At 35.9% G+C, this 922746-nt stretch carries 952 protein-coding genes, 3 tRNA genes, 12 pseudogenes, 8 riboswitches and 8 other annotated features (2 of these 983 only partly in view); of the genes and pseudogenes, 212 read left to right on the forward strand and 755 right to left on the reverse strand.

Annotation, left to right across the window (positions count from 1 at the left end; all coding sequences use genetic code 11):
* The 7 genes from parC to ACX9TM_RS18145 form a co-directional block, all read right to left on the reverse strand.
* A protein-coding gene (parC, locus tag ACX9TM_RS18115) for a DNA topoisomerase IV subunit A (RefSeq protein WP_001147464.1) crosses the window boundary here: on the reverse strand, positions 1-1345 show its 5' portion. 1079 nt of this gene lie to the left of the window's left edge; only the first 1345 of its 2424 coding nucleotides appear in the window; the start codon lies at positions 1343-1345; its stop codon lies off the left edge, out of view.
* A 1-nt stretch (position 1346) separates the two neighbouring features.
* Entirely contained in the window at positions 1347-3311 is a 1965-nt protein-coding gene (parE, locus tag ACX9TM_RS18120) for a DNA topoisomerase IV subunit B (protein WP_001062202.1), read from the reverse strand.
* Positions 3312-3686: 375 nt separating this feature from the next.
* The gene (locus ACX9TM_RS18125; RefSeq protein WP_000151390.1) at positions 3687-4100 is read right to left on the reverse strand and encodes a CoA-binding protein; all 414 of its coding nucleotides are present in this window, start codon (positions 4098-4100) and stop codon (positions 3687-3689) included.
* 79 nt (positions 4101-4179) lie between these two features.
* Complete coding sequence (locus ACX9TM_RS18130; RefSeq protein ID WP_000542646.1) at positions 4180-5421, reverse strand: S1C family serine protease; 1242 nt, start codon at positions 5419-5421, stop codon at positions 4180-4182.
* A 203-nt stretch (positions 5422-5624) separates the two neighbouring features.
* Positions 5625-6302, reverse strand: coding sequence for a response regulator transcription factor (locus ACX9TM_RS18135; RefSeq protein WP_063220549.1), 678 nt, complete (start codon positions 6300-6302; stop codon positions 5625-5627).
* Positions 6303-6320: 18 nt separating this feature from the next.
* A complete protein-coding gene (gene nrdG, locus ACX9TM_RS18140) occupies positions 6321-6773 on the reverse strand; it encodes an anaerobic ribonucleoside-triphosphate reductase activating protein (protein WP_000867076.1) in 453 nt (150 codons plus the stop codon).
* Complete coding sequence (locus tag ACX9TM_RS18145) at positions 6770-8626, reverse strand: anaerobic ribonucleoside triphosphate reductase (RefSeq protein ID WP_063220550.1); 1857 nt, start codon at positions 8624-8626, stop codon at positions 6770-6772. Before ACX9TM_RS18145 ends, nrdG begins: the two co-directional genes overlap by 4 nt.
* Positions 8627-8851: 225 nt before the next feature.
* Between ACX9TM_RS18145 and plsY the strand changes: the two genes are divergently transcribed.
* On the forward strand, positions 8852-9448 hold the full coding sequence (gene plsY, locus ACX9TM_RS18150) for a glycerol-3-phosphate 1-O-acyltransferase PlsY (protein WP_000258974.1): 597 nt from the start codon (positions 8852-8854) through the stop codon (positions 9446-9448).
* A 108-nt stretch (positions 9449-9556) separates the two neighbouring features.
* On the forward strand, positions 9557-9847 hold the full coding sequence (locus tag ACX9TM_RS18155; RefSeq protein ID WP_001054453.1) for a HesB/YadR/YfhF family protein: 291 nt from the start codon (positions 9557-9559) through the stop codon (positions 9845-9847).
* A gap of 26 nt (positions 9848-9873) precedes the next feature.
* Here ACX9TM_RS18155 and ACX9TM_RS18160 read toward each other — a convergent pair whose 3' ends face one another.
* Positions 9874-10293 carry an acyl-CoA thioesterase gene (locus tag ACX9TM_RS18160; RefSeq protein WP_000495812.1) on the reverse strand — a complete coding sequence of 140 codons (420 nt, stop codon included), beginning with the start codon at positions 10291-10293 and terminating at the stop codon, positions 9874-9876.
* Between the two features lie 109 nt (positions 10294-10402).
* Between ACX9TM_RS18160 and ACX9TM_RS18165 the strand changes: the two genes are divergently transcribed.
* A complete protein-coding gene (locus ACX9TM_RS18165) occupies positions 10403-11695 on the forward strand; it encodes a glycoside hydrolase family 18 protein (RefSeq protein ID WP_000614858.1) in 1293 nt (430 codons plus the stop codon).
* Between the two features lie 86 nt (positions 11696-11781).
* Here the strand turns inward: ACX9TM_RS18165 and sspN are convergent, their stop codons facing one another.
* The 4 genes from sspN to ACX9TM_RS18185 all read right to left on the reverse strand — a co-directional run bounded on the left by sspN (position 11782) and on the right by ACX9TM_RS18185 (position 13881).
* Complete coding sequence (sspN, locus tag ACX9TM_RS18170) at positions 11782-11916, reverse strand: acid-soluble spore protein SspN (protein ID WP_000527987.1); 135 nt, start codon at positions 11914-11916, stop codon at positions 11782-11784.
* A gap of 43 nt (positions 11917-11959) precedes the next feature.
* Entirely contained in the window at positions 11960-12103 is a 144-nt protein-coding gene (locus tag ACX9TM_RS18175) for an FbpB family small basic protein (protein WP_001254699.1), read from the reverse strand.
* A 139-nt stretch (positions 12104-12242) separates the two neighbouring features.
* On the reverse strand, positions 12243-13190 hold the full coding sequence (locus ACX9TM_RS18180) for a 3'-5' exonuclease (protein WP_061457590.1): 948 nt from the start codon (positions 13188-13190) through the stop codon (positions 12243-12245).
* Between the two features lie 115 nt (positions 13191-13305).
* Positions 13306-13881 (reverse strand): redoxin domain-containing protein, encoded by a 576-nt coding sequence (locus ACX9TM_RS18185; RefSeq protein ID WP_000269082.1) that lies wholly within the window; start codon positions 13879-13881, stop codon positions 13306-13308.
* 195 nt (positions 13882-14076) lie between these two features.
* Here ACX9TM_RS18185 and ACX9TM_RS18190 point away from each other — a divergent pair, with 195 nt between their 5' ends.
* Both ACX9TM_RS18190 and ACX9TM_RS18195 read left to right on the forward strand, forming a co-directional pair.
* Positions 14077-14292, forward strand: a complete 216-nt coding sequence (locus ACX9TM_RS18190) for a hypothetical protein (protein ID WP_001047911.1) — start codon at positions 14077-14079, stop codon at positions 14290-14292.
* Positions 14293-14303: 11 nt separating this feature from the next.
* The gene (locus ACX9TM_RS18195) at positions 14304-14636 is read left to right on the forward strand and encodes a YmzC family protein (protein ID WP_072770202.1); all 333 of its coding nucleotides are present in this window, start codon (positions 14304-14306) and stop codon (positions 14634-14636) included.
* 22 nt (positions 14637-14658) lie between these two features.
* Here ACX9TM_RS18195 and ACX9TM_RS18200 read toward each other — a convergent pair whose 3' ends face one another.
* Together ACX9TM_RS18200 and acnA are read right to left on the reverse strand one after the other, a co-directional pair.
* A complete protein-coding gene (locus tag ACX9TM_RS18200) occupies positions 14659-16317 on the reverse strand; it encodes an ABC transporter ATP-binding protein (RefSeq protein WP_063220551.1) in 1659 nt (552 codons plus the stop codon).
* Positions 16318-16434: 117 nt separating this feature from the next.
* Entirely contained in the window at positions 16435-19158 is a 2724-nt protein-coding gene (gene acnA / locus ACX9TM_RS18205) for an aconitate hydratase AcnA (RefSeq protein WP_000238565.1), read from the reverse strand.
* A gap of 291 nt (positions 19159-19449) precedes the next feature.
* Here acnA and sspO point away from each other — a divergent pair, with 291 nt between their 5' ends.
* Positions 19450-19599: a small acid-soluble spore protein SspO gene (gene sspO / locus ACX9TM_RS18210; protein WP_000518051.1), complete on the forward strand. Its 150-nt coding sequence runs from the start codon at positions 19450-19452 to the stop codon at positions 19597-19599.
* A 41-nt stretch (positions 19600-19640) separates the two neighbouring features.
* Here sspO and pdaB read toward each other — a convergent pair whose 3' ends face one another.
* Positions 19641-20366 (reverse strand): polysaccharide deacetylase family sporulation protein PdaB, encoded by a 726-nt coding sequence (gene pdaB, locus ACX9TM_RS18215; protein WP_002041622.1) that lies wholly within the window; start codon positions 20364-20366, stop codon positions 19641-19643.
* A gap of 46 nt (positions 20367-20412) precedes the next feature.
* Complete coding sequence (locus tag ACX9TM_RS18220) at positions 20413-20676, reverse strand: hypothetical protein (protein WP_001146294.1); 264 nt, start codon at positions 20674-20676, stop codon at positions 20413-20415.
* 121 nt (positions 20677-20797) lie between these two features.
* Between ACX9TM_RS18220 and ACX9TM_RS18225 the strand changes: the two genes are divergently transcribed.
* A complete protein-coding gene (locus ACX9TM_RS18225) occupies positions 20798-20920 on the forward strand; it encodes a small acid-soluble spore protein P (RefSeq protein ID WP_000517649.1) in 123 nt (40 codons plus the stop codon).
* 124 nt (positions 20921-21044) lie between these two features.
* Positions 21045-21425, forward strand: a complete 381-nt coding sequence (locus ACX9TM_RS18230; RefSeq protein WP_000516747.1) for an Hsp20/alpha crystallin family protein — start codon at positions 21045-21047, stop codon at positions 21423-21425.
* 48 nt (positions 21426-21473) lie between these two features.
* Here the strand turns inward: ACX9TM_RS18230 and ACX9TM_RS18235 are convergent, their stop codons facing one another.
* On the reverse strand, positions 21474-22712 hold the full coding sequence (locus tag ACX9TM_RS18235; RefSeq protein ID WP_063220552.1) for an MDR family MFS transporter: 1239 nt from the start codon (positions 22710-22712) through the stop codon (positions 21474-21476).
* A 67-nt stretch (positions 22713-22779) separates the two neighbouring features.
* Positions 22780-23187 (reverse strand): hypothetical protein, encoded by a 408-nt coding sequence (locus ACX9TM_RS18240; protein ID WP_000965149.1) that lies wholly within the window; start codon positions 23185-23187, stop codon positions 22780-22782.
* A 137-nt stretch (positions 23188-23324) separates the two neighbouring features.
* Here ACX9TM_RS18240 and ACX9TM_RS18245 point away from each other — a divergent pair, with 137 nt between their 5' ends.
* The gene (locus tag ACX9TM_RS18245) at positions 23325-24527 is read left to right on the forward strand and encodes an alanyl-tRNA editing protein (RefSeq protein WP_148663867.1); all 1203 of its coding nucleotides are present in this window, start codon (positions 23325-23327) and stop codon (positions 24525-24527) included.
* A 43-nt stretch (positions 24528-24570) separates the two neighbouring features.
* Here the strand turns inward: ACX9TM_RS18245 and ACX9TM_RS18250 are convergent, their stop codons facing one another.
* Complete coding sequence (locus tag ACX9TM_RS18250; RefSeq protein WP_000432568.1) at positions 24571-25014, reverse strand: NUDIX hydrolase; 444 nt, start codon at positions 25012-25014, stop codon at positions 24571-24573.
* 104 nt (positions 25015-25118) lie between these two features.
* Here ACX9TM_RS18250 and ACX9TM_RS18255 point away from each other — a divergent pair, with 104 nt between their 5' ends.
* The gene (locus ACX9TM_RS18255; protein ID WP_063220554.1) at positions 25119-25700 is read left to right on the forward strand and encodes a DUF6434 domain-containing protein; all 582 of its coding nucleotides are present in this window, start codon (positions 25119-25121) and stop codon (positions 25698-25700) included.
* A gap of 8 nt (positions 25701-25708) precedes the next feature.
* Here the strand turns inward: ACX9TM_RS18255 and ACX9TM_RS18260 are convergent, their stop codons facing one another.
* The 6 genes from ACX9TM_RS18260 to ACX9TM_RS18285 form a co-directional block, all read right to left on the reverse strand.
* Positions 25709-26800 (reverse strand): acetyl-CoA C-acyltransferase, encoded by a 1092-nt coding sequence (locus tag ACX9TM_RS18260; protein ID WP_063220555.1) that lies wholly within the window; start codon positions 26798-26800, stop codon positions 25709-25711.
* Positions 26793-28256: an acyl-CoA synthetase gene (locus ACX9TM_RS18265; RefSeq protein ID WP_063220556.1), complete on the reverse strand. Its 1464-nt coding sequence runs from the start codon at positions 28254-28256 to the stop codon at positions 26793-26795. The genes ACX9TM_RS18260 and ACX9TM_RS18265 overlap by 8 nt, the downstream gene beginning before the upstream one ends.
* A 66-nt stretch (positions 28257-28322) precedes the next feature.
* On the reverse strand, positions 28323-28898 hold the full coding sequence (locus ACX9TM_RS18270) for a biotin transporter BioY (protein ID WP_001093334.1): 576 nt from the start codon (positions 28896-28898) through the stop codon (positions 28323-28325).
* A 123-nt stretch (positions 28899-29021) separates the two neighbouring features.
* The gene (locus ACX9TM_RS18275; RefSeq protein WP_048655775.1) at positions 29022-30635 is read right to left on the reverse strand and encodes a long-chain fatty acid--CoA ligase; all 1614 of its coding nucleotides are present in this window, start codon (positions 30633-30635) and stop codon (positions 29022-29024) included.
* Between the two features lie 168 nt (positions 30636-30803).
* Positions 30804-31592, reverse strand: coding sequence for a helix-turn-helix domain-containing protein (locus ACX9TM_RS18280; RefSeq protein ID WP_063220557.1), 789 nt, complete (start codon positions 31590-31592; stop codon positions 30804-30806).
* A gap of 443 nt (positions 31593-32035) precedes the next feature.
* Positions 32036-32239 (reverse strand): hypothetical protein, encoded by a 204-nt coding sequence (locus tag ACX9TM_RS18285; protein ID WP_033693195.1) that lies wholly within the window; start codon positions 32237-32239, stop codon positions 32036-32038.
* 152 nt (positions 32240-32391) lie between these two features.
* On the opposite strand from ACX9TM_RS18285, the gene ACX9TM_RS18290 reads away from it, so the two are divergent.
* Together ACX9TM_RS18290 and ACX9TM_RS18295 are read left to right on the forward strand one after the other, a co-directional pair.
* Entirely contained in the window at positions 32392-33201 is an 810-nt protein-coding gene (locus tag ACX9TM_RS18290) for a GNAT family N-acetyltransferase (RefSeq protein WP_000214341.1), read from the forward strand.
* 171 nt (positions 33202-33372) lie between these two features.
* Complete coding sequence (locus ACX9TM_RS18295; RefSeq protein ID WP_000160410.1) at positions 33373-33585, forward strand: CsbD family protein; 213 nt, start codon at positions 33373-33375, stop codon at positions 33583-33585.
* A gap of 23 nt (positions 33586-33608) precedes the next feature.
* Here ACX9TM_RS18295 and ACX9TM_RS18300 read toward each other — a convergent pair whose 3' ends face one another.
* Genes ACX9TM_RS18300 through ACX9TM_RS18310 form a run of 3 tightly spaced genes read right to left on the reverse strand, consistent with a single transcriptional unit; the run spans position 33609 to position 35166 of the window.
* Positions 33609-33857, reverse strand: a complete 249-nt coding sequence (locus ACX9TM_RS18300; RefSeq protein ID WP_000981066.1) for a DUF2164 domain-containing protein — start codon at positions 33855-33857, stop codon at positions 33609-33611.
* Positions 33858-33876: 19 nt separating this feature from the next.
* Positions 33877-34329 (reverse strand): peptidoglycan recognition protein family protein, encoded by a 453-nt coding sequence (locus ACX9TM_RS18305; protein ID WP_000404002.1) that lies wholly within the window; start codon positions 34327-34329, stop codon positions 33877-33879.
* 15 nt (positions 34330-34344) lie between these two features.
* Entirely contained in the window at positions 34345-35166 is an 822-nt protein-coding gene (locus ACX9TM_RS18310) for a protein phosphatase 2C domain-containing protein (RefSeq protein ID WP_069461620.1), read from the reverse strand.
* Positions 35167-35292: 126 nt separating this feature from the next.
* On the opposite strand from ACX9TM_RS18310, the gene ACX9TM_RS18315 reads away from it, so the two are divergent.
* Entirely contained in the window at positions 35293-36102 is an 810-nt protein-coding gene (locus ACX9TM_RS18315) for a YitT family protein (protein ID WP_000251344.1), read from the forward strand.
* Between the two features lie 19 nt (positions 36103-36121).
* Here the strand turns inward: ACX9TM_RS18315 and ACX9TM_RS18320 are convergent, their stop codons facing one another.
* Entirely contained in the window at positions 36122-36493 is a 372-nt protein-coding gene (locus ACX9TM_RS18320; RefSeq protein ID WP_000800772.1) for a VOC family protein, read from the reverse strand.
* Between the two features lie 236 nt (positions 36494-36729).
* Here ACX9TM_RS18320 and ACX9TM_RS18325 point away from each other — a divergent pair, with 236 nt between their 5' ends.
* Entirely contained in the window at positions 36730-38262 is a 1533-nt protein-coding gene (locus tag ACX9TM_RS18325) for a BA3702 family sensor histidine kinase (protein ID WP_000087662.1), read from the forward strand.
* A gap of 43 nt (positions 38263-38305) precedes the next feature.
* On the opposite strand, the gene ACX9TM_RS18330 is transcribed toward ACX9TM_RS18325, so the two are convergent.
* The 12 genes from ACX9TM_RS18330 to hutP all read right to left on the reverse strand — a co-directional run bounded on the left by ACX9TM_RS18330 (position 38306) and on the right by hutP (position 52641).
* Complete coding sequence (locus tag ACX9TM_RS18330) at positions 38306-38914, reverse strand: alpha/beta hydrolase (protein WP_000975454.1); 609 nt, start codon at positions 38912-38914, stop codon at positions 38306-38308.
* A gap of 24 nt (positions 38915-38938) precedes the next feature.
* On the reverse strand, positions 38939-39877 hold the full coding sequence (locus ACX9TM_RS18335) for a ring-cleaving dioxygenase (protein ID WP_000412739.1): 939 nt from the start codon (positions 39875-39877) through the stop codon (positions 38939-38941).
* 352 nt (positions 39878-40229) lie between these two features.
* The gene (gene putP / locus ACX9TM_RS18340) at positions 40230-41708 is read right to left on the reverse strand and encodes a sodium/proline symporter PutP (RefSeq protein WP_063220559.1); all 1479 of its coding nucleotides are present in this window, start codon (positions 41706-41708) and stop codon (positions 40230-40232) included.
* A 298-nt stretch (positions 41709-42006) separates the two neighbouring features.
* Positions 42007-42495 (reverse strand): CcdC family protein, encoded by a 489-nt coding sequence (locus ACX9TM_RS18345; protein WP_001183921.1) that lies wholly within the window; start codon positions 42493-42495, stop codon positions 42007-42009.
* Between the two features lie 111 nt (positions 42496-42606).
* Complete coding sequence (locus tag ACX9TM_RS18350; protein WP_000005167.1) at positions 42607-44181, reverse strand: FMN-binding glutamate synthase family protein; 1575 nt, start codon at positions 44179-44181, stop codon at positions 42607-42609.
* A 67-nt stretch (positions 44182-44248) separates the two neighbouring features.
* Positions 44249-45376, reverse strand: a complete 1128-nt coding sequence (locus ACX9TM_RS18355; RefSeq protein ID WP_063220560.1) for an alkene reductase — start codon at positions 45374-45376, stop codon at positions 44249-44251.
* Between the two features lie 565 nt (positions 45377-45941).
* Complete coding sequence (locus ACX9TM_RS18360; RefSeq protein WP_170317877.1) at positions 45942-46403, reverse strand: CarD family transcriptional regulator; 462 nt, start codon at positions 46401-46403, stop codon at positions 45942-45944.
* Positions 46404-46663: 260 nt separating this feature from the next.
* Complete coding sequence (hutG, locus tag ACX9TM_RS18365) at positions 46664-47635, reverse strand: formimidoylglutamase (RefSeq protein WP_000399838.1); 972 nt, start codon at positions 47633-47635, stop codon at positions 46664-46666.
* A complete protein-coding gene (hutI, locus tag ACX9TM_RS18370) occupies positions 47614-48885 on the reverse strand; it encodes an imidazolonepropionase (protein WP_000887531.1) in 1272 nt (423 codons plus the stop codon). The genes hutG and hutI overlap by 22 nt, the downstream gene beginning before the upstream one ends.
* A 12-nt stretch (positions 48886-48897) precedes the next feature.
* Positions 48898-50556, reverse strand: a complete 1659-nt coding sequence (gene hutU / locus ACX9TM_RS18375) for a urocanate hydratase (protein WP_000416944.1) — start codon at positions 50554-50556, stop codon at positions 48898-48900.
* Between the two features lie 23 nt (positions 50557-50579).
* Complete coding sequence (gene hutH, locus ACX9TM_RS18380; RefSeq protein WP_000631874.1) at positions 50580-52097, reverse strand: histidine ammonia-lyase; 1518 nt, start codon at positions 52095-52097, stop codon at positions 50580-50582.
* 103 nt (positions 52098-52200) lie between these two features.
* Entirely contained in the window at positions 52201-52641 is a 441-nt protein-coding gene (gene hutP, locus ACX9TM_RS18385; protein ID WP_000926516.1) for a histidine utilization transcription antiterminator HutP, read from the reverse strand.
* A 196-nt stretch (positions 52642-52837) separates the two neighbouring features.
* Here hutP and ACX9TM_RS18390 point away from each other — a divergent pair, with 196 nt between their 5' ends.
* The gene (locus ACX9TM_RS18390; RefSeq protein WP_065381906.1) at positions 52838-53788 is read left to right on the forward strand and encodes a class I SAM-dependent methyltransferase; all 951 of its coding nucleotides are present in this window, start codon (positions 52838-52840) and stop codon (positions 53786-53788) included.
* A gap of 3 nt (positions 53789-53791) precedes the next feature.
* Here ACX9TM_RS18390 and ACX9TM_RS18395 read toward each other — a convergent pair whose 3' ends face one another.
* Together ACX9TM_RS18395 and ACX9TM_RS18400 are read right to left on the reverse strand one after the other, a co-directional pair.
* Positions 53792-54364, reverse strand: a complete 573-nt coding sequence (locus ACX9TM_RS18395) for a DJ-1/PfpI family protein (RefSeq protein ID WP_000722200.1) — start codon at positions 54362-54364, stop codon at positions 53792-53794.
* Positions 54361-54948, reverse strand: coding sequence for an AAA family ATPase (locus ACX9TM_RS18400; protein WP_002041639.1), 588 nt, complete (start codon positions 54946-54948; stop codon positions 54361-54363). Before ACX9TM_RS18400 ends, ACX9TM_RS18395 begins: the two co-directional genes overlap by 4 nt.
* A 245-nt stretch (positions 54949-55193) precedes the next feature.
* On the opposite strand from ACX9TM_RS18400, the gene ACX9TM_RS18405 reads away from it, so the two are divergent.
* Both ACX9TM_RS18405 and ACX9TM_RS18410 read left to right on the forward strand, forming a co-directional pair.
* Positions 55194-55490 carry a hypothetical protein gene (locus ACX9TM_RS18405; protein ID WP_000262401.1) on the forward strand — a complete coding sequence of 99 codons (297 nt, stop codon included), beginning with the start codon at positions 55194-55196 and terminating at the stop codon, positions 55488-55490.
* Between the two features lie 103 nt (positions 55491-55593).
* Entirely contained in the window at positions 55594-56025 is a 432-nt protein-coding gene (locus ACX9TM_RS18410; protein ID WP_000889373.1) for a DUF2621 domain-containing protein, read from the forward strand.
* Positions 56026-56095: 70 nt separating this feature from the next.
* Here ACX9TM_RS18410 and ACX9TM_RS18415 read toward each other — a convergent pair whose 3' ends face one another.
* The 3 genes and pseudogenes from ACX9TM_RS18415 to ACX9TM_RS18425 all read right to left on the reverse strand — a co-directional run bounded on the left by ACX9TM_RS18415 (position 56096) and on the right by ACX9TM_RS18425 (position 57565).
* A complete protein-coding gene (locus tag ACX9TM_RS18415; protein ID WP_001028439.1) occupies positions 56096-56602 on the reverse strand; it encodes a CcdC family protein in 507 nt (168 codons plus the stop codon).
* Between the two features lie 90 nt (positions 56603-56692).
* On the reverse strand, positions 56693-57400 hold the full coding sequence (gene ccdA / locus ACX9TM_RS18420; RefSeq protein WP_001152676.1) for a cytochrome c-type biogenesis protein CcdA: 708 nt from the start codon (positions 57398-57400) through the stop codon (positions 56693-56695).
* Positions 57401-57416: 16 nt separating this feature from the next.
* Positions 57417-57565: pseudogene (locus ACX9TM_RS18425) on the reverse strand (peptidase T).
* 322 nt (positions 57566-57887) lie between these two features.
* On the opposite strand from ACX9TM_RS18425, the gene ACX9TM_RS18430 reads away from it, so the two are divergent.
* The gene (locus tag ACX9TM_RS18430; RefSeq protein WP_000947043.1) at positions 57888-58796 is read left to right on the forward strand and encodes an EamA family transporter; all 909 of its coding nucleotides are present in this window, start codon (positions 57888-57890) and stop codon (positions 58794-58796) included.
* Positions 58797-58935: 139 nt separating this feature from the next.
* Positions 58936-60081 carry a M20 peptidase aminoacylase family protein gene (locus ACX9TM_RS18435; protein ID WP_000253675.1) on the forward strand — a complete coding sequence of 382 codons (1146 nt, stop codon included), beginning with the start codon at positions 58936-58938 and terminating at the stop codon, positions 60079-60081.
* A 47-nt stretch (positions 60082-60128) separates the two neighbouring features.
* Here the strand turns inward: ACX9TM_RS18435 and ACX9TM_RS18440 are convergent, their stop codons facing one another.
* The 3 genes from ACX9TM_RS18440 to ACX9TM_RS18450 all read right to left on the reverse strand — a co-directional run bounded on the left by ACX9TM_RS18440 (position 60129) and on the right by ACX9TM_RS18450 (position 62643).
* A complete protein-coding gene (locus tag ACX9TM_RS18440) occupies positions 60129-61073 on the reverse strand; it encodes an ABC transporter permease (protein ID WP_000482759.1) in 945 nt (314 codons plus the stop codon).
* On the reverse strand, positions 61066-61977 hold the full coding sequence (locus ACX9TM_RS18445; protein WP_000180622.1) for an ABC transporter ATP-binding protein: 912 nt from the start codon (positions 61975-61977) through the stop codon (positions 61066-61068). Before ACX9TM_RS18445 ends, ACX9TM_RS18440 begins: the two co-directional genes overlap by 8 nt.
* 90 nt (positions 61978-62067) lie before the next feature.
* Entirely contained in the window at positions 62068-62643 is a 576-nt protein-coding gene (locus tag ACX9TM_RS18450) for an ABC transporter permease (protein WP_000050617.1), read from the reverse strand.
* 169 nt (positions 62644-62812) lie between these two features.
* On the opposite strand from ACX9TM_RS18450, the gene ACX9TM_RS18455 reads away from it, so the two are divergent.
* Positions 62813-63412, forward strand: coding sequence for a hypothetical protein (locus ACX9TM_RS18455; RefSeq protein WP_001220617.1), 600 nt, complete (start codon positions 62813-62815; stop codon positions 63410-63412).
* A gap of 93 nt (positions 63413-63505) precedes the next feature.
* Here the strand turns inward: ACX9TM_RS18455 and alsR are convergent, their stop codons facing one another.
* Entirely contained in the window at positions 63506-64405 is a 900-nt protein-coding gene (alsR, locus tag ACX9TM_RS18460; protein WP_000423234.1) for an acetoin biosynthesis transcriptional regulator AlsR, read from the reverse strand.
* A 153-nt stretch (positions 64406-64558) separates the two neighbouring features.
* Here alsR and ACX9TM_RS18465 point away from each other — a divergent pair, with 153 nt between their 5' ends.
* Together ACX9TM_RS18465 and ACX9TM_RS18470 are read left to right on the forward strand one after the other, a co-directional pair.
* Positions 64559-64924: a CidA/LrgA family holin-like protein gene (locus tag ACX9TM_RS18465; protein WP_000872365.1), complete on the forward strand. Its 366-nt coding sequence runs from the start codon at positions 64559-64561 to the stop codon at positions 64922-64924.
* Positions 64921-65598, forward strand: coding sequence for an LrgB family protein (locus tag ACX9TM_RS18470; RefSeq protein WP_016118473.1), 678 nt, complete (start codon positions 64921-64923; stop codon positions 65596-65598). Before ACX9TM_RS18465 ends, ACX9TM_RS18470 begins: the two co-directional genes overlap by 4 nt.
* Positions 65599-65610: 12 nt before the next feature.
* Here the strand turns inward: ACX9TM_RS18470 and ACX9TM_RS18475 are convergent, their stop codons facing one another.
* A complete protein-coding gene (locus ACX9TM_RS18475) occupies positions 65611-66024 on the reverse strand; it encodes an NUDIX hydrolase (protein ID WP_016125124.1) in 414 nt (137 codons plus the stop codon).
* A 142-nt stretch (positions 66025-66166) separates the two neighbouring features.
* Here ACX9TM_RS18475 and ACX9TM_RS18480 point away from each other — a divergent pair, with 142 nt between their 5' ends.
* Entirely contained in the window at positions 66167-66373 is a 207-nt protein-coding gene (locus tag ACX9TM_RS18480; protein WP_000625222.1) for a DUF3903 domain-containing protein, read from the forward strand.
* 361 nt (positions 66374-66734) lie between these two features.
* Here ACX9TM_RS18480 and ACX9TM_RS18485 read toward each other — a convergent pair whose 3' ends face one another.
* The 14 genes from ACX9TM_RS18485 to ACX9TM_RS18550 form a co-directional block, all read right to left on the reverse strand.
* Positions 66735-67490: a sulfite exporter TauE/SafE family protein gene (locus tag ACX9TM_RS18485; RefSeq protein WP_000974659.1), complete on the reverse strand. Its 756-nt coding sequence runs from the start codon at positions 67488-67490 to the stop codon at positions 66735-66737.
* A gap of 98 nt (positions 67491-67588) precedes the next feature.
* On the reverse strand, positions 67589-67735 hold the full coding sequence (locus ACX9TM_RS18490; RefSeq protein WP_000644411.1) for a BC1881 family protein: 147 nt from the start codon (positions 67733-67735) through the stop codon (positions 67589-67591).
* A 239-nt stretch (positions 67736-67974) separates the two neighbouring features.
* Positions 67975-68523, reverse strand: coding sequence for a hypothetical protein (locus ACX9TM_RS18495; RefSeq protein WP_016125125.1), 549 nt, complete (start codon positions 68521-68523; stop codon positions 67975-67977).
* A 23-nt stretch (positions 68524-68546) separates the two neighbouring features.
* Positions 68547-69566, reverse strand: coding sequence for an NERD domain-containing protein (locus tag ACX9TM_RS18500; protein ID WP_016125126.1), 1020 nt, complete (start codon positions 69564-69566; stop codon positions 68547-68549).
* A 140-nt stretch (positions 69567-69706) separates the two neighbouring features.
* On the reverse strand, positions 69707-70753 hold the full coding sequence (locus ACX9TM_RS18505) for a GH25 family lysozyme (protein WP_063220563.1): 1047 nt from the start codon (positions 70751-70753) through the stop codon (positions 69707-69709).
* Between the two features lie 130 nt (positions 70754-70883).
* Entirely contained in the window at positions 70884-72647 is a 1764-nt protein-coding gene (locus tag ACX9TM_RS18510; RefSeq protein ID WP_000229520.1) for an ABC transporter ATP-binding protein, read from the reverse strand.
* The gene (locus tag ACX9TM_RS18515; RefSeq protein ID WP_000862455.1) at positions 72647-74398 is read right to left on the reverse strand and encodes an ABC transporter ATP-binding protein; all 1752 of its coding nucleotides are present in this window, start codon (positions 74396-74398) and stop codon (positions 72647-72649) included. The genes ACX9TM_RS18510 and ACX9TM_RS18515 overlap by 1 nt, the downstream gene beginning before the upstream one ends.
* Positions 74399-74520: 122 nt before the next feature.
* On the reverse strand, positions 74521-74742 hold the full coding sequence (locus tag ACX9TM_RS18520) for a YneF family protein (RefSeq protein WP_001123317.1): 222 nt from the start codon (positions 74740-74742) through the stop codon (positions 74521-74523).
* A 78-nt stretch (positions 74743-74820) separates the two neighbouring features.
* Complete coding sequence (gene sirA, locus ACX9TM_RS18525) at positions 74821-75261, reverse strand: sporulation inhibitor of replication protein SirA (RefSeq protein ID WP_000860636.1); 441 nt, start codon at positions 75259-75261, stop codon at positions 74821-74823.
* Positions 75262-75417: 156 nt separating this feature from the next.
* On the reverse strand, positions 75418-77418 hold the full coding sequence (tkt, locus tag ACX9TM_RS18530) for a transketolase (RefSeq protein WP_000019766.1): 2001 nt from the start codon (positions 77416-77418) through the stop codon (positions 75418-75420).
* Positions 77419-77714: 296 nt separating this feature from the next.
* Positions 77715-78518 carry a phosphonate ABC transporter, permease protein PhnE gene (gene phnE / locus ACX9TM_RS18535; protein WP_000047897.1) on the reverse strand — a complete coding sequence of 268 codons (804 nt, stop codon included), beginning with the start codon at positions 78516-78518 and terminating at the stop codon, positions 77715-77717.
* Complete coding sequence (phnE, locus tag ACX9TM_RS18540; protein WP_001000763.1) at positions 78518-79312, reverse strand: phosphonate ABC transporter, permease protein PhnE; 795 nt, start codon at positions 79310-79312, stop codon at positions 78518-78520. Before phnE (ACX9TM_RS18540) ends, phnE (ACX9TM_RS18535) begins: the two co-directional genes overlap by 1 nt.
* Complete coding sequence (phnC, locus tag ACX9TM_RS18545) at positions 79309-80082, reverse strand: phosphonate ABC transporter ATP-binding protein (protein WP_000569240.1); 774 nt, start codon at positions 80080-80082, stop codon at positions 79309-79311. The genes phnE (ACX9TM_RS18540) and phnC overlap by 4 nt, the downstream gene beginning before the upstream one ends.
* Positions 80083-80165: 83 nt before the next feature.
* Positions 80166-81104, reverse strand: coding sequence for a phosphate/phosphite/phosphonate ABC transporter substrate-binding protein (locus tag ACX9TM_RS18550; protein WP_000915065.1), 939 nt, complete (start codon positions 81102-81104; stop codon positions 80166-80168).
* Between the two features lie 185 nt (positions 81105-81289).
* Here ACX9TM_RS18550 and ACX9TM_RS18555 point away from each other — a divergent pair, with 185 nt between their 5' ends.
* A complete protein-coding gene (locus tag ACX9TM_RS18555) occupies positions 81290-82873 on the forward strand; it encodes a bifunctional metallophosphatase/5'-nucleotidase (protein ID WP_063220564.1) in 1584 nt (527 codons plus the stop codon).
* Positions 82874-82912: 39 nt separating this feature from the next.
* Here the strand turns inward: ACX9TM_RS18555 and ACX9TM_RS18560 are convergent, their stop codons facing one another.
* Complete coding sequence (locus tag ACX9TM_RS18560) at positions 82913-83152, reverse strand: DUF896 domain-containing protein (RefSeq protein ID WP_000607015.1); 240 nt, start codon at positions 83150-83152, stop codon at positions 82913-82915.
* Positions 83153-83197: 45 nt separating this feature from the next.
* A complete protein-coding gene (locus ACX9TM_RS18565; RefSeq protein ID WP_000991469.1) occupies positions 83198-83854 on the reverse strand; it encodes a YneB family resolvase-like protein in 657 nt (218 codons plus the stop codon).
* A gap of 141 nt (positions 83855-83995) precedes the next feature.
* On the opposite strand from ACX9TM_RS18565, the gene lexA reads away from it, so the two are divergent.
* Positions 83996-84616, forward strand: coding sequence for a transcriptional repressor LexA (lexA, locus tag ACX9TM_RS18570; protein ID WP_000413738.1), 621 nt, complete (start codon positions 83996-83998; stop codon positions 84614-84616).
* A 90-nt stretch (positions 84617-84706) separates the two neighbouring features.
* Here lexA and ACX9TM_RS18575 read toward each other — a convergent pair whose 3' ends face one another.
* The 12 genes from ACX9TM_RS18575 to ACX9TM_RS18630 all read right to left on the reverse strand — a co-directional run bounded on the left by ACX9TM_RS18575 (position 84707) and on the right by ACX9TM_RS18630 (position 93299).
* On the reverse strand, positions 84707-85510 hold the full coding sequence (locus ACX9TM_RS18575; RefSeq protein WP_000976237.1) for a DUF4097 family beta strand repeat-containing protein: 804 nt from the start codon (positions 85508-85510) through the stop codon (positions 84707-84709).
* Positions 85511-86053: a DUF1700 domain-containing protein gene (locus ACX9TM_RS18580; protein WP_000031383.1), complete on the reverse strand. Its 543-nt coding sequence runs from the start codon at positions 86051-86053 to the stop codon at positions 85511-85513.
* Complete coding sequence (locus tag ACX9TM_RS18585) at positions 86046-86369, reverse strand: PadR family transcriptional regulator (protein ID WP_001102628.1); 324 nt, start codon at positions 86367-86369, stop codon at positions 86046-86048. Before ACX9TM_RS18585 ends, ACX9TM_RS18580 begins: the two co-directional genes overlap by 8 nt.
* Before the next feature lie 371 nt (positions 86370-86740).
* Positions 86741-86971, reverse strand: coding sequence for a BhlA/UviB family holin-like peptide (locus tag ACX9TM_RS18590; RefSeq protein WP_000392444.1), 231 nt, complete (start codon positions 86969-86971; stop codon positions 86741-86743).
* A 61-nt stretch (positions 86972-87032) separates the two neighbouring features.
* Positions 87033-87929 (reverse strand): peptidoglycan recognition protein family protein, encoded by an 897-nt coding sequence (locus ACX9TM_RS18595; RefSeq protein ID WP_000405767.1) that lies wholly within the window; start codon positions 87927-87929, stop codon positions 87033-87035.
* A 274-nt stretch (positions 87930-88203) separates the two neighbouring features.
* Complete coding sequence (locus tag ACX9TM_RS18600; RefSeq protein WP_001051368.1) at positions 88204-89046, reverse strand: M23 family metallopeptidase; 843 nt, start codon at positions 89044-89046, stop codon at positions 88204-88206.
* A gap of 118 nt (positions 89047-89164) precedes the next feature.
* Positions 89165-90151, reverse strand: coding sequence for a lysozyme family protein (locus tag ACX9TM_RS18605; RefSeq protein ID WP_033692154.1), 987 nt, complete (start codon positions 90149-90151; stop codon positions 89165-89167).
* A 238-nt stretch (positions 90152-90389) separates the two neighbouring features.
* Entirely contained in the window at positions 90390-90776 is a 387-nt protein-coding gene (locus ACX9TM_RS18610; RefSeq protein WP_000464425.1) for a DUF1492 domain-containing protein, read from the reverse strand.
* Between the two features lie 118 nt (positions 90777-90894).
* Positions 90895-91767, reverse strand: coding sequence for a DnaD domain protein (locus tag ACX9TM_RS18615; protein ID WP_000511420.1), 873 nt, complete (start codon positions 91765-91767; stop codon positions 90895-90897).
* A gap of 152 nt (positions 91768-91919) precedes the next feature.
* Complete coding sequence (locus tag ACX9TM_RS18620; protein WP_001189065.1) at positions 91920-92114, reverse strand: hypothetical protein; 195 nt, start codon at positions 92112-92114, stop codon at positions 91920-91922.
* A gap of 11 nt (positions 92115-92125) precedes the next feature.
* Complete coding sequence (locus ACX9TM_RS18625; protein ID WP_063220698.1) at positions 92126-92884, reverse strand: ORF6C domain-containing protein; 759 nt, start codon at positions 92882-92884, stop codon at positions 92126-92128.
* A gap of 202 nt (positions 92885-93086) precedes the next feature.
* On the reverse strand, positions 93087-93299 hold the full coding sequence (locus ACX9TM_RS18630; protein WP_000283431.1) for a hypothetical protein: 213 nt from the start codon (positions 93297-93299) through the stop codon (positions 93087-93089).
* Between the two features lie 203 nt (positions 93300-93502).
* Here ACX9TM_RS18630 and ACX9TM_RS18635 point away from each other — a divergent pair, with 203 nt between their 5' ends.
* Positions 93503-94162 carry a LexA family protein gene (locus tag ACX9TM_RS18635; protein WP_011110319.1) on the forward strand — a complete coding sequence of 220 codons (660 nt, stop codon included), beginning with the start codon at positions 93503-93505 and terminating at the stop codon, positions 94160-94162.
* Between the two features lie 335 nt (positions 94163-94497).
* On the opposite strand, the gene glnA is transcribed toward ACX9TM_RS18635, so the two are convergent.
* The 4 genes from glnA to hflX form a co-directional block, all read right to left on the reverse strand.
* Positions 94498-95832, reverse strand: coding sequence for a type I glutamate--ammonia ligase (gene glnA / locus ACX9TM_RS18640; protein WP_000092763.1), 1335 nt, complete (start codon positions 95830-95832; stop codon positions 94498-94500).
* Positions 95833-95880: 48 nt separating this feature from the next.
* Positions 95881-96270 (reverse strand): transcriptional repressor GlnR, encoded by a 390-nt coding sequence (gene glnR, locus ACX9TM_RS18645; protein WP_000656783.1) that lies wholly within the window; start codon positions 96268-96270, stop codon positions 95881-95883.
* A gap of 174 nt (positions 96271-96444) precedes the next feature.
* Entirely contained in the window at positions 96445-97716 is a 1272-nt protein-coding gene (locus ACX9TM_RS18650; RefSeq protein ID WP_000460302.1) for a methionine gamma-lyase family protein, read from the reverse strand.
* Positions 97709-98983, reverse strand: coding sequence for a GTPase HflX (gene hflX, locus ACX9TM_RS18655; protein ID WP_000391393.1), 1275 nt, complete (start codon positions 98981-98983; stop codon positions 97709-97711). Before hflX ends, ACX9TM_RS18650 begins: the two co-directional genes overlap by 8 nt.
* Before the next feature lie 92 nt (positions 98984-99075).
* Here hflX and ACX9TM_RS18660 point away from each other — a divergent pair, with 92 nt between their 5' ends.
* Together ACX9TM_RS18660 and ACX9TM_RS18665 are read left to right on the forward strand one after the other, a co-directional pair.
* Positions 99076-99699, forward strand: coding sequence for a trimeric intracellular cation channel family protein (locus ACX9TM_RS18660; RefSeq protein WP_000312267.1), 624 nt, complete (start codon positions 99076-99078; stop codon positions 99697-99699).
* A gap of 99 nt (positions 99700-99798) precedes the next feature.
* Complete coding sequence (locus ACX9TM_RS18665) at positions 99799-99936, forward strand: hypothetical protein (protein ID WP_000181500.1); 138 nt, start codon at positions 99799-99801, stop codon at positions 99934-99936.
* Positions 99937-99966: 30 nt separating this feature from the next.
* On the opposite strand, the gene spoVK is transcribed toward ACX9TM_RS18665, so the two are convergent.
* Complete coding sequence (gene spoVK, locus ACX9TM_RS18670; protein WP_000438178.1) at positions 99967-100923, reverse strand: stage V sporulation protein K; 957 nt, start codon at positions 100921-100923, stop codon at positions 99967-99969.
* Between the two features lie 113 nt (positions 100924-101036).
* On the opposite strand from spoVK, the gene ACX9TM_RS18675 reads away from it, so the two are divergent.
* Positions 101037-102002 carry a tyrosine-type recombinase/integrase gene (locus tag ACX9TM_RS18675; RefSeq protein ID WP_000450327.1) on the forward strand — a complete coding sequence of 322 codons (966 nt, stop codon included), beginning with the start codon at positions 101037-101039 and terminating at the stop codon, positions 102000-102002.
* 113 nt (positions 102003-102115) lie between these two features.
* Entirely contained in the window at positions 102116-105634 is a 3519-nt protein-coding gene (locus ACX9TM_RS18680) for a Gly-Xaa-Xaa repeat protein (RefSeq protein ID WP_171287432.1), read from the forward strand.
* An 81-nt stretch (positions 105635-105715) separates the two neighbouring features.
* On the opposite strand, the gene hfq is transcribed toward ACX9TM_RS18680, so the two are convergent.
* Both hfq and miaA read right to left on the reverse strand, forming a co-directional pair.
* A complete protein-coding gene (gene hfq / locus ACX9TM_RS18685; RefSeq protein ID WP_000813896.1) occupies positions 105716-105940 on the reverse strand; it encodes an RNA chaperone Hfq in 225 nt (74 codons plus the stop codon).
* A 21-nt stretch (positions 105941-105961) separates the two neighbouring features.
* The gene (gene miaA / locus ACX9TM_RS18690; protein WP_000504929.1) at positions 105962-106915 is read right to left on the reverse strand and encodes a tRNA (adenosine(37)-N6)-dimethylallyltransferase MiaA; all 954 of its coding nucleotides are present in this window, start codon (positions 106913-106915) and stop codon (positions 105962-105964) included.
* 180 nt (positions 106916-107095) lie between these two features.
* Between miaA and ACX9TM_RS18695 the strand changes: the two genes are divergently transcribed.
* On the forward strand, positions 107096-107341 hold the full coding sequence (locus ACX9TM_RS18695) for a hypothetical protein (RefSeq protein ID WP_000814429.1): 246 nt from the start codon (positions 107096-107098) through the stop codon (positions 107339-107341).
* A 62-nt stretch (positions 107342-107403) separates the two neighbouring features.
* Here the strand turns inward: ACX9TM_RS18695 and entD are convergent, their stop codons facing one another.
* The 8 genes from entD to gabP all read right to left on the reverse strand — a co-directional run bounded on the left by entD (position 107404) and on the right by gabP (position 116403).
* On the reverse strand, positions 107404-108354 hold the full coding sequence (gene entD / locus ACX9TM_RS18700; protein ID WP_000734640.1) for a cell wall-binding protein EntD: 951 nt from the start codon (positions 108352-108354) through the stop codon (positions 107404-107406).
* Between the two features lie 349 nt (positions 108355-108703).
* Positions 108704-110560: a PTS fructose transporter subunit IIABC gene (locus ACX9TM_RS18705; protein WP_000704605.1), complete on the reverse strand. Its 1857-nt coding sequence runs from the start codon at positions 110558-110560 to the stop codon at positions 108704-108706.
* A gap of 13 nt (positions 110561-110573) precedes the next feature.
* Complete coding sequence (pfkB, locus tag ACX9TM_RS18710) at positions 110574-111485, reverse strand: 1-phosphofructokinase (protein WP_000640859.1); 912 nt, start codon at positions 111483-111485, stop codon at positions 110574-110576.
* Positions 111482-112234 (reverse strand): DeoR/GlpR family DNA-binding transcription regulator, encoded by a 753-nt coding sequence (locus ACX9TM_RS18715; protein WP_000957279.1) that lies wholly within the window; start codon positions 112232-112234, stop codon positions 111482-111484. Before ACX9TM_RS18715 ends, pfkB begins: the two co-directional genes overlap by 4 nt.
* Before the next feature lie 159 nt (positions 112235-112393).
* Positions 112394-113557: an iron-containing alcohol dehydrogenase gene (locus tag ACX9TM_RS18720; protein ID WP_001179093.1), complete on the reverse strand. Its 1164-nt coding sequence runs from the start codon at positions 113555-113557 to the stop codon at positions 112394-112396.
* Positions 113558-113674: 117 nt separating this feature from the next.
* Positions 113675-114217: a DUF420 domain-containing protein gene (locus tag ACX9TM_RS18725; protein WP_000228315.1), complete on the reverse strand. Its 543-nt coding sequence runs from the start codon at positions 114215-114217 to the stop codon at positions 113675-113677.
* 318 nt (positions 114218-114535) lie between these two features.
* On the reverse strand, positions 114536-114874 hold the full coding sequence (locus ACX9TM_RS18730) for a hypothetical protein (protein WP_002041693.1): 339 nt from the start codon (positions 114872-114874) through the stop codon (positions 114536-114538).
* Between the two features lie 134 nt (positions 114875-115008).
* On the reverse strand, positions 115009-116403 hold the full coding sequence (gene gabP, locus ACX9TM_RS18735; RefSeq protein WP_000360112.1) for a GABA permease: 1395 nt from the start codon (positions 116401-116403) through the stop codon (positions 115009-115011).
* Positions 116404-116673: 270 nt separating this feature from the next.
* Between gabP and ACX9TM_RS18740 the strand changes: the two genes are divergently transcribed.
* Positions 116674-117756: a chitinase gene (locus ACX9TM_RS18740; protein ID WP_000932436.1), complete on the forward strand. Its 1083-nt coding sequence runs from the start codon at positions 116674-116676 to the stop codon at positions 117754-117756.
* A 199-nt stretch (positions 117757-117955) separates the two neighbouring features.
* On the opposite strand, the gene ACX9TM_RS18745 is transcribed toward ACX9TM_RS18740, so the two are convergent.
* Positions 117956-118849, reverse strand: coding sequence for a metallophosphoesterase (locus ACX9TM_RS18745; RefSeq protein WP_001095335.1), 894 nt, complete (start codon positions 118847-118849; stop codon positions 117956-117958).
* A 193-nt stretch (positions 118850-119042) separates the two neighbouring features.
* Between ACX9TM_RS18745 and ACX9TM_RS18750 the strand changes: the two genes are divergently transcribed.
* The gene (locus ACX9TM_RS18750; RefSeq protein ID WP_000110545.1) at positions 119043-119858 is read left to right on the forward strand and encodes a formate/nitrite transporter family protein; all 816 of its coding nucleotides are present in this window, start codon (positions 119043-119045) and stop codon (positions 119856-119858) included.
* A gap of 139 nt (positions 119859-119997) precedes the next feature.
* Positions 119998-120270 carry an HU family DNA-binding protein gene (locus ACX9TM_RS18755; RefSeq protein WP_001043904.1) on the forward strand — a complete coding sequence of 91 codons (273 nt, stop codon included), beginning with the start codon at positions 119998-120000 and terminating at the stop codon, positions 120268-120270.
* Positions 120271-120285: 15 nt separating this feature from the next.
* Here the strand turns inward: ACX9TM_RS18755 and ACX9TM_RS18760 are convergent, their stop codons facing one another.
* The 11 genes from ACX9TM_RS18760 to ACX9TM_RS18810 form a co-directional block, all read right to left on the reverse strand.
* Positions 120286-120768: a GNAT family N-acetyltransferase gene (locus ACX9TM_RS18760; RefSeq protein ID WP_000910167.1), complete on the reverse strand. Its 483-nt coding sequence runs from the start codon at positions 120766-120768 to the stop codon at positions 120286-120288.
* Between the two features lie 156 nt (positions 120769-120924).
* Complete coding sequence (locus tag ACX9TM_RS18765) at positions 120925-123345, reverse strand: heavy metal translocating P-type ATPase (RefSeq protein WP_065382298.1); 2421 nt, start codon at positions 123343-123345, stop codon at positions 120925-120927.
* A 95-nt stretch (positions 123346-123440) separates the two neighbouring features.
* Complete coding sequence (copZ, locus tag ACX9TM_RS18770) at positions 123441-123647, reverse strand: copper chaperone CopZ (protein ID WP_000436973.1); 207 nt, start codon at positions 123645-123647, stop codon at positions 123441-123443.
* A gap of 203 nt (positions 123648-123850) precedes the next feature.
* Entirely contained in the window at positions 123851-124153 is a 303-nt protein-coding gene (locus ACX9TM_RS18775; RefSeq protein WP_000349637.1) for a metal-sensing transcriptional repressor, read from the reverse strand.
* Between the two features lie 328 nt (positions 124154-124481).
* Positions 124482-124709 (reverse strand): hypothetical protein, encoded by a 228-nt coding sequence (locus tag ACX9TM_RS18780; protein ID WP_000849103.1) that lies wholly within the window; start codon positions 124707-124709, stop codon positions 124482-124484.
* A 248-nt stretch (positions 124710-124957) separates the two neighbouring features.
* Positions 124958-125776 carry an alpha/beta hydrolase gene (locus ACX9TM_RS18785; RefSeq protein WP_031312077.1) on the reverse strand — a complete coding sequence of 273 codons (819 nt, stop codon included), beginning with the start codon at positions 125774-125776 and terminating at the stop codon, positions 124958-124960.
* Positions 125777-125791: 15 nt separating this feature from the next.
* Complete coding sequence (locus tag ACX9TM_RS18790; RefSeq protein ID WP_000025766.1) at positions 125792-126613, reverse strand: ABC transporter ATP-binding protein; 822 nt, start codon at positions 126611-126613, stop codon at positions 125792-125794.
* A 14-nt stretch (positions 126614-126627) separates the two neighbouring features.
* Positions 126628-127650 carry a FecCD family ABC transporter permease gene (locus tag ACX9TM_RS18795; RefSeq protein WP_000920450.1) on the reverse strand — a complete coding sequence of 341 codons (1023 nt, stop codon included), beginning with the start codon at positions 127648-127650 and terminating at the stop codon, positions 126628-126630.
* Positions 127643-128650 (reverse strand): FecCD family ABC transporter permease, encoded by a 1008-nt coding sequence (locus ACX9TM_RS18800; RefSeq protein WP_001173042.1) that lies wholly within the window; start codon positions 128648-128650, stop codon positions 127643-127645. The genes ACX9TM_RS18795 and ACX9TM_RS18800 overlap by 8 nt, the downstream gene beginning before the upstream one ends.
* Positions 128651-128677: 27 nt before the next feature.
* Positions 128678-129643: an iron-hydroxamate ABC transporter substrate-binding protein gene (locus tag ACX9TM_RS18805; protein WP_001035506.1), complete on the reverse strand. Its 966-nt coding sequence runs from the start codon at positions 129641-129643 to the stop codon at positions 128678-128680.
* Positions 129644-129945: 302 nt separating this feature from the next.
* Complete coding sequence (locus ACX9TM_RS18810; RefSeq protein WP_000767620.1) at positions 129946-130704, reverse strand: exodeoxyribonuclease III; 759 nt, start codon at positions 130702-130704, stop codon at positions 129946-129948.
* A gap of 153 nt (positions 130705-130857) precedes the next feature.
* Between ACX9TM_RS18810 and ACX9TM_RS18815 the strand changes: the two genes are divergently transcribed.
* The 3 genes from ACX9TM_RS18815 to ACX9TM_RS18825 are packed head-to-tail and all read left to right on the forward strand — an operon-like array spanning position 130858 to position 132873.
* Entirely contained in the window at positions 130858-131454 is a 597-nt protein-coding gene (locus tag ACX9TM_RS18815; protein ID WP_000551322.1) for a bifunctional transcriptional activator/DNA repair enzyme AdaA, read from the forward strand.
* Positions 131435-131965 (forward strand): methylated-DNA--[protein]-cysteine S-methyltransferase, encoded by a 531-nt coding sequence (locus tag ACX9TM_RS18820; RefSeq protein WP_001089842.1) that lies wholly within the window; start codon positions 131435-131437, stop codon positions 131963-131965. The genes ACX9TM_RS18815 and ACX9TM_RS18820 overlap by 20 nt, the downstream gene beginning before the upstream one ends.
* Positions 131962-132873 (forward strand): DNA-3-methyladenine glycosylase 2, encoded by a 912-nt coding sequence (locus tag ACX9TM_RS18825; RefSeq protein WP_065212062.1) that lies wholly within the window; start codon positions 131962-131964, stop codon positions 132871-132873. Before ACX9TM_RS18820 ends, ACX9TM_RS18825 begins: the two co-directional genes overlap by 4 nt.
* 38 nt (positions 132874-132911) lie before the next feature.
* Here ACX9TM_RS18825 and pepT read toward each other — a convergent pair whose 3' ends face one another.
* The 4 genes from pepT to ACX9TM_RS18845 all read right to left on the reverse strand — a co-directional run bounded on the left by pepT (position 132912) and on the right by ACX9TM_RS18845 (position 136549).
* Positions 132912-134144: a peptidase T gene (gene pepT, locus ACX9TM_RS18830; protein ID WP_002164459.1), complete on the reverse strand. Its 1233-nt coding sequence runs from the start codon at positions 134142-134144 to the stop codon at positions 132912-132914.
* A 236-nt stretch (positions 134145-134380) separates the two neighbouring features.
* Positions 134381-134698, reverse strand: coding sequence for a hypothetical protein (locus ACX9TM_RS18835; RefSeq protein WP_065212063.1), 318 nt, complete (start codon positions 134696-134698; stop codon positions 134381-134383).
* 321 nt (positions 134699-135019) lie between these two features.
* A complete protein-coding gene (locus ACX9TM_RS18840) occupies positions 135020-135595 on the reverse strand; it encodes a histidine phosphatase family protein (RefSeq protein WP_065382185.1) in 576 nt (191 codons plus the stop codon).
* A gap of 138 nt (positions 135596-135733) precedes the next feature.
* On the reverse strand, positions 135734-136549 hold the full coding sequence (locus tag ACX9TM_RS18845; protein ID WP_000640334.1) for an alpha/beta fold hydrolase: 816 nt from the start codon (positions 136547-136549) through the stop codon (positions 135734-135736).
* Between the two features lie 407 nt (positions 136550-136956).
* Between ACX9TM_RS18845 and ACX9TM_RS18850 the strand changes: the two genes are divergently transcribed.
* Positions 136957-139677: a sensor domain-containing protein gene (locus tag ACX9TM_RS18850; protein ID WP_000773561.1), complete on the forward strand. Its 2721-nt coding sequence runs from the start codon at positions 136957-136959 to the stop codon at positions 139675-139677.
* Positions 139678-139756: 79 nt separating this feature from the next.
* On the opposite strand, the gene murG (ACX9TM_RS18855) is transcribed toward ACX9TM_RS18850, so the two are convergent.
* From murG (ACX9TM_RS18855) to ACX9TM_RS18870, 4 genes are read right to left on the reverse strand one after another with little or no spacing between them, the layout of a single operon-like run.
* A complete protein-coding gene (murG, locus tag ACX9TM_RS18855; protein WP_000047551.1) occupies positions 139757-140821 on the reverse strand; it encodes an undecaprenyldiphospho-muramoylpentapeptide beta-N-acetylglucosaminyltransferase in 1065 nt (354 codons plus the stop codon).
* Positions 140822-140869: 48 nt separating this feature from the next.
* The gene (locus ACX9TM_RS18860) at positions 140870-141220 is read right to left on the reverse strand and encodes a DUF6572 domain-containing protein (protein ID WP_002164458.1); all 351 of its coding nucleotides are present in this window, start codon (positions 141218-141220) and stop codon (positions 140870-140872) included.
* Positions 141217-142128, reverse strand: coding sequence for an SDR family oxidoreductase (locus ACX9TM_RS18865; protein ID WP_000739080.1), 912 nt, complete (start codon positions 142126-142128; stop codon positions 141217-141219). Before ACX9TM_RS18865 ends, ACX9TM_RS18860 begins: the two co-directional genes overlap by 4 nt.
* The gene (locus ACX9TM_RS18870; RefSeq protein WP_000932614.1) at positions 142125-143111 is read right to left on the reverse strand and encodes a UDP-N-acetylglucosamine 4,6-dehydratase family protein; all 987 of its coding nucleotides are present in this window, start codon (positions 143109-143111) and stop codon (positions 142125-142127) included. The genes ACX9TM_RS18865 and ACX9TM_RS18870 overlap by 4 nt, the downstream gene beginning before the upstream one ends.
* Positions 143112-143413: 302 nt before the next feature.
* On the opposite strand from ACX9TM_RS18870, the gene ACX9TM_RS18875 reads away from it, so the two are divergent.
* A complete protein-coding gene (locus ACX9TM_RS18875; protein WP_000376159.1) occupies positions 143414-144592 on the forward strand; it encodes a DUF2515 domain-containing protein in 1179 nt (392 codons plus the stop codon).
* Positions 144567-144968, forward strand: coding sequence for a CBO0543 family protein (locus ACX9TM_RS18880; RefSeq protein WP_139256951.1), 402 nt, complete (start codon positions 144567-144569; stop codon positions 144966-144968). Before ACX9TM_RS18875 ends, ACX9TM_RS18880 begins: the two co-directional genes overlap by 26 nt.
* A gap of 22 nt (positions 144969-144990) precedes the next feature.
* Here the strand turns inward: ACX9TM_RS18880 and ACX9TM_RS18885 are convergent, their stop codons facing one another.
* The 9 genes from ACX9TM_RS18885 to ACX9TM_RS18925 all read right to left on the reverse strand — a co-directional run bounded on the left by ACX9TM_RS18885 (position 144991) and on the right by ACX9TM_RS18925 (position 153903).
* Positions 144991-145416 (reverse strand): YfmQ family protein, encoded by a 426-nt coding sequence (locus tag ACX9TM_RS18885; protein ID WP_000214634.1) that lies wholly within the window; start codon positions 145414-145416, stop codon positions 144991-144993.
* A 20-nt stretch (positions 145417-145436) separates the two neighbouring features.
* Entirely contained in the window at positions 145437-146108 is a 672-nt protein-coding gene (locus ACX9TM_RS18890; protein WP_000242940.1) for an LrgB family protein, read from the reverse strand.
* 23 nt (positions 146109-146131) lie between these two features.
* Positions 146132-146488 (reverse strand): CidA/LrgA family holin-like protein, encoded by a 357-nt coding sequence (locus ACX9TM_RS18895; RefSeq protein ID WP_000878488.1) that lies wholly within the window; start codon positions 146486-146488, stop codon positions 146132-146134.
* A gap of 33 nt (positions 146489-146521) precedes the next feature.
* A complete protein-coding gene (gene pdxR / locus ACX9TM_RS18900) occupies positions 146522-147955 on the reverse strand; it encodes a MocR-like pyridoxine biosynthesis transcription factor PdxR (RefSeq protein WP_065382508.1) in 1434 nt (477 codons plus the stop codon).
* Between the two features lie 186 nt (positions 147956-148141).
* On the reverse strand, positions 148142-148333 hold the full coding sequence (locus ACX9TM_RS18905; protein ID WP_000006458.1) for a hypothetical protein: 192 nt from the start codon (positions 148331-148333) through the stop codon (positions 148142-148144).
* Between the two features lie 219 nt (positions 148334-148552).
* Positions 148553-149260, reverse strand: a complete 708-nt coding sequence (locus ACX9TM_RS18910) for a GntR family transcriptional regulator (RefSeq protein ID WP_001274912.1) — start codon at positions 149258-149260, stop codon at positions 148553-148555.
* Positions 149261-149290: 30 nt separating this feature from the next.
* The gene (locus ACX9TM_RS18915) at positions 149291-150700 is read right to left on the reverse strand and encodes a glycoside hydrolase family 1 protein (RefSeq protein ID WP_000671629.1); all 1410 of its coding nucleotides are present in this window, start codon (positions 150698-150700) and stop codon (positions 149291-149293) included.
* A 192-nt stretch (positions 150701-150892) separates the two neighbouring features.
* Positions 150893-151882, reverse strand: a complete 990-nt coding sequence (gene plcA / locus ACX9TM_RS18920) for a phosphatidylinositol diacylglycerol-lyase (RefSeq protein WP_000066288.1) — start codon at positions 151880-151882, stop codon at positions 150893-150895.
* A 179-nt stretch (positions 151883-152061) separates the two neighbouring features.
* A complete protein-coding gene (locus ACX9TM_RS18925) occupies positions 152062-153903 on the reverse strand; it encodes a S8 family peptidase (protein ID WP_000689195.1) in 1842 nt (613 codons plus the stop codon).
* 292 nt (positions 153904-154195) lie between these two features.
* Between ACX9TM_RS18925 and ACX9TM_RS18930 the strand changes: the two genes are divergently transcribed.
* The 3 genes from ACX9TM_RS18930 to ACX9TM_RS18940 all read left to right on the forward strand — a co-directional run bounded on the left by ACX9TM_RS18930 (position 154196) and on the right by ACX9TM_RS18940 (position 159018).
* Complete coding sequence (locus ACX9TM_RS18930; protein ID WP_000771005.1) at positions 154196-154993, forward strand: cell wall hydrolase; 798 nt, start codon at positions 154196-154198, stop codon at positions 154991-154993.
* Positions 154994-155258: 265 nt separating this feature from the next.
* Positions 155259-156596, forward strand: coding sequence for an NAD(P)/FAD-dependent oxidoreductase (locus ACX9TM_RS18935; RefSeq protein WP_000272407.1), 1338 nt, complete (start codon positions 155259-155261; stop codon positions 156594-156596).
* A gap of 502 nt (positions 156597-157098) precedes the next feature.
* On the forward strand, positions 157099-159018 hold the full coding sequence (locus ACX9TM_RS18940; protein ID WP_000791026.1) for an LTA synthase family protein: 1920 nt from the start codon (positions 157099-157101) through the stop codon (positions 159016-159018).
* A gap of 48 nt (positions 159019-159066) precedes the next feature.
* On the opposite strand, the gene ACX9TM_RS18945 is transcribed toward ACX9TM_RS18940, so the two are convergent.
* On the reverse strand, positions 159067-161850 hold the full coding sequence (locus tag ACX9TM_RS18945; protein ID WP_065382109.1) for a dynamin family protein: 2784 nt from the start codon (positions 161848-161850) through the stop codon (positions 159067-159069).
* A 505-nt stretch (positions 161851-162355) separates the two neighbouring features.
* Here ACX9TM_RS18945 and ACX9TM_RS18950 point away from each other — a divergent pair.
* Positions 162356-162541 (forward strand): hypothetical protein, encoded by a 186-nt coding sequence (locus tag ACX9TM_RS18950; RefSeq protein ID WP_000461138.1) that lies wholly within the window; start codon positions 162356-162358, stop codon positions 162539-162541.
* 263 nt (positions 162542-162804) lie between these two features.
* Here the strand turns inward: ACX9TM_RS18950 and mutL are convergent, their stop codons facing one another.
* From mutL to ACX9TM_RS19390, 88 genes are all read right to left on the reverse strand, one after another.
* Entirely contained in the window at positions 162805-164748 is a 1944-nt protein-coding gene (mutL, locus tag ACX9TM_RS18955; protein WP_000516465.1) for a DNA mismatch repair endonuclease MutL, read from the reverse strand.
* Positions 164749-164756: 8 nt separating this feature from the next.
* Positions 164757-167429: a DNA mismatch repair protein MutS gene (gene mutS / locus ACX9TM_RS18960; protein WP_000196021.1), complete on the reverse strand. Its 2673-nt coding sequence runs from the start codon at positions 167427-167429 to the stop codon at positions 164757-164759.
* 180 nt (positions 167430-167609) lie between these two features.
* Positions 167610-168152: an outer spore coat protein CotE gene (gene cotE, locus ACX9TM_RS18965; protein ID WP_001288799.1), complete on the reverse strand. Its 543-nt coding sequence runs from the start codon at positions 168150-168152 to the stop codon at positions 167610-167612.
* A 125-nt stretch (positions 168153-168277) separates the two neighbouring features.
* Positions 168278-168709, reverse strand: a complete 432-nt coding sequence (locus ACX9TM_RS18970) for a YlbF/YmcA family competence regulator (protein ID WP_000870461.1) — start codon at positions 168707-168709, stop codon at positions 168278-168280.
* 3 nt (positions 168710-168712) lie between these two features.
* Positions 168713-170242 carry a tRNA (N6-isopentenyl adenosine(37)-C2)-methylthiotransferase MiaB gene (miaB, locus tag ACX9TM_RS18975; protein ID WP_001005386.1) on the reverse strand — a complete coding sequence of 510 codons (1530 nt, stop codon included), beginning with the start codon at positions 170240-170242 and terminating at the stop codon, positions 168713-168715.
* Positions 170243-170672: 430 nt separating this feature from the next.
* Entirely contained in the window at positions 170673-171539 is an 867-nt protein-coding gene (locus tag ACX9TM_RS18980; protein ID WP_000190155.1) for a 2-oxoacid:ferredoxin oxidoreductase subunit beta, read from the reverse strand.
* Positions 171526-173283: a 2-oxoacid:acceptor oxidoreductase subunit alpha gene (locus ACX9TM_RS18985; protein ID WP_000625418.1), complete on the reverse strand. Its 1758-nt coding sequence runs from the start codon at positions 173281-173283 to the stop codon at positions 171526-171528. Before ACX9TM_RS18985 ends, ACX9TM_RS18980 begins: the two co-directional genes overlap by 14 nt.
* A gap of 224 nt (positions 173284-173507) precedes the next feature.
* A complete protein-coding gene (locus ACX9TM_RS18990) occupies positions 173508-174431 on the reverse strand; it encodes a dipeptidase (protein ID WP_000688046.1) in 924 nt (307 codons plus the stop codon).
* A gap of 59 nt (positions 174432-174490) precedes the next feature.
* Complete coding sequence (gene spoVS, locus ACX9TM_RS18995) at positions 174491-174751, reverse strand: stage V sporulation protein SpoVS (protein WP_000404341.1); 261 nt, start codon at positions 174749-174751, stop codon at positions 174491-174493.
* A 149-nt stretch (positions 174752-174900) separates the two neighbouring features.
* The gene (locus tag ACX9TM_RS19000) at positions 174901-175695 is read right to left on the reverse strand and encodes a TIGR00282 family metallophosphoesterase (RefSeq protein WP_001221095.1); all 795 of its coding nucleotides are present in this window, start codon (positions 175693-175695) and stop codon (positions 174901-174903) included.
* Between the two features lie 162 nt (positions 175696-175857).
* Complete coding sequence (gene rny / locus ACX9TM_RS19005; protein WP_000204911.1) at positions 175858-177420, reverse strand: ribonuclease Y; 1563 nt, start codon at positions 177418-177420, stop codon at positions 175858-175860.
* A 482-nt stretch (positions 177421-177902) separates the two neighbouring features.
* Positions 177903-178934, reverse strand: a complete 1032-nt coding sequence (gene recA / locus ACX9TM_RS19010) for a recombinase RecA (RefSeq protein ID WP_001283860.1) — start codon at positions 178932-178934, stop codon at positions 177903-177905.
* Between the two features lie 143 nt (positions 178935-179077).
* Positions 179078-180316: a competence/damage-inducible protein CinA gene (cinA, locus tag ACX9TM_RS19015; protein WP_000990690.1), complete on the reverse strand. Its 1239-nt coding sequence runs from the start codon at positions 180314-180316 to the stop codon at positions 179078-179080.
* A gap of 20 nt (positions 180317-180336) precedes the next feature.
* The gene (pgsA, locus tag ACX9TM_RS19020) at positions 180337-180915 is read right to left on the reverse strand and encodes a CDP-diacylglycerol--glycerol-3-phosphate 3-phosphatidyltransferase (RefSeq protein WP_001052967.1); all 579 of its coding nucleotides are present in this window, start codon (positions 180913-180915) and stop codon (positions 180337-180339) included.
* A gap of 64 nt (positions 180916-180979) precedes the next feature.
* Positions 180980-181891 carry a helix-turn-helix domain-containing protein gene (locus ACX9TM_RS19025; protein WP_000137461.1) on the reverse strand — a complete coding sequence of 304 codons (912 nt, stop codon included), beginning with the start codon at positions 181889-181891 and terminating at the stop codon, positions 180980-180982.
* Between the two features lie 21 nt (positions 181892-181912).
* Positions 181913-182698, reverse strand: coding sequence for a DUF3388 domain-containing protein (locus ACX9TM_RS19030; protein ID WP_000574107.1), 786 nt, complete (start codon positions 182696-182698; stop codon positions 181913-181915).
* Between the two features lie 138 nt (positions 182699-182836).
* On the reverse strand, positions 182837-183085 hold the full coding sequence (locus ACX9TM_RS19035; protein WP_000114450.1) for a DUF3243 domain-containing protein: 249 nt from the start codon (positions 183083-183085) through the stop codon (positions 182837-182839).
* A 75-nt stretch (positions 183086-183160) separates the two neighbouring features.
* The gene (ymfI, locus tag ACX9TM_RS19040) at positions 183161-183874 is read right to left on the reverse strand and encodes an elongation factor P 5-aminopentanone reductase (RefSeq protein ID WP_072770072.1); all 714 of its coding nucleotides are present in this window, start codon (positions 183872-183874) and stop codon (positions 183161-183163) included.
* A gap of 100 nt (positions 183875-183974) precedes the next feature.
* Entirely contained in the window at positions 183975-185261 is a 1287-nt protein-coding gene (yfmH, locus tag ACX9TM_RS19045; protein ID WP_000411976.1) for an EF-P 5-aminopentanol modification-associated protein YfmH, read from the reverse strand.
* Positions 185262-186536, reverse strand: coding sequence for an EF-P 5-aminopentanol modification-associated protein YfmF (gene yfmF / locus ACX9TM_RS19050; protein ID WP_000772418.1), 1275 nt, complete (start codon positions 186534-186536; stop codon positions 185262-185264).
* A gap of 209 nt (positions 186537-186745) precedes the next feature.
* Complete coding sequence (locus ACX9TM_RS19055) at positions 186746-187705, reverse strand: ABC transporter permease (protein ID WP_000008856.1); 960 nt, start codon at positions 187703-187705, stop codon at positions 186746-186748.
* Complete coding sequence (locus ACX9TM_RS19060; protein ID WP_001085254.1) at positions 187706-188764, reverse strand: ABC transporter permease; 1059 nt, start codon at positions 188762-188764, stop codon at positions 187706-187708. It abuts the gene before it with no gap.
* A complete protein-coding gene (locus ACX9TM_RS19065) occupies positions 188757-190289 on the reverse strand; it encodes an ABC transporter ATP-binding protein (RefSeq protein ID WP_000456914.1) in 1533 nt (510 codons plus the stop codon). The genes ACX9TM_RS19060 and ACX9TM_RS19065 overlap by 8 nt, the downstream gene beginning before the upstream one ends.
* 117 nt (positions 190290-190406) lie before the next feature.
* Positions 190407-191492, reverse strand: coding sequence for a BMP family lipoprotein (locus ACX9TM_RS19070; protein WP_000725771.1), 1086 nt, complete (start codon positions 191490-191492; stop codon positions 190407-190409).
* An 88-nt stretch (positions 191493-191580) separates the two neighbouring features.
* The gene (locus ACX9TM_RS19075; protein ID WP_000114182.1) at positions 191581-192306 is read right to left on the reverse strand and encodes a GntR family transcriptional regulator; all 726 of its coding nucleotides are present in this window, start codon (positions 192304-192306) and stop codon (positions 191581-191583) included.
* Positions 192307-192538: 232 nt separating this feature from the next.
* Positions 192539-192640: riboswitch (purine riboswitch) on the reverse strand.
* Positions 192641-192843: 203 nt separating this feature from the next.
* The gene (locus ACX9TM_RS19080) at positions 192844-195225 is read right to left on the reverse strand and encodes a DNA translocase FtsK (RefSeq protein WP_001118782.1); all 2382 of its coding nucleotides are present in this window, start codon (positions 195223-195225) and stop codon (positions 192844-192846) included.
* Positions 195226-195437: 212 nt separating this feature from the next.
* Positions 195438-195641: a YlzJ-like family protein gene (locus ACX9TM_RS19085; protein WP_000605036.1), complete on the reverse strand. Its 204-nt coding sequence runs from the start codon at positions 195639-195641 to the stop codon at positions 195438-195440.
* Positions 195638-196387 carry a translocation-enhancing protein TepA gene (gene tepA / locus ACX9TM_RS19090; RefSeq protein WP_000139806.1) on the reverse strand — a complete coding sequence of 250 codons (750 nt, stop codon included), beginning with the start codon at positions 196385-196387 and terminating at the stop codon, positions 195638-195640. The genes ACX9TM_RS19085 and tepA overlap by 4 nt, the downstream gene beginning before the upstream one ends.
* 101 nt (positions 196388-196488) lie before the next feature.
* Positions 196489-198159, reverse strand: a complete 1671-nt coding sequence (locus ACX9TM_RS19095; protein WP_000823096.1) for a ribonuclease J — start codon at positions 198157-198159, stop codon at positions 196489-196491.
* Between the two features lie 736 nt (positions 198160-198895).
* The gene (dapA, locus tag ACX9TM_RS19100) at positions 198896-199774 is read right to left on the reverse strand and encodes a 4-hydroxy-tetrahydrodipicolinate synthase (RefSeq protein ID WP_000564763.1); all 879 of its coding nucleotides are present in this window, start codon (positions 199772-199774) and stop codon (positions 198896-198898) included.
* Positions 199775-199785: 11 nt separating this feature from the next.
* Positions 199786-201018, reverse strand: a complete 1233-nt coding sequence (gene dapG / locus ACX9TM_RS19105; RefSeq protein WP_000692451.1) for an aspartate kinase — start codon at positions 201016-201018, stop codon at positions 199786-199788.
* A gap of 23 nt (positions 201019-201041) precedes the next feature.
* The gene (asd, locus tag ACX9TM_RS19110; RefSeq protein WP_000414846.1) at positions 201042-202088 is read right to left on the reverse strand and encodes an aspartate-semialdehyde dehydrogenase; all 1047 of its coding nucleotides are present in this window, start codon (positions 202086-202088) and stop codon (positions 201042-201044) included.
* Between the two features lie 150 nt (positions 202089-202238).
* A complete protein-coding gene (dpaB, locus tag ACX9TM_RS19115) occupies positions 202239-202838 on the reverse strand; it encodes a dipicolinate synthase subunit B (RefSeq protein ID WP_000053596.1) in 600 nt (199 codons plus the stop codon).
* A complete protein-coding gene (gene dpaA / locus ACX9TM_RS19120; protein ID WP_000954735.1) occupies positions 202835-203737 on the reverse strand; it encodes a dipicolinic acid synthetase subunit A in 903 nt (300 codons plus the stop codon). Before dpaA ends, dpaB begins: the two co-directional genes overlap by 4 nt.
* A gap of 170 nt (positions 203738-203907) precedes the next feature.
* Positions 203908-204159: a YlmC/YmxH family sporulation protein gene (locus ACX9TM_RS19125; RefSeq protein WP_001239759.1), complete on the reverse strand. Its 252-nt coding sequence runs from the start codon at positions 204157-204159 to the stop codon at positions 203908-203910.
* A gap of 133 nt (positions 204160-204292) precedes the next feature.
* Entirely contained in the window at positions 204293-205534 is a 1242-nt protein-coding gene (locus tag ACX9TM_RS19130; protein WP_000592996.1) for a M16 family metallopeptidase, read from the reverse strand.
* Positions 205535-205620: 86 nt separating this feature from the next.
* Positions 205621-206520 carry a polysaccharide deacetylase family protein gene (locus ACX9TM_RS19135; RefSeq protein WP_000868217.1) on the reverse strand — a complete coding sequence of 300 codons (900 nt, stop codon included), beginning with the start codon at positions 206518-206520 and terminating at the stop codon, positions 205621-205623.
* 151 nt (positions 206521-206671) lie between these two features.
* Positions 206672-208810, reverse strand: coding sequence for a polyribonucleotide nucleotidyltransferase (gene pnp, locus ACX9TM_RS19140; protein ID WP_000076737.1), 2139 nt, complete (start codon positions 208808-208810; stop codon positions 206672-206674).
* 160 nt (positions 208811-208970) lie between these two features.
* Positions 208971-209240: a 30S ribosomal protein S15 gene (gene rpsO / locus ACX9TM_RS19145; protein WP_001229392.1), complete on the reverse strand. Its 270-nt coding sequence runs from the start codon at positions 209238-209240 to the stop codon at positions 208971-208973.
* A 100-nt stretch (positions 209241-209340) separates the two neighbouring features.
* Positions 209341-210312, reverse strand: coding sequence for a bifunctional riboflavin kinase/FAD synthetase (ribF, locus tag ACX9TM_RS19150; protein WP_000766706.1), 972 nt, complete (start codon positions 210310-210312; stop codon positions 209341-209343).
* 43 nt (positions 210313-210355) lie between these two features.
* Positions 210356-211279 carry a tRNA pseudouridine(55) synthase TruB gene (gene truB / locus ACX9TM_RS19155; protein WP_000399352.1) on the reverse strand — a complete coding sequence of 308 codons (924 nt, stop codon included), beginning with the start codon at positions 211277-211279 and terminating at the stop codon, positions 210356-210358.
* Positions 211280-211365: 86 nt separating this feature from the next.
* The gene (rbfA, locus tag ACX9TM_RS19160) at positions 211366-211722 is read right to left on the reverse strand and encodes a 30S ribosome-binding factor RbfA (RefSeq protein ID WP_000776437.1); all 357 of its coding nucleotides are present in this window, start codon (positions 211720-211722) and stop codon (positions 211366-211368) included.
* Positions 211723-211737: 15 nt separating this feature from the next.
* Positions 211738-212019, reverse strand: coding sequence for a DUF503 domain-containing protein (locus ACX9TM_RS19165; RefSeq protein WP_000582363.1), 282 nt, complete (start codon positions 212017-212019; stop codon positions 211738-211740).
* Entirely contained in the window at positions 212016-214076 is a 2061-nt protein-coding gene (gene infB / locus ACX9TM_RS19170) for a translation initiation factor IF-2 (RefSeq protein ID WP_065382194.1), read from the reverse strand. Before infB ends, ACX9TM_RS19165 begins: the two co-directional genes overlap by 4 nt.
* 4 nt (positions 214077-214080) lie before the next feature.
* On the reverse strand, positions 214081-214392 hold the full coding sequence (locus ACX9TM_RS19175; protein ID WP_001286523.1) for a YlxQ family RNA-binding protein: 312 nt from the start codon (positions 214390-214392) through the stop codon (positions 214081-214083).
* Entirely contained in the window at positions 214393-214665 is a 273-nt protein-coding gene (gene rnpM, locus ACX9TM_RS19180; protein ID WP_000071127.1) for an RNase P modulator RnpM, read from the reverse strand.
* Positions 214666-214676: 11 nt separating this feature from the next.
* Positions 214677-215783: a transcription termination factor NusA gene (gene nusA, locus ACX9TM_RS19185; RefSeq protein WP_000102604.1), complete on the reverse strand. Its 1107-nt coding sequence runs from the start codon at positions 215781-215783 to the stop codon at positions 214677-214679.
* A 17-nt stretch (positions 215784-215800) separates the two neighbouring features.
* Positions 215801-216271, reverse strand: coding sequence for a ribosome maturation factor RimP (gene rimP, locus ACX9TM_RS19190; protein WP_000359096.1), 471 nt, complete (start codon positions 216269-216271; stop codon positions 215801-215803).
* Between the two features lie 336 nt (positions 216272-216607).
* A complete protein-coding gene (locus tag ACX9TM_RS19195; RefSeq protein WP_000060005.1) occupies positions 216608-220909 on the reverse strand; it encodes a PolC-type DNA polymerase III in 4302 nt (1433 codons plus the stop codon).
* Between the two features lie 124 nt (positions 220910-221033).
* Positions 221034-222734, reverse strand: coding sequence for a proline--tRNA ligase (locus tag ACX9TM_RS19200; RefSeq protein WP_000814299.1), 1701 nt, complete (start codon positions 222732-222734; stop codon positions 221034-221036).
* Between the two features lie 109 nt (positions 222735-222843).
* Positions 222844-224100: an RIP metalloprotease RseP gene (gene rseP / locus ACX9TM_RS19205; protein ID WP_001090244.1), complete on the reverse strand. Its 1257-nt coding sequence runs from the start codon at positions 224098-224100 to the stop codon at positions 222844-222846.
* A 17-nt stretch (positions 224101-224117) separates the two neighbouring features.
* Positions 224118-225260: a 1-deoxy-D-xylulose-5-phosphate reductoisomerase gene (dxr, locus tag ACX9TM_RS19210; protein ID WP_000790373.1), complete on the reverse strand. Its 1143-nt coding sequence runs from the start codon at positions 225258-225260 to the stop codon at positions 224118-224120.
* A gap of 23 nt (positions 225261-225283) precedes the next feature.
* Positions 225284-226075 (reverse strand): phosphatidate cytidylyltransferase, encoded by a 792-nt coding sequence (gene cdsA / locus ACX9TM_RS19215; RefSeq protein ID WP_000813592.1) that lies wholly within the window; start codon positions 226073-226075, stop codon positions 225284-225286.
* A gap of 17 nt (positions 226076-226092) precedes the next feature.
* Positions 226093-226869, reverse strand: coding sequence for an undecaprenyl pyrophosphate synthase (gene uppS / locus ACX9TM_RS19220; protein WP_000971296.1), 777 nt, complete (start codon positions 226867-226869; stop codon positions 226093-226095).
* An 85-nt stretch (positions 226870-226954) separates the two neighbouring features.
* Complete coding sequence (frr, locus tag ACX9TM_RS19225) at positions 226955-227512, reverse strand: ribosome recycling factor (protein WP_000531501.1); 558 nt, start codon at positions 227510-227512, stop codon at positions 226955-226957.
* A 2-nt stretch (positions 227513-227514) separates the two neighbouring features.
* Entirely contained in the window at positions 227515-228237 is a 723-nt protein-coding gene (gene pyrH, locus ACX9TM_RS19230; protein WP_000042668.1) for a UMP kinase, read from the reverse strand.
* A gap of 66 nt (positions 228238-228303) precedes the next feature.
* The gene (tsf, locus tag ACX9TM_RS19235) at positions 228304-229191 is read right to left on the reverse strand and encodes a translation elongation factor Ts (RefSeq protein WP_001018578.1); all 888 of its coding nucleotides are present in this window, start codon (positions 229189-229191) and stop codon (positions 228304-228306) included.
* A 103-nt stretch (positions 229192-229294) separates the two neighbouring features.
* Complete coding sequence (gene rpsB / locus ACX9TM_RS19240) at positions 229295-229996, reverse strand: 30S ribosomal protein S2 (protein WP_000111485.1); 702 nt, start codon at positions 229994-229996, stop codon at positions 229295-229297.
* 347 nt (positions 229997-230343) lie between these two features.
* On the reverse strand, positions 230344-231123 hold the full coding sequence (gene codY, locus ACX9TM_RS19245; RefSeq protein WP_000421290.1) for a GTP-sensing pleiotropic transcriptional regulator CodY: 780 nt from the start codon (positions 231121-231123) through the stop codon (positions 230344-230346).
* Between the two features lie 77 nt (positions 231124-231200).
* On the reverse strand, positions 231201-232592 hold the full coding sequence (gene hslU, locus ACX9TM_RS19250; protein ID WP_000550078.1) for an ATP-dependent protease ATPase subunit HslU: 1392 nt from the start codon (positions 232590-232592) through the stop codon (positions 231201-231203).
* Between the two features lie 22 nt (positions 232593-232614).
* Positions 232615-233157, reverse strand: coding sequence for an ATP-dependent protease proteolytic subunit HslV (gene hslV / locus ACX9TM_RS19255; protein WP_000526272.1), 543 nt, complete (start codon positions 233155-233157; stop codon positions 232615-232617).
* Between the two features lie 42 nt (positions 233158-233199).
* Positions 233200-234099: a tyrosine recombinase XerC gene (gene xerC, locus ACX9TM_RS19260; protein WP_001101243.1), complete on the reverse strand. Its 900-nt coding sequence runs from the start codon at positions 234097-234099 to the stop codon at positions 233200-233202.
* A gap of 65 nt (positions 234100-234164) precedes the next feature.
* Positions 234165-235469 carry an FADH(2)-oxidizing methylenetetrahydrofolate--tRNA-(uracil(54)-C(5))-methyltransferase TrmFO gene (trmFO, locus tag ACX9TM_RS19265; RefSeq protein WP_000213002.1) on the reverse strand — a complete coding sequence of 435 codons (1305 nt, stop codon included), beginning with the start codon at positions 235467-235469 and terminating at the stop codon, positions 234165-234167.
* A 48-nt stretch (positions 235470-235517) separates the two neighbouring features.
* Complete coding sequence (topA, locus tag ACX9TM_RS19270) at positions 235518-237596, reverse strand: type I DNA topoisomerase (RefSeq protein WP_001286963.1); 2079 nt, start codon at positions 237594-237596, stop codon at positions 235518-235520.
* A 144-nt stretch (positions 237597-237740) separates the two neighbouring features.
* Complete coding sequence (dprA, locus tag ACX9TM_RS19275; protein ID WP_000818059.1) at positions 237741-238610, reverse strand: DNA-processing protein DprA; 870 nt, start codon at positions 238608-238610, stop codon at positions 237741-237743.
* Between the two features lie 88 nt (positions 238611-238698).
* Complete coding sequence (sucD, locus tag ACX9TM_RS19280) at positions 238699-239601, reverse strand: succinate--CoA ligase subunit alpha (protein WP_000115178.1); 903 nt, start codon at positions 239599-239601, stop codon at positions 238699-238701.
* Between the two features lie 19 nt (positions 239602-239620).
* Positions 239621-240781 carry an ADP-forming succinate--CoA ligase subunit beta gene (gene sucC, locus ACX9TM_RS19285; RefSeq protein ID WP_001020791.1) on the reverse strand — a complete coding sequence of 387 codons (1161 nt, stop codon included), beginning with the start codon at positions 240779-240781 and terminating at the stop codon, positions 239621-239623.
* Positions 240782-240975: 194 nt separating this feature from the next.
* On the reverse strand, positions 240976-241749 hold the full coding sequence (gene rnhB / locus ACX9TM_RS19290; protein WP_001194265.1) for a ribonuclease HII: 774 nt from the start codon (positions 241747-241749) through the stop codon (positions 240976-240978).
* A 56-nt stretch (positions 241750-241805) separates the two neighbouring features.
* Positions 241806-242696, reverse strand: coding sequence for a ribosome biogenesis GTPase YlqF (gene ylqF / locus ACX9TM_RS19295; RefSeq protein ID WP_000236704.1), 891 nt, complete (start codon positions 242694-242696; stop codon positions 241806-241808).
* 20 nt (positions 242697-242716) lie between these two features.
* Positions 242717-243268, reverse strand: a complete 552-nt coding sequence (lepB, locus tag ACX9TM_RS19300; protein ID WP_000711853.1) for a signal peptidase I — start codon at positions 243266-243268, stop codon at positions 242717-242719.
* A 101-nt stretch (positions 243269-243369) separates the two neighbouring features.
* Positions 243370-243714, reverse strand: a complete 345-nt coding sequence (gene rplS, locus ACX9TM_RS19305) for a 50S ribosomal protein L19 (protein ID WP_001186516.1) — start codon at positions 243712-243714, stop codon at positions 243370-243372.
* Positions 243715-243860: 146 nt separating this feature from the next.
* The gene (gene trmD / locus ACX9TM_RS19310; protein WP_000686903.1) at positions 243861-244595 is read right to left on the reverse strand and encodes a tRNA (guanosine(37)-N1)-methyltransferase TrmD; all 735 of its coding nucleotides are present in this window, start codon (positions 244593-244595) and stop codon (positions 243861-243863) included.
* Positions 244595-245110 carry a ribosome maturation factor RimM gene (gene rimM, locus ACX9TM_RS19315; protein ID WP_000170278.1) on the reverse strand — a complete coding sequence of 172 codons (516 nt, stop codon included), beginning with the start codon at positions 245108-245110 and terminating at the stop codon, positions 244595-244597. The genes trmD and rimM overlap by 1 nt, the downstream gene beginning before the upstream one ends.
* 121 nt (positions 245111-245231) lie before the next feature.
* Positions 245232-245459: a KH domain-containing protein gene (locus ACX9TM_RS19320; RefSeq protein WP_000737401.1), complete on the reverse strand. Its 228-nt coding sequence runs from the start codon at positions 245457-245459 to the stop codon at positions 245232-245234.
* 14 nt (positions 245460-245473) lie between these two features.
* Complete coding sequence (gene rpsP, locus ACX9TM_RS19325) at positions 245474-245746, reverse strand: 30S ribosomal protein S16 (protein WP_000268750.1); 273 nt, start codon at positions 245744-245746, stop codon at positions 245474-245476.
* 101 nt (positions 245747-245847) lie between these two features.
* The gene (gene ffh, locus ACX9TM_RS19330; protein WP_000863460.1) at positions 245848-247197 is read right to left on the reverse strand and encodes a signal recognition particle protein; all 1350 of its coding nucleotides are present in this window, start codon (positions 247195-247197) and stop codon (positions 245848-245850) included.
* A 12-nt stretch (positions 247198-247209) separates the two neighbouring features.
* Positions 247210-247542: a putative DNA-binding protein gene (locus ACX9TM_RS19335; protein ID WP_000891062.1), complete on the reverse strand. Its 333-nt coding sequence runs from the start codon at positions 247540-247542 to the stop codon at positions 247210-247212.
* A gap of 133 nt (positions 247543-247675) precedes the next feature.
* Positions 247676-248665, reverse strand: a complete 990-nt coding sequence (gene ftsY / locus ACX9TM_RS19340) for a signal recognition particle-docking protein FtsY (RefSeq protein ID WP_000007655.1) — start codon at positions 248663-248665, stop codon at positions 247676-247678.
* 15 nt (positions 248666-248680) lie between these two features.
* Positions 248681-252250, reverse strand: a complete 3570-nt coding sequence (gene smc / locus ACX9TM_RS19345) for a chromosome segregation protein SMC (RefSeq protein ID WP_000478978.1) — start codon at positions 252248-252250, stop codon at positions 248681-248683.
* A 146-nt stretch (positions 252251-252396) separates the two neighbouring features.
* Entirely contained in the window at positions 252397-253134 is a 738-nt protein-coding gene (gene rncS / locus ACX9TM_RS19350; RefSeq protein ID WP_001146875.1) for a ribonuclease III, read from the reverse strand.
* A gap of 58 nt (positions 253135-253192) precedes the next feature.
* Positions 253193-253426: an acyl carrier protein gene (gene acpP, locus ACX9TM_RS19355; protein WP_000786062.1), complete on the reverse strand. Its 234-nt coding sequence runs from the start codon at positions 253424-253426 to the stop codon at positions 253193-253195.
* Positions 253427-253495: 69 nt separating this feature from the next.
* Positions 253496-254236, reverse strand: coding sequence for a 3-oxoacyl-[acyl-carrier-protein] reductase (gene fabG, locus ACX9TM_RS19360; protein WP_000911773.1), 741 nt, complete (start codon positions 254234-254236; stop codon positions 253496-253498).
* On the reverse strand, positions 254236-255180 hold the full coding sequence (fabD, locus tag ACX9TM_RS19365) for an ACP S-malonyltransferase (RefSeq protein WP_000515899.1): 945 nt from the start codon (positions 255178-255180) through the stop codon (positions 254236-254238). The genes fabG and fabD overlap by 1 nt, the downstream gene beginning before the upstream one ends.
* A gap of 14 nt (positions 255181-255194) precedes the next feature.
* Positions 255195-256187: a phosphate acyltransferase PlsX gene (plsX, locus tag ACX9TM_RS19370; protein ID WP_000684100.1), complete on the reverse strand. Its 993-nt coding sequence runs from the start codon at positions 256185-256187 to the stop codon at positions 255195-255197.
* A complete protein-coding gene (fapR, locus tag ACX9TM_RS19375; RefSeq protein ID WP_000747348.1) occupies positions 256184-256777 on the reverse strand; it encodes a transcription factor FapR in 594 nt (197 codons plus the stop codon). Before fapR ends, plsX begins: the two co-directional genes overlap by 4 nt.
* Positions 256778-256865: 88 nt before the next feature.
* Positions 256866-258914 carry an ATP-dependent DNA helicase RecG gene (gene recG, locus ACX9TM_RS19380; RefSeq protein WP_065212076.1) on the reverse strand — a complete coding sequence of 683 codons (2049 nt, stop codon included), beginning with the start codon at positions 258912-258914 and terminating at the stop codon, positions 256866-256868.
* A gap of 290 nt (positions 258915-259204) precedes the next feature.
* On the reverse strand, positions 259205-260881 hold the full coding sequence (locus ACX9TM_RS19385; RefSeq protein ID WP_000027129.1) for a DAK2 domain-containing protein: 1677 nt from the start codon (positions 260879-260881) through the stop codon (positions 259205-259207).
* A gap of 22 nt (positions 260882-260903) precedes the next feature.
* A complete protein-coding gene (locus ACX9TM_RS19390; RefSeq protein ID WP_000021109.1) occupies positions 260904-261266 on the reverse strand; it encodes an Asp23/Gls24 family envelope stress response protein in 363 nt (120 codons plus the stop codon).
* 376 nt (positions 261267-261642) lie between these two features.
* Between ACX9TM_RS19390 and rpmB the strand changes: the two genes are divergently transcribed.
* Positions 261643-261831, forward strand: coding sequence for a 50S ribosomal protein L28 (gene rpmB, locus ACX9TM_RS19395; RefSeq protein WP_000124776.1), 189 nt, complete (start codon positions 261643-261645; stop codon positions 261829-261831).
* Positions 261832-261904: 73 nt separating this feature from the next.
* On the opposite strand, the gene spoVM is transcribed toward rpmB, so the two are convergent.
* From spoVM to ACX9TM_RS19480, 17 genes are all read right to left on the reverse strand, one after another.
* The gene (gene spoVM, locus ACX9TM_RS19400; RefSeq protein ID WP_001213599.1) at positions 261905-261985 is read right to left on the reverse strand and encodes a stage V sporulation protein SpoVM; all 81 of its coding nucleotides are present in this window, start codon (positions 261983-261985) and stop codon (positions 261905-261907) included.
* A gap of 66 nt (positions 261986-262051) precedes the next feature.
* Positions 262052-262732, reverse strand: a complete 681-nt coding sequence (locus tag ACX9TM_RS19405) for a thiamine diphosphokinase (protein WP_000752665.1) — start codon at positions 262730-262732, stop codon at positions 262052-262054.
* A 69-nt stretch (positions 262733-262801) separates the two neighbouring features.
* Entirely contained in the window at positions 262802-263446 is a 645-nt protein-coding gene (rpe, locus tag ACX9TM_RS19410; protein ID WP_065212077.1) for a ribulose-phosphate 3-epimerase, read from the reverse strand.
* Positions 263447-263448: 2 nt separating this feature from the next.
* Positions 263449-264330 (reverse strand): ribosome small subunit-dependent GTPase A, encoded by an 882-nt coding sequence (gene rsgA / locus ACX9TM_RS19415; protein ID WP_065212078.1) that lies wholly within the window; start codon positions 264328-264330, stop codon positions 263449-263451.
* A 246-nt stretch (positions 264331-264576) separates the two neighbouring features.
* Complete coding sequence (gene pknB, locus ACX9TM_RS19420) at positions 264577-266550, reverse strand: Stk1 family PASTA domain-containing Ser/Thr kinase (RefSeq protein ID WP_000904747.1); 1974 nt, start codon at positions 266548-266550, stop codon at positions 264577-264579.
* A gap of 8 nt (positions 266551-266558) precedes the next feature.
* Positions 266559-267311, reverse strand: a complete 753-nt coding sequence (locus ACX9TM_RS19425) for a Stp1/IreP family PP2C-type Ser/Thr phosphatase (protein WP_000648703.1) — start codon at positions 267309-267311, stop codon at positions 266559-266561.
* Positions 267312-267315: 4 nt separating this feature from the next.
* Positions 267316-268404, reverse strand: coding sequence for a dual-specificity RNA methyltransferase RlmN (gene rlmN / locus ACX9TM_RS19430; RefSeq protein ID WP_000450540.1), 1089 nt, complete (start codon positions 268402-268404; stop codon positions 267316-267318).
* A 4-nt stretch (positions 268405-268408) separates the two neighbouring features.
* Entirely contained in the window at positions 268409-269743 is a 1335-nt protein-coding gene (rsmB, locus tag ACX9TM_RS19435; protein WP_001249666.1) for a 16S rRNA (cytosine(967)-C(5))-methyltransferase RsmB, read from the reverse strand.
* Positions 269740-270684, reverse strand: coding sequence for a methionyl-tRNA formyltransferase (gene fmt / locus ACX9TM_RS19440; protein WP_000598804.1), 945 nt, complete (start codon positions 270682-270684; stop codon positions 269740-269742). The genes rsmB and fmt overlap by 4 nt, the downstream gene beginning before the upstream one ends.
* 23 nt (positions 270685-270707) lie before the next feature.
* On the reverse strand, positions 270708-271178 hold the full coding sequence (gene def, locus ACX9TM_RS19445; RefSeq protein WP_000279455.1) for a peptide deformylase: 471 nt from the start codon (positions 271176-271178) through the stop codon (positions 270708-270710).
* A gap of 11 nt (positions 271179-271189) precedes the next feature.
* Positions 271190-273595, reverse strand: coding sequence for a primosomal protein N' (gene priA / locus ACX9TM_RS19450; RefSeq protein ID WP_000666720.1), 2406 nt, complete (start codon positions 273593-273595; stop codon positions 271190-271192).
* A complete protein-coding gene (gene coaBC, locus ACX9TM_RS19455) occupies positions 273592-274797 on the reverse strand; it encodes a bifunctional phosphopantothenoylcysteine decarboxylase/phosphopantothenate--cysteine ligase CoaBC (RefSeq protein ID WP_065382113.1) in 1206 nt (401 codons plus the stop codon). Before coaBC ends, priA begins: the two co-directional genes overlap by 4 nt.
* A gap of 172 nt (positions 274798-274969) precedes the next feature.
* The gene (gene rpoZ / locus ACX9TM_RS19460; RefSeq protein WP_000933960.1) at positions 274970-275182 is read right to left on the reverse strand and encodes a DNA-directed RNA polymerase subunit omega; all 213 of its coding nucleotides are present in this window, start codon (positions 275180-275182) and stop codon (positions 274970-274972) included.
* 2 nt (positions 275183-275184) lie between these two features.
* Entirely contained in the window at positions 275185-275802 is a 618-nt protein-coding gene (gene gmk / locus ACX9TM_RS19465) for a guanylate kinase (protein WP_001257741.1), read from the reverse strand.
* 13 nt (positions 275803-275815) lie between these two features.
* Positions 275816-276079 carry an extracellular matrix/biofilm regulator RemA gene (gene remA / locus ACX9TM_RS19470; protein WP_001251456.1) on the reverse strand — a complete coding sequence of 88 codons (264 nt, stop codon included), beginning with the start codon at positions 276077-276079 and terminating at the stop codon, positions 275816-275818.
* A 67-nt stretch (positions 276080-276146) separates the two neighbouring features.
* Entirely contained in the window at positions 276147-277022 is an 876-nt protein-coding gene (locus tag ACX9TM_RS19475; protein WP_000625869.1) for a YicC/YloC family endoribonuclease, read from the reverse strand.
* A gap of 99 nt (positions 277023-277121) precedes the next feature.
* Positions 277122-279845: a calcium-translocating P-type ATPase, SERCA-type gene (locus ACX9TM_RS19480; protein WP_001104778.1), complete on the reverse strand. Its 2724-nt coding sequence runs from the start codon at positions 279843-279845 to the stop codon at positions 277122-277124.
* Positions 279846-279950: 105 nt separating this feature from the next.
* Here ACX9TM_RS19480 and ACX9TM_RS19485 point away from each other — a divergent pair, with 105 nt between their 5' ends.
* From ACX9TM_RS19485 to ACX9TM_RS19510, 6 genes and pseudogenes are all read left to right on the forward strand, one after another.
* Complete coding sequence (locus ACX9TM_RS19485) at positions 279951-281660, forward strand: Rqc2 family fibronectin-binding protein (RefSeq protein ID WP_000863284.1); 1710 nt, start codon at positions 279951-279953, stop codon at positions 281658-281660.
* 342 nt (positions 281661-282002) lie between these two features.
* Positions 282003-283073, forward strand: coding sequence for a M24 family metallopeptidase (locus ACX9TM_RS19490; protein WP_000172817.1), 1071 nt, complete (start codon positions 282003-282005; stop codon positions 283071-283073).
* 83 nt (positions 283074-283156) lie between these two features.
* Positions 283157-283681: a DinB family protein gene (locus ACX9TM_RS19495; protein ID WP_001012048.1), complete on the forward strand. Its 525-nt coding sequence runs from the start codon at positions 283157-283159 to the stop codon at positions 283679-283681.
* A 186-nt stretch (positions 283682-283867) separates the two neighbouring features.
* Positions 283868-285253 carry a hypothetical protein gene (locus ACX9TM_RS19500; RefSeq protein ID WP_065382112.1) on the forward strand — a complete coding sequence of 462 codons (1386 nt, stop codon included), beginning with the start codon at positions 283868-283870 and terminating at the stop codon, positions 285251-285253.
* Between the two features lie 167 nt (positions 285254-285420).
* Positions 285421-285675 carry a YbeF family protein gene (locus ACX9TM_RS19505; RefSeq protein WP_016125154.1) on the forward strand — a complete coding sequence of 85 codons (255 nt, stop codon included), beginning with the start codon at positions 285421-285423 and terminating at the stop codon, positions 285673-285675.
* Between the two features lie 86 nt (positions 285676-285761).
* Positions 285762-286013, forward strand: a pseudogene (locus tag ACX9TM_RS19510) (HAD family hydrolase); the annotation flags it as partial.
* A gap of 39 nt (positions 286014-286052) precedes the next feature.
* Here the strand turns inward: ACX9TM_RS19510 and pyrE are convergent.
* The 39 genes from pyrE to panE all read right to left on the reverse strand — a co-directional run bounded on the left by pyrE (position 286053) and on the right by panE (position 329741).
* A complete protein-coding gene (gene pyrE / locus ACX9TM_RS19515) occupies positions 286053-286685 on the reverse strand; it encodes an orotate phosphoribosyltransferase (protein WP_065382111.1) in 633 nt (210 codons plus the stop codon).
* On the reverse strand, positions 286682-287398 hold the full coding sequence (gene pyrF, locus ACX9TM_RS19520; protein WP_072770070.1) for an orotidine-5'-phosphate decarboxylase: 717 nt from the start codon (positions 287396-287398) through the stop codon (positions 286682-286684). Before pyrF ends, pyrE begins: the two co-directional genes overlap by 4 nt.
* Positions 287383-288312 carry a dihydroorotate oxidase B catalytic subunit gene (gene pyrD / locus ACX9TM_RS19525; protein ID WP_001081049.1) on the reverse strand — a complete coding sequence of 310 codons (930 nt, stop codon included), beginning with the start codon at positions 288310-288312 and terminating at the stop codon, positions 287383-287385. Before pyrD ends, pyrF begins: the two co-directional genes overlap by 16 nt.
* Complete coding sequence (gene pyrK / locus ACX9TM_RS19530; protein WP_000983359.1) at positions 288309-289088, reverse strand: dihydroorotate oxidase B electron transfer subunit; 780 nt, start codon at positions 289086-289088, stop codon at positions 288309-288311. Before pyrK ends, pyrD begins: the two co-directional genes overlap by 4 nt.
* Complete coding sequence (gene carB, locus ACX9TM_RS19535; protein ID WP_001126101.1) at positions 289085-292303, reverse strand: carbamoyl-phosphate synthase large subunit; 3219 nt, start codon at positions 292301-292303, stop codon at positions 289085-289087. The genes pyrK and carB overlap by 4 nt, the downstream gene beginning before the upstream one ends.
* Positions 292288-293385, reverse strand: a complete 1098-nt coding sequence (locus ACX9TM_RS19540; RefSeq protein WP_000828680.1) for a carbamoyl phosphate synthase small subunit — start codon at positions 293383-293385, stop codon at positions 292288-292290. The genes carB and ACX9TM_RS19540 overlap by 16 nt, the downstream gene beginning before the upstream one ends.
* Positions 293382-294668: a dihydroorotase gene (gene pyrC, locus ACX9TM_RS19545; RefSeq protein WP_001108367.1), complete on the reverse strand. Its 1287-nt coding sequence runs from the start codon at positions 294666-294668 to the stop codon at positions 293382-293384. Before pyrC ends, ACX9TM_RS19540 begins: the two co-directional genes overlap by 4 nt.
* Entirely contained in the window at positions 294652-295566 is a 915-nt protein-coding gene (gene pyrB, locus ACX9TM_RS19550; protein ID WP_000018849.1) for an aspartate carbamoyltransferase, read from the reverse strand. The genes pyrC and pyrB overlap by 17 nt, the downstream gene beginning before the upstream one ends.
* 148 nt (positions 295567-295714) lie before the next feature.
* The gene (uraA, locus tag ACX9TM_RS19555; RefSeq protein ID WP_000435928.1) at positions 295715-296998 is read right to left on the reverse strand and encodes a uracil permease; all 1284 of its coding nucleotides are present in this window, start codon (positions 296996-296998) and stop codon (positions 295715-295717) included.
* A gap of 146 nt (positions 296999-297144) precedes the next feature.
* Complete coding sequence (gene pyrR / locus ACX9TM_RS19560; RefSeq protein ID WP_001156491.1) at positions 297145-297687, reverse strand: bifunctional pyrimidine operon transcriptional regulator/uracil phosphoribosyltransferase; 543 nt, start codon at positions 297685-297687, stop codon at positions 297145-297147.
* Positions 297688-297890: 203 nt separating this feature from the next.
* The gene (locus tag ACX9TM_RS19565) at positions 297891-298799 is read right to left on the reverse strand and encodes an RluA family pseudouridine synthase (RefSeq protein ID WP_000005829.1); all 909 of its coding nucleotides are present in this window, start codon (positions 298797-298799) and stop codon (positions 297891-297893) included.
* 4 nt (positions 298800-298803) lie between these two features.
* Positions 298804-299262, reverse strand: coding sequence for a lipoprotein signal peptidase LspA (lspA, locus tag ACX9TM_RS19570; protein ID WP_000642180.1), 459 nt, complete (start codon positions 299260-299262; stop codon positions 298804-298806).
* Between the two features lie 124 nt (positions 299263-299386).
* Positions 299387-299716 (reverse strand): TraR/DksA C4-type zinc finger protein, encoded by a 330-nt coding sequence (locus ACX9TM_RS19575; protein WP_001002956.1) that lies wholly within the window; start codon positions 299714-299716, stop codon positions 299387-299389.
* 157 nt (positions 299717-299873) lie between these two features.
* A complete protein-coding gene (ileS2, locus tag ACX9TM_RS19580) occupies positions 299874-302639 on the reverse strand; it encodes an isoleucine--tRNA ligase (RefSeq protein WP_000455951.1) in 2766 nt (921 codons plus the stop codon).
* A gap of 71 nt (positions 302640-302710) precedes the next feature.
* Positions 302711-302934 (reverse strand) — a binding site (T-box leader).
* A 51-nt stretch (positions 302935-302985) separates the two neighbouring features.
* Positions 302986-303492 carry a septum site-determining protein DivIVA gene (gene divIVA / locus ACX9TM_RS19585; protein WP_001131611.1) on the reverse strand — a complete coding sequence of 169 codons (507 nt, stop codon included), beginning with the start codon at positions 303490-303492 and terminating at the stop codon, positions 302986-302988.
* Positions 303493-303581: 89 nt separating this feature from the next.
* The gene (locus tag ACX9TM_RS19590) at positions 303582-304349 is read right to left on the reverse strand and encodes a YlmH family RNA-binding protein (protein WP_002164454.1); all 768 of its coding nucleotides are present in this window, start codon (positions 304347-304349) and stop codon (positions 303582-303584) included.
* 15 nt (positions 304350-304364) lie between these two features.
* On the reverse strand, positions 304365-304628 hold the full coding sequence (locus ACX9TM_RS19595; RefSeq protein ID WP_000214233.1) for a YggT family protein: 264 nt from the start codon (positions 304626-304628) through the stop codon (positions 304365-304367).
* 6 nt (positions 304629-304634) lie between these two features.
* Positions 304635-305105 (reverse strand): cell division protein SepF, encoded by a 471-nt coding sequence (locus ACX9TM_RS19600; RefSeq protein ID WP_065382281.1) that lies wholly within the window; start codon positions 305103-305105, stop codon positions 304635-304637.
* A gap of 19 nt (positions 305106-305124) precedes the next feature.
* Complete coding sequence (locus ACX9TM_RS19605; protein WP_065382280.1) at positions 305125-305799, reverse strand: YggS family pyridoxal phosphate-dependent enzyme; 675 nt, start codon at positions 305797-305799, stop codon at positions 305125-305127.
* Positions 305796-306614: a peptidoglycan editing factor PgeF gene (gene pgeF, locus ACX9TM_RS19610; RefSeq protein ID WP_017657591.1), complete on the reverse strand. Its 819-nt coding sequence runs from the start codon at positions 306612-306614 to the stop codon at positions 305796-305798. The genes ACX9TM_RS19605 and pgeF overlap by 4 nt, the downstream gene beginning before the upstream one ends.
* 120 nt (positions 306615-306734) lie before the next feature.
* Positions 306735-307016, reverse strand: a complete 282-nt coding sequence (locus ACX9TM_RS19615) for a YlmC/YmxH family sporulation protein (protein ID WP_000236745.1) — start codon at positions 307014-307016, stop codon at positions 306735-306737.
* Between the two features lie 163 nt (positions 307017-307179).
* On the reverse strand, positions 307180-307959 hold the full coding sequence (gene sigG / locus ACX9TM_RS19620) for an RNA polymerase sporulation sigma factor SigG (protein WP_000197755.1): 780 nt from the start codon (positions 307957-307959) through the stop codon (positions 307180-307182).
* Positions 307960-308116: 157 nt separating this feature from the next.
* Positions 308117-308836 (reverse strand): RNA polymerase sporulation sigma factor SigE, encoded by a 720-nt coding sequence (gene sigE, locus ACX9TM_RS19625; RefSeq protein WP_000976948.1) that lies wholly within the window; start codon positions 308834-308836, stop codon positions 308117-308119.
* A gap of 20 nt (positions 308837-308856) precedes the next feature.
* A complete protein-coding gene (gene spoIIGA, locus ACX9TM_RS19630; RefSeq protein ID WP_000261975.1) occupies positions 308857-309774 on the reverse strand; it encodes a sigma-E processing peptidase SpoIIGA in 918 nt (305 codons plus the stop codon).
* A gap of 258 nt (positions 309775-310032) precedes the next feature.
* Positions 310033-311187 (reverse strand): cell division protein FtsZ, encoded by a 1155-nt coding sequence (gene ftsZ, locus ACX9TM_RS19635; RefSeq protein ID WP_000888984.1) that lies wholly within the window; start codon positions 311185-311187, stop codon positions 310033-310035.
* 39 nt (positions 311188-311226) lie between these two features.
* The gene (gene ftsA / locus ACX9TM_RS19640; protein ID WP_001087558.1) at positions 311227-312534 is read right to left on the reverse strand and encodes a cell division protein FtsA; all 1308 of its coding nucleotides are present in this window, start codon (positions 312532-312534) and stop codon (positions 311227-311229) included.
* 399 nt (positions 312535-312933) lie between these two features.
* A complete protein-coding gene (gene divIB / locus ACX9TM_RS19645) occupies positions 312934-313704 on the reverse strand; it encodes a cell division protein DivIB (RefSeq protein ID WP_001065793.1) in 771 nt (256 codons plus the stop codon).
* 98 nt (positions 313705-313802) lie between these two features.
* Positions 313803-314708: a UDP-N-acetylmuramate dehydrogenase gene (murB, locus tag ACX9TM_RS19650; protein ID WP_065382422.1), complete on the reverse strand. Its 906-nt coding sequence runs from the start codon at positions 314706-314708 to the stop codon at positions 313803-313805.
* 212 nt (positions 314709-314920) lie between these two features.
* Positions 314921-316015: an undecaprenyldiphospho-muramoylpentapeptide beta-N-acetylglucosaminyltransferase gene (gene murG / locus ACX9TM_RS19655; protein WP_025689214.1), complete on the reverse strand. Its 1095-nt coding sequence runs from the start codon at positions 316013-316015 to the stop codon at positions 314921-314923.
* A 103-nt stretch (positions 316016-316118) separates the two neighbouring features.
* Positions 316119-317210, reverse strand: coding sequence for a stage V sporulation protein E (gene spoVE, locus ACX9TM_RS19660; RefSeq protein WP_000753520.1), 1092 nt, complete (start codon positions 317208-317210; stop codon positions 316119-316121).
* Positions 317211-317300: 90 nt separating this feature from the next.
* A complete protein-coding gene (gene murD / locus ACX9TM_RS19665; RefSeq protein WP_000860115.1) occupies positions 317301-318653 on the reverse strand; it encodes a UDP-N-acetylmuramoyl-L-alanine--D-glutamate ligase in 1353 nt (450 codons plus the stop codon).
* Positions 318654-319628, reverse strand: coding sequence for a phospho-N-acetylmuramoyl-pentapeptide-transferase (gene mraY, locus ACX9TM_RS19670; protein ID WP_000893060.1), 975 nt, complete (start codon positions 319626-319628; stop codon positions 318654-318656). It lies immediately after the preceding gene.
* Positions 319629-319650: 22 nt separating this feature from the next.
* On the reverse strand, positions 319651-321126 hold the full coding sequence (gene murE, locus ACX9TM_RS19675) for a UDP-N-acetylmuramoyl-L-alanyl-D-glutamate--2,6-diaminopimelate ligase (RefSeq protein ID WP_000766313.1): 1476 nt from the start codon (positions 321124-321126) through the stop codon (positions 319651-319653).
* A gap of 184 nt (positions 321127-321310) precedes the next feature.
* Positions 321311-323227: a stage V sporulation protein D gene (locus ACX9TM_RS19680; protein WP_001266234.1), complete on the reverse strand. Its 1917-nt coding sequence runs from the start codon at positions 323225-323227 to the stop codon at positions 321311-321313.
* An 81-nt stretch (positions 323228-323308) separates the two neighbouring features.
* Positions 323309-325459, reverse strand: coding sequence for a penicillin-binding protein (locus ACX9TM_RS19685; protein ID WP_072770069.1), 2151 nt, complete (start codon positions 325457-325459; stop codon positions 323309-323311).
* 21 nt (positions 325460-325480) lie between these two features.
* Positions 325481-325843, reverse strand: coding sequence for a cell division protein FtsL (gene ftsL / locus ACX9TM_RS19690; protein ID WP_000182804.1), 363 nt, complete (start codon positions 325841-325843; stop codon positions 325481-325483).
* 15 nt (positions 325844-325858) lie between these two features.
* Entirely contained in the window at positions 325859-326791 is a 933-nt protein-coding gene (rsmH, locus tag ACX9TM_RS19695; RefSeq protein ID WP_000472508.1) for a 16S rRNA (cytosine(1402)-N(4))-methyltransferase RsmH, read from the reverse strand.
* 369 nt (positions 326792-327160) lie between these two features.
* The gene (gene bshC, locus ACX9TM_RS19700; protein WP_059303482.1) at positions 327161-328777 is read right to left on the reverse strand and encodes a bacillithiol biosynthesis cysteine-adding enzyme BshC; all 1617 of its coding nucleotides are present in this window, start codon (positions 328775-328777) and stop codon (positions 327161-327163) included.
* Between the two features lie 79 nt (positions 328778-328856).
* Positions 328857-329741, reverse strand: a complete 885-nt coding sequence (gene panE, locus ACX9TM_RS19705; RefSeq protein ID WP_002164452.1) for a 2-dehydropantoate 2-reductase — start codon at positions 329739-329741, stop codon at positions 328857-328859.
* Between the two features lie 296 nt (positions 329742-330037).
* Here panE and ACX9TM_RS19710 point away from each other — a divergent pair, with 296 nt between their 5' ends.
* Positions 330038-330511, forward strand: a complete 474-nt coding sequence (locus ACX9TM_RS19710) for an N-acetyltransferase (RefSeq protein ID WP_000506694.1) — start codon at positions 330038-330040, stop codon at positions 330509-330511.
* Between the two features lie 33 nt (positions 330512-330544).
* On the opposite strand, the gene ACX9TM_RS19715 is transcribed toward ACX9TM_RS19710, so the two are convergent.
* The 3 genes from ACX9TM_RS19715 to ACX9TM_RS19725 form a co-directional block, all read right to left on the reverse strand.
* Positions 330545-331051, reverse strand: a complete 507-nt coding sequence (locus ACX9TM_RS19715; protein WP_000246467.1) for an RsfA family transcriptional regulator — start codon at positions 331049-331051, stop codon at positions 330545-330547.
* A 130-nt stretch (positions 331052-331181) separates the two neighbouring features.
* A complete protein-coding gene (gene rpmF, locus ACX9TM_RS19720; protein ID WP_001984764.1) occupies positions 331182-331355 on the reverse strand; it encodes a 50S ribosomal protein L32 in 174 nt (57 codons plus the stop codon).
* A gap of 61 nt (positions 331356-331416) precedes the next feature.
* Positions 331417-331917 carry a YceD family protein gene (locus ACX9TM_RS19725; protein WP_000872149.1) on the reverse strand — a complete coding sequence of 167 codons (501 nt, stop codon included), beginning with the start codon at positions 331915-331917 and terminating at the stop codon, positions 331417-331419.
* A gap of 213 nt (positions 331918-332130) precedes the next feature.
* Between ACX9TM_RS19725 and ACX9TM_RS19730 the strand changes: the two genes are divergently transcribed.
* The gene (locus tag ACX9TM_RS19730) at positions 332131-333312 is read left to right on the forward strand and encodes a nucleotidyltransferase (protein WP_065382120.1); all 1182 of its coding nucleotides are present in this window, start codon (positions 332131-332133) and stop codon (positions 333310-333312) included.
* Positions 333313-333321: 9 nt separating this feature from the next.
* On the opposite strand, the gene ACX9TM_RS19735 is transcribed toward ACX9TM_RS19730, so the two are convergent.
* The gene (locus tag ACX9TM_RS19735; protein WP_000476280.1) at positions 333322-334359 is read right to left on the reverse strand and encodes a SepM family pheromone-processing serine protease; all 1038 of its coding nucleotides are present in this window, start codon (positions 334357-334359) and stop codon (positions 333322-333324) included.
* Entirely contained in the window at positions 334352-335143 is a 792-nt protein-coding gene (locus tag ACX9TM_RS19740) for a patatin-like phospholipase family protein (protein ID WP_000662588.1), read from the reverse strand. Before ACX9TM_RS19740 ends, ACX9TM_RS19735 begins: the two co-directional genes overlap by 8 nt.
* A gap of 113 nt (positions 335144-335256) precedes the next feature.
* Between ACX9TM_RS19740 and ylbJ the strand changes: the two genes are divergently transcribed.
* A complete protein-coding gene (gene ylbJ, locus ACX9TM_RS19745; RefSeq protein ID WP_000273082.1) occupies positions 335257-336486 on the forward strand; it encodes a sporulation integral membrane protein YlbJ in 1230 nt (409 codons plus the stop codon).
* On the opposite strand, the gene coaD is transcribed toward ylbJ, so the two are convergent.
* Both coaD and rsmD read right to left on the reverse strand, forming a co-directional pair.
* Positions 336478-336969 carry a pantetheine-phosphate adenylyltransferase gene (coaD, locus tag ACX9TM_RS19750; RefSeq protein ID WP_000200601.1) on the reverse strand — a complete coding sequence of 164 codons (492 nt, stop codon included), beginning with the start codon at positions 336967-336969 and terminating at the stop codon, positions 336478-336480. The genes ylbJ and coaD overlap by 9 nt on opposite strands.
* A complete protein-coding gene (gene rsmD / locus ACX9TM_RS19755; protein WP_001266978.1) occupies positions 336966-337532 on the reverse strand; it encodes a 16S rRNA (guanine(966)-N(2))-methyltransferase RsmD in 567 nt (188 codons plus the stop codon). The genes coaD and rsmD overlap by 4 nt, the downstream gene beginning before the upstream one ends.
* 498 nt (positions 337533-338030) lie before the next feature.
* Here rsmD and ACX9TM_RS19760 point away from each other — a divergent pair, with 498 nt between their 5' ends.
* Positions 338031-338420: a DUF7147 family protein gene (locus ACX9TM_RS19760; protein ID WP_000616017.1), complete on the forward strand. Its 390-nt coding sequence runs from the start codon at positions 338031-338033 to the stop codon at positions 338418-338420.
* Between the two features lie 54 nt (positions 338421-338474).
* Here ACX9TM_RS19760 and ACX9TM_RS19765 read toward each other — a convergent pair whose 3' ends face one another.
* The 6 genes from ACX9TM_RS19765 to ACX9TM_RS19790 all read right to left on the reverse strand — a co-directional run bounded on the left by ACX9TM_RS19765 (position 338475) and on the right by ACX9TM_RS19790 (position 342000).
* A complete protein-coding gene (locus ACX9TM_RS19765) occupies positions 338475-338741 on the reverse strand; it encodes a YlbG family protein (RefSeq protein ID WP_002082261.1) in 267 nt (88 codons plus the stop codon).
* 126 nt (positions 338742-338867) lie between these two features.
* A complete protein-coding gene (locus tag ACX9TM_RS19770; RefSeq protein WP_000634366.1) occupies positions 338868-339320 on the reverse strand; it encodes a YlbF/YmcA family competence regulator in 453 nt (150 codons plus the stop codon).
* A gap of 114 nt (positions 339321-339434) precedes the next feature.
* Positions 339435-340007 (reverse strand): histidine phosphatase family protein, encoded by a 573-nt coding sequence (locus tag ACX9TM_RS19775; protein ID WP_000134946.1) that lies wholly within the window; start codon positions 340005-340007, stop codon positions 339435-339437.
* 76 nt (positions 340008-340083) lie between these two features.
* On the reverse strand, positions 340084-340329 hold the full coding sequence (locus tag ACX9TM_RS19780) for a YlbE-like family protein (RefSeq protein WP_001200990.1): 246 nt from the start codon (positions 340327-340329) through the stop codon (positions 340084-340086).
* Positions 340330-340340: 11 nt separating this feature from the next.
* Positions 340341-340778, reverse strand: a complete 438-nt coding sequence (locus ACX9TM_RS19785) for a YlbD family protein (protein ID WP_001143346.1) — start codon at positions 340776-340778, stop codon at positions 340341-340343.
* A 187-nt stretch (positions 340779-340965) separates the two neighbouring features.
* On the reverse strand, positions 340966-342000 hold the full coding sequence (locus ACX9TM_RS19790) for a CAP domain-containing protein (RefSeq protein WP_000735375.1): 1035 nt from the start codon (positions 341998-342000) through the stop codon (positions 340966-340968).
* Between the two features lie 204 nt (positions 342001-342204).
* Here ACX9TM_RS19790 and ACX9TM_RS19795 point away from each other — a divergent pair, with 204 nt between their 5' ends.
* Positions 342205-342570 carry a YugN family protein gene (locus tag ACX9TM_RS19795; protein WP_001160952.1) on the forward strand — a complete coding sequence of 122 codons (366 nt, stop codon included), beginning with the start codon at positions 342205-342207 and terminating at the stop codon, positions 342568-342570.
* Between the two features lie 46 nt (positions 342571-342616).
* Here ACX9TM_RS19795 and ACX9TM_RS19800 read toward each other — a convergent pair.
* From ACX9TM_RS19800 to ctaB, 9 genes and pseudogenes are all read right to left on the reverse strand, one after another.
* Positions 342617-343240: pseudogene (locus ACX9TM_RS19800) on the reverse strand (formamidase); the annotation flags it as partial.
* Positions 343241-343356: 116 nt separating this feature from the next.
* Complete coding sequence (ltrA, locus tag ACX9TM_RS19805; RefSeq protein WP_000914978.1) at positions 343357-345189, reverse strand: group II intron reverse transcriptase/maturase; 1833 nt, start codon at positions 345187-345189, stop codon at positions 343357-343359.
* A 733-nt stretch (positions 345190-345922) separates the two neighbouring features.
* Positions 345923-346294 (reverse strand): annotated as a pseudogene (locus tag ACX9TM_RS19810) (nitrilase-related carbon-nitrogen hydrolase); the annotation flags it as partial.
* 233 nt (positions 346295-346527) lie between these two features.
* Positions 346528-347433 carry a cytochrome c oxidase assembly factor CtaG gene (gene ctaG / locus ACX9TM_RS19815; RefSeq protein ID WP_000069023.1) on the reverse strand — a complete coding sequence of 302 codons (906 nt, stop codon included), beginning with the start codon at positions 347431-347433 and terminating at the stop codon, positions 346528-346530.
* Between the two features lie 80 nt (positions 347434-347513).
* On the reverse strand, positions 347514-347846 hold the full coding sequence (ctaF, locus tag ACX9TM_RS19820; protein ID WP_065382565.1) for a cytochrome c oxidase subunit IVB: 333 nt from the start codon (positions 347844-347846) through the stop codon (positions 347514-347516).
* A gap of 3 nt (positions 347847-347849) precedes the next feature.
* Complete coding sequence (gene ctaE, locus ACX9TM_RS19825; protein ID WP_000557861.1) at positions 347850-348473, reverse strand: cytochrome c oxidase subunit III; 624 nt, start codon at positions 348471-348473, stop codon at positions 347850-347852.
* Complete coding sequence (gene ctaD / locus ACX9TM_RS19830) at positions 348473-350308, reverse strand: cytochrome c oxidase subunit I (RefSeq protein ID WP_153579316.1); 1836 nt, start codon at positions 350306-350308, stop codon at positions 348473-348475. Before ctaD ends, ctaE begins: the two co-directional genes overlap by 1 nt.
* Positions 350309-350368: 60 nt before the next feature.
* On the reverse strand, positions 350369-351418 hold the full coding sequence (coxB, locus tag ACX9TM_RS19835) for a cytochrome c oxidase subunit II (protein ID WP_000745268.1): 1050 nt from the start codon (positions 351416-351418) through the stop codon (positions 350369-350371).
* A gap of 93 nt (positions 351419-351511) precedes the next feature.
* The gene (gene ctaB / locus ACX9TM_RS19840; RefSeq protein WP_001015058.1) at positions 351512-352435 is read right to left on the reverse strand and encodes a protoheme IX farnesyltransferase; all 924 of its coding nucleotides are present in this window, start codon (positions 352433-352435) and stop codon (positions 351512-351514) included.
* A gap of 497 nt (positions 352436-352932) precedes the next feature.
* Here ctaB and ctaA point away from each other — a divergent pair, with 497 nt between their 5' ends.
* A complete protein-coding gene (gene ctaA, locus ACX9TM_RS19845; protein ID WP_001188743.1) occupies positions 352933-353868 on the forward strand; it encodes a heme A synthase in 936 nt (311 codons plus the stop codon).
* An 85-nt stretch (positions 353869-353953) separates the two neighbouring features.
* Here ctaA and pyc read toward each other — a convergent pair whose 3' ends face one another.
* From pyc to ACX9TM_RS19860, 3 genes are all read right to left on the reverse strand, one after another.
* Complete coding sequence (gene pyc, locus ACX9TM_RS19850) at positions 353954-357400, reverse strand: pyruvate carboxylase (RefSeq protein ID WP_000164087.1); 3447 nt, start codon at positions 357398-357400, stop codon at positions 353954-353956.
* A 331-nt stretch (positions 357401-357731) separates the two neighbouring features.
* Positions 357732-358910, reverse strand: coding sequence for an FtsW/RodA/SpoVE family cell cycle protein (locus tag ACX9TM_RS19855; protein WP_000758402.1), 1179 nt, complete (start codon positions 358908-358910; stop codon positions 357732-357734).
* Between the two features lie 125 nt (positions 358911-359035).
* Entirely contained in the window at positions 359036-359323 is a 288-nt protein-coding gene (locus tag ACX9TM_RS19860) for an Fpa/YlaN family protein (protein ID WP_000135694.1), read from the reverse strand.
* A 155-nt stretch (positions 359324-359478) separates the two neighbouring features.
* Here ACX9TM_RS19860 and ACX9TM_RS19865 point away from each other — a divergent pair, with 155 nt between their 5' ends.
* Positions 359479-359976 carry a molybdopterin-binding protein gene (locus ACX9TM_RS19865; protein ID WP_001289809.1) on the forward strand — a complete coding sequence of 166 codons (498 nt, stop codon included), beginning with the start codon at positions 359479-359481 and terminating at the stop codon, positions 359974-359976.
* 31 nt (positions 359977-360007) lie between these two features.
* Here the strand turns inward: ACX9TM_RS19865 and ACX9TM_RS19870 are convergent, their stop codons facing one another.
* Positions 360008-361336 carry a PhoH family protein gene (locus ACX9TM_RS19870; protein ID WP_000358083.1) on the reverse strand — a complete coding sequence of 443 codons (1329 nt, stop codon included), beginning with the start codon at positions 361334-361336 and terminating at the stop codon, positions 360008-360010.
* 246 nt (positions 361337-361582) lie between these two features.
* Positions 361583-362038 carry a pyridoxamine 5'-phosphate oxidase family protein gene (locus ACX9TM_RS19875; protein ID WP_000024593.1) on the reverse strand — a complete coding sequence of 152 codons (456 nt, stop codon included), beginning with the start codon at positions 362036-362038 and terminating at the stop codon, positions 361583-361585.
* A gap of 145 nt (positions 362039-362183) precedes the next feature.
* Here ACX9TM_RS19875 and ACX9TM_RS19880 point away from each other — a divergent pair, with 145 nt between their 5' ends.
* Positions 362184-362384, forward strand: coding sequence for a YlaI family protein (locus ACX9TM_RS19880; RefSeq protein WP_002082250.1), 201 nt, complete (start codon positions 362184-362186; stop codon positions 362382-362384).
* A gap of 35 nt (positions 362385-362419) precedes the next feature.
* Here ACX9TM_RS19880 and ACX9TM_RS19885 read toward each other — a convergent pair whose 3' ends face one another.
* From ACX9TM_RS19885 to typA, 3 genes are all read right to left on the reverse strand, one after another.
* Entirely contained in the window at positions 362420-362695 is a 276-nt protein-coding gene (locus ACX9TM_RS19885; RefSeq protein ID WP_001258151.1) for a hypothetical protein, read from the reverse strand.
* A 15-nt stretch (positions 362696-362710) separates the two neighbouring features.
* Positions 362711-363013 (reverse strand): YlaH-like family protein, encoded by a 303-nt coding sequence (locus ACX9TM_RS19890; RefSeq protein ID WP_000893662.1) that lies wholly within the window; start codon positions 363011-363013, stop codon positions 362711-362713.
* A 158-nt stretch (positions 363014-363171) separates the two neighbouring features.
* On the reverse strand, positions 363172-365016 hold the full coding sequence (gene typA, locus ACX9TM_RS19895) for a translational GTPase TypA (protein WP_000914762.1): 1845 nt from the start codon (positions 365014-365016) through the stop codon (positions 363172-363174).
* 140 nt (positions 365017-365156) lie between these two features.
* Between typA and ACX9TM_RS19900 the strand changes: the two genes are divergently transcribed.
* Entirely contained in the window at positions 365157-365336 is a 180-nt protein-coding gene (locus ACX9TM_RS19900; protein WP_000400127.1) for a DUF5325 family protein, read from the forward strand.
* 50 nt (positions 365337-365386) lie between these two features.
* On the opposite strand, the gene ACX9TM_RS19905 is transcribed toward ACX9TM_RS19900, so the two are convergent.
* Positions 365387-366172 carry an inositol monophosphatase family protein gene (locus tag ACX9TM_RS19905; protein WP_001158701.1) on the reverse strand — a complete coding sequence of 262 codons (786 nt, stop codon included), beginning with the start codon at positions 366170-366172 and terminating at the stop codon, positions 365387-365389.
* An 88-nt stretch (positions 366173-366260) separates the two neighbouring features.
* Positions 366261-366449 carry a hypothetical protein gene (locus ACX9TM_RS19910; RefSeq protein ID WP_001250165.1) on the reverse strand — a complete coding sequence of 63 codons (189 nt, stop codon included), beginning with the start codon at positions 366447-366449 and terminating at the stop codon, positions 366261-366263.
* Positions 366450-366655: 206 nt separating this feature from the next.
* On the opposite strand from ACX9TM_RS19910, the gene ACX9TM_RS19915 reads away from it, so the two are divergent.
* Entirely contained in the window at positions 366656-367282 is a 627-nt protein-coding gene (locus tag ACX9TM_RS19915; RefSeq protein WP_000155317.1) for a YktB family protein, read from the forward strand.
* A gap of 81 nt (positions 367283-367363) precedes the next feature.
* Here ACX9TM_RS19915 and ACX9TM_RS19920 read toward each other — a convergent pair whose 3' ends face one another.
* On the reverse strand, positions 367364-367633 hold the full coding sequence (locus tag ACX9TM_RS19920; RefSeq protein ID WP_000456562.1) for a UPF0223 family protein: 270 nt from the start codon (positions 367631-367633) through the stop codon (positions 367364-367366).
* A gap of 367 nt (positions 367634-368000) precedes the next feature.
* Here ACX9TM_RS19920 and speA point away from each other — a divergent pair, with 367 nt between their 5' ends.
* Together speA and ACX9TM_RS19930 are read left to right on the forward strand one after the other, a co-directional pair.
* Positions 368001-369473, forward strand: a complete 1473-nt coding sequence (gene speA, locus ACX9TM_RS19925) for an arginine decarboxylase (protein WP_000084899.1) — start codon at positions 368001-368003, stop codon at positions 369471-369473.
* A 75-nt stretch (positions 369474-369548) separates the two neighbouring features.
* Positions 369549-370379 (forward strand): protein-glutamine gamma-glutamyltransferase, encoded by an 831-nt coding sequence (locus ACX9TM_RS19930; protein ID WP_000635337.1) that lies wholly within the window; start codon positions 369549-369551, stop codon positions 370377-370379.
* A 36-nt stretch (positions 370380-370415) separates the two neighbouring features.
* Here ACX9TM_RS19930 and ACX9TM_RS19935 read toward each other — a convergent pair whose 3' ends face one another.
* From ACX9TM_RS19935 to ACX9TM_RS19950, 4 genes are all read right to left on the reverse strand, one after another.
* Complete coding sequence (locus tag ACX9TM_RS19935) at positions 370416-370544, reverse strand: GapA-binding peptide SR1P (protein ID WP_000536796.1); 129 nt, start codon at positions 370542-370544, stop codon at positions 370416-370418.
* Positions 370545-370588: 44 nt separating this feature from the next.
* The gene (locus ACX9TM_RS19940; RefSeq protein ID WP_000536803.1) at positions 370589-370717 is read right to left on the reverse strand and encodes a GapA-binding peptide SR1P; all 129 of its coding nucleotides are present in this window, start codon (positions 370715-370717) and stop codon (positions 370589-370591) included.
* A 59-nt stretch (positions 370718-370776) separates the two neighbouring features.
* Complete coding sequence (locus ACX9TM_RS19945; protein WP_000536778.1) at positions 370777-370905, reverse strand: GapA-binding peptide SR1P; 129 nt, start codon at positions 370903-370905, stop codon at positions 370777-370779.
* Positions 370906-371100: 195 nt separating this feature from the next.
* Positions 371101-371397 carry a DUF3055 domain-containing protein gene (locus ACX9TM_RS19950; RefSeq protein ID WP_000462038.1) on the reverse strand — a complete coding sequence of 99 codons (297 nt, stop codon included), beginning with the start codon at positions 371395-371397 and terminating at the stop codon, positions 371101-371103.
* A gap of 130 nt (positions 371398-371527) precedes the next feature.
* Here ACX9TM_RS19950 and ACX9TM_RS19955 point away from each other — a divergent pair, with 130 nt between their 5' ends.
* Complete coding sequence (locus tag ACX9TM_RS19955; RefSeq protein WP_001163299.1) at positions 371528-371920, forward strand: DUF1885 family protein; 393 nt, start codon at positions 371528-371530, stop codon at positions 371918-371920.
* A gap of 1 nt (position 371921) precedes the next feature.
* Here ACX9TM_RS19955 and ACX9TM_RS19960 read toward each other — a convergent pair whose 3' ends face one another.
* The 5 genes from ACX9TM_RS19960 to pdhA form a co-directional block, all read right to left on the reverse strand.
* The gene (locus ACX9TM_RS19960) at positions 371922-372149 is read right to left on the reverse strand and encodes a hypothetical protein (RefSeq protein WP_000697469.1); all 228 of its coding nucleotides are present in this window, start codon (positions 372147-372149) and stop codon (positions 371922-371924) included.
* A gap of 232 nt (positions 372150-372381) precedes the next feature.
* Complete coding sequence (gene lpdA, locus ACX9TM_RS19965) at positions 372382-373794, reverse strand: dihydrolipoyl dehydrogenase (RefSeq protein ID WP_000260104.1); 1413 nt, start codon at positions 373792-373794, stop codon at positions 372382-372384.
* Positions 373795-373799: 5 nt separating this feature from the next.
* A complete protein-coding gene (gene pdhC, locus ACX9TM_RS19970) occupies positions 373800-375089 on the reverse strand; it encodes a pyruvate dehydrogenase complex dihydrolipoyllysine-residue acetyltransferase (protein WP_000863419.1) in 1290 nt (429 codons plus the stop codon).
* 93 nt (positions 375090-375182) lie between these two features.
* Positions 375183-376160: a pyruvate dehydrogenase complex E1 component subunit beta gene (gene pdhB / locus ACX9TM_RS19975; RefSeq protein WP_000068168.1), complete on the reverse strand. Its 978-nt coding sequence runs from the start codon at positions 376158-376160 to the stop codon at positions 375183-375185.
* Between the two features lie 3 nt (positions 376161-376163).
* On the reverse strand, positions 376164-377279 hold the full coding sequence (gene pdhA, locus ACX9TM_RS19980; RefSeq protein ID WP_000536895.1) for a pyruvate dehydrogenase E1 component subunit alpha: 1116 nt from the start codon (positions 377277-377279) through the stop codon (positions 376164-376166).
* 514 nt (positions 377280-377793) lie between these two features.
* Between pdhA and ACX9TM_RS19985 the strand changes: the two genes are divergently transcribed.
* Both ACX9TM_RS19985 and def (ACX9TM_RS19990) read left to right on the forward strand, forming a co-directional pair.
* Positions 377794-377940, forward strand: a complete 147-nt coding sequence (locus ACX9TM_RS19985) for a YjcZ family sporulation protein (protein ID WP_000274562.1) — start codon at positions 377794-377796, stop codon at positions 377938-377940.
* A gap of 169 nt (positions 377941-378109) precedes the next feature.
* Positions 378110-378664 (forward strand): peptide deformylase, encoded by a 555-nt coding sequence (gene def / locus ACX9TM_RS19990; RefSeq protein ID WP_000957048.1) that lies wholly within the window; start codon positions 378110-378112, stop codon positions 378662-378664.
* Positions 378665-378724: 60 nt separating this feature from the next.
* On the opposite strand, the gene ACX9TM_RS19995 is transcribed toward def (ACX9TM_RS19990), so the two are convergent.
* On the reverse strand, positions 378725-379498 hold the full coding sequence (locus ACX9TM_RS19995) for a Cof-type HAD-IIB family hydrolase (protein WP_000998268.1): 774 nt from the start codon (positions 379496-379498) through the stop codon (positions 378725-378727).
* Between the two features lie 547 nt (positions 379499-380045).
* On the opposite strand from ACX9TM_RS19995, the gene ACX9TM_RS20000 reads away from it, so the two are divergent.
* Complete coding sequence (locus ACX9TM_RS20000) at positions 380046-380258, forward strand: DNA-dependent RNA polymerase subunit epsilon (protein ID WP_000576435.1); 213 nt, start codon at positions 380046-380048, stop codon at positions 380256-380258.
* Positions 380259-380262: 4 nt separating this feature from the next.
* The gene (gene rnjA / locus ACX9TM_RS20005) at positions 380263-381930 is read left to right on the forward strand and encodes a ribonuclease J1 (protein ID WP_000670377.1); all 1668 of its coding nucleotides are present in this window, start codon (positions 380263-380265) and stop codon (positions 381928-381930) included.
* A 43-nt stretch (positions 381931-381973) separates the two neighbouring features.
* Here rnjA and ACX9TM_RS20010 read toward each other — a convergent pair whose 3' ends face one another.
* From ACX9TM_RS20010 to ACX9TM_RS20055, 10 genes are all read right to left on the reverse strand, one after another.
* Complete coding sequence (locus tag ACX9TM_RS20010; protein WP_000504032.1) at positions 381974-382639, reverse strand: potassium channel family protein; 666 nt, start codon at positions 382637-382639, stop codon at positions 381974-381976.
* An 82-nt stretch (positions 382640-382721) separates the two neighbouring features.
* Positions 382722-383588, reverse strand: a complete 867-nt coding sequence (locus ACX9TM_RS20015; protein ID WP_001167324.1) for a cytochrome c oxidase assembly protein — start codon at positions 383586-383588, stop codon at positions 382722-382724.
* A gap of 246 nt (positions 383589-383834) precedes the next feature.
* Positions 383835-384965 (reverse strand): N-acetyldiaminopimelate deacetylase, encoded by a 1131-nt coding sequence (locus ACX9TM_RS20020; RefSeq protein ID WP_000218672.1) that lies wholly within the window; start codon positions 384963-384965, stop codon positions 383835-383837.
* 63 nt (positions 384966-385028) lie between these two features.
* Positions 385029-385751 (reverse strand): 2,3,4,5-tetrahydropyridine-2,6-dicarboxylate N-acetyltransferase, encoded by a 723-nt coding sequence (gene dapD / locus ACX9TM_RS20025; protein WP_000783241.1) that lies wholly within the window; start codon positions 385749-385751, stop codon positions 385029-385031.
* A 71-nt stretch (positions 385752-385822) separates the two neighbouring features.
* On the reverse strand, positions 385823-386707 hold the full coding sequence (gene ccpC / locus ACX9TM_RS20030; RefSeq protein WP_002026259.1) for a transcriptional regulator CcpC: 885 nt from the start codon (positions 386705-386707) through the stop codon (positions 385823-385825).
* Positions 386708-386886: 179 nt separating this feature from the next.
* On the reverse strand, positions 386887-387330 hold the full coding sequence (cbpB, locus tag ACX9TM_RS20035; protein ID WP_000623579.1) for a cyclic-di-AMP-binding protein CbpB: 444 nt from the start codon (positions 387328-387330) through the stop codon (positions 386887-386889).
* A 168-nt stretch (positions 387331-387498) separates the two neighbouring features.
* A complete protein-coding gene (gene abbA, locus ACX9TM_RS20040; protein ID WP_001188692.1) occupies positions 387499-387690 on the reverse strand; it encodes an antirepressor AbbA in 192 nt (63 codons plus the stop codon).
* 120 nt (positions 387691-387810) lie between these two features.
* Entirely contained in the window at positions 387811-388329 is a 519-nt protein-coding gene (locus ACX9TM_RS20045) for a ribonuclease H-like YkuK family protein (protein WP_000348488.1), read from the reverse strand.
* A gap of 74 nt (positions 388330-388403) precedes the next feature.
* A complete protein-coding gene (locus ACX9TM_RS20050) occupies positions 388404-388553 on the reverse strand; it encodes a hypothetical protein (protein ID WP_000440540.1) in 150 nt (49 codons plus the stop codon).
* Positions 388554-388794: 241 nt separating this feature from the next.
* The gene (locus ACX9TM_RS20055; protein ID WP_000055151.1) at positions 388795-389031 is read right to left on the reverse strand and encodes a YkuJ family protein; all 237 of its coding nucleotides are present in this window, start codon (positions 389029-389031) and stop codon (positions 388795-388797) included.
* A 233-nt stretch (positions 389032-389264) separates the two neighbouring features.
* Here ACX9TM_RS20055 and ACX9TM_RS20060 point away from each other — a divergent pair, with 233 nt between their 5' ends.
* Positions 389265-389501 carry a glutaredoxin family protein gene (locus ACX9TM_RS20060; RefSeq protein ID WP_000717875.1) on the forward strand — a complete coding sequence of 79 codons (237 nt, stop codon included), beginning with the start codon at positions 389265-389267 and terminating at the stop codon, positions 389499-389501.
* 81 nt (positions 389502-389582) lie between these two features.
* Here the strand turns inward: ACX9TM_RS20060 and ACX9TM_RS20065 are convergent, their stop codons facing one another.
* The 3 genes from ACX9TM_RS20065 to fadH all read right to left on the reverse strand — a co-directional run bounded on the left by ACX9TM_RS20065 (position 389583) and on the right by fadH (position 392491).
* On the reverse strand, positions 389583-390071 hold the full coding sequence (locus ACX9TM_RS20065) for a DUF3993 domain-containing protein (RefSeq protein ID WP_001233804.1): 489 nt from the start codon (positions 390069-390071) through the stop codon (positions 389583-389585).
* Positions 390072-390253: 182 nt separating this feature from the next.
* Entirely contained in the window at positions 390254-391471 is a 1218-nt protein-coding gene (locus ACX9TM_RS20070; protein WP_000564306.1) for an EAL domain-containing protein, read from the reverse strand.
* A gap of 255 nt (positions 391472-391726) precedes the next feature.
* On the reverse strand, positions 391727-392491 hold the full coding sequence (fadH, locus tag ACX9TM_RS20075) for a 2,4-dienoyl-CoA reductase (RefSeq protein WP_000660913.1): 765 nt from the start codon (positions 392489-392491) through the stop codon (positions 391727-391729).
* Between the two features lie 232 nt (positions 392492-392723).
* Here fadH and ACX9TM_RS20080 point away from each other — a divergent pair, with 232 nt between their 5' ends.
* Entirely contained in the window at positions 392724-393581 is an 858-nt protein-coding gene (locus tag ACX9TM_RS20080; protein ID WP_002026257.1) for a metallophosphoesterase, read from the forward strand.
* A 97-nt stretch (positions 393582-393678) separates the two neighbouring features.
* On the forward strand, positions 393679-393915 hold the full coding sequence (locus ACX9TM_RS20085; protein ID WP_000283738.1) for a hypothetical protein: 237 nt from the start codon (positions 393679-393681) through the stop codon (positions 393913-393915).
* Between the two features lie 161 nt (positions 393916-394076).
* Here the strand turns inward: ACX9TM_RS20085 and ACX9TM_RS20090 are convergent, their stop codons facing one another.
* Positions 394077-396185: a polyphosphate kinase gene (locus ACX9TM_RS20090; RefSeq protein WP_000421678.1), complete on the reverse strand. Its 2109-nt coding sequence runs from the start codon at positions 396183-396185 to the stop codon at positions 394077-394079.
* A gap of 109 nt (positions 396186-396294) precedes the next feature.
* Positions 396295-397869 carry a Ppx/GppA family phosphatase gene (locus tag ACX9TM_RS20095; protein WP_002198132.1) on the reverse strand — a complete coding sequence of 525 codons (1575 nt, stop codon included), beginning with the start codon at positions 397867-397869 and terminating at the stop codon, positions 396295-396297.
* 141 nt (positions 397870-398010) lie between these two features.
* Between ACX9TM_RS20095 and ACX9TM_RS20100 the strand changes: the two genes are divergently transcribed.
* Complete coding sequence (locus ACX9TM_RS20100) at positions 398011-398469, forward strand: YkyB family protein (protein WP_000804864.1); 459 nt, start codon at positions 398011-398013, stop codon at positions 398467-398469.
* A gap of 31 nt (positions 398470-398500) precedes the next feature.
* On the opposite strand, the gene ACX9TM_RS20105 is transcribed toward ACX9TM_RS20100, so the two are convergent.
* Together ACX9TM_RS20105 and ACX9TM_RS20110 are read right to left on the reverse strand one after the other, a co-directional pair.
* The gene (locus tag ACX9TM_RS20105; protein ID WP_000922498.1) at positions 398501-399163 is read right to left on the reverse strand and encodes a YkyA family protein; all 663 of its coding nucleotides are present in this window, start codon (positions 399161-399163) and stop codon (positions 398501-398503) included.
* A 613-nt stretch (positions 399164-399776) separates the two neighbouring features.
* Positions 399777-400430, reverse strand: a complete 654-nt coding sequence (locus ACX9TM_RS20110; RefSeq protein ID WP_063220780.1) for a diguanylate cyclase domain-containing protein — start codon at positions 400428-400430, stop codon at positions 399777-399779.
* Between the two features lie 163 nt (positions 400431-400593).
* On the opposite strand from ACX9TM_RS20110, the gene ACX9TM_RS20115 reads away from it, so the two are divergent.
* Positions 400594-400827, forward strand: coding sequence for an SPP1 phage holin family protein (locus ACX9TM_RS20115; RefSeq protein WP_000939448.1), 234 nt, complete (start codon positions 400594-400596; stop codon positions 400825-400827).
* A gap of 31 nt (positions 400828-400858) precedes the next feature.
* On the opposite strand, the gene ACX9TM_RS20120 is transcribed toward ACX9TM_RS20115, so the two are convergent.
* Positions 400859-401359, reverse strand: coding sequence for a hypothetical protein (locus tag ACX9TM_RS20120; protein WP_000708120.1), 501 nt, complete (start codon positions 401357-401359; stop codon positions 400859-400861).
* A 411-nt stretch (positions 401360-401770) separates the two neighbouring features.
* Between ACX9TM_RS20120 and ACX9TM_RS20125 the strand changes: the two genes are divergently transcribed.
* From ACX9TM_RS20125 to metE, 3 genes are all read left to right on the forward strand, one after another.
* The gene (locus ACX9TM_RS20125) at positions 401771-403312 is read left to right on the forward strand and encodes an MDR family MFS transporter (RefSeq protein ID WP_000449912.1); all 1542 of its coding nucleotides are present in this window, start codon (positions 401771-401773) and stop codon (positions 403310-403312) included.
* 89 nt (positions 403313-403401) lie between these two features.
* Positions 403402-403959 carry a PadR family transcriptional regulator gene (locus ACX9TM_RS20130; RefSeq protein ID WP_000062067.1) on the forward strand — a complete coding sequence of 186 codons (558 nt, stop codon included), beginning with the start codon at positions 403402-403404 and terminating at the stop codon, positions 403957-403959.
* 197 nt (positions 403960-404156) lie between these two features.
* A riboswitch (cobalamin riboswitch) is annotated at positions 404157-404344 on the forward strand.
* A gap of 128 nt (positions 404345-404472) precedes the next feature.
* Complete coding sequence (gene metE / locus ACX9TM_RS20135; protein WP_001007608.1) at positions 404473-406761, forward strand: 5-methyltetrahydropteroyltriglutamate--homocysteine S-methyltransferase; 2289 nt, start codon at positions 404473-404475, stop codon at positions 406759-406761.
* A 38-nt stretch (positions 406762-406799) separates the two neighbouring features.
* On the opposite strand, the gene comJ is transcribed toward metE, so the two are convergent.
* Both comJ and nucA read right to left on the reverse strand, forming a co-directional pair.
* Positions 406800-407189 carry a competence protein ComJ gene (gene comJ, locus ACX9TM_RS20140; RefSeq protein ID WP_000424030.1) on the reverse strand — a complete coding sequence of 130 codons (390 nt, stop codon included), beginning with the start codon at positions 407187-407189 and terminating at the stop codon, positions 406800-406802.
* 36 nt (positions 407190-407225) lie between these two features.
* A complete protein-coding gene (gene nucA, locus ACX9TM_RS20145) occupies positions 407226-407660 on the reverse strand; it encodes a DNA-entry nuclease (protein WP_000811494.1) in 435 nt (144 codons plus the stop codon).
* A gap of 226 nt (positions 407661-407886) precedes the next feature.
* Between nucA and ACX9TM_RS20150 the strand changes: the two genes are divergently transcribed.
* The gene (locus tag ACX9TM_RS20150; protein WP_000388471.1) at positions 407887-408636 is read left to right on the forward strand and encodes a DUF3967 domain-containing protein; all 750 of its coding nucleotides are present in this window, start codon (positions 407887-407889) and stop codon (positions 408634-408636) included.
* A gap of 38 nt (positions 408637-408674) precedes the next feature.
* Here the strand turns inward: ACX9TM_RS20150 and kinB are convergent, their stop codons facing one another.
* Positions 408675-409949, reverse strand: coding sequence for a sporulation sensor histidine kinase KinB (gene kinB, locus ACX9TM_RS20155; RefSeq protein ID WP_000420370.1), 1275 nt, complete (start codon positions 409947-409949; stop codon positions 408675-408677).
* Between the two features lie 310 nt (positions 409950-410259).
* Here kinB and ACX9TM_RS20160 point away from each other — a divergent pair, with 310 nt between their 5' ends.
* Entirely contained in the window at positions 410260-410460 is a 201-nt protein-coding gene (locus ACX9TM_RS20160; protein WP_000929278.1) for a hypothetical protein, read from the forward strand.
* Between the two features lie 122 nt (positions 410461-410582).
* Positions 410583-411746, forward strand: a complete 1164-nt coding sequence (locus ACX9TM_RS20165; RefSeq protein ID WP_000434582.1) for an aminotransferase A — start codon at positions 410583-410585, stop codon at positions 411744-411746.
* A gap of 13 nt (positions 411747-411759) precedes the next feature.
* On the opposite strand, the gene malR is transcribed toward ACX9TM_RS20165, so the two are convergent.
* The 4 genes from malR to ACX9TM_RS20185 form a co-directional block, all read right to left on the reverse strand.
* Positions 411760-412782, reverse strand: a complete 1023-nt coding sequence (gene malR, locus ACX9TM_RS20170) for a maltose operon transcriptional repressor MalR (protein WP_000219053.1) — start codon at positions 412780-412782, stop codon at positions 411760-411762.
* 269 nt (positions 412783-413051) lie between these two features.
* Positions 413052-413894, reverse strand: a complete 843-nt coding sequence (malD, locus tag ACX9TM_RS20175; protein ID WP_001022608.1) for a maltosaccharide ABC transporter permease MalD — start codon at positions 413892-413894, stop codon at positions 413052-413054.
* Complete coding sequence (gene malC, locus ACX9TM_RS20180; protein WP_001194993.1) at positions 413895-415196, reverse strand: maltosaccharide ABC transporter permease MalC; 1302 nt, start codon at positions 415194-415196, stop codon at positions 413895-413897.
* A gap of 76 nt (positions 415197-415272) precedes the next feature.
* Positions 415273-416532: an extracellular solute-binding protein gene (locus ACX9TM_RS20185; protein ID WP_000709923.1), complete on the reverse strand. Its 1260-nt coding sequence runs from the start codon at positions 416530-416532 to the stop codon at positions 415273-415275.
* Between the two features lie 323 nt (positions 416533-416855).
* Between ACX9TM_RS20185 and ACX9TM_RS20190 the strand changes: the two genes are divergently transcribed.
* Positions 416856-418616 carry an alpha-glycosidase gene (locus tag ACX9TM_RS20190; protein WP_000471782.1) on the forward strand — a complete coding sequence of 587 codons (1761 nt, stop codon included), beginning with the start codon at positions 416856-416858 and terminating at the stop codon, positions 418614-418616.
* Between the two features lie 40 nt (positions 418617-418656).
* Here the strand turns inward: ACX9TM_RS20190 and malL are convergent, their stop codons facing one another.
* Positions 418657-420333: an oligo-1,6-glucosidase gene (gene malL / locus ACX9TM_RS20195; protein WP_000415174.1), complete on the reverse strand. Its 1677-nt coding sequence runs from the start codon at positions 420331-420333 to the stop codon at positions 418657-418659.
* Positions 420334-420595: 262 nt separating this feature from the next.
* Between malL and ACX9TM_RS20200 the strand changes: the two genes are divergently transcribed.
* The gene (locus ACX9TM_RS20200) at positions 420596-421696 is read left to right on the forward strand and encodes an ABC transporter ATP-binding protein (RefSeq protein WP_000818931.1); all 1101 of its coding nucleotides are present in this window, start codon (positions 420596-420598) and stop codon (positions 421694-421696) included.
* A 64-nt stretch (positions 421697-421760) separates the two neighbouring features.
* Here ACX9TM_RS20200 and ACX9TM_RS20205 read toward each other — a convergent pair whose 3' ends face one another.
* From ACX9TM_RS20205 to ACX9TM_RS20215, 3 genes are all read right to left on the reverse strand, one after another.
* The gene (locus ACX9TM_RS20205) at positions 421761-422270 is read right to left on the reverse strand and encodes an SDR family NAD(P)-dependent oxidoreductase (RefSeq protein WP_000218413.1); all 510 of its coding nucleotides are present in this window, start codon (positions 422268-422270) and stop codon (positions 421761-421763) included.
* A 71-nt stretch (positions 422271-422341) separates the two neighbouring features.
* Positions 422342-422431, reverse strand: coding sequence for a hypothetical protein (locus ACX9TM_RS20210; protein WP_000145638.1), 90 nt, complete (start codon positions 422429-422431; stop codon positions 422342-422344).
* A gap of 215 nt (positions 422432-422646) precedes the next feature.
* Positions 422647-423102 (reverse strand): RDD family protein, encoded by a 456-nt coding sequence (locus ACX9TM_RS20215; RefSeq protein ID WP_000769080.1) that lies wholly within the window; start codon positions 423100-423102, stop codon positions 422647-422649.
* Positions 423103-423233: 131 nt separating this feature from the next.
* On the opposite strand from ACX9TM_RS20215, the gene ACX9TM_RS20220 reads away from it, so the two are divergent.
* A complete protein-coding gene (locus tag ACX9TM_RS20220) occupies positions 423234-423665 on the forward strand; it encodes a DUF3997 domain-containing protein (RefSeq protein WP_000758789.1) in 432 nt (143 codons plus the stop codon).
* A 29-nt stretch (positions 423666-423694) separates the two neighbouring features.
* On the opposite strand, the gene ACX9TM_RS20225 is transcribed toward ACX9TM_RS20220, so the two are convergent.
* Both ACX9TM_RS20225 and ACX9TM_RS20230 read right to left on the reverse strand, forming a co-directional pair.
* Complete coding sequence (locus tag ACX9TM_RS20225; protein WP_000973899.1) at positions 423695-424456, reverse strand: hypothetical protein; 762 nt, start codon at positions 424454-424456, stop codon at positions 423695-423697.
* Between the two features lie 37 nt (positions 424457-424493).
* Positions 424494-425222 (reverse strand): DUF4184 family protein, encoded by a 729-nt coding sequence (locus ACX9TM_RS20230; RefSeq protein ID WP_001116854.1) that lies wholly within the window; start codon positions 425220-425222, stop codon positions 424494-424496.
* A 215-nt stretch (positions 425223-425437) separates the two neighbouring features.
* Between ACX9TM_RS20230 and ACX9TM_RS20235 the strand changes: the two genes are divergently transcribed.
* Positions 425438-426190 carry an AAA family ATPase gene (locus ACX9TM_RS20235; protein WP_000568006.1) on the forward strand — a complete coding sequence of 251 codons (753 nt, stop codon included), beginning with the start codon at positions 425438-425440 and terminating at the stop codon, positions 426188-426190.
* 29 nt (positions 426191-426219) lie between these two features.
* Here ACX9TM_RS20235 and ACX9TM_RS20240 read toward each other — a convergent pair whose 3' ends face one another.
* From ACX9TM_RS20240 to ACX9TM_RS20250, 3 genes are all read right to left on the reverse strand, one after another.
* Positions 426220-427395 (reverse strand): acetyl-CoA C-acetyltransferase, encoded by a 1176-nt coding sequence (locus tag ACX9TM_RS20240; protein ID WP_000552081.1) that lies wholly within the window; start codon positions 427393-427395, stop codon positions 426220-426222.
* Positions 427396-427534: 139 nt separating this feature from the next.
* A complete protein-coding gene (locus tag ACX9TM_RS20245) occupies positions 427535-427984 on the reverse strand; it encodes an NUDIX hydrolase (protein WP_000540529.1) in 450 nt (149 codons plus the stop codon).
* A gap of 107 nt (positions 427985-428091) precedes the next feature.
* Positions 428092-428385 carry a DUF3928 family protein gene (locus tag ACX9TM_RS20250; RefSeq protein ID WP_000288330.1) on the reverse strand — a complete coding sequence of 98 codons (294 nt, stop codon included), beginning with the start codon at positions 428383-428385 and terminating at the stop codon, positions 428092-428094.
* A gap of 175 nt (positions 428386-428560) precedes the next feature.
* Between ACX9TM_RS20250 and ACX9TM_RS20255 the strand changes: the two genes are divergently transcribed.
* The gene (locus ACX9TM_RS20255; RefSeq protein ID WP_000371608.1) at positions 428561-429178 is read left to right on the forward strand and encodes an ImmA/IrrE family metallo-endopeptidase; all 618 of its coding nucleotides are present in this window, start codon (positions 428561-428563) and stop codon (positions 429176-429178) included.
* Between the two features lie 15 nt (positions 429179-429193).
* Here ACX9TM_RS20255 and ACX9TM_RS20260 read toward each other — a convergent pair.
* The 4 genes and pseudogenes from ACX9TM_RS20260 to ACX9TM_RS20275 all read right to left on the reverse strand — a co-directional run.
* Positions 429194-429337: pseudogene (locus tag ACX9TM_RS20260) on the reverse strand (DNA-binding protein); the annotation flags it as partial.
* A 12-nt stretch (positions 429338-429349) separates the two neighbouring features.
* Complete coding sequence (locus tag ACX9TM_RS20265) at positions 429350-430111, reverse strand: DUF1129 domain-containing protein (RefSeq protein WP_065382276.1); 762 nt, start codon at positions 430109-430111, stop codon at positions 429350-429352.
* A gap of 16 nt (positions 430112-430127) precedes the next feature.
* The gene (locus ACX9TM_RS20270; protein WP_000952885.1) at positions 430128-430892 is read right to left on the reverse strand and encodes a DUF1129 domain-containing protein; all 765 of its coding nucleotides are present in this window, start codon (positions 430890-430892) and stop codon (positions 430128-430130) included.
* Positions 430892-431224, reverse strand: coding sequence for a PadR family transcriptional regulator (locus ACX9TM_RS20275; protein WP_000107982.1), 333 nt, complete (start codon positions 431222-431224; stop codon positions 430892-430894). Before ACX9TM_RS20275 ends, ACX9TM_RS20270 begins: the two co-directional genes overlap by 1 nt.
* Positions 431225-431420: 196 nt before the next feature.
* On the opposite strand from ACX9TM_RS20275, the gene ACX9TM_RS20280 reads away from it, so the two are divergent.
* On the forward strand, positions 431421-432197 hold the full coding sequence (locus ACX9TM_RS20280; protein WP_000258428.1) for a 3-hydroxybutyrate dehydrogenase: 777 nt from the start codon (positions 431421-431423) through the stop codon (positions 432195-432197).
* A 29-nt stretch (positions 432198-432226) separates the two neighbouring features.
* Here the strand turns inward: ACX9TM_RS20280 and ACX9TM_RS20285 are convergent, their stop codons facing one another.
* The 4 genes from ACX9TM_RS20285 to ACX9TM_RS20300 all read right to left on the reverse strand — a co-directional run bounded on the left by ACX9TM_RS20285 (position 432227) and on the right by ACX9TM_RS20300 (position 435862).
* Positions 432227-432388 (reverse strand): YvrJ family protein, encoded by a 162-nt coding sequence (locus tag ACX9TM_RS20285; protein WP_000393335.1) that lies wholly within the window; start codon positions 432386-432388, stop codon positions 432227-432229.
* A gap of 67 nt (positions 432389-432455) precedes the next feature.
* A complete protein-coding gene (gene mtnA / locus ACX9TM_RS20290; RefSeq protein ID WP_065382275.1) occupies positions 432456-433517 on the reverse strand; it encodes an S-methyl-5-thioribose-1-phosphate isomerase in 1062 nt (353 codons plus the stop codon).
* Positions 433514-434695, reverse strand: coding sequence for an S-methyl-5-thioribose kinase (mtnK, locus tag ACX9TM_RS20295; protein ID WP_000542687.1), 1182 nt, complete (start codon positions 434693-434695; stop codon positions 433514-433516). The genes mtnA and mtnK overlap by 4 nt, the downstream gene beginning before the upstream one ends.
* A 90-nt stretch (positions 434696-434785) precedes the next feature.
* Positions 434786-434927, reverse strand: a riboswitch (SAM riboswitch).
* A 71-nt stretch (positions 434928-434998) separates the two neighbouring features.
* Positions 434999-435862, reverse strand: a complete 864-nt coding sequence (locus ACX9TM_RS20300; protein WP_002204714.1) for a carbon-nitrogen family hydrolase — start codon at positions 435860-435862, stop codon at positions 434999-435001.
* 14 nt (positions 435863-435876) lie between these two features.
* Between ACX9TM_RS20300 and ACX9TM_RS20305 the strand changes: the two genes are divergently transcribed.
* From ACX9TM_RS20305 to ACX9TM_RS20330, 6 genes are all read left to right on the forward strand, one after another.
* The gene (locus ACX9TM_RS20305) at positions 435877-437055 is read left to right on the forward strand and encodes a pyridoxal phosphate-dependent aminotransferase (RefSeq protein WP_000765510.1); all 1179 of its coding nucleotides are present in this window, start codon (positions 435877-435879) and stop codon (positions 437053-437055) included.
* Positions 437056-437119: 64 nt separating this feature from the next.
* Positions 437120-437225: riboswitch (SAM riboswitch) on the forward strand.
* 64 nt (positions 437226-437289) lie between these two features.
* Complete coding sequence (mtnW, locus tag ACX9TM_RS20310; protein WP_000014181.1) at positions 437290-438534, forward strand: 2,3-diketo-5-methylthiopentyl-1-phosphate enolase; 1245 nt, start codon at positions 437290-437292, stop codon at positions 438532-438534.
* Positions 438531-439190 carry a 2-hydroxy-3-keto-5-methylthiopentenyl-1-phosphate phosphatase gene (locus tag ACX9TM_RS20315; protein ID WP_000027461.1) on the forward strand — a complete coding sequence of 220 codons (660 nt, stop codon included), beginning with the start codon at positions 438531-438533 and terminating at the stop codon, positions 439188-439190. Before mtnW ends, ACX9TM_RS20315 begins: the two co-directional genes overlap by 4 nt.
* Positions 439187-439825, forward strand: coding sequence for a methylthioribulose 1-phosphate dehydratase (locus ACX9TM_RS20320; RefSeq protein WP_000811341.1), 639 nt, complete (start codon positions 439187-439189; stop codon positions 439823-439825). Before ACX9TM_RS20315 ends, ACX9TM_RS20320 begins: the two co-directional genes overlap by 4 nt.
* Positions 439803-440315, forward strand: a complete 513-nt coding sequence (locus ACX9TM_RS20325; RefSeq protein WP_000057314.1) for a 1,2-dihydroxy-3-keto-5-methylthiopentene dioxygenase — start codon at positions 439803-439805, stop codon at positions 440313-440315. The genes ACX9TM_RS20320 and ACX9TM_RS20325 overlap by 23 nt, the downstream gene beginning before the upstream one ends.
* A 286-nt stretch (positions 440316-440601) precedes the next feature.
* Positions 440602-440877: a hypothetical protein gene (locus ACX9TM_RS20330; RefSeq protein WP_000054659.1), complete on the forward strand. Its 276-nt coding sequence runs from the start codon at positions 440602-440604 to the stop codon at positions 440875-440877.
* Between the two features lie 51 nt (positions 440878-440928).
* Here the strand turns inward: ACX9TM_RS20330 and ACX9TM_RS20335 are convergent, their stop codons facing one another.
* From ACX9TM_RS20335 to ACX9TM_RS20350, 4 genes are all read right to left on the reverse strand, one after another.
* A complete protein-coding gene (locus ACX9TM_RS20335) occupies positions 440929-441261 on the reverse strand; it encodes a DUF3909 family protein (protein ID WP_000365619.1) in 333 nt (110 codons plus the stop codon).
* A 5-nt stretch (positions 441262-441266) separates the two neighbouring features.
* Positions 441267-442145, reverse strand: a complete 879-nt coding sequence (locus tag ACX9TM_RS20340; protein WP_000400431.1) for an NAD(P)-dependent oxidoreductase — start codon at positions 442143-442145, stop codon at positions 441267-441269.
* Positions 442146-442149: 4 nt separating this feature from the next.
* Complete coding sequence (locus ACX9TM_RS20345) at positions 442150-443286, reverse strand: serine hydrolase (protein WP_000592910.1); 1137 nt, start codon at positions 443284-443286, stop codon at positions 442150-442152.
* Between the two features lie 90 nt (positions 443287-443376).
* Complete coding sequence (locus ACX9TM_RS20350) at positions 443377-444669, reverse strand: GGDEF domain-containing protein (RefSeq protein ID WP_001023185.1); 1293 nt, start codon at positions 444667-444669, stop codon at positions 443377-443379.
* A gap of 327 nt (positions 444670-444996) precedes the next feature.
* On the opposite strand from ACX9TM_RS20350, the gene ACX9TM_RS20355 reads away from it, so the two are divergent.
* The 3 genes from ACX9TM_RS20355 to ACX9TM_RS20365 all read left to right on the forward strand — a co-directional run bounded on the left by ACX9TM_RS20355 (position 444997) and on the right by ACX9TM_RS20365 (position 446625).
* A complete protein-coding gene (locus ACX9TM_RS20355; protein WP_000180387.1) occupies positions 444997-445614 on the forward strand; it encodes a nitroreductase family protein in 618 nt (205 codons plus the stop codon).
* A gap of 233 nt (positions 445615-445847) precedes the next feature.
* Positions 445848-446066 (forward strand): hypothetical protein, encoded by a 219-nt coding sequence (locus ACX9TM_RS20360; RefSeq protein ID WP_000100485.1) that lies wholly within the window; start codon positions 445848-445850, stop codon positions 446064-446066.
* Positions 446067-446262: 196 nt separating this feature from the next.
* Entirely contained in the window at positions 446263-446625 is a 363-nt protein-coding gene (locus ACX9TM_RS20365) for a DUF3915 domain-containing protein (RefSeq protein WP_000468041.1), read from the forward strand.
* A 97-nt stretch (positions 446626-446722) separates the two neighbouring features.
* On the opposite strand, the gene ptsP is transcribed toward ACX9TM_RS20365, so the two are convergent.
* The 4 genes from ptsP to glcT form a co-directional block, all read right to left on the reverse strand.
* Positions 446723-448435 carry a phosphoenolpyruvate--protein phosphotransferase gene (ptsP, locus tag ACX9TM_RS20370; RefSeq protein WP_000174207.1) on the reverse strand — a complete coding sequence of 571 codons (1713 nt, stop codon included), beginning with the start codon at positions 448433-448435 and terminating at the stop codon, positions 446723-446725.
* The gene (gene ptsH, locus ACX9TM_RS20375; protein ID WP_000411080.1) at positions 448435-448698 is read right to left on the reverse strand and encodes a phosphocarrier protein HPr; all 264 of its coding nucleotides are present in this window, start codon (positions 448696-448698) and stop codon (positions 448435-448437) included. The genes ptsP and ptsH overlap by 1 nt, the downstream gene beginning before the upstream one ends.
* 135 nt (positions 448699-448833) lie before the next feature.
* A complete protein-coding gene (gene ptsG, locus ACX9TM_RS20380; protein ID WP_000473177.1) occupies positions 448834-450897 on the reverse strand; it encodes a PTS glucose transporter subunit IIABC in 2064 nt (687 codons plus the stop codon).
* A 339-nt stretch (positions 450898-451236) separates the two neighbouring features.
* The gene (gene glcT / locus ACX9TM_RS20385) at positions 451237-452085 is read right to left on the reverse strand and encodes a glucose PTS transporter transcription antiterminator GlcT (RefSeq protein ID WP_000073860.1); all 849 of its coding nucleotides are present in this window, start codon (positions 452083-452085) and stop codon (positions 451237-451239) included.
* A gap of 165 nt (positions 452086-452250) precedes the next feature.
* On the opposite strand from glcT, the gene ACX9TM_RS20390 reads away from it, so the two are divergent.
* Entirely contained in the window at positions 452251-453057 is an 807-nt protein-coding gene (locus ACX9TM_RS20390) for a Cof-type HAD-IIB family hydrolase (RefSeq protein ID WP_000594243.1), read from the forward strand.
* Between the two features lie 73 nt (positions 453058-453130).
* Here the strand turns inward: ACX9TM_RS20390 and ACX9TM_RS20395 are convergent, their stop codons facing one another.
* The 6 genes from ACX9TM_RS20395 to ACX9TM_RS20420 form a co-directional block, all read right to left on the reverse strand.
* Entirely contained in the window at positions 453131-453862 is a 732-nt protein-coding gene (locus tag ACX9TM_RS20395; RefSeq protein ID WP_014894892.1) for a GntR family transcriptional regulator, read from the reverse strand.
* Positions 453792-454580, reverse strand: a complete 789-nt coding sequence (gene nagB / locus ACX9TM_RS20400; protein WP_001024210.1) for a glucosamine-6-phosphate deaminase — start codon at positions 454578-454580, stop codon at positions 453792-453794. Before nagB ends, ACX9TM_RS20395 begins: the two co-directional genes overlap by 71 nt.
* A gap of 4 nt (positions 454581-454584) precedes the next feature.
* Positions 454585-455727 carry an N-acetylglucosamine-6-phosphate deacetylase gene (gene nagA, locus ACX9TM_RS20405; protein ID WP_002179749.1) on the reverse strand — a complete coding sequence of 381 codons (1143 nt, stop codon included), beginning with the start codon at positions 455725-455727 and terminating at the stop codon, positions 454585-454587.
* A gap of 211 nt (positions 455728-455938) precedes the next feature.
* Positions 455939-456841, reverse strand: a complete 903-nt coding sequence (locus ACX9TM_RS20410; RefSeq protein WP_001214826.1) for a ComEC/Rec2 family competence protein — start codon at positions 456839-456841, stop codon at positions 455939-455941.
* A 78-nt stretch (positions 456842-456919) separates the two neighbouring features.
* Positions 456920-457492 (reverse strand): segregation/condensation protein ScpB, encoded by a 573-nt coding sequence (scpB, locus tag ACX9TM_RS20415; protein WP_000375168.1) that lies wholly within the window; start codon positions 457490-457492, stop codon positions 456920-456922.
* Positions 457493-457650: 158 nt separating this feature from the next.
* Entirely contained in the window at positions 457651-458394 is a 744-nt protein-coding gene (locus ACX9TM_RS20420; RefSeq protein ID WP_065381893.1) for a segregation/condensation protein A, read from the reverse strand.
* Positions 458395-458563: 169 nt separating this feature from the next.
* Here ACX9TM_RS20420 and ACX9TM_RS20425 point away from each other — a divergent pair, with 169 nt between their 5' ends.
* Together ACX9TM_RS20425 and ACX9TM_RS20430 are read left to right on the forward strand one after the other, a co-directional pair.
* Positions 458564-458659 carry a YjcZ family sporulation protein gene (locus tag ACX9TM_RS20425; protein ID WP_000510194.1) on the forward strand — a complete coding sequence of 32 codons (96 nt, stop codon included), beginning with the start codon at positions 458564-458566 and terminating at the stop codon, positions 458657-458659.
* A 99-nt stretch (positions 458660-458758) separates the two neighbouring features.
* Positions 458759-459277 carry a DUF309 domain-containing protein gene (locus ACX9TM_RS20430; RefSeq protein ID WP_000283597.1) on the forward strand — a complete coding sequence of 173 codons (519 nt, stop codon included), beginning with the start codon at positions 458759-458761 and terminating at the stop codon, positions 459275-459277.
* 20 nt (positions 459278-459297) lie between these two features.
* On the opposite strand, the gene ribT is transcribed toward ACX9TM_RS20430, so the two are convergent.
* Positions 459298-459666, reverse strand: a complete 369-nt coding sequence (gene ribT, locus ACX9TM_RS20435) for a GNAT family N-acetyltransferase RibT (RefSeq protein WP_000908401.1) — start codon at positions 459664-459666, stop codon at positions 459298-459300.
* 460 nt (positions 459667-460126) lie between these two features.
* Positions 460127-460564 carry a peptidylprolyl isomerase gene (locus tag ACX9TM_RS20440; RefSeq protein WP_000853782.1) on the reverse strand — a complete coding sequence of 146 codons (438 nt, stop codon included), beginning with the start codon at positions 460562-460564 and terminating at the stop codon, positions 460127-460129.
* 187 nt (positions 460565-460751) lie between these two features.
* Between ACX9TM_RS20440 and ACX9TM_RS20445 the strand changes: the two genes are divergently transcribed.
* The gene (locus tag ACX9TM_RS20445; protein ID WP_000850515.1) at positions 460752-461618 is read left to right on the forward strand and encodes a DUF1002 domain-containing protein; all 867 of its coding nucleotides are present in this window, start codon (positions 460752-460754) and stop codon (positions 461616-461618) included.
* Between the two features lie 31 nt (positions 461619-461649).
* On the opposite strand, the gene ACX9TM_RS20450 is transcribed toward ACX9TM_RS20445, so the two are convergent.
* From ACX9TM_RS20450 to dacF, 14 genes are all read right to left on the reverse strand, one after another.
* Positions 461650-462453, reverse strand: a complete 804-nt coding sequence (locus ACX9TM_RS20450) for a Cof-type HAD-IIB family hydrolase (protein ID WP_065381892.1) — start codon at positions 462451-462453, stop codon at positions 461650-461652.
* A 97-nt stretch (positions 462454-462550) separates the two neighbouring features.
* Positions 462551-464023, reverse strand: a complete 1473-nt coding sequence (gene spoVAF, locus ACX9TM_RS20455) for a spore germination protein SpoVAF (RefSeq protein ID WP_000165595.1) — start codon at positions 464021-464023, stop codon at positions 462551-462553.
* Positions 464010-464579, reverse strand: coding sequence for a stage V sporulation protein SpoVABEA (spoVAEA, locus tag ACX9TM_RS20460; RefSeq protein WP_001254415.1), 570 nt, complete (start codon positions 464577-464579; stop codon positions 464010-464012). Before spoVAEA ends, spoVAF begins: the two co-directional genes overlap by 14 nt.
* A 5-nt stretch (positions 464580-464584) precedes the next feature.
* Positions 464585-464935 (reverse strand): stage V sporulation protein AE, encoded by a 351-nt coding sequence (gene spoVAE / locus ACX9TM_RS20465; RefSeq protein WP_000345916.1) that lies wholly within the window; start codon positions 464933-464935, stop codon positions 464585-464587.
* 3 nt (positions 464936-464938) lie between these two features.
* Positions 464939-465955 (reverse strand): stage V sporulation protein AD, encoded by a 1017-nt coding sequence (gene spoVAD, locus ACX9TM_RS20470; protein WP_001241166.1) that lies wholly within the window; start codon positions 465953-465955, stop codon positions 464939-464941.
* 12 nt (positions 465956-465967) lie between these two features.
* A complete protein-coding gene (gene spoVAC / locus ACX9TM_RS20475) occupies positions 465968-466426 on the reverse strand; it encodes a stage V sporulation protein AC (RefSeq protein WP_000203810.1) in 459 nt (152 codons plus the stop codon).
* Positions 466427-466440: 14 nt separating this feature from the next.
* Positions 466441-466857, reverse strand: coding sequence for a stage V sporulation protein SpoVAB (spoVAB, locus tag ACX9TM_RS20480; protein WP_000572936.1), 417 nt, complete (start codon positions 466855-466857; stop codon positions 466441-466443).
* On the reverse strand, positions 466850-467470 hold the full coding sequence (locus ACX9TM_RS20485) for a stage V sporulation protein AA (RefSeq protein ID WP_000438369.1): 621 nt from the start codon (positions 467468-467470) through the stop codon (positions 466850-466852). The genes spoVAB and ACX9TM_RS20485 overlap by 8 nt, the downstream gene beginning before the upstream one ends.
* Positions 467471-467585: 115 nt before the next feature.
* The gene (locus tag ACX9TM_RS20490; protein WP_000016828.1) at positions 467586-467684 is read right to left on the reverse strand and encodes a methionine/alanine import family NSS transporter small subunit; all 99 of its coding nucleotides are present in this window, start codon (positions 467682-467684) and stop codon (positions 467586-467588) included.
* The gene (locus ACX9TM_RS20495; protein WP_065381891.1) at positions 467684-469210 is read right to left on the reverse strand and encodes a sodium-dependent transporter; all 1527 of its coding nucleotides are present in this window, start codon (positions 469208-469210) and stop codon (positions 467684-467686) included. The genes ACX9TM_RS20490 and ACX9TM_RS20495 overlap by 1 nt, the downstream gene beginning before the upstream one ends.
* Positions 469211-469345: 135 nt before the next feature.
* Positions 469346-470104 carry an RNA polymerase sporulation sigma factor SigF gene (sigF, locus tag ACX9TM_RS20500; RefSeq protein WP_000350729.1) on the reverse strand — a complete coding sequence of 253 codons (759 nt, stop codon included), beginning with the start codon at positions 470102-470104 and terminating at the stop codon, positions 469346-469348.
* 12 nt (positions 470105-470116) lie between these two features.
* Positions 470117-470557 carry an anti-sigma F factor gene (spoIIAB, locus tag ACX9TM_RS20505; RefSeq protein WP_001243398.1) on the reverse strand — a complete coding sequence of 147 codons (441 nt, stop codon included), beginning with the start codon at positions 470555-470557 and terminating at the stop codon, positions 470117-470119.
* Entirely contained in the window at positions 470558-470908 is a 351-nt protein-coding gene (gene spoIIAA, locus ACX9TM_RS20510) for an anti-sigma F factor antagonist (RefSeq protein ID WP_000059135.1), read from the reverse strand.
* 169 nt (positions 470909-471077) lie between these two features.
* Entirely contained in the window at positions 471078-472268 is a 1191-nt protein-coding gene (dacF, locus tag ACX9TM_RS20515; protein ID WP_000831998.1) for a serine-type D-Ala-D-Ala carboxypeptidase DacF, read from the reverse strand.
* 166 nt (positions 472269-472434) lie between these two features.
* Here dacF and ACX9TM_RS20520 point away from each other — a divergent pair, with 166 nt between their 5' ends.
* Genes ACX9TM_RS20520 through ACX9TM_RS20535 form a run of 4 tightly spaced genes read left to right on the forward strand, consistent with a single transcriptional unit; the run spans position 472435 to position 475856 of the window.
* Positions 472435-472854 (forward strand): GntR family transcriptional regulator, encoded by a 420-nt coding sequence (locus ACX9TM_RS20520; protein WP_000548045.1) that lies wholly within the window; start codon positions 472435-472437, stop codon positions 472852-472854.
* Positions 472820-473701 (forward strand): ABC transporter ATP-binding protein, encoded by an 882-nt coding sequence (locus tag ACX9TM_RS20525; protein ID WP_000922164.1) that lies wholly within the window; start codon positions 472820-472822, stop codon positions 473699-473701. Before ACX9TM_RS20520 ends, ACX9TM_RS20525 begins: the two co-directional genes overlap by 35 nt.
* Positions 473691-474758: an ABC transporter permease gene (locus ACX9TM_RS20530; protein WP_000468525.1), complete on the forward strand. Its 1068-nt coding sequence runs from the start codon at positions 473691-473693 to the stop codon at positions 474756-474758. The genes ACX9TM_RS20525 and ACX9TM_RS20530 overlap by 11 nt, the downstream gene beginning before the upstream one ends.
* A gap of 12 nt (positions 474759-474770) precedes the next feature.
* Complete coding sequence (locus tag ACX9TM_RS20535; RefSeq protein ID WP_000486559.1) at positions 474771-475856, forward strand: ABC-2 transporter permease; 1086 nt, start codon at positions 474771-474773, stop codon at positions 475854-475856.
* A 19-nt stretch (positions 475857-475875) separates the two neighbouring features.
* Here ACX9TM_RS20535 and ACX9TM_RS20540 read toward each other — a convergent pair whose 3' ends face one another.
* Positions 475876-476421, reverse strand: a complete 546-nt coding sequence (locus ACX9TM_RS20540) for a hypothetical protein (RefSeq protein WP_033696439.1) — start codon at positions 476419-476421, stop codon at positions 475876-475878.
* A gap of 99 nt (positions 476422-476520) precedes the next feature.
* Positions 476521-476940, reverse strand: coding sequence for a MarR family winged helix-turn-helix transcriptional regulator (locus ACX9TM_RS20545; RefSeq protein WP_001003307.1), 420 nt, complete (start codon positions 476938-476940; stop codon positions 476521-476523).
* A 159-nt stretch (positions 476941-477099) separates the two neighbouring features.
* On the opposite strand from ACX9TM_RS20545, the gene ACX9TM_RS20550 reads away from it, so the two are divergent.
* Positions 477100-477771: an SIMPL domain-containing protein gene (locus ACX9TM_RS20550; protein ID WP_001161449.1), complete on the forward strand. Its 672-nt coding sequence runs from the start codon at positions 477100-477102 to the stop codon at positions 477769-477771.
* Between the two features lie 134 nt (positions 477772-477905).
* The gene (locus tag ACX9TM_RS20555) at positions 477906-479195 is read left to right on the forward strand and encodes an NCS2 family permease (protein WP_000676247.1); all 1290 of its coding nucleotides are present in this window, start codon (positions 477906-477908) and stop codon (positions 479193-479195) included.
* Between the two features lie 32 nt (positions 479196-479227).
* Here the strand turns inward: ACX9TM_RS20555 and corA are convergent, their stop codons facing one another.
* The 9 genes from corA to spoIIM form a co-directional block, all read right to left on the reverse strand.
* Positions 479228-480190 carry a magnesium/cobalt transporter CorA gene (gene corA / locus ACX9TM_RS20560; RefSeq protein WP_002026281.1) on the reverse strand — a complete coding sequence of 321 codons (963 nt, stop codon included), beginning with the start codon at positions 480188-480190 and terminating at the stop codon, positions 479228-479230.
* 60 nt (positions 480191-480250) lie between these two features.
* Entirely contained in the window at positions 480251-481555 is a 1305-nt protein-coding gene (locus ACX9TM_RS20565) for a pyrimidine-nucleoside phosphorylase (RefSeq protein ID WP_001243069.1), read from the reverse strand.
* Positions 481556-481562: 7 nt separating this feature from the next.
* Entirely contained in the window at positions 481563-482384 is an 822-nt protein-coding gene (locus tag ACX9TM_RS20570) for a purine-nucleoside phosphorylase (protein WP_001078446.1), read from the reverse strand.
* A gap of 12 nt (positions 482385-482396) precedes the next feature.
* A complete protein-coding gene (gene deoB / locus ACX9TM_RS20575) occupies positions 482397-483581 on the reverse strand; it encodes a phosphopentomutase (protein ID WP_001046079.1) in 1185 nt (394 codons plus the stop codon).
* Positions 483582-483935: 354 nt separating this feature from the next.
* The gene (locus ACX9TM_RS20580; RefSeq protein ID WP_000733456.1) at positions 483936-484676 is read right to left on the reverse strand and encodes a FixH family protein; all 741 of its coding nucleotides are present in this window, start codon (positions 484674-484676) and stop codon (positions 483936-483938) included.
* A gap of 147 nt (positions 484677-484823) precedes the next feature.
* Complete coding sequence (gene xerD / locus ACX9TM_RS20585; protein ID WP_000390088.1) at positions 484824-485714, reverse strand: site-specific tyrosine recombinase XerD; 891 nt, start codon at positions 485712-485714, stop codon at positions 484824-484826.
* A gap of 6 nt (positions 485715-485720) precedes the next feature.
* Positions 485721-485951, reverse strand: coding sequence for a YqzK family protein (locus ACX9TM_RS20590; protein WP_001250432.1), 231 nt, complete (start codon positions 485949-485951; stop codon positions 485721-485723).
* Between the two features lie 103 nt (positions 485952-486054).
* Entirely contained in the window at positions 486055-486510 is a 456-nt protein-coding gene (fur, locus tag ACX9TM_RS20595) for a ferric iron uptake transcriptional regulator (RefSeq protein ID WP_000392657.1), read from the reverse strand.
* 107 nt (positions 486511-486617) lie between these two features.
* Positions 486618-487235 (reverse strand): stage II sporulation protein M, encoded by a 618-nt coding sequence (gene spoIIM, locus ACX9TM_RS20600; RefSeq protein WP_013142149.1) that lies wholly within the window; start codon positions 487233-487235, stop codon positions 486618-486620.
* A 155-nt stretch (positions 487236-487390) separates the two neighbouring features.
* Here spoIIM and ACX9TM_RS20605 point away from each other — a divergent pair, with 155 nt between their 5' ends.
* Positions 487391-487942 (forward strand): GNAT family N-acetyltransferase, encoded by a 552-nt coding sequence (locus ACX9TM_RS20605; RefSeq protein ID WP_000803479.1) that lies wholly within the window; start codon positions 487391-487393, stop codon positions 487940-487942.
* Between the two features lie 24 nt (positions 487943-487966).
* Here the strand turns inward: ACX9TM_RS20605 and ACX9TM_RS20610 are convergent, their stop codons facing one another.
* Entirely contained in the window at positions 487967-488506 is a 540-nt protein-coding gene (locus ACX9TM_RS20610; RefSeq protein WP_000067042.1) for an NUDIX hydrolase, read from the reverse strand.
* Positions 488507-488580: 74 nt separating this feature from the next.
* Between ACX9TM_RS20610 and mciZ the strand changes: the two genes are divergently transcribed.
* A complete protein-coding gene (mciZ, locus tag ACX9TM_RS20615; protein WP_000870302.1) occupies positions 488581-488715 on the forward strand; it encodes a Z-ring formation inhibitor MciZ in 135 nt (44 codons plus the stop codon).
* Positions 488716-488807: 92 nt separating this feature from the next.
* A complete protein-coding gene (locus ACX9TM_RS20620) occupies positions 488808-489722 on the forward strand; it encodes an aldo/keto reductase (RefSeq protein ID WP_000747215.1) in 915 nt (304 codons plus the stop codon).
* A gap of 58 nt (positions 489723-489780) precedes the next feature.
* Here ACX9TM_RS20620 and ACX9TM_RS20625 read toward each other — a convergent pair whose 3' ends face one another.
* From ACX9TM_RS20625 to ACX9TM_RS20635, 3 genes are all read right to left on the reverse strand, one after another.
* The gene (locus ACX9TM_RS20625) at positions 489781-490608 is read right to left on the reverse strand and encodes an aldo/keto reductase (protein WP_000547993.1); all 828 of its coding nucleotides are present in this window, start codon (positions 490606-490608) and stop codon (positions 489781-489783) included.
* Positions 490609-490735: 127 nt separating this feature from the next.
* Entirely contained in the window at positions 490736-491260 is a 525-nt protein-coding gene (locus ACX9TM_RS20630) for a GrpB family protein (RefSeq protein WP_001227190.1), read from the reverse strand.
* A gap of 67 nt (positions 491261-491327) precedes the next feature.
* On the reverse strand, positions 491328-491591 hold the full coding sequence (locus ACX9TM_RS20635) for a YqkE family protein (RefSeq protein ID WP_000727561.1): 264 nt from the start codon (positions 491589-491591) through the stop codon (positions 491328-491330).
* Between the two features lie 200 nt (positions 491592-491791).
* Here ACX9TM_RS20635 and ACX9TM_RS20640 point away from each other — a divergent pair, with 200 nt between their 5' ends.
* Positions 491792-493381: a bifunctional metallophosphatase/5'-nucleotidase gene (locus ACX9TM_RS20640; protein ID WP_000265551.1), complete on the forward strand. Its 1590-nt coding sequence runs from the start codon at positions 491792-491794 to the stop codon at positions 493379-493381.
* A 124-nt stretch (positions 493382-493505) separates the two neighbouring features.
* On the opposite strand, the gene ACX9TM_RS20645 is transcribed toward ACX9TM_RS20640, so the two are convergent.
* Positions 493506-493982 (reverse strand): ribbon-helix-helix domain-containing protein, encoded by a 477-nt coding sequence (locus ACX9TM_RS20645; RefSeq protein ID WP_000151931.1) that lies wholly within the window; start codon positions 493980-493982, stop codon positions 493506-493508.
* 121 nt (positions 493983-494103) lie between these two features.
* On the opposite strand from ACX9TM_RS20645, the gene ACX9TM_RS20650 reads away from it, so the two are divergent.
* Entirely contained in the window at positions 494104-495102 is a 999-nt protein-coding gene (locus tag ACX9TM_RS20650) for an alpha/beta fold hydrolase (RefSeq protein WP_000898969.1), read from the forward strand.
* A 131-nt stretch (positions 495103-495233) separates the two neighbouring features.
* Positions 495234-496553, forward strand: coding sequence for a Na+/H+ antiporter family protein (locus ACX9TM_RS20655; RefSeq protein ID WP_000994817.1), 1320 nt, complete (start codon positions 495234-495236; stop codon positions 496551-496553).
* A gap of 24 nt (positions 496554-496577) precedes the next feature.
* Here the strand turns inward: ACX9TM_RS20655 and ACX9TM_RS20660 are convergent, their stop codons facing one another.
* Positions 496578-497441, reverse strand: a complete 864-nt coding sequence (locus ACX9TM_RS20660; RefSeq protein WP_000201363.1) for a LacI family DNA-binding transcriptional regulator — start codon at positions 497439-497441, stop codon at positions 496578-496580.
* A 99-nt stretch (positions 497442-497540) separates the two neighbouring features.
* Positions 497541-498023 (reverse strand): GNAT family N-acetyltransferase, encoded by a 483-nt coding sequence (locus ACX9TM_RS20665; protein WP_000902429.1) that lies wholly within the window; start codon positions 498021-498023, stop codon positions 497541-497543.
* An 81-nt stretch (positions 498024-498104) separates the two neighbouring features.
* Here ACX9TM_RS20665 and ACX9TM_RS20670 point away from each other — a divergent pair, with 81 nt between their 5' ends.
* Positions 498105-499031, forward strand: coding sequence for an alpha/beta hydrolase (locus tag ACX9TM_RS20670; RefSeq protein WP_000819235.1), 927 nt, complete (start codon positions 498105-498107; stop codon positions 499029-499031).
* A gap of 9 nt (positions 499032-499040) precedes the next feature.
* Here the strand turns inward: ACX9TM_RS20670 and ACX9TM_RS20675 are convergent, their stop codons facing one another.
* Positions 499041-499286 (reverse strand): DUF2552 family protein, encoded by a 246-nt coding sequence (locus tag ACX9TM_RS20675; protein ID WP_000360793.1) that lies wholly within the window; start codon positions 499284-499286, stop codon positions 499041-499043.
* 139 nt (positions 499287-499425) lie between these two features.
* Here ACX9TM_RS20675 and ACX9TM_RS20680 point away from each other — a divergent pair, with 139 nt between their 5' ends.
* The 5 genes from ACX9TM_RS20680 (at position 499426) to ribH (ending at position 503696) form a co-directional block, all read left to right on the forward strand.
* Positions 499426-499632, forward strand: coding sequence for a CDGSH iron-sulfur domain-containing protein (locus ACX9TM_RS20680; RefSeq protein ID WP_001151582.1), 207 nt, complete (start codon positions 499426-499428; stop codon positions 499630-499632).
* A gap of 190 nt (positions 499633-499822) precedes the next feature.
* Positions 499823-499966: riboswitch (FMN riboswitch) on the forward strand.
* Positions 499967-500271: 305 nt separating this feature from the next.
* On the forward strand, positions 500272-501384 hold the full coding sequence (ribD, locus tag ACX9TM_RS20685; RefSeq protein ID WP_065382456.1) for a bifunctional diaminohydroxyphosphoribosylaminopyrimidine deaminase/5-amino-6-(5-phosphoribosylamino)uracil reductase RibD: 1113 nt from the start codon (positions 500272-500274) through the stop codon (positions 501382-501384).
* Entirely contained in the window at positions 501366-502010 is a 645-nt protein-coding gene (gene ribE / locus ACX9TM_RS20690) for a riboflavin synthase subunit alpha (protein WP_000493908.1), read from the forward strand. Before ribD ends, ribE begins: the two co-directional genes overlap by 19 nt.
* 12 nt (positions 502011-502022) lie before the next feature.
* Positions 502023-503216, forward strand: a complete 1194-nt coding sequence (ribBA, locus tag ACX9TM_RS20695; RefSeq protein WP_065211846.1) for a bifunctional 3,4-dihydroxy-2-butanone 4-phosphate synthase/GTP cyclohydrolase II — start codon at positions 502023-502025, stop codon at positions 503214-503216.
* Between the two features lie 18 nt (positions 503217-503234).
* On the forward strand, positions 503235-503696 hold the full coding sequence (ribH, locus tag ACX9TM_RS20700; RefSeq protein WP_000230895.1) for a 6,7-dimethyl-8-ribityllumazine synthase: 462 nt from the start codon (positions 503235-503237) through the stop codon (positions 503694-503696).
* Between the two features lie 22 nt (positions 503697-503718).
* On the opposite strand, the gene ACX9TM_RS20705 is transcribed toward ribH, so the two are convergent.
* The 8 genes from ACX9TM_RS20705 to ACX9TM_RS20740 form a co-directional block, all read right to left on the reverse strand.
* Entirely contained in the window at positions 503719-504039 is a 321-nt protein-coding gene (locus ACX9TM_RS20705) for a hypothetical protein (RefSeq protein WP_000280032.1), read from the reverse strand.
* 182 nt (positions 504040-504221) lie between these two features.
* Positions 504222-505220, reverse strand: a complete 999-nt coding sequence (gene bioB, locus ACX9TM_RS20710) for a biotin synthase (RefSeq protein ID WP_000815856.1) — start codon at positions 505218-505220, stop codon at positions 504222-504224.
* A gap of 1 nt (position 505221) precedes the next feature.
* Positions 505222-506031, reverse strand: coding sequence for a malonyl-ACP O-methyltransferase BioC (gene bioC, locus ACX9TM_RS20715; protein ID WP_000608911.1), 810 nt, complete (start codon positions 506029-506031; stop codon positions 505222-505224).
* Positions 505997-506737, reverse strand: a complete 741-nt coding sequence (locus ACX9TM_RS20720) for an alpha/beta fold hydrolase (protein ID WP_001004172.1) — start codon at positions 506735-506737, stop codon at positions 505997-505999. Before ACX9TM_RS20720 ends, bioC begins: the two co-directional genes overlap by 35 nt.
* Positions 506734-507921, reverse strand: a complete 1188-nt coding sequence (gene bioF / locus ACX9TM_RS20725) for an 8-amino-7-oxononanoate synthase (protein ID WP_001077294.1) — start codon at positions 507919-507921, stop codon at positions 506734-506736. The genes ACX9TM_RS20720 and bioF overlap by 4 nt, the downstream gene beginning before the upstream one ends.
* A complete protein-coding gene (bioD, locus tag ACX9TM_RS20730) occupies positions 507887-508615 on the reverse strand; it encodes a dethiobiotin synthase (protein WP_000012495.1) in 729 nt (242 codons plus the stop codon). Before bioD ends, bioF begins: the two co-directional genes overlap by 35 nt.
* On the reverse strand, positions 508615-510048 hold the full coding sequence (gene bioA, locus ACX9TM_RS20735; protein ID WP_002041775.1) for an adenosylmethionine--8-amino-7-oxononanoate transaminase: 1434 nt from the start codon (positions 510046-510048) through the stop codon (positions 508615-508617). Before bioA ends, bioD begins: the two co-directional genes overlap by 1 nt.
* A 77-nt stretch (positions 510049-510125) precedes the next feature.
* Positions 510126-510482 (reverse strand): hypothetical protein, encoded by a 357-nt coding sequence (locus ACX9TM_RS20740; protein WP_000726905.1) that lies wholly within the window; start codon positions 510480-510482, stop codon positions 510126-510128.
* A gap of 143 nt (positions 510483-510625) precedes the next feature.
* Positions 510626-510846, forward strand: a binding site (T-box leader).
* A 278-nt stretch (positions 510847-511124) separates the two neighbouring features.
* Here ACX9TM_RS20740 and nhaC point away from each other — a divergent pair.
* Complete coding sequence (gene nhaC / locus ACX9TM_RS20745) at positions 511125-512498, forward strand: Na+/H+ antiporter NhaC (RefSeq protein ID WP_000253736.1); 1374 nt, start codon at positions 511125-511127, stop codon at positions 512496-512498.
* 48 nt (positions 512499-512546) lie between these two features.
* Here the strand turns inward: nhaC and cpdB are convergent, their stop codons facing one another.
* Positions 512547-514880 carry a bifunctional 2',3'-cyclic-nucleotide 2'-phosphodiesterase/3'-nucleotidase gene (cpdB, locus tag ACX9TM_RS20750; RefSeq protein WP_065382204.1) on the reverse strand — a complete coding sequence of 778 codons (2334 nt, stop codon included), beginning with the start codon at positions 514878-514880 and terminating at the stop codon, positions 512547-512549.
* A 365-nt stretch (positions 514881-515245) separates the two neighbouring features.
* Between cpdB and ACX9TM_RS20755 the strand changes: the two genes are divergently transcribed.
* Entirely contained in the window at positions 515246-516025 is a 780-nt protein-coding gene (locus ACX9TM_RS20755; RefSeq protein WP_000755838.1) for a GDSL-type esterase/lipase family protein, read from the forward strand.
* 72 nt (positions 516026-516097) lie between these two features.
* Positions 516098-516544, forward strand: coding sequence for a MarR family winged helix-turn-helix transcriptional regulator (locus ACX9TM_RS20760; protein ID WP_000445819.1), 447 nt, complete (start codon positions 516098-516100; stop codon positions 516542-516544).
* Positions 516545-516568: 24 nt separating this feature from the next.
* Here the strand turns inward: ACX9TM_RS20760 and ACX9TM_RS20765 are convergent, their stop codons facing one another.
* From ACX9TM_RS20765 to argC, 7 genes are all read right to left on the reverse strand, one after another.
* Complete coding sequence (locus ACX9TM_RS20765) at positions 516569-516784, reverse strand: hypothetical protein (RefSeq protein ID WP_000291956.1); 216 nt, start codon at positions 516782-516784, stop codon at positions 516569-516571.
* Positions 516785-516841: 57 nt separating this feature from the next.
* Positions 516842-517402, reverse strand: coding sequence for a DUF2062 domain-containing protein (locus tag ACX9TM_RS20770; protein WP_002005691.1), 561 nt, complete (start codon positions 517400-517402; stop codon positions 516842-516844).
* Between the two features lie 138 nt (positions 517403-517540).
* Positions 517541-518491, reverse strand: a complete 951-nt coding sequence (gene argF / locus ACX9TM_RS20775) for an ornithine carbamoyltransferase (RefSeq protein ID WP_065382203.1) — start codon at positions 518489-518491, stop codon at positions 517541-517543.
* Positions 518492-518503: 12 nt separating this feature from the next.
* Positions 518504-519664, reverse strand: a complete 1161-nt coding sequence (argD, locus tag ACX9TM_RS20780; protein WP_063220773.1) for an acetylornithine transaminase — start codon at positions 519662-519664, stop codon at positions 518504-518506.
* On the reverse strand, positions 519661-520428 hold the full coding sequence (gene argB, locus ACX9TM_RS20785) for an acetylglutamate kinase (protein ID WP_063220772.1): 768 nt from the start codon (positions 520426-520428) through the stop codon (positions 519661-519663). The genes argD and argB overlap by 4 nt, the downstream gene beginning before the upstream one ends.
* A gap of 11 nt (positions 520429-520439) precedes the next feature.
* Complete coding sequence (argJ, locus tag ACX9TM_RS20790) at positions 520440-521663, reverse strand: bifunctional glutamate N-acetyltransferase/amino-acid acetyltransferase ArgJ (RefSeq protein WP_000598393.1); 1224 nt, start codon at positions 521661-521663, stop codon at positions 520440-520442.
* A 10-nt stretch (positions 521664-521673) separates the two neighbouring features.
* The gene (gene argC / locus ACX9TM_RS20795) at positions 521674-522711 is read right to left on the reverse strand and encodes an N-acetyl-gamma-glutamyl-phosphate reductase (RefSeq protein ID WP_063220771.1); all 1038 of its coding nucleotides are present in this window, start codon (positions 522709-522711) and stop codon (positions 521674-521676) included.
* A 224-nt stretch (positions 522712-522935) separates the two neighbouring features.
* Here argC and ACX9TM_RS20800 point away from each other — a divergent pair, with 224 nt between their 5' ends.
* The gene (locus tag ACX9TM_RS20800) at positions 522936-523124 is read left to right on the forward strand and encodes a YqzH family protein (RefSeq protein ID WP_001003222.1); all 189 of its coding nucleotides are present in this window, start codon (positions 522936-522938) and stop codon (positions 523122-523124) included.
* A 29-nt stretch (positions 523125-523153) separates the two neighbouring features.
* Here the strand turns inward: ACX9TM_RS20800 and ACX9TM_RS20805 are convergent, their stop codons facing one another.
* Positions 523154-523948, reverse strand: a complete 795-nt coding sequence (locus ACX9TM_RS20805) for an SDR family NAD(P)-dependent oxidoreductase (protein ID WP_063220770.1) — start codon at positions 523946-523948, stop codon at positions 523154-523156.
* Positions 523949-523957: 9 nt separating this feature from the next.
* Positions 523958-524911, reverse strand: coding sequence for an MBL fold metallo-hydrolase (locus ACX9TM_RS20810; RefSeq protein ID WP_063220769.1), 954 nt, complete (start codon positions 524909-524911; stop codon positions 523958-523960).
* A 165-nt stretch (positions 524912-525076) separates the two neighbouring features.
* Between ACX9TM_RS20810 and proI the strand changes: the two genes are divergently transcribed.
* The gene (proI, locus tag ACX9TM_RS20815; protein ID WP_000027249.1) at positions 525077-525916 is read left to right on the forward strand and encodes a pyrroline-5-carboxylate reductase ProI; all 840 of its coding nucleotides are present in this window, start codon (positions 525077-525079) and stop codon (positions 525914-525916) included.
* A 46-nt stretch (positions 525917-525962) separates the two neighbouring features.
* Here proI and sdaAA read toward each other — a convergent pair whose 3' ends face one another.
* The 4 genes from sdaAA to rnz form a co-directional block, all read right to left on the reverse strand.
* Complete coding sequence (gene sdaAA / locus ACX9TM_RS20820; protein ID WP_000489461.1) at positions 525963-526841, reverse strand: L-serine ammonia-lyase, iron-sulfur-dependent, subunit alpha; 879 nt, start codon at positions 526839-526841, stop codon at positions 525963-525965.
* A gap of 18 nt (positions 526842-526859) precedes the next feature.
* A complete protein-coding gene (sdaAB, locus tag ACX9TM_RS20825) occupies positions 526860-527519 on the reverse strand; it encodes an L-serine ammonia-lyase, iron-sulfur-dependent subunit beta (RefSeq protein ID WP_000877445.1) in 660 nt (219 codons plus the stop codon).
* Between the two features lie 165 nt (positions 527520-527684).
* Positions 527685-527897 carry a hypothetical protein gene (locus ACX9TM_RS20830; protein ID WP_000233385.1) on the reverse strand — a complete coding sequence of 71 codons (213 nt, stop codon included), beginning with the start codon at positions 527895-527897 and terminating at the stop codon, positions 527685-527687.
* Between the two features lie 502 nt (positions 527898-528399).
* Positions 528400-529323, reverse strand: a complete 924-nt coding sequence (gene rnz / locus ACX9TM_RS20835; RefSeq protein WP_000397455.1) for a ribonuclease Z — start codon at positions 529321-529323, stop codon at positions 528400-528402.
* 189 nt (positions 529324-529512) lie between these two features.
* Here rnz and ACX9TM_RS20840 point away from each other — a divergent pair, with 189 nt between their 5' ends.
* Positions 529513-529764 (forward strand): DUF3932 family protein, encoded by a 252-nt coding sequence (locus ACX9TM_RS20840; protein WP_000665709.1) that lies wholly within the window; start codon positions 529513-529515, stop codon positions 529762-529764.
* A gap of 34 nt (positions 529765-529798) precedes the next feature.
* Here the strand turns inward: ACX9TM_RS20840 and ACX9TM_RS20845 are convergent, their stop codons facing one another.
* On the reverse strand, positions 529799-530338 hold the full coding sequence (locus ACX9TM_RS20845; RefSeq protein WP_063220768.1) for a hypothetical protein: 540 nt from the start codon (positions 530336-530338) through the stop codon (positions 529799-529801).
* A 168-nt stretch (positions 530339-530506) separates the two neighbouring features.
* Positions 530507-530674, forward strand: a riboswitch (M-box (ykoK) riboswitch).
* 331 nt (positions 530675-531005) lie between these two features.
* Between ACX9TM_RS20845 and mgtA the strand changes: the two are divergent.
* Both mgtA and ACX9TM_RS20855 read left to right on the forward strand, forming a co-directional pair.
* A pseudogene (gene mgtA / locus ACX9TM_RS20850) lies at positions 531006-533710 on the forward strand (magnesium-translocating P-type ATPase).
* Positions 533711-533782: 72 nt separating this feature from the next.
* Positions 533783-534484: an MgtC/SapB family protein gene (locus ACX9TM_RS20855; RefSeq protein WP_065382236.1), complete on the forward strand. Its 702-nt coding sequence runs from the start codon at positions 533783-533785 to the stop codon at positions 534482-534484.
* Positions 534485-534524: 40 nt separating this feature from the next.
* Here the strand turns inward: ACX9TM_RS20855 and ACX9TM_RS20860 are convergent, their stop codons facing one another.
* From ACX9TM_RS20860 to ACX9TM_RS20870, 3 genes are all read right to left on the reverse strand, one after another.
* Positions 534525-535763, reverse strand: a complete 1239-nt coding sequence (locus ACX9TM_RS20860) for a DNA polymerase IV (RefSeq protein ID WP_001208858.1) — start codon at positions 535761-535763, stop codon at positions 534525-534527.
* Positions 535764-536210: 447 nt separating this feature from the next.
* Complete coding sequence (locus ACX9TM_RS20865; RefSeq protein ID WP_000609803.1) at positions 536211-537329, reverse strand: tripeptidase T; 1119 nt, start codon at positions 537327-537329, stop codon at positions 536211-536213.
* A gap of 127 nt (positions 537330-537456) precedes the next feature.
* On the reverse strand, positions 537457-538002 hold the full coding sequence (locus ACX9TM_RS20870; RefSeq protein WP_001987197.1) for a GNAT family N-acetyltransferase: 546 nt from the start codon (positions 538000-538002) through the stop codon (positions 537457-537459).
* 189 nt (positions 538003-538191) lie between these two features.
* Here ACX9TM_RS20870 and prli42 point away from each other — a divergent pair, with 189 nt between their 5' ends.
* Positions 538192-538284: a stressosome-associated protein Prli42 gene (gene prli42, locus ACX9TM_RS20875; RefSeq protein WP_000549040.1), complete on the forward strand. Its 93-nt coding sequence runs from the start codon at positions 538192-538194 to the stop codon at positions 538282-538284.
* Between the two features lie 72 nt (positions 538285-538356).
* On the opposite strand, the gene ACX9TM_RS20880 is transcribed toward prli42, so the two are convergent.
* The 19 genes from ACX9TM_RS20880 to ACX9TM_RS20970 all read right to left on the reverse strand — a co-directional run bounded on the left by ACX9TM_RS20880 (position 538357) and on the right by ACX9TM_RS20970 (position 556989).
* On the reverse strand, positions 538357-538596 hold the full coding sequence (locus tag ACX9TM_RS20880) for a DUF3894 domain-containing protein (protein WP_000281167.1): 240 nt from the start codon (positions 538594-538596) through the stop codon (positions 538357-538359).
* A 66-nt stretch (positions 538597-538662) separates the two neighbouring features.
* The gene (locus ACX9TM_RS20885; protein ID WP_001146566.1) at positions 538663-539223 is read right to left on the reverse strand and encodes a L,D-transpeptidase; all 561 of its coding nucleotides are present in this window, start codon (positions 539221-539223) and stop codon (positions 538663-538665) included.
* A gap of 16 nt (positions 539224-539239) precedes the next feature.
* Positions 539240-540208, reverse strand: a complete 969-nt coding sequence (locus ACX9TM_RS20890) for an aromatic acid exporter family protein (protein WP_000472671.1) — start codon at positions 540206-540208, stop codon at positions 539240-539242.
* A gap of 100 nt (positions 540209-540308) precedes the next feature.
* Positions 540309-541031, reverse strand: coding sequence for an amino acid ABC transporter ATP-binding protein (locus ACX9TM_RS20895; RefSeq protein ID WP_000590206.1), 723 nt, complete (start codon positions 541029-541031; stop codon positions 540309-540311).
* Positions 541024-541683 carry an amino acid ABC transporter permease gene (locus ACX9TM_RS20900; RefSeq protein ID WP_001046916.1) on the reverse strand — a complete coding sequence of 220 codons (660 nt, stop codon included), beginning with the start codon at positions 541681-541683 and terminating at the stop codon, positions 541024-541026. The genes ACX9TM_RS20895 and ACX9TM_RS20900 overlap by 8 nt, the downstream gene beginning before the upstream one ends.
* Before the next feature lie 36 nt (positions 541684-541719).
* Positions 541720-542499 (reverse strand): transporter substrate-binding domain-containing protein, encoded by a 780-nt coding sequence (locus tag ACX9TM_RS20905; RefSeq protein ID WP_000737675.1) that lies wholly within the window; start codon positions 542497-542499, stop codon positions 541720-541722.
* A 252-nt stretch (positions 542500-542751) separates the two neighbouring features.
* Positions 542752-543165 (reverse strand): BrxA/BrxB family bacilliredoxin, encoded by a 414-nt coding sequence (locus tag ACX9TM_RS20910; protein WP_001979317.1) that lies wholly within the window; start codon positions 543163-543165, stop codon positions 542752-542754.
* A gap of 144 nt (positions 543166-543309) precedes the next feature.
* Positions 543310-543717 (reverse strand): YjdF family protein, encoded by a 408-nt coding sequence (locus ACX9TM_RS20915; protein ID WP_000366599.1) that lies wholly within the window; start codon positions 543715-543717, stop codon positions 543310-543312.
* A gap of 121 nt (positions 543718-543838) precedes the next feature.
* Positions 543839-544303 (reverse strand): NUDIX hydrolase, encoded by a 465-nt coding sequence (locus tag ACX9TM_RS20920; RefSeq protein WP_000542536.1) that lies wholly within the window; start codon positions 544301-544303, stop codon positions 543839-543841.
* A 70-nt stretch (positions 544304-544373) separates the two neighbouring features.
* On the reverse strand, positions 544374-545078 hold the full coding sequence (locus ACX9TM_RS20925; protein ID WP_000550974.1) for a DUF421 domain-containing protein: 705 nt from the start codon (positions 545076-545078) through the stop codon (positions 544374-544376).
* 108 nt (positions 545079-545186) lie between these two features.
* Positions 545187-546365, reverse strand: coding sequence for an FtsW/RodA/SpoVE family cell cycle protein (locus ACX9TM_RS20930; protein WP_000831181.1), 1179 nt, complete (start codon positions 546363-546365; stop codon positions 545187-545189).
* Positions 546366-546707: 342 nt separating this feature from the next.
* Positions 546708-548027, reverse strand: a complete 1320-nt coding sequence (locus ACX9TM_RS20935) for a dihydrolipoamide acetyltransferase family protein (RefSeq protein ID WP_000257660.1) — start codon at positions 548025-548027, stop codon at positions 546708-546710.
* A gap of 15 nt (positions 548028-548042) precedes the next feature.
* Positions 548043-549026 carry a 3-methyl-2-oxobutanoate dehydrogenase subunit beta gene (bfmBAB, locus tag ACX9TM_RS20940; protein WP_000290071.1) on the reverse strand — a complete coding sequence of 328 codons (984 nt, stop codon included), beginning with the start codon at positions 549024-549026 and terminating at the stop codon, positions 548043-548045.
* Positions 549027-549040: 14 nt separating this feature from the next.
* Complete coding sequence (gene bfmBAA, locus ACX9TM_RS20945) at positions 549041-550042, reverse strand: 3-methyl-2-oxobutanoate dehydrogenase subunit alpha (RefSeq protein ID WP_489574223.1); 1002 nt, start codon at positions 550040-550042, stop codon at positions 549041-549043.
* Between the two features lie 27 nt (positions 550043-550069).
* On the reverse strand, positions 550070-551491 hold the full coding sequence (gene lpdA, locus ACX9TM_RS20950; protein WP_001051289.1) for a dihydrolipoyl dehydrogenase: 1422 nt from the start codon (positions 551489-551491) through the stop codon (positions 550070-550072).
* Between the two features lie 4 nt (positions 551492-551495).
* Positions 551496-552599, reverse strand: coding sequence for a butyrate kinase (gene buk, locus ACX9TM_RS20955; protein WP_000115781.1), 1104 nt, complete (start codon positions 552597-552599; stop codon positions 551496-551498).
* An 87-nt stretch (positions 552600-552686) separates the two neighbouring features.
* Entirely contained in the window at positions 552687-553787 is a 1101-nt protein-coding gene (locus ACX9TM_RS20960; RefSeq protein WP_000171355.1) for a leucine dehydrogenase, read from the reverse strand.
* A gap of 34 nt (positions 553788-553821) precedes the next feature.
* The gene (gene yqiS / locus ACX9TM_RS20965) at positions 553822-554721 is read right to left on the reverse strand and encodes a phosphate butyryltransferase (RefSeq protein WP_000764678.1); all 900 of its coding nucleotides are present in this window, start codon (positions 554719-554721) and stop codon (positions 553822-553824) included.
* Positions 554722-554916: 195 nt separating this feature from the next.
* Positions 554917-556989, reverse strand: coding sequence for a sigma-54 interaction domain-containing protein (locus ACX9TM_RS20970; protein ID WP_065382397.1), 2073 nt, complete (start codon positions 556987-556989; stop codon positions 554917-554919).
* A 137-nt stretch (positions 556990-557126) separates the two neighbouring features.
* Between ACX9TM_RS20970 and ACX9TM_RS20975 the strand changes: the two genes are divergently transcribed.
* Positions 557127-557360 (forward strand): DUF2627 domain-containing protein, encoded by a 234-nt coding sequence (locus ACX9TM_RS20975; RefSeq protein ID WP_001190211.1) that lies wholly within the window; start codon positions 557127-557129, stop codon positions 557358-557360.
* A gap of 49 nt (positions 557361-557409) precedes the next feature.
* Here the strand turns inward: ACX9TM_RS20975 and ACX9TM_RS20980 are convergent, their stop codons facing one another.
* Complete coding sequence (locus tag ACX9TM_RS20980) at positions 557410-558138, reverse strand: glycerophosphodiester phosphodiesterase (protein ID WP_000172575.1); 729 nt, start codon at positions 558136-558138, stop codon at positions 557410-557412.
* Between the two features lie 50 nt (positions 558139-558188).
* On the opposite strand from ACX9TM_RS20980, the gene ACX9TM_RS20985 reads away from it, so the two are divergent.
* Positions 558189-558335, forward strand: coding sequence for a YycC family protein (locus ACX9TM_RS20985; protein WP_001247671.1), 147 nt, complete (start codon positions 558189-558191; stop codon positions 558333-558335).
* Between the two features lie 242 nt (positions 558336-558577).
* Here ACX9TM_RS20985 and ACX9TM_RS20990 read toward each other — a convergent pair whose 3' ends face one another.
* From ACX9TM_RS20990 to accB, 15 genes are all read right to left on the reverse strand, one after another.
* Entirely contained in the window at positions 558578-559141 is a 564-nt protein-coding gene (locus ACX9TM_RS20990; RefSeq protein WP_000428229.1) for a PRK06770 family protein, read from the reverse strand.
* A gap of 252 nt (positions 559142-559393) precedes the next feature.
* Positions 559394-560188: a sporulation transcription factor Spo0A gene (spo0A, locus tag ACX9TM_RS20995; protein ID WP_011110369.1), complete on the reverse strand. Its 795-nt coding sequence runs from the start codon at positions 560186-560188 to the stop codon at positions 559394-559396.
* Positions 560189-560478: 290 nt separating this feature from the next.
* Positions 560479-561777, reverse strand: coding sequence for a SpoIVB peptidase (gene spoIVB / locus ACX9TM_RS21000; protein WP_002000940.1), 1299 nt, complete (start codon positions 561775-561777; stop codon positions 560479-560481).
* Between the two features lie 118 nt (positions 561778-561895).
* The gene (recN, locus tag ACX9TM_RS21005) at positions 561896-563635 is read right to left on the reverse strand and encodes a DNA repair protein RecN (RefSeq protein ID WP_000947768.1); all 1740 of its coding nucleotides are present in this window, start codon (positions 563633-563635) and stop codon (positions 561896-561898) included.
* 264 nt (positions 563636-563899) lie between these two features.
* Positions 563900-564349, reverse strand: a complete 450-nt coding sequence (argR, locus tag ACX9TM_RS21010; RefSeq protein WP_001032580.1) for an arginine repressor ArgR — start codon at positions 564347-564349, stop codon at positions 563900-563902.
* A 142-nt stretch (positions 564350-564491) separates the two neighbouring features.
* Positions 564492-565331, reverse strand: a complete 840-nt coding sequence (locus ACX9TM_RS21015; protein ID WP_000111875.1) for a TlyA family rRNA (cytidine-2'-O)-methyltransferase — start codon at positions 565329-565331, stop codon at positions 564492-564494.
* 3 nt (positions 565332-565334) lie between these two features.
* On the reverse strand, positions 565335-567227 hold the full coding sequence (dxs, locus tag ACX9TM_RS21020) for a 1-deoxy-D-xylulose-5-phosphate synthase (protein WP_000366452.1): 1893 nt from the start codon (positions 567225-567227) through the stop codon (positions 565335-565337).
* Between the two features lie 301 nt (positions 567228-567528).
* On the reverse strand, positions 567529-568419 hold the full coding sequence (gene ispA / locus ACX9TM_RS21025; RefSeq protein WP_065382150.1) for a (2E,6E)-farnesyl diphosphate synthase: 891 nt from the start codon (positions 568417-568419) through the stop codon (positions 567529-567531).
* The gene (gene xseB / locus ACX9TM_RS21030; RefSeq protein WP_000428423.1) at positions 568419-568649 is read right to left on the reverse strand and encodes an exodeoxyribonuclease VII small subunit; all 231 of its coding nucleotides are present in this window, start codon (positions 568647-568649) and stop codon (positions 568419-568421) included. Before xseB ends, ispA begins: the two co-directional genes overlap by 1 nt.
* Positions 568639-569997: an exodeoxyribonuclease VII large subunit gene (gene xseA / locus ACX9TM_RS21035; protein WP_000415249.1), complete on the reverse strand. Its 1359-nt coding sequence runs from the start codon at positions 569995-569997 to the stop codon at positions 568639-568641. The genes xseB and xseA overlap by 11 nt, the downstream gene beginning before the upstream one ends.
* 26 nt (positions 569998-570023) lie before the next feature.
* A complete protein-coding gene (gene folD, locus ACX9TM_RS21040) occupies positions 570024-570884 on the reverse strand; it encodes a bifunctional methylenetetrahydrofolate dehydrogenase/methenyltetrahydrofolate cyclohydrolase FolD (protein ID WP_000226732.1) in 861 nt (286 codons plus the stop codon).
* 23 nt (positions 570885-570907) lie between these two features.
* Positions 570908-571300 (reverse strand): N utilization substance protein NusB, encoded by a 393-nt coding sequence (gene nusB, locus ACX9TM_RS21045; protein ID WP_000830247.1) that lies wholly within the window; start codon positions 571298-571300, stop codon positions 570908-570910.
* Between the two features lie 346 nt (positions 571301-571646).
* Positions 571647-572039: an Asp23/Gls24 family envelope stress response protein gene (locus ACX9TM_RS21050; RefSeq protein WP_000807630.1), complete on the reverse strand. Its 393-nt coding sequence runs from the start codon at positions 572037-572039 to the stop codon at positions 571647-571649.
* Between the two features lie 22 nt (positions 572040-572061).
* A complete protein-coding gene (gene accC, locus ACX9TM_RS21055) occupies positions 572062-573414 on the reverse strand; it encodes an acetyl-CoA carboxylase biotin carboxylase subunit (RefSeq protein WP_000592871.1) in 1353 nt (450 codons plus the stop codon).
* A 16-nt stretch (positions 573415-573430) separates the two neighbouring features.
* Positions 573431-573919 carry an acetyl-CoA carboxylase biotin carboxyl carrier protein gene (gene accB / locus ACX9TM_RS21060; RefSeq protein WP_000472866.1) on the reverse strand — a complete coding sequence of 163 codons (489 nt, stop codon included), beginning with the start codon at positions 573917-573919 and terminating at the stop codon, positions 573431-573433.
* Between the two features lie 469 nt (positions 573920-574388).
* On the opposite strand from accB, the gene ACX9TM_RS21065 reads away from it, so the two are divergent.
* Positions 574389-574583, forward strand: coding sequence for a hypothetical protein (locus ACX9TM_RS21065; RefSeq protein WP_002179810.1), 195 nt, complete (start codon positions 574389-574391; stop codon positions 574581-574583).
* Positions 574584-574696: 113 nt separating this feature from the next.
* On the opposite strand, the gene ACX9TM_RS21070 is transcribed toward ACX9TM_RS21065, so the two are convergent.
* Genes ACX9TM_RS21070 through ACX9TM_RS21110 form a run of 9 tightly spaced genes read right to left on the reverse strand, consistent with a single transcriptional unit; the run spans position 574697 to position 580206 of the window.
* Positions 574697-575341 carry a SpoIIIAH-like family protein gene (locus tag ACX9TM_RS21070; RefSeq protein WP_000914710.1) on the reverse strand — a complete coding sequence of 215 codons (645 nt, stop codon included), beginning with the start codon at positions 575339-575341 and terminating at the stop codon, positions 574697-574699.
* A 15-nt stretch (positions 575342-575356) separates the two neighbouring features.
* Positions 575357-576019 carry a stage III sporulation protein AG gene (spoIIIAG, locus tag ACX9TM_RS21075; protein WP_000368880.1) on the reverse strand — a complete coding sequence of 221 codons (663 nt, stop codon included), beginning with the start codon at positions 576017-576019 and terminating at the stop codon, positions 575357-575359.
* Complete coding sequence (gene spoIIIAF / locus ACX9TM_RS21080) at positions 576009-576641, reverse strand: stage III sporulation protein AF (RefSeq protein ID WP_001161052.1); 633 nt, start codon at positions 576639-576641, stop codon at positions 576009-576011. Before spoIIIAF ends, spoIIIAG begins: the two co-directional genes overlap by 11 nt.
* 12 nt (positions 576642-576653) lie before the next feature.
* A complete protein-coding gene (gene spoIIIAE, locus ACX9TM_RS21085) occupies positions 576654-577826 on the reverse strand; it encodes a stage III sporulation protein AE (protein ID WP_000946110.1) in 1173 nt (390 codons plus the stop codon).
* A 10-nt stretch (positions 577827-577836) separates the two neighbouring features.
* Positions 577837-578220: a stage III sporulation protein AD gene (gene spoIIIAD, locus ACX9TM_RS21090; protein ID WP_077393170.1), complete on the reverse strand. Its 384-nt coding sequence runs from the start codon at positions 578218-578220 to the stop codon at positions 577837-577839.
* A gap of 23 nt (positions 578221-578243) precedes the next feature.
* Positions 578244-578447 (reverse strand): stage III sporulation protein AC, encoded by a 204-nt coding sequence (gene spoIIIAC, locus ACX9TM_RS21095; protein ID WP_000020914.1) that lies wholly within the window; start codon positions 578445-578447, stop codon positions 578244-578246.
* Between the two features lie 14 nt (positions 578448-578461).
* Complete coding sequence (gene spoIIIAB, locus ACX9TM_RS21100; RefSeq protein WP_000238702.1) at positions 578462-578977, reverse strand: stage III sporulation protein SpoIIIAB; 516 nt, start codon at positions 578975-578977, stop codon at positions 578462-578464.
* Complete coding sequence (spoIIIAA, locus tag ACX9TM_RS21105; protein ID WP_000665905.1) at positions 578971-579897, reverse strand: stage III sporulation protein AA; 927 nt, start codon at positions 579895-579897, stop codon at positions 578971-578973. The genes spoIIIAB and spoIIIAA overlap by 7 nt, the downstream gene beginning before the upstream one ends.
* A 27-nt stretch (positions 579898-579924) precedes the next feature.
* Positions 579925-580206, reverse strand: a complete 282-nt coding sequence (locus ACX9TM_RS21110; protein WP_000816050.1) for a YqhV family protein — start codon at positions 580204-580206, stop codon at positions 579925-579927.
* A 191-nt stretch (positions 580207-580397) separates the two neighbouring features.
* On the opposite strand from ACX9TM_RS21110, the gene ACX9TM_RS21115 reads away from it, so the two are divergent.
* Together ACX9TM_RS21115 and ACX9TM_RS21120 are read left to right on the forward strand one after the other, a co-directional pair.
* Positions 580398-580976, forward strand: a complete 579-nt coding sequence (locus ACX9TM_RS21115) for a GNAT family N-acetyltransferase (protein WP_065382149.1) — start codon at positions 580398-580400, stop codon at positions 580974-580976.
* Positions 580957-581277, forward strand: coding sequence for a hypothetical protein (locus ACX9TM_RS21120; RefSeq protein ID WP_000645569.1), 321 nt, complete (start codon positions 580957-580959; stop codon positions 581275-581277). Before ACX9TM_RS21115 ends, ACX9TM_RS21120 begins: the two co-directional genes overlap by 20 nt.
* 35 nt (positions 581278-581312) lie before the next feature.
* Here the strand turns inward: ACX9TM_RS21120 and efp are convergent, their stop codons facing one another.
* Genes efp through ACX9TM_RS21140 form a run of 4 tightly spaced genes read right to left on the reverse strand, consistent with a single transcriptional unit; the run spans position 581313 to position 583939 of the window.
* Positions 581313-581870: an elongation factor P gene (gene efp / locus ACX9TM_RS21125; protein ID WP_000626516.1), complete on the reverse strand. Its 558-nt coding sequence runs from the start codon at positions 581868-581870 to the stop codon at positions 581313-581315.
* Positions 581871-581891: 21 nt separating this feature from the next.
* Positions 581892-582953: a Xaa-Pro dipeptidase gene (gene pepQ / locus ACX9TM_RS21130; RefSeq protein ID WP_000411040.1), complete on the reverse strand. Its 1062-nt coding sequence runs from the start codon at positions 582951-582953 to the stop codon at positions 581892-581894.
* Positions 582954-582957: 4 nt separating this feature from the next.
* Entirely contained in the window at positions 582958-583398 is a 441-nt protein-coding gene (aroQ, locus tag ACX9TM_RS21135) for a type II 3-dehydroquinate dehydratase (RefSeq protein ID WP_000735140.1), read from the reverse strand.
* A gap of 52 nt (positions 583399-583450) precedes the next feature.
* Positions 583451-583939 carry a YqhR family membrane protein gene (locus ACX9TM_RS21140; protein ID WP_000076881.1) on the reverse strand — a complete coding sequence of 163 codons (489 nt, stop codon included), beginning with the start codon at positions 583937-583939 and terminating at the stop codon, positions 583451-583453.
* 244 nt (positions 583940-584183) lie between these two features.
* Between ACX9TM_RS21140 and ACX9TM_RS21145 the strand changes: the two genes are divergently transcribed.
* Together ACX9TM_RS21145 and ACX9TM_RS21150 are read left to right on the forward strand one after the other, a co-directional pair.
* Positions 584184-585104 (forward strand): DUF1385 domain-containing protein, encoded by a 921-nt coding sequence (locus ACX9TM_RS21145; RefSeq protein WP_000807121.1) that lies wholly within the window; start codon positions 584184-584186, stop codon positions 585102-585104.
* 79 nt (positions 585105-585183) lie between these two features.
* Positions 585184-585585, forward strand: a complete 402-nt coding sequence (locus ACX9TM_RS21150; RefSeq protein WP_001014463.1) for an SA1362 family protein — start codon at positions 585184-585186, stop codon at positions 585583-585585.
* On the opposite strand, the gene ACX9TM_RS21155 is transcribed toward ACX9TM_RS21150, so the two are convergent.
* The 3 genes from ACX9TM_RS21155 to splB all read right to left on the reverse strand — a co-directional run bounded on the left by ACX9TM_RS21155 (position 585582) and on the right by splB (position 587897).
* The gene (locus ACX9TM_RS21155; RefSeq protein ID WP_033666637.1) at positions 585582-586244 is read right to left on the reverse strand and encodes an HAD family hydrolase; all 663 of its coding nucleotides are present in this window, start codon (positions 586242-586244) and stop codon (positions 585582-585584) included. The genes ACX9TM_RS21150 and ACX9TM_RS21155 overlap by 4 nt on opposite strands.
* Before the next feature lie 54 nt (positions 586245-586298).
* On the reverse strand, positions 586299-586727 hold the full coding sequence (gene mntR, locus ACX9TM_RS21160) for a transcriptional regulator MntR (protein ID WP_001143085.1): 429 nt from the start codon (positions 586725-586727) through the stop codon (positions 586299-586301).
* Positions 586728-586871: 144 nt separating this feature from the next.
* Positions 586872-587897 carry a spore photoproduct lyase gene (gene splB, locus ACX9TM_RS21165; protein ID WP_000802107.1) on the reverse strand — a complete coding sequence of 342 codons (1026 nt, stop codon included), beginning with the start codon at positions 587895-587897 and terminating at the stop codon, positions 586872-586874.
* A 157-nt stretch (positions 587898-588054) separates the two neighbouring features.
* Here splB and ACX9TM_RS21170 point away from each other — a divergent pair, with 157 nt between their 5' ends.
* The 3 genes from ACX9TM_RS21170 to ACX9TM_RS21180 all read left to right on the forward strand — a co-directional run bounded on the left by ACX9TM_RS21170 (position 588055) and on the right by ACX9TM_RS21180 (position 590093).
* On the forward strand, positions 588055-588372 hold the full coding sequence (locus ACX9TM_RS21170; protein ID WP_000556078.1) for a PadR family transcriptional regulator: 318 nt from the start codon (positions 588055-588057) through the stop codon (positions 588370-588372).
* Between the two features lie 5 nt (positions 588373-588377).
* Positions 588378-589049 (forward strand): DUF1129 family protein, encoded by a 672-nt coding sequence (locus ACX9TM_RS21175; RefSeq protein WP_000993581.1) that lies wholly within the window; start codon positions 588378-588380, stop codon positions 589047-589049.
* Between the two features lie 201 nt (positions 589050-589250).
* Positions 589251-590093: a hypothetical protein gene (locus ACX9TM_RS21180; RefSeq protein WP_000111898.1), complete on the forward strand. Its 843-nt coding sequence runs from the start codon at positions 589251-589253 to the stop codon at positions 590091-590093.
* Between the two features lie 28 nt (positions 590094-590121).
* Here the strand turns inward: ACX9TM_RS21180 and ACX9TM_RS21185 are convergent, their stop codons facing one another.
* Positions 590122-590958 carry a lipoate--protein ligase family protein gene (locus tag ACX9TM_RS21185; RefSeq protein WP_000514081.1) on the reverse strand — a complete coding sequence of 279 codons (837 nt, stop codon included), beginning with the start codon at positions 590956-590958 and terminating at the stop codon, positions 590122-590124.
* 170 nt (positions 590959-591128) lie between these two features.
* On the opposite strand from ACX9TM_RS21185, the gene ACX9TM_RS21190 reads away from it, so the two are divergent.
* Positions 591129-591512, forward strand: coding sequence for a rhodanese-like domain-containing protein (locus tag ACX9TM_RS21190; RefSeq protein ID WP_000108653.1), 384 nt, complete (start codon positions 591129-591131; stop codon positions 591510-591512).
* Between the two features lie 40 nt (positions 591513-591552).
* On the opposite strand, the gene ACX9TM_RS21195 is transcribed toward ACX9TM_RS21190, so the two are convergent.
* On the reverse strand, positions 591553-592089 hold the full coding sequence (locus ACX9TM_RS21195; protein ID WP_063220811.1) for a hypothetical protein: 537 nt from the start codon (positions 592087-592089) through the stop codon (positions 591553-591555).
* 314 nt (positions 592090-592403) lie between these two features.
* Between ACX9TM_RS21195 and ACX9TM_RS21200 the strand changes: the two genes are divergently transcribed.
* The 5 genes from ACX9TM_RS21200 (at position 592404) to ACX9TM_RS21220 (ending at position 595052) form a co-directional block, all read left to right on the forward strand.
* A complete protein-coding gene (locus ACX9TM_RS21200) occupies positions 592404-593381 on the forward strand; it encodes a LacI family DNA-binding transcriptional regulator (protein ID WP_001273985.1) in 978 nt (325 codons plus the stop codon).
* A gap of 96 nt (positions 593382-593477) precedes the next feature.
* Complete coding sequence (locus ACX9TM_RS21205) at positions 593478-594059, forward strand: TetR/AcrR family transcriptional regulator (protein WP_002005730.1); 582 nt, start codon at positions 593478-593480, stop codon at positions 594057-594059.
* 71 nt (positions 594060-594130) lie between these two features.
* Positions 594131-594463: a DMT family transporter gene (locus ACX9TM_RS21210; RefSeq protein WP_000312339.1), complete on the forward strand. Its 333-nt coding sequence runs from the start codon at positions 594131-594133 to the stop codon at positions 594461-594463.
* A 1-nt stretch (position 594464) separates the two neighbouring features.
* Complete coding sequence (locus tag ACX9TM_RS21215; protein ID WP_000312623.1) at positions 594465-594779, forward strand: DMT family transporter; 315 nt, start codon at positions 594465-594467, stop codon at positions 594777-594779.
* Between the two features lie 15 nt (positions 594780-594794).
* Positions 594795-595052 carry a DUF3975 family protein gene (locus ACX9TM_RS21220; protein WP_000265430.1) on the forward strand — a complete coding sequence of 86 codons (258 nt, stop codon included), beginning with the start codon at positions 594795-594797 and terminating at the stop codon, positions 595050-595052.
* 16 nt (positions 595053-595068) lie between these two features.
* Here the strand turns inward: ACX9TM_RS21220 and ACX9TM_RS21225 are convergent.
* The 12 genes and pseudogenes from ACX9TM_RS21225 to gcvT all read right to left on the reverse strand — a co-directional run bounded on the left by ACX9TM_RS21225 (position 595069) and on the right by gcvT (position 604311).
* Positions 595069-595256: pseudogene (locus ACX9TM_RS21225) on the reverse strand (hypothetical protein).
* A gap of 246 nt (positions 595257-595502) precedes the next feature.
* Positions 595503-596096 carry an ABC-2 transporter permease gene (locus tag ACX9TM_RS21230; protein WP_000811452.1) on the reverse strand — a complete coding sequence of 198 codons (594 nt, stop codon included), beginning with the start codon at positions 596094-596096 and terminating at the stop codon, positions 595503-595505.
* 16 nt (positions 596097-596112) lie between these two features.
* A complete protein-coding gene (locus tag ACX9TM_RS21235) occupies positions 596113-596736 on the reverse strand; it encodes an ABC-2 transporter permease (protein ID WP_000595375.1) in 624 nt (207 codons plus the stop codon).
* A gap of 70 nt (positions 596737-596806) precedes the next feature.
* The gene (locus ACX9TM_RS21240) at positions 596807-597439 is read right to left on the reverse strand and encodes an ABC-2 transporter permease (RefSeq protein WP_001186580.1); all 633 of its coding nucleotides are present in this window, start codon (positions 597437-597439) and stop codon (positions 596807-596809) included.
* Between the two features lie 14 nt (positions 597440-597453).
* Entirely contained in the window at positions 597454-598119 is a 666-nt protein-coding gene (locus tag ACX9TM_RS21245) for an ABC-2 transporter permease (RefSeq protein ID WP_001249549.1), read from the reverse strand.
* Entirely contained in the window at positions 598100-598972 is an 873-nt protein-coding gene (locus ACX9TM_RS21250) for an ABC transporter ATP-binding protein (RefSeq protein ID WP_000891312.1), read from the reverse strand. The genes ACX9TM_RS21245 and ACX9TM_RS21250 overlap by 20 nt, the downstream gene beginning before the upstream one ends.
* Before the next feature lie 3 nt (positions 598973-598975).
* Positions 598976-599350 carry a GntR family transcriptional regulator gene (locus tag ACX9TM_RS21255; protein ID WP_001021349.1) on the reverse strand — a complete coding sequence of 125 codons (375 nt, stop codon included), beginning with the start codon at positions 599348-599350 and terminating at the stop codon, positions 598976-598978.
* Between the two features lie 118 nt (positions 599351-599468).
* Positions 599469-599660, reverse strand: coding sequence for a hypothetical protein (locus ACX9TM_RS21260; RefSeq protein ID WP_000535933.1), 192 nt, complete (start codon positions 599658-599660; stop codon positions 599469-599471).
* Positions 599661-599730: 70 nt separating this feature from the next.
* Positions 599731-599934 (reverse strand): DUF3929 family protein, encoded by a 204-nt coding sequence (locus tag ACX9TM_RS21265; RefSeq protein WP_000262496.1) that lies wholly within the window; start codon positions 599932-599934, stop codon positions 599731-599733.
* A 440-nt stretch (positions 599935-600374) separates the two neighbouring features.
* On the reverse strand, positions 600375-601850 hold the full coding sequence (gcvPB, locus tag ACX9TM_RS21270) for an aminomethyl-transferring glycine dehydrogenase subunit 2 (RefSeq protein WP_065382167.1): 1476 nt from the start codon (positions 601848-601850) through the stop codon (positions 600375-600377).
* The gene (gene gcvPA / locus ACX9TM_RS21275; RefSeq protein WP_000903228.1) at positions 601847-603190 is read right to left on the reverse strand and encodes an aminomethyl-transferring glycine dehydrogenase subunit 1; all 1344 of its coding nucleotides are present in this window, start codon (positions 603188-603190) and stop codon (positions 601847-601849) included. Before gcvPA ends, gcvPB begins: the two co-directional genes overlap by 4 nt.
* A gap of 20 nt (positions 603191-603210) precedes the next feature.
* Positions 603211-604311 (reverse strand): glycine cleavage system aminomethyltransferase GcvT, encoded by a 1101-nt coding sequence (gcvT, locus tag ACX9TM_RS21280; RefSeq protein WP_000631769.1) that lies wholly within the window; start codon positions 604309-604311, stop codon positions 603211-603213.
* A gap of 390 nt (positions 604312-604701) precedes the next feature.
* Here gcvT and ACX9TM_RS21285 point away from each other — a divergent pair, with 390 nt between their 5' ends.
* Both ACX9TM_RS21285 and ACX9TM_RS21290 read left to right on the forward strand, forming a co-directional pair.
* On the forward strand, positions 604702-606384 hold the full coding sequence (locus tag ACX9TM_RS21285) for a DEAD/DEAH box helicase (protein ID WP_001100038.1): 1683 nt from the start codon (positions 604702-604704) through the stop codon (positions 606382-606384).
* Positions 606371-607168 (forward strand): YqhG family protein, encoded by a 798-nt coding sequence (locus tag ACX9TM_RS21290; protein WP_001183964.1) that lies wholly within the window; start codon positions 606371-606373, stop codon positions 607166-607168. Before ACX9TM_RS21285 ends, ACX9TM_RS21290 begins: the two co-directional genes overlap by 14 nt.
* Before the next feature lie 35 nt (positions 607169-607203).
* Here ACX9TM_RS21290 and ACX9TM_RS21295 read toward each other — a convergent pair whose 3' ends face one another.
* Together ACX9TM_RS21295 and ACX9TM_RS21300 are read right to left on the reverse strand one after the other, a co-directional pair.
* Entirely contained in the window at positions 607204-607335 is a 132-nt protein-coding gene (locus ACX9TM_RS21295; protein ID WP_000064668.1) for a hypothetical protein, read from the reverse strand.
* Between the two features lie 97 nt (positions 607336-607432).
* Positions 607433-607660: a hypothetical protein gene (locus ACX9TM_RS21300; protein WP_000032702.1), complete on the reverse strand. Its 228-nt coding sequence runs from the start codon at positions 607658-607660 to the stop codon at positions 607433-607435.
* A 73-nt stretch (positions 607661-607733) separates the two neighbouring features.
* Here ACX9TM_RS21300 and ACX9TM_RS21305 point away from each other — a divergent pair, with 73 nt between their 5' ends.
* Complete coding sequence (locus ACX9TM_RS21305; protein WP_001987222.1) at positions 607734-607850, forward strand: hypothetical protein; 117 nt, start codon at positions 607734-607736, stop codon at positions 607848-607850.
* Between the two features lie 141 nt (positions 607851-607991).
* Positions 607992-608624, forward strand: a complete 633-nt coding sequence (locus tag ACX9TM_RS21310; protein ID WP_001073110.1) for a VC0807 family protein — start codon at positions 607992-607994, stop codon at positions 608622-608624.
* A gap of 415 nt (positions 608625-609039) precedes the next feature.
* Here the strand turns inward: ACX9TM_RS21310 and ACX9TM_RS21315 are convergent, their stop codons facing one another.
* From ACX9TM_RS21315 to ACX9TM_RS21330, 4 genes and pseudogenes are all read right to left on the reverse strand, one after another.
* Positions 609040-609633: a hypothetical protein gene (locus tag ACX9TM_RS21315; RefSeq protein WP_061654152.1), complete on the reverse strand. Its 594-nt coding sequence runs from the start codon at positions 609631-609633 to the stop codon at positions 609040-609042.
* Positions 609634-609638: 5 nt separating this feature from the next.
* Positions 609639-609911 carry an Ada metal-binding domain-containing protein gene (locus ACX9TM_RS21320; RefSeq protein WP_000335143.1) on the reverse strand — a complete coding sequence of 91 codons (273 nt, stop codon included), beginning with the start codon at positions 609909-609911 and terminating at the stop codon, positions 609639-609641.
* A 139-nt stretch (positions 609912-610050) separates the two neighbouring features.
* Positions 610051-610155 (reverse strand): MGMT family protein, encoded by a 105-nt coding sequence (locus tag ACX9TM_RS21325; RefSeq protein WP_077393201.1) that lies wholly within the window; start codon positions 610153-610155, stop codon positions 610051-610053.
* A gap of 169 nt (positions 610156-610324) precedes the next feature.
* Positions 610325-610498, reverse strand: a pseudogene (locus tag ACX9TM_RS21330) (Ada metal-binding domain-containing protein); the annotation flags it as partial.
* 148 nt (positions 610499-610646) lie between these two features.
* On the opposite strand from ACX9TM_RS21330, the gene ACX9TM_RS21335 reads away from it, so the two are divergent.
* A complete protein-coding gene (locus tag ACX9TM_RS21335) occupies positions 610647-611753 on the forward strand; it encodes a DNA glycosylase (RefSeq protein ID WP_072770028.1) in 1107 nt (368 codons plus the stop codon).
* A gap of 41 nt (positions 611754-611794) precedes the next feature.
* Complete coding sequence (locus ACX9TM_RS21340; protein ID WP_017560045.1) at positions 611795-612487, forward strand: DNA alkylation repair protein; 693 nt, start codon at positions 611795-611797, stop codon at positions 612485-612487.
* Positions 612488-612552: 65 nt separating this feature from the next.
* On the opposite strand, the gene ACX9TM_RS21345 is transcribed toward ACX9TM_RS21340, so the two are convergent.
* From ACX9TM_RS21345 to ACX9TM_RS21395, 11 genes are all read right to left on the reverse strand, one after another.
* Positions 612553-613824: an ATP-grasp domain-containing protein gene (locus tag ACX9TM_RS21345; protein ID WP_000278929.1), complete on the reverse strand. Its 1272-nt coding sequence runs from the start codon at positions 613822-613824 to the stop codon at positions 612553-612555.
* Positions 613825-613838: 14 nt separating this feature from the next.
* Positions 613839-615083, reverse strand: coding sequence for an MFS transporter (locus tag ACX9TM_RS21350; protein ID WP_000655288.1), 1245 nt, complete (start codon positions 615081-615083; stop codon positions 613839-613841).
* Positions 615084-615201: 118 nt separating this feature from the next.
* Complete coding sequence (locus tag ACX9TM_RS21355; RefSeq protein ID WP_000151596.1) at positions 615202-616020, reverse strand: SPL family radical SAM protein; 819 nt, start codon at positions 616018-616020, stop codon at positions 615202-615204.
* A 99-nt stretch (positions 616021-616119) separates the two neighbouring features.
* Complete coding sequence (locus ACX9TM_RS21360) at positions 616120-616833, reverse strand: 2OG-Fe(II) oxygenase (RefSeq protein WP_016125806.1); 714 nt, start codon at positions 616831-616833, stop codon at positions 616120-616122.
* Positions 616826-617374: a methylated-DNA--[protein]-cysteine S-methyltransferase gene (locus ACX9TM_RS21365; protein WP_000157105.1), complete on the reverse strand. Its 549-nt coding sequence runs from the start codon at positions 617372-617374 to the stop codon at positions 616826-616828. Before ACX9TM_RS21365 ends, ACX9TM_RS21360 begins: the two co-directional genes overlap by 8 nt.
* Positions 617364-618014, reverse strand: coding sequence for a bifunctional transcriptional activator/DNA repair enzyme AdaA (locus ACX9TM_RS21370; protein WP_077393172.1), 651 nt, complete (start codon positions 618012-618014; stop codon positions 617364-617366). Before ACX9TM_RS21370 ends, ACX9TM_RS21365 begins: the two co-directional genes overlap by 11 nt.
* A gap of 254 nt (positions 618015-618268) precedes the next feature.
* Entirely contained in the window at positions 618269-619516 is a 1248-nt protein-coding gene (locus tag ACX9TM_RS21375) for an ATP-grasp domain-containing protein (RefSeq protein ID WP_033693550.1), read from the reverse strand.
* Positions 619510-620445: an alpha/beta hydrolase gene (locus ACX9TM_RS21380; RefSeq protein ID WP_065382059.1), complete on the reverse strand. Its 936-nt coding sequence runs from the start codon at positions 620443-620445 to the stop codon at positions 619510-619512. The genes ACX9TM_RS21375 and ACX9TM_RS21380 overlap by 7 nt, the downstream gene beginning before the upstream one ends.
* A gap of 93 nt (positions 620446-620538) precedes the next feature.
* Complete coding sequence (locus tag ACX9TM_RS21385) at positions 620539-620868, reverse strand: Rieske 2Fe-2S domain-containing protein (protein ID WP_065382058.1); 330 nt, start codon at positions 620866-620868, stop codon at positions 620539-620541.
* Complete coding sequence (locus ACX9TM_RS21390; protein ID WP_000455863.1) at positions 620859-622289, reverse strand: iron-containing redox enzyme family protein; 1431 nt, start codon at positions 622287-622289, stop codon at positions 620859-620861. The genes ACX9TM_RS21385 and ACX9TM_RS21390 overlap by 10 nt, the downstream gene beginning before the upstream one ends.
* 10 nt (positions 622290-622299) lie before the next feature.
* Positions 622300-623175, reverse strand: coding sequence for a 50S ribosomal protein L11 methyltransferase (locus tag ACX9TM_RS21395; protein ID WP_000562119.1), 876 nt, complete (start codon positions 623173-623175; stop codon positions 622300-622302).
* A gap of 526 nt (positions 623176-623701) precedes the next feature.
* Here ACX9TM_RS21395 and ACX9TM_RS21400 point away from each other — a divergent pair.
* Entirely contained in the window at positions 623702-624571 is an 870-nt protein-coding gene (locus ACX9TM_RS21400; protein ID WP_065382057.1) for a helix-turn-helix domain-containing protein, read from the forward strand.
* Positions 624572-624818: 247 nt separating this feature from the next.
* Positions 624819-624923: pseudogene (locus tag ACX9TM_RS21405) on the forward strand (IS3 family transposase); the annotation flags it as partial.
* A 263-nt stretch (positions 624924-625186) separates the two neighbouring features.
* Here the strand turns inward: ACX9TM_RS21405 and ACX9TM_RS21410 are convergent.
* The 10 genes from ACX9TM_RS21410 to comGA form a co-directional block, all read right to left on the reverse strand.
* Positions 625187-625387: a YqzE family protein gene (locus ACX9TM_RS21410; protein ID WP_000106083.1), complete on the reverse strand. Its 201-nt coding sequence runs from the start codon at positions 625385-625387 to the stop codon at positions 625187-625189.
* Positions 625388-625425: 38 nt separating this feature from the next.
* The gene (locus ACX9TM_RS21415) at positions 625426-625923 is read right to left on the reverse strand and encodes a shikimate kinase (RefSeq protein WP_059303452.1); all 498 of its coding nucleotides are present in this window, start codon (positions 625921-625923) and stop codon (positions 625426-625428) included.
* Between the two features lie 115 nt (positions 625924-626038).
* Entirely contained in the window at positions 626039-626689 is a 651-nt protein-coding gene (locus tag ACX9TM_RS21420; RefSeq protein ID WP_065382056.1) for a 2OG-Fe(II) oxygenase, read from the reverse strand.
* 174 nt (positions 626690-626863) lie between these two features.
* Positions 626864-627235 carry a competence type IV pilus minor pilin ComGG gene (gene comGG, locus ACX9TM_RS21425; protein ID WP_001231316.1) on the reverse strand — a complete coding sequence of 124 codons (372 nt, stop codon included), beginning with the start codon at positions 627233-627235 and terminating at the stop codon, positions 626864-626866.
* A complete protein-coding gene (comGF, locus tag ACX9TM_RS21430) occupies positions 627232-627702 on the reverse strand; it encodes a competence type IV pilus minor pilin ComGF (protein ID WP_000923101.1) in 471 nt (156 codons plus the stop codon). Before comGF ends, comGG begins: the two co-directional genes overlap by 4 nt.
* Positions 627672-627974, reverse strand: coding sequence for a hypothetical protein (locus tag ACX9TM_RS21435; protein ID WP_000829469.1), 303 nt, complete (start codon positions 627972-627974; stop codon positions 627672-627674). Before ACX9TM_RS21435 ends, comGF begins: the two co-directional genes overlap by 31 nt.
* Positions 627967-628422 (reverse strand): competence type IV pilus minor pilin ComGD, encoded by a 456-nt coding sequence (comGD, locus tag ACX9TM_RS21440; RefSeq protein ID WP_000813141.1) that lies wholly within the window; start codon positions 628420-628422, stop codon positions 627967-627969. Before comGD ends, ACX9TM_RS21435 begins: the two co-directional genes overlap by 8 nt.
* Positions 628419-628718: a competence type IV pilus major pilin ComGC gene (gene comGC, locus ACX9TM_RS21445; protein WP_001178687.1), complete on the reverse strand. Its 300-nt coding sequence runs from the start codon at positions 628716-628718 to the stop codon at positions 628419-628421. Before comGC ends, comGD begins: the two co-directional genes overlap by 4 nt.
* An 11-nt stretch (positions 628719-628729) precedes the next feature.
* Positions 628730-629767 carry a competence type IV pilus assembly protein ComGB gene (comGB, locus tag ACX9TM_RS21450; RefSeq protein ID WP_065382055.1) on the reverse strand — a complete coding sequence of 346 codons (1038 nt, stop codon included), beginning with the start codon at positions 629765-629767 and terminating at the stop codon, positions 628730-628732.
* On the reverse strand, positions 629754-630797 hold the full coding sequence (comGA, locus tag ACX9TM_RS21455; RefSeq protein WP_001013170.1) for a competence type IV pilus ATPase ComGA: 1044 nt from the start codon (positions 630795-630797) through the stop codon (positions 629754-629756). Before comGA ends, comGB begins: the two co-directional genes overlap by 14 nt.
* A gap of 205 nt (positions 630798-631002) precedes the next feature.
* On the opposite strand from comGA, the gene ACX9TM_RS21460 reads away from it, so the two are divergent.
* The 3 genes from ACX9TM_RS21460 to ACX9TM_RS21470 all read left to right on the forward strand — a co-directional run bounded on the left by ACX9TM_RS21460 (position 631003) and on the right by ACX9TM_RS21470 (position 633568).
* Positions 631003-631698: a helix-turn-helix transcriptional regulator gene (locus ACX9TM_RS21460; protein WP_000434125.1), complete on the forward strand. Its 696-nt coding sequence runs from the start codon at positions 631003-631005 to the stop codon at positions 631696-631698.
* Positions 631699-631823: 125 nt separating this feature from the next.
* Entirely contained in the window at positions 631824-632066 is a 243-nt protein-coding gene (locus tag ACX9TM_RS21465) for a DUF2626 domain-containing protein (RefSeq protein ID WP_000440716.1), read from the forward strand.
* Positions 632067-632173: 107 nt separating this feature from the next.
* Entirely contained in the window at positions 632174-633568 is a 1395-nt protein-coding gene (locus ACX9TM_RS21470) for an L-cystine transporter (RefSeq protein ID WP_001094345.1), read from the forward strand.
* Positions 633569-633646: 78 nt separating this feature from the next.
* Here the strand turns inward: ACX9TM_RS21470 and ACX9TM_RS21475 are convergent, their stop codons facing one another.
* Both ACX9TM_RS21475 and ACX9TM_RS21480 read right to left on the reverse strand, forming a co-directional pair.
* Positions 633647-634039 carry a hypothetical protein gene (locus tag ACX9TM_RS21475; protein WP_065382054.1) on the reverse strand — a complete coding sequence of 131 codons (393 nt, stop codon included), beginning with the start codon at positions 634037-634039 and terminating at the stop codon, positions 633647-633649.
* An 87-nt stretch (positions 634040-634126) separates the two neighbouring features.
* Entirely contained in the window at positions 634127-634342 is a 216-nt protein-coding gene (locus ACX9TM_RS21480; RefSeq protein ID WP_001008327.1) for a DUF3912 family protein, read from the reverse strand.
* Between the two features lie 252 nt (positions 634343-634594).
* On the opposite strand from ACX9TM_RS21480, the gene ACX9TM_RS21485 reads away from it, so the two are divergent.
* Positions 634595-634906 (forward strand): hypothetical protein, encoded by a 312-nt coding sequence (locus ACX9TM_RS21485; RefSeq protein WP_001093237.1) that lies wholly within the window; start codon positions 634595-634597, stop codon positions 634904-634906.
* A 34-nt stretch (positions 634907-634940) separates the two neighbouring features.
* Here ACX9TM_RS21485 and ACX9TM_RS21490 read toward each other — a convergent pair whose 3' ends face one another.
* The 6 genes from ACX9TM_RS21490 to ACX9TM_RS21515 form a co-directional block, all read right to left on the reverse strand.
* Positions 634941-635429, reverse strand: a complete 489-nt coding sequence (locus tag ACX9TM_RS21490) for a hypothetical protein (RefSeq protein ID WP_000764267.1) — start codon at positions 635427-635429, stop codon at positions 634941-634943.
* Positions 635430-635508: 79 nt separating this feature from the next.
* Complete coding sequence (locus tag ACX9TM_RS21495; protein WP_001012342.1) at positions 635509-635883, reverse strand: nucleoside 2-deoxyribosyltransferase; 375 nt, start codon at positions 635881-635883, stop codon at positions 635509-635511.
* Positions 635884-635978: 95 nt separating this feature from the next.
* On the reverse strand, positions 635979-636239 hold the full coding sequence (locus ACX9TM_RS21500; protein ID WP_001250699.1) for a DUF3966 domain-containing protein: 261 nt from the start codon (positions 636237-636239) through the stop codon (positions 635979-635981).
* 194 nt (positions 636240-636433) lie between these two features.
* Positions 636434-637492, reverse strand: a complete 1059-nt coding sequence (gene murG / locus ACX9TM_RS21505; RefSeq protein WP_000724775.1) for an undecaprenyldiphospho-muramoylpentapeptide beta-N-acetylglucosaminyltransferase — start codon at positions 637490-637492, stop codon at positions 636434-636436.
* A gap of 18 nt (positions 637493-637510) precedes the next feature.
* Positions 637511-640909 (reverse strand): methionine synthase, encoded by a 3399-nt coding sequence (gene metH / locus ACX9TM_RS21510; RefSeq protein ID WP_000649674.1) that lies wholly within the window; start codon positions 640907-640909, stop codon positions 637511-637513.
* The gene (locus ACX9TM_RS21515) at positions 640909-642741 is read right to left on the reverse strand and encodes a bifunctional homocysteine S-methyltransferase/methylenetetrahydrofolate reductase (protein WP_072770253.1); all 1833 of its coding nucleotides are present in this window, start codon (positions 642739-642741) and stop codon (positions 640909-640911) included. The genes metH and ACX9TM_RS21515 overlap by 1 nt, the downstream gene beginning before the upstream one ends.
* Before the next feature lie 70 nt (positions 642742-642811).
* Positions 642812-642921, reverse strand: a riboswitch (SAM riboswitch).
* A 203-nt stretch (positions 642922-643124) separates the two neighbouring features.
* A riboswitch (SAM riboswitch) is annotated at positions 643125-643235 on the forward strand.
* A gap of 94 nt (positions 643236-643329) precedes the next feature.
* Here ACX9TM_RS21515 and metI point away from each other — a divergent pair.
* The 4 genes and pseudogenes from metI to ACX9TM_RS21535 all read left to right on the forward strand — a co-directional run bounded on the left by metI (position 643330) and on the right by ACX9TM_RS21535 (position 647005).
* Complete coding sequence (gene metI, locus ACX9TM_RS21520) at positions 643330-644442, forward strand: cystathionine gamma-synthase/O-acetylhomoserine thiolyase (protein ID WP_000103897.1); 1113 nt, start codon at positions 643330-643332, stop codon at positions 644440-644442.
* Entirely contained in the window at positions 644439-645602 is a 1164-nt protein-coding gene (gene metC, locus ACX9TM_RS21525) for a cystathionine beta-lyase (RefSeq protein WP_000122299.1), read from the forward strand. Before metI ends, metC begins: the two co-directional genes overlap by 4 nt.
* Positions 645603-645769: 167 nt before the next feature.
* Positions 645770-646281: pseudogene (locus ACX9TM_RS21530) on the forward strand (cysteine hydrolase family protein).
* A 433-nt stretch (positions 646282-646714) separates the two neighbouring features.
* Entirely contained in the window at positions 646715-647005 is a 291-nt protein-coding gene (locus tag ACX9TM_RS21535) for an ArsR/SmtB family transcription factor (RefSeq protein ID WP_000894377.1), read from the forward strand.
* Between the two features lie 142 nt (positions 647006-647147).
* Here ACX9TM_RS21535 and ACX9TM_RS21540 read toward each other — a convergent pair whose 3' ends face one another.
* Both ACX9TM_RS21540 and ACX9TM_RS21545 read right to left on the reverse strand, forming a co-directional pair.
* Positions 647148-648260, reverse strand: a complete 1113-nt coding sequence (locus ACX9TM_RS21540; protein WP_065382476.1) for a class I SAM-dependent methyltransferase — start codon at positions 648258-648260, stop codon at positions 647148-647150.
* 9 nt (positions 648261-648269) lie between these two features.
* Complete coding sequence (locus ACX9TM_RS21545) at positions 648270-648899, reverse strand: MBL fold metallo-hydrolase (RefSeq protein ID WP_000871224.1); 630 nt, start codon at positions 648897-648899, stop codon at positions 648270-648272.
* Between the two features lie 170 nt (positions 648900-649069).
* On the opposite strand from ACX9TM_RS21545, the gene ACX9TM_RS21550 reads away from it, so the two are divergent.
* Positions 649070-649243, forward strand: a complete 174-nt coding sequence (locus ACX9TM_RS21550) for a DUF2759 domain-containing protein (protein ID WP_000524852.1) — start codon at positions 649070-649072, stop codon at positions 649241-649243.
* An 80-nt stretch (positions 649244-649323) separates the two neighbouring features.
* Here the strand turns inward: ACX9TM_RS21550 and glcK are convergent, their stop codons facing one another.
* The 14 genes from glcK to ACX9TM_RS21620 all read right to left on the reverse strand — a co-directional run bounded on the left by glcK (position 649324) and on the right by ACX9TM_RS21620 (position 663655).
* Positions 649324-650307: a glucokinase gene (gene glcK / locus ACX9TM_RS21555; RefSeq protein ID WP_000391701.1), complete on the reverse strand. Its 984-nt coding sequence runs from the start codon at positions 650305-650307 to the stop codon at positions 649324-649326.
* Positions 650308-650326: 19 nt separating this feature from the next.
* Complete coding sequence (locus ACX9TM_RS21560; protein WP_000253699.1) at positions 650327-650527, reverse strand: YqgQ family protein; 201 nt, start codon at positions 650525-650527, stop codon at positions 650327-650329.
* Between the two features lie 103 nt (positions 650528-650630).
* Entirely contained in the window at positions 650631-651209 is a 579-nt protein-coding gene (locus tag ACX9TM_RS21565) for a 5-formyltetrahydrofolate cyclo-ligase (RefSeq protein WP_000642750.1), read from the reverse strand.
* A gap of 104 nt (positions 651210-651313) precedes the next feature.
* Positions 651314-651463, reverse strand: coding sequence for a 50S ribosomal protein L33 (gene rpmG, locus ACX9TM_RS21570; protein ID WP_001265616.1), 150 nt, complete (start codon positions 651461-651463; stop codon positions 651314-651316).
* A gap of 69 nt (positions 651464-651532) precedes the next feature.
* Entirely contained in the window at positions 651533-653887 is a 2355-nt protein-coding gene (locus ACX9TM_RS21575) for a sugar phosphate nucleotidyltransferase (RefSeq protein WP_000679337.1), read from the reverse strand.
* Between the two features lie 340 nt (positions 653888-654227).
* On the reverse strand, positions 654228-654884 hold the full coding sequence (phoU, locus tag ACX9TM_RS21580; RefSeq protein WP_000251240.1) for a phosphate signaling complex protein PhoU: 657 nt from the start codon (positions 654882-654884) through the stop codon (positions 654228-654230).
* Between the two features lie 291 nt (positions 654885-655175).
* On the reverse strand, positions 655176-655991 hold the full coding sequence (gene pstB, locus ACX9TM_RS21585) for a phosphate ABC transporter ATP-binding protein (RefSeq protein WP_000226686.1): 816 nt from the start codon (positions 655989-655991) through the stop codon (positions 655176-655178).
* A 28-nt stretch (positions 655992-656019) separates the two neighbouring features.
* Positions 656020-656886 carry a phosphate ABC transporter permease PstA gene (gene pstA / locus ACX9TM_RS21590; protein WP_065382011.1) on the reverse strand — a complete coding sequence of 289 codons (867 nt, stop codon included), beginning with the start codon at positions 656884-656886 and terminating at the stop codon, positions 656020-656022.
* Position 656887: 1 nt separating this feature from the next.
* On the reverse strand, positions 656888-657838 hold the full coding sequence (gene pstC / locus ACX9TM_RS21595; RefSeq protein WP_000940918.1) for a phosphate ABC transporter permease subunit PstC: 951 nt from the start codon (positions 657836-657838) through the stop codon (positions 656888-656890).
* A 27-nt stretch (positions 657839-657865) separates the two neighbouring features.
* On the reverse strand, positions 657866-658783 hold the full coding sequence (locus ACX9TM_RS21600; RefSeq protein ID WP_065382012.1) for a PstS family phosphate ABC transporter substrate-binding protein: 918 nt from the start codon (positions 658781-658783) through the stop codon (positions 657866-657868).
* 332 nt (positions 658784-659115) lie between these two features.
* Positions 659116-661245 (reverse strand): peptidoglycan D,D-transpeptidase FtsI family protein, encoded by a 2130-nt coding sequence (locus tag ACX9TM_RS21605; RefSeq protein ID WP_000038987.1) that lies wholly within the window; start codon positions 661243-661245, stop codon positions 659116-659118.
* A gap of 109 nt (positions 661246-661354) precedes the next feature.
* A complete protein-coding gene (locus ACX9TM_RS21610) occupies positions 661355-662632 on the reverse strand; it encodes an MFS transporter (RefSeq protein ID WP_000871384.1) in 1278 nt (425 codons plus the stop codon).
* 116 nt (positions 662633-662748) lie between these two features.
* Positions 662749-663360, reverse strand: coding sequence for a superoxide dismutase [Mn] (gene sodA / locus ACX9TM_RS21615; protein ID WP_001052031.1), 612 nt, complete (start codon positions 663358-663360; stop codon positions 662749-662751).
* 221 nt (positions 663361-663581) lie between these two features.
* Positions 663582-663655, reverse strand: a tRNA-Ile gene (locus ACX9TM_RS21620).
* Positions 663656-663896: 241 nt separating this feature from the next.
* On the opposite strand from ACX9TM_RS21620, the gene yqgB reads away from it, so the two are divergent.
* The 3 genes from yqgB (at position 663897) to ispG (ending at position 666353) form a co-directional block, all read left to right on the forward strand.
* On the forward strand, positions 663897-664655 hold the full coding sequence (yqgB, locus tag ACX9TM_RS21625; RefSeq protein WP_000021898.1) for a protein YqgB: 759 nt from the start codon (positions 663897-663899) through the stop codon (positions 664653-664655).
* Between the two features lie 64 nt (positions 664656-664719).
* Positions 664720-665085: a protein YqfZ gene (gene yqfZ / locus ACX9TM_RS21630; protein WP_000825414.1), complete on the forward strand. Its 366-nt coding sequence runs from the start codon at positions 664720-664722 to the stop codon at positions 665083-665085.
* A gap of 164 nt (positions 665086-665249) precedes the next feature.
* Positions 665250-666353 (forward strand): flavodoxin-dependent (E)-4-hydroxy-3-methylbut-2-enyl-diphosphate synthase, encoded by a 1104-nt coding sequence (gene ispG / locus ACX9TM_RS21635; RefSeq protein ID WP_153577907.1) that lies wholly within the window; start codon positions 665250-665252, stop codon positions 666351-666353.
* 79 nt (positions 666354-666432) lie between these two features.
* Here the strand turns inward: ispG and ACX9TM_RS21640 are convergent, their stop codons facing one another.
* From ACX9TM_RS21640 to ACX9TM_RS21655, 4 genes are all read right to left on the reverse strand, one after another.
* Complete coding sequence (locus ACX9TM_RS21640; RefSeq protein ID WP_001054516.1) at positions 666433-666846, reverse strand: Fur family transcriptional regulator; 414 nt, start codon at positions 666844-666846, stop codon at positions 666433-666435.
* 13 nt (positions 666847-666859) lie between these two features.
* The gene (locus ACX9TM_RS21645) at positions 666860-667693 is read right to left on the reverse strand and encodes a metal ABC transporter permease (protein ID WP_000613815.1); all 834 of its coding nucleotides are present in this window, start codon (positions 667691-667693) and stop codon (positions 666860-666862) included.
* Positions 667693-668463 carry a metal ABC transporter ATP-binding protein gene (locus tag ACX9TM_RS21650; RefSeq protein ID WP_001059662.1) on the reverse strand — a complete coding sequence of 257 codons (771 nt, stop codon included), beginning with the start codon at positions 668461-668463 and terminating at the stop codon, positions 667693-667695. Before ACX9TM_RS21650 ends, ACX9TM_RS21645 begins: the two co-directional genes overlap by 1 nt.
* 180 nt (positions 668464-668643) lie before the next feature.
* Positions 668644-669522 carry a YitT family protein gene (locus ACX9TM_RS21655; protein WP_000435963.1) on the reverse strand — a complete coding sequence of 293 codons (879 nt, stop codon included), beginning with the start codon at positions 669520-669522 and terminating at the stop codon, positions 668644-668646.
* 149 nt (positions 669523-669671) lie between these two features.
* Here ACX9TM_RS21655 and ACX9TM_RS21660 point away from each other — a divergent pair, with 149 nt between their 5' ends.
* Entirely contained in the window at positions 669672-669926 is a 255-nt protein-coding gene (locus ACX9TM_RS21660; protein WP_001048954.1) for a DUF2624 domain-containing protein, read from the forward strand.
* A gap of 18 nt (positions 669927-669944) precedes the next feature.
* Here ACX9TM_RS21660 and ACX9TM_RS21665 read toward each other — a convergent pair whose 3' ends face one another.
* Positions 669945-670841 carry a deoxyribonuclease IV gene (locus ACX9TM_RS21665; RefSeq protein WP_000912460.1) on the reverse strand — a complete coding sequence of 299 codons (897 nt, stop codon included), beginning with the start codon at positions 670839-670841 and terminating at the stop codon, positions 669945-669947.
* 168 nt (positions 670842-671009) lie between these two features.
* Entirely contained in the window at positions 671010-672320 is a 1311-nt protein-coding gene (locus tag ACX9TM_RS21670; protein ID WP_000194017.1) for a DEAD/DEAH box helicase, read from the reverse strand.
* Between the two features lie 181 nt (positions 672321-672501).
* On the opposite strand from ACX9TM_RS21670, the gene vrrA reads away from it, so the two are divergent.
* Positions 672502-673236, forward strand: a complete 735-nt coding sequence (gene vrrA, locus ACX9TM_RS21675) for a VrrA/YqfQ family protein (RefSeq protein WP_000484168.1) — start codon at positions 672502-672504, stop codon at positions 673234-673236.
* Between the two features lie 89 nt (positions 673237-673325).
* Positions 673326-674276 (forward strand): 4-hydroxy-3-methylbut-2-enyl diphosphate reductase, encoded by a 951-nt coding sequence (locus tag ACX9TM_RS21680; RefSeq protein ID WP_000706662.1) that lies wholly within the window; start codon positions 673326-673328, stop codon positions 674274-674276.
* Between the two features lie 40 nt (positions 674277-674316).
* Here the strand turns inward: ACX9TM_RS21680 and ACX9TM_RS21685 are convergent, their stop codons facing one another.
* From ACX9TM_RS21685 to gpr, 32 genes are all read right to left on the reverse strand, one after another.
* Positions 674317-675438, reverse strand: a complete 1122-nt coding sequence (locus tag ACX9TM_RS21685) for a Nif3-like dinuclear metal center hexameric protein (RefSeq protein WP_000036244.1) — start codon at positions 675436-675438, stop codon at positions 674317-674319.
* Positions 675435-676142 (reverse strand): tRNA (adenine(22)-N(1))-methyltransferase, encoded by a 708-nt coding sequence (locus tag ACX9TM_RS21690; protein WP_001006542.1) that lies wholly within the window; start codon positions 676140-676142, stop codon positions 675435-675437. The genes ACX9TM_RS21685 and ACX9TM_RS21690 overlap by 4 nt, the downstream gene beginning before the upstream one ends.
* A gap of 165 nt (positions 676143-676307) precedes the next feature.
* Positions 676308-676664 carry a cytochrome c550 gene (gene cccA / locus ACX9TM_RS21695; protein ID WP_000828141.1) on the reverse strand — a complete coding sequence of 119 codons (357 nt, stop codon included), beginning with the start codon at positions 676662-676664 and terminating at the stop codon, positions 676308-676310.
* Positions 676665-677050: 386 nt separating this feature from the next.
* Positions 677051-678178, reverse strand: coding sequence for an RNA polymerase sigma factor RpoD (rpoD, locus tag ACX9TM_RS21700; protein ID WP_000764065.1), 1128 nt, complete (start codon positions 678176-678178; stop codon positions 677051-677053).
* A gap of 59 nt (positions 678179-678237) precedes the next feature.
* On the reverse strand, positions 678238-680034 hold the full coding sequence (dnaG, locus tag ACX9TM_RS21705; RefSeq protein ID WP_000528221.1) for a DNA primase: 1797 nt from the start codon (positions 680032-680034) through the stop codon (positions 678238-678240).
* 81 nt (positions 680035-680115) lie between these two features.
* Positions 680116-680259 carry a hypothetical protein gene (locus tag ACX9TM_RS21710; RefSeq protein WP_000479733.1) on the reverse strand — a complete coding sequence of 48 codons (144 nt, stop codon included), beginning with the start codon at positions 680257-680259 and terminating at the stop codon, positions 680116-680118.
* Between the two features lie 635 nt (positions 680260-680894).
* The gene (locus tag ACX9TM_RS21715) at positions 680895-681707 is read right to left on the reverse strand and encodes a pyruvate, water dikinase regulatory protein (protein WP_000368944.1); all 813 of its coding nucleotides are present in this window, start codon (positions 681705-681707) and stop codon (positions 680895-680897) included.
* Between the two features lie 29 nt (positions 681708-681736).
* The gene (ccpN, locus tag ACX9TM_RS21720) at positions 681737-682369 is read right to left on the reverse strand and encodes a transcriptional regulator CcpN (RefSeq protein WP_000583756.1); all 633 of its coding nucleotides are present in this window, start codon (positions 682367-682369) and stop codon (positions 681737-681739) included.
* Between the two features lie 107 nt (positions 682370-682476).
* Positions 682477-683223 carry a DNA repair protein RecO gene (gene recO, locus ACX9TM_RS21725; RefSeq protein WP_000487009.1) on the reverse strand — a complete coding sequence of 249 codons (747 nt, stop codon included), beginning with the start codon at positions 683221-683223 and terminating at the stop codon, positions 682477-682479.
* Positions 683224-683256: 33 nt separating this feature from the next.
* On the reverse strand, positions 683257-683400 hold the full coding sequence (locus ACX9TM_RS21730; RefSeq protein ID WP_000883924.1) for a YqzL family protein: 144 nt from the start codon (positions 683398-683400) through the stop codon (positions 683257-683259).
* A gap of 176 nt (positions 683401-683576) precedes the next feature.
* Positions 683577-684482 (reverse strand): GTPase Era, encoded by a 906-nt coding sequence (era, locus tag ACX9TM_RS21735; protein ID WP_001080230.1) that lies wholly within the window; start codon positions 684480-684482, stop codon positions 683577-683579.
* Entirely contained in the window at positions 684475-684873 is a 399-nt protein-coding gene (locus tag ACX9TM_RS21740) for a cytidine deaminase (RefSeq protein WP_065382013.1), read from the reverse strand. Before ACX9TM_RS21740 ends, era begins: the two co-directional genes overlap by 8 nt.
* Positions 684874-684972: 99 nt before the next feature.
* Positions 684973-685326: a diacylglycerol kinase family protein gene (locus ACX9TM_RS21745; RefSeq protein ID WP_000715464.1), complete on the reverse strand. Its 354-nt coding sequence runs from the start codon at positions 685324-685326 to the stop codon at positions 684973-684975.
* On the reverse strand, positions 685323-685793 hold the full coding sequence (gene ybeY / locus ACX9TM_RS21750) for an rRNA maturation RNase YbeY (RefSeq protein ID WP_001050397.1): 471 nt from the start codon (positions 685791-685793) through the stop codon (positions 685323-685325). The genes ACX9TM_RS21745 and ybeY overlap by 4 nt, the downstream gene beginning before the upstream one ends.
* Positions 685790-687934 (reverse strand): HD family phosphohydrolase, encoded by a 2145-nt coding sequence (locus tag ACX9TM_RS21755; protein WP_000091510.1) that lies wholly within the window; start codon positions 687932-687934, stop codon positions 685790-685792. Before ACX9TM_RS21755 ends, ybeY begins: the two co-directional genes overlap by 4 nt.
* 194 nt (positions 687935-688128) lie before the next feature.
* Positions 688129-689088 carry a PhoH family protein gene (locus ACX9TM_RS21760; RefSeq protein ID WP_000840501.1) on the reverse strand — a complete coding sequence of 320 codons (960 nt, stop codon included), beginning with the start codon at positions 689086-689088 and terminating at the stop codon, positions 688129-688131.
* A 3-nt stretch (positions 689089-689091) separates the two neighbouring features.
* The gene (gene yqfD / locus ACX9TM_RS21765; protein ID WP_000792498.1) at positions 689092-690291 is read right to left on the reverse strand and encodes a sporulation protein YqfD; all 1200 of its coding nucleotides are present in this window, start codon (positions 690289-690291) and stop codon (positions 689092-689094) included.
* Between the two features lie 161 nt (positions 690292-690452).
* A complete protein-coding gene (gene yqfC, locus ACX9TM_RS21770) occupies positions 690453-690746 on the reverse strand; it encodes a sporulation protein YqfC (protein ID WP_000732269.1) in 294 nt (97 codons plus the stop codon).
* 918 nt (positions 690747-691664) lie between these two features.
* Complete coding sequence (locus ACX9TM_RS21775) at positions 691665-692108, reverse strand: GatB/YqeY domain-containing protein (protein ID WP_000054562.1); 444 nt, start codon at positions 692106-692108, stop codon at positions 691665-691667.
* A 15-nt stretch (positions 692109-692123) separates the two neighbouring features.
* Complete coding sequence (gene rpsU / locus ACX9TM_RS21780) at positions 692124-692297, reverse strand: 30S ribosomal protein S21 (protein WP_000048061.1); 174 nt, start codon at positions 692295-692297, stop codon at positions 692124-692126.
* Between the two features lie 320 nt (positions 692298-692617).
* On the reverse strand, positions 692618-693970 hold the full coding sequence (mtaB, locus tag ACX9TM_RS21785; protein WP_000108680.1) for a tRNA (N(6)-L-threonylcarbamoyladenosine(37)-C(2))-methylthiotransferase MtaB: 1353 nt from the start codon (positions 693968-693970) through the stop codon (positions 692618-692620).
* A gap of 6 nt (positions 693971-693976) precedes the next feature.
* A complete protein-coding gene (locus ACX9TM_RS21790) occupies positions 693977-694726 on the reverse strand; it encodes a 16S rRNA (uracil(1498)-N(3))-methyltransferase (protein WP_065382256.1) in 750 nt (249 codons plus the stop codon).
* Between the two features lie 144 nt (positions 694727-694870).
* On the reverse strand, positions 694871-695809 hold the full coding sequence (gene prmA / locus ACX9TM_RS21795; RefSeq protein ID WP_000872097.1) for a 50S ribosomal protein L11 methyltransferase: 939 nt from the start codon (positions 695807-695809) through the stop codon (positions 694871-694873).
* A gap of 28 nt (positions 695810-695837) precedes the next feature.
* Positions 695838-696953 (reverse strand): molecular chaperone DnaJ, encoded by a 1116-nt coding sequence (gene dnaJ, locus ACX9TM_RS21800; RefSeq protein WP_000043946.1) that lies wholly within the window; start codon positions 696951-696953, stop codon positions 695838-695840.
* A gap of 204 nt (positions 696954-697157) precedes the next feature.
* Complete coding sequence (gene dnaK / locus ACX9TM_RS21805) at positions 697158-698993, reverse strand: chaperone protein DnaK (RefSeq protein ID WP_000034704.1); 1836 nt, start codon at positions 698991-698993, stop codon at positions 697158-697160.
* Positions 698994-699019: 26 nt separating this feature from the next.
* The gene (gene grpE, locus ACX9TM_RS21810) at positions 699020-699586 is read right to left on the reverse strand and encodes a nucleotide exchange factor GrpE (protein WP_000392711.1); all 567 of its coding nucleotides are present in this window, start codon (positions 699584-699586) and stop codon (positions 699020-699022) included.
* A gap of 114 nt (positions 699587-699700) precedes the next feature.
* Positions 699701-700717, reverse strand: a complete 1017-nt coding sequence (gene hrcA / locus ACX9TM_RS21815) for a heat-inducible transcriptional repressor HrcA (RefSeq protein WP_000954941.1) — start codon at positions 700715-700717, stop codon at positions 699701-699703.
* Between the two features lie 133 nt (positions 700718-700850).
* Positions 700851-701990, reverse strand: coding sequence for a radical SAM family heme chaperone HemW (hemW, locus tag ACX9TM_RS21820; RefSeq protein ID WP_000249433.1), 1140 nt, complete (start codon positions 701988-701990; stop codon positions 700851-700853).
* Between the two features lie 51 nt (positions 701991-702041).
* On the reverse strand, positions 702042-702416 hold the full coding sequence (locus ACX9TM_RS21825; protein WP_001293539.1) for a winged helix-turn-helix transcriptional regulator: 375 nt from the start codon (positions 702414-702416) through the stop codon (positions 702042-702044).
* A 130-nt stretch (positions 702417-702546) separates the two neighbouring features.
* Complete coding sequence (gene lepA / locus ACX9TM_RS21830) at positions 702547-704370, reverse strand: elongation factor 4 (protein WP_001030951.1); 1824 nt, start codon at positions 704368-704370, stop codon at positions 702547-702549.
* A gap of 210 nt (positions 704371-704580) precedes the next feature.
* Positions 704581-704946, reverse strand: a complete 366-nt coding sequence (locus tag ACX9TM_RS21835; protein WP_063220094.1) for a YqxA family protein — start codon at positions 704944-704946, stop codon at positions 704581-704583.
* The gene (gene gpr / locus ACX9TM_RS21840) at positions 704943-706046 is read right to left on the reverse strand and encodes a GPR endopeptidase (protein WP_000662618.1); all 1104 of its coding nucleotides are present in this window, start codon (positions 706044-706046) and stop codon (positions 704943-704945) included. The genes ACX9TM_RS21835 and gpr overlap by 4 nt, the downstream gene beginning before the upstream one ends.
* Before the next feature lie 180 nt (positions 706047-706226).
* Here gpr and rpsT point away from each other — a divergent pair, with 180 nt between their 5' ends.
* A complete protein-coding gene (gene rpsT, locus ACX9TM_RS21845) occupies positions 706227-706484 on the forward strand; it encodes a 30S ribosomal protein S20 (protein WP_001274011.1) in 258 nt (85 codons plus the stop codon).
* 83 nt (positions 706485-706567) lie between these two features.
* Here the strand turns inward: rpsT and holA are convergent, their stop codons facing one another.
* A complete protein-coding gene (gene holA, locus ACX9TM_RS21850; protein ID WP_001279916.1) occupies positions 706568-707578 on the reverse strand; it encodes a DNA polymerase III subunit delta in 1011 nt (336 codons plus the stop codon).
* Between the two features lie 346 nt (positions 707579-707924).
* Here holA and ACX9TM_RS21855 point away from each other — a divergent pair, with 346 nt between their 5' ends.
* Positions 707925-708059 (forward strand): YqzM family protein, encoded by a 135-nt coding sequence (locus ACX9TM_RS21855; protein WP_000997609.1) that lies wholly within the window; start codon positions 707925-707927, stop codon positions 708057-708059.
* Positions 708060-708090: 31 nt separating this feature from the next.
* Here the strand turns inward: ACX9TM_RS21855 and ACX9TM_RS21860 are convergent, their stop codons facing one another.
* The 3 genes from ACX9TM_RS21860 to ACX9TM_RS21870 all read right to left on the reverse strand — a co-directional run bounded on the left by ACX9TM_RS21860 (position 708091) and on the right by ACX9TM_RS21870 (position 711647).
* Positions 708091-710412, reverse strand: a complete 2322-nt coding sequence (locus tag ACX9TM_RS21860; RefSeq protein ID WP_065382139.1) for a DNA internalization-related competence protein ComEC/Rec2 — start codon at positions 710410-710412, stop codon at positions 708091-708093.
* A 14-nt stretch (positions 710413-710426) separates the two neighbouring features.
* Positions 710427-710984 (reverse strand): ComE operon protein 2, encoded by a 558-nt coding sequence (locus ACX9TM_RS21865; protein ID WP_000439770.1) that lies wholly within the window; start codon positions 710982-710984, stop codon positions 710427-710429.
* A gap of 63 nt (positions 710985-711047) precedes the next feature.
* Entirely contained in the window at positions 711048-711647 is a 600-nt protein-coding gene (locus ACX9TM_RS21870) for a helix-hairpin-helix domain-containing protein (protein ID WP_000989932.1), read from the reverse strand.
* 77 nt (positions 711648-711724) lie between these two features.
* Here ACX9TM_RS21870 and comER point away from each other — a divergent pair, with 77 nt between their 5' ends.
* The gene (comER, locus tag ACX9TM_RS21875) at positions 711725-712552 is read left to right on the forward strand and encodes a late competence protein ComER (RefSeq protein ID WP_001020554.1); all 828 of its coding nucleotides are present in this window, start codon (positions 711725-711727) and stop codon (positions 712550-712552) included.
* A 171-nt stretch (positions 712553-712723) separates the two neighbouring features.
* Here the strand turns inward: comER and ACX9TM_RS21880 are convergent, their stop codons facing one another.
* The 8 genes from ACX9TM_RS21880 to ACX9TM_RS21915 all read right to left on the reverse strand — a co-directional run bounded on the left by ACX9TM_RS21880 (position 712724) and on the right by ACX9TM_RS21915 (position 717859).
* Positions 712724-713473 carry a class I SAM-dependent methyltransferase gene (locus tag ACX9TM_RS21880; RefSeq protein ID WP_000873069.1) on the reverse strand — a complete coding sequence of 250 codons (750 nt, stop codon included), beginning with the start codon at positions 713471-713473 and terminating at the stop codon, positions 712724-712726.
* The gene (gene rsfS, locus ACX9TM_RS21885; protein WP_000998173.1) at positions 713470-713826 is read right to left on the reverse strand and encodes a ribosome silencing factor; all 357 of its coding nucleotides are present in this window, start codon (positions 713824-713826) and stop codon (positions 713470-713472) included. The genes ACX9TM_RS21880 and rsfS overlap by 4 nt, the downstream gene beginning before the upstream one ends.
* Positions 713823-714392: a bis(5'-nucleosyl)-tetraphosphatase (symmetrical) YqeK gene (yqeK, locus tag ACX9TM_RS21890; protein WP_001078477.1), complete on the reverse strand. Its 570-nt coding sequence runs from the start codon at positions 714390-714392 to the stop codon at positions 713823-713825. Before yqeK ends, rsfS begins: the two co-directional genes overlap by 4 nt.
* Positions 714382-714951: a nicotinate-nucleotide adenylyltransferase gene (gene nadD / locus ACX9TM_RS21895; RefSeq protein ID WP_001226046.1), complete on the reverse strand. Its 570-nt coding sequence runs from the start codon at positions 714949-714951 to the stop codon at positions 714382-714384. Before nadD ends, yqeK begins: the two co-directional genes overlap by 11 nt.
* 137 nt (positions 714952-715088) lie before the next feature.
* Positions 715089-715382 (reverse strand): ribosome assembly RNA-binding protein YhbY, encoded by a 294-nt coding sequence (gene yhbY / locus ACX9TM_RS21900; RefSeq protein WP_000955224.1) that lies wholly within the window; start codon positions 715380-715382, stop codon positions 715089-715091.
* A gap of 5 nt (positions 715383-715387) precedes the next feature.
* Positions 715388-716221, reverse strand: a complete 834-nt coding sequence (aroE, locus tag ACX9TM_RS21905; protein ID WP_000812076.1) for a shikimate dehydrogenase — start codon at positions 716219-716221, stop codon at positions 715388-715390.
* Between the two features lie 15 nt (positions 716222-716236).
* Positions 716237-717343 (reverse strand): ribosome biogenesis GTPase YqeH, encoded by a 1107-nt coding sequence (gene yqeH, locus ACX9TM_RS21910; RefSeq protein ID WP_000140799.1) that lies wholly within the window; start codon positions 717341-717343, stop codon positions 716237-716239.
* Between the two features lie 3 nt (positions 717344-717346).
* Positions 717347-717859 (reverse strand): YqeG family HAD IIIA-type phosphatase, encoded by a 513-nt coding sequence (locus tag ACX9TM_RS21915; RefSeq protein ID WP_000765314.1) that lies wholly within the window; start codon positions 717857-717859, stop codon positions 717347-717349.
* A 246-nt stretch (positions 717860-718105) separates the two neighbouring features.
* Here ACX9TM_RS21915 and ACX9TM_RS21920 point away from each other — a divergent pair, with 246 nt between their 5' ends.
* Positions 718106-718261, forward strand: coding sequence for a sporulation histidine kinase inhibitor Sda (locus tag ACX9TM_RS21920; RefSeq protein ID WP_000850094.1), 156 nt, complete (start codon positions 718106-718108; stop codon positions 718259-718261).
* Between the two features lie 185 nt (positions 718262-718446).
* On the opposite strand, the gene ACX9TM_RS21925 is transcribed toward ACX9TM_RS21920, so the two are convergent.
* Positions 718447-719235 carry a phosphatidylserine decarboxylase gene (locus ACX9TM_RS21925; protein WP_001255003.1) on the reverse strand — a complete coding sequence of 263 codons (789 nt, stop codon included), beginning with the start codon at positions 719233-719235 and terminating at the stop codon, positions 718447-718449.
* Positions 719236-719524: 289 nt separating this feature from the next.
* Positions 719525-720238: an RNA polymerase sporulation sigma factor SigK gene (gene sigK / locus ACX9TM_RS21930; protein ID WP_000051382.1), complete on the reverse strand. Its 714-nt coding sequence runs from the start codon at positions 720236-720238 to the stop codon at positions 719525-719527.
* A 152-nt stretch (positions 720239-720390) separates the two neighbouring features.
* Here sigK and ACX9TM_RS21935 point away from each other — a divergent pair, with 152 nt between their 5' ends.
* Positions 720391-721311: a hypothetical protein gene (locus ACX9TM_RS21935; protein WP_002198192.1), complete on the forward strand. Its 921-nt coding sequence runs from the start codon at positions 720391-720393 to the stop codon at positions 721309-721311.
* Positions 721312-721354: 43 nt separating this feature from the next.
* On the opposite strand, the gene ACX9TM_RS21940 is transcribed toward ACX9TM_RS21935, so the two are convergent.
* The 3 genes from ACX9TM_RS21940 to ACX9TM_RS21950 form a co-directional block, all read right to left on the reverse strand.
* Entirely contained in the window at positions 721355-722863 is a 1509-nt protein-coding gene (locus tag ACX9TM_RS21940) for a YcdB/YcdC domain-containing protein (protein WP_139256945.1), read from the reverse strand.
* Positions 722864-722949: 86 nt separating this feature from the next.
* Positions 722950-723099, reverse strand: coding sequence for a 50S ribosomal protein L33 (gene rpmG, locus ACX9TM_RS21945; RefSeq protein WP_001265617.1), 150 nt, complete (start codon positions 723097-723099; stop codon positions 722950-722952).
* Positions 723100-723294: 195 nt separating this feature from the next.
* On the reverse strand, positions 723295-723921 hold the full coding sequence (locus ACX9TM_RS21950; RefSeq protein WP_000245983.1) for a nitroreductase family protein: 627 nt from the start codon (positions 723919-723921) through the stop codon (positions 723295-723297).
* Positions 723922-724270: 349 nt separating this feature from the next.
* Here ACX9TM_RS21950 and ACX9TM_RS21955 point away from each other — a divergent pair, with 349 nt between their 5' ends.
* Positions 724271-724921 carry a GTP pyrophosphokinase gene (locus tag ACX9TM_RS21955; RefSeq protein ID WP_000456230.1) on the forward strand — a complete coding sequence of 217 codons (651 nt, stop codon included), beginning with the start codon at positions 724271-724273 and terminating at the stop codon, positions 724919-724921.
* Between the two features lie 77 nt (positions 724922-724998).
* Here ACX9TM_RS21955 and ACX9TM_RS21960 read toward each other — a convergent pair whose 3' ends face one another.
* Together ACX9TM_RS21960 and ACX9TM_RS21965 are read right to left on the reverse strand one after the other, a co-directional pair.
* Positions 724999-725466: a hypothetical protein gene (locus ACX9TM_RS21960; protein WP_065382138.1), complete on the reverse strand. Its 468-nt coding sequence runs from the start codon at positions 725464-725466 to the stop codon at positions 724999-725001.
* 54 nt (positions 725467-725520) lie between these two features.
* The gene (locus tag ACX9TM_RS21965) at positions 725521-726906 is read right to left on the reverse strand and encodes an alkaline phosphatase (RefSeq protein WP_000714912.1); all 1386 of its coding nucleotides are present in this window, start codon (positions 726904-726906) and stop codon (positions 725521-725523) included.
* Between the two features lie 261 nt (positions 726907-727167).
* Between ACX9TM_RS21965 and ACX9TM_RS21970 the strand changes: the two genes are divergently transcribed.
* Positions 727168-728001, forward strand: a complete 834-nt coding sequence (locus ACX9TM_RS21970) for a GNAT family N-acetyltransferase (RefSeq protein ID WP_000706988.1) — start codon at positions 727168-727170, stop codon at positions 727999-728001.
* A gap of 15 nt (positions 728002-728016) precedes the next feature.
* Positions 728017-728901 carry an alpha/beta fold hydrolase gene (locus ACX9TM_RS21975; RefSeq protein ID WP_000819807.1) on the forward strand — a complete coding sequence of 295 codons (885 nt, stop codon included), beginning with the start codon at positions 728017-728019 and terminating at the stop codon, positions 728899-728901.
* 41 nt (positions 728902-728942) lie between these two features.
* Here the strand turns inward: ACX9TM_RS21975 and ACX9TM_RS21980 are convergent, their stop codons facing one another.
* From ACX9TM_RS21980 to ACX9TM_RS21990, 3 genes are all read right to left on the reverse strand, one after another.
* Complete coding sequence (locus tag ACX9TM_RS21980; RefSeq protein WP_065382137.1) at positions 728943-729443, reverse strand: DoxX family protein; 501 nt, start codon at positions 729441-729443, stop codon at positions 728943-728945.
* Between the two features lie 264 nt (positions 729444-729707).
* The gene (locus ACX9TM_RS21985) at positions 729708-730244 is read right to left on the reverse strand and encodes a delta-aminolevulinic acid dehydratase (RefSeq protein WP_065382136.1); all 537 of its coding nucleotides are present in this window, start codon (positions 730242-730244) and stop codon (positions 729708-729710) included.
* Between the two features lie 18 nt (positions 730245-730262).
* Complete coding sequence (locus ACX9TM_RS21990) at positions 730263-730865, reverse strand: histidine phosphatase family protein (protein ID WP_065382135.1); 603 nt, start codon at positions 730863-730865, stop codon at positions 730263-730265.
* Between the two features lie 168 nt (positions 730866-731033).
* Here ACX9TM_RS21990 and ACX9TM_RS21995 point away from each other — a divergent pair, with 168 nt between their 5' ends.
* Together ACX9TM_RS21995 and ACX9TM_RS22000 are read left to right on the forward strand one after the other, a co-directional pair.
* A complete protein-coding gene (locus ACX9TM_RS21995; RefSeq protein WP_000871150.1) occupies positions 731034-731372 on the forward strand; it encodes a hypothetical protein in 339 nt (112 codons plus the stop codon).
* A gap of 69 nt (positions 731373-731441) precedes the next feature.
* Complete coding sequence (locus tag ACX9TM_RS22000; protein ID WP_000071866.1) at positions 731442-731564, forward strand: DUF4023 domain-containing protein; 123 nt, start codon at positions 731442-731444, stop codon at positions 731562-731564.
* A gap of 39 nt (positions 731565-731603) precedes the next feature.
* Here ACX9TM_RS22000 and ACX9TM_RS22005 read toward each other — a convergent pair whose 3' ends face one another.
* Positions 731604-732842 carry an eIF2A-related protein gene (locus tag ACX9TM_RS22005; protein ID WP_000825713.1) on the reverse strand — a complete coding sequence of 413 codons (1239 nt, stop codon included), beginning with the start codon at positions 732840-732842 and terminating at the stop codon, positions 731604-731606.
* 209 nt (positions 732843-733051) lie between these two features.
* Between ACX9TM_RS22005 and ACX9TM_RS22010 the strand changes: the two genes are divergently transcribed.
* The 3 genes from ACX9TM_RS22010 (at position 733052) to ACX9TM_RS22020 (ending at position 738737) form a co-directional block, all read left to right on the forward strand.
* Positions 733052-735799: a S8 family peptidase gene (locus ACX9TM_RS22010; RefSeq protein ID WP_000754154.1), complete on the forward strand. Its 2748-nt coding sequence runs from the start codon at positions 733052-733054 to the stop codon at positions 735797-735799.
* Between the two features lie 220 nt (positions 735800-736019).
* Positions 736020-736248 (forward strand) — a binding site (T-box leader).
* 50 nt (positions 736249-736298) lie between these two features.
* Positions 736299-736526: a binding site (T-box leader), on the forward strand.
* 161 nt (positions 736527-736687) lie between these two features.
* On the forward strand, positions 736688-738442 hold the full coding sequence (locus ACX9TM_RS22015; RefSeq protein WP_065382306.1) for an aromatic amino acid hydroxylase: 1755 nt from the start codon (positions 736688-736690) through the stop codon (positions 738440-738442).
* Positions 738423-738737, forward strand: coding sequence for a 4a-hydroxytetrahydrobiopterin dehydratase (locus ACX9TM_RS22020; protein WP_000979538.1), 315 nt, complete (start codon positions 738423-738425; stop codon positions 738735-738737). Before ACX9TM_RS22015 ends, ACX9TM_RS22020 begins: the two co-directional genes overlap by 20 nt.
* 15 nt (positions 738738-738752) lie before the next feature.
* Here ACX9TM_RS22020 and ACX9TM_RS22025 read toward each other — a convergent pair whose 3' ends face one another.
* Positions 738753-739610, reverse strand: coding sequence for a VOC family protein (locus tag ACX9TM_RS22025; protein WP_000009840.1), 858 nt, complete (start codon positions 739608-739610; stop codon positions 738753-738755).
* Positions 739611-739630: 20 nt separating this feature from the next.
* Positions 739631-740035, reverse strand: coding sequence for a DoxX family protein (locus tag ACX9TM_RS22030; protein WP_001071553.1), 405 nt, complete (start codon positions 740033-740035; stop codon positions 739631-739633).
* 156 nt (positions 740036-740191) lie between these two features.
* On the opposite strand from ACX9TM_RS22030, the gene ACX9TM_RS22035 reads away from it, so the two are divergent.
* The gene (locus ACX9TM_RS22035; protein WP_001020693.1) at positions 740192-740737 is read left to right on the forward strand and encodes a helix-turn-helix domain-containing protein; all 546 of its coding nucleotides are present in this window, start codon (positions 740192-740194) and stop codon (positions 740735-740737) included.
* Between the two features lie 36 nt (positions 740738-740773).
* Here ACX9TM_RS22035 and ACX9TM_RS22040 read toward each other — a convergent pair whose 3' ends face one another.
* From ACX9TM_RS22040 to ACX9TM_RS22100, 13 genes are all read right to left on the reverse strand, one after another.
* The gene (locus ACX9TM_RS22040) at positions 740774-741151 is read right to left on the reverse strand and encodes a hotdog family protein (RefSeq protein ID WP_065382305.1); all 378 of its coding nucleotides are present in this window, start codon (positions 741149-741151) and stop codon (positions 740774-740776) included.
* A 121-nt stretch (positions 741152-741272) separates the two neighbouring features.
* Complete coding sequence (locus ACX9TM_RS22045) at positions 741273-741731, reverse strand: GNAT family N-acetyltransferase (protein WP_000276126.1); 459 nt, start codon at positions 741729-741731, stop codon at positions 741273-741275.
* A gap of 70 nt (positions 741732-741801) precedes the next feature.
* On the reverse strand, positions 741802-742341 hold the full coding sequence (locus ACX9TM_RS22050; RefSeq protein WP_004408018.1) for a GNAT family N-acetyltransferase: 540 nt from the start codon (positions 742339-742341) through the stop codon (positions 741802-741804).
* A 427-nt stretch (positions 742342-742768) separates the two neighbouring features.
* On the reverse strand, positions 742769-743164 hold the full coding sequence (locus ACX9TM_RS22055; RefSeq protein ID WP_065382307.1) for an ankyrin repeat domain-containing protein: 396 nt from the start codon (positions 743162-743164) through the stop codon (positions 742769-742771).
* Positions 743131-743949: an ABC transporter ATP-binding protein gene (locus tag ACX9TM_RS22060; RefSeq protein ID WP_072770291.1), complete on the reverse strand. Its 819-nt coding sequence runs from the start codon at positions 743947-743949 to the stop codon at positions 743131-743133. The genes ACX9TM_RS22055 and ACX9TM_RS22060 overlap by 34 nt, the downstream gene beginning before the upstream one ends.
* On the reverse strand, positions 743936-744964 hold the full coding sequence (locus ACX9TM_RS22065; protein WP_002026345.1) for a FecCD family ABC transporter permease: 1029 nt from the start codon (positions 744962-744964) through the stop codon (positions 743936-743938). The genes ACX9TM_RS22060 and ACX9TM_RS22065 overlap by 14 nt, the downstream gene beginning before the upstream one ends.
* 5 nt (positions 744965-744969) lie before the next feature.
* On the reverse strand, positions 744970-745917 hold the full coding sequence (locus ACX9TM_RS22070) for an ABC transporter substrate-binding protein (RefSeq protein ID WP_000748457.1): 948 nt from the start codon (positions 745915-745917) through the stop codon (positions 744970-744972).
* A gap of 157 nt (positions 745918-746074) precedes the next feature.
* Positions 746075-746302, reverse strand: a complete 228-nt coding sequence (locus tag ACX9TM_RS22075; protein WP_000661263.1) for a YrhC family protein — start codon at positions 746300-746302, stop codon at positions 746075-746077.
* A gap of 126 nt (positions 746303-746428) precedes the next feature.
* On the reverse strand, positions 746429-749032 hold the full coding sequence (gene adhE / locus ACX9TM_RS22080) for a bifunctional acetaldehyde-CoA/alcohol dehydrogenase (protein ID WP_000260510.1): 2604 nt from the start codon (positions 749030-749032) through the stop codon (positions 746429-746431).
* 264 nt (positions 749033-749296) lie between these two features.
* Entirely contained in the window at positions 749297-750430 is a 1134-nt protein-coding gene (locus ACX9TM_RS22085; RefSeq protein WP_001201908.1) for a bifunctional cystathionine gamma-lyase/homocysteine desulfhydrase, read from the reverse strand.
* A gap of 3 nt (positions 750431-750433) precedes the next feature.
* Positions 750434-751357, reverse strand: coding sequence for an O-acetylserine dependent cystathionine beta-synthase (locus tag ACX9TM_RS22090; RefSeq protein WP_061457718.1), 924 nt, complete (start codon positions 751355-751357; stop codon positions 750434-750436).
* An 82-nt stretch (positions 751358-751439) separates the two neighbouring features.
* Positions 751440-752135 (reverse strand): 5'-methylthioadenosine/S-adenosylhomocysteine nucleosidase, encoded by a 696-nt coding sequence (gene mtnN / locus ACX9TM_RS22095; protein ID WP_001217024.1) that lies wholly within the window; start codon positions 752133-752135, stop codon positions 751440-751442.
* A gap of 14 nt (positions 752136-752149) precedes the next feature.
* Complete coding sequence (locus ACX9TM_RS22100) at positions 752150-752788, reverse strand: class I SAM-dependent DNA methyltransferase (RefSeq protein WP_000536323.1); 639 nt, start codon at positions 752786-752788, stop codon at positions 752150-752152.
* Positions 752789-752924: 136 nt separating this feature from the next.
* Between ACX9TM_RS22100 and ACX9TM_RS22105 the strand changes: the two genes are divergently transcribed.
* Positions 752925-753140 carry a YrzA family protein gene (locus tag ACX9TM_RS22105; RefSeq protein ID WP_000010984.1) on the forward strand — a complete coding sequence of 72 codons (216 nt, stop codon included), beginning with the start codon at positions 752925-752927 and terminating at the stop codon, positions 753138-753140.
* A gap of 34 nt (positions 753141-753174) precedes the next feature.
* Here ACX9TM_RS22105 and ACX9TM_RS22110 read toward each other — a convergent pair whose 3' ends face one another.
* From ACX9TM_RS22110 to alaS, 13 genes are all read right to left on the reverse strand, one after another.
* Positions 753175-753837, reverse strand: coding sequence for a YrrS family protein (locus tag ACX9TM_RS22110; RefSeq protein WP_000897098.1), 663 nt, complete (start codon positions 753835-753837; stop codon positions 753175-753177).
* A gap of 116 nt (positions 753838-753953) precedes the next feature.
* Positions 753954-755708 (reverse strand): peptidoglycan D,D-transpeptidase FtsI family protein, encoded by a 1755-nt coding sequence (locus ACX9TM_RS22115; RefSeq protein ID WP_065382170.1) that lies wholly within the window; start codon positions 755706-755708, stop codon positions 753954-753956.
* Between the two features lie 87 nt (positions 755709-755795).
* Positions 755796-756476 (reverse strand): hypothetical protein, encoded by a 681-nt coding sequence (locus ACX9TM_RS22120; RefSeq protein ID WP_000680871.1) that lies wholly within the window; start codon positions 756474-756476, stop codon positions 755796-755798.
* Positions 756477-756757: 281 nt separating this feature from the next.
* Complete coding sequence (gene greA, locus ACX9TM_RS22125) at positions 756758-757234, reverse strand: transcription elongation factor GreA (protein WP_000102591.1); 477 nt, start codon at positions 757232-757234, stop codon at positions 756758-756760.
* Between the two features lie 278 nt (positions 757235-757512).
* Positions 757513-758151 (reverse strand): uridine kinase, encoded by a 639-nt coding sequence (gene udk / locus ACX9TM_RS22130; protein ID WP_065382169.1) that lies wholly within the window; start codon positions 758149-758151, stop codon positions 757513-757515.
* A gap of 17 nt (positions 758152-758168) precedes the next feature.
* Complete coding sequence (locus tag ACX9TM_RS22135; RefSeq protein WP_000217974.1) at positions 758169-759449, reverse strand: peptidase U32 family protein; 1281 nt, start codon at positions 759447-759449, stop codon at positions 758169-758171.
* 18 nt (positions 759450-759467) lie between these two features.
* Positions 759468-760397, reverse strand: coding sequence for a peptidase U32 family protein (locus ACX9TM_RS22140; RefSeq protein WP_000742801.1), 930 nt, complete (start codon positions 760395-760397; stop codon positions 759468-759470).
* A gap of 7 nt (positions 760398-760404) precedes the next feature.
* On the reverse strand, positions 760405-761046 hold the full coding sequence (locus ACX9TM_RS22145; RefSeq protein ID WP_000389102.1) for an O-methyltransferase: 642 nt from the start codon (positions 761044-761046) through the stop codon (positions 760405-760407).
* Between the two features lie 203 nt (positions 761047-761249).
* Positions 761250-762320, reverse strand: a complete 1071-nt coding sequence (gene mltG, locus ACX9TM_RS22150; protein WP_000572139.1) for an endolytic transglycosylase MltG — start codon at positions 762318-762320, stop codon at positions 761250-761252.
* Positions 762321-762544: 224 nt separating this feature from the next.
* Positions 762545-762823, reverse strand: a complete 279-nt coding sequence (locus ACX9TM_RS22155) for a DUF1292 domain-containing protein (RefSeq protein ID WP_000392730.1) — start codon at positions 762821-762823, stop codon at positions 762545-762547.
* Positions 762824-762835: 12 nt separating this feature from the next.
* Entirely contained in the window at positions 762836-763249 is a 414-nt protein-coding gene (gene ruvX, locus ACX9TM_RS22160) for a Holliday junction resolvase RuvX (protein ID WP_001221192.1), read from the reverse strand.
* A gap of 3 nt (positions 763250-763252) precedes the next feature.
* Entirely contained in the window at positions 763253-763519 is a 267-nt protein-coding gene (locus ACX9TM_RS22165) for an IreB family regulatory phosphoprotein (protein WP_000348590.1), read from the reverse strand.
* Between the two features lie 76 nt (positions 763520-763595).
* Entirely contained in the window at positions 763596-766238 is a 2643-nt protein-coding gene (alaS, locus tag ACX9TM_RS22170; RefSeq protein WP_000811825.1) for an alanine--tRNA ligase, read from the reverse strand.
* A gap of 40 nt (positions 766239-766278) precedes the next feature.
* Positions 766279-766498: a binding site (T-box leader), on the reverse strand.
* Between the two features lie 241 nt (positions 766499-766739).
* On the opposite strand from alaS, the gene ACX9TM_RS22175 reads away from it, so the two are divergent.
* Positions 766740-767084 (forward strand): PH domain-containing protein, encoded by a 345-nt coding sequence (locus tag ACX9TM_RS22175; protein ID WP_065382168.1) that lies wholly within the window; start codon positions 766740-766742, stop codon positions 767082-767084.
* A 44-nt stretch (positions 767085-767128) separates the two neighbouring features.
* Here ACX9TM_RS22175 and ACX9TM_RS22180 read toward each other — a convergent pair whose 3' ends face one another.
* On the reverse strand, positions 767129-768196 hold the full coding sequence (locus ACX9TM_RS22180) for an AI-2E family transporter (protein ID WP_000793128.1): 1068 nt from the start codon (positions 768194-768196) through the stop codon (positions 767129-767131).
* Positions 768197-768372: 176 nt separating this feature from the next.
* Between ACX9TM_RS22180 and ACX9TM_RS22185 the strand changes: the two genes are divergently transcribed.
* Positions 768373-768585, forward strand: a complete 213-nt coding sequence (locus ACX9TM_RS22185; RefSeq protein WP_000242535.1) for a hypothetical protein — start codon at positions 768373-768375, stop codon at positions 768583-768585.
* A 46-nt stretch (positions 768586-768631) separates the two neighbouring features.
* On the opposite strand, the gene ACX9TM_RS22190 is transcribed toward ACX9TM_RS22185, so the two are convergent.
* The 7 genes from ACX9TM_RS22190 to cymR form a co-directional block, all read right to left on the reverse strand.
* Positions 768632-768760, reverse strand: coding sequence for a YrzQ family protein (locus ACX9TM_RS22190; protein ID WP_001053553.1), 129 nt, complete (start codon positions 768758-768760; stop codon positions 768632-768634).
* An 18-nt stretch (positions 768761-768778) separates the two neighbouring features.
* Positions 768779-768967, reverse strand: coding sequence for a hypothetical protein (locus ACX9TM_RS22195; RefSeq protein WP_000469281.1), 189 nt, complete (start codon positions 768965-768967; stop codon positions 768779-768781).
* A 127-nt stretch (positions 768968-769094) separates the two neighbouring features.
* Positions 769095-771431, reverse strand: a complete 2337-nt coding sequence (gene recD2 / locus ACX9TM_RS22200; RefSeq protein WP_000528082.1) for an SF1B family DNA helicase RecD2 — start codon at positions 771429-771431, stop codon at positions 769095-769097.
* A gap of 95 nt (positions 771432-771526) precedes the next feature.
* Positions 771527-772186: a tetratricopeptide repeat protein gene (locus tag ACX9TM_RS22205; RefSeq protein ID WP_000066409.1), complete on the reverse strand. Its 660-nt coding sequence runs from the start codon at positions 772184-772186 to the stop codon at positions 771527-771529.
* A gap of 109 nt (positions 772187-772295) precedes the next feature.
* On the reverse strand, positions 772296-773411 hold the full coding sequence (gene mnmA, locus ACX9TM_RS22210) for a tRNA 2-thiouridine(34) synthase MnmA (protein WP_001038010.1): 1116 nt from the start codon (positions 773409-773411) through the stop codon (positions 772296-772298).
* 16 nt (positions 773412-773427) lie between these two features.
* The gene (locus tag ACX9TM_RS22215) at positions 773428-774573 is read right to left on the reverse strand and encodes a cysteine desulfurase family protein (protein WP_000439884.1); all 1146 of its coding nucleotides are present in this window, start codon (positions 774571-774573) and stop codon (positions 773428-773430) included.
* A gap of 35 nt (positions 774574-774608) precedes the next feature.
* On the reverse strand, positions 774609-775025 hold the full coding sequence (cymR, locus tag ACX9TM_RS22220; RefSeq protein WP_000704116.1) for a cysteine metabolism transcriptional regulator CymR: 417 nt from the start codon (positions 775023-775025) through the stop codon (positions 774609-774611).
* A 293-nt stretch (positions 775026-775318) separates the two neighbouring features.
* Here cymR and ACX9TM_RS22225 point away from each other — a divergent pair, with 293 nt between their 5' ends.
* Positions 775319-776605: a replication-associated recombination protein A gene (locus tag ACX9TM_RS22225; protein ID WP_000812943.1), complete on the forward strand. Its 1287-nt coding sequence runs from the start codon at positions 775319-775321 to the stop codon at positions 776603-776605.
* Between the two features lie 37 nt (positions 776606-776642).
* On the forward strand, positions 776643-777284 hold the full coding sequence (locus ACX9TM_RS22230; protein ID WP_000857709.1) for an RsfA family transcriptional regulator: 642 nt from the start codon (positions 776643-776645) through the stop codon (positions 777282-777284).
* Between the two features lie 574 nt (positions 777285-777858).
* On the opposite strand, the gene ACX9TM_RS22235 is transcribed toward ACX9TM_RS22230, so the two are convergent.
* From ACX9TM_RS22235 to ACX9TM_RS22285, 11 genes are all read right to left on the reverse strand, one after another.
* Entirely contained in the window at positions 777859-778626 is a 768-nt protein-coding gene (locus ACX9TM_RS22235) for a tRNA threonylcarbamoyladenosine dehydratase (RefSeq protein WP_000903177.1), read from the reverse strand.
* A 341-nt stretch (positions 778627-778967) separates the two neighbouring features.
* Positions 778968-780743, reverse strand: a complete 1776-nt coding sequence (aspS, locus tag ACX9TM_RS22240; RefSeq protein ID WP_000840891.1) for an aspartate--tRNA ligase — start codon at positions 780741-780743, stop codon at positions 778968-778970.
* Positions 780744-780755: 12 nt separating this feature from the next.
* Positions 780756-782027: a histidine--tRNA ligase gene (gene hisS, locus ACX9TM_RS22245; RefSeq protein WP_000027084.1), complete on the reverse strand. Its 1272-nt coding sequence runs from the start codon at positions 782025-782027 to the stop codon at positions 780756-780758.
* Positions 782028-782096: 69 nt separating this feature from the next.
* Positions 782097-782327 (reverse strand) — a binding site (T-box leader).
* A 54-nt stretch (positions 782328-782381) separates the two neighbouring features.
* Positions 782382-782558, reverse strand: coding sequence for a hypothetical protein (locus tag ACX9TM_RS22250; protein ID WP_001242605.1), 177 nt, complete (start codon positions 782556-782558; stop codon positions 782382-782384).
* Positions 782559-782723: 165 nt separating this feature from the next.
* Positions 782724-783164 carry a D-tyrosyl-tRNA(Tyr) deacylase gene (locus ACX9TM_RS22255; protein WP_001266965.1) on the reverse strand — a complete coding sequence of 147 codons (441 nt, stop codon included), beginning with the start codon at positions 783162-783164 and terminating at the stop codon, positions 782724-782726.
* Between the two features lie 16 nt (positions 783165-783180).
* Positions 783181-785364 carry a GTP diphosphokinase gene (gene relA / locus ACX9TM_RS22260; RefSeq protein WP_001262795.1) on the reverse strand — a complete coding sequence of 728 codons (2184 nt, stop codon included), beginning with the start codon at positions 785362-785364 and terminating at the stop codon, positions 783181-783183.
* Positions 785365-785574: 210 nt separating this feature from the next.
* Positions 785575-786087: an adenine phosphoribosyltransferase gene (locus ACX9TM_RS22265; protein WP_000346215.1), complete on the reverse strand. Its 513-nt coding sequence runs from the start codon at positions 786085-786087 to the stop codon at positions 785575-785577.
* 47 nt (positions 786088-786134) lie between these two features.
* Entirely contained in the window at positions 786135-788474 is a 2340-nt protein-coding gene (gene recJ / locus ACX9TM_RS22270) for a single-stranded-DNA-specific exonuclease RecJ (protein ID WP_000941229.1), read from the reverse strand.
* Between the two features lie 101 nt (positions 788475-788575).
* A complete protein-coding gene (locus ACX9TM_RS22275) occupies positions 788576-789469 on the reverse strand; it encodes a cation diffusion facilitator family transporter (RefSeq protein ID WP_000409743.1) in 894 nt (297 codons plus the stop codon).
* 156 nt (positions 789470-789625) lie between these two features.
* A complete protein-coding gene (gene secDF, locus ACX9TM_RS22280) occupies positions 789626-791890 on the reverse strand; it encodes a protein translocase subunit SecDF (protein WP_001119067.1) in 2265 nt (754 codons plus the stop codon).
* A 269-nt stretch (positions 791891-792159) separates the two neighbouring features.
* Positions 792160-792444 (reverse strand): post-transcriptional regulator, encoded by a 285-nt coding sequence (locus tag ACX9TM_RS22285; RefSeq protein ID WP_000886980.1) that lies wholly within the window; start codon positions 792442-792444, stop codon positions 792160-792162.
* A gap of 186 nt (positions 792445-792630) precedes the next feature.
* On the opposite strand from ACX9TM_RS22285, the gene spoVB reads away from it, so the two are divergent.
* Positions 792631-794190 (forward strand): stage V sporulation protein B, encoded by a 1560-nt coding sequence (gene spoVB / locus ACX9TM_RS22290; RefSeq protein ID WP_000198301.1) that lies wholly within the window; start codon positions 792631-792633, stop codon positions 794188-794190.
* Positions 794191-794270: 80 nt separating this feature from the next.
* On the opposite strand, the gene ACX9TM_RS22295 is transcribed toward spoVB, so the two are convergent.
* Positions 794271-794918, reverse strand: a complete 648-nt coding sequence (locus ACX9TM_RS22295) for a DUF421 domain-containing protein (protein ID WP_000454833.1) — start codon at positions 794916-794918, stop codon at positions 794271-794273.
* Positions 794919-795021: 103 nt separating this feature from the next.
* Here ACX9TM_RS22295 and ACX9TM_RS22300 point away from each other — a divergent pair, with 103 nt between their 5' ends.
* Positions 795022-795405, forward strand: a complete 384-nt coding sequence (locus ACX9TM_RS22300; RefSeq protein WP_000349148.1) for a TIGR04086 family membrane protein — start codon at positions 795022-795024, stop codon at positions 795403-795405.
* Positions 795406-795441: 36 nt separating this feature from the next.
* Here the strand turns inward: ACX9TM_RS22300 and yajC are convergent, their stop codons facing one another.
* From yajC to ruvA, 6 genes are read right to left on the reverse strand one after another with little or no spacing between them, the layout of a single operon-like run.
* Positions 795442-795702 carry a preprotein translocase subunit YajC gene (yajC, locus tag ACX9TM_RS22305; RefSeq protein WP_000991115.1) on the reverse strand — a complete coding sequence of 87 codons (261 nt, stop codon included), beginning with the start codon at positions 795700-795702 and terminating at the stop codon, positions 795442-795444.
* A gap of 27 nt (positions 795703-795729) precedes the next feature.
* Positions 795730-796869: a tRNA guanosine(34) transglycosylase Tgt gene (gene tgt / locus ACX9TM_RS22310; RefSeq protein ID WP_000125365.1), complete on the reverse strand. Its 1140-nt coding sequence runs from the start codon at positions 796867-796869 to the stop codon at positions 795730-795732.
* 12 nt (positions 796870-796881) lie between these two features.
* The gene (gene queA, locus ACX9TM_RS22315; RefSeq protein ID WP_065382052.1) at positions 796882-797934 is read right to left on the reverse strand and encodes a tRNA preQ1(34) S-adenosylmethionine ribosyltransferase-isomerase QueA; all 1053 of its coding nucleotides are present in this window, start codon (positions 797932-797934) and stop codon (positions 796882-796884) included.
* A 19-nt stretch (positions 797935-797953) separates the two neighbouring features.
* Positions 797954-798154, reverse strand: coding sequence for a DUF2905 domain-containing protein (locus tag ACX9TM_RS22320; RefSeq protein ID WP_000138162.1), 201 nt, complete (start codon positions 798152-798154; stop codon positions 797954-797956).
* Positions 798151-799152: a Holliday junction branch migration DNA helicase RuvB gene (ruvB, locus tag ACX9TM_RS22325; RefSeq protein WP_000344449.1), complete on the reverse strand. Its 1002-nt coding sequence runs from the start codon at positions 799150-799152 to the stop codon at positions 798151-798153. The genes ACX9TM_RS22320 and ruvB overlap by 4 nt, the downstream gene beginning before the upstream one ends.
* Positions 799153-799157: 5 nt before the next feature.
* Positions 799158-799775, reverse strand: a complete 618-nt coding sequence (ruvA, locus tag ACX9TM_RS22330; protein ID WP_065382053.1) for a Holliday junction DNA helicase RuvA — start codon at positions 799773-799775, stop codon at positions 799158-799160.
* Positions 799776-799963: 188 nt separating this feature from the next.
* Here ruvA and ACX9TM_RS22335 point away from each other — a divergent pair, with 188 nt between their 5' ends.
* Complete coding sequence (locus tag ACX9TM_RS22335; protein ID WP_000823606.1) at positions 799964-800908, forward strand: iron-hydroxamate ABC transporter substrate-binding protein; 945 nt, start codon at positions 799964-799966, stop codon at positions 800906-800908.
* Between the two features lie 14 nt (positions 800909-800922).
* Here the strand turns inward: ACX9TM_RS22335 and ACX9TM_RS22340 are convergent, their stop codons facing one another.
* Positions 800923-801453: a BofC C-terminal domain-containing protein gene (locus ACX9TM_RS22340; RefSeq protein WP_000871192.1), complete on the reverse strand. Its 531-nt coding sequence runs from the start codon at positions 801451-801453 to the stop codon at positions 800923-800925.
* Between the two features lie 429 nt (positions 801454-801882).
* Between ACX9TM_RS22340 and ACX9TM_RS22345 the strand changes: the two genes are divergently transcribed.
* Positions 801883-802317: a hypothetical protein gene (locus ACX9TM_RS22345; RefSeq protein WP_000721223.1), complete on the forward strand. Its 435-nt coding sequence runs from the start codon at positions 801883-801885 to the stop codon at positions 802315-802317.
* A 33-nt stretch (positions 802318-802350) separates the two neighbouring features.
* Here ACX9TM_RS22345 and ACX9TM_RS22350 read toward each other — a convergent pair whose 3' ends face one another.
* The 5 genes and pseudogenes from ACX9TM_RS22350 to nadB form a co-directional block, all read right to left on the reverse strand.
* Positions 802351-802995 (reverse strand): YhcN/YlaJ family sporulation lipoprotein, encoded by a 645-nt coding sequence (locus tag ACX9TM_RS22350; RefSeq protein WP_001093536.1) that lies wholly within the window; start codon positions 802993-802995, stop codon positions 802351-802353.
* A gap of 1872 nt (positions 802996-804867) precedes the next feature.
* Positions 804868-805024: pseudogene (gene safA, locus ACX9TM_RS22355) on the reverse strand (SafA/ExsA family spore coat assembly protein); the annotation flags it as partial.
* Between the two features lie 225 nt (positions 805025-805249).
* Positions 805250-806356: a quinolinate synthase NadA gene (gene nadA, locus ACX9TM_RS22360; RefSeq protein WP_000025339.1), complete on the reverse strand. Its 1107-nt coding sequence runs from the start codon at positions 806354-806356 to the stop codon at positions 805250-805252.
* Between the two features lie 29 nt (positions 806357-806385).
* Positions 806386-807219, reverse strand: coding sequence for a carboxylating nicotinate-nucleotide diphosphorylase (gene nadC, locus ACX9TM_RS22365; RefSeq protein WP_001092226.1), 834 nt, complete (start codon positions 807217-807219; stop codon positions 806386-806388).
* Positions 807220-807238: 19 nt separating this feature from the next.
* The gene (gene nadB / locus ACX9TM_RS22370; RefSeq protein ID WP_001138533.1) at positions 807239-808768 is read right to left on the reverse strand and encodes an L-aspartate oxidase; all 1530 of its coding nucleotides are present in this window, start codon (positions 808766-808768) and stop codon (positions 807239-807241) included.
* A gap of 152 nt (positions 808769-808920) precedes the next feature.
* Between nadB and ACX9TM_RS22375 the strand changes: the two genes are divergently transcribed.
* From ACX9TM_RS22375 to ACX9TM_RS22385, 3 genes are all read left to right on the forward strand, one after another.
* Positions 808921-810063, forward strand: a complete 1143-nt coding sequence (locus ACX9TM_RS22375) for an IscS subfamily cysteine desulfurase (RefSeq protein ID WP_000973778.1) — start codon at positions 808921-808923, stop codon at positions 810061-810063.
* Positions 810063-810605, forward strand: a complete 543-nt coding sequence (locus tag ACX9TM_RS22380) for a transcription repressor NadR (RefSeq protein ID WP_000812275.1) — start codon at positions 810063-810065, stop codon at positions 810603-810605. Before ACX9TM_RS22375 ends, ACX9TM_RS22380 begins: the two co-directional genes overlap by 1 nt.
* A 79-nt stretch (positions 810606-810684) precedes the next feature.
* Positions 810685-811332: an MOSC domain-containing protein gene (locus ACX9TM_RS22385; protein WP_000510677.1), complete on the forward strand. Its 648-nt coding sequence runs from the start codon at positions 810685-810687 to the stop codon at positions 811330-811332.
* A gap of 104 nt (positions 811333-811436) precedes the next feature.
* Here the strand turns inward: ACX9TM_RS22385 and pheA are convergent, their stop codons facing one another.
* The 32 genes from pheA to hemA all read right to left on the reverse strand — a co-directional run bounded on the left by pheA (position 811437) and on the right by hemA (position 844973).
* On the reverse strand, positions 811437-812288 hold the full coding sequence (gene pheA / locus ACX9TM_RS22390) for a prephenate dehydratase (protein ID WP_000621705.1): 852 nt from the start codon (positions 812286-812288) through the stop codon (positions 811437-811439).
* Between the two features lie 96 nt (positions 812289-812384).
* The gene (locus ACX9TM_RS22395) at positions 812385-814298 is read right to left on the reverse strand and encodes an ABC transporter permease (RefSeq protein WP_001028679.1); all 1914 of its coding nucleotides are present in this window, start codon (positions 814296-814298) and stop codon (positions 812385-812387) included.
* A gap of 49 nt (positions 814299-814347) precedes the next feature.
* On the reverse strand, positions 814348-816270 hold the full coding sequence (locus ACX9TM_RS22400) for an ABC transporter permease (protein WP_001011407.1): 1923 nt from the start codon (positions 816268-816270) through the stop codon (positions 814348-814350).
* Positions 816245-817021 (reverse strand): ABC transporter ATP-binding protein, encoded by a 777-nt coding sequence (locus ACX9TM_RS22405; RefSeq protein ID WP_000114529.1) that lies wholly within the window; start codon positions 817019-817021, stop codon positions 816245-816247. Before ACX9TM_RS22405 ends, ACX9TM_RS22400 begins: the two co-directional genes overlap by 26 nt.
* A gap of 93 nt (positions 817022-817114) precedes the next feature.
* Positions 817115-818197 (reverse strand): HAMP domain-containing histidine kinase, encoded by a 1083-nt coding sequence (locus ACX9TM_RS22410; RefSeq protein ID WP_000865411.1) that lies wholly within the window; start codon positions 818195-818197, stop codon positions 817115-817117.
* Positions 818187-818894 carry a response regulator transcription factor gene (locus ACX9TM_RS22415; RefSeq protein ID WP_000276723.1) on the reverse strand — a complete coding sequence of 236 codons (708 nt, stop codon included), beginning with the start codon at positions 818892-818894 and terminating at the stop codon, positions 818187-818189. The genes ACX9TM_RS22410 and ACX9TM_RS22415 overlap by 11 nt, the downstream gene beginning before the upstream one ends.
* A gap of 139 nt (positions 818895-819033) precedes the next feature.
* On the reverse strand, positions 819034-820320 hold the full coding sequence (gene obgE / locus ACX9TM_RS22420; RefSeq protein WP_000497128.1) for a GTPase ObgE: 1287 nt from the start codon (positions 820318-820320) through the stop codon (positions 819034-819036).
* Positions 820320-820868 (reverse strand): sporulation initiation phosphotransferase B, encoded by a 549-nt coding sequence (locus ACX9TM_RS22425; protein WP_001003584.1) that lies wholly within the window; start codon positions 820866-820868, stop codon positions 820320-820322. Before ACX9TM_RS22425 ends, obgE begins: the two co-directional genes overlap by 1 nt.
* Positions 820869-820931: 63 nt before the next feature.
* Positions 820932-821222, reverse strand: coding sequence for a 50S ribosomal protein L27 (gene rpmA / locus ACX9TM_RS22430; RefSeq protein ID WP_000944958.1), 291 nt, complete (start codon positions 821220-821222; stop codon positions 820932-820934).
* Positions 821223-821225: 3 nt separating this feature from the next.
* Positions 821226-821570, reverse strand: a complete 345-nt coding sequence (locus ACX9TM_RS22435) for a ribosomal-processing cysteine protease Prp (RefSeq protein WP_001973720.1) — start codon at positions 821568-821570, stop codon at positions 821226-821228.
* An 11-nt stretch (positions 821571-821581) separates the two neighbouring features.
* Positions 821582-821890 carry a 50S ribosomal protein L21 gene (gene rplU, locus ACX9TM_RS22440; protein ID WP_000270907.1) on the reverse strand — a complete coding sequence of 103 codons (309 nt, stop codon included), beginning with the start codon at positions 821888-821890 and terminating at the stop codon, positions 821582-821584.
* Positions 821891-821904: 14 nt separating this feature from the next.
* Positions 821905-821982 (reverse strand) — a sequence feature (ribosomal protein L21 leader region).
* A 77-nt stretch (positions 821983-822059) separates the two neighbouring features.
* On the reverse strand, positions 822060-823448 hold the full coding sequence (locus ACX9TM_RS22445; RefSeq protein WP_063220489.1) for an Rne/Rng family ribonuclease: 1389 nt from the start codon (positions 823446-823448) through the stop codon (positions 822060-822062).
* A 67-nt stretch (positions 823449-823515) separates the two neighbouring features.
* Positions 823516-824376 (reverse strand): stage IV sporulation intramembrane metalloprotease SpoIVFB, encoded by an 861-nt coding sequence (gene spoIVFB, locus ACX9TM_RS22450; RefSeq protein ID WP_000599059.1) that lies wholly within the window; start codon positions 824374-824376, stop codon positions 823516-823518.
* The gene (spoIVFA, locus tag ACX9TM_RS22455) at positions 824369-825115 is read right to left on the reverse strand and encodes a stage IV sporulation protein SpoIVFA (protein ID WP_000797471.1); all 747 of its coding nucleotides are present in this window, start codon (positions 825113-825115) and stop codon (positions 824369-824371) included. Before spoIVFA ends, spoIVFB begins: the two co-directional genes overlap by 8 nt.
* A 133-nt stretch (positions 825116-825248) precedes the next feature.
* On the reverse strand, positions 825249-826046 hold the full coding sequence (minD, locus tag ACX9TM_RS22460) for a septum site-determining protein MinD (protein WP_000503309.1): 798 nt from the start codon (positions 826044-826046) through the stop codon (positions 825249-825251).
* 2 nt (positions 826047-826048) lie between these two features.
* The gene (gene minC, locus ACX9TM_RS22465) at positions 826049-826735 is read right to left on the reverse strand and encodes a septum site-determining protein MinC (RefSeq protein ID WP_000391521.1); all 687 of its coding nucleotides are present in this window, start codon (positions 826733-826735) and stop codon (positions 826049-826051) included.
* A 35-nt stretch (positions 826736-826770) separates the two neighbouring features.
* Positions 826771-827316: a rod shape-determining protein MreD gene (mreD, locus tag ACX9TM_RS22470; RefSeq protein ID WP_000975766.1), complete on the reverse strand. Its 546-nt coding sequence runs from the start codon at positions 827314-827316 to the stop codon at positions 826771-826773.
* Between the two features lie 14 nt (positions 827317-827330).
* Positions 827331-828182, reverse strand: a complete 852-nt coding sequence (gene mreC / locus ACX9TM_RS22475) for a rod shape-determining protein MreC (RefSeq protein ID WP_001135488.1) — start codon at positions 828180-828182, stop codon at positions 827331-827333.
* 41 nt (positions 828183-828223) lie between these two features.
* Positions 828224-829243 (reverse strand): cell shape-determining protein MreB, encoded by a 1020-nt coding sequence (mreB, locus tag ACX9TM_RS22480; protein ID WP_000466736.1) that lies wholly within the window; start codon positions 829241-829243, stop codon positions 828224-828226.
* Between the two features lie 157 nt (positions 829244-829400).
* On the reverse strand, positions 829401-830078 hold the full coding sequence (gene radC, locus ACX9TM_RS22485) for a RadC family protein (RefSeq protein ID WP_001013390.1): 678 nt from the start codon (positions 830076-830078) through the stop codon (positions 829401-829403).
* 46 nt (positions 830079-830124) lie between these two features.
* The gene (locus ACX9TM_RS22490) at positions 830125-830700 is read right to left on the reverse strand and encodes a Maf family protein (RefSeq protein WP_001226290.1); all 576 of its coding nucleotides are present in this window, start codon (positions 830698-830700) and stop codon (positions 830125-830127) included.
* Positions 830701-830932: 232 nt separating this feature from the next.
* The gene (locus tag ACX9TM_RS22495) at positions 830933-831883 is read right to left on the reverse strand and encodes a stage II sporulation protein B (RefSeq protein WP_000361009.1); all 951 of its coding nucleotides are present in this window, start codon (positions 831881-831883) and stop codon (positions 830933-830935) included.
* A gap of 165 nt (positions 831884-832048) precedes the next feature.
* Entirely contained in the window at positions 832049-833350 is a 1302-nt protein-coding gene (locus tag ACX9TM_RS22500; protein ID WP_000582064.1) for a bifunctional folylpolyglutamate synthase/dihydrofolate synthase, read from the reverse strand.
* A gap of 93 nt (positions 833351-833443) precedes the next feature.
* Entirely contained in the window at positions 833444-836089 is a 2646-nt protein-coding gene (locus ACX9TM_RS22505; RefSeq protein ID WP_000072244.1) for a valine--tRNA ligase, read from the reverse strand.
* Between the two features lie 37 nt (positions 836090-836126).
* Positions 836127-836358: a binding site (T-box leader), on the reverse strand.
* A gap of 250 nt (positions 836359-836608) precedes the next feature.
* Positions 836609-837634, reverse strand: coding sequence for a spore coat protein YsxE (gene ysxE, locus ACX9TM_RS22510; RefSeq protein WP_000350658.1), 1026 nt, complete (start codon positions 837632-837634; stop codon positions 836609-836611).
* Between the two features lie 66 nt (positions 837635-837700).
* Entirely contained in the window at positions 837701-838711 is a 1011-nt protein-coding gene (gene spoVID, locus ACX9TM_RS22515) for a stage VI sporulation protein D (protein WP_002024850.1), read from the reverse strand.
* 80 nt (positions 838712-838791) lie between these two features.
* Positions 838792-840078: a glutamate-1-semialdehyde 2,1-aminomutase gene (hemL, locus tag ACX9TM_RS22520; protein WP_063220488.1), complete on the reverse strand. Its 1287-nt coding sequence runs from the start codon at positions 840076-840078 to the stop codon at positions 838792-838794.
* Positions 840078-841067 (reverse strand): porphobilinogen synthase, encoded by a 990-nt coding sequence (gene hemB, locus ACX9TM_RS22525; RefSeq protein ID WP_001087065.1) that lies wholly within the window; start codon positions 841065-841067, stop codon positions 840078-840080. Before hemB ends, hemL begins: the two co-directional genes overlap by 1 nt.
* A 20-nt stretch (positions 841068-841087) precedes the next feature.
* Positions 841088-841840: a uroporphyrinogen-III synthase gene (gene hemD, locus ACX9TM_RS22530; RefSeq protein ID WP_000992353.1), complete on the reverse strand. Its 753-nt coding sequence runs from the start codon at positions 841838-841840 to the stop codon at positions 841088-841090.
* 2 nt (positions 841841-841842) lie between these two features.
* Positions 841843-842772, reverse strand: a complete 930-nt coding sequence (gene hemC, locus ACX9TM_RS22535) for a hydroxymethylbilane synthase (RefSeq protein WP_065382237.1) — start codon at positions 842770-842772, stop codon at positions 841843-841845.
* 15 nt (positions 842773-842787) lie between these two features.
* Positions 842788-843621 carry a cytochrome c biogenesis protein gene (locus ACX9TM_RS22540; protein WP_000008991.1) on the reverse strand — a complete coding sequence of 278 codons (834 nt, stop codon included), beginning with the start codon at positions 843619-843621 and terminating at the stop codon, positions 842788-842790.
* 17 nt (positions 843622-843638) lie between these two features.
* On the reverse strand, positions 843639-844973 hold the full coding sequence (gene hemA / locus ACX9TM_RS22545) for a glutamyl-tRNA reductase (RefSeq protein WP_000547868.1): 1335 nt from the start codon (positions 844971-844973) through the stop codon (positions 843639-843641).
* 416 nt (positions 844974-845389) lie between these two features.
* Between hemA and ACX9TM_RS22550 the strand changes: the two genes are divergently transcribed.
* Both ACX9TM_RS22550 and ACX9TM_RS22555 read left to right on the forward strand, forming a co-directional pair.
* The gene (locus ACX9TM_RS22550; protein ID WP_065382238.1) at positions 845390-845842 is read left to right on the forward strand and encodes a MarR family winged helix-turn-helix transcriptional regulator; all 453 of its coding nucleotides are present in this window, start codon (positions 845390-845392) and stop codon (positions 845840-845842) included.
* A 2-nt stretch (positions 845843-845844) separates the two neighbouring features.
* A complete protein-coding gene (locus ACX9TM_RS22555; RefSeq protein ID WP_000359781.1) occupies positions 845845-846261 on the forward strand; it encodes an organic hydroperoxide resistance protein in 417 nt (138 codons plus the stop codon).
* Positions 846262-846294: 33 nt separating this feature from the next.
* Here the strand turns inward: ACX9TM_RS22555 and ysxC are convergent, their stop codons facing one another.
* The 7 genes from ysxC to ACX9TM_RS22590 form a co-directional block, all read right to left on the reverse strand.
* Positions 846295-846891, reverse strand: a complete 597-nt coding sequence (gene ysxC, locus ACX9TM_RS22560; RefSeq protein WP_000869116.1) for a ribosome biogenesis GTP-binding protein YsxC — start codon at positions 846889-846891, stop codon at positions 846295-846297.
* Entirely contained in the window at positions 846888-849218 is a 2331-nt protein-coding gene (gene lon, locus ACX9TM_RS22565; RefSeq protein WP_000097289.1) for an endopeptidase La, read from the reverse strand. The genes ysxC and lon overlap by 4 nt, the downstream gene beginning before the upstream one ends.
* Positions 849219-849400: 182 nt before the next feature.
* The gene (lonB, locus tag ACX9TM_RS22570) at positions 849401-851071 is read right to left on the reverse strand and encodes an ATP-dependent protease LonB (RefSeq protein ID WP_000119176.1); all 1671 of its coding nucleotides are present in this window, start codon (positions 851069-851071) and stop codon (positions 849401-849403) included.
* A gap of 106 nt (positions 851072-851177) precedes the next feature.
* Positions 851178-852437, reverse strand: coding sequence for an ATP-dependent protease ATP-binding subunit ClpX (gene clpX, locus ACX9TM_RS22575; RefSeq protein ID WP_000472289.1), 1260 nt, complete (start codon positions 852435-852437; stop codon positions 851178-851180).
* A 264-nt stretch (positions 852438-852701) separates the two neighbouring features.
* Positions 852702-853979 carry a trigger factor gene (tig, locus tag ACX9TM_RS22580; RefSeq protein WP_000105215.1) on the reverse strand — a complete coding sequence of 426 codons (1278 nt, stop codon included), beginning with the start codon at positions 853977-853979 and terminating at the stop codon, positions 852702-852704.
* Between the two features lie 309 nt (positions 853980-854288).
* Complete coding sequence (locus ACX9TM_RS22585) at positions 854289-855287, reverse strand: hypothetical protein (RefSeq protein WP_065382028.1); 999 nt, start codon at positions 855285-855287, stop codon at positions 854289-854291.
* Positions 855288-855484: 197 nt separating this feature from the next.
* A complete protein-coding gene (locus ACX9TM_RS22590; protein ID WP_001983650.1) occupies positions 855485-855733 on the reverse strand; it encodes a hypothetical protein in 249 nt (82 codons plus the stop codon).
* A 519-nt stretch (positions 855734-856252) separates the two neighbouring features.
* Between ACX9TM_RS22590 and ACX9TM_RS22595 the strand changes: the two genes are divergently transcribed.
* Positions 856253-856867, forward strand: a complete 615-nt coding sequence (locus ACX9TM_RS22595) for a PH domain-containing protein (RefSeq protein ID WP_000473863.1) — start codon at positions 856253-856255, stop codon at positions 856865-856867.
* Between the two features lie 94 nt (positions 856868-856961).
* Here the strand turns inward: ACX9TM_RS22595 and ACX9TM_RS22600 are convergent, their stop codons facing one another.
* From ACX9TM_RS22600 to ACX9TM_RS22640, 9 genes are all read right to left on the reverse strand, one after another.
* Positions 856962-857162, reverse strand: a complete 201-nt coding sequence (locus ACX9TM_RS22600; RefSeq protein ID WP_000124460.1) for a hypothetical protein — start codon at positions 857160-857162, stop codon at positions 856962-856964.
* Between the two features lie 425 nt (positions 857163-857587).
* Positions 857588-857661, reverse strand: a tRNA-Arg gene (locus ACX9TM_RS22605).
* 1 nt (position 857662) lies between these two features.
* A tRNA-Gly gene (locus ACX9TM_RS22610) sits at positions 857663-857736 on the reverse strand.
* Between the two features lie 108 nt (positions 857737-857844).
* A complete protein-coding gene (locus ACX9TM_RS22615; RefSeq protein ID WP_000645488.1) occupies positions 857845-858348 on the reverse strand; it encodes a metallophosphoesterase in 504 nt (167 codons plus the stop codon).
* Positions 858349-858361: 13 nt separating this feature from the next.
* Positions 858362-858970 carry an XTP/dITP diphosphatase gene (locus ACX9TM_RS22620; RefSeq protein ID WP_000815939.1) on the reverse strand — a complete coding sequence of 203 codons (609 nt, stop codon included), beginning with the start codon at positions 858968-858970 and terminating at the stop codon, positions 858362-858364.
* 11 nt (positions 858971-858981) lie between these two features.
* Positions 858982-859719: a ribonuclease PH gene (gene rph / locus ACX9TM_RS22625; RefSeq protein WP_001261765.1), complete on the reverse strand. Its 738-nt coding sequence runs from the start codon at positions 859717-859719 to the stop codon at positions 858982-858984.
* A 131-nt stretch (positions 859720-859850) separates the two neighbouring features.
* The gene (gerM, locus tag ACX9TM_RS22630) at positions 859851-860900 is read right to left on the reverse strand and encodes a spore germination protein GerM (RefSeq protein ID WP_001126746.1); all 1050 of its coding nucleotides are present in this window, start codon (positions 860898-860900) and stop codon (positions 859851-859853) included.
* Between the two features lie 181 nt (positions 860901-861081).
* Positions 861082-861891 (reverse strand): glutamate racemase, encoded by an 810-nt coding sequence (gene racE / locus ACX9TM_RS22635; RefSeq protein ID WP_000774005.1) that lies wholly within the window; start codon positions 861889-861891, stop codon positions 861082-861084.
* A gap of 213 nt (positions 861892-862104) precedes the next feature.
* A complete protein-coding gene (locus ACX9TM_RS22640) occupies positions 862105-863430 on the reverse strand; it encodes an MFS transporter (protein ID WP_000513857.1) in 1326 nt (441 codons plus the stop codon).
* Positions 863431-863822: 392 nt separating this feature from the next.
* On the opposite strand from ACX9TM_RS22640, the gene ACX9TM_RS22645 reads away from it, so the two are divergent.
* On the forward strand, positions 863823-864506 hold the full coding sequence (locus tag ACX9TM_RS22645) for a type 1 glutamine amidotransferase domain-containing protein (protein ID WP_000823847.1): 684 nt from the start codon (positions 863823-863825) through the stop codon (positions 864504-864506).
* 48 nt (positions 864507-864554) lie between these two features.
* Here ACX9TM_RS22645 and ACX9TM_RS22650 read toward each other — a convergent pair whose 3' ends face one another.
* From ACX9TM_RS22650 to ACX9TM_RS22685, 8 genes and pseudogenes are all read right to left on the reverse strand, one after another.
* Positions 864555-865193: a TetR/AcrR family transcriptional regulator gene (locus ACX9TM_RS22650; RefSeq protein WP_001233006.1), complete on the reverse strand. Its 639-nt coding sequence runs from the start codon at positions 865191-865193 to the stop codon at positions 864555-864557.
* Positions 865194-865513: 320 nt separating this feature from the next.
* Positions 865514-866176: a type 1 glutamine amidotransferase domain-containing protein gene (locus ACX9TM_RS22655; RefSeq protein ID WP_000919607.1), complete on the reverse strand. Its 663-nt coding sequence runs from the start codon at positions 866174-866176 to the stop codon at positions 865514-865516.
* Between the two features lie 106 nt (positions 866177-866282).
* Positions 866283-866369: pseudogene (gene gerE / locus ACX9TM_RS22660) on the reverse strand (spore germination transcription factor GerE); the annotation flags it as partial.
* Between the two features lie 67 nt (positions 866370-866436).
* Entirely contained in the window at positions 866437-868989 is a 2553-nt protein-coding gene (locus ACX9TM_RS22665; protein ID WP_089603425.1) for an ornithine cyclodeaminase, read from the reverse strand.
* A gap of 159 nt (positions 868990-869148) precedes the next feature.
* The gene (locus ACX9TM_RS22670; protein ID WP_373452616.1) at positions 869149-870615 is read right to left on the reverse strand and encodes a recombinase family protein; all 1467 of its coding nucleotides are present in this window, start codon (positions 870613-870615) and stop codon (positions 869149-869151) included.
* A 268-nt stretch (positions 870616-870883) separates the two neighbouring features.
* Positions 870884-872128 carry a hypothetical protein gene (locus tag ACX9TM_RS22675; RefSeq protein ID WP_089603427.1) on the reverse strand — a complete coding sequence of 415 codons (1245 nt, stop codon included), beginning with the start codon at positions 872126-872128 and terminating at the stop codon, positions 870884-870886.
* Positions 872104-873534, reverse strand: coding sequence for a hypothetical protein (locus ACX9TM_RS22680; RefSeq protein ID WP_089603428.1), 1431 nt, complete (start codon positions 873532-873534; stop codon positions 872104-872106). The genes ACX9TM_RS22675 and ACX9TM_RS22680 overlap by 25 nt, the downstream gene beginning before the upstream one ends.
* A 4-nt stretch (positions 873535-873538) precedes the next feature.
* Positions 873539-873922, reverse strand: coding sequence for a hypothetical protein (locus tag ACX9TM_RS22685; RefSeq protein WP_071743174.1), 384 nt, complete (start codon positions 873920-873922; stop codon positions 873539-873541).
* Between the two features lie 477 nt (positions 873923-874399).
* On the opposite strand from ACX9TM_RS22685, the gene ACX9TM_RS22690 reads away from it, so the two are divergent.
* The 6 genes from ACX9TM_RS22690 to ACX9TM_RS22715 all read left to right on the forward strand — a co-directional run bounded on the left by ACX9TM_RS22690 (position 874400) and on the right by ACX9TM_RS22715 (position 879702).
* Positions 874400-874759: an ArsR/SmtB family transcription factor gene (locus ACX9TM_RS22690; RefSeq protein ID WP_016117806.1), complete on the forward strand. Its 360-nt coding sequence runs from the start codon at positions 874400-874402 to the stop codon at positions 874757-874759.
* Entirely contained in the window at positions 874749-877307 is a 2559-nt protein-coding gene (locus ACX9TM_RS22695) for a heavy metal translocating P-type ATPase (protein WP_089603429.1), read from the forward strand. The genes ACX9TM_RS22690 and ACX9TM_RS22695 overlap by 11 nt, the downstream gene beginning before the upstream one ends.
* Positions 877308-877366: 59 nt before the next feature.
* The gene (locus ACX9TM_RS22700; RefSeq protein ID WP_089603430.1) at positions 877367-877951 is read left to right on the forward strand and encodes an SCO family protein; all 585 of its coding nucleotides are present in this window, start codon (positions 877367-877369) and stop codon (positions 877949-877951) included.
* Positions 877952-878005: 54 nt separating this feature from the next.
* The gene (locus ACX9TM_RS22705; RefSeq protein ID WP_089603431.1) at positions 878006-878686 is read left to right on the forward strand and encodes a DsbA family protein; all 681 of its coding nucleotides are present in this window, start codon (positions 878006-878008) and stop codon (positions 878684-878686) included.
* Complete coding sequence (locus ACX9TM_RS22710) at positions 878683-879120, forward strand: disulfide oxidoreductase (protein ID WP_089603432.1); 438 nt, start codon at positions 878683-878685, stop codon at positions 879118-879120. The genes ACX9TM_RS22705 and ACX9TM_RS22710 overlap by 4 nt, the downstream gene beginning before the upstream one ends.
* Positions 879121-879183: 63 nt before the next feature.
* Complete coding sequence (locus ACX9TM_RS22715; protein ID WP_089603433.1) at positions 879184-879702, forward strand: PCYCGC motif-containing (lipo)protein; 519 nt, start codon at positions 879184-879186, stop codon at positions 879700-879702.
* 649 nt (positions 879703-880351) lie between these two features.
* Here the strand turns inward: ACX9TM_RS22715 and ACX9TM_RS22720 are convergent.
* Genes ACX9TM_RS22720 through ACX9TM_RS22730 form a run of 3 tightly spaced genes read right to left on the reverse strand, consistent with a single transcriptional unit; the run spans position 880352 to position 883584 of the window.
* On the reverse strand, positions 880352-881929 hold the full coding sequence (locus ACX9TM_RS22720) for a recombinase family protein (protein WP_089603434.1): 1578 nt from the start codon (positions 881927-881929) through the stop codon (positions 880352-880354).
* On the reverse strand, positions 881913-883403 hold the full coding sequence (locus tag ACX9TM_RS22725) for a recombinase family protein (RefSeq protein ID WP_238363657.1): 1491 nt from the start codon (positions 883401-883403) through the stop codon (positions 881913-881915). The genes ACX9TM_RS22720 and ACX9TM_RS22725 overlap by 17 nt, the downstream gene beginning before the upstream one ends.
* 28 nt (positions 883404-883431) lie before the next feature.
* Positions 883432-883584 (reverse strand): hypothetical protein, encoded by a 153-nt coding sequence (locus ACX9TM_RS22730; RefSeq protein WP_000218031.1) that lies wholly within the window; start codon positions 883582-883584, stop codon positions 883432-883434.
* A gap of 45 nt (positions 883585-883629) precedes the next feature.
* On the opposite strand from ACX9TM_RS22730, the gene ACX9TM_RS22735 reads away from it, so the two are divergent.
* A complete protein-coding gene (locus ACX9TM_RS22735; RefSeq protein WP_089603436.1) occupies positions 883630-883968 on the forward strand; it encodes a helix-turn-helix domain-containing protein in 339 nt (112 codons plus the stop codon).
* A gap of 94 nt (positions 883969-884062) precedes the next feature.
* Here the strand turns inward: ACX9TM_RS22735 and ACX9TM_RS22740 are convergent, their stop codons facing one another.
* Together ACX9TM_RS22740 and ACX9TM_RS22745 are read right to left on the reverse strand one after the other, a co-directional pair.
* Positions 884063-884875 carry a MerR family transcriptional regulator gene (locus ACX9TM_RS22740; protein WP_089603437.1) on the reverse strand — a complete coding sequence of 271 codons (813 nt, stop codon included), beginning with the start codon at positions 884873-884875 and terminating at the stop codon, positions 884063-884065.
* A 136-nt stretch (positions 884876-885011) separates the two neighbouring features.
* Positions 885012-885326 (reverse strand): hypothetical protein, encoded by a 315-nt coding sequence (locus ACX9TM_RS22745; protein ID WP_224742182.1) that lies wholly within the window; start codon positions 885324-885326, stop codon positions 885012-885014.
* A 118-nt stretch (positions 885327-885444) separates the two neighbouring features.
* Between ACX9TM_RS22745 and ACX9TM_RS22750 the strand changes: the two genes are divergently transcribed.
* The 3 genes from ACX9TM_RS22750 (at position 885445) to ACX9TM_RS22760 (ending at position 886686) form a co-directional block, all read left to right on the forward strand.
* The gene (locus ACX9TM_RS22750) at positions 885445-885789 is read left to right on the forward strand and encodes a helix-turn-helix domain-containing protein (RefSeq protein ID WP_089603439.1); all 345 of its coding nucleotides are present in this window, start codon (positions 885445-885447) and stop codon (positions 885787-885789) included.
* A 143-nt stretch (positions 885790-885932) separates the two neighbouring features.
* Positions 885933-886232: a hypothetical protein gene (locus ACX9TM_RS22755; RefSeq protein WP_089603440.1), complete on the forward strand. Its 300-nt coding sequence runs from the start codon at positions 885933-885935 to the stop codon at positions 886230-886232.
* Positions 886233-886317: 85 nt separating this feature from the next.
* Complete coding sequence (locus tag ACX9TM_RS22760) at positions 886318-886686, forward strand: hypothetical protein (RefSeq protein WP_089603441.1); 369 nt, start codon at positions 886318-886320, stop codon at positions 886684-886686.
* 46 nt (positions 886687-886732) lie between these two features.
* Here ACX9TM_RS22760 and ACX9TM_RS22765 read toward each other — a convergent pair whose 3' ends face one another.
* The 11 genes from ACX9TM_RS22765 to ACX9TM_RS22815 all read right to left on the reverse strand — a co-directional run bounded on the left by ACX9TM_RS22765 (position 886733) and on the right by ACX9TM_RS22815 (position 897179).
* Entirely contained in the window at positions 886733-886861 is a 129-nt protein-coding gene (locus ACX9TM_RS22765) for a hypothetical protein (RefSeq protein ID WP_256943794.1), read from the reverse strand.
* Positions 886862-886980: 119 nt separating this feature from the next.
* Positions 886981-888411 carry a CD-NTase-associated endodeoxyribonuclease Cap4 gene (gene cap4, locus ACX9TM_RS22770; protein ID WP_089603442.1) on the reverse strand — a complete coding sequence of 477 codons (1431 nt, stop codon included), beginning with the start codon at positions 888409-888411 and terminating at the stop codon, positions 886981-886983.
* Positions 888408-888884 (reverse strand): Mov34/MPN/PAD-1 family protein, encoded by a 477-nt coding sequence (locus tag ACX9TM_RS22775; RefSeq protein ID WP_089603443.1) that lies wholly within the window; start codon positions 888882-888884, stop codon positions 888408-888410. The genes cap4 and ACX9TM_RS22775 overlap by 4 nt, the downstream gene beginning before the upstream one ends.
* Complete coding sequence (locus tag ACX9TM_RS22780; protein ID WP_089603444.1) at positions 888877-890610, reverse strand: ThiF family adenylyltransferase; 1734 nt, start codon at positions 890608-890610, stop codon at positions 888877-888879. The genes ACX9TM_RS22775 and ACX9TM_RS22780 overlap by 8 nt, the downstream gene beginning before the upstream one ends.
* Positions 890610-891605, reverse strand: coding sequence for an SMODS domain-containing nucleotidyltransferase (locus ACX9TM_RS22785; protein ID WP_089603445.1), 996 nt, complete (start codon positions 891603-891605; stop codon positions 890610-890612). The genes ACX9TM_RS22780 and ACX9TM_RS22785 overlap by 1 nt, the downstream gene beginning before the upstream one ends.
* A gap of 296 nt (positions 891606-891901) precedes the next feature.
* Entirely contained in the window at positions 891902-892750 is an 849-nt protein-coding gene (locus ACX9TM_RS22790; RefSeq protein ID WP_142294328.1) for a hypothetical protein, read from the reverse strand.
* Positions 892710-893525, reverse strand: coding sequence for an ImmA/IrrE family metallo-endopeptidase (locus ACX9TM_RS22795; RefSeq protein ID WP_089603447.1), 816 nt, complete (start codon positions 893523-893525; stop codon positions 892710-892712). Before ACX9TM_RS22795 ends, ACX9TM_RS22790 begins: the two co-directional genes overlap by 41 nt.
* A 30-nt stretch (positions 893526-893555) precedes the next feature.
* Positions 893556-893990: a helix-turn-helix domain-containing protein gene (locus ACX9TM_RS22800; RefSeq protein WP_089603448.1), complete on the reverse strand. Its 435-nt coding sequence runs from the start codon at positions 893988-893990 to the stop codon at positions 893556-893558.
* A 215-nt stretch (positions 893991-894205) separates the two neighbouring features.
* On the reverse strand, positions 894206-894379 hold the full coding sequence (locus tag ACX9TM_RS22805) for a helix-turn-helix domain-containing protein (RefSeq protein WP_089603449.1): 174 nt from the start codon (positions 894377-894379) through the stop codon (positions 894206-894208).
* Positions 894380-894544: 165 nt separating this feature from the next.
* A complete protein-coding gene (locus ACX9TM_RS22810; protein WP_072770217.1) occupies positions 894545-895840 on the reverse strand; it encodes a purine/pyrimidine permease in 1296 nt (431 codons plus the stop codon).
* A 97-nt stretch (positions 895841-895937) separates the two neighbouring features.
* Entirely contained in the window at positions 895938-897179 is a 1242-nt protein-coding gene (locus ACX9TM_RS22815; RefSeq protein WP_000219567.1) for an amidohydrolase family protein, read from the reverse strand.
* Between the two features lie 184 nt (positions 897180-897363).
* Here ACX9TM_RS22815 and ACX9TM_RS22820 point away from each other — a divergent pair, with 184 nt between their 5' ends.
* Positions 897364-897549 (forward strand): PspC domain-containing protein, encoded by a 186-nt coding sequence (locus ACX9TM_RS22820; RefSeq protein WP_000038411.1) that lies wholly within the window; start codon positions 897364-897366, stop codon positions 897547-897549.
* Between the two features lie 61 nt (positions 897550-897610).
* On the opposite strand, the gene ACX9TM_RS22825 is transcribed toward ACX9TM_RS22820, so the two are convergent.
* Positions 897611-898183 (reverse strand): helix-turn-helix domain-containing protein, encoded by a 573-nt coding sequence (locus ACX9TM_RS22825; RefSeq protein WP_000661920.1) that lies wholly within the window; start codon positions 898181-898183, stop codon positions 897611-897613.
* A gap of 100 nt (positions 898184-898283) precedes the next feature.
* On the opposite strand from ACX9TM_RS22825, the gene ACX9TM_RS22830 reads away from it, so the two are divergent.
* Together ACX9TM_RS22830 and ACX9TM_RS22835 are read left to right on the forward strand one after the other, a co-directional pair.
* Complete coding sequence (locus tag ACX9TM_RS22830) at positions 898284-899249, forward strand: DMT family transporter (protein ID WP_001201636.1); 966 nt, start codon at positions 898284-898286, stop codon at positions 899247-899249.
* Positions 899250-899392: 143 nt separating this feature from the next.
* Positions 899393-900058 carry an aquaporin gene (locus ACX9TM_RS22835; RefSeq protein WP_000913213.1) on the forward strand — a complete coding sequence of 222 codons (666 nt, stop codon included), beginning with the start codon at positions 899393-899395 and terminating at the stop codon, positions 900056-900058.
* Between the two features lie 60 nt (positions 900059-900118).
* Here ACX9TM_RS22835 and ACX9TM_RS22840 read toward each other — a convergent pair whose 3' ends face one another.
* From ACX9TM_RS22840 to ACX9TM_RS22850, 3 genes are all read right to left on the reverse strand, one after another.
* Complete coding sequence (locus ACX9TM_RS22840; protein WP_000512998.1) at positions 900119-900550, reverse strand: Rrf2 family transcriptional regulator; 432 nt, start codon at positions 900548-900550, stop codon at positions 900119-900121.
* 118 nt (positions 900551-900668) lie between these two features.
* Positions 900669-901895, reverse strand: a complete 1227-nt coding sequence (locus ACX9TM_RS22845) for an ABC transporter permease (RefSeq protein WP_065211813.1) — start codon at positions 901893-901895, stop codon at positions 900669-900671.
* Positions 901896-901897: 2 nt separating this feature from the next.
* Positions 901898-902782 (reverse strand): ABC transporter ATP-binding protein, encoded by an 885-nt coding sequence (locus ACX9TM_RS22850; protein ID WP_000058117.1) that lies wholly within the window; start codon positions 902780-902782, stop codon positions 901898-901900.
* Between the two features lie 342 nt (positions 902783-903124).
* Here ACX9TM_RS22850 and ACX9TM_RS22855 point away from each other — a divergent pair, with 342 nt between their 5' ends.
* Positions 903125-903952 (forward strand): 5'-nucleotidase, lipoprotein e(P4) family, encoded by an 828-nt coding sequence (locus ACX9TM_RS22855; RefSeq protein ID WP_000782767.1) that lies wholly within the window; start codon positions 903125-903127, stop codon positions 903950-903952.
* 26 nt (positions 903953-903978) lie between these two features.
* On the opposite strand, the gene motB is transcribed toward ACX9TM_RS22855, so the two are convergent.
* On the reverse strand, positions 903979-904767 hold the full coding sequence (gene motB, locus ACX9TM_RS22860) for a flagellar motor protein MotB (RefSeq protein ID WP_001256734.1): 789 nt from the start codon (positions 904765-904767) through the stop codon (positions 903979-903981).
* Complete coding sequence (motA, locus tag ACX9TM_RS22865) at positions 904757-905551, reverse strand: flagellar motor stator protein MotA (RefSeq protein WP_000344859.1); 795 nt, start codon at positions 905549-905551, stop codon at positions 904757-904759. Before motA ends, motB begins: the two co-directional genes overlap by 11 nt.
* Before the next feature lie 267 nt (positions 905552-905818).
* Here motA and ACX9TM_RS22870 point away from each other — a divergent pair, with 267 nt between their 5' ends.
* Positions 905819-906598 carry a M15 family metallopeptidase gene (locus ACX9TM_RS22870; protein ID WP_000720201.1) on the forward strand — a complete coding sequence of 260 codons (780 nt, stop codon included), beginning with the start codon at positions 905819-905821 and terminating at the stop codon, positions 906596-906598.
* Positions 906599-906634: 36 nt separating this feature from the next.
* Here the strand turns inward: ACX9TM_RS22870 and ACX9TM_RS22875 are convergent, their stop codons facing one another.
* From ACX9TM_RS22875 to sdhC, 4 genes are all read right to left on the reverse strand, one after another.
* Positions 906635-907081: an acyl-CoA thioesterase gene (locus ACX9TM_RS22875; protein WP_000822734.1), complete on the reverse strand. Its 447-nt coding sequence runs from the start codon at positions 907079-907081 to the stop codon at positions 906635-906637.
* A 92-nt stretch (positions 907082-907173) separates the two neighbouring features.
* Positions 907174-907935, reverse strand: a complete 762-nt coding sequence (gene sdhB / locus ACX9TM_RS22880) for a succinate dehydrogenase iron-sulfur subunit (protein WP_001291827.1) — start codon at positions 907933-907935, stop codon at positions 907174-907176.
* On the reverse strand, positions 907928-909721 hold the full coding sequence (gene sdhA / locus ACX9TM_RS22885; protein ID WP_000676750.1) for a succinate dehydrogenase flavoprotein subunit: 1794 nt from the start codon (positions 909719-909721) through the stop codon (positions 907928-907930). Before sdhA ends, sdhB begins: the two co-directional genes overlap by 8 nt.
* A 13-nt stretch (positions 909722-909734) precedes the next feature.
* Positions 909735-910361: a succinate dehydrogenase cytochrome B558 gene (gene sdhC / locus ACX9TM_RS22890; protein ID WP_000678354.1), complete on the reverse strand. Its 627-nt coding sequence runs from the start codon at positions 910359-910361 to the stop codon at positions 909735-909737.
* A gap of 300 nt (positions 910362-910661) precedes the next feature.
* On the opposite strand from sdhC, the gene ACX9TM_RS22895 reads away from it, so the two are divergent.
* A complete protein-coding gene (locus tag ACX9TM_RS22895; RefSeq protein ID WP_000042226.1) occupies positions 910662-911111 on the forward strand; it encodes a YslB family protein in 450 nt (149 codons plus the stop codon).
* 115 nt (positions 911112-911226) lie between these two features.
* On the opposite strand, the gene uvrC is transcribed toward ACX9TM_RS22895, so the two are convergent.
* From uvrC to ACX9TM_RS22935, 8 genes are all read right to left on the reverse strand, one after another.
* Positions 911227-913011, reverse strand: coding sequence for an excinuclease ABC subunit C (gene uvrC / locus ACX9TM_RS22900; RefSeq protein ID WP_000544296.1), 1785 nt, complete (start codon positions 913009-913011; stop codon positions 911227-911229).
* A gap of 149 nt (positions 913012-913160) precedes the next feature.
* Positions 913161-913475 carry a thioredoxin gene (gene trxA / locus ACX9TM_RS22905; protein ID WP_001018943.1) on the reverse strand — a complete coding sequence of 105 codons (315 nt, stop codon included), beginning with the start codon at positions 913473-913475 and terminating at the stop codon, positions 913161-913163.
* A 211-nt stretch (positions 913476-913686) separates the two neighbouring features.
* Complete coding sequence (gene etfA / locus ACX9TM_RS22910; protein WP_000101945.1) at positions 913687-914664, reverse strand: electron transfer flavoprotein subunit alpha; 978 nt, start codon at positions 914662-914664, stop codon at positions 913687-913689.
* A 36-nt stretch (positions 914665-914700) separates the two neighbouring features.
* Complete coding sequence (gene etfB, locus ACX9TM_RS22915) at positions 914701-915474, reverse strand: electron transfer flavoprotein subunit beta (protein ID WP_001029028.1); 774 nt, start codon at positions 915472-915474, stop codon at positions 914701-914703.
* Positions 915475-915552: 78 nt separating this feature from the next.
* Positions 915553-916329: an enoyl-CoA hydratase gene (locus ACX9TM_RS22920; protein ID WP_000911292.1), complete on the reverse strand. Its 777-nt coding sequence runs from the start codon at positions 916327-916329 to the stop codon at positions 915553-915555.
* Between the two features lie 11 nt (positions 916330-916340).
* A complete protein-coding gene (gene fadR / locus ACX9TM_RS22925) occupies positions 916341-916928 on the reverse strand; it encodes a fatty acid metabolism transcriptional regulator FadR (RefSeq protein WP_000742223.1) in 588 nt (195 codons plus the stop codon).
* Between the two features lie 106 nt (positions 916929-917034).
* Positions 917035-918720 (reverse strand): long-chain-fatty-acid--CoA ligase, encoded by a 1686-nt coding sequence (locus tag ACX9TM_RS22930; RefSeq protein ID WP_000414746.1) that lies wholly within the window; start codon positions 918718-918720, stop codon positions 917035-917037.
* Between the two features lie 189 nt (positions 918721-918909).
* Entirely contained in the window at positions 918910-919893 is a 984-nt protein-coding gene (locus ACX9TM_RS22935) for a BclA C-terminal domain-containing protein (RefSeq protein WP_050279540.1), read from the reverse strand.
* Between the two features lie 451 nt (positions 919894-920344).
* Here ACX9TM_RS22935 and ACX9TM_RS22940 point away from each other — a divergent pair, with 451 nt between their 5' ends.
* A complete protein-coding gene (locus tag ACX9TM_RS22940; RefSeq protein ID WP_000722821.1) occupies positions 920345-921319 on the forward strand; it encodes an ABC transporter substrate-binding protein in 975 nt (324 codons plus the stop codon).
* 7 nt (positions 921320-921326) lie between these two features.
* Positions 921327-922746, forward strand: the 5' portion of a protein-coding gene (fhuB, locus tag ACX9TM_RS22945; RefSeq protein WP_065382222.1) for a Fe(3+)-hydroxamate ABC transporter permease FhuB. Its footprint extends 617 nt past the window's final position; the window shows 1420 of its 2037 coding nt (coding positions 1-1420); the start codon lies at positions 921327-921329; its stop codon lies off the right edge, out of view.

Genomic DNA, 922746 nt, shown 5'->3' on the forward strand with positions numbered 1-922746 from the left:
TAATTTTCTTATTAAGCTCATCTGCTTCTTCTTGTAACGCCGTAATGTCTGTATTCGTTAAGCGATATAATTGCAAGGAAACAATTGCTTCTGCCTGTGCTTCTGTAAAGCCAAATTTTGCACTTAAATTATCTTTCGCGTTACGTTTATCTTTTGAAGCTCGAATTGTCTCAATTACTTGGTCTAAAATCGATAATGCTTTCTTTAAACCTTCTACAATATGTTGACGATTTTCTGCTTTTCTTAATTCATATTGCGAACGTCTCGTAATAACCTCTTTTTGATGTCCAATATAAGCATCTAAAATTTTCGGTAATGTCATAAGTGTTGGACGACGATTATTGATCGCTACCATATTAAAGTTATATGGAATTTGCAAATCTGTATTTTTATATAAATAATTTAAAATACCTTCGGCGTTTGCTTCTTTCTTTAATTCAACAACAATTCGTAAACCAGTACGATCTGTCTCATCACGCACTTCGGCAATACCATCTAACTTTTTATCTAGACGTAATTCATCCATTTTCTTTACAAGGTTTGCCTTATTCACTTCGTAAGGAATTTCAGTGATTACAATTTGTTGTTTCCCACCACGCACTGTTTCAACTTCTGCTTTTCCGCGAATAATAATTTTACCTTTACCAGTTTCATACGCCTTTTTAATACCATCAATCCCCTGAATAATACCGCCTGTTGGGAAATCTGGTCCTTTCATAACTGTTAATAAATCATCAACAGTACTATTTGGCTTATCAATACGCATCATTGTAGCATCAATAACTTCTCCAAGATGATGCGGAGGAATTTCTGTTGCATAACCAGCGGAAATCCCTGTAGATCCGTTCACTAATAAATTCGGGAACGCTGCTGGTAATACAACTGGTTCTTCACTCGTATCATCAAAGTTTGATACGAATTCTACTGTTTCTTTATCAAGATCACGTAATAACTCAGATGCAATTGGTGATAAACGAGCTTCCGTATAACGCATTGCTGCTGCTGGATCCCCGTCAACACTACCGTTATTACCATGCATTTCAACTAAAACATTACGTACTTTCCAAGTTTGGCTTAAACGTACCATCGCCTCATATACAGAGGAATCACCATGTGGATGATAATTACCAATAACGTTACCGACTGTTTTAGCTGACTTACGGAACGCTTTATCATGTACATTACCTTCTACATACATAGAATATAAAATACGTCTTTGTACTGGCTTTAAGCCGTCACGCGCATCTGGAAGTGCACGATCTTGAATAATATATTTACTATAACGTGCAAAGCGATCACCTAACACGTCTTCAAGCGGGAGGTCATGAAACTTCTCTGCTTGCATGTTATTCCACCTCCGTCTCCATAATCATTTCATTTTCTAAAATATTTCCTTCTTCTTGCATACCAAACTGTACATTACGTTCAATCCATTTACGGCGCGGTTCTACTTTATCGCCCATTAACGTTGTAACGCGGCGCTCTGCCCTAGCTGCATCATCAATTTTCACGCGAATTAATGTACGCGTTTCAGGATTCATTGTTGTTTCCCATAATTGATCCGCATTCATTTCACCAAGTCCTTTATAACGTTGTAACATATAGCCTTTTCCAACTTTTTTCGTTACACCGTCTAATTCCTCATCTGACCAAGCGTATTCAATTACCTCACTCTTACCTTTTCCTTTACTTACTTTGTATAAAGGGGGAAGTGCGATAAATACTTTACCAGCTTCGATAAGTGGCTTCATATATCTGTAGAAGAACGTTAATAACAATACTTGAATATGAGCCCCATCCGTATCGGCATCGGTCATAATTACAACTTTATCGTAGTTAATATCTTCAACATCAAATTCATTTCCTACACCGCCGCCAATCGCATAAATGATTGTATTAATCTCTTCATTCTTAAAGATATCAGCAAGCTTTGCTTTTTCTGTATTAATTACTTTACCACGTAACGGTAATACGGCCTGGAAACGTCGGTCTCGTCCTTGTTTTGCAGAACCACCGGCAGAGTCACCCTCTACTAGGTATAGTTCATTTTTTTGCGGGTTACGTGATTGTGCAGGTGTTAATTTCCCGCTTAACGTACCTTCTGATTTTTTCTTCTTCTTACCACTACGCGCTTCTTCTCTTGCTTTACGGGCTGCTTCACGGGCTTGTGCTGCTTTAATTGCTTTTCTCACAAGAAGTGTAGCTACATCAGGATTTTCTTCTAAAAAGTATGCTAAATGCTCAGATACAATGGCATCAATTGAAGAACGCGCTTCACTTGTACCTAGTTTCCCCTTCGTTTGCCCTTCAAACTGAAGCACTTCTTCTGGTACACGTACCGAAACGATAGCCGCTACACCTTCACGAATATCTGTACCTTCTAAGTTTTTATCTTTTTCTTTTAATAGTGCTACTTTACGAGCATACTCGTTAAACACACGCGTCATCGCTGTTTTAAATCCAGCTTCGTGTGTTCCACCATCTTTTGTACGTACGTTATTTACAAACGATAAAATGTTTTCTGAGTAGCCATCGTTAAATTGAAATGCTAGTTCTGCTTCAATTCCATTTTGTTCACCAGTGAAATATACAACTGGATGAATGGAATCTTTTTCTTCGTTTAAATAGGAAACGAAAGCTTCAATTCCCGTTTCATAATGAAATACATCCTCTAAATCATTTCGTTCATCTTTTATTGAGATTTTCATCCCTTTTAATAAGAATGCAGATTCACGTAATCTCTCACATAATGTTTCATAATTATAATTTGTTGTGCTGAAAATCGTTGTATCTGGTTTGAAATGCATCGTAGTACCAGACTCTTTCGTCTTCCCGATTTTCTCAAGCGTCGTTACAGGAACACCGCCATTTTCAAAGCGTTGTTCGTAAATATTTCCGTCACGCTTAATCGTTACGACTAACCATTCTGATAAGGCGTTTACAACCGATGCCCCAACACCGTGTAAACCACCACTCGTTTTGTAACCACCTTGACCAAACTTACCACCGGCATGAAGTACAGTTAAAATAACTTCAGGTGTAGGTTTCCCAAGTTTATGCATTCCCGTAGGCATTCCTCGCCCTTTATCTATAACGCTAATACTATTATCTTTATGTATTACGACTGAAATTTCGTCGCCAAATCCCGCTAACGCTTCGTCAACGGAGTTATCTACTATTTCATATACTAAATGATGCAATCCACGGCTGTCCGTGCTCCCGATATACATACCCGGGCGTTTTCGAACGGCTTCAAGTCCTTCTAACACTTGAATCGCATCTTCATTATATTGGAACTGATGCTTCGCCAAACTCCTTGCCCCTTTCCTAATCCAAAATCAGAACATATGTTTCTATTATAGAATAACGCCTCGACTATCGTTTTGGCAAGTTATCTTATCTCTTTTATATACCATTTTCAATAGAAAAATCCTTGTTTTCTCACAAGGATTCCTCTAGGCTACTATTTCAGAAAAATAATCGTTTGTCAACGAGAAATGGATATGTATTCCAAGATTACACATTCCAAACCTTTATTATGATCCAAATGATCAAGATCCAAAATGGGATTACAAGTAACAATCCCCAAAAACAGCCTTTAAAAAATCTCATGATGAACACCTCGTTCATCGGCCCTACTTATCTATAATGAGGGCTGAATCAATCTTTCTACCTTTAAATCTATACTATTTTGTCATCGCATGTTCTACTTTAATACAACGATCCATTATTACAGTATAGTCTTTTTCTTTTAAAAGTTTATATGTATCCTCATCTTGTACTCCTAATTGTGCCCAAAAAACATCTGCATCAATCTCTACAAATTCTTTTGCAACATCCATTAAAAACTCTGAGCGACGAAATACATTTACAATGTCAACGTGTTCCTTAATATCCTTTAGTGAAGAAACTGCCTTTTCTCCGAGCACCTCATCTACTGTTGGATTAACTGGAATAATGCGGTATCCAGCATCTTGCATTGCTTTTGAAACCATATACGATGTACGTTCTGGCTTATCTGATAATCCAACAACCGCAATTGTTTTGCTTTTCTTTAACACTTCACCAATTTCCGTACGAGTTGGGTTTTCAATTGTCATAATTAATCCCTCCTATTCCTTTAGTATAGCCGATAAAGAAAGTCTCTTTCAATATGAAAGAGACTTTCTTTTATTTCGATTATTGATTCTTTGTAGCTGAATTATCTGCTAAAGTAGCCGATTTCGTCATTTTTTGACCGTTACGGTAGAATGTAACTTCTACTTTCTCGCCTACTTTTTTCTTTTCATATAAATATTTACGGAATTGAAGAGCATTCTCTACTTTTTGATTATCTAATGCTACTACAATATCATATTGCTCTAAACCAGCTTTTTCAGCTGGTGATATTGGGTAAATTTTACCTAATACAACGCCGTTTGTTACTTCTTTCGGTACTTTCAATTGATTGACTGCATAAGCTTGCACATCTTCTAGTGAAACAACACCTACTCCAAGAGCTGGACGTTTTACTACTCCATCTTTTTCAAGAGATTCAATAACTGGTTTTGCGATGTTAATTGGAATAGCAAATCCAATTCCTTCAACTTCTTGTTGTGCAATTTTACTTGAATTAATCCCAATTATTTCACCATTTTGGTTAAATAATGCACCACCACTATTACCTGGATTAATCGCTGCATCCGTTTGAATAACTTGTGCTTGCCAATCTGGTCGTTTATCCCCATCAATATCAACCGGAATTTCGCGTTCTTTACTACTGATTATACCTTCCGTTACACTTCCATCAAATCCAAGTGGATTACCGATTGCAATGGCTTTTTCACCCGCACGAAGTTTACTTGAATCACCTAAAGTGGCAACTTTATTTACATTAGATCCATCAATTTCAACAACCGCTAAGTCTAACCAAGGGTCCTTACCAACTAATTTCGCATCAACTTGCTTTCCGTCGCTCAGCTTCACAGCAAGTTTATTTGCTCCATCTACTACGTGGTTGTTTGTTACAATATATGCTTTATTTCCTGCTTTTTTATAAATAACACCTGATCCTGAACCGGCTTGTTGTTCTTGACCTGTCGGTTGCATTGCAAATGGATCAACACTTTGTTGCATATTAATAACACCTACAACAACATCTTTCGCCCCTTCAATCATACCAGGTAAATCAGTTTCATTTTTCGCTTTATTTACAACAGGAACTACAGTACCTTCTACTTTTGAATCCGAACTAAATGATGATACTGGCGCTCCATTATTTTGAGCCCATGGCATATATGGTGCTGCAAAACTAATCGAAACCGCTCCGACTACAGCTCCCACTAAACCTGTGAAGAAATAGCCTTTTTTACTACCTGATTTTCTCACTTCTCTCGTTTCACTATGCTCTTCATTTAAATTTGGTCCGTCGTAATATCCCATGTTTTATTTCCCCTCTCTGGTGAATTCGTATTTTCAGTATAGTCACGTTTTGTGTCCTTCTTGTGAACTCATCGTGAAATCCAATTAAAAAAATACACTTATCTAACATTGTAGACAAAAAAAGTATTTTTTGTACATTTTACCTTCAAAAGAGAGTATAAAATTACCATTTCCCTAGGCTAAATTACACAAATCGTTCTAGATTATTCTTCAAATTTATAACCAACTCGAATAACAGTACCGATATGCTTCGCTTTATCTCCTAGCTTATTTCGAAGTTTTTTAATATGGGTATCAACCGTTCGGTCATCACCGTAATAGTCATATCCCCATAACTGGTCTAATAAATGTTGACGTGATAACACAATTCCTTTGTTCTCCATTAAATACACAAGAAGTTCAAATTCTTTATGTGTCAATATAATTTCTTCTCCATCTACTAAAACAGTTCTAGATAGACGATTCACTTCTATTCCAGCTAAAGACATAGCATTTTCTTCCGCTACTCCTACCGCACCCTCCGCACGTTTCAATAACGTCTTTGCACGAGCTACTAATACTTTCGGGCTAAATGGTTTCGTTACATACTCGTCTGCACCTAATTCGAAACCTAGCAATGTATCATCCTCATCCGAACGCGCTGTCAACATAATAATTGGTACTGCTGATTCTTTTCTAATTCTTCTACAAACAGACCATCCATCTATTTCCGGTAACATAATATCTAACATAATTAAATCAATTTCATGCTCTGCAAATAACTCTAGCGCTTTTTTTCCATCTTCTGCTTCGATTACTTCAAAGCCTTCATTACGAAAATAATCACTAACAATTTCACGTAATCTTCTTTCATCTTCAACAAGCAATACCGTTTTGTTCATATAATCTATCCCGCCTTTTTACTCTTTCAATCGAATAATACGTTGATTGGAGCTTCCGCGAAATGGAAGTGTTAAATCTTTTTCCTCAATTTCAAACCTTCCATCGACTAAAACATCCCCATAATGTAACAACTCTATCATATCATTATTTTGAGAACTCTGTATCTCTTCTAACGTATAACCTGTATACATCCATAGGTTTTTTTTCAAATCTTTCACGATTTTTGCTACCTTTTTCACTTCAGCAGCTTGAAAAAATGGATCTCCACCTGAAAATGTTACATCAGTTAATGGATTACTTGCAATCTCTTTCACAATTTCTTCTACTGTCATTTCCGTTCCGTTGCAAATATTCCACGATTTCGGATTGTGGCAACCAACGCAACGATGCGGACAGCCCGCAAAAAACACGACTGTCCGCAATCCTTCTCCATCTACTACACTATCATGAATAATATTCATCACTTTCATTTATGTTTCACCCGATCTATCTCTTCACTACGTTTCGCACTATTCCACTTTGACATATCTCCTACAAGATAGCCTGTTATACGGCGAATTCTTTCTATATTAGCCTCATCTTCATTCCCGCAACTTGGACATTCATTCCCAATAACCCCGTGATAACTACAGCACTTACAACGGTCAACAGGATGATTAATTGAACCGTATCCAACGCCATGTTCTGCCATGGCTTGTACAATTTGTTTTAATGCCTTTTTGTTATGCATTGCTGCTCCGTCTAGTTCAATATAAGTAATATGTCCCCCGTTACATAGAGCATGGAACGGACCTTCTAAACGAATTTTATTTATCGCTTGAATGTTATAATAAACTGGAATATGGAATGAATTCGTATAGTAATTATGGTTCGTTATGCCGCTAATCACGCCAAATTCTTTTCTATCTTTTTTCACAAACTTCCCTGATAATCCTTCTGCTGGAGTTGCAATTACTGAGAAATTCAGTTGATGTTCTTCTGTCGCTTTATCCATTCTATCTCTCATAAAGGAAATAATTTCATACCCAAGTTTCCATGATTCTTCATCTTCCCCATGATGCTTTCCTGTTAAAGCTACTAAACATTCCGCAAGACCGATAAAACCAATACTTAACGTCCCTTGTTTTAAAATCGAGGCTACGGAGTCTTCAGGCTGCAACGTTTCTCCACCACGCCATACACCTTGTGAATATAAAAACTGAAAATCTCTTGCTCGCTTCGTACATTGATACGCATATCTTTCTAATAGCTGCTTAATTCCTAAATCTAAATAATAGTTTAGCGCTTCAAAAAACGCTTCTTTTGAACCACTAATTAACGCTAATTTCACTAAATTAATAGACGTAAATGATAAATTCCCTCTACCAATCGCTGTTTCTTCTCCATGTATATTAGACATAACACGGGTACGACATCCCATGTAACATACTTCACTTTCTGGTCTTCCATCATAATGCACTGCATTAAACGGAGCATCTAAAAATGAAAAGTTAGGGAATAATCGCTCTGCGGTTGTCTCTAATGCTAATTCAAATAAATCGTAGTTCGGATCACTTTCTTCAAAATTCACACCTTTTTTCATCTTGAAAATTTGAATCGGAAAAATCGGTGTCTCTCCTTTACCAAGTCCAGCTTGTGTCGCTTTTAAAAGTTGTTTAATTAACATTCTTCCTTCTTTTGATGTATCTGTTCCATAATTAATAGAAATAAACGGTACTTGTCCTCCGCCCCTACTATGCATACTATTCGAATTATGAACGAAAGCCTCACACGCTTGATACGTATCATTTTCCGTTTCTTTCCATGCAAATTCTTCTATTTGTTCTTTCGTAAGCGGATATGATTGTAATCGTTTTTTATGTCTCTCAATTGTTTTTCGTACATAAGGTGCTAAATCAATATCAAAGAGTGCAAACGATTGACCACCATGCTGCATATTTTGATTCGCTTGAAAAATAATAGACGAAAGAGCCAATGCACTTTTAATGTCTTGCGGTTGTCTCATATGTCCATGTCCAGTATGAAAACCGTTAGCAAGCATTTGCGCTAACGGAATTTGTGAACAAGTCGTCGTTCCTGTTGCATAAAAATCTAAATCATGTGGATATAATATATTTTCATTTATCGCTTTTTTCACTTGATCTGACAATAAATTCTCAACAGCATAATATTTTGCACTCTCAGATGCGAACGTTCCCATTACGCCCATTGGAGAGCGGCCGTCTACATTTGCATTTTCTTGCATCAAATCTTGTTCATTGCCGTGGACTATTGTCTCAAACACTTTCATTAATTCTTCTCCACGTGTATTATTTTGTAACATTTATAACCCTCCACCAATATGTTGTTATCTTTTGATTAAAATGTTACTACATATAGTCTTACTGTTTCTGTGAGAAATGTAACATTACTGTGAAATTTTTTTCACGAAATAATGAATTTTTCATTTACAAAAAAGAAATGTGCTCTTTACAAATGTATGGTACAATATACGGGAAAAACTCTTTTTACCCTTTATCAACACATTTGAATAAAGGAGACTGAACTTATGGTTACTACATATCTTTTATTTATCGTTGCCTACTTACTTGGCTCGATTCCATTTGCACTAGTTGTTGGAAAAATCGGCTACGGAATCGATATTCGTGAGCACGGGAGCGGTAATCTAGGCGGAACAAACACATTCCGCACATTAGGGAAAAAAGCAGGTTTTACCGTTACAATTGCTGACATTTTAAAAGGGACATTAGCAACAAGTCTACCAATGATTTTCGGATTAGATATTCATCCACTATGGTTCGGGTTAGCGGCTGTTCTTGGACATGTCTATCCAATCTTCGCGAAATTCCGCGGTGGTAAAGCAGTTGCAACTTCTGCTGGGGTGCTATTATGCTATTCACCAGTTGTTTTTGCAATATTGGCTGTTGTATTTTTCACCCTTTTATTTACAACAAGATACGTATCACTTTCTTCTATGGTAACAGCAGTTGTTGCTGTTATTGCATCCATTGTTAGCGGGGATAAAATCTTCATTATTGCGATGTGTTTATTAGCAGGTATGGTTATTTATAAACACCGTGCAAATATCGGACGAATTATAAATAAAACTGAACCAAAAGCAAACTTTTCAAAAAAGCAAAAATAAGATCGTAACCCACATAACGCAAAAAGAAAACGTGAAGCATATTAATAGCGTCTTTTTGCGTTATTTTTTATACTAAAGAAAAAGCAACATAATTTGGAGGAACTATACATGAATCTTTCCGTAACAAAAGAAGCAGCACAATGGTATAAAAATGAATTAAACTTACAATCAAATGAAACACTACGCTTTTTCGTACAATACGGTGGTTGCAGTACTGTGCAAAAAGGACTTTCTTTAGGTATTCGTAAAGATGATCCTGCACATCCTGCTGTTCAAATTCAAGAAGAAGGTATTAACTTCTTTATTGAAGGCGATGATGAATGGTTCTTCGATGGACATAATTTATCTGTTACACTTAACGAAGGTGACGACTTCCCACAATTTAATTATGAAAAATAAAAAAACGTGGCTTCTGCCACGCTTTTTTATTTTTTCTTAATTTCCTCATATTTCGCATACCACTCAGGATATAACTTTTTAAATGATACAGGGCGGAACCCTTCTTTTTTCGCACAAATATTCGTTGTACTTGCAGTAATACAAAGTTCACCATCACCATTATATATTTCATATCCATATACAACGCGAAGTGGGCTCACAGTATCTACCCATGTTTTTACGATTGCTTTTTCTCCGTAACGCATCGCTTTACGGTATGAAATTTGTAAATCTAACACAGGAGAAATAATTCCTTCTTTCTCCATTTCAACATATGAAAAACCTAAATCTTGTATAAGTTTCGTGCGACCTAACTCAAGCCACACTAAGTAGTTTGAATGGTAAACAACACCCATTTGATCTGTTTCCGCATAACGGATTTCAACTTCATGTTCTGCTACAAACATATGTATTCGCCTTCTTTCACTTCTGCTACCTTGCATACATTTAATCATAATACAGTGACATCAAAAATAAAATAAAAATAGTGAATCTTTTCCCGAAAGGAGCAAGCATATGATTCAAATTGTAACGGTTCGTAGTGGTGATAGCGTATATAGCTTGGCATCAAAATATGGATCAACACCTGACGAAATAGTAAAAGACAATGGATTAAATCCAGCTGAAACGCTCGTTGTTGGTCAGGCACTTATCGTTAATACGAAAGGGAATAATTATTATGTACAGCCTGGTGACAGCCTATATCGAATCTCTCAAACATATAATGTCCCCCTCGCTAGTTTAGCTAAAGTTAATAATTTATCTTTAAAATCTATTCTCCATGTCGGACAACAATTATACGTACCAAAAGGTACAAAACGAGCTGTAGAATCCATCGCTTATTTACAGCCTTCCACTATACCGATTAAAGAGAGTTTAGTTAATGCTACACGTGCCATCAATCCATTTTTAACATACTTAGCTTATTTTAGTTTTGAGGCAAAAAGAGATGGCACATTAAAAGAACCTACTGAAACAGCTAAAATCGCTAATATTGCAACGCAGGGTAAAACAATCCCTATGCTCGTTATTACAAATATTGAAAATGGTAATTTCAGTGCCGATCTAACATCGGTTATTTTACGCGACGCAACGATTCAAAACAAATTTATTACTAACATTTTGCAAACAGCTCAAAAATATGGCATGCGAGACATTCATTTCGATTTCGAGAGTGTAGCACCTGAAGACCGCGAGGCGTATAATCGCTTTTTACGAAATGTAAAAACACGCTTACCTAGCGGGTACACATTGAGCACAACTCTCGTACCGAAAACAAGTTCAAATCAAAAGGGAAAATTTTTCGAAGCTCACGATTATAAAGCGCAAGGGCAAATTGTTGATTTCGTCGTCATTATGACATATGACTGGGGATGGCAGGGCGGGCCACCGATGGCAATTTCTCCTATCGGTCCGGTGAAAGAAGTACTTCAATATGCAAAATCTCAAATGCCTCCCCAAAAAATTATGATGGGGCAAAATTTATACGGGTTTGATTGGAAGCTTCCATTTAAACAAGGAAATCCACCCGCAAAAGCAATTAGCTCTGTCGCAGCTGTTGCACTAGCTCGTAAATATAATGTCCCTATTCGTTATGATTTCACAGCCCAAGCTCCTCATTTTAATTATTTTGATGAAAACGGCGTGCAACACGAAGTTTGGTTTGAAGATTCACGGTCTGTTCAAAGTAAATTCAATTTAATGAAAGAACAAGGTATAGGTGGTATTAGTTACTGGAAAATCGGTTTACCATTCCCACAAAATTGGCGTTTACTCGTTGAAAATTTTACGATTACGAAAAAGGGCTGACAAAAGTCAGCCCTTTTTTTCATATTACTGCTAAAAACTCATCTTTCATTTCCTCACAAAAAAGAAGAATGATAACATTCTCCTTTTTAACCGTTATCAACAATCGGTTGTTTACCTGTTTGATCTTGCATTTGCTTTCCTTTATTTCCACCAGCTTTTTTCGATTGTGTTCCAATATGATTTGGTGCAAAGTCTTTTGAATTTTTTTTCGGATTACCCATTACTATCGCCTCCTTAACACTAGTATCGTACTAGTGTTAAGAATTATTCAGCTTGCTTAAAAAGTTTCATTTCATAACGTTTTTCAATGCGCTCTTCAATGCGATCAATTGCATCACGATCGCTTAATAATTGTTGTTTATTTTCATTTACAAGTTCTTCAAACGATTTACGGCGACTTCTTCTCATGTTGTTCACCCTCTCTCCTTCGCTTTCTTATTACATAGTATGAGCAAACGAAAAACTCTTTAATCAGATTTGTAAGAAAATTTTATGTTTTAGTACTCCTAAAAAAACTCCGTGTACAATATATTGCACACGGAGTTTTTTATACCATAATATTTAAATACTCTTTCAACTTTTCATCTGCATTCATTTCATTTTCTTTATAATCATGAAGCGCCTGTAATACAAAATCATACTGCTCTAAAATATAACTTTCTAATCTCATAACATCCTCTAAGCTATTAAGCATAATTCTCGTATTACCAACTTCACTTTTTAACGCTGGTTCACATTTTAAGCTTGTACATATTTCTTTCACATCTTCTTCTAATATCTCTGTTAATACATATTTCTTTCGTCCTTTTACCTTTACTCTCATAACTGGATAAAAAGCTTTTATATCTAAATAACTTCCTACGTTCATACAACGTAGCCATTCTACATTACGTTTATTACATGCAAGTATTTCTTTCACCGCTTCATATACCGCAGTTTCATCAAGCATAACCTTATTTACTTTTCGTTTCCCTTCTTCTTCAATAGCTGCACACTTTTGATAAACAGCAGCACACGTAATGCAATCGTCAAATGCATTATGAGAGCTTAAACGAATTCCAAGCATTCGCTTTAACGTTTCAAGTTTATGATTAGGCGCATGCTTCATGTATTTCTTCGCTAAAAATACAGTATCAATTACTTTATTTTTAGGTTCAGGCAACCCAAGCATATTTACATTACTTTTCAAAAAGCGCATATCAAAAGAAGCATTATGGGCCACAATAACATTTGTATGTAAAAATGCTAAAAATAAAGGTAATACCTCTTCAATCGTCGGTGCATCTGAAACACGATAATTGGTAATACCGGTTAAACTCGTTATTCGGTCCGGAATTGGCCGCTCTGGATTCACGTATGAAACAAATTGATCTACGAGTTCATGATTACGATATTTCACCGCTGCAACTTGAATAATTTTATCATTATAAGGGTTAAATCCTGTTGTTTCAAAATCAATTACAACATAATCTAACGGTAAGGATACATTCCCCACTCCATACACTCCTTTATCTCTAAACGATTATATTTCTTACATCATATCATGAAGTTATTACTACTTGAAAAAGAAAAGGCAGAAATGGGAACTCTCCCCCTCTACCTTTTCACCATTATTTTAATTTAGCAACCCTTTTCTCCATCTCTTTTTGCGTCATCGGCCCAATAAACTTATCTTGAATGACACCTTTTGTATCTATAAAATACGAAGTTGGAATCGTAATTACTTTATACGCTGTTGTCACATCAATGTTCTTGTCCAATAAAATAGGAAAAGTAATTCCTTTTTCTTTAGCAAAATTGCTTACCTTTTCTGCCCCCCCACCTTTTTCTGAAGGCGTATAGTTGATTGCTAAAATTTCTACGTTTTCTTTATGTTCTTTATAGAAAGCCTCCATATCCGGCATTTCTTGTTGGCAAGGTCCACACCACGTTGCCCAAAAGTTTAAAATCACTTTCTTTCCTTTTAAATCTGATAGCTTTACATTCGTTCCATCTAACTTCGTTAATTCGAAGTCTGGTGCACTCTTCCCTATTTCAATACCATTCCTTGCAATAATCTCTTTCATCGCAGCTTCACTTTTTTCTTGCTTCACTTTTACCGCCTGCTCTTTATTACCAAACTGTTCATAAGCTGCATATCCCGCTAAACAAAGTAACACTACAATAATCGTAAGCTTCCGCCACATTTTATATCACCCTAACGTATTATCTTCTTTTAACACATTCATCAAAATACTATATACCTTATTTTAGCTTATACGGACAAGCTTGGAAATATTCACATTCTAAATAATCAGAATTTTTATAACCGCGATGAAATATTTACCTTTCCATCATATAATTAGAAATAAATATAATATTTTACAATGAAAGGAGCTCTCATGAATTTATTTGAAAAAATACTTCTATATATTCTTAGTTTTATATTTTCCCCAATCGGAATTATCACATGGATTATCTCACTATTTAGTAAAGACCCTGAAAAAAAACAAGTTGGACGTATTTGTCTCTATATCGCTTTAATTTCATTTATCCTGTTAGCAGGCCTCGGTGTTCTTACTTTCTTCACGACGACCACCATCACTACTACAGAATAATTATAGAAAGGATGACTGTTTTGGGAGAACATCCAATTTGCAAAGAACTTCGATATATACGAATATATTTAGTTGTTTTAGTGATTGTTCTTTTATTTTTTAACGGCAAACAAGTCGTTGAAATTTCTACAAATCACGATTCTATAGAAAATGTTTCGACCAGTAATATGACACAGGTTGCTGAAAATACATTTGCCATTCAAGAATATAATCCATCTCTAAGTAGCGAACATACGGTCAAAATTTTCAAATATAATCCAGATACAAACCAACTGACTCTAATGAAAGAGTTTAGTACTAACGATACTGAATCTTATACGTATCAACTTAATAAGAATGAATAAAGATAAGAGCATTATGTCGCTCTTATCTTTTTATTAACATCTTTTTGAAAAATGATTTATATGTTAATAACTCTCTAGGATCCCCACATTCCACAACAATTCCATTATTCATGACAACAACCCAATCCGCTATCATCGCCCTCTCGACATCATGTGTTGCCACAATTCTCGTTACATCGCTTCCTAGTTCTTCTATCATATTCCAAAAAAATTCTTGATTGTTCGGATCTAATCCCGCGGTCGGTTCATCTAAAATAATAAGATGAGGCTTTGAAACAATTGCTCGCAATAATGCAAGGCGTTTTCTTTCTCCCCCTGAAAACTCTTCACCGCTTTTATGTAGTACAGTTTGAAGACCTTCAGGTAACCCCCTAATAATCGGCGTTACATTGACAAGTTCAGCATTTTTTTCTAACTCGTTTTCTAGCCTCTCTTCCCCAAAATACATATTCTCTTTTACTGTCACCCGAAAGAAACGAGGTTCTTGCCACACTGCAGTCAATTGAGCCTCATTTCCATAATAAGTAATGCTACCGTTAGATGGTTTATACAAACCTGTCATTAATTTTAAAAGCGTCGTTTTTCCTGCACCACTTTCTCCTACAATCATAACGAGTTCACCAGGTTGAATTTGCAAATCAATATTATGAATTCTACATTTCTCTTCATTATTTTCCTGAAATGAGACATTTGTTATTATCATCCCCATCGCTCTTTCTACATTACTATCTGCCACTCTTTTATCAAAAAAGGAAAAAACTCTATTTGCCGAAGCGACTGCAACTTGTGTCATCATTAATAAATCGCCCACATAACGGACTGGGAAAAAGAGCATCTCAATTGTCGCTAACACTGCAATGAGTGAACCAACTTCTATTTCTCTCCTCATTATTTTTTGTGCACCTATAATGAGAACAAGGATATATGCTCCTGTTTCAATCACCGTTCCAACTACTCCAATACAATGTTGCATCATCGTCTTCTTTACTTCCGATTTATACGATTGTGCCGTTACTCTTTTAAATAAGCGAATTGCCCATTTTTCTTTTTGTAAACTCCGCAAATCTTGTATTCCCTTTACAAACTGTGACACCATCTCTACAACACTTGAGTGATTTTTTTGAGCAACGCTTGCGATATTTCTTACCTTTTCCCCAAACAACATCGGAACCGTTGCACTTAAAAATAAAAACGGAGTTATCCACAATATGAACTGTATATCTATATGTTGTAGTGCTATGAACGCACCTATAAATTGCGCAATGGCATGTATATATTCTATTAATATAGAGCCATATAACCTGACCCAGTTCGGAATATCAGACACGACCAAAGTTTCTAACTCTCCTTGCTTAATCTTCTCACTCTCTTCAAACGGTAATGAGAAATAGTGACGCAATAATTCTATACGTTTCGTTTGTAATATACGTTGACTGGCTTTTGAGCTTATATAATCAAATAAAAGATTGTTCGTCCACATTAAAAAGCGAATACCCGCAAACAAAGCTATATATAAATACGTACCTTTTAGCTCCCTTTGAATAAGATTGTCTACAATTAATCCCATGAAAATTGGGCGTGATAAATTTAAAATGGCAGCAATTATCCCACTACATACAGCTGCCAGTACTAATATTTTCTCTTTTCGTAACGGCAACAATATTCTTTTATATTCTTTCATGACTTTCCCTCCACTTTTCGTAGTAAAAAGAAAGGGATGAAACCAAATGGTTTCATCCCTTTCCATAAAATAAGGAAGCTAACAATTGTTAGCTTCCTTATCATTCATTTCAATTGTTTAGTTCGACACTTTTGACTCTTCAATTTTCTCACGAAGAACCATTTGCAGAATACCACCGTGACGGTAGTAATCAATTTCAACTTCACTATCGAAACGAGCTACTACTTCAAATTGTTTTTCGTTGCCATCTGCATCAGTTGCAACTACTTTTACAAGATCGCGCGGTCTAACTGTTTTGTCGATTTGAATTTCAAATGACTCGTTACCAACAAGACCTAACGTTTCAGCACTTTCGCCATCTTTAAATTGAAGTGGTAGTACACCCATTAACACTAAGTTACTGCGGTGAATACGTTCGAAGCTTTCTGCGATTACTGCTTTAATACCTAATAAGTTAGTACCTTTCGCAGCCCAGTCACGAGAACTTCCCATACCGTAATCTTTACCAGCAACAACTAGAAGACCTGTTCCATCTTCCTTATATTTCATAGCAGCATCATAGATAGATGTTACTTCACCAGTTGGCCAATATGTTGTATATCCGCCTTCTGTTCCTGGTGCGATTTGGTTTTTAATACGGATGTTCGCGAATGTACCACGCATCATAACTTCATGGTTACCACGACGAGAACCGTAAGAGTTAAAGTCAACTGGTTGTACGCCGTTTTCTAATAAGTAGCGTCCAGCTGGTGTATGCTTACCGATTGAACCTGCTGGTGAAATGTGGTCTGTCGTTACAGAGTCACCAAATTTACCAACTACGCGTAGGCCTGATAATGTTTCAACTTCACCTGGCTCTTTAGATAAACCTTCAAAGAATGGTGGGTTTTGAATATATGTTGAATCATTATCCCAAGTATATAAAGCTTCGTTTGAAGTTTGGATTTCATTCCAGCGCTCATTGCTGTTAAATACTTGTGCATATTCTTTCTTGAACAGTTCAGATGTAACAACGCTTTGAACTACATCTTCAATTTCTTTAGCTGATGGCCAAATATCGTTGAAGTAAACAGCATTGCCATTTGCATCTTTACCGATTTCATCATTTTTCAGGTCAATATCAACAGTACCTGCAAGTGCATATGCCACAACAAGTGGTGGTGATGCTAAGTAGTTTGCTTTTACAAGTGGATGAATACGACCTTCAAAGTTACGGTTACCAGATAAAACAGATGTTACTAGTAAGTCGTTTGCTGCGATTGCTTCTTCTAATTCTGGCGCTAATGGACCAGAGTTACCGATACAAGTCGTACAGCCGTAACCAACTGTTTGGAAACCTAATTGATCTAAATATGTTGTTAAACCAGACTTATCTAAGTACTCTGTAACAACTTTAGATCCTGGTGCTAATGATGTTTTTACGTACTCAGGTACTACAAGTCCTTTTTCAATTGCTTTCTTCGCAACTAGACCTGCTCCAATTAATACGTATGGGTTTGATGTATTTGTACAGCTTGTAATTGCTGCGATTGCAATTGCACCTGTTTTCATCGTTACTTCTTTATCTTCTAATGTAACCTTCACTTCTTTATCGAACTCTTGCTCATTAAATCCAAGTCCTTGTGTTCCAACTGGTGCTACAACAGCTTTGTGGAACGCATCTTTCATATCTGAAAGTGGAATTAAATCTTGTGGGCGTTTCGGTCCAGAAAGGTTAGATTCAATTGTATTTAAATCAATTTCAACAAGATCAGTGTAAATTGGATCTTTGCTGTCTGCTGTATAGAATAAGCCGTTCGCTTTACAGTATTCTTCAACAACGCGAATTTGTTCTTCATCTCTACCTGTTAAACGTAAGTATTCTAATGAAATATCATCGATTGGGAAGAATCCACAAGTTGCGCCATATTCTGGTGCCATGTTTGAAATTGTTGCACGGTCAGCTAAAGGCATGCTCTTTAGTCCATTACCGAAGAACTCAACGAATTTACCAACTACACCTTTTTGACGTAATACTTGTGTTACTTTTAATGCAACGTCAGTTGCTGTAGTACCACTTGGAAGTGTACCAGTTAATTTTACACCGATTACTTCAGGTACTGGGAAGTATGAAGGCTGTCCAAGCATTCCTGCTTCTGCTTCAATACCACCAACGCCCCAACCAAGAACGCCGATACCGTTAATCATTGTTGTATGTGAGTCTGTTCCAACTAATGAATCTGGGTATGCAACTAAGTCACCTTCAGCATTTTTCACCGCGTGAACAACTGGTGCTAAATATTCAAGGTTTACTTGGTGTACAATACCTGTAGCTGGTGGAACTGCTCGGTAGTTATCAAATGATTTTTGTGCCCAGCTTAAAAATTTATAACGTTCTTCATTACGTTTAAACTCTAAGTCCATGTTGAATGCAAGCGCGTCTGCCGTACCCGCTCTATCAACCTGTACAGAGTGATCGATTACAAGGTCTACAGTAATTTCCGGATTAATTTTATCAGGATCCCCACCCATGTCTGCCATTGCTTTACGAAGCGAAGCCAAATCAACAACAGCTGGAACACCAGTGAAATCTTGTAAAATTACACGAGATGGTTTAAATGGAACATCGATATCTTGCACATCTTTCGTTCCCCATTTCGCTAAATTTGTAACATGCTCTTCTGTGATTACACGTCCGTCTACTTGACGAAGTACTGATTCAAGTAAAACTTTCACGGAATATGGTAATTGAGATACGTTGCCAACCCCTGCGTTTTCAAGCGCTTTCAAATCATAATAATGATACGTTTTTCCATCTACTTCAAAAGTTGCGCGTGATTGAAATGGATTATGTTTGACCATTATGTTTCCCCCCTGTTAAACGTGACTAAGTTGTCTGAATATAAAATGTAGACAAACTTTTCAATACCTTACGATAATATCTTATTACAACTTTCTAAATAAGTAAATAATAAGAAACTTATAGATTATCATAAGTTTTCTTTATGTTTCTAAATTTGAATAGTGTTCATGTTCCTTATGAATACTATTACCATAAAGTAAAGTGCTCTATTAGCGCTTTCTTTACAGTTCATACATACTATGAACTGCTCATCATGCAACTTACAAAAAAAGTTATAGAGGTGAAATAAAATGGGTAAAAGAAAAGCAAATCATACTATTTCAGGAATGAATGCGGCATCTGCACAAGGACAAGGTGCTGGTTATAACGAAGAGTTTGCAAATGAAAACTTAACTGCTGCAGAACGACAAAATAATAAGAAACGCAAAAAGAACCAGTAACGAAAAATCCCAAAAGGAGCATTCACCTTTTGGGATTTTTTCTAATGTTTATAACGTAACAATTCCGAAACCGTTACAAATCGATAGCCCTGCTTTTTCAGTTCAGGTAAAATTTTTGCTAGCGCTGCTACTGTTTGACTACGATTATTTCCCCCATCATGTAACAATACAATATCACCACTTTTTGCATTTTTCACTACATGATTTACAATGGATTCAACCCCTGGATTTGCCCAATCACGTGGATCTTGATGCCACGACCATAGAACAGTTTGATAACCAGCTTCTTTCGCTGTTTTAAATACAGCATCGTTAATATATCCACCCGGTGGACGGAATAGCAAAGGTTCTTTCACCCATTTTTCGAAAAATTTCTTTCCATCTAAAATATCATTTTCTAATTTTTCATCTGATGAATTACTCGCATACAAATGATTCATCGTATGATTTCCAATTTCATGTCCCTCTTTTAACACTTGTTTCACTAAATATGGATTACGCTGAACCCGAAATCCAATCATAAAAAATGTCGCTTCTGCTTTATATTGACGTAATAAATTTAAAATTTGTGGTGTATAAGTTGGATCCGGTCCATCATCAAATGTAATAGCAATAATCTTTTCATTATTAGGTACTTCCCATGTTACATAGCCAGTTGGTTCTAGCTCTTTTCTGAGCAACATTTTCGCTTCCACTTTTTCAACTTGAAATATATGTACTGCGCATAATAAAGAAAAAACGAGTAGAAAAATTTTCTGTTTTAGCATAATATTCGTTAAAGTAATGAGGTTGTCGAATACACAACAACCTCATTTACTTTTCTAATTGATCTACATGCTGCATAATATTTTGAAGGTTATTTTCGTATTGCTCAAGTTGTGGGCGTTGTGTTTCTGAAGCTACTTCTAGTGCATTTTGAATTTGTTCATACGCTTCCTGAACCTCTTGGCGTAATTCTTTTAAATCATGACCGTAGTTTGGATCATTTTTTACAATGTTGTTAAATGCATTTTCTGCTTGTGTAACACCTTGCTGAGCTGCTTGGAACGCTTGTTGTTTATCTTTATGATATGGCATTATATAATCCCCTTTCCATAATAGTTAGTCCCATTTATCTTTACCTTTTTTTCTAAAAACATTCTCGTATAAATTTGCAAACTTCTCTCATTCTAAAGAGGAAGAGGAGGTGTCACATACAATGGGAAAAAACAATCGTGAAGCGAAAGAAAAAAAAGGACAACCTGAACCATTAAGCGGATCTCATAAAGTAAAAAACCGTAACCATTCACGCCAAAAACATCATGCGCATCATGATATGTAAAACAAAAAGTGCACACTAGCTATCTTTTCCACATACAATGTTTATATTTTTCCATTTATTCTTCACCCCTACTTCATTCATGCATAACATAGTATGAATTGAGATTTTACGGAGGGTGTCTTACATGGGCAAGAAAAAGAAGGATTGTCTTTTTCATGTTGATGGTTTCGAAGAATGGATGGATCAATTTTGTTCTGACTCTTGTAGTAACTTTAGTTTCCCAAATCAAATTCATATTGACCTTTGCGAAACGGAACAAGAATACATTTTGGAAACAGATGTACCAAATGTAACTGAACAAAATGTAGTCATTAAAAAGATGAAGACAGGCCTAACCATTTGCATACTTCATAATAATATTTCTTTACAGCGGATCATTCCTTTACCCGATAATATTATTTATAAGAAGATGCTAGCCTGCTTAGAAAATGGATATTTAGCCATTCATATTTCCAAAAATGAAGTTGCTGATAAGCATGAAAAGAAAGTTCTTTTTTTAAATTAAGAGTTAATATAATACACACTAAGCCCCAGTTGGTTACTGGGGCTTATGTTATTTCGCATGCATTTCTATATTAGAATTTCTATCATATCTTTTTTTCGATAAACCTTTTGTAACTAAAAGCACAGGAAATGCCACAGTTGAAAATATAGCTAGTGCTGAAAATATTGCAAACCCATTTTGGTACCCGTAGTAATCGAGAAGTACTCCTCCAAACCATGGACCTATTACTGCTCCAATTCCCGAGAAACCCATCGCACCGAAGTATGTTCCTTTTAGATGCGCAACAGCAATATCATCAATAAATACATCCGTCATTGAAAACATTAAGACTTCTCCAATTGTAAAAATAATTGTACAGACGGCAGCACCTAGCATAGATTCTACTACTCCAAATCCAAACAATCCTCCGCTCACAAATAAAGTTCCAACCATAATGGATGCTAATGGTGTGTATTTTTTGCACATTTGAATAACAGGGTATTGGATAATCACTACAACAATTGCATTTAAAGCGAGCATATATGAGAATAGCTTCACTCCATCCTCAAATATATGTGCATTTGCAAAATATTGAGATACTGTCGTCGTTAAATGTGAAAAACCGCAATTACTCAAAATAATACCGACTAAAGCAACTAAAAATACTATATCTTTTCGCAATATACGCATTGCATTTAACATTGTAACAGGTTTTTCTGTACTCACTTTCTTTTTTTCCATTGGATACTTCTTAAATTGGAACGCTAATATAGCTGTATATAGAATATATACCCCAGCTGCTACTAAAAAAGGAATTGTTGATTTTGCACTTCCAATCTGTAATCCAACAATTGGTCCAATAGCAACTCCAACATTTATTGCACCGTATCGTAAGTTATAGACGAGTAACCGATACTCAGGCTTTGTTAAATCTGATAATAATGCTCTTGATGTTGGCTCAAAAAACGACCTACATAATCCATTTAAAGCGTTTAATAAAAAGAAACTTAAAACATGATCCGCAAGTGAAAAACCTATAAACACAAAAATCCAAACGATCATGGACCAGAGCATAATCCTTTTCCGGCCAAATCGATCTGATAAATTCCCTCCGATAAAACTAGCAAAAACACCAACAAGTGCACTCGTTCCGATAATAGCACCAGTCATTCCAGCTGATACACCTTTAACAGTCGTTAAATAAATCGCTAAAAAAGGGATACTCATTGAAGTTGCAAACCTAGCAAACAATGTCCCTAAAATAATACTCATTCCAAGCGGATGAATATGCTGTAACTTCCCCTTCATCGTTAAACCTACTCTCTCTATTTTCACAAAAAAAAGAAAGCAAAGGATCTGCTTTCTTTTCCTTTTTCTATACTTGAGCTGTTGATACCCGAGTTGTTCTCGTTATGTCCATATCAATTCCATATGTGAACTGTAATTCTTTACACACATCTTTAATTAAGATTGCGACATTATACTTTTCATTAAATTGTAAAACTATGTTTTCTACTTCTTCATATGTATACTTATATTCCCCTGTAATGACACTTTTTAGATCAAAGCATTCGTTAATACAAAGTTGTACAAGTAGCTGGTCATATTTCTCTATTACATCTTCTTTCTTCCAAAGTAACTCTTTTACATATAACCGATCAAACTTCACACTTTCTCGATTACAATCCGTTAAAATCCGGGTCATTTCATTTAATTCTCGATATAATTCAGAAATATTTCTGCTTAAACTAAGCAGTTTATCTACGCCGTTTTCATATAACATATTCATTCCACCCCCGCATTTTCTTTTTCTTATTATAGCAAGAAAATTCTAAAAATAGTTTCTTTCTTCTGAAATATTAGGAAACTAATTTCAATTGCTTTACAATGAAACTAGTTAATGCGAGAGGAGAAAGAAAATTGGAGCACAAATTATATTACACTGACGCTTATAAGCAAGACTTTACTACTAAAATTATAAAGCAAGATTATGATAAAGACGGTAACTTATACGTTGTTTTGAATGAAACAGCATTTTATCCGACAGGTGGCGGACAACCATATGATACTGGTACATTAAATGATATCAATGTAATCAATGTAGAAGAGATAAACGGAGAAATTCGTCATTACATTGCAGAACAATTACATACAGAAGACGTAGAAGGTAAAATCAATTGGGAGCGCCGTTTTGATCATATGCAGCAACATGCGGCTCAGCACATTTTATCTGCTGCCTTTTGGGACCATTTTAACATGCCTACAATTGGATTCCATCTTGGTAAAGAAACAGTAACAATTGATTTAGAAACAGAAAATCTTCATGCAGAAACGGTTGAAAAAGCAATACAAATTGCAAACAAAATTGTTTTTCAAAACCATCCAATCCGCATCCAGTGGATGAACTTAGAAGAAGCGAAAACGTTGCCCCTTCGTAAAGAACCGACTATGACAGAAAATATACGCGTTGTTATGATCGAAAACTTTGATTATAACGGCTGTGGCGGAACACACCCGAAACGTACTGGTGAAGTAGGTCCTATTCAAGTACTAGGATGGGAACGCAATAAAGGTGGCATACGACTAACGTTTATCGCTGGCTGGCGCACACTTAAATTAATAGGGCAGCAACAACAAATTATAAAGAATGTTTCCAAACAATTAAACAGTAGCGAAACTGATATTCCAACAAAAGTGGCGCAACTGCTTACTTCTCAAAAAGAAAACGAAAAAGCAATACAAACAATGAATGAAAAATTATTATTTGCAGAGGCAAATGAACTACTTCAACACCCTACGGAAATACATGCCGGCATACTTATTTCTAAAGTATTTACAAATCGTTCTATGCAAGAAATCGCAAAGCTTTCCGCTATTATTACAGAACAACAAGAGCATGCAATTACGTATTTCGTCATCGAAAATGATGACAAACTACAATGTATTCTCGCTTGCGGAAAATCAGTATCACTCGATATGAATGCTCTTTTAAAAGACGCTCTTCCTACAATCGAAGGAAAAGGTGGCGGAAATAAGAAGAGTGCTCGCGGTGGCGGGAAAGCAATTATGAGCGGAGATGAATTTTTAAATCAGCTTGTTTCTTCTTTACAGTCAGCAGTTTAAAACATGTTATGAAGGATAGCGAACGGCTATCCTTCCCCTATATTTACAGACCTATATTTTGTTTCAAACCTTGATAACTCCCTGCATTTACAAAACCTTCACTTATAAGATTGATAAAAGTTTCCGAAAAACCATAATGACTTAAATCTTTAATCGGCACCATTTGCACATCATGAATTGGATTATGATCAAACTCGTTAGAAGGTAGCATAATTTCACCTTCAATCCTTTTAAGCAAAAACGTTATATGTAATAAAGACGGGCGAGCATCTGGTTTATCACAAACATAGAGTAGCTTCTGAATGTTAACTTCTAACCCTGTCTCTTCTCTCATTTCTCGAATCATTGCTTCCTCTAACGTTTCGCCATTCTCTGCTCTTCCTCCAGGTAAAGACCAATTTCGATTAGCCACTTTTTGCTTTACTAGCAATACCTTTTCATCTTCAATTAAAATTCCTGTAACACGAACTTGCATTACATTTTCCATATGCAATCTCCTCTTCCCATTATATTTACAAATTAACCCTTCCATAAAAAGAACATATGTTTTATAATTGAAGAAAATTATGGAAGAAAGTAGTTGTTACATTCATGCGTCCACCTTTAACAAAGTCTATATCAATTGAAGATTTCCAAAACTATTATTGGCTAAAAGCAGAACTCCAAACATTTTGTCGTGAGAATGGGTTGCCAGCTAGTGGCTCTAAGATCGAAATAACCGAGCGTATCTCACATTATTTAACTACTGGTAAAATATTAAAAAACAGCTCTGTTCAAAAGGTGAGTAAAGCTTCCCTATCCTATAAAGACCTTTCTCTTCAAACGATTATTACTAACAATCACCGCTGTAGCGAAGATGTTCGTGCTTTTTTCAAAGAAAAAATCGGAACAAACTTCAGCTTTACAGTAGCTCTTCAAAAATTTTTCAAAGAGAATGTTGGAAAAACATATGAAGACGCGATAGCTTTTTGGCATGAAGAAAACGAACGAAAAAAAGACCCTACATACAAAACAACTATCGGTGCACAATTTGAATACAATCGCTTTACTCGTGACTTTTTCGAAGATCCAAATAATAAAGGGAAAGCAAAAGCTGATGCGATTGCTGCTTGGAACGAAATGAAAGCGAAGCCTGGTAGTAATGTTTATGTTCCTCAAAAAGTAGAAAACTAGTTACCTCGCTAGTCTTCTATTTTCTCAAATAATAGCGCCATCCCTATCCCGCCTCCAATTCCTAATGTAGCAATTCCATATTTCATAGACTCTCTTTGAGCCTGATAAAACAAACGTGTTACAAGCATAGCACCAGATGCACCGTACGGATGACCGAGCGCAATTGCTCCACCATTTACATTTACTTTTTCGTACGGAATTTGTAACTCTTTTGCGCAAGCAACAACTTTTGAGGCGAATGCTTCATTTATTTCAAAATAATCGATGTCCTCTACTTTTACATTCATTTCGTTTAATAATTTGTTCACCGCAAATATCGGACCAGTCCCTGGAAGCTTGGGATCCACTCCCACTACAGCACTACGAACGAAACGAAGGACAGGTTTATAACCTAACTTTCGAGCTTGTCCCTCTTCCATTACAAGAACAGCACATGCCCCATCATTTACACCACATGAATTACCTGCCGTCACTGTTCCATTTTGTAAAAATGCGGGCTTTGTTCTTTTAATGATTCGTTCATAATTCATTTCTGGCTTTATAGATTCATCTAATAATCCATTAAAAGAAAATATTTCATCATGTATATATCCTTTTTCTAACGCTTGCAGTGTCCGCTTATAACTAAGACAAGCATACTCGTCTTGCATTTCTCTCGTTATATTATAACGCTCCGCAACATATTCAGCCGCTACTCCCATGTCAGGATCACCAATTGTTTCAGGTGAAAATCGTGCTCTTTTTTGAAAAGGTGACGTACTTGTACTCTCTACTCCCCCGGCGATATAACACTTACCTGCCCCGCCTTGAATGAGATGACACGCAGTTCGAATTGCTTCTAAACCAGCACCACATTGCCGATCAATCGTTACACCAGGAATATGATAGCCAAGTCCCGCCTCTAAAGCAGATAGTCTCGCAACATTCCCTCCTGGCCCAACAACATTACCTAATATGACATCATCTATTTCCCTCTCAATCCCTTTACTTAAAAACGTAAGAAGCGGCGTTGCTAATTGCTGAACTTCATACTCTTTTAACATCCCATTCTTCTTACCAATAGGTGTTCTTTTCGCCTCTACAATAACTGCTCTATTCATATATTTTCTCCCGGTTTTCAATCATACTTTTTGCTTCCATACGAGCGATTTTCCCACTATTTGTATAAGGTATTCCATCTACAAAATGCCATTCTTTCGGTATTTTAAAAGAGGATAATCTCTGTAAGCAAAAACTCTTTAATTGTTGTTTCGTAGCACTTCCTTTTACAATCGCGACGGGCTTTTCACCCCAGTAACTATCTTTCACACCAATTACAACTATTTCATCGACAGCTGGGTGTTCATGTAATACACTTTCTATTTCTTCTGGATAAATATTGACTCCTCCAAATAAAATCATATTCTTCTCTCTACCAACAATATATATAAAGCCTTCTTCATCTTCATAGCCTACATCTCGCACTGTCATCCAACCTTCTGCATTCAACTCCCGTGTTAAAACCCCATCTATTATGTATCCCATAAAAAACTGATCACTTTTCACATAAACAGTTCCTATTTCACCTTTTTGTACTTCTTCGCCTGCTTCATTACATATTCGAACTTGCACATTATGACAAGGTTTTCCTACTGAATTTGGCCTTCTTTCGCTTTCTGCATCGACTAGTGCTGTTACAAAACTTAACTCTGATGCACCATAAAATTCATATCTTTTCGCATAAGGAAATATATTCTTTATTTTTTCTTTCGCTTCAGCTTCCCATTTCGCTCCTGACGAAATAATTTTCACTTTATTTTCTATTACTCTATTTTCTTTATATAAAGATTCAAGCATTGTCGGAACTGTATACATAACCGATATATTTTCAGTTTCTAACTTATCTAATACTTGATTCGGAATGAACTTTCTCATAATGTGCACTGTTTGTCCTACATATAATGCACTTATTGCCCCGTATAAGAAAAGAGAATGAACGAGCGTCCCAGCTATTAAAATTGAATCCTCCCTTTTCATATGAAAGTCATGTACATTACAATCAAAACTATGAACCCACGATTGTTGTGCACGTAAAAATGCCTTTGCTGTTCCTGTTGATCCTGATGTAAATCCCATATAAAAAGGAGCATGTTGTACACTTTCTACAGTGGAATATGTAGGAAGATATTTCTCTATCATTCTTTTCCACTCATCAATTTCAATTACTCTTCCTTCTTCATCCAATAGATCATTCACCTTATATCGTTCTGTCACAATCATATCCGGATTACTAATTTCAATTCTTTCTCTGAGCTCATCTTGTTTCCACTTTATATCTAACGGAACACAAACCCACCCGGCCATAGCGGCACCAGAAAATAGTTGTAAAAACTCTATACGATTTTCTAATAGGATTGCTATCGTTTTATTCTTCGATTTTTTTTCATTTAACCAGCTTGCTACTTTACAAACTGATTCAAACCACTCTTTATATGTTAAAACTCTATCATTTTCCTTTATCGCTATTTTATTCGGTTGTACAGAGGCATGCTTTTTATATTCTTTTGTAATCCCCATATGAGACGTCCTTTCTTTACAATAATAATAAAAAGAAACACGCAATTAACGTGTTTCTTCCCTTTATCATCCCGCATTTGTATATTTTCCATTCTTTAAAGCGGGCGTAATAATATGTTTCAATGAACGATGTAATTTTGTTACGAGAACTGCCGCAATAATTGCTTTTATACAATCCCCTGGTAAAAACACAGCACTCACTTTCATTGTCTCCCATACAGAAACATCCATTAAGAACGCTTGTACAGTAATACCAAATACATAAACTACGAAAATACCACCAATTATATTAATACATAATACTTTTATAATAGAAACTTCACGTAAACGCTCAATTAAATAACCAATAACAAACGCCCCAATGATGTAACCAAGTAAATATCCTGCACTTGGTCCAACAAATACACCAAGGCCACCGCGTCCACCAGCAAGCAATGGTGCTCCAACTCCTACAATAAGTAAGAAAATAAGCTGACTTAACGCACCTAGACGTGATCCTAACAACCCACCCGCAAGCATAACACCGAGTGATTGCAATGTAATTGGAACTGGTGTAATAGAAAGAGCAATCGGAGGTATTAACCCTAACACTCCCATAATAGAACTAAATAAAGCGACAAAAACTAAGTTTTTTGTATTCATATTTGCTTCTCCTATTTGTAAACTTAAAATTTATTTTAGGTAACATATCATAAAAATTATATTATCTTTCCACTCCTCTTTTGTCAACCATTAATGTATTAGAGTTTACAAATAGAAGTTCACTTATTTCTCTCTATGCAAATGCTCCAGTTCTTTCCGAAGCGCCTGTTTTAAAAACTTCCCAACAGATGTTTTCGGTATTTCTTCCATAAAGACAATATCGTCTGGCAACCACCACTTCGCAAACTGTGGTTTTAAAAACTCATATATTTCTTCTTTTGTAACCGTACTATTTTTCTTTTGAACAACGCAGGCAATTGGTCGCTCTTGCCACTGAGGGTGAGGAACTGCAACGACAGCCGCTTCAAATATAGCATCATGTGCCATTAAAGCATTTTCAAGGTCAACTGAGGAAATCCACTCGCCTCCGCTTTTAATAACATCTTTCGTACGGTCAACAATTTTCACGCATCCTTCCTCGTCAACTGTAACAACATCTCCTGTATATAACCAACCATCACGAAAACCTTCGACAGTACGCTCATCGTTATAATAGCTTTCAGCGATCCACGGCGCTCGTAAACATAGTTCTCCCATCTCCGTACCGTCCCACTTCACTTCACCATTTGTACCGACTACTTTCATCTCTACACCAGGTACAAGATACCCTTGCTTTGATCTAATTTCTAATTGCTCTTCATACGATAATTCTGTTTCATAACTTTTTAAACGTGCAAGTGTTACGAGTGGGCTCGTTTCGGTCATACCATATGCATGGATGAACGGAACATTGTGTTTTTGTTCAAATGCTTTAATAACACTTTTCGGTGCAGCTGCACCACCGCATAGTATTCTCGTCATACTAGATAAATCGTAACTATTATTTTCTAACTCTTGTAATACACCAAGCCAAATTGTCGGCACACCGGCAGCTAACGTCACTTTTTCAGATTGGATCATTTCTAATAAAATTTTTGGCGTAAACATCGGTCCTGGAAGAACTTGTTTTGACCCAAACCAAGTAGCAGCGAAAGGAAGTCCCCAAGCGTTCACATGGAACATCGGTACAATCGCCATTGCAGCATCACTTTCCGATAAAGCAGCTGTATCCGCTAAACCGAGTGCCATGCAATGCAGTACAGTACTACGATGCGTATATACAACACCTTTTGGATTTCCTGTAGTCGCTGACGTATAACACATACCAGCAGGTGTATTTTCATCAATATCTTTTACAAATTGGAAAGTTGGATCGCCTTCTTCTAATAGCTTTTCATAATGATATACAGGCTTCAGCGTAGTATTTGGGAGTTCATCTTTATCAGTCATAATAATGTAAGCTTGTACAGTTGATAATTGTGATTGAATATTTTCAACGAGTGGTACGAGATCTTCATCAATAAGTAAAATTCGATCTTCTGCATGCTGAATAATGTATGAAATATGTTGAGGAGATAAACGAATATTAATTGTGTGTAAAACGGAAGCAATACCAGGAATAGCAAAATACGCTTCCACATGCCGATGATGGTTCCATGCTAACGTTCCTACACGTTCACCTTCTTTAATTCCAAGCTTTTTCAACGCACTGGAAAGTCTTCTCGTTCTTTCCCCTAACTGCTTATACGTTAACGTTGTAACTGTATCATGTGTCCGTGAAACAATTTCTTTCTTCGAAAACAGTTTCTCTGCTCTTTCCATCATAGAACTAATTGTTAGCGGTACATTCATCATCATATTGGTTATGTCCCCCTTTAAAACGTTTTCATTTTTCGTTTATTATAGCAGACTTCTACAAATGATTACGACATTTTTCTGTATTTTCTGAATTATTTCTTTGGAAATAATTCAGAACGATAAAAAACATGTTTTGAATACATTGATTCGAAACATGTTTTTTATTTTTTATAAACTATCTACCTTTTTCCTTACTTTCTTTTTCAGTTTAAAAATAAAACGATTACTGTATTCCTTATTTTCTACTAAAATCCGATACGTCTCTAACACTCCTAACACACGTACAAAAAGATAAACTCCGATAGCAATAAGTACAACACAGTACGGATAATACTGCACTAATTCTCCTGAAGTGATATGCTTTTCCTCAAACAAAAACGGTATTGCGCCTGCGGCAATAAAACAAAATCCAACAATCACCACTGCGGCATACTTCTTCTTAATAATCGCATATCTGTTGGTCAATTCTTTTAGAAAGTTTTGATCAAATAGTAGTTCTTCCTTTTTCAATACATTGTATCGACTCTCTTCTATCGTTACAGGTGCCATCATTGCTCCGATCCCAAGCACTGCAATGATAATGACAAGAAACGTAGACATTGTTGCATTTTCTTTAAATAATAAGTACGGTATTGTAGATAAAATAAGCAAGCTAAATCCTAATGCAATATATTTAGAAATTTTTTGTCCATACACTATATACCCTTCTGCCATTTCCTTACTTACATAATAACCATTTTCCTTTTCGTTACTTTGCTCAGCAATTTCTTTTAATAAATAGTCAAGTGATACTTCAAATACATTTCCAATCATTATTAACTTTTCAGTTTCAGGAAAACCTTGACCGTTTTCCCATTTACTAACCGCTTGCCTTGTTGTGTTTAATTTCTCGGCTAATGCTTCTTGAGAAAGACCCTTTTCTTTTCTTAATTTAAAAAGCTTCTCACCAAATCCCATATGTGTGTCCCCCTTCGTTTTCTTAACTAAATTGTATGTAAACATTGCTCTTACCTCTATCTTCCTGCGGTTGCACTTTGTCAACTTACGGTTGCGATTGTGTTATATAGTGGTTTTGTATACGATTTAGCTATTATTCTTCTATGATTATGGCGTTAATAAACCACCCTCTCCTAATAACCAATTATAACAATTAAAGGTAATTATTGTTATAAAAAATCAAAAAACTCCTTTATTCATTTAAAGGAGTTTTAAATATGAAATATTCCAAGAGGAGCTGTTTTTTCTTCCTCCTACTACCTCACAATTTCTTCTATATATTTTTATGTGTCATATAACGAACTATGTACTGTATATGTTTTCATCTCTTTATCTGAGGCATACTCATATATATGTAAAATATTACTCTTATTAACTACCCTAATAAAACCACTACTCAATAATCATAACGGCTTCTGCTTAAACTTTTCATAATGTCGTACTTTTAATGAAAGGATATTTCCGCAGTCTGTACAAATATAAGCATCCACCGGTGAAGATGTGAACATCGTTTCCTTTTTCCGTATTTGTGCATATCCGACAAACTCACCTTCTCCTATGTTTTGAGAACCACAATTAGAGCATGTCTGCACGGTTTTTTGTTTCATGAGAGCACCACCTTTAATCTGTTTCCACTCCCTTCGACAGCTCACTTCCATTTCCCTTCCAAAAAACCTCTTATTCTCTCACATTTCAACAGGAATCTCAAAACAAAAATCGTATATGTACTATGAAATATATTTATTAACGGAGGAATTTTATGACTACTGTTATGACACTCGATATAGCAACAGAAATTGAAAATGCAGAAATTGATATGCTCTCTTCTAGATTAGAGAGACTACAAACAATAAGCGGAAACCCAATGCAAGTGCAAATGAAAAAATTCGGTAGCGCCACTGCCTTTTCATCAAAAATAATTGCTGGTCCAGCTTTTAATACGGTAAAAGGTATTACAAATGCAGATGCGATTGATGCAATCATTTCTTATTATGAATCACTACAAATCCCTTGTCGTTTTGAAATTACCCCAGCACAAGGTACAACTGAATTATTTCAATACTTATCTCAAAAAGGGTTTTATCAATCTAGCTTCCATACTGCTTTGTATAGTATACCGAGAGAGGGTTCATCACTTCTTCCTTCTAATATTACAATACGAAAACTAAAAGAAAATGAGTTTGATATTTTTGCAGACATTTATGTACGTGGATTTAATATGCCATCCTTTACAAAAGATAGCGTGCGCCAAAATAATGAAATTCTTTACAATGAACCAGGGTGGCATTTTTTCATAGCTGAAGTTCAAAATATCCCTGCTGGTATTGGTGTCCTGTATATAAATAAGGGTGTCGCATCATTAGCTGCTTCTGCTACTTTGCCAGAATTTCAGCGTAAAGGCTGTCATACTGCATTAATTCAAAAACGAATTAAGAAAGCTATTGAATCCAATTGTACTTTAATAGTTGGACAAGCAAGGTTCGGTAGCGGCAGTCAAAATAACATGGAACGTGCTCACATGAAAATCGCTTATACAAAATCAATATGGACCGCAAAAGACATATTATAATTTACTTTATTTCTCCTCCCGTTACATTTTTAAACATTTTATGACAATTCCTTTTCTATCCTATTAATCATTTGAATATTCAAACTAGATTTGTTACGCTATTACTAGATACATCATTCAACTTGCAATATGAAAAGAGAATTCTAATCAAACTACAAGGAGGAGAAATGTATGACTAAACATGATCATGGTTTAAAAGAAAAAGTAGAAGGTGCCATTGATAAGGTAAAAGGTGAAGTAAAAGAAGTTGTTGGGAAAGTAACTGACAATAAGAAATTACAAGCTGAAGGAAAATGGGATAAGGTGAAAGGCACTGCTAAAGATACAGTTGGTAATGTGAAAGAAAAAGTACATGAATATAAGGAACATAAGAAAGAAAAATAAAAAAGAGCCCATCGGCTCTTTTTTTATTTCCCTTCATTTTTCTCTAACACGTATAAATCTTCTTCCATATTCGTTAATTTCTCACTTACAAGCTTTCTTGCATCTCCAATTGCTTGATTGTATGCAAATGGTCCAACTAATTTAATCATTTCTTCTATTAAACGCTCTGCTTGGAAACGCCCAATTTCATCTAGATCTTCTTCCATGAAAAATTGCTGAATTTGCGCTACAAGCTCTTCTTTTTTATCATTTGGTATTTTTATATTCATCATCGTTGTTACTCCTCTATATTTAAGATAATATCTTCCTTAACTCTACCATAGAAAAACGATTACCAGGACAGCTTTTTGTAACTCCTTCTAACTCCCTATGACCTAGTATATTTTCTTTCTTTATAGCAAATTGCTTCATAAACATTTTGCATAAAGAATATAATGCATTCACTTGCGGGGGAGTGGGATCATATTTATCGAAATTTCCCGTCATACATATTCCAATTGTATGACGGTTATGGTCTTTCGCGTGCGCTCCAATATGTAAACCTCGCCCTTCCACTACAGTTCCATCCTTTTCGATAAAATAGTTGTAACCAATTCCGCTCCACCCCCTTACAGTTTGATGAAATTCATGCGTTTTATACACGTCCCATCCATCTTCAGCTGTATGGTGAATAATCAGTTTGTTTACTTTTTCTAAAGGAACTAATTCATCTTGAAATGTTAGATTGACACGTTTAATTTCCATTTGAACTGCCTCCTCTTAAAAATCAATCATAATAATCGTTTTATCATCTGGCCTTATTCTCTTTTCCGCTTCTAGCTCTTCAATAATTGCTATATATTCGTTTATACTATTCTTTCTTATATATGCAACAGTTTGTTCTAATGACCAATCTGGGTGAAATAACCCGTCTGAACAAATAAAAATCCCACTCACTTCATCTGTATGTAATTCACCATGTTGTAAATAATGTATCGCTTCTTTCATTCCATTTGCAACTGAATAACCATTTGGCATATTTGCAAGATAACGATTGTATTTTAACTGTTCTCGAACATCTTGAAAAACATATTCTTCTGGTACAGATAACCCTTTTTTACGATCTTCTTCCCTCTTCTTTTTTGCTCTTTTACTAATTCCTTCAACTGTGTCTTTCGTTAATACTTGCATCGTTCCATTTTGAAAAGTTGCGACAATCATACAGTCCCCAAGCTGCGCATATTCAATTTTCTCACCAACTATTTGGACTGCCGCGATACATGTGCACCACAAATGCTCTTTTTTTCTCGTGTCTACTTCATATTCTAACATTTTGCTTTGCAATGCTTCATTTGCTTTGGCAACTGCAAATTGTAAACTATGATTCTCTCGTAATACAGTAAAATAACTTGCAAATAAATGCGAAGCGATGTATGCTCCATTATGTCCCTTTTCATCACGAAACGGGACAAGTGGTGTTGCACCGTCACATACACCATAAATCTTTTTTTCTTTATTACAAAAATAAGAATCCTCACATTCTTGCTTCAACGGGCTTTTCTGTTGATATGTTTTTATCTTCACAACTGTATCCCCTTTCAAATGATAAAATACTCAAATTCTTTTGATTAATCTAATTTACCTAAATAAACTGTTTTTACCCAAAACTTTCAATATCATATATAATCTTGAAATAATATGAATTTTTCAGTGAAGGACGGGAAAGAAATGGTCAGATTCCTTGGTGTTATTATCGGTTCTATTATTATTGCGGTTGCCTTTAATCTTTTCCTTATCCCCCACAAAATTTTAAGTAGTGGAATTGGCGGAATTGCTATTATTTTAGGGATTGTAACCCCTGTAAACACAGGCATTATTAACTTTGTATTAAACTTACCTATCCTTATTTTAGGGTACATAGGTCTTGGGAAAAAAGTAATTTTTAACACAGTTGTCTCTGTAGTTGTATTATCTGTTGCATTATACTACGTTCCAGTAAAAGTCGTAGCAACAGATCCATTGTTATCTTCTATCTTCGGAGGTGTAATCGCCGGAGCTGGTATTGGTCTTGTTTTTAACTGTAATGGATCCACTGGTGGATTTGATATTATCGGTATGCTTTTATCCCGCAAGCGAGACATTAAACTTGGCGGATTCCTTATTATTTTAAATGCAGTCGTTGTAATAATCGCAGGATTCTTCTTCACCTGGGATGTTGCACTTACAAGCTTACTTTCAATTTATGTAACTGGTAAAGTAATTGATGCTGTTCATACAAAACATCGTAAAGTTACACTTATGATTGTAACAAATGAAGCAGAAAAAATGAAAAAACAACTTCTTTCAACTGTTGTACGTGGAATAACGTTACTTGATGGCGAAGGTGCTTATTCAAGCGAGAAAAAGCGTGTACTTATGACCGTCGTTTCTCGTGAAGAATTAGCAAGTATGAAACTAACAATTTCTGAAATCGACCCGAATGCATTCGTTAATATTACAGAAACTGTAGAAGTGTTAGGACTTTTCAGAAGAAGTTAAAGACTAGGTGGGAATCCACCTAGTCTTTATTTTGCATAAATTCAATTCGGTTTCCAAATGGATCTGACACGTAAAATCGAATTACATCTGGCCGTGCATAATCATCAATCACTTTAACACCTTGCTCTATAAGTGTTTGCTTAAATTCATTAATTTCATTCACATAAAAAGCTGGATGAGCCTTTTTAGCTGGTGTAAAGTTCCGCTCGACACCAATATGGATTTCTTGATTTCCGCATTTAAACCAACATCCACCTCGTTTTTTCAACTCTTCTGGCTTTGGAATTTCTTCCATACCAATCGTATTCCCATAAAAATCACGCGCCTCTTCTTCACACCCTACAGGTGCAGCTACTTGCACGTGATCAATCCCTTGAATATAATTTTTCATTTTCTCTCCCCCTCCTCTACCCTAATGTTATACGGAAAACAACCGTCTGTAACTTACAAAAGGTTTATAAAACAATATAAGCTCCCCTTATTACCATCCTGCATTCACCTTGCAAAAAATAAAAAAAACAAAATTTATTCTATAACTTCCATTTTTTATAGAAATACACATTACATCTATATTATAGTTATGAATAGACAAATCTTTTTAGATGCTATTTGTACGGAGGAACTATTATGAGTCGTAAAAAATATTCACCAACTCAAAACAAACGTCATCCGAACATTTCTAGACGTTTGCGAAACCATATACAAGATCGTTCATTAACAGAAATGTACGCATCTCTGTTCGAACACAATCCTGATAGTATTATTTCATTAAATTTAGAAGGAGTTATTCTACATATAAATCCTTCTGCCGAAAGAATATTAGGTTACACTTCTTTAGAATTAGAACAGAAAAATATTACCTCTATTTTAGAAGCCCATATTTCTGAGCAAGTATTACAAAATATAAAGAATACTGAAGCGGATAATCAACAAGAGTATATCTTATCTATTTATCATAAAAATGGATTCTTATTAGATGTTGTGACAAAACTAGTTCCTATTTTTGTTCAAAATCGTCTTACTGGCGTATATGCTATTATGAAGCCGCTTGAAAAATCAGAAAGAATTGAGAATATGCTAAAAGAAAGTGAGAAGAGATTACGTACATTAGTAAACTCCATGCCTGCGTTTGTTATTTTTAAAGATCATGAAGGGCGCTGGCTTGAGGCAAATGATTACGCACTTTCTTGCTTCAATTTCCATCATGTACCTTACCACGGGAAAAAAGATAGCGAACTCATTCAATATAATGAAGCATACCGAGAAGCTTTTTTACATTGTGAAGAAATCGATGAACTAGCATGGCAACAAAGACAAATTCTTCATGGCGAGGAATTTATTATACATAGAGATGATTTCGATCTAATCTTAAGTATATCAAAAGTTCCGCTTTATCATCCTGATGGTTCTCGCAAAGGTCTTATCGTGATGGGGAGAGATGTTACTGAGCTAAAAGAAACTGAAAAGTTACTACGAAAATCAGAGAAGCTCGCAGTAGTCGGACAACTGACAGCTGGAATTGCCCATGAAATTCGAAATCCACTCACTTCTCTAAAAGGTTTTCTAACGTTGCTCCTCCCTGAAATAAGTGAGGAGCAGAAATGGTATATCGATGTTATGTTAAGTGAGATTTCACAAATGGAATCCATCACGAGTCAATTTATGGCGATGTCTAAGCCACAAGTATTATCTATCCAAACTTGTAACATACAAACTTTAATTGAAGAGGTAGTTACATTTATTTTACCGACTGCAATTATGCATAGCGTTCATATCATCATGGATCATTTTGATTACGTATATGATATTCAATGTGACGGTAACCAATTAAAACAAGTTTTTATAAACATATTAAAAAATGCGATAGAAGCAATGCCAAATGGCGGAAATATTTTCATCCAAACAAAACCATTAGAGGATAATTTCATCTTAATACGAATTATCGATGAAGGTTGCGGCATTCCTGAAGATCGTATCTCCCGTCTAGGCGAACCTTTTTATAGTTTAAAAGAAAAAGGCACAGGACTAGGATTAATGATGTGTTACAAAATAATTGAAGAACATCATGGTAGATTACACATTTCAAGCGAATTAAATAAAGGTACGATTGTTGATATTGAGCTACCACTTTCTTCATCTCATCTTGCAATCCAGTCTTAAATAAAAAAGAAGCATCTGCTAATCGTTAGCAGATGCTTCTTTTTTAAAATGCTTTGTCATACCACTCTTTTGCTTTTTCTACTTCACCCATCGTTAATTGATGCCCTCGATTTTCCCAATGCATTGTTACATTCGCATTTGCATTTTCTAATAGTACCTTCAATTCCTCTGACTCTGCTGATGAACAAATTGGGTCATTTGTCCCAGCAGCAATAAACACAGATTTCCCTGCTAAATTTGCTAATTGAATTCCTCTTCTTGGTACCATTGGGTGATGAAGCACAGCACCTTTCAATGCATTTTCGTAATGGAATAATAAGCTTGCTGCGATATTTGCCCCATTCGAATAACCGATAGCTACAATGTTATTTCTATCGAATTTATATTCTTTAGCCGCTTCATCTAAAAATTCATTTAATTCCTTCGTACGGAAAATTAAATCCTCTTCATCAAAAATGCCCTCTGCTAATCGGCGGAAGAAACGCGGCATCCCATTCTCTAACACATTTCCCCTAACGCTTAATACCGACGCTTCCGGATCAATTATTTCTGCAAGTGGTAGTAAATCTAATTCATTACCACCTGTGCCATGAAGTAATAACAACACTGGTTTTGACGTATCTTTTCCTTTTTGAAAAACATGTTTCATCATAATCCTGTTCCCCCTCCAATCACTTTAATCTAAATTTCTCACTTCAAATGGTAAAAGCGTTTGTTCAATCTGTTTTCTATGTTGTTCATATTGTTCCGGTAACTTTAATTCCTCACCCATCGTCTCTAACGATTCATCATGAGCGAAACCAGGAGGATCTGTTGCAATTTCAAATAAGATTTCACCATGTTCTCTAAAATAAATCGCGTTAAAATAATTTCGATCTTGTACAGGAGTTACGTGATATCCAAAACGCGACACATACTCTTTCCAGTCTAGCTGATCAGCATCATCACTCGCTCTCCAGGCAATATGATGAACTGTGCCAACGCCCATTTGGCCACGACCGATTGTTGATAATTTCAAATCAATAATATTTCCAATGTCAGCAGAAGAACGGAATCGAACAAATTCGCCCTCTTCTCCAATTTTTTCAAGACCCATAATATGTTCTAACAATTCAGCTGTTTTTTGAGGCTGTGCAGATAAAAGAACAGCACCTCCAAACCCTTTAATTGCTACTTCTGGTGTAACTTCTCCAAAACTCCAATTGTTTAATTCGCCTGCTTCTCTTTCAACTAATTCTATATGCAAACCATGCGGATCATCAAATTCTAAATACTGCTCTCCAAAACGAGTCATTTTTGTATACGAAACATCGAATTTTTCTAATCTATTTTCCCAAAACTCCATTGTACCTTTTGGTACAACGTAAGACGTAATTCCTACTTGACCGTCCCCAATAATACCTTGACGAGCACCTGCCCATGGGAAAAACGTAATAATTGTTCCAGGCTTTCCTCCTTCATTTCCAAAATAAAGATGGTACGTACCTGGATCATCAAAATTCACTGTTTGTTTCACTAAACGTAACCCTAATACACCAGCATAAAAGTCTACATTTTCTTGTGGATGCCCTACAATCGCTGTAATGTGATGGATTCCCATTGTTTTCTTTTCCATTTCTTCCACTCCTTTTTTATTTCATTATAAAAATTCTTTTACATTTAAATTCATTATTCATTTTGTCCATGCTACAAAGTAAAATCCGTTATAATAATTTTATCTCGAATTCGAGATATTAATTACAAAATTACACATTAGCGTCTAACTTATCGGGATTATCTCGATTTCAAGATAGTTTCCAAAAAACATTTACTCACTCTAAAATCATAATAAAACTTGATTTAGAATGTCATTTATCTCAACCTCAATACTTATTATAAGTTACTTACTTTTCCTTGTCAATAAGTTACTTATTTCATTTAAAAAGAAAAGAGAGTAAACGTTATTCACCGTCTACTCTCTTTTCAAATCATTTCGTTTCTTCTTCCAGTACTGCTTCCATCTCATTAAATTCACGATGAACTGCCTTAACGGGTTCTTTCGTTAATAAACTTACAACGATAACAGTTAATAAACTACAGAAGAATCCAGGTACCATTTCATACATAATTGCTTTTAAACTTGGAATTTGTACCCATGCTATAACAACTACTGCACCGACAATCATACCAGCAAGAACGCCCCATTTGTTCGTTCTCTTCCAATATAAACTTAATAAAATAGCGGGTCCAAATGCTGATCCAAATCCTGCCCAAGCATATCCAACAAGCGTTAAAATTGTATCACTCGGATGATACGCTAAAACAACTGCAATCATCGCTACAACTAATACTGACAGCCTACCGATAAATACAAGTTCTTTATCACTTGCATTACGACGGAAAAATGTTTTATAGAAATCTTCCGTTACTGCACTTGAAATAACAAGTAATTGTGAGGAAATACTACTCATAATCGAAGCCAAAATAGCTGATAATAAAAATCCTGTAATATACGGATGGAATAAAATATTTGAGAATGTTACAAAGACCATTTCTGGGTCTTGTAATGTCGCATTATTTTTAGCATAATAGGCGATACCAATTAGACCAGTAAGCATTGCACCTATAATTGAAATCGTCATCCAACCGATACCGATTCTACGAGAAGTTTTTAAATCTTTAATAGAGGTAATTGCCATAAAGCGGACAATAATATGTGGTTGACCAAAATATCCAAGGCCCCATGCTAAAAAGGAAATAATCCCTAATACTGTAGTCCCTTTAAACATATCCAAATGCGATGCATCGACTTGCTTAATCGTATTAAATGTTTCTGTTACACCACCGACATCCGTAAAAGCAACAATTGGCACTAATACAAGCGCAATAAACATAATACAACCTTGCACAAAGTCCGTCCAACTTACGGCTAGAAAGCCACCGAATAGTGTATACGCAACAACGACACCCACTGTTACAAATAAACCAATTTTATAATCAAGGTTAAAAGAATTTTCAAACAAACGTCCACCTGAAACTAAACCAGCCGACGCATAAAATGTGAAAAATACTAAAATGACGATAGCGGAGACAAAACGAAGTATTTTCGTACGATCTTTAAACCGATTCTCTAAAAAGTCTGGAATCGTAATTGAATCATTTGCCACTTCTGTATACGTTCGTAAACGCGGGGCAATGATTAAATAGTTTGCATACGCACCTATTAATAAACCTATCGCAATCCATACACTTGATAATCCTGTTGCATACATCGCACCAGGTAATCCCATTAGCATCCAACCACTCATGTCAGAAGCACCAGCTGATAAAGCTGTAACTGCTGGACCGAGTCCCCTCCCGCCTAACATATAATCTGATAAATCGGATGTCTTCTTATAAGACCAATATCCGATATACAACATACCTGCCATATAAATAGCAAGCGATACCATAATTTCAATCTTCACCAAATCTCTCCCTTAGTCCATAAGCCATTCAAAATTTCGAAAAATGACTTTTTCTATTTTCTTGTTTTCGCTTATGGTTCCCTACCTTAACAAACATTTTTTGTTCTTTCAAGTGAACGAGCACTTTTTATTACATGTGAAAACCTTTATAAACGCCTTTATCCCAGTGGATTACAATGATTTTTTAAGGAATTAAAGTAATAATATTCAGAAAATTAAACGGTGTTTTTTCACACCTTATTTTCATTCGTTTACCCGATAAATTTTAAAAGAAAAAAGCCATACAAATGTATGACTTTTAGCTTATTGACGTCTCAATTTTCTCTTTCTCTACATATACTTTACGAAATTTCATATAACATCCAATACGCCAAGGTACTATATAACAAACCGCAAGAGTGTAGAAAAGAATGCCGATTGACTTTGGATCTAGACCTTGTAAATGTCTTCTAAAATAAGCACGTAAAAGAACGATAACTAAAAATGTAGCAATAAAAGCGATACTTTTTTTTGCATAAATTTGACCATCTTCTCTGACTTCATACCCACTTAAAATAATAAGTGGAATTGACAATAGCAGTCCGATCCCAGCAGCTATACAAATTTGCCAACCAGCAAGTTGTATCGGTGCTGCGTATAAAGAAAAACCTGGTAATAAGAAAAATAATGGCAATAGTAGTCGTCTTCCTTTATTATTAATTGGTCGATTCATAGAGCGCATGCGTCTAAATATAACGAGCCCTATGACGAGTAAAAAAATTGTAATACTGTAAGAACCTTGTTGCAAGTGAATCTCTCCCTAAAAATAGTCATTTTTAAAAATACTTCCCTATTATACTCCTAATTTTTCCAAAAATATGATTATTCCTTAAAAAAATCTTACATATCAAATATACTTTTAGGTTTGATTTACTATAGGAAACAATTCCGAAAGAGGAACTACTCTCCCCACCTCGTCTTTAAACACAATATGCTCTCTAGTTAAATGGCGCGGGCTCTTCACTCCCGCCGCTGCCGCTAATGAAAATAAACTATATCTCATACTAATAATATAATTCATGACTCGCCACTTCTTCTCATACGGATCTAACGCTTTTTGATAATGCGGATTCGTCGTGGCTACACCAGATGGACATTGGCCAGAATTACATTGAAGGGCCATAATACAGCCGCTTGCCATCATAAATCCGCGGGCTGAACTTACAGCATCCGCCCCAATCGCTAAAGCAATCGCTACTTTATCTGGTGTGATTAATTTACCCGATGCAAATACTTTAAACTTGTTACGAACACCATAATGGTTTGCTGTATCAATAAATGTAAGTAATGCTGGAATAAGCGGCAGTCCCATACAATCTGCCATCGATTTATACGTTGCCCCTGACCCGCCTTCTGAACCGTCTATTGTAATAAAATCTGGATAAATGTTTAGTTCTTTCATTGTTTTTATTAAATCTTCCAAAGGCTTCTGCTGACCAATTACAATTTTCATTCCAACTGGTTTACCGCCGCTTTCTTGCAACTGTTGAATAAAATAAAGTGTATCCGCTGCATTCTTTAAAAATGAAAATCGATTCGGTGAATTAATCGTCTCTCCCTTTCGGACGTTGCGAACAAACGCAATTTTCTCATTTACTTTTTGCCCCTCTAAATGACCACCACGTATTTTAGCACCTTGCCCAAATTTCAATTCGAATGCTCTAATATTACTTTCTTTCACTTTCTCCATGAATTTTCCCATTGAAAAATTACCGTCTTCATCACGGTATCCAAATAACCCTGGACCAATTTGCGCAACGATATTCGCTCCTGTATGTAAATGTTCTGGAATAACGCCACCTTCACCCGTATTAATCCACGACCCGCCTGCCATTTTTGCTCCAAGACCACTCGCTAAAATATAATTTTCTCCAATCGCACCATAAGAAGTCGCAGATGCACCAAACATGCCATGTAGCTTCCACGGATATTTACGGTTCTCACCGACTATAATTGCATCATCTTCTTCGTACAGCCAAAGATTCGTTGTATCCGCTGTCAATTTTTCTCTTCTTGAAAATAACCCTTCTTTATGAATCACGTACTTTTTACCTTCTCGCTCTTGCGTGAGATTCACACTTAATTCCTCCGTTAATATCGGAAATAATGTATTAGCAATATAATATCCAGAAGCTTCAAAATCTCGTTTTGATCCAAAACCAAGTATTTCAGAGCGATATTTCGCTAAAAACATAACACTTTGAAAATCATAACGTGAGAAAGGCTTTCCATCCGTATCATGATCAAACCAATATTGTCGAAATTCAGGCCCTATCTTTTCCAGTAAGTAGCGCATTCTTCCTAAGTACGGATGTAATTTTAAAATAGAATGATGTGTTCGTTTTTTTATAAAAAATGTAATGATAAAAAAGACGATTAAAAGCAACATTAAAAATAGTAATATACTAATAATAACGAGTAGCGTTTCACTCATCCCGCTTCCCCCTATGAAATTCCATAATAAAAAGAGAACACTAGATGTGTTCTCCTTTTATCTTTATTCATACTAACGTAACAAGATGCTCTTTCGCGTCATATTCAACTAAACTTTCAGCGTGTTTAATTCGATGAACAAAGTCTGGATTAGCAATTAACGGTCTTCCGAATGCCGCTACATCAATCGTTCCTTCTTGCAACGCTTCTTCGGCCTCTTTCGGATTTAAATTACCAACCCCAACAATCGTACCATCCCAATATTTTCTTACTAGTTGATGAAAATTCTTTCCGTCAGCAATCTCTTGGGTATAATTCATCGTTGAAGGATGGATCATCGTTAATCCAACCTCTTTAAACATATTTATGAACGTTTCAATTGCAAACTCAGGGTTTTCCCACATATAAGTAGGATTATCACCTTTGAAAGCAGAGAAACGAAGAAGTGTTTTATTAGCTCCAACAGCTTCTATTACAGCTGCCGTTACTTCTTTCATAAACGTTAACCTTTGTTTTAAATCACCGCCATATTTATCTGTTCGCTTATTCGCAAACTCATACGTAAATTGATCGATTAAATATCCGTGTGCACCGTGAATTTCTACTCCATCAAATCCAGCTTCGATCGCATTTTTCGCAGCTTGTGCGTATTGATCGATCACTTCTTGTATTTCTTCTAACGTCATTGCTTCTGGCATATCAAACGGTTTACGAAAGCGTGGAACATTTCCCTCTGCAGCGATAGCCGACGGCGCTTGTGGCATTTGACCACCAATTATTTCATGATGACTCATACGCCCAACATGCCATATTTGAGCAATAATCGTCCCGCCTTCTTTATGTACTGCCTCTGTAACAGGTTTCCAAGAATCGATTTGTTCTTGTGTATAAATACCTGGTACTCCTGGGTTTCCTTTTGCTCTCGGACTAATGACAATTCCTTCTGTAATAATTAGTCCAATTCCATCCGCAGCACGTTTTCTGTAGTACTCCACTACATCCGCACCAACTACTCCAGTCTCATTATCTGCAAAGCATCTTGTCATCGGTGCCATCGCTATACGATTACGAAGAGACCAAGCTCCAACTTGAATTGGATCAAACAACTTTGTTTCTTCAACGTTTCCAAAAAATCCCCCAGCATTTACATTTGTTCCTTCATAAATACTCGCTGCTTTATTACTTGAACTTGTCATTTTTCTTCCCCCTAAAAAATCTTACTATAATCGCATCATACTTACTTTTAGATAGTAACGTCAATTTTTACGACTTTAAAATAAAAAATTCGAATATTCAAAAAAAAACAAAACGCTATAAATAATATTAAAAAGGTTTCCTTAGGAGGAAACCTTTTTTGTTGACCATATATGGCTGTCAATTCGTTTATCTCTTTAATAAAAAAGCACCTTATCAATAGAAGTGAAAATGGTTCAGTATTCTTCTAAAAATAATAACTTATATACCTAAAACAATGAAAGCCCTACCTCTCTTTCATCCTTACGGCTCCTCGTCCGTGCCAGTGTGAATCAGGATTGCAAAAATCAAGTAACTATTTTATCGAAGTATTCAATTAAACTTCGAACATTCATAAATGAAATTAAAAAATAAAAATGGATTTGATTGTAGTAATAACAATAGAGGTAATGCTCTAAAAGTGGTTTGAAAGAGTTGAATGTCTTTGAAATGATAAATTTTCTATAATTATGTTCCCAAAAAATTCAAGATCTTTTTTGGGATATAATACATTATTTGTAATGAACCTTAACAAAAGCTTTTTATCTGATTTTCTGTGATACCTTCAATTAATCCCAGTTCACTAATCAAAAATTCATATGCGTTATCTAACATCTTCTTTTCGCTTGCATTAAGTGCTTTTTCTTTCTGTATACGCATTAAATCACGCACAACTTCAGCACCTTCTTGCATTTTACCCGTCTTTATTTTATCAGTGTTCAATTTATACCTTTGTTTCCACGTAAGTAATCTATCTGATTCCCCATGTTGAAAAATATCCATTATGTGTGCTAATGCGGTTATATCCGTAACTGGACGTATATTCGAATTCAATATTCTCCCTGCTGGAATCATTAGTTCCATATTACTAGCTGACATTTTTATAACATAATACTGTTGTTTTTCTCCTGAGATTTCCTTCTCTTCTATGGCTTTAATTATACCTGCTCCCTGCATTGGATAAACAATGTTATCGCCAATTTGAAACAAATAATCCACCTCCATATATGGTAACCTTCTCAAGCTTAACATACTTTTAGTTTTTTAGCAAAATTTTTATTTTATCATAAAATTATTTTACACGTCAACACTTCAGAAGCAAGAAATTAAATTTACACAATAAACTATAAAAATCGCAATTCCATTAACGGTTCCACACACATTCATTCTCTTTTAATACAAAAACACATCACTACATTTAAGTAGTGATGTGTTTTTGTTAAGGCATAAATAAAGATCTACTTTTCCGTCTATATACTAACTTGCTTACTAACCGTTTCCCTCGCTAAAAGAAAACTCATAATCACTTGCGCTGCTACTCTACTCGTCATATCTCTGAAATCAAGAGTTGGATCAATCTCTACTATATCCATCCCTTGAACGAGCGGTTCTTTACCAAGGAATTCAATCGCATCTAGTAAAGTCGTACTATCCATTCCACCAGGCCCAATTGCTGGACAACCTGGTGCAAACGCTTGGTCTAGCACATCCATATCAAGAGAAATATAAATAGAAGTCACACCTTGATTTCTTAATAATTCAATACTTTCCGTGATAATATCTTTTATTTCTCGCTCTCGTACGTCTTTCATTGTATACACTGTTACACCATGCTCTATTGCATATTCATGGTACGCACGTGCATTAGAAAAATTACGAATTCCAATTTGAACAAGTTGTTTCCCTGTAATGACATCATTTTCTAGTAAACTACGGAATGGTGTACCATTTGACGGGCCTCCATCATCTAAATTACGTAAATCATGATGAGCATCAAATTGAATAATCCCGACCTTTCCTTTACTGTTTGCAAAGCCTGTTATACTCGGAAAACTAATCGAGTGGTCACCACCAAGAACGATTGGTATCATGTTCGGATTTACTTTCGTTACATGACCAACTGTTTTCGCAATTCGGTTATGACTTTCTTTTATATCCGTCACATGCATCGTAATATCGCCGCAATCATATAAGACACTTTCTTTCATATCGTGTTCTTCTGTAATTGCATATGTGCTGTATGCATCTAACATCGCACGAATTGTCTTTGGAGCAAAACTCGCTCCTGAATGACTAATAGATGGTTTAGAAAGGGGTGCTCCAATTAAGGCAGCACCGAATATTTCTACACCTTCCTCCCAATCTTTAATCATCTCACTCCATTTTGTCACTTCACGATCAATAAACTTTGCGTTTTTCTTTAAATAGTGGCCGTGCTCCACGATTGTTCACCTCTTGTATATGCAATATTACCATTCTTCCATACTGTATTCACATGACTTACGCCGTAATGATACGGTACGTAAGCATAATTGTAAGCATCCCATAAAACTAAATCTGCCTTACGACCAACTCTAATTTTCCCAGCTACATCACCACGGTTAATGGCATATGATGAGTTAACCGTTACGGCATTCCAAACTTCTTCTGGTGTCATTTTCAGTTTTAGCATCGCAATGCTCATAATAAGCTGAATATTTTCAGTTGGACAGCTACCTGGGTTAAAGTCTGTAGCTAACGCAACTGCAACACCTTCATCAATCATTTTACGACCACGAGCAAAGCTTTCTTTATTTAAATAGAAAGTTGTTCCTGGTAATAATGTTGCTACTGTATTCGAGTTTGCAAGCATTTCAATCCCTTTATCAGAAGCGCCAACTAGATGGTCTGCTGATGCTGCACCGATTTCTGCCGCTGCTTCCGCACCACCAAGAGGGTCGATTTCATCTGCATGAATTTTCACATCAAAGCCAAGCTCTTTCGCTTTTAATAAAAATTCTTTTGATTCTTCTACTGAGAACACACCTGTTTCACAGAAAATATCAACGAATTCCGCCAATTGTTTCTCTTTCATTTCTGGTAATAGGTCTAACATCCATTGTAAAAATTCTTTCGATCTACCTTTATATTCTTTCGGAACTGCATGAGCACCTAAAAATGTGGAAACTAAATCGATTGAATGCTCTTTTTGTAATTGTGCAGTTGCCTCTAATTGTTTCCATTCCGTCTCATCATCTAATCCGTAACCACTCTTCGCTTCTACAGTTGTAACGCCGAAAGATAGCATACGGTCTAAATGGAATTTCGCTTTTTGAACAAGTTCTTCTTTCGACGCCTGTTTCGTTGCATTTACAGTTGAAAGAATACCTCCGCCTTGTTCTAAAATTTCTAAGTACGGAACTCCTTGTAATTTTAGCGCAATTTCATTTTCACGAGATCCACCAAATACAAGATGGGTATGCGGATCAACAAGACCAGGAGAAACCATTTTCCCCCCGCAATCAATAACTTCTTTCGCTTGTAATCCTTTCGCTTCTTCCGCTGTTCCAACGAAAGTGATTACACCATTTTCAATTCCAACCGCACCGTTTTCGATAACAGGAAGCGTGTTCATCGCTTCTCGTCTTAACAAGCCATCTTCTTGATCCATTGTTAGTAATTGACCGATATTTATTAGTAAAGTGTCCAGCATGTTTTCTCCTCCTTATTTCATCATTGGAATGTTAACGCCTTTTTCTTTCGCAGTTTCCACAGCTAAGTCATATCCAGCATCCACGTGACGAACAACACCCATACCAGGGTCAGAAGTTAATACGCGCTCAATACGTTTTGCTGCTGCTTCTGTTCCATCTGCAACAATAACCATTCCAGCGTGAAGTGAATAACCCATACCAACGCCACCACCGTGGTGAACAGATACCCAGCTCGCACCGTTTACACTATTAATTAATGCATTTAAAATTGGCCAGTCAGCTACTGCATCACTACCGTCTTTCATCGCTTCTGTTTCACGGTTTGGAGATGCTACTGATCCGCAATCTAAATGGTCACGACCAATAACAATCGGTGCTGATAATTCACCATTTGCAACCATTTCATTAATGATGCGACCAAATTTCGCACGCTCACCGTAACCTAACCAACAAATACGTGATGGAAGTCCTTGGAACTCAACTTGTTGACGTGCCATACGAATCCAGTTACATAAATGTTCATTATCAGCGAACTCACGTAAAATTACTTCGTCTGTTTTATAAATATCTTCTGGATCACCAGAAAGTGCTACCCAGCGGAATGGCCCTTTTCCTTCACAGAATAATGGACGAATAAATGCTGGAACGAATCCTGGGAAATCGAAAGCATTTTTCAAACCTTCATCGAAAGCAACTTGGCGAATGTTATTTCCATAATCAAATGTAATTGCACCTTTTTCTTGCATCGCAAGCATCGCTTCCACATGTTTTGTCATACTTTCTTTTGATAATTGTACGTAACGTTCTGGATCTTTTTCACGAAGTTTCGCTGCTTCTTCTAATGTGTAACCTACTGGAATATAACCGTTTAATGGATCATGAGCAGATGTTTGATCTGTAACTAAATCTGGCGTAATATCACGCTTCACTAGTTCTGGTAAAATCTCTGCCGCATTTCCTAGCAAGCCAATTGAAATTGGTTCTTTCTTCTCTTTATACTCGTTCGCAACAGTTAATGCTTCTTCTAATGATTCTGTATACATGTCACAATATCTCTTTTCAATACGACGATCGATGCTACGCTTATCAACATCAATAGCAATGACAACACCGCCGTTCATCGTTACAGCAAGAGGTTGTGCACCACCCATACCACCTAAACCAGCAGTAAGTGTTAATGTACCTTTTAATGAACCGTCGAAATGTTGACGAGCTGCTTCACCAAATGTTTCATATGTTCCTTGTAGAATCCCTTGTGTTCCAATGTAAATCCAGCTACCAGCTGTCATTTGTCCGTACATCATAAGACCTTTTTTCTCTAGTTCTCGGAAGTGATCCCAGTTTGCCCATTTTGGTACTAAGTTTGAGTTCGCTAACAGAACGCGAGGTGCATCTTCATGTGATTTAAAAATGGCAACTGGTTTTCCTGATTGAACAAGTAACGTTTCATCGCTTTCTAACGTTTTTAATGAATCTACAATCGCCTGATAGCTTTCCCAGTTACGAGCTGCACGGCCAATTCCGCCATACACAACTAATTCTTCTGGTTTTTCAGCAACTTCCGGATCTAAATTGTTCATTAGCATACGAAGTGCAGCTTCTTGCACCCACCCTTTCGTTTGTAACTCTGTACCTCTTGGCGCGCGAATTGTTTGTTGTACTTTTTCCATTTCAATCTCTCCCTTTTCTCATTTTATAGTGCTGCGTTTACATCCAATCTTTCTTTTATCGAATAATTCGTTTTTAACCAATGTGCAATATTTTCAATATCCGTTGAGAAGATGCGATCATTTGTAATAGATGGTACTTGCTGACGCCCTTGATGGTAGAAGCTCTTCGTCACTGTACTCATGTTTTCAATTCCACGATATTCTGCCGCTTGCATCGCACAAATCATTTCAATTGAAAGAACACGTCTTACATTTTGAATAATTTGATGTGCATGACGTGAAGCGATTGTTCCCATACTTACGTGATCTTCTTGGTTAGCTGATGACGGGATTGAATCAACACTCGCTGGATGTGCTAACGTTTTATTTTCAGAAACTAGTGACGCTGCAGCATATTGCATAATCATTGCACCAGACTGAAGTCCTGGTTCTGGACTTAAAAATGGCGGTAAATCGTTTAACTGCGGATTTACTAAACGCTCAATACGACGCTCTGAAATGTTTGCAAGTTCCGCCATTCCTACTTTTAAGAAGTCCATCGCAAATGCAATCGGTTGACCATGGAAATTACCACCTGAAATTACTTTTTCCCCGCCATCAAAGATTAGCGGATTATCTGTTGCGGCATTCATTTCAATTTCTAATTTTTCTTTCACATAATTCAAAACTTGCCAAGAAGCACCGTGTACTTGCGGGATACAACGAAGTGAATAGGCATCCTGTACACGTAGTTCTCCTTGTTTTGTTGTTAACTTACTATCATGAAGAATGTCACGAATTCTGCTTGCTACATCCACTTGCTCTTTATAGCCACGTGCTTTATGAACATTTTCATCAAATGCATCAATAATGCCTTGTAACCCTTCAATTGTCATCGAAGCAATTAGTTCAGCTTGATACGCCGTTGCTTCTGCTTCTATATAAGAAAGAACTCCTTGTGCTGTCATCGCCTGCGTACCATTAATTAACGCAAGACCTTCTTTCGCTTCAAGTTCAATTGGCTCAAGCCCTTCTTCTGTAAGAGCAACCATTGCATGAACGCGTTTCCCTTTATAGAACACTTCACCTTCGCCTAATAATACGAGCGCAAGATGAGATAAAGGTGCTAAATCTCCACTTGCACCAAGTGAACCTTGTTGCGGAACGACTGGATGAATTTTACGATTTACAAACTCAAGAAGCATATTTACAACAAGCGGCCTTACGCCTGATACTCCTTTAAGCATCGTGTTCGCTCGTAAAATTAACATTCCGCGCGATACTTCTTCCGGGAATGGATCACCTATCCCACATGCATGTGACTGAATTAAATTATGTTGAAGTGCCTTTACATCATCTTTTTGGATAAGCACATCACTAAACTTTCCAAATCCAGTTGTAATACCGTAAACGACTTTTCCGTCCTCTACAATTTTCTCAACTACTTCGCGGCACTCCGCTACCTTTTGCATACTAGTTGGACAAGCTGTTACACCTTCTCCTTCCAGTAATAACCTCTTCATTTCTTCAACTGTCAATGTATGTCCTGTTAACGTAATCATCATTTTTCCTCCTTAAAAAGGCAAAAGGGGACCTTATCTTTTTAAGACAGACTTCTGTCCTAAAAAAGTAAGGCCCCCTTCTAACTAATAGACTATGGGCAAATCATATGTGATTAATTCCTAAACCAATCGCCTCATGCTCAGATCCTTTTACAGGTGCACCAATCGTTCCATATAATGCAACAGCAACCCATTCGCCTTCTTTTTTCCCGTCGTATGGTGTACCGCGCACAATCGCAAAACGAAGTCCTACTGTACGAAGAACGTCTGCTAACTGAATTTGACCTCTCGTCACTCCGTACAAAGCTTCCATAATTGCATGATAAAGTGCATGTGTTTCTCTGTAAACGTCTGTTTCAATAACTTGGTTGCTTTTAGCCGCTGTTTCCATTGCTGCGACAACCTTTTGCGAATTCATCGAACCCACTTTCCCCGTACAATACTTCCAACCTTTTGGAATGGATAATACAGGACTTTCATTCTCATCCGCAAGTGCCAACAGCATGGCCATACGACCAATTCGATGTGTTCCTTGAAGAAGCATGTGACTCTCTCATTTCTTTTGAATTATTTGAATATTACTTAATTTAAGAATATATGAAAACGGTTAAATCGTCAATAGTTTAAAATCATATTCAAACATTTTTTTCATCCCCCTAATTTTGTGTACACAAATGATTTACACAAAATTTCCAGACGTGCTATAGTCTCACTAACAGATGCAAAGGGGCGAAATTTCAGTGACAAAACGAAAAGATATTCATTTTCGAATTGAAGAGAAATTACTTGAAAGGTTTGAATCAGCACTCCATTACGAAGGTTTAAAGAAAACAGATGTATTAACACATGCAATGCAACAATTTTGCACAAAGGTGGAATGTGACAAAATGAATGATGTAAAACGACAATATAACGTTAGCAACCATTTACAAACACGCATCGACACACATACACATTACGAAGAAAAACACGTAGATTTAGATAAGATCGTCATTGAACATTTACACCTTCAAGGGGATGAAAACATATTAGAGGTTGGGTGCGCTAGTGGAAAATTCCTTTCCCTTTTACAAACAAATGGTCATAAAGGCCCATTAACCGGGTTTGATCAATCCGAAGCTATGCTTGCTGAAGCTGCTAAAATAAATTACTTAATAGAATGGAAACGAGGGGACGCTAGTAAACTTCCTTTCGAAACAAATTGTTATGACCTAATAATTGCAAGACATATGTTATACCATGTGAAAGATGTTGAAAAAACAATTCAAGGCTTTTATAAAGTCATTCGTTCTGGCGGAACACTTTTAGCTACAACAAATTCTAAAGTTTCATTACCTCGTATAGTTGAAATGTGTAACAACATGCTTGACGCATTTGATCTACCGAAAACATCACCAGCAGTCTCTCCATTTTGTTTAGAAAATGGTAAAGAGATAGTAGCATCTGCTTTTCCAACGGTTGAAGAAACAGTTATTCATAATGCGCTCGTTTTTCATCATGCTACCCCAATAGTAAACTATATTTCCAGCATGTTTCCATCGTTAAATATACCCGATAATATGTATCTTCAAGCCGAGATGAAAGAATGGCTAACAGAAGAAATCAACAAGGAATTATCGCTCCATAACGGTATATGGCGCGATCCAAAAACGTTAGTAATTTATCGGTGTAAAAAAGCTAGCATTTGCTAGCTTTTACACGTTTTCTCGTAAAAGTTTCTCCATTACTACATTGCCTTTACCACAATAAAAATCTGTATTATGTTCGTCTGCCACTCCAAAATAAGAGGCAATCGCTATTCCAAATGGTACAAATGCATGCCCTTGTGCTGTAATGATATTTGAGTGTTGCACAACTTCTTCATACACGAAATTTTCTACTGGAAAACAATCGAATTTTTGATAATCTATAGTCGCAGTATAAGAAATCCCTTTAAATAACCCTGCTTTTGCTAGCGCATACGGTCCAGCACAAATTGCCGCCACTAATTTTTCTTGTTCGTGAAATTGACGAATGACTGAAAAAAGAGATTTCGCATCTTTCAACTGTACTTCTTCTCCACCTGGAATAAGTACCCCCTCATACTCATCTACACGTACTTCACTTACTTCTATATGTGGTTGCACTTGCAAACCTGTTTCACTTATAATCAATTCTTTTGTTAAGCCCGCTGTAATGATTTCAAATTTATTTTTCAGCAACGCCGTCGCTACTGTTATTTCAAACTCCGCAAATGTTGGGTATACAAATAAAAGTATTTTTTTCATAGCCCTCTCTCCTTTAACCAGTCCATAAAATATACCTCTAAATCGTCAACTGTTAATCTATTTGTGTCCACATAAGTTACAGGAAATTGTTTATACCAGTCTTTTTCAGTTTCTGCTAATTTAAATTGCTCCTCAAATGTACTTCTGTTTCTTGTTCTATCATTATTTTTTCTATCATATACATTCTTTTTCGTAACATCTAAGTAAAAAATCACATCCGAACGGCATTCTCTTAATTTATATAATTCATCTTTCAATTCAGTTTCTATATCCCACTCTTCTCCTATAATCGTTGGATAAAAGAGTGTAAAAAACTCAATGTCTTCTGGTCCGCGATCAAAAATTACGACTGAATCTTTCACATTTTGAAACTCCTTTATTTTTGCTTCCATAAACATTTTTTGATTCATAATAAACCCTACTTTTGAATTCATATCTAAATTCAATTTTTTTCGCTTCTCTACAATTGGATATGGATTTTCATATATAACTCGAAACCCTCTCTTTTCTAACCTTTTTGCTAATGTTGTTTTTCCGCTAGCCATCGGCCCTTGCAGTGAAATTACGTATGTCACACCTCTCATTCCCTTACACTTTAGTACACCTATAATATACAGAATCTTGAAAACTCTCAACATTATATATATCATCTTGTTTCTTATTCTTATCTAACTTATAATGAAAAATAGAGATTATGACGGACGCATCAATAATGTAAGCTTGGAAATCCAAGCTTACATTATTTTTTGCTTTCCCTTTTCTAATAAAAAGAGTATACTAGATTAGAACGTATGTTCTTAATAATTACATACAGTAAGGAGATAGAACAATGGTATACGACACAAAAGCAATTTCTTGGAATGAATCTTTAAAACAACTTCAACGCCGCTATACAAACAAACAAGTTGACCGAAAAGAATTTGAGGATATTGAACTGATGGAATTCTTCCGCGATAACGACTACATTTCTTTACCTACACACATAAGCGGCCTATCAAAAACACGTTTTACTTCTTACTCTATTTTCACAACTGAAGATAAAGATCGTAAAGTTGGCACATTAATCATTGAATATGTAGAAGATGATAATAATAATTTACATGTGGAACAACTATACTTTGTTTAAATGATAACGCTTGGTCAAAATGACCAAGCGTTCTTGCTTTCTATGAATCTCACTGTATATAATATGAATAAAAGAAAACCGCTATCATTAAGGGGGGATATGCTTGCTCGAAGGATGGTTCAGTTGGTTCATTGTATTATGGACGGTTATTTTATTAGGGCTTATGTCTATCGGTGGATACTTTATGTTCAGAAAATTTTTAAAACGTTTACCAAAAGAAGACGGCATGTCCATTTTGGATTGGGAAGAACACTACATAAATAAAACGAGACATTTATGGGCTGACGAACAAAAACAATTGTTAGAAGAGCTTGTAAGTCCTGTTCCAGAACTATTTCGCGATGTTGCAAAATCAAAGATTGCTGGAAAAATCGGGGAACTTGCATTACAAGAAAATGCCTCTCAAATTACACAAGACTTAATTATTAAAGGATATATCATTGCCACACCAAAGCGTGATCATAAATTTTTAATTAAAAAACTACAAGAAAAAAAGATTGATTATTCTAACTATCGATCTTTACTCGCAAAGTAACTTCATATTATTTTCGATAAAAAAGACAGCGCCTTTGACGCTGTCTTTTTATTTGGTACATATACAGTTTTTAAGTTAGCTTCATATCTTTTTCATTATAAAAACCATCTTCTTTTTCCATTTCCTTTTGTAATTTCGTAAAGGAACGGTACATGGCAATTCTCCATGACACAATCATCGCGAACGCCAGTAAGAAGAACATGCCACTAAGTTGTCCTAAATCAAGAGATTGGCTTAAGTATGTTTTAAATACAATCCGCACGACAAGTAATCCAATTAATATAAAAACAAAGGCTTTTGAACGCTTCAAATAAATCTCTTGTCCTCTAATTTCAAATTTAGATGTTTTAATAAGAAAAATAGAGAAAAACAAACCGACGCCAATTGCTTCTAACATTTCCGCTGGAGTTAATCGAAATTCAGGAAAAACATACATCAATGCTCCCGTGCTCATAAAAAATGGCGGAAGTATAATTTTTTTCAATGTTGCAGGTTTCTTAGCTGCTTTTAAACGAATAAACATCGCACCGACAGCCATACAAACAGCAACGATACTTGATAAAAGAACTATGTTCATATTTTCTCATCCTTTTTTGTGGCTATATGCAAAATATACTTTCATTATATGCTTTTCCGTTAGTATTTCCAACATTTTCGCAGAATAATACTAAAAACCGGTAAAACCACCAAATAAACTTGAGAAATATACGATAATTTTCGTCATCCAGTTAAAGTATAGGAAGACCCCCATAACAATCATAATATATCCTCCGACTTTCATGAAGGCCATACTATTTCTTTTAATCCAAGACATTTTCGTAATAAAGAATGACAGTACGAAAAACGGGATAGCAAATCCAAGTATGTAAGCAATCATGTAAATCATTGCTGATTCTGGGTTTGTTGCTGCTAATCCAATTACCGACACTAGAATTGGTCCGGTACATGGCGTCCACCCTGCTGCAAAGGCTAATCCAATTAGTACTGATCCAAAATAGCCACTTGGACGATTTTTAAATGTAAATTTACGGTCTTGCATTAAAAATTTCGGCTTAAACACCCCGACAATAATTAAGCCGAACACGATGATAAATATACCACCTAACTGTCTGATTAAATCTTTATAGTCAGTAAAGATTCCTCCAATAAAACTTGTACCAAATCCAATTGCAATAAATATAATTGAAAATCCAAGTAAGAAAAACGCTGTATGTATCATACTTCTTTTGCGAAGCATTGCATTTTCTTCTTTCAATTCAGAAACCGACATACCTGTTATGTACGATAAAAATGCCGGATAAAGCGGTAAGCAACATGGGGAAATAAATGATAAGAACCCGGCGCCAAACGCTAAAAAAATACTAATATCTTGCATCATTCCACTCCTCTCCCTAAATATTGTAACAAAAACACATAAAAATACTATGAACAATTCGTGAAATCACTTTTACAACGTGGCAATAAGAAAAAAGTACTTCCTCACAGTTTCTAATAAAACGTTTTCATTTCCTTCTATTATATAGAAAAAACTCAAATGGATTATGAAACTCCTTTAATTGTCATTACCATAACAAAGGTAACATAGTTTCTCAAATAATTAGCACGTTACTAGTACGTCTATATACATATTGGTTTAAAAAATATTTTTTTCAAATGCTGGCTCTATACAATGCAAAGTTGATTTTATAATACTTCTACTATTAATAATTTCAAGATTATGCATAAATATCATACTTTTATTATTATTCTATAAAATGTCATACTTTTCTTTCATTTGACCCTTTATTTCTAATTTTGTATACTTCCCTCTAGTTATATATTTTCGATACGGAACAACTTCATATAGATGGGAGGAATTTTTCATGCTTCGTTATTCTCTTTTAGTTTTATTAGGAGCGTGTAGTTATGGAATTTTAGCTATTTTTGTTAAGCTTGCATATGCAGAAGGATTTTCACTTGGAGAGGTAATTGGCAGCCAATATTTGTTCGGTTGGATTATTTTGCTTGCTATTACACTTCTATTTTCTAGACATCGCGTTCCTTTAAAGCAAGCATTACTTTTATTCGTTGCAGGAACATCTGCAAGTTTTACCGGAATTTTTTATTATGCTTCATTAAAAACTGTACCAGCTTCTATTGCAATTATTCTTTTATTCCAATTTGTTTGGGTCGGAATTATCATTGAAGCAGTCGCAACAAAAACATTACCTTCAAGAGAAAAAGTTATTTCTGTTATTTTCTTACTTGTAGGGACATTTTTATCAAGTGGTTTACTTGAACAATCAGCAGGTGCTTTCGATACGACTGGGATCATTTTAGGTTTATTATCTGCTGTTACATTCGCAACATACATTTTCGTGAGCGGAAAAGTTGCTGTTGAAGTACCTTCATTACCGCGCGGTGTTCTCTTAATGACTGGTGCTTTAACTTTAGTCATGATTGTATTCCCACCAACATTTATTTTTAATGGTGCCATTTCTCAAGGTCTTTGGAAATACGGTTTAGGATTAGGAACATTTAGTATCGTAATTCCATCTATTGCCTTTACAATCGGTATTCCAAAAATCGGTTCTGGCTTAGCAACTATTCTTGGTGCAGCGGAACTACCAGTTACAACAATTATGTCCGTATTCGTTTTAAAAGAGGCTGTACTATCTTCACAATGGTTCGGTGTATCACTTATTTTAATCGGGATTGCAATCCCGCAAATTGCATACGCAATGCGTGGACGTTATCGTAAACATCATACGCATAAAAAAGTCGCAGCATAAAGCGAAACTTTAATTAGTTGAACCAATCGGACTGCCCATTAATACGGGATAAACGAGAGAGGATTTTCATTTGAGAATCCTCTCTTTTATTGTTGTATACTTATGATAAATATTTTGCTGAAGAAAGAAGGCATACTACATGGTATCTATTTCAAATCAACTAAAAGAAAAACTTATTTCCATCCGTCGACATTTACATGAGTATCCAGAACTATCATATGAAGAGTTCGAAACAACAAAAGCAATAAAAAATTGGTTAGAAGAAAAAAACATTACTATCATTGACTCCAATTTAGAAACAGGAATTATCGCTGAAGTGTCTGGTAATAAAAACGGGCCAATTGTAGCAGTTCGTGCTGATATTGATGCCCTTCCTATTCAAGAAGAAACACATTTGTCCTATGCATCTAAAGTACGAGGAAAAATGCATGCTTGTGGACACGATTTTCATACAGCTGCCATTTTAGGTACTGCTTTCTTATTAAAAGAAAGAGAATCTTCCCTAAATGGAACGGTTCGCTTCATATTCCAACCAGCTGAAGAAAGTAGTAATGGCGCTTGCAAAGTTATTGATGCTGGACATTTACGTAATGTGCAAGCGATTTTCGGCATGCATAATAAACCTGATTTACCAGTAGGTACAATTGGCATTAAAGATGGTCCACTGATGGCTGGAGTTGATCGATTTGAAATTGAAATTCACGGAGTTGGTACACACGCGGCTGTACCAGATGCTGGCGTAGATCCTATTGTCGCATCCTCTCAAATTGTGATGGCACTGCAAACAATTGTAAGCCGAAATATAAGTTCATCTCATAATGCGGTTGTTAGTGTTACAAATATTCACGCAGGAAATACGTGGAACGTAATTCCTGAAAAAGCTACGTTAGAAGGAACGATTCGCACGTTCCAAGCTGAAACACGTGAAAAGATTCCAGCACTCATGGAGCGTATTATTAAAGGTGTATCTGATGCATTAGGTGTAAAAACGAAATTCCGTTTTTATTCAGGTCCTCCTGCTGTTCACAACGATAAAGCTCTTACAGACTTATCTACTCAAGTTGCCACAAAGATGAATCTTAATATCATCTCGCCTAGTCTATCAATGGCTGGAGAAGATTTCTCATTTTACCAACAGGAAATACCAGGTTCATTCGTCTTTATGGGAACGAGCGGTACACATGAATGGCATCATCCTGCTTTTACAATTAATGAAGAGGCACTGCCTATAAGTGCAGAATACTTTGCTTTACTAGCCGAAAGAGCACTTAAACAATTCTCATAAAAAAAGCCGTTCAAAGTGCATCTCAGCACCCTGAACGGCTTTTCTTATTAAGTTAAATCACGTTTTAAAAACACAGTATATGAAATACATAAAAATACGAACAAATAAAGTAGCAACATACATGATGCAAACGGGAATGTTACTCCATCAATAAAACTTCCGTTCTTTGAAATACTATATAAATCTGTGTTTGCCGGCAATAAATATTTCGCCCAGTTATATCTAGTGGCTGCTAATAACGCAATATTGCCTGATAAAGCAAGGAATAGTGAAATACCAATTGCACCTCCACTAGATCTCGTTAACACAGAAATCATAAATGCAAACGATGCGTACACAACCGTTGGTAACCACGATAAAACATAATATTTACTTGCTTCTACAAAAATGTTTTGTTTTATTATATTTCCATCTTGGAAAATAAACTCACTCCATGCAGGCTGTTGGAATTTATAAATAACAAGTCCACATAAAGCGGAGAAGATCATATTAAATATAAATAATAAAGCTGCAAATATAACGATTGCTAAAAATTTTGCTGTTAAAATTTTAAAGCGACTCGCTGGTCGTATCGTTAAAAATTTATATGTTCCCCAGCTATATTCATTCGCAAAAATTGTACTTGCATACACGAGGATAAATGGGAGCAAAATTGGAAATACGATAAAACCTGTATCTCTCATGAAAGAAAGTGGAGAACTGCTTGCCGGTGCTGTATCCGTATCTAAATGCTTCATCTTAAGCTGGTATTCTTTTACAAGCTCATCCCCTGATTTTTCTGCTAAAATAGCTTCTTTTTTCATGCCAAGCTTTTTCTCAATTTCTACAGTTCGTTCTGTATAATCTACTTTCCATCCTTTTGTTTCCGGTTCAAAATACTTTACCGTAACCCATCCTAATCCGATTATTAATACTGCAATAACTGCAAATGGAATAATCGTTCGCTTCCGCTTAAATATTTTATACAGTTCGTTATATACTAAATTAAACAATATCTTTTCCCCCTGTTAATTCTAAAAATTGCTCTTCTAACGTTTTTCTTTCTTCATATACACGATACACTTGAATATTTTTCTCAAGCAATGTACGAATAACATTTGGGATTTCTTCATCTTTTACATTAATAAGTAATTCATTATCTTTTACTAAAACATCATGCCCTAATATTTCTGCTGCTTTATTCGCATCATCTACACGTATACGGATCGTCTCCATCTCTTCGCTTTGGCTATGCTGAATATTTTGCGTAGCCACATATTCCCCGTGCTGAATAATGATAACTCTGTCACACATTAATTCAACTTCTGAAAGTAAGTGACTTGATACAAGTACAGCTTTTCCTTGTTCATGTGCAATTTTTTTTATGTACATTCTCATTTCATGTATTCCACTAGGGTCTAATCCATTTGTCGGTTCATCTAGTATCAACACGTCTGGATCGTGAATAAGTGCCTGAGCGATTCCTAAACGTTGTCTCATGCCGAGTGAATACGCTTTTACTTTGCGATCAATTACTTGTCCCATCCCTAACAATTTCACTACTTCATCGATACGTTCTTCGGTCACATTACCATTCATTCGTCCGAAATATGTTAAATTTTCATAGCCGCTCAAAAAAGGATAAAATTCAGGTGTCTCAATTACCGCTCCAATTTTCGCAGCTGTTTTTTCGAATTGCTGTTTCACAGATTGACCATCAATCCATACTTCACCTTCTGTCATACGGATCATACCAACCATCATTCTCATTAAAGTCGTTTTTCCAGCACCGTTTGGTCCGAGTAAACCGACAACCTCGCCTTTTTTCACTTCAAAACTAATATTTTGTACAAGTGTCTTTGATCCGATTCGCTTCGTTAACCGATCGACTTTTACAATTGATTGTTCATTTGTCATTCTATACAACCTTTCCTTCCCATTCTTTGTCAGGTCCTTTCACTGTAACATGATTATTTTTATGTGTAAAATGGAAAAAGGCATGATTTCTCATGCCTTTTTCTTGAAATGCAACGAATTTTTATCTTGTAAACTTTGAACAAATCGAAAACATTGCACCATCGATAATAGAAGGATAACAATCATAATTATACTCACTACTACTATTGCATATATTGTAATCGGTGCACTATTTATCCCTTGTATTCCTGCTATTCTTATAAAGATAATCGTAAATAATTTTAAAAATAACATCCCATTAACTAATCCAAAAACAAACGCTGCTCCATAAATGAATAATTGCTCCTGACATAATAAACATAGCACTTCTTTTCTTTTTATATTTTCTGCTACATAAGATGTAAACTCCTCTCTCCTCACTAGCAAAAGGGAGTACATCATTTTATATGTAGTAAAAATACATATGAAAATTAGTACAATAAACAGTGTGTAAAAATACATTTGAAATACAAATGCATCCCCTACTTTCAAAATAGCTCCTTCATTAAATTGTAACGATATCATAAAAAACAAAATCATAATACTCATAGCAATCCACATAAATTGCTTCATCCTTTTGGTAGCAAATGTTCTAATATTTTTTCTCGCTAACCGACATAAAGACATAAAATTCTTCCCCTACCTTATTACATACGCATTCTATACTACTAGTGTATAAAAATATGACATTTTAAACATCGCACTACAATCGGAATTTCTTCTAAGTCTTTAGTCCTAGAAAACGAAATGATAAAAAATCACATTTAGAATATAATTGTAAAAAGGAGGAGATTGCATGCGTATAAAATTACTATCAATCTTGTTTTTATTATTACTCACAAGTTGTAGCCAAATAAAAAACAATGAAGTTGCCATTGTTGAGCCATACAAATTAACAAAAGAGCAAGCTTCTATTTTACAAATGACTCCTTTTCAAGAAGGAAATAGCATGTTTTATAACGTTACGCTTAAAAATGATAAAGATGAAATAAATGCTACAATTGATTATTATAACAATGGTAAAAAAACAAAAGAAATTGCTAATATAGCTACCTCACATTTTTCAAAAAAGAAAGTAAAGCTTTCTTTTTTACCACCACATTTCCAATTCGATAAAGATATACAAGAAAAAAGGCAGTGGTATATGAATATTGAAGGTGCTTCAACGCTTGTTCATGAAGAAGCACCACCAAGCGTAAATAGCTCCGCAACTACTACAATCCAATCTATAAAAAATTTAAAATACAATCAAAAAACAATTTTAGCTGCTGTAATCCAAACAAGTAAAGAAACTGTAAGCGTCCCTACAATTGACGAAGACAAAGGTATTGATCTACTCTTAAAAGAAAATGAACACGTTTATCTATTTAGTATCGAGCTAAAAAAAGAACAATAAAGCGGAAATGCAACTTAAGTTGCACTTCCGCTTTATTGTTTAACAAGGTGTACTTTTATAAATCTGAATTAACTTCATTTTCTGTTACTACTATTACTCATCTTCTACTTCTATTCTTTTCTTCTCTCTTGCAATTTTTAAAAACTCTAGCAACTCTGGATTACTATTCATTTTTTTGTAAGCCACTGACATTTCTGCCACAAAATTAGAATCATATAATTCTTTATATACAACTTCTGTTTTATATAACTTATTTGCCGATACGGGTATTACTGTAATTCCAATCCCTGCCGCTACAAGCCCCATAACTGTTTGATACTCTGTTGCTTCTTGTACAATACGTGGACTAAATCCAACTTCTCTGCAAAGAGATAAAATTGTATCATACAAAGCTGGCCATACTGGTCTCGTAATAAATACAAACGGCTCATCTCGTAAATCTTCTATATGTATTTCATCTTTCTCTGCAAGTGGATGTGCCTTTGGTAAACATAAGGTACAAGATAACCTTTGAATTGGCTCTAATTCTAATAATTGTGTTGGAATGGGTGGACGTAAAAAGCCAATATCAATACGATTATCATGAAGTGCATGAACTTGATCTGGTGTTGACAATTCATGTAATGCAACAGACACTCTCGGAAATTTCTTTCTATATTCCCTAACAATTGATGGTAAAATATCATATATCGCCGCACCTACAAAACCAATTGAAAGTGATCCTACTTCTCCCCTTTGCGCACTTTGTGCAACTTCTACTGCTTTTTCAATTTGTTCAAACGCTTTTTTTACTTCTTTTAAAAACATTTCTCCTGCTTCTGTTAGTTCAACCTTTCTTTTCGTTCTTGAAAATAATGTAACTCCCATTTCTTTTTCTAATTGCTGTATTTGTTGACTAAGTGGTGGTTGTGTCATTTGTAAACGAGCAGCTGCCCGTCCAAAGTGTAACTCTTCTGCCACAACAACAAAATATTGCAAATGCCGTAATTCCATTTTTGGACACCCTTTTCACTTTCGATTAATATGTCTAATATATTAATAACATATAATTTATATATTAGACAAATATTTTGAATGAACGTATAGTAGAAATTGTTAATTCTTTTTTACAATTTTTATGTAAAAAAAGAAAGAGGTGGTTACTGTATGAAATGGTGGAAGTTAAGCGGACAAATTTTGTTACTATTTTGTTTCGCTTGGACAGGTGAATGGATTGCAAAACAGGCACACCTCCCAGTTCCAGGAAGTATAATCGGTATTTTTTTATTATTAATTTCGTTAAAATTTAACCTAGTTAAGAAAGAATGGATACAGGACGGAGCAGATTTTTTATTAAAAGAACTTATTTTATTTTTCATCCCTTCTGCAGTCGCTGTCATACGTTACAGAGATACACTAACACAATATGGAATCGATCTCATTTTAATTATTATGATTAGCACTCTTTGCGTTACCTTAGTTACAGGACTTTTAACAGAATTGCTACTAAAGCGGAAAGGATCAACGCAATGATCGGATTTCTTTGTTTACTATTAACACTATTCACATATTGGATATCAAAAAAAATGTATCAACGTTGGAATTGGAGTCTACTTTCTCCTCTTCTCGTCTGTCCCATTATTTTAATTGCTTTATTGCTCGGATTAGATACACCTTATGAAACATATGAATCTGGTGGTCACTGGTTAACTGAATTATTAAAGCCTGCAACAGTTGCTTTTGCATGGCCAATCTATAAATATTTTGATTTATTAAAGAAACATGGAATGGCTATCTTACTTAATGTCATTGTCGGTTCGTTTTTATCAGTCATTACTTCAGCACTACTAGCAAATTATTTTCAAATTGATTCATCACTAGAACATAGTTTAGCGCCACATATCGTAACAACACCAATCGCAATGGCTATTTCAGAAATGATTGGTGGTATGTCACAATTAACTGCTGTATTTGTCGTTTTAACTGCCTTAACAGGAGCATTGCTCGGTCCTTCTCTCATACGCATTTTCCGCATTAAAACAGCAATCGCAAAAGGTATTATGTTAGGAACGAGCGCAAATGGAACCGGTACATCAAAAGCATTCGAAATCGGTCCTGTGGAAGGAACAATTGCAAGTTTATCCATGCTTTTAACAGCAGGCGCTAGTTTAGTTATCGTTCCGCTTTTCTTGTCTTGGATACATTAAAGAAGCAAGTATTTACATACTTGCTTCTTTATCTATATATTGGCACAGCAATTCATAATCCTCTGGAAAAGCTAAACACAATTGTTCAATTTCATGTATCCCTTTCCAAGCAATTTCATGTATTAACTCATCAGGATCTTGGATTTTCATATTACCGCCTATTTGTTTAACAAAATAATAATGGACATACACTGGAACACCGTATGTAATACCCTCTTTTTCATATATTTTATTTACCACTTCCACATTGTAACCTGTTTCTTCCCAAACTTCCCTGATACAACATTCTTCTATTGTCTCTCCCTTTTCAAGTCCTCCACTTGGGACAGACCATCTTTTTTCTTCTCCCTCTTTGCCCTGCAGTACCATTAAAACTTCATTTCTTTCATTTACACATACCGCTGCACTACCTATCCATCTCTCCATAAACATCCCTCCCCTACTAAAATTCGCCCTCTTTTTTATTTTCCCCTTGAAAAAAAGAGGAAAATAATAAAACAATGACGAAAAATTACATCAACTTCATAGACAATCCTTTTTTAGAAATTAAAACTGGAAGGATGAAAATATGATTTCTAATTATGTTGTGGAATGTGTCTTTTGTGAAGAAAATCGAAAGGCTCGCCAAGCTATTGTCACAGTTCCCGCGACTACTCAGCTACTAGCCATTGAAAAAGTGCGTGCGGAATGCAAACGTCGCTTCGGAAAAACTGTATTATTACAAACAGAAATTAAAGAAAAAATTGTTTTTGAACAAAAAGAAAGCCGACCATAAATTGGTCAGCTTTCTTATCCGATCATATTTTCACATGAAGATTAGGGGCATCCTCTTTAAGGATCGGGATTTTCCCATTATGTACGTTCCATAATGGTCATCGAACAATATATTTCTATGCAATTAACTATTGAATAGAATAGGGCAAAACTTGTTCGCATTTTTAGAAAAGGGATAGGGATATAATTCAAGTAGTACTTCGAATACTCGAACTTTACACTCATAATATTAAAACAAATCCTTTTATATGGGAAATATGAATTACCTACATAATTCATTCGTAAAATATATTAATAGTTTGCTATATTAATTTTATCCCGCTATTTGTAAGCAGTAACCCCCTACTTATTATAATTTCACCTTACTCCATCAATAGCATACATCCAGCTAAAACCGGTGTCATAATCATCGAAAACCTCAAAAGCATTCGCGGTGCATAATTTGTAAACTTCGCGCCAATATATGCCCCTAACATGGTCCCAATTAATACTTGCAATAACAATATATAATCTAAATATCCTTCCGAACTATATCCTAGACCGCCTCCAATTGCAATCGGTAATATAACAAGCATTGTTGTCCCTACAGATTGCTGAATCGTTAATCCCAATAGAACCATTAATCCAAGCTGAATAAACGGTGCAGAACCAATCCCAAATGAACCAGCCATCATTCCAGTAACTAATCCAAGGCATATACATTTCAACAAGTAGTTCATGGAAAACTCTTTATGCTTATATAAAGATGACTGTTCTTTGTTTTGGAACATAATTAATTTAATAAACATAAAAATTGCCGATAAAAATAACATCCCAGCTGTAAACCAATGAAGAAGATGTGCTGGTATAAGTGAACCAAATTTAGAACCAATATAAGAGCCAATTGCGCCAAATCCCCCAACAATCCCGCCTATAATAAGTGCTACATTACCTTCACGGTAATGACTGACAACACCTGATAATGTCGTAAACGCCATTGCAGTTAAAGATGTTGCAAGAGCAACATGAATAGGAATATGAAATACTAAAGTGAGTATCGCGATAATAAACCCAGCTCCTCCAGCTCCAACAAATCCTAATAAAATACCCATTACTAACATTGTTATAATAATTGCCACAGACTTTCCCTCCAGTAACACAATTATCCATCATATTTATCCTTACATACAAATAAAAAGCATCCTAGATGGATGCTTTTTATTTCAATGATATGTACTTAATCTTGATTAATCAAAATAACCGCTGGACCAGCTACTACTACTCCAGCTACTTCTATTTTTTCAAATTCCTTTACTGTAATAGATATAACTCCTTCTCTTTCCATCAATTCTTTACTCAGGACATCAGTCGGGATTGCTTTCACCGTCTTACCTCCTTTTCATTTATACAATATGATAAAGTGAAACTTTCATCAGTGGGGTTTTTGTCCGTACTTATTGATTATTAACCCTCACCAATCGGGCGAATAATCGCCCAATGCATCTATATATATGCATCACCTCCGCTTTCATTCCTTATTCCACTCAAAAACCTTCTCCCCCTTCCTTGACATATTGAAAAATAAAAAAGAAGCTATAACATATAGCTTCCCTCCACGTTTCTTTAATCTTTATGCACCGTATATTCCATGACTTTACCATCTCTATCAAATTGTAAAATAAGCTGTTCGCTATCTATTGGGATAAAGCCACGTTCAGTCCCAAGATAATACAAAGTGATAACTCCTTCTCCCCCACTTCTCGTTTCCGTTGGGGCTCCTAACAATTGTGTAATTTCTTCATTTGATTTCCCTTTTAATTTATATTTTTGTAATAGATCATCTACCATATGTACCCGCTTATCTGCATGATTTAACCATCTATTTTGATTAAACTTTGATGTATATTCATTTACACTTAGTTGTACAGTGCACACTATTAATGGTATGAGTGCTACTATTAACCCCCCCAACATTTGCTTCTTTTCTTCATTACGATTTTTAGAAACATATAAAATAGCCCTTTGAATCATGACTAATAAAACAAATGGTATGAATACTACAAAAATGCTGCTTACACTTAAGGGTATATGGACCATATCAATGACGAATATAAATACAATGTACATTACTATATATAAACAAAAAGAGACATACAAAATGCCACGTAGCATAGCGTTCAGAAAGATCTCCCCTTTTAACTCACTATATAATTCATCCGGCTAATCATTTCTTGAATCTGTTCTAATTCTTGCACTGTATATAATACTTCCCCTGCTAATATTTCATTTCTAAAGAACGTTACAATTTGCTCCCGATCTTTTAATCTAGGTGTTTCCTCACTAGAAAGGTCTACTATTTCTTTTCCATTTTTATTATAAAAATATACAACTGGTTTTACTTTTTCTTTTATACTATTAGCCTGCATTTCTTTCAAAGCACTGTATAAAATTTGAGATAGTTTCTTCGCCCTATATACTGGATTCCCTTCATTTTTCACTTGTATAGTTGACGAATCTTTACCTACTATATATTCAAATGTCTCTTCTTTTTCAACTTCTTGTTGATACTTACCCATTTCATCAATCATAAATGAATATATACCAGCATTTTCTTTCGTTAAACCATGAATTAATTTCTCTTCCCATTCTTTCGTCTCAAGTAGATAAATACCAGTTTTGCACAAGATGAGATGATGGATTCGATTATCGTTTATTTCACTATTATTTTTAATAAAAACATTCGGCATGATTTGAATTTCAGCATCTAATATGGTGCCTTGCTCTATGAATCCTCGTTTCATATAATGTAATGTTTCGTACGTATTCATTTCAGCGCCGTTTTTAGTATATTCTCGTAGATTTGCAATTAGTTTTTGAAACATATGTATTTCGTTATTATGTTTATTTTGCATTTCACTACGTTCTTTACTATGCTGCACAGCTAATTGATTTTTCATCATACGCATATTTTCAATTTCTCTATTTGCACTTACTTGTAAATCATTGTATTTTTTCTGTTCCATATTTTTTAAATTATTTTGTTGTTCTTTATGCTCTATCACCGTAGCTGCAATTTCATTTTTATACGTTTCAATCGCTTGTTTCTTTTCAAATTCTACTTGCTGACTCTCTGATTCTAACTGTTTATTTTTATAAAACAGCACAAATACTACAGCTAATAATATTAAAACCGCACCTATTAGCACATAATTCATATTTTTACCCCTTTATTTCATTTTCGATTATTTTTTATAAATATATCTATTATAGTATACTATGGTTTCGATATAGACTTTGTAAAAGTTGTATATTTTTAATAAAAGGCACCTCTGACGGGGCACCTTTTATTTTCACTCTATTGTACACCATACTGAATATAACTTGGATCATAGTATATCCATTGATTTGTCCCTAAGCAAAGCCATCCATCTTGCTTACTCCATACTCGATACGATTCACCATGATGTAACTGTCTTATAACATTTCCATTTAATGATGGAGCATCACGCAAATTTACATTATCACCAGTAATAGTTGCCACATAATGTTTATACTGAATATAACTCGGATCATTATATACCCACTGATTTGTCCCTAAACAAAGCCATCCATCTTGTTCTCCCCAAACTTCATATGTTTCGCCACGATTCAATTGGCGAATTACACTAGACTGCAAAGATGGTCCACTTCTCAAATTCACATTATCTCCATTAATTATAGCAACCCCGTACACTGGAGTTGCATTATTAGGCGGGGAAACATTACCTCCACCACTTGCTCCATTCCCTTTTAAAGCTTCTAATGAAACTGCAGCTGATACATCACAAGTTCCTACGCCTGAAATTTGTCCAGAATCTGTGTACTGCCACGCTGTCCACGTTGTCCATCCACCAGCATCAGCAGGCGGTGTACTCGAGTATTTAGCAATCCAAAGCGGTATATCACTTAATCCGCTAATTCCGAACTCATTAATATACCAAACTCCTGTATATAACATTACATCTTTTCCAGTAGCCTGTTTCACATAATTTATGAAGCTTCTTGCCCAATTCGATATAGCGTTACCAGTTAAATTACTGTTACTCGGATCTATTGGTGATTCTAAATCCAGAACTGGCATTAAGTCTGTCTGGTTATTTTGTAATATACTCACAAAATATTTTGCCTCTGAAATTGCATCATTTTGTTCTGGGCGTGCAAAATGGTATGCACCAATTAATACATTCGCATTTCGTGCTGCTTGTACATTCTTAGTAAAAGTAGGATCAATGTAGTTTACACCTTCTGTCGCTTTTGCATACGCTGCTGGAATTCCAGATGCCTTCACTGCATTCCAATCAATATTCCCTTCCCAATGAGACACATCAATAAACGTAACATTTGAACTTGATCTGTTTTGCATATAAAATCTCCTATCATTTTTTTACTTCGTATACATACAATATGTACAAGTTTCATAAGAGGACACGACATTTATGCTATAGAAACAAAGAGTAAACATATTTTGTATACAAAATAAAAAAGACCTTGTATTACAAGGCCTTTTGCAAACTCACTTTATTTTGTAGCAAATACATATTATAATACAAACCTTGCTCACTTAATAATTCTTGATGTGTCCCTCTCTCTACTATCTCTCCATCATGCATCACAAAAATTTGATCCGCATCTTGAATTGTAGATAACCTATGCGCAATGGCTATCGTCGTTCTACCTTTTCGCATTTGTTGCAACGCTGTTTGAATAGCCTCTTCTGTTTCTGTATCGATATTAGCTGTTGCTTCATCTAATACTAATACTTTCGGATTCGTTGCTATCGTTCTAGCAAAAGCAATTAATTGTCGTTGACCGCTTGAAAATGCTGCACCTCTTTCTACTACTTCTGTTTCATACTGTTTTGGTAACTTTTCAATAAACGTATTCGCTTGCACAAATCGAGCAGCTTCTTTTACTTCTTCATCCGTAATTTCTTCATTATACATACGAATATTTTGCTTTACATTTCCAGCAAATAAAAATGCATCTTGCAATACGAGTCCTATTTTCTTTCTAATTTCTCGTTCTTCAAATTTTTCTAAATCTACACCGTCTATTACAATATTTCCTGACTTAATATTATAAAATCGCATTAACAAATTCATAATCGTACTTTTTCCGCTACCAGTATGCCCAACAAAAGCAACCGTTTGCCCTTGTTTCACGTGAAATGATACATTTTTTAAAACGTCACGCTTTCCATCATATGAAAAAGTAACATTTTTAAATTCAATATCTCCATCCACGATTTGAGGATTCTCATTACCTTTTTGAACCGGTGCTAAATCTTTCTCGTCCATTAAATGAAATACACGTGATGACGAAACAAGTGCCTGTTGGAAGAAGGACAATTTCATCATCATCTCATTTACAGGTTGGAAGAAACGATGTATATAGTTAACAAAAGCATATAAAACTCCTACTTCAACAGGGCTCTTTAAAGCATCAATCCCAAATAAACCTAGTACTAACGCAATAGCTACAATATGTACTAAATCCGTAGCTGGTCGTAAAAGTAATGCGTCTAACTTCAAAGTACGTCGCCCTGCACTATAATGTTTATTATTCACTTCTTCAAACTCTTTTCTCATACGTTTTTCTTGTCTGAACACTTGAACAATATTCATTCCTTGTATGGACTCGTTCAACTTTGCATTTAACACGCTTAGTTGATTACGTACTTCTAAATAAAAAGCTGCACTTTTCCGGCGATATAATACCATAATCGCAAACATTATCGGAATTAATACGAGAGAAAATAGCGCTAATTTTACATCTAATAAAAACATCGCTACTAAAATACCTACTAAAAAGACTACATTTTTTACAAATGTTGATAATACACTGACATAAAAATCTTTAATCGCTTCCGTATCATTTGTTATACGCGATACAAGTGTACCAATCGGCGTACGATCAAAGAAACTTAATGACAGCTTTTGAACATGTTCATATACTTCAACTCGCATATCTTGAACAATCTTAAAAGCAATGTTCTGAAAGTACAATAGATTTAAATACGTAAATAGTACTTTTAATAAATGAGCAACTATGTAAATTACAAATAAAGTAACAAGCGCTGATCGTTCAAAATCCCGCGGTACTAGGTGTTCATCGAGGAATTGTTTAATTAAAAAAGGACCCATCATTTCCGTTACTGTCGCACCAACTAAAAAGATAAATGCTAAAGATAGTAACCCTTTATATGGCTTCATATAGGAAAGCAATCTACTTAAATCACTTCGCTTCTTCTCTACCATCATACGCCTCCTTTCTCGACTAAAGCTTCTAATTGCTGGCTTTCATACATTTCCTTATACCAGCCGTTTTCCTTCATTAATTCCTCATGTGTACCTCTTTGTACAATTCTACCTTCATCAACAACAAGAATAAGATTGGCATGCTGAATTGCACTTAATCGGTGTGCAGTAATAATCGTCGTTTTCCCTGCTCTCTCCCTCTTTAAGGCACTTAAAATCGTCTCTTCTGTTTTTGCATCTACCGCTGATAAACAATCATCCAAAATTAAAATTTCAGCATTTGTTAATAAAGCACGAGCAATAGAGATTCGCTGTTTTTGACCACCAGATAACGAAACACCTCTTTCCCCTACTACTGTTTCATATCCTTCTGAAAATTGGAGGATGTCATTATGAATACAAGCAATCTCTGCTGCTTGGGTAATTTCATTATATGTAGCATCCGCCTTTCCAAAGGCAATATTCTCGCCAATACTTGCTGAAAATAAAAAATGATCTTGCGGCACGTATGAAATGGCAGAACGGACACCATGAAGTGTTATATCTCGAATATCTCGCTCCCCAATTTTTAATTCACCATTAAAATGATCATACTCACGGATTAAACATTTTAATAAAGTCGTTTTCCCTGCGCCTGTACGTCCTACAACTCCTAGCGTTTCGCCCTTCTTCAAATCAAAGTGAATATCGTTTAAATGTAACAATTCATTTTTCTTATACGAAAATGAATCAACGGCAAACGAAACATTACCGCTCGCTATTGTATGTACAGCATTTTCGCTATTTACTACATCTGATTTTTGTGAAAGAATTTTTTCTACACGGTCATATGAAGCACGCCCACGCTCCATAATATTGAATAACCATCCAAACGCTAACATTGGCCAAACGAGGGTACCTAAATATGTCGTAAATGTAACGAGATCACCTACTGTTAATTCACCTCTTACAACTAATACCGATCCGTAACATACTGCGATTAAAAAAGAAAATCCAACGATAAGAGAGATTGTCGGATCAAATAACGAATCAATACGTGCAACTAACACATTTTTATGTACAACATCTTCTGATTTTCTTCGAAACGCCTGTAAATCTTCTTTCTCTTGTCCAAGCGAGCGAATCACTTTCATTCCACTCATACTCTCTTGCACTTTATCATTGATTTCCGAAAACGATTGCTGTGCTTTATGAAACCTTTTATGTAATAAAGTTCCATAATAATTTGTCGAAATAGCTACAATCGGCATTGGAATTAAACTTAATAATGTTAACTTCCAACTAATTGTAAAACCCATCGCTACGAGTACACATCCTCCGACAGCTAATGAGTCAACAAGCGTCAAAACACCTGCTCCAGCAGTTTGCTGGATCGCTTGAATATCATTGGTCGCATGTGCCATTAAATCACCTGTCCGATTTGACTGATAGAAAGATGGACTCATCTTTGTAAAATGTTCATACAAATTTTTTCGTAATTGGCGAGCTAATTTTAATGAAGACCCGAAAATCATAATACGCCATATGTAACGTAATATGTACATCGTAATACCTACAATTACTAATAGTACAACCCATTTTAGTAACTTATCGGTCGTCAATGTTCCATCATTAATTTCATCTACAACGATTCCAATTACTTTTGGTGCTACAAGTTCTAAAAGTGCAACGCCAAACAATAAAATAATTCCAGTTATGTACGCTCGTTTTTCTTGTTTAAAAAACCACGCTAAATTCATAAACACTTTCATTTTTTTCCTCCTCCCTTAAAATGAGCGATGTTTTCAGTTTACCAAAAATACAGAATTTTTAAAAGTTTTAAAAACTATAACTAACAAAAAGAAAGACACTCTTAGCGAGTGTCTTTTAGCGCTTATTTCATTTGTTGCTTGTTCATTGCGCTCATCATTTGATTGATTTTCTTTTGGGAAGGTTTTTGTCCCATTTGCATCATCATCATTTTTAACATTTGTTCGTTAATTGGTGGATTTTTTTGTAAGTAATTCATCATGTATTTGCGGGCAATGAAAAATCCTAACGCCACGCCTGCTACTAGTGCTACTACGCCCACTAGAATACCTAACCAAATTGGCATATATTTTCCTCCTTCATGTTGTCTACCTTACAGTGTACTAAAACCTTTTCAATAAGACAAGATACAATTCGACATTTTTTACACATATGTTCGTACTTGTTTTAGAGGATTCAGCCATCCGTACTTTGTATTTTCATAATCCATAGCTAAAAATGTTAATTCACACTTTCTTAACACCTCAAAGAACGTCGTTTCCATAGAGACATTTCCAGAGGTATTCATACGAATATAGTGCGGTTTCACCATTATTTCGCCGTACTCCGCTCCCGTATAAATTGTATGTGTATGATGTGTTCTATCATATTTACCAAGAACGCGCAAAGCTTGTTCTAATTTATGATGAATTTTCATTACTTGCAATGGCATCGTTATATACATCATTTGCTTATATAACACTTTTTTCTCCGAAAGGGACCCAGATTCTGAAAATCGAGCAAATAAATCAAAAAACAAATATTCACGACCAAAATAAGCTTTCGCAATATCCTCTTGAATTAAATACAATTCATACGTTTTCATTTTTCCACTCCCAATCTGGACAACCTTTTCTCTTCATTATATATAAGAAAATTTGCAATGATTGTCTGACTGCGGAGAGATAAAAAACTTTTTCTGTCGAAAAAACTCATTTACATAGAAAAACCTCTCCATGCCGGAGAGATTTTTCTGAAATCATTAAAGCATTTCTTTTACTTTACGAACAACGTTCTCTACAGTAAATCCATACTCTTCCATAATCTTCTCACCAGGAGCAGAAGCACCGAATGTATCGATACCTAACACATCTCCTTCAAGACCTACGTAACGGTGCCATCCGAATGTAGCACCCATTTCGATTGCGAAACGTTTTGTTACTGCTTTTGGTAATACAGATTCTTTGTACTCTGCAGTTTGAGCTTCGAAGCGATCCATAGATGGCATGCTGACAACAGCTGCGTCAACGCCGTCTACTGCTAATGCTTTTTGAGCTTCAACAGCTAGGCTTACTTCAGATCCAGTTGCAAGTAAGATTACGTCAGCCGTTTCTTTCTTGCTTGCAGAAACTACATATGCACCTTTTGCTACTTTTTCATACGTATCATCTTTTGCACCTTCTAATGTTGGAAGGTCTTGACGAGTTAATACTAAAGCAGTTGGTTTGTTTGTAGATTCTAAAGCTAGTCTCCAAGCTGCAACAGATTCGTTACCATCAGCAGGACGGATAACAGAAACGTTTGGCATTGCACGAAGCGCTGCTAATTGCTCGATTGGTTCATGTGTTGGACCATCTTCACCAACAGCGATACTGTCATGTGTGAATACATACGTTACTGGCAATTGCATTAATGCTGCAAGGCGAATTGCTGGACGTAAGTAATCAGAGAATACGAAGAACGTACCACCGTAAGTTTTTAAACCACCATGTAGTGCAATACCGTTCATTGCTGCACCCATTGCGAACTCACGTACACCGTACCAAATGTTTTTACCGCTGTAATCATCTCTTGTAAAGTCTTTTTCGTTATTCATGTATGTTTTGTTAGAACCAGCAAGGTCAGCAGATCCACCGAAGAATGATGGTACAGACTCTGCAATTGCATTAATTACAGCACCAGAAGAATTACGAGTTGCTGCTTTTGATCCTAATTCATAAGTTGGTAAGTTTTGCTCCCAACCTTCTGGAAGTTGACCGTTCATTGCTGCTTGGAATTCGTTTGCTAATTCTGGGTATGCTTGTGCATATTCACCTAGCATCGTGTTCCACTCAGCTTGCGCAGTTTCACCAACATCTTGTACTGTTTTACGGAAGTTGTCATATACTTCTTCTGCTACGTGGAAGTCTTGCTCAGCAGTCCAAGCATATGCTTCTTTCGTTAATTTTGTTTCTTCTACACCAAGTGGAGAACCATGTGAAGCTGATTTTCCTGATTTGTTTGGAGAACCGAAACCAATTGTCGTTCTTACTTCAATTAGCGTTGGGCGTTTTTCGTCAGCTTTCGCTTCTTCAATTGCTTTCGCGATTGCTTCAATATCGTTTCCATCCTCAACACGGATTACTTGCCATCCGTATGCTTTGTAACGATCTTCTACACTTTCAGAGAATGAACGATTTAAATCGCCATCTAATGAAATATCGTTTGAATCGTAAAGCACAACAAGACGACCTAATTGTAAATGAGCAGCTAATGAAGATGCTTCAGCAGAAACGCCCTCCATTAAATCTCCATCACCACAAATAGCGTATGTATAATGATCTACTACATTATACGCATCACGGTTATATTTAGCAGCTAAATGTCTTTCAGCCATTGCCATACCTACAGCAGTTGCAATACCTTGTCCAAGTGGACCAGTCGTTGCATCTACACCAGCTGTATGACCGTACTCAGGATGTCCTGGAGTTTTGCTTCCCCATTGACGGAAGTTCTTTAAGTCATCCATTGTTACATCATAACCAGATAGGTGAAGTAGGCTGTATAATAACATTGAACCATGACCTGCAGATAATACGAAACGATCACGGTTAAACCACGTTGGGTTATTTGGATTGTGTTTCATAAATTGAGTCCATAATGTATAAGCCATTGGTGCTGCACCCATTGGCATTCCTGGGTGACCAGAGTTTGCTTTTTCAATCGCATCGATGGATAATGTGCGAATCGTGTTGATAGAAAGTTGTTCGATTGAATGTGACATGCTATTCTTCCCTTCGCTTATATTAGTAAACGTTTTATACATTTATATGATAGCTTCCCACGCAAGATTATACAACATGTATCGACAAATATGTTGATATTTTTTTGATTTTTTATAAAAAAATCAATGTTTCCGGGAATGTATGGGCATTCAATATGACATACTTTTTCATTATTTTTATTTTAAAAAGAAAGGGAATTATCTGTATATTTATACAAATTTCTTCTATACTTACTTTTTTAAATACGTTTTTAAAAACATAAAAAAGCATCTAACTTCGATGCTTTTCAAATAAGTTAAACAATCCGTTTCCGAATCGAGCTTGAAATCAAATCAATTATAATTACCATTAAAATAATACCTAATAAAATAATACCAACACGAGACCAATTCCGTGAACTCAGCGCAAAAATTAAAGGTGTACCAATCCCTCCTGCTCCGATAACTCCTAAAATCGCAGCGGATCGTACATTAATTTCAAATCTGTATAACGTATACGATAGAAAATCTGGTAACACTTGCGGTAACACCGCATACCAAAGTATTTGAAAACGATTTGCTCCTGTTGCTAGTAACGCTTCCGTCGGTCCTTTATCTATGTTTTCAATTCCTTCTGAATATAGTTTTCCTAACATTCCAATAGAATGCAATCCTAAGGCTAATACTCCTGCAAAAGAGCCTGGACCAACAGCTTTTATAAATAAAAGAGCCATAACTAATTCAGGAAATGTACGAACAAAACTAAGTACAAATTTCCCAAATCCTGAAGTTAATTTTCCACTACTCATATTCGTTGCCGCCCAAAAAGCAAACGGAACAGATAAAAATGCAGAAATAAATGTACCTAATATCGCAATTGCCAACGTATCAATTAATCCATGTAATAAATCTTCACCATCTGGCAAAGATACATACGACCAGTCTGGAGTCAATATCCCTGTCATAATTGCTTTTGTAATTTCTCCCGCCGTTTCCTTTATTCCCTCTAGCGGTACTCCTGAAAAAGCCCATATATAAACAAATGTAAGTGCTATAAAAATAAACGAGCGATACACACTCGGTTTCTTCGGTTTTGGTACGATTATCGTCGTTTTACTCATTATAATTTCTCCCGCAACAATGTACTTACATAATCAATTACCAATACAACAACAAGAGTATAGATGATAATAGATGCAGTTTGTTGATATTGTAAAAACCCAAGTGTACGATCATAATATAGTCCAATACCACCTGCTCCTACTAAACCTAGGACAGCCGCTGCCCGTACATTCACCTCAAATGTATATAGTACATAGGAAACAAAGTGTGCTTTTACTTGTGGAATGACTCCATAAACAATCCATTGCACCTTATTAGCCCCTACAGCTGTCATCGCTTCTAGTGGGCCAGGGTCAATTGATTCAATTGATTCATACAACAATTTCGCCACGAGCCCAATTGAGAAAAAAGTAAGAGCTAAAATACCCGGAAGTGGTCCTATTCCAAAAATAGCTACGAAAATTGCCGCTAATAATAAATCTGGTATCGTTCGAATAAAATTTAAAATCAATCGAGCTGGACTGTATAAAAATGTACTAGTAAACACATTACTTGCCGCAAACAGTGCAAGTGGAATAGCTAAAATCGCTCCTAAAGTCGTCCCAATAATCGCCATACGTATTGTATCTAACATTGCTGTTGTAATAACTTGAAAATAACTCCAATCTGGCGGCACCATTTCTTTTAACAAATCCATTATATTAGGAAAACCAACTACTAGCTTTGAAAATGATGCGTCGACCTGTATACTACTTCCCCACAACAGTAAAATGAATAGAATAAACGTTAACATATGTTTTAACTTACTCGGCGGCTTCGGTATCGACTTCGAATATATCGTCACATCATTCATTTAGCTGCCACCTCTAACAATTCACTTTTCTGTGCTACGTCACCATAAATTTCAGCAAACTTTTCATCCGTTGCTGCTTCTACTAAACCATCAAAAACAATTTCGCCTGCATGTAATCCAATAATACGCGTCGCATATTGCCTAGCTAAAGCAATAGAATGTAAGTTTACAATTGTTGTAATTCCAAAATCTTCATTAATTTTCTTTAAATCATCTAATACTTGCTTTGTTGTTAGCGGATCTAACGACGCAACAGGTTCATCTGCCAATATGATTTTTGCTTCTTGCGCCAATGCTCTAGCTATCGATACACGTTGTTGTTGTCCTCCTGATAATTCATCAGCACGTGCATATGCTTTTTCTAAAATATTCACTCTTTTTAACGCTTGAAATGCGAGCTCCACATCCTCTTTCGGAAACAAACCTAACGTTGTACGCAATGTCGAATGATATCCAACACGGCCAGCTAATACATTCTTCAATACTGTTGATCGCTTTACAAGGTTAAAACTTTGAAAGATCATACCAATATCCCGGCGCATACGTCGTAAATCTTTTCCTTTTGCAGCAGTAATAGACTCACATTCAATCATGATTTCGCCTTCTGTAATCTCATGAAGACGATTTACCGATTTTAGAAGTGTAGACTTTCCAGCTCCGGACAGCCCTACCATTATAACAAACTCACCTTTTTGAATTTTCAAGTTTATATTATTCAATCCTTTTGTACCATTTGGATACACTTTGGAGACATTTCGAAATTCTATCACACATCTTACCTACCTTCTATGTATTCAAAACGGCAAACTAACTGAAAACATTCCCTTTCAGCTAGCTGCCATTTCCATATGTATTATTGCGTTTTTACTTTCTTCCCATATTCACGAACGATGTCAAATTTACTATCATCAGATTTAACATATCCTTCATGTGAATATACTTCTTTAATGATTTTGTGACCTTCCTCATTTTTTCCAATTTCAATGAAAGCATCCTGTAATTTCTTGCTCCACTCTTCATCTAAATCAGAACGTACCGAAATCGTATCGTTTGGAATTTTCTCCGTAAATTTCACTATTTTCGTTTGCTCGAATATATTCGGATAATCTTTTTTTACAATATTACGAGCATCTTGGAATACAACAGCTGCATCTACGTCACCATTTAAAAGAGCAATAAGCGACTGATCGTGACCTTTTAATGTAACAGGTTTCACATCTTTTAACGGATCAATTCCCTCTTTTAATAGAACAGCTGCAGGCCATACATACCCTGCTGATGATGTTACGTCTTGATAACCAATCTTTTTACCTTTTAAATCTTTTACACTATTTATATTAGAGTCTTTTTTAACAACAAACTCAGATTTATAATAATCTACTAAATCTTTTGTAGGAGCTCCTGTTTCATCCTCTACTCCAAAACGTTGTGCTTGTAAAATTACATTTGCAGCCTTCTTTTCATGTGCTAATACGTACGCTGTTGGCGGTAAAAATCCTACATCTACTTGTTTAGATGCCATCGCTTCTACAATTGTATTGTAGTTCGTTGAAATACTAACTTTTACTGGAATATTTAACTTATCACTTAATAGCTTCTCAAGCGGTTTTGCCTTCGCCTCTAACGTATCTGCATTTTGAGAAGGAACAAATTGAACATTTAAAGTCTTCGGTACATACCCTTTTTTCGTATCTTCATTTTTACTTGCACTTGATTCCTTCGTTCCACAGCCACTTAATAATCCCGCTGCTAGTACAACTGTTGTGCTCATTGCAAAAACTTTTTTCAACATATTAATGCCTCCATTTTTCATTGTTATAAAATAACCTTTCATAAACATGAAGAAATATATCACATATTTTTACAAATAATTGATTATTTACAGAATCTTTACACATTCTATACACTCACATTAAAATTCTCTTCACATATTTGATATGATGAATTGGAAGATAACAATAGAAAAGGTGAGTCATATTGGAACAAAATCAAACTGTAACTTTAAACATCTTATTAACAAGCGATATACATGGCACTGTTTATCCTATTCACTACCAAGATAACTCCCCAGCAGAACTTGGTTTAGCTAAAATTTCTACTCTTATAAAAAAAGAACGTTCCCAAAATACAAACGTTCTTTTAATTGATAATGGCGACTTTATTCAAGGAACACCATTTACTTATCATTATGTTACATACGAAAAAAACAAAAAAAACCCAATGTCCTTATTAGCAAATTACTTACAGTATGACGCTGCAATTATCGGCAATCATGAGTTTAATTACGGGATGGGTATATTAAATAACGCTGTGACTACTGCGAACTTCCCGTACCTATCAGCAAACATTTTAGATAAAAACATAAAGAAACCTTATTTCGGAAAACCTTATATAATCAAACAGATTGAATCCAATATAAAAATTGCTATTTTAGGGGTGACAACGCACTACATTACCAATTGGGAACAACCCCATCACATTAGAGACTTACAATTTGAAGATGCATTAGAAACAACGAAAAAGTGGGTTTCTTACATTCGCAAACATGAGAAACCAGATTTACTAGTCGTAGCGTATCACGGGGGAGTTGAACGAGATTTACAAACCGGGGTACCGACTGAAGTTTTAACAGGAGAAAACCAAGGATATGCAATGTGCCATGAAATTGACGACATAGATATTTTATTAACAGGCCACCAACACCGGGAAATTGCTCACACAATGGCTAACGGTGTAACAATTTTACAGACCGGATGTAATGGAAACTCAGTTGGAAAAGTAAAAATAACATTCGAAAAAACAAAACATAAATGGGTTAAAAAAGAGAGTTCTTCTGAATTATTATCTGTACAAGGAGTTGAGGCTGACCAAGATGTACTTTCATTGGTAGCCGATTACGAAGAGAAAACACAAAAGTGGCTTGATCAACCTATTGGAATCATTCAGGGGGATATGCAAATTTCAGATGCTATGCAAACTCGTTTGCATGATCATCCTTTTATCGAATTCATAAATAAAATACAGATGGATATAGCTAATGTATCAATTTCTTGTACAAGTTTGTTCCATAATACATCTCCAGGTTTCCCGGAACATGTAACAATGCGTGACATCGTTTCTAATTATATTTATCCAAACACATTAAAAGTAATTAGAATAACTGGAGCGGATATAAAAAATGCTCTTGAACTCTCTGCTTCTTATTTCACATTAAAAACAGATGGATCCATCACCGTAAGTCCTACCTACATAGAACCAAAGCCACAACATTATAATTATGATATGTGGGAAGGGATTTCATACGTATTAAACATTTCAAAACCAATTGGTGAAAGAGTAGAATCTTTACAGCATAACAGTGCTCCTCTTAATATGAATGAAGAATATGACGTTGTAATGAATAATTATCGTGCAAGTGGCGGGGGAAATTTCTTTATGTTTCAAAACAAACCGGTAGTAAAAGATATACCCACAGATATGTCTGAACTTATCGCTAATTATATATTGGAACATAAAACGATAGAAGCAACAGTTAATAACAACTGGAAAGTTATTAAATAACGATTTTTACATATAAAAAAGATGGGCTTCGCCCATCTTTTAATTTAATTTTGCATTATCTTGCTTTTTTAAAGCTTTTAATTTCGTCGGTGTAACATCTGTACCTTCTTCGTTAACAACTTTAATACCTTTAAGTTCGTTTAACATATTTTGACGAAATCCTTTTAAATATTGTTCACGTAGCGATTGACGCTCACGTTGCTCTTCTTCAGTTAAACCTTCAGCTTTTGCTTTTTTCGCTAAGAAGTTAATGCGTTCAACGAGTTCGTGATTAATCATCTCGAATCCCCCTTCTAATCAAAACTGATTATTATCATACAATAGTTACTCTTCTTTATCAAGCAATTGCTTCGTATACTCTACATATCTACGATGTACAGTCGCCTTTGAAACATTATGACCAAATCCACGTAATGTTGCTGCAATTTCTTCAAACGTGAGTTCACTTTTTCGCAAACGTACAATTTCCTCAATTGGCACTTCTTTTTTCTCTCTTCCTACACTTAAATGACGATTTTTTAAATTTTTTTCTGGACGATAACCTTTTTCTACTGCACGTTGCATACCTCGTTTAATTTTCAAATTATGAATCTTTCTTTGATATTCTTCAACAATACCAATAATATCTAATACCATTGAATCAGAATCCGACAATTGTAATTCACCATTATGTGTATGCGTATATACTTTTATGCCTTCTTTATGTAAACAATGCATTAACGCGATCTTCGCATTTCCTCTACCAAGACGCGTTTCATCTTGTATAAGTAACACATCAATTTGTTCGTCTCGAATTGTATCCAACACCTCTAATATACCGTCACGTTCAATTGTATATCCACTAGCCTGCTCTTCAATCACCTTAGTAACATTCATTTGATAGCGCTCAGCTAAATGCAATAATTCATCTTTTTGACGTAATAATGATGTTTCTTGCGCTTCTTTCGTTGTACTCACACGTGCATAAATAATTGCATTCATTTTGAACCCCTCTTTCTCCCTATTATTTCCCTATAGTGTAACATAAATCCGCCATTTGTTCGAACTTATGTTTGTAGAATGTTTTTTCACATGTTATACTTATTAATAAGAAAAATGAAAGAAAACGAGGTGTTAGAAAACATGGAAAAGTTAACGAAACGCCAGCAAGACATTCTCGACTTTATTAAGCTAAAAGTACAAGAAAAAGGATATCCACCTTCCGTACGTGAAATTGGTCAAGCAGTCGGCCTCGCTTCTAGTTCTACAGTGCACGGACATTTATCACGATTAGAAGAAAAAGGATACATTCGACGCGATCCAACAAAACCACGTGCCATTGAAATTTTAGGTGAAGACCGAATGGATACGGAAACACAATCTGTTATTCAAGTTCCAATTGTCGGAAAAGTCACTGCTGGGTTACCAATTACAGCGGTCGAAAGCGTAGAAGAACATTTCCCACTTCCAGCTAGTATTGTTGCTGGAGCAGACCAAGTGTTCATGTTACGTATTTCTGGAGATAGTATGATTGAAGCTGGTATTTTCGATGGAGATTTAGTTGTTGTTCGCCAACAGCAGTCTGCATATAATGGTGAAATTGTAGTCGCTTTAACAGAGGATAACGAAGCAACAGTTAAACGTTTCTATAAAGAAAAAGACCATTTCCGTCTACAACCAGAAAACTCTTCATTAGAACCTATCATTTTAAAACAAGTGTCAGTTATCGGGAAAGTAATTGGCGTATATCGTGATTTACATTAAAAATAACAAAAAGAAGATAATTACCGTATATAAATAAGGTAATTATCTTCTTTTTGTATTTTGATAGATTTCCATGCATTCTATTTCTTATTAACGAGTTTCAATCGTCACATCTCCCGCAGCCGTTTTACCGCTAATCTTTTTACTGCCATTTCCAATTGTTACATTTTTATTTTCTTCATTAAAAATTGTTACATCTCCAGCAGCACTTTGCCCAGTAATTACCGCATCTTGTGGTTTTTCCGATAAAGTAATATCTATATCTCCCGCAGTTGAACTGGCTTCTAGATTATACTTAGAATCATGATCTTGAATATTTATTTCCCCACTTGTTGTTTTTGCGGTCACTTTCCCTAATACCTTCTTAAAGTTCACCTCACCAGCTTTTGTCGATCCCTCCACATTCTTAGCCGTTACTTGTTTCAACTCTACTTCTCCAGCAAGTGTTCTAACACTTACGCTATCACTTTTCACATCACTCATTTCGATTTGTCCAGCAGATGAATTTACTTTTACATCTTGGTAAGAGCGTTCGGGCACAAGGAGAGTCAATTTAGACGTTTGAAACCTAAAATCGTAAAAAGAAAAATCAAATGAAGCACCTTTTTCTCTTTCCCCAATAATTTTTAATGTGTCACCATCTTCTGCGATACGAATCTCTTGTTTACGTACATCTCCCGATTGCTTTACATAAAAAGAAGAGTCAGGAGATTTTTGGACAATAATATCCCCGGCATCTAACTTAACTTCTATATTTTTTAATGTTTCGTTTTTAATTACATTTTCTTTATCGCCTTTTTCAGCAGTTTGTACTGCTTTTTCATATGTTTGGGAAATTCCTATTACTCCAATAATGATACAAGCGATAGCGATTAAAAATAGTTTTTTCATCATTTACTCTCCTTTTATCATTTTGAAGTTCCATATTACATATCGTACACACAATCTCTTAAACCACTTTGTACTATAAAAAGCGATAATACATAACAATAAACCTACCCCAACAAACGTTATACTAACGAAAAGATCCAACCATATAAAAGTACCCATAAATACTTTTCCAATAACGAAAAATGGTGTTACTACACTAGCAATACCACCGATCCAAAAAGAAAATATAAAAGCAATAATTGCGACTAACGGGCCTAACACAATAATAAAATTAAACAAACTAAGTCCAATCGCTGCCATAACAGCTCTTGTCACATTTGAAGTCGATGGATTTTTTTTCATTTCATCGAAGCGATACATCGCAAGTAATTCTTTCGCGATTACTTTCGGAGAACCAAGGCCCTGTATTATTTCCGATTCAGTTTTCCCCTCTTCTAGTCCAAACTGAAAGTGCTCTTCATAATCCAATAAAATATCTTGCCTCTCTTCCTCTGGTAACTTTCTAAGATAACTTGATAATTCTTTAAGAAACCCTTCTTTACTCATCCCATTCCACCCCTTCAATAATTTCTTGTACCCCTTTCGCAAAATCACGCCATTCTGTTACTAACAAATGAAATTGCGTCTCCCCTTGCTCTGTTAATTGATAATATTTACGAGGTGGCCCTTCCGTAGATTCCTTTAAATACGTTTGAAAATACCCTTCTTTCGTCAAACGACGTAATAAAGGGTATACTGACCCTTCCGATATTAAAAATTTATTAGAAATTTGCTGAACAAGTTCATAACCGTAACTATCTTTACGTTTTACAAGTGCTAATACACAAAGTTCAAGCACACCTTTTTTAAACTGAACGTTCAAGTGCCATCCTCCTTTCCTATCTTAGTACTGTTCAATACACGGTACCTGTTTTATCCATAATATACCACTTAGTATTGTTTATCGCAAGGTACTAAACTATATTTATTCCCTAAATTTAGAAAATTAACTAACGAAATCCTGAATAAGACTATGTTATAACTAAGCAGCATTCAAAGTTTCATTTCATTTACATTAATATTAGACTTCATTCACTCTTTCCTCTTGAAAAATCCACCACAAACTTATTCACTATAGCTAATGAGAAAAAGCCCCAATACTTATCGGTATTAGGGCTTTTTCTCATTAGCTATATATGAATCGAATTCCTATTTGAGAACCTGCATATGCGACAAATACTTTAATACCATATTTTATTTCTCATCATCGTTCCCCAAGATTTTTCGCTTAACATCTGATAAATCCTTCGACAACGAACTAAATGCTTTTGCTTGTTCTTCAATGACCTGTTGATTTTTTTCAATAACTTTTTGATATTGTTCTTCGCGCTGTTCATTCTTTTTTTGCGTAGTAAACAGCATCCATACAAATAAAGCTGCGAATGCTCCTTGTTGAATCATTGAATTGAAGATTTGTTCTTCCATCGTTCTCATCTCCTTTTCAAAAATTAAAGAGAATCATACGAGTAATCCTACTCTCATATCCTTATCTCACATTAAAATGTTCTTCTTTTACCCATGTGTTTTGCCCAATATCGATATAACCATCTTTTCTTGCAAAAATCCCATATGGATAAGATCCATCCACATTTCCTTTATAATTTCCATTTGGACCATCATATGTGTTAATGCCATAACCTGCGGGATATTTTGAGTAAGCATGGAACCACTCTACTTCAAAGTGTTCTTCTTTCGCCCACGCTTCCCAACCTAGACATAACATATTTTCATTCCCGCCATACCAAGCAGCATCTATAATTAAATATGGCATTTTTGTATTAATGACATGACCTGTGAACCAAGCACCTTTTCCAGGACCACTATATAAATTGATGCCCCATCCTTCTGGGTATTTAGACGTTGCAATTCCCAGTCCTTTTGGTTGTAGTGGTTTATTATTATCTTCATTAAATGCTTTGTTTATCTTCTCAATGAATTGATCCACTCTTCCTTCATCGAGCATTCGATGTGGGCAATGCTTTCCACTCCACGATTTATGTGTACGTACATTACTAATCGGTATATTGAATTGTTTCATTAACTGAGCAATAACAATTGCTGCATTATCCTCCGCCTTGTAATATCTATCCCCACCGCTTAGAGAATAGCAAATTTCCACTCCGATAGATTTACGATTACCATTTCCGTTACCATCACCTGCATGCCAAGCATTACGATCAAACGGAATACCTTGTACTGCTTCTTTGTCATCTACTGCAACATGAAACGACACTGAATTATTATTCCCAATCATATACGATATCTCATTTTCTGCTGATGCATCATTGTACGTATTATGTACTGTGATGAATTCTGGTGTCATTGTATTGGGACACTTTATACCATATTTACTTGGATCCACTAATTTTTTTCTAATTTCCATTACTGATTATCTCCTTTTTTATTTTTTATCATTTAAAATTCCACTGAATTATTAAGTACATCTAGAAACTAAATCCTCAGACAGGCCATATTCTATATAATGGGTTATGGTCCTCACATTCAAAAAAAAAGAAAAAGAGCAACTTTTTACATCAGTTGCTCTTTCAAAAATCGCACTCTATATTCCGCCCAGCATTTTACAGATATTACTCTAATCTCAAGAGGTATGATAACAAGTTTTTTCATCCTACTTAATACATGCTGATTTAAAGATATTATCTTACATTAAAATGCTCTTCTTTTACCCATGTGTTTTGTCCAATATCAATGTAACCATCTTTTCTCGCAAAAACACCATATGGATAAGATCCATCCACATTTCCTTTATAATTTCCATTTGGACCATCATATGTGTTAATACCATAACCTGCTGGATATTTTGAGTAAGCATGGAACCACTGCACTTCAAAGTGTTCTTCTTTTGCCCAGGCTTCCCAACCTAAGCAAAGCATATTTTCATTCCCGCCATACCAAGCAGCATCTATAATTAAATATGGCATTTTTGTATTAATGACATGACCTGTAAACCAAGCATCTTTTCCAGGACCACTATATAAATTAATGCCCCATCCTTCTGGGTATTTAGACGTTGCAATTCCCAGCCCTTTTGGTTGTAGCGGTTTATCAGAAGGGTCAGTTGTACCACCACCGTCTCCTTTTCCTAAGTAGTCTAATGGATTCACAGCATTACTCTTATTGATGTTCCAAGACCCTTTATGCAATTCAAAATGCAAGTGTTGACCACTAGAATCCCCTGTGTTCCCCATAACCCCAATAGTTTGTCCTTGTGTAACATAATCACCTTCTTTTACTGTTCGAGAACCGCTACGCATATGGGCATATACTGTTTCCCATGTAACCCCATCAATAGTGTGCACAATCATAATACATTCACCATAACTGGATGAAATATAAGAACGACTAACTCGTCCGCTAGCTGCTGCATAAATTGGATGATAGCCCGATTCAGCAAGATCTATCCCATGATGATCTGGTCTGCTCCCCCGAAATCCACTTGTTACTCTCGTTGTATCTGTTGGATAAATAAATTTTGCCATAATAATCTTCCTTTCTATTCATACGTAATATAAAAAGGCACTTAAAAAAGCACCCTTTTACATTTTTTCTATATATTAAAATTTATAATTTTAAATCAAATAATAAAAAACTTTGTTATTACCTTACATTAAAATGCTCTTCTTTTACCCATGTGTTTTGTCCAATATCAATGTAACCATCTTTTCTCGCAAAAACACCATATGGATAAGATCCATCCACATTTCCTTTATAATTTCCATTTGGACCATCATATGTGTTAATACCATAACCTGCTGGATATTTTGAGTAAGCGTGGAACCACTGCACTTCAAAGTGTTCTTCTTTTGCCCAGGCTTCCCAACCTAAGCAAAGCATATTTTCATTCCCGCCATACCAAGCAGCATCTATAATTAAATATGGCATTTTTGTATTAATGACATGACCTGTAAACCAAGCATCTTTTCCAGGACCACTATATAAATTAATGCCCCATCCTTCTGGGTATTTAGACGTTGCAATTCCCAGTCCTTTTGGTTGTAACGGCTTATTGTCACCGCCACCAGTTCCTCCATCAAAATCTACATATTGTTTAACAATTTCAGAGTAGAAGAAATTCCCCCCGTTTTTATATCGATAACCACCATTGTAGGCAACAGCGATAGGGTTACTATATTTCACCATAGCACCGGTCGTATTTCCAAGTGATGGCGCAACAACCGTTTTAGAATACAGATCTGCCACCGGTAATGAATGCTGTTTATTGTTAGATGCTAACCAGCGAAGGTAAGCTCGTCCAAAATTATATGATTGAACAATGGCACTTAAATCTGTAATTCCATTTTTCTTCGCATCATCAAAAGCACCCTTTAAATGCTTCACTCCGTAATAAATTGAATCTTTCGGGTTTTTAATTGTATTCATTGCCCACCCTTGTGATTCACTGGATTGCATAATATCAGGTGTCGTTTCAGAATTCCCTCCACTTTCCACCATAATAATTCCAAGCACGTAAGGAACTAACTCAGGTACACCTTGTGCAGAACATTCGCTTTCTACCATTGATTGCCAACGTAACACCTGTTGTGGCAAATTCTTTGTTTTGACTGAAGCAGCTAATAAACTCATCATTAAACATCTCCTTATTTTTCTATTATTTTCGCCTGTAAAACTACTACTTTACTAAATATAACTAGAAGCTAAAGACCTATTAATCCATCAAATCACTTCATATTACTCACCTTCTTTCACATCAAAAAGAGCAACCATAAAAATAGTTGCCCTTTCGTCGAAATCTTATATTACTACTATAAATCACTTTTTCAATACTTTCTGTACACTGCATGTATCCTACAAAAAGGTAACACTAAAATCCATCTAAAAACTTGACAATCTTCCTTATTTCAGCATGTTTTCGGCGTATATAGCCTGTACTATAATGTAATTCAAACGCAATTTGCTCTAAAGTCATTCCATCAACATATTTCATTTTAAGTATTTGATGATCCAGTCCTGTAAACTTATTAATCAAAAGCTTTAAATCATACTCCTCATTCATTTTATGAGCTAATTCATATTCAATTGCTTCAATCCGCCCTTCTACCTTAGCCCCTTCCGATTCAGCGGTTAATCGTACATTTTGCAAATCACCGCTAATCCAACGCTTCAATTCGGCTTTTGATTTATCTAAGTTGTATTCTAAATAAGCAATTTCTTCTTCTAACTTCTTATAATCTTTGAGCCATTCGAACACTTACTGATTCACCCACTTCCGTTCTTTTTACAAAGTCTCTTAATACTAATTTAATAGCATGAATATGCTTATTAGCCTTTTCAATCTTTATTGCTTGTAAATCATCTAGCATTTTTTCTTATGACCTATATTTATTTAACACTTCTTGTAATCTCTCACGCTCTTCATCAGTAGACTGCACGGTTTTTCTTTCCTCTTCTAGATTTGTTGATTCATCATCTTTATATAACCAATCGGGTACAATCTCTTTTCTATTTGAATACTTCCTACCTGTCCCGTTATATTTCTTTTTCTTGCTCATTTCGAAACGTCTATCTAGTATAGCCACATCAACTAATGTTTTAACTTCTTGCTCCTTCCAATTCCTCAATATAGCCTTAATGTAGTTCCATCTTGGCGCATTCTCATCAACAGCTTTATTAATTGCATGCTGAATTAACTCCCCACTAAACAAATTACAAAAGCTCCCCAACTCTGCAATTGCAATTTCACTTAACGGAATGCCCATCCCCTTAATAAAGTTACAACTTACTTTAACCCTCTCATTGATGAATACACGAGATTCTAATTTATCCATATCATCATAATCATTATTATTTCGTTTATTAGTATTTAGTCTATTAGTATTTAGTAGTTTCTGATTTTCCTCATATGGCTTTACCACATCTTGGTTTTCCATTTGTGGCATGTCCCTTTGTGGCGTTTCGTAAATTTCCGTATCCCACCTTGTAATTTTTTTCGTATTCCCATCACGAACAGGATAACGTTTTACATAACCTAATTCTTTTAATTCCTTAAAACCTGTACGGAGCGAATCTTCTCCATCCTTAGCATGTCGAGCTAATTCACTAATATGAAAAGTCCAATCATCTGGTAATGTAAGCGCATAGGCTAAGATTCCTTTCGCTTTCCATGACAACCTTTCATCTTTTAAACCAGTATTATTTATAACGGAATAATTACTATCTTTTTTCACTCGAATAATCCCCATACTAGCCACCTCATAAATTCTCAAAAACGGTATTCAATGTTATACTTATCTAGAGATATTTTTTCTTATAGAATCCGCTGCAACGGATTCTTTTCTTATGCATTCATTCAAAACAATCATGCTATCCATATCTATTTTCTTCTAAACCTCTCTTATTCCTCAAGTTCAACATCCACTTGAATTTCGATATTCATTGGAATTTCTTGTGTTATACGAATCACATTTTGACTCATTCCTTTTTGAATAAGCTTTCTAACCTGCTCTTTTGCATCTTCTTTTGTTTTAAATTCACTGACAGTTGGTAACCCTGCTAAACTGCTAGTAATTACTAAAATCTTTCTTTGCATGTTCTTTCCTCCTACTGAATGTCTGCCATATTTATTTGTGAGTTTTTAACTGTAATTTCTTCATTTAAAACAGTTGGAATTGAATATTCTTCATTAATCATTTGTATTGCTCTATCCAAATGATTACGTTTAATAGCTTTATAACTATTCACACCAAATTCCCGATGTAACTGACTATAAATATCTCTATATAACTTCCTTCTAAGGCCGATATCCTGATAAGAATTTGAATTTTTACCTCCCAATAACATAACACCTAAGCTTTTTACAGCCCTTGTTATCTCTTCACACTCGATAGCATAAAGCGGCGTATTTTCTCGCAAACCCTTCACCTCAGACTTTATCTCTTGTATCTGCTGAGTATGTCCTTCTAACGCAGCAAATGTTAACTTTAAAACCCCCATTGGGTCCTTTGGCACATTTTGTTGATTTTGTATATATTGCTTCATTCGTTTGAACTCTTTCATAAATTTAATTTTCATTCCAACCGCTTCTCTACTGGTATATCCCATAACAAGTAACGTGAATGCTTCTTCTGTTAAATCATATTTAGGGATTCGCCTATTCTTTGAATTAAAATAAGTGGACTCGTGAAAATTTTCTCCTCCAAACTCTTCACCTACATATACAATTTGTTTTCGAACTTCCTTCAAAACGTCGAAGTGATTTTTTTTGAATATCTTCGCAATTACCAAACTATCCGTTACTACTTTGCCATTAACTTCAAATACTAATGAACTATGTACTGATGAGTCAATTAATTGCCCCATCCTCATCTCCTCCTCACTACTAATTTTGGACTATCTTTATTGCATTGAGATAATTTCGCACTACGCATAATTCTTTACTTTCTTTTTACAAATTAACTAGTTATCAGAATTTAAATTAAATACTTTGATATGAACCCTCTTATTAAATCATCATTCAATAATTCGATTATAGGGTTACATTTTAAGTAAATTTCCTCCGATTTCAATTCGCTTCATTTTCTTCAAATTCAAAAAGATATTCCAAACTATGTTCTGGAAAAAAAGTTTTCTTAATTTCAAAAGCTTCATCATAATAAAAACGAAATTTACCATTTATTTTGTCGCTCACTGTTGCGTGGCGAAGTTTCAGATGCGAAGAAATTTGTGTAATCATAATTCTTTTTCTCGCCATCTCTGCACGCAAATTCGGATACATTTACTCACCACCTGTTCTTTTGTACGATATTGCGTTCATTTCCATTTAAATATAAACTCAATTTCGTATTTAGTCAACAAAAAAACGTATTTAAATACTCAATTTCGTATGATTTTCTATTTACTAACAATTTTAGTTAGGTTATGATATATACAGAAATACGCAATATCGTATACATTTTAATAAGAAAGATGGTGAAAGTAATGAAAAAAGCAGAGGTTGTAACACGCTTAATAAAAGAAGCTGGCTATAGTAAAAGAGCCTTCGCCGAAAAAATAGGTCTCCCCCCCACAACACTGCAATCCATGTTATCAAGAGGGATTGGTAAAGCATCTGTTGATAATGTCATAAAAGTTTGTAAGGGATTAGGAATCACTACTGATGATTTAGAAAGACTCGCAACTCAAGAGGACAATACTGTTAAAGAAGAAGTTTCTATTTATGAAACCATCCAAAACGATCAATCAAACATTATTTACATTCCTATCATTGGTTCTGTAGCAGCCGGTACACCCATACTCGCTGAAGAAAATATCGAAGGCTATTTACCCATGCTAAGTACATTTTTAAACAAGCGTAAAAAGTATTTTTATCTTACTGTAAAAGGCACTAGCATGAATCTCGAATTCCCTGATGGTTCTTATGTTTTAGTAGAGGAAACTCCTTATGTTGAAAACGGACAAATTGCTGTTGTAAAAGTCAATGGTTATGATGCTACCGTGAAAAAGATTTCAAAATCCGGAAGCATCATTACTTTAATACCATTGAGTAATGACCCTATCCACGAACCAAAAACTTACGACCTTTCAGCTGAAGATGTAAAAATAATTGGTCGCGTTGTACAGGCAGTAAAGAATTATTAAGTTTTAGCACAAGTGATTAAAAAAGATAAAATCAATTCTTTTGAAAAGATTTTCTTAGTAACATGATTCAAAACAACCAAAAACAATCCATTATCTAGTAGTTAACATATCCAATAACTTCACTAAAAAAGCCCTGATACCGTAGTATCAAGGCTTTTTCATTTCACAAATTATATAAAACTTACATTTATCTGATAATGTTTTTCTATGATATCACTACTTGTTATTAATTATTGGCTTTTATGTGGCTGTTTTTCATTTTGCAACCACATAAAATTGTAATAATAGGGAATTAAAAAACCCTTGATACGAGTTGTATCAAGGGTTCAAGCCTCTTAGTAAAGAGACATATATTGATCGCGTTCCCATTGGTGAACTTGTGTTCTAAAAATATCCCACTCAATCTCTTTCGCTTCGATGAAGTGCTCAAGTAAGTGTTCTCCTAGTGCACCGCATACTACTTCATTAGATTGTAATGTAACTAATGCTTGCGCTAATGTTGCTGGTAAGTCAACGATACCTGCTTCTTCGCGCTCTTCTTTTGTCATTACATAGATGTTACGATCTACTGCTGCTGGTGGAGTTAATTTGTTTTTAATTCCATCAAGACCTGCAGCTAATAATGTAGCCATTACTAAATATGGGTTTGCAGCTGGGTCAACACTACGTACTTCTACGCGTGTACTAATACCACGAGATGCAGGGATACGTACTAACGGGCTACGGTTTTGTGCAGACCATGCTACGTAACAAGGTGCTTCATATCCAGGTACTAGACGTTTGTATGAGTTTACAGTTGGGTTTGCTATCGCTGTAAATGCTGGTGCATGTTTTAAAATACCTGCGATGAAGTGACGAGCATCATCACTTAATTGTAAGTCACCGTTTGCATCAAAGAATACGTTCTCACCATTTTTAAATAATGATAAGTTACAGTGCATACCTGAACCGTTCACACCGTATAGTGGTTTTGGCATAAACGTTGCGTGTAAACCATGTTTACGAGCAATTGTTTTTACAACAAGTTTGAATGTTTGAATGTCATCACATGAGCGAATTGCATTTGCATATTTAAAGTCAATTTCGTGCTGTCCTGGAGCAACCTCATGGTGAGATGCTTCAATTTCAAATCCCATTTCTTCAAGTTCAAGAACGATATCACGACGACAGTTTTCCCCTAGATCCATCGGCGCAAGGTCGAAGTATCCACCGTTATCGTTTAGTTCTAATGTTGGATTTCCTTTTTCATCCACCTTAAATAGGAAGAATTCTGGCTCTGGTCCAAGATTGAAGTCTGAAAATCCTAAAGCTTCCATTTCTTTTAACACACGTTTTAAGTTGTTACGTGGGTCTCCATCAAATGGAGTGCCATCTGCATTGTAAATATCACAGATTAGTCGAGCTACTTTACCTTTTTCAGCTGTCCAAGGGAAAATTACCCAAGTGTCTAAATCAGGATATAAATACATATCAGACTCTTCAATACGTACGAAACCTTCAATCGAAGATCCATCAAACATCATTTTGTTATCAAGAGCTTTCGTTAATTGTCTCACTGGAATCTCTACGTTTTTAATTACCCCTAAAAGGTCCGTAAATTGTAAACGGATATACTTTACATTCTCTTCTTTCGCCAAACGGAAAATATCTTCTTTTGTGTATCTAGACATTATAAATTCCTCCTTAGTCCCTCTAATCGCCTTCAGAATCAGTTATCTTTAGTGAAAAAATCTTGAAATGTCACCTTGTCGCAATGAAGTTCGATTGAATCTACCTGTATGTTGTAGTTCATCTCGAAGTATTTTGCGAAGCTCAGTTTTTGAAATTTCTTTCGTTTCTTCTTTTACTTTCACTGCTTCTGTTTGATTTTCTTTCATTAGTAACACTTGTTTAATACCAGCCATATTCAGGCCTTGATCTAACAAATCTTTAATTTCTAACAACTTATCTACATCGTTAAATGAAAACAATCTACGATTCCCCTTTGTACGGGTTGGAGAAACAAGATTATGCTCTTCATAGTAGCGAATTTGACGTGCAGACAATTGTGTTAAATCCATAACAATACCAATTGGAAACAGCGGGGCAGAACGTCTATCTTCTTTCATTTTTCAGTTCCTCCTTCGCCTTAACTGCTTCTCATTTTATAACATGTTATGTTTAGTGTCAATAGATGTTAGCTTTTCTTACATGATTTTTTTATAATTTTTTTCATTCTTTTTTCTAATCGCATAAATCGTTACTTTTATACGAAAAAAGCTGCCGATATCGACAGCTCCCCTTTAAGAAATTGTTAATAAATTCTTTTCAATCAATTCATCAATTGCAGAACAAATCGCAATTTTAACATGCGAATACGTTAATCCACCTTGCACATATGCAACATACGGTGGTCTAATCGGACCATCAGCAGACAATTCAATACTTGCACCTTGAATAAATGTTCCCGCCGCCATAATTACATCATCTTCATAACCTGGCATATAGTTTGCATACGGAGTAAAATGCGAATTAATTGGAGATGCATATTGAATCGCTTGGCAGAAGGCAATCATACGGTCTTTATCATCAAATTGAACAGATTGAATTAAGTCTGTTCTTGGCGCATTCCACGCTGGTGACGTGTTCATTCCTAACTTTTCTAAAAACGCAGCTGTAAAAATTGCACCTTTCAGCGCTTGTCCTGCAACATGTGGCGCTAAGAAGAACCCTTGATACATTTCTTGCAGACTGTATAAAGACGCTCCAGCTTCCGCACCAATTCCCGGAGACGTTAAACGATATGCACACGCTTCAACATACTGTTCTTTCCCGACAATATAACCACCAGTTTTAACAATTCCGCCGCCCGGGTTTTTAATAAGCGAACCCGCCATTAAATCTGCACCAACATGACATGGCTCTTGCTCTTCAATAAACTCACCATAACAGTTATCTACAAACACAACAACATCAGGTTTAATTTCTTTAACAAACGCGATCATCTCTTTAATTTGAGAAATAGTAAACGATGGACGAGTAGCATAACCTTTCGAACGCTGAATACCGATCATTTTCGTATTACTATGAATCGCTGCTGCAACAGCTTCAAAATCAACAAGCCCACCTTCAGTTAGCGGAACTGCATTGTAACCAATATTATATTCTTTAAATGAACCTACACCTTTCCCACGCACGCCAACGATTTCCTCTAACGTATCATACGGTTTTCCAGTGATGTACAACAACTCATCTCCTGGACGTAAAATACCGAATAACGCTGTAGAAATAGCGTGAGTACCTGAAATAATTTGCGGACGAACAAGTCCAGCTTCCGCTCCAAACACATCAGCATACACTTTTTCTAACGTATCACGGCCAATATCATCATAACCATAACCTGTCGTCGGGATAAAATGCGAGTCACTAATTTTATGTTTACGAAAACTTTCTAATACACGAAACTGATTACTTTCAATTACTTCATCCGCACGTTTATGTACTTCTGTAATCTGACTCTCTACTTCTTTTACGATTGGAGCAATTTTTTCTCCATTTTTCAAACGATCAAACATTTTTATTTTCTCCTTCTTCCACTAAAAATCTCTTTAATTGCACATTAAGCGATGAATGAGTAAAAATATACCCTGCACAATCATATACAAATTTATCTTCCAGAAACTCCATCTTTGCTAATAGCGTTTCCGTCTTTAAAAGCGTTAATAACTTACCTTCACTCGGAGGGATTTCTACTCGATAACGATCCATTTCTTTCTTCATTTTCATTTCTATCGCTTCTTTTATACGCAATACATCACTTTCTTCAAAAGCACTAGTCATTAAGAAATCACTTTTCGGAAACGGAATAAAGTTTTGATGTAATTCATCTTTTTTATTATATAACGTAATAATAGGAATATGATTAATTTCAAGTTCTGATAATAATCGTTTTACTGTTTTTTCATGCCCTATGTAGTTAGGATCCGCAGAATCAACTACATGTAAAATGACATCTGCTTCCCCCGCTTCTTCCAGTGTCGAACGAAAAGCAGCGATTAATGAAGTGGGTAAATCTTGTATAAAACCAACAGTATCGGTTAGTAATACTGTATAACCAGAAGGTAACGGCATCTTCCTCGTCGTTGGGTCTAATGTTGCAAACAGAAGGTTTTCTTCAAACGTATCAGCTTCCGTTAATCTATTAAACAGTGTCGATTTCCCTGCATTTGTATACCCTATTAACGAAACTTGAAATACTTTATTATCTTTTCTTCTCTCACGATATCTTTTTCGATGTTCCACAACAACTGCAAGTTGTTTCTTTATTTCATCAATACGGGATCGAATATGACGACGATCCGTCTCTAATTTCGTCTCACCCGGTCCTCTCGTTCCAATACCACCACCAAGACGCGATAAGGACAATCCTTGCCCCATAAGACGCGGCATTGTATATTGCAACTGAGCTAATTCTACTTGAAGCTTACCTTCCCTCGACTTCGCACGTTGCGCAAAAATATCCAGTATTAGTTGCGTTCGATCAATTACTCTCGCATCTAATACTGAGGATAAATTCCGAATTTGACTCGGCGTTAATTCATTATTAAATACAATAACATCCGGCTCTAATTCTTCAGTTAACATTGTAAGCTCTTCTAATTTCCCTTTACCTATGTAAGTTGCCGGATGAAACTTTGGTCGTTTTTGCGTTGTTGACACTAACAATTCTGCTCGTGCAGTCTTCGCTAGTGATGCAAGCTCTTTCATGGAATGCATAAATTTTTCATCATCATCTTGTGGCAATTGACAGCCTACTAATATGACTTTTTCTTTTTCTTCCATCAAATATGTTCACTCATCCTTTTCGAAATTTAAACCTTCTAATATAATAGCAGAGGAAGCACATTTCATCTAGTTAGCGGGGGAGAAAATTCATGGCATGGGAGATTTTTAGCATCATAGGCACAATCGCTTTCGCACTAAGCGGAGCCATTGTTGCAATGGAAGAGGATTATGATATTTTCGGGGTGTATATTTTAGGAATGGCAACCGCATTTGGGGGAGGTGCCCTTCGTAATTTATTAATCGGTTATCCGATTGTCGCGTTTTGGCAACAAGACATGTTATTCCAAATCGCACTTTTATCAATGACTATTATTTTTCTTTTTCCAAATAAGTTAATTAGACATTGGAAAAAGTGGGAAAATATCACTGACGCTATCGGCTTATCAGCATTTGCTGTACAAGGAGCATTATATGCCCAAAAATTAAATTTACCAATTAGCGCCACAATTGTAGCAGCTGTTTTAACTGGTATCGGCGGCGGTATCATTCGCGATCTTTTAGCCCGCAGAAAACCTCTCGTTCTTCGAGCTGAAGTATATGCCTTTTGGACAATTTTAGCAGGTTTCTTAATTGGCGCTCAAATTATTGTTAGCGATTGGGCTCTTTACATTTTATTCATTTTAATTGTTTGCTTCCGCATGGTTTCTATTCATTACAAATGGCATTTACCGCACAGACGTATCGAAACGAAAGAACGTTCAATGCATAAATAGCAATCTAACCTCTTTACATATCGTAAAGAGGTTTTTCTTTTCTAACGATTTTTTCTTTATATAATGTTTATACTAATTTTTAAAGTGAGGTGAATACACATGACAAACCACGTTAATAAAGGAGCTCAAAAAAGCTCAGTAAATCAATTCGGGCACGATCCTAATTCAGCACACGAAAAGAGCGCTAAAATGGAACACTTCCATAAAGCACACCAAGAAAAAGCAAAAAAAGAGTAAACGAACTTATACACAAAATCGACGCACAGTTTATGTACTGTGCGTCTCCTCTTCGAGCATCAAATCCATACTCGATATTCCAATTAAATCATTTTTATCATAGGCATCTTCTTGCAACAACCGCATCGCCTGTGTACGAATTGATTTTTCAACAATATTCCGTACATACCGCCCATTACTAAACGATGTAATTTGCGACGAATACTTTACAGCATGTAAATGATCCCTAAATTTCCATTCAGCCTCTTTCGATAACTGATATTCACGCTCTTCATACATTCTTTTCCCAATTTCCAACAACTGATTTACCGAGTAATCCGCAAATTCAATAATAAATGGAAAACGAGATTGCAGCCCTGGATTTAATGAAAGAAAGTGATTCATCTCTCTTGAATATCCAGCTAAAATCAATACAAAACCATGTTGTTTATCTTCCATATGTTTTACAAGCGTATCAATTGCTTCTTTTCCAAAGTCCTTCTCTCCTCCTCGAGCTAAAGAATACGCCTCATCAATAAACAAAATACCTCCCATTGCTTTTTTTATTAAGTCTCTTGTTTTTTGGGCTGTATGGCCGATGTACTCTCCTACAAGATCAGCACGTTCAGCTTCAACCAAGTGGCCTTTCGATAGAATATTCATCTCAAACAGCAATTTTCCTATCATTCTAGCAACTGTTGTCTTCCCTGTACCTGGATTCCCTTTAAACAGCATATGAAGTACTTGCTTCTCTGACTTCAATCCCTTCTCTTGTCTTTTTTTATTCACATAAATCCAAGCATATATTTCTTTTATTATCTTTTTTATATCATCCATCCCAACAAGCTTCCCCATCTCTTCTTCAATTCTCTGTAGCATTTCATGTTTAATTGTAGTTTCATTTGAAATTACCGTTTTATTTTCTGCGGCTGGCAAAGAAATTTTCTTTCGATGGTTTAACACAATATTAATTTGATTATTGTTCTTCTTTCGCATCGATTGTTCCATACAATCACCTCATTTTATCCACTCACCAAATATTATTATTCCTGTCCCCCTTGTAAATGCCTATTTTCAGAAAAGTTTGCTATAATATAAGAAATAATTAAGGTGGTGGGACTATGGAGACAACGGAATTCCATGATACAATACAAGCCTTTTCTATTTTTTTATTGAATAAAGGCCGAAAACCCTCAACTATTAAACGTTATGTTTATGACGTTGAAGACTTCGGACATTGGTTAGAAAAAAACAAAAAGCTCCCTTCCAGTAATATATGGGCTACACTTTGTACAAAAGACTACGAAGATTACTTTTCCGATTTAAAAACGAATCGACATTACTCAGAAAAAACGATGCATCGTGTATTTATTGTACTAAATAGAATGTATCATTTTCTAAACATTCCTAATCCATTGAAAAATATGGAGATATCTATTCAACCAGACCGTACACTTCGTAACGAAGATTTCATTTCACCTGATGAAGAAAAAAGGTTAAAGTATATAGTCACTTCATTAGAAGGACTTTCAGAAAAACAACTTCCTGTGCGCCCCTTATTAATGGATCGCAATATTGCTATTTTAAATCTATTGATTGACTACGGTTTATCCTTACAGGAACTTACAGCATTAACAATGCATCACGTTCACTTTGAAACTAACACATTATCAATCCCAGCAACCGCAGGTGTAGAAAGAACAATTACATTAGCAAAAGAAGACAAAAAACAACTATATAATTATTACAAAAGCATCCCGGAACCAGTTCGTCCCAAATACCATAGTGATGATCCATTATTTGTCGCATTCGATTTTAACCGTGGAACATACAGATGGGTATATGAAAATGATGCACCAAAGGCATTAACGGAAATTGCTATACAAAAAATGATTCGCCTCGAAGTGGCTAGAGCCAATTTACGTAAAGGAATTTCAGGACAACATTTTCGTAACACCTATATTTTAAACTTAATAAAAAAAGAAACTCCTGAATCAGAAATTATAAAACTCGCTGGATTCAAATCAAAAATTTCATTAAAGCGATATTATCAATACGCAGAAAATAGAAAAAACGCCTTATTGTAAGGCGTTTTTTCTATTTTTTCTTTAAACAAACGATTTTACTATGACCATTTAACTAATTTCTGCATCTACTATGATGAGTTTCGTTCACATTTTCGTGAGAAAGGAGAGATTTAATGTCTCGTTATAACGACAATCAAAACAAATTCTCCAAACCATGCTTTCCAAGTAGCGCCGGACGAATCCCAAATACTCCATCAATCCCAATTACTAAAGCTCAACTTAGAACATTTCGTGCGATTATTATTGATTTAACAAAAATAATCCCAAAACTTTTCGCAAATCCATCTCCCCAAAATATTGAAGATCTAATCGATACATTGAACCTACTGAGTAAATTTATTTGTTCACTAGACGCTACTTCCTCCCTGAAAGCACAAGGGTTAGCTATTATTAAAAACTTAATAACTATATTAAGAAATCCAACCTTTGTAGCAAGCGCTGTATTTATTGAGCTTCAAAATCTCATTAACTATTTACTATACATTACAAAATTATTCCGAATTGACCCTTGCACACTTCAAGAGCTCCTTAAATTAATAGCAGCATTACAAACTGCTCTAGTTAATTCTGCTTCGTTTATTCAAGGGCCTACCGGACCTACTGGACCAGCAGGCGCTACTGGTGCCACTGGACCTCGAGGTAACACTGGTGCCACTGGACCTCAAGGACCTCAAGGTAATACAGGCGCTACCGGTAATACAGGCGCTCAAGGACCTGCTGGTGCTACCGGCGCTACTGGACCTCAGGGACCTCAAGGTAACACTGGCGCTACCGGCAATACAGGTGCTCAAGGACCTGCTGGTGCTACCGGCGCTACTGGACCTCAGGGACCTCAAGGTAACACTGGCGCTACCGGCAATACAGGTGCTCAAGGACCTGCCGGTGCTACGGGTGCTACTGGACCTCAAGGGCCTCAAGGTAACACAGGTGCTACCGGCAATACAGGCGCTCAAGGACCTGCTGGTGCTACGGGTGCTACTGGACCTCAAGGGCCTCAAGGTAACACTGGCGCTACCGGCAATACAGGCGCTCAAGGACCTGCTGGTGCTACGGGTGCTACTGGACCTCAGGGGCCTCAAGGTAACACTGGCGCTACCGGCAATACAGGCGCTCAAGGACCTGCTGGTGCTACTGGTGCCACTGGCGCTACTGGACCTCAAGGTGTTCAAGGTAACACAGGTGCTACCGGCGCTACCGGTGCCACTGGCGCTACGGGTATAGGAGTTACCGGACCTACCGGACCTTCTGGCGGGCCTCCTGGACCTACTGGACCTCAAGGTAACACGGGTGCTACGGGTGCTACTGGACCTCAAGGTGTTCAAGGTAACACGGGCGCTACTGGTGCTACCGGTGCCACTGGACCTCAAGGTGTTCAAGGTAACACGGGTGCTACTGGCGCTACCGGTGCCACTGGACCTCAAGGTGTTCAAGGTAACACAGGTGCTACCGGCGCTACTGGACCTCAAGGTGTTCAAGGTAACACAGGTGCTACCGGCGCTACCGGTGCCACTGGCTCTACTGGACCTCAAGGTGTTCAAGGTAACACAGGTGCTACTGGTGCCACTGGCGCTACTGGACCTCAAGGTGTTCAAGGTAACACAGGTGCTACCGGTGCCACTGGACCTCAAGGTAACACGGGTGCTACTGGCGCTACCGGTGCCACTGGACCTCAAGGTGTTCAAGGTAACACGGGTGCTACTGGCGCTACCGGTGCCACTGGACCTCAAGGTGTTCAAGGTAACACAGGTGCTACCGGCGCTACTGGACCTCAAGGTGTTCAAGGTAACACAGGTGCTACCGGCGCTACTGGACCTCAAGGTGTTCAAGGTAACACAGGTGCTACCGGCGCTACTGGACCTCAAGGTGTTCAAGGTAACACAGGTGCTACCGGCGCTACTGGACCTCAAGGTGTTCAAGGTAACACAGGTGCTACTGGTGCTACTGGACCTCAAGGTGCTCAAGGTAACACAGGTGCTACTGGCGCTACTGGACCTCAAGGTGTTCAAGGTAACACAGGTGCTACCGGCGCTACTGGACCTCAAGGTGTTCAAGGTAACACAGGTGCTACCGGCGCTACTGGACCTCAAGGTGTTCAAGGTAACACAGGTGCTACTGGTGCCACTGGACCTCAAGGTGTTCAAGGTAACACAGGTGCTACTGGCGCTACTGGACCTCAAGGTGCTCAAGGTAACACAGGTGCTACTGGTGCCACTGGCGCTACTGGACCTCAAGGTGCTCAAGGTAACACAGGTGCTACTGGTGCCACTGGCGCTACTGGACCTCAAGGTGCTCAAGGTAACACAGGTGCTACTGGTGCCACTGGTGCCACTGGCGCTACTGGTGCCACTGGACCTCAAGGCGTTCAAGGTAACACAGGTGCTACTGGTGCCACTGGACCTCAAGGTGTTCAAGGTAACACAGGTGCTACTGGCGCTACTGGACCTCAAGGTGTTCAAGGTAACACAGGTGCTACTGGTGCCACTGGCGCTACTGGACCTCAAGGTGTTCAAGGTAACACAGGTGCTACTGGTGCTACTGGACCTCAAGGCGTTCAAGGTAACACAGGTGCTACTGGTGCCACTGGACCTCAAGGTGTTCAAGGTAACACAGGTGCTACTGGTGCCACTGGCGCTACTGGACCTCAAGGTGTTCAAGGTAACACAGGTGCTACCGGTGCCACTGGACCTCAAGGTGTTCAAGGTAACACAGGTGCTACTGGTGCCACTGGCGCTACTGGACCTCAAGGCGTTCAAGGTAACACGGGTGCTACCGGTGCCACTGGACCTCAAGGTGTTCAAGGTAACACAGGTGCTACTGGTGCTACTGGTGCCACTGGACCTCAAGGCGTTCAAGGTAACACGGGTGCTACTGGTGCTACTGGTGCCACTGGACCTCAAGGTGTTCAAGGTAACACAGGTGCTACCGGTGCCACTGGACCTCAAGGTGTTCAAGGTAACACAGGTGCTACTGGTGTCACTGGCGCTACTGGACCTCAAGGCGTTCAAGGTAACACGGGTGCTACCGGTGCCACTGGACCTCAAGGTGTTCAAGGTAACACAGGTGCTACTGGTGCCACTGGCGCTACTGGACCTCAAGGCGTTCAAGGTAACACGGGTGCTACCGGACCTCAAGGCATTCAAGGACCAACGGGTGCTACCGGCGCTACTGGTATAGGAGTTACTGGACCTACTGGACCTTCTGGTGGACCTACCGGACCTACTGGGCCTACTGGACCTAGCTTCCCTATAGCAACAATTGTTGTAACAAACAATATTCAGCAAACAGTACTGCAATTTAATAACTTTATTTTTAGTACTGCAATTAACGTAAACAATATTATCTTCAACGGCACAGATACAGTTACTGTTATTAACGGTGGTATTTATGTAATTAGCGTATCCATTTCTACAACTGCGCCAGGATGCGCTCCACTCGGAGTAGGAATTTCAATTAATGGAGCAGTCGCAACTGATAATTTCTCTTCAAATTTAATAGGCGACTCACTTTCATTTACTACAATCGAAACATTAGCAGCTGGTGCAAGAATTTCTGTTCAATCTACTCTTAATGAGATTACGATCCCTGCGACAGGAAATACTAACATCCGCCTTACTGTATTTAGAATCGCTTAAATTTCATGATATATTGTTTATGACAAATAAAAAAAGAGCGAGGAAACTCGCTCTTTTTTTGTTATGTACAATAATTCATTACTATTCTAATTCAATTGAAACATTTTTTTGTGGTACAAATGTGGAGATTGCATGTTTATAAATAAGCTGCTGCTTACCTTCTGTTTCCAGCAGGACTGTAAAATTATCAAATCCTTTAATTAGTCCACGAAGCTGGAAACCATTTAATAAGTACAGCGTAACAAACGTATTTTCTTTACGGAGTTGATTTAAAAACTGATCTTGAATATTGATTGATTGCTTCATGTCGAATCCTCCTCTTTTTCTCTACTTACTATTATTCGACTTTACTTGTAACTTTCCTTCTATGTATCGTAAAATTTCTGACGTTTTTTCACCGTCTGTAACATCAAACCACGTGACATCCATTTTATTACGGAACCACGTTAATTGACGTTTTGCATAACGACGCGAATTCGTCTTTAATTGTGACACCGCATCTTCTAAAGAGGCTCGATTCTCAAAATAATCATAGATTTCTTTATATCCAATCGCTTGAATAGATTGACAATCTCGTATCCCTCTATTATACAGCCCTTCTACTTCCTCTAATAGGCCTTGTTCCATCATCAAATCCACTCGTAAGTTAATGCGATCGTATAGCATTTCTCGATCCATTGTCAAGCCAATTAATGAAACATCATAGAGTAACTCTTTTTCTTGTTTCTCAATTTGTTCACTCATTTTTTCACCCGTCGTGTGGAAAATTTCTAACGCCCGAATGACACGTCGTACATTATTTGCATGAATACGCTCCGCACTTTCTGGATCTACTTCTTGCAATTTTTTATGTACATATTCCACACCGCGTTCTAAAGCTAACTTTTCCATTTGCTCTCGGTATATCACATCACCAGCATCATCTGTAAACTGATAATCGAATAAAACAGATTGTATATAAAGACCGGTCCCACCAACTATAATTGGTAATTTACCACGTTCTGTAATTTCTCGAATATGCTTGCGAACACGTTCTTGAAATTCCGCGACAGAAAATGAATCTTCCGGATTTTTTATATCGATCATATAATGTGGAATTCCGTCCATCTCTGCTTTTGTTACCTTTGCGGTTCCAATATCCATCGTTCGATAGATCTGCATGGAATCACCACTAATAATTTCACCGTTCAACGCTTTGGCAAGATCGATACTTAACTTCGTCTTTCCAACAGCAGTTGGTCCAATGATGACAGCAACTTTTTCACGTTGCACTTCTCCCATATCATTCAACTCTCTTTATGTAATATACTCCATCTATTGATTATACCCAATCTTACCAATTTTAACGGCATGATTGCAAGTTCTTTCATTTCGGTACATGAAATTATACAGAAAAAAGAACATAGTTTGTCCAATTCTGCATATACATGATAAAAATAGTTTCGAGAGGATGAGTTAACTATGAAACAATCCACCATCAATTTTTCATCTTTGACAAAAGACCTCATTTTAGCCACTTCTACAAAAGAACAAAATTGTTCACAAGAGGAATTATACTTCGCCCTAAATTGTTTACTACGGGCTTTTCATTCTACTCTCCATGAAACAACATTACATCCAGAAAATAAAAATACAGAATATATACAAACGCAATTTTGCAGTGCATATAAAATTATTACAGGTAAAACTATTTATCCATTTCAATAATCCATAAAAAGCGGCTGCTTACATAGTTTCAAGCAACCGCTTTTTATATTAATATCGATAACCTATTGTATAACTTTCACTTTTACAGATTTGCGCCCCCAGCTATTAGCACTACCATCTGAACCGACTAATACATCAATACGATTTCCTTTAATCGCACCACCGGTGTCTCCAGCAATCGCTTCTCCATATCCTTCTACCCATACTTTTGATCCAAGCGGAATTACTTTCGGATCAACAGCAATTACTTTCATATTTGGATTTGCTGTTAAATCATGCCCCATTGCAGTTAATACACGACCACCATACGAACCATTCTCACTCGGATCTGCTGTATATGCCGTCGCTTCTACTGTAATTTCACGACCACCAGTAGGCGCACTTGTTTCAGTAGATTTTGCAACTGGTTTTGCAGCCGGTTTTTCTTTTACCACAGGTTTACTTGATTCTACATTCTTAATAGAATCATTACTCTTAACAGACTCTTTATTCTTAACTACTGTATTATTTTTAACTGGCGTATTTGTTCTAGCTGGCGCTTCTTCTTGAGCTACAACCTCTTTCTTTTCGATTACAGGTGCTGTTCCTGTTAAAAATGGCACGTGAACATATCCAACTTTTCCATTGTAGTCGAATTGTAACCATTCATTTTGAACTTGATTCGTCGTTTCAATCACATCATTTTTATTAAGTTTACCTAAAATTTCAGAATCAGTATTCGCTCCAGCACGAACATTTAATACGCCCGCCGTTACATAATATGTGCTCTTTGTAAAATCGGCACTTACAAACGCTTCCTTACCGTTCAACTTAATTTTTGTCCATCCATTTTCTGTATTTATAACATCTAGTGTATTCCCACTGAACACTTTACCTACAAGCTTTGACTCTACATTTGGGTTTTCTCTAACATTTAATACGTCTGTTGTTACAATTGTTTCCGCTTTAGCAGAACCCACAAAAATCCCAAGACCAAAAACTGCTGCTGTTGCTATACCTAATAATTTTTTCATGAATAGCCTCCATTTGCTTTGTTTTCGTATTTTCATTATAGCAACAGATTTTTAGAATTTTTAGAAATCACACAATTACAAAGCATTCGTAATATACGATTAACGAGTTGTAACATAAATTTCCATATTAATAAAATGCATTTCTAATACAATCTTCAGTGGTTTTCATATATTTTTCATATACGAGCACAAGAACTTTTTCCCAGAAAAAATTACAGTGTTACTTTTTTGTTACAAAAAATTCACAATTCGTTACATCTTTTACCAAAAAACATCAATATTCAATTGTTAACCTATTTTTTTGTAATAAAAAGAGAGCAGCTACTAAAAACTGCTCTCTTTTTATTTGTTATTGAACTTTCTTTTTCCAAACACCTAGCATAACAGCCGAGACAATTGTTCCAATTAATATAGAGAAAATATATAGTAACGGTTTATTTACTAACGCTATTACAAATAATCCACCATGCGGTGCCGGTAATGTAATTTGGAATAACATAGATAACGCACCTGCAATACTTGAACCAACAACACAACTTACGATTACTCGAACCGGATCTGCAGCTGCAAACGGAATCGCACCTTCTGTAATGAACGACGCTCCCATAATATAATTTGTTAAACCAGATTTACGTTCCGCTTCTGTAAACTTTGATTTAAAAAATGTAGTTGCGAATGCAATCGCAAGTGGTGGTACCATCCCACCAGCCATAACTGCTGAGTGCACTCCAAAATTCTGCGCTTCTATTGCAGCAATACCAAACGTAAATGCCGCTTTATTAATTGGCCCCCCCATATCAATTGCCATCATACCACCTAAAATAAGACCTAGTAATATAGCATTCGTACCGTTTAAACCATTTAACCACCCTGTCAACATTTCATTTAATGCTACTACAGGCGGAATTACTACTTTTTGCATTACAACTCCTGTAATCAATAATCCAAAGACTGGATATAACAATACAGGTTTAATTCCTTCTAATTGTACTGGTAGTCCTGAAAATAATCTTTTCAACCCTAAAACAACATATCCAGCTAAGAAACCAGCAATTAATCCACCTAAAAATCCAGCATTCGCATTCGCCGCTAAAAATCCACCTACAACACCAGGCATAAAACCAGGACGATCAGCAATAGAACTTGCAATAAATCCAGCTAAAATTGGTACAAGGAATAAAAACGCACCTGTTTTTCCTCCACCAATTGACATGAACAATTCAGCTAAAGGACCTTCCGCCTTTATACCACCAAACGAAAACGCTAGCGCTATTAAAATCCCGCCACCAACAACGAATGGAAGCATATTACTTACACCGCTCATTAAATGCTTATAAATTCCTAATCCTTTTTCTCCCTCAATACTTTCTGATTTCCCGTCCTCTTTTACACCTTTAAAGATTGGTGCATCTTGTTTGACAGCTCGCTTAAGCAGATTTTCCGTTTTTCGAATCCCATCAGCAACTGGCACTTGAATGACATGTTTACCAGCAAAACGATTCATTTCTACTTGTTTATCCGCCGCAACAATAATAGCTGTTGCACGTTCAATATCCTCTTTCGTTAAACCGTTTTTAATACCTGTTGATCCGTTTGTTTCAACTTTAATCGCTATTCCTAACTCTGTCGCTTTTGCTTTTAAGCTATCCGCTGCCATATATGTGTGAGCGATTCCAGTTGGACAAGCTGTAACAGCAAGTACGTACGGTTCATTTCCTTCTGGTTTTGCGACTTCAATCTCTTCTTCTTTTTCATTCTCTTTTTCATCAAATAGTTGAAGAAGCTCACTTTCATCCTTTGCTTCTAATAGTTGCTTGCGAAATCCTTCATCCATTAATAATGTCGATAAACGAGACAACGTTTCTAAATGAGTATTATTCGCTCCTTCACTTGCAGCAATCATAAAGAATAAGTGTGCTGGCTGTCCGTCAAGCGACTCATAATTGATACCGCTTACACTTCTACCAAAACAAATCGATGGTTGTTTAACAGCCTTTGTCTTCGCATGAGGTATTGCAATACCTTCCCCTATTCCAGTCGTACTTTGGGCCTCCCGCTTTAAAATAGCTTCTTTAAATTCCGTTTTACTATTTAAACGATTTGCCCCGTTTAATTTCTCAACTAATTCATCTATGACAGCTTCTTTATTTGAAGCTGTCAAATCCATAATGACTGTATCCCTTTTTAATAGTTCTGTAATTTTCATATGTTGCTTCCCCCTATCGCTTAGCTACAATTACTTGCGACAATAATTCTTCTACTTTTTCCTTCTTACATAAATCAGCTGAAAATGCTGTTGCACTCCCTGTTGCAACGCCGTATTGAAATGCCTTTTCAATATCTTTTGTCTGTTCATATTTGCCTACAAACCCTGCAACAAGAGAATCCCCGGCCCCAACTGAATTAATTACAACACCTTTTGGAACAGTCGCTTCATATATACCTTCTGCCGTAAATAATAAAGCTCCCTCTCCAGCCATCGATACGATAACGTGTTTTACACCTTGTTCAATTAATTTTCTTCCATAAGGTAAAACGTCCTCTACTGTTGAAAGCTCCACTCCAAACAACTCACCAAGTTCATGGTGGTTTGGCTTAATTAAAAATGGCTTATTTTTAATTACATGTTGCAGTGCACTTCCACTTGCATCTACTACTACACGAATACCTTTTTCAGCTCCAAACGCAGCAATTGATTCGTAAAAGGTACTTGGAATAGAAACTGGTACACTCCCAGCAAGTACAACACAATCTCCAGGTTGCATACTCTCAATTTTTTTCATTAACTGTTCGAACTGCTCTTTTGTTACAATAGGACCTTGGCCATTTAATTCTGTTTCTTCTTCCCCTTTTATTTTCACATTAATGCGAGTATCTTCATCTACTTGGACGAAGTTTGTTGTTACACCTTCCGTCTGTAATACCTCTTTAATAAATTGACCAGTAAATCCACCAGTAAATCCAAGTGCTATATTTTTAACACCTAAACGCTGAAGAACACGAGAAACATTAATTCCTTTTCCTCCAGGAAACTTCATATCTTTTTCCGCTCGATTTATTGTTCCTAAATCAAAGGAAGAAACTTGCACTACATAATCAATAGATGGGTTTAAAGTAACTGTATAGATCATTGTTTATCAGCCTCAATTACATTGGTTTGTTGTTTATATTTTTCTAAATCAATTTCTAAATGGTTTGTAATAATATTTGCATCTTCAACATTTGCAATTTTCGCAAACGCAACTTCTGAAAACTTACTTTCATCAATTAAGAAATATCCTTCGTTTGCTAATGTTAATGCCATTTGTTTTAAGAGCGCTTCTTCTGGATCTGGCGTTGTAAAGCCAAGCTGTTCATGTACACCATTTGCACCTAAAAAACATTTATCAAAACGATACTTCTGCATACTTTCCTGTGCCATAGCACCGATTAAAGCTTTCGTCCTACTCTTCATCATTCCGCCTAGTAAATACGCACGAATATTATTTTCAACTAAAGCTTCAATATGCATAAGTCCATTCGTAACGACAGTAACATCTTTATTTATTAAAAATGGAATCATTTCAAATGTTGTACTTCCTGCATCTAAATAAATACAATCACCTTGTTCAATAACGCTAGCCGCATACTTAGCAATTTGTTGTTTTATTTGAATGTTTTTGGATGATTTTTCGACCATCGTTGGTTCTTGCCCTTTTCCTGTTAAAACAGCGGCACCACCATGAACTCTTTTTAATAACCTTTGCTTTTCCAATTGTGCTAAATCACGGCGAATTGTCGACTCAGAGCTTTCTGTTCTTTCAACTAATTGCTGTAATTTTACAACTTTCTGTTCTTTTACAAGTTGCAATATCATTTGATGACGTTCAGGAGTTAACATTTTATTCACCTCTTCTTTGATTACAGTATAATGAAAACGGTCACAAAAATCAACCATAAACAATCAAAAATAATCAAAAACATCCACAAACATTTATAAACAGCAAAAAAAGAAACCTATTCGATCAAACAATCAAATAGATTTCTTTTCTAAATTCACTTATAAAGAAGCTTTATATATACTTAAAACATCATCTTTATTTAATTTTTTAAAGTTACCAAATTCACCATACGCCATCGCTTTATCCGCCATTAAATCAATTTCATTTTCTCCAATAGCGTAATCAGATAATGTTACTGGCGCCTCAATTGAAGTCCAAAATTGACGTAACGCCTGAATTCCTTCTAACGCAATTTCTCGATCAGTCTTTCCATCTGTTTCTACATTGAATACTCGAATAGCAAACTGTTTAAAACGACTTACATTTCCCTCTACAACATGCTTCATCCAGTTCGGGAATAAAATCGCAAGGCCACCCCCGTGTGGTATATCATGAACAGCAGAAACTGCATGCTCAATATTATGAGTCGCCCAATCTCCTTTTACTCCCATTGCTAAAATGCCGTTTAACGCCATAGTACCACAATATAAAATAGTTTCTCTATGCTCATAATTTTCTAAATCACTTAAAAGCTTAGGAGCTGTCTCAATTACTGTTTTTAAAACAGCTTCACAATAACGATCTTGTAGTTCTGTATTCGTTCCATGATGGAAATATTGTTCTAATACGTGCGACATAATATCTACCATACCGTAAATTGTTTGATCTTTCGGTACAGAAGTAGTATGAACTGGATCTAAAATCGAAAACTGCGGGAAAGTAACCGGGCTACCCCATCCATACTTTTCATTCGTTTCCCAGTTTGTAATTACCGAGCCTGCATTCATTTCAGATCCTGTTGCTGCAAGAGTAAGTACAGTACCAAATGGTAATGCCTCATTAGCAAATGTTTTTTTCGTTACAATATCCCATACATCTCCATCGTACTTACTACCAGCTGCAATTGCCTTCGTACAGTCGATTACACTTCCTCCACCAACTGCTAAAATAAATTCAACACCATTCTCTTTACAAATTTGAATCCCTTTCTTTACAGTTGATACACGTGGATTCGGTTCAACACCTGTTAATTCAAATACTTCTGCATTAATATCCTTTAAAATAGAAATTACATTATCATAAATACCGTTTCTTTTAATGCTGCCTCCCCCGTATACGAGAAGAACTTTTTTACCGAACTGTGGAATTTCAGTTTTTAACTGTTCTAATTGACCTTTACCGAAAATAAGTTTCGTTGGATTACGAAATACAAAATTTTGCATATTTCTTTACCATCCCTTCTATATGAAAAGCAACTATACTTTTGTATACCATATTTTTTTCATTTCACAAAAATATTTGCTTAATAAAAAAATCCCAGCCTACAGGCTGAGATTTTTTTATTGGTAATAAGGTGAGATCATTAAGTAAACAATAACACCAGATAAACTTACATATAACCAAATCGGCATCGTCCAACGTACAATTTTACGGTGACGTGTTAATTGATTTGTAAAACCAAATACAAGCGCAAACAATGCAAGTGGTACGATAATTGCTGCTAGGATAATATGTGTAATTAAAATGATGAAATACACATATTTAATGAATCCTTCTCCGCCAAAATGTGTTGCCGGTGCTAAGTAATGATACGATAAATACGACACACAAAATAGTAAAGTTGTCGTAAATGCTGCAAGGATAAAACCACGATGCATTTTCACATTCTTTTTAATAATAGAGAATAACGCTGCTAATAAAAATACGAACGTAAAGCTATTAAAAATCGCGTTTAACATTGGTAAAATCGTTACATCAAAATGTACTTCTCCTTCATAGCCAACAGGTCCAAAGAACAAAAATAAAATAATCGCATTTACAATTACAGAAAGCGTTATCACAATAGGAGCATAGCTTTTCTGATTTGTTGATTGATCCACCAAAATGGTCACTCCCTCTTCCTTCAAGTATGTATACATAACCTCACTATTTTAACATATTATTCACAGTGTAAATGTGACAATAGTTTGACACAGCAAGACCAGACAAAGAAAAAAATCCTTCTTAATAAAACTTCTTAAGAAGGATTTTATCGCTTTATTATTCAAATAGCAATGCGATTAGTTTTTGTTAAAAAATGTATCGCTATATGCTTGAAAAATTTCAGACACTTGATATCCCATTAATGAAATTGCTGTTAATGAAAAGAAACCAATCATAAGAAATCGAAACCACATATAAATCTCCTCCTTGTATTTAGCTTAAAAAACGTTAGCTACCTTACAAGTTGCGTGGCACTCTTCATCATCACTTTCCTTTTTCCTTACAATTGCTGTAATAAATCGAATCATAAAGAAAACTACAAAAGGAAATTGTTCGTAATTCACATTGGCATAGTTTAGCAACGGCTCGCGCTGCACATCGAACGGAGATGAGAAGGAATAGAACATACCTTGCTCTTCCATATATACAATTACAATTTTCATGCAAAATACGATTCCTAGAAACGAAACAATATCTTGCCATTCTGTCGTATATAACAGGTTATACAGCTCTAATACGTACTCTTCCATCATCATCCCCCCTTCCTTTTTTACCATTTTGCTCGCCTTCGTATAAAAAGTCAAGAAAAAAGTTTATATTCACTATGACAATAGTAATTACTTGTTTCTATGATTATATATGATTCTTTTATAGCAATGATTGGGTGTAACTCTCTTCGAAAATAAGAAAATTAGAATCGAACAGATTCCTCATTCTTACTTTTAGGATGCAAAACTGTGCTATTTTTATTTCTATTAAAAATAAAATAAGAAAGTATGATAAGAACTGTAACAAACATTGTTAAAAATGCTTGTGAACGTAAAGTATCAATTGCGAACATCGCAACTAAAACTGCTATAATAGCAGCAATTGTAACATACGTTACATACGGAAAAAGCCACATTTTCACTTTCAAATTTTGTTGTTCTACTTTCCCCATTTTTTTACGCATCTTTAAATGCGAAACTGCAATAACGAGATAAACTAGTAACGCAATCCCGCCAGATGCATTCACTAAAAACAAAAAGACTTTATCTGGAGAAATGTAACTAAACACAACTCCAATATAAGCGAAGAAAGTTCCAAATAAAACCGCTCGAACGGGAACACCACTACTGTTCAATTTTAAAAATGACTTTGGAGCATCTCCTCTTTCTGCCATTGAAAAAAGCATTCTTGAATTTGTATATAAGCCTGAATTTAAGCAAGAAAGTACAGCTGTTAAAACGATAAAATTCATAATTTGTGCTGCCGCTGGTATTCCTATATGTTCAAGTACAGCTACAAATGGACTTTTTAATATGTTTGCTGAATTCCATGGCAGTAGCGTAACAACTACTGCTATAGACCCAATAAAAAATACAAGAATACGCCAAATCACACTGTTTGTTGCTGTTTTTACTGCTTTTACAGGTTCTGCAGATTCACCTGCGGCTACTGCTACAATCTCTGATCCCATAAATGAAAATATAACAACAGTAATTCCAAGCAGGACCGAACTTATACCGTTTGGCATAAATCCACCTTGTCCAATTAAATTCGAAGTGCCGGGTGCTTCTGTTCCTGGAACAAATCCTAAAATAACAGCAAGACCTAGACAAAGGAACAAAACAATACTTATTACTTTAATAAAAGAAAACCAATATTCAAACTCTCCAAATGATTTCACCGAAAAAACGTTCGTCAGCGTTAATAAAATTGTTAATATTAAACTTAATAACCAAAGCGGTATTTGTGGAATCCAATATTGGATAATACCAGCACCTGCTGTGGCTTCTATTGCAATAACAATTACCCAAAAAAACCAGTATAACCAGCCTATTGTATAACCCGCCCAAGGACCAATCGCTTCTCTTGCATACGTTGCAAATGAACCACTTGTCGGATTAACAGCTGCCATTTCTCCTAGCATTCTCATGACGAAAATGACTAGAAGTCCTGCTAATGCATATGAAACGATAGAACCTGGTCCTGCCGAATGTACAACTGCACCACTTCCAACAAACAAACCAGCCCCTATTACGCCGCCAATTGAAATCATTGTAATGTGGCGTATTTTGAGGTCTTTCTTTAGATTTTTATCCAAATCTTGTACATCCCCTTCCAAACTAAATTTTGAAACTTATGTAAGAGTACTGTGCGAAAGATTTTGTTCTATACGTTAAAATATATCAAAATATTCTGAATTTAACAATTACAATTCAACCTTCTTCAAAAATTATTACATTAGGTTTAATACTTTCCCATACACAATTGTTGAGAAAATTATAGTCCCTTTACAAAAGAAAGAATTTTCAGATATTATTAAATAAACAAGATTATACATCTAGACAACTTTTTGTATAGGAGTGTTGATATGTTAAACAAGTTCAAATTTTTTTGTTGTATTTTAGTAATGTTCTTACTTCTACCGCTATCCCCTTTCCAAGCACAAGCAGCAAACAATTTAGGTTCAAAATTACTCGTTGGATATTGGCATAACTTTGATAACGGTACTGGCATTATTAAATTAAAAGACGTTTCACCAAAATGGGATGTAATCAATGTATCTTTTGGTGAAACTGGTGGTGATCGTTCCACTGTTGAATTTTCTCCTGTGTATGGTACAGATGCAGACTTCAAATCAGATATTTCTTATTTAAAAAGTAAAGGAAAGAAAGTAGTTCTTTCAATAGGTGGACAAAATGGAGTCGTTTTACTTCCTGACAATGCCGCTAAGGATCGTTTTATTAATTCCATACAGTCTCTAATCGATAAATACGGTTTTGATGGAATAGATATTGACCTTGAATCAGGTATTTACTTAAACGGAAATGATACTAATTTCAAAAATCCAACTACTCCCCAAATCGTAAATCTTATATCAGCTATTCGAACAATCTCAGATCATTATGGTCCAGATTTTCTATTAAGCATGGCTCCTGAAACAGCTTATGTTCAAGGCGGTTATAGCGCATATGGAAGCATATGGGGTGCATATTTACCAATTATTTACGGAGTGAAAGATAAACTAACATACATTCATGTTCAACACTACAACGCTGGTAGCGGGATTGGAATGGACGGTAATAACTACAATCAAGGTACTGCAGACTACGAGGTCGCTATGGCAGATATGCTCTTACATGGTTTTCCTGTAGGTGGTAATGCAAATAACATTTTCCCAGCTCTTCGTTCAGATCAAGTCATGATTGGGCTTCCAGCAGCACCAGCGGCAGCTCCAAGTGGTGGATACATTTCGCCAACTGAAATGAAAAAAGCTTTAAATTATATCATTAAAGGAGTTCCGTTCGGAGGAAAGTATAAACTTTCTAACCAGAGTGGCTATCCTGCATTCCGCGGCCTAATGTCTTGGTCTATTAATTGGGATGCAAAAAACAACTTCGAATTCTCAAATAACTATAGAACATATTTTGATGGTCTTTCCTTGCAAAAATAACAAAGTAAAACTATAATTAGCCCCCATCAATCGGACATTTATGGGCAATCAATGCAGGATAAAAACAGCAATAGGACCCTTTATAGGTCCTATTGTTGTTTTTTATTTATGAAAATTACTTTGTCACATCTAAAGTTTTAAGAAACTGTTTTCCATCGCCCAACATCGCACGTTCCTCCGAATCATATTGTTAAATATTCTAGTCACTCTTTTGCTTCAACACAAAAACTGAAAGTTCAGGTACACTACAAAATCTAACAGGCATCCTAGTAGTCCCAATACCACGATTTACATATAAATATAACTGCTTACTCTTCCCCTCCACTTCATACATACCTTCAACATAACTCTCAGCTAGTTTGGTAGTAATTAACGGACCTACAAAAGGGATTTGGACTTGTCCCCCGTGACTATGTCCTGACAGTTGAAGATCAACTGGGTAACGATTTATTTTGGTTACAACATCCGGCTCATGTACTAATAACATGTTGAAATCATTTTGTTTCAAGTTTTTTAAAGTTGAATCTATTTTCGGCTTCCCTAATAGAAAATCATCCAAACCTGATATTGTAATATATTTGCCGTTTTCCACTTTAATTTTCTGCACTTCATTTACTAATACAGAAAAACCAGCTTCCTCGATATATTTTTTGTAAAATAAACTACCGCCCCCGCCCCTATCATGATTCCCAAACACAGCATATTTCCCTAAGGGAGCATAAATTTTCTGCAAAATAGCCTTCGCTCCCTCTCTTTCTGCACTATAAGAACCAAATTTATCTATTAAATCTCCGGTAAAAACTACTATATCTGGATGTAATTCATTCATCTTCTCCACCAAATGTTCAAGTTGCTTCAATGTAAACTCTGGCCCTAAATGTACATCTGAAAACTGTAATATTTTTTTATTATTAAATTCTTTAGGAATTGCAGAAGCTTCTATTTCATTCCATGTAACTGTTACTAGTTTTCGTTCTATTTCTGTCGCATAATAATACAAACTTACTAGTATCATTAATATACTTATAAAACTAATAATAAATATCTTTACGATTGATTTTTTTCGTTCTTTTTTTACATGATTCGTATTCATGTTTTCACCTCTAGAAACACTTTAAATCCTTATTGTTACATTAATGTGACAACATGAACAATGTTATTAATATGTAATTTCCTCCCTATTCACTTTGACAATTTTATACAGAAGTCATACCATATTTTTATAATACATATATTTTCGAATCTTTTTCTATTCATTCCATCATTTTATTACGGAGGGGTTATTCATGTCTGTATTTACACCAGAAGAAATTACGGAACTTGCTGCGAATTCCGGAAGGAAAAAAGCTCATTTATCATTACTCCCTATGCTAATTCTCGGTTTTTTTGGCGGTGCTTTTATCGCATTAGGGTATTTACTCGATATTCATGTTATTGGAACAATGCCAAAATATTGGGGATCATTTACTAGTTTTCTAGGCGCTGCTGTATTCCCTATCGGTCTTATTCTCGTTATTCTTGCAGGCGGTGAACTAGTAACTGGTAACATGATGACAGTTTCTATGGCTTGGCTTCAAAAGAAAATTACTTTATTTCATTTCATACGAAATTTAGTTATTGTTACGTTTAGCAATTTCATAGGGGCTGTATTTGTAGCCTACTTTTTCGGCCATATCGTTGGCTTAACTGAAGGAGCTTTTTTAGCGAAAACTATTTCTATCGCTCAAGCGAAACTACAAGATACACCATTGCAAGCATTTATTTCTGCAATCGGATGTAATTGGCTCGTTTGTTTAGCTGTTTGGCTCAGTATGGGAAGTAAAGAATTTATCGGAAAGATTATCGGTATTTGGTTCCCAGTTATGACTTTTGTTGCGATTGGATTTCAACACGTTGTAGCAAATATGTTTGTCATCCCAGCCGCAATTTTTGCCGGTCATTTCACTTGGGCTGAATATTTTCCAAACTTTATTTTTGTTTTCTTTGGAAATTTAGTAGGAGGTATGTTATTTGTAGCACTACCTTACTTCATATCTTATAATAAGAAACTATCTTCTTATCAAGAGAAGACTGAAATGAAGAACAAATCTCTGTCGGCTTAAATAGAATGTCTATAAAGAACCCTAAAAATATTACAAATTTCATTTTTTTTGCGAATATATGTACGTACACTTGTTCTCGAATGTTTTATACGTTATAATAACAACTTAAATAGCATTATTTACATATGAGGTGAAAAACATGAACAAAACAGAATTAATTAAAAACGTAGCACAAAATGCTGAGATCTCTCAAAAAGAAGCTACTGTAGTTGTACAAACTGTAGTAGAATCAATCACTAACACTTTAGCTGCTGGTGAAAAAGTACAACTTATCGGATTCGGTACATTCGAAGTTCGCGAAAGAGCTGCTCGTACAGGCCGTAACCCACAAACTGGTGAAGAAATGCAAATCGCAGCTTCTAAAGTACCTGCTTTCAAAGCTGGTAAAGAACTAAAAGAAGCTGTAAAATAATGAAAAATATCCTTCTCATTTATGAGAAGGATATTTTTTCATAACATAATTAATAAAAATCTGACCATTATGCTGTTTCTTTTGTTCTTTTATGCAAATAAAATCTTTACTTTCAAAAAAAGGTTTTGCGGTAATGCTCGCCTCTGTATATATCTCCCTATGTCCCAAGTTCACTGCTTCTTTTTCTAACTTCTGTAGTATGTATGAAGCGACTCTTTTCCCTTGATAATCTTTATGCGTAAATAAACGATCTACGTAACGATCATCGTTATAATCCCCAAACCCCACAATCATACCTTTATGATCCGCTACATAGCTAATATTCTTTTCTAAAGACTGTAACCAATTTTCTCTATCTAGTCGCTCCGGTGCCCACGCCTGTAGCTGTAACTCATTATAATCTTTTGCATTAACCGTATGAACTGTTTCATAGAACAATTGTAATACTTGATCTAAATCTTTTTTCTGGAATGTTCTAATTATAATATCTTTTAACATATATAAGTCTCCTTACCAAACTACCTCTTAACTTTTCTGCTACATACGATTCTATATTTCTGCTTTATTATATCGTTTTAATTTCTATACGAACAAAAAAACAATACTTATTCAAGTATTGTTTTTTAATTCTATTCAATTACTTAATGTAGCTTTTTAAGGTTTTAATTTAACTCTTTGTAATCGTAATGCATTTAATACAACGGATACAGAACTAAATGCCATCGCTGCTCCAGCAACCCAAGGGGCTAAGAAACCTAATGCCGCAATTGGAATTCCTAACGCGTTATAAGCTAATGCCCAGAATAAATTTTGTTTAATATTTCTTATCGTCATTTTACTCATAAATATCGCATCAGCAATACTATTTAAGTCACCGCGGATTAACGTTATATCCGCTGCTTCCATCGCTACATCCGTTCCCGTTCCAATTGCCATACCAATGTTCGCTGTAGCAAGAGCAGGAGCATCATTTATCCCGTCTCCAACCATCGCTACTTTCTTACCATTTGCTTGCAGTTTTTTCACTTCTTCTGCTTTTCCTTCTGGCAATACTTCTGCAATTACGTGATCAATACCAACTTGCTTTGCAATTGCCTGAGCAGTTTGTGTATTATCTCCTGTAATCATCACAACGTCTAGACCCATTTTTTTCAGTCTTGCGATAGCTGCTTTTGAAGTATCTTTCACAGTATCTGCAACGGCAACTATACCAGCATATTCTTTATCGATTGCAATAAGCATTGCTGTTTTTCCTTCTCGTTCTAGCGCTTCCATTGATTTAGAAACTTCTTCAATATCAATATTGAATTTCTTCATTAATCGACGTGTACCAATTAATAAGTGTTTTCCTTCTACAACTGATTCGATACCAAATCCCGGAATCGCTTCAAACGTTTCTGAACTTGGGATATCAATTTTCTTTTCTTTAATTCCTTCTACAATCGCTTCTGCAAGCGGATGTTCAGAATTTCTTTCTGCTGCCCCTACTAATCTAAGCAGTTCATTTTCATTGAATCCATCTGCTACAATTACATCTGTTAATACCGGCTTCCCATTTGTCACTGTACCCGTTTTATCTAGAATAACCGTATCTAATCGGTGCGTTGCTTCTAAATGCTCTCCACCTTTAAATAAAATACCATACTCAGCCGATCTTCCTGATCCTGCCATAATAGATGTAGGCGTTGCAAGACCTAATGCACATGGACAAGCAATAACAAGTACTGCTATCATTTTCTCAAGTGCTCCGCCAAAATCACCAGGTGTAACAAATATCATCCATACTGCAAAGGTGATAATCGCAATCACAACTACAACCGGTACGAAAATACCTGAAATTTGATCTGCTACCCTTTGAATAGGAGCTTTTGAACCTTGTGCCTCTTCTACTACTTTAATAATTTGAGCTAATGCAGTATCTCTTCCTACCTTAGTTGCTTTCACTTTTAAAAATCCATTTTTATTTATTGTCGAACCTATTACTACATCCCCAATTGACTTATCAACAGGAATACTTTCACCCGTTAACATCGATTCATCAATTGCTGACTTTCCTTCTACAATCTCACCATCTACTGGTATTTTTTCACCAGGCTTTACATAGACGATATCACCAGCTACTACTTCTTCAATCAAAATTTTTATTTCTGTTCCATCTCGCACAACTGTAGCTGTCTTTGCTTGTAAACCCATCAATTTTTTAATTGCTTCTGATGAGCGCCCTTTTGCTTTCGCTTCAAATAATTTACCTAAAATAATTAATGTAATAAGTACCGCACTCGTTTCAAAATATAAATCTGTCATATGTTCCGAAGAACCAATAGATTGAATACTTAAATATACACTATAGAAGTACGCGGCCGACGTTCCAAGCGCCACGAGAACATCCATATTAGCACTTTTATTGCGTAACGCTTTATAAGCCCCAACATAAAACTGTCCACCAATGATAAATTGAACAGGAGTTGCAAGTGCTAGTTGCACCCAAGGGTTCATTAACATATCCGGTAAATAAATAAATGACGTAAATGAGAAATGACTAACCATTGCCCACAATAATGGGAAAGATAAAATAAACGAAATAATAAACTTCTTCTTTTGTCTTTCAATTTCTTGTAATCGATGATCAGTTGATGCATCTTGATCATCTGGTTTCACTTCTAATTTATATCCTAGCTTCGTAATCGCGCTCTTCATTTCATTTACATTAACTTCATCAGGGTTAAAGTCTACTGTGGCTGATTCTAAAGTAAAATTTACTGTCGCCTTGTTCACACCATCTAACTTATTTAAACGCTTTTCAACTCTATTTGCACATGCTGCACATGTCATTCCTGAAACAGTAAATTCAGCTTTATCACTTACAATTCCATATCCTAATGATTCAACTTTTTCTTTAAATTGTTGCGGATTTGTTTTAGTTGGATCGTACATTATTTTTGTTTTTTCAAGCGCAAAATTTACATTTGCCTCATGAACACCTTCTACTTTTTTTAGACCTTTTTCAATTCTATTTGCACATGCCGCACATGTCATTCCTGATATTTGAAGATTGGCCTCTTTTTTTTCATTCATGTCTCTCACCTCTATATACCCTTATGAGGTATAATGATTAGCAAAATAAATCGTACTTCATTTAAAGTACGATTTATTTCCATATCTAAAAATAATTATTGAACATCGTATCCTTGATCTTCGATTACAGCAACGATATCTTTTAATGTTACAGCAGACGAGTCGATAGTAACTTCAACAGTTCCTTCTGCTAATTGAACCTTCACTTGTTCAACACCGTTTAGCTCTTTCACACTGCTTTCGATAGCATTTACACAATGTCCACAAGACATACCTTCAACCTGTAATGTTAACTGTTCCATTTAAAATCCTCCTCTTGTTTATTCATTGTTTGTTAATCACAATTACATCTTACCATACCCCCCTAAGGTAATCAATGGTTTTGTATCATGATTTTTCAATTATTTTCTAAAAGTTTATTTTACACACACTTTTTCACTACAATACACCCAAATCCAATATGAGGGTAAACAAAAAAACAAGCCAGTTAAATACTAGCTTGTTTTTACGCTTTTGAAAAACGTTCAAATACTGTCATTAATTCTTCAATTGCTTCGTCACCATTTCCATTTTTAATAGCTCCTGAAACACAATGACTCGTATGATTTTTGAGAACGCCCATTCCTACTTTTTTCATCGCTGCATTAATCGCTGAAATTTGCACTAAAATATCTACGCAATAACGATCATTTTCAATCATGTTTTGAATACCGCGGACCTGTCCTTCAATTCTCTTTAATCTATTTATAATCTGTTCTTTTTCTTTTTCTGATCTATGTGTTACTGCTTCATGCTCTTTATGATCCATATTATCACCTTCTTAAAGTTTCTCTTCATCCAATAAAACAATTGTTTTTTATGAGTATACCAATTATAGCATTAAATATCTACGCATGATACCCCATAAGAGTATATTTACACTTTATGATTATTCTTAACAACGCATTAGCTTCTTAATCTCAATTTTCAGTATACCCTTTCCTTTTTGTCAAAAAATCATTATATCTCTCATCAAAATTCAATAAAGTGAAACAAGAATAAGCGGGGATTACCCGCCCCCGCTTATTCTTCGTCTATAATGTTTTAATTTAAATTTTCAGATATTTAACCCGAGAATTTTTTCTTTCCATATATAATTATTGCTGATCACATACTTTTGTATCATTCACTACTGAAGTTCCTTCAACGGTTACCGTATGAAAACAGTCATTTACTCGAACTGTCACAACATTATCTTGCCGATCAATGATATGATATTCATTAAAATTTTTATTTAGAGCACTGCGAATTTGTTCTCCTTCATAAATTGGAATGCCATGTGATAGAACCCAAATAAGTCCAGCGATAGCAAGAATAGTTTTCATACGATCTACCTCCTTGGGAATATAGTGAACTTTTCATCCATACTTTTTCAGCTCTACAAATCATGATCGGAATAAACCAAGCCTTTTTGGAAATAAGTTCATTTCGTCTATTTTATGTTTATGCTAATTGTGACCGTTTTGTGACAACTTTTTGTCTCTTTAGACGAAAAGTTGAAACAAAACTTTCGAAAAGGACAATTCTACACATTAAAAAAGGTTATGGAATGTTTCATCCATAACCTTTTTTCCTATACGTAACTAATAAACCTCAATCCTTTACTTAAAGACGTCGGCACAACAGATGCATGATTCTCCCCTTCAGCTTCATAAAACTTAAATTTAAGTTTATCGTGGTTTACTTGGAGAAGGCGCTCTGATAATTCATTTGCACCTACAACCATATGCTCTCGTTCAAGTGATCCAACTGTAAGGAACACTCCTGTTTCAAACTTAGCATTGTTTAATTCATGTATAAGGTTCTCTTCTTTTTCAAGAACGGATTTATTATTCCACCATATAGATGGACTACTAATAAAATAATTTTGAAAAGCGTTTAAGTTTGTAAATAGTATATGCAAAGCAAATAGTCCACCTAAAGAATGTCCAAATAACGTTTGCTTACTTTTATCAATCTCAAAATTCTTTTCAATTTGTGGTTTCAGTTCTTCTTCAATAAAAGTAAAGAAATTATGTGCTCCTCCTGTTTTAGGCCACGGTTTACCGTCTGGTTTTAAAGGGGCATCTTTTGAAATTACGCTAGGCGTAAAATCATAGCACCTTTCTTCCCCTGAAAATGCGCCTTCAATCGGATAACCCACTCCAACTATAACAGCTGGTGAAACACCAGTTTTTTCCGCTCTTACTGATTGTATTTTAACTGCTTCATGAAATGTTTGAAAAAAGGCATTGCCATCTAATACGTAAATAACGGGATATCCTGAATCCGGTGCTGGTTGCCTCGGCTTTGAAATATGAATTTGATATTCCTTACCTTCTAATTTTGAATACATTTTCCACTGCTCTGTATTAGATGTTATAATCTGCTGTTTTTCAACTGTAGTATTCACCCTATCCCCCCCTTTTTAACTTGTTACATATATTTCGATTTTTTCTTCTTGAGATACAACGCTATCATAACCGAAACAAACAGGAGCCCCGTTATACGGATCAATCATGACACGCGCATCAATATGAAATACTTCTTTTAACACTTCATTTGTAATGATTTCTTCTGGGCTACCAGTTGTAACAATTTCGCCTTCCTTCATTGCAATAATTTCATCTGAAAACCTTGATGCATGGTTAATATCATGTAATACCATAACAACCGTACAATTATGTTCTTTATTTAACTTCTCCACAATTTGTAATACATCTAATTGATGAGACATATCAAGGTATGTAGTTGGCTCATCTAATAGCAACACTTCTGTCTCTTGTGCTAATGCCATCGCTAGCCATACCTTTTGTCTTTGACCACCTGATAAATTTGCAATTTGTCTCGTTCGAAATTCAGAAGTTTTCGTTATATCTAATGCCCAATCAATCATTTCTTTATCTTTTGTCGTTAACTTATTTACGTTATTTCGATGTGGATAGCGTCCATAAGAAATTAATTCTTCCACTTTAAGCTCACCTGGTGCAATTGGAGTTTGCGGGAGTAAAGCTAACTGCTTCGCAATTTCTTTCGTTGGAATTGTATGTAAATCCTGTCCTTGCAAATATACTTTACCGCTTTTTTGTTTTAAAATTCTTCCCATTGTTTTTAACAATGTCGATTTACCGCAACCGTTTGGACCTATAATTGTCGTTACTTTTCCTTCTTGTATTTCCACATTTAAATCGCGAAACACTGTAAGCTTTTCATAACTTGTTTCTAAATTTTTTGCACTTAAAATACTCACTTTTATTCCTCCTCTTACGCTTTCGCCTTATAAAGTAAATATAAGAAATACGGTACACCGACAATAGAAATAACGATTCCCACTGGTAGCTCTACAGGTGTAAAAACTGTTTTCGCAATAAAGTCTGAAGCAATTACAAGAAACATTCCGATTACGCCGCACGTAGGAATTATATACTTATGTTGAATACCGACAAGCCTTTTCGCTATATGCGGTGCCATTAAGCCAATAAAACCGATACTCCCTGAAACAGCAACACATGCGCTCACAAGCCCGATACTACTTAATAGTAAAATCGATTTCTCTCTTTCTACTGAAACACCTAAACTTGTAATACTCGTTTCTTCCAATTGAAATAAATCTAATAAATAAGCTTTCTTTTGTATAAGCGGAATTAAGATAATAAGCCATGGTAACATAGCCACAATATACTTCCAGTTTGCACTATATATGCTTCCAGACACCCACACTGCGGCCATTTCAAAATCAGTTGACTTCATTTTGAGTGATAAGTACATAGAAAAGGCTCCAAATCCTGATCCAATTGCAATCCCTGTTAATAAAAGTCGCTGCGAATCTAATTTACCGTTTTTCCAAGAAAACAGATAAATGATGATAGCTGCACCTAATCCGCCTACTAAACCAAACATTGGCATCATCATAATAGAAACCCAGTCTGTGCTTTTTAATTGCCCTTGAAAGAAAAACATAAAAATGACAATCGCTGTTCCTGCTCCGGCATTTACGCCTAAAATACCTGGGTCCGCCAACCCATTTCTCGTAATCCCTTGAATAACGGCACCCGCAACACCAAGGCCTAATCCTACTAATCCAGCAATTACGATGCGCGGAAGGCGAAACTCAAAAATAACTAAATCATGTTCTGGTACTGGATCAATTCTAAACAGTGTTTTAAATACATCTGTAATCGTAATGTCGAACGTACCATTTGTTAAACTAATATAAATAGCACATAGTATTAAAAATATAATAATCCCCATCGTCATTCCGAAACGTTGACTTGAACTTTTAAGCATGTCTCTCTCCTCCTCTAGTACGGATTAAATAAAGGAAGAAAGGAATTCCAATTAAAGAGGTAACGACTCCAATAGGTGTTTCAAATGGATAGTTTACAAATCTACTCAAAACGTCACATAACGCTAAGAAAACGCCACCAATAACACCTGCACATGGCAAAATCCACTTATAATCTACCCCAATTATAAAGCGCGTAATGTGCGGAATAATTAAACCTACAAAACCAACTTTCCCCACTAAAGCAACTGCTGTTCCTGTTAAGAAAATTACCGATAAAATTGCCATCGCTTTAACTAGTTTTGTACGTTGCCCTAAATTAATAGAAACCTCTTCGCCTAATGAAAGAATGGTAATAGATTTTGATATTAACAATGCTAAAATTATTCCAATTATCCCAAACGGTATCGTGATTTTAATGATATTAGGATCTACTTGATCTAACTTTGCATTAAACCAAAAACTAACATTTTGAGAAATTTGGAAATACGAAGCCATTGCAGCCGATACACTACTTAAAAATGTTCCAATAACTGTTCCTATAATCGCTAACCTAACTGGTGATAAGCCATTTTGAAGGAGCGAACCAAAACCAAACACGATACCGGCTCCTAGTGCAGAACCAATCATTGAACATACAACCATACCAATTGATGACATTCCCGGAAGAAAAATCATGCTAAGTGTAATAACAAAGGCAGCGCCATCCGTCACACCCATAATAGAAGGGGATGCAAGATAGTTTCTTGTCATCCCCTGCATAAGTGCTCCTGATATGGCTAGAAATGCTCCGACTAAAAGAGCTGCAACTACCCTTGGTAAACGTGAAGTAATAATAATATTATGATTTACATCGCTTGAATCAAAATGAAATAATGCGTTCCACACTGTTTCAGCGTCAATACTTTTTGCCCCATACAAAATCGAAAGTATAATTGTAAATAAGATGAGTATGGGTGCTATACATAATATAGTTACTGGTACTGCATTTGTTTTCTGCATATCATTCAACGCACCTTACTTATTGTATTATTTAGATAAATTTTTCACGGCTTCTTTTAAGAATGCTGTTTTACTCCAAGCTGTACCACCTTGTGCCATTGGATCTACAACATTTACAAATACTTTCTTTTCCTTCGCAGCATTCATACTTTGCCAAATTGGATTACTTTCAATTTCTTCTAACACTTTCGGGTTTTTATTTTCACTTGCCTCATATTGTAAGAAAATATAATCTGGGTTAAGTTCAGCAAGTTTTTCAAATGAAATTTTCTCTTGTGCTTTTACAGTTTTCAATTGTTCTGGAGCAGTTAGTCCAAGATCTTTATAAATTACAGGATTGAAGTATACTCCTTCTGGATATAGGAATAATTCGTTTGCTCTTAGTCTTATGACAAGTACTTTTTTATCTTTTAACTTATCTCCTAGTTTTGCTTTTGCTTTTTCAGCGTCCGAATTGTAATCCTTAATAATTTTTTCGGCTTTATCTTTTTTACCAGTTAATTCTCCCATTAACTTTAAGTTATCTTCCCAATTTGTTGAAACGTGTGATACCGGGAATGTAGGAGCTACTTTCGTAAACTTTTCAGCTGTTTCTGCTGGGAATTTCGTACTCGATGTAATAACATCTGGTTTTAATTGTAGTAATGTTTCGAAATTGGGTTGCATTTTCTCACCAACAGATTTAGCACCTTCTAACTCTTTTTCAAGATATTTTGGTAATTTACCACCTACAGTAATGGCACCAACTGGTTTAATTCCAAGTACTGCCGCATCTTCCATTGACTCTAAACTAGCTGTCGCAATTTTATCTACTTTTGCTGGCACTGTATACTCTTTACCTAAATATGTGATTTTTCGTTTTTCATCTTTTTTCGTTTCCGTAGCTTTTGTCTGTTGTTTTTGCTCGCCTGAAGTTTTATCCGCACTATTACATGCCGCTAAACCTACACTTAAAACTGTAACCATCCCTAAAGTAAATAATTTCTTGTTCATCTTTATATGTCTCCTCTCGAATTTTCAAACTATATTCTCAATAAAATTTAACTATATGAACCTTGTCCCATATATATATTTCATTAGATTAATAATTTTATCCAGAACTCATTCCCGTTCACTTCCCCTAGACTATAATTCTTTTACGCCTTCATCACTTGATAATCATTTTCACTGATAATGATTATCGTTACTAAGTATATATTTAATATGAAATTATTTCAAGAATGATTTGAAAAATTTTAACAAACTGAATTAAAAAAAGAAGTATCTCCCTAATATTAGGGAGATACTTCTTTTTTTTAGAAATTTATATGTAATTCAACTGGACAATGGTCTGACCCCATTACTTCACTATTAATTTTCGCTTCTGTTATTTGGTCTTTCATTCTTTCCGAAACAACAAAATAATCTAAACGCCATCCGATATTTTTCGCTCTCGCGCCCATACGATACGACCACCACGAGTATGCACCTTCTTGATTAGGATAAAGGTAACGATATGTATCAATAAATCCTTCTTCTAAAATACATGAAAATTTCTCTCGTTCCTCATCAGAGAATCCAGGATTTTCACGATTACTTTTCGGATTTTTCAAATCGATTTCTTTATGAGCAACATTTAAGTCTCCACAAAAAATAACTGGTTTCTTCTCATCTAATCGTTTGATATAGGACCTGAAATCATCTTCCCATTTCATTCTGTAATCTAATCGTTCTAATCCACGTTTTGAATTTGGTGTATATAACGTTATCATGTAAAAATCTTCGAATTCTAAAGTAATAAGTCGCCCTTCTTGATCATGCTCTTCAATGCCTAAACCATATGTAACTGAAAGCGGTTCTTTTTTCGAAAAAATAGCAGTTCCTGAATATCCTTTTTTCACAGCATAATTCCAGTATGTATAATATCCCTCTAAATTTAAATCAATTTGCCCTTCTTGTAATTTAATCTCTTGTAGACAAAATATGTCAGCACTTGATTCCTCAAGATATTCCAAAAATCCACCTTTTGCGATAACAGCTCGCAAACCATTTACATTCCATGAAATTAACTTCATTTATAGTCCTCCTCTTGATGTTTATTTCCAAATTTCATGCTATCACAAAATAGAAAACAATCATATTTTCACCTTTGTAATCTTGCTCTTACATTTATGAATACATACATACGCACTTTATTCAGGTTATACTAATTTCAGAGGTGATGTTCTATGCACAATGAAGGAGTTACATTAACAAATGAGTATTGGCAAGCAATTATTCATAATGATTCTTCCTATGATAGCAAATTCTTTTATGCTGTGAAATCAACTGGAATCTTTTGCAGACCATCATGCAAATCAAGAATACCGAATAGAAACAATGTACGAATTTTTCATCATGCAGAGCAAGCATTAAGTGAGAACTTTCGCCCGTGCAAACGTTGTAAGCCAAATGGGATCACTTTACCTAATGAAGAGTGGGTAGAACAAATTAAAGACTATATCGAAAAGCATTATGACGAATCCTTAACTCTCGACATGCTTGCGGAAATGTGTCACGGTAGCCCTTTTCATTTACAACGTACTTTCAAAAGAATAATAGGGTTAACTCCTATAGAATATATACAACAATTCAGGGTTCTTAAAGCAACCGAATACCTTTTACACACAAATCAATCTATTAAAGAAATTAGTACTGCTGTCGGGATAGAAAACCCAGAGTATTTCGCAACTTTATTTAAAAAGAAAACCGGATTTACTCCTACTGAATATCGAAAAAAGAACGAAATGAAAGAGGGATACGATAATGAATTCCTACAAAAATAATTATATATATTGGACGCTACTTACACATAAAAATTGGCGATTTCATATTGCTGCAACTGAAAATGGACTATGTTTCATTGGATCACAAGACGAAAACTTTGAAGAATTAAATATATGGGCTAGAAAAAAACTGCCCCAACATATATTGACCCATAGTCCAGGTTACTTGCAAATATATACGCAAGAAGTTATCGAGTATTTAGAAAACAAGCGAGAAACTTTTACATTTCCTATCGATGCTTATGGAACTAATTTTCAATTATCTGTTTGGAATACGGTACGTGAAATTCCTTATGGAAAGACATATTCTTATACAGAAATTGCTGAAAGAATTCAAAAACCTAAAGCTGTGCGCGCCGTTGCTTCTGCTATTGCTGCTAACCCTCTTCTTATTACCATTCCTTGTCACCGCGTTATTGGGAAGAATGGGAAACTAACCGGATTTAGGGGTGGATTAGAAATGAAGAAAAAATTGCTTACATTAGAAAAGTTGCAGGTGGAATTCATATGACAGCAGAATATAATAGCGTATTATCTATAGCAGTTCCAAAAGAATTTTGTTTCCAAGAAAATTTACGTTATCTATCACGCTCTAACAATGAATGTATGTTCCATATTGAAGATAACAAAATTTATAAAGTTATCCCTGTTCAAGATGTAAATCCTTTAGTTGAAATTAGTGTGAATACAGATGGGAATATTCAAATACGTTGTTTAGAAGAACCATATACATCTGAAAAATCGATACGTGAAGCTGTAGTTAACTATGTAAAAGAATGGTTTGATTTAACTACTGATTTAGCCCCATTTTATACATTAGCTAAACATGATTTACTCCTTCAAGGACCAATTGAACAATATTATGGCCTTCGTACTTTAGGCATTCCAGACTTATTTGAGGCACTTTCCTGGGGAATTATCGGTCAACAAATTAACTTAACATATGCTTATACACTAAAAAGGAGATTAGTTGAGCAATTTGGAAGTTATGTAGAATGGGACGATAGAAAACATTGGATATTCCCATCACCTGAAACAATTGCAAATCTACATGTAGAAAATCTTCAACAATTAAAAATGACGACTAGAAAATGTGAATATTTAATCGGTATTGCGAAGCTTATTACAGAGAGAAAATTATCAAAAGAGGATTTACTGCAAACACAAGATGTAAAGGTTGCTGAGAAACAATTAACTGCTATCCATGGTATAGGACCATGGACTGCCAACTATGTTTTAATGCGTTGTTTAAGATTTCCTTCGGCTTTTCCAATTGATGATGTTGGTCTGCATAATGCAATTAAATTTATAACAGGTTCCGAAAATAAACCAACAAAAAATGAAATAAAAGATTTCGCGGCAAACTGGGCTAATTGGGAGTCTTATGCGACTTTTTATTTGTGGCGAGTACTATATTAAAAGAACCAAGTAGCACATTCGTACTACTTGGTTCTTTTTTAAGCTTGCTCCTCAAAACGTCTTGCAATTTCCACAATAACTTGAACGGCTTTTTCCATAGTATCTACCGAAACATACTCAAATTTACCGTGATAGTTTTCACCACCAGTGAAAATATTCGGCGTCGGTAATCCCATATATGATAATTGTGATCCATCTGTGCCTCCGCGAATCGGATGAATATTTGGTTCAATGTCTAAACTTTTCATTGCTTCATATGCAATATCAACAATTTCTCTTACCGGTTCAATTTTTTCAAGCATGTTATAGTATTGATCATTCATTTCTAAAACGACTGCATCTTCGCCATATTTTTCTTGCATAGTCTTCACAATATTTTTAACGTTATTTTTACGTGCCTCAAAATTTTCACGATCAAAGTCTCGAATAATATAATATGCTTTACTTTGCTCAACATCACCATTTAAAGAAAGTAAATGATAGAATCCTTCATAGCCTTCTGTATATTCTGGCGCATCTTCTACTGGTAAATACCCATTAAACTCCATAGCAAGTTTAGTAGCATTGCGCATTTTATTTTTTGCTGTTCCAGGATGTGTATTCGTTCCGTTAAACGTTAACTTAGCACCTGCAGCATTAAAACTTTCATACTCTAAACCACCTAATGGACCTCCATCCATCGTATAAGCGAATGATGCACCAAACGCTTCTACATCAAAATGCGCTGGCCCACGACCAATTTCTTCATCCGGTGTAAATGCTACTCTTATTTTCCCGTGCTTAATTTGTGGATTATGTATTAAATGGTTCATTGCAACCATAATTTCTGTAAGACCAGCTTTATCATCTGCTCCTAGAAGTGTTGTACCATCAGTTGTAATAATGGTATGTCCTTTATATGATGGTAATTCCGGGAACTGCTCTGGTGTTAACACAACATTTAGCTCTTCATTTAACGTAATTGCATTACCATCAAAATTTTCATGAATTTGTGGTTTGACGTTTTTCCCTGTAAAGTCTGTTGCCGTATCTAAATGGGCTAAAAATCCGATTACAGGAACATCCTTGTCCGTATTAGCTGGAAGTGTTGCCATTACATAGCCATTATCATCCATCGTTACTTCTGTTAAACCAATTTCTTTTAGCTCTTCCACTAATAACTTACCAAACTCAATTTGTCCTGGTGTTGTTGGTACTGTATGACTTTCTTCATTTGATTGCGTATCAATTTTTACATATCTCGTAAATCTTTCAATAAGTTCTTGTTTCAAGTTCATTCACTCCCTTTTATGTTCCTCCCTCCATTATAATCCTTAAAACGAAATATTTTAACTTTTTTGACTGTGAAGATGTATATTTCATTTACATTGTTAACACTTTTACATAACAAAAAGAAAATTAGTGAACATATTTAAAGTACAGCTTAATACAAATAAATTCACCCTATTTACGACTCTCATCGCAAATAGGGTGTTTCTGTTTTTATCTCGCAATTTAAGAATATATACTACTCATTTACAATAAAAGTATATACATCATCATAAATACAGCCATTTACTTTAATCACATACTTCCCAGGTTTATTAAAACTAATTGTGTATTTATTTAACTGAATTGCTTCTTTATCTCCAGAAAGAATATCAATGCTTCTGCCACTTAATACATACAATTCATTTAGATTCATCGTTACATCAATTGCATTGAAATTTTCTACTTTCACTTGCTGTGCTTCCGCAACGCTTACACTTGGTTCTAAAAACAGTAATCCACTTAATCCAATCGTCCCCGCTAAAGCAACTCCCGCAAACTTTTTAATCTGTTTCATTACAATGACCTCCTTATAGATTTTACGTAAAGGCAATGTCCTCCCTTACACCACAAAGCCTATATGTAATGAAATGAAAAGTAAACGGGGACTGTAAGACAAAATTCTACATCTTTTTCTCCTATTGAATATAAATCCAACGTTTGGAATTTTGACACATTTAAAATTGTTTCCCTAAACCAATTTCTCCATAATTTATTCAAAGACTGAATAATTACTTATTTATTTAACATTCTAACAATAGTTGATAAAGATGCTTTCTATTCAAAAAAAGACTTTGCTATAAAAGTAACTTTTACAACAAAATCCATGCAACTAATTTTATTCAGCTTTCCATAATCTCTCTACATTCATTAATTGTTCTTCTTTAAATTCCATCTTATATATATCCGGTTTTGACGTATTCATTAAAAATTCAAAACCATATTGTTTATCAAAATAGTTCATCATTAATGTCATGACAAGCCCATGTGTACCAATTACAATTTTGCATCCTCGAAAATCCATTAAGATTTCTTTTAATACTTTCACTACTCTTCTCTGGCAATCTGCATATGACTCTCCTTGCGTTCGTGCAAAGTCCGGATTAGAGAACATCTTCTGTACAAGTGGATACACCTCTTTGTCTGATATAACCTGATCCTCACTTGAAAACATACACTCTTTAAGATTTTCATATACTACTATTTCTTTTTCATGGAAATTAGCTGACTCCTCTATCGTTAGCATAGCCCGATTATAAGGACTGGAAATAAAAGTATCAATCCTCTCCGCTTTTAATATGTCAGTTACTCTACGGGCATCCATATGTCCCCTCTCAGTTAATCCACGCATTCTTTCATTTCCTTCTAGTTTTGGTGATTCACCGTGTCTAACCATATAAATATATGTGCTCATAATTTCTCCTTAAAATTTTTTATAAAGTGAAACTTTAATCAGCCCTCACTAATCGGGCTGCCCGGCAAATAGCAAGATAAGTTAATAAATCACGTTCATTTATCCCATTTCAACACTTAGGGGTAATACTAAAATACTTTATAAACTGTGCTGATTTGTTCGTCTAATCCATTCTCCTACTAAACTCTCAAATAATTCAGGCTGCTCAATTTGCAAATTATGCCCTGCCATATCTAACACTGCTAATGTTGCCCTTGGATATTCTTCAATAATTTCTATAATATTTTGATAACCTACTGATATATCTTGTCTTCCAGTCAGTAAAAGAACGGGATTTTCATATTTTTCATGCTGAAAATCCATAGTAAGAGAGTAATTCTTTTGCAACCTTTCAATAAATTCATAATTAGCAACATCTAACCCAGGCTTAATTTCTTCTTTAAATCGCTTATATGTATATTCATTTGCTATTACAGCTAACTCACAAAACTCCTCTCTTTCTGTGGAAGTGAGCGTATTTAAAAATTCCTCATCTTGTACAATTACCTGTTTATCTGGAAGAATCCTTTTTTCTGGCTCCGCTACAACAACAGGACATACTAATAGTAATCCGCTAACTCTCTCAAACATCTTTGCAAGTATACCTTTGGCTAAATAGCCTCCATATGATTCTCCTACCAATAAAAATTTTTCAGTAGAAATGATTTCCTCAATAAATGTGATAAGCACTTCTACTATACGATCTGAACTATTTATCCAATTTGGAGCATTCGATTTTCCCATTCCAGGTAAATCAATATATATTCGCTTATAACCTTCATATTTCTGAAATACTGATTCCATACATTTCATCATTAACCTATGGTCAGGGGCGCAGCCATGTATGATAATGACCGGTTTACCCTCTCCCACAATTTCATAGTATATTTCTGCATCTTTAATTCGATATATCATAAAAAAGCCTCCCTATTTAGTGGCAATACTATTCCACTCTGTAAGAATACACGTTCTTATTTTATATCTTTTCTCAACATTTTCACAAATATTAATCTTCAGATTAAAAGTAAAAAGCTCACCAAAAAAAGATACTCATCATTTTATATGCAATTTTGCATCTCCACTTACAAATCACTAAAAAAACTTTACAATTCAAAGGATGACTAAATATACAATTTCTATTTAAAGTCTTGATACAGTCTATACTATCAACCGCAATATTTTTTCAACCTTAAGAATACTTACACTCTTTAACACTTTCCTTATAAACATGATTTTTATAAGGAAATCTGATACAATTCTTAAATAATATTATTATGTATAGATATAACGAACATAGTGCATAATTAAAGAAGGTGATTTCATTGAAATTAAATAAAAATTTACAATTATGTATATTAATCGGAACATTAATATGCTATTCAATCTATTTTATGTTTTTCTATCTGTTCCCTACTCATTTTTCAAATTCAGATGTACGCTTCGCTTCACTTGTCGTTGAAGCCATTACATTTGTATCACTGATTTACTCTATATATTCTAAAAAAGTCAGTTCAAATCCGTTTTGGATATGTATTACAATAGCAATTGGTAGTTTTTTATTAGGGAAAATAGTATATACATATCAAGATAGCTTCTTCGAAATTCCAATACATCGTTTTACGGTTTCTGATGTATTTTACATGTTTTTTCTATTTTTCTGTCTTATCGCTTTCTGCTATAAAATCTTAAAGGAATGCAATAAATGGGAAAAAGCGTTCTTTATTTGTGATATATGCATAGTGCTTACTTCCATATTTACATTAGAATGGTATTTATTTAATCAACCAAATTTAAATATATTCGCTCTTTCACTAGGAGATGTTTTCCTTTCATTTTTATACCCAATTGCAGATTTATTATTTCTACTGCTAGGTGTTAGTCTCTTTTTCCGTCCAACAATTTTTAATTCCAAACGGAAAATTTATATCTTTATTTTTGTATTAATAAGTTCTGCAACTTTTAACTATATTTATTTTTACTTAAATAACCACTTATCAACTGAAACGATAATATTATTACGTCTTTTATATAGAATACCTATATTACTTATTGCAATAGCTGGCTCTATTTCAGAAGATCATAATAGCCATAGAAATTATTTCCTTGTAAACCCTATAATAGGAAAAAAAGCTTTAGTTGTATTTCCCTATCTTGCTGTTGCAATACTAATCGGGTTTACATTAAAAGAACAAACATCATCTTCAACTCTCATTACAGGAAATTGTATTACTTTTATTTTCGTACTCATTCGTCATTCTATCGTACGTATGCAAAACAATTCCTTAACAAAACGTTTGCAGGCATTTAATGCCCAACTAGAAGAAAAAGTTACTTTACGGACTTCTGATTTAGTTCATAAATCAGAGGCTCTTTCTCAAAAACAACAAAAATTCAAATCATTATATGAATATCATCCTGACCCTATTTTCACCATTGATTTAAATGGAATATTCTTAAATGTAAATAAGGCTGGGAGTGTACTACTTGGAGCACCAACAGATGAGTTACTCGGTGAAACTTGTTTTTCGATTATTTTAGATGAAGATAAGCATAAGCTAGCATTGGCGTTAGAGAAAGTGAAACAACAAGAATCGGCATCCTTACAACTTAGTTCTCAATATAAAGATGGCTTTACTTATTTTTTATACGTTACAATCATTCCTATTATAATAGACGGACAAATTTCAGGAAGCTATATTATGGTGAAAGATATTACTGCACTAAAAAAACAGCAAGAAGAAATAAAATATTTAGCATTCCATGACACTGTAACGAAAATTGGTAACCGTGCCTTTTTCCATAAGAAATTAAAGAGAGTTATAAAAAATGCTGAAATAACAGAAAGCGAGTTTGCATTATTATATTTAGATTTAGATCGCTTTAAAGCAATTAACGATACACTTGGACATTCATCAGGAGACTACATATTAGAAGAAGTAGCAAAGCGCTTCCAATCATGTCTTCCATCACATACTCATCTTTCAAGAATCGGTGGCGATGAATTTACAATCATAATTGAAAACTATACTGACGAAGATTACTTATTCCAATTATGTAACCAATTATTTAAATGCATGAAAAAGTCATTTATCATACATGAGCATAAATTAACTTTATCACTGAGTATCGGCATCGCTATTTATCCACATTCCGGAATCGATACCGCTACACTTCTGAAAAACGCTAATGTTGCAATGTATGATGCAAAAGCAAAAGAACTTAACTCTGTATCTATTTATGACGATGTAATCGCTAAAAAAATTGAAAGACGATTGCGATTAGAAAAAGATTTACCAAACGCACTACAAAATGAAGAATTGTTCCTTTTGTATCAACCTCAAGTTGATAGTGAATCTAATAAAATTATCGGTGCAGAAGCTTTAATTAGGTGGAATCATCCTGAATTAGGTATTATTTCTCCATACGAGTTTATTCCGATTGCAGAAGAAACACTACAAATTATTTCAATAGGTAAATGGACATTAGAGCAGGCTTGTAAACAAATGAAACGTTGGCACGCACTCGGATATTCACATTTAAAAATAGGTGTAAATTTATCTGCTAAGGAATTTGAACAAGAGGATTTTGTAAAATCTATTTCTTCTACTTTAACAAATACAGGTTTACCAGCAAGCTCTCTTGATCTTGAATTAACAGAGCGAATTGCAATGATGGATGAGCGAGAAACATTGATAAAACTGCGTACACTAAAAAGTTTAGGGATTCACATTTCTATCGACGATTTTGGTACAGGTTATTCTTCGCTAGCCTACTTACCTTTGTATCCAATTGATACGTTAAAAATCCCGAGAGAATTTATTACAATGTCTGAAACATGTGATGATGGAATGGAAATTATTAAAACGATCATCACATTAGCAAATACATTAGGAATGTCTGTCATTGCTGAAGGTGTAGAAACGAAAGAGCACGTAAATTTCCTTCAAAAAAATAAATGTCAGTTTATTCAAGGTTATTATTACAGTAAACCTATTCATATTCATGCATTTACTGAGCTATTAGAAAACGGCATTCACCCATAGTACATAACTAATTAGAACAAATATAGCAAAAAGGAAAGAAGATACCTTCTTTCCTTTTGTTTTTCTATTTACATTTCTATTACTTCACCACTTCATTTATTATATCTATTATTTGATGAATTCCCTCATCATTTGTTTTCTTATATCCATTCATGTTTTGAATATATTTCTCCTTATTTGTATACAACTTATTTACTGCATGTATAAATGTATTCGTACTTACTCTGTCTTGGAGTATAACTTCCGCATATCCTTGCCGTGAAAAATATTCAGCATTTAAAACTTGATCTCCCCTACTGGAACTGTTAGTTAACGGGATAAGCAACATCGGTTTCTTCAAAAATAACAATTCAGAAATAGCAGTAGAACCCGCTCTAGAAACTACAACACTTGCCATATTTAGTATATGCGGCAACTCGTCGCCTATATATTCAAATTGCATATATCCCTCCATGCCAATAGATGGGTCTACCTTCCCTTTACCACATATATGAATAATATTAAAGTTTAATAGTATTGTATCTAAACATTCCCTTACCATATCATTTATCCACTTAGCACCTTGACTCCCACCCATAATTAATAATACTGGTTTATCTTGCTGAAATTCACAATATCTTCTTCCTCGTAATACGTTACCCTTCTCAATTTCTACCCTTACAATTGGTCCTACATAAACCTTCTTCTCATTACTTACATTTTCTCCTGTCTGAGGAAATGTTGTGCATAGCTTTGTAGCAAAAGGTAATGCTATTTTATTGGCAAGCCCTAATGTGCTATCTGGTTCACGTATAATTATAGGCACACGATTTAACCATGCTCCTATAGCTACAGGAACTGAAACAAATCCTCCTGCTGAAAAGATAACGTCAGGCTTTGTTTTCTTAATTAAATTATAACTTTGTAAACAACCGCGTATAATTTTAAAAGGATCTTTAAAATTATCCCAATCCCAATATCTCCTAAGCTTTCCCGTTGAAACACTATTGTATTTAACATTTTGCACTAATGATTTTTCAATTCCATTTTTGGATCCAATATACTCGACTCTCCAGCCTTTCTCTATAAATTTAGGAATTAATACAATATTAATCATAACGTGTCCGGCTGTACCGCCCCCAGTAAAAAGAATCGTTTTGCTCATAACTTATACCCACCTTTATTATTAAAAATCTAGCTTTCTCTTTACCTTTTAAATGTAAATAAACTTATTATTTTTTATATAAATCTTTAACTCCACCTCTATATCTTGTAAAAGATCGTTAATGAGTTCATAAAAATCATTTCCATACTCACTACACTCGTATTGAGCAAAGATTTGAATCACATATCTAGTTTCCGTCTCTAATGCTGACTTTATTCGATTAACCCTTTTTTCTTCTACATACGCTTGATATTTATGTATTGCCTCATAAATAAGCAATACATGCGCTTCTTCATCTCTCCAGTCCAGCGTATCAACAATTGAAAGAAATAGCGTATTTTGATTATCTATTACTTCATAACCATTCATATATTTCTTACACCCTTTTTTGTTTTTCATTGCATGCAGATGTCACTACACTTCGCATACTCAAGTACATCTTTTAATGATTGATGAAATTCAATTTCTGGGATCCAACCTAAATTTTTTATTTCCTCTGTTGCTAAACTCTCATTTGAGTCGCTCCCACTTTTCTCTGTTTCCTCTATAAAAAAATTTAGCTGTGTTAATTCTTTATATTGTTCTAGTACATCTAATAAAGATCGTTTTACTCCTGATCCGATATTATATTGTTTTCCACTTATTCCATCTCGTAATAACACATGATACGCTTTGACCGCATCACGTACATCTAGAAAATCTCTACTATCTTTCAAACTGTTTACTTCGATAATAGCCTTACTTCTACCTGATTCTATATCTATTATTTTCTTTGCGAGAATCGAACAAATACCATTCGATACCCCTGGACCAATTAAGTTTGAGGGCTTTGCAATGATAATATTTGAATCCATTAATCCTCCCCAAGCCTCTGCAATAATGACTTGCATCGTTTTACTTAAACTATATGGATTTGAAATTTTCATTTCGTTCATACTATCTGCTTGCAAAGCAGATCCTATAACTAATGTTCTACAATGCGAGGCTTCTTGCTTAATTGCTTCTAATAAATATAACGTTCCTATTACATTAATCTCTATATACTCAAGAGCAGCTGTCCAAGATTCTATAACCGAATTCCTTCCCGCTAAATGCAATACGTAGTCTGGCTTTATTTGTTTCATTACCTTCATTACTTCGCTCTTATTAGTTAAATTACACGTAATACCATTTCTAATTTTTTCTCTATGTGCACGATTTTGAAACATAGGAATTACATGAAAGCCCTGCTCTAAAAAATAGTGGCAAGCATGGCGGCCTGTGAAACCATTTGCACCAGTTATTAAAAGGCTCGCATTTTTTTTCATCGCAAAAACCCTCCTTTTAATAGCATTTGTTTCACCTCATGTTTTGCAAGTAAATCTTGTTGAGAACTAAAACTCTTCACATCCACTAGCGGATAGCTAGAATAATATTCTTGAAGTCCTTCGATAGGAATCGTCGGTAGTACCACAAAATAATTTTGATCAAAACTTATACTTGTTTTACTCTCTACCTCAGATAGAAGCATTTCACTTAATTTTTCACCCGGTCTTATCCCTACCTCTTTCACCTTAATATTTTCTTTTTTTGAATCTTCAATTAATATTTCCGCTAAATCTGTTATTTTACATGCCGGCATTTTCATAACAAAGATTTCCCCGCCTCTACCTTGATATACGGCTTTAAATAACAATCCAACAGCATCTTCAACTGTTAAGAAAAATCTAGTCATATTCGCATCGGTAATCCCTACTTCTGAAGATCTTTTAATTTGTTGTTTAAAAAGCGGTACTACACTTCCACTCGTTCCTAAAACATTTCCACCACGAACACAAATGAATTTTGTTTTCTTCGTTTGTATATTCGCATGAACCATTAATTTTTCACCAATTGCTTTTGTCATCCCATACGTATTTGATGGATCAGCTGCTTTATCCGTTGAAACATATATAACTTTTTCAACTTGCATCTGTGTAGAGGCTTCAATTACATTTTGCGTACCATGTATGTTAGTTTTTATAGCTTCATAAGGATAATACTCACATACTGGAACGTGTTTTAAAGCTGCAAGATGGAATACATAATGTACACCTTGGCATGCATAGACTAGTTGATCTTTATCACGAATATCTCCAATAATAAATTTTAGCCTATGATCATTTATAAACTGTTGCTGCATTTCAAACTGAACCGTTTCATTTCTTGAAAAAACTCTAATTTCTTTCGGTGATTTTTCTAATAGTTGTTTTATAAGTTCATGCCCCCACGAACCTGTACCACCAGTAATTAAAATTATTTTATTTAACATTCCTTTTCCTCCTACGAAACATCTCAATTTAAATAATATTTATTGAATTATTTTCAATTGATTCAAATCATAATCGTCGTTTGTTACATTTAATTGACAAAATAAAAAAACAGAAACTATTAAACTTAGTTTCTGTTTTTCATTTCACCTCACAACAGTAAGATTTTCCATACTGTTTGCATGATAAATAAATTCCTTGTAAAAAAACACCGCTCATTTATTTCTTATACTCGTAATAAAATAAATAGAATGATTCATAGCCAATAATCATGTTTAAATTTATGAAAAAGGGAGGTAACGGAATGGACCGAAGCAATTCAAATCATACATATAACGGACCTTCCAAAGCACTGCCTCTCTCCCTATTCGACGTAAAAAATGAATTAAAACAAAAAAGCAAACTTATTCCTTCTGATACCATGTATAAATTAACGAAAGAAGAGCAACTCATCATCAACAAAATAAAAATACAAACAGAACAGCTAAATAAAAATAATGTTACAAGAACACGCGCATACTACCAATTTTACATTCAATATCCAGAAATACATTGGGCACTGCTTGGACATATGGTATCACGTAACGGCGGTTGGAATATGACTGATTTAAAGGGGGATTTATATACGAGAATTTTATCAGAGAAAGATCAATTCATATTTTTTTCTTTTTTAGAAAAAGGGAATTGGCTTATTTTCCAAGATGTATACCCTCAATTTTTACTTTACGAACAAAGTGTAAAGAGATCACAAAAGTTATTTCACCTTCTCCCTCACCTAAATGTTTCTACATTTATGGAAACGATGTGGCACCATTTTTGGAAAACAGGTAACAAAAAAACTTTAGCGATTGCCACTATTATTAATGAACAAAACTACTTAGAAAAAAGAGTGATTCAAAATGTACAATTTAAAAAGACTGTACTAAATAGTATTGGATTTAAACTCTTTGATTTCTTTCAGTTTAATCATATTCTTTTCCCATTCTACGAAAATGATAAGAAACAAAAAGTATTACTATTTGGTGATACAATGAAACATTTCACTTCCTTACATGAACGGATATTAATTGGAAAAAGATTGTACTCATTATTATTTCGAGATACACATGTTTTATCTCAAATAATAAGCTGGGCTCAACACCATCCACATACAGGATCAAGGAAAGATTACTGGCCCCATTTATTTTCAAGTGTAAATGAATCTTTTTCCCGTGAGTTTTATAAGCGCCGAATAAAGAAATGCCAGTTACGAAATGGCGCTTATCGCATATACAGCCCTGCACTCATCTATGCATGGCGAGATATGAAGCATGAAGAAGTTGACAGTGAAGATTGGTTTACCGATTGGCAAGTTGTAAATTACTTAGTTGATAAGGAGGAAAATATAAATGGACAAATTACAGAAGACTACTGCAAAACACTCGAAAAAATTGAACTCGCCATTCTCGCAAAGAAAAATGTCCTCCTCCGAGAAGAAGAATGAGTTTCTAGCATTAGTAGTTACAATCTTTCTCTCTTCTATTATTGGAACTTGCTTAGATGCCTTTTTTGTTCATAAACAAATATATTCCTTTCCGGCTAGGCCCTTCTCATCCACATTTTCGGTTAATATAGCTTTTACATTGTTCATACTGCCAATTTTAACAGTTATCTTTATACACATTTCAAAAAAATTATCTAACGTTTCTAGAATTTTATTTATTATTTCAATCGGTATTTGTGCTAGCCTTTTTGAACAGATTGCTGAAAGTTTAGGTTTATTTGTACATAACGCGAATTGGAACCATACATATTCTTTATTTGGTTATATGATTTTTCATTCTTTTATTTGGAACGTATATAATTGGATAAAAAAATAAAGAGACCATTATAGGTCCCTTCTTAAGCATACTCTTCCGTTATTGCTAATGGTGCCAATGTTTGAAGGCTTTTAGAGCGTAAACGATAGGCAACGACTTTCTTCTTATATTGCTTAATGACATCAACATGTTCTTCATAGCTATATAGCGAAAATCTAATCTCTTTATTCCCTTTCTTCGTATCAATGACTATGGGTGTCCCTTCTCCGTGCGGCGGGAAATAATGTTTATCTAAAAACAAAGCCTCATTAAATTCATGAATAACTTGTAGTTTCATTTCTCCCTCTATATTTTTTCCATCTATCGATATAGAAGTATTTTCCGCCTCAAGCTTTTGATGCAATTCAAATTTACTAATAATTGATTCCACAACAGAAGTGGGCATGCTAGAAACTAATACTTTAATAGCTCCAAAAACAAATAATGTAACTATAAACCATGTTGTCATTGTTATCATCTCCATTACATTTAAAAAATAAATTTCGTTCCATACGGTATTAGTATACTAATGAGTATTCCAGTTACAATCATCGTTACCGAACCGATTGTCGCCTCTTTCTCGCCTTCCTTCACGAGACGGCTCACACCGATAATATGTGATGCACAGCCCATTCCAACTCCTTTTCCAATCGTACTTGTTATACTGAAAAACTTAAGTACTGTTGGTCCGATCATAGCGCCTGTTATTCCTGCAACAACTACAAAACTAGAAGTCATAGATGGAATACCACCAATTTGATCCGCTAATGATAGGGCAATAGGCATCGTTGCTAACTGTGGTAAAGTAGTTAATATAAGTTCCTTATCTATATTTAAAATTCCGCCAATCACTACATTCATACTCGTTACAGCCACTATACCTATCACTACTCCAATAAGTATCGATAAAAAATTTTTCATAAGTATCTTTCGCTCTTTAAATAGAGGTATGGCTAATGCTACAATTGCAGGGCTCAATAAGCTTGAAAGAATGTCTCCTCCATTTTCCCTATACTCATGATGAGAAATACCAAAAATGAAAAATAAACAAATCATAATTGCCGTAACTGTTAACACCGGTAACGTAAATGCAAACGTAAATTTTTTATATAGCTTTGTCGCCAAGAAATAAATTGCTACAGTAATAATAATTAAGACCATTTGAATCGTGCACCTTGTCGATTTTATTTTTTTGTTGTTATTAATAATTGACTTATATACCCTGAAACAATCAAAGTTACTACAGTACTTGCAACTACTAAAAGGAATATAATACTCTCCTTACTGAAAAGAAAAGACCCGTATTCCATGAGCCCTGTTGTCGAAGGGATTAAAAATAACGGTAAAAATACGATTAACTTTTCCGCACCCAACTCAAACCATTTTAACGGTAAAACGCGAGTGGAAAGGAGCAGGAACAGTATTAACATCCCTATTAAACTTCCTGGCATTGATAGATGGAATACTCCTTGAATCCACGTACCCACTAGGCTAAATACATATAGCACGCCTACTTGAAGTAAAAGCGTCACGTACTTCATTTCTTTCCCTCATTTCACTATCACACATCCATATTATGAAATCTCATTTAGCGTGTCGGCAAACCGTTTAATTCCAAGTTGAATTTGTTCTATATTCGCTCTACCAAACGTAAATCGTATATATTCATTTTTCGAACCTAAAACACTGCCCGGAACAAATGCGACACCATTCTGTATAGATTCACCTAATAAGTGATATTCATCAAACTTTCCTTTCACTTTACACCATACATGTATTCCACCCTCTGGCACGAAACATTCAACTCGGTCTCCCAATGTTCCTTCAAGCTCTGCAATTAATACATCTCTTCTTTGCTTCAATTGTCCACGAAGTATCGTAATATGTTTATGGAAATCCTTTGATTCTAAAAATTGATTTGCTACCCACTGCGTAAATACACTATGGCCAAAATCAACTTGTTGCTTTGCATCTGCTAAACGCTCAATTACACGTGTAGGACCAATTATCCATCCAATACGTAATCCTGATGCAACAATTTTTGATAATGAACTTATATAAAGAACATTTCCATTTTGGTCCATTGATTTTAATGTCGGGTTCACTTCTCCATTAAAAGAGATTAAACTATACGGATCATCTTCTACAATTGGTATACCGAACTCAGAAGACAGTTCTAAAATTTTTTTACGTCTCGCTAATGAAAGCACAGTCCCCGTCGGATTCTGATAATCTGGATTCAAAAACACCATACGAATGCGATGCTTTTTGTGCAAATCGATTAAGTCATCTGGATTCATTCCATGCTCATCAACAGGTAAATGAAATATGTTCAAACCGGCCGATTTAAACATTGGAAGCGAAAAACAATAAGAAGGATCTTCAATCGCGATCGCATCACCAGGTTTTAATAAACATTGAACGATAAGATTAAGCGCCTGTTGTGCTCCTGACGTAATAAGAATAGAGCTTGAATCTGCTTCAATTTGTTTATATTGCTGAACATGTGCTGCAATTGTTTTTCTCAACATCTCATTTCCAAGTGGATGATCATAACCGAGGTTTTCCATAAATGTTTTCTCCGACAAAATTGTTCGAAATCTATCACTTGGAATTAATTCTGGTGACAGTTCACCGCTTGCTAAATTAATTAAATCATCTTTTTGTGTTTCCATTCGAATTTGTTGAACGAGTGGTACGTTAGGTAAGAACGATCCATCCTCCACGTACCTACCCCAGTTCGGTATTCGTTTATGTGAGACACCCCATATGTCTGTATTGACCCGTGTTCCGCTTCCCTTTTGCCGTTCTACTACTCCAAGTGATTTTAATTCTTCATACGCAGCTACTATTGTACTCCGGTTCACCTGTAATTCCTTTGCTAACATACGCTCAGAAGGTAACTTACTATCAGAAGGAAATTCACCTGAAGAAATGCCTCTTTCAATATAATCCGCAATTTGTTTATATACAGGTGTCTTATCTGCACGATTTGGTTTCCATTCCATCTAGTTTCCTCCTTTCAAAACGAACTATCCTCATTTTTCACTAACAGTATTCACCGTAAAAATAGTATTAATTAGTCACATTTTCTTATCCGTAAATGGATATATCCAAAATGGTTCTCTTTCTGATTACTCAATAGCTTCTGAAATTCCAACTTCATACTCTCATTTCAGTTCTTTTACAAACTATTAAATCATTACCGCGTACCATGTTACCCCGGCCAGTAGAACAAAAAGAAGAAGAATATAGATTGCAGATAAGTTTTTCACATTTCTTTTTGTAGACTTACCGTAATTCTCCTCCACGTTTCTTGCAACTAGTACAGTCCCAAATAGCGATACAATTACAATAATAACGACTAGTGAAATTGCAAAACTCATTGTCTTTTCACCTCTCTAAGACCCATCTATTTTAATTAAAGAACTTACATAAAAACCTTCCTCTTTAAAACGTCGATAACATACTACCTTTCTTCTCTTATCATAATAGATGTTTACAAAAAGCGGACCAACCACTTTCATGTTTTTTTGCTCATCCACTTAAAAAATAAAAAGCAACTGATCACTTAGGACCAGTTGCTTTTTTCACACGATAATTTTTCATTTAAAATTAATTCGATTTAAAAGTTTCGCCTTTTCATAATGAAACATCGACTGAGATAACTCAAAAATTGTTCCATTTACAAGATACACTGTATTTTCAATAAGAAGCGCCGGATCACCTTCATTTAATTCTAAAAGCTGTGCATTTTCTTTATTTACTTTTTCACAACTAATAACTTTATCAGCAAAACCAATATTTAATCGTAAATCTTCAATGAAATAACTGTATACAGAGCTTAATGCTATTTCTTCGTTCAAATATGGAATAATATCCTTTTTGAAATAACTTACTTCAATAGAGAATGGTTTAGCATCTACAATTCTTAAGCGCTTCAAAAAATACAACCTAGTTCCAGCTTCGCATTGCATCCGCTTTGCTATCTCTTCGTCCGCATCTATTACTTCCAGCTCTAACACTTTCGTTTCAATATTTTGTGAAACAAGATTTTTCGTTAATCCACGTAAACTTCCTAAATTAATGTAATCTGTTACAGAAGTTTCGCGTAAAAACATGCCACTACCTTGCACTTGAAAAATATAACCTCTATTCACAAGCTGACTAATTACTTTACGTATCGTATTACGGCTTACTTCAAATCGATTCATCAACGCTTCTTCTGTAGGTAGTTTTTTCGTTTCATTAAAAAGCCCATCTCGAATGTTTTGCTCTAACACATCTGCAATTTGTTTATACTTTGCACTCATACACTTTCTCCTAAAATACGCTTTTATCTGTTATAACTCTTCCCCTCTCGTTTCGACCACACGTTTATACCAATGAAACGAAAGTTTCTTCTTACGTTTTAAGTTATCATTATGATCGACAAAAATAAAGCCATATTGCTTTTTATATCCATTTAACCAACTTAAAAGATCAATCACTGACCATGCATAATAACCTTTTAAGTTAATTCCCTCTTCAATTGCACGCTTCATTACTTTTAAATGCGCTTCAATAAATTTAATTCTCGGAACATCTACAATTTCTCCGTCAATGATTGGATCTTCATCACCAAGTCCATTTTCCGTTACATACATCTTTATGTCACCGTAACGCGCTTTCAACATATGCAATCCCTCTAAGAAACCTTCGGGAGATATTTCCCATCCCCATTTTGTATATGTTTTATCATCCATTTTAACTGTTCGATAAAAACCATCAAAAGAAGGGTTACCTGGAGCAAGCGTTGAGTTTTCTCGAGAATGTTCCTCACTCTTTATATCCATATCGTATCTTTCTACTCGTATTGGTTGATAATAATTCAAGCCAATAAAATCATTTTCTTCTGCATTTTGTTTAATGATTTCTAATTCTTCAACCGTCCAATTAGGAGTCCATCCTTTTTCCTTTAATTGTTGTACAACATAAGACGGATACTCGCCTTTTAAAATTGGATCATAATACCAATACGTTTCATATTCATTCGCATGATTTGCTGCTTGTATATTTTCTTTTTGATCATCCACACTATAAGCTGGTAAGAAAACATGTGTAATCCCAATCTCACCATATTGTTTCAGCTGCTTGTACACCGCAACTGTTTTCGCGTGTGCATAAAATACATAATGAGTCGCTTGAAAATACTTTGGAACATCATTTTGTATTCCTGGTGGATGTGCACCTTTTAAATAACCTAATCCACAAAACATTACGGTCTCATTAAAAGTAATCCAATGCTTAACTCTGTCACCAAATGCCTTAAAACAAGTTTCTGCATATTTTACGAAAGCCTCTGCTGTTCTTTTATTCGTCCATCCACCATCTTTTTCTAACGGTAATGGTAAATCCCAATGATATAAAGTGACAAACGGCACAATCCCGTATTTTAAACATTCATCAATTAAGTTGTTATAAAATTCAATCCCTTTTTCATTTACCTTTCCATCTCCAGTCGGCAATATTCTCGCCCAAGAAATAGAAAAACGATACGATTCTAATCCCATCTCAGCCATTAAGCGAACATCTTCCTTATATCGATGATAATGATCAACAGCTACATCACCATTTGTTCCATTGTATGTTTTGCCAGGAATTTTTGAAAACTCGTCCCAATTCGTAACACCCTTTCCATCTTCATTCCATGCACCTTCTACTTGATAAGAAGCTGAAGCAGCTCCGAATAAAAAATCATGTGGAAACTTCATAGTATATACCTCCATTTCATTACAACAAATCAAATTCAATCATACATATAAAATTTATAGGTACAAATTTTATATGTATGATTATATCTTATGTTTTTATTTTTTTCTATTATAAAAGTACAATTTATATTGTTGGTTATTGGAAAAGAAATAAGAAGCGATATATTTTATCGCTTCTCACTCTCATCATCTTTATTCTTTTATTAATGACTTATTCGCTCTTATAACTTCTTGATACAATAATGGTGACCACTTTTCATTTATGTAGTCTTGAATTACCCAGCCTACTCTCGCAGGATTCTTTTGTTTTATATGGTTTGCAATTTCAGGATTTATATAAGAGGCATAGTAATATGGACTATTCCATGCTGTACCACCAGAAGACAAGCTTGTAAAATTTATATATAGATGATTTAAATCCTCGCTATTGTTCATCGTTTCATTCATTGTATCTTTAATAGATTTTACTTTCTCATCATAACTCACTTTATATTTATCTTGTACTGTTACATTTACATTTTGATTTACAGTTGTGGTAAACGTCTCATTATCTGGCCAATAAAAATTATTATATCCTCCAGATTCATTACTACCACTATATCTTTTTAGTAGTACAATTTTCCCACGAGCATCTCCAAGTTTTATATTTCCTTCTGTTTTTAAAAAGATAGGATCAACAAAATAATTTTTTTCAAACGTACTACTAAATGAATCTTCTGCCCCTTTCATATCCTCATACTCTTTTTTTAAAGACATAATAATCGTTTCACTCGGGTTATCTCTTAAAAATTGTTTCGCTTCGTTTATGAATTCATGCAGTGTTACATAAAGATATAATGGCCCATGATGAAGAACTATCGTATTATCATCTGTTAAACGTCCTCTTATATCAAAAATGCGAGCTCCATGGTCCATTTGATAGCGAAAATCATATTCTTGCGTCATTCCCCATACTTGCTTAATCGGATTTTGCAACTTGAACGTCCCACTATCGTGTGTTCCTGGAATTGAAATTCGTGCTAACGGGATATTATCAGGTATAGGTTGCATCCATTTCGACCAATTTTCAAGCTCATTAACAGAGCTAGCTGCAACTACTTGCTTATCATGTAAAGCAAATACAAATGTGATAAATATTGTACTACATATGAATAATTTCAAAATTAACTTCTTATTGCTCATTATTATCCCTCTCTTTTTCTGTTTTTATATCAAACTTATTGAATATAATATAAGCTAGTTCAGAAAAAATAAATAACATTTCATCAATATGAAATATTGCATAGAAGTAAAGTTAAAAAATCATTCACATATACTAAATTAGAAAAATTTAAAGGAACTTCATCTGAAGTTCCTTTTACTTATTTTATGTTCAATACGTATGAACCATCTGTATTCTCATATTTATAGACGTATAAATAATATTTACCTGGCTTTGCATTATAAGTTCCTTTAACTACATTGCCTTCATTTTCACCATATGCTACATAGTTATTTAAATCTGATTCATGATGAAGTACCCATGTCATTCCGATATTTTGTTCATTTAGTAGAGAAATATTAATATTTTCCGGCGAGTCAATTTGGAAAGTAAATACATCTACTCTATCACTATTATGTAGCATTCCTTTCACCGGTGTATGAAAGTTAACTTTATTTGCCTGTCTAGGCTCATTATTTGGTTCATTTTCTGTTACTTGTAATTCATTCCCACCGTTTGGTTTTCTTTGTTCATAGCCTAAGTTTACTAGTATAGACTTCAAATCTGGTAAAACACCAATTTTATCTGCATATGGATCTTTAGATTTTGTTCCTGTGCTCTGGTTGCTTAATATTGCTCTTAGTTCACTAGGTCTATATGGTTGTCCTAAATTTTCTTTAGCAATGCTTTGTACTAAAGTCGCTGCCCCAGCAATAATTGGCGAGGCACTAGATGTTCCGCTAAAGCTTGAAGTATATAGATTTACAGCACTTCTACTTTGTTCAGCTGTAGTTGTATCTACATTTTCTCCCCATCCGTACACATCAATACGGCTTCCATAATTCGAAAACCACATACGTTCATGAGGGAAAGATGAAGAGCCAGCGCCTACCATAATTGCACCCGAATCTTTAAAATCTTTACTATTACGATTTAAGACTTGCTTACCTTTTCTATCTTTGAACTGGTCTAAATCATTCCACCCATTTGCTCCAGCCTCTATAATTACAATCCCTTTATCTGTACCAGCACGAATTGCATCAAAAATATCTGGTTGTACTTCAACAGGTAAATATTTATCACCATATCCATCAAAGGATGCTTGCGCCTCTAATAATAAAACATCCCCAGCTTCTAACTGATTTACAGCGCTTAATATTGCATCAGCCGTATTATACTGTCCGTTATCTCTTATTTGAGAGATAACCTTTGCTTTCGCTTTTGGCGCAATCCCAATATTCCCGACTTCATTGTCCTCAGAGGATACAATTCCTAGTACAGACGTCCCATGACCGACATGCTGATCTATATTTCTTCCAGACATTAATTCAATATTTTGATGTAATAAATCCTCATGATTTAATAGCCATCCGTATTCCATATCAACAAAAGTAATACCATTTCCATTACCGCCTTGAATTCCCCAGGCGAAAGGCGCATTAATACCGTATGGGGCTGCTTCAAGATAACCTTGTTTTTTAAATCTAGGATTGTTATTAGGATTAAGAGCTACACTTGATGATTGCACTTCAGGTGGCATTATTTTCTCTTGTTTCTTCATATACGCATCTTCTATTAAAGAAGATGCCTTTAACTTATCTACTATTTCTTCTTCATACCCACTATTTTGATTTTGAAGAATATAGTAGTTTAATAGACTTGTAGATACATGATTAGGTGCTTTCACTTCAAGGTTTTGTATTTGTTCCGGGCTTACAGATGTGAATAAACGAGTAAATGTTACATCTGGATATTCTGTCAAAAGATCTTTTATTATTTTATCATTCGTTTGAGATTGTATTTGTTTTTCAATACCATCTTCATATGGCAAATCCAAATCCGCTTTAAATTTTACAATGATTTGCTTATCTGTTTCTTGTTCTATCCCTAATTTACTCTGCTGTTCTATAGAATCAGCATATACACTATTGATAGTGCCTCCTGTTCCTAAAAGTGTTGTAATGATTACAGTTGACGCACACATTTTTTGAAATATTTTCATTACATCAATCCTCCTATTAATAATTGTTAATCATTATATTAATCTATAATGATTAATTCTATAACGTATTCCCTTTCTACTAAATAGATTATAGTAATCAGAAATATGAACTTCAATGTATTTTCATATGCAATATTTCATATTCTGACTCTACACTAAACGAATATGAAACTTATAGTGATTATTTATTTTATATGTGCTAATATACTTACATTAATATATTACGCATATACACATTTCAAACTACATTACTTAATCGTTTCACCTTAATTTTTTCTTAGGAGGATTTACAATGAAATTACTAAAAATAAAACATATAATTCCTTTATCTGCGGCCGCAATTACATTCGTATGTAGTCAAAGTACAGCTGAAGCTTCTACCATTCATACAGTAAAAAAGAACGATACACTTTGGGGCATTAGTAAACAATACGGAGTTTCAATACAATCCATTAAACAGGCTAATAATAAAGGAAACGATAAAACCTTTATTGGCGAACAGTTACATATTCCAGGGTCCGTGAAATCAAATGAAATCACTGTTCCTCAAAATGCCAAGCCTGCGAACATTTCTGAACAAATTATTTATCAAGTACAACCGGGAGATTCATTAGAAACGATAGCAAAGCGTTACAATGTCACTGTCCAATCTATAAAACAAATGAACAATACAGTCGGAAACAAGCTTTATACAGGACAACATTTAAAAATCAACTCAAGTATTTCACAAAAAGAAAAAGACTTAATGGCACGCTTAGTTACCGCTGAAGCAGGTGGCGAATCCTATAAAGGAAAAGTAGCAGTAGCCAAAGTTATACTAAATCGTGTAAATGCAAAAGGTTTTCCAAATACAATAACAGGCGTTATTTATGAACCTATTAAATACGGATATGCATTTACTCCTGTTACAGATGGAAGAATTAATCAACCTGCAAGTGCAGAAGCAAAAATGGCTGTAGAAGAGGCTATCTCCACAAATGGAGTAGATTCAGACTGGATTTATTTCTACAATCCAAAAACATCAACGGACAAGTGGATTACGACACGTCAAACAGTAGCAGTAATTGGTAATCATGTGTTTGCTAAATAAGATTTAAAATCATTAACAGACCTCTTCACTTAAAAGGTCTGTTTTTTTCTATGTAAGATGTTATTAATCATATGACATAGTTATTTTTTAAACTGTTTCTTCTTTCAAATAAAAATTTTTGTATTTACTCCACCACTCGTAGAAATTAATAAAGCATCAAGTTCAAAAACTCCCACTTTATTAATAAAAGCTATTTCTTAACTTCATAAAATTGTTATACACTAGAAAAATAAAAAACAAACTATTCGTTAGCAGGTGGAAGAATATGTATGATGTTACGATTATCGGCGCTGGAGTAAGTAGCATTTTTATGGCTTATTCACTAGCTAAAAGTAACAAAAAAGTTTTAATTCTTGATAAAGGTAAAGCGCTAGAAGATCGCCATTGTCCTTTAGACGAAGGAAAAGTGTGTAATTGTACTACATGTGATAAATATTTCGGGTTTGGTGGTTTAGGCAAATCTGAAGGGAAATTTAATTATACAAACGGATTTGGCGGAGAACTTGAGAAAAAAGTCGGTAAAGAGGTTTTTTTACAACTCATGGCTGAAGTAGATGAAATTCTATGTCAGTTTGGTGGAAGTTCGGTTTCAAAATATTCTACTGAAAATTCAAGTCTCACTAAGAGAGCTGAAGCGTGTGGTTTACAAATGCTAACAACAGAAGTAAGACATCTTGGTACTACACTTTCCAGTAACATTTTTCAGCAGCTCTATGAATTTTTACTGACGAAAATAAAGATTCAATTTCATATAGATGTACAACATATTCTGAAACAGGAAGATCATTTTACAATAGATACAAATCAAGGAACAGTTCAAACTAAGCAACTAGTATTTGCAACTGGGCGCTCTGGGGCCGATTGGTTAAAAGAAATGTGCAGTTCCCTAAATATTTCTCAGGAGCAAACACGTGTAGATTTAGGAATTAGAGTAGAAATGAAAGAACATCAATTACGTTCTATATTAAAAGATACTTTTGAAACAAAACTTTCTTATCAAGGTGAGCATTTCACAGCAACTACTTACTGTATGAATCCAAAAGGACGCATCATTCGAAAGTACGAAGAAGGTTTAGTTATGCCTGACGGTCAAAATTTTCGAGAGCAAGGAACTGGCACTTCTAATTTAAATTTCACTTTATTTATTCCTAGCTATTTTCCAACTCTCAAAGAAGCAAATGTATACGCAAGTTCAATTATTAAAGGCATTAACCAAGGACGAGATCGGATTGTTATACAGCGCTTAGAGGACTTACTAAAGAAACAACCTACGGCGGAAAACAGCATGGAACATAGCCGTATACAGCCTACACTACAGGGGGATTATGGAGATTTGAATCAAGAAATTCCTCAATTATATATTGAAGGGCTCAAAGAATTTTTATTACGTTTAGAACAATTTATACAAGAACCTATTGATCAACATACTTTACTATATGGAATTGATGGAAAGTTCTATGCTCCTACGATAAAAATTAATAATCATTTTGAAACTAGTATACATGGGCTATTTTTAATTGGAGATTGTTCAGGCGTTACGCATTCATTATCTCAAGCAGCTGCAAGTGGTCTGTATGTTGGAAAGTACTTATCTGACATTTAATTTCTATCATTAAAATGTCAGTCAAATATTTTCAATTTCAAAACACTTTACTTACATATAGTAAAATTATATTAATAAACCCCCTATCCTTCCCTGCTAATAATTAACCGACAAAAAATCGGGATTTTACAAAATACATATGTAATATAACTGTATATTTAAAACGATTGACATTCAATTCTAATAAATTGAATGTCAACAGTTTTAAAAGTCTCTATCCATTTTCACTTTTATTTGTTCGATATTTTGTAACATCATCATAGTGTTTAATATGGTAGGATGTCTATAAGTCAATTTCACTACAACTATGACTTGTTCTGCCCATTTCTCAAAAAGAGTTATATTTATGCTACTACGCTTTAAAAATCCCCATTGTATATATATGAATACTTTAAATTATTCCCTTTAGAAAACAAAGTCTAAATGGTTCATTACACTCTAATAGTTATAAAAATATAATATATAACTTTAGTTAAATAAATTATATAAAGAAGGTGTAAAAATGAAGAACAAAATAAATTTACAAATGCAAAATATAAGTTTTGTTATAATAATGGCTTTAGCGGTATGGTTAAAAACATATCTTATTACGCGATTCAGTTTTGATTTAAAAATCGAGTCTTCAACGCAAGAGCTCATTTTGTTTATTAGCCCTCTAGCCGCATCATTAGCATTTGTTGGATTAGCATTATTTGCAACTGGTGAAAAGCGAAATTATATAGCGCTCTGTATTAATTTCTTATTAACAATCGTGCTTGTTGGAAATGTAATGTTCTATGATTTTTATAGTGATTTCGTTACATTACCAGTACTTGGACAAACCTCAAACTTCGGCCAATTAGGCGGCAGTATTATAGAAATATTAAACTACAAAATTATACTCGCATTCGTAGACATTGTTTTCTTCTTTATTTTATTAAAAAAGAAATCATTGGTCTTTAAAACAGAACGTGTAACTCATTCTACGCGCTTGTTATACTTTCTTTTAACGATTGGTGTATTCTTTGCGAATCTACATCTTGCAGAAAAAGAGCGCCCTGAATTATTAACAAGATCATTCGACCGAGTCATGCTTGTCAAAAATTTAGGCTTATATACTCACCAAGTATATGACTTAACACTGCAAGTAAAAGCTGGGTCACAAAAAGCACTTGCTGATAGTAGTAAATTACAAGAAACTGAAAACTACGTAAAAGCAAATCAAAGCGAGCCAAACCCTAATATGTTTGGTGCAGCGAAAGGAAAAAACGTAATTGTCGTCACTCTTGAATCCTTGCAGACCTTCTTAATAGGCGCATCAGTGAACGGGCAAGAAGTTACACCATTCCTAAATGAATTCATAAATGAAAGTTATTACTTTGATAACTTTTTCCATCAAACTGGTCAAGGGAAAACATCTGATTCTGAATTTCTAATCGATACGTCGTTGTATCCATTAAATCGAGGAGCTGTATTCTTTACACACGGTAACAATGATTATACTGCAACTCCAGAAATTTTACGTCAGCAAGGTTATTTCACTTCTGTATTCCATGCGAATAATGCAACATTTTGGAATCGTAACATTATGTACTCTGCTCTCGGTTATGATCGTTACTATAATGAACTTGATTACAAAATTACGCCTGAAACAAATTTAAATTGGGGCTTAAAAGATATCGAATACTTTGATCAATCAGTAGATATATTAAAAACTGTTGATCAACCATTTTACGCTCGTTTCCTTACTTTAACAAACCATTATCCATTTACGTATGATGAAGATACAAAATTCATTGAACCATACAACTCTGGTAATGGCGTATTTGATCGTTACATCGTAACAGCACGTTACTTAGACGAATCCATTAAAAAATTTATTGAGCGTTTAAAAGCTGAGGGAATGTATGATGATTCTATTATTGTTTTATATGGTGATCATTATGGCATTTCTGAAAAACATAATCGTGCAATGGCACAGTTTTTAGAAAAAGATCAAATAACAGAATTTGATACTCTGAATTTACAACGTACACCTTTATATATTCATATGCCTGGCCAAACAGAAGGTGAAACGATTTCAAAGCCTACAGGACAAATCGATATGAAACCTACTATTCTAAATTTATTAGGTGTTGATTCTACGAATGATATTCGTTTTGGCCATGATATGTTTTCAGATGAATATACTGGCTTTGTTGTTTTACGTGATGGTAGCTTCGTTACAGATAAGTATGCATACAAAAACAACACTTTCTACGACCGTATAACAGGTGAAATTGTAGATTTACCAAAAAAAGAAGCTCAAGCCCTCATTAAACGTGCCCAAAATGAATTACGAATGTCTGACAAAATTATTGAAGGCGATTTATTACGCTTCTCAGAAAGCAATAAAATTAAAACTGGCGAAGTACAAACTAAAATTAAAGAAACAGAAAAATAATCTATATATGAAAAAGGAGCAACTTATTACAGTTGCTCCCTTTTACTTTTATTCTACGCTTGTTTCTAAAGCTACATCCGTATAGGTATTATCATTACCTATATGTAAAATTACTTCACATTGACGCAATCTCAATTCAAAGAGCATGATAGAATCATGATAGATTTCAGGATTTGATTTCATCTTATGTAACAGCTCTTGTTTTTCTTGTATTTCTAATTGCATATTTTCTACAGTTTGTTTCAAACAGTTAAATGGATTCCTAAAGAATATATGAATATCTCGCTCTTGTGTGTTTTCAAATAGCTCAAATTGCAAGAAAAATTTCTTCATAATAGAAGCCGTTACTTCAGTATAATCTTCATTTTCTACATACTGTTTGTATTTGTTATATAGCATAGATTTATTTTTAGGAAGAACTCCAAACAATTTACCGGCACTTTTCAGTAAAAATTGTGCTGGCGTAAATCGACGTAAAATATTTACTTCATCCATTTGTATTCTAGTCGTCATCCTGTCAGTATCTCTGCGCCAGTCATCAAGCACTTTAAAGTCACATTCTAACTGTATTCTATTTTCTCCAAATAGTGAATTAAGCCCTTCACTAAGTTCTTCTAAATACGTTTGACTTTGAAGAAGCTCATTATTAGAAGTTGCAATCCAATTTTGCATAGAAAGAGCCAGATTAGGTAACACAGTTTGTTCTAAATATTTATGCACTCTTTCATTCATTGCTTTATTTAGTTCCGTATCCATGTGCCCGAAATCACTTTCTTCACTAATTAAATTAGAACAGCTCTTTAATATCTTCGGAATATTTTCAGTAAGATCATTTGTAATTTCAGTCTTCATTGAACGATATGATTGTGTAATGAAATGAATTTTTTCCCTCTCAAATGTAGTAAGGTTATTAATGCTACCGTTTAGTTTCACTAGCATATCTTCATTCCAATTAATAGCATCCACCAGATTATTTTCTTTCTCAACACGTTTATCCAAAAGATATGTAATTGTTTTTCGAATGAAAAATAATAACTTTTCAGTACGTTCTGCATCGATATTTTTATGATTAAAGTTAAAATGAATAAACTCAGTTAAATCATTTAATTGTTGACTACTTGTATATAACGAGGAATAAGGGAAAATTCTCGCATACGGGAAATATGTGTTTATTCTCGTTGCCGTATCATGTAATACCCTTTTCACTTCTGCTTCACTGTAAATGTTATCGATTTTATTTAATAAGAAATGAATTTGTAAATTTGGCGTATGTTCTTGAATACTTAATAGAATGTCACGTTCTTTATCAGTAAAAGGTGAATCCGCATTCAATACGAACAGTAATTTGTCTACAGAATTTAAATATTCGAATATCTCATCTCTAGTGTCGTTATTCCTATTAAAGCCAGGTGTCACTACAAATGTAAGTTTATTTTCATTTAAAAATCTGCATGGTAATTTAAATTCAACACACGCTCTATCTCTATATGTTTGATGGTGCTGAGACATCATATTATGGTAATCAGAGACATCTTCCGTTGTTGTAATTGCTGAGTCTGTTATAGCGTTTATTTCTATATGAGCATCATTTTTTAAAACTACTACATTTGAAATTGATTTTTCTAATATATTTTCTCCTAATATAGAGTTAATAAATGTAGTTTTTCCGTTCCCTGAAGTTCCCGTTACTAAAATACGATTTGTTCTTAAATCTGCGAGCTCGTCAACTAACCATTTAAATCGGTGACCTATTTCTATATTCTGCTTTTGTGCCCACTGTGTAATAGATTCAAAAAGGTGTAAGCTGTACTCTAAGCCATTTACATGATTAATAGAATGTGACAGTAAGTTTTCCGCATGTTCTATATTTGCTGAATCTATTTTGGAAGGGAAAATCTCATCCCATGCCAATACAGCTGCAGATGGAAATACAGCATAAGATGGATTGACTACCTTTAACCAATTTGCTAACAGATTTGGTATGATATCGTTTAATTGTCTAAGCGTATATTGACCTTGAATTAATGCAAAGTACGTTTCTTCGTAAAGAGCAGAAACTTTGTTCCATATATCGGACGAATGTATTTCAATATGTAAGAAAAATTCATTTATTGTGTTAAGCCACAATAAGTAATTTTTTTCATTTTTATAACTGTTCCAGAGTGATGAAACCATTTGCGTAAATTGTACTTGATCTACATTATTTAATGTATCTAATGCATCATAAAAATAGTCTGGTGAAATATGTTTAGTAAACCCTTTATCGATATATCCTTTTAACACCTCAAACCAAGGATACGATTCTATGCGAATTAACTCATTCACAGCAAGCTCTACTGCACTATCAAAATCTTGCTGTTCCTCATAAAAGGAACGGGCAATTTTTGTGACATTCGGATAATCAGGATTTAAAGAAACTGCTTCTTTAATAACACCGAAAGCTGAGTCAAAATTATTTTGCTCAATGTAAAGAGAAAGTAATTGTAGTCTAATTTCGGTCATCAATATTTTATTATCAGTAGTAATAGAAGTATAAATATTTTCAGCAAATGATAACTGATTCAGTTCGAAATAAGCATCCGCAATATTTTTTTGTGCCCATGGTGCTAATTCATTACTAACCTTCTCCCATTTAAAAATAGCTGCTTCAAAATCTTGATGACGATAATAAAATTCACCTTGTGCAAAACGAATATAAGACCCATCAGAAATCTCATTTTTTTCTTCGTTTACATAAGCTTGTCCAAGTACGTCAAGAGTTGGTTTTGTTTCATTCTCCATTAGGAATGTTTCATAATACATCTTTTTTATTAATTGTTTTTCTAATCTCATCTTTTCCCCCACTATATCTTGAAAATACATTTTTAAGATATGTCAATACTTTTTGTATGTATGCTTTTTATCTTAACAAAGAATATCTTTTGGAAAATTTCATTTTCCTTTCATTTTTCAAGTTAGATTGAATTTTTATGAGAAAAGTTTCAGTTTTTTTTCAATTACCTTTCAGTTATGAAACAGCATTAAATGTTCCTAATAACCTAATAACACTATAATATTCCACATTATATTATCAAGAAAATCCCATATAAACCATATTATAAAAACAATCTATATTGAATTTATATACATAATTAACTGTGCTGTCAAACAAAAAAAACAACAATAGGAGCCAACAGCTATTCATACCATTTCTTTCTCAAATTGTTTTCCTTTAAAATGTTTCAGTAGTTATGTAATTAAATTCCATTAACCTATATAAATAACTAGTCCAAAAAATATCTATATGCATATCATGTTATAGTAAAGAATTTAGGAGATCCTAAAAGGAGGCATTTTCATGTTTGAAGATAAATCTAAAATAAATTACCCATATGAATTTACTGAAACTACAACAGTTCCTCTAAAGAACCCCATTGATAAAAAATTCAAGAACGGCACAGGTACACATAACTTCCCAATTAAGAAGCACTATAAAGAGCAAGTTCTATACACTGAAAAAATTAATAATAATAAAAATAAGTAATTGTATAGATCTTTATAACAATTAGCTAAATAAGAAGCAACATTCAACCATGCATAGTTATTTAGTTAGTAATGATACAATTCATGCACATTTTAAAAAGTGCTGTATACAGCGCTTTTTTATACATAGATAAATTTAAGCTAACACAACCAAGAAATAAACGGTAAAATTACTCCACCATATTCTCGTTTAACTATTAAATCTACATATGAAAAGGGAGCAACAGTAAATGTTGCTCCCTTTTGAAATATAATTTATTCACTCTACATAACCCTCTTAAACATCTTCTCCAACTCATAAGTAGAATGATGCACAAGAATCGGTCTTCCGTGTGGGCATGTGTATGGGTTTGTTGTTGTACGTAATTCTTCCAGTAAGGCAAATATTTGATCGTTCGTTAAATATTGATTCGCTTTAATGGATGCTTTACAGCTCATCATGATGGCTGCTTCTTCACGTAACTTTTTAATATCCACTTTTTTTAGTTTGACAACTTGCTCCATCATTTCATCGATAATTTCTGTTTCTTGTCCTTTCGGGAACCATGTTGGATGCGAGCGGACGATAAAGGATTGATGGCCGAATTGTTCTAAAAATAGCCCAACTTTTTTTAGTTCTTCTAACTGTTCTTCGACACGTAAAAATTCAGTAAGAGATAGATCAATACGGTACGGTACAAGTAACTCTTGTACTTCTTGCGCTACCCTTCCTACTTTATCACGGAAGTATTCATAATTAATACGTTCCTGCGCGGCATGCTGGTCAATCATATATAAGCCTTTATCATTTTGAGCGAAAATATATGTTCCATGCATTTGTCCAATTGGATAAAGCGGTGGTAAGTCATTCCCGTTCATTTCAATCTCTTTTATTTCCCGAACTTCTTCTTCTAATTCCTCTAGTTCAAAATCCTCTTCATTACTATCCCACGATTTCTCTTCTTGAATTGGTTCTTCGATTATCGGTTTAGTGGATGGTTGCCAACTTTGTTCTTCTCTTATGAGCGACTGTGGTGGTTGCCATTCTTGTTTCGGCGGTTGCCACAGTTGTGGTGGCTGTTTCACAGCCTGCGGTTCTTCTTGTTTTGCATCCATGCCAGTTGGTAAAACAATGTCCGGCATAGATGGTTCTTTCGGCTTCGCATGCTCAAACTGGAACTGTTCTTGCACACTTTCGTCTTTTTCTTTTTTCTTCGTTGTTACGCCTGCATCTGGAATGAGCTGTATTTTTTTAAATGCAGCTTGCAATGTTTCTTCGATCAGCTTTAGCAATTCTTGTTCTTTACTAAAACGAACCTCTAACTTCGCTGGATGTACGTTAACGTCAACTAGCATTGGATCCATTTCAATCGATAAGAAGCCAATTGGATACCGGCCAACTGGCAGTAATGTATGGTAGCCTTGCTGAATTGCTTTCATTAGTACAAAGTTTCGAACGTAACGACCATTTACGATCGTTGACATATAATTACGAGATGCTCTCGTTACTTCTGGTAATGTTACATAGCCTTTAATTGTAAAGTCTAAAGATTCAGCTTCAATTGGAACAAGCTTCTTCGCAACTTGAATACTGTAAATCGATGCAAGTACTTGTCTTACATCACCGTTACCTGATGTATGAAGCAATTTCTTTTCATTATGAAACAGTTTTAACGATACTTCTGGATGTGACATTGCAATACGATACACGATATCTGTAATATTCCCGAGCTCCGTATGAATGGTCTTCATATATTTAAGACGCGCTGGTGTATTAAAGAATAAGTTTTGTACTGTAATATCTGTTCCTTTTCGGCTCGCAGTTTTCTCTTGTTTTATAATGTCTCCACCTTTAATTATGAGGTGTGTACCAGGCGCATCACCTGTGCTAGTAATTAATTCTAATTCACTAACAGAGGCAATACTCGGCAATGCCTCACCGCGGAAACCGAGTGTTCTTATGCGAAACAGATCGTTTTCATCTTTAATTTTACTCGTCGCATGGCGTTCAAAAGCGACGATACAGTCTTCTTCTGCAATACCATCACCGTTATCAATGATACGAATTTTCGATAACCCAGCTTCTTCTAAGTGGATTTCAATAGATGTACTATTCGCATCGATAGAATTTTCCACAAGTTCTTTTACGACTGAAGCAGGGCGCTCTACTACTTCCCCTGCCGCAATTAAGTTAGAGAGTTGGTCATCGAGTTTGCGAATTTTCCCCATCTACTTACTCATCCTTTCTTTAACTTTTTCTGTAAGCGATACAATTCGTTCATCGCTTCTAAAGGTGTCATATCAAGTAAATCGATTTTTTTAATTTGCGCCAATACTGCTGTTTCTTTTTGATCTAGCAGAGGTTTGTCTTGTTTCTTCGAAGACTGTTCTCCTCCAAAGAAAGATAGTTGCGATTCTTCTTCAGTCTCTACTTTCGTTTCCTGTATTTCTGCTATTTCCTCTTTTACAACTACAGGTTCTGGAGCAGCTTCTTGTACTTTCACTTCTACTCGTTTTGGAATAATAATTTCTTCCTGTCCTTCTAGCTGTGCTAACACTTCTTTCGCGCGGGCGATTAAGCTATCTGGAAGCTCTGCAAGTTGCGCAACGTGAATTCCGTAACTTTTATCAGCTGCCCCGTCTTGAATTTTATGAAGGAATACTACTTTTCCATTCTCTTCAATTGCTGAAACGTGTACATTTTTCAGTTGATCTAAACTCTCTTCTAACACAGTCAATTCATGATAATGCGTAGAGAATAACGTTTTTGCACCAATTTGGTCATGAATATGTTCAATGATTGCTTGTGCAAGTGCCATACCATCATAGGTAGATGTACCTCGTCCAATTTCATCGAATAAAATTAAACTTCTTTCTGATGCGTTTGCAATTGCATTTTTCGCTTCTAACATTTCGACCATAAATGTACTTTGACCTGATATTAAATCATCCGCTGCACCAATTCTCGTAAAGATTTGATCAAATACAGGTAATACTGCTTCTGTTGCTGGTACGAAACAACCGATTTGCGACATAACAGTTACAAGTGCTAATTGTCTCATATACGTACTTTTACCAGACATGTTCGGTCCTGTAATTAAAAAGACATCCATCTTCTCTGGCATAATACAATCATTCGGTACATACAATTTCCCGTTCAATACTTTTTCAACGACAGGATGACGACCATCTTTAATAAAGATTTCACGCTTCGTTGTTAGTACAGGTTTTACAAACTGTTCTTCTTCACTAACTGTCGCAAAACTTTGCAGTACGTCTAATTCACTAATTACTTTTGCTAAATGTTGTAATTTCGGAATAAATACTTTTACTTCTTCACGAAGCGCTGTAAATAAATCGTATTCTAGTTGTACAATTTTTTCTTCTGCTTCTAAAATTAACGTTTCTTTTTCTTTCAGTTCATCTGTAATGAAACGTTCAGCATTAGCAAGCGTCTGTTTACGTTCATAGCGACCTTCTGGAAGTGCTGCAAGATTCGCTTTCGTTACTTCAATGTAGTAACCGAAAATACGGTTGTATCCGATTTTTAACGATTTAATTCCAGTAATATCACGTTCTCTTTTTTCAAGCTCAGCAATCCACGTTTTCCCGTTTTTACTCACGTAACGATATTGATCAAGCTTGTCATTATAACCATCTTTAATAATATCTCCATCTTTAATTGAAAGCGGTGGGTTTTCTTGAATACTTCTTCCTAGTAATTCTGTTAAGCTTTCACATGGATCTGCACCTTGAATTAATCTCGATGCATAAGCGTTATCTAACAAACTAATTGCTTCTAAAATAGCTGGCACTTGAAGTAATGAACGTCTTAATTGTAATAAGTCTCTTGCATTTACGTTACCAAATGCAACTTTTCCTGCTAAGCGTTCTAAATCATATACTTCTTTTAACTTTTCTTTTAAATCTTCACGTAAGAAGTAATCATTTACAAACGTTTCAACCATTTCTAAACGCTCTTCAATTCTTTCTTTCTGTATAAGTGGACGTTCCATCCACTGTTTTAACATACGACCACCCATAGCTGTTTTCGTCTTGTCCAATAACCATAATAGTGATCCTGTTTTTTCTTTCGTCCGAAGTGTTTCTGTCAGTTCTAAGTTTCGCTTTGAATGTACATCAATTTTCATAAATTGATTCGTATAATAAATTTCTACTGGTTGCAAATGATCTAAAGAACGTTTTTGCGTTCTTATTACATAGTTAAATAAACGTCCAACTGCTTTAATTAATTTTGCTTGTGAAACATTTTTCACAAGATGTTCTAATCCTTCCGGAATTGCCGTTGCATCTTCATACGAAATCGTCATTTTCAATGTTTCAGTTAACTTGTTTAGTTCATCTTTAGAAAATGAAGAATCAACAACAATTTCTTTCGAACCAGTTGCATACACTTCTAATAAAATATCTTCTACTGAACCAGTCAGTAACGTTACTGTATTTTGTCCAGTCGTTAAGTCGTTACAAGCTAATGCATATGATCCATCTTCAAAATGTGTTAATGCGGCTAAGAAGTTGTTTTCTTTCTCATCAATTGTACGCCCTTCCATCATCGTTCCTGGCGTAATTAATTGTACTACTTCACGACGTACTACACCTTTAGCTGTTTTCGGATCTTCTACTTGCTCACAAACAGCTACTTTATATCCTTTTTCAACAAGTTGTTCAATATAGTTTTTAGCCGCATGATATGGTACACCGCACATTGGTATACGTTCACTACTACCACCATCTCGGCTCGTTAATGTAATTTCAAGTTCATGGGCTGCTTTAACAGCATCCTCAAAGAACATTTCATAAAAATCGCCTAAGCGAAAAAATAAAAAGGCATCTTGATAATCTGCCTTAACCTTTAAATATTGCTGTATCATAGGCGTATATTGAGTCATACTTTTCCTCCATAATTCTTACATGATAATCTATTTTCATATATGTCGCATTTCACGGACACTCTTATCTCCTATTTCAGGAGTCTTTCTTCATTATAACATATTTCATAAAGAATCATGTTCATTCAGCGCCACTTATGTAAAGTAAAAAGCTAGGAAGAACTTCTCCCTAGCTTTCTATTACTCTTCTTCTGCATCAACGATAAAGTTCGGATCTAATTCTTCAAATTCATCATCAGCAATTTGGAAATCATCATCTGATTCTACGCAGCCTTCAGGATTTACACTTACACAAATTTTCGTTTCTCCAACTACTTCTGTTACAAATTCACGTTCTACAGTTACAACAATTTTATTACCATTTGGTGATACAAGTGCTTCTAAACAATTTGGCGGCTGAATAACACGAGCAATAATTTCTAAATCGTCACCAGAAAAGTTTTTATCACGATAACCAATACTTACTTCGTCCGTGTAGTTCACACGTTCTGTTACAACTTCAGTCTTTGTATTTCCATCAAATGAATACCAAGTGTTCACATCATAGAAACCTTCAATTTCCACATGTTTTCCATTCTTTCTTGCTTCGTACGAGTGGTTAATTACCCAGCACCCTAAAATACTTGTTGGCTCATTATTCGATTCACATGTATGCGTTGACTTTGTATACTTACGTCCTTTTCCAACCACTGCTTTTGTAATAATCTCTCTAAATTCGGACATTCGTAACCCTCCTCAATCACTATTCACTTAATCATATGCGTGACAATAGCGGAATGTGTCATTCTTTTTTTTGAGAAGACCTTACGTTTAATCCACAAAAAAAGAGATGTCAATATGACATCTCTTTAACAACCACAATTTCCTTTTTTACTTTCTACTGCTGCGCCAGTTTCACCCTTTAGTACATCGCCACCAGTTGAAATTAATATTTCATCTGTTACGTTGTTAGAAATTGTACTAGCAACTAACTGTAATAAGTCATTTACGTATGTTTGTGAAGATTTAAATTGTTGTACGACTGGAATACTGTCTAACTTATCTTGCAATGCATCAATTTCAGCTTCTACCTTTTTTAAAGCTTCCCATTTCCCGTAATGTTGCAAGTTTACTGCTTGTTTTTGCAGTGCTTTAATTTCATCGATTGCGCGCTTTACATTTTCATTTTTATGAATTTGCGCCTCTGCTTTCTTAAAAAAATCAACTTCTTCTGTTTCAGAAATCATTTTTGCTAATTCTTTCGCTTGTTCAACAATGTCATCTTTCGAATATACTTTCATCTATTATTTCACCTCAATCGGCTCTTCAACTAATTCCCCGTTAAGAGACCAAGTTTTTGCTTCCGTTATTTTTACTTTCACAAGCTGACCAATTAAAGATTTTGAAGCGACGAAGTTTACAAGTTTATTCGTACGAGTATAACCTGCAAGTACTTCCGGATTATTTTTACTTTCCCCATCAACTAACACTTCTACAATTTGACCTTTGTAACGACTATTCTTTTCAATTGCCAACGTATTTACTAGTGTATTTAAGCGTTGAAGACGTTCTTTCTTTACTTCCATCGGTACATTATCTTTCATTTTTGCAGCTGGTGTACCTTCGCGAGGAGAGTAAATGAATGTAAAGGCAGTATCAAACCCTACTTCACGATATAACGACATCGTTTCTTCAAATTGCTCATCTGTTTCATTTGGAAAACCAACGATAATATCTGTTGTTAATACTGCATCTGGAATTGCTTCTTTAATTTTTCTTACAAGTTCTAAATAATGCTCACGCGAATATTTACGTGCCATAATTTTCAGCATATCCGTACTTCCAGATTGAACTGGTAAATGGATATGTTCTACTAGGTTGCCACCTTTGCCAAGCACTTCAATTAAGTGATCATCGAAATCACGTGGATGGCTCGTTGTAAAACGAATACGGGCAATATCAACTTTACGAAGTTCGTCCATTAAATCGCCAAGACCGTATTCTATATCTTCAAAGTCTTTACCATATGCATTTACGTTTTGACCAAGTAAAGTAATTTCTTTATAACCATTTGCAGCTAAATGACGAATCTCTTGGATAATATCTTCTGGACGTCTACTTCGCTCTTTTCCGCGTGTATACGGTACAATACAATACGTACAGAATTTATCACAGCCATACATAATATTTACCCAAGCTTTAATATCACCACGACGTACTTTCGGAAGGTTTTCAATTACGTCACCTTCTTTTGACCATACTTCAACTACCGTCTCTTTCGAGAACATCGCATCTTTTAGAATGTACGGTAATCTATGAATATTATGCGTTCCAAATACCATATCTACATGCTGATTTTTTTGCATAATTTTATTTACAACAGATTCCTCTTGAGACATACAACCACATACACCAATTAAAAGGTCTGGATTTCTTCGTTTGAGTGACTTTAAATGGCCTAGCTCACCAAACACCTTATTTTCAGCATTTTCACGAATTGCACAAGTGTTTAATAAAACTACATCTGCATCCTCAGTTGAAAAAGTTGGTTCATATCCAAGTGCGGTGAAAATGCCTGCCATTACTTCCGTATCATGCTCATTCATTTGACAACCATATGTACGAATATAGAACTTTCTTCCTGTACCAAAATTGCGAAACTCTTCAGGTAAGCCAAAATCCCGTTCAATTTTAACTTCTTCTTTCCCACGCTTTTTCGCATCCTTTAAGGAAGGTGGTTGATATACACTTTCAAAGTATTTACTATAATCTTTCTCTTCTTTTTTCGTAGAGGAATTTGCTTGTTGACTTGCTAATCGTTGTTGCTCGTTCATCGGTAATCTCCTTTCACCCTTAACTATACATACTCTATAGTCCATTTTAATGCGCCTAGACTCACCTCAAAAATGGTTAGATAGCTTGAGAGATAACTTGTCCTTTGAAACTTGAGTAATCAATCTAATCATTCATAAGAATGAAGTCTTCCCCACGCAAATAGACATTCCCTTTTTATCATTTCTTGTTGTCCTACCAAAAGGCATATTGCTTTATCCCTATAAACATTACCATAGTATGATGTATTTCGCCAATTTTAACAATAAAGAGGCCCTTTATTATCTTACATTTCATAAGCAATGAACTTGCCATTTTCATACAACGATTTATATATTATTTTATCATTCTGAATTTTCTAAGTAAATAAGACTACCCTATATTTTTGTACATAAAAAAAGGTTACCAAATCGGCAACCTCCTCTTCTTACATTACATAAATTCAGCAACAAGCTCATCAAACATTTTCTGATCCATATTTAAATCAGATTTCACTAAAGGCTCTTCACTATAGCCTTTAACAAGTTCTTGATATGATGGTTGCTTAGTATTTTGATAAATTAACCCTGTTACTAAACCGTTATTTTCCATTAAAGTTTGCATAGCCATCATGCGATTAGATGGATCATATCCCTCTACTGTACTTAGTTTCGTTAAATTCTCTTTAAACCAATCGTAAGTATTTACTTTATTGTAAGTAACACATGGGCTAAATACGTTAATTAATGAAAATCCTTTATGGTTAATACCAGCTTCAATAATTTGTGTTAATTCTTTTAAATCACTCGAAAAGCTTTGCGCCACAAATGTCGCACCAGCTGTTAAGGCCATTTCCATTACATTTAGTGATGGTTCAATTGAACCTTGTGGTGTGCTTTTCGTTTTAAATCCAGCTTCACTACGTGGTGAAGTTTGCCCTTTTGTTAATCCGTAAATTTGGTTATCCATTACGATGTACGTAATGTCGATATTACGACGAATAGAATGGATTGTATGACCCATACCAATCGCAAATCCATCACCGTCACCACCTGAAGCGATAACTGTTAAATCACGATTTGCCATTTTCACACCTTGCGCAATTGGAAGGGCACGACCATGAATACTATGCACACCATATGAATTAATATAACCTGAAATACGGCCTGAACAGCCGATACCAGAAATAACAGCAAGTTCATCTGGATTTAGGCCAACGTTAGCTGCCGCACGTTGAATTGCAGCTTGCACTGAGAAGTCTCCGCAACCTGGGCACCAGTTTGGCTTTACACTGTTACGAAAGTCCTTAAATGTTGCCATTTAATACAACCCCTTTTTTGCATTCGTTGTAAATCTCTTTCGGCAAGAATGGGTTTCCATCATATTTTAAAAGACTAGAAATTTTCTCACCATTACCAAGATTCATTTTCATAATGTTAGCAAGCTGACCTGTTGCATTGTTTTCTACTACTACAACACGCTTCGCCTTTTTCACAAGTGGATCGATTTCAGCTGTTGGAAACGGGTGAATTAAACGCACATGAGCATGGTTTACTTTCATACCCTCTTGTTCTAAACGCGTCATTGCCTCTTCGATCGCACCACGAGTTGAGTTAAATCCAACAAGCAATACGTCTGCTTCTTCATGCTTAACATTTTTATAAACAGGGGTATTAAACTTCAAGTTCTCCATTTTACGGAAACGTTTGTCCATTTGATCTTTACGGTTTATTGCTGATTCCGATGGTTTTCCAGTTTCATCATGTTCTACACCTGTAACATGGTGAACACCATTTTTCATACCAGGTAAAACACGTGGTGAAACGCCGTCTTCTGTTACTTCATAACGCTTGAAGTATGCTTTATTTTCACGTTCTGGTAATTCTACTTCTAAATCAAGCTTACCACGACGAATTTCCACTTTATCTAATTTAAGTGGTTCTACTGTTTGTTTTCCTAAAGAAAGCTGTAAATCTGTTAAGAAAATAACAGGAACTTGATATTCTTCAGATAAGTTAAATGCCTCTACAATGTCATAGAAAGCTTCTTCAACTGTACTTGGCGCCATTACGATTTTTGGAATTTCACCATGCGTACCGTAAATCATCGCCATTAAGTCAGACTGTTCTTGCTTAGTTGGTAATCCTGTACTTGGGCCGCCACGTTGTGTATCAACAATTACTAATGGAGTTTCTGTAATACCTGCTAAACCGATTGCTTCCATCATTAATGAAAGACCTGGACCAGCAGATGCCGTTAATGTACGAACACCAGCATAGTTTGCACCGATTGCCATTGTACAAGCTGCGATTTCATCCTCAGTTTGGATTACTGTTCCGCCGACTTTCGGTAATTTTTTAATTAAGTATTCCATAATTTCTGATGCAGGTGTGATTGGGTATGCTGACATAAAACGAGCACCACCAGCTACCGCACCAAATGCGATTGCATCGTTCCCAATCATAAACATGCGTTTTTTACCATCAGCTTTTTCAAGCTGCATCATGTTTACTTTCTCACCTAGTAATTCTTTCATATATTGAGAGCCACGTTTAATTGCGTCCATATTCTTTTGAACGACTTGCTCTCCTTTACGACCAAAGATTTCTTCAACAACATCTAAATAAGCTGTTTCATCTAATCCTAATACTGCACTTGATGCTCCAACAGCAACCATGTTTTTCATTAATGATGTGCCTAATTCTGAAGCAATATCTGTAAACGGTATCACATATAGATTTACATCTGTATTGTCAGGTATTGTTGGATTAAATTTCGCATCCGCAACTACAATTCCACCTGGACGTAGTTCGTGGAAATTAAAATCAATTGTTTCTTGGTCAAAAGCAATTAAAATATCTAAATCATCTGAGATCGCTCGTACTTCTGTTGTACTTACACGAATTTTATTATTTGTATGGCCGCCTTTTATACGTGATGAGAAGTGGCGGTAACCGTATAGGTAATATCCTAATCGGTTTAATGCAATACAGAAGATTTCTCCTGTACTTTCAATTCCTTCACCTTGTTGGCCTCCAACTTTCCATGAAAGTTGACTAATCATCTCCTACACCCCTTTTGGCTGCATTCATTGTAGTGTATTTTTTTACAGTAATAGTTTAGCATTTTTTATGCAAATAAACTACAACGGACGCAAATTATGCCTCTTCTGATTTCCCTGAATCTTTAGTATAAAGCTATTTTGTTTTTCATTCTAGTATTAGGTCTTAAAAAAAGCAATAAAATCAAATGAATTATTTTTAATTTTTCTGAATTTTAAACCGAAACTTAAAAACTCATATGTTCTACAAAATTATCATATAAAAATCGTTCTACAGTAGATGTAGCATAGTGTTTACAAAGCTCATTCATTACATTTTCATAATCTCGATAAACTGATACATTTACAACTGTTTCTAAAATCCCATCAAAATCTGAACCAAATCCTATATTGTACTCTCCACCTAATGAACAAATATATTCGATATGTCTTACTATATCTGTTATATTTGCTTCATTTTCATTCGTTAGAAACTGCGGTACAAAAGTGACACCGATCATGCCATTTTTCTTTATAAGAGCTTTAAGTTGTTCATCGTTTAAATTACGTGGGTGCTCGCAAAGTTTCATACAATTTGAGTGGGAAGCAATAGGATTTTTTGCAATCTCTATAACATCCCAAAAACTTCTTTCATTCAGATGAGACACATCAGTCCATACATGTAGCGCATTCAGTTCTTGTACAACCTGTTTACCAAAATTCGTTAAACCCGCCCCACGTGTCTCTAGCGCACCATCAGCTAAGAGATTGGCATAATTCCATGTTAGTCCAAAAGAACGTACTCCTAGGCGATACAACAACCGTAATTTCATTGCTTCTTTTCCAATTGCTTCGCATCCTTCTAGTGTTAATATCGCTCCAACCTCGTCCTGTTTTAACATGTTAATATCATCTTTTGTCTGAATAAACTTTACACCTGGTAGGGATAAAATTTCATTATAAAAAATATCTACCATTTGTAATGCTGCTTCAAATCGGTTTTCATATGCCACTGTTTCTGGTACATATATAGCAAAACATTGTATACTTCCTTTTCTTCTCTTTAACTGTTCAAATGTAATATGTAATTGTGAATCATCGTTAAAATTCCTTTTCCCTTGTGCACTCCATAACTGAAGAAGCACGTCACAATGAGCATCAAAAATTTTCATTTTCATTCCTCCATTATAAAAACAACCTGTTTGCATACTGCAAACAGGTTGTTTAAAACTTAACGAGGTTCTACAATTAATTTTATTGCTGTACGCTCTTCGCCATCAATCATAATATCTGTAAACGCTGGGATACAAATCAGGTCCAAACCACTAGGCGCTACAAATCCTCTTGCGATTGCTACTGCCTTTACCGCTTGGTTCAATGCACCTGCACCAATAGCTTGAATTTCTGCTGTTCCGCGTTCGCGAATAACACCTGCAAGTGCACCAGCTACAGAATTAGGGACCGACGTTGCTTTAACTTTTAATATTTCCATTCCGCGTTTCCTCCTCGTTTCTTTAAAAAGTATTAGCAATTATTTCACTTTAACTTATATTCACGAGGAATGGCGCGTATTCCTGCTAAATTTTCGTAATTTTTCTAAAAAATTAAAATATAATAACTTATCTAAAATTTAACGGGAATTTACTCAAAAAATGGTTGATCGTCATTAATTAAAATACGTTCAATTTTCTTTGCTTTTCCTGTATTTGGATCCACATCAATTAACACTGCACTTAATTGCGTTCTACCATTTGTTACTTCAAATCGTACTGGTAAGTTTGTTAAAAACTTCTTCAATACTGCTTCTCTATCCATACCTAATATTCCATCATACGGCCCTGTCATTCCAACATCTGTAATGTATGCCGTTCCGCTTGGTAAAATACGGTTATCTGCTGTAGGGACATGCGTATGCGTACCTACTACTGCTGTAGCACGTCCATCTACATACCAACCTAGCGCTTGTTTTTCACTTGTAGTTTCCGCATGGAAGTCAACAAAGATAATATTCGTACGTTTTTTCGCAATATTAATTAATTCATCCACTTTACGGAATGGACAATCAATCGGAGGAAGGAAAGTACGTCCTTGTAAGTTAATAACTGCAACTTCTGTTCCATTACAGTTCACAAAGATAAGTCCTTTTCCTGGAGTTCCTTCTGGGAAGTTAGCTGGTCTTGCAAGATATTTTGCATCATCGATGAATTCAAATACTTCACGATTATCCCAAGCGTGGTTTCCAAGTGTAACTGCTTGCGCCCCACATTCTAAAAAATTTCGATATATTTTTTCTGTAATCCCACGGCCACCTGCTGCGTTTTCTCCATTAATGATTGTTACTGTAGGTGTATATTTTTTCTTTAATGCCGGTACGTATTGTTGAATCATACCTCTACCAGGAGATCCTACTACATCCCCAACAAATAATATTCTCATATGTCTTACCCTTTCTATGTACTGCATTTTTTATTGCTATAGCATCAAGTAAATTCCTTATAATATGTTTATTATAAGTTTGTTTCACTTTTATACTATATAACTAACTGTCTTTATTTTATCCAATTCCAACACAAAAAAATAAAGTGGTGTTTCACCACTTTATTTTGCGTATTCCACTGCACGTGTTTCACGAATAACAGTTACTTTAATATGTCCTGGGTAATCCAGTTCATTTTCAATACGTTTTCGGATATCACGAGCTAAACGATGAGCTTCTAAGTCATCGATTGTATCTGGTTTTACCAAAATACGAACTTCACGTCCTGCTTGAATTGCAAATGACTTTTCAACGCCTTCATAAGACTCTGAAATCTCTTCTAACTTTTCAAGACGACGAATATAGTTTTCAAGTGTTTCACTACGAGCTCCCGGTCTTGCAGCTGATAAAGCATCTGCTGCTGCAACTAAAACTGCAATGATAGAAGTTGGTTCTGTGTCACCATGGTGAGATGCGATACTGTTTATAACTACAGGATGCTCTTTATATTTCGTTGCAAGTTCAACACCAATTTCAACGTGGCTTCCTTCTACTTCATGGTCAATCGCTTTTCCGATATCATGTAATAGACCTGCACGTCTTGCTAGTTTTTCATCCTCGCCAAGCTCTGCCGCCATAAGTCCAGTTAAATATGCAACTTCCATAGAGTGTTTTAAGACGTTTTGACCATAACTTGTACGGTATTTTAAACGACCTAAAATTTTAATTAAATCTGGATGTAATCCATGAACACCCACTTCAAACGTTGTTTGCTCTCCGACTTCGCGAATATACTCGTCCACTTCACGTCTTGATTTTTCGACCATCTCTTCAATACGCGCTGGGTGAATACGTCCGTCCTGTACTAGTTTATCAAGAGCGATACGAGCTGTTTCACGACGAATTGGGTCGAATCCAGAAAGGATTACTGCCTCTGGTGTATCATCGATAATTAAGTCAATACCCGTTAACGTTTCTAACGTACGAATATTACGACCTTCACGCCCGATAATACGTCCCTTCATTTCGTCATTTGGAAGATTTACAACCGAAACGGTTGTTTCAGCAACATGATCAGCTGCACATCTTTGCATTGCAAGAGATAAAATCTCTTTTGCTTTCTTATCCGCTTCTTCTTTCGCGCGAACTTCACTCTCTTTTACCATAACAGCGATTTCATGAGAAACTTCACTTTCTACTTTACCAAGAATAATTGCTTTCGCTTGTTCGCGTGTCAGATTGGAAATGCGCTCTAATTCTGTTTGTTGCTTTTGAACTAACTCTCCCACTTTGCTTTCCAACTCTTCAATCTGTTGTTGTCTCGCTACAAGAGATTCCTCTTTCTTCTCTAACTGTTGCTCGCGTTTATCGAGCGTTTCGTCTTTACGATCAAGGTTCTCTTCTTTTTGCATTAAACGATTTTCTTGTTTTTGTAATTCGCTTCTACGGTCACGAATTTCTAATTCAGCTTCTGTACGAAGTGTATGAATTTCATCCTTTGCTTCTAAAAGCGCTTCTTTCTTAAGTGCTTCAGCATCACGATTCGCTTCGTCTAAAATACGTCTCGCTTCATTAGCCGCACCATTAATCTTCGCTTCAGCAATAGACTTTCGAACAAAAAAGCCAACAACTGCACCGACTGTTGCAAGCAAAATGGAGATGAGTATCCAAACTGTACTCGTCATGATTTCACCTCCCCTTGCTATGAATGAAAAAAGACTGTCGGCATGTACATTGAATTACAACATACAGCAAAGACCGTCGTCCCGCTTTTTTAAGGGACTTTCTTCATTTCACAATTAAAATGTCATATTATTATTTCGGTAAGATTTAAACCTTACTCCGAATATTACTTCTCTTCTTGAGAAGAGTATATTGTATATAAGAAAAAATATACATTCTCATTGTATCTATCGTAATTTTCATTGTCAAGCGTTGTCTACTTTTACTTTCTTTGCCTTCAGCCTTGAATGTGACCTAAATTTTAAAAGTAAGGAGCCTACTATACTGGAAAACCTTAGTAATTCCCATTTCTTTTACTTAAAATATTTATATATCCCTCTTTACACAACACATTTGAAGTAAAAAAATATTTTTTATCTATAGTATTATGCTCCTTAATAGTAGATAAAAAAATAAAAGACACGAGGCCGTGTCTTTTATTTTTTTAATCAAGAAGAGTTGAATCTTCTGCGCCCTCAGCACCAGAATCTTCACTAATTCCGTGATGCTCACGAATAAAGAAAGCAATTTCTTCTCTTAAATCTGTATTTTCTTTTAAGAACTGCTTCGAATTTTCACGACCTTGTCCTAGGCGTTCTTCATTATAAGAATACCAAGCACCGCTCTTTTGAACGATATCAAGCTCAGAAGCCATATCCAAGATTTCACCTTCTCTTGAAATACCTTCTCCGTACATAATATCAACTTCAGCAACACGGAATGGTGGTGCTACTTTATTTTTCACTACTTTTACTTTTGTTTTATTACCAACGATGTCGTTACCTTGCTTTAATTGCTCCGCACGACGCACTTCAAGACGAACAGTTGAATAGAATTTCAACGCACGACCACCTGGAGTTGTTTCTGGGTTTCCGAACATAACCCCAACTTTTTCACGAATTTGGTTAATAAAGATTGCAATTGTTTTTGATTTGTTGATTGCTCCTGAAAGCTTACGAAGTGCTTGTGACATTAAACGTGCTTGTAAACCTACGTGTGAGTCACCCATGTCGCCTTCAATCTCTGCTTTCGGTACAAGAGCTGCTACAGAGTCAATTACGATAATGTCAACCGCACCACTTCGTACAAGTGCTTCCGCGATTTCTAATCCTTGCTCCCCTGTATCAGGCTGTGATAATAGTAATTCATCTATGTTAACGCCTAATTTTTGTGCATATACAGGATCCATTGCGTGCTCCGCATCGATGAATGCTGCTTGTCCACCTTGACGTTGTACTTCTGCAATTGCATGTAATGAAACTGTCGTTTTACCTGAACTTTCAGGTCCGTAAATTTCGATAATACGGCCACGTGGATATCCGCCTACCCCTAGTGCCACATCAAGTGCTAAAGAACCACTAGAAACCGTAGAAACTCTACGCTCCGCTTGTTCTCCTAATTTCATAATTGAACCTTTACCGAATTGCTTCTCTATTTGTTTTAACGCCATATCTAACGCTGCTTGACGATCACTCATTCAAAATTCCTCCTTAACTGAATTGCTAATCTTATTATACCTATTTTCAATTCAATTTGCCAACAAAAATCGAACATTTATTCGATTTTTTTATTTTCTATCAAATAATATCTAAATTTAACCGTAAAAAAACTAGAAGAAACTTATATCTCTTCTAGCTTTTTATATAAATGATAAAATCCATATTTTGCTGTTCGTTCTCTAATTTGTTGACGACTTCCGCTTAAATTAAGAGGAAAGACTACAGTTGGTTCATCCTTAATCGAAAGCCCAACAAATACTGTTCCTGGTTCTTTCTGTTCTGAAGCATCTGGCCCTGCTACCCCAGTGAAACTAATTCCAATATCCGCTTTTAGTACATCCTTAACATTTTCAGCAAGATAACGAGCACATTCTTTACTAACTGCACCATCAGTATGCAACACTTCTTCAGGCACACGTAAAACATATTGCTTCACATCATTATGATAACAAATGACACCGCCTTTAAACACAGAAGAAACACCAGCGTTTTCAGTTACTTGATTTCCAAAAAGACCACCTGTTAAACTTTCTGCACACGCTAAAGTTAACCCTTTTCTCTTCAATAACTCGATTGCCTTATAATGCAAAAATTCTTGGTCATATCCGTAGAAAAATTCTCCTACTCTTTCTAAAATCAAATCTTCCACATGTTGAATTAGTTTCTCCGCTTCGCTAACATTTTGATGCTTAGCGGTTAAACGTAATGTCACTTCTCCATCATTTGCTAACGGGGCAATTGTTGGGTTTGTTTGTCCATCAATTAAATCTTGAACTTTCACCTCTAATTGGGACTCCCCAATGCCGAAGAAACGAAGCACACGAGAATAAATGTTTTCTCCTGTTGTAAAATTACGTAAAAAAGGCTCTACGTAACTTACATACATTGGTTTCATTTCTTTTGGCGGCCCTGGTAATAAAATATAAACTTTTCCGTTCTTATTTACCCCCATACCCGGCGCCATACCGTGGTCATTTGCAAATACTGTTGCTCCATTTAAAACGAGCGCTTGCTTTTTATTATTCTCCGTAAATTCACGGCCTGTACGCTTAAAGTAATTACTTATTAAGGCTAATGCCTTTTCATCATACACAAGCTCTTCATCTAAACTAGCAGCTATCGTTTCTTTCGTTAAATCATCTTTTGTCGGTCCTAATCCACCTGTAAAAATAAGTATATCAGCACGTTCTTCCGCAGCTTCAATCGCCTTTTGCAATCGCTTATTATTATCACCAACAACAGTATGATAGTACACGTTAATTCCGATTGAAGCTAACTTTTCAGATAAAAACTGGGCATTTGTATTTGCAATTTGTCCAAGTAATAATTCAGTTCCAACCGCAATAATCTCAGCATTCATCCCAATTCCCCCATAAACTTCTATTTTGAGTTTACAAAAGCAGCTCTATTTTTCCAGAAATAATCCCATCCTGAAATAACAGTAAAGATTAATGCAATCCATATGAAGATATCCGCAACTGGAATATGGATTAAATTTAAAGGTACATCGTGTAATAAATATGCTGCAATCGCAATAATTTGTGTCCATGTCTTAATTTTTCCTAGCTGGTTTGCTGCAACTACTTCCCCTGTTCCAGCAAGTACAAGACGTAAACCAGTTACCGCAAACTCACGACTGATAATTACAATAACAATCCAAGCCGGTACATATTGCATCTCTACCAATGTAATAAGTGCTGCCGAAACAAGTAATTTATCAGCTAACGGGTCAAGAAACTTCCCTAAATTCGTTACAAGATTATATTTTCTTGCGTAATGTCCATCAATCCAATCTGTAGCTGAAGCAATGATAAAGATAAGTGCCCCCACTAAATGTTGAATCGGTAAATCAACATCACCAATTTTGTATGAACCCCAATCAAAGGGTGCTAACATAATTACCATAAAAATTGGAATTAAGAAGATTCTAGATATTGTAATTTTATTTGGTAAATTCACAGCTATTCCTCCATCATATCAAAAACATTTGTTCATCGAAAAAAAGTCATCGAAGCGATGACTGTTATTGTGCAGGTTGCTCTATCCCTTGGTTTTTTATCACCAATCTTTGGTGAAGTTCTTTTTCTGGATCCAATGGATAAGCGACCACTTGGCCATTCAGTTTAACTTCAACATTCGTTGCATTTCCAATATTAAGTCGCACTTCTTTTAATGTTGATACATCACGTTTTTCTATTTGGCCCTCTTGTACTGTAGCGTTTAGAATCACATTCCCAGCATCATCTTTAACATCTACATAACTCGCACCTTTACCCGATAATTCCAGTTCTAATGTTTTATTATTATGAATTTCCAAAGTAGATACCTTTCCAGTTGTTCCAACTACTTTCACTTCTTGCTGTCCAGTTGGTTGTGCTGGTTGCTCCTCTTTCTTTGGTTCTTCTTTCTTTGGTTCCTCTTTTTTTGGCTCTTCCGCTTTCACTTCATCTTTCTTCGTATCTAACGGAGAATCTTTCGCTTTTTGAACTTCAATTTTCTCACTTTGAGCACTCGGAACTTTTTCATCATCTTTTCCAGTTAACGCTTGAAACACAAACCAGATTACCACTCCAACTGCGATTACTAACAGCGCAACTAAGATTTTCGGCATGTGATCTGCAATTGGCCATGATGAAGATTTTTGCATTGTTTCTTGTGTTTTTTGTCCCGTTGATACTTGTGGAACTTCACGCTTTTCAGATTGTGGTATCGTACTCTGATGTTCTACGAGCAGTTCCTCTCCATTTAATCCAACCGCATCTGCGTATTGTTTAATGAATGCACGCGCATAAAAAGCTCCTGGCAATACATCATAATTGCCTTCTTCAATTGCCACTAAATGGCGTTTTTGAATTTTTGTAATCTCATGCAGCTGATCAATAGACAAGCCTTTCGCTTCTCTTGCTTCTTTCAGCTTTTGTCCCAATTCCGTCACTACTAACACCTCAATATTTCTTTAAAAGTCAAACATAGAGAAATTATTTTGCGTACCTTGCTCAATTTCATCTACTAAATTATATTGAATTTCTTCATCATAATCGTTACGCAACTCGATAATATAATCAAAATCATCCAATGTGTATTCTGACTGACTCACAAATACATCAGGATGTTCCACAACTTTCGTTGCAGGCAATCTCATAATTTCACGAACGAGCTGCCAATGTCTTTCGTTAGCACGCTTCGTTGACACAATTCCATCTAGGATGAAAATATTGTCATCGCTATACTCATCTTCAATTAATTGACTACGAACAGTTTGCTTAATAAGAGTAGATGATACAAATAACCACCTTTTATTTGCACAAACACTTGCAGCAACAATGGATTCTGTTTTTCCGACACGAGGCATTCCGCGTATCCCAATTAGTTTATGGCCTTCTTTTTTCATAATTTCTGCCATAAAGTCTACAAGTAAGCCTAATTCATCACGCACAAATCGAAATGTTTTCTTATCATCTGCATCTCGTTGTATGTACCTACCATGTCTAACCGCTAGCTTATCTCTTAGCTTGGGCGGACGATATTTCGTTACCGTTATGTTATCCATCGTATTTAAAATTGATTCAAGTCTAGAGATTTGCTCTTGATTATCACACATAAGAAGTAACCCACGTCGTGCATTATCTACACCATTAATTGTGACAATATTAATGCCGAGCATACCGATTAACGAAGAAACGTCACCAAGCAAGCCAGGTCGGTTTTTATGTATTTCATATTCAAAATACCATTCAATCATCCAAGATCACTCCCCTTGCTTACTTTACACCTACGTACTATATTATATGATTTCACCTTAATAGGGAAGCTAAATGTATAATCTACCCTGTGTAATTATTATACAAAAAAAGTAGAGAGGAGAATCTCCTCTCTACTTTTACTTATGTTGTACGAACTTAACCATTAAATTTGCAATTGTATGTTGCTCCTGTTCATCAGCAACTTTCCAAAGCTCAGCTAATAATTTCTCTTGGTCATTGCGTCCTTCTACCTCATTAGCAAGATAGTCGCCAACACGAAACGCCATATCTGATACCGCACCGCCATCTAAACCTTTGTCTTGCGCTTGCTCTAAACGTTCTCCTAAAAAGCTCTTCCACTGATCAAAATTATCTAATACTGACATAATTAAGCACCTCACTATTGAGTAATAAAATCATCCTTAATTTGTGCAACTATTCATTTTTTATGTAAGAATTTTTTAGCAGTGCCAACCGCCATTCACTCCGATAATTTGTCCAGTTATGTAAGACGCTCCTGGTGATACGAGGAATGAAACTGTTTTCGCTACTTCTTCTGGTAATCCTATTCTACCTAATGGTATATCTTCAGCAATTCCCATTTTATCTTCTTCAGAAAAAACACTTAACATTTCCGTTTCAATTGCTCCTGGTGCTACTGCATTCACACGTAATCCACTTAAAGAAACTTCTTTCGCTAAAGCTTTCACATATGAATTTTGTGCCCCTTTTACCATTGAATAAAGCACTTCACAAGAAGCCCCTATTTGTCCCCATATAGATGAAACAATTACAATATTACCACTTCTTCTCCCGATCATAGGCGGAAGTGCCATAGAAAGTAATTTATATACGTTCTTCACTTGAAGTTCTACCATATAATCCAATTCATCGTTTGTTACATCTGTTACTAGTCCAAAAATACTCTTCCCAGCTGCGTATACAATAACATCAATAGGATGTTCAATTTGTCCCCACAATTGCTCTGCTCCATCACTAGAAGCTAAATTCGCTTGAACAGGGATAACTTCTCCCCATGCCTTCTGCAATTCCAATACCCTTTCTTCACTGTTATTGTAATGAACATAAACTGTATATCCATCTTGAATTAATTGTTTCGAAATAGCAGAGCCAATTCCTCCGCTCCCTCCAGTTACTAACGCATACTTTTTCATAAAGTCCCTCTCTTATCTCTATAAGTTCAATTTTCACATAACTAAATAATACCCTCATCTTACAATTTTTCAATGATAAGATGAGGGTATCTTTTTAATTTTATTTTTTCGGTAACACCTGACAAATACTCATTTTGTCTTCTGATAACAATAATTTCGCTACTTCTTGTAAGTCTTGAACGGTTAGTCCTTCTAATACAGTCAATGCGTCAAATAGGCTAGATTCATTAAACGCGTATCGTGTAAATTGATTTGCAATATATTCTGGTGAATTCAACGAGCGTAAAAAACCACCAATTTTCTTTTTCTTCACTCGTTCTAATGCCGCCGCATCTAATTGATCATAATCTGTTTTTAATAAAATATCTTTTAAACGATTTGCCAATTCATCAGGTTGTTTCGTATCACCGCCAACCATTGCAAAACCGAAGTTATTTTCTTCTGTATAGTCATACGAGAATGAATCATCAATAAGCCCTTCATTATATAAAGTTTCGTAATGAACAGAACTTTTCCCAAATAAATAATCTAAGAGTAACGTAAGCGCAATTTCTTGTTTTAAAAGCGCTTGCCCCTTTTCCTTTAAATTAGTCGCTTTAATACCAACTAAACATTTCGGTGTTTGCACAGGCATTGAAATAATTTTTTTCTTTTCATTTACCTCATTTGGTTCTTCTTCAAATGAACGCACAATTTCTGGCTGGTTTTTATAATCTTTTTTCGCTTGATTTTCACGTACTAAATCCATTGTTTTCTCTGGATCAATTGCACCCACAACAAATAATAACATATTGCTCGGATGATAAAATGTTTCATAACATTCATACAATAAATCTTTCGTAATTTTACTAATAGATTCGATTGTCCCTGCAATATCAATTTTAATTGGGTGTTTTACAAACAAGCTATCAATTAACCCGAAGTACAAACGCCAATCTGGGTTATCTTGATACATTTGAATTTCTTGCCCAATTATCCCCTTCTCTTTTTCAACCGTTTTTTCAGAGAAATAAGGCTCTTGCACGAAGTTTAGCAATGTATTTAAATTTTGTTCTACGTTTGAAGTACATGAAAAAAGGTAAGCTGTTCGTGTAAAGGATGTAAAAGCATTTGCAGATGCTCCTTGTTTACTAAACAATTGGAAAGCATCGTGATCTTCTTTTTCAAATAATTTATGCTCAAGAAAATGTGCAATTCCATCAGGCACACGAATCATTTCTTCTTTCCCTAATGGTACAAATGTATTATCTACAGAACCATATTTCGTCGTAAACGTCGCAAATGTTTTATTAAATCCTTGTTTCGGTAAAACATATACATCTAATCCATTAGGAAGTTTTTCATAATAGAGTGTTTCTTTTAATTGCTCATAAACAATTTTCTCCATTTACTCTCCCTCCGTTCCTTGTAAAAAGTAAATTGTGTCTAGTTCAATATTTTTAGCAACTTTTACAATTTCTTCTTTCGTCACACTTTCTATACCTGTAAGCCATTCTTCAACTGGACGTGTACGATCTGAAATAATACCATGATATAGCATTTCTACAAAGCCACGTGGTGTATCAATTGCCTCTAATATTTGATTTTGGATGACACTTTTTGTTTGATGTATTTCTTCTTCAGAAAACTCTCCGTTTTGCATCGCAAGCATTTGTTCTTTAATAATCTCAACTGCTTTTTCATAATTTTTCGCTTCGATTCCTGACATAACAAATAATAAACCTTTATGACTTTCAAAGCGCGATGCTGCATAGTACGCTAAACTATTTTTTTCACGCACATTTACGAATAACTTCGAATGAGAAAAGCCACCAAACAATCCATTGAACAATTGCAATGCAAAATAATCTTCATCTTTATATGTGACAAATGTACGATAACCGATGTGTAATTTACTTTGTTTTAATTCTTGTTTTTCAACAACTTCTTTTTCTTCATTATTTCGTCTATGAAGGAGTACATTTCTTTCTCTCACTGGACGAGTTGAAATAGAAAAATACTTACTTACAAGATCAACGGCGTTTTCTGAAATATCACCAATAATATATAGATCCATTTCATCTTCCGCTAACACCTTTTGATAATATTGATACAAACTTTCATTTGTAATAGACATAACACTCTCTTTTTTTCCATTTGCACTTAAACGATACGGTTCTACTTTGCACATTTCTTCAATTAAACGCTCGTTTGCATAACGCATTTTATCATCATAAGTAGCTTCAATTCTCTGTAACAGTGCTCTTTTTTCACTTTCTACGATAGAAGATAGGAAACCGTTCCCCTCCGTTGCTGGATGTAACACAATATCTGACAACATAGAAAGCGCTTTTTCAAATAACGGTGGTGCATCATGTAAATAAACTTCATTTGCAATGTCTACATAAATGGAGATAATATGGTCTTCCCCTTTTTTACTTACATCTACCGCTAAAGAAGATCCGTATAATTCTTCTAAATATTGACGAAGACGAATTACAGAAGGTAATTTTTCTGTCGCACTTTGCAATACGTATGGCAATAGGGCACGCTCTGTCACCGTCTCCTCATTTAAAGGCGCTTTAAAACGAAATACAAAGGTATTCGTTTTATATTTATCAGTCGGAATAATATGTACGCGCAAACCACCTAACTCATGTAGTTGTTGTTCCATTAGTTTCATTTATAGCCCTCCTTTACGTATATAGGAATATTCCTCTTCAATATACAGTTTTTAGAAATAAAAAATCAACTTTTCTCCCTTATTATGCTTACATATGATTCTTTCTAAAAACTTTAATATGTAAGGAACATAGTAAAATTCCGTATTAAATATATTCTATGTAAAAAAGCCCACACTAATGTGCGAGCTTTTTTATACTTATAAAATACTTATCGTTTTCCTTTTTCATAAGGAGTTCCTAAAGCTTTCGGAGCTTCAGAACGACCTACAAAACCGACAAGCGCTAATATTGTGAATATATATGGTAATATCGTTAATAAAACACTTGGAATTTGATCTAATACAGGGATTGTTCCGCCCGTTACACTTAGAGATTGCGCAAAACCAAAGAATAGAGCTGCACCTAGTGCGCCTAGTGGATTCCACTTTCCAAAAATCATAGCAGCTAAAGCTAAGAAACCTTGTCCTGTAATAGTTGCCCCTGAGAAGTTATTAGAAATTGACATTGCAAAAATCGCTCCACCAATTCCAGCAAACACTCCTGAAATACAGACTCCAATATAGCGCATTTTATATACGTTAATCCCCATCGTATCCGCTGCCATTGGGTGTTCACCAACAGCACGTAGACGAAGACCGAACGGTGTTTTATAAATAACATACCAAACAACGAATGCTAAAATAATGGCAATATATGACGTTATTGGTACGTTCGAGAAAAATATTTTCCCTAAAACCGGAATATCCGAAAGGCCTGGAATATCAATCTTTTCAATACGATACTGAATAAAGTCAGTCTGCCCTTTATCAAAAATCTTCTTAATTGCAAATACTGTTAAACCAAGAGATAAGAAGTTAATGGCTACACCACTTACAACTTGATCTGCTCGGAATGTAATAGAAGCTACCGCATGAAGTAATGCAAATAATCCACTACCAATTGCCGCAAATAGTAACGCAATCCACGGAGTCATCGTTCCCCAAGTATCACCCATTAATAAGTTTGTAACGACTCCAATAAATGCACCAAATAGCATTAGTCCTTCTAATCCGATGTTTACAACACCCGATCGTTCACTAAATACACCACCTAGTGCTGTGAAAATGATAGGTGCCGATGTATATAACGTACCCGTCACAAGAATGGCTAATATATCTAAAAAGCTCATTTATTTCCCCTCCTTGCTCATGCGTGTAAGCGCCCATCTTAACACATAACTACATGCAACAAAGAAGATGATACATGCAATAATTACATTAATAAGCTCTGACGGTACATCTGCCTCAAAGTTCATTTGAGGGGAAGCACTTTTCAAACCACCAAATAATAAAGCTGAAAGGATTATACCAAACGGATTATTCCCTCCAAGTAATGCTACGGCAATCCCATCAAATCCTACTCCTGTAAACGAAGACATCGCTGTCATACTCTGGAATGTCCCTAATCCTTCCATCGCTCCACCAATCCCCGCAAATGCACCAGCAATTGTCATGGAGAATACTACATTACGAGAAACTTTCATACCTGCATATTGAGAAGCATGCTGATTAAATCCTACTGACTTTAATTCGTAACCTAAAGTTGTTCGATCTAATAAGAACCACATTAAAATAGCGATTAAAATTGCTACAATAATTCCCCAGTGTAGACGTGAACCATCAGTAATAGAAGCAAGCCAGTCTGAAGATAGTGACGCACTCTCTTTAATATCATACGTTTTGTCATTACCCGCATGTAAGAAACGCTTAATGATGTCATACGTTACATACAAAGCGATATAGTTCATCATAATAGTTACAATAACTTCATTCACTTGAAACTTCCCTTTTAAATATCCCGGAATGAAGCCCCAAATTCCGCCCACCAATGCTGCAAATAAAATAGATAATGGAATATGAAGGAAAGCTGGTAGTGAGACTGCATAACCGAACCAAACCGCTGCAAGCCAACCAACTAACAATTGACCCTCTACCCCGATATTAAATAAACCTGTACGAAATGCAAACGCCACCGATAAGCCAGCAAGAATAAGCGGTATCATTGTACGAAGCGTTTCACCAATCGCACTTGCGCTGCCGAACATTCCTGTCCAAAGTGCACTATAACCAACAATTGGATCATAGCCACTAACTAGCATTACAATCGCTCCTACAAGTAAGCCGAAAATAACGGATAGTACTGGGACTAAAATATTTATCGTTCGTTCTGTTAAAAGCTTTTTAGCCATTTGTACCCACCTGCTCCTTCTTTGTTCCTCCAGCCATTAACAATCCAAGCTGTTGTTCATTCGTTTCTTTCGCATCAACTATTGCTACAATTTCCCCTTCATAAATAACAGCAATTCGATCGCTAACATTTAAGATTTCATCTAACTCTAATGATAAAAGTAATACACCTTTTCCTTTATCCCTTTGCTCTATTAATCTCTTATGAATAAATTCAATTGCTCCTACATCTAAACCACGTGTTGGCTGTGCCGCAATTAATAAATCTGGATTTCGGTCTACTTCACGTGCAATAATTGCTTTTTGTTGATTCCCCCCAGATAGAGCGCGTGCTAACGTTTGCTCACTAGGTGTACGCACATCAAACTGTTCAATAAGAGCCTTTGCTTTTTCTGTAATTTTGCTGAAATTTAAAATCCCTTTCTTTGAAAATGGATTTTTATAATACGTTTGCAGAACTATATTATCTCTAACAGAAAAATCAAGAACGAGTCCGTGTTTATGACGATCTTCTGGAATATGACCAATTCCTTCTTCTGTTATTCTTCTAACAGGCCAATTTGTTATTTCTTTTCCTTTAATTGCAATAGAACCTGACTCAACTTTTCGTAAACCAGTAATTGCTTCTATTAATTCACTTTGTCCGTTTCCATCAATCCCTGCAATCCCAACAATTTCCCCCGCACGAACAGTTAAGTCAAGGCCTTTTACAGCAGGTAGTTGACGTGCATCGTGAACAACAAGGTTTGCAATTGAAAGTACCTCTTCTTTTGGCTTCGCGTCTATTTTTTCTGTTTTAAAATTCACTTGACGTCCGACCATTAATTCTGCAAGTTTATTTTCATCCGTATTTGCAACGTCAACCGTTCCAATCCCTTTTCCTTTACGAATAATCGTACAACGATCGCAAACTTCCATAATTTCTTTCAACTTATGTGTAATAAGAACAATAGATTTTCCTTCTTGCACAAGCTTTTTCATAATTTGAATTAGCTCATGAATTTCTTGCGGTGTTAACACAGCTGTTGGTTCATCAAATATTAAAATTTCTGCACCGCGGTAAAGAGTTTTCAAAATCTCAACACGCTGCTGCATACCAACTGAAATATCCTGTATTTTCGCATATGGATCTACAGATAAACCGTATTGTTCAGACAGTTTTTGAATTTCTTTAGCAGCTTCCTCAACAGCAATTTTCCCTTTTTTCTTCGGTTCATTTCCGAGAATAATATTCTCTGTAACTGTAAAATTATGAACAAGCATAAAGTGTTGATGGACCATTCCAATACCAAGGTCATTTGCTATATTCGGATTTGTGATTTTTACAGGTTTACCTTTAATTTTAATTTCACCCTGCTCTGGTTGGTACAAACCAAATAGTACATTCATCAATGTGGATTTCCCTGCACCATTTTCTCCAAGTAAAGCATGTATCTCACCCTGCTTTACTTGCAGCGTAATATCATCATTCGCTACAATGCCTGGGAATACTTTCGTAATGTTATTCATCTCAATTACGTATTCCATTGTGTTCCTCCTTTTAACAGGGAACATTCCCTATTACACTATTAACTTATTAAGCAATTCGGAAGTTTTATACATACAAAGGTTAGTTCTATGAACTAACCTTTGCTATTTCTCTATTTATTTTTTTAGAGAAGCTTCATATTCTTTATACTCTTTATCTGTAGCTGGCACTTTAATTTCACCGGCTGTAATTTTCTTTTCAAGCTCTTCTACTTTTGTTAAAATTTCAGGGTTAACTTTTTTCACGTTATCAGTTGTTTTTGAAATACCAATACCGTCATCTTTTAAGCCAAACTCTTCAATTTTCCCGCCTTTTAAATTCCCATCTTTTGCTTCTTTAGCTACTTTTTCTACTGCTACATCAACACGTTTAATCATTGAAGTTAATGTTACATTTTCAGGCATACCTTCTTGATGTTGGTCACGGTCAACACCGATTACCCAAACATTTTCACCTTTTTTCTTACGGTTTTTCGCTTCTGTGAACACACCGTTACCTGTACCACCAGCAGCATGATAAATTACGTCTACGCCTTGACCATACATTGCTGAAGCAAGAACTGTACCTTTTTCAGGCTTATCGAATGCTTCTGCATATTCAGATACGATTTCAATGTTTGGATTTACTGCCTTTGCACCAGCTTTAAATCCATTTTCAAATTTACTAATTAAATCACTTTTCATTCCACCAACAAATCCTACTTTATTCGATTTTGTTGACATAGCTGCTACCGCACCTACAAGGAATGATCCTTCATGATCTTTAAACGTAATGCTCGTTACGTTCGGTGCATCTACAACAGTATCTACGATTGCAAATTGTTGTTTTGAAGATTCTTTTGCTACTTCTTTAATTGCACCTTCTAATTTATAACCAATTCCGAATGTTAAATCATATTTATCTTTTGAGAATTTTTTTAAATTCGGAATATAATCAGCTTCTTTTTCAGACTGAAGGTAACGATAATTTGTCTTTTCTTTTAAACCATTATCTTTACCAAACTTTTGTAACCCTTCCCAAGAAGATTGGTTAAATGACTTATCATCAACGCCCCCAACATCCGTTACGAGACCAACCTTAAAGTCTTTATTGTCTTTCGTGTCTTTCTTGTCACTGCTCGCCTTATCCGAGTTACCACATGCACCTAAAACTGTACTTGCTGCTAAAGTTAATGATAATAAAAGGCCTGCTTTTTTCTTCATACTAGAAACCCCTCCAAAAATGATATATATTTATTCTTACGCTGCTGTTCCTTACTTCTTGCTGTCACCTCCCTAAAAAGGAATTTACCTACATACGCTTTCTTAATACGTGGAAGCTAAATTTATCAGCTCTAAAGTAATTGATAGAATATAAGATTGGCTCATCATTTTGATCATAGTGCATTTGTTTTAATACAAGCAGTGCTGTTTCAGGCTCACATTCTAAAATTGGTGAGATTTTAGGGTGATAGCCAATTGGCTCAATGTGAGCAACCGCATATGTTATGCGCTTATGCGTGTTATTATGTATCACCGTTAATAATGATTCCTCATTGTAACCCGATAAGTCTGGCAATATTTCTTTTGCAAGTTTATCGATACAATACACAACAGGTTCCCCATCTGCTGTACGCACGCGTTCAATCATCACTGCATTAAAACCATCTTCACTATTAAACTTCTCTTTTTCCTCTTCTGTTAAAGTTGTAGTAGATGATGATAAAAAGATTGTTCCTGGTGTTTTCCCCACACTAGAAATCATATCTGTAATACTAGAAAGTTGTTCTATTCCAGAAGAAAATAATGGCTTTGCATTTACAAATGTCCCTACACCATGTCTACGAATGACAACATTTTCTTCTTCTAAAATACGCAACGCTTCCCTTAAAGTCGCTCTACTTACGCCAAGTTCTTTCGCTAAATCAAACTCTGATGGTAACTTTTGTCGTTCTTTATAAGCGCCATCTTTAATTTTTTCTTTGATGTGATCAATCACCCGTAGATATAGGTGACGACTATCAGATTTTACTGACATAAGACTCCCCCGCATTTCAATTATTCGACCTCTGATGTAAGACTTCTTTTCTCTTTTTTCAACTTACAACATAGTACAAATGACTAAACACCAAAATAAGTGTAATTGTCGAATAAATAATAATAATTTTTTAAAATAAAATTTTCACTCTTTATTGCATAAAAAAAACTTTGCACCATAAACATTCCTCATTTCGAGAAAAAGTTCGGCACAAAGATCCTTTACATCCTTTGTTACACACTTTTCCCCTCATAGTCTAGCAATTCATGGTTGCCAGGTAGAAACTTATGGACCTTATCTCCAAGATTATATGAGGCAGTGATTCTTTTCGAAGTAATCTTACCACTTGCTCTCATACGTGTCAACAAAATCTAACATTTTTCTGCATTAAATATCGAACATTTACATAAAACATACTCAAAGTATTCGTATTCTAAAGGGCACCCCTAAATGTAAGCCCTTTCTTTATCGCTGAGTATAGTATATAACAAAAACACTATATAAAAAAGCCTAATTGTAAAAACAATTAGGCTTTTTTTAAGAACTTTTTTCTTGTACATCATTAATGAGTACTTCTCTCGGTTTACTCCCTTCATACGGACCTACTACACCATTCATTTCCATTGCATCAATTAGGCGAGCAGCTCGCGTATAACCTACTCTAAACCTACGTTGTAACATAGAAACAGATGCTGTTTGCATTTCCACTACAAGTTGAACCGCTTCATCATATAATTCATCTTCTACTTCCTGCTTCGTATCAGGAACATCTTGCGGAATCATATCTTCTTGATATTGTGCTTTTTGCTGTCCAATAACATATTCTACGACTCTCTCAACTTCATCATCTGATAAAAATGCGCCTTGTACACGTACAGGTTTCGATGCACCAATTGGTATAAACAGCATGTCTCCACGACCTAGTAGCTTCTCTGCACCACCACCGTCAAGAATTGTACGAGAATCTGTTTGAGAAGATACAGCGAATGCAATACGTGATGGAATATTTGCTTTAATAACACCCGTAATAACGTCAACTGACGGACGTTGCGTTGCAATAATTAAATGAATACCAGCAGCACGAGCCATTTGCGCTAGACGCATAATCGCATCCTCTACATCAGACGAAGCAACCATCATTAAATCTGCTAACTCGTCCACAATTACTACAATATAAGGTAATTCGGGTTGTTTCGCTTCTGATTGACTATTATGCTCTTTTATATAATCGTTGTATCCTTCAATGTTACGTGTACCACTATGAGCAAACAATTCATAACGACGTTCCATTTCACTCACAACTTTTTTCAATGCTTGCGATGCTTTTTTCGGATCAGTTACAACTGGCGTTAACAAATGAGGCACACCGTTATATACATTTAGCTCTACCATTTTCGGGTCAATCATCATTAATTTTACTTCATGTGGTTTTGCACGCATTAAAATACTAACAATAATACCGTTAATACATACACTTTTCCCGCTACCTGTCGCACCAGCTACGAGTAAATGAGGCATTTTATTTAGACGGGCTAATACAGCTTCACCTGTAATATCTCGGCCAAGACCAATTAACAACTTCTCTTCCGGATGATTATTAGCCTTAGAGTCAAGAACTTCCCTCAGCGTTACCATCGAAACTTCTGAGTTTGGAACTTCGATCCCTACAGCTGATTTCCCGGGAATTGGCGCTTCAATACGAATGTCCTTTGCAGCTAAAGCAAGGGCTAAATCATCACTTAAACTGACAATTTTGCTTACCTTTACCCCCATATCAGGATACACTTCATATTTTGTAACTGCAGGACCTCTATGCACTTTTGTTACTTTCGCTTTCACTCCGAAACTTTGGAATGTACGTTCTAATTTACGAGCATTCTCATAAATTTCCGCATTTTCATTTGTAACTTGCTTATTCTTTGGAAATTTTAATATATCAAGTGAAGGAAGCTTGTAATCTTTATTTTCTACATTTGAAAATTGCATAGGAGGTGCTTGCGCTTCACTCTCTAACGATTCAACAATTTTTTCTCCACGCTTTTTCTTTGGTTCTTCAATTGGCGGAGTCTCTTCAATAAACGGTGAAGTGATCAACTCTTCTTGCTCTACTTCGATTCGTTTATCCTCTTCTTCATTTACAGGATAATTCTCAGTGAAATTCGAAATAATCGGAGGATCAATTGAGATTTCTTCCATCGGCTCAATAATTTCTTCTTGTTCTGCAGCACGTTTGCTTCTTGTGCTTCTTGTTGTTTTTTTCTTTTCTGTTTGTTCAGCCGTTCTTTTGGCTCTCCAATCTTTATAATCCCCTTGCATCACTTGAAACTGACTTCTAAGAATTCTACCAACTGGAGCTAACACTTCTCCAATATGCTTATTTGTTATACAAAGTATACCGAGAATAACTAGAATAATACCAATGATATAAGCTCCTACTTCGTCAAATAAGAAGTAACATGTTGCGAACATAAGCGCACCAAACATACCACCACCTAAATGAACGCTATCTGGCCCCTTTTTCATTTCAAGAAAGAAGTTATCTTTCGTACTCACAATAACAGAAGTATTTTGCACTGCTCCATCTTTTGTAAGAAGGTTAAATAATGTAATATGACTAAACATTAATATCGCCAATACAATTAAATAAAATCCAATTAATCGTTTATTTAAAAGGTTCGGCCATCCGCGTTTTATAACAAAGGAAACCGATAAAGCTATTACACCTAACACACCAATTATGTACCACTCACCAAAGAAGAAGCGAAAAAATAACACAAACGATTTCCCTACAACGCCTAGCTGTAAAATCGTAATGATTGAAAGTGCAAAAAGAGTTAAACCGACGATTTCATAATACAAAGTTGGCTTTATCGTACGTCTTGCCTTTGCCTTCGTCCCTCTTTGCTTTTGTTTTGCCATTTCTTCACCTCGTGTTCTACATATAAGTAAAGCTCCCTTCAAAACGCTCTATTTATATGTCTGTTTTCTCTATTTTTCTGGTCTTTATATCTTCTATTTTTACACTTCTTGTAAAATGCTAAATAAACAGAAGAAAGCAGCCTACTCATGGCTGCTCAACCGTCTTGTTTTTTATATTATACCATAGCTTCTAAACAAAATCCTTCTTTTTGCTAAAAGGTTATTTTCTGACCGGGCTCAAACTCTAAATAGTGAAGTGGGTCCGTACTTAGCACACGTACAATAGAATAACATCCATGTTCCTCTTCAGAAACCATTAATTCCACACCATTTATATTTACAACTTTTTGACTTTCACATTGTGAATAATCGACCGGATACACAAGTTGCTCTGGCATAATTGTATATAAAATCATTGTAGCATTGTCCCTTCTGTACTATCTTCCGCACGAACATCTATTAATTCGTTTAATTTTCGAATCGCATTTCCAATACCGCCGACATCATCTATAAGACCGTACTTTACTGCATCCCCACCAATTACATTCGTCCCAATATCTCGCGTTAAATTTCCTTTCGCAAACATAAGCTCTTTAAAACGATCTTCTGTTACTTTCGAGTGCTTCGTCACAAAACGAATGACTCTTTCTTGCATCTTATCCAAATACTCAAATGTTTGTGGCACACCTATGACAAGACCTGTTAAACGAATTGGATGAATTGTCATCGTCGCAGTTTCCGCAATAAACGAATAGTCAGTAGAAACAGCAATCGGTACACCGATGGAATGTCCCCCACCTAAAACTAGAGATACTGTTGGTTTTGAAAGTGAAGCTACCATTTCAGAAATTGCTAGCCCAGCTTCAACGTCACCTCCAACTGTATTTAATATTAAAAGCAAACCTTCAATTTTCGGATTTTGTTCAATCGCAACAATTTGCGGAATGATATGCTCATATTTTGTTGTTTTATTTTGCGGTGGTAATTGAACATGACCTTCCACTTGTCCGATAATCGTTAAACAATGAATACGTGATTCATTCATCTGTGGTACATTTGTCTGTCCAAGCTGTTGAATTTTTTCAACTATTGAAGCCTCTTTTCCAGCTTCTTTTGGCTCAGCTTCTTTTTCTTCATTTGTATATCGATCACGTTCTGTCATTTCGCATCCCCTTTCACTCGTATATAACTATTATTTCTTAAGTTATAAATTTCATTCGATAGGGTTAAAAAGAAAAAAGATCACCCATAAGGGTGATCTTCTTATACTTCCATAATAATCGGTAAAATCATAGGTTTTCTCTTTGTCTCTTCGTACAAGAACTGTCCTAATAATTCACGAATATTTTGTTTTAACATTGACCATTCAATTGAATATTCTTTAATTGACTGCTCAACAATCATACGTACAATCTCTGTAGATCGTTCAATTAACGCTTCTGATTCACGAACATATACGAAACCACGTGAAATGATTTCTGGGCCAGAGATAATTTTCTTTTCATCTTTACCAAGCGTTACAACAACTACTAGTATTCCATCTTGAGATAACATCTTTCTATCTCGAAGAACGATATTACCAACGTCACCTACACCTAATCCATCAATTAAAACATTACCAGCTTGTACTTTACCGACTAAGTTTGCTTCATCGTCACCAAAAGCAATTACATCGCCTTTTTCTACGATAAAGATATTTTCTCTTGTAATACCTACATCTTCAGCTAAATATGCATGTGCTTTTTGCATACGGAACTCACCATGTACGGGTACAAAGTACTTTGGTTTCATTAAATTTAACATTAATTTTAATTCTTCTTGGCTACCGTGACCTGACACGTGAACTTTTCGTTCGCCGTAATAAACAACTTCAGCTCCAGCTCTAAATAACAAATCAATAATTTTTGATACAGATATTTCATTACCCGGAATTGGCGAAGCAGCAATGATAACAGTATCACCTTTACGAATTGAAATTTGCTTATGCGCTTGTTTTGCCATTCTAGATAGAGCAGCCATCGGTTCACCTTGACTACCTGTCGTTAAAATAGCTACCTTTTTCTCTGGGAAGTTGTCTACTTCTTGTAATGAAATAACCATACCTTCTGGAACATCTAAATAACCAAGACGTCTTGCAATGTCTACTACTTTCACCATACTACGTCCTACTACTGCTACTTTTCGCCCTGTTTCAGCAGCAGCATCAAATACTTGTTGAATACGATGTACATTCGATGCAAATGAAGCAACGATAATGCGACCTTCTGCGCCGTAGAACACTTTAGAGATTTCTACACCAACTTCTTTTTCTGAACCTGTATAGCCTGGGCGCTCTGCGTTTGTACTATCAGATAATAAGCAAAGTACGCCTTCATTTCCGATTTGTGCCATTTTACCAAGGTCTGCTCCACTATTTCCAATTGGAGTTTGATCGAATTTAAAGTCTCCCGTATATACGACTGCACCTTTTGATGTATGGAAACAAACGCCAACAGAATCCGGAATACTATGTGTCGTTCCGAAGAATGACACCGTTGTAGTGTTAAATTCTACTGTTGAATTTGAATCGATTGTTTTTAGGTCTACACGGCCTAACATGCCCGCTTCACCAAGTTTTTCTTGTATAAGTCCTACTGTTAATTTCGTTGCATAGACTGGAATAGATAATTTACGAAGTACATACACAATTCCACCAATATGATCTTCATGACCGTGAGTAATAAATAAACCTTTTACTCGCTCTTGATTTTCCACTAAATATGTAATATCAGGAATAACGATATCAATTCCAAACATTTCATCTCCCGGGAACATTAACCCTGCATCTACGATAAAGATTTCAGAATCAATTTCAACACAGTACATGTTTTTCCCGATTTCACCTACTCCACCAAGAGCAAATACTTTAACAGACTCATTCTCTTTTCTCTTCATGTTGTTGCCTGGTTTAAAAATCTTGCAAACACTGATTTCACTAAAATTGCAGAGACACCAGGGGAAACTCTACAACCACCATATTTTCACCGTCCAAGACGAATGTCCTTACCGTTATGCGATATCATGTCCTTGTTTATTTTTTAAACCAGGTTTCACCTCTCTTTCATTATATAAATCAAATATCTTATTCGATATGATATGAAAATTTAATTAAATTATAATTTTTCCCAATTTTGCTAAGCATACCCGTACTAAGCTACTTAGCCATATTATACCTGATACAAGAAATAGAACACAAGTTAAATCGTGCGAAAGAAAGAGGAAAAGAACGGAATGACAACAAAAGTATCGAACGTATTTCCTTTATATTTACTCCGATTTTATACTCCATATTATTTTGAAGAACTAGCCATACATACGCTAAATTCATTTCATAATAGGGAGTTTCAAGATTTATTTTTCTAGAATCCAACAAAAACACTTACAAAATGGAGTTTTTTTATGAATTACGTCACATTTGAGGGGATTTCTCTAAAAACAGACACCGTAGTTTATTACGTTTATGCCATAATATCTATCATTTTTTGACTCAGTTAAAGCGGTACGATTATTTTCTTATACACATAATGAAGAAGCGATTAATATTCTTATAAGAACACATATAAGTAAGAAAAAGAGGAAAAGATTTGCATATAATAAAAAATGACCTAGTTCTACACTAGGTCATTTTTTATTAACGAGGGATAGATTGCATTACAGATTGTAACGTTACTCTTTCTTCTTCTGTTAATGGAAGAAGTGGTAAACGTACAGAACCTACATCTAATCCAACCATTTGTAACGCTGTTTTTACTGGAGTTGGACTTGGCGCCATAAATAATGAATCAGTTACTCTTACAAGTAATTGATGTAATTTTTGTGCCTTCTTAAATTCTCCTGCTTGAAATGCTGTAATCATTTCTTGCATTTCGTTTCCGATAACATGAGAGGCTACCGAAACGATACCTTTCGCTCCAACTGCCATAGCTGGTAACGTTAAACCGTCATCACCGCTGTATACCGCAAAGTCGTCCGCTGTTTTTTCAATGATTTCTGTCATTGTTAACACATCGCCGCCGGCATCTTTAATAGCAACAATGTTTTCTATTTCTGATAAACGAACAACTGTATCAACGGAGATTTGTACAATAGATCGTCCTGGAACGTTATATAGCATAACCGGAAGCGGCGTGCTTTCAGCAATTGCTTTAAAATGCTGATACATTCCTTCTTGACTCGGTTTGTTATAATACGGTGCTACTAGCATTACTGCATCCACACCAACTTCTGTTGCCTTTTTAGTTAAGTCAATAGAAGCATGCGTATTATTGCTACCTGTTCCAGCGATTACGGGCACTCTTTTATCGACAACAGATACGACATGGCGATATAACGCTACTTTCTCTTCTGAAGTTAATGTAGGAGATTCTCCTGTCGTTCCTCCTACCACGATTGCTGTTGTACCGTTATCAATTAAATAATTTACCAATTTCGTTGTCTTTGCAAAATCGATATTCCCGTTTATATCAAACGGTGTTACCATCGCGGTTGCAATTGTCCCAAAATCTATCATGGTCTCACTCCTTATTGTTCCAGTTGCTTTTCTTTTGAAAGCTCAAACGCACTATGTAATGCATTTACAGCCTCCACTAAATCAGTTTCTTTTACAAGAACCCAAATTGTTGTATGACTATCTGCCGATTGCAGGATTTGAATACCTTTTTCCGCTAAAGCTGTAACGATTTTCGCAGTAACCCCTGGGTATCCTGCCATTCCAGCCCCAACGATAGATACTTTCGCACAATGTTCTGTCACAATTGGCTCATATCCGAGGTTCTGTAATAATTTAACTGCATGACTTGATACATTATCACTCACCGTATATGCTACGCCAGTAGGTGAAATATTAATTAAATCAACACTTATTCCTTCGTTCGCCATCTCTTTAAACACATGTTGTTGCAAATCATATGCCGTTTCTTTTGCAAGCACTTTAATTTGCGTTACGTTTGATACGTGGGCAATGCCTGTAACAGGACGTTCTTCTACATCACGACCTCTTGTAGCACCGTCATATGCTGAAATAAGCGTACCTTCACTATCAGAATACGTAGAACGTACACGAAGTGGCACTTTTGCATGCATCGCAATTTCAACTGCACGTGGATGAACGACTTTCGCACCTTGATAAGCCATGTTACAAATTTCGTTATACGTTACAGTTTGAAGATGACGTGCATCTTTTACAATACGAGGATCCGCAGTCATAACACCTTCTACATCAGTGAATATATCGATGTATTCAGCATGAAGTGCAACACCTAATGCTGAAGCTGAAGTATCACTACCTCCGCGTCCAAGTGTTGTCGTATCACCTTTTTTCGTTTGTCCCTGGAATCCTGTAACGACGATTACATCTACATTTTCTAACTCTTCATGTATACGATCGCAATTCATTTCAATAATCTTTGCATTCGTAAAGTCATCATTCGTTACAAAACCAGCTTGTGCACCATTTAATGCTGCTGCTTTTATACCGTTCTCATTCAACATATTAGAGAAAACAATTGCAGAGATTAACTCTCCACACGATAATAATAAATCTTGCTCACGCTTAGAAATAGTAGATTCCTCTTGATTTACAAGACTTAATAACGTATCCGTTGCATATGGTTCACCTTTACGGCCCATAGCAGATACGACAGTAACTACTTTATAACCAGCAGCTAATGATTTTTTTATATGATGAAGCGCATGCTTACGTCCATTGTCATCACGTACTGATGTGCCACCAAATTTTTGAACAATTATTTTCATATTTTGCACCTTCTCTTAGCCGTTTACACTAATTGTAATTTTACTAAGCGCTCTGCAATTTGAACAGAATTCCATGCAGCGCCTTTTAATAAGTTATCAGATACGACCCAAAGATGGAATCCTTTATCGTTATTTAAATCTTTACGGATTCTTCCAACGAATACTTCGTTTTTACCTACTGCAGTAGCTGGCATTGGATATAACTGCTCTTCTGGATTATCTTGTAGAACAATACCTTCCGCATTTGCAAGTAAGCTCTTTAATTCTGCTACTGTTACGCCTTCTTTTTCTACTTCGATGTAAACAGACTCAGAGTGTCCTGATACAACTGGTAAACGTACACATGTTGCCGCTACTTCTAATTCAGGCATATGCATAATTTTTTTCGTTTCGTTAATCATTTTCATTTCTTCAAACGTAAATCCATTATCTTGGAATTTATCAATCTGTGGAATCGCATTAAAAGCAATTGGGAAATGCTTCTTATCACCTGATACAGGAAGAACATTTGCCTTAACTTCTTCGCCATTTAAGATTGCTTGTGATTGTTCATGCAGTTCTTCAATAGCTGCCGCACCAGCACCTGATACAGCTTGATATGTGGAAACGATTACTCGTTTTAAACCATATTGCTGACGAACTGGCTCAAGAGCTACTACCATTTGAATTGTAGAACAGTTTGGATTTGCAATAATACCATTATGTTCTTTTAAGTCGTTTTCATTTACTTCAGGTACAACAAGTGGCACGTTTTCTGTCATACGGAATGCACTTGTATTATCAACAACAATCGCACCGCGTTTTGCTGCTTCTGGCGCTAATTGTTTCGATACAGATCCACCAGCACTAAATAGTGCAATATCTACTCCTTCAAAGCTTTCAGGAGTTGCCTCTTGAACTGTAAATTCTTCGCCTTTAAATACAAGTTTCTTACCTGCAGATCGTTTAGATGAAAGTAACGTTAATTTCCCGATTGGAAATTCTCGTTTCTCTAAAGTATTTAACATTTGTTCACCAACTGCGCCGGTTGCTCCAACTACAGCGACATGAAAAGTTTTTTGCTTTTCCATCACTATGCCCCTTTCTAGATACCAATCCTTCTATAACTTAGAATCAGAAGGAGTATACAATACCCCTTCTAATCTTAATAACGTTAATTTTATCATATTCTACAGTAAGAATGATGGTTTCATCAAAAATTGTCCGTTTTTTTTCGTTTTTTAATTCATATATCTGAATTTTTCTACGACCACCGGTTGCAATTGCTTCCCTTGCAGCGCTTCTAATACTGTATCTTCCAGTAACTCCATACGAGCTACCATTGAGTTCGGTTTTTTCTCTGGCGCATCTTGACCGAATGGGACGAAGTAGATGTTTTTTGTTGCCATTAGGCGCATGAGATTTACCCCATTTAATCCTAAAGCATCATTCGTCGAAACCGCCAATACGACAGGCTTGCCATTTCTTAGCGTCGCTTTTGCTGCCATTAGTACTGGAGAATCTGTCATTGCATTTGCAAATTTACTCATAGAATTTCCTGTTAAAGGAGCGATTACCATGCAGTCTAATGGAATTTTAGGTCCAAGTGGCTCTGCTCCAACAATTGAATTAATTGCTTTAAAACCTGTTATTTCTTCAATCTTCTTAATCCACTCTGCTCCTTCTCCAAATCTAGTATTTGTTGATTGAACAGTGTATGAAACAACAGGACGTACTTCTGCTCCTTCAGCAATTAATTTTTCTAAGTGCGGCATAACTTCCTCATACGTACAATGTGAACCTGTAAATCCGAAACCAATTCGTTTCCCCTTCAAACTCATTTCTTTTCCTCCTCCTTTGCGATTGCATCTGCTGCTAATAACTGAGAAAGAACATTTGCTAAGATTTGCCCAGCCGTTTTTGGGGCAACAATACCTGGTAATCCAGGTGCTAGCAATGCTTTGACTCCTCTTTTTTCTGCATATCTAAAGTCGGTACCGCCTGGTTTAGAAGCTAAATCAATCACTAACGTATGAGCTGGCATTTTTGCAATAACATTCGCTGTTACAACGAGGTGTGGAATCGTATTAATTACAATATCGATATTTCCTACTTCTTTCTCTATGTCTTGCATATGAAAAGGAGAAAACATCATTTCTGTAATACGTGCAATATGTTCAGATCGTCTTGCTCCAACTTTGACATGGGCTCCTAATGATTGAAATGCTCTCGCAACACTCATTCCTGTTCTACCAAATCCTAGAACCATTACATTGGACCCATGAATTGTATAGTCGGTATGTTGAATTACCATCATTAATGTACCTTCTACCGTTGGAATAGAATTGTATATTGCTACATCATCACGATCAAATAATTTAACAAGTTTTCGGTTCGTAGTAGATACGAGATTTTCCAAGTAAGGTGTACCAATACCTGAATATATAGTAAAGTGTTCTGGTGTATTTTCAATTTGTTCTTTCGTTATTGAAACTTTTTCATTTGAAAAAATAGTATCTACTTCTCCTTTGGCATTTGTACCGGCAACCGGCAAAATAATTGCGTCTACAGAAGTGAAATCTAAATTTTGTATACTTTCTTTTGCTGCCCCTGTGAAACCATGATCTAACTGATCAAAACCTATCAAAGAAAGTTTCGCATCCAATTCAACTAGCTTACGAATTACTTCTAGCTGCCTTGCATCTCCTCCTATGACAGCAATATGCATCTCAGTCAACATTCCCTAATTCACCTTCTTTTTCTGTCATTTATAAGAAAAGTGCCTACTTTTTCTTTTTCCTCCACATCATATGTAATGTACGAGTTTATGGTGATTGAAAATCCAAATGCACATATGATTTATCAGGTTTCTATGTAGATACAAAAAAAGATGACCAAAATGGCCATCCTTCACTCCGAATTTGAACGATCTATACTATCACAAAGAAGCATATCGTGTCCGACTTTCTTTATTTGACTCCATGCCACCCTTACTTCTTGTGGTTCCTTTTTAAAACCTCCCCACTTCCCTACAGGTATTATAAGTGTTTGTATTTGCCCGTCTTTCTCATTAATCTCTAAATCCATATAACCTAAGACTCCCATTTTTTCCGCTTTTTCTATATCTACAACCTCTTTACCACTTAATTCACTTAATCGCATACACACTCCACTCCCCTAATGAATTTTTCATTTGCATTGTCTATAATTAGTACCTATTCTATATGTATAAAAAAAATAACCTTCTCTCATTTAAAAAGAGAGAAGGTTATTTTTTATACATCGTAAAAATTGATTATAGTTTTATTCCTTTTGGAAGTTTTCCGTCTGGACTAATAAGTGCCGCAGAGAACTCGTCAGTAAACATATTGCGAATTAATCCGTCCACATTTTCTTTTGTTACAGTGTTTACACTTTCAATAATCTCATCAAGTGAACGATGTTTACGAAGAAGCAATTCATTTTTACCGTTACGGCTCATACGGCTATTTGTACTTTCTAAACTTAACATTAAGTTTCCTTTTAATTGCTCTTTACTATTCATAAGCTCTTTTTCTGTAATACCTGTATTTTTCAATGTCTCTAATGTTTCTTGCATTGTTTCATACAATGTATCTAATTGTTGGCTACCTGTTCCACCGTAAAGTGTTAACATGCCTGTATCTTCATAAGAAGAGTGGTAAGAAAATACTGAGTAAGCTAATCCACGTTGCTCACGTACTTCTTGGAATAAACGGCTACTCATGCTACCGCCTAAAACATTATTTAATACAATTAAGTTATAAATATCTTCGTGTCCCATTTGTAAGCCTTTATATCCTAGACATAAATGAGCTTGTTCCGTTTCTTTTTTACGGGCTACCTTATTGAAATGGAAAATTGGGCTATGTACTTGTTCACGGTTTGTTGTTCCTTCATAACTACCGAAATATTGCTCCACTGTTTGCAAAAATGCTTCATCAATATTTCCTGCGATTGATACAACTACATTTTCAGGTGTGTAATGATCTTTTATATATTGACGTAACGTATCACCTGTAAACGTATTAAGCGTTTCTTCTGTTCCTAAAATAGGATATCCAAGTGGATGCGTTTCATATGTTGCTTTCGTTAACATATCATGCACAATATCATCTGGAGCATCTTCGTACATTTTAATTTCTTCACATACGACATTCTTCTCTTTTTTCAGTTCTTCCTCATCAAATGTTGAATTAAAGAACATGTCTGCTAAAACATCTAAAGCATATTTAGCATGCTCATCTAATACTTTTGCATAGTAACATGTATATTCTTTTGAAGTAAATGCATTCACTTGACCACCAATGCTATCAAATGATTCTGCAATCTCTCGTGCACTACGTGTTTCTGTCCCTTTAAAGAACATATGCTCTAAAAAGTGAGAAATCCCGTTATTTTTTTCATTTTCATTTCTTGATCCCGCATGGATCCAAATACCAATCGCAACCGATCTTACAGTTGGTATATTCTCCATAACTATTCTTACACCATTTTTACAAGTATATTTTTTAATCAAAAACTTTCCTCCTACTGCCAGTTTCTCTAAATAAGTGCTATTATTTAATGATAACAAGTTTAAGGATGAATGTCATGCAAATGTATTTAATCCACACGTTTTTCATCCAGTAATTCTGTTATATTCCCCACTTTATATCCTTGTTCCTTCAATTTTTTAATCATTGTATCTAATGCTTCTGCCGTTGACGAAGTAGGATGCATTAATACGATAGCACCTGGGTGTATTTTTCTCATTACTCTCTGCAATAGTACATCTGGCTCAGGTCGCTTCCAATCGATTGTATCGACAGTCCACATAATCGTTCCCATTTGGAAATCATCAGCGATTTTCACGACTTCATCCCGAAAACTTCCACTCGGCGGGGCAAACCATCTTACTTTTTGATTCGTTACTACTTCTATCATTCGATTTGTTTTTTGTAACTGCTCTCGTATTTCATCAGACGATAGCGTTTTCATATTAGGGTGCGTATAAGAATGATTTCCGACTTCTTGATTTGCATCGACAATCATTTTTGCAAATCGTAAATTTTCTTTCACCCAACGTCCTTCTAAAAAGAAAGTGGCCTTCACATCATGCTTTTTCAATATCTCTAATATGCGAGGCAAATACTCATTTCCCCATGCCACATTTATTGTTAATCCTACCATCTTTTTATTTGGATGGCCTCTATAAATTGGAGCGGGTGATAAATCTTCTAAATGAACACTCGGTGAGACTTCTTTGAATTCAAGATATTTTTGATCAAATTCCTTTAGCTTCTTCATATTATTATACGATGCTTCAATATCCACTTGTCTTCCATTATATCCAGGTGTTGCCTTCCATATTTTATCAATCATCGCATTTTGAGGTGCAATCTCATACTTTTTTGCATGCTTTTGAATTTCTTCATGCAAGTTATCTTGTGCAAAAACAGAATAAGAGCCTAAACTGACATATAAAGAAAATATACATATGTATGCCAATATACGAACTTTCATATAAACCCTCCCAAATTAACTATATAAAAACATTTTCTTCTTATCTTTGTTAATTTGAGCGTTATAATGAAAACTATACCTATGCTGACATAAAAATATATATAAATCATATTTTTACATAACAAAAAAAGCCAGTTAAACTGGCTTTTACTTATTGCTGCTCTTGTTTGTTTTCTTCTTTAGCAGCTTCTTTTTCTTGCTCTTCTTTTAGCAATACTTTTCTAGATAGATTTACGCGACCTTGCTTGTCAATCTCGATAACTTTAACTGTAATTACATCACCGATTTTTACAACGTCTTCTACTTTACCTACACGCTCAAGTGCAAGTTCAGAAATATGAACTAATCCATCTTTACCGCTGAATAATTCAACGAAAGCACCGAATTTCTCAACACGTTTCACTTTTCCTTCGTAGATTTCACCTACTTGTACTTCGCGAACGATATCTTCGATAATTTTCTTAGCTTTGTCGTTCATTTCTTGGTTTATTGAAGAAATGAATACTGTGCCATCTTGCTCGATGTCAATTTTAACGCCAGTTTCTTCAATAATTTTATTGATTTGTTTACCGCTCGGTCCGATAACGTCACGGATTTTATCTGGATTAATTGTCATTGTAATAATCTTTGGAGCGTACGCTGATAATTCAGTGCGTGGCTCTGGAATAACAGATAACATATGATTTAGAATGTGCACACGACCAACTTTCGCTTGTTGTAATGCCTCTTCTAAAATTTCACGAGATAGACCATCGATTTTAATGTCCATTTGTAGTGCAGTTACACCTTGTGCTGTACCTGCTACTTTAAAGTCCATATCACCTAAATGATCTTCCATACCTTGAATATCAGATAAAATTGTGTAATGCTCACCAGTTTTAACTAGACCCATTGCAATACCTGCAACTGGAGCTTTAAGTGGAACACCAGCATCCATCATTGCTAAAGTACTACCACAAATACTTGCTTGTGAAGTAGAACCATTTGATTCTAAAACTTCAGATACAAGACGTACTGTGTATGGGAAATCTTTTTCAGATGGAATTACAGGCTCAAGTGCGCGTTCTCCTAGTGCACCGTGACCGATTTCACGACGACCTGGTCCACGCATTGGTCTTGTTTCACCAACACTAAATGATGGGAAATTGTAATGGTGCATAAAGCGTTTTGATTCTTCTACACCAAGACCATCTAAAATTTGCACATCGCCTAATGCACCTAATGTACAAATACTTAATGCTTGTGTTTGTCCACGAGTGAACAAACCAGAACCGTGTGTACGAGATAAAATACCAACCTCTGATGCTAATGGACGGATTTCGTCACCTTTACGGCCATCTGGACGGATTTTTTCAACTGTAATAAGACGACGTACTTCTTCTTTTACAATTTTATATAAAATCTCATTTACTTGTCCTAATGTATCAGCGTCAGCTTCCTGCGCTTCGTAATGCTCAATAACACGCTTTTTCACTTCGTTAATTGCATCTTCACGTGCATGTTTCTCATGTACTTGAATTGCTGAATGCATATCTTCTTCAGCCATTTCACGTACAGCTTGGTTAAGATCAGCGTCAACTTCATAAAGTTTCACTTCTGATTTCTCTTTACCTACAGCTTGTACAATCTCTTCTTGGAATGCAATTAGACGTTTAATTTCGTCATGACCAAACATAATTGCTTCTAACATTGTTTCTTCAGGTACTTGATCTGCTCCTGCTTCAACCATGTTAATCGCATCTTTCGTACCAGCTACAACTAAGTGAATATCACTTTGTTCTTGCTGTTCTACTGTTGGGTTAATAACGAATTCGCCATTAATACGGCCAACTGTCGCACCAGCGATTGGACCTTCAAATGGAATATCTGAAATCGATAACGCTAATGAAGAACCAAGCATAGCTGCCATTTCAGAAGAACAATCTTGATCAACACTCATTACAATGCTGACAACTTGTACTTCGTTACGGAAGCCATCTGCGAATAGCGGACGAATTGGACGGTCGATTAAACGACTTGCCAAAATTGCTTTTTCACTTGGACGACCTTCACGCTTAATAAAACCGCCAGGAATTTTTCCGACTGCATATAAACGCTCTTCATAGTTTACTGTAAGTGGGAAGAAATCTACATTTTTTGCTTCTTTTGATGCAGTTGCTGTAGATAGAACCGCTGTATCGCCATATCTTACTAATACTGCTCCGTTCGCTTGTTTTGCAAGCTGACCAGTTTCAACTGTTAGCTGGCGACCAGCTAAATCTATCGAGAAGACTTGCTTTTCTTGACTCATTTAAGTACCCCTCTCAATTTAAAGTATTCAATTCTTCTATGTAAATGGATAGTATATCACAATATTCTACCTCTAGTATTGCCTAAAATTAAGTAAGCTATAAAGCGTAGAAGATATATTTTTACCTAACAAAAAAGCGGGAATATTCCCGCTTCTTTGACTATCGACGTAAGCCAAGCTTTGTGATTAATTCACGGTAACGTGTGATATCGCTATTACGAAGGTAAGTTAGTAAGTTACGACGTTTACCAACCATCTTTAATAGACCACGACGTGAATGATGATCTTTCTTGTGAGTACGTAAGTGCTCGTTTAGAGTGTTAATTTGCTCCGTTAGGACAGCAATTTGAACCTCTGGAGAACCAGTATCAGTCTCATGAGTTCTAAATTGTGCAATGATTTCATTTTTACGTTCTTGTGTTAAAGCCATCCTATTTCACCTCCTATTAATTAAACCCCCAATTACCTAGCAAGCGTCGGTGAGTCGCAATGCCAAGCAATGGTTGTCATAAAGTACATAACATAGAATACTACTTTTCATTTGAAAAAGCAAGTATATTCTTTTCGCTCATAAAATATTCTTGTGCTGTTTTCTTATCTTTTGCGATTTGTTCAACTAACTCATCAATACCGTTGAATTTCTTTTCTGCTCTTATACGCATATGCCACTCTACTGTAACATTTTGATCGTATATATCTTTGTTAAATTCAAATAAGTGCACTTCAATTGATAATTGACGCTCATCTTCTTTAAAAGTCGGTTTATATCCAATATTACATACACCATCGTACCATTCATCGTGAACTTTTAATCTCACTGCATAAACACCTACAGGTGGCAATAAATACTCATCACTTAAACCTACATTAGCTGTCGGGAAACCAATTTGACGCCCACGTTTGTCGCCGTGTATAACTGTTCCCGCTACAGTATAGGCTCTACCTAAAATAGATGGAATTTGCTCCATTTCGCCATTTCGAATTAACTTTCGTAATGCTGTAGAACTTACTTTCTCTTCTTGAAATTCAACTTTTTCAATCACAGTCTGTGTAAACTCCCCTCTTGCATGAAATGGTAAAGTCTCCATCTTTCCTTTTCCTAAACGTCCATATGAATAATCAAACCCTGCTACTACATGCTTTACATTTAAACCAATAATATAATCATCTACAAATTGTTGCGGTAATAACCCTGCAAATGATTCATCAAATTTAATCACATATAATATATCGATTCCTAAGCTTTCGACTATTTTTTCTTTATCACGCATTGGTGTAATATACTCCACATGCGCATCCTTTTTCCCTAAAACAACAGATGGATGAGGATGAAATGTCATAACTGCACTTTTATATCCTCGTTCGTCCGCTATTTTTTTCGCAGTTCGAATTACACATTGATGTCCTAAATGAATGCCATCAAAAAATCCTAATGCCATTACAGTAGGTGGTAATTCTAATTTATTTTGTTCATGTGGATGAGTTAAATGAATAAGTTTCACGCTTGAATTCACCTTTTTCTGTAATAATCCTTCCAATAATTCATTATAGCTTTAGTTCTTGATTATTCACAAGTACTTTCATCGGCTTTAACATGCCAGGATGTTTCGGATGATGTTCATAAATTGCTAAGCAACGATCATTTTTATCAAACACTGTAATAAATGGTGCTGTTATTTCTAATTCATTCTTTAAGAACATACCATTCTTTATTTTCTCTGCTTGCTTTTCATCTACAACCATTTTTGGAAACTTACTTAATGCTTCATCAATTGAAATGAAGATAGACTCTACTGTTCCATTTTGCACGTTTTCTTCAATTTCTTCAAATGATATGCAATCTTCTAATAAAAATTCACCAGATGCCGTTCTTACAAGGTGAGACATATGTGATGGGAAACCAAGTTTCTCCCCGATCATTACAGCTAACGTTCTTACATATGTTCCTTTACTACACGTTACACGGAAACGGAATGAAATATTTTCTCCTTCAAAAACTTCACGATCATCAAGTAATACGAATTCATGAATTGTAATTGTACGAACTGGACGTTCCACCTCTTGTCCTGCTCTTGCATATTCATATAATTTTTTCCCATTTACTTTTACAGCCGAGAACATTGGTGGCATTTGTTCAATCGTGCCTGTTAATTCCGCAAGGACTTTCTCTACTTCCATACGAGTAATAGTACGATCTACATTTTTCGTTTCAACAACCTCACCAGAAGCGTCTTCAGTTGTCGTTGAAAACCCTAATGTTACTTCACCTTCATATGTTTTCGTTTCACTTGTTAAAAATTGTGCAATTTTCGTTGCTCTTCCAACGCAAATTGGTAATACTCCTGTTACATCTGGATCTAATGTTCCCGTATGACCAATTCTCTTTTCTCGCAATATCTTTCTTAATTTAAATACACAATCATGTGATGTCATGCCTTTTGGCTTATGTAATAATACTACACCTTCCATATATGTTCACCTCATCATAATTCTTTCGTATTAAATATCCAAAACTTATTTTGCATTGAAAAAATGGATAGACAAATGTCTATCCATTATTCTTCACGTTTACCGTCTTTATTAATTTCATGTAAAAGTGTATCAATTCGATGACCATATCCGATAGACTCATCAAACTCAAAGGTAATTTCCGGTGTTTTACGAAGACGAATACGTTGGCCAATTTCTGAACGAATAAAGCCTTTTGCCTTCGCTAAACCTTTTAAAGTATTTTCTTTCTGTTCTTCGTCACCTAAAACAGAAATATATACTTTAGCAATTTGTAAATCACCACTCACTTGTACATCTGTTACTGTAACAAATCCAATACGTGGGTCTTTAATTTTACGACTGATAATATCGCCTAATTCTTTTTTCATTTGCTCGCCCACACGGTTCGCACGTAATTTCATAACTCTTCACCTCATTCAATACCATTCCAAATGTGTTATTGTACGTTCAATTTCAGGAAATGAATCGATGTACTCAAGTACACGATTCATTTCTTTTTCACAGATAACACGATTTGAGGATACGGAAACAATTGCAATTTCTGTACGTTGCCATACATCTTGGTGCCCAACTTCAGAAACAGCTACATTATAGCGCTGTTTCACACGAGTTAACACACGTTGTAAAATTGCACGTTTCTCTTTTAAAGAATGCACATCGTAAATCATACACTCGAATGAGAGTGAAGCGATAATCATCGCTTCACTTCTTCCATAATGTACGCTTCAATGATGTCCCCTTCTTTAAGATCATTATATCTCTCAATTGTAATACCACACTCATAGTTTTGTGCAACTTCTTTTACGTCGTCTTTGAAACGTTTTAACGTATCAAGTTGTCCTTCGAAAATTACTACGCCGTCACGGATAATACGTACGCCACTATCACGCGTAATTTTACCGTCTGTTACATAACAACCTGCGATTGTTCCAACTTTTGTTACTTTAAACGTTTGACGAACTTCTGCTTGACCGATTACTTTTTCTTCGAATTCTGGATCAAGCATACCTTGCATCGCTGCTTCAATCTCTTCGATTACTTTATAAATAATACGGTGTAAACGAATATCAACGTTCTCTAATTCAGCTGTACGCTTCGCGTTCACATCTGGACGTACGTTAAATCCAATTACAATTGCATTAGATGCAGAAGCTAAAATGATATCAGATTCTGTAATCGCACCTACACCAGTGTGAATGATTTTAACTTTTACGCCTTCAACATCAATTTTACGAAGTGATGCTGCCATCGCTTCAACAGAACCTTGTACGTCTGCTTTTACGATTAAGTTAATTTCTTTTACATCGCCCTCTTGGATTTGTTGGAATAAATCTTCAAGGCTTAATTTAGATTTCTCACCACGTTGTGCAACTAACGCTTCTTGTGCACGTGATTCACCAATTTGACGAGCTTTCTTCTCATCAGCGAATGCCATGAAACGATCTCCAGCCTGTGGTACTTCGTTTAAACCAGTAATTTCAACAGGAGTTGATGGACCAGCAACTTTTACACGACGACCAATATCACTTACCATTGCACGAACACGTCCGAATGAAGTTCCAACAACGATTGGATCTCCAACTCGAAGCGTACCGTTTTGAACAAGTAATGTCGCGATAGTTCCTTTACCTTTATCAAGCTGTGCTTCGATTACTGTACCAGTTGCATAGCGGTTTGGATTTGCTTTGTATTCTTCTACTTCACTTACAAGAAGGATCATTTCTAGTAAGTTGTCAATGCCTTCGGCTTGAATTGCAGAAATTGGTACGAAAATAGTATCTCCGCCCCAAGCTTCTGGAACTAATTCATATTCTGTTAGTTCTTGCATTACGCGATCAGGGTTTGCAGCTGGTTTATCCATTTTATTCACAGCAACAATAATTGGTACTCCTGCTGCCTTCGCATGGTTAATTGCTTCAACCGTTTGTGGCATAACACCGTCATCCGCTGCAACAACAAGGATTGTAATATCCGTTACTTGTGCACCACGAGCACGCATCGTTGTAAATGCTGCGTGACCAGGTGTATCTAAGAATGTAATCTTCTTATCGTTTACTTCAACTTGATATGCACCGATATGCTGAGTAATTCCACCCGCTTCGCCTGCAGTTACTTTTGAGTTACGAATAGAATCCAGTAATGTTGTTTTACCGTGGTCAACGTGTCCCATGATTGTAACTACAGCTGGACGTTCTTTTAAGTTCTCTTCATCATCTTGCTCATCAATGAATGTTTCAAACTCAGTCTCGCTCACAATTACTTCTTCTTCTACTTCAATACCGTAGTCGTTAGCAATTAACTCAATTGTATCTTTATCCAAGTCTTGGTTAATTGTTGCCATAATTCCAAGCATGAAGAGCTTCTTAATAATTTCAGATGGCTCTTTGCTTAATTTTTTAGCAAGATCTCCTACTGTAAGGCTTCCAGAGAAAGTAATTTTATCTGGTGTTTCTACAATTTGAGTTTGTTGTCTACCAGCAAAGTTCTCTTGACGTTTGTCTTCGTTTCCTTTGCCTTTTTTCTTTTTCTTATTGCTGTTCTTTTTACTGCGAACAACTTTTTCTTCTACTTCAAACTCATCTGCAACAGAAGGTTTTTCAGTTTGATATTCATTATCTAATTTATTTACTACTTCATCGTCTAACATTGTCATATGATTCGAAACCTCGATATTCATTTCTTTTAGTTTTGTCATAAGATCTTTACTTGAGATATTATGTTTTTTTGCATATTCATGCACTCGAATTTTACTCATACCTTCACCCCCGGTAATTTGTATCGAGCATGCTACGCAGCTTTTTCGCAAAGCCTTCATCTAACACAGCTACAACGACTCGCTCATCTCTCCCAATCGCATGCCCTAATTGTTGTCGATTTTCGACCTTTCTCATTGGTACGTTGTAGTACGTAGTTTTATCTGTGATGCGTTTTGTAGTATTTACTGACGCATCTTCAGATAGCAATACAAGTTTTGCTTTGCCACTTCGTACTTCTTTTAAAACGAGTTCTTCACCCGAAATAATTTTCCGAGCCCGGTTTGCTAGTCCTAAAAACGATTTCCAATCGGACACTTATTTCGACTCCTTCTCAACAAGCTCAAGAAGCTCTTCATATAAAGAACCGTCGATTTTCGCTTTTAGATGATGTTCCAAAACATTTTTCTTTTGAGCTTGAAGAATGCTCTCCTTGTCCTTCGACAAGTAAGCACCTCGTCCTGATTTTTTCCCAGTTAAATCAATGGACACTTCTCCCTCTTTGGAACGAACAATGCGAACGAGCTCTCGTTTTGATTTCATTTCTTGCGTTGCAACACATTTTCGTAACGGAACTTTTCGATTGCTCATACTCATCACCTCTATTCGATTTCGTCTTCCACTGAATCGAATCCAAATGCGATTACGCTATCTTCTTCTGTTACAATACCAAGTTGTTTCGCATCAGACTCACTCTTAATGTCAATTTTCCAGCCTGTTAATTTAGCTGCAAGACGTGCATTTTGTCCACGCTTACCGATAGCTAATGATAGCTGGTGGTCTGGAACAACTACTGTTGTCGCTTTTTCTTCTTCATCTACAAGTACTTTAACAACTTGTGATGGGCTTAATGCATTTGCAACATATTCAACTGGATCATTTGACCAGCGAACGATGTCAATTTTTTCACCTTTTAATTCGTCTACAATGCGTTGTACACGTTGCCCTTTTGGTCCTACACAAGAACCAACTGGATCAACATCAGTGTTCTCTGCATATACAGAGATCTTAGAGCGATCGCCAGCTTCACGTGCTACAGAACGAATTTCTACAGTTCCATCATAGATTTCAGGAACTTCCATTTCGAATAAACGTTTTAAAAGACCAGGATGTGTACGTGATACGTAAATTTGTGGTCCTTTTGTCGTTTTTTCTACTTTCGTAATGAATACGCGAATACGATCATGTGGCTTGTATTGCTCATTAGGCATTTGCTCACTTACAGGTAATAAAGCTTCTACTTTTCCTAAGCTTACATAGATGAAACGAGCATCTTGACGTTGTACAATACCTACCATAATATCTTCTTCACGATCACTAAACTCAGAGTAAATAACACCGCGCTCTGCTTCACGCACTCGTTGTGTTACAACTTGTTTTGCAGTTTGTGCTGCAATACGACCAAAGTCTTTTGGTGTTACTTCAATTTCTAGTACGTCACCATCTTGGTAGTTTGGATTAATTTGTCTTGCTTCCTCTACAGAAATTTCAAGACGTGGATCAAACACATTGTCTACTACGTCTTTACGTGCTAAAACTTGAATTGTTCCCACTTCTGGGTTAAAGCTCACACGAACGTTTTGTGCTTGATTAAAATTGCGCTTATAAGCAGAGATTAAAGCTGCTTCAATCGCATCAATAATAATGTCTTTGCTAATGCCTTTTTCAGATTCTAATACGAGCAAAGCATCTAATAACTCAGTGCTCATGAAGATCCCCCTTCTAACTAAAACGTAACAGCAAGTCGCGCATTTGCGACTTTATCCATCGAAATTTGGATTTCTTTTTTACGTGTTTTAATTGTTAATAATAATGTTATTGTTGTACCATCGTAAGAAAGCAGTTTTCCTTCAAACATCTTTTCACCATCAATCGGCTCATATGTTTTAATTGCCACTTGTTTTCCTACCGCTTGCTGGAAGTCTTTTTCTTTCTTTAATGGGCGTTCCGCTCCAGGAGATGATACATCCAAAAAGTAAAGATGAGGAATTGGATCCTCTTTATCTAAAGCTTCGCTTAAACGTTCACTTACCGCACCGCATTCTTCAATGTCGACTCCCTTTTCAGAATCGATGAATACGCGTAAGAACCAGTCTTGTCCTTCTTTCACATACTCTACATCTACAAGTTCAAGATTTAACTCTTCAACGATCGGCTGCGCAAATGCTTCTACAACTTCTGTGACTTTCTTATCCATAAACAGCCTCCTTCCTGCCGTCATGTACCATTTAAAAGAAGAAGACCCCGCCAATTTAAAAACGGTCTATCTTATTCTTTCTCGTTAGCTAACAAAAGCCCCTGCTGTTCAGCAGGGATTATCTGTCTTAGTATTACCAAATTTAAGAAGTAAAACTTGTAACAAAATATGTATATACGACAGAAATCTTTTACCTATCTACGTAGATAAAACATAGATAGTAACACGAAAGAGTGGGTTTCCCCACTCTTTTCTTTACACAATATACATGACATGGTTATCTCGGTTAATAGTATATCATAGGAAATGTTGATTTGCAAAGACTTTTCCTACCTACTAGAACAGTGATAACTGGTTTTGATCTGGTAAGTCTCCTAAACAACCTTGGCTATCTAAATACTCAATAATTGTTTTCGAAACCTTACTTCGCTGTTGCAAGTCTTCTTTTGATAAGAAGTCTCCATTTTTACGTGCTTCTACAATACTTAAAGCTGCGTTTGTGCCAAGACCAGGTACTGCATTAAATGGAGGGATTAATGTATCTCCATCAATAATAAATTCTGTTGCATGTGAGCGGTATAAATCCACCTTTTGGAATGAGTATCCACGCTCACACATTTCAAGTGTCATTTCTAGTACCGTTAATAAACTCTTCTCTTTCGGCGCAGCATCGAGTCCCTTTTGAGCAATTTCATCAATTCTTGCACGTATAGATGCTGAACCTTTCGCCATTGCCTCTACATCAAAATCATCTGCACGAACTGTAAAATATGCGGCATAGAATAACAGTGCAAAATGTACTTTAAAGTATGCGATACGTACAGCCATAAGTACGTAAGCAGCCGCATGGGCTTTAGGGAACATGTATTTAATCTTCTTACATGAATCAATATACCAACCTGGTACATTATTATTTTTCATGTCTTCTTCCCATTCTTCCGGTACACCTTTACCTTTACGAACCGACTCCATGATTTTGAAGGCTAATGATGGATCTAGACCTTGATAGATTAAATATACCATGATGTCATCACGACAACCGATAACTTCGCTCAGCGTACATGTACCGTTATAAATTAACTCGTTTGCATTACCAAGCCATACGTCGGTACCATGTGATAGTCCAGAAATTTGGACTAACTCTGAGAATGTCGTCGGTTTTGTCTCTTCTAACATCTGTCTTACGAATTTTGTACCAAACTCTGGTATACCAAGTGTACCTGTTTTACAGTTAATTTGTTCTTCCGTTACCCCTAACGATTCTGGACCAGAGAAAATTTTCATTACTTCTGGATCATCCGTTGGGATTGTTTTCGGATCAATACCACTTAAATCTTGTAACATACGAATAACGGTCGGATCATCGTGTCCTAGTATATCAAGTTTCAATAAATTATCATGAATCGAGTGGAAATCAAAATGCGTTGTTCTCCATTCAGCACCAATTGAATCAGCTGGATACTGTATTGGTGAGAAATCAAAGATATCCATGTAATCTGGCACAACGATAATACCGCCTGGATGCTGTCCTGTTGTACGTTTTACACCGGTACACCCTGCTACTAAGCGATCAATCTCTGCATTTCGAATCGTTAAGTTATGATCATTTGCATAACCTTTTACATATCCGTAAGCAGTTTTTTCCGCAACTGTACCAATCGTTCCTGCACGATATACATAGTCTTCACCGAACAGTACTTTCGTATAGTTATGGGCACGTGGTTGGTATTCCCCGGAGAAGTTCAAATCGATATCGGGTACCTTATCTCCTTTAAATCCAAGGAATGTTTCGAACGGAATGTCATGTCCATCTTTTACATATGGAATATTACAAGCAGGACATTCTTTATCTGGTAAGTCAAAACCAGAGCCTACAGAACCATCATTAAAGAATTCTGATTGCTTACACTTCGGACATACATAGTGTGGTGGTAATGGGTTTACTTCTGTAATTTCCATCATCGTTGCAACAAATGATGATCCTACCGATCCACGCGAACCTACTAGATATCCGTCTACTAACGATTTTTTCACAAGCTTATGTGAAATTAAATAAATTACGGCGAATCCATGCCCAATAATACTTTTTAATTCTTTTTCTAAACGTGCTTCTACAATTTCCGGTAGCTCTTCACCATAAATGCTACGCGCCATTTTATAACTCATATCACGCGTTTCATCATCAGCACCTTCAATTTTCGGTGTGTATAAATCGTCTTTTACTGGATGCACATCACCAATTAATGACGCAATCTTTTGTGTATTTGTTACAACAACTTCTTTCGCTTTATCTTCACCTAAGAATGAAAAACATTCTAACATTTCATCAGTTGTACGGAAATGTACTGGCGGTAATGAATGTCGATTTAACGGATTGGCTCCGCCCTGCGAACTGACTAAAATTTTACGATACATTGCATCCTCAGGGTCTAAATAATGTACGTTTCCTGTAGCAACAACTGGTTTATCTAACGTCTCACCTAGTTTTACTAAGTTAGAAATAATTGTTTTTAATTGACCTTCGTCTCGAACAAGTTCACGTTCTACTAAATGACGCAACACCTCTGGAGGCATTACTTCAATGTAATCATAGAACTGGGCAATTTCTTCTACCTCTTCAGGTGCCTTTTGCATCATTGCCTCGAAAACTTCACCTTTATCACAAGCCGTTCCTACTAAAATTCCTTCACGGTATTTTTTTAATAGTGACCTCGGCACACGTGGTACACGGTAAAAGTAATTAAGGTGAGAATATGAAACAAGTTTATATAAATTTTTCAATCCAACATCTGATGTGGCAAGTAACGTCATATGACTTGGACGGCCACGCTTATACGCATCCCCTTGTCCCATGCTATCATTTAATTGATCGTGATATTCAAATCCCTTTTCAATTACGTCTTTCAACATTTTCACAAGTAAATATCCCGTCGCTTCTGTATCATAAATCGCACGGTGGTGTTGTGTTAATTCAATATCAAGTTTTTTACACATCGTATTTAATCGATGATTTTTCATTTCTGGGAATAAGAATCGTGCAAGTTCTAACGTATCAATAACGGGGTTATTCGTTTTTTCTAGTCCAGCCTTTTTAAAACCTACGTTAATAAAGCCCATATCAAAGCTCGCGTTATGGGCAACAAGTGTATGGTCGCCCATCCATTCCTCAAACTTTTTAAACACTTCGTCCACTTCAGGTGCATCAGTTAACATATCATCTGTAATACCTGTTAATTCAATGATCGTCGCCGATAATGGTTGATGCGGATTTGCAAAAGATTCAAAGCGGTCAATAATTTCGCCACCCTTTACTTTTACAGCAGCCAACTCAATAACTGTATCGTATACAGCTGATAAACCTGTCGTCTCAACGTCGAAAACAACATACGTTTCCTCTGCAAGTAAACGATGCGCTTCGTTATATGCTATCGGCACACCATCATTAACTAAATTTGCTTCTACACCATATATAACTTTAACTCCAGCCTTCTTCCCCGCAGAATACGCCTCTGGGAAAGACTGAGCCACGGCATGGTCTGTAACCGCAATAGCCTCATGTCCCCATTTACCAGCTTGAGCAACAAGCTTAGAAACTGGAGTGACAGCGTCCATTTGACTCATCGGAGTATGGAGATGCAGCTCTACTCGTTTTTCGCCTTCTGGTGCTTTATCTTTACGAGACGGTCCTGTGATTTCATTAATATCATTTGCAATCATTACTAAATCTCGAACGAATGTATCGTTTTGAACAGAACCACGCGCTTTCACCCACATTCCTTTTTTCAAGGATTGCAGCATTGGAATATCTTCTTTGTCACGCGAGAACATTTTGATCATAATAGAATCCGTATAATCCGTTATTTTTAAAGTTAATAACGTACGTCCACTACGAAGCTCTTTTGTTTCTACATGGAAGACATATCCTTGAACCGTTTTTCTTCTTTCTTCATCTTGAATTTCTCGCATCGGTGTAATCTCTTCATCTGGCTTAATAAGATACCCGAGTGTAATCGGTCCTTCATACACAACGCTGCTTTCTTCAGCTTGCTTCTTCGCCATTTCTTCCATAGCTTGTATAACACGCTCGCGGTCTTCTTGCTGCGTTTGTTCACGAAACTTTTGCATTTCTTCTGTATTTTGCTGTATATGTGTGTCTAACTGAAAACGCGGGAATCCAAAAACTTCGTATTGATCCCCTACTGGTTTCGCAACGTTTTTCTTTAAAGCAGTAGACTCCAACTCGTTATTCACATTTATTAGCAACTTCACTCCATTCACCTGTGGAAGCTGCTTCTTTAAGTATGCGAACATAGGTGAAAATGTAATTCGTTCCGTACAAAGCGGCCAATACGCCCTCACTTCTTCTTCTGTAAATTGTTTATTCTCTGTTTCTAATGCAAATGTTGTTCTTGCAATATGAGAAAATGATTGCTTAAGCTTTGTTTCTAGCAATTCATATAATTCTGTAGGCAAAATACGTGGCACTTGTAAATCAAAATGCCAACTTTTATTCGCTTTATCAATAACGAGCCTTTCAATACCACCGCCTTGTAAATATTGATTTATAAGGTCGTCTGGTATTTGCAACTGCTGGAGCAAAATTTGAAATCGCTCTTGTTGTTCATTTGTTAAAGACATAAGCACTCTCCTTCCATTTGCTATTATAAATTGAAACGTACCACAAAGAAAGATTTCTCACCTCTTCTTTTACAAAATACGTTTACAAAGAAAGAGAAGGTACCCCATTACGAGGTACCTCTTCTTATTTTAAAATATTTGCAATATATGTTTGAAGTTCTTCTACTTTTACTTCTTCAGACTCACCTGTAGCACGTACTTTCACTTCTACAATACCTTCGTCTGCTTTTTTACCAACTGTAACACGAACTGGAAGACCGAATAAATCTGCATCTGCAAATTTAACACCTGCACGTTCTGCACGATCGTCTAATAACACTTCATAGCCTTGTTCTTGTAATGAGTTGTAGATATTTTCACCCATTTCACGTTGTGCATCCGATTTCATATTTACTGGAATTACATGCACATGGAACGGTGCTACAGCTTTTGGCCAAACTAAGCCGTTCTCATCGTTAAACTGCTCTGCAATTGCTGCCACTGTACGAGATACCCCGATACCGTAACAACCCATAATAAGTGGTTGTGTTTTTCCGTTTTCATCCAGGAATGTTGCGTTCATTGCTTCACTATAACGAGTTCCTAATTTGAATACATGACCAACTTCAATTCCGCGTGCAAAAAGAATTGTTCCGTTTCCATCTGGAGATTGGTCTCCTTCTTGGATGAAGCGTAAATCTGTATATTGACTTACTTTAAAGTCACGTTCTGGATTTACATTTACATAATGGAATCCTTCTTCATTCGCTCCTGAACATCCGTTAACAATTGATGCTACAGCATGATCAGCAATAATTTCGATATCACCTGTTACATTAATCGGTCCTAATGAACCAACTTCACAATTTAATAATGCTTTTACTTCTTCATGAGAAGCAAGCTCAACAACTGAAGCGCCGTATACATTTTTCACTTTCACATCGTTTACTTCGTGATCACCACGAACAAGTACCACTACTAATTTCTCATCTACTTTAAACACCATAGACTTAATGCACTTGTCAGCTGCAATGTTTAAGAATGCGGATACTTCTTCAATTGCTTTTTGGTCTGGTGTTGCTACTTTTTCAAGTGCTTTTTCTGCTTCGTCACTCTTCGTATACGTAGCTACAACAGGAGCCATTTCGATGTTTGCTGCATAATCAGATGTGTCAGAGTATGCAATTGTATCTTCACCAACATCAGATAATACCATAAATTCATGTGTATCTTTTCCGCCCATTGCTCCAGAATCAGCAATAACTGCACGGAAATTCAAGCCACAGCGAGCAAAAATGTTAGAGTATGCTTTATATAAACGATCGTATACTTCATCTAAGCTCTCTTGTGTAGCATGGAAAGAGTATGCATCTTTCATTAGAAACTCTCTTCCACGTAATAAGCCGAAACGAGGTCTTTGCTCATCACGGAATTTTGTTTGAATTTGGTATAATGTTAACGGTAATTTTTTATATGATTTCACTTCATCACGCACAAGATCCGTAATTACTTCCTCATGTGTCGCTCCTAATGCGAATTCACGAGCATTACGATCTTTCATACGCATTAATTCAGATCCGTAAGAATACCAACGACCTGATTCTTGCCATAATTCCGCAGCTTGCATAGCTGGCATTAATAATTCTACAGCTCCTGCGCGCTCCATTTCTTCTCGAACGATACGTTCTACTTTGTGTAATACTTTTAATCCAAATGGTAGAAAGCTATAAATACCAGAAGCATTTTGACGCATAAAACCTGCACGAAGTAATAGCTGATGACTCTTAATTTCAGCATCAGCTGGAACTTCACGTAATGTAGGACTGAATACCATACTTTGTTTCATTTATTTGCACCTCTTCATTTTACTCTTACACGCAGTAAAACCCCTCACCTCGAGTTAGGTGAGGGATTTTATTCTACGAGCTCTATTTCATTATAAGTTTCACTTTATTTTACAAGAAAAACTTACGAATGTCATTCCAAGTTACAACTAACATAAGTAACATTAATAATGCAAAACCAATAAAGTGAACCATTCCTTCTTTTTGGCGATCAATTGGTTTCCCTCGTAACGCTTCAATTAAGAAGAAGAATAAACGGCCACCATCTAAAGCAGGAACTGGTAATAAATTAAATAAACCAAGATTAATGCTTAGAACTGCAGCTAAACTTAGTACACGCGTAAACCCATAATCTACAACTTGATCTGTTAGATTATAAATTCCTACTGGACCTGATAACTCATTAATAGAAAATTGACCAGTTACTAATTTAACAAGAGATTCAAAAATTAGTTTCGTCCATTGGTACGTTTGTTCAAATCCTGATTTAATAGAACCCATTACTGTTTTCTCTACAGGAGAATACACACCGATTCTACCAACTTCGTCTTTTCCTTCTTTATCGAGTGTTGGCGTTACTTTCACATTAAACTGTTCATTATCACGCTTTACTTGTAACGTAATTTCTTTATTTGGGTTTTCACGTACAATAGTAACAACATCTTTCCATGTACTTGTGTTTTTCCCATCAATAGCTTGAATTGTATCATTCTCTTTCAATCCAGCTTGCTGTGCTGCACTGTTATCCATCACTTTTCCAACCATTGGTTTGTCAACAGGAACCCCTTGTACAAATCCAAGAATCACAAAAATAACAAATGCTAAAATGAAGTTCATTGCAGGACCCGCAAAGATTGTTAAAGCGCGTTGCCCTAGTTTTTTCGAGCCAAATTGTCTATTATACGGAGCAATTTGAATTTCTTCCCCCGCAGTAATAATACGAGCCTTTTCATTCACTCGGAATGTTTGAAGCTCTTCCTCGTACTCTTCATAGCCCGAAATTGTTAAATTATGCTCCAAATCAGCTTGTTCGACTTCAATAACACGAACATTTGGATACTTTTCATATCCATCAAAAACTAATTTTACAACTTCGTCTTTTTCATTTAATACAAGGCCAACCTTTTTCCCAGGCTTTAACTCAACTGTGTCCGCATCCTCGCCGGCCATTCTTACATAGCCACCAAGGGGCAGTAATCGAATCGTATACACCGTTTCATTCTTTTCAAATGAGAATATTTTCGGACCAAAACCAATCGCAAACTCGCGGCATAAAATACCTGCTCTTTTTGCGAAATATAGATGCCCTAGCTCATGGAAAAATACGAGTGCACCGAAAATTAATATAAAGGCAATCGCTGTATTCAATTCCATAACCACCTTTGCTAAATTTGTTCCATCACAAACCGTCTTGTGGCCGCATCAATTTCCAAAATTTCCTCTAAGCTCGGTCGTGCAATGACATTGTGATGGTTCATTGCTTTTTCAATGAGGTCTTCCACTGTTAAGAAACCAATTCTCTTTTGTAAAAAGGCTTCAACCGCTACTTCATTCGCTGCGTTCATTACAGCTGGCATACTTCCACCTGCTTTTCCAGCTTCATACGCAAAACGTAAACAACGGAATCGTTCTTGGTCCATTTTCTCAAAATGCAACGTCCCTATTTCCCATAAGTTTAACTGTTTTGTGTCTGAAAGAGGCAATCTATCAGGATATGTAAGTGCGTATTGAATTGGTACTCGCATATCAGGTGAACCAAGCTGCGCCATTACACTACGATCTTCAAATTCAACCATAGAATGGATAATACTTTCTTTATGTAAAACAACATCGATTTGCTCATAAGGGATACCAAAAAGCCAATGTGCTTCAATTACTTCTAGTCCCTTATTCATCATTGTAGCAGAATCAATTGTAATTTTCGAACCCATTGACCAGTTTGGATGTCGAAGCGCATCTTCTACGGTCACATGATGCAATTCATCCCTCGTTTTATCACGGAAACTTCCACCAGAAGCCGTTATAATAAGACGAGAAATTCTTTTTTCATTTTCACCATTCAAGCACTGAAAAATAGCCGAATGTTCACTATCTACTGGAAGTAACGAAACATTATGTTTTCGTGCTGCTTCCATTACAAGATGTCCTGCAGTTACTAACGTTTCTTTATTTGCAATTCCAATTGTTTTTTTCGCCTCAATTGCACGAAGTGTTGGTAACAACCCTACGCTACCTACAACAGCATTTACTACAATCTCCGCATCTGGATGTAATGCTACTTCTAAAAGTCCTTCACTACCATATACAATTTTTGTATTACCAGAAACAGATTGTAATTTTAAAACATCTTCCTCTCTTTGCACAGAGACGATTTGCGGAGAAAATTCTTGAATTACCTTTACTGCGTAGTCAATATTTTTCCCTACAGAAAAAGCAACGAGACGGAATTGGTCTGGGTGCGAGCGTAATACATCTAAAGTTTGTGTACCAATTGATCCGCTTGCACCTAATAAACTAATGTTTTTCATGACTCCAACCCCTCGTTCATTTATTAATTGTATTGTAATAAGAAGTAGAGAATTGGTAAAACGAATAACCAACTATCTGTTCGGTCTAATATACCACCATGCCCAGGTAAAATTGTACCTGAATCCTTTACGCCATAATGACGTTTAAAAGCAGATTGTACTAAATCACCAATTTGTCCAAAAATAGAAATGATAATTGTCAGCACAATTAAAATTACTACATTCGATTCGACTGGGAAGAACACGTTGTAAACAAGTGCCACAATAATTCCACAAACGATACCGCCTAATGAACCTTCAATCGTTTTATTTGGACTAATTTCTGGCCACAATTTTCTCTTGCCCAATGCTTTTCCTACGAAATATGCGCCTGAATCAGTAGCCCATATAACAAATAATGCGCAAAATACATATTTAATTCCTAATATTCTCGTTTCATTTAAATATAAGAATCCCATTGCCACATATGTCGTTGCCATCAGTAAAAATGAAGCATTATCAAAAGTAAATGTATTCTTAGAAAGGACTGTATATGATAAAAGTAATAAAACAATCACAAATGTGATTTCCAATTTACCTAATCCAATCCATGTAAACAGTTCTGATGCACTACTTGGAATTAAAAGAATCCACAATAATACTGCAGCTAAAACTGTCGGTACTGAAATAAGCGTAAGCTTATTCATACGAATTAATTCATATAAACCTATAGAAGCAAGTGCATACACTAAAACCGTAAAAGGCACGCCACCGTATATTACGATGGGAATGAATAGCGCGGCAGCAACCACTCCAGTAATAATTCTCTGTTTCACTACCAAACCCTCTCTTTCTACACGCCTCCGAATCTGCGCCCTCTATGTTGAAAGTCAGTAATCGCATTTAGCAAATGTTCTTCTTTGAAGTCTGGCCAATACACGTCTGTAAACCAAAACTCCGAATATGCAATTTGCCATAACATGAAATTACTAATACGTAGCTCTCCGCTTGTTCGGATTAACAACTCTGGATCAGGTAAAGAACTCGTCATTAAGTAGGAGGAAAGCATTTCTTCACTTACCTCTTCAGAACGAATTTTTCCTTCCTCATTATCTTTCATCATATGTTGCACAGCAGAAACGATTTCATCTCGACTTCCATAGTTTAACGCGAAATTAAGAATTAATCCCGTATTCTCTTTCGTATCTTCCATGGCTTTCTCCATCGCTCTGCGTGTATGCGTAGGAAGACGATCTTTTTGCCCTATTACTCGGACTTGTACGTTTTCTTCAATCAATTCTGGTAAAAATGTACCTAGAAATTCTTCTGGAAGCTTCATTAAATAATCAACTTCCTTTTTCGGTCTTTTCCAGTTCTCAGTTGAAAAAGCATAGAGAGTTAACACTTTCACATTAAGTTTACTTGCAAATTTTGTAATTTTCTTTACAACTTGCATACCTTCATGATGTCCCGCAATACGAGGCATTGCTCTCCTCTTTGCCCATCTTCCATTCCCATCCATAATGATGGCAATATGTTCTGGGATATATCCTTTTTTCACTTCTTCAACGAGATGATCAAACGATGTGTCCTTTTTACCTTTAAAAAAAGGAAAGTTTTTAAACATCATTCATACCCTCCAGCAAGCAGACGTATGCCTAAAAGTGTAAAAAGACCCCCTTAAGAAGAGGGTCATATTTGCGAAGTTATCGCTATTACACTTCCATGATTTCTTTTTCTTTGTTTTTTGCGATTTCGTCAACTTTTGCAATATATTTATCTGTTTCTTTTTGGATATCTTCAGTATATCCTCTTAAATCATCTTCTGTAATCTCGCCAGCTTTTTCAAGCTTCTTAAGATCATCATTTCCGTCACGACGTACGTTACGAACAGCAACTTTTGCTTCTTCAGCATATTTTTTCACAACTTTTACAAGATCACGACGACGCTCTTCTGTTAGTGCAGGGAATGCAATACGAATTACAGTTCCATCATTAGAAGGGTTTAAGCCTAAATCTGCTTTTAAAATTGCTTTTTCAATATCACCGATAGAAGTTTTATCATAAGGTTGAATTACTAGTAAACGCGCTTCTGGAACTGTAATGTTCGCTAATTGCACAACTGGTGTTGGTGCACCATAGTAATCAACTTGTACCTTATCTAATACAGACGCGTTTGCACGACCAGCACGAACTGTTGCTAATTCACGAGAATAAGCAGCAACTGCTTTTTCCATTTTTTCATTTGAAGACTTCAATACTTGTTGTCCCATATTTATTTCCCCCTTACCACTGTTCCGATATTTTCGCCTAAAACGGCACGTTTAATATTACCTTTTTCCATAACTGAGAATACAATTAGTGGAATATCATTATCCATACATAGAGAAGAAGCTGTAGAATCCATTACACCTAAACCTTCTTTTAATACATCTAAGTAAGTAAGCGTTTCGTATTTTGTAGCTGTTGGATCAATAGATGGATCCGCATTATATACACCATCTACATTGTTTTTCGCCATTAAAATTACATCTGCTTCAATTTCTGCCGCACGTAATGCTGCTGTTGTATCTGTAGAGAAGTATGGATTACCTGTACCTGCTGCAAAAATAACAACACGTTTTTTCTCTAAGTGACGAACTGCTTTACGACGAATGTAAGGTTCTGCAACTTGACGCATCTCAATTGAAGTTTGTACACGAGTTTGAATTCCGATATTCTCCAAGCTATCTTGAAGAGCTAATGAATTCATAACTGTCGCTAACATGCCCATGTAATCTGCCCCTGCACGATCCATGCCCATTTCACTTCCAATTTTTCCACGCCAAATGTTACCGCCACCAACAACAACAGCAACCTCTACATCAAGTTCTGCAATTTCTTTTACTTGTTCCGCAACTGACTTAATAACAGTTGGGTTAATTCCAAATCCTTGCTCTCCAGCTAAAGCTTCTCCACTTAGCTTTAAAACGACACGATTATATTTCGGTTTACTCATAATGAACCTCCAATTGCTTACATCTTTATTTTAAAAAAGGGAACACAATGTGTTCCCTAATCTGTATTAGTTACTACCTTTTACTTGGTTCATTACTTCTTCAGCAAAGTTGTCTTCGCGTTTTTCGATACCTTCACCAACAGCATAGCGAACGAATCCTTTTAATGTTCCGCCTTTAGACTCAACGAACTGACGAACTTTCATATCAGGGTTTTTAACGAATGCTTGGTCAAGTAAGCAAATCTCTTCGAAGAATTTGCCTAGACGGCCTTCAACCATTTTCGCAACGATTTTCTCAGGCTTGCCTTCGTTTAATGCTTGTTGTGTTAATACTTGACGCTCATGCTCAACTTCTTCAGCTGTTACAGCATCGCGGTCGATGTATTTAGGGTTAACTGCAGCGATGTGCATTGCAACATCTTTAGCAGCAGCTTCATCAGTAGAACCTTCAAGAACTGTTAATACACCAATGCGTCCACCCATGTGTAGGTAAGCGCCGAATGCATCTGCATCAGTTTTTGATACGATTTCGAAACGACGAAGTGTAAGTTTTTCACCAATTTTAGCGATTGCTTCGTTGATGTGCTCTTCAACTTTTTTACCGTTTTCCATTGTTTGAGCCATAGCTTCTTCAACGTTAGCTGGTTTGTTAGTTAATAAGTGAGCAGCTAATTCTTTAATTAGTGTTTGGAAACCTTCGTTTTTCGCAACGAAATCAGTTTCAGAGTTTAATTCTAAGATTAAAGCGTCGTTACCGTTTGTTTCGATGAAAGTTAAACCTTCAGCAGCAATGCGGTCTGCTTTTTTAGCAGCTTTCGCAATACCTTTTTCACGTAAGAAGTCAATTGCCTTCTCCATGTCGCCATTAGTTTCTGTTAAAGCTTTTTTGCAGTCCATCATACCTGCGCCAGTTTTTTCACGTAATTCTTTTACCATTTGAGCAGTGATTGCCATACTTTTCATCCTCCTAAAATATGTATTTATACCTTTTATAAAGGTGTTTATACCTTAAAAAAGGTGATAAAAGGCCGAACCCCTTATCACCTTTCCAACTTTGTTACGCAGTAACAGTTTCTTCACCTTGTTTTGCTTCAAGGATCGCGTCTGCCATTTTAGATGTAAGAAGTTTTACAGCACGAATTGCATCATCGTTTGCTGGGATAACGTGATCGATTTCGTCTGGATCACAGTTTGTATCAACGATACCGATGATTGGAATGTGTAATTTGCGTGCTTCAGCAACTGCAATACGCTCTTTACGAGGGTCTACTACGAATAATGCACTTGGAAGACCTTTCATATCTTTAATACCGCCTAAGAATTTCTCAAGACGCTCTAACTCTTTTTTAAGTTGAACAACTTCTTTCTTAGGAAGTACTTCGAAAGTACCATCTTCTTGCATTCTTTCGATGTCTTTAAGACGCTTGATACGCTTTTGGATTGTTTGGAAGTTTGTTAAAGTTCCACCTAACCAACGTTGGTTAACGAAGTACATACCAGCACGAGTTGCTTCTTCTTTAATAGCTTCTTGTGCTTGTTTTTTAGTACCTACGAATAAGATGTCTCCGCCTTCAGCAGCGATGTCGCGCATCGTTCTGTAAGCTTCCTCAACTTTTTTCACAGTTTTTTGTAAGTCGATGATGTAGATACCGTTACGCTCTGTGAAAATGTAACGCTTCATTTTTGGGTTCCAACGACGAGTTTGATGTCCGAAATGAACACCAGCTTCAAGCAATTGCTTCATAGAAATTACTGACATAATATAGTTCCTCCTAAATGGTTTTTGATATCCTCCGTTTACTTCATCTCTAAGCGAAACTACAAACGTAGCACCAACACTTAAATCAGTAAACGTGTGTACTTTGTACTGACACCACTGCTTACTATATCATACTGAAATATTACAATCAAGTCGAAAATGCGAACAATGTAAAACTTTCTTTGTTCATACTCGAATTCTAGTATTACCAACCTTCTTTTCTTTTAAGCAAAAAAGTAAATACAATTAATAGTTTTCCCAGAAAACACGCTTATGACACTTTTCACAAGCATCTTCTATCCATTGCACAAAAAAACTCTCCTCAATTGAGGAGAGTTTTTTATAAATTAGTTTGTTTTTAATTTAGCAAGTTCTTGTAGAAACTTGTCGTTTAGCACTTTAATGTATGTTCCTTTCATACCTAAAGAGCGAGACTCAATAACACCAGCACTTTCTAATTTACGTAGTGCATTTACGATTACAGAGCGAGTAATTCCTACGCGATCAGCAATTTTACTTGCAACAAGTAAACCTTCTGTTCCATTTAATTCTTCGAAGATATGCTCAATTGCTTCTAACTCACTGTAAGATAATGAGCTGATTGCCATTTGAACAACAGCTTTACTACGCGCTTCCTCTTCGATTTCTTCTGCTTTTTCACGTAAGATTTCCATACCTACAACAGTTGAGCTGTACTCAGCAAGGATTAAATCATCATCTAAGAACTCTTGACCAAGACGAGCTAATACTAATGTACCTAGACGCTCACCGCCACCAACGATTGGTACGATTGTAGTTAAACCTTGACCGAATAATTCTCTGTTTTCTACTGGGAATGCTGTGTAAGCACTGTTCACATCTAAGTTTGAAGATGTTTCTGTAATGTTGAATAAGCTTTGTGTATATTCTTCTGGGAATTGACGTTCTGCAAGCATTTGCTTCATGCGTTCGTTTTCGATTTGTTGGTGAATTGCATAACCTAGTAATTTACCACGACGGCTAACTACGAATACGTTTGCTTCGATTACTTCACACATTGTGTCAGACATTTCTCTAAAGTTTACAGGCTTCCCTGCTGCGCTCTGTAATAACGCATTTAATTTTCTCGTTTTTGCTAATAATTCCATTTCAAAAGTTCCTCCTACATGTTACTCACATATTTTTTCATCACTTGGAAACTAGGGCGAGTCACCTGATGACACTATTACAAAATAAACTGGCTCACATCTTTATTTTTAGCAATTGTTGCTAATTTCTCCTCAACGTATTGAGGTGTTATCGTTATTTTCTCTAACGTAATTTCAGATGCTTCAAACGATAAATCTTCAAGGAGCTTCTCCATAATCGTATGAAGTCTTCTTGCTCCAATATTATCTGTATCCTGATTAACTTGATAAGCAATCTCAGCAATCTTACGAATAGCTTCGTCTGAAAATTCAATTTCTATACCTTCAGTCGCTAATAATGCCATATATTGTTTAATTAACGCATTGTCAGGCTCGATTAATATTTTAACAAAATCGTCTGTCGATAATTTTGTTAATTCTACTCGAATCGGAAATCTCCCTTGCAATTCCGGAATTAAATCCGACGGTTTAGACATATGGAACGCTCCAGCTGCAACGAATAAAATATAATCCGTTTTTACTGATCCGTATTTTGTCGCAACATTCGATCCTTCTACAATTGGCAGAATGTCACGTTGCACACCTTCACGTGATACATCTACGCTATTCGACTGCTTACCAGCAATTTTGTCAATTTCATCGATAAAAATAATCCCGAGCTGTTCAGCACGATAAACAGCCTCTTGTGTAACTTCATCCATATCAATTAAGCGCTGTGCCTCTTCATTTGTCAAGAGTTTTCTTGCTTCTTTTACAGAAAGTTTACGTTTTTTCGTTTTTTTCGGCATAAAACTTCCTAGCGCATCTTGGAAATTCATTCCCATTTGTTCCATGCCAGTTCCTTGTAACATATCAAACATGGAAGACTGTTGTTCAGTCACTTCAATCGATACAATTTCTTCTTCAAGAAGCCCTGCAGCAAGCTTTCTCTCCACATCTTGACGTTTCTTTTCGATTTCAACATCTTCTTGTGTATCAGACGTTTGATTCGAATTTTGAGCGCCTCCAAAAAGCATCTCTAATGGATTTTTGAATCCAGATTGCTTCTCCGGACTCGGCACTAAAATTTCAACAAGACGTTGATTCGCTTGCTCTTCTGCTTTATCTTGAACTTTCACTACCATTTCTTCTTTTACGATACGAACCGATGTTTCCACCAAGTCACGTACCATCGACTCTACATCTCTACCCACATATCCAACTTCTGTGAATTTTGTAGCCTCAACCTTAATAAAAGGTGCTCCAACGAGTTTCGCCATTCGTCGTGCTACCTCTGTTTTCCCAACACCTGTCGGTCCAATCATTAAAATATTTTTAGGCGCAATTTCGTCACGTAAATTTTCAGCTAATTTACTGCGGCGATATCGATTTCTCAACGCTACAGCAACCGCTTTCTTTGCGTCTTTTTGACCGATGATGTATTGATCTAATTTTTCCACAATTTGGCGCGGAGTAAAATGTAAATGCATATAAAATGCCTCCCTTACGATTCTACAATTCTTCAACAATTATGTTGTGATTCGTATAAACACAAATATCGCCAGCAATCTCTAAACTCGCTTTCGCAATTTGCTTCGCTGTTAAGTGTTCACTTGCATATTGCTTTAAAGCACGACCTGCAGAAAGTGCATAATTCCCACCAGATCCAATTGCTAAAATACCATCATCCGGTTCAATCACTTCTCCTGTACCTGAAACAAGGAGCATAGTTGTTTTATCCATGACAATGAGCATCGCTTCTAGCTGACGTAACATTTTATCGCCACGCCATTGTTTTGCCATTTCAACAGCAGCACGCTGCAAGTTGCCATTATACTCTTCTAATTTCCCTTCAAACATTTCAAAAAGAGTAAATGCGTCAGCAACTGATCCTGCGAAACCAGCTAAAACTTTACCTTGGAAAAGTTTACGAACTTTACGAGCTGTATGTTTCATTACAACAGCATTTCCCATTGTCACTTGGCCATCTCCAGCCATTGCACATTCTCCATTATGATGAACTGCAAATATCGTTGTAGCGTGGAAATTTCCCATAGAAAAAACTCCTTTATTTGTTTTTATAGCTTTTAAAGCAATTTATGCCCGCGGGTGATGCTTCATGTAAACAGAACGCAATCTTTCTTTAGAGACATGCGTATAAATTTGTGTCGTCGACAAATTTTCATGGCCTAATAGCTCCTGTACAGTACGTAAATCCGCCCCTTCATCTAGCATATGTGTAGCAAATGTATGCCTTAACATATGGGGACTTATCCGCATTGTCAGCGAAGCCTTTTTAATGAGTTCATTTAAAACATAACGAACCCCACGACTTGTTAGCGGTGTACCTTTCGCATTTAAAAATACCATATGAGAATCTTCGTCAGTCTTATTAACTAACTGTTTTCTCCCATTCTCTATATAAGTAATTAAAGAATCTTGCGCATAGCTTCCGAACGGAATATACCTTTGTTTTTTTCCTTTTCCCATTACTAAAATTGTTCCCACCGCAAAGTCAATATCGGTAAGTTGTAAATTGACACATTCACTCACACGGATCCCAGTCGCATACATCAACTCTAATAAAGCTTGATTCCTTTGACCTAATGGCGTTTCCGTGTCAGAAACTTCAAATAATTCCTCTAACTCTTCAGCATATAAAAACTTTGGGATTGACAATTCTTTTTTGGGGAGTGACGCAAGTGCAAACGGATTATCCTTTCGATAACCTTCACGCATCAAAAAACGATATAAACTTCGTAAGCTTGATACTTTTCTTGCGACAGATTTACGGGCTAACTTTTCATCGTGCAACGTCGTTAAGTACAAACGAACATCCGCGTATGTAACGTCTAAAAAAGAGGATATGCCTTCTCGTTCCATAAATTGCACAAAATGTTCTAAATCATTTTGATAACTTGCAATTGTATATTTTGAATAATTTCTTTCAATTTGTAAATATCCAACGAATAATTGTAACAATTTCTTCACATTCACACAACTCACCTCAATAAAGGCTACTAAATCGTATCACAACTTAGTAGCCTTTGCAAGAAATTTAACTAAATATTTACAAAATTTCGAATCGTTTCTAAAGCGCGTGCTGCGTACGCTTCATTTCGTTCTGCTTTCTTTTTAATCTTCTTCTCTAACGGTGCAAATAGACCGAAGTTCGCATTCATCGGCTGGAAGTTTTTAGCGTTCGTTGCCGTAATGTAATTTGCCATGCTACCCATCGCAGTTACTGGCGGTAATACAACTGGCTCTTCACCTTGCACAAGACGCGCAGCATTAATTCCTGCTAATAATCCTGATGCTGCTGATTCAACATATCCCTCTACTCCAGTCATTTGACCAGCGAAGAATAAATCATCACGTTGTTTATATTGATATGTTGGACGAAGCAAATTAGGTGAATTAATAAACGTATTACGATGCATTACACCATAACGTACAATCTCTGCATTTTCCAATCCCGGAATTAACTGTAGCACTTCTTTTTGCGGTCCCCACTTTAAATGAGTTTGGAAACCTACGATATTGTATAAAGTTCCCGCTGCATCATCTTGACGTAACTGAACAACAGCATATGGCGTTTTCCCTGTTTTGGGATCTTCCAATCCAACAGGTTTCATAGGTCCAAATACTAACGTCTGTCTCCCTCTACTTGCCATAACTTCTACTGGCATACAACCTTCAAAGAAAATTTCTTTTTCAAACTCTTTTAAAGGCACTGTCTCAGCAGCAATTAGAGCCTCATAAAAACGATCAAACTCTTCTTCTGTCATTGGGCAATTTAAATATGCAGCTTCACCTTTGTCATAACGCGATTTCAAATACACTTTATTCATGTCAATGCTGTCTTTTTCTACGATTGGGGCTGCAGCATCATAGAAGTAGAAATAATCTTCTCCTGTTAATTCTTTCAATTTTGCAGAAAGATCAGGAGATGTTAATGGACCTGTAGCAATAATTGTCGGTCCCTCTGGAATATCTGTAATTTCTTCATTCATTACAGTTACATTTGGATGGTTCTTTACGTATTCTGTTACTTTAGCTGCGAACTCATGACGATCTACAGCTAAAGCACCTCCAGCTGGTACAGAGCACTCATCCGCCGCACGAATAATTACAGAATCCATTAAGCGCATTTCCTCTTTAATAACTCCAACTGCATTTGTTAAAGTGTTTGCACGAAGTGAGTTACTACATACTAATTCAGCGAATTTATCTGTGTGATGAGCTGGCGTTTGCCTTACCGGTCTCATTTCATATAATCTAACTTGGACACCACGTTTTGCAATTTGGTAAGCTGCTTCACTTCCTGCAAGACCTGCGCCAATGACGTTTACTACTTGTGTTGTCATTTATATCACCTTTCCTTTTCTTCCCGAAAAAAATGTGAGCAGTTACGCTCACATTTGTTGTTCTTCTTCATAATCGCACGAAATACATTGTACTTGCACGCCTTTTTTCAACTTTTTCTCTACAAGCATGCCTTCGCACTTCGGACACTTACGACCAATTGGCTTATCCCAAGATACAAAGTCGCATTCCGGATACGTACCGCACCCATAGAAAAGACGTTTCTTTTTATTACTACGGCGTTCAATAATTTGACCCTTATCACACTTTGGACAAGTAACACCGATTTCTTTCACAATCGGCTTTGTATTACGACAATCTGGGAAATTCGAGCAAGCCATAAATTTCCCGTATTTACCCATTTTAAAGACCATTGGGTGATTACATAATTCACAATCTTCCCCAGCTGGTTCATCTTTAATTTCCACTTCACGCATTTCTTTTTCCGCTTTTTCTAAACGCGGTTCAAAACCTACGTAGAAATCATCAACAATTTTTACCCAATTCGCATTTCCTTCTTCTACTTCATCAAGGCTTTGCTCCATATTGGCAGTAAATTCAATGTTAATAATTTCTGGGAAAAACTCTAAAATAAGTTCAATTACTATTTCACCAAGTTCAGTCGGAACGAAGCGTTTATTATCCAAACCTACATACCCACGCTTTTGAATTGTTTCAAGTGTAGGTACATATGTTGACGGTCTTCCAATTCCAAGTTCTTCAAGTGTTCTTACTAGGCGAGCCTCTGTATAGCGCGGAGGAGGTTGTGTAAAATGTTGCTTTGGTTCTAAATCCTTTGAAAATACAGTTTCCCCTACTTCTAAAGGTGGCAACATCTTATCCTTTTCTTCAGCACCATCATCTTTTGACTCTACATACACTTTCATAAATCCTGGGAACTTTACAACCGATCCACTTGCACGGAACTGAACATTGTTATTAATGAGTCTCGCTGTCACAGTATCCATTATAGCAGACGCCATTTGACTTGCAACAAATCGCTCCCAAATCAATTTATATAATCGAAGTTGATCACGACCTAAGAAACTTTTTAGTTCCTCTGGCTTTCTCATTACTGAAGTAGGACGAATTGCCTCATGCGCATCTTGTGCATTTGACTTTTTCGTTTCTTTCTTCTTTTCTGTTCCTATGTATTCCGTACCATACGCTTCAGTGATGTAAGTACGAGCCTCTGTTTGAGCTGTTTCTGAGATACGTGTTGAATCAGTTCTCATATACGTAATAAGACCTACAGTTCCTTGTTTTCCAAGATCTATCCCTTCATACAATTGCTGTGCAAGCATCATTGTTTTCTTTGCTCGCATGTTTAACTTACGTGCTGCTTCTTGTTGCAAGGAAGATGTTGTAAACGGTAATGCAGGATTACGTTTTCGCTCTTTGCGCGTTACATTTTCAACTGAAAACGCATTGTCTTTCATCTGTTCAATTATTTCATTCACTTGCGTTTCATTTGTTAATTGAACTTTTTCACCATCTACACCGTAAAAGCTTGCTTCAAATGTGTCTTTTCCTTTTACAAATTCTGTTTTAATTGTCCAGAATTCTTCAGGTTCAAAGTTTTGAATTTCCCTTTCACGCTCGATGATTAAACGAACTGCTACAGATTGTACACGCCCTGCACTTAATCCTTTTTTTACTTTCTTCCATAATAAAGGACTAATATTGTAACCAACAAGACGATCAAGTATACGTCTTGCTTGTTGTGCATCCACTAAATCCATATTAATTGCACGAGGATGTTTAAATGATTCTTTGATTGCATCTTTCGTAATCTCATTAAACACAACCCGACAATCTGATTCAACGTCCACATTTAACGTATTCGCTAAATGCCAAGCAATCGCTTCCCCTTCACGGTCTGGATCGGCCGCGAGATAGACTTTCTTTGCTTTTTTCGCCGCTGATTTTAAATCTTTTAAGACGGGACCTTTACCACGAATGGTAATATACTTCGGGGTGAAGTTGTTCTTTACTTCTATCCCCATTTGACTTTTTGGCAAATCGCGAACATGTCCCATAGACGCGACAACTTTGTATTTTTTCCCTAAATATTTCTCAATGGTCTTCGCCTTAGAAGGCGACTCCACGATTACGAGGTAATCTGACATGCTAGTGCCTCCTTAAGAGGTGGATTCAAGTCTTCATTAATCTTATTGATTTCTCTTGTTTTTGTCAATCAAGAATGAATATACCATACAGTGCCAATCTACCATTTGTCAATAATTGTTTAATAAAAACATAAAAATATAAGGTTAATTTAAAATCTCTTCCAAGATATCTTCTGCATTTCTTACTAGTTTTGCTCCTTGCTGAATAAGATGATTCGTTCCCGATGCCCCCTCTACAAATATAGGTCCAGGAAGCGCAAACACCTCTCTATTTTGCTCTAACGCAAGGTCTGCAGTAATAAGTGTTCCACTTCTCGATTTCGCTTCTACAACTAAAACACCTTTACTTATACCACTAATAATCCGGTTCCTTTTTGGAAAATACCATTTTTTCGGTGCATAGTGCGGCGGATACTCTGTCAATAACAATATATATTCCTTCCACATTTCATATAAATGTCTATTTTCTTTCGGATACATAAAAGACAATCCATGCCCTAATATCGCAATAGTCGGGCAATGATGCCTTACTGTAATCTCATGAGACATTGTATCTATCCCTTTTGCAAACCCACTGACAATAAGCCACTCTCTTTCTAATAAAGGGTGTAAAATAAACTTCAAACTCTCATGACCATATAATGATGGTTCTCTCGTTCCAACAACTGCTAATTTATTTACTTTATTCAGGAAATCTTTCTCTCCTTTTCCATATAAAACGAAGGGAGGGTCTTGTATTTCACGTAATAATTGCGGATAATCTTCATCCCATATCGTTATATAAAAAATACGATTTCTCTCTAAATAAGATATATATTGCGGAAGATTTGAATTTTGAAGAAATTTTACTAGTTCTGAAGATTTTTTCGAGGATATTCCAGTGTAGTGTTCCATTTGTTTTTCGTTAAAATTATATATGTTCTTTAATTCTGGATCGACATATAGTAGCCTCTCCATCGCTTTCCAATAATCTGCTAGCAAGTAATGAACATGTAATAATCTCTCTCTTTTCATCTTGATTCTCCTTACCCATAATTTTTATTATGTAAACAGAAAAAAGTGTAAAAAGACACCCTCAAGTAAGAAGGTGTCTTTCAACAGATTAATAGTTTTTACAAGTCTCAAATAAACCTTTTTCTTTTAAAACAGAGATTAGCGTTTCTCCCATAACTGCTGGAGTTTCAGCTACTTTAATGCCACAAGCTTCCATTGTTTTAATCTTTTCAGCAGCAGTTCCTTTACCGCCAGAAATGATTGCACCAGCATGGCCCATACGTTTGCCAGCAGGCGCTGTTTGACCACCAATGAAGCCTACGACAGGTTTTGTCATATTAGCTTTTACCCATTCAGCTGCCTCTTCTTCTGCTGTACCGCCGATTTCACCAATCATAATTACAGCATGTGTTTCTTCATCTTCATTAAATGCTTTTAACGCATCAATAAAGTCTGTACCGTTAACAGGGTCTCCGCCGATACCTACAGCAGTAGATTGGCCAATACCTTCTTGTGTTAACTGATGTACAGCTTCATAAGTTAATGTACCAGAGCGAGATACGATACCAACATGACCTTTTTTATGAATATATCCTGGCATAATACCAATCTTACATTCATCCGGTGTGATTACACCTGGGCAGTTTGGTCCAAGTAAACGTGTATGTTTACCCGCCATATATCTCTTTACGTTTACCATATCTAATACAGGAATCCCTTCAGTAATACATACTACTAAATCAATTTCTGCATCAACAGCTTCCATAATTGCATCTGCCGCAAAAGCGGGTGGAACGTATACAACTGAAGCGTTTGCGCCTGTTGCTTTCACTGCATCTTCTACTGTATCAAATACTGGTACACCTTCAATATCAGTGCCGCCCTTACCTGGTGTTACACCACCGACAATTTTCGTACCGTATTCAATCATTTGTTTTGTATGGAATAAACCTTGAGAACCTGTAATACCTTGAACAATAACTTTTGTATCTTTATTAACTAATACGCTCATTTTTCTCCCCCGCTTTCTATTAGCCCACTAGTGAAACAATTTTTTGTGCACCGTCTGCCATAGATTCTGCTGCAACAATATTTAAGCCAGACTCATTTAAAATTTTCTTACCTAGTTCTACGTTTGTGCCTTCAAGACGTACAACTAAAGGTAACTCAAGACCTACTTGTTTCGTTGCTTCAATAACACCTTCTGCAATAACATCACACTTCATAATGCCACCAAAAATGTTAACGAAGATACCTTTTACATTTTTGTCAGAAAGGATAATTTTGAATGCTTCTGTAACTTTTTCTGCAGTTGCACCGCCACCAACATCTAAGAAGTTAGCTGGGTCACCGTGGTAATGTTTAATGATATCCATTGTAGCCATCGCTAAACCTGCACCATTAACCATACAACCGATATTTCCATCTAAAGGAATGTAGTTTAAGTCGTATTTTGAAGCTTCAATTTCTTTTGAATCCTCTTCATCAAGATCACGAAGCTCTAAAATGTCTTTATGGCGATATAACGCATTAGAATCAAAGTTTAATTTTGCATCTAATGCCATAACTTTACCTTCGCCTGTTGTAACAAGTGGGTTAATCTCAGCGATAGAGCAATCTTTTTCGATAAACGCACGATATAAGCCCATCATAAACTTCACAGCTTGTCCTACAAGCTCTTTTGGAATATTGATGTTAAATGCAATTCGGCGCGCTTGGAAACCTTGCAAGCCTACTGCTGGATCAATATATTCTTTAAAGATTTTTTCAGGTGTTTTTTCTGCTACTTCTTCAATTTCTGTTCCGCCTTCTTCAGACGCCATTAAAACAACTTGAGAAGTTGCACGATCTAAAACTAGACCTACATAATATTCTTTTTTAATATCGCAACCTTCTTCGATAAGTAAGCGTTTTACTTCCTTACCTTCAGGACCTGTTTGATGTGTCACAAGTGTAGTTCCTAAAATGCTTTCTGCATATGTACGAACTTCATCTAAATTTTTCGCAACTTTTACTCCGCCAGCTTTGCCGCGTCCACCAGCGTGAATTTGTGCTTTCACTACACATACATCTGTTCCTAATTCTTTCGCTGCTTCTACAGCTTCTTCTACTGTAAACGCAACCTTCCCGTTCGGAACGCTAACCCCATAGCTTCTAAGGACTGCCTTACCTTGGTACTCATGGATATTCATGGTCCCATCCTCCCCTGTTTTCCTGTTTTACTCGAAAAGTTTTTTAATGTTTAAAAAACATTACATTGCCATTGTATAAGATGATTGGCACGCTGTCTACAATAAAGTGTCAGAAAACTGAAATCGCTTTATTCTTTTTCAAAAATAGTAATGTTTATATGCCAAAATAAAAAAATAAGCTGTATATTTACAGCTTATTTTTGAATCATATCTTTAATTGGTGCGAATGACTTGCGGTGTTCATCTAGTACTCCATGCACTTCAATTGCCTCTAAATGTTGCTTTGTGCCATATCCCATATGTTGCTCAAATCCATATTCAGGATACTTCTCTCCCAGTTCTTTCATCATACGATCTCTCGTTACTTTTGCTATAATGGATGCTGCTGAAATCGAAACACTTTTCGCATCACCTTTAATAATTGATGTTTGCGGAATTGGTGTAGGAAGCTTCATCGCATCAATTAATAAATGTTGAGGTGTACAAGATAAATTTGCAACTGCATCTAACATCGCTTGTTTCGTTGCTTGGTAAATATTAATGTCATCAATAACTTGCGGTGATACAATTCCTACTCCAATTGCAATTGCTTGTACTTTTATTTCATCATAAAAACGCTCACGTTTCGCTTCACTCAACTTTTTCGAGTCATTTAACCCTGGAATATAAAAATCCTCAGGAAGAACGACAGCTGCCGTCACAACAGGCCCAGCCAATGGCCCGCGCCCTACTTCATCAATACCCGCGATATATGTGACCCCTTTTTCACGCAAAGCATTTTCATACTTGGACATTTCAAAAAACTTCTCTTTTTCTTTCTGTTCTAACTCTTTTTGTTTATACCACTTCAAAACGAGCTTTTGAACACCTTTTCGATCATCTTTCATTAACAGTTGAAAGCGATCATCTTCTTCATTCATAATTTCTTTCAATACATTTTCCGCTTCTTTTATCGTCATAGTTTGCATTTATACAAGCTCCTTTTTAAACATATCCAAAAAGAAAAGACGCACAAACGCACGTCTTATACTTCTTCTATTTTTTCCACATCTTCCACTTGCTCTCCAAACTCTTCCGGTGTTTCAAACGTCATTTTTCCAAGTTTGCCACCACGAAGCTCACGAAGCACAAGCTCAGATGTCTTATCATAATCAATCATTCCGCCGCCCATTAAGCAGCCTCTATTTTTTCCAATTGCATCGAATAATTCCACAATATCTTCTGGAATCTCATTTAAATTATAGCGTTCTTTCAAGCGTTCTGGATAATGTTTCTCCATAAAACGTAATGCGTAAACAGCTACATCTTGTAAATTTAAAATTGAATCTTTAATTGCACCCGTTGTCGCTAAACGAAGACCCACTAATTGATCTTCAAATTTAGGCCACAGAATACCTGGTGTATCTAACAATTCCATTTCCTTCCCAACTTTAATCCATTGTTGAGCTGTTGTCACACCTGGACGATCTCCTGTTTTAGCAATATTTTTCTTTGCCAATTTATTAATCAATGTAGATTTACCAACATTTGGTATACCTACAATTAATGCACGAATCGCTCTCGGTCTAATACCTTTTGCAACCATTTTATCAAATTTTTCTTTAACAAGCACTTTACAAGCTGCTGCAATTTCCTTCATACCTTGTCCAGCTTGCGCGTTAATCGAAATTGCCATATGGCCTTTTTCTTTAAAATATGCGATCCATTGTTTTGTTAAACGATCATCCGCCATATCCGCTTTATTTAAAACAACAAGCCTTGGCTTATGTGTAATGATTTCATCAATCATTGGGTTTCGAGATGATAATGGTAATCGAGCATCTACAAGTTCAATTACAACATCAATTAATTTTAATTTCTCCGTTACTTGGCGTCTAGCCTTCGCCATATGCCCTGGAAACCATTGAATTACCATGTTGCCACCTTCTTTTTCATTTATTTCACAATACGTGCGTCTTCTAACGGCCAATATAACATATTAGCTTTACCAATTACTTGATCCATTGAAATCGTACCGATTGAACGGCTATCTTTACTAAAACGACGATTATCACCTAAAACAAATAATTGATCTTTTGGAACGGTTTTCTTGCCTGTCATTTCTTCAAGATTAAAATCATATGTAAGCGGTCCGTCAGCAATTTGCTTTTTCTGCTTGTCTAAATACGGCTCCTCATAAGCCTTTCCGTTAACATACAGTTTATCATTACGATACTCTATTTCATCGCCTGGCAGGCCTATAATGCGCTTAATGTAATCTTTATCTTCTGTTGCTCGAAATACGATAATATCAAAGCGTTTTGGATCTCCAATGTGATAACCAATTTTATTCACAATCATTCGATCACGATCATGTAAAGTAGGTGCCATCGATACCCCGTCTACGAGAATTGGCGCAAAGAAAAACTGTCTAATAACACCAGCTAATACAACAGCAATCAAAATTGCCTTAATCCATTCCCAAAGTGAACTCTTCTCTTTTTTCATGCATTTCCCCTCCACGGTTATGTAAACTGCTCGTATTATACCAAAATTTCATATAGATTGGAAAAAGGGAGCTTGTGCATTTACAAGCTCCCATACATGTCTTATCGAATTTCTTTAATACGTGCTTTTTTACCGCGAAGGTTACGTAAGTAGTATAACTTAGCACGACGTACTTTACCACGGCGAAGTACTTCGATTTTCGCGATTCTTGGCGTGTGAACTGGGAATGTACGCTCAACACCTACACCGTAAGAAATCTTACGAACTGTGAATGTTTCACTGATTCCGCCACCACGACGTTTAATTACAACACCTTCGAAAAGCTGAATTCTTTCACGAGTTCCCTCAACAACTTTTACGTGTACACGTAAAGTGTCACCAGGACGGAATGAAGGAAGGTCAGTTTTTAATTGGCCTTTTGTAATTTCTGCGATTAATTGTTGCATATTAAATTCTCTCCTTTAAACAGATGCTCTTATAAAGTCTTAATAAATTACAGCGGAACATCGTTAATACGGCTACTGATTTCAGTAGCACAAATGTTATAATAGCATATTACTAGGCCTGTTGCAATAGCAAATATATGAAGTTATTACTGCTCTCGCTTTATTTCCTCAAGCCATTTTTTCTCTTGTTTAGATAACTCTCTCTCATCTAACAAATCCGGTCTACGCGTATACGTTCGACGCAAAGATTCCTTATGTCGCCATTCATCAATGTTTTTATGATTCCCTGACATTAATACATCCGGTACCTTCATACCACGAAAATCAGCCGGACGTGTATAATGAGGATGCTCTAATAAACCTGTACTAAACGAATCCTCTACTTGTGAAGCATGATTTCCTAGCACACCTGGCAAGAGACGTACAACACTATCAGTAATAACCATAGAGGCTAATTCTCCGCCCGTTAATACATAGTCACCAATAGAAATCTCATCCGTTACGAGATGCTCACGAATTCGTTCGTCATACCCTTCATAATGCCCACATACGAAGATCAAATGTTCTTCCCCTGCAAGCTCTTCCGCTTTCTTCTGCGTAAATCTTTCGCCCTGCGGACACATTAAGACAACTCTAGGCTTACGCTCTGTCTCTTTCGTCAAATCTTCTACAGCATCAAAAATAGGCTGAGGAGTAAGCACCATACCAGCTCCTCCGCCGTAAGGATAATCGTCTACACTATTATGCTTACTTGTTGTATAATCACGAAAGTTAACAACACGAAGGTTTACCGCTTCTTTTTCTTGTGCCTTCTTTAATATAGAAGATCCAAATACACCGGTAAACATGTCTGGGAACAACGTTAAAATATCAATTTTCATTATAGCAGCCCTTCCATTACATGAATGGTTACTAATTTATTTTCAATATTAACTTGAAGTACAACGTCATCGATATAAGGAATTAAGAGATCTTGACCCTTCGGGCGTTTAATTACCCAAACATCATTTGCACCAGGAGATAGAATCTCTTTGATTGTCCCTAGCGCTTCTCCTTCTTCCGTTACAACACTGCAACCAATAATTTCATGATAGTAGTATTCACCTTCAGCAAGTTCACCTAACTGCTCTTCTGGTACTTTTATTAAAGAACCTTTAAACTTCTCTACTTCATCTACATTGTTATATCCTTCAAATGTTAATAAATCGAATGTCTTATGTTGGCGATGAGAAGTTACCTTCACCGGAAGGTAGTCTGTGCCTTTCTCATTCGATATGTATAACGTGTTTCCTACTTTATATCGCTCTTCTGGAAAATCAGTACGAGAAATAACACGGATTTCTCCTCTTACGCCATGAGTATTTACAATTTTCCCTACGTTAAACCATTTTGTCATAAATAGTATGTCACCCCTGGTTTCTATATAAATTAAGCATCTCCATTTCACAGATGGAACATGCACTCTCTATTTAAATGTTAAAAAAGGGAGAGGAATAACTCCTCGCCCTTTTTTACGTTTATTGAATTTCCAGTGTTACTTTTTCATCATTATGATGTCCCACTGAATACAAGAGCATTCGAATCGCTTTCGCAACTCTCCCTTGCTTTCCAATGACTTTTCCAACATCCTCAGGATGTACAGTTAATCGATACTTTATCTCTCCGTTGCAAAGTTCCTGTGTAACTTTTACATCTTCAGGATAATCGACAAGAGGCTTGACAATCGTCTCGACTAACTTCTTCATAGTCATTGCCTCAATTACTTACCTTGTTTAGATAAGTGGAATTTCTCCATGATACCTTGGTTAGAGAATAAGTTACGAACTGTATCAGATGGTTTAGCACCATTTCCTAACCATTTTAATGCTGCTTCTTCGTTGATCTTAACTTCAGCTGGTTGAGCAACTGGATTGTAAGTTCCGATTTCCTCAATGAAACGTCCGTCACGAGGAGAACGAGAATCTGCAACAACTACACGATAGAAAGGAGTTTTTTTAGCTCCCATACGTTTTAAACGAATTTTAACTGCCATTTATAAAGCACCTCCGAATTTATTTCACACAGATAATTATATTAGCAAAAAGACTATTGCTTTGTAAAGTATTTTTTCTTAACAGAGCCATCTTTTTTTCCTTACATGAATGGAAACTTCAATCCACCTAGTCCTTTTTTCTTACCTTTTTGCATTCCCGTCATCGTCTTCATCATTTTTTTCATGTCATCGAATTGTTTAATTAGACGATTGATTTCTTGTACAGTTGTACCGCTACCTTTGGCAATGCGCTTTTTGCGACTAGCATTGATTATTTCCGGTTGTTCTCGTTCTAATTTAGTCATAGAACGAATAATTGCCTCAATATGCCCAATTTGTTTTTCATCAACTTGTGCATTTTTCAGCCCTTTAATTTTATTTGCACCAGGAAGCATTCCTAACAATTCATCAAGCGGCCCAAGTTGACGCACTTGTCCAAGTTGTTCTAGGAAATCGTCAAGCGTAAACGAAAGCGTACGCATTTTTTGCTCAAGTTCTTTCGCTTTCTCTTCATCAACTGTAGCTTGCGCTTTTTCAATCAATGTTAAGACATCGCCCATCCCTAAAATACGGGATGCCATACGCTCTGGATGGAACGCTTCAATTGCATCTAGTTTTTCACCCATACCAGCAAATTTAATCGGCGTGTTTGTTACAGCCTTAATAGATAATGCAGCACCACCGCGCGTATCACCATCTAATTTCGTTAATACAACACCTGTTAAACCTAACTGTTCATGGAAACTTTGCGCAACATTTACCGCGTCTTGTCCCGTCATCGCATCGACAACAAGGAAAATTTCATCCGGTTTCGCAACTTCTTTAACTTTCGCTAATTCATCCATTAGTTCTTCATCAATATGCAGGCGACCCGCTGTATCGATTAAAACATAATCGTGATGATCTTCTTTTGCTTTTGCAATCGCTTGTTTCGCAATTTCAACAGGACTTACTTGATCTCCTAAAGAGAATACAGGCATGTCCAATTGCTTCCCTAATGTTTCAAGCTGTTTAATCGCTGCTGGACGGTAAATATCCGCTGCAACAAGCATCGGTTTACGGTTATGCTTTTTACGAAGCAAATTCGCAAGCTTACCTGTCGTCGTTGTTTTACCCGCACCTTGCAGACCAACCATCATAATAACAGTCGGTGGCTTATTAGCAACAGCAATTTTGCTTTGCTCTCCGCCCATAAGTTCTGTAAGTTCTTCCTGTACAACTTTAATTACTTGTTGTCCAGGTGTCAAACTTTTCATTACATCTTGTCCGACAGCACGTTCAGACACACGCTTCACAAAATCTTTTACTACTTTAAAGTTAACATCTGCTTCTAAAAGAGCTAGACGAACTTCTCTCATCATTTCTTTCACATCGGCTTCAGAAACTTTTCCTTTGCCGCGGATTTTTTGCATTGTCTGTTGAAGTCGGTCGGCTAATCCTTCAAATGCCATATTGCCGCCCTCCTAATCTAATTTTTCGATAGCTTCAACAACTTGTTTCATTTCTTCATTTACATGCTCTTCTTCGCTGATTAGCTGTTTTAGCTTTGCAACAAGTCGCTGTCGCTCTTGAAACTTTTGAAGTAATACTAATTTTTCTTCATATTCTTCAAGCATCGCTTCAGTCCGTTTAATGTTATCATACACGGCTTGGCGACTTACATCAAATTCTTCCGCAATTTCACCAAGAGATAAATCATCTAGATAATAAAGCGACATATAACTTCTTTGTTTTTGCGTTAACAACGATTGATAAAAATCAAATAAATAGTTCATTCTCGTTGTTTTTTCGAGCATGTTGGATCATCCTTTGTTAAGTGATTTCCCTTTACATGAATTAGTTTACATGTAGTCCAAAAGAGTGTCAAGTTTTTTTCTTAACATCATATATTTTTTATAGAAAAAGAAGCGGAAATACCGCTCCTTTCACTTATACTTCTTCTGTTTCTACTAAGTTCGCAAATAAACCATACACATATTGTTCTGGATCAAACTGTTGCAAGTCATCCATTTGCTCTCCTAATCCAACAAACTTCACTGGTACATCCATTTCGTTACGAATCGCTAATACAATACCACCTTTAGCAGTTCCATCTAACTTCGTTAAAACAATACCAGTTACATTCGTTGCTTCACGGAATGTTTTCGCTTGGCTTAAACCGTTTTGTCCTGTTGTTGCATCAATAACAAGTAATACTTCATGAGGAGCACCTGGTACTTCACGCTCAATTACACGCTTCACCTTCTCTAATTCTTTCATTAAATTTACTTTATTTTGCAAGCGTCCTGCTGTGTCACATAGTAATACATCTACCTTACGTGCTTTCGCAGCTTGTACAGCGTCATACATAACCGCCGCTGGATCAGATCCAGATCCTTGTTTAATCACTTCTACACCAACGCGATCGCCCCATACTTCTAATTGTTCAATCGCTCCAGCACGGAATGTGTCTCCTGCCGCTAATAGGACTGACTTACCTTCTGATTTAAACTTATGCGCCAGTTTACCAATTGTCGTCGTTTTTCCTACACCATTAACACCAACAAATAAAACAACCGTTAATTGGTCCTCTTGCATATTAATTTCGTTACTAAAATCGCTGTCGCCTTTGTAAATTCCTACTAGTTTTTCTGAAATAACAGCTTGTACTTCTTTTGGATCTTGAATGTTACGACGTTGTACTTCTTCTTTCAATTGGTCAATTAATTCCATTACCGTCGCAACGCCAACGTCTGCACCGATTAAGATTTCTTCTAACTCTTCGAAAAAATCTTCGTCCACTTTACGGTAACGATAAACTAAATCATTCACTTTATCCGCAAATGAATTTCTCGTTTTTTCTAATCCTTGTTTAAATTTCTCTGTAACTGTATCCGTTTGTTTTGAAATTTTTTCTTTTAGTTTTTTAAAAAAACTCATACTTTCCCATCCTTCCTATTCACTTGCAATAAGTTCTTCTCCGGCGTCTAAACGAACCGAAACAAGTTTAGATACCCCTGATTCTTGCATTGTTACACCGTACAACACATCAGACTCTTCCATTGTACCTTTTCTATGTGTAATTACAATAAACTGCGTCTCATTACTGAATTTCTTTAAATACTGTGCAAAACGAGCTACATTCGCCTCATCAAGGGCTGCCTCTACCTCATCTAGTACACAGAATGGTACTGGGCGTACTTTTAAAATACCAAATAAAAGCGCAATTGCTGTTAAAGCACGCTCTCCACCTGAAAGTAAACCTAAGTTCTGCAGTTTCTTCCCTGGCGGTTGTGCTACAATATCAATACCCGTATTTAGTAAATCCTCTGGATTAGTCATTACTAAATCCGCTCTACCGCCTCCAAATAATTCAGAGAATACCGATTGAAACTCCATTCTAATGCCTTCAAACGTAGTAGAAAAGCGTTTTTTCATTTCTTCATCCATTTCGGTAATAAGCTGGTGCAATGTCGCTTTCGCTTCTTCTAGGTCGTCTCTCTGCTCTAGTAAGAATGTATGACGCTCCGCTACACGTTCATATTCATCAATTGCCCCTAGGTTCACTGTACCTAACTCTTCTATAGATAATTTGATTAATTTTACTTTCTTACGCGCATCTTCTGCAGGCATTGTCATTGTATATTTTAGTTTTGCCGCTTCAAATGAAATCGTATATGTTTCACGTAAATGTTGTAATCTATTTTCCAACTCTACATCAAGTCGATTTATTCTCACTTCTTGATCTTTCAACATTTCAAGAATATATTTATGTTTACCTGTCGTTTCTTTCAAATTGCGCTCTAAATGTTCTACCCTCTCTTGCAACGATACACGTTGTTCACGACGAGAGCGAATTAATTCTGAAGTTTGATTACGATCATATGCTTTCTTCTCAATCATATTCGTAATTTGCTCTTCACCACTTGAATTAGATGTCATTTCTTGTTTTAAGAACGCTAAATCCTCTTTCGTTTTTACAAGTGTCGCATCCGTTTCTTCTTTTTCCTTCGTCAATCGTTCAACTTTTTCTTTTTGATTAAATAAGCGTTGTTGCTTTTCAGCTACCAGCACTTTTAACTCCGTCATTTCTTTTTGAACTTTTTCTTTCGAAGAATGTTGCTCACTTTTTTGTTTTGTTAAAGCTACAATTTTACTATCTAACTTAGTGATATCAGCTTGAAGATTCGTTAAAATCCCTTCTAACTCCTCTTTACGCCCTTGCATTTTTACTCGATCTTGTAAAAACCCTTCAATCTCTAAATCATAAATAGACAATCGATCATTAATACGATGTTCTTCTAATTCTAGACGATTAATCTCTTCTCTTAATTTCTGCTCATCTACACGATCTACTTCTACAGTTTGCCTTAGTTCGCGTATTTTCACTTCTTTTTCTTGAATCTCTTGTTTTACTGCTTTAACAAAGTTTTCTAACTTCATTGTTTTTTCTTCCATATCAGTTAACTTGCGAGTCCACTCTTCCAGTTCACGTTGGCGTCCTAATAAAGAAGATTTCGCTTGCTTTACCGCCCCACCAGTCATAGAACCGCCAGGATTCACTACATCACCTTCGATTGTTACAATGCGATAACGGTATTGCAGTTGTTTCGCCAACTCATTTGCTCCGCGTAAATCTTTCGCAACAATAACCGTACCTAATAAATTTGAAACTACATTTTCATATTTATTGTTGTACTGCACAAGTTCTGCCGCCACACCTACAAACGATGGGTGTTGATTTGCAATGCGTAATTGCTCAAATGATAAAGACCTGCTTTTAATAACAGCTTGCGGTAAAAACGTTGCACGTCCATGTTTATTTTGCTTTAAAAATGCTATCGCATTACGAGCATGCTCCTCTGTTTGTACAACAATATGCTGCATCGCTGCACCTAGAGCAATTTCCATTGCAACTTCGTATTCTTTCGGTACCGTTAACAGTTCCGCAACAGCACCCTCGATACCTTGCAACCTATTTTCTCTAGCTTTCAATACTTCACGTACACCTTGATAGAATCCAGAATAATCTTCTTGCATCTCTTCAAGCATTTCTTTTCGAGAACGTGCCTGTTGCACAAATTGATATGCTTGATACAGTTTTGTTTCATTTTCACTATACTGCGTCTTACATTTCCCAAGCGCCGCCTCTGTCTTCTGTATGTTTGAGAGAATGCCAGCTACTTTTTCTTTCGCTTGTTCGTAACTTTCTACAAGTTTCGTCTTTTTCGCTGTAATTTCCATACGCATTTCTACATATTTCGCATTCTCTTCATCTAGACGCTCGTTTTTAGACGTTTGCTGTTTAGATTGTTCTTCAATCATAGATAATTCATTACGATGACTAGCTTGTTGATTTAAAAGCTCAATATAGTCACCTTTTAAATTCTCAATCTGTTCCTCTAAATTGTCAGCAAAAGTAGCAAGCAGTTGCTCATTATCATGCAATTTTTGCTCCAACTCTTTTACTTCATTCACAAATTGCATTAAAGCTTCTGTACTTGACTCAATCTCACCATCGTAACTTTTAGTTTTCTCTGTTAATTCAACAATTAACTGCTCAAGTTGCGCACAATGCGTCGTAGCATTTTGCTTTCTCTCTTTTAACAACTCGCGCTGCCCTTCAAGTTTTTCTAGCTCTTTACTAGAAAGAAGAAGTACTTCTTGCAACGAGTCTACAGACTCATCTACCGCTTGTAATTGTCCTCGTAATTCCTCAAGCTCTTCTTCACTTTTTTGTAAATTCGTTGACATTTTAGCTTCTTCGTTTTTATTATGCCCAAACTGATTTCGAAGCGCTTCCCATTTCTCGTGCAATTCTTCAATTTCATGGACAATAAGCGCAGCTTCTACTTTCTCTAATTCTTCTTTATTCTCAAGATAATCTTTCGCAATAGAAGCTTGTCTTTCTAAAGGTTCTACTTGACTACTTAATTCATGAATTATATCTTGTACACGATTTAAGTTTTCTTGTGTTTCTGCTAATTTCCCTTCAGCTTTCTTTTTGCGAAGTTTGTATTTTAGCACGCCTGCCGCTTCTTCAAATACACCTCGACGCTCTTCTGACTTACTACTTAAAATCTCTTCCACTTTCCCCTGGCTAATAATTGAAAAAGCTTCTCTTCCCATACCAGAGTCCATAAATAAATCGATAATATCTTTCAATCTACATGATTGTTTATTAATATAAAAATCACTATCACCTGAACGAGATACACGACGTGTTACACACACCTCATTGTATTCAATTGGTAAACGTTGATCTTCATTATTTAAAGTTATTGTTACTTCAGCAACATTAACCGCTCTCCTCGTATCACTGCCTGCAAAAATAATATCCTCCATCTTTGCACCACGTAATGATTTTGCAGATTGTTCACCAAGTACCCAGCGAATTGCATCAGTAATATTACTTTTCCCGCTTCCATTAGGTCCTACTACAGAAGTTACACCTGGGACAAAATCAACAGATACACGCTCAGCAAAAGACTTAAACCCTGCTATTTCTAATCTTTTTAAAAACACGAAAGGCCTTCCTCCTATTCTCCGTCGTTATAAATGTTCTCTATACAAAAACAAGTATTATACGGATTTACCTTCTTTTTCATTATAAACAAAAAGAAAGTTTCATTCTATGCACAAGGAATCCCCCTCATTCAAAGGGGGATTCCTTATAGTTGTTCTTTTAATTTTTTCAATGCTTCTGCAGCAGCTTGTTGCTCTGCTTCTTTTTTCGACTTACCACTACCAAGACCTAAAGCTACGTTATTTAACGTAACACGTGACACAAATTCTCGATTGTGAGCTGGTCCTTTTTCTTGCAAAATTTGATACTCAACATTGCCACTGCCATCACGCTGAATCAATTCTTGCAACTGACTCTTATAATCCATCACATGAGAAAAAGCACCCTCATTAATTTTCGGATATACAATTTCTTTTAAGAATTCCCAAACTGTTTCTAGCCCTTGATCAAGATAAAGGGCACCAATAAACGCTTCAAAGACATCCGCTAATAAAGCTGGTCGTTCACGTCCACCTGTCATTTCTTCACCTTTTCCTAATAAAACAAGGCTACCAAATGACAATTCGTTCGCAAAACGAACAAGAGATGGCTCACATACAATAGCTGCACGTAGTTTTGTTAACTCTCCTTCGCTCATTGTCGGATATTTTTGAAACAGATACTGCGATACAGTCAGTTCCAATACTGCATCTCCAAGAAATTCAAGACGCTCATTATCTTCATGCGGTTTTTTTCGATGCTCATTCACATACGATGAATGCGTAAATGCTTGAATCAATAATTTTTCATCTGTAAACGTAATACCTATCTTTTCTTGAAACACTTTAAATGCTTCACGATATTTTGTTTCGTATTTTTTTTCTCTATATTTTCGGTACGGCATAGGTCCCTCCAGATATAAGCCAGAAAGCCCCGCTAAAAAACGGGACTTCACTTAAGCATTATAGATGACTCTCTATGTAAGTCACAGCATCGCCAACAGTAGCAATCTTTTCAGCATCTTCATCAGAAATTTCCATTTCGAATTCATCTTCTAATTGCATTACAAGTTCTACTACATCTAGGGAGTCTGCTCCTAAATCTTCCTTGAAGCTTGCAGCTGGTACTACCTCAGTCTCTTCTACTCCTAAACGATCAACGATGATTTTTGTTACGCGCTCTAAAACATCTGCCATTCCATTCACCTCCCCTCAAATATTATATTAAATATTGACCAAAAAAACTAGGTGAAATCGATTCTTTTATTACATTACCATACCGCCATCAACATTTAACGTTTGACCTGTAACATATTTGCTTTGATCAGAAGCAAAAAACGTTACAGCATTCGCGATATCTTTCGCTTCACCAAATTGAGCAGCTGGAATAACTTTTAACATTTCGGCTTTAATATTCTCATCTAGTACATCCGTCATATCAGTCGCAATAAAGCCCGGCGCAATTGCATTCACTGTAATATTTCGACTTGCTAACTCTTTTGCAGATGTTTTTGTTAATCCAATAACACCCGCTTTAGCAGCAACATAGTTAGCTTGTCCTGGGTTTCCTATAACACCAACAACCGAAGCGATGTTTATAATTCTACCGTGACGTTGACGCATCATATAACGAGATACTGCTTTTGTACATAAGAATACACCTTTTAAGTTTGTATTAATAACTGTATCCCATTCTTCTTCTTTCATACGCATTAATAAATTATCTTTCGTTACACCAGCATTATTTACAAGAATATCAACTTGTCCAAATGTATCTACTGTTTGTTTCACCATATTTGTAACATCATCAGCATTTGCAACATCTGCTCTTACCGCAATTGCATCAGAACCTAATTTTTTAATTTCATCTACTACTTCATTTGCTTTTTGTTCATTACCAGCATAATTTACTACTACATTTGCCCCTTGTTTCGCTAAATCAATCGCAATCGCGCGACCAATTCCACGTGAAGCGCCAGTTACTAATGCTACCTTCCCTTTTAACATCAGTTTTCTCCTCTCAAATTTGAAATGGTATCTTTTAATGTCTCTTCATCGTATATCGCATATGCTTTTACTGATGAATCAATTGACTTCATAAGTCCAGCAAGTACTTTTCCAGGTCCAATTTCAATAAATGTATCTACTCCCTGGTTCACCATATATTCAATAGACGGGTACCATAATACAGGCGAATAAAGCTGTTCGATTAACTTTTCTTGAATGTCTGCACCACGTGTAATAACTTCCGCCGTAACATTTGCAATAACAGGAATATTCGTGTCATGAATTGTAATTTCATTTAAAACACTTTGGAACTTCTCAGCTGCCGGCTTCATAAGTGAAGAATGGAATGGCCCACTTACTTTTAGTGGAATCGCTCTCTTTGCACCATTTTCTTTCGCTCTTTGAGAAGCAACCTCTACGCCTTGCTTCGTTCCAGAAATCACAATTTGCTTCGTACTATTCATATTAGCGATTTGCACTGCATATCCTTCACTTGTTACTTCTTCTGTAACTTGTTTCAGCATATGTGGGTCAGCACCTAATATAGCTGCCATTGCGCCTTCCCCGCCCGGAACAGCTTCTTCCATATATTCGCCACGTTTCCTTACAGCATATACAGCATCTTCAAAAGTTAATGCACCAGCTGCTACAAGAGCACTATATTCACCTAAACTATGACCAGCGACAAAGTCAGGTGTAATGTCATACTCTTTCAAAGCTGTCAAAATAGCAAAACTCGTTGTTAATAATGCAGGCTGCGCATTTGTTGTTAATGTAAGCTTTTCCTGCGGTCCTTCAAAAATCACTTCTGAAAGTGAATCTTCCAACACCTCATCTGCTTTTGCAAACACTTTTGCAACCTCTTTATTATTCTCTGCTAATTGTTTACCCATTCCAACTGCCTGTGAACCTTGGCCCGGAAAAAGAAATGCTATTTTTCCCATTTCAAATCCTCCTCTTATTGGAGTGACTCTTTCTCCATTACGCTTGAAATCGTAGGAATTACTTCTTTCGCTACCATTTCTCTCGTTTGACGAATCGCACTAAATATCGACTGATCATTAGAAGAACCGTGAGCCTTAATGACAGGTGCTTTCAATCCAAATAATGCAGCTCCTCCATACTCCGAATAATCCATTTTATCTTTTAATACCATAAGTTTTGGCTTTAATACCGCCGCTGCTAATTTGCTCGTAAATGAACTCATTAACTGTTCTTTCAACATAGAGAATAGCGCAAGTGCTGTTCCCTCTAATGATTTCAACGCAACATTCCCTGTAAAACCATCACATACAACAACATCTGCTACACCTTGCAATAAATCTCTTGATTCAACGTTCCCCACGAAATTAATTGGCGCATCTTTAAGCATTGCAAATACTTGCTTTGAAAGCTCGTTTCCTTTTCCATCCTCTGTTCCAACGTTTAATAGTCCAACGCGAGGATTTTCAATTCCTCTTACCTTCTCAGCATAAACAGATCCCATTACTGCATATTGATATAAATGAATTGGTTTTGCATCAACATTTGCTCCAACATCTAACATAACAAAACCTTTTCCATCTACAGTTGGCATTGTAGGCGATAAAGCTGGTCTCTCAATTCCTTCCATACGACCGACTACAAATAATCCAGCTGCCATTAAAGCTCCTGTACTACCTGCGGATATACAAGCGTCTGCTTCTCCATCCTTTACTTGTTGTGCCGCAAGCACCATTGAAGCTTGTTTTTTTCGACGAACCGCTCTTACTGGTTCCTCCGTTGATTCTATTTTTTCGTCTGTATGAAGAATAGTAATTCGTTCATCACTCGTTAAGTATTGACGAATTTCCTCTTCTTTCCCTACTAACGTAATATGTAAATCAGAATATTCCTTAATAGCTTTCATTGCCCCTAATACTACAGCCTTTGGAGCGTGATCTCCGCCCATTGCATCTATTGCGATTTTCATAAGTTGTTACCTTCCTCACTATAATTACTAGATCGATACATTTCAAAAGTGCCTGTAAAAACAAGTTCTTCTCCAACGAAGCTACGCACTTTGACAACCGTCCGTCCTTTATCATTCTCTACATCTTCAACGCGCGCTTTTGCAACAACACGCTCTCCTAATTTTACAGGGCGAATGTATCGAATGGTAGACTTTGCAGTTAAAGCTAATTCTTCATCAATAACCGCAACAGCTAGTGAGTTTGCTTGCGCAAACAGATGATGCCCACGAGCGATTTGATTTCTTTTAAATACATGTTCTATCTTTACTTCAAAGATAGAGATTGCATGTCTATCTAATTCAATATCAATAATTTCTCCAACAACCTCTTCTAACGGTAAAGATTTCACATCTTCTTCATGTTGCTTTGTAGCTACATGTTTAATTCTCTCTCTTAATTCAGGAATAGACAATTCCATACGATCAAGTCGTACCGTTTGTATACTCACTTGAAATTTTTCCGCTAAATCTTCATCCGTAATAAAAGGATTTGATTCGATTGTTTGTTGTAATAACTCTTGTCTTTCTTTTTTACTTCTTCTTTTTTTCATACCGCACCATCCATTTTTATGACTAGGTACTAACAGTAGTATATAATCATTAAAAGTAGAATGCAACAAAAACTTTTGTTGACTCCCTTTAATCGAGCTTCTCTCCTTGGAACACACCTGTCCCATCAAGATACGTACGCAAGGCAGCATACTGATTATTGTGCCAAAACGCTTCTGAATCTACTAGTATCGCCGCATCTTGCCTTGCCGTTTCTAACGCTCGATAATCATGTACCATGTCAGCAACCTTAAATTCTGGTAAACCACTTTGCTTACTCCCAAAGAAATCTCCAGGACCTCGTAATTCTAAATCTTTTTCTGACAATACAAATCCATCATTTGTTTCAGTCATTATGCGCATTCTTTCTTTCCCTGTTTCTGATTTAGGGTCTGCTATTAATAAACAATATGATTGTTCACTACCACGGCCGACACGCCCTCTAAGCTGATGAAGCTGCGATAAACCGAAACGTTCTGCATCATAAATAACCATTACAGTCGCATTCGGTACGTTCACACCTACTTCAACAACTGTTGTCGATACAAGAATTTGTACTTTATTTTCACTAAACTGTCCCATTATCTCTTCTTTTTCCTGAGACGATAATCTCCCATGCATCAATCCAACTTGGCATTTCCCTTGGTAATGATGCGTCAGCATACTATGTAAGTCGATAGCATTTTGCACATCAAGTTTCTCAGATTCTTCAATTAGAGGACAAATAACGTATGCCTGTCTTCCTTTTTTTATCTCCTTTTCAACGAAACCGAGAACGCGATCTAACATATCATGTTTTGCCCAGTATGTTTCAATCACCTTTCTACCTGCTGGCATCTCATCGATTATCGAAACATCCATCTCTCCAAATGCAGTAATTGCAAGCGTACGCGGAATTGGTGTCGCTGTCATAAATAATACATCTGGACTTTCACCTTTCTCCCGTAAAACTCGGCGCTGCGCTACACCAAATCGATGCTGTTCATCTGTAATAACGAGACCCAACCTATGAAATATAACTTCATCTTGAATTAAGGCATGCGTTCCAACAAGAATATCTATTTCTCCTTGTTCTAACTTCGCTAAAATTTCTCGACGTCTCGCCCCTTTAACAGAACTTGTTAACAGTTCCACCTTCATACCAAAATGCGAAAACGTTTCAGCAAGCGACTGATAATGTTGCTCAGCTAAAATTTCTGTAGGAACCATTAAAGCACCTTGATAATGAGCTAATTTCGATGCATAAAGACCAATCGCAGCAACAACTGTTTTCCCAGAACCAACGTCACCTTGCAATAGTCGGTTCATCCGATAAGGAGATGTCATATCTTTCAAAATTTCATCTACAACTCGGCGCTGCGCACCCGTTAATGGAAACGGCAGTGCATCGATAAATTCTTGTAATTCTGCTGACGGAATCTCTTTCTTCGTCCCTTTTGAATTTTCCCTCTCCATTTTCCGGAGCGTTTGCATTTTCAGCTGAAATAAGAAAAATTCTTCATATACAAAACGGCGACGCGCTTGCTTCAAATCTTCCTGTCCTACCGGAAAATGCAATGCCCTGAGCGCTTCATATCTTGGTAATAATTTATATCGCCCTAACAAACCATCCGGTAACACTTCGACTATAGAATCTCCATATTCCTTTAACGCTTGAGCAATAAAACGACGCATCTGTTTTACTGTAAGTTTCCCTTTTACTGAATAAACAGGTTCCACTTCTTGTTGACGTACAACCGGTCCAAAATGAAGTTCTGATACAGCAATTGTTTGACGATGTTGATCCCATTTACCAGTAATCGTTATCGTTTCATCTAACTTTAATTTTTGCTTATAGTAAGGCCTATTAAAACATACCGCCGTAATTAAATAACGACCGACGAGAACACGAACTGTTAAACGCGATTTCTTCTTACCATAATATTGCAGCAAAGGAGCACTATGAACCTTCCCTTCAACCGTTACACGTTCATCATGCTTTACTTCAGCAAGATCTTTCATCGCATAATCTTCATAACGGTACGGAAAATGTTCTAATAGATGAGAAACTGTATAAATACCCATCTCATGTAGTAACTCAGATGTTTCTCCTCCGATCCCCTTTACATCCGTAACAGGAACTTGTACAACATCATTCAAGATTCTCACACCCCGTCACATTATTTTCTTTATTGCATTTTATTTGAGTACCAATTAGCATCTGTAATCGCTCTCTTTCACCTTATATATTCTATCATAGGCATTCTAAGAGAAACTACTCAAATCCCTTATATAAAACAAGTAAAAAAGAGCCTCACTATTAGCAGCAAGGCTCTTTTCTCTCTTCAATATGCTAGCCTTTTGAATAAAAACTAGTAATAAACTTCATATTACTACTTCTTATCCATTAGCAAGTAAGTAATCCATTTATTTTCAAAACGAATCTTATCTTATTCTACAGAGAAGATGAAAGAATACACTGGTTGGTTTCCAGCATGTACTTCTACTTCTGCATCTTCAAATTTCTCTTCTACAAATTCAACTAACTCCGCTACTTCTTCATCAGTTGCATCTTCCCCTTGTAGAATCGTTACGATTTCAGAATCTTCATCAATAAGCGCTTCTAGTAATTGCTTCGCAGCTCCTACTTTTTCAGCATTTGTAGATACAATTTTCCCATCTGCAATACACATGAAATCATCTTTTTGAATTGCTACACCATCAATTTCCGTATCACGTACAGCATACGTAATTTGACCTGTTTTCACATGAGATAAAGCTTCTTGCATGTTTTCTTCATTCTCTTCTAACGTTCCAACTGGGTTAAATGCTAACATTGCTGCCATACCTTGAGGAACTGTTTTCGAACGAACAACAATAACTTCTTGATCTACAACTGATGCCGCTTGTTCTGCTGCCATTACAATATTTCCGTTATTCGGTAAAATAATGATTTTTTCAGCATTTGCTTCTTCAATTGCCTTTACGATATCCTCCGTACTTGGATTCATCGTTTGACCACCTTCGATAACTTTCGTTGCGCCGATGCTCTCAAATAAAGTTTTAATACCAGATCCCATAGCTACAGTTACGATACCATATGGTTGTTTTTCTTTCGATTGAGCTGGTTGCTCAGGAACCATAGTAGGTTCATCTAACAAAGCAGTATGCTGTTCACGCATATTTTCTACTTTAATCTTAATTAAACTACCGTATTTTTGCCCGTAGTTCATAGCGTCTCCAGGATGTTCTGCATGGATATGAACTTTTACAATTTCATCATCAGACACAACTAGTAGAGAATCACCATATACACTAATATCTTCACGGAATTTTTGTTCAGAGAAATTATGCTCTTTCACCTTTTCAGCCTCTAATTTCACCATGAACTCTGTACAATATCCATATTTAATATCTTCTGTACTCAATTGGCTTTGTACACTACGGTGATGTTCTGCGCGTACCATTTCATTCATAGATGGTTGCGTCGGTGCATCAGAAGAAATCGTTTCTCCTTTTAAGTCAGCTAAAAACCCTTCGTATACCACTACAAGACCTTTACCACCGCTATCTACAACGCCAACTTGTTTTAATACAGGTAATAAATCTGGCGTACGATTTAACGATGCGTTTGCTTCTTTCACAACGTCTTCCATAAACAAAACAAAGTCGCGCTGTTTTTTCGCAACTGTTACTGCATATTTACCCGTTTCTCTTGCAACCGTTAAAATCGTTCCTTCAATCGGTTTCATAACCGCTTTATAAGCCGCCTCTACTCCAGCTTCTAGTGCTGCAGCAAAATCAACTGTTGTTAATTCTTCTTTTTGTTCAATGGATTTAGAGAAACCACGGAACAACTGAGATAAAATAACTCCAGAGTTACCACGAGCTCCCATTAATAATCCTTTGGCTAAACTTACGCCGACTTTACCAGCATGCTGTGAAGGATTTGCTTTCACTTCACGCGCACCTGAAGTCATAGATAAGTTCATGTTTGTACCGGTATCGCCATCTGGAACTGGAAATACGTTTAATGCATCAACAAGCTGAACATTATTTGTTAAATTATTCGCTCCTTGCATGATCATTTGTGATAAACGTTTTCCATCAATTTTTTGAATTGACACAGATTTTCCTCCTTAATGCACATTACAAGTTTATTACTTTAACTCCTTGTACGTAGATGTTTACAGAATCTACTGCTAGTCCTACAGTTTGATCTAATGTATATTTCACTTTCGTCTGCACATTATGTGCCACTTCTGAAATTTTCGTACCATAGCTCACAATAATATACATATCAATATGTACTTCATCTTCATCTTTACGAACAATAACACCTCTAGTGAAGTTTTCTTTTCGTAAAATGTCTGTTAATCCATCTTTTAACTGATTTTTTGATGCCATACCTACGATACCGTAGCAATCTACCGCGGCACCTCCAGCAATTGTTGCAATTACATCTGTACTAATATCAATTTGACCGTACTTCGTTTTAATTTCAATTGACATCTCGTTTCCCCCTTCATAAATGGTGAAAGTGAGCTAGACTACTTTAGTTACTATCATATAATCTTTTTAAAGAAAATTCCATCGTTCTTTCTTTTCACTCTCATATTTTATGTTTTAAATTACACTTTTTTATGATGAGCAAAATAGTCCATTGTTATTATACAACATGTACCACTATAATATGTCAAGCAATTTTTATGGATTTCAACTTTTCTTCATTGACATATAGTGTCAAGTAAATTTTCTTGATTTCTTTTTTCTACGGTGTTGCATTCTCTTTTTAGTTGTGTTAAATTATAGTAGTGTTTTTAGCATCGCATAAAAGACTAACATTGAAAAATTACGTATGGTAAGGTATCAAGGGAGGGAAATATAAATGGCTCGTGTTTGTGCTATTACTGGAAGAAAAGCTCGTTCTGGTAACTCTCGTTCTCACGCAATGAACGCTACAAAACGTAAGTGGGGCGCTAACCTTCAAAAAGTTCGCGTACGCATCGACGGAAAAGTTCAACGTGTTTACGTTTCTGCTAGAGCATTAAAATCTGGCAAAATCGAACGTGTTTAATAATAAAAAAAAGAGCCGATAGGCTCTTTTTTTACTATAACAATGGAAAAAGCACCGGTGATAGGTGCTTTTTTTAATCTTTTTTGAAGGTATTTAACATTGCACGAACAATTCCACCAAGAAATTTAGGTAACTTAATTGTATAAAATCTCATGGTTTCCCTCCTAATCCCCATTACTCCACTTGGTCACTATATGATGTAAGGAGCAAAATTGTTTCTTCAATCAGTGCTTCTTATCAACATTAATATGCCAGAAGTAAATGAAAAAGTACCTTTTTCCTCAACGAGTTCGTTACTAATACAAAGTGTTGATCCCCACTCTATTGTTTTATTAGTAAGCGGGTACTTAAAACCAAACAATGTAATCCCTTCCACTATTTCAGTAACTGGTACAAAAGATACATAAGGAAAGTTTTTATTTTCTTCAATTATATGTGTACCCACTTTTTTAACTGTTATTTCATTTTTATTGTCCACAATACACATTTCTATCTCTACTTCTAACCCTTTTAAAAGCATCTGTATATTTGCCAAACCGTGATCAAGCCTTCCACCGGTAGCACCAAAAATACGAATTAGTGCCGGCTTCTGTCCTAATGCCCAGTTAATTGCAATTTCTAAATCCGTTTGATCTTTTTCTCGCGGAACAATATGTAATTCGTTCGTTTGCTGTCCCATCCATACTAATTCTTCTTCAGTAACTGAATCGTAATCTCCAAACGCAACAGCCGGTGTAATCCCTTTCTTTAATAGACGGTATACTCCCCTATCAACCGCTGCCCACACTACTTCCTCATTCTCATATCGAGCAAAATCTGCACAATATTCCGAAGGTCCTCCTGCCAAAATATGAATAATCATTTTTTCTTCCCCTTCCATTGTAAAAAGGCAATCTGCCATTCGGTAGATTGCCTTTTTACATATTTTTACCCTATCCTATAAATACCTTACTAGGATAAAAGTTCATCACTACCCACGAATTACGCGAATTGCTTCACCGCGGTCTTTTTGATTGTATACTGCTGACCCAGCTACAAGTACATTTGCTCCTGCTTCCACACAAAGCTTTGCTGTTTCAGCGTTTACACCACCATCAACTTCAATTTCTACTTCTAGATTGCGCTCTTTCACCATGTCTGCAACTTGTTTAATTTTCGGTAATACAGAATGGATAAACTTCTGTCCACCAAATCCAGGGTTTACTGTCATAAGTAATACCATATCTATATCTTCTAATACATGCTCAATTGCTGAAACTGGCGTATGTGGATTTAATACAACGCCCGCTTTAATACCATGAGATTTAATTAACTGAATTGTACGATGTAGATGCGGACACGCCTCTACGTGAACAGTAATAATATCCGCTCCCGCTTGTGCGAAAGTCGGGATATAGTTATCAGGATTTTCAATCATTAAATGTACATCTAATGGTAATGATGTAATCGGACGGATTGCTTCTACAATTAACGGTCCAATCGTAATATTTGGTACGAAATGTCCATCCATTACGTCAACGTGAATGTAATCCGCTCCACCCTTTTCTACATCTTTAATCTCTTCCCCTAATTTTGAAAAATCTGCTGATAAAATCGATGGTGCAATTTTAATCATAACTAATACCTCGGCTTTCTCTCTCTAATTTCTTCTACGAATTGTTTATAGTTCTTATAGCGATATTCTGTAATCTTCCCTTCTTCAACCGCAGCTTTCACCGCACATTTCGGTTCAGAAAGATGTGTACACCCTCTAAATTTACAGTATTGGCTCGCTTCTTTCAACTCTGGAAAACAATATGTAAGATCTTCTACTTCTATATCAATGAAATCTAGTGAACTAAACCCCGGTGTATCTGCTACTAGTCCACTCCCAATTGCAATTAATTCTACGTGTCTTGTCGTATGCTTCCCGCGTCCTAAATGGGAGGAAATATCATTTGTTTTCAGCTCTAATTCTGGACGTAGCACATTAAGCATTGAAGATTTCCCCACACCAGATTGACCCGCAACGACAGAAACACAATTTTCTAAGTATGGTTTTAATATATCAATACTTTCTGACGTATTAATAGAAGTAAATAAAACATCATAACCCATCTCACGATAATCATTCGCATAAGCTTCAACAGTTGCTTTCATCTTTTCATCTACTAAATCCATCTTGCTAATACAAATAATTGGCTTAATGTTATGATATTCAATCAGCACTAAAAATCGATCTAACAGTCCAGGATTAAAATCTGGTTCTACTGCAGAGAACACAAGGATCGCTTGATCGACATTAGCAATAGGAGGTCTAACAAGTTCATTTTTTCGATCAAACACTTCAAGCACATAACCATCAGTTGGATTATCTGCCTGAAAAACAACTTGGTCTCCTACAAGTGGTGTAATTTTATTTTTTCTAAATACACCTCGTCCACGACATTGCGTAACCCCTTCTTCATGCTGCACGTAATAAAACCCACTTAAAGCTTTTATAATTTTTCCTTCTGGCATAGAATTCTCCTTTTTTGTATAAGGTGATGCTGAATTTAAAAATGAATGGATTTAAATTTTCTAAATAACGATTTCAAAACCTACCATATATACTTTCACTAATATACATTAAATTTCCCATTAAATGCAAAAAAATATTTACAGCTGCATCACGTTACTAGCTTTTTGAATCATATATTTTTGCCTGCTATACCGTCCACTTTGTAGACAGCATAACAGGCAATAATAATAAGTAGACTTTCACTATTATTGAGTTGGATATGGTACTTCTTTATCAATAATCGTTACTCCATCTCGTACAATTTTATAGTGTCCCTTTGAACCTTCTTGAATTACAAATTCTAAAGAAATAGTCGCTGATTCAGTAATTGTTCTCGTTTCAACCGGTCTATCCATTTTTTGCTGCATGTCTTCTTTATAAATTTCTATTGTTTGCGGCTTTTTTTCACCTGTTACAGCAGGCTCATATGGGATAGAGATATTGTCCAATTTTACCGTTTTAGTCACTTTAGGCTTTTGACCATCAGAGATAATAATAGTTACTTTATCTCCCTCTTTTAATGGTGTACCTGGTTTTGGAAATTGCGAAATTACAAGTCCTTTTTCGACTGTATCTGAATACTCTCGTTTTATATCTGACGTTAGTTTTCTCTCATTCAAATAACCAGTTACACTATTTTCAGTCCACCCCGAAAAGTCACCTGGTCTAATTTGATAAGGACCTTTACTTACCCAGATTTTCAGTTCTTGCTCCGCTTCTATAACCATTTGATCAGGCGTCGGAATTTGCTCTACAATTTCACCTTTCGGCTTATCATTTTCAATATAATTTACTGTAACTTGTTTATATTTTTCTTCTAACTCAGCTTTTACACTCTCAAAGTTTTGCCCTGTGAAATTCGCCATCTTACTTTTCTTTTTCCCACCTGATTGATAGATAGTAATTTTAGCGTTTTCTTTTACGACTCTTCCTGCTACAGGGTCCGTTTTTATTACATCCCCAACTTCAACATCATCTGTATATACAATATTAGGCTCCGTCACCTCAAAGCCCTTTTCTACTAATGTATTTACAGCTGTCGTGTATTTCATACCAGCCACATCAGGAACTTTCACATCTTTCGGAATAAATAATCCTGGAATAACCGTAAGCGCTAATGTTATTCCTATTGCTAAAAATAAAAATGTTGAAATTAAAACTTTAAGCCACTTGTTACTCCGTTTTTTCTTCTTATCTAACTCAGCTGCTTCTGCTCTTATCGGTTCTTCCACCTTACTCCCTTTTAAAACAATCGTTTCATCACTTACATTTTCAAATAATTGTTCTTGTTGAATAATCGGAATCGCTTTCGTCGCTTCCATATCTTCTGGTATGTAAAACGGTTGCTCATTTATCCTCTCTGGATATAGCGCAGTTTCAATATCTCGCTTCATCGCATTGGCAGATTGATATCGATGGAACGGATCTTTTGCAGTTGCTTTTAATATAATATTTTCAACACTTTGCGGAATATTTTCATTCCATCTTTTTGGTGATGGGATTTCACTTTGTAAATGTTTTAAAGCTATAGCAACAGCAGATTCGCCAGAAAACGGTTGTCTTCCTGTTAACAATTCAAACATAACTATCCCAAGAGAATAGATATCTGATTGTTTATTTGCTATTCCGCCACGTGCCTGTTCTGGTGATAAATAATGGACTGAACCGAGCACTGAATTTGTATGTGTAATTGTTGTTGCACTTGTAGCTGTCGCAATTCCAAAATCTGTTACTTTTATTATTCCATCAGCTCGAATTAAAATATTGTGCGGCTTTATATCACGATGCACAATTTCAAAATGATGGGCGTGTGCCATAGCGGATGTTAACTGCTCCATAATATCAAGAGCTTCTCCTATAGGTAACATCCCTCGCTCAATTATGTATTGCTTCAATGTTTGTCCTGGTACATATTCCATGACAAGATAGTATATACCATCTTCTTCTCCGACATCATACATATTCACAATATTTGGATGCGACAACGTTGTAACAGACTGCGCTTCTCGATGGAAACGTTTAATAAACTCTTCGTTATTTGAGTAGTCGAGTCTTAATATTTTTACCGCTACATCTCGGCCAAGTATATCATCATGAGCTAAATATACATTGGCCATTCCGCCACCACCAATCATTTTCAGCAGCTTATAACGGTCATTTAAGCGTTTTCCAATCAGCACGTTGCACTTCACCTACTTTCGTTTGTCGAACCCGCATAATCAATAAGAACAAGTGTGATATTATCTTCTCCACCGCGATCATTTGCCAATTGAATGAGACACTGCCCTTTACCTTCAAGCTGTTCATTTAACTGTAAAATTTGTCGCATATCATCAATAGAAACTTTGTTTGATAACCCATCAGAGCAAAGAAGTAATTGATCATCTTCCTCAATCACCAACGTTTTAACATCTAACCCAACTTTTTCTTCTGTTCCTAATGCTCTTAATAACACATTCTTTTTCGGATGATACTCTGCGTCTTCCTTTGAAATTTCACCATGTTTCACAAGCTCATTTACAAGCGAATGATCTTCCGTTACTAGCGTCATTTCTCCTTCTGATACCATATAGCAACGACTATCTCCTATATGCCCTATTGTCACAAAGCTTGGTGTACAAACAGCTATTATAAGCGTTGTTCCCATACCATTACATTCTGCATTTTGCTGAGCATATTCATATATACGCTCATTAATAATCCCAACACTAGTATGTAACCATTGTTCTACTTTTTTCGGCTCATTCATATTATGTGTTTGCTTCCAATAATCATGGAATAATTGAATAGCCATCGAGCTAGCTACATCACCAGCTCGATGACCTCCCATTCCATCTGCTACTACCGCTAATACATTTCCATCTAAATTGTGAAAAACTCCTGCACTATCTTCATTATGTTGACGAACTTTTCCTTTATCCGATAGAAATACGGCTTTCATCTCGTCACCTCGTCTCTTCTTTGCGCTCCTTCGCACGCAACTGACCGCAGGCTGCATCAATATCATGACCTTGTTCACGGCGAATCGTTACATTCACTCCACGATCTTTTAACGTTTTTTCGAACAAGAAAATTTGTTCACGTGGCGTACGTACATAATCACGTTCAGGTACGTAGTTTACCGGAATCAAGTTCACATGACATTTTACACCTTTTAAGAGCGCAGCAAGCTCTTCAGCATGCTCTACTTGGTCATTTTCTCCTCCAAATAATCCATATTCAAAAGTAATACGACGCCCTGTTCTATTTACATAGTATTTAATAGCTTCCATTAAATCTGGTAATTTATAAGCACGGTTAATCGGCATTAATTTTGAACGTAATTCTGAGTTTGGAGCATGCAATGAAATCGCAAAATTAATTTGTAGATCTTCTTCAGCAAACTTATAAATTTTCGGGATAATTCCACTCGTCGAAACAGTCATATGTCTCGCACCAATATGAAGTCCTTTTTCATGGTTAATGATGCGTAAGAATCCCATTAAATTATCATAGTTATCAAATGGTTCTCCAATCCCCATAACAACAAGAGAACTTACACGTTCTTCTGTTTCATCAAGCGCACGCTGAACTTCTACTACTTGCGCTACGATTTCTCCAGCTTCTAGGTTTCGCTTTAATCCACCAAGTGTCGAAGCACAGAACGTACACCCAATACGACAACCAACTTGCGTTGTTACACAAATGGAATTTCCATATTCGTGTCGCATTAATACCGTTTCAATAGAATATCCGTCATATAATTGGAATAAGAATTTAATTGTTCCATCCGAAGACGTTTGTTTTACTAACGTTTTTAAAGTAGTAATATCAAAGGAATTCGACAATTTATCACGCAATCCTTTAGAAAGGTTTGACATATCCTCATAATTTTTTACACGTTTTTTATATAACCAATCAAAAATTTGTCCAGCACGGAACTTCGGTTCTCCTTGTTCCTTTAACCAATCTTGCATTTCATGAAGTTGTAAAGAGTAAATTGATGGTTTCTTCGTTTCTAAATTTTTCTTTTGTTTTCTTACAGTCGTTTCCATGATGCTACACCTTCTTCCTTAAACAAGCAATATAAAAGCCATCCGTCGCAAAATAATGCGGTAAAATTTGCACTTGACCTTCATCAATATACGGAGTTAATTTTTCTGGCATACGCTCTTTAAGCGTAGTATCCCATTCAAATTCAGGATGTTCTTGTAAAAATTTCTCTATTACTTGTTCATTTTCTATTTTCTCAATTGTGCACGTACTATAAACAAGACGACCGCCTTGTTTTAATAATGGTGCTATTTTTTCTAGTATTGCAATTTGAATCGTCGATAATCTTTCACTATCGCCTTTATCTTTTCCTAACTTAATATCAGGTTTACGTCTAATTACACCAAATCCAGAACACGGTGCATCTACCAATATTTTATCAAACGTTTCATTTGCAAAGTGCTCTTGCACTTTTCTAGCATCTAGCGCTTTAGTTTCGACATTTTCTAGACCAAGTCGCTCTGCTTGCTGTTTAATTAAACGTACTTTGTGTGCATGTAAATCAAGGGACATGACCTTACCAGTTCCCTTTAATCGTTCCGCGATATGCGTTGTTTTTCCGCCTGGAGCAGCACAACTATCAAGAACTGCATCTCCCGTATTCGGTTCTAAAGCGCGTGCTACAAGCATAGAACTTTCATCTTGAATAGAAAGAAATCCTTTTTTAAACGCTTCTGTATGCGCTACATTTCCTCTTTCAATCTGAATAGCATCATCTGATAAGTCACCACGTTTTGCTTCTATACCTTCACTTGCTAACAACTCAATCGCTTCTTCTACAGTTACCTTATCAACATTCACACGCGCTGTTGGTACAGGGGGTAACATGTTTACTTCGCACATTTTTTCTGCAGTTTCTAAACCGTATTCTGAAGTCCACTCTTGGACAAGCCAAACTGGATGACTTGTTGTAATTGCAAGACGTTCTACTGGATCCTTGATTTCATCTACAGAAGGTACACCTTCTCTCTGAATCGAACGTAATACACCGTTCACCATACCAGCAATTCCTTTATGCCCGCGACGCTTTGCAATCTCAACCGCTTCATGAATAGCCGCTCTTTCTGGCACTCGGTCTAAATAAATCATTTGATATAAAGATAAGCGAAGCAATACTCTTACCCACGCCTCAACCTTCTTTTTTAAAAAAGGCTGTAAATAATAATCTAATGTGTCACGACGTTGAATCGTTCCATATACAATTTCAGTTAATAAACCAATATCTTTTCTATCAATTGCACTTTTTTCAATTAGATTATTTAAAAGTAAGTTGCTATATGCACCACTTTTTTCCACTTGAATTAAACCATCAAGAGCTAATTCACGAACATTTTGTCTCATGCATTTTCTCCTAACTTCGTTCCAATTTCAGGTTTTGTTCCACGTAAAAATTGTGAACAACTCATACGCTTTTTACCAGAAGGTTGCAATTCAGTAATTTTAACACCTGTTTCATTACTCGTTGCTACAACAAAACCATCTTCTTCGATTGCAACAATCGTACCTGCTTCAGCCGGTTCAGTTATAGGCACTTTTTCCCCCCACCATACTTTAACAACTTGTCCTGCTAAAGTTGTATAAGCAACTGGCCATGGATTCAATCCGCGAATGTGATTGTATACTTCTTCACCTGTTTTTGTCCAATCAATTTTCTCTTGCTCACGTTTTATATTGTACGCAAACGTTACTTCTTCTTCGTTTTGTTTAATCGGTTCTAACTTACCTTGAATTAATAAAGGCACTGTTTTAGATAGAAGGTGTGCTCCTGCTTCACTTAATTTATCAAATAATGAGCCTGTCGTTTCACGCTCTTCAATTTCAACTTCCACTTGCGTTAAGATATCACCAGCATCCAATTTTTCTACCATATACATAATTGTAATACCTGTTTTTTCTTTACCTTCCATAATTGCATAATGAATTGGTGCACCACCACGAAGTTCAGGAAGTAAAGAAGCGTGAACATTAATACACCCATACTTTGGTGCTTCTAAAATTTCATTTGGTACAATCTGCCCAAATGCAGCTGTTACAATTAAATCTGGCTCTAATGCCAATACTTTTTCATATTCATCTTTTTCACGAATTTTTAACGGCTGTAACACAGGGATACCATGTTTTTCCGCTTCAACTTTAACAGGTGTAGGTGTTAATACTTTTTTTCTACCTACTGGACGATCAGGTTGCGTCACAACACCTACTACCTCATAGCCATCTTCAATAAGACGACGAAGCACCGGCACTGAAAAGTCCGGTGTTCCCATAAACACTACTTTTATCATTTAAAAACCGCTCCTTTTAACACCTATTCTAGTTCGTTTTCTTCATAATATCTTGTCACTTTCGATGTAAATAAAACACCGTGTAAATGATCAATTTCATGTTGAATTGCACGCGCTAAAAATCCTTCCGCTTCTAATAAGAATACTTTCCCACGGCGATTTTGCGCTCTTACTTTAATATAATCGGCACGTTCTACTTCACCATAAAGTCCCGGGAAGCTTAAACAGCCTTCGGGACCTACTTGTTCACCACGTTTTTCTAATATTGATGGATTGATTAACTCGATTTTCCCAGTATCATCATCGACATCAACAACCGCTACTTGCAAGCTTACACCTACTTGAGGCGCAGCTAAACCGACTCCGTCCGCAATTAACATTGTTTCATGCATATCTTTCAACAATTTCACTAACTTTTTATCAAAGTTAATTACTCTTTCGCATGGTGTTTCTAACACTTCATTTGGATGCTTTATTATTTCTAAAACTGCCATATTTCCCTCCGCTACATTAACATTGTTGGATTAAAATCAATTGAGATTTGTAGCTCTTTTTGCATTTCTGCTTGATAATGTTCATTTACCATTTTGAGCACGTTCTTTAAGTTTGGTTCCCGTTTGTATTTTATCATGCATTGATAACGATATCTATCTTTTATCCTTGGAATCGCTGAAGCAACTGGTCCTAGCACCATTGTTTGCTGTGAGCAATGCGTTCGTAAATACGAGGCAATTTTTTCCGTCACTTGTACCGCTTTTAATAATTCTGGATGAGATACAGTTACGAGTACAACATAGTAATATGGGGGATATTGTCTTGTTCGTCTCATTTGCATTTCTTGGTCAAAAAACACATCATATTGTTGGTTCTTCGCTAACTCTATACTGTAATGTTCTGGCGTATACGTTTGAATCACAACTTCCCCTGGCAATTCATGTCTACCCGCTCGTCCACTTACTTGCGTCAATAACTGATATGTCTTTTCACTCGCCCGAAAATCAGGTAAGTGAAGCATCGTATCTGCAGTTAAAACCCCAACGAGCGTTACTTTCGGAAAATCTAATCCTTTAGCAATCATTTGTGTTCCAAGTAATATATCTGCTTTTTCTTCCCCAAACGCCTTTAATAATTTTTCATGCATTCCTTTTCGACTTGTCGTATCTACATCCATTCGAATGACTCGCGCCTCTGGAAATAGTTTTGTAATTTCTTCTTCTACCTTTTGTGTACCTGTACCAAAGAAACGAATGTATGTACTTTGACAAGCTGGACACTCAGTTGGCATATTCTCTTCGTAACTACAATAATGACATTTTAAACGATGATTCATTTTATGATATGTCAATGAAATATCACAATGCGGACATTGGACAACATACCCACAATCACGGCACATAACAAATGTAGAATGACCTCTTCTATTTAAAAAGAGTACCATTTGTTCTTTCTTTTCTAATCGATCTGCTATTTTTTCATGCAGCGCCTTAGAAAACATTGATCGATTCCCGTCACGAAGTTCTTCTCGCATGTCAACAATCTCTACCGTTGGTAAAGCTTGTTCATTCATACGTTTTTCCATTGTTAATAGTTCATAAACACCTTTTTTCGCCCTTGCAAACGATTCAAGTGTTGGTGTCGCACTACCAAGAACGATAGGACATTTATGATATTGTCCTCTCCAGACAGCTACATCTCTTGCATGATACCTCGGATTATCTTCTTGTTTGTAACTTGATTCATGCTCTTCGTCAATAATAATAATCCCTAAATTCTCAAAAGGCGCAAAAACAGCTGAACGCGCACCAACTACAACTTTCACTTCTTTTCTTAAAATCTTACGCCACTCGTCATACTTTTCTCCAACAGACAACGCACTATGAAGAACTGCAACTTGCGAGCCAAACCTACCTTTAAAACGATCCACCATTTGGGGCGTTAGTGCAATTTCAGGAACAAGAACGATAGCTTCTTTTCCTTTCTTGAGCACTGCTGCTATAGATTGTAAATATACTTCTGTCTTTCCACTTCCTGTAACACCATATAGCAAAAATGGATTATAAGTTTCATTTGTAATTGATGATAAAATCGGTGTAATAACTTGTTTTTGTTCCTCCGTAAGTGGAAATGGTTTTGTTTGTTCAAAATCATCATCGTCATACGGATTTCGGTATACTTCCACATACTTTTCTGAAATGAATCCCTTTTTAACAAGTGCTTTTATTGGAGCATCTGTTATTTGTAACTCTTCTGTAATTACTTTCAACGGTGTACTTTTATAATTTTCCACAAAATAATAAAGTACATCTTGTTGTTTTTTACTTTTCAGTTCAAATGCCGCTAATTCCAATTTATCTTCTGGCAACTCCGGCTGAACCACTCTTTGCTTCTTCTTTTGTACTTTATCTTTCACTTGATAAACGACTTCAACCGTACCATTTTTAATTTCTTGTTGAATAGTTCGGTATAAATGTGGCTGTTGCTCGATTACTTCAAAATCAATTGCTTCTTTATCCTGAAATAAATATAGTATTTCAGGTGCTATTTCTTCCTGTTTACAAAGTTGTAGACGTTTTTTATACGTTGCTTTTATCGCAGTTGGAAGCATCACTTGAAAAGCTGAAATCATGTAGCATAACGTTTCACTTGTAAGCCAATATCCAAGCTTTAATAATTCATCATTTAAAACCGGTGTTACATCTAATATTTCATGGATTGTCTTTAACTTCTTACTTTCTACATCCACCGAATCTTTAATCCCAATAATAAAACCTTGCAATTTTCTTGGCCCAAACGGAACTACCACACGCATTCCTGTCTGTACAATATCTTCCCATTTTTTAGGAATAATGTAATCAAATGGTCGATCTGTCTGACGGGCAGGTACATCAACAATTACACTTGCAAATTTCATAAACGATCATCTTCTAACATCATTTCAATTTGCTTCAATATTTCACGAGCTACCTCTTTTTTCATTAAAAGTGGCAACTCAATAACTTTTCCATCTTTTCTATACATTGTTACAATATTCGTATCCGTGCCAAATCCAGCTCCTTGCGCTTTTACGTCATTCGCGACAATCATATCTGCATTTTTCTCACGTAGTTTTTTCGTTGCATATTCCTCTACATTTGTCGTTTCAGCAGCAAAACCGATAAGTAACTGTTTATCCTTTTTCTGACCTAATGTTTTTAAAATATCCACCGTTCTTTCAAGTTCAATGACAGCATCACCATTTTGCTTTTTCATTTTATTCTCATGCACATATTTCGGACGATAATCTGCAACTGCTGCTGTTTTAATGACAACGTCTACGTTTTGATAATGTTGAAGAACTGCTTCTAACATATCTTGTGCAGATTCCACTTGCACTGTCGTTACATGTAACGGTGGATTTAATGCTGTCGGTCCTGAAACGAGTATAACATCAGCGCCTAAATTCGCTGCCACTTCCGCAATCGCATACCCCATTTTCCCAGAAGAAAAATTCGTCATAAAACGAACTGGATCAACCTTTTCACGTGTTGGGCCAGCAGTTATTAATATTCTTTTTCCCTGCAATGGTTTGTGTTCTGAGAAAGCTTCCTCTAACCGTGCAATAATTGCTTCAGGTTCTTCTAGTCGTCCCTTCGCTACATATCCACATGCTAAAAAGCCTTCCCCAGGCTCAATAAATGTATATCCTAGCGTTTTCAATGTCATCATATTTTTTTGAACTATTTTATTTTCATACATATGCACATTCATAGCAGGCGCAATCCATACCGGAGCTGTAGTAGCTAACAAAGTAGTTGTAATCATATCATCTGCAATACCACCAGCTAACTTTCCAATACAATTGGCAGTAGCAGGTGCGACAAGTATAACATCCGCCCAATCTGCTAAATCAATATGAGCAATAACAGCTGAGTCTTTCTCATCGAATGTATCCGTATATACATCATGGCGAGAAAGCGCTTGGAATGTAAGAGGCGTAACAAACTTCATTGCCGACTCACTCATCATTACTTTGACAATCGCGCCAGATTGTGTCAATTTACTCGTTAACGCAGCTGCTTTAAAAACCGCAATGCCTCCTGTTACACATAAAAGTATCTTTTTCCCTTTTAGCATATGACTCGTCCTCTTTCTTTTTCAAACTTATAATACTGAAATAGAATTCTCAGCTCGTCAGTACCGATATTTCATTCCTTTCGTAAAAAAATAACAACCTACTTGTAAATAGGTTGTTACCGTTACATAGAAAATTATAAAGTCTATGTTTTATTTTGTCGAAGGCAAAGGCTTATTCAGCTACTTTATCTTCACTTGGTACGTAGCTTAATGCTTCTGCATCGATTTCTTCTAATGCTTTACCTACACATTTATGAGAAACAGGTTTTTCTACAACACAGTTATTAGCAAGTTGCATTTCACGTGCGCGTTTTGCAGCCACTGTTACTAAAGTGTACTTAGAATCGATTTTTTGTAGTAATGAGTCAATTGATGGATTTAACATAATTATAGACCCTCCGTCATTTCTTTATAATATTTTGCTACCCTTTCGCGGCGGCAATGTTCGCCAACCACAATTGCTTTAATTCTATCACAAGCTAATTCAACTTGATCGTTTTCTACTACATAGTCGTAAGCGTCCATCATCTCGATTTCTTCTTTCGCTACAGTTAAACGATTTTCAATAACATCTTCAGTCTCTGTACCACGTCCGACAATACGGCTCTTTAGTTCAGATAAACTTGGAGGTGCTAAGAAAATAAATACACCTTCTGGGAAAGCTTTCTTAACTTGAATTGCTCCTTGCACTTCAATTTCTAAGAATACATCTTTTCCTTCTTGTAATGTTTTTTCAACATAGTCAATCGGTGTTCCGTAATAATTACCTACGAACTCAGCCCACTCAAGTAATTTTTCATTACGAATCATTTCCTCGAATTCTTCTCTTTCTTTAAAGAAATAATCCACACCATCTACTTCACCTTCACGCGGCTTACGTGTCGTTACTGAAATAGAGTACTGAAAACGTGTATCCTCATGGCTAAACAGCTCTTTACGAACCGTCCCTTTTCCAACCCCAGAAGGCCCCGAAAGAACGATGAGCAATCCTCTTCTACTTCTCATAAATATGTAAAACCTACCCTTCCTCACTTAAATCTTCTTTATTATTCAAACGATGTGCAATCGTCTCTGGTTGAATTGGACTTAATACAACATGCCCATCATCCATAACAATAACCGCCCTTGTTTTTCTCCCATACGTAGCATCAAGCAAAGCATTATGTTCGCGTGCTTCTTGTACTGTTCGTTTAATAGGAGCTGACTCCGGACTTACAATAGCAATAATTCGATGAGCAGATACAATATTTCCGTATCCAATATTTAAAAACCGCATGGCCATAGTTTGCGCCTCCTAGTAAGTCTATCCGATTTCTCCACCACGTATAACTTTATATATTTTTTGAAAGCTACTCAATATTTTGTACTTGTTCACGAATTTTTTCAAGGTTATTTTTCATTTCTACAACATATTTTGAAATTGTTAAGTCATTTGCCTTAGAACCAATCGTATTAATTTCTCTATGCATCTCTTGCACGATGAAATCCATTTTCCTTCCAACAGGCTCTTCAATCTGCAATGTTTCACGAAATTGCTCTAAATGACTTTGCAAACGAACTAACTCTTCATGAATATCACAACGCTCTGCAAAGATTGCGACTTCTGTTAGCAATCTTTGTTCATCTAGATCTTGATTATGTAATTCTTTTAAGCGATTTTCTAATCGTTCACGATATTTTTGTGTAACAATTGGTGCATGTGGAATAATCGCATTTACACAATTGCTAATCTCTTGTAAACGATACGCTATATCTTTATGTAATCGTTCTCCTTCGCCATCTCTCATCGTTTTCAACATATGAGCAGCTTGACGAACAGCCTCATATAAACTGTTCTCAAAATGTTCATTTACATTTTCTATTTCTTCAATTGCTGTTACTTCTGGCATTGCCATTAATTGCTGAAGTGTAATAGAATCTTGTAATTGAAATTTCCCTTTTATATCTTCCATCATCGATTGGTACTGCTCAAGAAGTGACCAATTCACACTTAATTTTCTTTCAACAAGTCCTTCACCTGCTATACTAATAGACACTTCGATGCGCCCACGTCGAACTTGCTGTGCAATTATTTTACGAATTTTGTCCTCAAATACCATCATTTGCTTAGGAAGTCGAATACTCATCTCTAAAAAACGGTGGTTCACCGATTTCATTTCTACTGTAATTTGAAAAGTATCACTTTCTACTTTCGATCTTCCAAACCCTGTCATACTAGAAATCATTTTTATCACATCCAAGCCATAAAATAACTCAATGAAAAAGGTAATAGAGACAAGGCTCTACTACCTTCTGTAAATTATATCACATTTTCATAACATTGACTATTTCAAGTTTAATCCCTTCTTATATAACATCGGCTTTTTCTTCTTAGCCTTTTTCCCTGTTAATAAAGAACCTACTAGTAAGAAAGTCGGAATTGATGACAAACCTCCAATTAATAACCAATCTCTTGCTTGTATCGGCATTGTGCTAAAGATCGGTTGTAACGGTGGATAATATATAACCACTAGCATAAGTAGTAACGAAATAATAACCGCCCCTACTAAATACACGTTCCCAAATGGATTACGGTGAAAGACAGAATGCTCACTACGACAATCAAATACATGAATAAGCTGTGCAAGTACCAACGTCGCGAACGCTACAGTTTGTGCATATTTCAGTTCATTTGGATGTTGGTTATACGCAATAATAAACGCCACTAACGTCACTGCTCCAATTAAAAACCCTCGACTTATTATTTTCCACGCAAGCCCTCTAGCGAATACCCCTTCTTTCGGGTGACGCGGTGTTCTCTTCATCACATCTCCTTCAGCCTTATCCAAACCTAATGCCATCGCTGGTAAACCATCAGTAACTAAGTTCACCCATAAAATTTGAATAGGAACCATCGGCAGTGGTAATGCAAGTAACATCGCAAATAACATAACTAAAATTTCTCCAACATTTGACGCCAATAAGTAGCGAATGAACTTACGTATGTTCTCGTATATATTTCTTCCTTCTTTAATCGCTGACTTAATTGTAGCAAAATTATCATCTAGTAAAACAAGTGAAGAGGCTTCTTTTGCAACATCTGTCCCTGTAATCCCCATCGCTATCCCAATATCCGCTGTTTTTATAGCTGGAGCATCGTTCACTCCATCACCTGTCATCGCTACTATATGTCCTTGATTTTGCAATGCTTTAACAATTTTTAATTTATGCTCAGGTGATACACGAGCGAATACATACGTATCTTCTACAACATTTTCTAATTCCTCCACATCCATATTCGCGAGTTCTACTCCTTCAACAACGCGTCCATCTGGTGGTAAAACTCCTAATTGTTCAGCAATCGCCATTGCTGTCACTTTATGATCACCTGTAATCATTACTGTTCGAATACCAGCTTCTTTACACTCTTTTACCGCCTGCGCGACTTCTGGCCTTGGCGGGTCAATCATACCTTGTATCCCAACCAACATAAAATCTTTTTCAACGTCTCTTTCATGTTCAATAGAATCCGTGACTTTTAAAGGTTTAAACGCAACTGCAATTGTTCGAAGCGCTTGACTACCTAAGCTATGAATAGCCGCCTGTACTTCTTTTCTATATAGCTCACTTAACGGCTGCTGCTTATCCCCCCATAAGATTGTTTGACTCATTTGCAAAAGAACATCCGGTGCTCCTTTCGTAACAATAAACTTTTTCCCCTCTCGATCTCGTACAATAACACTCATCATTTTTCGAGTTGAATCAAATGGAAATTCACGAATAATTTCAAATTTCCCTTTCAATGCCTCACGTGTTATCCCAGCTTTCATTGCTGCAGCTACAAGCGCTCCCTCTGTTGGATCCCCATCTAATACGTACGCCTTTTTCTTTTGAATAATATTTGCATTGTTACATAGTGAACCAAATGTAAGTAGCTGATAAAGTGATTTTGTCTTAGCTGGATTCACTTCTTTTTCACCTTTCATAAAAGAGCCATTAGGTTCATATCCTTGCCCTGTCACTTTCCACAATTCTCCGCCTGACCACATATGTGTTACCATCATTTTGTTTTGTGTCATTGTTCCCGTTTTATCAGAGCATATAACAGAAGCGCAGCCTAACGTTTCTACGGCCGGTAACTTCCTTACAATTGCTCTCTTTTTTATCATACGCTGTACACCAAGTGATAAAGCTACTGTAACAATTGCTGGCAATCCTTCTGGAATAGCCGCAACAGCTAGCGATACGCCAGCTAAAAACATATGATATACTTCATTCCCTTGATACACACCAGCCAATACAACGAGCGCTGTCAAAATAAGAGCTACAATAATTAATATTTTCCCGAGCTGTTCTAACCTTCTTTGCAGTGGCGTTTCCATTTGCTCTGCATTTTGCAACATATTTGCAATTTGCCCCATCGCTGTATTCATACCAGTTGCTACAACGACTCCTGTACCAGATCCTCGCGTAATCATTGTCCCCATAAAAGCCATATTTTTTTGATCCCCAATTGCAACATCTTGCCCTTGCAGTGCTTCTACCTTCTTTTGTACAGGTACGGACTCCCCTGTCAAAGCAGACTCTTCAATATATAAACTTGATGCCTCAACAAGACGCACATCAGCCCCAATACGATCACCACTGGAAAACTTAATAATATCACCTAAAACAAGTGCTTTAGATGGTGCTTTTACCCACTTTCCATTCCGCATTACAGTAACTTGCGGGGCAGCTAGTTCCTTTAAAGCTTCCAATGATTTTTCAGCTTTTCTTTCTTGAAAAAAGCCGAGAATACCATTGATAATAACAATGGCAACAATAGCAATAGAATCAATGTATTCACCTAAAAACGCAGAAACAATTGTTGCTCCAAACAAAACGAGTACCATGAAATCTTTAAACTGTGCTAAAAATACCATTAGTGCAGAAGGCCTTTTTGCTTCTTCTAATTCATTAGTACCAAATTTCTTTACTCGCCCTTCTGCTTCTTTCTCTGTAAGTCCAACCTTTACATTCGTATTCGTTCTTTCTTCCACTTCATGTGCTCGCATTCCATACCAGTTCATCCTGCTATCGACCTCCTGATTCCAGACATACTCTATTGAAAGCTTATTCAGCCTCGTCCAAAAAAATGCTATAATTAACATTTAGTTAGAAAGGAGTGTTCATTTATGGCATTCGATGGATTATTTACAAGAGCGATTACACATGAAATTGAAAATTCTCTTTACACAGGAAGAATTTCCAAAATATATCAACCTTCAAAATACGAGATTTTATTACATATTCGAGCGAATGGAAAGAACCAAAAACTAATTCTTTCATCTCATCCTACATATGCGCGTATGCACTTAACGAATCAAAACTACGATTCGCCAGCAATACCGCCGATGTTCTGTATGCTTCTTCGCAAACATTTAGAAGGTGGATTTATTGAAAAAATTGAACAAATCGACTTAGAACGCATTATTCAAATTACAGTTCGCAGTCGTAATGAAATCGGAGACGAATCATTAAAAACATTAGTAATTGAAATAATGGGACGACATAGTAACATTATCTTATTAGATACGAAAACAAACGTGATTTTAGATAGCTTAAAACACGTTTCATTAGCCGTAAACCGTCACCGAACTGTATATGCTGGTGCTGAGTACGTCGCGCCACCAGCCCAACATAAAATCAATCCTCTGCAAATTGAAACCGCAGATGATTTTATTAGACCGCTAGACTTTCTATCTGGAAATATGGATAAACAACTCGTTGGTGCTTTCATGGGAATATCCCCATTATTTGCAAAAGAAGTAGTAAAGAAAGCCGGTATGGTAAACGAGAAAGCATTATCAGAAGCATTTTTCTCTATACAAACACCATTACTATCTCATGCATATACACCTACAATGATTACTGCAAATGGAAAAGAATTCTTTTATCTTTTCCCTCTTACACACTTGCAAGGAGAAGAAAAAACATTCTCATCAGTGAGCGAATTGTTAGATCGTTTCTTCTTTGGCAAAGCAGAACGTGATCGTGTAAAACAACAAGCTCATGATTTAGAACGCTTTATGCAAAACGAAAAAAATAAAAACGAGAAAAAACTCATTAAACTCGAAAAAACACTGCAAGATGCTGGAAAAGCAGATAAATATCAACTATTTGGAGAGCTACTTACAGCCAATATGTACGCTTTAAAAAAGGGCGATAAAGATATTGAGGTCGTTAATTATTACGATGAGGATGGTGGAACTGTAAAAATCACATTAGATCCTTTAAAAACACCATCTGAAAATGCACAACGCTATTTCCAAAAGTATCAAAAAGCAAAAAATTCGGTTGCTGTTGTAGAAGAACAAATCGAAAAAACAAATGAAGAAATTCTTTATTTTGATAGCTTACTTCAACAAATGGAAGCTGCTTCTTCAAAAGATATTGAAGAAATTCGTGAGGAATTAGCTGAAGAAGGTTATGTGCGCAATCGCAAAACGAAAAACGCAAAGAAAAAGCCTACTAAACCAGTATTAGATAAATATGTAGCAAGTGATGGCACAGAGATTTTCGTTGGTAAAAACAATAAACAAAATGATTATTTAACAACGAAGTTTGCCCGCCGTGATGAAATTTGGTTACATACGAAAGACATACCTGGCTCTCACGTTGTCATTCGTTCTTTAGAGCCTGCTGAAGAAACTTTACTAGAAGCTGCCAAAATTGCTGCCTATTACAGTAAAGCGAAAGAGTCTAGCTCTGTACCTGTTGATTTCACCAAAATACGCCATGTCAAAAAACCGAGTGGTGCAAAACTTGGTTTTGTTACGTACGACAATCAGCAAACCGTATATGTAACACCAGATGCTGATATTGTAATGAAATTAAAAGCATAAATAAAAAAATGCGTTGCTTGTATGCAGCGCATTTTTTATATGTTTTCAATTTCGTTGCTATATCCATTCAATATTGTCAAAAAAATTGACAGTATCATTTCACATTTGTATAAAATTTTTTACAGCATGTAAATAAAGTACAAGTGTAACTCCAATCATTTTTCCCCATCCCCCTGCTATTCATTGAAGCAATCTAGATTTTATGAACAAACCGTCTCCCACAAATTACGGGCTATTTTTTTATCTCCCCTAAAATATATGTTGTCCCTACTATCCTTTCTTCAAATATACATTTTGGCACGCTATTTGCTTTATTCAATACTATGAATAGGAGGAATTAACATGACTTTAAAAATTAATAAAATCCAAAATCAACTACAAAACTATGAAATTGAGGGGTTACTTATTACAAAAAAAGAAAACCGCCAATATGCAACAGGCTTTACAGGTAGTGCTGGCGTCGTCTTACTCTCTGCCGATCAAGCTGTTTTCATCACTGATTTCCGCTATGTAGATCAAGCGAAATCACAAATAAAAGATGCTGAAATTATTATGCATAAAGGAAATTTAGAAAAAGAAATTGCACATCAAGTATCGAAATTAAACATTCAAAAACTTGGAATTGAAGAAAACAACATGACATTGCAACAATATAAAAACTTGCAAAAATACGTACAGGCGGAAATGATTCAAGTGTGCGAAATTATCGAAAATATTCGTATCATTAAAGACACGCCTGAAATAGAAACAATGAAAATTGCAGCTAATATCGCGGACGAAGCATTTCATCACATTCTTACGTTTCTAAAACCAGGAATAAGTGAAAATGCTGTACGAGATGAATTAGAATTTTTCATGCGAAAAAAAGGTGCTACATCTTCATCATTTCAAATTATTGTAGCTTCTGGTGTTCGTTCTTCTCTTCCACATGGAGTTGCATCAAATAAAATAATTGAACGAGGCGACATCGTTACATTAGACTTTGGTGCACTTTACGACGGATATTGTTCCGATATAACACGTACCGTAGCAATAGGGGAACCATCGGAAGAATTCAAAAAAATATACAATGTTGTACGAGAAGCGTTAAAACGTGGGACTGAAGCGATTAAGCCTGGAGAAACTGCGAAAAGTATCGATGATGTAACAAGAAACTACATTACAGATTGTGGATATGGTCAATATTTTGGTCATTCTACTGGTCATGGTCTTGGCTTAGAAATACATGAACCTCTTCGCTTATCCCAAGAAAGTAAAGCTACATTAAAAGAAGGTATGGTTGTTACAGTTGAACCGGGCATTTACATACCGAACTGGGGCGGTTGTAGAATTGAAGATGATATCGTCATTACAAAAGACGGATATGAAGTTATTACAAAATCAAATAGAGAACTAATTGTAATCCCTTGTTAAAATCATGGCCTTTTTAAAAGGAGTTTTTTTCTACACATAGAATTCCTTCTCTGGAGTGTTCATTTAAAGAGGGGGAATTTAAATTGAATTTTGTAATTGATAAAATAGATGGTTTACAAGTTGAGTTTTCAAAACTTGTTTCCATGATGAATTACGCTCGTTATACAACAATGCAAGCAGTGGAAAGTTTAACAATTGAAGAACTTGATTATTTATATGATAAAGAAGCCAATTCAATTGGCATGCTGTTATATCACATGGCTGCTATTGAATTTTACTACCAAATCCATACCTTTGAGGATCGTGAACCGACGGAAGCTGAATTAGAACATTGGTTGCCAGCTATTGAGTTAGGGAATCTTGGACGAGAAAAAATAAAAGGAAACTCTTTAGAATTTTACATTAATACATTACAAGAAGTACGCTCTAAAACAATTGAAACATTTCAATCTTTACCTGATGAATGGCTATTTAAAACGACAGACTTTTGGTATGACAAACCAGCTAACAACTACTTTAAATGGTTTCACGTATTTGAAGATGAAATCAATCATCGCGGACAAATTCGCTTAATTAGGAAGATGCAAAAAGCTCATGCAGTAAAATAAGAAAGTGCCACCAGATAAGGTGGCACTTTCTTTTATTCATTTTTTAGGATTAACTGTATTGTAACATCCATTTATCGTTCTCATCATTACAGTACATGAAATTTTACTTTTTTCTTTTTCCTATACTCACATACTTTCCCTACTTTCATACAATAAACTACACGATTGCCTAAGGATGTGAATGTTATGGGAGTTGAATTAACGCTATTACACGCTCTCTATGTTATTTGTTTACTCACTATTATTACCTTTTTTATTCTCCGGAAAGATACTACAATTATTTGTATCGTTTTTATCTTTTTATTAGCATTAACTGCTACAAGTTCTATCCCTCTTGCCGTTAGCGGCATTTTTCAAAGTTTTATTTACGCCATTACTGAGCTATTACCAACTATATTAATCATTTCTATTATTGTATCCATGAGCAATTTACTCGTTCATACCGGTATAAATGATACAATGATTTCACCATTTACAAAGATGATCCGTACCCCTACCCTCGCCTACTGGATTATTGGCCTTTTGATGATGACAATTTCTTTCTTCTTTTGGCCTTCTCCCGCTGTCGCCTTAATGGGAGCTATTTTATTACCGGTTGCTGTACGCGTCGGTCTCCCCCCAATTGGAGTAGCAATTGCTATGAACTTATTCGGTCATGGGATTGCTTTATCCGGCGACTTCGTTATACAAGGCGCACCAAAATTAACCGCAGACGCTGCTGGTCTCCCTGTTTCCAGCGTCGTATCTGCAAGTGTTCCACTCGTTATCGTTATGGGCGTTGTGACAACTTCCGTCGCTTTTTTCTTCTTACGAAAAGAGTTTCATACAGGCTTAGCTATACAAGAATCTATTCTATCAACTGAGTCTTCTAAAACGCTCACTTCATTATCTCCTCGCACAAAGAAATGGCTCGCTATTTGTATCCCTATCGCATATATCATTGATATCCTTTGCATGATTCAATTTAAACTACAAGGAAGCGACGCAACTGCACTTATCGGCGGAACGACTGTTATTATGATTATCATCATTTCTCTCATCGCCTACAAAGGTAATGGACTAAATAAAACAACCGATTATTTCATAGAAGGGCTCCAATTTGGCTTTAAAATTTTCGGACCAGTTATTCCTATCGCTGCACTCTTTTATTTAGGAGATAGCGGCTTTGTGAAAATTATCGGAGACTATTTACCGAAAGGTTCACACGGAATCATTAACGACTTAGGCATCGCTTTATCTCAAACTGTTCCTTTAAATCAATATGTATCGGCAGGGACATTAACCATCGTGGGTGTCATTACCGGCTTAGATGGATCAGGTTTTTCAGGTATATCACTTGCTGGTTCCATTGCCAATCTTTTTGGAACAGCACTTGGCCATGGAACAGCTACATTAACAGCACTCGGGCAAATTGCAGCTATATGGACCGGGGGCGGGACGTTAATTCCTTGGGCACTTATTCCTGCTGCTGCGATTTGTAAAGTCGATCCATTTGAACTTGCACGCCGAAACTTTTTACCGGTTGTTATCGGTTTAATTGTCACCACGATCGTTGCGATGTTTATCCTATAACGTAAGCAAGTGTTCTCTTGCTTACGTTTTTTGCTTGTAAAATTCATCATGAATTATCAGTTTTCAAGAGGGATTCGTTATTACTCAGCGAAATTATATTAGGAGAGTAATTATTTCAAAACGTTTACGAGAAACAGATTACTGCAATTAGAAAAGGGGACATACCTATGAATGAATTGATTTTCGTCTTATTAATTTGTCCATTATTTATCTTTATCGTATCTGTTATTGGAACACGCAAAACGAAAACGTATTACGTAATGCCGATTGTAACGTTTGCTAGTTTTTTAATAATAGGTGTTATCGCCTTTACTCCAAAATTTTTCTTTTGGGTCGGCATGTATAGCATTTTCTCATTTATTGTTTCTTATGTGACTCTATTGTTTGTAAAAGGATATAAGCTTGCAGAAAGCACTAAGTAGTTAAGGAGATTGTAATATGATTTTCTTTGATATTGATGGAACTTTACTTGATTATGAGGCTGCTGAAAGAAATGGTATTATAGATTTTTTTCAAATATATATTTACTTCTAGTGAACTTGGTATATCGAAACCAGATCCTGAAATTTTTCACAGAACCGTATTACAATCGAACCTTGAAATGAAAGATTGCTATTATATTGGCGATCGATTAGAGACTGATGCGATTAGTAGTACAGCAGCTGGGATGCAAGGGATATGGTTGAATCGGGATAACTCACAACTCAAGTACGATATTCCTACTATCTGTTCGTTACATGAAATTATAACAATGATATAAAAAAACGACCGCGTTCCCCCGCGGTCGTCTTTTTTCGTGTTACGCTGTGATCCAAGCTTCGTTAGCTGGATTTTTACGCCACTCTTGTAATTTTTTCGTTTCAGCTTGTCCAATCATACCTTTTTCTGCTGCAACTTCAGTTAATGCACTGTAATCACTTAAAGAATATGATGCTACGTTAGCTGCTTCTAGTTTTTCTTTTCCTGCTTCTAATTCATATGTGAAGATTGATACGATTCCTAATACTTCACATCCAGCTTCGCGAAGTGCTTCTACACATGTAATTGCACTACCGCCAGTTGAAATTAAGTCTTCTACTACTACGACTTTTTGACCTTTTTCAGCTTTTCCTTCGATTTGGTTCCCTTTACCGTGACCTTTTGCTTTACTACGTACGTAGCACATTGGTAAATCCATACGATCGCTTACCCATGCAGCGTGCGCAATACCAGCAGTTGCTGTTCCTGCAATAATTTCTACAGTTGGGAAGTGCTCTTTAATTAACTTTTCTAATCCAGCTGCAATCGCTTGACGTACTTTTGGATAAGATAAAGTTAAACGGTTATCACAATAAATTGGTGATTTCATACCTGAAGACCAAGTGAATGGATCATTCGGTTGTAAAAATACTGCTCCAATTTCTAATAAATGCGATGCGATTTCTTTTTTCATACTGTTACACCTTCCCACTGTTGTTTTACTGTTTTATACGCTTCAAGCGGATTTTCTACTTTTGTAATACTACGTCCAACTACGATGTAGCTTGAGCCAAGTTCCCTCGCACGTTTCGGTGTTGCTACGCGCACTTGGTCATTTACATCATCGCTTGCAAGACGAATCCCCGGTGTTACTGTTACAAATTCATTTCCGCATACTTCACGTAATTTTGGAACTTCAAGTGTTGAACAAACAACGCCATCAAGTCCACTTTCTTTCGTTAATTTTGCATAATGAGCAACCGCTTCTTCTAACGTTTTCTCAATGCCGATCTCTTTTTTCATCATAGCTTCCGAAGTGCTTGTTAGTTGTGTAACTGCAATACAAATCGGTCTCTCTTTTCCTTCTTGCTTACCTTCCTCTAATCCCTCAATCGCAGCTTTCATCATGCTGCTTCCCCCAGCAGCATGAACATTTACCATATCAACATCTAGACTAGCTAGGCTACGCATAGCGCTTTTTACTGTATTCGGAATATCATGAAGTTTTAAATCTAAGAAGATCTTATGTCCCTTTTCTTTTAAGTACGTAATAATCGCAGGGCCTTCTTTGTAAAATAACTCCATACCTACTTTGACAAATAACTCTTCCCCTTCAAAGTGGTGTAAGAATTGTTCTACTTCTTGTTTCCCTGGAAAATCTAGTGCAACGATTAACGACTGTGACATGTTTGCTTCCAGCTCCTTCCTTGACATTCCGAAATGTGATCAAATCCTAATTCATCTAATAATGCTGGTAACTCTTCAATAATTGTCGGACATACGAATGGATCGATAAAGTTCGCTGTACCTACTGCAACTGCGCTTGCGCCAGCATAGAAGAATTCAATTACATCTTCAGCTGTTTCAATACCACCCATTCCGATAATTGGAATGTTAACCGCTTGGCTTACTTCATGTACCATGCGAATTGCTACTGGCTTAATCGCAGGACCTGATAATCCGCCTGTACGGTTTGCTAAAATTGGTTTAGCTGTTTTTAAATCTAGACGCATACCAAGCAATGTATTAATCATCGTTAAACCATCTGCACCTGCATTTTCAATCGCTTTTGCAATTTCTACTATGTTTGCCACGTTCGGTGACAATTTCACGTATACAGGTACTTCAGAAACCTCTTTTACTCGCTTCGTTAAATCAGCAGCAATTTCAGGATTTGTACCAAAGGCGATACCACCTGTTTTTACGTTCGGACAAGAAATGTTTAATTCTAGTGCATGGACATTAGGCGCTTTAGAAATTTCCTTCGCAACCGCTACGTAATCCTCAGCTTGTGAGCCTGCAACGTTTGCAATAATTGGAAGGTCAAATTGTTCTAACCATGGTAATTCCGAATTCATTACTTTGTCTAATCCCGGGTTTTGAAGTCCGATTGCATTTAGCATGCCCCCTGGTGTTTCAGCAACACGAGGCGTTGGATTTCCATAACGTGGTTGTTCTGTCGTCGCTTTAATCATGATTGATCCTAGTACACTTAAATCGTAAAACTGTGCATATTCACGACCAAACCCAAAGCATCCAGATGCCGGTATAATTGGATTTTTTAATGATAATCCTGGTAATTCAACTTGCAATCTGTTCATAGTACAACCTCCCCGATTGGAAATACTGGTCCGTCGCTACACACCTTCTTGTAAGAATGTCCACTTGGATCTTCTTGTAAGTGGCATACACATGCGAAACAAGCTCCAATACCACAGCCCATACGTTCTTCTAATGAAATATAGGCTTTTTTCTCTTTGTAACGTCCTTCTAATGCACGAAGCATCGCTAGCGGACCACATGAATAAAGAATATCAAAGTCAATTCCGTAATTATCAATTACATCTGTGACAAATCCTTTTGTACCGTGTGTACCGTCTACTGTCGCAACGTACGTATCACCAAGTTCTGCAAATTTTTCTTCATAGAAAACTACATCTTTCGTTTGAAAGCCTAAGATGTGAATAACACGTACACCTTTTGCAACGAGGCGCTGTGATAATTCATAAAGTGGTGGTACACCAATTCCCCCACCTACTAGTAAAGCTGTTTGACCAGCTTCTGCTTCTTCTACAGGAAAACCGTGTCCTAATGGTCCTAGTACATCTACCATTTCACCTTGTTTTCTAGTTGCTAATGTTTTTGTCCCTTGTCCTTCGGCACGATATAGCATTGTAAATTCGTTCTTCTCTTGATCTACATTACAAATACTAATTGGGCGGCGCAGAAGGGGCGCAATGCCCTCTGCTACCTTAATGTGTACAAACTGCCCTGGTTCGTTCATTTGCTGTACTAACGTTCCTTGAAGCACTAATTCGTAAATATTTTTTGCGATTTCTTTTTGGTTAACGACGATCATATTTTGCTTTTGCATCATGCATGTACCACCTCGTGACGCTTTGTTTGCGTAATTTCTTTCATTGAATGAGCTGAGAATGTCATAGATTCTAATACTCGTAAGATTGCTCTTGTTGTATCAAGTGATGTTAAGCAAGCCACACCATTTTCTACTGATTCACGGCGAATGCGGAAACCATCACGCGCTGGTTGTTTACCTTTTGTTAATGTGTTAATTACAAACTGTGCTTTTCCTTGACGGATAATATCTAGTAAGTTGTAGTCTTCAGAATCAATTTTGTTTACAACTTGTACTGGGATATTTTGCTCTTCTAATGATTGTGCTGTTCCAGCTGTTGCTAATAAGTTATAGCCGATTTCGTGGAAACGTTTTGCAATTTCCATCGCCTCTTCTTTATCTTTATCCGCTACAGTAATGATTACTGAGCCGTGCGTTGGGATGTTAATTCCAGAAGCAACTAATCCTTTATATAATGCTTTTTCAAGCGTTAAGTCTTTACCCATTACTTCCCCTGTTGATTTCATTTCAGGTCCTAATGTTGTATCAACTGAGCGTAGTTTCGCGAATGAGAATACCGGAGCTTTTACATATACTTCTTTCTCTTCTGGGTGATAGCCAGTTCCGTATCCTTGCTCTACTAGGTCTTGCCCTAAAATAACTTTCGTTGCAACATTCGCCATCGGTACGCCTGTAATTTTACTTAAGAACGGTACTGTACGGCTTGCACGTGGATTTACTTCAATTACGTACACTTGATCTTTGAATACTACAAACTGGATATTTAGTAATCCAACAATGTTTAATCCTTTTCCAAGTGCAATTGTATGTTCAATGATTTGTTCTTTTAGTTTTTCAGATAAACTTTGTGGTGGATATACTCCAATTGAGTCACCAGAGTGAACTCCAGCGCGTTCAATATGTTCCATAATACCTGGAATGAATACATTCTCACCATCGGAAATTGCATCTACTTCAATTTCTTTACCAACCATGTAACGGTCGATTAATACTGGGTGATCTGCATGAACTTTAACTGCATTTTTCATGTAGTGCAGTAGTTCTTCTTGACGATATACGATTTCCATCGCACGTCCACCTAGTACGTAAGATGGTCTTACTAATACTGGGTAACCAATTTCTTCTGCGATTGCTACCGCTTGTTCTACAGTCGTTGCTGTTTTACCAACTGGTTGCGGGATGCCAAGTTTTGTTAAAGCAGCTTCGAATTTATCACGATCTTCTGCACGGTCTAAGTCTTCAAGTGATGTTCCTAAAATTTTCACACCGTGTTCTTCTAGTTTCGCTGCTAAGTTAATTGCCGTTTGTCCACCGAACTGAACGATAACACCTTCTGGTTTTTCTAAATCGATAATATGCATTACATCTTCAATCGTTAATGGTTCAAAGTATAATTTGTCAGAAATACTGAAGTCTGTTGAAACTGTTTCTGGGTTGTTGTTAATGATAATTGCTTCATATCCAGCTTCTTTAATTGCCCATACTGAGTGAACTGTTGCGTAATCAAACTCAACACCTTGACCAATACGGATCGGACCAGATCCTAGAACTACTACACTCTTACGATCTGTTACAATCGATTCATTTTCGTCCGCATATGTGCTGTAGTAATATGGCGTTGCAGATTCAAACTCTGCCGCACAAGTATCTACCATTTTGAATACTGGCATCATATTATTTTCTTTACGCATATCGTAAATTTCGCGCTCCGTTTTGTTCCAAGCTGCTGCAATGTAGTGATCGCTGAAGCCCATTTCTTTTGCAGTTTGTAGTACTTCCATATTTCCTACATTCGCTTTTACTTCACGTTCCATATTTACGATGTTTTCAACTTTTTGTAAGAAGAAGAAGTCCATTTCACACCATTCATTGATTTCTTCTTTCGTTACACCTTGGCGAATTGCTTCTGCTACAATAAACAGTCGTTCATCATCCGCTTTAATGATACGTTTTTTCATCGTTTCTTTATCAAGTTCTTTTAAGTGGTCTAATTCTAAGTGATAAATGCCAAGCTCTAAAGAACGAACTGCTTTTAGTAATGATTCTTCTAAGTTACGTCCGATTGACATAACTTCACCAGTTGCTTTCATTTGTGTTCCAAGCGTTCTGTTCGCTGATTCAAACTTATCAAACGGCCAACGTGGAATTTTTGAAACAACATAGTCTAACGCTGGCTCGAAGCAAGCGTAAGTTTTTTGTGTTACTGGGTTTACGATTTCATCTAACGTTAAGCCGACTGCAATTTTTGCTGCTAATTTCGCAATTGGATATCCAGTTGCTTTAGATGCTAGTGCAGATGAACGACTTACACGTGGATTTACTTCGATTACATAGTATTGGAAGCTATATGGATCTAGTGCAAGCTGAACGTTACATCCACCTTCAATTCCTAGTGCACGAATAATTCGTAATGACGTGTTACGTAACATTTGGTATTCACGGTCGCTTAGCGTTTGGCTCGGTGCTACAACGATTGAATCACCTGTATGAACACCAACTGGATCGATATTTTCCATGTTACACACTACAATCGCGTTATCATTTGAATCACGCATTACTTCGTATTCAATTTCTTTACAGCCAGCAATACTTTTCTCTAATAAACATTGTGTTACTGGGCTATGTTTTAAACCACTTGTTACGATTTCAATTAGCTCTTCTTCGTTATGACAAATTCCGCCGCCCGTTCCTCCTAATGTGAACGCTGGTCGAACGATTACTGGGTAACCAATTTCGTTTACAAATCCATATGCTTCATCAAGGTTATGAATAATTTCACTTGGTGGTGTTGGTTCATTTAAATCTTGCATTAATGTACGGAATAAATCACGATCTTCCGCTTGCTCGATTGCTGATAATTTTGTTCCTAAAATTTCAACTCCGCACTCGTCAAGTACGCCTGATTTTGCAAGTTCAACAGCCATGTTTAAACCTGTTTGACCACCTAATGTTGGTAGGATTGCATCAGGACGTTCTTTACGAATAATACGGCTTACGAATTCTAATGTTAATGGCTCGATGTATACTTTATCTGCTGTTGCAGTATCCGTCATAATTGTTGCTGGGTTAGAGTTAACAAGGATTACTTTGTAACCTTCCTCTTTAAGAGATTGACAAGCTTGTGTACCAGAGTAGTCAAACTCCGCTGCTTGCCCAATTACAATTGGTCCTGATCCGATTACTAAAATTGTGTTAATGTCTAGGCGTTTTGGCATAACTCTTCCCCTTCTTTCTTGAAGTTTTCAATCATTGTTAAGAAATCTTCGAATAAATCATTTGCATCTTCTGGTCCCGCTGAAGCTTCTGGATGGTATTGTACTGTAAATGCCGGGAACTTCTTATGACGAAGACCTTCTACCGTTCCATCGTTTAAAGCAACATGTGTAATTTCAAGATCTGTATTTTCAACTGATTCTTCTTCTACTGCGTATCCGTGGTTTTGAGATGTAATTGCTACTTTTCCAGTTGCAAGATTTTTTACTGGATGGTTTAAACCACGGTGACCAAATTTCAACTTACTTGTATTTGCACCTGATGCTAGAGCGAACAATTGATGTCCTAGGCAAATTCCGAATAAAGGAACTTTACCGATAATGTCTTTTAACATTTCAATTGCTTCTGGTACATCTTTCGGATCTCCAGGTCCATTACTTAACATAATTCCATCTGGGCTAAGGCGTAAAATTTCTTCCGCTGTTGTGTTGTAAGGAACTACAATTACATCACAGTCACGCTTATTTAATTCTCGTAAAATACCATGTTTCATACCGAAGTCTACTAGTACAACTCGGTGACCACGACCTGGGCTTGGGTATGGATCTTTCGTTGATACGCGTTTTACATGATCTGTAAATACTGTCGCTTTTAATTGGCTTACAATGTACTCTACATCTGCATCCATGTTACAAAGGCGTCCACGTAATGTACCGTATTGACGAATTTTTCTCGTTAATTTTCTCGTATCAATCCCTGCTAATCCTGGGATATTTCTTTCTTTCAAGTAATCATTTAACGAAATTTCATTACGGAAGTTTGATGGGTGATCACAAATTTCGTTTACGATTAAACCATTTACAGATGGGTGAATGGATTCAAAATCGTCACGGTTAATGCCGTAGTTTCCGATTAATGGGTACGTGAATGTTACGATTTGACCGCAATATGATGGATCAGATAATGTTTCTTGATATCCAGTCATTCCTGTTGTAAATACAACCTCACCTGACTTTTCGATTTCGCCTCCGAAACCTGTTCCAATTAATACTGTTCCATCTTCTAAGATAAGTTGTCTTTTCATACTAATGCACTCTCCTTTTGCCATGCGATCTTACCACCAACGATTGTCATTACCGGCCATCCTTGGCATTTCCAACCTGCGAATGGTGTATTTTTTCCTTTTGATAAGAATGTTGTTGGGTCAATCTCTTCTTCTTGTTCTAAATCAATGATTGTAATATCAGCTGCTCTACCTTCTTTTAGGCGACCTGCTTCTAAGCCGAATGTATCAGCTGGCTTTTCTGTTAAGAATTGAATTAACTGTTCTAGCGTAATAACTCCCTTTTTCACAAGGTTTGTGTATAGAAGCGGGAATGCTGTTTCAAAACCAGTAATTCCAAACGGTGCTCTTTCAATTCCTTGTGCTTTCTCTTCCGCTGTATGCGGTGCATGGTCAGTTGCGATCATATCGATCGTTCCATCTAATAAACCTTCAATTAATGCTGCATGGTCTTCTTTTCCACGAAGCGGTGGGTTCATTTTAAAGTTAGGATCAGCTGATGGGATATCATCTTCACATAACACTAGGTGATGCGGTGTTACTTCTGCTGTTACTTTAATTCCAGCGCGTTTCGCATCACGGATTACACGTACAGAACCTTTCGTACTTACATGACATACGTGATAGTGGCAATCTGCTGCTTCAGCAAGCAGTATATCCCTTGCAATATGTACAGATTCACATACTGATGGGATACCGTTTAATCCGTGTTTCTCAGAAAACTTCCCTTCATGTACACAACCTTTATTAATAAGCGTATTCTCTTCACAGTGCGCAACTACTGCCATATCTAATTTTGCTGCACGTTTCATAGCCGCTAACATCATGCTCGCATCTTGTACGCCTACGCCGTCATCTGTGAAAGCAAATGCTCCAAGTTCTTTTAATGTTTCGAAATCTGTCATTTCAGAACCAGCTTGACGTACTGTAATTGCTCCGTATGGTAGTACGTTAACATGAGCTTTTTCTTCAATACGTTTTTGCAAGTCTTCCATATGTTCTCTGCAATCTGGTACCGGGCGTGTATTTGGCATTGCGCAAATTGTAGTGAATCCACCTTTTGCCGCTGCTAGTGTACCTGTTTCAATTGTTTCTTTATGTTCACCACCTGGTTCACGAAGATGTACGTGTACATCTACTAATCCAGGTGCGATTAACTTTCCGTTCACATCGATTACTTCAGCATTATCTGCCGTAATATTTTCTGCTACCTTAGCGATTTTACCGTCTTGTACGAGAAGATCCGTTGCTACGATTTTTCCTTCTTCATTCATATAACGACCATTTTTAAACAAATAATTCATGTTTCATTCCTCCTAATACATTTGGTAAGGCGCGTTTTAGTACAGCCATTCTTACGTAAACTCCATTTTCCATTTGTTTAAATATACGTGAACGCTCACACTCAACAAGTTCACTTGCAATTTCAACATCACGGTTTACAGGAGCTGGATGCATAATAATGCTTCCTTCTTTCATACGCTTTTCTCTTTCTACTGTTAATCCGTGTTTCTCATGATATTCTTTCATAATGTCTGTTTCATAATGATCATGACGCTCATGTTGTACACGGAGTAACATCATTACATCAACTTCTGGAACAAGTTCATCTAATGGTTTGTATGTTCCAAATGTGTTGTCTTCATCTTTCCACTCTTCTGGACTTGCAAAGTAAATTGTTGCACCAAGCTTCGTTAATGCTTCTGCATTAGAACGTGCTACTCGGCTATGACGAACATCTCCTACTATTGCAATCTTCAAACCTTCAAATCTTCCAAACTCTTGTTTAATTGTAAGAAGGTCCAGTAGGCACTGTGTTGGGTGGTTTCCGCATCCATCTCCAGCATTTAAGATTGGAATATTCACCTGATCTTTTAATTCATCGAAGTAGCGATCTTGCTCGTGGCGGATGACCACTGCTTTTGTTCCGATTGATTCTAGTGTTCTTATCGTATCGTATAGAGTTTCTCCTTTTTGTACGCTAGATGCATCAGCTGAAAAGTTTAAAACATCAAGTCCTAATCTCTTCTCAGCAACTTCAAAGCTAAATCTCGTTCTCGTACTATTCTCAAAGAACAAGTTCGCAACAAAAGTTTGCTCTGTCGTTTTGCTCTCTTTTCCATTCGCAAAATCTTCTGCATCTTTTAGGATTTCTGAAATTTCTACTTCCGATAATTCACTCATCGTTAACAAATGGCTCATCGTCATCCCTCATCTTTCTGATTTTTATGTTACCACTTTTGAATTTTTATAACAACCTTTGCATAAAAATACCCTAATCGTGTGAGACTAGGGTGCAAGAAAGAAGCCACCCTTTCCGGTCTCACAGGACTGAATTAAAAGGTTATTATTATGAAGCAATCTGCTTAGATTGTTTTATTTGTTTCGTTTCCGGTAGTAGTAGATTTAACAGTACACCTACAATTGCTGCTAGTGCCATTCCTTCTACTTGGAATGATTCTCCTACGTGAAGTACCGCTCCACCAATACCGATTACTAATATTACTGATGCAATCATTAAGTTTCGTTTGTCACTTAAATCTGTTTTATCATCTACCATCATGCGTAATCCGCTTGATGCGATTACACCGAATAGTAAGATTGATACACCACCCATAACTGGTGTTGGGATTGAATGAATCAGTGCAGAAATCTTACCGATAAATCCGAACATGATTGCGAATACTGCTGAACCGATGAATAAGTATACACTGTATGCTCTCGTAATTGCTAGCACACCGATGTTTTCACCATACGTTGTATTCGGTGGCCCACCGATTAGTGACGCGATTAATGTTGCTACTCCGTCACCGAAGATTGAACGGTGTAAACCTGGTTTTTCAATTAAATCTCTTTTAATAACATTTCCAAGAACAATTTGATGTCCGATATGTTCTGATATTGTTACTAGTGCAACTGGTACCATCAAGAGTACAATCTTCCATGAAAACTCTGGTGTGTATGTTACAAATGGTACTGTGAAATCTGGTACAACAAACCATTTTGCCTCAGCTACCGGCTTTAAGTCTACTAGCCCTTGGAAGTAAGCGAAGATATATCCGCCGATAATGCCAAGTAACACTGGTATGATACTGAAAAACCCTCTTCCAAATATCGAGCATATAATTGTAATTGCTAATGTTACTAACGCTACTGAAAAGTGTGTAAAGCTATATTTGCCATCCGCACCGTTCATCGCCATGTTAACTGCTGTATGTGCTAAAGCTAGACCGATTACCATTACTACTGGACCAACTACGATTGGTGGTAGTAATTTCATAATCCACTCTGATCCTGATTTCTTAATTCCGAGTGAGATTAAGATGTACACAAGTCCTGCTAGCAAACCACCAAGCATTGCCGCTCCCGGTCCACCTGCCGTTTTCGCTGTTATAATCGGTGCGATAAAGGCGAATGATGATCCTAGATAAGCAGGTACTTGACCTTTCGTTATAAGAAGGAATGCTAACGTTCCTAATCCACTTGATATTAATGCTACTGATGGATTCAATCCTGTTAAAAACGGAACAAGTACTGTTGATCCAAACATCGCGAACAAATGTTGTATACTTAAAAATAACCATTTTCCCGGTTTCGGTACTTCATTAACGTCTAACACTGGCTTTTGTTCCATTGTTACATCCTCCTTCAGTTTAAATCTTTGCAATAAAAAAACTCTTTGTGCCTGTGCACAAAGAGTCCTACACTTTCGTATGCCAAATTTGACATATGAAAGCCAAGACCCTTTGGCAGCCTCACAGGACTACATTTAAAAGGGCTTTACTTATCGTATATGCTTACTCGATCTTGTTGATCTGTCTCTTGCAAATCAACTTCGATACGCTCTTCACTTGATGTTGGAATATTCTTCCCTACATAATCAGCGCGAATTGGTAATTCGCGATGACCTCTATCAACAAGAACCGCCAATTGGATTTGAGATGGTCTACCTAAATCCATAAGAGCATCCATTGCTGCTCGAACTGTTCTTCCTGTATATAATACGTCATCCACAAGGATAACTTTTTTCTTCGTAATATCTACAGGGATATCAGAACCTTTTACAAGTGGTTCTTTATTTTTCGATTGTAGTGTTAAATCATCACGATATAACGTAATGTCTAACTCTCCAACTTCCATTTCTTTTCCTTCAATTTGACCAATTCGTTCTGCCAAACGTTGTGCAATAAAAATTCCACGAGTTTTAATTCCGACAAGAACACAATTATCGACACCTTTATTTCGTTCCACGATTTCATGACTAATTCGTGTTAAAGCGCGGCGAATCATTTGGTCATCTAAAACGACAGCTTTCTCTTGCATGCTCTACACCTCCAAGCTTTTTTCTTGCGTGAGAGTAATGGTATAAAAAAAGTCCTCTCAGCGTGTGCGAGAGGACTTTTGAAAAAAGGGTACAACATACCCTAAGTATTTCAAACCGTTACCTTCTCAACCTCACGGGGCTGTGTTAAAGGATCATTATTTAACTGTTGTCAGTATCTCAGTTTTCTTATGATTTGTCAATACTATTTTCGTAAAATATTTAATGCGTCTTCAAACACTTCTGGAATCGGTGCCTCAAACTGAATATATTCACCCGTACGAGGATGATCAAAGCCTAAAATACCCGCATGAAGTGCTTGTCCATTCATATCTAACGTTTTCTTCGGACCATACTTCGGATCTCCTGCAAGTGGATAGCCAATATATTTCATATGAACACGAATTTGGTGCGTACGTCCCGTTTCTAAGCGACATTCTACAAGTGTAAAGTCTTTAAAGCGTTCTAACACTTGGAAGTGCGTAACAGCGTTCTTACCATTTTCATCAACTGTCATACTTTGACGCTCTTTCTTATCACGAGCAATCGGAGCATCAATCGTTCCCTTATCATGCGGAATCACACCGTGTACAATCGCTTTGTAACGTCTCGTTACTGTTTTTGCTACAAGCTGATTCACAAGCGATTCATGTGCCATATCATTTTTAGCAACCATTAATAGTCCAGATGTATCTTTATCAATACGATGCACGATACCTGGACGCATTACACCGTTAATGCCTGATAAGTCTGTACAATGATGCATAAGGCCATTTACAAGTGTACCACTTGTATGCCCTGGTGCTGGATGTACAACCATACCACGTGGCTTATTTACAACAAGCACATCTGCATCTTCATAATAAATTTCTAAATTTAAATCCTCTGGTTGAATATCTAACTCTTCTGGTTCAGGAATTGTTACTGTAATTTCATCTTCTTCTTTTACTTTATAATTCCCTTTTACCGCTTTCCCGTTTACTGTCACAACGTCATCTTTAATCCATTGCTGCACTTGCGTACGTGACCATTCGTTATTTATCCCTGCAACGAATTTATCAATTCGCTCATTTTTTTGCTCTGCTGCAACTGTTACTTGTACTACTTCACTCATTCAATTACTCCTTCGCTTTCTTGCCTTCTAATAATGTTTGAATAATAATTAATACAACACCAATACATAATGCTGAATCAGCTATATTGAATACTGGATAGTTGTACGAGAAAATATACACGTGAATGAAATCCACTACTTCTTGTCTAAATACACGATCAATAAAGTTACCAATTGCCCCGCCCAAAATTAGGCCTAGCGAAATACCTAGAAGCTTGTCTGTTTTCGCATACTTTTTCATATAAAATACAATAAACACTACAAAAACAACTGTAATAATGTAGAAGAACCACATTTTATTTTCTAAAATACCCCAAGCAGCGCCTCTATTTCGATGTGATGTTATGTATAATACATTGTCGATAATCGGAATACTCGTACCCAATTCCATGTTCTTTACAATTAACCACTTCGATATTTGATCGATAGCAATGACGAATAACGCTATTACATAATATATCATTTTCATTTCCCCCACAAAGACAGTGTACCTCAAAATTTTAGCATAGCTGCTACCTTTTCACAATGAACCTTTATAGAAGAATAAAATAAATTAAAAAAAGGTAATATAATATCGTTGTGCGTATTCATACATTTACCTTTTCATAAAAGAATTCATGAATCGTACGGGCAGTCGGCATTGTCTTCATTTGCTTTGTCGAAATTAATCTCCCCGTCTCTTCACAAATACCATACATGTCTATTTCCATTTTAAATAATGCGCGTTCTACATCCTTTAAATCCTCTTTTATATCATGTAATAGCAATTTTTTCTTTATCTCTTCCTTAATTTCATATCCAAGCTCTTGGCTGAACTCGACATCATATTTGTGCATTACTTCTTTAGCTAGTCTCTCTTGCAACTCTTTTCTCATCAATTGCAATTCTTCTTTTATTTCCATGTAAATTTCATTCACGTGTACATTCCTCCTAGCTGTAATGTACAGTTAGTGTGTCCGAAATTTATTTGCTTACCTCACACACATTTTTCCTTCACAGGAAAGAGTCTGAAAGTGATTTTGATATGCCATAAACAAAAAAACTGACTGCATCAATAGCAGTCAGCTTTTTTTATTATTTTACATAGTTTTCTTTAACAACTGTTGCACAACGCTCACATAATGTTTCATGTTCAGCATCTTTACCAATTGTTTCTGAAACTACCCAACAACGTTCACATGTTTCACCAGTTGCTTGAGCAACAACAACCGCTGTATGTTCATACTTCGGTGCATCTGCTGGCGCTTCATCCATCATACCACCAAGTTTATACTCAGAAACGATGAATAATTGCTTTAAGTCTTCGCTAATAGACTCTAACATAGCTTTCATTTCTGCAGTTGGATATAGCGTAATGCTTGCATTTAATGACTTACCGATTACTTTTTCATTACGAGCTACTTCTAGTGCTTTTAACACGTCATCACGTAATGTCATAAATGCATCCCATTTTGTTTTTAACGCTTCCGCGTCATCTAATTGTACAGCTTCTGGCATATCAGTTAATTGTACACTTTCTTCTGTTACGCCTGGAATGTATGGCCATACTTCATCAGCTGTATGCGGTAAGATTGGTGTTACAAGTTTCGTTAACGCAACAAGAACATCATATAATACAGTTTGAATCGCACGACGATCTTCGTGGTTTGCACCTTCAATATATAAAATGTCTTTTGCAAAGTCTAAATAGAATGAACTTAAATCAATTGTACAGAAGTTATGAATTGCATGATACACAGCAGCGAAGTCGTATGTCTCATATGCTTCTTTAACTTTTGTAATTAAGTCATTTAATTTCACTAACATGTAACGATCTACTTCACGAAGTTCAGCTACAGCTACTGCATTTTCACTTGGCTTAAAGTCGTCTAAGTTTCCTAATAAGAAACGGAATGTGTTACGGATTTTACGATACACTTCTGCTACTTGTTTTAAAATATCATCTGAAATACGTACGTCAGATTGATAGTCAACAGAAGATACCCATAAGCGTAAAATGTCTCCGCCTAATTGATCCATAATTTTCTTCGGTACGACAATGTTTCCAATCGACTTACTCATCTTACGTCCTTCACCATCTAGTACGAAACCGTGACTTAGTACGCCTTTATATGGAGCTTTACCTGTTACAGCAACTGCTGTTGATAATGAAGAGTTAAACCAACCACGATACTGGTCAGATCCTTCTAAATATAAATCAGCTGGACGCTGTAAATCTTCGCGCTCTTCTAATACCGCTTGGTGAGAAGAACCTGAATCGAACCATACATCCATGATGTCTGTTTCTTTACGGAATTCGCCATTTGGGCTACCTGGATGTGTAAATCCTTCTGGTAATAGATCTTTCGCTTCACGCTCGAACCATACGTTAGAACCGTGTTCACGGAATAAATCTGCTACATGGTTAATTGTTTCATCCGTAATAATTGGATCACCATTCTCAGCATAGAATACCGGAATTGGCACACCCCATGCACGCTGACGAGAAATACACCAGTCACCACGGTCACGAACCATATTATGAAGACGAGTTTCTCCCCATGCTGGTACCCATTTTGTTTCTGCTACAGCTTCTATTAATTCTTTACGGAATGCTTCAATAGATGCAAACCACTGTGCTGTCGCACGGAAAATAATTGGTTTTTTCGTTCTCCAATCATGTGGGTATGAATGTGTAATGAATGTTAGTTTCAGTAACGCGCCTACTTCTTCTAATTTTTCTGTAATTGGTTTATTAGCTTTATCATAGAATAAGCCTTCAAATCCAGGTGCCTCATTTGTTAATACACCTTTATCATCGACTGGGCAAAGTACTTCTAATCCATACTTTTTACCAACAACGAAGTCATCTTCCCCGTGTCCTGGTGCTGTATGAACACAACCTGTACCTGCATCTGTTGTTACGTGGTCTCCTAGCATAACTAATGAATCACGATCGTAGAATGGATGTTTTGCAACTGTGTACTCAAGTTCGCTACCTTTTACTGTTTTCACAACTTCAGCATTTTCCCACTCTAACGTTTTTGCAACTGTCTCAAACAGCTCAGAAGCAATGATATATTTCTCATCGTTTACTTTTACAATGCTATATTCAAGCTCTGGGTGAACAGAAATACCTAAGTTTGCAGGTAATGTCCAAGGTGTCGTTGTCCAAATGATGTACTTTTCATCACCTTCTAATACGTTCTTTCCATCTTTTACAGGGAATGCTACGTAAATAGATGCTGATTTTTTATCTTGATATTCAATTTCAGCTTCCGCTAAAGCAGATTCACTCGTTGGAGACCAGTAAACTGGTTTTTGACCTTTATAGATATAACCTTTTTTCGCCATGTCACCAAACACTTTGATTTGTTGTGCTTCATAAGCTGGCTCTAAAGTAATATATGGATTATCCCAATCTGCACGTACACCTAGACGCTTAAATTGTTCACGTTGACGTTCTACTTGTTCATATGCATACTCTGCACATAACTTACGGAACTCAGCAACTGTCATTTCTTTACGTTTTACACCTTTATTTGTTAAAGCTTGTTCAATTGGTAAACCGTGCGTATCCCATCCTGGAACATATGGCGCACTAAAACCAGTCATTGATTTATAACGAACAATAAAGTCTTTTAATACTTTATTTAATGCATGTCCCATATGAATGTCACCATTCGCATATGGAGGTCCATCATGCAATACAAATAAAGGACGTCCTTTTGTATGTTCTTGTACTTTTTCGTAAATATTCATTTCAGCCCATTTTTCTTGCATTGCAGGCTCACGTTTTGGTAAATTCCCACGCATTGGGAACTCTGTTTTTGGCATCAGTAATGTATTTTTGTACTCCATGCTCAATTCCTCCTTACATGTATAAAAGAAACTCTTAAAAAACGGAATAAAAAAGAGACCTTCTCATCCCAAAAAGGGACGAGAAAGTCTCCCGCGGTACCACCCTAGTAGATCATATACATATGTATAGAATCCTCTTTATATTCTTAACGCGAATACACGCCTACGCTTACTCTATTTGTTCAGCGCGGAACTCCAGGGTGATATTCCCACTATCTCCTTATCCTGAGCTTACACCATCCTCAGTTCGCTATATAAGGTTTGAAAAGGTACTTATCCCTATCTTCGTTTTTCTTAATAAATATGTTGTTTAAAATTATATGTAATAATGAGAAAAACGTCAAGCTTACACTGTTTCTTCTTTTTTCAACAGTTCATCTACTTCGTCTTCTAATTCAATTAGTTTATCCCAATCATCGTTGTTTAACATCTCAAGCTGTGTTTCTAATAACATACGGAAACGAGTTCGGAATACTTTCGCTTGTTTCTTTAGCTCTTCAATATCAAAAGCAACTTTTCTTGATTTTACTAATGCTTCGTTAATAATACGATCAGCATTCTTTTCAGCTTCACGCACAATTAATTTCGCTTCTTTTTGCGCATTACGTTTTACTTCTTCCGCTGCTTCTTGTGCAACGACGATAGATTTGTTTAACGTATCTTCAATATTAGAGAAATGATCTAACTTCCCTTCTAACTGCGCAACTTTTTCTTCTAAAGCTTTTTTCTCACGAATGACCAATTCATAATCTTTGATAATTTGATCAAGAAACTCATTTACTTGATCTTCATCATAGCCACGGAATCCGCGACCAAATTCTTTGTTATGAATATCTAATGGTGTTAACGGCACAACGCCACCTCCAAGTAGTTATCTAAATTTCCTCTTTCAATTATATCTTTTCTTCGACAAAATAGGAGGATTTCCTTCTAAAAAACCAATCATTTTAGTATACCATACAAAATTCTCCATTTGTCGCGTTTTGTTCTACCTTCTACAGAAAATAATTTACTTCGGCCATATCCTCTAACAGAAAAAACATCTCCTGGATAGCATTCATAAGAAGTTTGCTCCACTGTTTTCCAATTGACTTTTACTAAACCATTTTTTATGAAAGGTTGTACTTTCTGTCTAGATAAATGTAACATTTCAGCTAACATAACATCTAAACGAAGTGAAGAAACCGTTCCAGATTTCTCTCCCCACGTTTCATCTATCTGTAGAATTTGTTCTCCTTGCACTGACGCTAAAGAGACTTTTACTTTCCCTATTGATTGTAAGTTCATCTCAATATACGATACAATTTCTTTCGCAACTACAATTTGGGCACGATTTTCTTGCAGCAAAATATCACCACATTTTTCTCTTGTTAAACCAAGAGACATAAATGTACCTAATATTTGCCTATGTTCTAGCGTATAAAACTTGGAAGGATAGTCAATTTCTAATACTTCTACTTGAAATTCTTCTTCATTTAATTCTAGATAGTCTGGATAAATAAGTGCTCTTTTACGCTCTGCATTAGGCGTTGCACCACCAAATTGTACAGCAACATCACCTTGTCCTATTACCATAGAAACAATTTGTTGTTGCCTAGGATCAAGAAAATCCGTTAACTTCACTTGATGGTACTCCGCCGCTCGCTTCCACTCTAGCACTTTATCCACAAAGACCTCCTCATCAGGCCTAAAATGTTCGTAGATGCTCATGTATTTACCTTCTTACTATAAGAAATAGCTTAATAAACTGAACAAACCAGTTTTAGCAAGTTTCAACGCAAAGATCGCAACGATTGGAGAAATATCAATCATTCCAAGCGGCGGAATAAAGCGGCGGAATGGTTCTAAATACGGTTCACAAATACGTGCCAGGAACTCTCCAAAAGATGATTCCTTTGCACCAGGAAACCATGATAGGAGAATGTAAATAATAAGTGCCCACGAGTAAATCTCGATAGCATAACTTAACACTATAAAAACTGTTGTCATGGCGTATTACCACCTCTTTATATTTGTTTCTTCTTCTTCACCGAATAACTCTGAAATCGCACCAACAATATCTACATTTTCAGGTGTACACATAAATGTTTTCGGCCCTATTTTTTGAATGTCCCCGCCTATAGCGTATACAGTACCACTTAAAAAGTCAACGATACGTACCGCTTGATCAGTAGACATTCTCTGCAAATTAATTACAACAGCTCGTCTACCTTTTAAGTGGTCCGCAATCCCTTGTGCTTCCGAATATGTGCGTGGTTCTAATAAAACAACTTTTGAAGATTGTTTTGCTGTTTCAATACTCACAACATTTTGCTTCGGTTGCGCTTTCGGAAACGTAACGTCTTGTTGTTCTGGTGGATCTTGCTGCTTTTTCATGTCTATTTGCTCCTTTTCATAACCATATTGAGCTGCTTCTTTTTCTTCCGGTGTATCAAAAAAGAAGTATTTTACTTTTGACCAACTCATAATAAGATTCTCCTTCCTTTTACGCTTTTCCTACTAAAATCGTTCCCAAACGAATATATGTAGCCCCTTCTTCAATTGCAATTGTGTAATCGTTGGACATTCCCATTGATAATTCTTTACATGGCGCATGTAATAACTCTAGCTCCTGCACCTCTGTTTGCAGCATACGTAATTCCTTAAAACAGCGTCTGATTTCTTCCTCTTCTTCTGTAAATGGAGCCATCGTCATTAGTCCAACCACTTCAATTTTATCGAATTCTTGCAAACTTTGAATAAAAGAAACAACCTCTTCTCTTGCCAATCCTTGCTTCGATTCTTCAGATGAGGTTTTCACTTGAATAAAGCATTTCACTTTCTTATCAGCACGTTTCTGAATTTCTTTCGCCAGCGAAAGACGATCTAACGAATGTAAATAATCAATTTCATTAATGATTTCTTTTACTTTTCTCGTTTGTAATGAGCCAATAAAGTGCCAATTAACTTTTGAACCGAAATGCTCGTATTTCTGTAAGAAACCTTCATTTCTATTTTCACCTAAATCGATAATTCCAGCTTCAATTACTTCGTTTGTTTTTTCAATCCCTACAGTTTTTGTAACTGCAACAAGTTTAATATCTTGCAACGAACGTCCAGCTCGAGCGCAAGATTCTTTAATAGCTTCATTTACAATTACTAAATTTTCTTGTACTGTCACTTGCTTCCTTCCCCCTTAAAACCTATGAAACTCAACATTCTTCCTGTCTTACCTTGATCACGACGATGAGAGAAAAATAGTTGCTCTTCACAGCTTGTACAAAGAGATGACATTACAATATGCTCTTCTTTTATGCCTGCTTGTACACATAATATACGATTAATTTCTTTTAAATTAATTGCGTACTGCCCGTCAGAAATTTTTTGATGAGGAACAGCACCGCTAACTACTTCCTGTGCTGCTGTTAATACACGATCATCCACAACATAACAACAAGATCCGATCGACGGCCCAATTGCAACATGAATTTCATCACTTGAAATACCTTCTGCATTCCACTTTTGAATCATTTCCTTTGCAATCTCTTGTACAGTGCCTTTCCATCCAGCATGCGCAAGTCCTATCATACCATGTGATGGTGCATAAAAATAGAGCGGAACACAATCCGCGTAACAAGACGTTAACAGAACATCTTCATTACTCGTATAAATGCCATCTGTTTTTGAAATGCCGTCCTCATATGAATAGACACCACTTCCCTTTTCCTGTTGCCCTACTTTTTCAACATGATGAGCATGAACTTGTTCAGAGCAAATCCAGTTTTCTAATGGTTTTTGTAACTTATTTGCTAAAATGCGTCTGTTTTCATGAACGTTCTCCACGATATCATTCACATGTAATCCTAAATTCATCGCATGAAAGGAGCCCGTACTTATCCCACCATCTTTTGTCGTAAATCCAGCAGTAATGTTTCCAAGTTCTTTCCACGCTTGTAAATACAGTATACCGTCCACATATTTAAATGGTTCTCTCATAATAAAGCGGCTCCTTTTAATTAAAATAACAGAAAAAAGCATGGTACTTCCTGTCTATTTTACCATACTTTTATTTTTTCATAATCCTAACAGAAAAAAAAGAGGAATTTGTAATATTCTTTATGAAATTGTCGGTGTTTGTATTGATTCTGTTACAGAATTAACAGGATTTACTCTTACAAGTATGACATCTTCCCCAATTTTCACAATTTCCTTCCAAGGAATTACAATCTCAACATCTTTTCCAAAAATACCTAGCATACGTGTCTGTTTGGAAATAATAACAGAACAAATTTTCCCTGTGTTCATATCAATTTCAATATCTCCAATATTCCCAATCCTTTTTCCATCTGAAATATTTATAACATCCTTCATCTGTAATTCTGAAATTCGTATCACCATTTTTATCCTCTCCCTTATATGACAAATTGGAAACTGTTTCTCATATTTACAGGAAGCCACCTATACGAAACACCATGCTAGTTTCATTATATGAACACTAATCCCCTACTATGAGCACAAACCATATTACATATAAAAAGGTCTCACCATAATTGGTGAGACCTTATCCTTGAATCGTTTTATTCATTTGTTTAATGGCTGACTTCTCTAAACGTGATACTTGCGCTTGGGAAATCCCAATTTCTTCTGCAACTTCCATCTGTGTCTTTCCTTGGAAGAAACGTTTTCTAATAATCATTTTCTCTCTATCATTTAAACGCTTCATTCCTTCTTTCAATGCTAATTCTTCAACCCACTGCTCGTCCTTTTGTTTTTCATCACTTAACTGATCCATAACAAAGATAGGATCTCCCCCATCATTATAAATCGGTTCAAATAATGAAACTGGATCTTGAATCGCATCTAAAGCAAATACTATCTCTTCATGAGTTACTTCTAGCACTTTTGCAATATCCATTGCTGTTGGTTCTTTTGAATTTTCTGCAATCAATTTTTCTCTTACTTGTAAAGCTTTATACGCAATATCTCGCAATGAGCGCGATACGCGAATCGGATTATTATCACGCAAATATCTGCGTATTTCCCCAATAATCATCGGCACAGCATACGTTGAAAATTTTACATTTTGGCCTAAATCAAAATTATCAATTGATTTCATAAGTCCGATGCAACCAACTTGAAATAAATCGTCAACATATTCTCCTCTGTTATTAAATCTTTGGATGACGCTCAGTACAAGACGTAAGTTTCCATTCACTAATTTTTCTCTTGCGCTTATCTCTCCACTTTGCATTTCACGAAATAATTTACGCATCTCTTCATTTTTTAATACTGGAAGTTTAGCTGTATCAACACCGCAAATTTCTACTTTGTTTCTCGTCAAAGTGTTCCCTCCTATCGGGAGTTGCTGTACAGTGTAAAGTATTTCCTTTGAAGGGGATTTTATGCATGTGGTTTTTTCACGATTTATTATTTAAATTATCTTTCCTAATACAACTAAATAGAATAAGACCAGCCTACATAACGGCTGGTCTTATTCTTTACACCATTTTATTAAATTCTTTTCGTAATCTTTTTATAATTCTTTTTTCTAAACGCGAAATGTATGACTGTGAAATCCCAAGCATATCAGCCACATCTTTTTGCGTCTTTTCCTCTCCTCCAGCAAGCCCAAACCGAAGTTCCATAATTTGTTTTTCACGATCATTTAATTGGTGTAATGCTTTCATTAAAAGGTGACGATCTACAGTAGCTTCTAAATCTTTTGTAATAATATCATCATCTGTACCTAACACGTCAGACAATAACAGTTCATTCCCATCCCAATCAATGTTTAGTGGTTCATCAAAAGAAACTTCCGAACGATTTTTGTTATTTCGACGTAAATGCATTAAAATTTCATTTTCTATACAACGCGATGCATATGTTGCTAATTTTATTTTCTTTTCTGGATTAAATGTATTTACCGCTTTAATAAGGCCGATTGTTCCTATACTAATCAAATCTTCAATATTTATCCCTGTATTTTCAAACTTTCTTGCTATATATACAACGAGCCTTAAGTTACGTTCAATAAGTAATGACCTTGCTGCCTGATCTCCTTTTGGCAATTTATTCAAAAGAACTTCCTCTTCTTCTTTTGTTAACGGTGGTGGCAACGCTTCACTTCCACCAATATAATAAATTTCATCGGTCTTAATTCCTAATTTCAGCAATACTTTATACCAAAGGTATACTAAATAAAATTTTAATTTCATCATATTATCCCGCCTCTCATTTATTAAGCGATCACCATTTTTTGCGAAATCAACATTTTTGGATGCACAATACATTGATACTCCCCATTAGTAGACAGCTGTTGTGTATTTAATCCAATTAATACTTTGTTTACAACAATAGAACTACCTTCATGGTCAACTTGCACACTGTCAGGCTTAATTGCCCACAAAAATTGACTCTCTACTCCTACTGCACGGAAAGGAATTAAGCGTAATTTGGTCGCCCAACCAGAATCATTTTCTGGTATTTGAGGAATTTCTGTTTTGGAATAAATTTGTTCTGTTAACCAAGATGGTAAGCAATGTTCTAATGATGAAACATGCATAATCATAACAGGTGTTTTTGTTAATGGGTCATAAAGTTGGTTCCCACTGTCAATAAGACCTGCGAGTTCTAGTTCTTCTTCGGCTAATTGAATTTTTACTTTCACAATTTGATCATAGTGTATTTTCGTGACCTCTACGCTTTCAATACGCTTTTTAGAAAAATAATAAATTACTGGAAAACCAAAAATAACAAATAACCAACTAATTGGATCACCGTAAGAAATTGACTGAGATTGAACCAATCCATTTACCATTTCATTCGTTTGCAAAAAGAAATGAGTTCCAATTAATCCTCCGCCAACCATAAAGGTTACAAAGTAAAAAGTAAAAACAGTTTGTGCATAATTTCTAAATGTCGTAAACCCAAATGCTGTATACACAATAAGTAACGAGTACAGTAGTTTCATAATTGGATGTGTCATCATAGAAGCAAAAGGAGTAAAGGCAAAAATAACAATGGTTGAACCTATAAATGCCCCTAACACAAGCCTCCATCTTTTGATTTTCTTTTTTAACACGGTAGCTGTTAATAAAAGCAAAAGAAAATCAATGCAGGCGTTTAACAACCAAACAACGTCGGCGTAAACAACCAAACAATTCACCTCTTTTTTCAAGTTGAGACTAGTATAATGCATATCCAATAGGAAAGTGTGTCAATTTGCGGAGGTGTTTTTTTGTTATTTTGTGATTTCTAGACATAATCTGTCGGTAAAAAATAAAAGTACAAATTCATAGAATGATATACTCTTATTTTCACAAACAAAATATATTGAAATATACGAAATAAAAAAAGACCTGCTTAGCAGGTCTTTTCCATAAAAAATAAAAAGGAGCATGAAAGCTCCTTTTTTTTATCGTCTACGACGGTTACGTAAAAATGCTGGAATATCGATATCATCTGAATCTGAATGACGCTCATGTACAACTGGCTCTTCACGCTTCATTTCACGTTTTACTTCACGCTGTTTTGAAGGTTGAGCTACTGGTTGTTGCTGTTGTTGCGTGTGGTTCGCATTCGGACGAATAATTGGTTTTGGTGGTTGAGTTGCAATGCTATCATCAAAACCAGTTGCAATTACAGTTACAACGATATCATCTTTTAATCCTTCGTTAATAACAGAACCGAAGATCATATTTACTTCTGGATCTGAAGCTGAAGCTACGATGTCTGCCGCTTCTTGTACTTCATATAAGCTTAAGTTAGCGCCACCCGTAATGTTCATGATAACACCTTGAGCTCCATCAATAGATGTTTCTAGTAATGGGCTAGAAATCGCTTTTTTCGCAGCTTCTGCAGCACGATTTTCCCCATTACCAGAACCAATACCCATTAAAGCAGAACCTCTATTAGACATAATTGTCTTTACGTCTGCAAAGTCTAAGTTAATTAAACCTGGCGTTGCAATTAAATCCGAAATACCTTGAACACCTTGACGTAATACGTTATCAGCTTCACGGAATGCTTCTAACATTGGCGTATTTTTATCAACAATCTCTAATAAGCGATCGTTTGGAATTACAATAAGAGTATCTACATTTTCTTTAAATGCTGCAATACCAGATGCTGCTTGCGTCGCACGCTTACGTCCTTCAAAAGTAAATGGACGTGTTACAACACCTACTGTTAAAGCACCTAATTCTTTTGCAACTTGAGCAACAACTGGAGCTGCACCAGTTCCAGTTCCACCGCCCATACCGGCAGTTACGAAGACCATATCCGCACCACGAAGTGCTTCTTGAATCTGTTCTTTACTTTCTTCTGCAGCTTTTTTCCCTACTTCAGGGTTTGCGCCTGCACCAAGTCCACGCGTTAATTTTCCACCAATTTGCATTTTTGTTTCAGCTTTTGATAGATTTAATGCTTGTGCATCAGTGTTCACAGCGATAAAGTCTACACCTTGTACACCGTGTTCAATCATACGGTTTACAGCATTGTTTCCGCCACCGCCGACACCGATAACTTTTATATTCGCTAATTGATCTTGAGTAGTATCAAACTCTAACATGTCGAAATCCCCCTAGAACCTCATTTTTCGTGTCCAATTTTAATCCCATAAATAACGGAATACACGTTTTACTTTTGACATCATGCGGTCATCATTTTGATTATTATTGTTTTGATTACGAGTTTTTTGTTTCGTGGGTTGCTGTTGTACCGGCGTTGGTGCTGGTGCTGGTACTGGTTCAAAATGCTCTTGCTTTTCCTGCACATTTTTCCCACGTAATTTAGCTTTTTGATAAGAATGTTTAATTAATCCAACTCCACTTGTATATTGGGGCTCACGCACACCAATATAATCAGGAGTTGCTACACGAACATTTTCATGTAAAATATCATATGCAAGATCAAGAACACCTGGCATAGAAGCAATTCCGCCAGTTAGTACATAACCAGAAGCCACTTGCTTTACTCCTAACTTACGCACTTCATCTTGAACAAACATTAAAATTTCCTCTACACGAGCCTCTATTATATCCGATAATTCCAACTGAGAATATTGTTCTGTTTGATCACTTCCCATAATAGGAACCGTAAACATCTCTTCTTCAGATGCTGTATCATAAAAAGCATGTCCATATTTCAACTTAATTTGATCTGCATTTTCTGTTGAAGTTTTCAACCCAATCGCAATATCTTTCGTTATATGGTCTCCACCTAATGGTAATACGCTTGTCGCTTGTAACTCTCCATCTTTAAAAATAGATAAAGTTGTAGATCCTCCCCCCATATCAACAAGGGCTACTCCTCTATTTTTTTCATCTGAAGATATTGCAACTGTTGCAGCCGCTAAAGGTTGAAGACAAATATCAACAATTTCAAGACCTGCTTTTTCTACACAACGAAGTAGGTTATGTAGTAAAGTTCTCGAGCCTGTAATAAGTGTACCTTCCATTTCTAATCTTACACCGATCATCCCGCGTGGATCGTTAATCTCGTCAAGACCGTCTACGATGAACTGTCGAGGTACCACATCAATAAACTCACGTTCTGGAGCAATTGACACAACTTGTGCTGCATCTAGAACGCGTAAGACATCTTCATTCCCGATTTCACGATCTTCATTTGAAACAGCGACTACTCCGTGACAAGGAAGTAGCTGTACCTGGTTTGCATTGACACCTACTACAACTTGCTCAATGTGGATTCCCACCATGCGCTCAGCTTGTTCAATTGCTTTTTTAATTGATCGAACAGTCTCGTCTATATCAACTATCGATCCCTTCTTTAAACCATTTGATTTTACATTTCCAACACCAATAATGTTTAAGCTGTCATTAACCATTTCACCAATGATGACTTTAACATTGGATGTACCGATGTCAAGACTAACATATATTTCATTGCTGTTCATTCTTTGGCACCTCCTTCTTTATTTATACCATACAACTCAATATATGGAACAACAATCGCAACTTTACTATTTATAAGAAAAATATTCAACGTCTTTATACGTTTCCCTTTTTTAACCCTATATTTTTCTTATTTTTATTTAGCATTCAATTAAGAATATCGCAGTAAACTATGAATAACTGCTTATCTTGAAATAATTCTATTTCGAGTGTAAAGTTTACCGCCAAGTATAAGTCTACACTAAGATGTACTCATAGAAAAGTGAAACTTGTACCAATACTAGTATGAATCTAAGAATTTTTACATATTTTTCATCAAATGAACCATTCTTCTAAATTCGTATACACATAATAGAACATTCGTTTCGTTTTTTCTGCTATAAGTAACGAAAACTACCATTCTATTCTTTTTTTTCTTCCGCACCTAATTCTTTCGTATATGCACCTACTTCTAAGTCAATTAATACCTTCTTACCTGGCTCAATTGTTTTTAAAATAAGCGGATAGGCTTCCATACGTTTTGCGAAATTTTGAATTGTAGTGCTCACTTCATAACCTTCATTCATATATAAAGTAAGATGATCTTCATTCGCATTCGTTGGTGAATAGCGAATCTCCGAAATAGATTTTAAAATAGCTGGTGTTAATTTTTCTAGTTCAGCGATTAACTCCTTCATTTTCTCTTCTTTAAAAGGTTCGAAAATCGGTGCTGCAACAGGAAGTTTTCCATTAGGTAGTACATCAAGCGTTTTTCCATTCTCTAATAACGGTTGTAATTTTCCCTCTTTATTTATATAACCAATCGTTAAATATTCTTCGATATGAATATCAATATTGTTTGGAAAACGTTTTTTTACATTTACTGCTTTAATTTCTTTTCGCTTCGTTAAGTTTTCTTCAGCTTTATGTGCTGTCACTCGGAAATAACTTGTATCATATGTCACGCCTGAATCCTTCATTACTTGTTCATCCGTCATATAGTGATTTCCAAACACACTAATCTTTTTTATATTACTAAGCGGAGACCGAAAATAAATTAAAAAGAGCACTAATAAAAATAAAATTGATATGTATAAAATCAATCGATGATTAACATTTTTTTTGTTTTTTTTCTTTTGATTTTTCAATTTTGGTACACGATCTTGTAGTTTAATCACTTTACTATTATTCATGTACGATCCCCCTATGTAACATAAAGAACGGCATGTTCCTCATGCCGTTCTTATCTTCTTATTATAACATAAATGATAATGAGCGGAACGAATAACCGTTATCTTCCAATGATTTCTACTTCTGTGTGCATATCTACATCAAATTTATCCTTAATTGTATGTTTTATTAATTCAATTAAAGACAATACCTCTTGCGCTGAAGCTCCCCCAGTATTAACAATAAAATTGCCATGCATTTCAGAAATTTGAGCTCCACCAATCCTATAGCCACGAAGCCCTGCTTTTTCTACTAAATCTCCTGCAAAATGTGGGATTGGATTCCGAAATACACTTCCTGCACACGGGTGATTCCATGGTTGCGTTTCACGGCGGTAATCTTTATTATTTTGCATGCTACGTACAATTTCTTCACGTTTCCCCGCCTGTAATTGAAACACCGCCTCTAAAACAATACCAGGACGTTTCGTTTGCAATACAGATGCCCGATAAGAAAACTCCAGTTCTTTATTCGTTAACCAGTCAATTGCACCGTCTTCAAACAGAATGAGAGCCTTCGATAATACACTCGATATATCCGATTTATGTGCACCTGCATTCATATATACTGCACCACCGACACTTCCTGGAATACCGCTTGCAAACTCCAATCCAGCTAACCCTTGACGACTAAGTAAAGTTGACAATTTAATAAGAGGATATCCACTACCAACTCTTACCTTATGTTTTTCGACCTCTAAGTGATCTAATCCTTCTCCTAAACGAATAACAACACCTTCTATGCCTTGATCAGATACAAGAAGGTTTGAACCGCGACCAATTACAGTCCACTTCGTTTTGTATTGCTTTACTAACTGTAATGTTTTTTCAATACCGGCTACATGCTTTGGCACAATTAAAATATCCGCTGGGCCACCTATTTTCATAGTTGTATAACGTGCTAACGGCTCGTTAACCAAAACACGACCAACGTCTGCTTCTATAAGCTCATTTACTAATTGTTCCATAGACAATCTCCCCCATATTAAGTCTCCTTATGACAATAATATGCAGGGCGTTCACCTAACGTTATCCCTCTATTTACGGGCAGTACAGCTCCTAAATCAAAATTAGGTGATAACAAAGAAATTAGGTGGAATGAGGATACCAGTAAACATCCGATTAGTGAAAGGTAATAATCAACGAGAGAGAATCACTCCCCACTGATTAAAGCCTCACTTTATTTTTTTACAAGTTTATTCATTACTTCATACAGCTTATTTGCTGCATCTGGAATACCTAGTTGCTTAGCAGCTAGCTTCATATTTTGTAATGTTTGTGCATCTAATAAAATCTCATCAATATCACGAATAAGCGTTTCAGCTGTTAAATCTTTTTCAAGTAACATTTTTGCCGCTCCTTTATCAACAACTGAACGTGCATTCTTTTCCTGATGATTATTTGTTACATACGGACTCGGTATTAACACACTTGGTTTTCCTAACGCTGTTAATTCTGCAAGTGTTGTTGCCCCAGCCCTTGAAACAACAAGGTCTACACCAGTTAGTACCTCTGGCATATTATGAATGAACGGCTTAATAATAACATTGCTTGGGTTCCCTTTTTGCTTCACGGCTTCCATCACTTTGTCATAATGTACTTCACCTGTTACATATAGTATTTCGTAGCTTTTGTTCCCAAACTGTTCAATTGCTTCAACGAAGGCATCGTTAATCGGTCTAGCCCCACGACTTCCACCAAATATAAGTACAGACTTTTTAGGAAGAGAAAGCCCAACTGAACGTTTCCCCTTCATTCCATTTTGTTCCATTACCTCTGATGCTCGTGGATTACCTGTCATTACCACTTTTGACTCCGGAAAATGCTCTATAGCTGCTTCAAAACAAACAGCAACTTTATCAACATAACGGCTTAAAAACTTGTTCGTTACACCTGGTACACTATTTTGTTCATGTACAATAGTTGGAATACCTAATTTGGCTGCAGCGTATACAACTGGTCCACATACATATCCACCCGTTCCAATTACGATATCCGGATTAAAACGACGAATATATCGTTTACTATCCTGTACACCTTTTAGAAAACGCATTACTGTTTTCACATTATCTAATGATATTTTTCGTTTAAATCCACTTATAACAATAGATTGAAATGGTATACCTGCTTTTGGAACGATTGTACTCTCTAGTCCATTTTCCGTACCAATATATAAAAATCTTGCTTCTGGATTTAACTTTTTTATTTCTCTAATTAAAGCAAGAGCTGGATAAATATGACCACCAGTACCCCCACCACTCACTAATACACGCACTACTAACTCCTCCGCTTCTCTTTTCTTATTTCCATTATATTTATTTCTATATACATATTGCATTTTTACACACATACGAAAAACCCTGTCTTATAAACAGGGTTTAGTAGCGAGAATGGCGACTTATATTTAATAATACACCTACTGCCATTAACATTAATGTCAAACTTGATCCACCATAACTTAAAAACGGCAAGGTAATACCCGTAACAGGCATTAGTCCTGTTACAACACCAACATTAATCATTACTTGAATCGCAATCATCGCCACAATACCTACTGCTAAAAACGTACCATATAAATCTGGCGCTCCTAATGCGATACGAATCCCGCGCCATAATAATAGACTAAATAATAATAACACAAATGAACCACCAATAAAACCTAATTCCTCGGATAAGATCGCAAATATAAAGTCAGTTTGTGGTTCAGGTAAATAAAGAAATTTTTGTCTACTTTGTCCAAGTCCAAGCCCAAATAATCCACCAGGTCCAATTGCAAGTAATGATTGGATAATTTGAAATCCACTCCCGAGCGGATCTGACCACGGATCTAAATATGATGTAATGCGTTTCATTCGATACGGTGCTGATGCAATTAACCCTACAAATCCTGCTACACCAATCAAACCAAACATTGCAAAGTGAAAAACTCTCGCTCCCGAAATGAATATCATAATGATACATGTCCCAACCATTACCGTTCCTGTCCCAAGGTCTGGCTGTAACATAATCATCCCAAAAGCAAGAAACACAAAACTAAGAGCCGGTAATAAACCACGTTTAAAAGATGTAATCAATTTTTGCCGTTCTGCTAAAAACTTTGCCAAGAAAATAATCATCGCAAACTTCATAAATTCTGACGGCTGAATCGAAAATGCCCCGATTCCAATCCAACTTCGTGCTCCTCCTCGAACAAGACCTACTCCAGGAATAAGAACGAGAATAAGAAGAATGAAGCAAACTAGCAAAATCACTTTTGAATACGTACGCCACACCCAATAATCAATTTTCATAATAAAAAACATAGCTACTACACCAAGACCCGCAAACAGTAATTGTCTTTTTGCAAAAAAGAATGAGTCCCCCATTTTATAAGAGGCCCAAACTGCACTCGCACTATAAACCATAATCATTCCGATTGTCAACAATGAAAGTGTTACGATGATGAGAATAAAATCAGGCGTTTTCTTCATTACCCACAAACACCACCTCTTTAGGCAGAACCTTTTGCCCTATGTAACAAAACATCAGTAGGTGTTAGCCTACTGATGTTTTGATTTACTTTATATAAGTTTATGCACAGCTTGTATAAAAATGTCTCCTCTTTCTTCAAATGTTTTAAATTGATCCCAGCTTGCACACGCTGGAGAAAGAAGAACGACATCACCATCTTTAGAATGAGCATAAGCTTTCACCACTGCTTCATCTAAAGTATCGACACTTTCAATTATATCTAATCCCGCTTTTTCTGCCGCTCTTACTAGTTTAGGAGCTGTTTGTCCAAATGTTACAATCGCTTTTACATTTTTGAAATACGGAATTAAATCATCGAATTCATTTCCGCGATCAAGCCCACCTGCTAGTAACACAATCGGTTGTGTAAACGCAGATAGTGCTTTCTCAGTCGCTAACATATTCGTTGCTTTTGAATCATTATAAAACTTACGGTTGTTAATCGTTGTTACATATTCTAAACGATGTTTTACACCCGTAAAACGTTTTAACACGACCGTAATTGCTTCATTAGAAGTACCTAATAATTTCGCAATACTCATCGCAGCTAAAATATTTTCTAGATTATGTTGACCAGGTAAAACGATATCGCTTACTTCAATAACTTTTTCACCTTTGAAATAAAGAGCGTTATCTTTTATACACGCACCATCTTCAATTTCTTTCGTTGTCGAAAACAGGATTTTTTGACCTTTAGAATACGCAGACAAAGCCATCACATCTGCATCATCCGCATTTATTACACTATAATCATTTTCTGTTTGGTTTTTAAAAATATTTGCTTTTGCTAAACCATATTCTTTCTTCGTCCCATGATAGTCTAAGTGGGCCTCAAATAAATTTAAAAACGCAGCAATTTTAGGTTGGAACAATTCTACTCCCATCAATTGAAACGATGAAAGTTCTGTAACTACAACTTCATTTTCTTTTGCATCCTGTGCTACTTCACACGCTACAGTTCCAATGTTCCCTGCAATTACAGGATGCTTTTGTCCTTCTTTTAGCATTTCAAATGTCAGCATTGTCGTCGTCGTTTTACCGTTAGACCCCGTAATCCCAACAAATGGTGCTTCTGAAATACGATATGCTAATTCAACTTCCGTAACAATCGGAATTTGCTTTTCTTTCGCAGCAACTAATATTGGATTAGAATACGGGATTCCTGGATTTTTTACTACAAGAGAAATATTTCTCTCTAATAATTCTAAAGGATGACCACCGCATACAACGTCCATTCCTTTTGCTTGTAATTCTGCAGCAAGTACATTCTCTGCTAAAGGCTTTCCGTCATTTACAATAACATTTGCCCCTAACTTTTGTAACAATGTAGCTGCTGCATAACCACTTTTTGCAATGCCCAATACAAGAATATTCTTATTTTGAAATTCAGTTACAGTTTTCAATTACATCCACACCCCGATATAAATTCCTAACACAGCTAATAAAAATCCTGCAGACCAAAACGTCACAACAACACGCCACTCTGACCAACCACATAATTCATAGTGATGGTGTAATGGACTCATTTTAAAGACACGTTTTCCTGTTGTTTTAAATGAAATGACCTGAATGATAACCGATAAAGTTTCCATTACGAATACTCCGCCAATAATTACAAGTAGCAATTCTTGTTTTAATAAAATCGCTACAGCTGCAATGGCTCCACCTAAAGCTAATGAACCTGTATCTCCCATAAACACTTTTGCTGGATTCGCATTGAATACTAAAAATCCAAGTACAGCTCCTACAACTGCCATACAGAATATCGCTACTCCAAATTGCTCTTGTGCCACAGCAATAATACTAAATGCTCCAAATGCAATAGCAGCTGTTCCTGATAATAAACCATCTAAACCGTCAGTTAAGTTAACTGCATTTGATCCACCAATAAGCATAAATAGTACAAGTACGAAATACGCCCAACCTAATTCAAACTTAACATCCGTTCCCGGAATCATGATGTATGTGTGGAACGCTTGCCCTTTTCCAATTAAAAAGAATGCAATAGCAATAACAAGCTGACCTACTAATTTTTGCTTTGATGTTAAACCAAGATTTCTCTTCTTAACTACCTTTATGTAGTCATCTAAAAATCCAATCAATCCGTAACCAAACGTCACTAATAGTAATAACGAAACCTCTGCACCTAAATAATTAAACTTAATCGCCATAATAAGTGAAGTTACCATCATAGATACGTATATGACGATACCACCCATTGTCGGTGTCCCTGATTTTTTTTGATGTGACTTTGGTCCCTCATCACGAATACTCTGTCCGAACTTTAATTTTCTTAAAAATGGAATAAACAATGGCGAAAGGGCAACAGAAATTAAGAATGCTACCCCAGCCGTTACTAATAAACCTTGCTCAAGCACATGTAGTCCTCCTCTCACGTTGTTACTCTTCGTTGTTTAAACGCCCTGTAATTGCTTCTTTAGCAACTTCACGATCATCGAAATGATGAACTTCTTTACCAATAATTTGATACGTTTCATGACCCTTACCAGCAATAATAATGATATCATCTGCTTTCGCTTTAGCGATTGCATGGTGTATTGCTTCTTTTCTATCAATGATCATTTCATAATTTTTCCCGCTTGCACCATGTACCATATCATCTAAAATAGCCGCTGGATCTTCACTTCTTGGATTATCTGATGTATAAATTGCATGAGTTGCATATTTTGTTGCAACACTTGCCATTATCGGTCTCTTCGTTCGGTCCCTATCGCCACCACAACCAACGATACAATACACATCACCTTTTGCAAATTGTTTTGCAGTTTTTAATACATTTTCTAAACTATCTGGCGTATGTGCGTAATCAACAATAACTGTATAATTTTGCCCTCCATCAACAACTTCAAAACGTCCTGGAACCCCAGCTAAATCCTTTATAACAGCAATGATTGTTTCTAATTTCACACCCGAAACAAGTCCTGCTGCTGTTGCTGCAAGTACGTTATATACATTAAATTTACCTATTAATTTCATCGTAACATTTACACTTTCATATGGTGTGACAAGCGTAAATGTAGTCCCGCCACTCGTCATAACGATATTTTTTGCCATAATATCACTTGTTGTATCAATACCATATGTTACAACTGTTGCTGCAGTACTTCTCATATACTCTTCTGTTACATTATCATCGCTATTGAGCACAGCGTACTTTTCACGATTATGATTATAACTATTGCCAAGCTGTGCAAATAGTAACCCTTTTGCATGTTTATATTCTTCCATCGTTTTATGATAGTCTAAATGATCTTGGGTTAAATTCGTAAACACCGCTACATCGTAATCACATCCGTGTACACGACCAAGATCTAACGCATGTGACGAAACTTCCATTACCGTGCTGTCCACACCTTGTTCAACCATTTTTGAAAACGTCTGTTGAAGTGTTAGTGCATCTGGTGTTGTATTTTTCACCTCAAATGTTTCATCACCGATTTTCATATTAATCGTTCCAATTAGCCCTGTTTTATGACCATGTGCTCGCATAATCTCATCCATAATATGCGATGTTGTTGTCTTTCCATTTGTACCTGTAATTCCGATTAAATGTAACTTGTGTGTCGGTTGACCATAAAAATAATCAGCTAAAACCGCTAACGAACGAAAAGTATTTTTCACAAGTACAACTGGAACGTCAACATCAATTGGTCTTTCCGCAACAATAGCAGCCGCTCCTTGTGCCGCTGCTTGCTTAGCAAAATCATGGCTATCAACCGTATATCCTTTCATACATACAAATAAGCTTCCCTCTTTCACTTTACGTGAATCAGCTTCTATAGATGTGATTTCTGGATTTTCTTTTGGAACAACTGGAAAATCATGCAAACATGATACAAGTGTATGCAACTTCATTTCACTAAACCCTCTCTACATTGTTTATTTATCTTTTTTCAGTAAGCAACACATTACCTCCTATATAAGGAGGTAAGTGCTACTGACCTATTTATGAATGAGACACTTACTGTCTCAAATTAAGTAACTGTTCTATAAAGAACTCACTTCCACCAATTGTACCATAAAACGTACTATGTTACCTTTAATTCCCGAAGTAAATTCTAATTTTTGAGCCTTCTTTTACTTTAGCTCCCGCTTCTGGTGATTGTTTAATTACTTTCTCTCCATCTCCACTTATATCAAGCTTCAAATCGACGAGTTGTGTTTGTAAGTCTTTCTTTTTCATTCCAATTAAATTCGGAACTTCCACAGTTGGTGTATCGCCCCATTTATATTCTTTCTCAACTTGTTCTTTTCTCGGTTTCACTCCCATAACAGGAAGCGCATCTCGAAGGATATTCCCGACAATCGGAGCTGCTACCACTCCACCAAACTGTGTAACCCCTTTTGGATTATCAACAGCAACATACACAACAATCTCTGGATCATCCGCTGGAGCAAATCCGATAAAAGATACTATATAATTATTCTCTAAATATTTACCATCTTTCACCTTTTGAGCAGTACCCGTTTTTCCACCTACACGATATCCATCAATATAAGCACCTTTACCAGAACCTTTCGCTACAACATTCTCTAATGCATAACGAACTTTTTCTGAAGTTTCCTTGGAAATAACTTTTCTTTTCTCAACAGGTGTCTTTTTACTAACAACTTGATTATTTTTCGGATCAATAAACTCCTTAGCTATATACGGCTGATACAATGTTCCACCATTTACAGCCGCCGCTACAGCTGCTACTTGTTGAATCGGTGTAACAGAAACCCCTTGGCCGAATGAAGTTGTTGCTTGCTCTACTGGACCAACTTTATCTAAATTAAATAAAATCCCACTGCCTTCACCTTGCAAGTCAATTCCAGTCTTCTGCCCAAAACCAAAATTACGAATGTATTTAAATAATCGGTCTTTACCAAGGCGATCACCAAGTTCAATAAATCCCGGGTTACATGAGTTTTGAACGACTTCTAAAAACGTTTGACTGCCATGACCTCCTGCTTTCCAGCATTTCAATCTAGCTCCACCTACTTCAGCTGCTCCATCATCATAAAACGTATCCTTCTCTAAGTCTACTAAATTTTCATTCAATGCTGCAGCTAATGTAATGATCTTAAATGTTGAACCAGGCTCATACGTACTCCATACAGGTAGATTTCTGTTATACACTTCTGGAGAGACACTTTGAAAATCCGCTGGGTCAAAACTCGGTCGACTAGACATACCTAAAATTTCACCATTTTTAGGATTCATTGCAATCGCAATCATACCGTCAGGATTATAAGTTGACTCAGCAATATTCATTTCTCTTTCCATAATCCTTGTAATACGCGCATCGATTGTTAATCCTAAATTTAAACCAGCTTCTGGCTTTTTGAAATCATCACCAACATTAGGCATCCTTTGTCCTTTCGCATCTGCAAAAAAACGCACATGACCTTTGTCCCCATTTAGCTCTTTATCATAATATTTTTCTAGTCCCATAAGACCTTGGTTATCGCTACCTGCAAAACCTAATACATGTGATAAAAAGTTTCCAAATGGATAGTACCGGATAGAATCCTCTGCGATATACACGCCCTTCAAACTTAATCCTCGTACTTCTTTCGCTTTGTCATGTGATATTTTCCTTCCGCCTTTATCTAACCTTACAATCGATTCTTTTTTTGTAATCCTTTTATAAATCTCATCTTTTTCCACACCTAATACTGCAGCTAACTTCTCTGCAGTCTCTGCTGGTTTTTCAATTTGCCTCGGTACAACAAAGACAGTTGGAGCACTTTTATTCGTGGCAAGTTCCACACCATTTCGGTCTAAAATTTTCCCACGTTCGGGTTCAAAAGTAATATTACGACTCCATGAATCTTTCGCACGATCCGTTAACATATTCCCAAGAAAAAATTGCACATATCCAAGACGAATATCGATAATAGTGAAAATAAGTATACCTGATATAAGTATAAAAATAAGTCGTTTTCTAACTGTTACATTTGATACACGCATATCGGAACAAGCCTCCCTTACGCCTAGCTTGTTCCAATATATGCTTGTACTTATTTAATTAGAACTTATTCTCTTTTACCATTACGGCTTTTCTGCTTCTTGCTGTGGTTCGAGTGGCGGTACGAGTGTGACACCTAATTCTGTACCAGGTTGTAATAATGTTCCTTCCGCCACACTTTGTTCTGTTACGTATCCTGTACCAGAAGGTTTCAAGTTAAGCTGTAATGTCTTCGCTAAATTCATAACATCACGCAGTGCCCATCCTTGTATATTTGGCATTGTAGGCTTATCTCCTACCAAGAAGACTCGGTCGCCTTTTAATGTTTGTTCAGTCGCTTTTGGTACTTGTTGCTGTACTTTCCCTTCACCTAGTACGATTGGACGAAGTTTTGCTTTATCAATCGCTTTCCCCGCTTCAGCCATCGTTTTACCAGTTACATCTGGAACAGTAGTTTGTTGTTCTTTCAGATGTTTTTTCGGATCTTTCACTTCATTTGGCTTAATCTTTAAATACTCTAAACTATTTTTTGTTACATATTTAAAAATATCAGCTAAAGGTTGTGCGCCGTTCTCATCATCTTTTAATTTCGGCTGTTTAACAGCTACATACACGACAAGTTGTGGATCGTCCATTGGTGCCATACCTAAGAATGAGAATATATAATTCTGTCTTCCTGTCATATAGCCGCCTTTTCCATCCGGAATTTGCGCTGTACCTGTTTTACCACCAACTGAATATCCATCAATTTTATAAGCTGTCCCTGTACCTTTCGGAGATGTAACAACACGTTCTAATAACTGTCTTACTTGCGCTGCTGTTTCCTTTGTAACAGGTCTTCCTACTTCTTCTGGCTTATGTTCTAATTTTACTTTGTCTGTTATCGGATCTACAATTTTATCAATTGCATAAGGTTTCATCATTTTCCCATCATTTGCAATGGCCGTTGCAGCTTGTACAAGCTGAATTGGTGTTACAGTGGAACCTTGTCCAAAAGCTGTTGTCACTTGTTGTATTTGCTGATCAAATAAAATTGTATTCGATCCTTCACCTGATAAATCAATGTTCGTTTTTTCATCTAATCCAAAACTATGAATATATTTTCGGAAACGTTCTGGACCAAGTTTTTGATCTCCTAAAATTGCAAACGCTACGTTTGAAGAACGCTCTACCCCTTCATCAAACGTGATAGAGCCCCAACCAGCACCGCCATTATGATCTTTTATTTTCCTATTTCCGACTTGATATGTCCCGGATTGATAATAATCTTGTCCTTTGTACACACCTTCATTAATAGCTGCCGCTAACGTAAAAATTTTCATTGTTGATCCAGGTTCAAATGCATTGGCAATCGCGTCATTGAAGAAATATTTAATTTGGCGATCATTAGGGTCATAACTAGGTTTAGTAGACATCGCTAATATTTTCCCAGTTTTCGGATCTGCAACAATCCCTATTAAACTTTCTGGCTCATATTGCTTACTTGCTGCTTTCATCGCGTCTTCTAAATAACTTTGGACACGTTGATCAATTGTTAAATAAGCATTATCTCCATTTTTAGGTGCCTTTACATTAACTTTTCCCCCATCAAGGGACACACCTTTACGATCACCTGTATATGCTACTTCTCCATTCGAAGCACTTAAGTATTTATCCAAGCTTTTCTCTATGCCAAATTGACCTACCGAGGTTCCATTCTCATTTGGTTTTGCATGACCTATAACGTAAGATGCAAAATCACCGTTTGGATACACCCTTGCATTTTCTGTAATAAAAGATATTCCCGGCAACTTCAACGCTTCTATTTGTTCCTTCTTTTCTTTCGTCAAATCCTTGCCTAACGTTCCAAATTCGACTTGACTTCTACCTTCCTTGTTTAAAGAAGCTAAAATATCCTCTTCGCCTTTTCCAAGTACTCCTGCAATTTTCTTTGCAGTATCTTCTTTATTCTCAACTGAGTTAGCACCTTTTAGTGCAGCTACCATTTTGTAAGAGTTTGCGTCTTGCGCTAACACATGACCGTTTTGATCATAAATGGTTCCTCGGTTCGCTTCAAGAACTCCTTTTTTACTATGCTTTTGTTTAGCAAGTGCATCTAAATCCTGATTATGAACGGTTCCTGTTGATTGTATGTAAAAAAATCGGGCTAATAACAGCAAAAAGAGCAGGAGGAAAAATATCATAAAATAACCTGCTCCCTTATTGGTATGAAATTTAGTCATATTCTTCTTCATCGTTCCTTCACACCTATTGCCTTATTTGAGGCCTTTCACATTATTCGCATTAATTTCTAGCCCATGTTTTTTTGCAACTTCAGCGATTCGTTCATAGCGACTTAACTTCTCTACTTCAGCTTGTAATTCTTGATTTTCTTTTTGCTGCTGTACAATTTTTTCTTCTATCGTCGCTGCTTCTACATTAACTTGATAAAGGCCTGCTTTATTTCCAATAAACGCGACACAGGCATACAATAAAAAGCCAATAAACGCTACATACAACAGTTTTTCGATTCTTGTAATTTTCGCTTTAACCTTCGGCTTAGCCATCTGCTGTGGGGGCGTTTGAATTTGCACCTCTTCTTGCGCTTGTTGTTTGTACTTTACAGCTAAATTAGTCATACCTCTCTCTCCCTTTTATCGTTTTTCAGCGATTCTCAACTTCGCAGAACGCGCACGATTATTTTCTTCTAGCTCTATATCAGAAGGTAAAATCGGTTTTCTTGTAATAAGCTTTAATTTCGGCTTAAATTCATCAGGAATAATCGGTAATCCTGGCGGCAATTGTGGCGTTGTACTATTTCGCTTAAACGTTGTTTTACAAATACGATCTTCTAATGAATGGAATGTTATAACACTAACCCTTCCACCTGGCTTAACCATCTCAATAGCAGATTCCAATGCTTCTTCAAATACTTTTAATTCATCGTTTACAGCTATACGAATTGCCTGAAACACTCGCTTAGCAGGATGCCCACCCGTTCTACGAGCAGGAGCCGGAATACCTTCTTTAATTAGCTCTACTAATTCTCCTGTCGTTTCAATAGCTTTATTCTCACGATAAGCTTCAATTTTTCTTGCAATTTGTTTTGAAAATTTCTCTTCACCGTATTGGAAGAAAATCCTTACAAGTTGTTCATATGACCAGCTATTTACAACATCGTACGCTGTTAATGGGGCATCTTGATCCATCCGCATATCTAGCGGTGCATCATGATGATAACTAAAGCCTCGTTCTGGTGTATCTAATTGTGGGGATGAAACACCTAAATCAAATAAAATACCGTCTACTTCTGTTATACCTATTTCCTGCAGTTTTTCAGCTAAATAACGGAAGTTACTCTTTACTGTTATAAACTGTTCACCGTATGAAGAGAACTTTTCTTTCGCGTTTTGAATCGCTATCTCATCTTGATCAAACGCTATTAATTTTCCACCTTCAGTTAATTGGGATAATAAATAAGAACTATGTCCTCCTCCCCCCAGTGTACAATCTACATATGTACCATCTGGCTTTATATCTAAGCCGTCTACTGTTTCCTTTAAAAGCACTGTTACGTGTTTAAACATTGTTGCACCTACTCTTTTTCCAATTAATTATGTTGAATGTATCCCTTCCTCTAAACACATATTTCACGCTTAGAGAATGAAATAATACGAAAGAACGACTCATTTAACTTACCAACAAAGGCAACATACTATACAAATCGCTATTTTCTTTTATTATATACTAAATTTTATCATCTTTTGCGGGAATTTAAATAAAAAACTGTCGAAAAAGCGAATAATACGTTTACATTTTGTGCTATTTTGTCATATATTTAAGTATCCAACACAATTGCCATATTTAACACTTTTTTGATTGATAATTCAGAAAAAAATCACTTCACAGTAAATTCAACGGAATAAAAATAAAATCCTGCTCCAAAGAGCAAGATTTTATAGTTTTATAACATGATGTTTTCCGTCCCAAGAAAAAGGGTTTTCCATTACACGATCAACGAAATCCAAACCAAACTGATTTAAATAATAACATACATTCCACACACGTTCTTGCGGTGCACCTAATGGACGAAGTGCGAATTGTATACGGCGGAATTTATTTAGCTGAACCTCATACTTTTTCTCAACATTTCTTTTCAACATTCTTTCCAGCAGTTCAATTTGTTCATTAATTTTCAATTCGTTTTTCCCTGCAAACGCACCTAACCCTGGCTCTATTTTCTTTACAAATTGCTGTAAAGATGTATGAATATCGGCAATTTCTTTTTTCGCCTTTTCAAAATGATCATCAATCGGTTCCTCTATTTGATTAGACAACCAGTTTTCACGCAATTTATCGACATCATTTAAAAACGGATCACTTTCTCTCAATTGCAAATCAAATAAATCCGTCGCTATATCTCTCTCCACATAAGTAATTGTAAGACGAGGAACGACAGGTGGCATTTGAAAACCGACAGTATGGAATACTTGTTGTAATTCACTCCAATAAGCTAATTCTCCTGGACCTCCAATAAATGCGAGCGTAGGAAATACATACTCTTGCATAAGAGGACGTGTTACAACATTATTACTAAAACGTGCCGGATTTCTCTCCATCTCTCCAATCAACTCTTCGTATGAAAAGGAATGCGCCCCATCCTTTCCAACAAACTTACCTTGTTGATCTTCAAGCAATACTCGTTCATTATCTATTTCCATGAATATATGCACTGCATGAGACTTCGTTTCAATAATCGGTTTGTATCCTAGTTCTTTAATTACTTCTTGCTGATTACGAAGCCCCTCTTGTACCTCTTTATACTTACTTATAATTCGCTTGAAAAATGGAATTTCTAACTTTCTTAATTCAGGATGATGTGAATCAACAAGGATTAAACCAGAATTAGCAAAGATTTTCGTAATAAGATGAGCAAAGAAATCTACATACGTATTCGATTTTTTCAAAGCATCATCAACAAATTTTAATACATCCTTTGTAAAATTTGTTTCTGGGTATGTTTTAAAAATCTCTTCAATCCAATTTCTACAATCTTCAACAGAAAGTTCAGACTCAGAAGCACTCGCCTTTTTCGGATTACGGTCATAAAAAATAGTTTTTTTCATCTTTTTATTTTTCGCTACAAAAGTATGGTTAATCTCATCCATATCATGGTCTTCACCCGCAATCCAGAAGACAGGGACAACTTTAACTCCTAAACTTTCTTCCTTTTCCTTTGCAAGCTGTAAAATTGAAATAACTTTATGAATTGTATAAAGCGGTCCAGTTAATAACCCTGCTTGTTGTCCAGCTATAACAACATATGTATTTTCATCTCCAAGCGCTTTTACATTTTGAAGTGTAGATTCTCCCGCTTGTAATTTTGTATTATATTCTAATAAATGCGCTACTAAATCTTGGCGGAAAAACTCCCTTTCACGCAAATCATGTAAACGTTGTTTAAAAGCATCTTCTGTTAACATATAATCAAAACATGACTGTATCTCTTTTTTACCGTTCATATAGTCCGCTACAACACCTTGTTGCGGAACAGAGATTTCTTTTATCTCCATATAATTCTTCCTTTCGTATCCAGTTCTCTCACCAATCCACATTGTAGTCAATGTTTCACGTAAAAGCAAAGAATAACACTTATACTCTTGTTTCTAACCCTTTTATTGCATCGAACAAAAATTGAAGTGTCGGAACTGGTAGTTGCTGTTTCTTAGCTTCTTCTAATACATATCCAACAATCGCATTAATTTCCGTCTGTCTATTCGCTCTTACATCCGCTAACATAGAGGATGTATTACGAGACGTTCCTTCACACACATTTCGTACCATTTGCCATACCATTTCTTTTTCTCCTCTAATAAGAAATGCGACCTCCTGAAACACTTGCTCCATCATTTGATAAAAAAAACGATTCGTGATTAATTCACCATTCTTAACTCCCAATAGTGCTGTCAATGGATTGATACATACATTTACTACTAATTTTTTGTGCATAATCTCTTCCCAATCCGTTTCTATTTGAACTGGAAAATAAGTAACAGGAAAATAACGGAATATTTTCTTGAAATGTATAGATTGACCACAAACCACTCCAAATTTTGTTACCCCTATCCCAGTATGATGAACGATATGCCCTCCCTCTTTTTTCGCACCATGTTCTACAATACCAACAGCTATATTTTCACTCCCTATTTTCAGCATCTTTTGAAGATGCGACATTCCGTTTTGCAAAAAGATTAATGATGATGCCCCTTCCACAAACGGTAGTACGTCATCTATATGATATTGCTTCACAGAAATAAATATATAATCTAAATTTTGTGCTACCATACTTTCTATCGGTAAAACAGGTGGATATACTGTTTCACATCTTCCATCTCTAATACAAGTTACACCTGTTTCATTCAACTCTTCAGCCTGCTTAGCCGTTCTTGTAAACAACGTAACATCTTGGTTACTTTTTTGTAAATAAAATGTATACAATAGACCAATAGCACCTGGTCCGACAATTCCAATTTTCATTTTCACACAAGGGATTCACATTAAGCGCCCTTGCCTCCCCTCCTTTTTATATCTTTTTAAAGTACATGAGCACGCCCTATAATTTCGTTGTCCTCTGTCAAACAAATACACTCTCTTTTTTCGCTATGTATAATACTGCCTATTAATACACTTATACTCTTAGTTTAGCAAATCCTCAAAAAAATAATAAAAGAAATATACTATCTTCTTCATAAAAATAAAAAAATGAGTTATAATATTATTGTAAATATTTTTACTTTTCTGCATTCAACAAGATAACAAAAGGATGTGATGTAATGGGATTCCCAAAAGTTGAGCGCTTGCTCATCAATTATAAAACGTTAGATGAATTCAAAAAATTTAAAGGGTGCGGAGCCCAAGAACTATCTATGCTGGAAGAATTGCAAGCAAACATTATTGAAAACGACAGTGAATCTCCATTTTATGGCATTTATTATGGTGGATCACTAATCGCACGTATGAGTCTATATATGAAAAGAAACGGCGGAGAACCATTCGAAATTACAGGTCCTTACCTAGAACTTTATAAACTTGAAGTATTACCAACTTTTCAAAAACAAGGATTCGGGCAAATGCTTGTAAATCATGCGAAACAAATGCAATTTCCTATTAAAACAATAGCACGTATTCATTCAGCTGGTTTTTGGGATAAATTAAATTTCAACCCCGTATCAGTAACTGATGGTGATTTTTATATTTGGCATCCAGAAACAAATTTGAATGCGGTTACAAACGAAGAATCGGCTTAAAAAATAAAAAAACAGCTGTATAACAGCTGTTTTTTATTTCTTAAGCTTCTCTAACTTCTCATTCGAGCGAGCATTGTTTCTTTCCGCTACCATTACACTTCTTTTTTGATCGATATAATCAAGTAATGTTCTATACTCTTCTTCATATACTGATAATCGCTCCAGAAGGCGCTCTCTTTCTGTTTGTAATGATTCAACTTGTTGTTGCAACACCGTTAAAGAGTTTTCATCTTTATAATTTTGCAAGAAATCAATAACATCATTCAACGTAATTGACGTAGGTTCTAACACCTTTGTCTCTTTCACTTCATAATGTTCTACTTTACGAAGTTGCTTTGCTTCCTCAATACGTTCTTTATATTGCTTTCTTACGTAAGAATTCCATCTAAACCCACATGCTGCTGGTGTACGAGATAAATTTTTTCCCACTTCCTTAAAGGCAGAAAGTTGTGTTCCACCTTCTCGAATATGCCGGAGTACTACTTCTGCCAGAAGCAAATCTTCATCATCAGTCCAAGCATCTTGTCTTGTTGTCGCCATCTCTCTAGTCCTCCCTATGCATTTTTTATTAAGCATATGCAGTTACTAGAAAAGATAGAATACAACAACTAAAGATTAAGACAAAAAAAAATAAACGCAGAAGATATCTTCTGCGTTTATTTTCCCGCAATTACTTGCTGATTACTTCTTTACCTTTGTAAGTACCGCATGCTTTACATACACGGTGAGCTAATTTCGCTTCACCACAGCTTGGGCACTCTACCATACCAGGTACTGATAATTTGAAATGCGTACGACGCTTTCTTTTTACTGTTTTAGAAGTTCTTCTAAAAGGTACAGCCATTCTTCCCACCTCCTTAAAAGAAATAGTTATTTTCATATGAAGGCCTGAACCAGTCTTCCGATTATTTGTCAAAAAACTTTGCAAGTCCTGCCAATCTTGGATCAACAGTCTTTTCTTTGTCTTCTTCCGAAATCACTTGCCAGTCTTGACCTTGCGTCGGTGCTCCACCAGAAACATCATCACTGAAAATTTGCATTGGAATCTCCAAAAGTATATTTTCCTTGATTACGGGCAGTAAGTCAAGTACTTCTCCTTCTAAAGAATGAATTTCAGCTTCAGTTTCAAATTCTTCTTGTGAAGTTTGGAACACCTCAGTTGTTTTAATGTCAAATGGTAATGTCACATCTACTAAAGAGCGAGAACATGGTAAAACCATGCTTCCAGTTATATGTAGATGAAACGTAAACTTACCGGAGCCAAAATCAACTCTTCCCGTTACATGAACAGGATTAATTTCACGAATATCTTTCTCGACCTCTTTTAGCTCACTTACATCTACCATCTCATCCAATGTCAATCCTTTATTTCTCAATTTATTCAATTGATGGATGGACCATTTCATATCATATCACCTCAAGGCAACAAACAAAATTATAGCTAGCCATTTTATATTTGTCAATGTTTTTTCTTTACACTATAATGAAGTCATCATAGTAAATAATATATAGAGTATCACGTTTTTCAAAAAGATGCTACATCGAAAGGAGAGATTACCATAAAAGCTGGTGGTATTGTTGTTGAATATAACCCTTTTCATAACGGTCATCTTTATCATGTGCAACAGACAAAAAAGTTAACACAATCCGATATAATAATTGCCGTTATGAGTGGTCCTTTTTTACAGCGTGGTGAGCCCGCACTCATTTCCAAATGGTATCGCACTAAAATGGCCTTAGCAAACGGCGTAGACCTTGTTGTAGAGCTTCCATACGTCTTTGCAACACAAAAGGCTGAAACCTTCGCAAGTGGTGCTATTTCCATTTTAAATGCCCTACGTGTTTCCGAAATTTGTTTCGGTAGTGAGGATGGACAAATCGAAAATTTTTATAATACCATCTCCATACAAAAAAACGAAGAAGAGACTTTTAACTGCCTTGTAAAACAATTCATGGACGCTGGTAATAGTTATGCAAAAGCAACATCGGATGCTTTCTCACACATTTTAACATCTGAAAAAAACATAGATATGTCACAACCAAATAATATTTTAGGCTTCCAATATATGAAAGCAATTCTGTCACAAAATAGCTCTATACAAGCTCAAACTATAAAAAGATTTGCCTCTCATTATCATGATGAAACATTTAATGACCAACATATTGCAAGCGCGACAAGCATCCGAAAACAACTCTTTAGCGAAGAAGGATCATTTACAACAATTGAACCTTTTCTCCCACAGGCAACCACTTCGCTTTTAGCAAATTACAAACAAAACTACGGGATATTACATAATTGGGAACAATACTTTTCATTTTTTAAATATAGACTCATGACGATGTCTCCAGGGGACTTACGACATATATATGAAATAGAAGAAGGTTTAGAGCATCGTATTTTATCAAAAATACAAAACAGTTCCTCCTTCTATTCATTCATGGAAGCATTAAAAACAAAACGTTATACATGGACTAGATTACAAAGAGCTTGTACACACATTTTAACAAACACAACAAAAGAGGATATACGTAGCGCAAATATAGAACAACACGCACCATATATTCGCCTGCTAGGCATGTCACAAAAAGGACAAACTTACCTTTCAAAAAATAAGAAAAAAATCGAACTTCCAATCCTTACTCATACAAAAACATTCGACCATGCCGCTTTAGATATAGAGAAAAAAGCAAACTCTGTATATTTCTCCATCATGCACGAACCGTTACGCACACAACTATTAAAACAGGATATAACACACCATCCTATTCGCTATGATGAAACAACTACAAAATTCCTATAAAAAACCTCTCTATTTCAGAGAGGTTTTTTCCTTATCCATCTTTTCTAAATATGTTAACGCATCATCCAGCGTATCCACTGGTACAATTTTCATTTTTGTTTTAATATCCTTTGCAGTCTCAAGTGCATCTTTATAGTTCGATTTCTCCGCACCTTTTTCATTTGGCGCAAAGAACACTTCAGCCCCAGCATCGCTAGCAGCCACCACTTTTTGATTTATACCACCAATCGGGCCCACTTCTCCTTTTTCATTAATTGTACCTGTTCCAGCTATTTCATGTCCTTTCGTTAAGTCTTCTTCCACAAGTTGATTATATATTTCTAATGTGAACATTAAACCTGCGGATGGTCCACCAATTTCATGAGAATTAATTTTCACTTTCGGATCGACCACTAATTCTCTTTCCGTAACGATAGAAACACCTATACCGACACGTCCATTCCCATTAGGAATCGTCTTTACATTTAAATTCTCTTTCAATTGTTTTCCATTCCTCATGTACTCAATACTTACAGCATCATTTTCTTTTTTCCCTGTCATATATTCAATAAATTGCTCCGTCTTTTCAAATGTTTTTCCGTCAACAGCTATAATAACATCACCAAGCTTAAGCTTTCCTTCTGACGGCATTCCTTTTGCCACACCAGCAACTAATACACCTTTATTTTCAAAAGATACTGAGCGATTTGCACGTTTATATGCATTATAAATCGCTGCATTTTGTGAATCTTTCATCGCATAATTTTGGCGAAATTGATATTCTTCATCACTCTCACCTTTTTGCAATATTTCTTCCGCTTTCGAAATATGTGTATATTTATTAAACTGTGCCGCTATTAAATTCACCACATTTGCTGGTCCCATTGAAACCGTAACAAGCATAAAATCACCAGATTCTTTCGTTCCACCCTCAACTTGAACATAAGGCTCTAATTTGGCAGCCATTCCTGGTTTTGTTATATAATACGGTAAACGTACGTAAACAAGTAACATCGCCAATATAACCCCTATTAAGATTGCATATATAAACCGAAAACGCTTAAACATTATGTTTCTCCTTCCACTGCTCAATTAATAAATAAATATTTGAAATATGTTTTTCTGCTTCTACTTCTCCAACTCGAATAATGTCTTCAATGTTTGTAAAAGCACGTGAACTAAATTGCTCTACAGCTGGTCGCATCATTAAATCCGATGCAATTTGCCGATTCATTACAAGCTCATGCTGCATAATTTCAATACTTTGCATGATTACGTCATAAATGGACGTAACATCGCCATTTACCTTAATTGGGGATACATCAACAGCGATAACAATATCGGCCCCTAACTCTTTCACAACCGATACTGGGATGCGATCAATGACTCCACCATCCACTAATAATCTTCCATCTATTTTTTCTGGTACAAACACTCCAGGAACAGATATGCTAGCCCTCACCGCATCTGCAACTGGCCCACTTGTAAAAACCACTTTTTCCCCCTTCAATATGTCAGTAGCCACAACAGCCGTCGGGATATCTAACTCTTCTAAATTTTTATTATATGTAAACATTTTAATCATATCTTTGACACGTTTTCCAGCAATAAATCCCATTTTCGGTACCGTGAAATCTAAATAATACTTCCGCTTAAAAACAGATGCCAATTTATACAATCTTTCAACGTTACTACTTGCCGCATAAAACGTACCTATTAGCGCCCCCATACTACTTCCTGCAATCATGTGAATAGGGATACCCGCTTCCCTTAAAACCTTTATTACACCAATATGAGCAAACCCTTTCGCTCCTCCAGACCCAAGTGCTAAACCAATCTTTGGTTCTTTCATTTTTCTCACCCTTTAATTTTTTTCATTCCTTTTTCATACTTATGGTCTAAATTCACTACGTATCCACGTATACTGAAATGAACGTTTTTTGGGACAAAGGGGGATTTACTTACATGTATGAAAAATGGAAAACCGCTTTCCTTACCATATCAACGCTATTTTTAACCTTTTCTCTTGTACTCCACCCCCAAGCCGCTTTGCAAGCTTCTATTCGCGGGTTAAATATATGGTGGGAAGTTGTATTCCCTTCACTACTACCGTTTTTCATCATTGCGGAACTTCTAATTAGTATCGGTGTTGTAAAATTTATTGGCGTTATATTAGAACCACTCATGCGCCCACTTTTTCGCGTTCCAGGGATAGGCGGATTTGTTTGGGCGATGGGAATGGCTTCTGGTTTCCCTGCAGGCGCCAAATTAAGCGCTAGACTACGAAAAAGCAATCTTTTAACTCAGATTGAAGCGGAGCGCCTCGTTTCTTTCACAAATTCTTCTAATCCACTTTTTATTTTCGGTGCTGTGTCTATCGGTTTTTTTAATAATCCGAAATTAGGAATTATATTAGCCGCTGCCCATTATTTCAGTAACTTTGCTGTCGGATTAATTATGCGTTTTTACGGCGATAATACCGCTTACAAAATTAATACACACACTACAAAAAAACGTCGCTTTCAAAACCCTTTTTTAATCCTTCACGAGACACGCTTACAAGAAAAAAGACCAATTGGTAAATTACTTGGGGATGCCATTGTTTCTTCTATTCAAACATTACTTATGATTGGCGGATTTATTATTTTATTCTCTGTGTTAAATAAAATGATTACTGTATTTCACATTACAGCAGCTCTTTCTTTTATTATGCAACATATTTTATCATTCTTCCAACTAAGTACAGATTTTAGTATACCTATATTATCAGGTATTTTCGAAATGACACTCGGAAGCCAAATGATTAGTCAAATAAATGAAACACCGCTCTTACAACAAGCTATGGTAACAAGCTTCATTTTAGCATTTAGTGGTCTTTCTATTCAGGCACAAGTTGCTAGCATATTAGCTGAAACAGATATCCGATTTAAACCCTATTTTTTCGCACGAATTATTCAAAGTATTCTTGCCCCTATTTTTACATTTGTATTTTGGACACCATTTTATGAGAAAGTGAGTTCTTTCTCGCCTATGCCAAAAGATATTCCTGTATTTTTATCCGAGCATCCTTCTATACTACATGAAATTTGGACATCTTTTATACATTATGGACCAATTTTCACATTATTTTGTCTATACTTATATGTTATTTTATTATTTTTGCGCACATATAAAGAAAAACCCCGTTCACTTTAACGGGGTTTGAAACTTTTCTTTTAAAGCACGTTCTACAATAGGAGGTACAAGATCTACTACACTTCCTCCATACCTCGCAACTTCTTTTACAATACTCGAGCTTAAAAATGAATATTGATTGTTTGTCATAATAAAAAATGTTTCAATATTTTCATCTAATTTTCGATTCATAGAAGTAATTTGCATCTCATATTCAAAATCAGAAACTGCTCGTAAACCACGTAATATTGCATTTGCATTACGCATTTTTGCATACTCTACTAATAGCCCACTATGCGAATCTACTTTTACATTCGGGATATCCTTTGTCGCTTCTCGAATTAATTCTAATCGCTCTTCAACTGAAAAGAATGGTTTTTTTGATGAATTGTTTAAAACGACTACGTACACCTCATCAAATACTTTTGCTCCCCTTTTAATAATATCCAGATGCCCAAGGGTAATTGGATCAAAACTTCCTGAAGAAATAGCTATACTTGTCATTCTGTCCCCTCACCTTCATACTTATAAATCGATATTGCAGTAATCCCATAATTCTCAGCTCGTACTTTTACAAGCCTTCCTATTGAATTAGGTAAAACTACATCATTACCATGCTCTGCCATAATTAATCCATCACTATGTAGCAATCCATGTTGATCCATTATACTAATTAAAGATACAATTTTTTGCTCTTTATATGGAGGATCTATCAATATAAGATCGAATGACATTTCACGTTTTATTAGCGCCTTTACTGCACGTTCTGCATCATTTCGATATACTTCAGCTTGTTCCTGTACTCTACAACTTTCTAAATTTTGATGAATTACTTTTATCGCTTTACTATCCCGATCAACAAAAATTGCTTTATCAATCCCTCTGCTCAAAGCCTCAATTCCAAGACCACCACTACCACCAAATAAATCAAGGGCGATACCACCATCAAAATAAGGACCTATCATATTAAAAATAGATTCTTTTACTTTATCTGTCGTTGGACGTGTTGTATTACCAGGAACCGCTTTAAGTGGGTGTCCTTTACATTTTCCTGAAACTACTCTCATCTGTTGTCACTACCTTTATTTCAATCTATCGAGCGATTATAGAAAGCCATTCCCACTTCGGTAACCGTTAACAAACCACATTCACCTAACTATAGGAAAACTCGGCCTCAAATAACCTCTCGTTATTTTTATGTATTCATCTCATCATTCACTAATATGAACCCAATATGTATATTAGTTCCACTTTATCTTTTTTATCCTATCACAAAATAAAAAAAAGAAAAATAAAAAGCCCAACATAAAATTTAATTTCATTATGTATATCTTCATTTAGATTGGACATAAATAATTATAACAACATCACCTTCGATGTTGTTGCCAACCGCGGAGAAGACTTACGTTTCCCCATAAGTTCTTCCTCCGGTTTCTCCTCTCCCTTTGCCTTCTTACTAGTACATGCTAGTATAAGAAGGGCCCTGCTATGCAGGGTTTTTTTTCTTTGTGTGCTTTTCATTTAAAAAGTGAAATGGTACAGTAAAAGAAAGAGGAGGAAAAGATATGATTCAACGCTTTATAGAACTCGGAGAAGGCTACTCTGATTTATATGAATTACTTGAAATTGCCAAAACAAATCAAGAACGTATAGCACATATGTTACAATTTGAAACGATAAAAAACGATAAAAAAGTATGTTCGCTTGTTGTAATATTAAAACCAACTACTACTGGTGATTTCCAACCATTATACATATGTCGTGAAGGCATTCCTGTATTTGAAAATAAAAAAAGTAAACGTGTCATTTTATTTGAAGAAACGGCAGAACAACTCGGAAAAAAAGTGGCTACCTTTACTGTAAAACCATCTACAACTTTCCCAGAAAAAGAACTATTTTTTAATCATTTAATTGGTATTTTACGAATGAACAATTTCATTCCTCCGATGAAATAACACGTTATTCCAAGTGAAAAATCCCCGGCTAAATTTAGCCGGGGATTTTTTCTATTAGCTATAATCGTATTCTTTTGCTCGATCAGGACGGGAATTTTCAAATTCCGTTTTTAAATACGGGCGATACGACTGTTCTATCTTTTTCACAAAAGGAAGTTTGTTCAACTTATGCATCATATGCTCAATTTGTTCCATATCACAATATACTACAGCATATTTTAATCGTTTTGATATGTAATGTATGTTACCATATTTCCTTAAAATCTTGGCATGTTTCAATGAATGTAAATAAACAATCATACTTTGTCGTTGCCCGAACATAATCTTCTCCATCTTCTCCTTTTAAAAACATATATTTTATATTCTATGAAAACCAATCAGAAATTTATAACATTACAGGACAAACTCTGTATACGTTTTCTTCCAACTTCTAAAAAACGGGGTACATCACCCCGTTTTTTTACAACCACAACCTCCGCCAGTACCACAACCTCCACCACAGCCACCAGCATCAAAGAATGGATTTCCTGTTGGCACTTTAATGGAAGAAGACACTTCCGAACCGATTGCTACACTAACTTCGTCTAATAACTTCTGCAAAGCAGTTTCTGCTCTTTTAAAAGCTGCAACCTTATCATGTAAGTCCACAGAACGCTTTAATTCTCTCATTTTCATTGACACGGTAGTATAGTCAGGATGGTATTTTCCAAAACGCTGTACTTCCTCATACCGTTCTTTCATCGCTGTAAATTGCTGAATGAGCGTCTGAAGTTCCATATCTTCATGTAATTCTCTATAATACTTACGATAATCTTCTGCTATATCTGAACAGATAATCGCTTTTGCAAGCTGCTCTGCCTTATCTAATATTAATACGCTTTCTAGCGTCGCTACAATCATGAGAGACACCTCCGAGTATCCATCATACCACATTTAGATTAGAACTACTAATTGAAGTGACTTACTCAAAAGAAAGATATAATGAAACTATTTTTACACTATATCCGTACACACTTATACATTAATATGTTCCGCTATATTATATTTAAGAACATCCCACTTTCCACTATTTTGTTTCACATAACTAATACACGCATTTTTTAATGGTGTCTTAAATGTAATTTCATCTGGTTCAATGGCATGTAAAATCGCTTTTATCGCGTGTGAGTGAGCAACAATAATAATACGTTTGCCAAAATGAGTTGTCGCAACATCTTCTAAAGCAGCAAAGCAACGAGCTACAATCTCTTCATCTCGCTCCATACCTTCTACTTTACCTTCAGCAATCAACTCTCTAACAGCCGCAACCGGCTTCCCTGAAGCTTCTCCAAAATTCCGTTCAACAAATCGCTCATCTAATAAAATCGATTGTAATCCAACTGTCTTTGCAATTTCATTAGCCGTTTCTTGCGCTCTAATTAACGGGCTACTTATAATGATATCCCACGTTTCTTCTTGTAAAGCAGCTGCACTCTGACTCGCTTGCTTCTTACCAACTTCATTAAGCGGAATATCTTCTCGCCCCTGAATAATTTCTTGAAAATTCCAATCAGTTTGTCCATGTCGTACTAAACAAATTTCCGTCATGCTGCAACTCCTTTTTAAATAATCAACCTCTATTGTAACAAAAGTTCTGCATGACGGACATATTTTTCACTTCCAATTAGGTTGCATTTTGTTGCTTCATATACTGAAACATATCAATCATGATCGAAGCAACGGCCAATTGATTTTGAAACTTTTCCACTTTATCTGGTATTGTTTTTTTGAAATGTTGCATCGCCGCTAACTCAAAAGCCTCTTTTTCTTCAGGATTTCGTGTTAATTTTCTATACCAGTACGGTTGCTCTCTAATATAGCGAGATAAATCCTCATCAGCCTTTATAAACTCCATAATTTCTGCTCTCATCATCTTTCCCCCTAATCCTTTTGAAAGAAAAATGGGTTATTTTCTGAAGTACTTTGCTCTTGCTGCGTACGGTTACCTTGAAATTGCTGAATAACTTGTTGCACGCTCCCGATTGCACTCGTCACATTGGCTAAATGGTTCTGCATTTGTTCCACGTCCAACTTTTTAAAAAAAGAAAGCATTTGCCCCATCACATCAGCAGTTTTTTCCTCTTCAGTTCGATTATCTTTTTCTTTTTTATTTTCTTTTACCGAAGAAAACGCAGGCGCTCCATCCGGTCTATAAGTTGCCCATATTGGATCTTCTTCACCAAGTAAGTACCATTCTTCATAAAATTGTTGCCATGTTTTATGACCACTTCTAACCTCATGAACCATTTTAGGGTGATGGTTTACAAATTCTTTAAACTGTTGAACCGATGGATGTAACGGTCCTTTTGTTGTTGGCATAATCCTCACCTCTCCATGTATATCTACTATATAGTAAGAAAAAAAAGGCGCATGGTTCGCCTATTTTTAGACGATTCATGCACCTTTTTTTCTGCTATTTGCATACGTTCAGATTCCCACCTACAATTCAGTGAATACGAAGTAACTAATTTGGTGATGTTAACACCCCACCGCTTACAATTTCACTTTATTTTCGAATAAAGTTTTGTGTATAAAATTTATCGTATACACCAACACCTAATCCTGTAAATTGTTCATTTAATAAATTCTTTCTATGCCCCTCACTATTTAACCAACCTTGCACTGCCGCAATTCCATCACTATGTTGCGCCGCTATGTTCTCACCAGCAAGTTGAAATCCTACTTTCCCGCGCTGCAAACGATCTCCTAGTGTACCTAATGTAGGTGAGTCATGAGAAAAATAATTATTGTCTTTCATATCTTTACTGTGACCAACAGCAACATCTGCTGTTTCCTGATCCCATGTTAATAATGGTAATTTATGACGACTTCGAATGATATTTGTTAAATCAAAAATTTGTTGCATATTCCCATTTTCTACTTGTTTTATTTTTTCTGGAGTCAATGGTTGTTCTGCTATTAATTCACCTGAATAAACGAGCTGATACGGTCTTTGGCGTAATAAAGTTTCATCATCCATATAACGAACACCAATAAGCTCATGTGTAAATTGATCAAAATACAATTGCGCCCATCCATCTTCTACAGGTATTAACGGTTGTTCCATGACTTCGGTATCAGATAGCTCAAATTGATAACTATTTTTCCCTCTTTTTAATGAAATTTCATGCGAAAGCGGACTTTTTTTATATACTTCTTCATATTTTTCATTTATATAATAAGGTGGAACCTTAACTTGTTCACCAGCTGCGTATGCCGTTACAACTTTACGTTCAGAAACTCCAAATTGAACATACTGAGTTAAATCCTGGTTGTATACCCACCATTCATATCCGTATGCAGATGGCTCTATTCGAGAGGGTTCTCCCCACTTCGCTAATAAGTTTTCAGAGTCTTCACCAATCATATTTAAAACAGTGTCTGAGGAGTCTTCCTTAATTTGCTTTTTCTTTTTCACAATTTTATTTTCTTGCTTTGATTGAGATGGGGTTAATATATATTGTGAAACGAGTAATTTCCCGTATAAATCAACAGCTAAAATTAAAAATGTAATCATTACGATACGCAATAATTTCTTCAAACGATATACCTCCTGAACAAAACATAAAATTGAGATATACACAAATCCTTTTCTTTCTTTTTGTGTGTACCGTACTCTTTTCACTATATCATATTTTTGTGAAAAAAGTCTGGATTATCCCTTTTCTCTCAATATGAATTGCACTTTCTTATTATTCATACTATTATAAAAATAATGGTGTAACATTAAAAAAGGAGGTATTATATGCAATTTACAAATACGCAATTTAATGGAGCCGTCGTTGAATTAACTCTTTTAACTGAAATCATGGAAAACAACCACTTCGTACTTGCCGGACAGTGGGATTATGAGCGAGTTACATACGATTATAAATTTGAAATATTAAAGGATGTTTATTATTTACGAGTGCAAGGAGTTGCTGTTGAAGGTGACATTGGCAGTAGACACGCTGAAGTAAAACTACTTCCCCCCTTATTAGGAAAACATTATTATCCTCACGGCGTTGAATATGGTGATGATGAGACTTTCCCAACGAATGTACTTCAAAAAAGCGAACAACTCCTACAAAATGTCGAAAAAGAGTTAAAAGAATTTCAAATTATTGATTAACAAAAACAAGCGCATCAATATGATGCGCTTGTTTTATTTCCCTTCCCTAAGAATGAATCGTTTTTTTTACTGGATATCCATAAATAGATCCATCTTTTACTTTAATCTCATCTTCCCAAGGAACCTTATATTTACCTTCAGCTAAATCTTTTACAAACGTATATGGATTTTCTTTCACCCCACCAGGAGTTGCTACATATCCTCTTGAACCTAGATTATATATATTATTTTCCAATCCCCATCCTAATCTAGCCTGATCTGCTAGTTCTGGATATACTTCAGCAGTAACAATCTCCCAAGGATTTCGATGTCCCTGTACTAAAGTAGTCCCATCAAAATTACATACTTGTCCTTCACCAAAGTAATAAAATACGCCATCATAACCCGCTAAGTTTACCGACAATGTATACATTAAATTCTGCCATGCATTTGAACGATTGGTTAGCATCCATTGTTCACTAACTTGTGTACTATATCCAGAAATACGAATTAAGACATTTGCACCTTTATAGGCCGCTTCACGAGCTACTTCAGGGAACATGCCATCATGACAAATACAAACAGCTAATTTACTTCCTCCAGGTCCATCACAAACAGGTAAGCCTAAATCTCCAGCTTTCCAAGGCTCGACTGGCACCCAAGGATTTAGCTTACGATACTTCAAAATCATTTATGATGATAGGTAAGGCTTTGATGTAATCTCCACCTTTTCCCCCACCTCACACCGTACGTGCTAGTTTCCTAGCATACGGCGTTCCATCGTTTCCAACTGACTTTAAAATCAAATTATGTTACTATCGGTTCATTTCCAGCTTTAGTTCTTAGCACATTCAGTTTATCCATTTGTTTCTTGTTAAGTTTAAAAGACCGAAGGTAATGTGTAATCTTATTAAGATTCGTCATGTGAATCAGTTTGTGTATAAACCAATCTACAATTACCAAGTTGTTGTACTTGTCATCCCCACCTTGTTTAATGGGAACAATGTGATGACAATGAACACGTTCAATACCAATTTCCTCACCAGTTACATAACACTTACCATATTGAGCAACGTATTTTGATATCCTATTATCGTTGTACTCAATACTTTTATTCTTCGAATAAGTCCTCATAACTTGGTTGAGAACATCCTTAGGTATTGCCTTAAGATTACTATGTACTTTATTACGCCCCGTTTCCGTATAGTTACAGATAACCTGCGAAAAATTCCACGGGTTTTTATGATGTATTCCTGTAACTGGTAAGAGTGGAGTGTTCTGTACAACGTAAATCTTAGTGTTAGGTTGTATTCCTTTGGTCTTCCTTTTAAAATTCACAGATGTTTCACAGAACTTCATGTGCTTCATATTGTTTCTAAGTCTGGTTCTTATGACTCTTCGCAGAGAGTAATTTACCTCCGTTAAATCCATGTAAATTGTAACCGCATATTTAAAGTAATTTTGTATACCAAGAAGGGTTGAATTAAATTGAGTAACTTTCTCTGAAGTGGGCTCCTTTTGAATTCCTTTGATTCGTTCTTTTAGTTGTCTTTTAGCTTTTGTAATAGCTTTGTCGGACATACTGGTTTTTGCAATATATCCAAATTTAGCTTTACCTTGTTTAACCACTTTGATTTTGAATCCAAGGAAAACTGACGAGTTTTTCTTGAGATTAACCACTTTGGACTTTTTGGGGTTAATTTCTAATCCCAAGCGGGATTTGAGAAAATCAACTGTCGCATGATAAAAGCGTTGTGCTTCATCATAAGTCCGACACATTATTTTGAAGTCATCCGCGTATCTCACTACATAACCACATTTTAGATTCGTGTACTTCCTAGCATATTGTCGAAACCCTAAATGCCGAGTAGAGATTCTGTGAGGTTTGTAGGTTTCCCATTGGCTACTTATCCACCAATCAAGTTCATTTAGAACAATGTTGGAAAGTAAAGGAGAAATAATTCCTCCTTGCGGAGTACCCTTATTGGGAATACCCTCTCCTTCTATCTCAGATTTAAGGATTTTTGAAATAACACATAGAAGTGATTTGTCTCTTATTCCCAGAGTCCACATTTGCCTTAATAGCTTTTTGTGGCATACATTATCAAAGAACCCCTTAATGTCAATATCAACACAGTAGTGTTGGTGACCTATGTTAATAAGACTTACAACTCTACTTAGTGCATGGTGTGTACTTCTGTTCGGTCTAAATCCATAACTATGGTTATGAAACTTAGCTTCACAAATAGGTTCCAATACTTGGAGGATAGATTGTTGTACTAATCTGTCCCAAATTGTTGGAATCCCCAGGGGTCGCTTCTTATCACTGCCCTCTTTTGGGATAAGGACTCTTTTAACTGCTTGTGGTTGATAGTTATTTAATCGTTTCCTAACTTCATGAATAATCTTTGTATCGTTTAGGTGCCAAATATCTTTAATGGTTAAATTGTCAACTCCAGCCGTGTTACTCCCCTTATTAGTTTTGATGTTGCGGTATGCTAATCTAATATTTTCTTCCGAACCGATAATATCAATTAATTTATAGAAATTGTTACCATTAAGGCTATTAGAATATAACTCATCATACTTTCTTTGCATGTCGTAATATTCACTGTGCCTTAGTTTAGTTTTCTTTAACATGGGCTGTAACCTCCCCTTATTTACTGGAGGTTTACATCTCTTTAGTCTTACTCGAAACCATGTCAACCATAAGTAACAGTCAGTTTTCAATCGACTAGTGGCTATCCCTCCACGTTCATTACACGTTTCATAGGTACTGTGCCACCACTTTCACTGTCATAAACCTAGGTTATACAATTTACAATTGTTTTCCCTAGAACCACTTCATCGGAAGCAAGCCCTCAGTGTTGACAGCTTACCACGTTCCGTCATTCCTATCTGTGCATATACCGTTAGGTTTCTCCTATGAGCCTGCTACCTTGATATTGCCTGTAACAATATATGGACTTTCATAAAGGCGAGTTTTACTCATCCACAGTAGCGACACTAATTGTGTCAGTAAGCCTTTCGACTTACTTCCGATATAGACCCGTACCATCAGAGATTCGTCCGCACATACCATACTCTATTGGTTCATAGTGCATACTAACCATAGGTAATTTATAGACTTCCGGTTTATAGGTTACACCACCCACCTCTGAGTGACTTTCGTATCCTATAGGATTACGGTAACTCTCAACCGACTTCACCGAGCTTCATACAGTTCAGTTCTTGCTAACTTCACTGCATGTCGGAGTATTAAAGGAAGCCCTTCAAGGCGTTACCCTATCATTTGACTTCTTGGAATGACAGTTCACTGTTGAACTGTAAGTTCGACAATGCCTAAGCTTTTCACTTAGGAACGTGTCGCACCACCTTGTGGATCAATAATAACTGCTGTATTATATGGCTCTCCACCATCAGGATTTTTCTCCATTATTGAAAAAACACCATATACTTTAGATTCTTTACATGCCTCAGCAAATAAGTCTGTTTCTGGCCCAGGCACTGTGCATAAAAATTCTTCTGTAGTCCATTTTTTTGTATTGAGCCCTTGTGTACTATATTCAGGAAATACTATCAATTCTAAACCAGGGTAACCTGATTTGGTCGAATGAATTGTTTTTATGATTTGTTGAATTTGTTTATCAATGTCTGCACGCGATTCTACTACTGGTACTGGATATTGAATTAGTGCTGTCAAAAAACCACTAATCGGCTTTACCATACTTCCACTACTACCCATTTAAACTCCCCCTTAAAATAGTTCGTGTTTATTAAAGATAACAATATATATTTGTAACTCTCTAAAAAACTTGCACTACATATGGAATTATTACGCATGAAAGCTAGTAGTAAATTTTATCTCCACTTTTAGTACACGCCTACACTAATTTAACATAAAAAATTAGAAAATTCAATCTTTTTAAGGTAGCTAAAACTAAGTAAAAAAAGCGCATGGAATCCCATACACTTTTTTTACTTAGTCTGTAAATACGGCGGCAATTGTTGCAACTGCTCCTTATCCTTTTCACGTTCTCTACGTGCCCATCTAAAGAATACATAGCCTATAATTGTACCGTACACTATTTCCTGGACAATTTTCATTATGATACCACCAGTTTGCTGGTCTTGTACGACTGGCATCCAGTGCAAAAATTCTGGTCCCGTTATATTTAAATCTGATAAAGTGCCCGCTGGTACACATAATTCCATCGCTTTCATCCAAGCAGCCGGATCCGTATACGTTGCAAATAACGGGGCTGTCGCAAAAATGATTAACGCACAAGCAGGCGTTAATAATATGCCATTAGCAAACATATAACCAAGTTTCTTTATATCACTTAATGTTTGATATTCTGGTAATGGATTTAACATCGGCCACCACATCATGATTGCTGTAAAAAACAATATAGCGAGACAAATAGGATGAGCTATTTGACTTTGTTTTACCGTATCAAAAACAACTGGTAAATGATAAAAAGAAAACAGGCCGTTAAATACAAATAACGCAATAAGCGGTTTAGCAAATGCCTTTAATATAATTTGAACAAACTTAAAAGAAGTAATGTAACGATATAACCAAATTGGTATACCAAGCAACAGTAACGGTGGAACTGCAATATACATGACTGCCATTTCAAACATATGAGCACTAAATATAATATGGCCAATTAAATCAATAGGCCCTCCCTTTACAAAATACAAAAGAACAATACCAGTCGTAAAATAAAAAATTTGCTTCTTACTTACCTTCGTCGCATTTTCAAATCGCATTCTATATGGCCCAATAATTAAGAAGTACCCAATAAGAATCGAAAGCATAAATAATAAAAAGATTGGACTCCATAAAGCCTGAAAACCAAATATCCACAAGTTACTCATTTTCACACCTACCTTCGTAAGGTTATCTCATAATATGAAGAGGGAGCTGTGACAACACAAGCTCCCTTATTTTTCACTTTTCAAATCCACACGATTGTCATAAAAGCTAAAATTGTAATTAACCCTATTAGCAGACCAGAGTAAAGAAAGAAACTTGCTGCTTCATGTCCTTTATGACTCATATGCATAAAATAATACAATTGAAAAATTACTTGTACCACTGCTAATAGTAAAATAAACGGTACAGAGAAAATCGGACTAAAAGTTTTTGGATACGCCACCGCTACAAATGCAACTAATGTTAAAAAAATCATTAATGCAAACGTAATAACTTGATGCCTCATTTCCTCCGCACTTTTTCTCTTCCGATAAACAAGATCAACTTTAGGATTATTCGTTTGCTTTATCACCATTGTTTATCCCACCATTCCCATTAAATATACTACAGTGAAAATAAACACCCAAACTACGTCAATAAAGTGCCAATAAATCGATGCAACATAAAACTTCGGTGCATTGTATAAATTTAGACCTCTCTTCGCATTTCTAAAGATTAATGTTAGAATCCAACATAACCCAAACAATACGTGGAGTCCATGTGTACCAACAAGAGCATAAAACGCAGAGCCAAACGCACTACTTCTCATAGTATGCTTAAATTCATGTGTATAATGATAAAACTCATATATCTCAAACCCTAAAAACCCTAAACCTAGCAATACTGTTACTAGTAACCAAAGCTGCATTTTCTTAAAGTTAAAGTTTTTCATGTGATACATCGCATATACACTCGTTAAGCTACTCGTTAATAAAAGCATCGTCATAATGAAAACGAGTGGCATTTGGAACATCTCTTGAGATGTTGGTCCACCATTTGTAGAATTCTTTAACGCTAAATATGTTCCGAATAAGGAAGCGAACAACACTGTTTCGCCTCCAAGAAATAACCAAAAACCGACAAACTTATTTTTCCCTTCAAGGGTTGCTTTTTCAGGCTCTGCTGGAAATGTTTCATTCGTTAATTTTTCATCTACATGCATTATGCCTTGCCCCCCTTATCCTCTAAATCTTCTTTATGAATATGATACCCATGATCATCAATTACTGAACGTAGGAACATTGCGCCAAATGTAATGATTAAACCAATAATTGCTACTAATAACCAGAACTTATCTTTTCCGCCCTGCATATACATCGCACCAAATGCCGCTATAAACAATCCGAAAGAAATGACAAATGGTGAAAACGAAGGATTTGGCATATGAATATCACCAACTGGTTCCGCTGCTGTCATCTCTTTATTACCTTCACGTTTTTCAATCCAAAACGGATCTAATCCGCGAACAAATGGTAATTGTTTAAAGTTATATTCTGGTGTCGGTGCTGGCATTGTCCATTCTAATGTACGTGCATCCCACGGATCACGACCAGCTTTTTCTTTTGATACTGTCGTTTTAATTACATTGAATAGAAGAACAATCGTTCCAAGAGCCATAAACACCGCTCCGATGGAACTAATCATATTCCCCATTTCCAACCCTTGCCCTTCAAGATATGTGTAGTAACGGCGTGGCATACCAATCAAGCCAAGGAAATGCTGAATAAAGAACGTTAAATGGAAGCCGATAAAGAATAGCCAGAACGTTATCTTTCCTAATGTTTCATTTAATACTTTATTAAACATCAGTGGCCAATAATAATGAGCTCCTGCAAGTAAACCAAATACAACACCGCCAACGATTACATAATGAAAATGCGCTACTACGAAATAGTTATCATGAAATTGATAATCAGCTGGTGCAGATGCTAGCATAACCCCTGTAACTCCACCCATTACGAATGATGGAATGAAAGCTACTGCCCACATCATTGGTGTCGTAAAACGAATACTTCCGCCCCACATTGTAAAGAGCCAGTTGAATATTTTGATACCAGTTGGAACCGCAATCGCCATTGTTGCGACCGAGAAAATAGCATTAGCAACTGGACCAAGTCCAACAGTAAACATATGGTGCGCCCATACCATAAATCCTAAAAATCCAATTAATACAGTCGCAAACACCATCGATGAATAACCAAACAATCGTTTTTTCGAAAATGTCGCGAAGATTTCTGAGAATATTCCGAAAGCTGGGAGTATAAGAATGTATACTTCTGGATGACCGAAAATCCAGAATAAATGCTCCCATATAATTGTATTCCCGCCCAATGCCGGATTAAAGAAACTTGTTCCAAATAAACGATCTAACATTAAAAGTCCTAATCCTACAGTTAACGGCGGAAAAGCGAATAATATAAGCGAAGATGTTACAAATGTCGTCCATGTAAACATCGGCATACGCATGTACGTCATTCCTGGCGCCCGCATATTAATAATGGTTACAAGGAAGTTAATACCTCCAATTAATGTACCAATACCTGAGATTTGCAAGCCGAGTACATAGAAATCAACACCATGACCTTTAGAGGCTAAAGCTAAAGATGCATAAGATGTCCATCCTGCATCAGGTGCTCCACCTAAAAACCAACTTAAATTTAAAAATACTCCACCAAAGAAAAATAACCAAAATCCGAGTGAATTCAAAAACGGGAACGCTACATCACGTGCACCAATTTGAAGTGGTACAGCGGCGTTCATAAATGCAAACACGAGTGGCATAGCTGCGAGGAAAATCATTGTTGTACCGTGCATCGTTAATACTTGATTATAAGCATCCCCAACAAGAAAAGCGTTGTTAGGAATCGCTAATTGAAGGCGAATAAATAGAGCTTCTATTCCGCCTATTACAAAAAACAATCCACCTGCAATTAAATAGAGAATGGCAATCTTTTTATGGTCTACTGTCGTTAAATAATCCCATATGACAGCACCCATCCCCTGTTTTTTTGCTACAGAACTCACGTTTTCAACCTCCCCTTCGCGAATAATCCCTCTTTACTTTTCAACTTTTAACGTTTGTAAGTATGCATTTAATGCATCAATTTGATCATCCGTTAAGTTGCCATATTTGCCAGTCATTTTGTTTCCTGGCTTCATATTTTCAGGATCTTTCAGCCATTTTTTTAAGTTTTCTTCATTGTTTTCGGCAATACCGGCAACCATATCGCGATCCGCAAAGTTTGCTAAGTTTGGTGCGATACGAGCGGAAGGTGGTCTACTATCATTAGATCCAACTGCATGACAACCAATACAGCTTTTATTAAATATTTCTTGGCCCTCTTGCGCCTTTGTTGAAGCTACTTCTTTCTTCCCATCAATCTTCTTCATATCAGCAAGCCATTTTTTGTACTCGCTTTCATCTAAAGCTTTCACTTTAAATTGCATTAAAGAATGTGATGGGCCGCAAAATTCTGTACAAAAACCATTATAAGTGCCCGATTTATCTGCCTTTAACCACATTTTGTTCACATTGTCTGTATTTGTATCCATTTTCCCTGCTAAAGATGGAACCCAAAATGAGTGTTTAATATCGGCACCCTTCAAATTTAAATACACTTTCTTACCTGTGGGGATGACCAAATCTTGCGAAGTTACTATCTTTTCTGATTTATAAGAAAATTCCCACCAATAAAGATTCGCTGTTACATCAACAACGATAGTATCTTTATCAATATTCTTTTTCTCCATCGCACTTACATCAGCAAGTTTGAATGTATATGTAACTGTTGGAACAGCTAAGATTAGTAAAAGAATAATCGGAATAACTGTCCATATAATTTCTAGCTTGTGATTCCCTTCAACTTGCTCTGGAATATAATCTTCCTGACCTTTCTTTTGTCGGAAACGCACAATTACATATAAGAAAATAATAGTAACTACTAGTACTACTCCTACCATGATTGCACTCGCCAGTAGAAGTAAATCATATTGCATTTTTGCTACTTCTCCTTGCGGAATTAAAGTAGATTGAAAGGCTTTACCGCATCCCCCTAACAGTAAAGCCAGCAGTGAAACGAACGAAAGCAGTCGCCACTGTTTCTTCATACAAACAACCCCCACTTTCCTTGTGAATTAGATTGTACTTTATAGTTAAGTAAAGTAAATCTCAACGTAAAGAAATCCAATTATGTCGTTGTCTTAGAAGAATGTAACTACAATCATTGATACAAATAAGATTGTTAAATAATTTAGGGAATAAACAAACATTTGCACGGACCATTTGATGTCATCTTTCTTACGGAAGCCATAAAATCCTAAAACGATCCATCCGATGTTAAGCAGTGTTGCAATTACCATAAATGTTATCCCTAGTCCACTCATATAAAATGGTAGTGGTAATAAACATACTGTCCAAATCATAATTTGGCGTTTCGTAATTTCAAATCCATGAACTACAGGAAGCATTGGAATTCCTGCATTTCGATATTCATCAACACGTTTCATTGCTAATGCAAGGAAATGTGGGATTTGCCAAATAAACATAATTAAAAATAACATCCAAGCAATTGGATGGCCTAAAGATGGATCGATTGCTGCCCATCCAATTAAAGGAGGAACTGCACCAGATATACTACCTACAACAGTATTTAGTGTATACTTTCTCTTTGTCCATAAACTATATAGAACAACATATGTGAAAGCACCAATAAATCCCATTAAGACTGCCATTGGTGTTGTTAATAATAAAAATACAAAACCAAGAAGTAATATGACTAGTCCAAATGTAAGTGCAAATCCTGGTTTATACTTTCCAGTAACCGTTGGACGGGTCTTTGTTCTTTCCATTAATGGATCGATGTCTCGATCAATGTAGTTGTTTAAACAACATACCCCTGCCATAACTAATCCAGAACCAACGATTGTAAAGAATAACTTATCCAGATTGTCCATTACACTTAATCCATTAAAGTGTAATGCCAACCAAAATCCTGTAAATACAGTAAGTGTATTTGAGTTTACAATCCCCATTTTAACGAGTGCTTTTAAATCTTGTAACCGAGTTGTTTCCGGTACACTTGTAACAGCGGACTCATCATGCAGCTCACTTGTTGCATGGTTCATCACTCTAACCCCCTCTTAAAACTTTCATCTTTCTTTTTGCGCATATTTCAAATGAAATAATTCGCTTCTATATAGCAATATTATTACAGTAGAAACATTGTTAACCCATTCTACTACTAATCTACGCCCATACTCCAATATATTAAATCATATTTCCCGAACATTTTGTGAAGAAAACATGAACTTTTTGTGTCGAATATAAAAAACTTCATTCTGACTTGTCCTTATCATAACATGATGTTACCTTCTATAATAAACTATTTTGTCTTATTTAACACGTATTCTCCCCATTTCTTTTCAAAATAGCCTATTTTTCACCTAAAATTTTCCTTATGAACCCTGTTTTTACACCTATTTTCTCCCCCTTTCCTTCCCCCTCCATTTCTTTGCTATTTTATTATTTTTTATATATCATAGGAACTAGCGCGTTTTATTCTATACATAATGGAATGAAAATATTTCGCAATAACTTCATAGCAGAAAGATGGTGAAAGAGATTGCAACGCTTTATTAAATGGTTAGCAGTCATTACAAGCCTTGATTTATTAATAGTTTTATTAGGAGGCGCTTTAGTTACAAAAACAGGTTCTGGTCAAGGTTGTGGTAAATCATGGCCACTTTGTAACGGTGAATTTGTTCCATCTAATTTATCAATGGAAACTATTATTGAACTTAGCCACCGATTAACATCCGGATCAGCTGGAATTCTTGTCACTCTCCTTTGTATTTTGTCCTGGAAATATTATAAACATGTGCGTGAAACAAAAACGTTAGCAATTTTATCCTTCGTATTTTTAGTTGCACAAGCATTAATGGGAGCAGCAGCAGTTGTTTGGGGCCAAATGCCAGCTGTACTTGCTATCCACTTCGGTATTTCCTTAATTTCATTTGCTTCTGTCATTTTATTAACGTGTCTTATCTTTGAAATTGACCAAAAATTTGATGCACGTTCACTTATTATGGACAAAAAAATGAAATTTCATATTTATGGTGTAACAATTTACAGTTATATCGTCGTCTACACAGGTGCTTTAGTACGTCACGAACGAGCTAGCTTAGCCTGTCCAGACTTTCCTTTATGTAGCAAAAACAGACCTATGCCAACTCAACTACATGAATGGGTTCAAATGGGCCATAGAGTTGCAGCGATGTTAATTTTCGCTTGGATACTATACGCGATGATTCTCGCTATTCGCCATTACAAACAGCAACCTGTCGTATATTGGGGATGGATCATTTCATTTATCCTTGTTACACTTCAAGCTGTAGTAGGAGTTTTAGTTGTATTTACAAACGCTAGTTTAGCAATGGCATTGTTACATTCTCTATTCATTTCTTGCTTGTTTGCCGTACTATGCTATTTAGTTATGTTAGGAACAAGAAGTAAAGTGAATGCAAAAGAAGCCGAATTAACTTCTAAACAAACAAAATAATTTAAAACTAAAATCCCTTGCCAATTCGGCAAGGGATTTTTTGCAATAAAAAAAGAGCTGTATTTTACACAGCTCTTTTTTTATTTTAGTGATCTAATTCAATAAGTAAATCACCCGTTTGAATCGCATCACCATCGTTAACATATACTTTCTTCACTTTACCATTGAACGGCGCTTGAACTGTCGTTTCCATTTTCATCGCTTCTGTAATTGCCATAGAATCGCCTTTTTTCACTTCATCGCCTTCTTTTACAACTACTTTAATTACCGTTCCTGGCATCGTTGCACTAATATGATTTGGATTCTCACGGTTTCCTTTCACACGTTGTGCAACTGTTGCTTTTACACTCTCGTCTTTCACGATAATTTCACGTGGTTGACCGTTAAATTCCAAGTAAAGGACACGATTTCCATCCGGCTGAGGTTCTCCAATTGATACTAGTTTAACCATCAATGTTTTACCCTGTTCAATTTCTACATCAATTTCTTCACCTAGTCTCATACCATAGAAGAACGTCGGTGTATCAAGTACAGATACATTTCCATAAAGCTCAGCAACTTTTTCATAATCCATAAATACTTTTGGATATAAAGCATATGCAACTACATCAAAAATCGTTACTTCGCGTCCAAGTTTATGGAATAATTCTTCTTTTAACGCTTCGAAATCTACTGGCTCTAGTAATTCACCTGGTCTTACTGTTAATGGCTCTTTCCCTTTTAAAATAATCTTTTGTAATTCTTTCGGGAAACCACCGTACGGTTGACCTAAATCACCAGAGAACATTTCAACAACAGATCCTGGGAAGTCCATAGCATGTCCACGCTCTAAAACATCTTGTTCTGTCAGATGGTTTTGAACCATAAATAATGCCATATCACCAACAACTTTTGATGATGGCGTTACTTTTACAATATCTCCAAACATGTCATTCACACGGCGGTACATTACTTTCACTTCATCGAAGCGATCTCCTAAACCAACCGCCTTCGCTTGTTGCTGAAGATTACTATACTGCCCACCCGGCATTTCATGCATATATACCTCTGTATGAGGCGCATTCATACCACTTTCAAACGGTGCATAGTATTTGCGTACATCTTCCCAATAATGAGATAGTTTTTCTAAAGAATCTATATTAACATCTGGTTGTCTTTCGTTTCCACCTAATGCATAGTATAGCGTGTTCGCACTTGGTTGTGACGTTTGACCAGCCATAGAACTCACTGCTACATCGACGATATCAACACCCGCTTCAATTGCCTTCGTATACGTTAATATACCATTTCCACTCGTATCGTGCGTATGCAGGTGAATCGGAATCGACACTGTCTCTTTTAATGCAGAAACTAAATCATATGCTGCATTTGGTTTTAATAAGCCCGCCATATCTTTAATACCTAAAATGTGAGCTCCTGATGCTTCTAACTCTTTTGCTAAATTTTTATAGTAATTTAAATCATATTTACTACGCAGTGGATCATGGATATCCCCTGTGTAGCACATTGTTGCTTCTGCAATTTTACCAGTGTCTCGTACAGCGTCAATTGCAACTCTCATGCCTTCCACCCAGTTTAAGCTATCAAAAATACGGAATACATCAATGCCTGCTTGAGCAGAACATTCCACAAATTTTTGAATTAAATTATCTGGATAGTTTTTGTATCCAACTGCGTTTGAAGAACGAAGTAACATTTGGAATAAAACGTTCGGCATTTTTTCACGAAGATCTAGTAATCGTTCCCATGGATCTTCTTTTAAGAAACGATACGCAACATCAAACGTTGCACCGCCCCACATTTCCGCTGAGAATAGGTTCGGTAACATTCTCGCTGTTGGCTCCGCAATTTGATGTAAATCTTTTGTACGAATACGAGTTGCAAGTAATGACTGGTGTGCATCACGGAATGTTGTATCCGTTAAAAGTACACGTTTTTGATCCTGTACCCATTTTACTAATCCGTCTGCTCCACGCTCGTCCAAAATTTGTTTCGTTCCATTTTGGATTGGCTCTGAATGTTTTAAACATGGAATACGAGCATCTGGGAATATTGGTTTTTCTTTTTTACCTACTCCTGGGAAACCATTTACTGTTACTGTACCAATGTAATTTAACATTTTCGTTCCACGGTCTTTACGTTTCGGGAACAAGAACAATTCAGGTGACGCATCGATAAATGAAGTATCATATTCTCCTGATAAGAAGTTTTTATGTTTTACTACATTCTCTAGGAATGGAATATTTGTTTTAATACCACGAATACGGAATTCTTTTAAGTTACGTTCCATTTTTGCAGCAGCTTGCTCAAAAGTAAGTGCCCAAGTTGTAACTTTTACAAGTAAAGAATCGTAGTACGGTGTAATAACTGCACCTTGGAAGCTATTTCCTGTATCAAGACGTACACCAAAACCACCGCCTGATCGATACGCCATAATTTTTCCTGTATCCGGCATAAAATTATTTAGCGGATCTTCAGTTGTTACACGAGATTGAATTGCAAATCCATGTACAACTACTTCCTCTTGCTTCGGAACACCTACCATTTTGCTATGTAATGAATGTCCATCAGCTATTAAAATTTGTGATTGAACAATATCTACTCCCGTAATCATTTCTGTAATCGTATGTTCTACTTGAACACGTGGATTTACTTCAATAAAGTAAAACTCATCATCTTTTACAAGGAATTCTACTGTTCCTGCATTTAAATAATTTACATTTTTCGTTAACTTCACAGCAGCATCACAAATACGCTGACGCAGATCATCTGAAAGTGATACACTCGGTGCAATTTCTACAACTTTTTGATGACGACGTTGTACAGAACAGTCACGCTCGTATAAATGAACAACATTGCCTTCTTCATCTGCTAAAATTTGTACTTCTATATGTTTAGGTTTTTCAACGAATTTTTCGACGTAAACCTCATCATTACCAAAGGCTGCTTTCGCTTCTGATTTCGCTCGATTATATGATTCTCCTAATTCCTCACTAGTACGCACAATACGCATACCACGACCGCCACCCCCAAGGGATGCTTTAATAATAATCGGGTAATCATACTTTTCAGCAAATTTTTCGACTTCTTCTAATGAATTTACTGGACCATCACTACCAGGTATAACTGGAATTTGTGCTAGCTGCGCTTGTGTTCTTGCTTTCACTTTATCTCCAAACATATCTAAATGCTTACTTTTCGGACCGATAAAGATAATTCCTTCTTCTTCACAACGTTTAGCGAATTGAATATTTTCTGACAAGAAACCATATCCAGGGTGGATTGCATCTACATGATTACTTTTTGCAATCTCAATAATGCCTTCAATATCTAGATAAGCATCAATTGGTTTTTTTCCTTCCCCAACTAAATAGGACTCATCGGCTTTATAGCGATGATAAGAACCACTATCCTCTTTAGAATAGATTGCAACTGTTTTTAATCCAAGTTCCGAACAAGCTCGAAACACACGAATTGCAATCTCTCCACGGTTAGCTACCAATACTTTTTGAATACGTTGCAGCTTTGTCATGATTTTCCCCCTCTACTTTCCTACCACTCTAGAGATAAAATATATACACACCTTAAAAAGCGTGAAGTTCTTCACTTTCCACATTATATTATACTTAGAAAGCTTCACTTTATTTTTATCCATCATACCTTATTTTTTAACAAATGATAAGTTTTCTGTGCAATTTGTTTCACAAAAATAGTATAGCATACCTCTTCCTTTTCTAACAACTTAATTGTATATCACATTAAACTAAATGTGATATATCGTTTAACCGAAAGATATATTAATACATCACATTTAAAACTACTTAAAAATAAAAACACATCATGCTCTAAAGCACAATGTGTTTTTATTTTACAACTACAAGATGTGGTCCATTTTGTTCTTTTTCTTTCATTAATCCATTCTGTTGTTTCTCTTGTCGTTTCACGTGACTAGCAATATTGAGTAGTATCCCCATCGCAAGTAGATTAGCTAATAAAGAACTACCACCGTAACTGACAAACGGTAATGGTACTCCGGTAAGTGGTATTACTCCAGACATACCACCAACATTAATAAACGTTTGAACTCCAAACAAGCTTGCAATTCCGATAGCTATTAAACTTCCAAATGGATCTGTACACTTTTGTGCGACTCTAAATGATCGAATAATTATAAGCAATAAACAAATCAAAATGATTGCTACGCCTATAAAACCAAGTTCTTCCGATATAATTGCCATAATAAAATCCGTTTGTGGTTCTGGTAAATAACCATACTTTTGCACACTATTTCCTAATCCCCTACCATTAAGCCCTCCAGAAGCAATTCCAATAAATGAATTCACCAATTGGAATCCATCCTTTTGAGGATCATTAAACGGATCAAGGAAAACAGAAAAACGTGCCTTTTGATATGGATTTAATGCATAATTGCCAAGAAGATATAGTGCCGGAATCCATACTATAGAAGTTAAAGCAATTCGTTTAATCCATAAGTTAACCTGTACTCCCGAACAAAGGAACATAATTCCTACTGTTCCTGCAATTAACAAATCAGTACCTAAATCATTTTGCTTTAATATTAAAAACATGATTATACCAACACCAATGAGTACTGGACCTGACCCTTTGAAAACAGGTGTATTCGTTTCTTGTCTTTTCGCAAAAAAATGAGCTAATATGAGGATAACCGTTATCTTTACAAATTCCGCAGGCTGTATTCCAAATATCCATCCGTTTGCACCGTTTACTGACTTAGTGAAAAAAGCAGCTGCAGCTAATAAAGCAACACTAGCACCGTAACTCCCCAACAAAAAAATTCGTTTTCTCCAAACTTTATATGGGATAGTAGCAATAATTATTAATACTATTGTCCCAACAACTAAAGTAATTAATTGTCTTTTAAAAAAGAAATTTGCTGGTTTATCAAATCGCGAAATCGCAACAATGGAACTAGAACTATATACCATTATTACTCCCAGCACACATAAGATAACAAGAGGAAGTAACAATGAATAATCCATTGATTTCCATACTTTTTTCATTTCATTTCCTCTTTCTGTTTCAATTTAATTATTGTTGTATTCCATATGTACATTGATTCTTCCTGCTTTATTATACAAATAAAAAGCTCAAACTAATTTAGTTTGAGCCCCCTTATTTGAACCCGTTATTGTTGTTTGTTTGTAAATGCTTCATGAAGTGCAGATAACTCACGTTCGAGCTCACCTAACATTGCTTTCCCTTGTTCTTCTGCAATAAGACCAAGGCGAACTGCAAAATCGACCTCGCGGGATAGTCCAAACATTTGTGTGTCTAACACTTCTTCATATAATGGACATTGCGGCATTGTAAGATGGTCCATTTGCACCTTAATAAGTCTTAAAATCTTCTCTGCATCCGCTTGTAGAAGGGCTAGTGCCTTTTCCTGATGATTTGCTACTGTCTCAGACGCCAAATTGATTCCCTCCGTTTCCGTCCTACTCTCCTCTATCCTATCTATTAATATTAGCGATAGTTTTAATAAATTGCAATAGAAACATTTTTTGTGACAACAGTGTCTAATACTATTATACTGAAAAGTGGGAGTATAACACAAATGGGGGAACAACAATGAGCGAAATTTTATTTATTAACGGAAAAGTACGTTTTCCAATCACTATTGATCCAACTGTTTGGATCTTTGATGATCGAAAAGTAGATTTGACAACTTACTTTGATGAAACTAGAGAAAACACGTCTGAACTAGAAACTTATTTAAAAAACACTTCAGAACATTGGGATCGCGAAATCCGTGATGGTGCCGCTTTTCCTCCAATACAACAAAGTGTGAAGAAATATAAAAAAGAACAGCTGATTACTGGAACATTTGGTATACCATTTCATCCATTCCTTGCTAACGCTGAAATTTTAGAGGACGCTACGCAAGTTGAAATTGAAACGGTAGATCATACAATGACACTTCCATTAGAAACTGTCAAAAATGCTATACTAGGCTTTTCAAAAGAAGGAAAACCATTAAAAGAAGACGGGCCTGTTCATCTCTATTTCAACGATGGATCTAATCAACAAAATCCAATCCGTAACATCCGTAAATTTACAATTATTTAAAGAAAAGGAGTGAGCTTAAGCTCACTCCTTTTTACAATAAATCTGCTGCTAGTTGAGCTAAATTAGATCGCTCCCCTTTAACAAACTTCACATGACCACTAATACGCTGTTCTTTAAACTTCTCTACAACATACGTTAAGCCATTATTATATTCATCTAAATATGGGTGATCAATTTGCTGAGGATCTCCCATCAATACAATCTTACTCTTTTCCCCTACCCTAGTTAATATCGTCTTCACTTCATGCTTTGTTAAATTTTGTGCTTCGTCAATGATAATGAACTGATCTGGAATACTTCTCCCGCGTATATAAGTAAGGGCTTCTACTTCAATCGAACCCATTCCAGCTAAAATAGCATCTAACTCTCCTGGCTTTTTCGTATTAAATAAATACTCTAGGTTATCAAAAATTGGCTGCATCCATGGTCTTAATTTTTCTTCTTTTTCTCCTGGTAAATAACCGATATCTTTTCCGACTGGAACAATTGGTCTTGCCACAAGTAATTTTTTATATAACCCTAAGTCTTCTGTTTGCATAAGTCCCGAAGCTAACGCAAGTAACGTTTTTCCTGTGCCGGCTTTCCCCGTTAACGTTACAAGCGGAATATCTTCACGAAGCAACAATTCTAATCCCATAATTTGCTGCACGTTTCGTGGTCGTATCCCCCACACTTGTTCATTGTGAAAAATAAGTTTCTTTACCTTCTTCCCTAAGTGATCCACAATGCCAAGCGCAGAACTAGAGCCCCCTAATGCATCTTTCATTACTACAAATTGATTTGGGTAAAAAGGATGATTCGCAATTTCAGATAGAGGCAATTCACCTTTCTCATAAAAATAATCCAATTGTTCTTTTGATATATATCCTTCTAAAAAACCAGAATATATATTTTCTACTTCAATTACGCGATCACTTAAATAATCTTCAGCCTTCAAACCAATTGCATCAGCTTTTACCCTTACGAGTACATCTTTACTTACTAAAATAACAGACTTCCCGTCCTCTTTTTCCTGTTCTTCTAAAGATAGATTTTTTGCTACAGCTAAAATTCGATTATCATTTGTTTTTTCTACAAAAATATCTTGTAGTTGCACAAATGAACGATGGTTCAATTCAATACGAAATGTTCCGCCGTTTTCTAGCGGGATACTTTCATGCAGCTTTCCTATTTCACGAAATTTATCTATTAACTTAGATACATAACGAGCGTTTCTTCCTACTTCATCCATATAACGTTTTTTCGAATCAACCTCTTCTAATACAACTGCTGGAATCACTACTTCATTGGTTTCAAATGAAAAAATAGATAAAGGATCCTGCAAAAGTACATTCGTATCTAACACATAAATTTTATCCAACCTGTTACCCCCTGACTCCACTTTTAAATTTGTAGAACAAGGGTTTCATCCATAAAATATGGACGAACCATTGTTATAATTATATGTACCGTGTAAACGAGGTAGAATCGAAAATCATAGTCATTAAACCTTTTATTTATTCTTTATTCATTTCTATTCAATATATTACTTTTTATTATAATTATTAACGTTAAATCACAATAACCGACTACAAAAGTGAATAAACGAATTTCTTATTTAGCATCTTTATAATTCTCTTATCCCTACTAACACTTCGTTATCCAGCTTTTTCGCTGCCCGAAGATCATATGTTTTTTCATATGTTGGTTCAATTGCAAGTTTCGCTCCATAAAACATAACATCACGCACTTCTTGCACCTTTACTTCTATTACAGTTAATTTTAGAGAAATACCTTCCATTCTATCTGTCAAAATTTCACCTGCACCACTTATAGAAAATACGGATTCATTCGCCATTATAGTCAATACCACACCTGTATTATGACGTATATTTTCCACAATACGTGAACGTTGATCTACTGCAAATCGAATACTAGTTTCACTCACTGCATACACCCAAGAAATAGCACTTACGTTAGGAACTTGTTTTTCGAAATCTGTCGTTGCTATCATAACAATACACTCTTTACGCAACGTTTGTACTAAATCCTCTGTTAAGGTAGGCTCTACTACATTCGCCATATTTTCACCTCCAAATATACTTGGTATATCCTTATCATAACTTATTTTTTGAATTGCGAAAATATTATTTTTTCCCACTATTATTCAAAAACATTATACTTCCATGATATACTTATACTGATAGAATTCGTATTGAGGTGACGAAATGAGAGTCAAATGTATGATTTGTGATAAAAAAGATATGTTAGATGATGAAAATCCTATGGCAAAAAAACTGCGTAATCGCCCTATTCATACATATATGTGCATGGAATGTTCGGAACGAATTGCAGAGCGTACAATGGAACGTCATGCAAGTGGTAATTTCCGATTATATCGTGATAAAAAAATCGAAGATGATTGGTAAAATGTAAATAAGTCCTTACTCATATAGATAAGGACTTATTTATATTTTTCTGGTTCACGATTCATCTGATCCAAAAAACAATCAATGGCTTCTAACGGAAACCTTGCAGATTTCCGTTCTCCATTTATTTCATATGTAATTAAATACATTTCCTCGTTCTTTTCGACTTCCACATTTCTTAATTTATGTTCTTCATATACCATATTTTGAAATAACAAATATGTTTCTTTTGCAGCACTATCATCTGGACGTGCTTCCGCAACTGTTTTAATTGTTAACCAATTATATAGTGCATCTTGTACTGAACGCATGAAAACTCCCCTTTCTTATCCTGCTTTTTGTTGTTTCGCTTGACGCAAACGCAGTCTATAAATTCCAAGTACAATTGCCGCTACAACAAGTCCTTCTCCAACAGGTAAAAACACAGCAAAAAAGGTTAATACTGTGCATCCAATTGCTAATGATATGTATATCACAATATTTTTTAGTACAGACAACTTTCTAGCAAACCCTAAATTATAAACGAGAGCACTTAATATAATAATCGTCCCATAAAGTAACCACATTCCTAACTCTGGATTTTCATCTACCTTACACAATTTTGCAAAAAAAGACATCCTTTCTAACACACTCTTCCCCCCTAGCAGTAAAATGCAATTTTCTTTATACACTTAATACAAGAGTAACTCGCAAAAAAAATACTGTCCACAAAAAAAGAGTAAATATTCTAAAAAATAAACAAAATAAAAAAACAACGCCCTTTATAAAGGGCGTTGTTTTTTTATTTTTACGCTTCAACAGATTTCTTTTTCTTAGCAGCTCTTTCGCGCTCACTCTTATCAAGAATCTTTTTACGTAGACGAATTGATTCTGGAGTTACTTCACAGAACTCGTCATCGTTTAAGTACTCTAATGATTCTTCTAAAGTCATTAGGCGTGGTTTCTTCATTGTTGAAGTTTGATCTTTCGTCGCAGAACGAATGTTAGTTTGTTGTTTCATTTTCACAACGTTAACTGTTAAGTCGTTCTCACGAGTGTGTTCTCCGACAATCATACCAGCATATACTTCTGTACCTGGTTCAACGAAGATTACACCACGGTCTTCAACTTGCATAATACCGTATTGTGATGCTTTTCCTGTTTCAAGTGAAACTAGAACACCTTGGCGACGTCCACCAACTTGTCCAGCGTGTACTGGTTGGTAGCAATCGAATGTATGGTTTAAAATACCGTAACCACGAGTTAATGTTAAGAATTCTGTTGTGTAACCAATTAAACCACGTGCTGGAACCATGAAAGTAAGGCGAACTTGACCGTTTCCGTTATTCACCATATCTAACATTTCACCTTTACGTGCACCCATAGATTCCATAATAGAACCAGTGTATTCTTCAGGTACATCGATTTGTACGCGCTCTACAGGCTCACATCTTACGCCATCAACTTCTTTAATGATTACTTCTGGCTTAGATACTTGTAATTCATAACCTTCACGACGCATGTTTTCAATTAAGATAGATAAATGTAGTTCCCCACGTCCAGATACGATCCACGCATCAGGAGAATCTGTATTATCTACACGTAAACTTACATCTGTTTCTAATTGTGAACGAAGACGCTCTTCAATTTTACGAGATGTAATGTATTTACCTTCACGACCTGCAAATGGGCTGTTATTTACAAGGAACGTCATTTGTAGTGTTGGCTCATCAATACGTAATAATGGTAACGCATCTTGATGTTCAACTGGACATACTGTTTCACCTACGTTAATGTCTTCCATACCAGAAACGGCTACTAAGTCCCCTGCTTTTGCTTCTTCAATTTCTTGACGTTTTAATCCCATGTAACCGAATAATTTCGTTACGCGGAATTGCTTCACGCTTCCGTCTACTTTCATTAAAGCAACTTGTTGTCCAACCTTCATTGTACCGCGGAATACGCGACCAACTCCAATACGTCCAACGTAGTCGTTGTAATCAAGAAGTGCTACTTGGAATTGAAGTGGCTCTTCGCTGTTATCAATTGGTGCTGGAATATGTTCGATAATTGTATCGAATAATGATTTCATATTCTCTTCTTGATTTGCTGGATTTGAATCTAAGCTTGCTGTTCCGTTCATTGCTGATGCAAATACAACTGGGAACTCTAATTGATCTTCGTTTGCACCAAGCTCAATGAATAAGTCGATTACTTCATCAACTACTTCATCTGGACGAGCGAAGTCACGGTCAATTTTGTTTACAACTACGATTGGAGTTAAGTTTTGCTCAAGAGCTTTCTTTAAAACAAATCGTGTTTGTGGCATACAACCTTCATATGCATCAACAACAAGTAAAACACCATCAACCATTTTCATGATACGTTCTACTTCTCCACCGAAGTCAGCGTGACCAGGTGTATCTAAAATGTTAATTCTTTTATCTTCATAGTGAATCGCTGTATTTTTCGCTAAAATTGTAATACCGCGTTCTCTTTCTAGATCATTTGAATCCATTGCGCGTTCTTCAACGTGTTCGTTCGCACGGAAAGTCCCCGCTTGACGTAATAACTGGTCAACAAGTGTTGTTTTACCATGGTCAACGTGGGCAATAATTGCTATATTACGTAAATCTTGTCGTTTTTTCAACATGTCCAACTCCTAATGTCTTTTTAATCCTTCTCTATTATAAGAGCGAAGGGGATACAATAGCAATTAAAATAAAAGCAAGAATGAAAATATAGTTGTATTCTTACTTTTGTGAAAGTAAAATGAGATTGGAGGGTGAAGAAATGGAACACATTCAATATCGCTTTTTATTAACTGCAATTATCGGTGTTATTTTCTTAATCGGTATCGGCATTATGATTGCTGAAAATAGTCCAATCGGTATTATTATTTGCATTATCGGCACATTTGTTACAGTTGGATACGGTTTTGTAACAAAAAGAAAAATGCGCAAATCACAATAACGCTAAAAAGTAAGAAGCTTATACACAGCCTCTTACTTTTTTTGTTGCTCTCATATAAACGATAACACTTCTTCATACACTCCTGGTTTTGCAACTAACACACTGCTCTTCTCTATGATAGAAAGTGGCGCTCCAGAGAATGTCGTCACCTTACCTCCAACTTCTTCTACAATTATCTGCCCTCCGCCAAAATCCCATGGTGATAATCTCGGCGTTACATATGCATCTATTCTTCCTGTTGCAACGTATACCATCTCTAATGCTGCACAGCCATATGACCTTGTGCCCCTTGCTTTCTTAACAAGTGCCATCATACTTTCCATATTAAGCAATGGATTATCTGTAAGCCATATCGCATTTAAAGCTACAATACCTTGCTCTACAGTTCCTTTTTCCAATGGAGGAATTGATATATCATTACAAAAAGCTCCAGATCCCTTGACTGCATGATATAGCTCATCATGCACTGGATCATATATAAGTCCAATCTTTCCGATACCGTTCTCATAAATCCCAATTGAAATCGCAAAATTTCTTTTTTGATGAACAAAGTTCATCGTGCCGTCAATTGGATCAATTAACCAAACAACCCCGTCAGAAGACGTTATCTCGTCTCCATAACCCTCTTCTCCTAAAATATTATGATTCGGGAATGTTTCTTTAATTTTCCCAATTAAAAACTGTTCTATCTCTCGGTCCATATTTGTAACTAAGTCAGCTGCATTTGATTTTGTTTCTATAATAAGTGCTTTTTTCATTGATGCCATTAAATGCTCTCCTGCATCCCGAATCCACCGTTTGGCGTGTGCATCGATGTCTTTCCATACTTCTTGCATGTTTAAACACTCCGATCTATACTGTTCACAGAAAAAACGAACCCTTTATAAGGTTCGCACCAACTAATTTTTTATACATATACTATTATTACGCTTCTAAACGAATCATTTCAAGTCTTAATACTTCTAACTTTTGTACACACTCTTCTTTTTTCTGGTTATCATCTTCCATCATCGCATCATATAAAGTTGCTAATTCATAATCTAGCTCCAAACGTAGCACCGGTATTCTCTTTTCAGCATCTGTTCTCTTTAACGCATTAATCACCTGTCTCATATTATTTGCCTCCTCCCAATATTCGTCTGCCCTCGGACTAGAATTAATTCAATTTTCTGATTTTTTGTTTTATACTATACTATGTTGGATAAATCATCTATGCAACAAAATTATATTTTTTTATTTAAATTTTTTTGTGCTGTTTTTTTTATGAATAGTACAAGCTATGCTAAAATAAAAGCAAAATAGGAGTTGGAGGAACAATCATGACAATACAAACATTCAAGTCAACTGATTTTGATGTCTTTACAGTTGATGGTCTCGAAGAACGAATGAGTGCAATTAAAACGAACATTCATCCTAAGCTAGAAGCTTTAGGGGAACAATTTGCAGAATACTTATCCAAACAAACTGATGAGAACTTTTTTTATCATGTTGCAAAACACGCACGCCGCAAAGTCAATCCACCAAACGATACTTGGGTTGCTTTTTCAACAAATAAACGAGGATATAAAATGCTACCGCATTTCCAAATCGGCTTATGGGGTACTCATGCCTTCATATACTTTGGTTTAATCTATGAGTGTCCACAAAAAGTTGAGACGGCTCATGCCTTCTTAGAACATTTAAATGATTTAAAAACAAATATTCCAAATGACTTCGTTTGGTCCATTGACCATACTAAACCAAGTGTGAAATTACATAAAACACTTGAAACCGAAGACTTACAAAAGATGATTGAACGATTAGCTACTGTAAAAAAAGCAGAATTATTAGTTGGTATTCATATATCACCAGAGGAGTTTTCAGCAATGACCAACGAACAATTCCTTGCTAAGATTGAATCTACGATGCAATCACTCCTTCCTTTATATGCACTTTGTAATCGATAGTAGAAAACGGACAATTTATATTGTCCGTTTTTAGTTGTTATCACATTATATCACTTCAGTTTTTATTTTTCAAAATATTTTTTACATTTTCACAAGCTTTTGTTCTTCGACTTCTTTTGCCCTTTGAATAGCACGATATATAGAGTATCCACTTACTTCTTGAAATTCTTTATCAATTTTCTTTTCTTCTGCTTTCGATGGAACAATCTCTTTAAAACGACGATATAAACCCATTAACTCTTCTCTTATAATTCCTTTTTCATAAGCTTTCTCAATCGCTTCATAAAACTTCACCATTGTAACCATTTCCTCATTTGACCAATCATAATCTAACGGATATTGATATTCCATTTCGCACCTCATTTATCATTTCTTCTTGTTTCATTATGCTATCTTAAAGAGAATATTTTATTCTTCATTATAGCCACTCTGCATTATACACTATTTATTCATTTTAATGGAATTGTCTTCCTCTATTCATTAGTTGAGGCTAACTATTAAACATACTCACCTTAAAAAGATTTTTTTCTATACATCTATAATTATTGGTGATATAATGCTTTTGTTTTATAGAAAATAAAGTGAAGCTACCATCTCAAAAACGATTTTTTGAATGGCAGAAAAACAAGCCTTATTCTAAAAAGGGCTACACTTTTTTAGAGCAGGATTATATAAAACAAATTACACTAAATATTATGAAGAAGAAGGGGTGTATAGATTGTCCCAATACGAAACACCATTGTTTACCGCTTTAGTTGAGCACAGTAAGCGAAATCCAATTCAATTCCATATTCCTGGTCATAAAAAAGGACAGGGCATGGATCCTACATTTCGCGAATTTATTGGGCATAATGCATTAGCAATTGATTTAATTAATATTGCGCCACTCGATGATTTACATCATCCAAAAGGTATGATTAAAGAAGCACAAGATTTAGCAGCAGCCGCATTCGGTGCAGATCATACTTTCTTTTCTATTCAAGGTACAAGTGGCGCTATTATGACAATGGTGATGAGCGTTTGCGGTCCTGGTGACAAAATCCTAGTACCACGAAACGTGCATAAATCAGTAATGTCAGCTATTATTTTCTCAGGTGCAAAACCGATTTTCATGCATCCTGAAATCGATCCGAAGCTCGGTATTTCTCATGGAATCACAATTCAATCTGTCAAAAAAGCACTTGAAGAGCACTCAGATGCAAAGGGCTTACTTGTTATTAACCCAACGTACTTTGGGTTTGCTGCAGACTTAGAACAGATTGTACAATTAGCACATTCTTATGACATCCCTGTACTAGTCGACGAAGCTCATGGTGTTCATATTCATTTTCACGATGAATTACCTATGTCAGCGATGCAAGCTGGTGCGGATATGGCAGCAACAAGTGTTCACAAATTAGGAGGCTCTTTAACTCAAAGTTCTATTCTTAATGTGAAAGAAGGCTTAGTGAATGTAAAGCATGTCCAATCTATTATTAGCATGCTTACAACCACATCAACTTCTTACATCTTGTTAGCATCCCTTGATGTTGCGAGAAAACGTCTTGCTACAGAAGGAACAGCACTCATAGAACAAACAATACAATTAGCTGAGCATGTTCGTGATGCTATAAATTCTATTGAGCATCTTTACTGTCCTGGAAAAGAAATGTTAGGTACAGATGCTACCTTTAACTATGATCCTACAAAGATAATTGTATCTGTAAAAGATTTAGGTATTACCGGCCACCAAGCTGAAGTATGGCTTAGAGAGCAATATAACATTGAAGTAGAACTCTCAGATCTATACAACATACTATGTCTTATCACTTTGGGAGATACAGAAAGTGATACAAATACACTTATTGCAGCATTACAAGATTTAGCAGCAACATTTAGAAATAGGGCAGATAAAGGTGTTCAAGTACAAGTAGAGATTCCAGAAATTCCAGTGCTAGCACTTTCTCCTCGAGATGCTTTTTATTCGGAAACAGAAGTCATTCCATTTGAAAATGCAGCGGGTCGTATTATAGCTGATTTTGTTATGGTTTATCCGCCAGGGATTCCAATCTTTACTCCGGGGGAAATTATTACACAAGAAAACTTAGAGTATATTCGTAAAAACTTAGAAGCAGGTTTACCTGTACAAGGTCCTGAAGATATGACATTACAAACATTACGTGTTATTAAAGAGTACAAGCCTATCAGTTGATAGGCTTTTTTTTCACCTTTTTTCCTTTTCTTCATACGATACTTAAGAATGTAACGTATAGGTGGGGATACTATTATGATTGTAATAGGCCGTTCTATTGTACATCCTTATATTACAAATGAATACGAGCCATTTGCAGCAGAGAAACAACAAATTTTATCAATAATGGCAGGAAATCAAGAAGTTTATTCCTTCCGAACAGCTGATGAACTCAGCTTTGATCTCAATTTACGAGTTAATATTATTATCTCTGCACTAGAGCTTTTTCAAAGTGGATTTCAGTTTCGTACATTTCAGCAATCCTTTTGCAACCCCCAGTATTGGAAAAGAACGTCTCTTGGAGGATTCGAGCTTCTTCCAAACATACCACCTTCTATTGCCATACAGGATATTTTCAAAAACGGAAAACTATATGGAACTGAATGCGCAACCGCTATGATCATTATTTTTTATAAAGCTTTACTATCATTGTATGAGGAAGAAACTTTCAATCGTCTATTTGCAAACCTTTTACTTTATACATGGGACTACGACCAAGATCTAAGGCTCATAACAAAAAACGGTGGCGATCTTGTTCCAGGTGACCTCGTTTACTTTAAAAACCCACAAGTAAATCCAGCTACGATTGAATGGCAAGGAGAAAATACAATCTATTTAGGAAATTTCTTTTTTTACGGGCATGGCGTAGGTGTAAAAACAAAAGAAGAAATTATTTATTCATTAAATGAACGACGAGTCCCTTACGCTTTTATTTCAGCTTTCTTGACCGATACTATTACCCGTATCGATAGTCGTATAATGAGCCAATACGCTTCTTCTAGTACACCACAGACCTCCATAAGCTTTATTCCGATTAGGGATGATGCAATCGTTGCAACAGTTGGTCATACAACTACAATTTATTAAAAAAGCGCCTACACATGTAGGCGCTTTTTCTTATTATTAAGCTTTTGTATGTTCTTTATGGTCACATTCGCAATGAGATCCACATTTCCCGTATAGTACTGTTGATTTTTCATCTTCAAAATGTCCAATTGTTCCTTCACACACTTGGCATACGATTGTTCCCATTTTCATTTCCCCCTGAGTTTCAATAGTAATCTATTTATTTATCATTAAGCTTTCGCATTATCTTTTCTAGCACAGTCACAATTTGTTCCGCATTTTCCGTAAAGTACCGTCGTTTTCTCATCTTCAAAATGTCCGATTGTTCCTTCACATACTTGGCATACGATTGTTCCCATTTTTCATTTCCCCCTAAGTTTATGGTCCTAAAAACTTTTAGCTGTCCATTTCCTATCAATTATTGGGCTTTTGTATGCTCTGTGTGATCACATCCGCAAGATCCACATTTCCCGTAAAGTACCGTTACTTTCTCATCTTCGAAGTGTGCAATTGTACCTTCACAATCTTGACATACGATTGTTCCCATTTTTCATTTCCCCCTAAGTTTATAATCCCAAAAACTTTTTTGTAACCGCTTAACTTTCTGTCTTTATTTTAATATGTTATACTTTTTACGTCAATAGGTTTTTAGTATAACACATTAAATATTTTCAATTTAAATTAGTATGCGATATTCAAATAAAAAACAGCCATATTTATAAGTACGACTGTTTCACATTAATTATTCTTCATATTCCGCATGTAAAGAAGTTGACGGAACTAGAAATTTGAAAAACTGAGCTAACTCCTTTGCTTCCTCTTCTGATCCTAATTTAAAAATCTCCTGTATATATTGAACATTCTCTACATCATCTCGTCCGAGTAAAGTAGACCTTCCTGTTTGCATACAAACAATGAGCGGCTTTCCAAAAAACATATTTGTATAAATAACACCAAAATCATAACGTGTATCATGTGTCATAAACCCTAAAAATCGTACCTTCACACTTTCATGCTCATCATACAATTTTTCAAACATTGGTTTCCACCTTTCTACATCACGTTTCATTAATAGTATATTAAACAAAACATGTAATACTCCTTTTAATTGTCAAAAAATTCAGTAGGATGTAGAATGATAGTATTCTACTAAGTTAGGGGGAACTTATATGCAACACGCCTTTATTACGCTTGTACCGAAATCCAACCAACAATCAGTTTCAATAGATGATATAAAACAACTTTTTCATTATTATAAAACAGTTACTTCTAAAACTGGTGCCCAAATTAATTACACGTATACAAATACCGCTTTTCCTTATGAAATTTTAGATACATCTACAACAACATTAAAACTTCAATCCAATCACGACCGGTATGACTCAATTTATATTGGTGTTGGTATAGAAAATGAACAATCTTTCATCCAAGTTTCTTTACCACCTAATGCAACATTTGGTGACAAAGGGAAAGCAAATGAATTTTGCCGTTTTTTAGCGAAGAAATTAGAAGGAGAGTTACAATTATTTAATGGAAGAACAATGTATTTTTATAAACGCTAATTTAAAAAATAGATAATATGATTAAAAATAATATACAATTCGAACATGTAAGAAATAAAGCTTGCTTTCTTACGTGCAATACAAAATATGCTATTACATAGGCTAAATATAGAAATACGAAAAAAAGAATAACTTTATAATGAAACTTATCACCATTCGATAATGTTAATACAGTGGAAAAGCCACTCCATAGTAGTAAATGATAAAATATAACATGTAATATTTTCATGGAACCTTCTCCTTTGACATGCTCTATTTTATTAATATATGGGGGTACGTTTGAATCAATTACATATTATAGGATGATATATATTACCTTTGAAGTAAGTTAAGCCGGAATCATTTGTTAAAGTATTATATATTCATTCGACAAGTACGTTTAAAGACCTTGCAAGTCATTTGATGAAAATAAAAATAGCCCCTCTCTTACAATAAGAGAAGGGCTATTTACATTACTTAAATTATTTTACAATGTGAATTGGCATTCCAAGAGCAACTTCAGCTGCTTCCATTGTGATTTCACCTAATGTTGGGTGAGCATGGATTGTTTGAGCGATATCTTCAGCTGTCATTCCAGCTTCGATAGCTAAACCAATCTCAGAGATAATATCAGAAGCACCTGCACCTGCAACTTGAGCACCTACAAGAAGACCATCTTCTTTACGTGTTACAAGTTGTAAGAAACCGTCAGTGCTGTTTAATGATAATGCACGACCGTTAGCAGCGAATGGGAACTTAGATACAGTTACAGTCATTCCAGCTTCTTCAGCTTGTTTTTTAGTGTAACCAACAGATGCTAATTCTGGATCAGTGAAGCATACTGCAGGAATTCCGATGTAATCGATAGCTGATGCATGGCCACTAATTGCTTCTACAGCTACTTTACCTTCGTAAGAAGCTTTGTGAGCTAATGGTGGTCCAGGAACGATATCACCGATTGCATAGATGTTTGGTACATTTGTACGACATTGCTCATCGATTTCGATGATGCCGCGGTCAGTCATTTTAACTCCAACCTGCTCAAGACCGATTTCTTGAGTGTTTGGACGACGACCTACAGTTACTAATACGTAATCTGCTTCTACAGTTTGGATTTCACCTTTAACTTCAAAGCTAACTTTTACGCCAGTTTCTGTTTCTTCAACGCCTTTAGCCATAGCTTTTGTATGGATATTTACGTTACCTTTTTTCTGTAGAGCACGTTTAACAACAGAGCTCATAGCTTTTTCGAAACCAGCTAAGATTTCGTCGCCAGCTTCTACTACAGTAACTTCTGTACCGAAGTTAGCATATGCAGTACCTAATTCCATACCGATGTAACCGCCGCCGATTACAACAAGTTTTTTAGGAATTTCAGGTAAGCTTAAAGCACCTGTAGAGTTGATAACACGTTTAGAGTATTTGAATCCTGGAATTTCGATTGGTGTAGAACCAGTTGCAAGAACAGCATTTTTAAACGTATAAGTTTGAGCTGCATCTTCAGTCATAACGCGTAATGTATTAGCATCTACGAAGTAAGCTTCACCGCGAATGATTTCAACTTTGTTACCTTTAAGAAGGCCTTCAACACCGCCAGTTAATTTCTTAACTACGCCGTTTTTCCATTCTTGAACTTTTGTAAAGTCAACTTTTACGTTTTCTGCAGTAATACCCATGTCATCAGAATGCATTGCATTCTCATAACGATGACCTGCATTGATTAACGCTTTTGAAGGAATACATCCAACGTTTAAGCATACGCCACCAAGGTTAGCTTTTTCAATGATTGCTACCTTTTGACCTAATTGTGCTGCACGAATTGCCGCAACGTATCCACCAGGACCTGCACCAACAACGACTGTATCTAATTCAATTGGGAAATCTCCTACTACCATTGTTATTACGCCTCCATTACTAATAATTGTGGGTCATTCAATAGACGTTTAATTTGGTTTAACGCTTTTTGAGCAGTTGCACCGTCAATTAAACGATGGTCAAAGCTTAGAGATAATGCTAATACTGGAGCTGCAACGATCTCACCGTTTTTCACAACTGGTTTTTCAGCGATACGGCCGATACCAAGGATTGCTACTTCTGGGTGGTTGATAACTGGAGTGAACCATTGTCCACCTGCAGAACCAATGTTTGTAATTGTGCAAGAAGCACCTTTCATTTCAGCTGGAGCTAGACGACCTTCACGTGCTTTACCAGCAAGATCATTGATCTCGTTAGAGATTGTGAAGATAGACTTACGATCTGTATCTTTAACAACTGGTACTAATAGACCTTTGTCTGTATCAGCTGCGATACCGATATTGAAGTAATGTTTATGAACTACTTCTTGAGATGCATCGTCTAAAGAAGTGTTTAACATTGGGTATTCACGTAATGCAGATGTTAAAGCTTTAACAACGTACGGAAGGTAAGTTAATTTAATACCTTTGTCAGCTGCTACTGCTTTGAACTTCTTACGGTGAGCAACAAGTTCTGTTACATCTACTTCGTCCATTAATGTTACGTGAGGAGCTGTGTGTTTAGAGTTAACCATTGCTTTCGCAATCGCTTTACGGATACCACTCATTTTCTCACGAGTTTCTGGATATTCACCAGCTGGGATTGGTTGTGCTTTTGGTGCTTCTTCTTTCGCTGCTGCTGGAGTAGCTTCTACTGCTGCTGGAGCCTCAGTTGCTGCTACAGTTTGTCCACCATTTGCAAATGCATCGATGTCAGCTTTTACGATACGGCCATTCTTACCAGTACCAGCTACTTTATGAATGTCTACACCTTTTTCACGAGCGTATTTACGAACAGATGGCATAGCGATTACGCGCTCATTTACTACTTCTGCAGTTGCTGCTGGAGTAGCTTCCGCTGCTGGAGCTTCTACTGCTGCTTCTTCAGCTTTTGGAGCTTCATCATGATCGTCACCTTTAAATTTAAGGTTTTCGTATCCAGGAGCATCAAATTTAATTAATGTATCTCCTACGATTGCAACTGTTCCTTCTTCTACAAGTACTTCAAGTACTTTACCTTTAACAGGAGAAGGGATTTCTACTACTGCTTTATCATTTTGTACTTCAAGAAGTACATCGTCTTCGTTTACTTCATCGCCTGGTTTAATAAACCATTTTACGATTTCACCTTCGTGGATACCTTCACCGATATCTGGTAGTTTAAATTCAAATGCCACGGAATTCAGCCCCCTGATTCATTTCATTATTATGGAATATGTACAAAAGAAACCAGCATGTGCTGATTTCTTTTGCACATGAAAAGCTAAAAATTAGAAGTTCATTACTTTGTTTACAGCTTCAACAATATCTTTGTGGTTTGGTAACCATACGCTCTCTGCTTGAGAGAATGGGAATACTGTATCAGCAGCTGCAACACGTACAACTGGAGCTTCTAAGTTTAAGATTGCACGGTCGTTAATTTCCGCTACAACGTTAGCTGCAATACCAGCTTGTTTTTGAGCTTCTTGAACTACAACTACGCGACCTGTTTTTTCAACAGAAGCGATGATTGTTTCGATATCTAATGGTTGAACTGTACGTAAGTCAACAACCTCTAAAGAGATACCTTCTTTTTCAAGTTCTTCAGCAGCTTTTAATGCAGCGTGAACCATAGCACCGTAAGCGATAACAGATACATCTGTACCTTCACGTTTGATATCAGCTTTACCTAAATCAATTGTGTAATCACCTTCTGGTACCTCTTGACGGAATGAACGGTACAATTTCATATGCTCTAAGTAGATAACTGGATCGTTGTCACGAATCGCAGAGATTAAAAGACCTTTAGCATCGTATGGAGTAGATGGAATAACAACTTTTAGACCAGGTTGTTGAGCCACTAATCCTTCTAAGCTATCAGCATGAAGTTCAGGAGTATGAACACCACCACCGAATGGAGAACGAACTGTTACTGGAGCAGTCCAACGTCCACCAGAACGGTAACGCATACGAGCTAATTGACCAGAAATTGAATCCATTACTTCATAAACGAAACCGAAGAATTGGATTTCTGGAACTGGACGGAATCCTTCAAGTGCAAGACCAACTGCAAGTCCACCAATACCAGACTCTGCAAGTGGAGTATCCATTACACGATCTTCACCAAATTCAGCTTGTAAACCTTCAGTAGCACGGAATACACCGCCGTTTACACCAACGTCTTCACCAAATACAAGTACGTTAGGGTCATTTTTCATTTCAACGCGTAAAGCATCAGTGATTGCTTGAATCATTGTCATTTGAGCCATGGCTTACTTCGACTCCTTTTCTTTGTAGATTTCATATTGTTCAGCTAAGTTGTAAGGCATTTTTTCGTACATGATTTCCATTAAATCAGTTACTTTTTGTTTTGGAGCTTGGTCAGCCTTAGCAATTGCTTGTTTGATATCTTCTTTTGCTTCTTCGATTACTGTCTCTTCAACTTCTTGAGACCATAGGCCTTTAGCTTCTAAGAACTTACGGAAGCGTACGATTGGGTCTTTTTGTTCCCATTCGTTTTCGATATCTTTTGTACGGTAACGAGTTGGGTCATCACCAGCCATTGTATGTGGACCGTAACGGAATGTTAAAGTCTCGATTAAAGTAGGGCCTTCGCCATTTACTGCGCGCTCACGAGCGAAAGCAGTTGCTGCGTATACAGCTAATGGATCCATACCGTCTACTTGAATTCCGTAAATACCTGCTGCTACTGCTTTTTGTGCTACAGTTTTAGCTGCAGATTGCTTTTCTACTGGAGTAGAGATTGCATAACGGTTGTTTTGAACAACGAAGATTGCTGGAGCTTTGAATGCACCTGCAAAGTTCATACCTTCGTAGAAGTCACCTTGTGAAGCACCACCGTCACCAGTGTAAGTAATTGCAACAGATTTTTTACCACGTAGTTTCATACCTAACGCAACACCAGCAGTTTGGATGATTTGCGCACCGATAATGATCTGTGGAGCTAATGCATTTACATTCTCAGGCATTTGGTTACCCATGAAGTGTCCACGAGAGAATAAGAATGCTTGGTATAATGGTAATCCGTGCCATACTAATTGTGGTACATCACGGTATCCTGGTAAGATGAAGTCTTCTGCTTCAAGTGCGAAATGACTTGCTAATTGAGAAGCTTCTTGTCCAGCTGTAGGTGCGTAGAAACCTAAACGTCCTTGACGGTTTAAAGAAATAGAACGTTGATCTAATACGCGAGTATACACCATACGACGCATTAATTCTTTTAATTGATCATCAGATAATTCAGGCATAGCTGCTTCATTCACAACTTCACCGTTTTCATTTAAAATTTGTAATGTTTCAAATTGAGCTGCGATAGCTTTCATTTGCTCATCAACATTAAATAGGGTCTTTTTTGTTTTAGTACCCATTCCGTTCACCTCTTCCTCTCTTGAACCATATTCTGAAACGCTTTCACTGGCTATTTTCCAGTTTAAAAAGCGCAACGATGTAAACCAACATGTTTGTATGTCGGTTGAGAATAATTTTGTGTACCTAACAATCTGTACTAATGTTTTTTCAGAAACATATTAATACAATCTTGATCACGTTTTTTAGTTTACAACTATTCTAATTACGATGTCAATTACTTTGAATACGTTTTTTTATAAATAATATGCAGGTTTCTACTACACAAACGTGTTTTTATTTTTTACATCTGTATTAGTAAGCATTGACCTACTGTTATATTATTCCCTTTTTCACTTATTTTTTCTCTTAGAATAATATGTAAACGATTTAATTCTCTTTAGTTTTTCTCTCTTCGTAACAAAAATATACAAACTACTCTTCCTTTTTTAGGTAAATACCTATACATTTCTACCCTCTCTTCCATACATTATAGTAACCGCAGTATTAGCGGGAAATGATAAAGGAGGTCATCTCATGTACGGATACTCATATTGCTATCCAACTTGTTCATATCCTTCCTACGGTTATGGCGGTTCTTGTGGCGGGTCTGGACGCGGCTTCGCCTTAATCGTTGTGTTGTTTATTCTTTTAATTATCGTTGGTGCTGCTTGCATTCGCTAATTGTAAAACGAAACAACTATGGAAAGAAAAAGACGGCTTTGCCGTCTTTTTCTGTTTACCACATACATAACTACTCTATAATAGAACGATTTCCAAAATGCCTTCCCTTTCTTGCCGATGACTTTTTCCATCTCCTTTGGTAGACTAAAGAGGAAAGGAGAGATTACATATGCTTACAATGAAAGATGTTATTCGCGAAGGAGATCCTATTTTGCGCAACGTTGCAGAAGAGGTGTCCTTACCGGCAAGCGAAGAAGATACAACTACCTTAAAAGAAATGATTGAATTCGTAATAAATAGCCAAGATCCTGAAATGGCTGAAAAATATAGTTTACGCCCTGGAATCGGATTAGCGGCTCCGCAAATCGGTGTTTCAAAAAAAATGATTGCAGTTCATGTAACCGATGCGGATGGTACATTATATAGCCATGCATTATTCAATCCAAAAATCATTAGCCATTCTGTTGAACGTACATATTTACAGGGTGGTGAAGGCTGTCTATCTGTAGACCGCGAAGTACCTGGTTATGTTCCTCGTTATACAAGAATTACAGTAAAAGCAACTTCTATTAACGGAGAAGAAGTAAAATTACGTTTAAAAGGTTTACCAGCAATCGTATTTCAGCACGAGATTGACCATTTAAATGGCGTTATGTTCTATGACCATATCAATAAAGAAAATCCTTTTGCCGCTCCTGATGATTCCAAACCTCTAGAGCGATAATAATAAAAAGGCGGAAGTTAATCTTCCGCCTTTTTATTATGAAATGGGTTCCATATTCAGTTATAGCAATCCAGCCCACTTTAGTCCATGATATATACCGTCTTCATTAACATCCTTTGTCACATGATTTGCAAGTTTTTTCAAGTCTTCATGGCCATTTCCCATCACAATACCTGTGCCAACGGCTTCGATCATTTCTAAATCATTTAAGCCATCTCCAAATGCATACACTTGATCACGATTAAAACCTAACTTTTCAATGTATTTCTCAATTCCTTTTGCCTTAGAACCACCATTCGGAATGATATCCATTGAATATGCATGCCAACGAATAAAATGAAAATCTGGATAATGATTAATAAACTTTTCCTCTTCATTTACTTCACAAAAAAGTAGTGTTTGATAAATATTACGTTCCTCATAAAAATTAGGCTCATATGCTGGATGCTCAAAGTTTAAGCTTCCAAAGCCTTCTTTCACATAATCATGATATTCCACTGATGCTCTCATATCTTGATGGTCAAGATATACAAGTGGATATCCTTCTTGTTTTGCAAACTGAGTAAACTTATGTAAAGCATCTGGATGTAACGGATTATTAAATATTACCTCATCTTCAAAGACAACATATTGTCCATTAAAACTAACATAATTATGTATATCAAGTTCCTTACGAATATCTTCGAACATAAATGGCGCGCGCCCTGTCGCAATTGCTACATGTACACCTTTTTCTTGTAACTGTTTTACTGCATCTCGTGTAGATTGCGGAATTTTTTTATCATGATCTAATAATGTTCCATCAATATCAAAAAAGACAATTTTATCATTCATTTGTCAAAATCCTTTCTGGCACTCTATATTCCTATTTTGAATATCACTTTTCAAATTCTAAAAAAAAGTATAACATATTAAACATCTGTGAAGAAAGCGTTCCCTTTCTGACCTTATTTGTAAACTTTGCATATATATATTAGTAAAACATGTGGATACTTGTTCGTATGAATTTTCTTTTCCATTCTTCCTCATACTATACCTATAACTAACGGCTACTAATCGTTACTATAGAATAACTTTCACTGTATGGGAAAGGACAAGATTCACCATTCACTTTTGTCCTATCTCTTATATCAGAGATAGAGTTTTCACTAGTAATAGGCATGTTTAAAATAAGGAAAGGAAGGAGTAATCATGCTGAAGAAGCTGAAGAAAAAGCTCAAGCGTTATTTAAATGGTCTAGTCCGTAAAAAGACAGTCGCTTAAATTGTGCCCATTTCGGGCTTTTTCTTCATTCTCATTCGAAAAAACATGAAAATCGTGACTGTTTGCTTTATAATAAGTAACAGATAATGCAAAACATAGACAAGGAGAGGTTTTCCAAATGATTTTTAAAGTATTTTATCAAGAAAAATTAACTGAGGTTCCAGTACGTGAAAATACAAAAGTTTTATATTTAGAGGCTACGTCTGAAAAGGATGTTCGTACAAAATTAAATAAGTTCGCATATAATATCGAGTTTGTTCAGTCTGTTACTGGCGCTCATCTTGAATATGAAAAAGAAAACGCTGATTTAACATTAGCGGAAATCGTATAGCGATATGAAATTTCTAAAAAACGACCAAGTTGCTGTATTTGCTCTCGGTGGGCTTGGTGAAATCGGTAAAAATACATACGCTGTTCAATTTCAAGATGAAATTATTATAATTGATGCTGGAATTAAATTTCCAGAGGACGAACTTCTCGGAATCGATTATGTAATACCAGACTACACTTATTTTGTGCGAAACGAAGATAAAATTAAAGGGTTATTCATTACACATGGTCACGAAGATCATATCGGCGGAATCCCTTACCTATTACGTCAAGTGAACATTCCAATTTACGGCGGAAAATTAGCAATTGCACTCATCAAAAACAAACTAGAAGAACACGGCTTACTTCGTAAAGCAAAACTTTACGAGATTCAAGAAGATGACGTTATTAAATTCAAAAAAACGTCTGTATCCTTCTTCCGTACAACTCACAGTATTCCAGATTCGTACGGCGTTGTTGTGAAAACACCTCAAGGTCAAGTCGTTCATACAGGTGACTTCAAATTTGACTTCACACCAGTTGGTGAACCAGCTGATTTAACAAAAATGGCTGAAATCGGTAAAGATGGCGTACTATGTCTATTATCTGATAGTACGAACAGTGAAGTTCCAAACTTTACTATGTCTGAGCGTCGCGTTGGTGATAGCATTCAAGACATTTTCCGTAAAGTAGAAGGACGGATTATATTCGCAACCTTTGCATCAAATATTCACCGCTTACAACAAGTTGTTGAAGCTGCTGTTGAAAACAACCGTAAAGTAGCTGTGTTTGGTCGAAGTATGGAAGCAGCGATTGAAATTGGACAAAACCTTGGTTATATTCGTTGCCCGAAAGATACATTCATAGATGCATCTCAACTAAACCGCTTACCAGCTAATAAAGTTGTTATTTTATGTACAGGTAGTCAAGGTGAACCGATGGCAGCACTTTCACGTATTGCAAACGGTACACACCGCCAAATTCAAATTATTCCTGGAGATACAGTTGTTTTCTCTTCTTCACCAATTCCAGGAAATACAATTAGCGTAAGTCGTACAATTAACATGTTGTACCGCGCTGGCGCTGATGTAATTCATGGGAAACTTTCAAATATCCATACAAGTGGACACGGTGGACAAGAAGAACAAAAATTAATGTTACGTCTAATTAAACCGAAGTACTTCATGCCAATTCATGGTGAATATCGTATGCAGCGTATGCACATGAACATAGCAAATGATTGTGGCATCCCTGAAGAAAATTGCTTCATTATGGATAATGGCGATGTTCTTGCTTTACGTTCGGATGAAGCTAGCGTAGCTGGAAAAATCCCATCTGGTTCGGTCTACATTGATGGAAACGGTATTGGAGATATTGGCAATATCGTATTACGCGATCGTCGTATCCTTTCTGAAGAAGGACTTGTAATTGTAGTTGTAAGCATTGATATGAAAGAATTTAAAGTTGCAGCAGGACCTGATATCATCTCACGCGGTTTCGTTTACATGCGTGAAAGTAGCGATTTAATCAATGATGCACAAACATTAATTACAACTCATTTAGAAAAAGTAATGGAGCGTAAAACAACACAATGGTCTGAAATTAAAAATGAAATTACAGACACATTAGCTCCATTCCTATATGAGAAAACGAAACGCCGTCCAATGATTTTACCAATCATTATGGAAATATAAGAAAAAGGACAATGCCATGAAGGCATTGTCCTTTTCTTTTCTCTTATCTTAAAAAGTGTTTAAATCGATCCACTTCATCGTCATGACCAATGACAATTAATATATCTCCTGCTTGAATATTCTCCGTAGCTCGAGGGGATACGATAACTTCTTTGCCTCGTTTAATTGCTACAATATTCAATCCAAACTTCGCACGAATATCTAATTCAATTAAAGAGTGCCCATCAATTTTTTTATTCGCAATAATCTCTACAATACTATGCTCATCTGAAAGCTCAAGGTAGTCTAGCACATTGCTTGATGCAATATTATTAGCAATCCTTTTTCCCATATCACGTTCTGGATGCACAATATGATCTGCACCTATTTTACTTAACACTTTTTCATGATAATCATTTTGAGCTTTTACAGTAATATTTTTTACACCCAACTCTTTCAAAATCAAAGTCGTTAAAATACTTGAATTTAAATTATCTCCAATAGCAACGACTACGTGATCAAAATTTCGAATACCAAGGCTTTTTAATACCATCTCATCTGTTGAATCTGCAATTACAGCATGCGAAGCTATATTTGCAAATTCATTAATTTTATCCTCATCTGAATCGATTGCCATTACTTCCATTCCTAATTGAGCTAATTCTCGGCAAATACTTCCACCAAAGCGACCAAGTCCAATGACAGCAAATTCTTTTTCTTTCTCACCCACGGGAATTCCTCCAATAACTTCAAGTACTATTTATTTTCAGTGTAACACACTTTATATGCGTCACAAAAACTGTAATTAGCTCTTATTTTTGTTTTTGTATATAAAAATATTGTTGCAAGTAAAAAGCGATACCAACAAGTAGCATAGCAAATACAAATATATTTCCAAAAGAACTAAATGTTTCAAAAACGAATAATAATGTTTCTTGACCAAAAAAGGCAAATAGAAGCTGTGTGAATGCAAATAACAACGCCCATATGTAATGATGTTGATGGAATAAATAATGCGTTGCACCTAAAAAAGCAATAAACGAAAAGATAAAGATCCACCAATTTTCTAAAAATAGTTGCCAATTAGAAAATTGATATCCATTTACTAATATCGCAATAAGCGCGATAACTACCATCGTCGGCACACTCCAAAATAATGCCCGTCCTCTAAAGAAACGAGTGCCTTTAACATCTCCTTTTTCATGTGCAATATATGTTAGTACTACTGTGCTTATATACAAAACAGAAAGAATTGTTAAAACGATAATAAGCCAAAAATGTAATTGATAATATTCATGCTCTATATTTGTCACGATTGCAGCTAACATGCACGGAATTAACATTCCCGTCCAACCATCTACTTTTCTTTCATTCCAAAAGACCGTATTACCAATCCTTATTCCTAACAACATAAAAATAATGATACCCAATACAAATAACGTAGTTTTATTCCCTACTAAACTCGTTGAAAAAGCAATTAATCCAATAAATAAAAAGAGCACAAACCCATTCATAATTTCTAGTACAGGTGATAAATATCTCTTCACCCATTTGTATGTTTCGTCATATTCATTATTATCTACTAGACGATAGGCATAAAAACTTATCCCAAAATAAACCGCCGCAATAATAACGTACGCATATAAGACGAAACATAAAATCGCACTGCTAATTTGCACGTAATTCCCCACCCTTTTTTCTATGTTTCACATTGATTTTACACACTTTTCATACTAAAAGTAAACATATATAAGTTAGTCAAATAATTAATAATGAGCAGTGGCTAACCCCCCTGCTCATTATTAAAACAGTACAATTAACTTTAATTCTTCCATTTGTATGTCAATGTCTAAAATCAATCTATACGAGCGTTACTTACACCTCAGAACAAAAAGTTTTTTGGAACCTTCAAGAAAGTGGAAGTTTTATTTTCTATTCCCTTTCCACTTTACATATTGGCTTAAAAATGTAATTGCCTTTTCAATCACTTCTTCGTCTGGTTTTAATTTTGCATGATGTAAACCATATTCTGAATTTACTCCAAGCCAAAACATAAATCCAGGGATTTCTCGAAGCATATAACCAAAATCTTCACCCGTCATTGCCTCAGTACATGTAATAACATTCATATCAGTTTGTTTATGTACAAATTCCATAAACTCTCTCGTTAACTCTTCATGGTTATATACTTGATGATACATTGCTCCGTAATCTATAATCGCCTCACACTGGAAAGAAGCTTCGATACCTGCAACAATTGACTCAATTCTGCTTTTCACACGCTTCATTGATTCCACTGATAATGTTCGAATCGTTCCTTCTAAACGAGATTTTTCTGCAATAATATTTTGAACCGTACCACCAGTAATTTTCCCGATTGTAATTACTGCACTATCAAGAGGATTTACATTGCGACTAATAACGGATTGAAGCTGTGTAACAAGATGACTCGCTGCAACAATCATGTCATTTGCAGTATGTGGATAGGCAGCATGGCCACCTTTCCCTTTTAAATCAATATATAATTCTGAAGTATTGGCAAATAACAGTCCTTCTTTCGTTGCAATTGTCCCCACAGCGTATTCTGGTGCAATATGAAGACCAAGAATTATATTTGGTTTCCATTCTTTTAACTCTTCACTTTCTAACATAGGAAGAGCACCGCCTGGTCCTTCTTCTGCTGGCTGGAATAGAAATACAAGGTCATCATCTATTCTTTCGCTCACAGCTTTCGTTAGAAGGCCTAAACCGATTGTTGTATGTACATCATGGCCACATGCATGCATCATTCCTTCATGAATAGAAGCAAACTCGTATCCAGTTTCCTCTGTAATTGGTAAACCGTCTATATCTGCACGATAACCTATTATTTTTTCGGGATTTTTTCCATTTACTTTAACGATTACACCCGTTTTCCATGTCTTCACTTCCACAAATTCATGAGAAAGTGTTCCTATATAATCTAAAATATACTGTTGTGTTTTCCATTCCTTAAATCCGATTTCTGGAATTCTATGTAGATCTCTACGAATTTGGACAAATTTGCTTACTGTCATTTTTGCACCTCTATCTATAAAAAGCGTAAGAGCCCATTTACGCTCTTACGCTTTTTTTACTTTTTATTTCTCTGGGTTTAATTGACGAAGCTCTTGTTTAATTTCTGTTTTTGCTTTTGTCTTCTCATCAATTTCTTTAATTACACGTGCTGGAGTACCTGCAACAACTGTGTATGGAGGCACATCTTCTGTTACAACAGCTCCCGCTGCTACAACTGCACCTTTACCTACTGTAACACCCTCTAAAACAACTACATTTGCACCGATTACTACATCATCTTCAACGATAACTGGTTTTGCAGAAGGTGGCTCAATAACACCTGCAAGTACAGCACCTGCACCTACGTGACAGTTTTTACCGACTGTTGCACGTCCACCAAGTACTGCGTTCATGTCGATCATAGAACCTTCACCAATTACAGCACCAATGTTAATTGTTGCATTCATCATAATTACAGCGTTGTCACCAATTTCAACATGGTCACGAATAATAGCACCTGGCTCGATGCGAGCTTTAATACCTTTTAAATCAAGCATTGGGATTGCAGAATTACGACGATCGTTTTCTACAACGTAGTCAACGATGTGCTTATTATTCTCATCAAGAATTGTCTTAATTTCAGACCATTCTCCGAATAATACACCTGATTTTTTATTCACAAATGCTTGTACTGTTTCAGGGAATGTTACTTCTTTTAAATCCCCTTTTATGTATACCTTTACAGGAGTTTTCTTTTCACTTTTTTGAATAAACGAAATAATTTCGTTAGCGTCCATCATTTTCATTCTTGTTGCCTCCTAAATCCATTTATAATGTTACTCTACCAAACGAAAGAGCGAGTAGCAAGATAATAATCTTATTTTCCCCTTTGAATTTCTTCTATAATTTCTAAAAATGCTTGTACTTGCTTCAACTGCCTTGCCGAGTCACTTGTTAACAACCATGTTTCTCTCGTCAGTTGAACAGGTGTTTTATACATATTTTCCTGTACTTCCTTTAAAACAGTAGAAGGTAAAAGGGCATAACCTATACCATTTAAAACAAGTTGTTTACATGTTTCAATTTGGTCAACTACAATCGTTCGCTTAGGCGGATTAGAAAATAAACCATACCACCAATTTTGTATTTGTCCATAATAAGTCGAGTCACTTTTAAATTGAATGAACGGCCTATTTGTTTCTTTTAACATCGAAATATCTTTTATTTCTTTATCAACTAAATACAGTTCATCTTCAAATAATTGTTGCTTCTGACCTTTATATTCTTGTGTTCCCCTCAGTATAGCAACATGCACGTCTCCTTCATAAAACTGCTTTTGCACTTCACTACTCCATCCAGTAAACAGCGATATCTTTACAGAAGGATATTTATGCACAAACTTTTTCAAAACAGGAGGGAGCCAATATTGACCAATAACTGATGCAACAGCTATTTTTAACGTTCCATGAGTTTCCGTTCTGAAAACAGCCAGCTCACTTTTTATATCTTCTTCCCTTTGCAACATTTCTTTGGCATAATTTGCAACTTTTTCCCCTTCAGGTGTAATTGTCAATCCTTTTTGTGAGCGAATAAAAAACTTCATTCCCCATTGTTTCTCCATAGATTGTAATCGTTGACTCAGCGCAGGTTGGGAAACAAATAAACGTTCCGCCGCTTTTCTCATATTTGATTCCTGAGCTAACACAACCATCATTTGAAAATCATCAATTTGCAACTTTCTCCCTCTTTCCTTAGCTTCCATACACCTTATTTCAATAAGCTTTTCATCCTTAATTTACCCGAATGCTTTCATTCAGAAAATACAATTGTCCAGCACAAACTTTCCTTATGTTTTATGTCTTTTTAAATATAATACATACACAAGTGATATGCACGAAAAAAAAGTGACTTCTTCGTTTCTATGAAGTCACTTTTTTCACTTTATCGATTATGTTGCCTTACTTTCTTATTCAACAATTTTAAAATAGCCCGACGTGTTAAAATCCCCTCAAAATAGCCTTCTTCATTAACAGCGCAAATAAAAGGATGATCAATTGTCATTTCTAAAGCCTTTGCAAATGAATCGTCTAATTTAAGAACAGGTATATCTTCTTTCATCACCTGCTCTACTTTCATATCATCGAGCCTTTCAAACTCAATACGTTCTAATCCTAACATACCATCTAATATCATGGCAGTACTAATCAAACCATGTAGTTTATACATTGGATCTAAGACAGGTATCGCTGAATATCCAGATTTTACAAGAACGAGTAAAGCATGTTCTAAACTATTTCCAATTTGGACATGAGCTACTTTTTCCGATGAAATCATTAAATCCTTCACAAGAATTTGTTGAAATTCGTCTTTCGGAATACTAATCATATTACATCCCCCATTTTCCCTTTTTCCTGCTTATGTTCACAACTCTATTCACATTTTATGACAGCGTTTTCATATTATTATTTTGTCCTAAATTTATTTCAATAAAAATACAATCACACAGCTATTTTAGCATACCGCACAAAAAAAAGACTACCATTCCGGTAGCGCTTAATACCCTTTATTTTTTAATCTGTAAAATAACCTTGTGATTTTTTTATATTGCATCACATCTGTCTGTTTCAAACCATTCTCAATATCTGTAAGTTCCACAGCTAAAATTTCACTTGCGTAATTTTGCTGAAATAAAATATCTAGTAGTAAACTTTCTTCTTCCTTCGTTAAAACAACTTCCCTTTGCATATACCCCTCTCCTTACACTCGCATCGTTACTCTTATTATATAAAAAATTCAACCTATTTAATAGATGTAATATTCAGTTTTCGTTTAAAGATATGTAACAATCGTACACATACAAAAAAATCATTTCGTATATCGATTTGCATAGCTAAACGCCGCATAAGCATCCGGCTTAATTTTTGCAGTTAATCCCATCGCCCGAATTTTTTCTGTCATATCTAAAATAAATTCTTTTGTTAAGCCATCATTCCCAATGTCTAAATGAATTTCCATTATGAATCCAGCCCCATCTTGAGCATAAGGATGCAATAACTCCCATATTGTTTGTATATGAGTAGGCGTAAATAGACATGCGATTTCTTGACTAAACTGCGTTTCTAAATATATTTTCTCACGTAAGGTCGCTGGCTTATCTTTTACTGATTTATGGTGTAAACAACCCCAGGCACCTTTTCCAACACGATGAATATGGATTGCTGTAATAAACCTCGTATCCTTTTGATGCGCTTGCGAGTCTGTCCCAATGGATAATCGATACAAATTTCGCGGATCCTTTTCAATGAAACTACAAATACGGTTAAAGACCATATCAAAATTTAAATGTCTCTCTGAAACATTGTAAAATTTATGTGCACCGTCCACAGAGTCACGTCCTTTCAATTAGACAGACTTTTCGTATTCTCATTGTATGGGACAAAAACTAAAATTATAACTTCCTATCCTTTATTCGTTTCAATATTTCGAATTACAAAGTGACAAACTTGGCACGTATAAATTACATTTTGATTAGATTGAGCCGTTAATACATGAATAATCTCAGCAGAACTTTGACAATTAGGACAAATCACAACTGGTAAACGTTCCATACGATAACCTCCTAGTTATATTTCTCCCGCTATTTGCAAAACCCAGAGATAGTGAGAAGTTTAGCTTCACATATTCACCCGGTTGACGGGACTAATTATCCACATGGATAAGCAAACTTGCACGGATTAAATTTTCATTTTAATACCATTGTAGGAAAAATAAAAAACTTCTATACATTATGCTAGAAAGTAATAGAACTAAAAAAGGTACTGCCATGTGGCAGTACCTTTTTTATATGTATCAAGAAATGATATCGTAAATCTCAATTGCAACCATGTCGATATTATCGAATTGATATACTTGAGGTTTTTCACCTTGTTGATACACTTCTAACTCATACATTTCACTTTTATCGAAAAATTTCACGCTACATTTGCGCTCACCGTTCACTTCAAAATAGCGTTGTGCTACTTCACCGCTTTCAGCTTGTTCTTGTAGACTAACAAGTCGAGTTAAAATTCCTTGGAGTAGAGACATGAAATCTCTCCTTTCTCTGATCTTCCTACCAATAGGTTTTACAGCTATACTCATTCTATCCGTCATAACAGAAAAAATGTTCCACACTCTAGGATAAAGGTTATTGGCCAGAAACTCAACTAAAAATTTGTCGAAATGCGAAGGAAAAAATAGAAAGAACATATTTCTCCTTCATTATTGCGGTTTTTATACTGGAAGAATATAATAAAAAACAGAAAAAAGGAGGAATTACAATGAAAAAAATTGAGGTTTATACACAACCCGATTGTCCGCCATGTGTTATTGTAAAAGAATTTTTGAAGCATAATAACGTTGCATATGAAGAATTTGACGTAAAAAAAGACGCTGCTGCTCGCAATCGTCTTTTATACGACTATGATTCTTATTCAACTCCAACAGTCGTAATTGATGGCGAAGTAGTTGCAGGTTTTCAAATTGAAAAGTTACAACAACTACTCAATATAGAATAGGAATAGGTAAATACCTATTCCTATTCTTATCCCGCTATTTGTAGGTAGTAAAACTCCCACCCACTGATTAAAAGTTTCACTTTATAATTGTTGCAACCTTTTTATTTCAGTTAAAAGTTCCTGACTTTCATGATATCCTGCTAACTTCCATTTATCTTGATCCCTTTTCAATGTTACAATTTGATATTGTCCACTTTTTGTCCGCTCATATACATATAAATTTTTATGTTCTTCATCATACGACATTTTCGTTTCTGAATTAAAAGAAAACGGTGCTTCTTTTGCCGGAAGTAAATATTCACCACTTTGTTTATCACTTCTGCTATTTTCATCTGTAAATACTTGAAGGAAATTATCTGTAAAATACGGTGATAACGTCTCTATCATCTTATTCATCGGCAAATGCTTCCCACGAATTGAAAACTGGGTTTCATAGCCTTTTTGTATCGTTGTAAATACTTCTTTCCGATCGACTTCCACTTCCTCTTTTCCTAAAACAGTCGTAACACTATAACCAACTAGAAAGGCAACACATACAAATAGAACAAGCCATATTCCATATTTCCTCATTTTTTCACCTTCCTTTTAAAAGAACTTGTCTTTGTAGTATTCATTGTAACAATGATTATGCAAAGAAAGGACAGATTTCGTTCGTAAAATCTTTACAACGATAGACAGCATTTTCATCACCATTTTCACTATTACCAATTTATGATAAAAACAAACAAAAAATGCACGAATCTCTTCGTGCATTAAAATAAAACATCTTCTTCATATAAATATTCATAAGATAAATCTATAAATAAAAAGTTGTCATCATCAATCGGGAAAGAAAATGTTCGTACCATTTCTCCCGTTTCAATATCTGCATATAAATCTGAAAGCCTCGCCTTATTCTCAAAACGCATTTTCATTATATTCTCGAGAAAATACGGGCGCCAGCTCCAGTTCTTCATATAATAATCCGGCATCACAATCCATTCTCCATCTTTTTTCATAACATTTCCTGATTGTTGGAAACCATCTTCATTACAAATAAATATACGAAAACTACACTGTGATACACTTTGACTAAATTGTAATAACCAATCATTTATATCTTCATTCTTTTTTTGTTTTGATAAAACATCGCCAATGCGATCGCGTAACATCTCTGTTAAATTATAAATTTTTTGTAACTTCTTCTTTTCATGCTGAATAAACTGATGACATTCATTACCTAGTCGCTCTTTCAAAACATTCGTTTCAATAAAATCAGGTAAACATTCTTTTAAATAATTACCTTGATAATATCTTCCACCGTTCTTCCAAGCATATTGCAGTTGATAAAAAGCATCTATTTCTTCATATAATAAAGTTGCACCAATTCTTCTAGCAAGTAATGATAAAGAATATAAAATATCTTGATAAGATTGTAAAAGTGCTGTTTGCCTTAAGTTCGTTAAATCTACTTTTAAAATATCAGGTGCTAACACGCTAATACGCTCTAAATTACTTGTACCCGTTCCGACTTTATTAATCGAAATTTGAATACCATATGTACGATAATACATAAGCAAATGATTAAATTGCTCTATATCTTCTTTACATTCATGCTCTGTAATCTCTAAAACAATTTGTTTTAAATTTAAACCTTGTTCTTCATACCTCAATAAAAGTTGAAGCAAGCTTTCATCATCATCATTCATTAATACATTAGCATTCCGATGTATAAATAATAATAATTTTTGATCGCTTTCTAAATAACGATTTAAAGCTTTTTCTACTATAATATTATCCGCTTCCAGTTGAAATTCACTTGGAATCGAATCATCGTGAAAGAAAGAAGCTAAACTTTGTATGCCCTCTTCTGTTTGAATACGTCCTACTACTTCATATCCAATTACAGTATGCTCATCAGCACTAAAAATAGCTTGATAATAAGGAAGGACTTTATCCAAGTTACTCATTACATCTAATGCATCTATCAACGTGCTTCCCTCCCTTTACTTTTCAAAAATTATAACATGATATTTACGGAAAAATAATAAAAAATCCCTTCAGTTTTCCTGAAGGGATTAGAGGGGTAAAATGCTAAGGGGAATTAGCAATTCTACTATGAAGAAAAAAGAGGTCTTAAATATAACGTATATATGACCTCTTGTAAACACTTTTCTTTCATATGTCACAATTCCGTCACATTTAACCGTAAAAAAATGAATCAAACATTCATTTTTTTATCCCTTTTAAAATGGATATTGATGTAAATGTTGTCCTCCATCCATTGTCATGCAAGTTCCATTTATGTACGCAGCTTCATCTGAGCATAAATAATAAGCTAGACCAGCGATTTCTTCTGGCGTACCCAGCCTTCCAAGCGGAACACTTTGTATCGTACGCTTAGCCATTTCTTCTGAAATCCATAATTTATCAGCACCGCCCGTACGTTCAATTGGTCCTGGAGCGATAGCGTTAACTCGTATTCCATATTTACGTCCCCACTCAACAGCGAGCGTCTTCGTCATCGCTAATACTCCTGCCTTCGCTGCAGCCGAATGAATAACTCCTGGACCTGCATCCCATGCATATGTTGCTACCATGTTAATGATATTCCCTTTTATACCTTTTTCAATCCAATATTTTCCGACAGCATGGCTACAGTAAAATGTACCGTTTAATACAATATTAATGACCGAATTCCAGCCATTCACGGATAAATCTTCTGCTGGACAAATAAAGTTTCCAGCTGCATTATTTATTAAAACATCAATTCGACCAAACTTCTCATCAATCTGTTCAATCATTTTCTGAATGTCATCCGTATTTCTTACATCCATTTGTACAGGTAATACTTGCCCTGGAAATTGTTCAATTTCCAACTTTGTTTCCTCTAGTTTTTCTTTTGTACGTCCTGTAATAACAACTCGTGCCCCTTCTTTTGCAAAGCGAGTCGCCATTCCTTTTCCCATTCCACTCGATCCACCTGTTATAATAACTACCTTTTCTTTCACATACATCCCCTCCAAAAAAATGAATACACATTCATTTTATCACTTTATTTAATAGAAATCTTTATATTTTTAAACTTTTCTGATATTTTAATGTAAAGAACTTTCTTTTTATTCATTTTTTTCGTAATCTATACTAATTTTTTATTATGTAAAGTATATTTTTAAATAAACTGAAAGGAGATTTGAGTAGCCTGTAAATGGAATAAAAACATTGAGGTATACTCATATTTTTATGACGCACATTACAAGAAGAAATTTTTTAAAAATTGGTATGCGTACTTGTCTCTATTCATTTATAACCAGTGGCATCGGATACTACTATGCTAAATATATAGAACCCCATTTCATTTCTTTTACACAGCACACATTAAAATCACAACTCATCCCAAAAAGTTTTCATGGTATGAAAATTCTTCAATTCAGCGATTTACATCTCGGATACTATTTCTCGCTTCAACATTTATCTCAAGTTGTTTCTAAAATTAATGCTGTAAATCCAGATATTGTCCTTTTTACCGGAGATCTCATTGATAATTATCAAACGTATACTGACACTCCTTTTGTCGCGTCCATTTTAAAAAATATACAAGCCCCCTTCGGTAAATTCGCTATTTATGGTAACCATGATCACGGTGGATATGGAACTGAATACTATGAGCACATCATGCGTGAATCAGGATTTGAACTATTGCTAAATAGTAAAAAAAGAATTCGTCTAATGGATAATAGTGAAATTTCTATTTTCGGTCTCGATGATATACTACTAGGCAAACCAAAAATAGAGAAAACATTACAACATGCACGGCAAAATACTTATAACATCGTTCTTGTTCACGAGCCAGATATCGCGCCGCAAATTTCCAAATATCCAATCAACTTGCAACTTTCTGGTCATAGCCATGGCGGACAAGTACAAATTCCTTTTTTAGGGGCTATTATTACACCATCACTCGCCAAAGACTATATTGAAGGCTTCTATACGATGCAGGATTTAACTCTCTATGTCAATCGAGGCCTCGGAAGAACACGTGTCCCATTTCGTTTCATGTCAAAACCTGAAATCACAATTTTCACACTCCAACATTCGTAATAATTCGCCTATTTTCTTACATATCCTTTCTTGTACGCGCTCATCCATGTTTCGTTTACCATATGATAAAAGTGAGTCCAATAAAGGAGGTATGTTCATGTATCCATATTATCAACCAATTCCAGTCCGTTCAGCACCTATTGGTCCAGTAGGCGACTCACGCTTCTTCCCGTTTTTTGGTGTTCCCTTTCTAGCTGGAATTGCTGGTGGATTGCTCGGCGGAGCATTAGCTTTCGGCCCTCGACCATTTTATCCACCTTATCCACCACCTTTCCCGCCGCCAGCACCTTATCCTTGTTACGGTGGACCATGTCAGCAACCCTACTATTACTAGGTTAAAGTAACGATTCTTTCAAATATTATTCTCTCAACGAGCCATCTCATTACACGCTTATAATAAAACTATTGTTTCTACTCATCCTTCTATTTTTGGAGCATATGAGTAGAAAAAAGTAAAAACCTCTTATGGACATAAGAGGTTTTTACTTTTTTTCATTATTCAGCGTCTGTATTTTGATACGCCATCTTAAACAACTTCACTTGGCTATCAATTTCTTCTGTACTACCATTAATAACATAATAGTAATCACCATCTTTATTTTGTTCACGTGTTTTCACATTATCAGCTAATATAAGCTGTAAAATCGCCTTAATTCGTGCCTTCATTTCAATATCTAATATCGGGAAAGATATTTCCACTCGCTTCTCCATATTTCGCGTCATCAAATCAGCTGAAGATAAATATATTTTCTCCTCCCCATTATGATGGAAATAATAAATACGGCTATGTTCTAAATATCTTCCAACAACACTAACTACACGAATATTTTCACTTACATTTGGAATACCAGGTCGTAGGCAACATGTTCCTCGAACAATGAGCTCTACCTTTACTCCAGCTTGTGATGCTTCGTACATTTTTTTTATTAACGGTTTATCTGTTAATGAATTCATCTTAGCGATAATATATCCATTTCCATATTGCCTATGATAACGGATTTCTTCATCTATTAAATCCATAAATTGCTCTCTTATATCAAATGGAGCAACCGATAAATGATGAAAATGTGGCTTTGTTGTATAACCACTTAAATAATTAAAGAAATTGGTTGCATCGACCCCAAAATCTTTTCTTGATGTAATATATCCAAAATCAGTATATAACTTCGCTGTTGCATCATTATAGTTCCCAGTTCCGAGATGTACGAACCTTTCGATTTTTCCGTTTTTTCTCCTTACAACTAGCGTAATTTTACTATGTGTTTTCAAGTGACTGACACCGTAAATAACATGACAGCCTGCCTGTTCCAATTCTTTAGCCCAGTGAACATTGTTTTCTTCATCAAACCTTGCCTTTAATTCAACTAATACCGTCACTTGTTTTCCCTTTTCAGCCGCTATCTTTAACGCCTGAATAATCGGTGAATCACCACTTACACGATATAACGTTTGTTTAATCGCAAGTACATTCGGATCGTCTGCCGCATCACGGACAAAATCAACTACCGGCTGAAATGATTCAAAAGGATGATGTAATAAAATATCATGCTCAATTGCTTTTTCAAATACATCTTCTTCATCACCTAAATCTTGAGGCGGTTGCGGAATAAGAGCTGGATATACAAGATGTTCATATAAAGGAGCTAGTTTTTTATATAAAGAAAACAAACATGTTAAATCTAATGGGCCATCCATTATATATACATCTTCATCTTTTACTTCCAGAACCTCATATAATAATGCTAATACTCTTTCATCAATGTGTTCTTTCCCAACTTCTAAACGTACAGCAGCCCCCCACTTACGCTTTTTTAATTCTTTTTCAATTACCTTTAATAAATCTCTCGCACCTTCTTCATGAATCGTTAAATCTGCATTGCGTGTAATACGGAAACGAGTAACAGATGATACTGTATATCCCGTAAATAATTTATGAGTAAAGCTACTAATTACGTCTTCTAATAAAATAAATTTATGCTTTTGCCCTTCACTCGGTAAAATTATGAAGCGCTCAAGTAATGAAGGAACTTGCACAATCCCTAACTTCGTCCTGTTTTCTTCTTCTGCTTGCTTCTCATCATATAAAAGAGTAGCCAAATTCAAACTTTTGTTTAATAACATTGGAAATGGGCGATATGCATCAATAGCTACAGGAGTTAACACCGGAAAAATTTGCTCGTCAAAATACTCTTCTATAAATTCTCGCTGCTCTTTCGTCAAATCATTGAATGTTAAACGTTCAATTCCCTCTAACTCAAGCGCTGGTAATACATAATTTTTAAATGTATCATATTGTACTGTCATTAGTGCATGGGCTTTTATCGCAATTTTATTTAATTGCTTTTTCGGTGTTAAGCCAGCTTTATTTTCTGGTTGATTAAATCCAGCACTCACTTGATCCTTTAATCCCGCTACACGTACCATAAAAAATTCATCTAAATTCGAACTAAAAATACTAATAAATTTCAATCTTTCCAAAAGTGGATTATTTGCATCTTGCGCTTCTTGTAAGACACGTTCATTAAATGCTAACCAACTTAACTCTCGATTATTGTAATAAGCTGTATCATTTAAATTTACTGCATTCCCCTTCAATAATTCCATTCTCTTCACACTTCCCCTTGAAACTTTTTTACTATAATTTAGTTAATTTCATTTTATCAAATTACAATATTACAAAGTGTAAATTTTTCGTAAAGACATCCGTACAACCCTAATGTTTTAGTTCAAATAATAAATTAATATTCGTTTTTAATACTCTTTCTAACTGTTTTTTTTGTTTTTCAGCTTGTACTTTTTCTGCTAATGCCGATTGTTCACATAAAACTTTAAACGTTAATCCCTCTTCGCTTTCTGTTATAGATATGGTATCAATAAGCGATCGTTGCCTTACATTTAAAGTAGCTGAAAATTGTAAAACAGCTCCTAACAGGCGGATTTTTTTTTGTTCGCTTTTATCAAACCAACCTTCAAATGGAGATAAATGTTGTTTAAATAACATTTTTGATTTATACGATGCAATAAGCGCTAGCCTTACTCGATCTTTATGCATCATGCCATCAATTGTCTTATTCGCTAATAAATAAAACGTATGTAAACGGCTTGCTTCTTCGTCTATATATTTGCCTATATTAAATACTTTCGCAGCTTGATGGAACACTTCCCAGTCTTTTACTGACATAGAAATAAGCCCTATTTCCTCAAGTTGTTTGCAAATTAGTCTTCCATGTTTAATAAGTTGAATAACAAATTCCATGTCCATTTCGTATTCATGTGATAGTAAATGCAAACTTTCTTCAACTACGTTCGGATAATATGAAATCCCCAAATCTTTTGTCAACTCTTCATAGAAAACACCTTCTCTTAACCCTTTTCTACTTAATACAAATGCCGGTGCCTCTATAACATGAACAAGTGTATGAAATACTTCAACCGCTGGAATAATCGTATCTGCTCGATCTTTTGCTAATCCTTCCAATTTCTGAAGTTCTATGAACGACAATTTTTCCAATTCCTCTTTTACACTTTCAACATCTTCTTCTTTCATCTTGTATAAATGTAATCCTGCTATAGGATAACATATTAAATTTTGATGGATTTTTACTAAGTTCCTAGCACTACCACCAATTGCAATAAGAGGCAATTTCTTATTGATTAACCATGGTAACGTTCGAAATTGAAACTCTAAATACTGTTGCATTCCCTCTAACTCATCTTTAGTAGGAATATCACCTTTAATAAATTGTTGCTTTAAAGAAAGTGCCCCAAAAGGAAAACTATGGTACTCTAAAATCTCTCTATTTCTAAAGTATGTAACTTCCGTACTTCCCCCACCAATATCTACCGTTATTCCTTCTGAAAACGATGTAGAATTCATAACCGCCAGGTATCCGTAACGCGCTTCCTCATACTCTGATAATACTCTAAGAGTAAAGTCCGTTTGTCCTTCAACAAGCTTTTTAATTTCCTCTTGATTCTCCGACTGTCTAATTGTTGCTGTTGCAACACAAAGTACATGATGCAACTGATGGAATCTTGTACTTTCTTGAAATTGAAATAATGTCTGTAATAATACTTCTATTCCCTCTTCATTCAATACACCATCAATTAAGTAATTCCTTAACCTAGCAACAACTTTCGTATTTTCAATCTCTTTATAAAAACCTCCATTTTGCTTTTCATAAATAACTAAACGCATTGTATTAGATCCAATATCTATAATGGCATACTGTTGTTTTAATATTTCTTTCAAACTTCTCACTCTTTCATTATCAAATTTCAAAAACATATTCTATGACTATTATACAAAATAGTTGTTTTTTGTAACAATATTGCTTTAATATTGAAAATATATACAATCACTTTTTGCGTATAATAAATACCTATTTTATTTATGGTATAATAATGAAAAATTGAAAGGAGATTCAATATGAAACCTTCACAACCACAATCTCAATTACAAAACCAACATTCTATTAATCGACTAGCTCAATCTATTTTCGTTGTGAATCGTCATGCTAAAGCAGCTACTAATCCTAAATATTTATACTGGTTAAAAAAGACAGCTTTAGAACGTTTGATTGCTGAAAAAAAAGCAATTAAAGAAGGATTGCATTTTTCTAGAAACCCACGTTTTAGCCAACAACAATCTGATGTCCTTATACGTTTAGGCGATTATTTTTTCCACATCCCTCCTACGAAAGAAGATTTTCGAATTCTACCGCATCTTGGTCATCTTGAATCCTCCTATCGAAATCCGAAAACAACCTTATCTTTAACAGTAGCAAAAAAAACACTTCAAGATTATATTGGTCCTGAAGCATTAAAACAAGAAAAAAAATTAAGTGAGCCTGTTCCATGGTATAGTCGTACTTATACAAAAAAATAAAACAGTTTGGCCAAGTGTAGGCCAAACTGTTTTATTTTTTCTCTTCTTTAATTTTAATATTTGCTTGTTTATAAAAAGCTACTTTTTCTGTATTATAAGACTTTGTAAATTCATTAAATTTATCTTTTTCTGACTCAATATCCTTATAAGATTGATTTACTACTTTTACTTTTTCACTAATATCTTTTAATTTAGTACCTTTATCTTGTAACATTGTATATAACTCTTTTTCTTGTTTTAAAGATTTGTTATAGCTGTCATACATTTTATTAAATGAATCGTGGCGTTTCTCATACGTGCTTTTCACTTTATCAGCTTGATCTTTCAATTTCTTATCTTCAATTTTCTTCACATACTTATCAGCTGACTTCACTTCTTCTTGCGCTTTATTTAAAACTTCTTTTTCTTTTGTAAGCACTTTTTCTCGTTCAGTTGTATTTTTCACTGCTTGATTCAGTTTTTCTTTAACAGTTTGATTATTATCTTTTCCTTCTTGAACAATCTGGTTATATAATTCTTGTCCTTCTTTCTCTAAAGTCTCAAGTTTTTTTGCATCTTCAAACATTGTTTTTTCTTGTTTAGCAGCGTTTTCAAACGCTACATATAATTCTTCTTCTGGTTTCGGACCGAAACAACCGGCTAATAAAATCATTGATAATGTAGTTACAATTGCTAATTTACTATATTTCAACATCTCTTCCTCCTACTTATAAACGACCATCGTGTAATATAAAAAAGTTATAAAATATGTAATTGTTCTATACACTCGCATCTTTTTTACGAAGATCATTAATATTGTTTGTACAAATTATTACTTGATATTACATTATTCTTTTTGAATTATTTAGCAATTCCATATCCATTTTTAAGTATACTACTTCGTGTTTTTTAAGGCCTGTTCACACTATGTATTACTTTAATATCCACGGAATTTCACCTCAGTCTTAATAAGACTATAATAGTTCACCTGATAAAAGGTGATCGCTCCGCTCTCACGTCTATCATTCCCTTTCCAGCTTTCTATCAATTAATCTCTTTGTTCATTTTACACAGTACAATCGATATCTCGCAACAACTTACAAATATTCTTTTCATTTCCTAAAAAGGAAAAGTGTAGAGCTTGCTTTCCTCTACACTTTTAAAATAAAACACACTGTGCAAATTGCATTGGCACTACCATCATAATTATATGCTTATTTCATATATTTTTAAAGACTTTTATTACAAACGTGGCGTTTTTTGTAATAAAAGTCAAAAAAATGTTACAAATAAAACATCTTCCTATCATATATCTTCAAATCAAAGCTTCACTCATTTTCTTGCAAATTTCTATACTGGTACAATTGATTTTGCGACTTTCTCAACAGTTCTTCAAACGTTTTTCCTTCTACTGGATAGCTAGCTGCTCCAAATAAAAGAGTGATACTGAGTAAATCACCTTCTATTTCACTTTCAATATTTTTCATTAATCGTTTTGTTATTGTTGATGTTTCATGACCATTATCAATTGCTACAATAACGTACTTATTTTCATCCCACTTTGTAACAACATCGCCCTTCCGAATTGTCTTTACAATGGTACTCTCTAATTTTTGTACTAACACTCCCAACTTTTTTTCTTGCAACGTGTCTTTTAACCCTTCCCATTCTTTTACAGAAAGAATGTACACTGTAATATTACGAGAATCTCTTTCAGATAAAGCAGCTACTTTCCCAAAAAAATCAACAACAAAATCATTGCTTGCCATTCCTCCTACTTCCATACCCATACGCTCGTTTGTTCTTTTATCGTACCAATGTCCAAAATAATAACTTAGTATCATTTGCAATATATAAATAATAAAGACGGTATAAAATGATCGTGAATCCAGTTTTGCAATTACATCCTGAAGTGCAATCCATTCTGTAACTGCCACAGTATTGCCAAGCAATAATCCACTAATTTTTCCTTTATGTTTCATACTTTTCCCCCTTTTATACCAATATATGTTTCTATATCAATAATGTTTTTCTACAAAATAAAAAATGTACATATGCAATGTACATTTCTGCTTAAGCTTGTATACCTTTTCTACTCTATTTCATATATATAATATATAACTTTTATAGAAAGGAGTAATCTATATGCTACAAAAAGAGAATCTATCAGATGCTATGCGTTTGCTAGCTGGTTTTCTATTATCATTAAAATTATTATTTACCTCTTTCGGGATACACTTTATTACAAACGATCAAATCGACGCTATTGTTAATGTTGTTTCATTTTTATTTATTCTATACTTTGGCTACAAAAATAACTATGTAGGAAAAAAAGGAATGGAGCAAAAGAAAATACTCAAAAAACACAACCTTCACTAAAAAAGGAACCTTTTGTACAGGTTCCTTTTTATCATTGACGCACAACAACTTCATTTGTTTGCAGTGGGCCATATGATATCTCTTTATCTTGAAATGTATATGTAGCCTGAAAGAATGTTTGTTTAAGAGCTTTATCTTTATTAGCTTTTATTTTACAACGTAGTTCCACCTTCTCATTCGGTAACAAATCATCAATTCGCCATCTAACAAGCTGGAATAAAAACTCACTTATCCCCTTATCAACTTTTAAAGAATTAGGAATATAAGCAAAGTAATCTCGAATCATATGACTTACAACAACTCTCGAAATCATTTCTACCCCTTTATTTTCCACTTCAATTCTCATAATAAGTATGTCGTTTACATCGTAGGTCAATTCATACGAAAATTGTTCTGTATACATACTACCAATTTGTAATGTAACGGCTACTTGAGGAAATTCGTTTTCCTTTTTCGATCCGTCAATCCACAATACTGGTTGTAGCGGTATTGAATACTTTCCTGTATCCGAAATTCGTCCCCATATTTTCATAATATATATTCACCTCATTTCAGATGTAACATACACACAATGAATTCCCCAAATTCCTAAAGCTTGCTACAAGCAATGTTTAATATTTCTCTTCCTTTTATCCTATTCGACAATATGAAGAAAAAACCATTTTTCATCTATTAACAGAAGGTGTTCTTTATGAAATTTTTTTACAATTTACTTCATTCCCTTCATAGCAATATTCGTATGGCTCACTCGTTCTCTACTCATACGAAAGAATATTTTGACGGAAGAAAAAATTTGCCTTATAGTCAAATTTGACTATAATATTCTTTATGGCATATAAGTGCACTTATGGAAAAGAAATTAACATCAACTATACATTTAAATTTTTTATCCACTGCACTCAAAATTTAATATAGTTTACTTATTTCTAAAGGAGGGTTATATTTGGAAACTCAACCATTAAAAAAAGAAGCCAACAAGACAAAATTTGTTGTTGCTGGTTTACTGCTTGGTATATTAATGGCCGCAATGGATAATACAATCGTTGCAACCGCAATGGCAACAATCGTTGGAGACCTGGGAGGATTTGATAAGTTTGTTTGGGTCACATCAGCTTATATGGTAGCAACAATGGCAGGGATGCCTATCTTCGGGAAACTTTCTGATATGTACGGGCGGAAACGTTTTTATATTGGTGGCCTCATTCTTTTCTTATTCGGTTCTGCGCTCTGCGGAACAGCTTCAAGCATTGAGCAATTAAGTATTTATAGAGCTATTCAAGGGATCGGTGGTGGTGCCCTTATGCCTATCGCCTTCACAATTATGTACGATATCTTCCCACCAGAAAAACGCGGGAAGATGACAGGACTATTCGGTGCCGTTTTCGGGACATCTAGTGTATTCGGTCCTTTATTAGGTGCTTATATTACAGACTATATAAGTTGGCATTGGGTCTTCTATATCAATATTCCATTAGGACTTATCTCCTTTTTCTTCATTACTAAATACTACAGTGAGTCTCTAGAATTTAGAAAACAAAAAATTGATTGGGCTGGTGCTATTACACTTGTCATAAGTATCGTTTGCTTAATGTTCGCATTAGAACTTGGTGGTAAGGAATATGCCTGGAATTCTACTGTAATTATTGGCTTATTTACAACAGTAGTTATTACGCTTATTATTTTCTTCTTTGTAGAACGAAAAGCAACCGAGCCTATTATTTCATTCCATCTATTTAAAAAACCTTTATTCGCAGCTAGTCAAGGAGTTGCCTTTTTCTATGGTGCCGCTTTCATTATCTGTACAGTTTATATTCCAATCTTCATTCAAGGCGTCCTTGGAGGTTCCGCCTCTAATGCTGGATTAATTTTAACACCAATGATGGTTGGTTCTGTAATTGGAAGTCAAACGGGAGGACAATTAGCTTCTCGAACAAGCTATCGTAACATTATGATGGTATCTGGTGTCTTCTTCGTTCTTGGTATTTATTTATTAAGTACTTTAACAATGGACACACCTCGTTTACTCGTAACACTATTTATGATTCTCGCTGGGCTTGGTGTTGGTTTCTCATTCTCAGTATTAAGTATGTCTTCTATTCACAAGTTGGAAATGCGGGACCGTGGTTCGGCGACATCAACAAACTCATTCTTCCGATCACTCGGTATGACTCTTGGTGTAACGATTTTTGGTACAATTCAAAATCATATTTTTACAGATAAACTAAACTCTGTATTCCCCCCTGAACTAGCAAAATTAGCTCCAAAAGGCGGAGACACAAGTTTCTTATTATCACCAGGCGCTACCGCAAAAATTCCTGCTGAAATATTAGCGGGTATTAAGGAAGCTCTCGCTACATCTATTGCGAACACATTCTTCTGGGCACTCATCCCGGCTGTACTAAGTATTATTTGTATTTTACTTATGGGAAATGAACGCCTCTTTACAGGCCCTAAAAAGAAAGAAAAACAAAAGCAAGTTAGTTAATATAAAAAAGAAGCGGCATATCCCTTTATGAAAAAGGATATGCCGTTTATAATATGGATAAAGTTTTTATATACAGGAGTTGAGACAGCATGAGCATGAAATTAGTCATTCTCGGCTTGCTACTCGAAGGAGATAAACATCCATATGAAGTGCAGCATATTATGAAAGAACGACAAATGGATTGTTACATTAAATATGCTAAAGGATCACTTTATTACGCCTTCGAGCAATTAGAAAAGCAAGGGGCAATTCATATTACAAGTGTAATTAGAGACACAAATCGACCTGACAAAACGATTTTTCATATAACAGAAGAAGGCAAAAAACTATTCCACACTTTACTATTAAAACAATTCGAAGCCAAAAACCAAATATATAAACCTATTTATTCAGCCTTATCTTTCGCTCACTTTAGCAATGATCACGAATTAGTTCCTATTTTAGAAAAAAAGAAAAACGATACTCTTCAATATTTACATACTATGCAAACGATATATGATTGTAATAAAGGAAAGGTTCCACGTGCACAACTATATATTTTGCAAAGTGTAATTGAGCATATTACAGTTGAATTACAATGGCTAAACACCCTCCTTAAAGATGCTATAGCAGGCCGACTTTCAGAAGTTGCTATAGATGAAGATTGAGCTATGAAAGAAGACATCCCTACTTCTTTCATAGCTCAATTTCTCTTTTCATACTGTAATATTATTCGTTACTCCAGAATACAAAAAGTCAGAATACTAAGAAATAAAAACTTTAGAATTTTCTTATTTTAAAACAGTAGACAAAATTCCAAAAATTATGTTAAAATTTGTTTCAATATCATATCGCTTGTTAAATTCCTTTCAAAAGGAAAATAGGTACACGAAAGTTTTGTTTCGTGTTTAAAAGGGAAGCTTGGTGAAACTCCAACACGGTCCCGCCACTGTAAATGCTGAGATTTCTTTTTGGTGCCACTGTGAAAACGGGAAGGTAAAAGAAATTATATGAAGCATAAGTCAGGAGACCTGCCTGTTTTAACAACACTGATAGATTCACGGATGATGATGAGGTGTTAAAACAAAAAGGAAGGCTTATTTTCTATGTCTTTGTACTTTTTGTTATAGGTATTTCCTAGTAAACGGAAATGCTTACTTTCAATTAGGGAGGAATTTAAAATGGCAATTCAAACAAGTAACTTAGGTTATCCACGTATCGGACTACAACGAGAGTGGAAAAAAACATTGGAAGCTTTTTGGTCCAATAAAATCGATGAAGAACAATTTTTAACAACAATGAAAGAAATTCGCCTTCAACACGTAAAAGTACAGCAAGAAAAAGGGATTGAACTCATTCCAATTGGCGACTTTACATATTATGATCACGTTTTGGATACTGCCTATATGCTAGGATTTATTCCATCACGTTTTTCTGAGTTTACATCTTACCTTGATGTATATTTCGCAATGGCGCGTGGCTCTAAAGATCACGTAGCTTCCGAAATGACAAAATGGTTTAACACAAACTATCACTATATCGTTCCTGAATATGAAGAGGGATTACAAATCTCTTTAAAAGATAATCGTCCACTTCGCTTATACGAAGAGGCAAAACAAGAATTAGGAGTAGATGGAAAGCCTGTTATTTTAGGACCATATACTTTCTTAAAATTAGCTAAAGGCTATACACAAGAACAATTTCCTACCATTTTAAAACAGTTAGTTGCACCTTACGTACAACTGCTTTCAGAACTACATGCAGCTGGTGCACCAGCCATTCAAGTTGATGAACCGATTTTCGCTTCTTTAACTAAAAAAGAAGTTCAACAAGCAAAAGAAATTTATGAAGCTATTCGTAAAGAGGTTCCAAATGCGACTCTTCTTTTACAAACATATTTTGATAGCGTAGAAGAAAACTATGAAGAAATTATTACATTCCCGGTATCCGGTATTGGATTAGATTTCATTCATGGTAAAGAAGGTAATCTAAATGCTATTTCAAAATATGGATTCCCAGCTGATAAAACTTTAGCTGTCGGTTGTATAGATGGCCGTAACATTTGGAGAGCTGACCTTGATGAAGTTCTTGAGTTATTTACAACGTTACAAAAACAAGTCCAAACGAAAGATATCATCGTTCAGCCTTCTTGTAGCTTATTGCATACACCAATCGATAAAACAGAAGAAACTCACTTATCGACTGAGCTGTTTGATGCGTTAGCATTTGCAAATCAAAAATTAGAAGAGTTAGTTCTTATTCATTCCGCTCTCACTCAAGGTACAGAAAGCATTAGTAATGAGCTGGAAACATATCGAAACGTACATCATACAATTCGTTCATCTGCTGCACGTAACCGAGAAGATGTCAAAGCAGCACGAACAGCACTAAAAGAAGAAGATTTTTCACGTCCTCTTCCATTTGAAAAACGATACGAATTACAACAAGTTGCTCTAGAGTTACCGCTATTACCAACAACGACTATTGGTAGCTTCCCGCAAACAACTGAAGTTCGTCAAACGCGAAAAGAATGGCGTAACGGTGTTATTTCAAATGAACAATATGAACAATTTATTGAAAAAGAGACAGAAAAATGGATTCGTTACCAAGAAGAAATTGGGCTTGATGTCCTTGTACATGGTGAATTTGAAAGAACTGACATGGTCGAATATTTTGGTGAGCGCCTTGCTGGTTTCTCATTCACTAAAAACGGTTGGGTACAATCATACGGTTCCCGCTGCGTAAAACCACCTGTTATTTATGGTGATGTAGCCTTTATTAACGGCATGACTATTAAGGAAACAGTTTATGCGCAAAGCTTAACAGAGAAAGTTGTAAAAGGAATGTTAACCGGACCTGTTACAATTTTAAATTGGTCCTTCGTTCGAAATGATATTCCAAGAAAAGAAGTTTCGTATCAAATTGCACTAGCTCTTCGTCACGAAATTGAACTACTTGAATCTTCCGGGATTAGAGTAATCCAAGTCGATGAGCCCGCACTTCGTGAAGGAATGCCACTAAAAGAAAAAGATTGGGATGCTTATATTACATGGGCAGTACAATCCTTCCTTTTAGCAACTTCTTCTGTAGCAAATGAAACACAAATTCATACTCATATGTGTTACAGTAACTTCGAAGATATTGTTGACGCGATTCGCGCATTAGATGCAGATGTAATTTCTATCGAAACATCAAGAAGTCACGGAGAATTTATTGATACATTAAAACATACAACATATGAAAAAGGCATCGGCCTAGGTGTATATGATATTCATAGCCCACGTGTACCGAGTAAAGATGAAATGTATAAAATCGTAGAACAATCTTTAGAAGTATGTGATCCTAAATATTTCTGGATTAATCCTGATTGTGGTTTAAAAACGAGAAGAACAGAAGAAGTTATTCCAGCTTTAGAACATATGGTGCAAGCAGCGAAAGATGCTCGTTCCCTTTTAAAAACAAACGCATAACAAAAATGGGTTATCCTTTTCTCAGGATAACCCATTTTTTATTCTTTACTTTCAAAAAAGAATTCATATTGTATTTTATATAATTCATCATCCGTTGGCTCTTCAAGAGGAATTGCTTGTAATACAACTGTATACTCACCATTTGGAATAGGTATTTGAAATTTATTAGAAAGAATACTCGTTATAACGATACTTTCATTTTCAACTGTAAAAGGAACCGTAATCGTTCTAACTACTTCTTCTTTTTCAATATGTTTCCCTGGGGTCACTTTCACTTCACAAGTATAATCAGAAAGTGCTTCAAAAATAACAGTTCCATCTGCCTTAGCATAACCTCTTTCAAAATCTTCATCAGTCCAATCTACATAAGGCTGCTCACCGTCATAGTTCATCAACATTAATTGCGAATAAGAAATCGTTAACTCCATAGTTCCCCTTCTCCTTCATTATGAAATATACAACTACTACTTCACTTCAAATTTTACTCGCGTACCATCTGGGTATTTATCTAACTTATTCCCTACCCAAGAACCTGCTCCGCGGTTATCCGCCGGACTTATATATTCAATATGTGCTCCTTTTCCGCCTTCCTTGCACATCGCCATTGGCCATTCATCACGATCATACCCTTTTTTTGATGGATATGGTGCTAACGACAATTTCCTTCTATCTGCAGCACCACCACGATCGATTGTACAAACTTCTGAATGCCCTTCTTTTATAGCATCCGTAATATGTTTTCCTGTCTCTGGATAACGTTCTTTCGGAAATTCTAACACTTGATCATACGTATTCGTTTTCTTTACACTTGTTTCCTCTGGCACAAGTACTTCATAAACTGCTACTAAAATAGACAGAATTGCGATAATTGAAATGATAATACCTTTTAATTGCTTCATGTATACCTCCATGTTTCTACCAGTTTCTTTTCCTCCGTTATTATAACAAACTTCTCCTGTATATGTTTTCAGACATTATTTTAGTTATTCCTTGCCATTCCGCCAAAAATTTTCATTTTTTCACTAATGCTGTAGAAAACTAATAGCCTTCCGACATTCTTTTTCAAAGGAAGTCCTCATAAAAGATTGAAATGATATATACGATACTTTTTGGGGAGGAAATATGATGGAAGCTACCTATAAAACGAAAGATGTCACGAATAAAACAGGCATCCCAAAACATATAGTTCGCAAATATAGTCAACTGTTAGAAGAACATGGTTATATGATTTCCAAAACAGCTGATGCTCGTATTTATAAACTTGATGATTTAAAATTATTGAAATCTATACACGAAAGAGCTGCTACATTACAAGAAGATATTTCAGAAACGATACCGATTATTTTAAAAGAAAAAGAGGCCCCACCTGTACCAGTTATACAAGATAAGCAAGAGATACAAACGAAAGAAAAAGAAGATGGGCGTAACTTTGAGGAGTTCATGTTAAAACTTGAAATGCTAGCTCAATTAAATGAGGCAATTATTCATCAAAATTCTACTTTAATTACACAAAATCGTTTAAAGGATGAGAAACTAGACGAATTGATGCAACAAGTTTATGTAAAAGAAGGCTCTCAAGAAAAAATGCTTCAAGAGTTAGTCGATCACGCCGCTCAAACAGATGCACTGCAAAAAGAAAAGATGGACTTATTAATGAATCATATGTATAAACGAGAATCCAAACAGGAAGAAAAAATGAATAAACTTGTTAGTCAAATTTATAATAAAGACAGTAACCGTGATGCACAGCTTATGCAAGTTATTCGAGAAATTCAAGAAACAAAAAGAATGGTTGCTGCCTCAAAAGAGCAAAGCTTCTTTCAATCATTTAAAAGTTTATTTAGCCGAGCAAAACAAGAAAAAACAAATGAATAAACAATATAAAATAAAAAGTTACCTTTCATCGGTAACTTTTATTCCTTATTTTGTACAGCTGGTAATATAATAATTGCTTCAGTGCCTTTTCCACTTTCACTCTTATATTCCAATGTACCATTATGCGCTTGTAAAATACTAAATGTTACCATAAGTCCTAATCCTGTCCCTTTTTCTTTTAAAGAATAATATGGTTGCCCAAGCCTTGCTAACTGTTCATTCGTCATACCAACACCACTATCTTTAACTCTTATTATGATTGTTTCGTCTTTTTGAATAGCTGTTACTTTTAAATATCCTTTATTTCCTTGAATTGCTTCAATACCATTTTTAACAACATTCATAATAGCTTGCTTCAATTTTGTCTTATCACCAATCGTATAAAGACTTTCTGAAATTTCAACTTGTAAATATACACCTTGCATCGCTGCAAATGACGACATGAGAGTGGTCATTTCTATTAATTGGGCTGATAAACAAATGTGTTCTTTTTTCTCAATTTGCGGCCTTGCTAAATTTAAGTAATCTGAAATAATTTGTTCCGCCCGATCCAATTCAGCTAATACGAGACGCATATAATCCTTATTCTTCACATCTTCCGTACTTTCTAGCAATTGGATAAATCCACGAACAACAGTTAGTGGATTTCGAACTTCATGTGCCACACTTGCTGCTAACTCACTTACAATATTAAGCTTTTCTGATTTTTGCATCTCTGTACGTAGCAATGCATTTTCATTTAAATATTCAGTTAAATACACCTGAAATACCATTGTCATGACCATGATAAGCGAGGCAAATATAAATCCGCTATATATTTGCGAAATATACGGTGTAAATCCTGTTTCCAAAAGAACATTAATCATGCCTAATACTAAAGAAACAAGCACATAAAATGATGAAATCATAAATGCTAAAATTAATTTCTTATCCCTTGAAAAAAGAGACCATTTCTTTGATAAAAATAGCGGAACTATCAATAAAAATATTACTTCTAAAACTGGAAGAAAGCTCATTCCCTTTAGTAACCATTCATATGCAACAAAAATAACCGCTGGGATTAAACCAACAATCCCACCATATAAAAAACCACTGACAATTGGAATGGGGTGAAAGTTATACCCACACACATTGCCAAAACAAATAGAGTATGTCATGGAGAGAACGAGCGTAACGCTAGATAAAAACATAATAAAGTAACGATTTGGCTTCGGAGGCATTTCTTGATAGCGATTTAAACGAATCGCTTCATATAAAAATAGTGGCAAAATTATGATGGCAATTTGAATCAATAAATCACGGATAAGCTCCATAACCTCTCATCCCCTATATGTATTTTGATATGATTATATCATTTTATAGGTGTATTTGTTTTAAAATTTTGATTTTTCTTAACATATTTGTTAATTCTTTGTTAACAACTCATAATAATTGTTACAGATTTTCGAAATGATTGTAAACCCTGTACCAAATTTCCTTCGTGCAGTATACAATGAATACGGATTACAAAGAAAATATAAAAATACTTTTTTAGACGGACAACTATAGCAAAATACAGCATATAATCCATACTATCTATGTTTACAAATAAGTGATCATTACTTTAGTAGGAGGAAGATAAATATGGCGGGTACTACGCTTGTTTTAAAAGAAGAAAATTTGGTTGTTCTAGAAAATGTTGAAAAATCAGTATATGAAGAGTTACAGCATAAAGCGGGAGATGAAAACTGCACATGTGCTGTGAACCAATCAGTCGTTCACCTTGGCAAGGTATCCTCTGTACTCTGGAATGAAGATGAAATAGATTGGGAATACGGATATTAAAAAGTCGCTTATAGCGGCTTTTTTTCTCTTTTCTCTCTCTTTCTAAATAACATATACAAAGCGTAATCATAGAAAATATGATAAAATGAACTTAATTTTCAAACGGAAGAAAGGGAGATACAATGGAACAATTCATTAACCCTAGAGTGAAGGACATCCAAATTTCTGGAATCCGTCAATTCTCTAACATGATTCAAAACTATGATAATTTGATTTCTTTAACAATTGGACAACCCGATTTCCCTACACCTTCTCTCGTAAAAGAAGCGGCAAAACGGGCGATTACAGAAAACTATACAAGCTATACACATAACGCTGGTTTACTAGAATTACGTAAGGCAGCTTGTAACTTTGTAAAAGATAACTACGATTTACATTACTCACCTGAAAACGAAACCATCGTTACAATCGGTGCTAGCGAAGCAATTGATGTTGCATTCCGAACGATTTTAGAGCCAGGAACAGAAGTAATTTTACCTGCTCCTATTTATCCAGGTTACGAACCCATTATTCGATTATGCGGTGCAACGCCTGTTTTTGTAGATGTTCGTGAAACTGGATTTCGTTTAACAGCTGAAGCGCTTAAAAATGCTATTACAGAAAAAACAAGATGTATCGTACTACCGTATCCTTCTAATCCAACTGGTGTAACTTTATCAACAGAAGAGCTAAAAGATATTGTAGATGTTTTAAAAGATAAAAATATTTTCGTCCTTTCAGATGAAATTTATAGCGAGCTTGTATATGAACAAAAGCATACATCTATCGCTCATTTCCCAGAAATGCGTGAAAAGACAATTGTCATTAACGGTTTATCTAAATCACATTCTATGACTGGCTGGCGTGTTGGACTTTTATTTGCACCAAGCTATTTAGCAGGACACATATTAAAAGTTCATCAATACAATGTAACGTGTGCTACTTCAATCGCTCAATACGCTGCAATTGAAGCATTAACAGCAGCTAAAGACGCACCAAAAATGATGCGCCACCAATATAAAAAACGCCGTGATTACGTATATAATAGACTCACTCAAATGGGATTAACAGTTGAAAAGCCAACAGGTGCATTTTACTTATTCCCATATGTTGGTCATTTGACATCTTCATCATTTGATTTTGCACTTGATCTTGTCAAAGAAGCGGGACTAGCTGTAGTTCCTGGAACAGCATTCTCTGAATACGGTGAAGGCTACCTTCGCTTGTCCTATGCGTATAGTATCGAAACTTTAAAAGAAGGCTGCGACCGATTAGAAGCCTTTCTAATGAAAAAAGCTAAGAGTTAAACTCTTAGCTTTTTTATGCATAATGATCACAAGTTTGACGTTTTAGTAATTTATGAGGAATAATGATACACTTTGCAGTGGATTCTGCATTCTCTACTTTATCAACTAAAGCTTTTGCCGCCTCATATCCTAGCTGATAAATATTCACATCAACTGTCGAAAGTGGAGGGCTCGCAATTTCCGATAATAAAGCATTATTAAAGCTTACAATAGAAACATCTTTCGGTACAACAAATCCTTTTTTAGAAAGAGCACTTAACACACCAAGTCCAATTAAGTCATCCGTTGCCATAATTGCCGTTGGCGGTTGCTGCAGTCCCATTAATTCCTCAACAGCTTGTTGACCACTTTCCCTCGAAAAATCAAAATGTAAAATATATTCTTTTGGTAATACAATGTCTGCTAATTTCAAGGCATCACTCATACCAGCTAAACGATCTCTCGTTACAAGTAAATCTGATCCACCACCAATGAACGCGATTTGTTTATGCCCTAATGAAATTAAATATTCTGCCACTTCTCTTGCAGCTGTATAATTGTCATTATCTACATATGTAATTTCATCTTTTCGATCATATGGTTTTCCTATTAAAACAAACGGGAAATTTTGTTCATGTAAATATTGAATAATCCGATCATTCTCCCTTGAATATAAAAGAATAATGCCACCAATTTGGCGTCCTTGTACCATCTTTACGACACCATTAAAAATTTCTTCTTCCGTTTCACCTGTCGACATGTAAAGCGCATAACCTTCTACGTGTGCAAATGAACTAATCCCTCTTATAACTTCTGGGAAAAATGGATTTTGAAAAGCTTTACTTGCAGAACTTGGCATAACAAGACCAAGTGTTTTCGTCGTTTGGTTCGCAAGATTTCTCGCATTTAAATTGGGATGATACCCTAATTCACTCATCACTTTCCTAACACGGCGCTTTGTCTTTTCACTTATACTTGGATTATCAGCAATTACACGAGAAACTGTTGATGGTGCAACATTCGCTTGCTTCGCCACATCTTTAATTGTAACTGTCATAAAAATCCCCCTCCTCTCATTTCTCTGCCATTTTTCATATATTTTATCTCGCACTCATTGCAAGTCATAAACTTTCATTTCTTATATCTTGCAAAACTAATCCTATTCTCCCTCTTCATGTATTGTAAGGGATATAGCTATTTTTTCCTATACTATAATATACTATTTATTTCACTTCTTTTCACATGTGATGTCAAATCTCTTTTCATCTCCCTATAAACTTATTTATAGGGAGATGAAAAGAAAAATGGGACGTAATGTCCCATTTTTCATCCTTTTGTACCTCCAGCTGTTAAACCAGAAATAAAGTATTTTTGTAGTGATAGGAATAAAATTGAAATTGGGATCGCAATTAACACAGAACCCGCTGCAAACGTTGTAAATTCATTACCGAATTTCTTCGCAACCATTTCATATAATCCAACTGCTAAAGTATAATTTTCTGGTGTTCGCAAAATAATACTCGCTAAAATGAAATCTGTAAATGGACCAATGAAAGTAAATAACGCTACAACCGCTACGATTGGCTTTGCAAGTGGCATAATGATTTGCCAAAAAATACGAAAATGCCCTGCTCCATCCATTCGAGCTGATTCATCTAGTTCTTTCGGAATCGTATCAAAATACCCTTTCATAAGCCATGTATTCATCGGAATAGCCCCGCCTACATAAATTAAAATTAATGCAAGGTGTGTATCAATTAATCCTGTTAATTGAGCTAATACGTATAAAGCAATTAACGCTGCAAAGTTTGGAATCATTTGCAGAATTAAAAATGTTAATAAACCATTTTTTCTTCCAACAAAACGATATCTCGAAAATGCATAAGCAGTAAAGCTAATTGCTAACACTGAGAAAATCATCGTTAAAACACTTACTTTTAATGTGTTTTTATACCATAGTAAGTAATTACTATTCTCTAGATCTAATAACTTACGATAATGATCTAACGTTGCATTTTGTGGAATAATACTTGATCCAGATAAACTATCACCCGGATTAAACGATGAGCCAATAATCCATAATAACGGATAGAAAATGATGGCACACATTACGAAAATAACTAAATAACTTAATGAGAGACGTAACATCTTCTGTCTTTTAATATTCATTTACATCATATCCTCTTCTTGGAATGATTTTGTTCTCTTAAATTGCCATAACGCAACTGTAATAACGATTAACGATAATATCATTGTAAGAGCTGCTGCTTTTCCGTACTGCGCTGAAGTCATCGTTAACTTATAAATCCATGAAATTAAAATATCCGTTCCACCTGCGTCTTGTCCAGCTACAGCAGGACCTCCACCGTTAAATAGATAGATGATACTAAAGTTATTAAAGTTAAACGTATATTGCGTAATTAATATTGGTGCTGTTGCATATAACACAAGTGGCAATGTAATTTTACGAAACTGTTGCCAAGCTGTCGCTCCATCTACTGTAGCCGCTTCATATAATTCTCCCGGAATCGATTGCAGTATACCCGTTGTCATCGCAAAGATAAACGGGAACCCAAGCCACGTTTGAATCATAATTAAAGCAATCTTCGCCCAAAATGGATCTGTCATCCAAGCAATTTTTTCAATTCCGAATAAAGCTAATACTTGATTGTTAATCGCTCCGAATGTTTCATTAAACATACCAGAGAAAACAAGAATAGATACGAATGCTGGAACCGCCCACGGTAAAATGAAGATTGTTCGAATAATTGCCTTTCCTTTAATACCGGGCTGATTTACGATAATCGCTAAGAAAATACCAAGCGCAACTTGTAATGTTGTTGCAACGAATGTCCAAATGACAGTCCAAGAGAATACACTTACAAATGTCTCTCTCCACATCGGTAAAGTGAAAATATCAATAAAGTTTTTAAAGCCCACCCAATCTACTAATTTTGCTGGAGGAGAATGATATAAATCATAGTTTGTAAATCCAATTAAAATTACGAAGATGATTGGAAATACGACAACAAAGATAAGTAGTAGAAAACCTGGTGAAACCATTAAATAAGGAAAACCTTGATCTAACAAATTACGGTATTGCTCTTTTACAGAATTTAACGGTGTTCCGATATCACGTTTCTTTCCATTTTGGTATGCATCGTATAAGTTAAATGCATATATGCCGAGCCCAAAAGCGATAACGATAAGGGCCAAGATTCCTTCTACTAATAGAAAGACAGAATGGTCACGTGGAACTTCTGTACCAAGCGTTACAATACCCCATAATCCCATATTTAATAAATCAGCAAAGGCTACAATAAATGAACCTGTTAATACTAGAAAAATAAGACCTTTTACAAATTGTTTATTATACATTTGGCCCACGCCTGGAATGATTGATAACATGGTTGCCATTTTTCTATGCTTTGAATGGTTTAACCCATTTGCTGGTTCCATAGATGTTTGCATGTTCCTTCCCCCTTTTTTCTTCCTACATGGAAGGGAGAGAATTCGTGCCTCGAATATTCGAGGCACGAATTTCACCTTATTTTTTCTTGTTATGATTTGCCTCAATATTACCTTTAATTTGTTTCACTGCACTATCAAGCGCCGCTTTTGGTGCCTCTTTATCTGTAACAACTAATTGAAGCGCATCTCCAGCTGGTTTCCAAACTTCTTGCATTTCTGGAATGTTTGGCATTGGAATTCCATTTTCAGATTGCGTTGCAACTGCTTTTGCAGCTTCGTTATCTTTAATAATTGGATCTTCCATTACTGATTTTACTGGAGGAATTTCTTTTGTTTTCTCAAATCGAATTTTTGCGTTTTCTTCATTTGTTACCCACTCAGTGAATTTTGTAGCTAAATCATTTTGTTTAGAGAAACTTGTTACATGCCATCCTTTAACCCCAACAAACGTTTTCATTGGTTGACCATTTGGTAATTTCGGCATTGGAGCAACGCCATAATCAATCCCGTTCTTTTCCATTGCTTGGAACGCCCATGGGCCATTCATGATAGAAGCTGCTTTTCCTTCATTGAATAGTCCATCAGCAGCAGGCCCACCTGATTCACCGATAATACCTTTTGGGAATAATTTTTCCTTGTACCATTTTTGAAGATATTCAGCACCTTGTACTGCTCCGCTATTATTTAATCCAACATCACTTGCATTTGGTTTTCCATCTTTTTCACCAAATACATAACCGCCCATACCTGCCATGAATGCATTAGCAAAGTAGAAGTTATCTCCTAATGCTAAAAATCCGTACTTGCCATCTTTCGTAAATTCTTTTGAGAAGTTAAACAGCTCGTCCATCGTTTCTGGCGCTTTTGGCATTAGTTTTTTATTGTAAATAAAGACTGGTGTCTCAATTGCTTTTGGTAAACCATATAATTTTCCATTATATGTCTGTGCTTCTATTGATGAATTAGTAAATTTACTCTTTACAGCATCATCTGCTTTCACTTCAGAAAGTAAACCTTCTGTTACTGCATTTCCGATTTGATCGTGTGGCAATGTTACAACATCTGGTCCAGTCCCCGCTGGTCCATCAAGGCGTAACTTCTTCACTTGATCTGTCATTTGCATTTCAACAACTTTTACTTTTACTTTATATTTTTCCTCAAAGCTTTTCACTGCTGGTTCTAAACCAACACCTTTTTTATCATCTTCCCAAACAAGAAGATCATAGTCTTTTTTCGCTTTACTTTCCTCTTTTTTCCCTGAATCTTTCGGTCCACATGCAGATAACATACCAATAGATAATGCTGAAACCGTTAATAATGATAATGCTTTCTTCATCCCAAAAACCTCCCTAAATTGTCTATGTACCTCAGTAACTGAAAACGTTTGCATTTAATAGTTTAATTGAAGCGCAAACAATATCTCAATCTATGAAAACGTTTGCGCTATTTGTCTATCATTATACATTCTTTTATTCATTTTGCAAATATTAATTTAAAAATTATGTCATTATACTCTTTATACATTGACTTTATATGAAATGAATACTACTCTTATAAGCAATATTAAAGCTACGAGAAAGGCAATCGTTTGCAATATAGGCTTTATTATTACACTTAAGGGAATACTATGTATAGAGATATTGAAGGGGGATTTTCTATATGTTTAAAGAAGCTATTTATCATAGGCCGAAAGATAATTATGCATACGCTTATGATGAACAAACAATTCACATCCGAGTACGTACTAAGAGAGATGATATTCAAAGCGCCGATCTTATTTACGGTGATCCTTACGAATGGAAAGACGGGAAATGGATATCAGCAAGTACACCCATGAAAAAAACGGGTTCTACTGCATTATTTGATTATTGGTCCATTTCAATCGAACCAAAATTTAAGCGCTTACGTTATGGGTTTGAATTAAAATCTGAAACAGACACTCTTATTTATGCAGAGCGAGGATTCTTTTCTAGCATTCCAAATGATGATGTTGGTAACTTTTTCTGTTTTCCATTTATTCATGCAGATGATGTATTCAAAGCACCATCTTGGATTAAAGACACCATTTGGTATCAGATTTTCCCTGAGCGATTCGCTAATGGCGATAGTACGCTGAATCCAGAAAACACCCTTCCTTGGGGAAGTGCGAATCCAACTCCAACTAATTTTTTCGGCGGAGATTTTTCTGGTGTTATTCAAAACCTTGATTACCTTGTTAAGCTTGGCATTTCCGGAATATATTTCACACCTATTTTCAAAGCTCATTCAAACCATAAATATGACACAATTGACTATATGGAAATTGACCCACAATTTGGGACGAAAGAAACTTTTAAAGAGCTCGTTGAAGAATGTCATAAGCACGGTATAAAAGTAATGCTCGATGCTGTGTTTAATCATAGTGGATACTTTTTCGAGAAATTTCAAGACGTACTAGAGAATGGTGAGAAGTCCGCATATAAAGAGTGGTTCCACATTCATGAATTTCCGATTATAACCGAACCACTTCCAAATTATGATACTTTCGCCTTTACACCGTATATGCCTAAATTAAATACAGCTCATCCAGATGTAAAAGAATACTTACTTGAAGTAGGACGTTATTGGGTACGAGAATTCAATATAGATGGCTGGCGCCTTGATGTCGCCAATGAAGTCGATCACAACTTTTGGAGAGAATTCCGAACTGAAATAAAGACACTAAATCCTGAAGTATATATTTTGGGAGAAATTTGGCACGATGCCCTTCCGTGGCTACAAGGCGATCAATTTGATGCTGTCATGAGCTATCCTGTTACAAACGCTCTACTTTCTTACTTTGCTAACGATTCCATTAAAGCAAGTGAATTCATGAAGCAAATTACAGAATCTCTACATTCCTACTCTATGAATGTAAATGAAGCAGCATTTCATTTATTAGATAGCCATGATACTCCAAGAATTTTAACAACATGCAACGGAGATAAAAATAAGTTGAAATTGCTCTATGTATTCCATCTTTCTTTCATCGGCTCTCCTTGTATTTATTACGGAGATGAAATTGGTATGGATGGCGGCATGGACCCTGATTGCCGTAAATGTATGATTTGGGATACTAAAGAACAAGATCATGCATTATTTACCCATATACAAACATTGATTTTATTACGGAAACAACATAAAGCATTTGGAGGACATGGTACTTTTCAATTCATCGAAGCAAATGATGAACATAATTATATTTCTTATACGAAAACATATGAGGATGAAACTATCTTTTTCGTTTTAAACCCTACTAATAGTGAAGTTACAGTTTCACTCCCTCTTCATGTTACTGGTAAGAAAATAATTAACATTTATACAAACGAAGAATTTTCAGCAGAAGCAAGTGTATTACAAGTTACACTTCCTCCATATGGATTCTCCATATTAAAATGGTAACCCAAAAAATCCTTATGCCAAGGTGGCATAAGGATTTTTCTTATTTCAATTTGAATACCATCGCTTCATACGGACGTAATGTAATGTTATCTATCAATCCGATTTCTACATCGTAATTGTGTATGAATAATTCTGATTCACTATAACTAATATCCTCAGGCATTTCAAATACACTTTCATCCGCAGTAAAGTTTGCAATAACAAGTAGTTTTTCGTCTCCATATGTTCTTATATAAGCAAAAATAGAAGGATTATTCTCTAATATTAAATCATATGATCCATATACAACTATTTCATTATTTTTGCGTAGTTCAATTAATTTCTTATAGTAATAAAAAATTGAACCTTCATCTTGGATTGCTTGTTTCACATTAATCTCTTTATAGTTAGGATTTACAGTAATCCAAGGTTCACCTTTTGTAAATCCAGCGTGATTCTGATCATTCCACTGCATCGGAGTTCTAGCATTATCACGACCCTTTATATAAATAGATTCCATTACTTTTTCTATATCTTCACCATGGTCTATCACTTTTTCTTTATACATATTTAACGTTTCAATATCTCGATATTCATCAATTGACTCAAATCGGACGTTCGTCATTCCGATTTCCTCTCCTTGATAAATATATGGCGTTCCTTTCATCATATGAAGAACTGTCGCTAACATTTTTGCTGATTCAATGCGATACATTCCATCATTACCAAAACGAGATACAACGCGAGGCTGATCATGATTATTCCAATAAAGGCTATTCCATCCGGTATGCTCTAATGCTTTTTGCCACTTTGTTAAATTCTCTTTTAAAGTAAGAAGTGAGCATGGTTTTACATCCCACTTTCCACCTTCTCCTGAATCTAAATCCATATGTTCAAATTGGAATACCATTTGCAATTCTTTTCGTTCTTCTCCAGTATACAATTTCGCTTCTTCTGTCGTTACACCAGGCATTTCACCAACCGTCATAATATCATAATGCGATAATACTTCCTCATTCATTTCATGTAAATATTTATGAATGTTTGGACCGTTCATAAAATGCTTATGACCTGAAACATACCCCTCTGCTTCTGTTTCAACAGCTGGTAATCCCTCTTCTTTAGAAATAAAATTAATAACATCCATACGGAAACCATCAATTCCTTTTTCTAACCAAAACTTCATCATTTCATAAACATCTTGTCTTACCTTTTCATTATCCCAATTTAAATCTGGCTGTTTTTTAGAAAACAGATGTAAATAATATTCATCTGTCATTTCATCATACTGCCATGCAGATCCACTAAAAGCAGCTCCCCAGTTGTTCGGTTCTTTTCCTTCTTTTCCAGGGCGCCATATATAGTAATCTCTATATTTATTATCTTTTGATTTACGTGATTCAATAAACCAATTATGTTCATCAGATGTATGATTAACAACTAAATCCATCATCAATTTCATATTACGTTCATGCATTTCATGTAATAGCTCATCCCAATCTTCCATTGTTCCGAACTCGTTCATAATTTTACAATAATCGCTTATATCATAACCATTATCATCATTTGGAGATTCATAGACTGGTGATAACCAAATCACATCAATCCCTAACTCTTTTAAGTAATCTAGCTTTGAAATAATCCCTTGAAGGTCTCCTATACCATCACCATTACTATCCATAAAGCTACGAGGATAAATTTGATATACTACACTTTCTTTCCACCATTGTTTTTCCATTATGCTACCCCATTTCATTCATCATTCATTTTTCTCTTTTTTAAGGCGCAAACGTTTTCATTAATGAATGATAACAGATTCTATCTCAATTTAAAATAGCGCTTACAATTTTTATTGTTCTTTTTCTAAGAAAACATGCGAAAATCACTAATAACTCTCCAATATATGAAAACGTTTTATTTTTTTATTTATTTTTTGAATCTATTCGTTTATAATGAACTCAAAGAAAACGTTTGCATAATTATTTCTAGGGGGAAATACCATGGCAGAACTTAAATTAGAAAACATTTATAAGATATATGATAATAACGTAACAGCTGTAACTGATTTTAATTTACACATTCAAGATAAAGAATTTATCGTATTTGTCGGTCCTTCTGGATGCGGAAAATCTACAACGTTACGAATGGTAGCTGGACTCGAAGATATTTCAAAAGGCGAGTTTTCAATTGATGGTAAACTAATGAATGATGTTCCTCCAAAAGATCGAGATATCGCAATGGTATTCCAAAACTACGCTCTTTATCCACATATGAGTGTATATGATAATATGGCATTTGGATTAAAACTTCGAAAAATACCAAAAGATGAAATCGATCGTCGTGTAAAAGATGCAGCAAAAATTTTAGGACTTGAACAATATTTAGATAGAAAACCGAAAGCATTATCAGGTGGACAGCGCCAACGTGTTGCGTTAGGTAGAGCAATCGTTCGAGATGCAAAAGTTTTCTTAATGGACGAGCCATTATCAAACTTAGATGCTAAACTCCGTGTTGCAATGCGCTCAGAAATTTCTAAGCTACATCATCGCCTTGGAACAACAACAATTTATGTAACACATGATCAAACAGAAGCAATGACTATGGCTTCGCGTCTTGTCGTTATGAAGGATGGAAAAATCCAACAAATTGGAACTCCAAAAGAAGTATATGAAACACCAGAAAACATCTTCGTGGGTGGATTTATCGGCTCACCAGCTATGAACTTCTTCCGTGGTAAATTGACTGAAACCGATTTCGTTATAGACAATACTATAAAAATTAAAGTATCTGAAGGAAAAATGAAGATGCTACGTGAACAAGGCTATGTAAATAAGGAAATTGTTTTAGGTATTCGTCCAGAGGACATTCATGATGAACTACTATTTTTAGAAGCTTCACAATCTACTGCCTTCACAACAAAAATTGAAGTCGCTGAGTTATTAGGTGCTGAATCCATTTTATATATGAAACTTGGGAATCAAGATTTTGCGGCACGTGTAGATGCAAGACATACGTTTTCACCTGGTGACCAAATTAAATTAGCATTTGATATGAATAAAGCGCATTTCTTTGATAACCAAACTGAACAACGTATTCGCTAAAAAATTTATCTTTACTATACACATATAAAAAACCGTCCACATATATTGAGGGCGGTTTTCATTATTATACTAGGGCTTCTACTGTATGAAATGATTGTCCTTTCGTGCCAATAATACCGAAAATCGGTAAATCACTAAGCACCACTTCTTCTTGCTGTTTCATAAAAGATGACGTTAATTGTTTTATCTCTATCCAAACGTCATTAATACAAAGTACATTGGAATCGTTCTCTTGTTGGCGAGAAAAAATAGAATCTATTTTATATAAACCAGCATTTTGAAAAAGCATGTCAATGCGACTGAATGCATTCAAAGTAATGCTAATAACGCGTTGCCAATCTCCTTGCTTTTCCATATCATAGAATACAAAAAGGGCTTCTCCGCCTAGATTCGTAATTTCCTCCACTGTTGCTTGTCCACTCTCTTGATCAATGTCCGTCACAATAACTTTTGCGCCTTGTTTAGCCAACAAAAGAGCTGTATTACGTCCAATACCGATGCCACCGCCAGTTACGATAGCAACTTTTCCTGCAAGCTTCATTTTCATTACCCCTTCTATAAGTCTTACCGTCATTCAGTATACTCCTTTATGAGATTATTCTGCAAGCAAGAAAAATTGCCATTCGATTTGTAAACGTTTACTTTTTATCCTTCTTTTTTCTTACTCTTACGCTGATCAAGAACTAGACCGATAAAAATGAGAATGCCCCAAAAAATTATGCTACCTCCTGTCATCTCAACTTCCCCCTTATTATATAAAGTAAAACTTTAATCAGCCCCAAATGGTGAGATAAAGATATTATTTTTAATTATTATACCATTATCTTAATTTTCAATTTATTATAAATAGAAATGACACATTTTAGTTTTTCCTTACTGTAAATATTCACAATATACTTATAAAATAAAAAAAGACCCTTTTATATATAAAAGGGTCTTTTTTTATTTTATTATACAAGACTTATTATTTTCGTCTTTGTAATTAAGTCCTGAAAACCGCAATTGTCTTTGCGGAACAACATCATATATACGTTACATATTAATGGAATTCCTAATAGCAATACGTTCGGTAATAACACTACAAAAAATCTTATAATTAATGTTTGCAACGTTAGCTTTTCACTCTTCAATGAAATTAATTTTATTCTCGTTACCTTTTTGCCAAGTGTAACACCGTTCCAAATAAAGGGTAATACAATAAAATATATCGCCATTAATATGAAAACTACTGCGAAATCATATCTAAAATCACCTAAGCTTATATTAAAGCGCTTAAACATAGCACTATAGTTTCCGGTCATAATAGCTACTACTGCACCATACATAACCGAGATTAAAAACATGTCAATTAGGGAAGCACCTATGCGATTCATTACAAGCGCTGGACGATGCATCTTTAACTTCATTTTATGTCGACTCCTTCATATCCTTCTTTACCCGTCTCATCGTACCACTTCTAAAAAACATTGTAAACTAGCGTTTCTCTTACTTTTCTTGTACAATTTGTTACAATAGCATTATAAAGGAGGTTCCCATATTGAAAAAATGGATAATCCTATTCGTCGCCTTCCTATTAACTGGTTGTGCAGGAAACACAAGTCACTTAACTTATACGGTTAACGATGAATACGAACTCATACGTACTTCTGGAAATGCATTTGAACTTTTCCCCTCGCAAGATGCTGTATATGCCACACAATACATCCCTGCAAAAATTACAGACATTGCTTGGGATGATAAATACATTATTGCAAAACAAACTGAGGAAAAATCAGATCCAAATAACCCTGACGCAGCAATTGCAAATAAAAAAAGTGAACATTATTGGATTATTGATGTAAAGCACAATAAACGTTTCGGTCCCTACAATGAAAAGCAATTTAATGAACAAAAAGATGCGTTTAAAATTAAGGTGCCTTTTCAAAATGTAGATTCATACATAAAAGAAATAAAAAAACAGTCAGCATAATATTTGTATGCTGACTGTTTTGTCTTACATTATTTTAGTGAGATGTTAAACGTTTGTGGCTCTTTTACAACATCTTGTGTTTCTGAATCTCCTGCAAGTAAATCATCAGTTGTAAACTGAATATCCTTTACCTTGTCTTTTCCATCGTCAAGTATTAAACCAATAATACCATCTCTTATTTCACCAGGCTTATAGTCTTCTCTTGATACATTTTTTGTACCAACTAACGTATCTTCGTCATATAAAAAGTTTTGAGTGGCTACTTTAAAATGTTGCTTACCATTAATCATAACATCATTCATAGAGAAAAATTGCATATTTTTATTCCCGCTATTCTCCACTTTATATGTAATCTCAACGTAACGAATTGTATTACTAATCTCTGTTCCACTTAGCGATGCATATAATTCTGCATCTTCTTGGCTTACTTTATCCCCTAATCTACGTTTTACTTCTTCAGGAGTTAGTGCCGTGTATACTTTCAATGTATTTTTTGCCTTTTCACTCATTTGTGATAAAGAGATTACTTTCACATCTTGTACGTGAATTTTCATTGGCGCTACTTCAAATGTTTGATTCACAGAATGCATCTGCTCTAACTTGAAAGTACCCCATCCTGTTTCTTTCACTTTTTGTCCTACTTTTTTCAGCTCACGCCCACCATATTCTTTCGTTTCAGGAATAGATTCTTTCTTCTTCGGTTCAGCTTTCTTTTCTTCTTGATGGAAGCAACCACTTAACATAAGAAGAAAACTACATAAAACAAAAATACTTTTCCATGCTTTCATCATTTCATTTCTCCTAACGCTATCATTCATGAATATAAAATTAGTCCCTTGCTTTGTAAACTATAGAAACAATGACAATTCCACAAAATGAACTTGTCAGTCCAGATACTATTATACCTCCAATTTGGAAAATATGAAAATAGGGGTCTAGGAACGCATGCACGATAAATATAAAAGCTGTCACAATGATTATCGAAACCCAATACTTTCTTTTTTCTAAAGCTACAATCATATCTTTCCCTGTTTCATCTTTATACTTCCATAGTACGTATAATAGCAATAATAAGCCAACACATGTACTCCCATGTTGCATATATTTATACAATGGAATACTGTGTAATTCAATTTGTAACAATGCTATTTTCATAACGAAATAGCCTGTATTATGAGTAAATGCATCCCAAACGACATGCGTGAGCATACCGAATAATGCAGAATAGCAAAATACAAAGAATTCTTTCCAGGTATGTAGCCCCCACCTCTCATCTATTGCATATGAATAATAACCAGCAAACGGTTTAGGCAAATGCGTTATAAACGGCTTTTTTAAAATGTAATGATATATGTATGCGATTAGAAATACAAGCGGTAAATTTAAATATAAGAACCCAAGCCATGTATGGCCAATAACACCATAGGGTCTAAAGTGCAAAAAATATTCAAAGTCAGGCGCCATACTACCTAATATAAGAGCCGTTACTGAAATATGTTTAGAGTGCTTTTTCGCAAAAGGAAGAACTGCTGCTGGATGTGCAAATGTAAACGGCATACTTTAACTCCTTCTCACATTTTCAATAGAATACCATATATCATAACGAGAGAATGAATCTTCATGCAATATTTATTTTCACATTGGAATATGATAGTTTAAATGATATAATCCACATAAAATATTCAGAAAACAAGAAGGGATTCAGGTGTCATTAACACTTATATTTGCTGCCTTTTTAAATTCAAAATCCGTTATGAATTGAGGTTTATATATTGATTGACGTACCCTTTTTACAAAATGTCACATTAAAAAAAGAAAATATCCCTAGTTTTTCCGCATATCCTTACTGCTTACCCGCTATTCGAACATTACAATCACTAGATTTCCATCCAAATGTAACATTCATTATTGGAGAAAACGGAACAGGTAAATCAACATTACTTGAAGGAATTGCGATTGCGTTAGGTTTTAATGCAGAAGGTGGAACGAAGAACTTCCGCTTTAGCACAAACGATTCCCATTCATCTTTACATGAATACCTTCGAATTTCAAAAAGTTTCAATACACCAAACGACGGTTTCTTTCTTCGCGCTGAATCATTTTATAACGTTGCTTCTTATATTGATGAAATAGATGCTGATAGAGAAGCACGTGGGAATCCGGTTATCAACTCTTATGGTGGTATCTCACTACACAAACAATCACACGGTGAATCATTCTTCTCATTATTTATGAACCGTTTTTCAGGACAAGGTTTATACATTTTAGATGAGCCTGAGGCAGCTTTATCACCAATGAGACAACTTTCCATGCTCATTCGAATGCACGAACTAGCTGAACAAGGTTCACAATTTGTTATCGCGACGCATTCTCCTATTTTAATGGCTTATCCTGAATCCACTATATATTCTTTAACACAAGAGGGAATTCACGAATCCACATTAGAAGAAACTGAGCATTACCAAACGACGAAACTTTTCTTTGAAAATCGCGATCGATTATTCCATCATCTATTTGAGTCGTAAAAAAAGAAGCAGCAATAGCTGCTTCTTTTTTATAGTGCTTCTATAAATAAGGCAACCCCGATACCGCCACCGACGCATAAAGAGGCAATTCCTTTTTCTAACCCACGTCTTTTTAATTCGTGAATTAAACTTACTGTAATACGAGCCCCTGTACAACCAATTGGATGCCCAAGTCCTACGCCACTACCGTTTACGTTCACTTTTTCACGGTCTAAGCCTAACTCTTTCTCTACAGCTAAATATTGAGCCGCGAAAGCTTCATTAATTTCAAGTAAATCTGCATCTTCCAATGACCAATCTACTTTTTCTAAACCTTTACGAATTGCTGGTGCTGGTCCAATACCCATAATTTTTGGATCTACTCCAGCTACTGAATATCCAACAATTCTAGCTAACGGTTGTAAACCTTTTTCTTTCGCTTTTTCTTCGCTCATTAATACTAGAACTGCACTCCCGTCATTAAGGCCAGATGCATTTCCAGCAGTCACTGATCCATCTTTACGGAACGCCGGCTTCAATCCAGCTAATTTTTCAGCTGTAATATCTGCACGTGGATGTTCATCCTTCGAAAATACAACTTCTTTTCTACGCTCTTTTATTGTAATAGGAACAATTTGATCGTCAAAGTATCCAGACTCGATTGCCTTCAGTGCCAATGTATGACTGCGAAGAGCAACTTCATCTTGTTCCTCTCTTGTAATTTCATATTGTTTAACTAAATTTTCCGCTGTTTCACCCATCATAATATGGTGAATCGGATCTTCTAACACTTCCCACACCGTATCACGAATTTCTCCGTGCTGTAGACGTTGTCCCCAGCGGTGCTGTTTCAATGCATAAGGGCTCGAACTCATCGCTTCTACCCCACCTGCAACAACAACATCACTTACACCTAATTGGATTTGCATTGCAGCTGACATAATTGCTTGCATACCTGAAGAACATTGACGTTGGATTGTATATCCCGTAACTGTGTCAGGAAATCCTGCCGCTAATGCAGCTGTTCTCGCCGTATTTGCTTCATCAGTTCTTTGAATACAATGACCTAAAATTACTTCATCAACTTCATGTGGTTCTACCCCGCCTCGTTTTACAGCTTCCTGAAGTACAGGAACAGCTAATTCTACTGGCGTTACATTTTTTAGCGCTCCTCCAAAAGTTCCAATTGGCGAACGAACTGCAGCTGTAATAACAACATTATGCATTTTGCACTTGCCCCTCTCTTATGTACCCTAGTCAGTTTTTAGGTGAAATTCCATAAGATGTATATCTATAACTATCATACTATAAACATACTAAAAAATCAAAATATTTAATATAATAAAAATAGAAGGAATTAACCTTCTATTCTGTCAGCGCATATAAAAACTTTTGTAAAATTTTCTCTGTCGTTTCATTCAATTTTGGCAACTTATCTACTGGAAAATATTGAAGTTTTAACCCTTCATGATCGAGCTTTAATTCCCCGCTCACATGATGTGCCTGATACAGATGAATAACATTGAAAATTTCATCGCCATTCGGATAACGGAAATATACTTCTTTTCCTGATAGAACACCAAGAAATTGCATTATTTTTGCAGTTAACCCCGTTTCCTCAAATAACTCTCTACGTGCAGTTTCTTCTGTCGTTTCGCCCAGTTCCATCGCCCCACCAGGTACACCCCAATCATATGTATCTGAACGATATTGAAGCAATACTTCTTGATTATCGTTTAATATAATAATTGCTGATCCTACGAGAATAAGCGGCCTTGTACCAACGACTTTTCGTAACTCTTCAATATACCCCATATGTAAATTCCCCTTTCCCTAACCTCCCTTATCATAACAAAATTTTGCTCTTTTTGTTCATGTAATTTTAAAGAAAAAAAGAAGCTTTCGCCTCCTTTTTTTCACCTTTATTTCTTAAAACTTTCATATTTTACAGCTTCAAAAGCTTCCTCAATTTCATCATTACGATAATGGACATATGTAAAACGCCCCAATTCTACTAATCTTGCTATTTCCTGTAACGCTTTATGCTGCTCATATGTTTCTTTCAGCTTAATATGTACATAAAACTTCATTAACGGATGTTCATATAAAGGTTCTCCCACCTCTACATATACATCTTCCACCCCTTGTACAACTCTTACATAACTTGCAAATTGATAAAGAGCTTCTCTGTCTGAAACGATTTTTAATGTATACATATATTCTCCCCCTTTTCTTTACTATATCAAAAAGATGATCACACTACGTTATAGAACTATGAAATTTTTTCGACTTGTCATCTATATATTCAATAAAAAAGGCGTTTATCCATACATGACATCTTTTCCCCACATATATTATAGGAAGAACTTTTTTTCAGTTGAGGTGTTCCTTATGGATCCATACGTCAATATATGTATTTGTATTACTCCCGGCGCCGATATTTCTGATGACCGCATCGCAAAAGATTTAGCTGTTGCAGAATCAATTTGGCACCCCATTACATTTCAAATTCAAGAAGTAATTGTATTAAATGAACTTTTCCGTTTTTTTGACCGTGAAATCAGTTATAAAAATTCCATTCAAAGTCAAGAAAAGCTGGCATCCTTTTTCCAAACATGTGTAAATGAAGCTCCTGAATGCGACCTTTATATTTGTTATATTGGCAGTGATTATTTCAAAGAAACAGCAGTAATTGCCTGCGCTTACTCTTTAGCAAAACAGCAACAACTTACCGGATATATCGTTTTAACAAACTCGGCTGCTCCTATGAAAAATATATATACGCTTGCTCACGAAATCGGTCATATTTTATTTACAAGACGTGTTCACGGAAAACTTACTCACGCAGATCCTCATTCCCCAACTGGCTCGGAGCACCATCCTTCTCCAACCAATCTTATGTATCCGATAGTCCCGCGCCCTGAAAATGTTCCTATTCAGTCTCTATTGACGAACGAACAAAAAACACTCTCTTTACAAAGCTCTTTATTGCAAAGAAAAAAACAGTAACCCTCATGTTACTGTTTAAAACAACTTATTCCAATCAACAAAACAAATCCCGGCTGCTAGAAATAAAAATAGACAACTAAATGTAAATGTAATCCCTCTAAAAATCCCTATATAATATTTCTTTGGAAATAATTTTTGGTATATCCAGAGCAGCCGCTTTTTATTGAATTTCTAGTTCACACTTTTTCTTTCTTCAATTTTTAAAGACCATCTCATTAATCCATATATACTTCCATACATAAGTAATATCTTTGCAATTCCCCAAAATACATTTCTTTCTTCTAAGTCTTTAAATAAGAACATAATCGCAAGAGGAACAATTAGTACCAAAACACCCATCCAACCAAGAACATATACTTCACCAATAAGAAGTAATAAAAATATACTTACTGCTAATATATATGTCTGCATTGTCGACAATTGTAAAATTGGCGTCCCATACCATTTATTCATAAACATTAATAACACTAATAATAAAATAGGTATCATTACTATTACATAAATAATTCCAAACTCTACTGATTTACTTTTAAAAGAAGACATTCTAAACGCAAAAACCGTTCCAATAATTGTAATAGTTAAAACGATAGGATAACCAATTACCTGTACATTTGTTAACGTAAATTGTTGATTCGGATTTCCAAATAAAATATTGGTTAGTAACCAATACCCACCTATCCCAATAATCATTCCTAAAACACTCTTTATACTTCCGCCTTTATCCTTCTCCATCTCTTTCGCTAATTCTTCCGCATACTCTTTTGGCGAATCACCAAATATATTACTTACCGTTTTTCCTTCTTTCTCACCTTCAATTAAATGAGGTTCTGCATCTTCTAAAAAAGCGTCAACATCTTCTTCTTTAATTCCTTTCGTTATTAAATACACTTTCGTATCAATTAAAAACTTTTCTCCTTCTTTAGAAATCATCATGATAATCCCTCCCTTATTAAACCGTCTCTCTTCTATTCGTCTTCATCATAATTTCAAGGAAAATTAAAATAAACAAACTTCCGTATAAACATATAATTTGAAATAACATTGGAACAAGGTCTTCCGTTGTAAATGTTTTAAACACTAACATAATTGAAAGTGGAATGATTAAATATAAGTTTTTAAACCATCCTTCAAAATATATATTTATAGCTACTGTGATGATAAAAATCCCACCAGCCACTATATAACTTTGCACTTCGGTGAATGTGAGCATTTTTGTCGGATATATCACGTCTAATATCGTAACAGCTCCTAATAAAAACATTGGAGCGATCATAACTAAAGACCACATAGAAAACCATGTTTTTGTAAAACTTGTTACGAAGGCCATTTTGCGAAGTAGAAAATTAGGACCTATAACAACTAAAATCAATGAAAAACTATAACCGATACACTGAATAAGTGAAATCTGTAACATTCCATGATTCACTATTAAGATAGAAGCAATAATCCAAAACGATACGATATTCATTACTGTAAAACCAATTTGCTTCCACGTTTCCTGTCTATCTCTTTCCATTACTTTGACAAGTTCATTTGCATATTCTTTCGGTGAGCTTCCGAAAATATCTTCTACACTTTTCCCATCACTCTCACCCTCAATTAAATGGAGTTCCGCATCTTCTATAAAATTTTCAATATCGCTTTCTTTCACACTCTTTGCCGTCAAAAATAATCTCATATCTAACAAAAACTTTCGCGCTTCACTTGATAGCATTATTTTCTCCTTCCCTTCCCTTCAAGTAGACGTTCTACACTACTTTGCATCGTTTCCCAGCGATCCATAAATTCATCAAGTGCTTCCTCGCCTTTTTCTGTTAATGTATAATATTTTCTCTTTGGACCAGATGGAGATTCCTTCATTACGCTTGTTATTAGTCCTTCTTTTTGCATTCGTATTAATAACGGATAAATACTTCCCTCACTCGCCATTGTAAAACCATACTTCGCTAGCTTTTCACTCATTTCATAACCGTATATTTCGCCTTCAGAAATAATAGCAAGTAAGCATCCTTCTAAAATCCCTTTCAGCATTTGACTTGTCGACATAATTCAAATCCTCCTACTATCTTGCTTTACAAGATAGATAAGCGTAAGTATCTTGCTTTACAAAATAGTATAGCAAAGACTATTTTGCAAAACAAGATAGCTAACGATATTTTTTCCAAATGTTTGCAGGAATTTCATTATAGCTTCTCTAAATAGAGCACTATGAAAACTTTATTATGAAGGGATGTTTTTCATCATGGTTACAAATCGAGTTGTCTTTTTAACAGGTGCTGCAAGTGGCATTGGTTATGAAATGGGAAAGGCTTTTGCAAAAGAAGGTGCAAAAGTTGTGATTACCGATCGGCTTGAAGAACGTGCAAAAGAAGCTGCTGAACAATTACAAAATGAAGGTTTTCAAGCTATCGGTTTAAAATGTGACGTTACATCTGAAGAGGAAATTACAGCAGCAATTTCTCAAACAGTTGATCATTTCGGTTCATTACATATATTAATTAACAACGCAGGAATGCAACACGTTTCACCCATTGAAGACTTTCCAACTGAAAAGTTCGAGCTACTAATTCAAATTATGCAAATTGCTCCGTTTATTGCAATTAAGCATGCCTTTCCGATTATGAAACAACAAAAATATGGTCGTATTATTAATGTCGCTTCTATTAACGGCCTTGTCGGGTTTGCTGGAAAAGCTGCCTACAATAGTGCAAAACATGGCGTAATTGGATTAACAAAAGTTGCCGCTTTAGAAGGTGCTACGCATGGTATTACTGTTAATGCCCTTTGCCCTGGTTATGTTGATACCCCCCTTGTACGTAATCAACTACAAGACTTAGCTACTACACGAAATGTACCACTTGAAAATGTTTTAGAAGATGTTATTTATCCACTCGTTCCACAAAAGCGCTTATTACAAGTACAAGAAATTGCAGATTATGCGATGTTTTTAGCGAGTGAAAAAGCTAAAGGTATAACTGGTCAAGCTGTCGTTATCGATGGTGGTTATACCGCTCAATAAAAATAAAGTTTGCTCAAGAAGAGCAAACTTTATTTTTTATCCCGAGGATCTTCGTACTTTATTAATTGCCGCGGGAGCTTCTCAATTGCAACAATTACCCCCTCTAATTTACTTTCAATACGGTGGAGTAAATATAATGTTACAACAATCGGAAACCCTACATTACCTATCATCTTGATCCACTCTTCCACCCTCTTCCCCTCCTTTCATTATATAAGTAAGAGAAAACACTGCATTTAGGCATAAAAAAACAAGCTATTATGTATTAGCTTGTTTTTCAAATAATGATGCAATTTCTCGTTTATAGTCCCCGCGTATAATACCTTTCTCAGTAATAATTCCTGTAATTAATTCATTCGGTGTTATGTCAAATGCTGGATTATAAACATCCGTTCCAATTGGTGCTACTTGTTTTCCAAAGATTTTCGTAACTTCTGTTTCATCTCTTTCTTCAATAATAATTTCGGCTCCAGTTTCTTTCGTAACATCAAATGTTGACAGTGGCGCAGCAACGTAAAATGGGATATTAAAGTACTTTGCTAAAATAGCTAAATTCATTGTCCCTATTTTATTGGCTGTATCTCCATTTGCGACAATTCGATCCGCCCCCACAATAATTGCGTTTATTTCTTTCGTTTGAATAGCATGAGCTGCAGTATTATCTGTTATAAGGGTCACATCAATATTTGCTTGCTTCAATTCCCACGTCGTTAAGCGACCACCTTGTAAAACTGGTCTCGTTTCACACGCATATGCATGTAAACGCACACCTTTCTCTTTTCCAATATAAAAGGGAGCTAATGCAGTTCCATATCTGGCAGTTGCGATACTTCCAGCGTTACAGATTGTTAAAATATTATCGCCATCTTTAAAACATGTTAACGCATATTCCCCAATATTTCGACACACCTCCTCATCTTCCTGTTGAATGCGAAGCGCTTCTTCTTCTAATATTTTTTGCGCTTCTTTTATTGTAGTAATCTCTCGAATAGATTCTCTCATACGATCAATTGCCCAAAATAAATTTACTGCCGTTGGGCGTGATGTCCCTAAATAGTTACAGTCTCTATTAAACTTCTTTTGAAATTCTTCGATATGTAAAGTATTATATTTTTTCACTGCAAGCGCCAAGCCAAATGCAGCTACAATTCCAATTGCAGGCGCTCCGCGTACTTCTAACATTATGATACTTTTCCAAACCTCTTCAATAGTCGTTAATGTTTTGTATTCTGTGCTATGTGGCAATTTCGTTTGATTTAATACCGCAATTGCATCCCCTTTCCAACTTACAGATCTCGGAACCGTAACGATTGTACTCATGCTTTTACACCCCTTGAAACTGTCTGTTGAAATAATGTTCGAAACAGTTGAATATCAGCACTTTTAGATTCATATTTTATTAGTTCTTTTCCTAAGGATAGCGCTTGTTTCTTAGCTTGAATTCTTGTTTCTTTATTTTCTATTTCATCTAAATCTGCTACATGAGCTAAACCAATTGTTCTACGAATTAGTTCACATCCGGCAAATCCAACAGCATCAGTAAAGATATTTTGCAAAATAATTGGTAACCATTGTTTTTCTTTCGTATATGCTTCTACACCTTCTCCAATCCATAACTTTGTAAAAGTCTCTACAAAATAACTCCACGTCTTTTCTATATGGAAAAATAGTACACTTCTCTTTTCTTCTTCTCTAGATAACGCATTTAATAATAGATTTGCAATAAATTGACCTATGTCAAACCCAAATGGGCCATATGTCGCAAATTCTGGATCAATCACTTTCGTTTCAGAAGGTGACGAAAAAATACTACCAGTATGTAAATCACCATGAATAAGAGTTTCTTTTCTTGTTAAGAACTTATATTTATATTGTGCTACTTTTAGTTTTAAAGTTTTATCACTCCAAAGTTCATCAACCACGAGCTGTAAATCTGGCTCATAATCATTTGTATCATAATGCCCAAACGGATCTGTAAACACTAAATCCTCTGTAATTTTACATAGGTCCGGATTTACAAAGGTACCTTCTAGTATCCTCTTCTCTTCTGACTGTAAACCAAAATCTGAAGTGTAAAATAAAACATGTGCTAGAAAACGACCAATATGCTGGGATAAAAGCGGATATTCTTCTCCGTCTATTAATCCTTTTCTTGTAATTGTTAGTCTTGATAAGTCTTCTATTACCGTTATCGCTAACTCTTCGTCATGACTGTACACTACTGGAACATAATCCGGTACATACTGCGCAAAAATTTGTAATGCCTTGCTTTCAATCGTTGCTCTTTTTATAGACAATGGCCAGCTTTCACCAACTACTTTCGCATAAGGCAGTGCTTGTTTTATTATAATGGATTTCTCTCCATCATCTAATTTGAACACGTAATTTAAGTTTCCATCTCCAATTTCATGACAAATGACATTTGCCTTCTCTTCAAAATAGCCATAATCTTTCGCATATTGTACAGCTGTTATTTCTGTTAATGAATAATATCCCATCTTCTTCTCCCCCTTTTTAAATTCAGAGGTTTTTCTAACATAGAAAAACCTCTTTCCACTAAGAAAGAGGTTTGAAGTTTATCTTCTCCCCTCTTATCTGCCAGAAAGTTTTACTTTCTGCTGGAATTAGCACCGTGCCTTTTGGCGTAATAAACGCCCCATTTCACAATGGTATTACGGTCGGTTGCTGGGCTTCATCGGGCCAAATCCCTCCACCTGCTCTTGATAAGAGTTGTATAATTTTTTGAATTTTTAACTTTATGTTGAAGACTATACCAAGAATAAAAATCACTTGTCAACATTTTATTTGTATAATTCTGGACGGCGATCCGCAAAAACTGGAATTCCTTTACGTACTTCTTTAATTTTCTCGAATTCAAGCTCTCCAAATAAAATTGATTCCTCTTCATTCGCCTCTACTACAACTTCACCCCAAGGATCCACAATTAAAGAATGACCTGCAAACACATTATTCGGATCCTTCCCTGCTCTATTACACGCAACAACATAACACTGATTTTCAACTGCTCTTGCTTGCAATAGCAAACGCCAATGTGCTAAACGAACTAATGGCCATTCAGCTACAACAAATAATACTTTTGCCCCTTTAGCAGTATGAACACGCATCCACTCTGGAAAACGAATATCATAACAAATTGTTCCAGCGCATTCAACATCATCTAGCTTAAATTCGCCCGTACCATTACCAGCTATTAAATATTTATGTTCATCCATAAGCTGAAATAAATGTACTTTACTATATTCGTTGACTAACTGTCCTTCATTATTTACAACATACATCGTATTTGTAACGCCTTGCTCTGTTTGCTTTGCTATGGACCCACCAACAATATGTACATCATATCGCTTCGCCCATTCTATTAACTTTTCTTTCGTTTCCACTCCATCCCTATCTGCAATTTCAGAAAGTCTCGTTAAATCATATCCTGTTGTCCATAGTTCTGGTAAGACGATAACATCTGGCCTTTCCTTCATAGCTTCACTTATTTTATTTTTAGCATTCTCAATATTTTTTTCTACATCTCCAAAAACAATATCCATTTGAATACATGCGACTTTCATTTTTTCAGCCCCATTCTTATTTTTCTCTTTACAAAATACTGGAAAGATTATATCATTTGTCACTAGAATTGTAACAACTTTCAAAAGAGGTGGAAAGTATGAAATTATTTCAACCTTCTGAGATAGTAACATCATTGCCAACACAATTTTTCGCTTCACTTGTTGCAAAAGTTAACAAAGTCGTTGCAGCTGGTCACGATGTTATTAATCTAGGTCAAGGTAATCCAGATCAACCAACACCGCAGCATATCGTAAAAGCTTTACAAGATGCTGCCGAAAAGACCATTCATCATAAATATCCGCCATTTCGCGGACATGAAAGCTTAAAGGAAGCCGTGGCTACATTCTATAAACGTGAATATGGCGTCGAATTAAACCCAAAAACTGAAGTTGCTATTTTGTTTGGTGGGAAGGCTGGACTAGTAGAATTACCGATTTGTTTTACAAATCCTGGTGATACGATTCTCGTTCCGGATCCAGGTTATCCAGATTATTTATCAGGGGTTGCTTTAGCAAAAGCACACTTTGAAAGAATGCCACTTATTGCAGAAAATAACTTTTTACCAGATTATACGAACATTGATGCCTCTATTGCAGAGCGTGCAAAATTAATGTTTTTAAACTATCCAAATAATCCTACCGGTGCTACTGCATCAAAAGATTTTTTTGATGAAACCATTCACTTTGCTAATAAACATAATATATTAGTTGTTCACGATTTTGCTTATGGCGCTATCGGATTTGATGGTCAAAAACCTGTTAGTTTCTTGCAAGCAGATGGTGCGAAAGATATAGGAATTGAAATTTACACATTATCAAAAACTTTCAATATGGCTGGCTGGCGCATCGCTTTTGCTGTAGGGAATGAAAGTGTGATTGAAACAATTAACCTATTACAAGATCATATGTATGTTAGTATATTCGGTGCAGTTCAAGATGCCGCTCGAGAAGCGCTATTAAGTTCACAGTCTTGTGTAATAGACCTTGTAAATAGTTACGAATCTCGAAGAAACGCTCTTATTTCAGCCTGTCACTCAATTGGTTGGAATGTAGACATTCCAACAGGATCGTTCTTTGCATGGCTTCCCGTTCCAAAAGGATACACCTCTGAGCAATTTTCTGATATTTTACTAGAAAAAGCACATGTCGCAGTTGCTCCTGGTGTCGGATTTGGTGAGCATGGCGAAGGGTATGTCCGTGTTGGTCTCTTGCATACAGAAGATAGATTACGAGAAGCCATTAATCGAATTGATAAATTAAATTTTTTCAAAAAGTAATTGACAACACGAAAAATATCTGACAAAATTCAGTTATCTTAAAAATTTAAACATTTCTAAATACTTCTTATCAAGAGCAGGTGGAGGGACGAGCCCGACGAAACCCGGCAACCGATCTACAATTGTAGACACGGTGCTAATTCTCGCAGCATTACGCTGACAGATAAGGAGCTGGTTGTAAAAAAACCTCTCCTTAGCTGAGAGTTTTTTTTATTTAACTAGGAGGTTATAACAATGAGCGGAATTATAGCGACGTATTTAATCCATGATGATTCACATAACTTAGAAAAAAAAGCTGAGCAAATTGCACTCGGTTTAACAATTGGCTCTTGGACTCATTTGCCACACTTATTGCAAGAACAATTAAAGCAGCATAAAGGCAACGTCATTCATGTTGAGGAATTAGCTGAACATGAACATACCAATTCGTATTTACGTAAAAAAGTAAAACGCGGAATTATTAAAATCGAATATCCGCTATTAAACTTCAGTCCAGATTTACCAGCGATTTTAACGACTACATTTGGAAAGCTATCACTTGATGGCGAAGTAAAATTAATTGACTTAACTTTTTCAGACGAGTTAAAAAAACATTTTCCTGGTCCAAAATTCGGGATAGATGGTATTCGAAATCTTTTACAAGTGCATGATCGTCCCCTTTTAATGAGTATTTTTAAAGGAATGATTGGACGAAACATTGGGTATTTAAAAACGCAATTACGCGATCAAGCAATTGGTGGTGTAGATATAGTAAAAGATGATGAAATATTATTTGAAAATGCATTAACACCACTTACGAAACGCATTGTATCTGGAAAAGAAGTTTTACAATCCGTATATGAAACATACGGACATAAAACGTTATATGCCGTAAATTTAACAGGACGAACTTTTGATTTAAAAGAAAATGCTAAACGTGCAGTGCAAGCTGGAGCTGATATTCTATTATTTAACGTATTTGCTTACGGACTAGATGTACTACAATCACTTGCAGAAGATGATGAAATCCCAGTTCCTATTATGGCACATCCTGCTGTAAGTGGTGCTTATTCAGCATCCAAGTTATATGGAGTTTCATCTCCATTATTACTTGGAAAGCTACTACGTTATGCTGGGGCTGACTTTTCATTATTCCCATCTCCATACGGAAGTGTTGCGCTAGAAAAAGAGGAGGCTCTTGCTATCTCAAAATATTTAACTGAAGACGATGCATCTTTCAAGAAGAGCTTTTCTGTTCCGTCTGCTGGTATTCATCCTGGTTTCGTTCCCTTTATTGTACGAGATTTCGGTAAAGATGTTGTTATTAATGCTGGCGGCGGGATACACGGACATCCAAATGGAGCGCAAGGCGGCGGTAAAGCTTTCCGTACTGCAATTGATGCTACTTTGCAAAATAAACCACTCCATGAAGTAGACGACATAAATTTGCATAGTGCACTACAAATATGGGGAAATCCCTCTTATGAGGTGAAATTATGAGTATTCAAGTATTTTGTGATTTCGATGGCACGATTACAAATAATGATAACATTATGTCCATTATGGAAAAATTCGCACCACCAGAAGCCGAAGAAGTAAAGAATAAAATTTTATCACAAGAACTATCCATTCAAGAAGGTGTTTCTCAATTATTTCAATTAATACCTACTAATCTGCACGATGATATTATTCAATTTTTAATAGAAACTGCTGAAATCCGTAGTGGTTTTCATGAGTTTATACAATTCGTAAAGGAAAATAACATTTCTTTTTACGTGATATCAGGTGGAATGGATTTCTTCGTCTATCCACTCTTACAAGGAATCATTCCAAAAGAGCAAATTTATTGTAATGAAACAGACTTTTCAGCAGAGTTTATTACAGTTAAATGGCCTCATTCTTGTGATGATCATTGTCAAAATCATTGCGGATTATGTAAATCATCATTAATCCGTAAATTAAGTGATACAGATGACTTTCATATTGTAATTGGAGATTCTATTACTGATTTACAAGCCGCGAAACAAGCTGATAAAGTATTCGCTCGCGATTTCCTTATTACAAAGTGTGAAGAAAATCATATTGCTTATACACCGTTTGAAACATTTCAAGATGTGCAAGCTGAATTAAAACTTTTGTTGGAGGTGAAGGCATGAAACAACTTTTTCGTCAATGGTATGACTTAAGCGAGATAAAAAAAGAGTTAACAACACGAAATTGGTTCCCAGCAACAAGTGGTAATATTTCTATAAAGGTTAGTCATGAACCACTTACTTTTCTTATTACGGCAAGCGGTAAAGATAAAACAAAAACCACTCCAGATGATTTTCTATTAGTAGATCATGTAGGAGTTCCCGTTTTAGAGACTGAATTACGCCCTTCAGCAGAAACAATATTGCATACACACATTTATAACAATACGAATGCCGGTTGCGTACTTCATGTTCATACAACCGATAATAATGTCATCACAAATTTATATAGTGATGCAGTCACCCTTCAAAATCAAGAAATTATTAAAGCTCTCGATATTTGGGAAGAAGGTGCAACCATTCACATTCCTATTATCGAAAACCATGCCCATATCCCAACACTTGGAGAAAACTTCCGAAAGCATATACAAGGAGATTCGGGTGCAGTATTAATCCGTAACCACGGTATTACCGTATGGGGCCGAGATAGCTTTGATGCAAAGAAGAGATTAGAAGCTTATGAGTTTTTATTCCAATTTCATATAAAACTATTATCAATTCAAGGAGGCGTTTCTAATGGCGCAAATTCGTATTCATGAAGTAAATACTCGTATTGAAAATGAAGTGGAAGTATCTAAATTTCTACAAGAGGAAGGCGTTTTATATGAGAAATGGAATATTTCTAAACTTCCTACTCATTTAAATGAAAATTATTCGTTAACAGATGAAAACAAAGCTGAAATATTAGCTATTTTTTCAAAAGAAATCGCTGATGTTTCAGCACGTCGAGGTTATAAAGCACATGATGTAATCTCACTTTCAAGTAGCACACCTAACCTTGACGAATTATTAATTAATTTCCAAAAGGAACACCATCATACAGATGACGAAGTTCGCTTTATCGTCAGTGGTCACGGCATTTTCGCTATTGAAGGTAAAGATGGGAAATTCTTTGATGTTGAACTTGAGCCAGGCGATTTAATATCTGTTCCTGAAAATGCAAGACATTATTTTACCTTGCAAGATGATCGCCAAGTTGTAGCTATTCGTATTTTTGTGACAACTGAAGGCTGGGTTCCAATCTATTAAGGTAGTTAGTTGAATAAAAGGACTTGGACCCCCTTTTCCAAACTTTTATTCACTCTACATATATACATCCTCCTATGGAACAGGCTTATTTCATTTTGAAATAAGTCTGATTTTTTATTTACTTGAAAGTACCATTTCATCACAAATTTACACCTTAATTTTTCAAGTGCATTTTTCGAACATTTTTTGAACATTTATTGAATTTTTTCTGAAAATTCTGTTTTATATGTGATATACTACAATTAACTTAGAAGGAAAATAATATCGCAAACAGAGGGGGATAATCATGAGCTTACTTATCGCACTTATACTTGGAGTTACATGTGGAGCATTTCCTGTTATTTTAGGAGCTATTATGGAAGAGTTAGAAATTGGTGTTTTAGGATTTGTCGCATCTTGTGTAAGCGCTTTATTATTTGGTTTATTCGGCGCTATTCCTGTTTCAATTCTGTGTGCTTTTTATATAATACGCCATGCTCGTACAAAACAATTTGGTCCTAACCACATCGCACAAATTATCCCGTTCCCGGTTGAACGATGCCGCCGCGCTTCTAACTTATAATTATAAAAATTAAACATGACTAAATAAATAAAAGTCCTCAAATGAGGACTTTTATTTATTTTCTTCTAGAAATTGAAACAATTCTTGTAGATGTAGGGCATCTTCACCATAGCTAACAGATACATGAAATATACCATCAATCTCAGCTTGCATATAAAGATCCACTCCATCACGATCATATTTCAATGCCAAATAAAACTCCATTTCTTCTAACATCTTTTTTGAGGTTCGAATTACATAATGTCCCTTCTCATCTCTTCCATATTCAAATTCTGGTTCAAAATCATATTTTTGTTTAAAAGCTTCTTTTTGTTTTTCATTAATTTGCATACAAGTAGCTCGCTGTACAGTATCAATCATCTCATCAAACTTTTGAAGGTCCACCTCGTTTACCCCCTTATATATTTTTTATATAGTACTTGTGTTCCACTATTTTCTTCGCCATCCTTAATTAACTCTTCATACAATTCTTTCGCCAAACTTAAGCCTGGGACTGGTAATTGTAATTTTTCTGCTTCCTCTAAAGCAATTTTCATATCTTTCATAAAATGCTTTACATAAAATCCTGGCTCAAAGTCTCCTTTTAACATTCGAGGAGCTAAATTACTTAATGACCAGCTACCTGCTGCCCCTGTTGAAATACTCTCTAACACTTTATCTGGATTCAGTCCAGCCTTCTTCGCGTAAGCGACAGCCTCACATACTCCAATCATATTGGAAGCAATCGCAATTTGATTGCACATTTTTGTATGTTGTCCACTCCCAGCTGGTCCTTGTAATTGAATGTTTGTTCCTAACTTTTCAAGTAAAGGTAAGCATCTATCATATATTTCTTTCTCCCCACCTACCATAATTGCGAGTTTTGCTTCTTTCGCACCAACATCTCCTCCTGAGACAGGTGCATCTAACGTATATATATTTTTGCTTTTTGCAACTTCATTAATCCGTTTTGCTAAAGTAGGTGTAGATGTCGTAAAGTCAATTGCTATCGTACCTTCTTTTGCATGTTCTATAATTCCTTCTATACCAAAATACACTTCTTCTACATCATGTGGATATCCAACCATTGTCATTACAATATCAACTTGCTTCACTAACTCTTTTGGCGTATTACACCAATTTGCACCATCTTGCACTAAAGAATCTGTTTTTGCTTTCGTTCTATTATATACATATACTTTATGACCATCTTGCATTAAGTGATAAACCATACTTTTTCCCATTACGCCAATACCAATGAAACCTATTGATAAAGTTTTATGTTCCATTTTCTCATCCCCTTTGTTCTAATAAATCATTTACCATCTTTCGGAACTCTTTATTAAAGTCATCATCCATACTATTTTTCACATTTGAAAATAAAATAACAAAAGTTCCTTTTTCTTTATTAAAATTATTGAAAGTGTTCCAACCAGATAATACACCATGATTATGAAAATAATCTGGATATATATAAAAACTAAATGCATATTTCCGTTCTGCTGAAGGTGAAAACATTGCTTGTATACTTTGTTCAGAAAGAAGTTTTCCATTTATAATTGCTTCGTCTAATTTCTTCATATCTCCAACTGTCGTATACATCTCACCACAACCATATAGCCAATCCATGCCTAACTTCTGCGCTGGTACAAGCTCTTGATCTTTTTTCACATAACCCTTTGTAAAATTTTTATCTCCAGGTACCATATTTCCCATACCGGATTCATGCATATCTGCTTTTACAAATATGTTTTCTTTTATGTAATCTCCTAAAGGTTTTTTCGATATATGTTCTATTATATAAGCAAGCACCATATAATTATAATCTGTATATCTCCAACCTGTTCCTGCAGGAAATTCTAAATTTTGACGTCCAATCCAATTAATTAATTGTAAGCGGGAAGCCGCATTAATATTGCCTTTTGCGTGTTCAGGTAAACCAGAGGTATGCGTTAATAAATGATATAGCGTAATATTTTTATTCTCCGGAAATGAAGGAATATATTTATTTACATTATCTTGAATATTCAATTTCCCTTGTTCTTGCAGCTGTAAAATAGATGTGGCAACGACTGTTTTCGTAATAGAACCGATACGATATTTTGTTTGAGGCGTATTTTCTATTTTATTTTGAACATCAGCATACCCATATCCTTTATTCAATATAACATGCTCTTTATCTGTTACCAAAACTGTTCCATTGAATTGCTTTCCGACTAAATATTGATCTAATTTTTGAGATATGCTAGCATAATCAATTTGTTGCTCTTCTTTTTCTTCTATATTCCCTTGTACTTCCGATTCAATAGTAGGATTCACTTTAGTTGTTAATACAGTGTTTTCCTTTATATTGGGGCTAACAAGAAAATAGTATACTCCGCCGCCAACTATAGCAGACAGTGAAGCCACCACCATTACTTTTTTTATCATATTGATCCTCCATAATTCCTTCGCTAAAAATTGTCCCCCTATTCTATTATCAAACAATAAAAAAAAATCGCAACAATTTGTTGCGAAAAATCACATTTTTTCTTTTCTATACACACATACTTGATTCTTTCCATTTTTTTTCGCTTCATATAATGCAATATCCGCTCGTTGCATTAATTCTTCTCTTGTAGTTCCTTGTTCATATAACGCAACCCCAAAGCTAGCTGTTAACTTCGAAATTCCAGTGAATTGCTTTGTTTCAATGAAGAATCGTAATGATTCCGCAACTTGAAATGCTTCCTTTTCTACTGTATTTGTCACTAATATAATGAATTCTTCCCCTCCCCATCTTGCAAATACATGTTGCTGCTCCACTTTAGATTTCATAAGCTCTGCAAGTTGTATTAATGCCAAATCGCCAAAATCATGACCATATGTGTCATTAACTGTTTTAAAATTATCTATATCAAATAAAATAATTGCTATTTTCTCATCATTACGTATTACCTTTTCCCATTCTACCTCTAGTATTTGTTGAAACTTTAAACGATTATAAATCTCTGTCAATGAATCTATCATAGCAAGTCTTTCTTGTTCTTGATAGATTTCATCTAATTCTGTAATTTCCGTGCACTTTACAATAAATCTTGATAAATCTTCTGGCAATGGTGTCGCACGTAATAGAAAAGTAGATACTGCCCCTTCATAATTTGACATCTTAATTCTTCTACCGCTTGATAAAGTATCGTCTAGCCATGTTATATCATGCGTCGTCGAGTAGTATCCATTTTCTCTAATAAAATGTTCAGCAAATACTAAATGTTGCTCGCGATAGGCAAACAAATTTTCATATCCGAAAAACGTTAAAAAATTTGTATTACAATCAACAATTTCATCATCTTCTACTATAAATAATAAATCATTTTGAAAATCAAACATCGTTTGAAGCAGTTCCTGTTGTAAACTAACTTGCCTTACTAAAGAAAGTTGATACAAACTCTTATTCACTTCTTCTAACACTGCTTGCGGAGTTACAGGGGCTATTACAATATTACGTATTCCTAATGCAAGTACATCTGTAAATTCCTTTGTTATTTGTTGATCCCAAATGACAATGAATGTACTTTGCGAGGTATACATATTCTTTATATATTTTATTTGAGAATAATCTGTTACATACATAATTATAATGTGCGGTTTCGTTCTTTGAAATAATAGTTCGCCCTCTTCAAAACTATTTGCTATAAACATACATTTTGGATGGATATTTTCTATCGTTTGTTGATGTTTACATCCATTTTCTATATAAAGGACATTTAACTGCAGATCTTGTAACACATTTTGGAAAACCGTATTCTCTAATAAAAAATGTAGTATGTTCATCACTAGTCTTCACTCACTTCATATATCTTGTTCTACTGAATTCCTCACAAACATTTCTAAAAGACTGTTCTCCAATAAACTTTAATTTGTGAGAAATACATATTAACAAGCTAATTGAGAATGTTATCTTCCCTTTTCACTCTATAAATTCCTTTTTTAGTGTATGATTATAGGAATTATATCGTTTGTATGAATGCCCTAGCTTATTTCTTAAAACTTGACAATTAAAATAAAGATATTATATTCTTAAATTCGATAACTTACAAAATGTAAGTAATATACATTGCGTTTTCCCGATAATTTTATATACAATTTGGAGGATATATTATGACAAACGACAACTTTTTTAACGTTCTATATGAACGCACATCTACACGTGCATTCAACCCAAATAAAGAAATCTCATCTACAGAATTACATGAGATTTTAAAAGCAGCAGCACAAGCACCTTCCGCTTGGAACTTACAACACTGGAAATTCCTTGTTTTTCAAGGTGAAGATGTACAAAAACGATTACACCCAATAGCTTATAACCAACAACAAATTCTTGATGCTTCTGCAGTAGTCGCTATTTTAGGTGATTTAGAAGCTTATAAAAATGTTGAGCCAGTATATGGTCCAATTGTAGAACAAGGATTTATGAAAGAAGAAGCAAAAGAACGCTTAGCTAAAAATATTGAATCTGCATATGCTCGTGAACAATTCCCAAGAGATGCTGCCTTTTCAAATGCATCTTTAGCAGCAATGCAACTTATGCTTGCAGCTAAAGCAACTGGTTGGGATACTTGTGCTATTGGTGGCTTCAATCCACAAGCACTGACAGACGAATTTAACGTTTCATCTCGTTACGTTCCAATTATGCTTATTACAATTGGGGAATCAACTTTAAAAGGCCACCCTGCACCTCGCATGAGCGTAGAGCAAGTAAGCGAGTGGGCAAAATAATAAAAAACGAAGGCAACTACATTGCCTTCGTTTTTTATTCCCTGTCATAATTTTGTAATATTACTACAAATCATTCGACATTTATACTTATGGAAAAGTATATTCTATTCCCTTCTCATAAATAAACGTGACGTTTCGTGTCGAATTTTGTTAAGCTGTTGAAATATACCCGTGTATTTTTGTTACAATTGTGATACAATGATAACAAATAGATAACAAGAGAGGGATTTTCATTGAGTTCATACGGAAGCTTTATCGCACTTTTATGTTACATAGTAACTGTACTGCTTCTATATTTTATTGGTGATGCCGCAAACATCTCCATTTTACAATTTCCAAAAGAAGAAGCATTCCAATTAGAATCAGAAAAACATACTGCACGATCCATTGTACCACTACTCCTAGCTCTTCCTGTATATATCATCGTTTTATATAAAAGTAAAAAAGTGTAAAGGCTACCCATTTCATTTATTTCGGTGGTTTTTACATTTTTTTGTTATATTCCACCTATTTTAAACATCATTCCATACTAAACACCCAGCTAGTCATTTAAAATGAGAAAATCCCCTAGAAAAAATTCCACTCTCTGTCCAGTCACTAACTACCGAACTTACATAGATTATAAGTGTGAAGGGGGTGATGAGGATTATGTTTGGATCATTTGGATGCTGTGATAACTTTAGAGAATGTCATCATCATGAAAGAGAGCGCGACCATCGCGAGAAAGAGAGAGAGAGAGAGGTTAGACCACAACAACCAGCTGTATGTAACGTACTTGCTAGCATTTCAGTTGGAACAGAACTTTCTCTTTTAAGCATTAGAGGTAATGGTACTTTCAACAATGTAATTTTTGAAGGTTTCGCTAACGGTGTTGCTCTTTTCTCTGCTTTAGCTCGTAATGACAAAGACAACAAAGATAACAATAAAGACGATAAGAACAATCAAAATCGAAATACTTTTACTGGTATTTTACGTGTATGCCCAACTGATATCGTTGCAATCGCTATCTAATTCTGTCTCTTATCCTCGATAGTAAGCAAATAAGATTTACTTTTCTCATAGAAAAAACCTGAGACCGATTTCAAATCGACTCAGGTTTTTTTATTAATTATATGCTTTTAACTAGTTCAACAACTTCTTCAGCAGTTGACATCATTAATGCTTTTTCTGCTAATGTTTCCATTTCTGCTTTTGACAACTTGCTTAGCTGTGTTCTTGCAGGAAGAATAGATGTTGCACTCATACTGAACTCATCTAAACCTAATCCTAATAGTAATGGGATAGCAAGTGAATCGCCCGCCATCTCACCACACATACCAGCCCATTTTCCTTCTTTATGAGCAGCATCGATAACCATTTTTACAAGACGTAAAATAGATGGGTTATATGGTTGGTATAAGTATGATACTTGTTCGTTCATACGGTCTGCAGCCATTGTGTATTGGATTAAATCATTTGTTCCGATAGAGAAGAAGTCAACTTCTTTCGCAAATTGATCTGCTAATACTGCTGAAGCTGGGATTTCAACCATCATACCAACTTCAATAGAATCAGAAACAGTTGTACCCGCTTCTACAAGTTTCGCTTTCTCTTCTAATAAAATTGCTTTCGCTTGACGGAACTCATCAAGAGTTGCAATCATTGGGAACATAATTTTTAAGTTACCGTATACGCTAGCACGAAGTAATGCACGAAGTTGTGTACGGAACACATCTTGCTCATCAAGACATAAGCGAATTGCACGGTATCCTAAGAATGGGTTCATTTCTTTTGGTAAATGTAAGTATGGAAGCTCTTTATCTCCACCGATGTCAAGTGTACGAACAACGACTGGTTGACCTTCTTTTACACCTTCAAGAACTGCTTTATACGCTTCGAACTGCTCTTCTTCTGTTGGAAGATTGTCACGACCCATGTATAAGAATTCTGTACGGTATAAACCAACGCCTTCTCCGCCATTATCGATAATACCTTGTACATCATTTGGTGTTCCGATATTTGCAACAAGCTCAACGTGATGTCCGTCACTTGTTACAGTAGCTTGGTCTTTTAATTTAGCCCATTCAGCTTTTTGCTCTTCAAATTTCGCTTTCTTTTCTTCAAACGAACGAAGAGTTTCTTCTGATGGGTTTACAATTACTTCTCCATCTAAACCGTCAATGATAACGATATCGCCGTTTTGGATTTTCTCCATAACAACTTTCGTACCAACAACAGCTGGAATTTCCATAGAACGAGCCATAATTGCAGAGTGAGATGTACGTCCACCGATATCAGTAGTGAAACCTTTTGCATACTTACGGTTTAATTGAGCTGTATCAGATGGTGTTAAATCTTCAGCAATGATGATTACCTCTTCAGAAATTGTACCAGGGTTTGAGAAGTTAATTCCTAGTAAATGTGCAAGAACGCGTTTTGTTACGTCACGAATGTCCGCAGCACGTTCTTTCATATATTCGTTATCCATGTTTTCAAACATAGAAATAAACATTGATGCAACTTCATCCATTGCAAATTCAGCATTTACTTTTTCGCTATTTACTTTATCTTTTACTGGGTTTACTAGTTCTGGATCATTTAACACTAATAAATGTGCTTCAAAGATCGCAGCTTTGTCAGCACCTAGCTCAGCAAATGCGTGGTCCTTAATAGCTTCTAATTCAGTTTTTGCTTTCTCAAGCGCAGCGTCTAAGCGTGCAATTTCTGCAGCTTCGTTTGTAATTGATTTCTTTTCGATGTTAAATTCAGGATTTTCAAGTCTGAAAGCCTTTGCAATAGCAATCCCACTTGATGCAGCGATCCCTTGAATGTTAAGAGTCATTATTCTCCTAATCCTTCGTTTTTCATAGTTTCTTCGATAGCTGCTAGTGCTTGAGCTGCATCATCACCATTTGCAGTGATTTTAATTTCTGCGTTTTGTTGAATGCCTAAAGACATAACGCCCATGATTGATTTTAAGTTAACGTTCTTTCCGTTATACTCTAAGTTAATATCAGAACCGAATTTGCTTGCAGTGTTTACAAGTAGAGTTGCTGGACGAGCATGAATTCCTGAGTCGCTAGTTACTTTAAAGATTTTTTCCATGATAATTTATCTCCTTTAAATTACAGTATTTTTTAGTTGTATAGACGTGAGTACTACATCATCTATTGTATATAATAGGCGATGTTCGGTCAACCACATCGCCTATTATAATTATAAACATTTTGCGTCAAATTCCTACTGAATGTCAATAATAGCGGTTTCGCCCTTCTTAACATTTCCATCTTTTTTCAATTCGACTTGTTGCCCTTGTTGTAAGTTTGTAAAGACAATTGGTGTAATGATAGATGGTGCATTTTCTTTTACAAATGCAAGATCTACTTTTAATAATGGTTGGCCTTGTTTCACCTTGTCGCCTTGTGCTACAAGCGCTTCAAAACCTTCACCATTTAATTTTACAGTATCAATACCGAAGTGAATTAAAATTTCTTTTCCGCCTTCAGATTGAATACCAATCGCATGTTTTGTAGGGAATACATTGACAATCTCACCGTTCACTGGAGAAACTACTGTTCCTTCAGTTGGCTCAATTGCAAATCCGTCTCCCATCATTTTTCCTGAGAATACTTGGTCAGGTACTTCTGTAATTGGTAAGATTTTTCCTTCGATTGGTGATACAATTGTTTCATTTTCATCAACTTTTTGAGGAGTTTCTTCCACTTTTACAGGATCTTCTTTTTCAACATGAGGTGTACGACCTGACATAATATCATGAATTTGTGATTTTAATGTGTCAGATTTCGGTCCGAAAATAGCTTGAATGTTATTTCCAACTTCAAGTACACCAGCTGCTCCAAGTTCTTTTAAGCGGTCTTTGTTTACATTCTTTTGTTCGTTAACTTGAACACGTAAACGAGTAATACAAGCATCTAAAGAAGCAATGTTTTCTTTACCACCAAGTGCTACTAATACTTCACGAGGGAGTTCGCCTGCTTCTGCTTTTCCTGCGCCGTCATTTGCATTTGCCACTTCACGACCAGGTGTTTTTAGATTCCATTTACGAATTGCAAAGCGGAATCCGAAGTAGTAAATAACTGCTAGTACAAGACCAACAATAATTACCCACCACCATGCTGTACGGCCTGGTAGTACACCGAATAATAGGAAGTCAATTAAACCACCAGAGAATGTCATACCAATTTTAACACCTAAAATTTGCATTGTCATAAATGATAGACCAGCAAATACAGCGTGAATTCCGAATAATACTGGCGCTACGAATAAGAATGAAAATTCAAGTGGCTCTGTAATACCTGTTAAGAAAGATGTTAATGCTGCAGAACCTAAAATACCTGCTGCTAATTTTTTATTTTCTGGACGTGCTTCATGGTACATTGCTAAAGCTGCTGCTGGAAGACCGAACATCATGAACGGATACTTACCAGTTGTAAATGTCCCTGCTGTTAATTCTACACCGTCTTTTAACTGTGCCATAAAGATTTTTTGGTCACCACGGATTAATTCGCCAGCTGCATTTGTATACTGACCGAATTCGAACCAGAACGGTGAATAGAAAATGTGATGTAATCCAAATGGAATTAATGAACGTTCAATTAAACCGAATATAAATGCTGCGATTGTTCTATTTGCATCAATCATTTGATGTGAGAACGTGTTTAAGCCACCTTGAATGTATGGCCAAACGAAGCACATGATAATACCTACTATTAAAGAGAATGTTGCAGTTGCGATCGGTACGAAACGCTTACCTGCAAAGAAACCTAAGTATGATGGTAATTCAATGTTGAAGTATTTATTATAGCAATATGCCGCTACTATACCGACGATAATACCACCAAATACCCCTGTTTGTAGCGTTGGAATACCTAATACGTTTGCATACGCTGGATCTGCAAATCCAATTTTTACTGGGTCTGCTCCAGAACTTGTTACTTTCACTAGCTTATCTACTTCTAAGAACACACTCATCGTTTTGTTCATAATTAAGTAGCCGACGAATGCTGCTAAACCAGCTACTCCGTCTCCACCAGCTAAACCAATTGCTACCCCAACTGCGAATAATAATGCAAGGTTAGCGAAAATAATATCACCAGATTGTTCCATAATTTTTGCAACCATTACGAACCAATCTGCTTTTAAAGCAGGAATAACATTTGTTAACTGTGGATTTTGAAATGCATTACCAAATCCAAGTAAAATACCTGCCGCCGGTAAAATCGCTACTGGAAGCATTAACGCTTTTCCGACTTTTTGAAGAACACCAAAGATCTTCTTAAACATGGAAACCCTTCCTCTCTTATCTATATTGATACCTTCCGACAAACGCCAAAAAGACATGAGGAAAAAAAGATAGAACGATAGCTATACAAAGGGTAGTATATCCCTTTCTCTAGCTTACATTCCTTACTTTTCTCCACTCATGCCTGATCGAATCAGTAACACGTGTCAAAAATAGGTTTACGTATAAGTTCACTATAATTAAGGCAAACGTTTTCGTTACTCACCTTAATGTGTTTGTCGAAATTTGTATAACTTTGCAATAGTTATTATACATAACTATTGTAAGCGATTCAATCATTTTTTTTAACGTTTTCATTTTAGACAAAAATATATGGCTTTTTACACATGCTCTGCCTTTACTAAGCGTTGCAAGTGCATCGTTAAATAAATACTTTCAGCTTCATATACAGGTAGTTGCAACTCTTTTTGCATGACCTTAACTAGCTTCCAAGCCAAGTTATAGCAAGCTGGATACTCCGCCTTTAATAAATCAGCAAAACTTTGCGATTCCTCTACTTTTTCTCCTTTTTTCACCCTCTCAATAGCATATTGAAGATGACGAATAAGACGTAAATAATGAATGCTCTCTTGATCTAATGTAATTTGTAAGTTTGTCTCAATTAAAGATACAAGTTGTGCAATGAGACGGGAGTTTTGATTAACTGAAGATAAATCAGAATTTGTAAGCGAACTGTAAATGTGAAGTGCAATAAAACCAATTTCTCCTTCTGGCAATGTAATTTGCAAACGAGAATTTAAAAGTTCTACAACACCTTCCGCAATTTCATATTCCTTTGGATAGAGCATTTTTGTTTCAACTAAAAAAGGGTTATCAATTGTAAGTCCTTGTTTTAACCTTTTAATCGCAAATGAAATATGATCTGTTAACGCAATATGAATATGTTCATTTAGTGGCGATTTCGCTTTCCCTTGAATGTACAGCATAATATCGTTCATCAATTCAATTAATTTTTCACTAATATGCGGCACTAATAATTTGTATTGTTCACGATCACGTTCATTTTTTAAGACAAACATCTTTTCGATTTGTTCTTGCTCCAATACATCTTTCGCTTTTTTCCCAAATCCAATTCCTTTACCAATCACTACTACTTCCTCGTGTTCCGGATGGCTAGCAATGATGACATTATTATTTAAAACTTTTTTAATTTCTAGATAATTACTCATATAACACCACCCTCGTACTTAAATAGCCTACTTTTATGTTACAGAATATTCTTCTTTGTCGTCAATGTAAAACATCTGCCATTTAATAAAAATTCATTTTTTAGACATGTTTATATATGATGCGTATAATGTAAGAGCAACTGTACATAGAAAGGAGATAACAGCATGATTAAAATGTTTGTAAGTGATATCGATGGTACAATGATGCAACACGGAGGTCTTATTGACGAACAAGATGTTGCGGCACTGCGCAGCCTTGCCGAGCAAAATGTTATTCTTTGCTTCGCTTCCGGAAGACTTGATAATGAAATTGCAGACTTAATGAAAGCTGTAAATACAAATTTTCATCGCATTAGTGTAAATGGTGTTTTTGTATATACACATGAAAATAAACAACTATTATCTGCAACTTTTGATTCCAGCATACTTCCCGATTTGTTAGCTATGACGAATGAAGATCCTTATTTCCGTTATGTAAGTGATGAGCATAATTATTACATTGAAGAGAAAACACCTTTCATTCAAGAACTTGAACAACAAGTAACTATGACTTCTGTTGAAGAACCAAACTTACTACAGAAGATTGATGATACAATTTTCCCAAATAAAATTTCTGTCGGTGGAACAAAGGAGAGCTTACAACTCCTTCAGAAAAAAATTGATGAAAAATTCCACGGGAAAGTTAGTACTTTCATCTCAGCAGAACAATGTTTAGATGTAATGCCACCGAATGTTAGTAAAGGCTCTGCCATTTCTGTTTTATTAAATGAGTTTCAAATAAAACCTGAGGAAATTGCTTGTATAGGGGATTCTTATAATGACATTCCTATGTTTTCTTTAACTCCTCACAGTTTTGCTATGTCGCAAGCAGATGATGCAGTAAAAAAACACGCTCACTATGTAGTAAATCACGTCAAAGATGCTGTTAACCACGTAATTGCTCATAATAAAAATACGACTCATTCCTTATAAGGATGAGTCGTATTTTTATTTCTTTACATGTTAACCATTTTCAATTCCACTGTACTTCACAAACTGAAATATACTATTTGTTACGTGCGATATTCGTAATAAATTTATAACGATCTCCACGATAAATACATTTCACGTACTCTAGCGGTATCTCACCTTCTGAATATGACCATTGACGCATTACAAGTACAGGCGCCTTTTTAGGAATATGCAGATGTTCAGCTTCATTTTCCGTCGCAACGGAAGCTTCAATTGACTGAGTAGCGCTAACAAGTTTAAAGCCCAGTTTTTTCTCTAAATGTTCATATAAAGATTGTTGCAATATCTCTTCGTTAATATCTTTTACAAGAGCTGGCGACAAATATGTCGTCTCAAAAGCAATCGGTTCATCATCAGCTAAGCGAATACGCCTCACTTCATAAACCGATTCCCCCTCCTGTATTCTCAACCGGTCTGCTATTTTAGCAGTAGCTGGAACTAGGCGGAAACTAAGTAATTGACTACTTGGGTTCATCCCACGAGAAATCATGTCTTCTGTGAATCCCGTCATTCCTTGCAATTTTTGTTCCACTTTCGGAAGTTGGACAAATGTTCCAATTCCACGCTTCCGATATAAATAGCCTTGTTCCACTAAATTATTAATCGCCTGTCTGATTGTCATTCGACTCACTTCGAACTTATCACAAAGTTCATTCTCAGATGGGATTTTATCTCCCGGCTTCCATTCGCCGTCCTCAATTAGCTGTTTCACCCACTCTTGAATCTGATAATAGATCGGAAATGGTGAATACTTGTCGATGTTCATCAGCAATCGCCTCACTGCATAAAGATAGAGCTTCTTGATCAGCGATTACGGTTACATTCGGATGACGTTGTAAAACTGTAGCCGGACACTCTTCACTATATTCACCTTGCAATAATTCTTTAACAGCTTCTGCCTTTTTAGAACCCATAGCAACAAGTAGAACTTGTTTCGCTTTCATAATGCTTCCAATTCCCATTGTAATCGCATGAGTTGGCACATCTTCTTCTTTTTCGAAGAATCGAAGGTTTGCTTGGCGTGTAGATTCTGTTAATTCAACAATGTTTGTTGGAGAATTAAACGGTGTTCCTGGCTCATTAAATCCGATGTGACCGTTTTCACCGATTCCAAGAATCTGTAGGTCAACTGGGTTAGCAGCTAGAATGCTCTCGTAACGTTTGCACTCTTCCTCTAAATCACTTGCCATCCCGTTTGGTACATAAGTTTGTTTAAATGGAAGATGATCAAACAACTGTTCTTGCATGAAATAGTGATAGCTGTTTTTATCTTCATGTGGTAAATTTACGTACTCATCTAAGTTTACAGTGGTTACACGGCTTGTATCAAGTTTATTTTTTCGCATTTCTGCATAAATACCTAATGGAGAGCTTCCTGTAGCCATTCCTAATGTTGGATTTTCTTTTGTTTTTACAACTTCTTCAATTAATTTATAACCTGCTTCTGCTAATTCTTCTGGAGTTTTTACAACAAGAATATTCATTTAATTACTTCCCTTCCTTCATATGAATTCCTAAACGAACCGTATCATATACATGTAAATCTTCATTCATCACAACAAAGTCTGCATCTTTTCCTACCGCTAATGCACCTTTATTATTTAATCCAAACTCTTCTGCTTGGTTAACTGATGTCATAAGTACTGCATCTTCGATTGAACAACCTGTAAATTCAATTACATTTCGGAAAGCTTGATCCATTTTTAGAATACTACCAGCTAACGTTCCATCTTCTAATCGAGCACTACCATCTTTTACATGTACTGGCTGTCCGCCAAGCTCATATAATCCATCTTCAAGACCTTTTGCACGCATTGCGTCAGTAATAACACTTACTTTTTTCGGTCCTTTTAACTTATATGCTAATTTCACCATGTCAGGGTGAATATGAATACCATCTGTAATTACTTCAACCATTACATCTGGATTTAATAACACATGACCCACAACTCCTGGTTCACGGTGATGTAATCCACGCATTTGATTGTATAAATGTGTCGCATGTGTAATCTTTCTATTTTTTAGTTGCGCATCAATTGCATCTGTATGTCCCATTGTGCCAACTACACCAGTTTCAGCAAGATATTGTTCAAACTCTAATGCTCCCTCTTCTTCTGGTGCATATGTTACTAATTTAATTAAGTTCCCACTTGCTTCTTGCCATTGTTTAAATTGCTCAATATTTGCAGGAACGATATGTTCAAGTGGCTGTGCACCTGCACGTTTCTTTGAAACATAAGGTCCTTCTAAATGAATATATTCGAAATGCGCTCCTTTTTCTTTTGCTTCTTTCGCAGCAGTTAACGCTGCTTCAATTGCCTCTGGAGCTTGTGTCATTGTTGTTGGGAAGTAAGTTGTAACCCCTTCTTTTAACATTTCTTTACCTAGAGTTACTAACCCATCGCTATTTGCATCCATCGCATCAATATCGTATCCACCATGAATATGAACATCGATCATACCTGGAATTATAATCTTCCCTGTAGCATCAAAAACAGTTTCATTTTCTTGTGGTACATATTGAGCCATCAAACCAATTTCTTTAATGGTTTCTGCGTAACGAATAAATCCGTTTTCCACTATTTCTTGACCTGTGTAAATTTTGGCATTGATGACAATTTGCGTTTTCATTTTCATCGATCCTTTCCCATGAATTACCTACTTGTTATTATTACCTTATTCGCCTAGTTCCATCTTAATATATGCACGAGTAGTTGTCTATACATTCTAATGAAATTTCCTTTTTATTCAACAGAAAAGGAAATTTCTTACGTCTCTTATAATTATAATATATATTATTCATTTTTCCAAAAAGGGACAGTATCGCCCCCTAATATAGAAATCACTTCAACAATGGCATTAATCCGCTAGATTCTAACATAATATGTTCACCATCTGTTTCCATTTCTACTGTACGTTTATTCGTTCTATATACCATTATACCGTGCCTTTTTAAGCGTTTCACTACACTTTGGTGAGGATGTCCATACGGATTATTACTCCCGTACGATAGAATAGCAAACTGCGGTTCCACTTTTTTTATAAACGTTTCACTTGTTGAAGTATATGAGCCATGATGCCCCACTTTTAACACATCTGCATGGACATCAAATTGTTTTAATATTTCATGTTCTGTCCGTACATCCGCGTCACCCATTAATAAAAAATCCGCTTTTCCATATCGCACCTTTAAAACAATTGAGGATTCATTATTTTCATCTTTTGATTTCCCGTTGTTTAATACTTGTATAGAAACATGTGGATCCAGCGGTATATATTGTCCTTCCTTTACTGAAACGAAAGGTATCCCTCTTTTTTTTATATTATTCCGATACGTATGATAAGTAAGAGAACTATATGTTTTTCCGCTATCTAGTATAAGCGATACCGGCATTTGCTCTACAATTGGAATTAACCCCCCTATATGATCCATATCGGGATGCGTACTGACAATTACATCTAAATGATTAATCCCTTTCTCAATTAATTTCTGAATAATAACCTCTCCTGCTTCATAAGGTCCTCCATCAATTAACATTGTTTGTCCATTTGGCATTATAATAAGTGTTGCGTCACCTTGCCCCACTTTTAAAAAGCTCACTTTCATTTTACTAAGATGTTGCCGATGCATATGTAAAGGAGACGTAGTATGAATGGACATCATATACCTTTTAGCTGATGCGCTATTTAAAGAAAAACATAATAAAACAGAAACTAATAATAAAATAATCCGCATACCTCTCATAACTCGTCTCCTTTTTTCATTTAGTATGGCACTGTAAATAATTGATATACAAAAAAAGCTTAGCAAAATGCTAAGCTTTTATTTCGATATCTCTTGTAAGGAACCGAAGAATAAATCTGCTTCATTCATTTGTTCATTCTCTTCAGAAAGCGGTGGTAAATCATCTAATGTTTTCAATCCAAATGTGTCTAAAAATTCTTTTGTTGTTCCGTATAAAATAGGACGCCCTGGTCCTTCTGCTCTTCCCATTTCTTTTATAAGTAAATGTGAAACCAACGTTTGTAACGCCTTATCAGTTTTAACTCCTCTAATCTCTTCCATTTCAGTCCTTGTGATTGGTTGGCGATATGCAACAATCGCTAACGTTTCGAGGGCAGCTTGTGAGAGTGAAGCAGCTGTTGGTGTATCTATTAATTTTTGATAATATGAAGCATGTTCTTTCTTTGTAGCAAAACGATATACTTTTGCATACTGTACAATTTGCAAACCACGGTTTGCACCTTCACATTCTTGTTGCATTTCTTCTAAAATATTAATTGCTTCATTCATTTCAATTTCAAGAACTTTCGCTATTTGTTCTGGATAAATCCCTTCATCACCAGAAACAAATAAAAGGCCTTCAATAATTGACTTTTGTTCTTTCCTATCCATTTCACGAGCTCCTTCCTTCTATTTTCTCATAAAAATACACATCAAAAAACCGAATCACAATTAATGCGTTCGGTTCAATATTTTTTCTCTTGTTCCAAACGATACATTAAAACATAGCATGAGATAAAATGTTGCTATCCCATTTTCACATACTGGCTCTATGCAGATTTATTAGAGCTTGATACGAAAATTTCATCAAAATTATGTTCTTGCTCAATTATGATTTGTTGTTTTTTCATAAGTTCCAGAACTGCTAAAAATGTTACAACCATTATTTCACGTTCATCATCAACAAACAAATCATAAAAACTTTGGCGACCACCCTTTATTTTTAACTGTTTTAAAATATCAGTCATTCGCTGTTCAATTGGTATTTCTTGACGAGTAATACGTGTTGTTACAGGTTTTTTTGCCTTTTTACGGCGCATTAATTTTTGAAATGCTGCTAGCATATCATATAACGTAACATCAAGAGGTAAGCTTGTCTCCTCTTCTTGTTGCAACGATGTAAAGTCAATTGGTGGACGTGTATATAGCTGTGCTCTTTCTTGTTCTCTTTCTTTTAACTCAGTAGCAACTTGCTTATATTTCTTATATTCAATTAACCTCTCCATCAATTCTTGACGAGGATCATCTATAAAATCATCACCGTTATCAAGTACATCTTCTTCATGTTTCGGCAACAACATCTTACTTTTAATTTGTAATAACGTTGCAGCCATTACTAAATACTCACTTGCAACATCTAATTGAAGTTCTTTCATCGTATGCACATAAGATAAATATTGCTCTGTAATATCTGCTACAGGAATATTATATATATCAATTTCATAACGATGTATTAAATGTAACAATAGATCTAACGGCCCTTCAAAAGCCTCTACTTTAAAATTATATTGCACAAAGCATCCCACCACATTTTTTCTATAACAACATAAGTATAGAGCATACTCATGTTCTATCCAACCTTTTTAAGAAATTTAATTAAAAATAGACCGATGCCTATGTCATCATGCCCACCACTTCATATGATAACAGTGTAGTAAGAACAATGTAGGAGGTCAAAAAACTATGGGTCACGTTGATTGTGGTTTTAGCGGTGGGTTCGCATTACTTGTTGTACTGTTTATTTTACTAATTATTGTAGGAGCAGCTTGCTTCTGCTAATATGAACAATAACGGCTAGGGGGAAACCTCCTAGTCGTTTATTGTTCATATTTCTATGATACACTTATATGTATAACCGTTAGATAGGAGCGAGAAAACATGTATCCTACCGAATACATACAATTTTTAATTCATTTCCATGGAGATTATGACTATTTTGAATGCCACGAAATACTAGAAGAGTATTGGAAGACAAAACCAAGAGGTAATCGTGATCATTACTTAGTTGGTCTCATTCAAATTGCAGTTTCTTTATACCACCAAAGACGTGCTAATTGGAATGGTTCTACAAAAATGATGAAAAGCGCAATTACAATTTTAGAAAAAAGCGGTGTGCCTTTACAACGTTTAGGAATTAATCAAGTACAACTTCTTTCCTTGCTCAATGAAAGATTGCAATCTATCCATAAAAAAGAACGTTTTGTACCTTTATTTTTACCCTTATCAGATTCATCGTTAGAGAAGCAGTGCATAGAGTTATGTCAAAAACAAAACCTCTCTTGGAAAGACTTGAATGCTATCCCAGGTGAATATATTATAAACAAGCACACTTTGCGTGATCGCACAGAGGTCATTACTGAACGAAACGAACAATTACAAAAAAGAAAGCAGAGATAATAAACTACTTATCTCTGCTTTCACGAATGTATATTTTGTTCTAGCCCTTTACATTTTTCGCAAAAACTTGCTGTTTGCTCATTTCCGCAAATTGTAAACTCAAGAAATTTACTCTTTAACTCTTGAACCATCTTCGTCCCAATCCCCACATGACGATGAGACGGGTTCACACTCAAATGCTGAATTTCTAATACTTGATTCTCTTTTTTTACAATCCCCATTATTCCAACAAAATCTTCATTTTCTTTCCACAAATACAATTGCCAATCATCTTTTGCTTCATATTCTTTCATTGTCAATTGTAATGTTTTCACATCTTTTTCAGTTGGCATAAACGAAAGAAGCCCCATTGCAATTTTTTCATAACTTTTTTTAAAACGAATTAACATAACCCTTATCCCTTCTTACAAAAGTTACAAACTAGTAATCCCCTCAATCACTCTTTTCATATCACATTCATTTTACAATATTTTCAACAGAGTGAGAAGAGTCTAAAACAACTTGATAATCATACAAAGCGAAAAGAAGAAAGTCAAATCTATGTTTCAGCACTATTCCTTTAATAAATAGAGTTAAAAAAAGAAAATTTTATATGGAATGGAAAGAAACATATCATTCAACAGCACTTCATTTATAGTTACTCTAAAGCAGCACAATTCTAGCAAAATTAATATAACAAAAAATATTTATTGAAACATATAATGTAATGTATTCTATGTAATTGGTTAAAGGTTTGTTCTCACAAACAATATATTTTAGCAACAATACTACTTGTATGATGAGCTGTAGAAGTAGTACTCAATCTCATTAAAAATAAAAAAGAGAGCAAAAGCTCTCTTTTTCCTTACCTTATTCTTCCCAAACTTTAACTTCTTTCATTACATCGCCTTGACGCATTTTTAATACTGTTTCAATACCGCTTGTTGCTTTACCGAATACAGTATGAACACCATCTAAATGCGGCTGTGGCTCATGAACGATAAAGAATTGGCTACCGCCTGTGTTACGGCCAGCGTGAGCCATAGAAAGTGATCCTACAAGGTGTCTATGAGGGTTTCCATCAGTTTCACATGGAATAGAGTAACCTGGGCCACCTGCACCTGTACCTGTTGGGTCTCCACCTTGGCTTACGAAGCCAGGAATAACACGGTGGAATGTAACACCGTCATAAAATCCTTGCTCTGCTAATTTTTTAAAGTTTTCTACTGTTTTCGGTGCTTCTTCTGGGAAAAATTCCAAGTCGATTTTTTCACCGTTTTCCATTAATATGTATCCTAAAGTTTTCATACGTATATGTCTCCTTTCAACTATCTCAGCACTATATTACCACATTCATGACTAGAAACAAAAAGAATCCGACAATCTAGATACTTCTTTTTTGAAATGTGGAAAAAGCTAGGTGACAAATAAGAAATATATACTATAATAACTTTGTTGCCCGAAAATTTTAGAAAGAGAAAGGGAGCGATTTTTCGTGAAAACGAAATTATTAGCTCTGCTATTAGCTGTAACGGTATTTATGATGCCAACAGCTTCATTTGCAGACATCATTGAGGGAGAATCAATTGTTACATTAGGAGAGAACTTATCCGAACAACAAAAACAAGATCTGTTAAAAGAAATGAAAGCACCAAAAGATGCTACAATTATCACTGTATCTAATGCGGAAGAACATAAATTTCTAGAAGGCATTGTTCCAAAAGCACAAATTGGTACGAGAGCAATTTCTTCTTCTATGATTACATACACAAAACCAGGATCTGGTCTTATTGTACGATCAAAGAACATTAACTGGGTAACAGATGCAATGTACACTAACGCTTTGATTACAGCAGGTGTAAAAGATGCAGAAATTCAAATTACTGCACCTTTTAAAGTTTCAGGAACTGCAGCTTTAACTGGATTAATGAAAGCATACGAAACTGCGTCCAATAAACAAATTCCTGAAGAAGTTAAAAAAGTAGCGAATGAAGAAATGGTACAAACAGCCCAGCTTGGTGATAAAATTGGTGAAGAAAAAGCAGTTCAACTTGTTGCAAAAATTAAAGAAGAAATTGCAAAAGAACAGCCAAAAACAACAGAAGATTTACGTTCATTAATTAAAAAAATTGCTGATCAACTCGGCATTACATTGACAGATGAACAGTTAGATAACTTAGTATCGTTATTTGATAAAATGAAAAATCTTAATATCGATTGGAATCAAGTTGGTAGTCAATTAAACAAAGCAAAAGAACACGTTTCTGCCTTCTTAGGTTCTGAAGAAGGACAAAGTTTTCTAGATAAAGTGAAAGATTTCTTCTCAAGTATCATTGATTTTGTTAAATCTTTATTCAAGTAAAAAAGAAGCCCGCCAGTGACGGGCTTCTTTTTTATACAAGTAACGGTAATTTCATAACAGCCTCTTCAACCGAACGCACTATATGATTTGCTTTCTCCTTTACATATGGATGGGCATGATGAAGAGTAAATGAATGCGGGGTTACTTCAAACATAGAAATATCATTGAAAGAATCTCCAATACAAGCAACTTCATTTGCTTCAATTTGCAAATGATCCATTAGTCGCTTTAGAGCACTCCCCTTACTCACGCCTCTTGGCATAATATCAACATAGCGTTTACCTGATATAAAAACTTCCGCTTCGCCTTGAAACGTATCTCGTAGCTCTTGATCTAACGTCACAATTTTCTCTTCTTCTCCAAAAATAAACAATTTTGCAGGGTGTACAGTCTTACCAAACTCTTCTTCTAACGCTTCAATTTCAGCGATATGCACGCCCATATACGCTTCAAAATTATGGTGATGTTCATTCTTCCTTTTTGTATATCGCTGCTCGTTTGCACAAACAATATCCGCTAGTCCTTTTTTATGTATATATCGATATATTTCCTGGGCAACCACATTTTCAAAACTCGATTCATGAAATAAATTTCCATCCGGAAGCAACATTGTCGCTCCATTTAAGCCAGTTGTGTAATATGGGAATGAAAACCTTTTTACAACTTCATCAATTCTGTGTGTAAAGCGGCCAGAGGCAAAACAAATATTTGTCCCTTTCTCAGCTAACCAACACAGCGCACGTTCATCTTCTTTTTGCATATGATTCACATCGTAAACGAGCGTGTCATCTAAATCACTTACAAATAATTTAATCATGTCCTCTTCCCCTTCCATACACAATATCTACTCTAAGTGTACACAAAAAATGTTTGATTTTTGTTAAAAAATAATAAATTTTTGCTAAAAAAAATAAACGGGTGTATAATCCCGTTTATTTTTGTCTTTTTACATTTTGAGGTCTTACAATACTTGGTCGTACTTTTAAACTAGACATCGTTGGACGGAGTAAAATTTTTGTTAATGCGCCCCAATCAAATGGTAAAAACGGCCATAAATAAGGTGTTTGTAAACTTTTTATAGACGTTAAAAATAAAATTAATATCGTCATACCAATTACAAATCCCATCTCATGGAAGAGGCCTGTTAAAATAATAACAAACAATTTCCCAACCTTATTCCCTAATCCTAATTCATAACTCGGTGTTGCATATGCACCAATCATCGAAACTGCTACATACAAAATTACTTCTGGCACAAACAAACCTACATCAATTGCAATTTGACCAATTAATATAGCGGAAATCAACCCTGCTGCAGACGATAACGGCGTTGGAGTATGAATGGCTGCCATCCTTAAAAACTCAAGTCCGACCTCTGCCATTAACACCTGTAATAAAATTGGTAAATGCGTCATCTTAGTCGGTCCAATAAAAGCAAGATTTGCTGGCAAAAGAGTTGGATCAAATACAAACACTAACCAAAATGGTAATAAAAATAACGAGAATATAACACCTAAAAAGCGCACCCAGCGTAAAAATGTACCGACAGCTGGATTTTGTCTAAACTCTTCCGCGTGCTGTAAATGATGAAAATATGTTGTCGGTGTAATCATAGCACTTGGCGATGTGTCAACAAGTACTAACACATGTCCTTCTAGTAGATGATTTGCTGCTACATCTGGCCTTTCTGTATATCGAATAAGTGGAAATGGGTTATAGCTTTGCTTTACAACAAATTCTTCTACTGTTTTATCCGCCATCGTAATTCCATCTACATCGATGTTATTTAATTCTTGTTTTATAATCTTTACTAAATCTGGATTTGCAACATCTTGAACGTATGTAATGCAAATATCCGTTTGTGATCTATCTCCTACTCGAACCATTTCATTTCGAAGACGTGGATCTCGAATTCTTCTACGGATTAATGCTGTATTTACAACGATATTTTCAACAAATCCATCCCTTGCACCGCGTACTACCTTTTCGGTATCTGGTTCTGTCGGCGTTCGCCCTGGATAACTACGAACATCGATTGCAAACGCTTCCGTTTCACCTTCCACAAATATCACGATGAGTCCTGATAATACTTGGAGCATTACCTCATCCATCGTTTTCACTTTACTTACTTGTTGATGGATTAAGCGATTCTCTAAAAGCTTCACTGTATCTTCTTCTACATCCCTTATCTCATTTGTATCCACCGCTTCTTCTAAAATAGGGATAATATAATTTGTATCACAAAGTCCGTTTACAAATAACACACCAATTTCTTTATTCAAAATTTGAAATTTACGAATGCCAACATCGTATGTAACGCCTAGCCCAACTGTCTGCTTTAAATAATTTTCATTGTCACTTATGAAAGTTGATATAGGGATATCCACTTTTTTAGGCTTCGTCATAAAAACCACTCCTTTCCAAAATTAATTGAATTGCTTTCTTCGTAATAGGTGATCCCCTCTCCCATTCATCATTTCCACACATCTTACCAATGTCACCGACTCCAACGATGACAGGAACATTCAAGTCATCTAAACAATAAATTGTATCTCCGCTAATTCTGCCAATTTCGCCATCTGGAAGTCCAAATTTATCAACACCGTATTCGGTTAAATTCCCATTCCGATCTACACTTACATCTACACGTGCCCATTCCCAATGATGCGTATTAGACGCTACCGCTAAAATACCGAGCACATCAATTTGTTTATGGGTAGCCACATATTTTAAAGCCTTTTCACCAGATCCTTCTCCAATAAATCCACTGTCATCAAACATGACAAATACAGGGTCATATGGCGTTTGCATAATAAGCTCAACAACTTTTTTCCCTGTCAATTTGGTTGGATTACTTTGTGATGCTGAAATACACCTTCCCCCAAATTCCTTCGTTAAAAGCTCAATTGTCCGCTTTGCATATTCATCTCCATCTGTGACCAAAACAACCCTTCGTCTCATTTGATTTATCCTTTCGGTTTACATATAAGTGCTATAAAAAACGAAAACAATATCGCTGCGGAAATGCCCGCAGACGTTAAACTAAACATGCCAATACCAATTCCTAAATATCCATGTTTTTCTGCTGCATGCATTGCTCCGTGCAATAGTGAATGTCCAAAACTTGTAATAGGGACTGTTGCTCCAGCACCTGCAAACTTTATTAGTTTATCGTACAATCCAAATCCATCTAAAATTGCTCCGATGACTACAAAAGTTGCCATTAAATGAGCTGGTGTTAACTTTACGAAATCTAACAATAGTTGCCCAATTAAACAAATAACTCCACCTACAAGAAATGCATATATAAAATCCACAATTCACTCTCCTTTAACTCTCTCAAATACGACACCATGTGCAATTGTTGGAATCGTTTCCTTCTGTTGCATCATCATCGGGCTTAATAATGCACCAGTCGCAACGACAAAAATTCGTTGTAAATTCCCTTTTTGCATCTCGTGTAATAAATGACCATATGTGACAACTGCTGAACAAGCGCAACCACTACCACCTGCAAACACTTCTTCTTGACTTGATTCATAAATCATCAATCCACAATCATTGTATATATGCCCAAGATCATAACCTTCCTCAAGTAAAAGTTGTTTCGCAATCGGCGTCCCAACAGCTGATAAATCACCCGTAACAATCAAATCATAATCATCGGCACTTCTTCTTAAATCTTCAAAATGTTGTTGAATTGTATGAGCTGCTGCTGGAGCCATCGCTGCCCCCATATCCAAAGGATTTGTAATTCCTAAATCTTGCACTTTTCCAATTGTAGCCGACGTAATTTTAATTGCACTTTTTTCATTGCTAATTAATATAGATCCTGCACCAGTCACAGTTGAATTTGCTGTCCCTGGCTTTTGTCCACCGTACTCTGTTGGATAGCGAAATTGTCTTTCAGCCGTTGCATTATGACTACTTACTGTAGCTAAGACACGATTTGCAAATCCACCGTCTATAAAAGCTGAGCCAACTGCTAAAGTCTCCATAGACGTCGCACAAGCGCTAAACATTCCTAAAAAAGGAATGCCCCACTTACGCGCAACATAATTTGCTGTCACTGTTTGATTTAATAAATCTCCCGCTAAAAAGAAATCAATTTGCGATGTTTTTATATTCCCTTTTTGCACTGCTTGTTGAATTGAGTCTGACATTAATCTTCGTTCGGCAAGCTCCCAATTTTCTTCTCCACAATGCAAGTCACCATATGAAATATCAAATTTTTTCCCGAGAGGGCCCTCAGCTTCTTTCGGACCGACAGCAGTACCCGTTGCATTCACATATATATCATTTTGAAATACCCACGTTTGTTTTCCGGTCAACCTCATACTAGCCCTCCTTTAAGACATAAAAATTTTAAAGGTATACCTTATTAACCCAATGATATATGCACCAACAACCCCAAATACAATCACACTTCCTGCCAGTTTAAACATATTTGTAGCAATCCCTAGAACAACCCCTTCGCTCTTATGTTCTAAGGCAGCGCTCGCCATAGAATTTGCAAATCCTGTTACCGGTACCGCTGATCCTGCTCCAGCAAATTGACCGATTTTATCATATACACCACACCCTGTTAAAATCGCGGATAATAAAACAAGGGTTGCAACAGTTGGGTTTCCTGCCTCTTGTTCACTGAAGTGAAAATAATGTATATAAAATTTCATCAATACTTCTCCAACTGTGCAAATGAGTCCACCTACAAGAAATGCTTTGATACAATTTAGTAAATAGTTTGGCTTTGGATGATACTCCTTCACTTTATTTATGTAATCATCCTTCAATTTCTGACTTGTCATTTATATACTGCCTCCTACTTTACGAAATAAATCCAGTGAAACAACGATCCTATTACTTTTCCAAGTACAAGAGCAACGAGTAAAACAATAATCTTCCCCTCTACCCCTACTCGTTTCGCTAAAATAGGCAGAACATTTAACACCTCTGTTAATGCCGCAGCAAGCATTCCGATGAATGTGCCACAAAATATCCCTAATATAACGAGCCAATACTGCGACGTTTGAAATGTAATGTTTTTCAAACTGCACCAAGCCCCTGTTAAAGTACCTGCAATGACTGCCCACTCAAAATATTGAATATGCTTTCCACTTCTCGTTAATTGGGCTAAACGGGGGATTATACCAAGTACAGCTAAAAATGCGACATATCCGCTACCTACCGCAATCCCTCCAGCTAAACCAATTAAAATAACAAATCCAGACTCAATCATCGGCAAGTTGTTTCATATTATCCTTGTTTTCATTAACGATTACATACTGATCAAGTGACTGTTGGTATTGAAACATCTCAACTTCTAACGGACTCGGCTCTTCATTAATTCGCTTTTGAAATACATGATTAAAAAATAAAACCATCCCTAAGCCAAGACCTAAAGAATAAGGGATTTGAAATAAAAGTGGTTGCGCATTAAATTCTCCAGTAATCATGTAATATAACCGTTGATGTACTTGTTGCATACTTACATCTTCATGGAAATAAATAATCGCAAGGGCCGCTCCAATGAACAGTAACAGCCATACAAGCCCGAAAAAAATTGGGTGTGTCTTCTTTTTTTCGTATATAATTTCAACAAGAGTTTGTCCAGAACCGAGTAAATTAATTTGTACATGAGATGCTTTCTGTTGAATAATCTCAATTACTTTCATAACATCAATTACAACATGCGTCTTATCATGCGCTGTTATTTTGTAAACTATCTCATTTTGTAACAACTCAACTACGGAAGAATCTCCGGCAAGTTGAGCAACATCGCCCAGCTTTACTTCATAAGTAGGAGAAACTTTTAAACGATTGCGCATTTTAATATAAATCGTTTGTTCCAACTTTCATTCACCCCTTCACTCTTCCTCGTAGTTGTAGTATGGTTATTGAATTTTTTTCTAATACAATTTTTTCATAAAAAAACATCTGCACCATTTCGGTACAGATGTTTTTTACTTATGCCTTTTTCTTAAATAAGTTTACAATACTTAATGCAAGCCCTCCCCAAATGACTACTATTCCAATAACCATCATCATAATCGCTGATCCACTCATTATGAAACACCTCGATCTTTCCATTCTTTTTCAAGCTTGGCAGAATCCGAATGAATTTGTGCATCCCATTTTTTCAGGCCAATGATTATTGCAACTATGAGGAATGCTGCTGCTATCGACCAACCATACGTTACAACAAACTCAGTCGGATAATCTCCGTAGTTCTTTTTAATATTTTGGATTGTACCATCAATTAGCATATACCCTAACATAAGCGGAGTAATAACGAGTAAACTCACTCTCCAAAACGTTCCTAATTTAATATCAGATACAAAGTTTGCATGATTTTGATAAACTGGTAAACGGCGTAAAATGAGCCCTATCGTAACTACTTCCGCAAGTGCAATTGTAATTAATCCGAAATTATTAGCGAAATAGTCGACAACATCTAAGAACATAAGTCCACCACGTGTTGCAAAAACAAGAGAAACTAACACGAGAAGGGTTCCCATAATTCCAATAGTTTTTTCCCGACTTAAACTGAATTTTTCAGATACAGCGGCAAAGCATACTTCCGCGAGTGAAATAAGTGATGTAATTCCAGCAACCGTTAACGATAAGAAAAATAAAACACCAAACAACGGTGACATCGGCAATTCATTAATAATTTGGGGAAATACTACGAACGCAAGCCCAACGCCAGCACTTGCTACTTTATCAACCGGTACTCCCATATTATTTGCCATAAATCCAAGAGCTGCAAAGACCCCAATACCTGCTAATAATTCAAATCCTGAGTTTGCAAATCCAGTAATAAAGGCATTATTTGTTGTATCCGAGTTTTTCGGTAAATAACTAGAATACGTAATCATAATTCCAAATGCTAAAGATAAACTAAAGAATATTTGACCGTAAGCAGCAAGCCATACTTTCCCATCAAAAATACGACTCCAATCTGGTTTAAAGAATGCATCTAGTCCTTGCATAGCACCTTCCATCGTCACTGCACGAACAACGATAATAAGGAACATAACAACTAATAAAGGAATAAATATACGGTTAACAACTTCGATTCCTTTTTTAACTCCTTTAAATGCAACGCCAAGCACAATAATCCAAACGAGAGCTAACGGAATTAATACTTCTGGTACAAGTCCTCCAAATTGTCCTGGCTTATCTGCAACATGTAAGTACTCTTTAAATAAAAATGATTGCGTGTCTTTTCCCCATGCTCCAGTAATTGCAAAGTATGTATACGATATAGACCAAGCAATAATCAATGCATAATATGTTGAAACAATAAATGTTACGCACATTTGCCACCATCCAATAAATTCTGCACGCGGGCTAATACGGAAAAATGTAAGTGGTGCTGAGCCACGATGACGATGACCAAGGGCAAACTCAAACGCTAACAATGAAATACCAGTCGTTAATAATGCAAATAAATACGGTAAAAAGAATGCTCCTCCTCCATTTTCATACGCTGTATAAGGAAAACGCCATATGTTTCCTAATCCAACGGCAGATCCGACCGCTGCGAAAATAAATCCAGCTCTCGTTCCCCATTGTTGCCTCGTTTCCATGTTTCCTTCCCCCTTTATGACAAGTTCATACTTGGATTATATTTTAAATTGACTAAATTATCAATAAATTCTGTTAATTTTTGCGAAAATTAACATCTCTCTCCTATTAACGGCATAAAAAAATCGAATAGACAATTATTCGTCTATTCGATCTTTCATCTGTTTTAATATTTTCTTTTCAAGTCTTGAAACTTGTACTTGCGAAATGCCTATGCGCTCGGCTACTTCTGACTGTGTTTGATCTTTATAGTAACGCAAGTATACAATTAAGCGCTCTCGTTCATCTAGTTCTCTAATCGCTTCTTTTAAAGCAATTTTATCGAACCATTTCGTTTCAGATTGATCTGCAATTTGATCTAAAATAGTGATTGGATCTCCATCGTTTTCATATACAGTTTCATGTATAGATGAAGGGGCCCGGCTCGCTTCTTGTGCTAGAACAACTTCCTCTGGCGTTAGTTCTAGTGCCTCTGCCACTTCATTAATCGTTGGAGCCCTTCCGAATTCTTTCGAAAGCTCATCTCTCATCTTTCGAATTTTGTTTCCTGTTTCTTTTAAAGACCTACTAACTTTCACTGATCCATCATCGCGTAAGAAACGTTGTATTTCACCAATAATCATTGGAACTGCATATGTTGAAAATTTCACGTCGAAAGATAAATCAAATTTATCTACCGATTTCAAGAGCCCAATACATCCAATTTGAAATAGGTCGTCTGGTTCGTATCCTCGATTAAGAAACCGCTGTACAACCGACCAAACGAGGCGCATATTACTTTGAACGATTGTATCTCTCGCTTGTTGATCTCCATCTTGACTTTTTTGAATTAACGCTTTTAGCTCGTGGTCCTTTAACTGAGGTTTCTTCTTCTCATTTTTGACCTCTATGTCCATAGGCTATTCTCCTTAATTGCATAGAGCGTTACTATTTGATAAGTATTTTGTCAAATGGATTGTTGTCCCGAAAGATTCGTTTGAAATAACTTCTACTTCATCCATAAAATTTTCCATGATAGTAAATCCCATTCCGGAACGCTCTAATTCAGGTTTAGTTGTAAAAAGGGGTTGTCTCGCTTCATCTAAGTTAAAGATTCCAATCCCTTCATCTCGAATCGTGAGTTTCACCATTGCTTCTTCCAAAATTACAGAAATATAAACAATACCTTCTGCATTTCCTTCGTATCCATGAATAATTGCATTTGTAACCGCTTCTGACACAACTGTTTTAATCTCCGTTAATTCTTCCATCGTTGGATCTAGTTGTGCAATGAAAGCCGCCACTGTAACGCGAGCGAATGATTCATTTTGACTTAATGCTGAAAATTGAAGGTTCATTTCATTTCTCATCTATGCCACCCCCAACGTCGCGAGCGCGTGCGCTTCACTTTCTTCTAAGCGAACGATTTTGAATAAGCCCGACATTTCAAATAAACGCTTAACAGGCGGTGAAATTGCACAAACAACCATTTCTCCACCTAATCCCTTTACGTGTTTATATCGGCCTAATATAACACCTAGACCAGAACTATCCATAAACGATAAGTTCTCTAGGCTCAAAACAATATGATGAACACCATGTGTCTCAATCATATCTGTTACTTTCGTTCGCAACTCTTCAGCCGTATGATGATCTAATTCACCCTCTAGTCTCACACATAGGACGTCACGTTTTACTTCTAATTGCATGGAAAGACTCACACGATTTCCTCCTTATGCTCAAACTTTACTTATTCACATACATAAAGATTTTCGTGATACAAAATAAGAATCCTTCCTGCTGACAAAAGAAGAACTATTTCGTCATAAAGTGAAACCTTTCAGCATTATTCACTTACATACGAATAGAAAAGCGGCAAAATATTTGCCGCTATTTTGATGTTGAAAACATCCCAAAACTTCTTTTAAATAACTCCCACCAGCTCGCTGCAGCAACATCTTCTTTTGCTACAATTGTTTGTTTTAATAAAACATCTTTATCTTTTTTAATAACAAGTGTACCAAGCGCGTCACCTTTTTTAATCGGTGCTTTTACTTTCTTTTCAGCAATTACTTCTTGTTTTACCTTGTCCATATTCTCGCCCTTCTTCATAAGAAGAGAAACATTATCTGACGCAACTAAATCTACTTTTTCTTTTTTCCCTTTTCCTACTTGAACTGTCTTAATTTTTTCGCCGCGCGTATACAATTTCTTTGTCATATATTGTCCAAATGCATAGTCAAGAAGCTTCGTCACTTGGTTGTTCCGTTCTTTTGATGTTGGTGCTCCCATGACAACTGAAATGACACGCATGCCATTTTTTTCAGCCGATGCTGTTAAACAATATTTCGCTTCTGTCGTAAAACCTGTTTTTACTCCATCTACGCCAGGATAAAAACGTACTAGTTTATTCGTATTAACGAGCCAAAACTTTTTATCCGTATCTTCACGTAAATAATCTTCGTACTTACCTGTGTATTTACGAATAAGTGGATACTTCATCAATTCTCTCGCCATTATAGCCATATCATTTGCTGTCGAATAATGGTCTTTGGCCGGAAGACCTGTTGGATTTTGAAAATGTGTATTTTTCAGCCCTAAATCTTTCGCCTTTTTGTTCATCATATTTACAAATCCTTCTTCTGAACCTGCGATGTGCTCGGCTACTGCAACAGATGCGTCATTTCCAGATGCAATTGCAATACCCTTTAACATCTCATTTACAGTCATCTCTTCCCCAGGTTCTAAAAAGATTTGCGATCCACCCATTGAAGCTGCATGTTCACTCGCTCTAACTTTATCGGTCAGTTTTAGTTTTCCTTTTTCAACTTGTTCCATAATTAAAAGCATTGTCATAATCTTTGTCATACTAGCAGGTGGTAATTTTTCATTTGGGTTTTTATCAAATAAAACTTTACCTGTATCTTGCTCAATTACGATTGCTGACGACGCTTGTTCCGCTAACTTCGGCGTTGTTTCTTCTGTTTTCTCCTGCTTCGTTTTTTCAGATTGCGCAAAACTCACTGAAGTTCCAGAAAGCAATAACATGAAACAAACAAGTATTCCAAAAACTCGCTTCATGACTAACCCTCCATTCTATATCAGACCTATTTTTTCCAATTCCCCTTTTTTTAATACCAATTTTTTCTATTATTTTCAGTTGACAAATACATTCGTCCCCTATATTGTATTAAGTGTATTACATATAGTAGTACACTTAATACATATGAGGAAGGAGACATTGCTCTTGCATATTCAACTTGACCCAAGAAGCAACACTCCGATATGGGAACAAATTGTTCAAAATATAAAAGAACTCGTATTGAAAAGCATGTTGGCTCCAAGTGATAAACTTCCTTCTGTACGCGAACTCGCTTCTTTACTCGTTATAAATCCAAATACAGTGAGTAAAGCGTATCAAGAGTTAGAGCGACAAGGAATTATTGAAACGTTACGAGGAAAAGGAACATTTGTATCCCAATCGATTACCCCAACATTAGACGAAAGGAAAATCGCTATGGTTGAAAAGCAATTTCATCAATTACTATTAGAAGCCTCTTATCTTGGTGTTACGAAAGATAAAATTCATGATTGGATAGATTCATACTATAAAGAGATTGGAGGAAATACGGATGCTGAAAGTGACAAGCTTGAAGAAAACAATTGATACTCAAACAATTTTAGACGATGTTTCTTTCACATTACAAAAAGGTAGTATCATCGGGTTACTTGGAAGAAACGGCGCGGGAAAAACAACTTTATTACGAACGATGGTCGGCATTTTAGACCCAGACGAGGGAACTGTTACATATGAGGATATCGACATTCATAAGAATCCTGAAACGAAACAAAAAATCGTATATGTTCCGGATTCTACTAACATACTGAACGGTTATACAGTAAAAGAAATCGTGAAGTTTTATAAAGCAGTTTATACAGCTTTTGATGAACCATATTTCTATGAACTACTAGAACATTTCAACTTACCAAATAAACGAATTCGTAGTTATTCAAAAGGAATGAAAGCACTGCTTGCCATCATTTTAGCTGTTGCTGCAAAAGCAGAATATATTATTTTAGATGAACCAACAAACGGACTTGATCCTATCGTTAAAAGACAGATTTTACAGTTTCTCGTTGGAGAAGTTGCAGAAAAAGAAATTACCATTTTCATCTCTACCCATCATTTAGATGAAGTGGAACAAATTGCAGATACAATCATTATGTTAAAAGGACATACTGTAGCATCTATTACGTCACTAGACGATGCAAAATCACAATTTGCAAAAATACAAGTAGCTTACGAGCGTTCATTACCTCAAAAACTAGAAAACTTAAGCAATATTAAAATATTAAATCAAACAGGAAAAGTATATACAATCTTAATTGAAGGAAATGTGGCTACAACACTCGAGAAGTTCTATAAAGAACAACCACTGCTCATTGAAGAATTAACAATGTCACTTGAAGATGTCTTCGTTACGACACTGGAGGAGGATGGATATGTTTCATAAAGCGTTATGGATGTGGAATTGGAAGCGTGGGAAATATGCTGCGTTACTTTTTCTCTTCAGTTCACTTTATTTTTTATCTTTCGAATACTATCAAGCAGCAGAAACTCAACAGTCTCTCTTTCTCCATCCAGAAAAAATAGGTGAAGAAAAGTTCTACTATCATTATTCTTTTTATTCTTCTAATAGCTTTTGGTTAAGTATTATTACAATTATCCTATCCTGTATATTAATTGGCTGGGAGCGAAGTAATCAAAATGGAGATTCACTTATGACATTTCCATTTAAAAGACGTGATATGTTCTTATCGAAGTGGGTTTTCGGTGGATTTTTCATTGTACTATCATTTCTAATCAATTGGGGTCTTATGTATTTTATTTATAAATCTACGATTCACTTTGAATATCAATCTTTCGAACCGTTTCATCGATATTTCTTGTATGCAATTTTCACATATATCGCTATCTATACTGTCTCTTTATGTATAGGTACATTTACTGGCAGTATTATTTCACAAAGCATCTTCAGCATTACTTTTTGCATAATGGGAATGGGAATCTTTTCACTCTTACTCCTTTTCTTTACAGCTCATGCTGAGGCAATACAAGGGAATAAAAGTTATACGAATTTCGAAAACATTTATAAATTCAATAAAAAGACCAACATTTCAAGCGCTATATTAGACTTTTCAATTAGTTATAATTACCACCCTACTGTCCAATCAGATAAAGATCATGGAAAAGTAATACAAAGGGGACCCACTTTTCATAGTTACTACTCTGCAAAAGTAATACTTGTTCCTATCTTCTATACTATTTCCAGCTTACTAATTGGTATGTTTCTTTATGCACGATCACCTAATGAACATAATAAGAAAATTTTCCTTTTCCCAAAATACAACTCACTCTGGATGTGGGGTACTACCTTTTATTTTGCATTAATAGGTGGGCAAATGTTAAAACGTTTTGATTTATTATTTAGTTACTATGTTGGGTTCTTTTTATTTGGAATCGTCACTTATTTTATATTATCACGTCTTACAAACTATAAAGTTTTTTAAAGGAGAGATCCTATGTTTCAAAAAGCATTATGGGTGCATACCTACAAACAAAGTAAATATATTATTTGGCTATTTTGGTTAGTAAGTTTTTATGTACTATCATATAAATACTATTTAGCAGCTGCCGAGCAATTAAAATATTTTCATGAACATAATGAATGGAAATATATATACCGATATAATTATCAACTTTCACTTCCCGATGCTATTATGGTTCAAGGAGGACTCCTTATTATATTAGCCTGCATTCTTATTGGATGGGAACGTCAAAATCAATCAAGTGACATTTTATGGTCTATGCCATTTAAACGAACACATCTCTTCATAACGAAATGGCTTTTTGGTGTGTGTAATATTGTAGCTATCGTTATACTAAATTGGGGACTTTTTGCTATTATGAAAAAGACAACCTTTCATAATAAGTATCAAATATTTTCACCATTTCATACTTACTTCTTGTACATGGTTATCATCTTAGTTGCTATATATACACTTGCATTATGCATAGGAACAATTGCTGGTAATATGATTTCACAAGGATTCTTCAGTGTTGCTATACTTGGATTCCCTTTTATTTTGCCGACTCTAATTGCCGGAGCTATTTCTATTCATACGGTTGGACTTACTTCCAATCATACCGTCTATACGGAGGAAAATGTAGATCGTTACGGTTCAGGAATAGAAAAAGTGAGTATTTTAGCGCCAGTTCGCGGATTCAATATTAATTTTAATTACGATCCTCAACGTGCTTATACTGATCAACAAGGCGTACGTCATGATGAACCTAATTTTACATATATTCCTTCAGCAACAAAACTTACCGGTCCAATCGCAAATATGCTTATTCTATTCCCTTTAGGAATGTACTTATATACAAGATCACCTAATGAACAAAATGGAAACTTTCTATTATATCCGAAGCTTAAAACACTATGTATGATATGTTGTGTAATCTTTATTGGAATGTTTGGAGGAATGGCAGCGGGCGGAAGTCATTCTATCGTAAATTATTATATTGGTTTTATAGGGACCAGTACGATAGTCTACCTACTATTATCTCGCTTATTAAAATTAAAATTTTCTTGGCGTGTAAAATAACCTCCTCTTTAAGAGGAGGTTATTTTAAATTCTCTCTCCTATCCCCATACACCATCTCTTCTTTCATTCCAAATCCATCACCATTTTGCACAATTTGCTCTGTCGGGGCAACTACACTTTCGGCAATTTTCCATTCCCCACGCTCTTTTACGAATACTTGTAGAAAATAGTTCATGCCATCTAATTGATATGCATTTTCTTTTTTCACATTATAGTGAATCGCAATGTAGTACACTTGAATGTTTTCTTTCCCTATTTTTGATACGTATTGCGATAGTCTCGGTATATAAAGTGCTGCTTTCTGAAAAGATAGTTGCTTCGCTTTAACAAGCGATGAACTTGTTACATTACGTAATGTGTCCCGATTACGAATATTATCGCTATGGTGGAATAATACTGCGTTTTGCATAGAACGAACCCATAATTTCGAATATAAGACTGTATTATCATTTTCAATGTACTTCACTTCTTTTCGCACTACTTGGATAGGCGTATCTGCGTACGTGAATGTTTGAAAACAGAAAAAACCACCAAATAAAATGGTAAGTGCAGCAATATATTTCATAATCTTTCCTCCGATCTTTTAATTAAAGTATCGGAGTTTCAAAATATTTTTATTCAAAAGAAAAAGGATAGGAATGCTTTCGCTTCCTATCCTCATTTATTATAATACGCGGCCAAATAGTTCTAAGACCATTTCTATTTCTTGGTCGCTCCAACCTTTAAATCTCTCTTTATAATATTCTTTACGCACAGCTTCAAGTTTTTCAGTTACTTCTCTTCCGTGCTCTGTAATTTCTAAGTACACGATTCGACGATCTGAATTAGAACGTTTTCTTTCTACTAATCCTTTTCGTACGAGACGATCTGTAACAGCTGTAATATGACTGGAGGTTACGTTTACTTCACTCGCAATTTGCGAAGCCATCTGTGGACTGTTTAAAAATAACGCACGTAATACAGAAAATTCATTATATGGCATATGTTCTGCAAAACGTGTATTAATATCATTTTGTAATAAACGTATCATTTTTCGAAATGATGCAGATAAATCTAAAATCAGCGTTTCTCTTTTTTCGTTCAATAGCCTCGTCCCTTTTTTATCATATTTACACATATTATAATCTATAAATACCTATGTTGTATATGCTTTCTTTCCTCAACATTCTCATTTATGTAACTTTTTTCATATAAATTTCTTTTTTGTTCACACATATACATATAAAAAGGATGGTGATGGAAAATGCAGGGTGGAATGAATCCTTATTTACACAACGTACGCACTGCTAATACTGGTAAAGAAGCTACTATTACTGTACAAGGAGAAGGTGTTGTAAAAGCAAAACCGAATGTTGTTATATTAACACTCGGCATTCGAACAGATGATAAAAATGTAAAACAGGCTCAAGAAGAAAATGCAGTGCAATCCAAACAATTGCTGGATGCACTTAAACAGCTTGGTATTGCCGATAAAGATATAGAGACGATTTCTTATACAATTACTCCTCAATACGAATATGTAAATGATAAAGCCTTGCTGCAAGGATACCGCGTGGAGCATTTGTATGAAATTACCGTTTTAAATGTACAAAAAGCTGGGGAAGTATATGATATAGCCGTTTCAAATGGTGCAAATGTAGCAAAAGGTTTACGTTTCCGAGTATCTCATCCAAATAAATATTATGAGCAAGCTCTCATTCAAGCTCTGCACCAAGCAGTAGAAAAAGCTCGTGCTATTGCGAGTACATATAATTTAAATATTAATCCTGTTCCCCTCTCATTCGTTGAAGAATCTGCCCAATTACCAAGGGAGGTTACGTCTTATGCTACTTTACATGCGCAAGCAGCCCCGCCTATTCAATCGGGAGAGTTAGAAATTATTTCAACAATACGGGCAATTTTTACGTATTTATAAATAATTTCATTTATAAGTAAACGTTATCATTTTCCTTGTTGTAAAAACATGATGTTCTGATATAATAAAGGACGGTGAGCTCTTACGAAAGAGATATCACGGGTGGGAGAGGGATATGAAAAAGAAGGTTTAACATGAAAGGAATACTTGAAAGAACATTTAAATTAGGTTTACACGAAACATCACCAAAACAAGAAGTTTTAGCTGGAGTTACGTCATTTTTCACGATCGTATATATTATGATTGTAAATGCATCAATTTTATCCGATGCTGGCATTCCTCTTGAAGCTGGAATTTTAGCAACTGTTTTCAGTTCATTTGTCGGATGTCTACTCATGGCATTTTGGGCAAATGCACCTGCTATTCTTGTCCCTGGTATGGGTGTAAATGCATTCTTCACGTACACAGCTGTGCATACGCTTGGACTAACTTGGCAAGAAGCATTGGCTGCTGTCTTTATCTCTGGTATTATTTTTGCAATTGCCGCTTTTACACCAATCGCTCGCGTGCTATCAGTATCAATTCCAAAGTCATTAAAGGAAGCAATTACTGTCGGCATCGGATTATTTTTAGCGTTTATCGGATTGCAAAAAGGTGGCTTAGTCGTTTCGAACCCAAATACTGCTGTTGCAATGGGTAAATTAAGTAACCCTGTCGTTCTTGCGACCGTGCTTACTCTTATCATTGCACTTGTACTATTTATTCGTAACGTACGTGGAAACTTTTTATGGACGATTGCAATAGGAACTGGTATTGCATGGCTATTTGGCCTTGTTGATACAAGTCAAATCGGAAATAGTTCATTCTCATTCGCTAATTACGGGGATGTGTTTGGAGCTATGTCATTTGGCAAACTTTCTTCCTTACCGTTTTGGATTGCAACATTCTCCTTAAGCATGGTGCTTATTTTTGAGAACATGGGACTTCTGCACGGTTTATTAGAAGATGACCGTAAATTCCCACGTGCTTACCAAGCCAATGCAATTTCAGCAATGACATGTGGTCTATTTGGCACAAGCCCTACCGTATCAACAGTAGAGAGTGCCGCAGGTATTACTGCAGGCGGAAAGACAGGTCTGACGTCTATCGTTACGGGGTTGTTATTCTTTGCATCATTGTTTGCACTTCCGTTTGTCAAACTAATTCCTGATAGTGCCATTGCACCAATCTTAATTATTATTGGCGGCCTGATGATTACAAGCATTCAGCAAATTCCTCTGAACGATTTTTCAGAAGGATTTCCAGCGTTCTTAATTATCGTCATGATCCCGCTCACATATAGTATCGCTGATGGCATTGCGTTCGGATTTATTGCTTACCCTATCTTAAAAGTTGCTCTTGGAAAGCGTAAAGAAGTCGCACCATCTATGTATATCATTACATGCTTATTCTTAGCTATGTTTGTATTACATGCTATTGGTTGAAAAAAAACACCGAGGAAATCCTCGGTGTTTTTTTACTTAAACCATCCTTTTTTATAAAACCAGGCCATCATTCCGCCGCCAATTAATGCCATTAGAAGAAGACAAATAAAATAACTATATTGTCCACCAAGCTCTGGCATATGCGTAAAGTTCATTCCATATACTCCCGCAATAAATGTTAATGGCATGAAAATAGTCGAGAATACAGTTAATGTTTTCATAATGTTATTCATATGATGTGAGTTTAATGAAAAATAACTATCCCGAATATCCGCCGTTAACTCTCGACTTGCCTCAATCATTTCCGTAAGTTTAAGTAAATGATCATGTATATCTTTAAAATAAATCTCATGATCACTTATACCGTAAAAACGAGTGGAATTCAAAATACGATACAATAAATCACGCATTGGAATAATTGTACGTCTTAACTTAGATAAATCTGCCCTAATATCAAATACTTCTTCTAGTACGGCTCCTGCTGTCTCACCTGTTAAATTATCATCAATCGCATTTAAATGATCTTCAATGTAATATACAGGTGCGAAATAATCATCTACAATTTGATCAGTGATCGTATGTGCTACATGTAAAGGTCCTTTCTTAATCCGCCTCTTCTCACCAAGTGTTTTCCATACTCTTTCAATTGCATTATTATGAGAAAAATGGAAAGAAACAATATAGCGATCACTAACAAACAAATCAATTTCATGTGGTTCTAGCCCATCTTCTCCAAACGCGTGAAGAACTAAAAAGTTATATCCATCATAAAAATCAACTTTTGGCCTCTGTACGTATTCTAGACAGTCTTCAATTGCAAGGGGATGGAACTTAAAATGGTCTTGCAGAATATATGTATACTCTTCTTTCGTTGGCTTATATAAATCTAGCCAATACCATACAATATGGTCTTTCTTTGTTTCTTCTAAAGAAACATCATATAATACTTCATCTGTTTTTGTTACTGCACAAATTCTAATCATAATTTCACCCATTATTATTATAAACAAAAAATAGTAAAAAAAGCCAAGGAGAAATCTCCTCAGCTTTTTTTATTACTTCGTTACGATACCGTGTACTAAAGTTGGTGCATCTACGTGTTCTTTAGAGATCTTCATGTTCTCATAAATTTTCGCTTTTACATCTTCAACATTTTCGCGGTTTGCGTAAATTGTAACGAGAGATTCACCTTGCTTCACGCTATCGCCTACTTTTTTGCGCAGCATTAGACCAACTGCTAAATCAATTTCAGACTCTTTCGTTGCACGTCCTGCTCCTAAAAGCATTGCTGCTGTTCCGATTTCGTCTGCAACGATTTCTGATACATATCCGTCTTCTTTCGCTTCCACTTCAATTTTAAATTGTGCTTGTGGCAATTTAGAAGGGTCATCAACAACAGATGCGTCACCGCCTTGCGCTGATAAGAACGTTTTAAATGATTCTAGCGCTTTTCCGTTGTTCATTACTTCAATTAGCTTTTCACGTGCATCTTCTAAAGATGAAGCTTGTCCAGCAAGGTACACCATTTGACTTCCAAGTGTTAAACATAGCTCTTCTAAATCTTTCGGCCCTTTACCTTGTAATGTATCAATTGCTTCTTGAACTTCTAATGCGTTACCGATAGCTTCACCGAGTGGTTGACTCATATCAGAAATAACTGCCATCGTATTACGACCAACGTTATTACCGATACGTACCATTGCTTCTGCTAAACGTTTTGCATCTTCATCCGTTTTCATAAATGCACCTGCTCCAGTTTTTACATCAAGAACAATTGCATCTGCACCAGCAGCAATTTTTTTACTCATAATCGAACTTGCAATAAGCGGAATTGAGTTTACTGTTGCTGTTACATCACGAAGTGCATATAGCTTTTTATCAGCAGGTGTTAAGTTACCACTTTGGCCGATAACAGCGATTTTGTTTTCATTTACAAGACGCATGAATTCATCGTTTTCAATTTCCACATGGAATCCTGGAACTGCTTCTAATTTATCAATTGTACCACCAGTATGTCCTAAACCGCGTCCAGACATTTTCGCTACTGGTACATCTAAAGCAGCTACTAATGGACCTAATACAAGTGTCGTTGTATCACCAACACCACCTGTTGAATGCTTATCTACTTTTACACCTTCAATAGCCGATAAGTCGATTGTATCACCGCTATTTACCATTGCCATCGTTAAATCAGCACGCTCTTGATCGTTCATATCTTGGAAGAAAATTGCCATTGCAAGTGAACTTACTTGATAATCAGGAATATCACCATTCGTATATCCTTCAACAATAAAGTTAATTTCTTCTGTCGTTAATGCATGTCCGTCACGTTTTTTTGCAATTAGGTCCACCATTCTCATCGTGAAGTCACCCCTTCATTTGTTTTACGATTGCTTTTACTAATGCTAAGAAGTTAGCTTTAACACGTTCTGTCGTTTCAATTACTTCATCGTGGTGAAGTGGTTGATCTAAAATACCAGCTGCCATATTTGAAATACAAGAAATACCTAATACTTTCATACCAGCGTGACGCGCTACAATTACTTCAGGTACTGTTGACATACCAACTGCATCTCCGCCAAGTGTACGAAGCATACGAATTTCAGCAGGTGTTTCATATACAGGACCTGTCATTCCTACGTATACACCTTCTTGTACTTTAATATTTAAGTCTGCTGCAACTTGTTTCGCCATTTCGCGAAGTTCTACTGTATATGATGTAGACATATCAGGGAAACGTACGCCCATTTCAGAATCATTCGGTCCGATTAATGGATTCGTACCCATGAAGTTAATGTGGTCTGAAATTAACATAAGATCGCCTGGCTCAAATGATGTATTTACACCACCAGCTGCGTTTGTTACAACTACTGTTTCTACACCTAGTTCTTTCATAACACGAACTGGGAATGTTACTTTTTGCATGTCGTATCCTTCATAGAAGTGGAAACGTCCTTGCATTGCTACTACTGTTACACCTTGAAGTGTACCAAATACTAGTTGACCTGCATGGCCTTCTACAGTTGATACTGGGAATTCAGGGATTTCACTGTAAGGTACTGTTACTGCATTCTCAATTTCGTCTGCTAATACACCTAGTCCTGATCCAAGGATTAGTCCTACTTGTGGTGTCTCTTGAAATTTCTCTTTTAAGTATGAAGCTGATTTTGTAATAAGTTCACGATTCATTTGTTTATCCCCCTATTTCTTTAGCTCGTTTAAGAAGCTTGTTCCGTATTCTGGCATTTTCACACCGAAGTTTTCTGCTACTGTTGCACCAATATCAGCAAATGTTTGACGAAGTGGTAACTCTTGTCCGCCTTCTTTCATGCTTGGGCTATATGCTAATAATGGTACATATTCACGTGTATGGTCAGTACCAGGGTGAATTGGATCATTACCGTGGTCTGCTGTAATTAATAATAGATCATCTTCTTTTAGTTTTGCGAATACTTCTGGAAGACGTGCATCATATTCTTGCAGAGCTTCTCCGTATCCTTGTGGATCACGGCGGTGGCCGAATAATGCATCAAAGTCAACTAAGTTTAAGAAGCTAAGACCTGTAAAGTCCATATTTAATGTATCTACAAGCTTATCCATTCCATCCATGTTAGACTTCGTACGAAGTGATTCAGTTACCCCTTCACCATCATAAATATCAGAGATTTTACCAATAGCAATTACATCGTAGTCACTATCTTTTAATTCGTTCATTACTGTACGGCCGAATGGTTTTAATGCATAGTCATGACGATTTGGTGTACGTGTAAAGTTTCCAGGTTCACCAACGAATGGACGAGCAATAACACGACCTACCATGTATTTCTCATCTAATGTTAATTCACGTGCAATTTTACAGATTTTATATAACTCATCAAGTGGCACTACTTCTTCGTGTGCTGCAATTTGCAATACGCTATCAGCAGAAGTATAAACGATTAAAGAGCCTGTTTCCATTTGCTCTTGACCAAGTTCATCAAGAATCTCAGTTCCAGAAGCTGGCTTATTACCGATAATTTTACGGCCTGTTTTTTCTTCTAATTCATCAAGTAATTCTTTCGGAAATCCTTCTGGGAACACTTGGAATGGTGTATCAATGTAAAGGCCCATGATTTCCCAGTGACCTGTCATTGTATCTTTACCAGTAGATTTCTCTTGCATTTTTGTGTAATATCCAAGTGGTTTCTCTACTTTAGAGATACCTTTCATTTCTCGAATGTTACCAAGACCTAATTTCACCATGTTAGGCATTTGTAACCCATTCATATGTTCAGCAATGTGACCAATTGTGTCAGATCCTAGATCACCAAATTGCTCAGCATCTGGTGCTTCACCGATTCCCACAGAGTCCATTACGACTAGGAATATACGTTTATATTTATTCATAACTGCGACCTCCTATAAGTTCAGTTCTACTTCTTGTAGTATGTTCAAAACGCTATAAAGTGAAACTGTTATCCAAAAGAATTCTCATTGTCAAACAGTACTTCTTTAAATCATTTTCTAACCTATTTCGTTTACTTGAAACGATTCAAAAACATTTCTAGTTTTTTCTAAGTCAGATGTCAGACATCTGATACTGATATCATAACATGTTTACGCTTTCTTTTTAATACATTTTCGTAGAATTTCTCATTTTCTTCACACTTCTATTGTAATCCATTCTGCAACGAAGTGCTAATTTTTTTATGATTTATTTCTTCATATTAAAAATAAAAAGTAGCTCTAAAGAGCTACTTTTTATTTTACTTCTATTGTTTCTTCTTTATGTTCATGCAATTCGCCTTTTCTTACATGTACTTTCACTTTGTAAGCACCGTTCTCTTTGAAAGTATGTTTCGTTTCATACTCTCCTTTATTCCCTTCTTTCGCTGGAATAAATTCGTGTTTTTCAACACCATCTTTCCAAATCTCTAGTTGTACTTCAGCACCAGTTAATGCTTCTTCTTTTTGCTTTAAATGAACTTTCATTGTAGATTCAGCATTTGCCTTTATGTCTCCAGCCATAAGATGGATCATTGTGTCACTTTTATGATCTCCATGTCCTGCACTGTGATCACTATTTTCTTTTTTCGCATCTTCTACTTTCGCATTTCCTACAGCAACTTTCACTTCTGGCATAACGTGCATTTCACGTGCATTTGTGTGAGCAATAATATGGTATACTCCATCCGTTTCGAATGTTTTCTCTACTGCATAAACACCTTTTCCTTTATGCTTACCATCTAACATCTCGTGCTTTTCGTCGCCATCTTTCCAAATTTCAAACTTTACATCATCGGCATCCGTTACTTTTTCTTTCCCTTGTGTAACAAGTGCTTGTACTTCTGTTTTTTCACCTGGTTTAATTTCTTTCGGATTTGTTTGGACTGCTACTTTTACAGCTTCAAGTTTCTGTTCTTTTTTCGGTTCTTCTTTGTTTGTATTACAGCCAGCCAACGCTAGCATCGCGATAAATAAAGTTATAATCAGTTTTTTCATCATCATTTCCTCCTTTATACTTTATTTAGTATAGAGGAAATACATTGTAATATTCTAGTCTTCTGCTGAAAACAATATACGAAATGTTTGTGAAGTTTCTGTGAAACGGTCTTCCCCTCTTAATCTATGAAAAAAAGAGCATAGTAACTATGCTCTCGGATGAAACTGTTTATATACATCTTTTAATCTAGTTTTTGAAACGTGCGTATAGATTTGCGTAGTTGAAATATCTGCATGTCCAAGCATTTCTTGTACAGCACGTAAATCTGCTCCATTTTCTAATAAGTGCGTAGCAAACGAGTGACGCAACGTATGAGGTGTAAGTTCTTTTTCAATATTTGCCTCTTTCGCTAATCGTTTTAATATTTTCCAAAATCCTTGTCTTGATAATCGATTACCATGATGGTTTAAAAAGAGTGCATCTACTACTTTTTTCCCCATTAATTCTCTTCTTCCTTTTTCAATATACTTTTGAATCGCTTCCGTTGCTAAACTTCCTAGTGGAATAATTCTTTCTTTATTCCCTTTCCCTATGCAACGAACAAATCCCATCGTTAAATGTACATCTTCTAAATTGAGTGCAATCAATTCTGAAACACGAAGTCCTGTCGCATACAGTAACTCTAGCATCGCCTTATCACGAATACCAAAAGCACTTGTCATTTTTGGTGTTTGAAGTAACGCCTCTACTTCATCAACTGATAATACCTTTGGTAATTTCCGTTCCCCTTGTGGCGTTTCAATATGTACGGATGGATCGTGTTCTACCGCTCGTTCACGAAGTAAAAATTGGTGGAACGAACGAATTGATGCGATATGACGCGCCAATGTTTTCGAAGATTTTCCGTTCTCTTTTAAATACTGCAAAAAGTTAACAATGTGTAAACGGGTCACTTCATGAAAAGTTTTCGTCTGTTCCACATTTTGCAAATACTTTACGTAGCTTTTTAAATCCCGTTCATAAGATACTACTGTATTCTTTGCTAATCCTTTTTCGACAACCATATAATGAATAAAATCTTTTAATTGATCTTCCACTCTACACTACTCCCCATTTTCATAGAAAAACATCATTCTATTTACGAAAGCATCCTTTGCCGGTTCTTCATTCCCTGATACTTTTTCTACAGTCTCTTCTTTAGGTTTTTCATAACGATGATAGCTTTCATATTCTTCATTTATCCATAGTATAGCGAAATAAAACAAAATCGTACAACTTGTAAATAATAAAAATACTTTTATTCCATCAAAAGTTAATTTTAAAGCTCGGCGCATTGTAAATTCCTCCAAAATATAAGTTATTACAACATATGCCAAGCTTTCACCAATTTATACCTTATTCAAATAAAAAACCTCTTCCTAGATAAATAGGAAAAGGTTATTTTTCATCCGTTTCATTTTCTTGACAATTTTTACAAATCCCATGGAATGTTAAACGATGATCTTTCACCTTAAAGCTCCAGTCTCGTTCTACTTTCCTTTCCACTTCACCAAGTAAATCTTCTTGTATTTCTTGTACAGCACCACATTGTGTACAAATCAAATGATGGTGGAAACGCTGCGCACCTTCTTGGCGTAAGTCATAGCGTGAAACACCGTCTCCGAAGTTAATCTTATCGACAACTTTTAACTCAGATAATAGTTCTAAAGTTCGATAGACGGTTGCTAATCCGATCTCTGGCGACTTTTCTTTTACAAGGAGGTAAACATCTTCTGCGCTTAAATGATCTTCTTCATTTTCTAGCAGCACACGAACTGTTGCTTCACGTTGCGGTGTTAATTTGTAGCTCGCTGCATGTAATTGCTTCTTAATTCGTTCAATTCTTTCTTCCATTCGGTACTACTCCCTCCTCGCCACTCTTACACCATTATATCAGAAGAAGGGCTTCTGTCAAAAGAAAAAACAATAAAAACAAATTGATAATTATTCTCAAAAAGTATTTATTTTTTATTAATAGCCTCAACGACTTCTTTCATTAAAACTGGTGATGCGTAAGCCTCCACACTAGAAGCAAGTGCTAACACCACTCCAATTACGAGAAAGAAGCATGTATAACGGATTAATAATGGTAATAGTGGCTCGGTTATTTTTCTAATAAATTGATGCCTAATCATCCGTAAAGAAAAACTTGCAGCAATGGTTGTCATAACGAGAAAGACTGGAATGATAATTAAATTTTGTGGCAAAACAGATACAAATGCTAATAATAGTCCATTCCATCCATGCTGACTTACTAAAAAACCAACTGTAAATCCAACGACAACTCCTTTTACAAATAATAAAATAAAAATAAGTGGTAATCCAATAATTGAAATTCCTAAAATCCAAATAAATCCGATGTATTTTAATTGCGAAAAGTAACTTTCTCGAAACATTTCGCCCGCAATGGCAAATTCTCCTTTAGAGACTTGTCCAAAAAAACGTTGTAAATAAAATGATAAATCTTGTTTTTGATTGATTTGTAAACTATTCACGAGAATGGCTCCGAATATTACTCCCATCAATAATAAAACAGCGTTAAATATATATAATGAAGAGTTTTCCTGTATGTGAGACATTACACGGTCTTGCCAATTTTTTCGCCACATTTTTCTTCCCTCCGTTCACACTCTTATTAAAAATGTATGAAAGAAAGAAAAAAGTATGACGAATTAACATTGAAATTCCGCTCTACTTTGCTAAACTAAAAAGTAGAGAATAGGAGGGATTTCTCTTGAAACCATTATTATTAGATTTTCCAACATTATTTCAAACTGAACGCTTGCAAGTTCGTAAACCATTTCCAGGTGATGGTGCAGAAGTATATGAAGCAATCCAAGCTTCTCTAGAAGACTTAGTACCGTGGATACCAATTAACGCTGAAACAGAAGAGAGTGCTGAAGAAATTGTTCGCGAAGCTCACGGACAGTTTTTACTTCGTGAAACACTTGATTTTCACTTATACGATAAAGTATCTGGTACATTCATCGGAGCAATTACACTAAAGCCTGAAAACTGGGATATTCCAAAGTTTTCACTTCACTTCTGGCTACATAGTGCCTATACAAAACAAGGCTATATGACCGAAGCTGTTAAAGGTGCAATTCAGTTCGCCTTTGATAAACTAGGCGCTAGAAGAATTGAAATTCGTACTGATGCAACAAATATAAATGCATGTAGCTTAGCAGAACGTCTAGAATTCATTCTAGAAGGGACAATGGAAAATGATTTCCTAGCACCAGATGGTAGCTTACGTGATGCACGTGTATATGCAAAAATCAATTAAAAAACACTCGCCTTTGGCGAGTGTTTATTTTTGTAGTTGTAAATATTGTACTGCAAACATCGTCTTCGCATCATGAATACGAAGATCTTTCATAAGAGTAATCGCTTCTTCTAACGATACTTCCATTAATTCCACAAACTCATCTTCATCTAACTCAGCTTTATTTTCTTTTCTTGTCAAACCTGTCGCTTTATATACATATAAAATTTCATCTGCGAATCCTGGAGATGTATAGAAAGAAGTAATGAGCTCCATATTTTCACATACATATCCTGTTTCCTCTTCTAATTCACGAACTGCTGTTACCTCAGGTTTTTCACCAGGTTCTAACTTGCCAGCCGGAATTTCTATAATCGCCTTTTCAAGTGCTTTACGATACTGCTCAACAAGCACAATTTTCCCCTCATCAGTAATAGCAATAATAGCAACTGCACCAGGGTGATTTACAATTTCACGTTTACTCATTGCTCCATTTGGTAATACTACATCATCAACACGAACTTTTATAACTCTACCATCAAAAATTGGCTCAGTTTTTACTGTTCTCTCTGCAAGATTACTCATACTACTTCATCTCCCTGTTCTATTTCCTATTCTTTCCTCATACATTTTACCACATTGAAAGGAGCGTGATAGAAATGAAAGTTTATATTTTACCAAATCGCGTCACTTTAGTCGGAAAAGCATGGCAAATTCGCCATAAGCTAAAGCAATATAGCAAAGAGTATACAACTGTACAAGAGTGGATTACAGCAAATAAAGTGAAACATTAATCATGCTTTTACGGGCAGTTAATGCGAAGCGGAAAGTAAACGTTTGTCAACCTCTTTTCCCTCTCGTACAATAAAGGTAAGGAGGTTGACCTATGAAAAAACGTCAATTAGGAAACTCAGATTTGTTTGTTACAGAAATGGGCCTTGGCTGTATGTCTCTCGGTACATCTGAAACAGAAGCTATGCATATTATCAATGAAGCGATCGATTTAGGAATTAATTTTTTTGATACAGCAGATTTATATGATTACGGATTAAATGAAGAATTTGTTGGAAAAGCCTTGAAGGGAAGAAGAGACCAAATTGTACTTACAACGAAGGTTGGAAATCGTTGGACAGAAGAAAAAAATGGCTGGTCTTGGGATCCTTCTAAAGCTTACATAAAGACTGAAGTAAAGGAAAGTTTACGTAGACTTCAAACTGATTATATTGACCTTTACCAACTTCATGGCGGAACAATTGAAGATCCAATAGATGAAACAATTGAAGCTTTTGAAGAATTGAAAAAGGAAGGTATTATTCGCCATTACGGTATTTCTTCTATACGCCCAAATGTCGTTCGTGAATATGCAAAACGCTCAAACATCGTTAGTGTACTAATGGAATATAACCTTTTAAATCGTCGTCCAGAAGAATGGTTCCCCCTTCTAAATGAACACCAAATTAGCGTCATTGCCCGCGGGCCACTTGCAAAAGGAATTTTAACTGACAATAATGCAAGAAAGATAGAAAGAGTAAAGGAAAAGGATTATCTCTCTTATTCTTACGATGAATTACATGCAACTCTAGCAAGTGTAAAAGAAATGATTGGAGAACGCTCTTTAACAGGAACAGCTATTCAATATTGCTTACATAATAAGACTGTTGCAGCTGTTATACCTGGTGCAAGCTCTCTTCAACAATTACAGGAAAATATACGAGCTAGTCAACAGTTACCTTTAACGAAAGAAGAATATATACAACTTCAAAAGATTGTTAAATATGACACATATGCTTTGCATCGTTAAAAATATCGAATTACCGATAAAACAGAAGACTGTCTCCAGTATTAGGAGACAGTCTTTTTTATAACGTATCATATTTATCAGGATTCGTTCCTACATGTAAATCACGATTCAACGTGTTAATTTGACGTATCTCTTCTTCAGTTAGTGCAAAATCAGAAATAGTAAAGTTTTCTTTAATACGAGATGGTGTAACAGATTTAGGAATTGTAACAATCCCGCTTTGAATATCCCACCTTAATATAACTTGTGCAGGTGTTTTTTCATATTTGTTAGCAATAGCCTGAATGATTGGATGCTGGAATACTTCTCCGCCCCTCATTAACGGACTCCATGCTTCCATTTGAATTTGCTCATCTTGACAATAATTTCGCAACTCAAATTGCGTCAACATCGGATGAAGTTCCACTTGGTTTACCATCGGCTTCACTTTGCAATTTGGTAATAATAGTTCTAAATGATGTTTATGAAAATTAGAAACACCAATCGCACGCACTTTACCTTCTTCATACAATTTCTCTAAAGCTCGGTACGTATCAACATACTTCCCTCTTACCGGCCAATGTATTAAATATAAATCTACATAGTCCATTTGTAATTTTTTCAAACTCTTTTCAAACGCCTCGAGTGTCTCCTCATATCCTTGATCGTCGTTCCATACTTTTGTTGTAATAAATATATCTTCTCTTGGAATTCCTGATTCACGTATCGCCTCTCCGACACCGCTTTCATTTTCATATACAGTTGCTGTATCAATCGAACGGTATCCAACTTCTAACGCTGTTTTTACTGCTTGCTTTACTTCGTCTCCTTCTTTCGCTTTATATACGCCTAGACCAATCATCGGCATTTTCACGCCATTATGAAGTGTAGTTGTTGGAATATGCACAGTCGTCTCCCTTTCATTGTTACATTTTTTATAAGCCACAATTTTATTTCAACAAGATTCATCCCAAAAGTCAAAACATACGTACAGTTTACATAACACTTTTATATAGCTAAAAAATAGCGTGAACTCATTCATTCACGTTATTTTTTCTCCATTCTTTCGCTTTTTCATCCACATTGCGCACAAACTCATTTTTTCCTTCCGTATATAACGCGCCATCATATGTATACTTTTCGGCTAATTCTTTCTTTAAGGTTGCATATGCCTCTGCTTCTTCACAATGAGCCATCATATAATCACGAAATGCTAAATGCCTTACTATCTCTGGATTTCCTTTTTCAAACACGTGTAAATGATACGAGCGTTTTTCTTCAGTTCCATGAATAAAATATCGGCGTCTTGAAATACCATTTTCCCCTTTTACGATGTAACCAAGCTCTATAAATCGTTCATTCCACCCATCTACTCTTTCGATATTTTCTACTTCCATGATCATATCAATAATAGGTTTAGCTGCCAGTCCGGGAACTGACGTACTTCCAATATGATAAATTTTTACCGTTTCTGGCATCGCTGATTTTAATCTTTTAGCCTCCATTTGAAATTTTTCACTCCAATGGTTTTCATGTGGAACAACGACAATTTTTCTCATTCTAACTCCCCTTTTCTTACAAGCTCGTCAAAAAATGATCAGTGGTATTTCACTGATCATTTTTTTATTATTTAAAGTCTTTCCAAGTAAGGTTACTTTCACTTAGCAGTTCTTCAAATGATTTATTCTTTTCACGTTCTTTTTGTTCTTGGCGCTTTCTTTCCAGTTCAGCTGCCTCTTTTTCCTCTTCCCTCACTTGCAACTCTTTCTTCTTACTCTTTAATTGTTGCATGAGTGAATCATTTAATTGATCGCCTAATGTAAGTGTTTCTTTCTTTGGTTGATTCACTTGTGATTGTCTTTGCATTTGTCTTTGTTTCTTTTTCTTCATGCTACTCACCTTTTACTTTTTTCTCCATTATAGTAGATACACAATGAAATCGACAATAAAAAAGGGTCTTTACTCTATTATTCACTTTTTGTAAATATGTTAATTTTTCGAAAAGACTAAATTTTTATGTAGCTATAATCCTATGAATCTATTAAAATTATGTCGTATGATGTCAGATTATAAAAAAGGAGAATTATATTATGTGGAAAAAAATTATTCCTGCCGTTGCTGTTTTAAGCACCATTACTTTTTCAAGCGTATTTGCCGCTCCCCCATCTCAGAATCCAGCTGAACAAAACCGCTACATAGACGTACAAATGCTTGGTATTAATGATCTCCATGGACAACTAGATACTGTTAAAAAAATCAATAATAAAGAAGCTGGTGGCGCTGATTACTTAGCTACTTATTTAAAAGAACATAAAAAACAAAACCCTAATACACTTCTCGTACATGCTGGTGATATCGTCGGAGCTAGTCCACCAGTTTCAGCATTATTACAAGATGAACCGACGATTGAATTTTTAAATGACTTAAAATTTGATGTCGGTACAATCGGGAACCATGAATTTGATGAAGGCATTGATGAAATGAAACGCCTCATTTACGGTGGATATCATGAAAAAACAGGAAATTTCAAAGGGGCTAACTTCCCCTATGTAGCTGCTAATTTCTATAACAAATCAACTGGCCGCTTATTTTTACCACCATTTACTGTAAAAATGGTAGATGGTGTTCCTGTAGGATTCATTGGGGTTGTTACAACTGATACACCAAATGTCGTTATGCCTACGATGCTTAACAATGTACAAATTACTGATGAAGTAGAAGCAATTAATAAATCAACACAACAATTAAAACGCCTCGGCGTTAAATCTATCGTCGTTCTTGCTCATGTCGGTGGAACAACCGATGAGTCTGGGGTAACAAATGGCGATCTTACTCGAATTGCAAATGAAACAGACCCAGAAGTTGATGTTATTTTCGGTGGACATAGTCATACGTATGTAAATGGTACAGTAAACAATAAACTAATTGTCCAAGCAAATTCATACGGAATGGCTTTCTCAGACGTCGATGTAACAATTGATCGTAAAACAAAGGATATTGTAAAGAAAAAAGCTGAAGTTGTTACAACGTATCATGAAGGTGTAGAACCTGATAAACAAGTAAAGAAAAAACTAGATCAATATAAAGAAAAAATCGCACCACTTGTAAATGAAGTGGTCGGAAAATCTACAGCACCTATCGACCGTAAACAAAATGATGCTGGTGAGTCCACTCTTGGAAATTTAGTTGCCGATGCTCAGCGTCAAACGATGCAAACTCAAATCTCCCTCATGAATCCTGGTGGCATTCGTAATGACTTAGATGCTGGTGATATTACGTGGGGTGAGTTATACGGCATTCAACCTTTTGGAAATCAATTGATTAAAGTAGATTTAACAGGTCAAGACATTCGCGATATTTTAAATCAGCAATGGCAAAAAGGAACAACAAGAATGCTTCAAATTTCAGGTATTCAATATACGTGGGATGCAAATAAACCAAACGGTGAAAAAGTTACAAATATACGTTTAACAAACGGAGAAGAATTATCTCCATCTACAACGTATAGCGTAGTTGCAAATGCCTTCTTAGCTTCTGGCGGTGATGGATTCGTATCATTTAAAAATGGTAAAAATGCAGAAACTGGGCCAAACGACTTTGAAGCGTTAGTCAATTACGTAAAACAATTAAAAGAACCAATTCAGCCAGTTATTGATGGAAGAATTCAAAAAGTAAATTAAGTGTTTCTCTAATAATAAATTTCATTTTTCACGTATAAAGGATTTGTACTGATTCTCTATTTTATACGTAATATACATCATAAAAAGGATACTCGTTCTTCTAATGAACATAGTATCCTTTTCTTTAGTTATCAAAATGTGATGTTTTGTCAACTTCATATTGCTGTAAAAATTGTTGCAACGCCTCTTCTACAAGTTTAGATTTTTGAATTCCTTTCGATTCTGATATAAGGTCCAATCTTGCTAATATTTCTGTATTAATAGAAAAGGTTCGTCTCTTTTTCTCTGTACTTTTACTCACAATTGGTGCAATTACTTCTTCTCTTTTTCTTAATAACTCATAAATGCTTTGTAATTGCTCATAAATTAATAATTGATAATCTGTTTTCTCATATTGAAGGGCGGTCGCTTCTTGGAGTTGTAAGTGACGTGGTTCTTCTCCATCTCCTACAAAAATACGTTTCTTCTGCTCTCCATCATATTCGTATCCAATCAATCTTAATTTCTTCGATAATGTATACGGGCTTATTTCAAGACGTTTTGCTATAATAGCGATGGATTCACGTCTATTTAAACCATCTATAATTTCTCCAATCGTCACAATTTCCCTCCTCCCGTGTTGAAATGACACTAGTATGGTATGTTACAATGATTTTCTAACAGTATATGCAAAATGAATAGCCTGTGCGATTCATACGATTTCACAAAAGGAGGTTTTCAATATGCTTTTTCGTAGCTACACCCCTCAGTTCTATAACGAAAACAAACAACTCATTCCTAATAGTATCGCTACGATAGAAAGCGTTATGATTAATAATCGAAAACAAACTCTCCTTATGCGTGGACAAAACGTAGAGCAACCTATTTTATTATGCTGTCACGGCGGACCTGGGATGGCACAAATCGGATTTATTCGCCATTTTCAAAAAGAATTAGAGAAGCAATTTATTGTTATTAATTGGGATCAGCGCGGAGCTGGTAAATCCTTTTCAATGAAAGATTTCGGAGCAAATTTCACAATCGAACAATTCGTTTCCGATGCAAAAGAAGTGATTCAATATGTACTTAAAAAGTTCAACAAACAAAAACTATTTCTCGCTGGTCATTCTTGGGGAAGTATTATTGGGCTTAACATAGCACATCAATATCCAAAGTATATCGAGGCTTACATCGGTATTGGGCAAATTGTACATATGAAACAAAATGAAGAATTGCTATATCAACATTTAATTCATTCTGCAAAAAAACATGATCATAAAAAAGCATTAGCTTCCCTTTTAAAATTAGGCAAACCACCATTTTTAGATACGAGACGTCTCATTATTCAAAGAAAGTGGCTTGGCACATTTGGAGGCGCAATCCAAAACGGATCTTCCTTTTCTTTCATACGAAAAGGTTTCTTTTCTCCCGAATATACGCTATTAGATTGGTTCAAGTTTCTCGCAGGAAATTTAAAATCTGGAATTTTATGGGAAGAAATGCTGACAATCGATTTCTTTTCTTCTATCTCAAGTTTATCTATTCCAGTTTATTTTTGTTCTGGTCGCTATGATTATCAAACTCCTTATGCACTCGTTCAGGAATATTGCGATATTATTGAAGCGCCTATAAAAAAGATGATTTGGTTCCCAAATTCAGCACATTCTCCTGATTTAGAAGAACCAGAATTATTCGCTAATTCTTTACAATCAATTAAACAAGAGCTAGCTTTTCAGCATTAGTAACAAAAGGCTCTTTTACATTTCATAGAAAACATTTTATAATAATATGTCGCAAGTATGTATAAACATAGCAAAATGTTTCATATTTACTTGTCTTAACAGAATAAAAATTTAGGGAGATTACATTTATTATGAACGCTGTACTCGTCGCAGTAGCAATTATGCTATTGCTTAGTTTGTTACGTGTCCAGGTCATTGTCGCCATCATTGTTGGAGCTTTAACAGGCGGACTTATCGGCGGACTCGGTATTTCAGAAACGATTAACACTTTTACAACTGGTCTTGGAAACAGTGCTCCAATCGCTTTAAGTTATGCAATGCTTGGTGGTTTCGCTATTTCCCTTTCCAAAACAGGACTTCCAGATGCTATGATTCAAACTGCATTAAAATGGATTGGCAATGAACAAGACACGAAAAAACAAGTTTATTCTAAAATACTTATTTTATTCATTATTTTAACGATGGCTTGTTTCTCACAAAATGTGATTCCTGTTCACATTGCTTTCATCCCCATCTTAATTCCAGCACTTTTAAAAGTATTAAATGAGCTGAGAGTGGATCGCAGACTTGTCACATGTATTATTACATTTGGATTGATTACTCCTTATATGTGGATCCCTGCAGGGTTCGGAAAAATTTATCATGACGTATTGCAAACCAACGCTGCGCAAAGCGGCCTTACATTTGATGTCACACTTATTCCAAAAGCAATGACTATTCCAGCAATCGGTATGATTATTGGATTATGTGTAGCGGTATTCATTACGTACCGAAAACCTCGTACGTATGAAACAGAACAAATTCATACTACCGAAAATGAAATCGTTCCCTATACAAAACGTAGCATTACTTTCGGGTTATTATCTATCATTGCTACATTAACTGTTCAATTAACAACAGAATCAATGATTTTCGGTGCTTTAGCAGGTATTATCGTCTTATCAGTTAGTGGCAGTCTACCACTTAAAGAAGCAGATGCGATATTAACAAGCGGAATGCGTATGATGTCCTTTATTGGCTTTGTTATGATTGCTGCCGCTGGATTCGGCGCTGTTCTTCGAAAAACAGGACATGTTGAATCTCTAGTGCAAACGAGTGCACATATAATCGGAAATAACAAACCACTCGCTGCATTTCTTATGCTCGTTATTGGACTTCTCGTTACGATGGGAATTGGTTCATCCTTTTCAACCATCCCTATCTTAACAACCATTTTTGTACCTCTTTGCATTCAGCTTGGATTTAGTCCAATGGCCACAATTGCAATTATCGGTACAGCCGGAGCACTAGGTGACGCAGGATCTCCAGCATCGGATAGTACCCTTGGACCAACATCCGGTTTAAATGCTGATGGTCAGCACCATCATATATGGGATACATGTGTACCCACTTTTCTACATTACAATATACCGTTACTTATATTTGGCTTTATTGCCGCAATTACATTATAAAAAGGTGCGTATAAAACGCACCTTTTACTTTTTTATTTTTCCTTTTAATTGTTGAAAAGCTACTTTTCCGTTATCTTTGACATAGCTTTCAATTGTCGGTAGTGATGAACCTATCCATTCACACTCTATACTCCCATTCGGTCCAACAATTTTTAATTTATCTGGTATATGTATATTTAGAAATCTCGCTGACCGAATTAACTCAATAGCAATCTGATCACTTGAGGCTACAATTCCATCTATATACGGATTGTTTTGCAATAATGTAATAAATTGTTTATTTGTATACCCTTGTACACATTCTTCTCGATAAGAGATTCCTTCATCCCAAACAGCGTCTAAAAACCCTGCTATATGATCTTCCATTTCTTCACTTTCTTCTCCCTCACCGAAATATGCAAGAAAGTGACACCCTTTCTCTTTTAATAAAGAAACAGCTCTCTGTCCACTTTCATAATAATTTCCATGTGATTGTTGCTCATCGATCACAACAAATGGAAATGGAATTTCTCCTACACTTTTAAAAACTGCTCTCGTCAAAATAACACCTGCAATGTTATTTTGCTTCAGCATATGTATGTATCTATCTTTATTCTCTATATTACAAATAATGATTTGATAGCCTTCTTTATATGCTATTTCCTCAATACAATGTAGCAAAGTGATGTTTGATTGGTTACATAAATTATCTACAAGTAATGCAATTATCGTTGAACTCTCTTTAAATAGTGGCTTCGCTGCACTGTTTGGCCTATAACGTAATTCTTCAATTGCTTCCTTTACTTGTTTTACTGTGTCCTCATGAACGTATCCTTTTTCATTAATAACTCGTGAAACGGTTGCGACTGAAACACCTGCCAATTTTGCAACATCACGTATAGTTGCCACATCGTCACCCCTTAATATGGTAATAGATTACAATTTTACGGTAACCTAAATTACACTATCCGTCAAGATTAATAACTCATATTTCTGAAAATTGTTACATCATTTCACTAAACGATACTCCAACTGAATTTCATGTAAAATTGGGATATTATCATATCCCATACGTGGAATTTCTTTCTTTATTTTTCGTGCCTCCTCTACCGCATTCACATATAAATTAGTCATTACAAAATTACGTTTTTGGTAAAATCGTAACGCATTCATATTATCATTTGTTGTAATAAGCCAAACCTGTCTGCACCGTTCTTCTTCTGCAACTTGTAATACACAATCCACAAGTTTCGTCCCTATTCCTTTTCTTTCTTCAAAGCTATCTAGCGATACAATTTCGCATATATTTCCGGTCACTTCATACGTTATAATTCCGATTATTCTGTCATCTGAGAGCGCAACAAATCCTGGCAACTCTTCTAACTGATGTTCCTTACCACGTGAAACCATCAATGAACTTCCCCAGTTCTCACACATGAACATTCGGATTGTTTCTTTCATCGCTGGCGTAATTTTTTGTATATGCAGCATTTCCTATTTCTCCCCTTTTATATCATTGTGATACAATATAAGTGTATCACATGTAACGGTATTTGGAGGATGAGGTAAAGTATGAAACGTTTTTTTGCAGCACTGTTTACTATACTAGGTGCAATAACTGCCCTTGGGATTTTCTTTACAAATAAAGTGATGTACTTAAAGAAAAAAACAGAGGAAGAAGTACTCGAAAGAGAAACGAAAAAACATTTTCGTATAGAGGATTTTGATGCTCTTCATAAAGAAGAAATTCATATCCCTTCACAATTCGGATACGACCTTCACGGATATTACATTCCTGCTGGTCATTCCACCAATAAGTTTATGGTTTTTTGCCACGGTGTAACTGTAAATAAAATAAACTCTGTAAAATATGCAAACTTATTCTTAAAAAGGGGATATAACGTCCTCATTTACGATCATCGTCGTCATGGTAAAACTGGCGGAAAAACAACAAGCTATGGATACTATGAAAAACATGATTTAAAATCCGTAGTTGACTGGCTAAAAAACCGTTTTGGCACCAATATTACACTTGGTATTCATGGTGAATCTATGGGAGCTGCAACACTTCTTCAATACGCAGGACTTGTAGAAGATGGTGCTGATTTCTATATTGCAGATTGTCCTTTCTCTGATTTTCAAGGACAATTACAGCACCGTTTAAAGGTTGAATTCCATTTACCAAAATGGCCTTTATTACCTTTAGCAAACGCATTTTTGAAAGTTCGTGACGGTTATACAATTCGTGAAGTTTCACCAATCGACTGTATAAAAAACATTAACAATCCCGTTCTCTTTATTCATAGTAAAGATGACGACTATATTTTAGCTGATATGACAAAAGCATTATATGAAGCGAAAGAAAATAATAAGCAGCTTTATATTGCAGAACACGGTGCACACGCTTGCTCTTATAACGAAAATAAAGAAGAGTACGAAGCAGCCGTCGATCAATTTTTAAACACATATGTGAAAGAAACAAAAAACAGGCTTGCATAAGCCTGTTTTTTATTGCGCTAAAACGTCTGTAACTTGTTCCATATTTTCAGAAATCCATTGCATTGCATCATCTAACGTTGGGAATTCTGTCGTTTGAAATGTTACTTCATCTTGAAGTAACCAAACATCCTTTGCCTCTTGCCCTACACCTGCAATGGACCAATGTAACAAACTATATGGATGATTATCATTCAAAAATGATGCCCACGTGCGCTCATTTGCAATGTTTCGTAATGTATGTAATTGTTTATCCATCTCTCGTCACCTTACTCTAGTCAGTTATGAAAACTATTATAACACTCTCTTCTTTCTCAAACAAAGTGCTCTTTTTATATTGTCAAGCACTTCCCTTGATTATATGATGAAATTAAGCGTTTGGGAAGGAGGGATAACGTTGGCAAAAGTACAAATTAAAGTAAATGATAATGGCTCTTTTCGCGTTACAGGGGACGTGGAATTAGTCGACTCACAAGGGAATGTATTCCCAGCAAAACCGGCATTTTCTTTATGCCGTTGTGGTTTATCAAAAAATATGCCTTATTGCGACGCTTCGCATAAAGGTAAATTCGAATCTGTTGTTAGAGCACCAGAGGCAGAATAATTTTACATGTGACATGCACATTTTTTTGTGCATGTTTTTTCTTTTTAGCAACTCCGTTATATCCCTTCTCCTTACAACATTTCTAATACTTTTATTTCCATTCCAGCCTGCATATATTTTCACACAATTCTTCACATTCGAATATTTTTTACTAGCCTTTTATTTTTTTTGTGCTATAATTTGAGCAAACAGCATCCTTCGGGGTCGGGTGAAATTCCCAACCGGCGGTGATGAAGTGAAAACTTCTAAGTCCGTGACCCGTTTTCAACTCGAAAACGGTGGATCTAGTGAAACTCTAGGGCCGACAGTATAGTCTGGATGGGAGAAGGATATGTTTCTAGTTTTTTATATAGTGAATACACTTTTATTTCAGTATGCATATTTTTAAAGATTCATTTTGATTCTTTATATATGTTTAATTTTCTATACTTATTTTTTATGCTGAAATAAAAAGAGACAACTAGCGTTTAAAAATTTGATATTTTGCTAGGTTTTTTCCTTATGCAGAAATATCAATTATCGTTAGGTTTCTTTCCTATGCTTTCGTATTCAAACTATATTTCTAGAAATCACGTCTCCCAAACCCCAAGGATATTAAATCCTTGGGGTTTTTTGATTTTTTTAGGAGAGGTGAAGAAAATGACAGATCAAGAATATATGAGGATTGCCCTGCAGTTAGCAGAAGGGACATCAGGACAAACAAGTCCAAATCCTATGGTTGGTGCTGTTGTTGTAAAAGATGGAAACATCGTTGGTATGGGGGCTCATTTACGAGCTGGTGAAGAACACGCAGAAGTTCATGCCCTTCAAATGGCTGGTCAGAACGCCAAAGACGCTACCGTTTATGTAACACTGGAACCGTGTAGCCACTTTGGAAAAACACCACCTTGTTGTGAATTGCTCATCGAAAAAGGAGTTAAGCGTGTTGTAATTGCTACTCTCGATTGTAATCCGCTCGTTTCTGGTAACGGAAAAAGAAGATTAGAGGAAGCTAGAATTGAAGTAACGACCGGTGTTCTTGAAGCAGAAGCAGTTTTATTAAATCGCTACTTTTTTCACTACATGAAAACGAAGCGCCCTTTTGTAACAATCAAAACAGCGATGAGCTTAGATGGAAAAACAGCAACTGTAACTGGTGAAAGTAAGTGGATTACAGGTGAAGAAGCACGTGCTGATGTTCACCAATATCGCCATACACATGATGCAATTCTTGTTGGAGTGAATACAGTTATAGCTGATAATCCTCATTTAACAACAAGAATTCCAAATGATGGGAAACATCCTATTCGCGTTGTTTTAGATACCCATTTACGAACGCCACCATCTTCTCATGTTATAACAGATGGTTTAGCACCGACATGGATTATTGTCGGTAAGGATGTAAAGGAAGAGAAGATATCTTCTTATGAATCTAAAAATATAGCTATATTCCAAATGGAAACGAAACATATAGAAATCGAGGACCTTCTTTCCTTTCTTGGAGAGAAACAAATTCTTTCTCTATTCGTTGAAGGTGGCCAATCGATTCATGCAAGTTTCTTAAAAACAAACAATTTTAATGAAATTGTAACCTATATAAGTCCGAAATTAATTGGTGGGAAAGATGCTCCTACTTTATTTGGAGGAAATGGTTTTTCAAAATTACAAAATGCGCTTTCCTTGAAAATTCAAGAGATGAAACAAATTGGTGATGATATAAAAATCGTTGCGAATGCCCGAAACGAGGTGACGAAATGTTTACAGGAATTGTAGAAGAATTAGGAACGATAGCAAACATGCAACAAAGCGGAGAAGCGATGAAATTAACGATTCATGCAAAAAAAATTTTATCAGATGTTCACTTAGGTGATAGTATCGCGGTTAACGGTATTTGCTTAACTGTAACAAGCTTTACAACTACTTCATTTACAGTTGATGCAATGCCTGAAACGATGCAGTCGACATCACTTCGCATGCTTAAACCGCACTCTAAAGTAAATTTAGAGCGCGCAATGGCTGCAAACGGACGATTCGGTGGACATTTCGTTTCAGGACATATTGATGGAATCGGAACGATTTTAAATAAAAAACAACATTACAATGCCGTCTATTACAAAATAGCAATTTCTGATGAACTACTGCGCTATTGTTTGCAGAAAGGGTCCATTGCTGTTGATGGAACGAGTTTAACGATATTTGATATAGACGAATCTTCCATAACGATTTCACTCATCCCGCACACAGTAAGCGAATCTGTCATTGGAGCAAAAAATGCCGGAGATATCGTAAACATTGAGTGTGACATGATTGGTAAATATATTGAACGCTTTATTACTAAACCTACAAAACGAGTAGGTTCAATGACCGAAAGCTTTTTACAAGAAAACGGATTTCTATAAGGGGGAAGCACAATGTTTCATCGTATTGAAGAAGCTCTAGAAGATTTAAAAAAAGGTAAAGTCGTTATCGTATGTGATGATGAAAACCGAGAAAATGAAGGCGATTTTATTGCTTTAGCAGAGTACATTACACCAGAAACAATTAATTTTATGATTACACATGGCCGTGGTCTCGTTTGTGTACCGATTACGGAAGGGTACGCAGAACGTCTACAATTAGAACCAATGGTATCTCATAATACAGATTCACATCATACTGCGTTTACAGTGAGCATTGACCATGTCTCTACAACAACAGGGATTAGCGCTCACGAACGTGCAACTACGATACAAGAATTGTTAAACCCCGCATCAAAAGGTGCTGATTTCAATCGACCTGGACATATCTTTCCATTAATTGCGAAAGAAGGCGGTGTCCTGCGTCGTGCAGGTCATACAGAAGCTGCTGTTGATTTAGCAAAGCTATGCGGTGCCGAACCAGCTGGAGTTATTTGCGAGATTATAAATGAGGACGGCACGATGGCACGTGTACCTGATTTAATAGAATGCGCAAAACAATTTGATATAAAAATGATTACAATAGAAGATTTAATTGCTTACCGCCGCCATCATGAAACACTTGTGACGAGAGAAGTGGAAATTACATTACCTACAGATTTCGGTACTTTCCACGCAATTGGCTATTCTAACTCATTAGATACGAAAGAACATATCGCACTTGTAAAAGGTGATATTTCAACAAGTGAACCGGTACTTGTACGTGTTCATTCTGAATGCTTAACAGGAGATGTATTCGGTTCACATCGCTGCGATTGCGGACCACAACTCCATGCAGCACTTGCTCAAATTGAGCGTGAAGGAAAAGGTGTTCTTCTTTATATGAGGCAAGAAGGAAGAGGCATTGGGCTTCTTAATAAGCTTCGTGCTTATAAATTACAAGAAGAAGGATTTGATACTGTAGAAGCAAATGAAAAACTCGGCTTCCCTGCTGATCTTCGTGATTACGGTATCGGTGCTCAAATATTAAAAGATTTAGGTTTACAGAGTTTACGATTATTAACGAATAACCCAAGAAAAATTGCTGGCTTACAAGGTTACGATTTAGAAGTAGTCGAGCGTGTACCGTTGCAAATGCCAGCAAAAGAAGAGAATAAATCGTATTTACAAACGAAAGTAAACAAATTAGGACACTTACTAAACTTATAATTAAAGGAGAGATTTATTATGGTATTCGAAGGTCATTTAGTTGGTACAGGATTAAAAGTTGGAGTTGTTGTTGGACGTTTTAACGAATTTATTACAAGTAAGTTACTTGGCGGCGCTTTAGACGGATTAAAGCGTCACGGTGTAGAAGAAAATGATATTGATGTTGCTTGGGTTCCTGGTGCATTTGAAATTCCTTTAATCGCTAAAAAGATGGCTAGTAGCGGAAAGTATGATGCTGTTATTACATTAGGTACTGTAATCCGAGGTGCTACAACTCACTACGATTACGTTTGTAATGAAGTAGCAAAAGGTGTTGCGTCTTTATCACTACAAATGGACATCCCAGTTATTTTCGGCGTATTAACGACAGAAACAATTGAACAAGCGATTGAACGCGCAGGTACGAAAGCTGGTAATAAAGGATATGAATCAGCTGTTGCTGCAATTGAAATGGCTCACTTATCAAAACAATGGGCATAAAAAAAGAGGCTGCGGCCTCTTTTTATTTTTTCACCTTTTTTTGTACATCTTTTATTAATTCATTCATCGTTTTTCCTTCTGTTTTTATATGAAGAGCTTGTGCCGTTCTCCATACATTCTCTCTTTTTTTCGCTTCTTCTATAATAGTAATTTCTTTTCTAACTTCCTTTAAATCTTTTCCTTCCGTTTTCAATCCAAAATGTTCAGCTTTCGTTCGAAAGTGTTGTTCGATTCTTTGTTGCATTTCTTTTTGTTCAGGATTTTCAGCAGCCTTAACTGGATCAGAACTTATTGCTTTTATTAAAATTAAACAAGTCATAATCGCTAATATGTATTTGTACATGTAAAATCCTCCAACCCAATATAAATTACATATTTACTATGTACAACTAGGGCTTGGAAAATTCGTCCACAAAAATTCTTTTTTTCGCTTAAAAACCAATAATATCAAGCGTTTACAACTATTTATTACATTTTATTTACAAAAAAAGCAAACCCTTTTACAAGTTTGCTTTTTCATCTATCTTATAATGCACATTCTTCAATCTCAAATCCTAAATCTGCAATCATACCCCAGTCCGCAGTCGGCTCTTGTCCAGCTGTCGTTAAGTAGTCCCCGACAAAAATAGAGTTTGCTGCAAATAAACCGATTGGCTGTACAGAACGTAAATTGATTTCACGTCCTCCTGAAATACGAATTTCTTTTGTTGGGTTTACAAAACGCATCATTGCCAGTACTTTTAAACATTCTACTGGAGTTAACTCTTTTTGTCCTTCAAGAGGTGTCCCCTTTACAGCAACAAGGAAATTACAAGGGATAGAATCTGCATCTATACGTTGTAATTCAAATGCAATTTCAGCACGCTCTTCAATTGTTTCTCCCATGCCAAAAATCGCTCCCGAGCATGGGGAAATGCCCGCTTGTTTTGCTTTTTGAACTGTATCAACACGATCATCATACGTATGAGTTGAACAAATACTATCGTAATTATTTGCATGTGTATTTAAGTTGTGGTTATAACGATGCACGCCTGCTTCCGCTAAACGTCCTGCTTGATCTTCATTTAAGAAACCTAAACAACAACAAATCTTCAAGTCTGTCGTTTCACGAATTTCCTTAACTGCTCCAATTACGTGATTTACCTCTTTATCCGTCGGACGACGACCAGACGCTACAATACAATATGTACCTGCTTTACGGCGTATTGCTTCATGTGCCCCTTCTACAATCTTCTCCTGCGTTAACCATGCATATTTATCAATCGGTGCTTCTGAAATAATAGACTGTGAGCAATATCCACAATCTTCAGGACATAATCCAGATTTCGTATTAATAATCATATTCAATTTTACTTTCTTACCAAAGTGATGATGGCGAATAATGTAAGCCGCATTCATAATTTCTAAAACTTCGGTATCATCAGCTTCTAATATCGCTATTGCATCTTCTTTTGTAATCATCTTCTCTTCCACTACGTCGTATGCAAGTTTTTTCCAATCCCTTTTTGTTTGTACTTGTTTCATTTCATCTCTTCCCCTCTTTTGTTATATGTATAAATAAAGCATGATACGTTGCCATTATCCCTTCATTTCCCGTGAAGTCTCTTTCGTATATGCGTAGCATCGCACGAAAGAGTGAGGGACTTTGACAATATGATCCTTCATTGCTATTAGTTGCTCCTACTTTTCGAATAGAATGCAGAAACTCCTTAACTTCTGTAAAACTCTCTATGTAACATGTTTCAGAAACATGCACATCCCCTGTTTCTATCTTACATATATGAAGCAACTGATCTTTTGAATAAAAACGTTGACCAATCGATGTTTCATTTTTTATATTTCTTTCTTCTTTCGCACGTTGGAACGAAGCATGCAATTCTTGAAACGTTTCATGTCCAAACGTTGAAAAGAGTAATATCCCATCTATAGACAAATGTTGAAATAAATTTCTTAACACTTGTTGTAAATTATTTAACCATTGAAATGTAGCATTTGAAATAATGACATCATATGATTCTTCTAATCGTAATCGCTCAATATCTTCACAGTGAAACGTTACATTTTTTACATTTTGTCTAGTTTGCGCAATCGCAATCATACTTTCAGCAAAATCAACTGCTGTAATATGTGCTTTCGGAAATAACTTTGATAATTGCTCTGTTACATACCCCGTCCCGCATCCCAGTTCTAAAATACGTATTGATGCCGTTTCACTATATCGTTCCTTTAAGATTGAAAGTAATGAATGTGCCATCTTTTTTTGTACATTTGCATATCGATCGTAAGATACGGCTGCCCCATTAAACCGTTTTTGTAGTAACGTTTTGTTGATCATGTCGTATCCCCTCTACAAATTGAATTATCTCATTTGCGCAATATTCAAAATTTGTCACACATAATGCATGCCCTGCTTCACTTACTACTTTCAGCTCGCTGCTGCTATTTTCCGTCATACTACGTGCCGCAGACAATGGGCATATTACATCCTGTTCTCCGTGAATAAGTAGTATAGGTACTTTAATTTCTTTTAGTTCTTCTCTCATATCTGTTTCTATTAAATAATCCAAACCTAGTTGTAAAGACTGAATAGAATCACCTTTAAAACGGTCTACAATGTCTTCAAAGTTTTTATTCTCTTTTAGCTCATCTTTCGTAAACATATTTTCATAAAACCGCTTGAGCGTATCTTCTTTCCTTCTCGCCAAATTCCTTTTCAGCCGTTCTACATGCAAAGCATTCCATCCGTTACTGTAATCGCTCGTATTTGTAAATTTAGCAGTACCACCAATTAATACGATGCCTTTTGCCTGAATCTTTTTATAAGCTTCAACTGCTGCTAACGCTCCTAGTGACCATCCAACCAATATTACGTTGTCATTATGCGCTACATCTATAATTCGTTCCGCAAATTCACTTCGTTCTTTCACATTACGCCAATCTATGCATTGAACAGAATATCCTTTAAAATACGGAAGTACTAAATCCCAAATATTCTCTTCCATTCCCCATCCGGGGATAAAAATAATCTTTAGCTCATTCATACGAAAAGCTCCTCTTCTTTCGCAATGTGGATAATTCGGTCAATAGCCCATTTTAAATCAGCTATTGTATGTTGCGATGTAACTGCAAAGCGAATTCGAGAACTATGAACCGGCACAGTTGGCGGACGAATTGCAATAGCCGCAATCCCTGCCTCTTGCAACCTTTTACTAAACCGTAAAGCATGTTCATTTGAACCGACTACAATCGGTACAATATGAGTTGAACTATTCCCAATATCAAAACCAGCATCCCTTAATTTAGTTCTGAAGTATTCTCCGTTTGCTATAAGGTTCTCTCTTCTTTCGTTATCTTCTTTTACAATTTCAATTGCTTTTTGCACCGCTCCTAACGTACTTGGTGGTAAAGCTGTAGTAAAAATAAAGCTTCTCATCATATTTTGTAAATACTCTATATAAATTTCATCACCTGTCAAATACGCACCATAACACCCTAAAGCCTTGCTAAACGTCCCCATATGTATATCAATTTTTTGAGCAAGATTTTTTTCTATATGAGATAACCCAGCTCCGCCGATTCCATATATTCCACTCGCATGTGCTTCATCGACTATAATGATTGCCCCGTATTTCTCTTTCAGCTGTACTAAATCTCTCAAATACGCAGTATCACCATCCATACTAAAAACGGTATCTGTTACGATTAATTTCCTTTTTTCAGGCGAAGCCATTTTCAACAACTTCTCTAAATGATCCAAATCATTATGACGATACCTTTTATGCTCTGCCCCGCTTAATATGATTCCATCAACAATACTTGCGTGATTTAACTTATCACTAAAAACAATATCGTGCCGAGAGGCTAAAGAAGATATGGCACCTATATTTGCCGTATATCCACTATTTACAATTAAAGCTCTTTCAGTACCTTTCCAGTCACATATGCTTCTCTCAACCTCTTCATATAATGGATGATTTCCTACAACGAGACGAGAGGCAGTCGCTCCAGTTCCATATCTTTTTGTACAGGCAATAGCAGCTTCTTTTAACCTTTCATCTCCAGCTAACCCTAAATAATTATTTGACGCTAAATTTAACATCCTTTTTTTATCTCGAATAAGCCAAGTCTCTTCTGCCTTCTCTGTTACATATAAATCACGATACTGCCCTTGCTCATGTAATTGTTGTAATTTAGATTGAAGGTGCGCCCGCCACGTTTGATTCATTTTGGATAAACTCCTCTAATTTTGAAATCATAATATGTTCTTTTGCAGATTCTAATACTTCTTCTTTCGTAAACTCACCTGCAAAGAATGGCAATAATCCTAAAACTGGTACCCCGCTCAGCTCTTCAATCATCTCTTTATTTTCTTGCACTCTTTCCATTTCACATTCTTTGCAACCTGATAAAATGACACCCACTACGGTTAAACCATGCGCCTTTGCGTAAGCAATCGTTAACACTGTATGATTTACTGTTCCTAATGTAGGACGAGCTACTACAATAAGAGGCAACTGTAATTCTTTTGCAAAATCAATTACTAAAGCATCTTCTGTATATGGGACAGCAAGCCCACCTGCCCCTTCTACAAATAAGCTATTAAACTCTTTTAATAGTTCATTATAGTAATCAGTAATTTCTTTTAACTTTACTACTCTTCCAGCTCTTTTCATGGCAAGTCTCGGAGCAAGTGGTTCTTCAATAGAATAAGGGCAAATTTCATTTTCTGGTGTCGGTACACCTGATAATGCTTTTAACCTTGCCGCATCTCCCTCAGGGTTTGATGCAACATGCCCACTTTGCAACGGTTTATATACTCCGATGTTATATCCCAATTCTCTAAATACACCGGCTAATGCACCGGCAACGACAGTTTTCCCCACTTCAGTATCTGTTGCTGTTATAAAAAAACCACTCATTATTCTCCCTCCGTAACATCCGAGATTGCCTTATATAAAATGCGTAACATATCATCAATCTCTTCAAAAGTAGAAGCAAGTGGTGGCATAAATACAATCGTGTTACCTAGCGGTCGTAAAATCATACCCAGCTCTCTTGAGCGTTTACATACTTGAACACCGACTCTTTCTGTCCAGTCAAACGCTTCTTTCGTTTTCTTATTCTTCACAAGCTCAATACCAACCATTAATCCGCACTGACGAATATCACCTACATGTTTATACGCAAAGAGCTTTTCTAATTGCGCTGTCACATAATCCGTTTTACGTGCCACTTCTTCTATTAAATTTGTTTTTTCATATAGTTCTAGATTCGCGATTGCTACGGCACACCCTAACGGATTACCTGTGTAGCTATGTCCATGGAAAAATGTTTTTTGTTCTTCATATTCTCCTAAGAAGGCATTATATATTTCATCTGTCGTTACCGTAACTGCAATTGGTAAATATCCACCTGTTAAACCTTTCCCAGCAGTTAAAATGTCTGGCGTCACATTTTCATGTTCACACGCAAACATTTTCCCTGTACGCCCAAATCCAGTCGCTACCTCATCTGTAATAAATAATACATTGTACTTTGTACATAAATCGCGCAGTCCTTTTAAATATCCTTTTGGCATTGTAATCATTCCGCCAGCACCTTGCATTAATGGCTCTACAATGATGGCAGCTACTTCTTCATGCTTTTCTTTCAACAATTCTTCCATTTCTTCTAAATGGATTTTTACAATTTCCTCCTTATTATTTCCGTAAGGAGAACGATATGTATATGGATACGGCATTTTAATCGCATCAAATAAGAGCGAACTATACACTTGGTGAAACAAGTCTATTGCTCCTACTGAAACAGCTCCAATTGTATCACCATGATATGCTTCTTTTAATGTAACGAATCTTTGTTTCTTTGGTTTCCCTTTATGCTGCCAATATTGGAAAGCCATCTTAATTGCAATTTCAACAGCGGTAGAACCTGAATCAGAATAGAATACCTTCTTCAATCCATCTGGTACAACCTCAATAATTTTTTCTGCTAATAAAATAGATGGAACGTTAGCAAGTCCTAACATAGTAGAATGAGCAATTTTATTTAATTGCTCACGAATTGCTTCATCTAATTCCGGTACTTGATGTCCGTGAACATTTAACCATATAGATGAAACACCATCCCAATATTCATTACCATTTACATCGTATAGTTTTCTTCCCTCTCCACGTTCAATAATGACAGGATCTTCTTCTAAATAATCTTTCATTTGTGTAAATGGGTGCCATACGTAAGCTTTATTTTTCTCTGCTAATTCTTCATATGTATAAGATGATTTTTCAATCGTTCTACTATTTATTGTCACAATTGTCACCCCTAATGTTAACTTGTTTATAAATATAGTTAACATTAAATCCGAATGACTGTCAATTATTTTAAAATCAAATAGTTCTTAAAAAAGAACAACTTATCCTACGATAAGTTGTTCTACTTTCCATGCTGTATCTTTCCAATTTCTAAAATAATTTCTTCATCTTTTTTCCCCTCTGTATCAATTCCAAGTTGCTTAGCGTGCTCAATTAATAAATCATGACGCTTCTCAAATCTAGCGGTATTTACTTCTTTCGTAACCTCTTCTTTTGTTTTCCCCTCAGTAGAAACTCCTAGTTTTTCTGCTGCTTTTTCCATTGATTTCTTCTCTTCTATTTCTTTTACTTTCTTCACTTCTGACTGTTGTATTTGCTTTTGTTTCAACTGCTCTGATTCAGCCGCAAAAACTGTGTAAATTCCAGCACTTCCTCCAATAACTAATAAAGTGGTAAAAAGAATTATTTTTTTCTTCACTCTTTCCTCCCCCTTTCAAATTCATTATAACGTACATTTTTACAGCGTTAAAAACAATTATCCTTTATTTTCCTAAAAAAACATTTAATATTTTTATTGACATGTAAGATGAAAATATGATAAAAATTTAACTAACATCATATGAATCGGCGTTGATAGGATTTAGTAGTATTTCGATTTCTGATTTCAGAGAGCTGGTGGTCGGTGCGAACCAGTACAGAGCGAATTATGAATTACCCCCTGGAGCTTCTTTTACGAAACGTGAGGAGTAGTGAAAGACGGTTATAGACCGTTATGTCTAAAGAGTGGTGAAACGACACTGTTTCACAATTTAGGGTGGTACCGCGAATTTTTCGTCCCTGCATATATTGCAGGGGCGTTTTTTATTTTATAAGCGCATATCATATGACCCTTTATTTTGTGACGCATTCATTTCACAAGCTAGGGTGGTACCGCGATTTCTTCGTCCCTGCATAATTATATGCAGGGACGTTTTTTTATCCAATCATTTCCGTATCATATAGAAGGACTAACAATTACCGGTAATTTGTCACAAAATTCTAAACTTTAGAAGGAAATATACAATATTGGCGAATTTTATATAAAAAAGAGCTATTTCACATTACTTAGGAGGGGAAAACAATGGTTTCAAAAATTGAGTCTGTTCTTTTAACAATTTTTATCTTTTTCTGTATTGGTTTTAGTGTTATTCAATTAGAAGTTTCACCACACATTCCAATTTTATTTGGTATCGTTCTTTTATTAGCATTTGGATTCCTGAAGAGAATCTCTTGGTCTACTATGGAGAAAGGGATGATTAGTAGTATTTCAGCTGGTATTCCATCTATATTTATTTTCTTACTTGTAGGCGTATTAATTAGCGTTTGGATTGCAGCTGGAACTATTCCCACTTTAATGGTATACGGCTTCCAACTTGTATCTCCAAAAATTTTCGTTCCAACTGTTTTTGTTGTTTGTGCAATTGTTGGAACGAGTATCGGTAGTGCTTTTACAACTGCTGCAACTGTAGGACTTGCCTTTATGGGAATGGGTACTGCCCTTGGATACGATCCAGCTCTTATTGCTGGTGCAATTATTTCTGGTGCATTCTTCGGAGATAAAATGTCTCCTTTATCTGATACAACAAACTTAGCGCCTGCTGTAACAGGTGTAGATTTATTTGAACATATTCGTAACATGCTTTGGACAACAGTGCCAGCTTTCATTATTGCTTTTATCGCATTTTTCATTTTAGGAAGCGGATCTGGTGGAAACGTTGATTTCTCAGCATTTATTAACACACTAGAAAAAAATGCAACGATTTCTATCGTTACACTGATTCCTATTTTATTACTGTTCCTATTCGCATTTAAAAAGGTACCCGCAGTTCCAACATTACTTGCAGGAATTGTGGTAGGGATTATTATTCTCTTTATTTTTAAACCTAGCACTTCTTTAGCTGATTTAATAAAAATTATGCAAGACGGTTACGTTTCTAAAACTGGTATCAAAGACATTGACAGCTTATTATCTCGCGGTGGCCTGCAAAGTATGATGATGTCAATTGCTCTTATTTTCCTAGCTCTTTGTATGGGAGGATTATTACAAGGAATGGGTATTATAGCGCAGCTGATGAATATTATCTCTAGCTTCGTAAAAACTAGTACACGCTTAATTATTTCTACTGCTTCAACTGCAATTGGTGTAAACTTCTTACTTGGTGAGCAGTACTTATCCATCGTTTTAACAGGACAAGCATTTGCTAATAAATACGATGAAGTCGGTTTAGAACGTCGTAATTTATCACGAGTATTAGAAGATGCTGGTACAGTAATTAATCCACTCGTACCATGGGGTGTAAGTGGCGTATTCTTAACAAACGTTCTTAGCGTTCCAACATTCGATTACCTGCCATACGCAATCTTCTGTTTAGCATGTCCAGTCGTAACCATTATTGTCGGCTTTACTGGATTCGGTCTTTCATGGAAAAAAGAAAAAGCAGTACCAGTTTCATAATATAACAAAAAGGATTACCAAATCGGTAATCCTTTTTATATTTCTTGACTATCTATTCGCTTTCTTTCTTCTAAATAACAGAAGTAATCCCGCTCCAACAAACGCAAGACCAGCTCCAATTGTAGAAGCAATACTTGCACCTGTTTTCGGTAAATCACGTTCATCTTTTTCAGCTTCTTTATTTTCACTTACAGTTGTTGTTTCTTTTGTATTTTGATCATCTGTTGTAGTTTGTCCAGATCCGGTATTGTTTCCATCTTGCTTTGGTTCATTACCATTATTACCTTCTTCTGTTGGTGGTGTTGGGTTTTCTCCATTACCTGTTGGCGGTGTCGTCGGATTTTCTCCACCACCTGTTGGCTGTGTCGTTGGATTTTCTCCACCAGTTTCTTTATCATCATTCTTCTTCGTTATATCAATTGCATATTTAGCAAATTCATTTTCAGATGGTCCAACATATGAAATCTTTCCATCTTTCTTTATATACTCTTTTGCTTTTGGTGAAGAATCAAATGTTGTAATTAATTTATCTGCAACAATCGGTTTAAATGTCCAATTTTGATCTGCTGTCGGGTTAATAACTGGCGTTTCTTGCATATACTTTACAATAATTTGACGTGTTTCATCTTGCGATTGATATACAACTTCCCCTTTACTTACACCCGGGAACGTCTGGCTACTTCCACGATAGTTATTTGTAGCAACGATGAACTCTTGATTGTCAGCTACTGGCTTACCTTCATATGTCATATTTACAATACGATTCGCATTTGCATTTACAACTTTTCCATCTTTATCGTATTTCGCCGGTTGTGTTACATCAATTTCATATTTTAAACCATCTATAATATCAAAGTTATATGTAGGATATCCTGTATTCACCAATTGCTGTTCAATTTTTTCTTTTGGTTTAGGATCAATTTGATTAAACTGACCTGCAGACATTTCAAGCCATTCTTTCACTTGTGCCCCATTTACTTTTACAGCATATAACGTATTTGGATATACGTATAAATCTGCAACGTTTTTAATTGCTAACGTTCCAGCTGGAATATCAGTATAATATGCAGCACCGTTTCGGCCACCTGCTTTAAATGGTGCACCTGCAGATAAAACCGGAATATCTTTAATCTTTTCGTACTCTGGTTTTTTAAGTTCTTGTTCTACATACCATTTTTGCGCATTGGTCACAATTTGTACGGAAGGATCATCTTGTACTAATGAAAAATAACTATTAATTGGTGCTTTCGTTTCACCTACAGGTGTATTTACATATTCGATTGTCTTTTCATGTTCATCTTTAATTTCATTAACTAATTTTTGATCAGATTCTACTAACGGATTACCTTTACTATCAGCAATCTTACGAAGTGCTGGCTTAGATTGATTCTTTTTTTGTACTTCCCATTTTCCGTTTACCTTTTTCAATTGCATATCAATAATACCTAAGTTACTGCCAAAAACGCCAGGCATTACAACTGGAACACCATTAAATATATCCTGCACTTCAGTATGTGAATGTCCCATTAATACTGCATCTACGTCAGGAACCTCTGTTAAATAATACGATGCGTTTTCCATACCAACGTTGTATCCACTTTTATCAACACCGGAATGAGCTAGTGCAACGATAACATCTGCACCTTCTGCTTTCATTTTTGGTACCATTTTCTTCGCTGTTTCAACTATATCTTTCGCTTTAACTTGTCCTTCTAAATTCGCTTTATCCCAATTCATAATTTGTGGTGGAACAAATCCCATTACACCAATTTTCACTATTTGTTTTTGGCCTGCTTCATCCACTACTTCTTTCTCTAAAATATGATATGGTCTATCAAAGTAATGCTCGTCATTCTCATCATTACCATCATGGTCATCTATGTAGACATTCGAGTTAATAACCGGAATTTTTGTTTTACTAGTCACTTCCTTTAAATAATCTAAACCATAGTTAAATTCATGATTCCCAAGAGAGATGACGTCATACTTCATTAAATTCATTACACGATATAATGGATGGACATAGTTAGGATCAACAGGATTCTTCGGATCTTTATCTTTTATTTTATTCGCTACGTAATCCCCAAGCGGTGTCCCTTGTAATGCATCCCCATCATCAAATAGGACAGAGTTCTTCACTTCTTCACGTGCTTTATTAACGAGTGTTGCCGTTTGTACGAGACCTACTTTATTATCTGTTTTCGTTTGATAATAATCGTAATTCATTAAGTTAACGTGAATATCTGATGTTTCTAGAATTCGTAAGTTAACTGTACTCTCCCCAGTGTTCTCATCTGCATGAGCTGTTGCTGGCATTACTTGCGGTGCTATAACACCAATCGCAAGAGTTGCTCCAGCTAGCATTTTTTTTGACTTTTTCACAAAAAATCCCCCTTATACAATTACCAGAAATAATGAAATGAATCCCTATCTGTCTCTAACCACATACCTTTTTTCTTCTATTAGAGACACAATTTTCATTTCACCCTGCGCTAACGAGTAGTCCCCTTAAACGCCCGATTGATGAAGACTAACAATTAATAGGAAATAAAGCTCCCACTAATTAAAATTTCACCTTATCTGACATTATCATATATAAAGTTCTTTCCTATCGTCAATATTTTTTGACAAACTTCAACAAATTTTCTGTAAAGTTATTATAAACTTTTCATAAACATATAATATGCCCTTACATTGCTAATACTGCTGAATATGATACAATTACCAATTACAAGGAGGATGAATTTATGAAAAAAGTCATCTTAACAATTGTTTGTCTCCTCCTTCTGATCATTTCTTATTCTTATTTTGAAAAGAACGACGAGACAAAACAAAATGAACCCGAAGAAAAAACAGAAAAAACATCTACTCCAAGTTGGATTGATAAGCAAACAAACGATTCCTTTTATCATCTCGTACTAGGTGATTCGCTCGCCAAAGGATATGGATCAACACAAGGTGGATTTGCTGAATTAGCCTCTAAACAAATAGAAGCACAAATTCATAAACCAATTACTGTAGAAAACCTTGGGATAAACGGTCTTACAACAGATCGTCTCGCTAAAAAAGTTCAATCAGAAGATGTAAAGCAAAAAATTAGAGCAGCAAATATCATTACCATTAATATTGGAGGAAATAATTTATTTCGCTTAAATCGTGATGTCGGTGTTATAGACGGTATTAAAATGTTAAATAAAGAAAAAGCTCATTTTGAAGCGGATGTAAAAAATATTGTAAAGACAGTCCGAGATCAAAATCCGGATGCTTTACTCATTCTTTCTGAACTCTATAACCCATTACAACTCGATGACTCCATCGCAAGTTATGCAGATATGTTTTTAGACGGCTGGAATGAATCCGTTTATTCCATTGCAAAAGTGAATCAACCATCTATCGTTTTGCCAATTCGTAAATTAATATCGAATGATAAAAAAGAATTGCTCTTTGACCAAGTACACCCAAATGATAAAGGCTATACGATTATTGCCGATTCATTTACAAAAAAAGTGTTGGCCTACAAATATTAAAATTCCCATGAAACAATTCTATTTTTATAACATGTCTTTTTTGTTACAATGAGAGTGGAAGGGGGCCTTTATATGGAATCACGCGAGTGGGAACGTATTGTTGATCATCTTCTTTCGCTAGTGCCTCTTTTTTATCGCAAATTTATGCTTCCTGGAGAATTTTCTTCTCAAAGACATATGCCGCCATCACATACACAAGTATTACTGCTTTTGCATGAAAACGGCACATTAGCAGTTTCCGAAATCGGCAAGCGGCTAGCGATTTCACGGCCTAACATGACACCTCTATTAAACAAACTTATTCAAGAAGAACTAATAGAGCGTCATTATAGCGAAAAAGATCGACGGGTCATTTTAATTTCCCTAACAGCTGAAGGGAAATTATTAGTAAATCAGTATCAGCAATTCATTTTAGACAAACTAAAAGAAAATTTCCAAACATTATCTGAGGAAGAGCGCGAAAAGCTCATTCATTCTCTTCAAACCATTCAAAATTTAATTTTGAAAACAAACGTATAAAGCTGCTTCTAAATAGAAGCAGCTTTATGATTCGTAATAGTTACCATAGTACACATTGGAATATGGCCATGTTGTTAAATATGGTTTTTTTTCCTGTGTAGGCTGTTGTTGTGGTAATTGTGGTATTTGTGATAATTGCTGTAATTGTTGTTGCCGATATAATTCGTATTGTCTACTCGTATCATAAACCGGATAATAATTTACATATGGATATACTTGAGGTACGTAATAATAATACATTATCCTCTCCTCCTTTTTCTTAAACATATTCAAAGGAGAAAATGGATGTGACATTGTTTATAATTGTACAAGTGGTTCTCTCACTCGTTTCTTCCTTTTCTTCAAGCGTAACTTACGGTTCTTTTCGTATAAATAATGCACAACGAAATACGAAATGAGACCAAACACAACTCCTAAAATCGTCATTCCAATTAATACATACACTTCACTTTGTAATAAGCTCTTTAATATCGTAAAAATGTGACTTGAAAACAAGTCCGATATCGTAAATGGTTCATGATGAATTTTCTGTACATGAAATGGATAAATCATTTTTCCTAGCGCATACGCAAGCGGAAATAAAAATACTGGGAGAAACGATATTTTCCCAATAATATTGCCAATAACTGCCGCAGGAAAAGATCCCTTTGCTAACCTGACGATTGGATAAAATATTACATATACGAGCGATGCCGTATAAATGACTAACATTTCTAAGCCGAATCCTATAGCAAACCCTAACGATACTTTCTTTGCGCCTTCTGGCGATCGAAGCAACTTATAATATTGAAACTTTAATATTCTCCACATCCGCTGAAAAAACGAATATGTTTTCTTAGTTGTTTTCACCCTCATCATCTCTTTAACTATATTTTTATATGTAGTATGTCCTTACACACTCTGAAAAACAAATTTAGTTTTCTCTTTTATTATAAATGATATCGAAATGGTTAACTAAATATACATATGACATTTTAATATAAAAAAACCTCCCTTTTAGGAAGGCTCTTCTACATTTTTAAATAAACTCACTAATAACGCTTTTTGAGCATGCAATCGATTACCAGCTTGCTCAAAGACGATAGACTGCGGTCCATCTATAATTTTTCCTGTTACTTCTTCTTCACGATGGGCAGGTAAACAGTGTAAGAAACGATATGTTTGCTTCGCATGCTTAACAAGTTCGTTATTGATTTGGTAAGGTTGAAATAAAGAATATTTCTCTTCTTCGCCCTCTTGCCCCATGCTCATCCAAACGTCAGTATAAATGAAATCTGCTTCATTCACCGCTAATTCAGGATTATGCAAAACTTCAATCTCAGCTCCTGTTTCCTTGGCAATCGCTAACGCTTTTTTTACAATCTCTTCATTCGGTTCATATCCTACAGGCGTTGCAACAGTCATATGCATTCCGACTTTTGCACTCGCTAGCAACAATGAATGACATACATTATTTCCGTCACCTACGTAAGCCAATTTTATTCCTTTAAATGTATTTGTTTCTTCATATATTGTCATGAGGTCTGCCAATGCTTGACAAGGATGATGATCATCCGTTAAACCGTTAATAACAGGAATGCTCGATTCTTTTGCAAGCTCTTCTACATCCGCGTGCGAGAATGTACGTATCATAATCCCGTCAATATACTGCGATAATACTTTCGCAGTATCTGAAACAGTTTCTCCTCTTCCCATTTGCATCTCTTTTCCACTTAAAAACATACCATGTCCCCCGAGTTGTACCATTCCCGCTTCAAAAGATACACGAGTACGAGTTGAATGCTTATCAAAAATAAGCCCTAATATTTTGCCTTGTAATAAAGGCTCTTCCTTATTCTTTTTTAAATATATAGCGAACTCAATTAAAGAAATAATTTCTTCTTTCGTTAATTCTTCTAGTGTTAAAAGATCTTTCGTATTTAATTTCGGTACTTGTACAGTTGACATGAAACTTCCCCCTTATATGATTGATACGTTTTTTGTACAAACTACTTTTTTTATTATATATACTGCCTGTTCTAACTCTTCATTCGTGACAATGAGTGGCGGTAATAGTCTTATAACATTAGGGCCTGCTTGTAATACGAGAAGCCCTTCGTTTTCTAGTTGTTCTATAAAACTTGCAACTTCATGCTTACACTCAATCCCAATCATAAGCCCTTTACCACGTATATTTTGAATACATTCGACATGCTGTAATTCCTCTTGCAACTTCTCTAATACGTACTCGCCTTTTTCTTGTACTTCTTTTAAAAACGATGGTTTTTTACTCACTTGCAATACTTCTTTCGCTGCAGCCATCGCGATGTAATTCCCGCCAAAAGTTGAACCGTGTGATCCTGCAGTAAACGACGTTCCGAGCTCTTTCCCGCCAATCATCGCTCCGACAGGAATCCCATTCCCAAGTGCCTTTGCAACGGTAACGATATCAGGCTCTATTCGCACTTGTTCATAAGCGAATAGTGTTCCAGTTCTTCCTATCCCCGTTTGTACTTCGTCTATAATAAATAAGGAACCGAACTTATTACATAATGTTTCAATCTCTTTCAAAAAAGATAGATCAGCAGGTATTACTCCTCCCTCTCCTTGAACTACTTCTACCATTACCGCCGCAACTTCTTCATTCATTACTTCCTCTAATGCTTTAATATCGTTAAAAGGGATATGTAAAAAAGATGGAAGTAATGGACCAAATCCTTCTTTTACCTTATCTTGGCCTGTTGCACTCATCGTTCCAAATGTTCTACCGTGAAAAGACTGCTGGCATGTTACGACGAGAGATTTTCCAGTATGCTTACGTGCTAACTTTAAAGCCGCTTCATTTGCCTCTGCCCCACTATTACAGAAAAACACATAATCTAATGCTCTATTTTCTGTTAATAATGACGCAACTTCTTCTTGTAAGCTGTTTGTAAACAGGTTAGATATATGCCATATATCATCAAGTTGCTCTTGTACACCTTTGAGAACAGTAGGGTGACAATGTCCTAAATTACATACGCCAATTCCTGATGTGAAATCTAAATATTCCTTACCGTTATTATCAATAACTTTCGTTCCAGTTCCCTTTACAAACTCAATAGTTCTTCTGCCATACGTTTGAAAAAGATGACTCGTCATGCAATACTCACGCCTTTCGTTACCGTCGTTCCAATACACTCTCCCGTAACCTCAGTAAAATCTTTTGTACCATTCACAATACTTATCTTTTGCACTCCCATTTTTAATGATGCTAGTGCCGCCTGTACTTTCGGAATCATCCCACCTGTAATAACACCTGTTTCTATAAAAGTTGCAATTTCAGATTCATCCGTTTCCTTTACCAAATTCCCTTCATGTAATATTCCATCTACATCCGTAATAAAAATCAGCTCTTTTGCCCCTAACGCGACCGCAATCCCAGCTGCAGCATTGTCCGCATTTATGTTATAAATTTCATTACCATTTACCCCGATTGGAGCAATAACAGGAATATACCCCATATTTATTAATCCTTTTAATAAGGCTGTTTCTACATAATTTACTTCTCCCACATATCCTATCTCCTCGCTGACAGGTTGAACTTGAAGTAAATTACCGTCACACCCTGAACAACCTACAGCAAGTAAATTATGCTTTTGTAAATTCATTACGAGTTTTTTATTCGTACTTCCGCATAGCACCATTTGAACAACATCCATAACTTCTTTTGGTGTTACGCGTAATCCATCTCTTTTTTCTACGTTGATGTTACAATCTTTTAATTTGGCATCAATTTCTGGCCCACCACCATGAACAATCACTACTTTATACTTCTGTTGCAATTTCTTTATACAATCAAAAAACACAGCATTTAATTGATTCAACATACTACCGCCGCATTTCACTACCATATAATCGCTCATCTTCTCTCTCCTTATGTACGATAACAAGCATTTATTTTCACATATTCATAGCTTAAGTCACAGCCCCAAGCTGATCCTGTCTCTTCACCTAAGTGTAAGTACACATTAATCACTATTTCATCTTCTTGTAATCTCTCTTTCATTTCTTCTTCAGAAAATGTTTGAGGCTCACTATTTTTTAATACCGATATAGATTGAAGAGTAATGTCAATTGTATTCGGATTAATAGCTACTTCACTTTGTCCAATACTGCTAATAATTCGTCCCCAGTTTGGGTCTTCACCATATATTGCTGTTTTCACAAGACTCGAACCGACTATTTGCTTTGCAATTTTTTTTGCCTCTTCATTCGTTTGAGCTCCTAGCACATTGACTTCTATTAACTTCGTAGCGCCTTCACCATCTTGCGCAATTTTTTTCGCTAAATCTTCACATACCTTCTGTAAAGCACCTACGAAAGTTTCCCAATCTGTATGTTCCATATTTATCGGCCTTGTTTCTGATAATCCACTTGCCATAACGATGACCATATCATTCGTAGAAGTATCTCCATCCACCGTAATTTGATTAAATGTATGATTCGTAATTTGTGATAACGCTGTTTGCAATACGTCATGCTCTATATGAGCATCTGTCGTAATAAAACTAAGCATCGTTGCCATATTCGGATGAATCATCCCTGAACCCTTTGCAACACCCGCAATCGCCACTTTCTTCCCATCAATAATCATTTCATAGCAAGTTTCTTTCGTGATAAGATCTGTCGTTAAAATTGCTTCAGAAAAAGAATATGCTTCACTTTCTTCCTTCGTCGGTATAAGAGTTGCAATCCCCTTTCGGATTATATCCATCGGCAGTGGAACACCAATTACACCTGTTGAAGCTACTGCAACGTAATTTTCTTTCACTCCAAAATGTTCCGCCCCTAACGCGCGCATCTCGTATGCGTCTTGTAATCCTTGCATTCCAGTACAAGCATTTGCATTTCCACTATTAACGATAATTGCTTGTAACTTCCCTTCTGCCGTTATACTATCCTTCGTTACTTGCAAAGGGGCTGCTTGTATTTGATTCGTTGTATACACAGCGGCACATGATGCTGGGACGTCACAAACGATTGCCCCTAAATCCTTTTTCTCCTTTTTCAGACCATTTACAGTACCAATTGCCGAAAAGCCTTTAGGCGTTACAATTGAACCATTTTCTAATTTTGTAATAGACGCTACTTTAATCATCATGTCCCCCTTATAGATAAAGCGGCATATGTTGTAAACCTGTTGTCTCTTCTAGTCCCGCTATTATGTTTGCATTTTGAATCGCTTGCCCAGCCGCGCCTTTCATCATATTGTCTATAACAGAAACGACTGTAACTCTTTCAGTTCTTTCATCGTAAGCTATGCCAATATCACAATAATTTGAGCCTCTCACTTCTTTTGGACTTGGAAATTTCCCTTGCGTACAAATTCGGATGAAAGGCGATTGTTCATACGTTTCTTCATACAATTTTTGAAGTTGCTTTATTTCCATCTTTTGTTTTACTTTTGCATAAAGTGTAATCATAATTCCTCGTGATATCGGTATTAAATGTGTGCTAAATGTAATTGGCTGTGATCCATTATTCCATTCTGTAAGCATTTGCTCAATCTCTGGAACGTGCTGATGCTCATTCACTTTATAAATGTGCAAGTTATCATATAGCTCAGGAAAGTGAGTCATTGTTGTTGGTGTTTTACCTGCTCCTGATACCCCTGATTTCGCATCAATAATAATCGAATCTTCTTCAATCATGCCGCTACGTACTAACGGCGCTATCGCTAGCAATGTGGCTGTAGCAAAACATCCTGGGTTTGCAATTAAATTTGCCTTTTGAATCTCAGTCCTTTTCCATTCACTTAACCCATACACTGCTTTTCTAAGAATTTCTTCTTTCGCTGCTGGCCTTTTATACCACAGTTCATATGACGAAGGATCTATCATACGAAAGTCTCCAGATAGGTCAATTACTTTTAAACCTTCTGCTACTAACTTGGGAGTTAACTCCGCTGATACTCCTGCTGGTGTTGCTAGAAATACGATTTCTGCTTCTTTCCCTATTGTCTTCACATCAATTTCTTGTAACGTATGAAAAAGGACATTTCGAAGATGCGGATATACATTTGTTATACACTCACCAACTTGCGAAAAAGAATGAAGAGATGCTATAGAAAAATATGGATGTTGTTCTAATAAACGAATTAATTCAATGCCCCCATATCCAGTGGCTCCAATAATTGCGACTTTCATAAGTTCCTCCTCAAATCGATTCTTTAAATTAAGTATGATTATAATATTGTATATTTATAGAGTCAATTAAATATTTATAAATTTTTAAATCTAAAAAAACTTAATTTTATTAGAAAAATAATATACTCAACCGAATTTTTATACAAAAATAGTGCATAGTAGTTTTTTTATTTCACTTCAAGTACAATAAAACAATACATACGTACATACAGGCGGGAAAAAATATGAACGAAAAATTAATTGAGAAAATGATTATAAAAAGTTTTCAGCAATATCAATGCAGTCCAATATCAAAAGAAGATCAGGAAATGCTAGTGAAACATATTCAAACGGTGACTCATTCAAATATTGAAATTGATTTATACGAGGAGATTGAGGATATTGTTTATGATTATGTGACTGGAAAACAATAAAAAATAGGAGATTTCCATGTGGAAATCTCCTATTTTTTACTTAATGATTTACCTGCTACACGTTCAAATAAACCTGGGAATAAAGCATAAAGTTTTGGACCAATTCCCATCCACTTCGGTAAGTTTACTTCACGTTTTTTCGTGTGCATCGACTTTACGATTTGTTCTGCTACGTATGTTGGTTTTAACATGTAACGTCCCATATTCTTTACATATGTACCAGATTGATCCGCTATTTCAAAAAAGTTTGTATCTATCGGACCTGGATTAATTGCTGTAACATAAATATCTGTATTCGCTAATTCCATGCGTAAACTATTCGTAAATCCTAATACAGCATGTTTCGTTGCTGCATACGCACTTGATTTCGGAGTTGCAATTTTTCCGGCAAGTGAAGCAATATTAATAATATGTCCTTCGTTCTTGTTTACCATATAAGGTAGTACCGTTTTCGTACATGCTACTAATCCAAATACATTTACTTGGAACATATCTTTTACTTCACCCATTGACGCATCTTCAAACGTTTTAAAAATACCAAATCCCGCATTGTTTACTAATATATCAATACGTCCCACTTCTTGTAATACCTTTGAAAAAACAGACTGTACTTCCATCTCTTCACTTACATCTAATACATAATAATAGCAAGGCGTATTATAAGTTTCTTTAATTTTGTCTACTAACGCTTGTAGTTTCTCTTCTGTTCGAGCCATTAATACTGGAGTCGCTCCCTGTGCTGCAACTTGCATTGCAACTTGCTCACCAATCCCACTAGAAGCACCTGTAATGACGATTACTTTATTTTGTAAACGTCCTGTCATTGCTGTCACCTACTTTGCATAATAAATCAATTGTTGCGATGACTCATCAATCATCACTTGTTGATTATATGCTAAATAGTCCAATTGTCCAACCGTTTCTGAAATAGTAAGTGGTAATTGTTCTTTATATAATACCGGAAATAGTTTTACACATACTTCAAATGCTGTCATTGGTTTTTCCTTTAATAACTCAAGCACTTTAAAAGCACGTGTTTCTTGCTTTTGTAATCTCGTTTCAATAAGTTGTTTCACATTTAGAACATCTTCCCCATGCCCTGATAAAATGCGTGAAATATTCATTTCGCTTAAACGCTGTAATGTTTGATTATATTGTAGTAATGGGCGTGCCCGCTCTGTTTGCCCTTCATATGGCGGTTCTAGTATTGGATTCGAAGAAATATGACTAATGAGAGCATCTCCACCAATTAATATTCCATCAGATTCTCTATATAAAGAAATATGAGTAGAAGCATGACCTGGTGTTTCAAGTACTGTAAATCCAGGCAAAGAATCAATACGATCTCCTTCTCTCACAGTATGCGTTAACGATCTATTACAAGAATATTTAAGTGTCCTCGTCGTCAATAACGACTCGTCTTTCAAAAATGCTGCTGGCACACCAAACTGTAAGGCCGTCTCTCTAAAAAATTCATGATACCGCTTTAAAAATTCTGGATTTTGTGTAATCCAAGGCTCATTCCAAGGATGTCCAATAATATTCGTCTTCTCAGAAAATATATTTAAAAGTCCACAATGATCTGCATGATGATGCGTAATGACTACTGTTTCAATATCTTCTATCGTATGTCCTAATGCACCTAATTGACTTTCTAACGCATTCCTTGCCTCTTCTGTATTCGTCCCTGTATCAATTAATGTTAATGTCTTCCCCTCAACTAAAAACACATTCACAGTTTCCACTGCAAATGGTACAGGAATCTCCATTCGGTGAATCGCCGTCATGCTTAGCCCCCCTGTCTCTTTCCGGTTCAAAAATGAATACTTCTTCAGTTTACAACTTCTATATATATTTGTCATTATTTTCAGATAAAAAGAGGTGTTTCCTATAAAAAAACGAATGTATGTACATTTATAAGAATTTCTAACCAAAATTAAAGGAGGAACATCATGTCTATTCAAAACATTTCCTTTCTCGGTGCAGGCTCTATTGCCGAAGCTATTATTGGTGGCTTGTTACATGCAAATGTCGTTAAAGGTGAACAAATTACTGTAAGTAATCGTTCTAACGAGACAAGATTACAAGAGCTACATAAAAAATACGGTGTCAAAGGTACTCATAATAAAAAAGAATTACTTACTGATGCAAATATTCTTTTTCTAGCAATGAAACCAAAGGATGTTGCAGAGGCGCTTACCCCTTTTAAAGAATACATAAATAATAACGTGCTTATTATTTCATTACTAGCAGGTGTTTCTACTGACTCAATTAGAAAACTACTTCAAAAAGACGTTCCAATTATTCGTGCAATGCCAAATACATCCGCAGCCATTTTAAAATCAGCTACCGCTATCTCCCCTTCAAAACATGCAACAGCGGAGCATATTCGCACTGCAACATCTTTATTTGAAACAATTGGTCTCGTCTCTGTTGTAGAGGAAGAAGATATGCATGCTGTCACTGCATTATCCGGAAGTGGACCTGCTTATATTTATTACGTAGTGGAAGCTATGGAAGAAGCTGCAAAAAAAATTGGTTTAAAAGAAGATGTTGCAAAATCACTTATTCTTCAAACGATGATTGGTGCTGCTGAAATGCTAAAAGCAAGTGACAAACACCCTTCTATTTTGAGAAAGGAAATTACTTCTCCTGGTGGAACTACCGAAGCAGGTATTGAAGTATTACAAGAACATAAATTTCAACAAGCACTTATTTCTTGTATTACACAGGCAACGAAACGATCACATAATCTTGGAAAAACATTAGAACAACTAACAAAAGAAAAATAGAAAAAGGAGCTCAAGTTTATTTGAGCTCCTTTTTCTATAATTACACTTAGTTATTGTTCTTCCCAAAAATCTCTTCTTGCAGGCGACGACCAGTCGGCGTTGCTGCAAGTCCACCTTCTGCTGTTTCACGAAGTGCTACTGGCATCGTTTGTCCGATTCTAAACATTGCCTCAATTACTTCATCACATGGAATTGTACTCGTTACACCAGCTAATGCTAAATCTGCTGAAATCATCGCATTCGCAGCTCCTGCTGCATTACGTTTTACACAAGGTACTTCTACAAGTCCTGCAACAGGATCACACACTAAACCAAGCATGTTCTTTAATGAAATTGCCATCGCTGTAGCTGCTTGATCTTGTGTTCCACCAGCCATCTCAACTGCGGCTGCAGCCGCCATTCCACTTGCTGAACCAACTTCAGCTTGGCATCCTCCCGCTGCACCAGAAATACAAGCGTTATTCGCAACAACCATACCGAAAGCTCCTGCTGTAAATAAGAATTCAATCATTTCTTCACGTGTAGGCTGCAATTTTTCTCTTAGTGCAAATAGTACACCTGGCACTGTTCCAGCAGACCCTGCTGTTGGTGTTGCACAAATAATTCCCATCGCCGCGTTTACTTCATTTGTTGCAACAGCTTTGCTTACTGCGTCCAAAATCGTATCTCCTGATAAGCCTTTTCCACTCTTCATATACGCTTGAACTTTTACAGCATCTCCACCAGTTAAACCAGTTGGTGATTTCACGCCGCGAATACCACGTTCTACTGCTTGCTCCATCACTACTAAGTTCTTTTCCATACCAGCAATTACTTCTTCACGTGAAATACTTCTTGTTTCCATTTCACATTGAATCATAATTTCTGCGATTTTTACATTTTGTTCTTTAGCTTGCGCCACTAGTTCCGCTGCGTTCCGAAACATGGTGTGTCCCCCCTGCAATTATTCCATAATAGTTACTTGACAAATATTTTGTTGCGCTTTTATTTCTTCAATCACTTCATCTGCTAATAATTCATCTGTTTCAATGACCATAAGCGCTCTTCTTCCTTTTTCTTTACGAGAAACACTCATTGTACTAATGTTAATCTCATGTTTCGCAAGGATTGAAGCTACCGCTGCAATAGCACCGAAGCGATCGTTATTTACAATAAGTAGTGCTGGACTCGTGCCTGATAATTGAAGATCGAATCCGTTTAATTCTACAACTTCAATTTTACCGCCACCAATTGAGCAAGCAACAACTTCAATTTCATCTTCACCTTTATACAAACGAATTCTCGCTGTATTTGGGTGAGGTGCATTGGCATCTTCTTCAATGAATTCCACTTCAATTTCGCGCTCTTTTGCTATTTCTAGCGCCTCTGGAATACGTAAGTCATCTGTTTCAAATCCTAATATTCCACCGATTAGTGCTACATCCGTACCATGCCCTCGATACGTCTTTGCAAATGATCCATATAACGAAATGCTTACTCTTTCTGGTTCATGACGAAACAGCTGGCGAGCAACTTGCCCCATTCTTGCTGCGCCTGCTGTATGTGAACTTGATGGTCCAATCATAACTGGACCGATAATATCAAATACTGAGCGATACTTCATCATAACTCCCCCTAAACCTCTATGAAAAAATTTATTCTACTATTCTATTAAGTTGCTACATCTGTCGCTTTTCCAGTTGTACCACGAATTTGTTCTGCTGTACGAATTGGATAGTTTTTGAATAAAAGTAATCCAATATAACCTAAAATAATACCAGTTATCATACTACATAAGAATCTTAGCATTATTTTCATTTAAAAATGATACAAGATGATCCAGAATAAAGTCTGGTAGCAATCCAAAGTTTAACACAGAAGCCATTGCAAGCATAGCATAAACAAGTGATATAACCATTGCTAATGCAACTAAATTTGCACCCGCTATTCCGCCTAGACTACCTGCTGATGTTCTGAACTCTTTTAAAGAGTGGTGTACCAATTAAATCTCCACCACCTTATTAATAAAAAGCTTCTACTAAGGAACTCGCAATAGCTACACTTGCTAATCATATCGTTTAGCTAAAAAGTGAAAAAGACTTATGACAAATAATAGTAATATCTTTCCTATTATAATTCTCGTGTTACTCTCTCATGATTTAGTCAACTTCACTTGTTACGATAATGACTAAAATACATGCGACTTATCATAAATTATAATCTGCCCTCATTATAGCTTGTTTTTTATAAAACGCTTACTTTTGTTGAATTTTAAAAGTTCTGAATAACAGTCCATTTCTGCTATTTGTATCACTTGTATGTCATCTGACTTATATAACAGTTTTTCTAAATAATCATTATTTCGTATTTTTATCGTATATATTCAAACCATTCTAATTTTCTGTACCATCCAAGTATAAGTATAAAATAATAACAGTTTTATTTTTAAATTTTTTTAGACATAAAAAAATGGTAACCCACCGTTACCATTTTTTACAAAATTATTATTTTTCTACTGGGAATGATTTCAAATCTGTCGCTATTTCTGTATTAGAAAACAACTCTCTAGCCTCTTTCAATAATTCCTTATATGTATCTCCTTGATAGCGAGAACTAATGTGAGTTAATATTAGTCGCTTCGCATTTGCCTGAAGTGCAATGCTCGCAGCTTGCTTAGATGTAGAATGAAAATAATCATACGCTTGTTGCTCATCTTCTGCTGCGAAAGTCGCTTCATGGACAAGTACATCTGCATCTTGCGCAAGCTCCCTACTCGCTTCGCAATATCGCGTATCACCTAAGATAGTAATAATTCTTCCTTTTTGAGGTGGGCCGATAAACTCATTTCCATTTAATATCGTGCCATCCTCTAATTCAACTACTTCACCATCTTTTAAACGTTTAAAGATTGGACCTGGTTTCACACCCATCTCAAGCAACTTATCAACTAAAAGAGCACCTTGTATATCTTTCTCTACAATACGATATCCAAAGCATTCTATACCGTGTGACAATCTTTTCGTTTCTACATAAAATTCATTATCTTCAAATACGGTACCTTCTTCTGTTATCTCCACAACTTCAAGTGGATATTTCACATGTGTCGTACTTACCGATAATGCCACTTCAATAAATTGTTTAATTCCTTTCGGTCCATACACCGTTAAAGGCGTAGTTCCTCCTTGAAATGAACGGCTACCTAATAAACCAGGCAATCCAAAAATATGATCGCCATGTAAATGCGTAATAAATATTTTTTCAATGCGGCGCGGACGTACAGATGTATGTAATATTTGATGTTGCGTGGCCTCGCCACAATCAAATAACCAAGTTTGTCCTCGTTCTTCTAACAATTGTAAAGCAATTGCTGAAACGTTCCTTCCTTTTGAAGGAACACCTGCACCAGTTCCTAAAAATACAAATTCCACTTTCTTTCCTCCAGCTCTAAATATACTCTATCTCTCATCTTACGGAATGTTATTTCAAATGGCAAATTGAATTTACATAACCAATCATCTAGACAACTATATAACACGAACATTATACTTAAAAAATTTAGCAATCGTTCGTGTTTTGTGTTAAAATGATTATACTACATTTTAAGGGAGCGTTTTATTATGAAAGAAGTATTTCGTTTACAAACTGATTTTTCATCTTCATTTGATCGCTGGGTAAGTTCTTTCGTGTCTGATCACCCAGCACAATTAGAATGGACAACTTTAAAGGAATTAATCCATGAATATACAACATCACATACAAATGATACGTTACCAGCATATATTTCTTCAGCTTTAACATATTACGCCCAACGCGTTTCAACTACAAACAGTTCAGAGATTGTTATTTTTGAAAACCCTACAATCTCGTAATCTATAATAAAAAAGCACTGGTTACAGTGCTTTTTTATTTATACTTATTTAGCAAATGATTATATTCCGTCCAAAAGTCGGTATACATACTTCGCTCAAACTCATTTGAAATTATCTTTTCACTTGATTTATTAAATAATTCTTTTGCTTGTAGTGCAAAAGAAACAATTTGTTTTCTATATTCATTTTCATTTACTTCTATATGAAGCCCTTCATAGTATATAGCCTTTTGATCAGTAGAAATAACTTTGACAAAATCCTTTAAAACCACATTTTCACCTATATGGTTTATAGTCCAATGAATTGAAATTGGGCATCCTAACATGAGCATAGTGCCACATCCGTGCAAAATAAGCCCCTCTTCATTTTCAATATCACAAATATATTCTTTATCTAAAGTTCGTAACAGAGCTAAAGCTGATTCACTTATTCCCCATTCCTCATCCATACCTGTTTGTGTAATAATCGTTCCATCCACATTTAAATAAATTTCCCCGTGAGAACATAAATCTTCCTGCTCATTAAACAACCACTTTTGATTCTCAATATTTATAATAAAATTTTGTGATCCCATTACAAATTCCCCTTTTATAAAAATATTTATTTTTCATATTATTTATAATCAATATCATACATTTCATCCCACATATCTATTATAAATCCGTTTAATATTTTAAAAACACAGATAAAAAAGATATTGACACTACAATTTTACAGTGCTAACATTCAACATGTAATTGAATATGGTCTCTGTTAGGTGAGGCTCCTGTATAGAGAAACGCTGCTGCCCAAAAATGTCGAGAGACGCCAATGGGTCAACAGGAAAGGTCGGAATGAAGGCCTTTTTTAATGTAGCTGGTTTCAGTACCTATGCTATACAGTGCTAAAACTCAACGAGGGAGAGGTGCATGTATTTTGTCATACACAAAAACTGTTTTTATTTATGTCTACTAACAGTCTTTGTTGTGGACTCTTTTAACTGCGAATTCAGACCTTTACTCGTTTTGAGTAAAGGTCTTTTTACGTCTATATGCACCTTACTATGAAACAAACATAGCATATTCAGAAACTACTAAATTGTACGGAGGTGAGGAACAGTTGGCAATTGATGATTCGGCCCAGATACCCATACGTTTTACATTCATATTTCATCATGTAGGTAGGAAAGAAACTGTTCCTCACCATTTCAAATAGTTAGGTAACAGATTGTTTCCTCCTTCATGACAGAGGAGGAACTACCGATGTTTAATTTACAAAGACAAGAAACAAAGCATGCTTATGAGCAAGATAGCATGAAAACAAATAACGAATTATTAGTGGAGGTTGCAACACAAGATGTAAGCTCTGCGTTAAAACTTTTAGAAACAACACAAGATGGATTATCTAAACAAGAAGCGTCTCGTAGACTTTCTTTATATGGTCCGAACGAAATAGCTCATAATAAAATGGCACCGTGGTACATTCAATTTCTGTCGGCATTTAAAAATCCATTTATTTTCGTTTTATTAGCTCTTGGAGCACTCTCCTTTTTCACGGATGATATGCAAGGAACAATTGTCGTATCTGCAATGGTACTACTTAGTGCAACAATTCGGTTTTCCCAAGAATTTCGTTCTCAAAAAGCTGCCGATAATTTAAAAGCTATGGTTCGAACAACTGCAAGCGTATTTAGAATAAATGGATTTGTACATGAAACAAAAAATGTAACGAATTTAAATCGAAATTACACAACAGAAATTCCAATTGAGGAACTTGTACCTGGCGATATCATTTCCCTTTCAGCCGGTGATATCATTCCAGCTGATGTGCGTATTGTATCCGCTAAAGATTTATTTGTTAATCAATCTTCTTTAACAGGGGAAGCATTTCCTGTAGAAAAATACGAACACTGCTACCATACAGAAAATAAGCATATCTTACCGACAAACATGAAAAAAATTACAATCCACTCGATATGGAAAACCTTTGTTTCATGGGAACAAATATTGTAAGTGGTAGCGCAAAAGCTGTTGTCATCTCAACAAGTACCGATACGTATTTCGGCTCTTTAGCCAATAAGGTAATTGGAAAGCGTGTAGAAACAAACTTTGATAAAGGTGTAAACAAAGTAAGCTGGCTCTTAATTACATTCATGCTTATTATGGCACCTATTGTCCTTCTCATTAATGGATTCACAAAAGGTGATTGGCAAGAAGCTTTCTTCTTCGCTATTGCCGTCGCTGTTGGCCTTACACCTGAAATGTTACCAATGATTGTAACTGCTAATTTAGCTAAAGGTGCCGTTAAAATGTCTAAACAAAAAGTAATTGTAAAACAGCTAAATTCTATTCAAAACTTAGGTGCTATGAACATTCTTTGTACAGATAAAACCGGAACTTTAACAGAAGATAACGTTGTCCTTGTTCGTCACTTAGATCCCAAGGGAAATGAATGCAATCGCGTCTTGCAATTTGCCTATTTAAATAGTTTCTATCAAACTGGATTGAAAAATTTAATAGATAAAGCTGTTATTAAGCATACAGAGGAAAACAATACATTTAATCCATCAGCTTTTCAAAAGCTAGATGAAATTCCATTCGATTTCGCCCGCCGGCGTATGTCAGTCATCGTAAAGGATATTTCAGGTGAACATACAATGGTTTGTAAAGGTGCCGTAGAAGAAATTTTATCAATTTGTAACTACACTGAAGTGGATGAAAAAATCGTTCCACTCACCCAGGAAATACGTTCAAATGTCAAAAAAATAAGTGAGACACTAAATAGTGAAGGTATGCGGGTTATTGCTGTGGCTTATAAAAAAGATAGAAGAATAAATGCTACAGAGTACGCAGTAAAAGACGAAACTGATATGATTCTCGCTGGATATATCGGCTTTTTAGATCCACCGAAACCATCTGCAGCAGCTGCAATTCAAGCATTACAAAAACATGGTGTACAAGTGAAAATTTTAACTGGCGATAACGAAATTGTTACAAGAAAGGTTTGTAAAGAAGTTGGATTAGATATCTGCGAACCAATCCTCGGTTACGAGATTGATTCTTTACCAGATAAAGCATTAGCAAGACTTGCCGAAGAAACGACTGTATTTGCGAAGCTTAATCCCATGCAAAAATCTCGTATTATACACGCATTACAAGGAAATGGACACACTGTAGGTTACATGGGAGACGGCATTAACGATGCTGTAGCATTACGTGAAGCTGATGTCGGAATATCTGTTGATACTGCTACTGATATTGCGAAAGAAGCTTCCGATATTATTCTACTCGAAAAAAGTTTAACTATATTAGAAGCAGGGATTTTAGAAGGACGTACTACATTCGGAAATATTTTAAAATATATTAAGATGACAGCTAGCTCTAACTTCGGTAATGTGTTTAGCGTGTTAGTAGCAAGTGCTTTCATTCCTTTTTTACCGATGCTTGCCATTCATCTTTTAATTCAAAACTTACTTTATGATATTTCACAACTTTCTATTCCATGGGACAAAATGGATAAAGAGTTTCTAGAAAAACCACGAAAATGGGATACTGCAAACTTACGAAACTTCATTATTTGTATCGGCCCAATTAGTTCTATATTTGATATTATCACATACGTAGTCATGTGGAATGTATTTGGTGCAAATACACCGAGCGAGCAATCATTATTCCAGTCCGGTTGGTTTGTCGTTGGGTTGTTAACACAAACTTTAATTGTTCACATGATAAGAACACAAAAGATTCCATTTATTCAAAGCACTGCATCAACACCAGTCGTTTTATTAACCGCTCTTATTATGGCAATCGGGATTTATATTCCATTCTCACCACTTGGTGCAGCCGTTGGTTTACAAGCATTGCCACTTAACTATTTCCCTTGGTTAGTAGGAATACTATTAGGCTACGCTTTTTTAACACAATTCCTGAAAAAGCTTTATATTAAAAAGTTTCATAGCTGGTTGTAAAAATAAGAATGAGTGGGTATCCCCCGCTCATTCTAAAAAACATAACACATATTATATATGGAGGTGACCATGATGGTATGGTACGACATTGTATTCAGGTTAGTTATAGCAATTATTGTAGGAGCTTGCATTGGAATGGAAAGACAATGGAGACACCGAATGGCTGGGTTACGGACAAATGCTCTCGTATCACTTGGTGCCTGTATACTTGTTTTATTATCCGTCATGCTTGATCATGATGCTAGCCCATCCCGCATTGCTGCTCAAGTCGTTAGTGGTATTGGATTTTTAGGGGGTGGCGTTATTATCCGCGATGGTTTTAGTATTAGAGGGCTAAATACAGCAGCTACTTTATGGTGTGCAGCTGCTGTCGGTACTCTTACAGGCGCCGGTTTCCTCGTTGCAGCTATATTAGGTGCAGCAGGCGTGTTACTAGCAAATATACTTCTTCGCCCAATTGCTCTTTTTATGAATAAAAAATCAAAAGAAGAATCACCAGAACAAACGAACTACTTACTTTCCCTTACTTGTTCAGAAGAAAATGAAGCACATATTCGTTTTTTACTTATGCATATGGTAAGTACAGAAGGAATCGGTTTAAAAGAGTTGTATAGTGAAGACGTAGATTCTAATCAAAAGGTGTGTATACAGGCTACATTACATTGCAAGACAAATGCGGCTATCTTAATTGAAAAAATAGTAAGTAGAATGCTATTAGAATCTGGCGTTACTGGAGCTGGATGGAAGACTTCTTTAAATTTAGAAGCGAGTTAACTAGGAAAGGTGTCATGATTTTACTACTTCATGACACCTTCTACATAAACTTATTTTCTAACTTTTGTTGAAACGACTTCTCTTGCTTACGTAGTAGTTGACTACCTCGTTGTAAAATCGGTGTTCCATACTTATCGTTAATTTGATCAATGACAGCAAGTAGTGGTTCTTTTTTCGCATCCTCTTCAAATGAAAATAAATCTAATTGTTTCACCGATTCTGTCTTCCACTCTATTTCAGTAGCTGTAACACCTAGTAAACGAACGGAATCACCATCCCAATGTTGCTTCCATAAACGGGATGCTGCTTGAAAAATATCGCGTTCTTCCCAAATTGCATTTTTCAATTGCTTACTCCGTGTTACTGTTCGCCTATCATGGTATTTAATCATAATTTGAATATTATAGCTAACAAGGGTTCGCTTTTGTAATCTTTTACTCACTGATTTTGATAACCGTTCTAACATATCAAGTAATTCTTTCTCTTCATCCATATCCTTTGAAAAAGTCATCGAGTTACCGACACTTTTATGTTGGCCCATTTGACTCGGATCCACTTCCCTATCATCCGTACCTTTTGCACGCTTTTGTAAATCAATACCGTGCTTGCCAATTTTAGCGCGAATGATATGCTCGTCTCCCTTCGCTAACTGTTCAATTGTATGTATATGAATTTCATTTAATTTTTCAGCTGTTTTTTCTCCAATCCCATGCATTGCTTCAACTGAAAGTGGCCAAATCATTTCTGGAATATCACGTTTTCGAAGTACGGTAATACCGAGAGGTTTTTTCATATCAGAAGCTGTTTTTGCTAGGAAAAGATTTGGAGCGATTCCGATACTACACGGAAGCTGCAACTCTGTTAATAGTGCTTGTTGAATCATCTTTGCTATTTCAAGAGGCGAACCAAGTGCGTAGCAATCTGTAATATCTAAATATCCTTCATCTATTGAGACTGGTTGTATCTTTTCTGTAAAACGAGAAAGGACTTGAAACATTTGAAATGAAGCTTCGCGATATAATGTGAAATTAGGACGCCTTACAACTAATTGCGGGCATAACCTTTTCGCTTCCCAAAGGGGCATCGTCGTACGTATTCCGTATTCCCTCGCCTCATAACTACATGTTATAATAATTCCTTTTCTCTCTTTTTCATTTCCAGCAACCGCTAATGGCTTTCCTTGTAATGATGGATCATGAGCAATTTCAACAGATGCGAAAAAGCAATTCATATCTACATGTAAAATAACACGACCATTTTTCGGATACATTTCTCGCATAGTACTCACTCCCTAATCAGAACGTTCGTTCTTTTATTATATCAAATTTTGCACAATAGTTATAATAATTACTTGTTCTTTTTTATAATCGATATAAATCGAAACTTTAATCAACTCTCACTAATCGGACTTTTACGGGCAGCAGGGCCCCCACCTAACTTCTTTACTTTCGCTGAATTTTGAGGTAGGGGTCTTACTGTCCGGCAAATAGCGGGATAAACTCAACTATACATTCCTTGTAGTTATATTAATCATTGCAATTAATTATTTACTACTTCCGATTTTCAATATGAATACGTTAAGGTTATTCCCTCGTCTAGTACATGTAGCAACAACGTATATACTTCCATAGTTTTTCTTATATTCGCTTATACGTCTTGTCAAAGCAATCGAATCAAAATAAAAAGCGTGTAAATCATAATTGATTTACACGCTTTTTCTATTCCATTACTTCGCTACTTCTTCAATAATTGCAACAACTAATTCTGCTGTTTTTGCTAATTCTTCAACAGGAATCTTCTCGTTTGTTGTATGAATTTCTTCATAACCAACCGCTAAGTTAACTGTTGGGATACCATGTCCTGCAATTACGTTTGCATCACTTCCGCCACCACTTTGATGAAGAGAAGGTGTACGACCAATTTTTTCAGCTGCACGTTTTGCAACTTCTACAACGTGATCGCCATCAGCAAATTTAAATCCTGGGTACATAACGTTTACTTCAACGTCTGCATGACCGCCCATTTCTTTTGCAGTTGTTTCAAATGCTTCTTTCATTTTCGCAACTTGTGCTTCCATTTTCTCATTAATTAAAGAACGAGCTTCTGCAAAGATTTGTACATGATCGCAAACGATATTCGTTTGTGTACCACCTTCAAAACGTCCAATATTTGCAGTCGTTTCAGAGTCAATGCGACCAAGTGGCATCTTCGCAATTGCTTTCGCTGCGATAGTAATTGCAGATACACCTTTCTCCGGCGCTACACCAGCGTGAGCTGTTTTCCCGCGAATAATTGCGTTCACTTTCGCTTGTGTTGGAGCTGCAACAACGATTTCACCAACTTTTCCATCGCTATCTAATGCGTAGCCATATTTCGCTGTAATACGCTCACGGTCTAATGCTTTTGCACCAACAAGACCTGATTCTTCTCCGACTGTAATAATAAATTCTATTTTACCATGAGGGATATTTTTCTCTTTTAAAACACGGATCGCTTCGAACATTGATGCTAATCCAGCTTTATCATCCGCACCTAAAATTGTTGTACCATCTGATACGATATATCCATCTTTAATAGAAGGCTTAATTCCATTACCAGGAACTACTGTATCCATATGAGAAGTAAAGTAAATTGTATCAACACCATCTTTTGTTGCTGGTAAAGTACAAATTAAGTTACCTGCACCATGACCAGTTACAGCCATTGTGTCATCTTCAAATACTTCTACACCTAAATCTGTAAATTTCTTCGTTAATACTTTGCAGATTTCTGCTTCAAATTTCGTTTCAGAATCTACTTGTACTAATTCCATAAATTCATTTACTAAACGTTCTTGATTAATCATAAGACTGCGCCTCCTGCACTACCATTATGTATGTAACACTATTAATTATAACAGAATTTCGCAAAAGTTTCGAAATACAAGACAAAAAACAGATGGTTTACATGTCTAGATAACCATCTGCTTTCTATTACTCATTTAACAATACCCAGCGCATATGATCTTCCCACACGCCATTTACCATTAACATCTTCCTAGACACGCCTTCATATTGAAAACCTATCTTTGTTACTACTTGTATAGATGCTAAATTACGAGGCATAATCGGAGCTTCTATACGATGTAACTGAAATTCCCCAAAAGCAACTTGAATTGCTTTTCTAAGCGCTTCTGTCGTATACCCTTTGTTTAACTCTGCTTTATCTAATTTATAACTGAGTACACAAGATTGATAAATGCCACGAACGATTAAATTAAATGAAATACACCCAATTATTTTCGTATCATCACCCTTTTTAAAAATCCATAGTCTGATGATTTTCCCTTCTTCGAACTCTTTTCTATCCTTTTGCAACTTTTTCTTTTGATAATCTAGCGTAAAAAAATCATCCGGTCTATACTCTTCCCAAGCTTTTAAAAATTCACGATTTCTGTCGTAATATTGAAGAACTGTTTCAGCATACGACTCATCAATTTCCCTTAAGTATAAACGATCTGTTTCGTATATTTTCATCATCGTATCTCCATTCTTCAGCTTGCCCAACTAAAAATTAACAATATACCCTTTTACTATATTCTCTATACACACTCAAATTTCCTGTTATATTTTGCAATCCCCTCCCGAATTTTGTCCTCACTCTCCCCTTGTCCATAATTTCATTTCTCGTTACAATGAAATTGTACTGATTTGCAAGGAGGTATAACGATGCATAAAAAAGCTCAAAAAGTTATGGTTTATGTGATGCTGATTTCTATGCTTGTAACAACATTACTTGCTGGCGCGAGTATGTTTTGGTAAAAAGGGCGATGTGTTCGTCCTTTTTTTACTTTTTACACATGACAAAATAAACCATCTCGATATCGAGATGGTTTATTTTATATAAAACACAATCGCTACAATACTAAAGGAAAATGACATTACAAGTGCTATTACAAAACTTGTATATTGTTTCTGCTGAAATGCTCCAATAACAAAAGTTAGATTAAGTAATGCCATACATACAATTGCTACAAGATAAGAACATATATTAAAAGTTGCCAATATGAATGTAATAACAAATAGAAATCCCATAAAAAACTGCATATACGAAAGTTTTGGATTCAAGTACATATGAGCAACCCCTTTATCTAATTTTATCTTTCTATATTCTCATTAACGCACGGTTATGTACACATGTCAAGACAACTTATTATAATAGAAAAAGCCAACCTTTTCGTTGGCTTTTTCATATGCAACGGCTCCTTTTTCTTTTGCCAATTGCTGAAATGATTTTTTCGATTTCACAATCCATACTTTCGTTCCAATTGGAATGCGATCAAACAAATATTCCACATCGTTTTTCTTCATTCTTATACACCCTTGTGAAATATACTTTCCAATTGAACTCGGTTGGTTTGTTCCATGTATTCCATATTTACTTCCATCAGTTCCTCTTGCATTAAATCCAATCCACCTTGACCCAAGTGGATTTTTTGGCGACCCACCTGGAATATCCTTCGCAATATAATACGGATCCTTCGCTTTCATTACAACATCAAAAGTTCCTTCTGGAGTTAATTCATTCGTTTTCCCTGTCGCTACTGGAAAAACCTTTTGAATCTTTCCATCGTCAATGTAAGCTAATTTATTCGTTGCTTTATTTACAATAATAAAAGGATCTCCGGCACGTGGATTATCCCCAAGAGGCCAAATCGGCGATAAAGAAAGACATAATATGATAGAGAGAAGATACGGCATAGATAATTCCTACCTTCTATATAAGTTCTTTTATATTATCCTTTCCCTTAAAGCGACTTTTAATGAGTAAATATTGTTCCATTTCATACACAAGTTGAACAAGTTTCGCACGTATCTCAAATTCTTCGCGTGTAGCTGGTAATGGCATGTCTCTAAATAATTCCCTCATTTCTTGAAGCTGCCTTAAGGAAATAACGCCAGTACTCTCAGGGCTAATAGCATTACCAATGTTTTCAACAACATCTGCAATCATATCAGCTTGTTCATATGTCCATGATAAAGAAGCTGCTAGTGGTATCATTCGCTCTAAAATTTCGAATTGTTGCATACGCATATTAAAATAACGATAGTAATAATCATCTTCTCGCATAAATGCATTCTCAAGTTTTTTAAACGATAAATCTCTTGCTTCATTTAACATATTCTCGGTTTCAATGAGTTCTGCCCCACTCCAACTACTTTCTCGATTTCGTAAATACACAACCATTTCAAACAAAATCGTTTTAAAATTGCTCTCTATTTTATCCTGATACTCTTTTAGCTTATTTTCACTACTCGGCATATACATATTTACTAATAACGCCACGCTAATCCCTATCGTTAATATAGCAATTTCATTTCCAACTATAAGCCATGTAATTTGCTTCAATGAATATAGATGCATAACAATAACTGAACTCGTGACAATGCCTTCTTGAATTTTAAGCATTACTGCAGTCGGAATAAATGTAAGTAACAATATGCTAATTGCAAGTGGTGTATAGCCGATCGTTTCAAAAATACAAAACGCGAATACCATTGATAATACACAAGCTAGAAAACGATGTAACGACACTTGAAGCGATTTGCGCTTCGTATTTTGTACACATAAAATAACTAAAATACCTGCTGAACTATAAAATTCCAACCCTAATAACTGAGCAATAAAAACTGCCGCGCCTGTCCCTATTGCTGTTTTTACTGTACGGTATCCAATTTTAAACATATCATTACTCCTATATGTATAAACGTATTTACAGCTAGTATAAAAAAAGGATGACACAATGTCATCCTTTTCTACTTATTATTCACATAACCTTTTCATATTACAATATTTTTTGTAAAAATTGTTGCGCACGTTCACTTTTCGGCGCTGCAAAAAATTCTTCTGGCGCACTATCTTCTACAAGCTTTCCTCCGTCCAAGAAAAGAACACGATCTGCCACTTCTTTTGCAAAGCCCATTTCATGTGTAACGATAGCCATCGTCATTCCTGTCGTAACTAACGATTTCATGACTTCTAACACTTCTTTCACCATCTCTGGATCTAGCGCCGATGTCGGTTCATCAAATAACATAACTTCGGGTTCCATTGCTAACGCTCTTGCAATTGCTACACGTTGCTTTTGTCCTCCCGAAAGACGATTTGGATACGTATCTTTTTTATCTACTAGTCCAACCTTTTCTAAAAGTTTCTCAGCTTTCTTTTCAGCTTCTTGCTTCGTTACCCCTTTTACATTGGTAGGAGCATACGTAATATTTTCTAATACAGTCATATGAGGAAATAAGTGAAAATGTTGAAATACCATACCGACATTTTCACGAACATGCATAACATTCGTTTTCGGATTCGTTACTTCTTCCGTTCCAATCCAAATGTGACCATCCGTTGGTGCTTCTAACATATTCATACAACGTAAAAATGTTGATTTTCCTGATCCAGAAGGTCCTATAATTGCAACTACTTCCCCTTTTTCAATCGTTGTTGTAATTCCTTTTAATACTTCGTTTTTACCAAATGATTTATGAAGGTTTTCAATTTTAATCACTTTTCTTCATTCTCCCTTCAATTGCCTTCCCGACTAATGTAAGAATAATGACTAACATATAATAAATCAGTCCAACAAAAAGTAATGGTTCAAGATATTTAAATGTCTCACCGCCTACGATGTAAGCACGACGCATTAAATCAGTCGCGCCTATTACTGTTACTACAGCCGATTCTTTCGTAAGTGTCGCAAATTCGTTCACAAGCGCTGGTAATATATTTTTTAATGCTTGAGGGAAAATAATATTTCTCATCATTTTTCCGTATGGTACCCCTAAAGCCATTGCTGCTTCTGTTTGTCCTTTATCCACCGCTTGAATACCAGCACGAATTACTTCTGACATGTATGCACCTGAATTCAAGCTAAATGCAAGTACAGCAGCTAAGAATGCTGGTATTTCATAACCAATTATTTGCGGGACACCGAAATAAATAATCATTAATTGCAATACAAGGGGTGTACCACGAAAAATTGATGTATAAAAATCTGCTGCTATATTTAATGCTCGTATTCTAGCAATTTTACAAAGTGCTAATAGCGTTCCTAAAATAAATCCTGCTAAAGCTGATACTGCTACAATTTTCAAAGTAACTTCTAAACCTTTTAGTATATATGGTATCGAAGGCGTAATCGCCGAAAAATCTAAGTTCATTCTTTTCATTCCCCTCACAGAAAAGTGAAAGGCAGCTTATTTTCCGCTGCCAAACCATTTCTTCACTAATTTATCCATTTCTCCATTTTCTTGCATTTTTTTAATTACTTTATTAAATTCAGCTGTTTTATCACTGTTTTTCGGAAGGGCAATTGCTGCTCCAACTTCTTCTGGCGCTTCTTTAATTTCAACTCCTTGTAAATCTTTCATTTTCTCTAAATAATTTTTAGCAACTGTGTCTTCTATAATTGCAGCGTCAAAACGACCAGCTTTAATTTCTTGTACGATTTCTGGTATACGGTCACGTCCCTCAACCTGGAAATCTACTTGTTTTTTAAATTCTGCTGCTTTCTCTTCTTGAATAGACCCTGTTTGTACTCCTACTTTTTTCCCTTTTAAATCCTCTACAGATTTAATGTTAGAATCCTTTTTAGAAACGACCATATTTTTCGCAACAAAATAAATATCTGTAAAATCAACATTATTTTTACGCTCTGCAGTTGGCGTCATGCCTGCCATTACGAAATCAACTTTTCCTGAACTAAGAGATGCTAATAAACCACCAAAATCCATATCTTTCACTTTCACTTCATACCCAAGTTCTTTTCCGATATATTTAGCAACATCAACATCAAAGCCGATAATTTCATCGCTCTTTGACGCATCTACATATTCATAAGGTTTATAATCTGCTGAAGTTCCCATTACGAGTACTTTTTTATTTCCTTTTGTTTCTTTCGATTCCCCATTACTACAAGCGCTGAATATACTTACAATTAAAATAAGTGCAAACGATATTGATACTAACTTCTTCATCTTTCTTCCCCCTAATGATGTATATTTAAAAGTTTAATAGAATATTTATTCGATGTTTGTATTGTATCAGCACTTTTATTTTTATGCAATATATAAAATAAAAATAAATAACAAAACAATATAAATGCTATTTTTTATGTATAAAATGATGCATAAAATAACACAACTATGCATATTCCATAAATTTTAATAATAAATAAAAAAGGCGGCACATCCACTTGATTGTGGACGTGCCGCCTTTTCTCTTATTTTTTATAGTTCTTCACAATTCTCTTCAAAATATGATTGTAGTTTCGCAATAACTTGCATCGGTTCATGACCTTCAATTTCATGACGCTCTACCATCGTTACAATTTTTCCATCTTTTAATAAAGCAAATGATGGAGAAGAAGGTGGGTACCCTTCGAAATATTCACGCGCTCTTGCTGTCGCTTCTTTATCTTGACCTGCAAACACCGTTACAAGGTGGTTAGGACGTTTATCATAATGTACGGAATGCGCAGCAGCAGGACGAGCAATACCACCTGCACAACCACATACAGAGTTTACCATTACAAGTGTTGTTCCATTTCTTTTAAACGCTTCTTCTACCGCTTCTGGCGTCGTCAATTCTGTATATCCAGCAGAGACAATCTCTTCACGCGCTTGGCGGACAACATCATTCATAAAAAAGTTAAAATTAATCACTCTTTTCCCTCCTCTAAAACTACCTATTTGTATCTTACCAGTTAATGTTTATGAAATACAAGTAAGTTTACTTGTATTTAAGTATAGAAAAGGTGTTAGAGCTCTTGCTCTAACACCTTTTCTTTAATGACCACGATGTTTTTGCTTTGCTTTTTGTACTTTCATTAAACGTCTTCTTTCTTTTTCAGCTTCTCGCTTCTCTTTAGACTGCACTTTCTTTTCTTGTTTATGCAATTCATAAGATAAACTAATCGCCTCTTGCGCCTTAGTAAAACGTTTAATATTTATTTCTTTTGCTGCTTGTCGTATGATACGCTTTATGTTTTTAGGACGCTGTTTTTCTTTAACTTCTACACCACATTTTGCAAAGTGCTGAAAATGCTCTAAAAGTGAACCATTCACAAACATAAGCACTTCTTCATCTGACGGTTCCGCCCCAAAAATATACCTCGCCCCATACAATTTCCCTTGTTCTTTACATGTAATGATTCCAACAAAAAATTGGCCATCGTGATATACTGTCAAATCCATTGACAGCCCCTCCTTTAAAAGATTAGAAATACAGGACATCCCGGAGGGGAAGGTTACTGACATGAAATCATGCGTCTGGACTACCAACCAGAACTGTGTTTTTGTATTTCTTTCACTATGATTATATCTTTTTTTCCATAATCTTCATATATTCAGCAATCATTTTTTTATGCGATCCTACAATATAGTCAGGTAGTTCTGTTACTGAAAAGAATTTAAGCTGAACTGCTTCTTCTTTATTCATAACAAAATCCCCTTCGTATTCATCTGTATAATAGGCGGTTGTTACAGATTGAAATTCATCACCGTTTGCTAATTTTGTAAAGTAGTTCGCTCCAGAAAATACATTGATTAGTCGCAAGTTCTTCACTTTTATTCCTGTCTCTTCATATACTTCACGATAAGCTGTTTCTTCTGGTGATTCACTAAGCTCCATTAGCCCGCCAGGTAGCCCCCATTTTCCGTACGGCTCTGTCCGCTGCTGCAATAAAACATATCCATTTTCATTTATAATGAGTACAACAGCACCAACTAAAATTAAAGGGCGATGACCAACTATTTTTCGTAATTCTTCTACATATCCCACCGTATCGCCTCCTTTTTCGTTGTCCACACTATTGTATCATATGTTCGAAACGACAAAATGCGTATATTTTTCATTTTTTTAACAAAATATTTATTTTATGTGATTCATCTACTGTAGCTAACATAATAGATTCCACTTCTGTACTCTCCTCTAGAAATTCTCTCGCCCAAGCTTCTGTTTTTCCTAATAATGCAAGAACATCTTTCTGTATCCTCCCATCCTTTACTAATACAAAAGAAACTGGAGATTTTTTTCCCGCCACTTTAAGATCAAGCCGCGAAACTGCTTCATATTCTGGATACCGAAATATAGAAACGACACCGTTTGCTTCCCATAATGCTAATTTAATCGTTTGAATATCGCTCACATTTCGCATACGAAGTTCCGAAAACAAATATTCCACGGTAATTCTCGCCTTTTTCAAATTGCTAAAATCAATGGAACCATTATGTATAAGAATGATAGGTGCTGGCTCTAAAAAACGTCTCCATCTATCCCATTTCAGCATTAAAACTGAGCTTATAATATGAAGTACAACGAGTATGAACGTTGTAATCATCGAGCCCAGTAACCCTACTTTTTCATCAGACAATGCGTTAGAAATATTCCCACCAAGCAATAACACTAATACAACATCTAAAAAACGAAGTTGTGCGATAGACCTTTGTCCCATCGCTTTCGCAACTAATATTAAAAATATGTATGCTATAATAGCCCGAATAACCCATTCACTACTAGAAAGATGCCGTGCTCCTTCAAAAATATGCATATGCATCACTTTGCACTCCTTACCCGTCTCAAACTGCTAACCTGTTTTAGTTTGCAACGTTTATGAGCATATATGTAAAAAAAGCTGGTTCGTTTAAAAACGAACCAGCTTTTTTTACTTAACTGAAAACATATATTTTTTATACGTTTTCCGTACCGATAGTATGAGCCCCATCATAATCATATTCGAGAATAAGGAACTTCCCCCATACGATAAGAAAGGTAATGCAATACCTTTTACAGGCATTAATCCAACAATCATACCGATGTTTTGGAATATTTGAACTGTTAATATACCGATCGATCCAGCGCATAATAATGTACCAAATAAATTATCAGCGGAATAACCAATAATAATTGTTCGATATAGTAGTAATAGGAACAAGAAGACAACTAAGGCTGCTACGATAAATCCACCTTCTTCGGCAATTGTAGCGAAAATAAAGTCAGTATGCTTCTCTGGGATATAGACGCTTCCTCCCCCAAACCCTTTACCTTCCATTCCTCCACTACCTACAGCTAAAATCGATTGTTGCGTTTGATAACCTTGATCTGCATTTTCAAATGGATTTAACCAACCTACAATACGCGACTGTTGGTGAGGTTTTAGTAAAGTAACTAAATTATTATAGAAAAAATCTTGATACTTAAAGAAAATAAATATTAAAGCAGATAATATGGTCAACGGAATAACTGTACATAATGCTATCAATTTCTTTTGAATACCTGACATAAATAGAATACATGCAATAGCAGCAGCATATAAGAACACCATACCTGTATCAGGTTGACTATATACAACCGCCATAGGTGGAAGTGACACTAGCATAATTTTACCTACTAGCTTCAAATCTGTTTGGAATGTCCTTGCCATATACTGTGCATTATGTTTTACTGCTATACTCGCTACTACAAGTAGCAATGCAATTTTGAAAAACTCAGACGGCTGAATTTGTCCAAATACTGGGAAAACAAACCATCTTTTTGCACCTAATTTTTCAGGTGTAAAACCTGATGGTGGTAATACTTTCAAAAGAATAAGTGAAGCAAACCCAGCAATATAAAGCGGCCAAGATAATTTTTGTAACTGATCTAAATCAATGCTTGCAACAAGAAGTAACAATACAACCCCAATTATGTAGTTAACACCTTGTTTCATAGCAAAGTTTGCAGCTCCATACTGTCCCGTTTGCTGACTGCTATATATAGCAGCTATACTCGTCACACATAGTGCACACAAAATTAAAATTAATTTTACATCTAAACTTTTTAGAAACTCGGTACTTCTTTTCATGACATCCTCCTGAAACATTGTTACGGCAAAAATAAAAAACCAGGAGTCAACATTCTTCATGTTTTGACGACTGATTACACATTATCTATAAAACACTTATATAGAATAACTCTCTTTTTCATACAATACAATATATTATACTACAGTTTCATCAGTAAGATTTGCCAAAAAAATTATTCTTTTCTTATTTTATATCCATATACCATATATCAGCAATGTATTTTCGTAAATTCCTAATACATAATCGTTTATTGTAAGATTACTGGGAAAGATATTTATACATATAGTAGGATGTAGATGAAGAAATAAGATAATAAAAAGCTCGCATAAGCGAGCTTTTTATTAATATACAGATGTATTATTTTCTGACATGTTTTCTAAAATTTCTTTAACACGCCCTAAGAACTTACCACAAATTAAACCATCAAGTACTCGGTGATCAAGTGATAAACATAAGTTAACCATGTCACGAGCACCGAACATACCATTATCCATAATTACTGGGCGCTTTACAATTGATTCAACTTGTAAAATAGCCGCTTGCGGGTAATTAATAATACCCATAGATTGAACAGAACCGAATGATCCTGTGTTATTAATTGTAAATGTTCCACCTTGCATTTCGTCTGCTTTTAACGATTTCGTACGTACTTTTCCTGCAAGTTCTGTAATTTCACGAGCGATACCTTTAATTGTTTTCTCGTCCGCTTGCTTAATTACTGGTACAAATAGTTCTTCCTCTGTTGCAACAGCGATAGAAAGGTTAATATCTTTCTTCTGAACAATTTTATCGCCAGCCCACATTGAATTAATTTGAGGATACTCTTTTAACGCTTGTGCTACTGCTTTTACGAAGAAAGCAAAGAACGTTAAGTTAAAGCCTTCACGCTTCTTAAAGTCACCTTTAATTGAGTTACGGTATGACACAAGGTTTGTCACATCTACTTCAATCATCATCCAAGCATGTGGTGCTTCATGTTTACTACGTAACATGTTTGCTGCGATCGCTTTACGCACACCTGTTACTGGAATTTCGATATCTCCAGGCATTGTAGGTACAGAAACTGGTTTCGCAGCTTCTACTTTTTGCGCTACTGGTGCTGCTTTTGGTGCTTCTGGGCGAGCTTCTACTACTGCCGCTACAGCTTCCTCTTTCTTCGCTGCACCTGCTTGCGGAATATTTCCAGATTCCACTAGCTTTAAAATATCTTTACGAGTGATACGGCCGTTTGCTCCCGTACCTTCTACTAGATCTAAATCAACGTTATGCTCACCCGCAAGTTTTAACACAGCTGGTGAAAAACGTGGTTTTCCATCAGTTGGTTGTTTTACTTTCGGTGCTTTTTCAGACGTAGCTACTTCTGCCTTTGGTTCTTCTTTCGTTTTTTCTTCAACAGCTGTTGCTGCTACTTCATCTGCGCCTTCTACTTGAATCACACAAACTACTTCACCTACAGCTAACGTATCACCTTCACCAGCGATTAACTCTTTTACAATCCCCGTGAAAGAAGATGGTACTTCAGCATTTACTTTATCAGTCATTACTTCTGCAAGCGGATCATACTTGTTTACGTGATCGCCAACATTAACGAGCCATTTACTAATTGTGCCCTCTGTAACGCTCTCCCCGAGCTGAGGCATTGTAATATTTTCTACAGCCATGTATAGTCCCCCCGATTAAAATTCCGCAAGTTCACGCATTGCTTTTTCAACTTTATCTGGATTTACCATAAAGAATTTTTCCATTGTTGGTGCATATGGCATTGCTGGAACGTCTGGACCTGCAAGACGTGCGATTGGCGCATCTAAATCAAATAGACAGTTTTCAGCAATAATTGCTGCCACTTCACTCATAATGCTTCCTTCTTTATTGTCTTCTGTTACAAGAAGAACTTTACCTGTTTTAGAAGCTGCTTCAATGATTGCTTCTTTATCTAATGGATATACAGTACGTAAATCAAGAATGTGTGCAGAGATGCCATCTTGTGCTAACTTTTCAGCCGCTTGAAGAGCAAAATGAACACATAATCCGTACGTGATAACTGTAATATCATCACCTTCACGTTTTACATCTGCTTTTCCGATTGGTAATACGTAGTCATCCTCCGGCACTTCACCTTTAATTAAACGATATGCACGTTTATGTTCGAAGAATAATACTGGATCTTCATCACGAATGGCTGCTTTTAATAAGCCTTTTGCATCATATGGTGTAGAAGGGATAACGATTTTTAAACCTGGTTGGTTTGCAAACATCGCTTCTACAGATTGTGAATGATACAATGCACCGTGAACACCCCCGCCAAATGGTGCACGAATTGTAACTGGACAAGTCCAATCATTATTAGAACGATAACGAATTTTTGCTGCCTCAGAAACAATTTGGTTTACTGCTGGCATGATGAAATCAGCAAACTGCATTTCAGCGATTGGACGCATACCATACATTGCCGCACCAATTGCTACCCCAGCAATTGCAGATTCTGCAAGCGGTGCATCAAGCGCACGATCTTCACCAAATTGATCATACAAACCGTGTGTCGCTTTAAACACGCCACCTTTTTTACCAACATCTTCTCCTAAAACGAATACTTTCTCATCGCGTTCCATTTCTTCGCGCATTGCTAATGTAATAGCATCAATATAAGACATTACAGCCATGAAACGTTCCCCCCCTATTCTGCGTATACGTGCTTCAATGCATCTTCAGGTGCTGCATACGGAGCATTTTCTGCATATTCTGTTGCTTCATTTACGATATGCATAATTTCGTCTAACATTTGTTTTTCCGATTCCTCAGTTAATACACCAGCTTCTTTTAAATAAGCCGCGAATGTTATAATTGAATCTTTTTTCTTTGCTTCTTCTACTTCCTCTTTATCACGATAAACACGATCATCATCGTCACTAGAATGTGCTGTTAAACGATATGATACTGTTTCAATTAAAGTTGGGCCTTCACCACGGCGACCGCGATCTGCTGCTTCTTTTACAGCTTTATATACTGCAAGCGGATCGTTTCCGTCTATTGTATATCCAGGCATACCGTAACCAATCGCACGATCTGATACGTTTTTACATGCTAATTGTTTTTCAACTGGAATAGAGATTGCATATTTGTTATTTTCACACATAAAAATAACAGGTAGTTTGTGTACACCAGCAAAGTTTGCCCCTTCATGGAAGTCACCTTGGTTTGAAGAACCTTCTCCAAATGTAACGAACGTTACTAAATCTTTCTTCTCCATTTTTCCAGCTAATGCAATACCAACTGCATGTGGTACTTGCGTTGTTACTGGAGATGAACCTGTAACAATACGATTTTTCTTTTGACCGAAGTGACCAGGCATTTGACGACCACCAGAGTTTGGATCTCCAGCTTTCGCGAAAGCAGACAACATAAGCTCTTTAGCTGTCATACCAAATGCTAGTACAACACCCATATCACGGTAGTATGGTAATGCATAATCTTTCTCTCTATCAAGAGCGAACGCCGCTCCAACTTGTGCAGCCTCTTGTCCTTGACAAGAAATTACGAATGGAATTTTACCAGCACGGTTTAATAACCACATACGTTCGTCGATTTTACGTGCAAGTAACATCGTACGGAACATTTCTAATACTTGCTCATCACTTAAGCCAAGCTCTTCATGGCGCTTTTTTTTTACTTCTGCCATTTTTCATAACCTCCTAAATCCACATTTTTATGCGTGTAACGCTCTTCCATCTACAGCAAGTGCTGCTTCACCAATCGCCTCAGATAATGATGGATGCGGATGAATTGTATGTGCTACTTCCCAAGGTGTTGCATCAAGTACTCTTGCAAGACCCGCTTCAGAAATCATATCTGTTACATGCGGTCCAATCATATGAACACCAAGAATGTCATTTGTCTCTTCATCAACTACAAGTTTTACGAAACCATCTGATTCTCCGTATACAAGTGCTTTTCCGATTGCGCGGAATGAGAACTTACCTACTTTTAACTTATAGCCTTTTTCTTTCGCTTCTTGTTCTGTTAAACCGACAGAAGCAACTTCCGGACTGCTATATACGCATTTTGATACCATAGAGTAATCGATTGGTGTAACTTCTTTCCCTGCAATATGTTCTACTGCAGCAATTCCTTCGTGAGAAGCAACGTGAGCGAGTTGCAGGCCACCGATTACATCTCCAATTGCGTAAATATGCGATTCTTTCGTTTGATAAAACTCATTTGTTTGAATGTATCCTTTTTCCACAACGATATCTGTATTCTCTAAGCCAATATTTTGCGTATTCGCTTGTCTTCCTACAGATACAAGCATTTTTTCTGCTTTAAATTCTTTATTTTCACCGTTGTGTTCAGCTTGGATTGTTACTCCATTATCTTTTACCAATGTTTCTGGTAATACTTTTGCACCAGTTACCACTTTAATACCTTTTTTCTTGAATAGACGTTGCATTTCTTTTGAAACGTCTTGATCTTCTAGTGGTAATATCGTTTTCGCATACTCTAATACTGTAACTTCTACACCGAAGTCAGCAAGCATAGATGCCCACTCAATACCGATTACACCGCCACCAACGATAATAATCGAACTAGGAAGCGTTTCCATTTTTAGAGCATGATCTGAAGACATTACGTACTCTCCGTCTAATTCTAAACCTGGTAATGAATTTGGACGAGAACCTGTTGCAATAAGTACATTTTTTGGAATTAACATTTCATTCTCTTCTCCACTTGCAAGTTCAACTGAAATTGTCCCTGGCATCGGAGAGAAAATAGATGGGCCAAGAATACGGCCAATACCTTCAAACACATCAATTTTACCTTGTTTCATTAAATGTTGAACGCCTTTATGAAGCTGCGTTACTATCTTCTCTTTACGCTCTTGTACTTTCGCAAAGTTTAGTTCTACATTGCTTGCAATAACTCCGAACTCTTCGCTTTTTTTAGCAGTTGCATATACTTCCGCACTACGTAAAAGAGCTTTACTAGGAATACATCCTTTGTGTAAACAAGTACCACCAAGATTTTCTTTTTCGACTAGTGCAGTTTTTAACCCTAGTTGTGATGCACGAATTGCAGCAACATATCCACCAGTACCGCCGCCAACGATGACTAAATCATATTCTTTTGCCATTATCTCAACCCCTAGCTACCGTTTCTTTTTCACGTACAACGTATTCTTTTGGAGCTTCTTCTTCACGTAATACACGAAGTGCTCCTTCTGCTAACGCTTCTAACTCATCTTCGCCTGGATGTACGATAACATCTGCAATCCAGTCCACTCGCTCTTTTATTTCATCGACAAGAATTTTACTGTATGCCAGTCCACCAGTTAATACGATTGCATCGATTTTCCCGTGAAGTACAGCGCTAGCTCCGCCAATCTCTTTTGCAACTTGATATGCCATTGCTTTATAAATAAGAGTTGCTTCAGGATCACCTTTTTCAACCATTTGCTCTACTTTAATCGCATCATTTGTACCGATTAAACTTACAAGTCCACCTTGTCCGACAAGTTTTTTAATCATTTCATCACGGTAATACTCACCAGAGAAACACATTTCTACTAGTTGCCCTACTGGTACTGTACCAGCGCGCTCTGGACTAAATGGTCCTTCTCCGTTTAAACCGTTATTCACATCGATTACTCTTCCTTTTTTATGAGCACCAACTGTAATACCGCCACCCATATGTGTAACTAATAAATTTAAATCCTCGTATTTGTGATTTAACTGTTCAGCTACTTTACGAGCAACTGCTTTTTGATTTAATGCATGGAAGATACTTTTGCGTTCCATACCAGCAATGCCACTTATACGAGCAACCGGCTCCATCTCATCTACAACGACAGGATCTACAATGAATGCAGGAATGTTTAATCCAGAAGCAATTTCATATGCTAAAATGCCTCCAAGGTTTGAAGCGTGATGACCGCTAAAGCCATTTTTCAAATCTTCTAACATCGCATCGTTTACTGTATACGTACCGCCTTCGATTGGACGAAGTAATCCACCACGCCCACAAACAGCGTTTAATTTTGAAATGTTAATACCATGAGAATGTAGAACTTCTAAAATCGTTTCTTTTCGAAACTCATATTGGTCGATAATTCTCTTATATTTTCCAATCTGTTCTACGTCATGACGAATCGTTTCTTCTAGAACGGGTCTTTCATTATCAAAAACACCAATTTTTGTGGATGTACTACCTGGGTTAATAACAAGAATTCGATTTACAGACAATGTTGCTACCTCCACTAATAAATTCAAAAGGAAGTGGAAACCTCATAAGAGGTAACCACACCTTTTGTAAAAGTTATATATGAATGATTAGCGACGGCTAATAATATCGTGACCGTTGCGTAAGTAAGTGCTACGAGAATTCTTCAAGCTTGCAATGCGCTCTTCAGCTAGACGATCTGCGGCTACATAAGTTGCTATGCCATCGCGTTTTGAAATTTCGATTACTTTTGCAATCGTGTCATAAATAGACTCAACACGTTTTAGTGCACGTTCTCTATTGTATCCATATAATTCGTCTGCTACGTTAATTACGCCACCTGCATTAATTACATAATCTGGTGCGTATACAATACCCATTTCATGAATGATGTCACCATGACGATCTTCTTTTAATTGGTTATTTGCAGAACCTGCGATTACTTTTGCTTTAAGTTGTGGAATAGTTTCATCATTAACTGTTGCGCCTAGTGCACATGGTGCGTAAATATCGCATTCAACACCGTAAATTTCATTTGGTTCAACTGCTGATGCACCGAATTCTTCTACAGCACGTTGTACAGCTTCTTTATTAATATCTGTAACGATTAATTTTGCTCCTTCAGCGTGTAAATGTTTGCATAGGTGATATGCTACGTTACCAACGCCTTGAACAGCAATTACTTTTCCTTCTAAATTGTCAGTACCGAAAGCTTCTTTTGCAGCTGCTTTCATACCACGGTAAACACCGTATGCAGTTACCGGAGATGGGTTACCAGAAGAACCGAATGATGGTGAGATACCTGTTACAAAGTCAGTTTCTTCATGGATAATATCCATATCATCTACTGTTGTACCAACATCTTCAGCTGTAATGTAACGTCCGTTTAGTCCTTGGATATAACGTCCTAGTGCACGGAACATTGCTTCGCTCTTATCTTTACGAGGATCACCGATAATTACTGTTTTCGCACCACCTAAGTTTAAACCAGCTGCTGCGTTTTTGTATGTCATCCCTTTTGCAAGACGCAATGCATCTTCAATCGCCGCTTCTTCAGAATCATATGTCCACATTCTTGTTCCACCAAGAGCCGGTCCAAGTGTTGTATCATGAATTGCAATAATTGCTTTTAAACCAGATTCTTTATCTTGACAAAATACTACTTGCTCATAATCATATTTTTCTAAGTATTCGAATATTTCTAATGTCATTGTCGTTTCCCCCTAATGTTTTACCCTTTTTGGTTTATTTTGAAGCAGTCGCAACTGCCAATGCTAATGAATATACTTTTGTTTCTGCTGAATCAGCACGAGATGTTAAAACGATCGGTGCTTTTGCGCCAGCAATCATTGCTCCTACTTTTGCATCCGCAAAGTATACGAGTGATTTATATAGCACATTTCCAGCTTCAATCGTTGGGACGAGTAAAATATCTGCCTTACCTGCTACATCACTTACTATGCCTTTATGCTCTGCTGCAATTTGTGATACTGCATTATCTAAAGCAAGTGGTCCATCAACGATACAATCTTTAATTTGTCCGCGGCGATTCATTTGTGTTAACATCGCTGCATCAATTGTCGCCTGCATCGCTGGATTCACAACTTCTACTGCTGCAATTGGTGCCACTTTTGGCAAGTCGATTCCTATTGCCCGGGCAACTTCTACAGTATTTTGTATAATAGCAGCTTTTTGTGTTACATCAGGTGCGATGTTCATCGCTGCATCTGTAACGAAAATAAGACGATCGTAATTTGGAACTTCAAATGCTGCTACATGTGAAAGTACGCTACCTTTACGTAGGCCCCACTCTTTGTTTAACACAGCCTTCAAAATATTCGCTGTTGGGATGTTCCCCTTCATAAGCACGTCTGCTTCACCATTTCTCACAGCTTTAACAGAAAGTTCTGCAGCCTCTGCACTAGACATTGCTGCAATCACTTGAACATGTTCTGAAGTTTGTAAACCATGTTCTTGTAGCATCCCCATTATTTTTTCTTGATTTCCATATAGACGAAATTGAGCTAACTGTAATTTAATTGCTTTCGCTACAGCTTCAATTACTTCATGATCTTCAGCTACTGCTACAGCTACAGTTTTTTTAGGCTGCCCTGCTGCTTGATCAATTAAGTATTCTAACTTCATATTTTGTAATCAACCCTTTCCGTCGTCCCTCGTCTATTTATAAAGCAAATACCGTGCCAACTTTTAAAAGTGGTCTTACCAATAATGAAAACGCATTCAAAATGCAGTAAAATCAATACTTTGGAAAATAACAAAAGATTCTGTCTTATTTTGTCACTTTTTGTATACCATGCAATAAATTGCACGGTACGCAATTTATTGCATGCTATTTTTTGCATGGTCATACTTTTCTAGCTTGTAATATAAATTTCGAACGGAAATTCCTAACGCTTTTGCAGTTTGCGTTTTATTCCCATCAAATCTCTCCAAATATTCATGAATAATATTCCCTTCAAACTCTGTCACTAAATGTTCAAGTGGCTTTTCTTCTAATTCAGGTAATAAATGAGATTGCTTTGACTCCACCTGCTCTTCGTTATGTAATGGCGGTAAATGGTGTACATCAATATAGGTCTCGTTATAATTCATAAAGATAATAGCTCTTCCCAGAATATTTTCAAGTTCCCTCACATTCCCTGGCCATTCGTATGATTGTAAATATAAAATGGCTGAATCAGTGAGCCCTTCTACATTACGACCGTAATCTTGATTAATTTTTTGAATCAATCTGTCCGCAATTGTCGGTATATCTCCTTTACGTTGACGAAGAGATGGAATTTGAATTGGGATTTTATTTAATCGATAATATAAATCCTCCCTAAACTTCCCTTCTAGAATAGCCTTTTCTAAATTCACATGCGTCGCTGCAATTACTCGAACATTAATAGGTATCGCTTTCGTTCCACCAACTTTTACAATTTCTTTTTCCTGCAGTACACGAAGGAGTTTCGCTTGTGTATTTGCAGATAACTCCCCTATTTCATCTAAAAAAATACTACCGTTATTTGCTTCCTCAAAGAACCCACGTTTCCCGCCTCTTTTCGCTCCAGAAAACGCCCCTTCCTCATAACCAAATAATTCACTTTCTAACAACGTCTCCGAAATGGCCGCACAGTTTACACGGACGAACTTATTGTATTTTCGATTACTTCCATTATGGATTGCATGTGCAAACAATTCTTTACCAGTCCCAGATTCACCGCGTAACAGCACTGTTGCTGGTGTATTTGCTCCTAGCTTCGCCTGTTCGATAGCTGCCGTTGTTTCATCTGAATTCCCGACAATATCATCAAATGAATATTTCGCTTCTAATGTGCGAATAATTTGCCTTGCTCTATTCAATTCATTTGTTAACTTTTGAATTTCCGACACGTCACGGATAACGCCGACGCTTCCTTTCAATATTCCATCCACAATGACTGGTGCCACGTTTACAATTACATCGCGTTTTTTTTGCCCAATCTTCATATGTATTCCGCGCACCGCACGACGCGTTCGAAGTACTTTCATATGCATACTTTCGCCTTCTACAATATCAGTTGTAGCAGGCTTCCCAATAATATCTTCTTCTGTTAAACCCGTTAATTTCGTATATGCCGGGTTAATAACTAAACCTCTTCCTTTTTCATCCACAACCGAAATTGCTTCTTCAGATGAGTTAATAATTGCCTCTAATAGTGTTTGAATCTCCTTTAAATCTGTAACTTCTTCCGCTAAATCTACAACTTCTGTTATATCTTTAAAAATTGCAAATGCCCCTTGTACCTCTCCGCCCTCTTTTAATATCGGTATACGCGTTGTAATAATTTTCTTTCCATTCTCTAATGTTAGTTCATAATTTACTTCTATTTGTTTCGTACGTATAATGCGAAGTAATTTACTAGTTGGAATGACTTCTAAAATATATTTTCCTATCGCCTCTTCTTTTTTATATCCGATAATACGCTCTGCACTTTTATTAAAAAGACGAACTTGTCCCTCTCGATCAATTACGATCATGCCGTCATGTGTAGAATTTAAAATTAATTCTCCTTGTTGCGTTTGTTCCTCTAATCGCCCAATCAGCCCTTCCTTCTCATGCGCTAATCCTGTAACAATTTTTGCGATATCACCTGGTATAAGAAGAGTGTCTTTTTTCTTTTTTTCCAATAAAACCTTATGCACATCATCTTCACCTGTCATATCAAATATTACATCGATATGCATAGAAAGAAATGGAGTTACACTTTCTCCAATTGTAATCCCGTATTCCTTAGCAATTTGTAGTCCTTTTGCCAACGGATTTATATCAATAATCCCTATAATTTGAAATATATTCGAACTTTGTAACAGATTCAGCAGTGCGCTCCCGCCTTCACCTGCACCAACAATTAATACTTTTTGTTTCATATATCCCACTTCCTCTCGAAGTAACTCTGCAAATTTTTTCACACCTTTATCTTACTCGTTCAGCACCCTCTTGACAAACCCCCTTTTCTTATAACATCATTAAAATATACGAAATAATCTGAAAAGGAGCGTTATGTATGCAGCGTTACGTTGCTCTACTATTAGCACTCATCCCTATTTCATTAGCTGTGTTTGGTATAAAGTTAATGAGAGATACTGTATTCGGGATTCTATTTCCACCAATCTCTATACTGTGGTTACAATTTTTAATCGGCGCTCTCTGCTTCGGGCTCGGGTTTTATATCTTCGGTGGCTTCGTCTTGCACCGAGACCGTAAACGAAATAAAGTACAAGCTCGCTTTAGAAGATAGGAATGCCCCACTATTTATAAATAAAAAAATGAGACCGTTACACGCGGTCTCATTTTTTTATTGGCATTAACGTTCTGGCCGTTTCAGGGTAATCAGTAATAATCGCCGATATATTCATATCAAAATATTTACGCATAAGCGTTTCTTCATTAATTGTATAAGGGCGAACCTCTACACCACTTTCCATCGTTAGTTCGGCAATAGCATCTTGAAGGTAACGATAATTCGGATGTACTGCTGTAGCGCCCATTTTTTTCGCGTATGCCCACGGACTATGCAAACCTTCGCGATATAAAATTGCTGTTTGAATATCAGGAGCCATCATATGGCACCGTTTCATACTGTAGTGATTAAACGAAGAAAATATAACACGATCCTCTAGACTAAATTTCCGTACAAGCGTTATAACTTCTTCCTCTAAACCTCTGTATGGAATTTTATTATTTTTAAGTTCAATATTAAGTAGCAAACTCGTTTGTGCAAGCCATTCTAATACCTCTTCTAAAAGTGGTATTTTACAAAAACCTACTTTATCACCAAATTTATAACTTGCATCTAACTTGCATAAGTCCTCATATACATAATTCCGAACCGCACCTTTTCCATTTGTTGTCCGGTCCACCGTTTCATCATGAATGACGACAACTTTTCCGTCTTTCGTTAATTGAACATCAAGTTCAATTCCATCCGCTCTAAAAGACTCAGCCGCTTCAAATGAAATCATTGTATTTTCTGGGTACGTTCCAGCCGCACCACGATGTGCAAATATAAGAGTCATCCTCACTCCCCCAATCTTATGCTATACTATACGAAAAAGGAGGTACTTCTATGAGACCATTACAAATCTCTCCAGATACTGCAGTCCGCTTATCAAAAGCACTAGGTGTTCCACTTGAACAACTCATGCATATGCCGCAGCACATTTTAATTCAAAAGCTAGTTGAATTAGAAAAACAAAATAAAGACGAAGAATAATACAGTCCTGTTTTGCAGGACTTTTTATTATTTTCTATTATATCACGGATGCCTTTCCTACTAAAATCCTTTAACAGATGTACTACGATGTGATTTAGCCGTTCCTTCATCATTTAATAATGAATCACATCTTTTCTTTTTTTGTTACACGTCATAAAGAAAGCAGACCATTTATTTATAAGTCCCATTACGTCCTTAAAACACGATAATAAAAAAACTAGAGAAGTCCTTTATATTATTTTTTATTGAACGTGCGGAGCATCCCCTGATTCGTATAGTTCTTTCGCTTTTTCCTCCCCGAATGTAGTTAAAATATAATGTTGCTCTTCTAACGCATCCATTGCTCTAGTTACTTTACAAACGCTATCTTCTTGAGCATCCGAGAAATAATTGTGATCTTCTACAATTTTACTAAAATCTTTTTTCGCCCATCTATCAGCAATTGCTAAAAGTTCATTTTTCTTCGTAAAGCTACTCTTATTTATAATTTCTTTTAATTTTTTAGCATTACTTTGAATCATTGGGATAGAGCCCGATTTTCGTTCTGCCACCACTTTTTGATGAGTCATGCGATGCATCGCTGTAATGACTTCGCTTTCAGTAGAATTTTCAGTAACATACACATCAACAAAGACCCCATCCACCTCTCTACCTACTATTGTTTGGTCTTCTTTTTTATCTATTTGAGCGCTCACTTCTTTATCTACTGGATTATCTGCAAGTTCTAACATTCCAAATGTAACTGCAATAGCAAGAACTCCCATAGCTGCTACTATTCCTAGCCAAGTTGAAATTTTATTTTCCATTCCCCTTCTCCCTATCTATATCTATTTTATTGCCTTATAAAAAACTCACTTACATGTAATATTACTAAAAATAGGTTTTATTTCCCATGATATCAAATAATCTCTTTTTCTCAACAAAATAAAAAGACCAACGAATTATAACATTCATTGGTCTTTCATTAAAAAGTTTATTGGCTTTAAAATTAACATCGAGCATAGCGTTCCAGCATACATCGGTTTTACTAAAACGAAAACCCATTGCTACTTCTACTCTCAGCTAGCTTTATGTTCAAGTCTCAGCTTATCCGCAACCATTGCGATAAACTCAGAGTTCGTAGGTTTTGCTTTTGACATGGATACTGTATAACCGAATAAGGACGAAATAGAATCAATATTCCCACGGCTCCAAGCTACTTCAATCGCGTGACGAATTGCGCGCTCCACACGGCTTGCTGTTGTATTATATTTCTTTGCGATATCTGGATACAATACTTTCGTAATCGATCCTAATAATTCGATATCGTTGTATACCATGGAGATTGCTTCTCGTAAATACATATATCCTTTAATATGAGCGGGTACACCAATTTCATGAATGATACTCGTAATACTCGCATCTAAGTTTTTCGGTTTTCCATCTACTGTTGTTGCTGATCGGAATGATGGTAGTGGACGTTTAATCATAGCGTTTGCTTTACCACTCACTTGACGAATATGACTCGTTAAATTCTCCATATCAAATGGTTTTAATATGAAATATGAGGCACCTAAGTCAACTGCTTTTTTCGTCACATCTTCTTGGCCAAATGCTGTCAACATAATTACGCTAGGCTGTTTTAACCTTTCAATATGTCGCATTTTCTCCAATACAGCTAAACCATCTAAGTGTGGCATAATAATGTCTAAAACGAGTACATCAGGTTGCTTATCTGTTAATAAGTTTAAACACTCTTGACCATTATAAGCAGTACCGATTACTTCCATATCATCTTGAGCGGCTACATAGCTCTCTAACATTGATACTAGTTCTTTATTATCATCCACAAGACATACTTTAATTTTCTCCACAGCTTTTCCTCCCTTACCGAATCGATTCTCCGACATGTGTATCCTTCTAGGCTACATGAATTGTTCGACAATTGTGTGAAAATTCCCTTTTAAAGTTTCTTACTTTCCGATAAAATCACAAAAAAATATGTTTATCGTTCATTTATTCCCTTTCGCAACACATTCCATCATAGAAATACAACGAAACGTTCAACCCTTTCCTTTTATTTTACAACAAAAAACACCTCTTGCGGAGCTTTTACAAAATTTCAACGAATTTTTCAACAGAAAAAGCGAGCTAATAATATATATTAGCTCGCTTTTTTCTCTTGATCATAAATATTAATTCCAGCTTGATGTAACATCCATTCAATATGAACACCATATCCTGATGTTGGATCATTTACAAATACATGTGTAACAGCACCAATTACTTTTCCATTTTGTACAATTGGACTTCCGCTCATTCCTTGTACGATACCGCCCGTTTTCGCTAATAGACGTTTATCTGTTACTTTTATTACCATACCCTTTGTGGCTGGGAATTTTTGCTGCACTGTACTAACGACTTCAATATCAAACGCTTCTACTTTATCTTGATCAATAACTGTTAATATTTTTGCCGGTCCTTCTTTTACTTGATGAGATAATGCGATAGGCATTGCTTTATCCATTATACCGTTTTTCATATTCGTATTTAATTTTCCAAAAATACCATATGGACTATTAATTGTAATATTGCCAATCACTTCACGGTCTGGTGAGAATCTTGCTAATTTCTCCCCTGGATTCCCATGACTACCTCTTTCAATTGATGTAACTGTCGAGCGCATAATTTGTCCATCTTCGACTTGAATCGGCTTTTTCGTATCATTATCAGAAATAACATGACCAAGTGCCCCATATTTCATAGAATCTGGATGAACAAATGTCATCGTTCCAATTCCAGCTGCCGAATCACGGATATACAAGCCAATTCGATAAGACGATTCACCGTTGTCTTTTTGTGGAGTTAGCTTCGTACGAATATATTTTCCATCTCTTAACAATACAAGATTAAGCGGTTCACCTGTTTCTCCACTATTATGAATAAACGGTGCTACATCACTCATTCTTTCAATTGTTTTACCATTAATTTCAGTAATCATATCTCCAATTTGTACACCTGCTGTTTCACCAGGAGATATTTTACCTTTTTCAGTTTGAATTAAATGATGGCCTACAACAAGTACACCTTTTGTATTTAATTTCACACCAATTGATTGTCCACCTGGAATCACTTTAAAATCTTTTAACACTTTCACATTTACTTTTTTTACTGGAAAACCAGCAAGCTGAAATACCATATCAGCTTCACCATTTTGATGAGAATTTACCATAAGTCCTTGTTTTTGTTCATTCGAACTCACTGTAAATACATGACGATTTGTGGATGAAGCTTTGAAAACTGGTAATGATGATATTTCTGATTGTTGTCCTTCAAAAACAACAAGTTGTTTCGGTGATGAAATAAACGTTCGAAGCGGTTTAAAACATCCAATAAAAACTAAAGAAACAAGGAGACAAAGACCTATTATTTTTCGAAATTTTTCTAATTTCAACTTGTTCACTCTCCTCGCTCCTACCCCACATTCAGCCTCTTGGCTTCACTTTTTAATCTCTCCTTGCAGTGCTTTATTTATAACCGGAAGAATTAAGAAATCGTCATTTGAGAAAAAAAGCTATCCATTACTGGATAGCCTCTGCTGTCTGTTTAAAATGATGCGCTTGCGTAAGTAATTCTTTCGCATGCTCTGTCGTTAAATCTGTGATTTCCACACCAGAAATCATTCGAGCTATTTCTGTTACTTTATCCTCCATAGTTAAAACAGTAACCGATGTAATTGTCCGATCATTCGCTACTTGTTTTCGAATAAATAAATGTGAATCTGCCATTGAAGCTACTTGAGGTAAGTGCGTAATACAAAGTACTTGCGAGTTTACTGATACTCGATAAATTTTTTCCGCAATAGCCTGTGCGACCCGGCCACTTACACCCGTATCCACTTCATCAAAAATAACAGATGCAACCCCTTGATGCTTAGAAAAAATGCTTTTTAAAGCTAAAATGATACGAGATAACTCTCCGCCAGATGCAACCTTTGAAAGTGGTTTTAGCGGCTCTCCTGGGTTCGTTGAAATATAAAATTCCACATGATCGTAACCATCCGCCGTAAGTCTTACCGGCGCACCTTCCACAAGGGGCTCTTCTACATTTCCTTCTCTCTTCATAATTCTCACTTCAAATTTCGTTTTTTCCATATATAATTCTTTTAATTCCTGATGAATTGCATTTGTAAGGTGTTCTGCAAGCTCATGACGCATATTACTTAACAACGTTGCTTCTTTCAGAATAACACTTTCTAATTCCTTCAACTGTTTCTTCGTCGTTTCAATATGAACGTCTTTATTTTCAATCGTAAAAATTTCCTGTTCAATTTTATCAGCATACGCTAAAATCTCTTCTACAGTATTTCCATATTTTCTCTTTAGCATACGAATTTCATTCAAACGTGTTTCGATTTCATCTAAACGATTTGGATCATATTCCATCATATCGAGCTTTTCTCTCAGTTGATAGGCAACCTCTTCTAATAAGTAATAGCTATTTGCAATTGAATCATGATTCTCCTGATACACTTCATCTAAATGTGTAATACTTTCCATTTGCCCCATTGCACTTCTTACATTATCTAACCCTTGTCCGTCGGCACTTAACGAACGATATGCATCACCTAACGCTTTATAAATCTTTTCAAAATTAGAAATTTGCAATCGTTCCTCAGTTAATTCATTTTCTTCATCCATCTTTAAATCCGCCTTGCGAATTTCTTCATGCTGAAATTGAATTAAATCTAAGCGATGTGCCATTTGTTGCTCATTTTCACTTAACGATTTCAATTGTTTTTTTAATTTTTCATAGTCAGCGTATACGTTTTGATATATGTCTAATTGTTTAACGATTCGATCCCCATCAAAGTGATCAAGCATAAACAGATGTCGTTCTTCATTCATTAAATCTTGCGTTTCGTGCTGTCCATGAATATCAACAAGTGTTTTCCCAATTTCTTTTAATATGCTAAGTGTAACAAGCTTCCCATTTACACGACATACACTCTTCCCGTTCGCAGCAATATCACGCTTTAAAATAATCATGCCATCTTCTATTTCTATATCTAACTCTTCTGCCTTTTCAATACATGGATGCTTCTCATCTTCAACATAAAATAGCCCTTCAATCTCAGCCTTCTCTGTTCCATATCGAACAAATTCTGCTGACCCACGGCCACCTACAAGTAAACTAATTGCATCAATAATAATCGATTTTCCGGCCCCTGTTTCACCGCTTAAAACCGTTAAACCTTTTTGAAAAGAAATATTTAATGCTTCAATAATAGCAAAGTTTCTAATCGATAATTCCGATAACAATGCCCCATTCACCTCGTTATAAAATAATCCCTTACTAAAGGATTTTCTCAGTTCTTCATTCAAATAATCATGCTATATATTTGTATGTATATACTCTTCTAACCCGCTTCATTGTACCAAACATTTGTTTTACGGGTCAATCCATCTATTTTCTAACTTTATGCAAACAAAATATTATATTACAATTGAAAATTCATATTTTTAACCAATAAAAATATCTTGTTCACTTTCCACTTTACGATGGAAAGCAAACAAGATTTTTTGTTACAACATATTTAAGAAACGATCAGAGACAACACCTGTATCGTCAGGTGTACGGCAAATAATTAAGCAAGTATCATCACCACAGATGGTTCCGATGATCTCATCCCACTCTAAATGATCAATAAGTGCTCCAAGTGAATGAGCGTTACCAGGCAATGTTTTTAGCACAAGCATATGTCCTGCCGTGTCTAATTTTACAAATGAATCCACTAGATTTCGTTTTAATTTTTGTAACGGGTTAAATCGTTGATCTGCTGGCAAGCTATATTTATAGCGCCCATCATGTAATGGCACCTTCACTAAGTGCAGTTCTTTAATATCGCGCGATACTGTTGCTTGCGTTACATTAAATCCCTCATTACGTAAAATATCAACTAATTCATCTTGTGTTTCAATTTCTTTGTTTGCAATAATTTCCCTGATTTTAATATGGCGCTGACCTTTATTCATACATTTGCACCTCACACTATCTCTTACCATAGTTTAAACATTGGTATACTTCACTTATTTATGTTAACTTATAATTCGTTTCTTGTACACAATTGTTTTTACAATCATTATACAATTACAGCAAAAAGAGGAACAACATATGTTATTCCCCTTTCCCTTTTTGTTTTAGAACTTCATGCGCTTCTGTAACAACTTGCTCTATAGAAATCGGAGAATGATTTTCGCCATTCTCACGTTCACCATGCCATTTCAGATGAATTAAAAATTCAATATTACCATCCCCACCCGTAATTGGTGAGAATGTTAAACCTTCCACATCATAGCCTTCTTTTAAAGCAAACTCGACAATCATTTCTACAACAGCTTCATGTACTTTTCTATCACGAACGATACCTTTTTTCCCAACTTGCTCTCTTCCAGCTTCAAACTGCGGTTTAATTAACGCTGCTACATCTCCGTTAGGCATAAGCATTGTTTTTAAAACTGGCAGTATAAGCTTTAATGATATAAATGAAACATCAATACTTGCAAATTGAGGTAAACCACGTTCTAAGTCTGCTGGTGTCACGTAACGGAAGTTTGTTCGTTCCATTACAACAACACGCTCATCTTGACGTAATTTCCACGCTAGTTGATTGTATCCTACATCTAATGCATAAGATAATTTCGCTCCATTTTGAAGCGCGCAATCTGTAAAGCCACCAGTTGATGAACCAATATCTATCATAACTTTATCTTGTAAATCAAGATGAAATGTCTCTAATGCCTTTTCAAGTTTATAACCACCACGACTTACATACGGCATAACTTGTCCCTTCACCGTAATCTCAGTATCTTGCGAGATTTTCTCTCCTGGCTTATCAAGTCTCATCTCATTTGCATATACGAGTCCGGCCATAATGGCGCGCTTTGCTTTCTCACGCGTTTCTATAAGTCCTCGCTCTACTAATAGTACATCTACTCTTTCTTTTTTTACGCTCATTTGTTACGCCCTTTTTTGTTTTGATGGAATCATTGTATGAATACGGTCTACAACAGCATCTGTCGTTAAACCAATTTCTTCTAATAATTTTGTTACACTTCCGTGCTCTATGAAGCGATCTGGAATACCCATTCGTTCAACTAATGCACTATGGTAACCATTTTCAGATGCAAATTCAACTACTCCTGTTCCAAAACCACCGATTAAACAAGCTTCTTCAATCGTTAAAATCGGTATATTCTTTCCTAGAAGATCATGTAAATATGCTTCATCCATTGGTTTAATAAAGCGAGCATTCACTACTTTCACTGAAACCCCAGCTTTTTCAAGACGCTCAGCTGCTTCCATTGCCATTGGTATTGTCGTACCAAACGTTAAAATAGCTGCTTGTGTACCCTCTTTTAACGTCTCCCACGTACCGATTGGAATCGCCTTTAATTCTTCATCCATATGAACGCCAAGTCCATTACCGCGCGCATAACGCAATGCGATTGGTCCATCTTCATATTGCATCGCCGTATAAACTAAATGTTGACCTTCATTTTCATCTTTCGGCATCATAAGCACCATATTCGGCAAGTGACGTAAGAATGAGATATCAAATACGCCTTGATGCGTTTCACCATCTGCTCCTACTAATCCCGAACGATCTATTCCGATGAAAACATTTAAATTTTGGCGGCATATATCATGAACAACTTGGTCATATGCTCTTTGTAAAAATGTTGAATAAATCGCTAAGAATGGTTTCATTCCTTGCGTTGCCATACCTGCTGCCATTGTTGTAGCATGCTGTTCTGCAATACCTACATCAATCATACGATCTGGGAATTCTTTTTGGAATTTCTCAAGTTTTGATCCAACAGGCATTGCAGGTGTAATTGCTACGATACGCTCATCTGCTCTCGCTAGCTTAAGTACTGTTTCACTAACGACAGCACTCCATGCTGGTGCAACTTCTTTCGGCTTAACGAAGTCACCTGATTCAATTTTATAAGGTCCTGTTCCATGCCAAGTTCCAATAACGTCACTCTCAGCCGGTTTATAACCTTTTCCTTTTTTTGTAATAACGTGAACGAGTACTGGGCCTTTTGTTTTCTTTGCATATTGCAACGTTTCGAATAACTTTTCATAATCATGCCCATCGACTGGACCTAAATATGTAAAGCCTAACTCTTCGAAAAAGACACCAGATACTAGTAAATATTTAAGACTGTCTTTTATTTTCTCTGCTGTCGCAGCCACTTTCCCGCCAACTGCTGGAATTTTCTTTAATATATACTCTAATTCATCTTTTACCCAGTGATATTTTCCTGCGGTACGTAAACGACCGAGCACATTATGAAGCGCACCAACGTTTGGTGCAATTGACATTTCATTATCATTCAAAATAACAATCATGTCTGTTTTTTCATGTCCAATATGGTTCAATGCCTCTAAAGCCATTCCGCCTGTTAAAGCACCATCTCCAATAATTGGTATAACATATTCTTTCGTTTTCTTTAAATCACGTGCCAGAGCCATTCCCATTGCAGCCGATAACGAAGTCGAGCTATGACCAGTTTCCCATACATCGTGCTCACTCTCACAACGTTTCGGGAAACCACATAGACCTTGATATTGCCTTAATGTGCCAAACTCTTTCGCGCGTCCAGTTAAAATTTTATGTACATAGGATTGATGTCCTACATCCCATAAAAATTTATCTTGCGGGCTATCAAATAATTTGTGCAGAGCAATTGTGAGTTCTACTACACCTAAATTAGGTGCAATATGTCCACCTGTTTGAGAGAGCTCTTCAATTAAAAACTTACGAATATCCTCACTCAATCCCTCTAGTTCACTGATAGACATATCTTTCAAAAAACTAGGGTTTTGAATTTGCGTTAGATCCACATGGATCACTCACTTTCATTTCATAATCTGTCAACATGTCAAATATTATAAAAAACATTTACACAAAACAAGAAATTCTCTTTTCTATTTTTCGTCTTGTCCCGCTATTAACCAGTCTATTGCGCCTTAATCCTATTATAAACCATATTTCTTTAGGCGATGAAAAAAATAGCCGCTAACACGAAGTGATAACGGCAATGTAATCTACATATATTTTTGCCAATAACAAGAAAAGAAAAACCTTTTCCTACATTTATATCATAAAATGATGAATGACTCAACAAATGAAAACGCTGTTATATTAGTTATTACGTTTTGCAATCAAATCGCAAATAGATAGTAAATATTCATCTTGTAATTGCAAGGAGCTAATCGCACCTTTTGCTTCTGCAATTGTTTCTTCTAAAATATCCTTTGCTCTATCTACAGTAAACAACGTCGTATATGTGCTCTTTTCATTAGAAAGATCACTACCAATCGGTTTTCCAATCTCTTCTTCAGTTCCTTCGACATCTAAAATATCATCTCGAATTTGGAAAGCTAGACCGATATATTTGGCAAACGTAAGCAACTTTTCTTCTTGCTCTTCTGTCGCATCAGAAAGTATCGCACCCGCAAGTACAGCAAATTCAAGTAGTTTTCCGGTCTTATGTTTATGGATGTACTCCAATTCATCAATCGTAAGGCGTTTCCCTTCCGCTTCCATATCTGCCACTTGTCCGCCAACCATTCCTTCTGGTCCTGATGCTTTTGCGAGTTCAAGTACAAGTCTTACTTTTTTTTCAGCAGAAATTTCTTTTTGCTCATATGCCATAATAACTTGAAAAGCGTATGTCAATAAGCCATCTCCTGCTAAAACTGCCATCGCTTCACCAAATACTTTGTGATTTGTGGGCTTTCCTCTTCTTAAATCATCATCATCCATACAAGGTAAATCATCATGAACTAACGAATATGTATGAATCATTTCAAGAGCACAAGCTGCACCTACTCCAAGATTTCTTTCTTTCCCAAACGCTTGTAATGTTGCAAACAAAAGTAACGGGCGGAGACGTTTTCCACCCGCTTCCAAAGAATATGCCATCGCTTCACGAAGTACATTTGGACATTGTAATCCATTTGCATAGCTTACAAGTTTTTCTTCTACGAAAGTTTTACTTTCTTTCAAAAAAGTATCAAAAGCAATCGTCACTATGCTTCATCTCCTAAAGCAGTAAACGGTTCAAGCTCTCCATCTTCCCCAAGAATAACTGCCATTTGTTCTTGTACATTCTTCAACTTCTCATCACAAAGCTTAGATAATTCCATACCTTCTTTAAAATAAGAAATCGCTTCTTCTAAAGGTACGTCACCTTGTTCTAGCTTAGAAACAAGATGCTCAAGTTGCGAAATTGCCTCTTCAAAGCTTAATTTATTTTCCATTATTCAATTCACGCTCCTCTATGCCTGATACGCTACAATCTAGTATTCCATCTTGTAATTGAACTGAAACAGCATCTCCAAGGCTTACATCTTTCACACTTTTTAACACTTGCTTCTCTTCATCATATACAAGCCCGTACCCTCTCATCATTACTTTAAGCGGACTTAACGCTTCAAGTTTTTGAGCAGCTCTTACAAAGGCAAATTCTTTCGTTTGAAGTAACGTTTGCATTTCACGTTGTAATTGCTTTTGCAACGTTTCCACAGCTACCTTCGTTTGCATAATTTTTTGAGATGGGTGGTGCTTCTCTAAATAAAATGAAAGTTGCTTTAACTGATTCACCTTTTTATCAATATAGCGCTCTTTCGCTAAAACAAGCTGTTCTAGCGCTCTATCTAATTGCTCTTCCTTTTGCTCATATACTTGTCTTGGATAACGGAACGCATACGATTTTTGCAACACTTGTAGTTTTTCTTCTTTTTTATGTACTAACTCTCTCATTGCTCTTTGCAATCTCAGAGTTCTTTGTAATACCTTTTCTTGTAACTCTATAATGTTAGGTGCTGCCAACTCAGCTGCTGCGGTCGGTGTTGGCGCGCGTAAATCTGCAACAAAATCTGCAATTGTAAAATCTGTTTCATGGCCTACTGCCGAAATAATAGGAATTTCACTCTTAAAGATCGCTCTTGCAACCATTTCCTCATTGAAAGCCCATAATTCCTCAATAGAACCTCCACCACGACCAACGATTAGTACATCTATCTCTCCCATTTCATTCGCTGTACGAATCGCTTGTACAATCGAGGGAGCCGCTGACTCCCCTTGTACAAGTACCGGAAATACAATAACATTCCCAATTGGATAACGACGTTTAATCGTTGTTATAATATCACGAATCGCTGCTCCTGTTGGCGACGTAATCACACCTATTGTTTTAGCGTAAGGAGGAATCGCTTTTTTATAAACTTGAGAAAAAAGTCCTTCCTCTTCTAAACGAACTTTTAACTGTTCGTACGCTAAATGTAAATTTCCGACTCCGTCAGGCTGCATGTCTTGAATATAAATTTGATAAGAACCACTCGCCTCGTAAACAGAGATTTTTCCTTTCACGAGTACCTTCATCCCATTTTCAGGTTTGAATTTAATATTACGATTATGGCCCGCAAACATAACCGCTGCGATTCTTGCATTTTCATCTTTCAATGTAAAATACATGTGGCCACGGCTATGATTTTTAAAGTTGGAAATTTCACCTTTTAACCAAACAGACTGCAAATGCGGATCATATTCTATTTTTGTTTTTATATAGCGTGTTAACGCTGTAACGGTTAAATATTGCTTCTCCATTTCTCTCTCCTCATAGCCGACTCAAATTATTTACAAACGACACCTGCACGTTTGGCAGATTCAACAGTATTATGAAGAAGCATTGTGATTGTCATTGGACCAACACCCTTTGGCACAGGTGTAATGTAACCCGCAACATCTAACACGTTGTCAAAGTCAACATCACCACAAAGTTTTCCTGTTTCTAAACGGTTAACACCAACGTCAATTACAACCGCCCCTTCTTTAATATAATCCGCTGTTATCATTTTAGGTCGTCCAACAGCTACGATTAAAATATCAGCTAACTTCGATAACTCTTTCATATTTTGCGTCTTAGAATGACAATATGTGACAGTGGCATTTTCATTTAAAAACAATTGCCCCACTGGTTTACCGACAATATTACTTCTTCCAATTACTACTACATGTTTTCCAGAAATATCAAGATTTGTTTCTTTTACTAATTCTACAATACCATGCGGTGTACATGGAAGGAATGTATCTTGTCCCGTCATCATACGTCCCACGCTGATTGGGTGAAATCCGTCTACATCCTTTTCTGGTGAAATTCTTTCAATGATAGCTTTTTCTTCAATATGTTTTGGTAAAGGTAATTGCACTAATATGCCATTAATACGGTCATCGCCATTTAAGCGATCGATTTCAGCAAGCAAACGTTCCTCAGTAATTGTTTCAGGAAGTTCAATTAGCTCTGAGTAAATCCCTACTTGTTCACAGCCTTTTTCTTTTCCTTTCACATAAGAACGAGATGCTGGATCTTCTCCAACTAAAATAACTGCTAATCCTGGTACAATACCTTGCTCTTTCAACTTCACAACTTCTTCTGTTAATTGTGCTCGTTTTTTCTCCGCAACTTCATTTCCTTTGATGATTACTGCTACCATTTTAAGATTCCCCCTTAAAGAATTTACAGTGTATCTTTTATATTAGATAAAACGCCGTTAATAAAACGACGAGATTCCTCATCCCCAAATGTTTTAGCAATTTCAATTGCTTCGTTAATTGTTACGTTGTGTGGAATTTCTTCCATGTATTTCATTTCATACACAGCTACACGTAAAATACTGCGATCAACAATACTAATACGCTCAAGCTTCCACTTTTTTAAATTTTGACGAATCGCTTCATCGATTGCTTCTTTATTTTCTACAAAACCTACTACAAGTGACTCTAGAAACTCATTTGTTTCTTCGCCTTCATCTAGCGTGTTTTCCACTGCTACTTTCGGTTCTAATTCACCTGTAATATCCATTTGGTATAATGCTTGCATTGCTCTTTCTCTAGCCGTCCTACGTTTCATTGTAACTCTCCTTTATGCTTCAAGTCTTTCCTTATACTTTGTTATATTATTATAATTTATAAGCCGTCAATTCACTTACTCTTACAGTTTTCATTGATTTTCCAACCTTATAATACAATGATAATAACACAATTTATCGTTTCACACACGGGTTACAAGGCTGAAAAATAATAAAAAGATTAACTTCAAGTTCCATATCTTATCACAATGTACGTTTTTTGGAAAAACGACACATTTTCTTGTTTATTTCTTATTTTTTGAAATAGTATAATAATTAGAGGGTTGTAATTTGTGAAGAAATGAAACGATAAAAAAGATGCCTATGTTACTAGGCACCTTTTCATTCTTACACTGGTTCGATTTCTGTTTTTTGTGTTTCGAATGTTACGCCAACGATGTGAACATTCACTTCTTTTGGCTCAAGTCCTGTCATTGTAAAGAGTGCTTGGCGAATATTGTCTTGAATCTTTTGTGCAACAACTGGAATTGCTACACCAAAATACATTACAACATAAAGGTCAACGATAATATCTTCGTTTGCTAATTCAACCTTTACACCTTTACCATGATTTTTCTTACCTAACTTCTCAACAACATCTGTAGCAAAATTACCGCGCATTGCCGCTACACCTTCTACTTCAGCAGCTGCAATACCTGCAATTACTTCAATTACTTCTGGTGCAATTTCTACTTTACCAAGAGTTGTATCTTGACCCATATCTAACATATGTTCAGCCATGAAAAAAACCTCCTTTAATGTATCACTGCGTCACAAGTTCATGCTCTTCCAAAAATTTCGTATTAAACTCACCTTTTACAAAATCAGGATGATCTAGCAATTGCAAATGGAACGGGATTGTTGTATGTACGCCTTCAATGACAAATTCACTAAGTGCGCGCTTCATTTTTGCAATTGCCTCTTCACGTGTTTTTCCGTGAACAATTAATTTAGCAACCATCGAATCATAGAAAGGTGGGATTGAATATCCCGGATATACAGCTGAATCGACGCGAATACCAAATCCTCCTGGTGGTAAGTACATTTCTACTTTACCTGGAGATGGCATAAATTTTTTGGCAGGGTTTTCCGCATTAATTCGACATTCAATTGCCCAACCATTAAATTGTACTTCTTCTTGCTGTAACGATAACTTTTCTCCTGAAGCAACAAGAATTTGTTCTTTAATTAAGTCCATTCCTGTTACCATTTCAGTAACCGGATGCTCAACCTGAATTCTCGTATTCATCTCCATGAAGTAAAAGGTTTTCGTTTTATATTCATAAATAAACTCAACCGTACCAGCACCTGTATAATCAACCGCTACCGCCGCTTTAACTGCCGCTTCACCCATCTGCTTGCGAATCTCTTCATCAAGTGCAGGTGATGGACTTTCTTCTAATAGTTTTTGCAAACGGCGCTGAATTGTACAATCACGCTCTCCTAAATGAATGGCATTTCCGTGTGTATCTGCCATTATTTGAATCTCAACATGGCGGAAATCTTCAACGTACTTTTCTAAGTATACACCAGGGTTCCCAAAAGCGGTACTAGCTTCTTGCTGTGTAATTTGAATTCCTTTTATAAGCTCTTCTTCATGGCGTGCAACACGAATACCTTTTCCACCGCCACCTGCAGTCGCTTTAATAATAACTGGATATCCAATTTGATTAGCAAGCTCAATCGCTTCTTCGGTATTTTTAATAATCCCTTGTGAACCTGGTACAATCGGAACCCCTGCTTCTTTCATTGTATCACGAGCAACGTCTTTTGTGCCCATCTTTGAAATAGCTTCTGGACTTGGACCGATAAAAATCAAGTTACATTCACGGCATAACTCTGCGAAATCTGCATTCTCTGCTAAAAATCCGTATCCCGGATGAATAGCATCGCAGCCTGTTAACTTCGCAACGCTAATAATGTTTGTCAAATTTAAATAGCTTTCTTTCGAAATCGTTGGTCCTACACAATACGCCTCGTCTGCAATCTGTACGTGAAGTGACTCTTTATCTGCTTCTGAATAAATTGCAACTGTTTCAATATCCATTTCTTTACAAGCACGAATAATTCGTACAGCAATTTCCCCACGATTGGCTATTAATACTTTTTTTATCATCACAAAGACTCCCTTATTACGCTTTTACAAGAAATAGCGGTTGTCCATATTCAACAAGCTGTCCGTTATTAACAAGAATTTCAACAATTTCGCCCTCTACATCAGCATCAATTTCGTTAAATAACTTCATAGCCTCGACAATACATACGATAGAATCTTTCGATACTCTATCCCCAACACTTACATATGGAGGTGTATCAGGCGAAGAAGAAGAATAGAATGTACCTACCATCGGTGATGTGATTTTATGTAGGTTTTCATTTTGAACAACCTTCTTCTCTTCTTGTTTTGGCACTTCTGCTTGCGCTGCTGCTACTGTCGTTTCAACTTCAACAGGCGCTACTGGTTGCATAGCTTGTTTTGCTGCAGGTGCTTGCACAGCAACAACTTCATTACCACGCTTTTTCATTTTGATTGTTGTACCGTCTTTTTTGTATTCAAATTCATCAATATTAGAGCTATCAATTAATTTAATTAATTCACGAACTTCTTGAATTTTAAACATGTAAAATCCACTCCCATACTCTTGTTTGTCCCGTTTTTACAGATTCTCGTCACGAAAACTAGATTGACTGTAAAAATACGATGTACTCTATTAGAAAATATATTTCATTAACTAATAGAAATATTTACTATTTCCATCTTACGATAAATTTTTTAAACATTCCAATTTATATTTCTTTATAATAAATCGAAATTCCTGTAAAAATATTATTCCAATAAAAATTTAATACCTAGTAATAATACCAAGTTTCACATGAAATTGGCAAGACCACTTCTTAAAAAACATTCACTACTTTTGCAAAACGTTACAAAGCAAACATGCCATTCCCTCCTCACTCTTCACCACACCTATAGTCAATAACATATTTTTACCAAATATTATTTTTTTGTTTACACGCCGTTCATCATTCCTTCATATAAGAATAGTATGTTCAAAGTGTAGAAAATATATTGTGTTGAGGTGTGGAAATATGATATGGCTCATTCTCTTTTTACCTGCCGTAATCGTTTGGGCATGCGTTCTTTTCATCCACGTCAAATCCGGAAAAAGTAATCATCAGTACCATGAACCATTAATCTTTTACTCACAACGTGTTTCTCCATTCCGAGTTGAACATAGTAAAAATAATTACAAAGACGACATAGAAAAAAGCTATCGAAAATGATAGCTTTTCTCTATTCACACATTTACTTGCATACTCTATTTTACTATTTGCATACCCTTTGCTTAGTAAAAGATAATAATCCGCAGGGAAATCCCTACGGATTAAAGTTTCACTTATTTCGCTGGTGGATCAAATTTCACACCTACATCTTTTGATCCGCCTTCACTTCTTACAAGTTGAATAATTTTATTTGCTTCTTTCTGTGAATGTTTTGCCGCTTTAACCGTTACTCTAATATCAGTGCCATCAGCTCTTACAAGAGCATCTGGATATCCTCCTTGAGATTTAATTACTGTCTCAAGTAATTCTTGCTTCGTTTCCATTGTCGTAATGGCATCAAAATTTTCTTTCGCTTTATTCTTTTCTGTTGCTGAAGCTTTTGTTGAACTCATCACTTCTTGTAATTTTGCTTTTTGTTCACTACGCTGATCTTCCATTTGCATACGTAAAGCTGTGAAATTCTCATCACTTGATTGAACTGATACATTGCCCTCTTTTTTACTTGTTTCTTTTTTTGCATTTTCTTTTTTGTCTGTTTCTTTATTTGTTGTTTCCTTGCTTGTATTTTCTTTTTTCGGAGTTTCTTTAGGCGCTTCGTTTGTTACTGCTTTATCAGTACCTTGTTTTTCTTGTCCAATCTTTTCACCTGTTGCCGGCGATGCTGTATTCATTTTGTCAGGAGTTGTCACGTAATACACAGATAGTACAACAACTAAACTTAACATCGTTAATAACCAAACTGTTTGTTTTTTTAACACTTTATTTCCTCCCTATCAATTTTTCGGTGAAACTGAAACGCGATGGGCCGGTACATCTAGCAGCCTTATCACAGCTTCTTTTACCATTGCTTTAACTTGTATATTATCCACTCCCTTTGCTACGACAAGAACACCACGTACTTTCGGCTTCTCTGTTCGTAAAACAACAGGAGTTTCTTTATCCCCTTCACGTATAATGACAGTCTTTTCATCAAGAGACTCGTCCTCTACTTCTCTCTTACCGCCTGTTTTATCTGTTTCACCTGTTGTTTGTGAGCGTTTCACTGTATTTTTTTCTAAAATTTTTTCTTCAGATGAATCTAAATTCACTTTAATCGTTACGTCTTTTACTCCTGCTATTTCTTCTAAAGCAGTTTTTAATTCTTGTTCATACGCTTTTTCATATTTTTCTACATTTGACATATTATCATTATTTTTTTGTCCAAAAGTTGGTACATCTTTTTCCTGGTTTTGAGTTTTTTGTTCTTTAAATACAGGTACTTCTTCTTTTTTACTTGAAAAAAAACTACTAGAAAACATAAGCAAAATTCCAAGTATGAGTAGGACAAGTAAGAACTTAGGTGTTACCTTTCTTCCCTTCTCATTACTTTCTTTTTCATCTCCATTCAATAAGTTTCGAAAAAATGAGAACTTCGAATTTTTATCTTTATTGTCCATTTACTCTACCTGTCCTCCCTTCCATTTGAACTTGGATTTGTTTATTCTCTAGTTGCCACCTGCTTGAAAAGAAGTCTTTCATTTCTACATTCGTTTCCTCTACTTTTTTCGGTGGTTCTTTCGTGTTAATTTCAACTGGTTTTACTGTTTCGATTGCATCATTTTTACTACGTTCTTTTTCTTTTAACGTCACAACAACAGATTGAATATCTTTCGCTGACTTTACTTCCGCTGTGCTTTCCGCTGCGACTATTTGTATTTCAGAGACTGACATACCATACTGTTTCTCAAACTCTTTTCCTACTTCTTTTTTCATTTTGGTAGCCATCTCTTCTAAACTATATGCACGTGTTAGAGCTTGTATTTCTTTTTTCTTCGAATCTATTGAATTTTTTACAGATCCTTCTGCTACGTACTTTTCTTCATTAAAATTTGCAATTACTTCATTTACATCTGTCTGCAATAGTTTAAAAAGGGGTGTTAAAATTAATACGACTAACAAAAGACTTACAACGAATTTAACGTATTTTTGCAAATTCGAATTTGGAAGAATAAGATGAAGCATTGTCGCTAAGAGCAAAAAAACGATAATATTTCTGATCCACTCTGTAACAAATTGCATACTCTTCACCTCCTACCGCATCATAAGTGTAATATTCCCCGCAGCAATAATAATTGTAATACTTAAAAAGAACATAAATGATACGATAGCTAAGCAAGCAAATACGTAAATGATGCTTCGTCCAATAATGTCTAAGCATTGAATAATTGCTCCGCCGCCAACCGGTTGCAATACTGCTGCTGCGAATTTATAAATAAATGCGATACAGAAAATTTGAATCGCTGGAAAAGCAACAATTAAACATAAAATGACGAGCCCAATAATTCCGACTGTATTTTTCAATAATCCTGATGCGCTAATAACAGTATCTGCCGCTTCTGTAAACATCCTTCCGACTACTGGAATGAAGTTCCCTGTTACAAATTTAGCAGTTTTCACAGCTATTCCATCAGCAACGGCTGTTGCTGTTCCTTGTACAGATAATACTCCTAAAAAAATCGTTAAGAAAATACCGATAATCCCAACGCTAACGTTTTGCAGAAGCTTGGACAATTTCGTCACTTTATATTGATCACTCATTGTACTTACAATACTTAATATCGTTGCCAGTAATAAAAGCGGTAGAACGATATAATTCATAAGAAGCCCGCTTGTATTCATTAAGAAAATGATAATCGGATGAAAGAAAGATACAGATACAACCCCGCCACCAGTCGCTATAAGCGCCAATAAAATTGGCAATAGCGCTAATATGAAATCTACCATTGTTTGTATCGTTTCTCTTGCATATGTCATAACGACATAAAAACTATTTAAAGCAAAAATAATAAGTACCATATATACAACAGCATCAGCAATTTTACTTACACTACTTTTTGAAAAAGCGGATTGCAGTGATTGCAACAATGCACTAAAGATTGTGAGCATAATGAGTGTGCCAAGCAGTTTTCCATTAGCTGCAAGCTCATGAAATAAATATTTTAATAACCCTATCATCCACTCTTTTAGAGAGAATTCTTTTTCTCCCTTTACAAACTCCATAAAACTCCCTTTTTGACTCTCTGGCAAATAGCCTCCATATTTTGTAACAAGCCCGTCCCAAAATTGCTTCACATCTTCAATTCCGAGCTTATCCAATTGTTGATCAACGACGTTTGTTTCTACAGGAGAAGCTTGTACAACAACCGGTAAAGAAAAGAAAAGGAAGCAAGCAAATAGCAGCTTAGCTCCAAACCTCCTCAACATTCACTCCCCCTTATCCCGTCGGTAAAAATCCGAGAATAGTTTCAATTACAACCGTCAAAATAGGAATTGCCATAACGAGAATTAAGATTTTCCCAGCAAGTTCAATTTTCGAAGCGATGGCACCTTGACCAGCATCTTTTGTAATTTGAGCTCCAAACTCGGCAATATAAGCAATTCCAATAATCTTTAGTAACGTTTCCACGTAGACGTTACTAACTTTCGCTTCACTCGCTACTCTCTCAATCATTTGTAAAATAGAATGAATTTGATCGATTAAAATTAGAAACATCACGCTACCTACGAACACAATAAATAAAGATGTAATACTAGATTTATGCTGGTTCAAAACAGCAGCTAAAAACGTAGCAACGAGGCCTAATCCGACAATTTGTATAATTTCGATTCGAACCGCCTCCTTTACTGGAAGAGAAAGACACTTTTAATCTTGTCGAATAGCGTATTAATTAAAAATGCAACATGAAATAAAATGACGACAAAACCGACAAGGATAACCCAATTTGCAATATCCTCACGCTTCAATTCTTTTAGTACAGTATGAATGAAAGCTAAAACAATGCCGATTCCGGCGATTTGAAATATTAATCCAACATCAATGGACATCGCCTTTCTCCCCCCTATAGCAGTAAAATTACAATTAGTAGCCCTGCTAGTACCCCTAAGCTCTTAATCATTTTTTCGTATTGCAGTTGTAAAGCTTTCGCTTCCTCTTCTTCTCTCTCCAAATGTGTAATACATAAGCGAATATGTTTTTGTTGTGATTCACGATCATGTTGCCCGAGCGTTTCACCAAATTGCTGCAGTATTTCATACTCGGTTTGTTGAAAAGCCGTCAACTTCCAATTCTCTTTCAAACTATCTATCCAAGCTTCCCTTACCGTTTGTTCTCCACTTTCTAGTTTTTTAGCGAAACTTTGAAATATCCAATTTAATGGCTTTGGCATTTGTTTAACTAATCGCTCGGCAGCCTCAGATAAAGGTGTGTGTCCATACATAATTTCTGCCTCTAATGATTGAAGTGCTGATTTTAATAACCTAAGTTGCCTCGGCCTCTCACTGTATCTTTTAGCGTACGAAAACCCGAAAAAGGTGCTGACCGCAACGATTAACACTGCACCAAATATTTTCACCATACGCCCTCAGCCTTTCTATTTGATAACACTGGTTTTCCATATTTATCTTTCACCTGCATAACCGTTCCTGGACCCCTCGCTTTTGACAACTCCACAAACCTATCAAATATACCAAGCTCTAGCACTGCCTTGAGCGATGGACGTCTCACAACATCCTCATAGGAAAATCCGTGTGCGCTTATAAAAAGCTGAACACCTGCATGCACTGCCTCCATAATTGCTTCACTATCTTCTTTACGGCCAATTTCATCTACGATCAAAATATCAGGACTCATAGAACGAATCATCATCATCATTCCTTCTGCCTTTGGACATGCGTCTAACACATCGACTCGGGTACCAAAATCATATTGCGGGATTCCTTTCACACAGCCAGCAATTTCTGAACGTTCATCAACGATCCCCACTTTACAGGAAGGAATTTCCGAAGCACTTACCCCTTGACTCATGCAACGTGCTACATCTCTTAAAAGTGTCGTTTTTCCCGTTTGGGGAGGGCCAATTACCATCGTGTTTAACCACCTTTTTTCATACAAATATGGCAAAAGCGGTTCAGCAATCCCTATTTTTTGACGAGCAATACGAATATTAAAGGAAGAGACATCACGAATCATTTTCACTGCGCTTTTTTCTGTAATGACTTTTCCTGCTAACCCGATTCTATGCCCCCCGCGAAGCGTCACATACCCACGTTTTAATTCCTCTTCCATCGTATAAATTGAGAATTGACTTAATTTATTCAATAAGTAAATAGCATCCTCTGCAGTAGTGATATAGTCATAAAAAAACACCTTTCCGTGTGCAATACACTCTAGCGGCCTTCCAATTCGAACACGAATTTCCTCTAAAGCATCGTATTGCTTACATTCTTCAATTAAGTACTTCATCGTTTTTGGTAAAACTTCTAATACCTCTTTCATCGGCTTCTCCCCACTATACTCGACTTACTATTTCAGTAATGCGATAAAAATACAGCAAATTCCAAGCGCTAGAAAAAAGAGCTTCAAGAAAGAAATTTCACTTGCTACACTCGCTATCCCAATTGTCATTGTTAAAATTAATACGGTAGGTCCAACAAACGCCAACATACCATTTATAAACAACGCTTTCTTCGCATCATTCACATAAAGCATAAGCAAAGCAGCAAATATCTCCGCACTACCTGAAAATAATCGAAGTGCCCCCATAACAAGCACGGATGTTTCCATTGCCGCTAGCCACTGTTTCATTCTTCCACCTTCTCCCGTAACAGTTACTAACTTCGTATTCTAAAAAAGAATATATTTGTACAACCATATGCAGAGGTTGTCTATTTCAGAAGTAAAAACATAATTTTTCTCTAAAGTCTGAATTAGAATCTGAATATTCATATTATTTTATGGTATATTATGGTATATTTAGTTTGAAAGGGGTTTAAACCATGCAGCACATCACTTTATTACCACTAGATTTATGCTATACAAATGTGATTTTCGAGCTATCAAGTGATCCACATATAAAAAATGCATTGGGGATAACGGTAGAAAACATCGAAGACACGAAAACATTTCTTCTTTTCGCAATAGAAGAAGAGCGTCAAAAGAAATCCTTATCGAGAATGATTGTGAATGAAGAAAATGAAATAATTGGCCTCACCACACTTAAACATATTAATAATGAAAAAAAGCAATCTCACATTGGTAGTTGGATTGGCTATCCATACTGGGGAAAAGGCTATAACGAGGCTGCTAAAAAAGAAATCTTTAAAATCGCCTTTTTAGACTTACAACTTTCCTACGTATTTGCTGGTGCTAAAACGAATAATATCCGCTCACTAAAAGCACAAGAAAAACTACCCTATATTTCATTGCATGTGGAAAACAAGTTTCCAGACGAACACGCTGCACTAGAGAACGAAGTAAGGTCACCTTGCTCTCTGCATGTCGTGTCACGTGAAAATTTTTTAAACTGGTTGAAATTACAGAATGAGGAGGAAAAATATGAAGGCATTGAAAATTAGTTTAACCGTTGTAGTAGAATTAGCTCTTATTTATCTTTTTTCATTATTAGTCGGTTGGTCATTTATAGAGACCTTTTTCCTTGGTAGTTTAGCAATATTTGCAATTATGTGGTTAATTATTATGAGTAACCATAGAAATAACATTACAGATCACGCAATAAGCAAAACATTAACTGGCGTTGAGACTGGCGAAATAAAACCATTTAAAATTGTTTTGACTCCATCTATTATGGGTACTCTTTCACTTGTTTTAGTCAGTTTTATAGTAACAGCTATTTACTATCTACCCTATTTCCTATAAAAAAACACTCGTGAATTATCACGAGTGTTTTTTTACTATGCACGAGAAACGTATTTACCTTCACCAGTGTTGATGATAAGCATTTCGCCTTCGTTAATGAAGATTGGTACTTGTACAACAAGACCAGTTTCTAATGTAGCTGGTTTTGTTACGTTAGAAGCAGTATCACCTTTAATACCAGGCTCTGTTTCTGTAACTTGTAATTCAACTGTGTTTGGAAGTTCAACACCAAGTACTTCGCCTTGGTAAGTCATAATTGCTACTTCCATGTTTTCTTTTAGGAATTTAAGCTCGCGCTCGATTTGTTTTTCACCAAGTTCGATTTGCTCATAAGTTCCGTTATCCATAAATACGTGAGCCTCACCGCTTGCGTATAAGTATTGCATACGACGGTTTTCGATGTGTGCTTTTTCTACTTTCTCACCTGCACGGAATGTTTTCTCTTGAACAGAACCTGTGCGAAGATTACGTAGTTTAGAACGAACGAATGCAGCACCTTTACCTGGCTTTACGTGTTGGAAATCAAGTACTTGCCAAAGGGCATTGTCCACTGAAATTGTTAAACCTGTACGAAAATCGTTTACTGAAATCATGTAAAAAAATCCTCCTGTGTATTACAAAATAATAAGTTCTTTTGGTGATTTCGTAATTACTTCATTACCTTCACTTGTCACAATGATATCATCTTCAATACGTACGCCGCCAATACCTGGAATATAAATACCTGGCTCTACTGTTACAGCCATACCTGGTTCAAGTACTGTATCAGAACGGAACGCTAAACCTGGTGCTTCATGGATTTCAAGACCTATTCCATGACCAGTAGAGTGTCCAAAGTATTCACCATATCCTTTTTCCGTTATGTAGTCACGCGTTAGCGCATCAGCCTCGCGACCTGTTAAACCAGCTTTAATACCGTTCACACCACGTAGTTGTGCTTCTAAAACGATATTATAAATTTCTTTTAATTTATCAGATGGTTCACCGACTGCAATCGTACGAGTAATATCAGAACAATATCCTTTGTAATAAGCGCCGAAGTCTAATGTAACGAAATCTCCTGTTTCTATCACTTTTTCAGATGCCACGCCGTGCGGTAATGCCGAACGAAGACCTGAAGCAACGATAATATCAAACGAAGAAGATGTTGCTCCTTGTTTTCTCATGAAAAATTCAAGTTCATTTGACACTTCAATTTCAGATACTCCCGGGCGAATGAATGATAGAATATGCTCAAAGGCAGCATCTGCAATCTGTGCAGCTTCCTTTAATATCTTAATCTCTGAATCAGTCTTTATCAAGCGTAACTTTTCTACAAGTCCAGAAGTCGGGATAAATTCAGCATCAATCGCTTCCTTATGCACTGAATAAGAACTATATGTAAGAGTATCTTGCTCAAAACCAAGTTTTTGAATTCCAAGCTCTTTCACTTGCTTTGCCACTTCATCAATGATCAATCCTGCGTGCTGTACAACCTCATATCCAACCGCTTGTTTACTTGCCTGCTCGACGTAACGGAAATCTGTAATAAATTGAGCACGATCTTTTGAAATAAGAACAACGCCTGCTGTTCCTGTGAAGTTAGCCATATATCTACGACTATGTTCATTTGTTAACAAAATACCGTCAATGCCAGCCTCATCAAATGCACTTCGTAATCTTTCAATTTTCTCCATTACTTTATGCCTCCCTCAATTTCTCCATTAATGCAAATAACGCTAACTTATAGCCATAAAAACCAAATCCTACAATTTGACCTGCACAAACAGCTGCCGTCACAGATTCATGACGGAACGATTCACGCTGATGAATGTTAGAAATATGTACTTCAATAACAGGAATCGAAATGCTCGCAATGGCATCACGAATCGCATAGCTATAATGCGTAAATGCTCCCGGATTTAAAATGATCCCTTCATATATATCTTCCGCTTCATGAATAATGTCGATAATGGCACCTTCATGATTCGATTGGAAACATTCTAACTCCACTCCCATTGTTTCTGCTTCTTGCTTCATATCTGCTTCAAGTGTCGCTAGCGTGCCCTTTCCATATACATTTACCTCACGAACACCGAGGCGATTTAGGTTAGGACCGTTTACGAGGAGTAACTTTTTCATATTCTTAAAACTCCTTAATATTAAATATCTATACAATATTTTAACATAGGAGTTACTTATTTGAATAGTTCGTCTTCTCTTGCCCTTCTTGTTCTGCTTTATTGCTATTCACTGCGTAAGAAACAGAATATGCTATAAACACACCATACAATATAAAAATACATATTGTCGTCACAATTGTCTCTTTTGGTAAATGGAGCGCACTTTTAATAACAGGAGCCATTAAACCCATCCCCAAAAACAGTAGTGCCCACCAAAATAGCCCATAAATAATTCCCGCTATAATCCCTTCAAACTTCGCAAAAAATGCTTTATACAAAAAGGCGATCAAAATTGAAAGAAGTCCCATACACACTATTCCGAACACATTGCCCCATACCCCCTCTTTCCAACTTCCAAACGCAAATGGTAAAAGGAAATAATTCGGTCCCGCCTCCGTGAATGAAAATATATGAAGGAAATACCAGATCCCGCCCCAAAAGATTCCACCAAACAAACCAATCTGCACAAAATTCCTTGTTCCTAATTGTTCTTGACTCACATCGACACCTCCGCTCAATAGTATGCCCGAAACTATTTTGAAGCATGTTTAAATCCTGCGAAATTTGTCTATAAAAAGAATAAGAAATGTCCGACTCTCATAACATTTTCCCTTGTCATCTACTTGTATTTGCCGATAAAATAAAGGAAACTCGGTGATTGTCTTATTTCAAAACGACAGAACCCAGTATGACAATTGCCTCTTTTTCTACATAAGAGAGAAACAAATACAGGTTGGTGTTAACATGGCAGAAGAGTCAAAACAAATATATGGCGGGCAAGCGGTCATAGAAGGAGTTATGTTTGGCGGTAGAGAATATACTGTTACAGCGGTTCGTCGTAAAGATAAATCGATTGAATTTTATCGATTACCACGCGTTCGTAATAAAGTACTATCTACCCTAAAAAAAATTCCATTTTTACGAGGGATTGCCGCTATTGTGGATGCAAGTGCGAATGGAGCAAAGCATTTAAACTTCGCTTCAGAACGATTTGACGTCCACCCAGAAGATGATGAACAAATTGCAAATAAAAAAGAAGAACAATCAAAATTAACGATGGTATTAGGAGTTGCAGCTGTTGGCGTTTTATCTTTTATATTCGGTAAAGTCATTTTCACAGCAGTTCCTGCACTATTAGCTGAATTAACGAGACCGATTTTCCCATCTCATACTGGGCAAATCATTGTCGAAAGTGTCATTAAGCTCATGCTATTATTGAGCTATATATACTTTATTTCTTTAACCCCACTTATTAAGCGGGTATTTCAGTATCACGGTGCAGAGCATAAGGTAATCAATGCTTACGAGAATAACCTTCCTCTGACTGTAGAAAACGTTCAAAAGCAAACTCGTCTCCATTATAGATGCGGCAGTAGCTTTATTATATTTACAGTCATTATTGGAATGTTCGTTTATTTCCTAGTCCCTACAGATCCTCTTTGGGCACGAGTTATAAACAGAATTTTATTAATTCCAGTTGTACTTGGTATTTCTTTTGAAGTATTGCAATTTACAAATCGATTACGAGACATTCCCGTATTACGCGTACTTGGATATCCTGGATTATGGCTACAACTATTAACAACGAAAGAACCAACAGATGATCAAGTGGAAGTAGCAATTGCATCGTTTGAAGAATTATTACGTTTAGAGAACAAACAATAATTATTTAAAAATGGTGTTCAACTCCTTTCCTCATCGTTAATATACTAATTTCAATATATGTTTTTAGGAGGTGTCCCTTATGAACGGTCGTTCGTTTACTTTCGCTATATTTGTGCTTATTATCGGATTGGCAATATTCGGCCTTGTTTCATCTGTTATTACAAATCCCATGGGTGTATTAAGAAATATCGGGTACATGTTACTTGTTGTCGGTATCTTTTACTTGCTATACAAGATGTTTACAAATTCCAGTGGTTCCGCAAATTCGCAAAGCTCATATAAGCGTGCGGCAAAACAATCGAACCGCAAACATGGGAAACAAAATGTAGCACCCCTAGGCAATTCTTTCTTTAAGTCAAATACTTCTAATGACAAAAGTAAAAAAGGGAATTCTTCCACTTTGAAACGAAAAAGAAAACAGTCTCATTTAACTGTCATTGAAGGCAAAAAAAGCAAAAAGAAAGACCGTGCTTCCTTTTAGGAAATACGGTCTTTTTTTATACTTTGAAGCACTTCTTTTAAACTTTTCTCTCTCATACTTTCAATTCGAAGATGATGATTTTCAAACGGTAAATTCCGTGTCACATCATTAGGTACCACAACGCACGTTAATCCCGCTGCAACTGCTGCTCTCAATCCATTTAATGAGTCTTCAAATACAACAGCTTCAGATGGCTTAATTCCTAATTCTTCTATTGCAACTCGATAAAGAGCTGGATCTGGTTTTACCTTCTCAACATCTTCTCTCGTTTTAATTACTTCAAAATATTCTCGAATTTGTAGCTCTTCTAAAAAATGAATAACCCATTCTCTAGAAGAACTAGAAGCTAGTGCGATTTTTAATCCCATTTCTTTCGCTTCTTCTAAATATTCTTTTACCCCGTCACGAGCTTCTGGTATTCTCATTTTCTCTTTATGTAAAGTTGCCACTTTTTCTTTTAATACACTTTTGTTAAACTTCTCTTTTAATTGATCATTTAGATATGTATAAAGTACCTCATCTGTTGTTCCAATGCATTTCGCAAATTCCTCTAAAGGTAGTTCCCCGCCGTATTCACGAACAGCATCTCTGAAAGAGTGAAACCATACCGTTTCTGTGTCCACAATTAATCCATCAAAATCAAAAATAATTGCTTTCATAATTCTCCCATCCTTTTCGAATTGAAATAAAAAAGGAAACGCCATACGTTCCCCTTAATTACTTTTCTCTTCATTTGCTCTTTGAACACCGCGAAGTGTTTCCACTCGGACTGTATCTTGTTCAAAGTATTGCACTAAATCACCAATGCGATCAATCGCTTCCCAACTTAAATGATGTTCAATTCCTTCTACATCATTGTAAATTTTACTTTCATCCACACCGATAATACGCATAAATTGCTCTAGCAAGTCATGACGATATACGAGACGTTCTCCGATTTTTTTACCTTTTGTTGTTAATACAAGCCCTCTATATTTTTCATAAATTAGATATTCATCTTTGTCTAATTTTTGCACCATTTTTGTTACAGAGGATGGATGTACACTAAGCGCTTCAGCAATATCAGATACGCGGGCGTAACCCTTTTCATCAATCAACAAATAAATTTGTTCAATATAATCTTCCATACTAGGGGTAGGCATCGGTTTCCTCCATCCAAGTTCATTTTGCTTATTCCGTACGAAGCAATCAATAAAATGATACACCAGAAAGAATAACGTGACAAGTTGAAAACGAGCCTAAATATATAAAACAAAAAAGAATCTGTATTTGCATACAGACCCCCCTTAAGTAAAATATTGTATTTCTGCATTAGGAAAAAATTCATTTATATAACCTCTTATCGTTTCTTCCAATACTGCTGCATCATCCTTTTTATATACATATTTTCCGATGCCATATCGTCCCCATTTATACTTCCGCTTCTCTTCATCCATTTCAAGCTTCGTATTTGGATAACGCTCTTGAATAACCTTTTTCGCTGGTTTCGTAAAACGATGCTGAATTAATTCAAACGTTAAATTTGGTATCGTCATATCTTTCAGCGCATTGTACAGTCGCTCAAATAGTTCACGATATCCTTCTTCCCATCCTTCATGCATATAAAGTGGCGCGACTATAAAACCAAGTGGATAACCTGCACCTGCTACTTTACGTGCCGCCTCAATTCGCTCCTCAAATGGCGATGTCCCTGGTTCAAAATTTTTAATTACATATCGTGAATTTATACTAAATCTGAAACGAGTTTTCCCATTATGCTTTGCATCTAATAAATGATCAACGTGCGAATATTTCGTGACGAAACGTAAGCGCCCATATTCACTTTCTCCAATGAATTCAATCGCCCGCTTTAATGCATGTGTTAAATGATCAATCCCAACAATGTCTGATGTACACGCTGCTTCAAATCTTGTTATTTCAGGTGCCCTTTCATCCATATATTGCTTTGCCTTCTCAAATATTTCATCAAGATTGACATACACACGAACGTAAGGCTTACTCCCAAGTGTTGTTTGCAAATAGCAATAATGACAATGTCCCATACACCCTGTTGCGAGCGGAATTGCATATTCAGCTGACGGTTTTGACGTATCAAACTTTAGCGTCTTCCTTACTCCAACGACAAGTGTAGCCTTTGCATTACGATACTTTTGCAAATCATTTTCTCCTGGCAAATTTCTAATTTGATTATGTGATGTCGTTTCACGAATTTCTAATCCCATCTTCGTAAACTTCTCATAAAGCTCTTTTCCAAGCGGATATTCAAGTGCCTTTGGTTCAAAGTAAACGAGTTTTGGCATAAATGGTTTCATGTGCTTCCCTCCCTCTCGTTAGTATGGGAAACGTTGAAAAATTAACACGCATTAAAGTTTTCCACTTCAGTAACTTGCGTTGCAAGTTACTGAATGTTATAATTTGGATAACAGCTACCTTGCAACGCAAGTTACCTGAGTAAAAGGTGGTGAAATCATGCACAGCCAAATGTTAAAAGGTGTATTAGAAGGTTGCATCCTATACATCATTTCACAAGAAGAAGTGTACGGATATGAACTGAGCACAAAATTAAATAAACACGGATTTACATTCGTAAGCGAAGGAAGCATCTATCCGTTATTATTACGTATGCAAAAAGAAAAATTGATCGAAGGCACATTAAAAGCTTCCTCACTCGGTCCAAAGCGAAAATATTATCACATAACCGATAAAGGATTAGAGCAGCTTGAAGAATTTAAACAAAGCTGGGGAATGGTTTCAACTACGGTAAATAACTTATTACAGGGGGAGTGATAGGGATGAATGCACAAGACATGATTGAATTGAATAATAAAAAACGTGAGCTTCTAACACCTGAAAATGAAGTTGCTTATAGCGATATGTTAGTTTATCTTCGTTTATCTAACGTGCCAGAGCAACAAATGGAAGAACTGTTACTAGAAATATTAGATCACCTCATCGAAGCACAAGCAGAAAATAAAAACGCTTATGACATCTTTGGAGATAATTTACAATCTTATTGCGATGAACTTATATCAGCTTTACCAACTCAAACAAAGTTAGAAAAAGCCTCTTTAATTGGATTTTCTATTAGCTTACTTCTTGCTATACAGTTTGGCATAAATGCAATTATTTCATTTTTTATGTTTTTCTTTGAAAAAAACAATACATTATCAAGTCCGCCTTTTAGCATCCTTGGAACTACTTTGTCTGTTTCAATAATTATACTAGGTATACTATTTATTTTATATTTATTAAAGCGTTACTCCTTTAATCAGAAAATGAATTGGAAAAGAAGAATTCTATTTGGATTCGCATTTGCTACTCCATTTTGTTCCGCTGTATTCTTAAATATTTATTTCCAAAAGCAACCTTATCTCATTTATCATCTAAACTTTTGGCAAAATGCTTTAATTGCTATCTTATTTTTTATTTTATATAAATTACTATATAAAAAATCAAATTTTTAACAGCCTCTCAAAAGGCTGTTTTTTCTTCTGTCTAATTTTACAAATTGAAAAATTTCATAAAGAAAATAAGAAAAATGCAAAATAATTAAAGTTAATTGTTGACGTGATGCTTTTATTATCGGTATCATAAATCTTCGTGAGCAATTATTTTTCGTTATACGATTTTTTTATTATTACTGAATTTTTGAGAGGAGAAATTAGATGTCAGTTAAGAAGAAAACGCAAGTACGCACCGGCAAAATGGTACGTGAACTAATGTTAGCAGACGAAGATGTAAATGCTTCGCTAATTATGGTATATAGTGAAAACGGTGTAAACGCAGAAATTAAAATCGAGGGCTTAACGCCGAAATGTAACGAAGAATTATTTTTGAGCGGAAACGTGGATTGGAACAAGAGTGTTATTTATAAAATTGTTGATTTCACTGGAAACGCTGAAGTTGGTAAAGTTACATTAACAGCGATGAACAAAAACAATGTTTCTCTAGAAATTGAACGCGTTATGTGGAGTAAAGAAAATAAAGAAGCTGCCGAGCAAGAAGAAACACAGGTAGAAGCAGCACCGAAAAAGGAAGTAGTTGTAGAAGCTCCAAAAGCAATTACGCCTGCTCCTAAGCCTGTTACGCGTGTGGAAACACCTGCTATGGCACCTAAGCCTACTCCGGTACCGACACCGAAGCCAGTAAGCGTAGAAGCAGCTGTAGAACTAGTTACTCCAGCGCCTGTGAAAAAAGCGGTCCCTACTCCAGTTACAAAGCAAGAGACAGCACCGGTTGCTCCTGCAAAACCGAAGCAGCCTGCTTTGACTGAAACAAATTCAAAACTACAAGAAAATTATGTTAAACTCGTGAAAAAGACAATTGAAGTTTGTCAAGATTACGAGCTTGGCATCGACATAGATGATTCTATTGAAAGCTTAAAAGAAGAACTACAAAGCCAAGGTATTAGCGTTACATTTGACAAAGAAATTATGGACGTTGTAAATCGCCTTCGTTCTTTACAAGATAAAGGAATCAAAGTAGAAAAAGTACTTAATTTACTATAAAAAAATAAGAGGTGGCAATTGCCATCTCTTATTTTTTATAATTCCACTCATTACTTTCATACTTTTCTTTCGCTAACGTTTGAACTTCATGTAACTGTTCTTCTGTTAATTCATATGGAACAAGTTCTACATCCAATCCTTTTTCAAAGCCAACTTCAAACGCTTTAATTAACTGTTCTATCGTAAATGTACGGTCTGTTAATTCATTAATTGCTACTGCTTTAGAAGAGAACATACTCTTCATACGTTCCTTCACACGTTCATTTGGGAATAAAAATAGATCATATAGTTCATCTAAATCAATTTCTAATGGAATCGATCCATGCTGTAAAATAACACCTTTTTGACGTGTTTGAGCACTACCAGCAATTTTTCGTCCTTCCACTACAATTTCATACCAAGATGGTGCATCAAAACATACGCCGGAACGTGGATTTTTTAAATTTTCACGATCTGCTTCTGTTTTTGGAACTGCATAATATGCTTCTAACCCTAATGCCTTAAAACCATCTAATAAACCTTGCGAAATAACACGATACGCTTCTGTAACTGTTTTCGGCATATTCGGATGATCTTCAGACACAATAACACTATACGTTAACTCTTTGTCATGTAGTACACCCCTGCCGCCTGTTTGACGACGAACGAATCCATATTTCTTTTCGTTAACTACATCCATATTAATATCTTTTTCAACACGTTGAAAATACCCAACTGTTAATGTTGGTACCTCCCATTCATAAAAACGAATTGTTGGTGGCATTTTCTTTTCACTTTGCCAATTTAATAAACATTCATCTAACGCCATATTAAATGCCGGTGAACATTGACCAGAGTTAATATAACACCATTTTTCTTTTCCCATCCTGCACCTCATATAACCAATTATTTTTCACATTCTCTAGTCTACCAAATTCGACAAAATTTGTGAAAGAATACGAAATTTCTTCTTATATGCAAATGAATCTGTTGCATAAATACATAAGGGCATTATAATATTGAAAGTAGGATAAGAAAAAAGGGAGCGATAGAATCGTGTCAACAACTTGGATTATTTTATTAGCCGTAATCGTAGCATTTATCGGCTACACTGTATGGATGTACTTCTATCAGAAAAAATTAATTAAAACTCTTACAGAAGAAGAATTTCGCGCTGGCTACCGTAAAGCACAGCTTATCGATATTCGTGAAGCAGACGAATATAACGCAGGGCATATTTTAGGTGCACGTAACATTCCGTTATCACAAATTCGCCTTCGCCATAAAGAACTTCGTCAAGATCAACCTGTTTACTTATATTGCCAAAGCGGATTCCGTACAGGTCGTGCAGCGCAATACTTAAAAAAACAAGGCTACAAAGATTTCTACCAATTACAAGGCGGATTTAAATCTTGGACAGGCAAAATTAAAAAGAAATAATAACATACAAAAAACTAGCTGAATAAATCAGCTAGTTTTTTCATTTCATCTTATTCGCAATGTATAATAAATTCTGCTTGATTACCTTTTCATCGTTCTCTTCTACATTCCGATACAGCAGTTGATATTCAATTCCTTTCTCTTTCCATATAAGCGTAGCAAATTCGTCACCACGTTCATAATCATCTTTATTTTTAAAATAAGCAGACGTTCCATTATTCAGTTTCATTTGTTCTTGAAATCGCTTCTCTTCCACAAGATCTGGAAAACTATAAGGAAAGTTCGCGACATTTAACTCAATATACTCATTTCTACCTGGTTCTTTCTGTTTATATTTAATCGTTAAGACAGTGTTCTTTTTCCCAAGCGTTCTTACTTCCCCCTTCACATCACTTGTAATATCGTACGGTAAAAACGTTGGAACTTCAAACTTCACCGGAAAATATTTTGGAAGTTCCTTTAGCGGAATAGGATCCGTAACACGATCCATAGCTCCTCCCGTTGTTCCCACAAAGTGTTTTTCTTCTTGCATCGTTTGCTGAAACGAACACGAACTAAGCACGAAACTAGAAAACACGAAACAAATGATTCTTTTTTTCAATTTGTTTCCGCCCTTTCATATCGCTCTCTTAACGAACGAAGCGTTGATATTCTCTTCATATTCGCTTTGTCACCAAACTCCACCTTTGAAAACTTTCCACGTTATTCTCACACATTTTGACAACACTTTTTGCAAACAAAAAAGACCCCTATCATTCTTACGCCCAAGTGAAAAGGTTACGCGAATAAAAAGAAGTCTTATTAATACCATAGTTTGTGAAAAGCTTTTCAGGTCAAGATTTTTTCTTTCTTATTATTTTCCCTTTATAATAAGGGAAAGAGGTGATACATATGGCCAATATAAAACAAATTGCTAAAACTGCTGGTGTATCGATATCAACTGTTTCTCGTGTCCTGAATAATCACCCTTACGTAAAAGAAGAAAAGCGTAAGCGTGTTCTAGATGCTGTTGAAGAATTAAACTACGCAAAAAATATAAATGCTGTCCATTTAATAAGAGGGAAAACATATACAATTGGCGTTATGCTTCCTTTCATTAACCTCCCCTACTTCAGTACGATTATTGAAGGAATCGGAAACGAAGCGTTATTAGCTGGGTATCATATTAATTTATGTCAAACGAATTACGATAGCATTGAAGAAATTCGTGTTCTTGAAATGATGAAAATGAAACAATTTGATGGGATGATTATTTGCTCCCGAACGAGCTCTTGGGAACAAATCGAACCTTTTGCAAAATTTGCCCCTATTATTTCATGTGAAAAAATGAAGCATCCCCTCATTTCATCCATCTACGTAGATCATTATGAAGGTTTCCGTCTTGGTACTGCCTATTTACTAAGTAGAGGCCATGAAAAAATCGGAATTTGTTTAGCAAGAAAAACAAGTGTAAATTCCATGGAGCGCGAAAAAGCGTTCGCCGATACACTTCGTAACGAAGGGAAAACGTTGCATCCTGAATGGATTTTCCACCAATGCTATACAATGCAGGACGGAGCACAAATACTCCATCGTATTTTAAATATGAAAAATCGTCCAACTGCTATTTTCACAGCGAACGATCAAGTTGCAGCTGGTTTATTAACAGAGGCTCGAAAACATGGTATTCGAGTACCTGAAGACCTTGCTATCCTTGGATTTGATAATCATGAAATTTCAAAGGCATTAGAAATTTCCACAATTGAACATCCCGGTCTCGCAATGGGCTCACATGCTTTTTCTTTATTCCATAAGCAGATCCAAAGCGAGCAAATTGTCGGCAGTGCAAAAGAACTTTCATTCCATTTAATTGAGCGAGAGACTGTCTAAAAAGAGCGTTACTTATAACGCTCTTTCTCAGATCTTCACCTATTGACATTATATTTCCCATCTCATATAATGAACCTAACGAACGGTAGGTAGGGGATGAAAATGACAGCAAACCGCATTAAAGCTGTAGCACTTTCTCATTTCGCACGCTACGGCTATGAAGGAACTTCATTGGCAAATATTGCTCAAGAAGTTGGGATTAAAAAACCATCGATTTACGCACACTTTAAAGGAAAAGAAGAGCTATATTTCATATGCTTAGAATCTGCTCTTCAAAAAGATTTGCAGAGCTTCACAGGCGATATCGAAAGCTTTTCCAATTCGTCCACTGAAGAATTGCTTTTAAAATTATTAAAAGGGTATGCAAAACGATTTGGTGAAAGTGAAGAATCAATGTTTTGGTTACGAACTTCTTATTTTCCGCCTGATGCATTTCGCGAACAAATTATTAATAAAGCAAATGTACACATTGAAAACGTCGGAAAACTTTTATTCCCTGTATTTAAAAGAGCAAGCGAACAAGATGAGCTGCATAACATTGAAGTAAAAGACGCCTTAGAGGCTTTTCTATGCTTACTCGACGGTCTTATGGTTGAACTATTATACGCAGGTTTAAATCGTTTTGAGACACGTTTAGACGCTTCTTGGAAAGTATTTTGGCGCGGACTTTCAAACTGACGGATTGCTCCTTTGCAATGCGTCGTTTTTAAGCCCTTTACCTAACGACTGGTAGGAAGGAGAAATGACATATGGCATGGATTTATGTAATCATCGCTGGTATTATTGAAATATTTTGGGTGATTGGACTAAAAAAAGCAGAGGCACCACTTGAATGGGCTGGTGTTGCTCTATTAATTACAATTAGTTTCGTCTTATTATTTAGAGCTTATAAAGATTTACCTGTCGGCACTGTATACGCAGTCTTTACAGGAATCGGAGCTGGTGGAATCGTTCTTACAGAGATTTTCATCTTCGGAGAACCTTTCTCTATCGTAAAAGTTTTATTAATCGGTTTAATCTTCTTCGGAGTAATTGGTTTAAAACGAGTAACAGAAGAAAAAGAAGCGAAGGAGGCCGCATAAAATGGCTTGGGTATTTTTAATTCTAGCTGGTATTTGTGAAATTATTGGTGTACTCTTTATGAAAGTAGCCACTGAAAAGAAAGGCTGGGCACCAAAAGTTATTTTAATCGCTAACTTCGGCGTAAGCTTCTTCTTCTTATCTCTTGCGATGAACACATTACCGATGGGAACTGCTTACGCAATTTGGACTGGAATCGGAACTGCCGGAAGTGCACTTCTAGGCATTCTCATTTTCCGAGAATCAGCGGATTGGCGTCGTCTTGCTTTCTTAAGCTGTATTCTATGCGGCGCTGTTGGCTTAAAACTATTAAGCTAACGAGAGGTGAATGTCATGTGGAAAGAACAAGGAAAGAAAATATTAGCATGGATCACACTTGGTATCGTCATTCTATTACAAATAAGTTTTCATATAATAGAATCATTGTTTCATAAAGTATTATCCATTCTCACATTCCTTCCTAACATGACACTTGAAATTATATCAATTGTTTGGTCCATTATCGCCTCCATTGCAATCGTCATTATATGGAGTATCGCCAAACTATGGAATAAGTTATTAAAAAAGGACAGTACTTCTGAAAAAGAGTAACTGTCCTTTTTTATATTCATTCAGACTTTCTGTAGAAGTTAGATGTGATAAGACAAAACAGACCAACTATGGCAATACTTATACCAACCCTTTTAGTAAACTTGGAAATAACGGTGGTATATCCGAGTAAACATTTGCTAATATGAGACCGATTGAAAATAAAAATATTCCTATTCTATATAACCATTTTCTTTTGTTCATCATTCTCCCCTCCTAACATTTTTCATACACTCCTTTCTTTTGGACATACTACCTAAAAAAAGGAGTGAATAATATGCAAAATTCTATACATAAGCAAATCCTATTTTTATTTTTCCTATTTCTTATTCTCATCATCGTTTTCAGCTTTATATTACATACTCCGAAAGATGTGCCAAATAGCGTTTCTTTTTATAAACTACTGCTCTCGTATTGTCGTTATTGAAGAAGGTGCCTTTTTTAAGGCACCTTTTAAAATTCTCTTTTTTCATATATTTTTACTGAAACAAAGGTAGATGCTATGAACATGCACATGGAACTAATGAATAACAAGCTGTTGTATAGTTGAATTTGTTCTAAGTTAATTTGAAACAAAGCTTCTAAAACAACTATCGGTGCCATGAATATTACTATCGTAATGAAAATGGTTTTCTTATACCCTAGCCAAAAGGATATTGGTAAAACAAAACTTAAATACAATAAAATAAAGCTAATACTAGCAACCATTGTCGTTTCAAGAAATTCAAATAAGTTAACCCCACTCTTCATTCCCATCGTGAAACAACCGACCGTTACACTTATAAAAAGAATAATAATTGCTACTATATATTTCGCATACACAATTTGTTTTCTCAATATTGGTAAACTATTTACTATAACTTCACTCTCATTTTTACTATCTGCTTCAAATGTTTTTACTGTTGCTCCAATTGTAATAATTACGGACATAATTATGAACAGATTTTCCGTATCTGTTAAGGCCATATAAAAGAAAACAGGATACAGTATGTACCAAATTAAAAACTTCCATTGAATGATGAAATCTTTTAAAATTAGTTGTTTCAACGCTATTTTCCTCCTCTCACAGATCACGTTCATTGTACAAATGAATTGAGAAAAACATGGACATAATATACAAAAGAATGAGTCCTGCTATAAAACAAATATTTACGACTAGACTTGTGCTCCAAGCATTCTCTACATCTAACCATTCACTACTTACAATCACTCCACTTAATCCACCAACTATAATTCCCATAAAATACGCCGCCTGTTTCGAACTGCTATATTCTACTAAAAATTCAATTGGCAGTACGATCATGCTATAAACCAATCCTCCCGTTATTCCGCCAAGAATCTCTCCCCACAGCGTAAATCCAGTTATATGTTCATTTTGCAACTGAATTAGACCAATCAAAAGTGAGAAAATCACACCTAAAACAACTAAAATACTTATAAATATGTATTTTGCTATGACAATTTCCTTACGTTGAAGCGGTAAACTATTTAATATCTTTTCACTCTTATTTCTAGCCTCATAACTCGTCGACCATATTGTTCCAAGGATAGGTATAGTTATACTAAGTGTCACAAGAAAATTGTCGCTACCAAAATCAATAATTGTAAGGAAAAGCAAACATATAAAACCAATAAATCCTAACTTTCTTTGCATCATCATATCTTTTAAAACTAATTGCTTGATCATATATTACACCTCACTGAACTCATTCCTTAACATCAATTATTCGTTTTTATATAAGACAAGCCAATAAGTATTAAAGCTCTCTCTTTTTAAAACTCACAATAGCTATAAACATTGAAGCTAAATAACTTACACACGCGCCTATACTCAAAATACTAATAACTAATAGCATATCTGAAGTTCGAAAAATCATTAACATAAGCCTTTCATCCGTAAATATATTGCACATAAATCCTAGTAAACCTATTATAGGAAAAAGCATAACTAATCCCAGCATAGTAACCGTTCGCTTATCCTCACTATATTTTATAGGAAGTATCATAACAGCATACAGAACAGAAAAGAAAATAGCTATAAATGCTGCATACCAAGGAATATTTATATTTTCTTTTAATACAAATACAGGGAGTATAAAGAATACGAATGTAATGATTAAGCTGAATGCCATAAAAAATAGTGTCGATATGTATTTCGCAATGACAATATCTTTTCTAGTAAAAGGTAGACTTACTAATATTTTTTCCGTACTATTTTTCTCTTCATTTGATAAAGAGATTGAAATCATCAAAAGACATATAGCAAAACAAACATACGCCATTTGAAATGGTTCTATAGAGTTTTGGAATGCTCCGTATATTGGTAAGATCAAATAGATAAGAAACATTTTTCTTTGTAAGAAAAACTCCTTCAAAATCAATTGCTGCATGTTAATCCCCCTCCCTACAAATCACGTGCTCCGTATATTTTAATTGCAAGAAACATAGAAAAAATATATATATTAGCTAATGCCATTCCCCCAACTAGAAACCACATAAAATGTGAAGGAATCATAACCCATTCAACAAACGATAATGCCGCCATTTCTCCTTCACCAATAAACATCCCAGCAATAACCCCTACCATAGCCGCTCCACCTGTAAATAGTCCGCGTGCCATTTTAGATTTTGTTCCGTAATAACTAGGAAACAGCACCGCTATATAAACTAAAGAGCATATCGCCACTCTAACTACGGCATACCAAGGGATTTCGATATATAAATCCGAATGATATGCACGAATATCACCAACGACACCAACACTTCGTATTAGAAAAATAACAAACATCGTTACAAGCATGCTCCCAGCGATAAATATTGCACAGGAAATATATCTAGCGATAACGATATCCTTTCGACTTAGTGGTAAACTATTCATAATGACATCACTATTATTTTTTTCATCCATCCCTATCAATATTGTTGATGTGGAAATTGTTATCAGTAAACAACTTAAAGAAAATACCGTTTCACCAATCGGCTCTATAAAAGAAAACATTAGTGGCATAATTAGATACACTAACCAAATCGCCCGAAAAAAGAACAAATCTTTATATACGAGCTGACGCATAGGCACCTCTTCCTTTCGCGGTGTAAACGATAATATCATCTAATGTAGGCTTTTCTAGTACAACCTCATTTCCAAACCAATCTATGATTGCTTGTTTATCATTCGCTAAACCTTCAAAACCAAATTTATTTTTTCGTAATCCAACAAATAGTTCTTTTCCTTCTCGGTCTAATAAATCATTACTTCCTTTTACGATTACGTAGTTCTCCATTAAGTCTTCTTTTTCACCAGTAAATATAATTTCTCCATCATTGATGAACGTAACATAATCTGCAATGCGCTCTAAATCTGTTGTAATGTGCGTTGAGAATAATACGGATACTTCATCTTCCATTACAATTTCTTGCAACATATCGAGTAATTCACTTCGAACAACTGGATCTAACCCTGCTGTCGGTTCGTCCATAATAATAAACTCTGCGTGGTGCGAAAGTGCGATGGCAATCGCAAACTTCATTTTCATCCCTTTAGATAGCTCTTTAATTTTTTTATACTTTGGAACTTGCAATCTATGCATATACGATTGATACTGCTCTTCGTCCCACTTTTTATATAACGGTGCAATAATACGCTTCATTTGTTCACACGTTAAATCTTCGTAATAATGATTTTCATCATATACAAAACCAATATTTTGTTTTATGTCCTTTTCGGCTTTCTTATTGTCTTTGCCAAAAATTTTTATATCGCCGCTATCTTTTCTAATTAAATTCATAATCATTTTGATCGTTGTACTTTTCCCAGCACCATTTGGTCCGACAAACCCCATAATATATCCTCGTGGTAATGCAAAACTTATATTTTTCACTGCAAAATCTTGATAACTTTTACAAACATTTTTTAGCTCTAACATCTCTTATTCCCCCTTATATAAACACGCAATCATCTGCTGCAATTCTTCAAGTGAAAGCTGCAACACTTTACTTTCTTTTACGATTTCTTCAGCTTTACTTTCCAATAGGCGAAGCCTTTGTTCTTTTAATAGTTCATTATTTTTACGTGAAACATAAGTCCCCTTCCCAGCAACAGTTTCTATATATCCTTCTTTTTCAAGCTCCTCGTATGCACGCTTCGTTGTAATGACACTAATTTGTAATTCCTTCGCTAAGCTACGAATAGATGGTAATTGATCTCCACCCTTTAAACCACCATTTAAAATAAGCTGGCTTAATTGTTTTCTTATTTGTACATAAATAGGGTCTTGGGAAGAATTCGAAATAATAATATTCATGTTTTCCTCCAGTGTGTGTATATACTGTATATATCTTATATATACAGTATATACACATCATCCTATTTTTGGCAAGAAAAAAAGACCAACATTTTCCTGTTGGTCTTTCGTATATGTATCACTTTTCAAAGCGATCTAACATCTCGTCTCTCATTCCGAAACTTACTACTGCAATTCCTATATACATAAACAGAAGGAATGCCGGATGAACTGTGTTGTACCAGCTGCTGTCAACAATTAAGTAAATCGTTAATGCCACAACAAGAACAAACGCTAAGATAAACATATAAAAGTGTCTTGTACTACCCATGATAAACTCCTCTCTTCTCACTTCACCATTCAACAGTTTATTTTATCGAATAATTCGATATGACTCAAGGTTAACTTTCTGTTATGTAATCAAGTTCTACCTTTACAATGTCCTCACATGCTATTGAAATGATTGTTCCTTGTTTATCAATCGCCGTCACTTCTCTATTATCCATTACACGATTTGCTACTCTTTCTAACACTTTTCCTTGGTCTCGATAGCAAAATTCTTTTACATCTTTAATTGTTTCTCCATTTTCTAAATGGTATACCATTCTATAACATCGATATCCCACACTTTCACCCCGTCTTGTTCGTTTTTTCACATATACATAAAAATGAGTAATCTTTGCCTCATCACATCTTCTTAATTTCAATAAAATTCTAACAAAAATAAATACTTTTATCAAACCGACTTTTTCAACAAAACTACCTATAAAACTACACCTTTACACCATTAGGAAACAAAAAATATAATTTTTTAACATTTTCTTCACTATTTCTGCATAAAGTGAAACTTTAATCAGTGGGGATTTTTGTTCATCCCCACTGATTATTAGTTGAACCAATCGGGCATTTACGGACAGTTTATCTCCCACCTGGCTTCTTTGCACCAGCTAAGTTTTGAGTTGGGAGTTTACTGTCCGTTAATGCGGGACAAATTCTCCATACAAAAAAGAACCCGCCTCAGCGAGTTCTTCTTTTGTTATTCTAATCAAACTTGTACAGGAGCTGGCTTTGCATAACGTAAAACTGGTTTACGTGCAGCCATCGTTTCGTCTAAACGTTTAATGACTGTCGTATGCGGTGCTTCTTGTACAACTTCTGGATTTTCTTCTACTTCTTTAGCGATTTGAATCATCTTATCAATGAAACCATCTAATGTTTCTTTTGATTCTGTTTCTGTCGGCTCAATCATAATACATTCTTCCACATTTAATGGGAAGTAAATTGTTGGTGGATGGTAACCAAAATCAAGCAGACGTTTTGCAATATCTAATGTACGTACACCAAGTTTCTTTTGACGACGACCCGATAATACAAATTCATGCTTACAATGTCTATCGAATGGAAGATCATAGAATGGCGCTAATCTTCTCATCATATAGTTCGCATTTAATACAGCATACTCCGTTACTGCACGCAAACCATCTGGACCCATAGAGCGAATATACGTGTATGCACGAACGTTAATTCCGAAGTTACCATAGAATGGTTTCACACGACCAATTGCTTCTGGACGGTCGTAGTTGAAGTGATAACCACTTTCCGTTTTCTCTAAAATCGGTTTTGGTAAGTACGGAATTAAATCAGCTTTCACACCTACTGGACCAGAACCTGGGCCACCACCGCCGTGAGGACCTGTAAATGTTTTATGAAGGTTTAAATGCACAACGTCAAATCCCATATCTCCTGGGCGTGCTTGGCTTAATACCGCATTTAAGTTTGCACCATCATAGTATAATTTACCGCCTGCATTATGGACGATTTCTGCCATTTCTAAAATATTTTCTTCGAATAGACCTAATGTATTAGGATTTGTTAACATAAGTGCTGCTGTTTCTTCGTTTACAACACGTTTTAAGTCTTCTAAGTCAACAAGGCCATTTTCATTTGATTTTACTGTAATTGTTTCAAAACCAGCTACAGTTGCAGATGCTGGGTTCGTTCCGTGAGCAGAGTCAGGTACAATTACTTTCGTACGGTTAAAGTCACCATTCGCTTCATGGTATGCACGAATTAACATTAAACCTGTCCATTCTCCGTGTGCACCAGCTGCTGGTTGTAAAGTAACAGTATCCATACCTGTAATTTCAATTAAATGCTCTTGTAAGTCGTACATTAATTCCATTGCACCTTGTACTGTCTTTTCATCTTGCAGTGGATGAATATTTGCAAATCCTGCGAAACGAGCTACCCTCTCATTAATTTTCGGATTATATTTCATCGTACAAGATCCAAGTGGATAGAATCCAGAATCAACACCGTGGTTACGGTTTGAAAGTGCTGTATAGTGACGCATAATATCAAGTTCAGATACTTCTGGTAGCTCTGCATCTTCTACTCGAATATAATCGCTCTCAAACACATCTTCTAGTTTCACTTCTTCTACATCTAATTTGGGTAAGCTATATCCTATGCGTCCTTCTTTACTCACTTCAAAGATAAGTGCTTGGTCTTGGTTCTTCATTGGATAGCCCCCATTTCGTTTACAAGTGTGTCAATTTCCTCTTTTGTACGAAGCTCAGTTACTGCTACAAGCATATGGTTTTCATGCTCTTTATAATCACGGCCTAGATCGTAACCACCGATAATATTCTTTTGTAATAATGCATCGTTTACTTCTTTCACTGGACGTTTGCAATCTACAACAAACTCATTGAAGAATGGTCCAGCAAATGTTACTGTGAAGCCTTTCGCTTCAAATTGACGTTTTGCATACTGTGCTTTAGAAATGTTTTGACGTGCCATTTCTTTCACACCTTGTTTGCCAAGTGCCGTCATTGCAACAGAAGCTGCTAATGCATTTAACGCTTGGTTTGAACAAATGTTAGATGTCGCTTTATCACGACGAATATGCTGTTCACGTGCTTGTAACGTTAATACAAATCCACGTTTACCATCTGAATCTACAGTTTGTCCAACAAGACGTCCTGGAATTTTACGCATAAATGCTTTCGTTGTTGCAAAGTAACCACAGTGCGGTCCACCAAACTGCGTTGGAATACCGAATGGTTGTGCATCACCGATTACAATATCAGCACCAAATTTCCCTGGTGGTGTTAATGCGCCTAATGATAATGGATTTGAAGAAACGATAAATAATGATTTTTGTTGATGAACGATTTTTTCAATATCAGCTAATTTTTCAACTTGTCCGAAGAAGTTTGGATATTGAACGATTACACAAGCAACTGTATCATCTACTTCACTTTGTAATACGTCTAAATCTGTTACACCATCTTTATGATTAATTTCAACAACTTCAAGATTTTGACCTTTTGCATACGTTTCAAGTACTGCTCTTGATTCTGGATGAACCGCGCTAGATACAAGAATTTTCTTTTTGCGAGTATGGCCAGCTGCTAACATTGCCGCTTCAGCTAAAGCTGTACCCCCGTCATACATAGAAGAGTTTGCTACATCCATTCCTGTTAATTCACAAATCATTGTTTGGAATTCAAAGATTGCTTGTAATTCCCCTTGTGAAATTTCCGGTTGGTATGGTGTATAAGCTGTATAAAATTCTGAGCGAGAAATAACATGATCTACAATTACTGGAGCATAATGATCGTATACGCCTGCTCCTAAGAAAGAAGCGTATTCTTTTAAGTTAGCATTTTTATTAGCCATTTGAGATAGCTCTTTTAAAAGCTCTGGCTCTGATTTTGCTTCTTTAATTTTTAAATCCCCTTTAAAACGAACACTCTCTGGAATATCAGAGAATAATTCATCGATCGTTTGAACGCCGATCGTTTGTAACATTTCTTTTTTGTCTTCTTCTGTCATTGGAAGATAACGATGCAACATGAAATCTACCCCTCTCCCCGTTACTTTGAACGTTTGTAAAATGGTGTTGGAACAACTACTGCTTTGACGCGTTTATTACGAATTTCAATTTCTACTTCTGTATCAACTGCTGCGTATTTTACATCAATTAGTGCTAAACCAATGCTTTTCTTTAACGTTGGAGATTGTGTACCACTTGTTACTTCCCCAATTTTTTCTTCACCAATAAATACAGGATAATGCGTACGAGGAATTCCACGTTCGATTACTTCGATGCCGACTAATTTACGAGGCGCACCGTTTTCTTTTTGCTCTTTTAACGTTGCTTTTCCAAAGAAGTCTGCTTCTTTATTTGTTTTTACCGCAAAGCCAATTCCAGCCTCAATCGGTGTAATATCTTTTGATAATTCTTGTCCATAAAGTGGTAATGTTGCTTCGAATCGAAGTGTATCACGAGCACCTAAACCACATGCTTTTAAGCCCTCTTCTGCTCCAACTTCAAGAAGTTTCTCCCAAAGTTTTGCAGCATCTTCACTCTTACAGTAAATTTCGAATCCATCTTCACCTGTGTAACCTGTACGAGATACAAGTGCTGGAATTCCATCTACAAGAATATCGTTTTTAAATTTAAAGAACTTAATTTCTTTCAAATCTTCTGACACAACTTTTTGTAAAATGCCTTCTGCTTTTGGTCCTTGAATTGCAAGCTGTGCAACTTCACTAGAAACATTGACTACTGTCGCATCGCCAATTACATGACTTGCTAACCATTCGTAATCTTTCTCGATATTTGATGCATTGATTACTAATAAATAGTCTTCTTCACCACGTTTGTAGATTAATAAATCATCTACTGTACCACCATTTTCGTAGCACATAGCTGTATATTGTGCGCCCCCTACCTTTAAGGTAGATACGTCATTTGTAACAACACGTTGTAAAAATGCTAAACTATCTACACCTTTTACTTCAACTTCTCCCATATGAGACACATCGAACAAACCTGCAGCTGTACGTACAGCTTCGTGTTCTTCTTTAATGCTTGAAAATTGAACTGGTAATTCCCAACCACCGAAGTCGATTGTTTTCCCACCATACTTCGCGTATACATCAAATAACGGTGTACGTTGTAATGTAATCATGCTCTCTCCCCCTTATGCTTTGACAAATCAATAAAAGTTGCTTCCCTTTTCTAAACATTTTCATTCTGAAAAGATAGGATATACGGAATCTCATTATATTTTTTTATGAAAGCGTAAATAAAAAATCACTTTCTTGGATAAAATACGAAAGATTCCACACATTTCACACCATTATCCTAACATCATTCGCTATATTTCATCAATATTCTAGCATAAAAAATAATTTAGAATTTTTTATGTTAAAACACAATAAATACAGCTTTTGAGATTTAATACTTTATTATTGTCTATCATATAGCCTTTAATAACGATAATTATGCCTTCTTTTAAGGTAAATCATCATACATTAAAAAATAATTACTTTAGTTTATAAAAGGTGGGAGAGTTGTAATGAATGTCGATATTTCCGTAGATCGGACATGGCAAAACAATTTTTTAAATAGAATTGATGAAGATGGTCCTTGGACAAACTGGGATTTATATCACTTAGCTTATGAAACAGAAAAATCGTTACTTGTTCCTACTTTTGATGGACTACAAGCACCGAAACATTTATCCCATTTCACACCGCTTCCGCATCAATTAGAAGTCGCTCAAAATGTAATTGAACAAATGAATGGTAAAGCGATTCTAGCAGATGAAGTAGGCCTTGGAAAAACAATCGAAGCTGGACTTATTTTGAAAGAATACATGGTCCGCGGGCTCGTGAAAAAGGTACTTATACTTGTCCCAGCTTCTCTCGTATCACAATGGGCATACGAACTGAATACAAAGTTTTTCATTCCCGCTGTAGCACAAAAGAAAAGCTACTCGTGGGAACAAGCTGACGTAATCGTATCATCAATTGATACTGCGAAACGTTCACCACATCGCGATATCGTGTTGAACTTAGAATATGACCTTATTATTATCGATGAAGCACATAAACTGAAAAATAATAAAACAAAAAACTATGAATTTGCACAACGATTAAAAAAGAAGTTTTGTTTATTACTAACCGCTACTCCTGTTCAAAATAAGATTGATGAAATTTTTAACCTTGTTTCTTTATTAAAACCAGGACATTTAGGCAATCAATCCAACTTTGAAGAATATTACGCTTCCAAAAATCGTTCAGCCGAATCAGATGAAGACTTAAAAGCTCTCATTAATAAAGTAATGGTGCGAAATAGACGACATAATACCGGTATCGATTGGCCGAAGAGACATGTACGTACAATTTTTGTTGAGTTTAATGAACAAGAACAAGCTCTATATAATGATATCGAAAATTGGCGAGGACAAGACGCCTTCACATCTGCTTTCTCATCGTTAACGTTAAAACGGGAAGCGTGTAGTAGTCGTGAGGCTGTTTACTATTCATTGAAAAAGCATGTAGAAAAAAGACAGAAAGAAAACGAACATTATATAAAAGATCCACATATCGATGTGCTAATGGACAAAATTAATCATATTCCTTTCAACTCGAAAGCAACTAAAGCTCTAGAGCTTATAAAAGAAATTGACGATAAAGTCGTCATTTTCACGGAATACCGAGCATCACAGATGTACTTACAATGGTTTTTACAACAACACGGTATTTCTTCTGTCCCATTCCGCGGCGGATTTAAACGCGGGAAGAAAGATTGGATGAAGGAAATTTTCCAAAATCGTGCCCAAGTGTTAATTGCAACGGAAGCTGGCGGAGAAGGCATTAACTTACAGTTTTGTAGCCATATGATCAATTATGATTTGCCATGGAATCCAATGCGTCTTGAGCAAAGAATCGGACGTATTCACCGTCTCGGTCAAAAGAATGATGTTCATATTTATAACTTAGCTACAAAGCATACTGTTGAAGAACATATTCTGAAACTGTTATATGAAAAAATCAACTTATTCGAGCGTGTTATCGGTGAACTCGATGAAATTTTAACGAGAATTAATATGAAAAACATCGACGCGCACATTCAAGAAATTTTCGCGCAATCAAAAAGCGAAGGTGAAATTAGAATTAAGATGGAAAACTTAACATCTATTATCGACTTTGCGAAACGAAATGAAGCTGAGGTGCAAGGCTATGCAGCAACATGAAATTCATAATTACTTATACAATTTCTTTGAGGCGAATAACTGTGAAATTTTAGAACGTTCTCCTCATTTATTAGATGTACAGTTAACAATTGAGATGGATAAATTATTAATGAATCGCCCTTTTTATTGGCACTATCTTGAGAAAACAGGAGGCGTACCGAATCCGATGCGCCTTACTCTTATTACAAATCCAGAAAATGAAGAAAATGATGGTGAGCTTATTCACTATGGTTCACCACGTCTACATCAAATTTTCCAAACGACAAAAGAATTAGGCTCATACATACGTTTATATGAGGATGTAAGACATAATGGAGCAACACATACACCGCTCCACCCTTGGCTCGGTATTAATATAAAAGTTTCCTATCAATGTGATCGAAAAAAAGACATCCTTCACTCGATTGGCATTCATCTCATTTCTGGAACAATGATGGCAAACTTTCATGAAACATTAACAAACATTAAACTTACACCAAAAATACCTGATTTTTGTTTTACGCTCTCGCCCATCATTAAACCTCAAAGTGGTTTACAACGTATAGAAGACGCTTTAAAAAATATAATTGCAGAAGATGACCATACGTGGGCAAAAGAAGCAAGAGTGCGTTGGAATCATGATTTAGACCTTTTAAACCGTTTTTATGAAGAAAGTGACGAACTTCCTGAGAGCTATGAAATTGAAAAACAAGCTCTGCAAGAACAGTATGAACCACGTATTACAGTGCAAATTATTAACGGTGGACTCTTTTATGTTACCGCGAATCATTTTCTATCAAAATAAAGCTCCTTCTGCTTTAGAAGGAGCTTTATTTCGAGTTACTCTCTATCCTCATTACGCTCTTGTTGTTTTTGCTTTGCCATGCGTTTTTGATACGCACGATCCTTCGCGCTCACATGATTTGCATCAGTTGGAAGATTTTCTTTCGAACGTCCAATTCCATTGCTCATCTTTCCCACTCCTTTTTACGTTTTTCAGAATACATGTTTATTTTCAGCTAGAGTTACAATCCTTATACAAAAAAATAAGAGCAGCCATTGGCCACTCTTACTCGCTCACATATTTTTGAAACATATCATGGATGCCTTTATTTACTAGGTTCGAGATCTGCTCGTCAGATTTATTCGGATAACGATCACGCAATCTGATAGATGCCTTCACCATTAAATTTTCTAATACAGAACGGCCACCTTCTCCATAAATAATTTCAGCATATTTAACAAGCCTTCCATCCTCTACTGTTGCTGGATTATGATTGAAGAAAAATTTACTCATTGTCTCCACCTCTCTCTTTTGATAACGTTTACATTTATATAGATTATTTATGTTATTTATTTCACAATATTGTATGCATGTATATTTAATTAGTTTCATTATAAAGCAACATATCGATAGTAAATATGTGATTTTCCGTCCATTTTGTGAACAAATTAAAAATGAAAGCGTTTCCTTTATTATATACTAAAAAAACTTACTACGCTAGGGGCAATTTTTTTCAATCTACTACCCCCTCGAAAATTGATATATTTTTTCTTTTCCCATTAAACCTTATACAATTTTCAGAAATTATATTATAAAATATATGTATGACTTAAGGAGGCTTTGTATGAATCAAAATAAAAAAGCTATATTAGATCTTGTCTTTTATCTCGTAATCCCATTCCTCATTTGGAAATTTGCAAAACCTTATATCGATCCTTATTACGCGATGTTACTTTCCTCTGTTCCGGGGATTATTTATACACTGTATACCTTTAAAAAAGAAAAACAGTTTAACGTGACAGGGTTCTTTATTTTAATTACACTCATTTCTAATACAACGGTAGATTTATTATCTGGGTCAGCTGAACGAATGTTGTGGAATGATGCATATTATCACATCGTACTCGGCATTATTGTTATATGTACAATTTTTATAAAAAAACCACTTATGTTATATTTCGCAGCAGATATTGCAGCACTGCAAGGGCATGACCGTGATAAAAGTCGTGAACTGTATCGTGATAGTCGTATCTATCCAGCATTGCAATATTTAACGCTCTTTTTCGGTCTACAATTCATATTAAAAAGCTTCTTAAAAATTTATTTCATCTCTGTTTTCGGTGTAGATGGCTACGGTGAAATGAGAGCGATTATGACCGCTGTCGGCTGGGGTATTTCTATTTGTATCGGAATAGGATTCGTATGGGTGAACAATAAAATACATGCCGTTACTGAGGAAAAAGAGTCTGTACAATAGCAAAAAAAACTAATTCCTTATTGGAGGCCACAGAAAAACATATGTGTAACGAATAGAGATGACTTTCCGTTCAAGTTTGAACAGAAAGTCATCTCTTTCTTATCATTTTTTATTCTTTTTCTTTCATTATAAAAATAGTCTTATTTGGCAAAATTCCTTTTTTGAAGCTTTTTTCATACCCTATAAATTCTCCATTCTATTTCCATGTTACGATATATTCTTTTTTCATCAGAAAATAGAATTTTTGCAATTCCGTCTTGTAAATTTACCCTATCATCCACTATGTGCTTCGCAAATTTTTTCTATTGGAGGCACTTTTTTATAACCATCAACACATTTTCCTTTTCCACTATTTACAAATTATAACGTTTAATAATTATTTATTTTAATAATTTATTATAAAAATTTTTCATTTTTATTTATATGTGATATTACTTTCAAAATTTTTATGAATCTTTCCATTTTCTATATACCACATTCCGCCGTAGGGTAGACTACCACGCATTCCTTCAAGAATAGATAGTCCATCAATTGACTCTCCTGCAAATTTTAACATGTGAGGGGTGGCTAATGATGAGAAACTAAAGGTTCTTTGTGCATTCCAATTTGTATCTTTATATAATCGACGACACATTTGAATCCAGCCTAACAAAGTCCCTGTAACAATCCATGCATCAGGTTCCCCATTTGTGAAACGTATTGCTGGACGTAACCATGAAGCAGCCTCTTCAGGCCAGTCTACTATATTTAGTACATAGCCTCCCTTTCCTTCGCTTCCTCCTTTTGTTTCCCATAATTCAGCTATAGCATAGGCTATCTCTTTCGAGACATTATCTCTCCCATGACCAATTGTAATGGATTCAATTGGTGGATGGACGGAGGTAAGTAAATTCATCAACGTACCCATTTCTATTTCTTTTTGTGGAATTAGAGATTTCGATTGTTTTAAAATTGATTTTTCTGTATTCTCAATCAAAGGAGGAAAAGAGTAACGTTTTATCTTAGACATTCTTATCATTCCTTTTTTTGAGTGTTTTTCCACTGCGCATATTTTTCTGGTAAACAAACTGCGCATGGACGATATCCAGCTGCAATTGCTGTTTTTTCATCAGAAAAAAATACTCGGTATTTTATATATCCTCCCTGCGCAATTGCACGTAACGCTGAGGGGCAATCTAGTTTTCCATATAACTTGCCTCGGCGGTATCCCCCTAGAGTCCCAGGTATATCACTAGTATAAATATCTCTATTTGAATCCATAAGAATATATATTTTTTTCTTGCACATGTAACAAACCACTCTTCTAATTTAATGTTTTTTGTATTTTTCGTAAAAATTCCACTACTTATTATTCCGTTCCAGATCTAACAGCGTCTCCTTCATTGTTCCCCTCCTCTATACCTTGTTAATGAACCATTTGTTCCGACTACATGGTGACCAGTACTGGATTTTCTCCAATGGCGCGAACGGTATAAGGTTTTTTAATACGGTTTGCTATGTCTGTATATGAGTATGTTTTCCCATAACGTATTTTATTTTGGACATTCGATTAATTCCTCGGCATATAGCTTTAACTTTTCATCTTTTTGAATTAGAACATCATTTAGAAGTTTCGTTTCAATCCAATTTGTAAGCTTATACAAAGATTCATTAAGTGAGCCAACATAACTCTCTTTTAGTAGTGGCAATATACATACTCCATTTGGAATACGTGACTTACAGGATGAAAGACAAATAAGCTTTGTTGTTTTTACTGCGTAATAAAATTCCCCATTGTATGATGCATCATTTTGTATGATAGCCCACCATCTCTCATCAGTTAAATTGATTTCGTCTATTGCATTTACAACTGTTGGCTTATTTTGTTTTCTCATGTAATCACCTCCATGGAAAACTAGTATAAACCCAGAATTCATCATTTGTACGGATTTGGGAATATAAGAGCAAGATTACAAAATCAAATAAAAGAAATTTATGATAAAAATATATTAGAGTTATGTATGAAAAAACAGGAGGAATTTGATGAAAAAGTATATTAACAATACTGAATGGGATGCTCCATATTTTATAGGTGATATAACTAGTAAAATATATTGCTTTCCATGGTGTGAAAATGTACAAAAAGAACAAAATATCACAGTATTCAAATCTAGAAAAGAGGTTATGCATTCTGGCTATCTCCCTTGTAAAAATTGTTGTTCCATTCTCCCACATGGTTCTTGGCAAGATTTTGAGCAAGAGATAAAATTATTCGTGCCTAAGGAATTTGCTTTCAAAGAGAACTTACAATACCTACAACGTTCTCCAAATGAATGTATGTATGACATTAAAGATGATAAGATCTATCGTATATTATCTATAGAACAAGAAAAACCATTAATTGAAATTAGCGCGGACGAAGAAGATAATCTTGTTATACGCTTTATAAATAATACAGTTATACAACCAAAATGGCTTCGTGCGACGGTTGCTAGTTTTGTACGTGAATGGTTTGATTTAGACACTAATCTATCTCCCTTTTATGTTTTAGCTGAAAAAGATAAATTATTAAATACGCCTATCAAAGAGCACTATGGCTTACGTAATATGGGAATTCCCGATTTATTTGAAGCCTTATGTTGGGGAATTCTTGGACAGCAAATCACCCTCACCTATGCGTATACATTGAAAAGACGTTTAGTAGAAAATTTTGGTGAACATGTGGAATGGAATGGAAATAAATATTTGATTTTCCCACTGCCACAAAAGATTGCTAAATTGACTGTCGAAGATTTACTTCCATTAAAAATGACCATAAAGAAATGTGAGTATTTGATTGGTGTTGCACAACTTATGGTAGACGGAAAATTAACAAAACAATCCTTGTTACATACTAATGACCATAAAAAAGCTGAAAAACTTTTAGTTAGTATTCGTGGTATTGGTCCATGGACAGCGAATTACGTTCTAATGCGATGCTTGCGGTTTCCTACTGCTTTTCCAATCGATGATGTCGGTTTGCATAATGTAATTAAGCTACTCACAGGATCTGAAACAAAACCAACAAAAAAAGAAATTAAAGAATATGCTACCACTTGGACAAATTGGGAATCCTATGCAACGTTTTATTTATGGAGAACCCTATATTGATATATCATTTTCTACCATAGTTAAATATCAGGAGGATACGGATGAAAAATACAATTAGAACACAAATTTTTGAACTTATCGATCCAGAATATCAAAAATTTTCAGCAGCACTCATACCTAATATTGATAATGTTTTGGGTGTTCGACTACCCGAATTACGTAAAATAGCAAAGAAGATTGCAAAGGATGATTGGCGTACTTATCTAAAAACAGCCGAAGATGAATATTTTGAGGAAATTATGTTACAAGGTATGGTTATTGGCTATGTTAAAACGGATATTAATGACCAATTATCTTATGTAGCTTCTTTCATACCCAAAATAGATAATTGGTCAGTTTGCGATAGTTTCTGCATAGGACTTAAATTTACCAAAGAACATAGAGAGGCTGTATGGGAATTTTTACAGTCTTATCTTTCATCAAAAAATGAATATGAAGTTCGATTTGGCGTAGTTATGCTTTTAGACTTTTATATTGAAAATGGATATATTAGTAAAGTTCTAACTCTACTCGATAACACAAAACATAATGGTTTTTACGCAAAAATGGCTATTGCTTGGGCGGTGTCTATCTGCTATATAAAGTTCCCCGATTTAACATTGGACTATTTAAAACATAATACTCTCGATGATTTCACTTATAATAAAGCTTTGCAAAAAATTACAGAATCTTATCGTGTAGATAAAGAAACGAAAGCTCTCATTCGTAGTATGAAACGGAAACACTTTAAATAAATTAAAAATAATGACTGCAAAAAAAACACAGAAAAAGCATTTTTCCTGTGTTTTTTATTTTCTTTTTATTCTGTTTTCTTACAATGGACAAAAGAAGGTTTCCATTCTGACAAGTCTTGATAAACAAACGTTATATTGTCACATATTTTATCTGCGACTTCATACATATGTTCTATATCATTAGCCGTAAATAATATAGATCCTTTGCGTTGAGTGCTATCCACAATAGCTGGTATGATATCGCCCTCTTTTACTAATAGATCAATTAATACAACCTCGGACATGTTAGCTAACTCTTTATACTTGATTTCTTTTAAGCAACCTGGTTTTGGAATCAAGCTTAAAGACATGGCTTGACATTTTGAAGGTACACATCTAAATTCATCTATAGTCTCAGTAGCTAACGTATCAAAATAGTATCCAAATTGAGATATGCCCGTTGTTAGCTCCACCATTTTCCAAATATTTCCGCCACCTATTCTAACTTGAGACTCTATGATTCTTGGTTTATTGTGTTTGTCTATCTTTATTTCTGTATGAGTAATGCCGTTTTCCATTTGCATGTCGTCCAAAAATAGCATTACTTTCTCCATAATTAATTGTTTTTGAGATTCGTCTATAGGTGCTGGCATAATAGTATAGTTTATTATAAACGTATCTTCTTTAAATACTTCAGCTGATATAGCTAGTATAGAATGTTTTTTGTTATAAGAAACGGTTTCGACCGTATAAACTACATCACCTTCAATGTACTCTTCTACTAAAACCGGTAGTTGAATACCGTTATCTTTAATAAATACTCCTACATCATCTCCTGTATCTAGCTTGGATACTCCTTTACCACCTGCGCCAATCGGAGGCTTTATTATAATACTATCTTTTTTGTTCAAAAATTCATCAATGTCTTCAATAGTATTGCAAACTTTCGAGTCTATCGAAAAGTTTTTGCCTGCTAGCATTTCACGCATCATGTCTTTATTGCGCGTTATCAAATTGGCATTGTAAGAAGGTCCTTTAACATTAAAAATCTTTGCGATTATGCAAGCCGTATCTAAGGCTGTTTCGTTGAAAGATATAACCACATCAAATGGTTTCTCTTTGAATAATTCTTCAGCATAGTATACAGACAAGGGTATGTTTGTTGTGTCTATTTCTTTTTTATAGTAACACTTTTCTAAGATAGTTCCATCGAAATATATATGTTTAGCGTAAGATCCTATATATGAAACAGTATATCCACTGTCTAAAGCATCTTGTATTGGCTTTGTCCATCCCCCTATAAATAAAATGTGTGGTGTAGTATATTCAATGTCATTTCCTTTTGATACCTTATACATCATAATCATCTCCTCTAAAATGAACTCGTATATTCAATGTCATTTCCTTTTGATACGCCACGTCTTAACAAGGCCACTAAACACAATGTTGTTCCGAATCCTCCTATGAATAACGTAGTTTGAAGCCCAAATATAGAAACTAAAAATGCACTAGCAAAACTTCCTAATGCCCAAGCCCCCCAATTCAGCGTACGTTGTACAGCATTTACTCGGCCTAGCATGTGATTTGGTGAGGCAAGTTGTCGTATGGTTGCAGCGTAAGGGCCAAATACACCTTCTCCCATACCATGTATGATACTTGCAGCTACTATACCGTAAACGGTTCCCATATATCCCATTATCGGTATAAAGGCCAAACCAGTAACTGATACAGTAGCGCTATAAATAAGCATTTTTGTATTATTAATTTGTTGACTTTTTTTCATGAGAACCGTATTGCCTATTAAAAATCCCACTGCTGCTGAGCCTACAACAAACCCTATTTCAAGTTCAGATAGACCCATTACCTTATACAGGAATATTACTAAAATACTATTTAGTATGTATTTAAAAAAACCGTAAACAGCGCCACAGGTTACAATTGGTTCCAATACAGGGTGTTTTTTAAAATATACCAAGCCTTCATATATGTTTTGGTATATGGATTTTATATTTACGTCTTTTAAAGATCCATCTGTATGTGGTTTAAACTTTGAAATAAATAGTACAAATGCAAAACAAACAAAATACGTTACTGCGTCAATAGTGAAAGAGCCTGTTAATCCAAATAGAGTAATGATGATTCCTGCTAGCATAGGACCAATTACTACAGAAAGAGACTCCGAAAGAGCTAGTTGGGCATTTCCTTTTTTTAACTTGTCTTTATCTGTTACTATTTCCGGTAAGAAAGAAGGAACAGCAATGTTATAAAATGTAGTAAATATTCCATTTAAAAACATGATAAAAACTAATAAAGGGAACGTTAAAATATTTGTTACAGTCAGTATGAATACTGATAAAAATAATACTCCTTGACATATACTACAAATTAGCAAAACATTTTTTCTATGAAAGATATCTATCAAAGCACCGGCTACTAACCCGAAAATTAGGTAGGGTACAAATATAACCCCACGAAGCATGGCAGCATTTGCCTCGCTTGTTTGTAGCACCTCTAATGCAAAAAGAGGTAAAGCTACCATTGTAAGCTGGGTACCTAACAAACTTATTGATTGTCCTAGCCAAAGTTTGTGAAAATTAAAACGTTTGCTATCTTTCATAATAACCCCCCATTAATTAATATTATAAACTACTAGGTTTACGATATAAGTAAGATCAGGCAAGACCTATTTTTTATCTAATGTCTATACCACAAAAAATTTGAAACCTATTATAACGTTAGGGCTCGAAACCCTTCTGGCTAATGAAAAGTTCATCTTCCGAAAAATACTGCCGCATTCGTTTATAAACCAATTGATAGACGGATGGATGATACCATTCTTCCATTTTTATACTTCTATATAAGGCTTGTAAGCCCATCCTGCTTGTTCGTTTACCACCGCTGCCGTCCCCCATAAAGTAATCGTCAATACATACTCGGTTAACCAAGGGGCGCAATATTTCTGCAAACCGCTCGCTACTTGGTAATATGGGTGCGATGGCAACCTGTGCAGGAATACCGAGTTCAGCAAGCAGTTGGAGTGTTTTAAGTCTTGCTGGAATAGGGGGAGCATATGGCGTAAAATGCTTGCGAATATCTTCCCTATCGGTCTCTACTGTCATACTCACCCGAACTTTTGTTCCTAACTGTTGCAGCATCTTTATATCCCTGCGGACAAGTGGGCTACGTGTTTGAACAAGCAAGAAGTCCGGGGGATTATCCACCATAATTTCCAGTAAAGACTGCGTAATTTTCTCCTTGTGTTCGATTGGTTGATAAGGGTCCGTACTGGATGACATGAAGATGGTGACTGGACCTTTGGCCTTAGCTCTAAGCAATTCTTTTTGGAATGTGAGTGCAGCATCTTTTTTAATATCTACCCATGTCCCCCATTCCGAGTTACGGAAAATGGAGACAGGCATTTGCCGCACATAGCAATACGAGCAGGCGAACACACATCCCGTATAGGGATTCAACGAATGACTATAACCGGACAAAAAACCAGTTCCCTTATTCAGCAGTGTTTTGGGCGTTTTATATAAATATTCGATTGTCATCCCCAATCACCTACTAAATCATATCTGGCGTATGGATTGAAGAAGAAGCAGCAATTCAGGATTGTTACATGCTTATAAAGATGTAATTTGAGTTTGGGTTTACTTCGCATCATGAAATATAACCCCCAGGCTATACCGCATTCCCGAATTGACGGTACCAACGCCGTGTCGCAGAGCCACCTTGTAATATCCACGCGCACCCAATACCGGTCGATATTGAGTTGGAAAAATGAGACCTTCACCTCGATTAAGCGTAATGACATGACCTCTGCTCTGTGCCCGTGGTCGTTGTTCAACGAGTAAAAATTCACCGCCTGTATAGTCTTCGTTCTGTTGGTTCAGAGTAAACACAACTTGAAAAGGGAAGAAGATATCCCCGTACAAATCCTGATGGAGGCAATTGTAGCCCCCTGCTTCGTATTTCAAAATTAGCGGGGTAGGTCGTTTCTGCCCCGCCTGGTGACATTGATCAAGAAACATTTCCAGGGTTTCTGGGTATTCGGGTGATTTATTTAACTGTTCCAGCCAGCGATTTGCCGCTTTGGCTAACTCTGGGTACAAGTTATCACGGATTTGTTGTAACTGATCAGGAAGAGGCGTATGATAATATTTGTACTCCCCGATTCCAAAACGATATCGTTTCATGTCGATGGTCTTGCGATATAGGGATTCGTCTTCATAGTCTTGGATTAGACATGCACATGATTCCGCATTTAGAAGGGACGGCAGCTTGGCGTACCCCTGTGTGTCAAGCATTTGATGTAGATCAGCCCAATTGAGTTTGGCTAAAGATACTATATGCTGGTCAGACATGTTGCAACTCCTTCCCACTGTTTGTAAAGCCTCGTTCAAGTTCCAGCAATTGCGTTTTCATTTCCATTCCGCCACGATAGCCCGTTAGCGATCCATTTTTTCCGATAACACGATGGCATGGAACAGTAATGAGGATTGGGTTCGCTCCAATAGCCCTCCCAATGGCCCGAACTGCAGTCGGTTTTTGAATTTGTTGAGCAATATCCGAGTAAGATCGAGTTTGGCCGTACGGAATATCACATAGTGCCTTCCATACCGCTTCCTGAAAAGGTGTGCCGTGATAAAAGATTGGAATGGTGAACCGATTAATCTTGCCTTGAAAATATTCAACAAACTCATCTGCAAAGGGTTGCAATTTTTCGTCATCTTGAATCAGGTCGTTTCCAGGAAAGTAATGATTTGCCCATTTCACCAATTCTTCGAATGGCTGATTTTGCGACCCAACAAAACATAGGCCATTATTTGTTGCGGCAATGTACATCTTCCAGTCTTCATAAGAAAACAAGGACCAATAGAGAGAACTTCCTTTTTTAGATGCCATTTGAAAACACCTCCTTCAAGTATTGTTTTTGCTGTCTACGGTAAGCTTCCGGCGTTTGTCCGGTTTTCTTCTTAAACAGCGTGATAAAATATGGTGTATTGGAAAGTCCGACAGACTCACCAACTTGAGAAACTGGGTCATCCAAAGTAGTCAATAACATTCTCGCCTTCTCTATTCGAACATGTTGGATGTAGTCCACTGGGGTCATGCCCTTGATTTTTTTAAAAGTTCTGTGCAAGTGATAAGGGGTTCCATGACTCAGAAGCGCAAGGACTTCAAGCGTCAATTTTTCCTCGTAGTGGCTATCCACATATTCAGTTACGAAGGCAATCCACTCTTCATCAGGCATTCTTTGCCCGGTTGGCTTGCACCGTTTGCAGGGACGAAAATTTGCGGCTAGTGCTTGTTTAGTATTTTCAAAAAAGCCAATGTTTTCTCTTTTTGGTACCCTTGATTTACAAGAAGGGCGACAAAAAATCCCTGTTGTTTTCACTGCATAAAAAAAATGTCCGTCATAAGAAGCATCATTATCAACAACAGCCTGCCATTGTTCATCAGAAACAGGGATGGGTAGAAGTGGATTGTCAGAGTCTGGTTGTTGATTAGTTTGGTTCGGATTCATTTTCCAATTGTATTTCATTTTGAATCACCTCTAGATTCAGTATAAACCTCGAAATCCTGTATTGTAAGCATTTCGAAATGTAATAGCAAGATAACGAAATTACAATGGCGAGTTGTTGCGTAATTATATGTATCCTGATTCATATGATTGGAGAAGATGAAAAAACTATGAAGCCAAGTATCAGGTTTGAATTTAACTTGTCACAAATATACACTTGGAGCAGATCATTTGTTGTATCATTAAAACCACCCGCTCATGACGGGTGGTTTTGATTAATTTAAGGCTTTGTCTACAGCGTTCACTATACTTATATAGTCTGATTCAATTTGTCCCTTGTCTTTGTGACACAGTGCAACAAATCCGATAGAGAAGCTATCAAATAAGTCTTTTGTTTGCTCTATATATTGCCCTTCTTGTATATTCATAGAAGAAAAGTGATAACTAGGTAAGTTTTTTATATCTTCTAACACTGAAATATCTTTAACAAATCCAGATTTCTTACATACTAAAAATACAATGGTTACATTTGTATTTAACGTATAGTCTTTTGATACTTCTTCATAGCAACCTGCCAGATATCGCACTGTTTTGTCTAGTGGACTATCACCTGTTGCTATTCTACAAAAATTAGGGTGACCTCCCCCATGTAGCCTTGCTCCTACCTCAATCAATCTCGGTCCGTCTTCAGTTAACATAAGCTCAAGGTGTGATGGCCCAAATTTTATACCAATTGCGTCTAGAGCTTGTTTAGCGTATTCTACTATATTTTCATAGTCTATCTCTTCTGCAGAAACCCACTCCATATAGTCATATATCGCCATTAAATTTCCATTATCAATCTTTTTATATCTACATATATCGCACACTACATGATTACCTTCATAACTGAAAAAATCAACTACGTATTCGACGCCTACTACGTATTCTTGTACTACTAACTCTTCATTTACTATATCTAATTTATTCATTTTTCCAAGAAGGTCATTAAAGACTCCTTTCCAGTCATCTCCATTTTTAACCCTCGTTACTCCATCTGTACCAGCACTTTTAGGGGGCTTTATTACAATATCCTTGTTTTTGATTGTTTCTAACCAGTTCTCAACCTCAGTGATGTCATTTGTACATATCTGATTTATGGTTGGTAAATTATTCGACACTAAAGCCTTGTGCATGTTCCCTTTATGTCTTCTTACTTCTATTAAGTGCTTATCATTTGAAAATGATGGAGTTATTATACTTGCCAAGGTTTCTGCCAGTTCAACACCAGGCTCAGCTCCTGCGATTATACATTTTGGATTTAATTTTTTAATAGTATCTACTAGCTTGCTTATGTCACCATCATTTACAATAACATCAAAAAATTCATGTAGTTTTAAAGATGATTTATAGTTCTCTAACGGTTCTACTGTAGACATCAATGCAACAGGACACAGGCCAAAAGATTTTAGCGCTTCTGCGTACAAGGCTCCTGATGAATATGGATCAACAACTATAATTACATCTTTATTTGTAGTCAACATGTTAAATCATAGGCTTTTTTACAAAACCTTATCCATGAGTCATGAACGTCAGGCGATACCCCTCTAGCCCTTACCGCTGCATGCTTTAGTCCTTTTTCAATAACAAGCTCGGATTGTATATTGTTTTCTTGTAGTCTGTTATGGTATTCCACACTGTCTATTAATAATGAGTCAACTTCAGCTCCCATGATATAGGCAGGCGGTAGGTTATGAAATTTTCCGTTTATTAAAGGTGAAACGAATACATTAGTCAGTTCATCCTGGTTTGCGTAACATGACGTATAAAATTCCATTTCTCCACCTGTAAGTAAAGGTGCATCCTCGCCACCGTGTTTCCATCTATGAAAATCTAATAGAGGACTTATTAGTGCCTGTCCTGAAATTAAAGGACCATTTCTGTCTCTACATAACATGCACAGGGAAACTATCATATTAGCCCCAGAACTTTCGCCGCATAATACTATATTTCCTTTTAAGTTCAACGCTTCTTTATTGAGAGATATATAGTTAATAATGTCATAACAATCTTCTAATGCAGATGGGAACTTACTTTCTGGAGACATTCTAAAATCTGCTGCTATTGTGACCAATCCTGTATTACTGCAGAGCTCAGCAACAAGTTTATCGTGAGTCTCTAAATTCCCTAATACAAACCCGCCCCCTCTGATGTATACCAAAATCCCATCTTTTTTAATATTCTTTGGTGTATATATCCGCATTTTTTTTTCTACGTTAAAGTGTGGGACGATAACGTCTCTGCTGCTTACATCTGTAACCTCAGGCACCGGAAATGCCTCCCCCAATTCGGAGTAAAGAGCTCTCTGTATACTTACATCTTTTTTGTAAGAATCTGGAGGGTATACTGAATTTACTTTATCAATAAACTCAGATATTCCAGGTGCGTATTGTGGTTTAGAGTCGATTTTCATGTTTTACATTCCTTCTTTCTTAAATTTATATTTTCAAATAGTGTTTCTTACACACAATATTAGTTAATGTGATACCAATAATTTCACTTAAATCTAAATATTTATATTAGAACTTGTAAAACTAACTGGCCAATTATTACCATTGTAATCAGCCACAACGGTAATCTTTTTCATGCTTTTGATGTAAACAACCCCTACAAAGTTGCACGTTTCTAGTTTATTTATCACCAAATTATGCCATATACATCTTCTTTTGTTGTCTTGATCAATCTTGCACAAATGAATTGGTCCACCTCTGTGTTTACATTGATTGTTAATAATCTTAGGTTTATCACCTAGTATTTCACAGTAGACTCCTTTGTTTTCATCCGGAAAAGAAATGTGAAAATTCTGTACATTACCTCTAAATATTTTTACAGCCATTGGTTCAAATCACCTATCGAATATATTTCGTATTCGCATTCATCAGAAACAATTAAAGCACCGTGTAACCTATTTGCCTTGATTATAGTACCTTCGTTTGCTTTGAGTATAGTTGATTTACCAAATCCATTTAGAAACTCCATTTCGCCAGAGACGATATGACATAGCTCGTCGTTATCATGTGTATGTGTTATAGATAATTCACCCTTAGGTTCAACAAACCGTCCAACTGTAACTTTACCACTACTGCAACCTTCTTTTACCTTCGTGAAAATGATATCATGGGCATTTTTGTAGTATGATGCCTTATCTTTCCATTCTATTTGATCAGCAAAGTCCTTTTCTGCTAATTCGCCTAAAAATCTCGCTTCTTCAAATCCTCTTACAATTTCAACGGCAGCTGTTGTGCCGTATTTTTCTATAGCTGGTTTAACAAGATCATCAAACGCCGTTTTACTATGATGAGTATCAATATGGCAATGTTCCTTAAAATAATTTTCAAACATATTTGGTAGTGCATCTTTTAAGGCATCTAACCAAATCTTACAGCTAACTATAAACGACGTTTCTGCCAAAAATATTGCACCTATGTACCTAAATATATTTCTTTTATTTCTTGTAATCATATTGTAGTAGTTTGCTAAAAGTAGACTAGTATTAAGATAGTATTGCCAATAATAATGCGGTACATTGTTTAGACCTGCTGACTCAAGCGTTTTTTCAAATAATGTAGAATGTCTTTGTTTGTGATCTCCATAGCCTAATTCGTCTATTATTATACGAAATAATGCGCTCCCCATTTCCCCATAATTACCTGATGAATATCTAGCCATAGGAGATGATTCTATTAAAAAGTCTGGGGCTAGCTGCAGTAGCCAATCTTGTGCTGCATTTTTTTTATCGATACTATTTTTAATACTCTCCGCAGAATCCATGGTCTTTTGGTCATACATAGAATTAATATAGTCGTTAAAATAATCTTCAACTAATTTTAGATTCCAATTATCTGACACTTTAATTTCATCATTCAAAAACGAGAATAAATAATTTTCAAGATACGGTATGGCAACACCAGCTGCAGCCAATCTTTTATCATCATAAAAATCGTTGAAGTCTGTATAGCATAAATCACCTTTAGTAGGAAGGTATAAAAAGCTAGTATCATTCATAGAAAATAAAGCTCTATTTGCTGCAAAAGAAGAATACGAAAGCATATCTTTAAGCTCCAACGGTTCATCAAAGTTTATATGCTTTAGAACATGCGGTCTTATGCGTCTACCATAGAAATTTTCTTCATATCTATTGTCATTATCGTAGAACAAAGGGGAATTGCAAAAATATAACAATGCATCCTTTGCTAGCGCTTTGTCTCCAAAATTATCAGTAATTTTTGGTTCTAGTACAGATTTTTTATATTCCATAATAACACTCCTAGTTTTGTATAATAGTTATCTTATTATTTAAATCGACCATTAATTTGTAGCTATTATTTTTAGATAGAAAAATAGGTTTTTCAAAAGGATGAAAAGCTTGATGCCAATGAGATACATCACTTACGTCATTGGAAACACGGACTCCATTAAAGTCCATAACAAAGTAAGATAAAACACCGTGACAAACTGAATCCACACTTGGATTTATATCTATATGCGTGACTTTAACATCGCCCTGTTTAAAATCATATGGGCGCAATACAAAGGTTTCTGACATGGATTCAAAGTTATATACACTAGCTTTTACTGGGAAGTAACATTGTGAACTATACTGATTAATAGACGATAAATCGAACCCTAATATGTCATCCTGTACACTGTTTAGGCCAAACATATCTTCGCTGTTTACAAGACATCCATATTGTGTAACAAGTCCTGGAAGAACAATTGTTTTATCGTTTGAAATGCGTTGGATATCTTTGGATATTTCACGATAACCTTCTCCAATAACCCCACAATCGAACGTTTCAGTAAATATAATATCTGGTGAAAAATCCAATATCTTTTTATCAATTAATTCAGATGACTTCATGTTTACAACGGTCACAATATCAGAAAATCCTGCTTTATCTATGTTATACTGCGCTAGTTCGGCTAGTTCTTCATTCACTTCACAAGTTACTACCTTTTTTGCTCCTTGTCTTGCAAAAAGGAGAGCTATCAACCCTGCACCTGTACCGATTTCAAAAACCGTTTTACCTTCCACATCCATCCTAGAAATTCCTTCAAATATAGTATTGTTTCTTATCCTATCCGATAACATAGAGAAATGCCACGTTGGAAAAGTACGATTCTTGCTTATGGTCGCGATCATGTTTAAAACTACCTCCTTTTGTTTTTTTGCATTATTCTAATAATTATGATAAATTAATATAAACTATTATTTTAAAAAACAAATTCAAACTCAAATTCAGCTACATATTTAACCTTAAATCTTCAGTTTCAAGGTTGAATATATTATTTTTTCACAAAATATCTATTTTATTTATCCATCGATTTTTGTAGTTGCAAATATTTCGGGCATATCTGCTAGATTTTCGTTTTCAATTGTATTACTAGCGCCTAAGATTGCTACCAAACAAAGAATTAATGCTACCTTTTTCATCGATTTCCTCCTGCAAAGTTAATTTGTACGTCCGAAATAGTTGAAGGTTATTATTCTTATAATCTACCTTTTATGACCAGTTCTCCTATAGTGCTCGCAAAGTATACTAGGAGAATGAATTGTTAACTTAAAACAAACTGTAGTTGGTGGTTTCGGAAGTACATTTTTATAATAAACCACTCTTAAACTCAGTTTTATGCAAATTCTGCATATTTCTAATAGGAGATTGAAATAAATGAACATTGCTTCTCACGGAAAAGCAATTCGTAGAATAAGAAAAATAAGGGGACTATCACAATCTGAACTAGGGGATGGGATTGGAGGACAATCTTTCATAAGTAGAATCGAACATGGATTAGTCTTACCGTCAATCGATACTTTATTAATAATTGCCAATCGTTTGGAAGTTCCCCTCGAATACTTACTGGAAAGCTTTCGTACTGAAAATTTTCAACATATTACAAATAAAAAGAAAGAATTACGCTATTTAGTCGGGCAAGGTTTGTATCCTGAAGCTCTCCAAATTAGCAAAAATGAGCTCAAAGCTTACAATTCCGATGTTGACTATGTTTGCTTCTTGAACTGGGTGGAAGCAATTTCCGAGTATAAATTAGGAAAAATACGGTACCAACAATGTATAGCAAAGCTACAAGAAATACTAGAAAGTAAAGACACTTACTTTTCAGACCGAAATTTATTTTTAGATGTACAGAGCTCGATTGCTACGGTTTACTTAAGCGCTGGAATGCTCCAACAAGCCATTAAAAACTATGAGAAAATTATAGAGGACAATTTTATATACACTGATGAAAATTTCAAGGTAATTGTTCTATATAATTATGCAAATGCTCTTAAAAGAAACGGATTATTTAAGAAGGGGATAGAAATATCAGAAAAAGCTATTTCTATGGCAAAAATATCTGGTAAGTCCGTTGTAATCGGACCACTTTACTACATTTTGGGTGAATGTAAAGAAGGGTTACATTTTCATTTTGATGAAATCAAAGCTTGTTTCGATAAAGCGATATATTTTTTTAAGGCCTATGATAGATTAGACCTAATTGAAATAATGAAAAAAGAGCATAAGAAATACTATGACGAATAAATAGTCTCGTAGAAAGCTATATTTGAACTGGATTGTTGGAAACGAACATATCCCGAACTCATCCAATCCAATGCCCCTAGAAAGTTCTTCCGTTCGAGAGCCCAAGTTTCCAGACCCACTCTCTCAAATGGTATGTATGCGATATTGTGTCACCATGCCTAATACGAGATTCGTTACGTAACTATCGAATGAAAACATTTTATTAGTATATGATAGCGGATATTATACTATTCTTAATTCATCTTAAGAATTTAAAGATTATATGAAATACTATAACCAGCATAGATATCAGTGAAATTTAAAGAAGATGATTCCTGTTGGATACAGAAACCATCTTCTTACTGCCGCCTAACTTTTTTTATTGTCCTTTACAAAGGACCCAGATTAAATAAATACATAACTTTTCATATAGCCATTAATCTTGTTTAATTTCATTGGCATAGATAATATTTTCCCATATAAAAAACCTTCTATAGCAAATAGAAAAGCCGCTAAAAATAATATCCCGAGGAATTTTTTCAGTAGCTTTCCTTATTGCACTAGGAATTTTTCATCCCATATACTTATCACAAAAGGATCCAATATATTTTCACCGTAAAAACTCGTAAAAAATAATTAACTTGATTTTTTTCTTTTACTTTTTACATTTCGGTAAAACAAAGCAGCACTCAGCGGCATAACACCAAACCACTTATTCATAAATGGCTCTTTTTCAGCACGGCGTTGTTCTTTCTTTTGTTTTCGATCTTCTTTTGGAGCATCCATATACGACACAAACTGCTGCGTCACAAAGCGAACATAATCATTAGTAGACATATTATCATCACCTCTACTTGATTAGTATGTCCACTTTTTTATACATTAATCTTTTCCTTTAATTCATTCATAATTTGCTTTACAGACTTATTTGTCGTATCGATATGAATGTGAGCCTCTTCATAATAAGCTCGGCGTAATTCAAATTTCGTTACAAATGCATCTATATCTTTCTTTTGAAATAGTGGACGTGTCGTATCTTCACTAAGCCTTTCTGCAATTACATGCGGATCACAATATAAATACACGACAGTTCCGTTCTCTTTCATCCACTTGCGATTTTCCGCTCGTTCAATAATTCCCCCTCCAGTTGTAATAATGACATTATGGACTGGTAGCGCACGTAACATTTCGCTTTCATATTCCCGAAAAGCCATTTCGCCTTCTTCGGCAAAAATATTTCGAATTGCCTTCTCTTGCTTCTCTTCGATTTTTTGATCAGTATCTACAACATCCATTTGAAGTTCTTGACTTAACGCTTTTCCAATTGTTGTTTTCCCTGCTCCCATGTAGCCGGTTATGTATATAGATTTCATTTTCTGTCCTCTCAATCGTCATTTATTAATTGTTATTATAACGAAAGATGCTACTTTGTTTAATAAAAAAACGTTTTGTTCTTATACTATGAAGAACAAAACGTAACACTCGCTTTTACTTATAAGTACCTCTTCTCACCCACTGCGTTGCAATCCATTTCTCGCCTTTCGTTACAGGTGCCCCTCCATGTAACGTAAGCTCATTTAGTGATTGATCTTGATAAAAATACTCAAAGTATACTGCCATTCCTTTTCTAGGATGTACAGAAAGATTTAATTTCGGGAAGTACGTTTCCCCGCCTTCTTCTACATCATTTAAGTACATTACAAGCGTACTAATACGATTGTTAGCAGCTGATCTACTATGTTCCGCAAAATAATCATAGTGTGCTTTATATTGTTGATCCACTTCATAATTTAAAATGTGCAATCCTTCACCATGCGACGTAGGAACATTCATGATAGATGAAATTCGTTTTTCAATCTTTGAAGTAAGTTTATTGTCTTCCAAAAATGCACCGCTACTTGTTCGAATATCATTTACATCACGTGATGAACCAATTTTAGAACGCTCCATTTTATTTTTAGACATTTCAATTAATTCATCACATTCTTCATCACTTAGTACATTTGCTAATACGACAATAAGAGGTTCTTCAAATTTTGAAATAATGTGTATTTCTCTATCTTCTGTCATAATCGTATTTCCTTTATGATCAAAAATAGTTTGTTCCTTATTTTCACCTATTTGATTGTTGTTTGTCATTTCCCTATTCTCCCTAAAAATAATGATTGGATAGCATGAATATATCATATTCTTTCTACCTTTCTCTTTTTTGAGAAAATTTAAACTTTTAATCATTATATTTATCCATTTCTTCTAAAAAATCAATTTAATTTACAATAGGAAACCTTGGTTTATTTACATATATTTTACATATTATCCTTCTATCCAATCGACTATTTTCCCATCCTTTTTTCTATACCGAAAACCTACCGTATAGAAAGCTTCCTGTTTGAGTGTGCACTGCAACGTAACGAGAATTAAATCATTTTCAAAGACATAATTTCCACTCGCTTCTCCCTTTTCATACTGAAAGAAAAATGTACCTTCTTTTTCTTTTTGCTGTAAATCTTTTTTTATATCTGTAATAGATCGGTTAAGTAATTCATCCAATAAAAACTTTTGTTCTATTTCTATATAAAATTTTTTATCTGTAAACAACATATTTGTTTCGTATATAAAAAAAGAAGTTAATAAAATAAGAAAGATAATCGTTCCAGGCATTGTAAATCCATTTTGCTTTCTCATACGTTTATTCCTATTTCGCTATATCGCATAACTACACCTTCATATATTTTCCCACTAGTATCTTTTACATTTATAATGAGTACATGAGGTGTTAGTTTGTAAGAAACTGTTCCAATATTTTGTAAAACAACTTCCCTCCCGCGCCTATTTACCTTTCTTATAAGACGACTATTCTCTTTTTCATACGATACTTCACTCCCATTACGCGATCGGAATCGTAAAATACTTTCTCCATTTTCAAATGCTAGCTGTTCTCCAGATGATACTTCACGAAACTCCAATTGCATTTGCCCTAAATACACATCCCACTCCCAATCATTTAACCCTTTCGACTGTTTATTTTCCATTTCAATGAAATGTAGGCGGGGAAAGAGCAAAAAAAATATTGATAATAGAAACAGACATACAATCATTTCTATTAATGAAAAACCAAATTCTAATTTATTTTTTCTCCTACATAAAAGCATTGTTCCATCATTCTGTCTTTCACATCTCTCCACACAGTACAAACTTCATTGCCTCCCCAATATGTGTAATACACAATTCCATTTATATTCTTTTCTATTATTCGCTTGTCTTCATTTCCATACATATATATAGCTGCTTCTTTTTTTAATAATCCAGTTGCCTTATAACGAATTTGTATATTTTTTCTTTCTTGCATAACTAATACTGTTTGCGGTAGTAGTAACGATACAGCCATCATTAAAACACTTAACGATACAATCATTTCAGCCATTATGGATCCTTTTTGACATTTCACGATACGTAAATCTCCCTCTTCCAAGCTGAAATACAATTTCATATTTATAATTTCGATATGAAATTATAATCGTACCACCTCTATTAATATTTCCACTTGGATTATATGTCATCGGATTTGGAAACGTATGCAAATCAATTTGTATATCTTCTTCATACTCTCGCTTGACGATATAATACTTTGTACCTGACTCTTTTATAGCATACATATTTCTATCTTTATGCCAACGTAATGTATAGTGCTTTTGACGGTTTATCGCTAATTGCTGCATATACAAAATATCATTTGAAAACTGTCTCAAAAATTGTTCAACTTTTTGTCGCTCGTATAAGGAATGAACACTAAAATACGTAACTATACTTAATACAGAAATAGCAAATAAAACGAGTAACATTTCTAAAAAAGTAAACCCCTGTTGTTTCACAATGCCCTAATTGATACTGCGCCATCATCTGAAATATGAATAGATTCGCCATTCGGGCACTTATCAGTTGTAATATACTTTTCATCTGTCAGTTCTTTTAACGATGGAATTTTATTATGTTGTAATTGATATACTTGTATTTGCGCTTCTATAGATTTCACGTAAGCTGCACAACCTTTTCCTTGGACCGATGAGCGCTGTGTAACTACATTCGGAATAATTAATAGTAATAATATAGTTATGACAACCATTACTAATAGCATCTCTAACAGAGTAAACCCTTCCTCATTCTGCATACAAATGCCCCCTAAATAGAATTCATCATTTGAAACATCGGCATAATCATCGCTAAGTACATAAGGACAACGATTCCTCCAATACATGTAAATAAAATAGGCTGAATGATAACTAACATATGTTTAATTTTCCGTTCCATCTTTTCCATAATAAGATCGCTATAGTCACCTAATTCAACCCCTAAATTGCCGTTTGCTTGTCCATGCGTAATAACATAAGAAAGTTCTTTCTCGTAATACCCACTTTTAGCAATGATAGATTGTAACTGTTCTCCTCCAATTAATTGTCTTTCAATCCGGCTCGCTTCATATTTAAAGAACGGATGATATCTTTGCTCCATCATTATTGTTAAAGCTTCACATACTGATAGTCCACCATTTAATAAACCACTCAACTGAGTAGCAAAATAATGTGAATGCTTTAAAATAAGAAATGTTTTGATGAGGGGAATACGAAGCATAATTTTTACCTGTCTAATATGTGGAAGTTTCCTAAAATACAACATGTATAAAATACCTCCAATACTAACAGTTAAAATAGCGGTTAAAATAATGTAAGGTAGCAGTTTTATTGCACTTAAAATTTGTTCTGTAAGTAGTGGTGTATTAGAACCAAACGAACTATAAACCATTTCAACCTGAGGTAATAAAATGAGTTTAAAAATAAAGAGCATGATTAGTAGAAAAAACATCAAAAACATAGGATACTGCATTATTTTCATCATGTCTCTCCTATACTTATCTTTCTTATAAAGAAGTGCACTTCCTTGTTGCAAAGCAAAAGAAATATCACCATGTTGCTCGGCATAAAATAAATAACTTAACATGTCCTGATGAAACTTTAACTGATGAAAAGAATCGTGTAGACTTTTCCCATCTTTTAACCCCTCAATCATGCGCTGCAATTGTACTTTCTTTTCTACAGGTAATTGAAACTGTAAAAATTCTAATGCTTGTAAAAGAGAGTAGCCTTTTTCTAATAATTCTCCTAAACGTTTCAACAATACTACTTGATCACTTAAACTCCAAGTTTTCTTAAACATAAACATCTTCTTCTAAAAAACCTAAAGCATATCCTTTTCGTATTGACGATTCTAAAGTCTCATGTTTGTAAGTAACACATTCTCCACCAGCTTCTTTAAGCGCTTGTTTTAACTCATATCCATATAGTAGCTCATATATGCTAGCCTGCCTTACTTGCCTCATTGATTTACATAAAGTTGAGCACTTTCCTCTGCAAAACGGACACTTCAATTCGACAAGTCGCTGTGCAGCTACAGCCAATAAAGACTGTTCAATCTCTTGCCTCGTTATACCATAATCCATGAAGCGAATGATTGCTCCTTTCGCATCATTCGTATGGAGTGTTGTCATTACTAAATGTCCTGTCAAACTTGCTCTTATAGCTATTTTTGCTGTTTCTTCATCACGGATTTCACCGACTAAAATAATATCTGGATCATGACGTAAAATAGCCTTTAATCCTGTTTCATATGTGAGACCCGCTTTTTCATTTATTTGAATTTGTAATACATCGTCACTTCTTTTTTCAACCGGATCTTCAAGTGTAATGATGCGACGTGTTTTCTTTTTTCTAATTACCTCTAATAATGCATACATTGTCGTCGTCTTCCCAGATCCAGTCGGTCCAGTAAACACAAGTAGCCCCTGTGAATAGCGTAAAAACGAGAGTAGTTTTGCTGCCGTACTTGGAAATAACGAAAGATGTGATAAGGGCTGAACAGATGCTTGTAAATGAAGGCGAATAACGAGACTTTCTTGATATACTGTTGGAAGTGTTGAAAGGCGTAAATACACTTCTTGTCCATCAATTTGCAAATACAACGAACCATTCTGTGGCTTCCGTTTCTCTCCTATGTCCATAGATGCTAAAAATTTGAAATGTGAGACAAGTTTTTCTCCAAACTCCTTTTCAATACACTGTCTCGTCATTAAATCTTTTCCTATACGTAGTTGCACCGCTACATCCTTCTGCCGGGGCACAATATGTAAATCTGACGCTTGTACCCTACACGCTTCTTTTAAAATTGCATTCGCAAAAATTTCAATCCCATTCATCACTTTTCCCTCCTCACTATGTATATAGCATGAAAACATGCGCAATAAAAATTTGGACTTTTGTATTTTCAATAGAGGAAAAAGGAAAAATATGTTTGTGAAATTATGAACAATTTCCGAATTATTGTCTGAAATTACCTATACTCATGTTTATCTGTATTATAATGTTATTATCTTGGATAAAGTGATAAAGGTGGAGATCCTCATGGAACAAGCTTTAAAAATTACAGGTGTATTATCTGACCCAACTCGTTATTACATTTATAAATATATTTCGCAAAAACATAGTTACGTAACGGTACAAGAAATTGCAGATGAGTTTGACATTCATCCAAACGTAGCGCGTTTACATTTATCTAAATTAGAAGATGTTCATATGCTAAAATCGGAAACGAAGAAAACTGGAAAAGGCGGACGACCGAGCAGATTGTATGTCTTATCTGAAGATGTTATCCAATTACAATTTCCATTCCGTGATTATCAATTGTTAGCAAGAATCGCATTTAATTCTTTACTTAGTCTTGGTGCTGCTGGTGAGAAAGCGCTATACGAAACAGGAAAACAATTCGGAGCTGAATTAATGCAACAACATATGCAACGTTTAAATGTGAGTGAAGATGCTTTAACAGTGGAACAAAAAGTTCAAATTGCAAAAGAAGCTTTCTCAACAGCTGGCTTATCACCTGCATTTGAATTAAGTGCAGATGGAACAAAAATTTTCTATGATGTACACAATTGTCCATTTAAAGAAGTTGCTGTTCATCATCCAACTGAAATTTGTAACATGCACGGAGATATGATGAAAGGGATTTTTGAAATCCTATTCCCTAACATGGAATTAACTCGAAATGATAGTCTATTAGATGGATGTAAATCTTGTAATTATAAACTAACAATTTAATTTTTCATATAAAAAGAAGCCAATAATAATTGGCTTCTTTTTATATGAACGAATATTTACAATAGTAAGAAAAATAAACTATAATGAGGTGAGGTTTACTTTTTTTAGAAAAGGAGGGAGATGGCATGGAGCGCATGTTTCGCGTTCTCGGCTTTTGGACTGGAATTTTCTCGGTTATGTTTTACGTAGGGGATATGCAACCGGCCGCACTACTATTTTTAGGACAAACAGGTTTCTTCGTACTTTTAAGCTATTTAAAATTAACAGAGCGTATGTATATATACGTATTTGGGGCATATTTAACTGTTTTCTTCATAGGATTTACATACTACACGACATTCTTACTTGTGCCTGGGGCTGGACATTAAAAGATGGCATTTTGCCATCTTTTTTTTAATCCCGGAATTTCCTAGTTGACTTATAGGTTTTATTACCTTATATTCTATATAACAGATTGGAATTAGGGGGAATCAACATGAATACACTGCTTGTCGGAATTAACGTTGCAGTCATGCTCATCTTAGTTGGCGTATTATATTATATGCAACGTAAGCATGTATCTTTTAATAAACGTGTATTTACCGCTTTAGGAGTCGGAATTTTATTCGGTCTTATATTACAATTTATTTATGAGCCAACTTCTAAAGTAATTATTGAATCAAATACTTGGTTTGGCTTAATCGGTAACGGTTATGTAAAATTACTTCAAATGATCGTTATGCCACTTATTTTAGTATCTATTATTTCAGCATTTACAAAATTACAGTTAACGAAAAACCTTGGTAAAATTAGTGGCCTTATTATCGGTATTTTAATTCTTACTACAGGAATCGCTGCAGCTGTCGGTATCGCTGCAAGTGCAGGATTTGATGTATCTGCAACCGGCCTACAACAAGGTGATGCAGAATCTGCTCGTCTGAAACTAGTTGAAGAAAGATTTACTTCTATTGAAAAGACAACAATTCCAGATAAATTATTAGAGCTATTACCTACAAATCCGTTTCTTGATTTAACAGGTGCTCGTCCAACATCAACAATTTCTGTCGTAATATTTGCAGCCTTTATCGGCATTGCCTTTATAGGTGTAAAACGAAAATATCCAGAACAAGCAGAGCTATTTAAGAAGATGCTTGATGCTGTATATGCAATCGTAATGCGTATGGTAACATTAATTTTACGCCTTACTCCATACGGCGTATTAGCTCTTATGGCAAAAACAGTTGCTGGTAGCGACATAAATGCTATTTTAAAACTTGGCAACTTCGTGTTAGCGTCTTACGTAGCACTTATCGTAATGTTCGTTATCCACTTATTATTAATTGCGCTATCTGGTTTAAATCCAATTCAATATTTAAAAAAGGTGTTCCCTGTATTAACATTTGCATTCACATCTCGCTCTAGTGCTGGTGCGATGCCATTAAATATTGAAGCTCAAAAAGAAAAGCTTGGTATTTCCGAAGGAATTGCAAACTTCGCAGCTTCATTTGGGGTATCTATCGGACAAAACGGTTGCGCAGGTATTTATCCAGCAATGCTTGCAATGATGGTCGCTCCAACTGTAGGAATTGATCCATTACAACCACAATTTATTTTAACTTTAATCGCTGTTGTTGCTATTAGCTCATTCGGTGTTGCCGGAGTTGGTGGCGGCGCAACATTCGCAGCTTTAATCGTACTATCTACAATGAACTTACCAATCGGTATTGTTGCTCTAGTTATCTCGGTTGAGCCATTAATCGATATGGGGCGTACAGCTCTTAACGTAAGTGGCTCTATGACAGCAGGTCTTATTTCAAGTAAATGGCTTGGTGAATTAGATCAAGATACGTACAATCAAGATGATACAAAAACTGGTGAAATTGCTTCATAATGAAAAAAGACGCTAACATACAATTGTTAGCGTCTTTTTTATTCCGTCCCCTCTTTATAGATTTTATCTTGAGAATTATCACTCTAAGTATTCTTCTAGTTGCTCTTTTAACTCTTCCTCAATCTCATAACAAGATTCATCAGCGAGTTCTCCTACTTTCTTACTCCCAAAAATGTTTGATTGAATTGGCATTCCTAAAAAGATTCTTTCACATTTCCAAATTGGAATATTATGAAATCCAATCAGCTCTTTTTCTTCATCTAATATAGCTATAGCAACTGATGAATAATAACCCACCTCAAAGGGATTCTCTTTTTCTCTTGCAAATCCCATATCTAATTCCATGTGTTTTTCTATGTATAAACGTGAATACTCTTTATGCAGTTTAAGTGATATTCGCTCTATTTCCTTCTCCATACATTGAATGTTCTCTTTTAACTCCAACGTAAACTCCTGTTCTTTATATTTCATTTTCGCCTCCTTAAACATAGAAAAAGAGAATACAATAACATATCCTCTTTCCTCAAATATATTTCATTATCTCACAGCCCGTCCTTTTCACAAATAACCATTTTGTTCGCACCATTTATGAAATTGTCCTACGTCTACTCCAACTAACACGATATCCTTTAGCTCTACATCAATGACTTGTTCTCCAATTACAATAGCAAACTGCGATGCTAATTTTGTCTCATTTTTCTTTACAATTCCAATTCGGTTCCGATGCGGTCCATCTTTTATATATGCTTTTTGTCCTACAATATCAAAGTTCAAAATTCTCACCTCTTTTACTGCGCTCAAATTGGAAATACGATCTCCACCTCGGAAAATTTCCTTTCATTGCACTATTTCTCTATATATATGACGAAACAATAAAAGAGTCCTTCCTTCTTTACAATTATTTTTTCTTTGTTTCATTTTTGTGATTGAAACGTAAAGTTTATAATAAAATACACTTGGAAGCGCTTTCTATGTAATTTTTTATGTTATAATATATAAGTAGAACTTCGTAAAGAGGGTTAAAAAATGAATACAAAAATGATTAAAAAAGTAATTGAAGCATTAAAAGTATATGGCTTTCAGGATGTATCATTCTGTGACAAAACGAAGCAATTTTTATTTCATAACGAAACCGATATTATGAGCGGCTATGCAGAAATAACATATAGTAGTCAATTTGAAAAATTCAACGTACAAATTCATCCAATTGAAACGCATCACCAAGCAGAGTTACAAGAGATTGAAAGACATATACAAGCTTGTATAAGAAAAGTGGAATATTTAAACGCACTTCTTACCGGGCAGACAAAACTAGATGATAAAATTATTATTATGTAAAAAAAGAACGTGATCCAATCACGTTCTTTTTTCATTATACGTTCATCTTTTCCTTTAGTTGTAATCCTGTAACAGATTCTAATACATCCATCGATTCTCCAAATGTCATATCAAAAATTGTCTTGTCCTCTATGTATGGAAACTGTCTGAAACGCTTTTCTAACACTTTCACAGCATCTGATGTAAAGTTTGCACTATCAATGCCAAATTCTGTTTCAAGAAGAACGATCCAATCTAACACATGAAAACCTAATCCATTGACGAATGAAATCAATTTTTCTTCTGGGTTTGAAGATAAGAATACTTGGCGTTCCATCTCACTAAAAAGTTCTTCTCCTAAGATTTCAGCTAACTCATCATCATGTTCACGTTCAACAAGTTCTTCGTAGCCGTAATCATCCACAAGCTCTTCTACTTCTTCACTATCCTGACAAAGCAATTGACTAAGAAGTGCCTCTTTCTTAAATTCACTATTTTGTACGACTTCTAAAAAGCTCGTTTCCCATCCATTTTCTAATTTCATATTATGTACTCCTTTATATACGTTTCTTATCATCACTGTACCCAAAAGATCACTTTTATAACCTTTTAGGTAGTTACTATTATTTCATATGATTCATAACATAAGATGCAAACTCAGCTACATCTCCTTCAAAAATATTTATTTCTGGCAAGTGATAGAACGTTGTTTGGAGCGGGCTTCCTGCATGATATACATATATCGTTTTCTCTAGTGCAATCGCCATTCCAAACTCTGTATGGCTCCCATTTCCGCCATCTAATATAAGTAAAAATACATCCGCTTCTTTTACAGCATTTTGTTCTGCCTGACCAATTTCTCTTAATTGTTCTTCATTTGCTGCTTTTTCGTTTTTGGTCCAATCATATGTATGGTGCCATCCTGCATGTTTCAGTTCATTTGCTACGGAACGTACAAGATGTTTATTTTGGAAACCTGAGGCGATATAAAAATTCATTTATATACACTCCTTCATTATGTATGGGGAAACTCCTTTTTAGCGTTATTTGTTATAGCTACAATAAAGAACAACTTCAAAAAAAATCCCCATCTTTAAAACTTATTTGCGTTTAAATGATGGGATGCTTCATGGTCTTCTTTTATTTTTTGTTTTTTATAACTTTCATCAGCTAACATTTCTAGTTCAGCTGTTATCTCCGACTTTTCAAGCTCTCTTTCTTGCGAAAATTTCCTTGAAATATAAACAATAACACTACCAACGTACAACACAAAGCATATAATAAGTGCAGTATTTTCATAGAGACTTAGCTCCAACACAGTCACTCCTAATCCATTCGTATTTTCACGCCTCATTAATTGGAATTTCCCTATTAACCCATTTGTTATCCCGCTATTTGAGGGCAGTAAGACTCCCTCCTCAAAATTCAGTAACAGTAAAGAAGTTAGATGTGGGATGCACCCAACTGATTAAAGTTTCACTTTATTGTAACATAAAAATATCAATTCTTGGAATCTTTCACCCTACTAAAAGAGGCATGATTATTTCATCATGCCTCTGAAATATTTTGAATGATTGTTTTAATTGCTTCTTTTCCATTATATTTTTTTAGTGCTATTTTATACTTCTCATTATTTTGATTTAATTCTTCGACATACTTTATAAGAGATTTTACATTTACATCTTCTTCATATAATACGGAGGCATATCCTTGTCTTTCAAAGGACTCTGCATTTAATATTTGATCTCCACGGCTTGCAAATTTCGATAATGGAATTAAAACCATCGGCTTTTGTAATGTTAAAAATTCAAAAATTGCGTTGGAGCCCGCGCGTGAAATAACAAAATCTGTTACCGCTAATATATCTGGCAGTTCTCCATGTACATATTCAAATTGTCTATATCCTTCTTTATTTTGTAAACTTTCATCAAGGTTACCTTTTCCGCAAAGGTGAACAATTTGATACTTTTTAAGAAGTTCTGGTAATGCTTCTCGAGCCGTATCATTAATTTTTTTCGCGCCCAAGCTGCCTCCCATAATCGTAATAACTGGCTTTTTACGTGAAAAACCTAAAAACGCTAAACCTTTTTCACGATTTCCCTTCAGCACTTCTTCACGTACAGGAGACCCCGTATATATTACTTTTTCTTTCGGTAAATGTTTCGCTGCTTCTTCAAATGTAACAAATATTTTCGAAGCAAAACGAAGCGCAATTTTATTTGCTAGTCCTGGCGTCATATCAGATTCATGTAATAAAACTGGTACTCTATTTAGCCATCCGCCAATTACGACTGGTACAGATACGAAACCGCCTTTTGAAAAAATCACATCTGGTTTTAGTTTTCGAATTCTTACATACGCATCCATAACACCCTTCATTACAAGAAAAGGATCTTTTATATTTTTTAAATCAAAATAACGACGTAGCTTTCCACTCGAAATACTATAGTAGGGAATGCCTTCCTTTTCTATAATCGTTTTCTCAATACCTTGGTGAGAACCAATATAAGAGATATCCCAGTTGTCTTCCTGTAAATATGGGATAATGGCTAAATTAGGTGTTACATGTCCTGCCGAACCGCCACCTGTAAAGACTATTTTCTTCATACGTCTCCCCCTTCTAGACTATAATACACTAAAATATCTTGCCTCAGGGTGAGAAAATACCATAGCCGTTACGGACGCTTCTGGCTCCATCATGAATCCTTCTGTTAATGAAATACCTATTTCCTCTGGATGAATTAAGCGAAATAGCTTTTCTTGATCTGCAAGTTCTGGACACGCCGGATAACCAAATGACACTCGTATTCCTCTATATTTCGTACGGAAACGTTCTTCCATCGTCAGTTCAGGTGAGTCCGGAATGCCCCAGCGGTCACGAATGAGCATATGTGTTTTTTCAGCAAGTCCTTCCGCTAATTCAAGCGCTAACGATTGAATGGCATGACTACGTAGGTAATCACCTTTCGCCTTCCACTCTTCAGCAATATCCCGAACTCCTTCCCCAACCGTAACAGATAAGAAAGCAACATAGTCCATCTCATCTCCTATTGGGCGCAAATAATCACCTAAAGTACGATAGGGAGCCTTTCCTTGTCTAGGGAATGTGAAACGCTCTATAACACGCGTATGATCTTCTGGATCATATATTACAATGTTTTGTCCGTCACTTTGCGCTGGGAAAAATTGATACACTGCTTTCGGCTTTAACCAAGATTGTCCTTCCTGCAATAATTCATCTATTAAATCATTTAATTCATGTGCTCTCTTATCTCCCTCTTTCAAAAGCTTCTTCACATTTCCTTTTAATCCAAGGTGATGCCCAAGTAGCATTTGTCTATTCAGAAATGGTGCGAGATGAAGGGCTGGAACATCTCGTAATACAATTCGTTTTGTTGAATCAGGCACCATAACCTCTGATTTTGGTAATGGCTCAATTACTGCTGGAATTTCTACTTTCTTCTCCTCTTTTTTTACGATATGAAGATGACGTTCTTTTTTATCCTGCTTCATCTTCTCACGCTCTTCTTCTTTTTGAAGCTTATTAATAATATCGAGCCCCGTCATCGCATCACTCGCATAACAAACGAGTCCTTTATATGATGGTGAAATCCGATTATCTGTAAACTTTCTCGTTAACGCTGCACCACCTACAACAATGGGCACATCAATATTTGCCGCTTTTAAATCTTCAGCAGTCGTTACCATTTGTTGCGCTGATTTTACTAATAAACCTGAAAGGCCTATAATGTCCGGCTTCTTTTCTTGTACTTCTTGAACAATTCGATCCGAACGTACATTAATTCCTAAATTAATAATCTCATATCCGTTATTCGCTAAAATAATTTCAACGAGATTTTTCCCAATATCATGCACGTCACCTTTTACAGTTGCTAACAATACTTTCCCTTTTTTCGCACTATCACTAGATTCCATATGTGGCTCTAAATAGCTTACAGCGGCTTTCATACTTTCGGCACTTTGCAATACTTCAGCAACAATAAGTTCATTATTATTAAATAGTCGTCCTACCTCGTCCATCCCTGTCATAAGCGGACCGTTAATAATATCAAGAGGTTTTCTTCCTTCTTCAAGTGCAAGACTTAAATCCTCGTGTAATCCTTGTTTCGTACCTTCTACAATATAATTTGCTAGTCTTTCATCAAGCGTTAACGTTTCTTGCACAACGACATCTTTCTTTTTAGCAACTCGGTAAAAGTTTGTAAATTCTTCTAACGTCTCTTTCGTCGTTTCAAACAGTAATGCATCTGCAAGGCGTTTTTCTTCCTCTGGAATCGACGCATAGCGTTCTAATTTTTCCGTATTCACAATCGCGTAATCTAATCCTGCTTTCGTAGCATGGTATAAAAAAACTGAATTTAACACTTCACGTCCAGCCGGTGGTAAACCAAATGATATGTTACTTACACCTAAAATCGTTAAACACTCTGGTAACGCTTCTTTAATAAGGCGAATTCCTTCTATAGTCGCTGCCGCTGAGCCAATATATTCTTCATCACCTGTCCCTACTGGAAACACAAGTGCATCAAAAATAATATCTGACGGGCGTATCCCATACTTCTTTGTAAGTAATTCATAGCTTCTTTTCGCAATTTCTATCTTTCGTTCCGCACTAACCGCCATACCGTCTTCATCAATTGTTCCTACAACTATAGCGGCACCATACTTCTGAAGAAGCGGTGTCACTTTTTTAAATCGTTCTTCTCCATCTTCTAAATTAATTGAATTAATAACAGCTTTTCCTTGAATATAAGTAAGAGCTCGCTCCATCACATTTTCATCTGTTGAATCAATCATAATCGGTACTTTTAAAACTTTCGTAACTTCTGCTAAGAAGTTTTCCATATCTTCTATTTCATCGCGATCAGGATCTGCCATACAAATGTCAATAATATGAGCATTTTTCTTCACTTGCGCTCTTGCCACTTCAGCAGCCTCTTCAAATTTCCCTTCTGCTACTAAGCGTTTAAATTTACGTGACCCAATAACATTCGTTCTTTCACCTACAAATAACGGTCTCATAGACTCATCATATTGCAGTGCTTCTAATCCACTAATTCCATGTCCTTCTCTCTCATGATGGTCACGAGGCCTAAGAGATGCTAGCGCGGATTTCATTGCTTTTATATGTTCTGGTGTCGTGCCACAACAACCACCAATAATATTAACCCATCCTTCTTCAGCAAATCGCTTCACCTTTTCAGCAAGAGAAGATGGAGATTCATGGTAATGTCCATCTTCATCAGGAAGACCTGCATTTGGATAACAAGAAATGTAACACTCCGATAAATCAGATAGTGAACGAATATGGTCCCTCATAAACTCCGGACCAGTCGCACAGTTTAACCCAACAGATAATGGTTTCATATGTTCTACTGATAAATAAAAAGCTTCAATTGTTTGCCCAGCCAGAGTCGTTCCCATTGGCTCAATCGTTCCTGAAATCATAATAGGAACCGTTTTTTTCAGTTCTTCAAAAGCGGCTTGAATTCCAATATAAGCTGCTTTCACGTTACGCATATCTTGACTCGTCTCAACGAGTAATACATCAACTGCTCCTTTTAATAATCCTCGTGCCTGCCTTGTATAAGCCTCAATCAATTCTTCAAAAGTCACACCACCTGTAACACTAATTGCTTTCGTTGTTGGTCCCATCGCTCCCGCAACATATACTTCCTTCCCGCTTTCTTTAACAGCTTGCTTCGCCAAAAGTGCTGCCTTTTCATTTAGTTCTTCATCTAAATGAGACAGATCATAATCACTTAGTACAATATTCGTTGCCCCAAATGTATTTGTTTCAATAATATCCGCTCCAGCTTCAATATAAGCTTTATGAATCTTTAAAATAACGTCTGGTCTTGTTTCCACTAAATATTCATTACAGCCCTCGTACTCTTCTCCTCCGAAATCTTCAGCAGTTAAATCCTCTTGCTGAATCATTGTCCCCATTGCACCATCTAATATTAAAATGCTATTTTTTAATTTTTCTTCTATACACTTCATCAATTAATACCTTCTTTCACTTCTTGCTTTTCTCTTACATATTTAACAAGATGTTCTGTAATTTCATACTTTAAAAATGGTGTAATAAGATAAATACCATTAAAATATTTCATCGCTGCGTCGACCAATTCTTGTGAAATGCAGATCCCTTCCTCAATTGCTGCCTCTTTCGTTTCATGTCCATCCATTCTCTCTCTTATTTCTTCAGGAAGAGTAATACCCGGCACCTCAAAATGAAGAAAATCTGCATTCCGCTTACTTACTAACGGCATAATTCCAATAAAAATAGGTTGTTCCAAATGCTTTGTCGCTTCATACACTTCTTCAATTAACTTGATATCGTAAATTGGCTGAGTTAAAAAATACTCCGCTCCAGCATCTATTTTTCGTTCCATTCGCTTAACCGCTGCTTTTAAGTGCCTCACGTGAGGATTAAATGCGCCGCCTACAGAAAACCTTGTCGCCGGTCCAATTGATTTCCCTAAAATTGAACGTCCATCGTTCATTTCTTTAATCATTTTAATAAGCTCAATAGAGGATAAATCATATACAGAAGTGGCACCGGGAAAATCACCAACGCGCGCTGGATCACCAGTTAAAGCTAACACTTCTTCCATCCCTAACGCCGATAAACCTAACAAATGAGATTGTAGTCCAATGACGTTATGATCTCTACACGTTAAATGCGTCAATACTGGGATATCATGCTTCGTTAATAACGCACCCATCGCCATATTAGAAACACGAGGCGATGCTAATGAATTATCTGCTAGAGTAATAGCATCTGCTCCCGCTCTTTTTAACGCTCTTGCTCCTTCAAAAAAACGCTGTGTATCTAACGTTTTCGGTGGATCTAATTCTACTACAACTGTCGTTTGTTTTTTCGCTTTCTCTGCTAGAGTGACGTGAGCCTTCGAACGTTTCTCATGCGTATGAACGACTTTCGGCCTTTGAATCGTGTCTTTTTCTATTACAGGGGTAATATTCGCAACAGCGCGCTTCATACTTTGAATATGTTCTGGAGTCGTACCACAACAACCACCCAATAACCGAATACCTTGCTCAATAAATCTCGGTGTCATCGCTTCAAAATAAGCTGGGCTTCCCTCATATACGTAACGTCCATCCACATAATTCGGGAGGCCTGCATTTGGGTATGCTGATAAATAGCCATTTTGAGGAATCGATATCATTTTGAAAGCTTCCGTCATATGAAGCGGCCCTAGTTGACAATTCAATCCAACAACATTTGCACCGTAATCTATAAGTTGCTTTAATATTTCATTGACATCATTTCCATTTTGAGTCGTACCTGCTTCATGTAACGCTAATTGCGCAACAATTGGAATATCCGTTTGCTTACGCAATACTTTAACGGCATGAAGTAATTCAAATTCATCGTAAAAAGTTTCTAATAGTAATCCATCAACCTGTTCTTCTAGTAAAGCCCCTGCCTGTTCAAGTAACATAAACTCTCTTTCCATATCAGTCGTTGTAACAGCTCCGATATGTTTCATACCACCAATTGTTCCTAAAATTGCATTTTTATCTGTCACAGATGCTTTCGCCAGTTTTACTGCCGCTCTATTAATTTCTGTAACTTGATTTTCTAAACCATACATACGTAATTTCGCCTCATTTGCTCCATACGTATTCGTTTGAATTACATCTGCTCCAGCAGCTACATATTGTTTATGAATCGATATAATTAAGTCTGGATCAGATACATTCAATTCTTCAAAGCTACTTTGCAAACCATGTGAATGCAATAACGTCCCAACCGCACCATCACCTATTACAATTCCTTTTGATAATAAATCTAGTAATTTCACGACTCTCCCTCATTTCTATCAATATAAAAACCCCCTCTTCACTTTGAAGAGGGGGACATAATCGTTCCTCCTCTTATTATGCAAAACATTCGTTTTGCAGGTATTAGCACCGTTTCAAACATTTCGTTTGAAGGTTGCCGGGTTTCACAGGGCCTTTCCCTCCACCGCTCTCAATAAGAGTTGTCTTTATTATTTTATTTATGTAGCTAAAAGGAAATGCGTTCCCCTTTTAACAATGTTTGTTAATTTTTTAATAAATTTAGCATGCACAAAAGTAAAAGTCAATGACACTTGCGGAAAAATAAAAATTATTTAAAATAAAGTTGCAATTCAGTTATATTTTATTGTAAAGTTAAAAACATAATAAAAATTTCATACGAACATTCTTATCTAGAGAGGTAGAGGGACTGGCCCTGTGACGCCTCAGCAACCATTAACATTTTGTTAATAAGGTGCTAATTCCAGCAAATTGTGAAAGATTTGACAGATGAGAAGAAGACTCTATTCAAACCGAAAGCCTTCTTCTTAGAAGGCTTTTTTTATTTTATATTCACTTAATGTTTCAATTTAAAAAGGAGGAATTTTCATATGTCAACAATCGAAACAAAACTAGCACAAATCGGAAATCGCAGTGAAACTACAACCGGAACGGTTAATCCACCAGTTTATTTCTCAACCGCTTATCGTCACGAAGGAATTGGTAAATCTACTGGCTTTGACTATTCACGAACTGGCAATCCAACTCGAGGTCTTTTAGAACAGGCGATCGCAGACTTAGAATATGGCGAACAAGGTTATGCCTGTAGTTCAGGGATGGCGGCTGTTCTCCTCGTCCTTTCTCTATTCCGCTCTGGAGACGAACTTATTGTATCTGAAGATTTATACGGGGGAACGTATCGATTATTTTCTGAGCATGAAAAAAAGTGGAATGTTCGATGTAGATACGTAAATACACAGTCTATTAAACAAATTGAGCAAGCTATCACAACTGAAACGAAGGCTATTTTCATAGAAACTCCAACTAATCCATTAATGCAAGTTACTGATATTGCTGCTGTCGCAACTGTAGCGAAAAGGAACGGACTACTCCTTATTGTAGACAACACTTTCTACACACCTTATATACAGCAACCATTAACAGAAGGTGCTGACATTGTACTTCATAGCGCAACGAAATATTTAGGGGGACATAACGATGTACTAAGCGGGCTTGTCGTTGCAAAAGGAAAGGAACTTTGCGAGGAAATCGCTCATTATCATAATGCATCAGGTGCAGTTTTAAGCCCATTTGACTCATGGTTATTAATTCGCGGTATGAAAACGTTAGCGCTTCGCATGAGGCAACATGAAGAAAATGCGAAAGCAGTTGTTGCGTATTTAAATGATGAAGACGGGGTGACAGATGTATTTTATCCAGGAAGAGGCGGCATGATCTCATTCCGCCTTAAAGATGAAGCTTGGATTAATCCATTCTTACAATCTTTATCCTTAATTACATTTGCCGAAAGTCTTGGTGGTGTAGAAAGTTTAATGACTTATCCAGCAACGCAAACACATGCTGATATTCCTGAAGAAATTAGAACAGCAAACGGCGTATGCAATCGTCTTCTTCGATTCTCAGTTGGCATTGAAAATAGTAACGATTTAATTCAAGACTTAAAGCAAGCAATTAAACTCGTAAAAGAAGGTGTAAGAATATGAGCTATTCTATAGATACACTCTTACTACACAACCAATATAAACACGACTCGCAAACAGGCGCTGTGAACGTTCCTATTTATAACACATCAACTTTTCACCAGTTTGATGTAGATACGTTCGGAAAATATGACTATAGCAGGTCAGGAAATCCAACTCGTGAAGCTCTTGAAGATATCATTGCTTTATTAGAAGGCGGAACAAAAGGATTCGCCTTTGCATCAGGCATTGCAGCGATTTCCACTGCATTCCTCCTTCTTTCACAAGGTGATCACGTACTCATTTCAGAAGATGTGTACGGAGGCACTTACCGAGTGATAACTGAGGTACTCTCCCGTTACGGTGTTTCACATACATTTGTTGATATGACCAATTTAGAAGAAATAAAACAAAACATTAAACCAAATACAAAGCTCTTTTATGTAGAAACACCTTCTAACCCACTTTTAAAAGTGACAGATATTCGCGAGGTTTCTAAACTCGCAAAATCTATTGGGGCTCTTACTTTTGTTGATAATACATTTTTGACACCACTATTCCAAAAACCACTTGAACTTGGAGCTGATGTCGTTCTTCATAGTGCTACAAAATTTATTGCTGGTCATAGTGATGTTACTGCCGGATTAGCAGTAGTAAAAGATTCAGAACTCGCTCAAAAGCTTGGATTTTTACAAAATGCATTCGGTGCTATTTTAGGACCTCAAGATTGTTCTCTCGTACTTCGCGGTCTAAAAACATTGCATGTACGCCTCGAACATTCAGCTAAAAATGCCAATAAAATCGCACATTATTTACAAGAGCACTCTAAAGTAAAAAATGTCTATTATCCGGGATTACAAACTCATCTCGGATTTGATATTCAACAATCTCAAGCAACATCAGCTGGAGCGGTCTTATCGTTTACTTTGCAGTCAGAAGATGCACTCCGCAAATTTTTATCAAAAGTAAAATTGCCTGTTTTTGCAGTTAGTTTAGGAGCTGTAGAGTCAATTCTTTCTTATCCAGCAAAAATGTCACATGCAGCACTGTCGCAAGAAGCTCGTGATAAAAGAGGAATCTCTAATTCATTACTTCGGTTATCAGTCGGTCTTGAAAATGTTAACGATTTAATATCCGATTTTGAAAATGCCCTTTCTTATGTAGAAGAACCTGTAAATGCATAGAGAAAAAGAAGATATGAGATTAGGTTTTCATATCTTCTTTTTATGCGGTTTAGCTATATTCATTTGAATTTCTTCTTTTCTTATAGTCCATAAAAAATAAAAGTATATCATCTATTTCTAAATAATGGATTAATTGATATATTAAGAAATAAAAAGGGGTGAAAATAATGGACACTTGTGCAGATATTTTAATCGTTATCGATTTACAAAATGGCGTATGTTATAGCGAGGAGCATTTATTTGATTTACAGAACTTACTAAAAAAGTAAATAAAAGAATTTCTTCATATAGAAAATTAAATAAACCAATCCTTTTTGTTCAACATTGTGATGATGATTTAGTACCCGAGAAAGAACTTTGGGCTATTCATACCGATCTAGATGTTCAAGAACAAGATTTTTTTGTAAGAAAAACACATGCAAATTCATTTTATAAAACAAACTTAAAAGAAATTTTAGATCAATTATCTGTAAATCGCATTGAATTTTGTGGCGCCCAAACAGAGTACTGTATGGATGCAACGATTAAGTTTGCCCACGGACTAGGATACGAAAACTTTATGGGACAGAAAACAACCTCTACGTTGAATAATCCTTTTATGTCCGCAAAAGAGACAATTGATTTTTATGAGAACATATGGAATCACAGATTTTTAACGTTGCTAAAAGATGAATTTTAGAATAAATGACTAATGACTTGATCATCCTAAGATTTATCAGCCGTAATCAAATATTTCATTATCACCATAAAGAAGCGAATGACATTCAGCTTCTTTTCTTTTAACCTGTTTTATATTCTATATATATCATTATAATTCCTTTGTCATATTATTTTAAAAATTTCGTATATTCATTTGAAAGAATAAGAAAATCATGATAAAATTGTGTTACAAATATATCTATATCTTTCAATTTTTAAAACGCATCGAAATTTTCACCCAAAAATGTCATTTTACAAAAACATGCTAATTTACCTATTTTATTTACATCCGGGTCTCTTTTCTTACAATTTCTTTACTTTAGGACTTTTTTTCTGCAACAACTATTTTCTTTTCTTTAAATTTTTGGTATGTATAGTATGGTATAATAGCTCACACGGAGGTGGAAAAGAACATGTTAGAAACCTTTCAAAAAGAATTAGAACTATATGAAAGTAATGCAGAATTATTAAAAGTGCTAGCTCATCCTGTTCGTTTATGTATCGTAAAAGGATTAATCGAGCGCGGTCCAAGCAACGTTTCTACAATGTATACTGGCTTAAACATGCCACAATCTACAATTTCACAGCATTTAGCAAAATTAAAAAGCGCTAAAATCGTTTCTAGTGAAAGAAAAGGATTGGAAATTTATTACAAAGTAGAGAATGAAACAATCATTCAACTCGTTCGCGTATTATTAGGTTAGGGACTAATAATCGCAGAAAAAGAACGTATTCTATATTTTTTATCTCATATCTTTAATATAAATATATATCATGAGAGGAAATATATAATACTACATAAGTCGTATTAAAAAACAAGACACAGTATATACTGTGTCTTGTTTTTTATATTGTTACATACCGATCCAAATGTAAATGTTGCATATCTTTTGTATGTATAACAACATCAAACGAACTCCCTACTCCTCCATTTAAAATCATAGAACGAACTGCTCGATTTTGTTTTTGCGTTTCAGAAAAAGGATTCGTATCTTGATGGCTCGTAAGCTGTTCTAATATCCCTGCAGCTAACAAGAACTCAGATTGTTTCTTATGCCATACTGCACTCATTCCTTGCATACTAAACATCTCCTTTAGCTCGTCCCAATGAACATGAGTAGTAAGATCCATTTCACCTGGATGCGCTAGTGGGTTACGCATTAGCTTATGCTGATAATATCCTCGCAAACTTCCTTCGCGGTGTGCTGGATGCATCCATTCTTCTTTTGTGTATCCGTAATCAACTGTAATACATATACCTTTTTGAAACCATTTCGAAATTTCTTTTATATACTCCTCCATAACTATTGGTACTTCAAAACGTTGCCCTTCAGCAATATGAATATTATATTTCAATAAATAGCGACCAATTCTTTTATTTAACGGCCTACATACTTCTGAAAGGTTTCCTTCCTCTGTATATGTAATACGTACTTCATACAATATACCATTTCTTTTCTCAATTACTTCAACAGGAAATGCATCAAACAACTCATTCGAAAAAAGAATTCCCTCGAAAGAATCTCCCATTTCACTATAGGAGGTATAGTACGATACATTAGAAAATGAGCCAAGTTGCTCCTGCTGTAATTTCCTATGAAAAGGGCTCACTTCAATCATTGAATAGTTTAAATTAATAAAGGTGTTTGGAGATAATTGCTTCCATTCTTGTAAAACATCATAGGCAAACTTCCCTGTTCCCCCACCAACCTCACAAATATTCGAAGCAACTTCACCATTTTCAACAAGACGAATAAAAAGTTTAGCAAAAGTTTTTGCAAAAACAGAGGATACATTGCTACTTGTAAAAAAATCCCCTTGTCTTCCAATCTTTTCACGTTCTTTCATATAGTATCCATGACCCTCCGTATACAATACAAGGTTCATATACGTACTATATGAAATTGAATAATCCTTTTCTTTCCCCATCCATTCTCTTAAAATGAGCTCCATTGCCATAATGACTCCTTATTGTAAAAACGGATTATTTTCTTTTTCAAAGCCAATGCTTGTTTCTGGACCATGTCCACATAACACCGCTGTTTCATCTGGTAATACAAATAATTTCTCTTCAATACTTCCAATTAATTCAGCAAAACTTCCACCAGGCAAATCTGTTCTTCCAATGCTCATTTGGAACAATACATCTCCTGAGAATACAGCATTCGCTTCTTTACTATAATAAGAAATACTTCCTGGAGAATGTCCTGGTGTCTCAAAAATTTCAAAATTAAATAATCCAATTGTTAATGTACCTTCTGCATCAATAATATGATCCGCTGGTTTTGCTGTAATACTGCGGTTCATCATAAAAATTTGAGAGCCGTTTACAGTTGCATCTCCTAACCAATCTGCTTCTTCTTTATGTACGTACACAGGAATATGAAAAGCGTCTCTTACGGCATCAACAGCACCGATATGATCAAAGTGAGCATGTGTTAATAAAACAGCCAATGGTTTTAATTGTTCTTCTTGTAAATATGTAACGAGCTTTTCACCTTCATGACCAGGGTCAAAGATAATGCACTCTTTTTGATCGTTCATTAAAATATAAGCATTTGTTTGTAATGGGCCTAACGGCATTTGTATCCATTTCATATGAAAATCTCCTCCAGTTATTAAACTTACTTTTAATGATACAACATTTCTTTCTCTGAGGAAAAGAAAGGATGCTATCTCGACAATCATTTTTAAAACATGTACAATATAAAAGAGTAAATATTCCAAAAACTCATAATAAGAAATGGGTAGACAGAGGAGGATATTGTATGGGCCTTGTTATTATTTTTACACTTGTCACTCTGTTAGCTGTATTTGCTACGCTTAGAACACTTCGTGAAAAAAACTTTTTCGCGAGCGGCTTTGCAATTGCAACTGTACTCGTTTTCGGATGGTTTACGATCATGACTGTTCTATATAACGGGTATCCACCAGCAGCTTAATTCGTTTACACTTTATTCTTCATCGAGATTTTACACAAAAAGAGGAAGGGTTCCCCCTTCCTCTTTTCATATTTCACAACTTATATCATCTTCGCTTCGTATTTGTGCTTTTTTACAAGCCAAGCTCCTCCGATAACACCTGCATCATTACCAAGTGTTGCAATAGCTAACTTCGTGCTCTTTACAGCACGTGAGAAAGCGTATTGCTCGAAATAGCGTTGAATTGGCTCTAATAGCGCATCTCCAGCTTTAGACACGCCTCCACCAATAACAATTTTCTCTGGGTTCAATGTACTAGAAAGGTTCGCTACAGCTAATCCTAAATAAGAAGCTACTTTTTCTACTACTTCACCTGCTAATTCATCACCTTGTCCAAGTGCTTCAAAGACATCTTTTGATGTAATACGTCCTTCTTCAGCTAACATAGAGCGCAACATGCTCTCTTTATTAGTCTCTTGTATTTTTTGCATAGCAACACGTACAATACCTGTCGCAGATGCTACTGTTTCTAAGCAACCAGACTTCCCGCAATTACATGGGAAAGCATTTTCTGTAACGACTGTAATATGTCCAATCTCACCAGCAGCACCACTCACGCCGTGTACAATCTCACCATTGGCGATTACACCACCACCAACGCCCGTACCAAGTGTCATACAGATTAAATCTTTTGCACCTTCACCAGCACCTTTCCACATTTCACCAAGCGCTGCTAAGTTTGCATCATTATCAATAACAACAGGTAATCCTGTTTCTACTTCTAATAAATCTTTTAGCGGATAGTTTTTCCATCCTAAATTAACCGCTTCATAAATCATTCCAGACGCCACATGTACAGGACCAGGAGCTCCCATACCAATACCAATTAATTTGCTCTTCAATTCGCCTAATTCTTCTAGCTTTTTATCAATTGCTTTCGCAACATCAAGTGTAATATGTTTTCCTTGCTCACCTGTATTCGTAGGGATTTCCCACTTATGTAAAATTTCACCGTATACATTAATAAATGCTAATTTAATCGTTGTACCACCAAGGTCAACACCAACTAACCATTTCTCTTCCATGTTGCTTACCTACCTTTATCTAATTCTTATTTAGCTCTTTTTGAATTTCTTGCTTCAATAAAAATAAAGCTGTTTGATAGTCTTGTGGATCGATTAGCTGTGATTGATTTAATTCACGCAATTCATCTTGCATTAATTGTAAATCTGCAATTCGATCTCCCGTATAAATAATCGTACCAAATTTCTTTAGCAATTGCTGAATATCATAAATAGATACCATTTCATCACCCTCTATGCTCACTTACTATAAAAAATTATAATAAGAAAACGTTCACATATTTTATTATAATCAAGAAGAAAAAGTCTCGTCAATTTTTATTTGTCTATACAAGCTTATTTATAAGCAGTGTTCCTTTTTCTGTAATAATTTTTTCTATGTTTTTATCAAATGGCTCTACTGGAATGTGTTTTACCATTTGAAAATCATACGCTAATGACAGCGTTTTCCCTTTATAATGCACGAGATAACGATCATAATAGCCACCGCCGTACCCAATTCGCTCTCCTCGTTCTGTATAAGCTACGCCTGGGACAATTTGAAGATCAATTTCATCCATATTCACTTCTTCCGTAAGCCCGGGAATCGGTTCTCGTAAATTCATATACACCGTTTCTAATTGATCAAAATTATTAATTTGCCGGAAGGACATCGTTCTAGTTCCTTTATTACACTTAGGAACTACAACTTTCTTTCCTTCTTCCCAAGCTTTTTCGATAATAGGATATGTATTCACTTCATTTTCCATTGAAAGAGTAATTCCAATTGTTTTAGCTTCAACCCACTCTTTTTGCGCATACAACGAAAATGCAATCTGTTCTGATAAAGTTGTATACTGTTCTTCTGATAAAGAATTCATGTGTTCTATTATTTGTTTACGTAAACGTACTTTCTCTGCTTTCACACATTCTCCCCCTTACAGTGACACTTTACTCTATGCTGATAGTGTATCACTTTTAACATAGGAATCGAATAAAAAAAGAAACAGTAGGAAAATATTCCTACTGCTTACTTTGTTTCACGGTGTAACGTAGACTTCTTGTCACGCTTGCAATACTTTTTAAGCTCGATACGCTCAGCGTTGTTACGTTTATTTTTCTTTGAGATATAGTTACGATCTCCGCATTCTGTACATGCTAGAGTAATATTCACACGCATTCTTATTTCCCTCCAGTACTAATAACTTAAATCAGACTATACTATAATACCACTTTTAAAATAAAAATTCTACACCTTTTGATATTGTCTAATTTTTTCTATAAGATTTTTCATATTTTCCCTTGCTATTACTGGGTTTCTAGCATGTGAATACACCAAAAATTTTGGTTGTTTTGTGTCAGAAACGATATAAGACCACTCTTTTTCAGTATATTTGAACTGTACTCCTTCAAATATACCTTCTCCCTTCCTTTCTATATCATCCAATAATTTCCTCATAATTTCCCCTTTTTCATTCCATGAACATACCACTTCATCATAAAGTAAATAGAGCGGAGGTGATTGCTCTACTATGCTGAGAAACGTTTTTCCTTGCAATGCTATTAGCTCGAATAATTTTCCAATCCGATATAAAATATCTCGCTTCCACCTTACTTGAAACGACTTTCTTTCATCCTGCGTATAAAATAGAAGATAACATTCTCCTAACTTCAAAGACATTGGGTAAATATTTCCTGTCGATTCGAGTAAGAAATCTGGAATATCTACCTCTTCCAAATCTGTACCTTGGTAAATATTACTATGTTTATCGTATAACTCGAAATGATTTCCTTGCTCAGAAAACATAAGAGCCATATTCGCTTTACTTGATTTCATCAAAGCTTTCACATGATCTTTTTGTTCGCTTGCATAAATCCATGTAACTGTACAACCAAGTCTTTGCAGAAAGAGCATGAGTAAATGTTGCAACGTATCATTTCTCTTATTAATAAGAAGATGAAACTTCTGCATCTGTATTTTCTCGATATCAATATGCTCCAATATAACTTCTATATACTCATTCATAGAAACATGAACGAGCTTATTTCGCCCCATCTCTTTCTCATGCACGTAATAAAACAATTCGGACATATATACTTGTTCTATCTCTTTTTGCTGCTTATACGTTAACGGCATGCCAGCTTGACCATACAACTTTATAACAATCTCATTCTCATTCTCCACTTGAATGAAAACCCCACCTGCACATTGCAAATGATGAACACTATATTGAAAAAGTGACTCGTTCATTTCTTTACATTCCATCGTATGAATCCCTATACCATGAATAGCATGTAAAAATAAATTTTTATAAGAGGTTGTTTCTATATTTTCTTGACTTCCAATTAATATACTTTCTCCTTTTTTAAAAAGAGAACCATACGCCATCGCAATCTTCACGATAAACTGGGGAGTAATTTCAACATTCCCTCTTCCTACAATGCGGCTTTTTTGTAACCACCCTGCACTCATTTCACTCTCTTGAATACCAGCCGCTCCTACTATCGAATGACTATCAATCGCCTTATAAGGCCATAGTTTTCCTTTTTGCTTAATTACCGTACTTCTTCCGATGTGACAGTGATCCGCTACAACACTTTTTTGAAACAGTGTAACATCATCTTCAACTATTGTACGCTCTCCTATTGTCGTTTCTAATAGTTCACAATACTTCCCAATGTGGGTATTTGCAAAAACAATACTTTTTTGAAGATGAGAATAATTTGAAACGATACTATTTTTCCCAATAATAGAATATGGCTCAATTACAGCTCCTGTACCAATCTTTGCTCCTTCTCCAATAAAAGAGGGGCCATGAATTTTCGTCCCTTTACCAATCGTCACCCCTTCTCCCATCCATACCATCGGTAATACTTCTGTATAAGGAATAGGTACTTGTAACTTTTTCGTTAACAAATCAAATTGTGCTTGTCGATATTGATTAAATGTGCCGATATCTAACCAATAACCTTCTGACAAATATGCGAATAACACATTTTTGTTTGCCAATAACGGAAACACATCATGACTGAAATCAAAAAATTGCCTAGGCGGTATGTAAGAAAAGATTTCTGGCTCCATAATATATATGCCTGTATTCACAACATTAGATACTACCTCATTCCAGCCCGGCTTTTCTATATATCGTGTAACCTCCTGGTCTTTATTCATTACAACCAATCCAAATGAGAGTGGATTTTCTACTTCTTTCACAAACATTGTTACCATTCTTTTCTTTTGTTCATGAAACCTAATTCCTTCTGATAATTGAAAGTCAGTTAATGCATCCCCGCTTATCACAACAAATGTTTCATCTAAAAATTGTTCTGCTTGTTTAATACTCCCTGCTGTGCCAAGCGGAGGAGAGTCTTCAAAATAATACAAGTTAACTCCCCATTTACTACCGTCACCAAAATATTGCTTAATGGTCGTACTCATATATTGAACAGTAATTGCAATTTCACGAATACCATGCTGGCGTAATAACTCAATATTATATTCTAAAACTGGTTTTTCTAATAATGGTAACATCGGCTTTGGAGTATTACATGTTAATGGTCTAAGGCGCCTTCCTTTTCCTCCAGCTAAAATAACCCCCTTCATATACTTCAGCCTCCACTTATATAATGTTCAGTAACTCCATATACCATATGTATATTCCCTATCCCACATGAACTAGCAGCATAAACTTGATTAGTTAAACACATCCTCATTTAGAAGACTATATAATTAAATTTCTAACCTATAAAAACGTACATTTCAAACAACAAGAAAGCGCTTACTATAAATTGGTAAATAATACTTATTAACGACAAACATATATACTAATTTTTCCATTACATTATGATACATCTTATCATCATAAACTAAAGGAAACAACGAGCTTTTTTTGTCATGTTTTGACTAAAAAAAGCAGGTGATTTCTCATCACCTGCTTTTTTTCCTACTCATTCAATAAATAATGCTTTCCTTTTACTAAATAAAAGACATTTTCAGCAATATTTGTAATATGATCTGCTACACGCTCAATATATCTCGCGACAAATGATAATTGTGTAATTTGCGTAATTGCTTCTGGTTGTTCCGGAACTGAAGATATAAACTCACGAATTGCTTTTCCATATATTTCATCAACGGAATCATCCATTTCAGCAATTTGTTTCGCAAAAGTTAAATTTTCTTGTTCATATGCTTCTAACGCTAAATGCAACATCTCATTTGCAACCGCAAACATTTCATCTAGGTTGTGCAAACTAACAGCCACTTCTTTTTCCCCAAGACGAATTGTAGCCTTTGCAATATTAACAGCATGATCTGCAATGCGCTCTAAATCTGTCGCTGTTTTAATTGAAATAAAAATCCTTCTTAAGTCACTTGCTACAGGTTGCTGCTTCGTAATGAGCATAAGCGCAAGATCGTTTATTTCCTCTTCTAAATTATCCATGCGGTAATCACCATCAATGACCTCTAACGCTTTCTCTACATCCCTTGTATGCAGACCTTCCATAGCAATCAATAAAGCCGCATTTGCTAATTCTCCAAGCTCAATCACCTTTTGCTGTAACGCTTTTAAATCACCTTGAAACTGTTCTCTTACCATTTTTCTTCCCCCTCAATATTATGTGCCATTATATAAAAGTGAAACTTTAATCACCCCTCATCAATCGGGATTTGATAGGCAGCAAGATCCCCTCCCTAACTTCTTTGCTTTCGCTAAATTTTAAGGTGGGGGTCTTACTGCCCGCAAATAGCGGGGTAAATCTCCTACATAGCCGCTTACGCTTGTAATAAAACTTAAGATAAGGAGAAGTATTACTTCTTTATTAACAGTAAGATAAAATAAGAAATGCCCTCTGTTAAGAGGGCATTTGCTCTTAGCTTTGAAACGATATCAACCAAAGCGACCTGTAATATAATCTTCTGTACGCTTATCTGAAGGAGTCGTAAATAATTTGTTTGTATCTGTATACTCCACAACTTCCCCGCTTAAGAAGAAAGCTGTTTTGTCTGAAATACGCGCTGCTTGTTGCATATTATGCGTTACGATAACAATACTAAAATCTTTCTTTAGCTCTTGAATTAATTCTTCTACTTTTAATGTTGAAATTGGGTCTAATGCCGATGTTGGCTCATCCATTAAAATAACGTCTGGCTCAATAGCTAAGCAGCGTGCGATGCATAGACGCTGTTGCTGTCCACCAGATAAACCGTATGCATTATCGTGCAAACGATCTTTTAACTCATCCCAAATCGCTGCTCCACGTAAACTTTTTTCAACAATTTCATCTAATGTCTTTTTGTCACGAATACCATGGATTTTTGGACCGTATGTTACATTCTCATAAATAGATTTTGGAAATGGATTTGGCTTTTGGAACACCATTCCTACATGCGTTCTTAATTCTTCAACTGGATATGATTTATCAAATATATTGCGTTCTCTATACTCAATTACACCTGTAGTTCGAACGATCGGTACTAACTCTACCATGCGATTTAATGTTTTTAAGTACGTTGATTTACCACAGCCACTTGGACCGATAATGGCTGTAACTTCATTCTCATGAATACTTAAATTAATATCTTTTAAAGCATGGTCTTCCCCGTACCATAAATTTAAGTTTTTCGTATCAAATACTACCTTCTTTGGCGCAGTCTCGATTTTCTCTTCGTTTTTCACCTGTACATTTACTACTGTTGCTACCATTTGAATTCCCCTTTCATCCACTTCCAACTTATTTTCGATTTCGTAACCATAAAACAAATATATTGATAAATAGCAACAAACCTAACAAAACAATCATCCCAGCTGCTGCTACATACTGAAATTCTTCTTGTGGCCTACTCATCCAATTAAAAATTTGAATTGGTAGAACTGTAAATCTATCAAACATACTAAATGGAACATAATTTGCAAACGCAAGTGCCCCAATAACTAATAGTGGTGCAGCCTCTCCAATTGCTCTTGATATCGCTAACGTACAGCCCGTTATAATCCCTGGGAAAGCATATGGCAATACAATTTGATACATCGTTTGCCACTTCGTAGCACCTAATCCGTAAGAACCCTCTAATAAAACACTTGGTACTGATCGAATTGCTTCTTGACTCGCCACAACAACTGTTGGTAAAACGAGTAGACTCATCGTCAATGCTGCTGCAACTATACTCTCTCCTAAATGAAGAGCATATACAAAAATAGTTAAACCAAGCAATCCAAATACAACGGATGGTACTCCTGCTAACGTTTGATTATTAATCTCTATTATTTTTTTAAATATAGATTCCTTCGCATATTGCTCTAAATAAAGTGCTGTTCCAACTCCAAATATAAAAGAAACAGGTATAACAATACTCATAAATAATATTGTCCCTGACAAAGCTGCAGCAATACCAGCTTCTTTCGGATTACGTGAAGCGAAATTTGTAAAGAAATCTATTGAAAGATACCTTATACCTTTTTCAACAATTTGAAACAGTAACAAAAACAAAATTACGATTGAAAATAAAATTGCTATATAAAATAACAATTTGTAAATTCGATCTTTTAAAAAGCGTGATGCCATATTTTTTTGTATTTTTTTATGATTCAACATTCGCATATTATGTCATCCTCCTAAAACGGCGCATAATTGACTGCGAAATGATGTTCATAATAAAGGTAAACAAAAATAACGTTGCGCCTACAGCATACATGCTGTAATACGTAATCGTTCCATGCGGAGCATCACCTAAACTTACTTGCACAATATAGGCTGTTAACGTTTGAATAGAATGTGTCGGATCAAGCGATACATTTGGTGTGGATCCTGCTGCAATTACAACGATCATCGTTTCACCAATTGCACGAGAAGCTGCTAATATAATTGCTGCCATAATCCCTGTAAAAGCGGACGGAAACACCACTTGTTTTACCATTTCAAACCGCGTCGCTCCGAGTGCTAATGAAGCTTCTTTCGTCCCTTTCGCCACAGCTCTCATCGCGTCTTCAGATAGAGATGCAATTGTAGGCATCATCATAAATCCGATAACGATTCCTGGACTAATCGCATTAAAAAACTGTAAATCTGGTATAATCCTTTGTAAAAGCGGTGTAACAACTGTTAATGCAAAAAAACCATATACAATTGTCGGGATACCTGCTAATAGCTCTAACATCGGCTTTAATATTTTCCGTGCACTATTTGAAGCATATTCGCTTAAAAATACGGCACACGCTAAACCGATAGGAATTGCTACAAACATAGCAATTGCTGTTACAAGGAACGTTCCACATATAAGTGGTAATATACCGAATTTAGGATCTTCAAAAAATGGTAACCATTCTTTCTCCGTTAAAAAGGAGTATAATGATATTTTTTGAAAAAACATGATTGTTTCATTAGAGAGCGTAAAAACAATTCCAAGTGTCGTCACAATAGAAACACTAGCAATTATTTTTAGTAATAAAGGCACTATTCGATTGATTCGCTGCGTTTTTTTTCTTTGTTTTGTATTTCTTTCAATCAAATGTTGTACAGAAAATGTAATTTGACTTTTGTCATTATGAGCCAAAGATGAAAACCCCTTTCCACCCTGACATTACCTTTTTATTTCTGTTAACATACGCAGCTGTTCATTGTATTTTTCTTTTCTTAATTTTACATATCCGACCTCTTCAGCGAGGTTACCGACATGCTGAATCATAAACTCAACATAGTTTGCTACATTCATTTTATTTCGGATAGATGCATTATTCACATAAGTAAGTAGCGGCCTAGATAACGGCTTATACTTACCTGATTGAATGGTCTCTTTCGTCGGAAATACACCATTTACTTTTATTGCTTTCACCTTATCTCGATTAGCCATATAATAAGCATATCCTACAAAAGCAATGGCATGTTTATCATTCATTACCCCTTGTATAATAACTTGATCATCTTCAGACAAAGAGACTTTTTTTACAATGCGATGATTTTGTAAGATGACATTTTGAAAATAATCATACGTACCAGAGTCTACGCCTGGTGCATAAAACTTCACTTGTTCACGTGGCCATGTTGAATGAATTTGTGACCATCGCTTCTCTCTTCCATCTTCACTCCAAAGTAGTCGTAACTCGTCTACTGACATATCGTCTACCCATGTATTATGGCGATTCACAACAATCGTAAGACCGTCGTTAGCAACCTCAAAAGGTGTGAACTGAATAGAGTTTTTCTTCATTTCATTTTTCTCGACTTGTTTCATTACTCTCGAAGCATTATTTATATCTACTTCTCCTTTACTGAAACGATTAAATCCTCCCCCAGTTCCAGAAATACTGATGGAAATTTTCACGTCTGGATGCACCTTTGTATATTCCTCCGCTACTGCTTCTATAATAGGAAAAACCGTTGAGGATCCATCAACTCTCACTTCTCCAGTATCATTTAAAGCAAATGCAGTAGACATTTCACAACAGAGGAACCATATTGATAATACGAAAACTTTAATCGGTGTACGCATCCATTTCACGTGTTCTTCCTCCTAGAAGTAACCGGAAATAACAGGATTACAGATATAAGAATACTGCTAAACTATTAATTCGGTTTTAATTGTTTGTAAAAGTTTTGTAAAGTTCCACAAAAATCAACATACGGTACAATTTTAATTCAGTAGTAGCTATTCATTTCCTCTGATGATTTCCCTATAAAATATTTATCCCCTATCCCACCATATACAAGTATCATTTATACGGCCGCGTTTTTTTCAATGTTGTATACTTGTCCACATTTATTACACGATATGCATAAACCATAAAAAAAAGCACACTATCTTTTCAGATAGTGTGCTTTTTTACAACTTTTTTATTCATCATCTTGCTCTTTATTTTTATTGTCTTTATCATCTTTTGGAGCTTCACCATTTACTTCTTTGTTTTTCAAATCAAAGTAAGCGTCCATAATTTCACGACCAATATATCCATTAATACCAGTCTTATCATCATGTACCCACGGAACGACAACAGAGAATGCTACTTCTGGATCTTCAAGTGGCGCATAACCTACTAATGTTAAGTTATATGTTTCCACACGTTCACCGTTTGCCTTTCTACCAATCTCTTTATCTCCGCCATACACAGTTTGCGCGGTACCTGTCTTCCCTGCCGCTTTATATTTTGCACCTGTAAAGTATTTTGTAGCTGTACCACCTGAATCATTATACACTTGTCTAAATCCTTCTTGAACACGTTTAATTTGCGATTCTGGCATATCAACACGATTTAATACTTTCGGTTCCATAGATTGAACAACTTTCCCAACTTCATCCGGTTTCACTGCCGGTTGACGAATTTCTTTTACAACTTGTGGTTGCATACGATATCCGCCATTGGCAATCGTCGAAATATATTGCGCTAATTGAAGCGGTGTATACGTATCATACTGTCCAATTGATAAATCTAGTAAGAAACCTGGTTGACTACTTCTACCCATCTGACCAGCAGATTCATTCGGTAAATCAATTCCTGTTTTTACACCAAGTCCAAACTGTCCAAAATAATAACGCATCGTATCAAATGCTTTTTGAGGTATATCTAACGTACCACCTCTCACATACTGAACACCGGCGATATTCATCGCTGTTTTAAACATATAAACGTTAGAAGACATTTTTAAAGCTGTCAGGTCATTAATGTATCCCATCGTTTTCCAAGACGACTTCGTAGGTGTACCTTTTAATTTAATTGGTTCATCCAATTGTACTGCCCCTGGTTGAATCGCACCAGTTTGATATCCAGTAAGTACTGTTGCACCTTTTACAGTTGATCCCATCGGATAAGAACTTGTCATGGTACCTAATGCAAAGTCATTTACTTTCGTTTGGCCATCTTCGTTAACTAATTGTTTCCCCGCCATAGATAAAACTTCACCATTTTTTGGGTTCATCATTACAACGAATGCGCGATCTAAAAGAGGTTCGCTTCCTTTAAACCTCATTAAATTCTTCGCAAGAATATCTTCCACGCGCTTTTGTAATTCCATATCAATTGTTAAGTTCAAGTCATTACCGCTTTGTCCTTTTGATACATTAATCGTTTCTAAAATATTACCGTTTTTATCTGTAACATTTCTAACTTCTGCTTTCGTACCGTGCAGACTATCTTCATACTGTTGTTCAAGATAACTTTTCCCTACTCGGTCATTTCGGTTATAATCACGAACAAGATAGTAATCTAGTCTTTCTCTCGGTAAACCTTCGTCAGAAGTTGTTACACCACCAAGTACACTTCGGAACAAATCACCATCATATGCATATTTTCGTTCCCAATCAACACTTGTATCTACTCCCGGTAATTGCGCTAAATTTTCACTAATAATCGCATATTCTTCATCTGTTGCATTTTTCTTAAGAACTTGAGGTGTCATTGCATATCCGCCATCCATCTTACTCTTAATCGCTAGTATTTCTAGATCTTTTGCGGATAATTGATTAATCTCTTCTTCTGTTACACGACTTCGCTGGCGCTCGTCTAATTCTTTATCATCAATTTTTTTATCTTTAAACTCTTGACGATCTTTATTCGTAATTTTTTCTTTAGCTTCCTCTTTATGCATAGCAAGCCAATAATCTTTTTTATCGCGATCCGTTAATTTATCTGTCGGTACTTCAATCAAATCTGCTAGCTTTTTCGCTGTTTCTAAGCGATCTTCTGCAGTTGATCCTTTCATTTTTGTAAATGTAATAGTACGAATGGCTGCATTATCTACTACAGGTCGCCCATAACGGTCAAATATTTTCCCACGCGGTACAGGATTACTTATCGTTGAGTTTTCTTTCTTCTCCACTTCATTCTTATATTCTTCACCGCGAACAATTTGTACATATCCGAGCCTTACAATAACCGCGGAGAACATTAAAAACACGCAGAAAAACAGCACGTTTAACCGAAAAGGAACGTGGGTCTTTTTCTTATTTTGCTTCTGCTTCTTGCTCATACAAACCCCCTCTACCAACAGCTATGTAATGTGAAAGGGACACCTTCATACAGGTGTCCTCACTGCTGTCTTACATCTTTTTCTATTCTAACATAAAACAAACGAGAAGTTAACCTTCTGGTTCAGTTTGATTTTGCGCGTTCCCTTGCGTTACAACACTTGCTTTACTCGCATTTCCCTCATCATATTTGACATTTTTAACTGCAAAATAAATAAGAAAATGTCCAGCACCTAAAATACATAATAAGTAAGGTAAACTTTTTTCAGGTGGAAAGAATAGTACAGCACATAAAAAACTTAAAATGGAACAGATTCTTCCGGCGTTTAACCACAACTCCCGAACAACGACATATTCCACACGCCATTCTCTCGCATTTTTCGCTCTACCAATTACGTCATATGTCATTGATCCGTACGGAACAAGTAATATAGGATATGCAATTGCAATACATGCCGCATAAATAAGTAATTTCGTGTATGTAACATTGAAAATAACTAAAAAGACGACAGCATATAAAATAATGCCTCCAAGTAAAATTGCTTTTTTTCGCCACTCCTTCTTTAACATACGAGCAACTAAGTAATAACATACAAAGGATACAGCAGAGTTCACTAAACTGTATTTCCCTAATGCAAACTCACTATTAGTTGCTAAATAAACATATACTGAAATGACAAAAATAAACGTTCCTTCTCTCAATCCTTGGAAAAAATGAGCTCGTGTAATCTTTCCCCAATTTTTATCAATCCGTCGTTCTTTCAATACTTGCACGATTTCATAACGCCCTTCACATTCTCTTTTAGATAAAAAGAAGCTTAAGACGACAGCAATTGCAAATAGAACTAATGAAAGAAAGAATATAACAGTATAGCCACTCCATTTCTCCATACGTGAAATTGTGTATCCTGCTGCTATTGGTCCAATCATTCCAGAGAAGGATGTAAGAAGTCCAAGAAACCCATTAAAGAAATCTCTTGTTTCTGGTTCTGTAATTTCAAATGTCAATAAGTTAAAAGCCAACCAGTAAAAACCGTATCCTACTCCTAAAAGAGCCCCCATTAATAAAATATACTGAGAAGCACTTTTCCCTGCTACTAAGACAACAATAAAAAAAATTGCGAGCGTCCCTACTCCTATTCGTAATAAAATCGAGCGATCGATACGTTTCGCTAATTTTCCCCCTACAAGAAATGTGAGAGGCTGTAATACCACGCTGGCTAAATTATACAAGCCAAGATTCACATAATTTTGTGTTTGTTTCCATAAATAAATATTTACAAACGTATTTGATAAAGAAATTGCGAGCGTGTATAAACCTCCTATAAGGAGCAATAACACTAAATCCCGATTCACTTCAACGTCACCAATTATATGTTTCCATTTCATACACAACTCTCCTTTACTTCATGTTCTAGTCTTCCAAAGACAAGCCCAATTATGTAAAAGGAAAGCATAGAAAAAAGCTAGGAGCTCTCCCCTAGCTTTTTCTATATTTATTACGATTATTTTGCTTCTTGGTAACGTTTTTCAGCAGCGTTCCAATCTACAACGTTCCAGAATGCGCCGATGTAGTCTGGACGACGGTTTTGGTAGTTTAAGTAGTAAGCATGCTCCCAAACATCTAAACCGATAACTGGAGTTTTACCTTCAGTTAAAGGAGAATCTTGGTTTGGAGTGCTTGTTACTTCTAACTCACCATTGTTTACTACTAACCAAGCCCAACCAGAACCGAAGCGAGTTGCGCCAGCTTTTGCGAATTCTTCTTTGAATGCATCGAAGCTACCGAATTTTGCTTCAATTGCAGTTGCAAGTTCACCTACAGGTTGTCCTCCGCCGTTTGGAGATAGGATTGTCCAGAAGAATGTATGGTTAGCATGTCCGCCACCATTGTTACGTACTGCTGTACGGATTGCTTCTGGTACTTCGTTTAAGTTTGCAACTAATTCTTCTACGCTTTTGTCAGCTAATTCTGCATGACCTTCTAAAGCAGCGTTTAAGTTTGTAATGTACGTGTTGTGATGTTTTGTATGATGGATGTTCATTGTTTCTTTGTCAAAGTGAGGCTCTAAAGCATCATACGCATAAGGTAAATTTGGTAATTCGTGTTTTGCCATTGTTATATTCCTCCCAGTTTATGTATTGCCACTTAAGTGACATACAACTTCATTCTACCCTAATTGCCATAGGGTGCAAACAAATAAATCACATTGTCTTGCTATCATTAAAGTAGCAAAATTCCCACTTCTTTTCAATTAAAATGCTCATATATTCCGTAAAAAAAGCTTCCTTCTACAAGGAAGCTTCCTGCTAACATAATAAACATGCGAAATGGATATGGACCCTGTAGGACTCGAACCTACGACCGGACGGTTATGAGCCGTCTGCTCTAACCAGCTGAGCTAAGGGTCCACAATTATGTATGTAACAACATATCAAATAGAGGAATTCCTATCGGATATGCTCTTTAAGAAATGTAAGATAAATTTACCATATAGAAAAGAAAAGTGTCAATTGTATTTTTCTTATTTAAAAGAAGAAAGTTAATAAAAGAAATTTAGTTATCTCCACTATATGTAAATATAATATATCTTGAGATTCTCTAGATTCCTACGTTACAATGATTTTATACATACATAAAGGAAGTGAATCTATGTCCATATTTACCCAATTCGTAAAAAGCATATACTCGCCTAAAGATATGGCGCTATTCCGTTTTCAAAAAATCGGTAAAACCATTTTGTATATTATGCTACTTTGCTTAATTACTACTATTCCAAGAACTTTTTTGTACGGTAGTTTTATCCAGGATGGTGTTGGCATGGTAAATCAAGTCATCGATAAAGATTTACCTGATTTTAAAATCGAAAATGGCGAACTAAAAGCCGATATTGATCAACCTATTGAAAAAGAAGAAGGAAATACACTTTTCGTATTTGATCCAAATTCAACAGACCTAGAAAAATATCAAAATAAAACAGGTTTATTTGTTTTAAAAGATAAAGTAGTCTCTATGGGAAATGGTCAAACACAAACGTATTCTTATAACGATTTGTTAGGTGCATCCCTGGAGAAAAAAGATTTACAAGAATTTATTTCTTTATTCGATAATATTTATCCAATTTTATTATTTGTTATTGGATTCTTAGTGTACCTATTCCAATTATTCATCACTTTTGTAGGCGTGACTTTACTTGCGTTCATCGGTTCTGCTATGAGCGGTCAACGTAAACTATCCTATAAACAAGTTTGGACACTAACTGCATACAGCTACACGATCCCAACCATTTTCTTCATGATTATGGATTTATTCAAAATCGTCGTACCTGGAGCAACGTTCATTTATATCGCTGTTGTTTTAATCGTTCTATACTTAACGATTAAAGAGGTACCCAAACCGAAAGAAAAATAAAAAATGCCTAAATAGGCATTTTTTTTTTGGACAAGCATATATTCCTAGCAAAGGAGTGAAGAATATGAAGAGATTAGGTATATTCCTATTCGTGCTTGTTCTCGGTTATATATTTTATTACGATATAAAAATCGGTACTTTACCGATGTTAAGTTCATATAAAAAAACAACTGCTGCTCAAACAATTAAAAAAGAAAACACAGACAGTCAACAAAATAAAGCGAACAAAACAGAAAAAGAAACGGATGTATCTTATAAAACAATTGAAGTAAAAACTGGTGAGACAGTTCTTTCTATTACAGAACAAATTAACAAGAAAAAAATTCCTTCCATAGAAAAAGTCATTGACGACTTTAAACAATTAAACAAAAGTACATCTGCTACAAAAATACAAATTGGAAAGTCTTATAAATTCCCGTTATATCAATAAGCTATCACTTAATCCTTGTCAATTACATAAAGGCGCTGATACAATAGTAAAAGTGAAACCGAGTACTTCGGTTTCTATAGCCCTATATCACGTATACTATCATTGATATGAGGGACTAAATAAGAAACTTCTTTTATAAGGAGAGCGATCTATTCGTGAATGAAATGACTCATCGTACAAAAACACGTCCAGTTAAAGTCGGTAATTTAACAATCGGCGGTAATAATGAATTAATTATACAAAGTATGACAACAACAAAAACACATGATGTTGAAGCAACAGTTGCTGAAATCAAGCGTTTAGAAGAAGCCGGCTGTCAAGTCGTCCGCGTTGCCGTTCCAGATGAACGCGCAGCAGATGCTATTGCTGATATAAAAAAACAAATCAACATTCCACTTGTTGCTGATATTCATTTTGATTATCGCCTTGCTTTAAAAGCAATTGAAGGTGGCATCGATAAAGTACGTATCAATCCAGGTAATATTGGTCGTCGCCATAAAGTAGAAGCTGTTGTAAATGCAGCAAAAGAGCGCGGTATTCCAATCCGTATCGGTGTAAACGCTGGTTCATTAGAGCGACACATTTTAGAAAAGTACGGGTACCCAACTGCAGATGGTATGGTTGAGAGCGCGCTACATCATATTAAAATTTTAGAGGACTTAGATTTCCACGATATTATCGTATCTATGAAAGCCTCTGATGTTAACTTAGCAATCGAGGCATACGAGAAAGCTGCTCGTGCTTTTGATTATCCATTACATTTAGGTATTACAGAATCTGGAACATTGTTTGCCGGAACTGTAAAAAGTGCTGCTGGTCTTGGAGCAATCTTAAATAAAGGCATCGGAAATACACTACGTATTTCATTAAGTGCTGATCCAGTTGAAGAAGTAAAAGTTGCTCGCGAATTATTAAAATCATTCGGTCTTGCGTCTAATGCAGCAACACTTATCTCTTGTCCAACTTGTGGTCGTATTGAAATCGATTTAATTAGCATTGCTAACGAAGTGGAAGAATACATCTCTACACTTCAAGTACCAATTAAAGTTGCAGTACTTGGTTGCGCTGTAAATGGCCCTGGTGAAGCTCGTGAAGCTGATATCGGTATTGCCGGTGCACGTGGAGAGGGATTATTATTCCGTAAAGGGCAAGTCGTTCGTAAAGTACCAGAAGAAACAATGGTAGAAGAACTGAAAAAAGAAATCGACGTAATTGCTGCTGAAATGGCTGCTGAACGAGAAAAAGAAAAAGAGACACAAGAACAATAAAAAGAAGGTTGCCACAATATTTGTGAGCAACCTTCTTTTCTACGTAAAAAAGCTCGTCAGTTACATAACCGACGAGCTTTTACTTTGCACATTTTGGACAACGACCATATATTTCAAACTTATGACCCGTTACTTCATAACCAGTAAAATCTTTATTCATAAAATCCATTGGGCAGGAAGTAATCTCTTTCGTCCCCCCACAATCCAAACAAATAAAATGATGATGATGTTCCATAATAGAACAAGTAAAACGAAAATGTTTTTCGCCATTTAATTCCGTTTGTTCTAAAACACCAATCTCAGCAAAAACTGTTAAGTTACGATAAATCGTATCAAAACTAAGCCCTGGATAATCGTCTTTCATATGTTCTAAAACGTCTTTCGCAGTTAAATAACGATTATGTGCTGCAAATAATCTGAGCATCTCTTCTCTTTTTCCAGTATGTTTATATCCTTTTTCTTTCATTAGGCGTAAAGCTTCTGTTAGATTCATACCTATCCCTACTTTATGCAGTTTTTTTCTTCTTCCATAAAATCGCACCGATTAAAATAAGAACTGCTATCATAACAATTGTACCACCTGGCGCTAGATCAAGTTGATACGAAGCAAACATTCCACCAATTACTGCAATTTCACCAAATAAAATGGAAAAGAAAATTGTTTGTTTAAATCCTTTAGCAATACGAATACTTGCTGCAACTGGTAATGTCATTAATGATGATACGAGAAGAACCCCCACTACACGCATTGATACTGCAATGACAAGAGCAACTAATATAATGAAAATAAAGTGAATCCATTTCGCTCTTAAACCAGTTGATACTGCGTATTCCTCATCAAATGATAATAGAAACAGCTCTTTATATAATAAAATAATTGTCGCAACAACAACAATTGCTACAATCCCAATAATAATTAAATCTGTACTTGTTACAGCACTGACACTACCAAATAAATAACTAAATAAGTCTGTGTTAAATCCATTTGCAAGTGAAATGAAAATAACTCCAACCCCCATCCCTGCCGAAAGGATAATTGGAATTGCTAATTCTTGATAGTGCTTATATACAGTTCGTAACTTTTCGATTAGTAGCGCTCCACCAATCGAGAAAATCATCCCCATATATAAGGGGTTTAAAAATCCACCTGTAAAAATGGTTTTTTCAAGTAATAAACTTGCTGCAATACCCGATAACGTCACGTGACTTAATGCATCCGCAATAAGAGATAAACGACGAATAACAACAAACACACCAATTAGCGGTGCAACAAGTCCAATTAAAATACCTGCGTATAAAGAATTACGTAAAAAGTCATATTGTAAAAAATCTTGTATCATTATATCCTCCCGTGATGCTCATGTTCGTGTTCTAAACGATGAACATGATGTCCATATAAGACGGACATTTCTGCATCTTCTAACTCTCGGAACTTCTCTACATTTCCATGGAAATGTAGATGTTGGTTTAGGCATGCAACATGTGTTACTTTTTCAGTAACAGCTCCCATATCATGAGTAACAAGAATTAATGTGATCCCGAGCCTTTTGTTTAAATCCTCTAATATTTCGTAAAAACTTTCCACATTTTTCACATCGATTCCAACAGTAGGCTCGTCCAAAATAAGCAATTCAGGATCACTAACGAGCGCACGAGCAATAAATACACGCTGTTGCTGTCCACCAGAAAGCTCTCCAATGTTACGACCTTGAAACTCACTCATCCCTACATCAGCAATTGCTTTTTCTACCTTTTTTTTATCCTCTTTTGTAAAAAAGCGAAAAAGCCCTTTTTTCGAAACAAGTCCCATTGAGACAACTTCAGAAACAGTTGCTGGAAAACCAGAATTGAAACTATTTGCCTTTTGGGATACATAACCAACTTTGTTCCATTCCTTAAACTTCTTACTATCAACGCCAAACACGCGTATGCTTCCTTCTTTTGGCTTTAAAACGCCTAATAAACACTTAAGTAAAGTTGATTTACCTGAACCATTCGGTCCCACTAAACCTAAAAAAGCTCCCTTCGGAACTTGCAAATTAATATTTTCTAACACATTCCGATCTTCATATCGGAATGTTAAACCTTCAATTTCTAATATATTATTCATAGCATCTCACCTATTTTAATTCAGAATGATTCCGATTTATATCTATTTGAATTATAGTACAGCTTATTATAGTTGTAAACCAATCTGCCTAAAATATATCTATTTTTTCAAGAAACCTTACTATTATAACAAAAAGCAGAGAAAAATTCTCTGCTTCCGAAAAATATTCCTATAAACTTTTTAGTGAATAGCCGATTTAAACTTACCACCATTTGTCTCTTGCGTGCTCATAATCGTAACAAATGCATTTTCATCAATTTCATGCACAATTGATTTTAACTTCGTCACTTCTAGACGCGTTACCACTGCATAAATAACTTCTTTTTCTTTATCCGTGTAACCACCTTTTGCTACAAGCTTTGTCGTTCCACGGCCAAGACGATGCAAAATCGCGTTTGATACTTCCTCATATTGATCAGATACAATTAAAACCGCCTTCGTTTCATCTAGCCCTTGAATTACTGTATCGATTGTTTTAAATGCGATATAGTACGTCATAACAGAATACATCGCTTGTTCCACACCAAACACAAATGCTGCCCATGCAAAAATAAATAAGTTCACAAACATTACGAACTCACCAACAGAGAACGGTAGTTTCTTCGTTAATAAAATCCCCATAATTTCAGTTCCATCTAACGACCCACCATGACGAATTACAAGTCCTACACCAAGACCTAAAATAAGCCCACCAAACACTGTCGCTAAAATAGGTTCTGTTGTAAATGGTGGCACCGCATGTAACGTTGACTCAATGAAAGCTAACGCTACAATACCAAATGTCGAAGATAACATAAATGTTTTTCCAATTTGCTTATAACCGGAATACATAAATGGGATATTGAGAACAACGACTAAAGTAGAAAAACTTAACCACCAAATGTTAGGAGTAAGATAATCTAATATAAGAGAAATACCAATAATTCCACCATCAATAATTTTATTTGGCATTAAAAATAGTTCAATCGCCACCGCCGCGCATGCTGCTCCAAAAATAATCATAACTAAACGATAAATGAGATGAATAACACTTTCTTTTCGATGTTGCTTTTGCTCCATAAGCCCTCCCTGTACTCTTTTTCTGTAGTTTCGTCCTTATATTATAACATACGCTTCTTTTCCTCATGAAAAAAGAAACTCCATACGAATATGTACAAGCTACATGCTCATATATTTCGATAGAAGAACGCGTGAAGGAGGATAATAAGATGAACCTCATTAAACAAATTGTTAATAAAAAATTAAATCATATTTCTACAAAAGAGTTATTAAAATATAGCAAAGAATACGAAGTTCCTATTACAGCCGCACAAGCTGACCAAATCGTTTTACTTATGAAGGGTAAAAATATTAATATTTACGATAACAACGAGCGACTAGAGCTCTTAAAACAGATCGCAAAAGTAACTTCCCCTGCCACTGCCCAACAAGTAAATACATTGTTTCAGCAACTACTAAAATAAGGAGGGGATTTCCCCTCCTTATTGCGCTTTAATTTTTTCAAGAAGCCCTTCATCAAAAGTGCCGTTTTTCAGCATTTCGATTTCCAATTTATATGGGGGCTTCTTATCTTTTTTATCTTCCCCTACATACGGTGTTTCAAGAATTTTTGGTACATGCATTAACTGTGGATGATGTACAATGTGATGCAATGCTTTATACCCAATGTGACCAAATCCAATGTTTTCATGACGGTCTTTTCCTGCTCCGCGTACATTTTTACTATCATTAATATGAAGTACTTGTAAACGATCTATACCAACGATCTTATCAAATTCGTTTAATACGCCGTCAAAGTCATTTACAATATCATATCCTGCATCGTGCGTATGACACGTATCAAAGCATACGGATAGCTTTTCATTATATTTTACACCATCAATAATCTTTGCAATTTCTTCAAAGCTACGACCGCATTCTGTTCCTTTTCCTGCCATCGTCTCTAACGCAATGTTAACCGTCTGTTCTGGCGTTAACACTTCATTAAGCCCTTTAATAATTTGTTGAATACCAGCATCTGCTCCAGCACCAACGTGCGCTCCTGGGTGAAGAACAATTTGTTTCGCTACACCTAATGCCGATGTTCTTTCAATTTCCATGCGAAGAAAGTCTACGCCTAATTGGAATGTTTCTGGCTTCGTCGTATTCCCAACATTAATAATATACGGCGCATGGACGATAATTTCCTCAATTCCGTTCAGCTCCATATGTTTTCTTCCTGCTTCTATGTTCAATTCTTCAATTGGTTTTCTTCGTGTATTTTGCGGTGCACCTGTATAAATCATAAACGTTGTTGCACCGTATGAAACAGCCTCTTCACTTGCTGCTAATAACATTTTCTTACCACTCATAGAAACATGAGATCCAATCTTTAACATACAATCACCTCTTCAATATACAATAGATATAATGATAGCATAATTTGTAGAAATATGTAGTGAATTGTTTGTTCACAAAAGACGCACTACACAAATTCATATGACTATTTAGACAGACTATACTCTTCATTTAAATTAGCGGGATTAAAAAAAGATAAGGGAAACCCCTTATCTTTTTTTATTGCTATATTTTCTCTTCACTTTGTCACGTTCTGTTGCAAGTTTACGTTTATAGTTTGGTTTTACTTTTTTCGGTTTTTTAATAACTTTCGTTGCCATAACATCAAGTTCGTCATTTGGTTTTTTACGGCTCTTACGACGACGACGCTCACCTAAATCTGCCCACTCATCTCCACGTAAATCTACATGTTTAAACTCGATATGACGTTGTTTTTCTAAGCTATCTAACGCTTCTTCGTTTGCTGGATCATAAATCGTCACTGCAATACCAGAATGCCCCGCACGTGCTGTTCTTCCAACGCGGTGAACGAAGAAATCTAAATCTGATGGTAGCTCATAGTTAATAACATGGCTAATCCCTTCAATATCAATACCACGTGCTGCTAAATCAGTCGCAACAATATATTGGAATTCAAGGTCACGAATTTGTTTCATCATTTTTTTACGATCACGTGGTGATAAATCCCCATGAATTCGTCCAACTTTTAAGCCACGTTCCATTAATCCATCAGCAACTTGGTCTGCCATCTTTTTCGTATTCGTGAAAACAACTGCTAAATACGGTTTAAATTGAAGTAGCATTTTATGCACTAAATCAATTTTATTACGATGTTTAGAAGGCACTAAATAATGTTCAATGTTTCCAGCTGCAACTTGTTTTGGATTGATATGAATATGCTCTGGATTCTCCATATATTTCTTCAGAAACGGTTTTAGTTTTTGAGGAATTGTTGCAGAGAAAACTAACATTTGCAAGTTTTTAGGCATGCGTGCTGCAATTTTGTCTACATCATGAATGAATCCCATATCAAGCATTAAGTCTGCTTCATCGACAATAATCGTATTTGCTTTATGAACAAATAATGCTTGTTCTTCAACTAAGTCTTTAATACGTCCTGGTGTCCCAACTACGATATGAGGTTGTTTTTTCAATTTCTCAATTGAACGTTGTTTATCAGTTCCACCAATTAAACAACGTGCTGTAATCATTTGGTCTTCCGCACAAAACTTTGTTAATTTCACGATTTCTTCGTAAATTTGTTGTGCTAACTCACGAGTAGGCGCTGTAATAACAAGTTGTACTTCTTCACGACTTGCATTAATTCTGTTTAATGTAGGAAGTAAGTATGCATGTGTTTTCCCAGAACCTGTTTGGGATTGTCCAATTACACTTACACCTTTTTTCACGACTGGGAAAATTTTCTGCTGAATTCCTGTCGGCTCTGTAAAGCGTAGTTCACGAACTGCATCTATTAAAAATGGTTTAAAATCATACTGTGTAAAAGTTTGTTGTGTCATAAGTTACACCTTCTTTCTAAAATTTCTACTGCGCGCACAAATCAGTCAAGTCTACATTATATCGAAATCTACAAGTAAAATCCATCTTTAGTTTAGGTTTTCACTTCAAAAACTAACCTTCTTCCCTTTTATTGCATATTGTATGTGTATATACCTAACTGAAGAAAGGAGGATTTCTCACATGTTTCCGAAATCCCCTACAAGGCAAATGTATCCGAATCCAGGGCAGCAACCTTATACACCATATCCAATTCCACAACTACCACCAATGGCACAAAAAAAGAAAGGTTTTCTTGCTAAGCTTTTTAAAAAACACGATCCAACCGAGCCTTTTATGCAAATGGTTCCACCTTACCGACAAATGGAAGGGCAACCGATGATGCATCAGCAACCACCACCGCCCCAATATCAACAGCAATATCCGCAGCAATACCAACAACAATATCCGCAGCAACATCCACAATATCAACCATACATGCAGCAATATCCTGAGCAAATGATACCGCCTCAAATGTATGAATCAACTGAAACGCGCGGGGGCACAACTACAGCTACGGCAACAGCAAGCAGTGGCATCGGCAGTTTTTTTTCGAACTTAATTTCAAATCCAACTAATATGATAAATAACATCGAAAAAGTATCCCAAGTCGTTCAATCTGTAGGTCCTGTCGTCGAACAGTACGGTCCTATTATGCGTAGTCTACCAAGCATTGTTAAAATCCTCACCTCTGGAAAAAGCACGGAAGAAAATCAAACGGAAAATGTAACAGAGCCAGTTGAAGTAGAAAGTCCGCCTCCTGCACCTCAAAAAAAGAAACGAAAACGAAAGAAAATAGTGATTGAACCTGTAATAGAAAAAGAGTTACCGAAAGAACCAGTTCAACAAACAGCAACAAAACCAAAACTATATGTGTAACAATCCTTTGTTTTCTATCCACTCCTCCTTTATAATGTAAAAGACTATGCACAAAAGTATCCCTTGTTTAGAAGGAGAGGATTACTCATATGAAAATTGTTAAAATTTCCCCTCGTGGTTATTGCTACGGTGTTGTCGATGCAATGGTAATTGCACGTAACGCCGCATTAGATAAATCATTGCCGAGACCCATTTATATTTTAGGTATGATTGTTCACAATAAACATGTTACAGACGCTTTTGAAGAAGATGGAATCATCACATTAGACGGTCCAAGTCGCTTAGAAATTTTAGATAAAATTGATTCTGGTACTGTTATTTTCACTGCACACGGTGTTTCTCCAGAAGTTAAACAACGCGCAAAAGAAAAAGGTTTAACAACAATCGATGCTACTTGCCCAGATGTTACCAAGACGCATGACCTTATCGAAGCTAAGAAAGCGGAAGGGTATCATGTCATTTATATCGGTAAAAAAAATCATCCAGAGCCAGAAGGCGCAGTTGGTATTGCACCTGACATCGTTCACCTTATCGAAAGAGCCGATGATTTAAAAACATTAGAAATCCCAACAGATAAAATTTTAGTAACAAATCAAACAACGATGAGTCAATGGGATGTTCAACATTTAATGGAGGACATTCAAAAAAAATTCCCAACAGCAGAATTCCATAAAGAAATTTGTTTAGCAACTCAAGTTCGCCAAGAAGCTGTCGCTAAACAAGCTGATGTTGCAGACTTAACAATTGTTGTTGGTGATCCGAAAAGTAACAATTCAAATCGCTTAGCACAAGTATCACAAGAAATCGCGGGTACAAAAGCATATCGAGTTGCTGATGTAAGCGAAATTCAATTAGAGTGGCTACAAGGTGTAGAAAACGTAGCTGTTACAGCAGGTGCTTCTACTCCAACGCCAATTACGAAAGAAGTTATCGCTTTCTTAGAGCAATATAACCCAATGAATCCCGCTACATGGGAAAGAGTTCGAAAAGTACCGTTACAAAAAATATTACCTCGCGTGAAAGTGAAAAAAGAACAATAATAAAAACCGTTGCTTGCATGAGCAACGGTTTTTATTTTTCTTATACAAATATAAATGGATCTGTATGTAACTGCGAAGCATGAATGTGTACATTGAGTTTCTTTGCATCCACTTTTTCTTGTAATTGCTTTTGTACACCTTGTTTCATTACTTTTTCAACATTATGTCCTGGGTCAACTATATTTAAACCGAGCATCATCGCATCATGAGCAACATGATAGTACATGTCACCAGTTACATATACATCTGCTCCTTTAAATTTCGCTTGGTTTATATATTTATTACCATCTCCACCAAGTACAGCTACTTTACGCACTTTATCGTCTAACTTACCGACAACTCTTGCGCCCTTCACGTCTAATGATTGTTTCACATGTTCTGCAAATTGACCAAGCGTCATTTCTTCTTGTAAGTATCCTATTTTTCCTAGGCCTAACGTTTCACCTTTATTATCAAGCGGATACACATCGTATGCTACTTCTTCATAAGGGTGCGCCGTTACCATTGCTTTAATCACTTTCCGCTGTAATGAAACTGGAATAATCGTTTCGATTCGCACTTCTTTTACACGTTCTAACTGTCCAGTTTCCCCGATATAAGGATTTGTCCCCTCTTGAGGTACAAATGTACCTGTACCCTCGCTACTAAACGTACAGTGGCTATAATTGCCGATATGACCAGCACCTGCGTCTCCTAATGCATTCCTTACTTCTTCTGCATGAGTGACTGGCACAAACACAACAACTTTTTTCATTTCTTCTGCATATGTCGGTGCCAAAACTTCTGTATTTTGCAATCCTAACGCCTCAGCAAGTAAATCATTTACCCCGCCCTTAGCAACATCCACATTTGTATGCGCTGCATAGATTGCAATATCATTTTTAATACACTTTTCAATAATTTTCCCATACGCCTTATCTGTATGAATCGCTTTTAACGGGTTAAAAATTAAAGGATGATGAGCAATAATGACATTTGCCCCTAATTGAATTGCTTCATCCACAACTTCTTCCGTTACATCTAACGCAATCAATACGTGCCGCACGGGTTTATTAAGCGCTCCAATCTGCAGTCCAATCTTATCTCCTTCCATCGCCAAATGCTTCGGATACATACTTTCAAATAAAGAAATAATTTCATGGCCATTTGGAATTTTACTCATGATAAAACCTCCCCTATCATTTTCATTTTCGCTTCTACTTCCCCACGCTTCGCCTTTGTTTCTTCAGAATCAGCCGCACGTTCTAACTGTTTTAAAATATTTTGGAAGTTTTTTAATTCTCCTTCCCATTTTTCAACGAAGGCTTCACTTTTTTCTGTTATTAAAAATGGTCCCATAAACAATTCAGCTTGTTTATTTTCAGAGTAAGGCGCTGCAACATTTCCTCGCTCCCCTACTAAAATTTCGTAAATTTTCCCATCTTCTTTTACGATTTTTTCATGGATAAGCTCCCAACCATTCTCAATAAACCATTCACGAATATGATGCGCTGCAATATTAGGCTGTAAAATTAAACGTGTTACACCTTCTAATTTTTCTTTACCACTTTCTAAAATGTCACGAATTAACGCTCCGCCCATTCCGGCAACCGTAATTACATCTACTTCTCCTGGTGCGATAACAGCTAATCCATTCCCTTTACGCACATCTACTTTATCTTGTAAACCACTTTCAGCTACAGTTGCTTGCGCAGAGCGAAATGGTCCATCTACAACCTCTCCTGCAACTGCTTTTGTAGCAATATTATTTATAATTGTATAACACGGTAAATACGCATGATCCGATCCAATATCAGCGACTGTAGATCCTACTGGTATTTCACGTACAACTTCTTCTAATCGTTTTGAAAGCTTTACTTCATTCATGTATTTCCATTACTCCTTCTCTTGTCAGTCTGTCTCCATGATAATGAATTTATAGTAGTTGTTGCAAGCCCATAACAACAATTCACTGCTCTATCATTCATCGTATTTTAGAAAATATAGAAAAACAAGCCCTTTGCATAAGCAAAAGGCTTGTCATACGGAACTTTATTTTTTCTTCGATAACCAATCAGCTACTTTAGCGGCTTGATCAGCTGGAACTATATTGGCAGGCATATTGCCTTTTCCTTTCGAAAGAATTTCTTTAATTTCATCCTTTGAAAGTTTCCCACCAATTTTTTGCAAGTTAGGTCCAACTGCCCCTTGTAACTGATCACCATGGCAGCTCGTACAGCTTTGCTTCACAATATCTTCTGGTTTTGATGCCGTTTGTGCTGGCTTCCCGCCATTTTTTGCATCAGCTAACTCTTTAGATTTATTTAGCCCCTGAAATGAAAATACAAACATAACGATAATACCCAATGCTGCAATAAGAGCGAACGGAATCAGCGGATTACGTTTCATATCTCTTCTCCCCCCTCTATACCCCTAAATAGTTAGATGATTCAGTCATTTCCATTGTACTTGAAAACGCTCTATCAGAAAAGAGTAAACTACCACTTGTTAAAAATATTCCATAAATTCAGTTTATTGTTTTTTATTGTCATATCGCTTATTATTTCGATAATTATTAACGTTTCTCATCATATTTTTCGCTTTTCTACATATATTTTTGTATAGAATAAACAAAATTAATCGAAAAATCGAAAAATGAGCATTTGCAAATCAAAAGACAATTCTGTAAAATAAATTACAAGAAATTGTAATCGTTGCCGATAGCTAAATTTTAACAAAAATTAACAAAATAAAAAAGTTTACTTCACAATGGTGAAGTAAACTTAAAAAATAACCTATTCTAAGAAATCCTTAAGACGCTTACTACGGCTTGGATGTCTTAATTTGCGAAGTGCTTTTGCTTCAATTTGACGGATACGCTCTCTCGTTACGCCAAATACTTTCCCAACTTCTTCAAGCGTACGAGTTCGTCCATCATCTAAACCGAAACGAAGACGTAGAACATTTTCTTCACGATCTGTTAGCGTATCTAACACATCTTCTAATTGTTCTTTTAGCAATTCATAGGCTGCATGGTCCGCAGGCGATGTTGCTTCTTGGTCTTCAATAAAGTCACCTAAATGGGAGTCATCTTCTTCACCAATTGGTGTTTCAAGAGAAACTGGCTCCTGTGCAATTTTTAAGATTTCACGTACTTTTTCTGGAGCAAGATCCATTTCTTCACCAATCTCTTCAGGAGACGGTTCACGACCTAAATCTTGTAATAATTGGCGTTGTACACGAATTAACTTGTTAATCGTTTCAACCATATGGACTGGAATACGAATTGTTCGCGCTTGGTCTGCAATGGCACGTGTAATAGCTTGGCGAATCCACCAAGTTGCATACGTACTAAATTTGAAACCTTTACGATAATCGAACTTTTCAACAGCTTTAATTAGACCCATATTACCTTCTTGAATTAAGTCTAAGAAAAGCATACCACGGCCTACATAGCGCTTTGCAATACTTACTACAAGACGTAAGTTTGCTTCTGCAAGACGACGTTTTGCTTCTTCATCGCCTTCTTCAATACGCGTTGCAAGTCGAATTTCTTCTTCTGCAGATAGTAAGTCTACACGACCAATTTCTTTTAAATACATACGAACAGGATCGTTGATTTTAACCCCTGGTGGTACACTTAAATCATTGAGGTCAAACTCTTCTTCTGTTTTTGAAATTTGGCGATTATTAGGGCCTTCTTCGTTGTCATTATCACCAACTAAGTCAATGCCTTGTTCACCTAAATATTCATAGTATTCATCCATTTGATCGGATTCAATTTCAAATCCATTCATGCGTTCTGCAATCTCTTCATATGTAAGAACGCCACGTTTTTTTCCGAGCTCAGTGAGTTGTTCTTTCACTTGCTCAAGGGTCATTTCAGTTTCAATTTGTTTAGAACGAGCTGGTTTGTCAGCCATCTGTTCCCCTCCTTACGCGAGATACAAACATTCATTATACTAAAACTTTATCAAAAAAGCTATTTTCTCGCTTTTTGATTTTGTAAATATGCTACATAATATTTAGCAGCCTCTACAGGATCTGTTTTTTCCATTTGTTTCACTTTAAAGATGATCTCCATCTTTTCAAGTTTTTCCTGATGCCGCCTAAGCGTCTCCAAATGGCCTTGCAACACTTCTTCTGTGTATTCTGGATTAATAAATTCATCCGTCGAAATATCAGTGATAATATTTTTCAACTTTTCATCAGAGAGCCAACTTAAAAATGTTCCGACTGAAGGTTCATTTCCCTTTTCATAATATGCGTATAGTTCATATAAAATCCCTTTATGTTCTTCCGTATGAAAATCTTCTATATGGGATTCCATACGAACAGCTACTTCTGCACTTTGCAACATATGGTAAATAATTTCTCTTTCCGCTCTTTCAAAACCTGTTAACTTCGGTTTTGTTTGAACGACTTGAGACGGTTTAGCAACCTGCTTTATTTGTTTTTGCTGTACCTTTTGTTCTTTGCGATATTGGTGCAATTGATTCAAAAGTGTTTCCATTGAATACGAAAATTCTTGCGATAATGACTTCAAATATGACTCCGCCTGCATCGCATCTTGTAACAACGATAACTCTTTTAAAACACTTTTCACATATTCTTCTTTGCCAGACTCATCTTGCAAATTTTTCCCTAAACGCAAATAATTTATTTTAAAACCAACAAAACTCACACTTGATTTCACAAGATTTTCAAAAGCGGTAGTCCCATATTGTTGCACATATTCATCAGGATCAAGCTTATCTGGCAAGGATGTGACTTTCACTTGGCAACCAACTTTTAGCAATAATTGCCCTGCTTTCATCGTCGCTTCTCGCCCTGCTTTATCACCATCATAGCAAAGAACAACAGTTTCAACGTTACGTCGCAGAAGTTTTGCTTGTTCTTCAGTTAAAGCTGTTCCCATTGTCGCAACAGCTTCTTCCACACCACTTTTTACCGCAGCTAGTACATCGGCATATCCTTCAAAAAGAACCACTTGCCCACGCTTTCTAATAAACGGTCTTGCTTGGTGGAAGTTATACAACAATTTACTTTTGTGAAAAATCGGTGTTTCAGGGCTATTTAAATATTTCGGAGTGTCATCCCCTAACGCCCTTCCACTAAACGCTATCACCTTACCTTGTAACGTATAGATCGGGAACATAACTCTTCCACGGAAGCGATCGTAATGACTACCATCCTTCTCACTTCTTATTAGAAGGCCAGCTTGTTCCATACTAGACAGCGATAAACCTCTTTTTTGTAAAATTTTCGTCGCCGCATCCCAAGCAGGTGATGCATAACCAATTTCAAACTTCTCAATCATCTCTTTCGTAATACCACGGTTTAATAAATATGAAAGTGCTTCATTTCCCTCTTCCGTATTTACTAATAAATGATGATAATACTTTTTCAATAATTCATGAGCTTGTTGCATGATGACAGTGTCATCAGATATGTCTTCTTGTTGTCCTTGTCCTGATGTGTACTCTGCAACCGCAATTCCATTTCTTTCGCCTAGCTTTTGAACAGCCTCGGTAAAAGCCAGTCCTTCCATTTTCATTAGAAAGGAAAATACATTTCCACCTTCTCCACATCCGAAGCAATGAAAAATTTGCTTATCAGATGAAACAGAGAATGAAGGAGAATTCTCACCATGAAATGGACAAAGGCCGAAATAGTTACGCCCCTGTTTTCTAAGTTGAACGTATTCACCAATAACTTCTACAATATCGGATGATGTCCGAATCTGTTCAACAACTTCTTCGGGAATTCTGTTCCCCATAACTCCATCTCCGTGTCGTATTTTGTATTCGATATAAATTAAAAAATTCCTTTATAATTCGACAATATTTTTCTAAACTTGTTAGAAAGTGTTGCCGATTACATTGTATAAACGATTTTGAACCTTTCCTATAGGTCCTTTATCTGCATAAATCGCATATACATACTTGCTATATAAAATTGTATACATTTGCTCATCTGTTACAAATGTATCTCTTAGAAACAATACATATACACCTTTTTCCAAGAAGAGTAGCAAGCCACATATACTGTTTGATCTTGAGATCTGTAACTTTTTCATGTTGATCCATATAACAATCAACTCCATTTTGTTCAGTATCTACAATGATCCAATTGCCTTGCTATTTCCTTAAAGGATGAGCATATGATGCGACAAACAAAATTCCGACATGAAATTCCGCTCCAACTTGCACAATTTCAGCCTTCACGGGATATACATCTACACCAACTAATATGTTGTTGATGTTTTGCATATTTCTGTATTCTACATCCCTTCTGTGAATCCTTCCATAATGTGCGTTTTCTTGTATAGATTTTGTCGATTTAACGTAATTACATGTCTTTTTCGTAAATCCTATCCCTAGTTTATTCTGAAAAATTAAAGTCTAAACGTAAAATATAGGTTTTTATCACAATTTTTTATTATAATATATTTTCTTCAACTACGCTACATATCCCTTTATTTTTTCATCTTACATTTCAGGATGACAAACTCACACCTTGAATATACTAAAAGACAAAGGAGTATAAGTATAACCATTACACTACAATCTATTACAAAATCCATGGGTATCATATTTCACACGAGCGAAAAAAGCACATTCACCTTTGGTAAATGTGCTAAAACATTTTTTGGTTTTGCACTGCATTCACAATAATATTTGCTGTTTCTTCAATCGCTTTATTCGATACATCGATTACTTGGCAATTTATTTTACTAATTACTTCCTCAAAGTGATCAATTTCTTCTTGAATACGATTAATATTTGCATATGTTGCTCCATCACTTAATCCAAGTGATTTTAATCGTTCTTTTCGAATATGATTTAACTTATCTGGCGTAATTTTCAAACCGAAACATTTTTCTTTTGCCACTTGATATAGTTCTTCAGGTGGGTCAACTTCTGGCACGAGTGGTACATTCGCAACTTTCAAGCGTTTGTTATGAGCTAAATATTGGGAAAGTGGTGTTTTTGATGTACGCGAAACACCAATCAACACGATATCTGCTTTTAAAATACCTCGTGCATCTCTGCCGTCATCATACTTCACAGCAAACTCAATCGCTTCAATCTTTTTAAAGTATTCTTCATCTAACCTACGGACAACACCTGGCTCATATCTCGGCACTTGCCCCGTAATTTCTTCAATTTGATCAATAAGAGGGCCGATAATATCGTATGCCTCTACCCCTTCTTTTGCAGCCTCTGTTACTAAATACTGGCGCATATCAGGCTTAACTAACGTAAAACATATAAGTGCTTGATTACTCTTAGCAATCGAAATCACTTCTTTTAATGTCCCTGTATCTTCTACATACGGTACACGTCTAATATCAGGAGCAAATGGGAATTGCCCCATTGCTGCTCGAACAACCAAATCAGCCGTTTCCCCTACAGAGTCAGATACGACATATACGATTTTATTATCCATTACATTACCTCACTTTAAACAAATTACACTTATTCGTTATTTACTAAATTTACAAATGCACGTGTAATATTTGTTTTTGTAATTCGCCCAATCACTTCTAAACCTTGTTTCGTATCTTTTACAACTGGCATTGCATCAATCTGTCTTTCTATTAATTCCATCGCAATATCATATAAAGAATCCTCTCTACGACACATCGCAATGTTTGGCATCCTTGTCATGATAATATTAACCGGAAGAGAGGTTAAATCCTGCTTTCCTAAGCTCGCTCTTAATAAATCTTTACGAGACACAACACCAACTAATAGAGTCATCTGATCTACAACGAACAATGTACCAACGTCCTCTAAAAACATCGTACAAATTGCATCATATACGGAAACATTTTTATCAATTACAACCGGTCTAGATTGATAATCTTGTACTTTAATTTTCTTAACAGCTTCAGATAATAGCTGCCCCCCAGTTTTACCCGTATAAAAATAACCTACGCGTGGACGTGCTTCTAAATAACCAGCCATCGTTAAAATTGCTAAGTCTGGTCTTAGCGTCGCACGTGTTAGACCCAATTGCGCTGCAATTGATTCCCCTGTAATAGGACCGTGATCTTTTACAATCTGAATGATATGTTCTTGCCGTTTATTCAGCTCTATGATAATCACCACCTTTAATGCACAACGAAAAAAGTTATACTATCTCTTAAATATTATATACTAAATATGCTATTCGAAAAAGAAAGTATGTAAAAAGGACCGTATACGGCCCAAAATTATATTTGAAACTTATCAAGTTGTTCTAAAAAACGTCTTGATTTCAAATAAATTCCGCAATATTCATCATAATATGTATTCAATACTAAACGCATTTGTTTTTTTGTGCTATCCTTTACCGATACATTTCCGAGCCTATGTAAATCGAAATGGAAGAAAAGACGTAATAATTTATGAACAGCTTCTCCTACCGGTATACGATATGGGTCTTGCTCTGCATGACGTGAGCACAGAAAACCGCCTTCCCTGACGGAGAAGGCGACAAAGTCTGTTTCTTGATGACAAATCGCACATGTATCAAAGTACGGGCGCATCCCTAATACCGGAAGCATTTTCGTTTGATAAATTAATGATAATACTTCTGGATCAACACCCTCACACATATAATGCAACGTTTGATATAACATTTCAAATAAATACGGATTATGTTTTTTATCTTCTGTTGCTTTATCAGTTAACTCAACAATAAATGATGCATAAGCAGTTAAAAATATATCCTCGCGAATTTCTTTCATAGTTGAAATAATCTCGCCTTGTTGCAATGTTCCAAGCCCAGATCCCATTTGAATTAGAAAATGGCCATGTGTCATTAATTGCGACACAGATGCTAATCGGCTTTTCGGTTTTTTTGCCCCTCTTGCCATTGCACTTACCTTACCAAGTTCTCTTGAGAATATTGTAACAATTTTGTTCGTTTCTCCGTAATCTGTCGTACGGATAACGATGCCCTCAACTTTTTGAAACATGTTCGTCACCATCCAAGGTTTGAACAAAACGGGTCAAGAAATTGGAGAGTCTAGATGCGCTAGCTCCTCTTCATGTTGATCCATCTCATCGTTTACGTCTTTTTCCATTTCTTTCAAAAGCAAGTACGTTTCAATGCTTCCTGTTTTGGAGAAAAACTTCCAGGTAAAATCTAGCATAAGAATCCACCTTTCTCAATAAGCGTAGCCTATAAACCAATTTCCTTTGTTGTTATTAAATTGACCCATTTTGTCCATTTTCATGTGAGAAAAATTTTTCCTAATTTATCAAAGTTCATAAAAACCAATAATCAGTGGATGAACCAACCATCCACTGATTACAACTTTACTCTATTTTAGTACTCATCCTCGCGGAAACCTAGGTCACGAAGCTGAGACATTTTATTACGCCAATCTTTTTGCACTTTTACCCATACTTCTAAAAATACTTTAGAACCAAGTAGCGCTTCAATATCAAAACGAGCTCGCTTACCAACTTCTTTTAACATTTTTCCTTGTTTTCCGATGATGATTCCTTTTTGTGATGCACGTTCAACAACAATCGTTGCATTTATATAAACTGCCCCGCCCTCACGCTTTTGAATCGCATCGATAACAACAGCCACAGAATGCGGCACTTCTTCACGTGTTAAATGTAGTACTTTCTCACGAATAAGCTCTGCAATAATAAATCTCTCCGGATGATCCGTTACTTGATTCTCTGGATAGTATTGTGGTCCTTCTGGTAAATACTTTTTAATTGTTCCAATTAAAGCGTCCACATTATTACCGTCTAACGCAGAAATTGGTACAATCTCTGCAAATTCATGTAGTTTACGATATTGATCAATTAACTCTAGTAATTGCTCTGGATGAAGTTGGTCAATTTTATTAATGACTAAAAATACTGGTTGTTTCGTTTCTTTTAATTTCTCAATGATGAATTCCTCACCACGACCAAATCCTTCAACTGCATTAACCATAAACAGAACAATATCAACTTCTTTTAATGTCGTTTGCGCCATCTTTACCATGAAGTCGCCTAATTTATGTTTAGGTTTATGTATTCCTGGTGTATCAATGAAAATAACTTGTGCATCATTTTCTGTATATACACCTTGAATTTTATTACGAGTCGTTTGTGGCTTATCACTCATAATAGCAATTTTCTGGCCGATAATACGGTTTAAAAATGTAGATTTTCCAACATTCGGTCTGCCAATAATAGAGACAAAACCTGATTTATAACCTTTTCTATTCATGTAAATCCTCCGCTAAAAATGCTCCTGGTAACAATTCTCCGACTGTCGTCTCTTGAACGTCACCATGTAAGTTTGATAAGTATACTTTCGTATCCTGTTTACATAATTCTACCATAACTTGTCGACATGCTCCACAAGGAGGTACTGGACGCTTTGTATCTGCTACAACCGCAATGGCTACAAATTCGTTATCCCCTTCAGAAACCGCCTTAAATAAAGCTGTTCTTTCAGCACAATTACATAAGCCATATGATGCATTCTCAACATTACATCCACGATACACTTTTCCATCGCGCGTTAATAATGCTGCACCTACTTGAAATTTAGAATATGGTATGTACGCTTGTTTACGCGCTTCGATTGCTTCTAGAATTAATTGTTTACTATTCATATTCCCGCATCCTTCCTGTTCACAGCTATGAAGAGATACACTCTCTCATTAAAGGCCCTTACGGCACTTCCAAAGCTTAATAAAAGCTTCGGAATGCAACTATACCATATACGGTAAAAAGATAATAGCACCAATTATAACAGCTATAATTGCAAACAATAAAACCGCTCCTGCCGCAACATCCTTTGCAATTTTTGCAAACGGATGAATATCGGCAGTCGCTAAATCTACCGTTTTTTCCACAGCCGTATTTACCATCTCTAAACTCATTACACTCCCTATTACAATAAGTAATATCATCCACTCTATTTTCGTAATATGGAAATAAAAGCCGCAGCATATAACAATGACTGCGGCTAAATAATGGATTTTCATATTTCGTTCATGACGAAAACAAAAGAATATACCAGCTATAGCATATCCAAAACTATCTATAAGTTTTCCTTTTTTCATCGTCCTAATCCAAAAGCTTCTAAAATTTCTTTTTGTCTTCCGAACATTTCTTTTTCATCTTCTTCTGTCATGTGATCATAACCAAGTAAATGTAAAAAGCCATGTAACGCCAAAAATCCAAGTTCACGATCGAAAGAATGTCCGTACTCTTCAGCTTGCTCTTTCGCCCTTGGAATAGAGATAATAAGATCCCCTAACATGCGCGGCATCTCTGCACCAACAATCTCCATTTCTCCTTCTCCCATCTCTTCCATGGCAAAGGATATTACATCTGTAGGTTGATCTTTATCTCGGTAATCACGATTAATTTCTCTAATGCGCTCATTATCTACAAATGTCACCGATACCTCCGCACCATCCTCGATATTTTCCATTTGAGCTGCTTTTTCTAACACTTCACGAATTAAACTCATATACTCTTCTTTTACTTCTTCTGTTTCATCAATAAAATCAATTAACAAATTCATTCTTTCTCCTTTTCTTCCGGAGGTTCCGGATATGTAATACGCGAATGGAAAATACCATTTAACGTTTCACACAACGTTTTTCCAACGATTTGTAGTTCCTTAAACGTCAAATCACATTCACTAAATTGACCGTCTTGCAGTCGATCTTTAATAATACTTTGCACCAAATTATTAATTTGTTCTGGCGTTGGGTGATTCATAGAACGTACCGCAGCTTCTACACTATCAGCAATACCAACAATTGCCGATTCTTTCGAAGTTGCTTTTGAACCTGGATAACGGAACATCTCTTCTGTATATTTTTCTTTATCTTCTTTAATAGCTTTATAATAAAAATATTTCAGTAACGTTGTACCGTGATGTTGCCCAGCGATATCAATAATTTCTTGTGGAATATGATATTCTTCGAGCATTCTTACTCCATCCGTTACGTGAGCAATTATAATATCTTTACTCGTTACAGGATCTAATTTATCATGCGGGTTTTTAATTCCCATTTGGTTTTCAATAAAGAATTGCGGTTGTACTGTTTTTCCTACATCATGATAATATGCCCCTACACGCGCTAATACACCATTTGCCCCAACTGCTTCACAAGCAGCCTCAGAAAGATTCGCTACCATTACACTATGATGATATGTCCCTGGCGCTTCTAACAAAATTCTGCGTAAAAGCGGATGATTTGGACTTGATAGTTCCATAAGCTTCATACTTGATACGATTCCAAGTCCACTTTCTAAATATGGTAAAATCCCCATAGCCAAAACGGATGATATAATCCCTGAAAGTGAAGCCATTAATAATTGCGTACCAATTTCAAGAGGCGAAAAATTCCCATTACGTAATAATAAAAGCGCCGCCAATACGACTACATTTAATACAGAAACGAGTATACCAGCTTGTAAAATCATTGTACGACGATTTTTTTCTCGCAAGAAAATACTAACCGATAACGAACTTAACAATACGTAAATCCCTACACTATAATTTAATGTACTCGTTACTCCTTCATTAAACATAATACTTCCGCATACAGAAAAAATCATACTCGTTAAAAAGACAAATCGATCACCAATCATTAGTTTTACAAGTATTGTTCCCATCGCAACTGGGACAACATATGCAATCCCTGCGTATTCAAGTTTTTGAAACAAACTAATGATTTTCATTAAGACGATTGTGATAGACAAAATTGTAATATACGCTAAAACATACGGTCTATCTTCTCTTTTTCTCTTTAAAAATAATTCAAATTGTTTATGCATAAAGTATAGTAACACACCAATGAGTACCGCTAATCCAACATAAGGTTGAAAACCGTTCCCTTTTTCTAACAAACCAACTAATTTCAACTGATTATACACATCACTTGAAATTGTTTCACCTTCTCTAACAAGAACTTGTCCTTGAAGAATATAAACAGGTGGAACTAAATCTTCCTCTGCTTTTCTCTTCTCTTTCGTTAAGATTGGGTCATAAAAATAGTTAGCTGAAATTGCATATCTTCCTAGCGCCTTAATTGATTCTTTTAAACCATTATCAACATTAACACTATTCATCTCACTTACATATCGTTCTTTCGCATCTTTCAATTCGTCCATTTTAATATGCTCAGTCATGATACTATTAATCGCTGTGACCGCAGCATCTTTCGCTAATACTAATTGGCTCGGATCTGCATTAATCAAATTCAGTAAGTTTGAATCAGATAACTCTTTCGTTAAGTCAGCGGGTAGTTTCTTTTTTAACTTGTCCACTTTCTCAGCATCAGTCATCTTTTTTTGATCATCCGGTCCAACAGCTTTAATCTCTTGCACCACTTCATCCACTTTAGCAAAGACGTCATTCACAATATCAACTTTGTTTTGTTTATACTCACTTTTATATGTATATTGATCTTCAACTTTTGTAGCGGCTTCTTTTTTCTTTTTATCCGTTGTAACTTTATCTTCGATTTTTATAGGAGAATGGATTGTCTTTTTCGCAATAGAATACATATTAACATCTAATTGTTCTGGTTTTACATTATTCATAAGCGCAAAAAACAGCACTGCTCCTAACACAACGTAAGAAATCCAACTTAGTTTTTTCGAATGTTGTAAATTACGAAACCACTTAGAAATTTCTTGAGATCTTGACATGATTTCAATACCTTCTCCTCTCCAGAAATAAAGTGAAACTATTTATAGCTTTCATTTCTTCTACCAAACGATACTTTGAGGCAATATTTTATACACTAGTACCAATAGTTTATTTTCCTTATCTTTCATGATAGTAAAAAATATGACGTTCGCCAACCTTATCATACAAAAAGAAATGATCCTGACAAATAGGATCATTCCATTTTATCATATGCCTCAATAATACGTTGCACCAATGGATGTCTCACAACGTCCGTTTGTTCTAATGTAATAAATGACAGACCTGATACACCAGATAAAATATTAGCAGCTATAGATAGCCCTGATTTTACCCCTTTTGGCAAGTCTACTTGTGAAGGGTCCCCTGTAATAACCATTTTAGAACTAAAACCTAATCTTGTTAAAAACATTTTTATTTGAGCACCCGTTGTATTTTGAGCCTCATCTAAAATAACAAATGAATCATCAAGCGTACGCCCCCTCATATAAGCAAGCGGAGCTATTTCAATTACTCCTCGCTCCATCATACGCTGCGTATATTCTTGTCCAAGAATATCATGTAAAGCATCATATAACGGGCGTAAGTATGGATCTACCTTCTCTTTCAAATCCCCTGGTAAAAAACCTAAATTTTCTCCAGCTTCTACAGCAGGTCTTGTTAAAATAATTTTCTTTACATATCCTTGTTTTAAAGCCCTCACAGCCATTACTACAGCTAAATATGTTTTTCCAGTTCCTGCAGGCCCTATCCCAAAGACAATATCATTCTTCTTCATCGCATGAATATATCTTCTTTGCCCCATTGTTTTTACACGAATGGATTTACCTTTTGCAGTCTTGAAAATTTCTTCCTCATATAACTCTTCAAATTGAGCAATTTTCCCTTGTTGTGCAAGCTGAATCGCATACGCAACATCTCTCTCTGAAATTGATATACTTTTACGAATTACAACAAGTAATTGCTGTAAGATTTTTTCTACGAGTGCCACCGTTTCAACTGCCCCAGATACATGAACAGTTTCTCCTCTAGTTACGATCGATACATTCAGTTCTCGTTCAATTACTTTTAAATGCGCATCATTAACTCCAAAAAGAGCGATTGCTTCGTTAGCATTTTCCAATTGTTGGTTCATTTCTACTAATTGTTCTGCCATTACTCAGTCTCCTTGAATATCGGATTCGGATATTGGTTGTGGCTCTGCAATATTTTCAACCACAGTATAATGCAATGTAACTTTTAGTTGATCCGCCTCAACCTCTTTACTCAAAATCTTATCACTTACAATCATAGCATGTTCATCCAATTTTTTCTTTAGTTCTTTTTCGGCCATCTCCTTCGCTACTTTCAGCGCTTGCTTTTCTGTATATTCTCGATTCGCTTCTTCCTCTTCTCTCACAACATCTTTTTCATATGCAATCGGCAGTGTAAAACCAAATAATTTCACATCATGCTTTACACTTTCAGTACGAGAGCGTTTATACTTATCATGCTGAAATCCCCATATTTTTATTTTCGTATCCCCGAATTTAAGAAAATGTTCATTGTATACATTACCAGTATACACTTGGAATTGCGTCTTTAACGGGACATCCACCTTAGATGTATACCACGTTTCGCCATATACAATACCTTTCGCTGAAACAATCGTCGGACTTTCCTCATTACCATATATTCCCGATACGAGAATCTGTCCTTTTTCTACATGATCATTTTTCAGTACAACCGGCTTTCCAACTTCTACAAACGTTTTTGTAATAATCGCTTCTTTTTTTGCTACTAAATTTTGCGGCCTTTGTTCCTTTTCTTTCTTCGGTTCGTTTTTTTCAACAATTTTAAAATGATAAGTCGTTCCCCTTACTTCTAGTCCCGCCCAAGTAATGGCATTAATATTATCTGTCAAATGGCGTTGTACATCTTCTACATTCGGCATTTGAAATTGTAGTTTCCCTTTTTTAATACCCATTTTATCCAATTCTTTCATCAATATATATTCTGTTTCAGGTTTAGCTCCTGTAATTTCAATTTTCCAAACCATATTTGACATTGCAATCACACCAAAAAAGAAAATTAAAAAACCAATTAAAAATCCACTGTTTTTAATTAAACGTTTATTCCAAAAAGGAAAACCATAACGTCCAATAAAATATAATTTACATTCATTTTTTCTATAAATTGGTTTTATTTTTTTCACATCGCGTAACAACATACAAAAAACTAACGTTTCATCAGCTATCTTTTTAACATCCCAAACTAATAAATTCCTCCGTACACATTCATTAACAAACCGTTCCGCTCCTCTACCTTCAATTCGCACTTTTACATATCCAAGCCACTTTATAAACCATTTATTTTTCATTTACCACCTTCACTACCTTTCTAAAAGTAGATATACTACTTTTTATTTGAAGCATTAAAATAGCTCGTACTAAAATAAAACAGAGTAAAACTGTAATCAGTCTCTATCAACGGAACTTTTACAGGATAAAGAAGAAAAACTTCACAAATGGAAGTTTCACTTCAATCACCTTTTTTTTCATTTTCTAAAAATGTTACTTGCTCAATTATCCCCTCGAGTAAAAGCTCTTCTGGAAGAATCGTTTTAATAACAAAGGATTGTCCTTTAATTAATAATTGACCGTGTTTTAAAAGCAATCGCACTTCTTTATCTGAAAACACTAATAACCCCCGATGATTTTCTATATAAATATGTATTTGCCCAACAAGAGTAATCCGAGGTAGATCCATTAATACATCCACTGGTAGGTCTACTTGTTTTGTCAACCAATTTTTCATTTGTTCTAATTTCTTCATCTCGAAAGACCCCCTCTCATCCCATATATATGTATTTCTTCACAAGTGCCTATCGTGTTATAACGACTTCACTAACATAACTATATTCTGCAAGAGTTCATATCATGTTAATTAAAACAGTCGCTATATGAAATCATATTTGTCAGGACAATGATGGATCAGAGGATGTTACCTTTAATAATAGAAGTATTAATACAAGAATATGCGCCCCTACAGGATATCAGTACAAGTTACATTAAGAAATTGAGCCTAGCGAGAAGTGGGAAACTTGAAAAAACCTGTTACAATTCGTTCTGGACGTGACATACTGACCATAGAATAAGTAGTTGTCATTTATTGGACAACTGAGATAAAGTAAAACTATAATCAATCCTCACCAATCGGGCTACCCGTTAATGCGGGATAAAATCAAAAAAAAGAAAATTTCTTCACTCTGAATGTTACGTTGTAAGTAAGAATATTTTATAGATGGTTGTTATATGAATTTCAAAAAATATTAGGGTTCATTAAAAAATGAATTAATAAATGAGGAAATACGAAAGGAAATCGGCTTTGGTCAAGAAGTTTTGAATGTTATAAAACAAGTTACCGACAGTAATATCCAGCCATTTTATGCAACTGATGCAAAATCTAAAATAGTTAGAATCTCTTTCGTTACCTTTGAGGATTATGCTGAAGAGCAAGCTATAAAACTTCAATCTGAGTTTCAGAAGGCTCGGTACTTAGCTTTTATTCGCGAAAGAAGTTTTAGTCAAGGAAGTAAGAATAGGTGTAGAATCGGAATTATACAAGGAAATAATAAATTGAAACTTTAACTAGAGGGGTTTTTATCACTTACAGAAACGCTTTTTAAGCAATATAGCGTTTCTCCTTAATCAGAACAATAAAAAAACGTCTCATACGAAATGAGACGTTTTTTTATGCTAATAGCTGGATAACCAGCTTATTCACAAGTGATCCGTCTGTTTTACCTTTTACTTTCGGCATAACAGCAGTCATCACCTTACCCATATCTGCTTTAGAAGTCGCACCAACTTCAGAAATAACTTGCTTGATTACATCAACTAGTTCTTCTTCAGTTAATTGCTCTGGCAAATATGCGCTTAAAATCTGAATTTCACTTTGCAGTTTATTAACAAGGTCTTCACGACCAGCTTTTTTAAATTCAAGGAGGGAGTCCTTATACTGTTTTACTTCACGAGCTAAAACTGTTATTTCCTCTTCTTCAGTAAGAGTATGTTGCAGTTTAATACCTTCATTTTGTAAAGCAGCCTTAACCATACGAATAACGGTTAATTTTTCTTTTTGTTTATTCTTCATCGCTTGTTTCATATCATCGTTTAAACGACCGAGAAGACTCATAACTTACACCCTCTCTTAGAATTTACGCTTTCTTGCCGCTTCAGATTTCTTCTTACGTTTTACACTTGGTTTTTCATAAAACTCGCGCTTTCTTGCTTCAGCAAGTGTACCAGTTTTAGAAACCGATCTTTTAAAACGGCGAAGTGCATCCTCCAAAGACTCGTTTTTACGAACGACTGTTTTTGACATTCTCTTTCCCTCCCTCCGAAACATCACACTTACATACTAACTTCAGCATGCAAAAAGAAACACTTCTTCAGCATGTCTTTTACGATTATAATACATTTTATCACTTCAGGTCAACTATTTGGCAGAATAAAAGAAGAATAGAAGCATTTCCTTTTCAAAAGTTATGCAAATAACTAGTATCCTTCACTGATGAAGACAACTATATTTTTATCATTTCATCTTTTTTCATACAGGGATGCATGAAACGCCTCCCCACCTTCTATTACTTAACCGCTTCAAATAAAGAAAGCATGCAAACCGTTTCCGGTTGCACGCTCTTTTTATGCGCTAGCTGATTCTTTTTTCACATCATCTTCAAGAACACGAACAAATTGCGCTTCGTTATATGGATAACCAGCTTTCGTAATTTTCACTTTCACTAGCTTACCAATTAATTCTTCTGATCCTTCAAATACAATTTTCAAGTAGTTATCTGTATAACCTACATATAACCCTTCACGGTCGCCCTCTTTAAATTGCTCTTCCGGAATGATTTCAAGCACTTCACCTTCAAACGCTGATGCGTACTCTTTCGCTAATTGATTAGATAGCTCAATTAAACGATGAACACGATCGTTCTTCACATCTTCAGGAACTTGATCTTCCATGCGCGCTGCAGGTGTTCCTGTACGTTTTGAGTAAGGGAACACATGTAACTCAGAGAAGCGGTTCTCTTTAATGAAATTGTATGTTTCCATGAATTCTTCTTCTGTTTCACCTGGGAAACCAACGATTACGTCAGATGTAATCGCAAGGCCTGGTAACGCTTCTTTCAAACGATCTAAACGCTCTTGGAAGAATTCCATCGTATATTTACGACGCATACGTTTTAATACAGTATTAGAACCAGATTGCAACGGAATATGCAAGTGGCGTACAACTACTTCAGATTTATCTAACACTTCAATTACTTCATCTGAAATTTGACTCGCTTCAATAGAAGAAATACGAAGACGTTTTAATCCGCCTACTTCCGCTTCCATATCACGAAGTAATCCAGCTAAGTTATAATCTTTTATGTCTTCGCCGTATCCACCTGTATGAATACCCGTTAATACGATTTCTTTATAGCCTGCATCCACTAATTGTTGCGCTTGTTTAATAACTTCTTTTCCATCACGAGAACGCATTAAACCGCGCGCCCAAGGAATGATACAGAATGTACAGAAGTTATTGCAACCCTCTTGTATTTTTAAAGACGCACGTGTACGATCCGTGAAATAAGGTACATCAAGTTCTTCGTACACACGTGTTTTCATAATATTGCGGACAGCATTAATTGGTTGACGCTCTTTACGGAATTCTTCGATGTAACCTAACATCTTTTCACGATCCTGTGTACCAACTACAATATCCACACCCGGGATCGCCATAATTTCAGCTGGAGATGTTTGTGCATAACATCCCGTTACACAAATAACTGCATCTGGATTTTGACGCACAGCACGTCTGATTACTTGACGGCTTTTTTTGTCCCCAGTATTCGTTACTGTACATGTGTTAATAACATATACATCAGCTTTCTTTTCATATTCTGTTCTTTCATAACCACCTTGTTTAAACAATTGCCAAATGGCTTCTGTTTCATAGTGGTTTACTTTACAACCTAACGTATGGAACGCAACAGTTGACATTGATCATCACCCCATCAATTCAAAATGATACGAAGCAGCACTTAACGCGTATAACGGCGCCGTTTCTGTTCTTAAAATTCTTGGTCCTAAACTACATGGTACAAATTTATGTTCACGAAGCGCTGTAATCTCTTCCTCAGCTAAACCGCCTTCTGGGCCAAATACAATCAATAGCTTTTGACCTGGTTTCATTGTCGTTAAAGCTTTCGCAAAATTAGATTTCTCGCCTTGTTTTGCTTCCTCTTCGTAAGCAACAAGACAAGCATCATACTCACCACTCATTGAAAGCAATTGCTTAAATGATGCTGGAGCATGTACTTCTGGAATTTCACTTCTATGTGATTGTTCCGCAGCTTCTTTCACAATTTTTCTTAAACGCTCAACTTTTTTATCAGCTTTTTTCGCATCCCATTTTACGATAGAGCGAGATGCTTGAAATGGTAAGAATGCAGCTGCCCCAAGCTCAGTTCCTTTTTGAAAAATTAACTCTAGCTTGTCTCCTTTTGGCAGTCCACTTGCAATCGTCACGAAAACAGGAAGTTCACTTGACGCCTCTACCCATTCTACAATAGCCGTATTAATAAATTCACTGGTAATTTCATCAATTGAACATACTGCTGTTTTTCCATTTACACAGCAATAAATCTGATCACCAGCTGACATACGCATCACTCTTGCGATATGATGTACGTCATCACCTACAATGCGAATACTTGTCTCATTTACATATTTCTCTTCTACAAAATAACGTTGCATATAATCACCTTAGTAGAGTTTCGTTCCTTTCGTAAGTCAACACTTACGAAAAGAACGAAACGTTATCATTTTTCATATAACAAACGGCAAGTCCCTCACCTTATAGTGAGAGACTCCCCTTTTCATTATAGACTAAAATCTATATTACGCATTTCGTGCAATAATTGCTACCCAATCTTCCATTCGTAACACTTCTTCAATTGTAAATCCAGCTTTTTCTAGCGCCTCAGAAATTACTTTTTCCTTCGCAGCAATAATGCCCGATGTAATAAATAATCCACCTGACTTCACAACTCTTGCTGCATCTTCAGGGAATAATAGAATAATTTCTGCTAATAAGTTAGCTACGATTAAATCAACAGGACCTTCAATACCTTCTAAAAGGCTATTTTGTCCAACAGACACGATATCATCTGTTTTATTTAAACGTACATTCATTTCTGCACTTTCAACCGCAACCGGATCTAAATCATACGCTTGAACAGAAGACGCACCTAATTTTGCTGCTGCAATACTAAGTACACCAGAACCTGTTCCTACATCAATAATAGCGTCACCTGGCTGTACTGTTTTTTCTAAAGCACGGATACACATCGTTGTTGTTGGATGAGTTCCTGTACCAAACGCCATACCCGGGTCTAATTCAATGATTTTTTCATCAGGAGAAGATGGTGTATATTCTTCCCAAGTCGGTACGATTGTGAATGTATCAGAAATTTGTACTGGATGGTAATATTTTTTCCAAGCAGTAGCCCAATCTTCTTCATTGACTTCGTTAACGGTAATATTTCCAGTACCAATTTCGATGTCGTAAGATGGAAGCACATCAATAGATGATTTTACACCTGCAATCGTTTCATGTAAAGAATCGGTTTGCGGGAAATATGCTTTTATTAATACACCTTCCGCCGGATATTCATCTGGATTCAATGCATAAATTTCACCATATTGTTGCTCGCGCTCTTTCGTTAACTCCGCTGGATCCTCAATCGCAACTCCGCTAGCACCAGCTTCATGTAAAATATGAGAGACAGCTTCTACTGCTTCTTCTGTTGTATGAATACTAATTTCTGACCATTTCACAATTTACCAACTCCATTTTTTATTTCCATTATTCCCCTTTGAAAGCACGTTTAAGCTTTCCGAATAAACTATCATCCTGCTCTTCTTGTCCTGCAAATTCACGTAATAAATCTTTTTGCTGTGAAGTCAATTTCGTCGGTACAACAACACGAACGACTACATATTGATCTCCTTGACCGTATCCACGTACGTTCGGAGCACCTTTTCCTTTTAAGCGGAACTCTGTTCCAGTTTGTGTTCCTGCTGGGATTTTCAGCTTCACTTTACCATGAACAGTAGGAACTTCCACTTCAGCACCAAGTGCCATTTGTGCAAATGTTAATGGCATTTCGCAAATAATGTGGTCTCCTTCACGCTCGAAGAATTCATGATTTCTTACATGAACAACAACATATAAGTCTCCTGCTGGTCCGCCATTTACGCCGGCTTCACCTTTTCCAGACACACGAATTTGTTGACCATTATCAATACCCGCTGGAATTTTAACATTAATTTTTTTACGTTTACGAACTTTACCTGAACCGTGACATGTCGTACATTTTTCTTTAATAATTTGTCCAGTTCCTGAACAATGACCACAAGCTTGACGGTTTACGATACGACCAAACGGTGTGTTTTGTTCAACACTCACTTGACCAGAACCTGAACAATGTTTACATGTTTCTTTTGAAGTTCCTGGTTTTGCTCCACTACCTTTACAAGTATCACATGGATCTTCTACTGGAATTTCCACATTTAATTCCTTACCAAAAATAGCTTCTTCAAAATCTAAAGTGACTTGATATTGTAAGTCAGCGCCTTGGCGCGGAGCATTTGGATCACGACGTCTGCCGCCGCCACCGCCAAAGAAAGAACTAAATATATCTTCAAAACCGAAGCCACCACCGAAGTCTCCTCCGCCGCCAAATCCACCGAATCCTTGATTTGCACCAGCATGACCAAATTGATCGTACTGCGCACGCTTTTGATCATCACTTAACACTTCGTATGCTTCTTGTACTTCTTTAAACTTTTCAATTGCATTTTCTTCTTTGCTTACGTCTGGATGGTATTTTTTAGCCAAACGACGATACGCTTTTTTTATTTCATCTGTTGAAGCGCCCTTGCTAAGTCCAAGGACCTCATAATAGTCTCGTTTACTCATAAATTTACAACCCCCGAATCTTTCACATAAACGTAATTTTAACACCGAAAGAAAGTGCTTTGCAACAAAGTTTCCTCACTTACAGTATGCAAAGCGAAAAACTTAAGATCCTCACACATCGCTTCTCATTCGTGAAAAAAGCCAAAGTCAAGGCACGCTTGACTTTGACTTTTTGTCATCTTACTTATTATGTTTACAGTTGAATTACTTGTCTTCTTTTACTTCTTCAAACTCAGCGTCAACTACATTGTCTTTCTTCGCGCCAGCGTCTTGTGCACCTTGCGCACCTTCTGCTTGACCAGCAGCTGCTTGAGCTTGCTCGTATAATTTAACAGTTAATTGTTGTACGATTTCTTGTAAAGCATCTTTTTTCGCACGAATTTCTTCAAGCTCGTTTTTCTCGATTGCAGCTTGTAATGCTTCTTTCGCTTCTGTTGCTTTTGCAACTTCAGCTGCATCTACTTTACCTTCTAAATCTTTTACAACTTTGTCTGTTTGGAATACAAGTTGGTCAGCTTCATTACGAAGTTCAACTTCTTCCTTACGTTTTTGGTCAGCGTCAGCATTTGCTTCCGCTTCTTGTACCATACGTTCTACTTCTTCATCAGAAAGACCTGAAGAAGATTGGATTGTAATAGCTTGCTCTTTGCTTGTTCCTAAGTCTTTCGCACGTACGTTAACGATACCGTTCGCATCAATATCGAATGTTACTTCGATTTGTGGAATACCACGTGGTGCTGGTGGAAGGTCAGTTAATTGGAAACGACCTAACGTTTTGTTGTCAGCTGACATCGGACGCTCACCTTGTAATACGTGAATGTCTACTGCTGGTTGATTATCGGCAGCTGTCGAGAATACTTGTGACTTACTTGTTGGAATTGTAGTGTTACGCTCGATTAATTTCGTGAACACGCCACCCATAGTTTCAATACCTAAAGAAAGTGGAGTTACGTCTAATAATAGAACGCCTTCTACATCACCAGTAAGTACGCCACCTTGAACTGCAGCACCTAATGCTACAACTTCATCAGGGTTTACACCTTTATATGGCTCTTTACCAGTTTCACGTTTAATAGCTTCTTGTACAGCTGGGATACGAGTAGATCCACCAACAAGAATAACTTTATCTAATTCGCTTGGAGCAAAACCAGCGTCTTTTAATGCACGACGAGTTGGCTCTAATGTTCTTTCAACAAGACCTGCTGAAAGCTCTTCGAATTTCGCTCTTGTTAACGTTAATTCTAAGTGTAATGGACCAGCAGCTCCAGCACTAATGAATGGTAATGAAATTTGAGTTTGTGTTACACCAGAAAGATCTTTTTTCGCTTTTTCAGCTGCATCTTTCAAGCGTTGAAGCGCCATTTTATCTTGGCTTAAATCAATGTTATTTTCTTTTTTGAACTCAGTTACTAAGTGATCGATGATAACTTGGTCAAAGTCATCGCCACCAAGACGGTTGTCACCAGCAGTTGAAATAACTTCGAATGTGCCGTCTGCTAACTCAAGGATAGATACGTCAAATGTACCGCCACCTAAGTCATATACTAAGATTTTTTGTTCTTCGTCTTGTTTTTCTAAACCGTAAGCAAGTGCTGCTGCTGTTGGCTCGTTAATGATACGCTCAACTTCTAAACCAGCGATACGACCAGCATCTTTCGTTGCTTGACGCTCTGCATCGTTGAAGTATGCAGGTACTGTAATAACAGCTTTCGTTACTGTTTCACCTAAGTATGCTTCAGCAGAAGCTTTTAAATTTTGTAAAATGATTGCAGAAATTTCTTGAGGTGTATAATCTTTACCTTCAACTTCTACTTTGTAGTCTGTACCCATATGACGTTTAACAGACATGATTGTATTTGGGTTTGTAATTGCTTGGCGCTTTGCAACTTCCCCAACTTGACGTTCTTCATTTTTGAAAGCTACAACAGAAGGTGTTGTACGGTTCCCTTCTGGATTTGGGATAACCTTTGGTTCTCCACCTTCCATAACAGCTACACAAGAGTTTGTTGTACCTAAGTCAATACCGATAATTTTACTCATGGCGAATCCTCCTAGTTTTATGTAAATTATTGATTTACTTTTACCATTGATGGGCGAATCACACGGTCTTTTAATTTATAACCTTTTTGGAATTCTTCCACAACCGCGTTTGATTCAAATTCACTATCTTCCACTTGCATAATAGCTTGGTGTTCATTAGGATCAAACTGTTTACCAACAGCTTCAATCACTTCCACACCTTCTTTAGTCAGCGCTTCTAACAATTGACGATGCACCATCTCCATACCTTGTAACAATGATTTCGTTTGCTCATCAGTCGCTTCCACTTGCATTGCTCTTTCAAAATTATCAAGAGCTGGCAAGATGTCTGAAACTAGACTTTGTGCTCTATATTTTTCAGCAGCCTGTTTATCCATTTGGACACGGCGCTTATAATTTTCAAAATCAGCTTGTAGACGTAATGTGCGACCTTCCGTTTCCGTTAGTTTCGCTTGTAACTCATCTACTTTTTCTTGTAAAAGAGCAGCCTCACTTTTTTCTTCTACAGTTTCTTCACTGTTTTCTGGCGTGACAGCTTCTTCAACTTGCGCTTCTTTTACTTCTTCTACCACTTGTTCGTTACGCTCTTCCACAATATTCACCTCCTTAAAAGGTATTAGGTATCATGCATAGCATGATTACCTAAGCATTATATATTACACACAGCAATGAAAATTTCATCACTTGAGCGAATGTATTACTCTCATTTACTTTTTAAGCCCATCAGTAAATTGTCTCGTAAATAACTGTAACAAACTAATTACACGAGAATATTGCATTCTCGTAGGACCTAAAATAGCAATTGTTCCAAGTTGCTCTTCGCCGATCGAATATGTTGCAGAAATTAAACTACAATCCTCCATAGCCGTCGAAGAGTTTTCCCTACCAATTTTCACTTGAATCCCGACTTGTTTATGACGCAAAATGTCATAAAATTCGGCTTCATTATCAATCATGGTAAGTAAAGATCTAACCTTTTGAATGTCATGGAACTCTGGCTGCGAAAGCATATTTGCTTTTCCTCCAAAGTATATCTTTTCCGATAACGGAACTTGAAATGTACCATCCAACATTTTTATTGCACTATCGTAATTATGAACATACCCACGTAAAACTGTAACAATTTCCTTAAAGATTTTATTATGAAGTTCTTCCATCGGTACGCCAGATAGCTTTTCATTTAAAATATTAACCATTTTTTCTAAATCTGATAAATCAACAGATTCCGGAACGGTAATCGTTTTACTTTGTACATGCCCTGTATCGGTTACAATAATAGCGACTGCAGTTTGACGATCAAGCGGCACAATTTGTACATTTTTAAGTTTATTTGTACTTAACTTCGGTCCAAGAACAATTGCCGTATAATTCGTAAGTTCTGATAAAATTTGAGCAGATTGCTGTGCAATTTTTTCCGCTTCAAAAATTCTTTCAGCAAATAAATCTTTAATTTGTACAATTTCAGCGTTCGGTAAGTTTTGCGGCGCTAAAAGATGGTCTACATAAAATCGGTAGCCTTTCTCAGAAGGAACACGTCCAGAAGAACTGTGCGTTTTTTCAATAAAGCCTAATTCTTCTAAGTCCGCCATTTCATTTCGAATAGTAGCTGAACTAAATGTGATTTCATCTTTTTTAGCCAACGTTCTAGACCCAACGGGCTGCGCTGATCCAATAAAGTCATCAATAATTGTTTGTAAAATTAAGAGCTGACGTTCCGTAAGCATCTCATCATCACCTCTGTTAGCACTCTTTGTCTTTGAGTGCTAAATCTATTAATAACTTACCAAAATTGACATTCAATTGTCAACGGAAACGTCACGAAATAATGAAACTTTTTCACGCCTATGGAACATTTAATTAGTCAATCAAAAATGATTGGAATACTTCATTCCCTAATAATTTTCCTTTTCGCGTTAAACGCACATGTCCATCTTCCTCTTCAAGCAATCCCTGCTCTTGGTTGCTTTGTAACTGCTTCGCGAAAACTTGATCCATCTCTACATTAAATTTATTGCGGAACGCCGTTTTAGAAACACCTTTTGTTTTTCGAAGCCCTAAGAACAGCTCTTCTTCCATTCTTTCTTTCTCCGTCACTTTGTGAACATCTAAATACGGAAATCCTGTTTCATCAATTTTATTAAAATATTGCTTCAGAGGACCAACATTTTGAATACGTTCTCCGTTCACATAACTATGAGCTCCAGCTCCAAATCCATAATACTCTTCATTATTCCAGTATGTGAGATTATGTCTACTTTTATTGTCACCTTTTGAGAAATTACTAATTTCATACTGGTTATAACCGTGTTTCTCCATTTCATCCATTACTATTTCATACATTTTCGCTTCATGGTCTTCACCCGGAAGACGTAATTTTCCTTTGTTCATTAAGTTATAAAACACTGTTTTTGGCTCCACAATTAATGAATATGCCGAGAAATGTTGTACACCAAGCGTAAAAGCAATATCTAATGTTTCTTTTACATCTTCTATCGTCTGTCCTGGCAAAGCATAAATAATATCTACATTAATATTTTTAAAGCCTACTTCCTGTGCCTCTCGAATCGCGAGGAATGCATCTTCCCTCGTATGCTTGCGCCCGATCTTCTCAAGAAGTTCATCACGGAACGTTTGCACACCAAAACTAATTCGATTTACTCCACCTTCTAGCAGTACATTTAGCTTCTCTTTCGGTAAATCTCCTGGATTCGCTTCAAATGTTAATTCACAATTCGGGGCGAACGGACGCAAATGACGATTAATAATCTCGAGTAATTTTTTTGTCTGTTCCATATTTAACGCTGTCGGAGTTCCCCCACCCACAAAAATCGTTTTCATACTATCAAATGGAACTTTTTGAACCGTATTTATTATTTCCTTCTCTAAATAATCTAAATATTGATCAACCGGTTGGCGTTCAATAAACACTTTATTAAAATCACAATAGTGACAAATGTGCTGACAAAATGGAATATGAATGTATGCAGCTTGTACCAAATATAACTCCTACCTTTCTAAAAAGAAAACCTCCGCACTCCGGAGGGTTCTCTACTTCTCTAACGTATTACGAATTTGTTCCATTCGCATTTTTCCCCAATCATACATCATTTCAACGATCGGTAAAAGTGACATGCCTAGTTCCGTCATATAATACTCAACGCGAGGAGGAATTTCGGGATATACTGTCCGATCAACAATCCCATCTTCCATTAACTCTTTTAATTGGTTCGACAAAACTTTATGAGAAATGCTTGGGAATAACCGTTGTAATTCACTGAAACGATGCGGCCCTTCCACACCAAGATGCCACAGTATCACAACTTTCCACTTTCCACTAATAATAGAAAGCGTCAATTCCTTTTCACAATTAAAATTACCATTTTGTATTTTATCTTGAATATCTTTTCGAATATTTTCGGACATTAACAATCTCCTAACTCTATATGAACTAAAAAGCTCTCTCATTATTGTAAATGAGAGCTGCTCAGATGTCTAAAAAGTAATTATACAGAAAAAAGAAGCCGCACAAACGACTTCTTTTTTATTTCAAATATTAGTTGTCATCCATTTTCAGTACAGCCATGAATGCCTCTTGCGGTACTTCTACAGAGCCAACAGACTTCATACGTTTTTTACCTTCTTTTTGCTTATCAAGAAGTTTACGCTTACGAGAAATGTCACCGCCGTAACATTTTGCAAGTACGTTTTTACGCATCGCTTTAATTGTAGAACGTGCTACAACTTTATTTCCGATAGTCGCCTGAATTGGCACTTCGAACTGTTGTCTCGGAATTAATTCTTTTAATTTCTCTACGATTACTTTACCACGGTCATACGCTGAATCACGGTGTACGATAAATGATAAAGCATCCACTTGTTCATTATTTAAAAGAATATCCATTTTCACAAGTTTAGATGGCTTATAGCCAATTAACTCGTAGTCAAATGATGCATACCCTTTCGTATTTGATTTCAATTGATCGAAGAAGTCATATACGATTTCTGATAACGGGATTTCATATGTTAATGTAACACGCGTTTCATCTAAATATTGCATATCAATAAACGTTCCACGTTTACCTTGGCAAATCTCCATTACAGCTCCAACATAGTCATTCGGAACCATAATTGAAGCCTTCACAAACGGCTCTTCTACACGATCGATAGACTGTGGATCTGGCATATTAGATGGGTTATCAACAATAACATCTTCACCGTTAGTTAAATAAACTTTATAAATAACGCTTGGCGCTGTTGTAATTAAGTCAATCTTAAATTCACGTTCAATACGTTCTTGAATGATTTCCATGTGAAGAAGCCCTAAGAAACCACAACGGAAACCAAATCCTAGCGCTTGAGATGTTTCTGGTTCAAACTCAAGAGCAGAATCGTTTAACTCTAATTTTTCTAATGCATCACGTAAATCGTTATAACGAGCAGAGTCAATTGGATACAGACCACAGAATACCATCGGGTTTAACTTACGGTAACCTGCTAACGGCTCTGCAGCTGGACGTTTCGCATGTGTAATCGTATCACCAACACGTGTGTCACCAACATTTTTAATCGATGCTGCTAAGAAACCTACATCACCTACTGTTAACTCGTCACGTTGCGTAGTTTTCGGTGTAAATACACCTACTTCTGTTACTTCAAATTCTTTACCCGTTGCCATCATACGTACTTTATCGCCAACTTTTACTGTTCCATTTACAACACGGATATAAGCAATTACACCGCGGTACGGATCATATAAAGAGTCGAAAATCATACATTGTAATGGCTCTTCTGAATCACCCGACGGAGCTGGTACTTTTTCAACAATTTGTTCTAAAATTTCTTCAATACCAATTCCAGCTTTCGCAGAAGCAAGTACCGCTTCTGATGCATCTAAACCAATTACATCTTCTACCTCTTGACGTACACGTTCTGGATCCGCACTCGGTAAGTCGATTTTATTAATAACTGGTAAAATTTCCAAATTATTATCAAGCGCTAAGTATACGTTTGCTAACGTTTGCGCTTCAATACCTTGCGCTGCATCTACTACAAGAATCGCGCCTTCACAAGCCGCTAAACTACGAGATACTTCGTACGTAAAGTCGACGTGTCCTGGTGTATCAATTAAATGAAGAATATACTCTTCACCATCTTTTGCTTTATAGTTTAATTGTACTGCGTTTAATTTGATTGTAATACCACGCTCACGCTCTAAATCCATAGAGTCAAGCAACTGAGCTTTCATTTCACGTTGTGTTAACGCGTTTGTTTTCTCTAAAATACGGTCTGCTAACGTTGATTTTCCGTGGTCAATATGAGCAATAATAGAGAAATTACGAATTTTGGACTGTCTTTTTGCTCTTTCTTCTTTATTCATCTATGTTCTCAACTCCTAATAGTCTCGCCAATATACACTAGCACTGATTATATCAATAGAGCAACAAAGATTCAATGAAAACTCGTGCTGCTTACGATACAAATCATTCTATCTATATCTTATGCGAATAAACCATAAGAGACAAACCCTTTTCAAATTTTAAAACGGCTGTCTTACAAACCAGTAAAACAACCGCCTCCCATGTTACTCTTAGCTAAAAATTCCTTTTATTTTCCCAACAACGATATCCGTTCCGAACTTCGTCATTTCATAAGCTACACTTGCTACTGCCATCCCAATTCCTTCTACAACATTAAAACTTCTTAAACGTTCTAACTGTTGTTGTTTTTCTGAGGCCGAAAACGAGCTACCCAAAATTTCTGATTCAGCACCTGTACTTTCTGTCCCTGTCATATGAGCTATTTGTTCATATGACAGTTGCTGATAGCCTTTCATACTTTTCAAACCATGATTAGCAAGTGCCACTCCTGCTATCATCATAAGTAAACATAAAGCCACACTACATATACACAAAATCGTAAAGCGACTCAAACGATAATCATCTGTTCCCCTCAATGTGTATATGCTCCCGTATTATCTTGATCAATTTGATGATGCAGCGCCGCATTTAAACCACTCGCTATTACATTCGCCATATCCTCAATAAAAGTATCTACTTCTTTTGGGGTTACCATTAAATTATGACCAAGAGGAGATAGCACTTCATAAATCAGCCTTCTTTTTTCTTCTTCTTCCAACGTGCCAACAGCACCTAAAAACATATTTCTGCTCTTTTCATCCGGCATATCTTCTTCCGTTAATTTTTTCTTTTCTCCAAATGAAAATCCCGCTGGTAACAAAGAGCGTGAAGGTTTATTTCCTTCTTTCATCTCTCGGCCGAAATGTTTCAAAATAAAATCAATCGTATCACTTGTAATCGAAACAGCATCGACCACAGTCGGAACACCAATCGCGATTACAGGGATACCTAATGTGTCTTTACTTAGTTCTTTACGTTTATTCCCAACCCCCGATCCGGGATGAATTCCAGTATCAGAAATTTGTATCGTGCTATTTACTCGTTCAATAGAACGGGCAGCTAATGCGTCAATCGCAATTACAAAGTCCGGGTTCGTCTTCTCAATAATCCCATAAATAACATCGCTCGTTTCGATCCCTGTAATTCCCATTACCCCCGGCCGAATTGCACTAACAGGCCTAAACCCTTCTTCTACACTTTCAGGCTGTAATTGAAACAAATGTCTCGTTACTAATACATTTTCTACAACTATCGGTCCAAGAGCATCTGGTGTTACATTCCAATTCCCAAGACCTACAATTAAACAGCTTGCTTCTTTTGTAACGCCAACCTCTTCTAAGAAATTAGAAAATTCTTTTGCAAAAATACGCTCCACTTTTTGTTGAAGTTCTGTATCTTGCTGACGTATACCTTGAACTTCAAGCGTTAAATAATTTCCAGGCTTTTTACCCATCGCTTCAGAGGCAGCTTCATCAATTGTTACTTTTGTAATTATAGTCCCCTCTTCTTCTCTCTCTTTTACAATAACTCCCTGTATCCCTTTTTGTTCCTCTTGGCTTTCTTGCAACATTTGATGGGCTTCTACAGCAAGGTCAGTTCTAATGCTATATTTACTTAAATCTAATGGTTCTTTCATCGTATCTCCTCCGTAATTCATAGTAAATATCGTTAGATTTCCCAAAGTTATATAAGGTCATTCTTTCCTTTACGTGAAATTTCATGGATATACTATTGCAATTCTCTTCACCGTTTGATAGAATATCACTTGTTCTATGTAAGAATCGAGTCATTCGATTGCACCAGGGAGGTGAAAAGTATGGCAAACATCAAATCTGCTATCAAACGCGCTAAACTTAGCGAAGAGCGTCGTGCACATAACGCTTCTATCAAGTCTGACATGCGTTCTGCTGTTAAAACTGTAGAAGCTTTAGTTACTAATAACGATCTTGAAAATGCTAAAGAAGCTTTCAAAACTGCTTCTAAAAAACTTGACAAAGCAGCTCGTAAAGGTCTTATCCACCAAAACGCTGCAGCTCGTCAAAAATCTCGCTTAGCGAAACAAGTAAACGCGTAAGGCGTTTAAAAAACGATCCATTTGGATCGTTTTTTTATATACAAAAAAGTTCATGTACTTAGTACATGAACTTTTTTGTGTCATCACATATGATTTAATCGCATTAAGAAAAACTCGAGCACAAGTTTCTTATCCATCTTTCCCGTCTTCATACTATAATCAGCTTCCGCTAATTCTATAATCACTTTTTTTAATTCTTCAAAAGAGAAAAACTTCGTTTGATTCATTGCCAACTTCACGCGATACGGATGTACACCAATATGAGACGCAATTTGATTTTGTCCATAACCACGTTGCTGTAGCTCTTTCACTTGATACAACAAGCGGAATTGACTCACTAATAACGCAAGCAATTTAATCGGCTCTTCCTGCTGCGTAAATAATCCATCCAAAATTTGCATTGCACCTGCAATATCTTTTTTCACCACTTTTTCTGTCAAAGCGAATACATTTTGCTCAACGGATTTTGGTACAAGCTCTGCAACAAGTTTCGTCGTAATCTCTCCGCCCATACCAACGTATAACGTTAACTTGTCCATTTCCTTCGCCAACATTGTTACATTACTTCCTACAAGCTCTAGCAACAAACTAACAGCCGCGTTATCAATATGCACATGCACTTCATCTGCACGAGCAACAATCCACTTCTGAACATCCTGTATTTGCATCGCATTTGCTTCTACTACATCTGCTGTTTTCTTTAATAGTTTTGTAATTTTTTTTCGCTCATCAAGTTTTTCGTAAGGCGCAACAAAAACAAGAATAGAAAATGGAGAAGGTTCACCAATGTATTCTTCTAAAATTTTTATATTTTGCTCTAACTTTTCTTTTTGCGAAGTCAAAAATAGCGGTGATTTTATTAACAGTACTTTCCGTTCTCCGAAGAAAGGAAGCGTACGCGCATCCTCAACCACATCTTCTAAATACGCTTCTTCTAAATCGTATGTCACAACATTAAACTCTCGATCTTCTTCTTCAAGTGCTTCTGTCGTAATAAGCTTTATCGTTTCATTTATAAAAAAAGCTTCCGTTCCATATAGTAAATATAACGGAGCAAACTGTTTCTTTTTAATTTTTTTATGTATATCACTCATACTTTTTCCTACTCCCTAACTTGGCAATATATATTTATACTAATGCCCTAGCTTTTGTTTTACAAGTACAAAGGAACAGGCTTTATAACCCGTCCCTTTATTTATATTAAACGCCACGCAATAAGCCCCGGGTTTCTTATTGGTGTGCGGTAATCACCTTCCCTTTATTATTCGCAATAAAAATTTGAGTATAAGTGCCAACTGTTAACATGCTTGGAAACGAAAAACTCACATTACTTCATGATTTAAAAGTAGCAAAAAAGCTCGTTTTCTCTTCATATGGAAATTGTAGATTTTTTTCTGACAATATTTTATACTAAAGTGGAATGTTGGGGAGGGATTCTAAATGAATGATTTTGAACAAAACGTTCAAAGTAAACGCAATGACGCTATTGATTCAGGGGTAGGATTTATCGTCTCATTTGGTTTTTTCGCAACACTTTTCATCATTGCAACTGTTATTAAATTTATCGGTTCTTAAAGACTGCCACTTCATGGCAGTCTTCTCTTTTTCATCTATTATGTGTTTTATCATATGTGATTTTACTTTTAAAGGTTCCATTTTCCCCTTTAAAAACATAGGAAATAGCACCTTGCTTGTCCGTGCGCCATATCGCACTCCCCATCTTCTCAAAACGCTCTATCACTTCTTTATGCGGGTGTCCATACCTATTCTGCTTACCAACAGATATAATCGCTACACGAGGCTGTATGACGTTCAAAAAAGGCTCTATAGATGACGTATTACTCCCATGATGAGCAACTTTTAAAACATCCACTTGTAAATCTGGATATGCCTCTACTAAAATCTTTTCCCCTTCTTCTTCCAAATCGCCTGTAAATAGCCACTTCAACCCTCCAAATTTTGCCCATATTACAATTGAAGCGTTATTTTCGCTTTTTTCTTTTCCTTTTGGAGCTAAAACGAAAAATTCCGCTTCATTTACACTCCAACTCGCCCCTTCCCCCACTTCAGTTATTTTCATTTCCTTTTCTAATGCCTGTTTCTTGACTACTTTTTCTAATACTGCATCTTTTCCCTTTCGGCCAAATACCACTTCTTTTACAGGTATATGTGATAATAATTCTTGCGCAGCACCTATATGATCTGCATCTCCATGTGTTACGATTAATTTATCAATTGTTTTAATACCTTCTTTTTGTAAAAAGGGTATTAAAACATCATTCCCAACAGAAAATTCATGCTTTTTTTGTTGCCATTCTTCCTTATTCACACGAAGCGTTCCACCTGTATCAATAAGATAAATCCCTTTATCATACGGAAGGCGAATTAATATTGCATCACCTTGTCCAACATCAATAAATGTTACACTTCCGCTTCCCCTAAAATATGGATATACATAATGACATGTGCTAATAAAAATAAATACACTCGCAACTATACAAACCATTTTTTTCGGCGCTCTTCTTTCCCAAACCATCAATATACTGACAATACTCGCGCAATATACAGCTACAAGATTGAAGGGCGTTTCCCCGAAGATAAGCTGGGTAAATGGTAAACTTTCACAATAACTTAGAAAATCATTAGACATACTCAAGCCTATTGATAATACATCCGCAAATCCTTTTGCGAGAAACGGGACAATTGGCATACACAGTAAAATAATAATGCTACATGGTAATACAATGATAGATAAAAACGGAACGTATAAGAGATTGAGGAGAATGCTATATGGAGAAAAATAACCAAAGTGATATAACAAAATCGGAGTACTAACGAGCTGTGAAATGATAGAAATATAAATAGAATTTCGGATTACTCCGTTGCTACTCCCTAACAATAACGGAGCAGACAAAAGTAAAGCGAAGCTACCTACAAAAGAAAACTGAAATCCAATATTAAAAACAAGATAAGGGTCATATATAAGCATACATATAGCTGTTACACTTAAAGCATCTAAACTAGATAAACGAATCGAGCACATAAAAGCAATCAACATCAAAACCCCTGTTATAGAAGCTCTTATAACAGAGGGTGAAGCCCCTGCTAAAACCATATACAAAGGAATACAAATGATAAGGCAAATTGTTGCTACCTCCCTCGTCGCACCGCTTCTTAGCAAAATAAAATATACTATCACCATCAACAATACAATGTGTGAACCTGAAATTGCTAACAAATGTACAAGGCCAAATTGTTGATATTGCTCTTCCACTTCAAACGTCATTTGTTGTCTATCACCAAAGAGTAATGCATTCATAAAAGCACCTGATTGCTCTGGAAACATTTCTGTAACTTTCGAGATTGCTTGTTGCCTTAAAAGAAGAATCCATTGCGTGAGCGACAATGATGTTTTATAGCATTCAGAAATATATGTAGCCTCAAATGTGAAATGAATATGTTGCTTGTATAAATAATCACGGTAATTAAAACCATGAAAATTCCGAGCTGTTTCCGGTTCTTTCCTCTCACCCTCGAATACACATGATATCCCTGCGTATAATTGTTGCATTTTTTTCTTTTCCAAAGCTGATTTTATTCTATAACTTAACTGCACTATATTTTTATTCTGATCTTCAAATTGAAAAGATAGGCGATCCCCATTAACAAGCGGTGTGTTTTGTATAACCCCTCTTGTAACTGCATAGGGCTTCCCTAGAGGCTTATTCCATACTTGAACATAGGAAGTGTATATAACGCTACTAAAGCACGCTACAATACAAAAAATGAAGGTTTTACGCGAAGTGCGATATAAACAGAAGAAAACATTTAAAAAGAGGCAAAAAACTATCAATAAAAGTGACGAGGAAAAGGCAATTGCAATCCCTATTATAAACGAGATTGCAACATACCCCCATTGTTCTTGCAACTTATACTCACTCCTTATAGCATCATTTTTGCTTTCGTGAATACATGCTGTAATTCTTCCATTGATAAATTATCTTTTTCTAAAGACACAAATAATTCTTTCAACTCTGTATAACGTTTTTGATCCTCTAATGCAGCAATATCATATTCTAGCGGAACGTGTTTCACTGTTACATTCGCTTGTTCAAATAACTCTATGGCGTATGGATGATTTTTATAATCCTGCGCATAATAAACCGCTGTAATACCACTTTGAATAATTGCCTTACAACATTGTAAACAAGGGAAATGCGTAACGTAAATTTCTGCTTCCTCTGTTTTCGCACCAAACTTGGCACATTGTAATAAAGCATTCATTTCGGCATGAATTGTCCGAACACAATGATTATCGATTACGTAACAACCATCATCTATACAATGTACGCCACCTTTAATTGAACCATTATATCCACCAGCAATAATTCGTTTATCGCGAACGATTGTCGCTCCTACCGCAAGCCTTGTACATGTACTACGCAAAGATAGTAGATGGCTTTGCGTCATAAAATATTGATCCCATGAAATTCGTTCCATATTTTTCACCTACTTTTTTGTCTACTTGTAGTGTAGCGAAAGAAGAAAAACTTCGTCAATCTTTTACGGAATAATAATTTGATCTTTTATCTTTTCAAGAGACTTCGCACCAATCCCATCAATCTCTAATAAATCTTCTATTTTCTGAAACGGACCATGTTCTTCTCGATATTTCAAAATACTTTCTGCCTTTCGAGAGCCAATCCCTGTAATTTTTTCTAGTTGTTCTTTCGCCGCTGTATTTATTCGAATCTTGCCATCTTCCTTAGAAGAAGTAAGCACCCCTTGTTCTGATTCATTTTTACTCGGTATATAAAGAAGCATTTGATCTTGTACAATTTGTGCTAAATTCACTTTTTTCATATCTACTTCTGATAAAAAACCACCAGCCTTTTGAACCGCATCCTTTACGCGATCTCCTTCCTTCATTTCATATACCCCTTCTTTACTAACCGCTCCTTTCACATCAATTATAATTGTTCTTTTCTGTTCCTTTGTATCCGATATTTTCGGTTTACCCTTTTTTTCGATCTCCTTCTCTTGTACATTCATTGTAATAGGCATTCGTTCTACACTCTGATTCGTTTTCCAAAAAACAAGAAAAAGTAAAGTTCCAATAATAGCTACTAAACCTAACCACTTTTTCGGAAAATCCCACATCATTTTACACCTCTAATCATAAATTTATAACATCATTCATATTGTTTAGGAGAAAGCTGTTACGAAGGAGGGATGAAACTTTGAACATAGGAATTATAGGGACAGGAAACATGGGGAATATACTAATCGATGCATTTTTAGAAACCCGTGCTGTCAAACCTTCGTGCCTTACAATCATTAATCGGACGCCTGCAAAAGCATATCATATAAAAGAAAAATACCCTTCTGTTCATATAGCAAAAACAATCCCGGAAGTAATCGAACAATCACAACTTATTTTTATTTGTGTCAAGCCGATAGATATATACCCTATCCTAAAAAAATACGCTGAACATTTTTCTGATGAAACGTGCTTAGTTTCTATTACAAGTCCAATATCTCCATCACAATTAGAGACTCTCGTACCTTGCCACGTCGCGCGTATCATTCCAAGTATCACAAATCGCGCGCTCTCTGGCGCCTCACTATTTACATTTGGAGATAATTGCTCTGAAGAATGGCAACAAAAACTACTTCGTCTATTCAAAAACATTTCTACACCTCTTGTAATAGAAGAAGATATAACGCGCGTTTCATCTGATATAGCAAGTTGCGGTCCTGCTTTCTTTAGTTATTTACTACAATGCTTCATTAACGCTGCTGTAGATAAAACAAATATTACACACGAAGAGGCTACTACTTTAGTAAGTGAAATGGTCGTGGGGATGGGGAAATTACTTGAAAAAGAAATCTTCACATTACCTACCTTACAAGAAAAGGTTTGCGTGAAAGGCGGCGTTACTGGGGAGGGCATTCGGGTTTTAGAAGAGCACGTTGGAGATATGTTCCATAAGTTAATCGAGCGAACACATGAAAAATTTGATGAAGATTTAGAATGCGTTGATCAGCAATTCAATAAACACACATAATAAATACGTCATTTTCATTCCAAATCCTTTTTATAAATACTTACTTTTTTACAATACATTTTCACTTCAACTACTATTCCCACACTTTACGCATACAATCTTCAGATTATGCTAGAACTAAAAATACATCTTCTTTATAAAACAAAAGCAACCTTCTCGGTTGCTTTTGTTTTATCCGTTTTTCTTCGCCATGAAGAAAATACGCTCTGTTTGTTCTGTAACTTCAAGTCGCTCAAAATCACCTGTTACACGAAGCACTGTAAAACCTGCTTCTTCAAGCCATTTCGTTAACTCTTCCACTTGATATGCACGTTGCACGTGACATTCGTCAAACCGATGGTACACATCTTCTTCCGGATCTTGAACAAAGAATGTTAAATCATGCTCTACACTATTTGATTCTTCACCAGGGAAGCAATTCCAAATAAGAGATATTTCTTCTCCATTCACTGTATACGTTTCATTTTGAAATACATGATGTATTTTATATAAAGAATGTACATCAAATAAAAACAAACCATCTTGACGTAAATGATGAAATACTCTTCTAAATGTTTCTTGTACTCCATCTTCTTGCAATACATAATTTAATGAATCACAAAAGATGGTTACACAATCAAACTCACCTGGAACATCAAGCTCTCGCATGTCTTGTTGATAAAAAGGAATAAAGTATCCCTCTCCTCCTAGTTTTTGCTGAGCGACTGTTAACATTTCTTCTGAAAGATCGACACCTATTAAATCGTAACCCTTTTGCACAAGCGGCAGGGTTACATTACCTGTACCGCATGCTACATCAAGAATTTTTGCCTCTTTCATATCTGCCTGCTGTAAACTTTCCTCTGTAAATTCCACCCATTTATCATAAGGGACATCATTCATTAGTTCGTCGTACAACAATGCAAATTGTTCGTATTTCATTGGCCTAACTCTTCTGTAATATCTTCACGTGGCACATCGCCCCATAGACGCTCTAAATTATAGTGATTACGCTCATCTTTATGGAATACATGAGCAACTACATCTCCAAGATCAACTAATACCCAACGTGCTTCGTCAAACCCTTCCATACGTTGTACGTCGATTTGGAACTCATGTGCTTTTGATTTAATTTCACGTGCAATTGCTTGCACTTGTTTGTCTGAATTCCCGTGACAAATAATGAAATAATCTGCAATTGGTGAAATACCTTGCATATTTAGGACAACCATATCTTCTGCTCTCTTATCATCAGCTGCTTTTGCCGCTAATACTAATAAATCTTTATCGTTCATTTACTCATTTCCTCCTTGATAACTGCATTGTATGTTTGGAATGTTAATGGATAAATCGTCTGATCTTTTTCCATTAAAAATTGAATTGTTCTCTTTAACGCAAATAATAAAGCTTGATTTATATCCGTATATGCGAGTTTACGAGCCTCTTCCACTCCTGGAAACTTTCGCCCAGGTTCAATGTAATCAGCTACATAAATCACTTTATCTAACATCGTCATATTCTCATGACCACTTGTATGATATGTAATAGCTTGCAAAATTTCAGAATCCGTAATGCCTACTTCTTTTTCTACTAAGTATGCCCCAACAGGTGCATGCCATAACTCTTTGTTATAGCAAAGTAAATCTTTCGGCAAATCTTCACGTTTAATAATCTCTTCCATCTCTGAAATTGCTCTACATTTCGCATAATCATGGAATATAGCTGCCATCTCTGCTTTTTTTTCGTCCACACCGTATAACTTAGCAAGCTCAATCGCTGTCTCCATTACACCAATTGTGTGTATATAACGTTTTTCATGCATTTGTTGTTTGACAATATGCAGTGCATTCTCACGATTCATACAACCCATTCCTCTCGATATATACCTGTACTTTTTCGGGAAGTAAATATTTACACGTTTTCTTCTCCTTATATCTCTCACGTAATAAGGATGAAGAAACTGCAAATTCCGGAATTTCCACTGTAGTAATCTTATATGGTGTATGCAATGTATACCCAGGTCTTGCAACTCCAACAAACGTTACAAGATTAAATAAAGCTTCAATGTTATACCACTTCGGTAAATACTCAACCATATCCCCACCAATAATAAAGTGAAACTGCACATCCGGATACTTCTTCGTCAATTGTAACATAGTGTCATACGTATAAGATGGGCCCTTCCTACTTAGCTCTTCTAAACAAATAGAAAAGTGCTCTTCTGCCTCAGTCGCGAGCTCTAACATATGTAAACGACTTTCTACACTTGTAATATTCCGCCCTTGTTTATGTGGCGGAATCTGGTTTGGCAAGAACCATACTTCTTCCAAGTTCAAAGCGTGATATACTTCATTTGCAATTAGCAAATGTCCATAGTGAGGCGGATCAAATGTACCGCCAATGATGCCAATTTTTCTCAAAAGAAACGCCCCTTCCTTTTACATACAGCAACTCTCCTCGGTTAGGAATGAAGAGAGTTGCTATTAATAAAAGTTCAATTGGTTTCGCTCTCTACATCATTACGCATAAACGATAAAAATAGCGCATGCTAGTCTTTTTATCGAGGAAGCTTAATTTGTTTATTTTCTCTTGATTCTTTGTATAAAACGATTGTGCTTCCAATTACTTGAACGATTTCAGCACGTGCACCTTTTGCAAGTTCTTCCGCAACCTCACGGCGATCAAATTCACAGTTTTGTAATACACTTACTTTAAATAACTCACGAGCTTCTAAAGTATCTGCGATTTGTTTAATCATATTTTCATTTACTCCGCCTTTTCCTACTTGAAAAATTGGTGTTAAATGATGTGCTTGTGCACGTAAAAATCTTTTTTGTTTTCCTGTTAACATATATGTTAGCCTCCAAGCTTTTCTATAACTAATTGTTTCATTCTCTCGATATTTGGCGTGCGTCCTGTCCACATTTCAAATGCAAGTGCTCCTTGATAAACAAACATATCAATACCATTTTGAATGATTGCACCTTGCTCTTTTGCCTCACATAAAATTTTCGTTTCAAATGGATTATAAATTATATCTGATACAATCGTTCCTTTTTTTAACGAACAAATTTGTAATGGCGTATGTTCTACGTGTGGATGCATACCTATCGTTGTCGTCTGAATGATAATATCATAATTTCCTTGTTCTTCTGTCGCTTTTTCTAACGACAAAGCAACAGAATTAACATCGGCCGTACGTGCAGCAATAAGTTCCTTTGCCTTATCTACTGTACGATTGGCTACATCAATCTCTTTTACACCTACATCAGCAAGAGAAAAATAAATAGCTCGGCTAGCACCACCTGAACCAAGTAACAAAATACGTTTCCCTTGAAGTGGTTCATTACTAATTGACTGCAGCGCTCGAACAAAACCAATCCCGTCTGTGTTATAGCCAATTAATCTTCCATCCTTATGAACCACTGTATTTACTGCACCGATTTTCCTTGCCAATGGGTCAATCTCATCCAAATACTCCATAATAGCAACCTTGTGCGGAGTTGTTACATTAAATCCTGAAATACCTAATGCTTTTAAACCTCTTACTGCTTCCCCTAGCAATTCCTCTTCAACAAGGAACGCATGATAATGGGCATCCATATTCAAGTGTTCAAATGCATCGTTATGCATAACGGGTGATAATGAATGTCCAATTGGATTTCCGATTACACCATATAATTGTTTCATAAATCCCTCTCCATATTAAATTAAAGATTTACGTAGTGAAACACTTACTCCTTTTGGTACGTGTGCAACAATTTTTGCTCCTGGTTCGTTCACAGTAACCCATCCTAATCCAGAGAATACAACATCCGTTTTAGGTTCACGAATATTAAATTCGTATTTCACTAGCTCAGGCATATTTGCTAATTCTTCTGGCGTTGGTGGGCTTAGTAAATCCCCGGCATGATTTTTATATAATTCATCTGCTTTCTCAAGCTTTGTACGATGGATTGTTAAGCGATTCGAGAAGTGACAAGTAAATGCACGACGACCACCACTTACATAATCAAAACGTGCCAATCCACTAAAGAATAACGTTTGTTCTTCATTTAATTGGAATACCATCGGCTTAATTTCTTTTGTTGGTGTAATAAGCTTTAAGCTTTGCTTTCCAACATAATGAGCCATTTGGTGGTGGTTAATAATACCTGGCGTATCATATAAAGAAGACTCTTCGTCCAATGGAATATCAATTAAATCAAGTGTTGTTCCTGGGAAATGAGATGTTGTAATTACATTTTCAGTCTCATCACTAAATTCTTTAATCATACGATTAATAAATGTCGATTTCCCTACATTCGTACATCCAACAACATAAACATCTTTGCCGCCGCGATAATACTCAATAGCATCTGCTAGTTCAGCGATTCCTTGTCCCTTCGCTGCACTAATTAAAAAGACATCTTCTGGTTTTAATCCTAGCTGCTTTGCACTATAGCGCATCCAATGTTTTACTTTATCATGTTTTACTGACTTTGGAATTAAATCAGCTTTATTTCCAACAAGTAATACTTTATTATTCCCTACGAAACGATGTAAGCCAGGTAACCAGCTACCATTAAAATCAAAAATATCTACAATTTTGACTACTAATGCATCTGATTTTCCAATTCCATTTAAAATGCGTAGGAAGTCATCATCTGTTAACGATACATCTTGAATTTCATTGTAATGCTTCAAGCGAAAACAACGTTGACAAATAACTTGTTCTTTCTCTAAAGATGAGGCAGGAGCATACCCCACTTCGTTTTTATTTTCTGTTTGAATTTCTACACCGCAACCAATACATTTAATTGTTTCAGTCAAACTTTATTCCTCCCAGTTAATTAAACCTTTTTTCTTCATATTTTTCATAATTCTTCGTTCAATTTTTCGATTAAAGCGCGTTACTAATCCGTCCGTTTGTGCTACCGGTACAACTAAAATTGTATGAAGGCCTACTCGGTTGCCACCAAGCACGTCCGTCAGTAACTGATCTCCAATTACTACAACTTCATCTGGCTGCAAACGCATCTCTTGTATCGCACGCTTAAATGCGCGAACAAATGGTTTACGTGCACTATGAATAAATGGAATACCTAATGGATCAGCAAAATCTTTTACACGTTGCTCATTATTATTTGAAACGACCGTTACTTGAATGCCTTGCTCTTTCATTTCCAAGAACCATTTTTCAAGTTGCGGTGTTGCATTGGGACGATCCCATTCAATTAAAGTGTTATCTAAGTCAGTAATAACGCCTTTAATCCCACGTTTTTTTAAATCTTCTGGTTGAACATGATATACATTTTTCACATATTCATTTGGTAAAAATAGTTTCAATTTCTTTCACCTCTTTGAGGATTTTTCATAAAATTTTTCGACAACATTTTTCGATATATAACCTGTGGATAAAATTGTACACATTTTCCACATTAATTTTTCAGTTAATTTGGAATTTACTAACAAACTATACACACTTTATCCACCTAGGTATGTGGATAACCACTCGTTTGTGACTGTCATATTTTTTTGGTACATTAAATGCATCAACGAATCAATCCTTATATTATTAGGAGGTGACTCACCTTGAAAACAAAACATATGGAACAGTTATCCACTGAGTTACTCACTGAGTCTTATTATAAAGCAAAAGAACTAAAATTAAATCCCGACTTCATTTTACTTATAAAACAAGAAATCATTAGACGCTCATTAGAGGACAAGCTTGTCAAATCATCTTGATTACATATAAAGTGAAAGTTTAATCAGCCCTTACCAATTAAACAGTTAAAGGATAATTTATTGGATGCCCTGTAAAAAGAGCCATCCTACGATGGCTCTCGAATAAACAAGTACTCCCATCTAGGGGATTTCATCATTAAGTATCTTTGCCCATAACTCTTACTTACGGTTATAAAAGCTTTTCTTTATTTATGAGCTAAGCGAGTAGCTATTTTTTGACCAAGACGAAGCTCTTGTCCACTCTTTAATTCCTGCACTACTTCTATCATATCTTTTTCAAACAATAACACAACTGTTGAACCAAATGTAAAGTATGCCATTTCTTCACCTTTTTGAACAGTGTCTCTCTCATGCAAAAGCTCAATACTATTAACAAACATGGCACCTACTTTTACAAGAGCCATATGCTCGCCATCACTGCTTACTTCTGTAACAGAACGATAATTTTTTGACAGTGGTTCTTTCCCGTATTCCATACCAGCTGCATTTACCGGATATGATTTTCTACCGAGTACAAATCTTTCAGTCACAGAACCAGAAAGCGGACTATGAATGCGATGATAATGACTTGGACTCAAATAAATTACCATATATGTACCGCCTGCATATCGCGTTGCACGTTCTTCATTACCTAGCATATCCACAATCGAATAACGCTTTCCTTTAATATCAAATGTTTTTGTATCCTCAATAGGACCTTGATCTGCAAAAACACCATCAACAGGACTAACGATACTCGATGCATCTGTATCAATACTACGCTTTCCTTCTTTTAGCTTACGCGTAAATAATTCATGCAATGTTCTATATTCCTTCAAACCCTTTTCCATCTCATCTTGATTAATTTGAAAAACTTTCGCATACGATGGAATAATGATAGAGCTCAAACGAGATTGTGCAAATTTACGTAATATATAAGAAGTAAAGCGACCATTTGTAAGTTCTATCATAAGTCGATATAATGTACGTCGCAAATTGCGAAACCCCCTAATCAGTCTATAACTTTAGTTTTCCCTTCTTTTCTTTCTATATCATATGTAAAATTGGTTCTTATTCCCACATATCATATAAAGCAGCCTTATTATACATACAGAAAACTAAGTATGGTATTATTCTTAAATTATTTAGCACCTTCTAATATTACAGATAGAATCCGTCATTTTCAACAGTGAACATGTATTTCTTCTTAGCATAACGCGTTTTCTTTTCTTATTTACAATAAGAAAAGCAGCCCATTTTAAATATGGCTGCTTCTAATACACTTTACTCTTTCGCTTTTTTCTCTTTCTCTGCCCTTACAAACTCGTGGAACATTTTCATTAAAGCACGCTTTTCAATCCGTGATACGTAGCTTCTAGAAATACCAAGCGCCTTAGCGATTTCCCGCTGTGTTTTCTCCTTATCTAGCCCAAGTCCAAAACGTTTCACAATCACTTCTTTTTCTCTTTCGTCTAAAATATCGATATACTCTTTAATTTTTTCTAACTCCATACTAAGCTGAATCATATCAATTACATCTTCAGACTCTGATTTTAATATATCAATAAGCGATATTTCATTGCCCTCTTTATCTTGCCCGATCGGATCATGAAGTGAAACATCTTTTTTCGTTTTCTTTAGTACACGTAAATGCATCAAAATTTCATTTTCAATACAGCGTGCTGCATACGTCGCAAGCTTCGTTCCCTTTCCAGCAGAATAGCTCTCGATCGCTTTAATGAGCCCGATCGTACCAATTGAAATTAAATCTTCTGCATCTTCTCCTGTGTTCTCAAATTTTTTAACGATATGAGCTACAAGCCGTAAATTATGTTCAATTAAAAGATTTCTCGCTTGAGCATCACCTTGCTCCATTAACTCTAAGTACTTTCTCTCATCATCTGATGATAACGGCTGCGGGAACGCATTATTCTTCACATAAGAAACAAAGACAAACACTTCTCGAACCATATATCCAATTGCGGCGAATAGACTCAAACCTTTCACCTCCGCCAAAATAGTGGTCTTTATTATGTGTATGTGGGCGTGAGGTTGTTTGTGTCTGTACAGTTTATTTATAAAACTCAACACTTCCAACATTTAAAATGATTTATTGTTATATTATAATTATATAAAATTGTTATTTATATATGAATATGCTATTAAAGGGGACATTATTCATGATTACATTAGAACGATTATTAAATGTAACAATTTATTTAGGGGTATTTTTACTTTTCATTTCGTTCATTACTTTTGTTATTAAAAGAGGGCCTGATTTATTATTTTTTCAATTTGGAATTTCTTTATTTTTTGGAGCTCAAATTATAACTGGAATAAAATTTTTTCATAACTATGGTTTCTCGTTTCACTCAAAACTAGAACTACTTATCTTTATTTTCTATGTAATTGGAATTATTACATGTATACTATTGTTCTTTCATTTTCAAAATCTGTATCGAATTTTTTTATTAATTTGTAGTTTTTTATTTTTAACTGGATCCAATTATTACTTTAAAGAAACATTAAATTTTAGTAAAAAAATTCCAAAGCAACATAAAACTTTTTTAAGTACACAAGAAGACTCTTTTCCAAAAGAAGTCCGTAAATTTTCAGAGGATTACAATAACATAATAAGGAATGACTTTTATGAAATACCGATGATTCCTACTGAATTACAGATTACAAGCAAAAAAGATTCTTCCCATAGTACATCTTTCTTAGTTGAACTTCATAATAGCGAGAATGAAATTACTGATGACTCTGTACAATTAACTCCATCAGACCGTTTTTATGTGCTGTTAAATACACAAAAAACAAAAATATCAAAAATAGTATATGAAGGGCAGAATTTTTTCACATTTACAGTCACACTAAAGGCTCTTAATTTACAGCAAGAACCAGAAATTCATAATATGTTTTTAGAAATAGATAAACGTAGAGCGATAAATCTTCTTAATTTTGAAATTAAAGCCCATACTAAAGAATGGAAAGTAATATTTAAAAGTGATAGTTCTCATTCCAATCTTCCTATCACATTTACTTTTGAAAAGCGAACAGGCAAATTATAAAAATAAAAAGAGTTATTTTTCAAAGAAAATAACTCTTTTTATTTTACTTACTCCAAATCTTTCTCCCAGTTTGGGCATCAATATAACGAATTTCCCGACTACAATCAAAAGGTTCTTTATATTTTTCATCTGTCGTTTGTTTGTACAGTAGTTTGTACAGTAGTTTGTATTTCGTTTCCTCTGCATCATGATCTACAAACCATTCTAATTTAACTCGGATAGCCGCTCTGTATATTTCTAACGCTTTTTCTTTTGTTACTTTTGGTGTTGTTTCATATGTAAGTAATTTTTTTATAAAGTTGCTAGACTCCCCCGAGTAGTGCATAACAGCACCATTTTCTGCATTGATGTTGATCATAAATTGGTTATACTCTGCCAGAATATCATTTATATATACAGAAAAGATAAATCTTTCAATCCCATCTTCTTCTGCTTCCCGTTCCTCCCAAAGACGCAGATATTGTTTGATATCTGGAATAACTCGTTCTAAAAATTGAAGTGCTTTTTGTAAACATTCCTCTCTAGACAGTATTTGCTTTACTTCTTTATCATCTGTCAGTTTTATAAAACCAGTTAATTCATTGGTTAATTTATCAATTGTAACGCTAACTAAATTATTATATTTCAACATCGGTAAATGCTTGTTAAAGAATTCATTCATTAAATATGGATTCTTTTCTTCTTTCTGTTTTTGTAATTCCTCTTTCGGAACAAATTTCATCCTTATTTCATCATCATTTTCCGTCTCAACTACTTTTGTAAAACTTTCTTTATCCCAGTCAAATAAATCGAATACATCATCTTGTTGGCTACCCTTTTTTTGTTTTCTAACAGCCATTGTTGGCGGTAATTTATAATGATCTGGTCCAAATAAATCTTTACCTGTACTTGCATCAATAAATACATGACTAGGTTCTGGTACATACACAAGGTGGTACCCTTTTACTTCTTCTCCATTTTCATATTTACATAAAGAATGTGTTAAATCTACAAATACAAGCCTCATATCTTGTTTGGCCTTTAAGTTGTCTAAAACGATATTCTCCTCAACAATCTCACTTGGCCATAACGGCTTTTCTTTTATGCTTTCTCGTCCGTTATAATGAAAATTCACAACATTCCCTGAAGGATGCACTTGCACCACACATCCTGTATCCGGTAATGGATATCCATTTACTTCTTGCATATAATTTATTTCTTTCCAGCCACGCCAATCATCCTGGATAGTTACATATGTATAAAACTCTAATCCTTCTTCCACATGTTTTTTTATAAATACATTTGCAATCTCTCTTACCCTATTCTCCTCTATAACTTCCTTATCACTCGAAAAATAATTTCCATCATCTATCCTAAATTCAATTAAATTACCAGTATGTCTATTCAATGTAATTTGTATCGTTCTCTCCTGATCCTCTTTATGCTCCCACCATAATAGATGATACGGGTCATCAACCCCTTCTTGATCATCTACAACAAGACTATATTCATCTGGAATGTTAATAATATGAGCCACTCGCTCTTTTCTTTCCTTATCTTTTTGATTCATCATACCGCTCCCTTTATTACATTTTAAGGTAATTATAACAAACAAAACCAAGGAACTATAAAAAAAAGACTAGAGATATCTCTAGTCTTTTACTTCGTCTCACGATGTAACGTTACTCGCTTTAATCGTGGACAATATTTTTTTAGTTCGATGCGTTCTGGATTGTTTCGTTTATTTTTCTTAGAAATGTAATTACGATCGCCGCACTCCGTACAAGCTAATGTAATATTTACACGCATATTTAATTCTCCTTTCTTTCAAAGATCGCAACTAAAACGTAATGATTACGATTTATATATTATAAAACTTCATTCTATTTGTCAATTGCAAAAACAAGAAGATTCCATTTAGAATCCCCTTGTTTTTATAGTTAAATCAATTTTGTCCCGCATTAACGGGCAGTAAGACCCCCACTAATTAAAAGTTTCACTTTATTAAAACGATTCGTATGTAACAAATTCACTAATCGGCTTTCGATATCCTCGTGGGCGAGTTTTAGTCATATCACTTTTTCCTATCGTAATCATTAAAACAGGTACTATATGCTCCGGCATATTTAATTCACTTTGTACTGCTTTTTCATCGAAACCAATCATTGGACATGTATCATAGCCATAATATTTAGCTGCGTACATAAAAGTCATCGCGCTTAACGAAGCATTTCTAATCGCTTCATCCTCCATGAAACGCTCTCCTTTTCCTTCATATAAACCTTTCGTTTGCCTAATTGTATCTTCATATTCACATTCATCAATCATTTTTAAAACTTTCATACCGAAGTAAATATTTTCAACATTTTGGTATGCTTTTTTATCACCACAAACGAGCACTACCGCTGATGCACTCGATACTTTATATTGACCGAAAGCTAATTCTTTTAATCTTTCTTTTCGCTCTTGATCACGAATTACAACATAATGTGTGTGCTGCAAATTATAGCAAGATGGAGAAAGCTTAGTTAACTCAAATATTTTTTTAAAATCCTCATTAGGGATTTCTATACCTTGTATAAATTTCATTGCAGAACGTCTAGCAATTGCTAATTCTTCAAAGTTCACCATATATCCTCCTCAATAACTATAAATTCAAATATACATTAATTTATACAAATAGATAAATCAAATAAAAACACTTTAAATCCGAATAATAATTATGATTAACAGCAAAAAAGACAAAAAGCTGAAACAATTAGTTCATACGAAATTCACACGAATCTATTACTATAGAAACTGTACATAGTGAACTTATTAACAATCACGTTTATTTATATAAAATCTTACTCGAAAGGAGTTGAAAGTATGAAAACTAAATATCGCTTTATGATCTCATCATTTGCTGCTTGCGCTTATATGATTTGGTATTTAGTATAATAACGACCTCACTTGCAAATAGGAAAAGGTGTGTATATAAATGGAATATAATCAATCAACAGTTAACTACTGGAAAGCTTTTGTATTACCATATACATTTGCTTTAGAAGAGTTAAAAACTAAATTTGAAATTATGAACCGGGAAGCTCAATTTCTAGAGGATTACAACCCGTTTGAACATATAAAAACAAGACTAAAACAACCTGAAAGTATTATTAAAAAACTAGAGCGCAAAAGCTTATTACCAACAGTTGAAAACGCTCAAACACATTTACAAGATATTATTGGTATTCGTATTACATGTTGCTTCGTAGAAGATATCTATCATTTGAAAGAAGTCATTCAAAAACGCGAAGATATGGAAGTCATAGAAGTAAAAGATTATATCGCTAACCCAAAACGAAACGGATATAAAAGTTTACACATGATTATTAAATACCCTTTATCACTAAATTCTGGTACAAAAGATGTATTTGCAGAAATTCAGTTACGTACACTAGCAATGGACTTTTGGGCAAGTTTAGAACACAAACTTTATTATAAATATGAAGGGAAAATACCGGAGTATTTAAAAGATGAACTACATGATGCAGCAATGAAAGCTGAAGATCTTGATAATAAAATGGCCACAATCCGTCAAGATATTGATGATATTGAGGCATGCTCAAATCAAATTATGCTACCACTATAAAAAAAGGTTCTCGCCAATGAGAACCTTTTTTCTACCATTTTGGGAAGTACGACTCCTACACTTATTAAAGTTTCACGTTATTTTTTCTCTATTGTTCGAACCTCTTCAATCTTCCATTTATCCTCTTCTTTTCCAAGGGCATACTGTACTTTCTTTTGAAGAGTGATACTGTCGTCTACTTCCTTTTCTTTCGTTTCAACAATAACATACCCTACTTTACTAACTTTCATATCTATATGTTCCAATTCAATTTTCTTATTTCCCTTTTGAAATGCGGCTTCTTTTTGTATTTTTAAGTCTTCAGCACTAGGCATCTTCTTTGAAAATAACTCCATATGTTCTGCAAGATTTTTTTCATTCGTCGTTCGCACAAATGTATGAATAACATCTTGAATAGATCTCTCTTCTTCTTTTGTTATTTGTACCTTTTCCTCAGTTTTTTTAGTAGTAGATTTTTGTTCTACATTATTCTCTTCTTGTTGACATCCAACTAGTAATACTACAAATACTAAAAGGAATCTTAATTTCCTAAATAACTTTTTCATATTCCCAACTCCTAAAAAGAAAAGTGAGGCATTTCGCCTCACTTTCGCTCTTAATTAGCGTCTTCCTTTATTCGGATCGCCGCCGCCAACAATATCAAAGACACGTTTCGCTATATTTGTATTCTCTTGAACGCCAGAGAACAAGTATTTACCTGGACCAAATGCATATACGTTCACATCTTCCCCTGTATGTCCACCCGTTGTCCAGCCTGTAACCGAGCGCTTATTGAAAATATCTTCAATTGCATTATCAATCTTTGTTACATCTTTTGAAGGAGCTATATCATTTACAGCTTGAATTTCTTCTGGAGTTAATTGTAAATCAATATACTTTTTCAATGTTTCTTCTACATTTGCACCTTTTGCAATCTCATTTGCCATAAAGTCTGGTGTACGCTTTGCAGCTTTAATTGGATCTACTTTAAAGTTATACTCGCCATTGGCACCTAAAGATAATCCACCAGTAGCGTGATCTGCCGTTGCAACAACTAACGTATTTTTATCTTTTTTCGCAAACTCAATCGCTGCTTTGAAAGCTTTTTCGAAGTCTTCCATTTCACTCATTGCACCAACAATATCATTATCATGTCCAGCCCAGTCGATTTGACTTCCTTCCACCATTAAGAAGAAACCATTTTTATTTTTGTTCAAACGCTCAATTGCTGCATTAGTCATTTCTTCTAATGAAGGTGTTTTCTCATTACGGTCAATCATTTTATCTAATCCACCTGGTGCAAATAAACCAAGAATTTGATCATTTTTATCATTTAACAATTGATCTCGATCCGTTACATAGCTATAACCAGATTTCTTGAACTCTTCTGTAAGATTACGATCTTTTCTAACAAAGTTCTTTACGCCGCCGCCAAGCATAACATCTACTTTATGCTTCCCTTTAATTTTCTCATCAAAATAATCATTTGCAATTGCGTCCATATTTTTACGGCTAATGTCATGCGCACCGAAAGCAGCTGGTGTTGCATGTGTAATTTCAGAAGTTGCAACGAGTCCCGTTGATTTCCCTTTTTCTTTCGCTTGCTCAAGAACTGTTTTCACTTCCGCTTTATCATTATCAACTGCAATTGCAGCATTATATGTTTTAATCCCTGCTGACATAGCTGTTGCTGCCGATGCAGAGTCTGTAATATTTTCATGTTCATCTTCTGGGTATGTTTTTTGTGTTCCTACAAGATGCTTATCAAATTCTGTAGATTCCATTTCAAAGGTTTTTGGATTATCTTTCATATAACGGTGAGCCGTCATATATGAAGGGCCCATACCATCCCCAATTAATACGATAACATTTTTAATCTTTGCATTGCTTCCGTTCTCATCTGCATTAACCTCACTAGAACGAGTAAAATTCCATGTTGCTACCGAAGTAACCGCTAATGATGCCACAACTGCAAATGGCCATGCTTTTTTCACAAACTTTTTCACTGTCTTGTCCCCCTAATTAGGTTATTCATTTCCCACTATCAAATTTAATGGAAGACTATTAAGAGAAAATTAGCTGTATGTAAATTTTTTGTTAACTTATGTAAATATCAGTTATAATTTGTATAACTTTGTCTTTTTGTATCAATCATCTCGCCCTTTACAATTTAAATATAAACAAGTTGGATTTCATTTAACGTAAATCTCTTTTTTTACATTTTGACTCTATTTTTATGAAAATAAATAGAAATGCGGTGAGCCTTTATGAAAATAGTAACGCTAAATGAGTCTTTTATTTTTGAATTACTTAATCTTTGCAAATCTGTTGGATGGTTACACGATGAAATTTTTATGAAAAAACAATTCGAAATGTATCTTTCTATCGGCACACTTGTAGGTTACATTCATGAAAACAAACTCATTGCGACTGGAGGAGTATTTCCCTTTCCAAGTAACTTCGCTTCCATTGGTATGTTAATCGTTCACCCTAATTTTCAAGGACGCGGATTAGGGCGCATGTTGCTAAATCATTGCTTGGAACAAATTCATCCAAAACAACCCATTGCACTTATTGCGACAAAAGCTGGCGAACCTCTATACACATCATGTGGATTTCAAACAGCAACAACGATTCATCGTTTTGAAAAGCAGACTATTAAGACGTATCCTTCTCACTTACAACAAGTACAAGAAGAAGACCTTATATCTCTTACTTCTCTGGATCAAATTGCAACTGGTATGAATCGTTCTCTACTTTACTCTTTGCTATTACCAAGGGCCGTATACTCTTTTAAAATTGAAAGAAATAACTGTATAGAAGCTTTTTCATTATGCATACAAAAGGGCAATATATTATGTATCAATCCACTTATCGCCAAGCAAGAAGAAGATGCTATCCAATTATTAAAAAAGATATGTGAATGTTGGAATGGTATAGTACGAATTGATGTTCCACACTCACAATTTACATTTCGTCAATTTCTTCAAACAGAAAATTTCCAAGAAACGCTCCTTTCACCTCTTATGATAAAAAATGGTAGCCAACTTCCTGGAAATCGTAATATGCTATTTGCTATGATAGATACAGCGTTATGTTAGAAAGGAGACACCTAATTGAAGCGATTTAGCTATTTTATGGTAGGTTGTCTTACTCTTACACTATTAGTAGGATGTAGTGCAGCAGAAAAGCCAGTAGAACAAGTAAAACAAGTTAAAAATACAATTACAGCGAAACTAGCTACCGAGGAAAAAATGGTAGAAATAGATGGTCAAACCATTTACTTTAAAAAGATTGGTAATGAAAAACCACCTTTACTTATGATTCATGGCTTTGGAGGGTCATCAGATGGTTTTCAAAAGATTTACTCCGATTTAGCAAAAGATCATACAATTATTTCTGTAGATGCTTTAGGATTCGGGCGCTCATCTAAGCCAATGGATTTTTATTATTCTTTTCCAACTCATGCAAATTTGTATTATAAATTAATGAAAAAACTAGGGTATGATTCATTCGCAATACTGGGGCATTCCATGGGGGGAGAAATTTCTCTAAATTTAACATATTTATATCCTGAAGCAGTTTCTCACCTTATTTTAACTGATGCTACAGGTGGCCCTCATACATTCGTTAATAAACAAGGCTCACCAAAACCACAATTGTCGACTGATTTAAATGCCGTTTCTTCTATTACAGATTATGATGAAAGCAAAGTGAAATTCAAACGTAATGATGAAGAGCATTATAATAAAATGAAATTATGGCCTAGACGTCTTAAAATTAATGCAAATGAAATAAAACAGCCAACTTTAATTATATGGGGCAGAAATGATAGTAGCGTTTCCTGGAAAGAAGGAGAAACGTATCATCAATTCTTAAAAAATAGCACTTTACATATTATTGAAAAAGGTTATCATGCACCATTTCGCCAAGAACCACAAGAATTTGTCGGGTATGTAAAAGATTTCTTTAAGAACAATCCGATTAAAGTTGAAAAATAACATAAACGGGTATCTCAAAATGAGATACCCGTTTTCATATATTAAGCAGCTTGCTTTTGGCGTTTTGGAGTTTTTGATCCTAATACTTTCGGGATAACGAAGCCATCAATTCCAAATTTCCCAGCGTTCATACCGGAAACAAGAACAAACATAGATAAGATAACCATCTCAGGGTTCACACCAATTGACCCACTAAACATATAGGAAAAGTTCATTACAAGACCAAAAAAGACCGCTGTTTTTGTTAAACAGCCTACAATTAAACCAATTCCGACTAAAATTTCTCCCCATGTTACAAGTGTATTAAACAAATCTACATTTGGAATTGCAAATTCTTGTAAGAATGATGCCCACCAAGATTGAACAGCCGGTTGTGCACCTTTAGATTTTTCAATTGCCCCTTGCAAATAACCTGTTGCATCGAATCCTTTTCCTTGTAGTTTACCGATTCCAGCCATTAACCATGTGTAACCAAGATATACTCGAATTACTGCTAATGCAAAAGAAACTGCTTTGTTTTCTCTTAAAAATTGAATAACCATATCTTCCTCCTAAAGTTGTAATTAAGTTAGTTACAGATAATATAATAACATTAGTTACTTATTTTTTAAACGTTAATTATGAATAATCTGTGACATGCGTATGAAACATTAAAAACTAACGTTTATATAGTAACTTTTATTACCTGTAAAAACTTGAACATATCATACCACAAGTGATAACCATTTTCATTGAAAAAAATGTAAAAAAAATGTGAGTTAAATGTGAAACACGTTTATTCGAATATAGAATAAACGTGTTTCACACTAATTATAGAATCGAAATGTATGTGTCTCCTCATCAATTAAACTCGCTTCTTGAAAGGCTTCTTCTAACGTTTTCCCATGGTTAATAACCCCATAAAATAAGCGTATAGTAAACATAAGTGCTGCATTTCCATCTACATAATCAATCGATCCAATATATGATTTCGCACCACTATGTAAAAGAGACTTTGCTAGATTTTGCTCCCCTAACGTGCACCCGCTATTTACAATATGTGTATTATGCAATTTTGCATATTTATAAATTTCTTCTGTACCAAAATACCCTCTCGGTTCATCTTGTTCATATACTTCTTCGCCTAACTCTTCCATGACAAACTTCCCTTCTTCACCATGAAAGCAAAAAATAATATAATTAATATCGTTAAATAAGTTCTTTCCAGAAAGAACTTCCACAAAATCTTTCGGTCTACCAATCCAATATGTCACAACCCTTGCACCAAAATATTCAAGAGATGCTCGGATTGATTGCGCCTCTAAATCCGAATTAAAACCAACTACTAGTGCAACATTCAACATACAACCCCCATCCTATAATCAGCCCTTATCAATCAGAATTTTATGGGATAAATCCATTTCATATATGCCCGTTTCTTTCAAAAAATCTGATCTAGTTAAAACGACTTTCTGTAAATATTGCCTATATGCTGTAATTGTTCCATCGTGAGATACAATGCAAATTCTTTCCGCACCCAGTTCATAACACCAAAGAAGAAATTTATCTACTATTTGCTGAAAACTATTCTCTGAAATAGTGTTTATACCTTCCTTCCATAACTGATTATTTGAGCTTTTCTCTATCGAAAAATGCGGAAATAACTTTGTTATCATTCCCTGATCTACTATATAATCGCACGGTAATGTTCTCGCTTCTTCTCGATAAGGAAAAATACGCGGAGATACATATGGATGAACGATTTTTTGACAAGCAACTTTCGCACTCCATATTGTCGCCGTTTGCAAAGTTCTAAGTGTAGGACTAGCAATTAATATATCCGCCTCTTGTAATGGCACATTGCATTGAAGTAATTTAGCCTGATTCCTTCCTTCATCCGTCAATGGCGGATGAAGCACTTTTAAACTTGATGGCAAATCCCTTATATGTTCTCCTTCCCCGTGCCGAACAAAGACGATTTTCATCCCCTTCCTCCTCTCATTATGAAATCCTCTTACATATTTCTTCCCTATCTCATACTTTATTCCTGCTATATGAAAACTAATATGTAAAAAACATTTGACATGAAACTTTGTAAAATATTACAATATTATATGTAAAAAACTTTTTACATATAAAGGAGAATTACATATATGAAATGGATAATTGTCTTTATTGGAATGATTGTATGGGGATATATAAACGGCTTCTTTAGTAGTGATAAAACTGCTAATCCTTGGATTACAGATGATGAACGTGAAACAAAAATTAAGCAAAAAGCAATTACGGCAAGCTGGTCCGGTGTTTTTATGTTTTGTACCATTAGCCTCTTAAATAAATGGTTAGGTTTAAGCACAAACGATAAATCACCGTACTTACCAGACACTATCGCAGCTATTTTAAAAGAAAATGTAGAGTTACAAGTTTTACTCATGCTATTTGTTATGTATGGAATATTTTACTTACATTATCGAAGAAAATTAAGTGCCTAACTTCTAACTCATGATTATCCTCCTAAATGGTTATAGTAATCATGACAAAATGAAAGGAGAGATATAAACATGAGTAACTCGAATGAATTTTTAGATACACTACATGAAAAACAAGCAAAAGATGAACAAAATAGAAAGCGCCAAGGGAACGGAAACCCAGCGAAAAAAAAGCCAAATAAAACACATAAATAACAGTAAAAAACTGCCTAAAACAATCTTTTAGGCAGTTTTTTATTCTTCTTTTACCGAGATAACATTTCCCCAATTCCATTTCTCATAATACCATTCTGGTACATCTATATTTTCAATCCACTTCATTTCATGCTTTCCATCCTTATGAGCAAGCCATACATCCGCTTTCTTACGGTCTGAACGTATCCATATTAATTGATTACTCTTATTCATGAAGAGCGGATGATAATCTCCTTGCCTATGAGGTAGCTTTGTGATTCGATGTTGTTCGTCGCTTGTACTATCGATCTCATATAAAGATGGTAGTGGTCTTTTTTCTGGTGGAGTTTCTATTCCCGCCTCTTTTGCTCGTGAAACGATAATTACGTTATCATTCTTCCATGTAAAATCCCAATCGACATATCCTTTCGGTGTAAATGTGTTCTGCTGAAGTGCTGGCAATTCTTTTACTTTCAAATGTTTATTCTCTAATGCAACTCTCCCGCTTCCTTCAATATAGGCCAATATATTGTTGGCTGGCGCCCATTTGAACCATTGTGTGTTTAATAACATTTGATCTACCTTTTCAAAACGACTACCATCTGCACGAACTAAGCAAAGCGTATTGCTATCAGCTGACCATGAAGCTGTCGGTACTGCTAAAAATGAAATCCACTTTTGATCTGGCGACCACTGAAAGCCACTTGCAACTAATGCTAGGAAATCATCATGTTCATTTGGTAATGCATACAAATGCTTCATTTTGTGAGGATTCATATGTGCATCTTTTTGCACTTCATATAGCTGAGCCCCTGTCCATCCTGTTGGAAGTAAGTGTGCTTCAGAGGATACAAAAAACTTCTTTCCATCAGGATACCATGCATAATCTCCTACACCTGCCGATACATTTTCAAAATCTGTATTCTTTTTTTCTACATCAAATGTATGTAATGTACCTGTAAATATAAATGCAATTATATTTTCTGTTGGTGACCATTGATAATTCGATGCTTCTGAGTGAAACGGCGTAACTTTCTTTCCATCTTTCAACCGATATAACTCAAGAATACTTTGTTTCTTCCCTTTTACATACGCTAGCCACTCCCCATCATATGACCACTTCGGCCCTGTTATGTACTCTCCTTTTGTAATCTGTATTTCTTTCCCATCAACTTTAATCCAAAGATTATGATGACGAATAAAAGCAACTTTCACACTATTATTTTCTGCACTAGTAATAGTGATAGAACATAAAAACATAAACAACACTACACTACTACGTACTATTAGCCTTTTCATACCATCACTCCATTTCCCTCATAGCATTCCTCACTTTATCCCTACAATATGTGAAAAATATCGATTCGACATAATTCATACCAATCCATAGAGGATTGGTATGAATTATGTCGAAAGTATAGTTTAGCCAACATTTATATGTATAATTTCTAACTAAAATGCAAGATTTTATTTCTGAATATTGGCACTTTTTATTAGGGGGAGTATCAATGAAAAAAACTACATCTACACTATTAAGCATGGCGCTTGTCTTTTCTAGTTTTGGAGCTTTAAGTGCTCATGCTGAATCACTACAAAAGGAGAAGCAATTTAGTCCACAATTAAAAACAACGATTGAACAGTGGGGAGAACATAAAATCGCTCAAAATGTTGAAACGAAAACAACAAAAGAAATATCAGTAATTGTAGAATTACAACATGCACCTCTCGCTGCTCAAAGTAATATTCAGCATGCTCCAGATTTACAAAATAGTAATGCACAGTCTTATCATGCTGAGCTCAAAAAAGCACAAGAAGATACGACTAAGAAAATAAAAGAAAAAGCACCTGGTGCAAAAATTAAAGAAGTGTATAATACGTTATTTTCCGGATTCTCTATTTCAATTCCTGGAGATCAAATTACCTCTCTTGCCTCTTTACCTGAAGTAAAAGCAGTCTATCCGAACTTAACATATAAATTGCATGAAACATCAAAAAGTGCTACTAACGAAGAAGCACCAAATATCGGTGGACCGACAATTGGTGCACCTGAAGCGTGGAATTTAAAAGATCCATTTGGCAAACCGCTTGATGGAAAAGGCATGAAAGTAGCCATTATCGACTCTGGCGTAGACTATACACACCCTGACCTAAAGGCAAATTATATCGGTGGATATGACACGGTTGATGAAGATAACGATCCAATGGATGGTAACGTACATGGTACTCATGTAGCTGGAATTATTGCGGGTAACGGAAAAATTAAAGGCGTTGCTCCAAACGCTTCTATTCTAGCCTATCGTGTAATGAATGACGGTGGAACTGGTACAACAGATGATATTATCCAAGGAATTGAGCGAGCAATTCAAGATGGTGCGGATGTGTTAAACCTCTCCCTTGGGCAGGATTTAAATGTACCTGATCAGCCTGTAACATTAACGTTAGAACGGGCAGCGAAACTTGGTGTTACTGCTGTCGTTTCAAATGGAAATGACGGACCAAAACCTTGGTCTGTTGATGCTCCCGGTAACGCAAGTAGTGTCATTTCTGTTGGAGCATCTACGGTTTCTATCCCGTTTCCAACATTCCAAGTAACTGGTTCCAGCAAAACATATCAAGGGTTACCATTATCAAAATCCGATTTTCCAATAGGAAATGATTCTCCTCTTGTATATGTTGGTTATGGCAATCCAAGTGATTATGCAAAACAAGATGTGAAAGGGAAATTCGCACTTATTTTACAAGGTACTTCTAGTACATTAGTAAAAGCAGAACAAGCGAAGCAAGCTGGTGCACTTGGTGTGTTATTAATCTCTAGCGAAAAAGAAATTAATATGATGCCGGAATATTTTTCACGTGAACATCTAGCTGTCCCAGTAATGCAATTATCAAATACAAATGGGGAAGAATTAAAAACTTTAATTACAAAACGAAAGAAAAATATAAAAATTGGACAACCAAAGCAAACAGAACTTATCGGTAACTTTAGTTCAAGAGGACCATCACAAGGAAGTTGGCTAATAAAGCCTGATGTTGTTGCACCTGGAGTACAAATTACTAGTACAGTACCGCGAGGCGGCTATGAATCGCATAACGGAACAAGTATGGCTGCTCCGCAAGTAGCTGGAGCGGTTGCCCTCTTGCGTCAAATGCATCCTGATTGGACGACAGAACAATTGAAAGCGGCTCTTGCCAACAATGCCAAAACATTACATGATGTCAATGAAAATGCATACCCTGTTATGGCACAAGGATCTGGTTTAATTAACATTCCGAAAGCAGCTCAAACAAATGTATTAGTAAAACCTAACAATGTCAGCTTCGGTCTTATTAAGCCCAATAGCGGAAAAGTAAAACTGACGCAAAATGTTACATTACAAAACCTTTCTAGTAAAAAGAAAAGTTTTTCAACTCGTGTGGAATTACTAGATGCAAACACAAAAGTAAGAGCTTCTGTCCCTTCATCGATTAGCATACAACCAAATAGTAGTACCGAAAAACCATTTACTATCAATGTAGATAGCTCACTACCACAAGGTGTGTATACTGGAAATGTATATGTAAAAGAACAAGGGGCAAAAGAAGAAATTCGAATTCCATTCACATTTAGTATCGATCCTAAAGATTATAAACGTATCGATGGACTTGAAATTATTAATTCTACTTTTAGCCCAAATGGCGACCACGTACTAGATGATAATCTCATCAACTACTATTTAGTTGCGCCTGTGGATGATGTCACATTGCATGCAAATTTAGTTACGAAAGAACGTGTAACGTATCAAGGGATTATCCATCAAGCTAAAAATGCAACTCCTGGATACAAACCTTTCAAATGGAATGGTACAAAAGCCGATGGCACTCCTTTAGCTGACGGGCTATATCAAATCGAAGCAGTTGCTTCTAATTCTGGCGGAGAAACAAAACAAACAGCTGCTGTATTTCTTGATCGAACTGCACCTAAGTTAACATACGAAGTTGACCAAGAAAATCTCGTAATTAAAGGAAAAGTTGATGATATTCTACTAGATTGGATGTCAGAATCTGGTTGGATAGCACCTGGTATTCCAGTGAGAATGCAATATGAAATTAACGGAAATGGTGTATGGGACCAGGCATTCCTGAACCCTTGGGAGAAAAGTTATGACATTTATTTCGATCGTACTCAATTACAAGAAGGAAAAAATACTATTCACATTGTAGCAACTGATGCAGCTGGCAATACCTCTAATTTAACTGTTAATTTAGAAGTGAAATAAAGTGAAACTTTAATCAGTGGAGATTTCGTTCATCCCCACTGATTATTAGCCTTCACCAATCGGGAGTTACGGGCAGTTAATCTCCCCGCTCACTTCTTTACTCCAACCGAATTTTGAGGTAGGAATTTTACTGCTCATTAACACGGGATAAAAAATTTTTGTTGACAATTTTTTTAATATAGTTTTATAATACAAAACATAGTTTAGTTGAACGAATTATATATCGGCTTTGAAGGAATACTAGTAGCGACTTATATCACTGTCTCAGAGAACTGATGGTTGGTGCGAATCAGTACATATACAAGCGTGAATTACAATTCTGGAGCTTCTTTCCCGTAATGCTTTTTATGCATGAAGAGAAAGACGGATCTTTCCGTTATCGTAAAGTGAGTGGTAAACAATTAGTTGTTTACAAATAGGGTGGTACCGCGATTTTTATCGTCCCTATCGGATTTTCCGATAGGGACTTTTTTGCGTCCATCCTCTTACACAATTTCATATATACGCGTTGAAAGAATCGCAGTAGTATCTTATATCCCTGTTACAGAGAGCTAATGGTCGGTGGAAATTAGCACATATATAAGTATGAATTACAATTCTGGAGCTTCTTTTTCGTAGTGCTTTTATGCATGAAGGAAAAGACGGAATTTTTCCGTTATCATTAATTGAGATGTAAGTATATTTTCACTTACAAATAGGGTGGTACCGCGATTCTTTCGCCCCTATCGGACTTTCCGATAGGGGATTTTTCTATTTCTCACAGAAACAGATGTTAAATAATTCCGAATCTTATGATAAAATTTTATAAGCGCTTACAAAAATGAAAGGAGGTGATACAAGCTATACGAAATCGATATTCAATTTTATTGAAAAAAGGAGGATGTCTAAATGACAAAGAAAACAGAAATTCCATCACATTTAAAACCATTCGTATCCACACAACATTATGATCAATACACACCGGTGAATCACGCTGTGTGGCGTTATATTATGAGACAAAATCATAGCTTCTTAAAAGACGTTGCTCATCCAGCCTATGTGAACGGACTACAATCATCTGGTATTAATATAGATTCAATTCCAAAAGTAGAAGAAATGAATGAGTGTTTGGCACCAAGTGGCTGGGGTGCTGTAACGATTGACGGACTTATTCCCGGCGTAGCATTCTTCGATTTCCAAGGACACGGATTACTACCAATCGCAACAGATATTCGGAAAGTAGAAAATATCGAGTACACACCAGCGCCAGATATCGTACACGAAGCCGCAGGACACGCACCGATTTTACTTGATCCTACATATGCAAAATATGTGAAACGTTTTGGGCAAATTGGTGCAAAAGCTTTCTCTACAAAAGAAGAACATGATGCATTTGAAGCTGTTCGTACATTAACGATAGTAAAAGAAAGCCCTACTTCTACTCCTGATGAAGTTAAGGCTGCTGAAAATGCTGTAATTGAAAAACAAAACTTAGTTTCTGGTTTATCAGAAGCTGAACAAATTTCACGTCTTTTCTGGTGGACAGTAGAATATGGATTGATTGGAAATATAGATGATCCAAAAATATATGGTGCTGGTCTCCTTTCTTCTGTTGGCGAAAGCAAACATTGCTTAACAGACGCTGTAGAAAAAGTTCCATTTTCTATCGAAGCATGTACAGGGACAACTTATGACGTAACAAAAATGCAACCACAACTATTCGTTTGCAAGTCCTTTGAAGAATTAACAGATGCGCTTGAAACATTTTCTAAAACAATGGCCTTTAAAACAGGTGGAAAAGAAGGTTTAGAAAAAGCAATTCACTCTGAGAACTATGCAACAGCTGAGCTAAATAGCGGATTACAAATTACAGGTACATTTAGCGAGACAATTGAAAACGATGCAGGTGAATTAATTTACATGCGAACAAATTCGCCAACGGCATTAGCACTTCATAATAAACAGTTAGCGAATCATTCTACTTCTGTACACAGTGACGGATTTGGAACACCAATTGGATTACTCACTGAAAATATTGCATTAGAAAATTGTACAGACGAACAACTACAATCATTAGGAATTACAATTGGAACTATCGCTGAGTTTACTTTTGCAAGTGGTATTCATGTAAAAGGAACAGTAACAGATATTGTAAAAAACGATAAGAAAATTGCTCTTATTTCCTTTATCGATTGCACAGTTACTTATAACGCCCGCGTTTTATTTGATGCTTCATGGGGCGCATTTGATATGGCTGTTGGCTCACAAATCACTTCAGTATTCCCAGGTGCCGCAGATGCAGCAGCATTTTTCCCAATGGATGAAGAAGTTCAAGAAATTCCTGCTCCACTTGTACTGAATGAACTTGAACGTATGTATCAAACAGTTCGAGATATTCGAAGTGAGGGGATTTTACACGAAGCGCATATCGATCAATTAGTAGCAATTCAAGAAGTATTAAATAAATTTTATGCGAAAGAATGGTTGCTGCGCCTTGAAGTATTAGAGTTACTTTTAGAGCATAACAAAGGGCATGAAACATCTGCAGCATTACTACATCAACTTTCTACTTTCACAACTGACGAAGCTGTAACACGCCTTATTAACAATGGTCTTGCGTTACTTCCAGTAAAGGATGTGAAAAATGATGCTAAGATTAACTGAAGAAGAAGTTCACGAGGAATTATTGAAGGTAGATAAATGGATGGTAAAAGATGAGAAATGGATTGAACGAAAATATATGTTTTCCGACTACTTAAAAGGAGTCGAATTTGTCTCTGAAGCCGCCAAACTATCAGAAGAACATAATCACCATCCATTTATCCTTATCCAGTATAAAGCAGTTATTATTACTTTGTCATCTTGGAATGCAAAAGGTTTAACGAAACTAGATTTTGAGCTTGCAAAACAATTTGATGAACTATTTTTACAAAACGAAAACGCAATTATAAGAAAATAAAAAAGAGAAGCCTTTTTAGGCTTCTCCTTTTATTTTGAAATGGATACAATGTCCAAATGGATCCTCGACTTGTAATATTCCATCTTTGTACGTAGCAATCTTGCCAATATTTTTTAAGCTTTCACATACTTGCTCTTTTTGTTTTTCATCCGCTAGTACAATTGTGAAATATTTTAAACCAACAGAACCTGGCATTTGCGGTGGTACCCCTTCACCTTGCCACGTATTTAAACCGATATGGTGATGATAACCACCTGCTGATACGAACAACGCTCCATTACGAGCTGGGATCGTTACTTCAAAACCAAGACCATCAACATAGAAACGTTTCGCTTCCTCTAAATCAGCTACATGGAAATGAATATGCCCCATCACAGTACCAGCTGGAAATCCATTCCATGTACTTCCTTGCTGTAATAATTCTTCACCAGCTAACGGGTTACTAACAAATGGGAGTTCTCCATTCTCATCACGCCAAACTTCTTTTTGTCGATCATGATAAATTTCAATCCCGTTTCCATCTGGATCAGCTAAATAAAGAGCTTCACTAAAGTAATGATCGGCTCCGCCATGTAGTGGATATACCATCTCTACAAGATGACGAAGAACATTCGCTAAATCCTGCCTACTTGGTAATAAAATTGCGTAATGATATAACCCTGTTCTTCCTCTTTGTTTCGGAAAAGCTTCTTTCTTTTCTTCAATGATAAGAAGTGGTTCATCATTTTCATTCCCAAATGTAACGACTGCTTCTTCTTCTTTTAGCACCTTCATACTTAGTACTTCCGTATAAAACTCTAGTGATTTCTTTACATTAGATACGTATAAATGAACAACATCAAGTGTTGTATCGGGATGAAGTTGAAAACTCATCTTGTTAGCCCCCATTTAAATTAGTTCTTCTTTGACATTTTTTCTTTTAAGAAATTATCTACAAAACCATCAGCTTTTGCAACAAATAAATATGCACCCATTGCTAATAATGCAAGTTCTAATTCGAAACCAGGATTTTTTCCATCTCCCAATAAACCAGCTGACCATTTCACTTTTACGATTGCTCCAACCATAACAAGCGCAAATAATAATCCAATATATCTTACACCTAAACCTAGAATTAATAATAGGCCTCCAACTAATTCAAATGTTGCTACACCGTATGCAAGTCCTCCTGGTAAACCAATGCTTGTAAACCACCCTGCAATATTGTCAATTCCTGATTGGAATTTTGTTAAACCGTGCATGAAGAATGTTACCCCTAACACGATACGAATAATTAAGTTACCAATATGTTGATTCATTTCTTTCTCTCCTTTATAGTTTTCTTATACAAAACTTTTATTTACATTACAAAACATACACTAATTTTTTTTATTCGTCAATTCATTTTCACTGGGAAAAAATATATTTTTTTTGCTATGATACAAATAGTTGTTTACAAAAAGGAGCTTGATTTTATGAATATTGGTTCTGCAATACGTGAAATTCGTCAACGTAGGGGCATAACAATCGCACAAATTTGTGAGGGAACAGGTCTTTCTAAAGGATTTATGAGTCAGGTTGAAAATAATAAAACATCACCATCTATCTCAACTTTAGAAACGATCTCCAATTTTTTAAACGTTCCCCTTCCCTATTTATTGTTAGAGCAAAAAGATCGATTAAAAATTGTCAAAAAAGAAGAACGGAAATACAGTGTATACGGCAAAGATGAGCAAAGAATTGAACATGTTGCGGAGCAAGGGGGCCTTCGCCTATCTTTAGTAGAAATCCCTACTGGATTCCCGAAAGAAAATTCACCAAATGCCCATGAAGGGGAAGAATGTCACCTTGTATTACGCGGAAAATTAGAAGTTCAGCACGGTGAGGATATTGCAATTGTAGAAGAAGGTGATTCTTTCTCATGGAATGCATGCGTTCCTCATATTGTTCGTAATATAGGAGAAGAAACTGCATTATTACTCATCTCTAGTTATGCAGAAAATCGAAAACGTGTTTACTAAATAATAAAAAAGAAGCCTGTTAAACAGGCTTCTTTTTTATCCCCTTATAATTCCATAACTTGTCCCAACTAGTACAGTCTTTTCATGCTGATTGCGATAAACTGACTCGATTGAAACTTTTTTATAGCCTTCCATTTGCTCAACATTTGTTAAAGTTAGTTCACAAGTGATCGTATCTCCTGTGAAAACTGGTCTAATAAACTCACTTACTAATTCTCTTGCTATGTAATGTAACTCTTCTCCCACTTTCGTCCCAATGCTAGCAGTCAATAAACCATGAACCATTAATCTTCCATTTTCATCGTATTCCACATGGTGTCTACCTTTATCACCGGTAATATTTGCAAATTTAAAAACTTCTTCCTCAGTAAATCTTCTTTCATATTTAAATACATCCCCAGCTTTTACACTCATTTTTATCCCCCTAATAATAAACAGAATTTTCTTTTATTTTATCATAAAACGAGCCTCAATCCATTCTCTATTATCAAAAGTCTCAAAATTACCTCGCTATACTTTTTTACTTTCCATTCATTTATCGGTGACCATCTCTTTTCGCGACTTGGTATCCATAATACGCACATGTTCCATTTCTCGATAGCTCTCTAACTTCAAATCCACAACTTCTATAAAAATCAAAATTGTTCGCTGATGTATGCGCAAACCAATCACCGTGGGGAAGTTTTTGCAGGCAAAGAGCTACAAGCTTCTTACCTAATCCCTTCCCTCTATATTCACACTTCACAACTAAATTTACTATGTTCGCAATCATAATTCCATCAGAAATGACTCTAACCATCGCAATCATCTCTTCCTCATCCCAAATTGTGAAAGCCCATGTTGAATTTTCGAATGCTATCGTAAATTTTTCAATTTGCCAAGAAGGGATATTATCATTACTCCAACCGGCATCTTCAAATAAAGCTTTAATTGCATATGCTGGTACACTACTCGTTCCCTCACGAATAATAAGTCCATTATGATAAATGTACATGTAACCCCTCCCTTTATTTTCATATACCATTCTTCAAAAAATGCAATTTACCTTTAAAAAAGTAATTTTTTCATCCAACACGCTTAATAGAATAAACTAGAGCATCGATTCCATGAAATGACGTTGTTTTCTCGTAGCTGAGCCCAGTTTTTCTAGCAACAAATATTGAGGCAGGATGATTCGGATTAATAAGAGAAATTAATTTATTCATTCGTAATGCTTGGAAACCATAGTCACGAAATGCTGCCGCCGCTTCTTTTGCATACCCTTTTCCCCAATACTGAGGAAGTAACCAATAACCAATTTCAATTTCCTCTTTTCCATCTATTTTCTGCTTTACCAGCCCTGCATGACCAATTCTTGTTCCCGTTTCCTTTTCAATCAATACAAATAAACCGAGACCGTTTTTATAGCTAGGAATCACCCATTCCTCCAGACTTTTTTTACACTGCATATATGTTTTTAATGTCCCATTTCCAATATAACGCATTACCTTCTCGTTCCCCCATAGTGAAGCGTAGAACTGTAAATCATCCATTGTATATTTGCGAATTTGTAAACGTTCTGTATGAAACATGCTGGCACTCCTTTCCACTAATTTATTCTTCATTTCACGATCATGTTTTGTATGTATACGGTATGTTACTATTTATTATAAAGTGAAACTTTAATCAGTGGGGAATTTTGTTCACCCCACTGATTATTAGCCTTTACCAATCGGACGTTTACGGGCAGTGGATCTCCCGTCTAACTTCTTTGCTTTAACTGAATTTTTAGGCAAGAGTCTTACTGCCTGGAAAATAGCGGGATAAATGAACCAACGATAAAATACACAATATTCATTCCAAATAACTAAAAAAAGCAGTAGACAAATATTGTCCACTGCATCCATATCATAACTAGCATAAAGAAAACTACAATTGAGGGGGGTGTAGGATTTTCAAATATACTAGATACTTATCCCGTTCTAACGGGCGGTAAACTTTCCAATTGTTTCAAGTGAAAAGTTTACCGCTCATAAGAACTTCCTTCGTTCATTAAGATAGTATTGCTAGATAATCATATACACGCTTAGATTTCTCTCCACCCATTCGTGCATGTTGAAGAAGAGAAATACCATGAGGGCCAGATGCACGCAATGCTTCTGGTTGAGCTACTAAAATAGCTTGTACAACTTCTAATTCACCAAGCATAGCTGCTGCAAAAATATCCATCCGAGCACCCTTTTCTAGTAAATAAAGAGCAATATCTTTACGACCTACATGTGCCGCTGCTCCTAACGCACTTTCCCAATCTGATCCGCCCCAATTGTAAGCGGCATGAAGTAAGCTTGGCGATTCAACCAACAATTCTTGTACTTTCTCTAAATCTCCGTGAGCTGCCATAACAAATTCTCTTACTAACTCAGTGGTAATACGTTCTTCGATTCGCATCTTACTCCTCCTTTTTTAGAGATTCGTTTCGGTGTGAAAAATGGCTTGTCGCTTCCTTGAAAAATATCTACATCTATGCCAAATACACGTTGAAACATTTCATGACATAGTACTTCTTCTGGTACACCGTCATACTGAAGCTTCCCTCGCTTTAATACGAGTAAGCGATCGCTATATTGAGCCGCTTGGTTAATATCATGTAAAACCATTATAATTGTCATCCCAAATTCCTCATTTAATCGTTTCACAAGTTCCATTACTTCTAACTGATGAACGATATCTAAAAAGGTTGTTGGCTCATCCAATAATAAGACATTTGTACGTTGTGCTAGCGTCATTGCAATCCAGGCACGTTGTCTTTCTCCTCCCGATAAAGATTGTAAAAGGCGATATTCATACCCTTCAAGATTTGTAACAGACAATGCCCAATCAACAATTTCTTCATCTTCTTTATTTAAGCGGCTACTCCATGATTTATGTGGACCTCTTCCGAACTCAATTAGTTCTTTCACTGTTAAGTCTAATTGATGATCATGCATTTGTGGTAACATTGCTAATTGCTTCGCTACATCAGCACTCTTCATCATATGAATATTTTTCCCATCTAAAATGATGTCCCCTTCGCTTTGTTTCAGTAGCCTTGCTATTAAACGAAGCAAAGTAGATTTTCCCGATCCATTCGGACCAATTAAACTAACGATTTCTCCAACCTTAATATGTACATTCATATTTTGCATTTGAAATCTTTCAGAGTGTGCGTAAAACACTTTGTTAACGGAAATCACTTTGTTTTCCTCCTCTATGAATTAAATATAAGAAGAACGGACCACCTAAGAAGGACAGTAAAATACCAACAGGCAATTCGATTGGGTCAAACCAACTTCGAGCTATTGCATCCGCAAAAACAAGTAATACCCCGCCGCCAAGGCATGATAAAGGTAGCAAATATCTATAATCATTTCCAACTAATAAACGTAGCATATGTGGTACGACAAGACCGACAAATCCAATAAGACCAGACACACTTACTGCAATTCCAGCTAATAATGTACTTACTACGATTAAATAAAACCGACTTTTTTCCACATTATGTCCTAATAACTTTGCCATTTCATCTCCAAGCATTAACACTCGAATATGCTTAATACCAAAGAAAGCTAATATAATGGCGAATATTGCATAATAAATAATCATGTTTAAATGTGCCCAACTTACACCACCAATACCGCCCGCTAACCACGGTAACACCGATTGTACTTTGTCACTATGTAATAACATTAATGCTGACGTTGCTGCACCAATTAATGCATTGATCGACACCCCTACTAAGACGATCCTTGAAGGTGGTGCCCCTTTTTGCCATGATAAAGCATAAATAACCATCGCTGTTATGAAAGCTCCTAAAAACGCCCCTAGTGGTAAAAAAGCTAGATGCTGTGGAAATAAAATCATGATGACAATTGCTACAAAGCCTGCTCCAGATGAAACTCCGATAATACCAGGATCTGCAAGAGGGTTTCTCATAACCCCTTGTAGCAGTGTACCAGATGCAGCTAAACATGTTCCTACTATAAACCCAATAAGCACTCTCGGTATGCGAAGATCCCATACAATTCGATGAACTGTTGAACCTTCCTCTTGTATACCTGTTAAAATATCTCGTATAGAAAAGGATAAACTTCCTGCGAAAAGACCGTACAAGAGACCTAGGATTGTTAATATAACTAAAGTAACTGCTATTATCCATCTTTTTTTCGCAAAAGGATGTTCCTTTTCTCTTACTACTTCACTACTTTCCATACGTATCATTTCCTTACATCTTGTATACTTTTATACATAAAGTCCATTGCTTCTGTAACTTTTGTACCAGGATTAGATCCAAATAAATCAGGTGGCAAAATAACTACGCGGTTTTGTTTTACTGCCTCTAAATTTTTCCACGCTTCATTTTTCATCATTTCGCCTTCGAATGCTTTTTTCACACTTTTTGGATCTCCGTGTGTAATTAAATAAATCACATCTGGATTCGCCTCAATAATACGTTCTACACTTAGCTGTGCATATTGCGGATATTCTTTCGTTTCTGGAAAATCAGAAGCAATATTTTTTCCGCCTGTTTTTTCTAAAATATCACCTGATAAAGATGTTGGTAATGCCGCTAAATAAGTACCTGGTGCGCCATACACTAGCAATGCTTTCACATCGCTCTTTTTCTCATATTTCTTCATTTGATCATTCATTTTTTGATTAATTTCTTTTGCTTTATCTTCTTTCTTCATTACCGTTCCGTATAATTCAATATTCTTTTGAATATCTTGTACAGAATTCGCAGAAGAAATGATAACTTGCGTTCCTTGTCCTTCAACCGTTGGCACATTCTTTTGGAATCCATTGTTAGCAACAAGTACATCGGGCTTTAAACTAGCAATTTGCTCAAAATTCGGTTGATGTGCATTCCCAATTACTTGTGCTTTCTTTAACTCCTCTGGAAGAGTTAATTTCGTATCCGGGCGACCTACTATTTTTCCACCTAAAGCATGAATAATATCCATGTCCCCCATACTTAATGTTGCAAAACTTTCTGGCACTTTATCGAATGTTACCTTTCTTCCTGATAGGTCGGTAATTTCGATTTTCTCTTTTCCTTTTTCTGTTTTGGTTGCAGACGCTTTTTCGTCCCCTTTGGCACTGCAACCTATTAACAAGAAAAAAATAGATAAAATCGCTGTAAATAGCGTAATAGATTTTTTCATTCCTTCACCTCTAATTGATAATGATAATCATTAACTACTATTCTACTTTAATTGATAAGGATTATCATTGTCAACACGAAACGCATACATTTTTCTACAAAAAACAAAAAGCGTGACAAAAAGATTTTTTCTTTTCGCCGCGCTCTAGTTAACAATATTATTCACATTCATTTTCCTCTAGCTGGTCACGCATCACTTTCACACGCTGAAAGAAAAAGAACGATAAACTTAAAAATATAACGATGCTCCCCATCATAACAAAAAATTGGATTGTCTCTTTTGCTCCATTCGGAATCAACAAGCCAACCATTAACAATGTACTTACAGCGAGAAGAATTTGTCCGAACCGAGTATAGTCTTCTATTTTTCCTTTTAATTCTTTCATTATATTCTCACTCCTCCATTTCACTGTATCATATTCTATGAAACTGAAAGACCAGTAAATACAGGCATTCTGGGAGATGTTTTCCAATAAAAAAAGAGCCGCTTTACTGCGGCTCTTTTTTTATCATTATTCACCTTTATATGCTTCCATATAAATTTCTTTCAGTTCTGAAATAAGCGGCAACTTTGGATTAGCAGTTGTACATTGATCTTCAAAAGCTCTTTCTGCTAATACTCCAACAACCTCTTCAAATTGCTCTTTATCTACTCCTTGTCCTGCAATACTCATATTAATATTTAAGCTTTTTCCAAGCTCAATAATTGCTTTGACGAGTGATTCCACCCCTTCTGCTGCCGAGCTTGCTGGAAGCCCGAGCATTCTCGCTATATGTGCATATCTTTCATCTGCCACAAAGTGCTCATATTTTGAGAACAATGCGTGTTTTCTTGGCTTAATAGCATTATAGCGGACTACATGCGGCATTAGAATGGCATTTGCGCGTCCGTGCGGAATATGGAATTCTGGTCCAATTTTATGTGCTAAGCTGTGATTAATACCGAGGAAAGCATTTGCAAATGCCATACCTGCAATTGCAGAAGCGTTATGCATTTTTTCTCTTGCTTCTTCATCATTTCCATCTTTATATGCTCTCGGTAAATATTTGAATACGAGATCAATAGCTTTTAATGCTAATCCATCTGTATAGTCATTTGCCATAACAGACACATACGCCTCAATTGCATGTGTTAAAACATCCATACCAGTATCTGCTGTTACATGTGGTGGTACTGTCATTACAAATTGCGGATCAACAATTGCTACATCTGGTGTTAATTCATAATCTGCAAGCGGATACTTTATATTATTTTTCTTATCTGTAATAACCGCAAATGGTGTCACTTCTGATCCCGTTCCTGATGTCGTTGGAATCGCAACAAACTGCGCCTTATTTCCTAATTCCGGATATTTACATGTACGTTTTCTTATATCTAAAAACTTCTGTTTAATGCCATAGAATGTCGTTTCTGGATGCTCATAGAATAACCACATTCCTTTTGCTGCATCCATAGCTGAACCACCACCAAGTGCGATAATTACATCTGGCTTAAAGCTTCTCATCATTTCCGCACCTTTAAAAACAGTTTCATCTGATGGATCTGGTTCGACCTCAAAGAAAACTTCAACTTTCACATCATTTGCATGCTTGTTTAAATAGTGCGCGACTGTATCGACATAGCCATGTTCAACCATTCCAGGGTCCGTTACAATAAATGCACGTGAAATGTTAGGCATATTTGCTAAATAAGCTGTAGCATGTTTTTCAAAATAAATTTTTGGTGGCAATTTGAACCACTGCATATTCTTTTTTCTATTTGCCAGCCTTTTTATATTTAATAAATGAGTGGCTGTTACATTTTGGGAAACTGAATTCTTTCCGTATGAACCACAACCAAGTGTAAGTGATGGAATAAATCCATTATATATATCCCCTATTCCACCTTGTGATGAAGGTGCATTTACAATGAGACGGCAAGCTTTCATACGTAACCCAAATTGCTTTTGCACATCTTTATTTGTAGAATGGATAACTGCTGAATGTCCTAAACCACCTAGGTTCAACATTTCTTCGCAATATGTAAATCCTTCTTCTAATGAATTCGCCTTCACACAAGCTAATACTGGACTCAGTTTCTCACGAGATAACGGATATGCTGCTCCGATACCTTGAATTTCAGCTACAAGCATTTTTGTATGTTCAGGAACAGTAATCCCAACTAAATCGGCAATATACTGTGCTGATTTCCCTACAATATCACTATTTACTGCACATGTATTTTCATTTATAACAAGCTTTTCTAATTTTTTTCTTTCTTCTTCTGTTACAAAGTAACAATTGTTTTCAATCATTTCTGTTTTAACATCATCATAGATTTCTTTATCGACAATGATTGCTTGTTCCGATGCACAAATCATACCGTTATCAAATGTTTTCGATAAAATTAAATCATTAACAGCTCGTTTTACATGTGCTGATTTTTCTATATAACACGGTACATTACCAGGCCCAACGCCTAACGCTGGTTTTCCAGTAGAGTAAGCTGATTTCACCATACCAGCGCCTCCAGTTGCTAGAACGAGTGCTACACCATCATGGTTCATTAATTGTTTCGTCGCTTCAACAGACGGTCTTTCAATCCATTGAATACAGTGTTTTGGTGCACCAGCTTTCATCGCTGCATCATATACTGTTTTCGCCGCTGCCACAGAACATTTTTGTGCGGAAGGATGAAACGCGAAAATAATTGGATTTCTTGTTTTTATCGCAATTAACGCTTTAAACATTGTTGTCGACGTTGGATTCGTTACTGGCGTTACCCCAGCTACTACACCGACAGGTTCCGCGATTTCTATTATTTCTTCATGAGAATCTTCGTGAATAATTCCTACCGTTTTATCTTGCTTTATACTATGCCAAATATATTCAGTGGCAAAAATATTTTTAATGCATTTGTCTTCATATACACCACGGCCAGTTTCTTCAACTGCTAATTTTGCTAGCGGCATATGTTGATCAACACCTGCTAATGCCATTTCATGAACAATGTTGTCAATTTCCTCTTGTGTAAAACTTTCTAATGCTTGTAAAGCTTGTTGACCATTATTTACTAGCGTATCAATCATCTTTTTTACTTCCTGCATTTCATTTACAACTTTCTCTTTGACTACCATGTAAATTTCCTCCTATTCTACTATCACGGTCCTTATATGTCCCTATAGGTCAAAATAAGTCCCAATTAACATAAAAAAATAGAGATGCTTTCCTACATGAATTTCATTGTTTGTGAAATGTTTCACAAGTTTGTTCGTGAGTAACATTTCCTGAATTCAATATACATGAAATCATTTCGTTTGTGTATGTCTATTTTGTGAAATATTTCACAAAATAATGTAATAAAAAAACGCACTGCTAATATAGAGCAGTGCGTTTTTTTATTATGCTAGCGCTTGTGCTAAATCTTCAATTAAATCTTCACCATCTTCAATACCGACAGAAATACGAATTAATGTATCTGTAATTCCTAATTCTTTGCGGCGATCTGCTGGGATTGATGCATGTGTCATTTGAGATGGAATAGAAATTAAACTTTCTACTGCTCCTAAACTTTCAGCAAGTGTAAAGTACTGCAATTTCTCAAGTACTTTATTTAATGTCTCTTCACTATCTACATCAAATGAGATAATAGCACCAAATCCATTTGCTTGTTCTGTTGCTAATTCGTGGTTTTGATGTGATTCAAGACCTGGGTAATATACTTTATTTACTTTTGGATGATTATTTAAGAACTCAGCAATAGCGCGTGAATTCGTTTCATGTTCTTCCATACGAATTCCTAACGTTTTTAAACCACGAAGTAGTAAGAAGCTGTCTTGTGGCCCAAGAATACCTCCTGTTGAGTTTTGTACAAAGTGAAGATCTTCTGCTAGTTGTGGGCTATTTACAACTACTAGACCTGCAACTACGTCACTATGACCTCCTAAATATTTCGTTGCACTATGAAGCACAATATCTGCTCCTAAAGAGATCGGCGACTGCCAATATGGCGTCATGAATGTGTTATCAATAATTGTTAATAAGTCTTTCTCTTTAGCAAGAGTAGATATTTTCTTAATATCAGTAATTTTTAGTAGTGGGTTCGTTGGTGTTTCTACATAAATTGCTTTCGTATTTGGACGAATCGCTTCTTCAACTTCCTCTAAGTTTGTTGTATCTACAAATGTATGCTCAATACCGAAACGGTTTAATACTTTCGTAATAACGCGGTATGTTCCGCCATACACATCATCTGTTAAAATAACGTGGTCACCTTTTGAGAACAACATAATTGTCGCTGTAATAGCAGCCATTCCTGAACCAAATGCAAATCCAGCATGCCCATTTTCTAATACAGCAATCATTTCTTCTAAAGCTGCACGTGTTGGGTTACCTGTACGTGAATATTCATATCCTTGATGCTTACCAACTGCTTCTTGTTTGTACGTACTTGTTTGATAAATCGGTACGTTTACAGATCCAGTTGAAGGTTCTCCTATGCGAATACCATGAATTAACTTTGTCTTTGCTCTCATTTTTTATTCCCATCCTTTGTATATGTCTTTACTTAAATAGCGCTCACTGCTATCTGGAAAAATGGTTACAATATTTGTACCTGGTGCTGCCTTCTCTGCCTCAAGTAAGCTCGCATGAAATGCTGCTCCTGAAGAGCTTCCAACGAGAAGTCCTTCTTTTTGCGCTAATTCTTTCACTCGTAAAAATGCATTTCGATCAGAAATCGTATGAATTTCATCAAAATAAGATGTCTTCAAAAATGGGGGGATAAATTCCAGTCCAATTCCTTCGGTCTCATGTGAACCAGCCTTACCACCATTTAAAATAGATCCTTCTGGCTCTACGATAACTGTTTTAATATCTATATTTTTTTCTTTCAAGTAAGATGCAGTCCCCATAAACGTACCGCCAGTTCCTGCTCCAGCAACAAATATGTTAATCTCTCCATTCAATGCGTCCCACAGTTCAGGTCCTAATGTTTTAAAATATGCACGAGGATTTGCCTCATTTGCGAACTGACTTGGAGAGTATGAATTCGGTATTTCATTTACTAACTCTTTTGCTTTAGCAATTGCACCGGTCATTCCTTGCTCAGTCGGTGTATGCATGACAGTTGCACCTAGTGCTTTCATTAATTCTTGTTTTTCAATACTAAATTTCTCTGGTACACAAACAATAACACGTAAATCATGTTCTAATGCTGCAAGTGCCAGTCCAATACCAGTATTCCCAGCAGTCGGTTCAATAATTGTTCCACCCTGGGTAACAAGCCCTTTTTCTAGCGCATCTTCGATTAATTCTCTTCCTAAACGATCCTTAACGCTTCCGCCTGGATTATAAAATTCAAGCTTTGCAAATAAACGGACCCCTGTTGGAAGTGAAAAACGAGTAATTTCTACAATTGGTGTATGACCAATTAACTCATGAACTCCACGATATACATTCATCGTGTTCTCCCCCTTGTTTGCCAATAAAGAAAAGGCAACTGTATGTATTTTCTTTATATGAGACAGTTGCCTTTTTGTTACATTACTTTAACTCTTCTAACACTTTTACGATAAAGTTTGTAGAATGAAGAGCTGCTTGATCTAAAAACTGATCAAATGAAACATTTGATTCTTTACCAGCAATATCAGAAAGTGCGCGAATGATAACAAACGGAATTTCATATTGGTGGCATACTTGTGCAACAGCTGCTGCTTCCATTTCTACCGCATAAAGATTTTCAAATTTATCACGGATGGCTGCAACGCGATTCGGATCACTCATAAATGAATCACCTGTTGCAATCATACCTTTTACAACTTGAATATTTTCTTCAGCCTGCATACATTTCTCAGCTAATGCAACTAACGCCTCATCAGCTTTAAATCCAGGCGGCATTCCTGGTACTTGACCATATTCATAGTTAAATGCTGTTACATCTACGTCATGGTGACGAACTTCAGTGGAAATAACTACATCACCAACGTTTAGAGAATGATGGAATCCACCAGCTGAACCAGTATTAATTACTTTTTCAGGCTTATATTTTTCTAATAAAATTGTCGTTGACATCGCTGCGTTTACTTTACCAATACCAGACTTTAACAAGATTACTTCATGCCCTGCTAATAGCCCTTTCGTAAATTCACAACCAGCAACCGTTTCTGTTTCTGCTTGTTCTAATTTGTCACGTAAAATACGTACTTCTTCTTCCATTGCTCCAATTACAGCAATTCTCAATCTAATCCCTCTTTCTATTGCTTAGTTGCCTCCATTACCCAAACGAAATGATTTAATCTCGTAAACGTTACATGGAAGCCATTGTTTTCAAAAATAGTCTGCATAACTGGAATACGTGTATAGTATTCCGTTTGCAAATCGTTTGCTAACTGGTGAAAACCTCTTTGTTTTGCTGTTTCAACAGTCTTATCATATGCATCTTGATCTGCAAATATCGTATCAGCAAACACTATTTTACCACCTTTGTTTAGCAATTGACTATACTTCGCAACCGCTACATTTTTTTCATCATCTGTTAAATGATGAAATGCATAGGTGCTTACAATGGTATCAATTGAATTTGGGACTTCAAACGAAAGAAAATCACCTTCTGTAATCGAAAATTCTTTTGGCAATTTCTCTTTTGCAATCATACGCATTTCACGCGACGGTTCTATACCGTAAACTGTGCGGCCAGCAAGTAATAATTTATTTGTTAAATTACCTGTACCGACACCAAATTCTAATACATTACCAAATGACTTGTTAACTACATCCTCTAGAATATCCTCATAATGGGCGAAAACTTCTTTATATTGTATATCCTCGCCTTGTACGAATGAGTCGTACGTATGAGCCCACTCATCAAATAAACCATTAAATTCTGTGCCCATAAAAATTCCCCTTTTTCTTATCGGTTTTATCAGTATGATATTCCCTCTTTCTAAAAATGTCAATTGAAATGTACATGGTATTTCCTTCTTTTCTTTGTTACACTATAGTTTATTACATAGGAGAGGGGCCGTCTTCATGTCATTTACCTTTGAAATGTTAGAAGATAAAGTAGAATTTTTTGAAGCGGGAGACTTAGCTTCTTTAGAACGAAAAATTAGTGAACAAATCGATAATAATAAAGCACTTATGCTTGAAGTTCATCACATCTCTCATCAAATGGTTATGGATCCTGAAAGCAAAAGACCGTATTATAGCGCGGTTGTTCATTTTAAATTAAAGAAATTGCGTTAACAAAAAAGAGAAGCTCCTAAGGAGCTTCTCTTTTTTAGTTTAGAGTTTGAACAAGTACTGGTTTCCAGCCCTCATTGTCTACCCAATCAATATTTACGTAATATCTTTTCCCACTTTGCTTATCTTGAACATCACCATAAGCTTTGCTCTTTCCAGTTTTGTCTCTTCCAACAAAATGGAATACTAATTGCTCTTTCGGTATCTCAACACCTGCAGCAATTGCACTTTGCATCTCATTCCAATCTGATGACCCTTGTTTAAACGTCATCGCCGGTGATGAACCTTGTTCTGTTCCTACAGCTTTCCAAGAAGGTTTTGTGTAAGCCTCTTTTGCCTTAGATACAGTTTTTTCAGCTGATACTTTCTCGTTAGCTTTCGCTTCTTCTTCAGCTTTTTTCTGTTCTTCTTCAGCCTTTAGCTTCTCTTCTTCAGCTTTTTTCTTAGCTTCTGCTTGCTCTTGTTCTTTTTCTTTTTTCTTAGCAGATTCTTTATCTTCTGATTTTCCAGCTTTCTCATTCTTTGTTGTTTGTTGAGAGACTTTCTTATCAGTAGAAGATGCTTGCTCTTTCGTACTAGGAACGAACAATTGATATGCTACAATAGCTACTAATAGTAATACAATAGCGATTGCAATATTTAAAACACCGTTTTGACGACGTTTTTGTTGTTTCTGTTGGAATCTTGATCCTCCTGCCATTCTCCAAACCTCCATGCAGTTTTTCCTAATTGCTATTGTAACATTAAATCTAGAAAGGTTGAACATTTACAATGATATTTTCATGAAATGAAGACATTTCACTATAAATTGCAAGATTACTTTTCATTCTCTAATTGATAGATTGCTCCCACCATATCTTTAAAAGTAGGTGTAACTTTATTCACTTTGCTATCAGTCTCTAGATCAACAACAACTAAAGCATATCTTGGATTCTCATACGGAAAATAACCTGCAAACCAGCGATTCACCCTCGTCCCTTTCCCCGTTTGCGCTGTCCCGGATTTTCCAGCGACACTTAGTGGCAACGAACGGAATGCCGTTCCTGTTCCTTTCTCCCTTGTTACAACGCCTCTTAATAACTCTTGTAATGTTTTCACTGTTTCATACGAAAGCTGTTTTCCATTTAACGTATGGCTCTCAAATGTAAAAAAATCCGCTCCATTTTTATATACTATTTTTTCAACAGCTTTCACTTCCATCTTTTCTCCATTCCTCGCAATCGTCGCCATCATATTTGCAATTGCTAGAGGTGATATACGTACATCTTTCTGTCCAATCGCTGTTTGTTCTACCGCTTTTTTATTACTTTTATTTTCTTCATTCCCCCAAATAGTAGTGCCTTTCTCTTCTGGCATTTGCTCAAAATGAGGTGTATGAAATACAGAACCTTTCCATCCAACCTTTTCATTTGCTCCTAGAGCTGCTACGTATGTTTCTAACACCGTCCTATCCTTTTGTAATAGCTCGTTACCTAACTCGGAAAATGTCCTGTTACAGCTCCTAGCAAAGCTCTCTTTAAAGTTAAGCGTACCCATCCTAACTTGCGGGTCGTTTTCACCATATAAATCTTTATTACAGTTAAATGTCCGATTAAACAAATTTACTTTTTGATCAATGACTGCAGCTGCAACTACTGTTTTAAAAACAGAGCCTGGAAAATGTGGCGTTAACATTTGATTTTCAAGTGTAGTTTTATATAAATTCTCATCCCTTACTTGTAAAGACGGCTTACTAACCATCGCTAATATTTCATTTGTCTTTACATCAAGTAATACTAATCCCCCCTTCTTTATTTCGTTTGCTTCAATCACTTCTTCTGCTTTTTGCTGCAACTCTTTATGTAAAGTAGTTTGAATCCTAACTGGATAAAATGGATTTCCTGGTGAAGTGTATTTCGCTTGCTTTCCGAAAATTGGTTCTCCTTGCCGATCTACTTGATATAATACTTTTGCCTCTCCATCAGTCAATAGAAATTCATCAAATGATTTCTGTAATCCTGAAATACCTATCGGCGTTTGTTTTGAAATTTTTTTCAATTCTCCATATCGCTTTTGAAATTCTCTTTCGTTCTCCCCTACATCACCAATTAAATGACTTATCTCTCCAGTTTGTTTTAATCGCACTTCAGCTGCTACAATACCTAATACATGTAATTCATTTACCTTCTCCATCTGTTCTCGTGTCACTCGAAATGGAGCAGTTTCTCCTTGTAGGGTAAATGCATTTTTGTTATTTTTCATTTGTCTTCTAATCTCTTGTCTCGACACACCAATGATATGCGCGATTTTCTCTAACATGTCATTTTTTATTTGTAAAAATGGAAAAATAATTAAAACAGGATATTTTTCCTCACCTATTTCTTTACCATTACGATCTATAAACTGCCCACGTCCATCGTCTACTGTAATGGATTGTGTGCGTTGCGTAACACTTTTTTCAATTAAATTTATTTTGCGATCAGTAAATGATTCTGTATCTATAATTTGAATTTGGATTAAACGACAAAGCAATAAAAACATAACGCTCATAAAACAAATTAAAACAATTGTAATTCTCCGTTTTATTTTCATAAAAAACACCTCGTCTATTGTAGTTTAGACGAGGTACTATTTTATTTATACAAGCTCCAAAACAAAAATAGATATTATATAAAGCTATTATTGTTTTTTTGGCTTCTCTAAAAATTTCGTAAGAAGCGATTTAAATTCAGTTTCATTCACTCCAGTGTTTTTAGCAACTTCAATTACAGTAGTTGTTACATTAGCCGCTACTTTTAAATAGTCCTTACTGAAATTATCCATTTCATTTCTTTTTTCTTTTGCATTCTCAACTGTTACAGAATCAATACAAGTAATCATCTTATCTACAATATGTAAATAATTATTTTGTGCATCTATTATTTTTTGAACGTCATCTTTATTACTTACTTTCGATTGTTTTAAATATGTATATGCTTGATTCACTTCATCTTTTAAAATTTTATCATTATTTTTCGCCTGTTCTTGTAACATATTCTTCATATCATCTATTGTTTTTTGATCCATCGAATCTCGCAATAAATAATCTGGATTCCCAATCGCATAATCGTACTTAATCGTTACATCTTGAAATATTTTCATCACAATAGCTAATTGATACGCTACATCAAAATCATTGAATTCCTTTTTATCTTGTGGATTTGCTAAGGCTTTTGAACTCTCAGTTGCTTTAATATCCTGTTTTTCTTCTTGCTTCACTTTTTCTCCCTTTGATGATGTAGTTTCCTCTTTCGTTCCGCAGGCAGCAAGTCCTAATATAGAGATACTACAAACCAATCCTGTAAAGATTTTATGTTTCATAATTAGCCCCTTTTCCCTTTTGAAACCTATATTCTCCAATTATGATATCAAAGTTTAAAATGTTTTTTTGACATTTTTTGTCGAATCACTCTAAGGTTTACACAATTTTTTCTATTCTACAGATAAAGTGAAACTTTAATTAGCCCTCACCAAGCGGGCGTTTACGAGCAGTCCGACGCCCACCTAACTTCTTTACTTCCGCTGAAGTTTGAGATAGTGGTCTTACTGCCTGGCAAATAGCGGGATAAAAAAAAGATTCTCCCGATAGGAGAATCTTTTTTTTATTTTACAGAGACAATCTCTACTTGCATTTCTCCGCCTGGTGTTTGGATTGTTACTTTCTCACCAATTTGCTTACCTAATAAGCTTTTTGCGATTGGAGAATCGTTAGAAATTCTTCCTTCAAATGGGTCAGCTTCCGCGCTACCTACGATTGTGTACGCTTCTTCATCTCCATTTGGTAATTCTTTAAATGTTACTGTTTTACCTAATGTAACAACAGTAGATACTTCGCCAGTATCTTTAATGATAACTGCGTTACGAATCATATTTTCTAATTGTGTAATACGTCCTTCTACGAACGCTTGCTCATCTTTCGCTGCATCGTACTCAGAGTTCTCAGAAAGGTCCCCGAAGCTACGTGCGATTTTAATACGTTCTACTACTTCTTTACGTCTTACTGTTTTTAATTGCTCAAGTTCGTTCTCTAGTTTTTGCTTACCCTCTTGCGTCATAGGGTATGTTTTTTCTGTTGACATATTTTCCACTCCTTTTATATACCAATCCCCCGAAAAAAAGAGGAGTTCCATATGAAAACTCCTCCGCTTCCATTGTTAGCGGAGGTTTCTAGTACCCTTGCACTAGCGGAGTTGTCACATACAACCCCGTATTTCCAATTCTTCTTTATATAAAGAAGATATGTATGGAAAGTTGATATAAATATGCCCTCACCTATATATAGATGAGGTTGCATGTTTCATTGTATTCGATAGGAAGGGAAAAAATCCCTTCCTACCGTATATCTTTTACTATGCTATTACAAATTTACTTTTTGTTCAAGAATTGTTGCAATTTTTGTCACCATAATATCAATTGCAACGTGGTTTTGTCCACCTTCAGGGATAATAATATCCGCAAATTTCTTAGAAGGCTCAATAAATTGATTGTGCATTGGACGTACAACATTTACGTACTGATCAATAACTGAATCCATCGTACGACCGCGCTCTTTAATATCACGCTGCATGCGACGCAGAATACGAAGGTCAGCATCCGTATCAACGAATAATTTAATGTCCATTAACTTGCAAAGACGTGGGTCTTCTAAAATAAGAATTCCTTCTAAAATAATTACATCTTTCGGCTCAACTGGAATAATTTCTTCTGAACGCGTATGCAATGTATAGTCATATACAGGCTTATCAATTTGCTCATATGCAAGCAACTGCTGCAAATGTTCAATTAACAGATCATTATCAAACGCAAGCGGATGATCATAATTTGTTTTTAAACGCTCTTCCATTGGTAAATGGCTTTGATCTTTGTAATAATAATCTTGCTCTAAGATTAAAATAGAATGACCTTTAAAATGGTCAAAAATCGCTTTCGTTACACTCGTTTTACCTGATCCCGAACCACCAGCAATTCCAATTACAACAGGCTTATTCGTCCCCATTCGACTATCACTCTTTCTTATTGAAGTATGCTTTTGCGCATCATATTATTCACATACACTCGTTGATCCACTTTGAATTTCACGATTTGCAACGGATGTCTCGCTGCATCTAATTCGTTTCCATCCTCATCCCAAATTTTCTCCACCGTTTGCGTAAAGTTTTCTATTTCTGGTCCAAAGAACTCCACTTCATGTCCTGGTTTGAAATGATTACGTTGCTCAATCGTTACGATGCCCGTTTCTTCATTATAATCTAACACTAAACCAGCAAAATCATACGTTGTTTTCTTACTATGATTTCCAAACATTTGCTCTTGATGTCCTGGAACCCCTTCAAAGAATGCAGGAGCTGTATCACGATTTGCACATTTATCAAGCTCATCTAACCATTCTTGTTTAAACTCAAAGTTATCTGGATCCGCACAATAAGCATCAATTACTTTACGATATACAGTTGCTACAGTCGCTACGTAATGGATTGATTTCATACGTCCTTCTACCTTTAAGCTATCGATTCCGATTTCAATCATTTTCGGAATTGATAAAATTAAATTTAAATCTTTTGGACTCATCGCAAAGTGAGCATCTCCTTCTTGGAATAGAGGAAGCTCTTTTGCATCTTTATGTTGTGATACTGTTTGAACTAAATCATAATCCCAGCGGCAAGATTGGCAACAACCACCACGATTAGAATCACGCGCTGTCATATGGTTACTTAATGTGCATCTTCCTGAATATGCGATACACATTGCACCATGTACGAATGCTTCAATTTCAATATCCACTTTTTCTTTAATTTCTTTCATTTCTTCATAGCTTGCTTCACGAGCTAATACAAGACGATGTAAACCTTCTTCTTTCCAATACTGTGCTGCTTTCCAGTTGGATAGTGATTGCTGTGTGCTTAAATGCACCTCAACAGAAGGCGCTACGCGTTTACAAGTCTCAATGATAAGCGGATCAGCAACGATAATTCCCGTTACGCCAGCTTTTTCAATCCCTTTTAAATATTCCTCTAGCCCGTCCATATTTTCATTATGTGCAAAGATATTTGTTGTTACGTATATTTTTGCTCCATACTTCTTTGCAAACTCAACGCCTTCTGCCATTTCTTCTAGCGTAAAGTTACCTGCATTCGAACGAAGACCAAATTCTTGTCCACCTAAATATACAGCATCTGCCCCGTAATGGATAGCTACTTTTAATTTTTCTAAGTTACCCGCAGGGATTAACAGTTCAGGTTTCTTCACAATAACACGTTTGCCATCGATCACTCGTGAAATTTCTTGTACAGTCATTTCCTACACCCTCCTCGTTTAGTAAACCGTTTCTTTAAAGAAGAATCCTGTATCTAACGGACGATTTACTGGTTGCATTTCTTCTATTTCTTTATATAGATCATCTTTCACGTCATAATATGCATCACGATCTTCTACGCATAAATCAATCGCTTGACGATATTTCTTCGTTACTTCAATAATGTATTCAGAGCTTTTTAGTACACCGTCGATTTTTAAGCTATCAACTTCAGCTTCGATTAGTTCCTCTAATTCATCGATGAAACAAATATCGTTCGGACTCATAATGTGAGTACCATTTTCATCTTCATAAATTGGATATTTATTGTTACGCTCTGGGTCATATAAGAACATATTCTCTTCATATTTTTTCTTTTCAATGTCAAGATTACGTCCTTGATACTCAAAGTAGTTTCCTACTAATGAACGCTTCGATTGGAACATACAAGTCATACCGTGAATTTGTACTTCTAGTTCCACTTCAGCATTTTCTTTTAAATCAACAATTTCATCTAAGCTCAGCTCACGAGCTAATACAGCGCGCTTCGCTCCTCTTTGTCCCCAGTAGTTACAAGTGAACCAGTTTGTTGCTGTCGTTTCTGTATTCCAGTGCAACTGCATATTTGGTGCTACTTCGCGAACAGCCATTAATACCGCTGGATCTCCGAAAACAATTGCATCTACATTTACTTCGTTTAAAAATGAAACGTAATCTGTTAATTCTTCTACTTTATCGTTGTGGAACATAGCGTTCATGGCTACGTATACTTTCACACCATTTTCATGTGCAATCTTCACAGTTTGTTTTACATCTTCACGTGAAAACTCCCCTGCTAAACGTAAACCAAACTTTTGCTCACCGATCATTACCGCATCTGCTCCTGCTTTCGCAAGAGGTTCGATATCCGCCACCGCTCTTGGCGTTACTAACAATTCAGGTTTCTTCATACCTTGGTCACCCTCTCTTTTTACTAACAGCTACTCCATCACCAATTGGGAAAATCGTTGTATCATATCCTTCATGATTCATAAGCCACTCATTGTACGTCTTAATACGACGGATTAAACCACGTGTACGTCTGTTTTCAATTTTCTCTTTTGTCGTTACAAGACCGTGGTACATAACATTATCTGAAATAATTACTCCACCAGGATTTAATAACGGTTCATATAAGTCAAAAAAGCGACGATACTGTCCTTTTGCTGCATCAATAAAAATAACGTCAAATGTCCCGTGTTCTTTTACTTGTTCACCTGTCTCTAACGCATCACCGTAAATAACTGAAATACGATCTGTTACTGGGGAACGTTCTATATATTCAAGTGCTTTTTCATATCTCTCACGATTGCGCTCAACTGTCACAATACGTGAATTTGGAATAGCTTGCATCATACGAATACTAGAATAACCGATTGCTGTTCCAAGTTCTAAAATGCTTTTCGGTCCAATTAAACGTAAAAATTGCAGCATAAATTCCATTCCAAGTCGATCCATAATCGGCACATGATTTTCTGTTGCATATTCTTCCATTTCAAGAATTAATTTATCTTTCGGATCAATAAATGATAATAGGTACTCGTTAACTGCATCCTCCATAAATGGTCCTCCTTATTTACATGGAGAAGTGCCTCTATGACGTCTTTTCACACATAGAATGCAATAAAAATACAAGCCAGCTTTACCCTTAGCTTGTACGTCCCGTTTTGATATTAAAAACGATTCTTCTGCCAGTTTTTAACCCGATATATTTTACCACAAAAAAGAGGGATGTGCGACTTTTTTCGCTATCCCTCCCCATTTCACTGTTTTTTCGTAATGTATTTTTGCTTTAATGCATTATGCTCTTCTAATGTTTTCGCATAATACACTTCACCACTTGGTGCAGCTAAGAAATAATAATAATCTGTTTGCGCAGGTTCTAACGCAGCTTCCACTGAATGTTTACCAGAGTTTGCGATCGGCCCTACCGGCAATCCTTTTACAACATACGTATTATACGGTGAGTTGACCTTTAAATCTTCGTATAATACACGTTGTTTATGCTTTCCAAGTGCATATAATACCGTTGGATCCGTTTGAAGTGGCATACCTTTTGTTAAACGATTATAAAAGACACTAGAGATCTTTTGACGATCTGTAAAACCAGTTGCCTCTTCTTCAATAAGTGAAGATAATGTTAAAAGCTGATGAACATCCCAATTCTTCGCTTTCATTTTCGCCTCATTTTGAACAATGATTGCATTTGTTTTCTCAAGCATTGGAATTACAATTTCTTCTAACGTCGTATCTTTCTTATAAAACGAATACGTTGCAGGATATAAATAACCTTCTAATGGGTATTTAATATTACTATCAAAGATTTTATCCGTTAATAACTTCGGATACTTTTGCTGCATTTTTTGAATAAATGCTTTATCGTTTAATTGACGCGTAACATCATCTTTATTCCACTTTAGTTCTGTCGCAATCGTTTCTGCAATTTCAGTTACTTGCGCCCCTTCTTTAATCGTCACTTTATAAAGAGCTGGACGATGCACGTTGCCAGATGACATTTGTTCGATCACATCTTCAGCATTCATTGAAGGATTTAATAAATATGTACCTGCTTGTAAACTTTTCGATTTAGCCTTTGTATAAAAACTAAAAACTGTACCGTTTTTTACAGCGCCTTTTTCTTCTAAAATTTCTCCAATTTTACTTGTAGATGATCCTTTCGGAATTTCTACTTCAATCTCTTTTTTATTCCCGCTATCAACTGGTCCTAATGCGGATGAAATATACGCATAGACTGAACCACAAACTAAAAGCAGTGCAATAATCGAAAATAAAAAGATGCGTCTACGCTTCTTTTTCACTTGATTCTCTATCAAAACATTTCCTCCTTACTTAATTGTAGACCGTATGTACACCTTTCTATACAGCACGATGTAAAAACGCAACAAATTCACTTATCTTTTTTAATTGATACTTTATTTTTCTACAATCCGTCTCATTATACTACAAAGACTTACACAGTTTCGACAAAAAATCTTTCATTTTACATATAAATACAAAAAAAAGATGGACTGTATGTCGTCCATCTTTTCAGTACTTATTATTCAGCTTCTTGCTCATCAGCAATAGTGTTAAATGTTTCTTGTACCATTTCCCACTCTTCTTCTGATTCGATTGGAAGTAAAACTCCGCCCTCTTCTTCATTTTGCTCATAAGCCATTGCATCATAAATTGGGTCTCCATCTTCATCTACTTCACCGATTGGAGAGAAGATTACGTATGATTTTTTACCAAATTTGTCAGCATCAAAAGTGAAAATAATTTCACATAAATGTTCGTTACCTTTTTCGTCTACAATTGTAATTTGACGTTCTTCCATTTTGGTCACCTCTTATTTTCTATCTAAAAATCCTTGTAAGATTACGACTGCAGCCATCTTATCGATTACTTGTTTTCGCTTCTTACGACTTACATCAGCTGAAATGAGTAGACGTTCCGCTGCCATTGTTGACAAACGCTCGTCCCACATTACAACGTCTAATTGTAACAGCTCTCGTAGGTTTTCTGCAAATTGTTGGCACGCTTCACCACGTGGGCCAATTGTACCATTCATATTTTTAGGTAAACCTACTACTATTTTGTCCACATTGTACTGCTTTACTAACTCAGAAATACGATCAAAACCAAAGTGACCTCGTTCTTCGTTAATCTTAATTGTTTCTAATCCTTGTGCTGTCCAGCCCATCTCGTCGCTAATTGCAACTCCGACTGTTTTTGTACCTACATCTAAACCTAATATCCGCATAAACTACTCCTCACGATGATGTTTCAAGTAAGACTTCACAAGCTCTTCAATTAACTCATCACGTTCAAGCTTGCGAATGATGCTACGTGCATCTTTATGGCGAGGTATGTATGCTGGGTCTCCACTTAATAAATAACCGACGATTTGGTTAATCGGATTATAGCCTTTTTCTTGAAGTGCATCATACACAGTTAAAAGTACATCATTTACATGGACACTCTGTTTTTCATCTTGAATGCTAAACTTCATTGTTTTATCAAAACCGTCCATTTCAAGCACCTCACTTATATAGTAAGTATAGGGAGAAGAACTTCTCCTCTCCCTACCATTGTACACTACTATCTCTTTATTTTGAAACAGATTTAACGTACTCTTGTACAAATGCTAAAGCTTCTTCGACTTGAGCTGGGTTTTTACCGCCTGCTTGTGCCATATCAGGACGGCCACCACCGCCACCGCCGCAACGAGAAGCTACTTCTTTCACAAGTTTACCAGCATGGTAACCTTGGCTAATTAAGTCTTTCGTTACACCTGCTAGGATGTTTACTTTATCGTCATTAACAGACGCTAATACAACAACTGCTGACTCTAATTTATTTTTCAGATCATCCATCATCGTACGTAAGTTGTTCATATCTGCAACATTTACTTTCGCTGCTAATACATTCACACCATCAACTGTCATTACAGAATCAGTTAAGTTTCCAGCTTCGATATTGCTTAATTTCGCAGCAAGAGATTCATTTTCTTTTTGCAGTTGTTTCACTTCAGCAAATAGACCATCAACTCTTGTTAAAATATCTTTCGGATTTGTTTTCATTTTTCCTGCTGCTTCTTTTAATAAACCTACTTGATCATTCATTAATTCGTATGCAGACTTACCAGTTACTGCTTCAATACGACGAGTTCCTGCACCAATACCAGACTCAGCAACGATTTTGAAAATACCGATAGAAGCTGTATTATCAACGTGACAACCACCACAAAGCTCTAAGCTGTAATCGCCAACTTGTACAACGCGTACAACATCTCCGTATTTTTCACCGAATAATGCCATTGCGCCCATTTCTTTCGCTTCTTCGATTGCTTTTTGAGAAATCTCAACATCAATACTTTCCCAAATTTTTTCGTTTACCATACGCTCAATTTTTTCTAATTCGTCAGCTTGTACTTGACCGAAGTGAGAGAAGTCAAAACGTAGACGTTCAGAAGTTACAAGAGAACCTGCTTGGTTAACGTGTGTTCCAAGTACGTCTTTTAATGCTTGGTGTAGTAAGTGAGTTGCTGTATGATTTTTTACAACGCTACTACGGTTTTTCGTATCGATAATAGCTTTTACAGCCGCATCTTTCGTTAATGTACCTTCTTCAACAACAACTTTATGCAAGTTTTGGCCGTTTGGTGCTTTTTGTACGTCTTTTACAAGAACTTTCACACCATCTGCAAGAAGGTAACCACGGTCTGCAATTTGTCCACCACTCTCAGCATAGAATGGTGTTACATCAAGAATTAACTGTCCTTCTTCACCAGCTTGTAAGCTGTCTGTGTATTCGCCGTTTTTCACAAGTGCAACAACGTTACTTTCTGTTGCAACTGTACCGTAACCAACGAATTCGCTCGCTACTTTAATTTCTCCAAGGACACCACCTTGAACTTGCATAGAATCAACGTCTTGACGAGCAGCACGTGCACGCTCACGTTGTTTTTCCATTTCATTTTCAAAACCTTCATGATCAACTGTCATGCCAGCTTCTTCTGCATATTCTTCTGTTAATTCAATTGGGAAACCGTATGTGTCATATAGACGGAACGCATCTACTCCAGAAATAACAGTTGTTTTTTCTTCTTTTGCTTTTGCAATTACTTCAGCTAAAATCGCTTCACCATCATGAAGTGTTTCATGGAAACGCTCTTCTTCGTTCTTCACAACTTTCGCAATGAAATCTTTCTTTTCAAGTACTTCTGGATAGAAGTCTTTCATTACTTCTCCAACAACCGGTACTAATTCAAACATAAATGGACGGTTGATGTTTAATTTCTTCGAATAACGAACAGCGCGGCGTAATAAACGACGTAATACATAACCACGGCCTTCGTTAGATGGAAGAGCACCGTCACCAACAGCGAATGTTACTGTACGGATATGGTCAGCAATTACTTTGAATGCCATATCTTTTTCTAAATCGCCATTACGATATTTTTCACCAGAAATTGTTTCTGTTGCACCAATCATCGGCATGAATAGGTCTGTATCAAAGTTCGTAGGTACATCTTGAACGATAGATGTCATACGCTCTAGACCCATCCCTGTATCAATGTTTTTCTTAGGAAGTGGTGTATATGAACCGTCTGGATTATGGTTAAATTGAGAGAATACAAGGTTCCATACTTCTAAGTAACGCTCGTTTTCTCCGCCTGGATATAATTCTGGGTCACTAAAGTCATTACCGTAAGCTTCTCCGCGGTCATAGAAAATCTCTGTATTCGGTCCACTTGGCCCTTCACCGATATCCCAGAAGTTTTCTTCTAAGCGGATAATACGCTCTTTTGGAACGCCCATTTTCTCATTCCAAATTGTGAATGCTTCTTCATCTTCTGGATGGATTGTAACTGATAGTAATTCTTTATCGAATCCGATCCATTTGTCGCTCGTTAAGAATTCCCAAGCCCATGTAATTGCTTCTTCTTTGAAGTAATCACCAATTGAGAAGTTTCCTAACATTTCAAAGAATGTATGGTGACGAGCTGTTTTCCCTACGTTTTCAATATCGTTTGTACGAATTGATTTTTGAGCATTTGTAATACGTGGATTTTGTGGGATTACACGTCCATCAAAATATTTTTTTAATGTAGCTACACCACTATTAATCCATAGAAGAGATGGATCTTCATGTGGAACTAGTGATGCACTAGGTTCTACTGCATGTCCTTTTTCTTGGAAAAAGTCTAAAAACATTTGACGAATTTGTGCGCCTGTTAGTTGTTTCATTGTATTTTCCTCCTTAAATATAAAAAACTCCCGTCCCTATAAAAGGGACGAGAGTTAACTCGCGATACCACCCTAATTATGAATTGATTACAATAACAATCAATTCATCACCTCATGGTGCCGTAACGTGGCAAGACGGCAGTGATTAGCTGCTCTCAGGATTAGCTTTCTGTTACCCTTCATTTAAAGCTTCTTTCAGCCATATGGAAGCTTCTCTCTATAAATGGACTGTAACGTACTTGTTCCGTCATTGATTTAATGTATTATATGACTAAATATAATAGAATTCTCTTAAGTTTGTCAATGTAGATAATCATTTATATTGTATTAATTGCTTATTTATCATAGGTATTCTACTATTCATTCTTAACAGCCTTTTCATATATTATGCGTTTATTAACAAATCGGAATCTCCTTATAAGAATGATTTATAAAAATTTCTAAATATTACTTTTTTTGCTACAATTAAATTATTGTTAATAAAATAAAGGAGCGATCACAATGACAACCTTACTTAGCAAAACTAAAAACATATTAGCGACTGACGAAACGATATTATTTTACGCAGCATGTTCATTAGACATATTTATTTATCGTTCCGTCGCAAGGCCAGGATTGCTAATTTTAACGAACAAAAGACTATTCTTTTATGGGCCAGATGTAAGTAAGAATCCAATATTTGAAGAGTACTCTTTCGCAAAAATTTCTAATCTAAAAGAACAAAAGCGTCTTTTCAACAATCAAATTATATTTATGTATGATAACGAATGGAAAAAAATAAAACATATTCAAACAAATGATGTGAGCTCCCTCATTCAAAAAATACACGAGCAACTTTCTAAATAAATATATGATTAGCCCTCTATTTCTTACATAGAGGGCTTCTATACTTACACATCTTCTTTTTTCAAGAGCGGTCTCACATGAACAATGACAGTGCGAATAACTGCTAAAATCGGAACCGATATTAGCAATCCTACAATCCCAGCTACCTCTCCCCCAACTAGTAAGGCAAGCATAATAATAACGGGATGCATACGAAGTGACTTACCAACGATGTAAGGCGATAAAATGTTACTCTCCACAAATTGCAAAATCGCAATCGTGATCCCCGCCTTAATAAGTAAACTCGTTGATACTGTTGCTGCAATCATTAACGTCGGGATCGCTCCTAAAATAGGACCGAAGTATGGGATTATATCCGTTACCCCAATAATAATGCCAAGCAATAATGGATATTTCATACCGATAAACCAAAAAGAAAGAGCTGATACTCCCCCTAATACTAAACAAACAAATAACTGTCCTCGAATATAGCTTCCAAGTGACTTATCAATTTCTTTCGCAAGCATTTGCCCCGTACCTCGCCATTTACTTGGGACTAGTTTCCAAAAGATATGATAAAACTCACCATAATCTTTTAATATGTAAAATACAATGAACGGTATTAAGAAAATAATGAGCAATGAATCGAGTACACCACGAGCTGTACTCATCACTTTATTTAAAAGCGCTTGAATCTTCGTTTCCACACCCACAAAAAGTTGTTTCACCTTTTCATGAATGAACGAAGGGAAATTCGCTGTTTGTTCTGTAACGCCATCCATCCACGAATCGTACATCTTTGTAAACTGGGGAAATTGTTCATTAATCTCTTGTAACTGTTTAATAACGACTGGTGTTCCTTTATAAATCCCATAACCAATTCCGCCAAAGAAAAGGATATAAATGAGCAAAATGGCAAGTGTACGGGGCATCCCTTCCTTATGAATTTTTTCAATTAAAGGGTGCAATAAATACGCAATAAAACACGCGATAAGAAACGGCGTGATTGCTACTTTAAATACAAAAATAATCGGTGCCCATAGCGGCTTAATTTTTAAAAAGACGAGCAGACAAAGAAAAACAAGTAACAATAATCCTAAACGATATATCCAAATGATTTTAAGATTCTTCACATGAAAAACCTCCTCCACCTTTATTTTGAAAATAAATGGGGTAGGTTATGTGCGAAACTTTTAAAATCTTTTCATACGGACCATACTGTTTTTTAAAGACGTACATATAAATAACATAACAAGGACAACCACCCCTGAGAATACAGCATGAATTAATATAATCAGGAGGGCTAATTATGGTTTTGTTTATGCTTGGATTATCAGCACTTTTTATGATTCTTGAATGGATTTGTATCGGGTTCGGTATTTGGAAGGGGTTCTTTATTCATTCCTCACGTAAAGAAAAAGCGAAGCAATTATGGCAGTATGGAATACTTGGCGTTGGCTGCTACGGTCTATCTTATCTTTTCTCAGAGATCGGACTTTTTTATTTGCATATGGGTGCATAAAAAAACTCCCTTGTCTACAAGGGAGTTTTTCAATTTATCGAAATGATTATAAGTAAGACTTAATCATCTTACGTGCTTTTTTCATATTGCGTTTTGAAAATACATCTTGTTTACGAGCATATTGATATGCTGCAGCTCCAACACCTAATGCGATTAATGAATTGCGTAGATTCAAAGTAAATCCCCCTTTTCGTTATCCGATCGTTCTTTCATTCTCATCAAATAAATCATCAAGAGAGCTTAATGAACCATCTTCCTCAACTTGATGTGTATGGATTTTCCCCTTTGAAACCGATAATTCGATATAACAATTCCAGCAATAAAATTGGTTGACACCTATTTTTCCAATGTCTTTCCCTTTGCAATTTGGACAAATGAACATATGGCTTTCATCTCCTTACAGTCTCCCAGATTCTATTCGCCATTATGTCCAAACTGCATTCATTTATACATTACTGGAGCCTTTCAACGCTATGCGTTTGAAAGTTTCACTATATAATTTCACCTTGTTACATGAAATCATACGGTGAAATGTTTTCCACGTCCATTTCCTCGCCATTAACTGTGACCATCTGTACTTCTCCTTGTGATTCTTGCAAGCGACTAGCTAAAGTTGTTTGACGCATTGCATCATCAAGGCGATTTACACCAGATTGGAAAGCTGCTTCCTCCCCGCAAATAATAAGGAACTTCTTACTTCTTGTAATACCCGTGTAAATTAAATTACGACGTAACATACGGTTGTAACTTTTCACGATTGGCATAATAACAATCGGAAATTCACTACCTTGTGATTTATGAATGGAACAACAATATGCATGCGTAATTTGATTTAAATCGGGCTTCGTATACGTTACCTCAATTCCATCAAATGAAACGATAATCATATCTTGTTGCTCAACGTTTTCTTTTGCATAAAACACCGAAACAATTTCCCCAATATCACCATTAAACACTTGGCTCTCCGGCTGATTCACGAGTTGCAGTACTTTATCACCTCTTCGGTACACAACATCACCGTAAGCAATTTCTTTACTCTTTTCCCTCTTCGGATTAAATACTTGTTGCAGCGCTTCGTTTAATACATTAATACCAGCAGGCCCGCGGTACATCGGTGCTAATACTTGAACATCCCTTGCACTAAAGCCTTTTGTTTTAGCATTTTCGCAAACTTTTTTCACAACCTCAACAATTTGAGCCCCTGTACAGCTGATAAACGAACGATCTTTTTTGTTTTGCGCTAAATCTGGTGGTAGAGTTCCATTTTTTATCGCATGGGCAAGTTGAATCACTGATGAGCCTTCCGCTTGACGATAAATTTCAGTAAGCTTCACTGTCGGAACTGCGCCTGCATTTAATAAATCTTTTAATACTTGTCCAGGTCCTACAGATGGCAACTGATCTTCATCACCTACAACGATAACTTGAATATTCGTCGGCAACGACTTAAATAGCTGATTTGCAAGCCAAATATCAACCATTGAAAATTCATCGATAATAAGGAGCTTACCTTGGACAGGATCCGTTTCATTACGCTGGAAAGATCCTTCTGGCGTCCAACCAAGTAAACGGTGAATTGTGCAAGCTGGAAGTCCTGTCGATTCACTCATCCGCTTAGCTGCTCTTCCTGTTGGAGCTGTTAATAGTATTGGAAATGGATTATCATCACTGTATTCATTCGGATTTAACGATAATCCGTGAAGTGACGCATACATTTCAACAATCCCTTTAATAACTGTTGTTTTCCCTGTTCCTGGTCCACCTGTCAATAACATCATCGGTTTATGAAGTGCCGTTTGAATTGCTTCTTGCTGAAACGGTGCATATTGTACGTTCAGTTGTTCTTCAATTTCACCTAACGTTTTTAACACTTCCGCTTCTGGAAATGAAGGTGTTTCTTCTTGATTCATAAGCCTGCGAATAGACTTTACAACACCTTTTTCAGAGTAGAATAACGTCGCTAAATACACTCGTTCTTCTTCTATGATGACTTTCCCTTCACTTTGCATCGTTTCAATACAACCTATAATATCTTCCTCAGTCACTCTTCCTTCTTGATTGTTTAAAAGTGACATCGTTTCTCTTACAAGTTGATCTTTCCTCATATAAACATGACCAAGTTGTAATGAGACATTCTCTAATGTGTAAAAACATCCCGCTCGTACACGGTCGTCATGATTACCCGATATCCCTAACGCACGCCCTATATCATCCGCTCTTCCAAAACCAATCCCGTCCACTTCTTCAATAAGTTGATACGGATTATTACGAATCACTTCTAATGTCATCTCTTTATATTGCTGGTAAATCTTAATAGAAAGTTTCGTTCCAAAACCGTAGCCATTTAAAAAGCTCATTACTTTCTCTAATCCTTGATGTTCAACAATTGTCTCATATATTTCCTGAGCCTTTTGTTTATTAACAACACCATTTAACGCCTCAGGGTCATCCATAATTTTAGAAATAGCATGTTCTCCGAGATGGTCCACAATTTTTTCAGCTGTACGTTTTCCTATCCCTTTAAATAAATCACTCGCTAAATATTGCACCATACCTGCTTTTGTTTGCGGCAATTCTTTTTTAAATGTTTCAACCATATATTGTTTTCCATACTTTGGATGGTCCTTAAAATGACCTGTCAATGTAAACACTTCATCTTCATGCATGCGGGGAAAATGACCGTTTATCATTACTTTCTTTTCGTCATACGTTTCATTCGTTTCAATGACTTTCATACTGACAACGGAATAGAGGTTTTCTTCGTTGTGGAAAATGGTATGAAGAACTTGCGCTTTTATAAACTTTTTTTCTTCCTCAAACAAATCCATTGCATGTTGATTTCCCATCTTTCCTCTCCTTTCCGATATTTTCACTTTAATGAGCAGTACATCCCCCACCTTTTTAGATGAGGGATAACTACCCATTAAACTATATTTTTATCTTATTCAGCTTCTTGCTCTAATAAACGAACGCCATTACCCGCTAAAAAGTGATCTGGCTGAATTTCAGTTGCTTTCTTAAATAAAGCGAGAGCCTTCTCATTATTTTCCTCAAATACGTACGCAACACCTAAATTGTAATACGCATCTGCATGCTCTTCATCCATTTCTAATACCTTTTCAAAATAAGGTTTCGCCTCTTGAACATGTTCTAATCGCGCGAAGCAAAGTCCGCACTGGAATACAGCTTCTACATCGTTTTCATCTAATTCTGTTGCTCTTTGTAAGAATGGTAGTGCAAGACGATCATTTCCAAGCTGTACATGTGTGATACCTAACATAAATGTTACATCAGCTGATTGTAATCCAGCTTGCATTGCTTGTTCAAATACAGCTTTCGCCTCAGTAAATTGCTCTTGGCCATAATATACATTTCCTAAACCATAATAGGCAGCTGCAGATTTATCATCTAACTCTAGTGCGCGTTTATAAAATAAAATCGCTCGCTCGCTATCACCTAATACGTCTAATAAATTTGCAAAATTAATGTATCCAAGCGCATCTTTCGGATTTTCTTCGATTGCTTCTGTAAAATTTTTAGCTGCTTCTTCCCAGTTTCCTTCTTGCATATATTGAATACCTGTTTCAAGTTTGTTTGACATGTCCTTCACCTCTACAACAAATTATAACAAAGAATGTATTTTCCAAGCGAACGAAAATTCGCTTTATGTAAAAGAAACCTCTAACCGCTAATCGGCAGAGGCTTCTCGTTTATCCTAAATAATCCAATTTCTTACCACTACGGTATACTTCATCAATTGTAGCACCGCCTAAGCACTCATCTCCATCATAGAAAACGACTGCTTGTCCTGGTGTAATTGCACGAATTGGCTCATCACAAAGAATACGAACTGTATTTTCATCAACGATTTGAACCGTTACTTTATTGTCTTCTTGACGATAACGGAATTTCGCCGTGCACTTAAATTCGGTTTCTTTTTCTTTGTTACTTACCCATCCTACATTCGTAGCAATAACTTCATCACCATATAGAAGTTCGTTATGGAATCCTTGATCAACATATAAAATGTTTTCTTTTAGATTTTTCCCAACAGCAAACCATGGATCACCATTACCACCAATTCCAAGGCCATGACGTTGTCCAATTGTATAATACATTAAACCGTCATGCTTCCCTTTCACTTCACCAGATAATGTTTGCATTACACCTGGTTGTGCCGGTAAGTAGTTACTTAAGAAATCTTTAAAGTTACGCTCACCAATGAAGCAAATACCTGTACTATCTTTTTTCGCCGCTGTCGCTAAGCCAGCTTCTTTCGCCATTTCACGAATTTGCGGTTTCTTTAATTCACCTAACGGGAACATTGTTTTTGATAATTGCTCTTGGCTTAATTGATTTAAGAAATATGTTTGATCTTTATTGTCATCAACGCCGCGAAGCATTTTATATTCGCCGTCCATATAAGCAACGCGTGCATAATGGCCTGTTGCCACATAATCTGCACCAAGCGCAATTGCATGCTCTAAAAATGCTTTAAATTTAATTTCTTTATTACACATTACATCTGGGTTTGGTGTACGACCAGCTCGATACTCATCTAAGAAGTACGTAAATACTTTATCCCAGTATTGTTTTTCAAAGTTTACTGCATAATACGGAATACCAATTTGGTTACACACTTCAATTACATCATTGTAATCTTCTGTTGCTGTGCAGACACCATTCTCATCTGTATCATCCCAGTTTTTCATAAAAATTCCGATTACATCATAACCTTGCTCTTTTAATAAAAGTGCTGCTACAGATGAATCGACGCCACCGGACATTCCGATGACAACGCGTGTTTCGTGAGGTAGTTTGTTCATCATGTCACCTCCCATGCTAATTTTGTGTTAATCGCTTCACGATTTTCACTGTTTCGTACGCCGCTTTTTCAATTTGCTCTTTCGTATTTCCAAGTCCAAAACTAAAGCGTACGGATGAACGTATTTGATCGGAGTCTTTTCCAAACATCGCTACTAATACATGTGATGGATCAATCGAACCAGCTGTACAAGCAGAACCGCTTGATACTGCAATGCCAGCAAGGTCTAAGTTCACAAGAAATGGTTCAATGTTCATTCCTGTAAAACTTACATTAAGTACATGCGGTAAGCGATGTTCTAAGTTTCCGTTTACCTCGAAAGTAATGCCTTCATTTTTGAAGACAGATACCATTATATCTTTAAACTCTTCATATTGGGCATTTTTTTGCTCACGAGTTTTTTCAGCTATAAGAATTGCATGCTGAAGCCCAGCAATACTAGGCACATTTTCCGTACCAGCACGGCGTTTTCTTTCTTGCTCTCCGCCTATTAATAACGGTTCAAATTTCACATTTGCACCAGCGTATAAGAACCCTACACCTTTTGGCCCATTAATTTTATGAGCTGAAATTGATAATAAATCAATTCCAAACTCTTTCACATTAATTTCTACTAAACCGTAAGCTTGTACCGCATCTGTATGGAAATAAGCTTGATGATCTTTTAGCAACTTTCCTATTTCCACAATTGGTTGCATTGTCCCTACTTCATTATTCCCAAACATAACAGATACAAGAATCGTCTCTTCTGTTAATGCCTTTTGTATGTCAGAAACTTGAATAAGCCCTGTTTCATCGACAGGTAAATATGTCACTTCAAACCCTTCACGCTCTAACAATTCGCACGTATGCAAAATCGCATGATGTTCAATTTGCGTCGTTATTATGTGGTTACCTTTATGACGGTTCGCACGTGCTACACCGATAAGCGCTAAATTATCAGCTTCTGTACCACCGCTCGTAAATATAACTTCATTCGGATTCGCATGAATGCTGCGTGCACACACTCGTCTCGCCTCATCTACTGCATGGCGAGTTTGACGTCCATAAAAGTGAATACTAGACGGGTTCCCGAATATTTCTGTCATATATGGAATCATCTTTTCGACCACTTCTGGGTGAGTCGGAGATGTCGCAGCATGATCTAAGTAAATGCGTTCCATTAAATCTCCTTCTTTCCAAATCGTTTCACAAGGAATTAAATGTAAAACATATAGCCCCCGTGATTTTCTTCCTCATAACGTACTAAATCTTCTAACGTTGTACTATCTAACACTTCTTGCACCGCATCACGAACACGCATCCATAACTGGCGCTGTGCTGGCTCTTCTTCTTCTATCATTTCTACAACACTAATCGGTCCCTCTAATACACGGATTACATCCCCAGCTGTAATGTTAGCCGGTTGATCAGATAATACATATCCGCCGTATGCCCCGCGCGTACTCTTTACAAGACGAGCGTTACGAAGTGGTGAAATTAATTGCTCTAAGTAATGCTCGGATAAGTCATGCGCCTGCGCAATTGATTTTAATGAAATCGGACCTTCACCAAACTTTTTTGCAAGATCAATCATAATTGTTAAGCCATAGCGGCCTTTTGTTGAAATCTTCATCTATTTTGCACCTCTTTTCAAATTTTCACTTCTATTGGTTATATCTTATTTATAAAAAGAACACAATTTAAAATCCTATGAAATTATAGCATAATATAGTATTATAAGAAATTTCAACTTGTGTATCAAAATGATAACATAAAATCACATTGAAAAACTCGGAAATTATTACAATTGAAAGAAAAATGAAAATATTAACCTTCATTTTTCCCATAAAACAGCATCCTATTTCAAATTCCGTAGAAAAAAATGATACGATAGAACGAGATTATATATTAAGGGAGACGGTCCAAATGAAACAACCACTCGCACATCGAATGCGCCCTACAAATATTCAAGAAATTATTGGGCAACAACATTTAGTTGGTGAAGGAAAGATTTTATGGCGAATGGTCCAAGCCAATCATTTTCAATCTATGATTTTATACGGTCCTCCAGGTACAGGAAAAACATCCATTGCCAGTGCAATTGCAGGAAGTACCGGTACCCCGTTTCGTCTATTGAACGCTGTTACTCACAATAAAAAAGATATGGAAGTTGTCGTACAAGAAGCGAAGATGCATCGACACCTCGTTTTAATTTTAGATGAAGTTCACCGTCTAGATAAAGCAAAGCAAGACTTTCTATTACCTCACTTAGAAAGCGGACTTCTTACTTTAATTGGTGCTACGACAAGTAATCCATTCCATGCAATAAACTCCGCTATTCGAAGCAGGTGTCAAATTTTCGAATTACACGCACTAACAGAAGAAGATATTTTAATTGGGTTAAAAAGAGCTTTAGAAGATAAAGAAAAAGGGCTTGGAGAATATGCAGTAACGGTAACAGATGAAGCACTACATCACTTTGCAAACGCCTCTGGTGGTGATATGCGTTCCGCTTATAACGCACTTGAGCTTGCTGTATTATCTAGCTTTACTACAGACGATCAAGCGGCTGAAATCACACTCGAGATTGCAGAAGAATGCTTACAAAAGAAGAGCTTCGTCCACGACAAAGGCGGCGATGCTCATTATGATGTATTATCAGCATTTCAAAAATCAGTGCGCGGAAGTGATGTAAATGCAGCACTCCATTATTTAGCACGCCTTATTGAAGCAGGTGATTTACAAAGCATTGGCAGACGCCTTCTTATTATGGCTTATGAAGATATTGGACTTGCTAGCCCACAAGCTGGACCACGTACACTAGCTGCAATTGAATCAGCTGAACGAGTTGGATTCCCAGAAGCACGCATCCCACTTGCAAATGCCGTTATCGAGCTATGCTTATCACCAAAATCAAATTCAGCTTATAAAGCACTTGATGCTGCATTACACGATTTACGCAACGGTCAAACAGGTGACATTCCAAGCCATTTAAAAGATAGTCATTACAAAGGCGCAGAATCACTTGGAAGAGGCATTGGATATTTATATCCGCACGACCATCCAAACGGCTGGGTAAGGCAACAATACTTACCTGATAAAATAAAAAGCAAGCAATATTATAAACCGAAAACGACAGGAAAATTTGAGCAAGCACTTTCTACTGTTTATGAAAGATTACAAACTTCGAATAAAACGAAAAATAAAGGGTAACATAAACGAAAACGTCACCATTATGGAGGCTTCGCTTATGAAAACACGTCAAGATGCATGGACAAAAGAAGATGATCTCCTTTTAGCAGAAACTGTTTTGCGACATATTCGCAGCGGAAGTACACAAATAAAAGCGTTTGATGAAGTTGGCGACGCTTTAAACCGCACTTCCGCAGCTTGTGGTTTTAGATGGAATGCTGAAGTAAGACCGAATTACGAAGATGCGGTGCAGCTTGCAAAAAAACAACGTAAAGAATTAAAACGTTCTGAAGCTAATATAGAAAAAGATCGGTTCACGAAAACGAAACAACTCGTAATTGACGCCGATTTTTCAGAAGATATTACGCCAAGTAAACAAGATCTTACAATGCAAAATGTCATTTCATTTTTACAAAATTTAGAACATAACAATCCTTCACTTGCAAAGTTGCAAACTGAAAATGATGTATTACAAGCTCAACTCACCTCTCTGCAAAAAACGAATCATGAACTTGAAACGAAATTAGCGGTACTCACAAAAAAACAACAAGCAATCGAAGAAGATTACGCGATGCTTGTTCGAATTATGGATCGTGCTCGAAAACTTGTTTCAGTCGAAGAGCAAGAAGAGCAAATTGCCCCGATTTTCAAAACCGATCAAAATGGGAATTTAGATATTATTTATTCTGCAGAGAATTAAAAACAGGGATGTCACTTTTTTAACTGAGTGACATCCCTGTTTGTTTTCGGTGAACCATATATAGATATCGATAAATGAAATTATATTAACGGTTTTTCGAATATATCTATCACAACTTGCAATATATCAACGATTTTTCAAATATATCTATCACAACTTGCAATATATCAACGATTTTTCAAATATATCTATCACAACTTACAATATATCAACGATTCAATAAAGGATATCGATTTAACGACAAAGATTGACAATAACATTCCTCCTTGTCATACAAGGAAACTCCTAAAACAGATTAGATATTTTTTACTAAAATGTTATTATAAACATATACCTTTAAAGGGAGATGGTTGCTATTTCATTAATAATCTTCAAAATAACTCTTGGCCTTCTCGTCCTAACTTTAGCTCTTTTCACCATTAACAGTCTAAAAAAGACATCCGCCTATAAATCAGATAAATATGATTATTGCTTACTAACCTTACTTACATTTGAACTAGTAGTGATGCAAATATTCATATTTCTTTAATACATATAAAAAAGCATATATCCAAAATGGATATATGCTTTTCTTTTATTCTTGCCCTACACGTTTCACTTCTACGTTTTTAATGCGTTCACGTACAACGTGACTTGCCATAATTAAGCCTGCCACAGATGGTACGAATGCATTTGATGAAGGCGGTAATTTCGCTTTACGAATTTTTGCATTTTCGTCTGGTACGATTTCTTTACGTACCTCTTCACGAATTACGATTGGGTTTTCGTCAGAGAAGACAACTTTTACACCTTTTTTAATACCCTCTTTACGAAGCTTCGTACGAATGACTTTCGCAATTGGATCTGTATGTGTTTTAGAAATGTCCGCAATACGGAAACGAGTTGGATCCATTTTATTCGCTGCACCCATACTTGAGATAATTTTAATTTTACGACGTAAACATTGTTTAATTAAATGGATTTTGAACGTAATCGTATCAGATGCATCCACTACGAAATCTAAACCGTGCTTAAAGAACTCTTCATATGTTTCATCTGTATAAAACATTTCAAGTCCAATTACTTCACACTCTGGGTTAATGTCTGCGATACGCTCTTTCATTAATTCTACTTTTGAACGTCCTACAGTAGATACTAAAGCGTGAATTTGACGGTTTACGTTTGTAATATCTACAACGTCTTTATCAACTAATACAAGACGTCCAACGCCAGAACGTGCTAACGCTTCAGCTGCAAAAGAGCCTACGCCGCCAATTCCTAAAATACCGACTGTACTATTTTTTAATATTTCAAGTCCTTCTTTACCGAAGGCTAATTCATTACGTGAAAATTGATGTAACATTCAGCTCTACACTCCTATTACAAAAATGGTCTACCATGTATTCTAGCGTTTTTCCGACTATTTGTATAGAAAAAGTTATAGAATTCCTAAAAATACATATTTCGAGAATGAAAACATAGACCAGAATTTTATTTCTTCCTAAATACACGTTTAAAAAAGAGGATTTAGAGAACCGAGCAGATCGAGGCGCTGAAGCCAGGAGGAGCGCAGTGTAGAAACACTACTCGAGCACCGGACTGGCGAAGCAATGATGAGATGCGACAGTTATCTAAACCGGACTTTTTAAACAACCTCTCAAAAAAAGTCTAGACGGTTATAGTATAACCATCTAGACCCTATTCTTACTTCTCTTCTTTCAAGCTTAATTTTAAGTTCAGTTCTTCAAGCTGCGCTTCTGCAACTGGGCTTGGAGCTTCTGTTAATAAGCAGCTTGCGCTTGCTGTTTTCGGGAATGCAATTGTATCACGAAGGTTCGTACGGCCTGCAAGTAACATAACAAGACGATCTAAACCTAATGCGATTCCGCCGTGTGGTGGTGTACCGTATTCGAATGCTTCTAATAAGAATCCGAATTGCTCTTGCGCTTCTTCTTGTGAGAATCCAAGTGCTTTGAACATTTTTTCTTGTACGTCACGCTCGTAAATACGAAGTGATCCACCACCAAGCTCATAACCGTTTAATACAAGGTCATATGCTTGTGCACGTGCTTTTTCTGGTGCTGTTTCTAGTAACTCAACGTCTTCACGGAATGGCATTGTGAATGGGTGGTGAGCTGCGAAGTAACGATCTGCATCTTCATCGTACTCAAGTAGTGGCCAATCAGTTACCCATAGGAAGTTAAATTTACTTTCATCAATTAACTCAAGCTCTTTACCTAGACGTAAACGAAGTGCGCCTAAGCTATCTGCAACAACGCTCTTCTTATCTGCTACGAATAGTAATAAGTCGCCAGCAGTAGCTTCTAATGTGCTCATTAACACATTTGCATCTTCTTCACCGAAGAATTTCGCAATCGGTCCTTTTAGGCCGTCTTCTTCAACTTTAAGCCAAGCTAGACCTTTTGCACCGTATACTTTCACGAATTCAGTTAATGCATCGATGTCTTTACGAGAATATTTACTTGCAGCACCTTTTGCATTAATTGCTTTTACTTGTCCGCCGCTTTCTACAGCACTTGTAAACACTTTAAAGCCACAATCTGCTGCAAACTCAGATAAGTCTGTTAGTTCCATTTCAAAGCGTGTATCTGGCTTATCAGAACCGTAGCGAGCCATTGCATCAGCATATTTCATACGAGGGAATGGTGCACTCACTTCTACACCTTTTGCATCCTTCATAACTTTCGTCATCATACGCTCCATCATATCTAAAATTTCATCTTGTGTTAAGAATGAAGCTTCGATATCGATTTGCGTGAATTCTGGTTGACGATCCGCACGTAAATCTTCATCACGGAAACAACGTGCTACTTGATAGTAACGCTCAAATCCGCCGACCATAAGAAGCTGTTTAAATAACTGTGGTGACTGTGGTAATGCATAGAATTCACCATCATGTACACGACTTGGCACTAAATAGTCACGAGCTCCTTCTGGCGTGCTTTTCGTTAAAATTGGTGTTTCTACTTCTAAGAACTCTTCTGTATCTAAGAAGTTACGAATTGTTTTTGTTACATCGTGACGCATTTTGAATGTGTTGAACATTACAGGACGACGTAAGTCTAAATAACGATATTTTAAACGCACATCTTCTGATGCATCTGTATCATCAGCAATGATAATTGGCGTTGTTTTCGCTGCATTTAGTACATTTACTTTTGTTGCTTGTACTTCAATACGACCAGTTGCCATATTGTCATTAATTGCGCCTTCACCACGTTCAACAACTGTACCTTCTACGTGTAATACGTATTCGCTACGAATTGTTTCTGCTACTTCTAACGCTTCTTTTGATGTTTCTGGGTTAAATACAACTTGTACGATACCTGTACGGTCACGTAAATCGATAAAGATTAATCCACCTAAGTCACGGCGTTTTTGTACCCAACCTTTTAATTGAACTGTTTGTCCAACAGCTTCTACTGTTACTTTTCCACATGCATGTGTTCTTTCAGCCACTGTAAGTTCCCCCTATATTAATTTCTCTGCTACGTATGAAGCAAATACATCTAACGCTACTTCTTCTTGTTCACCTGTTGCCATATCTTTTAAGTTAATGATGCCTTTATCTAGCTCATCTTCTCCTAATACAGCTACAAATTTCGCCTTTAGACGATCTGCTGATTTAAATTGCGCTTTCATTTTGCGATCTAAATAATCTTTTTCAACTGACAATCCAGCTTTACGAAGATCGAACGCAACTTTTGCAGCATGGTCTTTCGCTTTTTCGCCAAGCGCTACAACGTAACAATCAATGCTATGTTCAAGTGGTAATTCAATGTTTTCAGCTTTTAGCGCCATAATTAAACGTTCAATACTCATTGCAAAACCGATACCTGGCATTTCTGGTCCACCGATTTCTTGTACAAGTCCGTTATAACGGCCACCACCGCTTAATGTAGTGATCGCACCGAAACCTTCTGCCTCACTCATAATTTCAAAAACAGTGTGTTGATAGTAGTCTAAACCACGCACTAAGTTCGGATCTTTTTCAAATGGAACATCCATCATCGTTAATAGTTCTTGAACTTTGTCATAGTATACTGCTGAATCTTCGTTTAAGTATTCTGTAATAGATGGTGCTGTTCCCATTAATTCATGGTTACGGTCTTTCTTACAGTCTAAAATTCGAAGTGGGTTCTTTTCTAAGCGAGATTGACAGTCAGAACAGAATTCGCCGATACGTGGCTCAAAGTGTGCGATTAATGCATCACGGTGTGCTTGACGACTCGCTGCGTCACCTAAACTGTTTAATACAACTTTAATATTTTTTAAGCCCATGCCGCGGTAAAATTCAACAGCAAGTGCAATTACTTCTGCATCAATTGCAGGGTCATTACTGCCGATTGCTTCGATACCGAATTGTACGAATTGACGATAGCGACCTGCTTGTGGTCTTTCATAACGGAACATTTGACCGATATAGTATAATTTCGTTGGTTGTGTCGCATCACCAAACATTTTATTTTCAACGTAAGAACGTACAACAGGTGCAGTACCTTCTGGACGTAATGTTAAGCTACGCTCTCCACGATCTTGGAATGAGTACATTTCTTTTTGTACGATATCTGTCGTATCACCAACACCGCGTAAAAATAGCTCAGTGTGTTCAAAAATTGGTGTACGAATTTCTTTATAATTGTAACGACGGCAAATTTCGCGTGCTTGCCCTTCGATATACTGCCATAACTCAACAGTGCCTGGAAGAATATCTTGCGTTCCGCGTGGGATTTGAATAGACATATTCAGTTCCTCCTCAAATTGTTTTAATCTTAATAAAAATAAAAAAACTCCCGCCTCTACTGTTTAAACAGTAGGGACGAGAGTATTATACCCGTGGTGCCACCCTAATTGAAGCACGTATGCTTCCACTTTTTTAATAACGCTTAAATATGCGTTCATCCCTACTAAGCATATATGCCGTTCAAGTTGAAACCTCTAGAGTGTCATTCAATCAGTCATCATGCAGAAATGTTTTCAGCCTAAGACATTCCTTCTCTTTCCATGTGTGTCTCATTTACTCTTCTCTATCAACGGTTATATTCATATGTAAATATAAAATTACTATACGTTTGTTAAGTAGGATTGTCAAGTGCTCTAAGAACGTTCAATCTGCTTCTTTAAACGCTTTACATCTTGAAGAGAAATCCCAAACTCCGAAGCAAGCTCCATTGAAGTATTGTTTTGCTCTTTTGAAATAAAATCATGAAAATTCACGTTAAACAGTTGATTTGCACCATTTGTAACAGAATGCCCTTTTTCATTCATACGCATACGTATATCCCTCACATTCAATATGGATGTTTTACTTTTTATTGTTCCATATTGATGAGAGAGTTATACATAACCGAAACTGCTATTGATTCCAAATAAATGAACAAAACATACAACAATGTATAAAAAAGAGAGGATTATATAACCCTCTCTTTTTTATGAACACTATTTACTTTCTACAATTAAGGTCACCGGACCATCATTGATTAAAGAAACGTCCATCATTGCTCCAAACTTCCCTGTTTCCACATGTAATCCTTGTTTACGAACTTCTTCATTAAAGAAATCGTATAAACGCTCTGCATAATCAGGTTTCGCAGCATCCATAAAGTTTGGACGTCTGCCCTTGCGGCAATCTCCGTATAATGTGAATTGCGAAATAGATAGAACTTGTCCTTCTACATCAAGTACAGAATGATTCATCTTTCCGCTCTCATCTTCAAAAATACGTAAGTTTGCAATTTTTTCCGCAATGTAAGTTGCATCTTTTTCTGTATCTTCGTGCGTAATGCCAACTAGTAATGTTAAACCGAACGGAATTTGTCCTACGATCTCACCGTCTACTGTGACAGACGCTTTCTTTGATCGTTGTAAAACAACTCTCATCTTTCTACACTCCCTATTAATGCATCATGCGTCGTACTGCATAAATTTCTGGAACGCGTTTAATGCGTTCTACTACTTTTTTCAAGTGTTGTAAGTTACGAATCGAGATTGACATATTAATTGTTGCCATCTTATTACGGTCACTTCTACCAGAAACAGCTGAAATGTATGTTTTCGTCTCTGTAACAGCTTGCAGTACTTCATTTAATAAACCGCGGCGATCGTAACCTGAAATTTCAATATCAACGTTATACTCAATTTCTTTTTCAGGGCTACCTTCCCACTCTACCTCTAATAATCGTTCTACAGCTTCTTCTGTATGAACATTTACACAATCACGGCGGTGAATTGATACACCTCGGCCTTTCGTAATATACCCAACGATATCATCGCCCGGAACTGGGTTACAGCATTTCGATAAACGGATTAATAAATTATCAGCACCGCTTACCTTTACACCAGAATCCCATTTTCGAATTTTCATCGGTTTACGGACTTCTTTAACTTCAACAATTTCTTCTTCTTCGCGTTGTTTGCGGAACTTGTCCGTTAGTCGCGTAACAATTTGCGAAGCTGTAATTCCGCTATATCCAACTGCTGCAAACATATCTTCTTCATTTGCAAAGTTAAATTTCTCAGCGACGCGTTTTAAGTTATCCGGCGCCAATACTTCTTTCATCTCATACTCTAGACCACGTACTTCCTTTTCAACAAGTTCACGGCCTTTTTCAATATTTTCGTCTCTACGTTGTTTCTTAAAGAATTGACGAATTTTATTTTTCGCATGAGATGTTTGAGCAAGTTTTACCCAATCCTGGCTTGGGCCATATGAATGTTTCGACGTTAAAATTTCAATGATGTCGCCTGTTTTTAATTTATAATCCAGCGTCACCATTTTCCCGTTTACTTTTGCACCAATTGTTTTATTCCCAATTTCCGAATGGACACGATACGCGAAATCAATCGGAACAGATCCAAGTGGTAATTCCATTACATCGCCTTTCGGTGTAAAGACGAATACCATGTCAGAGAATAAATCAATTTTTAATGACTCCATAAATTCTTCTGCATTAGAAGCTTCATTTTGCCATTCTAATATTTGACGGAACCATGTGAGTTTCTTCTCTAATGTACCTGTTGTTTCTGCTGTTTTTCCTTCTTTGTATGCCCAGTGTGCCGCGATCCCGAATTCTGCAATTTCGTGCATTTCTTTCGTACGAATTTGCACTTCAAGTGGATCACCTTTCGGTCCAATTACAGTCGTATGAAGAGATTGATATAGATTTGCTTTTGGCATTGCAATATAATCTTTAAAACGACCTGGCATCGGCTTCCAGCACGTATGAATAATTCCAAGCACAGCATAACAATCTTTAATACTATTTACAACGACACGTACAGCTAATAAATCGTAAATTTCATTGAACTGCTTATTTTGCAGTGCCATTTTACGATAAATACTGTAAATATGTTTCGGTCTTCCAGAAATCTCAGGTTGAATTGCAACTTCTTTTAATTTCTCACGAATACCAGTCATTACTTCGTCTAAATATTCTTCACGTTCTGCACGTTTACGCTTCATTAAATTTACAATACGATAATATTGTTGTGGATTTAAATAGCGAAGTGACGTATCCTCTAGCTCCCATTTAATAGTACTAATTCCGAGTCTATGTGCCAAAGGTGCAAAGATTTCTAACGTTTCATTCGCTATGCGACGCTGCTTCTCTTGAGGCAAATGTTTCAATGTACGCATGTTATGAAGACGATCAGCTAATTTAATTAAAATAACTCGAATATCTTGAGCCATTGCAATAAACATTTTGCGATGGTTTTCTGCTTGTTGTTGTTCGTGAGATTTATATTTGATCTTCCCAAGCTTTGTAACGCCATCAACAAGCATAGCAATTTCTTTGTTAAATTCCCGTTCAATATCTTCTAACGTAATCTCTGTATCTTCCACTACATCATGTAAGAAACCTGCTGATACCGTAGCTGGATCCATGTGTAAATCAACTAAAATACCTGCAACTTGAATCGGATGAATAATATACGGTTCACCCGATTTTCTATATTGTTCGCTATGCGCATCACGTGCATATTCATAGGCACGTGCCACTAGCTCAATATCTTCATCCGCTAAATATTGACTTGCTTTCTCGAGTACCTGTTCAGCTGTTAGTACCTGCTCATTTGCCATCGAATCACCTTTTATTGAAAATTGACTTTATCTTTATTTAATAGAATAAATTATATTCTATCATTATAACCCAATGATTGTGAATTGTGAAAAGGAAAAGATTTTACTGACATTTCACCATAATTTTTTGTTCAATTATACAAAAGTACCCGCTCCTCTCCAAGAGATTCACGGGTACTTTTTATCACCGTAGTTTTACCTATATAGTGATTAGTATTTTTCTAATACTAATACATCGTAACCATCTAACATTTTACGACCATCTAAGTAAGTAAGTTCTACTAAGAATGCAATTCCTGCTACAACTCCGCCTAGCTCTTCAACTAACTTAATTGTCGCTTCGATTGTTCCACCTGTAGCTAATAGATCATCTGTAATTAATACGCGTTGACCTGGCTTAATTGCATCTTTATGGATTGTTAAAACGTCTTTACCATATTCTTTACCGTAGTCAACTGTAATTACTTCACGTGGTAATTTTCCTAATTTACGAACTGGCGCAAATCCTACTTCTAACGCATAAGAAACTGGGCAACCGATAATGAAACCACGAGCTTCTGGTCCTACTACAACATCGATATCTCTTTCTTTTGCGTACTCAACGATTGCGTCTGTTGCTGCTTTGTATGCTTTACCGTCATTCATTAAAGGTGTAATGTCTTTAAACACAATACCTTCTTTCGGATAATCCGGTACAATTGCGATATGTTGCTTGAAATCCATATTTCTGAATCCTCCTCAGATCTAAAAGGTTTGTAAATACAAATCCTTTACCCTAACTGTTCTACTTCTTTATGATTACGAATCGTTTCAAACCATGTATATAGTTGCTGATATGTGCTATAAACCAATTCTTTTTCTAATTGTAAGTGGTTCATTTTCTCACGATATGTGTTCGATTCAATTAAATCACGCTTTTGTTTTTTGTCTGCCATAAAAATGACGCCATCTTTTATTGTAACAAATTCTAACTCAAAAAACACCTGTGTCATGAAATTTACTGTATCTTTTGACCAACCTTTATGACGACATAGTTGTTCTCCATATTGTCTTAAAGAAAATGGTGTTTTTTGGCTTAAGAAAGAATAGTACCATTTAAAGTGTTCTCTCGTCGGAACTGTACTAAATAAGTGGTTATTCTCTTGATAAAATAGCGTATAAATTCGCGCTGGGAATCCTACCTTAAATAGCTCACGTAATTCATCTGTTCCTTTTGGTAAATCAAGTAACACGATATATTGATCATCTAAATGCGTTACTTCTGAAGCATGCATGAGCTTTTCTTTATAGCTCTCTAAAGAAAATTTATTCAATACCTCTTCAGAAAAATACACCATTGTTATTTTTTCTTTCGGAAGTTCTGCTAAATTTGCTTCTGCATTACGCATACTACGCCAATCAAATAATTGCCACGCCTCTACAGCAATATCTTGTACCATTAGTTGTGGCTTCTTAAAGTTATTCCATTCATTAATAGACGCTTCTCCTATTACAGATACTTTTGCAACTGGAGAGATTTCTTTCGCATATGCACCAAAGCCAAATCCAATTGTATCCAGTGTTGCTTGTCCATCACGAAGAGCCATTTTTAAATGAGAGCCATCTGATCCGATTGCGCGAATGCTTTCTAACTCTGCATCTTTTACTGCAATACGTGGTTTCGGATTTCCAACACCAAACGGGGCTAGTTTTTGCATATCTTCAATTGCCGCTAGCGTTACATCCTCTACTTTACAAAAAACATCAACTGCTGTAATTGGAATAAAATCTTCTTCTGTTAAAATTGCATCTGCTTGTTCATTTAAGCGGCGACGTAATTCATCTACATCATTCATATGTAGCGTCATTCCCGCTGCCATCGGATGCCCTCCGAAGTGTGGTAATAACTCTCTACAATCTGATAAATTTGCAAACAAATCAAATCCTGCAATACTACGTGCTGAGCCTTTTGCTGTTTCTTTTATAGGATCAATGCTTAATACAATCGTCGGACGATAAAAACGTTCAACTAATTTCGAAGCAACAATTCCAATTACCCCTGGGTTCCAGCCTTCTTTCGCAAGTACTAATACTTTATTTTCTTCTGGTGGGAAGTTATTTTCCACTTCAGCGATAGCCTCTTCTGTAATTTGCTTTACAATATCTTTTCGCAGTTTGTTCAGCTCATCAATTTCTTCAGCTAGCTCTTTCGCTTCCTCTGGATCATCTGATAATAAAAGGTGTACAGCCGGCGCAGCATCTTCTAAACGCCCAACCGCATTAATACGAGGTGCAATTGAGAAACCAATACTCTCTTCGGTAATTTCACTTTGCGAAACGTTAGCAACTTTAAACAATGCCTTCAAACCAATATTTCTCGTCATACGCATATGTTTTAAACCGCGTTTCACTAGCAACCTATTTTCACCATGAAGTGATACTAAATCGGCTACTGTACCAATTACTGCGATCTCTAATAAATGTTCTGGTACACGGCCTAATAGTGCATGCGCAACTTTAAACGCAACACCTACACCAGCTAAATAGTGAAACGGATATACACCGCCATCTAATTTCGGATGTATAATCGCAAGTGCTTCTGGCAATTCTGGCGGTGGCTCATGGTGATCTGTAATAATTAGATCTATTCCAAGCTCTTTCGCTACATTCGCTTCATGTACCGCTGCAATACCAGTATCGACAGTAATAATTAGCGAGAACCCTGCGCTATGCGCCCAACGAAATGCTTCTTCGTTCGGTCCATACCCTTCTGTAAAACGATTTGGAATGTAAAATTCTACTTCTGCACCTAATTCTTGAAGAGCAAGATATAAAACTGTCGTACTACTTACTCCGTCCGCATCGTAATCACCAAATATTAATATTTGCTCTCCATTTTGAATCGCCTTATTTACACGTTCTACCGTTCTATCCATTCCTTCTAATAAAAATGGATCATGAAATTCTTGATTTTCTGTATTTAAAAAATCTAAAATCTTATCTTCTGTATCGAGTCCTCTACCGAGGAATAACGAAACGACAAGTGGCGATAACTGTAATTTACTTGCTAATTCACTCACTCGCTCGTCATTATATTCTTTTTCTTTCCAACGCGTCTTCGGTTGTAACACGAAATCACCCCTTAACCTGTTCATTATACAAGACAGATTAAGGGGTGACAATATAATGCAAACTACGATGCAATATCTATATACTAAAATGTTAATGATGTTTAATTTGGAGAATACGGATTTATATGTACGAATACATTTTGTACATTATCTTGTTTCATAAGTATTTCTTTCACATGTTTTCCAATACGGTGTCCTTCTTCTACAGTAATGTATGGATCTACGGACACTTTAATATCGACAATAACATAATGACCATGCTCCCGTGCATATAAAGAACCAATTTTTTTCACACCATCTACTTGAAGAACTGCTTCTCTAAGCGGAATAACATCCTCCTCATGAAGAACATGGTCAAGCGTTGCATGAATTGCTTCCGCTCCAATGCTCCATGCCATTTTTACAACAAGAAGTGAAACAACTAATCCCGCAATTGGATCAGCGTATACAAGCCAGTCTATACCAAGCTTACCACCTATTATAGCTGCACAAATACCGATTAAAGCTGCAATTGAAGAAAATACATCCGAACGGTGCTCATATGCATTTGCAATAATTGCATCACTGTTTACTCTTTTCCCTAATCGGAATTTATATTGAAACATTCCTTCTTTCACGACGATTGAAAGAACAACAGCAAATATCGTAATTCCTTTCGGCGGTTCTAGTTCTTGCGAAAAAGCTTTTATAGACGAAATCGCGATTTCAAGTCCCACAATAAATAATAATACCGCAACAATAATCGCTGAAATCGATTCCGCTTTACCATGACCATACGGATGATCCTCATCAGGTGGCTGCTTTGCCGCTCGCAATCCAAAAAGTACAGCTAGCGAACCTATTACATCTGATGCAGAATGCACGGCATCCGCTAATAGCGCTTTACTGTTCCCAATATAACCAATTACCGCCTTTACAATCGCTAATATAATATTACCAACGATCCCGACAATAGCACCAAACTCGGCCTGTTTAAAACGTTCATCTTTTTCCATAATTAAAATCCCTTCTTTTCTTAACCTATCTTTTTATTTTAACAAAAACAGCGATAACACCACCACTTTCTTCCATCTTCTTTCTGTTAAAAAGTTGCTATCTTATTGTATCCACAAACGAAAAAAGAGATGCCTCATAAAGAGACATCATCTTTTCTATACTTGCGGTTCAGATTCTACTTTCTCAACCTTCTTCTTGTTTCTTCCCTTTTTCAAACGACGGTTTTCAAGCATTAACCAAATTTGAGAGGCAACGAAAACAGAAGAGTACGTACCTACAATTAATCCAACAAGTAGCGCAAACGAGAAGTTACGTAGTGACTCACTACCGAAGATAAGCAGTGCAATTACTGGGAATAACACTGTTAATACGGTGTTAATCGAGCGACCAAGCGTTTGGCGAATACTTGCATTTACGATTTCTTCTAGATCTTTTATATCGCGCACTCGTTTTTTCTGTTTGTATAATTCACGGTTTCTATCAAATGTAACAATCGAGTCATTAATAGAATAACCGATGATTGTTAGTACTGCAGCAATAAACGTTAAGTCTACCTCTAGTTGGAAAATACTAAACATAACAATCATAACGAATGCGTCATGTAATAATGCAAGTACTGCAGATAACGCATACGTAAATCGGAAACGAATACTTACGTATAAAATGATAACCGCAGAAGCAATCAGTACTGCGATAAATGCATTTCGTGCAATTTCTTTACCGATTGTCGGTGAAACTGTACTTACGTTTGGATCTGTACCATATTTATCGTGGAAGAATGTTTTTGTTTTCGCAATTTCATCTTTTGATAAAACACCTAATGTACGAACTGCGAAACCTTTATTGTCATCTCCAGTCGGTACAATATTTTCTTCCTTCACATCAATGTTCAATTCTTTAAAATCTTTATGAACATCAGACACAGTAACGGCTTGTTTTGATTGCAAGTCGATACGTGTACCACTCGCAAAGTCAATACCAAGATTCAATTTGAAAATTGGTAAGATAATTGCACCCGCAATTACAACTACAATCGAGAAGATAAGGAATTTATGACCGATATTTACGAAATTAATACGATCAAATCTTGTTGGCGGATGTACTACACCTTTTGTTAATGGAATAATATCCTTTTGTTTCACACCAAAATATCCTGGTTTTTTATCAAAGTAACGGCTCTTTACAAGTAGACCTAGTAAGAAACGAGTACCGAATACGTTCGTAATAAAACCAACTAAAATACTTACGATTAAACTTGTTGCAAATCCTTTTACAGAGCTATTACCATAAACGAATAACACACCAGCTGCTGCAAGAGTCGTAACGTTTGCATCTAGAATTGTTGCTAATGAACGATGGTTACCAGCACGGAATGCCGACATCATTGACTTACCAATTTTCAGCTCTTCTTTCAGTCTCTCGTACGTAATAATATTTGCATCAACTGCGATACCTACCCCGAGCACTAACGCTGCAATACCTGGCAACGTAAGAACTGCATGCATCCAGTTAAAGACAAGTAATGTAACGAAAATGTATAACCCTAACATAATAACCGCTACAAGTCCTGGTAAACGGTAGAATACAAGCATAAATAAGAAAATAAGAGCGATACCAATCGCACTAGCGAAAATCGTTTGCTCTAACGCTTGTTGACCAAATTTCGCTCCAACAGATGTTGAATACATTTCTTTTAAATCAACAGGAAGTGCACCTGCATTTAATAAAGATGAAAGTTGTTTCGCACTTTCAACTGTGAAGTTTCCACCTACGATAGATACTTCAGCTTGGTTAAATACTTGGTTTACTGTTGCTGCTGATAAGAATTTCGGATTCGGTTTTGCAGATTCTGCTTTATACGAATCTTTTCCTTCTTCAAAGTCAAGCCAAATTACCATTAAATTCGTTGGTGGTGGCATTTTAGAAATTTTTTCAGTTACTTCACGGAATTTTTCAGCACTTTTTAGTGTAAGACCTACGCTCGCACGGCCTTGCTCATCAAATGTTTGCTTCGCTCCGCCGCCTTTTAAATCCGTTCCATCCATAAGAAGGTTATCATCCACATCACGGAATGTTAATTTCGCTTGTGTTGATAACATTTCACGTGCTTTTTGCTGATCTTGTACACCAGCAAGCTGTACACGAATTCGATCTTGCCCTTCGATTTGAATGTTCGGCTCACTTACACCGAGAACATTGACACGATTTTCAAGAGCACCTACTGTACTTACAAGTACATCTCGATCGATTTTATCACCTTTTTTGGCTGGTTTTACTTCATACAGAATTTCAAAACCACCGCGAAGGTCTAGTCCTAGACTAATTCCTTTTGCTATGTCTTTTCCTGCCGCACCAATTACTCCACCGATTAATAAGACGATGAGGAAAAAGGCGGCAATTCTCGTACCACGCTTTGCCATATGTACCCTCTTTCTGCTACTAACACTTTCAATAAATCTCTTACGATTCACTGCTATACGTGTGCATACGCCTAGTTAGTAGACTTCCTTTCTATAATTTTTGCTAGTTCATCACTAGCTCTATAGGTAAGCTTTTACACTACCTACACTTCCATCATTTATTTTCCTCTTCACTACCTCCTTTATATATAATCTTAGACATAATTATTTCCTCTTTATCAATACATATCATTATACTGCAAAAGGAAGAACAAACCAATTGCAGTCGGTTATTTATTTTCGTACTCATCAAATGACCAAAGTGGCGCTTGGTAAGCTTCAACAGTTAAATATGTCATATATTCATTAGCTGTTACTGTTAATACGTCATTAACTAATTCATACAATCTAACATCGCTGTCTATCTTCTTCCACTTTTTCACTTTAAGAAACTTCCAAATGTCATCATCTGTCACTCGGTCGTAACCGAACATTTGAAACTCTTCTACTTTACTTTCTAAAACGACTTGTAACTGTCCGCGGTATGATTCTACCAAAGCCTCTCTATCTAACATCTATAAACATCTCCTTCTTATTTCAGCACGAAAAAGTCGCTTTAATCCCGCTCTAATGGACAGCAATAACTACTTTCAAGAGCACTATCATACTTCACTCTCTTAAATGCTTGTCATTCTTGTCTCGTACGTGCATATAAATTATTGTAAATCATTCCATTGATTTTGAGAAGGTAGGAGAAGAACATGACGAGACAAAGCTTTTTAAAAGGCGCATTTATTTTAATGATAGCCGGCTTTATTACAAAAATACTCGGCTTTATCAACCGCATAGTAATGGCACGTATTTTAGGAGAAGAAGGCGTTGGTCTTTATATGATGGCCGTTCCTACATTCATTTTAGCAATTACATTGACACAAATTGGTCTTCCTGTCGCAATCGCAAAATTTGTAGCAGAAGCGGAAGCTGTGAACGATAAACAAAGAGTTAAAAAAATATTAACCGTATCACTAGCTGTTACATCCGTTATTAGTATCATTTTAACAATCGGAATTATGTTCCTCACACCTATTTTAGCAAAAACATTATTAACCGACGAAAGAACCTACTATCCATTAATGGCCATTTTGCCCGTTGTTCCTGTTATTGCTGTTTCTTCTGTGTTGCGTGGTTACTTTCAAGGGAAACAAAACATGAAACCTAGCGCTTATGCGCAAGTTCTAGAACAAGTCGTCCGCATTACCATTATCGCTATATGCATTCAATTATTTTTACCTTACGGCATAGAATATGCTGCAGCCGGCGCTATGTTATCAGCTGTTCTCGGTGAAGTTGCATCCTTATTATTTTTACTCACGTTATTTCAGCGAGAAAAACATTTATCAATACGCTCTGGATTTTTCACTACTGTAAAGGAAAGCAAAGGGACATTTTATTCTCTGATGGATATTGCCCTTCCAACTACAGGAAGTCGTTTAATCGGCTCCGTTTCATATTTTTTTGAACCTATTGTCGTTATGCAAAGCTTAGCAATCGCTGGTGTCGCTGCTTCTGTTGCAACCCAGCAATACGGTATATTAAACGGTTATGCATTCCCGCTCCTATCACTACCTGCCTTTATTACATACGCTCTCTCTACAGCGCTCGTTCCTTCTATTAGTGAAGCAATGGCAAAAAGACAACATAAATTAGTAGAGCACCGTTTACAACAAGCACTTCGAATTTCATTAATTACCGGCGGATGGTCTGTCGTTATATTATACGTATTCGCTTCTCCTGTTTTAACTCTTATGTATGGATCAGACAGCGCAACAGCATTCATTCAACTTCTTGCGCCTTGCTTTTTATTTCATTATTTCCAAAGTCCACTTACCTCTGTTTTGCAAGCTTTAAACTTAGCAAGAGCCGCAATGATGAATACATTTATTGGTGCCATCGTGAAATTAATCGTTATTTTTGTACTAGCATCAAGGCCAGAGTTTCAAATGATGGGGGTTGCACTTGCTATTGCTGCAAATATTGTAACAGTAACATTTCTTCACTACGCTACTGTTTTAAAAAAGATTACATTTACCATTTACGCAAAAGACTATATTTTCGGCGGACTTGCCATCGGTATCGCAGGCGCCTTCGGTTTTTATCTTCATAAATATATTATTTTCTCTCATTCCCTTGGCATACAAACATTATGGGAAATCACTTTAACAACAATTGTTTATATCGTACTTCTCTTCACTTTCAAACTCATTCGAAAAGAAGAGTTAAGTCGTCTCCCTATCATTCGTAAGCTTTCATTTTTGAAATAAGGTGAAACTTTAATCAGTGGGGTAATCTCCACTGATTATTAGTTATACTAATCATCCTTACTCTTCCAAAGGATAAGTCTCTAATTTTCTTTTACATCAACAAAAAATTGTCCATTTTGAAAACTACAGTATAAAATTTGTGTTATATCGTTATAACCTAAGTTTTTTAATTTCTCAATAAGCCATTCATCTGTATGCTCAATCATTTGTAAATGACTAGATTGAATTTCTCCATCAATAATAAGAGGAAGCGTAAACTGCAATGTATCTTGTTTATTTTTTTGTTTTTGAAAGACAGATAACTTCCCAGACGGTTCCAAAATAGCATATTCTACATCCCGAATATCTCCAACTCCTTGTTCCCTTAATTGCATCATTAAATCATCAATATTATATCGTTGGTTTCTCATCTTTTTTTCATCAATCTTTCCCGCATTAATAATAATTGCTGGTTCACCTTCTATTAAATGCCGAAATCGTTGAAACTTTAATGAAATGACTGACAAAATGATTTGTATGCACATAAGAAAAGTCATCGGAACTAATTGATGCAAAAGTGATTTATCGGTATTTTCAATTGCTACTACAGCCATTTCTCCAAGCATAATAAATACGACTAAATCTAATACACTTAGCTCTCCTATCTCACGTTTACCCATAAGACGAAAAATAATTAAGATGATGATATACAAAAGCATTGTCCGTCCAATTACCGATATCCATTCCATTTCTACATCTCCTTTTTTACGTATAGACTCCCCTATAAAAAAGAAACTAGTCTAACTTGAGCAAAAGGAAAATATGCTTGTATTAAAAAGGGGGAATGCATAAATGGATGGAACGAAAAAATTATCAACTGCAATTGGCTTCGGTATTGTTACGCTACTAATTCTCGCATCTATTACTAGTATGATTATGGCTCTTTTATTAAAGTTTACGAATATAAATGAAGGGACATTAACCGTTACTATTTTTATACTCGCTCTTTTATCTATGCTTATGTCTGGATTTACTGCCGGCAAAAAGGCTCAAGGAAAAGGTTGGCTAGTAGGTTTCACAACAGGGCTCACGTTCACTATACTCGTCTTTCTAGTTAACTATTTAGGCTTTTCTCAAACCTTATCGAACTCACAATTACTATATCAATTAGCATTAATGGGGGCGAGTACACTCGGTGGTATTTTCGGTGTAAATATGTCAAAGCAAAGTAACTAAAAAAGGCCCTGCACATTTCATGCAGGGCCTTCCACATTAGTTTTTCACAACTTCACGAATCGCATTGCGATCGAAAGTTAAGTGTGAACCACCAGATTTAATAACAATTTTTGTCTCATCTACTGATTCGATTGTACCGTGTAAACCACCAATTGTTACGATAGCATCACCTTTTGCTAACTCACTTTGCATTTGAGCAACTGCTTTTTGACGTTTTTGTTGCGGGCGAATTAATAAGAAATAGAAAATCGCAAACATCGCAACGATCATAACGATATTCATCATACCTGCATTCATCTTTTGTTCCTCCTTTTAAATTATGTATTAGAAGTTTTTAGCATTCGGTTTATTAAAGCCATACTGTTCAAAGAACTCTTCGCGGAAATCGCCAAGACGGTCTTCACGAATAGCTTGTCTCACCTGCTCCATTAAGTTTAACAGAAAATGAAGGTTGTGATAAGACGTTAAACGAATTCCGAACGTTTCATCACATTTCATTAAGTGACGAATGTACGCACGTGAGTAGTTTTTACATGTGTAGCAATCACAGTTTGGATCAAGCGGACCGAAGTCTCTTGCGAATTTCGCATTTTTTACAACAAGGCGACCTTCACTTGTCATACATGTACCATTTCGAGCGATACGAGTTGGAAGTACACAGTCAAACATATCAATACCACGAATTGCGCCATCGATTAACGAGTCAGGAGAACCTACACCCATTAAGTAACGAGGCTTATTATCTGGAAGAAGTGGTGTTGTAAACTCAAGAACACGGTTCATAATATCTTTCGGTTCACCAACAGATAAACCACCTACAGCGTAACCAGGGAAGTCCATTGAAACAAGATCTTTCGCACTTTGACGACGAAGCTCTTCGTACTCCCCGCCCTGTACAATACCGAATAAACCTTGATCTTGCGGACGTTCATGCGCTTTTAAGCAACGTTCTGCCCAGCGGCTCGTACGCTCTACAGATTTCTTCATATATTCAAAAGTAGCTGGGAATGGTGGACACTCATCAAATGCCATCATAATATCTGAACCTAATGCATTTTGGATTTCCATCGCTTTTTCTGGTGATAAGAATAATTTATCTCCATTTAAGTGATTACGGAAGTGAACGCCTTCCTCTTCAATACGACGAAAGTCACTTAAACTGAATACTTGGAAACCACCAGAGTCTGTTAAGATTGCACGATCCCAGTTCATAAATTTATGCAAGCCGCCTGCTTCACGAATAATTTCATGACCTGGACGTAGCCATAAATGATACGTATTACTTAAAATAATGCCAGAATCCATTGCTTTTAATTCTTCTGGTGACATTGTCTTAACTGTTGCAAGTGTACCAACTGGCATAAATGTTGGTGTATCAAATGAACCGTGCGGCGTATGCACACGACCTAAACGGGCACCCGTTTGTTTACATGTCTTAATAAATTCATAACGAATTGCTGTCATAACTTACTCCTTTTATTTGTTTCTCATTTTAGCGTGAGATGCAACGAACATTGCATCACCGAAGCTAAAGAAACGATATTTTTCTTTTACTGCTTCATTATAAGCATGAAGTACATTATCTCTATTTGCAAATGCACTTACAAGCATAATTAATGTTGATTTCGGTAAATGGAAGTTTGTAATTAAACCATCAATTGCTTTAAATTCATATCCCGGATACATGAAAATATCTGTCCATCCAGAAGCGGCGCAGAGCTTACCGTCATGATCTGTTGCAATTGTTTCTAACGTACGAGTTGATGTCGTACCTACAGTAATAATACGTCCACCATTCTCTTTCACACGATTTAATAATGCCGCTGTCTCTTCAGACATATGATAATATTCTGCGTGCATATGGTGTTCTTCAATCGTGTCTGCAGAAACTGGTCTAAATGTTCCAAGTCCTACGTGAAGTGTAATGAATGCTAACTGAATGCCTTTTTGCTTTAACTTCTCAAGTAACTCTTCTGTAAAGTGAAGTCCCGCAGTCGGCGCTGCTGCTGAACCGATTTCTTTCGCATATACTGTTTGATAGCGATCGCGATCTTCCAGCGTCTCTTTAATATATGGAGGAAGCGGCATTTCCCCAAGTTCATCTAAAATTTCATAGAAGATGCCATCATATGAAAATTCAAGCTGGCGTCCACCTTGATCTGCAGTTCCTGTGCAAGTTGCTTTTAATTTCCCTTCGCCAAAAGAAATAACAGTTCCTTCTTTTACACGTTTCGCTGGCTTTACAAGCGTTTCCCACTTATCACCTTCTTCTTGTTTTAAAAGAAGTACTTCAATGTGCGCGCCTGTATCTTCTTTCACACCGTGCAAACGAGCAGGCATAACTTTCGTTTCATTTAAAACTAAGCAATCCCCCTCATGTAAGTAAGAAAGAATATCCGTAAAATGTTTATGCTCAATATCACCTGTTTCACGGTCTAACACCATTAATCTTGATGTTTCACGATCTTCTAACGGGACTTGTGCAATAAGTTCTTCTGGTAAATGAAAATCAAACAGATTTATATCCATAGCTATATCCACCTATTTCTTATTTAAATCGATTTATTATATACATAATAAAAGATAATACAATACTTAACACAATACATGTAATGATAGGAAAATAAAAGGTAACGTTTCCTTTTTTCACAAAAATATCGCCTGGAAGCCTTCCAATGAACTTCCAAGCTAATCCAACAACGATGAGTAAGATCCCGGCTGTAATAAGCAGCTTTGGCATCTCCGTCATACTTTTGGTATCTCCATTCCGAAATGTTCATACGCAAGCGGCGTTACAATTCGGCCCCTTGGCGTTCGTTGTAAAAAGCCAATTTGTAATAAATACGGCTCATACACATCTTCAATCGTATGAGATTCTTCTCCAATTGTTGCTGAAACCGTTTCTAATCCAACTGGACCGCCACGGAATTTCTCAATAATACCAAGCAGTAATTTATGATCAATATGATCTAGACCTAATTTATCTACTTGCAGTAGCTCTAATGCCATTTGTGTAATTTCCATCGTAACCGTTCCGTTACCACGAACTTGCGCGAAATCACGTACACGTCTTAAAAGACGATTCGCAATACGAGGTGTACCACGAGCACGTCTTGCAATTTCTAATGCAGCTAACGAATCGATTTCAACTTCAAATACTTCTGCTGTACGTTCAACAATCGCAGAAAGCTGATCTACTGTGTAGTACTCTAACCTTGAAAGTACACCGAAGCGGTCACGAAGCGGTGCCGATAATGCTCCAGCACGTGTTGTTGCTCCAACTAATGTAAATGGCGGTAAATCTAGGCGTACAGAACGTGCTGAAGGCCCTTTTCCAATTACAATATCAAGGCAAAAGTCTTCCATCGCAGGATACAATACTTCTTCAATTGATCTATGCAAACGATGAATTTCATCAATAAATAATACATCCCCTGGCTGAAGCGCTGTTAATACAGCAGCTAAATCTCCTGGTCTTTCAATTGCGGGACCTGAAGTTGTTCTAACATTAACGCCCATCTCATTGGCAATAATATTCGCAAGCGTCGTTTTACCAAGACCTGGTGGTCCATATAAAAGCACGTGATCTAACGTTTCTTCACGCATTTTCGCCGCTTCAATAAATACTTCTAAATTATGTTTTGCTTTATCTTGGCCAATATACTGACGGAGCGTCTGTGGCCGTAATGAATATTCTAAATCCGCATCTTCATATGCAGATTCCCCTGAAAGGAGACGTTCGTCCATTATACTCACCTCTTACCATTTAGTAAAAGACTAAGTGCCTTTTTAATATACTGATCCGTCGTTAATGATTCTTTTAATAACTCTGGTACAACACGAGAAACTTCGCGTTCTGCGTATCCAAGTGCGCGGAGAGCTTCCAGTGCCTCATCAAGCTCAGCTGATGAACCTTTCTTCTCATCAAAACGTTCTGTGTCTGAGAATAAATCAACAAATGCACCTGGTACGACATCTGCTAGTTTTCCTTTTAAATCTAAAATCATTTGGCGTGCTGTTTTCTTTCCGACGCCTGGGAATTTCACTAAAAACTTCTCATCTTCATGCTCAATCGCTTGAACGACCTGTCCTGTTTGACCAGAAGCTAAAATTGCAAGAGCTCCTTTTGGCCCAATGCCAGACACGCCTAACAACTTTGTAAATAATAAACGCTCTTCACGTGTTTTAAACCCGTAAAGTGCCATAATATCTTCTCTCACATAATGATATGTATAGACACGGATTTCTTGCTTACTTCTTTGAAATACATACGGATTTGGTGTGAAAATTTGATAACCAATTCCATTATGATCAATTACGACATATTCCGGCCCTACATACTCCACGTAACCTGTAACATATTCAAACAAAATACGATCTCTCCCTCTTAAATCATGTATTCCATTTTAACATATTTAATGATAGAAAAGCGAGACTGCCCCAACAAATGTTCTCCACTTGAAACTTCTGTTATTTTCCATTGACAGAAAGGTTAAAGCACCTTAATATACAGAAGTCGATAATGATTATCAATACTAATTAAAGGGGTTACATCAGGATGAAACGTAAGCTATTTATTTTATTTACTATTATGCTCGTTGTTCTTTCTATCGTTGGCTGTTCTTCTCAAAAAGAAGAATCGAAGGCAAAAGAACAACCGAAAACAAAAGTTGTAAAACATGCTAAAGGTGAAGCTACAATTCCAGTAAATCCAAAGAGAATTGTTGACTTATCTGGATCAACAGAAGAACTATTACTTCTTGGACACAAACCTGTTGGTACAGCAAATACATATAAAGATAAAATCCAAAATCACTTAACAGACAAGTTAGATGGAGTAAAAGCAGTAGGTTGGTACTGGGCACCTAAAGTTGATTTAGAAGCTGTTACTGCTTTAAAACCAGACTTAATTATTTTAAACAACCGTCAATTAAAAATTTATGATCAACTAGAAAAGGTTGCACCTACAGTTGTTCTAGAAACAAACTTAGAAGACTGGCGTGGTAAGTTTAAAGAAGTAGGTAAGCTATTTGACGAAGAGAAGAAAGCAGACAAATGGATTGCAGACTACGATAAGAAAGCAGACTCTTTATCTAAAAAAATTAAAGAGAAAACAAAAGATGAGAACTTTATGTTCGTTGCAGTTACACCACAAAACTTCCGTGTATACGGTAGCTTCGGATACGGTGACATCATCTTTAATGACTTAAAACTTCCAGCAACAAAAGGTACGGATTTAAAACAAACGATGGCGCAAGTATCACTAGAAGGTCTAGTTGCATTCCAGCCTGACCAAATGTTTATTGTAAACTTCGGCGGCGAAGCTGATAAAGTTTACGAAGACTACAAAAACAGTGCCGTTTGGAAAGACAATAAAGCAGTTAAAAATAATCACGTATATGAAGTATCAAATGAAGTCTTCAATACGAAAGCATTCAATCCAATCGGAAAAGATATGCTAATTGATGAAATCGCAAAAGAAATTTTAGCTAAAAACAAATAAGAAAAAAAAGCAGCTCACCATGAGCTGCTTTTTTTCTTACTTTGAACTGCGTATTGCTTCATTTTTTCAATCGTCTTCACAAAACCTTCTTTTGATTTAATACGAATGCCACGTTTCAATTTCGCACGTTCATAGCTCTCAAGCTTTTTCATATCAATTTGAAAGAAAGAATGGATCGCATTATCACTTTTCGGTACACCTTTGAAAATTTGTAATATCCCTTCCTCTGAAACACCAAAATACCCGCTCGTTTTCAATAACGGAGAAATATCATCAACTTTCTTTTGCAATACAATTTGTACATCATCACGATCAACGAGCTGCCATTCTTTATACTGCTGTAAAAACTTTTCTAAATCCGTCACTTTTTCTGTAAGTATTTCTTCGCTTACTTCGCCATCAACATACATACGCTCTAATAAAATTGTAACCTCAGGTTCTTTTTTCGTTACTTCTGGTACTGGCCCTTCCGCCTTCACATTCGTTCCATAAACGAAACAAAACATCATAACGAAAGCTTGCATCGCAATCAGTATCCATTTCATTTCCGTTCACCTCTTTTAGGCAAGATCATACTTTCATTAGTAGTTTTTCCGGAAATGGGGGTTTTATCCATATTACATTTCTTTCGAAAAATAAAAAATGCAGATAAGGGTTTACCTCATCTGCATGTATCATTTACTTTTATATAAAATGAAAGACGCCTGCAAAGCAGGCGTCTTGATGCGTTTACGGCGAGAGACCAGGCGACCACATTCGCGTGTTTAGCACTTAAGCATATCTCTCGTCTTACGTAAATTAGCTCATCGCTTTGCTAATATAACATTAATAAAGTATAAGTGCAACATGTTTATAAAAATATTTTATTTCCTCTTTCATCCAAATTATTTTATGTAAATTATAAATTGATAATTGCAATATATATGTTACAATTAATGTGACAGCGAAATCATAATAAGCAGGGGATGAATATTATGAAAAAAATAAAGGATGAACGCCTCATTCTTCAAATGTTAAAAAACATACGTATTGTCTTTCTTTTTCAATACATTGGCGTAGTTGGAATTTTAGGCTATATCGGTTTCACTGAAGGCATTGATCAAATTACGAAATCTCCATTGTGGCTATTATTTATGTTTACAAGTATTTTACTTGCTTATTTACAGTTAAGTGTTTCAATCGATGTAGAAGAAGGCGAAAAGGAAATACAGTTAACTCCTTATTACAAACTTGTCTTCCACTCCCTTATTGTAGGAATCGTTACGGCTATTATTTATATTATTTTCAGTCCAGAAAGACCTCTATTTGAAGCTATTTCAACAGGTAGTATTCTTTTCATATGCTTTTTAGTTTCTTATTCCGTTAGTTATTTTATTAAAAAACGTCGCTTACAAGACAACGATGAATAAAGAGGAAGGGCTATCCCTTCCTCTTTTGTTTTGTTATCGCACTGTACCAGTTAAACCGTAACGAATGTCTCGGAACATATTCACTATGTCACGATTAAAATCGTTTGTAACTGTACCGTTACGTAGACGCGTACTCATTGCATCGACACGAGTAAACATATCATTTCTTACAGAAACATATACGTTTCTGTTTCCAACTTCATTTGCAACAGCTTGACGAATTTCGTTAGCCATCGCCGTTTCATTTGTCACTGTGTTACGTGGTTTTACCGCAATCGCTACATCGTTTCCATATACAACTGTAGACACACGGTCTACGTTATTCATACGTTTCACACGATTTGTTATTCTTTCAGCTGTTTTACCATCATTGTTAATGTATGAATTGTTCATTGTAATATTACGAGTTGGATGCGGATTAGCAATTTGTCCATTGTAATTTACATCTCGATAATAATTGTATCCTGTATCGTTACGACCATTTCTATATGTTACATAATCTGTATAACGATCATTACGTGTCACATTATCACGATACTGGTGTGTATCATTATAAGATGTACGCTCGTAATTGTAGTTACGTCCATCCATTGCATTGTTATCTTTCGGTGTACCACATGCAGCTAATGCACTGGTAACTAACAAAGAAGCAGCAATCACTTTTACTTTCGTATTCAATACAAAAACCCCCTCTGTTAGAATGAGCTTCTCTACTGAAAAGCTCCCTCTTATGATGAGTAACCGAGAAGGTTTTTACACTGTTAATATTTCACTGGGAATTTTCTAGCACTTCATAAAAAAACTTCATTTTCTTAATTAACAGGAATGTAAAAAAGGCGGGAATACTCCCGCCTTTTTAAACTTCTTCTTCGTCCTCTTCTTCTGAAACGGGCTCTCCAAATACATTCGGTGGATCTGGTTGATAATACATCGTTCCTGGCTGTGGTGCATATGCAGACTGAGTTGGTTGGTAATATAAAGGATTCGCATATTGCGGACCGCCTGGTTGTGGACTATATAGTCTACTTTCTCCTCCGCATCCACAATCTTCCTCACCCTGCACAAGCGGCGGCATATTATTATCCATTGGCATCATATTCTGGTTGGGCATAGACGTATATTGCGGTCCAAACGGCGCTCCTTGCTGATATGGCATTTGATATGGATTTGGTTGTTGATAATACGGATTCGGCGGCATCATGGGCTGTTGATACGGCATTTGATAGGGCATCATATTGGGTGGTTGATTGTTATCCATAATCGGCATCATATTCGGCATTTGATTGTTATCCATAATCGGCATTATATTCGGCATTTGATTGTTATCCATAATCGGCATCATATTCGGCATTTGATTGTTATCCATAATCGGCATCATATTCGGCATTTGATTGTTATCCATAATCGGCATCATATTCGGCATTTGATTGTTATCCATAATCGGCATCATATTCGGCATTTGATTGTTATCCATGATCGGCATCATATTCGGCATTTGATTGTTATCCATAATTGGCATTATATTCGGTGGCTGGTTGTTATCCATGATTGGCATTATATTCGGTGGCTGGCTGTTATCCATGATTGGCATTATATTCGGTGGCTGGTTGTTATCCATGATTGGCATTTGAATATTTGGCATTTGAATATTTGGCGGTATGACTTGTGGAATCACTACATTTTCTTTCGATACATTTGGCGATACTATATTCCCTACGTTTTCTTTTTTCACTTGCGGTGACACTATATTCCCTACATTTTCTTTTTTCACTTGCGGTGACACTATATTCCCTACATTTTCTTTTTTCACTTGCGGCGATACTATATTTCCTACATTTTCTTTCTTCACTTGTGGCGATACTATATTTCCTACATTTTCTTTTTTCACTTGCGGCGATACTATATTTCCTACATTTTCTTTCTTCACTTGTGGCGATACTATATTTCCTACATTTTCTTTCTTCACTTGTGGCGATACTATATTGTTTTTTTTCGTTTGCGGAGAAATGATATTGTTAGGTTTCATTTTACTAATTTGAGGAGCAATTAACTCGCTTCCTTTTTTTATTACATCTGAAATTTTATATTCTTTTTTCGGTTTTATTGGTGGTTGTGGCGGCTGCGGTAATACATTTACCGAAAACTTCGTGTTTTCTTTTTCCGCCGGTTTTTGTTTTTCTATCACAGGTGGTTTTTGAATAACAGACGGTTTTTCAACTGGTTTTTCTTTTTGAATTGGCTGTTCTTTTTGCACCTCTTTTTGCGGTTTCACCTGTACTTCTTTTTGTGGCTTTACCTGCATCTCCTTCTGTGGTTTCACCTGTACTTCTTTTTGCGGCTTTACCTGCATCTCCTTTTGCGGTTTTACTTGCACTTCTTTTTGTGTTTGTTGCATAGCTGGCTGCTGTGTAATTGGTGCTGATTGATACGTAACTTCTTCTTCATCTTCTATTCCAAGCGGAGTTGGTGTTGCTGCAAATTCTTTTTGCTGCACTTCTTTTACGTATTGCTTTGGAGGCGCTGAACCTGCTCCAGCCTGTTGTTTCATGTGAACACTCTTGGATGGCACTTTAATTTTCATACCTGGCATAATTAAATCTGGATTACTAAGTTGTGTATTTGTTTTTTTCAACGTGTCAAAATCCACTCCGTACTTTTTCGCAATTTTCCAAAGGGTATCCCCTTTTTGCACGATATGAATTTTCAAATTTTCCCCCTCCTGTATAACTTATCTATAAGTAACAAATCTCATGAAGTAACTCTTTCTAAATAACATTAACTTCTTTTCACTTTTATCACTTCTTCGATTTTCAATATCATTCGAAGCGGAATAAGCATAAAGAACCACAATGATTTCTTCAAAACAATGTATGCCCATTTCGTTCTCGTTATGATTATATGTATGAAAAAAAGCAACAGGAATACCGTTGCTTTACACACGCTCTAACATACGATTTAATGCAAGAACCGCTTCTGCCGTTACTTGTTTGTCTACGCTAATAACGTTAATTTCTTCTCCTCTTTCTATCGTTTCAAGTGTCCATAATAAGTGAGGCAGATCAATTCGGTTCATCGTTAAGCACGGACACATAAATGGATTAAGTGAAACAATTTCTTTATCTGGATGTTGCTGAATAATTCGGTTCACTAAATTCATTTCTGTACCAATCGCCCATTTGCTACCAGATGGCGCTGATTCAATCATATCAATAATATATTTCGTTGAGCCTGCATAATCTGAAGCAGCTACAACTTCATAGCAACATTCTGGATGTACAATAATATTCATATCAGAATGATTTTTTCGTACGCTCTCAATGTTCTTCACTGTAAAATTTTGATGAACAGAACAATGCCCTTTCCATAAAATTACTTGAATTTCTTCTATATCCCCATCGTACTCTAATGAATCTGTGTGTGGGTCCCATACTGCCATTTTATCTAACGGGATACCTAAATCGTACGCTGTATTTCTCCCTAAATGTTGGTCTGGTAAAAAGACGAGACGTTCTTTTTGAGTAAACGCCCAAGATACCATTTGCTTTGCATTAGAAGATGTTACTGTTGCTCCTCCGTTACGACCACAAAACGCTTTAATTGCAGCTGTAGAGTTCACATATGTTAACGGAATCATCGTATCTCCAAATAATTTCGTGAGCTCTTTCCATGCTCTTTCTGTTTGTTCAATATCTGCCATATCCGCCATCGAACAACCTGCACGCATATCTGGTAAGATGACAACTTGATCATCTGTCGTTAACATATCTGCTGTTTCCGCCATAAAGTGCACCCCGCAAAACACAATATATTTTGCGTCTTTATTGCTCGCTGCAACTTGTGCAAGCTGAAGTGAATCCCCTGCTGCATCTGAAAATTGTACCACTTCATCTTTTTGATAATGATGCCCTGGAATGAATAACATTTTCCCCATTTTCTCTTTAATTTCACGAACACGCTTTTCCATATCTTCCGTTGACATCGTGTAATAACGCTCTGGTAACATCGTTTCAATTGGCTGTACTTGTTCTAAAATACTCATATACGTTTCTCCCCTCTAAGCCACTTTCCTTATCCTTCAATATTGAAACTAATATCAAGTGCTTTCACTGAATGTGTTAACGCTCCAAGTGAAATATAATCTACTCCTGTTTTTCCGTATTTCGGTAAATCTTCAATTGTGATGCCCCCTGAAGCTTCTGTAACGATAGCACTTGGTACAATTTTTGAAAACTCCCGGATTTCATCTGGCGTACGATTATCGAACATAATAATATCAGCACCAGCAGCAACAGCCTCTCTCACCTGTTCCTCATTTTCTGTTTCTACTTCTACTTTCACCATATGTCCTAACTTCTCTTTCACTGATGTAACAGCTTTTGTAATAGAACCAGCAAACGCAATATGATTGTCTTTAATCATGACACCATCATATAAACCGAAGCGATGATTAAATCCACCGCCGCACACGACTGCATGCTTATCAAACATACGTAGTCCTGGCATCGTTTTTCGCGTATCACAAATGCGAGTATGACTGCTATCTAAAGCAAGAACCGCTTTACGCGTCATCGTCGCTATTCCGCTCATACGCTGAATAACATTTAATATAACGCGCTCTGCTGTTAATAACGATGCAATTGGACCTTGCACAGTTGCAATGATTTCGCCTTTTTCTACAAGGTCCCCATCTTTTTTATGCAGCTCTACTTCAATTCTCTCATCAATTAATTTAAATCCTGATTCAATTACTAAACGTCCTGCAAAGACCCCTGTATCCTTCGCAAGAAATGTTCCTTTCGAAAGCAAGTTATCTGGAAAAATAAGCTGAGATGTTACATCTCTTTCCCCTATATCTTCTAAAAAAAATCGATTTAATGCTTCTTTAACTTTTATCGTGTTCATAAAGCCCCTCTTCCCCTCATTACACAAGTTGTCGTTTTCTCTTTACTCGAACAATCTCTTTCTTTCCTATATTTCTATCTGGATAATCACTCCGGTAATGCCCGCCAATACTTTCTTCTCTTTGCAAGGCTGACACAACTATAAGCTCACAAACCGTTAACATATTAATAAGCGTTATCTCTTCATTCGTAAGAACATCATGTTGTAATATCATATTTCGAACACCATACTTACTAAGCCATCTCTTCGCATAAGATAAACTTTGCTCTGTTCGCACAATCCCAACATATTTCATCATGCATTTTTGTATTTCTTCTTTCGTCGGTAAATGATTCAGAACGATAAACTTTGCTTCCTTTTCGGCTAGCATGTTCACCTTTTCTTTTGTCTCTCTAGATAAAATGTGTCGTCCGATTCTTTTTCCAAACACAAGACCTTCTAATAATGAATTACTCGCTAATCTATTTGCACCATGAACCCCGTTACAAGCTACTTCACCGACTGCGTATAAGTTCGGAATAGACGTCTCTCCATCACAGTTCGTTTTCACGCCGCCCATGTGAAAATGAGTACCAGGCACGACTGGAATAAGTTTTTTATTTATATCGACTCCATTTGTTTTACATATCGATGACACGGTCGGAAAGCGTTGTTCAAAGTTTTGAATCATTTCGATGTTTAAGTACACTTTTTCACCCGCAAGTAGCTGTTCATGAATAGCCCTTGCGACTACATCACGAGGCGCTAAATCCTGTTCGGAATGTATATCCATCATAAAACGCTGCCCTTTTCCATTTACAAGGACAGCTCCTTCTCCGCGAACAGCTTCGGACACAAGACCAGAACAACGCCCACCCGCGTATAACATCGTCGGATGAAATTGTATAAACTCTAAATCTACAAGCTCTCCGCCTGCACGGTACACCATTGCAAGTCCATCGCCTGTAATCGTCTCGTCATTAGAAGTAAAGGCGTATAAACCGCCAATACCGCCTGAAGCTAACACCGTATAATCTGCATTGTAACGTTTCAATTCTCCTTTATTGTTGCGAGTTAAAGCCCCAACACATTTATCTTTTTCTATAATAAAATCGAGCACCATTTCCTGTTCCACTACCGTAACGTATGGAGCTACTTCTTGAATAAGATGCTCTAATAAATTCTTTCCTGTTGCATCGCCACCTGCATGTAAAATACGACGTTTTCGATGCGCTCCTTCTTTTCCAAGATGAGGACCTGTTTCATCTCCATCAAATTTCATTCCATTTTCAATAAGGTTATTAATTTCTTTCGGTCCTTCCTCGACTAAATAACGGACCACTTCTTCATTGTTATAATGACACCCTGCTACTAGCGTATCTTCAAAATGATCATTAGGATTGTCGTATGTAGCTACCGCTGCGGCAATTCCACCTTGAGCTAAATGTGTATTATTATTACGTTTCGTCTCCTTTGTGATAATAATCACATTCTTTTCGTGACAAATCTCTTTTGCAACACGAAGTGCCGCAACGCCACTTCCAATAATTAAGACATCTGCGCTTGGCATAATTGTTGCCTCCTACTTTACACTTTTCAACTGTCTTGACACCTATATTTACATAGTTTTAAAATAATGACAAGAGTTTTTTTATAATTCTTATTTTCACTACCATTTAAAAAGTAAAAGAAATGTAACTCTTACTAGAGAGAGGAACTTACATGATGATATATCTTGACTATGCAGCTACTACACCTATGAGCGAGGAAGCGTTACAAACATATATGAAAGCAGCATCGCAATACTTCGGAAATGAACAAAGTTTACATGATATTGGAGGAACGGCTTCTTCTTTATTACAAGTTTGCCGAAAAACATTTGCGGAAATGATTGGAGGAAAAGAACAAGGAGTATTTTTCACAAGTGGTGGATCGGAATCGAACTATCTTGCGATCCAATCACTTCTAAATGCCCGAAATAAGAAGCATATTATTACGACACCTATGGAACATGCATCCATTCGAAGTTATTTTCAATCTCTAAAATCAAAAGGCTATACGATCACTGAAATTCCTGTTGATAAAAATGGACTCATTTGTTTAGTAGATTTAGAGGCAGCTATTACGGAAGATACTGTGCTAGCAAGTATACAGCATGGAAACTCTGAAATCGGAACCGTTCAAAACATTACAGAAATCGGGGCACTTTTAAAAAAATATAATGTTTTATTTCATACGGATTGTGTGCAAACGTTTGGTAAACTGCCTATCCATGTTTTTGAGATGGGGGTTGATAGTCTTTCTGTTTCAGCACATAAAATATACGGACCAAAAGGTGTCGGCGCTTGCTACATAAATCCGCAAACTCGCTGGGAACAAGTATTTCCAGGAACTTCTCACGAAAAAGGATTTCGCCCAGGTACAGTGAACGTTCCCGGCATCGCATCTTTTTTAACAGCTGCTGAAAATATATTAAAAACTCAATGGGAAGAAAGTTTACGTTTTAAAGAGTTACGATCCTACTTTTTAGAGCAAATACAAACACTTCCACTAGAAATTACAGTAGAAGGTCATTCTACTTCTTGTTTACCACATATTGTTGGGGTTACAATAAAAGGAATAGAAGGTCAATATACTATGCTAGAATGTAATCGCCATGGTATCGCCATTTCCACCGGAAGTGCTTGCCAAGTCGGCAAACAAGAACCTTCGAAAACTATGCTTGCAATTGGAAAAACGTATGAAGAGGCAAAACAATATGTCCGCTTCTCTTTCGGACAACAAACAACGAAAGATCAAATTGATACTACTATTCATGCACTACACACAATTGGAAATCAATTTTATAGAGGTGTTAAATCATAATGAAACAAAATGAACAAAAAAAGATTTTAGGTGAAGAAAGACGACAACTTATCCTCCAGTGGCTTCTTGCTGCAAATGAACCGTTATCGGGGAATGAACTATCGAAAAAGACGAACGTAAGTAGACAAGTTATCGTGCAAGATATTTCCTTGCTTAAAGCACGAAACGAACCAATTATTGCAACTGCTCAAGGCTATTTATATTTAAAGCCACAAGAGAAACAACAAACTTTTGAACGCGTAATCGTATGCCAACATAAACCAGCAGAAGTACGTCAGGAACTTACAATGCTTGTTGACCATGGCGTTACGATTAAAGACGTAAAAGTTGAGCATCCTGTATACGGTGACTTAACAGCCTCCATTATGGTAAGCAATCGCTTTGATGTAGAGCAATATTTACAAAAAATCGAAAACACAAATGCTTCCTATCTTTCACAACTAACAGATGGTATTCACTTACATACAATCGAGGCAGATTCTAAAGAAAAATTAGATGCTGCTTGTGAGGCGTTAGATAAAGCAGGATTTCTCGTTTATTAATGTAAAGCACAGAGTTTTTATCATTCTCTGTGCTTTTTTAATGCTATAATATTGTAATCAATCGTAAAGGAGATCAAATATGGGAATTGAACTCGTTCACTTTAGCATTGGCAAACCGAAACAAATGAAATATGGCGAAGATAAAGAAATGATTACAGGTATATGTAAAGAACTTACCGAAGAAGCTTTCCTATCAAAAGATGGCTTCCTTGGTGATGATGTAGCAGATTTAAAACACCACGGTGGACCTGATCGCGCAGTTTGTGTGTACTCACACGAGCATTACGCACTATGGGAAAAAGAATTTCAAACAACACTTCCAGCTTCCGCATTTGGCGAAAACATTACCGTAACAAATATGTTAGAGCATGACGTATGCATCGGAGATACATATCAACTAGGCGAAGCAATCATTCAAGTAACGCAAGCTCGCGTACCTTGTAGCACAATTTCAAAACGTCTTGGCATCCCTGGCATACTGCCGCGTATTGTAGCAACTGGATTTACTGGCTACCTATGCCGCGTTCTTCAAGAAGGTACTGTACGTAAAGATTCAAAAATTACATTACTAGAACGTCCATCAAGCAATGTTTCTGTTTTATTCTCTAACGAAATTTATTTTCATAATAGAAAAGATAAAGATGGCATCGAGAAGATTCTTGCTGTTCCAGAACTAGCTGATATTTGGCGTGGTCAATTAGAAGATCGTCTTGCGAAGTTAAAATAAAGAACCCACCTTCTGCAGGTGGGATTTTATTAATCTATTAAAAAATATATTAGGCAATGAAATGATATTGACGATTAGACAAACACCAACATTCCATCTACATCTTACAACCAATAAGAAGAATAACTCCCCAGCACAGTAACAGAAAAACCGAGTGCTTCAAGTTCCATCGTTACGCCTGGCAATAATACGTCATCGTATGCTTTATCGACATCGATTAAGAAAAAGTAATTTCCAAGACCTGTTTTCATCGGACGCGATTCGATTTTTGATAAGTTTAATTTTCTCCATGCGAAAGCTGATAACACTTGATATAGGGCACCTGCATAATCTGCAGGTAACGTTATCATAAGCGTCGTTTTCTCTCCGCGGTTCTCTCCGTTATTCGGGAGTACTGCTTTCTTTTTCTTATGGAGTACTAAGAAACGTGTATGATTATTTTTATGCGTATGAATACTACGTCTCACAATTGTTAATCCGTATTTTTCTGCAGCCGCTTCATTTGCAATAGCGGCAATTTTCTCTTCAGGATGTTCTTTCACATATTGTGCAGCAGCACTTGTAGATGTCATATCTCGAACAGTTACTCCTTTTAATTCTTCATTTAAAAATTTATGGCACTGTGCAATGGCATGCGGATGAGAATGCACTGCATATACTTCTTCCCACACTTCTGCATACTGCGGATGTACAAGTAAATGCTGCTGAATTGGTACTGTAATTTCTCCTACAATGGAAAGCGGCTGCTCATGTACAAGGTAATCAACCGTTATATTCACTGAACCTTCTATTGCATTTTCTAACGGTACAACTGCGAAATCTACATTTTCGTTTGCAGCTGCATCTATACAATCTGGAATCGTTCGATACGGTACATGCTCTGCTTCCGGAAAAAAACGACTCACCGCCATATTTGTAAATGTTGCTTCTGGTCCTAAATATCCTACTCGAATCATCGTCTTTTCCCCTCTTTTTCGTTTTCTTACTGTTATACCATACTTTTTTATATTCTTCTATGTAAATTTCGAATATTTAAAAAAGACTAGCATTCGCTAGTCTAAATGTTTCTTATACTCTCTTTGAGCGAAGAAGAAATAAATGATACATGCTGCGATATAAAACAGAATGAACAAACCTACTTTTCTTAATGAGCCATCCATAAAAAGCGTATTATGAAACGTATATAATGCAACTGCACTATGCATACTCCCTACTATAATTGGCGCAAAAAATAGCATACATAATTGCCAACGAGAAATTTTCCATACTTCTTCCTTCGTCATTCCAAGTTTAGAGAGTGCACCATACTGCTTTCGGTCCGATGCAATATTATGGAACCATTTAAAATACACGATACTACATGAAGTGAGAAAGAATAATATACTAATAAATGAGCCTACAAATAGAGTAATATCGCCGACTTCTTTCATATTTACATACAACTCCATATTGCTTCGAAATGCATTATTATTATCTTGTTTTATATGTCTCCGTAAATCTTCATTTAATTTCTTCGTCTTTTCGATATTTGATAATGTGTAGCCTCTATATATCATTTTTTCAGAATCAGGAACCTGATTTGCTATACTGTCAAAATCTTCATCATTCATAACGAAGAACAGACCATTAATGTACGAAGGGTGATGGTTAAATTGAACCCCTTCTTTCTGACCGTTAAATACGAATTGATATGGTTGATTCATTACTTGCAATTGAATCTCTTTTTGATTATATACATTCGAATTATTGTATTTATTATAATAAACGAGTGTCACTGTACCTTTTTTAGGACGATACGTTTTCTGTCTTTGTTTCCTGGCTTCTTGGTTATATTCACTTTCTTTTATAAGCGGTACTATTGTTGTTTCTCCCTTATTAGACTGAAAGGATGCATAAACTCCAACAAAACTCATATATTGAAAATCATCATACTCATAGTGATGCAGTAATTTTTCAACCGCACCTTCCTCAAAGACTTCATGAGTAGAAATACCTTTTTCTATGTACGAAAACGAGTGTACCCCTCCAGTTCGCCACATATCTTGCATGCTAGAAAAATATAAGAACACCGTACCTGTTGCTGTAACTACAAACGTCGTTGCCATAGACATCAGAAAGAAAAAGCGACTATTTTCCTTCATTCGATGTGACAATTGATTCACTATAAATAAATACGGATATGTATACATAATCTTTTTATTTCGCTTTATCATTTCTAACACTTGGGTAGCTCCATGTGTAAAAGAAAAGTACGTTCCAAAAAAGACAAGTATAGACACAGGGAAAAAGTATATTGCTATCGTAGTCATCGTCACTTGTAGCGCCAACGCATACCCGCCCACTAAACAAGCAAAACCGAATAAACAAAGCCACTTTGATGTTTTCTTCTCTTTTTTATCTGTTCGAAATTCTTTCAATAACCGAATGATTTTTATATTCCATATACGTAAAGCACTTATAAAAGATAACAAAATAAAAACGACCATATATGTAATAAATGTTACACCAATCGCCCTTACGTCAAATATCACAGGGAGTTCTTTCGGAAGCCCCAGTAACATACTAAATACCATAAAAAAGAGTTTTAAAAATATCATACCGAGCACAATACCGAAAATATTCGCGAAGACCCCGATTAAAATTTGTTCGGTCATAATCATTCCTATTACGTTAGATTTCGTTGCTCCCATTAACATATATAACCCTAATTCTTTCTTACGTGCTTCTATGAAAATAGAAGTAGAGTACAAAATAAATATGACGAAAAAAGAAATGATTATAACATTACATATGATAAGTCCCCAACGTACGTTTTGATACCACATCGTCTCTTGCATATACGGATGCACAATGACAGACATATATGCGTAAGAAGCAAATATTGCAAAACAACTACTTAAGAAAAACACTTTATAATTACGCCAATTTCCTTTTATATTTTGCAGCGCTAGTTGCCAAATGTTCATCTATCGTCCTCCTGTAACTTACTGCATAGGCAAAAAGCTAGAGGTTCCCCTAGCTTTTTACGTGTTTTAAATATCCTCTTTGCGCGATCATAAAGTAAATGGCAGAAGCTAAAATGTATGCTCCAATTACAAGCGCACCTGATTTCCATAAATCAATATAAAGCATTTTCCCTAACGTATGAAGAGCAACTCCACTATGAATGGAACCGATTAAAATTGGGATAAAGAAGATAACTCCCATTTGTCGAATCGCAATTTTGCGAATTTCTTTATCTGTCATACCGATTCTCTTTAACGATTTAAATTGAATACGATCTTGTTCTTTATCGTTAAACCATTTAAAGTATGTCATACTACAAGCGAAGAAGAAGAACAGTACCGCTACGAAGAAACCGATGAACATTGTAATTGCTCCACCTTCTCTTATATCCTTATACGCAAACACTGAATTTCTCAATTCTCCTTGCTTTTCTGGTGCAATTTCATTTTTCAAATCTAATACAAGATTTTCTGTATTTTTCCAATCCTCGATATAATAACCGTAATATTTCGTCTTTTCTTCATCTGGTACGAGTTTTGCATATTTCTCAAAATCTTGATCATTTACAATAAGATATTCACTATCATTAAAAACAGAATACTGCGTTGGATTATTTAATTGAACAGACTGCTTTTGCCCGTTAATTGTAAATTCATACGGTTTCGTACGATCTATCTTCATCAGTTCATTTGACATATCAACCATAACCATCGTTGCACTACCTGGTGCATTATGAACTTCTGTAGGTTGCTCTCTCTTTTGTTTGCGCACTTCTGCATTATATTCTTTTTCTGAAATAATCGTCATCGGTACTTCATGTTCACTATTAAACAACGTTATTTTCTGTGTTGCCGGTAGTTTAACGTAGGTTACTTTTCGCGCATCTTCAAACCCGTGTCTCTTCACAAGCTCCTGTACCTTTTCTTCATTAATAAGATTATGCGTATTTAACCCCTTTTCCTCATATGAAATAGCATGTGGTGTAAGTTCTACCGTTTTCGCACTCATATTTTCAAAATATACGTACAGTGTACCTACTGCTGAAGATACTACCGCCGTAATAATAGAAATTACAAATAGAAAACGAGCATTATCTTTCATTTTATAAATAAGATTGCTAAGAACAAACATATTTGGATACGTATAGAAAGATTGCTTTCTTTTTTGTAATGCTTTTAATACAACTGTACTACCTTGTGTAAATAATAAATACGTTCCGCCAATTGTCAGTCCTACCACCGGTAAAAAGAGGATGAGGAAATTCAGAAACGTTACTTGGAAGCTAAGTACATATGCAGCAATAATACATCCTATACCAACTACACATAACCATGTAAATGCAAACGGCTCTACTTTTTGCTTTCTAGCTTCTCTTAATAAATCAATAATTTGCAAGCGTCCTACTGTCCAAACGCTAAACAATGATAGGATTAAAAATAGGATAAAGTATACGCCAGCTGTAATAAGAACTGCTTTACTATTCCAAACAAGTGGAAGTGTCTTATCTATTTTCAATAATACGCTTAACGCTTGGAAAAATAATTTTGAACAAAGCATTCCAACCCCAATACCAATTACAATTGCAATACTACCTAACATCAGTTGCTCTAATATAATCATTCGGCCGATCTGCGATTTCGTTCCACCTATTAATGTTAGTAGACCAAACTCTTTTTTTCTTGCTCGTAAAAACGTTGAATTTGCATATAAAATAAAGAGTGCCGAGAAGATGACCACAATATAATTCATCGATTCTAATCCTTTTGTGATCATCTTTCTCATACTAATATTACCGCTTACGACATCTGGATGATAAATAAAAGAAGCATACATGAAAAATACGACAATCGATAAACAACTACTTATAAGAAACGCTTTATAGTTACGCCAATTTCCTTTTACGTTATTAAGCGCGAGCTGGCGAAAGTTCATGATATTCTCCTCCTAGCATCGCAAGTACGTCCAGAATTTCTTGGAAAAAGGCTTGTTTCGTTCTTCCTTTATGTATTTCCGAGAAAATTTCCCCATCGCGTATGAAAAGGATACGTTCACAATAACTAGCCGCTACTGGATCGTGCGTAACCATTGCAATCGTTACTTTCTTTTGCTCGTGTAAATCTTGCAGAGCGCCCATTAGCGATTTCGCTGACTTCGAGTCTAAGTTTCCAGTTGGCTCATCTGCTAAAATTAACGTCGGTTCATGAATGATTGCTCTCGCTGCTGCTGCACGTTGTTGTTGTCCCCCAGATACTTCGTATACTTTTTTATTTAATATTTCTTCAATATTTAAGAACTTTGCAATCTCAAGCACTTTTGCATCTATTTCATTTACAGATTTCTTCGCCATTACAAGAGGTAAAATAATATTTTCTTTAATCGATAGCGTATCAAGTAAATTAAAATCTTGAAAGATGAACCCTAAATGTGTACGGCGAAACTCCGCTAATTTTGCAGCACGCATTTGATTAATTTCTTCACCATTTACAAGCACATGACCTGAAGTTTGCTTATCAATTGTTGCTAATAAATTTAAAAGCGTCGTTTTCCCGCTTCCTGAAGGACCCATAATCCCTACAAATTCGCCTTCTTCTATTTTAAAATTTATATCGTTTAAAGCAGTCGTCGCTACTGAACCTTTTGATTGGTACACCTTCGTTAATCCTTTTACTTCAAGAACACTCATTTCTAATCCCCCTACGTGTTTTCTTCTTACATTTACTATAAGAAAAATAAGAAAAAGAAACGAGTGATTTCCCTTACAAAACGTTTTGTTATCTTACAGTTTTGTCATTTTTCTCATCAATGTATGATATTCTTCATCTTTTGCAAATTGGAACGTGAATGTTGTCCCTTCTCCTTCAGCCGATTGGACATACATTCCATGATGTAAATTATCGCAAATTTCCTTCGTAATATATAACCCCATTCCAGTCGCTTCTCTCGTTTTACGGCCATTTACCCCCGTAAAGAATGGATCAAATATGCGCTTTACATCTTGCTCTGGAATACCGATTCCATTGTCCTTAATATGTAATAACACCTTTTGGTCTTTCTCTTCAATTTGAAATTGAATTTCCTTTTTCTCTGCCGCTGAAATTTTCGTATACTTAATTGCATTTACAACGATTTGACCTATAGCAATACTTAGCCATTTTCTATCAGAGGCAACCATACAAGTATCTTCTTCAAACATCACTTTCGGAAATACAGACGATTGAATGAAGGATTTCCGATTTTCATTAATAATACCTCGCACGACATCTATAACATTTACTACTTCTACCTTATAATCTTTCGCAAACTGCTCTAGTCTTGCCATATGTAACGCTAAATCTAAACCATTTAGTATACGGTTATTTTCTTCACGAATACTTTCAACTGTTGCTCTTGCCTCACGATGCTCTTTGCCAAACTTTTGCAGCAATAATTCAATAACAGATACTGGTGTTTTCATTTGGTGAATCCATTGGTTCATAAATATCATTTGCTGTTGCTCTTTCGCATGCTGTTTATGAACTTCATTCATATATTGCTGTCTTAATAACGTAAAAGATTCAACGACCATTTCTTGCTCTGATGTATAAGATTCATCAATAAGTAAAGAGTCATGTAATGTATTTCCACCAGTAACATACTTTTCGATCCTCTTTAAAAACACACTCCGTTTTCGGTAATCGTAAATGAGGTATACAGTAAACACAACTGTTCCTAATAAAAGTCCATATAACCACGTACTCCAATCAATGGATCGCTTTTCTAAAAGACTTTGCAACTGTAAAACGAGCCCAAATAAACAAAGGCTAACAATATAAGAAAGAATTAAAGAAAAGCGGTCCATGAGGTAATTTTTAACCTTCATGCCCTTCGCCCCACTCCGTAAGAAGCGCATAACCATATCCACGTTTCGTTACAATTGCATTTTTAATGCCTAACTCCTCTAGTTTCTTCCTTACACGTTTTACATTTACGGTTAATGTATTATCATCCACAAATGCTACTTCATCCCATAGAGCTTCTAACAGTTCTTCGCGCGTTACATATTGATTCACCTGTTTCATTAAACACTCTAATAAGTAAAACTCATTTTTTGTCAGTTCAGTTTGTTGTCCTTGCCACTCAACAATATGCTGAGACGGGAATAACAACAGTCCATTTACACCTAAACAATCACTCTCAGCAGCAGAAGCATACTCTCCGTAACCACGGCGAAGCGCACTCTTCACCTTTGCCATTACGATATCTAAATGGAATGGCTTCGTAATATAATCATCGCCGCCATTTTCAATCGCCATTACTTGGTCCATTTCTCCTGTTCTTGCAGAAACAAAAATAATTGGCGCATTCGATACAGTACGAATTTGACGACACCAATAAAAACCGTCAAAGTACGGTAAATTAATATCAAGTAACACGAGATGAGGATTCACTTTTACAAACTCATCTTTTATTTGACGTAAATCACTTGCTCTAAATGATTGATAGCCATATCTTTCTAAATGCTCTTCTAATATTCCCGCGATTTTCTCATCATCTTCTACAATTAATATTTTATACATGTTCGTTTTCTCCCCATAAAAAATTCTTCTAAAAACCACTCCCTTTTTATTATAAATTGAAAATTTAATTAGTGGGGATTTTTTCCTATATAAATCCGATTTTTACGATATAAAAAAAGACTGCCGTATTTCGGCAGTCTTAATCGATAAATTCAAATTCATATTCAAGAATTTTTACAATATCTCCGTCTTTTGCACCACGTGCACGAAGCGCTTCATCAATACCCATTCCGCGCATTTGACGAGCGAAACGACGTACAGATTCATCACGTGAGAAGTCTGTCATCTTGAATGTTTTCTCGATATCGTAACCAGAGATAACAAACGTGCCATCACTTTCACGTGTAATTTCAAATTTAACACCTTCAGTATCAAATTTGTACATTACACTTGTATCAGACTCATCCGCAACTTCATGTATTGGGAATTCTGGTGTTGTTTCTATTAAGTTCGCTACTTCAAACAGTAAGTCACGAACACCTTGTCTTGTTACAGCTGAGATTGGGAAGATTTTTACTTCGTCTCCCACTTTCTCTTTAAATGCTTGTAAGTTTTCTTCTGCATCTGGCATATCCATTTTGTTTGCAACAACAACTTGCGGACGCTCAGTTAAGCGAAGATTGTATTCTTTCAATTCATTATTAATCGTTACGTAATCTTCATATGGATCACGGCCTTCTAAACCAGACATATCAATAACATGCACGATTACACGTGTACGCTCAATATGACGTAAGAATTGGTGTCCAAGTCCGACGCCAGCATGTGCGCCTTCAATTAGTCCTGGAAGGTCAGCCATAACGAAGCTGCGGTTATCACCAGTTTCAACAACACCAAGATTCGGAACGATTGTTGTGAAGTGATACTCTGCAATTTTCGGACGCGCTGATGATACAACAGATAATAATGTAGATTTACCTACACTTGGGAATCCAACAAGTCCAACGTCTGCTAGTACTTTAAGTTCTAGAATAACATCACGCTCTTGACCTGGTTCCCCGTTCTCAGCGATTTCTGGCGCTGGGTTCGTAGCTGTTGCGAAACGTGAGTTACCACGGCCACCACGGCCACCTTTTGCAATTACAGCAGTTTGTCCATGCGTTACTAAATCGGCAAGAATTTGACCAGTTTTTTCATCTTTTACTACTGTTCCTGGCGGAACCTTTACAAGTAAATCTTCAGATTTACGTCCGTGCTGACCTTTACTCATTCCGTGCTGACCGCGATCAGCTTTGAAATGACGTTGGTAGCGGAAGTCCATTAATGTACGTAAGCCTTCCTCAACTACGAAAACAACATCTGCACCTTTACCTCCGTCGCCACCTGCTGGGCCACCTTTTGGTACATACTTCTCACGACGATACGCAACCATACCATTACCACCGTCGCCGCCTTTTACATATATCTTGACCTGATCTACAAACATTATTTCACCACACTTTTTTCAATTGGTTGTAATATAACTGAGACTTCTTCGTCTCGCACTGTATAAGAAATGGAATACCATTTATTGTTTTGGGTCGCAAGCCAATTCTGTAGTTCTTCTACACTCGTTAGCTTACCACGAAAATCAAAAAAGAAACGAGCATTATCCGCGTCACATTCAATTGTGATACAAACATAATTTTCAACATATACGTCTAAACTATGCTGAAGCATCGAGAAAAATTGATTCGTCCATGTACATACAGTCTCATCTAAGTGAGATAAGTTATGTAATTTCCCTAATACTTCGTACTCCAATAAGCACGGCTGCTGTTTCCAATTATATGTTAAAATCCACTCTGAAAATAAAGGCATTGATAGCCCCATCAGATTGGATTCTTGTCTCGCTTCTTGGACAAAACGATCGATGAGACTATGAATTTCTTCCACTTTTCCAAGGGAAAGGTTTCCTTTCACCATCTGCATACGATTGAGCCAATCATGTCTTGAATGGCGCAATGCATCTATAATTGTCCATTTTTCATTCATTTAGATACCCCTTAATATAGAAAAACTCTAACCTGCACTCAGGTTAGAGTTTTCCGTGAGTTCTTATGCTTCTTGAGCAACAGGATATACGCTCACTTGTTTGCGGTCACGACCAAGACGCTCAAAGCGTACTACGCCGTCAACTTTCGCGTATAAAGTGTCATCGCCACCACGACCAACGTTAACACCTGGATAAATTTTTGTACCGCGTTGACGGTAAAGAATTGAACCACCTGTAACCGTTTGACCATCTGCGCGTTTAGCACCAAGACGTTTTGACTGAGAGTCACGACCGTTCTTTGTACTACCTACACCTTTCTTAGATGCGAAAAACTGAAGATCTAATCTTAACATACGTTACACCTCCTGCACTTTTTCTATTAAACGGATATACTTTCCGTAATCAAGTTCGATCGTCTTAAGCGAAACAACTAATCCTTCTAAAAGCGTTTGTGCTTTTTCTGCTGCATGAACGTCTAAATCATTAGGCAATTCATACGTTAAGAATCCGCCATCACTTCCGAGTTCAATAGTTGCTTGCACATTACAAAGTTCTTCCACTGCATTTATAGAACCAAACACAACCGCTGTAGTTCCAGCACAGACAAGGTCTTGTCCATGTGGCGCATAATCGGCATGTCCAGTCATTTTAAATGATTGGATACTTCCTAATTTCGTGCGACTTATCGTAATTTTAATCATGTTAACCAGAATTAAGCGTTGATAGCTTCAACAACTAGCTTAGTGTAAGGTTGACGATGACCTTGTTTCTTACGATTGTTCTTTTTCGCTTTGTATTTGAAAACGATGATTTTCTTAGCGCGACCTTGTTTTTCAACTTTCGCAGTAACTGTTGCACCTTCTACAACTGGGCTACCAACTTTAACGTTTTCGCCACCAACGAAAAGAACTTTGTCAAAAGTAACAGTTTCACCAGCTTCAACATCTAATTTTTCAATGTAGATTGCTTGACCAGCTTCAACTTTAATTTGTTTTCCACCTGTTTCGATAATTGCGTACATACTTGCACCTCCTCTTAATTACTAAGACTCGCCAAAAACGAGGTAGACATAAATGCCTTTAGGGAACCTGTCTTGTGCGGTTGTAGCATATAGCCGTTTAGGTGCTATAAACTATAACATAAAGATGTTATCATGAATCATAGACGGTTGTCAATAAATGTTCTGCTAACTATTTTTTCCGTTCTACAATTTCTTTTTTACTTCCAAAACGAACGATAGCATACTTTTCGATAATATCATCTTTGAAATAAATTTCAAATGGAATATTTTTTTGTAATCCTTTTTGCAAAAACTGTTTTTGCAGTTCTTTAGGCGCAGCGATTAATACTGCTTCATCTTCTATATTGCCATATGTGATTAGTTCTCTCTCTAACTCATACGCAATTGTTTCATGCGACATCATATAACCCGTCGCTTTGCAAGGTACACACTCTTTTAATAATACGTCCCGTAAAGAATGCTTTTTACGTTTACGTGTCATTTCCAAAATCCCTAGCTCCGTAAAGCCGAGCACCCTTGTATATGTTCGGTCACCTTGCATAGCAGCTATGAGACATTCTCTTACCTTTTCTTTATCTTCTCTTTTTTTCATATTAATAAAATCAATTAATATCATACCACCAATATCACGAAGTCTTAATTGGCGTGCAATTTCTTCAGCGGCTAGCTCATTTGTGCGAAGTACTGTATCTTGTAAATTTTGTTTTCCCGTAAACTTGCCCGTATTCACATCAATTACAGTCATCGTCTCCATTTGTTCTACAATTAAATAAGCACCATTTGGAAGCCAAACAATTTTTTGGAGTGCTTTCTCAATCTCACGCTCTATTCCAAAATAGTTAAACATCGAAGACTTTTCATTATAAAAAGATACTTTTTCTTTTCCAACTTTGTCTTCTAATTCCTTTACTATACTTCTTGTATCTACAACTACTTTTTCAATTGTTTCAATTGGATTCTCTTGAAATACACGATCTAAAAAGGTCGCCGGTCGATGAAGTAATAACGGCACCTTTCCTTGACCCTCTTTTCTTTTTAACTCTTCATACAACTGTTGTAACCCTTGCATTTCAGCTTGTATTTCTTCAATTGCTCCTTTTTCAGAAGCAGAACGAAAAATGTACCCCCCCGTTCCCTCTATTTCAATTTGGAGTAACTGTTGTCTTCTTTTATTATTTTTTATTTTTCGAGAAACAGCGCGCATCTCATCAAACGGCATATAAACGACATATTTCCCGGTAAATTCTATATTCGCTGTCAATTTAGGCCCTTTCGTATCAATTGCCTCTTTCACAACTTGTACGAGTATCGCTTGCCCTTCATGTATACGATAAGAAGATGGTACATCATCGTATGAAAGGTAAGCATGTTTTTCTAAACCGATGTTTACAAAAGCTGCATTCATTCCAGCAATTGTTCTTACGACACGTCCAACATAAATATGCCCAACAACCTCTTGCTCTTCATTACGTTTCCATAAAAACTCAACAATCTTTTTCTTCTCTTCAATTGCAACGCGCTTTTCCGAACCAGCGTAATTCACATATAACGTTTTCAAAATTATTTCCTCACTTTATAATCTTCTTTGCTTTTACAATAATAAAAGGTTAGTGCTATCGTCAACACTAACCGATTAATTCTTCAACTGATGAAGTTGTTCGTTTTTCAGTAAAATATGCATAGAGCAATTCATTTTCATCCAATGTGTAATGCTCTTTATATTTTCCACGGACGATAATAGAATGCTTATATCCTCTACGAAATTTTGTGAAGATCGTATATAAACGATCTTCCGTTCGCACTTCAATAGGTGCAATCTTTTCGATTCCTCTTTTGTTTCCATAATAACGTTCTAATAAAAAACGCATAAATGCATACCGTCTTTGTTTCCACTCTTGATATAATGACACTGCTAAAAATATGAGTAGTACCCACATCATAATATTGTTACTATTCCAAAGTAACTGCCATCCTAATATTACACTAAAAAAAACACATGACAATTGCATCATCTTTTCATGTGCTTGTAAATAAGGGAAACGATATGATAATACATTAAACAATACTTTCCCGCCATCTAACGGCCAAATAGGAAGTAAATTGAATGCTAAAATAATTATATTATTCCACATGAAGAAATAATATAAATCTGCATTCAGCCAACCAGCTTTGAACAACATATAACCTACCAGCATCATCCAAACATGTTGAATCGGTCCTGCAATTACGACAACAAGTTCCTCTTTCAATGACTTATTACCATGTTCCTCAAGCTCGGCAACGCCACCAAACGGCAAAAGCTGAATTCTTTTTATACGCCAATTATAGTGTGCTGCTGCAAAAGCATGCCCAAGTTCATGAATAAGAACAATACAAAATAACAGTAGTAACTCTTTAAAACGCGCAGTAAAAATACCAATGACAATAATAACCCAAAATAATGGATGCACGGAAATTTTCGTTAAAACGTCCCTATATTTAATCAAATGATATCACCTGGATCGGATCAATAAATTTCTCATTCTTTTTTATCGCGAAATAAAACTTTCCATTTTTATCATTTGTATCATTACTCACCGTTCCAATTTTTTGTTTCTTTGAAACGTAATCATATAATTTCACTGACATATCGTTTAAGTTTGCATACCATGACTCCGTACCATCTGCATGTTGAATTTGAACTGTATTTCCAAGTTCCTCTTTCTTGCCTGCAAAAACAACTAACCCTTCATTTACTGACTCCACTTTTGCATTTGTAGCTGTTTGGACAAATACACCTTGGCCATTTTTTTGAAACCCTTGCATTACCTTTCCAGAAGCAGGAATTGCATAATCTTTTTGCTGAATACTTCCTTCTTTTTTCTCGTTCGGCGAATAGAATACAAGCGGTTTTCCAAATTGCTTTTCGTACCATTTCGCTACAGTAGCAAACTGAAATTCCTCTTTCATCACTTTTTCTGTAACAGCTTTAGCTCCATTGAATGAAGAAGGAGCATTCTTATATAAAATAGCAACCGAAAGAACTAATATTGCTGATAATAAAACTTTGAAGAAAAAGACTTCCTTTCGAAATAAAGGATGCATTTCCTTTTCTCCATCTTCAATAAATACTGCTTCACTATCAAAATTCCCTCCGTTAAAATACTGCTCTTCCTCCATCCTTTCTTGCTCGGCCTTCCTTTTTGCAATCCGCTTTTTAATTTCTTCTACGCGTCTATTCTTCATACTGTCTCCTTTCTTTCGTTAAGCTAATTTCATTAGAAACAGTTGTATACAGTTTGTACATATGTATGAGCTAAGAAAGAAAGATATTCGTGTGAAGAAAAAAGAAAGCACCTCGCATATGTGCGAAGTGCTCTTAACGGATTCCAAAGAAGTTTTTCACCTTTGCAAATACCGATACCTTTTCTTGTTCAAATGCTTGTAATGGTACATTCTCACCTAACAAGCGTCTTGCAATATTACGATAAGCCAACGCTGCTTTTCCGCTTGGTTGCAACGCCACAGGTTCACCTGTATTTGTAGCTCGAATAACTTCATCGTCATCTTCGACAACACCAAGAAGCTCGATTGACAATGTACGTACAATTTCATCAACATCTAACATATCCTGTTCATGAAGCATATGACTACGTACACGGTTAATAACAAGTTTGGGTGGTTCAATATCCTCTTTTTCTAAAAGCCCAATAATACGATCCGCATCGCGCATTGAGGATACTTCTGGAGTCGTAACAACGATTGCTTTATCCGCACCAGCTACCGCATTTTTAAATCCCTGCTCAATCCCCGCAGGACAATCGATTAATATGTAATCATAATCTTGACGTAATACTTGTATTAATTCATCCATTTGTTCAGGTGTTACCGCTGATTTATCACTCGTTTGTGCTGCAGGTAATAAATAAAGATCATCAAAACGTTTGTCTTTAATAAGAGCCTGAGGTAAACGGCAACGCCCTTCAACGACATCAACAAGATCAAATACAATACGATTTTCCAGCCCCATTACTACGTCTAAATTTCGAAGACCGATATCTGTGTCAATTAAGCACACTTTCTTTCCAGATAACGCTAGGGCCGTACCAATGTTCGCAGATGTAGTAGTTTTACCTACTCCGCCTTTTCCAGATGTAATTACTATTGCCTCTCCCACAGCTATACAATTCCCCTTTCTAACTTTGTTAAATTAGGTCTAAGATGAGTGAGAAGTTGCAGGCGATCGACAACAATGTGATTGTTCTCATTAATATACGCACATTCTGCCGCCTCCGCTCCGTCTTCTTTCTCTTCCGGAGCCCGCATTGCCACATCACTAATTCGAAGTTGCATCGGGTTCATAACAGATGCAGCGATTACAGCATCCGAATCCCCATAATACCCAGCATGTGCAATTCCTCTTAATGATCCTACGACAAAAATATTCCCCCCAGCGATAACCGTTCCGCCTGGATTAACATCTCCAATTAACAACAAATTTCCTTTTACATGTAAAACTTGTCCAGAGCGAACAATTTTGGAAATAGGGACAATTTCTGTTTCTTCTTTCCAAGCTATTGCTTCTGCTTTAGTGATAACATCACTTTCAATTGAATCCACAACAAGATTCTTTTTATTACGAATTAACGTACGAATCTCTTCTTGTTGGACTTCTGTTAAATAACGATTTCCTACTTTCACATGCACTTCAATTAAAGAGCGCCCATCACCATCGTAGTAATGTGTAGAAAGTTTTTCGTCTAATTCCATCAATAATTCTGAGAATGAACAACAATCATCTAAATGAAGCGTTATCCCATCTTTTGTCCCTTTTATCGTTACATTTTGTTGCTTTTTTTCTTCCACTAAAGTTCACCCCACCGATTCAATTCGACATAAAATTAGAAAATCCTTTTTTCTTTTTCTTCCATCGCTTTTGAAAGACGCACTATATATCGTCTCAGTGGGAAACAAACTATCAATAAGAAAATAGCATTTAACAATAAAGTAGAAAGGAGACGATCTGTGAAAAAGACATACGCTGGCATATGAGTACGTCCTAATAAAGTTAAGAATCCATACACATAATACTCTAGTGCTACAACGCTAGCTAATATGATAGAAACAACAATAAATAAATTCAATTGTAGTACTTTCATCACACTATATACTAAATAAGCTAAAATCGGATAAGCAAAAATATATATCCCGACAAGTTCTGTGTATACGGTATCAAATAAGAAGCCAAATAATAGTCCGTAATAAATCCCTTGGACCGGACTATAATACACTGTAATAAAACATAAGACGATTATAAAGAAATGCGGTGCTGCTATGCTGTCTTTCCAAAATACATCCGTTGGAACAACAGTAGCAAACATATTTTCAAATAGAAACACAAAAAGGAGCAAAAGAGGAAGAGCTGCTCTTTTTAATATCTTCATCATCTCTTCTTCTCCTCCTATTCTAATGGCGCTGAAGGTGTTGCACGTTTAGCAACCGTAATATGCTCTACGTCATTTAAATCAGCGGCAGGTTTTACATAAGCTGTTTTTGTTAAGCCATATGCATCCGGCTGAACTTCAACGATTTTTCCAATTACAAGACCTTTCGGGAAAATATCACCCAGTCCAGATGTTACAACTAGTTGATCTTTCTCTACCGGTGCATCAGAGCCAATCTTTGTGAAAAGAAGTAATTGCTTTTCTTTGTCATAACCTTCAATCAATCCAAAGATTTTCTCTTGCCCTTGTACAATAGCAGAAACGCGATTTGTTCGGCTCATAGAACTTAGTAATTCTACTGATGATGTAAACTGAGATACACTTTTCACTCTTCCAACTAACCCTTGTGAAGTTACTACAGCCATATCTTTTTTAATTCCTTGCTGTGCCCCTTTATCAATTCCAATTAAATCGTACCATTTATCTGGATTACGAGAAACAACAGTAGCTGGAATTTCAGTATACCCGCTATTTAACTCTTTTTTACCAGTTAGCTCTTGTAACTTCTTGTTATCATCTTCTAATTGTTTTACTTTCCCTGATAGACCTGCATAATTATCTAATTTTGCTTTTAATTCTTTATTCTCTTCATACGTGCGCTTTACATCCTCTACATTTTCGAAGAATCCAGCTACGTATTTCGCTGGCTTTTGGAATACACGTTCTACAACACCGACAGTATCTTTAACAAACTGCTCTGGCCATGTTAAACTGTTCCGTTCTTTCAATGAGATTCCAATCAATGCCACGAGAAGAATAATACTAACCAACAAAACAATTAATCTTTTGTTTAAGAAAAACTGTGGCACGTTCACACCCTCTTAATTTCACTGATTTTTATTTTGCAATATTATCGAGCAGCAGTTTTGAAAAGATCGATATTGTCTAATGCTTTACCTGTTCCAATTGCTACGCAATCTAATGGATCTTCTGCAACAAGAACTGGCATTTTCGTTTCTTCACTAATTACTTTATCTAAATTACGTAGTAATGCCCCGCCACCTGTTAATACGATACCGCGGTCCATAATATCAGCCGCTAATTCAGGTGGAGTTTTTTCTAACGTATTTTTAACTGATTCTACAATCGCATCTACTGTATCTTTTAATGCATCTGCAATTTCTTCTGGCTGAATTAGTACTGTTTTTGGTAAACCACTTACTAAATCACGACCGCGAATTTCCATAGGCTCGATACCTTCTGGCTCGCCTGCAGAACCAATTTCTAATTTTAATGCTTCAGCTGTTCTTTCACCGATCATTAAGTTATAGCTTTTCTTAATGTACTGAATGATTGAATCGTCCATATCATCACCAGCAACACGGACTGACTGGCTTGTTACAATACCACCTAGAGAAATAATTGCAACTTCTGTTGTACCGCCACCGATATCAACAACCATACTACCAGTTGGTTCCCAAACAGGTAAGTTTGCACCAATTGCTGCTGCAAATGGCTCTTCGATAGGATAAGCATCACGAGCACCCGCTTGACGAGTCGCATCGATTACTGCACGTCTTTCTACAGCTGTAATACCAGATGGTACACATACCATTACATACGGCTTACGTGAGAAGAAACCGTTTGATTTTTGAGCTTGTTGAATGTAATATTTCATCATTGTTGCAGTTGTTTCATAATCAGCAATTACACCGTCTTTCATCGGGCGAAGTGCCACAACGTTCCCTGGTGTACGACCAATCATTTGTTTTGCATCGCTACCTACAGCAACGATTTGTTTCGTATCAGTTTGTAACGCAACTACTGAAGGTTCACGTAAAACTACACCTTTTCCTTTTACATATACAAGCGTGTTCGCAGTTCCTAAGTCTATTCCAAGATCGCGAGTAAATCCACCAAATCCAAACATATTATTTATCTTCCTTTCTTGTTTTCACGGACTCATTTTTTCTTACTTTATATTATAAAAACAGTACGTTTTTTATATCTTTATCCTTTTTGTAGATAAATTTCTACAAAAAACTCATAAATCACATTATAAAACAAAATAAGTAAAAAGCATAGTCTTAAATATGACCTTTTTCCTTTAAACTCACGAATTTATGGTCACCTATTATAATATGATCAAGCACTTCAATTCCGATAATCTGGCCGCATTCTACTAAGCGTTTTGTTACTGCAATATCTTCACGGCTCGGCGTGGGATCTCCTGAGGGATGGTTATGAAGACATATGATAGAGGCTGCTGCACGACGGAAGGCTTCTTTAAAAACTTCCCTCGGGTGTACAATTGACGTGTTTAAACTTCCAATAAAGATCGTTTGCCTATGTATAACTTGATTTTTTGTATTTAAATATAAACAAACAAAATGCTCTTGTTGTAAAAAACGCATTTCTTCCATCATGTATTTCGCACAATCTTCTGGACTTCGAATACTATATCTATTTTGATATTCTAAACGTACCATTCTTCTGCCTAGTTCAAAGGCTGCCATAAGTTGCGATGCCTTTGAAATCCCAATACCATGTATACTAATTAGCTCTTCTAATGTTGCATCTTTCAACATACGTAAGCCATCAAATTGATGTAAAATTTTATCTGACAACTTTAAAACTGTTTCTTCTTTAGAACCTGTTCTGAGTAACACTGCGAGAAGCTCTCGATTTGATAAACTTCCAGCACCTTCTAACAATAAACGCTCCCGTGGCTGTTCTTCTCTTACAACATCACGAATACCGTTCATCTCTCCACCCCTTTATTTGTTCTCTCAAAGAAAACCCCATGCAATTTTACGCATGGGTTACATCAATATCAAATTGTTTTAATTCCCGAACGAGACGTGCAATTGGTAAGCCAACTACACTATAGTAGTCCCCTTGAATATTTTGAACGAAAATAGATCCTTTACCTTGAATCCCATAACTACCGGCTTTATCAAAAGGTTCTTTCGACGCGACGTATGTATCAATTTCCTCTTCTGTTAACTCCCAAAATGTAACTTCTGTACGCTCATAAAAAGTAACCGTTTTTTCTTTTGCTATAATTGCAACACCTGTATACACTTCATGTGTTTTCCCTGATAGTAATTGCAACATCTCTTTCGCCTCATCCTCATTAGAAGGCTTACCAAGAATACGCGACTCATATGTAACAATTGTATCTGCACCTAACACAATGTGATCACTATTATTTTCTGCCACCGCTGATGCTTTTTGCAAGGCAAGCGACATTACAATATCAGAAGGCGATGAATATGCACCAATTGTTTCCTCTACTTCACTTACAACGATTTCAAATGGCACACTAGCTAACTCAAGCAATTCCTTCCTCCGAGGTGACCCTGAAGCTAAAATTATTTTTCTCATATTTTCTCCTTCCTTTCTCACATGAAGCAGAACAATTTATATTAATCGTATCAAAGGAATAGTTTGCCCACAAATGAAAGAAATATTAATTTCTCTAACTAAAATAACACTTCTTTATTGCATACGATTATATTCCTGTCATAGAGAAAGCACTTTGCTCTAAATTCAAAAGAAAAGAAAGAAGTACATGTACTTCTTTCTTACTCATTTTATTATCCTATCATTTCACTTTCTACGAAACAATTTTTTCATACGAGAGTAAACCATCAATAATAACTTGATTTAATTTCGCCAAAGATTCCTTATCCATCTTCCCATCTTTTACTGTTTGTACAGCTACCGACGTATACATATACAGTTTCTTTGCTTCTTCTTGTTTCATACTTTTCCCTTCTTTTTCAACCTTTTTCCATTCTTTTTCAATTACTTCTATATCTTTTGCGCTGCTTTTTCCACCAACTTGTACGCTAGAAGCATATTTTGCTAAATGAGTGTATAATGGCTGCACTTTTGTTAAAAATGTTCCTACTTCTTTATCATCTTTCAACAATGCTTTATCTGTTATATCCCAGTTCTTTTTTAAAACGGAGACACCATCATTTTTATACTTAGTCATTAATTGATTTATAGACTGTTCATCGCTAGCAATACCAACAACTATTGCATACTTATCACCGCTCGGTCTCAAAGCACCAATGCCCCCATTGCCTTTCCATTCTTCAAGAGCTGCCTGTCCCTTTTCTTCAGAAGAATAAAGCCCCCCTTGAACAAAAAATAATTTCATTGGATCCAATGACGTTCCTGCTTGTGCTTTTTGTTTTTCTTCTTTCGGTGCTGGTGTTTGTTCTGCCGTTCCACCCACCTTTGATTCTCCATTTCCAGTCGGCCTTGAAGCTGTCACTTCACTTCCTCCTGTCGTTCCTTGTCCAGTAAGTAAATGAAGCATCCCCATTCCAAACGCCGTACCGATAATGATTGCAGTTGCAACGATTACAATTAATGTATTACTCCACTTCTTTCGGTATTTTTCCACAGACATTGATTTCGCTTTTTGAAACGGAACAACATTTTTCGGTCGTTCACTTTCTACTACCATCCATTCAAATTCATCTTTCTTTTTTTCCTCATACTTCGCTTCTGTTCCATTCACTTTCACTGAGATCGTTCGTGATTGCTTGTCCATACACTCACACCTCACCTCTTATCGTTGTCCGCATCATATCATATTCATTTCATAAAAAAACGAGATATTTGTCAGAGAAATTCGCCAAATAACCCTATATATTTATCTTATATGTATGCATTTGACTTCATTTGTAGAACAAAAAAACTAGATAGCAAAGACTATCTAGTTTTTCTCACAAATATATTTTCGTACTTCAGAAATGAAATAAAGAGAACCTGTTATGATAAAAACATCATTTTCTGCTATCATTTCAACTTTTGTATCAATTGCCTCTTTCCAATTTTCAAAAACTAATTTTGATTCTTTCTGTGAATATGATGCAAGCTTATCAGCAGAAATAGCACGATCAAAGGCGAATGTTGTAAAAATAATTTCATCTGCAATGGTTTCTAATTGGCCTACCATGTTATGTAATTGTTTATCACCAAGGGCAGTAAATAACACTATTACATTTTTATCTTTGTAATGCGCTTCTACTGTTTTCACAAGGCTTTCGATACCTTCTGGATTATGAGCACCATCTATAATAATATCTGGATTACTTTGCAGTTTTTCAAAGCGCCCCACCCAATACGCTTCCTGTAATCCAGTTCTTATTTCTTCTTCCTCAATTAAAAATGATAAGTATGTTTTTACATACATGACTGCCATAAGCGCAAGTGCTGCGTTTCCTACTTGGTGGCTGCCTTTCATTGTGATTCGCACATCTTCAAAAGAGGCGAAAGGACAAGTGAAATCGAACTGTTCTCCATCTTCACTAGACTGTTTATGTAATGCTGTAAAATGGTTGCCCATCTCGTATAAGTTTGCATGATTTTCCTTTGCAACATTTTGAATGACTTGCAAAGCTTCTTCATCTTGTACACCAGTAATTACCGGCACGCCAGACTTAATAATCCCCGCCTTTTCATATGCAATTTCTCCTAGTGTATTTCCTAAAATATGCATATGATCGTGACCGATATTCGTAATAATCGTGAGAACAGGGTGTATAACATTGGTAGAATCAAAACGTCCACCAAGCCCTGTTTCAAATAAAACAACATCACAGAAATTGAATTTGCCGAAATAGCAAATCGCCATAACAGTAATAATTTCAAACTCTGTCGCTTCCCCTAAATCCGTTTCATCTAGTTTTTCCACGACTGGTTTTACCAGCTTTACAAGTTCAGTAATCTCTTCGTCTGCAATTGGTGTTCCATTCACACTAATGCGTTCATTAAATGATTCGATGTAAGGAGAGGTAAACGTTCCTACCTTATATTTCGCGCCTTCTAACATGTAACGCATATATGTTAACGTTGAACCTTTTCCATTTGTACCAGCAAGATGAACACATTTGATATGACGCTCTGGATTTCCAAGTTCTTCTAACATCCATCTCATTCTTTCTAATCCTGGCTTAATTCCAAATTTCAATCGGCTATGGATCCACCCTATCGCTTCTTCGTATGTATGTATCACGTATATTTTTCCCCTTTCAAAAGACAACTTTCATAGTTCTATTATACGCAAAGAAAAGAGACTCACCAATATAGTGAGTCTCTAAAAACATTTTTACTTTTCAAGATCTGCTAGACGTTGACGAACTGCTTCGCGTTTTTCTAGGTAATCTTGCTCTTTCGCACGCTCTCCTTCAATAACCGCTGCAGGAGCTTTCGCTACGAAACCTTGGTTAGAAAGTTTCTTCTGTACACGTTCTACTTCTTTATCGAACTTCTCAAGTTCTTTCTCAAGACGAGCTCTCTCTTCATCAAGATTGATAAGATCAGCTAACGGTAAGAATAACTCTGCACCTGATACGATTGCAGTCATTGCCTTTTCTGGCGCTTGTAAGTCTGTTTGAATTGTTAATTCGCTTGGGTTACAGAAACGCTCAATGTAAGAGCTGTTTTTCGTAAGTTGAGCAAGTACAGCCTCATCTTTTGCTTTAATTTGCATTTGAACTTTTTTGCTCATTGGCGTATTTACTTCTGCACGGATGTTACGAACAGAGCGAATGATATCAACTAGAAGGTGCATTTCTGCCGCAGCCTCCGTATCTTGTAAATCTTCGCGAACTGTTGGCCACGCAGCTACTGTAATAGACTCGCCTTCATGCGGTAAATGTTGCCAAATTTTCTCTGTTACGAATGGCATGAATGGGTGTAATAGACGCATTGTTTGATCTAATACGTAAGCTAAAATAGAACGAGTTGTTTTCTTAGCTGCTTCATCTTCACCGTATAGTGGAAGTTTCGCCATTTCAATATACCAATCACAGAAATCGTCCCAAATGAAGTTGTATAATGAACGACCAGCTTCACCGAACTCATATTTATCCATGTTACGTGTTACGCTTTCGATTGTTTCGTTTAAGCGAGTTAAGATCCACTTATCCGCAACTGATTTTTCACCAGTTAAATCGATTTCTTCATACTTCATATCATCCATGTTCATTAATACGAAACGTGATGCGTTCCAAATTTTATTAATGAAGTTCCAAGTAGATTCTACTTTTTCCATGCTGAAACGTAAATCTTGACCTGGTGCACTTCCTGTTGATAAGAAGAAACGCATTGCATCTGCACCGTACTTCTCGATAACATCCATTGGATCAATACCGTTACCAAGAGATTTACTCATTTTACGACCTTGCTCGTCACGAACTAAACCGTGAATTAATACATCTTTAAATGGACGCTCGCCTGTAAACTCTAAACCTTGGAAAATCATACGAGATACCCAGAAGAAGATGATATCATAACCCGTTACTAGTGCATCTGTTGAATAGTAACGTTTGAAGTCTGCTGAATCTTCATTTGGCCAACCAAGTGTGGAGAATGGCCATAATGCTGAACTGAACCATGTATCAAGTACATCGTTATCTTGATTCCAGTTTTCAATATCTGCTGGTGCTTCTGTACCTACGTATACTTCACCAGTTTCTTTATGGTACCAAGCTGGAATACGGTGTCCCCACCATAATTGACGAGAAATACACCAGTCATGAATATTTTCCATCCAACGTAAATATGTGTTTTCAAAACGCTCTGGTACGAACGTTACTTTTTCTTCTTCTTTTTGTTGAAGCGCTACTGCTTTTTCAGCAAGTGGAGCCATTTTTACGAACCACTGTGTTGATAAATAAGGCTCAACAACCGCACCGCTACGCTCACTATGACCTACTGAATGCATATGTGGCTCGATTTCTACTAATACGCCAGCTTCTTGTAAGTCTTTTACTAATTCTTTACGGCATTCGAAACGATCCATACCGTTATACTTACCAGCTTTTTCGTTCATCGATCCATCTTCGTTCATTACTAAGATGCGTGGTAAGTCATGACGGTTACCTACTTCAAAGTCATTCGGGTCATGAGCTGGTGTAATTTTTACAACGCCCGTTCCGAAATCTTTTTCTACGTACTCATCAGCAATAATCGGAATCTCACGGCCTACGATTGGAAGTGTAACTGTTTTTCCGATTAAATGTTTGTAACGATCGTCTTCTGGATGAACTGCTACTGCTGTATCACCAAGCATCGTTTCTGGACGAGTAGTAGCAAGACGAATGTGACCAGAACCATCTGTTAACGGATAGTTCATATGGTAGAATGCACCTTGAACTTCTTTATGAATTACTTCAATATCAGAAAGAGCTGTACGTGTTGCTGGATCCCAGTTGATGATATATTCACCACGGTAAATTAAGCCTTTTTCGTATAATTGAACGAATACTTTATTAACCGCATCTGATAAACCTTTGTCTAATGTGAAGCGTTCACGAGAATAGTCTAGTCCTAAACCAACTTTCCCCCATTGTTGACGAATGTGAGAAGCGTACTCTTCTTTCCACTCCCAAGCTTTTTCAAGGAATTTTTCACGGCCAAGATCGTAACGTGAAATACCTTCTTCACGAAGTTTTCCTTCTACTTTCGCTTGTGTTGCGATACCAGCATGGTCCATTCCTGGAAGCCATAGTACATCGTATCCTTGCATACGCTTCGTACGAGTTAAAATATCTTGAAGAGTTGTATCCCAAGCATGACCTAAGTGTAACTTACCAGTTACGTTCGGAGGTGGAATTACAATTGTATACGGTTGTTTCTTCTCGTCTCCTGTTGCTTCAAAATATTTGCCTTCAAGCCACCATTGATAAAGGCCTTCTTCAACGGACATATGATCATATTTAGTTGGTAAATTCTTTTCCGTGTTTGACATTATTTTCCCTCCTTAAAATAAAAAATGTCCCTCATCCAAAAAGGACGAGGGACATCGCGGTACCACCTTTATTTACAAACAAATTCATAATTTGCTTATACTCTTAATTTGATAACGGACAAATCCGTCTTTTCCTAATAAGAACTGTTCCGTTCAGAAAAGATGCTCCAGGGCTACCTTCTAACATAACTATCTAGAGAATCTCCCAGCTAATGATTCTCCTCTCTGAAGACGTTTCATGTTATACTCTTCCCCTTCAAGGCATTTATATGATTGTTAATTATTATATACAATAGTGTAAAAAACGAAACCTTATTCGTCAAGATAAATTTAAAACTACAGCTTTTGGTGCCAAAAAGAAGATAAGTAGAATCCTCTACTTATCTTCTTTACCCCGCTATTTGTGGGCAGTAAGACCTCCACCTCAAAACTCAGCTGAAGCAAAGAAGTTAGATGGGAGCCCTGGTGCCCGTAAACGCCCAATTAGTGAAGGCTAATCATCAGCGGGGAATGTTTACTTTATCCGTTCCCTTGCTGGGCAGCTTGTAATTGTGACAGGAAATATTCTATATTGCTAACGAGCCAATGCGATTGTTGCAAACTCTTTACTCCGCGCAGTTCATTTTCCTCGTTACGATTATCTCTTCTTTTCTTATAAGACTGGATTTGCCGAATAAATTGCGATGGATACGTCATATACGCAAACATAAGTAGTTGCTCTTCTTTCGTAAAAGGGAAATTTTTTTGATACATTTGAAACCATTCAAACCGATCACTTCTTGCGATTGGATATGTGTTTAAAGACCGTGAATAAAAACCTACTATATCTTGCACAGGCGTTGCAAACTTCGATTTTTCTAAACTAATAAAATAGCCATTCCGTTCATAGTCAAATAAAAAATGATTCAGTGACACATTACCATGCACAAAAGTAATACGCGTTTTCTCCTTTTCTTTCATCGCATCGTTCCACTCATTTAATTGCTTCGTTGCAAATTCACGCGCTCTCATTACATGATGATAGTACGTACAATATTGCAATTCAAACGGGGACATATACCATTTTGATTCAGATTCTACGAGAAACTCTTCTAACATCTCACCATCATTTTCCCAACGATCGGATATACTTGTATAATGTTTTTCTAAATCTTCTTCCGTATACGTTTCTTCCTTCACAGTTTTTTGATGCAACGTTCCAAGTGTCTGAAACATTTTATGGTATTGATCATTGTCCTCACCGTTTCCTTCTGCACGTTCTAACCAAGGCATTAAATAATAATTATACGTCCCGTCACTTAAAATATAACTTCCATCCGTCGCATGATATATAGGTACATAATTTGAAAAACCTTTCTCCTTCAAATATTGAATATGATGCAGAAAGTTATTCCGCTCTAACTTTCTGCCTTCTATTTTCTTGAGTGCATATGGACCTTGATTCGTATAAATTTTCATTACATTTCCGTGCTCTTCCATATGCTGCGTATCCAATCTATATTGCCTCACGATAGGTTCATAGTGATTTCGCAACTCAATATCCATACGAATAACCCTTTCTATTCAAAACATAGCCTCTAAGAAAGGAAGTGAGTGAAAACACTCACTTCCTTATTTCGCCTTTACCCTTGAAACGGGAATATAAATAATTTGCCCCGTATTTAAAAATATATCTTCTGTTTGATTGACACGGTATAAATTTTGTACAGACGTTTCATAACGGTCTGCAATAGATTCAATTGTATCCCCTTCTTGCACGAAATACATTCTTAACTTTGTAAATTCTTCTTCCGGTTCTTTCGTAAATAGTTTTGTTAAATAAAGCGCATTTTCATCTCGCTGTGAGTACTCTTCTTCTTGTTCTTCCTGCTTTTTCGCTTTTTCTTTCTTGAAATCTTTTCGTCCGAACAGTTCAAATTGCGGCGTTGTTTCTTGCTCCTCTTCACGTTCCACAAATTCATGTTCTTCTATTTTCTCTTCTTCTAATTCCTGCTCTTTTCTTTCCTCTAATTGGAACGGTTCAAATGCGTAATCTTCCCACTCATCTGATTCCTTATATGCTGGTTCTTCTACATGCGGCGCCGGTCTATTTTCATCCTCTTGCGCTGAATCTTCTTCTAACTCAGCATACACCGTTTCTTCCTCTTCAACTTCATCCTCGCTTCTCTCTTCATCACACAAACCGGTAATAGATATATCCGCTAATAATTGTAAGCAACCATTTTCCTTTAATTCATAATCAAATTCCTCGATTGATACATATAGCTCTTCAATTACTTTCACTCGATTTCTCGGAATTGATATTTCAAGTGGAAAGGAATGAACAAGTTCATTAACCCCATCTTCTCTTGTTTCTACATAATCAATTGACTTTGCTGGCGATAGTTCTCTTAATGAATACGCGGAATCATCTTTTCGTGCAACATACTCTCCCGTTAAATCTAATTGTCCTCTCACGATTACTTCATGATCAAGCTCTTCTATCTCAACGTCTGGATCTAACGAAATTGACAAAAGTTCTTCGACTTCCTGTCCTTTTTGGAACCACACAGATTCTTTTAATGAAAATCGTAACGAATGATCTGTAGCCACTTCTTTTCCCCCTCCCAAACTATATGTCATTACAGATTTATGTGTGGGAAGCTTACTTTATGAATAAAAAAAATCGCCCCCCTTATGGAGAGCGATTTTTCTCTAATACATTATTTTAATTTTGACATTGCAATTTCAGCTGCTGCAATCGTCGCTTCAATATCTGCATCACTATGTGCTGTCGATAAGAATAAACCTTCGAATTGAGATGGTGGTAAGAATACACCTTGTTCTACCATTTCACGATAGTAAGCCGCAAAGAATTCTAAGTTTGAAGATTTTGCTGCATCGTAATTAATAACGGGTTCATCTGTAAAGAAAATACCAATCATAGAGCCTGCACGGTTAATATGATGCGGAATGCCATGTTTTTCAGCTGCTTTACGTAATCCAGCTTCTAACATTTCAGCTTTACGCTCAAATTCTACATATGATTCTGGCGTTAACTGTACTAACGTTTCATAACCTGCCGCCATTGCAAGTGGATTACCTGATAAAGTACCAGCTTGGTAAATCGGTCCGCTTGGCGCAACTTGGCGCATAATTTCCGCTTTACCACCGTATGCTCCTACCGGTAAACCACCACCGATTACTTTACCTAGGCATGTTAAATCAGGCGTTACGCCATAATAACCTTGGCCACAATTATAAGCTACTCGGAACCCTGTCATTACTTCATCAAAAATAAGCAATGCACCGTTTTGTTCTGTTACTTCACGAAGACCTTCTAAAAATCCAGGCTGCGGAGGAACAACCCCCATATTTCCTGCTACTGGTTCTACAATTACACAAGCAATATCATCACCGAATTGTTCAAACGCGTATTTTACGCTTTCTAAATCGTTATAAGCTACTGTAATCGTATTTTTCGCTACACCTTCTGGTACACCAGGACTATCTGGTAAACCTAAAGTCGCCACACCAGAACCAGCTTTAATTAATAACGAATCACCATGACCGTGGTAACAACCAATAAATTTCAAGATTTTATTACGACCTGTATAACCACGAGCTAAACGTAGTGCACTCATTGTTGCTTCCGTTCCAGAGTTAACCATACGCACAATCTCAATTGATGGCACGCGCTCAATAACAAGTTTTGCTAATTTATTTTCAATTTCTGTTGGTGCACCGAAGCTTGTACCTCTTTCAGCAACAGATTTTAACGCTTCTACAACACGATCATTTGCATGACCATGAATTAAAGGACCCCATGATAATACGTAGTCGATGTATTCATTCCCATCGATATCATATACTTTAGAGCCTTTTCCACGCTCCATAAACAACGGATTCATCCCAACAGACTTAAAGGCACGAACCGGGCTATTTACGCCACCAGGCATTAATTCTTGCGCCTCTTCAAACGCTGCAATTGACTTATCAAACTTTTTCATTATTTAGCGCCTCCTTCTTGTAACCATCTTGCTGCATCTTTTGCATGATACGTAATAATTAAATCTGCCCCTGCACGTTTCATACTAATTAATTTTTCAAGAACAACTTCTTTTTCATTAATCCAACCATTTTGCGCTGCCGCTTTAATCATCGAATATTCACCACTTACATTATAAGCGACAACTGGTAAATTAAAGTTATTTTTCACATCACGAACGATATCTAAGTAAGAAAGAGCTGGTTTTACGATTAAGAAATCTGCACCTTCCATTACATCTGATTCTGCTTCACGGAATGCTTCCATACGGTTTGCCGGATCCATTTGATATGTTTTACGGTCACCAAATTGCGGTGCACCGTGCGCAGCATCACGGAATGGTCCATAAAATGCTGATGAATATTTCACAGCGTACGACATAACTGGCACGTGTCCAAAACCATTTTCGTCTAATGCATGACGAATTGCTGTTACGAAGCCGTCCATCATGTTTGATGGCGCAATAATATCCGCTCCTGCTTTCGCTTGACTTACAGCTGTTTTCGCAAGAACTGCAAGAGACTCGTCATTTAAAATAATCCCATCTTCAATTACACCGCAATGACCATGGCTTGTAAATTGACATAAACATGTATCTGCAACTACTACTAGCTCAGGGAAATCACCTTTAATTTGCTGAATAGCACGTTGTACAATTCCATGATCACAATATGCTGATGATCCAACTTCATCCTTTTCAGCAGGTAAACCAAATACAATAACAGAACGAATACCTAAATCAACAACTTCTTGCATTTCAGCTTGCAATAAATCTAAAGACATTTGATATACGCCCGGCATAGAAGGAACTTCATTACGAACATTTTCACCTTCTAATACAAAAATAGGGTAAATAAAATCTTCCGTATGTAAAAACGTTTCACGCACAAGTGCACGCATGCCCCCGCTTTGTCTTAAACGACGATGACGATTAAATTGTAAAGAGTTCATAGATTTCTATCCCCATTCTTTCATTTTATAGATTCACAAACATATTGTAGTAATGCTTCTACAGTGTACTCTTTCGGCACAATAACAGACGGAAAATAAAGACTTGCCTCTTTTTCCGTAATAGGTCCTATACAAGCAATTGTACATTTTTTTGTCCATTCTCTCCAGTTTGTACCCTCAAGTAAACGAACAAAACTAGTAACAGTTGAAGGGCTCGTAAATGTAATAATGTCTACTTTCCCTAACTTCAATGCTGCTATAAGTTCTTGCTTTTTTTCTATATTCACTTTCGTACCGTATACGATTAGCTCATCTAGAGAAACACCAATTTCCCGAAGTGCAACCGGAATTACCTCTCTTGCTAAATTCCCTTTCGGAAATAAAATACGTTCGTTTCCACTTAATTCTTTTAGAAACTCTTCTGCAAATGCTTCTGCAACAAATGAAGTCGGAACAAAATGAACTTGATAGCCCCTTTTTTCTAACTCTAATTTTGTTTTCACACCTACCGCAGCGATTCTAATGGTTAACGGTAGTTTCTTTTTTAGACTATCTAGAAAAAAAGCTACACCATTTCTGCTCGTAAAAATAACCCAGTCGTATGAATGTAGCTGCTCTTCAATATGTTGAATTTGCCTATGAGACATACCTTCCATACGCAAAAGCGGAATTTCCAATGGAATTCCGCTCTTTTCTTTCACTGCTACACTCATTTGTTTCGCTTGATGCTGGGCACGTGTAATCAATACCGTTTTTCCAGCGAGAGCGTTCATATTTATTGTTGCTCCTTATTTGCAGCAAGAATGAGTTCTTTGGCGCCTTGTTTAATTAAACGGTCCGCGGCCTCTAACCCTACTTTCTCAGGGTTAGTACCCACTACTGTCTCTTTTAATAAAACAGAGCCATCCATAGAGCCGACAAGAGCTGTTAATTCGATTGCATCGTTTTCTGTAAGGGTTGCATATCCAGCAATTGGAACTTGGCATCCACCTTCAAGTTTATGAAGAAATACTCGCTCCGCTGCCACTGTTCTTTCTGTTATCGTATCATTAATATGCGCTAACAACTGCAATAAATCCTTATCATCCTCACGACACTCAATCGCTAATGCACCTTGTCCTACAGCAGGTACACATAACGTATCATCTAAATGTTCTGTAATAACATCATTATCCCAGCCCATTCTTTGTAATCCAGCTGTCGCTAAAATAATCGCATCGTAATCTTCTTCTTTTAATTTACGTAAACGTGTATCGATATTCCCGCGAATCCACTTCACTTGTAAATCTGGTCTCGCAGCGAGTAGCTGTGCACTACGTCTTAAACTACTCGTACCTAAAATAGCACCTTCCGCTAACTCTTTAAACGATGCTCCATTTTTTGAGATAAAAGCATCACGAGGGTCAACACGCTTTGGTGTACAGCCAATCATTAAACCTTCTGGAAGTACGGCTGGCATATCTTTCATACTATGTACAGCCATATCGATTTCTTTCGTAAGTAGCGCATGTTCAATCTCTTTCACAAACAAGCCTTTTCCGCCTACTTTTGAAAGAGTAACATCTAAAATAACATCACCTTTTGTGACAATTTCTTTCACTTCAAATTCATATGGTAGACCTAGGGCTTTTAACTGATCAATAAACCAGTTTGTTTGCGTTAATGCTAGTTTACTCTTTCGTGATCCTACAATAATTTTGCGCATAATTCTCTCTCCTCATTATAAATACCAAAAGTGGAAATTGGACAAACTGCTTAATAGAAAAATGTTTACTAGCATTACGAGAAACGATCCGATATTCCACTGTACAATTTTCTTACCTTGCAACACATCTGCCGCTCGTAAATATAAACCTGTGCAATACACAAATAGAACGACAAAAGATCCGATTACTTTCGTATCATACCAATGGAAATTATCCAATTTTGTATATCCCCATATACATCCTAATAAAATTGCTAGTAAGAAAAATGGAACAGAAAATAAATTTAATCCGTAAGACATAGATTCTAGCTTCGGTAAATTCCCTAACCTTCTTAATCTCGCATTCCATTTTTTCTTTTTTAATAGGCGATATTGCAATAAATACATAATAGAAAAAATGAACGATACAGTAAACGTTGCGTAAGAAATAATTGCCATACCGACATGCACGTATACAAGTTCTGAAACTAATTGTTCCGCAAGTACTGGCGACATCTTTCCGAGCGGTGTAAAAATAGAAAAAGCGCTTACGCCAAATGCTACAACATTTGTAAAAAAGACTAAAAAGTCAATTCTCATAAATCGATTAATAACTAACGACATCGTAATCAATAACCAAACATAAAAATAAATCCCTGATAATAAAGTTAAAATAGGATTCGTTTCTGAATCTGTAGCTCTAAGCAACATAAAAATAGACTGCAGGACCCATACAATCGCAAGTAACCAAAAAGCAAATCGGTTCGCCTTTCGGTTACTTTGGAAATAATCTATAAAATATAAACTAATGCTACAAGCATATAAAATAATTGCAATATGATAAATAATACTGTTATTTAAAAAACTCATCCGATCATCCTTCCAAATTATAAAGATGGAACGGATGGTGTCCACACTCTTTTATGTTCTACTTCTTCCGCACGACTCTCTACTTCTTCCGTTTCTAAATCAAAAATCTTTGCAAATAACGCTAATTTTTCGCTCGCTCCCTCTTCAGCAGCTATTTCTTTCGCTACTAAAATTGGGTCTTTTAATAATTGATTAATAATACTTTTCGTATGCTTACTAATAACTTTTTTCTCACGATCACTAAGGTTTGGTATTTTTCGCTCTAGGCTTACCATCGTTTCACTTTGGATTGCAAGTGCCTTATCACGAAGAGCTGATATTAATGGAACAACACCAAGTGTACTTAACCACGTTTTAAATAGAACAATTTCCTCTTCAATCATAAATTGAATTTTCTCTGCCTCTTTCAAACGCTCAGCACGGTTTGCCTCCACTACTCCTTGTAAATCATCAATATCATACAAGAAAGAACCTTCTAGCTCATCAATCGCTGGATCAATATCACGCGGCACTGCAATGTCAACCATAAATAATGGACGACCAGAGCGCATTTTCTCCACCTTTGTCATCATCTCTTTCGTAATGACATACTCAGATGCACCAGTTGAACTAATTAAAATATCTGCTTCTAATAATGCACATTGTAATTCGCTTAACGATTTTGCATGTCCCATATATTTCTCAGCCATTACTTCTGCTTTCGAAAGCGTCCTATTCATAACTGTTACTTTACGAGCACCACTTCCATATAAGTTTTGTAGTGCAAGTTCGCCCATTTTACCAGCACCAAGAATAAGCACATGACAATCTGTTAACTCGCCAAATATTTTCTTTCCAAGCTCAACAGCAGCATAACTAACAGACATTGCACTTTCCCCGATTGTTGTTTCTGAGTGGGCACGTTTTGCTAATGTAATGACTTGCTTAAACAATTCATTAAAAATTGTGCCTGTTGCTTTAACTTGTTGCGCTTCTAAAAAGCTATCTTTTATTTGACCTAAAATCTGCGTTTCTCCGACTACCATTGAATCTAAACCGCACGTTACGCGGAATAAATGATCTATTGCGCCATCTTGTTCAAAAATAGTTAAATATGGCGCGACTTCTTCTATTTCAAGCTGAAACCAATCAGCTAAAAACTTCTTAATATAATACCGTCCCGTGTGTAATTGATCGACAACAGCATAAATCTCAGTGCGATTACAAGTTGACACAATGACATTCTCTAACACGCTCTTTTGATTTTGTAATGTAGTCATCGCTCGCTCTAGTTCTGCTGCCTGAAATGTGAGTTTCTCACGAAATTCTACAGGGGCTGTTCGATAATTTACACTAACAACAAGAATATGCACGCAGCATGTCCCCCTTCACCCGTTTTATCACTTTATCTACTATCATAATACAACTTTCCTCTTATGAATCTGACAATCGTGTGAACAACCGATTATTTTTTAATTATTCTCCGTATGTAATAAAGGAGATTCAGTAACACTAATAAAAAAATTTCTACTTTATAATGATTATAAATTAATAACTCTATTTGTACGTTACCAAAAAAAGCCCTCATAATCAAGTGATGGAAACTATTCCATATAAATTATAACATCATCTTCCCTATCTTCTTTCATCATGAAGGAAAATATGTATGATTGTTCCAAAATGTAACAAAGACTTTCTCAATACAATGTATTTGACATTGCATTTCTTTTTCGTTATATTAGTTTTACAAAATTAAATTGTGCACAACTTAATTAGAAGGGAGTTATTTATGACAGAAGACTCTTTGCATCTAGATAACCAACTTTGTTTTTCTATTTACGCCTGCTCTAGAGAGGTTACTCGTTTTTATCGACCTTATTTAGAAGAAATGGGTATTACGTATCCCCAGTACATTACTTTACTCGTACTATGGGAGCAAGATGGACTAACAGTAAAAGAAATTGGAGAACGTCTATTTTTAGATTCTGGTACGTTAACACCTATGTTAAAACGTATGGAATCATTAAAACTTGTAAAACGTGTTCGTTCCAAAAAAGACGAGCGAAAAGTTTGTATTGAATTAACAGAACAGGGCAAAGATTTAAAGGAAAAGGCTTGTTCATTACCGACAACGATGGCTACAAACTTAGGAATTACAGAGCAAGAATATCGCTCTTTATTAATTCAACTAAATAAACTGATTGACACAATGAAAACAATTAATGATGGAAAAGGGGAATAAATATGGATAAATTATATACTGCTTCAGTAACAGCAACAGGTGGAAGAAATGGGAAAGTAGTTTCAGATGATGGCATATTAAATCTTGATGTAAAAATGCCGAAAGCACTAGGTGGTGCAGGCGGAGAAGCAACAAATCCAGAACAACTATTTGCAGCTGGTTATGCAGCTTGTTTCGATAGTGCATTACAACTTGTCATTCGTACAAAACGTGTGAAAGTAGAAAGTACAGAAGTAACTGCTCACGTTTCTATCGGAAAAGATACAGATGGTGGTTTCGGCCTATCTGCTGTACTTGATGTACATGTGGCTGGCGTTTCACATAGCGAAGCACAAGAACTTGTAGAAGCGGCTCACGGTGTATGTCCTTACTCGAAAGCAACACGAGGAAATATTGAAGTTACATTAAACGTACGCTAAAAAATTTAGCAAAACAAAAACGCGCGACATTCGTCACGCGTTTTTTGTTTTTGTAAATTTATGAATTGCTTTCCACGCTTCTTCTTTTCCAAGTCCTGTTTCAGAAGAGAATAGAACAATTTCATCGCCAATTTCAACAGCAAGCGTTTCTTTTACAACTTTTAAATGCTTTTGCCATTTCCCTTTCGGAATTTTATCGGCTTTCGTCGCAATAATAATTGTTGGGATTTCATAATGCTTTAAGAAATCATACATCATCACGTCATCACTTGTTGGTTGGTGACGTAAATCAACTACTAATACAGCTGCGTCTAATTGTTCACGCGTTGTAAAGTACGTTTCAATCATTTTCCCCCATGCAGCGCGCTCCGATTTAGATACTTTCGCATATCCATAACCTGGAACGTCAACAAAGTGCATCATCTCATTGATTAAGAAAAAGTTCAGCGTTTGCGTTTTTCCTGGTTTAGAAGAAATACGTACTAACTTTTTACGATTTAAAATTTTATTAATAAAGGAAGACTTCCCCACATTTGAACGACCTGCTAATGCAATTTCTGGTAAATCACTGTCTGGATATTGTTCTGGTTTAACAGCACTAATTACAATATCTGCTTTTGTTACTTTCATTGTTTCACTCCTACTAATGCGTGCTCCAATACTTCATCTAAATGAGATGCAAGCACAAACGTAAGGTTTTCTTTTACGCTCTCTGGAATATCATCTAAATCTTTCTCGTTTTCTGCTGGCAAAATAATTTTTGTTAAGCCTGCGCGGTGAGCACTTAATGTTTTTTCTTTTAAACCACCAATTGGTAATACACGACCACGAAGTGTAATTTCACCTGTCATACCGACTTCTTTACTTACAGGAATACCTGTTAGCGCAGAAATAAGTGCCGTTGCCATCGTAATACCTGCTGACGGTCCGTCTTTTGGAACTGCTCCTTCTGGAACGTGAATATGAATATCATTTTTCTCATGGAAATTCGGATCGATCTGAAGCTCTTCTGCACGAGAACGTATATAACTAAACGCAGCTTGTGCTGATTCTTTCATAACATCCCCAAGTTTCCCTGTTAAAATTAGTTTCCCTTTTCCTGGCGCCACAGAAACTTCAATGGCAAGTGTATCGCCGCCTGCTGCTGTGTAAGCTAGACCTGTTGCCATACCAACTTGGTCTGTTTTTTCAGCTTGCCCATAACGGAATATGTGTTTACCAAGTAAATCAACAATCTTTTTCTCTGTCACAACGATACGTTTACGTTCTGCTGTAACGATAATCTTCGCTACTTTACGGCAAACTTTTGCAATTTGGCGCTCTAGCGTACGAACACCAGCCTCACGTGTATAATAACGAATAATCTCAAGCAGCGCTTCATCACGCACTTGTAAATTACCTTTTCGTAAGCCATGTTCTTTTAATTGTTTCGGCAATAAATGCTCACGAGCAATGTGTACTTTTTCAAGTTCTGTATAGCCAGCAATCGAAATGATTTCCATACGGTCAAGTAATGGACCTGGAATACTTGAAAGTGTATTAGCAGTTGCTACAAACATAACTTTTGATAGATCATATGGTTCTTCAATGTAATGATCACTGAAGTTATGGTTTTGTTCTGGATCTAATACTTCAAGTAATGCCGCTGATGGATCTCCACGGAAATCGTTAGACATTTTATCAATCTCATCTAATAAGAAGACTGGATTAACTGTTTTCGCCTTTTTCATACCTTGAATAATGCGTCCTGGCATTGCTCCAACATATGTACGGCGGTGACCACGAATTTCAGATTCATCACGCACACCACCAAGAGATACACGGACGAAGTTACGATTCAATGATGTTGCAATTGAACGCGCTAACGAAGTTTTGCCGACCCCAGGAGGGCCTACTAAACAAAGGATAGGTCCTTTTAATGAATTCGTTAACTTCTGTACAGCTAAATATTCAAGTACACGCTCTTTCACTTTTTCAAGACCGTAATGATCGTTATTTAAAATCTCTTCCGAATGAGCAAGATCAATTATATCTTCTGTTGCCTCTGTCCACGGAAGCGCTAATAACCAATCAATATAATTGCGAATAACACCACTCTCCGCAGAACTTGCTGGTAACTTTTCATAACGATCTAATTCTTTCAGCGCAGCCTTCATTGTTTCTTCCGGCATTCCTGACTGTTCAATTTTCTCACGAAGTTCTTCTACTTCTCCGCCCTTGCCTTCTTTGTCGCCAAGTTCAGTTTGAATCGCCTTCATTTGCTCACGTAAGAAATATTCTTTTTGCGTGCGCTCCATGGAACGTTTCACTTTTTGCCCAATTTTCTTTTCTAGGCTAAGTAACTCTTGTTCATCTTGAATAATTGAAATAAGTGTTTGTAATCGTTCTTTTACAGATACAATCTCTAGAATCTCTTGTTTCTGCTTCGTTTTAATCGGCAAGTGAGAAGCAATTAGATCAGCTAATCTCCCTGGTTCTTCCACATCAGCTACCGTTGCAAATGTTTCATTTGAAACTTTTTTCGAAACTTTAATATATTGTTCGAAATGCTCCAGTAACGTACGCATAAGAGCTTTCTCTTCTAAATCATCTTCTACTTCTTCAGTTACCGTTTTAATCGACACTTGTACTACATTTTCTTCTTCGATAAACTCTATTACTTCTGCTCTATGTAAACCTTCCACAAGGACACGAAGCGTACCGTTCGGCAATTTTAACATTTGCTTCACTTTCGCCACCGTACCTACACTATATATGTCATCTTCTTTCGGATCATCGATATTCATTTCTTTTTGCATTGCTAAAAAGATGATATTTTCATCCATTGCCGCCTGCTCTAGTGCTTGTATCGATTTATCACGTCCTACATCAAGATGCAAAACCATCGTTGGATATACGAGAACGCCTCTTAATGGTAGGAGGGGCACGATTCTTTCGTTCGTATTCATACTAGACATAGCACCTCCATAATAAATTAAACTCCTGTTCAACTATTTTATATTACAATACACCTAGATGCAATTGCTGAGATTCCGCGCAATTGTAAATAGCTTGTTTTTCTACCTCACGAAAAGAAAAAAGACTCCGATTAAGCATACAAACTTAAACGAAGTCTGGCAAATTTTATTATTGTTTATTTTTACATAGATTGTGCATCAGTTTCGTCTACCTTAGTATGTACATCTAGCTCTCTATGCATATTTTCTTGCATAAACGTTAACTCAAATACTTCTTTTAACTTACGGACAGGAATAATTTCAATTCCCTTGATCGTATACAAAAATGGTTGCATATTTTCAGCAGGAATAATGACTTTCTTAGCTCCCGCTTTTTTCGCAGCTTTTATTTTTGCGTATACGCCACCAATAGGCTTTACTTCTCCGTGTATACTTATTTCCCCTGTCATCGCTACTTCATTATTTACATATGTGCGGTGTACCGCAGAATATACACCTGTTGCCATAGCGATTCCTGCAGAAGGGCCATCAATCGGGATACCACCTGGAAAATTAATATGTATATCATATCCTTCTGGCAACACATCTAAAGAACGAAGTACTGTTAATACATTATCAACAGAGCCTTTCGCCATACTTTTACGACGAATCGATTTCGTTTGACTACCAATACTTTCTTCTTCCACAATTCCGGTAACATTTACCGATCCTTTATCTTTCGCCTTGATTGCTGTTACTTCAATTTCTAATAACGCACCTGTATTTGGTCCGTATACAGCAAGACCATTTACAAGACCAATCCTTGGAATCGGATAAATGCGCTTTTCATATTTCGGTGTAAGCTGACTTGAGTGAACAACCCACTCTATATCTTCATCCTTAATGAAAGAACGTTCTTCATTTATCGCCATACCAGCAGAGATTTGCACGAGATTAATCGCTTCTCGTCCATTCCTTGCATACATCCCGATCATTTCAATACCATTTTCACCTATTTGCATTTCCACTTTTTCCGCGGCATTTTTCGCTACTTTTTGAATTTCTTCCGTATCTAATTCACGGAAAAATACTTCTAAGCAACGTGACCGAATAGCAGGAGGAATTTCCTCTGGCGAACGTGTCGTTGCTCCAACTAAGCGAAAATCTGCCGGTAAGCCTTTTTGGAAAATATCATGTATATATGTTGGGATCATCGTATTTTCTTCACTATAGTACGCACTTTCTAAAAATACTTTTCGATCTTCTAACACCTTTAACATTTTGTTCATTTGAATCGGATGGAGCTCGCCAATCTCATCAATAAACAAAATACCACCATGTGCATCTGTTACAGCACCTTTTTTCGGTTGCGGAATACCTGCTTGCCCCATCGCCCCAGCACCTTGATAAATCGGATCATGCACCGAACCTATTAAAGGGTCTGCGATACCACGTTCATCAAACCGAGCTGTTGTCGCATCAAGTTCAATAAATGTTGCATTCGTACGAAATGGAGATTTAGGATTTCGTTTCGCTTCTTCTAATACAAGACGTGCTGCCGCTGTTTTCCCAACACCTGGCGGGCCATATATGATTACATGTTGCGGATTCGGACCACAAAGAGCCGCTTTTAACGACTTAATTCCGTCCTCTTGCCCTACAATATCTAAAAAGGTTGTAGGACGCACCTTTTCTGCTAGCGGCTCTGTTAAAGAAATCTCACGCATTTTACGAAGCTGTTCTAATTCTTTTTTCGATTCTCGATCAATTGAAACTTTTTGTGTTCGTTGATTTCGAAGTAAATGCCAGAAATACAATCCGACAATTACACCAAAAACAAGTTGAACAACTAAAAATATATTTGTCCAGCTCATTATTTATTTCCTCCCGCAATATTTTATCTCTTAGTATTTCCGCGGAGGAACGTAGCTAAACATAAAGAAAAACAGCAATTATAAAAATTGCTGTTTCCCTTTCGCATTATGCAGATGTTTTTGTATCAAGTACAGTACCGTCTTGTAACACCAATTTTGGCGGCTCATTATCAGCTACTGTTTCTTTTGTAAGAATACACTTCTCGATATCTTTACGAGATGGAAGTTCGAACATTACATCAAGCATTAAGCCTTCAATAATAGAACGAAGTCCACGAGCACCCGTTTTACGTTCAATTGCTTTTTTCGCAATTTCGATTAGTGCACCTTCTTCAAACTCTAACTCAACATCGTCAAGCTCCAATAATTTTTGGAATTGCTTAACAAGTGCATTTTTCGGTTTCGTTAAAATATCAACAAGAGCATCTTCATCAAGTGGCTCTAGGTTCGCAATAACTGGAAGACGACCGATAAACTCTGGAATTAAACCAAATCTTAAAAGATCCTCTGGTAATACGTGAGATAAAACATGCTTCTCATTCACATCAGCATTTTTCTTCTCAGAACCAAATCCAATTACTTTTTCACCAAGGCGACGTTTAATAATCGGCTCAATGCCATCAAACGCTCCACCACAAATGAATAAGATGTTCGTTGTATCAATTTGAATAAACTCTTGGTGCGGATGCTTACGACCACCTTGAGGTGGAACGCTTGCTACAGTACCTTCTAAAATTTTCAGAAGTGCCTGCTGCACACCTTCACCAGATACATCACGTGTAATTGATGGATTTTCGGACTTACGTGCCACTTTATCAATCTCATCAATATAAATAATTCCTTTTTCCGCTTTCTCTACATCATAATCAGCTGCTTGAATTAATTTTAGTAAGATATTTTCTACATCTTCCCCAACATATCCAGCTTCTGTTAAAGATGTTGCGTCCGCGATTGCAAATGGAACATTTAAAATACGCGCTAAAGTTTGTGCCAGTAATGTTTTACCACTACCTGTTGGCCCGATAAGTGCGATATTACTCTTCGCTAATTCTACATCATCAATTTTGCTGTTAGAATTAATGCGTTTGTAATGGTTATATACCGCTACCGCTAGTGCTTTTTTCGCGCTATCTTGCCCGATGACATACTCATCTAAGATTTCACGAATTTCTACCGGTTTCGGTACATCTTTGAATTCTACTTCTTCGTCCTTCGCAAGCTCCTCTTGTACAATTTCAGTACAAAGTTCGATACACTCGTCACAAATGTAAACACCTGGACCTGCCACTAACTTTCGAACTTGCGTTTGTGTTTTACCACAGAAAGAACATTTTAATTGCCCTTTTTCATCATTAAATTTAAACATATTTTCACACCCCTTACAAAGTGCTAACCTCTTGCCTTCGTATGTACACGATAAATGTATCGTATGTAAATACATATTATGTCACTACGTGGCGAGAAATACAAATAATATGACTAGTTATGTACAAATAAAAAATTTTTAAAACTTTTGAAATATGTATATTCGACTTGTAAAGGAACTTTTCCTTCTCCATCGAAAAGTTTTATAAATATATTTCTATATTTATAAAACAAGGCACGATTTTAATCGTGCCTTGTTATTTTATTATGCAGCGTTTTCTACTAAGAAGTCTACAGCTTTACGCACTTTAAGATCTTCAGCTAAAGCGTCTACGCTTCCAAGAGCTTGCTTGATAGCGTCTACTGGCATACCGTACATTTCAGCCATTTTTTCAACTTCTGCAGTTACTTCTTCTTCAGTAACTTCGATGTTTTCAGCTTCAATGATAGCTTCAAGAACAAGATTGATTCTTACACGTTTTTGTGCATCTTCTTTCATTTGCTCTTTTAATTTGTCAGCATCAGTACCTGTGAATTGGTAGTAAAGCTCAAGGTTCATACCTTGTTGGCTTAAACGTTGCTCGAATTCACGAACCATACGATCTAACTCAGTGTTGATCATAGCTTCTGGAATTTCGATTTCAGCGTTAGCAGCAGCTAATTCTACTACTTCGTCACGTACTTTGTGCTCAGCTTCGTGCTTTTTGCCTTCTTCTAAGTTTGTGCGAAGTTTTGCTTTTAATTCATCAAGAGTTGCAACCGCTTCGTCTGCTTCTTTAGCGAACTCGTCGTTTAACTCAGGAAGTTCTTTTGTTTTGATTTCGTGAATTGTTACTTTGAATGTTGCTGGTTTGCCAGCTAATTCAGCAGCATGGTACTCTTCTGGGAATGATACTTCAACGTCTTTAGACTCACCAGATTTAAGACCGATTACTTGCTCTTCGAAACCTGGGATGAATGTACCAGAACCGATTGCTAGAGAGTAGTTTTCGCCTTTTCCGCCTTCAAATGCTTCGCCATCAACGAAACCTTCGAAGTCGATTACAGCTGTATCACCGTTTTCAACAGTTCCTTCTTCTTTAACAACTAGTTCAGCTTGACGTTCTTGTAAAGATTTTAATTCGTTCTCTACATCTTCGTCAGTTACAGTTGTTTCAACTTTTTCTACTGCTAAACCTTTGTACTCACCTAATTTAACTTCAGGTTTCACTGTAACTTTTGCAGTGAAGATAAGGTTAGCATTTTTTTCGAACTTCTCGATGTCGATTTCAGGATGATCAACTGGGAAGATACCAGCTTCTTCAATCGCTTCACCGTATGCTTTTGGTAAAATGATATCTAAAGCATCTTGGTATAAAGATTCAATACCAAAGCGTTGTTCGAATAATGGACGAGGCATTTTTCCTTTACGGAAACCTGGTACGTTAATTGTTTTTACTACTTTTTTGAACGCAGCGTCGATAGAGTTGTTTACTTCTTTAGCATCAACTTCGATTGTTAAAACGCCAACGTTACCTTCTAATTTTTCCCATTTTGTAGACATTTATTCTTTCCCTCCAACTATAATAATGTATGCACATACCTCTATAGATTAAAATCTTCATTATCTCTTTTTTGAAATAACAAATACACAAATAATCCTCTAGCAAAAGCTTTCAGATATAATGTTCCAATCTACTAATTGCCCAGAAGACAACTACGGTATATTTTGTTCGAGAATAATATGAAACATATTAAGTAAGAGAATTACACTTCTCTTCTCTTACAAACAGGCAGTTTTCTGCCTTTTGCAACCCTTACATTATAACATAGAATATGCTCGTTTCAAGAACTGAACGATTCTTTTTCATAATTATACGGGCAAATATCCTTCTCTTTCAACACGTAATAACCATTGATAGGCAATATGAAACTCTTCCAATTCGATATTGTATGCTGCCATAAGCTCTTCTTCATCAATAGCCAATCCGAAACGCTTTCTTCCAATTCTCTCTAAAATAGCTGACCAAATCTCTTCTTTATCCATTAATAGAGCAAATGGGAAAACGCTAATTTGCAATTCTTTCCAATATGTAACCATTGCTTCAAATATATCGGGATAATTTTGCTCTAATCGACTTGATAATTTATGTATAATGTTATTGGATTGCTCCTCATTATGACCTGTAAATGCTGGAATTACCTTAATCGTATTCCCAAACTTTTCTACCTCTATTTCCTCTTCTACCTGACTTTCTATCATTTTATACAAAATAGAAGTTTTCAAATAGGGGTGTTGCTCTTCTTCTATTAAAAATTTCTTTAAAACAGGTAATGCAAGATCTAAGTCTTTTAACGAAAGTCGCTGAATCGCTCTTAGCTTCTGTCCAAAGTTTTCTCCAAAAATTTCATTAGTAAACTCATCCAACTCAAAATTTGAATCGACTAGCGATGCATCTCCCTCATTGAGCATACCTTCTGCAAATAAAGCAAGTTGCGCTAATTTTTCCTTTTGATCAGGCATTATATCTTTCGTTTGTAAAACCTTTTCAACAGTTTCAATAACACCTTCATAATCATTTGTTTGAACTAAAATAGTCACGTACGTTTCAAGAATATCACCAAATAAGACAACTCCTGTTTTAAGCAACTGTTCACATTTGTCTTTCGCTTCTTCCATACGTTTTAATTCGAGTAAACAAATAACTGAAGCTAATTCCGTTTGTTCCGTTTCCGCATTATACTGACGTAATATTTCAAAGCAGCGCAATGCATCTTCGAACTTCCGCTCTTTCAGCGCTAAAAAACCTTCATCAATATAGCGCTCTGATAGTTGTGGAAACAATACGACCGTATTTTCTTTTTTATCCATACGTCCGCCTCTTTTTCTTGATTTTAATTATGTTCAAAGTAAATATATCAAATGCGTAATGAGAACACAACATCCCAAAACTATTTGTTTGAAATATAAAAATATTTAATTTTTACATTCCAATACGAATAAATCTCTACTAAAAATTAAAATTGTACAAATAAAAATCCCCAGCAACAAGCGCAGAGGATTCATCATTAATGGAAAGCTTTTATAATTGTGGGGTATATTACAAGGGTAATAATTTGGAGAACAATAATTGCCATAACAATCATGCTAAAATAGAAGATTGGTTTACTTCGCTTCATTAAAAACATAATAATAAGCATCGTACAAGCAAACAAACTTAAGAAGAACAAACTTGTTGTCGAACTAAGTATACCACTTGGGACAAAGAACAATAACACTACACTACAAGTACCTATAATTCCAAATAACCATTCCATTCATTCACTCATTCCCTTTCCCTCTCATGGCTGTTTTCTCTAAGCAATCAAATGTTTCACAACATCAACTACATACGTTAATTTCTCATATGCTACAAATCCAAAAGCAACCGTTAAGCCCGTTACAACTAATCCTTTCATCATTTCTGCCTCCTCGTTTTATCGTTGTTATCTTCATTATAAAAGATTAGCAATTTGTTACCATCGAACTACCTTACAGTTACCTTACAGAATTGTAAGATTTCAAAAGAGGATAGAAAAACACCTCACATAGCTTGAGGTGCTTTCACGGAATTTCTCTATAATCACTTGCAAAATTAACTTTTTTCTCTTGGTTATTTTTCGGAGAATCCAACCTTAAACTAATAGATTTACTAAATAATTTAGGATCAAAATAATTATTCATTACTTTTCTTAACTTACCTTCAGATATTTTCGTATTACAAGAAAACAAAGGATGAAAATCATGTTAATATATTTTTATACAATTAAGAATTTAATTTACAAGGGGGATTATATATGTTTAAAAAAATGGCCGCAGATGTATTAGGACTAAGCGATGTAGGTTCTGTTATTACACCTAAAGACTATGATAAGGTCGATGCCGATGATTATGTAATGCATGAAGATGGAGAGAAAATTTACTTTCTAATTAAATCGAAATCAGATGAATATTGCTTCACAAACAAAGGGTTAATTCACTTAGACGGTACAAGCGCAACAAGTAAAAAACGTACACTACGCCGCTTTCGTTATAGTAAATATCAAATTAAAAACGTAGCACTCGAAACTGCAGGAACGATTGATTTAGATGTAGAAATTAAGTTTCAAATGGGCGATGAACATTACTCAATTGATGTTCATAAAAAACATATTGAAGAATTAAAAGATTTATATAAGGCTTTACTTAAAATCGAAGAAATTTCATACGACAACGATATTACATTACAATATGCACATAAAAGTTTAGATATGGCATCTAATGCCTTTAGCCGCATTTCAAACGCACAAGTAAATTTAGCAGAGCAATTTAAAGAAATGAACGAGATTGCCTTTAACTGGCTTGTTGATACGAAGAAACAATATAATGTGAAAGATTATGGTTTTGTATTTGAGAAGTTTATTAACAACTAATTTAAAATACACAAAAAACCTTGTTATCAAGAGATAACAAGGTTTTCTTAGCGTCCCAGGAGAGATTCGAGCTCCCGCTCCGCCCATTTCCGTACTATTTTATATATTTTGATCGCAGTCTTAATATATCTTCTCCTTCGCGAATGCCTGCCGATCCCTTCCTCACATTTTTTACGACAGTCCAATTCGGGTTAGTTTCATCACCGATGTTCTGTACTGTAAAATTGCCATCACCATATTTTCGGTGGCCTTCTGCCAATTTCTCCGTTAAATCATTCTCATTTGATCTCGCCATCTTTGCGCCATCTCCCTTTTTTATACGACCTTCTTAAACCATCTAACCAATCACAGGTCCAGTCAATTGGAGATTCTCATTTTCCGCTTCTATTAATTGTAACACACTGCCGGGGATAAGTTCCGATAACTGCTGCTCAACCGTACTAGAATGGTAAAGAATTTTATAATATTGCAAGTAAACAATTAAGAGAATCTGAATATGGATTTGAGTTCCATCATAAACCTATTAATTCTTTAAATTAAATAAGATGAATAGGGCGCATAAATGGCGCTCTTTTTATTTAAGAAAAAAAGTACATATGCAACTGCTTAATATCAAAGGAAAGGTCGCAAATATTAAGCATGAACTACGCTTATAACCCAAACATCAAATTTTAGACAAACAAAAAACCTTGTTATCTTTTGATAACAAGGTTTTTTTAGCGTCCCAGGAGAGATTCGAACTCCCGACCGTACGCTTAGAAGGCGTATGCTCTATCCGGCTGAGCTACTGGGACATGGAGCGGGTGAAGAGAATCGAACTCTCGACCAGAGCTTGGAAGGCTCTTGTTTTACCACTAAACTACACCCGCATATGTTATTTTCTTTTCTTCGTTAGCGCCGTTGCCCTATCGACAATATTTATTATATGTATAACCACACATAAAGTCAACACCTTTTTTAAAAGAGGATAAATTTTCTTATCCTCTTTTAAAAACTGCCTGTTCAACTAGTTGTCCGTCTAACGTTTCAAAACGAACTTCCATTTGATTTTCATCCATTTCTAATAAAGCAAATGTCTTTTCTACACGCTGACGTGGTAATAAAATACTGCCTGGATTAATAAATAAAACGCCCTCGATTAATTCCGCACCTAATACGTGAGAATGTCCGAAGCATGCAACTTGCGCTCCCACTTCTTCAGCATGGTACGCTAGCGTTTGTAATGTCATTTTTACATTATGCCGATGCCCATGTACAACTAAGAAGCGAATTCCATCTACATCAGTTACAATTTCATCTTGAAAGTTAGCATAATCACAATTTCCTTTTACAACATGGAAACCTTGCAGCTCTTCATGAGCAGGCGTTAGCTCTGAATCACCGCAATGAATCATGATATCTACTTTCCCTTCATACTTCTCTTTTAACTGCTGTAATTCCTTCACAGAGCTATGACTATCGCTTACGATTAAAGCTTTCATCAATCTCTCTCCCTTATTCTCCTAAAAACCATTCAGGGATTTTTTCTTCTAGCTTACGAAGAGCACGTCCGCGGTGACTAATAGCATTTTTTTCATCTGAACTTAATTCCGCCATTGCTTTTTTGTATTCTTCCACATAAAAGATCGGATCGTATCCAAAGCCATTTTCTCCGCGGCGTTGTTCTAAAATAAATCCTTCACATGTCCCGTTTACAATGACAGGCTTTTTATCACCTTCAGGGAAAGCTACTGCTAATGCACAGTAGAAGCGAGCTTTACGCTTATCAAACGGTATTTCATTTAATTCTTGTAAAACTTTATCAATATTCGCTTGATCATCTTTTGGCTCTCCAGCAAAACGAGCTGAATACACGCCTGGTTTCCCGTTTAACGCATCTACAATAAGACCTGAATCATCCGCAATTACAATTGCATTCAACTGTCTACTCAAACTATCCGCTTTTAAGATCGCATTTTCTTCAAATGTTTCACCAGTTTCTTCGACTTCTTCAATATGAGGAAAATCGTGTAATGATTTCACTTCTAAATCAAATCGCTCAAATAACTCAGCAAATTCACGTACTTTCCCCATATTTTTTGTCGCTACAACAACTTGTTTCATACTTTCCACCTCTACTCTATATGAGATACGATGTCACCTAACGCTTCTTTTTGCATATCAATCAGTTGGAAAATGCCTTGTTCTGCTGCATCAAGTAATTCATTTAACTGCGCTCTACTAAACGTCGCTTCTTCTCCAGTTCCTTGCACTTCAACAAACTGACCTTTTCCAGTCATAATTACATTCATATCAACGTCTGCTTTAGAATCTTCTGCATAGTTTAAATCTAAAACAACACCTTGCTCTTCAACAATCCCTACTGACGTTGCTGCTAAATAATCTTTTACTGGAATTTTAGATACTTTTTCTGCTTGTAATAACTTCTCAAACGCTAATACCATCGCTACGTATGCACCTGTAATAGAAGCTGTTCTCGTTCCACCATCTGCTTGGATGACATCACAGTCAATCCAAACTGTTCTCTCGCCAAGCGCTTCTAAATCAACTACCGCACGTAATGCTCGTCCAATTAAGCGCTGGATTTCCATTGTACGCCCTGTTACTTTCCCTTTGCTTGACTCCCTAATCGTACGTTGTTCTGTTGCACGCGGAATCATCGCGTATTCAGCTGTTACCCATCCTTTTCCTTCTCCACGCATAAACGGTGGTACACGCTCTTCAATTGTTGCTGAGCAAATCACCTTTGTATCCCCAACTTCAATTAATACAGATCCCTCTGGATGTTTTAAATAATTCGTATGAATATGTATATGGCGTAATTCTGTTTTCTCTCTACCATCTACTCGCATAAAAATAACCTCCTCTTAATTACTACTCGTTAGTATAGCCAAATTTAAATGTATGATATGTATACAATAAAAGAAGGAGAACCCAAAAAGCAATTCTCCTTTCTTACTTAAGTATATCAAATTATTCAAGATTAAAAACTACCTGTATTCACGTTTTCTGGACGATCTACAGGTTTTATTAACTTTCCGCCCTTTTCATCTATAAGATTTGCTTTTCCATTCACTTCAATAGAAATATTTTTCACACCTTTCTTTTCAGTTAAAGATAAAACTAACGACTTCAATACGTAATTTGAGATCATATTTTTATCTGGGTTTACAAATATATTTTCATTAAAGTTTAATGTAAGATTTCCGTCTTGTAATTTCGGATTCGTAATAAGCTTAACGCCTGGATTAAAATCATTCAGGAGCGATTGATGGATCGGACCTTTTACAAGTTCATCTATAATTGCTGCATAGTCATTTTCTTTACCTTCCGCAACGCGGCGTGTGACTGGTACGTAGTATTGCTGTTTATTATTATTTTGCGCCATAAAATACAGTGTGACTGGTTTTGTATTTGTTACATCTGCTACTTGTTCATCATCGAAATTAATACCATTTGCACGGCTCACTCCTTCACCAAGCGGTGTACCACCAACCGGCATCTTTGCCAATTTCTCACCATTTATTTGGAACTGCACTTGTTTTATCTCTGTAAATTGCGTCAACGTCCAAGCTATAGATTCAACGATTTGACGCTCTTCTTCTTTCGCATAGTTTTTCATTTCTTTAGAGAAATCAATAACTGCCGTTCCGTCCTTTTTCAAATCTAAAGTCATCGTTGTATTCGCCGGAATGACTGCACGAAACCCATTCGGTAATAAATTCGTTACCGGTCCATCTTTCACAAGGTATTCTAACGTTTGCTTCACAGTCTCATTTGCTTTCGGAGTAGGTATAGCTAACGTTTGTGGTACAACATAACCATTTTTATCAACAAGGTATAGTTCTCTGTTTACCATTTGCCCTTGCTTATCTTTTTTAGCTACTTCTTTCTTCCCACCCTCTGTATACGTAACTTGTTTTGGCGGATCAATTTGTTCAGTTGCTTTCTCTTGATTTATAAAGCCACACCCTGTTAGTAAAACAGCGCTCACAGTAGCACCAACAACCCATTTAAAAGTGGATTTAGGCATGCCATTCCCCCCTAAAATCTAAGTTTGTACTATTATGTATACGAGCTGTTTCACGTTTTAGAACAAGCTGCGCCTCTTATAAATTGAAACTTTAATCAGTAGGGGTCTTACTCCCCAGCAAATAGCAAGATAAAACAAAAACTCCTGATTTCTCAGGAGCTCACTTATATAAATTCTACTATTATTCTTTTTCTAAATGAATATGCTTCACATTTTCAATCGGTTGACCGAACCATTTTGATGCAATTTCTTTAAACAAGCCTATTTTTCCTGTTGTTAAGAAGAGATGATCGCTTTGTTCTTCTCCTTCATTCAACATTTTACTATGATATAAGATTGTACTTACTTCACGTGCTGTTTCATCACCAGAACTAATTAGTTGCACTTTATCTCCCATTACTTTTTTAATAACAGGTCCTAAAATCGGATAATGTGTACACCCTAATATAAGTGTATCAATATCGGTACTTTTCAGTGGTTGCAACGTTTCTCTTACAACTTCATACGCCATTTCACTTTCGAAATTCCCACTCTCTACAAGTTCAACGAAAGGTGGACAAGCTAAACTTTCTACCATAACACGGTTATTAATAGACTTTAACGCCTCTTCGTATGCACCACTTTTCACCGTTCCAATCGTTCCAATAATCCCAACGTGATACGTGTTTGTCACTTTTAAAGCTGTACGTGATCCTGGGTGAATAACTCCTACTACTGGAATTGGTAATTGTTTTTGCATCTCTTCTAATACAACTGCAGTTGCTGTATTACACGCAATAACTAACATTTTAATATTTAAATCTAGTAAATGCTCTGTCATTTCCCACGTAAATTGACGTACTTCTTCTCGAGAACGTGGACCATAAGGACAACGTGCTGTATCTCCTAAATATATGATACGCTCTTTCGGCAACTGACGAATTAATTCCTTCGCTACTGTTAAACCGCCAACTCCTGAATCGATAACACCGATTGCTCTATTCAACTTCATCACCCGTTTTCTCATTCATCATCTTTTATGTTTATCATTATATTTTACACACTTTAAGTTCGCTCACTTCAAATGCTTCTGTATGAAAATTTTCATTTTCCCATGTATAGACTAGGACCTTTTTTATTTTGCTCCTTTTTTTCGTAATTTGCAAGATAGAAAAATAACCGACCTTCTATAAGAAAGTCGGTTTCTTCTATATAAAGTGCATATTCATTGCTCCATCTTTTTTTGAAAAGAAGACATTCCCATTAATAAGAAGAAATGAGCAGCAATTAAAATGACGATCAAAATAAAATTCAATCGATAACTATTTGTAGATTCCATAATTTTGCTCGCTACAGCTGGTCCAAATGCCATACCGAAAAAGTTAATTAAATTATATAAACCAAGACCGACTCCAACTTTAGCTGGATTTAATGTTTTCGGGATAAATGTGTTTAATGATACTTGAATTGCCGAATAACTCATAAATGTTAAAATAACCGCAAATAAAATAAAGAGTAAGTTCCCGTCCGGAATAATCCCTAAAATTAAAAAGCCAATGATCATAACTACAGAAGCTACATACATCATCTTCACATTCCCAAACGAAGGAATAATCTTTCCGGTAATAAAACTAGATACAATACCAAAGAGAGATGCAATAAACAATACAATTCCAATAACGAATGGAGACAATCCATGTCCTCTTCCTAACAGTAATGGTAATAATAATAAACTAGCACATAACGCCACATTAATGATAAATCCGACCGCTATTAAACGAAGTAATGGTTTATTTGTAAATAACTCAATATCAATAAACGGCGACTCCGTTCTCTTCATATGAGCCTTAAATAAAAATAGAAAAACAACAGATAACACAAAAAGCCAACTATTAATATTCACTCCTAATAAAATGGTCGTAATCAATACAAATAATAAAACTGCTCCAATGAAATCAAAGCGAAACACTTCATCTGTATGTCGCGCCTCTTCTGGCATAAATTTTACGAGTAAGAAAATACCAATCATTGAAATAACCATAAATAAAAATAAATACGGCCACCCTAACGTATTTGTAATTGCCCCACCTACTAAAGGTCCAATACCAACCGCTAATGCAATAGAAGAACTAATCATTGCTAACGCACCTGGTTTTTTAGCTGGAGCAACTAATTTCGCCACCGCAATCATACTAAGCGCAATAAACGCTGCTCCGCCGCTCGCCTGCACTAACCTTGCGAAAATGATAATTTCATAAGATTGATTCACAAATCCAACAATAGAACCAGCTACAAATATGATAATAGAAATAATTAATAGTCTTTTTACACTGTAACGATCAGCCAGCTTTCCATATATTATCGAACCAATACCGACAACTAAGGAATACCCTACTACAACCCAGCTTACTTTCGATTGACTAATTGATAAATCATTGGCAATATCCTCTAGCGCTACATTAAATAACACAGCGTTCATCGGTCCTAACAAAACAATAAAACATAATGTAAAAACAAACCATTTCGAATGGTTTCTTATATCTTTCCCCATGTGTAACACTCTCCTGATTGCAATTTTAAAACTATCAAACTATAGATAAAAAAATGAACTTATTTAAATGTTGTATCACCACTAAACAACTTCATTAAATGTGTAAAAGTTGCTAATTTATCGCGCGATAAATTGAATTCGAAACGAAACACGTATGTTGTTCGATATTCATGGAACTATCATAGTTTCAGCATTACAGTTTGTCAACGAAAAATATACAAAGTAAACTAATTAAGTCTTTTTAGTTTACTTTGTTCAAAAGTTATTATACACTAATTTCGAAGCCGATATAAGGAGGACTGGCATGATTATTCAAATTTACATTTTTTAACTTAATAAAATGAAACGCATACAGAACTTTTATATAGAAGAGACATTATAGGAGGATTATGATGAAGAGAAAAATGTTAGTTGTATTAACAAGCGTAGAAAAATACCCAAATTTAAATAGGGCTACCGGACTTTGGCTTGGTGAAGCTGTACATTTCGTAAAAAAAGTAGAAGAAGCTGGTTACGAAGTTGATTACGTCAGTCCACAAGGCGGTTATACACCAATTGATCCACATAGTTTAGCAATGGCGGAGAGTATCGATTGGGAATGGTATCAAAAGAAAGAGTTTATGAATCGCCTCGGTTCTACAATGAAACCAAGTGAAGTGAATCCAGAAGACTACGCTGTTATTTATTACGCAGGTGGCCACGGGGTTATTTGGGACTTCCCAGAAAATAAAGAACTTCAAAATATTAGCCGCAATATTTATGAAAACGGCGGAATTGTTTCTTCGGTTTGTCATGGAGCTGCTGGTTTATTTCATATTACATTAAGCAATGGGGATCGTTTAATTAGCGGTAAGAAGGTAACAGGCTTTTCAAATGAAGAAGAAAAATTAGCTGAATTAGATCAATTCGTTCCATTTTTAACAGAAGATGAACTCATTAAAAATGGAGGACTTTACGAAAAAGCCGCGCAACCGTGGGAAGCTTATGCTCTAGAAGATAATCGTGTTATCACTGGTCAAAACCCAGCTTCAGGTGGTCTAGTAGCCGAATTAGTATTAAAACAGTTGCAAAAATAATATGTACTAAAAAAGCAGATTCTCCTCTATTAAGGGAGATCTGCTTTTTTACGAAATCATTTGCAAAATAGCAATAACTTCTTTTTCAATTTCAGAATCATCAATTGCTTCTATATACTCTGGTTTAAAAAGTTGATACTTCTTTAATTGATAAAAATCAAGTATCGCTTTCTTTAACGTAATATCGTACTGAATACAAAAAGAATGATCTATAATACGTCTTAACATCACATCATCTTGTACCATAAATAATTGTGCATTCATTTTATTAAAATAACCTTGTTCCATACCCGCTTCAAAAAACATTTGCAAATTATGGTTACGATTTTGTTGGGCAGCGACTAATTGATCCGACAAATGCGGATATGCTTCTTTCAAATCTTGCAAAAAAACATCCGAAATATATGTCACACATTTTAAAGAATGGATAAACGTCTTTTGGAAACGTTCTGTAAATGACATACTTTCATCTTGATTATCCGCATCACCTTCGAGTAGATAGTTCATGAAATCCTCTACTACCGCCTCAATAATTTCATCTTTCGAAGAAAAACGTTTATATAAAGTAGCTTTACTAATATCCATATATTTCGCAATTTCATCTATTTTCAATTGGCTAAAACTTGTCTTTCTAATAATGGGCTTTATTTTATTAATATAAGTATTTGCACATGCGACTTTTCTCATTTAAAAGAGCCTCCCCTTTTGTCCATACAAAATAGTATAGCAAATTCACGAATGATTATAAATGAAGTTATTATACTCACTATGCCTTTTTAGTTTATTACATTTTCATATACTATACATAAAAAACTATAATCAATTATTACCAACTGGACGGTTACAAAGCAATTTCGAGGCGGGAATTTTAGAATACAGTGAAACTTTAATCAGTGGGGGGGCGTTCATCCCCACTGATTATTAGCTCTCACCAATCGGGGGTCCTACTGCCCGGCAAATAGAGGGATAAAAATACCCACTACCTTTGTTAGTAGCGGGTACTTTTTCTATAATTTATTTACAGCCCTTTTTATAGCCTTACCTATTTCCACGCTAGACTGTGGATTTTGTCCTGTAATTAAATGACCATCTACTACTACATGCGGCGTAAAATTGGGGGCTACATAAAACAAAGCTCCTTCTTCTTTCAACTTACTTTCTAGCAAAAACGGAACGCGCTTTTCTAAATGTACAGCTCTTTCTTCATCGTTTGTATAACCTGTTATACGCTTACCCGCAACAAAAAACGAGCCATCCTTATTTTTCACACCGACTAAAGAGCTTACTCCGTGACAAACAGCCGCTACAATCCGGTTATTGTTATACATATTCTCAATCAAATTTGCTACATATGGATTACCTGGAAAATCTACAATCGCCCCGTGCCCACCACCAAATAAAACCGCATCATAATCCGAAAAATGAACATTTGAAATCGGCTTCGTATTTTGCAATAAAGAAGCTACATGCTTGAATTCGCGAGGTATACCATTCGGAATAGACACTCTATCTATAGGTACTCTCCCGCCTTTTATTGACACAATATCAACATCAAACTTAGCCTTTTTTAATACATGATAAGGAGCTGCGAGCTCTTCAAGCCACAAACCAGTCGGGTGTCCATTCATATCATGAGCACTTGTTGAAACTAACAGTATCCTTTTCAACATATCCCCTCCTTATTACCTATTTATGTATGAAACGTTTTTATCATTCATATAGCAAGTGAAGCAAACAAAAAAATAGCCGACTTTTATATAAAAGTCGGCTGCTTTCTTATAATTCGAGCTCTCCCATACGAAGAAGCTCCACAACTGCTTGTGAACGTCCTTTAACCCCTAGCTTTTGCATTGCGTTTGTGATGCATAGTGATTGCAAAAAGGAATTTCCCTTCTTCCCGTCTACTCACGTAAATGTTCCATAATAATTATTAAATACTATATCCTTGAATAACTTCATTTGTCTGAGCTACAAAACAACTCTCTTCAGGATAGACCAATATAGAATGATGGTAACTATTCTTGTTAAACGAATGACTTTTTAACACGTTCCCATTCTCATGTATAGCCGCGACTATTGTTTCCAAATTATTTGATACTATCCATAGATAAATGTTCTTATTTGGAACCCATATTACCCTTGATTCAAACGCTTTCGGAAGAGGACTATACCTCCATAAGACTTCACCTTGATAATTGTAACCTTTTACTTCTGCTTTTGTGACAACCACTAAGCTACTCGATCCCAATGTCACAGATTGAATACTTTCTTGTTCTTTAACTTCAAGGGTTTTCTCTAAATTCATGTTATAGAACGATACCAATCTTGTTCCTATTCGCAATACCAAATTATGTTCCGGCGTTTCATAAGCTTCATAAATAGCCGCCGAAAACTTTAATTCTATTTTACTATTTCGATTTTCCAATTCATATTTTTTCTTGTCTGTTCTTTTTAATCTGAAGTTAGGTAGACTTATATCGTTTAATCCTGCGCCGAACACATTCCGTTTTTCACTTTCAACATCGGATTCATTTATTTTTAGTCTCCACTTTCCTTTGCCGTCAATCTCGAATATACCAGAAACAGACTTCTCCCCTCTATCAGAAGCAAAATGAACAATAGCCCTGTCCTCAGAAATAAAATCTAGATTAAATCCATGAGCATCCACTTTGAATTTATCAAGTTGCTGACCATCTTTTGAATAGGTAACAATATGCCCAGGAAGATAGGTAATTTCTGATCCTGAAGGTATACTTGTAAACAAAACCTCTCCATCTAAAGATAAGAATAGCGACCACATAGATGAATATATATGATTTTCCCAAATAACATTTTCACCAAGGTCATAACATACTAATTTATGGCTCAAACGGTCTTTTTCTCTTTGTTTATCAGATAACTTTGCTAATTCATTAATTGATTTCCGCGGTCCTTCCTCAACCACGTAAACCCTTTGGTTTTTCATGTCAATAACCCGACTACCAAACCACTCTTTTTTACTCTTTATCTCCCATTTTCCCGAGAACTGCTTAGTCACAGTAATTTCAGGTGCCACCTCACTTTGAACATCAATCTTGTCTACATCCGTAAAGGCTTTAGCCTCAAAATGTTTCCATTGGTGATTTTCAGGAGCTAACCAAAAATATCCTTGATTATGAACTCCTCCATCAAAAAATACATTTTGACCAGATAAAATGAATAGTTCCATTCCAGGATGCCCTTCTGAACCTGTTATGAGGTTTCCAGTGTCTTTGTGTAGTTCATATAATCGATTATCCTCACACACAACTAAATATTTTTCTTGATTAGGAATCAATTGAATAGTGGAAGCTTGTTTTGGTAGCTGTGCTCCATAAATAAATTTCCCATCTCTGTTTAACCAGAAAGTTTCTCCAGATTGAAAAGAGACAACCAATTTATTCTCTATCCAACAGATGTATCTACCTTCATTTTTAAATGCATTAATCCACTTGAGCCTCCCACTACTATCCCAGGCAGAAACTCGTCCCTTCTCTTCTAAAATGAACACCATGTCAGTTTTGTGATCATGCGCGAAACCAGCGAATGGTGAATTAAAACTCATTCTCTCAAATCCCATAGAAAATTGAGCTGCTAATTGTTTAGCAAACATACTTATTGCTTCTTCTTCAGTTTTTGGTGGGGCAGATAATTCACGTTGAAGTTCTTCTTGTTTTTGTTGTAATTCTTTTTCTTTCAGTTCAGAAATAGCAATTCTCGCTTTTAAATTACCGTTATTGTCCAATCGATACAATCTATCCATACTTGAGACAAAAATATCGGTTGAATCCGCTGACACCTCAAGTAAATAAGGCATAAAACTAAGCTCACCAAACATCGTAGAGAGTGTTTCTTTAAAAGCAATGCCCCATTTTAGATCTCCATTAAAGTCAAAGCAATAGAGCTTACCTGGACCGTCATATGTTTCCCGGGTTCCCACTAACCAAAAATCATTACCTATCGCAAATCTAAAAGGTTGCCATTGAAACTCATATACAATAGCTCGCTTACTCTTATAATGTACAAAAGCAACCTTTTCTTTATCGTAAAGTAGAGCACCCATGTGATTCACAGCAACAGGATGCATTTTTTCTAACGCTGTTTCTTTTAAATTGATTTGTTGTACTTGCTCTTTAGTAATAATTTCAATAGTTCCGGCAGCCTCAACAATAAGTAAATCTTGATTATGATAAAGATGTCGAAATTTCCTACGAGACCTTGTTTCAAAATTTATTAATTTAGGATTTTTTTTATCTACAGAAAAAAATGAATTCCACGTGAGCTGACTATTCATTTGTAAAGGAATGGTTGAAATTGGTCGAATTGTACCTTTATCAACAAAATCATAGTATTTATTTTGTTTAACCCTTCCTAAATGGCGCTCTGAATTTACCATTGGCTCATTATTAGGTTCCTTAGCAGCTGGATTAGAAAATAACTTCTTTATTGTATTGAATATCCCCATAATTATCCCTCTCTGAATAAAAATTAATCTATTTTCTTAAATTATCTCTTTGCAAACTTGTTTCTCTAATTAGATACTAACATAAAAATTTCCATATATAATTAACTACTTGTGCAATGTAATTATTCATTTCAAAAATAAGAAGGAACATGCCCCCTCTTATAACGGACTTTCAAAAGTATATATAATGTCTACTGTCCCATTTTGATGGATATTGATTTTTTGAATTAACGTTTGAAATACGTGAATTAAATCTTGCTCTTGCTTTTGTAACTGCTCAAAGGCTTGTTTTATCGTTTGAATATCAATTTGAACATGATTACCATTTTGTATCACCAGTAATTCATGGTCCGCTTTGATTATTTCCACTTCAAGATCGTTTCGTTTTTTTTCAAACTCTTCTTTATTAATAAGTTCTTCTAAATACAAATCTAGTAATGCTTTTTTCTTTTGCTGATTTGTACTCATAAGCTGTTGTAAATTTTTTATCTTTTTCTCTTGCCCCTTTTCGACATTGCTTTGAAGCCTTAAAGTCACAGACTCTCCTTTTTCCACTAGTAAACTTATGATAAACTGACGAAAATCCCCATATTGAATTGGCACATGATTTACACAACCATGTTTTCCTGCCCGGCGATATTGAGAACACTTTAAATATTTCCATTCCGTCCGCTCTCCACTTTTCTTTTTCAAATGAGACTGTACAATTACCATATTAGAACCACAGACTGCACATTTTGCTAGATTGCGAAATTCATTCCAAGCTGTGATTTTCGTTTTATTTGTTTTATTTTTTTTTCGATTTGCTTGATTCCATATCTCTTCTTTAACAATCTTAGGGTGATGATCAGGAAAAACAAACCATTTTTCTTCTGGGTTTCGAATTTGTTTTTTCTTACCACCAACTTTTACTGAAGTATATTGATTTAAAATAAAGGTTCCTTTATAAATTGAACTTTGAAGGATTCTTTGAACTGATGTCATTTGCCAGTTTTTTTTAGTTTTCGACTTTATACCCAATCGATTTAATTCATTTGTTATCTTTTTATATCCCCAACCTTCGAGATACCATTTATACATCATTTGAACAACTTGGGCTTCTTCCTCATTAATCACCAATTTTTGATTTTCACGATTGTATCCATACGGAACTTTCCCAATATGTTCCCCACGACGTACTTTTACTGACAAAGCTGCCGTAATACTAGACGAAAGCGTTCGACTGTATTGAGCTGAAAATAAAGACCATAGCTCAAATGCCATATCGTTTTTTCCAGCCTTTACAGAGTCGTAACCTTCTTCAACAGAAATGATTCGAACATTATGAGCTAAAAACACCTCACGAATCTCTAGTGAATCCTTCAAATCCCTTGCTAAACGAGAAATGGATTTAAAAACAACCATATCAATTTCTTTTGTTTTTGCCTTTTGCAATAGCAATTGAATAGAAGGTCGGTCTACAAATAAAGTCCCACTTATTCCCTCATCTTTATAAACACGTTTTTCATCCCACTTAAATCCATTTCGTTCTAACCAATTTCGGCAGATATCTATTTGGTTTTCGACAGATGAAACCTGTTCATCTCGATCAGTTGATACGCGAACATAAACTGCATAGGATTCCACCCATAACACCTACTTTTCACAAATCACCATGTAGTATTAATGCTTATGCGAGAACAGTATTAATTAAAATCAATTTTTAACTAAATAAAGAACAAGCCGTATTAAATTTAATCTATGCTTATTATAATTATGATCTCTTTATTTTATTCACTCACATGAATCGAATTCATATTTATGAAAAAAATATTAACAATGCTTAAACAAAAAAACTATCCTTACACAAAAGTCATGCCATTAAATCATGCCTTTTGCAAGGATAGTTTTTAATTTATAAATTTAACTTACTCTTATCTTTTTCAGCTACTCTTTTAATCCCTCTCTCCCACGAAAACCACCTTAATTTTATATGAGGAACAATGCTTAGATAAAATATAATAATTATGATAACAACAGAAAGCAGTACATGTATTGTTAACATAATTGGATCCTTAAAAATATCTTCTATATTCTTAACACCCTGAAACAATAGCATAAACGATGTAATAGCTGGTACTATGATCATAAGAAATATACCAATATATTGCTTTATATCAGATAACATAGGAGTTTTTATGCTCTTTTGAATAGATCGGTGTTTCTTTACCTTTCCATTAATCCAAGCATCTAAACTTTGAATGTATGTCTCCAATTCTTCATTGATTTTTTTTACACCATTGATAAATGAATGAATTTCTATTCGATTATTATTAACAATAATAATAATTTTCTTATTACCATTAGTTGAAATAAAAACTTCTCGTATTAATTCATATGGTATTAAATATTCTATTGATTCTTGTCTAAATTTCCGACTGTCATTTGTTTTTTGATAGTCCATTTCAATCAAATAATCATTAACAAGCAATAAAATACCTTCAATTTGAGAATTATCCAAATCTTTCGGTATATTTATGTAATTATATAATTTAGAATATGTTTCTTTATTACTTTCTTGGAGCCAAGCAAAGAATCGAGTAGCTTCTTCAACACTACTTAATGGTATATCCCAATGAGACATTCTTTCTTCTGGAATAGATGATGAGGCAAAAAATGCGATATAAACCTTTCCTTCTATATTTTGAAACAGCTTTGAATCATTAAGCCTTTTTGTTAAGAAAATGATTTTAGGTGCTTCCTGTATTCCATTTTCAATTAATACACTGTATTCACCGTTCTCATATTCAATTTTAGTATCTCTTTCTAATGAAAATGTTCTTCCTGCATTATAAAAAACAGTATTCAACCAAATCATTATTAGCTTTTTGACATTGACTTTAACAAGAGATACATTTACTGGCTTTAATATCGGTTCCGCATCTTCATCGCTATGTTTTTGTTCAAATGATTCTAATTCTTCTATATCAAAAACTCCTTTTGATCTTAAAGAATTAATATCTTCTCCCTTTCCCAACCTTTGCTCAAACACTTTCATATCAATAGAATAATCTTTAAGAGCAGTTAAATTTACATCTGACAATATAACATCTAAACAGTTTATTTCATCATTGGTTAAGATGTTCTCTGTTCTAGACATTCCGACCATTCCTCAATTTTAATTTTATATTCTTCAATTATCCTTACTACATCATCTTTAAATTTTGTATAAAAATGACATATTAATATTACAATATTTTTAGCTAGTTCATCAGAATCCGTGCGATTTTTATAACGATGTGAAACAAAATAATCCGAAAAGAAACTTTGTAAGTTCCCATAGTTATCTATATTTATTTCTTCATCCTTTAATTCTTCTTTTATAACATTTAGAATCTGATTCTCTTCTAACATTATTACACTCTCTAATCCTAAATTAGTCAAAACCGTAAATAATAATTTCCTCTTTTGAACATTTAACTTACTGCCCTCGACAACTTTCTTTAAATCTTCCTCTACTTTTTTTATTTTGGCTTCCAAATGATATTGAAGAATAGATGATTTTATACGCTTAAATGTTTGTATCATAATTTGTTCTATATCATTGTAGAATTTTTTATTATGAATTACCCAGTTAAGTTGTAAAATGATATAATCTAAGACTTTAGGACTAACTGGCGTACCAATATAAATACCTCCGTCGTGTGTAAGCTTGAGATTACAAGCATGTCCCTCAATAATACATTGAATCGCTAATTCATACATTTTAAGACTAGATGAATCTTCAATAACCTGCATGATATTATTATTTTGGTGCTGAGGACCTACTCCATAAATATCTACTCTTAAATCATCATCAGATTTAAATTTTGGAGAAGAAACTAGTCCTTTTAACTTAAGGTTGATCATAATAAGTTGAGCTTCATCCAAACTTATTTTTTCTATTCTAGGTACATATCTTTTAAACAATAATGAAACTACTGATAATATTTGTATTGCCTGAGTTTCAGTTATATCTAATTTATATATAGCAGCTAGCTTCGTTGCAGTATAAAGACGTACTTCAACAAACGTGCTTCTTATTATTTGAGTGGGAATAGGATTTGTAACTAATTCTGTCTTGTCAACACGGAACCTTAAATCCACAGAAGATTGATTATAATTCACATCCTCTAAAAATAAATCGTATTCTAAATTTGCAGATAAAGAATCTCTGTTTCTAATATTTGTTTTTGTAGTAATAAGATCTGCAATTTCCGCTTTTATACTTGTAGTTACATCTATTTCCACCTCTGCTAATCGGAATAGATTTACAGATAGCTTGTCCCCTTTTCTCCCTATTTGCCCAAATGCTTGCATTATTTTTGATCGTATCATCTCTTCACTATCTGGATAGGCATGTCCTAACCCTAATAAACAATTTTTTTTACTAGGTTGTTGTTTGGTTTCTTCTGTTAAATACCCTTTAAAAAATTCAATAAAATCCTCAGCATAAATCCTGTCAATCATTTCATCAATCGAATATTCATTATTCCTAAAGAAAAACGTTTTCTTTTCGATTTCCATTTAACTATTCCTCCAAAAATCTTAGCAATGATTGTCTAGACGCAAGTTCACTTAATTCATCTTTCTGTTGGTCTAGCAAATTAGTAATTTGGTCAATAAATACATGTGGCTGTAACAATTCTTCAAAAGCCTTCTGTACATCCTCATCTTTTATTTTACTTCTTCCCATTGAAGCACTATGCTGCTCGGCTCTTTTTATTAACATGATGCAAAGTTGATCTAATTGTTCTAATAACAGAAGCTTTGTTGTATTAGCAATTTGTCTATCAGTATTGTTGCGCAAAAATCTTGTTAACGTCCCCAATCGAGAAACAGATGTGCCTAATTCATCCGCACTCGTTTCAATCTCTTCGTTAGTTTGTTGTAATTGATTAACATTAGCTTCCATCTATATCTCCCCTTAAAAAAATCTCAAAAACGATTTAACTACTAATAATTATCTTACAATAAGCTCCAAAAAGGAAGCTTTTACCTATACAAAATTTAACTACCGAGTCAAAGAACCTCTCAATTACTAAAGGGCACAACCTTATCCTAAATAAATCAAAATATAGGGATAAACAAATGATATTTCAACAACAAATATCACCAAATCCAAAGAAGGCGTTGCCTCTTTGGAACATGTGTAACCATATTTTATAAACTAATATTCTTCTTCCTTGCCATCACATCTACAAATCCCTCATCTAACTGCCCTTGTTTTTCAAAAACTCCAACTTCCCCTTAGATATCCAAAGCAAAAATAATGTAAAGGAACACTTATTTGTCAGACTTTTTTAAATTTTCGACACACATATTAGCCAATGCTAATATGAATGAAGAATAAACATATTAGTAATTACTAATACGATTGGAGTGAATACAATTGTGTAATACAAATGATTTAGATATAAAAGCCAAATTTATCCGTGGCTTTGCTGATAAAACACGGCTTCAGATTCTTCAATGTATGATGGATGGGGAAAAAACGGTATCTGAAATTGTAGAAATCATCAACGGAAATCAGTCAAACATATCCCAACATCTGAACTGTTTAAAAGGATGTGGCATTATTCTTGGAAGACAAGAAGGAAAGTATGTCTACTATTCTTTACGAAATGCACAAATCGAACAGTTACTTACAATGTTTGACGTTGTATTTCATGAAGTTCAAAACGAGGTAGCATCATGTGATAAAAACGATGCATGCTTATCTCAAAAGGGAGAGAGTTGCCATGACAGATAAGAAAGAAAAACAAACGAGCTGCTGTCAAACTTCTTCTCACAGTGAATCTTCATCAACTCCTACTAAAGAAGGAATACAAAAGGAAACTTCATCATGTTGCTCTTCAAAAAAAGAAATTCCGATTGTTCCCGTTGCTACTATGGAGGCTTCCTGTTGTAGTAGTGACAAAGATACTGTGAAAATAGAAAAAGCAAAGGAAACAACATCATGTTGTTCCCCTAAAATAGAGATCCCAATTGTTCCCGTTGCTAAGAAAGTTTCCTGTTGCAGTAATAACACTGATACTGCGAAAACAGAGAATAACTCTTCCGCTTCCTGTTGTGGACCTAAACCAGAAAAGGTATCTTCATGTTGCTCTTCTGCATCCGCCATACAAAAAGAAGAAGTAACATCAGAAACTTCTTGTTGTAGTGATAGCTCATGCGAAGCCCCATCACCTCGTGATAATCAGAAAGTAACAGGAGATGGCGTACAAACATACCTGGTGGAAGGTATGGATTGCGGTGCATGTGCCTTAACAATCGAAAAACATCTACAAAATGTTCCTGGCGTAGAGGAAGTTCGCGTAAACTTTGCTACTGGAAAAATGCATATTCGTCATGAACGAGATGTAGAGGAAATTATAAAACAAGTATCTAACGCAGGATTTGGGGCTTCCTTAGCGGGAACTCGTAGAGAATCGGCACCTGTTTCAAAATCAAAAAATACAACTTTGATTCTCTCAGGTTTATTTTTAGCTTTAGGATTTGGAGGGAGTTTTACAAACGTACCACCTCTCCTTATTACACTTCTCTATGCGGCAAGCATTGTAATTGGTGGTTATAAGCCTGCCAAAAGTGCCTTTTATGCAATAAAAAGTAAATCACTTGATATGAACGTTCTCATGATATCAGCTGCTATTGGTGCTGCATTAATTGGTCAATGGCTAGAAGGTGCAACCGTTGTTTGGTTATTTGCATTAGGAGCAACGCTACAAAACAAATCAATTGAACGTACACGAGAATCCATTCGTGGATTAATTGATTTAGCACCATCAGAGGCTTGGATAAAAGTTGGAACTGAACTTATAAAAAAATCTGTAGATGATATTGCAGTGAATACAACGATTGTTGTAAAGCCTGGTGAAAAAATCCCATTAGACGGTACAATTATAGGAGGCACTTCTACTGTAAACCAAGCACCGATAACTGGTGAATCTATCCCAATTGATAAACAAATTGGCGATTCTGTATATGCAGGAACGATCAATGAAGAAGGTTCGCTTGAGATTACAGTAACTAAACTCGTTGAAGACACTACGTTATCTCGAATTATTCACCTTGTAGAAGAAGCACAAGAAAAGAAAGCACCCACAGAAGCATTTGTGGATCGTTTCGCAAAAATCTATACCCCTATCGTTTTTGTATTAGCAATTGGCGTCATGATCATCCCTCCCCTTCTTGGTATGGGCGAATGGATGGAATGGATTTATAAAGGATTAGAACTTCTTGTTGTCGCATGTCCTTGTGCTTTAGTTATCTCAACTCCTGTTGCCATTGTATCTGCAATTGGAAATGCAGCAAGAAATGGTGTACTCATTAAAGGTGGTACTGCTCTAGAAATTGCTGGTTCATTAAATGCTATTGCATTTGATAAAACAGGTACATTGACCGAGGGAAAACCAAAAGTAATGCATGTACGAAGTTTAGATTGTACTGAAGACGAGTTATTATCCATCGCAGCAACAATTGAAGAATACTCTAACCATCCAATTGCAAAAGCAATTACAGCTTATGCGAAAGAACATCAAACTTCTATTCAAAGTGGAGCTGACTTCCGCGCAATTGTAGGAAAAGGTGCTCAAGTAACGATAAATAGCGAAACATACTACGCTGGAAATAAAGCATTATATGAAGAGCTTGGAGTTTCGCTTCAAATGTGGAACGAACCGATTCGGGAAATGCAAAGAATTGGTCAAACCGTGATACTTGTTGGAACGAACAAAGTTATTTTAGGAATGATTTCAGTAGCAGATTCCATTCGTTCTACTACTTATGGAACAATTCAAGAATTAAAACGATCAGGTATTCAGGAAACTGTTATGTTAACAGGAGACAATGAAGGAACTGCTGAACACATTGCACAGAAAGCAAAAGTAGATCGTTATTTTGCTAACTTACTTCCAGAAGATAAGGTTCATTCTGTAAAACAACTTCAATCTGAAGGGAAAACAGTAGCTATGATTGGGGACGGTATTAATGATGCCCCTGCCCTCGCTACCGCAAACCTTGGTATTGCCATGGGCGGTGCAGGAACTGATACAGCAATGGAAACGGCAGATATTGTCTTGATGGCAGACAATCTTGAAAAACTTCCTTATACCATGAAACTAAGTCGAAAAGCATTGCACATCATTAAACAAAATATATGGTTCTCATTGATTATTAAATTTATTGCCCTTGCCTTTATCTTCCCAGGTTGGCTTACTCTTTGGATGGCTGTACTAAGTGATACAGGGGCTGCGCTTATTGTAATACTTAACAGTATGCGTTTATTACGAAACAAATAATAAGATTCGGGGCTACCTAGTAGCTCCGTACCTTAAATATATTTTGAAAGGGTATACATATGAAAAAAATTCGTGTGATTGGATTACTTATGCTTATTTCCATAGTTTCGATTTTAGGAGCATGTAGTGATAATAAACTAAGGGATTCACTAGATTGGGATGTAGAAAAATTTGCATTTACAGATCAGAATGGGAAAAAGTTTGGTTCATCTGAGTTAAAAGAAAAGGTCTGGGTAGCTGATTTTATCTTTACAAGCTGTCAAACTGTTTGTCCACCTATGACAGCCAATATGGCAAAACTTCAAAAAATGTTGAATGCAGAGGGAATTAAAGATGTAGATTTTGTATCATTCAGTGTAGATCCTGAAGTAGACACACCTGAAAAAATAACAGAATTTATGAAGGTCTATGAAATGGATACAAAGAGAACTCATTTCCTAACAGGCTATACAAGACCAGACATTGAAAAGTTTGCAAAAAAGAACTTCCAAACCCTTGTAACCAAACCAGAAAATAATTCACAAGTTATACATGGTACGAGCTTCTATCTCGTAGACAAAGATGGAAAAGTTGTAAAGAAATATTCAGGTCTTCAAAACACACCATATGAAGATATCATCCGCGATATTAAACGAATTCGATAACCAAAAAACTTCTTGTTATGTTCCTATTAAACTCTAAAAATTCGAGGTGTTTACATGAAGAAAAAACAAGGCTCTCACATAAAATTATTGTTAATTGCCACATTAATCATTTTCGCTGCAGTTACAGCTTTCGTCGTTTTAAATAAAGAAGAACAAGTTGCTACGAATGAAGTGATAAAAGATTTACCTCCTATCGGTAAACAACCTACTTTAGGAAAAGAAGATGCACCAGTCTCTATTATTGAGTTTGGTGACTTTAAGTGTCCTGCTTGTAAAGCATGGGGTGAGCGTATCTTCCCTCAATTACAAAAAGACTATATCGATACGGGGAAAGTTAAATTTTCATATGTGAATGTTTTATTCCACGGAACAGAATCAAAATTGTCTGCTTTAGCTGCTGAATCTGTTTATAAACAAGACCCACAAGCATATTGGAGTTTCCATAAAGAATTATTTAACGCACAGCCAGAAAATCACGATGATTCATGGATTACTCCTGAAAAACTATTAGAAATTGCAAAAGCATATACACCAAGTATTAATACTACTCAGCTCGAAGAAGATTTAAAAAGACAAACAGAACAAGAAGAAGTAAACAGAGATGAGAAACTAACACAAGACTACAATGTAGAAAAAACACCGAGCATTGTTGTAAATGGAACGATGTTATCTGATCCTTATGATTATGAACAAATCAAAAATTTAATTGAAAAAGCATTGAAGGAAAAGAAATGATGAATACAATAAAAAAGAACTTTGAATGGCGTAATTACACCTTATATATGGCATGGATTGTGTCAATGATTGCGACACTAGGTAGTCTATTTTTCAGTGAGATTCTTGGATTCATACCATGTGAATTGTGTTGGTTCCAACGAATTATGATGTATCCACTCTGTATTATTTTAGGCATTGCCACGTTCTATAATGAAAAGAACATTAAAAAATATGTATTACCGATTTCTATTATTGGTGGAACTATCTCAATTTATCACTACGCAATACAAAAAATCCCTGATGTTTCAGAAATTAATCCATGTGTCCAAGGTGTTCCTTGTAATGTTGATTATATTAATTGGCTAGGTTTTATCACAATCCCATTTTTAGCTTTAATTGCTTTTTGTATGATTACTTTGTTTATGTTGTTAACGAGATCAAAAACGAATTAATAAAAAAACATGTAAATCGAATCATTATCTATAAAAGAATTTCTACAGAGAGGAGACAGTATGATGTCAAAGATCATACCTGTAGTTTTATTAGTAAGCCTATTAATCGGCTGTAGTTCCGTTAATGATTCATCACCGACTAATAACAAACACACAAAAAATAAGTTACAAGAAACCAAAAATAAAGGTGCACATTTTAAAGGCGATACTCTAGAAACAACAGCTAATATAGAAACTCTTCCTTCTTTTTTATCGTCAACAAAAAATGGACAAGTCTCTCAAATTTATGGGATGGTAGGAAAAGATACCGAACTTTTAAAATGGATTCCTTGTTACTGTGGATGTGACGAAAACTCTGACCATAAAAGCAATAAAGATTGTTTTATCCATGAAATTAAAGAGAACGGTGAGGTTACATGGGAATCACATGCAATGAGTCAAGCTGCTTGTGTAGATATTGCTTTCCAAGCGGTTTTAATGAAACAAAATGGAGCCTCTACTTTAGAAATTCGTGAATATATCGACAAGCAATATAAGAAAGAAGGTATAAATGCAACCCCAACACCGATGCCTAGCGCTTAATACATTTTAAAATACGAATACTAAAAAATAGCCATCGATATATCAATGGCTATTTTTTTAGGGGTAGTTATTCTATTTACTTTTTAACATAACTAATTAAATATGACACAGATAAAATAACAAGCTTTATATGAACCTTGTAAAAAGAAATGTTTCATAACACACATATTACATAACAACCATAATTAATTTAAATAAGAAAATTCTCTTTAATGATGCTTAATTCCCCCCACCAGATTCTTGTTTCTCCAACATTAATACTGTTCCTATTTCAAAATTCGCTATCAAACTTTGAAAATTTATCAATTTATATTTCACCTCAGTGCCGAATGACCAAAAGACATATTCACCCTTACACCGAGAAAGGAATATCCTGAATCTTCTTTATTTACAAACAAAGGGACAAACCTTATATATAACGGAATCTTGTCCTACTTTTTAAAAAAATCACTCGGTAAAGAAGTAGTAGTGGTATACCATTACTAACTTAATACCGAGTAAACGTTTTTCTTGGCATAACTCCTTCACCTTTTTGCCGAGAAAAATAATTTCTTTGAAACTAGCATATTTCTAAATGACAACCCATAGCACGTCCATATTTGTGATATTAAAAAGCAATAAAAAGAAACTCAAATTTCCGAGTTACTTTTTATTGCTCTAAATTTATTTTTAAAATATATTCTGTTTTCCCATTTTGATCTATTATAATTTTATCAATTAAATACACCAAAAGTTGACGAATTCGTTTCATATCTTTTTGTAAATTTGTAAATTCTATTCGAAATGCTTGTAACACATTTTTTTGTAACATACTTTGGTTAGAATCGACATCTTCAATATGCTTCATTTCTGCTTCTTTTTTTGCGATCAACTCATCTGTCTCTCTGATTTCGTGCAACAAATGCAAACGATAATCCAACATTACATCCAACAAAGGATCTATTTTCGGATCAACTTCCACCAATTTCTTCTTTTGACTATATAATTCATCTATTTCACGTTCCGCATCTTTGATCCAAACTAGACAATTATCCACCTGTTTTTTTAAACGCTGCATTTCTTTTTTTATTTGTTTGATTCCTTTTTCTAAAGTTTGTTCCACTTCATACATCAGTTCCGTTTGCGATTTAGAAATAACTTTATCCGTAATCTCCTTTATAACACTATCAAAAACCAATGCATGTAACTCATCTGTTGAAAACCAAACATTACATAATTTATTCGAGCACATATATTTTTTCATTCCATATTTCTTCCCATTTTTCCCCCTAGTCTCTTGATTCTTTGGAAGCAAAGGCGCATCACAACTTTTACAATAAATTAAGTCCCGTAGAACATACTCTGTTTTTAATTGTTTGGGAGGTAACTCCTTGTTTCTTTTCTTCTCAAACATTTGAAAAGTAGCTAACCATTCTTCCTTGGTCATAATAGCTGGAATCTCTTCACATTTTGCCATCTTCCATTTGGATAAGTCTTCAATACTATTTCCAGATCCAGGTTTTAGTCTTCCGAATGTAACATACCCTGCATAAATTGGATTGGTCAAAATGTGCTTTACTCGTTCCTTTTTCCAATGGATTGTATTTGTTTTCGCCTTTTGCTCATTTAATATTTTGGCGATATCCGCAAACCCTTCACCACTTTGATATAACTGATATATCTTTAACACAAGTTCTTTTTCATCTTCTAGAATAGAAAAGTTCTTAGTATTTTCATCCTGTACATATCCAAACGGTACAGGACCTCCCATCCATTGACCATAGTCTGTTCTTTGTCCATACGCATCTTTCGTACGTGCACTGATTCGCTCTACTTCATAACGAGTTCCACCCTCTCGAATTAATTGTGTAATAATATCACGCTCGGTATACAATTCTCCCGTACTCGTCAATATAACATCTGTTTTCGCTTCGTTCATTATTACTCGTATTTGTACATGTTCAATCTCCGATCGCGCAAGGCGGTCATCTGCATACGTAATCACAAAATCATATTTCCCTTGTTCTACATCTCGTAATAACGCCATGATTTGAGGACGCTTGATTAACTTCTTTTTAAATGCTGATTCTCCATGATCTACATATTCTTTCACAATTTCACATTCATAGTTTTTTATAAATTCATATACATGATGCCTTTGCGCATCGATGGTTTGACGATCAGATGAAACCCTCGCATAAAAAGCTCCTTTTTTCCCTTTTTCTAAAACATCACGAATTGTCTTCACATGTATGCACCTCTTGATAATGTAAAAATGGATGTTTAAAAATAATTTCATAACCGTGTCTATCTACAATTACAGTAAAAATCAGATCTTGAAATAACTCCATACTCTTATAATCTGGTAAGGAATCTAACATCAAGTGCTTATGGATATTACCTTCCAAATCCTTTACTACACCAGGCACCTTTTTTAATACATTTAGTTTCAATTCCAATTCTTCTTTGATTTGTTTGTGTTCCTGAAAATGTTGATAAGAACCAAGTAATTCTTTGTGCAACTTTTCATTTTTCTTTTCCGTTAACCACCTTTGTACTTTTGTGTGTACTGTCTTTTTCTTTTGATCTAAGCGCTGACTATGCCCTTGTATCATTCGTTCTATTTCTTTTATATTTTGTCTATAGTAACGTTGAAACAAGCCATCAAACTCTTTCTCTTGTAAATTAAGAAAAAAACATTTCATTTTTTCAAATGTTTTTTGTTCGATATATTCCTTATCAATATACAAACGATGTTCTTTGCATTGATATCCTATTAAAAATGTATCTCCTCTCCGTTTAACAACTCCCTCTAATTGTTTCTTGCAATAAGAACATTGCAGGAGTCCCTCCATACGATACAGAATATCTTCTTTATCAATTTCCTTTTTCGTTTTTGTAGAACCGCGCTTGTTTACTATTCGATTTAGTTTTTCTTGCGCAGCTTCCCATTGGTGTGGTTCAATCGGCATTGTGCCTTCTAGCTGATGTTCTTGGTGAACTCCCTTCAATCGAATACTATATACACCCATATAAAAGGAATTTTCTAATGTACGTCTAACATCTTGTAGTTCCCAAGGAAGTCCTTTTCGTTTCTTAAAGCCTTTTCCATCTAAACAATCTTTTATTTGTTGCAAAGATGTACATGTATCGTTCAAAAATTCATTAAAAATAAACATAACTATATCCATTTCATCTTTTACGATTTCAATTTCTTTTTTCTTTTTATTATTTTGGAAACCATATGGAAGCCGGCTCACTGCTTTTCCTGCATCAAATTTACTCTGACGCATCGCATCAAACCGTTTATTAATTTGTTCACCTTCATGTTGTGCAAAACCAGCCATAATCACTTCTAGGTAGCGATTCATCGGCGTGTATTCCATTACCGGTTCTCCAACAGTCGTAAAATGAACTTTTATCTGTTTCTCCTGAAGAAGTTCATAGATTTCCATATACTCGATTACATTTCTTGCTAACCGGTCTCTCTTATACAAAATTAAATGTTCAATTTCATCATTTCGAATTGCTTCCAACAAACTTCGTAATCCCGGTCGCTGATTCATATGTATAATTCGAGCCGATACATATGGATCTTCATATTCATAGTCCAGCTTCATATAATGATCTCTGCAATACGCCTTTGCATAATATTTCTGCATTCGAACGGAGTGTTCTTGTTTTTTAGATGAACTACGGTAATATGCGACTGTTTTCTTCAATATAACCAGCCCTTCCATCTTGTTGTGCTTACAATGTATGCACGTCATCCTTGTCCATAGAATCATTTTGTTTCATTACTTCTACTAAAAGTTCCACATATAATTGAAACCATTTTTGTGCAGCTTCAGGATCATGAATATACGAAATCGATCTAAGCTGAAGCTTCTTTTGCACGGTCATTAAAATCAACACCTTTCAAAACAAATTGCATGGGAGGAATTACTATTGATTACACAATTAGGACAAACCATTCGTAATTTACGAAAGCAAAAAGGCATTTCCCTTCAAAATTTTGCTGAGCAAATTGAAGTCTCTCCGGGATATTTAAGTAACCTTGAAACACAAAAAACAGATACCATTTCTTTAACGTTACTCGCAAAATTGAATGAGGAATTTGATTTATTTCCTTCCCTGAATCACACAAATTCTCCTCATCATGAATTACATTTCCGGCTAGATCGGGTATGCGAACTACTGAAAACGCTACATGATACCAATCCCGAGTTAGCAAATTATTTTATTTCTCATATTGAACAAGGATTGATATTATACCAAAAGGAATAGTTGCTTAATGGTTATTATTACCAATTAAAAACTAATTATTCATTTTAATGAAATCATTTTATAAAAATGAATAAAGTACCCTGAAAAAGAGAGCCTATTTTTCCAAAACGGCTTTCTTTTCCATATCTTCCAATAACTCTTTTATTACTTTATTATAAAGACGATTTACTTGTGTAGATTTTTCATCTGTTCGTTGATAAATATACTCGTCCCCTTTCTTTATTATCCCCAGATGTTTATCTTCTTTTGGAAATACAAGATTGTAAAAATCTTGATATATTTGCAATCCCTTCTCTCCTTTTAATGAATATGTACGATCAGGAAAGAGTCTTTTAAATTGAGCTCTTAATAACCCTTGAAATGCTCTTTCATCCAAACCCTGAATCCTATTTTCATCTATGTTGCTCGGTTGTTGTCTGTTTTCAATCACTGCGTCCAACTTACTCACTTTTTGTTGCAATAAATCATATTCTTCTACCACTTGTTCATACACATCTTTCATCCATTGATTCTGCTTTTGCAATGCTGATATCTCTTCACACATAATATTTACCACATCATATAAAAAATTAATGTCCCCATTCGTTATACTCTCCCTTCCTTCCGAATACTCAACTTCTCCTTCATTTTTTTTATGAAATAAAGCTTGTACTTGTTGTTTTACATCGTTTACATCTTGAATAAGATGATGATATTCTTGCAAAATTTGACGTAATCCTGGACGCTTCTTATCGATAAACTCAAATAAATCTTCTTCACGAATACTCCATCCCTCCTTCCGATTTTCTGATGGAACTGCTGCAATTTCTAACTTCCGGAGCCAATCTGTAAATGTTTTATAACTTACCTTTATATAGTTTTCTTCTAAAATCTTCATCGCTTCTTGAACATTAATCCACCTTGTCATATTCCACCTCACCTCATGTCTCTAATAATTTTATGAATGTCATATAACAGATATAACTACACAAAAGTAATATTAAAAACAAAAAAAGATTTAGCTCTTCTCCAAGCTAAATCCCGTTTACATAATCTCACTATTGTTATCTCGTTAATTTTGATTCGTTCTTTCTTAAATCCATAAATTTGTTATAAATAATACCCGCTTCGGTTTCTGTGTGAATATCAAAACTCCAGTACATTTCAGATCTTAACTCGTCTTCATTTATTTCTATTTCATGTACTAATTTTCCAACTACCTCTAATACATCTTCATTCCACAATTCTTCTTTTAATGTTTGATTTAACACCAATTGAGCTACTTCCATTGTCTGAAATATAACATCTAATCCATATCCCATCCTACTTACCCCCATTACAATATACCCCATCGCTTCTGTATCTTTCAAAAACTTCACTCCTTCCACTATTTCATTTTCATAAAAGTCATTTATAAAAAGTCTGTTTTCTTTCCCTACTGCATATACTTTTAAAAATATAACATTTGTTTAAGAACTAACTAAGGGAGGTATTTATTTGTTACAACATCTCGGGCAAACCATTCGAACATTGCGAAAGCACAAAGGAATTACACTAAGTGAGCTTGCAGCAACATTACATGTTTCACCGGGCTATCTCAGTAATTTAGAAACAATGAAAACTGATACTGTTTCACTTGCATTTTTAGAACAAATACAAGAAGAACTGAATCTGTTCCCTACTCTCACCCAGGAAACAGATTCCCAAAACCATGAACTTGATTTTCGTTTGCGACGATTATGCCAAGTATTACAAAAAACTTATGACAAAAATCCAGTCTTAACAGATTACTTTTTGTCTCATATCGAGAAAGGTTTAGAACTTTATCAGCAATCTCAATAATTTTCCTACTCTCATTATGAACAACTTGTCTGCTTATTATTCATTATTATGAATTAATTTTATAAATATGAATAAATTTGCAAAAAAAGGAGAACCTTTATAAAAAGAGGTTCTCTTTTTTCTAATTAAGGAGCTGAATATACATGAAAAAAGAACTGATACAAGTAGTTGAAAGCTATATAGATTGGATACACATCCAATTTGAAGATGGCAGCAATTTTATTGGGGATGATTACATTGACTCTATTGAAGACATGTTTCAAGAAGCTGGTATTTCATACAATCAAGATGATCTAAAACAAACTATGCAAGAAATTGTTCATGCCCTGAGTAAGGAGTATGGAGCTAATAATGTTTTTTACGGAGCTCCAGAACATACAATCCTTAATGGTAATCGATATGTGACAATCTATAATCAATTAATTGTACTAAACAATCATTAAATATAATGACTTCTTTATTTTCGTAACTTCATATGGCGTGATTGTTAGAATACAATTTTCTTCTTTTCTAGGAGGCACCAAGCAAATGAAACTTATCACATTAAATAACGGAATAAAAACAAAACAATATCCAGACGTTAAATCCCTTATCGATTTCTTTGAAGCAGCCAAAAACTATGGATTTCTATTCTACACTGCAGATTTAAAAAAGTTACCTCTAGATGAATATTTTCATATTTATCATCATTCAAGTAAAGGCAGTGGTGGATATCAGCAAGCTTTTCCGATCCCCAGCACGTTATACCATTCTTTAAAAATCGACCATTATTCACTTAAATGGTTAAATATCTTTTATCAATTATATTATCAAGACGCTCCTCCTCCACCTTGGAAATGGAAACATTGGGATACTTATATAGGTGAAAATTACGTATGGATTTATAAAACAGAATAACCTTTTCTACTACGTTATCCTTTTCAACAAAATAAAAAACTCCTGATTAACTAGGAGTTTTTTTGTCTTGCTGCTTCATAAAGTACATTTTTAATGCTTCTAGAAACGCTTCTTCAATTTTTATCGTACCATATATTTCATTACCTAGTTTAAGTGGAGAGGTTTTTGCAGTCATCGTTCATCACCTCATGACCACTATATGCAAGATACCCTTATGGACTACCCTATTTTGTTTTAGTAGCAAAGAATTCCTCATCAGATTTATCTTTTAGAATATTAAATGATAAATCAAGTTCAAGATAAACAAACTGTTTTTACATAATCTCCAGTTTTAACCCATTCATAACATTGAGTACGAGGCATCGCATTCCAGCAATGTCCTAAGAATAAAGCAAGATGAGATGGTCCAGCATAAAACAAATCAATTTCGTCTACATCAATTTGTGCACATACTTTCTTTATTTCTTCTTTTATTGCGTTTACAACTACATTTACTTGTTCAGCCGAAACGATTGGAAATGATGATGCTACCTCTAATACCGAATTTTCTTCCTCATCAATTCCGCTTAAAAACGTTCTAACCTCATCTGTCATATTTTCTTTCATTATTGCAATTATCACAGCAAGCTTTTTCCCTTTTCCTACCCGGAAGTTAGTTTGAATTGGATACCCTGGTGTGGTTGATGTAGGGTATTGATTTGTACTCCAGAAATCTCCTCTATACTCCATTTCAATATTAAATCCCGAAACAGCAGAAAAGGTTTGACCTATTGCCATCGCGCTTGAATTCCTTCTACTTCCTTGCAATCTGATTTTACGATTAGTCCTATTATCGATAATCCACTGTTTTGTTTGCTCTAATTCAGTAAGCAATTGGCTAGTCCACTCTTCAGATGAAGGAAAGCTTCTTTCCTTTCCTCCGAAAAACGGTTCCCACATAAACAACAATTGTTTTCCACTTGTTTCCTCATTATTTATTTTCGTCTCAAGAATCGTTGGTTTTGAAAAAAATTCATCATCTTCAATAGAACGTATAATTGTTTCTTTAATTTCTTTTCTTGAAACTGGCTTATTTTTTCTTGATACCAGCAACTCTGTTAAATAACTATGGACATTATTTATTTTCTTCTTAGGTAGTTCATCAAAATCTGGAAGGTTTTCTGACAAATTCCCAAAAAACATCCCTTCCGACTGTGCATTCAATGATCCCCATGTATCTTCAATCATAACCTTATTAAACAAAAACTCTGCTGTTTCCTCATCTTTTTCAAGTTTCAAAACAATTTGTTTATAAGCTTCATATGAATTCTGTAGAATCCCTGATGATTGTTCAAAAAAAGAATATGGATCTCTCAGTCTTCGTAATCCGTTAATTAAGGGTTTAATTGTATCTGATACCCCTGTACAAGATAAAGTGAACCAGCGATATGTACCTGGACTCCCCTTATCCATTGTTTTAAATCGTTCGATCTCTTCCCAAAATTTTGCTGGCGTCATATTATGATTCTTAGCCTCAATCGCTTCAATAATCATACCTTTGCCTGGAACAAAAAACTTCACTTCAATATCCCCAATCGATTCCCAAATAAGGGATGTAAACCCTTCGAAAGAAAGCCAATAAGGAATTTTATTGAGGATTAAATTTCTTTGGAAATCAAATCCTCCCCCTGCAATGTCTCCCCCAGTCGATTCCGATTCCAATAAAGATGGCTTGTGTTCATTCATGTATAATCCCCTCCCTTTACCATCTCACCTTTCAATACAGGGTTACCAGGTACGTAAAGCGTAACATTGCCATGTACAGATTGAGATTCTATTTTTACAATTAACAAAACAGCAAAATTTGCACCTACAGCTTCATCATTTACTATTCCCCACATCGTTTGAATATCTTGAGAACTAGGCATAAGCGAAAAAGAAGGATGTGAGTGCCACTCACCTAGATAATTATATTTTCTATATTGGAACTTATTTTTACTAAAAAAGTAATTTAGACTTTTTCTCATTACACCTGATATTTGTCTTACGAAACGAATCCATGTACCATCATATAATTGGACCGTCACATCACAAATTCTAAATGTATTTTCTCCGATATGCTCTCCCATTAAAATGCCACCAATTTCATTTCTGCCTGCCTTTTTAAGCTCAACTTCCAATCTTTGTTCAATTCTTTTAGGCATAATAACTTTAATCATTTCTCTTCTCCAATAACGGCGCTATAAAATCAATTACTTCTTTTATAACATCTTGATTTTCCTCCGGTATTATTTCCTCAATTAAATGATTCGTCTCAATCGGAAATATTTCAAAAGGTTGTTCAAATATCCAGCTTTTCTTCAAACCTATTAAATACATAGAAAAAGGATAATCCGACTTTTCATCTTTAAGTGCATCAGTTATATACCTTGCTAAATGATTCGCAATAATGCCTACATCAGCATCTGAAGCAATCCATACTTCACCTAATTCAGTTTGTAATCCATACGCCTCTTCGCCTAATTGAGATATTGTAGGCATTTCTGAAGTAGCTTCCAAAAGTGCCTTTCTCATAATTTGAGGACTTGGATCTAACTTGGGACGACTTCTTGCAATAAGCCCCCCGATCCCACCAGAAAATAATTCTCCCCAAATCATTGGTTTCTCATAATTTTTACATATCGCAGATAACAAATTAAAAATCTTACTATCCGCCGTAGCATCAACAATAACGTCACAAGAGCCTAATTCAGTAATATTCGCATTTAATGATGTAATTGCTTCTTGCCCAGTTAAGTTGATCCTAGATACTTCAACTTCTACAGAGCTTGAAATAAGTTCAAGCTGCTCTTTAATAGCATCAACCTTATGATTCCCGACATTTCTCCAATCCAAGGTATGCCTCTGAATATTCCCTCTCAAAAATATATCTTCATCAACAAGGAAAAATTTCTCTACCCCTGATCTTGCAAGAGCATTCACTATTTTGCTTCCTAAAGAGCCTACTCCAACCATACCTACCTTTTTATCTTTTAGTGAAAACAATTCCGGTTGGCGCCGATCCACGTTTTCTTTGTCCATTACTATTGGTATCTTATGTATCTTTTCTTTATTTTTAATACATAATAGCGAAAATATCGCTCCTACCTCATCAACCAATATAAATAAACTATTGGTTAAATCTTCAAATTCAATACATTCCTCTTTATATCCGTTTTTCAATAATAAATATTTTAATGCTTCACTTGAAGATAGAGATTTAATTTCAGCTGATGCATTCTTTACATAATAAATGCTTCCTTTTCCTAATAGCTTACCTTTCAATTCATTCGGTAAATAATCGTTTTCCCAAATTATTTTTGATTTATCATAAATCTGTCCAATATGCACAATGGTAGCTCTATTTTCAAAAATGTAGTGAAAATTCATTTGCTTATATTCAGTAGGGTTCGAATTTGACACTATTTCCAACAGAACCTGATTTACATATAATCTAATCGTTTCTGTTCTTAGTTCTTGTCCAACGGAGAGTACGTGTCTTGAAAGAACAACAGAACTCTCTTCCCCACCTTGCTTTCCTTTTGGATTCTCCGTATATATTAATCGGTAGGCGCTTTCCAAGATTCTTGCACCTGTAACATTTTCGTGCCAATTGTCAGGTCCCCATTCTAAACAAAGAGTTCCATTTACATACTGATGCTCCGTCCACCATTTCTCTTTCTCTATGGATTTAACACCTGGTGCTGAGAAAGGGAAAAGAGGTGGATACCCCATTTCTAGTTCATAAATATGACCATGAGCTTCTATTTTTACTTGTACGGCTAGTTCATTACCTGAAATACACCATTCCATCCCTAGCAGCCAGTCTTTAGTTAATTGTAATTGTTCTATTTCTTTCCGTTCATGTAATAAACGATTCGCATTTTCTAAGAACCAAATCCCCATTAGGCAAATCCTCCGGGTTTCTTTGGTTCAATAGGACGATCTGGAAACGTCAACGGTGGTGGGATTAGTGCACTTTTCACAAATGGACTTGAACTTTTTTTGCTCTTTGGGAAGCGCGGACCGAAAATTGAACGCCACAATTTCACAGCCTCATCTTCATTTGTTTCTTCTAATGCTTTTCTCGCCATCTCGGCATGGAGTTTGACTTTATCGTAAAAACCTTTAAATGCATCAAATGTAATTCCATCTGTGACAGAGTTTCCTGGAACACCTGGATCACCAATCGTAGGGACAATTCCTAACCTAACATAGATCTCATATTTATTCACAATTTCTTCCATAGTTTTCACGAATAGCTCAGCGTATTTAGTCTCAGATTTATCCATGCATTCCGCTACAATACACTCAATTACAAAACCTTTTGGTTTCTTTGCTATTGTTGGATTAACACGACGCCACCACTTCATTATTTTTACAAGTGGTTTAAACATACCTTTGCTTTCTTGGTTCACCCCTATTGTCCATATCGTATGCTTAGGGGGATTCGTTTCAAGCCACTTTTCTTGTTTTCTATCAGGAATATAAAGTTTTCCATCCATACCATCAGGTGCAATTATAGGTACAACATCCATATCCGCCTTTCCTGTATTTATTCCAACTGAACGATTTTGTTTCCTGATATTAGGATATTGTTTTTTTAAAACATCATACAGTAAATTTATAACATCTTTAGGGTCATCTGCTTGTGTGTAATTAGTTACTACAATGATATCAACATCGGGGCGTGTAATTTTTCCATCCACAATTCTTGGACGAATTGCTGTATCCCGTTTATATGATCCTGATAAAAAATCTGAATCACGGTATGGTTTAAAAGTAGCATCCTTTTCCAAAAAACTTCTTAAATCAGTATGCGCCTTACTCGCATCACCCTTAGTTGTTGTACTTGGCTCTATATCTCCTAAAAATGCTAAAAATTGCTTTTGTGTCGCCATGACTTCCCCTCCTAATAATACCAATGGTTTCTTAATTCTTAACACATAGAAGTAAACATTTATTTATCAAAAGATGAAATATTTCTAATATACACTGGACACAAACAAAATAATTGTGAACGTAACACTCCATCATTAGTCATTAGAATTTCCTAATTCAATTACCACTTTCTTTTATAAGTGTAATCAAAATTATTGCTTCAAACGGATAACTACCTGTAATATTTATCCTCTTACTACGATAAAAGAAACGGCTTTAAAAGGCATAAGAACTGGCTCTTATGCCTTTTAAAATCTTACTCATATTTTAATACCCCTTCAACTGTCAACTCGATTTTTTTTGTATTATCAAATAAATCTTCAAATATTTGCCTGTATTCTAAATTAACTTTTTTACCGCTACTGTCCCACACATTCATTCGTTCTCTAGGACTGTATTTCCTAAAATAAGAATTACACTCTTCCTTTGTCATTCCAGCTTTTTTCAGAAAAAGAAAACTTGCCAGTGGCGTACAAGCATTTACCTTCCCATCAGTTACATTCACTAAAAGTTTTCTCGCTCTTCTATCATTAGAAACATACAGATTGATTGTTGATAGAGATATGTAGTCTAAAACCCTTGTTAAAACAATGGTTTTAACTTCCCCAACATCCATATCTTCCCTTAAAGACTTTTCGCAAAAATCCATATCCTTAATTAAGGAATCAATATCACTATAAGTTTTACTATATAATGATGAATAAATTTGAGGTAACGGATGATCCTCATGTAAAAAGTCCAAAGTTTCGCTTAAAAGATTTAAATAAACATGACATACTGTTTTCTCTTTTCCAGGCAACCAATCTGATAAAAAACCTAGTAAATCTGCATCAGTTATTACTTCAATTTTTTTATCCTGTATCAAAGAGGTAACATGAGTGACTACATCAGGTGGTTTTGTTATTTCCCTATAAACATACTCATGAATGTATGTTTCTTTAAATAAAGGCAACATAACACTTAAGTGCGAACCCCCACCCGCTATTAATCTACCCATTTTTATACAAGCATCTGCATCCAAAACAGCAACGTAATCCTGACTCATTCTCGCTTCTCCCCAATTATTATTTTTTTTCTTCCTCCCCATGCATAAGAATTTCATCAAGATTTATATCCCCCGACAAAATAGAAAAATCCCTTTTCAATTTATTGCGAGATAAATTGAAATCTTCTAAATTCATTGTAGCATATTTAATAAGATCCCCATATTCTTTCTCTTCCGTTCGTTTTTGCCACTCGAGAGCATATCTTGTTTGATGCATTAATAAAAGCACACCATCATCAGGGCTTTTATCTGGAATAGCTAATAGCGTCTCAGCTTGCTCTAAATTAATAAAATTGACTTCATATAAACGCAGTACCATAGCTTTATATGGTACTGCGAATGAATCCACTAATTTCAATATTTCTAGAACCCCAATTTCTCCCTTATTAATCTTCAACAATCTCATTTCTTCAAATAAATGTTGCTTAGGTACTAAAAAACACGCTGCATAAGAATTAGCTTTCATTTCATTTTCATTTCCATTGAAAGAACTATCTACATCATTTAAAATTTCTGATTTTTGTTCCAAATCATATTTAAGGTGATACAATTCATGTGCAGCAGCAAAAATTTGCTCACCTAGTGGCATATAAGAATTGATATAAATAAAATTTTTACTATTCTTAAACAATGTAAATGCATATAATTTTTCATCTTGGATAGGAAATACGATTACTTGTAAACCTTCGACCCTTCTTAAAATCCTAAAAATATTTTGTTGCACCTTTTGATTATAATGTAATTCAATCAAATCAGATGTCGCTTTTCGTTCTATTTCATAAAAAACTTCTTTATCTTTATGGAATAGAATGTTTTTTATTTGTATCTTAGCCAATTATTTCCCCCCCATATATCTTTCTATTTATCATACATTCCGCTCACATTCTTTAGCAGGGCTTATTCCTTCAAAAGAAACAATTCTATTTCGAACTTTATTTTTGTCTTCATATAAATCTTGGTAATCAGTGATTAATTCAATTATACGAAAAGCTTTTGTAAGTCCTTCTTTACCTACTTGAGAAGTAACTTTCCCCATAAATACAGGGACTACATCTTCCTCTACACTTTCCACAATATATTCTTCCTTTTCAATTGGTTCTAATAATTGTTCCACTGGAACTTTTAGAATATCCGCAATTTGACGTATTTCAAGTATATTTGTATTCTTATCACCTTTTAGAATTTTACCCATTACTTGTTTGGAAATTTGCAATTCATCAGCTAATTTTTGTTGTGACCACTGTAAATTATTTAATTCCTGAAGGATTCTTTGTCCTACCATTTGATAAAAGTTTAACATTTATCAACACCTCCTAATTACTATTATTACGCTAAACAACAAAAAAGTCAACGTTTCGTTAACTGATAAAACCATAAAACAAACAAAGTCAACGTTTCGTTAACGAACCTGATGAATTATAACTTTGGTTTTATAACATATTAAAACTATATTTTGAAGGTATATAAGTATATTCTACACCTCACTTTTTCAATTCATTCAAAGTACATGTCCAACTATTTTTTGCAAACAGTACATATGACATTTGAGATGTGGTTGCGAACTGTCTTTTCACTTATAAAAAGTTCACCTGCAATTTCCTTCGTTGTTTTATCTTGAACCAGCAATTCAAATACTTCTCTCTCTCTCTTTGTGAGTAAAGGTTTAGATTGATACGCTTTTTCCTTCAACTGGTATAACCCTCCTTGCTTAAGCCAGAGCTGTGTATGTGTAAGTTGGGTGTTTATTTAGTCAAGATATTGTATGAACGAAATGTGCAGGTGGTGAATGAAAATGGGCTTTATTTCCTATGTTATTTTAGACTTTTATACAGTGCGTACACTCTTTTTATCCACTTACTTTCCAACGCGCCATATTTGTTCTAGCAATATACTTACAACCGTACCTACAAATAAGCCATTACCGAATATATATTGCATAACAGACGGCAAGGATTGGAGTGCTCCAGACGGTAAAAACATAACGCCGCTGCCAAATAATACTGCAACGCCTAAAATCGTTACATTCCTTTCACTCATCGGCACTTGTTTTATATTATTAAATCCAATTCCAATTAACTGTACGAACGAAGCCATTAAAACAGCCGATGCGACAGCTGATGGTAAAGATGCTAAGTAACGAATAATACTTGGAAAAAGAGACATTACGACTAGTAACGCACATGCCATTAAGAACGATCGGATATATTTTTGTTTTGTTAAACGTATAAATCCTGCCGTTGCTGGTAACGGAACGACACCTACAGTTGAAAATACAGAAGAGATGATATGCGAAATCCCCCCAACCCATGTTCCATCTTTCAACTGTTTTTGTTCAATAGTCGCTTTATGAATAGTTGCTTGATTAATTGCTATAATAGCTGCCACCGTATTCGAAACTAAAATACATACCATAACAAAACTTGATACAGCCATACCTGTATTCCATTTTGGAAGCCCCCAAGCAAATATATGTGGAAGTTGCACAAAATGAGTTACTTGAGATGGGATTGTCACTTTTCCTGCAATGAGAAAAATAATCCACCCACTAATTAATCCTATTAAAACTGCATAACTTTTGACAAAGCCTTTTCCAAAACTAGATAGTATAATAACGAACAGAAATATACTAAACGCGATCATTGCTGTAAATCCGTCGATTTGAGAAATAGTAGCTGTAATTCCTAACATTCCTTTTAAAAACACACCACTTAATTGTAAACATAATAAAAGTAAAAACGTCCCTGTCACAAGCGGCGTAAATAAAAATAAAATACGTCCTATAAAACCAGTTACTCCTAATCCTATTAAAATAATACCGGAGATTATCATTCCTAATTCTAAAATTTGCAGTGTACTATGTAATTGATCTTGTCCGGCCGTTGCATAAGCAAGTACGGTAAATACACCAACCCAAGATCCAGCCGGCCCATCCGCAATTGGTAGTCTATGCCCAAGCCATCCTTGTAAAAAAGAAGATATACCAACTACAAAAAACGTACGCTGCATTAAATAAAATATTTCTTCCGTCGTAAGATGAAATAATCCGCCAACGACAATTGGTAGTGCGATTGAATTTGCTAATAAAAATATAAACCATTGTAAAGTTCCCATAATATGATTTTGGTTATGTTGATTGTCCAATTTTTTCATCCCTTCTAGCTTTCCTATAAAAATATATTGTAAGAATAAAAAAGAAGAGTTCTATACTCACCATTAGAACCCTCCTCAAAATATTTAAACGATTCTTCTACACAAGATTATTTAATTCCACCTCATTTAAACTTCCAACAACAATATTTCCTTTATACACGACTAAACGTTTTTCTGTTTGACGCGCTACTGCTTCAGCAGCGCATGTCGCATTCGTCAAAACAAAGCTCGCTTCATCCCCTACATTCGGCCATACTCGCTTCCCTTCCTTATTTAACGTTTCTTTTCCTCCTGTAATAAAGCGGAGTGCTTTTCCTAAAGACCTTTCGTCACTCCACCCAAAACGCTCTGCTAATCGATTCGCCTTTTGAAGCATATCACCTGTTCCAAACGGTGACCAATGATCTGTAATGCTATCATTGCCTAATGAAACCTTAACACCTTTTTTATCTAATAACGGAATTGGGATTACTTGTTTACCAATTGGCACTGTTGAAGTAATATCAATATTTACATTTGCGAGTCTTTCTGCCACTTCTTCAGCCTCTTTATCAGTAACACCACCAAGTCCAAGTGCATGACTAATCGTTACACGGCCTTGCCATCCTGCTTCTTCTGTTAAACTTGCCAATCTCTTCATCGTAAACGTTCCAAGATTATTCGCATCGTGCAAATGAATATCAACATCCGCATTAAATTCGACTGCGATATCCATAATTGTATGTAATGACTTTTCAATGTCATTATCCACTGTAGCTGGATCTACTCCTCCGACTAGATTGGCACCCATACGCATCGCATCTTTCACGAGTTGCACAGAATTACTGCGCAATAATCCATGTTGCGGAAACGCAACAATTCTACTAGATACTCGATTTTTATATGTTTCTAATGCCGCTAACGTCGCCTCCAAATTACCAAGCCCAATAATTGGATCAACATTACAATGCGTTCTAATATTCGTTGCACCATTTTGCAGTAGTAACTCTAGCATATTTTCCGCTCTATTTTGAGCAGTCGCTAATTGCTTTGGTAAAATTTTTTCTTCTTCATTAAAACGTGTAAAAATACTTTCTGCTGGCATACAAGCTTTCCATGGGCCACTATAATATGTTTTATCAATGTGAATGTGCATCTCTTTGAAAGCTGGCAACATTAATAAGTTCTTAGCATCAAAAGTTACTATATCTTCCTCTTGAACAATCCCTTTTATAATTTTTTTAATTCGACCATCTTCAATAAGTAAACTGCATAATTCTGTTTCTGTTTGTGAAATTCTCTCTTCTTCATATGTATACCCTGATTCAAGCATTACGTTAGTCAACCAATATACTGTCATCTCTATTTCCCCACCCTTTATTAAAAATCACCTCATAACTACAAGTTTAATATCCACTGAAAATTAAGACAATTAATACGATCGCTTCTCACAAAAAAAATGTAATACAACCCCATAGTCTTCTCATAAATTTCCATATAGAATAAAAGTATGCAGTTTGATATAAAAAGGAGTTGATTGGAATATGTCAAAAAAGTTATGTAAATCCGAAACTGATAAAATGCTATTTGGTATATGTGGTGGTTTAGGAGAATATTTTGATATTAGCTCTACTCTTATTCGTATCATTTGGGTTATTGCTGTTTTATGTTTTGGGACAGGATTTTTAGTTTATTTCATTTGTTTATTACTTATGCCACGTTCGTACTAATGGCATCATTTCACATACTTAAGAAGAGCAAATCACCTATAGAATCCTATAGGTGATTTTTTCATGAAGAATATTTCATCGTTAAATGTAATACCGCCACTTCTTCTTCTTCATTTTTATAAATATGCTTCTTATTCGCTTCAAATTGAATGGAATCAAACTCATTTAATTCGTATACATCATTCTCCACTTGAATAGACACTTTCCCTTTCATTACCGTTACAAGCTCAATCGCACCTTCATGATGAGCTTCTGGCTCATATATACTATTTGATCGTAAACAAGCACGGTGCATTTCCATCCCTGTTTCTTTCGTATAACGGAACATCGTTTCTAAATGCCACGCTTGTCCTTCATCTACTGCAAATCCTTCTCCACAGCGCGCAACAGCTACAGGTTCTCCAGCAACCATTAATCTGGATAAAGGAATTGATAACCCTTTCGTTATTTTCCAAATGACAGCTAGTGTCGGATTTGTTTCCCCTCTTTCTATCTTTCCTAATGTTAATTTACTAACTCCTGTTTTATGGGCTAATTCTTCTAAACTTAATTTCTGTTCATTTCGAATTTGTCTCAATAACTGTCCAACTTGTTGAATGACTTCTTTCGTTTGCATATCTTCATTTTCTTTCATATATAAAACCACCTCAAAATATAAAATAGTTTACTTTTAACAATTAAAAGTATATCATACTATACATAATTATTTATTTTCGAAAGGAGTGCTATACTTCATGCGCGCAATTTTATTAGGTCTTTTATCATCGGCCTTTTTTTCTGCAACCTTTATTATTAATAGAGCAATGAATGTATCTGGAACGAGCTGGGCTTGGACAGCTTCCTTCCGTTTTTTATTTGCTCTTCCTATTTTATTCCTTATCGTTTTATTTCGCAAAAACTTTAGGGGATTATGGGAAGAGTTAAAAAAACATCCATTGGCATGGATCGGATGGGGTTCTGTTGCCGGTATTGGTTTTTATTCTTTATTAAGTTTCTCAGCTGTCTTTTCTCCAGCTTGGCTCGTTGCTGGAACTTGGCAAGTTACGATTTTAGCTGGTTTACTACTATCACCACTATTTTTCGTAAAAATAGAAACAAAATCAGGTACGAAACTTGTACGCGGAAAAATTCCACTTCGTAGCTTATATGTTGCATTATTTATTTTACTTGGTGTAATTTGTATGCAAGCAACTGCCGCAGGCCATATTACAATGACTCAGTTCATTTCAGGTTTTTTACCTGTCGTATTAGCCGCTTTCTTATATCCGTTCGGTAACCGAAAAATGATGGAGCTTGTTGGTGGACGCCTTGATACGTTCCAACGTGTATTAGGAATGGCAATTGGAAGTCTTCCTATAACAATCTTGCTTGGTATATACGGATTTTCTACTACTGGCATTCCAACATCCAACCAAATGCTTCAAGGATTTTTGTTAGCATTATGTTCCGGCGTTATTGCAACGATGACATTTTTCTTTGCTACTGACTTAGCAAAAGATAACCTCGCTCTACTTGGAGCTGTTGAAGCAACACAAGCTGGAACGATGGTCTTTACCGTACTTGGAGAAATCATTTTCTTAAATGGTTCACTCCCTGGAGGACTTTCTCTCATCGGAATGATTATTATCATGTTAGGAATGGTTGCAAATAGTATTTTAAACCGTTCTGTTCCAGTCGTTAAACAGAAAAAATCGGCATAAAAAAAGGGTATGGTTCTATAGAGATGAACCATACTCTTTTTTATTGTCCCCCTATTTCGCCTTATCAGAATAGTATTTCATTGGCTGTTTATACTAAAACTTATGTTATAATACGTTTCATGCGCATTAATAGGAGGTAAATTATGTTAAAAAAAGCAATCGCTGAATTTATTGGTACATTTGTACTTGTATTATTCGGAACTGGAGTAGCTGTCACTGGCGGCGGAATTGAAGGAATTGGAACATTAGGAATCGCTATGGCTTTCGGCTTATCTATTGTAGCTATGGCATATAGCATCGGAACAATTTCTGGATGTCACATTAACCCAGCAGTATCAGTAGCTATGTTCATCAACAAACGAATGAACGCTATGGAACTTTGTTATTATGTATTAGCTCAAATTTTAGGTGGTTTATTAGGAACTGCAACGTTAGTAACAATTTTAAAATCTGCTAAAACACCTTTAGATAATTTAGGACAAAATGGTTTCGGAACTCTTGGTTTATCTGGAGCATTTTTAGTTGAGTTCATTTTAACTTTCGTATTTATTTTAGTTATCGTTGCTGTAACAGGTAAAAAAGGAAGTTCTTCTTTAGCTGGACTAGTAATTGGTTTCACATTAGTTTTAATTCACTTATTAGGAATTCCGTTAACTGGAACATCTGTTAACCCAGCTCGTAGTATCGCACCAGCTTTATTTGTTGGTGGAGAAGCACTTTCTCAACTATGGGTATTCATCGTAGCACCAATTCTTGGTGGTATCTTCGCAGCTATCGTAGGTAAATTCATTTTAAATACTGAAAAATAGAATTTTCAATATTTCTGAATAAAAAAATGCGAGCCCTCATTATGAGGAAGCTCGCTTTTTTTATTCTTTCATTTTAGACTTTAAATTTGTAACTAATTGATCTACCGTTACATTTGCAAGTACGTTTTCCATCGCTTCTTGCGCTTGCATTAAAATAATTTCTAATACTGATTGAATATTAGCTCCTACTGGACATTCAATGTTGGGATTTTCATGGAAGGAAAATAGTTGTCCTTCTTCTACAACTTCCACTGCTTTATATACATCAAGTAATGTAATTTCTTCTAAATCTCGAGCAAGTGTCGTACCACCTTTACCAGCTTGTACATCAACAAGTCCTGCTCTCTTCAACATTCCTGTAATGCGACGAATCACAACTGGATTTGTATTCACACTACCGGCAATCCATTCAGAGGTACAGCGAGAGTTTCGATCTATCGCAAGTAATGTCAGCATATGAACACCTACTGTAAAACGACTACTAATCCCCATCTGCACACCCTCCTTTTTATTCATTCTATTAAAAGACGACTCTTATTATTATATACTATTTTTAATTTATACATAAAGAAAAAGCATGATTTCAATAGGAAATCATGCTTTTCTCTCATTATTGACGCTTTATAAATTTCGCTAAATCTTTAAATTTCACTTTATCTGAGTAATTCATTACGCCGTTTACGTAAATGCGGCTTGTAACAGCATTTAATACTGCAATTGTCGCCAATAAGACTGCTAATGTTATCGTAATTTCTAGCATACCTGCTTCACCAGCTACAATACGTGAGAAGGTAACCATCGGTGTAAAAAATGGAACGTAAGAACTTACAACAACGATAGTACTATTCGGATCACTTAATGATTTAATACTAATAAAGAATGCAGCCATAATTAAAATCATTACCGGGAAAGATACAGCTTGTAAATCCTCCGTCTTAGATACGACAGCTCCAGCAGCAGCATACATCATCGCATAAAGTAAATATCCCGTAATGAAATAAACAAGAAACATGCTGATAACTTTTGCATCTAATTTTGTAAAGTCAATTGGAATACCAAATAGTGAGGCACTTTCTAAATCGACCCAACCTAACAAATATGGAATAAGATAACCACACGCCAATACGACAAGTTGCAATAACGCCGTTGAAACAACCGCTAAAATTTTCGCATACATCATCGTAAGAGGCTTCACTTTCGGAAGCATTACTTCCATTACACGTGACGCCTTTTCAGATGCAATATTCATTGCGATTGTATTTCCGAACGCTACAATAAACATATATAAAGCAAATGTAAAGAAATAGGCAATTCCGAAAGAAGATGTACGATCTTTTATCGCTTCTTGCTTTACTTGAATTTCTGTTTGTAATTGCTGTGCAATTTCTGGTGAAACATTATTTTTGGCAATCGTCACCATCGTATATTGTTGCTTTAAATATCCTGCCATAATTGCAGAAGTTGCTTGGCTTGGAAATCCATTATACATATATGTAATCGATGGAGCCCCACCCTTTTCCGTCACATGGAATAGACCATCTAAATCGCCTTCTTCTACTTGCTTATGCAGTTTATCAAAATCATCCTTTGAACCAATTGTTATTTTTGCTGATGGCAATAGCTTATTTAGCTCATCTTTTTGTACTTTATATGTGGAACTCTCTACTACAACTGCAATTTTATCTTTATCCTTATTTTTATCATCGCCTGAAGTAAAATGATTAAATGTAAAAATCCCAAACACAACTAAAAATAAAATCGCACTCGTAATTAATGATTTCTTAGATAAAAACGCTTCCCTAAAATAAAATGAAAATACGTGAGAAAATTTACGCATCGTTATTTCGCCCTCTCTACAAAGATTTCGTTTAACGTCGGCTCTAACATTTTGAATTGTCGTAAGCTAACACCTTGCTCTTGCAACTGTTGCAAAATCTTGAGAGCTTCCGCATCGTCTTGTACTTTCACATAAAGAAGGCCTTGTTGTTTTTCATACGATACATGTATAGCTTCTAATCCCTTTTCATTCTCTACTGTATCTTCAATCGTTAAATTACGGAAACCGTATTCTTTCTTAATATCACTTAGCTGTCCTTTTACGACTGCTTCACCTTTTTTCAAAATACATACATGTTGGCAAAAAGCCTCTACTTGTTCCATACGATGACTTGATAAAATAATCGTCTTTCCGCTCTGTACTTGTTCTTCAATAATACTAGCTAACATCCCAGCATTAACTGGATCAAGGCCGCTGAATGGTTCATCTAGAATGAGAAGTTCCGGATTATGAAGAAGAGCAGCAATTAATTGGATTTTTTGCTGATTCCCTTTTGAAAGCTCTCCAGCCGTTTTAAATTTATATTCTGGTATCGCTAAACGCTCTAACCAGTGATCAATAGCGTGATCCACTTCTTTCTTCGACATTCCTTCTAATCTACCAAAATATCGCAGCTGATCTATTACTCTACTTTTTGTATATAAACCTCTTTCTTCTGGTAAATACCCAATTGTTACACCACTATTTCCAAATGCTTTTCCATCCCATGTAATCGAACCTTCATTAGGCGTTAATAATCCGAGAAGCATTTTGATTGTTGTTGTTTTCCCTGCACCATTTCGTCCAAGTAACCCTAGTACTTCACCTTTTGGTAACGAAATTTGCAAACCGTTAACTGCTTTTGATTCCCCAAATTGTTTCGTTAAGTTTTGAATTTGTAAACTCAAGTATAAAGCCTCCCCTTTAGTATCATTCGTACTCTCTTTCAAAGACTATGTTTATTCAAGACAAAATATAGCACCACGCTTCATCCTCTTATATGTAAACATCGTCATGAATCCATCATTTGTTCTATTTAGTTAAAATTGTAAATAACAAAGTTCTTTTTGTCAATTATAATTGTCATTACGACAATAAAACTTGTCAAAACAGCTATTATTATTTTGCTCATCTTTCTAATATAGGACATACTACTATATATACAAAAGACAATATGCAAATGTTCATATAAAAATATTATATTTTAATATATAATATAAAATGATTTTCTAACATCAAGGAGGATACATATGAAGATGAAGAGGGGCATTACCACTTTATTATCTGTAGCGGTTCTATCTACATCACTTGTAGCATGTTCAGGAACACCAGAGAAAACAGTGGCGAAAGAAGAGAAAGTAAAATTAACAGAACAACAATTAATGGCTGATTTATGGTATCAAACAGCCGGTGAAACGAAAGCACTTTACTACCAAGGGTACAACATTGGTCAATTAAAGCTTGATGCAATTCTTGCAAAAGGGACAGAGAAAAAACCTGCTATCGTGCTTGATTTAGACGAAACTGTTTTAGATAACAGTCCTCATCAGGCAATGAGCGTAAAAACAGGCAAAGGCTATCCTTACAAATGGGATGATTGGATTAACAAAGCTGAAGCTGAAGCCCTTCCAGGCGCAATTGATTTCTTAAAATATACAGAGTCTAAAGGTGTAGATATTTACTACATCTCAAATCGTAAAACGAATCAACTAGATGCGACAATTAAAAATCTTGAGCGTGTAGGTGCTCCTCAAGCAACGAAAGAACATATATTACTACAAGATCCGAAAGAAAAAGGAAAAGAAAAACGCCGTGAACTCGTTTCTCAAACCCATGATATTGTCTTATTCTTCGGTGATAACTTATCTGATTTCACAGGTTTTGATGGAAAATCTGTAAAAGATCGTAACCAAACAGTAGCAGATTCAAAAGCACAATTTGGTGAGAAATTCATTATTTTCCCGAATCCAATGTATGGCGATTGGGAAGGCGCTTTATATGATTATGATTTCAAAAAATCAGATGCAGAAAAAGATAAAATCCGTCGCGACAACTTAAAATCATTTGATGTAAAATAAAAGAGGATGGCATTCGCCATCCTCTTTTATTTTACTTTCTCTGTTAAAGGCAAGATAAATACTTCCACACGTCTATTCTTTGCCTTTCCTTCCTGTGTATCGTTTGGAGCAATTGAACGGTATTCTCCGTATCCAATCGCACTAAATTTTTCTGGTTGTAATTCTTTATTTTGCAGTAATACTTGCATAAAATTAACTGCCCGCTGCGTACTTAATTCCCAATTCGACGCAAACTGCGCATTGGCAATAGGGACATTATCCGTATGACCCGATACTGTAATTTCACGAGGTGACGCTGAAACAAGTAAGCTAGACATCTCTTTTGCAATCCCTAAAGATTCTAATTTCACATCTGCTTTCCCCGAATCAAACAGTATATTTTCTAATATTGTCACCATTAATCCCTTTTCAGTTAATTTAGTTTGAAAAGAAGAAGATAATTGTTTTTCATTAATATATTGATCAATCTTTTTTTGTAATGCTTTCAATTCATCCATCTCTTTTTTTTCTTTAGCTCTAGCTTCTTCTTGTTTTTTTGCTTGTTCTGCCTCAAGGCTACTTGCTGATAATTCTTTTTCATCATTTGGCTTTTGATCACTTAAAAATTCTTTGTTACCTGTTCCCCCAGCTAATTCACTTCGAAAAGCAACTGCCATCTGTTTAAACTTCGCAGCATCTATACTACTCATTGCGAATAAAACGATAAACAATGCAAATAACAACGTTAACATATCAGAATATGGGATTAACCACGTTTCATCGATATGCTCATCATGTTTTTTCTTTTTGCCTCTTCTATTTTTCTTACTCCGCATTTTTTTCTGCTCCTTTTTCTAGCTTTTTACGCTCAGTTGCAGAAAGTGCACCTAAAATGCGGTTCTTCATAATAAACGGATATGTACCTTCTTGTAACATTAATAAACAATCAATGATTAAACGTTTTTTCTCAATTTCAGCTGAAGATTTTTGCTTTAACTTATTTGCAAATGGATGCCATAATACATAACCTGAAAAAATACCAAAAATCGTTGCAATAAACGCACCCGAAATAGCATGACCTAACTTTTCAATATCAGTTAAGTTACCAAGCGCAGCTACAAGACCGATAACAGCACCTAAAACTCCTAATGTCGGTGCATACGTACCAGCTTGTGAAAAAATAGCAGCTCCCTTTGCATGTCTTTCTTCAATTGCTTCTAATTCAGATTCCAAAATCTGCTCTAAATCTTCTGCGGATACGCCATCAATCACAAATTTCATACCGCGCAAAAGAAATTCATCTTGAATTTTGTCTAATTGTTGCTCTAAAGACAAAATACCGTATTTTCTACTTTCAGATGTCCAATGAACAAATAATTCTAGCAACTGTTCATAACTTAAATCCTTTTTATTTGAACCAAAAAGAACTTTAAATAGTTTTGGAACCCTTTTTAGTTGATTCATCGGAAATGCAATACATACTGCAGCAAATGTACCGATAAAAATAATTAATGCTGCGGCAGGATTTAATAAGGCTGTTACGTCAGCGCCCTTGACGACCATCCCTACTACCACTGCTACAAATCCTAAAATAAGTCCAATAATTGTTGCAAAATCCATTCCCATTCACTCCTAGTCTATACAAGAAGTTCTTTATTCTCGATAATCGCTACATCTTCTTATGTATATATATTACATAAAAAATGCAAATCATGAAAGATAAGAAATGAATTATATAAAAAAATACTACAAATTCACACATTTTCTGACATTTTCTTTGCATTTCTATTACGTTATGACTCTTATATTCCTTTTCCAACAAACTAGATTTATAATAAAAAAAACAATACACATTTTATGAAGAAGGGACTGTGATTACAAGGCATCATGAAAAAGATAATAATTATTTCTGCCACTACTATTGTAATCGGGATCACATCTTTCGCTTACTTTGGTTCTAAAACACCACTACATAATGAAGCAAAAGCTGTCGAAAGTCAAAAGCATAATAACCATAAAAAAGAAGAGATTCCTGCTTTTCCAAAAGCTGATCATAATGCAAAGAAAATAGACAATGACTTTTCAGTTGTAACAAATCCAAAATCTAATCTTGTCTTAATTAATAAACATCGAAAACTACCAGATGGATACATTCCTGAAGACTTAACGAGACCAAATGTACCATTTATTAGTCCAAAAGATAAAGAAAAAACATTGCTGCGCAAAGATGCTGCCGAGGCACTTGAAAACATGTTCAAAGCTGCGAAAAAAGAAGGGCTTGATCTTACAGCTGTATCTGGTTATCGTTCATACAAACGCCAAAAATCGTTGCATGATACATACGTTAGACGTCAAGGAAAAGCCGAAGCTAATTCGGTAAGCGCAATTCCTGGTACAAGTGAACACCAAACGGGTTTAGCAATGGATATTAGTTCAAAATCAGCTAAATTTCAATTAGAGCCTATCTTCGGAGAGACAGCAGAAGGAAAATGGGTCGCGGAACATGCTCATGAATTCGGCTTTGTCATTCGTTACTTAGAAGATAAAACAGATACAACAGAATATGCCTATGAACCATGGCACTTACGCTACGTTGGTAATCCATACGCTACATACCTATATAAACATCACTTAACATTAGAAGAAGCGATGGAAGACAAAAAATAAGAGAGCAAATTGCTCTCTTATTTTTCTTTCACTCTATTATTGTAGTAATTTCTTCTTCCATTCTTCAGGCCATGGTTCGCCTCTTCCTGTTTTTTTCGAAGCTTGAACCATCATTCCGCGACCTACTAAACAAACCTCTCCTGCTGCATTCTTCACCATATAATGTAAATCTAAAGAAGAATTCCCGACCGATCCTGCCTTTACATACACCTTCAGCTGTTCATCAAAATATATTTGCTTAATAAAATTACATTGTAAATCCGCAACAACGATCATCGTTTCTGATGATGCATGTGTCCACTCTTGCATAAATCCAAGTTCTTTAAACAACGCAATACGAGCTTCTTCAAAATAAGTAAAAGCAACGACATTATTTACATGTCCAAACATATCTACTTCACCAAAACGAACCTTTACAGGGTTGTAAAACGAAAAACCACTTTCCCATTGCTCAAAGTCTTCAATATAAGAAATCCTCTTCATTGTTATCTCTCCTTTTCACCTTGAAATAAACAGAATAAACAGAAAAATAAAGTTATAAATATTGCCTCTTCGATATGAAGAGGCAATATTTATTAATAGTTATTATCGCTACCAAAGAAATCTTTGAACGATTGAATTGTTGTATCACGGTTTAATGCCGCAATTGAAGTTGTTAAAGGAATACCCTTCGGACATGATTGCACACAGTTTTGAGAGTTACCACAGTTTGCTAGTCCTCCATCTCCCATAATTGCACGTAAGCGATCTGCTTTATGCATTTCACCCGTTGGATGTGAGTTGAATAAGCGAGCTTGTGATAACGGTGCTGGTCCAATAAAGTCAGACTTACTGTTTACGTTTGGACATGATTCTAAGCAAACACCACATGTCATACATTTTGAAAGCTCATAAGCCCATTGACGCTTTTTCTCAGGCATTCTTGGTCCTGGACCTAGGTCATACGTACCATCAATTGGAATCCACGCTTTAACGCGTTTTAGAGCATTAAACATGCGACTACGATCAACTTGTAAGTCACGTACAACCGGGAATGTCTTCATCGGTTTTAAGCGAATTGGTTGCTCTAATTGATCGATAAGTGCCGTACATGATTGACGTGGTTTTCCGTTAATCACCATCGAACATGCACCACATACTTCCTCTAAGCAGTTCATATCCCAGGCAATCGGAGTTGTTTGGTTCCCTTTTGAATCAACAGGATTACGACGGATTTCCATAAGTGCTGAGATAATATTCATATTCGGACGATATGGAATTTCAAACTCTTGGTCAAACGCTTGCGCATCTGGCCCGTCTTGTCTCGTAATGATGAGGCGGATTGTTTTCTCAGACATGTTGTTTATCCCCCTTCTCTTCACCCTTAGCAGCTACATCGTGTTTTGAAGAATAATCACGTTTACGCGGTTTAATTAACGAAATATCAACGTCCTCGTAATGGAATGCTGGTGCATTTCCTTCTCCCTCAAATTTTGCCATCGTAGTTTTTAAGAAGTTTGCATCATCACGATTTGGGAATTCAGGTTTGTAATGCGCCCCACGGCTCTCATTACGGTTATATGCGCCAATTGTAATAACACGTGCTAACTCAAACATATTTGCAAGTTGGCGTGTAAATGAAGCACCTTGGTTACTCCATCTTGCTGTATCGTTAATGTTAATACGTTTGTAACGAGCCATTAATTCTTCAATTTTCGCATCTGTTTCTAATAATTTTTTATTTTCACGAACTACTGTAACGTTATCTGTCATCCATTCTCCAAGCTCTTTATGAAGAACATACGCATTTTCGTTACCATCCATCGTTAAAATATTGTTAAATTTCTCTGTTTCGATTAATTCATTTTGCTCATATACAGTAGATGAAACAGCATCAGATGATTTAGAAAGACCTTTCATATACTCAATTGCGTTTGGTCCTGCTACCATACCACCATAAATTGCTGATAATAGTGAGTTCGCACCAAGACGGTTACCACCGTGCATAGAATAATCACACTCACCTGCTGCAAATAAACCTGGAATGTTTGTCATCTGTTTATAATCAACCCATAGTCCGCCCATTGAATAGTGAACAGCTGGGAAGATTTTCATCGGTAGTTTACGAGGATCATCCCCTGTAAATTTCTCATAGATTTCAATAATTCCACCTAGTTTAATATCTAGTTCTTTTGGATCTTTATGAGAAAGATCTAAGTAAACCATGTTTTCACCGTTAATACCTAGTTTTTGCTCTACGCAAACATCAAAGATTTCACGCGTTGCGATGTCACGAGGTACAAGGTTTCCGTAAGCCGGATATTTTTCTTCTAAGAAGTACCATGGTTTACCATCTTTATATGTCCAAACACGTCCACCTTCACCACGTGCAGATTCACTCATAAGACGTAATTTATCGTCTCCAGGAATTGCCGTTGGGTGAATTTGAATGAACTCACCGTTTGCATAATATGCGCCTTGTTGATATACAGCAGAAGCTGCTGTACCTGTATTGATAATGGAGTTTGTTGATTTTCCGAAAATGATACCAGGGCCCCCTGTTGCCATAATCACGGCATCTGCTCCGAAACTTCTAATCTCCATAGTTTGTAAGTCTTGTGCAACGATTCCTCGGCACACACCTTCATCATCAACAACAGCTCGTAAGAAATCCCAACCTTCATATTTCGTTACAAGTCCTGCTACTTCGTGACGACGTACTTGCTCATCTAATGCGTAAAGTAATTGCTGTCCAGTTGTTGCACCAGCAAATGCTGTACGGTGATGTTGCGTTCCACCAAATCGACGGAAATCAAGAAGTCCTTCTTCCGTACGGTTGAACATAACACCCATACGGTCCATTAAATGAATGATACCAGGTGCTGCTTCACACATTGCTTTAACTGGTGGTTGGTTCGCTAAGAAGTCCCCACCATAAATTGTATCGTCAAAGTGGATCCATGGAGAATCCCCTTCACCTTTCGTATTTACGGCACCGTTAATTCCGCCCTGAGCACATACAGAATGTGAACGTTTTACTGGTACTAAAGAAAACAGTTCAACATTTACTCCTGCTTCTGCCGCTTTAATCGTTGCCATTAAGCCAGCCAAGCCACCGCCGACTACTATAAGTTTCCCTTTCATGCTCTCCCACTCCTTACTGGTTTGCTAGCTGTGGATCGATGAACGCTAATAATGCACTCACACCTACATAAGATAAACCTAAGAAAATAGCTAATGTTACATAAGTAGAGATTCTTTGTGAACGTGGAGATACTGTAATTCCCCAGCTGATGCAGAATGTCCATAGTCCATTTGCAAAGTGGAAAATTGTTGAAACAACACCAACTAAGTAGAATGCAAACATAGCTGGATTGTTTAAAATATCTGCCATCATATCATAGTTTACCTCTTTACCTAACATTGCTTGAATACGAGTTTCCCAGACGTGCCAAGAAATGAAGATCAGCGTAACGATACCTGAAATTCTTTGGAAGACGAACATCCAGTTACGGAAATAACCGTAAGAAACCGCATTGTTCTTAGCTGTAAATGCAATATATAAGCCATATATAGCATGGTACAGTATCGGTAAAAAGATGATGAAAATTTCTAGCGCATACCGGAATGGAAGGAGCTCCATAAAGCCTGCAGCTTTGTTAAAAGCCTCTGCTCCTCGTGTTGCAAAGTTGTTTACAATTAAATGTTGCGTCAAAAAGACACCAACCGGGATGACCCCCATTAATGAGTGCCACTTACGAAACGTATACTCGCGGCCTTTCATGTCCCCATTACCCCCCTTGAATGTTTGACTGCTGTTTTCAGATTAGTTTATGACAATAATGTTTTTTCACTATTGGCATAAGAAAAACTGAAAAAATTATTCGAAATATTTCAGCATAATTTGATACCAAGTTCATTTTACTCCTATTTTTGTCGAAGCGTCAAGAAAACGTATACATAATTTGCATATAATTTGCCAATTCTTTTTTTCTTCTTATATATTCAGATTTTCCTAAAGAAAAATCTGTTTTTATAAATGTGAAATGTTATATAATAATCCCTATAGAAAGAGGGGAATATTGTGAGTAAAAATACAATCGATACAACATCTTTAGAAGATGTTTCATTGAACGCCTTCGCTTATGAATTGCTACGTGAAGAATTACTACCTGATTTAATCGGCAACGATTTAGATGGTATTTTATACTGGTCTGGTAGAAACCTTGCAAGAAAATATCCGCTAGAAACAATTGAAGAAGTCATTCAGTTCTTTGAAAAGGCTGGCTGGGGCACTTTAAGCATTGTTGAACATAAGCGTCGTGAAATGCAGTTCCAACTTAAAGGCACACTCATCGCAGAACGTCAAAAACAAAAACGACATTCTTCTTATCAACTAGAAGCCGGATTCATCGCTGAACAAATCCAAAAGCAACGGAACGTCGTTGCAGAGTCATACGAAGAAAAGAAAAAACGTTCTGACTCTATTACATTTCTTGTAAAATGGGATATAAAAGATCTCATTGAAGTGTAAGCATTACCTACAGTCAACTAGACATATCAGTTTAGTTGACTTTTTTGTATTTTCATTCAGATGAGTTTATTTTAAATCTTCAGAAATTATACCAAAAAACAGAAGACGTTGTAAACTACAACGTCTTCTTATCTGTTAAATACGTATAAATCGTCTCCGCGACATTTTTCGGCATACCCGCTTCGACAAATTCCTCTATAGAAGCTTCTTTCATCTTCTTTAATGAACCAAAATGTTTTAACAATACCTTTTTCCGTTTATCACCGATTCCTGGAATATCATCCAATGCTGATTGAATGACAGATTTCCCATGTAATTGACGATGGAATGTAATCGCAAATCGATGCACCTCATCTTGAATACGCTGCAATAAATAAAATTCTTGGCTATTTCTCTCAAGCATCACAGGTTCCGGTGGATCCCCAATAATTAAATGGGAGGTTTTATGTTTATCATCTTTTACAAGACCTGCCATCGGAATATATAATCCGAGCTCATTTTCTAAAATATCACTTGCAGCCGCTAGATGGCCTTTTCCTCCATCAATAATAATCAAATCAGGTAAAGGTGAATTTTCTTTAAGCGCCCTTGTATAACGGCGCCTCACAACTTCTCTCATAGACTCATAATCATCTGGCCCTTGAACCGTTTTAATTTTATATTTTCGATACTCTTTCTTCGCCGGTTTCCCATCGATAAAAGCAATCATTGCAGAAACGGGATTTGTTCCTTGAATATTTGAGTTATCAAACGCTTCAATACGATACGGCGTTTCAATCCCAAGCTGCTTCCCTAAATGATCTACCGCTTTAATCGTTCGTTCTTCATCACGTTCAATTAAGTAAAACTTCTCTTCAAGAGCAATCTTCGCATTTTTATTTGCCAATTCTACAAGGTCTTTTTTCTTACCACGTTTCGGCTGCGTCGCTTCCACTTCTAAAAAGCGCTCTACTAATTCCGAGTCTATACTTCCTGGAACGACAATTTCCTTCGGCTTAAAATGACTACTGTTTTCATAAAATTGGCCGATAAACGTTAAAAAACCCTCTTCTGGTTCATCGTAAATTGGAAACATAGAAACATCACGTTCAATTAGCTTTCCTTTTCGAACGAAGAAAACTTGAACACACATCCATCCTTTATCCACTGCATATCCAAACACATCACGATCTACTAAGTCACTCATAATCATCTTTTGTTTTTCCATAATCGCATCAATATGAGCAATTTGATCACGCAACTCTTTTGCACGTTCAAACTCTAGTTTCTCTGAGGCCTCATACATTTTTATTTCTAGTTCTGAACGAACTTCTTTATGTCCACCATTTAAAAACTTAATAATTTCATCTACAATTTCTTTATTTTGTTCTTCCGTCACTTCTTTCACACAAGGCGCTAAACATTGACCCATATGATAATACAAACAAACTTTATCTGGCATATTCGTGCATTTCCGAAGTGGATACATACGATCTAGCAGTTTTTTCGTTTCATGAGCAGATTGTGCATTTGGATAAGGACCAAAATATTTCCCTTTATCCTTTTTTACGTTTCGAGTAATGAGTAAGCGCGGTTGCTTCTCCGCCGTAATTTTAATAAAAGGATATGTTTTATCATCTTTTAATTGAATATTATATTTCGGATCATATTTTTTAATTAGATTTAACTCTAAAATAAGTGCTTCTAAATTCGAAGAGGTTACAATATATTCAAAATCAACAATTTCTCCTACAAGCCGCAGTGTTTTCCCATCATGTGAACCAGTAAAGTACGAGCGCACACGATTTTTAAGCACTTTTGCCTTTCCGACATATATAACCGTTCCTTGCTTATCTTTCATCAAATAACAACCAGGTTGATCTGGTAAAATAGCCAACTTCTCTTTCAAATGTTCGTGCACTCGTCTCCCTCCATTTCTACATACTTAGCATTTTTATTTTCCCTTGAAAACATACTATGCCCAAACACCCAACATACGTTCTTTTATTGTAACGGAAAGACTGTAAAAAAGAAAATAAAAAAAGCTACCAAATGGTAGCTTTTTTTATTTTAGAAGTGTTTAGAAACTAATTCTACTAACGCTTCTTTCGGTTTGTAACCTAACGCTTGATCAACTACTTTACCGTCTTTTAATACGAAAAGAGCTGGAATGCTCATTACTTCGAATTGACGAGCAGTTTCTTGGTTTTCATCAACGTCTACTTTTACTACTTTTACTTTTTCGCCTAGTTCTGCATCAATTTCCTCTAATACAGGAGCGATCATTTTACAAGGTCCACACCAAGGTGCCCAGAAATCTAATAATACAACACCTTCGCTAGTTTCTGCTGCGAAGCTTTGGTCATTTGCGTTTACAATTGCCATTTTATTTCCTCCTTCAAGTATATTCTACCAAGAGTATATCATTAACTTATATACGTGGCGAATAATATGTATCGTTATGTATTGTAACAAAAAAATGTTCCTTTATACTATATAAAAATACGGATTAAATACTAAAAAGATGAGAGACAGGGGATCTCTCACCTTTTTCTATATATAGGGGTACTTCACTTGGAACTCAAGGGTACTTAAATCATGAATGTACTTTTAACTTTTTAAACTCTTCTGTTAAAAGAGGTACAACTTCGAATAAGTCACCGACAATACCATAGTCAGCTACTTTAAAGATACTTGCTTCTGGATCTTTATTAATCGCAACGATTATTTTTGAGTTAGACATACCTGCTAAATGCTGAATCGCACCAGAAATACCACATGCAATGTATAAGTCTGGCGTAACAACTTTACCAGTTTGACCAATTTGTAATGAGTAATCACAGTATTCAGCGTCACAAGCACCACGAGATGCCCCAACAGCGCCGCCTAGTACGTCCGCTAACTCTTTTAATGGCTTAAAGCCTTCTTCACTCTTCACACCACGTCCACCAGCGATAATAACTTTTGCTTCAGAAAGATCCACACCTTCTGCTGTTTTACGGACAACATCTTGAATGATTGTACGTAAATCTTTCACATCAACTGTGATAGAAGATACGTCACCGCTGCGAGACTCATCTTTTTCCAGAGTTGCAATGTTATTTGGACGCACTGTCGCAAATAAGATGCCGTCTGTTACAATCTTCTTCTCGAATGCTTTACCAGAGTAAATTGGACGAGTGAAGATAACATTTCCACCTTCAACCTCTAAAGCAGTTACGTCAGAAACTAAACCAGCTTCAAGCTTCGCTGCTAATTTTGGTGATAAATCTTTACCAAGTGCTGTATGTCCAAAAACGATACCTTCTGGATTTTCTTCAGCATGTACAGCTAAAAACGCTTGTGCATAACCATCAGATGTATATGATTTTAATTTATCATTTTCAACTGTCACAACGCGATCTGCACCGTAATGAATCAATTCATTTGCAAAAGAGGCAACACTGTCTCCAATTAGAAGACCTACTACTTCACCGCCTTCTGCAATTGTTTTTGCTGCTGCTACCGCTTCAAAAGAAACGTTACGTAGCGATCCATCACGAACTTCACCCATTACTAATACTTTACGAGCCATAGATTTTCCCTCCTGCATATATAATTTCGTATTTTATTAGATTACTTTCGCTTCTGTATGGAGCAACGATACAAGTTCTTTTACTTGATCTTGCAGCTCGCCTTGTAACACTTTTCCTGCATCTTTCTTAGGAGGCAAATAGATTTCAATTGTTTTTGTCTTTGCTTCCACATCATCTTCTTCTAAATCTAAATCATCTAATTCTAATTCTTCTAGCGGCTTTTTCTTCGCTTTCATAATACCTGGAAGCGATGGATAACGCGGTTCATTTAAACCTTGCTGTGCTGTTACTAAAACTGGTAATGAAGTTGCAATCACTTCTGTATCACCTTCAACATCACGCTCAATCTTCACATTTGTACCGTCAATTTCAAGTTTTGTAATTGTCGTTACATACGGAATATTTAACGCTTCAGCTACGCGTGGTCCTACTTGTCCAGATGCACCATCAATTGCAACGTTTCCGCCTAAAATTAAATCTGCATCTTTATCTTTTAAATATTCAGCAAGCACTTTTGCTGTCGTGAACTGGTCACCATTTTCTACATCATCTTCAATATTAATTAATACAGCTTTATCACAGCCCATTGCTAATGCAGTACGAAGTTCTTTCTCACTATCTTCGCCACCGACTGTTACAACTGTAACTTCTCCACCTTGTGCGTCTCTTACTTGAATTGCTTCTTCAATTGCATATTCATCGTAAGGGTTGATGATGAATTCCGCTTCGCCATCGTAAATTGCACCGTTTTTAATTACGATTTTTTCTTCTGTATCAAATGTTCGTTTCATGAGTACGTAGATGTTCATTCCATTTACCCCCTTGTTTTTCAGAAAGATTCTATCAATTTTAATTTTCTGTTAATTTATATTAAAAAAATAATTGAACTACCTGCCACTAAATGAAGGTTTACGCTTTTCTAAAAATGCAGCTACACCTTCTCTTCCATCTTCACTCGTAAATACTTCACCAAAAATTTGTGATTCACGTTGTACACCTTCATAGTAATGAGACGATTTTGTCGTTTGCAATAACTCTAGTACAGCACGAGTTGTTGCTGGACTTTTTCCAGCAATTTGTTTTGCAACTTTAAGCGTATCATCTAAAAGAGATTCTTCAGAGAACAATCCGTTAACAAGTCCCCACTTTAATGCTTCTGCACCAGTAATTGGTGTACTTGTTAACATCATTTCACAAGCTTTCGCTTTCCCAACATAACGTGGTAAGCGCTGTGTACCTGCAAAGCCAGGAATTAATCCAAGTGTTAATTCAGGTAAACCAAGTTTTGCACTTTCAGTTGCAAAGCGCATGTGGCAAGACATAGCAAACTCAAGGCCGCCGCCCAGTGCCGCTCCATGAATTGCCGCAATAACTGGTTTTGAACATTTTTCAACACGCTCAAACGTAACTTGTCCAAGCTGTGCTAATTCTGTTGCTTGCTTCGCTTCAGTAACAGATGTAAATTCTTTAATATCTGCTCCTGCTGAGAAGAAACGTCCTTCACCGTGAATAACAACAACACGAATGTTATCATCCTTTTCCACTTGATCAATTAATTCAGTAACGTCATGCATAACTTGTGAAGACATCGCATTCGCTGGTGCGTGATTTAACGTCGCCACCGCGATATGATCTTCAACTCTTACAGATAGGAATTTCAACATGATCCCTCCCATTATTGACGATAACCACAAGCTGCAATAAGTAGCCCGTGTACCGTTTTTGAAAGTGCGACCAGATCATACTTATGATCGCTCATTACCCAATTGGTCACAACTTCATCTACTGTTCCAAAGATCATTTGTCTTGCCACGCGAACATTTAAATCTGCTTGAAATTCACCTTGTTTTATACCAGTCTCTAAAATCTCATCCATAACTTGTAAGTAGCCTTTTAATACTTCATTTATTTTAAGGCGCAAGTCTTGATTGGACTGCCTTAGCTCTAATTGCGTAACGATAGCAAGAGGATCATTTTGCGACAACAGCAAGAAGTGCGTTTCTACCAACATGAATAACTTCGATACAGCGCTTTCAATTCCTGCTGTTTTTTGACGAATTGTTTCGACAAATTCTCCCATCTTCTCTTGGAATAAGGATATTAATATATCTTCTTTATTTTTAAAATATAAATAAATCGTGCCATCAGCTACCCCAGCTTGCTTTGCGATTTTAGAAACTTGCGCTTGGTGGTACCCATTCTCCGCAATCACAATGACTGCCGCATCAATAATTTGATTGTATTTCGGTCTATTTTTCTTCACTTTACTGTCCCCTTCAAGAAGATGACTGAATGAATAGTCATTCATATTCTTATAATACTGACTATTTAGAAAAGTGTCAATCCTATTTTTTCAAAAAGAAAGGGCCTTAGCCCGTTTGCTCATCCTCATTCTTTCTCTTCTCTTCATCTATTAGAACACGGCGTAAAATTTTCCCTACTGTCGTTTTTGGCAATTCATCTCTAAACTCATATACTTTCGGCACTTTATAAGCCGCTAAATATTTACGTGCAAACTGATTTAATTCTTCCTCAGAGCACTCCGTACCTTCTTTTAACACAACAAATGCTTTAACTGTCTCTCCTCGGTACGGATCTGGAACTCCAATTGTCACTACTTCTTGCACTTTTTCATGCTCATATAATACTTCTTCAACTTCACGAGGATACACATTAAATCCACTCGCGACAATCATATCTTTCTTGCGATCTTTTACATAGAAGAATCCATCTTCATCCATGTAGCCAACATCCCCTGTATGGAGCCAGCCATCTTGCAATACAGCCGCTGTTTCCTCTGGCTTATTCCAGTATCCTTTCATAATTTGAGGACCTTTCACTACAATTTCCCCTATTTCTCCTGGCGGTAATGCCTCACCAGTTTCAAGTGACATAATGATTGCTTCTGTATCTGGCCACGGAACTCCGATGCTACCTGGCACTCGCTTTTCCCATAAAAAATTACTATGTGTAACCGGAGAGGATTCTGTTAAACCATATCCCTCTACTAGTTTACCACCTGTAACTTTTTCGAACTTTTCCTGTACTTCTACTGGCAGTGGTGCTGATCCACTAATACAAGCACGAATAGAAGAAATATCGTATTCTTTTAAAAGCGGACTATTTAAAAGAGCGATATAAATAGTTGGTGCCCCTGGAAACAATGTCACTTTATGCTTCTTAATCGCTTCAAAAACCATTTTCATATCAAACTTTGGAATAAGGACCATTTTGTATCCTTGCATAATACTTAAATTCATAACAGCTGTCATACCATAAACATGGAAAAATGGAAGAACCCCAAGAACGACTTCTTCTCCTTCTTTGCAATTATATAACCATTGAACTCCCATTAACGTGTTAGAGACGAGGTTTTTATGCGTTAACATAACTCCTTTCGGAAATCCGGTTGTTCCTCCTGTGTACTGTAAAAGAGCTAGATCATTTTCAGGATCACAAGGCACCTCAACATTCGTATTCACTTCTTTTTCTACTGAATTCCAAAGATGAATCGTTTCACTCTCTGATACTTTCACAACTAAATTCGACTGTTTTTTCTGCACAAATGGATACAATAGATTTTTAGGGAATGGTAAAAAGTCTGCAATACGAGTTACGATAATATGCTCAATTTTTGTAGCAGATTGAACATTCGTTACTCTTGGAAACACTAAATCGAGACAAAGAATTACTTTTGCTCCCGAGTCATGAAGCTGATATTCTAATTCCCTTTCTGTATACAGTGGATTGGTTTGTACTACGATACCTCCCGCAAGTAATGTACCGTAATAACCAATTACAGCTTGCGGACAATTCGGCAACATAATAGCAACTCGATCACCCTTTTCCACACCGAGCTTTTGAAGATAATTTGCAAACCGCTTCACCTTATCATGGAAGTCCGAAAACGTAATATCCTTCCCTAAAAAGTGAAGCGCTTTCTTTTCTGGGTAGCGAGAAGCCATCTGTTCTACATATCTATGAAGCGGCTGAATATCATAAGAAACCGTACTCGGAATTTCCTCTGGATAACTTTTCAACCATGGTTTTTCCACCTTCATTCCCCCTTCAAATACATAAAAAATAAATGAATGTTCATTCATGATGGTTATTTTCATTATATTATAGTCACCATAGCGTTACAATCATAATATTCTGACTTTTATATAACTATGCTTTACTTCATTAACTTCTTATTATATGTAGAAACTCTCTTAATCTTAAAAGAGTAAGAGAGTTTGTCATTAACTTAATCTTATAATTGTTAATACCGCTCCTGGGGTAGTTGTTGATAATGTCGCAACAGCTAACAAACCAAATAATTGCAAACTAATTGCACTCCCCGCCGCAAGAGTCGTAATAATTGTCGCACTAAATGATGTCGTTGCTAATGCAGGAGAATTAATAGTCCCAGCAAGCGGTGCCCCATTAATTGTAATTCGTGAACTAACTAATAATGCAGCCGTTATATTAATTGAATATGAAATATAATAATTCCCTGCATTTGCAGCCGTAAATACTGTGTTCCCCCCAGACACTGTAATACCTGGACCGATATTCTGATTGTTTGGAAGTGGGACATTTGTTCCACCTAGTAGTACCGATATTGCTGTACCCGACGTATTATTTGCAAATGCGTATGTTGCCGTTATACTTGTGCCTGTTGCTCCTGTTGGACCTGTATCGCCTGTTGCTCCTGTTGGGCCTGTCGCTCCCGTTGGACCTGTCGCTCCCGTTGGACCCGTCGCTCCCGTTGGACCCGTTGCTCCCGTTACTCCTGTCGCCCCCGTTGGACCCGTTGCCCCTGTTATTCCTGTTGGGCCTGTTGCTCCTGTTGGGCCTGTTGCTCCTGTTGGGCCTGTGTCGCCTGTTACCCCTGTCGCCCCCGTTGAACCCGTTGCTCCTGTTGCTCCTGTTATTCCTGTCGCTCCTGTTGGTCCCGTTGCCCCTGTTATTCCTGTCGCTCCCGTTGGGCCTGTTGCTCCTGTTATTCCTGTCGCTCCTGTTGGACCCGTTGCCCCTGTTATTCCTGTCGCTCCCGTTGGACCTGTGTCGCCTGTTACTCCTGTCGCCCCCGTTGGGCCTGTTGCTCCTGTTGCCCCCGTCGGACCGGTTGGGCCAACCTTAGGAACTGTCCCATCGCAACTAAAACAGCATGAATCAACATGTACACCATTTTGATTATTACACCCACAATATCCATTTACGTTATTGCTCCATGAAGACATGTTGATCACTTCCTTTACATTCGATCTTTTTAGCGCAATCACCGACTTAAAAAACACCTATCTAAATAACAAAGAAATACTTTGCCTAGTTGGGGATAAAACACAGATTTCCTCCATACATTCTAGTAATTATTACATGCGATTCACTCTCCTTTTGCTTGTACTTTCGCCTTATCTCCACAGACTATTAACAATACACATTACACTATCGTACACAGCCACTTTCCCATTTAAACTTTCCACATTCGCCAATATTTTTAGTAAAGAGGCTTATTCTTCATAAATAGCGACTATAATATATAAAAATCCGTATAGTTCGTTATTTTTCGTCAAAATTTTAAAAATATATTGACACTTAAAATATCCTCATAGTATGATTTGGGTGTTGTAATTGATAACCATTTTCACTTATGGTACTAGTTACAAAAAACACTTAATTTGGGGGCAGAAGATGAAGAAAATTCTCAGTATTTTCATAGTAGTTCTTCTATTCGCTGTTGGATGCGGACAGCAAAAAGAGGAGAAAAAAGAAACAAAAGCGGACAATAAAAATCAAGCTATAACAATTAAACACGCTGAAGGGGAAACGAAGTTAGATAAACCAGCAAAAAAAGTAGTTGTACTTGAGTGGGTATATTCTGAAGACTTATTAGCACTTGGTGTTCAGCCAGTAGGGATGGCAGACATTAAGAATTATAATAAATGGGTAAATACAAAAACAAAACCGAGTAAAGATGTTGTAGATGTAGGGACACGTCAACAACCAAACTTAGAAGAAATTAGCCGTTTAAAACCAGACTTAATTATTACAGCTTCATTCCGTGGTAAAGCAATTAAAAATGAATTAGAGCAAATTGCACCAACAGTTATGTTTGATCCATCAACAAGCAATAACGATCACTTTGCTGAAATGACAGAAACATTTAAACAAATTGCAAAAGCAGTTGGAAAAGAAGAAGAAGGTAAAAAAGTATTAGCTGATATGGATAAAGCATTCGCTGATGCAAAAGCAAAAATTGAGAAAGCAGACTTAAAAGATAAAAACATTGCAATGGCACAAGCATTTACTGCTAAAAACGTACCAACATTCCGTATCTTAACTGACAATTCTTTAGCTTTACAAGTTACAAAAAAATTAGGTCTAACAAATACTTTTGAAGCAGGAAAATCTGAGCCAGATGGTTTTAAACAAACAACTGTAGAATCATTACAAAGTGTACAAGATTCAAACTTCATTTACATTGTAGCGGATGAAGATAACATTTTTGACACGCAACTAAAAGGCAACCCTGCTTGGGAAGAATTAAAGTTCAAAAAAGAAAACAAAATGTATAAATTAAAAGGCGACACTTGGATTTTCGGTGGTCCTGAGTCTGCAACATCTTTAGCAACACAAGTAGCAGATGTAATGACAGCGAAGAAGTGATTACACAATGAATAGCTTACAACATACACTTCGAGCAAGTCTTGTATTCGGAGGAGGAGCAGCTCTCTTGCTCCTCCTTTTCTTTATTCATATCGGACAAGGCCAAGCAAACATTTCCTATAGTATGATTATTGATGCTCTTATCTCACCGAACCAATCACTAGAACATCAAACTTTAATTATGCTTCGATTACCTAGAGCTGTAATTGCCATTTTAGCTGGAGGCGCTCTTGCTGCATCAGGGGTTATTTTACAAACGTTAACGAAAAATCCACTTGCTGAATCCAGTACAATGGGTATTCACTCTGGCGCATATTTCTTTCTAGTAGCGGCTACAATTTTCTTACCGAAAGATTTACAAATTAATTCCCTTCTGTTCACATTTATCGGTGGTGCTATTACTGCTTTATTTGTATACCGTATTTCTGGTGGAAAAAAGGGAACCCCACTTAGAATGGCATTAGCTGGTATGGTCGTTACATTAATGCTCTCTGCCTTTACCGGAACGATGCAGCTTTTCTATGAAAATGAAACAGCTGGTTTATTTTTATGGGGAGCTGGCTCTCTTATTCAAAATAACTGGGATGGCGTTCAATTTACTTTTCCATTTATCATTATTTCTTTCCTAGTTTTACTATTTATGTCTCGTAAACTCAACATTCTCTTACTTGGTGATGATGTTGCTATTTCTCTTGGTGAAAAAACAGCAGTAACACGTCTTATCGCCTTCATTGCTGCAATCTTTTTAACAGCAGTAATTGTTACTGTTGTTGGACCAATTGGCTTTGTCGGCTTAGTTGCACCTCATTTAATGCGCCTTATCGGATACCGTCAACACTTTACTCTTCTTCTCTCTTCTTTCTTATGGGGGGCAGTATTATTGCTTGGAGCAGATGTTGTCGGTAGATTAATAGATCCAACCGGTGCAGAACTTCCTGTTGGGGCAGTCACAGCAATGATTGGATCTCCTTGGCTTATTTACTTAGTGTATCGAATGATGAAGTCGAAACAATATATGAATGATAACGGTGCGAATGCAGCTGGAGCTAGTTCCCGCTATTACTCTTATAAAAAGGTAATCATTATATCTATCACACTTTGTATTGTGACGATTGCTCTTGGTGTTACAATCGGTAGTAACGCTTATATCGAAAGCATTACTAATGTTATATCAGGTCAATTAACACAATTTGACAAAAATATGATGATGAATCTTCGTTTACCAAGAATGCTCGTTGCTGCTATTGCTGGCGCATGCCTTGCAATAAGTGGGCTTGTTTTCCAAAGTATATTACGAAACCCACTTGCCGATCCTTCTATTATTGGTATTTCATCGGGAGCTGGTGTCGGGGCTTTAACGATTATGTATGTCTTCCCTGCACTTCCTGGTTTCTTCCTACCAATTGGTGCATTTATTGGCGGACTAC

The organism is Bacillus sp. LH1 (assembly GCF_057924895.1).

Excerpts from the sequence above, each read along its gene's own strand:
- ACX9TM_RS20225 (WP_000973899.1), bottom strand. The coding sequence starts at position 424,456 with ATGATGAAAGCATGGAAAAGTATTTTTGTTTTATGTAGTTTTCTTCTT.
- ACX9TM_RS22800 (WP_089603448.1), bottom strand. The coding sequence starts at position 893,990 with ATGTTAAACTTTTATCAAATGGTAGGACAAAGAATCCTTCAGGAATTA.
- cccA (WP_000828141.1), bottom strand. The coding sequence starts at position 676,664 with ATGAAACGTAATCCGCTGATTCCGTTCGCTCTTATTGCAGCATTGGGT.
- alsR (WP_000423234.1), bottom strand. The coding sequence starts at position 64,405 with ATGGAATTACGGCATTTGCAATATTTTGTTGTTGTGGCAGAAGAGTTA.
- ACX9TM_RS20095 (WP_002198132.1), bottom strand. The coding sequence starts at position 397,869 with ATGTTTTTGAAATTTGATAATGAAAGAGTGAGAAGTTTGAAAGAAATA.
- ACX9TM_RS19540 (WP_000828680.1), bottom strand. The coding sequence starts at position 293,385 with ATGAAAAGACAACTTATCTTAGAAGATGGAACAGTATTAATTGGAACA.
- ACX9TM_RS18470 (WP_016118473.1), top strand. The coding sequence starts at position 64,921 with ATGATCGGATTTCTTTGTTTACTATTAACACTATTCACATATTGGATA.
- ACX9TM_RS22780 (WP_089603444.1), bottom strand. The coding sequence starts at position 890,610 with ATGGGGATTTGGTTCTTAGAAAATGCGAATCGTTTATTACATGAACGG.
- ACX9TM_RS20190 (WP_000471782.1), top strand. The coding sequence starts at position 416,856 with ATGTTTAAAGAAGCTATTTATCATAGGCCGAAAGATAATTATGCATAC.
- plcA (WP_000066288.1), bottom strand. The coding sequence starts at position 151,882 with ATGAGCAATAAGAAGTTAATTTTGAAATTATTCATATGTAGTACAATA.
- rny (WP_000204911.1), bottom strand. The coding sequence starts at position 177,420 with ATGACGAGTACAGTTTGGATACTCATCTCCATTTTGCTTGCAACAGTC.
- rpsT (WP_001274011.1), top strand. The coding sequence starts at position 706,227 with ATGGCAAACATCAAATCTGCTATCAAACGCGCTAAACTTAGCGAAGAG.
- ACX9TM_RS18300 (WP_000981066.1), bottom strand. The coding sequence starts at position 33,857 with ATGATGAATATAAAAATACCAAATGATAAAAAAGAAGAGCTTGTAGCG.
- yqfD (WP_000792498.1), bottom strand. The coding sequence starts at position 690,291 with ATGAAAAATAAATGGTTTATAAAGTGGCTTGGATATGTAAAAGTGCGA.
- divIB (WP_001065793.1), bottom strand. The coding sequence starts at position 313,704 with ATGAATAATAGTAAAGTGATTAAACTACAAGATCGTGTACCAAAATTG.
- hutI (WP_000887531.1), bottom strand. The coding sequence starts at position 48,885 with ATGCTGGACACTTTACTAATAAATATCGGTCAATTACTAACAATGGAT.
- ACX9TM_RS19335 (WP_000891062.1), bottom strand. The coding sequence starts at position 247,542 with ATGCTCGAAAAAACAACGAGAATGAACTATTTATTTGATTTTTATCAA.
- rpmG (WP_001265617.1), bottom strand. The coding sequence starts at position 723,099 with ATGCGTGTAAATATTACATTAGCTTGTACGGAGTGCGGCGATCGTAAT.
- radC (WP_001013390.1), bottom strand. The coding sequence starts at position 830,078 with ATGAACGGTATTCGTGATGTTGTAAGAGAAGAACAGCCACGGGAGCGT.
- ACX9TM_RS18565 (WP_000991469.1), bottom strand. The coding sequence starts at position 83,854 with ATGAATGCAATTATTTATGCACGTGTGAGTACAACGAAAGAAGCGCAA.
- argJ (WP_000598393.1), bottom strand. The coding sequence starts at position 521,663 with ATGATTAAAGTAGCGTCTATTACAAAATTAGAAAATGGTTCAATTGTA.
- ACX9TM_RS18615 (WP_000511420.1), bottom strand. The coding sequence starts at position 91,767 with ATGGGGATTATTCGAGTGAAAAAAGATAGTAATTATTCCGTTATAAAT.
- ACX9TM_RS18165 (WP_000614858.1), top strand. The coding sequence starts at position 10,403 with ATGATTCAAATTGTAACGGTTCGTAGTGGTGATAGCGTATATAGCTTG.
- ACX9TM_RS20425 (WP_000510194.1), top strand. The coding sequence starts at position 458,564 with ATGGGTCACGTTGATTGTGGTTTTAGCGGTGGGTTCGCATTACTTGTT.
- bioB (WP_000815856.1), bottom strand. The coding sequence starts at position 505,220 with ATGAAACAAGTACAAACAAAAAGGGATTGGAAAAAACTTGCATACGAC.
- entD (WP_000734640.1), bottom strand. The coding sequence starts at position 108,354 with ATGAAAAAATTATTAGGTATAGCAACAGCAGCAGTTTTTGGTCTTGGG.
- ACX9TM_RS20610 (WP_000067042.1), bottom strand. The coding sequence starts at position 488,506 with ATGAGTAATCTTGCAGAGAGAACAGTAAAAACTGAGCCAATTTTTGAT.
- sodA (WP_001052031.1), bottom strand. The coding sequence starts at position 663,360 with ATGGCAAAACACGAATTACCAAATTTACCTTATGCGTATGATGCTTTA.
- sigF (WP_000350729.1), bottom strand. The coding sequence starts at position 470,104 with ATGGACATAGAGGTCAAAAATGAGAAGAAGAAACCTCAGTTAAAGGAC.
- sdhB (WP_001291827.1), bottom strand. The coding sequence starts at position 907,935 with ATGTCTGAGAAAACAATCCGCCTCATCATTACGAGACAAGACGGGCCA.
- lspA (WP_000642180.1), bottom strand. The coding sequence starts at position 299,262 with ATGATATATTATGTAATAGCGTTATTCGTCATTGCTATCGATCAAATA.
- ACX9TM_RS22235 (WP_000903177.1), bottom strand. The coding sequence starts at position 778,626 with ATGTTACATCAATTTTCACGTAATGAATTAGCCTTCGGTAAAGAAGGA.
- spoIIIAG (WP_000368880.1), bottom strand. The coding sequence starts at position 576,019 with ATGGACAATAAAGATAAAAATTCGAAGTTCTCATTTTTTCGAAACTTA.
- ACX9TM_RS20120 (WP_000708120.1), bottom strand. The coding sequence starts at position 401,359 with ATGAAAATATGGGGACGAATTTCGGATACAGGAAAGTATTCAATACCG.
- ACX9TM_RS22845 (WP_065211813.1), bottom strand. The coding sequence starts at position 901,895 with ATGCGTAAATTTTCTCACGTATTTTCATTTTATTTTAGGGAAGCGTTT.
- rplS (WP_001186516.1), bottom strand. The coding sequence starts at position 243,714 with ATGCAACAATTAATCGCAGAAATTACAAAAGGCCAATTAAAAACTGAC.
- ACX9TM_RS18455 (WP_001220617.1), top strand. The coding sequence starts at position 62,813 with ATGCGTATAAAATTACTATCAATCTTGTTTTTATTATTACTCACAAGT.
- ACX9TM_RS21640 (WP_001054516.1), bottom strand. The coding sequence starts at position 666,846 with ATGAATCTAACAGAAGCTTTACGCCTAATGAAAGAAAAAGGATATAAA.
- ysxE (WP_000350658.1), bottom strand. The coding sequence starts at position 837,634 with ATGGATATTGAGTTGCGAAATCACTATGAACCTATCGTGAGGCAATAT.
- ACX9TM_RS20060 (WP_000717875.1), top strand. The coding sequence starts at position 389,265 with ATGAAAAAAATTGAGGTTTATACACAACCCGATTGTCCGCCATGTGTT.
- tig (WP_000105215.1), bottom strand. The coding sequence starts at position 853,979 with ATGTCTACAAAATGGGAAAAATTAGAAGGTAACGTTGGCGTTTTAACA.
- gmk (WP_001257741.1), bottom strand. The coding sequence starts at position 275,802 with ATGAGAAGTAGAAGAGGATTGCTCATCGTTCTTTCGGGGCCTTCTGGG.
- ruvX (WP_001221192.1), bottom strand. The coding sequence starts at position 763,249 with ATGCGGATATTAGGTTTAGATGTAGGTACAAAAACAGTCGGAGTTGCA.
- ACX9TM_RS18890 (WP_000242940.1), bottom strand. The coding sequence starts at position 146,108 with ATGGTCTTAATTATTATTACTGTAGCAATTTATTTCTTGGCGACAAAG.
- ACX9TM_RS19740 (WP_000662588.1), bottom strand. The coding sequence starts at position 335,143 with ATGAAAGAACCAAAGATTGGTTTAGCACTTGGGTCTGGAGGAGCGAAA.
- ylqF (WP_000236704.1), bottom strand. The coding sequence starts at position 242,696 with ATGGTAATTCAATGGTTTCCAGGGCATATGGCGAAGGCTAGACGCCAA.
- dapG (WP_000692451.1), bottom strand. The coding sequence starts at position 201,018 with ATGAAAATAATTGTTCAAAAATTTGGTGGCACATCAGTACGTGATGAC.
- nagB (WP_001024210.1), bottom strand. The coding sequence starts at position 454,580 with ATGAATATTCTTGTTGTAAAAACTCCAGAAGAATTAGCAGAAGCAGGT.
- ACX9TM_RS22540 (WP_000008991.1), bottom strand. The coding sequence starts at position 843,621 with ATGAGTTTTTTAAATAACAGTATTATTTATCATATTGCAATTATTTTA.
- ACX9TM_RS18505 (WP_063220563.1), bottom strand. The coding sequence starts at position 70,753 with ATGCAAAACAGATCAAGTTCAAATGTTACGTTTATTGATGTGTCTCAT.
- malD (WP_001022608.1), bottom strand. The coding sequence starts at position 413,894 with ATGAATATTAAAAGACAGAAGATGTTACGTCTCTCATTAAGTTATTTA.
- ACX9TM_RS20205 (WP_000218413.1), bottom strand. The coding sequence starts at position 422,270 with ATGACGGTAAGACTTATAGAAGGGGTAATGAAAATGAAGCTTGCAGGA.
- ACX9TM_RS18820 (WP_001089842.1), top strand. The coding sequence starts at position 131,435 with ATGAATTCCTACAAAAATAATTATATATATTGGACGCTACTTACACAT.
- ACX9TM_RS19910 (WP_001250165.1), bottom strand. The coding sequence starts at position 366,449 with ATGAGACAGGTGATTAATGCGTTAAAGAGAACAGATGCTGAAAAGAGA.
- ACX9TM_RS18990 (WP_000688046.1), bottom strand. The coding sequence starts at position 174,431 with ATGAAAATTTTTGATGCTCATTGTGACGTGCTTCTTCAGTTATGGAGT.
- ACX9TM_RS18810 (WP_000767620.1), bottom strand. The coding sequence starts at position 130,704 with ATGAAGTTAATTTCATGGAATGTAAATGGTTTGCGAGCTGTTATCGCA.
- ltrA (WP_000914978.1), bottom strand. The coding sequence starts at position 345,189 with ATGTTAAAGAAAACTAAACTAAGGCACAGTGAATATTACGACATGCAA.
- gcvT (WP_000631769.1), bottom strand. The coding sequence starts at position 604,311 with ATGATTACATTACAACGTACACCGTTATTTGATGTATACGCGAAGTAT.
- ACX9TM_RS22275 (WP_000409743.1), bottom strand. The coding sequence starts at position 789,469 with ATGGAAAAAGATGAACGTTTTAAACAGGCCGAGTTTGGTGCTATTGTC.
- ACX9TM_RS18445 (WP_000180622.1), bottom strand. The coding sequence starts at position 61,977 with ATGACAAATGAACAATCAATTGTAAAAGTCGATCGGTTAACGAAGCGA.
- spoVAD (WP_001241166.1), bottom strand. The coding sequence starts at position 465,955 with ATGAGGTTGACCGGAAAACAAACGTGGGTATTTCAAAATGATATATAT.
- bioC (WP_000608911.1), bottom strand. The coding sequence starts at position 506,031 with ATGATCAACAAAACGTTACTACAAAAACGGTTTAATGGGGCAGCCGTA.
- dxr (WP_000790373.1), bottom strand. The coding sequence starts at position 225,260 with ATGAAAAACATTAGTTTATTAGGTGCAAGCGGATCAATTGGTACACAA.
- ACX9TM_RS22590 (WP_001983650.1), bottom strand. The coding sequence starts at position 855,733 with ATGGAATGGTTATTTGGAATTATAGGTACTTGTAGTGTAGTGTTATTG.
- ACX9TM_RS18280 (WP_063220557.1), bottom strand. The coding sequence starts at position 31,592 with ATGGGATTTGGTGAGAAGCTTTTTAAATTAAGAAAAGAAAAGGGTCTT.
- pyrH (WP_000042668.1), bottom strand. The coding sequence starts at position 228,237 with ATGAGTAAACCGAAATATAATCGTGTCGTTTTAAAGCTAAGTGGAGAA.
- ACX9TM_RS22600 (WP_000124460.1), bottom strand. The coding sequence starts at position 857,162 with ATGGCGAGATCAAATGAGAATGATTTAACGGAGAAATTGGCAGAAGGC.
- ACX9TM_RS21375 (WP_033693550.1), bottom strand. The coding sequence starts at position 619,516 with ATGTTGACTACAAATAAAGATGTAATTATAGTTGTTGATCCATATTCA.
- rsmB (WP_001249666.1), bottom strand. The coding sequence starts at position 269,743 with ATGAGACAAAATGTTCGTGAATTAGCTCTTGATGGTTTAATTCAAGTG.
- ACX9TM_RS20550 (WP_001161449.1), top strand. The coding sequence starts at position 477,100 with ATGCAGGGTGGAATGAATCCTTATTTACACAACGTACGCACTGCTAAT.
- ACX9TM_RS19960 (WP_000697469.1), bottom strand. The coding sequence starts at position 372,149 with ATGAAAATATTACATGTTATATTTTATCATTTACTACTATGGAGTGGC.
- ACX9TM_RS19065 (WP_000456914.1), bottom strand. The coding sequence starts at position 190,289 with ATGGAATACGTAATTGAGATGAATAACATTACGAAAGTATTCCCAGGC.
- ACX9TM_RS18660 (WP_000312267.1), top strand. The coding sequence starts at position 99,076 with ATGGCATGGGAGATTTTTAGCATCATAGGCACAATCGCTTTCGCACTA.
- ACX9TM_RS21685 (WP_000036244.1), bottom strand. The coding sequence starts at position 675,438 with ATGAGTAAAATTCCAAATGGCCATGAAATTATTTCTTTATTTGAAAGT.
- ACX9TM_RS22120 (WP_000680871.1), bottom strand. The coding sequence starts at position 756,476 with ATGAAACATAAAATCTTTACAGGATTGGTTTGTAGTATCTCTATATTA.
- ACX9TM_RS21390 (WP_000455863.1), bottom strand. The coding sequence starts at position 622,289 with ATGGAATATAAAAAATCTGTACTAGAACCAAAAATTACTGATAATTTT.
- ACX9TM_RS21865 (WP_000439770.1), bottom strand. The coding sequence starts at position 710,984 with ATGGAACGAATTTCATGGGATCAATATTTTATGACGCAAAGCCATCTA.
- nusA (WP_000102604.1), bottom strand. The coding sequence starts at position 215,783 with ATGAGCACTGAGTTATTAGATGCTTTGCTCGTATTAGAATCTGAAAAA.
- ACX9TM_RS22110 (WP_000897098.1), bottom strand. The coding sequence starts at position 753,837 with ATGGCAGGAGGATCAAGATTCCAACAGAAACAACAAAAACGTCGTCAA.
- ACX9TM_RS20350 (WP_001023185.1), bottom strand. The coding sequence starts at position 444,669 with ATGAACATACTACATTTTTTATTAGAGAATACGGTTTTCCAAAATGTG.
- ACX9TM_RS18745 (WP_001095335.1), bottom strand. The coding sequence starts at position 118,849 with ATGAATACGAATCATGTAAAAAAAGAACGAAAAAAATCAATCGTAAAG.
- ACX9TM_RS22825 (WP_000661920.1), bottom strand. The coding sequence starts at position 898,183 with ATGAAAGAAAATGAAGATATGCAAACGAAAGAAGTCATTCAACAAGTT.
- ACX9TM_RS22765 (WP_256943794.1), bottom strand. The coding sequence starts at position 886,861 with ATGACTGCAAAAACCTCTCCACTTAAACTAGGTAATGAAATATATGGT.
- ACX9TM_RS20490 (WP_000016828.1), bottom strand. The coding sequence starts at position 467,684 with ATGAGTGGATCAGCGATTATGATGATGGTTATTGGAATAGTAGTCATT.
- rncS (WP_001146875.1), bottom strand. The coding sequence starts at position 253,134 with ATGCCGTACCGAAAATATAGAGAAAAAAAATACGAAACAAAATATCGT.
- ACX9TM_RS22425 (WP_001003584.1), bottom strand. The coding sequence starts at position 820,868 with ATGAATGAAAAATGGACAATTATAGATGCATTGCGCCATTCAAGACAT.
- ftsL (WP_000182804.1), bottom strand. The coding sequence starts at position 325,843 with ATGACTAATTTAGCTGTAAAGTACAAACAACAAGCGCAAGAAGAGGTG.
- obgE (WP_000497128.1), bottom strand. The coding sequence starts at position 820,320 with ATGTTTGTAGATCAGGTCAAGATATATGTAAAAGGCGGCGACGGTGGT.
- ACX9TM_RS20970 (WP_065382397.1), bottom strand. The coding sequence starts at position 556,989 with ATGAAACAAAAAGTATTAATTGTTGGTGCAGGTGAAGGCGGGAGCGCA.
- ACX9TM_RS21470 (WP_001094345.1), top strand. The coding sequence starts at position 632,174 with ATGAATACACTGCTTGTCGGAATTAACGTTGCAGTCATGCTCATCTTA.
- ACX9TM_RS19875 (WP_000024593.1), bottom strand. The coding sequence starts at position 362,038 with ATGGCGAATGTAGTAGAGCCTACCTTAACAGAGGATTTAGTACAAACG.
- ACX9TM_RS18840 (WP_065382185.1), bottom strand. The coding sequence starts at position 135,595 with ATGAGCACATATATTTATATGGTTAGACACGGTGAATCACCAAAACTA.
- ACX9TM_RS18495 (WP_016125125.1), bottom strand. The coding sequence starts at position 68,523 with ATGCTACGTGGCATTTTGTATGTCTCTTTTTGTTTATATATAGTAATG.
- ACX9TM_RS21265 (WP_000262496.1), bottom strand. The coding sequence starts at position 599,934 with ATGGTATACCATTTAGAAAATGGAGAAACAATTAAAGATGTAAAAGAA.
- comGA (WP_001013170.1), bottom strand. The coding sequence starts at position 630,797 with ATGAATGGGATTGAAATTTTTGCGAATGCAATTTTAAAAGAAGCGTGT.
- ileS2 (WP_000455951.1), bottom strand. The coding sequence starts at position 302,639 with ATGGAGTACAAAAATACATTACTGATGCCAAAAACAGAGTTCCCAATG.
- ACX9TM_RS20990 (WP_000428229.1), bottom strand. The coding sequence starts at position 559,141 with ATGGAAAATAAAATTTCAACTTGGCTAGGAATAGTAGCAGCTATGGGA.
- ACX9TM_RS18260 (WP_063220555.1), bottom strand. The coding sequence starts at position 26,800 with ATGAATAGAGCAGTTATTGTAGAGGCGAAAAGAACACCTATTGGTAAG.
- ACX9TM_RS22785 (WP_089603445.1), bottom strand. The coding sequence starts at position 891,605 with ATGGCGACACAAAAGCAATTTTTAGCATTTTTAGGAGATATAGAGCCA.
- ACX9TM_RS21475 (WP_065382054.1), bottom strand. The coding sequence starts at position 634,039 with ATGAAATATAAAGAACAGGAGTTTACGTTGGAGTTAAAAGAGAACATT.
- ACX9TM_RS22830 (WP_001201636.1), top strand. The coding sequence starts at position 898,284 with ATGCGCGCAATTTTATTAGGTCTTTTATCATCGGCCTTTTTTTCTGCA.
- ACX9TM_RS22435 (WP_001973720.1), bottom strand. The coding sequence starts at position 821,570 with ATGATTAAAATTACGATAAGTCGCACGAAATTAGGAAGTATCCAATCA.
- ACX9TM_RS20440 (WP_000853782.1), bottom strand. The coding sequence starts at position 460,564 with ATGAAAACTTTAGGATACATATTAATGGAAAACGGTGAAAAAATCGAC.
- cotE (WP_001288799.1), bottom strand. The coding sequence starts at position 168,152 with ATGTCCGAATTTAGAGAGATTATTACAAAAGCAGTGGTTGGAAAAGGA.
- ACX9TM_RS22035 (WP_001020693.1), top strand. The coding sequence starts at position 740,192 with ATGAATATTGGTTCTGCAATACGTGAAATTCGTCAACGTAGGGGCATA.
- ACX9TM_RS19680 (WP_001266234.1), bottom strand. The coding sequence starts at position 323,227 with ATGCGTGTATCAAATGTAACAGTTAGAAAACGACTTATTTTTATACTT.
- ACX9TM_RS20430 (WP_000283597.1), top strand. The coding sequence starts at position 458,759 with ATGTATCCTACCGAATACATACAATTTTTAATTCATTTCCATGGAGAT.
- ACX9TM_RS21855 (WP_000997609.1), top strand. The coding sequence starts at position 707,925 with ATGAATGATTTTGAACAAAACGTTCAAAGTAAACGCAATGACGCTATT.
- plsX (WP_000684100.1), bottom strand. The coding sequence starts at position 256,187 with ATGAAAATCGCAATAGATGCAATGGGCGGAGATCACGCTCCAAAGGCT.
- cbpB (WP_000623579.1), bottom strand. The coding sequence starts at position 387,330 with ATGATTAGTATTCCGAAAGACGAATTTCAACAAATTCTTGTGAAGGAT.
- ACX9TM_RS19885 (WP_001258151.1), bottom strand. The coding sequence starts at position 362,695 with ATGCGTTCAGTACAAGATGCACTATATAATTGGTTAACAATTAAAACA.
- ACX9TM_RS18950 (WP_000461138.1), top strand. The coding sequence starts at position 162,356 with ATGTTTGAAGATAAATCTAAAATAAATTACCCATATGAATTTACTGAA.
- ACX9TM_RS22760 (WP_089603441.1), top strand. The coding sequence starts at position 886,318 with ATGAAACTTATCACATTAAATAACGGAATAAAAACAAAACAATATCCA.
- ACX9TM_RS22040 (WP_065382305.1), bottom strand. The coding sequence starts at position 741,151 with ATGAGTGTAAAAGCTGGGGATGTATTTAAATATGAAAGAAGATTTACT.
- ACX9TM_RS18945 (WP_065382109.1), bottom strand. The coding sequence starts at position 161,850 with ATGAGATTAGAAAAACAATTAATAAAAAAGATGTATTATGAAACATTC.
- accB (WP_000472866.1), bottom strand. The coding sequence starts at position 573,919 with ATGTTTAAAATTCAAGAAGTTCGTGAATTAATTAAATTAATTGATAGC.
- ACX9TM_RS22340 (WP_000871192.1), bottom strand. The coding sequence starts at position 801,453 with ATGAAATGGATACTGATTGCGATGCAAGCTTTCGTTATGATGTTTTGT.
- bfmBAA (WP_489574223.1), bottom strand. The coding sequence starts at position 550,042 with ATGGCAGAAGTAAAAAAAAAGCGCCATGAAGAGCTTGGCTTAAGTGAT.
- yhbY (WP_000955224.1), bottom strand. The coding sequence starts at position 715,382 with ATGTTAACAGGAAAACAAAAAAGATTTTTACGTGCACAAGCACATCAT.
- ccpC (WP_002026259.1), bottom strand. The coding sequence starts at position 386,707 with ATGGAAGCTAAGGAAAGAGGGAGAAAGTTGCAAATTGATGATTTTCAA.
- ACX9TM_RS20880 (WP_000281167.1), bottom strand. The coding sequence starts at position 538,596 with ATGTACTTGAATCCAAAACTTTCGTATATGCAGTTTTTTATGGGATTT.
- ACX9TM_RS22100 (WP_000536323.1), bottom strand. The coding sequence starts at position 752,788 with ATGGGCACAGAATTTAATGGTTTATTTGATGAGTGGGCTCATACGTAC.
- comJ (WP_000424030.1), bottom strand. The coding sequence starts at position 407,189 with ATGGAGTTAACGATTTCTTATTCGCAATTAATGTTGATGAACTATGAC.
- ACX9TM_RS20555 (WP_000676247.1), top strand. The coding sequence starts at position 477,906 with ATGAAAGGAATACTTGAAAGAACATTTAAATTAGGTTTACACGAAACA.
- bfmBAB (WP_000290071.1), bottom strand. The coding sequence starts at position 549,026 with ATGGCTGTAATGTCTTATATTGATGCTATTACATTAGCAATGCGCGAA.
- ACX9TM_RS18350 (WP_000005167.1), bottom strand. The coding sequence starts at position 44,181 with ATGAGTGAAACGCTACTCGTTATTATTAGTATATTACTATTTTTAATG.
- miaB (WP_001005386.1), bottom strand. The coding sequence starts at position 170,242 with ATGAACGAGCAACAACGATTAGCAAGTCAACAAGCAAATTCCTCTACG.
- hutH (WP_000631874.1), bottom strand. The coding sequence starts at position 52,097 with ATGATTACGTTAACAGGACATACATTGACAGTTGAAGAAATGAAGAGG.
- ACX9TM_RS21680 (WP_000706662.1), top strand. The coding sequence starts at position 673,326 with ATGAAAATTGTTAAAATTTCCCCTCGTGGTTATTGCTACGGTGTTGTC.
- ACX9TM_RS18235 (WP_063220552.1), bottom strand. The coding sequence starts at position 22,712 with ATGAAGGGGAAGTTACAGCATATTCATCCGCTTGGAATGAGTATTATT.
- nagA (WP_002179749.1), bottom strand. The coding sequence starts at position 455,727 with ATGAAAACGCAAATTGTCATCAATGCCAAAATTTACACAGGTCAAGAA.
- dapA (WP_000564763.1), bottom strand. The coding sequence starts at position 199,774 with ATGATAGATTTTGGGACAATTGCAACCGCGATGGTAACACCGTTTGAT.
- ACX9TM_RS19425 (WP_000648703.1), bottom strand. The coding sequence starts at position 267,311 with ATGAAAGCCGTATTTCTATCGGATAAAGGAAAAGTTCGTCAACATAAT.
- ACX9TM_RS22820 (WP_000038411.1), top strand. The coding sequence starts at position 897,364 with ATGTCAAAAAAGTTATGTAAATCCGAAACTGATAAAATGCTATTTGGT.
- mtnA (WP_065382275.1), bottom strand. The coding sequence starts at position 433,517 with ATGAGTACAATCGTTACGGTTCCGAGATCTGTAAGTTGGAAAGGGGAT.
- ACX9TM_RS19775 (WP_000134946.1), bottom strand. The coding sequence starts at position 340,007 with ATGACGGAAATTTGTTTAGTACGACATGGACAAACTGATTGGAATTTT.
- ACX9TM_RS21340 (WP_017560045.1), top strand. The coding sequence starts at position 611,795 with ATGAAAAATACAATTAGAACACAAATTTTTGAACTTATCGATCCAGAA.
- ribD (WP_065382456.1), top strand. The coding sequence starts at position 500,272 with ATGACAGATCAAGAATATATGAGGATTGCCCTGCAGTTAGCAGAAGGG.
- uppS (WP_000971296.1), bottom strand. The coding sequence starts at position 226,869 with ATGATGTTTAAAAACTTTCCTTTTTTTAAAGGTAAAAAGGACACATCG.
- ACX9TM_RS21575 (WP_000679337.1), bottom strand. The coding sequence starts at position 653,887 with ATGAAGGGGGTTATTTTAGCTGGAGGAAAAGGAAGGCGCCTTAGACCA.
- ACX9TM_RS19030 (WP_000574107.1), bottom strand. The coding sequence starts at position 182,698 with ATGATTGAATGGTATTTTGAATATGAAATACATAAAAACCGACCTGGC.
- ACX9TM_RS20935 (WP_000257660.1), bottom strand. The coding sequence starts at position 548,027 with ATGGCTGTAGAAAATATTACAATGCCTCAGCTCGGGGAGAGCGTTACA.
- ACX9TM_RS18775 (WP_000349637.1), bottom strand. The coding sequence starts at position 124,153 with ATGGATCATAAAGAGCATGAAGCAGTAACACATAGATCAGAAAAAGAA.
- ftsY (WP_000007655.1), bottom strand. The coding sequence starts at position 248,665 with ATGAGTTTTTTTAAAAAACTAAAAGAAAAAATTTCAAAACAAACGGAT.
- ACX9TM_RS19590 (WP_002164454.1), bottom strand. The coding sequence starts at position 304,349 with ATGAGCATCTACGAACATTTTAGGCCTGATGAGGAGGTCTTTGTGGAT.
- hutP (WP_000926516.1), bottom strand. The coding sequence starts at position 52,641 with ATGCTTCTTCAAGGAACACATCGAATTGGTCGTATGGCCATGCTGTTG.
- spoIIM (WP_013142149.1), bottom strand. The coding sequence starts at position 487,235 with ATGTCTCACATACAGGAAAACTCTTCATTATATATATTTAACGCTGTT.
- xseA (WP_000415249.1), bottom strand. The coding sequence starts at position 569,997 with ATGGAGAAGCAATATTTAACCGTTACAGCGTTAACACGCTATATAAAA.
- ctaE (WP_000557861.1), bottom strand. The coding sequence starts at position 348,473 with ATGCATGTAGATGAAAAATTAACGAATGAAACATTTCCAGCAGAGCCT.
- dacF (WP_000831998.1), bottom strand. The coding sequence starts at position 472,268 with ATGAAGCGAGTTTTTGGAATACTTGTTTGTTTCATGTTATTGCTTTCT.
- ACX9TM_RS22085 (WP_001201908.1), bottom strand. The coding sequence starts at position 750,430 with ATGAGAGCAAAGACAAAGTTAATTCATGGTATTCGCATAGGAGAACCT.
- ACX9TM_RS18290 (WP_000214341.1), top strand. The coding sequence starts at position 32,392 with ATGACTACTGTTATGACACTCGATATAGCAACAGAAATTGAAAATGCA.
- ACX9TM_RS18860 (WP_002164458.1), bottom strand. The coding sequence starts at position 141,220 with ATGAAAAACAAAAAAGGGTGTAAGAAATATATGAATGGTTATGAAGTA.
- ACX9TM_RS22145 (WP_000389102.1), bottom strand. The coding sequence starts at position 761,046 with ATGGAGGATGCAGTTAACGAGTACCTATTATCATTTATTGATCCGAAA.
- ACX9TM_RS18450 (WP_000050617.1), bottom strand. The coding sequence starts at position 62,643 with ATGTCTTTATGTCGGTTAGCGAGAAAAAATATTAGAACATTTGCTACC.
- ACX9TM_RS19595 (WP_000214233.1), bottom strand. The coding sequence starts at position 304,628 with ATGACAACAGTTTTTATAGTGTTAAGTTATGCTATCGAGATTTACTCG.
- clpX (WP_000472289.1), bottom strand. The coding sequence starts at position 852,437 with ATGTTTAAATTTAATGATGAAAAAGGGCAATTAAAATGTTCTTTCTGT.
- ACX9TM_RS20720 (WP_001004172.1), bottom strand. The coding sequence starts at position 506,737 with ATGAATGAGCTAAAGATTATTTTTATCCCCGGATGGGGAATGGAAGAG.
- hemB (WP_001087065.1), bottom strand. The coding sequence starts at position 841,067 with ATGAACTCTTTACAATTTAATCGTCATCGTCGTTTAAGACAAAGCGGG.
- pdhA (WP_000536895.1), bottom strand. The coding sequence starts at position 377,279 with ATGGGTACTAAAACAAAAAAGACCCTATTTAATGTTGATGAGCAAATG.
- rimP (WP_000359096.1), bottom strand. The coding sequence starts at position 216,271 with ATGGATAAGAAAGTCACAGAAGTTGTAGAAGCATTTGCGCAGCCGATC.
- rplU (WP_000270907.1), bottom strand. The coding sequence starts at position 821,890 with ATGTACGCAATTATCGAAACAGGTGGAAAACAAATTAAAGTTGAAGCT.
- ACX9TM_RS20860 (WP_001208858.1), bottom strand. The coding sequence starts at position 535,763 with ATGCGAGAAATGTATCCGAAAAATGGTCGTGTTATTTTACATGTAGAT.
- ACX9TM_RS19905 (WP_001158701.1), bottom strand. The coding sequence starts at position 366,172 with ATGCAAGAAGTATGGAAAGACATCGATGCACACGCCAAACGGTGGATT.
- ACX9TM_RS20305 (WP_000765510.1), top strand. The coding sequence starts at position 435,877 with ATGAAATTATTTCAACCTTCTGAGATAGTAACATCATTGCCAACACAA.
- ACX9TM_RS18835 (WP_065212063.1), bottom strand. The coding sequence starts at position 134,698 with ATGAAACAGATTAAAAAGTTTGCGGGAGTTGCTTTAGCGGGGACGATT.
- cinA (WP_000990690.1), bottom strand. The coding sequence starts at position 180,316 with ATGAATGCTGAGATTATTGCGGTTGGAACTGAATTATTACTTGGACAA.
- copZ (WP_000436973.1), bottom strand. The coding sequence starts at position 123,647 with ATGGAACAGTTAACATTACAGGTTGAAGGTATGTCTTGTGGACATTGT.
- metE (WP_001007608.1), top strand. The coding sequence starts at position 404,473 with ATGGCAATTCAAACAAGTAACTTAGGTTATCCACGTATCGGACTACAA.
- ACX9TM_RS19475 (WP_000625869.1), bottom strand. The coding sequence starts at position 277,022 with ATGATTTCTAGTATGACAGGGTTTGGAAGATCGAAAGTAGAAAGTGAT.
- ACX9TM_RS18765 (WP_065382298.1), bottom strand. The coding sequence starts at position 123,345 with ATGAATGAAAAAAAAGAGGCCAATCTTCAAATATCAGGAATGACATGT.
- ACX9TM_RS22380 (WP_000812275.1), top strand. The coding sequence starts at position 810,063 with ATGAAACAAAATGAACAAAAAAAGATTTTAGGTGAAGAAAGACGACAA.
- ACX9TM_RS18730 (WP_002041693.1), bottom strand. The coding sequence starts at position 114,874 with ATGGTAAAAAAGGAAGGGGGGATGATGATGGAAGAGTACGTATTAGAG.
- secDF (WP_001119067.1), bottom strand. The coding sequence starts at position 791,890 with ATGGCAAAGCGTGGTACGAGAATTGCCGCCTTTTTCCTCATCGTCTTA.
- ACX9TM_RS19770 (WP_000634366.1), bottom strand. The coding sequence starts at position 339,320 with ATGATTGTAGCGACGCTAGAAAGCGTATTAATATTAGATAAGGCAGAG.
- ACX9TM_RS18130 (WP_000542646.1), bottom strand. The coding sequence starts at position 5,421 with ATGGGATATTACGACGGACCAAATTTAAATGAAGAGCATAGTGAAACG.
- ctaF (WP_065382565.1), bottom strand. The coding sequence starts at position 347,846 with ATGGTGATAAAGCAAACGAATAATCCTAAAGTTGATCTTGTTTATCGG.
- ACX9TM_RS19125 (WP_001239759.1), bottom strand. The coding sequence starts at position 204,159 with ATGCGATTAAGTGAATTAAGTGGTAAAGAGGTTGTAGATATAGAAAAA.
- ACX9TM_RS22615 (WP_000645488.1), bottom strand. The coding sequence starts at position 858,348 with ATGAAAGCTTTAATCGTAAGCGATAGTCATAGCTCTGTGAAGGAATTA.
- ACX9TM_RS21200 (WP_001273985.1), top strand. The coding sequence starts at position 592,404 with ATGGCCAATATAAAACAAATTGCTAAAACTGCTGGTGTATCGATATCA.
- ylbJ (WP_000273082.1), top strand. The coding sequence starts at position 335,257 with ATGTATGAAAAATGGAAAACCGCTTTCCTTACCATATCAACGCTATTT.
- ftsA (WP_001087558.1), bottom strand. The coding sequence starts at position 312,534 with ATGAACAGCAATGAAATATATGTTAGTCTTGACATCGGTACATCCAAT.
- bioF (WP_001077294.1), bottom strand. The coding sequence starts at position 507,921 with ATGAATCAAACGTGGCGGGCGCACCTTCAATCTAAATTACAACAATTA.
- ACX9TM_RS18930 (WP_000771005.1), top strand. The coding sequence starts at position 154,196 with ATGAAATTACTAAAAATAAAACATATAATTCCTTTATCTGCGGCCGCA.
- rpsP (WP_000268750.1), bottom strand. The coding sequence starts at position 245,746 with ATGGCAGTTAAAATTCGTTTAAAACGTATGGGAGCTAAAAAAACTCCT.
- ACX9TM_RS21120 (WP_000645569.1), top strand. The coding sequence starts at position 580,957 with ATGAAGGCATTGAAAATTAGTTTAACCGTTGTAGTAGAATTAGCTCTT.
- ACX9TM_RS20800 (WP_001003222.1), top strand. The coding sequence starts at position 522,936 with ATGAACGAAAAATTAATTGAGAAAATGATTATAAAAAGTTTTCAGCAA.
- ACX9TM_RS20280 (WP_000258428.1), top strand. The coding sequence starts at position 431,421 with ATGGTTACAAATCGAGTTGTCTTTTTAACAGGTGCTGCAAGTGGCATT.
- ACX9TM_RS18910 (WP_001274912.1), bottom strand. The coding sequence starts at position 149,260 with ATGAGTGCAAAGTATAAACAAATTGCAGATGTGTTAGAGCAAAACATT.
- ACX9TM_RS20365 (WP_000468041.1), top strand. The coding sequence starts at position 446,263 with ATGTTTGGATCATTTGGATGCTGTGATAACTTTAGAGAATGTCATCAT.
- ACX9TM_RS18330 (WP_000975454.1), bottom strand. The coding sequence starts at position 38,914 with ATGATGAAACATGTTTTTCAAAAAGGAAAAGATACGTCAAAACCAGTG.
- scpB (WP_000375168.1), bottom strand. The coding sequence starts at position 457,492 with ATGGATAGGAAAGAACAAAAGTCAATTATTGAAGGCCTTTTATTTGTT.
- ACX9TM_RS20855 (WP_065382236.1), top strand. The coding sequence starts at position 533,783 with ATGGTATGGTACGACATTGTATTCAGGTTAGTTATAGCAATTATTGTA.
- ACX9TM_RS18230 (WP_000516747.1), top strand. The coding sequence starts at position 21,045 with ATGGGCAAGAAAAAGAAGGATTGTCTTTTTCATGTTGATGGTTTCGAA.
- yqgB (WP_000021898.1), top strand. The coding sequence starts at position 663,897 with ATGTCCATATTTACCCAATTCGTAAAAAGCATATACTCGCCTAAAGAT.
- mciZ (WP_000870302.1), top strand. The coding sequence starts at position 488,581 with ATGAAAGTTTATATTTTACCAAATCGCGTCACTTTAGTCGGAAAAGCA.
- ribH (WP_000230895.1), top strand. The coding sequence starts at position 503,235 with ATGGTATTCGAAGGTCATTTAGTTGGTACAGGATTAAAAGTTGGAGTT.
- etfB (WP_001029028.1), bottom strand. The coding sequence starts at position 915,474 with ATGAACATCTACGTACTCATGAAACGAACATTTGATACAGAAGAAAAA.
- ACX9TM_RS19865 (WP_001289809.1), top strand. The coding sequence starts at position 359,479 with ATGAGCGAAATTTTATTTATTAACGGAAAAGTACGTTTTCCAATCACT.
- ACX9TM_RS18220 (WP_001146294.1), bottom strand. The coding sequence starts at position 20,676 with ATGCCATATCATAAAGATAAACAACAAGCGTTCCAAGCAGCTCAGCAA.
- ACX9TM_RS21220 (WP_000265430.1), top strand. The coding sequence starts at position 594,795 with ATGTGGAAAGAACAAGGAAAGAAAATATTAGCATGGATCACACTTGGT.
- sigE (WP_000976948.1), bottom strand. The coding sequence starts at position 308,836 with ATGATGAAATTAAAATTTTATTTAGTATACCTTTGGTATAAAGTATTG.
- rpmF (WP_001984764.1), bottom strand. The coding sequence starts at position 331,355 with ATGGCTGTACCTTTTAGAAGAACTTCTAAAACAGTAAAAAGAAAGCGT.
- ACX9TM_RS20960 (WP_000171355.1), bottom strand. The coding sequence starts at position 553,787 with ATGACATTAGAAATATTCGAATACTTAGAAAAATATGATTATGAGCAA.
- ACX9TM_RS20105 (WP_000922498.1), bottom strand. The coding sequence starts at position 399,163 with ATGTTGAAATATAGTAAATTAGCAATTGTAACTACATTATCAATGATT.
- ACX9TM_RS18665 (WP_000181500.1), top strand. The coding sequence starts at position 99,799 with ATGACAAACCACGTTAATAAAGGAGCTCAAAAAAGCTCAGTAAATCAA.
- ACX9TM_RS20165 (WP_000434582.1), top strand. The coding sequence starts at position 410,583 with ATGGAACAATTCATTAACCCTAGAGTGAAGGACATCCAAATTTCTGGA.
- ACX9TM_RS19725 (WP_000872149.1), bottom strand. The coding sequence starts at position 331,917 with ATGAAATGGTCCATCCATCAATTGAATAAATTGAGAAATAAAGGATTG.
- ACX9TM_RS20570 (WP_001078446.1), bottom strand. The coding sequence starts at position 482,384 with ATGAATCGTGAACTTATTACAAAATCAGCTTCATACTTAAAAGAGAAA.
- ACX9TM_RS20915 (WP_000366599.1), bottom strand. The coding sequence starts at position 543,717 with ATGGATTTGACAGTATATCACGATGGCCAATTTTTTGTTGGAATCATT.
- ACX9TM_RS18600 (WP_001051368.1), bottom strand. The coding sequence starts at position 89,046 with ATGGCAAAATTTATTTATCCAACAGATACAACGAGAGTAACAAGTGGA.
- acpP (WP_000786062.1), bottom strand. The coding sequence starts at position 253,426 with ATGGCAGATGTTTTAGAGCGCGTAACAAAAATCATCGTTGATCGTTTA.
- corA (WP_002026281.1), bottom strand. The coding sequence starts at position 480,190 with ATGGGTGAAATTATGATTAGAATTTGTGCAGTAACAAAAACAGATGAA.
- ACX9TM_RS18335 (WP_000412739.1), bottom strand. The coding sequence starts at position 39,877 with ATGGAAAAGAAAACAATGGGAATCCATCACATTACAGCGATTGTAGGG.
- ACX9TM_RS19900 (WP_000400127.1), top strand. The coding sequence starts at position 365,157 with ATGGAACACATTCAATATCGCTTTTTATTAACTGCAATTATCGGTGTT.
- dprA (WP_000818059.1), bottom strand. The coding sequence starts at position 238,610 with ATGAAAAGAGAGAGATTATTACATGTTCATTACTTGCTAGCAGATTAT.
- comGB (WP_065382055.1), bottom strand. The coding sequence starts at position 629,767 with ATGTTTATGTTTAAGAAAACTTGGAGTTTAAGTGATCAAGTAGTATTG.
- ACX9TM_RS19780 (WP_001200990.1), bottom strand. The coding sequence starts at position 340,329 with ATGAGAGCAGAAATTATGGAGTTTATAAAGGCTGATGAGGATTTATCT.
- ACX9TM_RS20320 (WP_000811341.1), top strand. The coding sequence starts at position 439,187 with ATGAAACAACTTTTTCGTCAATGGTATGACTTAAGCGAGATAAAAAAA.
- sdhC (WP_000678354.1), bottom strand. The coding sequence starts at position 910,361 with ATGAAAGGCCGCGAGTATACGTTTCGTAAGTGGCACTCATTAATGGGG.
- sucD (WP_000115178.1), bottom strand. The coding sequence starts at position 239,601 with ATGAGCGTATTAGTTAATAAAGATACAAAAGTTATTGTTCAAGGTATT.
- ACX9TM_RS19615 (WP_000236745.1), bottom strand. The coding sequence starts at position 307,016 with ATGGTGATACGAATTTCAGAATTACAGATGAAGGATGTTATAAATATT.
- ACX9TM_RS22155 (WP_000392730.1), bottom strand. The coding sequence starts at position 762,823 with ATGGAAGAACGTCAAATTACAATTGTAGACGAAAAAGGTAACGAACAT.
- ACX9TM_RS22855 (WP_000782767.1), top strand. The coding sequence starts at position 903,125 with ATGAAGATGAAGAGGGGCATTACCACTTTATTATCTGTAGCGGTTCTA.
- mutL (WP_000516465.1), bottom strand. The coding sequence starts at position 164,748 with ATGGGGAAAATTCGCAAACTCGATGACCAACTCTCTAACTTAATTGCG.
- rph (WP_001261765.1), bottom strand. The coding sequence starts at position 859,719 with ATGCGAGTAGATGGTAGAGAGAAAACAGAATTACGCCATATACATATT.
- prli42 (WP_000549040.1), top strand. The coding sequence starts at position 538,192 with ATGCATAAAAAAGCTCAAAAAGTTATGGTTTATGTGATGCTGATTTCT.
- ACX9TM_RS21155 (WP_033666637.1), bottom strand. The coding sequence starts at position 586,244 with ATGAAAGCAATTATTTTTGATTTTGATGGATTAATTGTGGACACAGAA.
- ACX9TM_RS22075 (WP_000661263.1), bottom strand. The coding sequence starts at position 746,302 with ATGAAAGAATTAAAAGGAAAAATAGAAGACTATACTCGGTTCGGACAA.
- cap4 (WP_089603442.1), bottom strand. The coding sequence starts at position 888,411 with ATGAATGAACACAAGCCATCTTTATTGGAATCGGAATCGACTGGGGGA.
- lonB (WP_000119176.1), bottom strand. The coding sequence starts at position 851,071 with ATGAGCTGGACAAATATATTTTTAGTTGTTCAACTTGTTTTTGGTGTA.
- ACX9TM_RS20000 (WP_000576435.1), top strand. The coding sequence starts at position 380,046 with ATGATTTTTAAAGTATTTTATCAAGAAAAATTAACTGAGGTTCCAGTA.
- ACX9TM_RS18185 (WP_000269082.1), bottom strand. The coding sequence starts at position 13,881 with ATGTGGCGGAAGCTTACGATTATTGTAGTGTTACTTTGTTTAGCGGGA.
- vrrA (WP_000484168.1), top strand. The coding sequence starts at position 672,502 with ATGTTTCCGAAATCCCCTACAAGGCAAATGTATCCGAATCCAGGGCAG.
- ACX9TM_RS18500 (WP_016125126.1), bottom strand. The coding sequence starts at position 69,566 with ATGAATTATGTGCTAATAGGTGCGGTTTTAATATTATTAGCTGTAGTA.
- bioA (WP_002041775.1), bottom strand. The coding sequence starts at position 510,048 with ATGTTAACTATATTTATAAACAAGTTAACATTAGGGGTGACAATTGTG.
- nadC (WP_001092226.1), bottom strand. The coding sequence starts at position 807,219 with ATGAACACGATAAAAGTTAAAGAAGCATTAAATCGATTTTTTTTAGAA.
- ACX9TM_RS21260 (WP_000535933.1), bottom strand. The coding sequence starts at position 599,660 with ATGGGTAGTACAAGACACTTTTATATGTTTATCTTAGCGTTTGTTCTT.
- ACX9TM_RS20085 (WP_000283738.1), top strand. The coding sequence starts at position 393,679 with ATGTATCCATATTATCAACCAATTCCAGTCCGTTCAGCACCTATTGGT.
- fur (WP_000392657.1), bottom strand. The coding sequence starts at position 486,510 with ATGGAAGAAAGAATTGAACGAATTAAGAAGCAATTACATGCAGCGAGC.
- ACX9TM_RS21485 (WP_001093237.1), top strand. The coding sequence starts at position 634,595 with ATGAATACAAAAATGATTAAAAAAGTAATTGAAGCATTAAAAGTATAT.
- ACX9TM_RS22300 (WP_000349148.1), top strand. The coding sequence starts at position 795,022 with ATGGATGGAACGAAAAAATTATCAACTGCAATTGGCTTCGGTATTGTT.
- nucA (WP_000811494.1), bottom strand. The coding sequence starts at position 407,660 with ATGAAGCAATTAAAAGGTATTATCATTTCAATTATCGCAATTCTGTCT.
- ACX9TM_RS21655 (WP_000435963.1), bottom strand. The coding sequence starts at position 669,522 with ATGGAGCAAAAGCAACATCGAAAAGAAAGTGTTATTCATCTCATTTAT.
- panE (WP_002164452.1), bottom strand. The coding sequence starts at position 329,741 with ATGAAAATTGGAATTGTCGGACCAGGTGCTATTGGTCTATTGTATACA.
- motB (WP_001256734.1), bottom strand. The coding sequence starts at position 904,767 with ATGCGGAGTAAGAAAAATAGAAGAGGCAAAAAGAAAAAACATGATGAG.
- codY (WP_000421290.1), bottom strand. The coding sequence starts at position 231,123 with ATGGAATTATTAGCAAAAACGAGAAAATTAAATGCGTTATTACAGAGC.
- dnaG (WP_000528221.1), bottom strand. The coding sequence starts at position 680,034 with ATGGGGAACAGAATTCCCGAAGAAGTTGTTGAACAGATTCGGACATCA.
- ACX9TM_RS18125 (WP_000151390.1), bottom strand. The coding sequence starts at position 4,100 with ATGACAATTGAAAACCCAACTCGTACGGAAATTGGTGAAGTGTTAAAG.
- ACX9TM_RS21310 (WP_001073110.1), top strand. The coding sequence starts at position 607,992 with ATGAATCAAAATAAAAAAGCTATATTAGATCTTGTCTTTTATCTCGTA.
- spoVID (WP_002024850.1), bottom strand. The coding sequence starts at position 838,711 with ATGACATATAGTTTGGGAGGGGGAAAAGAAGTGGCTACAGATCATTCG.
- spoVAF (WP_000165595.1), bottom strand. The coding sequence starts at position 464,023 with ATGACGAAGCCTAAAAAAGTGGATATCCCTATATCAACTTTCATAAGT.
- ACX9TM_RS21365 (WP_000157105.1), bottom strand. The coding sequence starts at position 617,374 with ATGGCATCTAAAAAAGGAAGTTCTCTCTATTGGTCCTTGTTTTCTTAT.
- ACX9TM_RS22015 (WP_065382306.1), top strand. The coding sequence starts at position 736,688 with ATGACAAAGAAAACAGAAATTCCATCACATTTAAAACCATTCGTATCC.
- spoIIIAF (WP_001161052.1), bottom strand. The coding sequence starts at position 576,641 with ATGCAATTTGTTACAGAGTGGATCAGAAATATTATCGTTTTTTTGCTC.
- pyrD (WP_001081049.1), bottom strand. The coding sequence starts at position 288,312 with ATGAACAGATTGCAAGTTGAATTACCAGGATTATCATTAAAAAATCCA.
- recA (WP_001283860.1), bottom strand. The coding sequence starts at position 178,934 with ATGAGTGATCGTCAAGCAGCGTTAGATATGGCGTTAAAACAAATAGAG.
- pfkB (WP_000640859.1), bottom strand. The coding sequence starts at position 111,485 with ATGATCTATACAGTTACTTTAAACCCATCTATTGATTATGTAGTGCAA.
- ACX9TM_RS19855 (WP_000758402.1), bottom strand. The coding sequence starts at position 358,910 with ATGAAAAAAGTATGGAAATCAATGGATTATTCATTGTTACTTCCTCTT.
- era (WP_001080230.1), bottom strand. The coding sequence starts at position 684,482 with ATGAATAGAAAAGGTTATAAATCAGGTTTTGTCTCTATTATTGGCAGA.
- bioD (WP_000012495.1), bottom strand. The coding sequence starts at position 508,615 with ATGAGTGGTTTTTTTATAACAGCAACAGATACTGAAGTGGGGAAAACT.
- ACX9TM_RS20590 (WP_001250432.1), bottom strand. The coding sequence starts at position 485,951 with ATGCGCCGAGCTTTAAAATTAACTTTTGATGGAATAAAAGTATTTTTA.
- ACX9TM_RS22595 (WP_000473863.1), top strand. The coding sequence starts at position 856,253 with ATGTTTAAAAAAATGGCCGCAGATGTATTAGGACTAAGCGATGTAGGT.
- def (WP_000279455.1), bottom strand. The coding sequence starts at position 271,178 with ATGGCAGTTTTAGAAATAATAAAGCATCCAAATGAAGTGTTAGAAACA.
- ACX9TM_RS20665 (WP_000902429.1), bottom strand. The coding sequence starts at position 498,023 with ATGCTGCATATACAAAAAATTACGCCAGCGATGAAAGAAACAATCCGA.
- ACX9TM_RS18815 (WP_000551322.1), top strand. The coding sequence starts at position 130,858 with ATGCACAATGAAGGAGTTACATTAACAAATGAGTATTGGCAAGCAATT.
- ACX9TM_RS21740 (WP_065382013.1), bottom strand. The coding sequence starts at position 684,873 with ATGAATAGTAAACAATTAATTCTAGAAGCAATCGAAGCGCGTAAACAA.
- dnaK (WP_000034704.1), bottom strand. The coding sequence starts at position 698,993 with ATGAGTAAAATTATCGGTATTGACTTAGGTACAACAAACTCTTGTGTA.
- ACX9TM_RS18755 (WP_001043904.1), top strand. The coding sequence starts at position 119,998 with ATGAACAAAACAGAATTAATTAAAAACGTAGCACAAAATGCTGAGATC.
- ACX9TM_RS22920 (WP_000911292.1), bottom strand. The coding sequence starts at position 916,329 with ATGTTGAAATTCCTATCTGTAAGAGTTGAAGATCATATCGCGGTGGCG.
- ACX9TM_RS21610 (WP_000871384.1), bottom strand. The coding sequence starts at position 662,632 with ATGAAATGGAAACATATAATTGGTGACGTTGAAGTGAATCGGGATTTA.
- ACX9TM_RS18190 (WP_001047911.1), top strand. The coding sequence starts at position 14,077 with ATGAATTTATTTGAAAAAATACTTCTATATATTCTTAGTTTTATATTT.
- efp (WP_000626516.1), bottom strand. The coding sequence starts at position 581,870 with ATGATTTCAGTAAACGATTTTCGTACAGGTTTAACAATTTCAGTGGAC.
- ispG (WP_153577907.1), top strand. The coding sequence starts at position 665,250 with ATGACTCATCGTACAAAAACACGTCCAGTTAAAGTCGGTAATTTAACA.
- queA (WP_065382052.1), bottom strand. The coding sequence starts at position 797,934 with ATGGATATAAATCTGTTTGATTTTCATTTACCAGAAGAACTTATTGCA.
- rbfA (WP_000776437.1), bottom strand. The coding sequence starts at position 211,722 with ATGAAATTACGTGCGAACCGTGTGGGCGAGCAAATGAAAAAAGAATTA.
- ACX9TM_RS21495 (WP_001012342.1), bottom strand. The coding sequence starts at position 635,883 with ATGAATTTTTATATCGCCTCAGGTTTCCAAAATAAACATCTTGTACGT.
- ACX9TM_RS21715 (WP_000368944.1), bottom strand. The coding sequence starts at position 681,707 with ATGGATAATAAAATCGTATATGTCGTATCTGACTCTGTAGGGGAAACG.
- pdxR (WP_065382508.1), bottom strand. The coding sequence starts at position 147,955 with ATGGAATGGAAACCAAATCGTGCAGATAAGACACCTGTATATAAACAA.
- hisS (WP_000027084.1), bottom strand. The coding sequence starts at position 782,027 with ATGTCTATTCAAATCCCACGCGGAACGCAAGATATTCTTCCAGGCACT.
- ACX9TM_RS21870 (WP_000989932.1), bottom strand. The coding sequence starts at position 711,647 with ATGATGTGGGATTTTCCGAAAAAGTGGTTAGGTTTAGTAGCTATTATT.
- relA (WP_001262795.1), bottom strand. The coding sequence starts at position 785,364 with ATGGCAAATGAGCAGGTACTAACAGCTGAACAGGTACTCGAGAAAGCA.
- ACX9TM_RS22400 (WP_001011407.1), bottom strand. The coding sequence starts at position 816,270 with ATGAACTTTCGCCAGCTCGCGCTTAATAACGTAAAAGGAAATTGGCGT.
- ACX9TM_RS20080 (WP_002026257.1), top strand. The coding sequence starts at position 392,724 with ATGACGCACATTACAAGAAGAAATTTTTTAAAAATTGGTATGCGTACT.
- ACX9TM_RS18980 (WP_000190155.1), bottom strand. The coding sequence starts at position 171,539 with ATGGCAACATTTAAGGACTTTCGTAACAGTGTAAAGCCAAACTGGTGC.
- ACX9TM_RS20395 (WP_014894892.1), bottom strand. The coding sequence starts at position 453,862 with ATGAACATCGACAAGTATTCACCATTTCCGATCTATTATCAGATTCAA.
- ctaG (WP_000069023.1), bottom strand. The coding sequence starts at position 347,433 with ATGAGTAACTTGTGGATATTTGGTTTTCAGGCTTTATGGAGTCCAATC.
- ACX9TM_RS22870 (WP_000720201.1), top strand. The coding sequence starts at position 905,819 with ATGAAAAAGATAATAATTATTTCTGCCACTACTATTGTAATCGGGATC.
- ACX9TM_RS22090 (WP_061457718.1), bottom strand. The coding sequence starts at position 751,357 with ATGAATGTATATCGTGGAGTTCATGAGTTAATTGGTCATACACCAATT.
- ACX9TM_RS21235 (WP_000595375.1), bottom strand. The coding sequence starts at position 596,736 with ATGATCAAGCAATTAGTTTTAAAAGATATGATGATGCAAAGAAAGTTA.
- ACX9TM_RS20340 (WP_000400431.1), bottom strand. The coding sequence starts at position 442,145 with ATGGAACATAAAACTTTATCAATAGGTTTCATTGGTATTGGCGTAATG.
- ACX9TM_RS22835 (WP_000913213.1), top strand. The coding sequence starts at position 899,393 with ATGTTAAAAAAAGCAATCGCTGAATTTATTGGTACATTTGTACTTGTA.
- ACX9TM_RS21545 (WP_000871224.1), bottom strand. The coding sequence starts at position 648,899 with ATGAAATGGATACAAATGCCGTTAGGCCCATTACAAACAAATGCTTAT.
- rnpM (WP_000071127.1), bottom strand. The coding sequence starts at position 214,665 with ATGAGCAATCGAAAAGTTCCGTTACGAAAATGTGTTGCAACGCAAGAA.
- ACX9TM_RS19915 (WP_000155317.1), top strand. The coding sequence starts at position 366,656 with ATGACAATACAAACATTCAAGTCAACTGATTTTGATGTCTTTACAGTT.
- udk (WP_065382169.1), bottom strand. The coding sequence starts at position 758,151 with ATGGGGACGAATAAGCCTGTTGTAATTGGAATTGCTGGTGGTTCGGGA.
- ACX9TM_RS21960 (WP_065382138.1), bottom strand. The coding sequence starts at position 725,466 with ATGAAAAAGTTATTTAGGAAATTAAGATTCCTTTTAGTATTTGTAGTA.
- gcvPA (WP_000903228.1), bottom strand. The coding sequence starts at position 603,190 with ATGTTGCATCGTTATCTTCCAATGACAGAAGAAGACAAAAAAGAAATG.
- ACX9TM_RS21305 (WP_001987222.1), top strand. The coding sequence starts at position 607,734 with ATGCATGTATATTTAATTAGTTTCATTATAAAGCAACATATCGATAGT.
- ACX9TM_RS22030 (WP_001071553.1), bottom strand. The coding sequence starts at position 740,035 with ATGAATCAACATATTGGTAACTTAATTATTCGTATCGTGTTAGGGGTA.
- ACX9TM_RS20620 (WP_000747215.1), top strand. The coding sequence starts at position 488,808 with ATGAAAAAACGTCAATTAGGAAACTCAGATTTGTTTGTTACAGAAATG.
- ACX9TM_RS20805 (WP_063220770.1), bottom strand. The coding sequence starts at position 523,948 with ATGACAGGACGTTTACAAAATAAAGTAATCGTCATTACAGGTGCTTCT.
- ACX9TM_RS18355 (WP_063220560.1), bottom strand. The coding sequence starts at position 45,376 with ATGACAAGTTCAAGTAATAAAGCAGCGAGTATTTATGAAGGAACAAAT.
- aroQ (WP_000735140.1), bottom strand. The coding sequence starts at position 583,398 with ATGAAAAAGTTACTCCTCGTAAACGGTCCTAACCTAAATCGCCTCGGT.
- ACX9TM_RS22940 (WP_000722821.1), top strand. The coding sequence starts at position 920,345 with ATGAAGAAAATTCTCAGTATTTTCATAGTAGTTCTTCTATTCGCTGTT.
- ACX9TM_RS21315 (WP_061654152.1), bottom strand. The coding sequence starts at position 609,633 with ATGTCTAAGATAAAACGTTACTCTTTTCCTCCTTTGATTGAGAATACA.
- ACX9TM_RS22395 (WP_001028679.1), bottom strand. The coding sequence starts at position 814,298 with ATGAACATTTGGCAACTAGCGCTGCAAAATATAAAAGGAAATTGGCGT.
- ACX9TM_RS18880 (WP_139256951.1), top strand. The coding sequence starts at position 144,567 with ATGTCCTCCTCCGAGAAGAAGAATGAGTTTCTAGCATTAGTAGTTACA.
- ptsP (WP_000174207.1), bottom strand. The coding sequence starts at position 448,435 with ATGACTCTTAACATTCAAGGGATCGCTGCATCAAGTGGGATTGCTATT.
- dapD (WP_000783241.1), bottom strand. The coding sequence starts at position 385,751 with ATGAAAATGATGGACGCTAACGAAATTATTTCGTTTATTCAAAAAAGT.
- ftsZ (WP_000888984.1), bottom strand. The coding sequence starts at position 311,187 with ATGTTAGAGTTTGATACTACTCAAGATCAATTAGCGAATATAAAAGTT.
- ACX9TM_RS19600 (WP_065382281.1), bottom strand. The coding sequence starts at position 305,105 with ATGAGTTGGTCAAAAGTAAAATACTTCTTTTTTGATACACCGGAAGAA.
- ACX9TM_RS20240 (WP_000552081.1), bottom strand. The coding sequence starts at position 427,395 with ATGCATAATGTTGTTATTACAGCTGCAGTTCGTTCGCCAATTGGAACT.
- ACX9TM_RS20185 (WP_000709923.1), bottom strand. The coding sequence starts at position 416,532 with ATGAAGAAAGCATTATCATTATTAACGGTTTCAGCATTATCTATTGGT.
- ACX9TM_RS20640 (WP_000265551.1), top strand. The coding sequence starts at position 491,792 with ATGTGGAAAAAAATTATTCCTGCCGTTGCTGTTTTAAGCACCATTACT.
- ACX9TM_RS18630 (WP_000283431.1), bottom strand. The coding sequence starts at position 93,299 with ATGTATCCGAATTTGCGTGCAGAGATGGCGAGAAAAAGAATTATGATT.
- ACX9TM_RS18925 (WP_000689195.1), bottom strand. The coding sequence starts at position 153,903 with ATGAAAATATTTCAAAAAATGTGTGCGTCAACTGTAATCATTACAACA.
- yfmH (WP_000411976.1), bottom strand. The coding sequence starts at position 185,261 with ATGGAGAAAATTGTTTATGAGCAATTAAAAGAAACACTCTATTATGAA.
- ACX9TM_RS18305 (WP_000404002.1), bottom strand. The coding sequence starts at position 34,329 with ATGGAAATTAAACGTGTCAATCTAACATTTCAAGATGAATTAGTTCCT.
- ACX9TM_RS20535 (WP_000486559.1), top strand. The coding sequence starts at position 474,771 with ATGTTTCAAAAAGCATTATGGGTGCATACCTACAAACAAAGTAAATAT.
- ACX9TM_RS20250 (WP_000288330.1), bottom strand. The coding sequence starts at position 428,385 with ATGTATACATTAAAAATCGTTTCAGACAGAGAAGCTCTTTATCAATTT.
- ACX9TM_RS18275 (WP_048655775.1), bottom strand. The coding sequence starts at position 30,635 with ATGATGATGAATGTACCGCTAACAATTAGTTCTATGATGGAAAGAGCA.
- ribT (WP_000908401.1), bottom strand. The coding sequence starts at position 459,666 with ATGTTAATTCGTTTTAAAAAAAGTTATGAAAAAATTGCAATGGGGCTT.
- ACX9TM_RS20845 (WP_063220768.1), bottom strand. The coding sequence starts at position 530,338 with ATGGGATCACAAAATTTTATTATAAATATTGAGAATCAAAAGTGGTTG.
- ACX9TM_RS18680 (WP_171287432.1), top strand. The coding sequence starts at position 102,116 with ATGTCTCGTTATAACGACAATCAAAACAAATTCTCCAAACCATGCTTT.
- ACX9TM_RS22010 (WP_000754154.1), top strand. The coding sequence starts at position 733,052 with ATGAAAAAAACTACATCTACACTATTAAGCATGGCGCTTGTCTTTTCT.
- ACX9TM_RS22675 (WP_089603427.1), bottom strand. The coding sequence starts at position 872,128 with ATGTCTAGAACAGAGAACATCTTAACCAATGATGAAATAAACTGTTTA.
- ACX9TM_RS18620 (WP_001189065.1), bottom strand. The coding sequence starts at position 92,114 with ATGCAAAGAAAGATTTTAGTAATTACTAGCAGTTTAGCAGGGTTACCA.
- metI (WP_000103897.1), top strand. The coding sequence starts at position 643,330 with ATGTCAACAATCGAAACAAAACTAGCACAAATCGGAAATCGCAGTGAA.
- ACX9TM_RS21350 (WP_000655288.1), bottom strand. The coding sequence starts at position 615,083 with ATGAAAGATAGCAAACGTTTTAATTTTCACAAACTTTGGCTAGGACAA.
- racE (WP_000774005.1), bottom strand. The coding sequence starts at position 861,891 with ATGAAGTTGAATAGAGCAATCGGTGTTATCGATTCAGGAGTTGGCGGT.
- ACX9TM_RS22505 (WP_000072244.1), bottom strand. The coding sequence starts at position 836,089 with ATGTCAAACACGGAAAAGAATTTACCAACTAAATATGATCATATGTCC.
- spoIIIAA (WP_000665905.1), bottom strand. The coding sequence starts at position 579,897 with ATGAAAGAGGTATTAGAAGTTTTACCAAAAACGATGAAGTACTTAATT.
- ACX9TM_RS19195 (WP_000060005.1), bottom strand. The coding sequence starts at position 220,909 with ATGTCTTTAACAAATGAACAACAAGAGCGATTTCAAATTTTGCTCCAG.
- rpe (WP_065212077.1), bottom strand. The coding sequence starts at position 263,446 with ATGATTAAAATTGCACCATCGATTTTATCAGCAGATTTTTCAAAATTA.
- cymR (WP_000704116.1), bottom strand. The coding sequence starts at position 775,025 with ATGAAGATTTCAACAAAAGGCCGCTATGGCTTAACAATTATGATTGAT.
- splB (WP_000802107.1), bottom strand. The coding sequence starts at position 587,897 with ATGAAACCATTTATGCCAAAACTCGTTTACTTTGAACCAAAGGCACTT.
- greA (WP_000102591.1), bottom strand. The coding sequence starts at position 757,234 with ATGTCAACAGAAAAAACATACCCTATGACGCAAGAGGGTAAGCAAAAA.
- ACX9TM_RS21560 (WP_000253699.1), bottom strand. The coding sequence starts at position 650,527 with ATGGTATCTATTTATGATATTCAGCAATTGCTAAAGAAATTTGGTACG.
- ACX9TM_RS21755 (WP_000091510.1), bottom strand. The coding sequence starts at position 687,934 with ATGTCAAGATCTCAAGAAATTTCTAAGTGGTTTCGTAATTTACAACAT.
- ACX9TM_RS20160 (WP_000929278.1), top strand. The coding sequence starts at position 410,260 with ATGGCGGGTACTACGCTTGTTTTAAAAGAAGAAAATTTGGTTGTTCTA.
- ACX9TM_RS22655 (WP_000919607.1), bottom strand. The coding sequence starts at position 866,176 with ATGTTGAAAAGGATACTGTTAGTTTCAACAAGTGCTCATGATATGAAT.
- ACX9TM_RS19920 (WP_000456562.1), bottom strand. The coding sequence starts at position 367,633 with ATGGAATATCAATATCCGTTAGATTATGATTGGTCAAATGAGGAAATG.
- ACX9TM_RS20870 (WP_001987197.1), bottom strand. The coding sequence starts at position 538,002 with ATGATGAAAATATACGAAACAGATCGTTTATACTTAAGGGAAATTGAT.
- ribE (WP_000493908.1), top strand. The coding sequence starts at position 501,366 with ATGTTTACAGGAATTGTAGAAGAATTAGGAACGATAGCAAACATGCAA.
- holA (WP_001279916.1), bottom strand. The coding sequence starts at position 707,578 with ATGAGTGATATACATAAAAAAATTAAAAAGAAACAGTTTGCTCCGTTA.
- spoIIAB (WP_001243398.1), bottom strand. The coding sequence starts at position 470,557 with ATGAGAAATGAAATGAACCTTCAATTTTCAGCATTAAGTCAAAATGAA.
- ACX9TM_RS22165 (WP_000348590.1), bottom strand. The coding sequence starts at position 763,519 with ATGGACGGTTTTGATAAAACAATGAAGTTTAGCATTCAAGATGAAAAA.
- ACX9TM_RS22495 (WP_000361009.1), bottom strand. The coding sequence starts at position 831,883 with ATGGACAAGCAATCACGAACGATCTCAGTGAAAGTGAATGGAACAGAA.
- ACX9TM_RS21385 (WP_065382058.1), bottom strand. The coding sequence starts at position 620,868 with ATGGCTGTAAAAATATTTAGAGGTAATGTACAGAATTTTCACATTTCT.
- lepA (WP_001030951.1), bottom strand. The coding sequence starts at position 704,370 with ATGAATAAAGAAGAAAGAGCAAAAAGACAGTCCAAAATTCGTAATTTC.
- ACX9TM_RS20655 (WP_000994817.1), top strand. The coding sequence starts at position 495,234 with ATGAACGCTGTACTCGTCGCAGTAGCAATTATGCTATTGCTTAGTTTG.
- rimM (WP_000170278.1), bottom strand. The coding sequence starts at position 245,110 with ATGACAAAATGGTTTAACGTAGGGAAAATTGTAAATACTCATGGCGTA.
- ACX9TM_RS22385 (WP_000510677.1), top strand. The coding sequence starts at position 810,685 with ATGGGAATTGAACTCGTTCACTTTAGCATTGGCAAACCGAAACAAATG.
- dpaA (WP_000954735.1), bottom strand. The coding sequence starts at position 203,737 with ATGTTGACTGAGATGCATATTGCTGTCATAGGAGGAGATGCAAGGCAG.
- ACX9TM_RS19075 (WP_000114182.1), bottom strand. The coding sequence starts at position 192,306 with ATGTCAGTAAAATCTGATAGTCGTCACCTATATCTACGGGTGATTGAT.
- ACX9TM_RS18915 (WP_000671629.1), bottom strand. The coding sequence starts at position 150,700 with ATGAAGTTTCCACATGATTTTTTATTCGGAGCTGCTTCAGCTTCTTAT.
- ACX9TM_RS22665 (WP_089603425.1), bottom strand. The coding sequence starts at position 868,989 with ATGGGGATATTCAATACAATAAAGAAGTTATTTTCTAATCCAGCTGCT.
- sucC (WP_001020791.1), bottom strand. The coding sequence starts at position 240,781 with ATGAATATCCATGAGTACCAAGGTAAGGCAGTCCTTAGAAGCTATGGG.
- mreD (WP_000975766.1), bottom strand. The coding sequence starts at position 827,316 with ATGATGAAGATATTAAAAAGAGCAGCTCTTCCTCTTTTGCTCCTTTTT.
- ACX9TM_RS19390 (WP_000021109.1), bottom strand. The coding sequence starts at position 261,266 with ATGTCAATTGAAATTAAAACGAAGTACGGTCAAATTGATATTAGTACA.
- ACX9TM_RS21065 (WP_002179810.1), top strand. The coding sequence starts at position 574,389 with ATGATATGGCTCATTCTCTTTTTACCTGCCGTAATCGTTTGGGCATGC.
- ACX9TM_RS22775 (WP_089603443.1), bottom strand. The coding sequence starts at position 888,884 with ATGATTAAAGTTATTATGCCTAAAAGAATTGAACAAAGATTGGAAGTT.
- ACX9TM_RS18560 (WP_000607015.1), bottom strand. The coding sequence starts at position 83,152 with ATGATTAATCACGAACTCGTTGAACGCATTAACTTCTTAGCGAAAAAA.
- malC (WP_001194993.1), bottom strand. The coding sequence starts at position 415,196 with ATGCAAACATCTATGGAACCAGCAAATGGGTTAAACCATTCAAAGCAT.
- ACX9TM_RS18510 (WP_000229520.1), bottom strand. The coding sequence starts at position 72,647 with ATGGTAGAGAAGAAGCGAAGTGATTTAAGTAGATTGCTTTCCTATATG.
- ACX9TM_RS18605 (WP_033692154.1), bottom strand. The coding sequence starts at position 90,151 with ATGAGTTTATTAGCTGCTTCAGTCAAAACAAAGAATTTGCCACAACAG.
- ACX9TM_RS22255 (WP_001266965.1), bottom strand. The coding sequence starts at position 783,164 with ATGAGAGTTGTTTTACAACGATCAAAGAAAGCGTCTGTCACAGTAGAC.
- nrdG (WP_000867076.1), bottom strand. The coding sequence starts at position 6,773 with ATGAAAGTGATGAATATTATTCATGATAGTGTAGTAGATGGAGAAGGA.
- ACX9TM_RS21745 (WP_000715464.1), bottom strand. The coding sequence starts at position 685,326 with ATGAAAAAAGGAAAACTTATAGATAGTTTTGGATATGCTATAGCTGGT.
- ACX9TM_RS18270 (WP_001093334.1), bottom strand. The coding sequence starts at position 28,898 with ATGAATACAAAAAACTTAGTTTTTGTCGCTTTATTTAGTTCTATTATG.
- fabD (WP_000515899.1), bottom strand. The coding sequence starts at position 255,180 with ATGGGAAAAATAGCATTTCTTTTTCCGGGCCAAGGTTCACAGGCAGTT.
- ACX9TM_RS18795 (WP_000920450.1), bottom strand. The coding sequence starts at position 127,650 with ATGCTTAAAAGTTCAAGTCAACGTTTCGGAATGACGATGGGGATTATT.
- ACX9TM_RS18885 (WP_000214634.1), bottom strand. The coding sequence starts at position 145,416 with ATGACAACATGGTTTATAGTTACATTATTTGTTTTTGGAGCTATTAAA.
- ACX9TM_RS20050 (WP_000440540.1), bottom strand. The coding sequence starts at position 388,553 with ATGGAACGTTTACCAGTTGTGATTTGTCCTAATTGTCAAAGTTCTGCT.
- pyrC (WP_001108367.1), bottom strand. The coding sequence starts at position 294,668 with ATGAATTATTTGTTTAAAAATGGTCGTTATATGAATGAAGAAGGAAAA.
- ACX9TM_RS19500 (WP_065382112.1), top strand. The coding sequence starts at position 283,868 with ATGGGAGTTGAATTAACGCTATTACACGCTCTCTATGTTATTTGTTTA.
- ACX9TM_RS21285 (WP_001100038.1), top strand. The coding sequence starts at position 604,702 with ATGAATGTCGATATTTCCGTAGATCGGACATGGCAAAACAATTTTTTA.
- ACX9TM_RS22045 (WP_000276126.1), bottom strand. The coding sequence starts at position 741,731 with ATGTACATTTATCATAATGGACTTATTATTCGTGAGGGAACGAGTAGT.
- sspN (WP_000527987.1), bottom strand. The coding sequence starts at position 11,916 with ATGGGTAATCCGAAAAAAAATTCAAAAGACTTTGCACCAAATCATATT.
- ACX9TM_RS22730 (WP_000218031.1), bottom strand. The coding sequence starts at position 883,584 with ATGACCGTGCAAAAGAAGCTTCAGCTTAGATCGATTTCGTATATTCAT.
- ACX9TM_RS21380 (WP_065382059.1), bottom strand. The coding sequence starts at position 620,445 with ATGAAAATCGACTCTAAACCACAATACGCACCTGGAATATCTGAGTTT.
- ACX9TM_RS21150 (WP_001014463.1), top strand. The coding sequence starts at position 585,184 with ATGAACGGTCGTTCGTTTACTTTCGCTATATTTGTGCTTATTATCGGA.
- ACX9TM_RS20975 (WP_001190211.1), top strand. The coding sequence starts at position 557,127 with ATGCAGCGTTACGTTGCTCTACTATTAGCACTCATCCCTATTTCATTA.
- ACX9TM_RS22020 (WP_000979538.1), top strand. The coding sequence starts at position 738,423 with ATGATGCTAAGATTAACTGAAGAAGAAGTTCACGAGGAATTATTGAAG.
- ACX9TM_RS21360 (WP_016125806.1), bottom strand. The coding sequence starts at position 616,833 with ATGTCTGACCAGCATATAGTATCTTTAGCCAAACTCAATTGGGCTGAT.
- ACX9TM_RS21400 (WP_065382057.1), top strand. The coding sequence starts at position 623,702 with ATGAACATTGCTTCTCACGGAAAAGCAATTCGTAGAATAAGAAAAATA.
- ACX9TM_RS20810 (WP_063220769.1), bottom strand. The coding sequence starts at position 524,911 with ATGACGGCGATTCACCGAATGGAGATTCCTGTACCATTTGCAGTGGAA.
- pstA (WP_065382011.1), bottom strand. The coding sequence starts at position 656,886 with ATGCGAATGTTGAATCATAAAAAAATACAAAAAAATATGGCATCACGC.
- ACX9TM_RS22135 (WP_000217974.1), bottom strand. The coding sequence starts at position 759,449 with ATGACTGTACAAGAAATTTCACGAGTGATCGATGGCAAACGTGTTATT.
- ACX9TM_RS19135 (WP_000868217.1), bottom strand. The coding sequence starts at position 206,520 with ATGAAAGTTCGTATATTGGCATACATATGTATATTTTCTTTATATGTC.
- ACX9TM_RS18325 (WP_000087662.1), top strand. The coding sequence starts at position 36,730 with ATGAGTCGTAAAAAATATTCACCAACTCAAAACAAACGTCATCCGAAC.
- ACX9TM_RS18805 (WP_001035506.1), bottom strand. The coding sequence starts at position 129,643 with ATGAACAAGAAATTATTTACTTTAGGGATGGTTACAGTTTTAAGTGTA.
- ACX9TM_RS22815 (WP_000219567.1), bottom strand. The coding sequence starts at position 897,179 with ATGACAGTATATTGGTTGACTAACGTAATGCTTGAATCAGGGTATACA.
- rpmB (WP_000124776.1), top strand. The coding sequence starts at position 261,643 with ATGGCTCGTGTTTGTGCTATTACTGGAAGAAAAGCTCGTTCTGGTAAC.
- ACX9TM_RS20345 (WP_000592910.1), bottom strand. The coding sequence starts at position 443,286 with ATGATAAAAAAAGTAATGGTGGTGGCTTCACTGTCTGCTATAGTTGGC.
- xseB (WP_000428423.1), bottom strand. The coding sequence starts at position 568,649 with ATGGAAAATAAATTAAGCTTTGAAGAGGCAATTTCGCAACTTGAGCAT.
- ACX9TM_RS21995 (WP_000871150.1), top strand. The coding sequence starts at position 731,034 with ATGAAATGGATAATTGTCTTTATTGGAATGATTGTATGGGGATATATA.
- hfq (WP_000813896.1), bottom strand. The coding sequence starts at position 105,940 with ATGAAGCAATCAATCAATATTCAAGATCAGTTTTTAAATCAACTCCGT.
- ACX9TM_RS18475 (WP_016125124.1), bottom strand. The coding sequence starts at position 66,024 with ATGGAGAGATGGATAGGTAGTGCAGCGGTATGTGTAAATGAAAGAAAT.
- ACX9TM_RS19080 (WP_001118782.1), bottom strand. The coding sequence starts at position 195,225 with ATGGCAAAACAAAAGCAAAGAGGGACGAAGGCAAAGGCAAGACGTACG.
- coaBC (WP_065382113.1), bottom strand. The coding sequence starts at position 274,797 with ATGCTAAAAGGGAAAAAGATACTTTTATGTGTAACAGGAGGCATTGCG.
- ACX9TM_RS22055 (WP_065382307.1), bottom strand. The coding sequence starts at position 743,164 with ATGCGAATCGAAGAACGTATTACCACTGAGTTAGTAAGAGAATTTGTT.
- mutS (WP_000196021.1), bottom strand. The coding sequence starts at position 167,429 with ATGACTCAATATACGCCTATGATACAGCAATATTTAAAGGTTAAGGCA.
- ACX9TM_RS18400 (WP_002041639.1), bottom strand. The coding sequence starts at position 54,948 with ATGAGAGGTGTGACATACGTAATTTCACTGCAAGGGCCGATGGCTAGC.
- pyc (WP_000164087.1), bottom strand. The coding sequence starts at position 357,400 with ATGACAAAGCTGCAACGTATTCAAAAAGTATTGGTAGCTAACCGTGGA.
- ACX9TM_RS21490 (WP_000764267.1), bottom strand. The coding sequence starts at position 635,429 with ATGAAATTAGAAAATGGATGGGAAACGAGCTTTTTAGAAGTCGTACAA.
- phnE (WP_000047897.1), bottom strand. The coding sequence starts at position 78,518 with ATGAGTAAAACGACGATAATCGTACCAAAACCGAAGAAACCGAGTGTG.
- ACX9TM_RS18430 (WP_000947043.1), top strand. The coding sequence starts at position 57,888 with ATGCTTCGTTATTCTCTTTTAGTTTTATTAGGAGCGTGTAGTTATGGA.
- ACX9TM_RS21665 (WP_000912460.1), bottom strand. The coding sequence starts at position 670,841 with ATGTTAAAGATTGGATCTCATGTTTCTATGAGTGGTAAGAAAATGTTA.
- ACX9TM_RS21240 (WP_001186580.1), bottom strand. The coding sequence starts at position 597,439 with ATGCAGCAATTGATTTTGAAGGAGTTTTTCTTACAAAGAAAAATGTTT.
- ACX9TM_RS22025 (WP_000009840.1), bottom strand. The coding sequence starts at position 739,610 with ATGAGTTTTCAACTTCATCCCGATACAACACTTGATGTTGTTCATTTA.
- ACX9TM_RS20100 (WP_000804864.1), top strand. The coding sequence starts at position 398,011 with ATGAAACCTTCACAACCACAATCTCAATTACAAAACCAACATTCTATT.
- ACX9TM_RS21410 (WP_000106083.1), bottom strand. The coding sequence starts at position 625,387 with ATGTCTACTAATGATTATGTTCGCTTTGTGACGCAGCAGTTTGTGTCG.
- ACX9TM_RS20635 (WP_000727561.1), bottom strand. The coding sequence starts at position 491,591 with ATGAAGAAAAAGAAACAAAGACAAATGCAAAGACAATCACAAGTGAAT.
- kinB (WP_000420370.1), bottom strand. The coding sequence starts at position 409,949 with ATGGAGCTTATCCGTGATTTATTGATTCAAATTGCCATCATAATTTTG.
- ACX9TM_RS19950 (WP_000462038.1), bottom strand. The coding sequence starts at position 371,397 with ATGTTTGAAAAATTGTATGATGAGCATGAAAGTGTGAAGGTACGATTT.
- ACX9TM_RS21255 (WP_001021349.1), bottom strand. The coding sequence starts at position 599,350 with ATGAATATTATTATTTCGAATTCTTCCCAAGACCCTATTTATGTACAA.
- ACX9TM_RS18780 (WP_000849103.1), bottom strand. The coding sequence starts at position 124,709 with ATGAAAACTATTCTTGCTATCGCTGGACTTATTTGGGTTCTATCACAT.
- rpmG (WP_001265616.1), bottom strand. The coding sequence starts at position 651,463 with ATGCGTGTGAATATTACTCTAGCATGTACAGAATGCGGAGATCGTAAC.
- ccdA (WP_001152676.1), bottom strand. The coding sequence starts at position 57,400 with ATGCAAGATATTAGTATTTTTTTAGCGTTTGGCGCCGGGTTCTTATCA.
- ACX9TM_RS18935 (WP_000272407.1), top strand. The coding sequence starts at position 155,259 with ATGTATGATGTTACGATTATCGGCGCTGGAGTAAGTAGCATTTTTATG.
- yqeK (WP_001078477.1), bottom strand. The coding sequence starts at position 714,392 with ATGAATCGTGAGAATGCACTGCATATTGTCAAACAACAAATGCATGAA.
- ACX9TM_RS18870 (WP_000932614.1), bottom strand. The coding sequence starts at position 143,111 with ATGTTAAATAAAATAATTTTAATTACTGGTGGTACAGGTTCGTGGGGG.
- ACX9TM_RS19055 (WP_000008856.1), bottom strand. The coding sequence starts at position 187,705 with ATGAGCTTTTTAGATATATTAGCCATTCTTGTGACGGGTACGTTATAT.
- ACX9TM_RS19995 (WP_000998268.1), bottom strand. The coding sequence starts at position 379,498 with ATGAATGATAAAATTGTCTTTTTTGATATTGATGGAACATTATTAGAT.
- spoVK (WP_000438178.1), bottom strand. The coding sequence starts at position 100,923 with ATGGAACAATCGATGCGAAAGAAGAACAATAATCAAATTAATATTGTG.
- ACX9TM_RS21645 (WP_000613815.1), bottom strand. The coding sequence starts at position 667,693 with ATGATACAAGATTTTTTACAATATGACTTTTTACGTAATTCTTTATAC.
- comGC (WP_001178687.1), bottom strand. The coding sequence starts at position 628,718 with ATGCAGAATGAGGAAGGGTTTACTCTGTTAGAGATGCTATTAGTAATG.
- ACX9TM_RS22740 (WP_089603437.1), bottom strand. The coding sequence starts at position 884,875 with ATGACAAGGTGGATTAATGTTCAAGAAGCGATGAAGATTTTAGAAGAA.
- frr (WP_000531501.1), bottom strand. The coding sequence starts at position 227,512 with ATGGGACAACAAGTATTGAAGTCTTCAAATGAAAAAATGGAAAAAGCA.
- ACX9TM_RS21210 (WP_000312339.1), top strand. The coding sequence starts at position 594,131 with ATGGCATGGATTTATGTAATCATCGCTGGTATTATTGAAATATTTTGG.
- ACX9TM_RS22105 (WP_000010984.1), top strand. The coding sequence starts at position 752,925 with ATGTCATTTACCTTTGAAATGTTAGAAGATAAAGTAGAATTTTTTGAA.
- ACX9TM_RS20565 (WP_001243069.1), bottom strand. The coding sequence starts at position 481,555 with ATGAGAATGGTGGACCTAATTGCAAAAAAACGTGACGGACATGCATTA.
- ACX9TM_RS20930 (WP_000831181.1), bottom strand. The coding sequence starts at position 546,365 with ATGAAAAGAAGTACCGAGTTTCTAAAAAGTTTAGATGTAAAATTAATT.
- recO (WP_000487009.1), bottom strand. The coding sequence starts at position 683,223 with ATGTTTCAAAAAGTTGAGGGCATCGTTATCCGTACGACAGATTACGGA.
- glcK (WP_000391701.1), bottom strand. The coding sequence starts at position 650,307 with ATGGAAGAGAAATGGTTAGTTGGTGTTGACCTTGGTGGTACAACGATT.
- ACX9TM_RS22755 (WP_089603440.1), top strand. The coding sequence starts at position 885,933 with ATGAAAAAAGAACTGATACAAGTAGTTGAAAGCTATATAGATTGGATA.
- ACX9TM_RS21775 (WP_000054562.1), bottom strand. The coding sequence starts at position 692,108 with ATGAGTCTTCTCGGTCGTTTAAACGATGATATGAAACAAGCGATGAAG.
- ACX9TM_RS20630 (WP_001227190.1), bottom strand. The coding sequence starts at position 491,260 with ATGAGAAAAATTGTCGTTGTTCCACATGAAAACCATTGGAGTGAAAAA.
- rpoZ (WP_000933960.1), bottom strand. The coding sequence starts at position 275,182 with ATGTTAAATCCATCAATTGACTCATTACTACAAAAAATCGATTCTAAG.
- ACX9TM_RS18415 (WP_001028439.1), bottom strand. The coding sequence starts at position 56,602 with ATGAACATAGTTCTTTTATCAAGTATCGTTGCTGTTTGTATGGCTGTC.
- ACX9TM_RS22195 (WP_000469281.1), bottom strand. The coding sequence starts at position 768,967 with ATGTTCATTTGTCCAAATTGCAAAGGGAAAGACATTGGAAAAATAGGT.
- ACX9TM_RS21415 (WP_059303452.1), bottom strand. The coding sequence starts at position 625,923 with ATGAAATCTATATACATAACCGGCTACATGGGAGCAGGGAAAACAACA.
- motA (WP_000344859.1), bottom strand. The coding sequence starts at position 905,551 with ATGGATTTTGCAACAATTATTGGACTTATTTTAGGATTTGTAGCAGTG.
- ACX9TM_RS19955 (WP_001163299.1), top strand. The coding sequence starts at position 371,528 with ATGCAACACGCCTTTATTACGCTTGTACCGAAATCCAACCAACAATCA.
- ACX9TM_RS20905 (WP_000737675.1), bottom strand. The coding sequence starts at position 542,499 with ATGAAGAAGTTAGTATCAATATCGTTTGCACTTATTTTAATTGTAAGT.
- pgeF (WP_017657591.1), bottom strand. The coding sequence starts at position 306,614 with ATGAGAGAACCATTTAAATATGTGGACGGTATACTGTATTTACAAGCG.
- trmFO (WP_000213002.1), bottom strand. The coding sequence starts at position 235,469 with ATGACAACACAAGTAGTAAACGTCATTGGCGCAGGTCTTGCAGGAAGT.
- mntR (WP_001143085.1), bottom strand. The coding sequence starts at position 586,727 with ATGCCTACCCCTAGTATGGAAGATTATATTGAACAAATTTATTTGTTG.
- ACX9TM_RS18135 (WP_063220549.1), bottom strand. The coding sequence starts at position 6,302 with ATGAACAAAACGGTATTGCTTGTTGAAGATGAAAGAAGATTACGTGAA.
- ACX9TM_RS20200 (WP_000818931.1), top strand. The coding sequence starts at position 420,596 with ATGGCAGAACTTAAATTAGAAAACATTTATAAGATATATGATAATAAC.
- ACX9TM_RS20090 (WP_000421678.1), bottom strand. The coding sequence starts at position 396,185 with ATGGAATTATTGAAGGGGAATGCAGTAAATTTAAATGATACAGCTTAT.
- ACX9TM_RS19085 (WP_000605036.1), bottom strand. The coding sequence starts at position 195,641 with ATGATTTTATATACAATTATGCCAGAGCAACTTGTGTATCCGGTCGAT.
- spoIVFA (WP_000797471.1), bottom strand. The coding sequence starts at position 825,115 with ATGAAGAATAGACGCGTAGAAGAAATTAAAAAGCGGATTGCAAAAAGG.
- metH (WP_000649674.1), bottom strand. The coding sequence starts at position 640,909 with ATGAAGTGTATAGAAGAAAAATTAAAAAATAGCATTTTAATATTAGAT.
- yqfZ (WP_000825414.1), top strand. The coding sequence starts at position 664,720 with ATGAAGAGATTAGGTATATTCCTATTCGTGCTTGTTCTCGGTTATATA.
- hslV (WP_000526272.1), bottom strand. The coding sequence starts at position 233,157 with ATGGGAAATTTCCACGCTACAACGATATTTGCAGTTCATCATAATGGA.
- ACX9TM_RS22680 (WP_089603428.1), bottom strand. The coding sequence starts at position 873,534 with ATGGAAATCGAAAAGAAAACGTTTTTCTTTAGGAATAATGAATATTCG.
- ACX9TM_RS18395 (WP_000722200.1), bottom strand. The coding sequence starts at position 54,364 with ATGAAAAAAATACTTTTATTTGTATACCCAACATTTGCGGAGTTTGAA.
- ACX9TM_RS21295 (WP_000064668.1), bottom strand. The coding sequence starts at position 607,335 with ATGAGCAATGGAATTGGACGTTCGAAAGAAAATCTTCCAACTGATGCA.
- folD (WP_000226732.1), bottom strand. The coding sequence starts at position 570,884 with ATGGTAGCAGTAATCATCAAAGGAAATGAAGTTGCGGAGAAAAAACGA.
- acnA (WP_000238565.1), bottom strand. The coding sequence starts at position 19,158 with ATGGTCAAACATAATCCATTTCAATCACGCGCAACTTTTGAAGTAGAT.
- ACX9TM_RS18650 (WP_000460302.1), bottom strand. The coding sequence starts at position 97,716 with ATGTTTGATCGTTTGAAAAATGGAGAAAAAATTGCTCCAATCGTAAAA.
- ACX9TM_RS21250 (WP_000891312.1), bottom strand. The coding sequence starts at position 598,972 with ATGTTAGAGCTAAAAAATGTTTGTAAAAGTTATCAAGATTTTGCAGTG.
- ACX9TM_RS18405 (WP_000262401.1), top strand. The coding sequence starts at position 55,194 with ATGGTATACGACACAAAAGCAATTTCTTGGAATGAATCTTTAAAACAA.
- ACX9TM_RS18695 (WP_000814429.1), top strand. The coding sequence starts at position 107,096 with ATGAAACAATCCACCATCAATTTTTCATCTTTGACAAAAGACCTCATT.
- sspO (WP_000518051.1), top strand. The coding sequence starts at position 19,450 with ATGGGTAAAAGAAAAGCAAATCATACTATTTCAGGAATGAATGCGGCA.
- carB (WP_001126101.1), bottom strand. The coding sequence starts at position 292,303 with ATGCCAAAACGCCTAGACATTAACACAATTTTAGTAATCGGATCAGGA.
- ACX9TM_RS21500 (WP_001250699.1), bottom strand. The coding sequence starts at position 636,239 with ATGAGGCGTGAAAATACGAATGGATTAGGAGTGACTGTGTTGGAGCTA.
- pyrB (WP_000018849.1), bottom strand. The coding sequence starts at position 295,566 with ATGAGCCATTTGTTAACGATGAGTGAATTATCGGAAGTAGAAATTTCA.
- pstB (WP_000226686.1), bottom strand. The coding sequence starts at position 655,991 with ATGGTAGCAACAGTAGTAAATGTACAGGTGAAAAACGAAGAGAAAATC.
- ACX9TM_RS19565 (WP_000005829.1), bottom strand. The coding sequence starts at position 298,799 with ATGAGTGAAGTAGTACAAGTAACAGTTGCAGCAGAGCAAAAAAATGAG.
- ACX9TM_RS21605 (WP_000038987.1), bottom strand. The coding sequence starts at position 661,245 with ATGAGCAAGAAGCAGAAGCAAAATAAGAAAAAGACCCACGTTCCTTTT.
- ACX9TM_RS20540 (WP_033696439.1), bottom strand. The coding sequence starts at position 476,421 with ATGAAATATATTGCTGCACTTACCATTTTATTTGGTGGTTTTTTCTGT.
- ACX9TM_RS21660 (WP_001048954.1), top strand. The coding sequence starts at position 669,672 with ATGAACCTCATTAAACAAATTGTTAATAAAAAATTAAATCATATTTCT.
- pyrK (WP_000983359.1), bottom strand. The coding sequence starts at position 289,088 with ATGATGCAAAAGCAAAATATGATCGTCGTTAACCAAAAAGAAATCGCA.
- ACX9TM_RS20390 (WP_000594243.1), top strand. The coding sequence starts at position 452,251 with ATGATTAAAATGTTTGTAAGTGATATCGATGGTACAATGATGCAACAC.
- nusB (WP_000830247.1), bottom strand. The coding sequence starts at position 571,300 with ATGAAACGTAGGACGGCTAGAGAAAGAGCAATGCAAGCATTATACCAA.
- lpdA (WP_001051289.1), bottom strand. The coding sequence starts at position 551,491 with ATGGCAAAAGAATATGATTTAGTCATCGTTGGCGGCGGTACTGGTGGA.
- hflX (WP_000391393.1), bottom strand. The coding sequence starts at position 98,983 with ATGGAAGAAAAAGAAAAAGTCATATTAGTAGGCTGTCAATTGCCACAA.
- pyrR (WP_001156491.1), bottom strand. The coding sequence starts at position 297,687 with ATGCAAGAGAAAGCTGTCGTTTTAGATGACCAAATGATTCGCCGCGCT.
- ACX9TM_RS19490 (WP_000172817.1), top strand. The coding sequence starts at position 282,003 with ATGACTTTAAAAATTAATAAAATCCAAAATCAACTACAAAACTATGAA.
- spoIIIAE (WP_000946110.1), bottom strand. The coding sequence starts at position 577,826 with ATGTTGAGGAGGTTTGGAGCTAAGCTGCTATTTGCTTGCTTCCTTTTC.
- ACX9TM_RS21170 (WP_000556078.1), top strand. The coding sequence starts at position 588,055 with ATGCACAGCCAAATGTTAAAAGGTGTATTAGAAGGTTGCATCCTATAC.
- ACX9TM_RS20925 (WP_000550974.1), bottom strand. The coding sequence starts at position 545,078 with ATGCATATGCATATTTTTGAAGGAGCACGGCATCTTTCTAGTAGTGAA.
- ACX9TM_RS21245 (WP_001249549.1), bottom strand. The coding sequence starts at position 598,119 with ATGCGTCAGCTCGTATATAAAGATTTGTTCTTTTTTCGGGCGATTTGG.
- rsfS (WP_000998173.1), bottom strand. The coding sequence starts at position 713,826 with ATGAACGATAAAGATTTATTAGTATTAGCGGCAAAAGCAGCTGATGAT.
- ACX9TM_RS20255 (WP_000371608.1), top strand. The coding sequence starts at position 428,561 with ATGGATCCATACGTCAATATATGTATTTGTATTACTCCCGGCGCCGAT.
- malL (WP_000415174.1), bottom strand. The coding sequence starts at position 420,333 with ATGGAAAAACAATGGTGGAAAGAAAGTGTAGTATATCAAATTTATCCT.
- argB (WP_063220772.1), bottom strand. The coding sequence starts at position 520,428 with ATGAGCGATTATATGGTAGTGAAATGCGGCGGTAGTATGTTGAATCAA.
- ACX9TM_RS20840 (WP_000665709.1), top strand. The coding sequence starts at position 529,513 with ATGAAAGAAGTATTTCGTTTACAAACTGATTTTTCATCTTCATTTGAT.
- ACX9TM_RS22640 (WP_000513857.1), bottom strand. The coding sequence starts at position 863,430 with ATGGGGAAAGATATAAGAAACCATTCGAAATGGTTTGTTTTTACATTA.
- ACX9TM_RS19935 (WP_000536796.1), bottom strand. The coding sequence starts at position 370,544 with ATGGGAACAATCGTATGCCAAGTGTGTGAAGGAACAATTGGACATTTT.
- ACX9TM_RS20270 (WP_000952885.1), bottom strand. The coding sequence starts at position 430,892 with ATGCTATCAAGTGAAGCGCGAAAGTTTTTGTTAGATATGAGATTATTT.
- ACX9TM_RS18225 (WP_000517649.1), top strand. The coding sequence starts at position 20,798 with ATGGGAAAAAACAATCGTGAAGCGAAAGAAAAAAAAGGACAACCTGAA.
- ACX9TM_RS20330 (WP_000054659.1), top strand. The coding sequence starts at position 440,602 with ATGAGCTTACTTATCGCACTTATACTTGGAGTTACATGTGGAGCATTT.
- ACX9TM_RS22585 (WP_065382028.1), bottom strand. The coding sequence starts at position 855,287 with ATGGATAAAAAAGAAAATACGGTCGTATTGTTTCCACAACTATCAGAG.
- glnR (WP_000656783.1), bottom strand. The coding sequence starts at position 96,270 with ATGAAAGAAGATAGACGTTCTGCCCCGCTGTTTCCAATTGGTATTGTT.
- ACX9TM_RS19735 (WP_000476280.1), bottom strand. The coding sequence starts at position 334,359 with ATGTTTAAGCGTTTTCGGTTTATATATGCAATCTTAATAGGGGTTATA.
- ACX9TM_RS21540 (WP_065382476.1), bottom strand. The coding sequence starts at position 648,260 with ATGGCAATGGAGCTCATTTTAAGAGAATGGATGGGGAAAGAAAAGGAT.
- ACX9TM_RS18940 (WP_000791026.1), top strand. The coding sequence starts at position 157,099 with ATGAAGAACAAAATAAATTTACAAATGCAAAATATAAGTTTTGTTATA.
- ACX9TM_RS19710 (WP_000506694.1), top strand. The coding sequence starts at position 330,038 with ATGGGATTCCCAAAAGTTGAGCGCTTGCTCATCAATTATAAAACGTTA.
- ACX9TM_RS22410 (WP_000865411.1), bottom strand. The coding sequence starts at position 818,197 with ATGAAGGTTAAAAATTACCTCATGGACCGCTTTTCTTTAATTCTTTCT.
- ACX9TM_RS20890 (WP_000472671.1), bottom strand. The coding sequence starts at position 540,208 with ATGTTTAAAATTGGATACCGTACAGTAAAAACAGCAATAGGGACAGGC.
- ACX9TM_RS22695 (WP_089603429.1), top strand. The coding sequence starts at position 874,749 with ATGACAGATAAGAAAGAAAAACAAACGAGCTGCTGTCAAACTTCTTCT.
- ACX9TM_RS21370 (WP_077393172.1), bottom strand. The coding sequence starts at position 618,014 with ATGAAATACAATTGGAAAATGAATCCGAACCAAACTAATCAACAACCA.
- ACX9TM_RS21990 (WP_065382135.1), bottom strand. The coding sequence starts at position 730,865 with ATGAAAATCGTCTTTGTTCGGCACGGGGAAGGAGAACATATAAGGGAT.
- ACX9TM_RS21670 (WP_000194017.1), bottom strand. The coding sequence starts at position 672,320 with ATGACACAACAAACTTTTACACAGTATGATTTTAAACCATTTTTAATA.
- typA (WP_000914762.1), bottom strand. The coding sequence starts at position 365,016 with ATGTTGAAAAAACGACAAGATTTACGTAATATAGCAATTATTGCCCAC.
- sdaAB (WP_000877445.1), bottom strand. The coding sequence starts at position 527,519 with ATGAAGTATCGCTCAGTATTTGATATTATCGGTCCAGTTATGATTGGA.
- hemL (WP_063220488.1), bottom strand. The coding sequence starts at position 840,078 with ATGAAAAAGTTTGATAAGTCAATTGCAGCGTTTGAAGAGGCGCAAGAA.
- ACX9TM_RS18595 (WP_000405767.1), bottom strand. The coding sequence starts at position 87,929 with ATGGAAATTAGAAAAAAATTAGTGGATCCAAGTAAATATGGTATAAAG.
- plsY (WP_000258974.1), top strand. The coding sequence starts at position 8,852 with ATGGTTACTACATATCTTTTATTTATCGTTGCCTACTTACTTGGCTCG.
- ACX9TM_RS22320 (WP_000138162.1), bottom strand. The coding sequence starts at position 798,154 with ATGACGGAGATGCCAAAGCTGCTTATTACAGCCGGGATCTTACTCATC.
- tepA (WP_000139806.1), bottom strand. The coding sequence starts at position 196,387 with ATGACAGAACGTGATCGATATACAAATGAAGAAAAAGAAGCTGAGCCA.
- ACX9TM_RS18580 (WP_000031383.1), bottom strand. The coding sequence starts at position 86,053 with ATGAGTAAAGAAGGGTTTCTTAAAGAATTATCAAGTTATCTTAGAAAG.
- comGG (WP_001231316.1), bottom strand. The coding sequence starts at position 627,235 with ATGAGAAAGCAAAATGGATTTACAATGCCTGGAACGATTATCTTTCTT.
- nadA (WP_000025339.1), bottom strand. The coding sequence starts at position 806,356 with ATGAGTATTTTAGAACAAGTACAGCCAATTGAAACGATGTTACCAGAG.
- rlmN (WP_000450540.1), bottom strand. The coding sequence starts at position 268,404 with ATGGAAACGACTGTAAGAAAACAAAAGAAAAATTTAGAAACGAAGAAA.
- ACX9TM_RS22650 (WP_001233006.1), bottom strand. The coding sequence starts at position 865,193 with ATGAGAAAAGTCGCATGTGCAAATACTTATATTAATAAAATAAAGCCC.
- ACX9TM_RS18635 (WP_011110319.1), top strand. The coding sequence starts at position 93,503 with ATGAAAAAAGCAGAGGTTGTAACACGCTTAATAAAAGAAGCTGGCTAT.
- ACX9TM_RS22265 (WP_000346215.1), bottom strand. The coding sequence starts at position 786,087 with ATGGATTTCAAGCAACATATCGCAATTGTACCGGATTATCCGAAAGAA.
- ACX9TM_RS20650 (WP_000898969.1), top strand. The coding sequence starts at position 494,104 with ATGCTTTTTCGTAGCTACACCCCTCAGTTCTATAACGAAAACAAACAA.
- pheA (WP_000621705.1), bottom strand. The coding sequence starts at position 812,288 with ATGATTCGAGTAGGATATTTAGGACCAGAAGCAACATTTACAAATATG.
- ACX9TM_RS21650 (WP_001059662.1), bottom strand. The coding sequence starts at position 668,463 with ATGAATAATATATTAGAAATTGAAGGTTTAACATTCCGATATGAAGAT.
- ACX9TM_RS18145 (WP_063220550.1), bottom strand. The coding sequence starts at position 8,626 with ATGTTACAAAATAATACACGTGGAGAAGAATTAATGAAAGTGTTTGAG.
- sdaAA (WP_000489461.1), bottom strand. The coding sequence starts at position 526,841 with ATGTTTCGGAACGCAGCGGAACTAGTGGCGCAAGCTAAAGAACAAAAT.
- ACX9TM_RS22840 (WP_000512998.1), bottom strand. The coding sequence starts at position 900,550 with ATGGGGATTAGTAGTCGTTTTACAGTAGGTGTTCATATGCTGACATTA.
- ACX9TM_RS18970 (WP_000870461.1), bottom strand. The coding sequence starts at position 168,709 with ATGAAAGTATATTCGAAAGATGACATTGTTGAACAAGCGAAAGAATTA.
- pyrF (WP_072770070.1), bottom strand. The coding sequence starts at position 287,398 with ATGTCACAGTCGTTAATCGTTGCACTAGATTTTCCAGGGAAACAAGAA.
- coaD (WP_000200601.1), bottom strand. The coding sequence starts at position 336,969 with ATGACAAGTATAGCTATTTCTTCAGGAAGTTTTGATCCAATTACCCTT.
- lpdA (WP_000260104.1), bottom strand. The coding sequence starts at position 373,794 with ATGGTAGTAGGAGATTTCCCAATTGAATTAGATACAGTCGTTGTTGGT.
- murG (WP_000047551.1), bottom strand. The coding sequence starts at position 140,821 with ATGAGCAAAACGATTCTTTTTACTGGGGGCGGTACAGCCGGACACGTT.
- ACX9TM_RS22555 (WP_000359781.1), top strand. The coding sequence starts at position 845,845 with ATGGATAAATTATATACTGCTTCAGTAACAGCAACAGGTGGAAGAAAT.
- argD (WP_063220773.1), bottom strand. The coding sequence starts at position 519,664 with ATGACGAGTCATCTTTTTCAAACGTATGGCAGAAGAACTATTGAGTTT.
- ACX9TM_RS20980 (WP_000172575.1), bottom strand. The coding sequence starts at position 558,138 with ATGACTCTTATATTTGCACATCGTGGTGCGGCTGGAACGTACCCAGAA.
- ACX9TM_RS19200 (WP_000814299.1), bottom strand. The coding sequence starts at position 222,734 with ATGAAACAAAGTATGGTATTCAGTCCTACATTACGTGAAGTTCCAGCT.
- ACX9TM_RS20065 (WP_001233804.1), bottom strand. The coding sequence starts at position 390,071 with ATGAGGAAATATGGAATATGGCTTGTTCTATTTGTATGTGTTGCCTTT.
- ctaD (WP_153579316.1), bottom strand. The coding sequence starts at position 350,308 with ATGGGTGCTGTCATATGGGATTATTTAACGACAGTAGACCATAAAAAG.
- ACX9TM_RS18515 (WP_000862455.1), bottom strand. The coding sequence starts at position 74,398 with ATGAAAGTGTTTATGAATTTAGCGTGGTTTTTTAAACAAGAAAAACGA.
- ACX9TM_RS19940 (WP_000536803.1), bottom strand. The coding sequence starts at position 370,717 with ATGGGAACAATCGTATGCCAAGTATGTGAAGGAACAATCGGACATTTT.
- ACX9TM_RS22810 (WP_072770217.1), bottom strand. The coding sequence starts at position 895,840 with ATGAAAAAATTGGACAATCAACATAACCAAAATCATATTATGGGAACT.
- ctaB (WP_001015058.1), bottom strand. The coding sequence starts at position 352,435 with ATGAACCATGCAACAAGTGAGCTGCATGATGAGTCCGCTGTTACAAGT.
- rsmD (WP_001266978.1), bottom strand. The coding sequence starts at position 337,532 with ATGAGAGTAGTTTCAGGAAAATGTAAAGGACACCCACTTAAAGCGGTT.
- pdaB (WP_002041622.1), bottom strand. The coding sequence starts at position 20,366 with ATGCTAAAACAGAAAATTTTTCTACTCGTTTTTTCTTTATTATGCGCA.
- uraA (WP_000435928.1), bottom strand. The coding sequence starts at position 296,998 with ATGGAACAAAAGCCAGTGTTAGACGTTAATGAAGTACCGAAACCGGGA.
- malR (WP_000219053.1), bottom strand. The coding sequence starts at position 412,782 with ATGACAGTTACAATTAAAGATGTGGCGAAGCAAGCGAATGTTGCACCA.
- ybeY (WP_001050397.1), bottom strand. The coding sequence starts at position 685,793 with ATGAATTTGTTAATTGATTTTATTGATGAAACAGAAGAAGTAAAAGAA.
- ffh (WP_000863460.1), bottom strand. The coding sequence starts at position 247,197 with ATGGCATTTGAAGGATTAGCCGACCGACTTCAACAGACAATGCAAAAA.
- ACX9TM_RS21115 (WP_065382149.1), top strand. The coding sequence starts at position 580,398 with ATGCAGCACATCACTTTATTACCACTAGATTTATGCTATACAAATGTG.
- hemD (WP_000992353.1), bottom strand. The coding sequence starts at position 841,840 with ATGAACGCTCTCGCTGGAAAAACGGTATTGATTACACGTGCCCAGCAT.
- rsgA (WP_065212078.1), bottom strand. The coding sequence starts at position 264,330 with ATGCCAGAAGGAAAAATTATAAAAGCTTTAAGTGGGTTTTATTACGTG.
- ACX9TM_RS19485 (WP_000863284.1), top strand. The coding sequence starts at position 279,951 with ATGGCATTCGATGGATTATTTACAAGAGCGATTACACATGAAATTGAA.
- ACX9TM_RS19405 (WP_000752665.1), bottom strand. The coding sequence starts at position 262,732 with ATGGCAGATTGCCTTTTTACAATGGAAGGGGAAGAAAAAATGATTATT.
- ACX9TM_RS20315 (WP_000027461.1), top strand. The coding sequence starts at position 438,531 with ATGAGTATTCAAGTATTTTGTGATTTCGATGGCACGATTACAAATAAT.
- rsmH (WP_000472508.1), bottom strand. The coding sequence starts at position 326,791 with ATGTTTAAACACGTAACAGTGCTTTTAAAGGAAACAGTAGACGGCTTA.
- ACX9TM_RS21205 (WP_002005730.1), top strand. The coding sequence starts at position 593,478 with ATGAAAATGACAGCAAACCGCATTAAAGCTGTAGCACTTTCTCATTTC.
- ACX9TM_RS21465 (WP_000440716.1), top strand. The coding sequence starts at position 631,824 with ATGGAGCGCATGTTTCGCGTTCTCGGCTTTTGGACTGGAATTTTCTCG.
- ACX9TM_RS19480 (WP_001104778.1), bottom strand. The coding sequence starts at position 279,845 with ATGAACTGGTATGGAATGCGAGCACATGAAGTGGAAGAAAGAACGAAT.
- ACX9TM_RS21760 (WP_000840501.1), bottom strand. The coding sequence starts at position 689,088 with ATGGCAGAACAATTAGTAGAAATGAACCAACAATTGGAAAATGCTAAC.
- ACX9TM_RS20410 (WP_001214826.1), bottom strand. The coding sequence starts at position 456,841 with ATGAGAGGTATGCGGATTATTTTATTATTAGTTTCTGTTTTATTATGT.
- ACX9TM_RS22405 (WP_000114529.1), bottom strand. The coding sequence starts at position 817,021 with ATGAGTGTTCTTGAAGTAAAAGGATTAACGAAGGTGTACCAATCAAAA.
- ACX9TM_RS20580 (WP_000733456.1), bottom strand. The coding sequence starts at position 484,676 with ATGAAAAAACTGATTATAACTTTATTTATCGCGATGCTAGCGTTGGCT.
- ysxC (WP_000869116.1), bottom strand. The coding sequence starts at position 846,891 with ATGAAAGTAACAAAAGCAGATATTGTAATTAGTGCTGTTAAACCAGAA.
- ACX9TM_RS21110 (WP_000816050.1), bottom strand. The coding sequence starts at position 580,206 with ATGAAACAGTGGCTAGCGGCAATGGAAACATCCGTGCTTGTTATGGGG.
- ACX9TM_RS21175 (WP_000993581.1), top strand. The coding sequence starts at position 588,378 with ATGAATGCACAAGACATGATTGAATTGAATAATAAAAAACGTGAGCTT.
- ACX9TM_RS18825 (WP_065212062.1), top strand. The coding sequence starts at position 131,962 with ATGACAGCAGAATATAATAGCGTATTATCTATAGCAGTTCCAAAAGAA.
- ACX9TM_RS18155 (WP_001054453.1), top strand. The coding sequence starts at position 9,557 with ATGAATCTTTCCGTAACAAAAGAAGCAGCACAATGGTATAAAAATGAA.
- ymfI (WP_072770072.1), bottom strand. The coding sequence starts at position 183,874 with ATGAAAAAGTATGCGTTAGTAACTGGAGGGAGCGGAGGAATTGGCTCT.
- pdhB (WP_000068168.1), bottom strand. The coding sequence starts at position 376,160 with ATGGCTCAAATGACAATGATTCAAGCAATCACTGATGCTTTACGCGTT.
- ACX9TM_RS22645 (WP_000823847.1), top strand. The coding sequence starts at position 863,823 with ATGAAGAGAAAAATGTTAGTTGTATTAACAAGCGTAGAAAAATACCCA.
- yqfC (WP_000732269.1), bottom strand. The coding sequence starts at position 690,746 with ATGAAGAAATTAGAACAAATGAAAAATTGGTTGACAAAACAAGTAGAC.
- ACX9TM_RS20245 (WP_000540529.1), bottom strand. The coding sequence starts at position 427,984 with ATGGGGTATATTGAAGAGTTACGAAAAGTCGTTGGTACAAGGCCGCTT.
- ACX9TM_RS18520 (WP_001123317.1), bottom strand. The coding sequence starts at position 74,742 with ATGCCAATTTGGTTAGGTATTCTAGTGGGCGTAGTAGCACTAGTAGCA.
- adhE (WP_000260510.1), bottom strand. The coding sequence starts at position 749,032 with ATGGTAGTCAAAGAGAAAGTTGTAAATGAAATGCAGGAAGTAAAAAAG.
- infB (WP_065382194.1), bottom strand. The coding sequence starts at position 214,076 with ATGAGTAAAATTCGAGTGCATGAATATGCAAAAAAACATAATATCTCA.
- glnA (WP_000092763.1), bottom strand. The coding sequence starts at position 95,832 with ATGTCTAGATACACAAAAGAAGATATTTTCCGTTTGGCGAAAGAAGAG.
- ptsG (WP_000473177.1), bottom strand. The coding sequence starts at position 450,897 with ATGTTTAAGAAGATCTTTGGTGTTCTTCAAAAAGTCGGAAAAGCGTTA.
- ACX9TM_RS20130 (WP_000062067.1), top strand. The coding sequence starts at position 403,402 with ATGAGCATGAAATTAGTCATTCTCGGCTTGCTACTCGAAGGAGATAAA.
- ACX9TM_RS18160 (WP_000495812.1), bottom strand. The coding sequence starts at position 10,293 with ATGTTTGTAGCAGAACATGAAGTTGAAATCCGTTATGCGGAAACAGAT.
- deoB (WP_001046079.1), bottom strand. The coding sequence starts at position 483,581 with ATGAATAAATATAAACGTATATTCCTAGTCGTAATGGACTCTGTGGGA.
- ACX9TM_RS19165 (WP_000582363.1), bottom strand. The coding sequence starts at position 212,019 with ATGATTATCGCTTCACTCTCATTCGAGTGTATGATTTACGATGTGCAT.
- ACX9TM_RS20525 (WP_000922164.1), top strand. The coding sequence starts at position 472,820 with ATGCTGAAAGTGACAAGCTTGAAGAAAACAATTGATACTCAAACAATT.
- argF (WP_065382203.1), bottom strand. The coding sequence starts at position 518,491 with ATGTCAACTGTACAAGTACCGAAATTAAATACGAAAGATCTTTTAACA.
- ACX9TM_RS22225 (WP_000812943.1), top strand. The coding sequence starts at position 775,319 with ATGAAACAACCACTCGCACATCGAATGCGCCCTACAAATATTCAAGAA.
- ACX9TM_RS18675 (WP_000450327.1), top strand. The coding sequence starts at position 101,037 with ATGGAGACAACGGAATTCCATGATACAATACAAGCCTTTTCTATTTTT.
- rnjA (WP_000670377.1), top strand. The coding sequence starts at position 380,263 with ATGAAATTTCTAAAAAACGACCAAGTTGCTGTATTTGCTCTCGGTGGG.
- ACX9TM_RS18590 (WP_000392444.1), bottom strand. The coding sequence starts at position 86,971 with ATGGAAGAACAAATCTTCAATTCAATGATTCAACAAGGAGCATTCGCA.
- coxB (WP_000745268.1), bottom strand. The coding sequence starts at position 351,418 with ATGAAGAAACAGTGGCGACTGCTTTCGTTCGTTTCACTGCTGGCTTTA.
- ACX9TM_RS21460 (WP_000434125.1), top strand. The coding sequence starts at position 631,003 with ATGGAACAAGCTTTAAAAATTACAGGTGTATTATCTGACCCAACTCGT.
- lexA (WP_000413738.1), top strand. The coding sequence starts at position 83,996 with ATGGAAAAGTTAACGAAACGCCAGCAAGACATTCTCGACTTTATTAAG.
- spoVAB (WP_000572936.1), bottom strand. The coding sequence starts at position 466,857 with ATGATTGAGTCTGGATTTGTTATTTTAATTGGTTTAGCTGGAGGGATT.
- ACX9TM_RS21955 (WP_000456230.1), top strand. The coding sequence starts at position 724,271 with ATGGAATATAATCAATCAACAGTTAACTACTGGAAAGCTTTTGTATTA.
- ribBA (WP_065211846.1), top strand. The coding sequence starts at position 502,023 with ATGTTTCATCGTATTGAAGAAGCTCTAGAAGATTTAAAAAAAGGTAAA.
- ACX9TM_RS21395 (WP_000562119.1), bottom strand. The coding sequence starts at position 623,175 with ATGATCGCGACCATAAGCAAGAATCGTACTTTTCCAACGTGGCATTTC.
- ACX9TM_RS18575 (WP_000976237.1), bottom strand. The coding sequence starts at position 85,510 with ATGATGAAAAAACTATTTTTAATCGCTATCGCTTGTATCATTATTGGA.
- ACX9TM_RS18875 (WP_000376159.1), top strand. The coding sequence starts at position 143,414 with ATGGACCGAAGCAATTCAAATCATACATATAACGGACCTTCCAAAGCA.
- comGF (WP_000923101.1), bottom strand. The coding sequence starts at position 627,702 with ATGCTTTTATGTAGGAGAAAAAATAAATTAGAATTTGGTTTTTCATTA.
- ACX9TM_RS22250 (WP_001242605.1), bottom strand. The coding sequence starts at position 782,558 with ATGCGTATGAATGAAAAAGGGCATTCTGTTACAAATGGTGCAAATCAA.
- pepQ (WP_000411040.1), bottom strand. The coding sequence starts at position 582,953 with ATGGAGAAAATTGAAAGATTACGAAGTGCATTTGATGAGGCTGGCATT.
- tgt (WP_000125365.1), bottom strand. The coding sequence starts at position 796,869 with ATGACAGCAATTCGTTATGAATTTATTAAGACATGTAAACAAACGGGT.
- mnmA (WP_001038010.1), bottom strand. The coding sequence starts at position 773,411 with ATGAACAAACTACCTCACGAAACACGCGTTGTCATCGGAATGTCCGGT.
- ACX9TM_RS21215 (WP_000312623.1), top strand. The coding sequence starts at position 594,465 with ATGGCTTGGGTATTTTTAATTCTAGCTGGTATTTGTGAAATTATTGGT.
- pyrE (WP_065382111.1), bottom strand. The coding sequence starts at position 286,685 with ATGAAAAAAGAAATCGCATCGCATTTATTAGAAATTGGAGCAGTATTT.
- spoVM (WP_001213599.1), bottom strand. The coding sequence starts at position 261,985 with ATGAGATTTTATACAATTAAGTTACCTAAATTTCTTGGTGGAATTGTT.
- topA (WP_001286963.1), bottom strand. The coding sequence starts at position 237,596 with ATGTCAGATTACCTCGTAATCGTGGAGTCGCCTTCTAAGGCGAAGACC.
- mtnW (WP_000014181.1), top strand. The coding sequence starts at position 437,290 with ATGAGCGGAATTATAGCGACGTATTTAATCCATGATGATTCACATAAC.
- ACX9TM_RS21300 (WP_000032702.1), bottom strand. The coding sequence starts at position 607,660 with ATGAGTAAATTTTTCTTCAATCATAATCCAGCAACAGTAGAGGATGGA.
- gcvPB (WP_065382167.1), bottom strand. The coding sequence starts at position 601,850 with ATGAAGAACCAAGACCAAGCACTTATCTTTGAAGTGAGTAAAGAAGGA.
- tsf (WP_001018578.1), bottom strand. The coding sequence starts at position 229,191 with ATGGCAATCACTGCTCAAATGGTAAAAGAATTACGTGAAAAAACTGGC.
- remA (WP_001251456.1), bottom strand. The coding sequence starts at position 276,079 with ATGGCCATGCGGTTTTTAAATATTGGATACGGAAATATTGTATCTGCT.
- ACX9TM_RS22065 (WP_002026345.1), bottom strand. The coding sequence starts at position 744,964 with ATGGAAAGTAGTGAAGTAGTAAGAGAAAAGGAACATCCTTTTGCGAAA.
- fapR (WP_000747348.1), bottom strand. The coding sequence starts at position 256,777 with ATGAAAAAAAGAAGAAGTAAAAAAGAAAGACAAGAGTTATTACAACAA.
- metC (WP_000122299.1), top strand. The coding sequence starts at position 644,439 with ATGAGCTATTCTATAGATACACTCTTACTACACAACCAATATAAACAC.
- ACX9TM_RS22705 (WP_089603431.1), top strand. The coding sequence starts at position 878,006 with ATGAAGAAAAAACAAGGCTCTCACATAAAATTATTGTTAATTGCCACA.
- proI (WP_000027249.1), top strand. The coding sequence starts at position 525,077 with ATGTCTATTCAAAACATTTCCTTTCTCGGTGCAGGCTCTATTGCCGAA.
- ACX9TM_RS18865 (WP_000739080.1), bottom strand. The coding sequence starts at position 142,128 with ATGAAAAAAAATGCGAGCCTTTTAATAACTGGTGCAAATGGTTTCACA.
- ACX9TM_RS20755 (WP_000755838.1), top strand. The coding sequence starts at position 515,246 with ATGAAAAAAGTCATCTTAACAATTGTTTGTCTCCTCCTTCTGATCATT.
- spoVB (WP_000198301.1), top strand. The coding sequence starts at position 792,631 with ATGACGAGACAAAGCTTTTTAAAAGGCGCATTTATTTTAATGATAGCC.
- ACX9TM_RS20020 (WP_000218672.1), bottom strand. The coding sequence starts at position 384,965 with ATGACAGTAAGCAAATTTGTCCAAATTCGTAGAGATCTACATAGAATT.
- ACX9TM_RS22050 (WP_004408018.1), bottom strand. The coding sequence starts at position 742,341 with ATGAAGAATAAATTAGTGGAAAGGAGTGCCAGCATGTTTCATACAGAA.
- priA (WP_000666720.1), bottom strand. The coding sequence starts at position 273,595 with ATGAAATTTGCAAGTGTAATTGTTGATGTACCTGCCCGTCAGACAGAT.
- lon (WP_000097289.1), bottom strand. The coding sequence starts at position 849,218 with ATGTCTAGTATGAATACGAACGAAAGAATCGTGCCCCTCCTACCATTA.
- spoIIIAC (WP_000020914.1), bottom strand. The coding sequence starts at position 578,447 with ATGTCCATTGATGTTGGATTAATATTTCAAATCGCCGGAATCGGCATT.
- ACX9TM_RS18895 (WP_000878488.1), bottom strand. The coding sequence starts at position 146,488 with ATGAAGTACGTGACGCTTTTACTTCAAGTAGGCGTGCTATATGTATTT.
- ACX9TM_RS19505 (WP_016125154.1), top strand. The coding sequence starts at position 285,421 with ATGAATGAATTGATTTTCGTCTTATTAATTTGTCCATTATTTATCTTT.
- ACX9TM_RS19000 (WP_001221095.1), bottom strand. The coding sequence starts at position 175,695 with ATGAGAATATTATTTGTTGGGGATGTAGTAGGATCTCCTGGTAGAGGT.
- yfmF (WP_000772418.1), bottom strand. The coding sequence starts at position 186,536 with ATGAAACTAATGGAACAACAACTACATGAGTTAGGTGGTTTGCGCGTA.
- ACX9TM_RS22115 (WP_065382170.1), bottom strand. The coding sequence starts at position 755,708 with ATGAAAATAAAACGGAGAATTACAATTGTTTTAATTTGTTTTATGAGC.
- phnE (WP_001000763.1), bottom strand. The coding sequence starts at position 79,312 with ATGAATGATGTGACGATATATTCGAAGTCGATACCGAAGCCGCCGAGT.
- ACX9TM_RS19945 (WP_000536778.1), bottom strand. The coding sequence starts at position 370,905 with ATGGGAACAATCGTATGTCAAGATTGTGAAGGTACAATTGCACACTTC.
- aroE (WP_000812076.1), bottom strand. The coding sequence starts at position 716,221 with ATGAAACAATTATATGGTGTAATCGGAAATCCAATTGGACATTCATTA.
- argC (WP_063220771.1), bottom strand. The coding sequence starts at position 522,711 with ATGAAAGTCGCAATTATTGGAGCCACTGGATATGGGGGCATTGAATTA.
- pnp (WP_000076737.1), bottom strand. The coding sequence starts at position 208,810 with ATGAGTCAAGAAAAGCAAGTCTTCTCGATAGATTTAGCTGGTCGCCAG.
- ACX9TM_RS21335 (WP_072770028.1), top strand. The coding sequence starts at position 610,647 with ATGAAAAAGTATATTAACAATACTGAATGGGATGCTCCATATTTTATA.
- murG (WP_000724775.1), bottom strand. The coding sequence starts at position 637,492 with ATGAAGAAAATAGTCTTTACAGGTGGCGGTTCGGCAGGACATGTAACA.
- gpr (WP_000662618.1), bottom strand. The coding sequence starts at position 706,046 with ATGAAAGAACCATTAGATTTAAGTAAATATAGCATTAGAACTGACCTT.
- ACX9TM_RS22295 (WP_000454833.1), bottom strand. The coding sequence starts at position 794,918 with ATGGAATGGATATCGGTAATTGGACGGACAATGCTTTTGTATATCATC.
- spoVAC (WP_000203810.1), bottom strand. The coding sequence starts at position 466,426 with ATGACAAGTCAGAAATTGAAGGATGATTACATAAATAAAGTGAAGGAG.
- spoVAEA (WP_001254415.1), bottom strand. The coding sequence starts at position 464,579 with ATGAGACGAAGGGTTGTTTTGGTCACAGATGGAGATGAATATGCAAAG.
- ACX9TM_RS21320 (WP_000335143.1), bottom strand. The coding sequence starts at position 609,911 with ATGTGCAAGAAAAAAATATATATTCTTATGGATTCAAATAGAGATATT.
- ACX9TM_RS18705 (WP_000704605.1), bottom strand. The coding sequence starts at position 110,560 with ATGAAAATTACAGAACTATTAAAAAGGGATACAGTCATTATGGATTTG.
- ACX9TM_RS21730 (WP_000883924.1), bottom strand. The coding sequence starts at position 683,400 with ATGCTAGATTTTACCTGGAAGTTTTTCTCCAAAACAGGAAGCATTGAA.
- trxA (WP_001018943.1), bottom strand. The coding sequence starts at position 913,475 with ATGGCAATTGTAAACGCAAATGACCAAAGCTTCGCAGCAGAAACTAGC.
- ACX9TM_RS18175 (WP_001254699.1), bottom strand. The coding sequence starts at position 12,103 with ATGAGAAGAAGTCGCCGTAAATCGTTTGAAGAACTTGTAAATGAAAAT.
- def (WP_000957048.1), top strand. The coding sequence starts at position 378,110 with ATGCTTACAATGAAAGATGTTATTCGCGAAGGAGATCCTATTTTGCGC.
- ACX9TM_RS21535 (WP_000894377.1), top strand. The coding sequence starts at position 646,715 with ATGTTAGAAACCTTTCAAAAAGAATTAGAACTATATGAAAGTAATGCA.
- ACX9TM_RS21550 (WP_000524852.1), top strand. The coding sequence starts at position 649,070 with ATGGGCCTTGTTATTATTTTTACACTTGTCACTCTGTTAGCTGTATTT.
- ACX9TM_RS20495 (WP_065381891.1), bottom strand. The coding sequence starts at position 469,210 with ATGGAAACGAGGCAACAATGGGGAACGAGAGCTGGATTTATTTTCGCA.
- gerM (WP_001126746.1), bottom strand. The coding sequence starts at position 860,900 with ATGCCTAAATCCACTTTTAAATGGGTTGTTGGTGCTACTGTGAGCGCT.
- rnhB (WP_001194265.1), bottom strand. The coding sequence starts at position 241,749 with ATGCAAACTATGACGATAAAAGAAGCGGAAAATGTATTGAAAGAAATT.
- tkt (WP_000019766.1), bottom strand. The coding sequence starts at position 77,418 with ATGTCACATTCAATCGAACAACTTTCTATCAACACGATTCGCACATTA.
- alaS (WP_000811825.1), bottom strand. The coding sequence starts at position 766,238 with ATGAAACAACTAACAGGCGCACAAATTCGTCAAATGTTTTTAGACTTT.
- ACX9TM_RS22700 (WP_089603430.1), top strand. The coding sequence starts at position 877,367 with ATGAAAAAAATTCGTGTGATTGGATTACTTATGCTTATTTCCATAGTT.
- ruvB (WP_000344449.1), bottom strand. The coding sequence starts at position 799,152 with ATGGACGAACGTCTCCTTTCAGGGGAATCTGCATATGAAGATGCGGAT.
- ACX9TM_RS19035 (WP_000114450.1), bottom strand. The coding sequence starts at position 183,085 with ATGTCAGTATTAGATAATTTTGATCAGTGGAAGAGCTTTTTAGGAGAA.
- rpsO (WP_001229392.1), bottom strand. The coding sequence starts at position 209,240 with ATGGCTTTAACACAAGAACGTAAAAATGAAATCATTGCACAATTTAGA.
- ACX9TM_RS18195 (WP_072770202.1), top strand. The coding sequence starts at position 14,304 with ATGACTGTTTTGGGAGAACATCCAATTTGCAAAGAACTTCGATATATA.
- ACX9TM_RS20865 (WP_000609803.1), bottom strand. The coding sequence starts at position 537,329 with ATGATTAATCAAGAACGTTTAGTAAATGAATTTATGGAATTAGTACAA.
- ACX9TM_RS18625 (WP_063220698.1), bottom strand. The coding sequence starts at position 92,884 with ATGGGGCAATTAATTGACTCATCAGTACATAGTTCATTAGTATTTGAA.
- ACX9TM_RS18480 (WP_000625222.1), top strand. The coding sequence starts at position 66,167 with ATGATTTCTAATTATGTTGTGGAATGTGTCTTTTGTGAAGAAAATCGA.
- spoVE (WP_000753520.1), bottom strand. The coding sequence starts at position 317,210 with ATGAAGAAAACGCCTGATTTTATTCTCATCATCGTAACACTTTCATTG.
- ACX9TM_RS18265 (WP_063220556.1), bottom strand. The coding sequence starts at position 28,256 with ATGGGGATTACAAAAGAATATAAAAAGCATGCCTCTGTACAACCGAAT.
- rpoD (WP_000764065.1), bottom strand. The coding sequence starts at position 678,178 with ATGGCTGACAAACCAGCTCGTTCTAAACAAATTGAAACTGAAATGACC.
- fabG (WP_000911773.1), bottom strand. The coding sequence starts at position 254,236 with ATGTTAAAAGGGAAGGTAGCATTAGTAACTGGCGCTTCACGTGGAATT.
- phoU (WP_000251240.1), bottom strand. The coding sequence starts at position 654,884 with ATGGTAAGAGAACAGTTTCAAGGTGATTTAAAAGCGTTACAGCAAAAG.
- ACX9TM_RS19715 (WP_000246467.1), bottom strand. The coding sequence starts at position 331,051 with ATGGCGACAACAAGACAAGATGCTTGGACTGATGATGAAGATTTGCTT.
- ACX9TM_RS21050 (WP_000807630.1), bottom strand. The coding sequence starts at position 572,039 with ATGGCTGAACATATGTTAGATATGGGTCAAGATACAACTCTTGGTAAA.
- murB (WP_065382422.1), bottom strand. The coding sequence starts at position 314,708 with ATGGAACAATTAGTAAATGAGCTTATAGAAGCAGACGTTGGTCGTGTT.
- ACX9TM_RS22185 (WP_000242535.1), top strand. The coding sequence starts at position 768,373 with ATGGTTTTGTTTATGCTTGGATTATCAGCACTTTTTATGATTCTTGAA.
- ACX9TM_RS22140 (WP_000742801.1), bottom strand. The coding sequence starts at position 760,397 with ATGAAGAAACCTGAATTGTTAGTAACGCCAAGAGCGGTGGCGGATATC.
- ACX9TM_RS21420 (WP_065382056.1), bottom strand. The coding sequence starts at position 626,689 with ATGACAAACAACAATCAAATAGGTGAAAATAAGGAACAAACTATTTTT.
- ACX9TM_RS20055 (WP_000055151.1), bottom strand. The coding sequence starts at position 389,031 with ATGTCTCTACTCCAAGGAATTTTAACTCGACTTGTTAGTCTACAAGAA.
- hemC (WP_065382237.1), bottom strand. The coding sequence starts at position 842,772 with ATGCGCAAAATTATTGTAGGATCACGAAAGAGTAAACTAGCATTAACG.
- sirA (WP_000860636.1), bottom strand. The coding sequence starts at position 75,261 with ATGAAAACGTATGAATTGTATTTAATTCAAGAGGATATTGCGAAAGCT.
- ACX9TM_RS21970 (WP_000706988.1), top strand. The coding sequence starts at position 727,168 with ATGAAAATAGTAACGCTAAATGAGTCTTTTATTTTTGAATTACTTAAT.
- bshC (WP_059303482.1), bottom strand. The coding sequence starts at position 328,777 with ATGGAGATAAAAGAAATCTCTGTTCCGCAACAAGGTGTTGTAGCGGAC.
- ACX9TM_RS20530 (WP_000468525.1), top strand. The coding sequence starts at position 473,691 with ATGTTTCATAAAGCGTTATGGATGTGGAATTGGAAGCGTGGGAAATAT.
- ACX9TM_RS20355 (WP_000180387.1), top strand. The coding sequence starts at position 444,997 with ATGACAAACGACAACTTTTTTAACGTTCTATATGAACGCACATCTACA.
- ACX9TM_RS19320 (WP_000737401.1), bottom strand. The coding sequence starts at position 245,459 with ATGAAGAAGTTAGTCGAGACGATTGTCAAGCCTCTTGTCGATTATCCT.
- ACX9TM_RS20675 (WP_000360793.1), bottom strand. The coding sequence starts at position 499,286 with ATGGATAAACAATTACATACATTACGAAACATTGCAAATGAGCGCACG.
- ACX9TM_RS20110 (WP_063220780.1), bottom strand. The coding sequence starts at position 400,430 with ATGAAACATAAAGGAAAAATTAGTGGATTATTGCTTGGCAATACTGTG.
- ACX9TM_RS19880 (WP_002082250.1), top strand. The coding sequence starts at position 362,184 with ATGAGAGTCAAATGTATGATTTGTGATAAAAAAGATATGTTAGATGAT.
- ACX9TM_RS21790 (WP_065382256.1), bottom strand. The coding sequence starts at position 694,726 with ATGCAACGTTATTTTGTAGAAGAGAAATATGTAAATGAGACAAGTATT.
- ACX9TM_RS21935 (WP_002198192.1), top strand. The coding sequence starts at position 720,391 with ATGAATATGCTATTAAAGGGGACATTATTCATGATTACATTAGAACGA.
- ACX9TM_RS20230 (WP_001116854.1), bottom strand. The coding sequence starts at position 425,222 with ATGCCGTTTACATTTGCACATCCAGCAGCAGTTCTTCCTTTTGCGAAA.
- ptsH (WP_000411080.1), bottom strand. The coding sequence starts at position 448,698 with ATGGAAAAAATCTTTAAAGTAACTAGCGACTCAGGAATTCATGCTCGT.
- fmt (WP_000598804.1), bottom strand. The coding sequence starts at position 270,684 with ATGATAAAAGTAGTGTTTATGGGAACACCGGACTTTTCAGTGCCGGTG.
- ACX9TM_RS21985 (WP_065382136.1), bottom strand. The coding sequence starts at position 730,244 with ATGTTGAATGTTGCACTAGTAGTTGGTTTTAATTCGGATTTAGAGGCG.
- ACX9TM_RS22000 (WP_000071866.1), top strand. The coding sequence starts at position 731,442 with ATGAGTAACTCGAATGAATTTTTAGATACACTACATGAAAAACAAGCA.
- ACX9TM_RS18550 (WP_000915065.1), bottom strand. The coding sequence starts at position 81,104 with ATGTTGAAAAAAGTTTTTGCAATGAGCACAACAGTTGTACTAGCAGCG.
- ACX9TM_RS22205 (WP_000066409.1), bottom strand. The coding sequence starts at position 772,186 with ATGTCAAACAAACTTGAAACAGGTATTCAATATATGCAAGAAGGAAAC.
- ACX9TM_RS22375 (WP_000973778.1), top strand. The coding sequence starts at position 808,921 with ATGATGATATATCTTGACTATGCAGCTACTACACCTATGAGCGAGGAA.
- ACX9TM_RS22685 (WP_071743174.1), bottom strand. The coding sequence starts at position 873,922 with ATGGAAGCTAATGTTAATCAATTACAACAAACTAACGAAGAGATTGAA.
- ACX9TM_RS18715 (WP_000957279.1), bottom strand. The coding sequence starts at position 112,234 with ATGTTAACTCCTGAACGTCATCAAATGATATTGCAACTTGTAAAAGAA.
- ACX9TM_RS21345 (WP_000278929.1), bottom strand. The coding sequence starts at position 613,824 with ATGTATAAGGTATCAAAAGGAAATGACATTGAATATACTACACCACAC.
- ACX9TM_RS20885 (WP_001146566.1), bottom strand. The coding sequence starts at position 539,223 with ATGCCGTATCTTCTCTCTATCATATTATGTCTTTCTTTATCGCCGATT.
- ACX9TM_RS22935 (WP_050279540.1), bottom strand. The coding sequence starts at position 919,893 with ATGTCTTCATGGAGCAATAACGTAAATGGATATTGTGGGTGTAATAAT.
- ACX9TM_RS22230 (WP_000857709.1), top strand. The coding sequence starts at position 776,643 with ATGAAAACACGTCAAGATGCATGGACAAAAGAAGATGATCTCCTTTTA.
- abbA (WP_001188692.1), bottom strand. The coding sequence starts at position 387,690 with ATGCAAAGGGAAGTTGTTTTAACGAAGGAAGAAGAAAGTTTACTACTA.
- ACX9TM_RS22875 (WP_000822734.1), bottom strand. The coding sequence starts at position 907,081 with ATGAAGAGGATTTCTTATATTGAAGACTTTGAGCAATGGGAAAGTGGT.
- ACX9TM_RS19930 (WP_000635337.1), top strand. The coding sequence starts at position 369,549 with ATGATTGTAATAGGCCGTTCTATTGTACATCCTTATATTACAAATGAA.
- ACX9TM_RS21145 (WP_000807121.1), top strand. The coding sequence starts at position 584,184 with ATGGCAGAAGAGTCAAAACAAATATATGGCGGGCAAGCGGTCATAGAA.
- ACX9TM_RS18255 (WP_063220554.1), top strand. The coding sequence starts at position 25,119 with ATGCGTCCACCTTTAACAAAGTCTATATCAATTGAAGATTTCCAAAAC.
- ACX9TM_RS18750 (WP_000110545.1), top strand. The coding sequence starts at position 119,043 with ATGTCTGTATTTACACCAGAAGAAATTACGGAACTTGCTGCGAATTCC.
- rpsU (WP_000048061.1), bottom strand. The coding sequence starts at position 692,297 with ATGTCAAAAACAGTCGTTCGTAAAAACGAGTCTTTGGAGGATGCACTT.
- ACX9TM_RS18720 (WP_001179093.1), bottom strand. The coding sequence starts at position 113,557 with ATGCAAAATTTTGTATTTCGTAATCCAACGAAACTTATTTTCGGTAAA.
- ACX9TM_RS20215 (WP_000769080.1), bottom strand. The coding sequence starts at position 423,102 with ATGAAGTTAAAGATGCATCGTCCAGCGCTTGTAATGAATCGCATAGGT.
- ACX9TM_RS22345 (WP_000721223.1), top strand. The coding sequence starts at position 801,883 with ATGAAAAAAATAAAGGATGAACGCCTCATTCTTCAAATGTTAAAAAAC.
- asd (WP_000414846.1), bottom strand. The coding sequence starts at position 202,088 with ATGGAAAAGCAAAAAACTTTTCATGTCGCTGTAGTTGGAGCAACCGGC.
- ACX9TM_RS21185 (WP_000514081.1), bottom strand. The coding sequence starts at position 590,958 with ATGGGAAAAGAAAAATGGTGTTATATTAACTCTGGTCAATGTTCACCG.
- ACX9TM_RS22175 (WP_065382168.1), top strand. The coding sequence starts at position 766,740 with ATGACAACCTTACTTAGCAAAACTAAAAACATATTAGCGACTGACGAA.
- recD2 (WP_000528082.1), bottom strand. The coding sequence starts at position 771,431 with ATGGGAAATCAACATGCAATGGATTTGTTTGAGGAAGAAAAAAAGTTT.
- yajC (WP_000991115.1), bottom strand. The coding sequence starts at position 795,702 with ATGAATGCAGGTATGATGAATATCGTTATGATCGTTGCGATGTTTGCG.
- ACX9TM_RS22620 (WP_000815939.1), bottom strand. The coding sequence starts at position 858,970 with ATGAAACAAGTTGTTGTAGCGACAAAAAATATGGGGAAAGTACGTGAA.
- ACX9TM_RS20770 (WP_002005691.1), bottom strand. The coding sequence starts at position 517,402 with ATGATGAGGGTGAAAACAACTAAGAAAACATATTCGTTTTTTCAGCGG.
- ACX9TM_RS18200 (WP_063220551.1), bottom strand. The coding sequence starts at position 16,317 with ATGAAAGAATATAAAAGAATATTGTTGCCGTTACGAAAAGAGAAAATA.
- ACX9TM_RS18760 (WP_000910167.1), bottom strand. The coding sequence starts at position 120,768 with ATGTTAAAAGATATTATAATTAGAACATTCCAGAAAAAAGATTTAGAT.
- ACX9TM_RS20325 (WP_000057314.1), top strand. The coding sequence starts at position 439,803 with ATGGCGCAAATTCGTATTCATGAAGTAAATACTCGTATTGAAAATGAA.
- ACX9TM_RS18800 (WP_001173042.1), bottom strand. The coding sequence starts at position 128,650 with ATGCAGAAAACAAATGCAGTACCAGTAACTATATTATGTATAGCACCC.
- ACX9TM_RS22415 (WP_000276723.1), bottom strand. The coding sequence starts at position 818,894 with ATGTATAAAATATTAATTGTAGAAGATGATGAGAAAATCGCGGGAATA.
- miaA (WP_000504929.1), bottom strand. The coding sequence starts at position 106,915 with ATGGGAGAAGTGCAACGTGAAAAAGTTGCTGTCATCATTGGACCAACT.
- ACX9TM_RS19760 (WP_000616017.1), top strand. The coding sequence starts at position 338,031 with ATGATTCAACGCTTTATAGAACTCGGAGAAGGCTACTCTGATTTATAT.
- mtnK (WP_000542687.1), bottom strand. The coding sequence starts at position 434,695 with ATGGGATATTATTCATTAACAGAAATAACAGCTGTACAATATGCGAAA.
- ACX9TM_RS22215 (WP_000439884.1), bottom strand. The coding sequence starts at position 774,573 with ATGGAACGCATTTACTTAGATCATGCTGCGACATCTCCGACTCACCCA.
- ACX9TM_RS18845 (WP_000640334.1), bottom strand. The coding sequence starts at position 136,549 with ATGATATATCGAATTAAAGATGCAGAAATATACTATGAAATTGTGGGA.
- ACX9TM_RS21435 (WP_000829469.1), bottom strand. The coding sequence starts at position 627,974 with ATGGCTGAAATGATTGTATCGTTAAGTGTTTTAATGATGGCTGTATCG.
- ACX9TM_RS18905 (WP_000006458.1), bottom strand. The coding sequence starts at position 148,333 with ATGAGTTTTGCAATTTCACTAGTCGTTATTATTGTAATTGTATCGCTA.
- ACX9TM_RS19765 (WP_002082261.1), bottom strand. The coding sequence starts at position 338,741 with ATGTTCGGGCAACGACAAAGTATGATTGTTTATTTACATTCATTGAAA.
- rpsB (WP_000111485.1), bottom strand. The coding sequence starts at position 229,996 with ATGTCAGTAATTTCTATGAAGCAATTGCTTGAAGCTGGTGTTCATTTC.
- ACX9TM_RS21940 (WP_139256945.1), bottom strand. The coding sequence starts at position 722,863 with ATGATGAATCAAAAAGATAAGGAAAGAAAAGAGCGAGTGGCTCATATT.
- ACX9TM_RS20210 (WP_000145638.1), bottom strand. The coding sequence starts at position 422,431 with ATGACAGGAGGTAGCATAATTTTTTGGGGCATTCTCATTTTTATCGGT.
- ACX9TM_RS19685 (WP_072770069.1), bottom strand. The coding sequence starts at position 325,459 with ATGAAGAAGAATATGACTAAATTTCATACCAATAAGGGAGCAGGTTAT.
- accC (WP_000592871.1), bottom strand. The coding sequence starts at position 573,414 with ATGATAAAAAAAGTATTAATAGCCAATCGTGGGGAAATTGCTGTACGA.
- ACX9TM_RS21880 (WP_000873069.1), bottom strand. The coding sequence starts at position 713,473 with ATGAAATACGAACAATTTGCATTGTTGTACGACGAACTAATGAATGAT.
- etfA (WP_000101945.1), bottom strand. The coding sequence starts at position 914,664 with ATGGCTCGTAAAGTATTAGTAATGGGTGAAGTTCGTGATGGATCGCTA.
- ACX9TM_RS20760 (WP_000445819.1), top strand. The coding sequence starts at position 516,098 with ATGGAATCACGCGAGTGGGAACGTATTGTTGATCATCTTCTTTCGCTA.
- ACX9TM_RS18250 (WP_000432568.1), bottom strand. The coding sequence starts at position 25,014 with ATGGAAAATGTAATGCAAGTTCGTGTTACAGGAATTTTAATTGAAGAT.
- ACX9TM_RS20985 (WP_001247671.1), top strand. The coding sequence starts at position 558,189 with ATGAGACCATTACAAATCTCTCCAGATACTGCAGTCCGCTTATCAAAA.
- ACX9TM_RS21355 (WP_000151596.1), bottom strand. The coding sequence starts at position 616,020 with ATGACAATCGAATATTTATATAAAACGCCCAAAACACTGCTGAATAAG.
- nhaC (WP_000253736.1), top strand. The coding sequence starts at position 511,125 with ATGGTTTCAAAAATTGAGTCTGTTCTTTTAACAATTTTTATCTTTTTC.
- ACX9TM_RS21015 (WP_000111875.1), bottom strand. The coding sequence starts at position 565,331 with ATGAGCGTAAAAAAAGAAAGAGTAGATGTACTATTAGTAGAGCGAGGA.
- ACX9TM_RS18435 (WP_000253675.1), top strand. The coding sequence starts at position 58,936 with ATGGTATCTATTTCAAATCAACTAAAAGAAAAACTTATTTCCATCCGT.
- ACX9TM_RS20115 (WP_000939448.1), top strand. The coding sequence starts at position 400,594 with ATGCTACAAAAAGAGAATCTATCAGATGCTATGCGTTTGCTAGCTGGT.
- ACX9TM_RS21290 (WP_001183964.1), top strand. The coding sequence starts at position 606,371 with ATGCAGCAACATGAAATTCATAATTACTTATACAATTTCTTTGAGGCG.
- ACX9TM_RS21690 (WP_001006542.1), bottom strand. The coding sequence starts at position 676,142 with ATGAATGAAGTAAAGCTTTCAAAACGATTAGAAGAAGTTGTACGTGAA.
- ACX9TM_RS21825 (WP_001293539.1), bottom strand. The coding sequence starts at position 702,416 with ATGTCCGAAAATATTCGAAAAGATATTCAAGATAAAATACAAAATGGT.
- ACX9TM_RS19070 (WP_000725771.1), bottom strand. The coding sequence starts at position 191,492 with ATGAAGAAAAAAGCAGGCCTTTTATTATCATTAACTTTAGCAGCAAGT.
- nadB (WP_001138533.1), bottom strand. The coding sequence starts at position 808,768 with ATGCCAAGCGCAGATGTCTTAATTATTGGAAGTGGCGTTGCGGCACTT.
- ACX9TM_RS20910 (WP_001979317.1), bottom strand. The coding sequence starts at position 543,165 with ATGAATGATGTTGTCCGCCAAGCGCGTGAAGAGATTGTCTCTGCTGGA.
- mtaB (WP_000108680.1), bottom strand. The coding sequence starts at position 693,970 with ATGTCAACTGTTGCGTTCCATACGTTAGGTTGTAAAGTAAACCACTAT.
- rpmA (WP_000944958.1), bottom strand. The coding sequence starts at position 821,222 with ATGTTAAGATTAGATCTTCAGTTTTTCGCATCTAAGAAAGGTGTAGGT.
- sdhA (WP_000676750.1), bottom strand. The coding sequence starts at position 909,721 with ATGAAAGGGAAACTTATAGTAGTCGGCGGTGGCTTGGCTGGCTTAATG.
- hslU (WP_000550078.1), bottom strand. The coding sequence starts at position 232,592 with ATGCATTTACATTTTACTCCGCGCCAAATTGTGGAAAAATTAGATCAA.
- ACX9TM_RS18285 (WP_033693195.1), bottom strand. The coding sequence starts at position 32,239 with ATGAAACAAAAAACCGTGCAGACATGCTCTAATTGTGGTTCTCAAAAC.
- trmD (WP_000686903.1), bottom strand. The coding sequence starts at position 244,595 with ATGAAAATTGATATTTTAACGTTGTTCCCAGACATGTTTACCGGTGTA.
- ACX9TM_RS20705 (WP_000280032.1), bottom strand. The coding sequence starts at position 504,039 with ATGTACAAATACATATTAGCGATTATGACTTGTTTAATTTTAATAAAA.
- ACX9TM_RS22070 (WP_000748457.1), bottom strand. The coding sequence starts at position 745,917 with ATGAAAAAATCTATTACGCTATTTACAGCGATTTTATCTATTTTTTTC.
- ACX9TM_RS22005 (WP_000825713.1), bottom strand. The coding sequence starts at position 732,842 with ATGAAAAGGCTAATAGTACGTAGTAGTGTAGTGTTGTTTATGTTTTTA.
- dnaJ (WP_000043946.1), bottom strand. The coding sequence starts at position 696,953 with ATGAGTAAACGAGACTATTATGAGGTCCTTGGACTTAGCAAGGGCGCT.
- hrcA (WP_000954941.1), bottom strand. The coding sequence starts at position 700,717 with ATGCTTACGGAACGTCAGCTCTTAATTTTACAAACAATTATTGATGAC.
- ACX9TM_RS19060 (WP_001085254.1), bottom strand. The coding sequence starts at position 188,764 with ATGGCTAAAAAGCTTTTAACAGAACGAACGATAAATATTTTAGTCCCA.
- truB (WP_000399352.1), bottom strand. The coding sequence starts at position 211,279 with ATGGAAGGTGTAGTATTATTACATAAGCCAAAAGGCATGACATCACAT.
- ACX9TM_RS19795 (WP_001160952.1), top strand. The coding sequence starts at position 342,205 with ATGCAATTTACAAATACGCAATTTAATGGAGCCGTCGTTGAATTAACT.
- lepB (WP_000711853.1), bottom strand. The coding sequence starts at position 243,268 with ATGAAAAAAGAGAAGAGTTCACTTTGGGAATGGATTAAGGCAATTTTG.
- ACX9TM_RS18740 (WP_000932436.1), top strand. The coding sequence starts at position 116,674 with ATGTTAAACAAGTTCAAATTTTTTTGTTGTATTTTAGTAATGTTCTTA.
- ACX9TM_RS20670 (WP_000819235.1), top strand. The coding sequence starts at position 498,105 with ATGAAACGTTTTTTTGCAGCACTGTTTACTATACTAGGTGCAATAACT.
- ACX9TM_RS20150 (WP_000388471.1), top strand. The coding sequence starts at position 407,887 with ATGGAAGCTACCTATAAAACGAAAGATGTCACGAATAAAACAGGCATC.
- ACX9TM_RS19095 (WP_000823096.1), bottom strand. The coding sequence starts at position 198,159 with ATGAAGAGAAAAGAGAATGAGTCTGTTAAAGTATTTGCTCTTGGTGGA.
- ACX9TM_RS19785 (WP_001143346.1), bottom strand. The coding sequence starts at position 340,778 with ATGCCAACAACAAAAGGACCGTTACATCCATCGGTTCAACAGTTTAAA.
- ACX9TM_RS18465 (WP_000872365.1), top strand. The coding sequence starts at position 64,559 with ATGAAATGGTGGAAGTTAAGCGGACAAATTTTGTTACTATTTTGTTTC.
- ACX9TM_RS18320 (WP_000800772.1), bottom strand. The coding sequence starts at position 36,493 with ATGAAAAATTATATTCAAGGGATTGATCACGTGCAAGTAGCTGCACCT.
- ACX9TM_RS22285 (WP_000886980.1), bottom strand. The coding sequence starts at position 792,444 with ATGTTAGATAGAGAGGCTTTGGTAGAATCATACCGCGGACAGTTACAA.
- ACX9TM_RS22710 (WP_089603432.1), top strand. The coding sequence starts at position 878,683 with ATGATGAATACAATAAAAAAGAACTTTGAATGGCGTAATTACACCTTA.
- ACX9TM_RS20900 (WP_001046916.1), bottom strand. The coding sequence starts at position 541,683 with ATGAACTTAGATTTTTCGGCGATTACGCCTTCGATACCATATATACTA.
- ACX9TM_RS22335 (WP_000823606.1), top strand. The coding sequence starts at position 799,964 with ATGAAACGTAAGCTATTTATTTTATTTACTATTATGCTCGTTGTTCTT.
- ACX9TM_RS18295 (WP_000160410.1), top strand. The coding sequence starts at position 33,373 with ATGACTAAACATGATCATGGTTTAAAAGAAAAAGTAGAAGGTGCCATT.
- ACX9TM_RS20450 (WP_065381892.1), bottom strand. The coding sequence starts at position 462,453 with ATGGAAGGGGAAGAGGACATGATTAAATTATTTGTAAGTGATTTAGAT.
- ACX9TM_RS18240 (WP_000965149.1), bottom strand. The coding sequence starts at position 23,187 with ATGTTATATGAAAACGGCGTAGATAAACTGCTTAGTTTAAGCAGAAAT.
- ACX9TM_RS20765 (WP_000291956.1), bottom strand. The coding sequence starts at position 516,784 with ATGTATTATTATTACGTACCTCAAGTATATCCATATGTAAATTATTAT.
- ACX9TM_RS18315 (WP_000251344.1), top strand. The coding sequence starts at position 35,293 with ATGGTCAGATTCCTTGGTGTTATTATCGGTTCTATTATTATTGCGGTT.
- ACX9TM_RS19985 (WP_000274562.1), top strand. The coding sequence starts at position 377,794 with ATGTACGGATACTCATATTGCTATCCAACTTGTTCATATCCTTCCTAC.
- mreB (WP_000466736.1), bottom strand. The coding sequence starts at position 829,243 with ATGTTTGGATTTGGTGGATTTACTCGCGATCTTGGAATAGACTTAGGA.
- hutU (WP_000416944.1), bottom strand. The coding sequence starts at position 50,556 with ATGGAAAAAGTACAACAAACAATTCGCGCGCCAAGAGGTACAGAGTTA.
- ACX9TM_RS21180 (WP_000111898.1), top strand. The coding sequence starts at position 589,251 with ATGTCAGTTAAGAAGAAAACGCAAGTACGCACCGGCAAAATGGTACGT.
- murE (WP_000766313.1), bottom strand. The coding sequence starts at position 321,126 with ATGAAGTTGCATACACTTGTATCATGTTTGCATGATTTTCCAGTTGTT.
- ACX9TM_RS20265 (WP_065382276.1), bottom strand. The coding sequence starts at position 430,111 with ATGATGATTTCTAAAGAAGGAGAAAAGTTTTTAATTGATACGAAAGTG.
- ACX9TM_RS20275 (WP_000107982.1), bottom strand. The coding sequence starts at position 431,224 with ATGTCGACAAGTCAAATGCTGAAAGGGATTTTAGAAGGATGCTTACTT.
- ACX9TM_RS21950 (WP_000245983.1), bottom strand. The coding sequence starts at position 723,921 with ATGGTGAACTTTGAAGAATTAGCAATTGCTAGACGTTCTGCAATGAAA.
- ACX9TM_RS21980 (WP_065382137.1), bottom strand. The coding sequence starts at position 729,443 with ATGGTTATTCAATTTTTAAGAGAAAACAAAGCAGTTTCTTTTGCATTA.
- spoIIIAB (WP_000238702.1), bottom strand. The coding sequence starts at position 578,977 with ATGGTGAAAATATTTGGTGCAGTGTTAATCGTTGCGGTCAGCACCTTT.
- ACX9TM_RS18985 (WP_000625418.1), bottom strand. The coding sequence starts at position 173,283 with ATGATTAGTCAACTTTCATGGAAAGTTGGAGGCCAACAAGGTGAAGGA.
- ACX9TM_RS22550 (WP_065382238.1), top strand. The coding sequence starts at position 845,390 with ATGACAGAAGACTCTTTGCATCTAGATAACCAACTTTGTTTTTCTATT.
- ACX9TM_RS22715 (WP_089603433.1), top strand. The coding sequence starts at position 879,184 with ATGTCAAAGATCATACCTGTAGTTTTATTAGTAAGCCTATTAATCGGC.
- ACX9TM_RS22490 (WP_001226290.1), bottom strand. The coding sequence starts at position 830,700 with ATGAGAAAAATAATTTTAGCTTCAGGGTCACCTCGGAGGAAGGAATTG.
- glcT (WP_000073860.1), bottom strand. The coding sequence starts at position 452,085 with ATGAGTAATTATCTAGAAATTAAAAAAGTTTTAAATAATAATGTCATC.
- dpaB (WP_000053596.1), bottom strand. The coding sequence starts at position 202,838 with ATGAGTTTGAAGGGGAAACGAATTGGTTTCGGATTTACAGGTTCACAT.
- spoVS (WP_000404341.1), bottom strand. The coding sequence starts at position 174,751 with ATGGAAATATTAAAAGTTAAAGCAACGTCGGTCCCTAATTCTGTAGCT.
- yqiS (WP_000764678.1), bottom strand. The coding sequence starts at position 554,721 with ATGAAGTTAGAATACTTAATTGATCAAGCAGCAGGGCAGCCTAAAAAA.
- argR (WP_001032580.1), bottom strand. The coding sequence starts at position 564,349 with ATGAATAAAGGTCAGCGCCATATTAAAATCAGGGAAATTATTGCAAAC.